Origin of the sequence: Corynebacterium cystitidis (assembly GCF_900187295.1) — a bacterium.
Classification (GTDB): domain Bacteria; phylum Actinomycetota; class Actinomycetes; order Mycobacteriales; family Mycobacteriaceae; genus Corynebacterium; species Corynebacterium cystitidis.
This window is the reverse complement of the sequence record NZ_LT906473.1, coordinates 1034985-1957730: the sequence shown is the minus strand read 5'-3', so window position 1 is coordinate 1957730 and position 922746 is coordinate 1034985. Positions and strand designations below refer to the sequence as shown.

The window sequence follows — 922746 nt, the reverse complement described above, 5'->3', positions numbered from 1 at the left end:
GGCGTGGATGTGGAGGACTCTGGCCACATCGTGGTGGACCGTGTGTCGCGGACCAACGTGTCCGGCATTTACGCAGCAGGCGACTGCTCGAACCTGCATCCGCTGGCGTCTGTGGCGGCGATGCAGGGGCGCGTGGCAATCTACCACGCACTAGGAGAGGGCGTTGCCCCAATCCGTTTGAAGACCGTGGGCAACGCAGTGTTCACTCGCCCCGAGATCGCAGCGGTGGGTGTGACCGAACAGGAAATCCTCGACGGTGAGGTGGAAGCAGACATTGTGAAGATGGACTTGGCCACCAACCCACGGGCGCGTATGCGCTCGTTGAACAGTGGTTTTGTGAAGCTGTTCGCGCGCAAAGGATCCGGCCAGATCATCGGTGGCGTGATCGTGGCACCAACTGCCTCCGAGCTGATCCTGTCTGTGGCGATTGCGGTGGCCAACAACCTCACCGCGCTGCAGCTGGCGGACTCGATGGCTGTGTATCCGTCTCTGTCCGGCTCCATTACCGAGGCCGCGCGCCGCCTGGTAGGTAAGGGCGACTTGGACTAATCCCAGCTGATCGGGGATTAATCCTGTACCGTGCGGTAGGCCAGTTCCGTGGTGGCGTCCAAATCTACCGCGATTGGCCTGCCCTCATAGGGGAAGGCGCGCTGCGCGCAATCATCGCGCACGCAGGCTGCACACCCAGGCCCAATTGGCACGGCCGCGGTGGGGGAGAGGTTGAGCTGATCTGCGTACACCAGCCGGTGCGCCTGATCCAGATCGCAGCCCAGCCCCACCGCAAATTCTTTCGCCGGTGTGCCAAATGGTTGGACCGGCCCCTGCACCATTTTTGCAATCCATAAATAGCTGCGCCCATCCGGCATGCTGGCCACCTGGCGGGTGACACGGTTCGGGGTTTCAAAGGCGCGGTGCACCACCCACAGCGGGCACGAACCACCGGTCCGTGAAAAGTGAAACGAGCTCGAAGACTGCCGCTTCGAAATATTGCCCGCGCGATCGGTGCGGATAAAGAAGAACGGCACAGAGCGCGACCCCGGACGCTGCAACGTGGACAAGCGCTGGCACGTGGACTCAAAACTGGTACCAAAGTGGGCAGCCAACAGATCAATGTCATAGCGGGTTTCCTCCGCGCGGGCCAAAAATTTTCCGTACGGCATGGTCACAGCAGCGGCATAGTACTGGGCTAGCCCAAGGCGGGCGACCTTTCGCGCTGCATCAGTAGGCAAGTCGGCGGCCAGCTCGTCGATAAGCGCGGACTGGCCCAACAAGCCAATCTGCAAAGCCAACTCAAAACACAGCTGCGCCTCATTGATGCCGCCGCGCAGGTGCAACTCGCGCGTTTCCGGGTAGAAGATGCGTCGTTGGCGCTGGTCATGCTGATTGAAGCGCACCGTTACGCGATGCTGGTTGTCCAATGCGGTAGCCAGGCGCGTCAGCCTGATTTGGCGGGCACCGGCCCAGTCAGCCAGCTTTTCCGCAGCCAAGTCCAGCTCATTGAAGTAGTTGTTGGCATCGTAGAAAAAGTCGCGAACCAGCTGGTAGGGATTCGGGTCAGCGCGTGACGACGACAATCCCGTAATGTGATCTGCGATATCCGGGAAGCGGGCGGAGAAATCCGCAAGCTCATCGGTGGGGATCCCAGGCAAGACCTCGGCCAACTCATTAATCATGCGCAGATCATGCTCGCTGGAAAAATAGCTGGCTTGCACATCGAATGCGTCGGTGAGCTGCATGAGCACCGTCACTGTTAGGGGGCGTTGATCATTTTCCAGCTGATTGAGATAGCTGGTGGAAATACCAAGCTGGTTCGCCATTTCCACCTGGGTGAGCTCATGGTGGCGGCGCAGCGTGCGAATCCGTGCCCCCGCGTAGTGTTTGCTCACGTGCTAGCTCCTGTCCTAAATTGGCTGTGACCTGCAAGTTTTACAATTTACACAAATTTTACAAAGTCATGCCACACAAATATACACAGTTTGCAGTGACGTGAAACACATGTAGGTGCGTAAAGTGACGTGCATGATCAACCACGAAGTACGCACACATAAGTCCGCAGAAGAATTCCTCATCGAGCAACACCTCGCCTACAAAGTGGCCAAAGTCGCCGCCGACCCAGTCGAGGTGCCAGCTGATTCCGTCGACATGATCATCAACCGCATCATCGACAACGCAGCAGTTGCAGTGGCCTCTGTCCCACGCCGCCCCGTGACCACCGCCCGCGCAATGGCACTATCTCACCCTGTCGCCAGCGACGCTGGCGGCGCGAAAGTATTCGGTGTGGACGGCACCTACTCCGCCGAGTGGGCAGCATTTGCTAACGGCACCGCCGTGCGCGAACTCGACTTCCACGACACCTTCCTGGCAGCCGACTACTCCCACCCCGGAGACAACATCCCACCAATCCTGGCCGTGGCACAACACAAAGGCCTCGACGGCAAAGCCCTGATCCGTGGGATCGCCACCGGCTACGAAATCCAAGTCAACCTGGTTAAGGGCATCTGCCTCCACGAGTGGAAGATCGACCACGTGGCACACCTCGGCCCCTCCGCGGCAGCTGGCATCGGCACCATGCTGGGGTTGGATGTAGACACCATCTACCAGGCCGTCGGGCAAGCACTGCACACCACCACCGCAACACGCCAGTCCCGCAAAGGCCTGATCTCCTCCTGGAAGGCATCAGCCCCAGCATTCGCCGGCAAGATGGCCATCGAAGCCGTCGACCGTGCCATGCGTGGCGAAGGCGCACCAGCACCCATCTGGGAAGGCGAAGACGGCTTCATCGCCTGGATGCTGCACTCGCCTGAGCGCACCTACACCGTGCCACTGCCAGCCGAAGGTGAAGAAAAGCGCGCCATCCTAGAGACCTACACCAAAGAACACTCCGCCGAATACCAGGCACAGGCACCGATTGACCTGGCACGCCGCATGAAGGAGACCATCGCGGGCAAGGGCCTGTCCACCGGCGATATTGAATCCATCGTGCTGCACACCTCGCACCACACCCACTATGTGATCGGCACCGGCGCCAACGACCCACAGAAGATGGATCCCAAGGCCTCGCGTGAGACCCTCGACCACTCGATTATGTACATGTTTGCTGTAGCCTTAGAAGACGGCACCTGGCACCACGTGGACTCCTACACCCCAGAGCGCGCAGGACGGCCAGAAACCGTGGAGCTATGGCACAAAATCTCCACCGTGGAAGACCCAGAATGGACCCGCCGCTACCACTCCCACGACCCGGCCGAGAAAGCATTCGGCGCCCGCGCCGTGATCACCTTCACCGACGGCACCGTCATCGAAGACGAAATGGCAGTAGCTGATGCCCACCCACTCGGTGCCCGCCCCTTCGCCCGCGAACAGTACATCACCAAGTTCCGCACCCTGGCCAAGGGACTTGTGTCTGAAGAAGAGCAAAACCGCTTCCTCGATGCGGTGCAGAACCTGGAAAACCTCACCGACCTCAACGAGCTCAACGTTGTAGTCACCGATAAAGCTCTGGCAAGTGCACCTGAAATCCCAGGAGGCATCTTCTAGTGTTCAGCTCCGCAACAACCGCAACCGAGCGTCGGCAAGCACTGCGAGAATCGCTAAACTCAAGCGAAATCACCACACTGCCGGGCGCATTCAACCCGCTGACCGCGCGCCTGATCGAAGACATCGGCGGCTTCAACGGCGTCTACGTCTCCGGCGCGGTCCTAGCCAATGACCTGGGCCTTCCCGACATCGGCCTGACCACACTCACCGAAGTTGCCGGGCGGTCGCGCCACATCGCACGTGCTACCAACCTGCCCGTGCTTGTCGACGCAGACACCGGCTTCGGCGAACCCATGAGTGCCGCGCGCACCATCAGCGAATTCGAAGACGCAGGAATCGCAGGCTTCCACCTAGAAGACCAGGTCAACCCGAAGCGCTGCGGACACCTCGACGGCAAAGAAGTAGTCCCCCAAGATTTGATGGTGCGTCGCATCACCGCCGCCGTCAACGAGCGCCGCGACGACAACTTTGTGATCTGCGCGCGCACCGATGCCGCGGGTATCGAAGGCATAGATAATGCCATCGATCGTGCCAAAGCCTACGCCGATGCCGGCGCCGACCTCATCTTCACCGAAGCGCTGTATACCCCTGCCGACTTCGAAAAGTTCCGCGCCGCTGTTGATGTGCCACTGCTGGCCAATATGACAGAATTCGGCAAAACCGAACTGCTCAGCGCGAAAACACTGGAAGACATCGGCTATAACGCTGTGATCTGGCCCGTCTCCACCCTGCGCGTGGCCATGGGAGCCACCGAAGAATTCCTCCGCGACGTGGCCGCCACCGGCACCAACGCTGAATGGTTGGACCGCATGCAGCACCGCGCCCGGCTCTATGAACTGGTGCGCTACGAAGACTACAACGCCTTTGACCAGCAAGTATTCACCTACTCCCTCGATACCTACAAGTCCACCTTTGAAAGCTAAGCCCCGAAAACTCCGAAAGGAACCATCATGACCGAGCAAGACATCCGCAAAGGCCTCGTCGGCGTTGTCGCAGACTACACCGCAGTATCCAAAGTCAACCCAGAAACCAACTCGCTGCTCTACCGCGGCTACCCAGTCCAAGAACTGGCCGAACACTGCACCTTCGAAGAAGTCGCCTACCTGCTGTGGCGCGGCGAACTGCCAACAGAAGAAGACATGCTGGAATTCCGCAAAGGCTGCTGGGACAACCGCGACCTCGACCAAGGCACCATCGACATGATCATGTCCATGCCCATTGACTGCCACCCCATGGACGTGCTGCGTGGCGCAGTGGCCTACCTAGGCACCCAGGACCCAGACCACTTCACCAAAGACACCGATCACATCAAGAAGATTGCCCGTTCCCTGCTGGCCAAGCTGCCCACCATCGTGGCACTTGATATTCGCCGCCGCCGGGGCGAGGGCTACATTCAGCCGGACCCAAACCGCTCATTTACCGAGAACTTCCTCTGGATGGTCTTCGGCGACGGCCCCGACTCCCCGGTCAACAAGCCGGGCGATGTCGAATGCTTCGAAAAATCCATGATCCTCTACGCGGAGCATTCCTTCAACGCCTCGACCTTCACCGCGCGTGTGATCACTTCCACATTGTCTGACCCATGGTCCGCCATCACCGGAGCTATCGGCGCGCTGAAAGGACCATTACACGGCGGGGCGAATGAGGCGGTCATGCACAACATGATCGAGGTTGATGATCCAGCCCGCGCCGAGCAGTGGTGCAAGGACAAGCTGGCCAACAAGGAACTGGTGATGGGCTTTGGCCACCGCGTGTACAAGAAGGGCGACTCGCGCGTGCCGACGATGGAAGCCGCCTTTAAAAAGCTCGCTTCTGAGCACGAAGGCTCCGACAAGTGGGTTGAGATGTACGACATCATGGCCAAAACCATGTACGACAACACCTCCATTAAGATCCGGCCGAACCTGGATTTCCCGGCAGGGCCTGCCTACTACATCATGGGCTTTGACATCCCGTTTTTCACCCCGCTGTTTGTGATGAGCCGCATCACCGGCTGGACCGCCCACATTATCGAGCAGTTTGAGAACAACTCTCTGATCCGCCCATTGTCTGCCTACAACGGGCCGGGCGAGCGCCACCACCCGAAGGCTGCGCAGTAGTTTTTGGGGCTGGCGCGGCCTGGCTGGGGCTGAGTTCGTATTCCTCGGTTCGCATTTTAGGTTTTAATTAATCCGGAAAATTTGCTTGACCAGTAGAAACGTTTTTGAAAACGGTTGCTAGATTCCTAGAATTCGAACTCAGGAATACGAACTCACTTAATAGCGGGTGTGGAAAAGGCGAAAGCCACCAAGCGACCGCTATCGAGGGGCCACATTTCAAAAATTCACGGCTTTGCTTCGACGTATATGCGGTCTGCTCAGAGGAGATACTCAGAGGGAATACACTGTGATCCCATGGGAGGATACTTTGTTGCTCAGCAGCACCACGCCGAAGCCCGCACCGCGTGCGGTTGCGCAGCTCACCCAGTTAGCCGCCGGGAAGTTCTGCGTGCAGGGCTTGTCCTACCACTTTTAGGCGCAGCTGCAGCCCTCACGTCCTGCGCATCGTCGCTCCGCCCGGATGTTGAGCCGGAAACTGTGATGCCTTCGGGGAATTCTCGTCCCAAAACTCATCCCACATCCGAGGTGGTGCCAGAGACGCTCGTCGAAAAGCCTGCGCGGGCGGAGCGTGCAGCGCAGGTCGCGGAAAAATACCGTGGTGCCACACCACATGCGTGGGGCACGCACCTGCCGGGAATCGTGGAGCGTGTGAGCACGGCCCCGAAGAGGCTTGCACTCACGTTCGACGCTTGTGGGGGCACGCACGGATCGCTTGTCGACGAAGCCCTGCTGACCACCTTGCAACAAGAACAAGTGCCGGCAACGCTCTTTTTGAACAAGCGATGGATTGATGCCAACCCGCAACGTGCCCAAGAGTTGGCGAGTGATTCGCTTTTTCAGATCGAAAACCACGGCTCGTGGCACAAGCCGCTTTCGGTGCATGGCCGGTCAGCCTACGGAGTTGTCGGCACAGCGAATGTTGACGAGGTCGTGGAAGAAATCGAACACAATCGGAGCTTCATGCAGGAGTTCCTGGGGGTGGAATCGAACTGGTTTCGCTCGGGTACTGCCCATTATGACGACATCGCCGTGAGGATCGCCCAGGAGCTGGGCGTAAGTATTGCTGGCTTTAACGTCAACGGTGATGCCGGCGCGACGCTGACTGCTCCCGCAGTTTCCAACAACCTGCTAGGTAGCGTCCCAGGCTCGATTGTGTTATTGCACATGAACCAACCAAGCAGCGGCACAGCAGAGGGAGTGGGCATGGCTCTGCCACAGCTGCGCGCGGCCGGATACGAGTTTGTGACGCTAGGTCCGGCAGTCCCGGCGACATTGTGAGGCCAAAAAGGTCACTAGGAGTCTGTGGCCAGGAAAGAATCTGCTTCGGCGATCGGAAACATCCCTGTGAAACAGAACCCGCAATCCCCTAAGGCACCCCTGATTTTCCTGGACTACTTTCCGCGCACCCAGTTCACCGCGTTGGCGAAGATGTCCTGTTCGCCGATGCCGGGGATGTTGCGCATCAAGCCATCACGGAATCGCTCCGGGTGGCCCATCTTGCCCAAGATCCGGCCATCAGCCGAGACGATCCCTTCGATCGCATAGGAGGAACCGTTCGGGTTATCAGGAGCCACCATGGTTGGCTCGCCCTGCGCATCCACGTACTGGAATGCGACCTGGCCGGCGTCGAAAAGTGCGCGTGCCTCGGCCTCGGACACCACAAAGCGACCCTCACCGTGCGACACCGGCATCAGGTGCTGCTGCCCAGGCTCAAACGAGCTCAGCCACGGGGAGGCCACGGATGCAACACGGGTGGACGCGATGCGGGAAACGTGGCGCAGCTGACGGTTGTGAGCTAAAGTCGGGGAGTCCTCGGTGAGCTTTGCGGGATCACCATAAGGGAGGAAACCGGACTTGACCAGCGCCTGGAACCCGTTGCAGATACCCAGCACCAAGCCTTCACGATTCACAAACGCCTTCACAGCTTCGGCGACCTCTGGCGAGCGCAAAAACGCAGCGATAAATTTGGCGGAGCCGTCCGGCTCATCACCTAGCGAGAAACCGCCAGAGAACGCCAGGATCTCCGCCTGGTCCAGCTTCGCGATGAACGCCTGCGTATCCTCGGCCAACATCTCCGGAGTGAGGTTGCGGATCAAGTGGAACTCAGTAGTCGCACCGGCGGCCTCGAAGGCTTCGGCCATGTCATACTCCGAGTTCGTGCCAGGAAAGACAGGGAGCAAGACGTGCGGAGTTTCCACCACGGTGCTGCGGGCGGCAACGGGCACGTCGCCGGTTGTGGTGGTGGCGAAGTCGGGGAGTGCCTCATCGGCCTCAGCGCCGTTGAAGTCCTCGTTCAGTGGGAAGACCTCGCGGTACTCGGACTCCAAAGCTGCAAGGGCCTGCTCAAGGGTGAAGGACTCGGACCCGAACGTGAACTCGCCAGTGGTGTTCGTACTACCGATTTTGGTGCCCGGGGCTGCAGCGCCTGCGGGAACGGCGAGGATGATTGATCCTATCGAAACACCGTGAACCGAGCTTGCGAGGTTCACGCTTGCGAGGTTCACGCCGAGCTCGTTGCCCACCGCCATGTTCACTAGGGCATGTCCCAGCCCGGCCTCGGTGACAATCGACGCAGCGGCAGCTGTTTGGCAGCCGATAACAGAAGAGAAGTTGTCCACCAGCTGCTCGTAGTTCGGCTCGCCGGATGCCAGCGGAGTGTGCTCGATTAGGTACAGATCGAACTCACCGTGAGGGATCGCGGCGGGACGCACATCAGCCACATCCATCACACCAACAGCAAAAGTCACCAAAGTGGGTGGAACGTGCAGGTCATCGCCGTAGGTGCCGCTCATGGAGTCCTTGCCACCGATCGCGGCAACCTGGAACTTGTCCTGCGCCTCCAGCAACCCCAGCAACGCCTGGGTGACTTCGCCCCACAGCTCAGGGTTCTGGTCCAAACGCTGGAAATACTCCTGCACGCTCAACCACGCATCACGCGGGTTGGCACCCACAGCAGCCAGCCGCGACAGCGCCTCCACCACGGAATAAGCACCCATGAGGAAGGGGGATTCGTCGGCAAGCATCGGTGAATAGCCGTACGCCATGACCGATGCGGTGCTGGTGCCGCCGGGGACGGGCAGGGTTTGCACGCTGGCGATTTCGTCGGTTTTCTGTGTGCGGCCGCCGTAGGGCATGAGCACGGTGGAACGCCCCACGGTGGCGTCGAACTGCTCGATCATGCCCTCCTGAGAACCGTAGCGGCGCAGCGCGTCAAGCACAGTGGCCGGGCGTGGTGCCGGTGTGGAATCGGCGGGCACAAGGCGGACGTTTTGGGCGCGGTCGGCACCGTTGGTGTCGATGAACTCGCGCGTCATGTCCAGCACAACCTCGCCGTTCATGAACATGCGCAACCGGCCGGTGTCAGTGATTTCGGCCAGGACGACAGCCTCGAGGTTTTCCTCAGCGGCAGCAGCAATGAAGGCCTGGGCATCGCCGGGCTTAACGACGACCGCCATGCGCTCCTGCGACTCCGAAATAGCGATCTCGCGGGCGTTGAGGCCGGCGTACTTCAAGGGGACCCGGTCGAGGTAGATATCGATGGAATCCGCAAGCTCACCGACTGCTACCGAGACACCACCGGCACCGAAGTCATTACAACGCACAATCATCTGCGCTACCTCAGGCATGCGGAACAGGCGCTGGATCTTGCGCTCATTGACCGGATTGCCTTTCTGTACCTCCGCACCGGAACGTGCCACGGAATCCTCGTCGTGAGCCTTCGATGAACCTGTTGCACCACCTACACCATCGCGGCCGGTGCGGCCACCAAGGATAATTACCTGGTCGCCGGGCTGCGGATCCAAGCGTTTCACGTTCTCTAACGGGGCTGCAGCTACAACCGCGCCAAGTTCCATGCGCTTGGCCACATAACCAGGGTGGTTGAACTCGCGCACCCCCGTGGTGGCCAGGCCAATCTGGTTGCCATACGACGAATAGCCCTGCGCCGCGCGGGTAGAAATATCAGCCTGCGGTAACTTGCCCGGCAAGGTCTCCGAGCGTGGGGTGTTGATATCACCCGAGCCAGACAAGCGCATCGCCTGATACACCCAGGAGCGGCCCGACAGGGGATCGCGAATCGCGCCACCCAGGCAAGTCGATGCCCCACCAAACGGCTCGATCTCAGTGGGGTGGTTGTGGGTCTCGTTTTTAAACATGAGCAGCCAGGGGGATTCCTCGCTGCGCTTGTCATCCCGAACGTGCACAAAGACCGAACACGCGTTGATTTCCTCAGAGACTTCCTGGTCATCCATCACACCGGTGCGGCGCAGTTCGCGGCCCATGATGGTGCCCATGTCCATGAGTGTGCGCGGCTTGTGGGTGCGCCCGTTGGCCTCGCGTAGTTCGTCGTAGCGGTCCAAGGCGCGCTGCAACTGCTCACCAAACTTCGGTTCGGCTACCTCAATTGAGGTCAACTCAGTATTAAACGTGGTGTGGCGGCAGTGGTCAGACCAGTAGGTATCCAAGGTGGACAGCTCCACCTGGGTAGGGGTGCGGCCCTCAGACTGGAAGTAGTCCTGCACCACTTTCAGGTCTGCCAGGCTCATGGCCATACCGTTATCGGCCAGCAGTTGCTCAAGGGCTTCGTCGTTAAGCTCCAAAAAGTCTGGGTACGTGCGCAGCGGCTCTACCTCACCCAGCTCAGGCTCACGCAGGATGCTCATGTCCTTCTCGCCGGCCTCGACCGGGTTGATCAGGAACTCGCGGAGGGCGCGCATGTCGGCTTCACCTTCGAAAACATAAAGCTCAGCGGAATAAATGGTGGCGGTGGTCGTAGGCTCGAGCAGCCGCAGAGCTTGCTCGGCCGCGTCGGCGCGCTGGTCATACTGGCCAGGCAAGGGTTCCACGGCGAGAAAGGAACGACCCTCGCTGGCAAGCAAACCCTCGAGTTGAGCAGGGCTCAAGATCTCGTCGACACGCTCATCAGCTACCACGGAGCGGCGCAACGCATCAAGATCCGCCTGGGTGGCACCGAAAACATCATAGAGGTTGACCACCGCAACGGAGTCCAGTGCGACCCCCTCAAGGTTGTTCAAGGCCGCAAGCGTTGCGGCTTCTTCATTGCGGAAATCCGGCGTGCGGCGAACTGCCAAACGAGCGTCCATGCGCTGGTAAGCCTTTCAATCAAATCAGTTGAAGGAAACAACTGTGGGAAACAACTGTCAGCTCAACAGTCTAGGCTATCGGCACCGTAGAGTTGCGCCCACAAAAGTGATTTAACCCTATATAGGGCCGTCAATGGGAGCTACTTCACCCCGGGTCACCGGCTGCCCGCTAGACTTTAACAAGGATGTATTTTGCAGGGAAAGGACACCCACACAGTGAAGACGACAGTGGACAACAATTTGCCATCTTTTAAGAAAATCCTTGTGGCTAACCGTGGCGAGATCGCTGTGCGTGCCTTCCGCGCAGCTTTTGAAACCGGTGCTCAGACGGTTGCGGTGTATCCCATTGAAGACCGAAACTCGTTCCACCGCCCGTTTGCGGATGAAGCGATCAAGATCGGTGTCGAAGGCCAGCCGGTGAAGGCCTACCTGGACATCGATGAGGTGCTGCGCGCGGCCAAGAAGACTGGCGCAGATGCGGTTTACCCAGGCTACGGCTTCATGTCTGAGCGTGCGGACTTAGCACGTGCGTGCAAGGACAACGGGATTAAGTTCATTGGCCCAACCGCCGAAACCCTGGACCTGACCGGTGATAAGGCCGCTGCTGTACGGGCCGCCGAAGAAGCGGGCCTGCCAATCCTGCGTGACTCCGAGCCGTCTACTGACCCGAAGCAGCTAGCCGAGTGGGCGAAGGATTTTCAGTTCCCTGTGTTTGTTAAGGCCGTTGCCGGCGGTGGTGGCCGCGGCATGCGGTTCATTGAGAAGCTGGAAGACGTGGAAAAGCTGGCCACCGAAGCATCACGTGAGGCGGAGGCCGCATTCGGCGACGCGCACGTGTACGTCGAGCAAGCTGTGATCAACCCGCAGCATATTGAGGTGCAGATCCTGGCTGACTCTCAAGGCAACGTAATCCACCTGTATGAGCGTGACTGTTCCCTGCAGCGCCGCCACCAGAAGGTTGTAGAGATTGCGCCGGCTCAGCATATCGACGAACAACTGCGCGACCAGATCTGCGCCGACGCAGTGAAGTTCTGCGAGCACATCAACTACGAGGGTGCTGGCACTGTCGAGTTCCTCGTCGATGAACAAGGCAATCACGTGTTCATTGAAATGAACCCGCGCGTGCAGGTGGAGCACACCGTCACAGAGGAAGTGACCGGTGTGGACATTGTGAAGTCCCAGATGCACATCGCTGCCGGTGCCTCGCTGGAAGACCTGGGGCTGCGCCAGGAGAATATCACTTTGAATGGTGCCGCTTTGCAGTGCCGTATTACTACCGAAGATCCGAACAACGGGTTCCGCCCAGACTCCGGCGTGATCACCGGCTACCGCTCTCCGGGTGGGGCTGGCGTGCGCCTGGACGGATCGGTGACTGTAGGTACTGAGATCACCCCGAACTTCGACTCCCTGCTGGTGAAGATGACGTGCCGTGGTGCTGACTTCGAGCAGGCAGTGGCCCGTGCCCAGCGCGCATTGAACGAGTTTACTGTCTCGGGCGTATCGACGAACATTGGTTTCCTGCGCGCCCTGCTGGCGGAGGCTGATTTCCAAACCAAACGCATTTCCACCGGTTTTATTGGTGATCATATTCACCTTTTGGAGGCGCCGCCGGCACTGGATAAGTCCAGCCGGATCCTGAACTACCTGGCAGAAGTCACGGTGAATAAACCGAACGGTGAGCGGCCCACATCCGTGCGCGCACCGGAGAAGCTGCCGAAGTGGGACTATGATTCCATTCCACGCGGCTCCCGCGATGACCTACTAGAGCTGGGTCCGAAGAGCTTTGCGGAGAAGTTGCGCAACCAAACCGCGCTGGCTGTCACCGAGACCACGTTCCGTGATGCGCACCAGTCCCTGCTGGCAACGCGGCTGCGCACCAAGACCTTGTTCGCGGGTGCTAAGCACGTGGGTTACCTCACTCCAGAATTGCTTTCTATTGAGGCGTGGGGTGGGGCAACCTATGACGTCGGCATGCGCTTTTTGCACGAAAGCCCGTGGGAGCGCCTTGATGTCTTGCGCGAGGCGGTGCCGAACGTGAACATTCAGATGCTGCTGCGTGGCCGCAACACCGTGGGCTACACCCCGTACCCAGAAACTGTGACTAGGGCGTTCGTGGCCGAGGCGGCCAGCTCCGGCATCGATATTTTCCGGATCTTCGATGCGCTTAACGACGTTTCCCAGATGCGGCCTGCCATTGACGCAGTGCTGGAAACCAACACCACTGTGGCCGAGGTGGCCATGGCGTACTCGGGCAACCTGATGGACCCGAACGAGGATCTCTACACGCTGGACTACTACCTGAAGCTGGCCGAGGAGATCGTTGAGTCTGGTGCCCATATCTTGGCGATCAAGGACATGGCTGGCTTGCTGCGCCCAGAGGCTGCGCGCCGGTTGGTGGCTGCTCTGCGCAAGGAATTTGAGCTGCCGGTGCACGTGCACACCCATGACACCGCCGGTGGCCAGCTGGCTACCTACCTGGCTGCAGCGGAAGCTGGTGCCGATGCCGTCGACGTAGCATCAGCCCCGCTGGCGGGCACCACCTCTCAGCCGTCCATGTCCGCGCTGGTGGCTGCGTTTGCTCACACTGAGCGTGACACCGGTATTTCGCTCAAGGCCGTCAGTGACCTTGAACCATATTGGGAGACTGTGCGCCAGATCTACTCGCCGTTTGAGTCCGGCATCCCTGGGCCAACAGGGCGTGTGTACCACCACGAGATCCCCGGTGGCCAGCTGTCCAACCTGCGTACCCAGGCAAAAGCACTCGGGTTGGGGGACCGCTTCGAGCTGATCGAAGATGCCTACGCGGCCGTTAATGAGATGCTGGGCAGGCCAACGAAGGTAACCCCATCGTCGAAGGTGGTGGGTGACCTTGCCCTGCACTTGGTGGGGGCAAACGTGGATCCGCAGGACTTTGCGACAGACCCGCAGAAGTACGACATCCCGGATTCCGTGATCGGGTTTTTACGTGGTGAGCTGGGTACCCCTCCCGGAGGTTGGCCCGAACTACGGGAGAAGGCTCTTGCAGGACGCGCCGATGGCGGACAGCGCGTGGTTGATGTGCCCGAGGACTTGGGCCGGGACCTCACTAGCGACGACCACACCGTGCGCCGCGCGGCGTTGGACCAGCTCCTCTTCCCGAAGCAGTACGAAGAATTCCAGGAACACCGCCGCACCTATGGGTACACGGATGCGTTGAGTGATCGGCTTTTCTTCTATGGTTTGAAGGAAGGCCACGAAGAGCTTGTAGTGTACGGTGACCCAGGTAGTGACACCCCACCGTTGGTGGTGCGTCTCGACGCTGTCAGTGAGCCTGACGAGAAGGGGATGCGCCAGGTCGTGCTTACCGTCAATGGTCAGATTCGCCCCATCAAAGTCCGCGATGCCAACGCTGAATCGACCGTGGCCGAGGTGGAAAAGGCGGATCCATCCAACGAAGGCCATGTAGCAGCACCATTTGCCGGTGCCGTCACCCCATCGGTGGAGGAGGGCCAGGAGGTCAAGGCTGGCGACGCGGTGGCCACCATTGAGGCCATGAAGATGGAAGCAACTATCTCCGCCACAAAGGATGGCACCATTCAGCGCCTCGCATTTACACAGCCCACTGCTGTGGAAGGTGGGGACCTAGTGGTGGTGATTGCCTAAGACTGCCTAAGACTCAACAGCCCTCCACCAAAGTCCCTACGGTTGATAGAGGTGGTGGATTCGAAGCCGACGCGAGTGTGGCCCCCAGGGGCCTTCCTCGCAGCCATAGCTCTCCAAATCAAGGCTTACGTCACGTAAGTTAATCCAGGAGGGCATCATCGCCAAGGAGTTCTTCCATAACGGCGTATTCGAGCAACCTACGACCAATCGTGGTGAGACGTTTTTCTCCAGCTTGGAACGGATTTTCCACCTCCAAGCCGAGTAGGCTGCGAAGCTCAGCGGTTTCTTGCAATAAGTCGAGGCGTCCGGGGAGCCCAACATCTGCCAGAATGGTGAGGTTGAGTTGGTCAGTTGGCACCCCTAATAGCGATGCCGCCTTCGCGCGCCCAAGGAGCACTGCAAGTGCATCGTTAAGCTGTGCTGTTCTCTCTTTATCGCTGCGTGATGGAAACAGCTGGTCAGAGATCCAGATAGCTAAGTGGCCTGCATCTTCTCGGGCGTTCATTCCGAGCTTAGAAAGCACGAAGGTGTTTCCTTTGCGATTAACTGTCCCGACCCGTTCGAGAAGCTTAAGTATCGGTAGCGGCGCGTTGTCCAAGTCGTCGAGGTGTGGACGAAGCATCCGTTCGGCGAAATCCTCTCGCTGGTCAAAGGTGTCGTCGTTCTCGATAACGCTGATATCGAGCATATGTGAGACCCCACTAAATAGGGTTGCAAACACCGGGCTTTCCTCACTTATTGCTTGCACGCTTTCGGCGAAAACACGCTTTTTGAAGGCGAGACGATCGGGGCTGTTTCTGTGCTCCCGCACGTAGGAAAGGCTAGCGTTCAATCTCACCATCGCAGATAGCAAAGCTCGACCATCGTCAGTCAGTTCACCGCCGTTGAGCATCCCGGCCGCGCGCAGCAACGCCCACGTAGGGGCGCGTAATCCCTCGCTACTAGGCGCGTGCTCCGGTTGGAAGTAGAGGTCGATGACTCTTTGTGGTACGCCCGCTGTTCGTGCGAGTTCCGCAGCAAGTGCTAGCAGCGTCTCGTCGCGGTCCTTCTCAATCATGATCCAACCACTGATGCGTGCTAGATCATCGTCAAACCAGGCTTGACCTTCGTCGGTTAGCACGATCTGATTTACGTTTCGCTCGACTGTTCCCTTAGCTTCAAGCCAGGTGTGTATGTGCAGTAGCGTGGAGCGCTGGCTTTTGCTCGTGCTTGCCGACGCTTCCTGCAGCCCCACTGCCTCAAGCAATGCAGGGATCTGCTCTGGTTGTATCTCACCACTGTCGGTCAATTCGAGCGGATGGTCTTCGACGTAGGAGAGGTAGGCAAGTGGCGCCTCCATCAGTCGTCTCAACAGGGCGGATTCGAACTCGGAATCAGTTGGCTCGAGGTGCGCGAGATCGATGAGCCGTAATGCGCCCAGAGTTGCGTTTACCTCGTCGCCTAGAGGTTCGATGGTGTAAAAACCGGCAGTGCCAATATCGTGCACAGCATCTGCGATGTGGTTTTCATCAACTTCTCTGATATCGAGGTTGTGTGCAGCTTTCAAGATCTTTTTGCGTCGCAGTGTGAGATGCTCACCGGCTTCGCGGGCAACCAATACCTCTTGGAGTTCGCGGTGCTTTTCTGGGCCCCCAAAACCCTCCTCGACCTGAAGCGGTGGGGTGTGCATCAGGGCGAATGCGCCGGCAATCGCTTCCTCACGGCGTACAACGAGGATAGTGATGGTCCACTCGGTGCCGTAAGTGAGAGTGGCGGTGTCGTGCTCGTCGAAAAGTGTGCGGACGTCGATTGCCCACATCTCGGGTGGGGCGGAGGTGCGAAAGCGCGAATTGCTGATCTCCCAGTTGGCCTCGCCGGTGAAGCCGTACATTTCCAAAACAGCCTGTGCGAACCCAAGCAGGGCTGTATCTTCGTTGACCTGCACTATCGCCGTCGAGTTAGGGATATCCTCAATAGTTAGTTGGAGAACTAGGCTGTCCATTTTGCTCCCGCCCGGTAGAAAAGCATTTTCGTCCAAGAGTACGCGATCTCGCGACACTGCGCTTGAAGCGTGAGACACTGCGCTTGAAGCGTGGGACACTACGCCACGGCGAAAACGCGACCACGCTCATTCACGTTGACCAGATCGGGGCGGGTGATGGTGGTCGCTGTGAACAGGCGCACATGAGAGGTTCAACATGAGAGGTTCAAGCGCATCGCACCGTCGATCCCAGGCACGTCAACGAACCCGTATTTCTCATAAACATGGCGAGCACGCGGGTTGTCCGGGGCCACACTCAACGCAAGGGCAGGTGCGCCCTGGGAGCGCGCCAGGGCCACTGCTTCGTCGATAAGCGTGCGTGAAAGGCCGTTGCCGGCGTATCGGCTCTCAACAGCGATGGCAAGCTCAGGGATCTCGGGGCCCAAGTTAGCCCAGCCCGCCGCGTTGTCGGACTCCCAATAACGCAACCACACACCACCGGCGGGAATATTGAACAGATCCCAGGCAATGAAGCCGCCGTCGCGGGCGGGATCCCAATCATCGACATAACCAGGGAAGTCACGCGCATGATACTCGCTGACCGCTTTTGTCTCGTCGCCAAACACGTCGGTGAGGAAGAACAAGCGCGCGATATAAGTGCGGTCAAAATCAGAAGCGGGGCGAACAGAAAAATCCATACGCCCCAGGCTACCCCGAGTGGTGAGACTACTTAATCTCCATCAACACGGCGGCCTTATTTACCTGGCCACCAGCCTCAACAGCAAGTCCGGTGACGGTCCCAGCCTTATGTGCCTTCACCGGGTTCTCCATCTTCATCGCCTCAAGTACAACCACAACATCGCCCTCGGCGACCTCCTGGCCCTCCTCAACATTGACCTTGATCACGGTGCCCTGCATCGGGGCAGCTACCGCGTCACCGGACGCGGCAGCCTTGCCACCACCGGCACCACCGCGGCGCTTACGCTTCTTCTTCGGCGCAGCCCCTGCACCAGCAAAAGCCAGCGACGCAGGAAGCGCAACCTCGATGCGGCGGCCAGCAACCTCGACGACGAACTTCTTATTCGGCTCGTTCTCATCCTCTTCAGGCAGGTCATCAGGGTCAACATACGGCTCGATGGTGTTATCCCACTCTTCTTCGATCCACTTGGTGTAAACCTCAAAACCATTGCCATCGCCAACAAAAGCTGGGTGCTTGACCATCTCCTTATGGAACGGGATCACAGTAGGCAAACCTTCAACAACGAACTCGTCCAGTGCGCGGGCGGAACGCTCAAGCGCCTGCTGGCGATCCTCACCAGTGACAATCAGCTTGGCCACCATCGAGTCGAACTGGCCGGAAATAGCAGCACCAGAGCGCATCCCGGAATCAACGCGCACACCAGGACCCGCCGGCTCCTTATACTCAGTCACAGTGCCAGGGGCAGGCATGAAGTTAGACCCAGCATCCTCACCATTGATGCGGAACTCGAAAGAGTGGCCGCGCGGCTCCGGGTCTTCGGTGAAGCGCAGCTTCTCGCCCTCAGCGATGCGGAACTGCTCTCGCACCAGATCATATCCGGTGGTTTCCTCAGTCACGGGGTGCTCCACCTGCAGGCGCGTGTTTACCTCCAGGAAGGAAACCAAGCCATCAGCGGCGACCAAATACTCGACGGTGCCGGCACCGTAGTAGCCGGCCTCCTTGCAGATGCGCTTCGCAGACTCATGGATAGTGGTGCGCTGTTCATCAGTTAGGAATGGGGCAGGGGCTTCCTCCACCAGCTTCTGGAAGCGGCGCTGCAAAGAACAATCACGGGTACCCATCACAACCACGTTGCCGTGCTGGTCCGCCAACACCTGCGCCTCCACGTGGCGCGCCTTATCCAAGTAGCGTTCCACGAAGCACTCGCCACGGCCAAACGCCGCGGTGGCCTCACGCGTAGCAGAGTCAAACAGCTCCGGGATTTCCTCGCGGGTGTAGGCGACCTTCATGCCACGACCGCCACCACCGTAGGCAGCCTTGATCGCGATAGGCAGGCCATGTTCGTCAGCAAACGCTACAACCTCGTCAGCATTAGCCACGGGATCCTTAGTGCCCGGCGCCATCGGCGCGTCAGCTTTCTCCGCGATGTGGCGTGCGGTGACCTTGTCACCCAGGGCTGCGATGGACTCAGGGGAAGGGCCAATCCAGATCAGGCCAGCATCTATAACACGGCGGGCGAACTCGTCGTTTTCTGCCAAAAAGCCGTAGCCTGGGTGCACAGCATCGGCGCCGGACTTCTCGGCAGCGTCCAAGATCTTATCCATGTCCAGGTAAGACTCTGCGGGTGTAAAGCCTCCCAGGGCGAAGGCTTCGTCGGCAAGCTCGACGAATACCGAATCCGCGTCTGGTTCCGCGTACACCGCGACAGAGCCGATACCGGCGTCCTTGGCGGCGCGGAAAATGCGCACGGCGATTTCGCCGCGGTTGGCTACCAAGACCTTCGTGATCTTCTTGTCAGTTGCCACTTAAATAGTCCTCCTGATGTGAACGCTTAATACGCACCATTGTTACACATCAAACGTGAGTAATCCGTCATGTTGTGATGGTTCAAGGTTACTTTTAATCTTTTGGTAGGGGAAATCACCGATTGTATCGGCACTTTCCACCTCCCTGTTACTCAGGTGCGCCCCTTAAATCTCCGGCGTGTCGCCAGTGGCAATAGGCATGCGCACCATGTTGCCCCACTCGACCCAACCGCCGTCATAATTCAACACCTGCTCAAAACCCAGGATGTACTTCAGCACAAACCACGAGTGTGCACTGCGATCACCGAGGTGGCAGTACACCACCGTCTTCTGCTTCGGGTCCAGATCCTTGTACGCCTCCGCAATCTCCTCATAGGACTTGAAGCGAGCATTCGGGTACACCGCATCACCCCACGCGATATTCACCGCGCCAGGGATATGGCCAGTACGCAGCGCGCCAGGGAAACTATCCGAGCCATTAATCTTGGTCTCGCCCGTGTACTCGTTCGGGCTACGCACATCCACAAGTGCATGATCGCTTGACGACGATCGCGTGCCCGCCTGAATGTCGTCGACAAGCGCGCGGATCTGCGTATCATTGCGCTCCACCACCGGATAGTCAGTGGTGGGAAGATCAGGCACCGCAAAGGAGGTGTCGCGCTCCTCACCCATCCAGGCGTCGCGGCCACCGTCGAGCAGGCGCACATCGGGGTGGCCGAACAGCTCAAAAACCCAGAAAGTATAGGACGCCCACCAGTTGGACTGATCCCCGTAGATCACTACAGTGTCATCGCGCGAAATGCCACGATCGCTCATCAACTTGGCAAAAGCCTCCCCGTCGATGAAATCACGGGTGACAGGATCATTGAGGTCCTTCAACCAATCGATGCGCACCGCGCCGGGAATGTGGCCGATATCATACAGGAAAGCGTCTTCATCCGACTCGACAACGCGCAGGCCAGGAGTACCAAGACGTGCGGACAGCCATGATGCGGAAACCACGCGTTCAGGATGTGCGAATTTCTCATACGCCGGATTTGTATCAAACTCGATAGCCATAAAATTACTCCTCAAGGGGTACCTGCTGGAAACTTTGATAGATCCTTTAGTTCACTGGGCAACATTACCCGCTCTTTGTGATTTACGGGCGTGCCGACGTCCACGTGTGACCGAGTTCAAGCATGTGGCGTTGGTAACTAAAACCTCTTCTAGTCAAGCACCAATCCATAACGGGCAATAAAATCCAATCAAGAAGCGATCAATTAAAAGGTAAATTTGAGTAGGTTGGTCGCCGCAACCGATTAAATACCACGAGGAAAGGACCCCGGTGAAAAAAGCAATCGTCGTATTCGAGGTAGAAGGCGGCTCCGACAAGGGAGACGACGGCCACCGCAAGGACACCATGCCCATTGTCAACGCGATCAAGGACAACGGCTGGCACTCCGAAGTCATCTACTACCACCCAGATCAAGCGGAAGAGATCTTCAAGACCGTCTCCGAAAACTTTGACGCATACATCTCCCGTGTCAACCCAGGCAACATCCCAGGTGGTGAGAAAGGCTACTTCGACTTGTTGACCAAGCTGTCGAACGCAGGCCTCGTCGGCATGTCCACCCCGGCTGACATGATGGCGTACGGTGCGAAAGACGCGCTGGTCAAGCTCACCGACACCTCACTGGTTCCGGACGACACCGCCGCATACTACGACGTTGAGGACTTCAAAAACACCTTCCCAACCGCATTGTCACACGGCGAGCGTGTGCTCAAACAGAACCGCGGCTCCACCGGCTCCGGTATCTGGCGTGTGCGCTTGGCAGACAAGGACCTCGCTGAGTCCGTCGAGCCTGGCACCGCACTGTCGCTAGACACCGCATTGAAGTGCACCGAGGCGGTGGACAATCAGACCCACGACTACACCCTTGGCGAGTTCATGGATTTTTGTGAACAGTACATTATTGGTGACAACGGCATGCTGGTTGACATGCGGTTTATGCCACGCATCGTCGAAGGCGAGATCCGCATCCTTTTGGTAGGCGATGACCCTGTCTTCATCGTGCACAAGAAGCCAGCTGAAGGCGGCGATAACTTCTCCGCAACACTATTTTCTGGCGCGAAGTATTCCTACGACAAGCCCGAGTCCTGGCCGGAGCTGATGGACATGTTCGCAAAGGCTCGCCCAGTGATCGCCGAGAAGCTTTCCGACGATGAAGTGGTGCCACTGATCTGGACCGCAGACTTCATGCTCGACGATGCTGAAGACGGCGGCGACACCTACGTTCTCGGCGAGATCAACTGCTCCTGTGTGGGTTTCACCTCTGAGCTGGATATGGGCATCCAGGAAAAGGTTGCCGCAGAGGCAATCTCTCGCGTTGAGGCAGCGAACGCTTAACGACGTTTCGCTTAACGACGCACACCCTGCTGAACCTTTTTCGGCAGCCCCTAGCGGGCAGCCCATAGGTCAGTTAAGCTGCTGGGTGGTTTTGTCCGTTTTCACAATGAGAGAAGGATTCCACAAGGATGACGACACCACATGACCCCACCAACCGCGACGAGAATAGCCAGGACGGTGGCCAAGACCGCAATCAGGACGGCCATCAGGACGGCCAGAGCTACTCTAGCTACAGCGGTTCGAACTATGGCGACTCTGCTAACGCGCAGGACGGCTACGGTCAGCCAAGTTTTGGGCAGCCAGGCTATGGGCAGTCAGGTTTTGGCCAGCCAAGCTATGGGCAGCCTAGCTATGGCCAGTCAGGTTTTGGCCAGCCAGGCTATGGGCAGTCAGGTTTTGGCCAGCCAAGCTATGGCCAGCCCGACCAGAACCAGCAGTACGGTGCAGGTCAGTATGATGCGGGCCAGTATGATGCGGGCCAGTATGACGCAGGAAACACCGCCACCAACTACGCTGGTGGCGGCAGAGGCAGCGCTCTAGCTGGAGAGGGAAAAGGCCTGTTCAGTGCACTGTTCGACTTCTCGTTCCAGCACTTTGTCACCATCAAATTCGTGAAGATAATCTACATTATCTTCATCATCATGCACGCCTTTTTCTGGCTATTCATGATTCTTGCTGGTTTGGCAGGCTTCGCCGAAAGCTTCGGGCTTGGTCTCCTCGGCCTGTTGGGTGGCATCATCTTCGGCGGTATCCTCTTCATCATCGGCGTGATCGGCGCGCGTGTGGCCCTAGAGTTCTATGTCTCCATGGTCCGCACCGCGCAAAACACCGGCGAACTCGTCGAACAGAACAAGAAGCTTTAAAGGCTAAGAAGCTTTAAAGCCTTGAAGAGTAGGGCAGCTCTAGCTTCCTAGCAACTGCTCTACCGAAGCAGGGTCAGCGTCGGAAAGCATGCCGCGGCAGCGGTCATACTCGGCGTCGTCGCCGATTGTCTTGCTGGCCAACGCCAACATTGCGATCGCACGCAGCACACCCTGGTTCGGCTCATGAGAAAAAGGCACCGGGCCCCACCCCTTCCACCCATTCGCGCGCAAGCGATCAAGGGAGCGGTGGTACCCGGTGCGCGCGTATGCGTAGGCGATCAGGGTGTCGCCGTCATCCAGTTCCTTTTCGGCACGAGCAGCCCACACGCTCGGCGAATCAGGATGCGCATAGGCCGTGTCGTCGGCAAGCAGGTCTTTACCGGTAGCGGGATCCTCAGGCAGGTGAAGTGGGGCAGGGGCGAGCATGTCATTAATTTCCATGTGCCCAGGGTACCTGCGATCGCTGAGCGGGGGGCTTGTCAGACCGGCGACATACTGTACCGGCGACAGATGTGGTCGACAAATGCCGGTTTGGTTCAGGTGGATAGGGGATTTGTCGACTGAATGTGACGCCCCGGTCAGCTGCGGCCAGCCCCGGCAGGCTACAGCAGGCTATGGCCGAGGGTCTGGGTCGGTTGTCCGCAGGACCTGCCGCTGCACAATCTCCAGCGGACCGCGCTTGAAAAACAACAACCACACCGGCGCGAACACCAGCGGGACCAGCAGGTTCACCCAGGACCACTCCACCCACGCAAGATTCATGCCGCGCGAGGAAAGCCAGCCCAAAAACACGATGTGGGCGGTGTACACCGAAAGCGGCATGCGCCCCACCGCGCGCAATGGGTACACAAGAATGTTGAACGGGCGCCACAGACACACCAGCACGCACACGCCAATGACCAGCAGCGCCGTGCCAATACTGCCGATCAGTTCCGCCACCGACCCCGAATGCGGCACATAAACCCAAAGCCAACCGGCATCATCAACAGGGGTAACACCCGTAGCGCTGCGCAACAACGCGGTGAACTCCTCAAGTTCCACGCCACGGGCAGCCTGCTTATCGACGAACCCACTGCGCGACAAAAACACCGAAGACAGCCACAACCCCGCCGCAGCCAGCACACCACCGATACCGATCAGCCCGTCCCAGGCGGTGCGCCATTTCACCAGAGCATTACCCGTAGCCATCCCGGCAACAAACACCGGCGCGAATGTAAGCACTGGAAAACCACCTGTGACAAGCAAGAGCTCGAGAGCGCGGGAGGGGTCGTCGATAAGCATGGGCCAGGTGGGCACGGCACCCTCGCCGGGCTGGAGATGGGTGCGCCACAGCATCGACAACCACGGAAAGAGCAAAGCGCCGGTGGCGGCGAGTACGGCCTGCAGCCAGCCGGGCGCGCGGAACAGCAGGGGAGCCACCAGCAGATAGAGCGCGCCGTAGGTGGTGAGGATAACAATCGGGCCGGTATTTGCAGTGGTGATCGTCAGACCCAGCGCCACCAGGAGCAGCCCGCGCACCACAAATTGCGTAAGCGAAGCGCCGACAGTGCGGGTGCGCGACATCAAGATCACCGACACTCCCGCCAGCACCGTAAACAAGATCGTGGAGCGGCCTTGAAACAGCCGGTAGAACCAGTTGTCTGGGTCCTGGTGGTAGAAGCTGTGCATCACAAACATGCCAAAGATGGCAATGGCGCGGGCAAGATCAAGGCCGTCTACACGTTCCTGGCGCACGACCTGCTAGCTCCAGAAGTCAGAGGCGTTGAGCCCAAACGAATACACCATGCGGCGCAACAGTGGCAGGGAAATCCCGATCACGCTGGTGGGATCGCCCTCGATCCCGTCAATGAACCAGCTGCCCAATGACTCCAACGTAAAAGCACCCGCACAGCCCAGCGGCTCGCCGGACGCCGCGTAGGCCTCAATATCAGCGTCGGAAACATTGCCGAAGTGCACCGCGGTAGACACGGTCTCCACCTTCCACTGCCCCCGATAGCACACGGCATGCCCGGTGAGCAGCTGCGCAGTCTTGCCACGCTGCGCTTTCCACCGCTCAATGGTGCGCTGAACAGTAAGAGGCTTGCCCACCAAGTGCCCATCCAGCAGCAGCATCGAATCACACCCCACAACTACATCGTCGGGGAATTCGGGCACAATCACCTCGGCTTTCCCCTGAGCCAGGGCAGCAACCTTGGTGGCGGGTTCTTCGTCGATAAGCGACGCAAGCAGGCCGTCTTCATCAATGTCCGCAGGCCGGACCACGGGGGTGACACCGCCTGATTCGAGGATCATGCGGCGCGACGGGGACTGCGAGGCAAGCACAAGACGCGGAGACATGTGTTAAATCCTAGCGGGTAGAATCTAGACTCACGCTTTTCGACGACCCCTGCCGCGCAAAGGAGCTGGAATGCTAAGTGTTGGACTGTTTGGGGCTTTTCTCGCCGGGGTGCTCAGCCTGATTAGTCCGTGTTCGGCGCTGCTGGTGCCCGCCTTCTTCGCCTACGCATTTGCCAGCACCCGGCAACTATTGGGGAAAACCCTGGTGTTTTTCCTAGGGCTGGCGGTGGTGCTGGTGCCGATCGGCACTGGGCTGGGCGGCCTGGGAGCGCTGGCGGTGAACCACCGCGACACCCTGATTACCGTGGGTGGGGTAGTGATGATCCTGCTGGGCATCTACGCCTTCTTCGGAGGTGGGTTCCGGCTACCAGGGGCTGCGGGCATGCAGGCGCGGCTAAGTGGCGCCGGAACCCTGGGCATATTTGCTTTAGGCGCGGTGTACGGGTTTGCCGGGTTTTGTGCCGGGCCATTGCTGGGAGCGGTGCTGACTACGGCAGCCGTGAGTGGCTCTGCATTTTATGGGGCTGCGATCATGGCGGTGTATGCGCTGGGCATGGCGGTGCCGCTGTTCGTGATGGCAGCGCTGTGGGACAGGTGTGATGTGGGCAACATGGCCTGGTTGCGCGGACGTGAGGTGAGTTTTGGGCCGGTGCGCACCAACTCTGTGCAGATGATCTCCGGTGCCATGTTTGTGGTGGTAGGCCTGATTTTCCTGCTCACACACGGCACGGGAGCTTTGAGCAGCTGGTTGGATGCAGACACCCGTAACTCCATCGAGCTGTGGGCGCTGGATGTGGCAGGCTCTGTGAATGATGGCCTGGTGTGGCTGCTACTCGGTGTCCTGGCCGTGGTGGGGGTTGTGTGGTGGGGCAGTAAGAGAGCTAGCAAGTCCGGTCGATGAATCTTCTCAAAACGGCCCGAAAATCGGGTTTATGGCAAGATTCATCGACCGCAGCGGGGCTTAGCAAAAAAGGCTTAGTAAAAAGTCACCGAGCTGAAAGCAGCCGGGTTGTACAGGGTTTGGTTGGTCAGGCGCGATTCTGGGGTGCCCCACAGGTTGCGTTCTGTCTCAGTTGTTGCCTTGGTGGCTTCTACATACAGGGACGTGAGCACGGCGGTCAGCGCCGCCAGCTCGTCGTCGCTGGGGTTGCCCTTGAGCACCTTAAACATTGGGCTAGTCATCGGTGAATTCTCCTTTGATCCTTACAGCGGAATATTACCGTGCTTCTTCGGGCGGGGGTGCAGCACCTTACGTTCCAGCAGGCGCAGGCCCTCAGTGACCTGGGTGCGGGTAGCACTCGGCTCAATGACCGCATCAATCAGCCCGCGCTCCGCGGCCACATACGGGTTGGTATTGGCTTCAGCGTATTCTTCCACATTCGTGGCTAATTTTTCAGCAGCCGTGGGGGCGTCGGCAAGCGCGATCTGCGCCGTAGGCCACGCAAACGCAAAGTCAGCGCCCAAGTCCTTGGAGCCCATGAGCACGTAGCTTGCGCCGAGTGCTTTGCGCGTGACCACAGTGATCGTGCCTACCTGGGCTTCAGCGTACGCATACGCCAGAGCCGCAGCGCGCGTAACGACGCCCGCGTGTTCCTCTTCTTGTGATGGCACAAAGCCGGGGGAGTCCACAAACTTCACGATGGGAAGGTTGAACGCATCACACATCCGGATAAACCGCGCCGCTTTGTCTGCTGCGGCGGCGGTGAGGCAACCCGCCAGGCTCTGCGGCTGGTTGGCCACAATACCCACCGCGCGGCCGGAGATGTGCGCGAAGCCGGTGACAATATTGTCGGCGAAATCGGGTTTAAGCTCCAGCAGATCGCCATCGGTGACCTGCTTGATGATCTCGCGTACGTCATAGGTGGCCTCATCGTTGTCTGGCATGAACGTGTTTAGCGCGGTGGTGTCCACGTTGTCTGGCGCCTCGGCAATCGGGGCGTCTGCGCGGTTGTTCACCGGCAGGAAGCTGATGACTTCGCGGGCCTGGGCGATCGCGTGCTTATCAGTAGGTGCCACCAGGGACACCAGTCCGGTGGTGTGCGCGTGCACATCTGAGCCACCCAGTTCTTCCGCTGTTGTCGGCTTGCCAGCTACCTTCCCCACGATCTCTGCTTCAGCCAGGTGCACGTTTGCACCCTCAACCATGATGGTGAGATCCGCCAGTGGCACCTGGAGCGCTGCAATAGAGGAAGTAGCGCCCGCAACAACTGCGATCTGCGGAATCAAACCGCTCGCCTCCGTGGCCGCACGCAGCAGCTTCGCGTACATGGCGGCGGTGACCACGCCTTCCTGGAAGCGTGGGCCTGAAGAGTCATAAATGCCTACCAGTGGCACACCTGTTTTGGTAGCCAGCTCATAAATCTTGAGCATCTTCTCGGCGTAGACCTCGCCGAGCTGGCCGTCAAAAATGGTGGGGTCTTGGGAGAACACGCACACGCGGCGCCCGTCGATCTGCCCATAACCAGTGACAACTCCGTCAGTCAGGGGCTGTTGGCGGTCCATGTCGTACTCTTCGACCCGGTGCTTTGCTAGGGCATCGGTTTCGGTAAAGGTGTTTTCGTCGAGAAGCTCCTGCACCCGCTCGCGGGCCGTCTGGTTGCCTGCGGCGTGGGTGGATTCAATAACGTCGCTGCCCAGCGGGGCCTGCGCCTGCTCCAGGCGGGTACGCAGATCTGCTAGTTTGCCAGCGGTAGTTTTCAAATCGGGTTGAGAAGCAGTCATAATCTCACAGTCTAAGTCGTGCACGGTGGTTCATGTGTGATCGGGGCACGTGTGCCTGCATGAGTATCGCCCTCGGTGGTGGTTTCGTTTCACGTGGGCGGTTCACGTGCTGGGAGGTGGCTGCGTTCGGAGACCGCGAAAACAGGCTTTTCTGGAGGGTTCCTAAGGAGGAAAAGTGCTTTCAGGGTCTTGCTTTCCTTAATTCCCTGGACGAGCATCTGGACCCCGACTTCGCAGAAGAGGAGCTTATCGACGCTTCTATCCTTTTCGATGACTACAGCGGATGAGAAACCGACGACACTGAAGCGACCACCTACCAAGGCTCAGGTTGCAGCGGCACAACTAATCGTCAAGAGAAAATGTGAGGCGAGAGGGACCATCGAAAATCCTCCTCAGATGAGGGAGCTTGCGGCGATGTCAGTCGACGATGTTGCTTTTGACGCGTAAATTGAAATTGGCCTAGGCTTTCAACTTCCACGTGGCGCCGGGGGATCATTTTCTGTGAAGGTTTCCTGAAAGCGCTGTGTTGAAGAAGTTTTTCACCCCCTTGTATGGCGGTTTCAAGCACTAGAATTAGCATCATGTTAAGCGATGCAGATATCAGTAACCACTGGTCAGGACGAGCAGCCGAGTACCATGAGCACCATCTGACCAAAGTGCGTTTCCCGCACTATCGTGAGGCGTGGACAAAGGTGCTCATTCAGGCGCTTCCACCACCGCCTGCGCGCATTCTTGATGCAGGAACAGGCCCTGGATATGTTGCGGAGTTATGTTCTGACATCGGTTATGAGGTCGTCGGCATTGATATTGCCCCCGGCATGCTGGAACTTGCGCGGAAAAATTATCCACACCTCGAATTCATTGAGACCAACGTGGTTAACCCACAGGTGGAGGGAGTTTTTGATGCGGTTGTGGCACGCTACGTCCTGTGGACTCTAACAGATCCGCAGCGCGCGTTAACACGCTGGATGGAACTGATTCCTGCCGGTGGTCTGATCGTGGCTATTGATGCAAATTGGCACCCTGGCGGCCAGCAAACTGAGGATCAACGCTATAACGCTGATGATTTGGCAGCGTTACCACTTGCTACCGCGACCAGTCCCGAGCCATACGTGGAGCTATTTACTCGTGTCGGCCTGGAAAACGTGACATGTACCGAGCTGACAGAGATTGGGAAGCTGAACGAGATACATAAAGTTCCTGTCGGCCAGCACACCATCCCACAGTATGTTTTCATCGGGAGAAAGCCAAAATAAACTTTCCACCGTATTCAGATCACGGCTACAGTCCATCGGTCACAGACCCACCCAAATCTGAACGGCCTGCACAAAAGTGTGAAATATCTGAGATCTTTTCTGCGGTCGGTGTGGTTGTTCGTCGTCAAGCACCTGTCACAAATACCCATCACGCCGTAAGCGCCGAAAGCGGGAATGTCACCGTGCTATCACCCAGGTTTGCTGTGGGGCCCGTGCCCGTAATCACCGCAGCAAAAGTTGGTGCGGGCCGGTCGATCTGCGCGATCGCTTTCTGCAGCCGCTCATTGCCTGCCGTGATTTGCCCACCGCCAAGCTTGACCTCAATGGCCGCCCATGTGTTGTTTGGCAGATCGATCACTGCGTCGATTTCGTGCCCGTTAGAGTCTCGGTAGTGGGATACTTTCCCGCCTAGCGCCTGCGCGTATACGCTCAGATCATGAATCACCGCTGACTCAAAGAGGAACCCGAGTGTTTCTGGGTCGCGCTGTAACCTATCGGTGTCCGCCCCGAGTAGCCGGGCCCCTAAGCTTGGGTCTGCCAGGTGATATTTCGCGGATTTACGCAGCGCAGCCTTGGAACGTAGAGCGGTGGCCAGAGCGGGTTGCTTATCGACGACAAACACCCGCTCCAGAAGACCGAGGAAGTGACTGATTGTTTCTGGGGCTGGAGTGGGCAGCGTTGTTCCCATGTCTTTGCGCAAAGTCGCAATACTTACTTCTGTTGCTGTGTTGCGTGCCAGGGAACTCAGTAACGTCCGTAGGACAATGGGTTCGTGTCGAATCTCTGCAAGTCTGTGAACATCAATTTCAACGACATCATCAATATAACCGTCCAAGAGTGCGTTAGCACCGTCGGTTGGCATGGTGATCAGTCCCGGGAATCCTGGTTGAAGGAGCAGGCTGATTACCTGGTTGAGGGTTAGTTCCGCCGGGTGGACACTGACTGTGGGGTCGTCGAAAAGTTCTTGCAGTGACAGTTTTGGGTCGAGGTCAGCCTTTTCGGTCCATGTCATGGTCCGTTGGCGGATTCTTGCGAATCGCCCAGCTCCGGAGTGGCGTCGAATATCGTCGTCCGGTACCGCAGAACCAGTCAGGATGAAACGCCCCGGCCCCTGTGCGAAGTCGACTTCGCGGCGCACGATATTCCAGAGTTGTGGGTAGAGCTGCCACTCGTCGAGCAGCCGAGGAGCGGGGCCGTTGATGAGTTGTTGGATATCAATATCGGCAATTGTGGCTGTGGCGGGATCATCGAAAAACACCATCGAGTTGGAGAGCTGCATCCCGGTTCGGGTCTTGCCACACGCTCGGGGACCTTCAATGACCACAGCCCCTACTGATTCCAGTAGGGAAGTCAGTTGCTGATCGATAACCCGTGGACGATACGGCGTTGAGGGTTCTCTTATCGAATCCATGTGGGCCAGTGTATTTGCTAAAAGCGCAGTACACAAGCTCTACACCGTGATTTGTGGCGACCCTACACCGTGATTTGTGGCGACCCTACACCGTGATTTGTGGAATCTGTGGACAGGAGAGTGTGATCAGCCGGGTCTGCTGCAACAGGTTGATGCCCACCTAACCGATCCTGATTGCTGGGCCTTAATTGTTCGGTCCCATTTGCCCAGAATAAAGTATCCAGAATGAAGTATTAAGACCGTGAGGTCTGCCCCACCAGTAACATTGTGGCGGTTTTTGTGACAGAAGCGACTAACCTCAAGGTCTACATACTTCATTTTGCGGCGTCTGCTGCGGCGTCTGCTGCAGCGTCTACTGTGGCACGTGCAGCATCAAGGCCAAGAAAACAGAGCGACTTCGTCAAAAACTTAGCGGTATCGTCGGAAGTATGCCCCTACTTACAGATGCATCCTGGCTTCACTCCCGCCTCTCCGACGTCACGCTCATTGATGCCACTACTATCTTCGACCCCGCAGAACCTGACAACCGGGTTCAGGCGCGCAAGAGCCGCGACGCTTACGAGGCTGGACATATTCCCGGCGCGGTTCACGCTGACCTCATGTACGCGCTTGCCCGCCAGGATACGCACCTGCATTGCATGGCCCTAGACTCTGTCGATTTCCAGAGCGAGGCCCGCAAGCTGGGTATCTCTGACGATTCCCACATCGTCATCTATGACCAAGGCACCATGATGTGGGCTACCCGCCTGTGGTGGAACCTGCGGCTGGAGGGACATAGTAACGTCAGTGTCTTCGACGGTGGTTTGCCAGCCTGGCGCGAGAGGGGCTACCCGGTCGAAACCGGCACGGTTACGGCAGTGCCCGGAGATTTCACTGCTTGCCGACGCCCCGAGCTCTACGCCACTGTCGATGATGTCGCCGCCGCCATTGATGACCCGTCTACAATATTGATCAATGCCTTGGACCGCGATAGCTACATTAAGGCACACATCCCTGGTTCCGTTAACGTTCCCTGTGCAGAAGCGGTTGATGCTGCGGCCTTTGAGGCTGTTGGCGCGCTTGATGAGGGCAAGCGCGTAATTACTTATTGTGGCGGTGGCATCGCCGCTACTTTCGATGCCTTCCAGCTTGCTCGCCTGGGCCGCGATGATGTCCGGGTCTATGACGGTTCTATGACTGACTGGACTTCTGATCCCTCCCGGCCCTTAGAGCATGGCACCGATTAGTTTTAGCTGGCTGTGCGCTTGATTTCGGTATTCCACTCGCGGTGGAAGAACTCCTCTTCGCCTTCCCAACAGGTGATGATCGATGTGACGTAGAACTTTGAGGCATCGCAGGTGATACGCGTGGTGGCCTCCAGCGAGGTCTTCCAGCCCATGTCAGGTCGCGCCAGGCCCACCTTCCAGATGGATTCGGTGCGGGCGGTGGTGGGATCATCATCCTGGATCCAGTAGCGTTCGATGGTGTCTTCGTCGTAATGCAAACCATCAGGGTAGATCCGTGTGCCGCCGTAGGACGGGTCCACCTCCAGCAGGGTTTCGGACTTCACCGCGTCGGTGGACACCACACGCTCGGGCCTTCGCACACCGCCACGGCCGTGCTCGGGGTACTGCACGTCCACAGGTTCGGGCTGGACGGGCCCGTCGAAAACAACTTTCTGATCCAGCTCCGTCACACCAGCAGTGCGAACAGGCACCTCAATGTGGGAACCGGACGGCGATACCTCGATGGGGTTGTCGGTGCCCTGCGGCCAGATCCAGGGCCAATACGCGGTGGACAGGGCCACGCGCAGCACATGGCCGGCCGGAACTTTATAGCCGATGCCGGTCATGGGGAAGGACACGTCCACCCACTGGCCAGCAGGCATATCGACGACCCTGTCGCGGCCTTCACTTTAGTTCTGCTGGGTGGTAAATCTTCGGGGCGAAGGGTGGTAAATCTTCGGGGCGAAGGGTGGTAAATCTTCGATGTGAAGGGTGGTAAATCTTCGTTTTATCGTTGTAGCGCTAAAATGATGGGCCATGAGGATTGTTAAGCGGGAGCTTCTCCGGCATAGCGTTAGTTTGGCGCGTGAGATTCTGGCAGATAGCCCGCTGCTAGTAGTACAGGGCGCACGGCAGGTGGGAAAATCTACTTTACTGCGGCAAGCGTTTTTGCCGGAGGAGGCCGTGTTTACAACTATGGACGATAGCTCAGCTGCCACGTTGGCAAAGGCGGATCCACGTGGCTTTGTGGAGCAATCTCCTGAGAAGACACTCGTCATCGATGAGGCACAGCGTGTGCCGGAACTAGCCCTTGCTTTGAAAGCGAGTATTGATGCGGATCGTCGGCCGGGGCGTTTTGCCGTCACTGGATCTGCTGACCTTTTGCGGTCACCGGGGGTGTCAGATTCGCTAGCAGGCCGGGCTGAGAGTCTACATCTCGGCCCGTTGAGTCAGGGTGAAATTCAGGAGCGGACGCAGCCGGAGGACTGGGTGAGCTGGATGCTTGACGGTGCACCAGACCTTGCTGGTATTAAAGGCAACCCTGACACAGTTCGTGAGGCGGTTATCCGGGGAGGCTACCCGGAACCGTTAAAGCGTTCTACTCCTGCGCGTATTGATTCATGGTTCGATTCTTACGTCAATAACCTGCTTGTTTATGATGCGGGGCATATCTTTGCTGGATCCAGTTTGCATCTTCACTTGGATAAGTTGCTTCATCTTGTTGCGGCGCAGGGCCATGCGGAACTTGTCAAGGCTAAGTTTGCCCGTTCCTTGGGACTAGCGGAATCGACGCTGAGCCAGCACCTCGAGCTGTTGAAAACCATGTATCTCACTCACGAATTGGTTGGCTGGGGTCTGGGTTTTTCGGGGCGTGTGACGCGTAGACCTAAGTTGAGCTTGCATGACACTGGGCTTGCTAGTTCACTGACAGGGTTGACTGTTGAAAAGTCTAGGCTAGTTGGGGGCATGGAGTATTTCGGCGCTCTCCTTGAGGGCTTCGTTGCTGGGGAGCTTTTCAAACAGCGATCTTGGTCGCAATCCCGCTATCGCCTCTACCATTTCCGCGAGCGAGACACGGAAATAGATATTGTTGTGGAGCTTCGCGACGGCAGGCTGATCCTTGTGGAGGTGAAGTCTGCCCGTGACGTCAATGCGAAGGCTTGGGCGCATCTTTCTACTGTGAGAAAGCGCCTAGGACGGGGCCGGGTAGCTGCAGCCGTGGTGCTCTACATGGGGGAGCACGCTGCAGCCGTCAATCTTGAAGGCGGCCCAGTTCACCTTCTCCCGGTTAATAGCTTGTGGGCTCATCCGTAGACACCAGCCTAGGTCCTGCTTAGGGGTGGGGCCTAGATTTCTCGCTTCTGCGCAAGACCCAGAGTAGGTGGTGTGGTTGTTTCGCCACGGAGCCATGCCATGACTTCGGTGCGGTTTACGTTGGTAAAAGGTACCATACCGATACCGAATGTTCGAAGCGGTGCGGGTTCATTGTCGACGGTGCGTTGGAGATCCCCGGTAGCTAGCAGCATTGGGTCGCCCACTGCTGGTAAGGAGACTTCGTGAGCATATGCCCAGCGAATGCCTCCAGGGCCTGAGAAGTAGATTTCTTCGCGTCCCCTCCATACTTGAGTGTGGTGAACATAGCCGGGGCCAGCTATGACATGCACTCGTGAATGCGGAAACCGCAATAATATAGCGCTAGTGAATATGGTTGCTAGTATTGCGTACACAATGAACCTAGGCGAGATTGCAATCGAATACATTATCGTAGCGCCGATTGTAAGCCCTGATACCTTCATCAAGATAATCAGCGGTGGGGTTCGCTCCCACACTAGAAAGTTTCCTTCCCATCGCGCAGTAGGAAAAAGAAACCCCAGGCGCGGTACAGGCCGGTTGACATATAGGTGAATAAGCCCAGGGATTACAGCGAGAACCAAACTAATGTGAAGCAAGATGAGCGCTACCTTACGGCTGGGGGAGGGGTTGATCGTCAAGCTGATCCATGTGAAAAACACAATAGATATCCCAATTACGATCATCGTGAGAGTCACAACGATGATTGAGAGCCTACGCACACGCGGGTATTCCCAGTGTTCCATCCTTATTGCTCCTTGACGTAGTTCTTGTGGTGCAGGTAGTCCCATCGGCCGTAGCGGTTACGTTCTAGTAAGTACTCGACTGACTCATTGACAGCGCCCGAGAAGAATCCACCAAACGCTGCTCCCAATGCGCCACCTGTCGTGCCACCAGTTGCAGTCCCTCCTGGGCCGCCTAATGAACCGAGAGCGGCACCGCCTAATACGCCTGCACCCATTCCGATGGCTGGGGCTGTTGCACCTGCTAAAGAGGAAATAATCGCGATATCAACATCTTCACCATTACGGATATCATTGACTGTTGTTGCTACGTCTAAGGAAACTCCCACTGGGAAAAAGATTCGAGATGCTATCTGGCCTGATTCGGCAATGAACTTGTCAGGCGATGAGGTAAGTGAATGGAAATAGTTTTCAGTCGTTTGAGTAAACGTTGACCACGCCCCATTAGCAAGATCACTTTCAAGTGAGATGAACCTATCAGCATCACCTAGTTCTGCCTGTTCAATCTCAGTGGCGATGTGGCATCCAGCGTTGCCGAGTTTCTTCACTTTTGCTGTAGTTCATTGAGTGCTGTGTGCCATAAACCCTCAAAGGCATTAAATGCCTTCTCCAGGTGGAAACCTTGCCGCGCGTCGCACCCAACAAGCCCGTTGAACCCTTCGATCCCGTCGGCCATTGATTCTGCAATATTGTTAATGGAGGACCCTGCTGCATCCAGGTCATCGGTGTTGACTTTTAATTTTCCCTGCTTTTCGTTTTCTTTGGCTTCGGGTTGACCAGCATGCCCTTGGTAAACATCAAAGTCTGGTTCGGGTAGTGCGGTGATCTCCCCAGTCGCTATCCGGGCTGCTTCATCAAGACTGTTTAGCTGGTCGTGGGCAGACTGTATACATGTGTTCCATTCTCCGAGGGTTGCGTGATAGGTCTCACTGGCTGTCTTATAAGAATTGAAGGCTACCTGCTGGGTACTAGCGGAAGGTGCGTTGAGAACTGTTCGAGCAGCCGAATTATTCGCGGACGCAGCAGATTCTAATCTGTCGTGGATAGCGTCTGCTTCATCGCGGAGATGAGTCAGATCGTCGGTCACGCCTTCGAATTCGTGGGCGTAGGTTTGAATAGCAGCGATTGCTGTGTCTAGGATCTCTCGTGCCTGTGCTAATAACCCTGGGTAGTATTCACAAACGAAGGTGCGATAGAGCCTGCCCATCTCGCCTTCGAACGTTTCTAGTGCCACCGGGTGTAAATTGTCTTCGGATGTGGACAAGGTGTCGCTAGAATCACGTTTACGGCCGAGCTCACGAAAAACGGTAGCTGGATTGCCCCCTGGGTGAAAGAAGTCACGATCAAAGCGCGGAACGTCGTTGATAATTTCCACATTAAACATAAGCCCCCCAAAGTTCAGTGTTCTCTCAGGCTAGCGTAGACGAAGAAATTTGTCAGCAGAAGTGAGTCAGCAGGATGTTGCGTCGTGGAATTTAGCTTCAGGAATCCGATTGAATTCTTCTCTAAACACTTGCCCTGTTTTCAGCCCGTGCGCTCGCGAGACTGTTGTGGTGGCAGGCAGCATTGATTGTTGTGATAATGGCTGATCCCTGATGAAGAAGTACCTCTCGAACTGCTAAGGGATCAATGGGGATCACCAGGACAAACCCCGAATCAGAACCCGTGAAAAGTACACATTTTTCCCCTTAAACCTCTGGTTAGAAAAACGAAGACCAGCCCTGGACTCCCGCCAAGGCGGGCAGCGGAACTGGTCGTGTCGTCTCGAAGGTACCTATTCGGGACGAGCTGTACAAGGCAACTTCACGCTCATCTTGACATGAGGTACTCCATGCCTAGCGTAGGCGTGGAATTATGTCAGCAGTGATCCTAAGGACATGCATCAGCCGATGTGTCTGGTCACACCCAATACACCAGTCTTGACACTTGGTTTCTTCCTCACGCAAGACAGCCACCTTTGACGGGACTGCCTCAGCCAGGATATCGAAGTACGCTCTTACTTCCTGATCCGCCTGCTTGTCGTAAGTGCTGGTAGCCGTGATAAATCCTGCTGGGTATATCATGCCCTCTCACAAACCCAGCCCGCTCCAGCTTTTGAGACCTGATCGGGCATCAGAGTGGCAAATCTTCGTTTAGCGGTTTGAACTGTAACAGCGGTGGCCACTATAGCATTTCAGTCACGCTGCGGAGCACCCGTTCTTAGCTTTAGCCGGTGCATTCGCTTAACGACGACCACTTGGTGCTCGCAATGAGAATTATTCGTGGTGGTAGGGCAGAATAGCGAGCATATGAACATCTTTATTGCTAACAATCTCGACGGGTTGGGGTTTTCTGACGGTAGGATTGCGTCAATGGTGGCCGACGCTGAAGCTGGTGCGGGATCCCCGGATCGGCTAGACCATCCGGTGGCAGAGTTTTTTCTAACAAGTTCTTTCTAGCACTTCCGCAGGAGACCCGCGCTGCAATTGTCGCTAAGGACAAAGAACGTGGAAAGTCCATCACTGAGGTGCTGATCGACGCCGTCACAACCATTTCGCGGCGTAGCCTTGGAAATGTGGTCGCCCAACGGCTCTGGCTCGGCCAGCTCTTATTTGTCAACCTCTCGACGGTGTCCAATCTCGATCGCCAATACAATAGCCTGGTTGTCGTTGATTTCGCACAGAATGCGGTAGTTCCCGACACGGTATCGCCAGCTTCCTGCACGGTCGCCAGAGAGCACTTTACCGTGTTCGCGTGGGTTCGTGCTGTCAGAAACGTATTTGCGCAGCCATGCGAGGATGATGCGTCGGACGCCCGGGTCCAATTTTGAGAGTTGTTTGTCTGCCCGCTTGGTGAATCTCAAGCTATACCGAGTCATAGGTACTTAGCTTCAATTTCTTCTAAAGTAAGCGTTTCAGAGTCTGCTTCGTATTCGCGTTTTGCTTTGTCCCAGATTGTAAGGTCGAGTTCGTCTTCGATTTTTCCAGCGCAGCGCGCCGCACGAACTCGCCTACTGAAACGTTCATCGTCGTGGCGTAGTCAGCGATCAGTTTCTTATCTTCATCATCGATGCGGATGGACAGAGTTGATGATGGCATGGTTTCTTCTCCTTTTTCTGTAACACAATGTAGTGCATCTAGCGGGTGTAGGAAAAGGGCCAAACCTTACCTGTCTGCTCCGCATCCAGGAATAGGTGCCCTTGGTCATCGGTGGCTACTTCGGTCGTGGTTGGCGTGCCGCGCTTCGGGGAGGGCCCGTCGACTCCTTTGCCCGTACACACGACGAATGCTCCCGCTTCAGCTTCGAGCTCGCGGATTTCCACATTAGCTGGGTACGTTGCCTGGTCTCGTCGCTCCATCTGTTCGCGCGTGCGTCGGAATCCAAGGGGCTTCGTGTGTCAAAACAGTACGTGTGCACATTCGTGTATCAGGGTTTGAAATTCCGTCGCCGGCTAGTCCTGCACCGAGTGCCCCTGACATCGGGTTGATGCCGATGTAGCAGGCATGTTTAAGGAACTTATCGACGAATGGCTGTCGGCACGGTCGCTAGGTGGAAGAGATGCCTATGGACAAAATGAGCGATCAAGACCAGTATCTTCGGCTCTGGGGACAGAGAGGTCGACGTCGAGAAACTTGACAATCCTCAAAGCGGTGAGCCCGCAGTTGCGATGCCTCCGCAAGCCAAGGACGCGGAGGGCTACGGCTTCACTCTGCATCGGGTTGAGCCATGTCCTCGTCGTAAAGCGAAGATGCCCTGCAGCCTCGGCCACAGGGCATAATGTGAGTCCCTTCTCGTTAACAGCTTCTTGTTATAGACTCCGTAGCTGGAAACTAGCGCTGAATGTAGTAGAGCTGCTTGTTAACAAACTCATCCATCCCCAATGGGCCTAACTCACGGCCGAAACCTGAGCGCTTCACACCGCCAAACGGCAGTCCAGCACCCTCGCCGGCGGGTGTATTAACGTTGGTCATCCCCACATGGAGCCTCTCCGCAACAGCGCGGGCACGGTCCTCGTCACTGGAGAACACCGCACCACCGAGGCCGAACTGGCTATCGTTGGCCAACTCGATAGCCTCCTTGTCGGAGCTCACCTTGTATGCCACGATGACTGGGCCGAAAAACTCCTTATAATAGACATCGGAGCCTTGCGGAATGCCGGTAACCACGGCTGGGGAGAGGTAGGCGCCGCTATCAGCTAATTCACCACCTACATGAATGGTCGCGCCCGCGGACTCAGCACGGTCCAGTTGCTGGCGCAGATTCTCAGCCGCCTCCCTGGAGGAAAGTGGAGAGTAGGTGGTTAGGCCGTCTGCCTCCGCAGGGGTGCCCGGTTTCATCTCGCCTGCCAAGTTAATCAGCTGTTCTATGAACGCGTCGTAGATATCATCCATGATGATCAGACGTTTGTTAGAGTTGCACGCTTGGCCGGTGTTGTACATACGCGTCTGAAACGCAGTCTTAGCGGCATCGGCGACATTATCGGAGTCCAGAACGATATAAGGGTCCGAGCCACCAAGCTCAAGAACAGACTTCTTCAAGTGCTGACCAGCGAGAGCACCGATGATAGCTCCGGCGCGCTCCGATCCAGTTAGTGAGACACCCTGGACACGAGGATCGGCGATGATGGTAGCCACCTGGTCGTGGTTGGCGAAGATATTGGTGTACACTCCTGCGGGAACACCGGCGTGGTCCATAATTTCCTGGACAGCAAGGGCAGAACGGGGGCAAATCTCGGCATCCTTGAGTAGTACAGTATTGCCAAGCACCAAGTTCGGGCCAACAAAACGGGCGATCTGATAGTAGGGAAAGTTCCACGGCATGACACCGAGAAGGGGACCGATGGGTAAACGGCGCAGTTTTGCGATGGCCCCGTCGCTAGTAGGGATGGTCTGCTCACTGGAAAACTCAGGACCGTTAGTGGCGTAGTAGTCAATGATTTGTGCCGCGAACTCCACCTCTTCGACCCCTTCGGATAAAGGCTTGCCCATTTCCTCAGCGGCGATGCCGGCCAACTCTTCCTTGCGCTTATCAAACAGTGCTGCTACTTTGTGCATGATCGCGCTGCGCTTCTCCATTGGAAAAGAGGACCAGGACGTGTAGGCGCGAGTGGCTGCGTCAATAGCTGACTGAATCTCTGCATCAGTGGCGCTGTCATAGGATGCAACGATCTCGTTGGTAACTGGATTTTGAATGCGGTATTGGTTGCTCATGAGTAGAGTTCCTTTTCTTTAGAAGTGAATGTTGTGGACTCTTCGCGGCGTAGTGTTTCGCCGCGGAAGAACGCTGGATGCCGTAAGCGGGTGAAAAGCATGAGGATGACGCCGATGCCGAGAATGCCGAGCCCAAGAACGAACACTGTCCCGACCCCAAAGAGTGAAGTTCCTGAGCCGTACTCGGGATTCATAGAGTCAATGGCGGTGATGACAAACATTAAAAGCAGGAATCCGCCGCCGAGGGCCGGGAACATAAACTTGTAGACGATGTTGTGTGCACTGCTGAAGAGTTCCTTGCGGAAGAACCAAATGCAGGCCACGGCTGTGATGCCGTAGTAGAAACAGATCATCAAACCGAGGGTGGCAATCGTGTCCCACAGGGCATTCTCCGAGAGCAGGCGGGTTACTGTGTAAAAAGCGCCGGCCGCGATCGCGGAGACGAATGTTGCGGTCGATGGTGTTTTAAACTGCGGACTAATCTTCGAGAACATCGGAGGAAGCGCCCGGTAGTGTCCCATTGCTAGTAAGGTACGGGCAGGTCCGACCATCGTTGACTGTAGTGAAGCGAAGGAGCTGGCTAGCACCGCTAAGTAGATCAAGATGGATGCTTTACCCATTACTGGATAGGACAAGGCCGCGAAGATTGATTCTTGATTGTCCGAGTTGCTCGCACCCAAACCGGTATCACCTGTTCCCGCCCATGATAGAACTGCCAGCGCTGTAAAAATATAGAGAACGATGATGATAAGAACTGTCAGGGTGGCTGCTCTGCCGGGAGTCTTTCCGGGATCTTTTGTCTCCTCGTTCATCGTGAGTGTGACATCCCACCCCCAAAACATGAAGATAGACAGGGAGATTCCCGCAGCGATCAACGTAGGGCTACCAATACTGAGCGGATTGAACCAATTAACTTGAATCGGCTCAAAGTCAAAGCCGTGCCCATTGTATGCCTGCCGGAGGGCCGCAATGTCAAAGGCAACGATCGCCACAATTTGGATCGCAACGAGAATGTACTGGAGTTTCTCCGTTGTTTCCAAACCTCTATAGGACACCCAGGCAGCGACCGCAATGAAGATGAGCGTCACTGGGATGTTCACCGTGAGATTATTGGTCAGGTCTGCGATTTCAGGGCGTTCTGTTAGCTGCCCAATAGTCAGGAAGAAGAAATCTACCGCTACTGCAGCAAGGTTAGACATAACAAGGATGGTGGCCACTATCAGGCCCCAGCCACCCATCCATCCGACCCATGGTCCGAAGGCCTGTGTAGCCCACGTAAAAGAGGTACCGGAGTCAGGAATTCTGTTGTTGAGCTCACGGTAGGCAAACGCGACTAGGAGCATCGGGATGAATCCCAGAAGGAGTACTGCGGGAACGTATGTTCCGACTGCGGAGATGGTCGGGCCTAGCCCCGATGTCAGCGTATAAGTCGGTGCTATGCAGCTGATGCCGATGACTACTGCGCCAAAGAGTCCAACGCGATTTGTTGCGAGACCTTTCCTCGATTGTGTGGGGGTGACTCCGTTATCCATCAGGATCACCTTTTTCGTAAGTGCGGACGTATCCGCTAGGGATGACGACCAAAGGAACCGGGATGTGGCGCAAGATTTTGGTCGTGGTGCTGCCGATGAATAGTCGACCTTTCACTGCAAGGCGGGAAGACCCAACCACCGCGATGTCGTTTTCATGCCACTCGATACCTGAGATGGCGTCCTCCACAGTTTTGCCGGTGGCGGCAACGGCGGTGGCCTCACCACGCCGAATCATGTCCATGGCAAGAGTAGTACTGACCGGCCCCGCGAACTCCTTGAGTGCTCTTTCTACCGTTTCCGGGCGTTGCTTGGTGCGGGATTCTGAGTCAACATACAAGGAAATCAGACGCAGCGGGATGCCACGCCGAGAAGCTCGATCGACGGAGTGGCGCACGAGGTTGTTCGCACCGGGTTGTGGCCCAAAGAAACTCGTCATCCGGGCGATTGGGCCTTCATCCGAATAGTTCTTCGGGGCCAAAACGACTGGCCTATTGGCTGAGTGCAACAGTGCGTTGGCGCAAGAACCCATCTCGAATCGAGGGAAGATGCTTCCACGTCGACCGCCGATGATGATGAGGTCACAGTCCAACTCGTCAGCAGAGGATAGGAGGCCATTTTCCTCGGAATCGCCAGGGTAGAGGCGGGTAGTCGCGTGAATATCCGGTGGAACCATCTGGGCAGCCTCATCCAGCCAAGTGGCCAACTGTCGTTCAAGGATTGAGCCGTAACCTCGTTGGTGTGGGTAGACACCTCCGAAGACGTTGTCCTCGGGTATAATCATGACAATCTCAAGGGAAACGTCTCTCCCGCGGGCTAACGCGATGCCTAATCGAAGCGCGTCCTCGCCTACGTCGGTGGCAGTATAGCCAACAAGAAGTTTGCCTGAGGCAGGCCATGTCATGAAACCGTTATCGTCCAATGTCATGATCGGTTCCCTCAGCCGACTTGGTTAGCTATTTGGTTGGCTACGATTTCTCCCATGCGGACTGCGCCGTCCACATGTTGGTAGCCGTGACCGGCGATATCTGAACACGAGTAGTAGATCGGGCCGGTGGGTTCATTTTGCAGGTGGCCCCAGCGCGATAGCCCGCCGAGATCGTAGCTGGTTGCATAAGCACCACGTGTCCATTCTTCAGCCGCCATATCAGACAGATAGAAGGCGATTGGTTCTAGTGTCTTCGGCCCAAGGTAGATCGCCATCGCCTGGAGTATGCGCTGCTTGCGCTCCTCGGTTGGCAACGCCCACATTTCCTCTGCGTAGATATCAGAAATGAAGCCAACTAGGGTGCCGTAGGAGTCTTCATGGTTGGTGTTGTCGTAGACCTCCTGGACCAGGCGGCCACCACCAAAGCCGGTGCCGGACAGGCCGTCCTCCCTCCAGAACGGACTGTCATACACAGCATGGACCTTGATCACAAGGCCCATGGAGATGTGTTGGTGTGCAACGTGTTGCTCGCGAGGCAGCGGCGGGCTGAAACTAATCCGAGAATACAAGTTCGGTGGTACCGCAAGAACGGCGAACGAAGCGTTGACTACCGCCGCATCCGAGGATACGGTGACGGTGCCAGGTGCACCATTGTGTAGGACTCCGTTGCGGACATCCGCAGGGATGTTGTTGGTTACGTCTGCTGTGGACTGATCAGGTGAAGCCCATTGGATGGAACGAACCGGCGAGGAGAGGATCACATCGTCTCCTAGCTCGTCGGCCATGATTAAGGAGACTGATTGCATTCCTCCTACAACACGCTTGTCTAAGATGAAGTCTTCATCGACCAGGTTAGAAAACGATCCTGCCGACGCAGCCATGAGGCCCGCCTGCAATGCTGAGAACGTATGCGCAGGCTTGGTCAGCATTCCGGAGGCCACATAAATGGAAACGTTATCGATCGCTTCGGTGTTGTCGGACAGATCCTCAAGCCATGATCTGAAAGAGACGCGATCCAACTCTGCAGCCTGCGGGTGGTCCCACGGGTGTTGAGGGTCAATCTCTGCGGCAAGGTTGTCCAGCTTTTCGATCAACTGATCCATTTCCGCGACGGTCTGATCATTGGTGGGGAAAACATCGCCCTCGTACTCGTGGCGCTCACCGGAAGGGTCTACGTATACGCTCTTGCCGTCGCGGTAGCGCGAAAAAGTCTCAAGACCAAGTTCATCAATGAGGTCGATGAGGCGGGTTTGATCGGGGGAGATCCATTGGCCACCGATCTCGATAAAGTGCTTGTTTCCAGCTTCGTCGACGACGTTGCCATTCCAGGTGCGGCCCCCCACACGATCGCGAGCTTCGAGGACCGCAACGCTAAGGCCCCTTTTCTTGAGAGTGCGCGCGGTCATGAGTCCAGAGGGGCCGGCGCCTACGACGACAACATCGCGGTCAAGCGTCGTAATGCTTTCTTGTGTCATGTCTTTAACCCTTTCGACTATTTTCTGGTGAAGTGGGAGGGGGTAACGTGCGATAACTCTACAAAATGAATGCAATTCATTTTGTGTTACCCGACACATTACAGTTCGATTGTGGCGTTAGCTAGAGGATGGAGAAAAGTGATATCTAAAAGAGGGCGTGGCAGGCCGACCAAAAAAGTTGTGGAAAGGGAAAATATTGCGCAGGTAGCGCTAGATATTGTGTCGTCTCAGGGCTACGAAGCCCTCACAATGTCACGGCTGGCAGAAAAAATTGGGGTATCGCCAAGCGCGCTCTATAACCATGTGGGCGGTAAAACGGACCTCTATGCTCTGGTCCAGGATCTGGTGATGTCAGAAATCGACGTCGAGCCACTGCGACGGGCACTTGCCGACGAGATCACAGCTACCGAAGCAATGTCGCAATGGGCTCGCTCCTACCGCGATGTTTTGGCCCATCACGCGCCGATTCTTCCCCACATCGCCACGATGCCCATTGCTCAATCTCCGGCGACTGCAGAGCAATACAGCATGGTTGTGGCAGTGCTGCTTTGTGGCGGACTTGATCAGCGCCGTGCGATTCCATTCCTGATTGCCCTAGAATCGTTCATCTTTGGGTCTGCCCTGGATGTTAACGCTCCGGCCGACATCTTCGCTGTTCCCGATCGTGCCGACGATGATCCACTCAAAAGGGCAGTTGCTAGCTTTGCCTCGGCAACTGAACACGTTGAAGGGGTGGTCAACCCCTATGCTGAAGAGCCGTTCCTTCGGGGCCTCGAAGCCCTGCTCGGAGTAATGTCTGCGGGTTAAAGCCGGCCGAGGGCAGTCATTGCAACTGTCCATTGAGATTTAACGATAGGGTCACGAATGTCCGAGCCTAGCACGGTGTTGATAGCAGTTAATCGGGAGCGCATAGTGTGTCTGTGAATGTTTAACTCGTCGGCGGCCGCAGCAATATTTCCGTCGTGTCGGAGGAAGGAGACAAGGTGGGTTGCCAATCCGGCTTCGTCGAGCTGGGTTACCTGGGCGTTGACGTGTGAAGTGAGCAGGTCTCGGAATGACGTGCCCGTTACCCATGAGTCGGCCGTTTCCTGGGGCGAAATGACGCTTCCGGCGCGCGCAGAACGTGCAACGTCCAAGATGAATTCGGCGAGTGACGGCGTGATGTCTGAGAGGGGGCAGGATCGGCTGATAGCGGCTCTGACCTGGCGTTGCGGTACAACTTCTGCGTCCGGCGGTGTCAAAACAAGTGCTTCTGTGTCAGAGGCGCGCAACGTAGGATAGGGCATCTTGGCGAGCGACTCCTCCAATGCCACTGGGCTTGTAGCTTCGATTCCGCACACTCGAACATGTGCACTGTTCAGAAAGGACTCCAGCTCGCGGAGCGCTAGTGGAAGGGCGAGGTCGGGTGCTATCACATTAGCCACGGCTAGATTGCCGTCAGTGCTGTCAGTCTTGTAAGAGAGAACATCGCACAGTTCAGCGGCATAAGTGAGCACTGCGCGGTCGAAGGTGGAAAAGCTGCTTGGCGCGGCGGCAGCGACCACATTGCCAACGGCGGTGCGTGTCGTAATTGTTGCCAGATGTAATGAGACCTTAGCGAAAGATGTGTTGGGGAGCAGCGCGTCGGCAAGCGTCTGGTGGAGGCCGTGCGGATCTTCCATAGCCACGATGTCTCCAGAGGGATCCGCTACAGCAATCGAACAATTCAGGTGAGAGGAGGCTTCTGCCACAAGTCCGGGAAGGCCGGACGATGCTGCTTCGGCGGCCAGCGTTGAGTGGAGCTTATTAAGCCGGGTGCGTGAGCGATTACGCCGACGTTCCCGCTCGTCAAAGGCTGTGGACTGAATGGAGACGAAGGGAACGTGCAGTGGGACCTCAAAGAGACCAAGGCCTAGTGCGCGGCACGAGGATATGAGCGTGGCAGGGACCTTGTCAACAGCTACCTCGGTGCCAAACCCGATGCCGATAGTTCCAGCATTATGAAGCCGGTGAACGTAGTCCTCAATGGTAGTGGGGCTTCCGGTCCATGTGATGCCTGTGGTGAGCACGATAGAACCAGGAAGGATGTAGGGGCTTGGGTCCATCATCTCGGTGGGGTGAATAGCGGTGAAACCGGCGGTCGTGTGCACCACGCTGCGCAGTTCAAGGGCGCTTTGAGCGAAAAGCCACTCGAAGGGAAGAAGTGTGTCAATGACCGGAGGCATGTACTGAGTGTATGACATCGGGAAGAAAAATTAGACAGCCTGACTATGTTGTGGCACAAGTAAGTATCCCTAGCATGAGGCCAATCACATTTGATTGTTTGATGAGAAGGAGCTACCCATGAAGGACCTCAACTACCGCCTTGACCAGACCCGCAAGATTGCCGCTGCGCCGGGGCCGAACAGTGAGAAGCTAACCAGTCGTCGTGAAGCAGCTGTTGCCCGAGCGCTGCAGCCGGGCCTGCCAGGGTTCGTTGTTGATGCCGACGGTGGCGTACTTGTCGATGCTGACGGAAACTCGTGGGTTGATTTTGCCTCCGGCATCGCAGTGACCTCGGTGGGAGCGTCCAACCCGGTGGTTGCCGAAGCAGTAGCGGAGGCTGCACGCCACTTCACTCACACCAGCTTCATGGTTCCCCATATGAGTCATACGTAGAGGTTGCGGAGAAGTTGAACCAGCTCACCCCAGGCGACCACGAGAAGAAATCGGTGCTACTGAATTCTGGAGCGGAAGCAGTGGAGAACGCAGTGAAGATTGCCCGCGCGCATACTGGACGCAACGCTGTCGTCGTTTTCGATTACGCCTACCACGGACGCACCAACCTGACCATGGCGATGACAGCGAAGAATAAGCCGTACAAGACGGGCTTTGGCCCGTTCGCCGGCGATATTTACCGTGCTCCGATGTCCTACCCTCTGCGTGATGGTTTGTCTGGGGCGCAAGCTGCGGCACGTGCTATCAAGCAGATTGAAGCTGAGGTCGGTGCCGAGAATCTGGCGTGTGTGGTCATTGAGCCAATCCAGGGCGAGGGTGGGTTCATCATCCCAGCTGAAGGGTTCCTTTCTGCGCTTTCGCAGTGGTGCACCGACAATGGGGTGGTGTTCGTTGCCGACGAAATCCAGGCCGGGTTCTGCCGCACCGGTTCCTGGTTTGCGTCCGACGCCGAAGGCATTATCCCAGACTTGGTGACCACCGCGAAAGGTATCGCCGGCGGCATGCCGTTGTCTGCGGTCACCGGACGTATAGAGATCATGGACGCCCCCGTCGTAGGTGGTCTGGGTGGCACCTACGGAGGCAATCCCGTTGCATGTGCTGCTGCGCTGGCAGCGATCAGCGAGATGGAAAACCATGACCTTGCAGGACGCGCACTCGAGATCGAAGGCATCATTCGCGAGGTATTGGAACCTCTTGTCGATGAGCTGGACACCGTTGCGGAGGTTCGTGGCCGCGGAGCCATGATCGCCCTTGAGCTTGTCGACGTTCAGGGTGCCCCCAACGCTGATCTCACTGGACGTATCGCAGCAGCATGCAAGAAGGAGGGCGTGCTCATCCTTACTTGTGGTATGGACAGCAACGTCATCCGTTTGCTGCCATCGCTGGTTATCGGGGAGGACCTGCTTCGTGATGGCTTGAATGTCCTCGCAACCGCCATTCGCAATGAATCTGCAGCCTAGAAAACAGAGAGTAGGAGCGTTATGACTACTGTTGACACCACCCTGCCAACGATTACCACCAACGTTCGTGTTGGATACAGCGGGCATCCCGCCACAGGTAACGCAGTATTCGAGGTGCTAGATCCCGCCACCGAGCGCAAGCTTATCGATGTCGCTGATGCCACTTCTGATGACTGGATGGCTGCCTTAGCCCTTGCAGACAAGGCGTGGCCAGAGTGGGCTGCTTTTGCTACTCGCACAAGGTCCGAGATTCTCTACGACATCTTTATCGCTGTACGTGAGCGAGAAGAGGACTTTGCGCGCACAATAACTTTGGAAATGGGCAAGCCAATCGCAGAAGCTCGGGGCGAGGTGGCTTACGGTAACGAGTACTTCCGCTGGTTCGCAGAAGAGGCTGTGCGTATCAATGGACGTTTCAGCCAGGCACCTAAAGGAAACGGCCACATTCACACCACCTACCAGTCTGTTGGACCCGTTTTGGCCATCACACCGTGGAACTTTCCGCTGGCGATGGCAACACGCAAGATTGCACCTGCGCTAGCGGCTGGCTGTCCGATCATTGTAAAGCCAGCCGCAGAAACCCCGCTCACCTTGCTTTTGCTCGGTGATGTGATCTCTGAAGTCTTGCAAAAGCATGATGCCCCTGACGGCGTTTTCTCGATCATTCCAACGACTGACGCCTCAGGCCTGTCCGGCGAACTCATGGCAGACGCACGACTCCGCAAGGTCACGTTTACCGGTTCGACACCGGTGGGCTCCATATTGGTGAAGCAGTCCGCACGGCACTTGCAGCGGACCTCTATGGAGCTCGGAGGAAACGCGCCGTTCGTCATTGCTGCTGATGCGGACCTCGACCTAGTAATTGAGGGTGCGAAGGCTGCGAAGATGCGTAACGGCGGGGAGGCGTGTATCGCGGCAAACCGATTCCTAGTTCATGAAGATATTGCCAAGGCATTTGAACAGCGACTGACTACCGCAATGAAAGGATTCATCACTGGGCACGGACTTGAGGAAGGCACCACCCTCGGCCCCATCATTACGGCGAAGCAGCGTGATCGCATTGCTGAGCTTGTCGACGAGGCTGTGTCTCAAGGCGCTACCGTGAAGTGCGGTGGCAAGATCCCCGATACCCCAGGATACTTCTACCCAGCGACTGTACTGACGAATGTGCCCGCTGACGCTCGGATTGTCCAAGAGGAGATCTTCGGGCCCATTGCTACTGTGACTTCGTTTAGTGATCTGGACGAGGCCATCCGCCTTGCCAATGACACCCCATTCGGCCTGGCTGCTTACGGTTACTCGGACAACATTCACACAGCACAACGTCTGGCTGCAGAGTTGAACGCCGGAATGGTGGGTATAAACCGTGGCGCAATATCCGATCCAGCAGCGCCCTTTGGCGGAATTAAGGCCTCCGGCTTCGGACGTGAGGGCGGAATCGAAGGCATCGAAGAATATTTGGACACCAAATACATCGCCTGGCAGTAAAGGACTCAGTGCCATGATGAAAAAAGGACTTCAACGATGAATACAGAAATATCTCGTGCTACGCGGAATGTGAACGCTAATCAAGAGCACAAGGACCACCGAATTACCTTGCTGCAGGGTGTGGCAATTATCTTCGGTACTAATATTGGTGCTGGAATTCTGAGCATTCCGTATGCATCGAAAGATGGCGGTTTCCTTACGTTATGTTTAGCCCTAATCATTGCCGGATCGCTTACGTCATTCTCGATGCTTTATGTGGCAGAAGTAGCGCTCCGCACAGAAGAACCGTTTCAACTCTCGGGTCTAGCGGAAAAATACCTCGGTGAATTAGGTAGATGGCTGGTTTTTGTCGCGATAATTGTGAACGGGTTTGGAGCCTTGATTGCTTACGCATCGGGCTCCGGCAATTTGTTGGATAGTCTATTCCAGATACCACCAACAATCGGTACTCTGATCTTTTTCGCTGTAGGGTGCACCATTATGTGGATGGGGCTGCAAGCGACCGGTGCTGCTGAGAGTGCTATCACTATCGGCATGGCTCTCATCATCGGAATCCTATGCGGGTGGACATTCTTTGGGCCAGGAATCAAAATTAATAATTTGCTAGTGTTCAATCCCGCCTATCTAATTCCCATAATGAACCTAGCGGTGTTCACCTTCCTCGCTCAGTATGTAGTTCCAGAGCTGGCCAGGGGATTGCGCCAAGACAATCCTCGAGCGATACCTAAAGCAATCGTCGTGGGGATGTGCCTCACTGGATTCATACTGGCCTTGGTTCCATTCGCTGCACTTGGGCTTTTGGGTATCGAGGTGACGGAGGTCATTACCATTGCGTGGGGAAATGAACTAGGGCCAGTTGCCTACTACCTTGCTAATGTCTTCGCACTGTTCGCCATCCTAACGTCGTTTATTGCTATCGGGTTTACGACGATGCGCAATATCCTGGACATCTTCCACTGGCCAGAGTTTGGATGGCAGCGGGTCGTTGCGGTGTCCTGTACGGGTTTGATCCCTTTGCTGATTTTCTTTGCAGGCCTCAATAGCTTTGTTGATGCCTTAACATACGCAGGCGGCTTCGCGGGTGCGATCGTGTCGATTGTCCCTGTCTTTTTGTTGAGGGTTGCGCGTAAAAGGGGTGATCGTCAACCTGAATGGCAAGCGACTTGGCAGGCAAGCTCAGTCATCCAGGTTTTGATCGTCGTGGTGTACTCCTGTGCCTTTGTTTTCTCAGTTCTCTCAGTTCTAGGATTCGAACTCTAAACGAGGTCAGTACGATAATTGGAAATGCGTGATGATTGGAAAACAGAAACAGGGGAGTTATAAGAGTTTTGGGCCTCCGGCTGCGTTTCCGTATTTACCAAGTAAAAAATTAGTTTATTGTATTCATAGTATTTTATATGGGGGTTAGCTTCTACGTGAGCTCAGCCGCTACTCATGACACACCATCCTGATGCTTTAACAGAACCGACCGTGGCAGGTTCGGGTTCGCTGCAGACGCGATGAAAATGTCGCGCATGGCCGATGATTATGAATCGAGCAATGCTCATGCGTAATCAGAAGGGATCGTCGCACGTGGTGTATACCGGCACGAGGGTACTATCGCCGGCAGGTAGGGTACTTCTAACTACGTTCATCCATCTCGGGTGTGGCGTACCCCGGCCGCCAGGTTGCGCAGAATGCGCACAAGTACCCCCGGTATCGGCACCCACGAGGTGAGATAGGGCGTATCGACGACCAAACTACGTTGACGCAGGTATTCACGCCCCAATCCCTCGCGAGGTATCCGAGGCGCAATACGAGAAGGTTGCAGCTGAGGTCGAACCTTCCGGTGTCGCGGCGGTGAAGGAGAAATTGATCGAAGATAACTCGCCCTCTACGTGCTCCCTCGAAGAAGTATTCTCACTGAGTGAAAGGCCAGTCCCTATTGAGCAGTGATGGTGAGCAAAACTCATTCGTTGGGGGCGCTTGTTAGGAACGGGGGTTTTGAAGTGGTGTGGTGATGGTTGTGAAGCACCGCAGTGACGGTTGTGATGTGGGGGTAGTTGTCACTGCGGTGGCGGGGGTGGGCCTTACTGTGGTATGCGCATGTTTGGCCCGTCGAGGTTGATGATTTCAGCGTTGCCGATTATTCGGTTCATCAGTGATTCGGCGACGACTTTGTCGGGGATGGATTCATACCAGTGTTCGGGTGTGAACTGGGATGTGATCAGGGTTGATCCTTTGTGTTCTCTGGCTGCGATGATGTTAAACAAGGCGTTGGCGGTGTCTTTTGATATGGGTGTGGTCAGAAAATCATCAAGCACCAGAAGGTCGGTGGCTGTGAGTTTATCGGTCAGTTCTAGGCGTTTCGGGTCGGTGTGTTCTAGGACTGCTAGGTGTGCTGCTAGATCGTCGGTGCGGTAGAACAGTGCGGTGTGTTCTTTGCGGCATACCGCATTGAGCAGGGCGAGGGCGAGGTAGGTTTTACCGACTGAGGATTTACCTAAGATCACGACGTTGGTGGTGTTGGTGATCCATTGACATGAGGCTAGTCGTGTTATTGACTCACGGTTGAGGCTGCGGTCTGGGTGGTAGGTGATTTCTTCTACGCAGGCAGCGGGGTTTGGCGACTGTGACTGCTTGAGTAGTTTGGCGATTTTGCGTTCCTGCCGGGCCGCAACCTCTTTATCGATGGCGTAGGCAATCTTTTTGCTAAACGTCCAGTCGTCAAAGGCAGGATCGTTAGCGATCTCGATGACTGCTTCACCGAAGGCTGTCATGCGTAGCTTGGTAAAGGTTGGTAGCCAGGTGTGATCGATATGAGTTGGTGTATCACTCATGGTTAGTGTCCTGCTTTCTTTTCATCGTCGGAGTCTTTTGTGACATCAGAGTCTGTGACATCAGAGTCTGTGGCATCACGGTCTGTGGTATCAAGGCTTGGGGATTGAGTATCTGGGCTTTTACTGTCTGTACCCTGATTGTCTTGTGCTGTGGTGTGTGGATGATCAGCATCGGCCGGTTCAGTGAGACTGTCTTGGTTGTTTGTGGGCTGACTGGTCAGTTTGTTCAAGCGGAATTGCTCACTGCCACCGATCAGTCCGCTGCGGCGCGGGTGTGTTGGGGGTTGTTGATCACCACGCGGGTCAGGTGGTGATGATGGTCGGGTGGTGCGGCGTTGGTCTTGCTCGGCACGGATTGCGGCCATCATTGTTTTGACTGCGTTGTAGGAGACTGCTCGTGCTGATGTGCCGGCGGTCAGTCTGCGGCAGGCTTCTTCCAGGATCGGTTTGTTATCTCCTTTACCCAGCCCCAGAATGTTGCGTGCTGGCTGGTACGCCTGGGCGGTGATGACTGTGGCAGCAAATAACGCTTCGATCGCGTTACGGGTATTCGGCCCAACTCTTCTGGCTTGGGCCAGAAAGTAGTCTTTTGTCCAGAGGTTGCCTGGGATTTCTAGTCCTGGAGGGCCATGCCGGTCAGCGTCAGTGGAATACACCCCGCGTTTGTGTTGGACCTGGTGGCAGGCAACAACCTCACCATCGACCATCACAGCTAGTTCTTGACCGCGGATACGGACATCAACCGTTGACCCGATCAAGGTATACGGTACTGAGTAATGACAGGTAGCAACCGTGATATGCCAGTTCGGGGCTACTTTTGATTTACGCCACTGCACAGGAACATACGGCTCGGCAGGCAAGGGGGTAAGAAACTGTTGTTCTTCAGCCTCAAAGATCTCTGTGCGACAGACCTGTTGATCACGAAACGGCACCCGATTATTGACCGCATCAACCTGGGTAAGGATCGCGGCATTGAGATCATCCAACAGTGTGAACTGCCGATCAGCCAGTGCCCCGATGACCCAGTTGGTCACGACCTTGACTGCTGCTTCGACACTGGCTTTATGCTTCGGTGATACCGGGGCGGTGGCATAAGCAGCTGTGCCATAATGAGCCAGGAAATCCTCATAGGAGGTGTTGATCTGACGTTTTCCTGAAGAACCAGCAATCACCGTGGTGGCTGTGGCCACGTTATCAGCAAACCACGACTTCAGTAACCCCTCCGAAATACTCAAACGCTAGCCGGTGAGCCTCATGCCAGTTCTCTTGCCGCTGATTGACACACGCTGTGGCAAAGATCATCCCCGAGTAGGGTAAACACGCCACAAATACACTGACTTTCTGGTGTTTACCAACGATCGGATCAACCAGCACCATCTTCGTGCCAGCCCAATCAACCTGCATACTGACCCCAGGCGAATGAATCACCCTCGCTGTAAGACCTCGCGCACCGACTTCCCCAGCAACGATCTGGCGGAAACGCTCATAGGAATAAAACTTCAACCCCTTAAGCCAACGGCTGATCGGTATACCTGGCCCACAGCACATTCAACGCCGTCTTTTTACGTCCCGTACGCTGAGCAAGCACCTGATCAAGATCAATCGGCACATACTGATCCGACACCGATTTCCGGCCATCACCAACAACCCCCGCAATCTGCTCATCACTGACCTGACCAAGCTGATCAACCGTCGTGATCCCCAGTTCACGTACAGCCTTTGACGCCTTCGATACCGTTGCCGAAGCAACCCCCGTTGAGGCAGAAATAAAACGATACGACTTGCCCTCAACAACAAGACGCATCACCAAACGATAGTCAACCATCGTTGACTCCTTTCTAGTACCCGCACAACCGAATTGTCATGCGGTACTAGAAAGACTGACACCTACCCCCACACCCCGCTTCACAAACCCCACCAACACACTTCACGAACCCCACCACACCACTTCAAAACCCCGTTCGGAACAGGCGCTCGTGCGGTGTTAATCGCGCTAAGTTTTGCCGTGATGGGTGGTGGGATATTCGCCGTGCAGTAAGGTCTGGTGCAAGTGCCTCCGGAGATTCAGGCACTGCTGCTTTAAGAGGGTTTAGCCAGGCCGCAAGGCGGGGTCAGGCTGCGCTGCTCAGCCAGGTTGCGGTGCGGGTGCAAACGAACACCCTATGCAAAGCTGTCTAGTGGACTGCCCGGATGAAAGCATCCAGAATTTCGCGGTAGTTGCCCCACAGGTTGATAGTGGCGAAACGAATCGGGTGGCCCTGGATTGTGACGGTCTCGCATATCTCGCGGCCGTGCGCTGGGTGGAGGAGGACACCACGAGTAGTTGGCCCGAACTCAGGGTTGTTCTGTTGGCTCATCACGTAGGAGTAGATTTGATAAATGTACTGGGAGCGCAGCCGTTTGGCGTGGTACTGGGTGGCGGCGAAGATGTTGTTAAACTTCGTATCCACGATGATCGGTGATGTGTCCGGAGGGCGCAGAATTATGTCGGTTTTCATCCCGGGTAGGAAAGCGTCGACCTCGGTGTTGGAATCGGACCGGTCCCATTTCAGCCGTCGCCCACCTATAACGTCCCACGTGGGCAGCGCTTTGCGGTATGCACCGAGAGCTGCTTTCTCGAATAATGAGCGGAGGAAATGGACGTCTATGTCCGGGCTGGGGGCGTAGCCAGACTCCCCGCCAGGCGCGGGTAGCGCCAAATCGTAGAGGAGGCGCGCTGCGAAAATCATGTCGCGGTCCACAATCATATTGCGGTTCAGATGCAACGTTGCAGATACTCGGCGGTCCGGCACCTGAGACTGAATACCGAGCGAACCGAGGTAGTCCGCTAGCCTGGTGCAGCGCGGATCTGCCGTGGGGAAAGTACTAGCGCGGATCAGTGCTGACCGCACTAGCCGGTTAGTGGGTGTGTCGGTGGTCAGTGCTTCGAATTCGCAGCGAACGGTGCCCCTAGAAAGCAGTTGGTCACGGTACGTTGTGTAGAGATCGATTTTTCCTCTCACACGTTTAAGATCAGCAGTGTGTCGTTGAAACTGCCTGCTCAGTCCGTTTCCCAGCCGACCTGTTAGGGCATCACATAGGATGCGCGACACGATGAAAACTACGTCATCGCCCACTTTCTCGTGGCCTGAAGAAACCAGGTTGCTATGCCGATAGAGATCGGAGGCAAGCAGCTGCAGTAACCATAGGTTGCGGACGGGGATCGAGGTGGTCAAAGCGTACTCTCCAGTGACGCTTTAACCTCCGCGACTTTCCGCGGCTGGTCGAACCAGTATTCTTCGACTAAGGGCAGGATCTCGGTAGTAACAACGTCGCGCAACCACGCTTTAGTTTCATCCGCAGAGTCAGATTCGCTGGCCTTACGACGTGGTACAAGATAGCTATGCCCAATGCGATAATGTGGGCCCAAAAGCGAATCCTGCCCAATGTCCTCGTTTAGTTGGCAAAGCGCTTCGGCGAACTGGCTGAGCACATCGCGGTTGTAGCCCTCCTGAACGGTGTACTCCAGCCATAGGTCACCTATCTGTGGCTGAAGGTTTTCAAAGGCGAAACGTCGCCTGAACGCCATATCAACCATGGCCAGGGACCGGTCAGCTAAGTTCATCGTGCCGATGATATGCAGGTTGGGGGGAAGATAGAATCTCTCGTTGTCACGCGGATAAATCAGTCGCATGGCGTGCGCCTGCGAGCGCTTCGTGTTCTCCATCAGTGTGAGTATCTCACCGAAAATCTGTGCGGGGTTGCCCCGGTTGATTTCCTCAATGACGATCACATAGCGCCTGTCAGGATCGGCGAGCGCTTTCTTCGCAAAGGCGAGGAACGGCCCGTCGATAAGCTCCAAGCTGCCTGACGAGGAGGGCCGGTAGCCGCGCACAAAGTCCTCGTAGCTCATCGAAGGGTGGAACTGCATGATGAGCACAGAGTCTGGGTCTTTTTCTCCGATGAATGCCCACGCTAAACGACGAGCAAGCCACGTCTTTCCCGTTCCCGGTGGCCCCTGGAGGATGATATTCTTCTTTGCTTCCAAGCGGCGCAGCATGGCATCAAGGCTCTCCTCCGGCAGGAAGCATCCGTCTTCTACAATCTGGCTGACATCGTAGGAGGCATCAATATCGTCGACGGTGGAGTCCTCCTCGACCATGCCAGTAGTGGGCGGTTTGAGAATGTACGCTTGATGCGAGATCTCAGCTATCGACGATGGACTATTCGGATCCTGCTTCAACCACTGAGCTACTGCCTGTACGTTAGCGAGGTATTCATCACCGACTAACGCGTTTTTTAACACCAGATTCTGTGGGGCAGGGAAGTGATTACGTAAGTATCTGACGTTCTGCTGGTCAAAAGCCAAGAATGTCTGCGGGCGGATATAAAACAACCCCATCGTTAGCCGAACCGTAGTGTTGCGTCGCGCTACATCAAATGCTGTAACCAGCCGTTCTTGCATTTCGGCAGAATCGTCTTCGGCGAACCCGATGGCGGCTGCTGCTAGATCCCACAATGCCTCCACATTGCTGTCAGCCCCATCACCGGAGAAATGCATGAACCATGAGGCCAAGTTAGTGAGCAACGGGAGCCCATCAAATCCGGTTGGTGCCGGAGCCTGGAGCTGAAACACCTTCTTATATGCCTGCGCTATGGACAATCGATTTTTGGTAGTTATCTCGCGATTAAGCGGGCTCATGGCGGTAAACGGGTCTATATCGCGCAGCCGCCCGTCGCTTCCGTGGGCATCAATCTTGGGAGTGAGATAGTCAAACAGCCTTGGGGTTCCACACTTACGTGCGCACTCATCAATTTTGCCTAATAACGCATTGCGGTCAGCGCGGAAAGTCAGAATCGTGTCAGCGAGTTCCTCATAGAAGGCAATCCAATCAAATACTGGGGGCCGCGTAGCACTATCTGCACCGTTGAAAATATCCAGGATCTCTTCTTTTCCATTGTCCACCTTGAATAATGTGAGGGCGGAGCCCAGGGTGTTTAGCGTGGATTGGGAAAAGCTTGACCTTGGCAGTTTCGTGTGCTTCCACTTCACTGGGAGAAAATGAGGATGGGAGGCCACGTTGTTGAGATACCGATAGGTGCCACTTACTGTGCCGATGCTGATTGTGGAGTCGGAGCGCTCCGGCACGACAACAAGGTCGCCTACCTGCACTACCTGGGAAAAGCGGTAGAGCACCCCTATTTCCTGGGCTTTCGTTCCACTACTTTTGTCTGGGAATTTTCGGTCATATTCCTGGCGCAGTGTGTCAGGGGTGGGAAACTGGGTAAGATCGGCGTCGAAGTCGTAACTGATCCGAACACCCTGTTCGGCGATGGGATCAATGTTTGGCTGGTCATTGTGGACTCCCCAAACAGTAATGCTCATGATTGCTTTCTCCTTTAACCTTTTCCATTAAAGAACACTAGCAAAAGCATGAGTAACAGTTGAAAAAGTGACTACTGAACTAGGTGGTTGTGTACCTAGCCTTGCCGTTAACCGGTTAGAATCATGTCATCTCCCAGCACTGTCGCAGTGCTTTTCGCCGCGAGTAATGAAAGGTCCCATGAGCGTGAACCTACCGAGTGATCAGCCCAATACCACTACCGATGAACCAATTGAGATCCAGTACCGTGAGACCTTGCTGCCTGCCTACTTTGGTGATTTTGGTGGCCAGTATGTGCCGGATCCGTTGTTTCCTGTGTTGGATGAGTTGGAGAAGGCGTTGGTAGAAGCCCTCGAGGACCGGGAATTCCTTGCTGAGCTGGCACGCCTGCAAGCGAAGTTCCTGGGTCGACCCACCCCGGTCTATGAGTGCGCTAATTTGCCGCGTGTGGGCAGTTCGCGGATTTTCTTGAAACGTGAGGATCTCGCCCATGGTGGCGCACACAAGGGGAACCAGGTGTTGGCGCAGGCTTTGTTGGCGAAGCGTTTGGGTAAAAATCGCCTGATCGCGGAGACTGGCGCTGGCCAGCATGGCACGGCTACCGCGATGGTGGCGGCGCTGATGGATATGGAGTGCGTGGTCTACATGGGGGCGCAGGATGTGGCCCGACAGCAGCCGAATGTGCGTCGGATGCGCCTGATGGGCGCCACCGTGGTGCCGGTGACTAATGAGGCCGGCGGATCCATGTCTAATGCGATTGATATTGCGTTAAAGGATTGGGTAGATAACCTTTCTACCACGCACTATGTACTGGGTTCGGCGTGTGGCCCGCACCCGTTTCCCACGTTGGTAAAACAGTTCCAGGCGGTGATTTCGCGTGAATCACGCCAGCAGATGCTTGAAGATACCGGCCGCCTTCCTGATGCCGTGATTGCAGCTGTCGGCGGTGGCTCTAATGCGATCGGTGCGTTTGCTGAGTATCTAGAGGACCAATCAGGCAACTCCGAGGTGAAACTAATTGGTGTGGAGCCGGCCGGGGAGGGCTTGGATACCGACAAACATGGTGCTGCCTTGAACCATGGCAAGATTGGCTTGCTGCACGGTTCGCGGTCTTACGTTGTTACTGGCCAGGACGGGCAGCGTTTGCCGGAGTCCTTCTCTGTGTCTGCTGGTCTGGATTACCCAGGTGTGGGCCCGGAGCACGCGTACCTGCGCGAGATCGGGCGTGCCGAATATGTTGCCGTCACCGATGAGGACGCTTTGCAGGCTTTCCGGTTGCTGTCGCGCTATGAGGGCATCATCCCCGCGCTTGAGTCTTCCCATGCGTTGGCCTATGCGCTGAAGCTTGCCGAAGTCGCCGAGGCTGAAGGCCAAAAGCTGAACTTGCTGGTCAACCTGTCCGGCCGTGGTGATAAGGACCTAGACTACGTGTACAACATCTTGGGTGATGCGTTGTTCGACGATCCTGAGCAGGCCCCCGTTGCCGACATCCACGTTAGTGAGGTTGTGTCTTCCATGACTAGCTCGTCGAATGAGCGCGAAGCCGGCCACACCGTTGCTCACAAGTAGTTCGCTTGACGACGATCTAAGTGGCTTTTGGCGGCGGCATGACGAGGGAGGAAATACCTTTCGATTTAATCGTGGTGATAGGGCTGAATTATCGACAAGGTAGAGCGTCCGCATGGTGTGTCAGCGCTGAGCCTCTTTGGTGACGGTTGGATCATCAAGATCAACGGCCACTCCAGAGCGCAGCATGTCAATGTATTCTTTTGCTTCGTGCGGAGGACTACACCCAGAGCCGGTACGCGAAAAGGCCACACTGTTGGCCAGGGTCTTTAGTAGTCGGTGAGACGGTACCCGCTTGGGGTTGACATGCGAGAGTAGTGGATTTATCCACGGGACGGGGTACCCGCGCTTTATCGGTAGGCGGAAGGAAGAATTCTTGCCGCTTCTCCCAGCCGCTGGCCGAGGGTTATGATGCCGAAACCTACCAGCATGTTGCCGCTGACATCGGCCACCGCACTACTGCCGCCGGCGGCCCAGAGAATCATCGCGCCTGTCATGAGTAGCGCTGAGGGTAAAAACCCTTTATAGATGGGCATCCACACAAACCAGATCAGTAGGCCCAGGGCCACTAGCAGCAGGATACTGGTGATCACTGACGTGTCTTCCGGCTGCGCCCAGATGGCTACCGAGCAGGCGCCAACAACCAGCAGCACCACCAGTGCTGTAAGCCGCAGGTTCAGCGGAGGGGTCTCTTTGGTTTCTTCAGTGTGGCGGGAGTCTTTGGAGCGCGTCATTGCTTTAGATTAGCCCATGGGTTCTGTCGCTTCAGATCTGTCGCTTCTGTGAGCTATTGCGATTCTCTGATCTTGCCTGGGCCCGGAGATTTGGTTGTAGCTTAGAAGTGGATCAATGGTTTTCTAGGTGTGGGCAGTAAAATACTTTCCCCATCACTTCTGCTGTGACGCGCAGATCGGCCAAGCATGCAATCAGGGGCCTTCTCTGTATCTGCCACGTTTTTCGATGTCGCGCCGAGAATGATTGGCGGCGGGTGGATCCTACATGCTTATCGAGCGGTCTAATTAGCTTGTCTAGCTGCAGGACAGATGCTCTCTCCGGAATTTCGCTGAGGGTGTTAGAGCCGACGCTGTTTAAAGAGGCAATGCCCTCGTGTGGCGGGGAGCAGATAGGTGTAGCCGTAAGTGTGGGTTTTCAAAGCACGCTCACCTCACTCAGCGTCTTGGAAGAGCTAGCCTTGATCGCAGTGGGTTACATCGTCGGTGCTTGGCACGCCACGTTTCGGGGTAGTCGCTGGGTTGCGCCCCGATCGGATGGCCTTGCGCATGGGGATGAACTCCTAATTTCCCAGTAGCTGCGTGATCACGTTCGCCGCTTGAGTGACTCTGGCCAGCGACATCTCCGGGCGCCACGTCGACCTGCTGTCGAGCGCATCGCCAATGTATCCGTCTAAGGATTTCGCGGAGAGGTCAGGTCTGATTGCTAACCGAACACTCCTTTAGCGCTAGGCTCTACGCTTCGATTCTGTGTTAGTCTCTGATCCATAAACTAGCGACATCGACAGGCAGCTCGCCCGACACGGCAGTCCTAAAGGCCTCCCGTCGCACGATTTTTCGTGCTTGGAGGCTGAGCGTGACTCTTTTGAGGATGACAGGCGATGAACTGTTCTCTTCTTGCGTGGATGCAGACTCCTTGGTAACTAAAATGGTTCGGCAGATGGCTAATGATCTCCACTATGTTGCAGGAGAATCTGAACAACGATCGTGGGCAAGTAGCATTCCGTTAATTGCGGCAGATATCAAAGCAGCAGGTCTAGAAAACGTTGACGTGCTCTTGGAATACTCGCTGCCACTGACTTCTCATCGGGCAGATCTTGTGCTGGCTGGGAGTAACCCGGATACTGGTGATCCTTCATTCGTTATTCTTGAATTGAAGCAGTGGTCTCAAGCTTCTCTTTTTGAGGAGGATCCTAACCTTGTACTTGTTCCTGGATTACCTACGCCGCGCACCCACCCACTGAGACAAGTCGATGGTTACCGTGAGTATCTGTTGAATTTCCTGGGAGTGCTCGAAGGTCGCGACGCTTGGGTTTCCGGGGTTGCGTACCTTCACAACGTTCTTAATCAGAATGACGTCGAGGAGATCTTGGCCCCTGATTTCGAATCGAATTCCAGGATTTTTCTTGGAAGTAGCCGCAGGGAATTAAGAGATTTTCTGCGTGAAAAGCTGAGTCCACAGAGAAGCACAGGCACGGCTGATTTGTTATTGGGATCGAGTGTGAAGCCTGCGCAGAAGCTCATGACGGTTGCTGCCGATGAGGTTCGCAGGCGCGAACAGTTCACGCTTCTAGACAATCAGCAAGCTGCCGTCGATTTAGTGCACCATGAGGTGCATAGGGCTGCCCATTCGAATCAGAAGAGGATCGTCATCGTTTCAGGTGGACCGGGAACAGGGAAATCTGTCATTGCGCTCAGCCTGCTCGGAGAGCTTGCTCGCGAGGGCCATGGTGTTCTGCATGCCACTGGGTCGAGGTCCTTCACTCAAACCTTGCGTAAGGTCGCAGGCCACCGCAGCAAGTCGGTACAAAGCTTATTCAAATATTTTAACAACTTCACGCAGGCAGAGCCTAGCAGCGTGGATGTTCTTGTTGCGGACGAGGCGCACCGCATTCGCGAATCTTCCAACCATCGTTTCACACGGGCGGATCTGCGTAGCGATCGTCGACAAATTGATGAGCTTGTTTCGGTAGCTCGCGTTCCAGTCTTTTTGCTTGACCAAAACCAGGTCGTACGCCAGGGGGAAATGGGGTCTGTCGAAGAAATTCAGAGTTACGCCGATAGCAAAGGCTTGGACACCGTTGTGGTGGAGCTAGGGGAGCAGTTCCGGTGTGGCGGTTCGCAAGCCTACATTGATTGGGCAGAGCAGATTCTCGGACTCGCCGACGCTGACCCGAGGTCTGCAGTGCTACCGGCGAACGACGACTTCATCGTCGAGGTAGTTGATTCACCTTGGACGTTGGAATCTCAACTCCGTGACAAGCTCAATGAAGGCTACTCTGCACGAATGGTAGCTGGCTTCTGCTGGCCATGGTCCGATGCTGACAGGAAGAACAAGACCCTATATCCCGATGTGCAGATCGGCGATTGGAAACGTCCCTGGAATTCGAGAGAGGATCGTCGCTTGGGAGACGCACCGCCCTCAGCCCTGTGGGCTACCGCTGAAGGTGGCTTTGGTCAGGTCGGTTGCGTGTATACCGCGCAGGGTTTCGAGTTCGATTGGGTCGGGGTCATTCTTGGGCCAGACTTGGTGTGGCGCGATGGCCAATTCGTCTCAGTGCGACAAAATAATAAGGATCCTCACTTTCGGAGCACGAAGAAGATTTCTGATGAGGAATTCGATGGACTTCTTCGCCACATTTATAAGGTTCTACTGACTCGCGGGATGATTGGAACTTTGATCTATTCTCCGGACGAGGAAACGAGAGGAGCTTTACGACGATTACTTGCGTAAACCGCCAACAACAAATTTCATAGCTTCGGGCCCGTCGGACTTCCCCCAAAAATCAAGGACACGTCCTCACCCCGTTTAAAGATTGTGAGGAACCATGGGAGTCGGCTCTTTTTTCATGACCAAAGTCAACTACGGTGAGGCTTTCGAGGCCGAGCTAAAAGCATATTTGGATGCGCTTGATGACGATATTAAGGTCGCCTCGATTACACATCTGTTGGATTATCCGACGGTGTACGTCGTCACGAGCAAGTCGGGCACCGGAAAGAATGACGGCCATCTTGTCTACGTCGGTGAGACCACGAACATTTTGAAGCGCACGTGGCAGCACATCAAACAAGACCCAGAAAAGCGCGAGGATTGGAAAGCCTTTCTAGAGACCCCCGGAACCGAACTGTATGTGATTGGCCACGAGTATTTCAATAAGTCGTTGACTCTAGACATCGAGAATCGCTTCATGCTCTTCCTCCAAGCTTGTAGTTCCGTTAAGCGCCTAAACAACAGGCGTACTAATGAACAGAATCAGTACTTTACCTCTGAATCGCTCGACGAAATATTCACCGATATATGGAACGAATTGCACTTCCGTGAACCTAACTTGTTTGAATCACCGGAGGAGATCAAAGCTTCCGCGGTTTATAAGGCGTCTCCTTTTCACAAGCTAACCGACGAGCAGCTTCAGGCGAAAGATCGCATCCTCGAGTCTGTTAACACTGCTTTGAAAACGGACGAGCACGGGCATCAGCTGATTCTCGTCCACGGTGCGGCGGGGTCGGGTAAAACGGTTCTGATCAGCAGTATCTTCACGGAATTGTTGCTAGGTGCGAATGAGGAAAACGAGCGGTTCCGTGAACTCAATAGTGAGTTGGACGAGTCCACCCCCGCTGTCGACGGTTACCTAGTGTCGGCACACGATGAACAGCGCATTGTTTATGAGGACATCGCCAAAAAGTCCGGAATTTACGATGGCGAACCTCCTCGCGTTTTGAAGCCTACGACGTTCATTAACCAATTTAAGTCTCGAGCCGCAGCTGAAGTCGTACTTATTGATGAAGCGCACCTTTTGCTCACTCAATCAAATCAGGGCTATTCGGGAGGAACGAACCAGTTGAAGGACATTATCAAGCGGGCAAAGGTCGTCATTGCTGTTTTTGATCAACACCAGATCTTGGAAACTACCCAGTATTGGGAGAAACCGATTGAGGAAGAACTTGCTGAGTACATCAAGCTCGAACCGATCACGTTGACCAATCAGATGAGGATTAAGGCGGATACCAGCACCGTTAATTGGATTCGAACGATTATCGACGAAAGTATCATCCTTCCATTCTCTGAGGATTCCAGTGGATATGCCGTTCGAATCTTCGATAGCCCACACGCATTGCACGACGCGATTAAGAAGAAAGCCGATCAGGAGGAGACGTCGCTCTCGCGATTAATCGCAACCTACGATTGGGATTATCGGGGGAATCGGGTGAACGACGAGAGTGCCGATGGACTATGGAAAGTCGACATCGCTCATCCAGAGGGCAGGTTTGTGATGCCCTGGAATCGTGAGATCAAACAAGACCGCGCGCTAATGCGGCGGAACCAAGGAAAATCCTGGCCGGAGCAAGAACAGACGATTAACGAAGTAGGCTCAACGTATACGATTCAAGGCTTTGACCTGAACTACGCCGGCGTGATCCTGGGGCCATCCGTGGTTTACCGCGACGGACGAGTAACTATTGACCCGTCGAAGTCGTCGTATACAAAAGCCACCCGGCAACGCACCTTGTCAGATGGCTCCAAAAAGTCATTTGCAGGTGAATTCCTCAGCAATCAGCTTAATGTCCTTCTCACCCGCGGGGTCAATGGTTTGTATATTTACGCTGTTGACGAAGACCTCCGCGAGGCATTACATGAAGCGACTGCTCGCATCGAGTAAACGCTGGCTTCGCACACGCTGGGCGGACCCAAAATTACAACTTTGGGTTGACGTTACCAAGCAAGTGGTCTCTGAAAGAGGTTGATGGAAAGTGTACTCAAGTCTTCTTCAGTTGCAACACTCGCGGGTTCATGGCGGACTGGTGAGAGATTTTCTTGCTAACTACGTAGCGGTTCGACCGTGGCCATTGCGATGGACACAAATTTACCTTCCGTTTCCCTAGGTCATGCAGCTAATGTAAATGTCAGTGGATATGTGTGAGAGTGTGAGGGAGGTGGATCCCGTGGAATGGCTCAGCGACTTCGCGCATCGCTTGCTTAGTGAGCTCACCAAAGCTGGAACTTACGTTTCCGCGAAGGAGCTTTCCGAATTGCTCGGCGCCTCACCGAAGACTATTTACCGCACCGTCCGCGAGATCAATGAAACCTCATCGGTGGGGGAAGTGGTTTCGTCTCGCCGGGGCGTCGGATACCGAGTTGAGGCCGCGGATGTCTTCTCAAGCGTGCGGGAACCCGCGGTACTGACTCCGGTCGCCAGGAGGAGAGAAATTCTTGCTGTCCTCCTCCGGGCAGCACCAGATCGGCTGGATTTTGAATTGCTCAGTACTCGCTTTTTCATCTCTGAGTCCTTACTTCGGGCGGATCTGAGGTCCACAGGCAAGAAGATTATGGACTTCGGACTTTCGCTTCGACGCGAGCATTGGAAGATCTGGGTAGAAGGAACTGAGGTCAATATCCGCCAGGCATTGAGCTCATTAGTTGATTCCACCGCGGTGGAAACGATGTACGTAGATCCGGGCTTCGTGGAGAACAGGTTTGAAGAATCCGACTTAGCCTTCGCGCGCCAGCAGGTGGAAGTGGTTGAGCAGCGGTTGGGTACCACGCTACTGAACCCTTACGACATTAATTTAGCTTCGCACATTTATGTCAGGGTCACGAGGTCTCGTCGACACGAAAACGCCGTGACACCTTCGATCAATCTCGCAGAAAACTCCCGTGACGAGAAGGCTTGGCAGGTAGCGCTGTATATCGTCGAGAACGCGCAGCGATACTTGGGCGTCGGTGCGCTTGCTGAAGAGATTCCATACATTTACGCCCACCTAGTCTCCTCGCGTAAGGAGCATGCAGCTACGGAAGTGGTCACGGCAGACGACAGTGCAGTGGTGGCGGCAAACACGCTTGCCGATTCAATGACTCACACGACTGGCATCGATTTCTCACCGCTACTGCTACGCAACGACTTGGCCCGCCACGTGCGGCCTCTGCTCAACCGTTTGCGATACGGCATCGCCATCTCGAACCCGGTAGTTGCCCAGGCACGGGCGGAGTATCTGGATATTTTCGAAGCGTTGGAGCACTGTGTGCAGGGTGTTTCCGCACTGAGCTTTCCGAGGATGAGATCGGCTTTCTCGCGCTTTACTTTGCTCGGGAAGTCGAGAGCCTATCTCGTCCGGTGCGAGTCTTGGTGGGTTGTTCTACAGATATCGGCACCTCTGAGCTGTTACGGGTGAAGATTGAAAAGTTCTTCCCTGAAGTACGCATCGTCGGGTTGGAATCTATGCACACCGTCACCGAGGGCTATATCCGTGACAATCACATCGAGTTGGTTATCAGCACGATCCGAGGTTTGGAGCTGCACTCTGTACCTGTGGTGGTTGTCGATGCCATGTTGACAGAAAGGAGCCAGGACAGTGTCCGTAACGCTTTACGACGCTTCTAACTGGGCAACCCTCATCGAATCAGATGAGCCAGATCTCCGTGCACGGGTGGTTAATGAGTTTCTGTTTGCGCACCCAACTGCAGCCACGCCGCAGCGTGTTTCCCAACTCATGGATGAGCGTGACTTTCTCGGAAGCGCCGAAATAGAACCAGGCATTTGGCTACCACACGTCGTGATCCCGGAGTGGGACTCTGTTTACGCCGTTCTGGCTCGTGCGCCAGATGAAGGGGGCTATCGGGCGTGGGTTTGTCTCTTTGTGGGCAAGTACGCCCCAGCAGACCAGCGCTTACTAATCACAAACCTTGTGCACCTGTGTGCCCAAGAGGAAGTGCTCGCCAGCTTACGTACGGACCCACCCGATACGCTATTCGAGCTGTTAACCAAGAAAACTGCGCAACTGACCACATACCTGACTAATCCCTCAAACAATGGAGGAGCGATGTCCACTCTTAATGAATTACTGCTTCCCGGCGCAGTAAACCTTCACGCACCGGCGACTGATTGGCGCGAGGCCATCACTATAGCCGGTACATTGCTAGAAAATGGCGGAGCCATCACCAGCGAGTACACCGAAGCAATGATCGAGAGCGTTGAAACTACCGGTCCATACATCGTGGTGGCACCGGGTTTCGCGTTTGCTCACGCGCGCCCATCAGAGGCCGTGAAAAAGACCGCAATCTCCTGGGTTTACCTTGACGAACCAGTCGAGTTTGGCCATAAAAAGAATGACCCAGTTAACTTGGTCGTTGCGTTGGCAGCAGTTGATAGCTCCTCCCATACCTCGGCAATGAAGGAACTGGCAACGCTGTTGGCTGACTCCGAACGACGAGTTCGTGTTGAATCAGCCGATACTGAGGAAGAACTGCGTGAGGCCCTGACCGAGGAGCTGTCTACCCGTGGTGCGGGATCCTCTGCGGTAGGCACACACACCGCTGCCGCTTCCGCTTCCGAGCAGGCACGGTCCACCGATGAGAATGCCGTGCCCAGCAAGAACAAGATTCTGACAGTGTGTGGCAATGGGTTGGGAACATCGTTGTTCCTGAAGAACTCACTCGATAAGGTTCTGGTCACCTGGGGCTGGGATCAATACTTAGATGTCGAGGCGACCGACACCATTTCCGCAAAGGGACGGGCCAAGGAGGCAGATTTCCTCCTGACTTCCGGCGAGATTGCAGCCACCCTTGGTGATGTAGGAGTGCCCGTTTACGTTATTGAAGACTTCACTGATCTATCAGAAATTGACGACGCGCTTCGCGAGCTCTACGCAATTTAGAAGGGTTGCACTACATGGATATCTTCAGAGCCATCATCGACTTCCTCGTTAATGAAATTCTCTCCGTACCGGCGTTTCTGGTGGGTCTCATCACAGCTGTCGGTCTTATCGCCCTTGGAAAAGGCATTGGTCAAGTTATCGGCGGTGCCATTAAGACTGTCTTGGGTTTCCTGCTCATCACCGCAGGTGCAGGCCTCGTCACCACCTCTCTGGAACCGCTTGGCAACATGATTGCTGGCGCTACTGGTGCACAAGGCGTGGTTCCAACCAACGAAGCAATCGCTGGCATCGCACAAGATCAATTCGGTGGACAAGTCGCCTGGGTCATGATTCTAGGCTTCGCCGTTTCGCTTTTGCTCGCACGATTTACTCCGCTCAGTTACGTCTTCCTCACTGGACACCACGTCATGTTCATGGCGACAATGCTCGTGATCGTTTTGGCTACTGCAAACTACAACGCGTGGATCGTTGTCGGCCTGGGTTCGGCCCTACTGGGGATCTTGATGGTCTCACTGCCTGCGATTGCTCACCCGTGGACTCGAAGAATCACCGGTGATGACTCGATCGCTATCGGCCACTTCGGTACCGCTGGTTACGTGGCGGCGGGTGCTGTCGGCAAGTTGGTCGGTGGTAAGGGTGAAAAGATGAGCAAGTCTACTGAGGAGCTTAATCTTCCCGAAGGGCTGCGCTTCCTACGCGACTCTATGGTGTCGACCGCGCTGTCCATGGCGCTGATGTATATTATTATTGCACTGCTTTACGTCGCGCGTGCTGGAACCGAAGAGGCCTTCACCTCCTTTGAAGGCGGCGCTGTCAACATGGGGGACTTCCTGATGCAGGCATTTACCCAGGGGCTGCAGTTCGGTGTTGCCGTCGCGATCATTCTTTTTGGTGTGCGCACCATCCTGGGTGAGCTAGTGCCGGCTTTCCAGGGTATCGCTGCCAAGGTCGTTCCAGGTGCCATCCCCGCACTGGACGCCCCAATTGTGTTCCCTTACGCGCAGAACGCTGTGCTTATCGGCTTCATCTCGTCCTTCGTTGGTGGCCTTGTGGGGTTGGCAGTTCTGTCTATGTGGCTCAACCCCGCTTTTGGGTTGGTGTTGATCCTACCGGGTCTGGTACCGCACTTCTTCACCGGTGGTGCAGCAGGTGTTTATGGTAATGCAACAGGTGGACGCCGCGGTGCCGTTCTTGGCGCATTCGCCAACGGTTTAATCATTACCTTCTTGTCGGCGTTGTTCATGGAGGTGCTCGGCACCTTCGGTTCTGCGAATACTACGTTCGGCGACGCGGACTTTGGCTGGTACGGAATCCTCATCGGATACGCCAGCCGTGCCCAAGGTGTGATCGGTATTGTCTTGATTGCCTTCGTCGGCCTGGCTGTACTGGCCCTCGCATGGTGGTGCCAGAAGAAGCTGGTTGACCAGCCATGGGATCCAACCCCGTATCGCCAGAATCCGAAGGGGACTGTTGCTTCGGGAATTTCTAACCCTGATAAGCCTACAGTGGGTAAGGGCCTGGTAAAGGCGTACCCGAAGGTTGAACCACCAGTTGGTGCACCGCTTCCGCCGGCGAAGCCTGAATTTTAAGAAAAGACCGTAGATAAGCCACCGACCCTTCGTTTATCGCGCAACAGGGTCGGCGGTTTGTCTATTTTTGTACCTCGACGCAGGCAGTGAGAATTCCGGATAGCAATATTGCTAGAGGTTACACTTCCAAAAAATCCTGGAAAATTTCTCAATGAGAATATATATCCAAGTGTATTTACTGTTTAGAACCCTGGGTCCTTGTACTCGATAAATTCTACACCCCGGCCGCGCCTTATCCCGAAGGGGAATCCGCAGGCAACGTCCGTCGTTGTAGATCCGATGGGACGGCAGCAAGTATGAAATCTTTGTGTGAGGGTTCAGCGCGGTAGGTGGAGAGTAGAACATCTTCGAGTAGCGGAGCAAGTTGACTGCCGGTTCGGGAATCGGAGGGTAATGGGGCCTCGCCCCACCTAGGACTCCGTATTCGCCGGATTTGATTCGGAGACCGGTGTAGTTAGTTCCTGGATCTTGGATGGAGCGCGTAGGAACTAACTGTGGAGTTGTTGGGTGAGTTCTCGCTTGGTGCGTCGGAAGGAGATGATTCTGGTGACGGTGATAAACCTCGCGAGCTGTCGGGAAATGAAGGTTTTGGTGAGACTAGGCCTGAGAGCGTTAAGGACGGATTGTCGGTAGGAAGTGCAATTGCGGTACCGTTGGTCCTCATCGCTGCCGTAATGGGTGGTGGAGTTTTCGCAGTGCAAAACGGACTGGTGCAGTTGTCTCCTCAGTTTTAGACGCTGCTGCCATAGCGTGAGGGCTCGAAAGTCAACCGAAGTGCCAAGTGAACAGAGGGTTAGTCACACCTGGGGATCGGACTGCGTTGAAGCATCGAGGCCAGGAGGATCAACTTTGACATCGTGCGGCGTAATAATGATTGGCTGCGCGCCGGGACCAACCGGTGCCGATTTCACGCAGATTGGTGCTTCTGTAGACGGTTTGAGCCACACGAAATACGAAAAAAGGTAAGCAATCTTGAAACGCAATAAATGCCGTGTCTCGGTAGGGCCATAGACTAAATAGCGGTGCTGATTCGTGGACAGCACAATCCATTTAATGTGAATGAGGCCGGAAGAATTCGTTTCAAGGAGGAAGGATATATGGGAGTTAGTTAGCTCGTGGTCGAGGATCTTGAGATAAATTCTTTCCTTGATCCGATGCTTAGTCTGGCAGGGGATTGTCTCTAGGGTTCCCCGAAGAGGTGTAAGTATCAAGAACGGCTCGCCGTCGATTGAGTAGTAGATTTTTCCATCTTTTTGAGGTTTGTAGCGGGCTAAGATTTGATACTGGCGGTCGATCGCCAGCGGCACGGTCGCGATAGTTCCTGTAGTAACCAGAAACCACACGAGTGATAAGGACAAATGTACTAGCGAAGTTTTCTCCGGAAGCAGCCATCCTACTGAGGTAAGTAAACTTGACAGGAAGAATAACTTAATGGTCAATTTTAGTTCTTTATCGGAACCAGCAATCACGCGTTTTCGTGTTCGGTTCCTTTGTATGATGAAGCCCCACGTGGCTGCGGCAAGCGCTAGGAATACGACAACGCTGACGTTCCACCAAAACAAAGGTTTTGGTTCAACGCTGGACTCGAGGCCTATCTCGAAAATGGGGCCATATGCCAAGATAAAAGAAAGAAGGACCGCCGATACATAAGGGAACCAACGTGTTTTTGACGGGATGCCGCGTGTGCTGTTCTTAACGCGGGCGTTATGCCAAAGCACGTGTTCAAGGGTAGAACCCTTGGCCTGCTTTGGAGTGAACGCCAATATCCAAATGAATATTAACATGACGCTACTGAACCAAAAGGCAAGATCGGAAAAGCCCCAGAAGACTGAGGGATTTTGGGTTTGACTAAGGCGGAGAGCGTTTCTCGTTATTAGTATGAGCGTGATTATCCCAAAGAAGCCGACGGTTTTTCCTACGGTTGGGCGATGCTGACCTGGAACGCAGGTGTGCGCGAGTAAACCAGCAATCATGAAAGTGGCCACGAAGGCAACAAACTTCCACCACTGATGGGAGATAGGTTGTAGAGGTTCCTCGAGGATTTCGAGCCTGAAGAAATCCACCATTGGGAATCCACTGAGAAAAGATGCTGCCAGTGACAGTGCAATCCATGTTAATATCTGTGCTACTAATCCGAACCTTTTCGACCACCAATCTGTCGGTTCGGTGACGCGTGGTGCCGGAGGCGGGGAATCGCTAAGTTGTTCAGACTTCATGGACATAGCTTTATGCTCATACCGAATCTAGTCAAGGCACGCTAAAAGGGAGGCTAGACCTTGGATCAGGCCTACCCTGCTGAATCGCAGTGGACAGGGGGATCGTCGTCAAGCGTGTTGGGAGCACGTTTCCACCTTGTCTCTAGGTTTTGGGATAGAGGTCTAGTTGCGCGAGCAGGGTGTGTACCTTGATCGGTCGGCGGGGCGGTGCTCCATCGCTGACTGGTCTCTGTCACAGCGACAGGAGGCAATTAGGGTGGGGCTGACGGAGTAGTATCAAGGCCATGCTGCGCAATGATTCTATGGTCTCGGTTCTCTATTCAGCGGGCAAAGTCTTTGACAATCTTCGGTCAGGCAGGCTCGCTACCGAGGCATTCCTGCGCAGCGGTAAGACCTGCGGAATTGCTTCTCGGGCGGATCTGCAACTCCTTGAAGATCTCAAAGATGCAGGACATATTGTTGCCCAGGCGAAGCGAGCTGGGCTCCACCCCAGCGCGGAATTGGTGTGTGCGATCAATGCTGCGATGACACGTTCTGTGGCTCTTCACCCCGGTGAACTTCGAACGTTAGAACAAAATAGTGGTGTCCGTACCTCCTATGGTGACCCCATCGGCCACCGGCGTTAAGTATGGAAGGGTTGCGTGGGATCGTCGATAAGTATCGAGAGTTTCAAGACCGTGAAGGGGCCACGCGATTGTTTGTTGAGCTTGCAAAGGCACAGCCCTTTGAAGACGGGAACAAGCGCACAGCGTTGCTGGCGGCAATTGTTGTCCTACCCGGCGATGAAACGCTGGTAGTTCCCTACGATTCTGCTGGTCCGGGCGATAGCGAAGCCACATTTCATGACCTGCTGACGCGCGCTTATATCTTCGATGAAATCGAGCCGGTTGTGCATTTTATGTGCGAGTGGTCAGCGGGTCGTCGATAAGCGAACACCACGCTCGACTAGCCGTGAACCGTAAGGAGGTCGCTCGGTAGGCACTTTAGGGCGGTGCAAAGCGCCACGATGGTGGAATACAGGATGGCCTTCGCGTGATTGATCTGTGTTGGTCATGCCGTGCTCGTGGACAAGCCTGCCCAAAATAGCAGGTGACGCAACGAGGTGCCATTCACACTAGCTACTCTCCTTTTTGCTTAATGCTTACAACGTGGTGTCAGACAAAACCTAACCCTTTGGGCCGGTGCACGAAGCCATGAGTTAACTATAGAAATTGATTTGCTTCGGAAACTTGCTAGAAGCCGTGTTGTGACTTGTTTTTGAGTGCTCACTTTGTGGGTTTTTTGTCCTGGCTGTGGCGGTAATTAGTGCGGGGTGGTCGTAAAAGTATCATAGTTGTGGGCGCCAGTTCATCGTGCTCGGGGGAGATTCATGATTCGCAGAGGATGCGTCGTTGTTGCAGCTGTGTTGTCTTTGGGGTGTTAACGTCGTCATGTTCTGTTGCTGATTCAGGACTGGCGCCTGGCGGTGGTGTTTCGCCTGTTACCACCACTGTGGCGGAGGAGGGGTCTCCTGCAGGGGAACCGGAGTCGTTGAGAGATGCTTCAGGTGGGGTGTCTGATCCTGAGGCTGGTTTTCCGGCGGGAGCTGTTGATGCTTTCCATTTTGATTCGGGGACGTTGCAGCTTGGTCTTTTTGATCCGCTGGAGGTGTATCCGGATGTTTTTGATCCGTGCCAGGAGATTACGGCGGAGGAATTCGCTGAATCGGGGTACACAACCGACGGGATAACCACGCCTCTAGCTAACGGATCTGCGTTATCATGCACCTTGCTTGCTGAAGAGAACATCGGAAATCTAGACATTCTGCTTGCAGGAAACCTCGTTGATCGTGATGACCTTCTAGAACAAGCGACAATTCTTTCGGATGATGTCTCAGACGTGGTGCCGGAATGTTCTTATTCGTTGTTGAAGACTTAACGGACAGTAACTGTAGTGCAGCTGTGTCGACGGAGAGGGGGCACCTCGTTGCGTTCTCAATCGATGGGGTGTACTCGGTTGATCAAGATGAGCATTGTAAAAACGCAAAAAACACTTTAGAAAGATTAGCGAAGGGGTAGAAATGACTAGCGGGGGAAAGAAGCTCAATATTGTTCCGTCGGATGTAGCTGCTGCTATTGCCAAGCTTTTAATCCCAGCGCGAAGCCTGGTCATGCACGGTAGAAATTTTTCGATGTTAAGGTCGCTTACCTTTACTACCGTGTCTGGTTTGCGGGAGATGGGGGACTCACACGATGGGGTGTTGAGTGATCATGGTAGACAGTCGCAGAAGGCGTTTGCGGACCGGTTTGGCAATATTGCCGCTCAGTTGCGTCAGAACGTGGCGGAGATTGTGGATACGGAGACTGAACCGTTTCTTATTACCGCGCCGTTTGTTGGCATCCCGGGTACTTTGGAATCAACACCCGAAGACGTGCTGGGCGTACACTAACCAGGCGCTCATTGCTCTGCTATCCACCATATTTGCCTGCGGGATCGTCATTTGCTGGCCTGTATCTGGTGATCGGTGCTGGGGTCGTCGTAAAGCAAAAGGTGCCTGTGCTGTGCCTACCCGCGCCGTGCCAGTGACAAACCTAACAGTATGTATATACAAATTCGCGTATACAGGGGTGTATGACCACATTCAATCTTGAAAACCCGAACAACGGCAAGACGGAGGAGCAATTCGACCGGATTAAGGACTCGGACCGTGACACCATCTTGGACCGCTCAACCGAGACTTTTAATCAGTGGCGCGCAACCTCCATTGAGGAGCGCGCGGCCGTGCTAGCGAAAACTGCTGAACTGTACGAAGAGAACAAGACCGAGTTGGCGCAGCACATCGGCCGCGAGATGGGCAAGCTCACCCGCTGGGCTGAGGGTGAGCTGGACACTGTCACACAGATTTACCGCTGGTACGCCGAGCACGCTCACGACGTGCTTGCCGATACGGAGCTGCCAGCACAGGGCGCGCAACGCACTTTCGTTGCCAAGGAACCACTGGGCCCCATTCTGGGTATCATGCCCTGGAACTTTCCTTACTACCAGGTAGCGCGCTGGGCAGCGCCAAACCTGCTATTGGGTAATACGCTGGTGCTCAAGCACGCCTCAATTTGTCCATTGTCCTCACAGGCCTGCCAGGATCTTTTCGAAGAAGCCGGCCTGCCTGCGGGTGCCTTCATTAACGTTTATGCCTCAGGCTCCCAAATGGACGCCTTTGTTGCCGACCCACGCATCACCGGAGTTTCGCTCACTGGGTCCGAGGCCGCCGGCGCCGCCGTAGCCAAGACCGCCGGCGAGAACTACAAGAAGACCTTGCTCGAGATCGGCGGCAACGACCCCTTCCTGCTTATCGACGACACCAACCTGGAATGGGTCCTGGAACAATTCACCTTGATCCGCATGTACAACACCGGGCAGGCCTGCAACGCACCGAAACGCTTGATTGTGCTGGAAGACTACTATGACAGGACCGTGGAGTTCTTAACCAAGCGGATCGGTGAAATGAAGGTAGGCCCTACGACGATGAGGATGCAGAGGTTGGCCCGCTGTCCTCGGTGGGTGCGCGTGACGAGATTGTCGAGCGACTTGAATTAGCTGCCGCAAGTGGCGAAGCGAAGATTGCGGTGGGTGGCAAGAAGATCGACAGCGAGGGTGCCTACATGGAGCCAGCACTGCTCACCGAGGTGGATCGTTCCTCCGACGTGGGCTGCAATGAGATCTTCGGCCCAGTAGCAATTGTGTACAAAGCCAAGGACGTGGCGGAGGCTATCGAAATAGCCAACGATTCCGACTACGGCCTCTCTGGTTCTGTTTGGACCACCGACCTAGACAAGGGCCGCGAGGTGGCCCACCAGCTAGATGTGGGCATGGCCTTTGTTAATGAGTCCTCGGCCACTGGTGCCGGCCTGCCTTTCGGTGGCATTGGCCGCTCCGGCTACGGCCGCGAGCTGGAACGCTGGGGTGTTGGAGAGTTTGTCAACGAGAAGCTCTACCGGTTCTCCGGCCAGTCCACACCAGGTCTGTCCCCAGTGATCTGACCTGTGGTAATAGCGGGTACTTTAGGGATTTGGTGCCTGCATGTTCATCGCACGAGATCTAGGTGGCCTAGGTATCCTAGGTGACCAAGTGCTGTAACTCACGCAGTGGTTTCCCATCGTGAGCGTCACCGATCCGCGCTAAAGCGGAAAATCTACGTTGCTGCGCGAACTGTACAGTGATTTGCCGTACCTCAACTTGGAAGATCCCACTCTAAACAAACCTGGCAGTCGACGCCCACGAATTCTTTTCGGCACTCCAGGTGGAGTCTGGCCGCACGCGCACAAGGAATTGACCAAATAGTGGAAGATACCCCTCACAGGCACGCCACTTTCGCCGGCTTCCCCGGAGTTTCACTTACTTGATTCGCACACGCGCTGTGATTCGCACACGCGCCGTGTTTTGCCACTGTGGTGCGTGCGCGTCTCAGGCCCGTTAGGATAATAAAAGTGGCATTGGGCAATGAAATCAGGCACTTGGTTGATCCGGGCGTTTATACACGTGGGCGGGACTTGTTTGAGCGTGGACAGGCGACTGTGACGGATGCGAGGCGCTATCAAACCCATGTTAATATCACGTCTACCTGCGTGGGGTCTCGCGGGGATGAGTACCGGCAGAATAACAATCTGTATTTTATTGACGGTCGTCTTGACATGTTCACTTCTTATTGCACCTGCCCGTACGGGTGGCAGTGCAAACATGCGGTGGCCGCAGTGTTGACGTACTTCGATCAGGATGGGATGGGCGGGAAGGCCTCCGCGTTAGTTTCTCAGTGGCGGGTGGAGTTGACGCGTCTGTTTGGTGAGCCACAGCCTGACCCTGGTTCGCTTAACGACGACGGCCTTGACCTGACTTTCGTTTTTACCTACACCCCGGCAGAAGAACAGCAGACTAGAAGTTTTTACTATGGCTATGCGCGCGACTGGTTGAAGTTTCGGCCGGCGCGCCCGGCGAAGCGGCCCACGCAGGCGAAGCCATGGTCATTCAATGATGTCACTTTGAAGCGTTTTGAGAATTGTACTGAAGCCAAGGGTCTGCGACCTTCTCATGTGAATGCTGTGCGTAAGTTGTTGGAGGAAAGCTTCTACTTTAATGGCAATGATGGTTTTTCCTTCCTACGCAATGTTGGGGCGGATGTGCTTGATGCGCTGCGTGCCTGCCATGCTGCTGGGATTGCGTTTGTGGAGGAGGCCACCCAGCTGCCTCTTGTGACGCACTTTAGTGGTGCCCGCGCCACGATTAGCGTTGTGGAAAATGGTGATGGCCTGCAGGTTTCTTCTACGGTGGTGTTGCCGGATGCGGTGGTGGTGCCGACGATGACGTTTGGCTTGCCCAGTGTGGGGTGCGCGTGGCGTGATGCTCAAGGTGTGCTCAATCTGGCTTTTTTCGATGAGCCTGCCACTGCTGAGTGGGATAATCTACAGCACCGTAACCTGGTGATTGAGATTCCGGAGGAGGATCGGGAAGAGTTCGAAGACCAGTACCTTGATCACATCACGGCTGGTACTGGGTGGGTCAGTCCGGATTCTTCTTTCACTCCGGGCGAGCCCGCCCCGCCGGTGTTGCGTGCCACGATCACTGCTGAATCGTGGGCTTCGCGCCCGCCGGTTGCCCGTGTGAGTTTCGCTTTTGCTTATGGTCGGCGGTTGTTTTCGCTTTCCGACGATCACTCTGCTCGCCGTAACCATGATGCTGAGGCGCAGCTGCTTGAGAACCTGGGGTTTGAGCCTGTCGATCGCGAATATCATGGGGTGGATGTTTTCGCATTGCTCAGCGTTGAGGTACCTCGCTGGCAGGCTGCTGGTGTGGAGGTGGTGTTCGACGAGCTGGCTCGCGAACTATCTGAAATGCGCGAGGCCACCGAGGTGCAGGTTGCACTGGAGGCTGGTTCGAAGGACCGGGACTGGTTCTCTTTGCAGGCCACGGTGTGCGTGGAGGGGGTGGATGTGGCGATGTCTGCTCTGATTGAGGCCCTGAACCGTCCTGATAAGCTGCTGTTTTTAGACAATGGTATCTACGTAGTGGTTGATGACCCGGACTACCAAGCTTTTGCTGATTTGCTGGAGGAGGCCCGCGCGCTGACTGATCCTCGGCGTGCTACTGCTGGTGTCCCGGGCGGGCGTACTACCTGGTGGGATGAGCTTGAGAGTTTAGACGCGATCGATTTTACTCCGGATGAGTGGCTGGCTAAGGCACTGTCGGCAGCACGAGCCCCGCAGGACCCTGTGAGCGTGCCGGATTCCCTCAACGCTACGTTGCGCACGTACCAGGAGGTGGGTTTCCGCTGGTTGGCAGGGCTTGCGCGCCGTGGCTTAGGTGGAGTGCTTGCCGACGATATGGGTTTGGGTAAAACTCTTCAGGTTCTCACCATGATTTTGGCTGTGCCAGTGCAGAAGCCATGGTTGGTGGTGGCACCAACATCTGTGGTGGGTAATTGGATGGCTGAGGCTGAAAAGTTTGCCCCGTCTTTGAATGTGGCGGTGATTACTGCGACGGCGAAAAAGACCGGCCTATCTCCAGCAGAAGCTGCGGCCGGGGCGAATATTGTGGTGACATCCTATGCTTTGCTGCGTTTAGAAGCCGATGATTATGCTGCTTGTGAGTGGGCTGGGGTTGTTCTGGATGAGGCTCAGAACGTGAAAAATCCTACCTCGAAGGCGTTTCAGGCGGTGCGTAACTTGCATGCGCCGCGAGTGTTCGCGATTACTGGTACTCCGATTGAAAACTCACTGTCGGATGCCTGGTCAATGTTTTCTTTGACTAATCCTGGGTTGCTTGGTGGGGTGAAGCAGTTCCGCGAATATTTTGAAAAGCCTGTGCTTGCTGGTGACCAGTCGAAGATGGATGCCTTGCGTAAGCGTGTAGCACCGTTTTTGCTGCGTCGTCGAAAAGCGGACGTAGCGCTGGATTTACCGCCAATTCAGCAGCAGATCGTGCCTGTGAAGCTGGAGCCTAGTCACCGTAAACTGTATGACCTGCACTTGGCTAGGGAGCGCCAACGTGTGATGGGTCTGTTGGCTGAAGATCCTGAAGGCAGCAAGGTAGAAGTGTTGGCCGCACTGACCAGACTGCGCCAACTGGCAATTGACCCTACTTTGGTGGAGCCTGAATCGAAGGCGGCACCGTCGAAGCTGAACGCTTTTCTTGAATTGGTGGGTAACATTATCGCCGAAGGTCACCGTGTGCTGGTATTTAGCCAGTTCACCAGCTACCTGCGCAAAGTGCAGCAAGTGCTGGCTGAGCAGCAAATCAGTGCGAGCTACTTGGATGGAACCACTCGCGACCGTGCCACGGTGATCAAAGATTTTACTGATGGTCATGATCCAGTGTTTTTGATCAGTTTGAAGGCCGGGGGAGTAGGCCTGAATCTGACAGCGGCAGATTATGTGATCTTGTTGGATCCGTGGTGGAATCCGGCTGCAGAGCAGCAGGCTATTGACCGTGCACATCGCATCGGCCAGACCCTGCCTGTGACGGTGTTTCGGCTGGTGTCATCAGACACGATTGAAGACAAGGTGGTGGCCTTGCAGGAAAGTAAACGTGAGTTGATGGGGGCATTTCTGGACCCGGATGCAGCAACAGGTCAAACAGGCGGGGTAGAACTCGACGAAGAAACCCTGAAGCACTTGTTTAGTGGTGACTAGTCGAGCCAGCCCAGAGCCAGGCCCGGATCGGCTGCCCGAGTCCGCTGCCGTGCTGGGCGACGGCCATGCCGCGGAGAACGAAGAAGGCTGCAGTCATCGTCATGTACAAGGCGAGGAACAGCAGGGTGGCCAACAGTACCTCGTAGGAATCCAGCCGTGCCTACTGCTGGGCAACACCGAAGTGCTCGGCGATGTTGTCCTCGGCCATGTCTTCGATGAGCAGACCGAAGCCGGTGGCCACAAGGCCAAGGTTGACCCCGATAGCTTGTTGGTGAGGCCCTGCGTGAACTGCTTCTGGTGCGCATACTGGCTTACCGCGAGGGCAAAGCTGATCGCCACCGCGATGAGGCTGCCCCAGGTGACCACGGTGGGGTCCAGGGGTGGGGCGACTTCGCTACGGACGGCGCGGGTGAACATGAGTGCGAACAGTTCGACGCATGGATAGACGAGAAGCACGAGGGTGACGCCGATGGTGAACCAGCGCTGGTTAGAGTTCATGGTGGGCCTCCTTTGCGGTGGAGCTGCTGTGCTGTGTGCGGTGTATCGAATATCGATATATCGATGATCGGTATAGCACGGGGTGTGGGCGGGGGCTGGGGGCCTGTGGGTGGGGGATTTGGTGCTCGGGAAAAACCGGTGGCCCATCACCGGTTTTTCTCAAGTGTGGAGCTGATCCCACACCAACACCATCATTTCGCGCTCATCGTGACATGAGGCACTACGGGGCCTGTCGAGGAAAGGCCTGTAACCTGGCAGATAAGCATTATTGGAGGCAATCATGACTTCTTCTGGGACTTCTGCCCGCGTGATCACGTTTGCAAGCGGGCTGGACAGCAAGGTGTTGGACCAAGCCCGCGACGTGGCCAGCCTGCCGTTTATTTACCCGCACGTGGCGCTGATGCCGGATGCGCATTTCGGCCTGGGCTCGGCCGTGGGCACCGTGTTTGGCACCCAAGGCGCGGTGATCCCGGCAGCCGTGGGCGTGGACATCGGCTGCGGCATGATCGGCGTACGCACACAGTTTGTGGCGGCTGACCTTGCTGCGCGGGACCTAACTCGGCTTCGCGGCAGGCTCGAGCGCGTCATCCCTCTATCGCCCGGCAACTACAACAAGCGCGTGGCGCGCGAGTCCGCCGACCAGCGCGTGCGTGAGTTACAAGAGCTTGCCGACGATACCGGCGTGGATCTCTCCCACTCACCGAAATGGAAGGTGCAGCTGGGCTCGCTTGGTGGCGGCAACCACTTCATCGAACTGTGCCTGGATGAGCAGGATCGGGTGTGGATGTTTCTCCACTCCGGTTCCCGCGGTGTGGGCAACAAGATCGCACAAAAACACATCAAGGTTGCGCGCGCCGAATGCGCGGGGTTGGACCTGCCCAACAACGACGTGGCGTTTCTTACTGAAGGAACCGCGACGTTTGGGCAGTATTTGTGCGAATTGCAGTGGGCGCAGCGCTTCGCGTGGCTCAACCGCGAGGAAATGATGGACCGGTTTTCCGATGAGCTCAGTGCCCTGATGGGTGCCGCGGTAGTGGAGGACCAACGGATCAACTGTCACCACAACTACACCGTGCAGGAAGAACACTATGGTGAAACGGTGTGGTTGACGCGCAAGGGTGCGATCCTTGCCGCCGACGGCGTACCAGCCTTGATTCCAGGGTCGATGGGAACGGTGTCTTATGTGGTGGAAGGCAAAGGCAATGTGGAGGCGTTGAGAAGCGCACCGCACGGGGCGGGGCGCAGGTTTTCACGCACCGAAGCAAAGAAACGCTTTACCGCCGCCGACCTGGATCAGCGGATGGAAGGTATTGTGTACCGGCCGGGCAAGGAATGGGTCGATGAGATCCCCGATGCCTACAAAGACATTGACCAGGTCATGGACGATGCCCGTGAGCTGGTCACTGTGAAGCACAAGCTACGCCAGGTGCTCAACGTGAAAGGGACGTAGCGCAGCTCGCGGAGTTGAGGTGGTCGGCGAGCTGATCAGGGATTAACGTGTAATCCTGTTCGTTGTGAAAGATCAAGTTGAACAGTTCTTGGTTGGGCTGAGGCATTGGGGGCCTTTCCGGGTAGGGGATTAACTTTGAGGTTAAACCGGAAAATCTGGTGCGCAAGAAGGTGCGAACACAATGCCCGAAACCTGTGGAAAACAACATTTTTATTCACAGGCTTCGCGCTCTCCCAGCGCACTCGCTGCTAATGCAGTATGGTCACCCGGTTCGCCACCAACTGTTTAGCTGTGCGATAGGTGCAGAAGAAATCGTCGAAAAGCTATTCGCCAAAGCCAAAGCGCGTCTGACTGTCCTGCTGCGCAACAGGCTCACGTGTATCCCATTCAGTGGGGGCTTGGGGCCATCGCATTTCACCCGAAAAATTTGTAGAGATAAAAAGTAATCGCATATAGATGAAACATTATTTTTCGGATGTTACCGCTGTGGGGTACGTCGATATCTAGGCGATAACAGTGTTGTAATGCGGGCCAGAACCTCGTTAAAGTTACTAATTCCCATTTTCTTTAAAATGTGTCTCCCCACACTCGATTTCACCCTATTATTGCCGCATTAATTAGGGCATTTAACCAATATGGTGCAGGTAGGAGGGTGAAAATTTCTGGAAGTGCAGGGGGCCGTCAGGGGTCTGGAGCGCGCGTTTCGCCTCCGAAGGCACTCAATACATTCGTCCAGAGTGAAAACTAATGACAAAGCGTTGGTTTTGGGCAAGAATGCTAGGGGGTATCAACAAAATATGTAAATACATTGGGAGGTTTACCGAGAATTTAGGGAAGTACAATGTCACGTCAGGTGATGCACTTACTGCCGCGCTGGTTATTCGTTGGGCTGATGGTCCTGGTGACTATTGCAGTCATCCAACTCGCCCCGGCAGAAGAAAACAATCAGAAAAACACAATTGGATGGATCGGGCTTGCACTTTCGGCTGTAGCGGTCGCAAGCGCGCTGCTTGTCCTTCGCGTGAACAAAGAACACGTTGAGAAAGCCAACCTTTTTCGCTTCATGGTGGTGATCTCTCCTACGGTGTTGCTGATGGCAGCGTTCGCTGTGGCCTACAGCCGAATCTCGGACATGCAGCTGGCGGGCATGAACACCGTCTACCTCTTGTTGGCTGTATCGGTGACGGTGCCGTGGATCTCCTCGGTTGCGTCACGCCCGCTGTACTGGCCACTGTTCGGAATCAGCCGCGAGGACGACGGTTTTCGCGACGAGATCTACCGCTCATTCTCAAAAAACTGGCGGCTAGTCCTTGTATGGTCGCTGGTAGCGGTGGCCGTAAGCGCCGCCGCATTCGGTATCGCACAGGCCACAACGTGGCAAGCCACCGCAATCTACGCCCTCGGAGTATTTGGCAATATCGTCTTCGCGCAGCTGCTTGTGTCTGCCCAGGAAGCCCAACGCTACGGTGTAGTCCTAGCGGCCTGGGTTATCTATGCGGCAATCATCGCGATCGTTCCACAGTGGTGGCTGCTGGCACCGTTCGTAGGCAGTGTCCCCGCCCTGGTGCTGTTAGGAAAGCACCTGGTGCGGTTCACAGACCCGGCCGACGTCACAGCCCGCGGGATTGTCGTCGACATGTCCACCGGCTTCACCATTGGCGCTGTGCTGTGGGCGGACAAACTCGAGGACGCCACCCGCGGCCTGTCTGTGCCCGTTTCTAAGTCCATCACTGACACGCTGATCCCTACCTCTATCGCCATGGTGTCGATCGGGTTGCTGCTGCCATTCATTGTCAACGGTTACTCCCAGTACTGGCTGGTCCTGCTGATCATGCCCCTGGTGGCCTTGACTTTGATGATCTGCAACCACCACCTCGAGCAAGTCAGTCAAACACGCGTCGCCACAGCACTCAATCTGGCCGCCACGCTTGCCTGCACCAGCCTTGCCATCCTACCCATCAACACCGCATACCTGGTGATCATCGCCGTGTACCTCGTTCTTATTGCTATCTCTTTGCGGCTGCGCGCGTGGACGATCAACGACGCCCCCTACCGCCTGTTTTCGAAAGAAGCTGTTTCCCTATGACCTCCCAACCAACCGGGCAACCCTGACGATGACCTACGCCCCTTATCGCCGACTCCCCGGCGATACCACCCAGCTTCCGCACGTTGACGTCGCCCTCGTCATGGAATCTACCTACCCGTACCTCAAAGGCGGGCTGTCCGGCGTGGTCCACGACATCATTCTTAACCACCCCCACCTAACTTTCGGCATCATCTTCACCACCTGGGACTCTTCGATTGAGTTGTCCCCGCAGTATGCCGTGCCTTCAAACGTGAAGTGGGTCGATGTGATCTACCTTTCATTCGAGGAAAATAAGGAGCAGTTTGTGGAGGCGGTCCTCACAGGGCAGCATCCGGAACGGGCCGCGTGGGCCCTTGCATCGGCGCTGCACAATCTGGACGCCATGTGGGAGCTTTACGACGACTACATCAACCCACTCACCCGAACCGACTCGGTGTGGTCCGCCTTGACCTCACGCACCTTAATGAAGGCAATGTGCAAAAATATCCGCAGGCCACCCTGCATTCACTCTTGTGGAGTGTGCGGGACTTCTTCTCCTTGGCATGGGCACTCACAGACCGGGTCCACCCGTCGGCGCGCGTCTACCACGCACACACCACCGGGTATGCGTCGTTAATTGCGTCATGTGCCGCGCAGCAAAACAATGGGGCATTCTTGCTGACGGAACACAACCTGTACGTGCGCGATACCATCAATACGCTGCTGGAACGCAACCTGAGCCAGATTGTCACCCGCGATACTTACAAAGAAATCGATGATCCAGTCAAGCGGATGTGGACAATCTGGTGGACAGAAATGGGTGCCATGTTCTACCCATCAGCGGGTGCGATCACGTATCTCTACGACCGTGCCATCGTGGAAGCCCAAGATTTGGGTGGGATCCCGGAAAAATCTATCGTGCTGCCCAACGGCATGGATTGGGACAAGTTTGCGCACACTCGCGCGTCACGCGAAGGCATCATCGAGCTGATCGACACCATGGCCAACTTGCGTGGACAAGGCTACACCAATGTGATCATGGAGGTGTGTGGCCCCATCGAGCACATCCCGGATTACTACCAGGAATGCCTCCAGCACACGCGCGACCTCGGGCTGGAAGACACCGTCATTTTCCGTGGCACTGTTAACCTTGTCGACGAGTTGGAGCGTTACGACGGCCTGGTGCTGTCCTCCTTTAACGAAGGCCAACCCATCGTGGTGCTCGAGGCAATGAGCGCGGGCCTTCCTGTGATCGCCACCAATGTGGGAGGCCTAGAATACATGGTGACCCAGCCCGTCGGTGCTGACGGGCAGGTTGGGCCGTGTGGGGCACTCGTACCGTCCGGAGATCCCGCGGCGTTGGCCTACGAGATCGCCCGGCTTGTGGATAACCCTGAGCTGTATATGCAGTGGCACCGCAACGGTTATGAACGCATCCATTCCGAGTTTCTGATGGAGAACATTATGGACCGCTATGCCGACCTCTACGTAGAACTAGGCCAGGCACTAGGCCGTTTCCGTGCCGTGGTCCTGCAACCTTGGGAGTGTGAGGCCGCTTCGCGGTTGAAAGAAGCAGACCCACTGTGCACGGTGTTGGCGTATCAGTGTTTGTCGTCGATACGCGACTATGAACCCGGCCCCATCTACACCTCTGGTATCACCCCGCAACGCGCCCGCGAGTTAGGAACCTGCGCTGCGGTCCCCGAGTGGGAGGGATACCCTGGACACCGCCAGCAACAGGTGTGGAACCCGCTGTACCAGCAGGAATGGGTGCGCAATGTGGTCGGGTGGGTGGCCCGCTCACCATTCGACGGCGTGATGGCCGACAATGACGTATTCGCCGACTACTACGGCACCGGAATCGCCCCTAAGGTTCCTCCGTGAAGCGCTGACCACGTTGATCGTGGCGGCTGGTACAGAACTGAACAAGCACGGCAAGCTGCTGATCCCCAATATTGCGGAGTCTCGGCGCCAACCTGGGCGGTGGGCGCACCACGCAAGTTTCGGCGGTGGATTTGAGGAAGTGTGGCTGGGCTGGGGGACAGCACCTTCACAGTGGCTGACCCAGCCGCGTGATATCCAGTCTCAAGCCGAAACACTGCGCCACCCTGGTCTCACTATTGCGCGCACCGCCGGACGGGACAACTTGGCGTTCGCGCTTGCCGCCGCGTGGATCTTCGCACCCGACGCCGATGTTGCGGTCACTGCCACCGAGCACGATGGATATTCGGAGCTGCCGGCGCTTGACAGTGTGTGTACCGAAGGCACTTCCACGAACTCGCGCCCCTTAGCGTCACACTTAGCGTCACACTTAGCATCACACTCGGAAGGTTTGCTTTTCTCCGACCTGGGATTTCCCACCTCGGAGGTGCTGCACGTCCCGGTTAAAGCACGTGATCCCACCCAGGGCGCGGGCGCGTACTGCCGGGAGTTTCAAAACGGGCGCCTCGTGGTTAATCTCAGCCCTGAACCTGTCGAGGTGTTCGGGCGCGAGATCGCATTCCTTGGAGTGCTGCACGAATCCTAAACGCGGAGGCCGTCAGCCTTCGAGAGGGATGCTTTAGAAAGTTACAGAGAGAAGCTAGGGAGAATCTAGGGAGAAGCTAGGGAGAAGCTACTGTGGAATTAGCCCTCCATAAAGCCCGGAAGGCTAATTCGGGACTATAGTAAATCTAGGAACTAAACCAATCATTGGGCCCATCACTTATAAGGGGCATGCTGGTGCTTATGGAGTAAGGTATCTTGATGTCCTTTAAATTTCTAAGGAGAACTATGAAAGAGCGCACTCGTAGCGTCATTATCATTCTGATGGTGGGAATCATGGTCGGCGCTGGCGGGCTACTGCAGGTCGATCTTCAACACACACGCTCAGTGGCATCGAGCAGCGAGGCGGCACAGCCAACCCAGACTCAGGAGACACCGATCTTTGAACCTGCGACGCGCAAAGCGACGAGGGACACCCCACACTCGTGGACCCTATATAGCCCGAAGTATGTATGGGCAAGAGTAGGGCAAACAACCACAACACCCCCGATCCTGGTCCCTAAGGGTAATAGGCCGTACAAAATGAAACGAGTTAATGCGTGCCAGGTTGGGGGTCGTTTCGACAAAACCCCGGATACCCCAGAATGGGTCAGCGTCGATCCCTGCACCGGAGCATTGACACTCACTCCACCCGTATCTACCAAACCTACGAGCCAAAAAATTCCCGTGCACTTCGTCGCTGAGAACGGGAAGAAGAAGCTGGTGTACGTTTGTGTCACCTTGTGCCCGGCCGTTTCCGCTGCTTTCCCTTGGCCCAGTGGGATCACGGTTGCCCCTGGTGACACGGTGCGGGTCGAGGCGATAGCCCCTGTGCCTTACGGATATTCGCTTATCGACGATTCTCAGTACCCCAGCGAAGCTGTAATTGAGAACGATGGGACACTTAGGGTTACGGCTCATGAGGATCTATCAGATGGTGACTCCATCCGTTTCACAGTGTTTAATGGGGCCAAAAGACCTGTCGATGACTATGTCGTAGGTGTTGTCGAGCCGATTGATGTGGCCAAGTGTGTGGCCTCGGTTATCGGGACGATTGTGCCACTTATTGCTCTGGTTCCGGTATCTCTGGGGCATCAGCTGAAAATCCCAGGTTTAACGCCTATTGTTGACCAGCTTCACATGCGGATCATGCGTGCAGGAGAAGACGCCGAACACCAGCTTGGACTGATTGACCCCCATTTAGGCGAAATGATGGTGGACATCAATGCGACCTTGCGGCACGTCAGCCCTCATGCGGCTAAAGGGACGGCGCAGCTACTTCTCGTTGGGGCTGCAGCCGTTGGGGCTAGTGCTGCCGTCGACAACTGCATTCCGGGAGGGGAATCATCAATGGGGCTGGACAATGTCGAACTTGATTCTTTGTCCTCTCAGTCGTCGACCTCCTCTCAATAGTCGAACTCTTAGCGCCGGAAGGATTTGCCTTCACCTTGATCCCGGTGTTCGGCGCAGCCTGACCAGCGAAGCGGTTTTCGGGCTTATTTACTCTGATCCCCATCGTCTTGACGGTGTTGAGGTGATCGGGGTTGATGAACACCGCTGGTCACATAACCGACGCAAACACAAAGGTGGTGACGTCACTGTCATCGTGGACATGATCGGCCACCGTGACTGAGGCGGGGAGATCACTGCTCCCTTTTGCTCGATGTTATCCCCGGCCGTAGCGCTGAGGCATGAAAGATGTGGCTGTTTCAGCAGCCTCAGGACTTCCTTGACCGTGTCAAGGTCATCTCGATGGATGGTTTCCGAGGCTACGCCACCGCAACCAATGAGATCATCGCGTAGGCAACCCACGTGATGGACTCCTTCCACGATGTGCGCCTAGCTGGAGAGAAGGTCACGCAGTGCCGTACACGACTGCAGCAGGAAACCACGGGCGCCGGGGTCGGGCCCACGACCCGTTATACCGTCACCGTAAGACTTTGTTGACTACCGAGTATTACCTGACTGATCGGCAACGAGAAGCTCTGGATAACTTCTTTGAACACGATCAGGACTACGCCTCATTCCAGGAGACATGGTTGTATTACCAGCAAGTGATTGACTGCTACCGCGACACCGATACGAGCGATGCCAGTACCAAATTTTTCGATATAGCCGAGGCGGAAAAATACGTTGGCCACAATCAGGTTGCGGGAAAGCGAAAGGCGACAGCCCAAATATTCGTCGGGTTGGATGGCGAAAGGGTATACGAAAACCCTCGGAAGAAACCGGTGGCAGATCGCCGGTTTATTCCGAGGGCTGGGTAGATCAGGGGTGCTCGTTGTGCGCGGCGGTTGTTCGAAAGCATGCTTCCATGATTTTAAAGAGCACGCGGGTTGCGTGTGCTGTGATTTCAGTGGCGAAGCTTCGGTGGGCCTCCCTGCGTCGATCGCAGCAATCGATATGCGACGATAGGGGAGATCGTCGCGATCATAATCTCGTCAAAGGCCAGCGTCTCTAGGTTTATACTTCCTGGCTGGGCCAAAGTACCTCGCGGGCCAACAAAGCAACCGTAGGGTTAGATAGTGCTTCCGGTTGTAAATCCGCCCTGTAATGGTCTACGTACTCTGGTGGCTGGCACAGCTGAAGCAGCAAGTCATAATTTGAATCCTCACGTATTGATGCCGGTGTCCTTACACCACTAGCTGTGGTCACTGACCAGCCCTCCTCCGTGGTGTAGCTTTGCACAGCCATGCGATAGTCGATCAGATCGCCAAAAGGTTGGTAGTCCGGCAAATCATCGAAACTAAAATAGGCCCTCAGCCTAGGGTGTGGAGGTGCGCTGTCTTTGCCCGCCAGCAATACAGTACATCCCAGGCCGATGCAGAATTTCGTGAATTCGCTAATACTTTCGGCAAGAATCAAACTAGTAAGCAGGCGCCCGGCCTGCCGCAGTGCATCATTTTTAGTTGCGCCACCGGTAAGCTGACCGTCCACGATTGGCCAAGTGTTCAGCAGCTCGCGGGCCTTCGGAGTGGCACGAAGCTCTGACCGGTAAGGGCGAACAAGCTTCGCGCGGCGCAGGGAATCATGAAGCCTAGCTACCATCAGGATATTAGCTTCCGTAGGCCGGGTGCTCTCACCGAAAAAACGGGGTAAGCCGAGCACTTCAATAACAGTTCTCATTGACGCCACGTTGAGGCTTCCCGTTTTGGTCAGAGCTAGTGGGGAATCGTCGACAAGCGAAAGAAACGTAATGTACGGGTGGAAAATCTTGTCAATCAAGGCGATGTCAGCCACCTCATCATCATAAGGCAGCGCTTTCGAAGCAGGCGGTGTCACCGAGAAGCTACGCCCAGGCCCAGCCGAACGCGCAAGGATGCCAAGACGCAGTGCGGCAGCCTCAATCACTAAAAAGGTAGGCGAATGGGCTGACAGCTGGTTAATCAAATCAGCTAAAACCGCACCTATTGGGCGACCAAAATACGCCGTGTACTGGGGATGATCCGTAGAACTGATCAGAGCGAACCACTGTTGCTGGGCAGAAAGATCAAAACCATCAGGGTCAAAATCGTGGGGCAACCAGTCGATGAGATCGTCGTGATCGGAGCCCTGTAGGCCGGCTGCGCCGCCATTGCGCCACGCGGCCGCAACCTCGTTATAGCGGCCAATACCGCCGATATCGTCAGGAGGGCAGACACCCTCACCCGCAACCAGCGCAGGAATATTCGACGCTAGATCCGTCGGATCAGCAAGCCGGGCTAGGGTATGCGACCAGTGGTCCCCATAGTCATAAAGAAACTCCACCTGGGTCCCCTCACTAGGCAAGAGCTCTTCCACGGTCACATTCTCGTAAGCAATCCCATCCCCAGTCTCCAAGACCGCCTCCTTGGGCTGGTAGGCCGGGCCAGAAAAAACTGTATTACCAGGAGTGCTAAACGCGTGCAGGTGGCTATTATTCCACCCCATCGCATAGACCAGGAGATTTCCAAGATCCGGCAGCAGGGTATCGCGATGAACATGTAACTCGCGCGTGATCTGAGGGGTGGCCTCATCCAGGCTAATCCGCAGTGCGATCACCTCACCGGGCTTCAACTTCTTCGTATTTTTTCCTTTACACTTCGATTGGGCCTTCATGCCTTGCAAGCCTAGTCCGTGTGACCTGTTTGTGGGGGTTGGCCATGGGGGCGTTCATTGACCTAGACGCTGATGTGTTAGCCAACCTTCAAAACTTTGGCCTGGGTATCTTCGTCTACGTGCTGGGGCTGAGCGCTGGCGAAACCTTCGTCCACGGATCCGCAAGCAATTTATTCTCATGGGTGCAGCCGTCGTCTCGGTCATCATCGGCAGAGTGACGGCGCTGGCCTGCGGTGGGCTCATCGGGATGTCACGGGAAGTGACCGTCGGCGTGTTCTCTGGAGCGACCACATCCACCCCTTCCTTGGCTGTGGCGACTCAACAAACAGGCTCTGAGCTTCCAGCAGTGGGCTACTCCCTGGCCTATCCCATGGGGGATATCGTGGCCATCCTCCTGTTAACTTATGCTTTTCGGCAGAAGTGGTCGGCGAAGCATGAAGATTTTGCGGCACGAGTCGGTGAAGTACTGCCCGCGTGATGAGGATCCGTCGGGGTGCAGTTTACTCTTGGTACTGCTCTCGGCCCACTGATCGTCGGCCTTACATTGGGGACCATTCAGCGCACCGGCAGTATCGCGTGGAAGCTACCAGAGTCCATTAATACGGCCTTCCAACAGCTTGGGTTGATGATGTTTTTGGCTGCTGTCGGACTGTCCTCCGGCACCGCGTTTGTGGAAACAGCATTGTCTACTAAAGGGCTGATTTCTATGTATGTTGGTGCAGTAATCGTGGTAATTGTCTACGGGTCTTTCTTCCTGATGATGCGCCTGGCTGGCAAGAGTGTGAGCCGTTTCATCGGTGGGGCTGTCGGCATCTTGGGCGGCGCTGGTGTCGTGGAGTTCGCAGTGGGAAATTCGTCTGATTCGCGTATCGTGGCCCGATACACCGCAACATTTGCAGCAGCGCTGATAACAAAAATTCTGATCATCGACGAGGCATAGCATGCGCCGGAACTGTTCTCGGTGTTGTAACTCGAATCGGACGAAAGGGCTACGCCGGGCCAGTATGTTGTCTCCGGGTCGCAGAATTTCCTGCTGATGGAGAATATCTCCCAAAGCTTGGCCGGACGAGTAGGGGTCACTCACTTGTTACCGTTATCATTTGCGGAGGTGGGCGGCGCAGTTCCCGAGATTGCCGTGGAGCACTTCATGGTGCGGGGTGGCTACCCGCGCCTCTATCAGGTTGATATGCCATACGAGGTGTACCACCAGAACGACATACGTACCTATCGTGAACGAGACGTGACGCAGCTGCTCAAAGTGCAAAACATTGCTGCGTTCCGTCAGCTTCTGGGGCTTCTGGCGCTTAACACGAGCAATGTGATCAACTACACCGGCTTGGCTCGTGACCTTGGATTCCTCAGCCATCTTCTGCGCATTCGTGACACATCGGACTTGGTCGGCTCAGTACATGTCGCAGCAGTGATGGAAAATCTTGTTGTCGCAGAGCCCGCAAAACATGACGTCCATCAAGGCGTATCACCAGAGCTTTTCTTCTACCGCGATGACAGCACGATTGAAATTGACCTTCTTGATCTCACAGACACGCCTCGTGTGATCACAGTGAAAGCTTCTGCCACGTATCGTCCCCATCAGGCACGTCACTTGGCCACGATCGGGCCAACCCTTGGGATTGAACCGGACCAACGGTGGGTTGTGTATCGGAGGACCCATACCCAGCGCGGCACAGAGCACCGAGTAGTACCCGTCGCTGCTTACCTGCTCTTTGGTAACTGACCTAGCCCCTTTTCTTTCCGTCACCAGAGCTGGGCTCTGCTTTCCTACGAGAGCCCAGCAAATCCCCTTTTGCGCATAGACCAAGCTGTCTGCTAGGGTCGGTTGTTGGATCATGAAGATCAGCCGAATGCCCTTCGGCAGGCTGACTGGCAACCGCGCAACGCGCACGGTGCCCCCGAAGGAAGATCCGTCCCCGCGAGGCAACCGCCCGGGGGAAAGAGCGATGTCCAAGGAGATTTCAATGCAGGATAATTCTGCATCCATGTCCAACCACCCTTCCCGAATGCGCAGTGAGAACACCATCGGGGACAGTGCGCACAGTCGGCGCAGGTCGAAGCGCTGCGGTCACTTCCTCGACGGGCACGACATCCACCATATCCGCGCCCTACGTTCGGTACGCGAAGGCACAACCTGGGAGGAAGCCACCAATATTCGCCTGGTCGACGGCATCATCGAATTCGACGTGGGCGGGCAGACCAAACGCGGCTGGAACCATGACGACAACGACGTGGCGTGGTTGATCGCCACAGGCTTTCCCGCGACGTGGTCAGAAGAGTTCAAACTGCTGCGCTTCACCCACAACAACAGCGGGTACCTGCTGGGAGTGGGGAGAACAGCAGACCCGGAAGGCTGCACCAGTGACCGATCCGACGGCGGGCTCATTGATAGCAGCGCCGGAAACCTCACAGAGCTGGTGTACGGGCTGATCGAAGCCGCCGAGCGCAGCCAGGCGCATAAGGAGCGCGAAGCCCTCGCCATGGAGCTGCTTGCTGGAATAGACCGAGAGGAGTGATCGTCGTTAAGCACGCGTAACGACGATCACAGCTGCAGCTCTATGCACTCATGCCCGGTAGCGTCTGCAACACCCTGGTGGGTCACAGCGCCACGGTAGACGTTCACGCCGTGTTTCAGGCCGGGAAACTTTTCGGTGGCGCCGTGCAAACCGAGCTGGGCAATCGCGAGACCATACGCCATGGTGGCGTTGTTCAGCGCGATCGTGGAAGTTTGCGGCACCGCGCCGGGCATATTCGCCACGCAGTACATGACAACGCCGTCTTCAATGAAGGTAGGTTGATCGTGGGTGGTAGGCCGCGACATTTCAGTGGAACCGCCCTGGTCAATAGCTACGTCCACGATCACGGAACCCTTCTTCATCAAGGGTAGGTGCTCGCGCCGGATCAACTGTGGGGCCTTCGCGCCGGGAATCAGCACGCAGGAGATAACCAGATCTGCACGCTGCAGCCAGGTTTCAATCGTGGCGGGGGTGGACTGGATCACCTGCAGTGATGTTTGGAACATGCTGCTTAGCTCAAGGATGCGTTCCGGGTTAGATTCCAGGATGGTCACCCGGGCATCGGTGCCCACCGCCATTTGTGCTGCCTGCGTCCCTACAGCGCCACCACCGATGATCACGATCTCCGAGGCCTCCGTGCCCGGCACACCACCCAGCAGTTTTCCGGCGCCGCCATTAGTGGCTTTCAAACAGTTCGCGCCTTCTTGGATGGAGAGCCGTCCGGCCACGTACGACATTGGTGCCAGCAGCGGTAGGTCCTTGCCACTGGGGCCCACCACGGTTTCATAGGCGATGGCGGTGACGTTGGCGTCGATAAGCGCCTGCGTTAGCTCAGCGTTGGCGGCCAGATGGAGGTAGGTAAACAGGATCAGGTCCTCGCGGAAGTACTGAAACTCCTCGCGCACCGGCTCCTTGACCTTGACCATCATTTCGCAGCGCTGCCACACCTCAGCGGCGTTGTCGACGATCTGCGCTCCCATGGCCTCATAGTCAGTATCGGGGAAGAGGGAATTCTTGCCCGCGCCGGATTCGACCAGCACGGTGTGGCCGTCATCCACGTAGCAACGCACCGCATCCGGGGTCAGTCCTACGCGCGACTCGTTGCTTTTTAGCTCGCGGACAGTACCGATGATCATGGCTGTGAAACCTTTCCGTAGGAGATGCTAGTCATACTAATGGATGGGGAGGTTCAGTCTGCTAAAAACTAGCGTGGATCCCACGGATTAATAAGGGTTAATGGGAATTCCTCGAAGTCTTTCGTATTGTGGGTGGCCAGCACCGTGTTGTGGGCGATGCACGTGGCGGCAATCATCGCGTCAAGGGTGGCGACGGGCCTACCTCGGCTCGTGGTAATTGAACCGTAGATTTCGGCTGACCGTGCATCGAACACGAGAACAGGAAGTTTGGACAGATTATCGCGCAGGACTGCTTCGATCCTCCTGCGACGGTTACCGGCGGGCAAACTACGGACACCTCGCGATAGTTCGGCGAGACAGATACTCGGAATGACAAGCGTGTCAGGTGGTTGTTCAAACACCCAGTTCACGACTTTGGGTTCAGGCTCCGGTTTGGTCAGTTCGGAGATGACATTGGTGTCTACTGCGATGATCATTCGGAAAAATCCACCCGTGGTGGAATAACCTGGCGAGGTTCGAGTGGGATTTCGGTGGCGATGTCACGCGTTGCCCAAAACAGGTCCACCAGCGGATTAGTCTGCGGCGTGACGTGTTTCTCTAGGATCGAGCGTACCTCAGCTTCCATGGATTGGCCGTTACTCTTTGCCTGAGCTTTTAGGGCTTTGTGCAGTTCGTTGCTTATGCCCCGTACAGTAATATTTGGCATTGCTAGCACCTCCTAAGGGTATGCTAGCAATGGTTAGGTCGTGGGAAAAGCCGTATCGTGGCTGGTAAGCATTCGTGGAGGAAAGCTTGACTTCTACCGAGGTAGTAGCTTTCGCCTCGCATCTCGATGATAAAGTCCTCGACCAGGCGCGTGACATCGCCAGCCTGCCCTTCATCTACCTGTATGTGGTGTTGATGCCCGGTGCACACTTTGGGTTGGGCTCAGCCGTAGGCACCGTCTTTGGCACACAGGGTGCGATCATCCCTGCCGCAGTGGGCGTGGACATTGGGTGTGGCATGATCGGCGTGCGTACCCAGTTCAGCGCCGAGGCTCTTCGTGAGCGCGAATTAGTACAGCTGCGCAACGCGCTGGAGCGTGTGATTCCGCTTTCGCCTGGCAACTACAACAAGAAAGTCTCGCGCGAGACAGCGGACCGTCGTGTGCGCGAATTGAGCGCGCTTGCCGACGAACACGGCGTGGATCTGAGCCACTCGCCAAAGTGGAAAGTGCAGCTGGGCTCCTTGGGCGGTGGAAACCACTTCATTGAGCTGTGCCTGGACGAGCAACAGCGGGTGTGGATGTTTCTGCACTCAGGCTCCCGCGGGGTGGGAAATAAGATTGCCCAAAAGCACATCAAAATTGCGCGGGCTGAGACCGCCGACCTCGACCTGCCGAATAGAGACGTGGCTTTTCTTACTGAGGGCACCGCAACCTTCGATCAGTACATTCGGGACCTGAACTGGGCGCAACGCTTCGCGTGGCTGAACCGCGAAGAGGTGATGGACCGGTTTGCCGACCAACTAGGCAAGCTGATGTGCGAGCCGGTGGTGGAGGAGCAGCGTATCAACTGCCACCATAACTACACGGCGCAGGAGGAACACTTCGGTAAGACGGTGTGGCTCACCCGTAAAGGTGCCATCTTCGCTGGCGAGGGTGTTCAGGCGCTGATCCCAGGCTCAATGGGTACCGCCTCCTACGTGGTAGAAGGCAAAGGCAATCCACAAGCACTGATGAGCGCACCCCACGGTGCAGGGCGCAGATTTTCACGCACCGAGGCGAAGAAGCGGTTTACCTCCGCTGACCTGGATAAGCGCATGGAAGGCATCGTGTACCGGCCCGGTAAAGAATGGGTCGACGAAATCCCGGACGCTTACAAAAACATCGACCAGGTGATGGAAGACGCCAGTGATCTAGTCACTGTCAAACACAAACTACGGCAAGTACTCAACGTGAAAGGCACGTAGGGGTCACACAGCCCGGGGTGCCATAACGGGATTTTGGTTTTCGCCTTGATCACAACGTTCGAAAGCGGAAGAAATAAAGGGAATTGGGGTAGACATCGATACTTCAAGCATGGTTGCATGAAGGCGTTACATTCATTCAGGATTGGCGGGGAACCAAGCAACATTGTCTCGCGTGGTGCGAGGAGAGCGTGAAGCAAGCCTCGAAGAACTTGCCAACTTGAGTGGGGCAACCGGTTTGCCGTTGTCCTACTTTCTTCGCAGTGATTCACTTCCTGAATCCACGTCGGTGGCAGCTCGAGCCACCTACGGCGCCTCCATGAAGACACTGCAGACCGTCATTTGGATTCGTATGGGATTTAGCGGAGGGCGCAATCGTGTCAACGCTTGAGGAGCAAGCGAGGGAAGCGACTACAGCAATTCATCAAGAATACGGATCAGCTTCGGCGACATTTATCGCCGGGAAGAGCCTTTGAAAAGCCATTGTGGATTCGACCTCGAATCTATCCATCGCCATAGTCGATCGGAGGCGATCAGTTGGAGAGCAAGAGCGACAACTGGGATTACTAGTAAAAGTGGATGCGATTCGGCGAGACAATTAATTGCCATTTGGGGGAGAGGGCAGAGAATCACGAAAAGAAGAGCCCATACTGGGAGCCTGATCAATTTAAAATACCGTAACGTGAAATCCCGGTAGGACAGTGTATTAAGGTTTTTTCTGAGAACCCTTTCAACGGTTGCTCCATCCATCCGGAGGAAAAGAGCTCCTGCAAACGTGAGAATGTGCGAGGAATAATAGACAAGCAGGATATATGTCCAGACTCCGTTGGCAACCAAAGAATCGGAGACACGCGGAAGATAGAATCCCACATACGGTAGGGAAATCGAAAGTAGGCCAGAGAAATACTGGTAGATGGTGTTGACCCGTCGCCGCTTTTCAGCGTCAGACCATCCCAGTGCTCCGACGAAAACTAAGACAGAACTTAGAAGAGCAGATACGAGTAGCAGCGCGACTCCAGGCCAGAAGGGGAGCGAGAGCGTTTGGGGTCTGGACAATCTTGGAAAGTACTCTATGAGAGAGGAGACGAATTCTAATTCGGTGCCTTCGAGCAAACTCCTTACGCGAGCAAAGAAAAATACGACAGCATAAATGAAGGCAAGTTGCCCCACTGCCAGCATTGCGAGGCGAATAGGGCCTGTTCCAGTAATAATATCTGCAAAGACGGCAGGCCGTGATTGTGCTTCTACCGAATTCCATTTTCTCCGCATCCAGAGAAAGTAAAGGATGAAAAGAATGAGAAGGAAAACTAGCGTAATGATTAACGCTAAGGTCGCAGTGAGGAAGCCGTGACTGTAGATCAAGGAAAGAACAAACAATACAGTCAGGTGGGTGACCACCGTGATAGGTACGGTAGACCCCAGGCTTGACCATCTGAGTTTAAACACAGTGTCGCTCTCCTTGATTATCGTTTTAAGGCTTGACCTACGATCGGCGCGGTCGGTCCACTCTGGGCGTCTTGACATATGTTGACTATATAAACCCTGTTTTGGACCCCTCCAAAGTCATCATCGCCGTTTCTCAGAAGCAGTAAATGCTGGGCCTGAAGGTTGGAGCTCGCAAAATAGTTGTGTTGAAAACCACCTCTTGACCGATTTGTGTTTCGGGTTATAGTGTTGAAGCAAAGGTAGAGTGCAAACGTTTGCAGCAATCGATTGCATAGCGTGGAGCAGTAAGAATGGAGCAACCAATGGCACGGCCAACATTGAAGGATGTCGCCCAAAACGCGGGAGTCTCTGTGTCTACTGCCTCGCGCGCGCTAGCGGGCAATCCGGCAATTGCGTGTGCGACGCGACAGAAAGTCCGTAAGGTGGCCGACGAGCTCGGCTATATGCCCAATGTGCAAGCGCGAGCCCTCAAGACTTCAAGGACTGACACGATCGGCGTTGTCGTCCCTAGCTTGATCAACTACTACTTCGCATCGATGGTGACTGCGATTCAACAGGAAGCTCGCATCAGCGGGATATCAACGTTGATTATCAACACTGATGAAGATCCAGAAGTTATGCACGATGCACTGAGGGGCCTGAGCGAGAGAGGGGTCGATGGAATCATTTGCGTTCCTCATGAACAAGAAGCAGATACGATAAAGAACCTTGTTGATCACGGCCTGCCAGTGGTTCTAATCGATCGTGAACTCGAAGGCAGTGGCCTGCCCACGTTCACTTCAGATGCTGCGGGTGGTATACGTGCTGCAGTGGCGGAACTAGTGCGTATCGACGCTTTGCCGATCGGTTATCTGTCTGGCCCGATGACTACGTCGACCGGACGCAATCGGTTGGCGGCGTTTCAAGCAGCCTGCGATGATGCGGGGATTGCACCCCAACTCATCTTTCAGGGCGGATACGAACAAGAACTCGGCCGACAGGGTGCCCAATCACTGCTCGAGCAAGGGGCGAAAAGTCTTTTAGCTGGGGACTCAATGATGACTATCGGTGTGATTGAGGCGTGTCACCGCGCGAAGAAAGTCATCGGTGAAGATGTCGCCGTGGTGGGTTTCGATACTCACCCCGTATTCGAATTGCAACCACGCCCCATCACGGTCATTGACCAGCACGTCGATGACATGGCGAGGCAAGCATTCACAGCGCTTACTGGCTGGATCAAAGGAGAGGCTCCAGATGAACTGCACGTGTTCACCGAAACGAATCTCATAAACAGACAATCCACACAACCACTCACCCCGGGAGGTGAACGATGAACGGACAAGATCCGCAACCAATCCTAGAAATGCGCAATGTGAGCAAATCCTTTGGGCCTGTTTCAGTAATTAAAGACGTCTCTGTGGCAGTTCAGCCCGGAAAGGTGCAAGCTCTTCTTGGCGAAAACGGCGCAGGAAAATCTACCATTATCAAAATGATGGCTGGTGTCCACCGGCCAGATTCAGGCGAAATTATCGTCGATGGTGCACCCGTTACGTTCGCATCGACCAAGGAGGCCGAAGCCAAAGGCATTGCCACAATTTACCAAGAACTGAACTTGGTCCCCACGTTGTCAGTGGCCGAAAACATCATGCTTGGCCGAACCCCAAACTCTGGTGGGCTGGTCAACTTCAGACAACTGACGGCCGAGGCACAAGAAGCGCTCGATTTCATTGGTCTCAAGGTTGACCTTGATACGCCCGTCAGCGAACTCGGTCTCGCCCGCCAACAGCTCGTCGAAATCGCAAAAGCATTGTCGATGAAGGCTCGCGTGCTAATCCTCGATGAGCCCACAGCGGCCCTAACAGGCAAAGAAATCGACCAACTTTTCACCGTTATTGATGACCTAAAACAACGCGGAGTGGGAATGGTATTTATTTCCCACCACCTTGATGAAATCGCGCGCATCGCAGACTCGGTAAGCGTCCTCCGCGATGGTGAGTTTATCGCAGAAGTCCCAGCAGATACTTCTGAAGATGAATTTGTCCGTCTCATGGTCGGGCGTGACATCGAAGACCAGTACCCGCGTATTGCTGACACACCAGGAAAACCTGTTCTCGAAGTTGCTGACCTTTCAAGCGAAGGCAAATTCGATGACATTACTTTTACCGTGCACACGGGCGAAGTCGTTGGCATCGCAGGCCTAGTTGGCGCAGGACGCACAGAAGTCATCAGGGCTATCGCAGGAGCTGATCACTACGACTCAGGAACTGTGAGAGTAAACGGAAAGGAACTACCCAACGGCAATGTCTCCGCCGCGATCAGCGAAGGAGTCGGACACGTGCCTGAAGACCGCAAGAACCAAGGATTGATCCTTGATGCCAGTGTAGGAGACAACATTGGCTTAGCGACTCTGCACTCGAGTGCCACAGCCGGATTAGCTGACCGGTCAGGCCAACGTAAACGGGCAAACGAAGTCGCTGAACAGTTGCGCGTGCGTATGTCCGGGATTGATCAACACGTCCGTAATCTCTCCGGCGGTAACCAACAAAAGGCGGTGTTCGGCAGGTGGGTGATGGCCGACTCGCAAGTCCTGCTTCTTGACGAGCCAACCCGAGGCGTTGACGTTGGCGCAAAGGTCGAAATCTACAACATCATCAATGACATCACAGCCAATGGCGGCGCAGTCCTCATGGCATCCTCGGACCTGCCTGAGGTACTTGGCATGTCTGACCGAATCCTGGTCATGTCTGGTGGTCACATTGCAGGAGAACTTCCTCCTACCGCGACCCAAGACGAAGTGATGAAGCTTGCTGTTTCTCAGGTCGAAGACGCCGTCGATGAATATCCGCCTTCAACAGAACACTCAGAAAAGGAGTAACGGCGCCATGACAACTCACACTGGAACAAAACAATCACCGGCGCGCAGCGTTGGCAACTGGATGATGAACAATGGAGCCCTTGTTGGCCTCATCATCTTGGTCGTAGCGCTTGCAGTAGCAACCCCTGCATTTCTGTCAACCGACAACCTTATCAACATTGGCGTCCAAGCCGCGACCGTGGCAATCATCGCCTTTGGCATGACATTTGTCATCGTCACTGGCGGGATTGACCTATCGGTTGGTGCCGTCGCGGCTTTAGGCGGAATGGTCACTGCATACATGTGGGCAGAGGTCGGTTTCCCCGGATGGCTCACACTCGTCCTCGGTCTAGCAACCGGCTTGCTCGCGGGCTGCATCGCTGGCCTTTCAATCGCCTACGGTAAATTACCCGCGTTTATCGCAACTCTGGCGATGATGTCAATTACCCGTGGTCTGACACTGGTTATCTCAGAGGGATCCCCAGCTCCTTCTCCAGAGGCAGTCAACTGGATGGGGGCAGATCTAGGCTTCCTTCCAGTACCGATCATCATGATGGCTCTGGCCGGGTTCGTGTGCTGGTTTATCCTGTCGCGAACAGTCTTAGGGCGCTCGATGTACGCGATTGGCGGAAATATGGAAGCTGCTCGCCTGTCTGGTCTACCAGTGAGAAGAATCCTCATTAGCGTGTACGCGCTTTCGGGTATTTTTGCAGCGTGGGCAGGACTTGTGATGACGGCTCGTTTGTCATCGGCCCAGCCTAACGCGGGTACTGGATACGAACTGGATGCTATCGCGGCTGTCGTTATTGGTGGTGCATCGTTGTCCGGCGGTCGCGGTGGTGCTTGGGGCACCTTGGTCGGCGCCTTATTGCTGGCAGTGATTCGCAACGGTCTCAATCTGCTGAACGTCTCCTCATTCTGGCAGCAAATCGTAATCGGTATCGTCATCGCGGCCGCCGTCGGATTCGACGTCATCCGCAACAAGACAGTTTCGCAGTAAGGGATGAGACCAATGATGAGAAAAACTATTGCCGTACTTACATTGCTAGCAGCGGCCGTATCGATTGCATCATGTGGACGGGATCTTGAAGAAAGCCAGTCCATTACTCTGGCGTTATCGACGCAGACTAATCCATTCTTCGTCCAGGTCCGAGACGGGGCCCGAGATCGGGCAGAAGAACTGGGAATTGAGCTGAACGTCCAAGATGCAGGTGACGATGCCCTACGGCAAGCAGACCAGCTGGGGAATGCAACCGCGATGAAACCAGGCGTGGTCTTGGTCAATCCCGTCGACTCAGATGCAGTAGCAAATTCGGTAGAAATGCTGAACCAAGCGGACATTCCAGTCATCGCTCTCGACCGCACTTCAAACGGCGGTGAGCTGGCCTCTTTCGTCGCTAGTGACAATATCTCGGGCGGAAAGCAAGCGGCCGATGCTTTGGCAGAAGCGATCGGTGGAGCAGGCAAGATCATTATCTTGCAGGGCGTTCCCGGATCATCCTCGTCGCGTGATCGTGGGCAAGGTTTCAGGGACCAAATTGCTACCTACCCCAATATCGAGGTGGTTGCTCAACAAACCGCAGGATTTGACCGGACGAAAGGGCTGGATGTTGCAACCAACTTGCTGCAGGCACACCCCGATGTGGTGGGGATCTTCGCCGAGAATGACGAGATGGCACTGGGTGCGATCGAAGCAACCGGTGGGCGCGCAGGTGACCAGATTCAGATCATCGGATTCGACGGAACCCTCGAAGGGATCGAAGCTGTCGCAACGGGCACCATGACCGCCACGATCGCACAACAGCCTCGTGAACTCGGCTCCGAGGCGGTGAACCAGGCAGCGCTAATCCTCAACGGTGAAGACGTTGCCGATGTCGTCCCAGTCGAAGTGGTTACCGTTAACCAAGACAACGTGGGTGATTTCCGGTGAGTGCGAAGAAGATTGTCGTTGTAGGCTCAATTAACGCGGACTTGACGACGAGAGTGGCCCGCCACCCACATCCCGGCGAAACTCTCATAGGGGCTGGTGGCCATTTTTCCGCGGGTGGTAAGGGCGCTAACCAGGCTGTCGCAGCCGCCCTCTTGGGAGCTAATGTCACCCTGGTCGGAGCAACGGGGGATGACCTTCAAGCTCAAGCGGCACTGCAACACTTCGACCGGGCCGGTATTGACCAAAGCCACATTACTGTTGTGGATGAACCAACAGGGCTTGCCGTAATTACGGTATCGGATGATGGGGAGAACACGATCATCGTGATCCCCGGTGCCAATGGAACTATAACCAAGGAGCGCGTCGAGAAGAACCGTGATGTTATCGCCAACGCCGAAATCGTGCTTCTGCAAGGAGAAATACCTTCCTCCGGATTCAATGCCGCAGTCGATATGGCCACTGGCCGAGTGGTGGTTAACCTCGCCCCGGTGGTTCCAGTCGGGCGGGAGCAACTTCTTCAGGCTGATCCACTGCTAGCGAATGAACACGAAGCTGCGCTAGTACTGGAGCAGCTCGGAGAACAGGTGACTACTAATGATCCTCATGAACTTGCATCCTCCCTTGTCGCCCACGGATTCCGGTCTGTGGTTCTCACCTTGGGTGCAGCGGGAGCGCTTGTTGCTACGCCAGAACACCTCATTGATATTCCTACTCCAACGGTTCAAGCAGTTGACACTACTGGCGCAGGTGATGCTTTTGCGGGAGCCTTGGTGGCACAACTAGCTGAGGGGGAAAACCTCGTCGACGCAGCACATTTTGCGGCACGCGTTGGTGCAGCAGCCACACTCCGTCCTGGGGCGCAAGATTCGTACCCATCTGATATCTCTGAGCTGCCAGAGGTAAACAACGAGGCAAACAATGACGCGTAAGAGATGAATCCTCAGATGGCAGCATCTGCATTCGTCGTAAAGCGAAATCCTGTAGTTTTAACCCTATGGCAACAAAGCTAAAAGACCACTACAACGCGGATTATGCTGGCTTCATCGCAGATAAGATCGCTGCGGTGGAGCTGGGATTCAACCGTTCGGGTTTCTTCGATGCTGTTGTGCCCACTCTCGAAACTCTTGAGTGTAGTGCGCTGTGTTGGTGATGGCTGGTGAATTCACCAGCCGCTAATCGTGCCAGTTAATTGCGCCCCTAGCATTGTTTTCTTTTCCCATACTATTGGTGATATGTCACCATCTCCCGCGAAGCGGGACAAGGACCCATCTGATAGCAAGTAAAACCACAAGCAAGTAAATAAAAACACTCTGGAAGGAAAACATTGGTTGCACAACAGCCAAACCATAAGGGAACAATCGGAACAATTGTTGAACATGGCGTGCCTGATAACGTAGACATTATCGTTATCGGTTCTGGTGGTGCGGGCCTGACCGCAGCGCTCACCGCAGCCCAAAAGGGCGCCCAGGTACTTGTTGTCGAGTCGCTGGACATTGTGGGTGGCGCAACAGGTGTCTCGGCCGGCGCGGCGTGGATTCCCGCCCACGGATTCTCCACCGACGCTTTAGGGGTAGAAGACTCGATCGAACAAGGCCGGACCTACTTTATGGGCGAGGGCCGCGACAAGATCCTCGACCCAGAAATCATAGACACTGTATTAAACGAGGGCCCGAAGGTAGCCCGCTATGTTGAAAACAACACCAAGTTCGGCTGGATCCCGGCGATCTGGCCGGACTACCGCTCCGATATTCCTGGGGCATCCGTTGGTCGCGCACTGTTCCCCGGGCCCTACAACGCGGAAGGCCTCGGGGAGGCGGCACAGTATGTTCGGCCGGCCTTAACCAGTGGCATGGCGAAGAACCCAATGCCGTTTTGGCTGCTCGCAGGGCTGAAAACTGATTCAGCGTGGATCGCAGGCCCAGCCTTGGTGGGTGCCCTGCTCGAAGCCAACTTGGTAGCAGGTGTGAACGTGCGGGTTGAAACTCCAGCAGAGAGCCTGGTCGTTGAGAACGGGCGGGTGACCGGCTTGGTCGTCTCATCGAACGGCAAGGAGCACACCATCCGGGCGCATAACGGGGTGATTATCGCCTCCGGCGGTTTTGAAACTTCCGACGAGTTAACCACCAAGTACATGAACGCGCCGATGGGAACCCACGTTTCCCCACGCGGCCATCGTGGCATCGCGGTGCAGCTTGCTGAAGAGATCGATGCTGAACTAACCGCCATGGAGCATGCGTGGTGGATGCCAGGAGTTCAACTTCCGGGTGAAACCCTCGAGGGTAAACCATTCGCGCGGCTGCTGCTGGGCGAACGCTCCCTGCCACACTCCATCATGGTCAACCGCGACGGCGTGCGCTTTACCAATGAGGCTGCGGCCTATGACCAGATGGGTGGAGCGATGCGGGTGTGGGACGAAGAACGTGGCGAGATGGTCAATGACCCGGCCTATTTCATTTTCGACCAGAACTTCTGGGACAAGTTTGGCCTCTTCGGTTCCACCCCAGGTGGTGAGGTTCCCGAGTACGTGATCCAGGCGGATTCGCTGACTGAGCTGGCAGAAAAGACTGGCATTAACGCCGAGAACCTGTTGAGCACTGTGGACAAGTTTAACCCGGAGGCAGCCAAGGGTCGCGACCCATGGTTTGGCCGGGGCGAAACCCTCTTTGACCGCTACTTTGGTGATTTCTACCCGATGCTCGGCGCTGCCTCACCAGCCAAGCGGTTCCCAGGCGTCACCCAGCAAGCGCAGTGGCTGTTTGCCAAACTGATCGGCCCGATTGTCAATATGGGCGCCAAGCAGGCAGCGCAGAAGAACGACTCCGAGGGGCTGCGCAAGATGATCGTGGGCCCATTGTCTAAGATTATGCGCCCAGTGCTGAAGGCCCCGCAGTCGTCCACTCTCGGCCCAATCGAGCGTCGCCCGTTATACGCGGTGAAAGCGGAATCATCAGCCTTAGGTACCGTGGGTGGGCCTGTTACCGACTCCCAAGGGCGCGTGAAAAACAAGTCCGGCCAGGTCGTGGCAGGCCTGTACTCGGCAGGTAACGCCGGTGGTGCAGCCACCCAGGGCTTCTACGGCGGTGCCGGTGGCACGATTGCCTTGGGTTGATCTTCGGACACCTCGCAGGCAAGACCGCAGCAGACACCCCGCTAAACTAACACCCCGCTAGACTAGCGCCGAAGTCTGGCAGGGCAGTGGGCAATCGATGGGTTGCCAGCCAGGGGAGAGGTCAAAGCCTAGGTCGCTGGCAAAGACCAGCCGGGTGCCTGTATAGATGCGCGAATTGTGGGCGTCGATGTCGAAGACGTGTGCACCGCGGTAATGGTTGCGTTTTTCGCCAGGAGCGCCGTAGGGGCCACACCCAGTAGAAGGGCTAAAGCCCAGCTCAATGCCGTATTAATTACCGGTGTACTAGTTCAGGTGGTCGTGTCCGCGGTAAATCCCACGTACGTCGCCACGTTCCTGGCACGCAGCGTAGATTCTCGAGTTTATAGCGCCAACGGTGGCAACCTCGTGCTTTTCGCCGGTGATAAAGAAAGTGTCAATCGCGTTGCGGTGTTTCGCCTCAGTTGTCGCACCTGGCCCGCCGTTCCACATATCCTCATGCTCATAGGTAGGGATGTGGGAAAACATCAGGCTGGGGATGAGGCGTCCGTGACGCTGTTCAGCAGGCAAGGAAGTCTCCCGGTACTACTGGATCTGGCTGGGACGCAGATAATCATAAGCGGGCAGCATCCGGGTTGACTGGCCGTAGACACGCGCCGGAACATAAGCCCCTGAACCCATGCACACCGTCGATCGGGGCCGGATTAACATTGCGCGGATACTGGCGGACAAAATCAAGCATTTCGGGCCTGCGCATCCCGGTGCCAGCGATGTCATTGGAATCTTCCTCATGATTCCCAAAAGTCACCGCCCATGAAGTTCCCCGAGATTCCATCGGTTGGACCACAGTGTTAATCGCCTGGCGCACCTCGCGGGCGGTATTCGGGCCACCGTCGATGATATCGCCGTTGATGACTAACAGTTGGGGCAGCTCGCGATCAAGGACTGCTTCCATGAACTGTAAAGTGCGCCGATCAGTGAGGTGGTCATCTTGGGTGTCGTTGAACTGGACAATCCGGAATGTGCCTTCATCAGTGCACGCCAAAGTCGGTGCCGACAGAAGATCAGAAGGATGAAATGCATGCTGTGGTGCGTTCATGGCCAGTAGTGTAAACGCAAATGCCGAATCCGGCAGGGCAGCGTCGCTGATCGTCGGCACGCACCCGCGCAGTCCACAAAGCAGGATCGCCGAGAGTTCAACTTGTATTGACCTCAATGTTATCTAAAAGTTAGCTCAGGACCCTAGAGTGACAGGCCGGGCAGCACCGACGACTCAACTTGACCCAAGTGAGCACATTGCCCGCCCGCTGTTTCCCTCTACCGATTTCAAAGGACCTTTCAATGCGCCAACACAACCGTGGCCTGCGCGTGTGCGCGGCCATTACCGCCACTGCACTGGCAGCAACCACAGTTCTACCTGCACATGCCGACGAAAAATCCGGCCCCAAGAACATCATCTACATGATCGGCGACGGCATGGGCTACAACCATGTTGCCGCCGTCAACCTCTACGAAAGTGGCCAAACCCGCTACCAACTTGATGGCCCCGCAGACCCTGAGCAGCTCACAGAACTGCCGGGCGACGCCGTGCAAGCCTACGAACACTTCGACCTGGTAGGCATGGCAACCTTCCAGAAAGATAACCACTACGATCCGATTGCCGCATGGAGCGACCACGATTGGGTAAAGAAGAATTACACTGACTCGGCCGCAGCAGGCACCGCGATGGCTACCGGCGTCAAGGTAGACAACGGCACCCTGGCAGTCGACCCGGCAGGCAACCCACTAGAAAACGCCTCCGAACGCGCAAAGGACCACGATAAGGCAGCAGGTGTTGTCTCATCGGTGCCGTTTTCGCACGCCACCCCTGCCGCGTGGGCCGCCCACAACGTCTCCCGCAACGACTACCACGCAATCGCTGCTGAAATGCTCGCAGGCGATCTTGACGTGATCATGGGAGCCGGCCACCCCTTCTACGACGCAGACAACAATAAAGTCGCAGAGCCTGACTACAAGTACATTTCCGAAGAGACATACAACGACGTCATGGAAGGCGACAAGTGGAACGTGGTTGTTGACCAAGCTGAATTTGCATCTCTGGCAGCCGGCGTAGTCGAAGAAGACAAACAGTACTTTGGTCTTGCGCCAGTTGCTTCCACCCTGCAGCACGACCGTTCGGGTACACCCGACGAACTGTACGTCGACCCATTCAACGATGTAGTCGACCTGGGCACCATGACCAAGGGTGCACTTAACGTGCTTGGGCAAGACGACGACGGGTTCCACCTCATGGTCGAAGGTGGTGCCATCGACTGGGCAGGCCATGCCAACACCATCGGCCGTGACATTGAGGAAACCATCGACTTCAACGAGGCCGTTGAAGTGGCCATCCAGTGGGTCGAAGAACACTCCTCCTGGGAGGAAACACTGCTAGTAGTTACCGCAGACCACGAAACCGGCTACCTGTCCGGCCCGGAAGACCAGCCAGGGTTCACCCCAATGGCCGGTGAGAAAGGCCAAGCCCCAGCACACGGATACTATTCCGGCGACCACACCAACCACCTAGTCCCGTTCTACTTCAAGGGTGCCGGTGCGGAAGATATCAAGGCAGCAGCTACAGGCAGCGACCCAGTACGGGGCGCATATATCGACAACACCACGCTGGCTAAGCTCACCATGGACAACTGGTGGACTAAGGCTAAGCAGGACGACGACGGATCTTCTAAGGATGAAGGCTCCTCTAAGGATGAAGGCTCTACTGACATTCACGCCGGATCTTCAGAATTCGGAGTCCTAGGCAAGATTATCGCCGTGATTCGTTCCTTCTTTGCCAGCCTGGGGCTGGGCCAGTTCGCGTCACAGTTGTCTTCGCTGTCCTCCTAAGACAGTCGCAGAGCAACGGCCCACGGTCGCGAACTGCAACCGCGTACTGCAACCGCGTATACCCGCTCATGAAATAGACAAACCCCGTGCCCAACAGTCAAAGTTGGGCACGGGGGCTTCGTCGTTAAGCGCGACCGGGGATCGCCCTAATGTAGCGAAGCTAGAGCGGGATGTTGCCGTGCTTGCGCGCCGGGCGGGTAACGTTCTTGTCTGCGTAGAGGCGCAGGTTGCGCGCAATGACGCCACGGGTCTCGGATGGCAGGATGACAGCGTCGATCAGGCCACGCTCGGCAGCCAGGTACGGGTTGAGCATGAAGTCCTCATACTCGCGCTCGAAGCTCTTGGCCAGCTCTTCAACATCGAGGCCCTTCTCGCGGGCCTCGGCGAGTTCCTTGCGGTAGATGAAGCCAACGGCACCAGCTGCACCCATCACCGCGATCTGGGCGGTCGGCCACGCCAAGTTCACGTCCGCGCCCAGGCCCTTAGACCCCATGACACAGTACGCGCCACCATAGGCCTTGCGCATGGTCACGGTGATCTTCGGTACGGTGGCCTCGCCGTAGGCGTAGAGCAGTTTCGCGCCACGACGCAGAATGCCACCGTACTCCTGGCCGGCACCAGGAAGGAAACCGGGGACGTCGACAAGCATGACGATCGGGATATTGAAGGCGTCGCAGGTGCGTACGAAGCGGGCGGCCTTCTCGGACGAATCAATATCCAAGCAGCCAGCGTACACACTCGGCTGGTTAGCCACGAAGCCGACGGACTGGCCCTCGATGCGGCCAAACGCGATAACAACGTTTTCGGCGCGTTGTTCCATAATCTCGAGGTACTCGCCGTCATCGGTGAGCTTCTCGATGACCTCACGCACATCATAAGGCTGGGTGGGGGAGTCTGGGATGATCTCGTCGAGTGCAAGGTCGTCGGCGGTGATGTTCTCGTCGACGCTGCCCTCGTCCTTGGAGTGCTGTTCAAGCGGGGCGGTGGTGCGGTTATTCGACGGCAGGAAGCTGACCAAGTCAGCGACGTAGTCGAGCGCGTCCTCGTCGTTTTGTGCGACGTAGTGGCAGTTACCGGCGGTGGTCATGTGCGTCATCGCGCCACCGAGCTCTTCTTGTGTGATTTCCTCGCCGGTGACGGTCTTGATCACATCGGGGCCGGTGACGAACATTTTAGACTTCTGGTCAACCATCACCACAAAGTCAGTCAGGGCAGGAGAATAGGCGTTGCCACCTGCGCATGCCCCCATGATCACGGAGATCTGTGGTACAACACCGGAGGCCTTGATGTTTTGGTAGAAGGTTTGGGCAATCCAATCCAGCGAGACCGCGCCGTCTTGGATGCGCGCGCCGGCACCTTCGTAGAGGCCGATCAGCGGGCGGCCGGTAGTGATGGCAAGTTCCATGATCTTGACCATTTTCTCGCCGTACACCTCGCCGAGTGCCCCACCGAAGACGGTGCCGTCTTGGGAGAAGATGCACACTTCGCGGCCGTCGATGGTGCCCCAGCCGGTGACAATGCCGTCGGTGACAGGCCGTTTGGCCTGCATGCCGAAGTCGTGGGTGCGGTGACGCGCCAGCTGGTCCGTTTCGACGAACGAGCCTTCGTCGAGGAGGTAGTCGAGGCGCTCACGTGCGGTGAGCTTGCCTTTGTCGTGGACTTTCTCAATGGCTTTCGCGCCCATGGGCCGCTGAGCTTCGGCGCGGCGCTTTTTCAGGTCCGCGATTTTGCCGGCCGTGGTGGAAGTGTCGGCAATGTTCTCGAGATCCGTGAAACTTGAGGAAACTGTCATGTTTTGAAACCTTAGACAACTGGCCAGCGTTTTTCCACCACCGAAACTCTGTGTTCTCTGTCACGTTCACTGTTTGTGCAGGTGAAAGTAGTTTTCCCTGTGGAACTGAATTTCGTGGTGCCGCGAGCGTACTCTGTGACCATGACACTTCTCGATATCGGCCAGCTTCGCAGAAACGTTACGGGGTACAAAACTATCCAATACGTGACGACGACCGGCTCCACCAACGCCGACCTCCTCAAAAGCGGCGAACCCGGTGCCGTGTTAATCGCCGGAACCCAAACCGCCGGCCGCGGCCGACTCGGACGCCAATGGGCCTCGCCTGAAGGATCATCCATCGCGTTGTCAGTGCTTATCGACGATCCACCTGTCGAACGCCTCGGCTTGCTACCACTAGCCATGGGGCTGGCCGCCACTGACACCATAGAGGGCACGCACCTGAAATGGCCCAACGACGTCCTAGTGGGGGACAAGAAGCTCGCCGGAATCCTGGCCCAGGCCGATTTCAGCGGCGAAGCGAGAGAAGCGAGCGCTGCCGAAGCGGGTGCGGGAAGCGCCACCGCTCCGCGCGTAGTCATCGGCATCGGCATCAACGTCAACCTCACCGGCGACCAGCTGCCTGTGCCACACGCCACATCATTGACGCTGGCAGGCTTCCACGAGCAAGCTAGCGACCCCACCGCTATGGTAGAGAAGCTATTGGTGGCGTTCGAGCGTCGTCAAGCGCAATGGAAAGCCGGGGACATGCAGTTACTGGACGACTACCGCAAAGCCTGCGTCACGATCGGCCAAGACGTCCGCCTTGAAACACCCGCCGGTCAGGTCAAGGGGCGTGCCGACGGGGTAACCGATCGCGGCGAAATCATCGTCGAAGGCACCGCATACTCCGCAGGCGACGTCACACACCTGCGCGCTCAATTACGCCCACATTCCGGTGCCGCCAAGTCGCTAAATCCAAAGAGAGCCCACACACGACGGACGTGACATCCGGGCAGTCAGACTTTATGAGAGCTACCGGGCGGCGCTCGACAAGTATGCTCCACGCGCAAACCTCCGCAAGCAGCCATAACGCGGTGATCAGCCCGACCGTTGTTGCCGTAGCTTCTGCTCGCTAAGTCTTGCCTGTTCGTCGCCACGCGTGGCCTGGAAACCAGTGTTGGTAAGATGCCCCACATGGCACGGTTTCAACTAGGCAGAGGCGAATACGCGCGCGCAGACATGTGCGCCCCGCTGAGCACCCTAGTGTTCCCGTTTCTTGAATTGCTGCTGATCACCGGGGTGGCGTGGATCGTCATCGGGTTTATGGACCAGCCAGAATCGATCGTCGATACGCGACTGCGCAACGCCGTCGTGGGCGTGTGGGCACTGCTAGGCCTGTGGCGATTTGTGCTGCCGCTGATCCGGTCGCGCAGGCAACGCTTCGTGGTCACCAACAAACGCATCCTGGCTAGGTCCGGTGAGCTGCGCCCGCGCGTGGACTCGATCCCGCTGCACCAAATTCACTCCGTGCGACGCCACAAAGGTGGCATCAACGTGGCAGTCTACGGTTTTGACCGCCCCGTCTACTTCCCACACGTCGGCCGAGCCAAACGCGTCGAGGAAATCCTGCGCCGCACGCCCCGGCCGACACCGGGGCCTCGGCCGGGACTAGGATCGCGCCCACTGCCGTACCGGTAGGCAAAAATCTAGAGCTTGCACCTCTAGGGCGGTCATGAACACAGCAGCGAGTGCGAGCTGAGTGATTTCTTCCTTCCTTGCTGCCTTAAGGGGCACGAAAATTCTGTGCAAAAACTGTGAAGCCTACTTGATGGTTGCTGTTTCAAACTTGGGGGATACGCTAATGCTCAGTGTAAAAGACTGGGAAAGCGAGAAACCTAGCAATGGCGGAAGATCGGCAGCCTGAGGCGAACGTGTACTATCGGAAAGTCGGTAGAGAGCGGAGCGTTCGCCGAACTAGTTTTTGCTAGCGGGGACAAGGCCCGTATCGACTGGGAGGACAGCGGCGATGACCCCCAATACTCTGGGAATTCACCATGGATAGGGCACAGAGTCCTTCAATCTTCGCTGCTAGATTTTGTCACTCGTACCCGAGCTCATCGTGATAAGGCAGCTTATGAGTATGTGCGGAATTGGGAAGATATCACGATCTCCATTAAGGATATTGACGAGCACACCCTCCAGTTGGAATCAAGTGAAAGCAAAGACAAGAAATCAAAGCAAGTGGCCAGAAAGCTGCAGAAGACTGCAAAGCAAGCAGAAAAAACACTACTTGACATCGCTAAGCTCTTAGAATGCGGAGTGGAGGCCGATACTAACCGCCAAATCGGTTGGTGCTCTGGTTGCCTATCAAAGTCGGCACATACTAGTTTTGCGGTGCCAGCGTCATGGAGCAAAGCGTCCAGATGTGCAGAGTGTGACGCATTCACAATTGGATGCGCAGTACCTGGCTGCAAAAATTTTGCGAACCGCGGTTTCAAGAAGCGAGTTTTCGCCGTCTTCTGCTCCGAGCACAGCCACGAGATAGCGGACTTTGAAAAGAGCCACGAAACAATTGCCGAGCCGAGTGATTGGGAAGACCTGCGAGATTTTAAAAAGGTGAACGTGCCGCGAAATATAGTCAGAGCAGGCACCACTGTCGCTGTTGCTGGTGGCTCGTCTTTCTTGGTAGCTGGTGCCGCCCCAGCTATCGGGGGTGCTCTCGGCAGCCTAAAAGGATTATCCGGGGCAGCAGCGACCAACCACGGGCTTGCTCTGCTCGGCGGTGGGGCAAAGGCAGCAGGGGGTTTAGGTATGGCTGGGGGCCACATCGTCGTATCAACGCTAGGAACAACAATTACCGGTGCGACCGGGCTACGCGTCGTTAATGCGTATGTGAACGAAGACAAATCGTTCGGGGTGGAGAAGAAACGCGACGGCACAGGTGTCCCCGTCATCTTTGCAAGCGGTTTCACCACAGACAAGAAAGACAACTGGTGCGACTGGGAAAGGCTCATCGATACGTGTTACCCTAACTCGCCGGTTTACCAGGTTACCTGGGGCGCTAGTTCTGCATTGTTGCTTGGTATCAGTGGAACAAAAAATATCGCCCGAAAGGTCCTAAAAGAAGGTTCTACCCGTTTGGCCAAGAGGGCAAGCAAGCTGGCTAATCAACAGTTAGGGCCCCTCGCAGCGGTCGGAGCGACGGCGGCTGCAATAGCCAATCCGTGGCACACAAGCCAGCATCGCGCATTCCGGGCAGGATCCGCGCTGGCTGCCATCCTGGAGAAAACTAGATTCGATGACGGGTTCGTATTGATTGGGCATAGTCTTGGTGGGGCGCTCATGGCCAAGGCCACAGAAGAACTAGGAAAACTAGGTAAAGATTCCGCTTTGAGAACAGTGCACCTACTCGCCCCCGCTTTTCCGGCCTCTCGCGATGTGCTGCCGCTTGTCGCCGGTGTTTCAGGATCGGTTTTCAACTACCGGTCTCGTAATGATCACGCATTAAAAACCTTGTATCGCGTGGCGAATATCCGTCAAGCCGCTGGCCATTTGGGCTTCTTTGCTACGGACAAGAAGCTGGTTGAAATTGATTGCACGGATACGGTGAGCGACCATTCCGCCTACTTTCACTCAAGGTTCACATTGGCTGAGGATGTGGGACCAGTGTGATGAGCCAGCGAGAAGTGCAGGGAGTGTCAGCTCTTAAGTCGCTACCTTGACGGCCTCACAGGGAGCGCCTGGCGATCGGCCTACTACGATCAGACTACGATAAGCCCCATGACTATCGTGACTGTGATTGGCGACGGCCAGCTCGCCCGCATGATGCAAACCGAAGCGATCGAACTGGGCATCCACCTGCGCCTGCTGGCCGGGGCGAAGGACTCCTCGGCAGCCCAGGTTATCCCGGATACGGTGATCGGCGACTACACCAACATCTACGACCTGAAAGCCGTGGCCGAGGGCGTGGTTACGTTTGATCATGAGCACGTTCCCACCCAGCACCTGCACACGCTTATCGACGATGGCGTGGCCGTTCACCCCGGCCCCGACGCTTTGGTACACGCCCAAGACAAACTGGTGATGCGCACGAAGCTGCGTGAAATCGGCGCACCGGTGCCCGAGTTTATGGCCGTGGAATCAGCCGAGCAAGCGGTCCAGTTCTGGGACACCGTCGATGGTCAGGTGTGCCTCAAGGCCACCCGCGGCGGCTACGACGGCCACGGTGTGTGGTTCCCGGGCAGCAGGCAGGAGTGCGAGTCGCTCGTCGTTAAGCTTTTGGGCGAGGGCGTGCCGTTGATGGCGGAGCGCAAAGTCGCGTTCACGCGTGAACTGTCGGCCATGGTGGCGCGCACCCCGAGCGGGCAAACGCGCACGTGGTCCGTGATCGAATCCATCCAGCGCGACGGAATCTGTGTCGAAGCGATCGCACCCGCGCAGGGCCTGTCGGACAAGCTCGGCACCTACTGCCAGGAGCTGGCCACGCGCATCGCCTGCGAGCTTGGCGTGACCGGCGTGATGGCTGTCGAGCTTTTTGAGCTTAACGACGACACCGGCCACCCCACTGTGAGCGTCAACGAGCTAGCGATGCGGCCGCACAACACCGGACACTGGACCCAAGACGGCTGCCTCACCAGCCAGTTTGAGCAACACCTGCGGGCGGTGGCAGACCTGCCGCTCGGCTCTGTCGACCGTACCGCACCGGTGACTGTGATGGCCAATGTGCTCGGTGGTGAGACGGACCCGGAGATGCCGATGGGCCAACGCGTCGCCGAGGTCATGCGGCGCCACCCTCAGGCGATCATCCACTTGTACGGCAAGTCGTGGCGCGCCGGCCGCAAGATTGGGCACGTCAACGTGCGCGGCCACGATGTGAATTCCGCACGGGAGATCGCCCAGGCTGCTGCACACTTCCTTGTTACCGCGCGGTGGCGTTAGCGCACAGGATTTGTAAGCTACGGTTGCACGCGACGGTCGTGTGCCGCGCTAGGATAAAACCCATGCAACCACTTGTTGGCCTGATCATGGGCTCCGATTCAGACTGGGACACCGTCGCACCCGCAGCCGAGGTATTAGCCGAGTTCGGCGTGCCCTTCGAGGTGGGCGTGCTGTCCGCGCACCGCACTCCCGAACGCATGTTGGCATATGCGCAGTCCGCGCACGCGCAGGGCCTGAAGGTGATTATCGCGTGTGCTGGCGGGGCGGCACATTTGCCTGGCATGGTCGCTGCGGCCACCCCGTTGCCGGTGATCGGCATCCCACGCGCACTGAAAGACCTCGACGGGTTGGATTCGCTGCTGTCGATCGTGCAGATGCCGGCCGGTGTACCCGTGGCCACCGTCAGCATCGGCGGGGCGAAAAACGCGGGACTGCTCGCCGTGCGCATGCTTGGTACTGGCGATGACCGACTCGCCCAGCTCATGGCCGACTACCAGAAGCGCATGGCCGACGAGGTTGAAGCCAAAGATCAGGCACTGCGCGACCGGCTCATGGGTGACAATGAGTGAGCATGAGTGACAATGAGTGAACAAGTCGACCCACACTGTGGTGGCTGACCCGATCGTGGTGCTCGGCGCCCGCGTGCATACCGATCGCCCTGGGAAGCTCCTCGAGCGCAGGCTTGCCGTGGCCGCCCGGCTGTACGCGGCGTCGGCACGCACCATCATTGTTTCTGGGCGCGGGGAGGCCTCCGTGATGGCGGACTGGTTGCTCGCCCACGGCGTGGACCCCGCCGATATTGTGCAGGACAACGCGGCAACCAGCACCAACGAGAACCTGGAGAATTCGCGTGCGCTGGCTCCGCACGCGGGAGTGTTGCATGTGGTCACCAGTAACTTCCATGCGCTGCGCACCCGCGTGTGGGCATGGCACCTGCGCATCCCGGTGCGCATTCACCAGGCCAGTACGCCTGCGGAGGCGCGCGCCTTTAATTACGTGCGCGAGATTGTCGCTTTGCCGCACTCGATCGTGCGGGTAGTGTGGCGGCGAATCAAGGCCTGTTTCGACGCGCGTTGTCGGCGCGCTTAACGACGACTCCGTGGTGGGCGTTGCTTGCTATGCCTTCTGCATCGCCTTCCCCATGGCCTTCTTCATGGCCCGTACCGCGCGCAGCGCCCCACCTTTCGCCGCCCGGTGCTGGTTCAGGCGTGGACGGCCACCGAAGGCGGGCACCCAATAATCAAGCCCGTCGATCTTTTCGATGTGGCCGTACTTGGGTTTGTTGCGGTCATCGTCGTTGCGCCCGTTGTGGAAGCCACACAGTTTCGTGCTGTTTCCCAACGTGGTGGGCCCGCCGTGCTTGTGGGCTTCGATGTGGTGATTTTGGCAGTCGTCGGCACCTATGTTGCAGCCGATACCGGCACAGACCGGGGTTAGTAGCGCCTGGATTTGGCTTTCTTTGCGGTTGAGGTGGCGTTTGGGGTCGCGGGCGTCGCGCGCACCGTCAACGTCGCGGAATCGGTACAACTCGACAGGTTCCCCGGAGTATTCGTCGATAAGCAACACCAGCCCGAGGCGCGACAGATGTTGGCGTGCCACGTCTTTGCCGTTGAGGACGGTGCCGTTGGTCAGCGAAAGCTCGACTTCGCCGCCCGAGATGCGGCGCCAAGACTCCACCGAGTCGCCGACCGGAATGATTAGCGCCGGGGTGATCTCGGGGCCGTCGAGGCCTTCAGAAGACGTCGCGGCGCGCAGGATCGCCTCGGCAGCGTGCATGTTTTCTACCCCCTCTGCACTATCGAGGGCCGCTTTGACTAGGTGGGACGGGGCGCGCAAGGTGAGGTCGGTCAGGTCAGAGTCCGGTACCGCCCGGTGCGACACTCGCTGTTTTGGTTCTGCTTGTGGGGCAGCCCCGTACTCCTGCTGCAATTCAGCTGCTCGGTCTTCCAGTGCGCGCGTATTTGGCCACACCTGGCACAGCTCGATGCGCATGTCCCAGTGGTGTTTCGCGGGCACGCGACCGACAAGCCGTTCAATGTCACCGAGTGTTGCTAATGTGTGGCCTGCTGCTTCGGCGGCCGCCCGCGCTGTTTCTTGCTTGTGCGGGGCGGACTTTGCGCGGAAGTATATCTGAGCATAGCGGTCTAGTTGTTTCGCTGTTTTGGAATCCAGGCCCAGCGCGTATAACTCTTTGAGGCTGCATGATGCTGCCTCTGCGAGTACGCCCATAATGCCTGTCCAGGCGGAAGCGAATGTCTCTAAAGTGTTCATGGCTGCAACGCTAAAGCGGTTCACGAGCGCCCGCGTGGCATGTTTTGCAGATGTCCGAAATCTGTGGAAAACAACAAAGTTATCCACAGAAAAACAGTGACGCACGCAACAACGGTTGCGAGTCGCATAAACCCGTGTAAAATCCGCGCCTCGCTTCGGGCTGCGTTAGGAAAACTTGCGGGCGGTAACCTTTTCCGTTTCGGCGATGGTGTCGAGCCGGTCGGCGGACGCCATGCCGGCCACAACCACGACGGACCCGCCCGCGGCCAGTGGCGCTAGCACTTTCGTCTGGAAGTCGCTTGTCGACGACCAGTTGGTGACCAGCCAGCGCTCGGGGCCGACTGAGTCCTCGGCAAACTCGCTCAGGTCGCAGGACTCGCCAAAGTAGTGGTCGCCGTAGAACCGCACTGTCGGACCAAAATCGACGGTACCGAAGGGGAGCTGGCCACCAGACTCTTCGACGCCACGCCCGAATGGGTCGTTGGATACTACGACGACGTCGTCGGCGTCTGGCCAGCGTTCAAACCCGTCAACAGTGGTGAATACGAGCTCGGGGGAGTCGTCGTCAAGCGTGCCCGAAAGCCTAGTGAAAACTGGCGTCAACGCCGCCGCGAAGGTCCCGATCCCGATCACGGCTGCCTGCCAGCTGACCGGCATGTCGATGATGATGGTGGTGTCGGCGGTGGCGTCGAACTCGTCGACCAGCATGTTGGCGATCTTGTTGGCCCAATTGTCTAAGGTGACACCCGAGAATTCTTGGCGGGCGCCGGTGGCTTCGTCGTAGACGGTCAGGCGGGGGCTGGCGGGGTCGCTATGCACGAGGGGTTGGAGCATGCTCATGCGCCCCATCCTAGGCAATCCTGATAACCAATTGAGTAGGCGACGGAACCGAAGCGGGTTTCGAAACTCTGATCCGGGTTATCTGTGCAGTGACGCAACGCTGGAGCCAGCGACAGCCGGAGACGTGCGCGCGGATGTCGCCGTGGGCCAGCTTAAACAGGGCCGAGCTGAAACAAGGCCGAGTTGAAACGGTGTGGCTAGTGCAACCTAGTTCAACCTAGTGCAATCTAGTTCACGCAGCGCGGGCCGTCGCCGCCAGCGGTGATTTCGGGTGCTGCCTCAGTCTGACCGAAGTCGGCGCCCGGGGTGCCCACGGGCGCGGATGGGGCAGTGATTTCGCCGAGATCATCGGTGGCCACGGACTGCGGGCCCATGTAATCATCGTGCGTGACGACGATCAGCGAGTCCGGATCAAGGCCCTGATTCGAGGTGATGGGCAGCCCTCCGAGGCGACCGGCTAGCTCAATGGCAGCGGGGTTGGCAGGATCCAGTGCGACTACCTGGCTGAAGGTGTAGATCCCTTCCATTGCGTTGGTGACCTCAGCGACCGTGATGCCCTGCTCCTCGAGGAGCGCTCCGACGCCGCCTGCCTGGCCTGAGGTGTGGCCGGCATTGAGGACGTGGACGGAGTATCCGTTGAAGAGCGCATCGGGTGCGGGGACTTCGCTGCCAGCAGCAGGGTCTTCAGGCTGGTCCTCGGGTGCGAGCAGCTCGTCCATGAAGTTGTGGACTTCGGCGACATCAACGGTGACGATGGACTCCCCATGGTCACCGATGCCGTCAATGGAGGTCACAGGGATGGTGGTGAAGGTGACATTGCCGCCTGCCAGGTTGGCAAGCTCACTGGCAAAGCTTAAGATGTCCCAGTCTTGATCGATCACCACGGAACGTTCCACAGCGTTGCCGAGCTCGTTGAGCTTGGCCGGATTAGTGAGCACCCCGGCGCTTAAGACCTTGTTTACTAGGGAAGCCATGTACGCCTGTTGGCGCACAATGCGGTCCAGGTCGCCGCGTGGCAGACCGTGGCGCTGCCGCACGAAAGCCAACGCCTGGGTGCCGTTCAAAGTGGACTCGCCAGCAGGAAAGTGGGCGCCGGAGAATTCGTCAGCAACAGGCGCGTTCAAACACACCTCGACGCCACCGATCGCGTCGGTCAGTAACACGAAGCCCAGTAAACCCACCTCGGCGTAGTGGTCAACCTCCACGCCGGTGAGATCTGCCACAGCGTTGATCAGGCCCTGTTGGCCCTCCGCGGCGATACGCTCCTCCAACTTCTTGTCCTCGGTGACGCCACTTCCGATAAGTTCCGCGCGCTTAGCGGCGGCATACTCGGCGTACACACCATTGATTTTGAGGTTGCCAAAATCTTCGGTGTGGACATAAGTGTCGCGCGGGATTGACACAGCAGTTGCTTTGGAGCCGTCGTTAGGCACGCGGATCACCATGAGCGTGTCAGTATTGCGCTCACCGTCAGCTTCACCGGCGTTCAGTCGGGCGAGTTCTTCGTCGGAAAGCGGATTGCCCTGCGCATCCGTGCGCGAGTCGGACCCAACAAGCAAAATATCGGTTGCGCCGTCCTCGTGTTTTCCCTTCGCGTCGGTGCCACCGCCCAGCGAGAGTTCTGAGGCGGAGATTTCGCTGCCGAGCCTGCCGACGGTAGACCAGCCGATCGCCGACACCGCCACAACGAGCACCGCAAGCACCGCAAGCAGCACCTTCACCACGACGGGGCCAGACTGGGTGATATCCCGCTGAGCAGACGGAGCAGCCTGAATATCGCGAATCTGCCTGTACGACTGGCTCACGTGCCTCACTCACCTTCAGGATTCTCGGGTGGATTATGGGTTTAGGGGAGATCGGCCCAAATTATACGACACGCGTACACCAAATGGTGATCCGTAGCCTCAAGAATGCCGGCCGGGTGGGTAAGCTAAGTCCATTGTGTCTGAACTACAAGCAGCCCCCATCGCAGTCGTCTCGGTGACGTATTCACCCGGACGACACCTGCGCGCATTCCTGGAGTCCCTCCCGCAGGCGACGCGAAGCACCGGCAGGGGTACCTATGTGGTGTTGGCGGACAATGGTTCCACCGACGGGGTACCGCAGCAGGCCTCGCGTGACGACGATCGCGTCGAATTCTTGCCGACCGGCGGCAATATCGGCTACGGTGCCGCCATTAATGCGGCCGCGAACTGGCTCGTCGATAAGCGGCGTGCCGGCGAAATTAACCCCGACTACTTCATCATCTCCAACCCGGATGTGGAATTCTTACCGGACGCCATCGACGAGTTAACCGCCTGCCTTGACCGCCGACCGCGGGCCGGGGCGGCCGGGCCGCGCATCGAGGAAGCAGACGGATCGGTGTACCCGTCGGCGCGGGCCGTTCCCACGCTTGTCACAGGTATCGGGCATGCCCTTTTCGGCGATATTTGGCCCACCAACCCGTTTTCGCGCGCCTACCGCGATGACGGCAATATGAATGATGAACGTGTTGCTGGGTGGCTGTCGGGTGCGTGCCTTGCCGTGCGCTGGGACGCGTTCGATGAGGTGGGCGGGTTCGACGAGCGCTACTTTATGTATCTCGAAGACATCGATTTCGGTGACCGGTTGGCGCGCGCAGGCTGGGATAACGTGTTTTGCCCCGCAGCGCGCATCATGCACGACCAAGGCCACGCTGCCAACAAGCACTCGCGTGTGACGGTGCCCGCGCACCACAATTCTGCGTTCCGGTTCCAGGCGGACCGGCACCCCAACTGGTGGCAGGCGCCGCTGCGGGCGCTGCTGTGGGCTGGGCTGAAAGTACGCGGTGTGGTTGCCGGGGTGAAGGCGCGCCGGGCAGCACGAATTGATGCGTGTGAAGAATAAGACAACACAAAAAGCATAAAAGTGAGAGGTTGAGTACACCATGGCGGATCCTTCATCGACAGACGCGGTGATCCTCGTCGGCGGCCGCGGCACGAGGCTGCGTCCCCTAACCGTGAATACGCCGAAACCGATGTTGCCCACGGCGGGCTTTCCGTTCTTGGCGCACCTTTTGGCGCGAATTAAAGAGGCCGGGATGACCCATGTGGTGTTGTCGACGTCTTTTAAGGCCGAGGTGTTTGAAGATCACTTTGGTGATGGCGCGGACTTTGGTTTAGAGATCGAGTATGTCGTGGAGGAGGAGGCGCTGGGCACTGGCGGCGGGATCCGCAATGTGTACGACAAGCTTCGCCACGACACCGTGATGGTGTTTAACGGCGATGTTCTTTCCGGTGCGAATCTTGGTGAGATTTTGCACACTCACACTGCGAAGGACGCGGATGTGACGTTGCATTTGGTGCGCGTTGCGGATCCGCGCGCGTTTGGCTGCGTGCCTACCGACGCCGACGGCAATGTGCTGGCCTTTTTGGAGAAGACGGAGGACCCGCCGACCGATCAGATTAACGCGGGTTGCTATGTGTTTAAGCGTGAGGTGATCGAGCGGATTCCTGCTGGGCGTGTGGTGAGCGTGGAGCGCGAGACTTTCCCGAATTTGCTGGAAAGTGGTGCCACGATGGTGGGGCATGTGGATACGTCGTATTGGCGTGATATGGGCCGGCCGGATGACTTTGTGCAGGGTTCTTCGGATTTGGTGCGTGGTATTGCGTATTCGCCGTTGTTGGCGGGCAGGACGGGAGAGAGTTTTGTGGATAGGTCTGCGGGGATTGCTGGGGGAGTGATCCTGGTTGGTGGCACGGCGGTTGGGCGTGGCGTGGAGGTTGGTGCGGGTTCGCGTATCGACGATTCGGTGCTTTTCGACGGTGTGACTGTTGAGCCGGGGGCTGTGGTGAGGAATTCGATTATTGCGGCGGGGGCGACCATTGGTGCGAACGCGCGGATTGCTGATTGTGTGATCGGTGAGGGTGCTTCTATTGGTGCTCGTTGTGAGTTGCTTGGTGGGATGCGTGTGTGGCCGGGTGTGGAGATTCCTGATTCTGGGGTGCGTTTTTCTTCGGATGCGTGAGCGACACGCCGTAATCTTCATCTACTAGTTGTCGCGACGTTGCAATACCACTATATGTAGTGCCCCCGGAGGTTACCCCCGAAGCTGAGAGCTTGTTAACTGTGTGACTGGAGTGGCGATCCACCTGGGAATTTCCTTAGAAGCCGACCCTAACCCGCTTTTGGGGTTGACGCTATTTGTGGCCCTCGTGTTGAATCGCAGCTGTGTAACTAACAGCCCACCACGTGGCAAGAAGGCGCGTATGGTGGGCTGCATGGTCGAAGTGAAAGACACGGCGATCAATAAACCATTGGAGAAAGGGACCAGGCGTGGAAGACATGGCTCATAACGCTGTTCTCCGTGGCGGAGTCGCAGGCGAAATGACTTTTGATGAGTTGTTCAGCTCTGTGGAACAAGAATGGCAGGATCAGGCGCTGTGCGCGCAAACAGACCCTGAGGCCTTCTTCCCCGAAAAGGGTGGCTCCACACGGGAGGCGAAACGCATTTGCCAAGCTTGCGCTGTGCGAGACGAATGTCTCGAGTATGCCCTCGAGAATGACGAACGTTTTGGAATTTGGGGCGGACTGTCAGATCGTGAGCGCCGCCGTTTGAAGAAGCAGATCGGCTAGCGTCTGCAGTCCGCGTCGCAGACGGTTGCTGCTGCGGGCAGTTAGTACTCAAATCCGGAGTCAATATCCTCGGGAGACACATTTAGATAGTTGGCAATCAAAGCGGTCAGAATCCAAGTGAGGAGTTCTGCTCGCTCATATGCGTTTGTGCACCGCTGCTCTACTGGGGCGCGGAAAATAACTATTCTTGCGCGGGTGGGTAGGCCCTGTGAGTCCACACCTGCCTGCAGAATGCGGCCAAGAGGGACAGGGCCATCGGCGACGATGTCGTCGGGAAGCACTGTCATATCAGCCCGCAGGCGCATCCGGGGCACGGTGTCTACAGCTAGGTCGACGCCGGCTAGTTGGTCGAAATAAGCGTTCTGGAGTGGGGCGTATGCTTCGAGCACCGCTTGGTCGAAGCGTAATGAACGCGTGCGGTAGCGCGGAACCGCCACGGGCAGGAGGGGACCACGCAGCCCGCGGTCATGACGATCATGTCTGACCCGAAGATGAAGCGGACCTTCCGGAACTCCGGGCGCGCTGGGCCCGGCGGGAGGATGATTGGCGCTCATGTGTCCTTATCTTAGGGCGGTAGAGTCGCTGGATGACAGCGAAACACGCCAGACTGGTTCACAAAACTCAAGTTGGGGTTTAGACTTGAGAACTGTGAGTAAATTTCGTCGTTGTTGCCGGACCGGGTGTGGCAAGCCAGCTGTCGCCACACTCACGTACGCCTATTCCGAATCGACCGCCGTTGTGGGCCCGCTGGCCCCGGTGGCGGAACCGCATTCCTGGGATCTCTGCGAGTCCCACGCCAGCCGGATCACGGCACCTTTAGGGTGGGAGATGCTGCGCGTTGATCAGATTGATATCGATGAAGACGATGAGGATATCACCGCACTGGCCGAAGCTGTTCGCGAAGCTGGGCGCGTGACCACCGGTTTGGTGGAACCTGGCGAAGACCCCATCGAGTACTCCGGCCAGCATGACTACACCGACCCCGACACCTCGCGGCATCCTGTGTACCGCACCAAGCGCATGGAGCAGTACAAGCAGGCACGGCGTTCTCACCTGTGTGTGGTGCCTGACCCGGAGCCTGCAGAACCAGGCGAGGCCTGCGCCCACGGCGAGGGAGAGCAGCCGAACGAGTAAACGGAAGGTAAACTAGCCTGTTGATTTATTCACTACTCCCATAGACAGGTGTGTCCGCATGCGCTCTAGCGAATCCGTCTCCCAAGTGATTAAGGCCTATGATGTCCGTGGTGTCGTCGGGGAAAGCATCGATGCTGACTTTGTTCGTGACACTGGCGCGGCATTCGCCCACATTCTGCGTGGCGAGGGCGAAAAAACGATCGCGGTCGGATATGACATGCGCCCGTCCTCCCCGGAGCTTGCCACAGCGTTTGCTGAGGGCGCGACCTCCCAGGGGCTCAACGTCCTCAACTTAGGCCTGACCTCTACCGATGAGCTGTATTACGCCGCCGGCACCTTTGACTGCGCCGGTGCCATGTTTACCGCCAGCCACAACCCGGCGCAGTACAACGGCATCAAATTGTGCCGCGCCGGTGCTACACCTGTGAGCCAAGACTCTGGTCTCGCCGAGATCTCGCAGATGCTTGCCGACGAACACCCTGCTTATGCTGAGTACTCGGGCCCGGAAGGGGTCGTCGACAAGCTAGACGTGCTCAACGATTACGCAGCATTCCTCCGCGGGTTGGTGCCCGTCGACGGACATGGTGTGACTGTTGCAGTCGATGCCGCAAACGGCATGGCGGGGCTCACAGTGCCGGCCACTTTATATGACTTTGATGTGCGTGACCTGTATTTTGAGCTCGACGGCACGTTCCCTAACCATGAGGCGAACCCGCTGGATCCAAAGAACTTGGTGGATTTGCAGAAATTCACTGTGGAGCAGGGGGCGCACATTGGTTTGGCTTTCGATGGGGACGCGGACCGTTGTTTTGTGGTGGATGAAAAGGGGGCGCCGGTGAGCCCGTCGGCGATCACGGCGCTGGTCGCTAAGCGGTACTTGCGTGGTGCGAAGCCGGGTGCGCCGATCATTCATAACCTGATTACCTCGCGCGCTGTGCCGGAGATCATTGCCGAAAACGGTGGTACTCCTGTGCGTACGCGGGTGGGCCACTCTTATATTAAGGCTGAGATGGCGCGCACCGGTGCGCTGTTCGGCGGCGAGCATTCCGCCCATTACTATTTCACCGAGTTTTTCAACGCGGACTCTGGCCTGTTGGCCGCTTTGCATGTGTTGGCTGCGCTGGCGGAGTTCGACGGCCCGTTGTCTGAGCTCATGGCGCGGTATGAGCGCTACGTTGCCTCTGGGGAGATTAATTCCACCGTCGCTGACCAGCAAGCAGCCACCCAGGCTGTGTTGGGCGCGTTCGCTTCGCGTATCGACGAGGTGGACCGCCTTGATGGGGTGACGGTTTCTCTGCAGGATACAAAAGCTTGGTTCAACGTGCGCGCCTCTAATACTGAGCCGTTGTTGCGCCTCAATGTGGAAGCTGAAACGCGGGAGGAAGTTGACACGTTATCGGCAGAAATCCTTGGTGTTATTCGCAGCGAGCATGTTTAATGTGGGATGCGATGAACACCGAGAAGAACACCGAGAAGAACACCGAGAAGAACACTTCCAGCAACACTAATTACTATGAGGGCGCTTGCGATTATGACCGTGAGACTGTCCGGTTTTTCGATGTCGCCCACGAAGGTGCCCAGCTGCGGGCAGTCGCGGCGGTCGCGGGTCTGGCCGATCTGTATGGGATGCGGCCGCGCAGCGTCGTAGTCGTTGGAACTGATCAGATTGCACGCGCCGCTGCCCGCTGTGTTGTGCAGCTGCGGTCACCGCTGCGGGTTCCGGTTCTTGTGGTGGACAGCCTTCCTTCGTATGTGGGTGCCCTCGATGTTGTGGTGATGGTTGGCGATGTAGCCGACAACGACGACTATTCCCGAGATCTCATTTCCGCAGGCCAGCGCGGGGCGACGGTGGTTTTTGCTGGGCCTTCGCAGGGCCCGCTTATCGACGACACTCCGTCTGCAGCGCTGGTTATTCCGGCGCTTCCTACCGCGGTGGGGGCCTCGCCGGCACGCACGATCGGCGTGGTGTCGACGGTTCTCGATGTGCTGGAACAACCTACACCGATTGTGGTGCAGAAGCTTGAGGATCTTGCCGACGAGATCGATGAGGAACTTACTAATGTGTCACCTGAGCGGGATGCTACGGTCAACCCCGCTCGCCAATTGCGTGAATTTGTTGCGGGTTCTCGCATCCTGCACACTGGGCTGAACCGCCATGGCAGGGCCGTCGCGGAGTTTGTGGCCACCTTGTGGTCGGTGCGTGGTGTGCCAAGTGGTTATTGTCATCCCGATGAAACACCCCGCGCGTTGGAACAACCACCGGCCGCTGGCGACATTTTCCATGACCCATTCCTGGATGGGCCGAGCGGGCTGGTACCGTTGAAAACCATTGTTTGGGCCCATGGCGATGCCCCTTGGCCGCATGCACGCCCAGAACACAGCTTGGCGACGCGGCTGGGGGACACTGCTGAGGCTTATCGGCTGATTGCCCGAGCATTTGCTACCACGGCGCTCGACGACTAACACGCGCCATTGTGAGGAACATAGATCGGAAAACTAATCCATGGAGATACTAACGGGTGCACTGCGCAATTACCCGTGGGGTTCGCGCACTATGCTGGCTGACTTGCGTGGACTTCCTTCACCGACGCCCACCGCAGAAGCAGAGCTGTGGTACGGTGCGCACCCCGGCGACCCTTCGCGGATCGGCCAGCGCACGCTGGATGAGATTATCGCCGCCGATCCGGTGGGGCAGTTGGGTGGGCGTGTCGTCGATAAGTTCGGTGAAGAACTTCCATTCCTGTTGAAGCTGCTGGCTGCGGATGAGCCGCTGAGCCTCCAGGCGCATCCGTCGCTGGAGCAGGCGCGCGAAGGTTTCGCCTCCGAGAATCAGCAGCGTATCCCGTTGGGTGACGGCAACCGGAACTATAAAGATCCGAATCACAAGCCTGAGCTTATCGTTGCACTTTCTGAGTTTGATGCGCTCGCTGGTTTTCGCCCCTTACACCAGACACGTGAACTGTTCGGCGTGCTGGAATGTGGGCCGCTGGACCGGTATCTCACCATGATCGATCCGGAGCACGAGGAAGCCAGCCTGCGCGCCCTGTTCACGACATGGATCACGATCCCGCGCACTGTACGTATTTCGCTTATCGACGACGCCAAGGACGCCTGCCAGAAGATCACGGACCGCGACGATTGGATTGGGCAGGTAGCGCGCACGTTCATTCAGTTGACGCACCAGTACCCCGATGATGTGGGTGCGTTGGCGGCCTTGCTGCTTAACCATGTGACGCTGCAGCCAGGCGAGGCGATCCACCTGCGTGCCGGCCAGCTTCATGCCTACCTGCACGGGTTGGGCGTGGAGATTATGGCCAGCTCCGATAACGTGCTTCGTGGCGGGTTAACTAGCAAGTATGTAGACGTGCCGGAGTTGGTGCGCATCTTGGACTTTTCGACGCTGGCCTCACCTCAGGTGGACACAGCCGAATCGCAGGGGGTGACCGAGTACCCGGTGAGTGTGGACGATTTCATTTTGTCGCGCCATCAGCTGGGGGACGCCGGACTGACTGTGGATACTGACGGCCCGGCCATCGTGTTGTGTACCGCCGGGGTGGCTACGTGCGGAGAGGTGGAGTTGACACCGGGTGCTGCTGCATGGATTCCCGCGAGCGATCCTGTGCACTCCTTTACTGGCAAGGCCGACACCGAGGTGTTTTATGCCCGAGTCTGACGTGCCAGGTTTGCTTTGATTTTCTGCCAGAAGGGCAGATGCTTTCCGGACGATGCGGAACTGCTGGGGTGGGGGTTAGGGCTTTCCTGATGGACGGGCGCTGGGGCAGGCCGTTCTGCTGGGTCATCGTCGGTTTCTGGCACGAAGTGTTGATCTTCAGGTAGCGCCGGCTCCGTTGGGGCAGGGCTTACCTGCTCGGTAGGCGCTGCAGGCACTGCGGGTGCCGCGGGCGCTGTAGGAACTGCGGGTGCAGCAGGCTCGGCGGGCGCAGCAGGCGCAGCGGGCGCCTGTCCTGGTTCAGGAACTACGGTTGGCTCGGCTGGTTCACCTTGTGGCACGGCTGTTGCAGGGCTTTCTTGGCGCTCAGGGCCTCGGGGCCCGCGAGAGTCGGCCACAGCGTCGTCATTAAGCGCAGGTGAGGCGGACGGTTCAGGTTGCGCACCGGGGGAGGCCTCGGCACCGGCTATGGGCACAACGTTGGTGGGCCGATAGACCACAGTGGGGGCGACGCGACCTTGTGGGGCGTCGACAACTGCGTTTGGGGGTAGAAACGGGTCCTGGGGCCGGGGTTGCGCGGCCTGTGGGCGCGGTGCAGTGTCTTCAGCCGTAGGGATCAGTCCGCTGGGGGTGGCCGTGCGGTCAGGCTCGGCAAGATGAGTGACCTCGGTGGAGGACACAGCTTCCTCATTGTCGGCTGGGGTGGACCATCCTGCATCAAATACTTGTGAACTTGAACCCGCCAGTGCTCCAATGTTGCCGGGGCCTCCGGGGTTTCCGGTGATCCAGATGAGCCATCCGACGAGGCCAGCCACGAGAAGGCCAGCAATGGTGAAGATCACGACTCGCGTGTTCTGGTCCTTCATGATCCGACTTCCTTTACGAGGTGTGTGCGGTGCAGAGTGAGAGTTACTGCATACCGTAACAAACAGGTAACAACGTAGCAGAGAAGTAAGACATTTCTATGGAGGACACCATTCAACTACACACCTTTGAGGGGATCCAGGCCTTCAAAGACCATTAACTGGGCTGAAACTAGATAAAAACTAGATAAAAACTAGATAAAAATGCGACGAACTGGGGCGTGCAGTGGACAAAGCTATGCCAAAGCAAGTAGGTATTAACTTTGGGAGCCGGTTTTCGGACTCACTAGTGACTATTATTTGAGGAGCACATAATGAGCACGTGGGATGCTGAGATCTTTGCGGAAGACATCAACGTAGAGTTTCTCGATGAACTTGCAGAGCTTGACGACGCTGACATCATCGAATCCGTCAACGATGCCTGCCTGCTGGCAGCCAACCAGGACAACCCAACCGAGGACGAACTGCTCAACGGGCAGGCAGCTGCGACGATCGCAGCAATCTGGGCTGGCGCGCCGTTTACCGCAGGCGAGGTTGCCGAGGAATATCCGTTCATTCGGTCGCTGATGGGCGAGGGCTCGGAAGCACTGGCGGAGGCAGCCGTGACCGTACTGGAAAATGTGGACACGGAGTACGACATTGACCAGTTCCTCGAAGCGCTGGCTTAAAACTCTGGCGTAAACCTGACTGCCAGTCGCTGGTGAGCCGGCGGTGAGGCAAGGTTAGCCCGTGGTTAGCTTGAGCGCCGTCCCAAGGTGAATCTCCCGGAGTTAAATTTTCGGGCTAGAGTGGTGGTGTTTCAAATAACGCTTTTCTATCCACTACTTTGTCAAGGAGTTTTACCCATATGGCTCATGCAGCAGGCGCACAGAAGATCGATTACAAGATTGCGGATATCAACCTCTACGAGGTTGGTCGCAAGCAGATCGACCTGGCAGAACACGAGATGCCGGGCCTGATGGCCCTGCGCCGTGAGTATGCTGACGAACAGCCACTAAAGGGCGCACGTATCTCTGGCTCGATCCACATGACTACGCAGACTGCGGTACTCATCGAGACGCTCACCGAGCTGGGAGCAGAGGTGCGCTGGTCTTCCTGCAATATTTTCTCTACTGAGGATCCAGCAGCGGCGGCGGTCGTCGTCGGAAAGCACGGTACTCCAGACAACCCGCAGGGTGTGCCAGTGTTTGCATGGAAGGGTGAGACCCTTGAGGAGTATTGGGACTGCGTCAACGAGATCTTCAGCTGGGGCGAGGGTGTTTACCCAAACATGATCCTCGACGACGGTGGCGACGCTACCTCGGCCGTTATTAAGGGTATGGAGTTTGAAAAGGCGGGCGCTGTGCCATCGCCACAGGACGGCGACTCCGAAGAGCAGGTTGTTTTCTACGCCATGCTGAAGCGCACCCTTGAGGAGGGTGGTAACAAGTGGACCAAGACCGCAGAGTCCGTCAAGGGTGTCACGGAGGAGACCACTACGGGTGTGCACCGCCTGTACCACTTCGCTAAGGAGGGCACCCTGCCATTCCCAGCGATGAACGTCAATGACGCGGTGACCAAGTCCAAGTTTGATAACCGTTACGGCACTCGTCACTCCGTCATTGATGGCCTGAACCGCGGCACAGATATGTTGATCGCCGGCAAGAAGGCCCTGGTGTGTGGTTACGGTGATGTGGGCAAGGGCGTGGCTGAAGCACTCGACGGCCAGGGCGCGATTGTCGCTGTAACCGAGGTCGATCCGATCAATGCGCTGCAGGCCTTGATGGATGGCTTCGATGTGGTAGTTACCGAGGATGCGATCGCCGAGGCCGACATTGTGATTACCGCGACCGGCAACAAAGGCATCATTACTTTCGAGCACATGCAGCAGATGAAGGACCACGCTGTGCTGGGCAACATCGGCCACTTTGATAATGAGATCGACATGGCGTCGCTGATCCATCGCGACGATGTGTCGCGCACAAATATCAAGCCGCAGGTAGACTTGTTCACTTTGCCCAGTGGTAACTCGATCATTGTGCTGTCGGAAGGCCGCCTGCTCAACCTGGGTAATGCGACCGGCCACCCATCGTTTGTGATGTCGAATTCGTTCGCGGACCAGACCATCGCGCAGATCGAGCTGTTCCAAAACGCGGACAACTACGATAACGAGGTTTACCGCCTGCCGAAGATTCTGGATGAGAAGGTCGCACGCGTCCACGTCGAAGCGCTCGGCGGTAACTTGACTGAGCTGACTAAGGAGCAAGCCGAGTACATCGGTGTCGATGTGGCTGGCCCATACAAGCCGGAACACTACCGCTACTAGTTGCGCAACTGACTCATGATCATCGCGATTGAAGGAATCGACGGCGCAGGCAAAAATACTCTCATGCGGGCCCTGCGCACCGATCTTGCGCAGGACTTCGCTGAGGTGGACACCCTGTCGTTTCCGCGTTACGACGATTCCATCCACGCCCAACTTGCCCACGAAGCACTGCACGGGCGCATGGGCGATCTCACCGCTTCTGCCTACGCCATGGCAACGTTGTTTGCTCTGGATCGCGCCGGGGCGAAGGATCGGCTGGACGCGTTCGCGCGTGGCGACGATCGCGTGTTGCTTTTAGACCGCTATGTTGCGTCGAATGCTGCTTACACGGCGGCTCGCACCGGTGACTACGGGGTGATCGACTGGGTGGGGCAGTTGGAATACGGCCGCCTCGAGCTGCCACAACCACAGCTGCAGATCCTGCTGTCCACCGCCCCGGAGGAAGCGTCGAAACGCGCGCGGAAGCGGGAGGCGACGGATGTAACGCGCACGCGCGACAGTTACGAGCGCGACAGTGATCTGCAGCAGGCAACGTATGAGGCATACGTGTACCTTGCGGAAAGTAAATGGGCGGGTCAATGGGTGCACTCTGACGCTGTGGACGCTATTCTGCAAGAGATCCGAAAACTATAAAACGGGCTGAACACCTCAGAAGGAGCCGGCATGTCCAACAAGATTCTTGTCGTCGATGATGATCCAGCGATCTCCGAGATGCTTTCGATTGTCCTCGAGGCCGAGGGCTTGGACCCCATCGTGGTCAATGATGGCAACGAGGCGGTGCCGGCGTTTCGTGAGCATGATCCAGACCTGATCCTTCTAGACCTCATGCTGCCCGGTATGAATGGTGTGGATATCTGTAAGGCGATCCGCGCGGAATCCTCTGTGCCGATTGTGATGCTCACCGCGAAGACCGACACGGTGGACGTGGTCCTCGGCCTGGAGTCTGGGGCGGATGACTACATCACTAAACCGTTTAAACCGAAAGAGCTGGTCGCCCGTATTCGCGCGCGCCTGCGCCGAACCGACGAGGAACCATCGGAGATCATTGAGGTGGGTGACCTGACCATCGACGTGCCACAGCACATGGTCAAGCGTGGCGATGAAGAAATTGCACTCACCCCGCTCGAATTTGACCTGCTGCTGGAAATGGCGCGCAAGCCGAAGCAGGTGCACACTCGCGAAGAACTGTTGGAGTCGGTGTGGGGCTACCGCCACGCTTCCGATACCCGTTTGGTCAATGTGCATGTGCAGCGGCTTCGGTCCAAGATTGAGAAGGATCCGGAAGACCCACAGATTGTGCTGACCGTGCGTGGTGTTGGCTATAAGACCGGCACGCCTGGCGATTAAGCACTCGAAAGTCAAAAGGGGAGCGTGAAGTCCTGATTCAAGCACTTCGCCGGCTCAAAGACCGGTTTTCCGAGTCGTGGCGTACCTCCTTGCAGATACGCTTCATCGGTTCTGTCATTATTGCGGCAGCCATCGTGATGATGGTGTTGGCTTTCGCCCTGTCTACAGTGGTCACCCAACGTTTGGTCGCCACAAAGATTGACGTGGCGGATAGCCAGATTGACCGCGCGCGGACTACCGTTGAGCAGCAGATCAACGCCACCGGTTCGTCGACAAGCACCCAAGTCAGATTGAACTCTGCCCGGGCCTCCCTCACCAGTCAAACCCAGAACACAGCGGAAACCCCGGCGGTGTTCGAGCCGGTGCTCGTTGTTGAAGGGGCTGGAGGGGACATGACGACGAGCCCCGAGGGCTACCGGATTCCGCAGAATCTGCGCAATTTCGTGTCGCAGGGTCAGGTGTCGTACCAGTTTGCTCCGATGGAGCGTTCCGACGGCACCTCGTTTAACGCGCTGATTATCGGTACGCCGACAGATGCAGACATCCAAAACCTGCAGGTGTACCTGGTGTTGTCGATGGAGTCTGAGGAATCCACGATGGCGCTGATGCGTGGCCTGTTAGCTACTGCGGCGCTGGTGGTCATTGTGCTGCTGGTGGGGATTGCCTGGTTGGCCAGCCAGCAGATTACTGGGCCGATTCGCTCGGCGTCGCGTATTGCGGAACGTTTGGCGTCTGGGCATTTGCGTGAGCGCATGGCGGTGGAAGGCGAAGATGAGATGGCCCGCCTCGCGTTATCTTTTAACAACATGGCTGACAAACTATCCAGCCAAATTCACCAGCTGGAGGAGTACGGTGACCTGCAACGGCAGTTCACCTCTGATGTCTCCCACGAGCTGCGTACGCCGCTGACCACCGTGCGCATGGCCGCCGACATGATCGCCGCCGAGGAAGATTCGCTGGAACCCCACACCAAGCGCGCCAGCCAATTGATGATCCGTGAGCTTGACCGCTTCGAGGCGCTGCTGGGCGACTTGCTGGAGATTTCGCGTCATGACGCCGGCGTGGCCGATTTGGCTGTCACGAACATTCAGGCGCAGGCCCCGCTGGAATCCGCTTGGGAGCAAACCAAACACCTGGCCGACGAGTTGGACGTGGAGGTCAACTTCGACGTCCCAGACGAACCGGTGGACATGGAAGGCGATGCCCGGAGAATTGAGCGGATTTTGCGCAACCTGCTTGCTAATGCGTTGGACCACTCGGAGGGCAACCCGGTGGATGTCCGACTGGTGGATAACGATGAGGCCGTGGTGTTCACTGTGACCGACCACGGGGTGGGGTTAAAACCTGGGCAGGAAGAGTTAGTGTTTAACCGGTTCTGGCGTGCTGACGCCTCCCGAAAACGACATTCAGGTGGCACTGGTTTAGGTCTTGCGATCGCGCGCGAGGACGCTATTTTGCATAAGGGCATCCTTGATGCAGGCGGGACCGCGGGCGTAGGCTCGCAGTTCCGGTTGGTGCTACCGAAGAATTCGGAGGCGGGCTTTAGCCGCGCACCCCTGGAGCTGACCCCACCTGTCGGTCCTACTTTGGAGGCGACACCATGACCATGACCATGACCATGAGACAGCGTGCGCAAAAGATCAAGAAACAGTACAGGAATTCGCGTGGTAGGCACCAGCGTAGGCTTCTGGCTCTCGCCGTTGTGAGCGTAGCTACGTTGACTCTGGGTTCGTGTACGAGGGTTCCTACGAGCACCGAGCCGCAAGCGCTGCGCCCCTTTGATCGCACGATCGCCGAGGAGGATCTTCATAAGCCACAGCCTGGGCTGGAGCCAGACTTATTGCTGCGTGATTTTTACGCAGCTTCAGCAATCCCTGCGGGAGACTACTCGGCAGCACGAAACTATCTCACACGAGAAGCCGCTGAGGCGTGGGATCCGCATGATTCCATGTTAATCGTCGACCGGATTGATCTGACGACGCAACCGGGCGGTAATGCCCAACGGCGGAGTTTGACGGTGCGCGGCGAGGTGATCGGTTCGCTAGAAGAGGGGGGATCCTATGTCCCCCAAAACGGTGTATATGAGGCGACCGTCCAGTTGGAACAGGTCAGCGGGGAGTGGCGGATCGCGTCGCTGCCAGCAGGGGTGATCATGGAGCGCACCGAGCTCAGCAATCAGTACAACCCGCACAGCATCTACTTCCTCGATGCCTCCGGTGAGACGTTAGTGCCGGACCGCAGATGGGTGTATACCGGCACTGACTCCCTCGACTCCGTGTTATTGAGTTTGTTAGCGGCCGGGCCTACTGATCGATTGGCACCGGCGATCTCTTCGGAGTTTCCGAAGGAGGCGGCCTATATCGGCAAGACAGATGGGGTCTACGAGTTCTCCGGGCTTTCCAACATGGACCGGGAACGACGCACAACATTTGCCGCCCAGGTGGTGTGGACATTAGCGCGTGCCGGGATCAGCGGCCCCTACCGCATCCTGGCGGACGGGGCACCGTTGCTTGACGTCGACGCCCTCACCCCAGATGACTTCGCTGCGATGAACCCTCAGGTCACCAACCAGGATGTGACCGAGCTCTACGCGTTGACAGACTCGCGCCTGTACTCAGTGGACAACGAAGAGGCCACTGTGGTGGACGGCCCGCTGGGGGAAGCCGGCAACGTCTCTTCTCTCGACGTCACAGCCAGCGGATATGTCGCAGCGGTGCTCAATGTGCCGGACGATGAAGGCCAAGCTTTTTCTGTAGGCGGCATTATTCACCCGCAAACCGAGGTACTGCGCGCAGCAACCATCACTCGTCCGAGCTTCGAGTTGGATGACAATGTCGCATGGGTGGCCATCGACGGCCACCGCGTGATCCGGGCGGTGCGCTCCACTGCGTCGGGAGAGGTTGTCAGCAACGAGGTGGGGACGGCCTTCCTCGACGACATTGATGGTGAGATCTCCGTGCTGCGTCTGTCACGTTCCGGGGCGCGCGTAGCCATGATTATTGACGGGCGACTGTATACCGGCATCGTGGAGCGTACATCGGCGGGCGAACGCAGCATAGTCAATGTGCTTGAGTACGCGACGGATTACGGTGGTTCGATCATCTCGGTGGACTGGAAGGAAGATGGTGCACTGATCGTCGGAACGTCTGTACCGGATGCGCCGGTGTTACGCGTTGAACAGGATGGCTCCGCGGTGACCACCCTGTCAACCGGTAATATCAACGCGCCCGTGGTGATGGTGGCAGCAAGCCCCACCATGATCTACGCCACTGACGCAAACGCCATTCTGCAACTACCCACCCAGGGCAATGAGTACCCGAACTGGCGTGAGGTCCCCGGCCTCCAGGGCATGCGTGCCGCCCCAGTGGTGGCTAAATAGTGCTGTGTGGGAACTTCTGCTGCCGCGACATTGCGCGGGATGCGGCACCCCAGGCCAGCATCTGTGCCAACACTGCCGCACCGAATTGTCGCGGCCGCCACAGCGCGTGGTGCCACGTGTGAGTCCCCATGTCCCGGTTTTTGCTTTGGGTACGTACTCTGGGGCGCACCGTCGGGTGATCTTGGCAATGAAAGAACGAAACAATCTTGCGGTGCGGGGCCATGTGGGAGCTGTGCTGCGCGCTGGGCTTGAATACCTCGAGGCCAGGGGGGAGATCACTCCGCCTGTGGTGGTGGTTCCGGCTCCAACGAGGCGCTCGTCGGCACGCGCGCGTGGAGGCGACCCTGTCACAGCGATCTGTAAGGCGTCCGGTTATCCGATGGTGCGCGCGGTGTACAGCGATGAGGCAGCGGCTGACCAGTCGGAGTTGAGCGCGGCCGAGCGGCGCAAAAATCTCGCCGGCAGCGTACGCATCAGTGCGGTGCCACGCGGCGATGTGGTGCTAGTCGACGACGTTGTCACAACGGGGGCAACGTTGCAGGCGACTGCCGAAGCGCTGCTTACACGCGGTGTGTCCGTGGTGGCCGCGGTGGTTGTTGCTGCGGCGTAGATATTAAACCGGGGGGTTTCCGCCAGCGTGGTTATGACCAGCTGTATGATGGGAGGTACAACCAGTCCCCACCGAGTAGGGAGGAAGCAGATGACCACTGCAGAAAACAACGAAGTTTTAAGCCCCGATGCGCAGGTGACCATCACCGGCCGTAACGTCGAGGTTCCAGAACACTTCCAGGAACGTGTGAACAAGAAGCTCGCCCGGATTGAGAAGCTTGATCCAACTTTGACCTTCTTCCACGTCGAACTGCAGCACGAGCCAAACCCACGTCGTGAAGCTCACTCGGACCGAATCCAGATTACCGCAACCGGCAAGGGCCACATCGCCCGCGCTGAAGCCAAGGAAGACAGCTTCTACGCTGCGCTCGAAACTGCGTTGGCGAAAATGGAGCGTTCCCTGCGTAAGGTGAAAGTTCGCCGTAATACCGCAAAGTCCGGTCACCGCGCACCGAAGTCCACCGGACAAGTTGCCGCAGAGCTGGTTGCCGAGGCAGAAGAAGCAAAGGCGCAGCAGTCCGGCCAGTATGACGCAGACCCCTACGCGGGCACCGTCGAGGACGTTGAGCCGGGCCACATCGTGCGTACCAAGGAGCACTCCGCCACCCCCATCAGCGTTGATCAGGCGCTGAGCGAGATGGAGCTGGTGGGCCACGACTTCTACCTCTTCGTCAACGAGGAAACGGGTCGCCCATCCGTGGTATACCGTCGCCACGCATTCGACTATGGTTTGATCTCTCTGGTGCCTGAAGACGAGGCCTAGACGAGCGCTTAACGACGCTGCCCCTGCCGGATTCGGTAGGGGCAGCGTCGTTAAGCGCGCACCCGCTGCGCCACCGGTGCCCATATCAGCACTTGTGAGTGGGGCGAGCGTACAATAGCGGGTTGATACTAGAATTTTTTCCCACGATCGAAGGACAAAACACGTGTTTGGACTGTCCAAGCTGCTCCGGGCCGGTGAAGGCCGTACGGTTAAGCGTCTGAAAAAGATTGCCGAAGATGTCATCGCTCTCGAGGACGAATACGGCAAGCTCAGCGATGATCAGCTCAAGGCCAAAACAGATGAATTTAAGAAGCAATTAGCTGATGGCGCCAGCTTGGACGAAATCCTCCTGGACGCGTTCGCAACCGCTCGTGAAGCTGCGTGGCGCGTGTTGGGGCAGAAACCCTACCTCGTTCAAGTCATGGGTGGTGCTGCCCTACACTTCGGCAATGTTGCAGAGATGAAAACCGGTGAAGGCAAGACGCTGACCTCCGTGCTGGCAGCGTACTTAAATGGCCTTGAAGGTAAGGGCGTGCACATCGTCACCGTGAATGATTACCTGGCCAAGCGTGACGCGGAGATGATGGGCCGTGTCCACCGTTTCCTGGGCCTCGAAGTGGGCGTGATCCTCAGCGAGATGCGCCCGCCGGAGCGCAAGAAAGCGTACGCGGCGGACATTACGTACGGGACCAACAATGAGCTGGGTTTCGATTACCTGCGTGATAACATGACCCGCTCACTGAGTGACATGGTGCAGCGTGGCCACAACTTCGCCATCGTGGACGAGGTGGACTCGATTCTGATCGACGAGGCACGTACTCCACTGATTATCTCGGGGCCTGTCGACGGGTCGAGCCAGTTTTACAACGTGTTCTCACAGTTGGCGCCACGCATGCGCGCGGGCATCCACTACGAGGTAGACCAGCGCAAGCGCACCATCGGTGTCAATGAGGAGGGCGTGGAATTTGTTGAGGACCAGTTAGGCATTGACAACCTTTATGCGCCGGAGAACTCGCAGCTGGTCAGCTACTTGAACAACGCCATTAAAGCAAAAGAGCTGTTTGAGCGAGACAAGGATTATATCGTCCGCCAAGGCGAGGTCATGATCGTCGACGGCTTCACAGGCCGTGTTTTGCCGGGGCGTCGTTATAACGAGGGCATGCACCAGGCGATCGAGGCTAAAGAGGGCGTGGAGATCAAGAACGAGAACCAGACCCTGGCCACAGTGACCCTGCAGAACTACTTCCGCATGTACGACAAGCTGGCGGGCATGACGGGTACCGCCGAGACTGAGGCGGCTGAGTTGCACTCGATTTACGGTCTGGATGTGGTGGCGATTCCGACCAACCGGCCCAACCAGCGCATTGACCGCGATGACCTGATCTACAAGACACAGGAAGCAAAGTTCGCGGCTGTTGCCGACGACATTGCCGAGCATGTGGAAAAGGGCCAGCCAGTGCTGGTGGGTACCACCTCGGTGGAGCGTTCCGAGTACTTGAGCCAGTTACTGACCAAGAAGGGCATCAAGCATAACGTACTCAACGCAAAACAGCACGAGGAAGAAGGCCGCATCATCGCGGAGGCGGGTCTGCCGAAGCAGGTCACGGTGTCCACAAACATGGCTGGACGTGGTACTGACATTGTGCTCGGAGGAAACCCCGAGGTGCTGCTCGACCACCGCCTGCGCAGCGAGGGCCTCGACCCATTCGATGACGATGAACGTTACCAGCAGGCGTGGGATGAGCAGCTGCCGAAGGCGAGGGAACGCTCGAAGAAGCTAGGTGATGAGGTCCGCGAAGCCGGAGGCCTCTACGTGCTGGGTACGGAGCGCCACGAGTCTCGCCGAATTGACAACCAGCTGCGAGGCCGTTCCGGCCGCCAGGGTGACCCAGGCGAGACCCGGTTCTACCTGTCCATGCGTGATGATCTGATGGTACGTTTCGTAGGCCAGTCCATGGAGAACATGATGAACCGGCTTAACGTACCAGACGATGTCCCCATCGAAGCGAAGATGGTGTCAAACTCCATCAAGGGTGCCCAGGCGCAGGTGGAGAACCAGAACTTCGAGATGCGTAAAAACGTGCTCAAGTACGACGAGGTGCTCAACGAGCAACGCAAGGTGGTCTACCGTGAGCGCCGCGAGATCCTGGAATCGAAAGACATCAAAGACCAAGTGCGCCGCATGATCGATGAGACCGTGGGCGCCTACGTCGACGGCGCTACCTACGAAGGCTACGTCGAGGACTGGGACCTCGACGAATTATGGAACGCGCTTGATGGCCTGTATGGCCCAACCTTCAGCCCCCAGGAGCTGATCGACGGTTCTGAGTATGGTTCCCCAGGAGAGCTCACCGCAGCCCAGTTGCGCACGGCGCTTATCGACGACGCAAACAAGGCGTACGACGACCTCGAAGCCAACGTGAGTGCCATCGGCGGTGATGCCCAGATGCGCAACATCGAGCGCATGGTGATCCTGCCGATCATTGACACGAAGTGGCGCGAGCACCTCTACGAAATGGACTACCTCAAAGAGGGGATTGGTCTGCGCGCCATGGCGCAGCGCGACCCCCTGGTGGAATACCAGAAGGAAGGCGGCGACATGTTCCACGCCATGAACGATGCCGTCAAGGAAGAGACCGTGCGTCAACTGTTCATGCTGCGCAAGCAGTTCGCGCCGGAAGAGCAAGCTGACGATACTACCGTGACTGAGGCTTAAAGCACCCGGAAACTGGTGAGCCGTCCGCGTTCAATGCGGGCGGCATAACCATATCTACGTCCCGCAGACACGGCAGTACCAAAGATTTCGCCGTCGGCACGCACATGGCAAGACTCCAGGTTAACCGGGCCGCGTCTATTGATGGTGCGGCGTTGTCTGTCCACATGATTAAGTACTGTGCGGCTAAAGCGGGTACGCTGCAGCGCCTGGATCTGGCGAATGCCGAAGGTAGCATCCAAAGCCACCTTGACCAGGGGTGCGGCAGAACCACGCGGGATGGCAGGTGGGGCCACAGAAGCCGTGGTGGCAGCGTCGTTACGCGCGCTATGTGTGTTTGTGCTTGGACGCTCTGGGACGAGCACGTGCAAAAACGTATGTCCGGGTACGGGGTACAACATGAGATATGCCTCCTCGATGAGGGATTCGGGAGGACAGATACGACGTGGGCTAGGTATCATTGTGGCACGACACGCACGATCGCGCTAGGCGCGAGGGAAGTGCGAGAACAAATACCAAGTAGAGGAAGAATTTTATGCGAGGACTCGTTGTGGATTATGTCGGCGTACTCGACGCCGATGAGGAAGATCAGCGCCGTTGGCAGGCGCTGCTCGCCGCGGTACGTGAGGCAGAGATTGCTACTGCGGTGCTCTCCAACGATCCCGGCGGAGACGGCGCCGACCCAATCCGCGAATGGGAATTCCGCGGCCACGTTGATGCTGTTTTGCTGTCCGGCGAGATCGGTTATGAGAAGCCAGAGCGCGCCGCGTTTCAGGCCGCCGCGGATGCATTGGATGTGTCGCTGGTGGACCTAGTGCTTATCGACGACAACATCTTAAATGTTCGTGCAGCGGTGGAAAACGGGATGATTGGGATCTTGCACACCAGCTTTGATCGCACCGCGGTAGAGATCCAGTCCCTATTCAACATTGAGGGCGAATTCTAGTGCGCGTCTACATCCCTGCGACGTTTGCCATGCTGGAAACCCTCGAGCAGTCTGGTGAGCTGCCGGTGCGGTCTGGGTGGGGGTTTGCAGCCACGCCGGAGTTAACGGAGTTTTTCACCTCGGGCGACCAGGAAGAAATCGAGATGGTGGCGTTCGACGACGCGGCTTTGGCCTCGATCCGGCTGCTGGCCATTGGCGATGAGGAGAAATTTCCGCACCGTCGCGTAGTAGTCTCTGTTGATGTAGACGCGGAAGGCCACCCGGAGATGGGGGAGTCCGTGGTGAAGGTGGCGGGCCCGGTGCAACTGGAGGACGTGGCGGCGATCCACGTGGACCTGGAAGAGGCAGAAGAAGCCACGGCCGCAGCGATTGACCAGATTGACGCCGCAGACTTGGGCGATCAAGACGCCGAGCTGGCTATTGGCGATGCGCAGGATTATTATTTGGCGTTTTATGACCCGTCCGAGCTGCCCTTTTTGGTGGAGCTGCTATAGCATTGCGGGCTGCTGTTGGGAAGGGTGAATCACACAGCCGGCTAGCCCTCCTGGAGATCTTTGACTTCCCACTCGTTGTTAGTACGCAGCGCTGCTAGCAGGTTGCGTACAGCCATAGCGCGGCGAGAGGTGGCAGTGTCGGCAGTGTTGGCAGTGTCGGGGCGGAGTTTGTCCCAGGCGCATTCAGGGTCGGCCGGGGGGCCAGCGTGAGTACATCCGCGGGGGCAGTCCCCGGAGATCTCATCGAGGTCTTCGAAAACGGCGACGATATCATCGGGGGAGACGTGCGCCAGACCAAAGGAGCGTATACCTGGGGTGTCGATGATCCAACCCCCTTCAGGCAGCGGTAGCGCAACCGATTGAGTGGAGGTGTGCCGCCCTTTACCCACACCGGAAACGTCGCCGGTTTCGCGGTCCGCGTCTGGCACTAGGCGGTTAACCAGGGTGGATTTACCCACCCCGGAGTGGCCGATCAATGCGGAGACGCGGCCGTCGATACGCTCGTGCAGCTCAGAAAGGTCATCGTCGATGCCGGTGGTGAGCACGTCTACGTCGAGCTCGGCGAACTCGGCGGCAAACGCGGCTGGGTCAGCCAAATCAGATTTGGTCAGGCACACCACAGGCTCGATCCCGCCGACAAACGCCGCGATGAGAGCACGTTCAACAAAACCGGTGCGCGGTGGGGGATCGGCCACCGCCGAGACAATCAGCAGGACCTCGGCGTTGGCCACCACGATGCGCTCATACGGGTCGGTGTCATCAGCGGTGCGACGCAACACACTGGTGCGTTCCTCGCGCTTGACGATGCGCGCCAGGGTGTCCTTCTTCCCCGAGGTGTCGCCGACCACTCCGACGCGGTCCCCAACTTCGATAGAGGTACGCCTCATCTCGCGGGCGCGCATGCAATTGACTAGCGTGCCTGCGCCCGCGCCGACGTTGCCAGCTTCGCCGGAATCCAAGACGACACCCCAGCGGCCCCGGTCCTTGGTGACTACCATTCCGAACTCGGCGTCGTCATGCTTCGGCCGGTCTTTGGTGCGGGGACGCGAGCCTTTGCCGGGGCGGACCCGCACATCTGATTCGTCGTAATAGCGCCTAGCCACGGAGCATGTCCGCCCACATGTGCTCGAACCCTGGCAGGGTCTTGGAGGTAGTGCCGATATTTTCCACCTCCACACCGGGCACCACGGTGCCGATAATGGCGCCGGCGGTGGCCATGCGGTGATCGTCGTAGGAGTGCCACACTCCCCCGCTCAGGGGCGCAGGTGTGATGCGGAGACCGTCGGCAAGCTCCTCACAGGTGCCGCCGAGATTGTTGATCTCGCGGGTCAACGCCGCGAGGCGGTCAGTCTCGTGGCCGCGGAGGTGCGCGATGCCAGTTAGCTCCGACGGGCTGTGAGCCAGGGCAGCCAGCGCGGCGACAGTGGGGGTGAGCTCGCCGATATCACTCATGTCCAGGCAGATCCCCTGTAGGCTGCCGCGCTGTGGGCCACGCACCTCCAGGGTGTGGGTGGCGCCGTCGGCGTGCAGCGTGACTTCGCAGCCCATGCGGGCGAGGATGTCGCGGATGACATCACCTGGCTGGGTGGTATCAACTGGCCAATGCGGAATGCGCACCACCCCAGCGGTGATCGCCGCGGCAGCCAGGAAGGGGGTGGCGTTAGACAGGTCTGGTTCGATCCGCCAGGTCCGTCCCTGGATCTCGCCGGGCTTCACGGTCCACTCGTTTTCGCTGGTGGTGACTTCCACGCCGGCCTTGCGCAGCATGTCCACGGTCATCTCGATGTGTGGCATGGATGGCAGCGTAGTACCGGTGTGGCGGACAGTTAGCCCACGATCAAAACGTGCGCCCGCCAGCAACAGGCCGGAGACGAACTGGGAGGAGCCAGACGCATCAATGTCGACGTGGCCGCCGTCGGCACGCCCTTTGCCATGCACCGTGAATGGCAGGCTGTCGCCGGCGATATCAACGCCGAGTTCTCGTAGACCGTTGAGGATTTCGCCCATGGGGCGCTTGCGGGCGTAAGCGTCGCCGTCGAAAAGGACCCGCCCGGTGGCAAACGCTGCGACGGCGGGGGCAAACCGCATGACGGTGCCTGCTAAACCACAGTCGATCTCGCCGCCGGTGAGTTCGCCGGGGGTGACGGCGATTTCGTCGCCTGTGTGGGCGAAGCTCACCCCCATGGCTGCCATGGCGGATTCCATGAGGTCCGTATCACGCGAGCGCAGCGCACCGACCAGCTTGGAGGGGTAGGCAGCTAGCGCGGCGAGGATGTACGCGCGGTTGGTGATGGATTTGGACCCCGGCACTATTTGGGTGTGTGCGACGGGGCCTTCAGCGACGGGAACGGGCCAGAGATCGGTCATGGAGTCCATAATAGAGGTATGTGTGGACGATTCGTACTCTTTACCACAGGCGATGATCTGCTCGCCGAGATCGGTGGCTTGCCCGGCGTGCGCGAGGTGCACGCCCCGGACGGTCTGCCGGGCCCGCGATATAATGTGGCACCCACCCAGGTGGTGCCGATTGTGCGTTTCGACAATAGCGACAGTAGCGACACTAGCGACACTAGCCTGGCCCAGGTTGATCCCGCACGCTGGGGGTTGCTGCCGCATTGGAAGAAGGACGACTCCGGCCCGCCACTGTTCAACGCGCGCGGGGAGACGGTGGCGGAGAAGCCGTCGTTTCGTGCGGCGTTTCAATCCCGGCGCAGCATCATGGTGCTTGATGGCTACTACGAGTGGCACGAGAAGCAGCCGTACTATGTGCGCCGGCCTGAGGGTTTGCTGTACGCAGCAGGTGTGTGGGACAGCGGTGGTGGCGAGGACGCGGGCTTATCGACGACTATGGTCACCACTGGTTCTCACGGAGGGATTGAGTGGTTGCACCATCGCCTGCCACTGTTCTTGTGTGAAGATGACATCGCGCAGTGGGTGCATGGCAGCCCCGAGCAGGCACAGGAACTCATTCGGCCAAGTGTGCTTGCCGACGAGCTGATCTGGCAGGAAGCCGACCCAGCGGTTGGCAACGTGCGCCATGATTATGAAGGGCTCATGGCGGATTCGACCACGTTGTTTTAGAGTTGGTCGTCGTGAAGCGCGCGGAAAGCGGGTGTTGAACTGTTCTGACACGCGTAGCCTACAATGGCCGATATGTCGCAGACCGATCTTTCTGAACGCTTCACTGATGAGGCCATGCCGCTTCTTGACCAGTTGTATGGCGGTGCGCTGCGCATGACTCGGAACCCGCAGGACGCTGAAGACTTGGTGCAGGAGACGTATCTGAAGGCGTTTAACGCGTTCGAAAGTTTCAAGCCGGGTACCAACCTCAAGGCGTGGATGTACCGCATTATGACGAATACGTATATTAATTCGTACCGGAAGATGAAGCGCCGCCCGTTGGAGACCTCGGCGGATGAGATGACGGATCGGCAGTTGTACACCACTAGTTCGCATGATTCGACTGGGTTGCAGTCTGCTGAGGTTGAGGCGCTGCAGAATATGCCGAATTCGCAGATTACTGATGCGCTGAACTCGTTGTCCGACGATTATCGCATGGTGGTTTACCTGGCTGATGTGGAGGGGTTTGCGTATAAGGAGATCGCCGAGATCATGAATATTCCGGTGGGTACGGTGATGAGCCGGCTGCACCGGGGAAGAAAACAGTTGCGTGGTTTGTTGAAGGATGTGGCAGCCGAAAAAGGCATCGGGTTGGGCCATCCCGACATGCAGGATGGACAGCAGGAAGGAACCGAGTAGATGAGCACGCAGGAGCACAACGAAGAATGCTGCATGGGCTGCGGGGAGGCGCAATCCCTGCTGTGTGAGCTTCTCGACGCGGACACCACCGACGCGCGCGCCGAGGAAATTAAACGGTTGATCTCTCGCTGCCCGGAGTGTTTCGAGCAGTTGAAGTCAGAGCGTGCTGTGCGGGAATTGGTGCGTAGATGCTCTGGGTGTGAGCCAGCACCGGAGACGTTGCGCAGCCGCATCATTGCGCGGATCTCTGTGACGTACACGGAGATGCGGTTTCAGTAGGAGTCGGGTGCTTTTTGCTCTCGGTTTTTCTCTCGACGCGGGGCGTCTCGACGAACAGCAGCACCCCTCCTTGCCGGGGCTAGGTGGGGTGCTGTTTTGTTTGTGATGCTGTTCTTATGAGTTTGGGCGCTTGCCGCGGTTTGCACTCTTCTTGCGGCGATCCTTACGCTTCCGACCACGCTTTGACATGTGCGGGCCTCCTTTATCTATTGTCAGTGGTTAGTTACTTACCCACTGACTTTAGTGTTCGGTCTCGCCGGTGGGAAATTCGGGTCTGGTTACCTGTGCTCAGTATCGTTGCTGGTGCTTAAGCGGTGACGCGTGCGCGACGGCCACGTGCCTTGTTGCGACGTTTCAGAGCGCGACGCTCTTCTTCAGACAAGCCACCCCACACACCGGCGTCCTGGCCGGTTTCGAGTGCCCACTTCAGGCACATGGAGGTGACTGGGCAGCGGTTGCAGACCAGCTTGGCCTGTGCGATTTGGGACAGTGCAGGGCCGGAATTTCCGACAGGGAAGAATAGTTCTGGGTCTTCGTCTCGGCAGATAGCTTCGTGGCGCCAATCCATGGTGATATGCTCCTTAAAAGTTATTGAACAGCGGTTGTGTGTACACCACTAGCAGCCTCCCGTGGGAAACTGTTGCACAGTGTTGTTGTGCTAGGTGGTGGGACGGCAGTCCTGCGGTGGTTCCGAGGCCCATCATCTTTACCTAGTGTTAACTCCGTGGTGGCTTGAAGTTAATGGCCGATTCATCAGCCGGTTGTTTTTGCTACCCGAGAATCATGACATGTAATCAAGTTTCCCGCTAGGGGTAACGTCCGATTTGTTGCCAAGATCACAATATTTCCGGTCTGGAATTCTAATTACTTGGGTGGTAAAAACCATCTTCCGATTTCCCTCTGGTGGCGTGAGCAGGCAAGATCGTCGTTAAGTGCTTGAAGAGTACTTTTGCAAAAAGGTCAAATTTCCTAGAGCTCTCCCACTATCTGTACGGGTGGGGAATTGGTGCGTAACCGGCTGTGTGATAATGCTGACGATGGATTAACCGGTGTGTTGCCGTGGCGTCATGTACTGCGTCTTCATGTGAGAACTAAGGGGCAGGCTAGACTGGGGACTCGTGACGAACATTGAAGAGATCCATGATCCCGAAGATTCCCGCCCGCCTGCGCCGCTGCGTTTTTCTGCGTTAGTGGCGATCGTGCAGGCAACTGTTGCGATCGTGTTCGGTGCAGTACTGGCCGTGCGCGACTTGGTGGGGAAGAACGACCCGTCTGTGGTATCGGACAGTGTGAACGCTCAATACATCGGTATCGGTACCGCAGTCTTCATCTGGATCGTGTTCGGGATTGTTTTGGCAGGTGCGATCGCGCTGCTGAGAGGCGCCACATGGGGCCGTGGCCCGATGGTGTACATGCAGCTGCTACTCATTGCCATCGCCTTTTTCATGTTCCAGGGCGGAGCAATAGTGCTTGGAATAGTGACTGCGCTGTCCGTCGTGCTAATTCTGGTGGGCGCTTTTCACCCGCAGGCGACGGCGTGGGTGGCTACGCGTTACGGGCGCTAAGGAAGACTAGTTGGGACCCTCGCTTTTCGACGAGTGATTCGCCCGCCACAGCGAGTGCAACGTTTCCTATATGGCCACCACGGTCGACGGGGATCGTCTTTTCAATTTCTTGCGTGTTCCAATTCGCAACCGCGATTCCATCCTCGATGGGGTAGAGCAGGCGATTGGCTATTGCAACGCCAGTACCTAAGGCCCCCTCGTAGATGGTGGTGACAGCCAGCGTGTCCGGGTCGAGCAACATGAGCCGAGATCCATCGAAGTACGACATGTGGTGAGGTAGATCTGCCACCACTGGCTTGTAGGGTGCAGGAACCTGCTCCATCGGTTGGACGTTGGAGCGCGAGACTTCCACCCCGTCACTATCGATACCAATGACCTCGGACGTCGTCGGATCATATACTGCGGCCGCAGTTTGTCCGATGCTCACCAAAATGGATACTGGCGAGACCTGTGTGTTTGCCATAATCTCGGGTTCGCGGGAGTCCTCCGGGGTGGTGTCCTGCAGCCGCAGCCAAGTCTCTTCCCCACAGATTTCTGTCACGGCGAGCAACGAGGTACGCGTTAGCGCCGAGGTAATGGTGCAGTTTGGGTTGGGTTGCATATCGGCTTCCTGCGGGGCCTCTACCGTTCCGTACTCTACCGTGCGCACCAGATCGTTGCGCCACAATTCCACACGCGGAGCACCTACTGTGCCAACTCGATCATTCGACGAGATGCTTACTACCTCATCGGGTGCAGGAGCAGACCTGGTACCTGCATATTCTCCGGAGGTGGAGTCAATCGCCACCACGTCACCACAGCCCAGGTTGGTGCGGTATGTGGCTACCGCCTTGCCCCACGCAGCTGCCAGGGCACATAGGTCTGCAACACGTTCGTAGGCCCATAATTCGGATCCATCGGGAGCGTATCCAGTGATGCGGTGCTCACCAGCTGCTATTGTGATGCCTTCCGAGGTCACTGGTGTGAGCGAGGGGGAGTGATCGTCGGCACGCGCGATCTCGGTGAACGCCGAAGGGATCTCGGTAAGGTGCGATTCAGCAACGAATTCCTCGGCCGCAGGTGTCAGTTCAGAGGAGCGGATCGGTGCGCTGAACAACGCGATGGTCACTGCAACAACAGTGATCAGGGAGATCACCCCGGTGGCAATGAGATCGCCTCGGGAGCGTTGGAGCGGTGGTGCCATTTAGCGGCGACCCCGCGAGTTTCGCGTCGAACGTGCAGCTGAGCGGCCGCGCGAACCAGCCCGCGAACCTGCTCGCGAACCTGCTCGCGAACCTCTGCGTACTCCGCCGCGTGAGTCTCCGCGTGACCTGTCGTTCGAGCCCCGACGGGTACGCGCAGACGGTACGCCAAGCACTTTCTTTGGATCACCGACGCGTGACGACGCATTCTCGGGGATGTCCAAAGCTTCATAGAGTTCGGGGGAGTTGCTGAACCACTCAGGGGGAGTCGGCTGTTCAAGCCCGAGATCAGCATTAATGGCGCTCCACTTATGCATCTCGTCATAACCAACCAGTGTCACCGCGGTGCCGGAATTGCCGGCGCGACCGGTGCGCCCAATGCGGTGAACATATGTCATCGGATCATCTGGGGTTTGGTAGTTGATCACGTGGGTTACGTCATCGACGTCAATGCCGCGCGCAGCAACATCGGTGGCAACCAGGATTTCTATCGAACCGTCGCGGAAGGCGTTGAGGGAACGCTCTCGCGCCTCTTGGCCCAAGTCGCCGTGGACAGAGCCGACGGAGAAGCCGCGCTGAGCTAAGTCATCTGCGACATCGGCAGCGGAGCGCTTAGTGCGTGTGAAGATGATGGTGCGCCCGCGGCCTTCGGCCTGCAAGATCTTCGCTGTCACTTCGCCCTTATCCATCCTGTGCGACTGGAAAACCACTTGCTTCGTTGTGGAGTGCGTGGCCCCTGCGCTGGCGGCTTCGGCGCGGATGTGTACGGGTTTGTGCATGAAGGTCCGCGCCAGCGTGAGAATCGGTCCAGGCATGGTCGCGGAGAATAGCATCGTTTGGTGCTGGTGGGTGAGCGCGGCGAGAATCTTTTCAATATCGGGGAGGAATCCAAGATCCAGCATTTCGTCGGCCTCATCGAGGACGAGGACGGCCACCTTTTCGAGGGTGAGATTGCCACGCTCGTAGAGATCAAGCAGGCGCCCTGGGGTGCCCACAACCACGTCAACTCCGTTAGCTAAGGCGGAGATTTGTTCCTCGTAGGGGCGACCACCGTAGATGGTGTAGACGCTGACGGGAAGGTGTGTCGCCGCCTTGTCTAGATCATCGCCAACCTGCACTGCCAGTTCGCGGGTGGGCACCACAATCAGAGCACGAGGGGTGCCGTCCAACTCCTCAATGTCCGCATCGTCAAAAACACGGTCGAGCAGGGGAACACCGAACGCTAGCGTCTTGCCCATGCCGGTGCGTGCTTGGCCAATTAGATCTGTCCCATCAAGGGCAAGCGGGAGGGTCAGTTCCTGGATGGAAAAGGTATGCGTAATGCCGTGGGCGGCCAACGCATCAGTGATCTCGGCTGCCACGCCGAGCTCAGCGAACGACGGGGTGGTGGAATTCTGGTTCACAACATCGGAGGACACGCCCTCAGTCTAGCGGACCTGATTACAATGGAATCACTACCGTGCATGGCGCGGAGTGAACGCATATTTTTGGGGCGAGTGGTTCTGCTCGCTTGGAGATTGTTTTACGGTTGAATGCACAAAGAAAAGGACAGTGAATTTTCACATTATGGATATCAAAATTGGACTTGCAGAAAGCCCACGCGAACTTGTTGTTTCCAGTAAGTCGGAGCAAGACGATGTAGTTGGCCAGATCGCCCACGCCATCGAATCGAATCAGCCGACGGTCACCCTGGAGGACTCGAAGGGGCGCAAGTTTGTCATTCGCACTGACCGCATTTCCTACGTCGAGGTTGGCCAGAGCGCTTCACACACAGTGGGCTTTGCCGGGTAATGCGCTAAGTTAAGACCCATTATGTCCGACCATGTAGATCGCGCAGATTCAAGAGTTCGCGCAGATTCAAGAGTTTCGGTGGATCCGGTGAAGCAGCCAGCACGGCGAAGTGGGAAGGGCGATTCTTTCTTTGTCCGTTTCGCCAGTGAATGGGGATGGCGCGCCTACGCCATCCCTGTGTTAGCTGTAATCACTGTTTTTGTGGTCATCGACATTGCTCGCAGCCCTACTGAGCCAAGTTTGCAGTCGAGCGGGGCGTCCGTAGAGACGACACAGATGCACCAGGTTGATGAAAAGCCTGAGATGAAGCAGGGTCCAGACCCAGCGAAGAGTCCGCTGGTGGACCTCGAACTTACTGATCTTCCCCCTGGTGGCCCCTATACCGAGAAGGGTGAGGGTACCTATCGTGTTGTCGGTCAGCCAGGAATGACGGCGGGGGAGGGCACTGAAATCACGATGAGATTTGTGGTCGAGGTGGAAAATGGGGTGGATACTGCTGCTTATGGTGGTGATGATGCGTTTGCCGCACTTGTCGACGCGACGTTGTCTGACCCGCGTGGATGGACGAATGATCCCCGTTACCGCTTTGAACATGTCGGCCCTGAGGATGATCCGGATATGCATATCCAACTGACAAGTGTGGGCACGACTGCTCAAATGTGTGGCGCGGATCTTGAGATGGAGACAAGCTGCCGAACCACTGTTGGCGGTGGAAATACGGTGGTTGTCAATGAGGCTCGCTGGGTGCGTGGCGCTACTCCGTTTCAGGGTGATGTGGGGGCGTACCGCCAGTACTTGGTCAATCATGAAGTAGGTCATGGCCTGGGGTATGCCTTGCATGAACCGTGTGGTCGTGATGGTGCTCTTGCGCCCATTATGATGCAGCAGACATTGAGCTTAAATAACGGAGAGCTTTATGCCATTGATCCGACTGAGGTGTACCCCGACAACTCGGATACGTGCCGTGCCAACCCGTGGCCATTTCCGCGCCCCGGGGTTTTGTAGTCTGCCACGAGCTGTGAATCTAGGAGGTTTACTGTGTCAAAGCCACACGATGGCGGTGTGTCGGCCCTGGTTCCTGAGCACGTGTTGTCAGCGTTTCAGGCCGAATCGGATCGGCCTCAAGCGCTTGGCCCGGCGTGGGATCATGGGGTGCTGATCGGAACGACGGTGTTTGCTCCGGCTACCAGTACCTCCGTGTGGTCTGCGAAGGTGCGCGACAAGATCTCCATCAATGGAGTACGTGTTTCACGGCCAGCTCGGGCCACCGATGGGCGTTTTATCGTCGGGGGCTACAAGGCGAGTGATTTTATTGAGGGGGAGACCGCGCGCCGTGTTGATGAAACAATTGCTGCGGCGTTGCGTTTCGACGATGCGATGGCTGTTGTCGAGGCCCCGCCAGCCGGCCGGGATGACCGGTGGGCGCGCGCCGATGCCGTGGCGTGGGGTGATGCGGACTGGGATGGCCCTGTTCAGGTATGCCATGCGGATTTTCTGGCCTGCACCATTTATTCGGGTACGTTGCCGCCGGCGTTGACTGATATTGTGCCCACCGGCCAGCTGCGACCTCACGGCTACACTGCGGCGCTGGTGCTTGTCGACGCCCTGATCGCCCGGGCTGTTGATGCTGCGGTTGTGGAGCGCTGGGCGCACATTCCTGATATGGCTCAGCTCACTGAGTGTGCCTTGCGGTACCGGGAGGCGCTAGCCGGCGAGGGGCTATCGAACGAGCGTTCTAATTTTGAGCGGGTGCGGACTCTCCTGATGTCGGAGGGGTCTGCGACAATCTGAGTCATGGTTGTCGAATTACCTCCTCATCCGCAGGCCCGCCTGGTTCCGCGTGAGCTTCACGTCGCCACGCGAACGTGGGCTGTCGATGTGCCCGAACGGGGGGTGTGGCGGGTGACCGGGGAGGCCGGTTCGGGTGTGTCCAGCTTCCTGATAGACACTGCGATGGAAGCGATTCGGCGGACGGGGGACCCAGATGGGGTTTTGGTGGTGGCGCCGTCAAAAGAGTCAGGTGCGCGTCTGCGGCGGGAACTGTCAGAACGTGTCGCTCAATCTGGTTTTGTTGCGAATGAACCGTTGGTGCGCTCGGTGCACTCGTTGGCTTTCGCAATTGTTCGTCAGCGTTCTGAGGAATCCATCCGGCTGATTTCTGGTGCGGAGCAAGATGCCGTCATTCGGCAGCTCCTAGAGGGCAATGCTGAGTACGGTACCGGGACGTGGCCTGAGGAACTACGCCCTGCTCTTACCTTCGTGGGGTTTGCCCGTCAGCTGCGCGACTTTTTGCTGCGTGCTGTCGAAAGGCGCATGACTGCTGAGGATCTGCGCGCGCTGGGGAAGCGGCATGCGATGCCAATCTGGTCTGCGGCCGCCGATTTTTTGGTGGAGTACCAGCGCGTCATGCGATTGTGGGGGGTTGCTAGCTATTCGGCTTCAGAGTTGGTGTCCGCGGTGTTGGAGCAGCCGGTGGAGTCCTCGTGGCACACCATCGTGGTTGATGATGCTCAACACCTCGATCCGACGTCGGGTGAGCTGCTTGCTCAACTGATCCACCAGGCGGATCTGGCAGTAGTTGGTGGGGATGTGGATCAGTCGGTCTTTCACTTCCGCGGTGCTTCACCGGCCTTTTTCTCCTCCCTCGATGCCACCCCGATTGATCTTGGTGCTTCACGACGCTCACCCGTGCGCGAGGTGGTCATCAGTGATACGGCTGTTACTCAGCACCGCGTGATTGCTGACCATGTGCGCCGCGCTCACCTCGATGATGGGGTGGCGTGGAGCAAGATTGGTGTGGTTGTGCGCTCCACCGGAATGCTGGAGCCTATTCATCGCATCTTGTTACAGGCGGGTGTTCCGGTAGCGCTCAACCCTACTGATGTGGTGTTAAGCCAGCAGCGGATCGTCGCAGCCATGATTCTTGGGGTGCGGGCGCTGTATGATGAGTTGACGGCCAGTCAGTGGCGAGACTTGCTGCTTGGCCCGGTGGGCGGAACAGATCCTGTCACACTGCGACGTTTGCTGCGTGGTCTGCGCCGGTTTGATCCGGAGACGCGTGCGGAAGAGACGCTGCGGAGCTTGCTGCAGCCGCAGCGCCCGCTGCCTGATTTCGGTTCGATGCTTACCGATCGTGAACTCGATATCCTCGAGCGGATTCGCCGCGTCGTGCAGGCCGGCCATGCTGCGGTTAACGCTCACGGTTCTGTTGAAGATGTTCTCTGGGCGGTTTGGCACGCAACTGGGCTGAGCGACCGGTTGATGGCACATGCCTTGCGCGGTGGGGCGGCAGGCTCTCAGGCGGACCGAGACTTGGATGCCATGATGGCGTTGTTCGACGCGGCAGGCGATTTCGCGGAGCGACGCCCTGAAGCCGGGATCGAAGCCTTCATCACCCACATCTCGGAGCAAGAATTACCTACTGGTGTGCGTGATCGTCGGACCGCCACTGCCGACGCTGTCGCATTGTTGACTGCGCACGGCGTGGTAGGACGGGAATTTAGCCACGTGGTTGTTGCAGGTGTGCAGGAGGGCAGTTGGCCGAGCCTCGGTGAGACTGGTTCCCTTTTTGGGCAAGAGGACCTCATCGATCTGCTCGATAAGGGGATCGATCCTGCCGTTGTTGTGTCGCATAGTGCAGATCGTCTGAAGGAAGAACGCCGTCTTTTCCACGTGGCAACTACCAGGGCAACGGATTTTTTGCTCGTTACTGCGGTGAATGCGCCTGATGACGAGGAGGCTCAGGAGCCGTCACGCTTCATCGAGGAATTCTGTCGCCACTTCGATATTGAGCCGGTTGCGCAACAGCGGGAAGAAACCCCGGCGTGGGCGATTGATCAACCCGAATTAACTTCTGCGGTCCGTGTGTTGGCGAGGCCAGATCTCATTGCTGAACTCCGGCGGGCCGCTATCGATGACGGTGCTTCTGAGGTGGTCCGGGGCCAGGCAATCCGCCAACTAGCGCGCCTGACTCGGGCAGGAATCCCTGGTGCGGCTCCCCTTGAGTGGTACACAACCACTACCGTGTCTACTGAGGAACCGTTGCCTGCGCCTGCAGCTTTGTCGCCGTCACGTATCGAGGGGTTGCTTGCTTGCCCGCTGAAGGATGTCTTAGGCGGAATGATCCAGACCACCAACACCATCCACATGGTCCGTGGCGTTTTGGTTCACGCCTATTTTGAAGCGATCGGAAACGGTGCCGATGAGCAGCTGGCGCGCCAAGCGACCATTGACGCTTATAAAGAACTCCACAAGGTACCGTCGTGGCAGCGCCACAGCGATCTTGAGCAGTTTGACCGGCTGCTGGATCGCACGTCCCAGTGGCTGGAGGGCTCCCGCGGCGCGTTTGAGTTGATCGGCACTGAGCTTGATGTTGATGTCAATGTCACCGACGAGTTACGGATCCGAGGCAGGATCGACCGGTTGGAAAAGGACAGCGAAGGCAGGGCGATCATCGTCGACTTGAAGACTGGCAAGTACGCGCCGTCGATGGAACAGACCCGGGACAACGCGCAGTTGTTCGCATACCAGCTCGCGTTGTCTAAGGCGGTGGTGGCAGAGCAGTCGATTCGAACGGCGCGTGACGACGAGGCCCCCATCGAGGTGGGTGGGGCAGTATTGGTGTATCCGGCGACGGCTGCGGCAGGCGTGACTACTAGGGACCAAGTGGCAAAAACACCTGAGGAGCTCGCCGCGTTCACTGAAGTTATTACACCGCTGCTTGGAGAATTAGCCGGGCCTGCCTTTACTGCGCGCACAGGGCCGCACTGCGATCAATGTCTGGTGCGCGCGGTGTGCCCCGTGCAGTCGGAAGGGAAGGACATTACTCGTGGTTAATACTTCCCCGATGTCGCCGAAGTTGCTGTCAAAGTACTTGGGCCAAAAATTCCCGCCGACAGACCAGCAGGCAGCCGTTATCGGTGCGGCCCCAGGTCCGCTGCTGGTGGTCGCTGGAGCCGGTGCGGGTAAGACGGAGACGATGGCATCTCGGGTGGTGTGGCTCGTTGCTAACGGATACGCCCGCCCAGAAGAGATCCTTGGGCTAACCTTTACACGAAAGGCTGCACAAGAGCTGGGCCGACGCATTCGCGATCGGCTGACCACGTTGGCTTCTACGCCAGATCTGGTGCGCAGGCTGGATCCCACAGGCGGGCTTGCCGACGCGTTAACGGTGATCACCCCCACTGTGTCCACCTACGATGCTTATGCAGCAGACTTGGTGCGTGAATACGGGCTGCTGGTGCCAGTGGAACCGGATGCCCGGCTGATTACGGCGGCGGAACTGAATTCTGTCGCCCGCGATGTGGTGACTAATTACACCGGCGAGCTAGGGGCAAGTAGCACCGTCGGCGCGGTGACAGAAAACCTGCTGGCGTTGGTGACTGAAATGGACAATAACCTGCACACGCCTGAGTGGGTGGATGATGAAGCCACGGCTTTTATCAACGAGGTTGAATCGCTTCCGAAAGGCCCCAGGCAGCGCGCTGATTTAACCAAGACCATGGAGAAGTGGCTGACCACGCAGCAGCTACGCCGTGATTATCTGCCCCTGGTCTCTGCGCTGAAACAAGAGTTGGCGCAGCGGTCAGTGGTGACGTTCAACGAGCAGATGTCCGTGGCAGCGCGCCTCGCACGCGACCATGCCCAGGTTGGGCGATCGCAGAGGCGACGGTTCCGCGTGGTCATGCTGGACGAGTACCAAGACACCTCACACGCCCAGCGGGTGTTGCTGCGCAGCCTGTTCGGTGAGGGGCGCGATGTCCAGGACCGAGCCGACCAACAAAGTATTCACCAGGCCTCGACACCCCTGACGGTGACGGCGGTGGGCGATCCCATGCAGGCGATCTATGGTTGGCGCGGTGCAACCGCCGCGAACCTCGCCGCGTTTGTTGAGGACTTTCCGCAGCCCAACGGTGACCCCGCCCCGAAGGCGGAGCTCACCACATCCTGGCGCAACCCGCCCGAAGTCCTCCAACTAGCCAATAGCGTGTCCGATGCTGTGCTGGGGTCGAACCCTGCAACGCGTGCTGTCGCGCGCCTGGAGCCACGACCGCAGCCGGAGGCAGGCGATGTCACCGTTGGGTTTTTCACCACGCAAGACGAAGAGATGGCTTTCGTTGCCGACCAGCTTGCACAGCAATTCCACGCAACTCAGGCTGGTCTAGAGGAGACGGCAAGGAAGTTCTCAGCCGCGGTGCTCGTTCGGAAGAACTCCCACTCTGCGCTTGTGGCCCAACAGCTTGAACAACGCGGGATACCCTATGAGATCGTGGGGCTGGCAGGCTTGCTGGATGTTCCCGAGGTTGCTGACGTGATAGCAATCGCAACCATGTTGGTCCGCCCCGAGGATTCTCAGGCTGCCCTGCGCATTCTGACGGGCCCGGCCTGTGGGCTCGGGGCCGCGGATCTTTACGCGCTAGGGCAACGAGCACGAAACCTGTCCGCCACACAAGCCACCCAGCGCCCCGAAAGCGATGACCCGCTCGATCGACTCCGGCACCAATTAGAACAGGTGGTTTTTGAGACGCAGGCAATGACAAGCCACCCAGACCAGCAGGCAGGCCTGACCGATGCCGTAGCTGACCTCGGTGAACCCGAGCGCTACAGCCCCGAAGGGTTGCGCAGGCTGCAGGAATTGTCGTCGAAGTTGCGCCACCTGCGCATGTACAGCCTGGGTAAGCGCCTGCCTGATCTGATCGCAGATATTATCGCAACTTTCAATATTCGGACCGAGGTGTTGTCGCGTCCAAGCTCAACAGGCACGGTACACCTCGACAGGCTTGCCGACGAAGTCGCCTCCTACCCTGGCGCCAGCGTGGATGGGTTGCTGGACTATTTCTCCTTGGCCCGCGAACATGAAGACGGCTTAACCCCGGGTGCGGTACCTATCCGCACTGATCGCGTGCAGATTCTCACCGCGCACAAAGCGAAGGGATTGGAATGGGATACCGTCGCTGTTGTGCACGCTGACCAGCGTACGTACGCAGCGAAGGCCGAAACGTTTCTGACTCAGGTTCAACGCCTACCAGTCGAAGACTTCACTGCTATCGAGGAAGCCAGCGACAAAAAGGAATTCGAAGACGCCGGAAAAGAGTTTCTCGCGAAGATTCGCAGCGACTCCGCAGAGGAGACAGCACGGTTATTCTACGTAGCTATCACCCGGGCGGAACGACGCCTCCTGATCACCGGCTCAGCCACCACGCCTACCACCACGAAAGCCACCGGCCCGTATGAGCACTTCGAGGCACTCACCGAATTGCTAGATGCGAAACAGGTCGCTGTTTGGGCAACAGACAACCAGGCTCACGGCGAAAGCGGCGGAAACAGTGAAAGTGACACACCAGATTCATCTGGCTCGCACGCCGAAAAGGGGCAGTGGCCACAGATGAGCGTCGATAAGCGTGCACTTGAGGCAGCAACGCGTATCGACGACGCACTGGGCAACCTGCCCGATGTCGCAGCCGGCGAGCTGTTTAGCCTGTGGGAACGGGACACCACGGCGCTGATCGAGGAATATGAGGCGCTGCAATCGCCCGATGTAGACGTGGAAGTACCCGGTGAACTCACCGCCTCGGATGTGGTAGCGATCAAAGCAGACCCTGAACAATTTGCGCGCCGGGCCCGCAGGCCGGTGCCGTTTAAACCCAACGCGTACGCCAAGCGGGGCACCGCGTTCCACGAGTGGATCGAAGATTTCTACGGTGCGCGACCCCTGCTTGATGAGGACGAACTGCCAGGAAACGATGAAGCAAACGTGGATGCGGAGACATTGGCACAGCTCAAAGAGGGCTTTGAGGCCAGCCACTGGGCACAGAAAACCCCGCGGTTTATTGAGCACCCCTTTGAAATCGCGCTGGGAGACTCGGTGGTACGAGGCCGTATGGACGCGGTATTTTTGATCGACGACACCTGGTGGGTGGTGGATTGGAAAACCGGGCAACGCCCCACGGGCCGAGATATGGAGACAGCCAAGATTCAGCTTGCGGTGTACCGCGAGGCGTGGAAGCGCATCGCCGACGATCACAGAGACGTCTCCACAGCATTTTTCTACGTGCGCTCGGGGGAGGATTTCGCGCCGCGTGATGTGCCGGATCGGGAAGAATTGGAAAAGCTACTAGAGTTCTCAAACAGAAAGCAGGCGCAAAAATGAGACTTAAGAAGATGGGACCGTTGTGAGTAAATTCCCTAACCTGCGGCCGAGGGCCGGATTCCGGGGTGATGTCGAACTGATCCAACAGCCGGACCACGCGCTGCTCGACGTGATCCGCCTGCCGGGGCATTTGCGAACTAGTCCGTGGACCTTGATTACCCGCCGTTTCGCGTACGCAACAGCGATCCTGATGATCGTGGCTTTTTTAGTCTTCCTCGATAAAAACGGGTATTCGGAAGAGCTCACGCTGGTAGACGCTGTCTATTACACCGGTGTGTCCTTGTCATCGACAGGCTACGGCGATATCACGCCGGTAACGCAAGGCGCGCGCCTTTTTAATATTTTGGTGATGACGCCGGCGCGCATCGCCTTCCTGATGCTGCTGGTTGGCACCACTTTGTCGGTGCTGACCGAAGATTCCCGCAAGACGCTGCAAATTCAACGCTGGAGGAAAACAGTGCGTAACCACACCATCGTCATTGGCTATGGCACGAAGGGGCGGTCTGCCGTCGACGCTTTACTGGCAGGCGGAGAGGCACCGGGCAACATCGTGGTGGTTGATACTAACCACACCGCTTTATCCCACGCGGAAGCCGACGGGCTAGTGGCAGTACAAGGAAATGGCACCAAATCCGACGTACTGAAGATTGCGGGTGTCACCCGCGCAAAGTCCGTGGTGGTAGCAACCAGCAGTGACGATACCGCAGTGCTGTGCACCCTGTCGGTACGTGAACTGGCACCATCAGTGATGATTGTGGCCAGTGTGCGCGAGGGAGAAAACCAGCACCTCCTGCAGCAGTCGGGTGCAGACTCGGTTGTTGTGTCCTCTGAAACCGCGGGCCGTCTCCTGGGTCTTGCTACTGTCACCCCGTCGGTCGTAGAAATGACCGAAGACCTGCTCAGCCCTGATGAAGGTTTCGCCGTGGCAGAACGCGCAATCTCTGAAGACGAGGTGGGGGCCAACCCACGCCACCTAGCAGATATCGTCCTCGGCCTGGTGCGCTCAGGTGAGCTGTACCGCATCGACTCTCCTGAGGCAGAGACCGTCGAACCGGGCGATCGGCTGCTCTACATTCGCTACTCTCCAGTAGAGCCGGAGGCGCAGCGAGACTAATGGCACGTTACCTCCTGCTTGATGACACTGGCGCTTTTCCTGTCGACCGCTTTGGTGCCCCGCTTTTCGTCGCATCCGCAACCGGTGAATCATTAGGGGTGTCCGTCCATGTCACTGGCGATATCTACGCGGTACGCGTCCCCCGCGACGTGGTCCGCCACGTCTCGGAACACGAGGTGGCCTACGCCCGCAATTTCGCCAAGGACCGCACCATTGCGCGCGCAGTCAGTTTGCTGGCTCACCGGGCGCATACTTTATTTGACCCCGCCGATGGGTCTGAGTTGCGTTATGACGACGCCGGCGTTGTTGCCCGCGGAGACCGCGACCGGCCCCTCTTCCCCCGGTTGGACCCCGCAGTGATTGGGGTGGTCGTCGATACGCGTGCCGACGCTATCCTGCTGGCCGAAAACCGCCACCGCAGGGGCTACTACTCGTGCATCGCAGGCTACGTCGAACACGGTGAAAACTTAGAGGAGGCCTTCGCGCGCGAAGTGCTGGAAGAAACCGGCTACGGCTGCCAAAACATCACCTATTTTGCCTCACAGCCATGGGCGATGTCCGGCTCGCTCATGATGGGCTTTTTCGCAGAACGTGAGAGCGCGCCCCCAGCTGATGAGACAGACGGGGAACTTGCTGAGATCATTTGGGCTACGCGAAAAGATATTGAACAGCTGCCGCTGCCTTTGCCCGGCAGCCTGGCGCGGACCCTGATTGGCACGTGGTACCGCGGCGAGCACGCGATGCGAAAGGAGGGCGCATGATCGACCTGAGTGTGCTTGACGACGACCAAAGGGTTGCTGCTACCGCCCCGCGCGGACCGGTGTGCATCCTCGCTGGTGCGGGAACGGGTAAGACCCGTACTATTACCTACCGCATCGCCCACCTCATTGACCAGGGGCAGGCGTCGCCGAACCGTGTGCTTGCTGTGACGTTCACCTCGCGTGCCGCCGGTGAAATGCGCGACCGCCTGCGCACCATGGGCATTGGGGGAGTGCAGGCGCGTACTTTCCACGCGGCGGCGTTGCGCCAGCTGCGTTACTTTTGGCCGCAAGTATACGGCGATATGCCGTGGCGGTTGATCGATAACAAATTCCCCATGGTGGGGCGGGCCGCGCGCAGCGTGGGGCTGGAGAGCTCCAAGGATATGGTGCGCGACTTACTCGGTGAGATTGAATGGGCCAAGGCGACACTGCTCAGCCCGGAAGGGTACAAGGAGCGTGTCGACGACTACCACCGCACACCTCCCGTGGAGGCGGCCAAGGTAGCGGAGGTTTACCAGCGCTATGAGGATTCGAAGACCAGCCCAGACGGGATGCTACTCGACTTTGATGATCTGCTGGTGCACGTCGCGGGCGCGTTGGAGAACGCGCCGGCGGTGGCCGAGGAATTCCGCAACCAGTACCGCACGTTCGTGGTGGACGAGTATCAAGACGTCACACCTTTGCAGCAGCGCGTGTTGGAGGCGTGGTTGGGTCAGCGTGATGATCTGACAGTGGTGGGCGATGCCAACCAGACCATTTATTCCTTTACAGGGGCAACACCGGACTACCTGCTGAACTTTTCCCGCACCTATGACAACGCTACCGTGGTGAAGTTGCAGCGCGACTACCGCTCCACTCCTGAGATTACAGACCTGGCCAACACCGTGATTGGGAAGGCCACCGGGCGCGCAGCCGGTACTCGGCTTGAGTTGATCGGTATGCGCGAGCACGGCCCCCAGCCCACCTTCAACGCCTACGACGACGAGCCCACTGAGGCCCGTGAAGTGGCAGGCACGATCTTAAGCTTGATTAACTCCGGTGTGCCAGCCGGGGAGATCGCCGTGCTCTACCGAGTCAACGCCCAGTCTGCGGAGTTTGAACAAGCGCTGTCCGATGCCGGCATCGTCTACCAGGTCCGTGGCGGTGAAGGGTTCTTCGCCCGCCCAGAAATCAGGGAGGCTATCCACGCGCTGACGAAGGCCACACGCCACCCCCGCCTGCAAGCAAACCCCATCCAGGCTGCCCGTGAGGTGCTGGCACCGCTAGGGCTGACACCGACGGAACCTCAGGGTGCGCAGGCCCGTGAGCGATGGCAGATCCTCGGGGCTCTGGTTGATCTGATCGAGGGCATCGTCAACCACGCAGAGGCCACCAATTTAGTTGGCGTCCTGCAATCACTCCACAAGCGGGCAGAATCAAAGCAGCCACCGGCCGTGGACGGGGTGACACTGGCCAGCCTGCACGCGGCAAAGGGCCTCGAGTGGGATGCCGTTTTCCTGGTCGGACTGGTGGAAAAAACCCTGCCGATTTCGCACGCTATCAAGGCGGGTGCAGAGCAGATCGAGGAGGAACGCCGCCTGTTTTACGTGGGGGTGACACGTGCGCGCGAACACCTCCACCTCTCGTGGGCGCTGGCCCGGCAAGAAGGTGGAAACAAGTCGCGTAAGCGTTCCCGCTTCCTTGATGGGATCGCCCCTGAAGTGGACGTCGAAAAGTCCCCTGAACGGCTCAGGCGCGCAAAGTCCTGCCGCGTGTGTGGATTTCCTCTAGACACGCCCGCAGAGAAATCCCTGGGCAGGCATGCTGACTGTGACCCGGGCTTCAACGAGGACATCTTTTTCGCGCTGAAACAATGGCGCCTTGATCTGTCACGCCAACGGAACCAGCCGGCGTACATGATTTTCACCGACGCCACCCTGATGTCTATCGCCGAGGCCAAGCCCACCAACCATGCCGAATTGTTGGATATTGCTGGCGTGGGCCCTGCGAAAGTGGAGAACTTTGGCGACGATGTCCTTGAGGTTCTGGGCGGGTTTCACTAACTGGCGGCGTTTGTCGCCAACGTGTGGTGCTATCCGCGGCACACCGGGCACTGCGGGTGCCGGGCCATAGTGCGCGTCGACAGCGCCGGGGTGGCAAACGGATCAGCGACCACGATCTCGCCCGGCGCTGGCAAGGTGTGGGTCACTCCGGGTGGCAGCGCGGGCCCGATAGCGCGACGCAGTTGTGTGCTGGCGGCCGCCACACCTGCAGCGATCACTGTGGGATCGGTACTCGGAGGACCCGCCGGGAACCGTGACACCACGGCATTCCACTTCCCGTCAACCTGTGCATAATGCAACTGGTGACACACCAGACACGGCCCCACCCCGCGGGTGCGCACCGGCCCCACAACCACATGCTGGTCGATGGTGTTAACCGGCAAAACTAGGTGTTGGCTGTACTGCATCCGGGCGGCGAGGGTATGAGACCACGCGAGCTTATCGACGAGCACCGCGGCAGCTGCTTGAGGAACGCGCCCGAGAAACTCGGCGTCTGTCTCTGACCGCATAGGGCGACGTACCGAAAACCCGATATCGCTGAAATGGGCGCACAGATGTTTGGCCAGCGGGCTGCGCCCCAAGACATAGACACTGTCGCGAAAACGGGGCACCAGGATGCGGAAGGCGACAAGGTCGTCGATAAGCGCTGCTGCGGTGAGATCGTCGGTGCCGGTGCGTGCCGTGATGTCTGTAATGAGTAAACCGCGTGGCACCGGGCTGGTGAGTTCGCGGAAGATTTCGGCCAATGCGTGAGCGTGTGGTGTGGTGATCACACCGGCACGCGTTGCGTCGAGCCCGAATTGAAGGTGTGTGCTGTCGCGCACCACGACGGCGACGCCGCGAGCAAGATGGTAACTGGTTTCAGACACGATAAACTCTCCCCCTTGAGAACGTGATAAGTCTGCTTTAATTCCACCACAGCTACAATCATCTGTCATGTCGAACGTGAAGGTGATCCGCTCAGCGAAGCGGCGTCGAACCATCCAGGCCAGGCACAAGGGCGACCATATTGAGGTCCGCATTCCCGCCACCTTCACTCAGCAGCAGGAAGAAGAAGCCGTAGCCAACATGGTGGCCAAGCTGGCCGCCAAACACGGGTCACGGCGAACCAGCGACGCCGACTTGCAGGTCAGGGCAGAAAAGCTTAACGACGAGGTCCTGCGCGGACGCGCCACTGTGGGATCAATCCGGTGGGTGAGCAACCAGAACACCCGGTGGGGGTCCTGTACTGTCTCAACGGGCGATATTCGGATCAGTGACAGGTTGAAGGACGCTCCCGACTACGTGGTGGATTCCGTGATCGTCCATGAGCTCACACACACGTTTATCCCCGGCCACGGGCCTGAATTTTGGGTGTGGGCAGACAAAACGCCCCTCGCCGAGCGGGCGAAGGGCTTTTTGGAGGCGTTCGGGCGTTTCGTTTAAAGCTCGGTACCATCCTCCCGGCCGTCGTCCTTACCGTCGTCCTTGCGCTTGTCTGGGGTGGGCTCATTGCGCAGCATTTCTTCCAGCTTTGCAATTTCTTCGTCGAATTTTGTGTCTGGTGCGTCGTCGAGAAGCGCGTCGATAAACGCCGCTGGGTTGTTGAGGTGCTCAGCCGACGGAAGCAGATCCGGGTGATCCCAGACCTGGTCGCGGCGCTGAACGCCGACAGCCTGGGTGGCACGGCGCCACAGCTCAGCAGCCTTATCTACGCGAGGTGTTTCAAATTCGATGCCCACGACCGTGGAGAAAGCCTTCTCTGCGGATCCGCCGGTGGCGCGTCGACGACGCCACGCCTCGCTCATCGCAACCTCAGACGGGAATCGTTGCTGTAAAGCCTCGGTCACGACAATGTCCACCCAGCCTTCGACCAAGGCGAGCAGGGTTTCCAAACGCGCAGTAGCGGTAGCGTTGCGAGATGTGATGCGAGGGGAGAAGTCCATGCCCTGCAATTTGCCCAGCGCTTCCTGGATGGCCTGGGGGTCACCCGACTCCAGGTTCAACTCGCGCGCCGCCTCCTCGAGGTGCGACGTGTCAATGACCAGACCGTTGGCGTACTCCTCGACGGAAGACACCAGTCGCTCTACCAGCCAGGGAACATGCTTGAACAGGCGCTGGCGAGCTACCTCGCGCGCTGCAATATAAACCAAGATCTCCTGGCCAGGAACGTTGAGATCCTTGGAGATCTGCGCGACGTTATTCGGCAACAGGGCAGTGGTGCCAGCCGGAGCAACGGGCAGCCCGAAGTCAGATCCACTGATTGCCTGGGTGGCCAGCTCGCCCAAAGAGTGGCCGAGCTGGATCCCGCCTTGCATGCTGTTGATCTGATTCATCATTTGGGTCATCGGCCCCATCATTTCGCGGGCTTCCTGTGGCATGGAGTCGAGCTGGGCACGGTTCATCTGCTCTGCGACCGGGGTGACAAAGCGTTGCCACATCGGCAGAGTCTTCTCCAACCAGTCATGGGCATTCCACGCCTCTACGCGAGTTTCCGCTGCAGGCAGGTTGGTGGAATCGTTCAGCCAGAGGTCCGCCAGACGCACTGACTCTTCAACGGCGTTCTTATCCCCGTTATTGACGTTAGCGACCTGGCCCATCTGTTGGCGCGCGGTGCGCTCGGCGATTTCATAATTGATCGGTGAGGACGCATCGGAATTCATCGAGTCACCCATCCCGGAGAGCATCTGGCCGAATTGGCTCAAGATATCACCAAGACTTCCAGCACCGTCTTGGGGGCCACCGACGCTAAAGCTGAACGCGCCAAAAGGATTATTGGCGTTATGATCGTCGCGACGGTTGTTATCGTTGTCGTCGTCGTCATTGCTGTTGTTGGGAAAGGAGAAACCGAATCCGTTGCTCATGGGTACCACAGTACCGTCTCTTCTTGATCTAAAGCCATCAGCAGGGAAGGTCAGAGCAACGCTGTGGGCGAACAGACAAGAACACCGTGAAGGAACACAGTGAAGGAACACCGTGTCCGTTGGGGGACACAACATAGGTTAAGGTAGTTTTTCGTGAACCAACCCCGCTCGACCACCAATCGCAGGCTTACCACCATCTTTGTGGGGGCTATCCCCGTTATGCTCCTAGCCGGTGTGGTGACTTTGGACCATATTCCAGGGACCGATTTTTCCTTGGCCGTACCCTACGCTGCGCAGGGACCGGGTCCAACCTTTAACACCTTGGGCGACGTCGATGGGCAGCCGGTGGTGGAAATCAGAGGCGCTGAAACGGATGAGACGTCGGGAAACCTCAACATGACTACGGTGTCCGTCCGGACGAATATGACGTTGGCGCAGGTGCTGGGCCGGTGGTTGTTCACCGATGACACGATTGTGCCGATTGAGCAGATCTTGCCGCCTGATAAAAGCGAAGAGGAAATCCAACAACGCAATGAGCAGGCGTTCGTGTCCTCCGAAGCGGCAGCCACTGTGGCTGCAATGAATTACCTGGGGAAACCCACCATTGTTGTTGTGCATGACACGATGGGTGGGACCGCCGCCGATGGGGTGGTGGAACCGGGTGACACCATTGTCGCGGTAGACGGTACGGACGTGTCCCAGCCAGGCGTTGTTCAAGAGATCGTCCGTTCCAAAGCGCCGGGAGATACTGTGGAGTTGACTCTCAGACGGGGTGATGAGGAATTAACCGAAACCATCACGCTAGGAGAACATCCCGACGAGGCCGGTGTTGCGCTGTTGGGGATCACCATGACCTCCGCACCGGAGGAGTCGATCTCCGTGGAATACAACCTCAATGACATTGGCGGGCCGTCGGCAGGCATGATCTTTTCCCTGGCGGTCATCGACAAGCTTTCACCAGGTCAACTCAACGGGGGCAAGTTCGTGGCCGGAACCGGAACGATTTCTGAAGACGGTACCGTAGGTGCGGTCGGTGGTATTCAGCACAAGGTTGCGGCCGCCGACGATGAGGGGGCCGAGCTGTTCCTTGCGCCTGCCGATAACTGCGCCGAAGCGTTGCGCGCCGACACAGATGACCTTGTGATTGCGAAAGTAGACACGCTCGATGATGCCATCGCCGCGATGGACGCCTTTGCTGCGGGCGAGGATGTGCTCACCTGCACAAAATAACGTGTTTTAGGCGTTGTTGATCGAGGCGTTCTCGTCGTCACGCCCTGTCTCGTTCGTGTTGTTCTCGCGTGGCGGTTCAGCCAGTCCAAGCTCATAAATCTTTGTTTCTGGATCTTCCTGGTCTGAGGAAACCATCTGCTGCATAACCAGGCCTTCATCGTTATCGACTACGGTGATGACCGCAGTTGTCCCCAGAGTGGACCACCCGACTACCTTGCGGCCAGTATCTTCAACGACACGCGATGAGCGCAGTTCTGTTAGCAACTGCGTTGTGGAGGCAGCCTTCGACGTGGAGTCGAAGAACTGGAACTGGCCTACCCCGGAGCCAGAGCAATCATAAGAGCCTTTCAGCCCCGTGCTAGTGCACGAATCAAACTGCTCGAAGAGTGAATCAGGTGCGAGGGACGAAAACTTTTCCTGCACTTCCGTCACGCTTTTTGGGTCTACGTCTTTGTCATTGTCCACCGGGGTAGTGCTTGTCGACGATGTCTTCGCCCGCGTCGACGATTTCTCAGTGCTCGTCTTCTTGTTATCCTCCGCGTCCTCGTCCTGCTCGGATGGCGCTGCAGTTGTAGCGCTGGTGGGCTTGCTTGATTCGGTGGTCTGCACCGGGGTTGGGGCAGCGGAAGAGTCACTGTCTGCCTCACCAGAGTTGCACGCGACGAGCACACTTCCGGTGAGCAAACCGGCTGCGATGCTAGAGGTCAAACGGGTGATGTGGGTGCGGCGCACGGCGCAATCTCCTCAAGTGTCGGGGCTTAATTCTTTACCAGTCTAGAGCATTTCTTCCGGGTTCTGCTCAAGGCCGTAGCGCAAGGCAGCGATCACACCGGGAGCGACATTCGGGCCACCACGCAGAGAAATCTCGTCTTCCGTGAACGGTCCAGCCTCGGCGATCTCTTCCTCGGAGGGGCGGATTTGCAGCAGAGTGAGCTCGATCTCGTCGCCGCGTAACACACCGGAAAACAAGCGGGCCTGCCGTGGCTCAGAGGCACCAGTGGAGCCGGCATCGGTTCCGCCATCCGTGGCAGCAGACACGTCCCGGAACATGATCTCCTGGGCCAGTACCACCCCGGCCACCTCCTGAGGCCAGGCCAGGCGCGCGCAGTAATCGGCGAGTTCCTCGGACCCTGGGTCAATGTGTTCCGGAAGGTGATCCTGCACCACAAGCGTGAGGGGCGCCGCGCCCGCATCGTCGTCAAGCCCCGGCAACTCTGCGAGCTGATCGACGAGCATGGAGGTAGGGACCAGAGCAAACAGTGTTGGGTTGGCACCCCAACCTTCGGCGTGGACGAACTCCACGGCCTCCATCATTGCCTTATTCAGCGCTTGTTGAGAAAACGCCGTGGAAGCAGCGGAGAAATTTAGCGAAGATTCGGACAATGGGGAACCCTTCTGGTCAATCATTCGTTGAACAATTTAGAGTAGAAGACTATACGCCTTCTTGTACCACTATTTCTTAAGGAGCATGGTTTTGGCTACTGGCCTGACTAATCCTCAACAACCCATCAAGAAGCCATCCAGCAAATGGGTGGTGACCTTGCTGGTCATCGGTGCACTTCTCGTGTTGCTGCCGGCCATCGTGGGACTTTATACGGACTTTCTCTGGTTCGGCGAACTTGGCTTCAGGGGGGTGTTTAACAATGTGATCATCACTCGCGTTGTGCTGTTTGTGATCTTCGCCATCGTCGGCGGCTTAATCACCTATCTCGCGGCGTACATGGCGTGGCGCGGACGCCCCGACGACCTGTCATTTATCGACCCGAACTCGCCGATGGCGCACTACCGGGCGAACATCGAATCCAGTGTGAAGAGCCTGCTTACCTGGGTTCCCGTGGTTGTTGGAATCATTGCGGGTTTTATCGGCCAAGGCAATTGGCGCACCTTCCTCCTGTGGATCAACGGTGAATCCTTCGGTGTGCAAGACCCACAATACGGGCGTGACCTCGGATTTTATGCCTTTAGCTTGCCCGGGATCAATGCAGTTGTAAGCACGCTGTCCACCCTGCTCGTGATCGCTTTCATTATCTCCGCTGTAGCTCACTACATGCTTGGTGGAATCCGGGTTGGCAATCAGGTTAGTGGAGTCAAAGGTCATGTCTCGAAGGCAGCTCGTATCCAGCTGGCAGTGATCGCAGGCCTGTGGATGCTACTGCGTGCACTGAACTATTGGCTTGAGCGCTACACCCTGCTGTACAACCAGAATGACATTTTCACCGGTGGTTCCTATACGGACATCAATGCGCAGCTGCCCGCCAAGATCATCCTGATGATCATTTCGGTTGTTGTTGCCGCAGCATTTTTCCTGTCTGTTGTGTACAAAGACCTGCGCGTGCCAGTCTTGGCCGTCGTACTGATGGTCGTGTCCGCACTGGTGATCGGGCAGGGCTGGCCCGTGCTGATGGAGCAGTTTTCGGTGAAGCCGAACCGCCAGGCCAAGGAAGCAGAGTACATTTCTCGCAATATTGAGTCGACACGGCACGCGTACGGCATCACTGATGAAAAGGTGAACTATGTAGACAACTGGGGCACCGACAGTGTCAACGATGAAGAGGTCGCCAACGAGGAAGCAACGATCTCGAACATTCGCCTGCTGGATCCGGAGATTATTTCGCCGACCTTCACGCAGAACCAGCAGCTACGTAACTTCTACGGTTTCCCTGACACCTTGTCCATGGACCGCTATGAAGTAGACGGTGAGATGCGTGACTTCGTCGTGGCAGCCCGCGAACTGGACCCGAACGCTTTAAGTGAAAACCAGCGTGACTGGATCAACCGCCACACCGTGTACACACACGGCAACGGTTTTGTGGCTGCACAGGCCAATACTGTTGATGAGGCCGCGCAGGACGCTGGTTCTACTCGTGGTGGTTTCCCCGTGTTCACCGTGTCTGATCTGCAGACCAACCAGGCAGCTCGAGAGAGCGAGGATGCGGAGGAACTTGGCATTTACGCTGAGCAGCCCCGTATTTACTACGGCCCAGTTATTGCCTCGGCTGACGACGGCATGGACTACGCAATCGTCGGTAGTGAAGACGGCACTGACGTCGAGTACGACACCGACACCACGCAGTTCACCTACGACGGCGAAGGTGGCGTTGATGTAGGCAACTGGTTTAACCGCGCTGCCTACGCGTTGAAGTACGGCGAGATGAACATGATTCTGTCGGATCGTGTGAATGGCGAATCCAAAATTCTGTATGACCGTGACCCACGGGAGCGCGTGGAGAAGGCTGCACCGTGGCTGACCACAGACTCGAAGACTTACCCGACCGTGGTTGACGGCCGGGTGAAGTGGATCGTGGACGGCTACACCACGTTGAGCGCCCTGCCATATTCCACGCGCACCTCGCTCAGCGGTGCAACCCAGGACGCGCTAAACCCAGACGGGACCACCCAGCGTTTGATCACCAACGAGGTGGGCTACATCCGCAACTCGGTGAAGGCGACAGTGGATGCCTACGACGGCACAGTCACTCTCTACGCGTTCGACGAAGAAGACCCGGTTCTCAAAGCGTGGATGAATGTCTTTCCAGATACGGTACAACCGAAGTCGGAAATTTCCGATGAGCTGAACCGGCACCTACGTTACCCGGAAGACCTGTTCAAGGTGCAGCGCGAGCTGCTGGCCCGCTACCACGTTGAGGACCCAGGCGTGTTCTTTAATAACGATGCGTTCTGGTCCGTCCCGAATGACCCGACCGCACCGGAGGGCCGCCAAGAACTGAACCAGCCGCCGTACTACGTCGTGGCAGCTGACCCAGAAACAGAAGAAGCGACCTTCCAGATGATCTCGCCATTCCGCGGACTGAACCGTGAGTTCCTGTCGGCTCACATGACTGTGACCTCGGACCCAGAAAACTATGGTGACATCACCGTTCGGGTCCTTCCGACGAACACCCAGACACAGGGCCCGAAACAGGTCCAGGACGCGATGATGTCCTCTGATCAGGTGGCACGAGACCGCACCCTCTGGGAAGGTACCAACGATCTTCACAATGGTAACCTGTTGGCCCTGCCGGTAGGTGGCGGCGAGATCTTGTGGGTGGAGCCGATTTACTCGCAGCGTAAGGACCAAGCCTCGGCCTTCCCGAAGCTGCTACGCGTATTGGTTTTCTATAAGGGCCGTGTGGGGTATGCGCCGACCGTGTCCCAGGCATTGGAACAGGTGGGGATTGACTCCTCTGCCGCCCAGGACATCGATCTTGTGGATGAAAACGGCCAAACAGTTAAGGACCCGGCTACAGACGATACGGCACCAGCTGAGGACGAGGCGGCACAGGATGAAAAGGCAACTGCTGAGGAGTCCGAGGCCCCGGGTACGCCACCAGCCGATGCTGATGCAGCCCTGCAGCAGATCGACGAAGCACTGACTGGCCTGAAGCAGGCCCGCAACGGGTCCTTCGAGGACTACGGCCGCGCACTAGACGAGCTGGATAAGGCAGTGGCTGAATACCAAGGGCTGACTCAGTAAGGAACTCGAAGAGGAGCAAAGTAAAAACCGGGTGAACGGTTGTTAGCGATCAGTTCAATCCCCTGGGCTAGAGATTATCTAGAACAGGGGATTTGGCCTTTCTGTCGAAGTTATGTATAGTGGATCCCTGTTGCTCGGTATACGGTACGCCGGTACGAAAGCAGCAGGTGAAAATTAAAAGAAGATCACCCGACGCGGGGTGGAGCAGCTCGGTAGCTCGCTGGGCTCATAACCCAGAGGTCGTAGGTTCGAATCCTGCCCCCGCTACCAACTTCTTTCGGCTAGCCCCTTCCACAGTCGTGGAGGGGGCTTCGTCGTTTTCCGGGGTTTCCACCATGCGGGGGAGGAGGTCCGCGACCTCCAGGCCGAAGAAATCAGAAACTGCGAATAGGGCTTAAGGGACAAAATGTGTGCTTTTTCGGCGTGTCGGGGTAAGGGACATTTTGTGTGCTTTTATCCGCGTCCTGTCCATCCGTGGCGGATGGCCCAGCTGGGGTTGAAGTCGGTGTCGATGCCTGTGTCGTAGGTGGCGGGGCGGCCGGTGTGATGGCCGTGGTGATGTTGTTGTTCTTCGGCGTAGAGTTGTTTGGCTTTGTTGTAGCCGGTGAGTCCGAAGTATTGGTCTTTTGCTAGTTGGAGGGCTGGTTGGTGGTGTTCGGTGTGGTGGTAGAGCCACCAGTCCATGGCGATGCGTTGGTGTTCATCGAACATGCCTCGGTGGTCGGAGGCGAGGTCTTTGAGTTGTTTGTTGATCCCGCCTTCGAGACAGTTTGTGGTTGATTTCAGTGCTTGGCAGCCTTCTGGTGGGTTGAGGTAGGTCAGCAGGGTTTGTTCTGTTACCAGTAGTCTTTTTAGCAGCTTGTAGGCGCGTCGGTGGCGTGGGTGGGTGTACCACCATTGTTGGTTGGGGCGGATGCGTTTGGGGATGTCTGCTTCTGCGACGTCTTTACGGTAGGTGCGTTGGTTAATCCAGTCGTGGAAGGTCAGGCTGAATTTGTTGAAGGAGTTGATCCAGCTATCGGCTAGTTCCTTGTCGGTCAGGCCGGTGAGATCGTCTGCTAGACGGCGCAGTACTTTGCCTGCTGCTGTGTGGGGATTACGGGTGGTTTCGGTGTAGATATTGCGTTGGACGTGTACTAGGCAGCGTTGGATTTTGGTGTGTGGCCAGCAGTCTTTGATGGCTTTCAGGCTGCCGCGTTGCCCGTCGGTAGTCACTACTAGGGGTGGGGCTAGTTTGTCTAACAGTGTGGTGTAGTCACGTGTGGTTTCTCTTATACACCATTGCCAGGCCACAACGTGGGTGCTGGTGCACGCTACGAGTAAGCATTTTTTGTGGAAGTAGGTGCCATCGATAAACAGCTGGTCATAGACACGGTGCGGATCGGTGATACTCGGGATCTGGATAAACCAGAAGTATCTAAACCAGCGGGTCAGTGTGCGCCGTGAGACGTTGTAGCGGGCTGCTACCCGGTGTGCTGGGTCCCCGGTGAGGATCCATTCGATAAAGATGGTGAAGTGGCGGATCTCATCGGTGTTAGCCCGGGTGTTGAGTGATGTGGCGTTGCAGTTGGTGCAGCGCCAGCGTTGTTTACCGGGATGGTGTCAGATGGTTTGTGTGTGGGATACCGATCCTGCATGAGGAGATGAACCAGTGCCGATAATGGCGCCATTGTTCTTGTTTTTGTTCTGGGACTTCGTGCGACGGCCTCATCTGTGAAAAACGCGGTCAAGGGTGAGTCAGCTGCCAAAGCAGCCAAGGTTGATCCGAAACCGGGCTCACCAGCGGTTAAGAATCAGGATCTTGGAGACGAGGCCTACAACTCTGTGACCAAAGGTGACCGCGCATGTACTGGTGGTGAGCCTATCGATATGGCTTCCGGTGCCATGGTCAATTTCGCACACGATATCCGCATTGATGGTGTTCTGCCGTTGGTGGTGGACCGCAACGCTCATACGTCGCACCAACTTGGCCGGGCGTTAGGCCCACGGTGGGTATCAACAATGGATATCCATATTGAGGTCTTAAGTGATGAAGTACTCATGGTCACCGGGGATGGGGCGATCCTTACTTTCCCACCGGCACCTGTTGATGGTTCTGAGGTCCGGGGTGATGGGCGTGGCTGGTTGTTGTCCTATGGTGATGGCACCTACAGGGTCCGTAGTATCGCCCAGGGTGTGACCTACCATTTCAGGGTCTACGACACGACTGGGGAAGTGACAACCCCACCCGGTGCTGTTGTGGATACCCCACCAAGTGTGGGCCAGTCCATGATCGGGTCAGGTATTACACCATGTAGTGTGGCTGAGACGTTTGAGGTCGGTGTAGAAATCGGGATTTCAGCTCTTGTTCACCACACCGGGCACCGGATTGACTACACCTATGATAACGCCACCGGTGTGATGACATCGATGGTGCGCTCCGACGGGACACGGTTAGACATTACCTGGGATCATGTTGTTGAACGGGTCGCAAGTATCTGGGTGTCCAACCCAGATACACACCCAGAGGATGCGCCCCTACGGTTAGTATCCTATGAGTACGACCCCCGTGGAAATCTGATCCGGGTGATTAACTCCCATGCTGGTGTGTTGCGGTATCACTACGACGACCATGACCGGCCGTGTGGGTGGACGGATCGTAACGGGGCATCCTATTTTTACCGTTTCGACGACCAGGGGCGTGTTAGTTCCCAGGTCGGTACCGGGGGAATGTTTCCAAACATTTTGTATTGGGCTGAGGATACCGGTGAAGATGCCCCTGCTGGGGGTAGGGTGTGTGTCCTGATTGAAACCGCCGGTGTTTTTCCCGATGACCCGCTTACTATTGGTGATGGGGTTGTTGATAAGTACCTTAACCGGCTAGAAACCCTGCCCCTATACACAGCACTATGCGATGGTGGGCTTGACGCAGCAGGGCTGACCGGCCGTGGGCGCACCGGTGCTCGTGATAACAAGCCGTGGACAGTAGATCCCGCATGGCTTTACGACGAGGTGTTAGGTGATATCCGGCCTACCGTGTACCGGTCAACGATTTCTGGGGATGTGTGGCGGATCATCACCCCCGAAGGTGGTATTGAAGACCGTGAGTACAACGAGTATCACCAGATCACCGCGGTCACTGATAGTGCCGGGGCAGTAACACGTACGACCTACAACGCTGATGGTGTGGCAGTAAGTGTGACCTACCCGGATGGGACCACCACCCATGTGGAGCCCGGATCCTGGGGTGTGCCGGTACGAGTAATAGGCAGGGATGGGCATGCTACCGAATATGAGGTGGATGCTTTCGGCCTGACAACTGCGGTCACACACCCGACCGGGGCACGGACCAGGATGGATTACGAGATTCGTTCTTCTGGTGCGGTGCTTGCCACGACTGTTGATCCTGATGGGTTAACCACCACAATCGAGTGTGATAATGCTGGCCGGCAGGTAGCCGTCACCGACCCTGCCGGCAGGCGCACCAGTATGGTGCGGGATGTGCGTGGCCTGGTCACAGAATCGATGGACTCGGACGGGAACACCACCAGGATTGACTACACCCCCGAGGGCTGGCCGACACGGATCACCCACCCGGATGGGGCTTGTGTGACTGCGACCTATGATGGTGAAGGCAACCAACTCACCCTTACCAACGAGGTGGGGGCGACCACGCGTACTGAGTACACGGTGTTTGATAAGCCGATTGCTTCTACGGATGCTACTGGTGCTGTCACACGCCTGGTGTATAACACCCAGATGCAACCAGTGGCGTTAACGAATGCGGATGGCAATACCTGGTCGTATGAGTATGACTTGGATGGGCAGGTTACCCGTGAGACTGATTACAACGGGATTGTTACCGATACGACGGTGACTGCGGATGGGTTGATCAGTCAGGTCACTACCCCGGCAGGAACCACTACGCTCACGCGTACCGTATTGGGGTTGACCGACACTAGTGTGGATGGGTCGGGTACTACCCAGTATTCCTATGATGAGTTGGGCCGGGTCACTACGATTGTAAACCCGGCGACGACTATTTCCTATACCCGCGATGAGTATGGGCGCATTACGGAAGAAACCGTCACCCTTGCTTCTGGGGAATCCACCACCCACTCGGTGGAGTTCACCCCTACCGGGTTGGTGGCGGCCGGGCATCTCACCCTACCGGGTGCTGACATGTTCACCACCACGTATAAGCGGAACGGTGTCGGCGAGATCACCACCTCCACCATCACCCGAACCAGAGGTGGTGTCGAGCTCCCGACTCCTGTTGCTGATCTGACCTACGGCCGAGGCAGCCGTGGTGAGCGTAACCGGATGACCATGGGTTCCCTGGTGCGCAGGTTCACCCATGACACCCGGGGCAGGATGGTCTCTGATCATACTGGTGTGCTTGACACCACCCCACACGGCGGTAGTACCAGTGGTGGTGGTGTGGCCTCTTCTGGTGGTGGGGTTACCGGTGGGCTTCGTGGTGTTGCTGGCCGGGAGTTTACCTGGCGGGCGGATACGACCCTGACTGGGATTACTGACCGGTTACGTGGGGCGACCATGTTTGATGTTGATGCCCTGGGCCGGGTCACCGGGGTGAGCCGTGATGCCACACGCACAGGTGCATCCACAGGCTTCTACACTGATGCCCACGCAGATAGGTCTGAGGGTGTGTCCCGGCAGGCTACGGTTTCGTCCCGGTCCGGGATCAGTAGCCACCACCCTGACTTCGGTGAGCAGCCAGTATCAGAATCGTATGGGTTTAGCCCAGCTGGTGTACTCACACGTATTGCCACACCCGCTTTTGCCCAGGAGGGTTCGTCTGCGCAGGCGACAACACCACATCCACGACCCAAGCACCAGACTGGTGCCGGTGCTGGCAGGAATTCCGGTGCTGGTAGGAGTGCTGGTGGTGGTGATGTTGAGGTGGAGTTTACCGGGACGATGCCGACTCGTGTGGGACGGACGACCTATGCTTACGATCAGGCAGGACGTGTTATCCAGACGGTGACGAAACGGGTGAGTCTCAAGCCGTTGGTGCACCGGTTTTACTATGCTACTGGTGCACAACCTATTGGGTTTAGCTCTAGTGATGAACCTGGTGTGGGGTATCGGTACCTGTATGACGGCCTGGGGCGGCGTGTCGCTAAGGAACGAGTAGATACCACTACCGGTGAGGTGCTTGCCCGTAGTGTGTTTGCCCATGTGGGTGACCACCTCGTAGCAGAACAGGCCACCCTGGGTGAGAACCGTGGTGCGGGTTATGTGTGGGCTCATGACCCTGCCACGGGTGAGACGATTGGGCAAATCACACTTACCGGCACCCACGCATCCACTAAGGGTGGCTATGGTGACAACCACCAGAGCCCTCCTCTTCCTGGTGGTTCTGCTGCTGATTGGGATCAGGATCAGGTGGATGCGGTGTTCTACGCCATGACCTGCGATTTGGCGGGTGCACCCCAGGAGCTCATCCACCCTGACACCGGGGATATTGTCGGGTCGTCTACCCAGACGTTGTACGGTAGGCGCACCTGGCGTGGTGAGCAGTCCTCACCGTTGTTGTTTGCTGGCCAGTACCACGATCATGAGTCGGGGTGGGCGTATAACCGCTTCCGCTACTACCACCCGCATGCTGGTGTGTACAACGCCCAAGACCCACTCGGATTAAGCCCGCGGATCGCCAGTGCCCAAGGCTATGTTGACCACGCAGCCTTCTGGGTCGATGTTTTCGGGCTAGAATCGTGCAAGGATTCCTTTGCACCATCGTATGAAAGCAAGCCTCTTGAAACGACACCGGAGACACAGATGGAGGCGTATCGGTCAAATGGAGGGCATCACGTGCCTTTGAAGTCGGCTTATAGCACACCCGGTGACGGGCTGTCAGCAAAGTATGGTGCGCCAGCAGTATCAGAAGACACCCTCGCCGCAGCCTACAATCATGGAAAACATCCCGACCAGCATCTCACTGGCGGACAAGTACACCGCGAGATTTCTGCGCAGCAGAATAAGATTTTCAACAGCGCGACTGATCGTACGCTTACGTGGGATAACGTTAAACAACATGATGTCCAAGCCCATATAAACGCTGGCATACCGGAAGCCACCGCCAGCGCCTGGGCGGACGAAGGTATTACTTACCTTCGCGCTCAAGGAATTGAAAAACCAACCCGCTGGCCATGGGCCACTAAGAACACCTAGGAGACTCAATAATGGTAGACAACGCTTTTCAAGATAGTGCTTGGGATCCCATTGCGGGACTGTTGCGTATCACCCACGAAACAAGTTGCCGTTTAGGGATAATGCAGTATTCCACAGAAACTCCACCAACGATGACAAAAGACGAGGCGGTCGACTTTAGCCGCTTCCACGTCATGTGGATGCTCGGCGGTGTTGCCTTTGAGCTACGACGAGCTGAGGAGAACGAGATGCCCAGGACGGCACGGATGAAATATCGTGATGCTCACGGCGATACCCGCTTTTTGGATGGCTGGCTCCACCCGATTGATGGGTGGGTCATCGACGACAGGTTTTTGGTTCATTTCGCCACCACCGCCTTACCGGATGCGATCACCCCAGATACTGAGCGAGCCGATCTTAGCCTCCCCGAGTTCGACGAAGGTCCTTATGCCACCTTGTGGAACGCAGTTGCGGCGTTTTATGCCAGGATTTATGACTCGGCATCCTCTGAGCTTGACGGCTTACTTGATTTTCTCTATGCCCAGGAGACAACACAACCAACCAACCTTATTGCCCGGTTGGTCAGTGGCCTGACCCTGGCTGCTTTCGCACTAGGGTGCGCGGAAGCTGAAAACACTCCGACTGGAATCTTTGTTGATGCCGTTAACCGTGACGGCACCTACATACCTGCCACGAAAGCCTGGGCTGGTCTTAGTGAGATCATCCAACCCCCGCTACGAGGACAAGACGCACCACGGTATCTCGAATTATTTGAAAGCGACATGTTAGAAACCAACCCCTTGTAGATCGGGATGGCACGCAGTTTCTGCTCAGCGATCGCGAAACGTTTCCGTGGTATAACGCGGTGGGTTCGGGTGAGTTCCTGTCTGTGTGTGATTCAACGACACTGCCAGACAGGCATTTATAATGTTCATCCCGCCGAGCAACAGGACTTTTCCAGCTTCCCTACCGCTCTTTTTCATGACAAGGGAGTGAGGTACGAACTTCCGCGTCAGCCAAACGAGCGTAGCGAGGCGGGAGCTGTTAGCCCAAACACCGTCATACATCTTTGTATCCAAACACGAATGAGGGGGTACTGTCATTTTGAGAGCGGGCCATCCTGAATGTCATCCCTAGGAAAGCGATGCCAAGCATGAAGCCTCCCATTGCTCCCGCAATTCCTACAAGGGTATAAGTGTCCCCCCGGACACGGGGTCCGAAGTAAGGTTCAGCATTTCCTGCATTGTAAGTCAGTGCGGTCAAAGGTGTTCGCTGTGCCTGAGCGGGTAGTGGTGTCTATTACACCGTTTAGTTGTCCCACTCGGTTGCCCAGGGATCGTTCTGGTCTTGTTGTTCCATCAGGGCGTTGATTGGTTCGGTCAGGTACTGATCGATCACGGTCCAGGCTGCTTCGCGTTGATCCTGGAGAAATAGGTTCCCTGACTTGGCTCATTTTGGTGTGTTGTAGATCATATTGACGTTGTGGCCGGTGGGTTTGGGTTTGTTTAGTGCGAAATGTCGTACTAAGCGGGTAGTTGTGGGGGTGGGGCTAGGCTGTTAGTTATGCCACCGAAGATCCGTACAGTTACTACTGCCTCGGGTGCGACGGCTGTGCAGGTGGTGTGGGGTTATAAACACCGCAAGCCGGTACTTGATCATATTGGTTCAGCACACAACGCACACGATCTTGCGGTGTTAAAAGCACGTGCTCAGCGTCTGATTGATAGTGGGCAAACCCAACTGGAACTCGGTCTAGACGGTGTGGGCGCAGCTGGTGGTACGGGCAGTGAACATAATCCTGTGCCGATTACCACCGAACGTGCCGGGGTGTTGTTGGATGCTATCGCCGGTGGTTTTCACCATCTTGGTCTTGTTGAGGCTACCGGTGGTGACCGGGTGTTTTATGATTTGGTGGCGGCCAGGGTGATCCATCCTGGTTCCAAGTTTGATTCGATGGAAACCCTGGCAGAAGTCGGTGTCCAGTCTGCCTCGTATGCCACGATTAAACGTCACTTGCCACGCTATGCCACCGAGTCTTATCGCACCCCGATTACTCAAGCACTAGCCCGGTATGCTGCTGTCGGGCCGGGCGTGTTAGTCCTCTACGATGTGACCACGTTGTATTTCGAAACCGATACCCCCGATGAACTGCGTAAACCAGGGTTTTCTAAAGAACGCCGCCTCGAGCCACAAATCACCGTAGGGATGCTCACCGATGCTGCCGGTTTACCACTGGCTATTCATGCGTTTGAAGGCACCAAAGCAGAAACCCAGACAATGCTGCCGATGATTCAGCGCCTGCAAGACGCGTACCAGCTGGATACCGTGACGATTGTGGCTGATGCCGGGATGTTTTCCGCCGCTAACAAAACAGCAGTCCTCAACGCCGGTCTGCACTACATCCTGGGCGTTAAAGACACTCGCATCCCGCAGGTGATTGCCCAATGGCGTGCTGATCATCCTGACACGGACTACAAGGACGGCCAGATCTGGAGTACTGATAGTCATGCTGATGTCAGAGCACCGAAGACATCATCAACAAGAACCTACTACCAGTACTCCCACGATAGGGCCCGGCGCAGCCTGCGTGGGATTAAAGAACAAGTCGCCAAGGCTTCAGCGTGCTGTTGCCGGTGACATACCAGTCAAACGTAACCGGTATGTCGATCTAAAAGCACCACACAAGAAAGTTAACTACGCCCTAGCTGAAAAACACACGGCGATGGCCGGGATCAAAGGCTATGAAACCTCACGCACTGATCTGACTGCTGAGCAGGTTATCGGGGCCTACCGGCAGTTATTTAGAATCGAGAAATCCTTCCGAATGGCTAAATCCGATCTAAAAGCACGCCCCGTCTACGCCCGACTCGAAGATTCCATCCAAGCCCACCTAACCATCGTGATGTGTGCAATGGCCGTCGGACACCTACTAGAACAAACCTCAGGCCTATCACTGAAACGACTCGTACGAACCCTAAAAAAATACCGCACCTTCACCATCAACGTTGCCGGTCAAACCATCCACGCCCAAACCCCGATCCCCGCCAACATCCAAGAAATCATCAACAAACTACCGAAAATGTCGTACTAAAATGAGCCAAGTCAGGTTACACCGTTTAGTTGTCCCACTCGGTTGCCCAGGGATCGTTCTGGTCTTGTTGTTCCATCAGGGCGTTGATTGGTTCGGTCAGGTACTGATCGATCACGGTCCAGGCTGCTTCGCGTTGATCCTGGAGAAATAGGTTCCTTATCTCCTCTAGTCTCCTGGGAACTAGGTTGGCGTCGCTGGCCCAGGTCTCTAGGCGTTTGATCTGCCAGGTTTCGGCGATCTGGTCGACTTGCTGGTTCATCTCCTCCCAGAGTCTCTCGACTGCTGCTGGACTGTGATCTTGGCCTAGGCTCTTCAGTCCCTCGCGCACGGTCTCTTTCATTACTGCGTTGTTTTCTTGTGAAAACGGAATCTGGGGTTGCTATCAGTGCATCATCGGTCGCAGCAGTGCTGGTTGGTTGCCGTTGACTTCCAGGGCGTGTTCTACCAGTATCCCGACTTGGGATTGGTGGTACTGGAGCATCATTCTCTCGAAGGCTCGGTTCCGGGCGTGTTTGTCGCCGGGAATCCTGGCTAGCCGTTCGTACTGTTTCAGTTCGTTGTCGCGATGATTGCGTTTGAATTTCTTCACGAACTGGTGCGCTGTTTGTTGGTTGGCGTTGTCCGGGTCGACGATCTTGAGATACTCTCGACCATGTTCACGGAGTGGCTCTCCTGGTTGTACATCGAGATAAACCAGTCGATTATGCCGCCACTGGCACACAACGGTGGTGGCTCAAGGGAACCAAAAACACTGCGTGCCTGACTGTTATCAATCGCTTCCGAAAACCACACGTAGTGCACGTATAAGCACTATCCGCTACGACGGTACCCATCCACATGCATCACTGCTGACCTGCATTATTACTCGTCTACAACGCCTCCGGATCTTCACCCCACCACCAGTAGCACACCTACCAATCACCACACCCCTTGAGGGCGCACCACAGCCCAGAGCCCGCCACCAGCCCCAACACTCACGGCGTACCCGGACGACACCTCCACGGCCGGGCCCCAACCACGCCCACACCACTACTCCTCACACCCCACCACACACCAACCACAACCAAAACCACGATGAAAAATCCGGGGCTAGGTCTGCGGGTTTTATTTCGGTTTCGGCGGCGCTTGTGGGTTTAGTTTTGCGCTTGCGGCGTCGGTACATGTCTACCATTGGGTTACTCCTTGCTGATTACGGATGCTACGGTGTCGTATCCAAAATCGCGTTTTCAGCCGGCTCCGGAGCTGGTATCCGCTTTAACTGCTAGTCCACGACTTGAGGCCAAGCCCACCTAATGGCGGAAAGATATCTTTTCCCCGGAGGGTCCCTGAGCCAATCATGGTGAACCGGGTCCTGGATAACGGGACCTGGTTCAGTCTGTGGTTAGTTAAAGCCAGGGCTGATTGCCAATATGGAGGTCGGTTGGGGGCAACCGGCTGCTCACACTATGTTTCTGTAGCTATAAGCCAAGAGGATACTTTTTCGGCGGCTTCGTGCAGTGCGGCTTGGGAGCCGGAATGAATGAGCGTATCGACGTCACCAGTCGCCTGCCCGAAAGGATTGACTCGATCTAGAGGCGGCAGCCGGTAGTGCATGGACCACTTGGGAAACCTGCGCCGAGGTGCTGGTTCTTCGATGAGAACATGGATGGAGTGGTGGCGCTTATCGGCACGAATCGAATCCATGAGTGAATCGATCTCTTTGGGAGGCCCCTCCAAGAATTGCACGTAAGTGAAATCCCGTGCAATGAGAAAACCAGTGATGTCGACGCTGCTGTTGTGTGCCTGAGCGACTTCCATGATGTCTTCCATGGTGTCTTCGTTAGGGGTACCGGCTGCGGCTGATGAGTAAACAAGATACTTCAGAGAATCCATGCGTGTCTTACTGATGTCTAATGTGAGCGAATTACATATAATCTGCGGTTTATCTTATCTCAATCGAGTTTCATGTTCGTGGTTGAGGACGGGGCAGCTCGAGTATTTAACCGGCCGTCCGCTATGTTCCACTGGGCGAACTACCAAGTTCAGTGAGATGAACTACAATCATGTGTGAACTCATTTGCCTCATGCTGAAAGGAAACATTCCATGTATAAAATCGCAGTCCTCGTAGGTAGCCTGCGCTCCGGATCTAACGCACGTAAAATCGCCAACCAAGCGATCGGTATGATGCCAGATGATTTCCAGGCAGAAATTGTGGAAATTGGTCACCTGCCGTTGTATAACTTCGACTACGACAATCCCGACACCCCTGAGGTTCAACTTCCGGAGTCGTATACCGAGTTCCGTGAAACCATTAAGGCTGCTGACGGTGTTTTGTTTGTCACCTCGGAAAACAACCGCACCATCCCGGCCGTACTAAAGAATGCTGTGGATATCGGTTCCAAGCCCAACGCGGATGTCGCGTGGACTGGTCTGCCTGCGGGCATTATCTCGCATTCGGTGGGCCGGATGGGTGGTTATTCATCTCACAAGAACTTGCGTTTGGCGTTGTCCTACTTTGAGATGCCAATTACTGGCCAGCCTGAGGTTTTCCTTGGCAGGTCTGATCAGCTTCTCGACGATCAAGGTGCCTTTAAGGACCAGTCTACAATCGACTTTGTCCAGCGCTACCTCGACGTATTTGTCCAGTTGGTGCGTGATAATCCGCGTAAACGCTAGGATTGGTCACCTTAATCTCTACCGTTAGTCGGGTACGGGTGGGGCTGTATTCCATGCTGGGTGGTGTGAAATCTCCACGTTCCGGGGGAGCGGTCGGAGGCTACAGCCCCGGCCGTGTGCCCTAACCTGGGGAGATTAAGGAGCCTGTGAATCGGTGGGTATGCACCGACTTAAGATAGTGGATTATCGTGGTCGGTGCGCGATCGAATTTGGCTTCCCAAGAGCTTGATTATGGCTTCCTTCACCTCGGGGAAGTCCCATGCGAGGTAATCCGCGCCCTGGAAAATGCGGTCTTTAATGTGCAGGCCAGCCGCGTCGTCTGCATGCACGACAAGCTCTGTTGAACCTGGGGCGAACGTCTTGGCGGAGTAGAGTTTGTCACCGTCGCCGTCGATAATCCCTAACACGGGTACGCTAAACCGGTGCAGTATATCGCCACAAATCGCAGTGGTGTCATCACCAACCGTGACTGCTCCGGCACAGCCTGCTGCGAGCTCAAACACGTTTTTAGCAGCGTGGTCGATAAAAGCTACACCTTTCCCGGTGTTCGCCCGCACTACTCGTGGAGCAGGAGTGGCTCGCAACGTTGGGGTAGCCACAACCTTGGCGGCGCCTAAATCAATGGGGCCGAAGCGCACCAATTTTTCCAATCCGTGTTCTTTAATAGCGGTGTTGCTAACATGGCGGATTTCACCATTGTGCAGCGATATTACTACGTGATCACTCTGGGCCACGCCGATAAAAATACCGTTGATAAGAATATTATCTCCGGGAGCGACTGCGTTTATACGGCGATAGGTGGTGCCATTTTCCTGCCAGATGTGATGGTGTGCAATTGCGGGCGAGGCCTGCTGGAAACCTAGTTCTTCGAGCATGCTTACAACATGAAAAGGTGCTGTGCCTTTGTGACTGGTCCAACGCATCCCATTAGTTTCTACCTGTAGTAGTGCTATATCAGCGTCAATCTGGGTGGACACCATCGAACCAAGCGCGGTGCCTGAGGCCTCGGTTGAACTATGCGCGCAAAAAATCACCGTGCTACAGGTCTTAGCAAGTTCGCTGATCCCAACTGATGCCTTGCACCCAGGGCTTTCCACGCTACTGAGTCCAGCGTCGAGAAGAGCTGTACGTGCCATGGTTCCCGCTAGCAGAGCCCGATGCTCAGGAAAAACCTGTAAGAGCTTGGCGGCCCAGCCATTGTCAAAGATGGTAGGGCCGTGGAAAAGTATCCCAATCATTATTTGGTGTTTTCAAGGTAGACCGCTGCACGCCGTCGGCTCCACGCCTCATCGCCCTTATCCTTTCCTGCCCAGTACTCGGCGTTTCGGGTCCACAGTTCGGCCGGCAGTGTGTAGCTACTCAAATCACGCCCAGCTTTGCCGAACAGTTCGGCTGCATGGTCGGCCGCATCAGCAGCGAGGAACCAGGATTCTTGCTCTGTGTAATACGCGCTCAACGCTTCGTAGAGGGCGCCGGCTTCGTCGAAACGCTCGGTCCGCTCAAGCAGTGGCACGAGACGCATGCTGAGAATAACGACAGATTCCGAGTGCGAGGCTTTCTGCGCTACGTCAAGGCCGCGTCGATAAGCGTCAATCGCTGACGCAGCGTCCCCATCACGCTCAAAAGCGATACCGGCGTTGAGATATCCGGCAGTGGCTGGGCCGTAGCTGCCTTTGGAATCTTTCAACTCGGCAAAATGAAGCCACTGTTGGGGCGAATCCTCTTTGCGTGCTTGGGCCTCAATTTCACGGCTTTCAAGGTAGGTGTCATTGTGCGGAGGTGTGGTGGACATTACTGGCGCCTTTCTGTCAAGAGTTTCCCTTCTGGGGCACTGTAGGATAGTCTAAACTCAACTAATCGATTACTCAATTGAATAATTGTCACTAGCTGCTCGACGAAAGGACAACAATGACAAACCTATTCACGCGACACCTCAAGCTACGTCAACTCCTAGCCTTGGGAACAGGAATAGCGTTGTCCACTGCGCTAATAGCATGCGGCGATGATGCTTCCGACCAAACCAAGTCTGACACCGCCACAGCTACGGGTACAGCCCAGCAAGGCGACCCAGCAGACGCGACAAATACCGCAGCTGAATCTAGCGGGGAAGTAATCACGGACAGCTACGGCAACGAGTTTGAACTCCCAGTCTCTTTCGATGAAGCCATCGTCTTGAACACCTCTGCCTACGAAATGATCCAAGTGCTTGGACAAGACGACAAAGTCGTCGGAGTGGGCGACAGTGTGACCGGGGGAGAAGCCGACTCCTTGGACAAATATGGTGATTGGCGCGAACCTAATGTGGAGGCCATCCTGGAGGCGCAGCCCGATGTAGTTTTTGGCTACTCCAGTTGGCTCGATGAAGGAATCGCTGAACAGCTCGAAGAGGGCGGTGTGCGCGTGGCTATGGTGGATCTTTCTCAGCCGAGCGAGATGATCGACGAGATTGAATTTATGGGCAAGTTGCTCGGTGCTGAAGAGCAGGCCGAAGAATTTACTTCCGACATCACAGCTATCGTCGACGATGTTGCGCAACGCACCAAAGACGTGACCCCAGCACGTGGATACTGGGAAGGATATTCAGATTATTCCTCTGTTGGCCCAGGAAGTGGCGGGCACGAGCTGCTGGAATTGGCCAATGTTAAAAACTTGATGGCGGATGAGGGGACCGAGTATCCAAAGGCTAGTGATGAATTCGTGCTGGAAGCAGATCCTGAGATCATCGTGAAGATGGTCAGCGGCTCTGAAAAGGCACTCGGCCCTGATGTGCCAGACCCTTCAGCGGCGGAAGCTCTCCATGCTGAGCTTGTTGGTCGCCCCGGTTGGGAAGGTATTGACGCTGTCAAGGAAGGCCGTGTAGTTCTGCTGCCGCAGGAAATCGGAACTAACCCACTTGGGATGGCCATGGTTCCACTGATCGTGGGCAAAGTTGCCTACCCTGATGAGTTTGCTGACATCGAGCCGGAAGAGAAGTTGGACGAGTTACTGCGGAAGTATTGGGACACTACTGCCGAAGGTGCGTGGGTCTACATCGGCTAATGTCAGCTCGCCCCGATCAAGCTACTGAGCGGACCACGCACTACCGCAAACAGCGACGCAACTGGGCTACTTTGGTCGTCCTCGTTGCGTTGCTGGTTATCTCGGTAGTTTTGGCACTCGCTGTCGGTGCTTCACAGGTGTCACTGCCTACCTTCGTTCACGCCGTGCGCAACGGGCTGGGAGGGCGCCACGTCGATTCCTTTTCAACAGCGGATTTCATAGCTTTGCAGGTCCGTTTGCCACGGGTGTTGATGGCCGTGCTGGTGGGTGCTGCTTTGGCAGTGTCCGGCCGATTGATGCAAATCATCTTCCACAACCCCTTGGTCAGCCCTTATACCTTAGGGATCTCCAACGGAGCTGCCTTCGGTGCCAGCCTTGCCATCGTGGGTGCCGCACACATTCCCTGGTTTAGTTCCACCTACTACGTGGTGCCTGCCTTCGCTTTCCTCTTCGCTGTGTTGACAATGATTGTTGTCTACACGGTTTCTTTAGCGACTAATCGGTCCACTGCGACACTGCTCTTGACCGGTGTGGCCATTGGGTATCTATTCTCCGCAATGGTTTCAGGCTTGAAATATGTTGCCGATAGCAGGGAATTGCCTGAACTTGTTTTCTGGGCTATGGGTAGTTTTACCGGTATGCGGTGGACACCTGTTGTTGTTTTAACCGTGGTGCTTGTAGTGGCATTGACGATAAGTATTGTGCGGTCGTGGGACTTGAACGTAGCTGCCCTCGGCCGTGAGGAGGCGCAGGCCTTGGGAGTTAATTACCGAGGGGTGCAGGTGCTTACTTTCACTGTGTCAACACTGCTGACAGCTACTGCAGTGAGTTTTAGTGGTGTGATCGGCTTTGTCGGTTTGGTAGCTCCTCATATTGCCACCATGCTGGTGGGAGCTGATGCGCGTTTTACCTTGCCAGGTGCTGCTCTTATTGGGGGAATCCTGTTGCTCTTGTCCGATACCGCAGCTCGCACCGTCATAGCTCCTACTGAGCTTCCGGTAGGAATTATTACTTCCTTGATCGGTGTACCGTTTTTCCTATTTTTGGTGATCCGCCGAAGGAAACTCGGATGAAACTTCAAGTCCAAGGCCTCTCTTTCGCCTACCGCGGTGGGGCACAAGTGTTATTTGACGTGGATTTTGGGGCACTTCCTGGCCAAGTGACGGCATTGATCGGGCCCAATGGCTGCGGTAAAACAACAGCAGCAAAATGTATTAATCGGATTTTGGAACCGAAAACTGGCACGATTCGTTTGGGTGACCATGACTTGCGGCGCACCTCACGGCCAAGCATTGGCAGGTTAGTAGGGTATGTACCTCAGTCCTCCGCAACAGTCTCTGCCACTAGTGTGATTGAGTTCCTTTTACTGGGTAGGAGGCAATTGCTTCAGTGGAGGCTACGCGCTGAAGATCTTGATGAGGTCTTCAGCGTGCTTCAACGCCTGAATATCGTGGAATTGGCTAATCAACGTGTCAGCGAGTTATCTGGTGGCCAGCGGCAAAAGGTTCTTATCGCCCGCGCACTGATGCAACAGCCCGCGCTTTTTCTTTTCGACGAGCCCACCAGCGCCCTCGACATTCGTAACCAACTAGAGATTATGGAGCTGGCTCGCGTCATCGCGTGGCGGGAGAAGAAGACTGTTGTGCTTGTCCTGCATGATCTTTCCATGGCTCTGAACTACGCAGATCATGTTGTGATGCTTGCCGGCGGACACGTGGTTGCTGCAGGCGGCCCTTCGGAGGTTATTACCTCTGATCTTGTTCGCCAAGTTTATGGGGTCGACGTTACTGTGGACAACAACGGTGGGGCCTCCATACTCAACCCTTTTTCCGGCCTTAAAAGCCAGCCTCCTGGCTGAGATTGGCTCTGCGCACCTTTCCCCCCTAGCAGCTCTGGCTTGACCGCAAGGGGAGCTTTATGCTCACCCTGCTCTCCATGATAGGTGCGGTGTAACCGAGCGATAAGTGGAAAACCAGCCGGGCAGGGGTTTTAAGGCTATAATGCGACCTAAGAGTCACTACAAGCAGTAACTGCAGTATTTTAGGAGGAAAGTTTAAATGACACGTACACGCCAAATCATTTTGATCTTCGCGTTGATTGGCATCCTGATGGGTGTCTTCGCCGCGTTCCACAATATGCAAACCGGCGAAGTGGGCTGGAACACTGTGTTCACTATTGTCCAGACGATTGTTGGTATCATCTTGGCTGTTATGGTGGCCAATGACGCAAACCCAGGCACTGCGCGTCAGCGAGAGCCTCGCGGCGAGCACGAAGCGCGCCAGAATTAAGGCACGAACCTACTTGGAATAAAGAGATAGAAACTAGGTGTGTCCTTCTGGGCGGATGTCCGGTTGGGCACACTGTTTTTATCTCTGTACGAGTAACTTTGAGCTAACACCTCCTAAAAAGTGATCCAACGGCCAACGGGTGTAGATCTCATGTGTCCCATGTCGGGGTGGAGTGTCACATGTTAGGGGCGGCGGTCATGTCTGAGAGACGTGGGGGAAAGTTCCTCGCAAGCAAAGTGGACATGTCCACGGTATAGTAGAGCCATGGATAGGTTTTTACTTACAAACCAATAGAAAGGTCCGTTCTTGAAGGTTCTGATTATTCGTGCACACCCTCTGGAGTCCAATAACTCGCGCTCCATGACCATGGCAGACACATTCCGTGATGCCTACAAGGATGCACATCCTGATGCGCAGGTCGAGGAGCTTCGCCTCTATGAAGTGGCCATCCCCGAAATTGATATTGATCTGCTATCCGGTTGGGAACAGCTCAGTCGCGGTGAGCACTTTGCACACCTCACTCAGCAGCAACAGAGCAAGCTGACTCTTTATGACAACTACACTGATCAGTTCCTCAACGCAGACCTAGTTGTCGTGGCAAACCCCCTGTGAAACCTGTCGATCCCAACCCGCCTGAAGGCGTGGATCGACACCGTCTGTCGCGCAGGCGTGACCTTCCGCTACACCGAGACCGGTGAGGCTGAGGGCCTAGTACAGGGCAAGAAGCTGGTGCACATGCAGGCTTCCGGCGGTAACTTCGACGGTAACGATCCTGCAGCGCAGTACATCAAGCAAATCGGGACTTTCCTGGGCTGCGAAGTCTCCTCTGTCATCGCGGAAGGTATGGACCACGAGCCACATCGAGCCGACGAAATCATGAACGAGGTTCTTGGGCGCGTCAAGGAGCTCGCAAAAACTGTGTAGGGGGTTTGGGCCTTACCATGACTACGCCTGCTCCTTCTAAAAATGGAGGAGCAGGCGTAGTGTTTCGTCGTTAAGCGTGCGTTTTATACATCGCGCGCTGTGGAACTACCGCTGGTGGAACCAGGCTCCGGTGAGTCATTCGATGCGCTGGTGTAGACGGACTTGTTGATGCCGTGGCGTGGGCCCTGTGGGTCGTAGGGGCCGTCGTCAATGCCTTGAGCATCAATTTTGGCTGCCAGTGCCTCGTCCTCCTCGGAAGGCTCATGGTCACCCAATCCGACCTGGAGCTGCCGGTGGGCCTCGTCGATATGGCCGTCGCTGACAGCCTCGCGGTAGGAGAGAATCTCGCGGCGCAGCACATTGGCCAGGAAGTAGATGCCCAGCAAATTCGGGATGGCCATGAGGAAGAAGGAAGCGTCCGCAAAGGTAATCACTGCATTTAAAGAAGCAGAAGCGCCGATAATCGGGCCAATTACCCAGATGCCCTTGAGGGTCCAACGGGTGGCTGCGGAATCGCCGAAGATGTACACGCCGGTCACCACAATCGCAGTCGCGGTCAACATACACACCACCACCGAGTCAAAAAACGGACCCCACATTGCGTTGAAATCCTCCGACGCAGGTCGACGCGACTTGGACGCGGAGTGCGCAAAACCGGGGGTGCCCACGCCCGCTGCGTTAGAGAACAGGGAACGCTGTATACCAATCACTGCCACACCGATTGCACCACCTGCAACACCTGAGGGGGAGGTCACACCCAGAAACCAGTTATTGTTCTGCAGGAACTCGTTGCCTATCGACGAAGAGAGAATCGCCGCTACCTGGTTGGACTGGAACAAGTCAGCCCCGTAGACACCGAGCAGGGTGAACAGTGCATAGAGCCAGGCTTGGACACCGCCTAACTTCTTCCAACCAATCGACTTCAACCCATCGCGGAGGTAATACATTGGGCCGCCGGAAATTGTGCCATCGTCGTTTACCCGCCGGAACACCACGCCTAATGTAGCCTCGGCCATTTTCACGCTCATGCCTAACAAGCCAAACGCGGCGATCCACAATGCGGCACCTGGACCGCCGACCGAAACTGCAACGGCAACGCCTGCAATGTTGCCCAGGCCAATGGTGCCGGACAGCTCCGTTGCCAGGGCTTGGAAACTGGAGATTTCTCCCGGGTCGGTTTTGCGGGTGAATTTACCGGTGATCACTTTGAATGAGTGGCGAGCACCGGTGATTGGCTGAAACTTGAGCCAGATGGTGAGAAAAAGTGCTGCGGCCATCAGCTACAGGGCCGACAACGGATTCGACAAGCTGATCGAACTGGCTCATGGAACCTCAGATCAAAATAGAAAACTAATAGACATTTCTTACAATCTCCGAGGTTAGTGTCTGAGGTCACTCTTTAAGGGTAAATGTATGCACTTCCCCGCATCTGGGGGGTGTTGCCCAGAATACAGTCTCACACGAGCAGTGGACGAACAGAGGATCTAGCCGCAACCAACAACCGCAACTAACAATTCGGACACGAAGCGCGGTTTCAGATGACCTGAATCCTCGGATGATGGCAGACTAGAGAAATGCCCCTTGCGGGCCCTAGTGGTTCACCTTGTACGAAAGAAGAAAACTTAACCATGAAGCGCCGTGTCCGCCTCCGGAACCTCGGATTGTCAGCTACCGCGTGCATCGCGGCCACCCTTGTCGCACCGGCAGCGTATGCCTCAAGCAGCCTTGGTGCGTTCCCCACGGTCAGCATCAATATCGGCCCGTTGGATTCCGCCAAGGTGATTGACCAAGCCCGCGCTGACGCTCGTGCCGTGGGTATCGCACTGCCTCAAGTTGATGGTGCAGTCACCGCTGCGCTTGACCACAGTGTTAACCAGGTTAACCAGTTCCTGCCAGTTAGCCCGGCACCTCAACCGGCACTTAACGACGCAGCCTCTGCGCGAGGTGAAGCCACGCAGCAAGGGGAGCAGCTCCCAGCGGTGCAGCCTCCCGAGTCTGCCGAGGAAGCTGGCACAGATTCAGGTCTGAGCCCAGTGCACGACCCCGGTCTGACAAACCCGAACCCAATTGGGATCGACGCGGAACAGGGCCCACTGCCGGTGACCACCAACCAGAATTATTGGTGGCGCAATGACCCAGTCAGCAAGGTCATGGCAGGCAAACCATTTGCGGACTATGTCCTGCACCGCGTGCCCGGTTCCTGGTTCGATGCTCCTCGCATTCCTGAACAATCTAACCAGGCGATGACCCGCGGGGCGTCTCTGTATGGCCCAGGAACCCCGATTTATGTCGGCGATGATGCACTGTGCACGCTTACAATGGCAGGTACTGATGCGCAAGGCCGCAAGGTGGGAATCACTGCCGGCCATTGCGGTGAGGTCGGCGACTCCGTGTCCTCTGCGGATTCCTGGCAGGTAGGACCCTCCGGAACTGTTGTGAGCAAGAATGAGTATCTGGATTACGCGGTTATCGAATTGGGGTCCAACGCCGAAGTGACCAACACTTACAACGGCGCGACTGCTCACGGTGTCGGCGGGCAGGCACAACCCGGCCAAATTGTGTGTAAGCAGGGCGTCGCCAGCGGCGAGACCTGTGGCATGACACTCCTGACCGGGGAAGATATGCAGGTGAGCCACGTGTGTTCGATGGTCGGTGACTCTGGCGCCCCGGTGTTTTACCAGGGCCGCGTGGTCGGCATGATCAACGGAGGGGTCTTGCCACGGCCCTACAACGTTGAATGTTCCACACCGTGGCAAGGAGCGCTGCATGCTCCGACCGCGTCAGCTCGCATGGACGCTGTCGTGGAGGACATGGATAAGCAGGGTGGCGTTGGAGCAGGTTTCACCCTGGCCCAGAACTAGACAGAACTAGCTTTCCTGCTCCCGCATTGCCTCGAGAACCTGCTGGTGGAGATGCCCGTTGGTGGCCACAGCGTTGCCACCATGCGGGCCGTCCTTGCCAGATAGCGAAGTAAACTTGCCACCGGCCTCGGTCACGATCACATTCAACGCGGCAAGGTCCCACAAGGAAACCTCCGGCTCAGCAGCAATGTCCACCGCACCTTCGGCAACTAAGCAGTAAGAAAAGAAGTCGCCGTAGCCGCGCAGGCGCCAGCATTTATCAGTCAAAGCGATGAACTGTTCCAGCTTGTCGTGGTGTTCACGCCAACCTTCAAGGGAAGAGAAGGACAGGGATGCGTCGTTAAGCGTCGCTACGCCCGAGACAGACAGCTTCTTTAATCCTTCCCCCTTGAAGGTGCGCCACGCGCCGGACTCGGCGGAGGCGTACCAGCGGCGGGCCAGTGCGGGTGCGGAGACGACGCCGACAACGGGCATGCCATCGTCGAGAAGGGCGATCAAGGTGGCCCAGACCGGAACGCCGCGGACGAAGTTCTTCGTGCCGTCGATGGGGTCGATCACCCACTGGCGTCCTTCGAGGACAGCGTCGCCGCCGAATTCTTCACCTAGTATCGCGTCGGAAGGGCGAGCCTCGGAGAGTTTCTCGCGCAGCGCCTCTTCGACGGCGAGGTCAGCGTCAGAAACGGGAGTCATGTCCGGCTTGGAATTGACCTCAAGATCGGAGGCTTCAAAGCGGTCCAAGGTAATGGAGTCTGCAAGTTCGGCTAGCTCGAGTGCGAGGCCGAGATCATCTGCGTAGTTGCTCATACCTCCTAAGCCTAGTCCCGTAGACGGCCGAGTGGTGGCTAGTCACTTGAGAGGGCAGAAGCAATCTCAGACACAGCTTGTTGCGAACCGGCAACACACCACTCCACACCCCCAGCCGTGACCTTTTCGGCAGCGCCACCGACGCCCTCGACCAAAATTTTGCCCGGCAGCCAATCCCAGTCCGCTACCGAGTGTTGCAGCCACGCGCCCACGTTCCCCGAGGCCACGGAGGCTAAATCGATCGATCCTGCGCCGAACATCCGGATAGTCGCAGCGCCTTGCACACCGCGCAGCCATGCGTCACGGATCGCCGGCTGCGTCATGGAGGTGGGGTGGAGGTACGAGGCCACAGAGATCTCGGCGAGGGGCTTATCGACGAGCCGTTGGAGCTGGACACCGTTGCGGGTCGAACCTTCCAAAGAACCCAGCCATGTGATGTCTAAGACGGGGCGGTGTACAGCCCCCAGCAGCAGATCGTCTGGGTCGGAGGGGTCTCCGTCGATAAGCGCGAGCGCGCTGCAGAAGTAGTCCGACCCGGAGGCGAAGTTATAGGTGCCGTCTACTGGGTCGATGACCCACACCCGCCCGGTGTTGGATTCGCGGGTGGCGCCTTCTTCGCCGAGCATGCCGTCGTCGGGGCGCAGTTGCGTCAGCGCCCGCGCCACAAACTCTTCGGCGGCGCGGTCAGCATCAGTGACCACGTCGGAGATGGAAGTTTTGTAGTCGGTGCCCACTCCGGCCTCGCGCATCTTTAGTGCCAGCGCACCCGCGTATTTCACGAGTTCGCGGGCTAGCTCGTGGTCGGTAGCGTCGGCATGTGCTCTCATAAAGTCTTCCGTGGTCTGGCGCATACCGTCCATTATGGGCCATAGTTGGTGCTCAGGTAAGATTGGCGCCCATGCAGCCGGAAACCAGTTCAGCAATCGAGCACCTCGACGCCACCTTGACCACCATCGAAAAAGTGATGGATCTGGACGAGTTGGATATGCGCGTGCGCGAACTAGAGCAGCAGGCGGCTGACCCATCGCTGTGGGACGACCCGGACCACGCCCAGCAGGTCACTACTGAGCTGTCGAATGTGCAGGCCCGGTTGCGGAAGGTGCGTGACTTGCGCACGCGTATCGACGATCTTCCTGTGATGTATGAGCTTTCTGAGGAAGAGGGCGATACTAGCGTTGCCGAGGACGAATTGGCTGAGGTGACCAAACTGATCGACGCGCTGGAAGTAACCACGATGCTCTCGGGTGAATATGACGAGCGCGAGGCCATGATCAATATTCGCTCCGGCGCCGGTGGCGTAGATGCGGCCGATTGGGCCGAGATGCTGATGCGGATGTATATCCGCTGGGCTGAAAAGAATGGCCACAAGGTGGATGTTTACGATATTTCTTATGCCGAAGAGGCTGGTATTAAGTCCGCCACGTTTGTGGTGCACGGCGACTATATGTACGGGCAGTTGTCGGTGGAGCAGGGCGCGCACCGCCTGGTTCGTATCTCGCCGTTTGATAATCAGGGCCGCCGCCAGACATCTTTTGCCGAGGTGGAGGTGTTGCCTGTGGTGGAAAAAACTGACTCGATCGACATTCCTGACTCCGATATCCGCGTCGACGTCTTCCGTTCCTCGGGCCCAGGGGGACAGTCGGTGAACACGACAGACTCCGCGGTGCGCATTACGCACTTGCCGACGAATATTGTTGTCAGCTGCCAAAATGAGAAGTCTCAGATTCAGAACAAGGCGTCCGCCCTGGCTGTGTTGCAGTCGAAACTACTGGAATTGAAGCGCCAGGAAGAAAAAGCGGAAATGGATGCGCTAGGCGCTGGCGGTAATGCGTCGTGGGGTAATCAGATGCGCTCCTATGTGCTGCACCCGTACCAGATGGTTAAGGATCTGCGCACTGACTATGAGGTTAGTGACCCGCAGAAGGTGCTCGACGGCGACATTGACGGGTTCCTCGAGGCGGGTATCCGGTGGCGCATGGCAGAAGAAGCGTCACACTAGTTTCACCTGTCACACCGGTAAAGGCTAAGGTTGTGACACGTGATCACTTTTTCAAACGTCACCAAGACCTATCCCACCTCCACCAGGCCGGCTCTCGACAACGTCTCGTTCGAGATCGGCAAGGGTGAATTCGTCTTCCTCATCGGACCTTCAGGCTCAGGTAAATCGACCTTCCTTGAGTTACTGATCCGCGAGGAAAACGTCACCTCCGGCGATATCTACTACGATGACATGCACGTCAACCAGCTGAAAGGCAAGCAGGTGAACCAGCTGCGCCAAAAGATCGGCTACGTGTTCCAGGACTTCCGCCTGCTACCAAAGCTGAGCGTGTACGACAACGTGGCTTTCGCACTCGAGGTGATCGGCAAGCCGAAAAACCGCATCAAGAAGCTGGTTCCCGAGGCCTTGGAGCTGGTCGGTTTGGAAGCGAAATCCAACCGCATGCCGGGCGAGCTCTCCGGCGGTGAGCAACAGCGCGTGGCAATCGCGCGGGCCTTCGTCGATAAGCCACCACTGTTGCTTGCCGACGAACCCACCGGCAACCTGGACCCTTCCACCGCCGACGACATCATGTCGCTGCTCAGCCGCATCAACCGCACCGGTTCTACGGTGGTGATGAGTACACACAACGCGCGCGCCGTCAACGATATGCGCAAACGGGTGATTGAGCTGCACTTGGGCAAGCTAGTGCGTGACGACGAGCACGGCGTCTACGGAACCATCAACGATTAGGGGGAAACTGATGAACGTGAGTTTTATTTTCCGCGAGGCATTCCGTGGCCTGGGCCGTAATATTACCATGTCGATCGCCTTGGTAATCACCACCGCGATCTCATTGGCGCTGGTAGGAACAGGTATCTTGCTGTCGCAGGTAACCAGTGACACGAAAGAGATGTACCTCGACCGCGTTGAGGTGATGATCGAGCTAGACGAGGAAATCTCGGCCACCGATAAGGACTGCTCCTCCGCGGCATGCATGGAAGTTCGCGACACACTGCAAGCCGACGCGGGTGTAGAAAGTGTGACCTTCCGCTCCCGTGAGCAATCCTACGACCGCTTCGTCGAACTTTTCGGCGAGACCGACCCCATCCTGGTGGAGGAGACCTCCCCAGATGCTTTGCCGGCTGCTCTGCACGTGCGCCTGGAAGATCCCACTAACTCTACGCCGTTGGACGCCGTGCGCGATATGCCCCAGGTGGCTCTCGTCGTGGACCAGGCCGAGGGCGTGCGCACCGCTGCCGACAACCTGGACTCCTTCCGCAACGCCACCTTTGTGGTTGCTGCGCTGCAGGCACTGGCTGCGATCTTTTTGATCGGCAACATGGTGCAGTTGGCGGCGTACCACCGCCGCGACGAAATGGGCATCATGCGTATGGTGGGAGCCTCCCGCTGGTTCACCAATGCGCCATTCGTGCTGGAAGCAGCGCTGTCGGTGCTGATCGGCGGTATTGTGGCCACGTTGGGTGTGTGGCTGGGCAAAACTCAAATCGTTGACCCGATGCTGAGCGAAATCTACTCCTCCCAGCTGATTGCTAAATTGCCCGATAGCGCTGTGTGGTCCGTGATGCCACTAGTTGCTGTGGTGGGTGTTATCGCCGCTGGCATCGTCGCACAGATCACGCTGCGGTTGTACGTGCGCAAGTAGGGGCTGTCGCTACGCTCCGGCCGGAGCAACGGGCATCGCTACGCTCCAGCCGGAGCGCAGCGACGGGCCGGCCGGATTGTCGTCGACACGCTCCTTCGACGTAAGATAAGGCCCACTATGGCCAAGAAGAAGAAAAACAAGGACCGGTCTGTCATCGCGCAGAACCGGAAAGCTCGGCACGACTACCACATCCTAGACACCTACGAGTGCGGGATCGTGCTGGTAGGCACCGAGATCAAATCCTTGCGCGAGGGCAAGGCCTCCTTGGTCGAGGCATTCGCCACCATCGATGACGGGGAAGTCTGGTTGCGTAACCTGCACATCCCCGAGTACTCCATGGGGCACTGGACCAATCACTCGCCGCGCCGCACCCGCAAACTCCTCCTGCACCGCTCCGAGATTGATTCGCTCGAAGGAAAGGTCCGCGACGGCCGCCGCACTCTCGTGCCACTCTCGATGTATTTGAAAAACGGGCTAGTCAAGGTGGAGCTTGGCCTGGCACAGGGGAAGCAGGACTACGATAAGCGTCGCGCGATCAAGCAGCGCACCGAAGACCGCGAGATTGCCCGCGAGCTGGGCAAGAAGTTCAAGGGCATCAAGGAGTGATCGGCGCGTGGTCAAAGCATTGGATCCAAGGGGTAAAACCACAGTATGAAGCCTTAGAAGGCAGTTGTGCACAGGTCGAAGGGGTTATCGAGGAAGTTCGGGATCGTGTGAGAAACTCCCGCCAGATCCGCGCCCACCTACCGTGTTACAATGCCGTTTGTAGTGTCCCCGGGGAACATTTCGATCCGCGTCTTTCATTGCTTCTTTTTTCGTTGCCCCGTGGCCTACGACGTAGCCAATCGTATAGGAATCCCTAATGCGCACTAAATGGCATTTGACGGTGACACGTGAAGCTGGCGCGGTGAAATCGGTCGTTGAAACGGGAAGCGGGGGATTATATTCGGCTGCTAAGGCGGGGGAAGAGAATACGGGAGCCGCTATTCCTAACAAGCAAGTGAACGCTAGAGAAGTACGAACGGTAAGAAGTCGGATCATGATTAATAGACCTCGTCTGAGTCTTCTATGTCTTCGAAGGAGCTCCTAGTCGTTGAGCTGAGGAACCAAGAAATAATTCCATCCTTGTGATTGTGCTGGTAATTCACCAGATGATCGTAAATTTTCCGTTGGGCCAGCAGAGCCTCTTCTTCGGAGGGGTACAGGAAAATTACCCGTGCGCATACTTCTCTGCTGGGGATCCGGCCAACGTTTTCATAGCTCCATTGCTTCGGCAGATCTTCTGCGACGAAGGCCGGGCTTTCAACTATGGAAAAGTCTCCACTATAGGAGAGAAAGTCTTTCACGTTTTGTGCAAGTTCTTTAGTCGCGCACATTGGTGCGTAGCAGTCAATGTCAACGCTTGCCTGCCGGGGTGTCACGGAGCGAGGCATGTTTGAACATTGCTCGTTGGAATCAGGGGGATAACGTTTCAAATGGAACCTCCTATTGACTGGCGGGGGGTCGGTAAATATTGTCTCACGAAATATATATATTTTCAATCGCTTTTTTCGGGGCATCGGTTGACAGCTCTGACTTAGGAGAAGGAGATAGAGACTTCTCGCGGGCACTGGTGACAAGTAGTAGTTTTTGTGGGTTATTGTGCGGGTATGACCAAGAAAACAGCGTTAGTAACAGGGGCGACCCGTGGCATCGGCCGCGCCATCGCCGAAGAGTTGAGCCGCGACCACCACATTCTGGTAGGTGGTCGCACGGGGGTGGAGCAACTCGTCGATACGCTTCCGTCGGCCGAACCTTTCGAAGTCGAGCTGACAGACCCGCAGGCCCTGGCCCAGGCGACCAGCTCCATTGAGCAGCTCGACGTGCTCGTGCATTCCGCCGGCGTATGTCCGTGGCAGCGCCTGGAGGACTCGTCGATAAGCGACTGGGAGGCCAGTTTCGCGCTCAACGTATTCGCGCCCGCCGAGCTGACTCGGCTGTTGCTTCCCGCTTTACGACGAGCAACTGGGCTGGTTGTGGCCATTAATTCTGGGTCGGGCTACCACTCGGGTGAGAAGTCGGGGCTCTATTCGGGCACTAAGTTTGCGCTGCGTGCGTGGAGTGACGCGTTGCGGCAGGAGGAGCTGGGCAAGATCCGGGTCACTTCGATCCATCCAGGAAGGGTGGATACGGACATGCAGGTGCAGCTGCAGCAGGATATGGGTGCTGCGGCCGATGATTATGATGGTTCGCGTTATGTGGCACCGGAATCGGTGGCCAAAGCGGTGCGCTTGGCCGTAGATGCCGGACGAGATGCGTCGATGGATGAGATTGCGGTGCGCCCCTCGGGTCTTGCGTAAATCTAGTCTAGCGGGTATTGTTGGTTCTCCTGTGGAGATTTGCATAAATCCCGCCACGGGTCATGGGGCTGATTTTGGTTTCGACTCCGTTGACTAAGCCAGGGGAAGCGTGCCGGTGCAGGCTAGAGACCACCGTTAAGCGTCGTAGCAACACAATAAACGCAGAGAAGAACTCTCAGCGTGACTACGCCCTCGCTGCCTAATTCAGCGACGCGTGTCTGTCAGCCCGCGTGAGCCTCACACACGGAACCTGGCATCGACTTTCGAGGCTTGCTTGTTTAGCGTGTTAGTGCGTTAAACAGGGACTTTCTCACTAACTGGGCCCGTCATCCCACCTTGTTTGCCTGAGTGGGAGGGCCGAGTAGAGGCACCGTGCATACTGCGCACGGAGAAGCCCTGGCGCGGCAGCGAAGGACCCGGGTTCAATTCCCGGCAGCTCCACCAAGGAAGGCACTCACTTTGATACAAAGTGAGTGCCTTTTTGCTGTTTCGGGACGCAGGGTCTGGAGTTGAGTTATCGATGCCTGAGGAATGCAAGAGTCGTTATGGGCGGTGATGACGGCATTGGATGTCAGGGATTAGACCTAGTTTGAGCGCGCTTGAAGTTCATTTCGTAGGTCGCGAAAATACTGGGCCTGGTAGGCAGTAAGAAATCGTTTTGCTAGCCAATTGGGCACTAATCTTTGTCGAAGGTTTACGTCTTCGATGAATTTGACTAGACAGCCGTCATTTTCCGTCGCATCGAAAGTGCCTTGCCACGTGCCAGTTAGGGCTGGTGAATCAATCTGAAATTCCCATCTGCGAGCTTCTTCGAAGTGGGTTGTACAGAAACGTATCGGTTTTCCCTTTTTAGGAAACTCGATAAATCTGCGTTCATCAAGAACCTTGCAATCAGACAGATCGCTACGCCATTGCCAATTCGCTAAATTCGTGACGACTTGCCAGACTTGATGGGCCGTATAGGGAAGTTCTTCTTCCCAAACCACAACTACCTTTCCCACATCTACCTACCTTCCGTGACACCTCTATTGTATTGAAGGAAAAGGCCAAAGACGTGGTCGAAGACCTCGAAGAATGAGTAGCTAGCTTCGAGAGCACTAACCTGGATCGCACATTGGCTGCTGTGTTCGTTATCCCGGGCGAAACGACATTTTGGGGCTATGGTGCGAACGCGATCAGTCACGTTCAGATGGACGCTAATGGTCTGACAATCATTTTTTTGGGGGGGACTCAGCAGACCGGGAATTTGAACTCAGAGATTTTCAACGTGCCGTGGTTTACCGCTACCCAGCGTGAGGTGGCGCCCGATAAGCTCGCCCGAGTTTCATCCGTCGATTTCTTGGTTTCCTACGGGCTGATGCCGATCGGGTTAGCCACGTATCCCTGGCTGGTAACTGAGTTCGGGCGCACCCCGGTGCTGCTGGTAACAGTTGCGTTGTGTGCGCTCACACCCTTGTTTGCGGCGTTCGTCCCGGGCACCCGCTACTACCGGGATCCGTTGCTACAAGATAAAAATCGGAGTAGGTAGCCTGGGTGCTAGCAAGTTCCCGGTAATCGTTGCCACCCTATGCGTGACGACGATTGCTCGTGTTGCGGAAGCGAAAGCTGCGAAGGCGTTGATCCTTAGGTGGTTGAGGCATGACACGGCGACTGCTTATTGCTGGTCTTATCAGCAGGAAAGCGGTATGCCTCCGATGTACACAATCAACTGTTCGCTTCTACCTCACAAGCGTGATGGACTTGCCGTCTTTGACCAGGTAGATAGCCTCTGGGGTGTCGCCAGCGTCCACGGCAACCTGCACTTCAATCGATCGTCCGATAAACTTCGCGGTTGTGATTTCAACGTTGAAGGCTGCGCAATTCATTTCAGTAGCTGAGACAGGATGAAGGAAAAAGCCTTCAGGCGTTTCGCTGACTTCTGCCATGCCGTGATTGCAGGCCCACTTTATGCCTCCTCCTAGGCTTAAGGTGAGCAGATCGGGGTGGCTGTCGTCTTTCCAGGAGCCTTGCTTGATTGAAGCGATTTGGGCCTGTGTTGGTTTTACTGTCTCAGCGGTATGTTCTTCGATCAATACTGGTTCGTTAACGCGGTAGGAAAGTGACTGAGAGCTCGTCGCTAAGTCAGGTAAGCCAACTGTGTTGAATAGCGATGCGATGAAAAGTAACACGCTTGCCAGTATGGATTGAATCATGGCTTTCTCCTTGGTCAGGGGCTATTTTAAACATCATTCAACTTCGTGAAAGCTTCTGTGTCAAGGGTGTGTGAGGCAACGGAGTGTTTCTCGGTTTCCAAGCTTTGCGGGTGTCCAGTGTCGTCCCCTGACACGGAAATACCCCATGGGGTACAGTAGGTTGCCGGATCGACATCCCCCATAGGGTATTCGTCGATAAGCGACTCGATAAACGAAAAGAAGGAACCACACCATGTGCATGCGCGTTACATGCGAAACCTGCCACAAGCCAACCTGGGCCGGATGCGGCCAACACATCGAACAGGCACTCGCCGGAGTAGCCGAAGAAGATCGCTGCCACTGCCATAAATGGCCTCAACCCCCGCGCAACTAGGAGATAAACATGCTGCTCGAGCGTATTTACGACGAAGACTAAGCCCACGCCGAGACCTACAGGTCTACCTCGACATCGCTAAGAAGAACAAGATGGAGGTCGTCGGTGTGACCGAGACTCATATCCACGCCGACTACCTGTCCGGTACCCGCGAGCTAGCCACGAAAGTGGGCGCACCGATGTACCTTTCCGACGAGGGCGGCCCCGACTGGACCTACGGCGCGATCCCGACCTCGACGGTGGGCTACGAACGCACCTTCTCCTGGTGGGGCACGTACCTCGACAACCAGCCAGACGCACACGCCTACTTCGATCGCATGAAAGAAGATAATCGTGAAAGGTCGGGCCTGCTGCCAGATTCGGGCGAGCTCAAAGAATTTACTGCCGGAGAACTCACGCAGGCGCTTAACGACGACCGCGTAGTCTTCGTCGATACGCGATTCCACACGGAAGTGCACTCTGGCACCGTCGAAGGTGCGCTCAATGTTCCCGGTGTAGACAAGGCCGCAAGCTATGCTAGCTGGGTCTACGATCGGATCACAGTGGCAATTAACGAAAAACTAAAGGAAAAATATGAAGCGACTTCTTGCTGCAACTGTGGCGCTACTGGTTGTGGGCAGTCTCGCGGCGTGCTCCACCACTGAATCCGCGGAGCAGATCAGTTCAGACGTAGTGATCCTCGATGTGCGCACTGCCGAAGAGATCGCAGATAGCGGTCTGCTCGACGGCGCCCAGCACTATGATTTCAACTCTGGTGAGCTGGCGACGGAACTGCTACAACTCGACCCTGACGCTGAATATGGAATCTATTGCCGCTCCGGAAACCGTGCTGGACAGGCCAAATCCGTGATGGAAGATGCAGGTTTCACAGACGTCACCAACTTGGGTTCGCTCCAGGACGCCGTGGACACTACTGGCTTGCAGATCGTGAAGCCTTAGCCGTGGCACCTTTTCTGCCCTGCGTCACATTTGGTCGACAGATTTCGCTCTCGTTTAAAAAAGGGCCGGTTTTGTCGACCAAATAGGGCCCCACCGCGGTGGAACGCGGCCCCGCCGGGGAGTAAAACCGGGGCAGCCGCACAAAAATGGGGGAGGTCCACCACACAGCATTTTTTGCGCAGCCATACAGCGCGCTAGGGTCTTACCTATGAATGCAGTGTTGATCGCGGTTATCGTGATGCTTGTCCTTTCCGTCTGCCGCGTCCACGTGGTGTTGGCGTTGTTCATCGGGGCGATCGTCGGCGGGCTTCTGGCCGGGATGGGACTTGAGGCCACCATGGTGGCCTTCCAAGGTGGCTTAGCCGGCGGTGCGAAGATCGCGCTGAGCTATGCCCTGCTAGGTGCGTTTGCCATGGCCGTGGCCAACTCTGGTTTGCCGCGCCTACTGGCTGATTGGCTGATTAAACGTATCGGAACAACGAACGAAACCACGAAGAGGTTCACCATCGCGGCGTCCAAGTGGGGGATGCTGTTGGGAATCCTTGCGATGGCTGTGATGAGCCAGAACCTCATTCCTGTGCATATCGCCTTTATTCCGATCTTGATTCCGCCGCTGTTGGTAGTGTTTAACAAGCTGCGCCTCGACCGCCGCCTGATCGCCTGTATCCTCACGTTCGGCTTGGTCACCACCTACATGTGGTTGCCTGTTGGCTTTGGCTCGATTTTCTTGAATGACATTCTGTTGGGCAATGTTGAAGCTGCCGGCCTTGATATCTCGGGCATCAACATCTTCGGTGTGATGACCATTCCCGCTCTTGGTATGGTGGCGGGCCTGTTGATCGCGGTTTTTGTCTCCTACCGCAAGCCGCGCGATTACAAGGACCTCGCGATTAGCTCGGGATCCGTGTCGCGTAACGACGAGCCCCTGCCGAATACTGCTGACGGCACCCAGGGTAGCGCTGCGAAAGGTTCGACAGCAGTGCGCCCGGGACCTGGCGTGGTTGAAGTCGCCGAAAAAATTGAGGCAGAAAACGCCCCAACCGAAGAGCCGGTGTCAAAGTACAAGGTGATTGTGGCGCTGATCGCGATTGTGGCCACGTTTGCCGTGCAGGTGGTCATGCAGGCTATTGGCACTGATGCTGATTCTTTATTAATCGGCGCTCTTGTGGGCTTGTCGATTTTCATGCTCACCGGTGCTGTGAACTGGCGCGAGGCTGATGACGTGTTTACAGGTGGAATGAAGATGATGGCCTTGATTGGCTTCATCATGATTACCGCGCAGGGTTTCGCAGCTGTGATGGGTGAGACTGGCGAGGTGGAAACCTTGGTTACGGCAACCGCCGATATCTTCGCGGGCAACAAGGCAGCTGCGGCGTTGGCGATGCTGATTGTGGGCTTGATTGTGACAATGGGTATTGGATCATCGTTTTCTACGCTGCCGATTATCGCCACGATTTATGTGCCGCTGTGTATGACGATGGGGTTCTCGCCGGCGGCAACGATCGCTTTGATCGGTACTGCGGGTGCGCTTGGTGATGCTGGCTCGCCAGCTTCTGACTCCACTCTTGGGCCAACAGCCGGACTCAACGCGGATGGTCAGCACGATCATATCCGCGATACTGTGATCCCTACCTTTATTCACTACAACATCCCGCTGCTGATCTCGGGGTGGATTGCGGCAATGGTGCTGTAAACCCTAAAACCAACAAATAACGCTGCACGGATCCGGTCCACGGTCTATGTTTGAGAAAGCTGCAGAGCCTCAAACTGAGCCTAAAATCGACCGAAAGAGACATAAGTGACTGGCCACGTACGGGAAGACATCCGCGTCTTAGGAGCAATCTTGGGGCGCGTTATCGCTGTTCAAGAAGGCGACGAAATTTTTCAACTAGTTGAATCTACTCGCCAGACAGCGTTTGCAGTGGCACGCGGTGAGGCCTCCCCTTCAGATCTTCTGGCTATCTTTCGAGACCTTGATATCACGAAGGCGAACCTGGTGGCTCGGTCATTTTCTTACTTCGCCCTGTTGGCCAACTTGGCCGAGGATCTTGATGACGAGTCTGTGCCCGCCACCGTGTCGTTGAAGAAAACCTTTGCCAAACTTAAAGAGTTGAACGTCAGCCCGTCGCTCGCTTCGGAGGTGCTGCGTAACGCACATATTTCTCCAGTGTTTACCGCCCACCCAACTGAGACTCGCCGTCGCACGGTGTTTGACACCCAAACCCGGATTAAGAGGCTGCTCAAAGAGCGCCGTCATGTTGCCGGCGCTGAATACGATGAGCGGATCACGGAGATTGATCACGAGATTTATTTGCGCATGACTTTGCTGTGGCAAACTGCGCTGATCCGTATTTCGCGCCCCACGCTGGAAGACGAGGTAGATGTCGGCCTGCGCTACTACAAGTTGTCGCTTCTGGAGCAGATTCCGGCGATCAACCGCGCCATTCGCGACGGCGCGGAGGAAGCGTTCGGTTTGCAGTTGCTAGATGTTGCCGCGGTGCGTACGGGCTCGTGGATCGGCGGTGATCACGACGGCAACCCGTATGTTAACGCCGAGACCCTCACTTATGCTACGAGTAAGGCAGCGGAGACGGCGTTGCGTTATTACGAGTCTGAGCTTGCGGAGTTAGAACGTGAGCTGAGTTTGTCTGACCGCTATTCTTCATCGTCGGGCCAGCTTCTGCAGCTCGCGGAGGCGGGAGGCAACGATTGGCCCTCGCGTATCGACGAGCCCTACCGGCGCGCCGTCTTTGGTGTGCGTCATCGCGTCGGTGCCACTGCCGGTGACGACAACGGGTACCAGCCGTATGCAGGGCCGGATGAGTTGACGCACGATCTTGACGTCATCGATCGCTCGCTGCGCCAGTTCAATGATGATGTGATTGCTGATGATCGCTTGGCGCGCATCCGGTCGGCAGTGAGCACCTTTGGTTTCCACCTCTACACGTTGGATTTGCGGCAGAATTCGGAGTCCTACGAGAATGTGCTTACTGAACTTTTTGCGCATGCGGGATTGTGCGAGGATTACTCGTCGTTAAGCGAAAGCGACAAACAGCAGGTGCTTATCGACGAGATCCAGCGCAACCGCCCGCTGGTATTTCCCAACCCGGAAGGATTGAGCGAGGACACTGAGAAGGAGCTGGGTATTTTTCGGGCAGCGGCGGATGCTGTACGACGCCACGGTGCACCTGCGGTTGAAAACTGTATCATTGCGATGACCGGCACTGTCAGCGACGTTTTAGAGCCGATGGTGTTGCTCAAAGAAGTGGGGTTGCGTGAGATCAATTTGGTGCCACTGTTTGAGACGATTGATGATTTGAAGGCTGGGGCGGGGATTCTGGAACAGTTGTGGCAGGTTCCGCTGTATCGGGAGCACCTCTCCCGCCGCGGTGACGTGCAGGAAGTGATGTTGGGTTACTCCGACTCCAATAAGGATGGTGGCTACCTGCTGGCGAACTGGTCGCTGTATGCCGCCGAGCTTGAACTGGTTGAGTTGTGTGAGAACTATGGCATTGAGCTGCGCCTTTCGCATGGCCGGGGTGGTGCAGTGGGCCGAGGTGGTGGCCCTACTTATGACGCGATTCTGGCGCAGCCGAAGGGGGCTGTGTCTGGATCTGTCCGTATCACTGAGCAGGGTGAGGTGATTTCGGCGAAGTATGGCTCGCCGGCTACTGCACGCCGCCACCTGGAGGCTTTCGTGGCGGGTGCGCTGGAGGCGTCGCTGTTGGATACTGAGCGTATCGACGACCCCGAGCGCGCTTTTACTGCAATGAGTGAGATCGCGGAACTCTCCGGTGCGAAATATCAAGAATTGGTTGGTGACGAGGGCTTTATCGACTACTTTACCCAGTCCACTCCGCTGCATGAGATTGGTGATTTGAACCTGGGTTCTCGCCCGTCTGCGCGGAAGCAGACCACTGCCATCTCAGATTTGCGTGCGATTCCTTGGGTGCTGTCGTGGTCGCAGTCGCGCACCAATATTCCGGGCTGGTTCGGGGTAGGCAGCGCGGTTAGCCAATGGGCCGGAGATGATGCCACACGGTGGGAGGAGCTGTCCCAGATGTACCGGGATTGGCCCTGGTTTCGCGCCGTGTTTTCTAATATGGCGCAGGTGATGGCTAAGGCCGAGCTTTCGTTGGCGCGCTTGTATGCCGACCTCGTCGATGACAAGGAATTAGCTGACCGGATTTACAGGGTTATAGCCGATGAGTTTTCCCTGACCCGTGAGGTGTACCTCAAGGTCACGGGCAATAGTGATCTGGTGAGCGAAAACCAACGTCAGGCCCGTTCACTGAAGCGTCGTTACCCCTACCTCTTGCCGCTGAATGCGGTGCAGCTGGAGTTGTTGCGGCGTTACCGCGCCGGTGATGATTCCTTTCTGGTGTCTAAGACTATCCAGGTGACGATGAACGGTCTGGCTACTGCGTTGCGGAACTCTGGTTAAGTCTGGAGGCGAAAGCTACCACTTTTGGTGACATGTCACTGTTGTGCTGCCATAGTTGCTAGTTAAACAAGGAAATTTTTATGAAAGGTAACTGACCATGGCAAATACTCTTGCATCGATCGCCCTGCGCGCCATTCCCTGCGCGCCATTCCGGGCTCCTTCATTCTGAACTCTGGAATCGGCAAGTAGTAACTACCTGAAGAAGCGTCTGTCGGCCGGCATGCACCAGATGGCAATCTCCGGTATTCTGGCCCTTGAAAACCTTCCCGCCAAGAGCTTTGCCAAGTACTTGGGTGCAGCTGAGACTGGACTGGTAAGAAGCGTAAGTAAGAGCTGGCACGAGTGGTAATTAACACACGTCAACGTGCGCCAAATAAGGGGTGCCCTTCGGGGGTGTCCCTTTTTGTACTTTTTGCAGGTCATCGATTGTATGGGCGGTTGCATTTCCCCTTGTCAAGAAAATAAAGCTTGGCTAACCTGGGTGCGGACTGTAGTTTGGATTGGGTAAGGCTAACCTAATTGTCTATGGAAGGTGTTCAATGTCACTTCGACTCTCCTCGCGCAAGGCGATCGTTGCAGCGATCTCCTCGTTTGCTCTTGTTCTGGCCGGCTGCTCCCAGACGGACGATTCCGCATCATCTTCTTCTGATTCTTCTGCAGCCCCCTCTTCGTCGGCAAGCTCTGCTGAATCGAGCACGGCGGCAGCTGACTCCCAGGACACGATCACCATTGAGGACAACTACGGCACCGTCGAGGTTCCGGCTAACCCAGAGGCTATTGCCGCGTTGGATAACCGCACCTTCGAAGTTCTTGAGCAGTGGGGCGTGGAGCTGGTGGCAGCGCCGCTGAAGCTGGTGCCAGAGACGATCGGCTACAAGTCGGACGAGAGCATCGTCGACATCGGCAACCACAAGGAGCCGGACCTGGAGGCACTCGCAGCAACGCAGCCAGATTTAATCATCAACGGTCAGCGTTTTGGCAAGTACTACGAAGACCTGAAGAAGCTGAACCCTGAAGCCGCGATTATTGACTTGGAGCCACGCGACGGTGAAGCGATGGACGAAGAGCTCATCCGCCAGGTGGAAACCCTGGGCAAGGCGATGGGCAAGGAAGACGAGGCAGCTCAGCTTGTTGACGATTTCAACGAGGCGCTCGAACGTGCGAAGGCTGCTTACGATCCAGAGAAGAGTGTCATGGCGGTCAACGTGTCAGGTGGCAACATCGGCTATGTCGCTCCCAGCGTGGGCCGTTTCTGGGGTCCGATCTTCGACATGGTGGGCATGACTCCAGCGTTGGAAGTTCCGGAAGGTTCGGATAACCACAAGGGCGATGATATCTCCGTGGAGGCGATCGCCGAGGCCAACCCGGACTGGCTGTTGGTCATGGACCGTGACGCCGCTATCGGGGGCGACTCCGCCCCGGCGGAAACTGTCATTGAGGGCTCTTCGGCGCTGCAGAACGTCACTGCCCTGAAGGAGGGTGCTGTGGTGTACGCACCGGCTGATACCTACACGAATGAGTCAATCATTACCTACACAGAGACGCTAAACGCGCTTGCCGATGCCTTTGAGGCTCAGAAGTAGCACCAGGCTCAGTTCATAGGGGGGAGCACCGTTAGCTATGCCACCTGCAGCATCCAAGATTTCGCAGCGTCCCGATAATGACGCTTTACGACGATCCAATTCCCGACTGTGGAGTTGGAAGTTGGGTGTGGCAATCCTTGTAGTGGCAGCGCTATTGGTGCTCTCTCTTTTTACGGGCGAGTACAGCATTTTTAGTGCTCCTGATGGGGCGCAGATGTTTTCCCTTACTCGCATTCCACGCACCATAGCGCTTGTTCTTGCCGGTGCGGCAATGGCGATGAGTGGTTTGGTAATGCAGCTGCTCACCCAAAACCGTTTCGTAGAACCGACCACCACCGGAACCACTGAATGGGCCGGTTTGGGCCTACTGTTCACCATGTTTATCATCCCTTCGGCTACTGTGCTCGAGCGCATGATTGGTGCGGTGCTGTTTGCATTCGTGGGTACGATGGTGTTTTTCTTGTTCTTACGGCGCGTCACCTTGAAGTCCAGCCTGATTGTGCCAATCATCGGCATCATGCTGGGCGCCGTGGTGGGTGCCGTATCATCTTTCTTCGCGCTGCAAACCGACATGTTGCAACAGCTGGGAATCTGGTTTGCGGGCACGTTCACTGACATCGTGGCCGGCCAGTATGAAGTGTTATGGATTGTGGCCATCGTTGTCGTCATCGTGTTCTTCTACGCAGATCGGCTTACTGTTGCCGGCCTGGGGGAAGAAGTGGCCACCAATGTGGGCGTCAACTATAACCGCATCATTTTGGTTGGCACCGCTTTGGTGGCAGTGGCCACCGGCGTGGTGACTGTGGCGGTAGGTTCGTTGCCATTTCTGGGTTTGATTGTGCCCAATGTCGTGTCCATGTTCCGTGGCGATGATCTGCGCACAAATCTCCCCTGGGTGTGCCTGTTGGGAATTGGTATTGTTGCAGTTTGTGACCTAATTGGTCGCACAATTATCGCCCCGTTTGAGATGCCGGTTTCGGTCATCTTGGGAATTGTTGGTGCTGTCGTATTCGTCGTATTGATTGTGAGGCAGACCTCTCGTGACTAAAACAGCATACTCAACGAGGGCTTCGTCGTCACGCGCTGTTGGTGCCTTCCAAAATAGTTTTTCCCGGCGCCGCTACTGGTTCATTTTCTTAGCGCTGAGTGTCGCTGCGGCGCTCTTTACTATCGGGTTACTGGCCTATGACAACCCGATGGAATTCGGAACTGACGGGTTTTGGCTCATTGCGGAGCGCCGCCTGAACTCGGTGATCGCGATGGCACTCGTAGCAATCTGTCAAGGTGTTGCAACGGTAGCTTTTCAGACGGTGACCAATAATCGGATCATCACTCCGTCAATTTTGGGTTTTGAGGCGCTTTACACTCTGATTCACACATCTACTGTGTTTTTCTTCGGCGCAGCGGGCCTGATTGCGGCCTACAACCTGGGCATGTTCGTGTTCCAGATTGCGGTGATGGTTGTCTTGTCGTTCCTGCTGTACTCGTGGCTGCTGACGCGGTCTTCGCGCAATATGCACGCCATGCTGCTAGTCGGCATTGTGCTGGGCGGTGGCCTGGGTTCTGTATCCACGTTCATGCAGCGATTGTTGTCGCCGAGCGAGTTTGACGTACTGACAGCGCGCATGTTCGGCTCGATGAATAACGCGGACCCGACGTATTATCCGGTAGCGATTCCATTGGTGTTGCTCGTCGTCGGGGTTTTGTATGCCCGTTTTAGTGTCTTAAATGTGATGTCGCTTGGCTCCGAAACTGCTGCAAACCTAGGCGTGATCTTCAAGCGTAACGCTGTTGTGACGTTGTTGCTTGTCAGTGTGTTGATGGCAGTGTCCACGGCACTAGTGGGGCCGATGACGTTCCTCGGGTTCTTAGTGGCAACTCTGGCGTATCAATGTGCGGAGACCTATGATCACCGCTATGTGTTCCCCATGGCCGCCTTGCTGGGTTATGTCGTCTTAACTGGCGCTTACTTCATCTTGAACCATGTGTTTTATGCGCAAGGTGTCGTCGGCATCATCATCGAGTTGGTAGGTGGAATTACCTTCCTGGCTGTCGTACTGAGAAAGGGACGCTTGTGATTACTCTGACTAATGTTCGCAAGGACTATAACGCTGATGTGGCCATCGGCCCTGTCGATTTGGAGATCCCGGCCGGCGGTATTACGGCACTGATCGGGCCCAACGGCGCGGGTAAGTCAACCCTGCTGACGATCATTGGCCGGTTGTTGTCGCTGGACTCAGGTACCGTGACCGTCGCGCAGCACGATATCTCCAGCACCAAGTCCAAAGATTTAGCCAAGATAATCTCGATCCTGCGGCAGGAGAATCATTTTGTTACGAAGCTGACTGTCCGCCAGCTTGTCGGTTTCGGCCGATTTCCGTATTCCGGGGGCCGGTTGACTATTGAGGACGAGGAGATCATTTCTCGGTATATTGACTTTTTGAATTTAACTGACCTGGAAAATCGTTACCTTGATCAGCTCTCCGGTGGGCAGCGGCAGCGCGCCTACGTGGCGATGGTGTTGTGCCAGGAAACTGACTATGTTCTTCTCGACGAGCCCCTGAATAATTTGGACATGGCCCATTCTGTTCAGATGATGCGCCATGTGAAGCAAGCTGCAGAGAAATTTGGCCGCACCATCATCGTTGTACTTCACGACATTAATTTCGCCGCGCGTTACGCCGATTATGTGTGCGCGGTGAAGGATGGGCAGATTGTTGCCTTCGGTGAACCTGATGAAGTGATGAAAAGTGACAAGCTTACGGACATTTTTAACACTCCCGTCAAGGTGATCAATGGCCCGGACGGCCTTCTTGCCGTGTACCACTAGGGTCGAGCTTGACGACGAACAATCCGTTAGCCGGTCCACTAATGAAATAACCATAGCCGATATGGGCGGGAAAATTGTTTAAGCAGGGGATTTGCTTAAATTAAGAAGTTAGGGATATAGTTCTTCAGGTCGCCACGAGAAAGTGACCGGATGGTTAACAAGTGGTGTGGAAGAACTGAATTCCGGCGAGTTTGACTGAAGTTAGATTCTTAGGGTAGGTTCTGAATCCGCTGTTCAAAAGCGTGACCGAAGATCGGTCGGGTGGAGAGCATGCGTGTGTTGTGTGAGAACTCGATAGTGTGCCAATGTACTTTTTGTTTGTGTGTTGGTGTGTGCCTTGTGGTGCTTGCGTGGTTTGTTGTTTGTTGTGGCGTGTGGGTTTGTTCTTGTGTGTCGTGATGAGCGTAGCGAATTGCGTGGGTGTGTGCCGGTCGCCATGGATTGTCCGTAGGTTTGTGGTGGTTTGTTTTTTCGGTGCAGGAAGCAAGTGTGCATGTTGATGTGCATTCGATTGGTAGATGAACCGTTTTGTGGTTTGTTTATTTTTTGTGCTGACCCCCTTTTTTGTGCCCTTTGTTGGGTTGGGGGTTGGTGTGTTTTTTGTAATTCTTTTTTTGTGGACAACGAGTGGTTTTTTTGCTGGTTGTTTGTTTTTGGTTGGGTTTGGGCTTTTCACGGCCTGAATGATTTCGATGATTTCTTTTGGAATTGTTTTTGTGGAGAGTTTGATCCTGGCTCAGGATGAACGCTGGCGGCGTGCTTAACACATGCAAGTCGAACGGAAAGGCTCTAGCTTGCTAGGGTGCTCGAGTGGCGAACGGGTGAGTAACACGTGGGTGATCTGCCCTGTACTTCGGGATAAGCTTGGGAAACTGGGTCTAATACCGGATATTCACGTATCTTTTGTGGGTGTGTGGAAAGGTTTTGTGCTGGTATGGGATGAGCTTGCGGCCTATTAGTTTGTTGGTGGGGTAATGGCCTACCAAGGCGGTGATGGGTAGCCGGCCTGAGAGGGTGTACGGCCACATTGGGACTGAGATACGGCCCAGACTCCTACGGGAGGCAGCAGTGGGGAATTTTGCACAATGGGCGGAAGCCTGATGCAGCGACGCCGCGTGGGGGATGAAGGCCTTCGGGTTGTAAACTCCTTTCGCTAGGGACGAAGCGTGTGTGACGGTACCTAGAGAAGAAGCACCGGCTAACTACGTGCCAGCAGCCGCGGTAATACGTAGGGTGCGAGCGTTGTCCGGAATTACTGGGCGTAAAGGGCTCGTAGGTGGTTTGTCGCGTCGTCTGTGGAAGTCCGGGGCTTAACTTCGGGAGTGCAGGCGATACGGGCATAACTTGAGTGCTGTAGGGGTAACTGGAATTCCTGGTGTAGCGGTGAAATGCGCAGATATCAGGAGGAACACCGATGGCGAAGGCAGGTTACTGGGCAGTGACTGACGCTGAGGAGCGAAAGCATGGGTAGCGAACAGGATTAGATACCCTGGTAGTCCATGCTGTAAACGGTGGGCGCTAGGTGTGAGATCCTTCCACGGGTTTTGTGCCGTAGCTAACGCATTAAGCGCCCCGCCTGGGGAGTACGGCCGCAAGGCTAAAACTCAAAGGAATTGACGGGGGCCCGCACAAGCGGCGGAGCATGTGGATTAATTCGATGCAACGCGAAGAACCTTACCTGGGCTTGACATACACTGGATTGCCATGGAGACATGGTTTCCCTTTTGTGGCTGGTGTACAGGTGGTGCATGGTTGTCGTCAGCTCGTGTCGTGAGATGTTGGGTTAAGTCCCGCAACGAGCGCAACCCTTGTCTTATGTTGCCAGCATTTGGTTGGGGACTCATGAGAGACTGCCGGGGTTAACTCGGAGGAAGGTGGGGATGACGTCAAATCATCATGCCCCTTATGTCCAGGGCTTCACACATGCTACAATGGTCGGTACAGCGCGTGGCGATATCGTGAGGTGGAGCTAATCGTGTAAAGCCGGTCGTAGTTCGGATTGGGGTCTGCAACTCGACCCCATGAAGTCGGAGTCGCTAGTAATCGCAGATCAGCATTGCTGCGGTGAATACGTTCCCGGGCCTTGTACACACCGCCCGTCACGTCATGAAAGTTGGTAACACCCGAAGCCAGTGGCCTATCTTTGTGAGGGAGCTGTCGAAGGTGGGATCGGCGATTGGGACGAAGTCGTAACAAGGTAGCCGTACCGGAAGGTGCGGCTGGATCACCTCCTTTCTATGGAGTTTTGTGTTTTTTGGTCACTGGTTGGTGACTGTTGGTGGTTGAGTGCCCGTGTGTGGTGCTGCCACTGTGTGAATCCGGGTGGATGCATGCCGGCGGGATTGTGTGTTCTGCTTGGTGCCTGGGGTGGATGCTGTGCATATGAACGATTTGCCATGACTGTTGTTGTGGGGTGTGTTGGCATGCTGTTGGGTGTCTGGGGCAACGTGTGTTGTTTCGTGGCTTGCTGTGGTGGCTGATCCTTTGTGTTGGGGTTGGTTGTTGTGGTGGGTGTGTTGTGTGAGAACTGTATAGTGGACGCGAGTATCTTTATTCTTTTTGTGTTTTGTGTGTTGTGTTTTTTGTTGTAGGCACATAGTGGATGCCTTGGCATGCTAAGCCGATGAAGGACGTGTGAGGCTGCGTTATGCCTCGGGGAGTTGCCAACTAAGCGTTGATCCGAGGATGTCCGAATGGGGTAACCTGGTGCCAGTTGTGTGGTGCTACCCGCAGATGAATTGATAGTCTGTGTGGGGGTGACGCGGGGAAGTGAAACATCTTAGTACCCGTAGGAAGAGAAAATAATAATGATTCTGCTAGTAGTGGCGAGCGAACGTGGATGATGGCTAAACTGTATGCGTGTGATACCTGGCAGGGGTTGCGTGTGCGGGGTTGTGGGATGCGACTTGTCGGAACTGCCATTTCGGCGCGTGTGTGATTGTGGTAGTGGAACTGGCCTGGGATGGTCGACCGGAGAAGGTGAGAGTCCTGTACGTGAAGCTGTGGTTGCGTGCGTGTGTTGTTGTCCCGAGTAGCAGCGGGCTCGTGGAATCTGTTGTGAATCTGCCGGGACCACCCGGTAAGCCTGAATACTTAGTGTGACCGATAGTGGATAGTACCGTGAGGGAATGGTGAAAAGTACCCCGGGAGGGGAGTGAAAGAGTTCCTGAAACTGTGTGTTGTCAATCCGTCAGAGCATGTTGTGTGTGATGGCGTGCCTTTTGAAGAATGAGCCTGCGAGTCAGCGGCATGTCGCGAGGTTAACCCGTGTGGGGTAGTCGTAGCGAAAGCGAATACTAATTGTGTGTGTAGTGGCATGTCTTGGACCCGAAGCGGGGTGATCTACCCATGGCCAGTGTGAAGCAGCTGTAAGAGGTTGTGGAGGCGCGAACCCACTTAGGTTGAAAACTGAGGGGATGAGTTGTGGGTAGGGGTGAAAGGCTAATCAAACTCCGTGATAGCTGGTTCTCCCCGAAATGCATTTAGGTGCAGCGTTGTGTGAGCTTGCCGGAGGTAGAGCTACTGGTTGGTTGAGCGGGACTATTATCTTAGCAATGTCAGCCAAACTCCGAATGCTGGTGAAGTGTTGCATGGCAGTGAGACTGTGGGGGATAAGCTTCATAGTCGAGAGGGAAACAGCCCAGATCGCCGGTTAAGGCCCCTAAGGGTGTGCTAAGTGGAAAAGGATGTGGGGTCGCGATGACAGCCAGGAGGTTGGCTTAGAAGCAGCCATCCTTGAAAGAGTGCGTAATAGCTCACTGGTCGAGTGGTTCTGCGCCGATAATGTAGTGGGGCTTAAGTACACCGCCGAAGCCGCGGCAGGCACGCATTTTTTGTGTGTGTTTGGGTAGGGGAGCGTCGTGCATGGTGTGAAGCGGTTCCGTGAGGGGTTGTGGACTGTGTGCGAGTGAGAATGCAGGCATGAGTAACGAGTGTGAGGTGAGAATCCTTACCGCTGGATGACTAAGGGTTCCTGGGTTAAGTTCGTCTTCCCAGGGTGAGTCGGGTCCTAAGGCGAGGCCGACAGGCGTAGTCGATGGTGAACGGGTTGATATTCCCGTACCCGTATATGTGCGACCAAGGGCGAGGCAGTGATACTAACCACCCATAATCATGTGGCTGTTGTTTTTTGATGATGGTTGTGTGTGCGTGCGTGGGGCCTGATCTGTAGTAGTTCAGTGATGGGGTAACACAGTGAGGTAGCCGCGCCATCTGTTGGATGGTGGTGTAAGCGTGTGGCACGGGGATTTGTGAAATGCGGTCCCTTTTTTGTGTGAGGCGTGATGCGTAGCCCTGTTGTGGGGTGATGGTGGTGATCCTGTGCTGTCGAGAAAAGCCTCTAGCGATGTGTGTGTACGGCCCGTACCCGAAACCGACACAGGTGGTCAGGTAGAGAATACTGAGGCGGTCGGGTGAACTGTGGTTAAGGAATTCGGCAAATTGCCCCCGTAACTTCGGGAGAAGGGGGACCATGGCTGGTGCTGCTGCTGTGCGTGGTGGTTGCTGGTTGTGGTCGCAGAGAATAGAGGGAAGCGACTGTTTATCAAAAACATAGGTCTGTGCGAAGACGGTTAAGTTGATGTATACGGACTGACGCCTGCCCGGTGCTGGAAGGTTAAGAGGACCCGTTAGGCATTTGTTTGCCGAAGCGGAGAATTTAAGCCCCAGTAAACGGCGGTGGTAACTATAACCATCCTAAGGTAGCGAAATTCCTTGTCGGGTAAGTTCCGACCTGCACGAATGGCGTAACGACTTCCCTGCTGTCTCAACCACAGGCCCGGTGAAATTGCAGTACGAGTAAAGATGCTCGTTTCGCGCGGCAGGACGAAAAGACCCCGGGACCTTCACTATAGCTTGGTATTGGTGTTCGATGCGGTTTGTGTAGGATAGGTGGGAGACGTTGATGCAGTCACGCTAGTGGTTGTGGAGTCGTTGTTGAAATACCACTCTGGTCGTATTGGATGTCTAACCTTGGCCCATGATCTGGGTTGGGGACAGTGCCTGGTGGGTAGTTTAACTGGGGCGGTTGCCTCCTAAAGAGTAACGGAGGCGCCCAAAGGTTTCCTCAGCTTGGTTGGTAATCAGGTGGTGAGTGTAAGTGCACAAGGGAGCTTGACTGTGAGAGGGACTTCTCGAGCAGGGACGAAAGTCGGGACTAGTGATCCGGCACCTACTTGTGGATGTGGTGTCGCTCAACGGATAAAAGGTACCCCGGGGATAACAGGCTGATCTTCCCCAAGAGTTCATATCGACGGGATGGTTTGGCACCTCGATGTCGGCTCGTCGCATCCTGGGGCTGGAGTAGGTCCCAAGGGTTGGGCTGTTCGCCCATTAAAGCGGCACGCGAGCTGGGTTCAGAACGTCGTGAGACAGTTCGGTCTCTATCCGCCGCGCGCGTTGAAACTTGAAGAAGGCTGTCCCTAGTACGAGAGGACCGGGACGGACGTACCTCTGGTGTGCCAGTTGTTCCGCCAGGAGCATGGCTGGTTGGCTACGTACGGGAGGGATAACCGCTGAAAGCATCTAAGCGGGAAGCCTGTTTTAAGATGAGGTTTCTGTTGAGGTTCCCTAGAGATGATGGGGTTGATAGGCCAGATCTGGAAGCGTAGTAATATGTGGAGGTGACTGGTACTAATATACCGATAAGAAAAACACTCAAACACCCAGGGATATGACATAGAGTGTTGTTGGGTGGTTGAAGCGAAACACAAAAAGCATCATTGTGGTGCTTGCGTCTACTATGCAGTGTCTGACACAGCACACATACATGTGTGTGAGTCATATATATAAGTCAATATTGGTCTACTGGTCACTGTGTTGAGGTGATCCTGATCGACATACATACACTATCCCCCCACTGTTTGGGTGGGGAGTACTGGTGTGGGATGCCCTTTATGGTGTGTCGGTGGTAGATAGCGGCGGGGAAACGCCCGGTCCCATTCCGAACCCGGAAGCTAAGCCCGCCCGCGCTGATGGTACTGCATCCGGGAGGATGTGGGAGAGTAAGACACCGCCGACCAAATAATTTAACAGTGAAACAGGAGCGTAGTTGGTATGAGTTGAGTGCATAACTCACCACCAACTACGCTCCTTTTCGTTTTTCTTTCTCCTGTACCTAAAACAAGAGATACGGGAAGGGAAATATATTTGACTATTTTTATGAATGTAAAACGCCCACACTGAACAACTCCCAAAAAATATTCGGCTGGACAGAGCTAGCGTCTCTTGCGGCTCGGGTCTGAGAGAACCCAATAAGCGCCCGCAGCCAGCGCCGCCATAGCAATGGTGATAAGCCCTCCGAAATACTCTAACGCTTCCGAGGGAAACACGCGGATGACAACACCGAACCACCCCGGGCCAGTGACCAAGAGAAACAAAAATAGTAATGGTGATAGCGATGCGAACGGTCTGAACTTTTCTCTACGAGTGCGCAAGGCGGTGGGCGGCCTACTGCACCTCGTTGGCAGCCAGTACGTCAGGCAGGTTTGCCACGGTGAATTAGGTGTCTAAAGAAGTAGGTGCCTAAAGAATCGTGCACCCGGAAGCCTGTATCGCGAAGCGCAGTGTCCAGCAGGTCAGGGAGTGGTGCCCACGTAGCTCATGAATTGCTTCGCCCTGATCACGCCCTCCAGCAGGTCTGCTTGTGCCAACGCCCAGTCCGTCTTCCAGCCGGTCGCGCGTTGCCGGGCGACCGCCTCAGGCAGCCCACCCATGCCACGGCCCGGGCCACACTGATTATTAGCGTTGGCGATCTCGCATTGCGCGATCTCCTGCTTCTCGGCTGGGCCATCGAAATCGGGGAAGCGCTGGCCCAGGTGCACCGCATCAAATTGGTCCGCACGCGCGGTCATGGTGGCGAAAATTGTTTCGGCGAACGGTTGCAGGCGCTGAACGACGTGACTTATAACTGCTATTACAACACGAGCAGGTTGTGTGGAGTGGCTTTGACTTCGTCGAAACGCTTTCGGGCCTTATCCAGCTTGGCCCATTGTTCCTGTGGGATGGCTTTGCGTGCCTCAGTGACAATGTCTTGGTTAGGGGTGCCCCACGCAATCGGCATGGGGGAGATCTCCTGCCAGTATTCCTTGTCGCCGCTGGCGCGCTGGCCCTGGACTGCGGCCACAGGGATCTTGGTGCCCACTTTGGGCTCCCCGATGCCATTGATGTGGCTGACGGTGCGCGTAGCTGCACCCCAACGGGGCGGAAGCTCTGGGTCCACGTTGGTGTTGACTAAGCTGAGCAGCACAAAGTCCCGGGGGTTGACCTCTGCGATCACAGCAGGGGCCAGCGGGTAACGGTCATACAAGCTCTGTGCGGTACCTACCGAGCGTGGCACGGCGACCGCCACAATCAACATCATCACCCCGAACAGGCCAAGCCCCAGGGCACCAAGCAGCCGCCACGGCGACTCCGGAGACACGAACAGCCAGATCAGTACCGCCACAACCTCGCAAATAACAAACAGTGAAATACCGGAGACCACCAGCCGTTTGGTGTCCTTGAGCATCTCATTGTTTTTCTTCGCAAAGGGCTCATCGACCTGAAACTTGAAAATCTTCATCCCGCTCATGGTCAACCAGTCTATCCCTTAGCTACAGGTCGGACGCATCCACCAAGCGGTAGGCATACCCCTGTTCCGCCAAGAACCGCTGGCGATGCAGCGCGTACTCCGCATCCAACGTATCGCGTGAGACTACCGTGTAGAAGTGCGCCTCGGCTCCGTCCTGCTTTGGGCGCAGAAGGCGGCCCAGTCGCTGAGCCTCTTCCTGGCGCGAGCCGAAAGTTCCGGAAACCTGGATCGCCACCGCAGCTTCCGGCAGGTCAATGGAGAAGTTCGCCACCTTAGACACCACTAATGTTTGCAGCTCGCCACGTCGAAAAGCGTCAAAGGCCTGCTCCCGCTGCCTATTGCTTGTGGAGCCGGTAATCAAGGCAGCGTCGATACGCGCGGCGATCTCTTCCAACTGCTCCAGGTACGCGCCAATGATCAGGGTCTGTTGCCCGGCATGACGTGCAAGGAGCTTATCGACGACGCGCAGTTTCGCCTCACTGGTCGCCGCGATGCGATAACGCTCGCGGGTCTCCGCAGTGGCATACACCATCCTTTCTGCATCGTTCATGGTGGTGCGCACCTCCACGCACTCGGCGGTGGCGATATAGCCTGCGGCCTCGAGTTCTTTCCATGGGGCGTCGTAACGCTTCGGGCCGATCAGGCTGAAGACGTCGTCCTCGCGGCCATCCTCGCGCACCAAAGTTGCTGTCAGCCCCAGGCGGCGTCGCGACTGGAGGTCTGCCGACATGCGAAAAACAGGCGCCGGTAGGAGGTGGACTTCGTCGTAAATGATTAAGCCCCAATCGCGGGAATCGAACAGCTCAAGGGCGCGGTACTCACCCTTCGTCTTACGCGTGACCACCTGATACGTGGCGATAGTGACCGGGCGGATTTCCTTCTTCTCCCCGGAATACTCGCCGATTTCTTCCGGAGTGAGGCTAGTGCGCTTAAGCAGCTCGTTGCGCCACTGGCGGCCCGCAACAGTATTGGTGACCAGGATTAGCGTAGTGGTCTGGGCCTGCGCCATAGACGCCGCCCCCACAATCGTTTTACCCGCGCCACACGGCAGGACCACCACGCCAGACCCACCCTCCCAGAAAGACTCGGCGGCATACTGCTGATAATCACGCAGCTCCCACTCCTCCTGGCCATTTCCCGCAGTCACAAGGGCAATCGGGTGGGACTCGCCATCAACGTAGCCTGCTTGGTCGTCGGCAGGCCACCCAATTTTAGTCAGCTCCTGCTTAATCCGGCCGCGTTCCGAGGGGTGCACCGGGATGGTGTGATCGTCGATACGCGTGCCCAGCATCGGCTTAATCTTCTTGTGCCGGGTGATCTCCTCGATGATCGGCGCCTCATCGGACTCAAGCACTAGACCGTGCGCCGGGTGCTTGAGCAAGCGGACCCGGCCGTAGCGGGCCATGGTCTCGGCGACATCGACAAGCAACGACTGCGGGACCGGGAAACGCGAATACCGCTCCAAAACGTCGACCGCCTGCTCCGCGTCATGGCCAGCGGCGCGCGCATTCCACAAGGCCAGCGGAGTAATCCGGTAGGTGTGGATGTGTTCCGGGGCGCGCTCTAGCTCGGCGAACGGGGCCAACGCCAGACGCGCCAGCCCAGCCTGCGGGTGGTCCACCTCAAGCAGAACAGTCTTATCTGATTGGACAATGAGGGGGCCGTCGCCGAGTGCCATAGCTGGGTTCCTTTCCTAGGAGGGTCCTTCCTGAGCTAATTCTGTAGGTTTAACGCCGTCGGCGCCAGGTTTATTCGCTGCGCATTGTGAGCTATCAGGAGGGTTTCATAGAAGGTGCGGTTCGCACTCTTGGGTTCGCACTCCTGGGTTCGCACTCTTGGGTTCGCACTCCTTGCTTTCGGCCATCTGCCATAAAGCTTTTGACCTGCAGAAACAGAAATGGGTGCAGTTTCAAACATTCTAAACTTCGAACTCAGGAATTCGAACTCAGGAATTCGAACTCAGGAATTCGAACTGAGCACCACCGCAATATCGCAACCGATAGCCCAGGAAGAACGGCAGTCTCAGGCCCTCTACCGGGGCTGGCAACTACACTTCCTGGCATGCCCGCTGCGAGAGAAACCCGGGCGTGCAAAAGAAAACCGGGTCCTAGCAGGTACGCAAGAAACAGCGGCTACGTGGCGCGCAGTGGCTACGGTTACCCAGCCCGCAACGCCTGCACCCAGCCCATCTTGCTACCGTTATTGAGAATCGAAGCGCGGTAGATGCGCGCGACCAGCCAGATAACTACCACCACGGCCAGCGTCGCGATTCCAAACGACGCCATCAATTGGCCAAGGGAGAAGTCGCCAGCTGCATAAGTGACAGGTGCGGCGAAGATGGAAAATGGGGGAATCCAGGAAAACACCTGCATCCAGGTTGCATCGGTGGCTGTCCAGCCGAACAGTGGCACGTACATTGCTGCCATGACCAGCAGAAGTGCTGGCATCTGGGTGGACTGCAGATCCTCAGTACGTTGAACCATCGCACCTGCTGCGGCGTAGAGCGATCCGAAGAACAGCATCCCCAACAGCCAGGCCATAAGCAGGATAGGGACGATCGACCAGTCGATGGTGACTCCGTCTGTAAGTCCAGAGGCGACCATGGCACCAGCTCCCACACCGATGAGTACGGTAGTGGCGAGGAAACCGAAGATTGCATTGCCCACAATTTTGCCTGTTAGAAATGCCAGCGGGCGTACCGCAGCAAGGATGATTTCTACAACGCGGGAAGCTTTCTCCTCGGTTACGCGCCCCCCGATGTTAGCGCCGAACAGCATAACGGTGAACACGACAATCATGATGCCTGCCAGCGCCGTAATTAGCGATGCCATGGTGTCGGTATCGCCTTCGCCCGATGAGAGATCGACCGTATTCAGTTCCACTGGCCCCATGGCTGCAGCAAACTCCTCTGGTGCCACGCCGAGTGTGTCCAGCGCACTAGTTGTCGCGTGCTTGCCGACGATCGCACCTACCGCACTCATGATGGTGGGCGAGGGTGCGCCGTCGGATAGCACATCCCAGCCAATGTCAGAAGGTACGATTGCGGAATCGACATCACCGTCAAGCACGAGGCGTTCAGCTTCGTCACGGTTGGTGGCGGCGGTGGCGTCGAGCTCAGAGTCCTCGAAAGCAGAGACTGGCAGTCCGACGACGGCGACCTCGGGGGCGGATTTATCACGATCATTCAGCCAGGAGATCAGGAACGGGCCGGCCACGAGGAGGACCAGAAGGATGCACATGGTCACTGTAATACCTTTGGTACGCAACGCCACCTGGATCTCGCGCTGGAGAACTGTGCGAATAGTCTGCGCCGGGGAGTAGGTGCTCATGAGGAGACAACCTCCTTGAATAGGTCGTTGAGGTCGGGGAGTACGCGCTGGAAGGAATGCACAGGCCCTGCAGCCAAAGCAGCCCGCAGAATATCTTGGTCGGACACGGTGTTGGTGCTGCTGGTAGAATCCACGTCGTTTTCGGCTTCCCCGCCGTTTACTGCGAGGACCACGCCACTGGGGTGTTCGTCGATAAGTGTTGTGCCGGTGGGGTACCAGCCGCGGGCGCGGGTGCCCACGGAGTAACGGACAGGGCCACGAGTGCGTAGCTTGTCGACGGTGCCTTCAGCAACCATGCGGCCGTGGGCGACGATGCCCACGCGATGGCAGAGGCGCTGCACCAAGTCGAGCTGGTGGGAAGAAAACACCACGGGGACACCACGAGCGGCGCGCTCGATGAGCATCTCGCTCATCACTTGGACGGCAACCGGGTCGAGGCCGGAAAACGGCTCATCAAGAATGAGCACGTCCGGGTCGTGGATGAGCGATGCTGCCAACTGCACGCGCTGCTGGTTTCCCAGGGAGAGATCATCAAGCTTGTCGCCCATGCGCTCACCAAGTCCGAGACGTTCCAGCAGCTTACGGCCACTCGATTCAGCCTCATCGCGAGGCATTCCGTGCAGCATCCCCAGAAACACCAGCTGGGAAAGAATCCTCTCCTTCCCATAGAGACCGCGTTCCTCTGGCATGTAGCCGATGCGGCGGCGAGTATCGTCGTTAAGCTCATGCCCGTCAAGCAGCACTTCGCCCGAATCGCATGAAAGAACGCCGAGTGCGATCCGCATCGTCGTGGACTTGCCAGCACCGTTGGAGCCGACAAAACCGTAGATCTCGCCGGGGTGGACAGTGAAGCTCATCCCGTCGAGGGCGCGGTTATCACCGAAGGTTTTGGTCAAGTTGCGGATTTCAATCATTAGTCTAGGGTTTCATCCTCTGCTGAAATAACGCGTGGAGACAGAAGCAGTGATCTTCCAAGCCGGTTTTCGGTTGCTACTGCAACACCGAAAAACCTAAAACCTGACTTCCACAAGAACATGTGTTCTAGGGGTGTGATTTTGGTTTGACCTTGGGGTTTGTTTTTTGTTGGGTGGGTGTTGGGGGACTAATTGGGGTGATAGGGTTAGCGGGTGGCGTCTATTAAGTGTGCTCGTACTGCTTCGGGGGCGGTGAGTGTGCAAGTAGTACGAAAAGTTGGTGGGCGTACTGAGGTGATTAAGTATTTTGGGTCTGCTCATGATGATGGGCAGTTGGCGGTGTTGTATTTAGCTGCGGAGTCTTTTTTAGGCCGTGGCCAGCAGTTATCGTTGCCACTTGAAGGTGTAGGTGATGATCGGCGTATCCCGGTGATGGATGATTTTGCTGATTATCGTCACCGTGATGACAGTGTTGATCAGCAGGAACTTGATCTTGGTGCGGTTCAGACACACACCGAGTCGGTGCATGCTGCCCAGGATTCGGGTGCTGGTGATCGGTTATCGGGTAGTCGGGATGGGCAGGCTCGGGTGGTTGATACTGCGAATAAAGTGTTGTGGCAGGTGCTTGCGCGGGTGTGGGATGTGTTGGATTTCGGGATTGATGATCCCTCGTTTCAGGCGATGGTTATTGCCCGGATTGTTGAGCCAACCTCAAAAGCCCAGGTAGGGCGGGTACTGACAGGTCTTGGTCAGCCTTCCCGGCATGTTAATACCTGGTACAACACACTAAAACGTGCTGTTAAAAATGATTATCGGGCTCGTATTGGTGCTGCATGTCATCGTTATGTGCGTTCACGTCATCAGGTGACAATGGTGTTATATGACGTGACCACCTTGTATTTTGAGACACCGAAAGAAGACGAGCTACGCAAAGTTGGGATGAGCAAAGAACGCCGTGTTGATCCTCAGATCGTGGTCGGCCTGATTACTGATCTGGAAGGGTTCCCGCTTCACGTGGAATTTTTTCACGGTAAAACAGCCGAAACAACAACATTGATCCCGATGATCAACGCCTATATCCAAGCCCATGATCTTGTTGGTGTCGTCGTTGTTGCTGACGCGGCGATGCTATCAGCAAAAAACCTAGATGCACTTGATGCCGAGGGTATTGACTACATTGTTGCTGACCGACTGAAAAAGCGCCCTACGACATCACACTTGATCCCGATGACGAGGACAGTATCGATGCTCATGATGGTGCCATCGTTGAAACCACCAAAACAATGGGAACAGGTACACAGGCTATACAGCGACGTGCGGTGATCGGGTTTAGTGCCAAACGCTACCGCTACGACATCAGCTCGCTAGATAAACAACGCCAGAAAGCACACGAGATAGCCACCAAGAAACGCTCAGCACGCCTACCGAGATTTGTGGCCAAGAAAAACGGGCAGTTTGTCATCAACGGACAAACCTTTGCTCAAGCCCGGGGTTTAGCAGGATGGAAAGGCTATGTCACCAGTATCGATGCCCAACAGGTAGACGGCAGTCAGATCATCGGGTTTTATCACCAGCTCTACCACATCGAGCAGGCCTTTCGAATGGCGAAAACAGACCTTGATGCGCGCCCAATGTATCACCACACCGAAACCGCTATCACCGCACACATCACCGTTGTCTTCGCCGCCCTAGCCCTGTCAAAACACATCTACCTGACCACCAACACCACCGCCCCGAAACTAGTCCAACGCCTCAGCACCTACCGCCACAGCACAATCGAAATCAACAACACCCGCATAACCATCCCACCCGCAATAACACCAAAAGACCAACAACTAATCAACACCCTCACCCAACACAAACCGGGGGACTAAACCCAATTGTGTAAGTCAGGCGCCGGGGTGGACAGTGAAGCTCATCCCGTCGAGGGCGCGGTTATCACCGAAGGTTTTGGTCAAGTTGCGGATTTCAATCATTAGTCTAGGGTTTCATCCTCTGCTGAAATAACGCGTGGAGACAGAAGCAGTGATCTTCCAAGCCGGTTTTCGGTTGCTACTGCAACACCGAAAAACCTAAAAGGTACAAAAAGACAATTACGGACATTACCATCGGCGCCCCATCAACCCGCCGTCTGGGCCCAAATTCGGGGTACCGGCTCCGGTTACAGTAATCCGAGCAGCGTTACGGCCAGAAAGGTAGTGACAACCAGAATCTGAGAGATAGCATCTTTGAGAAACGTTGGGCGTGGCTGCATCGTCGATAAGCGAAGTGGAGCGTGCTCGTACGGAGTAACGGAACCATAGCAGGCGAGAAAGGCCGTGAGGGATGCTGCGAGAACCCAAGCAAAAAGAGGGGCGCAATCCCCCAGCAGCACAACACCCACAACGAGACACATCACCGACATGACAATCTTCGGAAGATAAGTAAGAAATTCGGGCAGCCTAACAATCAGCCGAGTTGTTTTCCCGGGAAGGTCACCTCGCTCGCGATATGTGACTCTAATAAGAAGGCTGACGGTCACCCCGAAAAGTGCCCATGGGGCAGGGGCGAAAACACCGGTGAATGCGACACCGATCACGGGAAACAAAAACGCTAAAACTACCTCGGTCGATGGGAAGCGCATCCGGCGCGCATTGAATTCTATGAATGCTGCAGCGCCTTCAAATACTGGGCGAATGCGGCGGTGACTGCCAGTTCGACGGCAACGGGTGTAGGGGTAAACTGTAGTGAGAGCTACGGCTGTAAGAAAAGCGAAGAACGGTGCTAGTAGATTTACTTTAAAAACAGCAACGAGGAGCGTGACGACGAAAGGCCCGCTGAGCAGGCTTGACGAAATAAAGCTACGGGATGTGACCCGCGGTGGGGCGGCGATGGGCGGTAGTGCCCACTGCTCCCAGCTTGCCTCCAAGGTTTGTAAAGTAATAACACCAGTACCAAGGGCCGCGGTGAACCAGACTAAGGCTGATGAGGGGGTCAGGGACGACAGGACAATGGCGACAGAAAAAATGATTTCCCCAAACCGTTCAAAGCTGTCCGCGTGCCTGCCGTATCGAGTCAGAAGAAGAGTAGCCAGCATTAGCGTAACCAATTAAGGGAAATCGCGGGGTATTGCGCACCGGCGAGATCTAGAAAACTCTTTAAAGGGTTTTTCCCGAGAACAGTACTTGGTTTTCCTTCCGCCACTATTTCCAGCTTGGAAAAAATTTTAACGTAGTCAAACTGTTGACATAGATCGACATCTTGCGTGGTTAAGATGATGTCAGCGCCACCTTCACTCAGTTGAATAATAATGTCGAGCATGGTTTTCTTGGAAATGATATCAACAGTCTCAAACGGTTCGTCGAGGTAGAGGAACTTGGGCTTGTCAATCAATAATGTGGCAAAGGCAGTCTTTTTATAATTTCCGGCGGAGTACGTAGAGACAGCCTTGTCTGTTCCACCGTGAATCCGGAGAGTCTCGCACAATAGGTGGGCGCGCTGGTGAGCATCGGGAAGCTTCAACATTTTCCCAATCCGATGGAGCAGTTCCAAGGCACTCAACTCCACAGGAATAGTGGGGTAGTCGGGGAGAAAATGGCCAGGGCGATCTTTGTGGAGCGACCGAAGGTGCGTGGTCTTTCCTGATCCGTTAACTCCAAGCAGTCCAGTGATCATTGATAACAACTCAGCCGTAAGAATAACTAAGGTAAGGCGATAGGTTTAAGCCTACCGCCTTATCGTAAAGACAACTCACCAAGCCTTGGGTGGATTAATGAGATTCCTAATCAGAATACCGCCAGCAACAGTTGCAGCAGTGATAAAAGCAACCATATTGTTACCTCCCTTTCAATTCATGTTCCAATCTGACGCATGTCTGTACTATCACACGCATAATGTTGGCTATTCGTCGGATTATGCAATAGTGCGATAGCCCATGTTCACCACCAAGGGCCAGGTCCATCCTACCGCAACCAGAACTCCTCACACGAGGGGAGTGTGCATCACGTTTGAGTGTGCCGATAGTTTGGGGTTGATGCCGATGAGTTCCGCTAGTTGGGTGCGGGTCAGGCTTTGGGCGCGGGGTTACACGTGGACGTTGGCGAGGCGGCGCGCGGTGTTGAAGGCGTCGCGTAGTAGCTGCTCGCCGTCGGCGGGGGCGCGGGGTTCGGGGAGCTGTTGGTAAGCGTCGACGGCGGCCCACGCGATGGCAAGGAGGCCGTAGAGTGCGATGGTTGCTTCGGGGCTGTCAAGCGTGGGGAAGCACTTGGTGCAGGTGCGTGCACCATGGAGTGATTCGAGGGCGGTGCTGATGCGGAACGCGGACACGATATTGTCCACGCTGTGGTTGTCGGTGCCGCAGAAAGAATCGAGGACGATCGCTTCGACAGTGTCTAACAGGCTGTTGTTGGCAGGAGCTTTTTCCAGTTCTTCCTTGAAGGCGGCGGCGCGAATAGTGACGAACTCTTCGAGCGCAGCTTCCCGGGAGGGGAAGTAGTTGTGGAACGTCCGTGCTGATACTCCCACTGCGGAGGCGACATCGGCGACAGTGGTGCCTTCGGTGCCGTGTATGAGGACAAGTTTGACGGTTTCGCGCATGAGGCGAGCGCGTGTTTCTGCTTTCTTCTCTTCGCGTGCCGCAGGCATCCGCCCACCGTCCTTTTTGCAGTCCGACTGAAAGTTGTTGAAGTTTCAACGAATGGAGTCACGAACAGAGTAACAACCATGTAACAGGTCTGCAGTGCGAGCGCGCCTATAACAGCATTATTCCAGGACAACGCGGGTGACGCGGGGTAGCGCTATGCGCACAACCGCCCCGGTCTTCTCATTAATCGCATCAACTTGGCCTGCAGACACCGACAAAGGTGTCACTGTGATCTGCTGGCCCTTTCCATTCTTATTCACGTAACCGATAGCTACGGGCCTCCCGCCCCGGGCTGCTGCTTGAAGTACAGCGACATGGTCAGCCTCTGCGCTCTCTGTGGTTTGAGCCGTTGCAGGATCGTCGGCCCCTTCTGCGTCTGCCGCCCGGATAGCGGCGACAGCAGCTGCAATATGAGCCTCGTCGACACGCGTATTCTTCGGCAAAGTCGACGGCGTCGCGCTGACGAGAACTGGCTCGGGGGCCATCGCAAGAGTCGCCCCGTCGGCACCTTCCGCAGTGGGATGGAGGCCGACGTTACGCAGCCGGGAGACCAGCGCGGTCAGAGGAAGGCTTGAGACAGCTGCTTGCGGAGCGATCAGCGTGAGCACATCGCTTAACGACGCCGCCGCCTGCGAGATCAACGCCGGATCATCGCTGCGCACGTAACTCATCGCCTCGCCTGCTTGCAGCTGACCATACCCGCGGGCGGCATCGCGGATAAGAAATTCCATCGGTTGTGGAACTCCACCAGGCGAGTGTTCGTGCAGCCACCCCACAAGCTCGTCCGGTGTGCGGCCCGCATCGAAAGCCGCGCGAACGGAGGCCTCGGTCACCCGAAACACGCTGGCTAAACCGTAAGATTCAAGCTCGGTGAATGACTCGATGACGCGCTGTAACTCTGGGGCGAGGGGGCCGGGGGCCAGAATAGTCATGTCGGCCTGGGGGATCACTATTGATACTTCCGCGGGCACGAGATTGGCAGTTGCCGCAGCGACATCGCCGCCGTCGTCTAGCAAGGCGGCTAGGGCCGAACTGGCGGACCAGCCGGTCGCGTCGCTTGTAGCAGCCTCCGCGAGCGCACCCACCACAAATGCCTGGCTCAGCACAGAGTCAAACACCGCACCGGAAATCCCCGAGGCCACCACGGGGCTAGTGAAACTGAGGTCCTCGACGGCCTCATCGCGGCTTAGGCCATGGCCCGCGACACGGGTGAACTGGGTCAAAATGAGAGAACGGATTCCGCGCGCAGCAGGCGTATGCATGGCGCCGGAAAGCAAGCGAATCGGGTTGCCCTTCTCATCGGCCTGGTCCAACTGCTCCACCTGCCAGGGTGAGGCTAACCAACCCGCCAACATAATTGCCCACTGATCGGCAAGACGGGCATCAGCCCAGGCGGGAGCGTCCTTAGTAGGGGCGAGACCGTCGGTGTGATCGTCGATAAGCCCGCGCCCGATGATGCCAGCGGATTCGCCCACGGCGACCAGTAATGCCACGTAGCACGCCTCGACACCAAGCTCTTTGGACAGGCCCGCCAGCGCCCGCACCCCAACCGAACCGTCCTTATTCAGAGCAACCGGGGAACGGCCCAGCGTAGCAATGAGGCGGCGCATCGTCCGCGTGGCCTCCAAGCCCGCAGCGGTGGCGGCGGCGTCGACACGCGGGTTAGGGGTCGGCTCGAGTGACATGCGCGGAGACGGGGCAAGAGGATATGCCGGGGAGGTCTGACCACGCAGCGCATCGCGGACCGGGCGAGGTAACCGCACTGTAGTGGAATTAACGCGGACCAGCAGGCCGGATGCTAACAAACGAGGAACCGGACGGGATGGATCAGCGTCAATAGCCGCGTCGCGGGTGGTACCGACGGAGCCGGACGCGGCCAAAGTCTCCAACACCGCGCGCTGCTGGCGGTCAAGCCCCGCCACCAGCTCATCAACCTTGTCCGGCGCGGTGTCTTGCATCCGCCACCCTGCGGGTAACGCGCCGAGCGCGCCGGGTGTCACCCGCACGTGGCCAGCAGTGCCGAACATCAGTCCCGCCGCACGAAGCCGCGCCACAGCCTCCTCGGCCAAGGCGGAGTTGACCGGAACGCGGTCCACAATCGCCTCGATATCCACGGGCTCTAGCTCCGCGCCCAGGTCACCGGCCACCTCTAGAACGGCGATCTCCAGCGCCGTCAACGTGCGCACCGCGCGGGAGATCGAGCCTGGCAGCACTAGACGCGCGGTCAACGAGTTCACACCTGGGGGTAATGGAAAGGATGTATCTGGGCGTGCGCGGAGGAGCTCGGCCAGCTCGTCATCGCTCATTTGTGCAATTGACGTGCGGAAATCGGGGAAGGTGGAGGAAGCGTTCATGATGTTCGCCATGATACTGTGCCCGCCCTCTGTACCATCCTTACCTTCATTCCCCCGGTTGAGTTACTTTTCGGGCTGCTCTTTGGCACAATGAGGGTATGGCTAACAAGAATATCGCGAAGATTAACCCAGCATGGCCGGTGGACACCCCAGGAAACGGCCACCCAGTGACCGAGATCTCGTCCAAACTGGCGGGTGCATCGAGCCCATTCGGTGATGACTTGGTTTTGCCTCGCCCCGTCGAGGAGCTTGGTTACGTCCACGCATACACCCGGGTAAACCGCTAGAGGTGAGGCTGCGGCCCCAGAACGTCAAAAAACACCCTGCACGTACGTCGTGCAGGGTGTTTTGCGATTCCGTTAGTGCTACCTTGCTGCAGGTTTTAGATTTGTGGCAGTGCAGGAGCCTGGATCTGTAGGGCCTTGAGGGCCTGCTGCACATCACCGACAACCGCCGCGTCGATGACGGTGCGATTGGCGTTATAGAACGCATTGAAATCAGAACGGTTGGCGTTGTAGTAGGCGGTGACCTCAGCTGGGATGGTCAAGCCGTACTGTGCCAGGTTGTCGCGCACCAAGGCGTACAGTGCGTCAACTGCAGCCTCGTCGGAAGGGGATTCCTCACGAACCTGCTGCACTGGTGCCGGGGCAGCAACAGGTGCCGGGGCAGGTGCTGGAGCTGGCTTTGGTGCGTTTGGATGTGGGCGATTGGTGTTCGGTGCGGAGTCCAGCCCAAGGCGTGAGGAACATGCTGGCCAAGCGCCCCAACCCTGGCCGGCCAGGGTCTTCTCTGCAACGTAGATCTGCTGCTCACGGGTTGCCTTGTCTGCGGTTGGAGCGAACTCCCCGCCACCGTATGCCAACCAGGTGGAACGGGAGAACTGCAGGCCGCCGTGGTAACCGTTGCCGGTATTGATGTGCCAGTTGCCACCAGCTTCGCACTGAGCTAGGCGGTCCCAGTCAGAGTCTGGAGCAGCGTTTGCGGGTGGTGCGAATAAAGTCGCAGCGGTCACCGCTGCGGCGGTGCTTGCAAGCACCTTGGTCTGTGGTGCGGTGGTCTTGCGTGAGTGGCGTCCCATGTAAAAAATCTTTCCTCTCATTGTGCGCCTTCGGGGCCAGCTGTCGGCTTTGGGCTGAGCCTTAAGGAAGGCCCGGCCCGGAAGCTGTTTAGCGTCACCCCAACATCATGCCGATTATCTCGGTGTGTGATGCGGTGCACCCCGCCGGAAGCGGTGGTGCGGTGGGCTTCCCATCCGTGTCCTGATGAAGTTTGTTGCCTTCGTTAAAGGCCTGCCGAGTACTGTATCGGTTTATAACGATTGAGTCACGTTAACAACACGATTTGTGACCATTTTATGGCTTATCGACGATCATCCGAAAAGTCTTAGCAGTTCAGGGGATTTTTTAGCTGGTGTGATTTACGTCATACTGTGGTAACATTCTTCACATTTGTACCAATTAAGAATGGTTGGGGTGTGCGTCGACACGCGCGCGGTGGAGTAATGTGTACGGCCCAGAGTAAGATAGAGACTTTACTTTAGCGTCGCAAGAGTCAAGAAAGTGGTGATGATCGTGCCAGTAGGAAAAGTTAGGTGGTACGACGCCGATAAAGGATTCGGCTTTGCATCGAACCCGGGTGAGGAAGACGTCTACATTTCGAAGAGCGTGCTTCCCGACGGAGTCGAGGAACTGGTTCCCGGCCAGCGCATCCAGTTCGATTTCGCTGCCGGCCGTCGTGGGCCGCAGGCGCTGCGGATCGAAATTCTCGACACCCCACGCCGCCGCCCCGTGCACCGCCGCAAGCCAGAAGAATTGAGCTCCATGTTGATGGACGTTATGACTGTCATCGAGACCCAAGTTCAGCCAGTGCTGGCAAAGGGGCGCTACCCGGAGCGGAAAGAAGCCCGCCAGGTAGCTGAAATTCTGCGGGCCGTCGCAAAGGAACTCGACGCGTAGCAGGGTCACGCCTTCGTCGGCACCCCGCAGAAAAACAGGGTGTACGGGCGTTACTGCTCGAAAGCGAAAGACCACGTGGTCATATACGGGGATTCTTCGCCTGCATCATCGCGGCCGATCATGATGGATGACACCTCGACCACGACCAACTGGGGGTTCTCGGTGGAATCGCCGACGGGGGCGGCGGACACCGGGATATCAACGCTATCAGCATCGTAGGGGCCATGAAGCTGCTGGTCATTAGCCCCAGGATCATCATAAATGGACAGCAGTTGCCAGTCATGGTCATAGATATCCTCCGGCACCTCGATGCGCACCGTGTCATCAGGAGTGACGGTGATTGTGGGAACCTCATTTTCGGGGCATTCCACACCAGGCTCGCACACCATATAGGGAGTAGTCTCTACAACATTGTCGCCAATTGTCGCTGTCACAGTCACCTCGTGCGGGTCCGTCGCTGGGCGGCTGCCTTGCCACTGCATGAAGCCATAAACCGCACCGACCAGCAGCACCACCAGCACCGCGATGATCGCGACTGTCTTCAGTGACTGCGCTTTCGCCTTTTTAGACACTTGAGTAGAACCCATGGTGGATCAGTCTAGCCCGCGGCACCCCCAGGCACGAAGGAGACCTCGTACAGGTCTGGCCAGCGCTTCCCCGCAAGCAAAAATCGATCAGTACCCGGAATGTGGGCAATGCCATTGAGCACATGGTTCGGATCCGGGGTGGCGTTATTGTCCAGGCCAGACGCATCGATCACGCCGGTGACCTCGCCGGTTGTGGCGTCGATACGCACGATAGTGGTCTCGGTGAAGATATTGGCATAAATCTCACCCCCGACACATTCCAATTCATTCAACCCAGCAACCGGGTCGCCGTTAAGGGTTACCTCGAATCGCTCGCGCTCGGCCAGCGTCTCGGGGTCCATGCGACGCAGCTGCGATGTGCCATCAGAAAACACGATCTCATCCTGGCGTGAACAAAGCCCCCACCCCTGCCCAGTAATCGAGGTGCGATCAATCTCCTCAAGAGTGTCAGCATCGCGCTTAATAGCCACACCGTCTTGCCAGGTAAGTTGCCAAATGTGGTCGTCGTAACGCGTGATTCCCTCGCCAAAGTACTCCGGATTCAATTCAGCGCTATCCAACTCCAGGCCCTCTAAAGTAGTGCGATAAATCCGGGACTCACCCTCCATCCCGGTTCCCACCAGCAACGTCAAATCGTCGTCAAGCTCAAGCCCTTGAGTAAACGAAGTCGCATCAAACGGGTACACCTCGTGGACCTGGACGGTCAGCTGCTCAGCGCTAGGAGGATCCGCGCTTGTTGAATCAGCACCGCCAGCGCACCCCACCAGACCCAACCCCAGGCCGACAGACGCCAGCACAGCGAAGCGTGCTGACAGAGCTGGATAAAGCTGCTGAATGTTGAATTGATCCATGATTCGACCCATGCACCCATCATGCCAGGGCCTCAGCCATAATAGGGTTGTGTACCACCCCAACAATCGCAATAAATCCAACCCGCTGCTCACGCCCAAAGCCATCTCTGTGGCGCGAGAAGCACTCGTGGACGTTGCCGACGGCGAAGAAATCGGTGACCACATCGGCACCACTGGGCTTGCCCACAACGTAGCAGTCCACCGCTTCCACGCCGACGTCCCTGGCTATCCAGGCTGGGAATGGAACGCCGTGGTTGCCTGCGCCGCCGGTTCACGCTACGTCACAGTCAACGAGGTCGCACTCGTGCCCGCCCCCGAAGGCCAAGCGCTACAAGCACCGGAATGGGTCCCATATTCTGACCGCCTGCGCCCCGGTGACTTGGGCCCCGGCGACATCATCGCGCCCGCACCTGACGACGAGCGACTCACCGCCGATTCCTTCGCCCGCGACGCCGTCACCTTCACCGGTCGCGAAACAAAGAAATACCTAACCACCACCGGCCTAAAAGATGCCAAACAACGGTGGCGCACCGGAGAGTTCGGACCAACCAGCGACTTCGCCGAAAAAGCCGCCTTGCGCTGCGCAACCTGCGCCTTCTACGTGCCGATGGGCCAGCCGGTAGGAGATATCTTCGGAGCTTGCACCAATGAATACTCGGCTGACGGCAGGGTCGTCGCGTCCTCCTATGGATGTGGCGCACATTCAGACACCACGGTTGAAGAAACCGGAATCGATGAAGCCGAAAAGCTTTACGACGATGAACGCCCCATCTTCTAGCCGGGCTCGTGTGCGCGGCCCCGAGCAGGGCTGCGGACACGAGCAGAGCCGACGCTACACGATTTCGTAGCGCAGCTCGCGCATCTCATTTACTTCTCGGTGCGTGGGAATCCCCATCCGATCAATCCCCGTACGGGCAGGAACCACGCCACCGTATTCCAACCAGCCGGTGACCAGACGGGCACCGTAGACGCCGTTAATGCTCCATGTTTCGTGAGACATCAGGTGATCGCGCCGGAACCCCTGCTCCAACCAGCGCACCTCCACGCCCTCCGACACCAACAGGTCGAGCACACCATCAGTAGCAATCGAAGCGGTGGTGCGCGGGTGGGCAGAAGCGTAGACAACACCATCTTTCATCATGAGAAACGGCGACATAAACGAGGAGATAATCAACCCTTTGTCGTCGACAAGCATGCCCTCGTCGGCACGCGTGCGCGAGAAAAGGCCCTGCTGCCACCCGAGGTCGGCGCCACTGCGGATGAGTGGATCGCGACGCTGATCTAAGACACCTGCAGAATCGACGGTGATCTCCATCGGGCGGGCAGGCAGGGGGCGCAGCGACAGCGACGCCGTACCATTAGCCACCTCGACGATTGCACGGCGAGTGCCGTACACCTGTGAGAGACGCACGCGCAACTGGTTGATACCAGTGGGGCTCACTCCATGTTCACGAAGCACCGCTATGTAACGAGAAAAATCGATCACGGACCCATCTCGGACAACAAAAGTAAACACTTCCATGAGCGAGCATGCCCCCTTTAAGTGGTAGTGGACGCATGAAACAAAACATTGGCCACCCATTAAGCTAGCACTGATCTCAGTGTTTCTAGCAACTGACCAGATTCAACACCGGGCGGGAGAAAGGCCGATACTCTCGGGGCCTAGGCGGGGGGAATCAAAAAGGGGTGCTTCACCCCCTAGCAAGCCCGCACAATTTTGTTATTCTTAAAAAACCTGGAACCCTAACTGCGAAAACTCAAGACTTTAATCCTTCTAGTTAGTTAAGGGGTCGGCTCAGCATGAGTCACATTGGATCAACCAGCAATGCCAGCGGGCGCCAAGATAGTCAGCTCAGTGCAGTCGATAAATTTTTCCACATCACGCAGCGCGGTTCCACGGTAGGGACCGAAATCCGTGCAGGTGTAGTGACCTTCTTCGCGATGGCCTACATCATTTTGCTCAACCCACTGATCCTGGGAACATCCGCAGACCATGAAGGCACAGTCCTGGGAATCCCGCAGGTCGCTGCTGCCACAGCCTTGGTCGCCGGCGTCATGACCATCCTGTTCGGTGTGATCGCCAAATACCCATTCGGTATCGCCGCGGGCCTGGGCCTCAACACGCTCGTAGCCGTCACCTTGGTTGGCGGCGAGGGCTTGACCTGGGCGCAGGCCATGGGCCTGGTGGTCATCGACGGTATGATCATCGTGCTGCTCGGTATCTCCGGGTTCCGCGAAGCCGTATTCATGGCCATTCCGCAGTCCATGAAGGCGGCAATGGCCGTGGGTATCGGCATGTTCATCGCAATGATTGGCCTGGTTAACGGTGGCCTTGTCACCCGCCTGCCGGATGCCGCGAACACCACAGTTCCCGTCGGATTAGGAATCGACGGCTCGATTGCCTCCTGGCCCACCCTCACGTTTGTCATCGGCTTGATCATCTGCGCGTTCATGGTCATCCGCAATGTGCCAGGAGGCCTGTTTTTGGCCATCGTGATCACCACCGTCATAGCAATGATCATCGAAGCAATAACCGGCACCGGCTCCTCCGCAGGCGATGCCGGCCCAGCAGGGTGGGGCCTGGCTGTTCCCACCTTGCCAGACTCCTTCGGGTCCATCCCAGACCTGTCCATCGTGGGCAACGTTGATATCTTCGGCGCATTCACCCAGGTCGGCGTACTCACCGCAACCCTGCTGGTATTCACCCTCGTGCTGGCCAACTTCTTCGACGCGATGGGCACCATGAATGGCCTCGGTGCGCAGGCACAGCTCAACGACGAAAACGGCAACCTGCCTAACTTGAGGTCCGCCCTAGTCGTGGAAGGCCTCGGCGCGGTTGCAGGTGGCCTCGGGTCTTCTTCATCGGCCACCGTGTACGCCGACTCGTCGGCAGGTATCGCCGACGGGGCCCGTACCGGCCTGGCCAACGTGGTCACCGGCATCCTGTTCCTGCTGGCCATGTTCCTCACCCCGCTGTACGAGATTGTGCCCATCGAAGCCGCAGCCCCAGTTCTTGTTGTCGTCGGTGCGATGATGATGGCTCAAGTCACCACTATCGACTGGTCCAAATTCTCCATCGCCATGCCAGCGTTTCTCACCATCGCCGTGATGCCATTTACCTACTCCATTGCCAACGGCATCGGCGTGGGCTTCATCATGTTCACCCTGTCCGCCGTCTTCGCCGGAAAAGCAAAGCAGGTGCATTGGATTATGTGGCTGATCTCCGCCCTGTTTGTGATCTACTTCGGCATGGACCCGATCATGTCAGCGCTAAGCTAGTCACTTGTGACTTTTCCTGCACCGCAACTGATCACCGATCCCACCGACCCACGCCTCGACGACATCCGCGATCTCAAGCGCAACGAGAAGCACCTCGTCATCGCCGAAGGCCCCCTCGTCGCCGACCGCCTCGTGGAATCGAAGCACCCGTTGCGGTGCATAATTGGTTTTCGGGGCAAGCTCGAATCTTTCTTCGCAGAGCTTTCCACGCTTCACGACGAGCAATTAGTCAACTGCCCCGTCTACGAAGTATCCCGCGAAACCTTGGCCAAGGTCGCAGGCTTCGACATGCACCGAGGACTGCTCGCTGTGGCAGACCGCGGGGAGGAATCGTCGATAAGCGACATGCTGGACATGCGCACACTCGTGGTACTCGAAGGAGTCGGGGACCACGAAAATATTGGGTCGATCTTCCGCAATGCTGCCGGCATGGACATCGAAGGTGTACTGCTTGGATCAGGGACCGCTGACCCGCTATATCGACGCAGCGTGCGCGTGTCGATGGGCCATGTGCTGCGCACCCCGTGGACCCGTCTCGACGGCAGCTATACCACCTGGCAGCGCTCGCTGAATCAACTGCGCGACGCTGGCTTTCGGTTGGTGTCGCTGACCCCGCACCCCGACGCCGTACACATTGCCGACGCGCTTATCGACGACCGCGGCCGACCCTGGGACAAGGTTGCGCTGCTGGTGGGTGGTGAAGGCCCAGGGCTGACCGAACACGCGATGCGCGCCACCGATGTGCGGGCGCGGATCCCGATGGCGCCCGGCACCGATTCGCTGAACGTGGCAACATCGGCAGCGATCGCGTTCTACGAGCGGCAACGAGGGACTCGCGGAGGTTAGCGGGGTTTGTGGGGCTGCCGGGGTTTGTGGGGCTGTCGGGGCTTGTGTGCGTGCATGATTATTGGTCGACGGGTGAGCAGAGTTCGCAGTCCTGAGTTCGCAGTCCTAAGTTCGCAGTCCTAAGTTCGCAGTCCTAAGTTCGCACTTTAGCCTTCAACTAAAAATACAAAACGCCATGACCTGATTAAACCTTAATGAAAAGAATTTCCAGGGGAGTAGAATTCGAACCGAGGAGTTCGAACCGAGGAGTTCGAACTGAGGAGTTCGAACTGAGGAGTTCGAACTGAGGAATTCGAACCGTCCCCAGTAGCGGGGTGAGAAACAGCGAGAAGCAAGCGAAAGGTGGCTCGCAGGCGCGCCCGCCGGAGGAGGGAAGGAAGGGCTCCTCAGCCGAAGGAAAGGCTCGGCGCACTGAGTTAGACCCCGGTGCAGGAGGCTGCGAGCGGGGATCCGCGTGAAGAACTAACTGTGAAGAACTAACTGTGAAGAACTAACTGTGAAGAACTAACTGTGAAGAACTGACCGGGAAAACTAGCCGTGAACAACTAACCGGCGTAACTAGCGGTCTGAGTGGCGGATTCTTTCTGTGAGCGCGTCCTTGGCGATCTTCGCGCGACGAGCGACACCTCGACCAATGCGTTTCGCGGCAGCGACGGAGGCGTCGGCAAGCCGGGCAAACTCGTCGCCCTCGGGCTGGTCGTCGACTTCTTCGTAATCGTCGTAGTCGCTTTTGGCGGCGGTGAACTTTGCGGCGGTCTCGTTGACACCCTTTGTTTTCGGAGTGCGTGGCTCAATCTTTGGCTCCGGGCGACCATCCACGGCGTACGCCACGACGTTGATGTCCGGGCCGGTGGGGGAGACATCAATGCCCATCCATGCCTCTTGGGCGGCCTCGGTCAGCTCCGAAGGGACAAACGGCAGCGCGATTCCACCTAGCTGCTCTGCTTTTTTACCTGCCCAATACGGAGCCTCGAAAGCTTGCGGTAATCCGATGTCTTCAAATACTTCGTTGCGTGTGGCGCACAGGGACCGCTTGAGTTCCGCGCCCTCGAAATGAGCGAACCCTCCGAAGGTACTGTCAGTGCCTTGGGCGAAAACGTACACGTGTTGTGCCGAGACCGAATTAAGCAAGTGCTCGGGTGTTTCAGAGAGCTTTTCGACGTTTCCTAGAAACGTCTGGACAATAGTTACGCCTGGATATCCGGCGATGTAGAACTCGTGGCGTGATGGGCGGGCTGAGCGGTTGAGGGGGAACTGGCCGATCGGGGTGATTGGCCAAGCGGGATTGAGTTGTGCCAGGTATTTCCTGCCAAAGCCACGATCTGCTTTCGGCTCGCGTGTGACAACGCCGGCGACGTCGTCAGTGTTTATAAACCATAAGGTAATTACTGCTGGAAACGTCATCTGGTTCGAATTCCTTCGGCTTCTCTCACTCGAGAACATAGTGCTGTGCGGTTATTTGCGAGGACGCTTGGTGTTGGTCCGTACCCCTAACAGGACGTCCTCCCAGTGGGGGGTGACAGCCTTGCGCTTACGGCGTTGTGGTGCTTGGGTCGGTTCTGGGTGCTTTAAGAACTCGCCCTCAAACACGTCTTCACGCGTGTCAGGCCCACGGTCGTCGGGGGAGGTTTCGTCGTCACGCGTGCTCGCTTCCTGCTGTGAGGCGGAAACGTCACGATCGAACTGATCGTCAGGCTGTCCTACGGCAGTGAGGGAGCGCACCGGCTGGAGGAAATCAGGGTCGGTGAGGTCGGCGGCGATTGCGTTGCGGGCCTCGGTAGTAGCGCTAAGGCCGCTGCGTTTGAAGGACCACTCGGCGCGGTTCTCGCTTAACCCTGCTCGCCAATCCACGCGCACTACCCAGTCGTCGCCTGGTTCGCGGACTGCGTCCCAGGTGGCATCGGACAGCGAGTGGCCTCGAGCAGCGAATGCGGTGGCCAAGATCTCAAAGAGCGTGAGTTTTGCCGGCCCGTCTTCGCGCACTGGGTGGGACTGCTTTGCAGCTTCGGCGACTTGGTCGCGCTCTAAGAGAACAGGGTGGGAATAGGCGTCGAGGCGTGACACAGCCACGCCCATTTCGTCGGCAAGCTCCTGTGCAGATGCGCCGGCGCGGATGCGCGCTTGGATCTCAGATGGGCGCAGCGACAGGGGAGTGGCGTAGAGCGGATCCGGCTGGGGCAGGGAGCGCTCCACCTCGGGAGCGTTTTCTGCAAGGCGATCGAATTCTGGAGTCTCGGACCCGTCTAGAGCCTCGTCGGAGGCCTCCTGTGGCGCGGCGTCCTGCTCAGGTTGGCCTAAGCCATCCGAGCCATCCGCGGCGGAAGTGTCCGGTGCGACTCGAGACGCAACGACGGCTCGCGGTACACGGAACCGCTCGCCGTCGTCGGAAGCCAGCACCAACATTTCATCCGTTGATTCTGCATCAACCGGAAAAAGTTCGCGCATTGTGTCTCCTTAGAACGTTGTTTTAACAAGCCTAACTCACGATATAAGGAAAACAGTGGACCAAGTGGGGTGTGCGCCAGGTTACTTCGAACCGACTCCCTGCTCCAGCAAATAATCAATCGCCTTAGTCAGGCGCTTAATGTCTTCAGAGGAGGTTGCAGGGAACATGCCGATGCGTAGCTGGTTGCGGCCTAGCTTTCGGTACGGTTCCGTATCGAGGATTCCGTTAGCACGCAATGCTTTGGCAATCTCTGCTGCGTCAACGGAGTCTGCGAAGTCGATCGTGCCTACGACGAGGGAACGCTTTGCGGGGTCTTCGACGTAGGGGCTGGTGACGCTGTTGTTCTCTGCCCACTTGTACAGCAGGGAGGAGGATTGGGTGGTGCGGGCTACCATGCCGTCGAGGCCACCGTGGTCGTTCATCCACGTGACCTGGTTCGCCAGCATCAGCAGCGTTGCCACAGCCGGGGTGTTGTACGTCTGGTTCTTGCGGGAGTTATCCACCGCAGTTTGCAGGTCCAGGAACGCAGGGATGAAGCGGCCGGACGCTTTGATCTTGGCAATCCGCTCAATGGCAGCAGGACTCATGGCTGCCAACCAGAGTCCACCGTCGGAAGCGAAGCACTTCTGTGGGGAGAAGTAGTACACGTCCGCCTGCGATATATCGACGGGAAGGCCGCCGGCACCGGAGGTTGCATCGATCGTGACCAGTGCGTTGGTGTTCGGGCGATGGATGGGGACCATTGCGCCGGTAGAGGTTTCGTTGTGTGCCCAGGCAACCACATCGGCGTCGGTGCCGTCGAGGGCGCTTATCGACGGGGCGTCGCCGGTTTCAGACTCGATCACCTCAGGCTCGTCGAGCCATGGTGCCTGCTTGGCAGCCTTGGCAAATTTGGAGGAAAACTCGCCGAAGGATAGGTGGGCAGATTTCTTCTCGATGAGTCCGAAGGTAGCCGCATCCCAGAATGCAGTGGCACCACCTAGTGACAATACAATCTCGTAGCCTTCCGGCAGTTTAAACAAGTCAGAGAGGCCTTCGCGTACCTCGCCGACCACGTTTTTCACTGCTGGCTGGCGGTGTGAGGTGCCGATGATGTCGGTCGCTCCGGCTGTGATCGCGTCGATTTGCGCTGGGCGAACTTTCGAGGGGCCGCAGCCAAAGCGCCCGTCGGAAGGCAGCAGTTCGGCGGGTAGCGTGGGGTAATCGGTCATCGATATAAATCTTTCTAGTTCATTCGGTTGAATCGGGGCATGACTATTGAACACTTTAGCCCCAGTAGGGGTGGCCTCTCGTTGTTTCTGAAGTGCCAACTACGCCCGGATGGGGGTATTGCGTGAACTGGGTGAAATTGCCTACAGTTTGTCGCCCTAGTCACAAAAACTGATAAGGTGGGGGCTGGTTCTATGTGCTCGATGGAGCTCGATGGAGTTCGTGCAGGAGCAATAGCATCGACTAACGGAACCTTAAGTGAATTCTCACCACAAGAATCTTTACTGATTTAGCAGTGATGGGAAAATGCTGGATTCTAAACTGGATATTAAAGCCGGAGACGCGTGCCGGAAAAGTGCTAGCGTCGCTTAATAAACAGGCCTCGATCAATACCGGCAAGGCCCGACGGGTTACGTGGAAAGGTTCACAGTGGCATCTGAAAACGACAAGGCAGTACTCCACCTCCCAGGCGGTCAAGAGTACGAAATGGACATTATGAAGGCCACCGAGGGAAACGACGGCGTTGTCCTCGGCAACATGTTGAAGGAGACCGGCCTGGTCACCTTCGACCCTGGCTATGTGTCCACCGGTTCGACTGAATCGAAGATCACTTACATTGATGGCGACGAGGGCATCCTGCGCCACCGTGGTTATGACATTGCGGACTTGGCTAACAACGCTACCTTCAACGAGGTGGCTTACCTCTTGATCAACGGTGAGCTGCCCACGATGGATGAGCTGCATAACTTCAACATGGAAATCCGCCATCACACGCTTCTGGATGAGGATTTCAAGGCGCAGTTCAATGTCTTCCCACGCAACGCTCATCCGATGTCTGTTCTGGCATCGTCGGTGAACATTTTGTCGACCTACTACCAGGATCAGCTGGATCCACTGGATGAGGAGCAGCTGGAGAAGGCTACTGTCCGGCTGATGGCTAAGGTCCCTATGCTGGCAGCGTACGCGTACCGTGCATCCAAGGGGTCCCCATACATGTACCCAGATAACTCGCTGAATACTCGCGAGAACTTCTTGCGCATGATGTTCGGTTACCCAACTGAGCCATACGAGGTTGACCCGATTGTGGTCAAGGCGCTGGACAAGCTGCTGATCTTGCATGCTGACCACGAGCAGAACTGTTCCACCTCGACTGTTCGCATGATCGGTTCGGCACAGGCGAATATGTTCGTTGCGATCGCAGGTGGCATCAACGCTTTGTCTGGTCCTCTGCACGGTGGTGCAAACCAGGCAGTTCTAGAGATGCTTGAAGACATCCAGAACAACAACGGTGGTGACGCTACCGACTTCATGAATCGTGTGAAGAACAAGGAAAAGGGCGTCCGGCTGATGGGCTTTGGCCACCGCGTTTATAAGAATTACGATCCGCGTGCGGCGATTGTCAAGGAGACCGCACACGAGATCATCGACCACCTCGGTGGCGACCCGATGCTGGACCTGGCGATGAAGCTGGAAGAAATCGCGCTGAGCGACGATTACTTCGTGTCCCGCAAGCTGTACCCGAACGTAGACTTCTACACCGGTTTGATCTACCGTGCGATGGGCTTCCCGACGGACTTCTTCACCGTCTTGTTCGCTATCGGTCGCCTACCAGGCTGGATTGCTCACTACCGCGAGCAGTTGGACATGAACTCCAAGATCAACCGCCCACGTCAGATCTACACTGGTGCGACACAGCGCGAGTTTGTCCCTCGCGAGAAGCGCTAATGCACTGAGAGGTACATAGCCTGCTGCCGTAGGTTAATTGCTAGTTAATTGCTAGATTCCGCCAAGAACTTTGCAATTCCCTATACTGGGGAGCGAACGTTCATGGCGGATTTCTTATATGCGCCACGAAGTCGTACACACTCAAGGAGAATTTTCCATGGAAAAGCCCACCATCGACGTCCCCCAGGGGCCAGCACCGACCGGGCTGGTCACCGAGGACCTTGTCAGAGGAGAGGGCGCAGAAGCCCGGGCCGGCGGAATGGTCGAGGTCCACTATGTTGGCGTTGACTACGATACCGGCGAGGAATTTGACTCTTCCTGGGACCGCGGAGCAACCAGTGAATTCCCACTAACTGGGCTGATTGCCGGTTGGCAGGAAGGTATCCCAGGGATGCGGGTGGGTGGACGCCGGCAGTTGATCATCCCTCCGGAGAAGGCGTACGGAGCTGCAGGAGGTGGCCACCCGTTGTCTGGCCGCACGTTGATCTTCGTGATTGACCTGCTCGACGCGAAGTAGTTCTTGCGTATCGACGATTCGCCCGTGCCTTGCATTGACTTGCGACTTGCAACGCGCGGGCGTTTTTCTTGGCAGAATAGGGGGCATGACACTCCCTCAGATTCCAACTTTGCAACTCAATGACGGTTACGAAATGCCTCAGCTGGGCTTGGGTACCTACAAGCTTGTCGACGACGACACTGAAAAACTGGTGCGTCATGCTATCGAATTGGGGTACCGCCATATTGACACCGCATCGTTCTACGGGAATGAAGAAGCGGTAGGTAAAGCGGTCCGGGATGCGATTAAGTCCGGTGATGTCACTCGTGAGGATTTGTTCATTACAACGAAGCTGTGGAATGACCAACAGGACAAGGTAGGGGAATCCTACCAGGAGTCGTTGCGGAAGTTGGGGCTGGAGTTCTTGGACCTGTACATGATTCATTGGCCGTGGGCGCAGCGTGGCCTGTATGTGCAGGCGTTTGAGGACATGGCTCGACTGCAGGGGATGGGGCAGTTGCAGTCGCTCGGTGTAGCTAATTTCTATGAGGAAGTGTTAGATGCGCTGATCGAACACACGGGTATCACGCCCGTTGTGAACCAGGTGGAGCTCCATGTCGGCTTTATGCAAGATGAGCTGCGCGCGTACCACGAAAACAAAGGGATTGTCACCGAGGCTTGGGCACCGCTGGCACGCGGCACCGTGCTGAACAATGCTGACGTTAAGGCAATTGCTGCGCGCCATGAGAGGACGAGTGCTCAAGTTGTTTTGAACTATCTCTTGCAGCAGGGCATTTCTGTGATTCCTAAAACGGCGAACCCGGAGCGATTGGAAGAGAACATGGGGGCGGTGGGTTTTCGTTTGACGAGGGAGGAGATGGGAATTCTTTCCCGAATCGAGGGGGAGCGCCTTTCTCATGATCCACGCACCTTCCCTGGTGATTTGTCATAGATGTGAAATGTGTGCCCCACGCCACAGCCAGCTTCGCAAACTTTGCAAAGAGGGCGTGTTTGGGCTTCCGGGGGAATGTAATACCTAAAGAATCTGCTGGTAATGAGGCTGTATGGGGGTAGCTAATTTAGTTAATTACCGGTTAGCGAGTCAATTTGATCGACCTTGCAATGTGAGCCATGTAACTTTCTTGGATAGTGAAGTTTAGAGATTTCACAAGATATAAGGAGTCGATTGTGACAAATCCACCGGCAGCAGGTGTGTCCCGAAGGGAACCCACCTCTGAAGAATTCATTGCCATGCAGAAAAGTCCGCAGTTTCAAAAGCTGCGTCGAACCTACCGCCAGTTCACCTTCCCGGTGTCTGTGCTGTTTTTCGTGTGGTTCCTTTTTTACGTGCTCGTTGCCACCTACTTCCCAGATGCGATGGCGCAGCCGTTCCTCGGCCTGAACATAGGCCTGTGGCTGGGCCTGGCCCAGTTTTTCACCACCTTCCTGATCACCTGGATTTACGTGGTGTATGCCAACAAGAATATTGAGCCGCAGGCGGCCGCGATCCGTGAAGAAATGGAGGGCTAAACAATGAGCACCGTTAATACCGTGAACGTTGTTCACCTCGCACAAGAAGCCGAGGCAGCTTCTGCCGGTAACCCCATCCTGAATATCGCGGTTTTCGCGGTCTTCATCATCGTTACCCTCGCAGTTGTATCTAGGGCTGGCAAGACCACCAAGGAAGCTTCTGACTTCTACACTGGTGGTGCAACATTTACCGGAACTCAAAATGGCCTGGCGATCGCAGGTGACTACCTGTCGGCGGCATCCTTCCTTGGTATCGTCGGTGCCATCGCCCTGAATGGTTATGACGGTTTCCTGTATTCCATCGGGTTTTTCGTTGCGTGGCTCGTCGCGCTGCTTTTGGTTGCGGAGCCACTGCGTAATGTTGGCCGATTCACCATGGCGGACGTGTTGTCGTTCCGCTTAAAGCAGAAGCCAGTTCGTGTGGCTGCTGCCTTTGGCACTTTGTTCGTGTCTCTGTTCTACTTGATCGCGCAGATGGCCGGTGCAGGTTCACTGGTGTCCGTTTTGCTGAACCTTCACAGCTTCACCGCCCAGGCAATCTGTGTTGCCATTGTCGGTGTCATCATGATCGCTTACGTTTTGATCGGCGGCATGAAAGGCACCACCTATGTTCAGATGATCAAGGCTGTGCTGTTGGTCGGTGGCGTTGCCATCATGACTGTGTTGGTTTTCGTGGCCGTCAGGGGTGGTTTCGGGGCATTGTTCGACTCTGCAATCAATACCCATGCCGCGTCCGAGTACATCAAGCAGCAGGGGTATGAGGCAGCGGACATTTTGAAGCCGGGGTTGAAGTATGGTGGCAGCGCGACCCAGCAGCTGGACTTCGTCTCTTTGGGACTGTCTCTGGTGCTTGGTACCGCTGGTTTGCCGCACGTTTTGATGCGCTTTTACACGGTTCCTACCGCTACTGAGGCCCGTAAGTCTGTGACGTGGGCAATTGTCTTAATTGGCGCGTTCTACCTGATGACCTTGGTGCTTGGCTACGCAGCTGGAGGTCTTGTTGGCCCAGACCGGATCCTCGCTGCCCCTGGTGGTGCGAACGCGGCGGCACCGCTGCTGGCGTTCGAACTCGGTGGCTCGATCTTTATGGCGCTGATCTCCGCGGTGGCGTTTGCAACGGTGCTGGCCGTGGTGGCGGGCCTTGCGATTACCGCCTCTGCTTCCGTTGCACACGATATCTACGACGCAGTGCTTCGCGACGGACAGTCCTCCGAGGCCGAGCAGGTCCGAGTCTCACGTATCACCGTGGTTGTGATCGGCGTGGTCTCGATTATCCTGGGCATCCTGGCAATGCAGCAGAATGTGGCCTTCTTGGTCTCCTTGGCCTTCGCAATCGCGGCGTCTGCGAACCTGCCAACCATCCTGTTCTCCCTGTACTGGCGTAGGTTTAACACCACCGGTGCTGTGGCTTCCATGTACACCGGCTTAATCTCCGCTCTGGTGCTGATCTTCCTTTCGCCAGCAGTCTCCGGTGCTGACACCTCGATGTTCCCCGGTGCTGACTGGTCCATCTTCCCGCTGACCAGCCCGGGTATCATCTCCATTCCGCTGGGCTTTTTGGCAGGCATCATTGGTACCTACGTTGGCAAGCCTGATAATTTGGATCACCTCGCATCCGAGATGGAAGTTCGCTCGCTAACGGGCGTCGGTGTGGAAAAGCCAGTCGACCACTAAAGCTTGAACCACTCGACTCCGGTTCAAGAGAAGCACCCGGCCACTCCTTACACGGAAGTGCCCGGGTGTTTTTCTGCGCTGTGCGTGGCCTGTGCTGAGGGGGGGAAGCCGTCGTAAAGCAAAAGCTGTGCACAGCGGGTGGCTAGGATGTTGGACATGAGTGCTTCGACGGATAATGAGCGCCGCCGGGCGGCGGAGGAGTTCGCGGCCACGTGGGCAGGTCGCGGGTAACCCCAACAGGCTCCGTCAATTCCGTATCCTAAAAGCCTTTAGCTTAGTTTGTCTCAGTGCTACGGGATATGAACACTGCAGGCGCGCCAAGAAGTCCAATCACAATAGCTAGGAATCCAAAAACGTTAATCGTTGTGGGGTCAGTAAAGATGTAGAACGAGCCGATGACGGCGAGGTTAAGTGTCATAAAAGTCGAGTAGAGGAAACTCTCGACACGTACACCTGGCACTTTAAAAGCACACACGATACCAACAACAGCGAGCAGAAGATAGAACGCTAGTGTAGGGTCCTGTAAATAGGTTTGTGGTGTGGTAGTTTTGGTGTATGTCACATGCTGCTGCCGCGCTTGAGGTTACTGAACAGCAACGTCAGGCTTTAGAAGAAATCGCGTCATCTCCGTCTCGTCCATACCGGGAGGTGATTCGTGCCAAAGCCTTGCTTGCTGCCTGTGATGGGGTGGCTAATCTTGAGATTGCCAGGCGGTGTGATGTCTCGGCGGTCACTGTTAGGGCGTGGCGTCGGCATTTCCAGCAGCACGGTTTAAATAACTTCGGTGCGGTAGCACCTGGTCGGGGACGGAAACCGACCTATAGTAACGAGGACTATATCTCCATGCTGGAGATGCTGTTTAACTCAGAACCACCGGGTGGTGATAGCCGGTGGAGTGTGCGAACCATGGCCGCTGCCTGCGGGATGAGTAAGTCAACAGTGGCGAAGATCTGGAAATCCTTAGGTATTACACCGCATCGTACCGATATATTTAAACTGTCGAACGACCCGGAGTTTACAGAGAAACTCGTCGATATCGTAGGTCTTTATCTTAATCCCCCAGAAAAAGCTGTCGTGTTGTGTGTGGATGAAAAATCCTCTATCCAAGCCTTAGATCGCACACAACCATCACTACCATTAAAACCGGGACGTGCAGGAACAATGACCCATGACTACAAACGACACGGCACCTCCACCCTGTTTGCAGCACTAGATACCGCCACCGGAAAAGTGATCGCACAGACCACCAAACGACACCGTAACCAGGAATTTCTCACCTTCCTCCGCCAGATTGATGCCACAGTGCCAGACGAACTCGGTGTTCATATCGTGTTAGATAACTACGCCACTCACAAACACTCCAACATCAAAGCCTGGCTCGATAAACATCCACGGTTTGTTTTCCACTTCACTCCCACCTCGTCATCATGGCTTAACCAGGTCGAACGATTCTTCGGCATCCTGACCGACAAAGTCATCCGCAATCAAGCCTTCCACTCGGTAGCCGACCTCGAACACAAGATCATGGACTGGATCAACCACCGCAACATAAACCCCACACCCTTTACCTGGGTTAAAGACGCAGAAACCATCCTGGCCACAATCAACCGCGCACGCACCACCCTTGAATCCACCACTAACCAGAAACACAATTAAAGGACTCTACACTAGCGGCAAGAGTGCCAGGTAGTCGACCGCATTCAAAGGTGCATCAACGCTCAACGCAAACCACGACAGCAGGACACCACCCAGGATTCCTGTCGCGTTTGTAGCGAGTGGAATATACCTCATTACGCACCCCTTACTCGCTATGCGCATGAACTGAACATATGAGCGCCGCGGACGACACCCCAATACACTTCAGCGGTTGCTAAACATGATGCGAGAGTGGGTCCATTCGAGTACGTTGCGCGGCAATTGTTCTTCAAATTACTCTTTAACGATGTGCTACCGCACCGAAGTTATTTAAACCGTGCTGCTGGAAATGCCGACACCACGCCCTAACAGTGACCGCCGAAACATCACACCGCCTGGCAATCTCAAGACTAGCCACCCCATCACAGGCAGCAAGCAAGGCTTTGGCACGAATCACCTCCCGATACGGACGAGACGGAGATGACGCGATTTCTTCTAAACCCTGACGTTGCTGTTCAGTAACCTCAAGCGCGGCAACAGCATGTGACATACACCAAAACTACCACACCACAAACCTATATACAGGACCCTACACTAGCAGCCAGTCGGGGAAGAAGGACCCGGTACGCAGCTTCAGGATCGCCACATCGATGCTGCCAACCCTGGTATCGAATTGGCGGTGACGGTACCCATTACGGGAATTGACGCGCTCTGCTGAGACGGTGGCATACTCCGCCCCAAAGATCGTGTCAGCCGGGGCAGACAGTATTTGGATAATGAATTTCGTCAGCATATCGCGCATCAAGTCCGGGGAAGCTTGAGTAAGCCATTCTTCAAGATACGCCGTCGGGTCGATATGATGAGGGCTAGCGGTCATCGCAGTGTTTATCCTTTCGAGAAGATGTAGGAGTTGATTTGAAAGGTACCTGCGATGGCCGCCGTCATCTACACCGGCACGCCGCACACCGCAGGATCTAGATACACCACACTAAAAGACGCAACCGTGGCGTGTTGCAGCTGTAATCGTGTACGACGCGCTTATCTCCACAGTGTGATCTCCACACTCAAGGGCTCAGCGCACTCAGAGCCCAGGTTTAGTGCTGGCTTTCACACAAGATCCGATCGAGAATCAACGATTAGCCGGCGTACTTGAAACGTGTGGTGTAAAATTTCGTTGTCCGTACTGAAAAGATCATGACACTATAAGGAGCAATTATGTTCGCACTTTCTTCTGCACTGGTGGACCTGGCTTACCTGGTGAACACAGTAGTTAATGTCGCGTGGTTGGCGGACCACTTCAACTTCCTGTAAACATTGCGCGTACATGGTGGCGCCACCTGGTTCAACCTGGGTCGCGCCATCACTCTTTTTCTACCGGTAGAGTGGGGTGCATGACCGCCTTGCTGTTTGGCCTCTACGGCAGTCCTGACCCGGATTTTTCATGGTGGGGGTTAGACACACCGACCCGAAACGCCTAGAACTGACAGATAAACTCACAGCCACCGACCTTTTGGTACTTGATGATTTTCTGACCACACCCATTTCAGGCGACACCGCCAACGCGTTGTTTAACATCATCGCAGCCAGAGAACACAAAGGATCAACCCTGATCACATCCCAGTTCACACCCGAACACTGGTATGAATCCATCCCCGATAAAGTCGTCGCCGAATCACTGATGAACCGAATAATCGGCAACGCTGAAATCATCAACCTCGACGGGCCAAACATGCGTATACCACAGTAAGGCCCACCCCCGCCACCGCAGTGACAACTACCCCCGCATCACAACCGTCACTGCGGTGCTTCACAACCATCACCACACCACTTCAAAACCCCCGTTCCTAACAGTCCAAGAGTTTTTTCAGCCGGGTGATCTCAGCAACATCCTTCTTCGTCATCTTTCCAGTCTGACGTGGAATCAAGCCTTTGTCGAGATCACCATCGGCACAGGCTGCCACCCACGAGCGGATCGTCGCTGTTGAGACACCCAAACTTTCGGCGTAGGCACCCTTGCGGCCCTTCTTCAAGGCCACATATCTCAACGCAATCTCACGACGCTGCTCAGGGCTAAACCTATCTGCCGGACAATGAACTTTCGTACTCATGAATCCTCCTCAAAACTGATTCACAAGTAGTCTGACAATTAAGGGCACCCACGTCGTGTTGGCACTGCATAGACGGCAAGGCAAGCTTGGAGGTCCAGATGATTTATTTACCTTTTCGAAAGTTAACTTAATTAAGCAAGCCGACTCCCTGGAGTCACGAGGTGTGAAGGTGGAAGTCGCTGTTATTGCGGGCAATTAAAAATGCGACGTGAAGGATTGCTTAACACTATGATTACCCTTTCGCTTTCGATTAAGGATGTTTCCGCTCGAGCGTGGTCTACAACATTTTTCTTCCCGGGACTGGATGAGGGGCGGAAGGGGGACGTCGAAAAGCATGCGCAGGAAGTGTTGGATGCCCGGGCGGAGTATGAGGGGGCGACCCTTGCGGACCTGTACGATCCCGATAATGACTGGTTGTACCCGCAGTTGACGGCGGCGCATCAGCGGTTAGATGCGGCGGTGGAGGCGGCGTATGCGGTGGACTTTTCGGATCTGCCGGATGCGGAGCGGGAAGCGGCGATCGTGAAACATTTGTTTGAGCTGTATGCACAGGCGGTGGAGGGGTAGCACGAAAAAGAACGCTGGGTGGATGGCCTTCGAACGGGGTTACCCGCAAGAAAGATTCGGGGCTTCATCGGGTCGAGACGAAACCCTCTAATTGATCATCTGCTGGATCATGGGTCTCCCTAAAGGCCTTAATGCCTTCCCTACGCCTTCGCGGAGTGTCATCTATAAAGGCCTGCATAGAGCTTCTGGACACGCGACGTACGTCCCCTTCAAAAACATCTGCAATGACACCTTCATCGAGAAGATTTGCCATCGCAAAGGGAGTGATTCCAAGTTCTTGAGCTGCCTCTTCGATTGGCATGTTGTCAGATACCGTCGAGAACTGGACTATAGAGCCCTTTTCCAGAGCTTGTACTACGTCCTCAATGATCGCTGCGCCCCGTTCATCTAGTTCATAAACGCGTTCACCAAGGACGATGCGTGCCTGCGCATCGCTGCCTTCGGGAGCTTTGTTTATGTTGGCGGAGTTTAGCATGGTCATGCCTCTTATCATATTGAGAATTCGGTCGTGTAATCAAGGGAGCCTTCTTGCCAAAAGGTAGGGGAATCTTTAAGCTAGTTCGCCGACCGCCTGTGATCGCTGATAACGTGGCTGAGACTTGGATGTACCCTCTACCCGGTACGTTCGCTAAGTTCCGAGCTTAGGGTAAGACGTTACGTGCCTGGTCGATGACGCGCTGGATGTCCGGGGCTTGGAATTGGCCTGCGATCTGTGATGACATGTTTGCAGCATCGCTTATCGACGATCCCCCTACCGGTACTGCCGGAATGATCGGTGGCTGTCCGGGTGTCCACTGGCCCCAATCGGCTGCGTAGACACTATTAATGTCCACCTGAACACCATCAATATAGGCCTGCCACTTCGCTTTTTGGTGGATGGTGGTGCGTGGGTGGATTTTGCCACCGGAGCCCCAGTCGTGTTGCCAGAAGAACGAACCGATGCCGTCGTTAACGCACCACTCGATGACGTTCCAGTTGCCATAGACACCAGTGAGGTAGCCAGCGTTTGTCAGAGCGGCCTGAAATGCCCGCAAGTGGGGGCGGATCTGCTGTGTGTACTGGGCCCAGGTGGGGTTGTCGTCGATAGCAATGTAAATGGGCCGGCCCGTTGGCCCGCCTGCCGCCTGGTGCAGGTTAATCGCCTGCGGGGCATGTGTCGCGGCACCTGAAGCGCCAGCAAGCCAATCGGCAGTGCTAGCCCGGCCAAACTGGTAGACAGACGCAGTGGCAAGGCCGTTGGCCGCAAAGTCGCGAGTTTCAGAAAGGCTAACGGGTTTGCCCTTCATCCATGAAAGGGCGTCGGGGCGAGGCTGCGAAACATAACGTACGGCCCCATGTGGCCAGCGGCGCGCACTGCGCGACCGGAAGGAACGCCGGCGGAGTAGTCGATAACCGTGCCAAGCACTCGGCCTTGAGCAGAGGCAGAAGGGGCGGTGGCGAGCGCACTAGCGCCGACAGTGCTGGCAGCTGCTGCGAAGGTGGCAGCTTTGAGGATGCCACGCCGGGAATACTTGATGTCGTAAATAGTCGCATGTGGCACTCTAGTAACAGGCTGACTATTGCGCTAGTTGTCCCGCAAGGAAATAAGCGCAAATCATGGGCCGTGGCCCGGGCCTGGCAACTGCATGGCACACTTAAAGCTCTAGACTCAAGTTGCAGGGTCTGTTCATATAACAAGGAGTAAGTATGTCGAAAGTGAAGTTCTTCCGTGGTCAGCAGTTGCCACTGGAGATGCACAAGGTACGAATCATCCAGAAGCTCACGCTTTTACCCATCGAAGAGCGCGTGGTGGCAATGGAAGGCGCAGGCTATAACACGTTCCTGCTACAAAACGCGGATGTATTCCTCGACATGCTCACAGACTCTGGGGTCAACGCGATGAGCCAGGACCAGCAGGCAGCCATGCTGGGAGCTGATGATGCCTACGCAGGTTCAGCAACCTATACGCGCTTAGAAAACAAGGTCCGCGAGCTCTTCGGTATGGAGTACTTCCTGCCCGCGCACCAGGGCCGTGCTTGTGAAAACATTATCTCTGAAGTGCTGGTCACCGAAGGTTCAATTGTGCCAATGAACTATCACTTCACCACCACCAAACAGCACATCACCCACCGTGGGGGAGAAGTCATTGAGCTGATCGACGAAAGCGGCCTTGAGGTCACCTCGACAAAGAAGTTCAAGGGCAATATCAACGTCGATAAGCTCCGTGACACTGTGGCTGCTGATCCATCAAAGGTAGCTTTTGTGCGGATGGAGGCAGGCACAAACCTGATTGGCGGCCAGCCTTTCTCACTGCAGAACATGCGTGAGGCGTACGCAGTGTGCCAGGAGTTCGAGGTACCTATGGTCCTTGATGCATCCTTGCTGGCTGATAACTTGCACTTCATCAAAACACGCGAAGAGCAGTACAAGGATGCGTCGATACGCGACATTACAGCAGAAATGGCGCAGAACTGCGATGTGCTGTACTTCTCGGCGCGCAAACTCGGGTTTGGCCGCGGTGGCGGAATCTGCATCCGTAATGAGGACATGTACAAGCGCATGCGCGGATATGTGCCGATGTACGAGGGCTTTCTTACCTATGGCGGGATGTCCGTCCGGGAGATGGAAGCGATCACTGTGGGCCTGGACGAAACGATGGATGAGGACATGATTAATCAGGGTCCGCAGTTCATCGAATATATGGTAGGAGAGCTAGACCGCCGCAATATTCCGGTGATTACTCCAGCCGGTGGTCTCGGTGCGCACGTGGATGCAATGCGTTTTGTCGATCACATCCCGCAGGATGACTACCCCGCAGGTGCACTGGCGGCAGCGCTGTATATTGCCTCTGGTGTGCGTGGCATGGAACGCGGCACGATGAGTGAGCAGCGTGACGACGAAGGTGTGGAGCCTTTAGCTGATATGGAACTTGTCCGCCTAGCAATGCCACGGCGTGTGTTTACGCTTTCGCAAGTCAATTACACGATCGACCGGATTGACTGGCTGTACCAAAACCGGCATTTGATCGGTGGGCTCGAGTGGGTGGAGGAGCCAGAAATTCTGCGTTTCTTCTACGGGCGTTTAGCGCCGAAGGGATCCTGGGCGCAGGATTTGGTGGCCAAGTTCCGCGAAGATTTTGGGGATTCGCTCTAAGGCCCGCTGCTTAAGCCCTGGCGCTTGTTCTACCTGCACACGGTTTCAACCACGAAGGGCACGAGTGTGAAATACGCTAAGGTGTGGCCTAAGCTAACCTTGCTGGCCCTGGCGATGGCCATTCTTTTCGCCGCACGATCCGGAGAAAGCACCGTGACACACTCTGTGGACTTTTCATCTACCTACAACCTAGACACCCTCAGCTGGGAAGGCCACACCTGGGCGATCCGGGGAACCAACGAAGAGATTGTAGGCTGGGGTGGGCCCCAAGCTGCGCACCCAGAAACCGGTGAGAGCTACTGGGTAGATGGGGCCACAGTCGATGATGCTGGCGATCTCGTGCTCGAATCCCGAGGTATTAACGGTGGGGTAGAGCTGATCGCCGAAGAATCCCTCGGCTACGGCACTTATTACTTCCGCTACTCAGCTGATTTTGATGCGTTTGATCCGCACACAGTGCTCGGCATTTTCACCTATGACTGGGCTGATGTTGTTGTGCCAGGCCACAAGGCTGCCGCTGGGGTAACAGAGATCGATTTTATTGAGATCTCGCGCTGGGGTGATACCGCCCGCCAGTACTCCCATGGCGGTGAAACCATGTACACAGATACCGACGGCACGCGCATCAACCTCAATGAGTTTGATGTGCCAGAAGGACACCAGGAGCTGACCACCACCGCCACGTGGGCACCAGATCTGCTGCGGGTGGTAACTACTCAAGCAGATGGCACCATCTTGTCCCATGCTGTGGCCACCGAGGGCGTGCCACAGCCCAATAAAGAACAGTTACATCTCAACTTGTGGACTACCACAGCAGACCCAGGCCATGTCGCCGCCCAAGGAGATACGGTGACATTCCACGCCTTTGGCTTCACCCCATTGGGGCCCTAGGCTTACTCGTTGTCGCCGCCGGTGAAGACTGTCGCGTCGATGGTGTCCTGAGCTGCATCCGTTTTATCAGACCAGGTCCAGTTAGCAACCGATGGCACGTCTTCGCCGTTGGCGTAGGCGTACGCACGTGCGTAGATACGCGCATCAGCCATGTACTGGCGCAGGTTCGCGTACTTGGAGCCCAGGCCTTCAACGTGGTCAATAACGTCCATGACCAAGTGGAAGCGGTCGAGGTTGTTACGCATAACCATATCGAATGGGGTTGTGGTGGTGCCCTCTTCAATGAAACCGCGGACATGCAGGTTGGAGTGGTTGTTGCGGCGGTAAGTTAGGCGATGAATCAGCCAAGGGTAGCCATGGTACGCCATGATGACTGGCTTGTCCTTGGTGAAGATGGTGTCAAATTCTTTATCAGACAGGCCATGCGGGTGCTCCTTTTCGTGCTGCAGGCGCATCAGATCCACGATGTTGACCACGCGGATCTTCAGCTCTGGGACTGCTTCGCGCAGCATCTTGGCTGCGGCCAAAGTCTCCAAGGTGGGGATGTCGCCAGCGCAGGCCAGGACAACGTCGGGTTCGTCGCCATCACCTTCGGTACCTGCCCAGTGCCAGATGCCCAAGCCCCTGGTGCAGTGTTTGTTCGCCTCGTCGACGGAGAGCCAGTTCGGATTCGGCTGCTTACCCGCCACAACCACATTGACGTAGTTCTTGGATTTCAGGCAGTGGTCAAAAGTGGAGAGGAGAGTGTTGGTGTCGCAGGGGAGGTAGACCCGGACAACCTCGGCCTTCTTGTTTACAACATGGTCGATGAAACCAGGGTCTTGGTGGGAGAAACCGTTGTGATCCTGGCGCCACACGTGGGAGGACAGCAAGTAGTTCAGCGACGCAATAGGGCGGCGCCACGGAATCTCGTTGCACACCTTGAGCCACTTAGCGTGCTGGTTGACCATGGAGTCCACAATGTGGATAAAGGCCTCATAGGAGCTCATCATGCCGTGGCGGCCGGTGAGCAAGTAGCCTTCGAGCCAGCCCTGGCACTGGTGTTCAGAGAGCATCTCGACGACGCGGCCAGCACGTGCGAGGTGGCCATCCATCTCGTCGTTAGGCAAGTATTCGGCGTTCCACTGCTTGTCGGTGACTTCGTAGACATCCTGCAGGCGGTTCGATGCGGTTTCGTCGGGGCCGAAGATACGGAAGTTGTCCGGGTTAAGTTTGATCACGTCACGGAAGTAGGTGCCCAGGCGACGGGTTGCCTCCGTCAAGGGGGTGCCCGGTTCTTGGACGTCAATGCCATAGTCACGCCAGTCTGGCAGAATCAAGTCTTTCAGAACCATGCCACCGTTGGTGATGGGGTTGGCAGACATACGGCGCTCGCCGACGGGTGCAAGTTCTGCAACGTCGTCGCGCAGCATGCCGTTGTCGTCGAAAAGCTCGCTCGGTTTGTATGATTCCATCCACTCGGCCAGGTCCGCCAGGTGTTCCTTGGTGTCACGCGCGGATGCCAGTGGTACCTGGTGTGCGCGCCACGAGTCTTCGGTGACCTTGCCGTCGATTTCCTTCGGGCCGGTCCAGCCCTTCGGGGTGCGCAGGACAATCATCGGCCAAGCAGGCCGTTCGATCTCCTCACCTTTTTCTGCTGCTGCGGCAGCTGCTGCCTTGATATCGGCGATCTCGTCGAGGCAGTCGTCGACTACCTTTGCAAAGCGGGTGTGATAGCTCTCAGGAGTTTCATCATCAAAGCCACCGGTGAAGAAGTGTGGCTTGTGCCCGTAGCCGACCATAAGTGCTTCGAGCTCGTCTTCTGGGATGCGCGCCAAGACGGTTGGGTTGGCAATCTTGTAACCGTTGAGGTGCAGAATCGGCAGGACCACACCGTCTTTTTCTGGGTTGACAAACTTGTTCGCATGCCAGGAGGTGGCTAGCGGGCCGGTCTCTGCTTCGCCGTCGCCGACGACCGCAAAAACCAACAGATCCTTGTTGTCGAAGGCCGCGCCGTAGGAATGGGAGAGTGCGTAGCCAAGCTCGCCACCCTCATGAATGGAACCTGGGGTTTCCGGTGCTGCGTGGGATGGGATGCCACCTGGGAAGGAGAACTGGCGGAACAGCTGCTGCATACCCTTGTCGTCTTGAGTCACGTCCGGGTAGATCTCGGAGTAGGTTCCTTCAAGGTAGGTGTTTGCCACAATGCCTGGGCCACCGTGGCCAGGGCCGGTGACATAGATAGCGTTAAGGTCGCGTTCCTTGATTACGCGGTTTGCGTGCGCGTAGATGAAGTTCAGACCCGGGGTGGTGCCCCAGTGGCCGAGAAGACGTGGCTTGACATCGTCGCGCTGCAGCGGTCGACGCAGCATGGGATTATCCAGCAGGTAGATTTGGCCGACGGAGAGGTAGTTTGCTGCACGCCACCACTTGTGGATAAGATCCGCGGTTTCCTTGGTGATGGTGTCGCCTGCGCCTTCAGGACGGCGGTGCCATGCAGTGTCGACGGTCATGTGAGCTCCTTAACTCGGTATGGTTACGGTACTTTTGACGCTACTCCCACTTTCGAATGATTGATACTATTTATGGCAGTAAAGTGAAAAATGCCACACGATCGGGCAGTGATTTGGCTTTGTGCGTGTGGTTATGTTCGCGCTTGACGACGAGAGGGTGTGTGATTCAGTGGAAATAATCATGGAACCGCCCGTATCTAGGTGTGCTGTCTAGCGTCTTAAGGGCAGGTTCTCCATGGCAACGCAAGTTCAAGAATCGGATGCTCAAAACGAAAAATCGCGACCGTGCATGAAGTCACCTCGAAAGGTTTCGCGCGTCTTGCAGAGTTCAGCAACCTGTAGGCATCTTCTGCTGACTACGGGCGTTTCACTAGCTAGATTTTATAATTGCTTTTGTAAAAAACCAGCAGTCCATCCCTACACGCCGACATCGCCGCAGATAAGTCAATGTAGCGGGAACTAAAAACGATGATCGATCTCTGGTTATTCGTTCGTTCTTCTGATTGTGGCAGCCCTGACTTTCGCTAGCTTTCGCATGTTTTCTTCGTTGAGTGGGCTCTGTGCTACTGCGTCGAAGAGAGGTCGAGCTGAGTAGAGGATTTCAGAGTGGTTGAGATCAGCGATAGTTCGGTGGCAGAGCCGGAGTTTCGACTCGTACGTGAAGGATCCTGCGAACTGAATATAAGCACGAGGACCCATGCTGTTACGCGGTGGGTCCTCGGAGTTGCTGCCCGGGGCATTCTTGCTTGCGCTCAACCCTGGCTCACGTTCTTCATGTTACACATCGATTGCTGGGTGACACCATTTTACGCCACTTGGGGTGGAAGTCGGGGGTGGGGCAGAAGCCCCCGTGTCTCCGCTAGTCGTTGGAAGTTGGCCGAGCGCCCCAGAGAGGAATCGAACCTCCGACACCGGCTTTAGGAGAGCCGTGCTCTATCCACTGAGCTACTGGGGCAACGAGTAGTTGCGTTCGACGCAACGAAGACTAAGGCTACCGCACAACGCGAAAGTACCGTAAATTAGGCTGGACGTACTGTTTGTTGTGGAAAAGCAACAACGCTTTTGAGTGAAAGGAAGATTTGAGGACTATGCCCCAGACACAACCGCGTTTCACCGATATTCAGCGCCGCAAAATCAAGGTGGAAGTCGTGGTGAAAGATAATATTCCTGCACTGTCGGTAGACAAGGAGCTGCCGGGTGGGTCAACGGAACGCATCATGCTACTCAACCCGCATGATGCGCGCCGTTTAAAGACCGCAATCGAAAACTACCTCAACGAGGTTTCGGGGCGCGATCTCAGTGGACACTTCGCTTCATTATCCCCACAGGACATGCTTGACCTATTTGGTGAAGAGGACGAAGACAACAACCTGTAGCGGAGCGTGGCCGTACTCCGCTAGTGCTTAAGCCTCGCCCGTCAGCTCGCGGAGTTTCGCACGCACCGCGGATGCGCGCGGGTTGGTCTCGTGGGTGTCATCCGAGTAGCGGATGGTTGGAACGACAGCATTACCGTCATTAACTGACTTCACCCACTCGGCTGCTTCCTCATTGCCCTCGGCCTCAATGTCGATGGTGGCGTACGGGGTCTCAGTGCGATCCAGATGCTTGCGCAGCTTCGCGCAGTGCGGGCACCAATCGGTCAGGTACATGGTGACGTGATTTGTTTGCTCAGACATTATCTTTTGCAACCTTTCGTTCATAGCGGAGGAACCGGTAACGTAGCGGCTCCTGTAATTTATCCTCGGCTGAGTCAGCAACCCCTGGCAGGACAAGCTTGCCTTTCTCCGACGTGATCCACTCGGTGTCCAACATCAAGGCAAACAGGTGCTCAGGTACCCGTGGGGCCATGACTGCCCGCTTACCGTAATGCTCGGCGACGTGGGCGTCGATAAGCGTGATCTCGATGACGTCCAACCAATCCATGTAGGACTCCCAGAGCTGCGGCCCGCCGAGAATCCACGCGTCAGTGTCCAACTGGGGAACATCAGGGACCACGAAAGCGCCATTCGACCACTGACCGGCCTCACGCGAGGACACGACGAAGTTATCGCGGCCCGGCAGTGGTCTCTTCGGCAGCGACTCCCATGTGCGCCTGCCCATGATCACGGGATAACCTAAGGTGGTTTCCTTGAAATGGCGCAGATCCTCGGGCAGGTGCCACGGCATTGTACGGCCGTCGCCGATCACACCATCAAGGGACTGGGCCCAAATCGCGCCAATCATACCGACACCGGGGCAGAAATCTTCGGGTGTGGGTCATACCCTTCCACAGAAATATCGTCGAAGGAGTACTCAAAGATCGACGCCGCCTTGTTCAGTTTCAGCTGTGGGTACGGGCGGGCCTCACGCGAAAGCTGCTCGCGTACCTGCTCAACGTGATTGTTGTAGATGTGGCAGTCCCCGCCTGTCCAAATCAGCTCACCAACATCCAGGCCTGCCTGCTGGGCAAACATGTGAGTGAGCAAAGAATAGGACGCGATGTTAAACGGCACACCTAAAAACATGTCTGCGGAGCGCTGGTAGACCTGCATCGACAGCGTACCGTCAACCACATACAACTGAAACAGCAAGTGGCAGGGCAGCAGCGCCATCTTGTCCAGCTCCGCCACATTCCACGCCGAGACAATATTGCGGCGCGAATCAGGATTGCTGCGCAACGTGTTCAGCGCACCCTGAATTTGGTCAATGTGGCTACCGTCCGGGGTGGGCCAGCTGCGCCACTGCACGCCATAGACAGGGCCCAACTCGCCATCTTCGCTGGCCCACTCATCCCAAATCTTGATGTTGTTGTCTTGCAGCCACTGCACGTTGGAATCGCCCTGCAAGAACCACAACAACTCGCCGACAACCCCCTTGAAGAACACCTTCTTGGTGGTCAACAGGGGGAATGAGTGGGCAAGGTTGTAGCGGATCTGGCGGCCAAACACGCTGCGGGTGCCAGTACCCGTGCGGTCGCCCTTGGCCTGGCCATTATCAAGAATGTCTTGGAGAAGATCCTCATAGGGAGTAGGCACAGTCATGACCGCAACCTTACCGCCAAAAAGTGCGGCAGGGGAATCGTCGGCAAGTGATAAAGTGAGCTTAAACTTAACCCTCGAAGCTGCCGTGCTCGTCCAGGTAAGCGTTAGTCAACTCCAGGATCTGGTCCGCCAACTCAGGCCGACAGATCAACAAATCCGGGATATAAGTATCCTCATTGTTATATCGCAGTGGATCGCCATTGAGGCGGGAGGCGTGCAGGCCAGCAGCCAGCGCGACACCAACCGGTGCTGCCTGATCCCACTCATACTGGCCACCAGCGTGCACATAGGCGTCATGGTCTCCCAGCAGCACATGCATCGCCTTCGCGCCAGCCGAACCCAACCCATCCACCTCAAAACCGAGGCCCTGGGCAACATGGTCTGCGATCTTCGGCGGACGATTACGAGAAATCGCGATCTTGCCCGCAAACGGGCCAGACACGTGGCGCACATCCGACGACTTAAACACCACGCCCAAGTCCGGCAGCCCCACAGCAGCATGCTTCGGTACACCATCAATCACCAAAGCAATGTGCACCGCCCAGTCCTGGCGTCCGGTAGCAAACTCCTTTGTGCCATCGAGCGGGTCGACGATCCACACACGGTCTTTATCCAAACGGGTTGGGTTATCGGCAGCTTCCTCCGACAGGAAGCCATCATCGGGGCGGTGCTGGCGCAGCACACGCGCGATCCAGTTTTGCGCAAGATCATCACCAGCCTCGCCGAGCTCGCGGCCACGCAGCGTACCCACGCCGCGAATCCCCTTCAGGATCTCACCGGTGCCCTGGGCGATAAGGTTTGTCAGCCGAGAATCAGAATACTGAGCGGTCATGGTTCCCAGACTACCGTGCGTCACCGAATTGCGGGTACTAACCGCGACTACACGCCCAGAGGCTTAACAGGGCCCAAGAAGGCTAAAGTAGTCCCATGAGCGAAAACATTCTGGGCCGATTCCACCCACAGGTGGCCACGTGGTTTTCAGAAGTTTTCGCAGGCCCTACCGCCGTCCAAACAGAGGCATGGACAGCGATCTCCGCTGGTGAAAACTCCCTGGTGGTGGCACCTACCGGCTCCGGTAAAACTCTGGCAGCATTTTTGTGGTCACTGAACTCACTAGTAGAGCGCGACGGCCAACAGGTACTGCCTGTTGGGCGCGCAACAGGTTCCGAAACCCGCGGCGTCACAGTGCTCTATATCTCTCCATTGAAGGCCCTCGGCGTCGACGTGGAGAATAACTTGCGCGCACCATTGAGCGGTATCGCGCGAGTAGCGCAACGAATGGGTCGGCCGATGCCAGATATCTCCGTGGCCGTGCGCAGCGGAGACACCCCACAATCAGAACGCAACCGCCAGGTGCGCAAACCACCTGACATCCTGATCACCACGCCGGAATCCGCTTACCTGATGTTGACCTCCAAAGCAGCAGCGATCCTCAAAGACGTGCACACCGTGATCATCGACGAAATCCACGCCCTGGCCGGCACCAAACGTGGCGTGCACCTCACCTTGACCTTGGAGCGTCTGCGCCGCATCGCCGGAAATTTTCAGCGCATCGGGCTTTCAGCTACCGTGCGACCACTCGACGCAGTGGCCAACTTCCTGGGTGAGAACACCACAATTATCAACCCGACCGCGGAAAAGAAATGGGAACTCCACGTCCGCGTGCCTGTCGACGACATGAGTGATCTACCTGTGCCTGAAGAAGCAAGTATGATCGGCGACTCCATCGTCGATGATCAACTGGGCCTAGGCGAGGCAGGAGCTGCTTTTCCGGCCAGCGACGCAGGAGCTGGCGCCTCAAAGTCCATCTGGCCCCACATTGAAGCACAGCTTTACGACGAGATCATGGCGCACCGCTCCACCTTGGTGTTTGTGAATTCCAGGCGCACGGCAGAACGATTGACATCGCAGCTCAACGAGAGGTGGGCAGTTGAGCACGATCCGGCGTCGTTAAGCGCGCCCGAACGTCGACCGCCGGCCCAGCTGATGAAGCCAAGCGATACCGCAGGACATGCTGCACCCGTGATCGCACGTGCGCACCACGGCAGTGTGAGCAAGGACGAGCGCGCCATGACCGAGCGCATGCTCAAGGAAGGCACGCTGAAAGCGGTGGTGGCCACCAGCTCGCTGGAACTGGGCATTGATATGGGTGCGGTGGAGCTGGTGGTGCAGGTGGAATCACCACCGTCGGTGGCCTCCGGCCTGCAGCGTGTGGGTCGCGCCGGGCACCAGGTGGGGGCGGTCAGCCACGGCTCGTTTTACCCGAAGCATCGTTCTGATCTGGTGCAGACCGCCGTGACCGTGCCGCGGATGCGTGAGGGCCTGATCGAGGAGCTGCGTACACCACGCAATCCACTGGATGTGCTGGCGCAACAGACCGTGGCGGCGATTGCCGTGGAAGACATCGAGGTAGACGAGTGGTATGAGACCGTGTGCCGCGCGTGGCCTTACCGCGATTTGGCGCGCGAAGTTTTTGACTCAGTGATCGACCTTGTGACAGGTGTGTACCCGTCTACTGATTTTGCGGATTTGAAGCCCCGCGCCATCCTTGACGGCACCATCCTGCGCGCCCGGCCCGGCGCCCAGCGCGTGGCCGTGACTAACGCCGGCACTATCCCGGACCGCGGCATGTTTGGGGTCTTCCTCACAAGTTCGGAAGACGGCGGAAGACGACACGGAGGAGAAGAAGGCGGAGGAAGATCCGGATCGGGCAAGGCACCACGCCGCGTTGGTGAGCTCGACGAGGAAATGGTGTACGAATCCCGCGTGGGTGACGTGTTCACTCTGGGAGCGTCGAGCTGGCGTATCGAGAACATCACCCGCGACCAAGTCCAAGTCACCCCAGCCCCGGGGCACACTGGTCGGCTTCCTTTTTGGACAGGGGATGCGCAAGGCAGGCCCTATGAGCTAGGAAAGGCGGTTGGCGCGTATCGACGACAGGCCTACGTAGACCACGCGATCGTCGATAAGAGCCTGGATGCCAAAGCAAAGTCAAACCTGGCGCAATACTTGGCGGAGCAAGCCGAAGCCACCGGTGTGATCCCGGATGACACCACACTGGTGCTCGAGAGGTTCACCGACGAGCTGGGAGACTGGCGTGTGGTTCTACACACCCCATTTGGCAAGGGTGTGAACGCGGCGTGGGCGCTGGCGACTGGGTGGCGGATCGCGCAGGAAACCGGCATGGATGCCCAAGCGGTGGCGGGCGATGACGGCATCGTGCTGCGTCTGCCCCAGATGGATAAAGAACCGGACGGCTCGCTGTTTGTGTTCGATGCGGACGAAATTGCCGAGATCGTCACTGATCAGGTAGGTAATTCCGCGCTGTTTGCCTCCCGTTTCCGTGAATGTGCAGCCCGTGCTTTGCTGCTGCCACGCAGAAATCCAGGCAAACGTGCGCCGTTGTGGCAGCAACGCCAACGTGCGGAACAATTGCTGGATGTGGCGCGCAAGTATCCCTCATTCCCCATCATCTTGGAGACGGTTCGCGAATGTTTGCAGGACGTTTACGATCTGCCCGCGCTCGAGGACGTGATGGGGCAGCTCAATACCCGCAAGGTGCGGATCGCTGAGGTCACCACCGATCAACCCAGCCCTTTCGCATCTTCGTTATTGTTCAACTACACCGGCGCATTCATGTACGAAGGGGATACGCCCCTCGCCGAAAAGCGCGCGGCGGCGTTGGCCCTGGACCCAGCGTTGCTGGCCAAGCTACTGGGCACCGTTGAGCTGCGCGAGCTGCTTGATGCGGAGATCATTGCCGAAGTTGATGCGTCGCTACGGCGGGTAGGTAAAGCTGCCACTGCGGAACAATTCGCCGACACGTTGCGCATGACTGGCCCGGTGCGTATCGACGACCTAGCGGACTACACAACCGTGCCATTGAATGCGCTGGAGCAGTCGCTGGCCGGGCGGATTATGCGGGTGCGCATCGGTGGGCACGAGCATGTGGCGCAGGTACAGGATGCACCGCTGCTGCGTGACGGGTTGGGTGTGCCCGTGCCACCGGGGGTGGCCGCCCAAGTAGACACCGTGGAAGATGCGCTGCAGCAGCTAGTGGGCAGGTGGGTGCGCACCCGCGGCCCGTTTACCCTGCGCGATGTGGCGGATGCCTTTGGTCTGGCAGTCGGGGCGGCCTATTCGGCACTGCAACCGCTGGTGGATGCAGACAAGGTGATCGAAGGGCGCTACCGGCAAGGCATCGACGAGCAGGAATACGTCGCCGCTGAGGTGCTGCGGATCATCCGCTCACGCTCGCTGGCCGCGGCACGGGCCCAAACTAGGCCGGTGACCCAATCCGCGTTCGCACGATTTACTGTGGACTGGGCCAACGTTGCAGAACATGGGGTACGCCCAGCCTTGCGTGGTGCCGACGGCGTATACACGGTGATTGAGCAGCTAGCCGGTGTGCGCCTGCCGGCAAGCGCTTGGGAATCCTTGGTGCTGCCCTCGCGAGTGGGCGACTACTCACCACTCATGCTCGATGAACTCACCTTGTCTGGCGAAGTGCTCATCGTCGGTGCTGGCAAGGCCGGCGCGGGTGACCCGTGGATTAGGCTGCTGCCTGCCGACTACGCAGAGCAACTCATGCCGCAGAGCGACGAACCCATGCTGAGCCTGACCCAGCAACGCGTGATGGAGCGCATGCGCGGCGGGGGCGGATTCTTGTTTACAGACTTTCTGGAAGGCACCACCACCGAGGATTTACGTGAGGCAATGTGGGACCTTGTTGAAGCAGGACAGATTGCACCAGACTCGTTCGCACCGATCCGCGCCAGGCTGTCCGGTGGAAAGACGGCGCACAAGGTCAAGCGCCGCCCATCACGCTCGCGGGTGCGCATGGGGCGCAACTCGTTCGCCCCAGTGACACCACCGGACATGGCAGGGCGTTGGGCTGCGACCCCTGCACCAGATACTGACGCCACCACGCGGTCAGTGGCGCAGGGGGAGGCCTGGCTGGACCGCTACGGCGTAGTCACCCGTGGCTCCGTAGTTTCCGAAGACGTGATCGGCGGTTTTGCCCTGGCATACAAGGTTTTAAGTGGTTTCGAGGAATCAGGCAAAGCGATGCGCGGATACCTCGTGGAGGGTTTGGGTGCCTCCCAATTCTCCACTCCCGCCGTGATCGACCGGCTGCGCGGACACCAAGACACCGACGACGTTGTCGGCTGGCCATCTGGCGCACGCGAACCTAAAGTCCACGTGCTGGCAGCCACCGACCCCGCCAACCCATATGGCGCAGCCCTGCCGTGGCCCGAGCAAGGCCCAACTCGCAGCGCGGGGGCGTTGGTGGTGCTGATCGACGGGTTGTTGGCTGCCCACGTTACTCGTGGTGGCAAGACCATGACCACCTTCTTCGAAGGCTTCCCTGAAGGGATAGGAGACCCCATGGGTGTGGTTGTAAGTGCACTTCACGACGAGGTAAGCCACGGGCGGATCGCCCCGTTGAATGTGGAGCGCTTGAACGGTGAAAGCGCATACATTTTGCGCGATTATGGGGCCGCAGTTACTCCTCGTGGCGCGAAAATTGGTGGGCGCGGCGGCTCGTCGACAAGCAAAAAGCGTGGACGCACGGTTGCTGAAGCGATCGAAGAGCTCAGTTAATCCTTCCCGGCGTCTAAGCCCCCTGCGTCAGCGGGCCCTCGATAATGACGTTGCGATCACCGAGTGGAGAGTCAAGATTAACTGTAGAGAAAACCTCAATAAACGCTTGGTGGCACATCAATTGTTCCTCGTTCGGGTCGGCCGGAACCTCAACAAACGTGATGGTCACAGTATCGTGGGTTTCTGAGACGGTGGTATCAAGCAGCGGGGGGCACCCATTAGGGTGCCAAAAGCTTACTTCGAGCGTGGTGTCGTCGATCTGTTGATAACGGTAGCCACTGTACATGTCAGGTTCGGTAGGTCCGTCAATCACGATCGGTGCAGGAGCAGGAGTGGGAGTCTGGAGAGGGGATATCCCGAAAAGCAGAGCAATGAGAGCAGGAAGTATTGGAAAGACAGTGTTGAAGAAGAACATAACACTGAGTCTAGCCTGGGCCACACCTAAGGAAAAGGTGTATGGACAATAAAATTTCTTAAACGGGTTCGCTGGGGGTGTGGGAGGGGGTAGGGCTTGCCGTGGGCTACTGTCACAAGCATGCCCGAGGGTGATTCCGTTTACCAACTAGCCAAACGCCTCAACTTCATGGAAGGCCGCGAAGTCACGCGCTGCTCGATCCGCTGGCCCAGCTTCGCTACCGTCGACTTCACTGGTCTGACCTGCAACAAAGTGTGGCCCTACGGAAAGCACCTGTTTATGCAGTTCGGCAGTGACATCCTGCAGACCCACCTCAAAATGGAAGGCACCTGGGCAATCCATCGCGCCGGGACGCGGTGGCGCAAACCGGGACATTCCGCGCGCGTCGTGCTTGAGCTTAACGACGAACACTCCCGTAATATTGAGGTGGTGGGGCACTGGCTAGGGCTGGTCGACATCTATCCCGCGCGTGATTACCAGCAGCGAGTTAGTTATTTGGGTCCTGATATTCTCGCCCCAGAGTGGGACATCGACGAAGCCGTGCGACGCATCGAGGCACAGCCCGACATGGAAATCGGGCGCGCGCTGCTTGACCAAAAGAATGTGGCAGGAATTGGTAACGAGTATCGCGCCGAAATCTGCTTCATCGCTGGGATCCACCCAGCGCGGAAGGTCCGGGTGGTTGACGTGCGAAAAATCCTCGACATCTCGCGCAGACTCATGTGGGCCAACAAAGATTCCCCGGTCCGCGTTACCACAGGAGTCAAGCGAGCCGGGGAAACAGCTTACGTATTCGGCCGCAACAACAAGCCTTGTAGGCGGTGCACCACCTTGATTACCAAGGGATTCCTCGGGGGAGACGGGGATCTTGAACGCGTGATCTGGTGGTGCCCGCACTGCCAGCCCTACGGCTAGTTGTTCGGTGGGCGGTTGCGGGACTGGTCTGACTTCTTGCGCTTGTTATTGCGCCTGATCAGGTAGGTGATCAGCGCGATCAGCGCTACGGCGATGACGATGTAGATGATGTTCGAGTATTGGTCGACCACGTCGGCAACTTTGGTGTACTGGTCGCCCAAGAGATAGCCCAAGTAAATCAGCAGGGCGTTCCAGATTCCGGAGCCAGCCAAAGTCCACAGGCCAAACTTCACAAGATTCATGCGGTCAATACCGGCGGGGATGGAAATAAGTGAGCGCACGCCGGGAATCAAGCGTCCGAAAAATACCGAGGCCGCACCATATTTATCAAACCAGTGCAAAGCCGAATCAACATCGTTAGCGTCAACAAGCCACATCTTATCGGCGATCCGGCGCAGGCGATCAGCCCCCAGCCACGCACCTAAGCCATAAAGCAAATAAGCGCCCACCACCGAGCCAGCCGTTGCCCAAATAAACGTAGCCAGCATGTTTAGCGAGCCCTGCGCCACCGTAAAGCCTGCAAGCGGAAGCACAACTTCTGACGGAATTGGTGGGAAAACATTCTCCAGCAAAATGGCAATGCCAACTCCAGGAGCCCCAAGAATTTCCATCAGGTTGACGATCCAGTCAATGATTCCTTGCACGAAGCCTTCTCTCTAAAACTTTTGAACCTTTGAGACCTGTCCATCTTGCCTTAAAGATTGCGCTCAAACGGAACCTATCTCGGCGTGCCAACCAACCTCCATATCGCTTGGCAGCCAGATCCTATAGGCTAGAAATTATGAACTTTATTCTGAACATCATCTGGCTAATCTTCGCGGGCTTGCCCTTGGCAATCGGCTACTTCCTTTTCGGCATCCTCGCATGCATCCTCATCATTACGATTCCTGCGGGCATAGCATCATTCCGCATGGCTAAGTTCGCTCTGTGGCCCTTTGGGCGCTCCGTCATCCAACCCAACGAAGGTACCGGTGTGTTCTCCACGATCAGCAACGTCATCTGGTTTGTTATCGCCGGACTGTGGCTAGCCATCGGCCATATCACCACCGCGGCGGCTCAGGCCATCACCATCATTGGTATCCCCCTGGCAATCGCCAACCTCCGTATGATTCCGGTGACCTGCTTCCCGTTCGGTCGCCGCATCGTTGATAGTGATCGAATCCCCGTCGGCTGGGAACCCATGATCAAGATGTAGGCACCTCCCAGTCACCACGTCGCGCCATATCGCCTGGTGGTGGCGCGTCCGTGAATGATGCCAAGATACTCGTCGATAAGCTCCGGCGATACCCCCAGTGCGGCTAACTCCTCGCGCGCTTGCGGTATTTCGTACGCTGGCGCGGGGAAATAGGTGTTAGAACAAACGGTGTCGCCCATACCCGCAAGTGTCGGGCACTTAAGGGTATGGGCGACAGGGCTTCGCGCTAGCGAGACACAAGCGACGAGACGCTAGCCACGCAAGAGACGCTACCGTTACTTCTGGTTGCGGTACCACGCAATCAAATTATCGGTTGATGAATCCCCAGTATCTGCCTTCTGTTCACCGGACACAGCAGCGGCAAGCTGGTTTGCCTGTTGCTTCCCCAGCTCCACACCCCACTGGTCAAACGAGTTGATATCCCAGATCACGCCTTCGGTGAAGGTGATGTGCTCGTAGAGAGCGATCAGGGAACCAACAACGTACGGAGTCAGTTCCTCCGCCAAGATCGTAGTAGTGGGGCGGTTGCCCGGCATCACCTTGTGCGGAGCTACCTCTTTAGACACGCCTTCGTCGAGGATCTCCTCAAGAGTTTTACCGAATGCCAGCACCTTCGTCTGCGCAAAGAAGTTGCCCATCAAAAGGTCATGCATGGAACCATCACCTGATGCTGTTGGCAGATCCTCCTTCGGGTTAGCAAAACCGATGAAGTCCGCGGGGATCATCGTGGTGCCCTGGTGAATCAGCTGGTAGAAAGCATGCTGGCCGTTGGTGCCAGGCTCGCCCCAGAAGACTTCGCCGGTGTCATAGGTGACTGGCGTGCCGTCACGGCGTACCGACTTACCGTTGGACTCCATGGTCAGCTGCTGTAAGTATGCAGGGAAGCGGCCCAGATCCTCAGAATAAGGCAGGACGGCGTGCGACTGTGCACCGTAGAAGTTGCGGTACCACACGTTGATCAGACCCATGAGTGCAGGAATGTTTTCGCGGATCTCGGCGTTGCGGAAGTGCTCATCCATCGCGTTGAAGCCTTCGAGGAAACGCATGAAGTCCTGCGGGCCGATCACAGCCATCAGTGAGAGGCCAATCGCGGAATCTACAGAGTAGCGGCCACCTACCCAATCCCAGAATGGGAACATGTTGTGGGTATCAATCCCGAACTCTGCAACCTTCTCAGCGTTTGTCGACACCGCGACGAAGTGCTTTGCAATCGCGGACTCTTCGTTGTCGAACTTTTCTAGCAGCCAGCGCTTCGCAGCATGCGCATTAGCCAGGGTCTCTTGAGTGGTGAAAGTTTTCGACGCCACGATGAATAGAGTCGATTCTGGATCAACCTCAGCAAGCACCCGGGTCATATCTGCTGGGTCAACGTTGGACACGAACTCCGCGGTGATGCCCGCAGTTGCATAGGTGCGTAGTGCCTTCGTGACCATGGCAGGGCCCAAGTCAGACCCGCCGATCCCGATGTTCACCACAGTCTTGATGGTGCGGCCAGTATGCCCAAGCCAGTCACCAGAGCGTAACGACGATGCAAAGTCGCGCATTCGCCCGAGTACCTCGTGCACGTCCGCCGCAACATCCTGGCCGTCAACCTCGAGGTTCTCCTCAACAGGCAGGCGCAGAGCGGTATGGAGTACCGCGCGATCCTCTGTGTTGTTGATGTGGACACCGGTGAACATTTTTTCGGTGGCTCCTTTTAAGTCACCTTCCTCTGCCAGCGCGACAAGAGCGTCGACGATTTCCTCGTCGATCAAGTTTTTGGACAGATCCACGTGCAGGCCAGCCGCATCAAGCGTGTACTTGTCTGCGCGGCCATCCTCTTCGAACAGGTCACGCAGAGTCGTGTCCTTCTTTGACGAGTAGAGCGCGTCTAGCTTCTTCCATGCAGCAGTGGTTGTGATATCGGACATTATTCATGCTCCTTCTGAAGAAAGTGTGGTTGCACAACGCTAGGTATCTCCTGCGTTCGAGTGTAGTAAGAAAGCGAGCATTAGGCATGACGTTGAAATGAACAGAAAATAATTTAGTTTCTTGTGAAAAATCAAGACAAAAGTGATCTGCGTTTGTAAATTATGCGTTAACACGATGTGGGTGACACGTTGTTCTCAGTCCTGTAACTACCTACTAGCTGCTGCCCACTACCTTCTACCCCTACGACAGGGAGCCTTGATATGCAGACGCCGCTCGCACTGACAATTATCGGCCTTGCCATCGTCATCGTGACCGTGGCCATCCTTATTCGCGGAAGAACGAGCCCAGTCATTGTCATGACACTCGTGCCTGTCGTCGGCGCACTGTGCGCGGGATTCGGGTTCGAGGCCATCGCCGAATTCTTCGGGGATGGCCTCAGCTCGGTCATGAATGTCGTGGTGATGTTTATATTTGCGATCATCTACTTCGGTGTTCTCTCCGACGTGGGACTTTTCACCCCGGTGATCAAAGCGCTCATCAAAGCGACCCGAGGAAATGTCGTTCTTGTCGCGGTGGGCACTGCGGCAATCGGGATTGTCGCCCATCTCGACGGAGCTGGTGCCACTACGTTCCTTCTCACAATTCCTGCCTTGTTGCCGCTTTACAAGGCGCTTCACATGAGCAGATACGTTCTCCTTGCAATCGTTGCTATCGCTGCATCCGTTATGAACATGGTGCCGTGGGGTGGACCGCTCGGCCGTGCCTCCTCAGTTATTGAACAAGACCCGATCGCCCTCTGGCAACATTTGCTTCCGATCCAAGGCATCGCCGTAGTCATGATTTTTGGGATCGCGGCGCTGCTCGGTCTTAAGGAGCAGCGCCGTATCGCGCAGCTGCGCACTACTTCTGAGTTCGTCGGCTCTGGCAGTGTCGATGTCAACGAAATTGCGGATGATTTCGAACGACGTCAGAATAAAGAGCGTGAAAAAGACGGTATTAAGCACCGACAAGGAACGGGGATCACTGTCTTTAACATCGCACTTTCGATTCTTCTTCTTGTAATAATGATGAGCGGTTGGTTGCCTCCCGCCCCAGCATTCTTGATTGGAACGACTCTGCTGTTATTGGTGAATTTTAAAACCTCGAGCGATCAGGCTGACATTATGAAACGCCATGCGCCTAACGCGCTTTCCATGGCGAGCGTGATTATCGCCGCAGCAATGTTCTTGGGTGTTCTTAACGGCGCGGGAATGCTTGAACAGATTGCAATGTCGCTTCTGGCCGTCCTGCCGGAATCTGTCGGCCCGTGGTTGCACGTCATAGTAGGTCTTCTTGGTGTACCACTTGATCTGGCTACTTCAACCGATGCCTACTACTTCTCCATTTTGCCAATCGTTCAAGAGACCACTGCCGCCTTTGGTGTGACCGGCACCGGCGCGGCAACTGCGTTGATCATCGGAAACATTATCGGCACATTTGTCAGCCCTTTTTCGCCAGCGCTGTGGCTCGCTATTGGTCTTGCAGAAGCTAACATGGGCAAGCATATTAAGTTTACGTTTCCGATTGCGTGGTTGTTCTCAGTCGTCCTCCTCTTAATAGCTTTAGCTACGGGCCTGCTAGTGTGACCCGGGTACAGTAGTGCCCATGAGCATTGTAAAAATCAACGCACTGACCGTTCCCGCCGACGCGGCTGAGACCCTGGAGGAGCGCTTCAAAGCGCGTAAACACGCCGTCGACTCGGCGCCTGGTTTCGAGGGCTTCCAGCTCCTGCGCCCAGTCAAAGGAGAGGATCGTTACTTCGTAGTCACCCGCTGGGCCGACGAAGAGTCCTACGCTGCGTGGCGCGACGGTGATGCACGCGCAGCGCACGCGAAACCGGAAGGCGAAGAAAGTGAGCAGCCACGCCAGCCAGCTGCTACGAATGCAGAACTCCTTGAGTTTGAGGTCGTCCTCGACTCCACTCAGGAATAACGCTAGGGCAGAAGCATTCGTCGTTAAGCGATTGCTAGCCCAACTTACCGCGTCCCAGGCGCAGCAAAACCCCAGCCAAGACTGGGCCTTCCTCGCCAAGCTCCTCGCGGAACTGATTGATGATAGCCACTTCGCGAGTATGCACGAGGCGGGTTCCACCAGACCCCATGCGGGTTTTGCCAATGGCCTGGGAAACCTCAGTGCGTCGCTTCACAGCATCCAGGATGACGCGGTTGAGGCGGTCGATCTCTTTGCGGTACTCCTTGATCTCGGCGTCCGACAATGGGTCATCAGTACCGGTAGGTGTGCGGATCTCAAGATTGTCATCACTGGCGGAACTCATAAATGGCATTATGCCACGTGGGAGACTGTAAAGCAGCAATGTCGCGGGTACCTAGTAGGTTAGAAGCATCATGACTACTGACCTGACTTTGGGACTCAATCCGCAGCAGAAGGCGGCCGTCGAGCACTCCGGCAGCCCTTTGTTAATCGTTGCTGGCGCGGGCTCTGGCAAAACCGCCGTGCTTACTCGCCGTGTTGCATATTTACTCACGCAACGCGGCGTTGCGCCGTGGCAGATCCTGGCGATCACATTTACCAACAAGGCTGCCGCCGAAATGAAAGAGCGCGTAAGCAGCCTGATCGGCCCTCAGGCCGAACGCATGTGGGTGGCCACGTTCCACTCGGTGTGCGTACGAATCTTGAGGCAGCAGGCGCAGCTCGTACCAGGCTTGAACACGAACTTCACTATTTATGATTCGGATGATTCGCGTCGGCTGCTCACCATGATCGCTAAGGATATGAACCTGGATTTGAAGAAGTTCAGCGCGCGTACCTTAGCCAATGCGATATCTAACTTAAAAAATGAGCTGATCGACCCGGCGCAGGCGCAGGCCAGTGCAGAGGCGACGAAAAATCCCTTCGAGACTACCGTGGCCAATGTTTTCGGGGAGTACCAGCGCCGCCTGCGCACCGCGAATGCCTTGGACTTCGATGATCTGATTGGCGAGGTCGTGCGCATTTTTAAGCAGCACCCGCAGGTCACAGACTATTACAGGCGTAAGTTTAGGCATGTGCTTGTCGACGAATACCAGGATACGAACCACGCCCAATATGAACTCATTCACACTCTGGTGGGGGAGGGGGCGGATGCGCCAGAGCTGGCTGTAGTCGGTGACTCAGATCAGTCGATTTATGCCTTCCGTGGAGCGACGCTCCGCAATATTGAGGAGTTTGAGCGCGACTATCCTGCAGCCACAACTATCCTGCTGGAGCAGAACTACCGCTCGACACAAAATATTCTCGCTGCAGCCAATGCAGTGATTAGCCAGAACGAGGGCAGGCGCCCGAAGAATCTGTGGACCGATCATGGCTCGGGCGACAAGATCGTCGGCTACGTCGCTGACAACGAGCACGATGAGGCCCGCTTTATTGCCCATGAGATAGATAACCTGGTGGACCAAGGCAGGAACTACTCAGATATTGCGGTGATGTACCGCACCAATAATGCATCGCGAGCCGTCGAAGATATCTTTATCCGGTCCGGGATCCCTTACAAAGTAGTTGGTGGCACCCGCTTCTACGAGCGCCGTGAAATTCGTGACATCGTTGCCTATCTGCGAGTGATTGACAACCCAGATGACACGGTGAGCTTGCGCCGCATCATCAACGTGCCGAAACGCGCAATTGGTGACAAGGCCCAGGCGATGGTGGCACTCCACGCGGATAACAACAACATCAGTTTCGGCAAGGCACTTATCGACGCTGCCGACGGCAAGGTTGACATGCTGGCCACGAGGGCGAAAAATGCCATTGCCGGATTTAACGAGATGATGGACACGTTGCGCGCTGAGTTGCCGGGCATGACCAATGAGGTCACCGGTATGCCGGATTTGGGTGAGCTGGTGTCCAGGATCCTTGACATCACAGGGTACAAGGCAGAACTTGAAGCATCTAATGACCCTCAAGATGGAGCCCGCCTCGACAACCTCAACGAACTGGTCTCCGTGGCGCGCGAATTTTCATCAGAAGCTGCAAACCAGATGGTGAACGAAGTTGACCTCGCAAGCGCCGACCGCGCAAGCGCCGATCTCGCAAGCGCCGACCTCACAAGTTCGGTCGGCGAGGCAGTGGGCGTGGACGACGGGGAGCCGGCTCCTGGCAGCCTGCAAGCGTTTCTTGAGCGCGTATCTCTCGTCGCCGACGCAGACCAGATCCCTGACAACGATCAAGGCGTGGTCACTCTCATGACATTGCACACAGCAAAGGGGCTGGAGTTTCCCATAGTGTTTGTCACAGGCTGGGAAGACGGCCAATTCCCGCACCTACGTGCACTGGGTGATCCTGCAGAGCTTGCTGAAGAACGTCGCCTAGCCTATGTGGGAATTACACGTGCGCGAGAAAGCCTGTACCTTACGCGGGCGATGCTGCGGTCCTCCTGGGGCAATCCGGTGACTAACCCGGCCAGTCGCTTCCTCGCAGAGATCCCGGCGGATCTCATCGACTGGCGCAGGGAAGAGCCTTCGTACGGGAATTCCTCGGGCGCCTGGGGTGGATCGTCGTCACGCACACGCCAAACCTCCCGATTTAGTTCCGGGCCGAGCTTTGGTCGTCGCCCGCAGAAGCCTGCCGTGACGGTGAACAAGGACCTGCACCTAGAGCCGGGCGATAAAGTCAACCACGCGAAGTACGGCCTGGGCACTGTCACCGCAGTTGACGGTGCCGGTGCGCGAGAAACTGTGACGATTGACTTTGGCTCCTCCGGTACCGTCCGCCTGATGATGATCGGTGGGGTACCGATGGAGAAGCTTTAGGTGCGCCTTAGCTGATGGAGCCTTAGCTGATGTATATGCCGCGGGCAGCGAACCACGGCACGGGATCTACTGGGGTTACACCGTCCGGCTTGATCTCGAAGTGAAGGTGGGGCCCGGTCGAGTGGCCCTCATTACCCATCGCCGCGATGACCTGGCCTGCAGAAACCTGATCGCCAATAGACACGTTATAAGACACCATATGCCCATAGACAGAGCGCTCACCATTGGAGTGCTCCAGCACAACCCAGTTACCAAAGCCTTGGGCTGGGCCAGCATTGACCACGGTGCCGTCCATAACAGCGCGGATCGGCGTGCCAATGGGTGCTGCGATGTCAATACCTTGGTGCATAGCACCCCAGCGTGGGCCAAAACCAGAAGTAAAAGTGCCCTCGGCAGGAAGGACTACCAGACGGCCCTCAGCGTCATAGCCCTCCTGGTAAGAAACCGGGTATTGGCTCACTTCTGCTTCTTCAGGCTCGTACTCCGGAAGAGTGGTCGGGTCATACACTATGGAATAGCCGGCGGCAGAAATGGTTGCGCCGGTTGAGTTAATGGTCTCTGCCACCTGGATGAGTGAGTCGAGGGCAGCGCCATAATCAGTGATCTCGCTGCCGTCTAAATTAACGGTCAACGCTTGTGCAGTAGTGACAGGGGATGCAGCGACCACGCAAGCGGTGGTGACAGCGAGCAGACGACGTTTCATTCGGGTCCTTATTCGAAAAATCGAGAAAATCACTTAGTTCAGCGGTCGTATTTAACATAGTCGCCCAAAGCGGGTGCCTGCAATGGTAAAAATATGCTGCGAAATGCTGCTTTGTCGAAAATTTGTGCCAAAGAGCTGCCGTCGATGCAGCTCATGGCTTGGAACTAAAGTTGATCAAGGGGCGGATGGTGCCAGTGGTGAAATTGTGATTAAGGGGGTGGGGTGGGGGTAGTCCGGGGGTAAACGCACGGCACGTGCGGCCAGGGCAGATCTAGCCCTAGCTCAGCCGGTAGGCCACCTCCAATCCGGGCTCACGGTGGAGCATCAGGCCAATCACGTACGCCAGAAGCGGGGTGAGCACAACGAGCAGTCCTACCAGGCTCCACGGCACTTCCATAAACTCGCGCGTACCGGTGACTAAAAGATTTCCCGCAGCGTCGACCTCGCTTGAGGAGCCGAATAGCCAGGCTGCGATCAAGCCTGTTAGCGTTCCAGCTGCCGTACCCAACAGTGCCACTATGGCGGCAAAGGCTGCGGTGATTCGCCGGGGAATACTGTCTTGGGCCCCAATGGCACGCAGCAGCGCGTTGTGCCGGTTGGTGCTTTGGGTTGACAGCACCAAGATCAGGGTAATGGCGATCAAGACAAGTGCCATGACTGTCACCCCAGCAACCGCTGGCAGATATCTCAACTCCCAGACAAAACTGACGGTAGCGATTGTAGAGATTGAATATGTATTGGTGTTGTCAGTGGAGTAGGCATCGAGCACACTGTGTTGTGCAGCGGTGATCGGCTGTGTTGCCTCAAGCATCATGGGGCCAGGCTCAGTGTGCAAGCCAAGCTCGTCCGCCAAGGTGGGCGTAATCAGCGCCTGGCTGGAAGTAGCCGGCAGCACATCGAGGAAGGTAATTTCGGTGGCCTCCTCTTGCTTGGCTCCAGTGTCCGACCAGAGCCACACAGTGCCGGTCCCCTCGGGAGCCGTCCCTTTAGCAACCAGCATTGCCGGCTGCTTGATAGCGTCGCGCGCGCGTTGTTCAGCTTCTGGGCTGTCAAAGTTGAATGTGCGTAGTGCGTTCTCATCGGCTACCAGTGGGGTAAACCAAGGCGCTGGAACAGAGTCGCCGTATCTAGCCGGGTAACACTGGCGAGCTGTTTCTGCGTTGTCGTCGGCACGTTCAAAGTCGTGGCACGATGAATCCGGCAAGACATCAAGCATGTAGCCAGCAACCCGGGTTAGTGGATAGTGCTTTGCCGGACCCACCGTTTGCTCTACAACCGCGATAGCGGGGCCATAATCTGCGCCCGGGAGATTAACGGTGGGGTCCGCTGAGATTAACACCATGGCGGGGTTGTAGGTTGCATGTGCCAATATGTGGTCACGTTTATTGCTAGCCATCAACCAGGTCACCGCTGTGACTGCAATGAAAGAGGTTACAAGTATTAAAGCCACAGTAGGAACTGAGCGCAGTGATTGGCGCGCAACGTCGCGCATGGCTAGACGGGGGACAGTGCTTAACGACGAAGCCCCGCGTGAGACTAGCCATACCAGCAAAGGCGCAGACCCTGCCAGGCCGGCTACCACTAATGGCCGTCCCAGTATGCCTGCGAGACTGGCGATGATAAAAACCAAACTCGATGTAGTGGTTGGCGAGCTAGCAATGTGCGAGATCATATCGAATTGTTGGATTGCCAAAAACCCGGTTCCAACTGCAACACCGACAACTCCGAGTAGCATCCAGGGCCGAAACCGTAAAATTTTATCCGGTGCGCCACCGGCTATAGCAGTAGCTAGGGGCTGCTTGGTGGTAATCACAGCCGGAATAAAAGCGGCTAGCACCGCCCCTAATACAGCGGCGAGCCAAATCACGCCTGTGGCAAGCCCGTTATGCACTAGCGGCCAGTGTGGGTAGTACAGGGTCCAGTAGGCACTACCGATTCCTACACCTGCCAGGGCGCCGATAGTTGCACCAATGAGCCCAGTTAGAACTCCATACGCTAAGACCGATCGTCGGATGTGTCCTCGTGTTGCTCCTTGAGAGCGCATGAGCGCATAAGTTTGAGCCTGTTTTCCTGCCGCCACAGAGAAGACAGGTGTAATGAAAAGGAAGAGGAAGAGCACTGTGACAAAAAGGTTGACCCATGTGACCGCTTCAGAGAAGACGTCGGTGGGGTGGTTGGAAACCTGGTCACGAAAATGCTCGTCTACCTCTTCGAGTGGCGGAGGGTTCTGCCTGAGATCGTCGGACTCTACAACAAAGCCCAGCTGGTTCAGTTTTTGGGCATCGGCCCACGTCAGTGCATCCGGGCCAACAGCAAACCAGCGAACATAGGCTTCGTCACCATCCTGATAGTCAGCAGTAGTGATAGTCGCAGGGGCGATCAGCGTTGGGGCAGAGACCACGGCTTGATATCCGGCAGCATGGCCGGTCACTGTCCATGTACCGTGGTTTTTTACCTCGACGGTGTCGCCGACGCTAATGCCTAACCGCCGCATCGTCGAAGGTGGCAGGAATACCTCGTCTACACCGGGCAGGGTAACAGTAGGTGAGTGGCTGAGTTGGAGCACTGTGAGCGATTCATGCGCTTCACCTGCCTCCATATGGATATGGCTTTGGATACTGGACTCGATCTGAAAATTGGGTAGCGCCTCTGCCAAGGTCTGCTCCACAACAAGGCGAGGATTAGCTCCAGAGCATTCGGAACTAAAGCCGTCAACAGACTGAGAACAATGGCCAGAACCACTGGCGGTAATGAGATTGCTCTGTTGACTCATCGCGTCTTGTTGGTGATGTGAGTGCTCGATAGTCAGCACGCCGGTAATCAGTGCTACCGGCACGGCAATCATCAGAAAAGCAGCCAGTGTGCGCCACGGGTGGCGGCGCATGTCACGCCGGGTCGGTCGAGTGACAGCAGTAAGCGTGGACATGGCTAGCTCACCCGCCCGTCGCGCATCATGATGGTGCGATCTGCCCAGCCAGCAAAACGCGGCTCGTGAGTCACCAGCAATCCTGCTGCGCCAGCGTCGATGCGTGCACGTAAAACGTCCATCACATCATTGCTTGTCGCTGTATCAAGGGCGCCGGTGGGTTCGTCGGCAAGCAACAAGGTCCGTTGACCAATCAAAGCACGTGCAATGGCAACGCGCTGAGCTTGTCCACCAGAAATCTCATCAGGAAAAGACTTCTCTAGCCCAACAAGGCCCACCTCCTCGAGGGCGCGCGAGGCGTGCTCTGCACAGGCAGTAGTGCTGACACCTTCGAGCTCTAAAGGCAGTGACACGTTTTCACCAACGGTGAGCGTGGGAACCAGATTATAGTGCTGGAAAACCACCCCCACTCGGGTACGACGCAGTTGCGCTGCTTGATTCGATGACATGTGGGTAGTGTCTACTCCATCAAGCAAGACACGTCCGCTAGTGGCTGGCTGAAGTAGCCCGGCCACATTGAGCAGGGTCGATTTTCCGGAGCCAGAAGGGCCCATCACAGCCACCAGTTCTCCAGGCTGAACAATCAGATTAACGTCGTTCAGCGCGGTAACTTTACGTGCACCTTCGCCGAAGACGCACGTGACGTCGATCATTTCGAGAGGATAGGTCACGGCTTAGGTCCTTTCTGCACGGTCTTCATTGAGCATGGCTTCGACACGGTCGAGGAAACGCGCGTCAGATTCCAGGTCGAAAATGCGCCGTTCAGCGGCAAGTCTTTGGGTGCTTAACGACGAGTTCATCTCGCGCAACGTTGTGTTAAGTTCACGGATTTCTGCTAACACTGCCCTCCGCTGGCTGTCGAGTATCCTGAGGAGATCAATGTGAGGGGTATGTCTGGCCAGTGAGATCTTGATGACAAGCTCGTCGCGATCATTGGCGGGGCGGAGCACTGGGTCTGTCCACCACGTGGCTAACTCTTCAGAACCGGCGTCGGTTTGTGTGTAGCGCGTGGCTTCGTGTCCAGTGGGTGTTGTGATTGTTCCTTGCTCGTGGATCAGGTCGTCGCGTTCAAGTCTGCTCAGTGTTTGGGAGACTTGGCCCATATTTAGCCTCCACAGGTCATTTGTTGCCTGGTGGAAGGCGTGTTGCAGCTCAGCGGGTGTGCGCGGGGTCTCGGAAAGCAAGGCGAGGAGTGAATGTCTGATGGACATGAGACGTACCTCGTGAGGTCTGTAGGTGGTTCTCAATAGTTGGAAAGGTCGGCCCGAACAACCATCGATGGTTACCCGGTAACTTTCAGGTTACTCGGTAACCAAAGAAAGGTACAAGGGGTAATGGCGCATAGGTTCCTCGTTTCGTTGCGTCGTCGTGGCCAATAACGAAAAACCCGCCCTACAGTGGTGCTGTGGAGCGGGTTTATCGACAGAAAAGTTTTAGAGGGTGATGCCGTACTGTGCCAACCAAGGCTGTGGATCGATCGGCCCCTGGCCGGCCGGGTGAATTTCGAAGTGGAGGTGAGGGCCGGTGGAGAAACCACGGTTACCCATACCGGCGATTTTTTGGCCAGCCACAACAGTCTGGCCAACGGCTACGTCAAGGGTCTCCATGTGGCCGTACACCGAGATGGAGCCATCAGTGTGCTGGATGCGAATCCACTGGCCGTAACCTTGGGCTGGGCCAGAGTCGATCACCGTGCCGTCCATGACAGCCAGAATTGGGGTGCCAATTGGGGCGGCGATATCAACACCGTTGTGCATGGTGCCCCAACGTGGGCCAAAACCGGAGGTGAAAACACCTTCGGCAGGTTTTACTACCGCTGGGCCACGCAAGGCCTGGTCTGCTTCAGCGCGCTCGGTAAAGTGTTGAACAGCCTTCCCCAGCTGCTCATCAAGGTTGGCGGCGGGCTTGTATTCAGAGATCGTGAGGATCTGAGGCGCAGCCTCCACAGCCTGGTCAACTATGTCGGTGTTGTTGGCCAGTTCGTAATCAACGGTGGAATCCTGTGTGGATCCCTGGGCATCTGACTGCAGGTTAGCTGCGGCTGCGCCACCGGCGCCGGCGGTGGAGATTGCACCAGTTGCCATTGCGACGAGTGCCACGCGGCCCTTATTCGGGGTTTGCTTGCGGTGCTTGCCACCGGTGCGCCCCGCGCGAGTAGTCGAGTTCAGCATAAATCCTCTTTTTAAAATCCGGTTGCAATCCGTTCTGTATCGGGATCGTAACCTTCTTGTTACCTGACGAATGATAACAATAGCGAGTTCACAACGCGCGGGCAACCCAAATGGCTAAAGAAGTTTGATTGTCCGGTCATGATGAATTGTTACATCCGTTATCAAATCGTGTCCTCATGCTCTTTTCCGTGTCCTTCGGCCCGGTTGTGAGGGCTTCGTGGAACACTGGGATGCGATGAGTAACAAGTCTAGCCCTCGATCGAGGCCATCCCGCAGTACCCCCACTTCGGTTCGTTCCGGCGTGCGTCGGCCACGTGCGAATGTCGCGCCTCCAACTATGTCGCAGGATCCTGCCGATATCACTGCTGCGCAACGGCTTCGGCGCTTCCTTGCGGTTGTGGGAATCCCCAACTTAGTGCTGGTCCTGGCCGTAATTGTGGTTGCCTTCGCGGGCATCATGTTTACCGCTGGATCGTTTGCCGCCCTGCCTGCCACCATCGCGGAAGGCTGGTTTGCTTTGCACCTCGTTCCGGTGTCGTTTCAGGGCGTCACTCTAGGCGTGCTGCCACTTCTCCCGGCGTTGGGAGTTGTCGGCTTGATCGCCTCGAGTGTGCATAGGGCGTTCAAGGATAGGCCAAATTTTCTTGATTTGGTAACCATCCTCGGCCTTGTCATTGTGATTCCTCTCACGTTGTCTGGAATCGCCTGGTTTATGACGTGGGATGCAGCCAAAGTTTTCCCTCTCGAACCCCCTGCGCTTGGCCCAGCGGTCCTCAACCCCGTCCTCCTCCACCTCCTCGGGCTCATATTCGGTATGGGGCCTCAGCTCTGGAAAGATGTGGCTGTGCATGTAGGGGCTTCTGAGGTGTTGGTGGATGGAGCGGTTCGCGCCCTTCACCTCATGGCGCGTTTAGCGCTCGCCGCCACCGTCGTTTACGCAGTTCTCCTTCTAGCTGGCTACCAGCGACTGATCGATCTAGGTCAGGCTTATCCGATCCTTTCTGGAGTTGGAATCGTGGGCTTGATCGTCGTCTGCTTGCTTTACCTTCCCAATGCGATCGTCGGCACCCTCGCAGTCTTGCTCGGAGGCCAAGTCTCTGTTGGGGTAGGCAGCATCAGCCTGTTTGCTATTGACCTTGTTCCGCTTCCGGTTTTCCCGCTATTTGCGGCTGTCCCCGGTTCGGTGCCAATGTGGGCCCCTGCGTTGCTCCTTATCCCATTCGCCATCCTGATTCATTTCGCTGTGTCACGTGCGTGGGACGCGCGGACTGTTGCGGCCACCGCTGTATTCTCGGGTGTGTGGGTGCTGCTTGTCGCGTGCCTCGGTTCGGGCCAGCTTGGTGGGTATGGCTACTGTGGCCCGGTTCTCTGGCTCTTTGCCCTCCTTGCCACCCTGTGGGTAGCTCTTGTTGCGGGTGCGGCTTGGGGAGCTGCCACGTTGCGGCAAGGCCGTACCGACGACACCGAGCTTGACGACGACACCGATGGCAAATTTGTCGAGAATGAGAACAGTGAGAACGAGGACGAGGTAGAAGTGGTCGTCGATAAGCCCGATGATTCACCAGAGCCTAAGCCGAAGGACTAAAGTAGGTCGCGTGACTACACCGCAGCCTTATTCTGTCGCCGTTTTAGTGTCGGGGTCGGGGACACTACTGCAGTCCATCCTTGACCACCAGGACTTTTCGTACCGTGTGGTGCTTGTCGTTGCTGACAAGCAGTGCCCTGCACTTGAGCGGGCAAAAGCTGCAGGGGTTACCACTCGCGTGGTGGAGATGCTGCCGGACCGGGGTCAGTGGAATCAATCATTGTCTAACGTCGTGGCCGAAGCCCGCCCAGACGTGGTGGTCTCCGCAGGGTTTATGAAGATCTTGGGGGCTGAGTTCTTGGAACGTTTCGAGGGGCGCACAATCAATACACACCCGGCCCTTTTGCCATCATTTCCTGGGGCCCACGCGGTTCGAGATGCCATGGCTTATGGGGTAAAAGTCACAGGTTCCACAGTGCATTTCGTCGATAGTGGCGTGGATACCGGTAAGATTATTGCGCAGCGTGTAGTCGAGGTAAAACCTGATGACACGGAAGCCAGCCTGCATGAGCGCATTAAGGTGGTCGAACGGGCCCTCATAGTGGAGGTGCTACGCTCGATGTCGATTTCTTCTTCTGATGGAAAGTTGAGTTTCTAAATTCATGAGTGACAACCGCACCCCAATCAAGCGCGCGCTGATCAGCGTGTATGACAAGACTGGACTGGAAGAGCTAGCGCAAGCACTGGGGGAGGCGGGTGTTGAAATAGTTTCCACCGGCTCCACTGCCGCCCGCATCGCCGAGGCAGGCGTGCAGGTCACCCAGATTGAACAACTCACCGGTTTCCCCGAGTGCCTCGAAGGCCGAGTGAAAACGCTGCACCCGCGCGTTCACGCGGGGATTCTGGCTGACACCCGCAAGCCGGACCATCTAAACCAACTTGAAGAACTTGAAGTTGAGCCTTTTCAACTCGTGGTGGTCAATCTGTACCCGTTTGCTGAGACCGTGGCATCGGGTGCCAGCTACGACGACTGCGTAGAGCAGATTGATATTGGCGGCCCATCGATGGTGCGTGCCGCGGCGAAGAACCATCCCTCTGTCGCGGTTGTGACGTCGCCTGAGCGCTACGCGGAAGTGATTGACGCAGTTAAGGGCGGGGGCTTCGACCTGGAGCAGCGGAAGCACTTAGCTCTTGAGGCTTTCCGCCATACGGCAAGCTACGACGTTGCGGTCTCCACGTGGTTGGGGCAGCAGCTTGACGACGATAACTTCTTCGGAGCTACCTATCAGGAGGCAACTCCGCTGCGTTATGGCGAGAACCCACACCAGTCGGCGAAGCTGTACTCAAAGGCGACTGGTTTGGCGGGCGCGACCCAGCTGGGTGGCAAGGAGATGAGTTATAACAACTACCAAGATGCAGACGCTGCATGGCGTGCGGCCTGGGATCATGAGCGTGCGTGTGTGGCCATCATCAAGCATGCCAACCCGTGTGGTATCGGTGTATCCGATTCATCCATCGCCGAAGCCCACAAAAAAGCACACGCGTGCGACCCGATGAGCGCCTACGGTGGTGTAGTCGCGTCCAACCGTGAGGTCACCGTGGAGTTTGCCGAGCAAATCAAGCCAATCTTCACCGAAGTGGTCATTGCTCCGAGTTATGAGCCTGCAGCGTTGGAGATCCTGAAGGAGAAAAAGAATCTGCGTGTGTTGGAAGCTGGGGCTCCATCGCGCACTGGCAACGAATTCAAGCAGATCTCGGGGGGCCTGTTGGTACAGGAGCGGGACTTCCTGCAGGCAGATGGTGATGATGCTGCTAACTGGGAGCTTGTGGCTGGTGAACCCGCCGACGCCGCCACCCTGGCCGATCTGCAATTTGCCTGGAATGCGATCCGGTGCGTGAAGTCCAACGCGATTCTTATTGCGCATGAGGGTGCAACCGTTGGGGTGGGCATGGGGCAGGTCAACCGTGTCGATTCCGCGAAGCTCGCTGTGGAGCGTGCCAACACTCTCGACGAGGGCAAGAATCGCACCAATGGCGCTGTCGCAGCATCCGATGCTTTCTTCCCATTCGCTGATGGTTTCCAGGTGCTGGCTGATGCTGGAGTCACCGCAGTAGTGCAGCCAGGTGGCTCCATTCGCGACGATGAAGTCATTGCTGCCGCAAAGGACGCCGGTGTGACCATGTATCTGACCGGTACCCGCCACTTCGCACACTAGGTGAAATTTTAGTGAAGGGAGCCTGGGAACGTTTCCTTTCCGGGTTAACTAGGGCTAGGCTCCAGTTTATGATTTGTCCGGCCTGCGGTGACGCAGGCTTGGGATCAGTCGCAGCCTGCCGGCCCAACCAACCCATGCGGTGAACTTCCAGCCGATCGTTGATGCTGCGGTGGCCCGCTATGGTGGCACGGCATCGGTAGCGGTGTCCGATGGACATTCCGTCATTGTGGCCGGGGACGATCGTCGTCACCTCGCGTTACCGACTATTAAGGTGCCACTGTCGGTGGGGGCGCTGCGCCAAAGCCCACATAGGTATGCGGATGCGGAAAGCGCGATCACCTGGTCCGATAGCGCAGCAACATCACGCATGTGGAGTGGTGTCGGTGCGGGCCCTGTCGCACAGGTTATTGCAGAATCGGGGAGTAGCTCTGGACCTACCCAGTGGCACGGGAGTACCGCTTGGTCGGCCTCAGAGCAAGCACGTTTTATGGCAAACCTCAGCTGCACGTCGGGGTCTGCGCCTGTCCTGGACATGATAGGTCGTGTCACGCCGGATCAGCGATGGGGCCTCGGACGCATCCCTGGAGCCAGGTTCAAGGGTGGCTGGGCACCACTGAGCGAGGAGGGCGGCCGCTGGCATGTGCGCCAAATGGGGCTTGTTCCTGGGCCGAAGGGCCAGGTTGCGATGGCGTTTACTGCCGTACCAGGCTCTGTCTCGTTTGCTGATAGCAAAGCCATGAATGACATGACCGCGGACGGAATCCGCGCTCAGCTGGCCACCTTGCCCACTGCACGTTGCCAGTAGACATCCAGCCCTTGAACTGACTCCAGTCAAGCTCTATCTTGATGTGCGAGTCAAAGAAAAGGGGGAGGTCGTTGAACAACGCAGTCCATAGTGGGACACCAATCCTGGTATAGACAGGCCGCAGCAGCAATTCCCAGAGCAGCAATTTCCGCAGCAGCCTCCACAGTATCCCTACCCATTCGGCGAAAGACAGCAACCGTATCAGCCGATGTATGCTCCTGCGGAACCGTATGTACACGCAGCTCCCGCTAGTTCCGGCAATAGGGGTTTGATCACAGACCTAGTCATCGGCATCATCGTACTTCTGATTGCAGTCGTGGGTCTGGTTGCGTTGAACATGGGCGTATTCAACCGAGATGGCACCTCTGCCACGTCAACGGTCCCAGAGAACGTCACCGACACCGCAGAAGAGACTACCGCAGATGGAACGACTCCCCGGGGCATTGAGCCCACTGCGTCCTCGACTCGGCCCGCTGCCACCTCGGAGCCCGAACGGCCACGTGGCTCCGATTACACCTCGTACTCGGCGACGACGTCGGCGACCAGTGAGCCGTTCGCCCAAGCGGTGTACAACGCCTTTTAAGAACACGTTGACCGGACTGGTACAACCAGCGGCACAGTTTCTGCCTTCAGCCCGGTCACTGGCCAGACCTACTCGATGAATTGCGTCGATTATGGCTACTACGTGTCGTGCTCTGGCGGCAATAACGCGGTAGTCCGCATTTCATGATGCGTCGGCAGATCCTCAGCGCCACCAGCGCCCTTGTGCTCGTCGGCACGCTCAATTCTTCCTGCACGATCGGCGACCCCGAAACAACGAGCGTGCTTAATGACGAATCCTCCACCGTGAATCACACACCAACTACGGCTGTTCCGCCTAGCACGTCGGGTCCGTTACCCTATCCCGGCGATGATTATCTGACAGCGGAACTGCAGGGCGTTGTTGATGGGGTGGTTGCCAAGTATGGTGGTGCTGCTGCACTTCCGGTCTCCGATGGCACTGCGGAGAATGTCGGCGGCGAAGATGTCGCGTTTCCTGCGTGGTCCACGATCAAGGTGCCGATTGCGATCGCTGCGTTGCGCCAGGATCCGTCGATGTCGGCTACAGCTATGGACGCAATCACGTCGTCTGATAAAGCAGCGGCTGAGGCACTGTGGGCCACCGTCGCCCCGTCGCAGGTCGAAGCCGTGCTGGCTGAGGCGAGCGTGCCCATAACCGTGTGTGTATACCCTAAAGCTCCGCCCCGATTTCTCCACGTTCTGTCAAACGTTGTGGTCGCCGTCGCAGCAGGCGCGACTCGCCGCGAACCTGCCGCGTGTACAGGACGCGCAGCCCGTGCTCGACATGATGGGCCAGATAGTTCCGGACCAGGGCTATGGTATCGGACAGTTGCCCGGCGCGTGTTTTAAAGGCGGGTGGGGCCCGGACCCCTCGGGGATGTACGATGTGCGCCAGTTCAGACGTTTCGCAGGCCCTCACGGCGACGTCGCAGTGGCGCTTACCGCGTCGCCTGCCGACGGTTCCTACGCCACAGCCCAAGCGATGGCGACAGAACTCGCCCAGAGCTTAACGACGATCACGTCTGACCTTCCCGTGGCGGCCTGCCAGTAGGGGCGTGGACGTAAGCGCGCGTTAATTGCCCGGCTGTGTGTCTACTTTGAGGATGTGGCTCGAGAAGGCGAATATCAGAACATCTAGATTGCTCTAGTTCGGCATTACTAATTTAAGTGGTTAATTGGCATGTTCAAATGTCAAAACCATGTAAGATTTAGGGGCGAGTTTCCCATGAGGGAGATGGTTATTTTAGGAGACCACGGTTGCTTCGGCCTAAATCGTGGGATCCGGAAAAGGGGAGAAGGGTTGTTTTTAACTTTTAAAAAAGTGCATTTTAAGGGGGGTGGCCTGCTCATCGCAATTGGTGGAACCATGGGGGCACTTGGAGGGTGCAGTGCCGACGGGATTGGTGAAGCTCGGCCAATAACCATGGCTGACGAGCTTGTAGCGGTCGAAAATATCGACGAAGCTCACCAGTGGATAGAGGAGCACACGCTACCTGAATACGCTGAAGATGCGCAAGAATCGTACTCGGAATCCCTCATTATCCCTGCTGATGCGCCACAAGCGTATGAACCGGCGGGTGTTGTTGATGTGAAAGAGTTGATGAGCATCACCGATGCGGATGATGCTCACTTAGGGTCTTTGATGTTAAGCGATTCGATCGATCGAATCTATACGCACTACGGAATCGACTCTGCTGCACTGGTTGGAATCAATGTAGTAAACGAAGATGGATCGGTCATCCACGAAGTTCCATGGTTCATGCTCTTCTTGGAAAAGCAAGGGGAATGGCATTTTGTAAAAGCCCTCACCCAGCAAGTAGTCCAAGAAGAGAACCTCATGTAGAAGGGTTCACGAAGCACCATGTATATAAACAATAAAAAACAGAAACTGAAGTCCAGTGGCCTCTGGCTAGCGATCACACTGACAGCGAGCTCATTGGTAGCCTGTACCGAGGAATCGAGTGTTGACAGTGGAGAATTTACGGTAGAGCACGTCGCAGAGAACATCCCTGATGAGTACCTGTTCGCTACATGGGGATCGCTCATACCAAAGTGGTCTTATGGGCAGTTCTTACCAAATTTCCCCATTACGGCCGCTTTTGGAGAGTGGTATCCAGAGTTGGAGGATCCCGAGAATTGGACCATGTATGGCAGGTCAATTGAACCCGTCTATCGGTCGTGGTTAATTCGACTCGCAGACAACCCCGCGTTCACCCGACCGATGGAGAACGCGTACTTTCAACCTGCCGATGACGCTGCTGTGACATCTTTGAACGGTATGGCCTATTATCGGGCTTTCGATTTCCCAAATTTTTCGAGAAACTCCGATGCCCAGAAAAAAGTGGCGTTTCAAATTATTGACGACATGGTTCATGCGATCATCGTCGAGCGCTGGACTCAATCTGCGAGTGGGTTGACGAACAAAAAGGAAGCAGCGCATGTAGCCGTGATCAATCTAGAGAACGGTGAAACTATCACAGAAAGTCCGGTGGCATTGCCTGACGATGTTGATCGTGATTTGTACCCTGTTGCTGTAGACGATGAGAACGTATATTTTTATCAGTCAACTCAGGGAAGAAGCTTCGGAGGCTTTTTCGGTGAGAATGATCCGACGTTCGATGCGGAGATGTACCCCTACGGAGTGGGAGCGCGAGACAACCGCATGATTATCGTGAGTAAGAGCCAGGGCGAGGTTGTTAGCGATTTCACGTTTGAAAGCGTAGGCGAAGAGCCGAGCTTCTCGCTCCATAATGGTGAAGCAAAAGTGTACTACTCCGATCAGGCAGGAGCGAGCTACTCGCACAACATTCTGTCGGACGCGAAAGAAGAAATCGTTAGAGACTTCCATGTATCCCATTGGCGGGCAACGTCTGAGGGGGTGTTCGCCGTAGGGTATCGCAAAAACGACTGGCTAGAGTACCAAGAAAGAAGATCTGGCTTCGACAAGGTGGATTCGGATTATCGTGTTCGACCTTCCATAGTCCGAGAATGGAACCCGGGTGAGATTATTACTGCCGAAACTGCAATCCCCGCAGCCTCGGAAAGCAAAGACATGCAAGTGCGGCTAGGGGCAAACGATGTTGTTACCATAGTAAGTAAGCATTTGTTCTCATCGGAGACAGGGCTTGTTGTGCTGGACCTTGATTCGGGTGAAGAAGTTTTTGCGGAGTCCGGCGACAACCTTGGAAATCAGAAGATCAACCTGGCAAGCGCTGATGACCAGTACCTGCTTGTAATTGACAGTGGCGGTGGTGGATCTGTAACTGACCTCAGCACGGGCAACACTGTAGAGGAGGTCAATAATCTGCTTCCAGTGGATACCCTTCAAGGGAAATCACTCAAGCGGAAACCAAGCTCCTTCGAGTACGACGAGAACTACATTGAGCTAGAATAACCCAACAAAAAGAAAGCGCCCGCCCCACAAACTGATGTGGGTGCGGGCGCTTTTTCGAACTCAGTGCTGCTATCGTCCAATCAACCGTGTTTAGCGGCTAGTGAACGGCAGGAGAGCCATTTCGCGGGCGTTCTTCACAGCGGTAGCAACCTGGCGCTGCTGCTGTGGCGTCAGGCCAGTGACGCGACGCGAGCGGATCTTGTGGCGATCGGAGATGAACAGACGAAGGGTCTTGACGTCCTTGTAGTCCACCTGCTCGATGCCCTCGGCCTTGAGCGGGTTCTTCTTTGGGCGACGGGACTGCTCAACCCGTGGCTTGCGATTATTACGCTTCATGTAGAGACACTCTCCCTTTTACCACGAGGACTTGCGAACGCCTGGCAGCTCACCGCGGTGAGCCATGCCACGCATACGGACACGGGACAGACCGAACTTACGCAGGTAACCGCGTGGGCGGCCGTCCTGTGCATCGCGGTTGCGGACACGCACTGGGGATGCATCGCGTGGCTGCTTATTCAATTCGAACTGTGCATCCAGACGATCCTCGTCAGAGGTGTTTGGGTTCCTGATGATTGCCTTGAGCTCAGCGCGACGCTCTGCGTAGCGAGCGACAATCTCCTTGCGCTTCTCATTCTTAGCGATCATAGACTTCTTAGCCATAAATTATCGCTCCTCGCGGAATTCGACGTGCTTCTTCGCTACTGGATCGTACTTCTTCAAAGTGATGCGATCCGGATTGTTGCGCTTGTTCTTACGGGTTACGTAGGTGTAACCGGTGCCCGCAGTGCTCTTCAGCTTGATGATCGGGCGGATATCGTTACGTGCCATCTGTTAGATCTTCTCCCCACGGGCGCGGATCTTCGCAACAACGGACTCAATACCGTCGCGGTCGATAACCTTCAGACCCTTAGTAGAAACGTTCAAAGTGATGGTACGGCCCTCAGAGGGCAGGTAAAACCGCTTGCGCTGAATGTTGGGGTTCCAACGGCGCGAGTGGCGGCGGTGCGAGTGCGAGACGGTTTTGCCGAATTGCGGCTTCCGTCCCGTGACCTGGCAAATAGCCGACATGGGTTAGCTTCTTTCTCCTTGCCGCCCACGACATGGCTCAACCTTCGAGTGACACCATACTGGGAAATGTGAGGTTAGGCCGAAAAGTGAGGTTGGCCTAGGCCCGAGGGTGCCACAGGTAGCCGGTTGACGGGGCGTAAACGTGTACTTCGACAACAGCGAGGAATAACACTACCCGTTGTCAGCCAGATTTCCTAATTATAACCCCAGATGTCCCAGTGACTTAGCCAACCGTAGCGAACGCATTGTCCTGTCACGCGCATGAAGCTTGCGTGGCACATTCGATCCATGATTTTTCACAGCCGCTTCCGTCAATCCCATCGTTATCCGCCTCAAACCAACTGGACGAGTGGGAGGGCCAACGATTTCAAAAAATGGTGGGTGAGCTGTAAGATAATCCAAGTTGTCCGCTAGTGTTCGTCGTTAAGCGACGGTCGCTGCAGGATAAAAGTACATTTTCGCACCCAACCCGGGCACGATCTCCAGACAGTAATCAATGATGCTGGGGAACCGACCCGTGGTATCAACCCTGAGGGAAACGAATAGATATGAAGAAGGACATCCACCCGGATTACCACCCGGTAGTGTTCCAGGACGCAGGTACTGGTTTCCAGTTCCTGACTCGTTCCACCGCTACCTCCGACCGTACTGTTGAGTACGAAGGGGCCGAGTACCCGCTGATCGTCGTTGACGTCACCAGCGAGTCTCACCCGTTCTGGACCGGTGCACAGCGCGTTATGGATACCGCTGGCCGCGTTGAGAAGTTCAACAAGCGATTCGGCGGCATGGCTCGCCGCAAGAAGAAGTCCGCAGAGTAAGGCGAAGGAGGAAAGCACACAATGGCAACCCCAAAGTTTAAGATGTCCCGCGCGAACACGCGCATGCGTCGCTCCCAGTGGAAAGCTGACAACGTTCAGCTGCAGGAAGTGAAGATCGACGGGCAGACCGTCCGGATCCCACGCCGTCTGGTCAAGGCCGCGCAGCAGGGCCTGATCGACGTCGAGCAATTCTAGTTTTCAGCAGAACACTTATTCCTTTTCGGGCCGATGCGGCTCCCGGAGTTTGAGGCAACCCCCAGCACAGTCTGGGGGTTGCCTTTTTCGTTCGCCCGACTATTGCTGGTGGCAAACGTCGCCTGGCCACAGTTGTGTAGCTATTATAAGTAAAGTTGCTGCGGAGTGTAATGCTGGAAATATTGGGGCGACTGTTGGAAAAGTGTGGACCTCAATGCGCGAGCGGAGTCGCCACTGTATAAAGTAGGTGCTGAGTTGAACCTGAAACCTATTTCCGCTTATTTAAAAACTTTTTCAGATCGGTAGGACATAATAGAGATATGAAAGTTTTAGTTGTGGACGATGAGCAGGCAGTCCGCGAATCATTGCGGCGGTCCCTGCGTTTCAATGGCTACGATGTCAGTCTTGCCGAAGATGGCGAGGAAGCGCTCGAGGTGATCAAGCGCGAACGCCCTGACCTCATAGTGCTTGACGTGATGATGCCCAAGCTGGATGGTTTAGGCGTGTGCCGGACACTGCGTTCATCTGGCTACGATCAGCCCATTTTGATCCTGACAGCGCGTGATGGCGTGTCTGACCGGGTAGCGGGCCTAGACGCAGGTGCCGACGACTACTTGCCGAAGCCGTTTGCCCTCGAAGAATTGCTCGCTCGGGTGCGCTCTTTGTTGCGCCGTGCAGCCGCTGACTCTATCGGTAGCGGTGCACGAGGTAGTGCAGAGCTGGTTTTCGAGGATTTGCACTTGGATCCGGAAACTCGCGATGTTCGTCGTGGTGAACGGGCCATCTCTTTGACGCGGACCGAGTTTGCTTTGCTGCAGCTTCTTATGCAAAATCCTCGCCGTGTTCTGTCGCGGCAGACCATTCTTGAAGAGGTGTGGGGGTATGACTTCCCAACATCGGGAAACGCTCTGGAGGTGTATATCGGATACCTGCGGCGTAAGACGGAGGCTGATGGCGAGGTCCGCTTAATTCATACAGTGCGTGGTGTCGGCTATGTTCTGCGGGAGACCGCTCCGTGATCTTACGGAAACCCGCCGAAGTGGAGGACTATCACGTAGATAGTTCTCCTGAACTCGGCCATCATATCCTTTTCGGGAGGGGTACCTCACTGCGGTGGCAGATTGCGCTGACGACTGCAGTGATGGTGGTAATCGCAGTGGGTGCGATGACTACCGTGACCTATTGGACGATGTCTCAGTCCCTGAAGGCGGCGGTAGACCGGGACTTAGACGACAAAGCCTCCTCGCTGATCACGCGAACGCTCGACCCGCTTTACCAAAATAACCTCCGCCATGAGGTCGATCTTTTTAAAACGTACAACCCAGATATCCGGATTTCGGTATCGCCGCCTGCGTGGCAGCTCTTTGTTGGAGATAACATTCCCTTGGGTGGCGATTTTTCTGATTCCGGAAACGGTGAGCAAACCTCTGTCCGTACTGTCGGAAATGAGCGCATCCTGACCAAGCGAAATTCTGCGGGAGCGACGGTTGGTCTCGCGCAGAACATGGAGCCCACTCAGGAGCTGATCAGCTCCTTGGGCGCTATGCTGCTAGTGATTGCAGGTTTAGGCATTTTATTGGCAATCGCGGTGGGCATAGTGGTGGCGAAGGCGGGCTTGAGGCCCCTTGCACGGTTGCAGCGCGCTATAGACAACGTGACGCAAACGGATGATTTGAAGCCCATTGAGGTTGTCGGAAATGATGAGCTGGCGCAGCTTACTACTTCATTTAATGAGATGTTGGGAGCGCAGCAGGAGTCGCGCGTGCGCCAAACCCGGCTTGTTGCCGATGCCGGCCATGAGCTGAAAACTCCGTTGACCTCGATGCGTACCAATATTGAACTGCTGATGATGCTGTACAACAGCGACCAACAAGATCAGATCTCGGAGGATGATCGCAGGGACCTGGAGCGCGATGTGCTTGCCCAGATGGAGGAAATGTCAACCCTGATCGGTGATCTTGTCGATTTGGCACGTGATGAGGCACCTGATAACGCGTTTGAGCCGGTAGAGCTAGATGATGTGTTAGAGAACGCTCTTGAGCGAGTGCGCCGCCGCCGTACCGATATAGTCTTCCAATTCCATGCAGACCCGTGGATCATCGAAGGCGACAGTCATGCACTGCAGCGTGCGACTTTGAACCTCCTGGATAACGCGAGTAAATGGTCGCCCAAGGGTGGCACGGTGCGCATTTCTTTGAAGGCCGGACGGTACAAGGCAGTGTTGCTTGTCGACGATTCTGGCCCCGGAATCCCGGAAGAGGAACGGCTTAAGGTTTTCGAACGGTTTTACCGCTCAGCGGAATCTCACGCCATGCCAGGCTCCGGTCTTGGCCTTTCCATTACAAAACAAGTTTTCGATCGGCACGACACCAGTGTGACAGTGGAGGAGTCGGATGATGGGGGTGCTCGTTTCCGAGTTGTTTTCCCGGGCGAGCCTGGCGGGCGTTCGTCAGTAGCTCAGCCGGGCAGCGATGAAGTGAGCGATGCCAGCCATGACGCCCAATCCGAAGAGGTAGGGGGATAACTCCCGAGCCGAATAAACTCGTCTGCTGCACACAGGGAACCTTCAGCTACCACTACGCGTTGTAGTTATACGGAACAAGTATTCCCACAGAGCGAAGGTGGATAATTTAGCACTATGAACAATCCTGATCAACGTCATCCACAGTTTGGACAAGATTCCGGACAAGGCACCACGCCATCAGGCCCGTCGTCTGGTTCCCCCGGCTACCCGTACGGCGCTCCTAACACCGGCACGGGCGATCAGGGCCCCCACAATTATGCTCCGCGCGCAGAAGATCCTCAGCACCACAGTGCGCAAGGACACTTCCAACAGTTAGGGCCCTACCAGCAGCCAGGGCCATACCCGCAGCACATGCTCCAAGACACCAAACAGAAGGAAGGGATTGGGGCCGGTACCGCAATCGCTCTGGCTGTAGTTACCTCGCTTGTTGTCGGTGGTGTTACTGGGTATGTTGCCGGTAATACTGGAAGCACGAAATCGTACAGTGCAATAGAACAGCCGAGCGTGTCGTCGTCGGAGCCTGCCCCTGAAGGGTCGGTCGAGCAGGTCGCGGAACAAGTTTTACCGGCGGTGGTCTCGATCCAGGTTGCGTCCGCAATTGGTGTTGCAGACGGTTCCGGCTCGATTATCTCCTCCGATGGCTACGTTCTGACCAACCATCACGTTGTGTCCGCACAGGGGGAGGGCAGTGGGGCGATTCAAGTCACACTTAACAATGGCGAAAAGCATGTGGCAGATTACGTCGCTTCCGATGTGAATACGGATATTGCCGTTATCAAGATCCGCGATGTTGAAGGTTTACCGGTGCTGAATTTCGGCGATTCCAACGAGCTTGCTGTTGGACAGCAGGTCGTGGCTGTGGGATCTCCGCTGGGATTGTCGGCCACTGTAACTAGCGGTATTGTCTCAGCACTGAACCGGCCCGTGCGCGCAGCTCAGGGCGGTGGCGAAAGTTCACTGATTGACGCCATCCAAACTGATGCCGCAATCAACCCCGGTAACTCGGGTGGGCCTTTGGTTGACATGAACGGCAACCTGATTGGCATTAACTCGGTTATTGCATCGTTGTCTACCAGCTCTAACTCGGCTGGCTCGATTGGTTTGGGTTTTGCAATCCCATCGAATTTTGCGAAGCGGGTGGTAGACCAATTGATCAACGAGGGGGAGGCTTCTCAACCAATGTTGGGTGTCCAAGTTGATAGCAGGAATCCGGTCGACGGGGCGCTTGTTGTGGGTGTTCCCGAGGGGGGGCCGGCCGCTGCTGCGGGTATCGAAGAAGGCGACGTGATCGTCCAGCTTAATGACCGGCAGATCGATACCGCTGACGCACTAATTGCTGCGACTCGTTCGCAGGATTTTGGGGAGACCGTTACCCTCTTGGTCCACCCCCGAGACTCGGAAGAGACACGAGAGGTAGAGGTAACCCTCAGTTCCGAGTAAGTTACCAGTAGGCCTCTAATTAGAGTCTGCCTACTACTTTGTTGAAGGAGAACCCGTGAGTAAAACTCTCGATGACCTCGAGTTTGCCGAGCCGGATGACGCTTACTTGAGAGCTGCTGAGTTGGTGGACGATCTTCCTCGAGTACGGCGCGCACTCGTTGTCCTCATTTCGGACCATAAATATGACGAAGGCGACGACGGCACAGGGGACCTCGTCTTCGAGTTGCTCTCCGAGGCGGGATTCAAGGTGGACGGTGTGGTTAACGTGCGGTCGAAGAAATCGGATATTCGTAAGTCCATCGAGACTGCAGTAGTCGGCGGTGTGGACCTCGTTCTAACCGTCGGTGGTACCGGCGTCGGACCGCGAGATAAAGCCCCAGAAGCGACCCGCGGTGTCATTGATCAGCTAGTACCTGGTGTCGGGCAGGCTGTGCGGAATTCCGGCCACGCCGTCGGTGCTGTTGATGCGTGCACGTCGCGCGGGATCTGTGGAGTGTCTGCGGGCACAGTAGTTGTGAACCTTGCATCATCGCGCAAGGCGATCCGTGATGGTATTGCTACAGCGATGCCTCTTGTACTCCATCTGCTCAGTGAGCTCAACAAATACAGTGTGCAATAAACACAATCGGCAGCATCGAGCTGCCCAGGGTGAAAGTGAGGGAGTGCTTTGACGCAATCGTCTGGTCCTCGGCGCCGAGGTCGTCGCGTAGTGAAGAAGTCCCCCGCCGGCGATTATGATCGCTCGATGGATACCCCTGGTGGTCAGTCTGCTTCCAGCAGCGATGAGATTCGCATGGTGGAGCTTGACGACGAGGTCGGCGCGGAAACCTTGGAGGGGGAGGAGTTCTATCACAACGAGCGCCCGCCCCATCACGGCGAGTAGTCTGCTCCGCTGGCAGAAACGATAAGAAATCTGGCCTCTCGCATTCAGCGCTGGGCCAGATTTTTGCTTCTCGCGGTAGGGCTAAAAGCCCTGGTCAGGCTACACAGTGTCGGTTTTGCCTGCTTGGGATTGCAGCAGATCGCGGATCTCGGCGAGCAGCTCTACATCAGTCGGTGCTGGTTCCTCAGGGTCAACACCCTTGCGGCGCGCCTGGGCCTCACTCAGCTTGTTCATTGGTGCGACAATAGCGAAGTACACGACTGCCGCGATGAGCAGGAAGTTGATGGCCGCGGTGATCACTGCACCGAAGTCCAAGAAGGTCGCATCATTGCCGGGGATGACGTGGAATCCGAGCCCGGAGAAGTCTGCGCCACCCAGGGCAGCGATCAGGGGGTTGATGAGGTTATCTGAGAAAGCGGTAACAATGCCCGTGAACGCCGCGCCGATGACGACACCGACGGCCAGCTCGATGACATTACCGCGCATGATAAATTCTTTGAAGCCTTGCAGCATAGTTTCTCCTTCATAGGAAACGATATTTCTGGTGTCATGTACATCCTCAGGGTGTACACAGGTACCGGTAGCACTTTACAACTAGGGAGCTGTTCAAGCTACTTGGATCATCCCGGAGCGCCATCGGGCGAGGTGGTACGCGTCCGTTCCCCTGTCAAGATAACTGTAAGCGGTTGGTTGAGGGAGGCGGAGGCCACTGCGTGCGCATCGCTTTCACTCAGTGAAATCAGCACTGAGTCTGTTGCAGTGTCCGATTCTTGGCCTGCAAGGATCACCCGTCCCCCTGCGGCAATAACCCGCGGATGGGCTCCGTCGTCGTTAGTGGAAATCACACTCACCTCATCACCGGAATGAAGAAGAGGCAGAATGTCGGGTTCCGCCAACTTGACTGGAACCATGGTGTAGGTCACCCCACCTCCCTCATCTGTGTCGGACCTGACAAAATCGGCGGTCAGTTCTTCTCCGAGAAGGTGGTTCGTGGCTACGGGCTGCCCAGGAGATCCATGTGTTGCCGCAACCTGGCCAACTACCTCTTCCACGTTATCCGTGGAGCGCGCAGGAACGATTGATGCCGGTACACGAGTAAGTTGCAGGTGCTCGTCGTTAAGCACTGTCCCAGCTGGTACATCGACAGCGTACGTGACAATTGCTGGGTCGGTCGCGCGTAACGACGCCAGTCCACTGGCAAACGCGACCACACACAGGGCCAGCGCTAACACACGACGCATCATTCGTGCTCGTTGGTATCCAGGCGTCACCAAAGCGTTGCGGGCCGAGGAGAGCGTCGATGAGATTGTCGGAGAGAACTCGGAAGCTACAGGAGGTGTCATACCCTTTTAGACTGCCTGGATTGCGGTTCGGTTCCCCTCCAGATGGAAAAACTCGCCGTTGTCGAAACTCGCCGTTGTCGATGGCTCCGTCAAAGCCTAAGCCTGAAGGTCGTGGAAACCTGCTGGGGTGATGGCGGAGTCGACGGGGATATCGAATTCGTTGGACGGTAGCTCGTCGATAAGCTCATGGTCGTACACCAACGCGATTACCGGTACGTGACCTTTGATGCCCGCCAACGCGCGATCGTAGTAGCCGGCGCCTTTGCCTAGCCTGTTGCCATTGGCGTCGATGGCGAGCGCGGGAAGGAAGATTGCGTCGCAGCGAGCCAGCGCCTCATTGCCGTGGCGGGGTCCGGTGGGCTGCCAAATGCCTAATGTTCCGGACTCGAGGTCCGATTGTCCGCGGTAGGGTGCCCACTCAAGCGCGCCGCTGGGCATGGCGATTGGCAACAAAATCGACGCTGCTTGTGAGGCTAAGGCGGTGAGCAAATAATCGTAGCCGGGCTCCTCGGGAAGCGGGCAATAGGCTGCGACGTGTGGGGAGGGGTTTTTCAATCCGCGGACGTAGGCCGCTGCGAAAGCCACAATGGAAGCGTCCGCCCGTCTCTTCTCGGTGCGTGTGGCTGACATATCTGCGCGGGCGCTACGCAATCGGGCGCGAATGTCATCTTTGCGCTTCTTTTTCTCAGGCATAACCCAACCATAGAGGGGCGCTAACAATTTTTGGTGGCGGCGCGGGGTAGACTTAATCCTTATGCGGAAGCCGAACGAAGACCTCCAACATGGAGTGAAAACCGTGGTCGTGCCAGCAGCTGGCATGGGTACACGTTTCCTCCCTGCCACCAAGACGGTGCCAAAGGAACTCTTGCCCGTTGTTAACACCCCTGGAATCGAGCTGATTGCCGAAGAAGCGGCGGCGCTTGGTGCGAAGCGTCTCGCAGTGATCACGGCGCCAGAAAAAGGTGAAGTGATGCGCCATTTTGGGCCCTTCGATGAGCTTTGTGCGACGCTAGCAGATCGCGGCAAGGGTGAGCAGGTTCAGAAGGTTGCGCGAGCACACTCCCTAGTCACTGCGGTTGAGGTGACGCAAGATAAGCCACTCGGGCTTGGACACGCCGTTGGGCTGGCAGAATCAGTGCTTGATGATGATGAAGACGTGGTTGCCGTGATGCTGCCCGACGATATCGTGCTGCCCAATGATGTGATGAGCAAGATGGCCAAGGTGCGTGCAGAGCTTGGTGGGAGCGTGTTGTGTGCCTTTAATGTATCGCGCGAGGAAGTGTTCAACTACGGCGTGTTCGACGTGGAAGAGATTGATTCTGCTTCTTCGTTACCTACCGCGCGAGTGAAATCTGTCCGCGGAATGGTAGAGAAGCCGGATCCCGCTGATGCCCCGTCGACGCTGGTCGCAGCTGGACGTTACCTGCTCGACCGTGGGATTTTTGACGCTTTACGACGCATCACTCCCGGCAAGGGTGGTGAACTTCAGCTTACTGACGCCATCGAGTTGATGATTCAGGAAGGCCACCCTGTGCATATTGTGATTCATGAAGGCAAACGCCATGATTTGGGCAATCCTGCGGGATATATTCCTGCCAATGTTGATTTTGGGATTCGCCACGCAGAGTATGGGCCGGCAATCTTTAAGGCTGTGAAACAGATCATCGCTGATTACGAGGCGCAGAACCGCTAGCTCAGTATCTTTGAACCCACTGACGTGAAGGAGTTGCCGTGCGCAGCGTGGAAGAACAACTAGCCATGGTGGTTGATGCCGCCCCGACTCCTGAACCTGTCCGGATTGGTATCACCGATGCTCTCGGTTTGATGTGTGCGGAGGAAGTAGAAGCTACCCGTCCGGTGCCAGGGTTTGCCCAGGCGGCGGTTGATGGCTATGCAGTTCGTTCTGTTGATGTGGGCGGTACGCGTGGTTTAAGTGGTAGCCAGAAAAGGGGCCGCGACAATGAGCAACCCCCATCGTCTGAGCGTTCTTTTCCTGTTGTTGGTGAGGTTGCTGCCGGTTCGCAAAAGCCTCTGCGTTTGCAGCCCCGTCAAGTGGTGCGCGTTGCTACGGGCGCCCCGATCCCGACGTTGGCAGACGCGGTGTTGCCCTTGGGGTGGTCGGACCGCGGACGGAAACGGATGGTTGCGCACCAGCCAGTAAGTTCCGGGGATTTCATCCGGAAGGAAGGGGCTGATATTCAGCCAGGCGATGTTGCCGTATCAGCCGGAGTTGTGTTGGGCCCAGCCCAGATCGGCTTGTTAGCTGCTGCGGGACGCGACAAAGTTTTGGTGTATCCCCGCCCGCGGGTGACCATCATGTCGTTTGGATACGAGTTGGTTGACATTGACCGAGATCCAAGTTTGGGCCAAGTGTTTGACATAAACTCCTACTCTTTAGCTGCCGCAGCGAAGGAAGCGGGGGCGGATGTACACCGAGTTGGCATCGCGAATGCGGAACCACGACGGCTCCGTGAACTGATTGCTAATGAGGTGTCTCGTAGCGAGTTTGTTGTCATTTCCGGCGCTGTTGGTGGCTCGGGTGCTGAGGCCCTGCACGCAGTGCTTGCAGAGCTGGGTGATATCGACACCACGCGTGTCGCGATGCATCCCGGTTCGACCCAGGGTTTTGGCCTGTTGGGGCAGGACCGTGTTCCAGTTTTCCTTCTGCCATCAAATCCTGTGAGCGCGTTGGTGGTTTTTGATGTCATCGTGCGCCCCGCTATTCGTACGTCCCTGGGGAAGCGGGTGGCGCAGCGCCGCAGCGTTCAGGCTCGCGCGTTGGGCCACATCTCTTCCGTATCCGGCCGCCGTGGCTATATCCGAGCCCGCCTGATGCGCGATGCAGAAACACGGGACTACCTGGTAGAGGGCCTCGTCGGAACGCGTGGCGGCGCGGAACACCTGCTTGCAGGTCTGGCTGAATCTAATGCCATGATCAGGATTCCAGAGGATGTCACTGAGGTCCGCCCTGGTGACGTTGTTGACGTGCTGTTTATGCAGCAGCGCTCCTAGTTGGGCTTGGAATTTAACTTTTATGTATGACTTTCTTGGTTTCGGGGCGCGCCGTGTTCGTTCTCCCTCTACGGGTTCGCGTCATGCCATCCACCCTGGGTGGCCGGAGGCGACCCGCACAGTTGTTCTTCCTAACGGTTGGCGGATTCGGCTGCGTCCCCTCTTGTCTTCGGATGGGCCGACGTGGAGCGAGCTGCGGATTCTCGACGAGCACTGGCTGCGTCCAGTGGAACCGACCGTGGCGGGCACGTGGAAGTCGGCGCATACCACCGCGGCATGGCGGATTAACTTCCGTAACTTGCGTGGGTGGGCGACGAAAGGCATTGTTGTCCCGCTGGTGATTGAGGTCAACGGCGAGTTTGCGGGCCAAGTCACCATCGGCAATATTCAGCACGGTTCGATCGGGGAGGCGTGGATCGGGTACTGGGTTGCCTCGCCGTTTATGGGACAGGGCGTGGCAACGGTTGCGTGTGCGCTTGGCACTGATTTGGGGTTTTCTAGGGTGGGGTTGCACCGTCTGACAGCGACTTTCTTGCCTCACAATCCGGCATCCGGGCGTGTGTTGGAGTTGGTGGGGTACCGGAGAGAAGGCTTTTTGAAAGGCAATTTGCATATCGACGGCCGCTGGCAGGACCACCACTTTGTGGCGCAGAATATTGATGATTATCCGGACTCTGCGCTCGCCCGGCTGCTCAGGGCGGGGCGTGTCCTGCCCTGATGCTGTGGACGATTCGCATTTTTACCGGCGTGGCTCGTGGTGAGAAGTTGCGCTGACGATAGCCTGAAGGCTTGAGTACTAATTATCCAGTGGGAAGGTGGCGCGATCAGTGTCCGGCAGTCTGATGATCGTCCTCATCGTCGTCGTGTGGTTGTTCGTTCTTGCACCTCTTGTGTTCGGCGGCACCAGTAAGCCAATCCGCCGGTCTGGCGAGGCATACGACGAAACCCGCGTTCTGCATCAAGGGGGCACGGAGCCGGTTCAGCCACGTCGGCGGCCGAAATTGACCCGCGCCGATGTGCGTTACGGTGACGATGACGCCCTCGACTTGGAGGTTGTCGAAGTAGATGCGGAGCCTGCGGGCTCGACCTTGTTGATAGATGACACGGATCTCGTCCGCGACCGGGAAATCTTTGCCACCCGCGCTGAAGACACGATCGAGGGAGAGCTTGTCGACGACCACCCTGAGGACACTTTCGACAGCGTTGTACCTGCAGGCGAAGAAGAAAGCGAATACTCCAGCGAGGATGCTGAGGATGCTGAGGATGCTGAGGATGCTGAGGGACTCATCCACGAGGAACTCACCTATGAAACGCATGAGTCGTACCTCACCCCGGAGGATCTGGGCTTTGAGTCTTCAGGCTCAACCGTTATCTCCATCCTGGACAGCACCCATGATGTCAACGAGGACTCCGCCGAGCTGACTGATCCGGACGATAAACTGACTGAGCCGGACGATGAGCTGACTGAAGAAGAACTCGCGTTCGCGGAATCTCGTCGCGGACGTGGCGGCTGGGATCCTGTCGCCGATAAGACTCATCGAGTGACCCGCTACCAGCGGCGCCAGCGGACATTCTTCGGGCTGTGCATAGCACTAGTCGTCGGCGGAATCTTCGCGTTGATCGCCGGTGGGTGGGCCTGGGCCGCACCTGCTGTGGTGGTTGGGATGATGGTGTGGTACCTGATTGCGCTGCGCACCCTAGTACGCCAGGAGCAGGAATTGCGCTTGCGTCGTGTACGACAGTTGCGGCGCGCCCGCCTTGGGGTGCGCTTCGCCGACAAAGAAGCACCAATTCCGGCGGAGCTGCGTCGCCCTGGTGCGATCATCGTAGAGCTGGACGATGAATCACCTGATTTTGATCACCTCCCAGTCACATCGGCCCAAGTATTTCACAGCGACGCTGACGACGCTGACGACGCTGACGACGCTGACACTGACGCTCCGGCGTCGGTGCCTGGGGCCGCGGAGCGTCGCGTGGGCTAAAAGAATTAGTCCACCACTGATCGAAAGTCAGCGCTCGCACGCGCCCTGGTTATGCCCACACTCCAGAAGAACCACGCCTCCATGAGCCCACGAGGTGTGTGTCGACGATGCCAATCGCTTCCATGAGCGCGAAGCAGGTAGTTGGGCCCACAAACTTAAACCCTTTTTCCTTTAGTGCCCGTGCCATCGCTACTGACTCGTCGGAGGTTGTCGGCACCTCATCTAGTGTTCGCGGCTGTGGAGTAGATTTCGGCTGGAATGACCAGATAAATTCTGCCAGTCCTCCGTCTACTTCTGGGTCGTCGCGTAGAGCGAGCGTGGCCCGAGCATTAGTGATTACGGCCTGGAGTTTGAGGCGATTACGGATCAAGCGATCGTCGTTAAGCGCATCCTCGATGCCGCCCATAGACGCAACACGATCGGGGTCAAAGCCATGAAAGTATTCCCGCAGCGCGTCCCTTTTGCGAAGGACTAACTGCCAGGACAGCCCAGCTTGGAAACCTTCCAGGCAGAGCCTTTCATACACACCCTGCTCGGTTCGAACCGGCATGCCCCATTCGGTGTCATAGTACGTGCGCAGCATGTCGCTCGCGGTGGCCCATCTGGGACGCGCTTTACCGTCAGTACCAATGATCAAACCAGTATCTGCGGAATTTACTGTGCTCATTTCTGTGTTCGATTCTGTGCTTATTGTGGTGTCTTCCATACCCTTTAGACTCCTGTTGTTGCCCCGTGGTTCCTTTCGTGCTCTAAAAGCCACACTTTCACAAGTTGTCCGCCTCTGTAGCGCCCCACTGTGCCATCGGCGCGCACGATGCGATGACACGGCAAAACCAAGGGCAACGGATTGGTTGCGCATGCGGTACCGGCGGCACGAATCGCAGAGGGAGAGCCTGCTGCCTGCGCAAGCCAGAAGTATGAACGCGTCGAGCCGGGAGGAATATCGGCCAGGGCCCATTGGGCGCGTCGGGTAAAGGAATCGTCGTCAAGCTCAAGCGGAAAATCCACGGGCAGAAACCTGCCTGAAAAGTAGGACTGAAGCCACACGATGGCTTTTTCAAGAATGTGATTGGTGCTGTCGCTGGGGGTGGGAGGGTGCTCTGAGGCAAAGGCGACACGGGCCAGACCACGTTCTGTGGCGCACAGCGAGAGTGGGCCGATGGGGGAGTCGAAGCGGTGCCAGAATTCCAAAATGGTGTCCTTGTGGGCAATGAAGCGATCGGTACGGGGTAGTCTAACAAGCATGAACAGGCCCGTGATTCGCGATATCACCCTCCTTCTAGTGCGCATTGTGCTGGGAGTGGTGTTTGTAGCACGCGGATATCAGCACTGGTTCGTCGACGGAATGGAGAAGGTGGCTGCGGATTTCACCCACCGTGGCATTCCACAACCCAAGCTTTCAGCATTCCTGGTGGGATCGGTTGAACTTATTTGTGGGGCGTTGCTTTTCATTGGGTTGCTAGCCACCTTCATGGCTGGGGTCCTGGCCTTGCTGGTGGCGGCCGCACTATATTTTGTGCACCTTGGTAATGGTTTCTTTGTGCATGACGGTGGTATCGAGTATCCCATGGTGTTGATTGTTTCGCTGGTGATGGTCGTCGTTTTCGGTGCCGGACGGATAAGCGTTGACGAGGTGCTTAACCGTGGTTGATCATGGCGAGATTCAGCAGGCACTTTCCGCGCGTATCGACGGAGAACCGACCGGGCTTGACGACGCTGTCGTGGATGCACACGTGGCTAACTGTGCGCAGTGCAAAGCGTACTGGGACAAGGCGCTGTCTTTGTCGCAAACATTAGCGTTCGTGGACGTTGATGGTGGGATGGCACCACCGAAAGATTTAACCGACTCAATTATGGCCGGAGTGGAACCGGAGTGGCGCCGGTTTGCCCGCCGCCGGCACATGGCGTTGCTATTAGGCAGGCTGGGGCTCGTCGCGTTAGGGCTGTGGACGCTGGTGTGGGCCTTGATCACCGTCGTCCAATCGGGCCCGTTTTTGGGAACGACAACGGCCAATGGTGTGCTTGACCCGGTGGCGGACCCGCATACTGGCGCGCTGTTGTTGCAGGCGGCGAGCGTTCAGTTTGGGTTCGCGTTGGCCCTGCTCCTGTGCGCGTGGCGTCCCTCACAGATCCCGGGGGTGACCATGATCGCCGGGTCTGTGTTCGCTTTTACCCTCGGTTTCGCTGTGCGTGATTACCTGATTTTAGGAGACGCCGATAATTGGGGTGATATGGGGGTTTTGTTTCTCAGTTGTGTGGTTTTGGTGTGGACATGGATAGCGGATCGTGGTGGTGAACTGCGCCGCATGTGGCGGACTCTGAATGCGCAGCCAGCTTAAGCGCTGTTTCAATGCCCACTGCTACTTTATTTCCAGCTCGGCAGCCACATCAGCTGCTGGTAGATGGATTCGGGAATCTGGTAGCCGTAAAGAATTGGTGAGAAGTACAAGAACAGGCCAATCACCAGAGCTAGGTAGATAATTACTGCAAGTTGACCCCACCTCAGTGGCATACCCGCGACCTGTTGGATGAACGGTTGGCGAATTTCTAAGCCACGAGTAGCGAGATATCCCAGCGCTATGGCGATCAGGACAATTGTGTACGGTACAAGGGCCGTGGCGTAGAAGAAGTACATCTGCCGATCGATTGCAATCAGCCATGGGATGAACCCTGCCGCGAACGCGACCAGTGGCAGTATTACCCGCAATTCGCGGCGTACTACCCACACCCAGAAGGCCCACAGAAGCACTGGCACGGTTAACCACCAGATCGCAGGGGTGCCAAACAAGTAGATCATCCGGCGGCAGGTGAACTGGCCACACTCGATGTCGGTGGAGGAGTAATAAAGGATGGGGCGGGCTGCGACCAGCCATGACCACGGCTTGGAATCCCACGGGTGGGAGTGGCCGCCCGACGAGGTCAGCTCCGAGTGAAACTCCAACACTGAGAAGTGGTAGTGGAACCAGCCTGCCCACGCGTCGGGAAGCGCGTGAAGAAACGAGTCCTCTTCGATGGTTCCATCGGTCGCAGCATGCCGGTACACGGAGGTTTCTGAGGCGAACCAGGAGCGCCACGACCAGATGTACAGCAGCGCGGGCACCAACACGATGGATCCAAGTGCCGCAGGCACATCGCGAATGAGCGTGCCGACGACAGGTCGGCCCGCACCATAGCGCTTGCGCAGATAGAGGTCCCAGAACACACTGAGTAGACCGAAAAACGCGATGTAGTAAAGGCCGGACCACTTCACCGCCAGTGCAAGCCCAAGGAGTACCCCTGTGGCAAACCTCCACCAACGAAAACCCACCCGTGGGCCGAATGGCCCGGCTGCAAGGAAGCGTCCGTCGTGGAAGGCTTCGTCGAAACGCGTGTGTACTTGGCGCATGTCGCCGGCAAGCGTCCAGGAGGCGGCGACCACGAAGACAACTTGGAAGATGTCGAGCATGCCGAATTTGGAGGCGACTAGCAGCACACCATCGAACGTGGCCAGAAGCCCGGCGAACAGGCCCACCTGCCACGATTGGGTGATCCTGCGGGCCAACAACATGGTGAAGACCACCACGGCGCAACCACACAGTGCCGTCATGAACCTCCAGCCTAGGGGTGTGTAGCCGAAGATCATTTCACCCAGTGCCAATAGTTGCTTGCCTAACGGGGGGTGAACAACCAGCCCGTAGCCGGGGTTGCTTTCGATGCCGCCAAGGACAGGGTTAAACCAGCTGCGCACCATGTCCCAGGCCTGGGGCACATAGTGCTTTTCGTCGAACACGGGTGTGCCGTTCGCAGTGGCAGACGTCAATCCGATAAAACGGGTGGCGAGTGCGAGCAGGGCCACGCATACCGTAGCAATCGTGTCAGACCGAGACCAGCAAACCGTGATCGGGGTGGGTGGATTAGGTGCAGCGATAGCCCCACGAGCCTGGGGGCGGGAGGACGAAGCACGGATAGTGGTACTCACGCGTTTGATACTAGCCGGTGGGCGCGACATCGCATGCACTTGCACGGTGTGGAAAGCTGGGCTTATGAACAATTTCGTTGAGCTTCCTGGCCACGGCATTGCGATTGCAGCAACACCATTGGGCAATATCGCTGATGCCTCTCCACGCTTGGTTGCAGCACTTCAGCGCGCCAGCGTGATAGCGGCAGAAGATACGCGCCGGGTGCGTAGTCTTGCTTCCGCGCTGGGTGCAGAGATAACTGGGCGTGTTATATCGAACTTTGACCACAATGAGGACAAACGTGTCGATGAGCTCATCACGGCTGCGCGTTCGTCGTTAGTCCTGGTGGTTTCAGATGCTGGGATGCCGGTGTTGTCAGATCCTGGCCACTGTCTGGTGTCGGCCGCTCACGATGCAGGCATTCCTGTGACTTGTTTTCCTGGGCCATCGGCGGTACCGACCGCGTTGGCTGTATCGGGTTTAAATGTGGGGCATTTCATTTTTGATGGTTTTGCTCCTCGGAAGCAAGGTGCTCGGCAGACGTGGTTGGAGTCGCTTATTGCTGAGAAGCGTGCGGTCTGCTTTTTCGAGTCGCCGCACCGGCTGGCGACCACGTTGGAGCATGCGGCAGAAATCTTAGGTGACCAGCGGCGTGCGGCCGTGTGCAGGGAGTTAACGAAGACATATGAGCAGGTCCGCCGGGGCACCTTGCCGGAGCTTGCACAGTGGTCGCAGGAGGGTGTGCGCGGGGAGATTACGGTGGTGATTGAAGGGGGAGACGGCACAGAGGCTGAACCGGCTGCCCTTGTGGCGTTAGTGCTCGCGCTCGAGGAGCGGGGGATGCGGCTTAAGGACGCGGCGAAAGAGATCGCTCATGCGCATGGGGTGAAGGTCAGTGAGCTTTACGACGAGGCCCTGGCGGCTCGCACCGAGTAGTACGACGTAGTACGACTTCGGGACATCTGCTTTTGGTTGCCCGAAATTTTTCCTACTCTTGCGATGTGACTTATAAACCAGAGAAATCTGTGGGGCAGCCCGTTCATTCTGGGCCGCAAGCGATTGGGCTTGTCGACGAAACCACCAACTGGTTACTCGTTGCCATCATTGGCTTGCTGACCATTTGCTTCCTCGCATCTGCCATGTCGGGCGTGGGGAAGGGCATCCAGTATCTGTCTAACTTCAATATGTTCATCGCCGCGATCTTGGCTATCTTCCTTCGTATTCGTTGTTGGGCCGACCCTGTCCATCGTGAACCTCATCCCGGGTTCCTTCGCTGCCTATTGTGACCAGTGGTCGCCATTTGTTGGCATGTTTCTGGCGCGTATTTCTCGCGGGTGTACGGTGCGTGAATTTTGCCTCGGTGTGCTCGTGGTTCTTTATCAGCCAGAACGGGCGTTCCGACGCCAACCCACTGCTGAGCGCTCTGTGGGGGCTACTTACCGCAACTGTGGCTTTGATCTTGCTGCTGCCAAGCGCGGACGCCTTGGGTAACCTGCAGAACGTCACCATTGTAGCCACCAGCCCCTTCATCTTGATCATGATTGGTTTGATGATATCCACGCTGCTGGATATGCGAAAGGACGTGATCTACCAGGATTATCAGGAGCAGCAGATCTTTGCGGCCCGCCTGGCACATGAGCGCCGTGCGATGCGCGATCACGAGCGCCGCCAGAAATTAGCGAAGCGCTACACCAAGCGGATGGCAAAGAAAGCCGAGAGTCAAGGCGGTACCACGAAGAAATTAGGTCACGTGCCCTTTCGCCACCCCCCACATTCACCGAAGAGTTATCTTTTCGTTATAGATGCGGGGCTTTCTTTGGTGTAAGCAGCACCAATGCTAGGTCACGAGGTGGTAACGTTGCTGGACTTGTGTGGGGCAAGGTGCTATTCCTCTGCGGTTTCGCTTTGAAACGGCTGGCGAAGTCGGCCACTGTGGTTACTCATGTCCACCAATGACTTTCCCACCGATAAGGGCACAGATCCCAACGAGGGACGTGTGTCCGAAACATTTCCCGGTAGCAAGTCTGACAAAGGCAACACTGACTATGAGACGGTCCGAGACCATCTTGAGTCAGAGTCTGCCACCAGTCAGCTCGCTGCGATGCTCGAAGATGGTCCAACTGCGGTCGCTGAACCGGAGGAAGCTATTGAGCACCTGTCCGACCGCAAGGATGCGCCCATCGACTGGGCCATCGTCGTCCCACTGGTCGCCATCGTCGCGGCTGTAGTGATTTGGGGTCTGACAGCCCAGGAGAGCTTCTCCAACTTTGCTAATACCTCTTTCTCGTTTGTGATGGAGAACTTTGGCTGGGCGTTCGTCCTCTTCGGCACCATCTTCGTCGTGTTCGTGCTGATCATCGCCATGTCCCGCTTCGGTTCGATCCGGCTTGGGGCGATCGACGAGGAACCCGAATTCCGCACGTCGTCATGGATTGCCATGATGTTTGCAGCCGGTATGGGCATCGGCTTGATGTTTTATGGCGCGTCTGAGCCACTAGCGTTCTACCGCGACGGAGTTCCCGGTCACAAGCCGAACGAGGTGGGCACCGCCATGGCGCAGTCCATGTTCCACTGGACACTCCACCCATGGGCGGTCTACGCCATCATCGGTCTTGCTATCGCATACTCGTCTTATCGTCTGGGACGCAAACAATTGCTCTCAAGCGCGTTCATCCCCCTGATCGGTCAGCGCCGCGCCGAAGGCTGGCTGGGCAAAGTCATCGACGGGCTCGCAGTCTTCGCCACCATCTTTGGTACCGCATGTTCCCTTGGCCTGGGTTCACTCCAGATCACCGCGGGCCTTCAGGCAGCAGGCTGGATCGAAGAGTCCTCTAACACCCTGATCATCGGCATCGTCTCCGTTCTTACTTTGGCCTTCCTCCTGTCTGCGATGTCAGGCGTGGGCAAAGGCATTCAATACCTGTCCAACTTCAATATGGTGATCGCAGCGCTGCTTGCTATCTTCGTGTTCGTGGTTGGCCCAACCGTGAACCTGCTCAACATGCTGCCAACGTCGCTCGGTTCCTACGTGGCCCTGTTTGCCGAAATGGCATCGCGTACCGCAGCATCCGCAGACGGGTCTGCAGGTGAGTGGCTAGGTGGCTGGACCATCTTCTACTGGGCATGGTGGATTTCCTGGTCACCATTCGTCGGCATGTTCTTAGCACGAATCTCCCGCGGTCGTTCAATCCGCGAGTTCTGTCTGGGTATCCTGCTGGTTCCGGCTGGCTTGTCCACAGTCTGGTTCGCCATCTTTGGTGGTACCGCAATTTGGATGGAGCAAGGTGGCCAGTCCATCTACGGTGATGGTACCTCTGAGGCGCAGCTGTTTAACCTGCTGTATAACCTGCCGCTGGGTGAGATTGTCGCCATCTTTGCGATCATCCTCTTGGGCACCTTCTTCGTCACGTCTGCTGACTCCGCATCAACCGTCATGGGCTCGATGACCCAAGACGGTGTTGCCAATGCGAAACCATGGTTGTCCGCACTGTGGGGCCTCGGCACCGCGCTCGTTGGCATGACCTTGCTCATTGCAGGTGGAGACGACGCCCTCAATGCCTTGCAATCCGTCACTATCGTGGCCGCTAGCCCATTTTTGGTGATCCTGATCCTGCTGATGTTTGCGATTGTCAAGGATTTGCGCAATGACGTGATCTACTTGGATCAACGTGAGCAGCAACAGTTCAACCGGAAGCTGGCTATTGAGCGACGCCTGCACCGTGAGAAGGCGTATCGAGAGCTGCAGAAGGAGCGTCGTCGTCAAGCGCTAAGCAAGCGCAAATAACGCTTAACGACGATCAACTGGCCGTAACCTGCCCAAGTAATGCCTCCACTCCACTCGGATTGGGGGCATAACTTATGCTAGAGACCATGACTGAAACCACCTCCTCGAATGTTCTCGTGTGCGTGGCATGGCCGTATGCCAACGGACCTCGCCACATTGGCCACGTCGCCGGCTTTGGTGTCCCCTCCGATGTGTTCGCCCGTTATCAGCGGATGCGGGGTAATAACGTGCTGATGGTCTCCGGCACGGATGAACACGGCACCCCACTGCTGGTTCAGGCCGATAAGGAAGGTGTCACCGTCAAGGAGCTGGCGGACAAGTACAACCGCCAGATCGTGGAGGACTTGGCTGGCCTTGGCCTGTCCTATGACCTGTTTACCCGCACGACTACCCGCAATCACTACGCGGTAGTCCAGGAGCTGTTCAAAGGCTTGTACGCCAATGGATATATGGTGAAAGAAACCACCCAAGGTGCTGTTTCCCCGACGACGGGGCGCACCTTGCCGGACCGCTATATCGAGGGAACCTGCCCGATCTGCAAGGCCGACGGCGCGCGTGGAGACCAGTGCGACAACTGTGGCAACCAGCTTGATCCGATCGATCTGATTAATCCCGTCTCGAAGATTGATGGTGAGACACCGAAGTTCATCGAGACTGAGCACTTTATGCTCGACCTGCCGGCGCTGCATGACGCGCTGAAGACTTGGCTGGAAGGCCGTGAAGACTGGCGCCCGAACGTACTGCAATTTTCCCTGAACCTTCTGGAGGATATGCGCCCGCGCGCCATGACCCGCGACATTGACTGGGGTATCCCCATCCCTGTGGAGGGCTGGGAAGACAACCCGTCGAAGAAGCTCTACGTGTGGTTCGATGCTGTAGTTGGCTATCTGTCTGCCTCCATCGAGTGGGCGACGCGCAGCGGAAACCCTGACGCGTGGAAGACGTTCTGGCAGGATCCCGCCACCGAGGGTTTCTACTTTATGGGCAAAGACAATATCACCTTCCACTCCCAGATTTGGCCTGCAGAGCTGTTGGGCTACGCCGGAAAGGGATCCAAGGGTGGTGAGCTGCACAAGTATGGTGAGCTGAACTTGCCCACGGAGGTTGTGTCTTCGGAGTTTCTCACCATGAGCGGTTCGAAGTTTTCCTCGTCGAAAGGTGTTGTCATTTACGTCAAGGACTTCCTGGCAGAATTCGGGCCGGACCCACTGCGCTACTTCATTGCGGTGGCGGGGCCGGAGAACAACGACACCGACTTCACCTGGGAAGAATTTGTTCGGCGTGTCAATAACGAGTTGGCGAACGGCTGGGGCAACCTGGTCAACCGCACCGTGTCCATGGCATACAAGAACTTCGGAGAGGTTCCGCAGCCTTCCACGCTTAACGACGACGACACCGCCATTCTGGAGCTGGCTGCTACGACGTTCGACGAGGCCGGCGCCGACTTGCAGCTAGCCAAGTTCAAAAACGCTATCTCGAAGGTGATGCATGTGGTAGGCGAGGCCAACGCCTATATCGCCGAGATGGAGCCTTGGAAGCTGGCGAAGGATGAGTCGCAGCGTGATCGCCTGGCAACCGTGTTGTGGACCGCGCTTCAGCTTGTCAGCGACTGCAACACCATGCTTACCCCATTTCTGCCCCACACCGCACAGGCCGTGCATGAAACACTCGGACGCGAAGGCGAATGGGCCGCATCTCCTAAGATCAAGGAGGTAGTCGACGAAGCAGTACACGATCTGGTGGGCGTGAACCTGCCGCAGAAGGGGCAGACCTACCCGGTGATCACCGGCGATTACACCCAGCAGCGAGCGGTATGGAAGCGCATCGACGTTGAGCCCGGAACCGTGTTGTCGAAGCCGAAGCCGTTGATTGCCAAGCTGGAACCTGAGTTGGGGCAGACCGGCCCACAGTGGGCACCGGTTAGCTAAATGCCTACTTTTGTGTTGTTCGCGGCGGTGCTGACTGCCGCGATCAACCTGCGCGCTGGGATCTCGTCGGTCGGTCCAGTTCTCGACGATGTCTTAGCCGATTACGGTGCGCCTGCATCGCTGGCCGGCATTATCACGGCCCTACCTGGTGCATTTTTCTGCATCATGGGCTTGGGGGCTGTTCCCCTCGCACGAAAAATCGGTGTGACCCAGACGATCCTGGCCGGTGCGATCTTAACAGCTGTCGGAACTGCCATTCGGCCATTTTCTCCAACCATCAGCCTCTTCATCGTCTGCACGGTAGGGGTAGTCGCTGGCATTGCGGTGGCCAATGTGCTGCTTCCCGCTTGGATCAAGATGTACGGTGGCCGCCACATCGTCGCACTGACGACGATCTACTCTGCCATCCTCGGATTATCCGGTGCCGTGGGGCCACTATCTGCTCTCATCACTCAACGGTGGCAGAGTTCACTTGCCCTGTGGGCGATCCCTGCGGTGCTCCAGGTTGTGGTGTGGGTGTTTGTAGGCTTGAACACCAAGGTAGACATACCGAATGCGGGGGCCGTGGCGTCGGAAAGCGAACTGTCAGGCAGCCTGTGGCGCAGTAAGACCGCGCTGGCTCTCTTGCTATTTTTCGGCCTTCAGTCCATGAACGGGTATGTGCAAATGGGCTGGCTGCCAGCACTCCTGCTTGACGCTGGTGTTGCCGACTCCGTGGCCGCTACAGCCTTGTCCATCGTTGGTTTCGTAGGTGTGCTCGGCGGGCTTCTGATGCCCACGGTGATTGCGCGCTCGCGCACCCTGACTCCATGGGTTATCGTCTTCGGCGGGCTCTCTGCCGGGGGATACCTCGCATTGCTTGTCGCCCCCACAGCAGCACCGCTTCTGTGGGCGAGCGTTCTTGGTGTTGGTGGTTGGTGCTTCCCGCTGGCTATCGCCTTGATCCCGGCGCGCACGCGCTCGCCGCTTATCACCGCGAAGCTATCTGGTTTTGTCCAGCCGTATGGCTATATCGTCGCTGCTGTCGTGCCGCTGCTGATCGGTGTTGCTTATGAAGCGTTTGGCTCTTTCCAGCCGATCTTGATGGTGTTGGTTGTCTTGGGTCTGCTGCTTGGCGTTGTGGGCATTGCGGCTTCGCGAAACGTCTATATCGACGATGAACTGGCTGCCCAAGCATAGGGCGGTTTGTTGCTGGCGGGCTGCGCTGGCTGGGCCGTTGTGGATATTGGTGCTGGACTAGCTGTAGTACCAGGTTCCCGGTAGATTTGAGTAACACATTAATCAGAGTTGGGAGGACGCAATGGGAGTGACTGAAGCGCTGCGTGTCCAAGGTGCTTCCGTTCCAGGTAGTGGAGAGCATCCGAACGAAGACGCGTGGGGAACTAGTGGTGACTCGGCGTGGGTGATCGATGGGGCGAGCCAGCCCGATCATCAACGTACCGATCCTACTGCGGTTGCCCGTTTTGTCGAAGACCTCAATCGTGCGTTGGCCGTCGACGAGCCCCTGGCCCTGCGGGACCGATTATCGCGTGCTATCCAGGCGATCGACTTTAGCCAATATCCGGCCGCCCCAGATGCGCCGAGTGCAACTATCGCGATGGCACGAGTACGAAACAATTTAGTCGAATGGCTCGTTTTAGGCGATAGTGGCATCGTGCTTTCCGACGACACAGTGCATCGAGATCTGCGATTGTCATCCGTGGGTCGTACGGAAAGGGAAAGCGTACGTCACCTTCGTCGTGGCGGTGCTACCATCCGGGAGCTGCGCCGAGCGCAAAATCAGCTTGCCTCGGTGGAGCGAGCCGCGAGAAACCGTCCTGGCGGGTTTTGGGTTGTTTCCGACGACCCGCGTGCTGTTGATCAGGCATTCGTCGGAACGCACCAACTGGGACCAGAACAAGCTGTACTTCTCGCGACTGATGGTTTTTTGGACGTGGTGAACCCCTTGCAACTGGCGTGGGGCAAAAACCGGTCACCCGAGGACTTAATACGGGTCGCACGGCATTCCTTCGATACGAACGAAAAGGTAGACGACGCAACTGTTGTCATAGTTGGGGGGTAAACGCGTGGACTTTACACTTCTTGGTGACGGCATTGACTGGTTCAGTCGCGCCGGAACGGTAGCGGGTGTGGGTTCATGGACTTGGTTTTTCTTTAGGAAGCGAAGCCGAAAGAGAACAGTGGTGAAATTTTTCGGCCATGAGAATCTGACTATCGCTATCCCAATGCGTTCTTTAGCGAATCGGAGGGCTGTCGATGAGGCTGACCTTAACGCAGCGAGTCGACTTCGAAGTTTCCTCGAGCACCTAGGGCTAACCGTCACACTTGACTTCGTCAATCCCGATGGCTCCATAGATTTGACTACTCCGGGTTTGATTGTGATTTGCGGCCCAAAGTCCAGCGATGATGTCGCTCACGCACTCGCGACAGATCCACGGTTCCAATTCGTGAAAAGAGAGTCACAGTGGGTCATTCACGACGCACTAGCGGACATGGAGTACGAGTCGCCGATGGATGTTGACGGAAGCGATGTAGATATTGCCTATATTGCTCGCGCGCGACGAAAAGCTGGCTCGCGACACAGTTTCATCTCGATCGCTGGAATTCATTCGGCGGGATCAGCAGTCGCGGTAGATTTTCTGAGTTCCGTCAAGAATCTGCGCGAACTCCTCAAGGGAAACTCAGTTGGGCCCTTTTCTTTGCTCGTGTCCGGTGATTTTTCGCGAGCGCCGTTTGTTGTACACGAGTCGTCTAGGCTGAGCTAGCCGGCTCATGTCTAAACCTCTTGCTAGCGTCGGGGCTATGACAAGGTCGGAGACTACTACGGGGACTCAACAACTGGCTACGCGCGCTGAGGCTGATCAACTCCTGAAACTGATTGCCGGTGGGCACGCCACGCTGCGAGGCGACCAGTGGGTGGCAATTGACGCGTTGGTGAATCAGCACCGCAGGATGCTTGTTGTCCAGCGTACGGGTTGGGGGAAGTCGGCGGTGTATTTCATCGCGGCGAAGCTGCTGCGTGCGCGGGGTGCTGGTGCGTCGGTGATTATTTCGCCGTTGCTGGCCCTGATGCGCAACCAGGTAGCGGCAGCGGGCCGCGCCGGGATTAAGGCCGCCACAATTAACTCGGCGAACATGACGCAGTGGGACCAGATCCAGGGGCAAGTCTCCTCGGGGGAGGTCGATGTGCTGTTGATCAGCCCGGAACGCCTCAATAATCCGGATTTCCGCGACCAGGTGTTGCCCCAGTTGGCAGCCACGGTGGGCATGGTGGTGGTGGATGAGGCGCACTGTATTTCGGATTGGGGGCATGACTTCCGCCCGGATTACCGTCGCATTCGCACACTTCTCGACGATTTACCCTCCCACACCCCAGTGTTGGCAACAACGGCGACGGCCAACGATCGTGTGGTGGGTGATGTTACTGCTCAGCTGGGTGAAGGCACTGGGGTGTTGCGTGGTGGTCTTGATCGCGAGTCGCTTGCTTTGAGCGTCGTTAAGCTCCCTGATTCTACGCAGCGCGCCGCCTGGATTGCTTCTCAGCTGGACTTTCTGCCGGGGTCGGGAATCATCTATTGTCTGACGGTGTCTGCAGCGGAGGATGTGGCCGAGGCACTGGAGGCCGTCGGCTGGAATGTCGCCGCTTATACGGGGCGCACTGAGGCTGCTGAGCGCGAAGAGTTGGAACGCGCCTTGATCAATAACGAATTGAAAGCGCTGGTGGCCACGAGCGCTTTGGGCATGGGTTTTGATAAGCCGGATGTGGGTTTTGTGGTGCATCTGGGCGCGCCGAGCAGTCCAATTAGCTACTACCAGCAAGTGGGTCGTGCTGGCCGTGGCACTGAGCACGCCGAGGTGATCCTGCTGCCTGGCCCTGAGGACACAGATATTTGGGAGTACTTCGCGTCTGCGTCCATGCCGGATGAAGCGACCGTCCACCAGCTCATCGGTGCGCTTGACGACGAGACCCCGCTTTCTACTGCGAGGCTAGAAAACATGGTGGATCTGTCACGCTCGCGCATCGACCAAGCGTTAAAAGTGCTTGATGTCGACGGTGCCGTCAAGCGGGTCAGCGGTGGGTGGGTGTCCACTGGGGCGGGGTGGGAGTATGACCGTGCCCGGTACGGTGGCCTTGCGCAGGCCCGCCAGGCTGAGCAGGACGCCATGATCGAATACCAGAACGTGGAAACATGTCGCATGGTGTTTTTGCGCCACCAGCTTGATGATCCCACGATCACCCCAGGCGAAGCCTGTGGTCGTTGCGATAACTGCACCGGCCGCCACTTCTCAGCCCAGGTGGACCCGGCGATGGCGCAGCGTGTCGACGAGCGGCTGCGCAGCCCCGGTGTGCGTTTGACCCAGCGCAAGATGTGGCCAACGGGTTCAGCCCGCAAAGGCAAGATCCGCGGGGTGCTTCCAGGCCGGGCGTTGGGCAGGCTGAACGACATTGCTCGTGGCCCAGCTTTGGCTGAGCTGCTGGGACAGAATACGTGGCGGCCGGATCCGTCCGTGAGTTGGCAGGAGGACCCGTGGTTGCGCCGCGTTATCGCTGTGCTCGCCGATTGGGGCTGGGAGACCCGCCCGAACACCGTTGTCGCTTTAGGCAGTGAGGACCCGGCGCGCCACGGCCTCATTGTGGCTCTTGCCCAGGCGGTGGCGCAGGTGGGGCGCATGACGTTTGGGGGTGTGGTTGGTACACGTGGTGAGCCGGTGGCCGCCCACAACTCGGCTTACCGGGTCAACGCGCTGCATGAGCACTTCATATATTCAGATGTTTCTGTGTCGGAGGGGCCTGTTTTGTTGGTCACAGACATCGTTGATACTGGTTGGTCGGTCACGGTGGCGGGCGCTGACTTGGTGGTGCAGTTCTGCACCGATGTGTTGCCACTGGCGGTGGCGTCGCGAGGTTAGGAGACAAAAAGTGCAAGGATGTGCTTAACGACGACACCCTCGCCTACCTGGATGAGTGGTTCGCGATGAAGTAACCGCCTCTGCTTACGTGCTCATTGTGTGGTCTGCAAGCTCCCGATCACCCGAATCAGCTGTGCGAGCAACTCAACGAGCACGGAACTGCTTCACAAACGCTGTGAGCTTGCCGGGAGCCTCGTCGTCGAACCGTGACGATACTACAACTAGGGGGGCGGTGTAGTGGCGCTTCTCCCTGTCATTCATCTTGCCGTCTTTGTGAGAGGACGCGACGACAAGATCGGTGCCATAATCGTCGGCAAGCACCTGCCAGCTGAAACCCAGTTCTCGGCATAACGCATCTCCCAGGGCGGTGCCGTAGATGCGGGCGGTTTGTCCGCGTGGGAATTCCTGCTGCAGATCAGGATCGAGGCCCAGGAACTGCTCGAGTTCGCGCTCGAAGCTGGCTACGATGTCATCGACAGATCCGTTGATGCCACGCAGAGCGGCTGCGGCGAGATCGTAGGTGATCTGGGTTCGGGTGGCATCGTCGATCGGCGAAAAGCTCATGTGGTCCATCCTAGGTCGACCGATACAATGGGGCGCATGTCGAGGAAGAAGCCACGTCCCACGCCCGTTCCTGCCGCAGGCCTGTCTGGCCTGGTTGATGCGCATACGCACCTGGCAAGTTGCAAGGCGCGCACGAAGGATGAGGTGGATGCGATTGTGGCGCGTGCGGTCGATGCTGGGGTGGAGCGGATCTGCACCGTCGGTGATGGGCTGGCAGAAGCCGAGTTGGCGCTTGCGGCGGCCCACTTCAATGAGCAGGTTTATGCGGCGTGCGCGATTCATCCCACGCGTGCGCAGGAGCTTGACGACGATGCCCGTGCCCGGCTTTCCGAGATGGCGCAGGACCCGCGCTGTGTGGCGATCGGGGAGACTGGTATTGATACATATTGGTTACGGCACGACCCGGACCGGACTGCGCCTCTTGGGGTGCAGGAGGAGGCTTTTCGCTGGCATATTCAGTTGGCGGTGGATTCGGGTAAGGCGTTGATGATTCATAATCGCGAGGGGGATGCGGACATGATGCGGATCCTGGCTGATTCGCCACGCCCACGTGAGGTGATGTTGCACTGCTTTTCTTCCCCATTGGCTGTTGCGCGTGAGGCGATTGAGCGCGGCTACATTTTGTCGTTTGCGGGCAATGTGACGTTTAAGCGCAATGACGAGCTGCGCCAGGCGGCTGCGGAAGCGCCGGTTGGCCAGCTGTTGATTGAAACGGATGCCCCTTATATGACTCCGGAGCCATTTCGCGGGGCGCGCAACGAGCCGGCCCTAGTGGGGCATACGGCGTTGTGTGTTGCGCAGGCGCGTGGGATGGATGTGGCTGCGCTTGCCAGCGAGGTGCGGGATACATTTGAGCGGGCGTTTCAGACTGCTAAACTGTGAAGAAAATCACATTTCGATTAATTGCAGGAGAAGTGTTTCAATGGGGACGGGTGTTATCTTTGTGACTAATGTGGCTTAATGGTTTGTAACGTTCTGGTAAATGATACGCTGTTACCGTATCGTAATCGCTAGTAAACACGATGAGTTTCAGGCTCCCCGTGGCAAGTTTCTACTTTCAATACTGTTTTCAATACTGTGAGGACGCAGAGAATTTATGTCAGCTCAGCGGATTAAGAAGTCCACCTCCCTGCCGGTGAAGGTCGCTACTGGCACCGTCTTGGGTGGCCTGGCAGTCGGCAGCATTGCAGCCGCGGGCGCGGCCCAAAAAGATGTCACTATTGATGTCAATGGTCAGCAGCAGTCGCTGTCTACTTTCTCGGGTGATGTCGAAGGTGCCCTCGAGGCTGCCGGTATTACCGTTGGGGCTGAGGATGTGGTGTACCCAGCTCCTTCGGAAAAGCTATCCGGGGGAGATGTCATCACTGTAAAGACCGCCAAGCCGGTTGCTGTTATCGTGGACGGGGAGGAGCAGACGGTTACGTCTACTGCTTCTACCGTCGAGGCGTTGGTGGCCGAGGTGGAGGAAATCAATCCTGGCTCCGCGTATAACGCAGATCCAAAAGAGCCTGTCACAGAAGGCATGACGCTGGACGTGACCACCCCGAAGATCGTCGCTATCAACGACGGTGGTTCGGTGACCTACACCTCCATGGCGAAAAAGACGGTGGGCGAGCTTCTAGCAGCCCGTGGTGTCACTGTTGACTCCTTCGATCGCGTCACCCCAGCGCTTGATGCGCCTGTGACACCAAACCAGGAGATCCGCATCGATCGCGTTGACGTGCGCGATAATGTTGAAACTATCGCCGTTGAGGCACCCGTTAACTACGTGGATGATGCGAACCTTGAGCGCGGTACCGAAGAGGTCCGCGAGGAGGGCCAGGACGGCGAGAAGCGGGTAGTTAACCGCGTAACGTACGTAAACGGTGTGATTGAGTCCGAGGAGAAGCTGTCGGAAGATGAGGTCCGCGCAGCGAAGCCAACCACCATCGCGCGTGGCACCAAGGCTCCTCAACAGACCGTGGCCCCAGCAGTAGCTAATGGCTCCGTGTGGGATTCCCTGGCCCAGTGCGAATCTGGTGGTAATTGGTCCATTAACACCGGAAACGGCTACTACGGTGGCCTGCAGTTCTCCCAGTCCACCTGGGCTGCCTATGGTGGTACCCAGTACGCGCCGACGGCTAATCAGGCAACCCGCGAGCAGCAGATCGCTATTGCGCAGAAGACCCAGGCCTCCCAAGGCTGGGGCGCATGGCCCGCATGTACTGCGAAGCTGGGTATCCGCTAATTTCCGGCTACACTCGTGGTTTATGACCACAGCTGACTCCCACTTGCTTGGCCCGGTAGAGATCCGGGCCTTGGCAGAAGAACTGGATGTCACCCCGACGAAGAAGCTTGGACAAAACTTCGTCCACGACCCAAACACGGTTCGCCGCATCGTCGCGGACGCAGAACTTGAGCCTGACGATATCGTCATCGAGGTTGGCCCCGGTTTGGGTTCTTTAACACTTGGGCTTGTTGATACCGTGCGCCGCGTCTTGGCCGTCGAGATCGACCCGCGGTTAGCTGGCAGGCTTGCCCAAACGGTGGGGCAGCGCGCCCCCAACTATGCTGAACGTCTCAACGTTTTCAATCTCGACGCTCTTCGCGTCGGCGCAGATGATCTGCCCGAGGCGCCAACCGCGCTGGTGGCGAACTTGCCCTACAACGTGTCAGTGCCAGTCTTGCTCCACCTCCTTCAATGCTTTCCGACGATCCACCGGGTGCTTGTCATGGTGCAACTGGAGGTTGCAGACCGGCTAGCGGCAGACCCGGGGTCGAAAATCTACGGTGTGCCCAGTGTGAAAGCATCCTTCTACGGAGATGTCCGCCGTGTCGGTGTTATCGGCAAAAACGTGTTCTGGCCGGCCCCCAATATCGAATCTGGTCTGGTGCGCATAGATGTAAATAATCCGTATCCGCGCGAGCTGCGCGACAAGGTTTTTCCCCTTGTCGATGCTGCTTTTGCCCAGCGGCGCAAGACCCTACGCGCATGTTTGGCGGGTGTCTATGGTTCTGCCCCCGCCGCCGAAGAGGCGTTGCGCGCGGCAGGCATTGACCCACAGCTCCGCGGCGAGAAGCTGCATGTGTCCGACTACGTACGTTTGGCTGCCACAGAGTCGGAGGATCGCTTTCATGTCCGCAGGTAATATTCTCGCCATCCCCATGGCTTTCACCGCACGTGCCTACGGCAAGGTCAACCTGCACCTTGGGGTAGGGCAGGCGCGTGACGACGGCTACCACGATCTGACCACCGTCTTCCAGGCTGTCAACCGGCCTGAGACAGTTACTGTGCATGTCTCGCCTAGTTTCGAGCAGGCTGATCCGGCTCAAGTCATCGAGTCGATGCACACCGTATTCAATGTCAACGAGCCTGGTGAAAATATTGATGGCCCCAGCAACCTGGCGTGGAAGGCTGTGCAGGCGGTCGTCGATAAGCACCAAGCGATATTTGGCGAACATCAGCCCAGCTTGCCGAAAGTCCGCATCACGGTGGATAAAACCGTGTTTGTCGCAGGCGGAATGGCTGGCGGCTCCGCGGACGCCGCGGCGGCCTTGGTGGCTGCCAACGAGTACCTCGACGTGCACGGCGTGCGCGGATTAGAAGAGGATACCCTCTACGAGATCGCCGCACATTTGGGCGCTGACGTGCCATTTTGCCTGATGGGTGGAACGGCTCTGGGGACTGGTCGTGGCGACGCGTTAGCCCCCATGATGGTGCGGGGCACCTATTGGTGGGCTTTTCTGTCACAACGTGAGGGCTTATCAACAGGCGCCGTCTTCGAGCGTCTCGACGATATGCGACACAACGACGTCACCCTAGTGCCACGACTGAGCACCGAAGACATCGGTCACGCCCTCATCAGCGGTGACCCCCGCGATGTAGCAAAAGCCCTGCACAATGATCTTCAGCCGGCAGCCTTGGCGATGCACCCGAACCTGCGCCGCACGATGAAGCACGTTAAGGAACTAGATGTTCTCGCGGCGCTGGTATCGGGCTCAGGGCCCACGCTGGCTGTGTTGTGTGATAGCGAGGAGCAAGCACAACGAGTCGTCGATACGCTTGCCTATGCCGACGACGCACCCGCCTACGAGGGATTTGTTGCACACTCGCCGTCTGGCGGAGCCCACGTGATTACGTGGGATGCCGGGGCCTAAGTCGACGGGAGTTTAAGGGCCTAGAATAGGGATCTATCATGGCGAATTTGATCAATTTAGAGAATGTGTCGAAGACGTGGGGGCTAAAAACCCTCCTGGATCGGGTCTCCCTCGGTGTGCAAACAGGCGACCGCATTGGTGTGGTCGGCCTCAACGGGGGCGGAAAAACAACGCTGCTGGAAGTCCTTACTGGTCTTGAGGAACCTGATGAGGGGCGTGTTTCGCACAACTCAAACCTGCGCATGGCGGTGGTGACCCAACGATTTGATCTTGATGACGATCTGACCATCGGCGAAGTTGTCGTGGAGCCGTTGGGGTTGCAGACCTTCGAATGGGCCTCCAACGCGAAGGTGCGTGAGGTGCTTGCCGGCACCGGCGTTGTGGACCTGGGATTGGATACGACCGTGGGAAATCTGTCTGGTGGCGAGCGCCGGCGCGTGAACCTGGCGGCGGCGCTCGTGCAAGATTTAGATCTTGTGGTGTTGGATGAGCCTACCAACCACCTCGATGTGGAAGGCGTGCAGTGGCTGGCGGAGCACTTGGTGAGCCGCAAGGTTGCGGTGGTCGTTGTCACACACGATCGCTGGTTCCTGGACACCGTTGCTACGTTAACCTGGGAAGTCCACGACGGCCAGGTGGATGTGTACGAAGGAGGCTACAACGATTGGACTTTCGCGCGTGCTGAGCGAGCACGCCAAGCCGATGCAATCGAGCAGCGCCGCCAAAACCTGGCACGCAAAGAACTGGCGTGGTTGCGCCGCGGAGCCCCGGCGCGTACCTCGAAGCCGCGCTACCGCATCCAAGCCGCCGAGGCGCTCATCGCAGACGTGCCCGCCCCGCGCGACAAGGTTGAGCTCATGAGCTTTTCACGCCAGCGGCAGGGGCGTGTAGTGGTGGAGTTGGAGGACGCGCGTATCGACGCCCCCGACGGCCGGGTGCTCGTGGATCACTTGACGTGGCGGCTGGCTCCAGGTGAGCGCATTGGCCTGGTGGGTGTCAATGGTTCCGGCAAGACCACGCTGCTTAAAGCAATTGCTGGGGAGTATCCGTTGGCTGCCGGTAAGCGCATCGAAGGCCAAACAGTACGCATTGGCTGGTTGAAGCAGGAACTTGACGACCTTGACCCAGAACGCCGCGTCCTTGATGCGGTAGAAGACGTGGCTAATTACGTGATGCTGGGAAACAAGGAAGTCTCGGCCTCGCAGCTTGCGGAGCGGCTTGGTTTCTCCCCGAAGCGCCAGCGAACCCCCGTCGGCGACCTCTCGGGTGGTGAGCGCCGCCGCCTGCAACTGACACGGGTGCTGATGAGTGAACCCAACTTGCTGCTTCTCGACGAGCCTACCAACGACTTAGACATTGACACCTTGCAGGAACTCGAGGATCTGCTGGATGGTTGGCCCGGCACCCTTGTTGTGATTTCGCATGACCGTTACCTCATTGAGCGCATCGCTGACCATACTTACGCACTGTTTGGAGATGGGAAGCTGACCAACCTGCCGGGAGGTATCGCTGAGTACTTGGCGCGTCGTGAAGCGATGGAGGGCACCGGAGGTGTCCTTGACCTTGGCGAACACAGTAAAGAGGAACCCGCTGAAGGTTCGACACCACGCGGGCTGAGCTCCCAGGAAGAACGTGAATTGCGCAAGCACATGAACGCCGCGGAGCGGAAGATGGCGAAACTGGCCGAGAAGGTCACGACATTCGAACAGGAGTTGGCCACTATTTCCGCCTCGGATGATCCCGATTTTGCAAAGCTTGCACAGGTCAACGAGGAGCTGTCCGCCGTCCGTGCAGAACACGATGAGCTTGAAATGGAATGGTTGGAGCTAGGCGAGAAACTCGAGGGCTAAGATGTCCAGTTTGCACCCATGGGGCCTCGTTGTCGCTGCGGTCTTTTTGGGATGCCATGGTGCCTGGCTTCGCAGCGATAGCGGCCGATAGCAAGTTTTCCCGCGACGATATCGAGCGCGTGCAGTCGCAGATGGATCAAGTCCGCGAACTGGAAGGATAGTGCCGAGGCGGACAGAATCATACATCCTCGCTACAATTGGTGTCATGATTCTTATCAACGTTCGTTTCCGTCCACTTCCAGAGCACGTCGAGGACTTCCGCGAGAAGGTCGCCGACTTCACCGAGGCATCCCGCGCGGAAGAGGGTTGCATTTTCTTCGACTGGTTCCGTAACACCGATGACCCTAACGAGTACATTTTGGTGGAAGGCTTCAAGGATGATGCCGCTGAACCGCATGTGAACTCTGATCACTTCAAGGCAGCCCAGGAGCTGTTCCCAACGCTTTTGACCGAAACCCCGCAAATCATCAACACCCTCATCGAGGGCAAAACCGAGTGGGATGAGATGGCGGAGTTCCAGGTCAAGTAACCCGGTGCGGATGTAACCCCCGCTGAGTCGACCGTGCTGCAGGTCAGGTACCGTTATTTGCATGGGATCTGACAACACAAAAAAGCCACCAAAACTGTCTAAACAAGCCTATGAGCAGGAACTGAAGAGGCTGCAGGCAGAGCTGGTGGATATGCAGCAGTGGGTCGTCGAAACCGGCGCACGCGTGGTCATCATTATGGAAGGCCGCGATGCAGCCGGTAAAGGTTCGGCGATCAAGCGCATCACGCAGTACTTGAACCCGCGTACCTGTCGCGTCGAGGCGCTTCCGAAACCGAGTGAGCGTGAACAGGGGCAGTGGTATTTCCAGCGCTATGTGGAAAAACTGCCGACCGCGGGTGAAATTGTGATTTTTGATCGGTCCTGGTACAACCGCGCCGGCGTTGAGCGTGTCATGGGCTTTTGTACGTCCCAGGAGTATCGTCGTTTTCTGCACCAGGCCCCCATTTTTGAGCGTCTGCTTGTGGAAGACGGCATTATGCTGCGGAAGTACTGGTTCTCTGTTTCTGATGAGGAGCAGTACGCCCGTTTCCAGTCCCGCCTGGAGGATCCTTTGCGCCGCTGGAAGCTCTCACCGATGGACCTGCAGTCCATTACCCGCTGGGAGGAGTACTCCCGTGCGAAGGATGAGATGTTCATCCACACCGATATTCCCTCGGCGCCGTGGTACACCGTAGAGAGCGAAGACAAGAAGCGTTCACGCATTAACGTGATTTCTCATCTATTGTCCACAATTCCGTATGAGAAGATTGAGCGCCCGCTTCCGGAGATCCCGCAGCGACCTGATTCCAGCGACTACGTTCGCCCGCCCCGCGGCGAGTTCCGCTATGTTCCCGACCATGCTGCGAAGCTAGAGAAGGCCAAGAACGGCAAGAAAAAGAAGAAAAAGAACGCTTAACGACGAGGCCTTAGCTCAGCCACTGGCGCAGTGTTTTCAAGGCACCGTGGTTGGTATTGGTATCGGTGATCTCATGGGCAATTGCCTTCAGATCGGGGTGCGCGTTTCCCATAGCCACGGCAGTGCCAGCGGCTTGAAGCAGCTCAAAATCATTGAGGTAGTCGCCAATTGCGGCAGTATCTTTCTGCCTAATGCCCAGTGCTTTGGCTAGGTCCAGCAGTGCCACGCCCTTGTTGGCGCCCGGTGCCATGATGTCGAGCCAGTGCTTCGAGCTCACAGCCAAGGTGTGGTCCGCTGCCACTTCGCGGATGACGGGCAGCGCATCGCGTTCAGCATCGGTTTCAACGTAGAGTGCGATCTTGACAACGTGCGTATCGACGACATCCCGCAGGCTTCCCACGTGCTGGTTTGCGTGGTAGTACTTGTCCACTTCTGCGGTGACTTCCTCAGGCATTGTCTCGTCGGTGTAGGAGGAGTGTGCTTTGCATAGCACCACGTGGACGGGAAAGTTGACTGTATCGAGCGTGTCCAGGATGGTGTTGACCACGTCTTTGTGCATGCGCTTCTCGGCGACAACGTCGCCCTTGTGCCACACTACAGTGCCGTTTTCGGCGATGAAAGTGTCAGGACGCTGGTTGGTTTCTTCAAACATGTCACGCAAAGTGGCCAGCTGACGGCCCGAGGCTGGTGCAATCGTCATGCCTTGGAGTTTGGCGCGCCTAAGTAAATCCCAGAACTCATCGGGGATACGGCCGTTGCCGTCGAGAAGCGTTCCGTCCATGTCCAGTGCAACTAATCGTGGAGAACCCATAGCCAACTTCCTTGTGATGTGGAACACTGGGCGACATGAATCAACCAGTGACTGTTACCATCGAAAAGTCTACCGGAGTACTCACACTAGACCGTCCCAAAGCGCTGAACAGCTTGAGCCCCGAGATGATCGCCATCATCACCGAGGCCTTGGACCAGTGGCGCGACGATGACGGTATTGAGCAAGTAATCATTCACACTGAAGGCAAGCACTTCTGCTCCGGCGGGGATGTGCGTTGGGCTCGTGACAATATCCTTGACGGCAACCACGAAGCCGTCGATAAGTTCATGTCGGCCGAATACACGATGAACCAGAAGATCGCCGAATTTCCCAAGCCATATATCGCGCTGATGAACGGCGCGGCCATGGGTGGTGGCCTCGGTGTGTCCGCGCACGGCTCGCACCGCGTGATCACCGAAGACAGTTGGGCGTCCATGCCGGAAATGAATATCGGCTACATCACGGATGTGGGAATGTCACACATGTTCCAACATTTGCCAGGCCACCCGTCTACCGCACTAGGTAAGTTCTTGGCCATTACCGGTTACCGGCTCAAAGCTGGCGACATGATGGCCACCGGCCTGGCAACCCACCAGGTGGAATCTTTCGACGGGCTGCTTGAAGCCATCATCGAGCGCGGCCCCCAGGCCATCGACGACGCTGCGATCACCCCGCACCACGCTGAGCTGCCCAAAATTTACGCAGACATCGACGAAGCCTTCGTTGGCCCATGGTCGGAGATTCAGCAGCGGCTCTCCGGCGACCTGAAAGCTCTGGTTGCTGATCTCACCGCCCAAGCGTCACCGTCGATGATGGTGGCGGCTGCCGAGCTTTTCGACGCCAACGCTGACAAGTCGCTGGCCGAGGCCCTCGATAATGAGCGTGCCTTGGGAGTGGTGTCGCGCAGGGAACCCGACTTCGTCGAAGGTGTGCGTGCGGTGCTCGTCGATAAGTCCAACGATGCTAGGTTCGCACCCCAGGCCAATCCGGAGCGGTACCGCGAGGCGCTGAGCTAAAAAGTGAGCTAAAAAGTGAGCTAAAAAGTGAGCTAAACGGTGATCGAGCCGTCTGGGCCCACCGTGAGTCCGCGATGACGGGCATACGCACCGAGCGCACGCTCACGGCGAGGCGCGGAGAAGTCCTGGCCATCGAGAGCGGCGACCGTCGCGTCGACAGCCGCCTGCGAAGGCTGTGGCAGCGCAAGTTGTGGCCCGCCCAGCAGTACGGACGCATGAGTCTGCGGTGCAAGTGGCACAACAGTATGAGTCCACAAGCCGACAATGGGTTTGACAGCCACGATGTAATCGTCGATAAGCGGGGGTGAAAACTGCGGGCTTAAGAATTGTGGGATGCCGTTATCGACGGCGAAGCCACGCACCGTCGCAGCTGCTTGCGCAGCAGGTGAACCAGTGAGGTTTGGATCAGCCCACGCCCACGTTGCGCTGGCCTCATTGAACGTGGCAATGACCTGCATGGTCACTTCGAACGGGGGCTGTCCCTGCGGCTGAACAAGGGCGCGGCCTGCTGCCAGGTTCGGGCTCACAACAGCCTGAGGGAAACGGCCGTCGTAGAGGAACTGATGCTCGACAGACGTTAAAAACGCATCTGCTACCACATCGTCGAAAGACAGTCCACCACCAACATTGGTGACCTTGCCGTTACGGATCACAATCTCGGTGCCGTCAGACAGCGCGATCCCCTCGTCCGTTTGGCGCGCACCCACACCACGCGAAGCCGCGAATGCTGCAATGGCACGGTACACATCAACGTCGGGGTCGAGAGCGGCCACACCGTGCAGCAATGCCGGACGCAGGGGGCTGGTCGGGGGAGTGCCGTTGAGCGCCACGACGCTGCTAGAACCATCAGAATGTGGTGCGAGAAAAACCTGCGCGTTACCGAACAACGTGCGGGCGGCACGCAGGTGGAGGTCGTCGGCAGGCTGAACTTCATTCAGTGCCGCGATATCGAATGACTCGGTGCGGGCAGTGCGCCAGTGCCACTGGCCATCGCGGATGATCGCCACACGGGTGCCGGAGCCTTGTTCAGAGCGTCCGCCGGTGCGGTTAATCCGCAGATCGACGATCGCGTCGCGGGCGTTGTCTTCTGGGGAAACTCCGGAAAACTCGATGGATTCAATCAGTCCTGACACAGTCGTGGAGGTAGCGTCGACGTCGAACTGGGCAAGCGCTCCGTCTGTTACGATTTCTGTCAGGGAAGTCGGCATTCCAAAATCCATGGTCGTGTCTTTCTGATCGTGATAATTGGATCGTGCTGTTTAGGAAGAGAAAAACAACTTTTACATTAGCGGTTTTTCAGCATGGGTGAAGACCGGGCACGTGGGCCACCTCTGATTGTCCAACCTGATTATGAAACTCAAAGAGGTGGCCCTCTACGGATGCGGACCCGGTGGATGCTGCAACTGAGGAGGTTGCCCATAGTAATGCTGCTGCGTAGGTGGGTTAAAACCGGTGGTAGGCGAGCTGGGATGTGGGGCTATGGAATTCTGGGCTTGCGCAGTGTTGTGGTTCTTCTTCAGAAATCGATCCACCGCCCAATCACCCCCACCGACGGAGATGAAAAGAATGCTGATGATGATGGGCAACGCCAGTGGCGGGAGGACATACATGGTAAGCCGATCAAAAGACAGGGACGCAACGCCTGCCGGTCCGGAGTTCAACGCGTAGAGCGCGAGCAGTGCGACGGGCAGCCAGGCCAAGCCACCAACCATGCGTGTGCCCAACCCAATGAGGAGAAGAATTGCCAATATGACACAGATCCATGGCACGATGCCCGCAAGGAAGCCGAAATCGCCACGAAGAATATAAGCAACCTCGGAGTACGGGAGGAATCTATATGAGCGAAGCGTTCGAGGAAAAGCCAGGCCGATAAGGTAACTGGCAGTGAGGATACGTGCTGCTAAAAGACCAAAATTCTGCATGAAAATCCAACTTATCTCCGTTTTTTCACCAGCCTGCGGGCATGCAAGTCAATGGCTTCCTGATAGTACTCCACCACTTTCTCGGTTGATGCCCGCCAGCTCCAGCGCTCGGCCTCGGCCCTCGCGTTGGCGCCGAGGCGGCGCAGGCCGTCGTCGTTAAGCACCTGCGCGAGACACTCAGCCCAGACGGAATCGGGCGCTTGCGGGTCCACGAGGAAGCCGGTTTCACCCTCGTCGATAACGAACGGGATGCCACCAGCGCGCGCGCCGACGACGGGGACTCCCGAAGCGAAAGATTCAAGCGCGACAAGGCCCAAAGTCTCTGTGGTGGAGGGGAAAGCGAACACGTCGCCTGAAGCAAACGCTTGGGCCAGCTCGGCGCCGGACATGTAGCCGGTAAACGTGGTCCACGCCGGATCCATCATGTTCTTCAGCTCGTCGATCTGCGGGCCGGACCCCACCATCGCAAGGCGGGCATCGGGGATGATTTCACGCAGTTGCGTCATGATCCCAGCCAACCGGTCCAGATCCTTCTCTAAGCTCATCCGTCCGACGTAGACCACCAGGGGTGCTTCAGGGTGGCCACCGGACATGCGGTCGCGCATCTCGTGCGAGTACCGGTCTGGGGTGTAGCCTACGGTGTCTACAGCCTTGGGCCACAACTTGATATTGCGCATGCCGGAATCGCGGGCTTTATCCAGCATCGGCCCCGAGGTGACCAAATTGATCTCAGCCTCGTTGTGGAGGGTGCGGATCCACCAGGCGGCGGGTTGGCGCAGCCACCCGATCTTGAGTGACTCGGTGTACTCGGGCACATTCGTGTGGAAGGAGGCGAGCAGCGGAATATCGCGCCGGCGCGCAGACAGCACACCATACGCGGCCAGCGCCACAGGATTGACTGCGTGGACGATATCCGGCTGGAACTCCTTCATCCGCTCGGCGATTGCCGGGGTAGGCAGGCCTACAGTGATTTCAGGGTAGACCGGTTTGAAAGAGAACCCGCGAACCCGCTGTACATCGAAGCCGGCGTAAGTTTTCGGAGGGTTACCGGGTGCAAAAAGCTGTACTTCGTGGCCCAGTTCCGCCAACTGATCAAGATGGCGGGTCACCCGAGTAACCACGCCATCAATCTTTGGCAGAAAGACCTCCGTGAACATGGAGATCTTCATGGCATCTACGCTTCTGCCGTGCCCTCGGCGATGGACGGAGGAACGCCCTCAGACTGGTTTCGCGTCCACAAGGAGCGGGCCGGGATCTTAGACAGGTCGGCGCGGTCGGCGTATTTGCGGGCTACTTCTTCCACCTCGTGCAGGAGACCTTCAGCAAGCTTCGTCGGGTTCAGCCCGAGGTCCAGGAAAGTTTCGTTGACTACGTGGAGCTCGTTTTCAGCGGACTCCTTCCGCGGGTTGGGAACCATTTCTACCCGTGCGCCCGAAATCTCGGCGATGAGGTTAGCCAGGTCGCGCACGCGGTGCGTCTCAGTCATCTGGTTGAAGATCTTCACACGGTCGCCCTTAGCAGGCGGGTTATCAATAGCGATTTCGACGCACTTGACCATGTCGCGAATGTGGATGAACGCACGGGTTTGTCCACCAGTGCCGTGCACAGTCAGGGGGTAGCCCACTGCGGACTGCATGAGGAAGCGGTTGAGCACAGTGCCGTAGTCGCCGTCGTAGTCGAAGCGGTTAATCAAGCGTTCGTCGCGCTGCGTCTGCGGGGTGTGGGTACCCCAGATGATGCCCTGGTGCAGATCAGTGATGCGGAGCTCATCATTTTTGGCGTAGTACGCAAACAGCGTCTGGTCCAGCACCTTGGTCATGTGATAAATCGAGCCGGGGTTAGTGGGGTAGAGGATCTGCTGATCGATCAGGTGTGGCTCAGTCTTGGTGCCGTGCTCGTCCTCGTCGACCTCTACCTTGATGTCCAGGTAGCCCTCGGGGATCTTCATGCCAGCGGTGCCATAACCATAAACACCCATGGTACCCAGGTGAACGATGTGGATGTCGAGGCCGGAATCCACGATGGCGGCCAGCAGATTGTGGGTGGCGTTGGTGTTATTGTCTACCGTGTAGCGCTTGTTGCGCGAGTTCTTCATCGAGTACGGTGCAGCGCGCTGCTCCGCGAAGTGGACGACAACGTCCGGCTGCCAGGTCTTCAGAAAGTCAAGCAGCTCGTCGTACTCTTCCGCCACATTGAAGTTTTTGAAGTCCATCTCCTTGCCAGAGACTTCTTTCCACGCTTCGATGCGTTCTTCAATGGGACGAATCGGAGTCAGAGATTCAGCGCCCAGTTCCTCGTCGATAGCGCGACGGGAGAGGTTGTCTACGATAGTGATCTCGTGTCCCGCGTCTGAAAGGTGCAGAGATGCTGGCCAGCCACAGAAACCGTCGCCACCCAAAATTGCGATCTTCACTCTAAAAACTCCAAATTATTTCAGTGATTAAGAAAAATACGTCGATGAACAACGCTGCCTATCCACCGTACTCTGTCTGGCGCCTGTTCGCCCGCTGCCCCAAGTGAATTTCAGGTGACCACTATTCCCACGTTGACCGTATTAAGTTCAACTTCGGTGGTGTCGTCGGCAAGCCCGCTGAGTTCCGCGCGCGTGGCATCAGTCAGAGGGATGATCCACCCCACCGTCGGATCGAGAGCGGGGATGGCGTGCCGGCGTACGGGGATCCAAGTCACGGCACGATTGTCTCCGCAAGTCATGCGCAATGGTTCAGTGGTGTTTTTTGCGAGACGGAAAGCCCGTGCGTCCAGCGTGACAATCACAAGGATGTCCTTCGTGTCCGGCGTGATGTGCGCTGTATGAACTTCGAGGGTGTCCACCTCGGTCATGGCAAGTTCATCGGGATAGCCAACAAGCCGAGGTAGCGTCTCGGCGCCAAGAAGTAAACGGATTGAATCTAAAAATCCCATGGCGGTTATCCTAACCCCCAAAACAAAAGTGACGCGTCACCTTTAGTCGGCCGTTAGGTGAGAACTAGCGCCCAGTTCAGCAAACCTCTGGCCACGGGCTGGCTTTGAACAACACACTGGAAGCATTAGTGTTTTGTCATGGTTGGGGTGATGTCCTCGACCTTCATAATCTCAGCTTAGGCCAGGCACGTATCTACCAGGCACGTATCTACCGGTAGTGTAAAAAAATATGGACGAGCAGCCGGATAGCACCCACCTTTCTCCCGAATCGAAGGGAACATCGACCGCCGCAGACTTCATTGTCCCTCTCGGCGGAAGCCATGCTCAACCCCTGGCACACGGCAATAAACCTCGCAACCCACTGGAACGTGGCAATCGGATTACGCGCAAGGGCTGGAAGTTGGTCCTGCGCCGTACCTGGAGTGACTTTTTCCTCGACGCGCTGATGGACCGCGGTGCAGTGCTGACGTTTTTTATGCTGCTCACCTTCGCACCCACGGTGTTAGCAGCCTATTCTGTGGCCACACTCGTGCTCGCGCGTAACGAGGCAGAAGTTAACCAACTGACCGAGGAGCTCATCGCGGGCTACGTGCCCGAGGAGATCGCTGACACCGTGCGTAATGCGGTCAACGCCGTGGTGGGTTCCACGGCACAAGGTACTGCCGCCTTAATTTTCTCCATCGTGTTCTCTCTGTTGTCCTCGTCGGCCTATGTGCGCGCTTTCGCCCGCACTGCCAATACTGTGTACGGGCGTGTTGAAGGCCGCACTGTAGTGCCAACCTGGCTGACGATGTGGGGGCTTACCATCATCATCGTGATCGGTGGGGTGTTCATGCTCGGCGCATTCTTGCTGCGCGAATCCATCGTGGTCAACGTGCTGGAACCCGTTGCGGAGCCGTTGGGGCTGACCGGAACCGTCGATTATCTCGTGAGCATATTTCTTCCCGTGTGGCAGTGGCTGCGCTTTCCCGTGATCGCCTTGGTGGGCATGATCTTGATTGCCAACCTGTACTACTTTGCGCCTAATGTGCGCCCGCAGAAGTTCCGTTGGCTTACTTTTGGCTCCGCCACGGCGCTGGTGATGATCGGGCTTGTGTGGTGGTTGTTTGGGCAGTATCTGTCTTTGTTCGCGGGTGCTTCGGCCTACGGCGTGCTCGGTACAGTTGTCGCAGCGCTGATCGCCTTATGGGTGATGAATATCGTGTTGATTCTTGGTGTCAAGATTGATGCAGAGATCCTGCGCGTGAAAGAACTGCAGCAGGGCTATGCTTCTGAGCGCACCATTCAGGCACCGCCACGATCGAGCAAGGCTGCGCTAAAGTACGCAACCACGCAGCAAGACCTTGAGGCCGCGGCCCGCGAAATTAAAAAGGATGCGCGTGTCGACGAATAACCCTTTAGGTGCTGCTCTTGCTAAGAACAGGTGTCGAGCTGGCGCAGCAAAGCGTCTCGTTCCGCTGGTGTCACCCACAGCCCATAATCATGTTTGATGCTGATTTGGGTCGCTGCAAATTCGCAGCGGTATGTTTTGTTAGGCGGTAGCCAGGTCGCGGCGTCACCAGCGCCTTTCTGTCGGTTGAGCTCAGTTAGTGTGGGGATGAGATTGTTAGGGTCGTGGGCAAATTCGCGCCGGGTGTGCTCATCCCACGTAAACGCCCCAGTGTTCCATGCGTTGGACAGGCTCACGACGTGATCGACTTCTATTGTGCCGTCTCCGCGGTTGAAATCCACCGTGGTACCTGAGTATGGGTCGAAGATCACGCCCCAGGTGACGGTACACCCGTCGTCGTCAAGCGCGAGGTAGTTGGCGCGCTGTGCAAGCACGGTGTTCCGGGTGTCGCATGCTCCGTCAATCACGTTGAGGCCATGGTTATTTGTCCACTCAGCGCCGAACGCCTCGCGCGAGTAGCCGCCACTGCCCGCCTTGCCTTTGACTTCGAGTTCGGAGAGCTTCTGCCGGGCAAGCGTTTCTATATCGGCGGTGGTGTCGCCGTCGGCACGTGTGTCTGCAGCCGGTGGGACGCTTTCCGACGAAGCCGGTGGCGCGTCCGGGTTCTGCTCCGGCGGACTGCCTGCGGTGGCAAGCCACACCAAGCCAACAACCGCCACCGTGATCACAATGGCGGTTAAGGGCAGCCACAAAAAGCGCTTGAAAGCCATGGATAGCACTGTATCCCGGGCTTTCAAGCGAGGAAAAACTAGTGGCAGTCGTAGTGGTCGCCGTGGGCGGCGTGGCGGTGGCCGTCGTGGATGTAATCCACGTGGTCGCCGTGCTGAACCGCTTCATGTCCGCAGTCTGGGCCGTGGACATGGTCATGATCCGCGTGGACGATGTGCTCGCCGGTTTCGCACTCGTCCCAGTGTCCATCGTGTTCGCGGTGGAAGTGGCCGTCGTGGATGTAGTCCACGTGGTCGTGGTGCTGGATAGCTTCGTGTCCGCAGTCTGGGCCGTGGACGTGGTCATGGTCGGTATGGGTGATGCAAGCGGTGGTCATGGTGGCACTCCTTCGGGTAGTTATTGGAAGCTTATTGAAACTCTAAGGAGAGTATGGCTTATTTTCAATAGATTGTCAATTGTTGGGCTTTTGAAAACGCTATAAACATGGGCACACGACAATATGGGCACAAGACATAAGGCTTGCAGCGCCAGCAGCTGCGCGCCTGCCCAGAAAATTACTTTCGAGAAGACGTGATCTCTACCGTGTTCGGTGAGAACTGCACGTCATCAACGTCTTTCACGCGGTAATAAACATCGCGCCATACTCGAGTTTTGGCCGCACCCATTGCCGTGTCATGACACAGGAACCGCAGAGTGAGGTAGATGCCAGTACCATCCATGTCGAGCGTGACTGACGGGGTCACGCTGGAGTCATCGAAGACTGCTGCTCTCTCTTCAAGATTCTCGCGGGTGACCTTCTCTTCATCCGGAGTGTCTTCGCCAACATCTTCGTTGGCCGATGCGATAAGGAAATCTAGCTCGCGCTCGCCTGCTGCAAGCAGGATGTCCTTGGCCTTTTCTATGTTGTCGCCGTGATTGATAGGAAGCTCAATCTCGGTCCACACGTACGGAAAGTCACTCTTGGTCACAGCATATGCGGAGCTAAAGATCATCGAGTTGGGGATGGTGACAATCCGGCCCGTTGGTGTTGCGGTGGATAGCCACCCGGCAACTTCATTGACTTGAAATGAAAACACGCCAATGCTGTACACCTGTCCGCGGGTCTCGCCGACCTCTATGCGGTCGCCGACCTGAAAGGGAGATTGGCCCGAGATATACATGAACGCGAAAACGTTTGTGACCAAATCCTTCATTGCCACGAACACAATGATGGCCACAAGAAGTGCGACGATCACCACGGCGTTGGTCGGAGAGAACCAAATGAGAAGGATCGACACGACAGCTAAAACAGCAAGTATCGCGGTAAAGATTCGCGAAATGGATACTACCTTCGCCTCTTTCGTGGTGATCTTGCGCACGATAAAGCGAGTGCTGCGCCGCAAGAGCCACACGAGACCGATAACGGCTACCGTGAGGGCGACCTTTATTCCTACGTGCTCGGCTTCGTTCAGGAAACTGCGAAAATCGTCCAACATGAGGGCGTCACCACTGAGTTCGTCGTCGTTGATTGGCGTTTATTGTTTATCTTGGGCACCCGCCCGACGGCGAGTTTTTCCTGATCTTAGTCTGCCATGACGCGTGTCGACGAAACAGGGCGGTAGCCAGCTCACCTCGCTGGCACGCGGGTATAGTAGCTTGACATGATCGACGCTACTGATACTGCCCTCGTTCTTGAGGGCGGGGGAATGCGCAATTCTTACACGGCTGCCTGCATTGTTGCGCTGATTGAAAATGACGTGCGGTTTGGCTGGGTGGGTGGAGTCTCTGCGGGAGCTTCGCACCTGTCCAACTATGTTTCTCGCGACGCACACCGAGCGAAAGCGTCGTTCACCACCTTTGCCACGCACCCTGAGTTTGGAGGTTGGCAATCCCTGTTCCGGGGCACGGGCTATTTCAACGCGGAGTTTATTTACGAAAACTCCGAGCAAGCCCTGCCTTTCGACTGGGACACGTTCCGATCCAACCCCTGCGAGGTGCACGTTGATGCCTGTCGCGCCGACAACGGTGAGACAGTCTCATGGACGCGCGCCAATATGGCCGAGCGCGAAGACGTACTGGCAATGGTGCGCGCCTCGTCTACGTTGCCGCTGATGATGCCGATCCGCCAGATTGACGAGGTGCCCTACGTCGATGGTGCCTTGGGTAACTCTGGAGGCTTGCTCATCGACGCCGCCGAGCAGGCAGGCTACGAGAAGTTCCTCGTCATTGCGTCGCGTCCGCGCAGTTACTGGAAGCCTGCGGTGCGCCGCCCAGAGGCTTTACGACGACTCTACCGCACCTACCCGGCGGTAGCGCAAGCCCAGATCACAAGGCCACAGCGCTACAACGCCGCAAAAAGGCGAATCCTCGATCTGGAGCAGCAGGGCAAAGCGCAGGTGTTCTTCCCCGATACCATGCCCGTTAACGTAGGTGAGCGGCGCGTCGACAAGCTCGAAGCCGCCTACCAGCTTGGCCGGGAGCAGACACAACGCGAATGGCCTGCCTGGATTGAATTCCTTGCGGCCGACCGCCGGCGCTAGCCAGTATTAGTCGGCGACGAGTGGTTCCATGGTGAGTTCTGGGTGCTCACGCTCAATGAACGCCAGCTTCCACTTATCGCCGAATAAGGCAATGAGTTCGCCATCGGTCCGCGTGAAAATTTCCACACCACGCTGGCGGCCCAGCTCGTCGGCAGATTCAGCATCCGTGCGTCGTGCCACCGAGTAGGGGACCGACTCAGTCACTGTTTCCACGTTGTATTCGTTTTCCATCCGGGCCTGCATCACCTCGAACTGCATCGGGCCCACCGCCGCCATCACTGGGGCTGCGTCACCACGCAGATCGTTGCGCAGGATCTGCACCACGCCCTCGGCATCCAACTGCTCGAGTGCCTTGCGGAATTGCTTGTACTTGCCCAGACTCTTCGCACGCAGCGTCTGGAAGTATTCGGGCGCGAACTGTGGCATCGGCGGGAATTGCACTTTCTTACCCGCGTAAATGGTATCGCCGGGCGCCAGTGAGCCTGCGTTGACCAAACCGATGATGTCGCCTGGGTAGGCGGTCTCGACGGTGTCACGCGTTCGGCCGAAGACAGTCAGCGCGTACTTCGTGGAAAAGCTTCGTTCCGATTGGGCATGCGTGACTTGCATTCCACGGTCAAACTCGCCGGAGACCACGCGCATAAACGCCAGGGTGTCGCGGTGCGATTTGTCCATACCAGCCTGGACCTTAAAGACCACGCCGGAGAACTCGTCGTCAAGCTCGCGGAATCTGTCCATCGCGCTTGTCGACGCTTCCACCGCCTTCGGATCAGATGCGCGCCCCTCGGGAGCGGGCGCGATCGCACATAAGGTGTCCAGGATCTGGTGTACGCCGAAGTTGAGCATGGCGGAAGCAAAGATGAGCGGCGAGGTGATGCACTGCTCGAACATCTGCTGGTCGTGTACTGCACCGTCACCGGCGAGTAGCTCTGCCTCCATCACAGCGGTCTCCCATGCGTCGCCTTCCTTCGCTTCGGCTTCGTCGGGAGAGTAGAAAGTTTCCGGAGCGATAGTGGAACCTCCGGCGGTGCGGGTGAAGTGCACATAGTTATCAACCTCGCCGTTATCATCGACGTGTGCTAATCCGCGGAAGTCTCCAGCTTCTCCTACAGGCCAGTACAAGGGGGTAGGCTGCAGGTCGATCTCGGTGACGATCTCTTCTACTAGGTCGAGCGGCTCGCGGCCGATGCGGTCCCACTTGTTGATTACGGTGATGATCGGCAGGCCACGCGCCTTACACACGCGGAACAGCTTCAGCGTTTGCGGCTCGAGGCCCTTCGCAGCGTCGATCAGCATGACCGCGGCGTCCACGGCGGAAAGCACGCGGTAAGTGTCTTCGGAAAAGTCAGCGTGGCCAGGCGTATCGACGAGATTAATCACGTAGGGCTCGCCCTCATAACCTTCGGGCTGGTACTCGAACTGCAACGCGGACGATGCAATCGAGATGCCGCGATCTTTCTCCATCTCCATCCAGTCGGAGACGGTTGCCTTGCGGTTGCCTTTGCCGTGCGTCGCGCCAGCCTCTGAAATAACGTGCGCATGCAGCGCCAACGCCTCGGTCAGGGTGGACTTACCGGCGTCAGGGTGGGCGATGACAGCGAAGGTGCGCCGCCGTTTGGCTTCCGAAAGCGTACTCATAGGGGTTAAGACTAGTCGCTACGCCCAGGAAATCCCCAGCCGGGCTGAGGGGGCTACCGGTGTTGAAAGGTAAGAAGTGTGTATCATAGCTAGTCAAAGTTGAATACGTGTCAACAAAGGAGAATGTGTAGTGGCAACCATTGGCATAATTATCGGATCCATCCGCGAAGGGCGTTTGGGCGAGTCTGTTGGCAAGTGGGTCGCAGACGCTGCAGCAAAGCGCGCGGGCGCTGATTATAAGGTGCTCGACCTTAAGGAATTTAACGTCCCACTGCTGGACGTGGCCCAGGTTCCTGGCGCAGCGAATAAGCAGTACGACAACGAAAATATCACGCGCTGGTCTCAGGCTATCGATGAGTGCGACGGCTACATTTTTGTCACCCCTGAGTACAATCACTCTGTTCCGGGCGCAATGAAAAACGCGTTTGATGTACTTGGCCCAGAGTGGGCGGGCAAAGTTGTCGCTTTCGTCGGTTACGGCTCCGTTGGCGCGGTGCGTGCTGTGGAACACTGGCGCACCATCGTGTCGAACTTCCAGATGGTTGATGTGCGCAACCAGATCGACCTGTCTATGTTCACCGAGTTCGATGACCAAGGCAACGTCACACCCAATGAGCGTCGTGGAGAAGAACTGGAAAACATTCTCAACGAGACCGAGCGCCTCGTTCACCAGCTAGGTAAATAGCGCTGGCCGAGGAGAGCAAACAAAAATGCCCGGCCCCTTCCTAAATGCAGGAGGAAGGAGCCGGGCGTTTACACTGGTGAGCTTGTCAGAACGTGTGAGGGATTAGTCATCCCAGTCATCGTCCCAATCATCGTCCCAGTCGTCACCGAACCAGTCATCGATGTCGAACCAGTCATCGATCTGGCTCACGATTGGTGCAATTGCTGGAACAGACGAGCCGACACCGCCTGCGAAAACTCCCAGAGCCGCCATGGCGGCGGCGATAATTGCTTGAATGTTCATTGTTTGGCTCCAATCAAACTCAGTGTCTCGGTAGTGTGCTCCAGGTGGTTTCCTGGGCTCACTTAGGACTTAAACACAGTATGGAAGCCTGGGCAATGGCCAGAAAATTCACCGAAAATTCATAAAAGCGCTGGTCAGTGAGTATGAAGCGAATATAAAACTGAGGTGAAGAAAATTTAATCCTTAAGGTCGCGAATGCACCTCATTTTGAGCCTTGGCCAGTCCCTGGGTAGTGATCAACGTAACCGCTTCAGCAGCGAGAGTAATTTGCGCATCAAACTCTGGCCCATCAGTGATCGGGCTGAGCACCCAGTCTGGAATTTTCTGCCCAGCATCGGGGCGCCCAATCCCGATCCGGACGCGCAGGTAGTCGCGTGTTCCTAGGTGCTCGGTGAGAGATTTCAACCCGTTATGGCCATTTTCATTACCGCCTAGTTTGAGGCGCACGGCCCCAGGTTGCAAATCGAGCTCATCATGCACTGCAATGACATGATCCGGGGTGATGCCCAGCGCGGTGGCCACGGGTGCTACGCCTTCACCGGAGTTGTTCATAAACGTCGTCGCGATCATGTACGCCACGTTGTCGCGTACCGCAACCTTCGCTTTCATCCCTGGTACCGGTTGAAGGGATTCGTCGGAAAGTAGCTTGTCTACTGCCATGTAGCCCACGTTGTGCCTGGTGGAAGCATACTTGCTGCCAGGGTTGCCCAGACCCACCACCAGCCACTCGGCTTGTACTCTTTCAAGTGGGGACACAGGTGCGGGCGCAGGCTGGGACGAGAGGAGTTTTTTGAAAAAGTTAAACATTGCTCAATTATCCCATGACCTACACTGGCGCCATGGTTTTCCAACTCCCACCCGTCCTCGTGGCGCCGATGGCTGGTGGCCCCAGCACTCCAGAGCTCGTTAACGCTGTGGGTTTCGGTTTTCTGGCTTTCGGCACGTGCAGGGTCGACGAGGCACGCTCACAGATGAAACGTGCACGCACCGAGTATGGTGTGAATCTTTTCATGCCACAGCAGGAAGAACCGAGCCCGGATGACGTACAACACATGGCAGATCATCTTGGTGTTGAAGTGCCTACCGTGGATTTAAGCAATGGTTATGACGCGAAGTTTGCCGCAGTAATGGACGCTATCGACGCTGGACACGGCCCTGCCGTGGTGTCGTCGATGTTCGGCTGCTTCACCGAGAAGCACATCACCGCTCTGCACGACCGTGGGGTCGAGGCGTGGGCTACCGTTACAAACGCTTACGACGCACGTCGCGCCACGCAGCGCGGCATTGACCGGCTGATAGTTCAGGGGCCAAAGGCTGGCGGACACCGTGGCACATGGAGCATTGCCGAAATCCCAGATCAGCGTCCCCTGCCCGAGTTACTGACAGCGATAGGCGCTGTAACCACAGTCCCACTTATCGCCGCTGGTGGTGCTCGTAATAGTGCTGACATCGCCACCTTGTTGGAGCATGGAGCGCAAAGCGTGGTGTGCGGTTCCGCCTTTTTGCTTGCCGATGAGGCTGGCACCACCCCGTCGAACCGTGCACTTCTGAGCGCCGGTGGAGCATCGATAAGCACTCGTGCCTTTTCCGGCCGTTTTGCGCGTGGCCTAGAAACGGCATTTACGCGCGCGCACCCAGATCTACCCCCGCTGTACCCGTACCTTAACGCGATGTTGAAAGGCCGTCGTAGCGAGCCGGATCTCGCGTACTGCCTTGTGGGAACGGGGCCCGGCGTAATCCGTCCTGGCCCGGCCCGCGTGATCGAGGCGATGTTGCTACCCTCGCAACTATGAAACCTCTCGCACTTGCCGCAGCGTCCGCCGTCCTCATCGTCTCCAGCCCGGCCGCAGCCTGGGCGCAGTCCGGTCCGGCCGTCACTGTCGAGGACGCCGATGGCATGCTGCACCCTGGCGATCGGCAGCGCCTTTACGACGAAACCGCCAACCAGGGCTTGCCGGATGTGGTTGACCAGGTTGATTACCTGCTTTTTGGCACCAACGACGAGAACCTGAACGATACGGTGGAGGAGTTTGCGCGCGAACACCGGCCGGATTTGATTGCCCCGGATGATGACCACTTCGCTGATGGTCACCTCATCGTTTCCGTAGGTTTTGGTCCCCGCATGAATGGCGTGTACTGCGGTGAGGACGTGTGCGAGGCACTGGATATCCGTCAGGGTGCGCACCTTGACGGCTCCATCAACGCTGCTAAAGATTACCTGCGTGATGGCCAGATAGCCACGGCGATGCTGGCCAGTGTACGCCATGCGGGAGACATGGAGGCAGCCGCGCGCGACCATGAACGGCAGCAGGAAGCGGACCGCAACGTGGGGATTGGCTTGGGTGTGGGCGCAGGCATTCTGGCAGTCGGTATCGGCGGCACTGTGTGGTACGCCCGGCGCAAGAAGCGCCAAGCACGTATCGACGAAGCACGCGGCGACTACGCATACGTGATGGAGCATTACGCTGATACGGCCCACAGACTGGACGCAATTGATGTGCGGGCCCATTCTTTGACGTCGCCGCTGGCGAATTCGAAGATGCGTGCCGAGTGGACGGATGTGCGCGACCGATTCTTGGAATTGGATGCCACTGTGCAGTCGTTCCGCGGCCTGCAGGCCAGCTCTGATGATGATACTTTCCATGAACATTACGAAGAGCTCAACACAGCGGAGGAAACTACCCTCCAGGTCATCACGGCGGAGGAGAACATCGAAACGTTGTACAAGGTTGAGCATGGTGATGCCGGAGCGCGCCTGGAGATTCTTGATGACCTGAAGAAGGACCTTGTCGATGCCGAAACTTCGGTGAAGTCTGATTCGTTGCGTCAGCGCGTAACAGAGCAGATCACGCAGGTCGACGAGTTGCGCCGGGATTTGCACTCGGATGATTTCCTTGACCGGTTTGCTGTTTTGCTCAGCGACGTAGCTATTGTGTTGACCGCGGTTGATCAGCAGGAGTTCAGCGACGTTGACCGTGAAACTGAGCGTGTGGCCCCTCGACTGTATGAAAGTGATTACCGCGTGGGTACTGGCGTGAATAACTATGTGCCGTTTTTCATGCTGTCCAGGTGGCACGATGCAGACGTGGCAGCACACCAGTCCGCTCAAGCCTCGGCAAATACCTCCTTCAGTTCTGGCTTTTCTGGTGGTGGCGGTTCTTCGTCCTGGTAATGGCTAATCGGAAAAGCTCAAATCTGACCGAGTCCATACTGGCTCGTACGCTGCTGGGCCACACCATGACTATAGACACTCTCATGTGTGATCGGTTGGCGCAGTAGGATCCCATTGTGAAGAGATGCACCAGCTTCGACCTGCGCCTACCGGAAGGCAACGGTGAACATTTTTAACGCTCGTATCTGCTGAGAAGAAGCAGGCACCTTAATCAATTACGGCGAAGTAGTCCTGCAGGTGGAAATATGATTGCTTCAGCCTCGGGGTTCCCTCGATACGATCCCAGTTTTCCCAGGTGTAGCGACGCATCGGAGCCATCGTGAACGTTGTTGTATCAGTTTCCGGCATAGTTTGTGTAGGAGCATTCCCTTCAATGAACATGAAGCTTAAACCGATATCATCTATATGCTCACCGTCATAAATTGAACCGCTAGTGATAAAGTCAGACGTAATTTCCTTTCGCGATGGATCCTTGAAGCTAAGCAGGAGCCAGGGGATGCGCACCTCTACTGAAGTTCGATCCTCCGACCAAGAAAAGTCAGTGAGCGAATTGTAGTCGTCAGCATCGGGGTTGCCGTTTCCTTCGAGCAGACGGCCAGTTTCGTACTCTTCAAATGGGGTCGTTTCACCCGTCTCAGGGTTAAACATTTGCTGGTTAAGTACGTATTTAATTGGTACGAAGTGACCGCTATTCTTAAGGGGCAATTCGTCCGGAAATGGAATAAACCCGTAGAGGTAGCCATAAAGATAGGCGTGAACGTCGTAGTAAGCATCGACGTGAACTGCCTCATTACCTGGTTCAAGAGACATCAAGAAATCCGCTGCAGTACTACTTGTGATTCCATAAGCATTGATCTGGTGGTTGCCTTGTTCTTGAATAGTGTCGATAAGAGCGACCGGGTATGCTCCCCCAGAAACGGGAGCATTGAAATCAAAGCGGAGAAAGAGATAGCGTTCATCATGGTCTACGTAGGCTGCCCGAAGAGGGGCGTCGGCAGATTCGGCTTCGTATATCGGCTCGTTTTCCCATTCGCCAGTATCGCCATCGACCTTCACCTTGAGGTTGTCAAAACTAAGCAGGCCGAACTGTTGCTCACTGGTTTGGGCATTCGACCAGAACGGACGCCGGTCTGGGTTGTCAAAATCCATCGTGTTCCACGTTCGCTTAAACCACTCGTCTTGCCAGGTGAACACCAACCCTCCCATATAGTCGGCCTCAAGGATATCTTCGAACATACGCTGGATGAACTCTCCCTGGTGTTGTTCAGTTACCGCGCCTTGGTGCATACCCATGGGGCCAGTATGGGTACGTCCACGAGAAGTAGGAATACCAAATTCTGCCACGAGTACAGGCATCTCATGGACGCTGCGTAACTCTTCCAGATATGCGAAATAAGTATTCGGCTCTCCACGCCAGTCATTCGCCGTCACGTATTTTTGATCCATCTGCAAAAAGTCTGGATAATACGGGTAAATGTGGTACGACGCGAATTGGCCTACCTCTGTCATAATTCCTTCGGCATGGATCGAGTTTGGGTCGACTTCAGAAATATCCTCCTGATTTGAATTATCTGAAGGGTGGTGCAAAATGTCTGTGGTAACCCAGTTAGTAAAGCTCATCGGGCGAACCACTTTATAATTCTCCGCTTCATAGGTTGTCGTGTAATCCATTTGCAGGGCTAGCCAGTGCTCGAAAGGGCTGGCATCCGTTGTGGAATAGTAGGTGCCGTTGTACTGCCCGATGCCGGAATGTTTCTCATCCGTGCCCTGTACCATAAAGGGATCCCACTCCGTGCCCAAAATCCATCCGATTATATAATCGGACACGTCCGTGACGTAGACTCCAGACGCGTGGCCCGGAACATGAGGGACAAGTGCGTTACCATGTAACGCGTCAACAACGTCACGAATTTCCCTTTGGAAGCCATCTACTGCTTCCTCATGGAACGCATCGGCGTCTCCGGTAATCCACTCCTCATTAATCCATACGCCGTGAAGCACATAGATATTCTGATCGTGCTCCGCATTGTATCGTGCCAGCGCTCTGTAAAAGCCCGGAGGGTGAAGGGTATAAACACGCACGGCATTGGCATTCATTTTTCCAATATCAACGAACCACTGGTAGTACTCCTCTTCGGTAATCGCTGCTTCACCTGGGAAGTAACCAGGTTTAGCCATGCCGATATTCACGCCCTTTATTAGCAGCGGTTCGAACCTATCGCCAACTTTAATCTCAATCCTGTCGTTGTCCCGGCCGACGCGAGCTGGATACGAAATGGCCGTCAGCTCCGTATCAGAGTCGGGGCTTTCGCCGATACTCTCAGTGAACGCTTGATGCAACTCTAAGCTGCGCTGCATAATGGGGAAGAATGAGTTCCAATAAAAGCTACTAGAGCTAAACCTCTCGATAGCCGCATACAGGCGATGAATCCCCTGTACCTGGTAGATTTCTGGAATTGCCTCCGCCTGGCTAAAAGTTCCAGCTAGATACAGGCGCTGCGAAGGGCCATCACGAACCACAGTCACCGCCGGAAGCGTCATTGGCAAATTGAGCTCACTGAAGGTGGCCTTTGCTTCGTCGTGAAGTTCAACGTCGAAATTGTAAAGAACCTCTGTGCCCTTCATTGGCTCTGTGATATCGAACCACAATCCTTCATAAGTTGCTTCTAAGTCGTCGAATCCGCGTTGTTTGCCGTAATCAGTACTTCGGAGACTGAAGAAATCATCTTTAGAGATTTCTTCGCCGTCGGAAAGTAATTCGATGACGGCGGCGCGTTCTTCATTACTATTGTTGAGAATCAAGCCTGGTCCTGAATATGTCCATGGACCATTCACATTCTCGAACACTTTCTCGGGGATAGCCGGGTTAGCCGTATCGGAAAGGTCGGATACGAACATTCCGGCCCAGTTTGTTGACTCGACTCCGAGGTCCTGTGAGATGAGCTGTGATAGTTCACCCGACTCAGCGTTGTGGATCACGCCATACTCCGCAAACAAGAGGTTTGGCTGGTTCTGGTCGATATTCATCTTGACCTTGTTCCACTGGTCTATAGTTGTTTTGAACCCATCTTCGGTCGAGATAAAGATCGTGTCGAATTCCTTCATCTCGTCGATGCCATAATCCAGGTGTTGCGCCGACGTTACTAACGGGTCAGCCTTGGCGTACTCGAAGAAGTATTCGGCACCATTGCTTTGAGGTGCGCCCTCCAAACGGTTATCAAGCACCAAAGAACGGTCAAAATAACCGCTTTTTACACTCCAAACCAATACGGGAATCATGAAAAATAGCGAGGCGACAGCTATTAAAGACAATATTTTTTTCATGAAGCTATCTCCTGCTTCGCCTCCGTGAATCCCATACGCTCCATAGCCCCCCAGTCACTGCGATTGGTAAAGAACCGGTAAAACCCTTCCAAGCGCCAAAACAGCATCAGCGGCTTATACCAAAAGAATTCCGTAAAAGAAAGACCCAGTACATAGGTGATCTCAGACAGATCTGGGTATTTTCCTTGCTGCCAAGCATTGAGCATAACAGCGATCATGCTCATCAAGCCGGAGTAAAGCAGAGAGAATACCAGTAGTGTCAAGGAAAATTCCAAAAACACCTGACCAGCGAAAAATCCAGCCACCAAGTAGGCGAAGCCGAATAATTCAACGAGAGGAATCAAGGCTTCCGCCAAAATGAAATAGGGAAAGGCTACTAACCCAAGCGAACCATAGCGCGGGTTCAACGTGACTTCCTTATGCCGCCACAAGCTTTCCAGCAGTCCCTGGTGCCAACGTCGACGTTGACGTCGCAACACACGGAGAGACTCCGGCGCTTCGGTATAGCAAATTGCGTCGGGAACGTGCACGATACGCTTACCGACGTTATCGTTCACCATTTGCTTCTGGAGTCGAACCACTATCTCCATGTCCTCACCGATAACATCGGTGGCGAGACCCCCATAACGGACAATTAAATCCTTATCAAACACGGTAAACGCGCCGGAGCAGATTAACATCCAGTTTTGCTGGCTCAAAGCGACTCGCCCGATTAGAAAAGAGCGATAATACTCAATGGATTGGATGGCCACCAACGGGTTAGAAGAAAACTCTACTTGCTTATCGGGGACACCGTACTCGACTTGATTCTCGTTAATAAGCTCGACTGATCCTCCGGCTGCGGCTACTTGCTGACCGTCCAGAATGAAGGGGCGCATCACTTTCTTAAGTGAATCTTTTTCTAGAACTGAGTCACCGTCGACTGTGCATACATAGTCCATCGCGGAGAAATTTATTCCACAGTTCAGCGCATCTGCCTTACCACCATTGTGTTTGTTAATCAGCTTCAAATTGCGAAATATTTTAGATACGTATACGTCGCGTACATTCTGAGTGTGCAGATGTGCTGCGGGGTGTGGGGTTGGTACCAGTTCCATGTCAAAATGTTCAATCAATAAACTCGAGGTTGAATCCGTCGACCCGTCGTTTACTACGAGAATTTCAAAGTTATGGTAATCCAGATTTAACAATGAAGACACATTGTGGATAATGCCGGTTTCTTCGTTATAGGCGGGTACCAGGATAGAAACGCCGAGGTTGTAAAAGTCGCTATTTGAAACTAAGTCTAGTGAACGCTCGAATCGGCGATTTCGGTTCGTTTTAAACAGGGCTACTACCATCATTGCGAAATAGAACAAGACAACCAGTAGTAAGTACGCGGCTAAAAATACCCTGCCCATGCCAGCACAGCGTTGGCATTAACCATGGGGGAGTTCCTTTCCGTGGGCAGAATCGATAAGGCTTTTCTCAAAAGGAGAGCGTGGCTTCAGGCCTGCTACCTCGTCGTCAAGTGTGGTCATGTCTAACTGGACAACCGCGAGCAGAGCATACTGGCGCTTGGCTTTCCAAGGGGAAGACAATTGCTTTCTCAATGGCTGAGTTAACTTGTCGTTGGCCAGCCAAGAGATACGATTGCGAATTTCCGCATCTCCATAGGTGTTTTGGAATGACAACAGAGTCTCAATCGTCCAGCGGAGCTCATAGTTGGAGTTGATCTGCAGATCAATATCTTCGTCGTCGAAAAGAGCACGAATCAACCTCTCACGTGTTGCTGTGACGAAGGCTTCCTTTCTGTTTGTCACTTTTTGCATCCGAAAATTGGCAATAAACAGGTAGAAGCACAGAAGTACTAAAAGAATCAGGAGAAAGGTCGCCCCCTGAAAAATCACTGATGTTTCAAGCACTGATCTTTCCTACATGGGTGATGTGATCGCGTATTTCATCAGCCGTAAGGGGGTAAGACACTATTGTAGAGTTCTCGAAATTACTTATTAGCTCGGAGCGCTTTTCAGTCAAAATGATAATCTTGGCGTACTTTCCGAAGTCTGTGGGCGCATCGAGCAGTTGCATCAAACTAATCGTCGGCTCATCAACAATCAAAGTCGTGATTTGCTGATTTAGATCCTGCGGTAGTGACGAAATGGAGTTGAACGTGCAGAAGGGCACCTCCGGTATAACTCGGGTAAAGAGGGCTTCAAGGGTTGGGTTAGTAGAAACGAGAATGTAGTTCATTCCTGAGGGATCCTTCGGCTGGTAAGCGCTTGCGGGACTGCCATCTAACTTAGCGTGTCTTTACAAAAAGTGAAGAGATTATGAAATTTAAATTCTTATTGTCATTACAAACAATTTCTAAATTTTTAAATAGTGGGTCCTATTTTGGCTGTTAAAAGGTTTTCTTGGCATTGTGTCATTCGTAATAAAAACGAAACTCTATTTGGGAAGTGATATTGACGGCCATGCAGAATTTCTAATCTAAAGTCGCCACATACCCCAAAAAAGGGGGTAGAAAACCCGCCCCAACTATGGAAGTTGGAGGCGGGTTATGGCTATTGGGTCGTAATAGGGTGGCCTTCTCCTAGAGCCAACGAGGTGGTTCAGGGGCATCAGCATTGACGCCTTGGCCACCGCGGCCAGATGCCCAGCGGGCGAGGCCGGCGAGGGAGCCACGAACCTCAGTGGTTGGGGTTCCAGAAACCTCGATACGTTCGTCAGTGTCGGTGTTGATCATGACAAGGCCTTCGCCAGCACCACTACCGCGCCACTTACCAGCAATCTCCGGTACAAGCGTGGACAGAATCACTGGTGGGATGTCATTGAATCCGGCATTGACGTGCAGGTCTACCGCGTGGATCCAGACCTCGCGGGTTCGCATCCACAAGGTTTCAGAAGCAGGGACAGTGCGCCCCTGCGCGGTCTTTACCTCGGCGCTCCAAGCATCCTCGGTTGCATCGCGCCACGCCACATCCAGGCGAACCAGGGTGTGGTCGTGTAAGTTGCGGATTGCGTCCTGGCGCAGGGTCGATCCGAACTCGATTTCCTTGCCGCGGGCGTCAGGGGAGGAGTACATCGGGTTCTCCACACCTGTTTCAGCCCAGTCCATCAGGTTGCACAGAGCGCGCGCGTTATATGCGACGTGTGCAGCCAGGTGGGACACGTCCCATCCGTCGAGGAGAGTGTCGCGGCCGAAATCGGCGTTGTCAATGAGCGCCAACTGGCCCGAATAGTGGGCAGTGCCACGGCGGGTCAGCGCAAGGCGCTCCTCAATGGGCAGGTCGTGGAAGGATTGTGTCATTACTCGAACACCGTCTTATTTGCCACATAGCCCAAGCCGTCGATCTCAACCTTCACGGTTTGGCCGTCGCCGATGTAGCGCTTTGGATCGCGTGCGTGGCCGACGCCGCCTGGGGTACCGGTGACGATGACGTCGCCTGGATCCAGTGGGTAGATGTGAGAAATGTATTCGATCAGAGCCTCAGGGCCGAAAACAAGATCATCGGTTGGGGTGGTCTGCACCTTCTCATCTTCGAGGTAGGTAGCCAGCTCGCCACCAAAGGTGTAGTCATCCTTGGTGGTCATCCATGGGCCGAAGCCAGCGGACTTCTCAAAGGACTTACCCTGGTGCCACTGCAGCGTGCGGTACTGATAGTCGCGCATGGTGTAGTCATTCATGACTGCGTAGCCTGCGATGTAATCTTGTGCATCAGCAGCCTTGACACGGCGTGCGCGCTTGCCGATGATCACAGCCAGCTCGCCTTCCCAGTCCAGCTCAGAGTTTGCGTACTCCGGAACCAGCACATCGTCGAATGGGCCGGTCAGGGCATCAGGGTACTTTACGAACAGCGTTGGGAACTCTGGGAGGTTGCGGCCCATTTCCTTGATGTGGTTAGCGTAGTTCAGGCCAACGCAGACAATCTTGTTTGGGGCTGGAACAACAGCCTCGAGGTCCGACTGGGCGAACTCGACAGTCTTACCAGAGGCATCCTTCGCGATTTGCTCCCAGTTTTCCTGCTTGAGGAGCTCGCCGACGCAGGCGTAGCCGTCGATCTTGATTGCAGAGGATTCGCCCTCGACGCGAGCTGCGAAGGTGCCCTCATTAGAACGGATTGTTGCAAGACGCATATTTTAGATTCCTTCCGGAGTGTAGGTACGTGCGAGATCGAGCTTCTCAAAAATTGGATGGTCAGAGAAGTTAAACAGGTCAGCGCCATCGTCGCCGGCCTCGATGTGCCACTTCTTCCATGATGGAACGTTGAAGACGTCACCGTGCTGCAGATCGAACTTCTCATCACCAACATACGCGGTTGCAGAGCCTTCGAACAGTTGGAAGACACGGTTGCCTACTTCGTGGACAGGAACTGTCGCTGCGTTTGGGCGCAGGCGGTGGAACTCGGCGCGGATGGTGGGCATGACGTCTTCGCCGGTAGTTGGGTTGGTGTAGCGAACGGCCGCGTGGCCTGGGGAGACAACACCGGGGAAGCCCTCGTCTTCGAGTTTCAGCTGCTCATTGAGCGCGGCATCGGTGTGCTCCCAGGCAAAACGGCCGATCGGGGAGGAAACGGTTTTTCCGGGGTATGCGACGGGGCGCAGACCTGGGTGAGCCCACAGGCGCTCGCCGCGAGAGTATTCAGGGGTGCCCTCGTCGGTCAGCTTCTCGGTGCCGTACTCGAAGAAGCCGGTATCCATGGAGTGGGCGAATGGGATGTCCAGGCCGTCAAGCCACGCCATTGGCTCGGTAGCAATATTGTGGTGGCCGTGGAAAGCCCAGCCTGGGGTGATCAAGAAATCACCGCGCTTCATGGGAACAGCATCGCCGTTGACCACTGTCCAAACGCCCTCGCCTTCGATTACGAAGCGGAAGGCGTTCTGGGAATGGCGGTGTTCAGGTGCGTTCTCTCCAGGAGCCAGGTATTGAATCGCGGCCCACAGGGTAGGAGAGACGTAGGTGTTGCCATCAAGTGCTGGGTTAGCCAGCCCGATTGCGCGGCGTTCGCCACCACGGCCGACAGGAACTAGCTCGCCGGAGCGCTGGGCTTCCTTGTACAGTGCCTCCCAATCCCAGTGGTAAGCGATGGTCTTTGGTTCTGGAGTATTTGGCATGAGGCCACCAATCTGGCGCCATAGTGGCTTCAGATGCAGCTCATCCATGCGCTTGTACATTGCGTCCAGCTCAGCCTGCTCTTCGGGAGTTGGTTCCGGAGCGGTGAACTCGACATGCTCTTGCGAGTAATCAGTATCACTCATCGTTCTACCTCCTGTTGTCGCGCGCCCTGTAATGGCACACATTTTGTCGTCAGGTTGTGATGTCGAACATAGGCGCATCCGGAACATGATTCAAAACTTTTCCGCCTAGCGGAATATTAGGCCGGGGGTGGTAAAGATCGCCCCTTAGTACACATTTGCCGGACGGAACTTCGCTAATCGACCATTCAAATCCCTCACGTGCTTCACGAGGATCTCGGCACATTCGCGGTGGACATTGCGGAAGCGTGATGTGGGAATAGACACTGTGATTGCTCCCAGTGTGTCGCCTAGTTCATTGCGTAGGACAGCACCTACTGCGGAGACGTCGTGTTCGTATAGCCCGTTGTTGAGGGCGAACCCACGCTTCCGTGTGCGGTGAAGAGTCCGGCGCAGATCCTCAAACGCTTCATCCTGCATTGTTGGGTAGAGGGCGCGCAGTTCGCCCGGAGACAGTTCCGCCAGGATGGCTAGCCCGCCGGAGTTTTCGTCGGCAGGCATGACTTGTCCACGTCGCGTGCCGACGCGCACCATATTCGAACCCTCGGCAGAGTAAAGGAAGTGTGTCTTGTTGTTGGACAGGACTTGCAAGTTGCAGGTCTCGCCAGTTTCTGCCGCAAGGGCGGTGAGGTGATCTGCGGTCGCCTCGATCAGCTCCGAGCCCATGCCCGGCACAAGGCTTGTCGACGAAATGGCCGGACCCGGTAGGTAAGCCCGTGATTCTGAGCGAGTTGCGAAACCTCGGTAAACCAGCATGGACATGGAGCGGTGCACGGTTGACGGGGCGACATTTAAGGTATCGGCTGCCCCCGAAATGGTGAGTGACCCGTTGTCTCGCAACATGAGGATTAAGGCCAGTGCCAGATCTACGGACTGGAGGTACTCCCTTGGGGGTGGGCCTTGGGTGGGGCCGTGTGCAATCAATGGTAATCCTTCCGCTGTGTGGAATAATTTTGATTGTAACGGCGATCACGCCGATTATGTAGCTATGGCTTCACTCTCTTCATCGTCTGGTTTTACCGTCCTCGGTATCTCTGGCCGTCGCCTAGCTGCAGTACTCATTGGTTGGTTCTTCGTCATCTTTGATGGCTATGACCTCATCGTGTACGGCACGGTGCAAGGTGCTCTCATGAACGAATGGGGGATTAGCGCAGCCCAGGCTGGAACAGTCGGTTCGGCGGCTTTCGTCGGCATGGTCATTGGTGCGGTCTTCATCGGACGCATCTCAGACCAAGTTGGACGCAAGTTCGCCGTCATCGGATCGGTCATCGTGCTCTCTGTATTTACCGTTCTCTGTGCGTTTGCGCTCGGCCCTATCATCTTCGCAGTGTTCCGCCTCCTCGCTGGAATCGGCCTGGGTGGTCTCGTGCCCTCAGTTAACGCGATGACCTCGGATCTAGTTCCTCCGAACAGGATGTCTGCATGGTCCACTGTGATGATGTCTGGCGTTCCGCTGGGTGGTTCGTTCGCGGCTGTACTGGCCCAGTTCATCGTGCCGTTCGACCCCCACTGGGGCTGGCGCACGATGTTCCTGATCGCTTTCGTGCCATTAATTATCGGCCTCCCGATCGCGATGAAGGTGATCCCTTCAGATCAGGCCATCGCTGCTGACTACGAGGCGGACCACCAAGGCGAAGGTGTCAACGCGGAAAAGCCAGGTTTCGGCGCGATCCTGGGCGCAAGTTACCGCACCGTCACCATCTGGTTCGCAATCGCTACCTTCATGACGCTGCTCGCATGGTTCGGATTGGGCACCTGGCTGCCGAAGTTAATGACAGAAGACGGCTATGACTTCGGTGCCGCTCTAAATTTCACTTTGGCGCTTAACCTTGGTGCGATCATCGGTTCTGTGGTGACAGCGTGGGCAGGCGATAAGTTCGGTCCCGTTCTTTCCGGCTCCGTGGCAGCAGGGGTTGCAGGTATCGCACTTCTTCTTCTACTGCCCAGCCCGCCGATCTGGGCGGTATATCTCATCCTCGTCCTCGCAGGCGTGGGTACCCACGGTACCCAGATTCTGATTATTGCAGCTGTCACCCAGTTCTACCCGCACGACCTGCGTGGCACAGCTTTGGGTTGGGCGCTGGGCGTGGGCCGGTTGGGTGCAGTCGTAGCACCCCAGATGGCCGGTCTTTTGCTCACATGGGGCCTGGGAGTCAACTCCAACTACCTCATGTTTGCGATCGCCGCGCTGCTATCATCCCTGTCGCTCTTCATCCTGGCCGATATCCGCCGTCGCCAGATAGGACCAGCACAGCATGAAACCGCAACGATCATCTCGCATACCGAACCACAGTAAAGTGGCTCACAATTCCATACACTGAAGTATCGCAGTAGTATCGCAGCTCCAAAAATTCTGAAAGGAAGATAGTTTCACATGTCCGTCGAGAAGACTAACGAACTAGCTGGCCAGAAAATTGTCATCGTAGGCGGTGGCATCGGTGGTGCCTCCGGCGCCCTCGCGTTGGCCTTGCGTGGCGCAGACGTCACCCTGTACGAGCGCCACTATGAATTCAAGGAAGTCGGGGCTGGTCTGCAGATCGGTCCTCACGGTGTGAAGATGCTGGAGGCCTGGGGCCTGAAGGACAAGGCACTAGCGGGCGGTTTCATTCCTGAGCGCATGCAGTTTCGCGACGGTATCACCTCCGAGCCGATCCTGACCATGAACTTCGACGAGGAGTTCAAACAGCGCTACGGCGGCGAGTACCTCGTGATCCACCGCTCTGACCTTTTGGACATGTTGGTTGAGGCGGCTCGCGAGCATGGAGCAGAGCTCAAGAATGGCTACCTGGTCACTGGCGCGGACGATCACGGCGACGGCGTGACGGTCCACCTTGCAGACTTCGATACTGAAAAGCCATACGACGATGTCGAGTGCGACGTACTGATTGGTTTCGATGGTACTCACTCCATCTTCCGCCCCATGATTGTCGAGGATGATCCGGTTCCGTCCGCGTATGTGGCCTACCGTGGAACATCGAAGCTTGCCGACGATCCAGACCCAGAGATCCAAAACCTGAAGGATGTGCGCGGGCACATCGGCCCACGCTGCCACTTCATCCAGTACCCACTGCGCGGCGGTGAGCTGCTCAACCAGGTTGCCGTGTTCCAGTCGCCTCGTTACCTCGAGTCCCTGATCAATGGCACTGAGGCGCCTGAAGACTGGGGCAACAACGAAGAGTTTAAGAACGCGTTTGGCCACACCCACGACAATGTGAAGACCCGCTTGAAAAACATGTGGCTGCACACATGGTGGCAGATGGCAGACCGCGAGCCCATCGACGATTGGGTCGCCTCCGATCGCATCATCGTCATGGGCGATGCGGCACACCCGCCACTGCAGTACATCGCTTCCGGCGCGATCATGGCCATGGAGGATGCCGAAGTATTCGCGCTCTACGCCGCGGAAGCTGCCGAGAAGGGCGAGTTGGACTGGCCGAAGGTGTTGCGCGAGGTCTCCGATGAGCGCCAACCACGCTGTGCACGCATCCAAACCACGTCGCGTTTCTGGGGCGAGCTGTGGCACGTCGATGGCCTGCCTCGCCTGATCCGCAACGAGCTGTTCCGCGAGGCAGAGAAGGCCGGCTGGTTCAAGTACGCCGACTGGCTGTGGGCATACGACCCATCCGAGCGCGCCTACATCAAGGATCCCTCCAAGGGCGAGTTACCTGAGGAACTTGCTGAGTGGGAGTACAACCTGCACAAGATCACTCGTCAGCGTGACGAGGGTTCCGAAGACGAGATCACCATTTAATTGATCGCTTAACGACGATCAACTGGCCCGGGCGCATAACAGCGCTCGGGCTCTTTTTATACGTTTTTATACATGTTATATATGGCGGCGTAACTCGGTCACGGCGTCGCTCCACACAAAGGGAAGCTCGCCTGCTTCCTTCTTGCTAAACGGCTTGAGCACGTAGTCAGCGACGGGTTGGCGGCCTGGAGGACGTGAAATTCCTACGGCGAGCTTGTTGTAATCGGTTGTCCCTAGTGATTTAGTGACAGATTTCAGGCCGTTATGCCCATGATCTCCGCCGCCTTGACGGAACTTGACCTGGCCAAAGTCGAGGTCGATCTCGTCGTAAAGTACATAAATATCGGCGGGAGCTACTCCGAAGTAGCCGGCAAGAGCCTTGACGGGCCCGCCAGACTCATTCATGTAGCTGCGGGTGCGGGCCAGCACGCTGTGCTCGTCGAAAAGCCTGCCTGCGGTGACCTCGGCGATCTCTGTGTTGGTCTTCTTGTGCACGCTTAAGGCAGCGGGCAGGGGAGAGACCTCTCCGAGGAGTTCTGCAAGAACCATCACACCGACGTTATGGCGGGTATCCGCATACTTCGGGCCGGGGTTACCAAGGCCAACAATCAAGATAGTCACTGGCCCATCATGGCACAGAAAAACCCGCCAGCGGGAGCTGACGGGTTAAGTCGAAGGTGATTACTCCTCGCCGGAGCCAGCTTCTGCAGACTCGTCATCGGCAGACTCAGCGCCAGCCTCAGCGCCGCCCGCCTCGGCCTCTTCTGCTGCTTCCTCAAGCTCCTCATCAACCTCTTCATAGGTGACGTTGATGACGAGGTCTTCCCCGTCGGTGATCAGGGTTGCGCCCTCAGGCAGCTTGACATCCTTGGCCAGGATTTGATCGCCGATCTCCATGCCCTCGATGGACACGACGATCTCTTCCGGAATCTTCAGAGCGTCGATCTCAATGGTCAGAACGTCTGCTTCCTGGATCAGGACGGAACCAGGTACGTTCTCGCCCTCGGTCACGATGTTGACGTCAACCTCAACCTTTTCGCCGCGCTTAATGCCCAGCAGGTCAATGTGGTCAATGTTCAGGGTCAGAATATTCTGGTCGATAGCGCGAACCATGGCCAGATGCTGCTCACCATCAAGCTCCAGCTCAAGAACAGCGTTGACACCGTCGTTACGCACCAGCGCCTGCATCTCCAACAGGCTAGCGTGGAAGTGGACGGTTTCCTCGCCCTTGGAGTAGAGAACGCCCGGCAAACGCCAGTCGCGGCGCAGGCGACGTGCTGCACCCTTGCCAAATTCTTCGCGGCGCTCAGCCTTAATTACGGGGGTATCAGCCATGTGAAACTCCTTCACTAGTTAGTGTGTGGGCCGCGATGAGAAAAACCTGCGACCTACTCAAACGGACAATGCTCGTCGAGTGATCGCAGGCTTCATAAAAGACTGTGAATCATATCGCGTCGATAACGGCCCAAATTTCAGCCCTCGCCGAGACAAGCGCAAAGTCTAGCAAACTAGCGTGAGAACACGAAATGGCCCTGGGCTTGGCGTTCTTCTGCCTCATGCCCCAGGGGAATTCCTGTGCGGTCGCGCAACAAAGCAGCCGTGAAAAAGCCAATAACTGAAGCAACCAGCAAATAGGCGGTGACACCTGCGGTAGACCCAGTAGTTTCCACCAACCATGTAGCAATCATTGGGGCGAAAGCGCCACCGATAATCGAGCCGATCGCATAAGTGATGGACACACCCGAGCCACGTACCGAGGCTGGAAAGAGCTCGGCATACGTAGCGCTGGTTTGCCCATAGGTCAAACCCAGGCCTACTGACAAAAACGCAAGCGCAAAAAGAATACTCAGGTAGTCGCCGGAATTGACCAGGGGGAACAAGGCGAGCACCCCGAGGGCTTGCACGATGAAACCAATCAGGAACATGTTCTTCCGTCCGATGCGGTCCGACCAAGCTCCTGCCACCAGGGTAAAAAGAATCCATACTGCAGCTGAGGCTGTCACTATGAGCAGAATCGGACCGCGCTCCAACCCGAGGGTTCCGGTGGTGTAGTTCTGAATGTAGCCACCAGCCATCATGTAGCCTGCCACACCGTTCGCCGCGAATAGCAGTGCGCCCGCAACAACCAAAGGGAAGTGGCGGCTAAATAGGGCACCGATGGGATGAGCAGGCACATGGCGAGCAACCTGGTCGCGCGCCATCTCGGTGTACACCGGGGACTCATCAACGCCGATGCGGATGAGATAACCGATGACCACCAGCACGATGGAGAACAAGAACGGCACCCGCCACCCCCACTGCAGAAAGGCATCGCCGGGTGCAATCCAGTTCATCAATGCCAACGCACCATTCGCCATGAGTAGCCCGGCGGGAGCACCCACCTGTGGCCCTGCACCGAAGCGTCCCCGCTGATCATGCGGGGCGTGCTCCACGGCCAGCAGCACTGCAGAACCCCACTCCCCACCGGCAGAAATACCTTGCACGATGCGAAGCACTACCAGCAGCACTGGCGCCCACACCCCAATCGCCTCGTAGGTGGGCACAAGCCCAATCAGCATGGTCGCCCCACCCATCGCAAACAAGGTGACCATGAGTACAACGCGCCGACCCAGCCTATCCGAATAATGGCCCGCAAGAAACGCGCCGAGCGGGCGAAACAGAAATGACAAACCTACTGTAAGAAACGCAAGTACCGTTGCAACGCCTGGACCAGCAGGCCCGAACATCAGCTGGTTGAACACCAGGCCTGCCACCGCGGCGTAGAGGAAGAAGTCGTACCACTCGATGGCGGTACCGATGGTGGTTGCGGCCACCACACGGCGGCGTTCAATGCTGACAGAAGCCATATATTCCTTGGGCTGGGGGATAGTTACACATATTTTAGTCGCCTCGCGTGCCGATAACGTTTCAAAATCTGCTGAGGGGGTAGGCGTTCCATACAATCACGTCCATGGATAAACTGCGCTACGCGTGCATCATGATCGGCGGGTTTTTGGGCCCTTTTGCGGGCCAGTCACTGTCGGTAGTGCTACCTGAATTCGCGGCTGATTTTGGGATTACGCTGTCGCTGGCGTCGCTGACCATGACGGCGTACATGTTGCCGTTTGCGGTGATGATGCTCTTCTCCACGCACCTGGCCCGCGGTGTGTCCCCATCCGTGGTGGTACGTGTGGCCTACGCGATCATTGCTGTGGCGTGCGTTGTACTCGTGTTCACGCCCGTATGGTGGCCGTTTGTACTCGCGTATCTGGTGGCAGGGCTGTGCAACGCATTTACCGCGCCATTTTTGCAGCTCATCCTGCGCGATATCACACCAGACGAGCGCCTGGGACAGGCGCTGGGCACCTACGCAGCCATGCAGTCCTTCGGCCTATTTTCTGCGCCTCTTCTGGCGGGTGTGACAGCGCTGGTGTCATGGCGGCTGATGTTCGTAGTACTCGGGGCATTTGCGGTAGTGATCGTCATCGTGCGGGTACCGTTTGTGCGTGCCGACGACTCCCCTGCGCCGGCAGGGCAGCGCCGGGTAGGGTGGCCGCATCTCCGCGGAATGCTCACGCTATTTGCCGTGGGTATGGCCGTGATCGGAATAAGCTTTATTGTTGCATTGTATGTCGGAGAGCGCTTTGGTGCCGACGCTGTGACCCGTGGCGCAATAGTGATGGCCGGTGGGCTGACCGCGTTCGTGTTCTCCCGCTTCGTGGGTGGCTTGGCAGACAGGATCGGGGCACGGCCCGTGTTGGTCGCTGGGCTTCTGGCGGCAGCGGTGGCACTCATTGCACTGGTAATAGCCCCGTCGCTGGTGTTGCTGGCTGTGTTGTGGGGCCTCGCCGTACTTGCTGCTCAAGCGGTACAAGTGGGCGTAAACATGCTGGTACTACGCGCGCCAGGTGGTTCCCGCATGCTATCTACCGTGCAGGCCTTCCGGTTTTTCGGCAACGCAGCCACCCCGCTGCTGGTCTTGCCACTGTTTAACGTGGCGCCGTGGTACGGCTTCGGGGTAGCCGCTGCGGTTCTTGTGATCATGGCCGGTGTGAACCTGATGGGTTCGAAATAGAATAAAGGGGCCGATGTGGCCCCTTGTTCTGCTTTGCTTCCGGGGATGTACGGCAGATGCCGTGTGCGCTATGCGTAGGTGGTGCTGACCTTCTCAACGAGAGTGAGTACGTCGTAGACTGCCACGATTTCATCGTCCTGGTTGTACAAGACAGTGTCCCAGGCAACCTCCCCGTAATCATCAGTCACGCGCGGGGTGATGCGCTTGGCGGTCAACTCAACGCGGATGGAATCGTCGTAGGTCACTGGCTTGACAAATCGTAGGTTCTCCAACCCGTAGTTGGCCAACACCGGACCTGGACGGCCTTCCACGAACAAACCGGCAGCCCATGCAACCAGCAAGTACCCGTGCGCCACGCGACGAGGGAAGAAGGGATTTTTCATCGCGGCTTCTTCATTGACGTGAGCGTAGAAAGTATCACCCGTTTCTTCAGCAAAGTCGAGAATGTCTTGTAGATTGACTTTGCGCAGAGGGGACGCGAACTGGTCGCCAATTTTTAAGGTGGCCAGGTCCTTTTGGAACGGGTGCTGAGCACCGTTGTCAACATCCTCGCGGGTGACCCGCTGAACCTGTGCCCCGGTGTGCCACTCGCCAGTAATTGCGGTGAGGTGGTTTGGTGAGCCCTGGATTGCGGTGCGTTGCATGTAGTGCTTGATCGCGCGAACACCGCCAAGCTCCTCGCCCCCGCCTGCGCGACCGGGGCCACCATGGACCAGATGGGGCAGGGGAGAACCGTGGCCGGTAGAAGTCTTCGCGTCTTCGCGGTCGATAAAGTGCAAGCGGCCATGGTGCGCTGCAATACCTTCCGCAAACTTGCGGGTGGTCTCGGGGTTATTAGTAGCTACTGAAGCGACCAAAGAACCGCAGCCTAAAGCTGCTAACTCGATAGCGTCGTCAATGTCCGTGTAACCAAGGATGGACACTACTGGGCCGAATGCCTCGGTGTCATGGACGCGCTCGGACCGCGCATTGTCGAAGGTCAAGATAGTTGGCGGGAAGAATGCGCCATTGATGTCGCCGCCCCCAGCGACGACCTTGCCACCGTCAGCCACCAGCGTATCCACGGCTTTCTTTACGTCGTGGGCTTGCTCTACTGACACCAGTGGGCCCATGGTGGAATTTTCATCGCGCGGATCACCGACGACGACTTTTTCGTCGATACGCTTCTTTAATGCTTGGGCAACATCGTCTTTGAGATTCTCCGGCACGATCGCGCGGCGCACAGCGGTACACTTCTGTCCTGCTTTGGAGGTCTGCTCCACAAAAAGAAGCTTCACATATGCTTCGAACTCAGGAGTATCAGGGGTAGCATCAGGTCCCAGGATAGCCGCATTCAGCGAGTCCGCCTCAGCGGAGAAACGTACACCGTTATTGCGCACAGAATCAGAGTTGCGCAACGTGTCTGCGGTCCAGGCAGAACCGGTGAAGGCGACGTGGTCGTTGTAATCAAGGTGGTCGAGCAGGTCGCCTGCGGAACCGGAAATCAACTGCACAGAGCCTTCAGGTAAGATCCCAGACTGATCCATAAGACGGATAAGTTCAGCGGTGACATAGCCGGTAGGGGTTGCAGGTTTGACAATTGTTGGCATGCCTGCGATGAACGAGGGGGCGAATTTCTCTAGCATTCCCCAAACAGGGAAGTTGAAAGCATTAATTTGCACGGCCACGCCAGTCAGGGCGGTGTAAATGTGTTGGCCCTGGAAAGAGGAATCCTTCGCCAAAATCTCCGGGGGGCCGTCGACGACCACGTTGGAGTTTGGCATCTCGCGCCGGCCTTTAGAGGAAAACGTGAAAAGAGTTGAAATACCGCCGTCGATATCGACCATATTGTCGCGTTTGTTAGCACCTGCCTTGTTGGCAAGTTCATATAGGCTCTCTTTGTTCTCGTTGAGGTAGAGGGCCAGTTCCTTGATCTTTAGGGCACGTTCGTGGATGGTTAGTGTCTTGAGGTTGCGCTGCCCAATGGTGCGACCGTATTCAACCGCACCTTTGAAGTCGAGCCCATCGGTGGAGACCCTGGCGACGATCTCACCGGTAGAGGAGTCCGCTACCTCGGTAACACGTTGTGGGTTCTTGGGGCTAATCCACTTACCTTGCAGGAAGCTTGGTACGAGATTCATCAGATGGGGCCTTTCTTTGTTTGAGTCAGGGTATGTCAGAGCATTCAGCGATCTTATTAATTTATTACCGACCGTTCGGTCGGCATTTTTGGCCAGTATAACCAAGATCACACTTCGGGGGGTAGGGAGGGTGTAATATTCTTAAAAATTATTGTCTATCAGCGAAAAGGTGCCACCATGAGCGATATCAACAACCACGAGATCTGGCAGATCACCCTGGGAGAACTCGATGAAAAGATGGGGGTAGAGGTCCTTGAGCAGTCCGCCGAGAAAGTTGTGGCGCGCATGCCGATTGATGGCAACCGTCAATCTCTCGGCTTACTTCACGGTGGGGCAATGGTTGCCCTCGCCGAGGCCGTTGGCAGCTGGGCCGCGGTGATTCATGCCTCGTCAATGGGAAAGGTGGCAGTCGGTATAGATATCAATGCAACTCATCATTCTTCAGGCCGCGAGGGCTATGCCACGGCAACGGCAACAGCTATTAAATTAGGGCGCACCCTCACAAGCCACGAAGTAGTGCTTGCCGACGACCACGGTCGCCGACTCTGCACCGCGCGTATCACAAACGCAATTGTCGATCCCAGCTAGCAGGCTAGCTTTCGGAATAGCTGTAGAAGCCTTTGCCGGTTTTACGTCCTAACTCGCCACGTTCAACCATGTCGCGCATCAGCTGCGGCGGAGTAAACACCGATCCGAGAGTAGACTCGAGATACTCGGCAATACCTAGGCGCACATCAAGGCCGACGATATCGGTCAGTGCGAGTGGACCGATCGGGAACTTATAGCCCAAGACCATTGCGTTATCGATATCTTCTGGGCTGGCCACGCCTTCCTCCACCATGCGGATTGCCTCAAGCGCGATTACCACTCCTAAGCGCGAAGACGCAAAACCAGGGGAGTCTTTGACCACAATCGGGGTTTTATTGATCGCCTCGACCCAGCCACGTGCTTCGTCGACAAGCAATTCTGGTGTGGACTCAGCTACCACAATCTCCACCAGCTTCGATGCTGGAACCGGGTTGAAAAAGTGCAGGCCGATGACATTATTGCCTACGGTAGCTGCAAGATCAGACACGCTTAACGACGAAGTATTGGTCGCGATCATTGCCTCGGGTGCGGCAGCTGCAATCTTGGCAAAGGCATCAGTTTTTAATTCGAAAGATTCAGGCACAGCTTCTACCACGAGCTGATGGCCAGCGAACGCTGCATGATTGGTGGAGAAATGAAGTTTCTCTGCCCACTGTTCAGTTGTACCTTCTACTACACCTCGTGTGATAGAACCATCAATATCCTTGGTGATTCGAGCTTTGGCCGCGGCCACCGCATCATCATTAATGTCTACCACGGTGACTTCTGCACCAGCCAGCAGGAACGCGTGCGCAATACCGCCACCCATGCGGCCGCCACCAAGAACACCTATACTAGTGGGAATACTCATCTACTTTTCCTTACTTATTTTTCTTGCGGTCGAGGAATGCTTGCATGCGTTCAAATTTTGCATCTGACTCAAATAGGACAGCCTGCGCCAAATTATCCACCTGTGGGTGGGCATCAACTGGCATATTCATCACACTCTTAGTGATGCGCACAGCTAGTGGGTCAAGCTTGCTGATGCGCCCTGCCAGGTCAAGGGCCTCGTCGTAAAGCGCATCTGGTTCAGCGAGGGCTGAAACAAGGTGGTACTGGAGGGCTTCCGTCCCGTCGATAATGCGACCAGCCAGCAGGATCTCTTTTGCCAATGGCTCTCCAACCGTGGCCTTTAAACGCCACGTGCCCCCTGCCGCCGCAAGGATACCCAGGTTGGCCTCGGGCTGGCCGAACTTCGTCCGTTCAGTAGAGACGCGAAAGTCAGCGGCCAACGCAAGCTCAAGTCCACCACCAAGTGCATAGCCGTCAACGGCTGCGATAACAGGCATCGGCAGCTGCGAGATACGATGAAAAATCGTGTTGTTGATGCCCCGCAAAGCATCAGCGCGTCGACGTTCCTTGAGCTGGCCGATGTCAGCACCTGAGGCGAACACGCCGTTGCTGCCTATGATGATGGCCACCTTGGGCGTTTCTTCCAAATAGGCGCACACCGTGTGCAGCTCATCGACCATCGTCTGGTCTATCGCATTGCGAACCTCAGGCCTCGATAGCTCAATGGTGAGCAGGTCTTCGGTTTCTGTGATGTGCAGGGCAGTAAAATTATTGCAAAGAGTCATCTCACACTCTCTCAATCGCGATTGCAGATCCTTGGCCCACACCCACGCACATTGTTGCGATGCCTCGGATACCTTCGTCCTGTTCAAGACGGTTGAGCAGAGTGATAGTGATGCGCGAACCCGAGGAGCCGAGCGGATGGCCCAAGGCGATCGCCCCACCCCAGGCATTCACAATGTTAGAATCCAGGCCGAGTTCGCGCATGCACGCCACAGACTGGGTGGCGAATGCCTCATTTAATTCCACCGCGTCAAGATCGTCGATGGACCAGCCGGTGCGCTCCAGTACTTTACGGGTAGCTGGTACCGGGCCCATGCCCATGATCTCAGGCTCAAGTCCAGCTGATGCGTTAGCGACAACTTTAGCTCGAGCTTTCAACCCGTATTTTTTCACAGCCTCTGCGCTGGCAACAATGATGGCCGAAGCACCATCATTGAGTGAAGAAGAATTGCCGGCGGTGACAACTGCACCTCCCTCGACTACCGGGCGAAGCTTGGCAAGAACCTCTGGCGTGGTTCCCTCGCGTGGACCCTCATCGGTGTCTACGACCGTGACGTTGCCTTTCCGGTCTGTGACTTTAACTGGGACGATCTCCGGGTTGAAACGGCCACCCTTGACCGCTTGGATTGCACGCTGCTGCGACTGCACGGCGAAAGCATCAGCATCTTCGCGTGACACACTCTTCACTCGTGCTACTTCCTCCGCGGTTTCCGGCATGGAGAACGTGGTCTTTTCCTGCTGTTGGAAAATCGGGTTGACAAAGCGCCAACCAATCGAAGTATCGAAAGCTTCACCCGGCTTTGCAAAAGCGGTGGTGGGCTTTTCGACGACCCACGGAGCACGCGACATAGACTCAACGCCACCAGCCACAATGATCTCGGCTTGGCCGGACTCAATCATTGCAGTGGCAAGAGCGATCGCAGACATGCCGGAGGCACACAGGCGGTTGACTGTTATACCGGGAACCGTATCAGGAAAACCTGCCAGCAGCCACGCCATGCGAGCCACGTTGCGATTTTCTTCACCAGCGCCGTTGGCATTGCCAAGGAACACCTCATCGACAAGTGCTGGATCTATCCCCGCTTCGTCTATGACAGACTTTATAGTCAGGGCGGCGAGATCATCAGGGCGGATCGACGCTAGCGCTCCGCCATAACGGCCGACGGGCGTACGCTTTCCTGAGACAAGATATGCAGTAGTCATAATTTCGGTGCTTTCTATCGGCTTCTATCGGCCAGTAAATTTCGGGGTGCGCTTTTCATTGAAAGCAGCAAAGCCCTCGGCGTAATCTGCAGAAGAACAGAGACGCCCCTGCTCTTTATTTTCCTCTTCTACGGAAGCCCACAGGCCTGTGCCATTGTCGCGAATATCATGGACGAGACTACGGCTGGTTAAAAACGCCTGAGTTGCTCCTTGGGCGACGCAGGCGACTTTTTCGCGGGTGAACTCAAGCAATTCATCGGCGGGCAGCACCCGAGAGAATAGACCAGCTTTCACAGCTTCAGGCCCAGAGATCAATTCGCCGGTGACGATAAGATCCATGGTGCGATGCGCCCCAAGACGCTCGACAAAAAGGGCGTGACCACCCGAATCCAGCGTGGCCCCGAGGTTAGCGAAAGGAGAACCAAACTTCGATCGGTCGGCCACATAAACGATGTCTGTAGCAATCGCTAGGCCGAGGCCTACACCCAGGCAGGCGCCGTGGACTGCCGCGAAAGTAGGGGCTGGGAACTGGCTCATTTGCTTGAGTACCGGGGTGACCTTATTAGCTAAATAATCTGTCGCATCATCGTCGGCTGGATCAAGTCCCTTGATATTGCGACCAGAGCAGAACCCCTTGCCTTCGCCACGCAGCAGAAGAGCGCGGACTCCTGCCTTTTCCGCTTCGGAATAGGCCTGAGAAATCTCTACTAGGTCAGGTTCAGCAAGAGCGTTTAAAGTAGCTGGGTCGTTGAGCACGACTTCTGCATATTTCGCGCCCTCTGCTACTTTCTGAAAATGAAGATCTATCATGGAAGTTGCTCCTATGCGTCATAGTCGACAGTAATGGACTTGCCCGTGGGACGGGTCTGACAAGTAAGGACATACCCCGCTTCGACCTCATCGGCCTCAAGCGCGTAGTTTTCATCCATCTCGTAATCGCCTTCAATCACCTTTGCGCGGCACGTCCCGCACACACCACCTGCACATGCGAAAGGAACATCCGGGCGCACGCGCAGGGCAGCATTGAGTACGGTTTCTTTCGCAGAAACAGGGGACTCAACGGAACCGGAAAGCCCGTCCAACTGGAATTGGATATCAATATTATTTCCGGAAGGATCAGCGACCACCGCACGACCTTTATTACCCCCCGGCTCATTTTTCGGGTCACCGGTGGTAAATAGCTCGTAGCGGATGTTCTTTTCGTCAATACCCCGGTCCTTCAAACTGTCGCGACACAGCTGAACCAGCTCAAATGGACCACAGAGGAACCATTCGTCGACAGTTTCTGGGCGGATAACCTGGTCGAGCAGGATTTGTAACTTTTCATCGTCGATCCGCCCAGAAAACAGCGGGTTAACACGCTGCTCTCTAGTGAGCACATGGTGAACTGCAAAACGGGCTGGGTACTTGTCTTTGAGATCACCGATTTTGTCAGCGAACATGACATCACCGCCACCCTTATTGGAGTAAACTAGCTGAAATTTCGCATCAGGAATCGCATCGAGGACAGCTGTCGCGATCGCCATGATCGGGGTGATTCCTGAACCGGCAGCGATAGCGACCAAGTGTGGCTGATCAACCTTGGCTAGGTCCTTGTCAACTAGTTCTTTCGCATCGTTCAAGCTGGTCACATGAATCTTGGAGGTAAAGCCCCCCTGTGGATTCATCACGTCGATGGTATCGCCTGGTTGAAGTTCCTCATTCGCCCACGTTGAGAATCTGCCACCTAAGTCCTTCTTGATACCCACGCGAATAGTCCCCTTGTTTGGGATATCACAGATGGAATAAGAACGTCGCAGCTCCTCGCCATCGATAGTGGCGCGCAGTGCTACGTACTGGCCGGGAATGTAGTCATAATCATCCTGCAGTGCTTCCGGCACATCGAAGCTAACTTCCACAGATGTGTCAGTTAACTGGCGGACCCGTGACACAGACAGGGTATTGAATTTTGCTTTTTTCTTTGCGGGAGTGGTCATCAGTGCACCTTGAAGTAGTCGAAGGGTTCAAAGCAGCTCTTGCAGTTGTACAGAGCCTTGCAGGAAGTTGATCCAAAGCGGGCGATCTCTGCGGTATTGGAAGAGCCACAGTGGGGGCAAATAATAGGTTGAGGAGCTTCAAGTTTGAGCAACACTGGACCAGAAGAACGCTCCGCCTTGCCCTGTGGCGGAGCAATACCGTAACCGCGCAATTTCTCGCGTCCATGCTCGGTGATCCAGTCCGTAGTCCACGCCGGGTTCAGGACCAAGTCAACTCGAAAGTCTTCCTCGCCTGATTCACGTAAAGCATCCGAGATATCGGAAGTAATAGTGTCCATCGCCGGGCATCCTGAATACGTAGGCGTGATAGTGATGACTGCGGTATCGCCCTCACAGTGGACATTGCGCAAGATACCCAGGTCCGCTATCGAGATCACAGGAATCTCTGGATCAGGAACTTGTGCAGCGATATCCCACACACGGCGCTCACGCTCATCGGTGGGACGAAGCTCGTGGTTGAGATTGACTTCAGCCATCATGAATCTCCTAAAAGATTATTACTGGAATGGCCGGGTAATTACCCGGGTCTCTTACCAGGTCACGCCTGGGTGCTGGCGGGCCAATGACTGCATCTCAGCCAGGATAAATCCACGGTGCTCGGAGTAACGGCCGGTGCGTTGAGCGCTAACTGACTGTGGCACCTCAGGCTTAGCCACTCCAGCTGCATCAAGGACGGCCTCGATCCGGGTATCAAACTCGGCGCGCAGGCTAGAGGGGAGAACCGCGATGCCTTCGTCGGCAAGCTCATTGTGGATCGGAAGATCCTCAAACAGCTCATCAACATAGGGCCACATATAGCGCAGGCCATCCGAGACACGACGGTGAGACTCTTCAGTGCCCTGTCCGAGACGCAGCATCCACTGGTTCGCGTGGTCCACGTGGTACTCGAGCTCTTTCACCGCCTTTGCTGCGATAGCTGCAAGCGTTTGGTCAGTGGACTGCTCAAGGCCGGTGTACAGCCCGAACATGTAATAGCTGATCAGTAGTTGGCGGGCAATGGTCTGGCCGAAATCGCCGTTTTCCTGCTCGGTGATTGCAGCCGAACGGAACTCTTCCTCGTCACGGAAATATGCGAGATCGTCCTCGGATTTGTCCCACGCCGTACCCGCGTAAGAATAGAGGAAACGAGTGTGGCCGATCAGGTCCAGCGCGATATTTGCCAGAGCAATATCTTCTTCCATTTCTGGCGCACGGGAAACCCACCAACTCAGGCGCTGCGCTAACATCAGCGCATCATCTCCAAGCATGGCGGCGTACTCAGCTGTTTTTTCTGGAGCAATAGCGCCAGCTGCGACGACATCTTCAGGGGTGATCGCATCGCCTTGGGACTGTTTGGTTGCGGAATCGTTCGTAGCGTAGCTCACAGGTGTGGCACCCCTTCAGATTTCTCGAAGTAAGTAGCGTGGCGATAAGCCTTGCCGTTGGAGGACTCGAAGAATCCACCCTTAGAATCTGGATCAGATGATGCGATTGCCTCGGAGGGGACCACCCACACCGAAGTACCTTCATTACGGCGTGTATATAGGTCACGGGCGTTGCGCAGTGCCATAGTGGCATCTGGGGCGTGGAGGGAACCTGCGTGGACGTGGGACAGACCGCGATTGGAGCGGACGAAGACCTCATACTGAGGCCAGTTGCTGGAATCAGACATTGTTTTGTTCTTTTCCTTTTGGGCGATGGGTAGGCAGAGGGCTCGTTGTCTAGCGTTCCTTTAAACGACGAGTTTTGAATCGACGTCGTGGTTCCGCTTGGCGTACGCTGCGGCGGCCTCGCGAACCCACGCACCATTGTCAAATGCTTCTCGACGACGCTTCAGGCGCTGCGAGTTCAAAGGTCCATGTCCTTTGATCACTCCTTTAAATTCCTCCCAGTCAAGCTCGCCGTAGTCATAGTGGCCACGTTCTTCGTTCCATTTCAGGTCTGGGTCATCGAAGGACAGTCCCAGGGCCTCAACCTGAGGAACAATCATGTCGACGAAGCGCTGGCGGAGTTCGTCGTTGGAAAAACGCTTGATATTCCACTTCATAGACTGCTGGGAGTTCGGGGAGTCGGCATCCGGTGGGCCGAACATCTGCAGTGCTGGGCCATAGAAGCGGTTAATGGCTTCCTGTGCCATCTGCTTCTGCTCTTCGGTGCCATGGGAAAGTTCATAGAGGATTTCCCAGCCCTGGCGCTGGTGGAAAGACTCTTCCTTGCAAATACGAACCATTGCGCGAGCGTAGGGAGCATAAGACGCACGGCACAGCGGAACCTGATTACAAATAGCGGCGCCGTCGACAAGCCAGCCGATTGCACCGATATCTGCCCAGGTACGTGCTGGGTAGTTAAAGATCGAGGAGTACTTCGCTTTTCCGGACAGTAGCTGGTCAACGAGCTCATCACGGGAGGTTCCTAGGGTCTCTGCGGCGGAGTAAAGGTAGAGTCCGTGGCCTGCCTCATCTTGGACCTTGGCAATCAAAATGGCCTTGCGCTTGAGTGACGGTGCACGGGTAATCCAATTGGCTTCTGGTTGCATGCCAATGATCTCGGAGTGGGCGTGCTGAGAAACTTGGCGGGTAAGGGTCTTGCGGTATGCCTCTGGCATCCAGTCGGTTGGTTCGATGCGGGAGTCGGCCTCGATGATTTCATCGAAACGCTGTTGTCCTGCTTTATCGTCGTCGTTCACGGTGCTGAGCTGAGCGGGTGTCATGATGATCCTCCTCGGATTCCGATTTACTTACCGGTCGTTCGGTCAGGATATCGGCGAACTGTGATCTAGGTCAATCCATTGGGGTAGGTCACGCGAAAGGTGGGGGTAGTTTAGGGGTTGATCTAAGGTTGGTTTCGTGTATCTACCTGAGGTTTTGCTTCAGGTCTAGGGTTTTCCAATTGTGCGCGAGGTGCCACGAAATTCTGCGATGACCTCATCGTCGCGGAAAATAGTCACGTCAGTGATGCCGTTACGGCCCCAGGTTTCGCGCTCAATGGCGACACCTTGCAAAACATCGCCAACGAAGCCTGGCGAGATGAAATGGATCCCTACCTGCGATGCCACGGTAGTGGTGCCCGCGGATGAATTGCACGCCCCTGCGAAAAGTGCGTCTGCGAATGTAAACAGGAAGCCACCTTGGATGGTGTTGTGGCCGTTGCACATCTCTGGGGTGATGGTCATGGTGCCTTCAGTACGTCCACGTTCGACTGCTGTGATGGTGATCCCCATAGTTTTGAGGGAGCGATCTTGCTTGTACATCTCCTCGGTGAATTCGAGGCCAGGGCCAAACTTAAGATCGGAAGCAAAACTGGCGTGTGTTGACTCGTTCATGTGGTTAGCATCCTTTGGTAGGTATGGGTGGCTTTGGTTGCAGAAGCTTATAGCACGGCGGTGTGTCGTGCATCACTTTTTCTGTTTTTGTGGTCTGTGCAGGTAAATTGACCATTTAAAAAGGAGGTGGGCATGACATACGATGAGCGCCCAGCGTTGCGAGGTAGGCCAGGGTATTCGCGAGAGCAGGTCATTGCTGCAGCGGTCGATGAATTCAACGCTCATGGGTACGAGGCGACCTCCATGGGCGCGTTGGCGAAAACTCTCGGTATTTCAAAATCGGCGATCTACCACCATGTGGAGTCCAAGGAAGAAATCCTGCGGGAGGCAACAAATTTGGCACTTCGCGCTTTAGGTGCAGTAGTCGAAGAGGCACACCAGCAGCCAGGAGGGGCTCTCCAGCAGCTGCGTTATGTGATTGCAGGTTCTGTCCGCGTGCTATGCGCGAACCAGTCACAGGTCACACTTCTGCTTCGTCTGCGTGGCAACTCTGAGGCAGAACGTGCAGCCATGGAGAAACGTCGGGGGATCACCTATGCCATGATAGGCCTGGTAAAACAGGCGCAGGACGAGGGCGGTGTGCGGTCCGATATCGATCCTGGATTCGCTGGCCGAATCATATTTGGTGCTGTTAATTCGATTGCTGACTGGTATGAGCCCGGCGGAAAGTTCACCCCCGAAGAAATTGCTGAACAAATCCTCACGCTAGTGTCCGTAGGGCTAGGAAAGCGCAGCTAAGAAGTGTGAAGATTGGGCTTTGCAAACCTGGCTCGTGGGGGTGGTCTTAAAAATCAATCATCATACTTAAATTCGTGTTGTGGACATCACACTGCGGGGCTATGTAGCGTATCTCACAACTCACTGACCGGACGGTCGGTAAGTGAATGAACGGCTGATACCGCATCCATCTGAAGAAAAGAGAGATCCACAGTGCCCTCTTTGTATGACATCACTTCAACAAACGACGGTCCTACTACCAACATAGAGTTTGCGTCGCGCGATGAAATCACCGCACTCCAGACCAAACGTATGGCAAATACCCTCCGCCACGCCTACTACAACGTGCGGCACTACCGGGAAGCTTTCGATGAGAAGGGCGTCCACCCCGATGATTTCCGCGAGCTGAAAGACATATCCCTCTTCCCGCTGACTGACAAGGCGACGCTACGCGCCAACTACCCATTCGGCATGTTCGCTGTGCGCCAACATCAGATTGCGCGCCTTCACGCATCCTCCGGAACTACGGGACGCCCCACCGTTGTGGCCTATACCCACAAAGACATCGAAACGTGGGCTGACCTCATGGCTCGCTCGTTGCGCGCTGGTGGTCTGCTTCCAGGTGATAAGGTCCAGGTCACCTTTGGGTATGGCCTGTTCACCGGTGGGCTCGGCGCCCATTATGGCGTCGAAAAGCTCGGGGCTACTGCCATCCCAACGTCAGGAGGGCAGACCGAACGTCAGCTGCAAATCATGGAAGACTTCAAACCGGATGCCATCCTTGGTACCCCGTCGTACATGCTTAACGTGCTTGACCGCATGCGCAAAGAAGGTCGCGATCCACGCGAGACTTCACTGCGAGTAGGTGTCTTCGGCTCCGAACCGTGGTCCGAAGGAATGCGGTATGAACTCGAAGCGGGCTTTGGCATCGATGCGACAGATATCTACGGTCTTTCTGAAGTTATGGGTCCGGGTGTGGCGCAAGAATGTATCGAAACTAAAGATGGTCTGACTATTTGGGAAGACCACTTCTACCCAGAGATTCTTCACCCAGAGACCCTCGAGCCAGTTCCCGACGGCGAGTATGGTGAGCTTGTCATCACCGCGCTGACCAAGGAAGCTTTCCCAGTCGTACGGTATCGTACCCACGACCTGACCCGACTACTGCCAGGTACTGCCCGCTCGATGCGTCGCTTGGACCGCATCTCTGCGCGTAACGACGACATGATCATTCTGCGTGGCGTTAACTGTTTCCCAAGCCAATTTGAAGAACTTATAGTCGAGGATAAGAACCTGCGTCCGCGTTACCAGTGCGTACTATCCAAAAAAGGTCGCATGGATCACCTCACACTGTTAGTTGAGCGTGCTCCACACAAGACTGATGAGGAGATTAACAAGTCCGAGGTGCAGCTCAAGCGCCAGATCAAGGACCGTATTGGTATTACCGTGGATGTAGAGATCCGGGATGCTGTTGATTCCGGCGAGGGCAAGGCGAAACGTATCGTCGACAATCGCCCGAAGGAAAAATAAGCTCCGCGCTACTTCTCGCGCATACACCGCGCCCCCACCGTTTAAATATGCTTTCAACCCTGGTGGTGTCGCGGTGTTTTCTTCCCCAAAACACTTGCACACTAGTGCCCGCTAAAGAAAAGAGACTCTGATGTCCACTTCGGCTCCAACACATGGCCACCACGAGCTCCCGGCTGATACGCAATCCACCGTCGACTATGCCGCACAGGCGCCAAGCAGGAAAGAGGCGCTGACTAACGAACATAAGCGCGTGCTCGGCGGTGCGATGGTCGGCACCACAATCGAATGGTTTGACTTCTTCATCTACGCTCAAGCGGCAGGCTTGATTTTTGCTGCACAATACTTCAACCCGGCTACCAACGACAACCCTGGTTTGGCACAAATTGTCGCCTGGGCATCACTTGGCATTTCCTTCCTTTTCCGCCCACTTGGTGCTGTTATCGCCGGACACCTAGGTGACCGGTTGGGGCGCAAACCAGTGCTAGTAATCACCCTGATCGGCATGGGTGGGGCGACGTTCTTCATGGGTCTGCTGCCAAACTATGCTGCCATTGGCATCGCTGCACCGATTATTTTGGTTCTATTGCGTATTGTGCAGGGCTTATCCGCCGGAGGCGAGTGGGGTGGGGCAGCGCTTATCGCAGTTGAGCACGCACCGGTACTCAAGCGTGGCTATTTCGGCGCGTTCCCGCAGGTGGGTGTTCCAGCCGGGATGGCCCTGGCGACAGTATTTATGTTAGTGGTCTCTTCTGCGCTTACCCCAGAGCAGTTCGAAACATTTGGCTGGCGCATCCCATTTGTCTCCTCAATTGTGCTGATTGGACTTGGTTTCTGGATCCGCAGCTTGGTAGAGGAATCACCAGTCTTCGAGGAAATGACCGCCAAGAAAAAGACTGCCTCAACCCCGCTTGGGTCACTATTTAGAAATCACGCAGGCCTTGTTGTCCTGTGCGCTTTGATCTTCGCTGGCGTCAACGCGGCTGGTTACCTGGCAATTGCGTATTTTGCCTCGTACGGCACTAATCAGTTAGGCATGGAACGTCCAATTGTGTTGGCTCTGACCTTAATGACGGCGATTGCCTGGATCATCTCTACGCTGGTTGCTGGCAAAGTCTCCGACGTGATCGGCCGCAAGCAGACTTTCGTCATCGGTTACGTACTCATGATGGTGTGGGCGATTCCTACCTGGATCCTGATCGATACCGCAAACGTGATGCTTTTCGGTATTGCGGTGGTAATTCTAGGCGCTTTACTCGGCGTGACCTACGGCCCACAACCGGCACTGTATGCAGAGATGTTCCCAGCACGCGTCCGCCTGTCTGGATTGTCTATCGGTTACGCGCTGGGGTCAATCATCGGCGGTGCCTTCGCACCGATGATTGCCGAGCTCATCCTCGACGAGACAGGGAACTCCCTCTACATTGGCGTGTACATCCTGATTATCTCCTTCGTATCGCTGATCGGTGTGTTCTTTGTGCCCAAAGGAATCCAGGGAAGAGACTTGAGTAAGTAACCGAAACAGGGCTTTACATCCGACAACCGCGCGGAAAAGACCCTAGGAACCCCGAAGCTATCAGGCCTAGGGTGTGCGTCGTGGCGCACTTTGGATCGCGCTGATGCCTAGCTCCGTTCGATCTTTTATTAACTTTTGGGGGTAGTTTTCAAAGATTTCGCCTTAATCGAAAGTTTGATATGTAGGCTAGCTAAGTAATCCCAATTTAATATTTCGCGATAACACCGACACACAAAGGGCCAAGAATGTTTACCATTACTGGGTTCGCCGATGAGATCGCCGATGATCTCGACGAACAAATTGAACTACTGAACAAGCTAGAGATTAAGCATGTGGAATTCCGCAGTGCGTGGGACGTGAAAGTGCTTGATCTCAGCCAGGAACAGCTCGAGACCGCGAAGGAAAAGCTCGACGCGGCTGGGATCAAACTCTCCGCAGTGGGCTCGGACTTGGGCAAGATCCAGATCACAGATCCTTTCGACGATCACCTCGAACGTGCCCGCCACGGCGTGGAAGTAGCTAAATTCTTCGGAGCCAAGTACATCCGCATGTTCTCCTTCTTTATTTCTGAAGGAGAAGATGCTGACCAGTACCGCGACGAGGTAATGAAGCGCACCCGCGCCATGGTTGAACTGGCAGAAGCTGGGGGAGTAACGTTGCTCCACGAAAATGAGAAGGGCATTTACGGTGATACCCCTGAACGCGTGAAAGATCTGATCACCACCATCGATTCACCGAATTACCGCTCCATCTATGACGCGGCCAACTATGTGCAGACTGGCTACAAACCGTTCGATGAGGCATGGCCAATTGTCAAGGAATACGTTGACTACATCCACGTGAAAGACGCGACAGTGCCCACCGACGAAGAGCCATTGGGCATCATTAAGCCTGCTGGCCAGGGCGATGGACAGTACCCAGAGTTGATCGCAGAGCTGAACAAGATCGGATACGACGGTTTTGTCTCCATCGAGCCGCACCTAGGTGATTTCGATGAATTTGGTGGCCTCTGCGGCCCAGAGTTGTGGACCAGTGCGTATGACGCGTTGAAGAAGATCTTGGACGACGTCAACGCAGAGTACAACTAGGGTGGCGGGCGCCATGGTCAATGCTGCATTGGTCGGTTGTGGCGATGTCGCAACCGTGCATGTCGAGGCCCTTGAGGCACTTGGCGACGAACTCGGCATCACACTCGTCGGAGTTGCCGATACACACCTAGACTCCGCGAAGGCAATTTCGGCGGTGACCACAGCCAACGCCTACCCAAGCCTGTCCAGCATGCTGGAAAAAGAGGACATTGATGTCCTCCACATCACCACACCTCATGACCAACACATTGATCTGGCCATCGAGGCTCTAGAAGCCGGGGTGAACGTGATCCTTGAAAAGCCACTGGCCAATGAGACTGAGCATGCCTACCGGCTGCTGGACTACCTCGAGGATCACCCAGACGCACCGAAGATCGGCATCTGCTACCAGAACCGATACAACGTTTCCTCGTTAGAGATGCGACGCCTACTCGACTCAGGCGAGTTGGGAACCGTCCACGGGGCTTACGCGTCCGTAGTGTGGACCCGTACCCCGGGTTACTACGAAGCGAAGCCGTGGCGCGGGCAAAAAAGGCGCGCCGGTGGCGGGTTGCTGATGAATCAGGCGATTCACACCCTGGACTTGGTGCAATGGTTCTTAGGCACTGTCACCCAGGTGAAAGGCATGGTGTCTACAGACAAGTACGGAGATGTCGTTGACACCGAAGACACCGCCCACGCATACCTCACCCACGCCACTGGCGTGAACACGAGCTTCTACGGGACGCTGACAAATTCACGCCACCGTCATGTGGAGATCGAGATCGACTGTGCCAAGGCACTTGTCGAGTTGCGCGACGGGCTGACAGTGACCTGGAAGGATGGCCACGTCGACCACTATGAGGAGCGCAAGCAAGAAACCGAAGGCAGAAGCTACTGGGGTGTCAGCCATGAGCTGCTGATTCGGGATTTCTACGAAAGACTAGCTGATCCGGAACCGTTCTGGATCAGCCCAGCCGAAGCGATGGCCTCACTAGGCATTGCGAAGGCAATCTACCAATCATCACAGAATAAAGGAGAAACACATGAGTAAGAAAGTACGTCTTGGCATCATTGGCCTTGGGGCTCAAGGTGGCAGCTACGCTGAGTTCATCAACGAAGGCCGGGTTGACAACATGGTCATCGGTGCGATCAGCGATATCCTTCCAGAAAAGAAGGAGCAGGCCGACAAATACGGAGTCCCCTTCTACGAGGATTACAAGGAGATGATTAACTCCGGCGACGTTGACGCGGTTGTCACCACCGTTCCGCACTATCTGCACCCTGAGATGGGCATCTACGCACTGGACAACGGGGTGCACGCCCTCGTCGAAAAGCCTGTCGGCGTGTACACTGAGCAGGCCAACGAGCTGATTGATTTTGCCAAAACCAAGCCAGAGCTGAAGTTTGGTGTGTTCTTCAACCAGCGCACCAACGAGCTGTACAAAGATCTCAAGGAACTTCTGGATTCTGGTGAGCTGGGCAAGCTGCGCCACACGTCCTGGATTATCACCAACTGGTGGCGCCCACAGGGCTACTACAACCAGTCTGACTGGCGTGCAACCTGGGGTGGCGAGGGCGGAGGCGTCCTAGTCAACCAGGCACCGCACCAGCTTGACTTGTGGCAGTGGATCTGCGGCACACCAGAGCGCGTGTTCGCCCGCGCAGAGTACGGCTTCAAACGCGATATCGTCGTTGAAGACGAAGTCAACGCGCTGGTGTCCTTTGCAGACGGCGCGACCGGTACCTTCATTACTTGTACTCACGACATGATCGGTACTGACCGCCTGGAGATCCTGTGCGACAAGGGCAAGATCGTGGTCGATGAGTCTAAAAAGGTCACTATCTCCCGTCTCGTCGAAAACGAAGAAACCTTGTCCAAGGACATGGATATGGAGGCAGTGAAGAAGCTGTTTACCGGCCAGTTGGATATGGACAAATACATGACCACAGAAACCAAGGAATACGAGTCTGTCTGGGGTGCACAACACGTTGAGGTGCTGCGCAACTTCGCAGCAGCCGTCAACGGTGAGGAAGAACTGCTGGCGCCCGGCGCAGACGGAATCCACGGCGTGCGCTTGGCTAACGGCATCCACCTGTCGTCCTGGCTGGGCGAGGAAGTAGACCTGGTTAACTTCGACGAAAAGAAATACCTTGAAGAGCTGAACAAGCGCATCAAGGAAGAAGGCAAGTTCGAGGAGCGAAAATAATGGCTGACATTGGCGTACAACTAATGATGCTCAAGGACCAGGTTGCCGAAGAAGGCATGTACCCAATCCTTGAGAAGCTGAAAGATATCAACATCGCTTCTGTGGAGGTTTCGCAGATTCCGATGGATGAGAAAAACACCGCAGACCTCGAACGCGGCATCAACGAGCTTGGCATTGAGGTCGGAGCGCTATCCGTGGCTTTGAAGCCGGGACCGACCGCTACCGGCGATAACCTCGAAGAGCACTACGACAAGATCGTCGCCGACTGCAAGCGGCTGAACGCACGTTTCGTCCGGATTGGCATGATGCCTTTCGACGCGATGGTTTCCCTTGAGGCAACGGAATCGTGGGCCGCGGAAGTGGCACCGTGGGCGGAGAAACTCGCCAAGGAAGGCATTACGCTGTGCTACCACAACCATCACGTGGACCTACACCGCTTCGATAACGGCGAACGCATCTTTGATGTTGTGCGCCGTGTCGCCCCGGAGTTGAACTTCGAGGTAGACCTGCACTGGGTGCAGCGCGGTGGCATGGCCCCACTGGATATGCTCAAGGAGTACTCAGGTGTGTGCAAACTGATCCACGTGAAAGATTATCGCGTGACCGCTCTGCCACAGGAGGCGATCGACTTGATGAGCTCCGGCAAGGTGATGGAAGGCTACGACAAGTTCGTTAACATTGTCGAGTTTGCTGAGGTTGGCCAGGGAAACATGAACTGGCCTGAACTGATGCCAGCGGCGAAGGAGGCGGGTGCAGAGTACTTCTTCATCGAGCAGGACATGACTTATGGCCGTGACCCACTCGATTGCATCAAGGTTTCACGCGAGTACCTCGCCTCGATCGGCTGGTAGCACGTGGTTGCTTAACGACGAGTAACTGACGCCGCCCGGGCCCCGTTAAGTCGGTGCCCGGGCGGTTTCTTGTTCTCGTTTCCCACAAAGGCATTCACCCCGCTACAGCATACTGGGGCTGGAGCGGGGTGAGTAGCGTTGAGTGCCGGGAGACTTTATGCCTCTGGGTGTTCGGTTGAGACAACACCGGCTTCGGCAGCTTCGCGGCGGGCATCGAGGATAGCCACGTTCTCTGCAACCTTCTTCTTCTTCAGTGGGTAGAGGAAAATCAGGGCGAGGGCGACGAGGATACCGCCGACACCAGGCAGAACGTTAGCAAGCATGTAGATGCCATCGATAGCTTCCTGAGATTGCTGGACACCTTCCGTTGCTGCGTCAGCGTCGAAGCCGACCCAGCCAAGGGTTGCGCCGACCAGGAATCCTGCGAAGGCTTGGCCTAGCTTTCGTGCCCACGAGTACACGGCGTAGACGGTTGCATCGTCGCGGTGTCCGGTGCGCACTTCCTGGTAGTCAATGACGTCTGTAATGAATGCCCAGATCAGGAAGTTGAACACGTTGATGCAGAACATGCCTACTGCGTAGAACGCGATCCAAACCCATGCGTTTTCGAGCTTCAGGAAGTAAGCGACCAGCATCACAATACCCATGAGGAGCATCGACACGATGCCAACCTCGGCCTTGCCGAACTTCTTAGCCAACCACGGTGCAACAACGATGAGGATCAGCGCCGGGAATAAGCCCGCGAAGGATGCAGGCGACTGCAGTCGACCATCACCGAAGTAGGAGGTGAACAGGTAGCCCAACATGCCCATGAGGAACATCATCGACAGCAGCAGGACCAGAGCTGCCACGATCAGGCCGAGAAGTGCACGGTTGGACACGACGGAACCCAGCATCTTGCCGATACCAACCTGCTCACTCGCTGTTTCCTCCGTTTGCACTACGCGCTCAGTAACGAGGCTATAGAGGATCATGTAGCACAACACAGCCAAGATGGAGCAGACGATGGCGGACCACATCATGCGCTGACCGGACAGGATTGAAACTCCTGCTTCGTTGGTGACGTAGACAATCAGTGGCAAAGTGGTCGTGATCGCCAGGTTTGCCAGGGTTGCGCCGGTGGAGCGCCACACCGATAGGTGCGCGCGATCATCCGGGTCCGACGAAATGACTGACGCCATGGATCCGTAGGGGATGTTGATCATGGTGTAGGTGATCGAACCCCACAGGAAGTAGGTGGCCACCATCCAGGTCAGCTTGGCGCCGTAGGAGTTGAAGTCAGCTACGAATGACATGTACATCAGTGCGGAAGCGACTGCCACTGGAATGGCTATCCACTTGATCCAGCGCTTGAACTTGAAACCGACCGTCTTGTTTGGCATGCGGTCGACGACAACACCGATACCGATGTCGGTGAAGCCGTCAACGATGCGTGCCACCAGTAATAACGTACCAACGTGGGCGGGTTTGATGCCCACCACATTGGTGTAGAAGATCATAAAGAAGGTGGACTGAAGAATGAATGTGAAGTCATTGCCAAAGTCGCCAAACATGTAGCCGACTTTGTCGCGTAGCCCAAACGGTCGAACGTCGTCGCGTTCTACCGTCCGGGGTGACTGTGCGGGGGTCGCTGTGGACACGATAGCCTCCATAAATACGAACAGGGAGTAAACTTTCTAAGCCAAACTTCATTTAATCACGCTAATGGTGAAACGTGTTATCTAATTGTTTAAATGTGGTTCGGGTCACAGAGTTTACGGGGGTAGCGACGTGAGTCATAGAGTAAAACTCCAAACCACCAGTTTTAGGTTCTGTGATTAGGAAATTGAATTGGCGCAAGTCACGGGCAGGATCCTGCGGGTCTTTGAGAAACAGACACGCACTAGGGTCGCTGAACTTAGAAAGTGTTTAGTAAACCACCGGGGGTAGCGAGAATCACCAGGAATACCACACCCCCGCACCATAGGGGGTGGTGCGGGGGTGTGATCGTCGAAAAGCGTCTGCCTAAGCCTGGCCCTCAAACAGAGTAGTCACGGAACCATTTTCGAAGATCTCATGGATCGTCTTCGCCACCAGCGGAGCAATCGACAAAACAGTAAGGTTGTCCCACCCTTCATTCGACTGTGGAAGCGTGTCGGTAGTAATGACCTCTTCAGCACCGCACTTGCTCAAGCGCTCACGCGCGGGATCAGAGAAAACACCGTGGGTGGTCGCGATAACAACATCGCCAGCTCCCGCTTCCTTGAGAACGCGCACGGCCCCAGCGATGGTGCCGCCGGTATCGATCATGTCGTCGAGAAGCACACAATTCCTCCCCTCCACCTCTCCGACTACACGGTTGGCTACAACCTTGTTAGCAACCTCGGTATCGCGAGTCTTGTGCACGAAGGCAAGCGGCGCATCACCCAGGGTGTTTGCCCACTTCTCCGCAACCTTCACGCGGCCTGCGTCAGGAGAAACCACAACGAGGTTGTCGAGCTCATATTTGCTCTTGATGTAGTCAGTCAGGATCGGCATCGCGTGCATGTGGTCGACCGGGCCGTCGAAGAAGCCCTGGATCTGATCAGTGTGCAAATCCACGGACACAATGCGGTCAGCGCCGGCAGCAGTGAGCAGGTCAGCAATCAGGCGTGCAGAAATAGGCTCGCGGCCCCGGTGCTTCTTATCCTGGCGGGCGTAGGGGTAGAACGGCAAGATCGCAGTAATGCGCTTTGCGGAACCACGCTTGAGCGCATCGATCATGATGAGCTGCTCCATGATCCACTTATTCAGTGGCTGGCAGTGGGACTGCATAACAAAGCAGTCCGCACCGCGCACCGATTCCTCGAAGCGCACGAAAATCTCGCCGTTAGCGAAGTCGCGTGCAGTCATTGGAGTGACCTCGGTACCAAGCTCGTTAGCTACGGCATCCGCCAGCTCCGGGTGCGCTCGCCCGGAGAAGAGCATAAGTTTCTTGTCGCTTCCAACGGAGTATCCAGACATGGTGGTACCGATTTAGCCTTCCTGGTTTGTGGAATTTTCACGTGCGCGCTGTGCGGCTTCAGCTGCCGGGGTTCCCGGACGCTTCTTCTCTACCCAGCCTTCGATGATGCGCTGACGACCTTCCTTGATAGCCAAGGCTCCAGCAGGAACATCATCCAAAACTACTGTACCCGCGCCGGTGTATGCACCATCACCGACCCTCACTGGGGCAACGAACATCGTGTCTGAGCCGGTACGCACATACGAGCCGATTTCGGTTCGGTGCTTTTGGACTCCGTCGTAGTTGACAAACACGCTGGAAGCCCCGATATTGGATTCTTCGCCCACAGTGGCATCGCCGATATAAGTCAAATGCGGCACCTTTGAGCCATTGCCGATCTGCGCGTTTTTCGCCTCGACAAAGCCACCCAGCTTTCCCCTTTCGCCGAGCACAGTGCCGGGGCGGATATAGGTAAAGGGGCCAACCTCAGAATGTGCGCCGATCTCAGACTCTGACCCATGAGTGCGGTAAACATAGGCGCCCTCTCCAACCTTCATATCCGTCAGTGTGGTGTCCGGCCCGATTACAGCGTTATCTGCGATTACCGTGGAACCCCACAGCTGGGTGTTCGGGTGAATCACAACGTCAGAGCCAATCTGCACATCAACGCCGATGAAGGTAGAGGCGGGATCGACCACAGTGGCGCCACCGAGCATCGCGGCTTCAACAGTGCGGCGATTCAACTCAGCGCCTGCCTCAGCCAACTGCACACGGTTGTTCACACCAGCCAATTCTGCCGGGTCGTGCGCGATATGGGCAGAGACAACCTTGCCGTCGGCACGTGCAATCCCGAGAACATCGGTGATGTAGAGCTCGCCTTGGGCATTATTGTCGTCGATACGCGTCAAAGCGTCGGCAAGCACAGCACCGTCGAACGCGAAAACACCAGAGTTAACCTCGGTGATCTGCCTTTGTGCGTCGCTGGCATCTTTCTGCTCCACGATCTTTTCCACGTTGCCGTCGCCGTCGCGGACGATGCGACCGTAACCGGTGGGATCAGCAAGCTTGAGCGATAACACGGTCACCGCAGCTTTGGCATTATTATGCGCCTCGATCAGCCCCTGGATCGTCTCTGGGCGAAGGAGAGGAACATCGCCATTGGTAACAACGACGGTGCCAGTGAAATCAGGAATCGCGGTCAAACCACACTGGACTGCATGTCCCGTACCATTTTGCTTGTCTTGGACAGCCTGGTGAATCTCGCAGCCCAACTGGCCGGCAATCTCGTCGACAGCGGGGGAGACCTGGTCCCGCTGATGGCCGACTACAGCCACGATATGCTGCGGGTCTACACCGGCAGCGGCGTGCAGTGAATGAGATAGGAGGCTACGGCCACCAATCTCATGTAGCGTCTTTTGCTTCGCGGATTTCATGCGGGTGCCGGCGCCGGCGGCAAGGACCACCACCGCGCAGTCAGAGTGTTGGGACACGTGCGACTCCTTATGTCACATCAGTTATTTTAGGCAGTAACGGGTACCAGCATAACGCGAGTTGCCAGTTACTTGTCTTTCTTCGCAGACACATCTTTCAAGCGTGACGCAGCGATCACGCCCGCACCACCCGTCACAGCCAAGAAGATCAAAGCCGGCTGCGAACCAAACTGGGCGATCGCACCCGAGATCACACCAACAATGATCAAGATGACACCCATGAGGGTATTGGCGGCACCGGTGTAGCGGGTGCGCTGATCGCCTTCAGCCATGTCCACCAGGTAGGTCTTTCGGGCCACCCGGACAGCCGTATGCGCCAGAGTGACAAGGAAGAAGCCGGCAGGAAGGATCCACGCGTAAACGCCAGGAGAGGCGGTGTTGGCCGAAATCACAAGCAGAATCAGGAGCACGCTGGCTACCCCCGATGCGATCGCCATAGTGTTTTTCGAAGAAATATCGGAGACGACACCTGAGATACGCCCGCCGACAAGGGAAGCCAACCCCGAGGCAAAAACAAAGATGCCCAGCCCCGTGATGTCGTGGCCCAACTCCTGGCTCAGTGTGACAATAAACGTGGTGGACAGAGCTGTCACCAGCATGAGTGACCGCACAATCACAAAAGAGCGGAACTGCTTATCACCAATGAAAAGCGCCCACGTTTCTTTCCACCAGCCTTCTTTGATCCCGCGCGGTTCTACCTCAGACTCAGGCTCGCGGACGGCCTGAAACACCACCGCCGCCAAAGCCCACATCAGCGCGCCACCACCGAGCAGCACCACGAGCACCCAGCGGGGGATCCCTCCGTCGAGAAGCGACAAAGCAAGACCAACCACCAGCGCAAGGCCACCCGAAAATGCTGTCGCGCGCCCAGTGACCAAACCACGCCCGCCCTTGGTAATAGTGCGCCCCTGTACGTCCTTCGAAGCGATGGAACACATCGAACGAAAAGTCGCGAGCACGGCCAGGCAAAACACCACAACAATACCAAGAGCAACACCACTAAGCAGCATGGCGGACACAGTGATCAGGGCAGCCGCGACGAACTGGCCTACGGAGCCAATAATCCACACCTTCTTCCGCGATGGCTGAGTAGTCACCCATGGCGTTATTGCGGCTTGCGGCAGCATCGATAAAGATTCACGAACCGGCACCAGTAACGCAGTAAAGAAGTGTGGCACACCCGCAGTAGTAAATAGCCACGGCAGCACAGTCTTCGGCGCGACAATCTGGTCGCCCAAACCTTGCAGGCCGTTGGACCAGATGAAAAGCCTAGCGTTGTGGTCTTCGTGGGGCGGGCGATCATCGTTTTGCGCATCGGTGCTCATGACATTGATGGTACTCGCAGCCGCTGCAGCCGCCCGCTCGGTCAATACAGTGTGGCCGGGCGGCTGCAGCTCTAGAACAAGATCCCCCGAATCCCCGAGTAGTTGTGGCCTAGGGCCGTGACTATCTTTGCATAAGCGAAGGCAAAAGTGCAGAGTGAACGTGCACACTTTAGTGTGCACGCCCCGAACCACACAGAAAAAGGGAATAAAAAAGCTTTCCCACCAGGACTCGAACCAAGCGCGAAACAGGAATCTCGCCAGTGAAAATGGTACGTATTAGCGTCTTGTAACAAGATTTTGACGAAAGTTGTTTCAGCTCGTGTCCTGAATATCAGCGCGGGGGGATTCCACGATGTCGGACCGAAAGGTTATAGTTGTGGCGAGTTGACACGTCGCATTGGGAGGAGGGACGAACGATGCCGATATATTCCGCACGTGCTGTTGCAGAGTGGTTTGTTGCGTGGGCGGAGGAAGTTGCCGATGCCGATATCACTCAGCTGAAATTGCAGAAGCTTTTATACTACGCGAAGGGCGCTGTGATGCGTGCTACGGACGGGGTGCCCCTCTTTGCTGACCGGATGGAAGCATGGGCGCATGGTCCTGTTGTGGTTGATGTGTACCACGCGACAAAGGCCTATAAGAACGGGCCGATTGATCCTGATGATTTCGTTTCGGAAGATTTCAATTGGGATGATTACCGGGATGTTGAGCAGGAGCTTATCGAGGTCTGGAATGAGTATGGCCCTTATTCGGCGTGGGCATTGCGCAATAAAACGCACCGAGAATCGCCGTGGCTGAAGAACTTTCGGGAAGATGAGCGTTCTATCGAAATTTCTGACGCTGACTTGAAGGAATACTTCTGCGAGTAAATGTCGAAGAAGAGTAAACGGCGTGGCACTCGGCCCAACGATAAGGGCCAGAACTCGAGTGGGGCTGTCCTTAAAGCGCTGCGTGAACAGGAGACTGAGTATCCGGCTCTATCATTCCGCCACGTGCAAAAAGGCTGGGGTTTCGAGGAGCTTTCGGATGGGCAGCGGTTAGCCTTCCTGACGAAGTGGCAGGAGCGTTGCAAGATATCGTGGAAGGAACTTTCTCAGCATAAGAAGCACGGGCTGGGGTCAGAGTTGCTTCCCCGCCATGTGATCAAGCCAATGATTCCACGGCAATTCACCGATGTAGAAAAGTTCCGTGTCTACCGCCACGAGGGTAATCACGCTCTTGCAGGGTGGAGGGGCGCAAACATCTTCTACGTGATCTGGATCGAAGCCACATTCAATGAGCTTTATGATCACTAATCTGGCTGACAGCGCCTAGCGAGTCCACAACAGTAGCCAACCCGTCCTCCCTCAGACTTGCTTAGGTATCCAGTGTGATCTTCGCGCTGACGTGACCCAGCTGCCGTTGCACCAGTTTCACAGTGGCCCTGCCGGGGTCATCAGGCCAATGGCAACGTGGCGAAGCCAGTGAGGCGTGATCCGTAGGAAGGTGGCTATCCCCGTATTTTCTACGCAGGTTGAAGTGTTCGGGAGACTGCGGACTCAGGCCAAGGGGCGGATGCGCTTCTGAGCTTTATTCATTGGGCTAGCGAGTTGCTACCTGAGGAGGTTCAGACTGACGAGTTGCCACAACGCATCCGAGATGGAATTGTTCGCTGAAGTGAAGGCATCTGGCATTGAAACGGGGCTAGAAGGGGTACTGATTCTTCTGTGCGAGAAGGTGGGTTATGGAGTTTGATGTGTGTGGTTTAACGATGAAGGCAGTAGATGCCGGGGTTTCGGTGTGGTCTGTTGAGAATAGAGAGGAGGTTTACGGTTCCCTACGAGTTGGTTGATCTTGTGGCGGGCACCCCTGGTAAAGGAGTTAGGAGCATCGCAACCGTTTTGTTTGAGGTTAAATTCGCCAAGGGTAGGCGGTAAAGGAATGAAGTTTATTTCGACTCCCGTTGGAGGGCTAAGGTGTTGCCTGTACATCCTGTGCTCCGGTCACTTTGTGAAAAGCTTGCCATCGACACGGAGACTGCAACTTCGATAGCTCGGATGGAGCGAGAAGAAGGCAGTGATTACGGTGCTGCGGAGCTGATTGGAGAGGATAATGGCTGCTGCCGCATCCTTGGGTGCGGAGATTTTGTCCCTGAAGCCCTTAAGCCTGTGGATGACACCGAAGACCCCAGCAGCCTGCTAAAACAGCAGGTGCCGGGGGTGTGGTAAAAGCTTCCCCACCAGGACTCGAACCTAGAATGACGGTACCAAAAACCGTAGTGTTGCCGATTACACCATGGGGAAATCGCCTACTAGTTTACCGAATCATTGCGTAAAGCCTAATCAGCAGGTCCGCTAGGGTAGACAGCATGGCTAGACAGCGCATGACCGGTTTCAGAGCGACGGGAACCATTGATTAATGTTGGGCGGGCAGTGTTCGCCCAACGCGGCTTGCGGGCACAACCGGAAATAATTCGCAATGTAGGAGTTGAGGAATGACAGACAACCTTCCGATGTTGGCGGGGCTGCTCACCAAAGCAGCGTCCGACCCGAAACTAAAAGGTCTCGTCTCCCAACTTCACGAGGAAGCTGGAACCCAGGCTTTGCACATCACGGGCATTGATCAGGTTCGCCCCTGGGCTGTCGGGGCGCTGGCGCGGAAAACCCCGGTGCTAGCCGTCACCGCAACCAGCCACGAAGCCGAGGATCTCACCGCTGAGCTTGCGGCAATGCTCGGTGAGGATAAAGTGGCCAAGTTTCCCGCTTTTGAGACTCTCCCGCATGAGCGCCTCAGCCCGGGAGCAGACGTCGTCGGCACGCGTTTTGAGGTTCTGCACCGGCTGCCAAACTTGCAAGTCGTGGTCACGTCGGCGCGCGGATTCTGCCAGCCGTTCCTGCCCGCGATAGAGCCGATCGTGGTGGAACAAGACCAGGAGCGCGACTTCACAAAGCTTGTCAACGCCCTGACCACCTTTGCCTACAAGCACGTGGACATGGTGGCTGCACGCGGAGAATTTGCCACACGCGGCGGCATCATCGACGTGTTCCCCACCACCGCCGAACACCCGGTCCGCCTCGAGTTCTGGGGCGACGAGATCACCGACCTGCGCAGCTTCGCCGTAGCCGATCAGCGCACCATCGAGGAGATTACCCGGGTAGAAGTATTCCCGGCCCGCCAATTGCTGATCGACGACACCGTAGCCGCGCGTGCCGACGAACTGTCGCGTGAGTTTCCCACCAACCCCACATTGGTGCAATTACTCACCCGCATCTCCGAGCACACACACGCCGACGGAATGGAAGCGCTGATGCCTGCGCTGACAGACCAGCAGTTCCAGGTGCTGCCCGATCTGATGCCGGAAGGCTCCGTAGTGCTGGTAACCAGCCCAGAAAAGGTGCGCACCCGCATTGCTGACCTGGAGCAGACCGACCAGGAATTCTTGGAGGCCGGGTGGGAGGCCGCGGCCATGGGCGCCGAAGGACCGGTCGCAGTCGAAGGGCTGGACCTGTCTGCTACCTCGTACCGCTCATTTGAATCGCTCAAGGTCTCTGCCGAGAAAGCTGGCGCGCGGTGGTGGACATTTGCCCCACCCGGCATGTTCGCAGCCGACGAGGCCGACACACTGCCGCTCGAGTTCACCCCGGCCCCGGCGCCGCGCGGCGAGGCTAAAGAGATTGAAGCGCTCATGGCCCAGCTGAAAAAGCATGTGGCCGACGGGGGAGCGGCTGCCTTTATCGCTCCCGCCAAGGGCACCGTGGAACGCATGGCGGACAGATTCCGCGAAAACGGTATCTCGGCGCGCATCGCCAGCGCGGGGCTAGAGCCTATCGACGGCAAGATCACCCTCTACCAGGCCGTCAGCCACGCCGGCCTGATCTTCCCCGGCACCCACATCCCCCTGGTCGTGGTCACAGAAACAGATGTCACCGGTAACCGGGTCGGAGATATTGCAGGAGCGAAGCGTCGAAAAGCGAAAAGGCGCAACCGCGTCGATCCTTTAGCGCTGCAGCCCGGCGACTACGTGGTGCATGAAACCCACGGGATCGCCCGCTTCGTAAAAATGGCGGAACGGGCGATTACCAGCGGGGAAGAGACCAGCCGGCGCGAATACATCGTGTTGGAATACGCGCCGAGCAAACGCGGGCAGCCAAATGACCAGCTGTGGGTGCCCATGGAGTCTTTAGACCTGCTGTCAAAATACTCCGGCGGCGAATCACCCACCCTGTCCAAGATGGGCGGTTCTGACTGGAAAAACACGAAGAAAAAGGCGCGCGCCGCCGTCCGCGAAATCGCCGGTGAACTGGTGCAACTCTACGCTAAGCGGGTCAGCGCGCCGGGCCACGCATTCGCGGCGGATTCGCCGTGGCAGCACGAAATGGAAGACGCCTTCCCGTTCGTGGAGACGGAGGACCAGATGGTGGCTATTGAAGCCGTCAAAGAAGACATGGAAAAGCCGGTGCCCATGGACCGCGTGATCGTGGGTGATGTGGGCTTCGGCAAAACTGAGGTAGCTGTGCGCGCAGCTTTCAAGGCTGTCCAAGACGGGGCGCAGGTGGCGGTGCTCGTGCCGACGACACTTCTTGCCCAGCAACACTATTCCACCTTCGCCACCCGCATGGCTGGCTTCGGTGTGGAGATCCGCGAGCTGTCGCGTTTTACGTCCGCTGCTGATTCGAAGAAGATCTTAAAGGGGCTTGCCGACGGCTCCGTGGACATCGTGATCGGTACTCACCGCCTGCTACAAACTGGTGTGCAATGGAAGAACCTGGGCCTGATCGTGGTGGATGAAGAGCAGCGCTTCGGTGTGGAGCACAAGGAGCACATCAAAGCGCTTAAGGCGCACGTGGATGTGTTGACCATGACCGCAACACCAATTCCGCGCACCCTCGAAATGAGCATGACCGGGATCCGCGAAATGACCTCCATCACCACCCCGCCAGAAGACCGCCACCCGGTATTGACCTATGTGGGTCCGTATGAAGAAAAGCAAGTGGCGGCGTCGATAAGGCGCGAACTTTTGCGCGACGGCCAGGTCTTTTTCATCCACAACAAGGTCAGTGACATTGAGAAGAAGGCGCGTGAGCTGCGCGAGCTTGTGCCGGAGGCGCGCATCGTGGTCGCTCACGGGCAGATGAGTGAGCAGGTACTCGAGCAAACAGTGCAGGGGTTCTGGGACCGCGAATTTGACGTGTTGGTGTGCACAACAATCGTAGAAACAGGGTTGGATATAGCCAACGCGAACACGTTGATCGTCGAAAATGCGCAGAATATGGGGCTTAGCCAGCTGCACCAGCTACGCGGGCGTGTCGGACGTTCGCGCGAGCGTGGCTATGCCTATTTCCTGTATCCGAAGGGTGCCACGCTCACCGAGACTAGCTACGACCGTCTGGCCACCATCGCCCAGAACAATGATTTGGGTGCCGGGATGGCGGTGGCGCAAAAGGACTTGGAAATGCGCGGAGCCGGCAATGTGCTGGGTGCGGAACAGTCCGGCCACATCGCCGGTGTTGGTTTTGATCTGTATGTGCGCTTGGTGGGAGAAGCCGTTGCTACCTACAAGGCGCTCGCCACCGGCGAAGTGGTTGATGCCACCGACCAAGGCCCGAAAGAAATCCGCATCGACCTGCCTGTCGACGCGCACATCCCCGAGACCTACGTCAACTCTGAACGCTTGCGGCTTGAGCAGTACCGCAAGATCGCAGAGACGCGTGACGACGACCAACTGACCACCATCATCGAGGAGATGACCGACCGCTTCGGCCCGTTGCCGGAGGAAGTTCAGCGCTTGATGGCTGTGGCCCGGGTGCGCCATCAAGCCCGTGCCGCTGGCGTGGCAAATATTACGGTGCAGGGCAACCGCATCAAGCTGCACCCGGTAGACCTGCCAGATTCGAAACAAGTACGGCTGAAGCGTCTGTACCCAGGTTCGGCGTACCGCGCGGCTGCGAAGGCTGTGCAAGTACCATTCCCTAAGGCAGGCAAGGGCATCAACCAACCCGGTCTGCGTGATACCGCCCTGCTGCAGTGGGTCGCCGACTTCCTGGCTGGGATGTTCGATGTGCCACAGGTGCCTGAGACTGGCGGTGAGACTGCCCCGCAACGAGAAAAGAGCGTGTTTTCGGTCAGCGAGTAAGGCTGACTAAAAATTACAATTCCAGCGCACCGTGCGCAATTCCCCACAGCGCAACTATCGATGCCACAACGATCATGGCGACAACAACGTACTCAAAAGCGTTGAATACGCGCTCCCGTGCCGCAAGGCGCGTCCACACATACGGGATCAACCCGGGCAGCACGGCGAGCGCGCCGTAGAGCACATAAACAGGGTCAGCAGCATAGAACAGCCACAGGGAGTAGAGCATGGCGAGCACACCTACGACGAGGTGCTTCCGATTCGTGCGCTTATCGACGGCGGGGCCGGAATCGTCGAAACGTTCCCCCGCGTGCGGATGCGAAATGCCTCGGCCCCGCACCACGAGCAGCACCAGGTACAAGGCGGAGAACAAGTAAGGCACCAGATACAAGACTGTGGCTAACTGCACCATCGACGTGTAAGCGGTCTCGGAAATGAAGAAAACAATCACCCACAACTGGATCACAATCGTTGACACGAGCTGCGCCGCCCACGGTGCGCCAGTATGTGTGACCTTGCCTAAGGCCTTGGGGAGGAGCCCATCGAAAGCCATCATGGCAACAGGCTCGGCTGCCAACATCTGCCACGACACGTAAGCGCCAAGTACAGACAAGCACAAACCGAGCGAGATCAATGCTCCACCCCACGGGCCAACCACAGCGGTAAGAACCGCGGCCATCGAATTATCCGGCAGCGCTGCAAGTTCTTCTTGGGGGAGAACACCATAGGACAAGGTGGTGATGGACACGAGAAGCGCCAGGACCGCGAAAAAACCTAAGATGGTTGCGCGTCCAACGTCGCGTCGGGATTGTGCCTGCTTGGAGTACACAGATGCGCCCTCAACACCAATAAACACCCACACGGTAAACAGCATGGTGCCCTTCACCTGTTCAAACACGGTGCCAGACGCCCTGCCCCAGAAATCAGCCGTGAACTTATCCCAGGAAAAACCCAAGAATGCGATGAGCAAGATAAACGCGAAAATCGGCAGCAGCTTCGCTACGGTAGCCACTAGGTTCAGAACTGTCGCCTGCTGCACACCTCGAGTAAGCAGGGTGAAAATCGTCCAGGTTAACAGTGAAACAGACACCACAGACACCCACCGATTCTCCGCTGAAAATAGTGGGACATAGTGGCCAAGTGTGCTGAAGAACAAGGTGGCGTAGCCCACCTGTGCGATCACAGAACCCAGCCAGTACCCCCACGCGGATGCAAAACCGATGAAATCGCCGAGGCCTGCGCGCACATACGAATACACCCCTGATTCCAAATATGGTTTGCGCAGCGCAAGAATCTGAAACACAAACGCGATTGCCAACATCCCCACCGCAGTAATCGCCCAACCAATGAGCATCGCGCCGGGGCCTGCCGCCGAGGCGATGTTTTGCGGTAGTGAGAAAATCCCAGCACCCACAGTTGACCCAATGATCAGCGCCATCAACGACCACACGGAAACGGAATGCTTGGTTGTCATTTTCCTGAATCTACCGCGTCAGCCTTGGCTAGAAAAATAGGGGCCTATTTCTTCCGATGCGGGGCAACCGTCTACACTAGTGCGAGACCGTTATTTTTCGGCTGTGCCCCCATAGCCCAATCGGCAGAGGCAGTTGACTTAAAATCAATCCAGTGTGGGTTCGAGTCCCACTGGGGGCACCAATACGTACAGCTCAGGCTACCTATTTGGGTCAAAGACTTGCAGGGTTAAAGGGCTAGTTGTGAAGCGGTAAGTGCCAGGCACTATGTCGAAGGTTGCCAGGAGCTCGTTTGCCAGCGTTTCGGAAACCTCAAGCACCATGCGACGGTTCTCTACGAGGGGCGCACCGTCGCCTGGAATGATTTCCAGCCAGCGATCTTTGCCAACGAGGCTGAAGCTGCGGCCGTACACGATGCGATAGCGGATCGCGTTCAGGAGATGCTCTGCGCTTGCCGATGTCAGGTCGATGCGCACCTCAGGGTCATCCGTAAAGTCCAGGTATTTCGTCATCACGCCGCTTAACGACGAGCCCTGGCGCTGCGTCGCGCTGGTTAAGATTGTGTGGGCCTCGGGGATGTCGCGCAGTGAGTGGCGGGAAGGATCGGACAGGCCGAGGGGGAAGTACTCGCCGAACACACCGGCAAACTTCCGAGCATCCCAGATCAACGCGTCACGTAGATCGTCGGGCGTGACACCGATGGCGTAAGTGAAGCGGACAAAACCGCTGGCGGTATCCACCACGCCTAGCAGTGGGTCGGTGACGAAGATCAGCGCAGTCAAAGTGGAGTCCTCAGATAAGGGCTCGCTGAAATCCATGTGGTGGCCCGGTTCGAGCGGGTTATCCACGCGGTTCAGATAGCGCACGATTCGGTCGAGGACGCGGGCGGGCCACTCAGGTGGCAGGCTCTGGTCATCGGGGATGCGGATGGTCAGTTCGGTCTGGGTTCCCGCGACCGGGGTGGCGGAGTTGACACGCGAAAGGCCAAAAGTTGTGTAGAGGAAGTGGGGGACAGGCTCGTTTGCGTGGAAGACATAAATGGGGACATCGCCGAATTCGTAGGTGATCGGCTCCTCGTCGCCGAAAAGTGCGTTGAATTTACGGCGCAGGGCAGCGCCGCCTACCTCGGGTTGGAGTCGCTTCCACCACTGTCGCAAACCACTCATAGGCATAACTTTATATCGAAGAATAAATAAATACTGTGATTTGCATCATATTTCCGGTGGTGGTGGGGAACGATTTACTCGCATGGGACGTTGGAGAGTGTGAAAGCAAAAGATTTACGTGTTTACGTGTAACAGAGAAAGGATCCGGGTGAAATCGTGCGCAGTAATAACCCTGTTCTGACGAAGCTACCTGCCTCCCAACAGCAAGGTGGTTACGGCTACCAGCAGCAAGGTTTTGACAACTACAGTGGCCAGCAGGGCTTCCCGCCCCAGCAGGCTTCCGACGACAATCGCCCCATGACCGTTGATGATGTGGTGACCAAAACCGGCATCACCCTCGGCGTGATCGTGCTATTTGCCCTGATCAACTTTGGTGTTGCGCGGATCAATCCAGGCGTTTCGATGATCCTGGCCATCGTCGGTGCGATCGGCGGCTTCATCGCAGTGCTTGTCCACTCCTTCGGTAATAAGTTCGGCTCGAAGACCGTCACTTTGATTTACGCGGCGTTCGAAGGCCTCTTCGTCGGTGGCATCTCGCTGCTGTTCAGCGGTTGGACCTTTGGTGACTCGAATGGTGCAGCGATTATCGGCCAGGCGATCCTGGGCACCGTTGGTGTGTTCGGCGGCATGCTCTTCGTGTACAAGACCGGCGCCATCCGCGTTACTCCAAAGTTCACGCGCGTGCTCACTGGCGCGATCTTCGGTGTCGCAATCCTGGCGCTTGGTAACCTGGTTGGAGCGATCTTCTTCGGCTTTAACCCGTTGCGTGACGGTGGCACCATCGCCATCATCTTCTCCGTGGTGTGCATTGTGCTGGCAGCTCTCAGCTTCCTGCAGGACTTCGATGTGGCAGATCAGCTGATCCGTACTGGTGCGCCAGCAAAGATGGCGTGGGGCGTGGCACTCGGCCTGGCTGTGACCTTGGTGTGGCTCTACACCGAGATCCTGCGCCTGCTCAGCTACCTCCAGCGCGATTAACGCCTGAGAAGCTTCAGCTACCTTTTCGCCCGGACCTCCTCATCTACGGAGGGCCGGGCTTTGTGGTTTGTGCACGGGCGTGCCGACGAATAAAGAAACCGCCTTCCCACACACCATGAAAGGGGTAGTAGAAAGGCGGAAAGCCTATGTGGGCGCAGTTACTGCTGGACGATGAAGCCCTGCTCGCCCATCACAACCTGGCTACTAGAAGTGCCTGTTGCCGCTGCTGGTGTGGTGGGTTCGACGGGAGTGGGCTTCGTGGTAGACGGTGCCGAGGTCTCCGGCTCCTCAAAGCCGATGCCACCGTTGTCCAGGGAATCTGGGTTCTGGCTCTCAGCGGTTTCAACCTTCTGGTCAGAAGGGTTCTCTGACGGTGGGCTGCACGCGGTAATCGCGATGGCGGAAATCGTCGCGATTGCTGCAGCGGCGAACTTACGGGAGATACGCATTATGTAACTTCACATCCTCTGGGTAGGTCGCACGACTCTAATCGTGGCGGGGCTCGGTAATAATGTTAGTTTATTGTGCGCGAGGAGTTGCAGCCTTCGTGGAGTCATAAGGCTCGGCTGACACCACAGTGACGGAGATTTCGCGACCGTTTGGAGCGGTGTAGGTCCGGGTCTCTCCCTCCGCGGCACCGATGACTGCCGCGCCCAGTGGGGACTGCTCCGAATAGGTCTCTAGATCCTTGTTATCGGTCGAGGCCGCACGAGTACCGATCAGGAAAGTTTCCTTATCGTCTTTGTCGTTGTCGTAGTACACGTGGACCACGGATCCGACGTGAGCAACACCTTCAACAACACCCTGGCGCTCAGTGGTGGAGTTCGCCAGAATCTCGGAGATCTGCTTGATGCGAGCTTCTTCCTGATCCTGCTGCTCGCGGGCTGCGTCGTAGCCAGCGTTCTCCTTCAGGTCGCCCTCTTCGCGGCGTTCATTAATCTCGGCTGCGATGACCGGGCGGTTATCAATCAGCTGCTGGAGCTCGTTTTCCAGCTTCGCTTTCATTTCGGGAGTGATGTACTGCTTTTCTACCTCAGCCATGAGTGCAACCCTTCCATTGGGAACTTGAAAATCGTTGGGAAATGAAAAAACGCGTCAAACACGCGTGAACTACCGGGGAATATTACCACAGAGCAATCCCCGAGCCACCTCAGCAGCTAGCCACTGCGGGCCACATCGTACACGGGGTCCTCCGTATTCAAGAAAGATGGCACGTTCGACGAGCAGCCATAAATCGAACCCGACACAGGGTACTCACGCACAGGCAGATCAGCAGAGATTCGCATCAGTGCTTCACCACCTGCAGGAATCACCACATCACGGCGGCCTACCTCAGCCATCGAATAATTCAACGCTGCAATTATGCAGTAGGACGGCTGTGAAGTGTCCTCACGCGCCACATCGATCCACACCCGGGAGGTCTGGTCGTCGATACGCTCGTGATTCACCAAGGAGGCCTCGATGGGTGAGGAATCGCGCGTCAAGATCGTGCGCATACCCAGGACCAATATTGCGGCGATCACGATGACGAAGATGGTGGCCACAACTTTTCCTGCCATTCCCTTGGGCTTTTCAAGGACCTTTTCCTTGCCGTAGCGCTGGACGGGGCGGGACAGATCTGGGGTGGACACCGAGCAGAGACCTCTTGAGAAGTAGGACGAAAAATGACTTTAGTAGTGATGGTACTAAGATTGTCAGCTGTTAACTAATATCTAACTAATATCGAAACGAAAAACACTACCGGAAGGTGGCATTTCATTGAGCGGCCTACGCCTCATGGCGATTCACGCGCACCCTGACGATGAGTCCTCCAAAGGCGCAGCGACCATGGCCAAGTACGCCGACGAAGGTCACGACGTACTTGTTGTTACGTGCACAGGTGGTGAAAGAGGGTCCATCCTCAACCCCGGCATGGACCGACCCGGCGTGCTGGAAAATATGATTTCCATCCGCCGTGAGGAAATGGCGAAAGCCGCAGCGGCCCTGGGGGTGCAGCAGATGTGGCTTGGCTACGAGGACTCTGGCCTGCCCGAAGGTGATCCGCTTCCGCCACTGCCAGAGGGGTGCTTTGCAAGGCAGGACCCAGTTGAGGTGACCAAGCACCTTGTGAAGGTCATTCGCGAGTTTCGCCCGCACGTGGTAATCACGTATGACGAAAACGGTGGTTACCCGCACCCAGACCACCTGATGGTGCACGAGATTTCCATGATGGCGTGGGAGAAATCCGGCGACCCAGAGTTCGCGCCCGAAGCGGGCGAGCCGTGGACCGTGCTCAAGATGTACTACACACACGGGTTTGTACTGCAACGCATGGTGCTTTTCGACGAGCGGCTGAAGCACGAAGGCAAGCGCAGCCCATACGGGCCGATGATCAAGCGATGGCAGGAAAACAAGGCCGACATCATGGCGCGTGTGACCACCCAGGTGGACTGTGGCGACTACTTCTCCAACCGGGAACAGGCACTCCTTGCGCACGCCACCCAGATTGATCCTGCCGGCGCCTTCCTCGCCACCCCAGTGGAAACACAGCAGGAATTGTGGCCGACCGAAGAGTTCGAATTGGCCCGCACCCGCGTGTCCACGCACATGCCGGAAAATGATTTGTTCGCAGGGATCACACCTGAAGATGAGGAACAGAAATAATGCTAGAACACTCCACAGTTGCCGTTGCGGCCACCAACGCCGTAACCTACGTGCTCGCGCAGAACCCGGATGGTGGCCCTCTGGGGCCAGAGTTTGGTAAAGGGTCACCGATCGGGATGCTCATCGTGGTGGGCTTGTTGGTGATTGTTCTCATGCTCGGGTGGGCTTTCCACCGCCGCTACTCCCGCTTTAATCGCCGCCGGTTGTTCGCGGAAGCACATGGGCTTGACGTGTTTGATACCGAGGCAGTAGACAAGGCAATGGCTGAAGCAGGAGTACTGGACCGACGTAAAAAATCGCGTTTCTGACCCGCCTGTCTGAGAGCACTGCCAAACCTGCTATACTGAGGCGCATGTTCGTACAGCGATTTTATTTTGGCAAGGCTCCGGGCTTGTTCTCGGTCTTGCCAGTCACTCGTGACTAGCTGACAGAATACGAACTAGCAGGAGCCAAGCAGCACCTCCCCACATCAGGGTCGAGGAGCTGCTTTTTTGTTTGCAACATTCGAACCCGCAATTCTCACAAGAAAGAAAACTCATGTCACAGCCTGTCTCACTCGCAGAGTCCGCATCGACATCCAACAAACGTGTTCGCGCGTTCCACACCCTGCCCAGCCCGGTAGAAGTCCAAAACGAATCTCCGTTGGACCCCGCCAAATTGGACAAAGTGGAGCAAGACCGCCAGGATATCGCCGATATCTTTGCCGGCGAGGATGATCGCCTCGTGGTGGTAGTTGGTCCATGCTCAATTCATGACCCGGTTGCGGCACAGGAATACGCAGACCGTTTGGCACCACTTGCTAAAAGGTTGGATGCAGACCTGAAGGTGGTCATGCGCGTGTACTTTGAAAAGCCACGCACTACCGTGGGGTGGAAAGGCTTAATCAATGATCCAGACTTGAACGGTACCTACAACGTGGAGAAGGGCTTGCGGCTGGCCCGCCAAATCCTTACGGGAGTGGTGACTACGGGACTGCCCGCCGGCTGCGAATTTTTGGAACCGTCAAGCCCGCAGTACTACGCAGACGCTGTCGCCTGGGGTGCGATTGGTGCCCGCACCACAGAGTCGCAGGTGCACCGTCAGCTGGCCAGCGGCTTGAGTATGCCGATTGGTTTTAAAAATGGCACTGACGGGTCGATCCAGGTGGCTGTGGACGCGGTGGGCGCGGCACAGCACCCGCATTTCTTCTTTGGTGTGTCTGACGACGGCGTTCCGTCTGTCGTGGAGACGGAAGGTAACCCCCACTGTCATGTGATCCTGCGCGGGGGCACCCCCGGCCCGAACTACGGCCGGGAATCGGTGCAGGCTGTCGTCGAAAAGCTTGGTGAGAATACCCGCATCATGATCGATGCTTCCCATGCCAACTCTGGCAAGGACCATGAGCGCCAAGCAGATGTCACCCGTGAGATCGCAGCTCAGGTTGCCGAGGGCAATCAGCATATTGCTGGTGTCATGCTGGAATCGTTTCTCGTGGCAGGCGCACAGAAGTTGGATCCGCAGCGTTTGAAGATCAACGGTGGAGAAGGTCTGGTGTACGGCCAGTCGGTCACCGATGCGTGCATGGATTTTGACACTACTGTGGATTTGCTGGAAGAACTCGCTTCGGCGGTACGCGCTCGCCGAATCAATTAACTAACCCGCTACACTTATGAGTGTGAATGTGCTCGAAAGAATCTTGTACCCGCTGTATGAAGCGCGCCTGAAGCGCGAACTGCGGGGCAAGAAGCAACCGAAGCATATCGCCGTGATGGCAGATGGTAACCGTCGGTGGGCCCGCGAGGCAGGGTTTACCGATATCTCGCATGGCCACCGCGTCGGCGCCAACAAGATTGGTGAACTGGTGCGCTGGAGCGCCGACACCGAGGTCGAAGTTATCACGATTTACCTTTTGTCTACAGAGAATCTGCAGCGGACAAAAGATGAAGTGGAATTGCTGTTCGACATCATCTCTACAGTGATCGAGGATCTTGCCACGGCAGACCACACTTGTAAAGTGCGACTGGTTGGGCACCTCGATTTGCTGCCACCGGAGGTTGCCCGGCGCATGCGCAGCTCCGCGGACACCACGCACGAGAAACCGGGGCTGACAGTCAATATTGCTGTGGGATACGGCGGCAGACAAGAGATCGTCGACGCTGTAAAGTCGCTTATCGACGAAGAGCTGGCGACTGGAACGCCCGCTAGCGAACTCGCAGATAAAGTAACTATTGATTCCATTTCTACGCACGTGTATACCAAAGGCCAGCCCGACCCTGACCTGGTGATTCGCACCTCGGGGGAGCAGCGTTTGAGTGGTTTTCTGCTTTGGCAGTCTGCCTACTCGGAGATCTGGTTTACTGACACATATTGGCCAGCGTTTCGCAAGATTGATTTCTTGCGCGCACTGCGTGATTATTCACAACGATCGCGGCGTTTTGGCAAGTAACGCCTCGCTACACTGGGGCCGATGACAGCGTTAGATTTTGCGCATCCTTACCCGCTGGACCTGGTGATCGCGCCCCTTGCGCAACACGAGCGACGCGCGAACACGCGTGGGTAAAATATTTTCGACCAGGTTGGGAAGGTTGATCGACTGCCAAATTTCGCGCGCTATATGGACAGCCTGCGCCTCGTCGATGTCCGCATACTTGGCAAAATGCGCACCAGGTTCGCGGAAAGCTGTAGTGCGTAACTTGAGGAAACGCTCGATATACCAGTGCTCAATATCGGTGGGGTGGGCATCGACGTAGACGGAAAAATCAAAAAGATCACTGACCATCAACGTAGGGCCTGTCTGCAATACGTTCAGTCCCTCCACGATAAGGATGTCGGGTTTTTCAATCGACTGGTATTCGTCTGGCATCAAGTCATAAGCCTTGTGGGAATACACCGGCGCTTTTACCAGGGGTTTTCCTGATTTGACGTCGGTGACGAACCGGAGAAGCGCCCTGCGGTCATAGGATTCGGGGAAACCTTTGCGGTTCATCAGCTTGCGTCGCTCTAGCTCCGCGGAGGGCAGGAGGAAACCGTCGGTAGTCACAAGATCGACTCGGGGGTGGGACTCCCAGCGTTGCAGCAGCACCTGGAGGAGGCGGGCAGTAGTGGACTTGCCGACCGCCACCGAGCCGGCCACACCGATGATGAAGGGCACATGCCCCGGGTTATCACCAAGAAACGTTTCAGTCGCCGCGGTAAGCTGCTGGCGTGCATGCACCTGGAGGTGGATCAAGCGCGACAGGGGAAGATAAATGTCTGACACCTCATCAAGGTCGATGTTTTCTCCCACCCCGCGGAGTTCTTCCAGCTCGGATTCCTTCAGCACCATGGGCATCGTTGCGCGAAGATCACGCCAGGTATCGCGGGTGAAATCGAGGTAGGGGCTGGAATCGGTGCGTCGTGCCATGGCCACCATTGTTGCATCTCGCTGCCCCGAATCGGGGTTAAGGGGCCAGTTTTTACTGAAGTGGTTTGGGATGTCGTAGACTCAAGCCCGGTATCACTCCTCCTTATACTCCTTGTGGAAAGGTTACGAAAGCCACATGACTGACAACGTTCTCTATCAAGAACTCGCCCAGCTGGATCCTGAAGTTCATGAGCAGATCGTTGGCGAGTTGAATCGCCAGCGCACCACCTTAGAAATGATTGCCTCAGAGAACTTTGTTCCCCGCGCCGTGTTGCAGGCGCAGGGCTCGGTGTTCACCAACAAGTACGCCGAAGGTTATCCAGGGAAGCGCTACTACGGTGGCTGCGAAAACGCAGATGTGGTGGAAAACCTAGCCATTGATCGTGCGAAGAGCTTGTTCGGGGCGGAGTACGCCAACGTTCAACCTCACTCGGGTGCGCAGGCTAATGCTGCCGTCTTGCATGCGTTGATTCGTCCTGGCGACACCATCATGGGCTTGTTGTTGGCACACGGTGGTCACCTCACCCACGGAATGAAGTCCAACTTCTCCGGCCGTCTCTACAACGTTGTTGCGTATGAGGTTGAACCGGATACCATGCGCATTGATATGGACAAGGTGCGCCAGGCAGCGTTGAAGCACAAACCGAAGGTGTTGATCGCTGGCTGGTCCGCCTACCCGCGCACCCTCGATTTCGAGGCCTTCCGCTCCATCGCCGACGAGGTGGGCGCCTATCTGTGGACCGATATGGCTCATTTTGCTGGTCTGGTGGCCGCGGGTTTGCACCCATCGCCAGTGCCTCATTCCGATGTAGTGTCTACCACCATTCACAAGACCATCGGTGGCCCACGCTCCGGCATGATCCTCGCGCGCGACGAGTATGCCAAGAAGCTAAACTCGGCAGTATTCCCAGGCCAGCAGGGTGGGCCACTCATGCACGCTGTCGCTGCGAAGGCCACCGCGTTGAAGATTGCAGCCACCGATGGGTTCAAGGACCGACAGGCACGCACCCTGGAAGGTGCGCGCATCTTGGCGGAACGGTTGACCGCGGACGATTGCAAGGCTGCAGGCGTGGACGTGCTCACCGGCGGCACAGACGTGCACCTGGTGCTGGCTGACCTGCGTAATTCCGAGATGGACGGCCAGCAGGCCGAAGATCTCCTGCATGAGGTGGGTATTACGGTGAACCGCAATTCGGTTCCTTTCGATCCGCGCCCACCAGCCGTGTCTTCCGGCCTGCGCATCGGTACTCCGGCGCTGGCCACCCGCGGTTTCGACACAGCAGCGTTCACCGAGACTGCAGACATCATTGGTACCGCTTTGGCAGCCGGCAAGAACGCAGACGTGGAAAGCCTGCGCGCCCGCGTAACCAGGCTGGCAGAGCAGTACCCGCTGTACGACGGTCTTGAGGACTGGAAGCTGCTCTAAGCGTCTGGCGTGTTCTGCTGGCGGGACTCAGCCAGTTGAGTGCGGGCTTCGCGCAGCCATTCCGGTTGATCAGCCAGCAAGCCCTTGATCTCCTCGGTGGTCAAGGGCTTATCCATGCCGTTTTTCTTCAATGCCGTGATGCTGATACCCAGCTTGCGTGCAACCTCCGGGCGCGGGTGCGGGCCATGGAGGCGTAACTCTACGAGCCACTGCGGGGGATTGGTCTGGAGCTGGCGCAGCTGGGCGTGGGTTACTGCTCCATCCTGGAAATCTTGTGGTGCAGCTGGCAAATAAATGCCGAGCTTTTTTGCTGCCGTCGCCGGCTTCATTGCGGTACCAGATGGTTCGGCCTGGAAATTCAATTCTTCGCTCATAGTTCAAACGGTAGCATTGAGCACATGATTCGCCTCGCTTTCGTCACCGGAACTGAACCCGGTAAGTGGTTTCGTCGTTACGCACAGCACACCACGCATGGCCTGACCACGACTGACGCAGACGATGCCATGGGCGAGCTGCTCGCCGGGAAAGCGGACCTCGCACTCACCCGGCTGCCAGACGCACGCGTTAGTGATGAGTTCCACATCGTTTCGCTTTACGACGAAGAACCCGGCGTGGCCGTTTCAAAAAACTCCGTGTACGCCGAGGTTGGGGAAGCGGTGCACATGGATGATCTTGCAGAAGAGCACGTCAACGAATACCACTCTTTAGACGAATTGCGCATGGCCCTGCAGGTTGTCTCAGCTAACGTGGGGGTCGCTTTCGCACCACGTCCTGTGCTGAAGGTGCTGTCGAAAAAACAGGTCGTCCCACTGGGGGTGCGCAACTGGCCTGGTTCCCCAACGTCGATCGCTTTAGTGTGGCGCAAAAACGACGACTCGGATGCAATCCAAGACTTTGTTGGGATTGCGAAAGGCCGCACCGCTAATTCATCGCGAGTGGCAGCACCAAAGCGTAACGCGAAAGAAAAACGGCAGGCCAAGCAAGCTCGTCGGCAAGCGAATTCTCCGCGACGCGGAACCGGAGGCAAACCCCACAATAGGGGTGGCAAAAAACGCCGTTAACCTGAAATTTGCATACTGGGTGGTTGTTAACAAACTCGACTTCGGTGAAAGAAGGAATGTGATTATGATACGCACAATCGCAACGATCGCGGCAGCTGCCACCCTCGGAGGAGTTTTGGTTGCTTGTTCGAATGACGAGGCCAACACCGCCTCAGACCCGGATGCCGACGTTGTTACCGAAGACAAGGGCGCTGCGAACGCAACTCCGCACGAGGCTGATGAGAACGTCCACGCCAGTGATGCCTCCGAGACTGTCAGCGAGGGCGATGACCCAGCAACCGACGGTGCACAAGGCGAGACCGTAGAACAGCAAACAGCCGACGGCAATACCACGCTGATCACCGCGGATCTGAAGGCGGCGATCGAAGAGCAGGAATCAGAGTGGGGCCTGCCAGAGTTGATCCAGCAGGAAGGTGACAAGGCCCTCGCTCAGTTCGCCGATGGCAACTACCTGGCCTGGTCTGAAGAAACCGGTGCGGTGCCAGTGATCGGCAAGATCGCTGAGACCTGGACTGCCGAAGGTGGCCTGAACAGTGAACTGGGGATGCCGACGGCACCGGAGAAGGAGCTTGACGGCGAGCAAGGCTGGACCCAGTCTTTCACCAACGGTGTTATGCAGTGGGTCAACGACAATGGCGAGTGGGGCGCGAAGACTGAGCCTCGCCCTTAAGCAGGCCCTTAAGTTGAGGATGAGCCCTCGTCACCGGAAGTTCATCTTCCAACAGTGTAATTTATACCTTGTCTCCCTACGCTCGGGTGTGTACGGACCACCTACCATGAGACCTACACCACCTGACCTAGGGGAGTACAACACATGGATGAGCCAGCTGTCGCCTCGATCGATTACTCGCCAGAGCATTCTGAGAGCGTGACGGAGGTGAAAACGTACGTCCTTGACACCTCCGTGTTGTTGTCCGATCCGTGGGCACTACGGAAGTTCGCATGTTAGAAGACCTGCGACGGGACTACGGTCGACTCGACACTCCCATCCCCGTCAACGTCAATGGTGGCTTGGTACGTGTCGCCCCCGGTGGGGGAGTCCGCGTTGGTGCTCTGTGCAGGGCTGGAAGCAACCTTGGAACGCGGGCTACATAAGCGCATCGTCGTGTTCCGCCCGCTGTACGCCGTAGGTGGCCAAAATCTGGGCTACCTGCCCGGTAGCGAGACCGAGAAAATGAACCCTTGGGCGCAGGCGGTGTACGACACCCTCGAAGGCGTCGTGTCTGACAATGTCATGGAGGAGGTGATGGACCGTGATTGTGACGAGGCCCAGTCGCTTGAACGCAACGTGCTTCTAACCGTTTTGTCCCGCGTGGGCCGTGGTTCGCGAGTAATTCTCACTCACGACATTGTGCAGCGCGATAACCTGCGTGTTGGGCGCCACGATGGCGTGCAGGCTGTCATTGAAAAGCTCAAGGGCAATGACCTTTTTGCCCACATTACGTTGAACCGATCAGAGCGCTCCGCCATTGCCGAACTCGTCACCGATTTGCTGGAAGACGTCCATTGAGTCAGCCCAGAAATTTGCGCAAGCTTGAAACTGTCGGTAACAATTGAGCCCATGAGCAAGGCTGGCTTTAAACTCCGACCAGTACGCCCTGAGGACTACCCCCAGGTGCGTTCAATCTACGAAATGGGCCTGGACACTGGGCATGCCACCTACGAAACCGCAGGCCCAACCTGGGAGCAGTTCACCCAGGCCAAGATTATGGAAACCGTTTTCGTCGCCGTCGAAGAAGACGATGACTCAAAACTACTGGGCTGGACGTCTGCGGCACCCGCGTCGTCGAGAAGCGTGTTCCACGGCGTGGTAGAAGACTCCATCTATGTGCACCCGGACGCAACTGGGCGCGGTATCGCGGGTGCTCTGCTTGATCGCTTGATGGAAGTCTGCCAGGACCTGGATAAGTGGGCGATCCATGCATGGATCTTCCCGGAAAATGAAGGTTCTGCGCGTCTCCATCTCTCTCGCGGATTCGAAAAAGTTGGCACCTACCACCACCTAGCGAAGATGACCTATGGGGAACTAGCAGGCCAATGGCGCGACACCGATGTTTACGAAAAGCTGTTGACAAAACCGGAAGAAAAGCTCAACAACACCGGCAACTAGCTACTCGATGGTTTCTTTCAGCGTGTCTTCCCTAATAGGGAACATCAGCAGCAGCGAAACCACCATGGCCGGCACCAACATCAACAGAATTGGTGTGAGCCCATCGTTGTAGCTGAGCTGAATGGCGTTGCGCAGTGTGTCTGGCAGTTGGGCCACCAAACCAGGAGTCAACGAATTAACGAAAGCGGACCCCTGAGCCCATTTGTCTGCGAAGTGTGCTCCCGATTCGCCCAGATCAGCGATCGCGGGTGGAATATTGCGATTCAGCTGTCCTGCTAGGTTCATGGTAAAGAGCGACCCGATCGAAGAGGAAACGAGTTCTGCACGATCAGCACTAAAACCTGCATCACCAGCCCCAACCCGAAGCCGAAGACGAAAAGTAGACACCGATTCGCCACAGTGGAGTCGCCGGAGTCATCAACGACATCAGAAACAGCGCAAGCGCTGCCAATCCAAGCCCGATGATCGGGAAAATCTTGTACGAACCGGTGCGTGCAATGACAAAGCCCACTGCGGTGGAAGTTCCTAGCATGCCGAGCAGCATCGGAATCATCATCAACCCCGCAGCAGACGGTGACAAAGAATGCACCATCTGCAAATAGGTGGGCATATACGCCAACGTACCGGTCATCGCTAGACCCAACACCACCCCGGCGATCGTCGTCAAGCTCATATTGCGGTTCCGTAACAACGCAAGCGAGATCAGCGGGTCAGCCACACGCAACTCCACGATGATAAATCCAATCCAGCACGCCAGCGAAACGGCGACCACGGTGAGAATCATCGGCGAATTCCACGCGGGATATTCATCCACATCCCCCAGCGCCAGCCAGGGCCGCCCGTGAACCAACCACCCAACACCGGGCCCAGCACAGAGGAGAGACCAAAAACGGCACCCAAAATACCCATGTACTTACCGCGTTGACGCGCAGGCACCACCTCGGCGACGATGGCCTGCGAGGTGACCATCATGCCACCGCCACCGAAACCCTGAATAGCCCGGCCGATGATCAGTATTTCCATGGATTCCGCGAATCCGCCCACTGTCGAACCGATGACGAAGAAGGTAATACCCGACATGTAGAGCCACTTCCGCCCGAGCGTGTCGCCTACCTTGCCGAAAATCGGCATCGCGATGGTCATTGCCACCATAAACGAGGTGATCACCCAACTCATCTGATCCACGCCGCCGAGCGGGCTCATCAGCATGGTGGTGACCAACTCAACTCCTTGCTCTTGACGGTCTGGACTTAAAGCAAGTCCAGTTGGAGGAGGTACGCCGCATAAAATCGGCAGAAAAGTATCACCACCAAACGGTGATGATCATGGCAACAGCCTGACGCTTTTTCACCTGCGTCGCACAAACCGATACACTCCAGGAGAAGCAACGCTATCGTGGCGAGAACAATCAGAGAAATCGGCGAGAGCCGTAATGAGGAAGACGGGTGACGCAAGGTGGAAAGCGGGAGAAATCTCTGGCCGAGACGGCGTCCCCACCAGCCAGACACTAATTTTCCGGGGTTGGATCGTCGCCGCGCATCATCGCTGCGCAGCGAAATTCGCACGGCAGCAGCTCAACGTGGGGCATCGGTGCGGATTAATGGCCGCTCGCTACGTGTGGATCACCCGAGGTTAGGCAGCGTCGATGCGGATCTCACCGGGACGATTCACGCGCTTGCCGGCAACGAACACCCCAAAGCGCCGCGACGTTTGGCGCAGTCCCTGATTGACCAGATGCTCGCTGCCCCGCGCGGAGAAGGCACCACCACGGCAAACGTGTACGCGGCGTTGCGCCCACGCCTAAAGCCAGTAGAAGATGGCACCGGTAATTTCACGCGCGATACTCAGCTCACGGTGGTTCTTGACACAGGCGACGGCTTTAAGACGATGACAGAGCGAGCCCTTGCGCGTATCGACGAGCCGGACACCCTGCGTCGCGCAGCCCAGGTGAACCTGCGTGCAGATATTGAATCGACGTTTGACGTACAGGTCACCGAACGCGAAGGCGGAGTCATATCTATTGAAGCAGTGGGTTCCGAACTGGCTTCAGCAGCTACCGATCTAGCCATGGTGCTGGACACCTTTGCCCCTCGCATCGACCGTAGCCAAGGGTTACTGTTTGGCATTCCATCCCACTCGACTATTTATGTTGCACCAGTCGAGGCTGGCCAACCACTGATCGATGCGCTGAACTGCCTTGCGAAACTGTGCGTGACCTACCCAACGGGCCAGCCACTATCAAGGCTTGTACATTTTTGGATGGACGGCGCCGTCGACACGCTCTCGAGCTTCGACCGAGACGCCGGAGCGATCGTAATCACGCCGAATGACTACCTCACACGGCTACTCCGGCCGGACGGGAACGCCGAGGGATAACGTCCCTTCGACCACGGGCACCCCATTGATCTCGTACACAAGTTCCACAAGCCCTGCCTCAGGCTGGTGGACCTGCCAAAACCCGTCAGTTGCCGAACACGACGTAGTCAACGCCGTTGACCTGTAGGTCTTTCGACTCAGCGGGGTCAGTGAGACCACGCATTCCTGATCCGGGTACACAACCATGCCTGTTTCTCCACCAAATGTTGCAACAGCCTGCCAGGATCGGCCCGCTGTGTCTTCTTCCACGCTCGTGAGCGTGCCGACGAAGGTTCCTACAGGCGCGCTATCTGGGACGAAGTCACGCTCCGGAGGGGTGGCGGTCACGGTCACTGTTTCTGGTAGTGCAGAAGTGGCAGATGAAGCGTCGTCACGCTTCAAAGCCACAATACCTGCGACGACGGCCGCGATACAGGCCACAACGAGCACAGTGATGCCACTGACAACCACCAGCCGGTTCGAACCGCCGGACTTCTCAAGCTGGGAAAATGAATCAGTCATACAACACCTTAAAAAGCCCCGGTGCCACAGAACGCTGGTGGCACCGGGGCGGGTAAAGCTAGTGCTTAGTCACGATCAGTGTTGGCCATCGACAAGACATCGAGGCGCTTGTCCAGCTCTTCCTCAGTGAGGTTCTCGCCGTCGACAAAGCCGAGATCAATAACAGCCTCGCGGACAGTCATCTTCTCATTGAGAGCATGCTTTGCAGCCTTCGCCGCGTTTTCATAGCCGATAGCAGAGTTCAACGGGGTCACAATCGAGGTGGAGGACTCAGCGAACTGCTTCATGCGCTCTTCGTTGGCGGTGATGCCGTCGACGCACTTCTCAGCGAACACGCGGGCGGTGTTGGCCAGCAGGCGAGCGGATTCAAGCACATTACGAGCCATCATCGGAATGAAGACGTTGAGTTCGAACTGGCCCCCTGACTTCCACAAGAACGTGTGTTCTAGGGGTGTGATTTTGGTTTGACCTTGGGGTTTGTTTTTTGTTGGGTGGGTGTTGGGGGACTAATTGGGGTGATAGGGTTAGCGGGTGGCGTCTATTAAGTGTGCTCGTACTGCTTCGGGGGCGGTGAGTGTGCAAGTAGTACGAAAAGTTGGTGGGCGTACTGAGGTGATTAAGCATTTTGGGTCTGCTCATGATGATGGGCAGTTGGCGGTGTTGTATTTAGCTGCGGAGTCTTTTTTAGGCCGTGGCCAGCAGTTATCGTTGCCGCTTGAAGGTGTAGGTGATGATCGGCGTATCCCGGTGATGGATGATTTTGCTGATTATCGTCACCGTGATGACAGTGTTGATCAGCAGGAACTTGATCTTGGTGCGGTTCAGACACACACCGAGTCGGTGCATGCTGCCCAGGATTCGGGTGCTGGTGATCGGTTATCGGGTAGTCGGGATGGGCAGGCTCGGGTGGTTGATACTGCGAATAAAGTGTTGTGGCAGGTGCTTGCGCGGGTGTGGGATGTGTTGGATTTCGGGATTGATGATCCCTCGTTTCAGGCGATGGTTATTGCCCGGATTGTTGAGCCAACCTCAAAAGCCCAGGTAGGGCGGGTACTGACAGGTCTTGGTCAGCCTTCCCGGCATGTTAATACCTGGTACAACACACTAAAACGTGCTGTTAAAAATGATTATCGGGCTCGTATTGGTGCTGCATGTCATCGTTATGTGCGTTCACGTCATCAGGTGACAATGGTGTTATATGACGTGACCACCTTGTATTTTGAGACACCGAAAGAAGACGAGCTACGCAAAGTTGGGATGAGTAAAGAACGCCGTGTTGATCCTCAGATCGTGGTCGGCCTGATTACTGATCTGGAAGGGTTCCCGCTTGAGGGTGTCAAGTTGTTTGTGTGTGGGGTTGATTTTATAGGTAGTTTTGGAAGCGGTCGGGGTAGGCTACGGACATTTGGTTGATGGCTTGTTTCCACCCTGCCACGCGTGCACCTTCTATGAGGCGTCCGGCTGTGGCAGCAACCTTTTTGCCTTCTTTGGCTCGTTTGGCGGCACGGCGATCTTCGATATTGCAGATCATCAACCACAGCGTCTTGACTGCGGATTCATCGTTAGTGAACTGCACCCTATTACGGGTGGCTTTACGTAGTTGATTGTTAAACGATTCAATCGAATTCGTCGTGTAGATCACCTTCCTCGCTGCTGGCGGGAACTGTAGAAACGGTATAAACCGATCCCACGCATCGCGCCACACTTTCACTGATTGCGGATATTTCTGCCCCAGCTCAGTTGCAGCAAAGTGTTCTAACGCTTGCGCTGCCTGGTCCTCATCAGCAGCGGTGTAGATCTGCTTTAAAGCCGCTGATACTGCTTTACGGTCCCCGTACGCAACCCACCGGTTGGCTGCCCTGATCAGGTGGACGATACAGGTTTGAACCATCGAGTTCGGCCAGGTCGCTTCGACTGCTTCTGGCAGGCCTTTCAACCCATCACAGCACACGATGAAAACGTCTTTAACACCCCGGTTAGCCAGGTGGGAACAGACCTGTGCCCAGAACGAGGCTCCTTCTTCTTTGGCAATCCAAATACCCAGGATGTGCTTAATACCGTCCATATCCACCCCGATAGCCAGATAAGCAGACTTGTTGACCACTCGCCCACCATCACGGACTTTGATACGCAGTGCATCGAGGAACACCACGGGGTAGAACTCATCTAGCTGGCGGCTTTGCCACTGCAGTACTTCGTCGAGCACTGCATCAGTAACCGCAGAGATCGTCTCATGCGACACATCGATCTTCAAGGCTGTGGCTAGGTGGTGTTGGATATCACGGATGGTCATCCCACCGGCATACAAACTAACGATCATGTCATCGACATCGGTCAGGCGACGTACTCCTTTAGGCACCATCGTCGGAACAAACGTCCCCTGCCGATCACGGGGCACATCAATGGTGACAGGCCCATAGTTAGAATCCACGGTCTTTGGATAGCTGCCATTGCGGTGGTTATCAGCCCGAGCAGCGTTTTTGGCTGCCCTGTCACCAGACTGATAGCCGAGGTGGACATCCATTTCCGCCTGCAATGCTGCCGATAGCGAGGCTTGCAGCATGCCCCTGACCAGTTCATTGGCATCCGTAGTAGAGGTTGCAAGCTCCTTGATGATTTTAGCTACCTCAGGATTGGCAAGCAGTTTCTCCTCAATAGCATCAATCCGAGCTTTATCCTCTGGATCACGTCGCGTCATAGTCGTCATTGTGGTTCATCTCCTCATGCAGGATCGGTATCCCACACACAAACCATCTGACACCATCGTTTTTGGCTGCCCTGTCACCAGACTGATAGCCGAGGTGGACATCCATTTCCGCCTGCAATGCTGCCGATAGCGAGGCTTGCAGCATGCCCCTGACCAGTTCATTGGCATCCGTAGTAGAGGTTGCAAGCTCCTTGATGATTTTAGCTACCTCAGGATTGGCAAGCAGTTTCTCCTCAATAGCATCAATCCGAGCTTTATCCTCTGGATCACGTCGCGTCATAGTCGTCATTGTGGTTCATCTCCTCATGCAGGATCGGTATCCCACACACAAACCATCTGACACCATCCCGCTTCACGTGGAATTTTTTCACGGTAAAACAGCCGAAACAACAACATTGATCCCGATGATCAACGCCTATATCCAAGCCCATGATCTTGTTGGTGTCGTCGTTGTTGCTGACGCGGCGATGCTATCAGCAAAAAACCTAGATGCACTTGATGCCGAGGGTATTGACTACATTGTTGCTGACCGGCTGAAAAAAGCGCCCTACGACATCACACTTGATCCCGATGACGAGGACAGTATCGATGCTCATGATGGTGCCATCGTTGAAACCACCAAAACAATGGGAACAGGTACACAGGCTATACAGCGACGTGCGGTGATCGGGTTTAGTGCCAAACGCTACCGCTACGACATCAGCTCGCTAGATAAACAACGCCAGAAAGCACACGAGATAGCCACCAAGAAACGCTCAGCACGCCTACCGAGATTTGTGGCCAAGAAAAACGGGCAGTTTGTCATCAACGAACAAACCTTTGCTCAAGCCCAGGCTTTAGCAGGATGGAAAGGCTACGTCACCAGTATCGATGCCCAACAGGTAGACGGCAGTCAGATCATCGGGTTTTATCACCAGCTCTACCACATCGAGCAGGCCTTCCGAATGGCGAAAACAGACCTTGATGCCCGCCCAATGTATCACCACACCGAAACCGCTATCACCGCACACATCACCGTTGTCTTCGCCGCCCTAGCCCTGTCAAAACACATCTACCTGACCACCAACACCACCGCCCCGAAACTAGTCCAACGCCTCAGCACCTACCGCCACAGCACAATCGAAATCAACAACACCCGCATAACCATCCCACCCGCAATAACACCAAAAGACCAACAACTAATCAACACCCTCACCCAACACAAACCGGGGGACTAAACCCAATTGTGTAAGTCAGGCCAAATGTTGCAACAGCCTGCCAGGATCGGCCCGCTGTGTCTTCTTCCACGCTCGTGAGCGTGCCGACGAAGGTTCCTACAGGCGCGCTATCTGGGACGAAGTCACGCTCCGGAGGGGTGGCGGTCACGGTCACTGTTTCTGGTAGTGCAGAAGTGGCAGATGAAGCGTCGTCACGCTTCAAAGCCACAATACCTGCGACGACGGCCGCGATACAGGCCACAACGAGCACAGTGATGCCACTGACAACCACCAGCCGGTTCGAACCGCCGGACTTCTCAAGCTGGGAAAATGAATCAGTCATACAACACCTTAAAAAGCCCCGGTGCCACAGAACGCTGGTGGCGCCGGGGCGGGTAAAGCTAGTGCTTAGTCACGATCAGTGTTGGCCATCGACAAGACATCGAGGCGCTTGTCCAGCTCTTCCTCAGTGAGGTTCTCGCCGTCGACAAAGCCGAGATCAATAACAGCCTCGCGGACAGTCATCTTCTCATTGAGAGCATGCTTTGCAGCCTTCGCCGCGTTTTCATAGCCGATAGCAGAGTTCAACGGGGTCACAATCGAGGTGGAGGACTCAGCGAACTGCTTCATGCGCTCTTCGTTGGCGGTGATGCCGTCGACGCACTTCTCAGCGAACACGCGGGCGGTGTTGGCCAGCAGGCGAGCGGATTCAAGCACATTACGAGCCATCATCGGAATGAAGACGTTGAGTTCGAACTGGCCCTGGGAACCACCGAAAGCCACGGCAGCGTCGTTGCCGATGACCTGAGCAGAGACCTGGGTCGCGGTCTCGCAGAGCACAGGATTAACCTTGCCCGGCATGATGGAAGAACCAGGCTGCAAGTCCTGCAGGTGAATCTCCGCCAGACCAGTCAATGGGCCGGAGCCCATGAGGCGAATATCGTTGGCGATCTTGTACAAAGAGACCGCAACCGTGCGCATCGCACCGGAGAACTCAACAAGACCGTCGCGGTTAGCCTGAGCTTCGAAGTGGTTCTCAGCTTCCTTCAGGTCCTCCAGCCCGGTGAGCTTCTTAAGCTCCTCGGTCACCTTTGCGCCGAAATCGGCGGAGGTGTTCAATCCGGTACCGGTAGCGGTACCACCGATGGCGAGCTCACCCAAACGTGGCAAAGTAGCCTCGACGCGCTCGATACCAAGCTCGATCTGGCGGGCGTAACCACCGAACTCCTGGCCCAGTGTGACAGGGGTTGCATCCATCAAGTGGGTGCGGCCAGCCTTGACCACCTGAGAGAACTCCTGCGCCTTATTCTTCAGGGACTCATGCAGAACCTTCAGGCCAGGGATGAGATCATTGACAGCCTCGTTGACCGCAGCCACGTGGGTAGCGGTAGGGAAGGTGTCGTTAGAAGACTGGCCCATATTCACATGGTCATTCGGATGGACTTCTACACCATTGTGTGCGGCCAACGACGCGATGACCTCGTTGGTGTTCATATTGGAAGAGGTGCCGGAACCGGTTTGGAATACGTCGATGGGGAAGGACTCGTCGTGCTTGTTCTCGCCGATCTCCTTCGCCGCCGCGATAATCGCATCCGCTTTCTCGGCGTCGAGTGCGCCGGAATCTTTGTTTACCTGTGCACATGCTGCCTTGAGCAAACCAAGTGCGCGAATCTGGGCCGATTCCAACCCACGGCCAGAAATCGGGAAGTTATCAACCGCACGCTGTGTTTGTGCACGCCACAGCGCGTCCTTGGGCACCTTAACTTCGCCCATGGTGTCTTTCTCGATGCGGTATTCCTGCTCAGTCATTAATCCATCCTTTAGTTGAGGTAGGGGAGTGATGTTTACGTGTTTCAGCGTAGTGATTTATTTCTCGATCGGATCGGAGTAGTCCACAACGGAGTATTCCTGCAGTTTGGCCAGCTTGTGCAGGCTCTCGACATAGCGCACGGTTCCGGACCTGGAACGCATCACTAGCGAACGTGTAGTGGCACCATTGGAGCGGTAGGACACACCACGCAGCATGTCGCCGTTGGTCACACCCGTCGCGGCGAAATAGCAGTGGTCCGAGGTCACAAGATCCTTGCTGGTGAGCACACGGCTCAAGTCATGGCCGGCAGCCACAACCTTCTCGTGTTCCTCGTCGCTCTGCGGGGCAAGCATGCCCTGGATCTCGCCATCGAGACACTTCATCGCACACGCAGTGATCACCCCTTCTGGTGTGCCACCGACACCCATCGCTAAGTCGATCGAGTTGTTGTCCTGGGCGGTAGCGATGGCACCTGCCACGTCACCATCCATGATGAAGCGGACCTTAGCGCCGGCTTCGCGGATGTCCTTAACCAGCTGTGTGTGGCGAGGCCGATCAAGCACAACCACGGTGACCTCGGAAGAGTGGACGCCCTTCGCTTTGGCAACGACGTCGATGTTGTACTTCACTGGTGCCGTGATGTCGATCTTGCCAGCAGCCTCTGGGCCAGTAGCGATCTTGTTCATGTAGAACGCGTCTTTCGGGTTGAACATTGACCCGCGCTCTGCAGCCGCGATCACCGAAATAGCGTTGGGGCGACCTTCTGCCATCAGGCGGGTGCCGTCGACAGGGTCAACCGCCAAGTCCATGGGCGCGCCTTCGCCATTACCGACCTTCTCGCCGTTATAAAGCATCGGTGCCTCGTCTTTTTCGCCCTCGCCAATCACGATGACACCATCCATGTTGACGGAGTTGATCAGCTGACGCATAGCATCGACTGCAGCGCCGTCACCTTCATTTTTCTGGCCACGGCCCACCCAGCGACCGGAGGCCAGCGCAGCGGCCTCAGTCACACGAACGAGTTCCATTGCCAGGTTGCGATCCGGACGTTCCGGGGATTTGGTGGTCATCAGCAGTCAGCCTCCCAAGGCGAAAATTCATTTAGGTGGTACCAAAAGGGGTAAATCGGCGCGTGCGCCTCCTCCATTGTTGCACTTTTATATCCGGGCATGTGGGAAAATCCCACCCGTAAAGGGGCAGATCAGGTTTCCGTCGGTAAAACTCCACGGGGAATCTCGTTTCTGCCCCCAAGACCGGGGGTGGGGTAGGTCTTGTCCTTGTTGCATGACATACTTAGCCCCGTGGCTGCTGAACAAAAACCCCGTATTTTCCAGGGCGGGCGCGACATGATGATCTCCATGGGAGTCTTGCTCCTATTGATGTTCGTCGCCGTCGGATTCACCGGATTGTGCTCGTTCAACCCCGGAGCACCCGAGAACGGCCCCGTCAAAGAAGTAGACGCGAAAACGTTTATACACATGGAAGCCCAGGGCATGAACTTCCCCGTCCGCTACCCAGAGATGGGCGAAGGCTGGATGACAAACTCCGCACGCCGTTCCAGGGTGGGCAACGAGCCCGCACCCATAGTGGGGTGGGTGACCCCCAACGAAGGTTATATTGCAATGACGCAGACAGGCCAAGAGCTAGACGACGCAGTCCGTGGCATCGACAGTGACCCACGCGAACTGGAATCTACAACCGAGATCGCAGGCCATGAAGTCGAGCTGTACACCTCTGAGTATGACGATGTTCGTGATCTACGGGCGGTGGATTTGGGAGACTCGGTTCTGCTGTTTACCGGTGCAGGGTCAGACGAGGAATTTCGGCAGCTCATTGAAACAGCCATAAATACCGAACCGATCAACACGGCTAACCCTTAAAACCAGCTATTCTTCCTGGGCACTCTGCGATTGCTGCAGTGCTTGCTCGACACGCTGAGAGGCTCCGTCGAGAAGCACTTCGCACCGTTTCGCTAAAGCCTCCCCGCGCTCCCAGTACTTCAGTGATTCATCAAGACTCATCTGTCCGAGTTCCAGAATCTTCACCGTTTCGACGAGCTCATCACGAGCCTGTTCGTATGAAAGAGTAGAAACATCCGGGAAGGCGTTTTCGCCTGCCTGGCCTGTGCCGATGGTGTTGGAATTATCCATGCTGATCTCCTTAGGTTGAAAGTGTGCGTGTCTTAATCTGCTGGGGTTGTGCCCATGCCCGCGGCACTAATAGAACCGTCGCCAACCCGGATCCGAAGTTGGGAGCCTGGTGGGGATTGCTCAATGCTAGTGACCACCTCGGGGCCAGATCCATCGCGAGGCAGCACCTGCACCACCGCGTAGCCTCGCTCGAGAGTTGCCGCGGGACCCAGCGCTGAGACCTGCGATCGAAGCGCGTGTATTCGGGACGTTTCCTGGCCTAGGAGATAGGAAATATCGCGCCGAATAAGCGCCACTGCGCGATCAAGCTCCTCGCGGCGCTGGCGAATCGGGGTTAACGGATCTGCCAGAACGGGGCGTGAGCGAACATTGGCCAGCCCGCGACGTTCACGCTCCACCCACCCGCGGAGAGCAGCTGCTATGCGCGAGCGAGCTTCGTCGATCAGCGCGCGCTCCTGTGCAACATCCGGAACTACCCGCTTGGCAGCGTCCGTGGGCGTGGCGGCGCGCACGTCAGCGATATTATCCAACACTGGATTATCAGGTTCGTGACCGATAGCGGAGACTACCGGCGTGCCAGCCGCTGCAACAGCGCGTTGTAAAGCTTCTTCAGAAAAGGGCAGAAGATCCTCCACAGAGCCACCACCGCGAGCGATGATGATGACATCTACCGCGGGATTTGCGTCGAGGCGCTGGAGGGCTGCAATAACCTCGGGAACCGCATTGGCACCCTGCACGGCAGTATTAATCACTTCGAACTGGACTGCCGGCCAGCGGGTTTGGGCAACAGAAATGACGTCGCGTTCAGCAGCAGAGCCCCGCCCAGTAATTAACCCCACTTTGGTAGGAAGATAGGGCAGAGGACGTTTGCGTGAGGCGTCGAAAAGCCCCTCCGCGGCCAGCTGCTTACGCAACGCTTCAATGCGCGCCAAAAGTTCGCCTTCGCCGACGTGGCGGATTTCCTTCACCCACAAGGAAAACGATCCACGTCCAGCGTAGAAGGCGGGTTTGCCGTGCACCACCACGCGGTCGCCATCACGGAGAGGCGTGGGCATAGACCGCAGTAAATCAGTGGAGCATGTCAATTGAACGCTTACTTGCTCTTCGGTGTCGCGCAAAGTGAGGTAGGACAGCTTCCAACTGGGCTTCATGTTGATCTGGGTGAGCTGACCTTCCACCCACAGCCAACCGAGACGTTCGATCCACCCTTTCACGGTGGTGTTGACTTTACGCACCGGCCATGGGGTTTCGGACGTACTAACAGGCGGTTTAGCGCCTGGTTGACTACCTGGCTGAGTACCTGGTTGCGTCACTTTGTTCCACCTCTCATTGCGTTTCCCAGTTTCGGCGGGCTCACTTACTCTATCCTGCTCTATCCTGCTATGCCGTAGCAGTGTGATCTATCTGTCTTTTTAGACTCCGATTCGATACGCTTGGTTCCATGAGTGCTAAAGAAAATGATGACGCAGTGAAGAACGTGCTGTTGGCTGCGCCACGTGGCTACTGCGCCGGGGTCGACCGTGCCGTCGAAACCGTCGAGAAAGCCTTAGATGAGTATGGCGCTCCCGTGTACGTGCGCAAGGAAATTGTCCACAATAAATACGTTGTTGAGACGCTGCAGGACCGTGGCGTGATCTTCGTTGACGAAACTGATGAGGTCCCCGAAGGGGCGCACCTCGTGTTTTCCGCACATGGTGTTTCCCCAGCGGTGCGCGAGGCTGCTCGGCAGCGTAGTCTCCTCACTCTTGATGCATCGTGCCCGCTGGTGACAAAAGTCCACAACGAGGTGAAGCGCTTCGCCCGTAATGGTTACCAGATCCTTCTGGTTGGACATGAAGGCCACGAAGAGGTTGAGGGCACAGCAGGTGAGGCCCCTGAGGTGACACACCTCGTCGATGGCCTGGAGGGCGTGGACGCTGCTCCGGACTTCCCGGAGGATCAGAAACTCGTATGGCTGTCGCAAACCACGTTGTCGGTTGATGAGACGCTGGAGATTGTGGCCAAACTCCGCCAGAAGTACCCGAATCTGGAGGACCCACCAAGCGACGATATTTGCTACGCAACGCAAAACCGCCAGGGTGCGGTTAAGGCCATGGCGGACCGAGTTGAACTCATGATTGTTGTGGGTTCACAGAATTCGTCCAACTCGAAGCGACTGGTTGAAGTTGCGTTGGACGCGGGCGCAGATGAGGCATATCTCATTGATTACGCGCATCAGATCGATGAGGCCTGGCTCGAGGGCGTCACGACGGTCGGTGTGACCTCCGGCGCGTCTGTCCCAGAAATCCTCGTACGTGAGGTTATCGCCTGGTTGGATGAACGCGGATATAGCAGCGTGGACGAAGTGCGTACTACTACTGAAACTATTCAGTTCGCACTGCCGCGCGAACTGCGGCCGGCACGAACCTAGAACGCTCACCTAAAAGCGTACTTAGCTACCGTCACGATCATCTCTCAGCGACCGACGTGGAGACTGCGTCCGGGAGCTGGGTGTTTCTTTGTTTAAACGTTCTACAGGCCTACGCCTACGTGTTGAGGTGGATCCGGTTGAGCGCCCGCGCGCGGAGTTTCGCTCCAGCAGCTCCTGCACTGTGACCTGGTTGGACCGTGCGCGGGCGCGTTGCGCGATACGACGGTTGCGTTGATTATCTTCAGCGGCACGTGTACGCCAAGACTGCTGAGAATGAACTAGCTGCTTGTTGTAGCGGCTTAGCAGCCACAGCCGAACAACGGCGATGGCTAGCCCGCCTATCAGGCCTACGAGGAGCGTCGGAAAGCCCTGGACAAGGGGATAGGCGGAGAAGACCAGCGAGGTGGTGGAAAAAGGGTCGCCACCTTCGGGAAGGTCGGAGCGATTAACCACCCAGCCTGTTATCACGATGAAAAACCCGAACAGAATCGGAATGCTCACGACAGTAAGGTAAAGACCTTTCGGGTTCACTAGCAGGGGAGCGACGATGCTGGCCACCACGAACAGAAAGTAGAAGGGCCACCCCACAGCGTGTGTGTTCCAGCTGATCAGCAAACCGGTAAACAAGGCAGCTGCGATGATGCCTACAGCTGTAAATGTAGGGATGCCGTCAAACGTTGATGACGCGCGACGATTGCTCCGACTCGACTGGTGTGACACGTCTAATAACTCTACCCGCCTGGAGGGGAAAGTTAAGCGTCACTAACCTTGTGTCTCTTCTTTAAAGCGAGTGTCCGCGCGCTGGGTGGGGGCGTTGCGAACCGGTGCGTTTGAGGTTTCGAGCTGGACTGGTCGCCGGGAGGTGCGCACGGGGATGTCGAGTTCTGCCAGTTTGCGCGCCGTCACCATCACGCGCGAATCCATAGAAGCGAGCGTGGCGTTATATGCATCCACAGCTTTTTCCAGAGAGGCACCCACGCGGTTGTAGTGTTCACCCATTGTGTTGATTCGGGTGTACAGCTCTGCGCCCAAGCGCTGCACTTCGCGCGCACGTTCCGAAATATCTTCATGGCGCCACCCCATGCCAACGGTACGCAGGAGGGCGAATAATGTGGTGGGGGTGGCGATGACTACATCGCGTTCGAAGGCGTAGTCCAACAGCTCGGGATCCTGCTCCAACGCGGCATCTAAAAACGGATCTGCCGGTACGAAAAGTACAACGAATTCCGGCGTAGTCTGGAAAGCGGAAATATAATCTTTGGACGACAAAGCGTGTATATGCGAGCGCAATAAATGTGCGTGACGACGAAGGTACCCGGCTTTTTCCTCAGGGTCTTCGGTATCCAATGCGTCAAGGTAGGAAGAAAACGGCACTTTCGCGTCCACGATGATGTTGCGGCCGCCGGACAGGTGCACCAGTAAATCTGGGCGGAGAATCTTGCCATCGATGTTCGCCGATACCTGAACATCAAAGTCGCAGTGCTCTACCATCCCTCCAAGTTCCACAACGCGCTCTAGTTGAATCTCACCCCAGCGACCACGGATCTGCGGGGAGCGCAGAGCGTTAATCAGCTGGTCTGTGCGGTCTGACAGGCGGGTAGAGGTGCGCGTTATGGCTTGCACTTGGCTGGCGATGGCAGAGTATGCTACCGCGCGGTCTTCATCCATCTCATCAATCTGCTGTGTCAGCTTCTCTAGCTCGCGGATGAGTGGCGCCACATCCAGTGCGGGTTGTTGTGGGGCAGGAGGCGGGGCAGGGGCCGGAGTGTTCTTCTGGCCCCGATATAGGTAGCCCACGATAACCCCGAGGAGCAGTCCAAGTAGGAGGGCGAGGAAGAGTGAACCGATGGCAGTCATGCTTTGCATGGTGCCACATGCCAGCGACATTACCTCGAGCGGCGTTTAATTTTCTCGAAAATTTGTGCCATTGCGCGAGATGAAATCTGTGTGTTGATGCGGGATCGGCGAGACTTCTCGTCGTGTGGTGAGCCTACCTCCGGCACGCTGGACTCAGGAACATTTTCCGGTGCCCAGCCAAGCTCTTCGCGCCAGATACGGCGTTGCTGCTCACTTTCGCGTTCTGAAATTTCGCCGATCAACATGCCTTCATCGGTGACAAATTCAATCTCTTTAGCTTCCTTTTCGCCAGCGTGCAGCGCGGTCATGTCCTGGAAATAGCGGAACACGACAGCGACCATCGCCGCGAAAGGAACCGCGAGAAACGCGCCAACCAGGCCGAAAAGGCCGCCACCGACGGAGACCGAAATCAAAATGATGACGGCGTGCAGGTTCATTGCCCGAGACTGCAGAATTGGTTGCAACACGTTGCCCTCAATCTGCTGCACAGCCAGGATGATGATGAGCACGACGATGGCTTCGGTAAGGCCCAGGGACACAAGGGCCACAATCACAGCCAGCGCACCTGCAGTGACCGCACCGACAATCGGGATAAACCCAGCGATGAAGGTGATTACGGCCAGTGTGAAGGCCATGGGGACACCCACAATCCAAATGCCGATACCAATGCACGCTGCATCAACGAAGGATACGATCGCCTGGGTGCGGATGTAGCCACCCAGGCTTGTCCATGCACGCGAGAGCAACTCGGTGGCGTGAAGCCCAGCGCGGCGCCCTAACGCGCCGCGGAGCCACGGCAGGAATTTGTGTCCGTCTTTGAGGAAGAAGAAGGTGAGAACGAGGACAACCACGAGGGTAAGGACAGCGGAGGTTGCCGTTGAAATACCGGCAAATACTCCGCTAGCGATGGTCCCGGCTTGCTCCTGGAACCAGCTTGCGATGTCGTTGACAACCTGCTCAATATCCTCACCATCCAGGTTGAGTGGTTCGCCTTGAGCCCATAGCTGCAAGCGTTGCACGCCCTCAACCGCCTGGAGGTACAGCACCTGAGAGTGCGATGCGATATCGGGAGCGATAATGCTGACCAGCAGGCCCAATCCCGCGAAGAAAGTAAGCAGCGAGATTAAGGAGCCTAACGCGGACGGTATACCGATCTTGCGCATCCAGGTTGTCGGCGGGGCAAGAACCGTGCAGACAATCACGGCCAAGATCACTGGGAGTACGCCACCCCAGAATGTTTTCAGGACGTACCACAGCGCGTATAAAGCGATGCCAACGATCAGTAAGCGCAAAGCGAACATGGCCGCAGTTTTCAGCCACGAGTTCACTACGACGGACCGGTCGATCTGGTCAGGACGCTCGTCGGAGAATGATTCTGTGACATCATCGCGGACAATGGTTGACCCTGAGGCAGGTCGCGCGTCGGTAGCGCCTTCGTCGATACGTGCTTCATCACGGCTACCGTCTTGATCGGTGGCTTCTGGATCGCGGGGAGTCATACCTGAAGTAGTCACGAAGTCCATCTTGCCCTATTCGAGTTATTAATTCTTATGTGGGCTAGGATTAGCGGCTGTGAGCCTTACTCTTGGAATTGTTGGACTGCCCAATGTTGGTAAATCGACCCTTTTTAACGCCCTGACGCGTAACGACGTACTGGCCGCGAATTACCCTTTCGCCACCATTGAGCCAAACGTCGGTGTTGTCGAGCTTCCCGACGATCGCCTTAACCGTCTCGCCGAGATCTTCGGTTCTGAGCGTATCCTGCCAGCTACTGTGTCTTTCGTTGACATCGCCGGCATTGTTAAGGGCGCCTCTGAAGGCGAGGGTATGGGCAATGAGTTTTTAGCCAATATCCGCGAAGCTGACGCAATCTGCCAGGTTGTACGCGCCTTTTCTGATGAGAATGTGGTCCACGTTGATGGCGAGGTGGATCCGAAAGAAGACATCTCGGTGATCAATACCGAGCTGATCTTGGCGGACCTGCAGACCATCGAGAAGGCCCTGCCGCGCATGGAGAAGGAAGCCAAAAAGGACAAGGACGTGGCCCCGCAGGTCGACGAGGCGAAGAAGGCCCAGGCCGTGTTGGAAGACGACAAGACCCTGTTTGCTGCGGCTAAGGCTGGTGAAGTCGACTTGGAGCTGCTGCGCGACCTGCACTTAATGACGGCTAAGCCGTTCCTTTACGTGTTCAACTCCGATGAGGCAGTGCTGACCGATGACTCCCGCAAAGCCGAGCTGCGTGAGCTGGTTGCCCCAGCGGAGGCAGTTTTCCTAGACGCACAGACCGAGACCGAGTTACTTGAGCTTGACGACGAAGACGCCGCCGAACTCTTGGAATCTGTAGGCCAAAACGAGCCTGGCCTACAAACCTTGGCGCGTGCCGGTTTTGAGACTCTCGGCCTGCAAACCTATTTAACTGCGGGGCCGAAAGAAGCACGCGCGTGGCAGATCCGCAAGGGTGACACTGCCCCGCAGGCTGCTGGCGTGATCCACACCGACTTTGAGAAGGGCTTCATCAAGGCAGAGATCGTGTCTTTCGAAGATCTGGACGAGCTGGGCTCCATCGCTGAGGCGCGCGCGAAGGGCAAGGTGCGCATGGAGGGCAAGGACTACGTGATGCAGGACGGCGACATCTGCGACTTCAAATTTAACGTGTAGCGTTATTGACGCATGGCGTTAAGGGTGGGATAATGGCCGCGTGATTGTCTCATTCGCTGATAAAGACACAGAACGTTTGTTTAGGCGGCAACGCCCCAAACGTATTGATACGCGTCTGCAGCGGCGGGCGTTGAGCAAGCTCCTGGTGTTGAACGCAGCAGTGAAGCTGGAGGAGCTTAAGGTGCCGCCAGGTAACCAACTGGAGTTGCTCAGCGGCGACCGAGTGGGACAACACAGCATCAGAATTAATAGCCAATGGCGCATCTGCTTCGTCTGGACCGATGAGGGCCCACGTGACGTAGAGATCGTCGACTATCACTAGGAGACGACATGGATACTAAGACTTTGCCGCCGATCCATCCCGGAGAGATCCTCATGGAGGAGTTTCTCGACCCCTTGCAGATCACCCAGCATAAGCTCGCGGTGGCAATCGGTGTTCCGCCACGGCGCATTAATGAAATTGTGCATGGAAAACGGCGTATTACTGCCGACACAGCTTTACGCCTGGGCCGATACCTCGGGATGACGGCGCAGTTCTGGATCAACTTACAGTCGCATTATGACCTTGAGGTTGAAGGCGAAGCGATCGCAGATCAGCTTGATGCGATATCACCACTTCGGACGGCTTAATGGTGGCGAAGACATCGGCTGCGTCAGTTGAGGGTCGGAAGCAGACATCTCTGTCCCGCCGCTGAGGGTGGAAGTCACAATGCAGCTTTAGGCGTGTCGCAGCCTTTTTCCGTAGCGACTCGCAGAATTCCATAGTGTGACTTCCACACTCAGCGGTAGTGAGTCCACACCCAGCGGGAGGAACGGCAAACGATCACCAAATGATGTCGTCGACACTGAGCAGCACACGCACGCGCTCAGATTCCAGCTTCGGATCAGGGCCAAGGCCCGAGACAGTGCCCGAATCAGCGCTTGAGGCGGTGGGCGCCGCGGTGAAGGTCACCCCGGTCTGCTCTCCGATCGCGGCCAACGTGAACTGGTAGGTATCAAATTCACGCAGGTCTAGTACCTCAAGATTCGCCAAGTTCTGCGACAAAATAAATGCCTGCGCACGCAACTGGCCACCGACACAGTAATAGATCATTTGAAGAATTCGCGCGGAATCAGATACCCACGGTATTTCCGGTCGGTGTCTTTAAACACCGGCCCGCCAATCACAGAAACGCGCAGGTCATCGACTTGGACCTCGACGTAGACTGCGTCTTCGAGTTGGCCCCACACACCGCCGCGACCGGACTGGTTAAATGTGTTCATCTGCGGGGCAATATTGGTGTAGGTAAAAGAATCACGGTTGGCTTGTGCTGCCTCTTCCTGCGGGCCCCACGTCAGGTCAGCGCGCCGGGCGATATGGCCGCGGTCAAGATCGTTGTCCTTATACAGGTCGTTGCCAGCCTGCAGGGCGTGGTCGAAGCGGTCATCGTAGCGGAATTTGATGCCTTTGCGGCCTAGTTTCTTCATGCGTCCGCCGTCAATATTCCATGCCACCCAGCGCGCAAATTTCCGCTCGCGTGATTGCGCCAGCGAGAAGTGAGTGTAGTCGATCGTGGTAGAGCCGTTGAGGACCACGGCGTCGTCGTTAAGCTCCTGGCTCATGCCGGGCACGTCCACTGGAGTGGACAGGAAGTGTGGGTCGAAGCCGCGGGACTTTTCCGCGACGGCGGAGGCCAGTGTGAAACCAAGCTTGTCGCGTATCGACGAGGCGTAGCACGCGAGTGCTGTTTCGGTATCGGGAGTGTCGGAGCCTGCGAAGTGGAGGCCACCCATGATCGGGGCGGGGCGGCCGTTGCCTGTTTTGAACAACCAGGTGGCGCCAGAATCGCCGCCGTCGGAGAGGTGGTTGGTCTCGTCGTCGCGGCGGGGGTCCGGTTCGATCTCGAAACATCCGATGGTTTGCTCGCCGACCCCATCGCCATAATCGATGCTGACCAGCGTGTCTATTCGCGTGACCACCCCGTGCGACACGCCTGTGGTGCGACCAGACTTGACTACTTGGTCACCGAGTTCGGGGTCGGCGATCTCAGTGGGGGTGACGTCAAGATCCAGAATGTCAGTGGTGACATCACGCGAGTCGATGCTGGCAAGCGCACCGTCGCCAGCGGCACCGATGTGGGAGCTGAGCAGCGTGCCGAACCGGTTGTCGGCGTTACTATTGTCGTCATGGGTGCCGGGTTGGAGGGCGACGTCGCCAATGGAGCCATCGGGGCCGTGCAGAACGTGCCAATTCGACAAGGCTGCGGGCTTGCCGGTGGCCTTGTCATAAACGATCGCGCCGAGAGTGCCAGCGGAAACCAGAGGGTGTGAGATACTGATACCCGGCCGGATCGGGTCCTGGTAGCTGCGGCGGTGATCATTGAAGGCTTCGGGAACAACCTGGTAGGCCAGCTCGTAGGTGCGTTCGACGACATCGGTAATGATTTGCACACCGTCGTGCTCAACGTGCTCGGGAATGTGGGTGGAGACGTGCTCGAGGTGAGACTCGTCCCACTTGCGTTTGACAGTGAACTGGATGCAGATTTCGTCGGAACGCTTGCCACCTACAATCTTGTAGCCCACGCCCACCGAGGTGATGTTCGGGTCCTTGAGATAGTGGCGGCCGTGGCGGCGGATCCAGGCTCGGTACTTTGGGTGGGTGCTAAAAGCCATGTACGCCATTGTGCATGTTCAGACATGTACGTGCATGGTGAACCCTGGCTAGCTGCTCTTGGTTTGCTCATAAGCGGCCAAAGCCTCACGGCGCGACTCTTTCAGATCCACAATTGGGGCCACAGGTAACCCGTCTTGTTCAGCGAGCCACCGGGTAACGTACCTGCCGTCCGGGTCGAATTTCTTCTGTTGCAGTTCTGGGTTGAAAATGCGGAAGTAGGGGGACGCATCCGCACCACACCCGGCGACCCACTGCCACGACACAGGATTGTTGGCCTCGTCAGCGTCGACAAGCGTGTCCCAGAACCAGGCTTCACCATCCCACCATGGCTGCAGCAGATTCTTGCTCAGCAGTGAGGCCACCACCATCCGTACTCGGTTGTGCATCCAGCCGGTGTGCCACAGCTGCATCATGCCGGCATCAACGAGTGCAATCCCGGTGCGCCCACGCTGCCACGCGTCGAGCACGTGCGCATCGGGCTGGTAGGGGAAGGTGCGGAACTGCTCTTTGAGTGGTTGGGTCTCCATGTGGGGCTGGTGGTAAAGCAGGTGCCAGGAAAATTCGCGCCAGTACAGTTGGCGCACGAACGCAGAGGCGTCGTCGCTGGGAACCTCGCCGACATCGGCGAGTTCGTCGGCCACACGCAGAACTTCACGCGGCGATATATTCCCGGCGCGTAGGTAGGGGGAGAGCTGGCTGGTGGAGTTGGCATCGTTGGGGTCATCGCGGGTGGTGCGGTAGTCCGGCAGCCACACCTCCATATCGTCGAGGCGTTCACGCGCGGAGCGTTCACCTGGTGACCAGTGTTTGGCTACGGTGTTTTCCCACCACGCGGGATCAGTGTCGAGTAGCTCTAGTTCCTCGAAAGTGCAGGTCACGGTGGTGGCGGAGAGGGGCACATCGTCATGACGCGTGCGGGGTGCAGGCAGGGGCTGATCGACGCCCATCTGGCTGGCTGCCCGGTAAAACGGGGTGAATACCTGGTAGTAGGTGCTGCTAGCCGGGGCAATGTCGAATGGTTCTACAAGCAGCGCACCGCGGTGGCTTTGGGCTGCTATGCCCTGGTTTTTGAGGGCAGTTTTGATCTCGGCGTCGAGCATGCGCGAGGACCACGCGTATCGACGAGACCAGCGCACCGTATCCACCTGCAACTCGCGGGTGAGGGCGGGGATAATCTCGCGGGCATCCCCGCGGGCAAAGAGCAACCGGATGCCCAGCTCGCGCAGATTATTCTGCAGGATGTCAAGGCTGCGGTGGTACCACCAGCGTGTCGCGGCACCCAGTGGGCGCGGGCCCAGCCGGGCCAGTGTAGTTGGGCTGTCGATGGTGCCGTCGTGAAGCGCGGGTTCTTCGCGGACCCACACTGCCACCACAGGGCCGTCGGCACACGCGGCGGTGAGCGCTTCGTGGTCGTGTGTGCGTAGATCGTCCCGGAACCACACAAGCGTTGTCATAGGGGTCAAGTGTAGCCGGGGCGGGTCACTACAGTGGGGCCTATGTCTCCCGACAATATTTTGCTGCGCCTGCTGGAGGATCAAGAAGCCTATGTGCGCGAGGTATTCGCCGCGTTGGAGGCACGCGGCTTGCCCAAACAGAACCAAACTCCACACATCACCATCACTTTTGCCAAGCAGATGGCACCGGAGGTGGTGCAACGGGCTCGTGAGTTACTGCCACCGCTGATGCCGGCGACGTTGCGGCGCGCCGGGGTGGTGGTGTTCGGCATAAAATCCAAACAAACGGTGTGCTGGCTGCTTGAGGCCAGCGAAGAGCTAGAAGCAGCCACGCGTGAGCTCAGCGCCCTGAACCCCGAGGGCCACGGTGCGCGCTGGGTGCCACATCTGACCGTGGGTTTGCGCATTCCGCGTGGGCTTGTGCCCGACTATATCGCAGCACTTGACGACGAGACCTCCGGCCACTTCAAAGAGCTAGTGGGGCACAGGGCGGTGCTGTGGCAGCCCCGGTTCCAAAAGCTCACGGAGCTTGCCGACGAGCACCGCTAGTCCCGCAGCGGTTGGGTACCGTTTGTCAGCTCGCGGGCCCACTCTTTACCGCGCGAAGACTCCGCGCCAACGTAGTTCAGCGGTTGGTCGGACCCCCACAGCACGATATTGCCGTAGGCGCGGCCGTCAAGCATGTCGCGTGGGCCAATTGCGCCGACAAAGTCGAAAACCTCGAGCATGCTGGCAAGATCCTCACGTGCATTTGGTAACTCGGCGTAGTCGCCGACATTCGCAATGTATACACCGCTCGGAGCTAGCACGCGGCGTACCTCACGGAAGAATTCGATGGTGCGCACGTGGCGGGGCGGATCCGGCCCTGCAAACACGTCGCGGATGATCACGTCGGCCTCGTTGTCAAGCATCTCTTCTATTGCCTGGCGGGCATCGGTGATCTTAAACAGGAGGTCGTCGTTAAGCTCAAAAGCCCAGCGCACCAGGTCTGCCACAGCTGCGTCATACTCCACCACAGTGTTGCGTGTGGCGTGGTACTTATCGGCCACATAGGACGGCAGCGCACACCCAGCCCCACCCAGGTGGACCACGTGTGCCAGCGGGCGCTTGTCCAGCAGCGGGTCGATGGCAGCAGCAATCCAGCGCATGTACGGAAAAACAAGAACGCGCGGGGCACCCAGGATGATTTGGGAGGAGGGGACGTCGTTGAGCTCAAGGACGTAGGAGCCGTCGCGGACGGGGTCGGCAACAATGCGGGCGGTGCCGGTGTCGATCAGGTACTCACCGGTGATGCGCTTTTTCATCCGGCGCGGCTTGTGCGGTTTTGGCATGGTGGGACACAGTGTACCGCCGGTAGGCTGAGTGCATGCGCGTGCCGACGGCCTCAGCTCAATCGCCGTGGTAGTCGGTGTGATCGGTGTGTGGCTCGGTTTCGAGCGTGCCGACGCGATTGCCGGTTTGCTGATTGCCGCAGTGATCACAATGACCATGATCAACTCCTTGGCACTTGTGGTGCGACGCATCCTCGACGGCGTGGACCCTCAAGCAATGCATGCCCTTAAAAGCGCTGTCGCTGGTGTTGATGGGGTAGAGGCAGTTGAGCGAGTCCGTGCGCGATGTCGCTTCCAACATCGACGGCATCACAGTCGAGGTGCGTGCAGGCTAGCCCAGTGTGTGCAGATAGAACAGTCAGGAAGCTAGATGCCGCGCATATCGTTGGCGGGCAGCCTCCCCGCTGGTCCCTACGAAAGTTCCAATAGTCTCCCAAGTGAAACCCGAATTTCGGGCGTTTTGGATTGCGGCGAGGATCTTCTTCTCTGCAAGCGAACGATCGTAAACGGCCTCCCGCAGAGCTTCGACAGCGCAGCTGTCTAGTTCATCTTCTGGGGACGGTGTGTACTCCTCGAAGCGACGAGCTAATTCATCAGCATGGGCAAGAATATCTTCAATAGAACGTGGCATTATTATCACCTCAAAAATTTTGGACGGGCGGACATCGCATGGACAATTACGTCTTGATCTTTAGAATTAATAAATCCGACTTCTAAAAGGTTCGCGCTTGAATCTGGCCCAAGGACCATGGTGAAATCATTCTTCATAACCCAGACCCTTATCGGATTGCGGTATGCATGGAGTATGTCACCTTCCTCAATTCCATGCTTGAGTGCAGATTTGGAGATTATAGGCGAACGCATGATTCCAAGTTAACTTGGAATCATGCGGTGGGTCAAGGGCTTTCTGGTATTTTCACCACTGGCCTCGGGAGCGCAGATATTCGCTGAGAACTGCCGAGCCGAGTTCCTCCAACTCAGGAATTACCAGCTTGCCGTCAAACCGGTCATCTAACTGCTGGAGAAACTGTGTGAGCCCTGGGTCATGGCCGAGCTGGAAGAACGTGGTGTGCGTGCCGCGCCGGGTCACTGTGTCTAGCTCTGTGACTGTTTTGCTCAAGGTGGCTGGATGGGTTGGCCAGTTGAACCAGGCCTCACCCCACGGCTCAAGGTGGGCGGTGGGTTCGCCATCAGTGACCACCAGCAGGGTGGGGCGCATCGTGTTGTTGCGGGCGAAGAACTGCTGCGCCAGCATGAGCCCGTGGTGCAGATTCGTTCGCCGCTCGTGAACCGGTGGCAGGGCAGTGAGCTGCTCAATCTCCATTGTCTTGGCGTAGCGGCCGAAGCTGATCAAGGCTAGCTCATCGCCCCGGAACTTGGTGGAAATCAGGTGGTGTAGGGCCAAGGCCGTTATCTGGGATTTCGCCGGCACGGACCTCCCCGCCGAGTGGGTGGCGCAGGTCGAAACACTTATCGACGACATCCCAACCGAACTCGCAGAACTGCTCACCGACGCCGAAACGGCAGCCCTGAAACGCCGCGCCAGCCGGATTTCCCGTTTGCCGTGGCTGCCCCAGCCTTCAAGCGAATACCCGTACCCCTGGCCTTTAGTGTAAAGCACCCAGCCGGATCGGCCCTTTCGCCTGTGTGATGTCGACTACGCGTGTGGCCTCGCTGAGGCAGATTGTCTTGCCGTCGCGACGGCGAAGCAGCGCACGGATCGTGGCAGCTAGGCGTTCCCGCTGACCTTCATCAGTAGGTTCCCACCAGGCTTCGCCGCGTTCACCGAGGGCAACCTTGGCATCCTGGACCCGCGGGCGGGCAGCATCCGGGTTGGTTTTTACCAGGCGGCGGGCGTCCATCATTTCATTAACCAGCTGTTGGCGCAGGTTTTCTGGGATGGAGGGATCTGAGGCGCGCCACTTCTTGCCATCAACGATGATGTAGCGGCCATCCTCGGTACGCTCCGGTACTTCCTTCGATGTAGTCATAAGCCACAGGGTATGTTTTTCATCAGTGGTGGTGCACGTGGCTTGCTGTTCTTAGCGCAGGAACTAATTCGGCCGAGCCCATCGAGCCACTCGACGACGAGCGATCCCTACATGCCTTCAATACTAACGTTGGTGGATTTGATCACGGCGGTGGCCATCGACCCAACTTCAAGATCGAGTTCGCGCACGGCTTCCGTAGAGATCAGCGAAACCACACGGAACGGGCCGCACATTAACTCGACTTGGCTCATCACCGGATCGGAGATCACATTGGTAACCAGGCCAGTGAGATGATTGCGCGCTGAGCGCTTGGCTGCGCCAGCATCCAACGCGTCGAGGTCTTTTTCCTCGGCGATCTCTTGGGCCACAATCGCTAGCTGTGCACCATCGACCACGCTGCGGCCGGACTCGTCTTTGCCCGCACTCAGCCGCCCGAGAGCGATCCAGCGCCGGACCGTGTCGTCGGAGACACCCAACAGGTGGGCTGCGGTACTGATCCTGATCGTCGCCATAACCTCACCATATACGCTAGGACACTTCGGTGAACACACAACCAAGCAGAGTTGTTTTGGTGGGAATTGACCTTGCTGCCGGCCCTGTGCGGACCGAGATAGCAGCGCTTAACGACGACTACCTCGCAGACGTCGAGGCGGGAGTGGCGGAGGGTTGGATTCACACCCCGACGCGCTAAATACTACTGAGTTGTGGTTCCCGTCGCGGCGGTCTTACCGGGCGACGTCTCTTCCAAAGGGAGAACCTCAATGTCAGTGGATTCCTCGATGGTCATTTCCTGGGTGAGCTGCTTCTCAAACTCAGGATCGATCTCGGTCTCAGCAACCTCGAGGACATCCTGATCACCAACGGAACGGATTTGCGTCGGTGGTGCCTGAGGCGCATTCACGTCGATGCCGAAGAATTCGTCCAAGCCTTTCACGTTGAACTGGGTGGAGTTGTACCGGGAATTATTGCTGGTATTCCACTGGGAAACTACTAGATCCAAGTTGTCCAAGGTAGAGCCCGGAACGATATAACCGCCGTACAACTGGGTGAAGTTTGATGGGGTCTGAGCTGCGCTCCAGCCGCCCTTGCCTGCGATGACCACGTTGGCTGGAGTGATCTCATCCCAGTCGCGGGCGATCTCCTTGGAGATGCGCACCTCAATGGCCATGGTCTCCTCGTTGAACATGGCTAGTACCCAGTGGCCTTGGATATAGCGCAAGCTCATCTCGCCGGCCTGCATCTTGTCGTTCAAGATCGGTGCTGCTTCTTTGCCCCACTGGCCGGTTGCTGGGTCGTAGAGCTGCCATTTGGAGCGATCGTCCATGTCTTCGACGCGGAAGCGGCTGAGGTAGACGGGATCATTGCGGTTGAACTGGGAGCTCATCACGTAGATATAACCGTCAGGGCCTTGCTCCCACGTGATTAGGTTGCCCATACCAGACATGTAGGAGCTTTTTGTGCGGCCAACCGACTTCCATGTTCGGCCGTTATCCGAGGACTTGAAGATCTCCGAATACAACACATTGCCGATGCCCTCATTCCATATTCCCTGCATGTAGAGGGTGCCGTTGATGTTGATTATATCGCTGGGGATTAAGGTGAGGCCACGGTCATTGTGTTCGTAGCGGATCAGCTGATAGGCCTGCGAGCCACGATTTAAGGGGCGCACAATCTCGATTTGGCCGTTGTCGTCCTTACGGGCCACAGCGCCGACGGGGCTGAGCCACTCGCCTTCGCCCAAGCGGTGACCGCGGAAGGAGTCACCGAAAATGATGGCAAACTCTTCTCCGGGGCTGAGCTTGGTCATGATACCCAAGTCGCCCGAGAACACTTGGAGTGGTTCCGACTTGCCGTGGCCGAGCAGATCGCCCAGCTTAGTCACGGTCAGGCCATCTGAGATGGAATCCGCCCAGTTCGCGCCATCCACGGTCACGCGCTTGTCGCTTTGCGAGGAGCCCGAGGAGCCCGAGGAGCCCGAGGAGCCCGAGGGGCTGGACGAACCCTTGCCGGAGGATCCGAGCACTGGCAGACCCAGCTCGGAGGAGGCCACATTGCTTAACGACGACAGGTGTTGGAGCTCTGATGCTGATGACAAGCTCGATGAACTCGAGCTCTGCGCAGACGCGGGTGCAGCGATCACGCTGACGGAGAGGGATCCTGCCACAGCAAGAGCGACATACGACGTATTCTTCTTCACGGTGTACTCAATTCACGTTAAAAGGGACGGGGTTCACACGTCTTTGAACTGGAAACTTTACGGAATTAGACAGTAGCAAACAGAGCCGACATTTGCCCGCTGAGACACCTGTACACACCTCTGGTTTCGGCCTTACTTGGAGGCGAGTGACTGTCGCCTGCGGTTTCCCTTTTTTGGGGGTACTTGGTCTGCGTGCGTTACTTTCGGTGCAGACCTCATTGGTGCTTTCTATTAGAGTACGCTGATGTGATTGAATTTCTCCAAAACAATGCGCTTTTGACTATTTTTATAGTCATCGGCTTGGGGACGGCCTTTGGGGCCATCCCTTTTGGGCCGATCAAATTCGGTGCCGCAGGCGCGCTTTTCATCGGCCTTTTCGTCGGCGCGATCATCGAATTACCAGAGGCTGTTCTGGCCACCCTACAGGACCTCGGCTTGGGGCTTTTCGTTTATATGATCGGCCTCGAAGCAGGCGAGTCCTTCTTCAAGAACATTCGCAAACAGTTTGGTCTGATGGCGATGTCGATCGTGTCCATCATCTTGGCTGCCGTGACTGCGGTACTCGTCGGCGGATTGCTGGGCGTGGCCAGGGAAGTGTCCGTTGGTGCCTTCGCCGGTGCGATGACATCGACACCCTCGTTGTCGCTGGCGCAAGTACAGACAGAGTCTGACTTGCCAGCAGTGGGATACTCCATCGGCTACCCCACAGGCATTGTCGTTGCCATTTTGTTGGTCTTCGTCACCATCGGCAAGAACTGGAAGGCATCGCGTGATGAGGATGATTCCGCAGGCAGCCAGCTCCGTGGCGTGCGCATGGCGGTTCAACACCGAGTCACCTCAGAAGAACTCGTCGAGGAGTTCGGTTCCAACATCACAGCTGGTGTGCGACGCCACAATGGAAAAATCGAGATTCTCGATTCCACTTTCGAACTCAGCCCTGGGGACACCGTGTTCATGATGGTGAAAGAAGGTGTCCGCGAGGACCTCGTGAAACGCGTCGGACGCCCGTTGCAACCACTATCGCGACGATTGCCACAGCTGACTGTGCAAAAATTTAGCGTGTCCAATCAAGACATTGGCGGCAACCGGCTGGACAACCTGCCGTTATACGCCAAGTTTGGTGCGCAAACCCTGCGCATTCGACGTGGCGATGAAGAAATCCTGGCTACTGACGATGTCACCATCGCCTCCGGTGATGTCATCGAAGTGATCGTACCCACCAGAAACGTCACCCGCTTGGAGTCATACCTCGGCAACTCGATCCAAGTGGCCAACGAGCTGGACTGGGTAGCATCGGCCACGGGCCTGGCACTGGGCTTCATCCTGGCAGCGATCCCATTCCCGCTTCCCGGTGGAGCAAGCTTTGTGATCGGCGCGGCGGGTGGACCGCTGATTTCCGGTTTGGTATTGGGCGCCCTCAACCGCACGGGCCGCATCGCATGGCAGCTGCCACGCTCCGCAAACTATGCGCTACGCCAGTTTGGCTTGATGCTCTTCCTCGCATCAGTTGGTACTGCATCGGGCCCGGCGTTCGCTTCGACGGCGTTCTCCCTTGATGGCCTGATCACCATCGGTATAGCAGCGCTGATCGGACTTGTTGGCTGTGGATCGTTGCTGCTGATGGCGTGGGCATTCGGGCAATCAGCTGGACGCGCTAATGGTGCTGTCGCAGGCCTACTCGGCCAGCCTGCAGTGCTGCAGTACGCGCTGCAAAACTCCAGTGACAACCGCATCATGGACGGCTACTCCACCACATTTGCGGTAGCCCTGATCTTTAAGATTGTCGTCATCCCGTTCATGCTCGTCTAACAGGGTTCTGCCTAACATGTCGGAGCACCGGCACTAGGCGCAGCTGCGCAACCTTCCAGCGCAGCTGCGTAACTCTTAAGGCACGCGGTGAGTCCACTGATCGGTGGAATACTTTGTGTCCACCAACTGCTGCGCGGCATCGTAGTCGTCCTGTGAAAGCTCAGCAGGTTTCGCCCCGTAGCGGTTGGTGAAGGTGGTCTTCATCGTTTCGATGACCTCCTCGCGTGGAGCACCAGTCTGGCGGCGAAGAGGGTCGACCCGCTTTTTCGCGGAACGGATACCTTTGTCAGCAATTTTGGCTTTGCCAACGCGCAAGACCTCCATCATCTTGTCAGCATCGATGTCGTAACTCATTGTCACGTGGTGCAGCACAGTTTTGCCCTTGCGTTTTTGGGCTGCGCCGCCGATCTTGCCTCCGTCGGAGGAAATGTCGTTGATCGGCACGTACCAGGCGTTCACACCGTGTTCGGCTAACGCCGCCAATACCCAACGGTCTAAAAACTCGTAGGAATCTTCGTAGGATAGGCCCGCGACCAGTTCATTCGGAACATACAGCGAGTACGTGATGCAGTTCCCGCCCTCCATAAACATCGCGCCACCACCGGACATTCGGCGCACAACCTGCACATCATGTTCGGCTACACCTGCGGGCTGGAGTTCGTTGACATAGGACTGATAAGACCCAATGACTGTCGCGCGGTCGTCCCACTCCCAGAAACGCAGTGTGGGGCCACGCTGGCCGGACTCGACCTGGTCCATGAGAAGTTCATCAAGTGCCACATTCATCACGGTAGGCAACGGTCCGGGATGGATAATTTCCCAGTCTAGATCGGTAAAATCGACGGCTCCTGTCACTGCACGGCGGACTGTTTGAGCAACATCGCGCGTGGAAAACCCATGGAGGGCCAGATCATCGAAAGACGCTAGCGCGGCGTCTAGACGGTTGGTTAACGCAAGAGTGTCGTCGTGGGTGGTCGCGCCCTGCAAAGCTGGCCCCAAAGCGTCATAGGCCTCGTCGGGTTCAAGGAAAAAGTCCCCGGAGATCTTCGCATTGGTGATCACATCGCCGTCTGTGTCGATGTCCACCACCACAAGTTTTCCGCCGGGGACCTTGGTTTCAGAATGGAATGATTGTGTCATACCACCCTTTGTACCGAAAATTTGCGCTACGCTTCGGCAGCCGCCTGTACTGCCGCGCTGACTGCTGGTGCAACATTCGGGTTCAACGGTGAAGGCATGATGAAATCTGGCGCCAGATCGTCGCCAACTTGCTCTGCAATCGCTTTGGCTGCTGCTAACTTCATCTCGGTGGTAATACTGGTAGCCCCCGCGGCGAGTGCGCCGTGGAAAATTCCGGGGAAGGCCAGCACGTTGTTGACTTGGTTTGGCAGATCGGACCGACCCGTCGCCACCACGGAACCGTACTTCTGCGCCAACTCGTGCGGGATCTCCGGATCAGGGTTTGCCAAAGAAAATAGCAGTGGGTCCGCAGCCATGAGCTCAAGCAGCTCCTCACCGACATGCCCACGGGAAACACCGATAAAGGCATCCGCGTCGCGGAACGCCTCTTCTGGTCCACCACTGAGCGCGCGCGGGTTCGTCTCGTCGGCAAGCGCAACTTTAACCGGGGTGAGGCCGTCGCGGCCCTTCGAAATAATTCCGCGGGAATCGAGCATCACAATATCTTTGACTCCAGCGTCGAGCAGCATTCGCGTACACGCTACGCCCGCAGCGCCAGCACCTGAGATCACCACACGAAGATCAGCCAACGTTCGCCCGGTGACCTTGCAGGCGTTGGACATACCTGCAGTGACCACGATGGCGGTGCCATGTTGATCATCGTGGAAGACAGGGATATCAAGTTCTTCGTCCAAGCGGCGCTCCACCTCGAAGCAGGCAGGTGCGGCGATATCTTCGAGGTTGATGGCACCAAAGCTTGGTGCAATAGCCTTGACAGCTGAGACAATACCGTCCACGTCGTGCACGTCGAGCACGATCGGGATGGCGTTGAGATCAGCAAACGACGTAAACAGCTGGCACTTTCCTTCCATCACAGGAAGTGCTGCGTGAGGGCCGATATCGCCAAGACCCAGCACTGCCGTGCCATCAGATACCACCGCCACGGTACGGCCTGTACCAGTGAGCTCACGCACTCGCTCTGGGTTGTTCTTGATGGCCATACAGGCGACGGCGACACCGGGGCTATACACCACCGACAGATCACGCTTGGTTTCAAGACGCCGGGATGAAGTCACTGTGAGCTTTCCGCCAGCGTGTGCGGCATAGACTTCAGCATCAGTGATTGGGTTGGCAGGAGACGCAGGTTCCAAATTACTCATACACCCAGTATTTCATTAACTGCCTATTACAGTCAGGAGATGGCTAACCTCACCTTTTCGGGGGTGCATGCCGTGCTACAGTAGCGCAGCATTGCAGCAAGCCCAGCACGTCGTCGTCAAGCGTGGGCTTCGCCCTCCGCGCCAGTAGCGCCATCGACGTCGTCAACACCATTGACAACTCCGTCGGCGGTACTCAGTGCGGTGGAACCGGTCGACGAGCGACCAGCTGCGCGGGCTTCCTCTGCTTCTTTGCGCAGTTCGGCCTGAGCCTGTGCAGGAGTCAGTTCGTCCTCACTACGGGTAGATTCCTGCGAAACCAGGGCTTTGGCCAGGGCAATAATGCCCACGATGATCAGGCCCCAGATCAGGCCAAAGATAAACGATCCGGTTGTGTTAAGTAGCCAGCCCAGGAAGCCACCACCAACGGCGGTTTCCCACCCGTGGATCGTTTCGTACGGCCAGTGCCAACCAAATTCATCGACGCCCACGACCATGATGTGTCCGCCGACCCAGAGCATCGCAATCGTGCCGATAATACCGATTGCGGACAGCACGATCGGCATCGCCTTGACCAGGCCACGGCCGAAAGCTGCCCCCTTGTCCCGCTTGATCATGCCCAAACCGATGTCGTCAATCTTTACCAGCAGGCCCACCGCACCGTAGACGGCGATGGTGATGCCTATGGCAACGACGATGAGCACGAGTGTACGCATCAAGAGGGACTCATCAGCAATCTCGTTGAGCGAAATCACCATGATTTCAGCAGACAGGATCAGGTCCGTAGTAATCGCGGACTTCACCAGCGAGTCCTCGTCGGTTGGCGTCTTATTCGCCGCCTTCGCCTCTTCCTTGTCCGTGCTGTGGGTGAACTTGTGCACGATCTTGTGCGCACCCTCGTAGCAGAGGTAAGTGCCGCCAACCATCAAGATCGGGGTCAGTGCCCACGGCGCGAATTGGGAAAGCAACAAAGCGATCGGAAGGACGATGACTAATTTGTTGAAAAATGAACCCTTGGTGATGCGCCAGATCATGGGCAACTCACGGGCGGGGGAGACACCGTCGACGTACTGCGGAGTCACAGCAGCGTCATCGATGACAACGCCAGCAGCCTTCATTGATGTTTTACCAGCGAGGGCAGCAACATCGTCGGCAGATGACGCAGCGGTCCGGGCAATCAGTGCGACGTCGTCGAGAAGCGCGAGCAGGCCACCAGCCATAATCGAAAACCTTTCGCAATAAGATAAATATGGATGCAACAATCCGCATCCGCGATAAGTGTACTCCTGGTTACTAGAATCTCTGAGTATGAGAATCGTTTTTATTGGCGCGGGCGCGGTTGGCTCATGGTTTGCGGGAAACCTCGCGCGATCTGGTGGCCACGAACACGATATTTCCGTGGTGGCACGCGGCCAGACGCTGGAAGCTCTCCGCCATCGGGGCATCGTGCTGAATGGCGAAGCCCCCATCCCGGTCCACACGGTAGAGCATGTCTCCGAAGTAACCGATGCAGACATTGTGGTGCTTGCTATGAAGGCCACCGGTGGAGACCTTGATCAGACTCTGGCCGGTATCAGCGACCGGGCTCTTGTCGCGGTGACCCAGAATTCGGTCGAGGTGCCACACCGGGTGGCGGAGGTCGTCGGCACGCACCGCACACTGCCTGGAGTTGTGCGAGGCTACTTCCACCACGAAGGCCCAGCCAAGGCGGAGTTTCATGGCGGTCCCTGCTCGTTGACTATTGGCACCTGGGATGGGCGTGACGACGAGCGCGTCTCCGCCTTTGCTACTGCCCTTGATGCTGCAGGCATCGACGGGATCGTACGCGATGACATTTTCGTTGATGTGTGGGAGAAAGCCATGTTTGTTACCTGCGCAGGCGTGCTAGGTGCGGTGGTGGATGCTCCCCTGGGGGTGCTGCGACAGCGTCCTTGGCGCGCGACGTTGGTGGCGTTAATGGAGGAGGTGGCCGCGACAGGGCGCGCGATGGGGGTACCTCTTAGCCTTGACGTGGTGGATCGCACGATGGACTTTGCGGACTCAATGCCTGCTGAATCCACGACGTCGATGCAGCGTGATATCGCAGCTGGCAACCCTGGTGAGATAGATTCTCAGGCGGGGGCAATCGTCCGCGAAGCCGGCCGGGGCGGAGGAGGAGCACCCTTGCATGAATTTGCGATCAACCTCATTCTTTCTAGGTTAGGGTAGGGTAAGCTCACATGAGTGAAACTTTGACTTCAACAGCACGTGTGCGAACCGAGCGCCCTGCCCGCTACGCCAAACAACTGGCGTCACACTTTTCCAGAAAGCTCAACACACATTGGGATTCCGATGCCGCGCGCGGCACGATTGAGTTTCCCGGTGAGGGTATCGACGGCACACCTACCCAGGTGGATTTAATCGCCAGCGATGATGTCCTCATGATGACCATGACTGCTGAGCCGGCGCGCGTGGAAGAATGTGAACGCATCGTCGCGATGCACCTGATTCGATTCGGTGCGAAGGACAACTTGCAGGTGACGTGGACCCGCAGTGGCGGTAGTGAAGCGCATTACAGCGTTGCTGACCTAGAGAAGTAGCCCTGCTCAACCACGCATTCGGTGAGATCCATGGTGAGAACCATGGTGAGATACTTGGCAAACTCTGTGCCAATTTGATTTACTGAAGTGCGTACCCACGGGTGCCCCACGTTAATGGGGCTGAGATAGCCAGTTGTGCTGGCGGACCGTCGAACCTGATCCGGTTAGTACCGGCGCGAGGAAGGAATGGTTGTGAGTCAGCCTTTATTGAAAAAATCTAGAAATAGATGGCGTGTCATCGACATCGTTACCGCAGCGGTCCTAGGCGTGGCGTGCGGTGTGATCTTCTGGATGTGGAATCTGTTCGGCTACGCCGGCTTTACCGCTTTAAACACATTTACCCCTGGTTTCGGCGGGCTCGTTGCGGGTATGTGGTTTTTGGGAGGCGTGGTTGGCGGTCTGATAATTCGCAAGCCTGGTGCTGCGCTATTTGTGGAACTGGTTGCCGCCACCGTCTCTGCGGTACTGGGCAGCCAGTGGGGTGTGGAGACGCTCTATGCGGGCATGACGCAAGGTGTAGGCGCGGAGCTTGCCTTCGCTATTTTCGCTTATCGACGCTTCACCATGCCTGTGGCCATGTTGGCAGGCGTTGGTGGGGCTGTCGGCGCTTATATCTTAGAGCTCTTTACCAGCGCCAATATCGCAAAAACCGTGGAGTTCAACCTGATTTACCTGACCTGCCTGGTCATCTCCGGTGCGATCTTGGCTGGTGTAGTCGGGCACTTTCTGGTTCAGGCCTTGGCACGGACTGGGGCGCTTGATCGTTTTGCTGCGGGGCGCCCGCAATGACCTCGACCTCGTTGTCTCCGGCCATTCAGGCCGGCAATCTGTCATACCGCCACGCGATGCGCCGCGATCCGGCTTTCCACAGTGTTGACTGGGTTGTGCAGCGTGGGGAAGCCGTCTTGTTGACGGGGGATTCTGGCGCAGGAAAGTCTACCTTGCTGCACTTGATCGCAGGGTTATTGAATGATGATGAGGAGGGCTCGAGCACAGGGCGCCTCGAGGTCAATGGAACCGTGGGGATGGTGTTGCAGGACCCTGACTCCCAAGTGATCTCCTCACGGGTGGGCGACGATGTTGCCTTCGGGTGCGAGAATTTAGGTGTGCCCCGCGACGAAATCTGGGCGCGTGTAACCACAGCTCTTGAGCTGGTGGGGCTCGACGTTGCTCTGAATCACCCGACAGTGTTGCTGTCGGGCGGGCAGAAGCAGCGCCTAGCGCTCGCGGGTGTGCTCGCCATGGGCGCCGACGTTCTGGTCTTTGATGAGCCAACTGCAAACCTTGACCCTGAGGGCACCCGTTCCATCATCGAGGCCACCGCGCGCGTCCTTGAGCGCACCGGCGCCACGTTGGTCGTCGTTGAGCATAATCCAGGCCCCTGGCTTGCGCTGATCGACTCGATCTACCGACTAGGCAGTGATGGACTGGAGGCGATTAGCGCAAACCAGCTACCCGGGCCCCCCGATCTTCCGGTTGCGCGGTCTGCGTCGGGTGCGCCGTGGGCTGTGCGTGCCGACGAGCTGCTGACAGACTGGGGTCCACCACGTAGCCTCGAACTGCCCGAGGGTTTCTCCACAGTAATGACTGGTGCTAACGGCACTGGCAAAACCACCCTGGCGACAACGCTTGCGGGTCTATCAACCAGTAACGGGGGCACTCTGGAGTACGCGGAATCGATCCGTCAAGGTCTGACTGCGCCACCGGTGAGGTGGTCATCGCGGCACTTGGCCCAGCGCATTGGCTACGTCTTCCAGGATCCAGAGCACCAGTTCGTCGCACGCACTGTGTATGACGAGCTGATGGTTTCTGGAGCACCCAGCGCGCGGATCGACGAGTTGGTGCAACGGCTACGCCTTGACCATGTTGTTCAAGCTCATCCTTTTACGCTGTCAGGGGGAGAAAAGCGCAGGCTTTCGGTGGCTACAGCGCTGGTTAATACACCGGCTTTTGTTGTCCTGGATGAGCCGACGTTCGGCCAAGATGCACGTACCTTTGTGGAACTGGTGGGGTTGATTCGCTCCTTGACTGATCAGGGCACCACGGTGTTGTCCATTACTCACGACGAGCATTTCACCCGCAGTCTGGGAGACCACCAGGTGGTGGTGACATGAATCTGATCGCAGGAATTAACCCGGTGGCCCGGCTGCTGAGCATGCTGATGATGACCACCCCGGTGTTGCTCACATTGGACTGGGTGTCTGCCGTGGTGGCACTGGTATGCATCGTGTTGGGGGCACCGCTGGTGGGCGTGGGGTGGGGCCGTTTGGTGAAGCGCTCGTGGCCGATTTTTGTTGCAGCTCCCCTTGCTGCTGTGCCTATGGCGCTGTACGGCAGACCAGGAGGAGAAACTTACGCGCAGTTCTGGTTGATCCAGGTCACGGACAATTCTCTCCAGCTGGCGTTGGCGATGGGCTTGCGTGTTCTGGCTGTCGGGCTGCCGGTCATCGTGTTATCTGCAGATGTTGACCCGACCGATTTAGGCGACGGGTTGGCCCAAAACCTGAAGTTGCCCCCACGGTTTGTCATCGGCACGGTTGCGGCGCTACGCATGCTAGGGCTTTTGCGCGATGACATTGATGCGATGCGCCGGTCGCGTCGCGCCCGTGGACTGGCTGAGGTAGGACGCATGAAATACTGGTGGTCGATCGTGTTCGGTTTACTTGTAACGGCTCTGCGCCGGGCATCAAAGCTGGCCACAGCGATGGAAGCCCGCGGGTTTGGCCGTGTTGACACACAGCGCACCTTCGCCCGCACAGCGCGGTTTGGTGGCCAAGAGTGGGCCTTTGTCATCACGTGTGCGCTCATTGGCCTGGGTGCGGTAGCGGTGTCTATATTGACCGGTCAGTTCATGTTTTTGGGAGCAGTATGAGCAAGCGGATAATTATTTTGGTCGATGGGCCCTCTGGGTCCGGAAAAACCACGTTTGCCAACCAGCTTGGCCGTGACACTGGTATGACCGTGGTCCACCTCGACGATTTTTATCCAGGATGGTCAGGGCTTGCAGAAGGTGTGCGCATGGTTGTCCACGACGTCCTGCACCCTACCCAACCCGGGTTCACGCGGTGGGATTGGGAGAAGAACCAGCCGGGACAATGGGTACAACTCGACCCAGAAGCAGACCTCATCATCGAAGGGGTCGGTGCTCTTACCCAAGCTTCGTACCAGGCCGCATCACAGCTGGGCGACGTTTTTACAGTGCGGATCACCGCTCCCTACGATGCCCGGAAACGCCGCGCTCTCGAACGCGACCCGGGCTATGCCGAATACTGGGACATGTGGGCCGAGCAGGAACGGGAACTACGGTTAAAGGAACTTCCTGTCACTGCGGATCTCGTTCTCCAGGGCTAGAGGGGCTAGAGGATTTCGTCTAGCAGATCCAAGGGGCGAGGAATGCGGACACCTTTGTCTGTGACCACAATGGGGCGCTGGATCAGCCGCGGGTGGGCGACCATGGCATCGAGTAGCTCGTCGTCAGGCGTGTCCTTGCTCAGCCCGAGGTCTTGGTACTGCTGCTCGCGGGTGCGAATGGCCTCGTGGACGGTCAGGCCAGCAGCGTCGATAAGCTCAGCCAGCGTTTCTTTCGATGGGGGCGTATCGAGGTACTTGATCACCTCGGGTTCCTCGCCGCGCTCGCGCAGGATAGACAGGGCAGTGCGAGAAGTGGAACACTGCGGGTTGTGATAGATCGTGCTCATGGGCACAGATTCTAACCAACAGATTCTAACCAACAGGGGTAAGTTTAACCTCGTCTGCCCAGGTCAGATCATAACCGATGGTGTGCAGCCACTGCATGGGGTTGTCGTCGTGACGCGTAATGCCGTCAACCGCTGCAAGCGTATGTTCGATTGCGCGCTCTGCCTCAGCCGCGGTGATGAGTCCGGCAGATGTTGCCGCCGCTAGCTCATCAATGTCTTGCACATCAATAGGTTCGCCGGAGACCGAGATCAGGTCAACGTAAAGATCGCGCGTTGACCACACATCACCGTTGTTGTCAATGTCGGCAACATCGAAGTAGAAGTCCTGAACTTCGTCGACCCCTTCGCGGAAGTGAAAGATGTTAGCGCGCAAACCCAAGTCCGGCAAGAGCCAGCTTTCGAGGTATCCGAAGCGTGGGTGGTTGGCCCCGCGCGCCATATATAGACCGAACTCTGTTTCGTAGAACGTGTCGACGTCGCGCAAGAACCCTTTCGGGTCTGTATTAGTCTTCGAGGAGGTGTCAAAGGTCTCCTGCTTGACTGGGTGGAGATCAGCGCTCATGGGGTGCCTCACGATCTTTCAAAAAACGCTACACGTTAAACACTGCTGCCGTCGGTGCGAATGAACAGGTGTTGCTATCAGTTTTCGCCGCTCCTGTGACAACAGCAATCACTGTGCCGTGGCCGGTATGTGCCAGTCCCGACAAAGTTGTCGGTCCTGTTTTGTTTATCCCGTTATTGCCGAGGGGTGTTACTCCTGATTGGAATGTGGTGGTATTCAGCCAGTACACGTTCATCAAACCTTGGTCGGGTGCTGCCGCTGGGGTGCCTAAAGCCGTGAAAATAAAGGTGGCCTGACCAGCACCGGGCTGAGGTCGCACATCGGTGCTGGGGCCAGGCACCACAATGGCGCTGGCGGTGGAGTGAAGGCCTGGGCCCATACAATCGGAAGATACGGTGGGCCAGTAGAACTGGGTAAACGGTGGGGCATCTTCAGGAAGTGGTGGTCCACCGGGTTCGCCCTGGCCGGAATAAAAAGCGGCAGCGGTGCGGAGCGCGTTTTCGACATCTGCGGGAACCCACGGCTGGCTGGCGAACTCGTTGATGCGCGCCACGGTGTAGTCGGTGGGGCGGCCGATTTCGTCGATATAAGGTGCGACTATGGAGCTGCCTTGTTGGTTCCATGCGGCGCTCAAATCAGAGTTGGCGGTCGCGGCAGGGGAAGCAAGCGCGCCGACGGCCATAGCCCCAGCGGTTGCGGTGGCGGCGACGGCGCGAGCGACGGTCGGTTGTATTCGCACGAAAATTATTCCTAACCCTAGGTGTGTGGTGTGGCCGGACTTCAATAGCCACCGGGGTTGGCGGAAGCCACAACGCTCGACAGTGCCAACAGCGCTTAAGACCCCACCAAACTATAGCAGCTACAAGAGCTAAAGTAGATACACTAATTCCAGTAACTGCATTAACAATTGCAACTTCACTAACAAAAGTAACAATATTCACAATTGCGCCAATGTCAAGTGGTTTTGTCGGCCTACGGTTTATCGGCCGGGTGTGAGACCTCTGCGGAGTGCTCGTGTGGAAGTGCGCAGAAGCCATATTGGGAGTAGGGTTTAAACGTTCATACGATGTTTTGAAATAGAGGAGCACCCTTCGTGTCCCATCCAGAGTTCCGTAACGTAGCTATCGTCGCCCACGTTGATCACGGCAAGACCACCCTCGTTAACGCGCTGCTAGAGCAGTCCGGTGTGTTCGGCGACCACGGTGAAGTAGCGGACCGCGTCATGGACTCCGGTGACCTCGAGCGTGAGAAGGGTATCACCATCCTGGCGAAGAACACGGCAATTCGTCGCCCAGGCAAGGGCAAGGACGGCCGCGACCTCATCATCAACGTGATTGATACTCCGGGCCACGCCGACTTCGGTGGTGAGGTCGAGCGTGGCCTGTCCATGGTTGACGGCGTCGTGTTGCTGGTCGACGCCTCCGAAGGCCCGCTGCCACAGACCCGTTTCGTCCTGGGCAAGGCATTAGAGGCGAAAAAACCCGTAATTATCTGCGTCAATAAAACTGACCGGCCTGACGCGCGGATTGATGAAGTTGTTGAAGAAGCTCAAGACCTCTTGCTGGAACTCGGTGCTGGTTTGGAGGATCCAGCCGCTGCAGAAGCCGCAGAAAAATTGCTTGACCTGCCTGTCTTGTACACCTCAGGCCGTGCTGGTCGCGCTTGCCTGGAGAATCCGGGCAACGGTGAGCTTCCAGACAATGAGGATCTACAGCCCCTAGTCGATGTCATCTATAACGAGATTCCAGAGCCAGCGGCAGAAGCAGACGCGCCATTCCAGGCGCAGGTGACCAACCTTGATTCCAGTTCCTTTTTGGGCCGTATCGCTCTGATTCGCGTGCACCGTGGCTCGGTGAAGAAGGGCGATCAGGTCGCGTGGATCCACTATGACGCTGAGGGCGAACAGCATGTGAAGAACGTGCGAGTGGCTGAATTGCTACGCACTGTTGGTTTCGAGCGTGTACCGGCTGAGGGTGAGGTTGTTGCGGGTGATATCGCTGCAATCTCTGGGGTGGATGAAATCATGATCGGTGATACCCTTACTGACCCTGACAATGTCGAGCCGTTGCCTCGCATCAAGGTCGACGAGCCAGCGTTGTCCATGACTATTGGCGTGAATACCTCGCCGATGGCGGGCCGCAACGGTGGAGATAAGCTAACTGCCCGGATGATCAAGGCTCGCTTGGATCAGGAATTGATCGGTAACGTGTCGCTGCGCGTTCTCCCTACAGAGCGCCCCGATGCTTGGGAGGTTCAGGGCCGTGGCGAGATGGCACTAACGGTGCTGATTGAGACGATGCGCCGCGAAGGGTTTGAGCTGACGGTGGGTAAGCCGCAGGTGGTCACCCGAGAAATCGACGGTAAGATCCACGAGCCGTATGAGCATATTGTGATTGATACTCCGAGTGAGTATCAGGGCAATGTCACGCAGCTGTTGGCGGGCCGTAAAGGCCAGATGACGTCTATGGGTAACGCTGCAGGTGACTGGGTGCGCATGGAGTTTGACGTTCCGGCCCGTGGCCTGATCGGCTTCCGCACTACCTTTATGACGGAGACCCACGGTGCTGGTATCGCCAATTCGTATTCCATTGAGTCTCGTCCCTGGGCAGGCGAAATCAAGGGCCGCCCCACCGGATCTTTGGTTGCTGACCGTGCTGGTCAAGCCACTGCGTACGCAATTATGAACTTGGCGGACCGCGGCGAGTTCCTTGTTGAGCCAGGTGCCGAGGTGTACGAGGGCATGGTTGTGGGCATTAACAACCGCGACGAGGACATGGACGTCAACGTCACTAAGGAAAAGAAGCTCACTAATATGCGTGCGGCGTCCGCAGATGCCACGGTGACCTTGGCGAAGGCCCGGAACCTCTCGCTCGATGAGGCGATCGAGTTTTGTGATGAGGACGAGTGCGTTGAGGTTGCTCCTGAGGCGATGCGTGTGCGCAAGATTATTCTGAACTCGACTGAGCGTGGGCGTGCCCGTTCCCGTCAAAAGCAAATGAATCAGTAAGTTTCCTATGGTGATGCGGAATCTGAAGGCACTTCAACGACCTTTGGGTTCCGCGTTGATGTTTATTACCAACGGCATTTCCGTCGGTGCCCTGCTGCCGTGGTACCCCACGCTGAAACAACAGGCGGACTTATCTGACGCCGTCTATGGGTTTATGGTTACCGCTGTGGCCGTCGGCTCACTGCTGGCGACATTCTTGCCGACGTGGGCGGAGCGTAATTTCGGTGCCCGCCCAGTGATGGTTGTGGGCACTGTTGTCACCGCGATCCTTCTGGCCACCATAGGTTTTTCTCACAGTCTGATAAGTCTTGTGGTGGCGTTGATGCTCTTTGGGCTTTTCGACGCCATCATTGACGTCTCTCAAAATGTTGCAGCTGTGCGTATTCAACACGATGTGGGTGTCTCATTTATGTCGTCGCTGCATGCCTGCTGGTCGCTGGGTGCGGTGCTCGGTGGGCTCAGTGCCACTACGGCTGCGGTTTGTGGAATGGGCCTACAGATGCATTTAGCGCTCATCGCAGCCGTTCAAATTTTACTTGTTCTGATCGCAGCCGCGATGATGGGTGAGGTTGGTGCACCGCCAGATGGGTTTGTGGAAGCAGCGGATAACGCAGGTGATGCTGAAACCACGAAGCGATCCGCGGCGATCACTGGCCGGGCCCTGCTCATCGCGCTGCCTGCGGCGGTTGTGGCGCTGTCAGGATCCGTTGTGGAAGATATCGGAAATAATTGGGCGCCGTTGTCGGCGAACGTTGTAGCTGGGGTGCGTCTCGAGGCGGCAGGGGTTGCCTATATGGCCCTTTTTGCAGCGCATATGATCGGCCGGTTCGCAGGGGACGTGTTGATCAACCGGTTCGGGCGTGTGCCGATTGCACGGTGGGGTGGAATCAGCATTCTTCTGGGAGGGGTGTGCGTGGTGGTGGCCACACAGCCGTGGTTGCTGTTTCTCGGTTACGTGTTTGCTGGCTGGGGTGCTGCTACCTTGATTCCCAGTGCCTATGCTGTGTCCGCTGAGTTACCGGGCGTGGCGCAGTCGACGGGCTTGACGATTGTCAGTTGGATCATGCGCGCCGGTGCTTTATTAGCCAGTCCCATTCTGGGTGTGATTTCTGAGCTGACGACGCTTCGTGTGGCGCTGCTTGTTCTTCCTGTGATTGGTGTGGCCGTGGTGGTATCTTCACAGGGTCTGCGCAGCCACCAATCCGACAGTTGACGCGTGCCCGTGATACAACAAGAAGAATGAGAACCCGCCTTCACCTCGTCGCCACAGGCCTTGTCGTGGCAGGTCTTATGGTGTCGTCGTGTGCTGCGAATCCGGGCCCACCGCCAGCGGTCGAACCGGAGCCTGCACCGACAACGACCACGACCACGACCACGACTTCATCGACATCAGCTGCGCCGGACCAGGAGCGCTCTGAAATTGCGGTGGGCGTGGAGGCGTTGCGCAACGGCCTGAACCCGCATGTGCTTGCCGACGAATCCTCCGTGGTCCTCTCAATCGCGAATCTCGTACTGCCCAGCGCTTTTGTGGGTGGGCAGCTTAATGTGGACATTCTTGACGAGGCCGTAGTGGAACCTGAATCACCCGCTGCGATGACTGTGCGTTACCAAATTAATGATGCCGCGCAGTGGTCCGATGGGACCCCTTTGACTGGCGCAGACTTCAACTATCTGTGGCAGCAAATGTCAACTACTCCAGGGGTGGTGGACCCAGCAGGTTACCGCGCAATCCAGGATGTGCGCGTCAGCGGGGCGGGAGGTAAGACCGTCCATGTTGATTTCTCCGAACCCGTGGCTTACTGGCAGGAGCTCTTCCGGCACCTTCTGCCTTCTCATCTCCTTCGCTTGGATACGAATAGTTTCCACAGGGGAATGCGCGATGACATTCCGGCATCTGCAGGCCGCTACATGGTGGAGGAGGTTGACCGGGGCAGGAAAATGATCACCTTGCACCGTAATGATCGATTCTGGGGCACCGACCCGGCTACCATTGACCTGCTGACGCTGGTAGCAGTGCGCTCGACTACTCACAGCGCTGATCAGCTCCGATCTGGCCAGATCCAGTTTGTCGATAGTGTGCCTGCTGAAACATCAGCGGATACGTATCGTCTGATTCCACAGACCCAGCAGCGTATGATCGATACTCCGCGCACGCTGGGCATCAGCTTGTCGACGACCTCTCCGGTGCTCGCCGACCAGCAGGTACGCGCGGAGCTTCGTTCCTTAATCGATGTTCCACTTTTGGCGCGGATTGCTGCCGGGCGATCTTCAGACCTCAAGGTCGCCGAGCACGAGGCCGTTTCTGAAGCAGAACCTCTACGTGTTCGTGCGGCAGTGGAGGAGAATCGACCATTGCGGTTGGTGGCAGACCCGGCGGACAGCGCTGCTTCGGCGGCTGCGCGTTCTTTGGTAGATATGCTCAACCAGCGCGGAGTGCGCGCCGAGGTGGTTGCGACAGACCTGCGTGATGCCACCACTAACCGGCTGCCCGATGGCGATGTCGACGGTGTGATCATGTGGGACCATGAGGATCTCACCGCCAACGACGCAGCCAGTGAATTGTTATGCCCCTCAGGCAAGTACCGTGCTGGCAACCTATCTGGTTATTGCACCCCAGAGACCGACCAGTTTTCCCGTGACGTTCTCGCCGGCAGGATAGACCCAGCTACGGCCCAAGAGTATGTTGATGCAGTTAATCGTCGTGAAGCGATCTGGGTGCCGTTGTTACACGAAACGCGCCTGCTTGTTCTTGGCCCCGGTGTGGTGGGACCCGACCCTGATTTGAACCAATGGGAGGCTGGGTTATCGACGGCAGAGACATGGCGACTGCCCGATACACTAGGGGGCATCGCTTCGCCCGGTGAGCCGAGTGTGATGCCGCCGGACACCCTGACTGAGGCTGACACTGAGCATAATTAAGGAGTCCCAACAATGACCGTGAACACAACTCGAGACCTCGTGGGCTACCGCGTTGTTGCAGTCCATGCCCACCCTGATGATGAATCTATTGCCACCGGCGCAGCCTTGGCGGACTTAGCGCGCCGGGGGGCTGACGTGCTGGTAGTCACGTGCACGCTTGGTGAGGAAGGTGAAGTGATCGGGGAGACCTACCAGCACTTAGTCAAGGATGAAGCTGATCAGCTTGGAGGTTTCCGCATCCATGAGCTGACACGTGCTCTGGAGATCCTGGGGGTGCGCGGCGAATTCTTAGGTGGTGCGGGTGCGCACCGCGACTCCGGTATGGCGGGCTCTCCGGCTCACGCCAATCCTCGTGCTTTTGTGAACTCAGGACAGCGGGCTGTGGATGAGTTGGTTGAAATTTTTGAGCGCGAGCGGCCCCATCTGGTGATCACTTATGGGCCGGACGGAGGCTATGGGCACCCGGACCATATTCGCGCCCATGAGATCACTCATGCGGCGGCGCAGCGCGTGGAGATTCCCCGCATCGTGTGGGCTGTCCAGTTGCGCGAGGAGCTGGATGCTGATGCAGCCACGGCTATCCCGCAGGGGTGGCGCGCGCCGGAACCTGGTGAGCTCGCCGCCGTGGAGACCAGCGATACCTGGGTGACGATGGACGATATCATCTATCACCAGAAGGTGGAGGCGATGCGTGCGCATGCCACACAGGTATGGATCGCGGATGGAGATGTGTCAGTCACGAACCCGCATGCGGCGTTCGGCGGTGGCCCGCGGACAGTGTTTGCCCTGTCCAATTTGATTGCTCAGCCGATCCTGCGGCGTGAGCATTACCAGCTTGGTGCTGGTATTGGGCTGGCTCATGGCGCTGGTTTACTGGACGGGATCGAGAAATAGGCACGATGCGATCTTCTTCCCGATCGGTCTACCGCACTGACTTTACGCAGGGGGAGCGGGTCACGGCGTACGGATGGTTAGCGTTGGGTGCTGCTTTCTCGGCGTTGATGTCGCTTGTGTATCTTGATGCCCAGGTCGGTTCGGTGCCGTTTCCTTACCCGATTGTGCTGGCGTTTTTATTCAATCTGGTGCTGACGCGGACGGCTTTGTTGTGGACTGATCGAAGGTGGGTTGCTCTGCTGCCTGTCGTGTGCTGGGTGCTGGTGCTTTTCCTGTTGGTGTTTGGCGTGAGCATGTTTGGTGAGGTGTTCTTCGCTGACGAGATCCGCGCATTAGTTCTGGTTTTGTCGGGTTTAATCGGTGGATTATTTCCGGCGCTGCGGTCTCAATGACATACTCGTAGGCAGTGCGAGTACACTATTTTCATCAATCTAGATCAGGAGTTTGAGAACAACCGATGACTTACGTTATTGCTCAACCGTGCGTCGACGTGCTCGATCGCGCGTGCGTTGAAGAGTGCCCAGTGGACTGCATCTACGAAGGCAAGCGCATGCTCTACATCCACCCCGACGAGTGCGTGGACTGCGGTGCCTGCGAGCCGGCGTGCCCGGTCGAGGCTATCTTCTACGAGGATGATACTCCGGAAGAGTGGGCAGACTACTATGACGCTAACGTTGGTTTCTTCGATGATCTTGGCTCTCCAGGTGGCGCAGCGAAGCTGGGGCCACAAGACTTCGACCATCCTTTCATTGAAGCCCTGCCACCACAGAACCAGGATTAATACAATTCACCAAGACTAGTACAATTCCGAGAAGCGGGAACACGACTGTATGGATCGCACTCCTTTAAGCTCCGTTTTGCCCAACTTCCCCTGGGATTCTTTGGCCCAGGCGAAGCAGACGGCAGCGGGCCACCCCGATGGCATCGTAGATCTTTCGGTGGGAACCCCTGTTGACGCAGTCGATCCTGGGATCCAGCTGGCCTTGTCTGAGGCCGCAGCCGAGTCCGGTTATCCCACTACCGTGGGTACGGTAGAACTGCGCGAGGCGATTGTTGGTGCGCTTGAGCGTCGGTATCGCATGGCAGGTTTAGACATCGACAGTGTTCTGCCAGTCATCGGCACGAAGGAAGCGATCGCGTTGCTGCCGACGTTGTTGGGCATGCGCGGAGCCACCGTAATTATCCCCACGGTGGCTTATCCTACCTACGAGGTAGCGGCACTGATTGCCGGATGTCAGCCAGTGCGTTCCGACGCGCCTGTCGACGGTGCCCAGCTAGCTTTCATCAACTCTCCGTCCAATCCCACAGGGGCCGTGGCTACCGCCGAGGAGCTCGGCGTGTGGCGCGATTTCGCCCGTGATACCGGCTGCATCGTCGCTTCTGACGAGTGTTACTTGGGTCTGGGCTGGGAAGATGACAAGCAGCCCTTGTCGCTTCTCGACGACTCCGTTTCAGGCGGCGACAATTCGAACCTGATCGCTGTGCATTCGCTGTCTAAAACTTCGAATCTGGCTAGCTACCGTGCTGGCTACCTTGCGGGCGATACCGCGCTGATCAAGGAACTGACTGAGATCCGCAAACATGCCGGCCTGATGGTGCCCGGGCCGATCCAGCAGGCGATGATCGCAGCACTCAACGGGGACCTGCACGAAAAATTACAGAAGACGACTTATGCGCTGCGCCGCGCTAAGTTGCTGAAGGCTGTGACCGAGGCAGGCCTGTCGGTTGTGCATTCCGAGGCCGGCCTCTACTTGTGGGCCACCCGTGGGGAACATGGACGTGACACCGTCGATTGGCTTGCTGGGCAGGGAATCTTAGCAGCACCTGGGGACTTCTACGGCCCGTCCGGCGCAAAGTACGTGCGTATTGCGATAACCGCCACGGACGAGCGTATCGACGAGGCCTGTCGCCGTCTCAATTTGAGTGCTTCCCGATAGACTTGGTTAACAGACAGTAAAGTTTTTAATGAGTTCGATGTGCGGTCGGTTCTTGGCAAGGAGGGGGCTATGACTCAACAACCAACCTCCACCGGGAGTACTAAGGCGCTATCGACGGTGCGTGTTCTCAACGGGATGCGCCAGTTTCTCATGTTCGGCATCGTCGGTGGTTCCGGCACTATTGTGAACCTCGCGGTAACGTATGTGTCGAAAAAGATCGCTGAATTGGGCTGGGGGATCTTTGAAGACGACATCTTTTTTAATCTTTTTGGTACCCAGTACAACGTGCGCTGGTACCACGTCTTTGCCACGATTGCGTTTCTTGTGGCCAACACGTGGAATTACCAACTCAACCGGTCGTGGACTTTTCAAGGCGTGCCCAAGCGATCCTGGCTGCGTGGGTTTTTCTCCTTCTTGGCCACGGGATTATTCGCTTATATGGTGTCGCTGATCGTGCTGACGTTGTTGATGAATCCCACAAGCCCGATTAGCCTACCGGATGACGTGTTTGACGGCTCCACGGGCCTGCGCACCAAGTTTTATTGGGCGCAAGCAATCTCGATCGTGGTGGCCATGCCCGTAAACTTCGTGATCAACAAGTTGTGGACGTTTGCAAAGCCCAAGGTCACAGTGGTCGCCGAGCAAACCCCTCGCTAACCTCGCGGAGGCTGTGGATATTTTCGTGGTGCAACATACTGGTGAACATTGCGGTGCACACTACAGTGTGCACGGCAGTGCTGCACTCGGTTAGATTGTGGGCCATACTGGGGCAGACCACAGCTGGCGCCCTCGGGGGAGGCACCAGCAACCGCGCTGCACTCCGAAGCTACGTCCCCGACCATGAAGAGGGGGAACCTTTAAATGCTTTCTGTCGACACTGACCAATTGCGTCAACACGCTGATGTCACAGCGGGTCTGATTGATGAGCTGGACACACTACACCGCCACACCCAGGGCGCCGGACCAGGTGCCAGTTTTACCACCATTCCCGGGCTGGTGGAGCTTGGGGCGTACCATCGTGAGTGCTTGTCTGGGCCTGAAGGATCCGCACTTCACGCCATCGCCTACCTCAACCGCCACGTCACTTTCGTGGTAGATGCTCTACGCGCCGATGCCGATGTGATTGACGCCGGCGACGACGACAACGCGCGAGCGCTTGAAGGGATGCCAATCGACGATGTCACCGTGGTTCTTCCCACATTGCCAGAGCTAGGGTTTGCGCCTCTGCCTCACCCTGGGGTGGCAGGCAACGATCCCGTGGCGATACCTGATCTGACCACTTTTACCGCAGCCGTGGAAACAACGAACCTCGACGAGGTATACCGCAGCGTGTGGCTCTGGGGTGAACTTGCACGGATCGCCGAGAGCGTGGGTATTCGCTTTACGACGATGTCGCGTGACCTTTCTACCACAATGGAAGGGCAGAGTACTGAACAGGCGAGCAAGACGCTCGAAATGCTGGCCAGCATTGCGCAGGCTATCGCGCTTGCAGCCCAGATCATGCAACTATGCGTGGAATTTATTGCGGTAATCGTCGACATCCTACGTGCGGTACTAGGTGTGCTGGGCCCTGGGTTGGGTATGTTGGACGCAGCTGCGCGCGCTCTTGTGGAGCGCAGCTTCCTGGATGCTTTGCCTGGCCAACTCGGGGTGCTGCTGCGCCACGCGGTGCCACCACTGTTGTCTTTGATCAGTGGTCAACTGCGTGGAGGAGCGGACGCGTTGAGTTGGATTGCCCAGCGCTTCGCTGCGGGGGCGCCGCAGTTGCAGTGGCCCGCTGATGTAGAAAAAACCATGTGCCTGTGTGGTCAGGGTTCGAGCCCACTCGCGGACATGCTGGATCCACAGGAGAAGGCGGTGTCGGCTGCTGATGCCTCGACACAGGCCGCTGCGGTACCTGGGGCAGCGGCAGGTGTGAGTGCCGCCGCAGGTATCGGGGCAGCGCAACCAGGCGTGGCTGCAGCTCCGAGCATCTTAGGCAGTGGTGTTTCGATCGCGCAGGCCCACAACGCGGCCCTGCCAGCCGGGATCGGGGTAGGTAGCCCCGCCACCCGAGGGGTGGCCACGGGGCCGATGATGGCACCCATGGCCGCAGGGCGCGTGGCAGCGACCCCGCGAACAAAACGCAGCCCAGACCAGGGGCCCGGACTGCGCTGCTAAAAGTGCACGATAAGTACTGGAAATACTAGCGCGAGTGAAACTCGTTGTTCCCTTCGACGCCCGGGGAGCGAGTTGCCTCAACTGCACCTGTCACCGAGTTGCGGCGGTACAAGATTGCCGGCTGGCCGGAAAGCTCCAAAGCCTTCTTTCTTGTGCCATCGCCCACACCGAGCTGCTCGGCGACCTTACCGTAGACGGTGACTTTTGTTCCTGCCGTGAGGTAGAGGCCTGCCTCGACCACGCAATCATCGCCTAGCGAAATACCGATACCAGCATTCGCACCAAGGAGGCAACGCTGGCCGACAGTGATGGTCTCGTCGCCTCTGCCGGATAACGTGCCCATGATGGAGGCACCGCCACCTATATCGGTGTCGCTGTCGACGGTAACACCCGCGGAGATCCGGCCTTCTACCATGCAGGGGCCCACGGTGCCAGCATTGAAGTTCACAAAACCTTCATGCATGACGGTGGTGCCTTCAGCTAGGTGGGCGCCGAGGCGGACCCGGTCAGCGTCACCGATACTCACGCCGGAGGGCACAACGTAGTCAACCATCCGCGGGAACTTATCCACCGAGAACACGGTGACAGGGCCTTTACCTGCCAGCCGGCCCCGTACCATTTGAAAGTCTGTCACTGCACAGGGGCCGTAGTTAGTCCACACAACATTGGCCAGCAGGTTGAAGATGCCGGTGGTGTTGGCCTCATTCGGGCGGATCAGGCGGTGGGAGAGCAAGTGAAGGCGCAGGTATGCGTCGTATGTGTCCAGTGGAGGATGGGAAATATCCTGGATGGAGGTTGCAATGGGGATGCGCGCCACTCCCCGGTCCTCGTCTGGTCCTGCCAGGCTAGCGAATTGTTGAGGTGTGGTCTCGAGGCGTTCGGTCCCGGTGCTAGTGACAGGTTCATCCAGCTTTGGGGCGGGATACCACACGTCGAGCACGGTCCCGTCGTAAGTGACGGTAGCCAGGCCGTGGGCGAATGCAGAAGTCATAGTGTTAGACGTTTTCTTTCGGACGGTAAGTCTTATTTTTAGCAAACACGGAAAGTATTGCTAATCCTGCTGTGAGAATCGCCACCGCAACGATTTGGGCGCGGGCCGCATCGTCAAACAACATCAGCACGGTCAGACCAAGCAGTGCTGCAACGGTGAGCCATGGCACCCAGGGCCAGCCTTTGACTCGTACGGTAGTGATCTGACCGTTGGCGACCAGCTGCGGGTGCAGCTTGATAAAGCTCAAGGCGATCATGAACCACACCACCATCAGTGAGCCGCCGACAGCATTGAGTAAGAAGTCTAGCAGGCCTACCGGGTTCCACCACTGCAAACCAACCGATAGAAACGCAAAAACCATGGACAAAACCACTGAGTTAATTGGCACATTGGCTTTGTTCGTGCGCCCCAAAATTGCAGGCGCATCACCCTCGAGTGCAAGATTGTGCGCGATCCGGGACGTGCCGTAAATCTGAGCGTTGAAAGCACTCAACAATGCGAGAACAATCACAGCTTCCATAAAGCCCACAACGCCAGGAATATTCGCCATCTCGAGGACCTGGGTGAATGGTGATTCCGCAGCGGTCTCAGCATTATCGATGCGTTCGTACGGCAGCAGCAAAATAATAATCAACACTGAGCCCAGGTAAAACACTGAGATACGGAGGATGACGCTGCGGACCGCCGTGGCGATCGAACGGGCTGGATCCTCAGACTCCGCAGCCGCAATAGTTACCAGCTCAATACCACCGAAAGCAAAAGCCACAGCCAACAAACCGGCGGCAATGCCGGGCAACCTATTGGGGGCGAAGCCAGACGCCACAATATTCGCGGTACCCACGAAGCTAGTTCCAGGAAGTAGCCCCAGCCACAAAGCGATACCGATCACCATGAACCCAATGATCACGGCCACCTTGATGAAGGAAAACCAGAACTCAAACTCGCCGAAGCCCCTCACCTGGGCGAAGTTCACGATGGCGAAGAAAACGACGCAGACAAGCGCAGGAATCCACGGCTCTACACCGAACCAGGCGCCCATGATGGCGGAAGCACCAGTCATTTCCGCGCCGAGCACCATCACCAACATGAACCAATACAACCAGCCCACAGTGAACCCAGCCCAGCGCCCGAAGGCCTGGCGCGAGTAGGACGAAAAGGAACCGGACGAGGGGTGTGCTGCAGCCATCTCACCCAGCATCTGCATGATCGCCACCACAATCATGCCGGCGATAATGTAAGCCACCAAGACAGCAGGACCCGCTGCACGAATGCCCACACCGGTGCCCAAAAACAAGCCAGCGCCGATTGCGGAACCGAGTCCCATCATCGTCAAATGCCTGGTCTTCAGGCCGGAACCGAGACGAGTATTAGATTGTTCTGCCATATGTCGAGCCTCTTTCACGAGGGGTTTGGTTTCTAAAGCTTTCTCAGCCACAGTATCTACCACTCCACACAGCCGCGGAGGTAATCGTCGTCAAGCGCTGCTCTACCGCCAGCGCACAACCGGCGTGTCAAAGCCAGGCTCAGTGCGCACCGACCAGTTGGAACGCCCCGACAGATCGAGGGCGGTTATGTCTTCACCAGAGTGAAAATCGTGAATGACGGTGTCTCGTTCCAGCATCACGTTGGTACCAAGCTCGCAATTGTCACCCATCTCCACGCCAATCAGTCCAGCCGACGGCAGCATCACCGAGTTCTTCCCAATCTTCAAAGGAGTGCGATTATTACTCTTGTTGCGCAGCGCCATAATCGTCGAAGAAAGCCCAACATCAGTGTCCTCATCGATAACGACCGACGATGACAATCGGCCCTCTATCCGAGAAGCGCCCAACGACCCCGCGTTGAACGACACATACCCTTCGCGCAGCACGGCCGTGCCTGGGGCGAGGTAAGCGCCCAGGCGCACACGCTCCGCCTCGGCGATGGATACGCCTGAAGGCACCACGTAGTCCACCATGCGGGGCAGGCGCTCGATGCCGTAGACGTGGATCAAGCCACGAGCCCGCAAAGCGGCACGGACAAATTCAAAATTATCCGGCAGGCACGGGCCCTTGTTAGTCCAGACGACCGGCACCAAGTTGGTCAGCAAGTCAGTCATGTTCATCTCAAGTGGGCGGACGATACGGTGCGACAACAAATGCAAACGCAGGTACACGTCATGGGCGTCGATCGCAGGCTGGTTCAAGTCGGCGATTGTGGTCCGCACCGCCACCTGCTCAACCATACGATCCTGGTCAAGGCGCACCAGTTGCAAAAGACGGGCGGGCAAGTGGTTGGCACCGAGGCGGTGGGTGCCGGATTCAAGACCCTCGGCAGCTTCACCTTCGATGAGTTCGGGCTCTGGATACCAAGTATCCAAGACGGTGCCGTCCATCGCGATATTGGCTATTCCGATTGCGTACGCTCCTACAGTCATATACATAACAGTACTGGTTATGCCCTTATTCAGCATGTCGTGCCGTTGGGCACGTGCCAAATTCGGATGGACGGATGTGGCTTGGTTCTCTAGTCTGGGTATTCCGGCTGTTAATTGTGGGCCTGGAAACCCCGGTAGACCAGATCCGCCAAGTCAGTAAGACATTCAGTACCATCCCTAGACACCATCCCTAGACAGAAAAGAGCATCCACTGTGGCACCAGAGATCAACCCGTCTCCAGACAAAAAGCGTTTGCTACGTGGGCCGCTGTTGATGCGCCACGACGATTCAGAGGGGTCGACCTTTGACCAGCGACTGCTGGAGCTAGGCAGCGACCACGAATGGAAGCACGCCGATCCGTGGCGCATTATGCGCATCCAGTCAGAGTTTGTTGCAGGCTTTGATGCCCTGACCGATATGCCGAAGGCTGTCACCGTGTTCGGTTCGGCGCGTCTGAACGAAGGCACCCCCGAGTATGAGAAGTCACGCGAAGTAGGCAAGGCACTGGTTGAGGCCGGCTATGCGGTGATCACCGGTGGTGGGCCAGGTCTCATGGAGGGCCCGAACCGTGGGGCCCATGAGGCCGGTGGCCTTTCCGTCGGCCTGGGCATTGAGCTGCCACACGAGCAGCGACTGAATGATTGGGTTGATGTTGGCCTGAACTTCCGCTACTTCTTCGTGCGCAAGACCATGTTCTTGAAGTACTCCCAGGCTTTTATCACGCTGCCAGGTGGTTTTGGCACGATGGATGAGCTGTTCGAGGTGCTGTGCATGGTGCAGACCGGCAAGGTGACCAACTACCCGATCGTGCTGATGGGCACTGAGTTTTGGTCGGGTCTGGTTGCCTGGATGAAAGACCAATTGGCGGCCCGGGGTCTGATCTCCGAGGGGGACACGGACCTGTTCCTCGTTACCGATTCCATCGAAGAGGCGGTGCAGTACATCGTCGATAAGCACAAGGTGATGACGGACGGACGCCTCACGAAGAATGCTGAAAAGCGCAGCAACCAGCGCAGTGAGTAAAAACACAGGGATGGTCACAGGGATGGCTGAGGTCATGGCCATTATTAATCGCACTCCTGATTCTTTCTATGACAAGGGGAAGACGTGGGGGCTAGACCAGGCCTTGGCGCGTTGTGATGAGGTTGTCGCGCAGGGGGCCACCATCGTCGACGTGGGCGGGGTGAAAGCTGGCCCAGGCGACACGGTGACCCCCGCTGAAGAGGCTGACCGGGTGGTACCACTGATCGCACAGGTGCGCGCCCGCTACCCCGAGTTGTCCATTTCGGTTGACACGTGGCGCGCGGAGGTGGCCGAACTCGCAATCGCGGCGGGGGCGAGTTTGATCAACGATACTTGGGCAGGCTGGGATCCAGAGCTTGTCGAAGTCGCCGGGGCCCACCGGGTGGGATACGTGTGCTCCCATACTGGTGGTGTGACACCCCGGACGCGTCCACACCGGGTGCGTTACGACGACGTAGTAGCCGACGTGATTGCGGAAACAACGGCTTTAGCACAGCGGGCGGTGGATGTAGGAGTTCCTGAACGGGCGATCTTCATCGACCCTACCCATGATTTTGGGAAGAACACCTTCCACGGGTTGGAGTTGTTGCGCCGCATCGACGAGATTGTCGCTACTGGGTGGCCGGTACTCATGGCGCTGTCGAATAAAGACTTCGTGGGTGAAACTGTAGACCGCGGCGTCGGGCAGCGCGTCGCCGGGACGCTTGCCGCTACCGCATGGTCCGCCGCGCGCGGAGTCGCCGCCTTTCGGGTTCACGAGGTTGAAGAGACCCTCGATGTGATCAGAATGACGGCCGCTATCCAGGGCACTATCGCACCACTCAACACCACGAGGGGTTTGGCATGACAGAAGATGCTTCAGCTGAGCCGCCCGCAAGCCTAAATCATGTCAACTTGGAACACGTAAGCGTAGTGATCCCCGCGCTTAACGAAGAAGATACTGTCGGCGGAGTGGTAGAAGCCGTGGCGTCGGAAAGCCCTGGCGAAATTCTGGTGATCGATTCCGACTCCACCGATTCCACCGCCGCACGCGCGCAGACTGCGGGCGCCCGCGTGCTCAGCTGGCGGGAAATCGCGCCCCACATCGAACCACGGCCAGGGAAAGGGGAAGCCCTCTGGCGTGGGGTGGTGGCCGCACGCGGCGAGATAGTGGTATTTATCGACGCGGACCTGACTGCCGTACCGGAGGCGATCGTGCAGAAACTGTCAGCACCGCTTGCCGACGACAGCGTGCACCTTGTGAAAGCGGACTATTCGCGCACATTTCACGGGCAACCCACTGGGGGAGGACGCGTAACGGAACTGACCGCTAAACCATTGCTGAGAACGTACTTCCCGCACATCAAACACATCAACCAGCCTTTGGGTGGAGAGTACGCGATTCGCCGCAGCTCTGCGTTAGCGTTACCGTTTGTAGAAGGTTACGGGGTGGAGGCCGGGTTGCTGATCGACTGTGCGCAGCACTGGGGTTCCAAGGCAGTAGCACAGGCATCCATCGGGTCGCGCCAGCACCGCAACCGACCACTAGGTGAGCTTGCCCTCATGGCAGACCTTGTCACACGAACAATTTTAGGCCGTGCCGGGGTCTTGCCTAACAGTGTCGAACCTCCGCGCCAGCGCAGTGCGTGGAACACGCTAGGAACACGCTAGGATAGGCACCATGCTGTCGTGGATCCTGCTCATTATCGTTGTGCTCGCGTTGATCGTTGTGGGCACGTGGACGTTTGGCCGGATTTTTGGGCGCGGGGAGCTCCTGCCGCCGATGGAAGAGTCGCAGAGTGTGATCGCCAACAACCGTCAGGCTGTGCGTGACGGGCGGATCGACGACGTTGAACTGGAAGTAGTGCCTCGCGGTTATCGGCAAGACCAGGTTGACGCGCTCATCGAAATGCTGATGGATCAGCGGGTAACCAGCACTGATGAAAGATTTACACCCACAATCGACAAAAAGGGCTAAAATGGGTAGGGTCAATCGTTTGCAGTGAAGGAGACTGTCCCTATGGCAGCAATGAAGCCAAGAACCGGTAATGGTCCTATGGAAGCGGTCGAAGAGTCCCGTAAAATTGTGATGCGCATTCCCTCTGACGGCGGTGGTCGTCTGGTAGTGGAGATGAGCAAGGAAGAGGCAGCCGAACTCGGCGCGCTTCTCACCGAGGCTGCAGGCTAAAACCCAAGCTAACACATAAAAACTCAAGAATATCGTCCGTAGTCCTTCGGGCGGGTAGGCTCACAGGCATGCTTTCTGATATTGCACACCTGTTGGCAGATCCCTCCGATGGCACCCGTTTAACTGGGGCGGACGATTTTTCGCGCCTAGTCTCCGAATCCGGACACTCCTATGACGTGGCACGTCAAGGCTATGTCACGCTGGCTCCAGGTGCTGGCCTCAAACATCAAGGCGACGATGCCGCAATGGTTGCTTCCCGCGAAACATTCCTGTCTCAGGGACACTTCGCACCCTTCGTCGAAAAAGTTTCTGACACCGTTCACGACGTGTTGGACGCCGCGCTTGGCGACGACGACCGCAGCCCAGCACTACTCGAGGTAGGGGCAGGAACCGGTTACTACCTGGCACACACCTTGGACGCTGTGGAGGGGGCAGTAGGAATCGGTCTGGACATCTCGGTCCCGGCGGCAAAACTTCTTGCCAAATCCCACCCGCGGGTAGGGGCGGTAGTGGCTGACGTGTGGGATGGGCTGCCTGTGCGTACGGGCAGCATCGACGCGATCACGGTGGTGTTTGCACCACGCAACCCTGCAGAATTCGCGCGGGTTCTCACCGATGGTGGTGAAGTGATCGTGCTCACCGCTGACCGTGGGCACCTGGACGAACTGCGCCAGCCACTGGGGATACTGTCTGTCGAAGACGGAAAAGTCGAGCGCATGATTGAGCAAGCTCGCGGGCATCTCGACGTTGTAGCAAATCCGGAGTTAGTGGAGTTCCCGATGAACCTAGACCGGGCATCCATCGCAGCCCAGGTGGGAATGAGCCCATCCGCCCGCCATATTGAGCCTGCTGAGCTGGAGCAACGGTTAAGCGCCCTGCCAGCAACAATGACTGTTACCGCCAGGGCGCACGTGACCAGGCTGAAGAAAGCGGGCCACTAACTTACGTTACGGGGCTGGGCGACGGCTCCACTCACTGTGGATCACAGCATCGCCGTCCTTGGTAACGCGTAGCTCCACCACTTTCGACTCGGCGCGGACGCGGCTCGCCATCACCACAGCGCCGCCACCTGCGTACACCTCTAGGGTGTTGCCGTCGACGAGCACAGACACGCTGTCCTCGTCTTCGTCGTGCAACGCAGCGACTGCAGGCTCATCGAAACCGCGGTCGAGTGTTAACTCATCGCCGGAGTGGGTTATGGTAGCCACGGTCTTGCCACTGGAATCAATCAGCTCGACAGTGATTGACGAACCGACTGGTATATCGCACAGCCCAGACCAAAAGCGGGCCCGCCGCGACGAGGCGACAGCGTCCGGCAAACCAGTCACCGGTGTCTGGAACAGTTTGCCACCTTGCAAGCTCACCTCACGTGGAAGCGACAAGGCGTTAGCCCAGCCCTCTTCCTGCCAGGTGCGCTGCTGGGTGGCATCGTCGCCACGCCCCACGCCGTTGAAGAGGCCGAAGATGTAGGCGTAGTCGTACCGGCTCTCCTCGGCTACCGTTCCCGGGGTGAGGTTGGTGTTACGAGGACGGGTAAAATCGTGGCCCGAGTCAATTCGTGTGAACGGGGTAATCACTGTAAAGACGTTACGCTCAAGGCGTCCGACGAGGTAGCCCGAACGGTCCAGCCCATCGCACTCCTGGGTGGCCAAGAGAACATCGTAGATTTTCCCGTCCACCTCATCGCGCAGTCGAATGATACGCGGGGCCACGATGATGGCATCGTTGTCGAGCCCGGATTCCCCCTGGAAATCAACTTTTCCGACAAGGTTCCAATCTTTGCCGTCAGGAGACTCAAGGACCACCGGACGAGGTGCTTCCGGTTCACCAGTACTTGTGACCATCAGCCAGCCCTGGTGTCCCTGATCCCGATCATCGTTCGACTCCCAATCCGGAATCACACACGGAGAGCGGAACCGGGAGTAGTCCTTCGTGTCTGAAATAACCACGCCGGCGCGGTGCACCGTCGGGTCAAGCGCCAAAGGATCGTCAGTGACTTCGGTAAACGAACCAACCTCTTCAGCATGTGCAATCTGGATGGAGGTGCCCGCGGCGGTGACCGAGGTGAAGAATAAATCGGCACCACCGTTGTGGGGGACAACAGATCCTGCGAGTGTATTCAGCTCACCACCGCGAGGGGCGATGACATCAGGGCACTCAACCCACTCGAATGGGCTGTCCTGGGACACTTGGTGGCCCCAGCGTGCGCCCTCATCAGGATTGGGCCGATACTGGTAGAAAATGTGCCAGTCATCACCATCGCGCAACATTCCAGCTGCGGCTTCGAGAATGCCAGCCTCCGCTGTGACGTGCAGTTCTGGACGTAAAGAAGTCAAAAGATACCTTTCCGCCTGGCTAGAGCGCGGCTAGATCAGGGACTTGTAGATGTCTACTGTTTGCTGGGCGATTGTCGCCCACGAGAACTTGTCCTTAGCGCGGACAAGGCCGGCCTTACCGAAAGCTTCAGCCTTCTCACGATCAGCCACCATAGCGTTAACTGCCTCCGCGATGTCGCGCTCGAAAGTTTCGGTATCGTTCTCGTCGTAGTGGACCAGCGTACCGGTTTCTCCGTCGACGACCACCTCGGGGATGCCACCGACATCAGAAGCGACAACCGCAGTGCTACACGCCATAGCCTCCAAGTTGACGATACCTAAGGGCTCATAAATCGACGGGCAGACAAAGACGTCAGCCATGGAGTACACCTCGCGAATCTTATCTCCAGGCAGCATGTCTTGGACCCAAATGACACCGTCACGGGTGTTCTGTAACTCTTCGACGAGTGCCTGAGTGCGCTCAGCGATCTCTGGAGTATCCGGGGCTCCAGCACACAGCACCAGCTGCACGTCCTCATCGAAGTGCTTGGCAGCCTTGATGAGGTGCTCCACACCCTTCTGGCGGGTGATGCGACCCACAAAGGCTGCGATGGGCTTCGACTTATCCACGCCGAGCTCATCAGCGATATCGCCTGCGGTAGGGAACCAGGTCTCGGTGTCGATCCCGTTGAGCACCACGTGAACGCGGTCTGCGTCGATACGCGGATAAGCTCGCAAGATCGCGTCCTTCATGCCGGAGGACACAGCGATCACAGCATCGGCGTACTCCATGGCATTCTTTTCAGACCACAATGACACGTCGTAGCCGCCGCCCAACTGCTCACGCTTCCACGGGCGATCAGGTTCGAGCGAGTGTGCCGTAGCGACATGGGGGATGCCATGCAATTTGCCAGCCAAGTGGCCGCCAAGGCCGGCGTACCACGTGTGGGAGTGCACAACATCAAGGTTGTCCGCGGCGTGCGCCATACGCAGGCCAGTAGATAGGGTTTTGATCGCACCGTTGGCATCAGACAGTTCCGGGTCAACGCCGTGGACGTATACGCCTTCTGCGTCGCGTGGCTCACCCATGCAGTGGACATCGACAGTAACGATGTCACGCATGAAGCGGGTCAGTTCGGTGACATGGACGCCGGCACCGCCGTAAACCTCGGGTGGATATTCTCTGGTCATTATTCCGACTCTCATGACCTCGAGAGTAGTCGTGAAAAGTGATTAGTGCAGGCGCTTAGCATTCTTGAGTCACAGGACGCCCGATAGGGATTAGGTAAATTCGGAGATGTTTTTTCCAATCGATCAGTAGCGCGCCAGGATAGATGCAGGTTACAATAGGCGCGAAGGGTGAAACATCCCACAAAAGTGGGATGGTTTGGTATGCGACGCACATTCGCCCTGCAAAGAGTCGCGGAAATCAATAGGATTGATAGTGTGAAGTCCAAGTCAAATGTTCTAGCCATTGTCCTAGCCGGTGGTGAAGGCAAGCGCCTTTACCCCCTAACCGCTGACCGAGCAAAGCCCGCCGTTCCGTTTGGTGGCAACTACCGTCTCATCGACTTCGTGTTGTCCAACCTCGTGAACGCCGGCTTTCTCAAGATCGCGGTGCTTACCCAGTACAAGTCCCACTCGTTGGACCGCCATATCGCAACCGCGTGGAACGTCTCGGGCCCAACTCCGCAGTACATTGCCTCCGTGCCTGCCCAGCAGCGGCGCGGTAAGCGCTGGTACAACGGCTCGGCCGATGCGATCGTGCAGTCCCTCAACCTGATCTACGACGAGAAGCCTGACTACGTCATCGTCTTCGGTGCAGACCACGTCTACCGCATGGACCCGGGCCAAATGCTCGACGACCACATTGCTTCCGGCAAGCAAGCAACGGTGGCTGGGATCCGCGTTCCTCGTGAGGAGGCGACCGCTTTTGGTGTTATCCAGGCTGATGACGATGGCACCATCACTGAGTTCCTGGAGAAGCCAGCGGACCCACCGGGAACCCCGGATGATCCAAACGCCGCATTTGCATCGATGGGTAATTACATCTTCTCCACCGAAGCTCTTGTGCAGGCTCTGCTGGAAGACGAGCAGAATGACGAGTCTGAACACGATATGGGCGGCGACATCATCCCATATTTCGTCAGTAAAGGTGAAGCCAACGTCTATGACTTTTCCAAGAACGAAGTCCCAGGCGCAACCGAGCGTGACAAGGGGTATTGGCGTGACGTTGGTACCATCGACTCGTTCTACGAGGCACATATGGACCTGATTTCGGTCCACCCAGTGTTCAACCTCTACAACAAGTCCTGGCCAATTCACTCCACCGAAGACGGCAACCTGCCACCGGCGAAGTTCGTCCAAGGCGGCATTGCCCAGTCGTCGATGGTTGCCCCAGGATCGATCATTTCTGGTGCGACGGTGCGTAACTCTGTTGTCTCCACTGATGTTCACGTGGAAGAAGGCGCAACCGTTGAAGGATCGGTGCTGCTACCAGGTGTCCGAGTTGGACGAGGTGCGGTTGTTCGCCACGCAATCCTTGACAAGAACGTGTATGTTTCTGACGGTGAGATCATCGGCGTCGACAATGCACGCGATGAGGCGCGCTTCAAGATTTCGCCGGGAGGCGTTGTGGTAGTGGGCAAGAACGAAGTTGTTTAACAAACACCGCGCTTGACGACGACAACGGCCCGCTTTCCTTCTCCAAGAAAAGGAAAGCGGGCCGTCACGCTGCGTAGCTGGATGTTTTTGCGCACTTAAGCCTTGCGCGTCACCAAAGTTAAACCGGCCCCCAGAGGCAGGCGAGTGACAATAGCCTGGTCAAAAGCTTCCACTAACTGATCGACTTCACGGGCAGCTTCGGTATCGCGGTCGCGGCGGGTTTCGTCGGCAAGCGTGCCATCGAGCAACGCATCCGGAATCACCAGTGTCCCGCCAGGTGTAAGCAGTGTGTACGCTTCCGGCACCAAGGTTGGTAACTCCACGCTAGGGGCATCTACATAGACCAACTGGTACGAGCCTGCGGCAAGCCGCGAGATCACATCAGACGGCCGAGACGGCAGAAATCGGGCCCGCGACGAAGGGTACCCGGCCTCGCGGAAAGTTGCTTTAGCGCGATTTTGATAATCCGCCTCAGGGTCGATGCAGGTAACAGTGGTTTTTCCTTCCAGCCCTGCCAGAATGTACAGGCCCACTACTGCGGCTGCTGGGGTGATGGCCACCGCTCCAGCGGAATCAGGATGTGCTGAGGCTGCAGTTAACGTAGTGAGCAGCCGTCCGGTGGAGTCGTCAGGAATGCTTAAGCTGTACTCGGCGGCATCGTCACGCGCGACTGTTAGCGATTCGGGCAAGTCAGTCCGCGACTCGATATAGCTTTGGATGGCACTAAATGCAGTATTACTCACAAGCTTTAAGTCTAGGGTGTTTAGGTCCCTGGTGGGGGAGCCACGGTGAAAAGCCCCCAAATAGCGGGTTCACAGGAATATATAAGAACAAACATTGGTGTTTGGCAATGAAATCAGTCAAAATGGTAACCATGCGCGATGATGACACTGCCGTAACCGAAACTTCGGTATTCCACGATGACGTTGCGGCGGAAGCTGATGCGGGAGAAGTATTGGAGGGCACCGCCGCGTTTGATGCGGGGCTAGGCGAGATGCCATCGTGGGCCGAGCTCGTCTCCCAGCACGCCGATAGTGTGTACCGCCTCGCGTTCCGCTTGTCGGGTAATCAGCACGATGCGGAAGATCTCACCCAAGAAACTTTCATGCGTGTCTTCCGGAGTCTGAAGAACTACCAGCCCGGCACATTTGAAGGGTGGCTGCATCGCATTACCACCAATCTGTTTCTTGACATGGTGCGTCATCGCAACAAAATTCGGATGGAAGCGCTTCCTGAGGATTACGAGCGTGTGCCTGGAACAGATATGACTCCCGAACAGGCCTACACTGTGTCTAATTTGGACCCGGCGTTGCAAGAAGCTTTGGACCAGATGGGCCCTGACTTCCGCGTGGCAGTGGTCCTCTGTGATGTTGTGGGCATGAGCTACGAAGAAATTGCTGAGACGCTCGGAGTGAAGATGGGTACGGTCCGCTCGCGCATCCACCGTGGACGTACCCAGTTACGTAAGTTCCTGGAGGCCCAGGCAGTAGAGGACGAAGAAGTACAGATTTTGCTGCGCACGCGCTAAGAAGGCGTATCCAAAGTAGCTAGATGTAGATGGAAGTAGCTGGAAAGAAGCAGGCAGGAGGAGGTCGACGTGACGGCTAAGAAACCCGTTCCGATGCGCCGTTCTTTGCGGCGACGCCTGCGTTTAGAGATCAGCTCAATTGACCATCTCAGCCCTGAAGCGGTAACCGCATTTGTGGACGGCGAAATGTCCGAGGCTGCCCAGCACCGCGTCCGCGTCCATATAGTGCATTGCCCGCAATGCCGCGAGGAAGTGCATACGCAGCGTTCCGCCGCGGAAATCGTGCGCGGATCCAATGTGGAGGAGGGTGTGCGCGCACCCCGTGGCTTGGTGGAGCGGCTGGCGCAGATTGCTTTGGACCCGGAGGCCCAGCAGGCACGCAATCAGCCGTTGCACTCACCTGTTGATCAGGCACGTGAGGGGCTTGAGAACGGAATGCGTTCGCTGTTTCGTCGAGGCTAATGGGCTACGATCGGAGCGAGTCACTAAATGAGACAGTGCGCCCGGATCGTATTAAGGTGGACGTGTGTTTGACAGTATCGGCTGGATGGAGATTTTCTTCATCATCATTATTGGCTTCGTTATCATTGGTCCGGAAAAGCTGCCAGGAGTAATCGAAGATATCAAGGCTGCGATCTACGCCGCCCGCAAAGCCATTAATAACGCTAAGGCCGAGCTTAACGACGATTTCGGCGAGGACTTTGAAGAGTTACGCAAGCCTTTGAACACTGTCTCCCAGTACGCCGCGATGGGTCCGAAGCGGGCCGTGGCGAAAGTGTTGTTCGATGAAAACGAGGACTACTTAGACCAGTTCGATCCGAAAAAAATGATGGAAGACGATCCGGAGGATCACACTGGTTCGGGAACTGCGAGCCAGAATAAGCTGCGCCGTGCAGCACGCGACAACCACCGCACGGGCGACTCCACCACTGCTAGCGATGGCAAGAAAGACGATAAAGGCGATTATTCCACTGGTGGCGGATTCTCCTGGGAAGATATTACCTAGATATCACCTAAAAGTTGCGCCGTTGAGGTTGCCGGCCCGGCCGTCGAAACGCGCTAGCGACCTGCCACACCCAGGTTCAGAGATTTACCCGCCAGTGAATCTTTGCGCACGATGAGCTTCTCGACGATGTGGTTGATCGCTTTCGCAGCCTCACTGGTGGGGTGGGACAACACCACGGGGGTGCCCTCGTCGCCTTGTACGCGCAGCTGCGGATCCAACGGAATGGAGCCGAGCAGTGGTACTTCTCCACCGGTCAGGGCAGTGAGGCGATCCGCAACTTTCTGGCCACCGCCTTGGCCAAACACGTCCACGAGGCTGCCGTCCGGCATCACCATTGCTGACATATTTTCGATCACGCCGGTGACACGCTGGCGGGTCTGCTGCGAGATGGAGCCGGCACGCTCAGCTACCTCTGCCGCCGCCGCTTGCGGGGTGGTGACAATCAGCAGTTCCGCGTTGGGAACTAGCTGAGCCACGGAAATAGCTACGTCACCGGTTCCTGGTGGCAGGTCCATGAACAGCACATCGAGGTCACCCCAGAAAACGTCAGCGAGGAACTGTTGGAGTGCGCGGTGCAGCATCGGGCCACGCCACACCACAGGGGAGTTGCCCTCGACAAACTGTCCGATAGAAATGTGCTTCACGTCGTGGGCGATCGGGGGCATGATCATATCCTCGACCATGGTGGGGTTCTGCCCAACCGAGCCCATGAGTCCGGGAATGGAGTGGCCGTAAATATCAGCATCCACGATGCCAACCTTCAAGCCCTGATTGGCCATGGACACAGCGAGGTTCGCGGTCATGGAGGACTTGCCAACGCCGCCTTTGCCAGACGCTACTGCAAACACACGGGTAGTAGACCCAGGCTGTGCAAACGGGATAACAGGCTCAGTAATATCGCCACGTAGCCGCTGTCGCAAGGCCTTGCGCTGTTCATCGGTCATCGCACCCATGGTGACGGTGACCTCACCTACACCTTCGAGGTCTTCTAACACTGCACGTGTGTTGGATTCGATCGTGTTGCGCATCGGGCAGCCGGCGATGGTGAGCAACACCTCGACGGAGACATGGTTGCCATCAATCTGGATGGAATTGACCATGTCCAGCTCGGTGATCGGCTTGCCAATTTCGGGATCCTCTACGCGGGAGAGCGCGCTGCGGACAGCGGATTCAGTCAAAGCAGTCATTGTTGTCCTTCAGTATAGGGCAGAGCTGGAGACACAAACACCTGAAGATTTAGCGGTCCGTGGGTTTCGCATTCAGATCGCCCTGAATAGGTTCGGCTAGATCGTGGTAGCTTTCATTGTCTTTCGCGGCGGCATCGTCCAACTTGGCCTCGATCCGCTCGAGGAGCCCTTTCACATCATCAAGTTCGTGGCGCAGGTAGTCGCGGGAGACCATGTCGCCCATCGCCAGGCGCACGCTGGCTAGCTCGCGGGCAAGGAACTCGGTATCAGCCTTCGTTTGCTCATCCCGGCGACGGTCAGCAGCAAGAGTCACCTTGTCGCGGTCTTCCTGGCGGTTCTGCGCCAGCAGAATCAGTGGCGCGGAGTACGCCGCCTGCGTAGAAAATGCCAGATTAAGCAAGATAAAGGGATAAGGGTCCCACTGCCACCAGAACCCGCCGATATTCAACGCAATCCACAGCACCACCACCACGGTCTGCCACATCAAATAGCGGCCTGTGCCGAAGAAGCGAGCCACTTTTTCCGCTGCGGCACCGATGGTTTCGTCGTCGAGGCGAATCAGGCGGCGACGCTTAGCGCCCACCGGCGTTTCCAGATCAGAACGGTTGTACTCAGCCACGTGTTGCACCTCGCTGTGGTCGCAGGTCGTCTTCGCGCCAGTTTTCAGGCAGCAAATGGTCTAACAGGTCATCAACGCTGACGGCACCAAGAAGGTGGCCGTCGTCGTCAAGCACCGGCCCGCACACCAGGTTATAGGTAGCAAAGTAGCGGGCGGCGGTCTCCTCAGAATCATCCGCGTACAGCTGCGGAAGGTCGGGGTCAAGGATGCCACCGATCAACGTGGAGGGCGGTTCGCGTAGCAATTTCTGAAGATGCACACAGCCCAAGTAACGTCCCGTCGGGGTGGCAGTGGGAGGGCGCACGACGAACACTAACGATGATAAGGCGGTGGTCAGGTCAGGGTCACGCGCCAAGGCCAGTGCTTCGGCCACCGTGGTTTGTGGGGTTAGGACGAGCGGCTCCGGAGTCATGAGCGCTCCTACTGTTTCCGGGGAGAAACTCATCAAGCGGCGCACGGGTGCAGACTCTTCCGGATCCATCAGCTCAAGGAGAACCTCGGCCTTGGAATCGTCGAGTTCTTGGAGAATATCGGCAGCGTCGTCTGGGTCCATCTCTTCCAGAACGTCCGCAGCGCGTTCAATGTCCATTTCTTCGAGCAGTGATTTTTGGTCGTCTTCGGGAAGCTCCTGGACTACGTCCGCCAGGCGCTCGTCGTCAAGCTCGCGCGCTAGCGAATGCCGAGTTGTTTCAGGCAGATCCGACAAATAATTTGCCACGTCCGCGGGGCGCATATCATCAAACATGGCGATGTGCTCGGCCACCTGCTGCTCAGACACCGTGCTGCTGGGGACTAACCCCTCCACCGAGGCCCACGGCACAGTGTGGAGCTGTGGAGAACGCCCAAACTTCGGCCGATCGGTGAAGACCGCTGCTTTAGAGACAATCCAATCGCGGGTGCGTGTCCGTTCGATTTCCAGATCTGCTACCTCACAGGCTTTGCCGTGGAGCTCTTTGAAATCAGGGTCATTGGTGTAGATGCGGGTACCGATGACATCGCCGAGGATCGTCTGCTCACCTGCGCGCACCCGGAACGTGCGCATCGACACCGACCCTGTCGCCAGCGTGATATCTGCAGGGTCGATGGAGGCCACACGCAGCATCGGGAGGAAAATCCGCCGTTTGTTCACCAACTCGACTACGAGGCCGAGCACGCGCGACGGCTGGGGGTAAGGCCGGAGCGTAACGACGACATCTCGCACACGGCCAATCACTTCGAAGTCAGGGCCACGGACTTGTAAACCGGATAGCCGGCCAGCGTAGAGACGAGTAATGGAACTCATGAAAAATAGTGTAGACGGGCGGGGAACAAATTCTGCAGCTGAGCCGTTGTCTTAATGGAAGTACCTAAGAATTTTCAAATATTTTGGAGGATTTTTCTAAAAATGACTATGAATCAAAACGCTCGTCAACTTCGTCAGCGACCAGCAGGCTGGCCCGTCGGGAGCTTCAACACCTACGCTGAGGCTCAAGCTGCTGTGGACCACCTTTCGGACCGTGAGTTCCCCGTTGAAGACCTAGCTATCGTCGGTGTGGACCTCATGGAGGTAGAAAAGATCACCGGCCGCCTGACCTGGGGGCGTGTGCTTGGTGGAGGTGCGCTTGCCGGCGCGTTCTGGGGCCTGTTCTTTGCCCTGTTCTGGATCATCCTCAGCGTTGGTTTCTGGACCCCTTTGCTCACCGGCATCATTATGGGTGCCATCTTCGGCCTGATCTTCGCAGCCATCAGCTACGGCGCAACTGGTGGGGCGCGCGACTTCTCCTCACACACCCAGATCATTGCAGGCCGTTATGACGTCCTGTGCGCATCGCAGCGTGCAGCAGAGGCACGCGACCTCATCGCCGGAATGCAGGGCGCAGCTCCGCAGGCAAACCAGCCTGCACCAGGTGTAGATGAGCCACGCACCGACGAGACCCGGTAGGATCAACACTCTGGTCTATTCTAGACCGAAGTTTTCCCCGCGGACGAAAGGATGCATCAGTGCCCACCATGCAGCAACGCACACAAGAACGGCACACATGGCGACGTGTAACAACAGCCACCGCATCCGTTGTAGCCGCGGGGTTAGTGTTTTCAGCCTGTAGCTCCAACGCACCCTCGACGGATGTGCAGCTGAGCTACGACGCCCCAATCTCAATTTCTGTCAACGCCTCATCGAGCGAGCAAATGGTTCTCGGTGAGCTTTATCACCAAACTTTGCAAGACCAGGACCGCAACTCCAACGTGTCTGTTGAGATAGACCCGAAGGCGCAAGACCGCATGGCGCGACTGCAGCGCAGCGAAGTCAACTTCATTGTGGGCTGCACCGGCGAACTGCTAGGGACAATGAACACTACTGCAGCAGGGGAGATCGTCGACGAATTTGGCCTTGAAACTGACTCCAGCACTGGTCTGACAGCCAATGATGGCGAGCTTTCACAACGCACCTACGATGAATTTGTTGGTTCGCTGCCGGGCAACGTTGCAACAACGGACCCGTCTCCGGCTGAAGGTTGCGAGGGTAATGAGTTTGACAGCCTGCCGCAAAATATTGTCCCTGTGTTCCACAAAGGGTTGTTTACCCGGGGTGAATTAGACGCGATTAACAGTGTCACGCGTTCCTTGTCCACGGATGAGCTCGACAAACTCGTCACGCGTGCGCGTCGACAAGGCTCAGTTTCGGCAGTGGTGTCAGATTGGCTCAGCTCATCCAACTCGGCCTACAAACTGAAAGACCGGAATAGCGACCATGACAACGAGAAAGGCCGCGCCTGGCAGTGATTGTCAGGCGCGACCTACTCCGCAGTGATTACTTGGTCTCCTTGGCGAAAGCCTCGTCGATCAGCTGTTTTTCTTCCTGCTGGTGCACCTTGGTCACACCAGTTGCGGTGGTGGACTGCGCGCGGCGCGACACGCGCTTGAGCTCTGGCAGGTCAGGCAGGAATGTCTTGAGGTGCTCCTGGTAGAACGGCCATGGGCCCTGGTTAGCAGGCTCGTCCTGGACGAAGCGCAGCTCCTTCATGTTCGGGTAATGCTCGAATGCTTCTCCCAAACGGTTGAATGGGATTGGGTGCAGCATCTCGATACGAACAATGGCGACATCGTCACGCTCATCCTTCTGGCGACGCTTCTCCAACTCGTAGTAGATCTTGCCGGAGCACAGCAGCACAGTGGTGACCTTGTCGGTGTCTCCGACCTTCTTGTTGTTGACATCAACCAGGTTCGGGTCATTGATCACGGAGCGGAAGGACTTCTGCTCCGTGAAGTCAGCCGGTTGGGAGACCGCAGCCTTGTTACGCAGCATGGACTTCGGGGTGAACACAACCAGTGGTCGCTTCATCTGGCCGAGAGCCTGGCGGCGCAGCAGGTGGAAGTGGTTAGCCGGGGTGGTGGGCTGAGCCACGGTCATCGAACCTTCAGCGCACAGCTGTAGGAAGCGCTCGATGCGAGCAGAGGAGTGGTCTGGCCCCTGGCCCTCGTAACCGTGAGGCAGCAGCAGGATCAGGCTGGACAGCTGGCCCCACTTGGTCTCACCGGAGGAGATGTACTCGTCGATAATTGTTTGGCCGCCGTTGGCGAAGTCACCGAACTGTGCCTCCCAAGCAACAACCGCATCCTCGTTGCCCACGGTGTAGCCGTACTCAAAGCCCATACCAGCGAATTCAGTCAACGACGAGTTGTACACGAGGAACTTACCGCCGTTGCCGGATTCCACTGCGTGCTGGTGCAGCGGGTTGAAGCCCTCGCCAGTCTCTGGGTCAAACAGCACCGCGTGGCGCTGGGTGAAGGTACCACGCTGGGAATCCTCACCAGCCAGGCGAACCAGCTTGCCCTCATCAGCGGCAAGGGAACCGAAGGCCAGCAGCTCGCCCCAAGCCCAGTCGATGTCGCCCTCGGTGGCAGCGCTGCCGCGCTTCTTCAGCACGGAGCCAACACGCTTGTTCGGTGTGAACTCCTCAGGCAGATCTGCGTAAGTTTCGGACAGAGCCTCCAGGGACTCCTGAGTGATGGAGGTATCCAGACCCTTGGTGAGCTCCTGGGAGTGGGTGATGCCGGTCTGTTCGCTCGGCTTCCCCTCAGTGGCCTTGACATCTTCGAACACTGCGTCGAGCTGCTCATTGAAGTCCTGCTCCACGATCGTGATTTCTTCGTCAGTCAGCTCGCCACGGCCAATAAGATCATTGGTGTAACGGGTCCGAACAGAATCGTGGTTGTGGATCTTCTCGTACATCTTCGGTTGGGTCACCGTCGGGTCATCAGCCTCGTTGTGGCCACGCAGACGGTAGCAGATCAGGTCGATGAAGACGTCCTTGCCAAACTTCCGGCGGTACTCCGTAGCCAGGCGAGCCACCCACACAGCGGCCTCTGGGTCATCGCCGTTGACGTGGAACACAGGGCAGTCGAAGCCCTTGGCCAAGTCGGTGGCGTAGTAGGTGGAACGGCCAGATTCCGGGGTGGTGGTAAAGCCGATCTGGTTGTTCACGATGACGTGGATGGTGCCACCGACGGTGTAGCCCGGCAGTTGAGACATGTTCAGGGTCTCTTGCACCACGCCAAGTCCGGCAAACGATGCATCGCCGTGCAGCATCAACGGTACAACGCTGTAGCCGTCTTCTGCCTTGCCCTTGTCCAGGATGTCCTGCTTAGCGCGTGCCAGGCCGACCATCACTGGGTCTACAGCCTCAAGGTGCGATGGGTTCGCAGTCAGGGTGACCTTGATGTCGTTGTCGCCGAACATCTGGACGTGCTCGCCCTCGAATCCGAGGTGGTACTTCACATCACCGGAGCCACCCTGCTGGCCCGACTGCATGTTGCCTTCGAATTCGGTGAAGATGGTGCGCACCGGCTTGCCAACGATGTTGAACAAAACGTTGAGGCGGCCACGGTGCGGCATGCCGATAACAACCTCGTCTAAGCCCTGGCCCGCAGCGGTGTCAATGACCGCGTCCATCAATGGGATCAGGGTTTCGGCACCTTCGAGGGAGAAGCGCTTCTGGCCCAGGTACTTTGTCTGCAGGAAGTTCTCGAACGCCTCTGCAGCATTGAGCTTTTGCACAATGTACTTCTGCTTAGCGCTGGATGGCTTCGGCATGCCTGCTTCGAGACGATCCTGCAACCATTCACGCTCGTCGCGGTCCATGATGTGGGTGTATTCCGCACCAACATGCAGGGTGTAGGCGCTACGCAGGCGGGTAAGCACCTCGCGCAACGTCATCTGTTCTTTACCGCCAAAACCACCAACATGGAAAGTGCGGTCCAAGTCCCACAGGGTCAGGCCGTGTGTTTCCATATCTAGGTCGCGGGAATCAGGCTTGTTCAGGCCTGGCTGCTCCCAGCGGATTGGGTTGGTGTCTGCCATGAGGTGGCCACGGGAGCGGTACGCCTCGATTAGCTGCATCACGCGGGTGTTCTTATCCAGTCCAGTATTTGGCTGGTCTTGAGCCCAACGCATGGGAGCGTACGGGATATCCATGGACTCAAAGATCTCATCCCAGAACTGATCGTCGACAAGCAGCTGGGAAATATCGCGCAGAAACTCGCCAGATTCCGCACCCTGGATCACGCGGTGATCGTAGGTGGAGGTCAAGGTTACGAGCTTGCCAACGCCCAACTCAGCCAAGCGGTCCTCAGATGCACCTGCGAACTCGGCGGGGTAGTCCATCGCACCCACGCCGATAATGGAGCCCTGGCCCTTTGTCAGGCGAGGGATCGAGTGGCGGGTGCCAATACCACCTGGGTTGGTTAGCGACATGGTCACACCCGAGAAGTCATCAAGCTTCAGCTTGTTCTCGCGAGCGCGGTCGACGATGTCCTCATAGGCATCCACGAATTCGGAAAAGCTCTTGGTCTCGCACTCCTTGATCGCTGCAACGACCAGCGCGCGAGAGCCATCCTTCTGAGGAAGATCAATAGCCAGGCCCAGGTTAATGTGCTCAGGCTGGACCACAAATGGCTTATTGTCCTTGAGCTCGTAGCGCACGTTCATCGCTGGGTGGATCATCGCAGACTTCACGATGGCGTAACCCAGGATGTGGGTAAACGAGATCTTGCCACCGCGGGTGCGCTTCAAGTGATCGTTGATCTGTGCGCGGTTTTCAAACATCAGCTTGACCGGCATGTCGCGCACGGTGGTCGCGGTAGGGATGGACAAAGACTCGTCCATGTTCTTCGCAATGGCCTTAAAAGTGCCCTTCAGCTGCTTCTCACTAGCTTCAGGCTGTTCTGCGATGTTATCCAGCGGGCTCTTCTTTGGCTTCCGGGTCTTCGCCACCGGCTTGGCTACCTTCGCGACGGCCTCCTCAACCTTGGTTTCGCGAGACTTCTGTTTTTCGGAGGGAGACTGTGCAGCCCCGGCACCTGCGGTTGGTGCGGTTACGTCCTTGGCGGTTTTTGGGGCTCCGTTCTTTTCAAAGAGTTCCCGCCACTCAGAATCCACGCTGGATGGATCCTTCTGGAACTTCTGGAACATCTCGTCAACCAGCCAGGTGTTTTGGCCGAAAGTACTAGCGCTGCTCACGGCAGATGCTCGCCTCATTTCTTGGTGCGTTGTGATGGTTGTCAATCGACTTTAATTGCCCACCGGACCAGTGTGTGAACACGGACAGATGAATGCTGCACTAAACCAGTCTACTCACCCCCGTTAGTGGTTAGTTTGCCACATTTGGGCATACCTTCCGTCTTGGCGTAAGAGGGAGTGATGCGACCCGTCCTCGATGATACGTCCCTTGTCTATCACGAGTATGCGATCAGCCCTTAAAGCGGTTGCGAGGCGATGTGCCACAATCACCGCGGTGCGCCCAGCAGCGGTTTTGTCCGAGGCCTCCAACACCGCTTGCTCGGTAGCCGGGTCCAAGGTGGCGGTCGCTTCGTCGAGAAGCACGATCGGCGCCTGGACCAGTTCGGCTCGTGCCAACGCGACGATCTGTCGTTGGCCTGCAGAAAGGCCGCGCCCGCGCTCGCCGATGGGGTGGTTGAAGCCGCCAGGAATTGCCGCGATAACAGGCAGGGCACCAATGTCGGCGACGGCGCGTTCAACATCCTCGTTTGTGGCACCGTCGACCCCGTAGGCAATGTTTTGCGCCACCGTACCTGGGAAAAGGTAAGACTCTTGGGGTACTTGGGCAACGGCGCGACGCCACTGGGCGACGCCGAATTCAGAGATGTCAGTTCCTGACGCGGTGACTGCCCCCGAATCGGGGTCATAAAACCGTGCGATGAGTTTTACCACCGTAGATTTTCCAGCACCTGTCGGGCCTACCAAGGCGACGGTTTCACCGGGATTGAGGGTAACCGAAAGTTGGTGAATAATATTCGGCTTGTCGCCACGTGCGTCTTCCTCGCTATAGCGGAAACTCACCCGGTCCAACTCGATAGGGCCAGCAGCTGCTGCCCGCGCCCCTGGCGTCCGCCCGTTGTCGGGAACCGTAGTGGTCGTCGCTAAGAGCTCAGAGATTCGGTGCAGGCTAACTGTCGCTTGCTGCCAAGAATCGAAAAGCTGTCCCAGTTGCTGGATCGGGCCATAAAGTTGGCCAAGATACATAGTGAATGCAACCACCACACCCACGGACAGGTCGCCGGCAGCTACCCGTGTCGCGCCAACACCAATGACCAGCGCCGTCATGATCTGCGAGATCGCCTGCATGCCAGGAAAGTACAAAGCCACCAACAACTGGGATCGCATACGCAGCCGGCGGTACTTGTTGGAAGCCTGGGCAAACAAGTCGTGGGTCCGGGTTTCAAGCAGGTGCATCTGGCTGGTGCGAATCCCTCCGATCAACTCAGAGAACTGTCCGTTGACAGCAGAAACCTGCGTGCGTGCAGCCGTATAGTAACGGCGCGACAGCACACGGAAAACAATGGTGACCACCACGATCACGGGCACCGCGGCGAGGGCCACCAAGGTCAGTGAACCGTCAGTAGCCACGAGCATCACGCTGACACCAGCAAGGGTGCCCAATGCCACAATGGCTTGGGCAAGGCCGGTCTGAAGGAAGCTAGACAGCGTATCGATGTCGGTAGTCATCCTTGTCAGAATGCGCCCGGAAAGATGGTTTTCAAAGTAGCTCAATCCCAGCCGTTGCAGGTGGGCGTAGCTGCGCAGGCGCAGCCCGTACAGCAGGCGTTCGCCGGAGCGGGAAGCTAGCACCGTCATCCACGCGTTGGAGAGCCACGACAGCACCACCACCACGCCTGCCAGACCTGCCACAAGCCAGAGGGTCTGCTTGTCTTCTGCCACGATGCCGCGGTCGATCGCTGCGCGCACCAAAGTAGGAAATGCGAGGTCTGCGACAACGCCGACAACCAGTAGAGCGACGACCGCGGCAATGAGGCCACGCACCGCGGTGATCAAGCGACGGGAACGAAATGACGAATCGTTCCGCGTTAGTTCTTGGACATCCATCTGGGGTTGTTCATCGGCGTCCGGCAGGGCGGCCACGCGGGCCTTCAAAGCGTCGGTCTCGGTGATGACGGCACTGTAGCGCGACCCGGTTGCGGTAATGCGGGGGCCAGAATCGGGCTTTTCGACGTCCGGCCAGAGTTCTTCGCGGGTGGGAGTTGGAGGGGTGGGGAGCTGCTTTCCCGGTGCCATGAGAGCCGCGTACTGTTCGGTCGATGTGATTTCTTCACGTGGCCCATCGGCCACAACGCGGCCGTTTTCCACAATGAGGACTCGGTCAGCACGGTCGACAGTGGACTGGCGGTGAGCAACCGTGATGACGGTGGTTTCGCGTAGTTCAGCGCGGAGATTGTCGAGGATAGTTTTCTCATTTTCGGCGTCAATGGCGCTGGTGGCGTCGTCGAGAAGCAGCACTTTCGGGCGGGAAAGAAGAGCCCGGGCCAAAGCAATGCGCTGGCGCTGGCCACCGGATAGTGTTAGTCCGCGTTCACCGACCACGGTGTGATACCCGTTGTCGAGTTCGTCGATGAATTCGTCTGCACGTACTAAGTGCGCAGCATGTGCCACCTCAGCTTCGGTGACGTCATGGCCCATCGCGATGTTGTTGAAGATGGTGGTGGAAAACAGAAATGCCTCGTCAAAGACACATGTCACCGCAGTGCGGATCTCGTGGGCAGGCAAACGTTCGTAGGGATAGTCTTGGGGTCCGACAAGTGCAATCGACCCAGAGTCAGGAGAATAAAACGCCCCAGCGAGCTGCACCGCCATGGACTTGCCGGCGCCGGGGCCACCGACCACGGCCACGGTTTCTCCTGGGGTTACCCGCACCGTAAAGCCATCGAGGATCCGGTGGCCAGCGGTGGAGAACTCCACCTGGTTGAACGCGATACCCAAGGGCTCGTCGTCAAGCGACAATGGTTGTGACGGGTCGCTGCGCTCTGGGCGCATCTGTAAAACTTCGTCGAGGCGGTCGACAGAGCTCATGCCCATCTGGATGATCACGTACGTGTTGGTGAGCATGCTCATCGTCGCAGTCATTGAGGTGAGGTACGCCGTAAAGGCGACGAATTCGCCGATGGTGATAGCACCGTCAATAGCAAGAACGCCACCGACGACGATAGTGATGACGAGCGCGAAATTAGGCAGCTGGGACAGCAATGGCCGAAAACGTGCCGTGAGTTTCGCTGCCCGCATTTTCACGGAGTACAGGCGGCGTCCCAACCGCTCGAGCGTATCGACGGCGCGATCCTCGCGCCCAAAGGCCTTGACCACGCGCACACCGGACACCGTCTGCTCGACGTGCTCCGCTAAGTCCGCGCTGGCCTGTTGATTTTCCCATGTGGCTGCGTACAGGGTTTTTCGGGACCGGTTAGCCACCCACAGGATTAATGGGAGAAATGCCAGCGACAGCACGGTGAGCGGAATGCTCACAGTCAGCATGATCGCAACCGTGACCAGAAGCTGAATCGTGCGTGAGACTGCAAGCGGGCCCATGGCCAGCACCGCCTGAAACTGGTTGAGATCACTAATAGAGCGCGACACGATTTGGCCAGTCACGATACGGTCCTGGCCTGGCCCGTCCAACGCGTTGAGCGAATCCAACACTTCTACCCGTAAGAGGTGTTGTGCACCGATGGAAAGCTGGCCGGCGGACCAGCGACGGATAATTTGGGCAAAGTATTGGACAAGCGCGATACCCACCATGAGCCAGGCAATAGTGGGAATAGAGCCGGTAGCCACACCAGTGGCCACATCAATCACCTGCCCAGTCAAGGCAGGAACCGTGACTTGGAGCAGGACTGCCAGGATCGCGCTAGTAAACGCGAGTGCAGTAACCCACGGGCGGCGAGACACGATCCGCGCGATAAGCCGCGCACCACCACCAGCCGACGTTTGCACCAACAGCCCCCATTAGCCCACTTACTATTTACTATTTACGTTTGAAGCGATCCATAACGCCCCCGACGACATCGCCGACGGCATCCTGCGCATGACCAATAACAGCCTTGACCTTACCCTGCGTGCCCGACTTGTCTTCCTGCTTGGTCAAACGCGCCAGCTCTTTTTCCTCTTCGGCATCAATGTCCTCGTTTTCTACGACGGGTTCAATTTCGGTGAGGAAGTTCGTCGGTGTTGCCCCGAGATTTTCTGTCACGTTATCAATCACGTTATTAGCTAGCTTTCGGTTAACAAGCGTGCCCGCCACAGCTCCCAACCCGAGAGGAAGCAGCTTGCCAATCCACGCGGTGGCAAAACGTCGGGTGACGCGCTTCAAGGCGAAACGCATCAGACGATTATTCACCTGCTTGAGCTTGGGGGCGGAAAAACGCGACAGGTTTGACACCAAAGGAACACCAGTAGCGGCATCGCCTACGAGGGCTTCTACAATTGCGGTGCCCTTCGACCCTAGCAACACCACCAGGACGAGCGCACGACGCCGCTCCGGGTCAGAGATATCCACTCCACGCAGGTACGCACTGGCAACCGTGTAGACAGCAGCGAAGTCTAAGAAAACCACGGACTCGCCGGCGACAGCCGCAGCGCCGGTGAAAAAGCCGATTCCGGGGATGGCTGCCGCCGCCCCCGCTCCGGCGCCTGTTCCTGACACCGTTGTTAAGAAGTGCTTGTCCATGATCTTCTGGAGCTCAGCGGGTGAGGCATCTGGGTTCTTGCGACGGAGACGGTCAACATAACGCTTAATGGTGCCGCCCTGAATATGTACGGCCTTATCCACCGCGTTGATCAAAGCCCGACCGATCGGCCCAGCGTTGTTCTCAAGCTCTTCCACCGTTCGAGCATCTGTACCGATAGCGTCCAAGATCTCCTCCTCAGGCATCGAGCCGTGGGTAAGCTGCTGGTGATCGTCGTTTCGTACCAAGGTGGCCTCCTCATAAAATATGCGTATTTACTAAAGTGTAGTTCGAGCGTGTTTCTTCTAGCGCCTCGCAGCCCTTGATAATTTCCACCTTGACCAAGTTGTAACCTTGATCGCCCGCATTCTCGGCCGCATTTTCGGCAGCATTTTCGGCCACTTTCTCGGCCGCACCCCAGACGCCGAGCAGACAACACGCAGATAACATTCAGTCAATGCCATTATCGTGAGAAGCATGCCAATGATCGACCACTTACACGCAGGGGGAGCCGACCAACCTGTGGTGACCACCACAGCAGGCGACGTCCGCGGTGTTGTCGACCCAACGACGGGCTGCCAAACCTGGCGAGGAGTTCCATACGGCGCTGATACCTTGGGAGCAAATAGATTTCGCGCCCCACACCCAGTACGCCCATGGGGAGGTATTCGCGACTGCTCCGAGTTCGCTGCGCCGGCACTTCAGGGGACATACAGCCTGGTGAGCAAGACCCTGGGCAGTGAAGACTGCCTCCACCTGGACATCGTTCGCCCCAACGACGAAGAAGAACTACCCGTGGTGGTGTATTTCCACGGAGGTTCATTCCTGATGGGATCTTCCCACGAAGAAGTACTACAAGGCCACAACCTCGCCAAAGGCGCCCGCATCGTCTACGTTTCTGTGAACTTCCGCCTCGGGGTGCTTGGATATTTAGACCTGCGCTCGATCGGGCAAGACTGCGTTCCCAACCCCGCGCTACGTGACCAAATTCTGGCGCTGCAATGGGTTCGCGACAACATTGCCAACTTCGGCGGAGACCCCACCAATGTCACCATCATGGGCGAATCTGCTGGAGGGGCTTCCGTGATCCATCTGATGAGCTGGCCTCCCGCACATGGGCTTTTTCACCGCGCGGTGGCCCAGTCACCGCCGATTGGTTCGGTGCACACTCGGATGCAGTCCGCCTGGTGGGCTACCCGCCTTCTGGACATGCTGGGAATGTCTAGGCTTTCAACCCTGGATGAGCTGCGCGAGATCGAGGCTGATGAGCTTGTGCGCACCGGCCAAGCCATGACTATCCGGGGTGGGGAATTGATGTATTTCAACTCTGCTTTCATGCCCACCGTCGAATCCGCAACCATGCCCCAGCACCCACTAGACACATTTGCAGAGTCGCACCAAGCGACGGTGCCACTGATCATCGGGACCAACTCTGACGAGGCAAGTTTTACTAAAGCGTTTTATGTGCGCACCAAAAAGCGTCACGCAGCTGCCCGCCGCCTACTGGCAGTATTTGATCCGGCGCACACCGACAGTGTGCTGGAGGCCTACGGCGGGGCAGTAGAGCGTGCTGATTTTGCAGAGCTGATTGCTGACGCGCTGTTTTGGGCTCCCGCAGTATCAGTGGCGACCCATCACCGGGAGGCTGCACCCACCTGGATGTACCGCTTCGACTACGCCACTGCCACGATGCAGCGCCTAGGGCTGGGGGCGATCCACGCCTCTGACCTCACCGCCGTGTTCGGCGCGCCGGGTACAACTCGTGCCAGTAAGTTTGACAAGTTGATCTCGACTGCAGGCTTTGATGAGGTCAGTGAGCGGATGCAGTATCACTGGGGGCATTTCTTCCACCACGGTAGGCCAGGAGGTGAGTGGCCGGAATATACGTGGCGCGCTGAAAACGCTCCTGGACGTGCCACAGCCGTGTTTGAGGCGGAGCCGTATGTGGAATATGACCCAAAAAGTTCCAAGCGCCGCGCGTGGGCGGATTTCGACATGACGAACTGGGGTAAGGGGCGCGCAGATATTGAGCAGCGTGTAGCTCACTTCCTGGGGATGGCGTTGGACGCGGATAGTTAAGAATTTATCTTGCACGAGCCGGGGTAATCTCCGGCACGAACGGCACAAAGTGGCTAGGCTAGGGGCCGGTCACCACCGCTGTGAGTAGTGGCTTTCACCTGGGAAGGAAATACATCGCCATGAGCTTTTTCGAGGATATTGCCGCCGCGCTGGATAATGAGGGCGTGGAGTCACGTGTGCACGACGACACCATGTTCGTGCCGATCACCGCTGAGGTTGAGATCCAGTTCGTAGAGATTGATCCGCACCTTCCGGCTGCCAATGTCTACATCGCTGCGGCAGATGTCGACGAAGATGATGAAGACTTTGAGGCTGTTTTGGTGTCGGTTGTGTTCTCTGTGGATGCTGCGGTTGGAACCGTGGCTGAGCATATCGCGACCGATCAGGTTGTCACAGTGTTGCGTGATTTACTTGAAAGTACAGATGAGCGCATCGCGGATCTGGAATTTTACCAGGATGCGATGAATGCGCACTTGGTGCGTGCTGAAGTAGGCGAGAACTCTGAGCTCCAGGTCATGGTCGAGGTGATCGAGGGTGTGCCCAGTGCAGCGGTGGAGTTCATCGCTTTGGGCAATGGTTACGAAGACATGATTGATCAGGCGATCGACGAGCTGTGGGAATCTGACGGCGATGCCGAACTCACAGAGGAAGATCGTGAGCGCCTGTTTAATGGTTTGGTGCTTGAAGCCGATCTTGACGGTGAAATCCTGGACCTTGGAACCTTCACCGACTTTGACCGACTGTTTGACGTGTTGTCCCTGGCCGCTGATCATGCAGAGGACTGGGAGGGGCAACTGCTTCCCGTCAGCGACGAAGAGTTTGACGAACCACTGGTCTATGACATCTTCGGCGCTGACGACGATGACGATTACGAATACGACGAGTTCGACGACGATGAGCTTGACGACGAAGAGTAGCCTCTCGCTCTTTTAGGCAGCCGCCATCCCCTCGAAAAGTGAGGCGGGCGATTCCAGCAGGGTAAACGTGCCGTCCACGATCCACACGTAGGTAACCGCCTTGTGGGCGTCGACTTCGTGTACTTTGCCATCAACGTTGTCTGGCAGCAGCGCACGAATCCATGCTTCGGCCGCTGTATGATCAACGTTTGCTCCGGTCGGGTCTGTCACCCGCACGCTGACAAGGTAGGCGGGGCGGCGGGTTTCTCCGTATCCCTGGATGCGTGCTGCTGCGCGGGGGCCTACACGGTGCCGGCTGATTGCCAGGGTGAGTTTGGGAGTGCCGTGGTGCCTCGGTAATTTTACTATCGGTGGCCGCCAAGAGGGAACAGGTCGTGCCAGGCTGCGAGGGTGGCGAATCATGCTCGCTGCAGCCTCGAGGATAGGGGCGTGTTTCTGGCGCAGATCGTTGATTGCAGGTAGTGGAATGTGGGGTGCGTTGTAGGGCGCATTGTTCTTGTTCATGTTTGTCACCGTAGAACGTGGGTGCGACATGACTCCGCCACAAATAGAACGAATGTTCGAAAAGTGGGTTGAGTTTGTTGAATAGTCACTTTGTTTTGGAAAGGGGCTAGGCTGAGTGTCAACATGACTGACAATTCTGCTTCCAACCCCGTGAAGATTCCGGTAGAGATTTGGGTACTGGTCTCCGCTGCGTTTTTGATCGCGCTGGGGTACGGGCTGATCGCCCCAATTATTCCGCAGTTCGCGGTAAGTTTCGGTGTCTCCATGGCTGCGGCCGGGGCGGTGGTGTCTGTGTTCTCAGCAGCCCGCCTTGTAGGTGCTCCATGGGCGGGGCGGCTCGTCGATAAGCTCGGCTCTCGCAAGGTGTACCTGACTGGATTGGTCGTGGTTGCCGTGACCACCGGTTTAGTCGCGGTGACGCAAGCTTATTGGCAGATTTTGGTGCTGCGCACGATTGCGGGAATCGGCTCCACGATGTTTTCTATTTCGGCGATGGGCATGATTGTCAAGGTAGCGCCACCCGCGATTCGGGGAAGGGCCTCATCGGTGTACGGCACCGCCTTCCTGCTGGGCAATATCGTCGGCCCGGTGGCGGGCGCGGCTATGTCATTTCTAGGGATGCGCTGGCCGTTTGTCATCTATGGCGTGGGCGTGGGGTTGGCTGCGTTTGTGGTGTGGAAGGCTATGCCACGCAGTGACCACGACGAGAAAACCACCACGTTGCCGCCGATGGAACTCAAGGAGGCCATGCAGGATTCGGCGTATCGCTCGGTGCTTGTGTCTAATTTTGCTCAAGGTTGGATCAATATGGGCGTGCGCGTGGCAGTCCTGCCACTGTTCGCCGCTGTTGTGTTTGAACATGGCGGTGCCGCAGCCGGGTTGGCAATGGCAGCTTTTGCTGCAGGTAACGCGCTTGCCTTGCAGTTTTCCGGCAGGTTAGCAGACACAATCGGGCGCAAACCTATGATTCTGGCTGGTCTTGTGATGTCGGCGATTTTTACCGGGGGCATGGGTTTTGCTGACGCGTTCTGGCCGCTGCTGATTGTCTCGGCATTGGCAGGAATGGGGTCTGGGCTGTTAAATCCTGGCCAGCAGGCAGTGCTTGCCGACGTGATTGGCAACCAGCGTTCCGGTGGCAAGGTGTTGTCGACCTTCCAAATGAGTATGGATGCTGGACAGATTGCTGGGCCGATAATTATCGGCGCGCTGGCTGAACGTTTCGGCTTCACTGTGGCCTTCGGCGTGTGCGGCGTACTTGCTATCGTGGCTGCGATTGTGTGGCTGTTTGGGCGCGAAACATTGCCCGATGCCGGGCGTGAACGCAAGCGCCTGGTTAAACGTGGCGACAAGTGAGATTATCCAAGCGAGATTTCCGAGGACTCTATGACTACCCTGACCGATCAGCGCGCCGCTTACCGCGCTTTAGCGGCGTTGTGCGTGGGGCTTTTTCTTACCCTGATTGACCAGTCCATGGTGGCAGTGGCCTTGCCTGCCATCGCCGAGGAGCTGGGGGCTTCCACCAACCACATGATCTGGGTAGTAGCCGCCTACTTGCTCACCTTTGCTGTACCGCTGCTTGTCACCGGCAGGCTTGGCGACCGTTTCGGCCAGCGCCGCATGTACATCATCGGTATGGTTATCTTCGTTGCGGCCGCCGGGGCGTGTGCTTTCGCACCCACCATCGAGGTGCTCATCGCTCTGCGCGCCATCCAGGACTTTGGCGGGGCGATTTTGAATCCGCAGCCGCTGGCGGTGATCAACCGTATCTTCCCGAGGGAAAGCCGCGGCACCGCGCTGGGGTATTGGTCTGCGGTGGCTGGTTCAGCCGGTTTGTTTGGGCCGGTGCTTGGGGGAGTGCTTGTCGACGCCGGCGGTTGGCGTTGGGTGTTCGCTGTCTACATCCCGCTCGGTGTGCTTTCTATTGCTACCGTGGCGATCTTTGTGCCGCGCCTGCCGCGGACTACCGCTGTGATTGATTTGTGGTCCGCGTTGATCTCTTTGGTAGCTGTCGCCGGTGTGACGGTGGCGTTCCAGCAGGGCCCCGAGTGGAACTGGGGTTGGCCGGTGTGGGTGGTGTTGATCGTCGGCACGCTCGCGTTTATTGCCCTGATTAAACGCCAGGCCGGGCGCGGTTCGCGTGCCCTGATCCCGCTGAAACTGTTTAGTGTGCACAACTTCTCTCGTGGCATCATCGCCGTATTTACCTTGGGGGTGGCGGTGTACACGGTGCAGCTTCCCCTGATGCAGTACCTGCAGGTGGGCAAAGGGATGGACGGCACTACTGCGGGTTTGATTCTGATTCCGATGGGTATTTTGAGCGTGGCCTTTGCGCCACTTGCTGGAAGGCTTACGGACCGGATGGCTCCGGGGCGCGTGTCCCAGATTGGTTTTGTCACCATGATTGCAGCGATGGCGCTGTTTGGTGTGTTTATGATTTTGGGTGCCAGCCCGTGGTGGATGCTGATTCCCATCAGCCTGCTGGGTGTTGCTAACGGCCTGTGTTGGTCACCGAATTCTGCGATTGCTATGCGCGATTTGCCTGCTGATGTGATGGGCGCAGGCTCTGGCGTGTATAACACCTCTAGGCAGGTGGGTGCAGTGATCGGCCAGTCTGCAATGGGTGCGGTGATGCAGATGACGGTGGTCTATGGTGTTGGTTTTGGTATGGGCGTGTCGATGTTTGTGCCGTTCATCGTGCTGCTGGTTGGTCTCGTCGCGGTCAGCCAGTTCAAGGGCTAATGTGTTGGCTATGAAATTGATGCTGATCCGCCACGCCGTCACGGACTGGAATATTGAGCGCCGGATGCAGGGACAGACTGACGTGCCCATCAACGAGGAAGGCCGCGCCCAGGCTGAGCGCTTGCGCCCGATCATTGCGCACCTGGCCCCGCAGTGGGTGGTTACCTCTGGTCTTCAGCGCACGATCCAAACCGCGGAGGCAGCTCACCTGCATATTGACAAGGTTGACCCACGCCTGAACGAATTTGATCTTGGCGAGTGGGAAGGCCAGTTGATTGCGGACCTTGACCCCAAGGAGTACGAGGGGTGGAGTTTGGGCGAGTTCAATCCGCCGGGTGGAGAGCGCATGGATGCCTTTTTCTTCCGCGTGAACCAGGCCATTTTTGAGGTGATGACGCATGCCCGCGCCAACGATATTGAGATGGCGTGTGTTGTGGCCCACGGCGGGGTGATCCGCCGCTACCTGGCCCGGGGCCTGGGCCTGGACCTTTCCAAGATGGTTAATCCCCGCCACGCCGGCGTGTCCGTGCTGGACGTGCAGGAATCCGGCATGCGGCTAGAGATGTACAACTACACCGGGTTCTAGCCCTACATTTTGCGGCGTCGTGGTCTTTCGCGCGCCGCTTGACGACGAGAGGTTGGTCTCGTACCCGGCCCGAGCGCTTTGGCTCGGGCTTTGGCGTAAGGGGAGAGCCACTCTCGATGGCACTATTATCTCTCAATGCTGCGGCGGTGAAAGAGACGTGTAACGATACAGGTATCTTTGTAAACAGTGTTCGTGGATATTGATTCTTTTACCGAATACCAATTTAGAACATTTGTTCTATAATGGAATTGTCGTGTCGACTCGAGCGTTATATTGAATCACATAAGCGTAAGCCTCAAAAGAAAAGGTTAAGGAATGATGCTGGATGACTAAGTCTCCAACGGTTGTCTCGACTTTTACAGGGTGTGGTGGGCTTGACCTTGGCTTTGAGATGGAAGGTTTTGAAACAGTTTGGGCGAATGACTTCCAGGAGTTGGCGGTAGAGACGTACAAAAAGAATCTCGGTGATCATATTGTTTACGGCGACATTACCGAGATCGATCCATTCGAAGATGAATCAATTCCGGATGCCGATGTTGTGACCGGTGGTTTCCCCTGTCAGGATTTTTCAATTATTTGGAAGCGTCCAGGTCTTGATGGGGAAAGGGGCGGTCTTTATAAGAATTTTCAAGAGTTCGTGGCAGCCAAACGGCCGAAAGTATTTGTCGCTGAAAACGTTAAAGGTCTGCTTACGGCTAACAAACGCAAAGCTATTAGGACGATCATTGAAGATCTTGAGTCGACGGAGCCAGGCTACTTGGTCAAGCCAATGCTCTACAACTTTGCGGAGTATGGAGTTCCGCAATTTAGGGAACGAGTACTGATTGTAGGCGTTCGCGTCGACACCGGTTTCAATTTTAAGCATCCTGCACCTACTCATGGCCCACGGGCGGATAAACCCTATTTCACAGCGGGGCAGGCGTTGGAGGGAGTTGAAAAGGTCAAATTTAACAATGAGCACTTGAGGCAGCTAGACCGGACGAAAAAAATCATCAGTTTGATTCCGGAAGGTGGTAATTTTACTGATATCCCTAAGGACAGTCCTTACTACGTTAAAGGAATGATTAGCCACGTATATCGACGGATCGACCGCAATGAACCCGCGAAGACTATCATCGCCGCTGGTGGCGGTGGTACATGGGGCTACCACTATCCGGAGAATCGCGCTCTCACCAATCGGGAGCGCGCCAGACTGCAGTCATTCCCCGATTCTTTTGAATTTGTGGGATCGACGACTGAGGTACGTCGCCAAATTGGTAATGCTGTTCCGCCTCAAGGTGTAAGAGCACTTGCAAATCGGTTAATGACGGTGTTTACCGGAGAGTATGAACGTCAAGACCTTACAGAGGAAATCGCAAGGTTACGATCCATGTCGATTGAACAGCGACTCAAAGAAGCTGAAGCTGAGGTGAACTAACGATGACTTTAGTTTTCGATTCGAGCCATCCCAAGGACAAAAATCGAACGTTCCGAAAAGTTTTTTGGAATGAAGCAGACAAATCTGAAAAAATCGAAATCGCCGTTGGGTACATCGATACTGCTTCGATTGCAAGGCTGAGAGAGTATCTGCGTAGGAATCCAACTGTCTCTCTGAAGCTTCTTATCGGTATGCAGTACCTGGATGGTTTTACTCGTCCGCAACTTAAGGCAGTTCGGGATCTCCATAGCGAACTTAAGCAGAGGGGGACCGGTCAAGTTCTAATAACCGAGAGTATCCGTTATCACGGAAAAGTCTACGTGTTCTGGTCCGGCGGAAAAGTGAGATCTGCCTATATTGGAAGTGGCAACCTAAGTGCGATATCGGATGAAGGTCGCCAAGTCTTCGAGACCGGCATTGTTATCGATGATGATCTCGAGGAACTTGTCGCGTACCTTAAGGAGCGGATCTTCCCGCTCGGTACCAATCTCGATGAGGTAGCTTCCTTTTCCCTCAAACAATCACCATCGCCTCTCGAGGGGATGGATGATGCAACGCCTACTGGCCAAGCCCCACCACCGGAACTAATTAGTGATGTGCAGCCAACATATCAGTTTGAGTTGCCTTTGAAAACAGAGACGAAAAGCAACCTAAATGTGTTTTTCGGTAAGGGGCGTGTGAATAAGAAGACTGGACGTGAGCTTCCACGTCCGTGGTACGAAGTCGAAATCATTGTTGCGAAGGACATAACCTCTCAACCGGGATATCCAGCCGCTGGAAAAGTATTCACAGTGTGGACTCATGATGGTTTTTCCTTCGAATGCAAAATTAGTGGCGCTAATCGAAAGAACTTCCGCTCTGCAAAGTCGCTCTCGACTTTGGGTAGCTATATTAAAGGATGGCTAGAGTCTGAAGAACTGTTAGCGCCAGGGCAGATGGTGACTGATGAAATCCTTCGCTCGTATGGACGCGACACTCTAGGCCTGTACTATTTCGAAGAAACAAATCGATGGATCCTCGATTTTAGGGCCGACGGTAATCCGAACAAATAATTCAAGGGAAGAGTCATGTTTAATCACTACGACATGTATTTGTCTCAGTATGGGGAGGGAAGTTACCGTGACGCTATTAATCAGACATCGGAACGATTCGAACGCGAAGTCATCGAGAGCTTCGACTTCGTCAGCTACCGTCAATGCTTGATGTACGGTGATGTCCAAAGTGGAAAAACTTCGCACGTTTTAGGGGTAGTTGGTAAGGCGATCGAGAATGGGTTCGAGCAGATTCTCTTTTTGACTTCTGACAATACCCGACTGGTGAGTCAGACATTCGATCGAATTCTCACTGCCTTTCCAGCTGCACAGGTGTGTGGGCCTGATGACGAGCGGAGGTTCCGTGTAACCGCGAAAGCTTCGGTGGATTTCTTAGAGCGTAACCAGCCGAATATAGTCGTGCTCAACAAGAATGTCAGTGTGCTAAAACGGTGGAAAGAGATACTTTCCACCACAGATGCACTCCACGGCAAACCGATGCTTATCGTGGATGACGAGGCTGATGCCGGTAGTCTCAACGCGAAAGTCAACCAGGGTGGTATCACTCCGGTAAACGAAAAATTAACTGAGATTAGGAACCTATCTCCCGCATGTATATATCTCCAGGTAACAGGCACCCCACAATCGATTTTGCTTCAAGCTGCGATTGACGAGTGGCGCCCGGATTACTATCTCTCCTTTAGCCCTGGTAAAGGCTACATTGGGGGTGCTCAACTTTTTGATCGTTTGCCGAATCCTTTCGTTCGAGCAGTTGGGAGTACGGAAAGCGCTGAGTCCCTAGAATTCACTCATGCGGTCCGGACATTTATTGTAACCGCTGCATATCTACTCGCTAAGGGTGAACTTGCTTGCAATATGCTGGTGCACCCAAGTCGCCGCAAAGAAGATCATGTTCAAGCAGAAGCTGATGTAAAACGCGAAATCGATTTTATGCTATCCAACTTCGACACAGATGAAGTTAGAAAATCCGTTTCACAGATTTGGGATGATTTGAAGAAAACTAGCGATGCGGAATTGAGTGATGAAGAGATAGCGGTGCGAGTCCTCGAATTTTTGGAACGCCATGAAGTCGGTTTTACCATTGTAAATTCGGACAATGCTGCAATTGCTGAGGATGGTCTGAAAGCTGGTTGCAATGTGGTAGTTGGTGGCGACTCCTTGGGAAGAGGGCTCACGATTCCCGCGCTACAAACTGTCTTCTACTCTCGTGAAACGAAGACACCACAGGCAGATACATTATGGCAACACGCTAGAATGTTCGGCTACGACAGGCGTCTGGAGTTCATGAGGATCTTCATGCCTGCGGGAATTGCGAAGAATTTCCATGAAGTTCACCGTGGAAATGAAGCGATCAAAAATCAGTTAGATAAAGGTGTCACACTCGACGCAATCAATGTTCAACTTGATGATTCGATTAAGCCGACGCGAAGTTCCGTTTTGAATCGGGAATTCATACGTCCAATTGTCGGGGGCGTGAATTACTTTGCCGAGAACCCCGTTGTACCAAATATGGATCAGTTGGATGAGCTTCTCCGAGGATTCGAAGCTGCGGGTGAGAATTTCATCTGGGTTAGTTCTCAAACCCTTGTTTCGATTCTTTCCCACTTCGAGACTGATCCTGACGATTTTCCTATCGAGAATTATACTTCAGCATTACTAACCCTTTTAAAGAAGAACCCCGGTCACCAATCTGCACTGGTGATTCGCACAGGTAGGAAGGTTAGTCAGGCCACTGGCAGCTTGCTGTCTCCGAAAGATAGAGCCCTTTCGGACTCAATTAACGCGACGGCGGTACTTGTGCTTTACCGGATTGAAGGAAATCTTGGTTGGGCATCTAATCCAATTTGGGTACCTAACATTAAGCTCCCGGAAGGTAATGTTTACTACAGGATTCAAGAGTGACAATGCAATAGGATGGGGCAACAGTTTTAAGGGTATATCCCGTATGTAGGCAAACGTGTAATGAGCTGTACCGCAGGGATGTCGGCCGGCGCCCAGTCCAGTTGGTCGAGTTCGTCGACAGGCACCCAGCGGGCGTCTTGGTGCTCGGTGAGAGTCGGGGAGGTGTCGTCGGCAAGCGTGCAAAAGTATGTGGCGAGGTTGACTGTGCCGAAGTCGTACTCATAAGCAGTGGTGGTGATGTGCTTTCCGACGGTCGCCTCAACGAGAAGTTCCTCGCGGATCTCGCGGGCGAGCGCCTGCTTGGGGGTCTCACCAGGCTCGATTTTGCCGCCGGGGAATTCCCACATTCCGGCCATGCTTTTGCCCTCGCCGCGCTGGGCCGCAAACACCGTGTTGCCGCGGAGGAACACGGCACCGGCGACCTCGATAACTTTTGCCATGCGTCTAAGACTAACGGACGCGGCAAGCTGTCAGGGCGTGAGAAGGGGAGTGCCCCCGGTCAACTAATAGGTAAAGGTTTGGCAGGGGTGGTCGTCGATAAGCGAAACCCACCTGCATTGCAAGCGTCCTGCGGAAACGTGTCGAGGTGGCGGCGTGATGGCATTATTACCGCTTACAGTGCGACGCATGGGTGTCAGTGGACGTTGGGGTAAGTGGATTTGAAACAGCTAAGATGTTTTCTCGGTAGAGAAGTATTCGCACGCAGCGACACAATTATTAAATGTCGGGCGCCCTGTGGGCCGAAGACTCTATAGATCGGGGAGAGTTAATTATGAATTCTCAGATGATGTAAGCGGGAAGTTCCTCGAACAACAAAGTCCGCCATTATTAAAGACAAAAGCAAATGATCAGAGGAAGCGGTGGCGAGATGGGCAATCGTACGGCCACGACCACGGATACTTCGGCAAGTCCATCAACGTCCCGCGCTCATACTCAGCAAACAACTCACGCCGTGATGTAGTCGATTTACGGAACTCATTGCGATCATTAATCCATTCCACCCGGGTGGCGATAGCATCGTTAAGCTCGTCAAAAGAAAAGAACTCACGGTCATCGAGGTATTCCATTATCGACCGTTCAACGATATAGACCGCTGACTCCACGTGACACAGACCAGCGTATGGGGTCCGTTGCAAAAGGAAGCCTTAGACGAGGAGATCTAGCGGAAGATCTGATATATCTCGCAGCCGGTTGCCGTTCACTAATGTCTTAAGCAGCTCGGTGGCTTTGCGGTCCCCGCACGCGGTGACTGCGACGATGAGCTCGTCGAGTGCGAAGTGGTAGACCATATCGATATCACCAGTTCCCAGGGCTAATGAGGAAATTCGGCTGGGGGTAGGTTCGGCGGTGACCGCGACCATGTGGGGTGCCCGCCCTTTGCGGTTGCGGATCAAATTGAGAGTTTCCGACCGGGTATTCTGAGAACGGTCACTGCGCATTGTCCACTTGCAGGAAATGACCGCATGAACAAAAGCTGTCGTCGTCAAGCTATTCGGGTGATTGATCGCACGGATCGGGCAGAAATGCGAATTATCCTTATCCACTAAAGTGGTTACCGCATTGAGCTGCTCGTCGCTAAAAGCATCAAGGGTGACCAGAAGATCAGGCGAAATCGCGTACGAGTTACCCAGTACAGATAATAGCTCAGGCGTTTTCTCGATCGCTTCTTCCAACTGTGCCAGGTGGCGGTAGGGCTCGAAATTAGCTAGGTGATCGATGGAACGAGACCCACCGACATTTACTACATGCCAGGTGCCGGGGCGCAGATGGCCAACATGTTCTAAAACCTGGGCCAAAAACTTTTCCACTGCCTCTTCGAAGTTTTTGCCTTGTGTTTGTCCTGTGAGCTTATCCGCATCCTGGACTCCGAGCTGGTTGCCTAGATGTTCTGCGATCTCTACCGATTGCCGCTGGCTTTTGTCAGCATTGGAGGCGACCTTGCCATGCTTCCCGGTAGATGTGAACGCTAACGTTCCATTATCAATCAAACTTTGATGAAAGCGTTGACGAGCCTCAGTGATGATTCCAGCAGCCATTGCTTAGACAACCTCCAGGACAGGCTGGGCAGGGGTAGCGGGTTCCTCTCCACTCGCTAAAGGATGCTTTGCTAATGCTGAAGCAATAGCACGGCCTATTGCCTCTGCAACTTGCGGAGGAAAAGCGTTGCCAACCTGGCGCCACTGGGCAGTTTTTCCACCCGCCCAAATCCAATCTTCCGGGAAACCTTGGACGACTCCTCCCATCGCCACCGTTAGCCGTGGCAAGTTACCCGGGTCATTGACGGGGAAGTCGGGCCCTGGTGCTTCCTCTGCGATCGACGAGCCCCTCACTCCAAGTTTGCGCCATGCTTCCCGCGCCCGGGTAGGGCCCACATCTGGCCCGCCATGCTTCTTCGATCCACCAACTAGGGTCGGGGCAACCGTGTCAGCCTGCTTCGCCCACTGGTCTGCACCTGGCCAACCGTTTTCAGCCATGAGATGATGCAGTGCTTGACCAACCGGCACCTGTTCTACCTGTTGTTTGGGCCAGGCAAAATATTCTTCGTACTCAGTTTTTAAAGCGACGAGGATAAAGCGCGGCCTTAATTGCGGTACACCAAAATCTGCAGCTTGGAAAAGATCCCAAAAAACTGAGTAGCCCAAGTTATTTAAGCGCTGAATAATCTGCGCCCGATAAGAATCGAATCTTTTCTGCCCTAGGCCTTTAACATTCTCAAGCAGGACAGAGGGCGGGTCGATCTCTTCTACAAGGCGCAGTGCCTCAGGGAACAGATCTCTTTCATCGTCTGCGCCTAGTTGCTTTCCTGCAATGGAAAACGGGGGACACGGAATACCGCCAGCCAAAAGATCGATCTTTCCGCTCCACGGGGTGCCGTCGAAGTCATGTACGTCCATCTCGTAGACCGGCCACTGCACTTCTGAACCACTATCGATGCCACGGTTTAAGCGTAGAGTTTCGCAGGCCCAGGGCTCGATTTCCACAACCGCTGCATGATCAAATCCGGCGCGCTCCAGGCCGAGAGCTTGCCCACCGGCACCTGCGCAGATTTCAATGGAAGTCAATGAGGGCAAAGAGGCTGCACTGGGGTTGCCCGCATTGTTCTCAGCTAAGCCCGATAACGATTTTCTGCTATCCACTACAAAGCTCCTTTGGTGAATTCCTAATGTACTTCGCGTTGTTAAAAAACACTAGTTGATAAGGCGACATCGAACGCCCATTATAGAACATTTGTTCCAAATCTCGGGTTGGTGCTTTTGGGAGGCATTTCCGACCCTCTAGGGGGTCTATGCTCAGCGGCAAGGTGTTCGCGATGGTTGCCTTTAAGTGAAAAGGCGCAGTGTAGCCGAATGCAAGAGGTAGGTCACACAATGGGTCAACCCCTTTATTCAGATTTCAGGTGAATCTCGGGGTAGGTGCGGAATATTTGTATTGATTTGTTGAAGTGCAGGGATACGGCTGCGAGGGGCCTCAAGCCAGTAGTCTGATCTGCTTCATTGCTAACTGAACTGTGGGTATATCGGCCGGTGCCCAGTCGAGCTGGTCGAGTTCGTCGACAGGCACCCAGCGAGCGTCTTGGTGCTCAGTGAGAGTCGGGGAGGCGTCGTCGGCAAGCGTGCAAAAGTATGTGGCGAGGTTGACTGTGCCGAAGTCGTACTCATAAGCAGTGGTGGTGATGTGCTTTCCGGCGGTCGCCTCAACGAGAAGTTCCTCGCGGATCTCGCGGGCGAGCGCCTGCTTGGGGGTCTCACCAGGCTCGATCTTGCCGCCGGGGAATTCCCACATGCCAGCCATGTTTTTACCCTCGCCGCGCTGGGCCGCAAACACCGTGTTGCCGCGGACGAACACGGCACCGGCGACCTCGATAACTTTTGCCATGCGTCTAAGGCTAACGGACGCGGCAAGCTGTCAGGGCGTGAGAAGGGGGAGTGCCCCCGGCCAACTAATAGGTAAAGGTTTGGCAGGGGTAATCGTCGATAAGCGAAACCCACCTGCATTGCAGGCGTCCTGCGGTTTTGTGGAAAGCTGTGGCAGGTTGAGCAACACGGCACGAAACCATTTAAGCTATGAGGAAACAGATCCTTGAAAGGGCGAAGGGAGCTTCGGCGGTGAGTGTGCACCAACCAGAGTGGTTCGATCCGGACCGGGAAAATCTGACGTGGGAGACTTTCGGCGAAGCAAGCCGTGACCTCACACAACAGATTGTGGACTCAGGTTGGGTGCCAGACCTCATCATCGCGGTGGCACGCGGTGGCCTAATTGCAGCCGGCGCGCTGGGCTACGCGATGGGCATCAAACCACTGGGCTCCATCAACGTGGAGTTCTACACCGACATCGGCCAAACCCTGCCAGAGCCGATGCTGCTGCCACCGTACCTAGACTCGTCGAACCTGGCGGGCAAGCGCGTGCTCGTGGTGGATGACGTAGCGGACTCCGGCGAAACACTGAACCTGGTGTGCCGCATCCTCGAACACGAAGACCTGAACCCGAACAGCCCCAAGATTCCCGTTGAGGTGCGCTCCGCGGTGATCTACACCAAACCCACTACCACCTTCCACCCGGATTACTCCTGGAAGGAAACCGACAAGTGGATCAATTTCTGCTGGTCCGTCCAGCCCGTGATCACCACAGATGGCAGCTAAAGCTCTGTCATCTTAGATCCGTTCTGTAGCATACGGGGGTTGATAACCTGTTGTTCAAGCCACTCTAGGATGAATTTCTCAATGGTAGCTGCAGCCCGTTCCACCGCAGTGATGATACTCCCTCATTTCTATCACCGAGTGCATCCGTAGGGAAAGTGTTCATAAAAGAGCAAGGCACGTTTCAGTGGGATCCATGCGCGGAGTTGGCGCTACGACATCGTAAACTGGCGGTTATCTGTAAAACAACGGCTGCGTCTATCGGGGGAGATAAATTGTGAATTGTCGCAGCGAGAGCGGAAAGTTCTTGGAACAGTCGCCACCGTACTCTAAAACAAGAGTCAATGCTCAAGGAAAACTGTGGCATCAATTAATCATTTATCACTTCCCGTGAAAGACAGAGGGGCGGGAGAGGTACTTCCCGATTCAAAGTCGTACGTTTTGTCTGCCCGGGTAAAACTGCGGCAACGCTTTTGGAGAAGCTGAGACGCATGGGGAACACTCCGCTCCTGAATGTTCAGGATATAGCCGGTATTCGGTTTGACTGTGATTTGACCTTAACCGAGCAGAGGCAAGTAGCTAATCTTTTCGCCGAAGATCTGAAGCTTGAAGGAGCCACGAGAGTTGACATCAAGGATTACCTTGACTCTCCTCATTCTGGGTACCGCGCGGTACACTTGCACGTCCGTGCCAAGGCGGGGAGAGCTGAGATACAGATCAGAACCGCTGTCGGATTCTGTTAAGCAAATTGAAGAATTGTCAGACCAAGCGAAAGTGCCACGAAACGAAGTTAAAGTGCTTCGGAATAGATTTATGGCACACTAGAAGACACCCAATCTGAGTTGAACCGTCGTCGCGATGCATACAAACCCCATGAGGGACAAAAATGACATCTTTCTTAATTAAGTACCACCGCCGCACAGGCGAATTAGAACTAACTCCCTACGATTCCTTCCGGGATGCGACCTTGGAGCGCTTAAGACTGGATGGGACAAACGACAATCCAGACTTGGAAATAGTAGCTATAGCCTGTGAAAGTGAAGAACACCTCAGGCAGTCCCATTCGCGGTACTTTTCGGCTGTTTAGGTCAAAGTCCATTGATAGGCGACGTATAGCGCAGAAAGCCTCAAGCCAGGAAGTGCTGCGGGACTCAACCATTGAAACTAGATCGCGTGTGCACCTTGAGTCGTGAGGACTTCGTATGACAGTGCTCGGCGGAAAACACGGAATCAAATAAGTGAAGGTGCTTGGCCTGATCGTCGATAAGTGTTCCCGCCTGTTGTGGAGTGCAGGCTTAAGCGCCCAAGAGGGCTAAGGGCACTACGGCCACACCGTCGGGCCGACGGTAGGCAAACTGCCCAGTAGTTACAACGATTCGCTCCACAACTTGGTCGGGGAGCTGGTCAGCTAACCAGTTGAGGTGGCGGACATCATGGTCTGTGACAACCGGCGCAAGCTTGACCTCGATGGCGATGATCTGCCCCTCATCACCTTCTACGATGAGGTCAATTTCACGTTCTCCGGCATTTAATCGCAAATGGAACACCTCTGCTTGTGCGGCTTGAGCTGCAACACGAACGCTTAAGACGACGAGAGCTTCAAATAGCGGGCCAAACATGGTGTGGGTCAACAAAGAAGTTTCAGAAATTCGGAGCAACCGTGCAGAAAGCGCAGGATCTGCCAGATAATGCTTTGGCGCTTGCTGGGCGCGCTTAAATTCATTATGGTTTGGCAGCCAGCCCTTGAGCGGATCAACAATCCAAATTGCAGTGAGATGGTCGCGGTACGCGGCAGTTGTCGCTTTATTGGGCTGCTTACCATCGCCAGCAGTGGTGGTATCAAGCAACGTGGAATAGGAAGCTGTGGTGGCAGTGGCGGCCGCGTAGGCGCGCATCCACCTGCTGAGGACTTCAGGCAAACGGACGTGTCGACCAGCATCAGGAAGATCGCGATCGATAATCCGCGAAAGATAAGCATCCAGCTGTGCAGTCCTTAGCCGAGGAGGAAGGTCCGTCATACCGGGAAAGCCACTGCTGATGATCGCTGCAGCGTAGTCTTTGACCGACCATGAAGTTTCGCCTCCGATTGCCTCAGCTTTTCCGGAAAGTAACTGTGACAAAGAAACGGTCGGTGAGGTAGCGCCGCGTTCATAAATGGCCATGGGGCGCATGCGAAGCGAAAGAATACGCCCAGCACCACTATGCGTACCTGCCTCGCTCGATGGTGTCGCAGAACCTGTGAGTAGGTAGCTTCCCGGAGGGGCACCGGCATCGGCTCTGCGGCGAACCGAATCCCACACAGGCGGATATTTCTGCCATTCGTCTATAAGAAGTGGGGTTTGGGAAACTGTTTCTAGTGAAAAATCAGCTTGGGCCAGCTGCTGTACCTGGGGGTCATCCAATTGCCAGATAGTGGAAGCACGTCGAGCAGCAGTTGCTGTTTTGCCAACGCCTTTTGGGCCGTCTATTGCGATTGCTGGTGCGATCGGTAGCAACTCATCTAACTCACGATCGATCGTGCGTGGCAGGTATTTCATACTGGAAGACTAGCAGAATTCCACCCTAGTAACCCATTTTCAGAAGTTCTAGTAACCCATTTTCAGAAGTCCTAGTAGCCCATTTTCAGAAGTCCTAGTAACCCATTTTCAGGCGCGCAATCCGTGCGCTTCCGGCAAGCACCCTCCAGAGCAGCTGCTGCGTCGCCGGTTGCCGGATTGTTCTTAAAGCATCCATGTGTCTGGCTACAGCTTGGATATTGCCGCTGCGCACAAGATCAACCACCTGCAGGGCAAAAAACGGATGGGTGTCTAAGAAGCTGTGCCCATGGTCAGGATGTATGGCCAAATACGCATCAGGGATCAGCTCCGCTAGCCGCTGGGCAACGGGCAGGGGAGTCCTTAAATCCCGGGCTCCGGAAAGGACCAGCACCGGGAAGCGGTAATTTTTGGCCGCCTTGCGCAGATCCACTGGCGGCCCAGTAAAGGGCGGCATGCGTGATGCCGCATCCTGGAAAAATAACTGCGGGTCAAGCGGTTCACCATCAGGGGCAAGCCCATAACCTGCCTCGCCAAAACTGATGCCCTGCACCAAATCAGGCTCCACTAGAAACGGTGTGCCAGCCCCTTCAACTTCACCGCTGCCTAGTATGGCCAGCCACTTCCACAGGCGCAGCATCCGCCCGGCCCGCCATGCATCAGCTAAATCAGAAAGCACCTGGCTACCAGCAAATTCATACACAACTTGAACCACATGGGCAAGCTCAGCCTGCGGATAGATCTCTGCTAATTTGCGGATTTTGGGTGCCAGTTCACGCGTTTTTTCTATGGTGCCGTCCCACAGGAGTTGTCGTCGATAAGCGCGCGCCATTGCAAGATCATCCTGCGGGTCAAGCATGGGGAGTCCAACACCAAAGCGTTAACGCGCTCAGGGTGGCGCACGGCGAAAATCTGCGCCAAAAACGTCCCGTAACTTGCACCATACACGGTTGCCTTGGCAACCCCTTCTGCATCAAGTGCTGCGGCTAGGTCATCCGCTGCGGCTGTGAGCGTGACATCGCTAACTTTCAGGTCCGCCCCGGATGTGTCTTTGCGCGATAGGCCCACACCTCGGTGTTCCACCATCACCCAATCAATGTGCTTGTTGGCAGCAGCCTTGCGCAGGGTGGCATAGGGGCTTATCGACGACATTCCTGGCCCGCCGGGCACGAAAAGTACAGGCTGGGGAGGTTGGGGTCTGCTGCGAAGATAGGCAAGGTTGAGGTATCGGTCTTGTGACAACTTGCGCAGTACAACAGCGCCATAGCGGGAGAAAACCGAGCGTGAGCTGCGTTCGATCTGCGATGGCATGCAACTATGATACCGGGCACACAATGTGATTCGTGGCTATTTTCTCTCTCAAAGCTTCCGGAAGTGTTATTGTATGCGATAAGGTAAGGCTACCCTGAATAGATAGGGTGGTTATCGTAAATCATTGGAGGTCTATAGATGTTTTCTACTCGCTCTCGTCGTGTCCAGATTGCTGTCCTTGCAGCAAGCGCACTTGTCCTAGCAGGCTGCGCTGAGTCGGAAGAAGGCGCAGACGGCGCTACTACGACGGCTGAAGAAACAGTAACCACAACCACAGCAGCAGATGACACTGCTTCATCCGAGTCCGAAACCAAATCAGACTCTGACTCTGATACGCAGTCCAAGGCAACCCTGGCGGACTGGGAAGGCGAGTGGGTCTCCCTCGGGGCACTGGCAAAGACCGATGAGATGAAGCCATTTGCAGAAGAAGCCGCCAAAGAGCACGGCGAATCTGTCGAAGAAGTCTTGGAAGAAGTCGATGAGGCTCGCAAAACAGACTTCGCCGGCATGGTGATTGACGCAGACCATATCGCATTCTTCGACACCATCGAGGAAGTATCCGGAGGCTCTGCAGAAGACGGATACAAGTACACCTTCAGCGAGTCCATCGAAGACGAGCATGACGGAAACACCTTCACCTGGTTCGTCTTTGAAGGTGATGAGGGTGCGCCACACAAGTATGTGCTGCTGATGCCACTCCACGGTGAAGAAACTCTGGCACACTACCACATGCGCTACGGCGACTCGGTAGACGAAGCAATGAACGCGGACGACCACTGGTACCCAACCTTCATCGCCCCAGGTGAGGGTAGTGACGAGCAGATTGCAGAGACCCTGTTCCACCACCATCACTAATTTCTACCAGTACTAAACGTGGCCAGCGTGATTAGCGCTGGCCACTTTGAGGTCAAAAGCACTATGCTTACTCGTCGAAACTTTCTCGCCCTCTGCGCTGTCGGTGGGGCTGCGTTGCTAACGGGGTGCAGCCCTCGTCGTCAAGCCCCTGCACCTGACCCCAACGCGCCACTGGTGTACGCCTCCTTTTACCCCATCCGCAGCCTGGTGGAAACCATTGCGGGCGATGGCGTTCAGGTACGCAGCTTCATGGAAGACGGGCAAGACCCACACATGTGGGAACCTTCGCCCCAGGCAATCCGGTCCTTGGCAGACGCTGACCTGCTCGTTGTCAACGGGGCCAATATGGAGGCGTGGCTGCCCCAAGTCCAAGCCAACTTCCCTGACCTACCCATCCTGCAACTTAGCGACTACGTGGAGCTGATCACCTACAAAGGTGCCGCAGCACTAGGCGAATTCCAATTCCTTGCCGCGGTTGACCTTAAACCGGGTGAGCAGTACCGCATTGTGTTTGGGCATACCCACGAACGCAACATGCGCGCCGCGTTTTTCACCGCGAGTGAAGGCACTTCCACAGATGACCTTGTGCAAAAAGGCCGCGACGTGATGGGCGCCCAGGGCGTGCCGGTCGCCCAGCGCGAAACTTTTGACCTAGTAGACGGCGAAGTGTTCGATATTGACATGGGGCATGAGTCCGGCACGGTCAGTTTCACTGTTCCTGAAGGCAGCGCCCAGTGGTATTTCGCTGCCGACCGTGTGTCCCAGGAAATCTTGAGCTACCGCATCGTCGATAGCAATGACCAGGAGATTCCACTTGATCCTGTGATTGAAGGCTCGAGCACGGGCACAGATTTTGTCACGTTCGACCCGCACTCGTGGCTTTCGGTGATCAACGCAAAACGCTACTGCAACGCCATCGAATCCACATTAAGGGAGCACTTCCCAGACCAAGAGCGCACTTTCCAGAAAAACCGTTCCGGACTGGTTCGCGAACTGACTCGGCTGCAGAACGAGTACAAAGAGAAATTCAAGGACGCATCGAGGCGAGACTTTGTGGTCTCCCACAATGCCTTTGGCTACCTAGCACGCGACTTTGCTTTGGAGCAGATGAGCTTACAGGGCTTAACGACGAACCAATCGCCAAGCCTGTACTCGCTGGTCAACACAGTGCGCCACGTCCGCAACTCAGGCCTAGAGGTGGTGTACTACGAGTTCGGCAACGAAGATCCGGGCATAACGACGATCGTCGATGAGGCCGGGGTGGAAGCGTTACCACTGGCATCCATGGAAATCGTTGACCCGAACGATGGGCTTTACGACGAAGGCTACGTGGGCTATTTGGAAATGAACTTGCGCAACCTTAACCAGTCTATTTATTCACCAGATCAGGAAGGGAGTACTCCAGCGTGACGGACGACAGACAAGAAATCCTGCACACTAGAAGCGTCACCTTTAGCTATGGGGGATTCCCGGTGCTTAAAGGCGTTGACCTAGATGTTTACCAAGGCGAGACCGTTGTGCTCACCGGCGAAAACGGCTGCGGCAAATCCACGCTGCTCAAAGTACTGATCGGCCAACTCCCACGCGATGGTGGTGACCTGCGGATTTTGGGGAAAGATGTGCGTGGTAGTGCCGATTTACACCACGTTGGCTACGTACCGCAATCAAATGTGATGGCCAAGATTTCCTTTCCCATCACCTCTCAAGAACTAGCAGTCCAAGGGCTTGCGCGCGACTTCGGCGTGGTGAAAATCCCGCGGCGCAAGCACCTGGAAAAAACCCGCGAAAAGTTTGAAGAAATGGGCATCGGGCATATTTTGGACGTGCCTTTCGGCGAATTATCGGGTGGACTACAGCAACGCGTGATGATTGCGCGCGCACTGTTAGCGGATCCGAAATTGGTGGTCTTGGATGAGCCAACCGCCGGGGTGGATAAAGAAAGCCGAGTTGGTTTCCTGCATTTGCTACGCGAACTTACTGCCACCCAAGAATTGACCGTATTGGTGGTAACCCATGACGTGGCCACGATGAACGAGCACCTAGACGTCACCGCAACCTACACCATGGAGGGAGGGAAGCTGCGCCATGTTGACGCTGTTTCTCGAGTTTGAGTTTGTCCGCCGCACATTCCTAGTTGGCTTAATGCTGGCTGTGGCCATCCCGCTGATCGGGGTGGTGATGGTCAACCGGCGCACGTCCATGATGTCGGATGCCCTTTCACACACCTCGCTGGCCGGTGTTGCCATTGGCCTGATCGCTGGGTTCAACCCCGTAATAGGCGCGATGATCGCCGCTGTCATTGGTGCGTTCATGATCGAACTAATTAGGAGAAAGTGGCCCCAATACGGTGACCTTGCCACAGCAGTTACTTTGTCGGCCGGGCTCGGCTTAGCTGTGATCTTGTCGGACCTTGCGCCATCGGGGCGCTCCTTCGAGTCGTACCTGTTCGGCTCTATCACAGCCGTCACAAGCCTAGACGTAGTGCTGACCACCATTGTTTTCGTCCTTGTTGTTGCTGCGTCGGTGGTGTTTTATGGTGGCTACCTGGATGTCTCCGTTGATCCGACCTTGGCCCGGTTATCGGGTACCAATGTGGGGTTAATCAATTCGATTTTTACTGTTCTCTCTGCCGTCACCGTGGCGTTAGCCTCCAAAGTGGTCGGCGCATTGTTAGTAGTTTCCCTCATGGTGCTTCCCGTGGCCACAGCTCTCATCTTGTGTCGCAGCTACCTACAAGCAATGGCTGTTTCCGTTCTCCTTGGCGTAATCCACATGACGGTAGGGCTGACTGTCTCTTACACCATCGACGTGCGACCTGGCGGATCGATTGTGATGAGTGCCGTAGCAGGGATTCTGCTGGCCATTATCTGGCGCCGTCTTCGCCCAGTGCAGCGTTCATTGGACACACGGATCGGTACAGTTCCGGCTGCAAGTGCAGCGTCTTAAAAAGGAAACAACATAATCCTTGGCGCTGCAGACTACTGTGGCCGTGAGCGAGTGCAGACCGCCGTGAGCGAGTGCAGGCAGCCGTGAGCGAGTGCAGGCAGCCGTGAGCGGCCCTTCCGCTGAGTTAGGCACCCTCAGCGGGGCAGTGGCGAAACATCAACAGGCCAGCACTTCTGCAACTGCAGACTGCTTCCGAAGGTTCGTCCTTCACAGAAAACCCAAACCGGTATAGTCCTCATCACATAGTGTGAGTGGTAAATTGGCAACCAAATGACATCCCGCACTATAGCCCGAGGAATATACTGGTTTACCGGCCTTGAAATGTTCCTGAGGAACTGGAGAACTGGTGCACCAGAGCCAGTTGGACCGGCTTCTCTGTTTAAGGCCCAAACGCCCAGCACCACACCTCGTAGACCCAAAGGTCAATTAAGATTTAATGCGAGCAAGGATTGAAGCCACGCCTCCGTGGTTAGTTTCTAGATCGGGGTAACCCTTTGTGGGCGAATGGTGAAAAATCAACCAATAGCGTACTGTTCTTAGCAATGAGCACTTCCGAAAACGTCACCGGCGACGTCAACGAGCCGGATTTTGTTATTGAGTCGGAAACTCAGAATAACCCGCAGGATGTAGTGGAAGAGCAGGAAACTGCTTCCGCCACTGAAGAAGACACCAGGGATGCGGCGAACTCTGAGGATACCGGCGCCGAAACCGCAGACGCGGAATCGGCCAATGAAGAACCAACCGAAGAACCTACAGAGCACGTCGATCAGGCTGGTAACGCTGCTGAAGCCGATGCTGGCGACGCTGTTGAAGCCGATGCTGGTAACGCTGGTGAAGCCGATGCTGGTAACGCTGCTGAAGCCGATGCTGGTAACGCTGGTGAAGCCGATGCTGGTAACGCTGGTGAAGCCGATGCTGGCGACGCTGGTGAAGCCGATGCTGGCGACGCTGGTGAAGCCGATGCTGGTAACGCTGGTGAAGCCGATGCTGGCGACGCTGCTGAAGCCGATGCTGGTAACGCTGCCGAAGCCGCTGCTGAAGCCGATGCTGGCGACGCTGCTGAAGCCGATCACGGTTTCGATAACCTCGGTCTGCCTGAGAAGGTCCTGGCTGCCGTGAAGAAGGTGGGCTTCGAACAGCCCTCCGCTATTCAGGCAGAGACTATTCCACTGCTGATGGAAGGCCGCGACGTTGTCGGCCTGGCGCAAACTGGTACCGGTAAAACCGCTGCCTTTGCGCTTCCTGTTCTGAGCCAAATTGATCCAAAGGAACGCTACCCGCAGGCACTTGTGCTGGCGCCAACCCGCGAGCTGGCGCTCCAGGTGTCGGACAGCTTCCAGTCCTTCGCGGACCACCTAGGCAAAATCCAGGTGCTGCCCATCTACGGTGGGCAGGCTTACGGCGTACAGCTGGCAGGCCTGCGTCGTGGTGCGCAGGTCATCGTCGGTACGCCAGGGCGTGTCATCGACCACCTGGAAAAGGGTACGCTGGATATCTCCAACCTGCGCTTCTTGGTGCTTGATGAGGCCGATGAAATGCTCAACATGGGCTTCCAGGAGGATGTCGAGCGCATTCTTGAAGACACCCCAGAAGAGAAGCAAGTAGCACTGTTCTCGGCAACCATGCCAAATGGAATTCGCCGCATCTCCAAGCAGTACCTGAGTAATCCGGCTGAGGTGACCGTCAAAAGTGAGACGCGCACCAACACCAACATCACCCAGCGCTACCTGTTCACCGCGCACCGCAACAAGCTCGACGCGATCACCCGCATCCTCGAGGTGACCGAGTTCGAGGCCATGATCGTGTTTGTGCGCACCAAACACGAAACCGAGGAACTGGCAGAAAAACTGCGTGCACGCGGATTCTCTGCGGCTGCGATTAACGGCGATATTGCCCAGCAGCAGCGCGAGCGCACCGTCGACCAGCTGCGCGACGGCCGCTTGGACATCCTGGTAGCAACAGACGTGGCTGCCCGTGGTTTGGATGTGGAGCGCATTAGCCACGTGTTCAACTATGACATTCCGAACGACACTGAATCTTACGTGCACCGCATTGGCCGAACCGGCCGTGCAGGGCGTACCGGTGAGGCAATTCTCTTTGTCACCCCGCGCGAGCGCCGCATGCTGCGTTCCATTGAACGGGTGACCAACGCGAAGATTGAAGAGATGGAATTGCCGACGGTTGACGAGGTCAACGAGTCGCGTAAGGCGAAATTCGCTGATTCCATCACTGAGTCCTTGGAATCTAAGGAAATGGATATCTTCCGCAAGCTAGTCAAGGACTACTCTGAGGCCAATGACATCCCGATGGAGGATGTGGCAGCAGCCCTGGCTACCCAGGCGCAAGCAGGCGAAGAGTTCTTTATGAAGGAACCACCAAAGCAGAAACGTGATCGACGCGATCGCGACAAGTGGGACCGTGATGGTCGCCGCGACCGTGGTGGACGTGGACGAGACCGCTTTGAGCGCGACGGTGATTTTGAGACCTACCGCTTGGCAGTGGGTAAGCGCCAGCACGTGCGTCCCGGCGCTATTGTGGGTGCGCTAGCCAACGAAGGGGGCTTGAGCTCCAAGGACTTCGGTCGCATTACCATCGCAGCGGATTACACGCTGGTGGAGTTGCCGAAGAATCTCGATGGCTCGGTCCTGGATCGCCTGGGAGATACTCGTATCTCCGGTCAGCTCATCCATATTGAAAAGGATGCTGGTGGAGGCGCAGGCCACAACCGTGGTGGCGGCGGTGGCCGTGGTGGCCGTGGTGGCTACCGAGGTCGACGTGATCGCGATGGTCGTGGTGGACGTGGCGGCTTCCGAGGCCGCGATAACCGCCGTGGCCGTGGCGGATGGCGCGACTAACTTCCGCTAGGCCCTGCTGAACTGGATAGGCCCGAGTAGAAAGGCGCGCATTCTTGTGAGAAGAATGCGCGCCTTTTGTTATGCAGAAACTGGTGCGCTGGGCGGCTAGCGCTGCGGCTAATATCCACCGCGCTACTGCCTCTACCGCAAAAGGAAGTAATCACACCGTGAGGTTTTACCGTTTGGCCTAAAAATGGGGCACAAGTGACAGACCTCAAAGTGTGATTACTTCCCTTTGGCGTGGGGAGGGGGCAACAAGCAGCTGGCGTGGGGAGGGGGCAACAAGCAGCTGGCGTGGGGAGGGGGCAACAAGCAGCAACCGGGTACTAGATGTACATCAGGATCAGGAGGATGATCCACATTAGATTGAAAACGCCTCCGCCAATGGTGGTCTTTTGCTGAGGAATCACCATTGCGATGAGCACTGCCCACCCAACCACTGCCACTACAAGAGAGGTGTGGTATTGACACATTGTCTTGTACTGCGACCAGCCCAGAAACAGTACGGCGGCACCCAGCAGGGAAACCAGGGCGGAAAGCACGCCGTAGCTGGAGCTTAAGCGGTGGAGCAGCTGTGGCAGCGTGCAGGAAGATGAGGAAGGAGGAGAGCATCGAAGCCTCGCTTATGAAGACGGCGACAGGAAATAGTCAAGTTTAGCTTAGGAGGAGCCACTCACCGATACTCATCCGACATTGCTTGCGCATCACTGTCTTGTCGCTGGCGGGCAGCGCAAGTGAGTAGCGGTAGGTCACATGCGCCAACGTAGTCACGTACGTACACCGTGCACGTTTGTCCGGTGGCAGCCATTGACTAGGCAGCTGGTCCGACTTCTCCTGATTCGCTGCACGCGAGGTGACCACCAAATTGGCAGGGTCATTGGCGAAGGCGTGGCGTGTCTGAGCGTCCCACGCATAGGCCCCCATGTCCCACGCTGCAGATAGTGGCACCACATGATCAATCTCCACATCGGCGCGCACGAGGTCTTCGCCTGTATACGGGTCCGGGATTACCACAGCCGGGTCGAGCGCGCTTAACGACGAGACACAGCCCGGCTGTGAGAGTTCGGAAGGGATGTCGTCGTGAAGCGAAAAATGCTTTACTAGAAGCTGTTCTCTTACCGTGCAGCCAGACGGAAGTGTCGCCCAGCCGGGCCCGAACTCTTCGCGTTGGTACCCAAGAACGGTGGCGCGTTGCGGGCTGGTGGGGGTGTGGTCCAGAAATCTTGCCAGTTCACGAGCGCTAGCCCCTGTCGTTGTGCCTGAGATAAGAAAAGACGGCAGGGGCAGCGGGATGGTGACAAGCGTGAGCAGGATGAGGCAGGCGAGGTACACGCGGATTGCTGGGCGCATACCTTAGTTAGACTGCGGTGGACCCTCCGTTGGTTCCCGTTGCCGCGGAAGTGTGGGGTGGATTACTAGTTGTATTGCTGTCGCCGGCGACATGCTCGCGGGCCTGTTCGAAAGTGGTGGTGGGGTGCTTTGCGGAATAGTTGGTCACTGCGACGGCCTCGTCGAATTCGGCTTCCGCCGCAGGGTCTGGCTTGGTCAGTAGTGAGACCGCGACCAGCACTACGGTTGCGGAGATAAACCCTGGGACGATCTCGTATATTGTGGCCCAATCAGCATCGAGATTGCCCCACACAAACGAGACCAAAGCGCCGGTGGCCATACCCGCGATTGCGCCCGGGGCGGTCAGGCGTTTCCAGTACAGCGAGGCCAGCACCACCGGGCCGAACGCGGAGCCGAATCCTGCCCAGGCGAAGCCGACCAGATTCAGGATCGAGTCCGAGGGGTTAATAGCCAGAAGCATCGCGACGATCGCAACAGCCAACACCATCAGCCGCGACGCTAGCAACAAACCGGTGGTGGATGCCCGCTTTTTCCCGAGCACTCGGTAAACATCCTCTACCAGGGCGGAAGAGGTGACCAACAGCTGGGAACTCATGGTGGACATAATCGCTGCCAAAACGGCGGTGAGGATAATACCGGCTATTAACGGGTGGAACATGATGCGGGTGAGATCCAAGAAGATGGTCTCGTAACTGGTGGTATCGGTGACCGTGGCGTTTTTCTCCGCAAAGTACTGGGTGGAGATGATCGCGGTGGCAATACCGCCTAAGAAACATAGCGTCACCCAGAACACGCCGTAGTTACCGGCTTGGCGGGCCTGGGCAGGGGAGCGCAGCGCCATGAATCGCGAAATGATGTGCGGCTGGCCAAAATAGCCCAAGCCCCACGCCAAGTTGCCGATAATCGTCACCGCGGATACGCCAGCGACCAAGTTGAAGTAGGTCTCATTCGGCTCCAGATGGGGCCCGTATGCGTTTTCTGTAGCGAAACTGAACAGTGTGCCGGGATCATCCAGGGAGAAAAACGCCATGGTTGGCACGATGAGCAGTGCGGAGAACATCAGCAAGCCCTGGACCACGTCGGTATAGCTCACCGCAAGGAAGCCGCCGATGAAGGTGTAGAGCACCGTAATGCTGCCGACAATGAGCATGCCTGTTAAATAATCACCTTGGAAGGTGGACTCGAAGTAGCGGCCGCCGGCCACCATGCCCGAGGACACATAGAAGGTGAAGAAGAAAATAATGATTACGGCAGCCAGGATGCGCAGGATACGGGAAGAGTCATGCACGCGGTTTTCAAAGAAGCTCGGCATGGTGATTGAGTTGCGCGCCACCTCAGAGTAGGAGCGCATGCGTGGTGCCACATAGCGCCAGTTGGCCCACGTGCCGATGAGCAATCCGATGACAATCCACAGTTCACTCAACCCCGAGACATACAGGGCACCCGGCAGGCCCATTAACAGCCAGCCGGACATATCGGACGCGCCAGCCGACAGGCCCGCCACAAACGGGTGGAGGCCGCGATCGCCTAGCACGTAGTCGTCGTACTTCTTGGTTTGGCGGTAGGAATACCAGCCAATACCGATCATCACGGCGAAATAAATGATAATCGCAAGGATCATCCACGCGTTTTCGCTCATACTGGTCTTCTTTCACTTCGATTTGAATCTGACGCGTTGTGTTTTACGCGGGTACAATGGCTTGTTCGACAATAGCGCACACAGCATTTCCGCCGTGGCCTAATCACCGTTAACTGTAGGAAGAAGAGTAAAACAAGCATGGCTGACTACCTGGTGCACGGACTCTGGCTCGCAGATTCCGGCCTCAACCTCTGGGTTGAGCAGGTCCAAGGCCACCGCATTGTTTTGCCTTCGCAGGTGCCAGCCGGCACCTTCCCGCCTGTGATCGAGGCATTGCTTCACGACGACCAGTTCCGGCGCCGCGTGGGTGTCACGCTCCAAACGCCGAAAGGCCGCCAGGTGACTCTCCGGATCCCAGCCGCCGCCTTTGCTCCCGAACACGCTATAGCTTTTTTGGACCAGATCTCATTTTTGGACCAGGATTCGCCGGCGGCAACCCAGACGCAGCGTGACTCGGTAGCACCAGACCTGTATTGGTTGGTGCGCTTGTACAAGGGGTTGACTAGGTTCATCCGCGCCGGGCGGGTGAGCATTCGCGTGCAGTATATGGATAATCAGTGGTACCCAGAGTGGCAACTGGGTACCGGGTTGGAAGAGCGTGGCTGGTTGGCCGACATGGTTGCCGCCGCCCCCGGAGTGGTGGTGGTCAACAATGTCAACTTGTCGGAGTCGATCGCGCAGACCTTCATCCACTGGATCACTTCTGCCCGCTTGCGCGGGGTGCTCGAGAAGGAGCGCCCGTACCCGCTGCATGACTTCGTCGATTCTTTGCTGCGCTCCCAGCCGTTGCGTCGCGGTGGGCCCCAGTTGCTGAAACAGATCACTGCCTGGAACGGCTCGATCACGGCTGTGAACGTGCAGTTGGTGTTCGTCGTGGAGGAAGAAGACGGCGATCTACAGTGGCCTGTGCGCCTGCAGGTGCGCAGTGGTACCGATTCGCCGCGGCCGATCCGGATGGCGGAGCTTGATCCGTCGAGTACCGAAAAGCTAAAAAGTTCGTTGCGCCGCGCTATCGAGATCACTTCGCGGGTCGACGCCACCGTGCACCCACCACTGTCTGGTGGTGTGGAGGGTGATCCCGCCAACGTGGGCGATTGGGATACATACCTTTCGACCGATCAGATCGTCGAGTTTGTTCAGCATGATGCTTCTGCACTGCGGGCTGCCGGTTTTGCTGTGATGCTGCCACGCGCGTGGTCTACCGCAGAAACCACCGCGAAGCTCCACGTGGCCCACGCCCATGATCCAGCTGATGACGCCACTGTCACCCACCTTGGTTTTGACCAGCTGTTGACGTATGACTGGCGCCTTTCGGTCGGTGATATTGAACTTACCGACGAGGAAATGGCAGAACTCGTCCGCTCAAAATCTGGCCTCATCAAATTACGTGGCGAGTGGGTGCTGGCGGACACCTCGTCGTTAAGCAAAATTTCCGATTACATGGAGCAACTCGCCGCGCAATCCCGCGAGAGGTTGAAGCGGCGTATGGAACAGGCCTCTATGCGTGCGGAAATTGCCCGCGCTAATGGTGCTGCCGACGCCGACGAACTCGCCGCCGAAGCTGAGCGCCTACGCACGCAGTACAACGCAGCCGCAAGCGCCGATACCGACGGTGACAGCGGGATGGTCACCGCCGCCGAGCTGCGTGAACTCGCGCTGGAATCCATGGCGGGCGAACCGCTGGAATTTGAAGGCTCCCCGTGGTTTACCTCGCTGATTGGAGGCCAGGACCGGCCGGCTCCGGAACGGGTGCCTATCCCTGAGACTGTCACCGCCGAATTACGCGACTACCAGCGTCGCGGCGTGGATTGGCTGTACTTCATGTCCCGCAACAACTTAGGCGCTGTGCTTGCCGACGATATGGGCCTGGGAAAAACACTGCAGCTGCTGAGCCTGCTTGCGGTGGAACATGCCCGCGATGAAGTATCTGGGCCAACCTTGGTTGTCGCCCCAACATCCGTGGTGGGCAACTGGGCTAACGAGGCTGCGAGGTTTGTGCCCGGATTGAAGGTGGCAGTTCACCACGGTTCTGATCGTTTACACGGGGCTGAACTATTTGAGGCAACGGACAAGCTTGACGTGCTGATCACCTCCTACGGGGTGGTAGGCCGCGATTTCTCCGAGCTCAGCCAGTTCGACTGGGATCACGTTGTGCTCGATGAGGCGCAGGCGATTAAGAACTCGTCGACACGCGCGTCCAAAGCGGTGCGCTCCATCCCTGCCCGCCACCGCATTGCGTTGACGGGCACGCCGATTGAAAATCGGCTCAGTGAGATGCGTTCCATCCTGGATTTTGTGAACCCGGGAATTTTGGGCTCCGCGACGTTTTTCCGCAATCATTTCGCCAAGGCCATCGAAGGTTCGCGTGATGAAAACCTTGCCGCCGAGATGGGGCAGCGGCTGCGTCGGCTGACCGCGCCGTTTATTCTGAGGCGGCTCAAGACCGACCCGGTGATTATCGACGACCTACCCGAAAAGGCCGAAGAAATCGTGGTTGTTGATATGAGCACCGAGCAGGCTGCAATGTACAAAGCACTCACCGATTCGATGCGGCAGGCGTTGAACGAGCGCAGTGGCATGGCACGCAAGGGGCTTGTGTTGGCCACCATTACGCGCATCAAACAAATCTGTAATCACCCCGCGCACTACTTGGGCGACGGCTCGCCGGTGACCTTAAACGGTGCGCACCGCTCCGGCAAGGTGGAAAAACTCATGGAGTTGCTGCGTAAGGCGGTAGAAGAAGACCGCCGAGTGCTCATCTTCTCCCAATACAAAGCTTTCGGCGATATCCTGCAGCCCTACCTGTCATCCCGGCTCGGCGAAGAGATTCCATTTCTGCACGGCGGAGTGAGCAAAAACAAACGCGACAACATGGTCGCCCACTTCCAGTCCGCCGAGGGCCCACGCGCCATGCTGCTCAGCTTGAAAGCTGGCGGTACCGGCCTGAACCTCACCGCTGCTTCTATGGTGATTCACATGGACCGGTGGTGGAACCCTGCTGTAGAAAACCAGGCCACTGACCGCGCTTACCGCATCGGCCAAGACAAGAATGTGGACGTGTACAAAATGATCACCCGCGGCACCATGGAGGAATCCATCCAAGACGTTCTTGACGGAAAAATGCAGCTTGCCGGTACCGTCGTGGGCGAAGGTGAAGGCTGGATTACCGAACTCGATCCTGATGACTTGCACCGCCTGATGGCCTACCGGGCAGAAAAGGAGTAAGTGGATTGACCATGGCACGCCCTCGCAAAGACAATGTCATCTACGCCAACTTCGGTGCGCGCAAACGTGTTAGCAACCCTAATGAAGTAAACGTTCCACCGCGCCCAACCGGTCAATCGTGGTCGCCAGCTGCCATGCGTATCTTCAATGCGGCGGTGCGGAAGGCCGACCAGGGTCGGGTGTCCCGAGGCCGTCAGTACGCCGCTAACGGCAATGTGATTTCACTTAGCCTGCGCAACGGTGCGATCCACGGCCAAGTTGCGGGCTCCCAGAATGAGCCGTTCAACGTGGTTTTGCGCCTGCCGTACAGGGATGCAGACCAACTTACCGAGATCACCGAAATTTTGGCGCGCACTCCCAATGGAATTACTCTGGCACGCCGGGGAACCTTGGAGGACCGCGTGTTGGACTTGTTGCTGGCTGAAGACAGCAGCGACATGTGGTTTAGCTGCGATTGCCCGGACCGAACCGATGCCTGCAAACATGCCGTGGCTGTGGCGGAGAAAGCCGCTGCGCGCATTGATGCGGACCCGCCGGCACTGTTCCAGCTACGGGGGCTGGACTTGAACTCTCTGGAGCGCACCGTTCGCGAGGCTGCTGCGTCGGTGTCCAAGGAGAACTCTGCCGAAGGCTCCGAGTACTTCTGGACAGGACGGGGCCTGTCGGACCTGCCGACGCCGAAGGTAGCCCCCATGCTGGACGATTCCGACATTGACCTGTTGCACAAGGCCATGCAAACAATCTCGTTTACCAATATTGATCAACTGCGTGCGGTGGCTGATATCGAAGATCTTTACGACGAGTTAACGCGTGACTAGCAAGCGGCGATCCCCACAGGTCAAAGCTGATGTCGGGGGCGTCTGATAGAACTAAAACCATGGCGCAAGTAACGTTTATTCACAGTTCAGACCTGCAGTTGGGTATGACCCGCAACTTCCTTGACCCGGATGCGCAGTCGCGTTTCGACGCCGCACGATTGCATGCCGTGGAACGCTTAGGCACGCTCGCTAGTGAGCGTGACGCCGAGTTTATCGTTGTAGCGGGCGATGTATTTGAACACAATTCTTTAAACCGGCGGACTGTGGGCCGCGCTTTGGAAGTCTTCGGTCGCCTTCCTGTGCCAGTGTTTTTGCTTCCTGGTAATCATGACCCCTTGGTGGCGGACTCTATTTTTAGCCACACTGAAGACTTAGATAATGTGACTGTTTTGGCTGATAGCACACCGGTGGTGGTGCGCGAAGGTGTGGAGGTTGTGGGGGCACCGCTGACGGCGAAACATGCCACGGAGGATTTAGTGGCCAAGGCGCTACGAGGTTTAGAGCCCACCAATAATGTGCGGGTTTTAGTCGGACATGGCCAGGTTGAGGCATATTCTTCCGATGCGGCGGCGGACCTGATCGATTTAGACAATGTCGAGCGCGCCTTAGATGCAGGCGTGATTAATTATGTGGCACTAGGAGACACTCACTCCACCATATCCTTGGGCAGCAGTGGGCGGGTATGGTTTTCCGGCTCGCCAGAAGTCACAGACTTTCATGACCGGTACCCAGGTGTAGCCGGTGGTGAAATAAATTCTGGCAACGCACTAGTTGTTACCCTCACCAGTGGCGGCGACTGTGAGGTGGAGGAAGTCAGCACCGGGCAGTGGGCCTTCGAGGCGCTGCATGCGGAGATGGCAGACGAGCACGACGTGGAGGATTTCTTGGCTCACCTTGACGGGTATCAGGCCAAAGATCGCACTGTAATTAAGTACTCGATTGCGGGCACCCTCGGGTTGGCGGCAACGCGGGCGTTAGAGAAAGGGCTGGCGCAGCGTGAACCAATCTTTGCTGCCCTCTATGAGCGCACTCGCTTGATGGACCTGCACTTAGAGCCCGGCGACGATGAGTTAGAAGCCCTACCGTTACAAGGGTTTGCTCGCGGTGCGATGACGCAGCTCGTCGAGGTGGCCTCGAGCCACGGTGGGGATATAAGCGCTACCACGCGTGATACTGCCCGTGATGCTGTGAACCTGCTTTTCCGACTCAGCCAGGAGGCTTAAATCATGTTGATCCATTCCCTGCGCTTAGACAACGTCCGCGGCATCGAATACCTAGAACTCACAGAGCTCCCAGAAACTGGGGTGATAGTGATCCATGGTGACAATGAGGCCGGAAAATCTACCATCATGGATGCCTTCCGGGTTGTGCTCACCGAAAACCACAACGCAAAAAACAAATCTACCAGGCCGCTTCGGCCCGTACACCGCGACGCATCGCCCGAAGTAAAGCTGGATGCGACGATCGGGCAATACCGCCTGAAAATCCGCAAGAGGTGGTTTTCCAAGGCGCTGAGTGAACTGACCGTGCTCAGCCCCTTTCAGAGGAATTTCACCGGGCGTGAGGCAGACACCAAGCTAGCCGAGATCGTGGCAGAGAATATGGACGCAGACCTCGTCGATACGCTTTTTATGCGGCAGGATGAACTGCCAGCCGGTATCAATGCAGTAGGCATTCCGTCCATGACACGTGCTCTCGATGCAGGCAGCGACGAGACCCTGGCCGGTACCGAGGACACGGAGCTGATGGAGCGGATAGAGGCGGAATACCAGCGCTACTTCACCAAGACGGGCCGGCCAGTAAAATCGCGCGACGACAGAGACCGCGATCTGGAAGAGGCGCGTGATCAGTTGCAGCGCCAGCAAGCTGAGGCTGCACAACTGAGCTCATATGTGGACGAGGTGGCGCGCAAAAAGCTAGAAATTGACCAGACTGAAGCAGAACTTCCTGCCGCTGTGGAGCAGGTCCGCGAGCGCGAGACCGAGTTCGCAGCGGCGCAGAAAACCCGCGAGGCAGCCGAACGTGCCGAGGAACGCGCAGCTGTGGCCACGCGCGAGGCGCAGCAAGCGGTGGCTGACCAGCAGCAACGCACGCAGTTGGTGCAGCGGGCGAAGGCAGCTCAGGACGATGTGACACGGTTTGATGCGCAGGTAGCTGACGTCGCGGAGCGGGCGGCGCAGGAGGCAGAGTCCTTTGACAAACTGACTGCTGCGCGCGCTACTGCTGATCAACGCGTGCAGCACGCCCGGGAGCAGTTACGCCAGGCGAATGCGAACCGTGAGCTGGTGCGCCACGTTGCGCGGCTATCTGAGGTGCGCGAAATTTTAGGCCAGCTTGAAGCGGCCGATACCGAAGTTAGCAGGCTGCGCGATACTGCCCCCGAGCGCCCCATCACCGACGACGATGTGCGTGCGGTGGAACACGCTACCAACGAGGTAGCGCTGCAGCGCCGCTTAAACGACGCTACGGCGGCAAAACTGGTGGTGACATCGCCGAGTTCCGGCCAGATTGTTGTCGACGGCCACGAGGTGGACCTTGACGGTGCTACTGAAGTTGAAATGTATGACGGCACCGAGGTGAGTTGCGGCGAGTTTAGCGCCCAGTACCACGCAGCAGCCGGCACCGAGGACGGGCGTGAGGCACTCCAGCGGGCGGAACGGAAAGTCGCTGAACTGCTTGGAGAACTGGGCTGCGCAGACCTGGAGCAGGTCCGCACCATGCGAGACACGCACCGCAGCCATGCCGACCAGTTGGAGAAGGCACGAAGTCAGCGCGCAACGATCGTCGGAAAGTCCAGCGCGGACGATCTACGAGCCGAAGAAAAATGGCTTGCCCAGCGCGTGGCCGAGTTAGATCCGAAGTTGCGCGAGCTTGACGACGAGACTGCTGCTGAATTAGTAGAACAGGCACAGCAAGAGGAGACCGCAGCAACAACCGAACTTAATAAGCTAGACGCCGCGCTAAAACCGTTGAGCGAGCGCACGGCGTACACAGCACTCCAGGTTGTAGAAGCTAAACAGGAGGCTGCGGCGCGAAGCCTGAAAGTTGCAACCGAGGAGCTCAACCTCGCCCGTGAACGGACTCCCGATGAACAGCTTGATGCCGGTGTGATTCAGGCGCGGGAAGCCGAAGACGTGGCCAAGGAGGTGCTGGCTACCGCGAGTGCGGCGATGCGCCAGGCGAACCCGGACGTTGCAGAACAGCTCCTGGCCGGTGCGCGTACCAAGGTGGAAACGTTGAAGAAGCGAGCAAGTGATGCGGGGATTCGCATGGCTGAGCTGCACAGCCATATCCAACAAGCACAAGGTATTGCCGAAGCTGTGGATAAAACCCAGGCCCGCGTTGATGCCCTCGAGAGGGAAAAACAGCGCACGGACCGGCGTGCGGCGGCGATCGATATGTTGCGCTCGACGATGCACGAGCATCGCGACAAGGCACGCCAGAGGTACTCCGAACCATTTACTAAAGCGCTAACAAAATATGCGGAAGTCATCTTCGGCCCCGACGTTTCCTTCGAGCTGGATGACCTCCTGCAGGTGACAGCGCGCACCATCAACGGCGCGACAGTGGAGCTGGAGCAGCTTTCGGGTGGCGCCCAAGAACAGTTGGCGGTGCTCACCCGTTTCGCGATCGCGGAGCTTGCAGGGTCCGGTCATGGGGGAGAACACGCCGCTCCCGTCATCATTGATGATGCGTTAGGCGCAACAGACCCGCAACGCCTCGCGTTGATGAACACACTGTTTAGCCAGGTTGGAAAAAATAACCAGGTCTTCATTTTAACGTGCTTCCCGCAGCGTTATGACACGGTGGCTGCTGCCGCCCGGTACAGCATGGACGAGCTCAAGACCCAGAGTTCACTGCTGTAGCGCATGGACAACCGTCGCCTTGCTTTGGTGGGCTGCAGCCCGCCTTTGGCTGCAGCAAGAAACGGGCGTGATTAGGCGTTGCGTTTGATCGCGGAGCCCTCGATTTCCAGGGTGACCTGCTCAGACACCAGCACGCCACCGGAGTTCAGAGGAGCTTGGAAGTCGACACCGAAGTCCTTGCGGTTAACCTTGGTGGACGCCTCAAAACCTGCGCGGGTGTTGCCGAATGGGTCTTCCTCAACGCCGAATACCTCAACGTCCAAGGTGACGGGTTTGGTGGTGTCGCGAATCGTCAGGTTGCCCTCGACAGTACCCTCGCCGTTGTCGTCTAGATTGAACTTGGTGGAGGTGAATTTGATCTCTGGGTACTGGTCTACCGCGAAGAAATCATCGCCCTTGACATGGTTGTCGCGATCGGCGTTACCAGAGTTCACAGAAGCAGCCTTGATGGTTGCCTCAGCCTTGTTGTTCTCAGGGTTGGCCTCGTCGACCACGATTACGCCTTCGAACTCGTCGAACTTACCGCGCACCTTGGTCACCATTGCGTGACGTGCGGTAAAGCCGATAGAGGTGTGGGCTGGATCTAGATCGAAAGTACCGTTCAAATTCTGCATGTAATTGCTCCTAAAAGAATGTCTTTAAAACTTGTTCTGACGTTGTCTGGTGTTTCGCACTTCGGCAGCGCCCGCGCCGTTTTGGTGCGATGTCAACAACCCTAACATCGTGATGGTGATGTGTCAACTACATGGTGGGGGTACTAGCGTACAACGCGGAAAAGGGAAAGAAAAACAAAGAAAAACCAGGCGCACCACGGATCTGTAGTGCGCCTGGTCTGAAGTCTCTGGTGTTGAAGTTTCTGGGCCTGAAGCCTTTAAAGGGAAGCCTTAAGCCTCGCGCTTGACGGCGGACCCGTCGATCTCGAGGGCAATCTGTTCGGAGATCATCACTCCGCCAGAGTTTAGGGGAGCGTGGAAGTCTATGCCAAAGTCTTTGCGATTAATTTTGGTCGAAGCCTCGAAGCCTGCACGGGTGGCACCGAAGGCGTCGACCTCGACTCCGAAAACCTCAACATCCAGGGTGACAGGTTTCGTGATGCCGCGAATCGTCAGGTCGCCCTCGACAGTACCCTCGCCGTTATCGTCCAGGTTGAACTTGGTGGAGGTGAAAGTGATCTCAGGGTACTGGTCTACCGCGAAGAAGTCACCGTCTTTCACGTGCTTGTCGCGGTCGGCGTTACCAGTATCGATGGAATCGACTTTGATTGTCGCGGTGGCTTTATTGCTCTCCGGGTTCGCCTCATCAACAACGATGACGCTTTCATATTCATTAAACCTGCCGCGAATCTTGGTCACCATCGCGTGGCGGGCGGAAAAACCGATAGAAGAGTGGGAGGGGTCGAGATCAAAGGTACCGTTCAGGTTTTGCATTAAAAGCTCCTTAAATTTGTGTGTATGAAGGGTGGCTCGATAAACGTTTCCGGAGCCATCCGAACCATCGCCCCACTGGTAGACGTGAACTGTGGGGCAATGGCTGTGTGTATTATAAAATCTACATGTTGGCAAGACAATTAATAATTAAGATTAATATTTGTGCAACTTGAAACCACAGGTCAGGCCGTGAAAATTTTTCAAAAATGTTTAGCCGGAGTACTCTGTCTTTCATGGCAACTGAAGCACGATGGCTCAATGATGAAGAACAAGAGTTCTGGCGCGCAATGCTTGCTACATCGCGCAAAATTACCCGTGCGATGGATGAGACTCTTCTGGCCGGATCAGACCTTTCTACCTCCGAATTCTCGGTGCTAGTGGCCCTGTCAGAGGCAGAAGACTGTGAGCTGCGCCTGCGTGATCTTTGCGCTGATCTTGACTGGGACCGCTCGCGCACCTCTCACCAGATCACCAGGATGGAACGTCGTGGTCTTGTGACCAAGAAGAAAAGCCCCGGAGACGCCCGCGGTGTTGTGGTCTCTCTGACAGACGAAGGATGGCGGCGCCTCGAACAGGCAGCCCCAGAACACGTCGAAAGCGTTCGTCGTTTAGTTTTCGACCACATGTACCCCGAAGATGTTGCACACATTCGTCGCTGGATGGATGGGGTACAGGCCGTTAACAATGTGCCGGGAACCCCTGGGTTTACCGGCGCGCTTAAGGTGAATCCTCCTAAAAAATAACCCAGCAGCTTCGGCTGCAAACCTAGCTTTCTGCCCTCATGATCAGGGTCAAAATCAGGGTAGTCCCCGATGTAGTTTCTGCAGTTCACAGCTTAAATAGAAAGTGAACAAAAGACCACATACCACCGAAAGGATCCGGCTATGACTACCCCAAACAATTCCGACAACATCTTCTCCCGTCGCCTCGTGCGTTCCCACACCGACCGCTACATCGCTGGCGTGTGTGGAGGTATCGCCGAAACCTACGGCATTAATGCCACCCTGGTTCGCCTCCTATTTGTCATTGCGACCTTGCTGGGCTTTTCCGGTGTAATCCTGTACATCGCGGCCTGGATTCTTATGCCGTCGGCCTAACTGGCTCCACGCACGCCTCAAGCGAGTAGATGGAGCCCAGTTGGTAAAACTGATCATCTTCGGCCACTCGCGTTGCTGAGCTTGAAAAGCGGTGGTGGAAAAGTGGTGTCCCCGACAGGATTCGAACCTGCGACCTTCGGTACCGGAAACCGATGCTCTAATCCACTGAGCTACGGAGACTCACCGTCAACCCTGAATCAGGGCCAACGGGTGAAACTTTAGCACGGGTGTGTGGGGAGTCCTAAACAGCCCAACACACCGGGTTATTGCTGGAAGAATCCAGGCGCGTCGGTCGGGCCGACATTACCGGTACGCAGGTACTCCACGACGATGTTATCTACTGCGTGGTTGTTAAATCCGGTGTGGCCGTGGCCGGGGCCGTGCACGGTGAGGATGTGCGCTCCCATCGCATTGGCCAGAGCGTGGCGTTGGGAGTACAGCGTTTGTGCATCTAGCGTGCCGGAAATCTGCAGTGGCTGGGTGCGCAGCTTGGAGCCATCGAGGTGCTCCACACCGCGGACCGGAGTAACACCATTGCAGTTCACGCCAGCACCGTAACCCAGGTTGTAGGGGATTCGTGAATTCTTCAAAACATATTTACCCCACACATATTCGGGGAGTAAAGCGTAGTTGGGTGGAGTGACATTCTCGTTGCAGGTGGCCAGGGTGAGGTAGATCGCGGCATGCTGTTGCTGCAGAGCGGTCTCCTTTAGCTCTTCTTCGGTGAGCTGGGCTAATTGCTCTTCAAGGTAGCTTGGGTTGAGTTCTTCGATCGGATCGATGCCCGCGATATGTAAGGCGAGGTCGTGCCACTGCAGGGGCAACGCCGTGGATTGTATGGTGGCCTGGAAGGTAGGGGAGGCGGCCTCACCTACCTGCGCACCATTTATCGCCGTGTGGGCCAGGCTTTGAACCTGGGAGCCGGGTGCGTTGAGGGCGGTCATTGCGTCTGCGCCTGCTTGGCCCGCCCACGCGATGTCCGTGGGCAGGTCGCCAGGCTGTGCTGGCGGTGGAACCAAGGTGGGAGTAGTGCCGGATTCCGCCAAGACCTTCTTCGCCCAGTTGTTGTACACCTTTAGCGGAGTATCGCCCAGACCGTACTGGTGGTTGTTCACGGCTGCGTAGCCGAAAAACTCGTATAGGGCGCGCTGCATGGCGGCACGCTGACCGTAAACCAGCTCATTCCACATGGTGTATGGGTTCATCGCGGAATCTAGCACGAGCTTATCCACGCGCTGTGGGTACCGTGTGGCGTACACCGAACCGAGGTAGGTGCCGTACGACAAACCGAGTACAGAGATGGTGTTCTCGCCGAGGGCCCGGCGTACCATTTCCCAATCTTCAGCGTTGTTGCTGGTAGTGATGGTTCGGGTGTAGCCGGGATCGGTGTAGTCGCAGGCCCGCTGGAACAAGCTTCCCGGTGCGACAAGGCTGTCAACGAGGTCCTGTGGCTCACCGGTGTACTCGTGGCAGGCGATCTGAGTGGAACCTTTCAACCCGCGGGGTTGGACCCCGATCACGTCCCACTCGTCGACGATCCCGGCTGGAAGGTGCGCAAATTCCGAGTTAGCAGCAAACACGTAGGCGCTACCACCAGGGCCACCGGGATTGAGGAAGAGGCTGCCACGACGCGCGGCGGGGTTATTTGCTGGGTTACGCACAAACCCCAAGGAGATAGTAGGGCCGGTTGGGTCAGCATAGTCGCGGGGAACATTGATACGGCCGCACTGGGCATCGGCTACATTCACCTCCTCAGGGCAGTCTTCCCAAGTAATCGGTGGGGCGAGCGGATCGGGGGCTGCGCTTGCCGGTGTAGCAAGCACGCTAGCAGTAACTGCCGTACTGGCTACTATGGCTGCAGCCGTGCGCCCGAAGCGGTTTTTGAGAAAATTAGCGGTAAGTCGCATGGTGCCTTCCAGAGAAATTGCAGGAATGGTCTCCATACTATATAGCGCACGCGTGTTACGCGGCACGGGAAACAATGACAGCAAGACCGCCGGTTGACTTACCTGGAACTTTAGGTAAAACAACCGGCGGTTTTGTATGCACGATACTTAAGACTTAGGTCAGCAGCACACTTAAGTCAGTAGCACGATCAAATCGCGCGGGCCGTGCACGCCCTCGACGCGCACCAGCTCAATATCGGAGGTTGCAGACGGGCCCGAGATCATGGTGGCAGGCTTAACAGGGTCAAGCCGCGCAATCATTTCTGGCACCCCATATACCACGGTTTCAGGCCGCACGATCACAATGTGGCGGTCCGGCACCAAAGTTAGTGCGCGGCGGCCACAGGTTGCACCAGCTTCTAAGGTGATGGTGCCGGTTTGGGCGGCGGTGACGTGAGAGTCGGTGACCACGGCGTCCACCTCATTGAGCTTTCGTGGATCACGCTGTGGGTCATCGGCGACAGCAGCCCCGGAGTAGTCGTCGAAAAGCGAACTATCAAGCCCGGGAGCGTAGACGACATTCTTGCAGCCGCGCTCGGCCAGGATAGCAGCCAGGTCGGCCTTCAAGTTCGCCGCGCTGGTTTCGATGACGTGGGCTTTGTAATCAACCAGCCTGTCGACGAGCAACTCGCGCAGCTGCTTCGGGGTGTAATCGGAGCAAGTGCGGTAATCGCGTACCGGCTCAACATGTACCGGGGTGCCCGAAAGTTTCTGCGCGTTGCGGATGCGTGAGAGGATCTCATGTTTTGCGCTAGTCATTTACTGCTTCCTCGGCTTTCCGTGGCTTTCCGTGGCTTTCTGTGGCTTTCTGTGCAGCGGCAGCGACGTCAGGTGCTACATCCGGCGCGACATCGCGCAGAAGTTGTTGCGCTTCGTCGGATTCGAACCACTGGCGGAAGGACCGCTTCGGTGGCACGGCGGTGTCGCGCACATCGGACCAACCGGCAAGGAATAACGGCAGGTTGTCAATCACGCCGTTGAAGCCACCCAAGACGCGACCCAGCGAAACCATACGCATTACACGATTCCACACCTGGGAGTTGCCCATCACGCCGGTCAGAACACTAAACATTGGTGCTTCGATCTTCGGCGGGTGGTGCTTGACCTTTTGGTGGCGCATCTCCAGCAACACATCGGTGATGGGAATTTCTACCGGGCAGACCTCGTCACAACGCCCACACAGGCTTGAGGCGTACGGCAGTGAAGCGGAGACATCGTCAGCGGACTCCATGCCGGTTAATTGCGGGGTCAAAATCGCGCCGATTGGTCCGGGGTAGGTCGAACCGTAGGAGTGGCCGCCTGCGCGCTCGTAGACCGGGCACACATTCAAGCAGGCAGAGCAGCGGATGCACTTCAACGCCTCACGCCCGATCTCGTTGGACAAAGCTGCGGTGCGTCCATTGTCAAGCAAGACGATGTGGAAATTCTTCGGGCCGTCGCCTTCGGTCACGCCAGACCACAGCGAGGTATATGGGTTCATCCGCTCGCCTGTCGACGATCGCGGCAGCAGCTGCAGGAACACTTCCAAATCTTGGAACGTAGGCAGTAGTTTCTCAATACCCATCACCGAGATCAGGGTCTCAGGCAGGGTCAGGCACATGCGGCCATTGCCTTCAGATTCCACAATGGAGACAGTACCGGTTTCGGCGATCCCAAAGTTCACTCCCGAGATAGCCACCTTGGCCTGCATGAACTGCTCGCGCAGGTACTGGCGTGCAGATTCGGCTAGCTCAGGTGGGTGAGAGGTAAGGCTGTCATCGGTGTTGGGCATCTTGTCCACGAAGATGTCGCGGATCTCGGCGCGGTTGCGGTGAATCGCCGGGACCAGAATGTGTGAAGGGAAGTCCTCGCCCAGCTGTACGATCAGCTCAGCTAGGTCGGTTTCTTGGGCGAAGATGCCGGCCTGATCGAGCACGTCGTTCAGTGCGATTTCCTGGGTGGCCATGGACTTAATCTTCACCACGCGCTTCTCACCAGTCTCCTTGACCAGGCGGGTGACAATCTCTCCGGCTTCTTTGGAGTCACGCGCCCAGTGCACGTGGCCGCCGCGGGAGGTCACGGCCTTTTCGAACTGTTCTAGTAACTCCGGAAGACGCGCCGCCACGTCACGCTTGATGGTAGAGCCTGCGCGTCGCAGATCCTGCCAGTCATCAAGCTCAGCGACAACGTTGGCCCGCTTGGCGCGAATAGTGGTAGTGGCCTTATTCAGGTTGCGCCGCTTCGTGGCATTGTTGAGCTCAATATGAGCCTGCTTGTAAAACTTATTCTCACCACGCAAATGTCCCGGGGAGTGCGGGGCGTGCGGTGGCATGGTGGGGGAGGCAAGTGAGATTTTCACAGCATCTTCTCCTTCGAGTAAATAGCCGAGGTAGGCGTCCAGGGGTGTTCCTTGGTTGATGCCAGGATCTCAGCCATGTGGATGGCGCGAATACCGTTGTGTTGGCGCGACATAGTGCCCGCGATATTCATCAGGCAAGAGGAGTCGCCGGCGGTGACATATTCGGCACCGGTGTCTTTAATGTGGCGTACCTTATCGCTGACCATTGCTGCTGAGACTTCCGCGTTTTTGATGGAGAAAGTGCCGCCAAAACCGCAGCATTCTTCGTAGTTTTCCAGATTGACCAGCTCTAGGCCTTCTACTGCACGCAGCAGGCCATAGGGGCGCTGATCCACCTTGAGGAAGCGCAAGGAGTGGCAAGACGCGTGGTAGGTGACGCGGTGCGGGAAGAACGCGCCGAGATCAGTTGTCTGTGCCACGTCGACCAAGAATTCGGTGAGGTCATAGGTCTTCTGGGCGGTGGTGGTGGCTGCGTCGACAAGCGAGCGCGTGCCAAACCGGTCTGCAAGACGCACGTGCTGTTCGCGGACGGCACCCACACAGGAGCCGGAAGCGCCGACAACATAATCAATCGACGGGTCCGAAAAAGCATCGACGTAGGTTTCGATCATGGGCACGGCCTGCTCTTGGTAGCCAGTGTTGATGTGCATCTGGCCGCAGCAGGTTTGGGCCTCGGGGAAGACTACCTCGTAGCCTAAGCGCGCAAGGATCACGGCGGTGGCCTTGTGCGCGTCGGGGAAGAGGGCATCGCCGAGGCAGGTGGAGAATAACGCTACTTTCACGGTTTTCTTTCCTATCGGTCAATTAAGGGAGTACTATCCACTGTAACGATTCAGTTGGATTTTTGACGGCTTTTCGACGAAGTGACCTGCACTTATTCGAACACATTAATGTTGCTAAATTTCTGACCACTGGAAATTGGATTGGTGGAGAAGGAAGGACCCCAATGACCACACTGCTGCTTGCACAAGACACTTACACGCCATCCACAGAAGCCGTTGCCGGGTCGGTGGGGTGGACCGCGCTGGTGGCAGTACTGCCATTGGCGGCCTTCTTTTTGTTCCTAATGGGTTTCAAGTGGGCAGCCCACACCTCGGCGATCGCCTCAGTAGTGGTGGCATTGATCATCGCAGTGCTGCCGTTTGGCATGCCGTGGGACATGGCCGGCATGTCATTGCTCCAAGGAATCTGCTTCGGTCTATTTCCCATCGTCTACATCATCTGGATGGCGGTGTGGATCTATGACCTCACCGTGAAATCCGGCAGATTCGAAGATATGCGCGTGATTTTCTCCAAGATTGGTAAAGGAGACATGCGCATCCAGGCCATGATCATCGGTTTCGCCTTCGGCGGCATGCTCGAAGCCCTCGCAGGCTTCGGTGCCCCGGTAGCAATTGTGTCGTCGATGTTGGTGGCAATCGGCATGAAGCCGATGAAAGCGATCGTGGTCACGCTGGTGGCCAATGCTGCACCGGTGGCCTTCGGCGCGATGGCGATTCCGGTGACCACTGGCGCTTCACTAGCTGGGTTGGATGTGAGCGACCTGGCCGGCCAGGCCGGCCGCCTCGTGGGGCTGACCGCCTTCATCACGCCGTTTCTGCTGCTCCTTATCATGGACGGGAAGCGTGGCCTGCGCCAAGCCTGGCCGATGGCAATCGTGCTGGGCATCTCCTTCGGCGGCGGCCAGTTCCTCGCGTCCAACTACTTTGCCTACGAACTTACCGACGTGATGGCCTCGCTGGTCTCCCTGGTCGCCGGTATCGCCTTTCTGGCAGTGTGGACACCCACCACCCCAGAAGATCAGGCCAGCCAGGCAGATACCTCAGGGTCGGTGCTCACTGCGCAACGTGGCTTCCTCGCCCTGTTCCCATACATCCTGATTGTGGTGGTCTTTGCTATCACCAAGTTGTGGCGCATCGGCGTGGACATTCCGGCGGCACTGGCATCGACTGACATCAAGTTCGGCTGGCCAGGGCTGTATGAGCGTTTGCTCACCCCAGCAGGAGAGCCGTCGACCTCGCCGATCTTCAACTTCAACTGGCTGTCTAGCCCAGGCACCATCTTGTTCTTCTGTGGCGTGATTACGGTGCTGGTGTACACCTTCATCAATGAAAACGGCCGCTACTCGCTGGGCATCGGAACCGGTTTCGCCGAGCTCTTCATTGGCCTGAACCGTATGAGGATGTCCTATGTCACTATCGCCGCAGTGATGGGCCTGGCGTATGTGATGAACTTCTCTGGCCAGACAGCGGCTATCGGTGCCCTGCTGGCAGGTACTGGCGCGATCTTCCCGCTGATCTCTCCTGTGCTGGGTTGGCTGGGCACATTCGTCACCGGTTCTGGTACCTCGTCGAACGCCCTGTTCGCACAGATGCAGGCGACTACCGCAGCTACCATCGGCGTGCCGGAACACGTCCTAGTCGCGGCGAACACTGGTGGTGCGACGCTGGGCAAGATGATCTCACCACAAACGGTGGCACTCGGCGCTGCCACCGTGGGCCTGGTGGGCAAGGAATCCGAGATTATGAAGCAGACCATGAAGGTCTCCTTGGGGCTTTTGGTATTCCTGGGCATCGTGGTGTTCCTGCAGACCACACCAATCCTTGGCTGGATGGTCGTCTAAGTAGCCGGGCTATGAGTTCAAAGAGCGCAGCTTCTACTACACTTTCACCTCATGACACCTGCAGACTTGGCCGCAACGATTAAAGACACAGCGGTGCGCGTTTTAGACAACCACCACTTAGATTCCAGTGTGGTCCCCGACACTGTAACCGTCGAACGCCCGCGCAACCCAGAGCACGGCGATTACGCCACCAATATTGCCCTCCAGGTGGCCAAGAAAGCAGGCACCAACCCGCGTGATCTTGCCGGTTGGCTCGCAGAAGAGCTTAACGACGACCCCGGCATCGATTCTGCAGAAGTCGCAGGGCCCGGTTTTATTAACCTGCGGCTGGCTGCGGCCGCGCAAGGCTCTATCGTGGCAGAGGTCCTCAACAAGGGCGCAACATTCGGCCATGGAGACATGTATGTCGGCCAGAAGATCAACCTCGAGTTTGTCTCCGCCAACCCCACTGGGCCAATCCACTTGGGTGGAACCCGGTGGGCAGCAGTTGGCGACTCGCTGGGCCGTGTTCTTGAAGCTGCTGGGGCTGAGGTGACCCGCGAATACTACTTCAACGATCACGGTGAGCAGATCAACCGTTTTGCCCGCTCCTTAGTTGCTGCAGCACAAGGTGAACCTGCGCCGGAAGATGGCTACGGCGGTGCTTATATCAACGAGATTGCTCAGGCGGTCGTCGATAAGCGTCCTGATGCGCTGGACGGGACCGATGCCGAGGTTGAGGAAACTTTCCGGGCCGAGGGTGTGGAGATGATGTTCGAGCACATCAAGCAATCACTGCATGACTTTGGCACAGACTTTGACGTGTTCTTCCACGAGAACTCGCTGTTCGACTCCGGTGCGGTAGACAACGCGATCGCGACGCTGAAAGGTAACGGCAACCTCTATGAGGCGGACGGTGCGTGGTGGCTGCGCTCGAGCAACTTCGGCGATGATAAAGACCGCGTGGTGATTAAGTCTGACGGAAACCATGCCTACATCGCTGGCGATATCGCATATGCGGCCGACAAGTTCGACCGGGGCCATACTCTTGCTATTTATATGCTCGGCGCGGACCACCACGGCTACATCGCGCGCCTGCGTGCCGCAGCCGCCGCCTTGGGATATGACCCGATGCAGGTGGAAGTGCTGATCGGGCAGATGGTCAACCTGGTCAAAGATGGCAAGGCTGTGCGCATGTCCAAACGTGCAGGCACCGTGATCACCCTCGATGATTTGGTCGATGCCATTGGAGTAGACGCAGCACGCTACTCCATGGTGCGCTCAAGCGTGGACTCAAGTCTAGATATTGACCTGGACTTGTGGGCCTCGCAATCCAGCGACAACCCCGTCTACTACGTGCAGTACGGGCATGCGCGCCTGTGCTCGATTAAGCGCAAAGCCGATGAAGCCGGCGTCAGTGCAGAAGGTGCAGACCTTGCCCTGCTGACCCATGAGAAGGAAGGCGACTTGATCCGTACCTTGGGCGAATTCCCCGGCGTGATTAAGGCCGCTGCCGAGCTGCGGGAACCACACCGCGTGGCGCGCTACGCGGAGGAACTCGCCGGCGTGTTCCACCGCTTCTACGACGCCTGCCAGATCTTGCCCAAGGCAGGCGAGACAGCGCAGCCGATTCATGCGGCGCGCCTGGCGCTGGCAGCTGCCTCTCGCCAGGTCTTGGCTAATGCACTGGCACTCGTGGGCGTCACAGCACCGGAGCGGATGTAAAGCATGACTGACTTCAACTCTTTGCCGAAACACGTGTGGCCACGCGGCGCTGCCCGCCAAGAAGACGGCGTAGTAACAATTGCCGGAGTGCCTTTGGATGAAATCGCCGAAGACTACGGCACCCCCGTCTTCGTTGTGGATGAAGATGACTTCCGCAGCCGCTGCCGGGATATGGCACGTGCTTTTGGGGGAGCGCACAACGTGCACTACGCGTCCAAAGCCTTTCTTACACGCACCATTGCGCGTTGGGTTGACGAAGAGGGCTTAAGCCTTGACGTAGCCAGTGAAAATGAGTTGCTTATCGCGCTGGCTGCTGAGTTTCCGGCTGCGCGGATCACCGCCCACGGCAACAACAAATCCACCAGCTTCTTGCGTAGCTGCGTGCGCGAGGGCGTGCGGCATGTGGTGATCGACTCCGCCCAGGAACTTGCGCGGCTTGACAAGATCGCGCGTGCAGAAAGCAAAATCCAAGAAGTGTGGATCCGCGTCAAGCCCGGCGTGGAGGCGCATACCCACGAGTTCATCGCCACCAGCCATGAGGACCAGAAGTTCGGGTTTTCGCTGGCGTCAGGTTCAGCGTGGGAGGCAGCCGTGGCAGCGAATAACGCAGAAAACCTTGAGCTGACCGGCTTGCACTGCCATATCGGTTCCCAGGTCTTCGACGCAGCAGGCTTTAACGTGGCCGCCGAGCGGGTGCTCGAACTGTATCGACGCATCCACGCCGAGCTGGAGTTGGCTCTGCCGTACCTGGACCTGGGCGGTGGCTACGGCATCGCGTATACCGAAGAAGAATCCGCACTCGACGTGGATGCGGTGGCAGCCGATATGCTCCAGGCGATCAGTGAGTGCGCAAAAGACTTGGGTATCAGCACACCAACGCTGGTGGTGGAGCCGGGTCGTGCCATTTCAGGGCCGTGCGCAGTCACGGTCTACGAAGTGGGAACCACCAAAGATGTGCATGTCGACGATGACACCACGCGCCGCTATATCGCAGTAGATGGGGGAATGAGCGACAATATCCGCCCAGCACTCTACGACGCGCAGTACGACGCACGCCTGATCAACCGTTTTGCAGATGAGGAGCCGATCACCACACGAGTGGTGGGTTCCCACTGTGAATCGGGCGACCTGATCATCAAAGACGCGCAGTACCCTGCGGACATCGCCCCTGGTGACTTACTAGCTGTGGCGAATACGGGTGCTTATTGTTATGCGATGAGCTCTAACTACAACTGGTTTGGGCGCCCCGCGGTGGTCAGTGTCCGGGGTGGTACCGCCACCCCGATGCTGAAGCGAGAAACTATCGAGGACTTCTTGGCGCGCGAAGCATAAGTGGGCACCGAAGAAGTGACGGGTGAAAAATCATTACCGCAAGTGACGCGGGTTTCTGGCTAAAGGTACACTGTTGCAGGTGCACGCTTTTTGCAGGCTCCTAGAGCCTGCTCGGCGCCAAAAATTTTAGCTACCATTCAACAATCAACAGGAGAATCATGACTGCGACTTCCGCCTCGTTCAATCAGGGCAAGGGACTCGGCCAGCCTGTCGGCGTGGCCGTACTGGGCATGGGTACCGTCGGTACGGAGGTCCTGCGCCTGATCGCCGAGAACCCCAACGCCTACCACAACCGCATTGGTGGCCCCATCGAGGTCAAAGGTGTGGCAGTCTCGGACCTCTCCAAGCCGCGCGAGGGCGTAGACCCGTCATTGTTGACGGACGACGCTGAGTCGCTTGTCACTCGCGACGATGTTGATGTTGTTGTCGAGGTGATCGGTGGCATCGATTACCCGCGCAAGCTTATCCTCAAGGCGCTGGAATCCGGGAAGTCCGTGGTCACCGCGAATAAAGCACTGGTAGCAGCTCATGCCGACGAGTTGGCTCAGGCCGCGGACAAGGCCGGCGTGGACCTCTTCTTCGAGGCCGCGGTAGCAGCGGCGATCCCCGTGGTGGGGATGCTGCGCCGCTCACTGGCGGGCGACCAGATCCAGCGCATCTCCGGTATTGTCAACGGCACCACCAACTTCATCTTGGACGCGATGGCGTCCACCGGCGCTACCTACGAAGATGCGCTGGCAGAGGCAACCGAGCTGGGCTACGCCGAAGCTGACCCGACGGCCGATGTGGAAGGCCATGATGCTGCGTCGAAGGCCGCTATCCTCGCCTCGTTGGGCTTTCACACCCGCGTAACCTTCGACGATGTGTACTGCGAAGGCATCACCAAGGTCACTGCCGACGATATCGCGGCTGCCACCGCCGCTGATTACACCATCAAGCTGTTGGCTATTTGTGAAAAGCTTGTCGACGATCAGGGCAACAAGTCCGTCAACGCGCGCGTGCACCCCACCTTGGTGCCTAACGACCACCCATTGGCGAGTGTGGACCAGTCCTACAACGCGATCTTCGTTGAAGCAGAAGCTGCAGGACGGCTGATGTTCTACGGCAATGGTGCAGGTGGTGCACCGACTGCTTCTGCGGTCCTCGGTGACCTGATCGGTGCTGCGCGCAACAAGGTCCACGGTGGCCGCGCACCAGGTGAGAACCCATACGCTAATCACCCGATCGCTGACTTCGGTGAGGTTGACACCAAGTACCACATCGACATGATGGTGGATGACCGGGTGGGTGTACTTGCTGATATCGCCGAGCGTTTCTCCGCGGCCGGCATCTCCCTGCGCACTGTCCGCCAGGAAGAGGTCGAAGATACCGATGCGGCTCGACTGATCGTCGTGACGCATTCAGCGAAGGAAAAGGCGTTGGGCGCTATCGTCGAGGAGCTCGCAGAGCTGTCGGACGTGCGCGAGGTCCGCTCCGTCATCCGCCTAGACGCCTAAGGGTATCCGGCATGAAAGAACTGGAAGTAGGGCTAAAAGCCACGGTAAAGGTGCCAGGTTCGTCTGCAAACTTGGGCCCCGGTTTTGATACTCTCGGCCTGGCTGTGGGCATCTACGACATCGTCGAGGTGGAGGTCACAGCGGCCGGGCTAGAAGTTAACGTGATCGGCGAGGGTGAAGATGATCTGCCACGTGATTCGAGCCACCTTGTTGTTAAAGCAATCCGTTCTGGGTTGCACGAGGCGGGCGCGGAGGTGCCCGGCCTGAAAGTAACGTGCACAAATAATATTCCACAGTCGCGTGGCCTGGGCTCTTCGGCGGCAGCTGCCGTTTCCGGTGTGGTGGCAGCAAACGCGTTAGCGGGAAACCCCCTAACTACTGGCCAGGTTGTGCAGCTGGCCAGCGCATTTGAAGGGCATCCCGATAATGCTGCGGCCTCTGTGTTAGGTGATGCTGTGGTGTCGTGGACCGAGATCCCAGTCGACGGTATCTCCCAGCCGGCCTACAAGGCTGTTTCGATACCAGTGCACGAATCCATCAAGGCGACTGCGCTAGTGCCGAACTTCCACGCCTCCACGGTGGCCGTACGCCGCGTGCTTCCGGACCACGTTACGCATATGGATGCTCGCTTCAACGTTTCGCGCGCGGCAGTGATGACAGTGGCGCTACAACATCACCCGGAGCTGCTGTGGGAGGGCACGCGTGATCGCCTGCACCAGCCCTACCGCGCGGATGTCCTGCCTGTGACCGCGGAGTGGGTTAACCGTCTCCGCAACCGTGGTTACGCAGCGTACCTGTCGGGTGCTGGCCCAACCGTGATGGTGCTTTCCACCGGTGGGGTAGAGCAGAAGCTGCTGGATGAGGCAGAAGAAATGGGCTTGCGCGTTCTCGATCTTGAGATTGCAGGCCCAGTACAAGTAGACGTCACACGCAGTTAATTCGCCGCGGCTACGTCTCGCGTGTTTGGTGCAAACACCTTGACCGTACATGTTTCGGTTGGGGTGTACCTTTTTAGCTCCAGGTTGACGTGATCATTTGCGTAACGTGCGATGCGTTCTTGTAAGAATCCCTCATGGACAGCGCAGATAAAGGGCGACGGGGTGGTGCCGTCGGCGGATACGAACGGGCAGGAGTGCAGTGTAATCTCAGCCGATGGGGATGAATCGCTGATGGGATCGTCGGCGCAGTGAGTACCATGTTCGACAACCTGGGGATCGAATCCCATCTCCCGCAGGCGTTGATTTAGGCCCGCAATGGTGTCGGCTGCGGTGGACCATGTTTCCTCTTCGCTTTTTATTGTTGCTGCCCACTGGGCGCCGACCGCTCGGGCACGCTCTACCGCTTCGTCGGAGCTTGAAGAATTTTCTACTAGGCCCACCAGCAGTTCGATCAGTTCGATGTGTTCTTCCGCGATGGTGCGGTTGTCAGGAACACGTACTTGGAAGATGAGCGATGGCCGGCCGCGTCCCGCAGCAGGTGCCGAGGTTACGCGCACTGCATCTTTTGCTACCAGCTCATCGAGGTGACCACGCGCAGTATTTACATGCATTCCTAAACGTTCGGCAATGTCGGCAGCTCGCGCACCGCGAGGAAAGCTTTGGAGCGTGGCAAGCACTTCCGTTTGTTTCGGGCTCAGTTTAAGCATTTCTGGAAGCAAATCAGTTGCCGGACGTGGATAAGTAATGCTGTCCACGTGGATTCACACCTTTCAAAGACTGTTTCATGACCGCATGTGCGGTCCGCCACGCTGCGGGTGCACCGAGACGTTGAGTGCTTTGGTGACACACTCGAGTTCCATGCCAGGCTCAATATCAAGTTCTAGCGCAGACTGCCGCGTTACCGGAACCGTGATGGTTCCCGCCCCGATATTCACCGTGAGGGTGACGTGGGTGCCACCTGGTGCGTTGTCGATCGCTTCTACTGTCCCAGACCACACGTTGCGGGCCGATTCTGTCGGATCGTCAGCGCATGGTGCGGGGCGGGGGAGCCGGACGGTCGTGGCTGCCGGGGCGATGGTGGCCACCGCGGGCATTCCTTCAGTCAGGGTGCGCGATTCTAGCACCTCTTCCGAAACAACCCCGGCAATGGTGGTTCCATTGGCATTGAGCGTAATCATAGCATTAGAGATAGTGCTCATGGTTCCGGTTAGGCGGTTGAGTCCCACTAACCCGGCAACAAAGTTTGAGGACGGAACCGCAAGTTCTGCTGCGGTGCTTTGGGAACTGATAATTTTTCCCTCGTCCATCACGATCATATGCTCCGACAAGCCTGCTATATCCAGCGGGTTGTGAGTGATCATGAGCGTGGTGCGGTCATCGGCAGTTGCTCGCAGCACTTGCCGCCACCCCCGAGCAGAGACAGCATCGACTGCGGCCAAGGGCTCGTCGGCGATGAGCACCTCAGGCTTCGCTGCGAGGGCGCGCACTAGTGCTACTTGTGCGGCTTGGCCACCGGAAAGAGCAGGAACAGGGACGTCTTGCAGCTCTCCGAGGCCCGCGGCGTCGAGAAGCGCGCGTGTTTTGCTGCCATCCCCTGTGACCATGGTGATCGCGCCCGCCACCGTTATGGTGCGCGGCAGGCCGGGGCGCTGAGTTAACAGGACCACACCCCGCTTGTGCGCGGGGACCGGACGCATCCCGGGCTGATCAACGATTGTGTCTCCCAGTGCGACCGTGGCCCCAGTGAGGCGGCCCGCAATCATGCTGACCAGAGTGGTTTTCCCGGAGCCGTTTGCGCCCACAATCGCGGTGATTCGACCCGCCGGGATGACGGTGTGATCGATTGTGACGCTGGTGCCATTGCTTGCGGGCCGGGTCAGCGCGCGCAGGCGCTCCACATCAACCTGGCCAATGGTACGTGCCGCTGGGGGAGGTGTGCGCTGAAACCAGGCAGGTAGCTGCCCTAAAAGAAGCGACACAAGGGCCAAGACGATCAGCAGGGCAGACATCGCGTACGCAGCACCTTGGTCAGTTTCGCGCAGCAGGTAAATACCCAATGACATGGTACGGGTGACCCCCGGCATTGAGCCTGCAAACGTGAGTGTGGTGCCAAACTCGCCGAGTGAACGCGCAAACGCCAACCCTGCCGCAGTAGCAAGGGCCGGCGCGATGGTAGGCAGGGTGATCTGGTGAAGGACTCGGCTGGGGCTTAATCCCACGCCGACAGCCGATGCCGGAATCTCTGGATCAATCTGGCGCAGAGCTGCATCGAGTGTGACGACGACAAATGGCAACGCCACAAACACATGGCTGGCCACGACACCAGCGAACTCGAAAGCGAAATGATACCCCACCGCATCAAGTATCGGGGCGAGCACACCTCGACGCCCAATCAGAGCTGTCAGTGCCAACCCTGCCACCACCGGGGGCATAGCCAGGGGTAGTAGAACCAGCAACCGGACAAGATGGCGCCCGCGCCGAAGGTTTTGCATCCATACAGCAAGCGGAAGCCCCAGCAGTACGGTCACGAGCGTGGCCTGAATCGCCGCCGCCAGCGTAATCATTAACATGTCGCGGGTTTCGGGTGCTGTGGCTACCTCGCCGATGCGACCCCACGGCACACGAACACCGAGGGCGAGAACCGGCCCGACAATCCAGGCCAGGGCAACCGCGCCAAGGCCGGCGGCCACCCATGGAGTGGGAGGCGCCAGCCGCGACGGTATCGCCTGCTTCGGTATCGCCTGCTTCGTTGGCACTTACGTCGCCACCGGGGTAAATCCGAAGCGCTGCCATACCTGGGCAAATTCGGGGCTGACCAACAATTGCACCAGTGATTCCGCCTCTGCGGGGGCATCCGTGGCCGTGGTCACCGCCGCCATCACCTCATTGGGAAAATCGTCTGCATGTGGAATTTCCACGGTGCTGACTTGCTCACCGGCCGCCAATGCGTCAGTGCGGTAGACCCACCCAGCATCGGCCTCCCCGGAGATCACCTTCCCTAGGACATCAGCCACCGCATGCTCCAAAGAATCCGCTGTAACGTTGAGCTCATTGGCAGCTAAGAGGTCTTCGGTTGCCGCACCGCACGGTACTTGCGGGTCGCAGAAAACCACTGTCGCGTCGTCGTTCAGATCTGTCACGCTCGTGATATTCGCCGGATTGTGCGCGGGTACCACCATAACCAGAGTGTTGCTTGCTACCACTTGCGGGGAGGTCACAGTGCCATCGTTATGTGCGCGCTGCATGCTTTCACGGTCAGCGGTGATCAGGACGTCACCGTCCGCACCGTCTGCAAGCTGCTGGACTAAAGTCGATGATCCCGCATTGACGAACTCCAAATCGGTGCCTGCATAATCTGCCACAACCTCATTAATCACGCGTGTCGACGACGCCCCCAACACCGTCAAACCTTCATCATAGGGCGACGACGTTGGGGAGGCACACCCGACAACGGAGGTAACAACCACGCCACAGGCAGCAATAACAGCGACGAGCCGAGCGGGCCGAAACATAACAGCAATCCTTTCAAGGCAGGAGAATGTACCCAATAATAGCCCCGTTAGAAGCGCAAAAACAAAAGAAATAACTGAATTAAACCGCAAAAGCGGAAACAGGTCTCCGTTGCGGAGGAAGCTGTCGTACCCAGCCTGCCAATATCTGTCTAGTTACAGTTCAACTTTGCCAAGTTGTCCAAGCTCAGCGAAGGTATCGTAGTCCACCTCACGGCCGTCGCCTGCCACCTCTACACGAGAACCCGCAGCAAGCAGCAGCTTCTTCGCGGACTTATCGCGTGGATCGCTCAGCGCGTCTAGGGCAGCGTCCAGCCCGCTGGCTGTCCACAGCGCACACAACGGCTGCAGAAATCCATCGGCTGCCTGCACCACCGCAACATCGCTTGACGACGATTCCAGCGCCCCTTTCAAGCTATCCAACAGCGCGGGGGAGTCTGGAGCATCCACCGACAACACTGCTTTCAACTCCGTATCCAATGCCGCGGCGCCAGTAGCGATCCCCGCGACAGGGCCACCGAAAGGAGGATCCTCGCTCACCGTCGGGATCCCCAGATCATAAGGTGAAACCACCACGTAGGGGATGTCGTCGGCAAGCCCTGCTACAACGCGGTCCACCAGACGTACCCCGTCCACCTTCACCTGGGCTTTATCTGCCCCCATGCGGGTGGAGCGGCCGCCAGCCAGGATGATTACGCCGAGCCTGATCACTGGGGCAACTTTCGCGACCAATCACCGGAACGCCCGCCCGATTTCGCAACAATGCCCATCCGGCGAATCACAGCGGAACGGTCCACACCCTTGACCATGTCGATGATCGCCAGCGCAGCAACAGACACGGAGGTCAGTGCCTCCATCTCCACGCCCGTGCGATCAGCCGTGCGCACAGTAGCGGAAATAAACACGTGATCCTCCCGCAACTCCAAGTCCACAGCGGCACCATGCACACCGATCGTGTGAGCCAGAGGCAAAAGCTCAGGCACCTTCTTCGCCGCAGAAATACCAGCGATGCGGGCCACGGCCAACACATCGCCCTTCGGTACCGTGCCGTCGCGCAGTGCCTGCATCACCTCAGCTGAACACGCCACCTCACCCTCGGCTGTGGCAGTACGGATAGTCGGCTGCTTCTGCGTCACATCGACCATATAAGCCTGGCCGGAATCATTTAAGTGCGTAAATTTCATAACGTCCTTCGTAAAATAAAGCAGGTACTTAAGTGCGGGTATGCAAAACTAAACGGTCATTAGACGAATCCCCATACTCCACAACAGCCAAACCATTCGTGTTCGCCAGCGACCCGACAAGGTGAGAACCCGGCCCGTATGAGGAAAACGGGGTGGCGCTCACGCCGGCCTCAGAAAAATCAAGCCGGACAGGCACCAGCAGCGTCACCGGCTTGTGAGGAGCAGGGAAATGCTCGTCGACACGCACATGCAGATGCGGGCGGTCCGTCAACGCGGACTGGGCAGAAAAACCCGCTGTGGCCTGCATTAACGGAACCACATAGGTAAGGAAAGAATTGAACGCAGCAACCGGGTTTCCCGGCAGGCACACCAGCGGCGTACCGTTCCATGTACCAAGTCCCTGTGGCGCGCCGGGGCGCTGCGCCACAGGGCCGAACCACATCTTTGGACTGGTACCGGTAACAGTGCGGACAACATCAAACGCTCCCACAGATACACCACCGGAGGTGATAACGATATCGGCCCGATGTGCCGCCTCGTCGAGCACAGCCCGAAAAGCCCCGTCGTCGTCTCCCGCGTGAAACTCAAGGACGTGGCCGGCACCGTTGGCTTCAGCAAGTGCTGCCAGCATGGGGCGATTGGAATCTGGGATCTGGTGGCCCAACGCGTCCGAGGCGCGCTCCACCAGCTCAGCGCCAGTAGAAATGACGGCCACCACCGGAGCTGCATACACGGCGACCTCGTCCACACCCAAAGAGATCAAAGCAGCCACCGTACCAGCGTCGATACGCGTGCCGCGAGCCGCAGCGATCTCGCCTGGGCGCATGTTAGAGCCCGCCCGGCGCAGATGGGTCCGAGAGGTGTCCGCCTCCTTGATCACTACGGTTGGAGGCAAAGGGACCGGGCCGCGGCCAATATTTGTGTTCTCTACAGGCACGACAAGCAGATCTTCAGTACCAGAGCCGGTAGGGGCTGGCGCTCCCGTCATGATGCGCGCAGCAGTCCCGGGGGCCACGTCAATCGGGTGGCTTCCCGCAGGGATATCACCAATCACCGGTAATTCCCACGGCCCAGTGCCGGAGAGATCAGAGCTGTGCACGATGAACCCGTCCATTGCGGAGTTATCGAATGGGGGAACGGCTACCTGAGCCACAGCGTCGTCGGCAAGCACTAACCCAAGGCCGTCGCGCACCCGCACCCCGCGCTGGAGACGCGGGACGGCGAGTGCGACCGCCGCTCCTAAATGTTCTTGAATGGTGCGTTCACCGGAAGACATAAGGCCTAACTTTAGCCCCCGATGGCAGACATCGGGCGATCCGGTTGCAGGAAGCCCTCATCATCTATGCCATGGCCAGGCTTTTTCACCCACATGGTGCCTGCCCAGGCACGGGCAAGCTCGTCATCGCTGGCCCCGGCGCGCAGCAGATCGCGCAGCGAAATCTCCGAGTCTTGGCTGGCGAACAGACAATTGCGAATCGCTCCGTCAGTGGTCAGGCGCGTGCGGTCGCAATCACCACAGAATGGGTGGGTCACACTCGCGATGATGCCGATGGAACCTTCCAATTCACCGTTGGTGACATTCCATAATGCCGCCGGTGCGGATCCGCGAGGCTGCTTCGCTGGAGAAAGTTCAAACTCCTGCTTGAGCTTGTCAATGATGTCCTCGGCAGTGACCATATCCGAGCGCTTCCACTCTTCGCGTGGGCCCAGGGGCATCTGCTCGATGAAGCGCAGCTGGGTGCCCTTATCCAAGGCGAAACGAGCAAGATCTAAAATGCCGTCCTTATTGACCCCGGGCATGACCACGGCGTTGATCTTGACAGGGTTGAGCCCGGCGTCCAACGCCGCATCGATGGCCTTGAACACGTCATTAATGCGGTTGCGACGGGTTAAACGGGTGTAAAGCTCTGGGTCGATGGTGTCTAGTGAAATATTCACCCGGTCCAGGCCAGCGTCGGCAAGCTTCTGCGCCTGTCGCGCCAAGCTCACACCGTTTGTGGTCAGCGCGGTCTGGGGTGCCACACCCTCGTCGGTGATCAGTGTTTTGGTTGCGGCCAGGATGTGGTCCAAGTTCTTGCGCAGCAGAGGTTCGCCACCAGTGAAGCGCACCATGCGAATCCCCAGTTTTTCCACACCAATCCGGATCAGCCGAATCATTTCATCGTCGTTAAGCGTGAAATCGGTGGGAATCCACTCAAGCCCGTCGGCCGGCATGCAATAGGTACAGCGCAGGTTACACCGGTCGGTCAGGCTTACACGCAAGTCACGGGCGATGCGACCAAAACGGTCAGCCAACAGGCGTAAGCCATCGGGGTATGCATCTGGCAGATCGGCGGGCGCGGTATAGTGCGTGGCTGGGTGCTTCGGTGTCACAGACAGGGGCAGTGACAGGGGCAGCGGTAGTGGGGTAATGGTAGTGCTGGTGCGGTCGGTCATGATGCCCCCATAGTACGAAGATCGAATGGAAAAACAAAGTATTATTAAACGTCTTTCCGTATTAATTCGATTTGGGGTGGGAGCGGTTGCCCGGGCCCTTCAAAGCGATGATGTCGAATTTATCGTGAGCCAGATGCTGGCGCAGGTCCTTCTTGTCAAACTTTCCCACGGACGTTTTGTCAATCGAACGCACGAAAGTCCAGTACTCCGGCAGCATCCAGTTAGGCAACTCGCCGCGCAGGCGGTCACGCAATTGCTCCGCCATTTCCACGCTGGGACCGTGTTCTTCATACAACACCGTGACTGCCAGTGGACGCTCGCCCCATTTCTCATCCGGGTACCCGATGACGGCGCACTCGACAACCTCGGGGGCCTCCATGATGAGGTTTTCCAGCTGGACGGAATAAATCCACTCACCACCAGAGCGGATCACGTCACGGGCCCGGTCATACAAAGTGAGGAAGCCATCTTCAGTCACCGAACCTACATCACCCGTGCGCAGCCAACCATCGTCGGTGAAAAGTTCTTCGCCACTATCGACGACGTTGCCACGGAACTCATGAGCAGTACCGCCAGCCTCTTCCGCAGCGGATGTCCAATACCTGGAGATCACAAGGTTGCCACGGACCTGAATTTCACCCTGGTTGCGGTCGGTAGCACTGACCACCTGGCCATCGTTGACCACCCGATACTCCAGGCTGGGCACGAAACGGCCCTGAGAGATCCGGTACGCCCAGCGGGCCTCACCCGATGCCCCCGACGGTGGACGTGCCACCGTGCCCACTGTGGAGGTCTCCGTCATGCCCCACACATGGATCACGTCCACACCGTAGCGTTCCTCCCAAATCTTGATCATCGCTGGAGGGGCAGGCGAGCCACCCACATAAATCTCGGTCAGGCTCATCCGCTCTGGAGGGTTGTGCATGTAATGAACCATCAATTGGATCCACAAAGTAGGCACACCGTGGGCGACACGCGGGTGGGTGCTCGCAATCAACTTGGCCAATGTTTCAGGTGAGACATCCGAATCCGGCAGTACCAGGGGCGTGCCAGACATGAACGCCGCAAAAGGTACACCCCAGCTCAGTACGTGATAGATCGGGATACAACACAGGAAAGATTCACCGTGCGTGATCGCCAAAGAATCCGTGGTTCGCAGGCTCATCGCCTGCATCCACAAAGAACGGTGCGAGTACATCACGGCCTTCGGGGCGCCAGTAGTACCCGTCGAATAGCACAACGCGGCTGCTGTGTCCTCCGGTAGTTCCGGCCACTCGTAGATGGTGGAGCGGCCGTCGAGAAGCCCCTCATAAGAATGTATCTCGACGGAGGTGGGGAACATAGAACGCAGCTCGTCGTGTGGGGAAAGCCCTGTGACTACAACCGCGCGCACCGCAGGGCACTTAACGACGATGCCCGCCAACAGGGACGCGAGCCGCGGATCCACCACAATCACTTCTGCGCCGGAGTGATTAATGATGTAGGCGATCTGATCCGGCATTAGTTGCTTATTCAGGGGAGTGAAAATTGCCCCCTTGGCCGCCACACCAAACATCACCTCAAGGTGCTCGGAGCAGTTATAGAGCATCGTCGCTACGCGCTGGTCTCCGTCAATGCCAAATGTGTCATGCAGGGTGTGTGCGAAAGCAGCCGCACGCGCGCCGATTGATGCGAAGGTGGTCTCCTCCGCAAGTGTCGTCCGCCACGTGGTGATCTTGGTGGATCCGTGCACCGTAGAGCCGTACTCTAAGAGCTGGCCAATAGACATCGGGACTTGCTGCATGGTGGAGAGCATGCACACTACTCTAGCGGTGGATCCTTTTTATTGGGGGTCGGAAATACATCTTTGTGAAATGTGCGTTACACTAGAGCACAAGATCATCGGTGATGCGCACAATTTCGAGCGCTCACTAGCGGATATACTCCGCGTCCGGGGATGTCGAATCTAACAAAGACTCCTTCCATGGATCCGATCTTTATTGCATGTAGAATTTTCCACCTCTCTGCGTAGCCTGCGAAACAGGTTTGCCCCTCATCAGGGCTGGGCGTGAAGCGGTGCGAAAACCCATACTGGCCTGTCATAATTCGCGTGCTAACGCAAGTTTGCGTTGGACGAGGAAGCGGGCCACAAACTCCACACGAAAGCTTCCCGCGCTGGACCCACCTTTTGGGTACTGACCGCGTTCAAGCGACGAAAGGAACTCCGTGACTGAAACGGATAACGTAGCAACACAGAACCTTGCTGCTTTGAAACTTCCGGAACTGCGCAAAATGGCTGCAGACATGGGACTCAAAAGTATTTCCGCCCTGCGCAAGGGCGAGCTGATTGAGGCTATCCAGACCGGAAAGGTGCCGAATAGGAAAACTGCGACAAAGGCGGCGGCAAAGAAATCCGACGAGGCTACACCGGCAGAAAAGAAGCCGCGCCGCGCCACCCGCCCGGCGGGGGCTGCCGACGCGGCCCAAGAGAAGGGGGCTGCCGACGCAGCCCAAGAAAAGTCGGACTCTTCCGGTGACGATAACAAGGGTGAGCAGCGTTATGAGTCGCGTTCGGCAGCACGCCGTGCGCGCCGCTACCGCGCCCGACACAATAACGATCAGCCAGATCAGCACGACAAGGATCGTGACGACGATCGTGACAGTGATCGTGACAGTGATCGTGACAAGGATCAGCAGAACGAGCACCAGGACCGCGACAACAACCGCGATAGCAATCGCGACAACAATCGCGACTACAACCGTGACGGTGGGGGTCGTCGTGGTCGTCGTGGGCGCAGGAACCGCCGGGGACGCAACCAGGACAACCGCGATTACAACCGCGGTGGCAATGACAACAATCAGCAGAACCAAGAGCTGGATCCTGCTGAGCTGCAAGAAGTTGGCGGGATCCTCGACATTGTTGACCACAACGCTGCTTTCATCCGCACCACTGGTTACAAGGCCAGCCAGAATGATGTGTTTGTCCCCAACAACCTAGTTCGTCAGTTTGGTATGCGCTCCGGCGATGCTGTCATCGGCCAGGTCCGCGCGAATGGACAGAACCAGTCCCACGGCCACGGCCGCAACCGCAAGCGTTTCAACAAGCTGGTTCGCGTCGATTCTGTCAACGGCCAGCAACCAGATCAGGTGAAGGATCGGCCCGAATTTCACAAGCTCACGCCGCTATACCCGAACCAGCGTCTGCGCTTGGAAACCGAGCCGAACATCCTCACCACGCGCGTGATCGACTTGGTGATGCCGATTGGTAAGGGCCAGCGCGCTCTGATTGTGTCGCCCCCAAAGGCAGGTAAGACCACGATCCTGCAAAACATGGCGAATGCGATTTCCACCAATAACCCTGAGTGCTACCTGATGGTCGTGCTTGTCGACGAGCGCCCTGAGGAAGTTACCGACATGCAGCGCTCTGTGAAGGGCGAAGTGATTGCGTCGACCTTCGACCGTCCGCCTTCAGAACACACCGCGGTTGCTGAGTTGGCGATTGAGCGTGCGAAGCGCTTGGTGGAGATGGGCCAAGACGTCGTGGTTCTACTTGACTCCATCACTCGCTTGGGCCGTGCATACAACAATTCTTCTCCAGCTTCAGGCCGTATCCTGTCCGGTGGTGTGGATTCCAACGCGCTGTACCCACCGAAGCGCTTCCTGGGTGCTGCCCGCAACATCGAAGAAGGTGGTTCACTCACCATCGTCGCAACGGCGATGGTGGAGACGGGTTCGGCCGGCGATACCGTGATCTTCGAGGAGTTCAAGGGAACAGGTAACGCGGAGCTGAAGCTGGATCGCAAGATTGCTGAGCGTCGTGTTTTCCCAGCGGTGGACGTGAATCCGTCTGGTACCCGCAAGGATGAACTCTTGTTGGTTCCTGAGGAGGCGCGCATTATGCACAAGCTGCGCCGTATTCTGTCGGCGCTGGATTCCCAGGCAGCGATTGATTTGCTGATCAAGCAGCTGAAGAAAACGAATTCGAACGGCGAGTTCCTGATGCAGATTGCTCAATCTGCGCCGATGGCCGCCGATGCGGAACCGGAGGATTACCTCTAATGCCCAGCGAAGTTTCACTTGTCGACGACTATGTCGCCGAATACCAGGGCATCCAGGCCCAGATGGCTGACCCGGAAATCACAGGTGACCAAAATGCGTTCCGGAAGCTGTCGAAACGCTATGCCGAGATTCAGCCGATTATCAACGTGAACAACGCGCTGCGGCAGGCCCGCGAAGACCACGAAGCGGCATCGGAGATGGCCAGCGAAGATAAGGAATTCGCTGAGGAGGCGGAGCGTCTCGAAAGTGAAATCGTGCGTCTCGAAGAGGAGTTGGCTGATTTGCTCGCTCCACGCGACGAGCACGACGGTGACGACGTGATCATGGAAATCAAGGCGGGTGCTGGTGGCGAGGAGGCCGCACTATTTGCTGGTGATCTGGCCAACATGTACCGCCGGTACTGCGAGAAGCACGACTTGGGGTGGGACGTTCTCGGACTGTCCGAGTCCGACCTCGATGGTGTGAAGGACATGACCGTAGCAATCAAAGCGAAGACTCCGTCGCGTGATGGTGCATGGTCGAAACTGAAGTTCGAAGGTGGCGTGCACCGCGTGCAGCGCGTACCCGTGACGGAATCGCAGGGGCGGATCCAGACCTCAGCAGCGGGCGTCTATGTCTACCCAGAGCCCGAGGAAGTCGAGGCCGTAGAGATCGATGACAAGGATATCCGCGTCGACGTCTACCGTTCGTCCGGAAAGGGTGGGCAGGGCGTGAACACGACTGACTCGGCGGTGCGCATCACGCACTTGCCGACGAACATTGTGGTGACCTGCCAGAATGAACGTTCACAGATTCAAAACCGGGCGCGCGCCATGCAGGTGCTCCAAGCCCGCTTGGATCAGATGAAGCGTGAAGAGGCAGAGGCAGAAGCCTCCGAGGGCCGCGCTTCGCAGGTGCGTACCATGGACCGCTCTGAGCGCATCCGCACCTATAACTGGCCCGAGAACCGTGTCTCTGATCACCGGATTAATTACAAGGCCAACAATCTGGATTCGGTTTTGAACGGTGATATGGACGATCTGATTACTGCACTGCAGGCCCACGAGCGTGCAGAACGACTCGAAGCGGAGTAAACCCTGTCTGCGCACAGTGATTTGAAAGATCTCCTTGAAGACGCCACTTCCCGGCTCAAGGCTGCAGGGGTGGACAGCCCCGAGGCAGACGCTCAATGGCTCGCCGCCGAGCTGTTGGGCGTACGCCCTCTTCAGCTACGCCAGGTAGAGTCGGTGCCTTCCGAGTTCTTTAAAAAGTTTGAGCAGTGGGTTTCTCGTCGTGAAGCGCGTGAACCGCTCCAACACATCGTCGGTTCCGCACCCTTCGGGCCGCTCGAGCTAGCGGTTGGCCCCGGCGTGTTCATTCCGCGGCCCGAGACCGAGTCGCTGGCCGATTGGGCTGTCGGGCGCATCGCGCTTGCCGACGAGCCCGTCGTGGTCGATTTGGGCACGGGGTCGGGGGCACTGGCGTTATATATCGCACACGCGCGACCAGATGCGCGTGTATACGCAGTAGAGAAATCCAGGCAGGCCTGCGACTACGCCCAGCGCAATGCAGATTCAATCGGTGTAGACATCACGCTTGTTGAGGGGGACATGACTGACCCCGATTTGCTCGCAGAACTGCACGGCACAGTAGATTTGGTGGTGACTAACCCGCCATATGTTCCTGAATCAGAAAGTTTACAGCGCGAAGTCTACGCGGATCCGCCGGAGGCGGTATTTGCCGGTATCGATGGAATGAGTGTGATCCGTGATCTTGTGCCGGTTGCTGGCTTTCTGCTGGCGTCTGGTGGGGGATTGGGTATTGAACATGACGATGCGACGAGTGCTGAGGTTCAGGAGGCCGTCGTGAAGCACGGTGGGTTTGAGGCTCCCGAATCAATGACAGACCTGACCGGTCGCGACCGATTTGTGATAACGAGTAAGCTTGCACAAGAATAGTGAGACCCCAAGGAGACGACCTGGCTATGGTCAGCAAGATCTACGACTGCCGTGACGCGGCAGGGCGCAAAGAAGGCATTGCGCGCGCGGTGGATGCTGTGCGTGCGGGCCGTACCGTTGTGCTGCCCACCGACACGGTTTACGGCATTGGTGCTGATGCTTTTAACAATGATGCCGTGGTAAGTTTGCTTGCCACGAAGCGTCGCGGGCCGGATATGCCGGTGCCGGTGCTTGTGGGATCGTGGGACACTATTCAAGGTCTTGTGCGCGAGTTCACCGAGACAGCACAGACCCTGGTGGAAGCATTCTGGCCCGGAGGGCTGTCGATAGTAGTGCCGGAGGCCCCGAGCCTGCCGTGGAATTTAGGCGACACCCGTGGCACAGTAATGCTGCGCATGCCCCTACAACCCATCGCCATAGAGCTGCTACGTGAGACCGGGCCGATGGCCGTATCAAGTGCCAATATCTCCGGAAAACAGCCACCGACTACTGCGATTGCGGCCAAACAACAGTTTGGCTCCGCAGTGGGGGTGTATCTTGATGGGGGAGAAGCCTCCATTGGGCAACCATCGACGATCATCGATATTTCCGGCCGTGAACCTGTAATTCTGCGCGAGGGAGCGATCAGTGCCGAACGCCTCGGGGAAGTGCTGAACCTTTCCGCGGAGCAACTCCGGAGGAATTAGATGGGCGGCGCTGGCGTTCCGCTGCGCGAATTAGGCCTTGTCCTTTTAGTCGCTGCTGCAATCACGTACCTTGCAACTGGGCCAGTACGTTCCATTTTGGTGCGCACCGGGAAGGTTGCGGAGATCCGCACCCGAGACGTGCATACCCTGCCAACCCCGAGCGTGGGTGGGTCGGCCATGTTCTCCGGTTTTCTTGCCGCAACTTACTTGGCAGCACAGTTACCGGCATTGACTCGGGGTTTCGCCCCCGTCACCCCAGAAATGACCGCAGTAGTCTGGGGCGGGTTTGCCATCGTGATTGTCGGAGTGATCGACGATTTATATGAGCTCAACGCGCTGACGAAGCTGATAGGCCAGATATTCGCGGCGTTGCTCATGAGCATTCTCGGACTGTCAGTGACGTCGCTCTATGTCCCCTTCGGTGAGGGAACAACGTTGATGTTGGACCAAGTCCAAGGCGTGATGTTCAGTACCGTCGTGACAGTTTTGCTGATAAACGCGATTAACTTCGTAGACGGAATTGATGGTTTAGCCGCTGGCCTCGGAGCGATCGCAGGGGGCGCTATCCTGGTGTTTTCCCTCACTGTTTTGCATGATCAAGGTGGTGCTGTGTCTGCCTATCCGCCAGCTATCATCTGTGCGGCACTGGTAGGCGTGTGCGTTGGTTTTCTTCCGCATAACTTCGAGCCATCACGCATCTTCATGGGAGATTCAGGTGCGATGCTGATCGGGTTGCTTCTGTCGGCCGCGAGCATCTCAGCATCGAGCAAAATTAACATGTCTTTGTACGGCACTGCGGACTTAGTAGCACTTATGAGCCCAATCATTGTGGTGGCTGCTGCTGTAGCTCTTCCGGTGCTTGATTTGGTGTTGGCAGTGGTGCGCCGACTCTCGCAAGGAAAAAGCCCGTTTGCTGCAGACCGCCAACATATTCATCACCGTTTACTTGCCCTCGGCCACACCCATCGCCGTACGGTGCTTGTTCTTTATCTTTGGGTTTCCGCAACAGCGTTCGGTGCAGTCAGCTTTTCAATCTTCCCGTCAAGGTTTGCGGCTGGACTTTCGTTGTTTTTCCTGGCTGTGGCGGCGGGGGCGACTGCAGTTCCCGTCGCTCAAGGCAAAATTGGCCGACGTCGGCGGGCTACGGAAGAAGCGATCGCTTCATCTGGCGACTAGGTAACCGGTGGCACTCTCGGTAGGATCACCGCTGTGAATGACTCTACGACCGCATCGTCGCGTACCCCCGAAGAACCACACTCAACATCCCCTGATGGCGTAGATTACGAAGATCCCAAGCGCCCCCTGCTTCGTGCCCTCCGGCTTGGATCGTGGGCGCTGGTGATTTTGACTATCGTTTCATTGGCCGTCTGGGGAGGTCTGCGGGAGTTACCAGGGATTTGGGGAGTTCTCATCGGTGCCGCCATCGGAGGTGGTTTCGTGTTGGCGACAGTCATCTCGGTGTTGGCAACGTCAAATACTTCACCTTCGACAACCCTGGCTGTGGTTCTTGGGGGCTGGCTAGTCAAGATAGTGGTGTTGCTGCTGGTGCTCGCGTGGCTTCGCACCATGGACTTTTACGACAGTACCGCGTTGGGTGTAACAACTATCGCAGCGCTGGTTGTTGTGCTGGCCACTGAAGTGTGGGGTGTGGTGACAACGCGCGTGACCTATGTGGGATAACTAATCAGAATCTATTCGTTATAGCGCTGCTCAAGTTGAACATAAAACCACCTTTGTGACACACTTTACATTTTTGTGTGAGCTGCGAAGATCCGCAGAATCCCCTGAAACGGGGGATGCCGGACGTACCAGAAACACGTTTTGTACCCCTTGCGGACAACGAAAGGGGAGAGGGCTGATAGGTTAATCTGCGGGTTACCTAGGCGGATTCATCTGCCAAGGAACATCCCCTGCCACCGCGGACGCTGATGTGCGACGGAGTCCGCCGCGGGGGCAGATGATTTGAAGACGTCCATCGCACCGCAGCGCAAAGCTGCGGCCCGAGAACGGGAGGGAACGCTGAGCGTTATGACTTTGGCCATGAAGGGTGAGTTCCATCCACCCCAACTGGACCCAGAATTTTTCCCGGGGCAATACTACGGTCACATCATCGGGGAGGACTTCCTCGGCGGTGCGTTCGCACTAGATCGCATTATGATTGTCCGCCTGCTCATGGCGGCAATCCTTGTGATCTTTTTTGTTCTTGCTTTTAGGAACCCAAAGCTGGTTCCTAAAGGTCTGCAGAACTTTGGTGAAATCGCAGTTGACTTCGTGAGGGTACACATTGCTGAGGACATTCTTGGCAAGAAAGATGGCAAGCGATTCCTTCCGGTGATCGCGACGCTATTTTTCACCATTATCATCATGAATGTTGCCACGATCATTCCTGGTCTCAACATCTCGCCAAACGCACGAATCGGTGCTCCGATCGTGTTCGCGATTGTTGCATACATAGCAATGATTTACGCCGGCGCCCAGCGTTACGGCTTCGGCAAATACATCAAGTCTTCGGTGGTTATCCCGAACCTGCCTCCAGCACTACACCTGCTGGTGGTGCCAATCGAGTTCTTCTCGACATTCATTCTGCGTCCGGTCACCCTGGCTCTTCGTCTCATGGCGAACTTCCTGGCCGGCCACATCATTTTGGTCCTACTGTACTCTGCTACGAACTTCTTCTTCTGGCAGCTCAACGCCTGGACTGCGATGTCGGCAGTGACCATCTTCGCAGCGGTTCTGTTCACCTTGTATGAGCTCATCATTATCTTCCTGCAGGCGTATATTTTCGCTCTGCTGACGGCTGTATATATCGAGCTCTCACTACATGCAGATTCGCATTAACAAACGCGTCCGCGCGTGACCAACTGAATACCCCACATATTACTTCGTCACAACCGTCCGAAGCACAAACAAATCTCAACGCTTCCGGACATCTAGAAAGGGAACGACTTTCACATGAACGAGATCATCCTGGCACAGGCTGCAGAGTCTCAGATCACCGGCCTTGGCGCAATCGGCTACGGCATCGCAACCATTGGCCCAGGTCTGGGCATTGGCATCCTCGTCGGCAAGACCGTTGAGGGTATGGCCCGTCAGCCTGAGATGGCTGGCCAGCTGCGTACCACCATGTTCCTGGGTATCGCCTTCGTTGAGGCGCTTGCTCTGATCGGCCTGGTTGCAGGCTTCCTGTTCTAAGAAGAATCACCAAAGAGACATTCAATTCTTTAGAAACAGGAGCAACCTATGACGAACGTCATTTATTACCTGGCGGCAGAGGGTGAAACCTTGTCACTTGAGGGTGGCAACTCCATCCTGCTGCCAAAGCTGTACGATGTCGTCTGGTCTGCCGTTGTTTTCATCATTATTCTCCTGCTGATGTGGAAGTACGTTCTTCCCAAATTCCAGGAAATGATGGCAGAGCGCGAAGACCGGATCAAGGGCGGCATTGAGCGTGCTCAAGCTGCTCAGGCTGAAGCCAAGGCTGCCCTGGAGAAGAACAACTCGCAACTGGCAGAAGCACGCGCTGAAGCCGCTGAGATCCGCGAAGCAGCCCGTGAAAAGGGTAAGCAGATCCAGGCGGATATGCGTGCAGAAGCAGAAGCCGAGGCCCGTCGCATCGTAGAAGCTGGCGAGAAGCAATTGCAGGCATCCCGCGATCAGGTTGTCGCAGAGCTGCGTACCGAACTTGGACAGAACTCGATCACCCTTGCAGAGCAGCTGCTGGGCTCCGAACTGTCGGACTCCACCCGCCGCTCGGGTACGATCGACAACTTCCTGTCTGAGCTCGACAACGTTTCCCAGGCACGAAAGTAGGCGATATGCGAGCAGCAAGTCGCGAAGCACTAGCGCAGGTCAGGCAGCACATTGACACGATGCTGAAAAACGCAGAGAACACAGTGCCCCTGGCCAAGCAAACTGGTGCCGAACTATTCCTCGCTGTGGAACAGCTCGATCAAAACCGCCCGCTGCGTGTTGCGGTTGCTAACTCCGCTGCGGAGAGTGGCCAGCGCACCGGAATCATGACCGAGGTTTTCCAGGGCAAGGTTGCAGACAGCACCCTCGAGGTGTTGCGTGCCGCGGCCGAATGTGAATGGTCCACACCACGCGAAATGCGTAGCGGACTGGTTCAGCTTGGCCGTCACGCACTTCTGCGCGGAGCCGAAGCTGAAGGCCAGCTCGGACAGGTAGAAGAAGAACTCTTCCAACTGTCGCGAATCCTGGACCGAGAAGGCGAGCTCACGCAGCTGCTGTCCGATCGCACAGAAACCGCAGAGCGCCGTCGAAGCCTCTTGGCAAACGTCCTCTACGGAAAGGTGACTACGGTTACCGAAGCACTAGCTTTGCAGGTCATTGGCCGACCAGAGCTTAACCCCGCAGACGATGTGAAAAACCTCGCGGTCGAGGCAGCTGCCTTGACTGGGCGGACGGCGGCTCACGTCAAGTCTGCGGCAGAACTGAACGAAGGACAGCGTTCGGCACTCGCCGAGAAGCTGGGACGAATTTACGGTCAAGAGATGTCCATTCACTCCGAGGTTGACCCCAGCCTCCTCGGTGGAATGATCATCCGTGTTGGCGACGAGGTTATCGATGGTTCGACGCGTGGCAAACTCACCCGTCTCCGCGCTAACCTTGCGACCACGAACTACTAAGGACCAATAGAAACACTTATGCTGGAAGAATCTACCGAGAGCAGGAAGAACATGGCGGAGCTGACGATCTCCTCCGATGAGATCCGTAGCGCGATAGCGAACTACACCTCGAGCTACTCCGCGGAGGCCTCCCGAGAGGAGGTCGGCGTGGTCATTTCGGCAGCGGACGGTATTGCCCAGGTTTCCGGGCTACCAGGCTGCATGGCAAATGAGCTGCTCGAGTTCCCCAATGGCGTCATCGGCGTCGCACAGAACCTCGACACAGACACCATCGGTGTCGTGGTCTTGGGGCAATTCGAGACCCTTACTGAGGGTGACGAGGTACGCAGGACCGGAGAGGTCCTGTCGATTCCGGTCGGGGATGAATTCCTCGGCCGCGTTGTAAACCCACTTGGCCAGCCAATCGATGGCTTGGGCCAAATTAATTCCGACGAAGAGCGTGCACTTGAATTGCAGGCTGCAGGTGTTCTTGACCGTCAGCCGGTTGAAGAACCTATGCAGACAGGCATCAAGGCGATTGACGCAATGACCCCGATCGGCCGTGGCCAGCGCCAGCTGATCATTGGTGACCGCAAGACCGGTAAAACCGCGATCTGTATTGACACGATCTTGAACCAGAAGTCTTTCTGGGAGTCCGGTGACCCATCCAAGCAGGTGCGATGCATCTACGTTGCTGTTGGCCAGAAGGGTTCCACCATCGCTGGTGTGCGCAAGACCCTCGAGGACAACGGTGCGCTGGAATACACCACCATTGTGGCGGCTCCTGCGTCTGACTCTGCTGGTTTCAAGTGGTTGGCACCGTTTTCCGGTGCAGCTCTTGGTCAGCACTGGATGTACCAGGGCAAGCATGTTCTGGTGATCTACGATGACCTGACCAAGCAAGCTGAGGCATACCGTGCCATCTCGCTTCTGCTGCGTCGTCCTCCAGGCCGTGAGGCTTACCCAGGTGACGTCTTCTACCTCCACTCCCGTCTGTTGGAGCGTGCGGCAAAGCTCAACGATGAGTTAGGGGCTGGTTCCCTCACCGCCCTGCCAATCATCGAGACCAAGGCAAATGACGTCGGCGCATTCATTCCGACCAACGTTATTTCCATTACTGACGGCCAGGTCTTCCTGCAGTCGGATCTTTTCAACCAGGGTGTGCGCCCTGCAGTCGACGTGGGTATCTCTGTGTCCCGTGTCGGTGGCGCTGCACAGACCAAGGGCATGAAGAAGGTTGCTGGTAACTTGCGTCTGGATCTTGCTGCGTACCGTGATCTTGAAGCGTTCGCTACCTTCGCGTCCGATCTTGACCCTGCTTCGAAGCGACAGCTGGAGCGCGGTGAGCGCCTCGTCGAGCTGCTCAAGCAGCCAGAGTCCTCCCCGCAGCCGGTGGAGTACCAGATTGTATCCATTCACCTCGCCAACGAAGGCGGCTTTGACTCCGTTCCCGTCGAAGACGTTCGCCGTTACGAGCGCGATTTCCAAGAGCACCTGCGCTCCTCCAACCCGGAGGTCTATGAGCAGATTGCTGGCGGCGCGGTGCTTTCCGACGAGTCCAAGGACACCATCGAGAAGGCCAACGCTGAATTCGCGAGAAACTTCCAGACCAGCTCCGGTGAGCGCATTGTGCGTGAGCCTGAAGCACAGGCGATGGATCAAAAAGACATTGAAAAGTCCCAGCTCTCCGTCCAGCGCAAGACAGTCAGTAAGTAAGCAAATTTGTTACTCACCGTCTTAAGCACAAGGAAGGGAGGAGAGTAAACCATGGCAACACTTCGCGAATTACGTGACCGGATCCGGTCCGTCAACTCAACGAAGAAGATTACGAAGGCCCAGGAGCTGATCGCTACTTCGCGCATCACCAAGGCCCAGCAGCGCGTCGAGGCTTCCAAGCCGTACGCGAATGAACTGCAAGACGTCATGGAGCGGCTCGCTGCCGCCAGCTCCCTGGACCACCCCATGCTCCGTGAGCGTGAGGATGGAAAGGTCGCAGCCGTACTCGTGGTCACCTCTGACCGTGGTATGGCCGGCGGCTATAACTACAACGTCCTGAAGAAAGCCGCTGAACTCGAGAAGCTTCTTGAGGAAAACGGTTACGAGGTCGTTCGTTACGTCACAGGCGGCAAGGGCGTCGGGCACTACCAGTTCCGCAATATGGAGATTGCTGGTGCCTGGACCGGTTGGTCACAGGACCCAACCTGGGAAGAGACGCACAACGTGCGTCGCCATCTCATCGACGGGTTCCAAGCGAGCTCCGACGGTGAAGCCAAGTGGCGTGAAGGCCTGTTCACTAGCGAGGGCACCCCGGTCCGCGGTTTCGACCAGGTTCACGTGGTGTACACCAAGTTTGTTTCCATGCTGGTGCAGGAGGCAACAGTGAACCAGATTCTGCCGATCGAACCGGTTATCGAAGAAGTCGATGTCCGCCAAGAGTCCTTGCTGGAATCTTCCGGCGAGGTTCATGCAGATATGGAGTTCGAACCGGATGCAGATACGTTGCTCACCGCTCTGCTGCCCACCTACGTCTCCAGGACGCTTTACGCGATCTTGCTCGAGTCGTCGGCAAGCGAGTCGGCTGCACGTCGTACTGCGATGAAGGCGGCTACGGATAACGCAACCGAACTGGTCAATGACTTGTCTCGTGAAGCGAACCAGGCCCGTCAGGCACAGATCACCCAGGAAATCACCGAAATTATCGGCGGCGCTGGCGCGCTGTCAGACAGCGGAGAAAGTGACTAAATCATGACTACAGCTCAGATTGATGAGCAGAACACGGATCAGGCAGGGTCTACTGCCGGTCGCGTCGTTCGCGTCATCGGCGCAGTCGTCGACGTGGAGTTCCCACGCGACGAGATGCCCGAACTTTACAACGCGCTGCATGTCGAGATCACTCTCGAGGCAGTCGCAAAGACCGTAACTCTCGAGGTTGCCCAGTTCCTGGGCGATAACCTCGTTCGTACTATCGCAATGGGCCCTACCGACGGCATGGTCCGCGGCGCCCAGGTTGTTGACACCGGCCGCCCAATCACCGTTCCGGTGGGCGACCAAGTCAAGGGCCACGTTTTTAACGCACTCGGCGACTGCCTCGACGACCCGTCTGTGGGTGTTGATGGTGAGCGCTGGGGCATCCACCGTGAACCTCCAGCCTTTAAGGACTTGGAGGGCTCCACCGAGATCATGGAAACGGGCATTAAGGTCATTGACCTGCTGACCCCGTACATGAAGGGTGGCAAGATTGGCCTCTTCGGTGGTGCAGGTGTGGGTAAGACTGTTCTGATCCAGGAGATGATTACTCGTATTGCGCGTAACTTCTCCGGTACCTCCGTGTTCGCCGGTGTGGGCGAGCGCACCCGTGAGGGCACCGACTTGTTCCTAGAGATGGAAGAGATGGGCGTGTTGCAGGACACCGCGCTTGTCTTTGGCCAGATGGATGAGCCACCAGGCGTTCGTATGCGTGTCGCTCTGTCGGGTCTGACCATGGCGGAGTACTTCCGCGATGTGCAGGACCAGGACGTGCTGCTGTTCATCGACAATATCTTCCGTTTCACCCAGGCTGGTTCTGAGGTATCCACTCTGCTGGGCCGTATGCCTTCTGCAGTGGGTTACCAGCCAACACTGGCTGACGAGATGGGTGTGCTTCAGGAACGCATTACCTCGACCAAGGGCCGATCGATCACGTCTTTGCAGGCCGTTTACGTGCCTGCCGACGACTACACCGACCCGGCGCCAGCGACAACGTTCGCCCACCTGGATGCAACCACTGAGCTTGACCGTGGTATCGCTTCCAAGGGTATCTACCCTGCAGTGAACCCGCTGACCTCGACCTCTCGTATCCTCGAGCCATCGATTGTGGGCGAGAAGCACTACGAGGTCGCGCAGCGCGTGATCAACATCCTGCAGAAGAACAAGGAACTACAGGACATCATCGCGATTCTGGGTATGGACGAGCTCGGTGAGGAAGATAAGCTCACTGTTCAGCGCGCCCGTCGCCTGGAGCGCTTCCTAGGCCAGAACTTCTTCGTTGCGGAGAAGTTCACCGGCAACCCAGGTTCCTTCGTTCCACTGGAGGAGACCATCGAAGCATTCGAACGCATTTGCAACGGCGAGTTCGACGCTTACCCAGAGCAGGCGTTTAACGGCTTGGGTGGCTTGGACGACGTTGAAAAGGCGTACGAGAAGCTGCAAGGGAAGTAGGAGAAGCACATGGCTGAAATCACCGTTGAACTGGTTGCAGTGGAGCGCATGCTGTGGTCTGGTCAGGCCCGCATCGTTACCGCTCAGACCACCGAGGGTGAGATCGGTGTGCTGCCTGGGCACGAGCCAATCTTGGGCCAACTCAAGGAAAATGGTGTCGTGACCATCACCCCTGTTGACGGCGACAAGATTATTACCGCCGTCCAGGGCGGGTTTTTGTCAGTTACTGCGGATAAGGTGACAATCCTTGCGGATTACGCCATTTTTGCTGACGAGGTTGACACCTCTAAGGCCGAGTCCGAGCTTGACAGTGATGACGATACCCTCAAGGCTCGCTCGGAAGCTGAGCTGGCCGCTGTACGTCGCAGCAAGAATTAAGGGCAGTAAGCCTGTCTTCCTTCTCGGATAGATTCAGCCCGGGGCCTACCGCACGTACATCGTGTGGTAGGCCCCGGGCTTGTTCTTCCTCGTTGGTGTGCTTTACGACGATTACCTGGGTGGTTGTGGCCTGAAACATCAACCAAATAGCCGATTGGTGCGTCAAGCAAATCGGGGTAACATCAATTCTTAATTGAGTTTCGTGGTCCCTCAGGAGAACTGTGATGGAATTTATCGGTTGGATCTTGGTCATCCTCGCAGTGGCCTGCCTGGCCTTATCTGCCTGGCGTTTTATCACTCTCCGGTCTCGAGCTACGACGGTGCTGCTTCGTCGGTTTCCGGCGAAAAGTCTGAACTCATGGCGTCACGGAGCTATCCGGTATAACACAGAGTTGGTGTACTTTTACAAGCTGCGTTCAATAGCACCGCGTGCTGATCTTGTGATTGATCGGAAGAATGTTGTGGTGAAGGCACATCGCACGCCGACTGCGCAGGAATTTGAAATTATGCCCCGCGGTACGCGCATTACTCAGATCTTGGTAGGGGATCGTTCTTATGAGATTGCGTCGGACCGACGGGGCATTATGGCGTTAATTTCCTGGCTTGAGGCAGCTCCCGATGTGCGCCAAGAAAAGGTAGACCACCGCGCGCTGGCACAGCGTGTTGGGCGGGCGCGTCAGCAAGGTTAAAGTAGAGGGCATGCGTCTTGTGATTGCCCGCTGCTGTGTCGATTATGTTGGCCGTTTGGATGCCCATCTGCCCATGGCAGATCGGTTGATCATGGTGAAAGCCGATGGTTCGGTGTCTGTGCATGCTGATGATCGTGCCTACAAACCGCTCAACTGGATGACACCTCCGTGCACGTTAGCGGAGGAAAGTATCGTGGATATCGACGGTGAGGACACCGGGGAACTGCTGTGGATCGTGGAAAATCCGAAAGGGGAACAGCTGCGTCTGACCATCGAGGAGATCTACCACGAAAAATCCTTTGACTTGGGGGAAGACCCAGGACTGGTCAAAGATGGCGTTGAGGCCCACTTGCAGCAACTACTAGCGGAGCATATTACGACTCTTGGCGAGGGTTATTCACTGATACGGCGAGAGTACCCGACTGCGATCGGCCCGGTGGATTTGCTTGCCCAGGCTGCTGATGGCACGAACGTGGCTGTGGAAGTTAAACGGCGTGGCGGTATTGATGGAGTAGAGCAGCTCACCCGTTATCTTGAGTTGTTGAATCGTGATGAACTACTCAAGCCTGTTTCTGGTGTTTTTGCTGCCCAAGAGATAAAGCCCCAGGCTCGCACGCTGGCAGAAGACCGGGGAATCCGCTGTGTCGTGCTGGACTATGATGATTTGCGCGGTATTGAGACCAACGAACTGAGGCTGTTCTAAGTGCCACGGCGGAATCGTCCTTCGCGGAGACGCAATAGGGGTGTGTCGGCTCACCCTCCTCGTCAGTTGCCTCGCGATGGTGCGGCTTACCTAGGCACCCAGGAAGTAGAAGGGCCGAGGTGGACGCAGGGCGAAATTTTTCTCGTGCGGCACATCGGGGCATCGCGGGCCACGAAATTCTATGTGTGCCCGGGGTGTAATCAGAATATCCCGCCCGGGGTGGCGCACATCGTGGCGTGGCCCCGGGATTATGGCGGTCGGGGAGATGACCGGCGTCATTGGCACCGACACTGCTGGGACCGTCGTTAAGCGTAAATCGTTACACTGGTCTGCATGATCGCTGCATTTTCTGTCGCACCTACCGTTACTAATAATCCTCGGGCCGAAATGTCCGATGCAGTCGCCCAAGCCGTCGCAGTTGTGCGGGATTCGGGCCTACCCCACGAGACCAACGCGATGTTCACCATCGTGGAGGGTGAGTGGGACGAGGTGATGGATGTGATTAAGCGTGCTACCGACGCTGTCCGTGCGGTGTCGCCGCGGGTGTCGCTGGTCATTAAGGTGGATATCCGCGAGGGGTATACGGACCAGCTCCACCAGAAAATGGACTCGCTGGAAAAAGCTTTGAGGTATAAGGAAGGAAAACTAAATGACTAACCCAGGATACGGTGCCGTGGATCTGGCCCGGTTGCAACAACAGGCCGAGGCCCGCGAAAAGTTGGCCTCGAGTACGGTCGAGAGTTTCTTTACTGTCAGCGAAGACAACCTCGAGTCCCACGTGTTGCAGCGCTCCGTGCAGGTTCCTGTTGTGGTGTTGGTTGGCTCGGCGCGTTCTGAGGAGTCAGAAAGCCTCAAGGCCACGTTCCAACAGTTAGCTGCACAAGGCAACAACTCCTTTGTTGTGGGGTACGTCGACGCGGATACCAACCCGCAGATTGCACAAGCACTGGGGGTGCGTGGCGTGCCCACGGTGTTGGCACTGGCAGCGCAGCGGCCCGTGACGTCATTCGAGGGTGCCCAACCGGCAGAGATGGTGCAACAGTGGGTTGATACTTTAGTGCAGCAGGTGGGGCCGCAGCTGCAGGGCCTGCCTGAGGGTGCCACAGAACACGACGAGCCGGAGGATCCGCGTCTGGAGGCGGCTACGGCTGCCCTCAACGTCGGTGACTTTGACGCTGCGACACGCATTTACGACGACATCCTGGCTGAAGATCCCTCAAATAAAGAGATCAAGCAGGCCAAAGCGACAGTCGCTGTGATGAAGCGCTTGGATCCGCAGAACCGGACTACCGATCCTCTTGCGGAGGCGGAGGCCGAACCGGATGTCGTCGATAAGCAGCTTGACGCGGCGGACGCTGAAGTGGTTGCCGGGGCACCCGAGAAGGCATTCGGGCGCCTACTGTTGTTCATGGAACGCAGCGCTGGCAGCGACAAAGAGGCGGCCAAGACACGTCTGCTTGAATTGCTCAGCCTGTTCGATTCCACGGATGAGCGCGTGAAAGAGGCGAGGACGCGCCTAGCCTCTTCCATTTTCTAGCCAGCTACGAGCGTGCGAAAAAACTATCCCTTGAAGATGTAGTACTGCACACTCATCGCTGGGATGTGCAGTTCCACCGACTGGTCTTGACCATCCCACGGCTCCGGCGATGTGTAGACAGTGCGGGCAAGATCGTTGCCGGCGCCTTCGTATACCTTGTCATCGGAGTTGAGCAGCAGCTCCCACTCACCTGCGCGCGGCACACCGAGGCGGTAGTTCAGCTGGGAGGCGCCCGACAAGTTGATGGTCACCAGGATCGGGGTGCCGTCGGTGCCCCAGCGAACGTAGGCCAGCAGGTTGTTAGCTGCGTCGTCGCCCTTGACCCATTGGAATCCCATCGGAGTGTTGTCCTGGGAGTACAGGGCGGGCTGGTCCTTGTAAATATTGTTGAGGTCGCGCACCAGACGCTGAATACCAAGGTGGTACTCGGACCCCCATCCTTCGAGGTTGGACCAGTCGATGGAGTGTGCCTCATCCCACTCGCCGGTCTGGCCAAATTCCTGGCCCATGAACATCAGTTGCTTGCCCGGGTGGGAGTACATGTACCCGTAGAGGGTACGCAGGCCAGCGGCCTTGTTCCAGTCGTCGCCTGGCATCCGGCCCCAGAGAGAGCCCTTGCCGTGGACAACCTCGTCGTGGCTGAATGGCAGAACATAGTTCTCGGAGAAGGCGTACACCAATGAGAAGGTGATCTCGTTGTGGTGGTAGGAGCGGTGAACAGGGTCGAGTTTGAAGAACTCGAGGGTGTCATTCATCCAGCCCATGTTCCACTTCAAGCTGAAGCCTAGGCCACCGTGCTCAGTAGGTGAGGTGACGCCCGGCCACGAGGTGGACTCTTCGGCGATGGTGACCACACCGGGGTGCTCGCGTAAGACAGTAGCGTTCATCTCCTGCAGGAACTGAACAGCGTCGAGGTTCTCGCGGCCACCGTACTGGTTGGGGAGCCACTCGCCGTCTTCGCGAGAGTAGTCGAGGTACAACATGGATGCCACGGCGTCGACACGCAGCCCGTCGATGTGGAATTCTTCTAGCCAGTACAGTGCGTTGGCAACCAAGAAGTTACGCACCTCGTTGCGGCCGAAGTTGAACACGTAAGTGCCCCAGTCCTTCTGTTCACCGCGGCGCCAGTCTGGATGTTCGTAGAGCGCGGTGCCGTCGAATCGCGCCAACGCCCAATCATCCTTCGGGAAGTGGGCGGGAACCCAGTCGATGATGACGCCAATGCCGGCCTGATGGAGGCGGTCAATGAGCAGGCGTAAGTCATCGGCGGAACCCCAGCGCGCGGTCGGTGCGTAGTAGCCGGTGACCTGATAGCCCCAGGATCCGCCGAAAGGGTGTTCCGCAACAGGGAGAAACTCCACGTGGGTGAAGCCTTGCTCGGAGACGTACTCCACTAGCTCGTCGGCGAGTTCTGCATAGCCCTTCCCAATTCTCCACGAGCCTAGGTGGACTTCGTAGATGCTCATCGGGGCGTTGATCGTGTCGCGCTCATCGCGGGCCTTGACCCATTCTGCGTCGCCCCACTCATATAGGGACTGGTCGACGACCTGGGATACGGTCTCCGGGGGAGCCAGGGTTTGCTTCGCCATTGGGTCAGCCTTGTCGCGACGGTGGCCGTCCTTCGTCTGGATCGCAAACTTGTAGGTTGTGCCGGGCTCGATACCGGGGATGAAGATCTCCCAGATCCCCGTCGAGCCGAGGACTCGCATGGGGTACTGGTTGGGGTTCCACGCACAGAAGTCACCGATCACCGCAACACCTTCGGCATTCGGTGCCCACACAGCGAACGCGGTCCCGGAGACTGAGCCCATGGTGGTCTGGTAGGTGTGAACGTTAGCGCCGAGAACCTCCCAGAGCCGTTCGTGGCGGCCTTCTGCAATCAGGTGCAGATCGAAAGAGGAGAGGGTGGGCAGAAAGTGGTACGGATCCGCGATGATGACGGGTTCCGCATTTGGGTACTTCACACTGAGCCGGTAATCCGGAGTCAGTTCGTCGTCAAGCCCGTAGACCCAGATGTCGTCGCCGATCGGGGTCATGTCAAAAGACTGGTTGTGAATGAGCAGCGCGACGTTTTCGGCACCGAGCTGGCGGGTGCGGATGACTGATCCCGTGGAGGTGGAGTGCCAGCCGTAGAAATCATGTGGTGCATGGTGGCTACATTTACGTAGTCGTTCGCGGTCTGTGTCGGGGATCAACAGAGCGGAGTCGATGTTCTGGCCCTCAGTCATGGGTAGTTCCTTTAATGTTCGATAGTGAAAAGGTATTCAATAGTGAAGTTACCTGAGAGCCTCGGTTGTGTCTTATGAAGTTCCCAGGAAACTGAATGCAATCTCTTTGGGCGCACTATGGCGCACTATGGCCGATAGTCGTGCTCAGGAATTTCGCGCCACGCGAGCTTCTCGCGGCGCTCCGGAAGAACATCCGGCAAGATGAAGATGTGGGCGACGTCCTTCAACGGCTCGAGGCGCACAAAGTTCCGATCTCCCCAGATGTATTCAGCACCGCTGACGGCATCGTGGACCTTGAAGGTGTCACCGTGGCGCAAGCCGATCGCCTCCATGTCCACATTGATCATGCCTTCCTGCCCACCGTAAGAATCCAGGTTCACCACGACCAAGACAGCGTTGCCAGTTACTGCATCTACCTTCGAGTAGGCGATCAGATTCGGGTTCTCGATGTCGTGGAAGTGAATATTGCGCAGCTGCTGCAGCGCAGGATTTTCACGCCGAATGTGATTGAGCTGGGTGATGTACGGCTCCAACGAGTCACCGTTGTCCAGCGCAGTCTGGAAGTCGCGCGGGCGCAGCTCATACTTCTCAGAGTCCAGATACTCCTCGCTGCCTTCGTGGACCGGCACATGTTCGTAGAGTTCATAACCGGAATACACGCCCCATAGCGGGCTCATTGTGGCCGCCAGCGCTGCCCGGATGGCGAACATCGCGCGGCCTCCCTTCTGGAGTGATTCGTGGAGGATATCTGGGGTGTTTACGAACAAGTTCGGCCGCGACACATCGGCAAGACCAGAGACCATCAACGCAAAGTCAGTGAGATCCTCCTTTGAGGTCTTCCAGGTGAAGTAGGTGTAGGACTGCGAGAATCCAATCTTTGCCAAGCCGAACATGCGAGCCGGGCGGGTAAATGCTTCAGCGAGGAAAATGACCTCCGGATTGGTTTCGTGCACGCGGTCAATCAGCCACTGCCAGAAATTCACCGGCTTGGTGTGTGGGTTATCCACCCGGAAGGTGGTCACACCCAAATTCACCCAGTGCATGACAACGCGGTACACCTCGTTGTAAATACCCTTCGGATCGTTATCGAAGTTGATTGGGTAGATATCTTGGTACTTCTTCGGCGGGTTCTCGGCGTAGGCGATAGTGCCGTCGGCAAGCTCAGTGAAGAACTCGCGGTGATCGCGAGCCCAAGGATGATCTGGTGCAGCCTGCAATGCGAGGTCGAGCGCAATTTCAAGGCCGAGTTCTTCGGCTCGCTTGACTAGGCGCACGAAGTCTTTTTCGGTGCCGAGCTCAGGGTGGACGGCATCATGTCCACCAGCCTTGGAACCAATGGCCCAGGGCGAGCCCACGTCACCGTCGACGGCGGTCAACGTGTTGTTCTTGCCCTTCCGGTTGATTTCACCGATGGGGTGAATCGGCGGGAAATAGACGGTGTCGAATCCCATCTTCGCCACGCGATCAAGTGCTGCCGCGGTGGTCTCGAACGTGCCGTGGACAGGGTTGCCGTCTGCGTCCCACCCGCCGGTAGAGCGAGGGAAGAGCTCGTACCAGGAGTTCACCAATGCTTCACGACGCTCGACTGCGATTTCACAGATGGGGCCGCGGGTCACCAGCTCACGCAGTGGGTACTCATCGAGGATTTCGCGAACTTCATCAGTCAAACCTGCGTTGACGCGCTGGTCGATCGGGAGGGTGTCGTCGTTAATCGTGCGCGCCACACCAAGCAGCACCTCGCGGTCAGCCTTCGGGGCTTGCTCTGCTGCCCGTTCGAATAGCTCGACGCCATGGTGCAGGTCATTCGCCAGCTCGTCTGCGCTCTGACCGGCGTTTAGCTTCTTGGTCACCGCGTTGCGCCACGTAGCCATCGGGTCAGACCATGCGTCAATGCGGAAACGCCACAAGCCCTCAGTATCGGGTACGAAGACGGCGTGGACGTTATCTGGACGGTAGGTCTCCTGCTGCATATGGATCGAGAAGCGTTCCTCCTGCGGCGGGGTGATTTCGGCAGTGGCTGCGACTGCGTCATGGCCTTCGCGCCAAACTAACGCGGAGATCGGCACTACTTCGCCGACTACCGCCTTTGCCGGTAGGGTGCGGCCGGAAATCTGTGGCCTTACATCATCGATCCCAAGTCGTCCAGTCATTGTTTCATAGCTCTCTCTCTAGGAAAATGCTTCGCCTTCTACCCTAGTCAAAACGTGTCACTTTCACCGTAGAGATGGAAAATAGGTCACAATAGGAGACATGAATGACATCCAGCTGGAAACTGATTCCGATTTGATGATCGATTTTCGCGGTGTGGAGCTTCGCCGTGGCGGTCGTACTCTTGTTGGCCCCGTTGACTGGCAGGTGGAACTTGATGAGCGCTGGGTGATCATCGGCCCCAACGGGGCGGGCAAAACAAGCCTGATCCGAATGGCAGGAGCAGAAGTACAACCATCAGCTGGCACCGCTTTCGTACTGGGTGAGCAGATTGGTCGTACCGACTTGCGTGACCTCCGCGCCTCCATCGGCGTGGCCTCCTCGTCGATCAGCGAGCGCGTGCCAGGTACCGAGAAAGTCGGCGACCTAGTCGTCTCGGCAGGCTACTCGATCTTGGGCCGCTGGCGCGAGCAATACGACGAGATGGATTATGCGCAGGCCGCGGAAAAACTAGAACAGCTCGGTGCGCTGCACCTGCTGGAGCGTGAATGGGGCACGCTTTCCGACGGTGAGCGCAAACGCGTGATGATTGCACGCGCAATTATGACAGACCCTGAGCTGCTCATCTTCGACGAGCCCGGTGCCGGAATGGACTTAGGCGGACGCGAAGATCTAGTGGCCTACTTGGGTGACCTAGCACTCGACGCAGACGCGCCCGCGATCGTGATGATCACCCACCACGTCGAAGAGATCCCGTACGGTTTCACCCACGCCATGTTGCTGGATGAAGGTAACGTGGTGGCTCAAGGACTCATCGACGACGTGCTGACAAGTAACAACCTGACTGCTGCCTACCACCAACCAATCCAGTTAGACCAGGTGGACGGTCGGTACTTCGCACGGCGCTCGCGTCGAGGAGGAGCACACAGGGCTTAGTCAGGCTTAGTCAACCTGAGTCAGGATTATTCAGGCTGGACAAGGAGGTGGGGTAGATGCGCCGATCGCGCGGAGCGTTTTCGGCCGATCAGGTCGACAGAATCGATCCCACCGAAACTACAGGTTTCAACGGGGGACGCCTCGCCGCAACGGTCATGCTCATCCGCGACGGCGATAGCGGGCTCGAAGTGTGGGCCCAAGAACGTGTGCGCACCATGCGTAACTATCCTGGTATGACGGTTTTTCCCGGAGGGGGCGTGGACAGCCGCGACTTTCCGCCCCGCTCGTGGGACTCCGGTGATTTATGGACGGGCCGCAGCGTTGTATCGATCGCGCGCCGGCTCGGCCTGAACAAATACAAAGCCCACGCACTCGTGTTCGCCGCAGTGCGCGAGATCTACGAAGAGACTGGTACGTTGCTAGTCGCCGACGCAGACGGACGAATGCTGTCTGATACCCGCCCCTTCTCAGATGCACGGGACAAATTGGTCAACCACACCGCCGCGCTGACCGACGTGTTGCGCAAGAACAACCTCAAGGTCAACGCAGACAAATTAGAACCGTGGGGCAGATGGGTCGGCCAGTCCGAGGTAGGTAACTGGTTTGACACTTTCTCGTTCGTGGCCACCGTGCCGGAAGGTCAAACCCCCGACGGCGATACCGGCGAGGCCGACGACGCGAACTGGTTCCCGCCGAGCTTGCTCATCGAGGGCTGGCGCGTCGGGCTAGTCCGCTTCGCCGTAGCCACGTGGGCGCAGCTGCTCGATCTTTCCCGCTTTGAAACGGTTGCTGAAGTCCAATCCGCCGCACGCGAGCAGGATCTCAGCCCTGTTGTAGGAGACCCCACACATATCGAGCGCTACGCAGACTTTTTCAACCACAGCCCCGAGGACAGGATTGGCAAAATCGGTGGCCTTCACTGACAAAGACATTGACTACCTCACAGCGCACAGCACGCTTATCGACGAGGTGACTGCCGAGCTCGCGTTAACCAAGAAATCGATGCTGGCCGACCACACAATACTGCGCACTCACTTTGGCACCTATGCACGGGCCGTCACTGAACTCGTGGTCGCCCGTCGTAGCGCCGTCGATAAGTTCCCCGCCTGTTGGCTCACCGACTCAGACGCAGCCCAACAAGCCACCCCAGCGGCGGTGGCCGAGCACCGCGCCGCACATCTCCAGGCGGCCGGGGTGCGCTTCGTGCATGACGTCACGTGTTCCATCGGCACCGAAGCGCCAAGTATTCGCGGCCGTGACATGGACTGGTTGGGCAGCGATCTCGATGCCCAACGCCTTCGCATGGCGCGCCACAACCTCGGCGAGGACGCGTGGCTGGTGCGTGCCGACGCCTTAGGGCGCACCAGCCACGCTGACGTCATAGTCGCAGACCCCGCTCGGCGCGCAGCAGGTCGGCGCATCACCGACCCCGCACAGCTCATTCCACCGCTGCCGGAGCTGCTGGCCACCTACGCCGAAAGCGAGCTTGCCATAAAATGCGCGCCGGGGATCGACTACTCGGGATGGGAAGGCCTCGTTAACGTAGTCAGCGTTGACGGTGCGGTAAAAGAGACGTGCCTCTACACGCCGGGACTCACCACGGGCGCTCGTCGTGAAGCAACCATGTTAGGTGCGCGCCACGAAGTCGTTACTGACCTCGACTCCGCCGAAGTCGACGTGCGCGGGCCTGGTCAATACATCATCGAACCCGATGGCGCCGTGATTCGCGCCGGGCTCGTCCGAGGCTGGGCGGCGCGCCACGGGCTGTGGATGCTAGATAGCCACATCGCTTTTCTGAGCGGCGAGGATATTCCTGCGGGCTGGAGTGGATTTCCATTCATCGAAGAGGTGTCGTTGAAGAAACTTCGCTCGGCGTTGCACGCGCACGGGGCGGGTAGTTTGGAAATTTTGGTGCGCGGGGTGGACATTAACCCCGATCAGCTGCGGAAAAAGATGAAACTTAAAGGAAAGCGGGCGATGGCGGTAGTCGTTGCGCGAATTGGGGATACCGCCACTGCCTACCTTTGCGGCGCCCGCCAGTGGGCGGGCAGTGTTCGGCCTCAACTTTCGGGCTAGGATTCGGGCTAGGCTACTGTAGAGCGTTACAAAGGAAGCAACAACGGAAAGGTGAAGCACACATGACCACCATCGTGGTGCTGGTGAAAAACGTTCCGGATACCTGGTCTGAAAAAGTCCTGGAACCGGACCATACACTCGATCGCACGAACATCGATTCCATCATCGATGAGATTAATGAATACGCCGTCGAAACTGCCTTGCAAATTAAAGAAGCAGGCGAGCATCGCGTCGTCGCGCTGTCCATGGGCCCGGAAGGTAGCGACGAGGCCCTGCGCAAGGCTCTAGCGATGGGAGCGGATGATGCCGTTTTGCTTTCCGACGAAGCACTGGCTGGTTCCGATGCCGTTGCCACGGCGTGGGCGTTGACCAACGCGATCAACACCATTGACGATGTTGCCCTCATTGTCACCGGGAACCAGTCATCAGACGGCCAGGGCGGCGTGATGGCAGGCCTATTGGCCGAGTACCGCCAGATCCCCGCTCTGACTGAGGTTGGCGAGGTGTCGCTTGCAGGTGGCACAGTAACTGCCACGCGTTACGACGATAAGGGCACCTGGGAGCTTGAGGCAGCGACACCTGCCATTATTGCGGTCTCGGACAAGGCTGCCAGCCCACGGTTTCCCAACTTTAAGGGCCTGGCTGCCGCCAAAAAGGCCGACGTTACCCAGTTGAATCTCGCTGCGATTGGTGTGGATGCAGGCCAGGTTGGTTTGAATAACTCTGCAACCGTGGTCCAGACGGTCACCGAGGTGCCCACTCGTACCGCAGGCGAGATTATTGACTCTGGCTCGCCGGAAGAAATTGCAGCCCAGGTAGTGGACAAGCTCGCTGCGAAGAACCTCATCTAGGAGAACACATGTCACACGTTTATGTCCTGGTCGAGCACACATCCGGCCAGCTAGACCCTGTCACCAACGAACTTATTACTGCAGCACGCCCACTTGGTGTTGTCTCTGCCGTGGTTGTCGGCGCTACCGGGCAGGCGGAAGCACTGGCACCTGCGTTAGCGGAGGCCGGTGCAGTCCAGGTGATCGATGCCACAGCCGAAGATTATGCACAGCGTTTAATCCTGCCCGAGGTAGATGCGCTTCACGCTTTAGGGGCTGCCAATCCAGCGCCGTTCGTAATCGCTGCGACAGCGACGGGCAACGAGATCGCTGGACGCCTGGCGGCGCGCCTGGCCTCTGGCGTGCTGCTCGATGTTGTCGGGATCGAAACCGGAGGCGCGGCACGCCACGAGATCTTCGGCGGTTCCGTGGTGACCACCGCGGTTGCCGGTGGCTCATGCCCTGTGTACACCGTCCGCCCAGGTGCTTTAAAACCGGTAGCTGAGCCAGGTGCAGGCCAGGTTGCTGCAATGGCCCTTCCCGCTGCGACGGCCAAGGATGTCGTCGTTACGTCCTTCACCCCTGCGGAGCAGGGCGACCGCCCACACCTGAACCAGGCATCCGTTGTGGTCGCTGGGGGCCGCGGCGTGTCTGAGACAGGCTTCGAGGAGTACGTCGAACCTCTGGCTGACGCGCTGGGTGGCGCCGTGGGGGCTACTCGCGACGTCGTCGATGAGGGGTGGGCACCTGCGAGCGCGCAGATCGGCCAGACGGGTGTGACCATTTCGCCGGATCTCTACATCGGCCTGGGCCTGTCGGGGGCGATCCAGCACACCTCCGGCATGCAGACGTCCGGCACCATTGTCGCCGTGAATCAGGATTCCGATGAAGCGATCTTCCAGATTGCGGATATTGGCGTGGTCGGTGATGTCGAAGAGATCGTTCCGGCGCTTATCGACGAGATCAACAAACGCAAGTGAGTATTTACCTCGACCATGCGGCAACCACACCCATGCGTCAGTGCGCAATTGACGCATGGGTGGAGCATTCCGGCGCGCTGAACCCTGGGGGACAATATGCTGACGGGCGTCACGCCAATAAAGTGTTGGCGGAAGCCCGTGAGGAAATTGCGCTTGTGCTGGGGGCAGACCCGGTCGAGGTGGTGTTCACCGGTTCGGGCACTGAGGCCAACAACATCGCAATCCGCGGGCTATATCAAGCCTCAGTGCTTGACAGGGTTGTTGCGGCACCAATCGAGCACCCGGCTGTGTTAGAAACAGTGAAGGCTCTTGAGGGTGCCACGGTGGAGTGGCTACCCGTCGAAAGGTCCGGCCATATTGCTGAGCTGTCGGCTCTTGATCAGCCGGCCGCCGTGGCCACGTGTATGTGGGCCAATAATGAGACCGGCGCTATTCAACCGGTGGGTGAGGTTGTGGCGCGCGCAGCAGCCGCTGGCACGCCCGTGCATATCGATGCGGTCCAGGTCGCCGGCAAGCTACCCATCGATTTTCATGCGCTCGGAGCGACGACCCTAGCTATCAGTGCCCACAAATTTGGTGGGCCGCGCGGTACGGGGATCTTACTTGCTCGTCGCTCACCTGTGCCTGCTGCAACCGTATTCGGCGGGGGACAGGAGCGAGGTCTCCGGCCCGGAACTGTTGACGTTGCTTCTGCCGCAGCGACAGCGGCTGCTTTGCGTGCGTCGGTTGATGAGATGGACGCAGAGATAGCACGGGTGCGGCAGCTGCGCGACGAGCTGATTGCCGGAGTGCGCTCGCGGGTCGACGACGTGATCGTGACCACCAGTAAGCCGGCGCTTCCGACGCATGCCCATGTCATGTTTGCTGGTGCTGATGGGGACTCGCTGATTATGCTGCTCGACACGTTGGGAATAGCGGCCTCAACAGGGTCTGCATGTGCCAGCGGAGTGAACCGAATGAGCCATGTGCTTGAGGCGATGGGGGTAGACCAGCGTACCGGGATGGGGGCTTTAAGGTTCACCTTGGGCAGGACTACTACTCGCGACGACGTGCGGTTTGTGGTGGATAACATTGCTGATGTTGTTGATAAAGCACGAGCTGCAGGAAGTTTATAACGTTAATGGTGTTTCGCATGTGGCAGATGTGACATAACTGGTTTAGAGTTATGACTATGCGCCTTTCTCTGAAGATGAATTCTGTCATCGCCGCAATCGCGATGGCCTGTGCTTTGCTCGCTGTCCCTTTTTCACCACACGCTAACGCATTTACCAACCCGCTTGCACCATCCGGTGTTGACGTCGCAGGCCACCAACACCCCGGTGGCAACGCGATTGAATGGAGTTCCGTAGCAGCAGACGGCCAGCGTTACGCATTCATAAAAGCTACAGAAGGTTACGGCTTCACCAACGAGTTCTACGCTCAAGATGTAGAAGCGGCGAACAACGCCGGCCTGCTGACCGGCGCGTACCACTATGCGCGCCCAGCAACCGACCCGCACATTCAGGCAGCGCACTTCGCCACAGTGATGGCACAGGCTCCTGCAACCAGCCTGCCCCCAGTCCTGGATATCGAGGTTTCAGAAGGCTTAAGCCCAGTCCAGCTGCAAGACTGGACCCGCACCTTCCTGAAAGAGCTGAAGGCACTGACCGGCAAGACGCCAATGATTTACACCTACCGTTATTTCTGGCATGATGCCATGGCCAACACCTCTGAATTCTCGGAGTACCCACTGTGGCTCGCCGCTTACCAGAACCACGCGCCCGCACCCGTAGGAGGCTGGAGCACAATCTCGTTCTGGCAGCGCTCGGATAATGGTCGCGTTGCCGGTATCGATACGCCAGTAGATATGAATCTTTTCAACGGCAGTGAAGGCCAGCTCGGCGCGTTTGCCGCCGGTAACCTCGCTTCGCCTGGCGGTGTCTTGGAATTTCTGCAAGCACCTGAATCTTCGTCTCTGGCTGTTCTTGGCCAAGATAACACTGCACTAGTCGCTGCGATCCTTGCAGTCGGCCTGGGCGTAGCAGCAGCACCTGCGTTGCAGGAGGCCGCACAGTCCATTGGCTTCGATGCGGAAGATGCATCCAATATTGCAGGCACTGTGGCACACCAGGTTGAAACGGGTCAGCTACCAGTCGAAGACTTGGAAAACATGGTGGTCGGAGATTACACGGTGGGAGACCTGTTGATCCTTTTGGATAACGCCAATAAAGCAGCGCGTTAGGGCCTCAAACTTTCACGACTGTCATAGTTTGAGGACAGCCCAGTGCTCATCTGTCATCAGAGAGAGTGGAGTGACCGAGGTTTGAAAATCTTGCGTCTGCTCCAACGCCGTTTCCAGCTGATCTGGGGTGAGATCTCCCCACAGGCCCAACGAGAGGGTGATGCGCTCTAATTCGGAGTCGTCGAAACGCTCCTGTAAGCCCTCAGCAACCGCACCCGCGGTCTCTGGCTCTTCGTCCGACAGGCTGGTGTAAACCCAAAGAGTTAAATCTGCGCCGGTGGCCAGAATGTCGTCATAACGATGGCCAGAATCAAAACGGTTCTCGCCGGGCGCCTCCCAGTTCACGCGAGTGTCCATCACCACCTGGTTACCCGAAGCGCTCTGACAGCGATCGATAACGCTGGTAATGATCTGAGACTGCCAGTCGTTCACGGTGTCATCCGCTGTGTTCACACTGCCGTTTTCATGGCGCGGAAATTCATCTTCATCGGTCATTTCGGCGAATAGTTCTTCATCGGCAGGCGAGAAGAAGGTGTCACCGATGAGCTCAGTCAGCGCAATCGCATCAGGGTTGTAGCGCTCGTCGACTGCTTCGCACATGCTCTCTATCCGGTCACCAACCGAGCCCCGGTAGAGCGCTGTGGCGGAGGGGAAGTCTTCTGAGGCGGAGCCGTCTGCGAATGCGCCGACGTAGTCCGGATTGGTTTCGACGATAGTGGGCGCCATGACATCGATGGTGAGCGTAACCTCACGGTCGCTGCCACGTGTAAGCGTGTCAACGACATCCTGAACAAGGTCCTCGTCCTCATTAACCCCGGCAGCCCAATAGTCTTCTTGGCCGGCGGCGGGAAAGCCGATGAAATCTGAGCGACCCACCCCGACGGTGATTTGATTCGCGCCGGTGGAATCGAGCCGCTCGCGTACCTCGTCCCAATTGACGGTGTCATCTTTAACAGATTCCCACCCGATGCCTAATGTGAGAGGTCTACCCGTAGGCCCCAAGTCTTTTGCTTCCGGTTGTGGTGTGGACTGAGTACAAGCAGCAAGGCCAGTACAGACAGAAACCAGGGTGGAAAGCAGAATTATTGGAATGGGTTTCAAGGAGAATTACTTTCTTAGACTGCGATGGTGGTGGAGCCGTTGATAGCCGGGGGAGATTCCAGCTGGGTAGTATCAGAGCGCGAGATCACACCAGTACGTTCCGGTTTGTTCCACACCTGCTCTGCATGAGCGATCTCGAGGTGGAGAGCCCGTACCATCGTAAACGACATCAGTATCGAGTAAAAAGGCCAGATGGGCAGCGCCCAAGCGTGACGCAGATCTTTCAAGGAGTTCGACATTGCCATAGCGATGACCAGCAGGATCACGGAGAGAACCAAGCCGGAGGCCAAGAGTACGCCCCAAGTGCCGGCCCAGAATTCGCGTGCCGACGTCGCCCAAGTCACGTTTTGAAGGTCCCAAATAGCCCAGCCCATGAGCACGATCTGCGTGATGGGCAGCACGATCATAGTGGCCACTGCAAACCACAGGTAGGGCCCGAAAGAACCGTACTTGAGAGTAAACATACACTTCCAGTGGTATCGCAGGCTCTGCAGCAAACCACGCGCCCAGCGCACACGCTGCTTGAACAGTGCTTTCACCGTCGATGGGGATTCAGCATACACCAAAGCGTGGGGTGCGAATGCGATGCGCCAGTCAGTGCGATGAATCTTCCACGTCAACTCGAGATCCTCACCAATCGTATCTTCGCGCAGGGGACGGCCTGGGTCAGCGAGAGCTACTTCGTCAAGGCAGGAGCGTCGGAAAGTGCCGCAATTGCCGGAGATGACGGGCACCACGCGCAAGACGTCGAATGCGCGACGCACCAAACCGGTACCCACGTGAGTAATCAGCGCCAAGAAGCGAGTGAGCACGCGGTCGAGGTTAGACGGGCGGTCATCGCCACACACAGCGCCAATATTTGCGCTATGGAAAGCCTTCAGCATTTCCGGAACAGTCTGTGGGGTAAAAACGCTGTCTGCGTCGATGAACATGAGGAATTCGCCTGTGGATTCGCGGTACCCATGATTGAGTGCCGCACCTTTGCCGGCGTTGTCCTGGTAGATGTAGCGGACCTTGTCACGCTGAGCAGCCAGTGCTTCACCAATTTCACGGGTGCGGTCTGTCGAACCGTCGTCGACGATCACAATCTCCATGTTCTCGTAGCCTGAACCCAAGATCGACATGACGCATGCTTCCAGGACCGTTTCTTCGTTGTGGGCGGGCACAACCACCGAGACGGTAGGGGCGGTAGGAAGCACACCGAGATTGCCACGTGTCTGACGGCGACGCGCCAAGAACTCATGAACCAAACCGAAAGGCACGAACAGTAGCCGGAATAGTAGCAAGCCCATCGTGAAGATGTAGAAGGCCATCATGGTCTAGCCCACCTCCGCCAGCAGCGCATCCAGAATTTCTGGGGCGTGAGCCGAATTAGCGCCGAAGCGTGCATTGATTTCCAATAGCACGGGGGTGCCCTCGTTGGTCAGACGAATATCCATATCGACAGGGCCACGCAGGTTGAAAAGCTGTGCAACCTGCTTCGCTAGCGTTTCGACTCCTGCGTGGTCTGCACGTTCAACCCCGTCCGCGTTGCCCACACGGCCGTCGCGGAGCTTCGTCTTACGCAAGTTGACGCAGAGCACATCGCCGTCGCGGCCGATGAACAACTGTGGACAGTACTCGTCGCCCGAGGCGAAAGACTGCCGGATCAGCGCGTCGTTACGCTCGCTCGAATCATCCTCCGGCGTATCAATGACGACAACGCCGCGTCCACCGCGTGCTACACGAGGTTTAACCACGTGAGGGAACTCGCTGAACTCGTTGCTGCCGGTCACGGTTGCCGGAACTGCAAGTCCGTTGTCGGAGCAATACTGGGCGGTAAACCATTTGTCGTGTGCGAGACCGATGGCGAGTGGATCTGATAGCACTACGGTGCACGGCAGCAACGGGGCGGCAGCAGCGACGAAGGGAAGTTCGTCTTGCACCGTGGGGATGAAGATATCCACGTCATGTTCGGCGATTGCGGTGCGGAGAAATGGGATTAGGTCAGGGGAGTCTGCGCGAGGGCCTTGGAGGGCCCCAGCAATCTCAAGCATGTCCACGCCCACGACGGTGTGTCCACGTTCTTGAAGTTGAGTGCTTAACGACGAGCCGGCTGGTCCGCCGACTCCGGTAATGAGGAAGGTAGTCAACACAATACTTTCTTAGAGGGACATCGGGTCGTTCAGGTTCAGGCGCATCGGTTCAAATCCTTCGGCACGACGTACACGTGCCTGGCGCCCACGGAACGTGGTGATGGAATCGGTGATCTCACGAGTCATATAAGGCTTGCCAGATTGGTTGGCATGGGCCGCGATAGCTTCTGCCTTGACGTCTACGTAATCAGTCACGTCGATGAAAACGGTCGGTTTGAAATCGGCAGTGACAGAGGGCGACTCGAAGCAGAGGATGGAGTGGTGGTTGCGGCCAGCGCGCATGACTGCCTGGTGGACTGCCAGGTGGTCCTGATGGACTTCATGCTGGGAATGGGTGAAGATCATGTCCGGATTGTGCTGGACGATGGCTTCTTCAATCACAGCAATCATGTCATTCATGTGCGTGTCTAGCGCGCGGTCAGTCATGTGCATGACTTTCAGCGAGTTCAATCCGAGGAAGGTTGCGCCGTCGCGGGCTTCATCCGGGCGTAACGACGCATCACCGCCGTCCGCGCCATCGGACATGATGATGCCGTGTACGTCATGTCCGGTGTCGACCAATTTCGCGATGGTAGATCCACACGCAATCTCTAAATCATCGGGATGTGCTGCGACAACGAGAATGCTGGTGTGGCGATTGGGTTCACGCTCGGGGATGCGGTAGTTATGGCTGATGATCAGGCAGGCAATGAACGTGAGTAAGAGTGTTGCCACCGATGCAAGCAGCAGCCAACCGTTGTCAGTAACAAGGTGGATGCAGGCTAGGAGGCCGGTGACCACAAAACCAAACGCGACGAAACCGAGTAGCTGGCTTGGGTGACGGAAGGAACGTTTGAAGTCTCTCCGACTCTGTGGGCGTAATAAAACCGCCAGTGCTACGACAGAGATCACCAAAACTAATGACCCTAAAACAATTGATATCATCTTCTTGCCCTTTGCAAATGAACATCTCTTCTAATAATTTTCGATGTTATGGCAGTTCAATGGGGTTAACAAGGACAAAAAGGGGGAAAGTGAAGATATTTTCATCTAAGATTAATCTAAGGTTCTGACGAAAGTAAGAAATCAAAGCTCAGAAATAATATGCGTGAAAGCTTGTTTCATCTCAACAAGTTCCAAAAAGCTGCGCATCATGTCGCGTATCATGTCGCGCAGTACCTTTCCGCGCAAGCGCAGTTGCCCACGCAGCATCCTTAAAATGAGCGGGAACGGCGCCCTGCAAAAGCCGCCGAGTCAACGCTCCATCATCGACTAGGCGCCGATTGGCACCCAGCAGGATGATATTGCCGTAACGGCGCCCTTTCAGCATGGGCGGATCAGCGATAACAGCCACGTCAGGGAACACTTCGCACATTCCCGCGAGCTCGTCCTTGGCGTTAATAAGATCTGCGTGAGAGCCACAGTTGGCAACGTAGAGGCCGTCGTCGGCAAGCGATGCCCTGGCCGCAGAGAAGAATTCAACTGTCGTGAGGTTGCGGGGCGTGGACGCGCCCGCGAAGACATCGCGGATGATGACATCCCTGCTCGACGGGTAGAAGTTAGTGGTTTCCTCACGGGCGTCGCCGACGCGAATCTTAACGGAAGGGGACTTGGGAATATCAAATATCTGCCTTACGAGCTGGGCTAATTCCATATCGATCTCAACTACCGTATTGCGTGATGTTGGCCAAACGTGTGCGAAATAGCGTGCTAAGGAGCATCCAGCGCCGCCGAGATGAGTCAGACGGGGCCGCTTGAGCTCTGCGGGAGCGAACTCTTCGACAGCTGCCACAATCCACCGCATGTATTCGAACTCCAGGCGTTCCGGAGCGCCGGCAACATTATTGGAGGAGGGTACCCCGTTGACCAAAAGAGTGACCGACCCGTCCGGTTCCTCGACGACCTCGGCGATGCCGGTATCTATCTCGTAGGAGTGGTTTTCCTGCTGTTTTCTGGCCATGGACATACAGGGTACACTGCCTGACATGCGTGTTCTCGTAGCTATGTCCGGCGGTGTCGATTCCTCAGTGGCGGCCGCCCGCCTCGTGGACGCAGGCCATGATGTGGTTGGTGTGCACATGGCGCTGTCTCAGGATGCCCAGCAAACGCGCGACTCTGCCCGCGGGTGCTGTTCTTTAGAAGATTCAGCTGATGCCCGCCGAGTCTGCGATCACCTAGGAATACCATTTTATGTGTGGGACTTCTCCGACAAATTCAAACTTGAGGTCATCGATAACTTTATTGAGTCCTACGCTGCTGGTGAGACGCCTAATCCGTGCTTGCGGTGCAACGAAAAAATCAAGTTTTCTGCACTACTAGAACGCGCCCGCACCCTCGGCTTCGACGCCGTGGCGACGGGCCACTACGCCATCGTCGACGATGCAGGAAACCTACGCCGTTCTGTCGACCCGAATAAAGACCAGTCCTATGTTTTGGGCGTCATGACACGAGACGAGCTTGATCACTGCTTGTTTCCCATCGGCGATACGGAAAAGCCCGAGATCCGCGAAGAGGCGAAGCGTTATGGTTTCGCTACCGCCTCCAAGCCGGACTCCTACGACATCTGCTTCATCCCAGACGGCAACACCCAGGCCTTCTTAGGCCGCTCGATTGGCATGCGGCCCGGCATGGTGGTGGACCAGGATGGGACCGAGCTGAAACAACACGATGGCGCATTTCAGTACACCATCGGCCAGCGCCGCGGTTTGGACATTAAGATACCAGCGGCTGACGGAAAGCCCCGCTACGTGACTGATGTCGATGCTGCAACAGGTACCGTCACAGTTGGCCCCCGGTCTGCACTACAGGTCAACCACATCACCGCCGATCGCCTGAAAGTGCTGCACCCAGATATGAAAGGGGAGTTTGAGGCGAACGTGCAGATCCGCGCCCATGGTTCAGTAGTGCCATGCTGGGCGCGTGTCGACGAGGACACCATGGTGCTCGACCTCAAAGAACCGCTCTCAGGAGTTGCCAGGGGCCAAGCCGCTGTATTGTACTTACCTGATCCCGATGGCCTGGGAGACATTGTGCTGGGCTCCGGCACGATCTGCCACACCGACTAACCAGCCGATCCTCCAGTGTTAAAATCTGCCCCATGACAGCTTTTGGTCTCGGAGCGATGCCCGGTACAAATCTGGAACACGCCGCGGATGTAGCACTGTCGGAGACACCACTTCCACACCTTCCGCAATTGCCAGGCCGTGGTCTCGGCTCGGACCTGATCGGGCGCACAGCTGCACTACTGCCCATCTACTTCGACAAAGGCCCGCGGTCATGGAGAGTCACCCCTCGTCCGCAAATCCTCACGCGGCGCGCTGCTGACCAGATGGAACGAGACCTCGATGTGTTGGAAGAACTCTGGGCGGGAAAACTCACCTCCATCAAGGTCCAGCTTGTAGGCCCATGGACACTCAGCGCCGAGATCGAGATGGCCAACGGCCACAGAATGCTATCAGACCACGGTGCGCTCAACGACCTCACCGATGCACTCCTAGAGGCCGCTCAACAGCATGTTAGTAAGGTCGCACGACGCTTCGATGCAGACGTGGTCTTGCAGCTCGACGAGCCCCGGTTGAACGACATCCGTATCGGGCAAGTGCCCGGTACAACGGACTTTGACACGATAGGGGCAGTGCGTGACGACGATATCCTGGCCCGGCTCGCACTCTTTGGGCCGCATCTGTTGCACACAACGGCACCGCTTTTCCGCGCGCCGTGGATCACTGTGAATTTAGCTTCCTTAACCACCTCTGCATTGTTAGACGCAGCAGGTTTCGCACTCGAGCAGGGACACACGTTCGCTATCGCTGCGCAGGAACCAAAGAAGGTAGGCGAAATCGTCGATAAGCTCAATATCGACCCGACGCTCACGAAGCTCGACGTCTATGCCGAGGCCGCGGACACCCTGCAGGCCACTGCGCACAACTACGCGAAAGCTCGCGAGTGCGATGAGATCCTGCAGCGGGATTTCTTGAGCTAAACCCGTTTAATTGAACATGGGCCAGGACAGGGAGACGTCGGAGGCGTCACGGCCCCGTGATTCGAGATATTTGCGCAGGTCAGTCTGGAGCTCATAATATTTCACTGCCTGGAATTCCATGAGTTCCTCAGTGCCCATGTGAGACAGCTCAGGCCACACTTTATTTACTTGTTTCCACGCGATCCGCGCAGCCGCTAGGGAGTCCGCCGTAGCTTCGTGCGCAGTGCCTAGCTCGATGCCGTAAAACTCCGACAAAGCAGAGAGATTGCGCTTGCCCTTGCGGTAACGATCTTTCGCGCGGTCGATCAGGTACGGGTCATACACTGGGCCGGTCACCGTGAAATCACCAGTGAGTTGGCGCAATACGGATAAGTCATACGGCGCGTTGAACACGACCAGTGTGAGCCCCTCGTCCCAGCCACGCTTAATTGCAGCGACTGTCTCGGCAAGAACGTCATCGTGTGGGCGTCCGTCGGCACGTGCTTTCTCGGTGGAAATACCATGAATCTTGGCGGCTTCCTCAGGGATTTCCACACCTGGGTCAGCAAGTTCTTCGTTGGCTTCCACCGTGGCGCCGTCGATCTTCACGATCGCCGAGGTAACAATACGCGCTTCACGCGGGTTCGCCGACGTGGTCTCTAAGTCGAAAGACAGCATACGGGAGGCGTTAAACGTGGGCATGGCTTCTACTCTAGCTAGACTTGGTCGCTGTGACCGAACAATTTGTGGAACTACGCCGTCAATGGGAAGACCTCGCCGAGGAAGTCCGCCGCCACCGTGAGCTTTATTACAAGGGGCACCCCGTCATCTCGGATGCTGAGTTTGACCAGCTGTACTCCCAACTTGAGAAACTGGAGGAAGCGCACCCAGAACTAGCGGTACCAGACTCTCCGACGAAGCAAGTCGGCGCGCCTGTTTCAGGCCCATTTGCAGATGTTGAACACCTCGAACGCATGATGAGCCTGGACAACGTGTTCAGCAGTGAGGAGTTGGCAGAGTGGCTCGAACGTACTCCTGGCCCGTATCTGACTGAACTTAAGATTGATGGGCTGTCGATCAATCTGGTGTACCGCAACGGCCAGCTGGAACGGGCTGCCACCCGTGGTGACGGCACCACAGGTGAAGATATTACCGCCAACGCACGAGTGATCAAGGACATTCCGCACACGCTGAAAGGAGACTTCCCACCTCTGGTTGAGGTGCGCGGTGAGGTGTTTATTCGCCCAGAAGACTTCCCAGACCTCAACGCCCAGCGCATCGAAGAAGGCGGCAAACCGTTTGCCAATCCGCGAAACACCGCAGCAGGGGGATTGCGCCAGAAAAATCCAGAAGATGTGAAAAAACGCAAACTGCGGATGATTTGCCACGGCATCGGCGCCCGCGAAGGCTTCGAGCCAGTGACCCAGCATGAGGCCTATGAGGCATTGAAATCGTGGGGGCTTCCTGTCAGCGAATACACCCGCCAGGCAAAGACAGCAAAAGACGTTCAAAAAGCAGTTGATTATTGGGCGGAGCACCGCCACGACGCAATCCACGAGATGGACGGCGTGGTAGTTAAGGTCGATTCGATCTCGCAGCAGCGTGGGCTCGGTTCGACCTCGCGCGCCCCGCGGTGGGCGATTGCCTACAAGTACCCGCCCGAGGAAGTCACAACAAAGTTGCTTGACATCCAGGTCGGTGTGGGCCGGACCGGGCGTATTACACCGTTTGCGGTGATGGAACCGGTGTTCGTGTCAGGCTCCACGGTGTCAATGGCCACGCTGCACAACCGAGAAGAGGTCAAGCGCAAGGGTGTGCTGATCGGGGACACTGTAGTAGTGCGTAAAGCCGGTGAGATCATCCCCGAAGTGCTGGGGCCAGTGGCAGACCTGCGCGATGGAACAGAGCGTGAATTCATTTTCCCCACCCTGTGCCCGTCGTGTGGCACCCGTTTAGCACCGCAAAAGGAAGGCGACGTCGATTGGCGCTGCCCGAATAGCCGCTCGTGCCCCGCGCAGCTGGCCAGCAGGCTTGAATATATCGCTGGGCGAGGCGCATTCGATATTGAGGCGCTTGGAGAGAAGGGTGCTGAGGATCTGATTCGCTCGGGCGTGCTTGTCGACGAAGGAGGCTTGTTCTCACTAACCGAGGAGGACCTGCTGAAAACCACGCAGTACACCACGAAAGCCGGAAAGCTGAACGCCACAGGCAAAAAACTGCTGGACAATTTAGTCACCGCACGCGAGGTTGACTTGTGGCGCGTGATTGTCGCTTTGAGTATCCGTCACGTCGGGCCTACCGCCGCGCGGGCTTTAGCCAACCGCTACCAGTCAATGCAGGCGCTTATCGACGCGCCCGTGGAGGATCTTGCGGAGACTGACGGGGTGGGAGCGATCATCGCGGAAGCCTTTAAAGAGTGGTTCACCGTGGACTGGCATCGCCAGATCGTGGATGCATGGGCTGAGGCCGGCGTGACCATGGAGGCAGATACCTCTGACCGGGAGGAGCAAACCTTGGCAGGGGTGACTGTGGTTGTCACTGGCACGCTGGAGAATTTCACGCGTGACTCAGCCAAGGAAGCGATCCTTAGACGCGGAGGGAAAGCAGCTGGCTCCGTATCCAAGAAGACAGATTATGTCGTCGTTGGTAAGAACGCCGGTTCCAAAGAGGACAAGGCCCGCGAATTGGGCGTTCCGATTCTCGACGAGGCTGGGTTCCAGGTGCTTCTTGAATCGGGTCCGGCTGAATTAGGTGCCGCGCAGTAGCGCTCCCACGATCAATCCGAGATCACCGATATGGGAGACTTCGGAGGCTAGGTAGTGGGGCCCACCAATCCTGCCCATGACAAGGATCATGGTGGTGTGCGCAAGTGGGGTCGCGGCTAGGGCGGAATCGAGTAGCCCCCAGGGTTGCGGAATCCAGTCTTCGTGCTCGGCATCGAGGATGCGGGCGCTGCTGACGTGGGCCAGCGCGGGGGAGGAGCCATCGTCGGCAGGTGCTGCTTGAGACGCTGCGACCCGCCTTACTCCCTTGTCCGTCTCCTCCAACACGATGGCCCAAGAAGACGTCATTGCTTGAGGCATGACGGTGACCAACTCTTCCATCGCCGCAGGGATATTATGCGCGCAGGCTGCCACACGGGCCAACATTTTGATCTGGCCTCTGCGGTCAACGCGTCCAGTAAACGGGCGGATGGAGTCGACGTCTGCGCCTTCCACTTCCGTGGCAGCGGTGATGAGTTCATCAGCCATCACATCCTTGGGGAGAGTGACCACGATGTCATCGAGCACCGACCCATCGTCGTCAAGCGTCTGAACGACATCGACAGACTTGATGTTTGCCCCCAACACCCCGAAGGCTTGGGCTAAATCGCCCAGACTACCGGGCTCGTCGGGGAGCTTCACGCGGATCAGGTAAGACATGCCCGCCAATCTACCAGTGCTCCCAACGAAGGGAGATTAACTTTCGTGCCGTATCATAGGATCGGTTAACGGAAGCAAAGTGCAAAGAAGGATATTCACGTGTCTGACATCTCCCGCGAGGATATTGACCGCCTCGCCAGCCTTGCTCGTCTCGCACTGACGGACGAGGAGCTCGATACCTACGCTGATCAGCTGGATCAAATCATGGAAGCAATGTCCAAGGTGGCCCAGGTGGACACCAGCGGTGTAGAGCCGATGAGCCACCCACACGCCATCAAAGCACCCATGCGCGAGGATGTGTTCGTGAAGACCTTGACCCAGCAGCAGGCTTTAGACCAGGCACCTGAGGTTGAAGATGACCGCTTTGTTGTTCCACAGATCTTGGGAGAGGCTGAATAATCATGACTGACTACACCGTTCCAACATCTGGTCTGACCAGCCTGACAGCCGCCGAGTTAGCGCAGAAAATCCACTCCGGAGACGTGACCTCCCGCGAAGCGACGCAGGCTCACCTCGACCGCATCGCAGAGACTGATGACCACCTGGGCGCGTTCCTGCACGTCGGTGCGGAAGAGGCGTTGGCAGCAGCCGACAAAGTCGATGAGCAGATCAAGGCAGGCGAAGAGCTCGCCTCCCCGCTGGCTGGTGTTCCAGTGGCAGTGAAGGACCTCTTTGTCACTACCGATGCGCCGACCACGGCTGCCTCGAAAATGCTCGAGGGCTACATGTCGCCATACGACGCCACCGTGGTGGCTAAGCTGCGCGAGGCAGGGCTGCCCATCCTCGGCAAGACGAACCTTGACGAATTTGCCATGGGTTCGTCCAACGAGCTGTCTGCCTTCCAGATCACGCGTAACCCCCATGACACCGAATGCACTCCGGGTGGTTCCGGAGGCGGTACGGCAGCAGCAGTAGCGTCGGGCCAAGCACCGCTAGGAATTGGCACCGATACCGGTGGTTCGATTCGCCAGCCAGCAGCCTTGACCGGCACTGTTGGTGTGAAGCCCACCTACGGCACGGTATCGCGCTACGGCATGATTGCAGCAGCGTCCTCGCTTGACCAGGGTGGGCCGTCGGCACGCACAGTGCTGGATGCCGCATTGCTGCATGAAGTCATGGCAGGTGTAGACCCCTTCGATGCAACCAGCGTGGACAAGCCGATCGCACCCGTGGTGCAGGCAGCACGTGAGGGTGCCTCAGGTGACTTGAGCGGAATGAAGATTGGTATGGTGCGCCAGTTCGACCGCGAAGGTAACCAGGCCTCGGTCCGCGAGGCCGTGGTCAATGCTTTCCAGGAACTAGAAAAGCAAGGTGCAGAACTTGTGTGGGTGGATTGCCCACACTTCGACGACGTGATGGGCGCGTACTACATCATCCAGATGTCCGAGGTGTCGTCGAACATGTCGCGTTTCGACGGCATGCGCTATGGTCTGCGTGTTGGTGATGACGGCTCGAACTCTGCCAATGACGTGATGGCCCTGTCGCGCGCTGCAGGTTTCGGTGCTGAGGTCAAGCGCCGCATCATGCTGGGCACCTATGCTTTATCGGTGGGCTACTACGATGCCTACTACCTGCAGGCGCAGCGTGTCCGCCAGCTCATAGCGAATGATTTTGCCAAGGCGTTCGAGCAGGTTGACATTATCGCCGCACCAACCACTCCAACTACGGCGTTCAAGCTGGGGGAGAAGGTTGATGATCCATTGGCCATGTACAACTTCGACCTGTACACGCTACCTTTGAACCTGGCGGGTCTGCCAGGAATGAGCCTGCCGGTTGGGGTTGCCAACGACACCAAGTTGCCGGTTGGCCTGCAGTTGATGGCGCCCGCGTTCCAGGACGATCGTCTGTACCGGGTGGGCGCTGCCTATGAGGCTGCTCACAAATAGCCATCAACTCAGGCGGTAGTCCCGTCGAGAAAGCTCCGATTGATCTCCCAAGGGGATCAGTCGGAGCATTTTTTACCCATCTTTAGTCACTTCCATGAAGAGGCTTTCATGCTTGTTTCATTAGGCGTTCATACCATTCCAATAAGTTTGGGAATTGATCAGAAAGCTTTTGAAAGGAATGCCATATGACTGCACAATTGGTCAAAGCCGGAGTTCTTCAGCGACAGACAGCTGCCCTCAACGAGGCTCTTAATGAACAGAACCTGCCAAGTGGTCCTGCTCAGGCGTCGCAGGGTGAGCGTCGAATCGAACCATTGCCACCTCAGCACATCTAGAACTCTTATACCTGTCGCTTTATCACCGAGCCGTACCACGAGAACCCCGACGCCTACCATCTCATCGCAGGTGCAGACGTCACCCCTAAGGCAGGCGACGTGGTCCTGGCCCGCATCGTGGGAATCCACAACCACAAGCGTGTGGAAACCGAGCAGTCCCGGAAGGCAATCCTGTTCGACAGTAACCTGGTTCTGCTCGCCTACGGCAACCGTTACGCTGCAGATCAGTTCCTCGCACACGTTCCAGAAAATCTCGACTACTGCCACCTGGTTGCTGCTGGTGGAATCGCCGGCGTGGTCACCGAGTCCCACGAACAGATGGATGACCCAACTCTGATTGAGCCTCTGGGCCTGCTGGCAACCGATGAGGGTGTGGTGAACATTATAGAAACCGCACCATATGCCAACGAGGCCCGTGATTCTAAGCCTGAGGGCTTGCCAGAGGTCATCGCCGTGTTGGGTACTTCTATGAACTCCGGTAAGTCCACTACCATGGCATGCCTGGCTAATGGTCTGACTAAAGCTGGCAAGAAGGTCGGCGCCGGCAAGATCACCGGTACCGGCGCTGGAAATGACCGCATGATTTACCACGATGCCGGCGCGAAGGAAGTAATCGACTTCACCGATTTCGGCTACGGCACCACCTTTAAAATGGACTTCGAGAAGATCCGTGATCTGACCGTTAATATGATTGAGGTCTTGGCTAAGGATAAGGGCTGCGACGTGGTGATCGTTGAGATCGCCGACGGCGTGTACCAGACTGAGACCGCGCGTCTGCTGCGCGACGACTTGTTCAAGGATATTGTGGACCAAGTAGTTTTCTCCGCAGTTGATGCTCTGGGAGCACGTGCAGGCGTTCAAACCCTGCAAGAGGCCGGCTTAAAGGTGGCGTGCGCGGCAGGCGTCATGACGGCCTCACCGCTGGCAACGAAGGAAGCTGCTGACGTTTTAAAGGACCTAAATGTGCCTGTTATCGGCACTTTTGAACTGACTGACAAGAAAGTAGCTGCTAAGCTACTGTCCCGTGTCTAAGATGCCACCAATTTGGGCTGGGAGGCGGCGAGGGCTTTTCATCGCTCTCGTCGCCCTCGGCGTTTTGCAAGCTTTTCTCGCCTTAATTATGGCGTTGACAGTTGACACGATGCTGAGTGCTGCGGTGCAGACTGACATCTGGGATATCGCCACGTTAGTTGGTTCCGCTTTGGGAATTGGCCTTGCTCGCTGGATTGAGCGGGTAGTAGCGGAGGATCTCGGTCAGGATTACGTCTTTGAGCAGCGCCACCGGTTGATTACCTCCTCGGTGGCAGGCGCGGATTATTCGGGTTCCCTCGGTGTCACCGTGACCCGCGCGTCCAACGATTTGTCTGCGGTGCGCAACTGGATCGCGATGGGGATTGTGCCACTGGTAACCGGTATTCCGCTCATCGGCGTGGTTTTGTTCGCTTTATTGATCCTCGACCGCGAGATCGGGTTGGGGGTGACCATTCCACTGGTTTTGATCGGTGCTGCAATCCCCATGTTGTCCAAGCTCACCTTTGAGCGTTCACGTGCTTTACGACGCCAACGTGGCCGGCTTTCTGCTCGCATCGCAGACACGGTGATGGCAAGTGAGTCCGTGCGTGCATCAGGTGCTGTAGCGCGTGAGCTCAAGCAAATCAATAAGCAGTCAGACAAGGTGGTCGGCGCTGCGGTAGATCGCGCTTGGGTCACCGGTCTGACGCGCGCTGTCACTGCGACCGCGGCCTCAGCATGCACGGTAGTTGTCGTTTTGGTCGCGGACCGCGGTTTGGCAGATGCAGCGACAGTGGCGTCCGCGATGACGCTGCTGGGTGTCTTGGCAACACCGGTGACTGATCTCGGCAGGGTGGTGGAGTACCGCCAGAATTACAAGGCCGCCACACGGATCCTTGCCCCGTTGCTGGAAAAGGCAGATAGGTTGCGGGAACGCGAGGCCAGGCGTCAGCGTGCGTGGCGAAAGACGGGCGCGGATATCAACCAGTTAGATTTTGGCCCCGTTGATATCGATCACCTCATCGTCAACGACTATCTGGTGGAGCCGCTTCACGCGGAGGAGGGACAGGTCGTCGAAATTACAGCATCCGACCCGTCACAGGTGCGCATGGTTCTCTCAGCTGTGCTGTCCTCACATGTTGAAGACCAGTTCTACGTGGACGGTTATGACTTCGGTCTTGCTCCGGAAAAGGCGCGCCGCGCGTTGGTGGGGTTCGCTTCTGACTACATTCCGCTCGAGCGGGGATCAGTATCCCGTCTGCTCAAATTCCGTGTCCCTGATGCTTCGGAAGAAGACGTGGCGGAGGTGCTCGAAATGGTCGATCTGACTAAGACGGTGGCCAACGATGAGAAGGGCTTATCGCGCCAGCTGAAAAATGACGGCGCGCCTTGGACGATTGGCGATGTCATGCGCTTGAAGGTGGCCCGTGCCATTTTGAATCAGCCCGCGTTGCTGGTTTTCGAGGATGTTGACCACCAGCTGGACCCAGAGGCAATGGATACTTTCTTTGAATTTGTTGCGGATTATCCAGGCGTGGTGATCATTAGTACCTCCCACCCAGAGAAGCTTCCAGAGGACCGCATAATATGGGACGTTGATGGTGTTCTCATCGAGGAAGATGATTACTGCAAGGATGTTCCCGACGAAGATGCAGTCGAAGAGGAATAGTCGCTGGTATGCGCTTAGCGCGCTGTCACTCGGCTACTTCTTGGTGATGGCAGACCAGGCCATCGTGCCAGTGCTTACCCCACACCTGCCCGCAGGTGTCGAGGATTCTGTGTGGATCACTAGCGTCTACTTACTTTTCACCGTGGTTCCCATGTTGGTCACCGGCAGGTTGGGCGACCGTGTCGGCCAGCGCCGCATGTACCTCATCGGTCTGGTGGTTTATCTCGCGGGACTGGCATTAGCTTCCGTAGCGGCGTCGATAAGCGTCCTGGTTATCGCACGGGCCATCCAAGGCCTCGGAGCAGCCGCGTTCTTGCCACAGGCTTTTGGCGTGATTAACCGGGTTTTTCCCGCTGATGCGCGGGGCCCGGCCTACGCGGTGTGGGGAGTTGTAGGTTCCCTTGGTTCATTAATCGGGCCCGTCTTTGCAGGGGCTGTCGTAGAAGGCGCTGGGTGGCGCGCCACCTTTGCAGCGCAGGTGCTATGTGGCCTGGTCGCGTTAGGCTTGGCCGTGATGTGGGTTCCACGCTTATCGACGACTACCGCGCGCATCGATGCCCCAAGTGTGATCGTGTCTCTGGTGGGCCTTGGAGGTGTCATCTACGGCATCCAGTATGGTTCGTGGCCGGCCGGAATCGTCGGAACGCTTGCGCTGCTGATATTCATGTGGCTACAACGCGGCGGCGGAGATGAAGCGTTGCTTCCGCTGTGTCTTTTTGCCAACCGGAATTTTACGCTCGGATCATTAGGTATCGCTGCGATGGGGTTTGCGGTGGCGGCCCAGTTCATCCCGATTATGTATTGGCTCCAAGATGGGCGCGGCATGGATGCGGTGACAGCAGGGGCACTGACCGTGCCGATGTCTGTGGTTGCACTGATCCTCACACCATTTGTGGGCGTGGCAGCCGACAAAGTCAACCCGAAAATTTTAAGCGCGATTGGGTTTGCCACCATGAGCGCGTCGATGGTGTGGGCGTGGTGGGTGATGGTCTCGGGCGCAGCGGTCTGGTGGATGCTGGGGATTACCGCGCTTAAAGGTGTGGGTAGTGCTTTCATTTGGGCACCAAACGCTGCAACCACCATGCGGACCATACCTCGAGAGATGGCGGGAGCTGCGTCGGGGGCGTACAACACGGTGCGACAGGTTGGTAGCGTGGTCGGTGTTGCGACTATTGGCGGAGCGATGGGTGTGTGGCTGCCACAATTCGGTGTGGAGCACGCTGCGGCAGGCACGATGTTGATCCTGGCCGCAGTGATGTGTGCTGGATTGATAGCATCGTTTTTCCTCCAGTCGGACATTCAGGCCCGAAAGCGCTAGGGTTGAATCTATGCGATTAGCTACACTGACCTCCGGTGGCGATTGCCCCGGCCTCAATGCTGTTATCCGTGGAGTTGTCCGTACCGCCAATACTGAGTTCGGCTCAACCTGCGTGGGCTACCTCGACGGCTGGGTAGGGCTGCTTGAAGACAAACGCATGCAGCTCTACGACGATCACTTCATCGACTCGATCCTCCTGCGAGGAGGCACGATCTTGGGTACTGGTCGCCTCCACCCTGACAAGTTTAAGGCCGGCTTGGACCAAATCAAGGACAACCTCGCTGAGGCAGAAATTGATGCACTTGTCGCAATTGGCGGCGAAGGAACATTGAAGGGTGCGAAGTGGCTCTCGGACAACGGCATCCCCGTTGTGGGTGTGCCGAAGACAATTGATAATGATGTCAACGCGACTGACTACACTTTCGGCTTCGATACTGCGGTCTCTGTGGCTACTGATGCCATTGATCGTCTGCACACTACCGCTGAATCACACAATCGCATCCTGATCGTGGAAGTCATGGGCCGCCACGTAGGCTGGATCGCCTTGCACGCTGGCATGGCTGGCGGTGCTCACTACACCGTGATCCCAGAGGAACCTTTCGATATCGCTGAGATCACCAAAGCCATGGAACGCCGCTTCCAGATGGGTGAGAAGTACGGCATCATCGTGGTCGCCGAGGGTGCTGTGCCCAAGGAAGGCACCATGGACGCGGGCCTGGGCGAGGAAGACGAGTTTGGGCACAAGACGTTCAAGGGCATGGGCCAGATCATTGGCGACGAGATCCACAAGAGAACCGGCTACGACGTGCGCACAACAGTGCTGGGCCACATCCAGCGCGGCGGCACCCCCACGGCTTATGACCGCGTGCTCGCCACCCGATACGGGGTGGCGGCAGCCCGTGCAGCACACGAGGGCAAGTTCGGTACCTCGGTGGCGCTGCATGGTGAAGACATTGCACTCGTGTCGCTGGAAGAGGCCGTCGGCAAGCTCAAGACCGTCCCAGAGCACCGCTACAAGACCGCCAAGGCGATGTTCGGCTAAATGACGGGAGAGTACGCCACTCCGGTGCCGCTTGCCAACGAACACGTTCGCCTCGAACCGCTCGGGCATGAACATGCGCCAGATCTCGCCCACGCTGTCGGTGATTTGTGGGAGACATGGTACACGCATATTCCGCACCCAGAGCAGATGGCAGCGGAGATTGACGCGCGCTTGGACAAACAATCGCGCGGGGAAATCGCGGCTTGGGCAATAGTAGACACGCATGGGTACGCGGTTGGCATGACCACCTACCTGCACCTTGACCCCGATAACCGGCGCCTGGAGATCGGCTCGACGTGGCTCGGGCGCGATGCGCAGGGCACTGTGGTGAACCCGGCGTCGAAGCTGCTGCTTCTGCAGCGCGCCTTTGAGACCCTGGGCTGCCTCGGCGTGGAGTTCCGCTGTCACTGGCACAATCGTCAGTCGCGCCGGGCGATTGAGGCGCTTGGAGCGAAGCTCGACGGCGTACTGCGTAAACATACGGTGTTCGAGAACGGCACCGTGCGCGACACATGTGTGTATTCCGTGCTTGACGACGAATGGCCCACCGTCAAGCTCGGCTTAACGGAAAGACTTCGCCACGCAAGAAGTAGGCGGGCAGCAAGGGACTCATGAGGTAATCGAACGTGGCACCGGAGGCGCAGGCTAAAGTGCTACTTTATGGAAACGCAACAGGATAGGTCGGCGTATATCGCGACTCTCGGATTCCCCTCTTGGTGATCATCGGCGGGCTGATTGGTTATTTCGCACCTGAGGTAGTCTCGCCAATTTCTGGGTGGGTGACACCGCTGCTTGGCATCATCATGTTCGGCATGGGCCTGACACTGCAGCCTGTTGACTTCGCTTTAATTCTCAAGCGACCGTTACCGGTGCTGATTGGCGTGGTAGCCCAATACGTCATCATGCCGTTGCTCGCTGTGCTTATCGTATGGGTGCTCAATCTTCCGCCGGAAATTGCGGTCGGAGTGATCCTGGTGGGTTGTTCACCTGGCGGAACCTCGTCGAATGTTGTGAGTTACTTGGCGCGAGGTGACGTGGCCCTATCGGTTACTATGACATCTGTATCCACTGTGCTGGCGCCTTTCTTCACGCCTCTTCTGACGTTGTGGTTGGCTGGCGAAATGATGGACGTTTCGGCCGGAGCCATGACATGGTCGATCGTTCAGGTCGTCCTGATCCCGGTTGTCGCCGGTCTGGTTGTTCGGTTGCTTCTGCCTAGCATTGTCAAGGTAATCGAACCAATCTTGCCGTGGGCATCGGTCATTGCGATCTCCATGATTGTGGCGATTGTGGTGTCCGGATCACGTGAGCAACTGGCTTCAGCCGGCTTGGTGGTTCTGGTCGCGGTGATCCTGCACAATACGCTCGGCTACCTATTGGGCTATCTCACGGGCAAGGCAACCCGCCAACCCGAAACCGCCAGCCGGACGATGGCTGTCGAGGTTGGTATGCAAAACTCCGGCCTGGCTGCGTCGCTGGCGACACAGTACATGACTCCGCTGGCAGCTTTGCCAGCTGCCGTGTTTTCTGTGTGGCACAACTTGTCTGGAGCAGTGGTGGCGATGGTGTTCCGCAGCGTGGATAACCGGTCGGCACAACGTGGCACCCTCACGCGGCACGCAGAATAAGAGGGAACTAGACTATCTGCCATGACTGCGTATGACCTGATGGATTACGACGATGTACTTGACAAATTTGACCCCGTGATGGGGCTTGAGGTACACGTCGAGCTAGCCACCGAGACCAAGATGTTCTCCACCGCCTCCGCACATTTCGGTGCGGAGCCAAACTCGAATGTGGACCCGGTGTCGCTGGGCTTGCCTGGCGCACTTCCCGTGGTAAACGCTAAGGGCGTTGAATGGGCCATCAAAATTGGACTGGCGCTGAACTGCAAGATTGCAGAATCCTCACGGTTTGCACGCAAGAACTACTTCTACCCAGACCAGCCAAAGAACTACCAAATTTCGCAGTACGACGAGCCCATCGCATACGACGGCTACCTGGATGTGCTGCTGGACGACGGCACCGAGTGGCGCGTAGAGATTGAGCGTGCACACATGGAAGAAGACACCGGCAAGCTCACCCACATCGGTGGCACGTCGGGGCGCATCCATGGTGCGACCGCTTCATTGGTGGATTGCAACCGCGCAGGTGTCCCACTGATCGAGATTGTGACCAAACCAATCATTGGTGCTGGTGCACGCATGCCGGAGATCGCGCGCGCGTATGTGAGCGCGATCCGTGAGCTGGTCCGAGCCATCGGCGTGTCCGATGGCCGGATGGACCAAGGCACGATGCGTTGCGACGCTAACGTGTCGCTGCGCCCACACGGCCAGGAGGAATTCGGTACCCGTACCGAGACCAAGAACATCAACTCCCTGAAGTCGGTGGAGCAGGCGGTGCGTTTTGAGATGCAGCGTCAGGCGCAGGCCATTGCGAATGGCGAGGAGATTGTGCAAGAAACCCGCCACTATCAGGAAACTGACGGCACCACTTCGAAGGGGCGCCCGAAGGAAAACTCTGACGATTACCGTTACTTTAATGATCCCGACCTGCCGCCAGTGTTCGCACCTGCGGAGTGGGTGGAGGAGATTCGTTCCACGCTGCCCGAGATGCCATGGGTGCGTCGCGCGCGGATCCAAGAGGAGTGGCAGCTGCCGGAGGCGGAGTTCCGCGACCTCGTCAATGCTGGCGCGCTCGACCTCGTCGTAGATACCGTCGAGGCGGGCACCACGCCGGATGAGGCGCGGGCATGGTGGGTGTCATACCTGTCTGGTAAAGCGAACGAGCTGGACAAGGACCTTGACGCGCTTGGTGTCACACCCGCAGATGTTGCCCGTGTGGTTGAACTGGTTAAGGAAGGCAAGTTGACCACTAAGCTTGCTCGCCAGGCACTTGACGGTGTTATTGCGGGGGAGGGCAACGTTGATGAGGTCGTCGCTAAGCGTGGCCTGGAGGTTGTGCGTGACGACGGAGCTATCGAGGCTGCTGTCGACGAGGCATTAGCGGCAAACCCAGACATCGTCGAGAAGTACAAGGCAGGCAACACCAAGGTCACCGGTGCCATCGTGGGTGCTGTGATGAAGGCCACTCAAGGTAAGGCTGACCCGAAGGTAGTCAACCAACTGATCGCGAAGAAACTGTCGTAAAAGCACCGTTCAATGGTGAACCAGTCCCTTGCACAGGTGCCTGTACGTGTGCCTGTACGTATGCAGGCGCTGGCACGGTAATCTTTCGCATTACTTTAGGAAACCCTGTACGTTTGTTAACGGCCAAAATTCGTTTCCTATAAGTTAAGGACTGATTCTGTGAAAAGAAGTATCACAATAGCTTTGGCATTCGTGGGACTTCTCGTCGGCGCAGGTTTTGCAACCGGCCAAGAAGTTGTACAGTACTTCGTCTCGTTCGGATATATGGGCCTAGTCGGCGTTGTCATCGCGGGGATAGTCATGGTGTTCTCCGGTGCGGTGCTATTTCAACTGGGTTCGCACTTCCTTGCTGGAGATCACAACACGGTGTTTAAAAACGTTGCGCACCCGTATGTGTCAAAGTTCTTGGACATCACCACTGTGGTCACCCTGTTCGCCATCGGTTTTGTGATGCTCGCAGGTGCAGGTTCTAACCTTGAGCAACAGTTCGGCTGGCCTACTTGGGTTGGGGCCTGCATTATGACAGTACTGGTGTTGATTTCTGGCCTGCTCGACGTTGACAAAATCACCAATGTGATCTCGTCGATCACTCCGTTCATCATCATTGCGATCATTGTGGCATTCGTGATCACTTTGATGAACTTCCCGGAAGACACCAGCCAGCTCAATGAGATTGCAATGCAGCAAACTTCTGCGATGCCACACTGGTTGCTTTCTGCAGTGAACTACACCGCTATGGCTTTGATGCTGGGTGTGTCGATGATGTTGGTGATTGGCGGCAACCAGTCCTCGTCACGCGCCGCGTTTCGTGGCGGGATCCTGGGTGGCATAATTTTCTCCCTGATGCTGCTGGTATTAGCATTCGTGATCTTCTTCAATATCGACAAGGTCGGTGGCCTTGACTTGCCACTGCTGGGAGTGTTCGATGCGATGCACCCTGCTGTCGGTTTTGTGGTTTCCTGGATTATCTACGCGATGATCTATAACACAGCAATCGGCATGTTTTATGCCTTGGCGCGACGCATTACCACGAACAATCCAGAAAAGTTCCGAGTGGCATTCTTCGCCGTGACCCTGGCCGGCTTCGTCGTGTCCTTCTTGGGCTTTTCTAACCTGCTGGGCTGGGTGTACCCAGTTATCGGTTATATCGGCATGGTAATGATTGCGGTGACTTCTCTGTCGTGGATTAAAAACCACCGCCATATCCTTCGGGAAGCAGACGTGCGCGAGCGCATGACAAAACTCGCAGAGCAAAAGCTCAATCCTGAAACACCTGATCTGACAGAACAGGAAAAAGATGAGGTGCGCGAGCTGGCCCGTGATTCCCTGGTGGATGGAAAGGAGCTGTGGGAGTCCGTCCAGGACGACGTCGCCGAGGATCTTTCGCTAAGTTCCGACGATGGTGCCGGCTCAGCGAAGGGTGCGATGCAAAACTAGAGATTATTCGGCCCGGTGAGGGCCTGGGCACTTACTTTCTTCTCCCTGAATCACTGTGCCGAGATGGATAACCGCGCCGCGTACTAGGCGCGGGGTAAGGCAGGTGGGTCCAGTTTCTTGAGAATCTTCTGCAGTAGTACCCCGAATTGCTCCGCTTCCTCCTTGGTGAGCGGGTCGAAAACGATCTCGCGGACGCGTTCGACGTGGCCGGGGGCTGCGTTGTCGAGGAAATCCCACCCCTCGGGCGTAACCGAGGCGATATTGGTGCGCCGGTCTTGCTCATCTGGATTGCGTTCCACCAGGCCACGCTTTTCCAGCCTTCCGACAACGTGGGATAGCCGTGAGGGCGACATTTGTGTTCTGCACGCCAGTTCGGTCATCGAAAGGCGTCCGTCGTCGGCAAGCGAGACCTGCGCGAGCGTAAAGTAATCGTGCAGGTTCATCTCGTTGTCGGCCTTGAGTTGTTCGTCGAGACGCGTGGGCATCCACGACGAGACAGCCCACAGGGCAAGCCAGGTGTCTGTTTCTTTTTGATTGAGCCAGCGCGTCTTGTCCATACTGAGAATAATAAGCCGGATTCGGATGAAACTTAAATGTTGCAGATTAACGCGCCCAGCCAGTGGGGCCGGTGGGAGGAGACGATTAATGTGGGCATGGCGATTATCAGGCCGACCGCACCCGGCGAGCGCCGCAGAACATGGCGGGCGGGGATTCGGCAAAGCACTGCTGACCAACCTGGCACGCATCACCGTCGACAACGACTACCAGCGCGTTGAATGGACTGTGCTGAAATGGAATACGCCCTCCATCAACTTCTATGAGTCAATGGGGCGTATCCGCTGCAGGAATGGGACACTTTCCGGCTTACCGGTGAAGTTCTGCGTCACGCTGGAACGGCTCCGGGTGCTTAACCTCTTCGCCTGCTGGCACCGGCCCTGGCAGGGTAGTACCAGCCGAAAATGGTGAACCAGGCAGGTGGTCGCGGCCGTGTGGCTCCATGATTGTAGACATATCTGGGCCGGCCGGTACGATCTGTGTGGGGTTCACCTCGGCATGGGTGATGAAGTAGTGCTGCTTGATTTCCGTGAAATCGGTGGTGTCGCCAAAGCCCGGTGTTTGGAATAGCTCCTTCAAGTACCCCCACAGGTTGGGAATCTCGGTGATCTTATGCCGCGAGCACTTGAAGTGGGAATAGTACACCGGATCAAAACGCACCAGGGTAGGGAAGAGGTAAATATCGGCCAGGGTGATGTGCTCGCCCATCAAGAAGCGTCGGGTAGACAGGCGCTGCTCAAGCCAATCCATCGCTTTCCAAAGGCGCTCGTACGCTTCGTCATAAGCTTCCTGGGAGCCGGCAAAGCCGCAACGGTATACGCCGTTGTTGACCTCATGGTAGATCTCCGTGATGATCGGTTCCATCTCCTCGCGTAAGTGTTCCGGATAGAGATCGGGTGCACCCTTGCGGTGGAACTCGGCCCACTGGTCGATGAAATCGACGGGGATCTGCGGGAAGTTATTGGTGACCACTTTGGCGGATTCTTCCTCAACGATCGCAGGCACGGTAATTCCGCGCGGGTAGTCCGGGAAGCGGTTAAAGTACGCCTCCTGCAGTCGGTGGATACCGGTTACTGGGTCTTTTTCTCCCGGATCAAGGTCGAATTTCCAGGAGCTTTTGCCATGAGTAGGGCCCGCAAGACCCAAGGAAATCACGTCTTCGAGGCCGAGTAGGCGGCGGGTAATGATGGTGCGGTGCGCCCACGGGCAGGCACGCGCAGCCATGAGGCGGTAGCGGCCTGGCTCGACAGGCCAGTGGAAAGTATTGTCGCCGCGTGGCTGAGGTTGGGTACCTGGTTGGATGTCCGCGACGATGCGGTCTTCGATATAGGTGGTGTCGCGGACAAACTCGCCGTCGGGCGATGCGTTTTGTGCAGGTTCGTCATGATAGTGGTTGGTCACAGCTAGCTCCATTCATTTGATGTTATGTCAACAAGTGTAGGCGGGGGCCAATGATGTGTCAATCAGTTAATTTTTCTTGGCGCGCCGTTTATGCTCCCGAATCCCGGTACGTACCTCGTCTAGGTTTGGGCTTATGAGTAGCAAACTTCCCCCCGATAAAAACCCACGGTACGACGATTATCACCAAGTTGAAGACATCAACGATATCAACGAGCTCGACGTACCAACCTACGATTCCCAGCATAAAACCGAAACCATCTATGACCGCACTGGTCGCGCCGCGCCAGAACATATCGACCCGGCAGATGCCAACACCACCATATTTGAAACACCGGTCACAACCACGTCATCGACCGCGCTTAACGACGATTACACCGCGCCTGCCACAGTAGCTACGGATGTGCCCATTGCCTATGACGACGAAGTGGTCGTCGAAAAGCAGATCGAGGATCCACGACGCGGAACCATCGACCTGGGACTTCTGATCCTGCGCATTCTAGCCGGAGGATTCCTCATCCTTACCTCGGTGGCCACCTTTTTCCGCTTGGGAGGAAACGCGGGGCTTAGCGGACTTGATCAGGCGTTTGCTGGCTACGCGTACGGTAATATCCTCGCGGTTGCGCTGCCGACAGCCCAGCTGGCTGCGGGTGTGTTCCTGCTGCTCGGCCTGCTCACGCCAGTCGCTGCCATGGTGGCAACGGTAGCTACCGGGTTTATGGCGCTGCACGCGATCGCCGCTGAAGGTGCCGGGTTCAACGTCTTCGCGTGGCCGGAGACCGTGTGGCTGGCCGTGATTTTGCTGGGGCTGTCCGTTGTTTTGCAATTCACCGGCCCTGGTCTCTACTCATTTGATACCGGCCGCGGCTGGGCTCGCCGCCCATTAGCCAGCTCCTGGATCTTTATCGTCCTAGGCATCGCCATTGTCATCGCCGTGTGGATCTTCGGCACCGGGATAAACCCGTTCGCCTAGTGGCTGACTCGCCTGGAGAGACACTTGCTTGATCGCCACTGCCAGCGAGATCAGCATAGCAATTGCCAGCCAGACAAAGTCGCTGACCAAAATCTTTTGCCAGATAGCCAGTTCAAACACGGCAATCTGATCACCAAACCACCACTTTGGTGGGTTGGTGAGCACCAACACCGCCCACAGCGCAGTCACCACTGCCAGGGCGGTGTTTCCTGTGAAAGCGGTCAGTAAACGCCACACCACCACCGGCAGAATCAGTGCGAGCCACACCCAGTGATGCGACCAAGAGACCGGCGAGATCAGCAGCATAATCACCGAATTCACTAAGATCGCGTCAACGTTCATCCCGCGACGTAGCAACGCCACCATCAACCACCCACCGAGCACAATGGTGATCAGTGACAGTACTAGCCAGAGCACGTTGACCAGTGTGCCGTATGCCTCCAGGTGCTCCTGGGACTGCGCAAATCGCATCAGCGCTCCTTTAATGGAGCTATTGGACTGGTACGTAGAGTCCACCCCAAACTCGTTGCCTGAGCCCATACCCAGCAGTGTGACGGAGAAGAACTCTACTGTGGCGTCCCACCGCACGGCGGCAGCAACCAGTGTTGCCGCAACCGCAGTAAGCGCTGCGACGAGGATTGCGCGGAACTCCTTGCGTAATAAGAAATACAGGCACATGGCCAGCGGCGAAATCTTGATGGCCGCTGCGATCCCAATCCAAAAGCCACGCGGTAAGTAGCGTTTGCGCGGCACCAAGTCAATGAACACAAGCGCCATCAGCACGATATTGATCTGTGCGAAGCCTTGGTTAAGCACCACTGGTTCGATGAGCATGCCGGCGACCCATGCGATCGTCGTGACGCACCAGCGCAGGCCACGTTCGGCGTGCGGCAGAAGTGCCTTGAAAGCGAGGTAGGCGCAGAGCAATAGCAGCGCATCGGAGATCACGATCATGATGTCGCCGGCCAAGGAATCCGAGATGACATGCGGGGTTAGCGGGCCGAGCGCGAGTGCGCCGAACGGCGGATAGATGAAGGGCAGCGCTAGATCACCGGCGTACATGGGCTCGGAATACACCTCTGCGCCGGAAAAGAAGGCGCGGGAGCCCTCCCTGTAGATAATCATGTCTACGGGGAAATCGGTCTGTGCGATGTGCGTCCATATCACACCCAAGCCAGCACCAAAGCCCACCACCGTCAGAAACTTGACAATGATGGGCAATAACTGGCGGGTGTCACGATCGATCATTTGTGACAGTCTAGTCCCGTGTGTAGTGCTTGGGTCTAATCGACTTGGCGCACCGCGCCTTTATCAGCACTAGTGGCCATCTTTGCGTACGCACGCAGGGCCTTCGAGACCTTTCGTTCACGCTTCGGGGTCCACGGCGCGTCGGAGGCTTCCATCGCTTGACGACGCTGCTCCAGCACCTCCTCATCCACATCGAGGCTGAGCTCGCGCTTATTCACTGAGATGGAAATTGTGTCACCGTTTTCGATCAAGCCGATCAGGCCCTTGTGTGCCGCTTCAGGGGAGATGTGTCCAATGGATAGACCTGAGGTGCCACCAGAGAAGCGACCATCGGTGATCAAAGCACACTTCTTGCCCAGGCCTGCTCCTTTCAGGAAAGAGGTAGGATGCAGCATCTCCTGCATACCTGGGCCGCCGGATGGGCCCTCGTAGCGGATTACCACAACCTCGCCGGGTTGGACCTCGCGGTTAAGGATCATGGAGACAGCCTGTTCCTGGGAATCCACCACGCGTGCTGGGCCGGAGAACTCCCATAGTTCTTCTTCCACACCGGCCGTCTTTAGGATTGCACCGTTCGTAGCGAGGTTGCCGCGTAGAACGACAAGGCCACCGTCAGACGTGAATGGGTGATCGGTGTCGTGGATGACACCATTGACGGAATCGGTGTCTAGTTCCTCCCAGCGGTTGGATTGGGAAAATGCCTCCGTAGAGCGCACACCACCAGGGGCTGCATAGAACAACTCCGTGGCGTCGTCAATAGCCTTGCCACCGCGGATGTCCCAGTCATCCAGCCACTTATCGAGGGACTCATACTTGACGGAGCGGACGTCTTTGTGGAGCAGATTCGAGCGGTTGAGTTCGCCCAAGATCGCGGGGATACCGCCAGCGCGGTGGACATCTTCTACGTGCGCGGTGCCGTTTGGCGCCACCTTGGACAGGCACGGGATCTTATGGGACAACTCATCAATGTCAGACAAGTCGAAGTCAACTTCGCCTTCCTGGGCTGCAGCCAAGGTGTGCAAGATGGTGTTGGAAGAACCACCCATTGCCATGTCGAGCGCCATCGCGTTGCGGAATGCGTTGCGGTTGGCGATGCTACGAGGTAAGACAGAGTCATCCTCCTCGCCGTAGTAGCTTTGGCACAGCTCCATCACGGTTTCGCCAGCCTTGATAAACAGGTCGCGGCGAGCTGAGTGCGTCGCAAGGGTAGTGCCGTTACCCGGCAGCGAGAGACCAAGTGCCTCGGTCAGGCAGTTCATCGAGTTGGCGGTGAACATGCCGGAGCATGACCCACAGGTAGGGCATGCTGATTCCACAATCTGATTCAACTCTGCGTCAGAAACGTTGTCATCAGCGGAGTAGGCAATCGCATCAACCAGGTTGGAGTTTGTTTTGGCTACCCCGTTGGCGACAACAGCCTTGCCAGCCTCCATTGGGCCGCCGGAGACGAAGACGGCCGGGATATTCAAACGCATTGCAGCGTTGAGCATGCCCGGGGTGATCTTGTCACAGTTGGAAATACACACCATGGCGTCCACGGTGTGTGCGTTAACCATGTACTCCACAGAGTCCGCGATGATTTCACGGCTGGGAAGTGAGTAGAGCATGCCACCGTGGCCCATTGCGATGCCATCATCGACAGCGATCGTATTAAACTCCTTTGGCACGCCGCCGGCAGCGCGGACGGCGTCAGCCACGATGTCGCCAACATTTTTCAAATGGACGTGACCTGGTACGAACTGGGTATAGGAGTTCACAATGGCCACGATTGGTTTACCAAACTCATTTTCTTTTGTACCCGTCGCACGCCATAAAGCGCGGGCACCCGCGGCCTGGCGGCCAACGGTGGTGACCTTCGAACGAAGGGGGAAGACCATGTCACTCCTTAGTGGGTTGTGAGTCAAACGATTGTGGTGAGTGTCCTTCGTGAAAATCACTCTTTTTACTGGCCTCGTAGGCCTCGTGTTCCTCTTTGGACATCAACACTTGGCGCCCATCTTTATCAATGACGGTTACCTTGCCGTCTACAGAGGCGAGCCCTTCAGTCAAGACATCAGGGATCCGTCCATCTGACGCCTCCTCTAGACGTGGCAATGAGTTAAACGTCACACCAGGCATGGAATATTCCCTGCCCTGTTTATCGCGAGCTAATGCTTTCGAGCCTTTGAAGGCAATACCGTCAAACTCCTCCCACGGCAGAGTGACGTTTTTTCTCCACAGGTAATTGATGGTAACGCCGCGATCGTCGATATGTGTGTGCGCCTTAAACACCCACACGAGGAAAAGAATCGGAAATATGAGCAACCAGCCGAGCGCCAAAGGCGCCCAACTGATTCCGATGAGCGCGATGCCCGTCATTAAAAGGGTGGCAATAACGTGCGTACGTTCGGGCCGAAAATAGGTGGAATCCGGCCTCTGCTCTGCGGAACTCATAGAACATATGCTAGCTAACCGGGTTTGCGGTTTGCGCAGGGGCCGTCGTCGGAGCGGTCAACGTTGGTTCTTGTAGCGAGTTTTGGGCAGTTGTCGCAGGGGGCTGGGTCTGCTGCTGAGTGGGTGTGTAGGGCTCCTGGTCGGGTTGCTGGTTCGGGTCTTGTGGGGACGGTGTGTTGTTCTGCGCATCTGGCGCGTACTGCCGGGTGGACTCGCCGGTGGGGGTTTCACCGTAGTCTGGCGCCGTGGTGGGCTCTCCAGGCTCAGTAGTCGGGGAGGGCTCGGGTTGAGGCTGCGACGTCGTTGGGACACTTGTTGGCTCAGAATCTAGCTCCGAGGTGGGCGCAGGCGAGACCGGCGGTGGTGCCAGGATGCCGGAGACAAGCTCGTCATTATATGTGCCTGAGGCCGTCAGCCCACGCAGCACCAATAGGACGAATAAGACCAGGAGAAGAACTGCCGTTGAGGGGCGCATGCGCCGACCAGCAGTAAATACGTCGTGGAGCGTCGAGCGGGGCTTCGTGGCAGTGGTGTCCTGGGCTTCCTGGGCTTCCTGGCCCTTGTGATCTGAGGAGGCATCGTCAGCAGCAGGGTCGTGTCCGTCCTTAGTAGCGAACTCGGTGGGCACGTGAGAGGCGGCCCTCACCGTTTCTGTGGCTTCCGTGGCTTCCGTAGCTGGCTGCGCCTCGCTTTTATTCTCTGGTGTTTCCTGCAGGTGCTCGGTAGGGGTGTCGTCGTGAAGCGACCTGCGTGATACAGGTGTGTCTGAAGTAGTGGCCTGATGGATGAGTGTGCCGTCCACCGTGGTTGCAGAACCATACTCGTCCCAGAATTCATCCAAGATCGACATTCTGATGGCGCGTTCAACCAACCACTGTGAACCGGCCTTGACCTGGATCATGAAACGCATATCCACAGTCCACGGCATACCAACTGTAGCCGGGGGATCAACACTGACAGCAGGGTGCACATCAAGATCACCGATCACCTCCGGTGCAATGTCTTCCCGTGCAAGCGCGCGACGGGTAGCAGCTTCTGAACGCTGCAACGCCTCAGCCGCACTGGCTGATCCCAGCAGGGGCACGGGCATGACAACGACCGCCCGCGACCAATAATTCGACCTATTGATAGCCACCCGCGCCGTGGAATTCGGGATGTTCACCGTGGATTGGTCGATCGTGCGGATTTGCGTCGAGCGCATCGTGATTTGAATGACGGTGCCTTCGACGTCGACACCATTGCCTGTAAACGCCACCCAGTCGCCCACGCCGTACTGTTTTTCTGACAGGACGAATAAGCCGGCGAGGAAATCTGCAATGATCGATTGCGCGCCAAAGCCGACCGCTGCGGAGACCACGGTGGCGGGGATCGCCGCACCTGCCAGCGAAAAGCCAAACTGTTGCAGAATTAAAACCGTGATAATGAAGAAAGCTACAAGTTGCGCAACATAAACGCCGACGCCTGCCAGGGCGAGCTTGCTTTTCGCTTCTTCCTTATCGCTGTCTGCTTCGACGCGGCGTTCCAGCACGCGCGTGATCAAGCGCCCGGCGCGGGGCACCAGAAAGGCGATGACTATGAGAATTGCGATATTCAGGCCGGAGTCGGCCAGCCATCTCCAGATCGAGGCAAAGAGGTATTCGAAAGGCATAGCGCTCACGACGATAGCCCCTAATACGTGTAAGTTTCTGTGAACCGTGTATGATTTAGCTCATGATCATTTTGCGACTAGTAGTGGTACCGACGCGGCGCCTGCCGTGACGGTGAGAAATCACTTCTCGTCGTTGTGACAAGCGCCCTCGACAGCACCCACCCACAGTGCCTGTACGAGGGCTTTGTTATGTGGTCGCGCATCATACGGCTAAACAATGTCGCCCCCACACCCAGGAGGCGATGAAACGTTTAACTTTTCGACTCTTTTATTTAAGGAGCTATAGACAGTGGCAGCTTCATTTAAGCCATCGCCGGCAACGGCCGCCAAGAAGGCGGCTGGTGCTGGTTCAGAGCGCATGACCGGTGCCGAAGCGATCGTCCGCAGCCTTGAGGCGTTGGGCACCGACCTCGTGTTCGGGCTTCCCGGCGGAGCGGTGCTCCCGCTTTACGATGCGCTGTACGCCGCAAAGGACCTGCGTCACGTGCTCGTCCGTCACGAGCAGGGTGCGGGTCACGCAGCCGAGGGGTACGCGCTTGCGTCCGGCCGCGTCGGTGTGTGCATCGCTACTTCCGGCCCCGGTGCTACGAATCTGGTGACCGCACTTGCCGACGCCAACCTCGACTCCGTTCCGATCGTGGCCATTACCGGCCAGGTGGGTTCCTCGCTGCTGGGTACTGATGCCTTCCAGGAAGCCGATATCCGCGGCGTGACCATGCCGATTACCAAGCACAACTTCATGGTGACCGACGCCAACGATATTCCGGAGGCTATCGCAGCTGCGTTCCATCTGGCAGAAACCGGCCGTCCAGGCCCGGTGCTTGTCGACGTGCCTAAGGATGTTCAAAACCAGGAGATCGACTTTGTCTGGCCGCCGGCCATCGATTTGCCGGGCTATAAGCCGGTGACCACTCCGCACTCCCGGCAGGTGTCTCAGGCGGTTCAGCTGATCGCCCAGTCTGAACGCCCAGTGCTCTATATAGGCGGTGGTGTGATCAAGGCCAATGCACACGAGCAACTGCGCAAGTTCGTCGACTATACCGGAATCCCTGTGGTGACTACCCTGATGGCCCTGGGTGCCTTCCCAGATTCCCACGAATTGCACATGGGAATGCCCGGGATGCACGGTTCCGTCCCTGCTGTTGGCGCGATGCAGGAATCGGATCTCCTGATTACTATCGGCGCACGTTTCGACGACCGCGTGACCGGCGACCCTGATGCGTTTGCGCCGGGTGCGAAGGTAATCCATGCTGACGTTGACCCAGCAGAAATTGGGAAGATCCGCGCCGTTGATGTGCCGATTGTGGGCGACGCCAAGGAGACGCTGCACGCTCTTCTGTCTACCTTTGAGAAGTCCAAGAAGGTGGACAAGCCCCAGATCAAGCCGTGGGTTGACTACCTACACGGGCTGAAGGAACGTTTCCCCCGCGGCTACGATCCGCAAGATGACGGCTCTTTGTCTCCGCAATTTGTCATCGAGACCTTGAGTAGGGAAGCAGGCCCGGAAGCAATCTACGTTGCTGGTGTGGGCCAACATCAGATGTGGGCCGCACAGTTCGTGGATTTTGAAAACCCACGTACGTGGTTGAACTCTGGCGGTCTGGGGACGATGGGCTACGCCATCCCGGCAGCCGTGGGTGCTAAGGCTGCGTGCCCAGATAAAGAAGTGTGGGCTATCGATGGGGATGGTTGCTTCCAGATGACTAACCAGGAAATCACCACTGCAGCAGTTGAGGGATTCCCCATTAAGGTTGCTTTGATTAACAACGGCAACCTCGGCATGGTCCGCCAGTGGCAGACTCTGTTTTATGAGGGGCACTACTCCAACACCAAATTGCACCAGGACACTCACTACGTGCCAGATTTCCTGCAGCTAGCAGAGGCGCTCGGTGCTGAGGCAATCCGGGTGACCAAGGAAGAGGAAGTGCTGCCGGCAATTCAGCGTGCGCGCGAAATTAACGATCGTCCCGTTGTCATTGACTTTGTCGTGGGTGAGGACGCACAGGTGTGGCCGATGATTGCTGCCGGCTCCTCCAACTCGGATATCGAGTATGCCCGAGGCCTGCGCCCATTCTTCGAAAACGAGGATTCGGCGGCGGCTGCTCCGGCAGACATCGACGAAGCCATCGACGACGCTGCACAGCAGAAGGAGAACTAACCATGAACGAGATCACTCGCAACATCCTGTCTGTCCAGGTCCAGGACGTCGACGGCATTATCTCTCGTGTGACGGCGATGTTTACCCGCCGTGGCTTCAACCTGGTGTCGTTGGTGTCTGCGAAGACGGAGACTGAGGGCTTAAACCGCTTAACTATCGTTGTTGATGCCACCGATCATCAGATTGAGCAGATGACCAAGCAGCTCAACAAGATTATTCCGGTGATCAAGGTGGTCCGACTTGAAGACGAGACTACTATTGCTCGTTCGTTGATGCTGGTGAAGGTCAACGCGACTAATTCGAACCGGCCACAGGTGGTCGATGCCGCGAACATCTTCCGTGCGCGCATTGTCGACGTCGCCCAGGATTCCGTTGTCATAGAGGCAACCGGTACACCTAGCAAACTCAAGGCTTTCTTGGACGTGCTTGAGCCGTTTGGGATCCGTGAGCTGATTCGCTCCGGTGAGATTGCGTTGAACCGTGGCCCGAAGACGATGGCGCCTTCGAAGTAAACGGCAAATTGCTGTTAACTGATCGCTGACACAAAACTATTTCGTGGCATAATCGGCCACTAAGAACTTTAAATCTAAGAAAGGTGAGTGCAACACTCATGGCAATTGAGGTCTTTTACGACGACGATGCTGATCTGTCCATCATCCAGGGCAAGAAGGTGGCCATCATTGGCTATGGTTCCCAGGGCCACGCACACGCAATGAACCTGCGTGACTCCGGTGTCGAGGTCGTCATCGGCTTGCGCGACGGCTCCAAGTCTGCTGAGAAGGCGAAGGAAGCCGGCTTCGAGGTCAAGAGCAACGCGGATGCGTCCGCTTGGGCTGACGTTGTGATGCTGCTTGCTCCAGACACCTCCCAAGCGCAGATCTTCGAGCGGGATATTGAGCCCAACCTCAAGCCGGGTAACGCGTTATTCTTTGGCCACGGCCTGAACATCCACTTTGACTTGATCAAGCCAGAAGACAATATCGTGGTTGGCATGGTTGCGCCGAAGGGCCCAGGTCACCTGGTACGTCGCCAGTACGTTGACGGCAAGGGTGTTCCTTGCTTGATCGCTATCGATCAAGACCCAGAGGGCAATGGCCAGGCTTTGGCTCTGTCATATGCTTCCGCAATCGGTGGTGGCCGTGCGGGTGTTATCCCAACCACCTTCGAGGCGGAGACTGTCACCGACCTGTTCGGTGAGCAGGCTGTGCTGTGCGGTGGCACAGAGGAACTAGTCAAGATCGGTTTCGAGGTTCTCACCGAGGCTGGCTACGAGCCAGAGATGGCCTACTTCGAGGTGCTGCATGAGTTGAAGCTGATCGTGGACCTGATGTTCGAGGGTGGCATTGCCAACATGAACTACTCCGTGTCTGATACCGCTGAGTTTGGTGGCTACCTCTCCGGCCCTCGCGTCATTGACGCAGGTGCGAAGGAACGCATGAAGGATATTCTCACCGACATTCAGGACGGCACCTTCACCAAGCGCCTGCTGGCCAACATTGAAGGTGGCAACAAGGAGCTTGAGGGTCTGCGCAAGGAAAACGCTGAGCACCCAATTGAGGAGACCGGTGCGAAGCTGCGCGACATGATGAGCTGGGTCAAGGTTGAGTTGACCGACACCGCTCACTAATTCGTTTTTCTGCCGGGCGCCCCACACAACCAACGGAGGTTGTGTGGGGCGTTATCGTTCCCACCAGTAGGTTTTCAAAAGCTTGTCAATAAGGGTTTGTCTGGGTAGTCTTTAAGGCATGGCTATTCACGATCACCAGGGTGGACATGCTCATGCTCACGCCGAAGACCTTCAGACGGCGTCGATGCGTGCTCTAGTAACCGCGTTGACGCTAACGTCCGTGGTATTTTTTGCCGAGCTCATTGGTGGTGTCATTTCTGGATCTATGGCACTGCTTGCCGATGCCATGCACATGCTGGCCGATGCCACCGGCCTCATCATGGCGGTTATTGCAGTGTTTGTGGGGCGAAAAGCTGCGTCTCGCCGTGCAACATACGGCTACCGCGGCGTTGAAGTGATGGCTGCAGCGATAAATGCCGTCACAGTGATAATAATGTCGGTGTGGATCGTGGTTGAATCGGTCATGCGCGTCGGTTCGGACACAGAGATCCGCGTCGGCTTGATGTTTTCGGTAGCCGTTGTGGGGTTGCTCGCTAATGCTGCCTCTGCGTGGGTGCTTTCCCGGCAGCGCCGTCATTCTCTCAACGTCGAAGGGGCATTTCTTCACGTGATTGCGGACTTATTAGGTTCCATCGCCGTGATCGGAGCCGCGGCAGTCATTCATTTCACCGGTTTCACCTGGGCAGACACGGTGGCATCTGTGGCCATCGCCGCCCTGGTATTGCCTCGCGCAGTCAAGTTACTGCTTGCGTCGTTACGCGTGCTCTTGGATCAAGTCCCAGACGGGGTGGACATCGATACCATCCAACGCGATCTTGCCACATTAGACGGTGTGGAAGCGGTACATGATCTGCACGTGTGGTCAACAAGTGGGACGGAAGCGCTGGCAACATGCCACCTCGTCGTACCGCATGGTGCCTGCACAGGGCCGATACTTGATGCTGTGCAAGCACGGCTGCGGGGGCATGGAATCCAGCATTCGACGATACAGATCGAGCACCCAGAGCATCTGGATCACGAACACGTGTGTTAAAGATGCGATCAAACCGGGTGTGGGTGCGCGGAACCGGGTGTGGGGCGCTAAGGTAGGCTACATGGGTTTTACCACACCAAGCTACTCTCTACCAGACCTATTTGATCGTATCGATCGCAATGAACTGCAGCTGCCTGATTTTCAACACGACCTGATCTGGACATTAGACAGAATCCGATCAGTCATCGGGGCCGTGTTGCGTGGCTATCCTATCGGATCGCTGCTCGCCCTGGATACCCGCAATACCCCCACCAGGTTCAAACCTGTTCCGGTCAAGCGCGCCCCAGACCGTAATGTGGACCCAGGGCTGCTGTTGCTCGACGGGCACCAACGCGTAACCGTCTTGTATCACGCGCTGCAAGGTGATGGTTTTGTCGACACGGTCGACTATCGCGATCAGCCAATTCGCCGCCGCTTTTATGTTGACGTCCGCCTGGCCGTAAGTGCAGAGACACTTCCCGACGAAGCTGTTTTCTCTGTGGATGAGGAAGGCCAGGTGCGCTCCCACTTCGGGCCGAGCATTCCGCAGGGGCTTTTGACCCGCGAAGATCTGTTGAACAACTACGTCGTTCCAGTTTCCTACCTGTTGCATGAAGAAGGCAATGACCTGCTGTTTGAGATGGCGGCGCATTCTGACGACACACAGATCCGCGAGGACGTAAAGAAGTTTCATAATCGTGTGCTGCGCGCCGTTTCGGGTTATTACATTCCGATGATTCGACTGAACCGGGACACACCACAGTCCGGTGTAGGCCAGATCTTTGCCCACGCAAATTCATCCGGCCACCGGATGGACGTGTTTGAATTGCTCACCGCAGTGTTTGCTAACGAGGATCCGAACTTCAGTTTGGCAGACCACTGGGCAGATATAGAAAAGCACCTGCGCCAACATCCGGCACTCGACGGGATTGGGCGCATCAGCTTCCTGCGTGCGGTATCCCTGCTGGTCACTGGCCGCAAGGGCCAGGCGACCGGACACCGTGGTGACATCCTCAACCTCACCTTGTCCGACTATCTCAGCGCCTCGGCAGAGCTGGTCAACGCGTTTGATCAGGCAGCGGTGTTCCTCGCAAAGCGGTGCATCCTGACCACCGATCAGGTACCGTACACAGCCCAGCTTGTCCCTCTGGCTGTCCTGCTTGCTCGCCTAGCAGAAACCCCCGGTATTCTAGACAATATTCAGGCCCGTGACCGGCTGAATCAATGGTTCTGGTCGGGCGTGTTTGGGGAGCTGTACGGCGCGTCCGCGCCAACCACCCGTGCTGGCCGCGATACGGATCAGGTCACAGCCTGGATGAAGGGCGACACTGACGAAGTGCCCAAGACGGTACGCGACGCGGAATTCCACGAATCGCGTCTGGTTTCCGCCACGAAGGACTCTGGAGTATACCGCGGTATCTATGCGCTACTAATGGCGCGCGGTGCGCGGGACTGGCGCACTGGTGACCAATTCAATCAAGAAACGCTTCGAGAACTCGAACCCGGCTTTTGCCAGATCTTCCCACAACAGTGCTGTGAGCAGCAGGGAATCGCGCCTGAGCTTGCCGTCTCGGTGCTGAACCGCACGCCAATGGGCAAAAGAACGGAAATCATGCTTGATGGGGGAGAACCCAAGCGTTACCTGCGCCGTATCCAGTCGAAGTCCATTATGGAAGACGATGAGTTCGACGCAGTGCTAGCAACCCATGAGCTGCAGCCAGAGCATCTATTTGGCACCCAGTGCCACGAGTTTTTCGAGGACCGTCGCGAACGCTTCGTCGGCATGGTGGAATACGCCATGGACAAACCTGTGATCCGAGATGGTGCGGAGACTTAGCGCTCTAATTATCTGCGCGGCCCTCCTTGGTGGGTGTGCACCGGAGGTGGAGCTGGATCCGATTGACCGAGCGCGCGCAACCAACCAGAACCGTTCGGTCAGCAAAGATTTTCCGGACCATCCTGTGGTTATTGAAGACCCATTTGGGTTTGAGACATCGCGGCTCTTTTTCGAGAGTTCAGAAACAGTCATTGTGGTCGATGAGACTGTGACCGCTGGTTTGCGTGGCGCCTCGATTGCGATGGTGGCGCACGCCCCGATGCTGGTGTACAAACCTGACAAGCACCGGGACATTGTCAATGAGATTGAGAGGCTTCGGGCTCACACGATTCTTACTGTGGGCTTGGTGTCTCTTGCTCCGGCGCAGGGTACGGTGCGGGTGATCCGTGACCCGGGAGGATGGGAAGCGCTTGGGGAGATGACTGCCCTGGCCTTCGATGTTGTTGACGTGGACCACCCTGGATCGGCGGTAGCAGCCATCGCAGGTGCCGACGAAGATCACCCCGTGTGGTTGCGGGCCACCTGGGCTGATCCGGTTGTTGGCCCACGTGCTGAAGCACAGCCGTTTCCAGCGCAAGCTCCGCGCGATGCAGATATGGCCCCGAAGGTGGTGGCGTTGGCAGAATCCGATCTCGCAGCTGTCACAAATGCCCGGAGCTTCGGTGCTCACGTCAGCCTTGTGGTTGACCCCAATCCGGTGAGAAGCCGCGATACACTGCGGCAATTGATCGGATTATCCAACCGGCCTTTGCTTGCCTTGGGGCAGGAGTTCGGGACCGCGGAGGGCCTGGCGGCGCGAATCCGCGCGGGTGAGGCCAGAATTCGGGCGGAATGAACCACGTGAGCAGGGTGTGGGGGTATTATAGCTTCGGCAGTTCGCCACCGACTATCTTTAGTGATCTCAGGAGACAATTTCGTGACTAAACCCGTCGTGCTTATCGCTGACAAGCTTGCACAATCTACCGTCGACGCACTAGGAGATGCCGTAGAGGTCCGTTGGGTTGATGGACCTAACCGCCCCGAGCTCCTCGCCGCTGTTCCTGAGGCAGACGCATTGCTGGTGCGTTCCGCAACCACCGTTGACCGAGAAGTCCTCGAAGCCGCAACCAACCTGAAGATCGTTGGCCGCGCTGGTGTGGGCCTGGACAACGTGGATATCGAGGCAGCAACTGAGCGCGGTGTGATGGTTGCCAATGCGCCAACCTCCAATATTCACTCTGCATGTGAGCACGCGATTGCGTTGCTGCTGTCCACTGCGCGCCAGATCCCCGCTGCGGATAAGACTCTGCGCGACGCCGAGTGGAAGCGGTCCTCTTTTAAAGGTGTGGAGATCTTCGGCAAGACCGTTGGCATCGTTGGTTTCGGCCATATCGGCCAACTGTTCGCACAACGCCTGCAGTCTTTCGAAACCACGATCATTGCGTACGATCCCTATGCCAACCCGTCGCGTGCAGCGCAGATGGGTGTCGAGCTTGTTGAGCTTGAAGACTTGATGGCGCGTGCTGACTTTGTCACCATTCACCTGCCGAAGACCAAGGAAACTGCGGGCATGTTCGATGCGGATTTGCTGGCAAAGGCGAAGAAGGGCCAGATCATCATCAACGCGGCGCGTGGCGGGCTTGTCGACGAGCAGGCTCTTGCTGATGCGATCACTTCGGGACACATTCGTGGCGCAGGTTTCGATGTTTATGAAACCGAACCTTGCACCGACAGCCCGCTGTTTGCTCTCGACGAGGTTGTTGTTACCCCGCACTTGGGTGCATCCACCGTGGAAGCGCAGGACCGTGCAGGTACCGACGTAGCAGACTCTGTGCTTAAGGCATTGGCTGGCGAGTTTGTGCCTGACGCTGTTAACGTGTCCGGCGGTTCGGTCGGCGAGGAGGTTTCTGCCTGGTTGGAGTTGGCGCGCAAGCTGGGTCTGGTTGCGGGCAAGCTGCTCGACGAGGCAGCTGTGTCCCTGAAGGTGACCGCACGCGGCGAATTGTCCACCGAAGACGTCGACGTTCTCGCGCTCTCCGCTGTTCGCGGCCTGTTTTCGGGCGTTACTGATGAGCCTGTGACATTCGTGAACGCCCCGCAGCTCGCTGAGGCGCGTGGTGTGGAATATAGCGTGGATACAGAGACTGAGTCTGAGACCCACCGCTCCGTCATCGAGGTTCAAGCTGTGTCCGCTTCTGGTGAAACCGCCTCTGTGCGTGGCGCGTTGACCGGTCTTGAGCGCATCGAAAAGATTGTGCGCATCAACGGCCGTGGCGTCGATATGCGCGCCGAGGGGCAAAACCTCTTCCTGCGCTACACCGACCAGCCTGGTGCCTTGGGGAAGGTTGGCTCGAAGCTGGGTGAGGCAGATATCAATATTGAGGCCGCAGCCCTGACGCAGGCATCGAAGGGTGACGGTGCCATTTTGATCCTGCGTGTTGAGCGTGAGGTGCCGGAGGAACTCGAGGAAGCAGTGGCGGCGACCGTGGGCGCGAACTCGCTGCAGTTGAACCTGGACTAGGATCGCAGACTGTCATCGCAGGCTGTGTCGAGACTGCTGCTAGGATTTGGGCAGAAATCGGACGGTTGGAAAGGACATCGTAAAAGATGAAAATTGCAGTCATTGGTGGCGACGGTATCGGCCCTGAAGTCATGGCCGAGGGCCTGAAGGTGCTCAGCGCTGTACGTGATGACGTGGAGACTACCGAGTACGACCTGGGTGCGCGCCGTTACCTCAAAAACGGCGAATTGCTTACCGACGATGACCTAGCCAGTCTGCGTGAGCATGACGCGATTTTGCTGGGTGCCATTGGGGATCCGGACAAGGTGGCTCCAGGAATTCTGGAACGTGGACTGCTACTGCAGATGCGGTTTAAGTTGGATCACTTTGTCAACCTGCGCCCCTCCAAGCTGTATCCAACCTCAGTGAGCCCGTTGGCCAACCCTGGCGATATTGACTTTGTCGTGGTTCGCGAAGGAACCGAAGGACTGTACTGCGGAAATGGTGGAACTCTGCGCCAGGGAACCCCACATGAGGTGGCCTCTGAGGTATCCCAGAACACCCGCTATGGGGTTGAGCGCACCGTGCGCTACGCGTTCGAAGCTGCCATGAACCGCAACAAGAAGCTGACCTTGGTGCACAAGACCAACGTGTTGGTCAACGCCGGTACTTTGTGGCAGAACACCGTCAATGATGTTGCTCAAGAGTTTCCTGAAGTTGAGGTGGACTACAACCACATCGATGCGGCGACCATCTACCTTGTGACGGACCCTTCGCGCTATGACGTGATCGTCACCGACAACCTGTTCGGCGATATCATCACCGACCTAGCTGGTGCAGTCGCTGGTGGGGTAGGTCTTGCGTCGTCCGGCAATATCGACGCGTCTAAAGCAAACCCATCCATGTTCGAACCAGTCCACGGATCTGCCCCAGATATTGCGGGCAAAGGGATTGCAGACCCCACGGCGATGATCTTGTCTGTTGCAATGATGTTGCGGTGGCTGGGCGATGAGGATGAAGCCGTGCGAATTGAGGAGGCTGTGGCTGCTGATGTGTCGGCGCGCACCGAGACTGCTGTGGTCACTGCGGAGGTCGGTGACCGAATCGCTGTGGCGTTGCGTTAATCTGTAGATACCGTTGTCTTATGCACCCTTGCTAATTAAACGGCAAGGGTGCATTCTTGTTAATACTCCCGTGTTTCTGGATCCCGTTGGAAAGGTTTTTCATGCGCCGAATTTCCCCACGCGCCCGCGCAGCGACCGCCCTCATCCTCTCCGGAGCATTGTCACTCACCTCGTGTAGCAACAATGGTGGAAGTGGAAGTAATGGTGGAGCAGAAGGCGGCAAGAACGCTCAGGGCGAGAATACGCCGGCGCTCGAGACTCAGGGCCCAGAGGTGCTCGCTGACCCGGACGGTACCGGTGCAGAAGTGTCGCAGCGCCTCTTTGAACAATCAGAAGCCGTGGTGGTCGCCTCGTCGAAACGCGATGACCAGCTCCATGCCGCCGCCATCGCTGTGAAGTTGGGCGCGCCCATGCTGATCCGACACGCAGGGACTGACGCTGTTATTGACGCAGAGATTGAGCGGCTAGGCGCTCACCGCGTCATAGAAGTGGGTACGGGTACCACCAGCGCAGAAGGTGCGGAAGAAGAACTTCCGGCAACCGAGCCGATCGTGGTTCCGGAAGGCTCTGACGCTGTGACTGAGATCGTGGCGCTGGAAGCAGGCAAAAATCATGAGCTGGAAATGCCACCAATGTTGGCTACCGACATAACCTCCCTGGCCGCCGCTGCCACCGCAACCTCGGCTGGCGCGGACGTGCTGGTGCTAGATTACGCCGACCCGCGCATGACCGCTGAGTCGATGAAGACTGTGACCTCCCAGGACACTGTAGCTTTGGGGGCGCAATGGGGCTCCACTGAACAGTACGCAGAGCGCGTGGAGCTGGCCAACAATGGTGAGCTGCCAGGAGGTGGCGGGTTGGTGTTCCCGGGACGCCGGATGATTGCCCTGTATGGTCATCCGTCTGGTGGTGCCCTCGGTTTGATGGGGGAGCAGCCTCCGGCCGAGGCAGTGCAACGCTTGGAGCCAATCATTGCCGAATATCAGCAGTTTGAGAAGCAACCGGTGATCCCGGCGTTCGAGATTATCGTCACGGTTGCTTCCGAGTACGCGGGTGAAGATGGTGACTATTCCAACGAGGGTGCGCCCGAGGACTTCATTGGATATATCGATGCGATTACTGAGGCTGGTGGCTACGCCGTTCTTGACTTGCAACCGGGACGTGCGACTTTCATTGACCAGGCCAAGCGCTACGAAGAGTTGCTGAAGCGACCCAACGTGGGGTTGGCTATCGACCCCGAGTGGCGGATCGGGCCTGAGGAACTGCCAATGCAGCGGATCGGCAATACCACTGCGGCAGAGATCAACGAGGTTTCGCAGTGGCTGGCAGATCTGACTCGTGAGAACAACCTGCCCCAGAAGGCGTTTGTTGTGCACCAATTCCAGCACCAAATGGTTCGTGACCGCGACCAGGTAGACACCTCCCACCCAGAGCTTGCGTTTGTGCTGCACGCCGACGGCCATGGCACCCCGGAGTTGAAGTTTGAGACCTGGAATGCGCTGCGCGAGGGGCTTTCCGACGAGTGGTTCATGGCGTGGAAGAACTTTATCGACGAGGACACCCCAACATTTACCCCGCAGCAGACATACGAAACCGTCAATCCTCGCCCGTGGTTCGTGTCATACCAGTAAAAGCCTGTTAAGGAGGTCACAAATGCGCTAGTGTGACCCTATGACAGTTGAACTCGACGAGGTCCGCGGTTTCCTCGCCGAGCACGAACCCTTCGCCCACCTGCCCGAAGCAACCCTCGACGCGTTGCCCGGGCAGATGGGCATTATTTATGTCCGCCGCGGCGACGAACTTGTCTCGGTCGGTAGCGTCAATGACACCTTGTATGTGATCCGGTCTGGCGCGGTGGATATCGTCAGTGACGATGGACTGCTGCTTGACCGGCGCGATGCGGGGCGCAATTTCGGCTACTCAACCCTGGTGGGCGAGCCGGAATCCCTCTACCGCATGGTGGCGATAGAAGACAGTTTGTTGCTGACTATGCCACGCGAGACGTTTATCGGCCTGATCGACGAACACCCTGACATCAAGCGTTACTTCACTACCCAGTCTCACCGCGTCCGCGTCGCTGCCGACGAGGTCCGTGACGACGCCGCCGCCGAAGTGCTGCGCACCCCAATTTCTGATTTGATCCAGGGCCGAGCCCCCATTACCGCCGGGCCGGATACGACTGTGCAGGACGCCGCCGCGATCATGACTGAGGCCCGCGCCTCGAGCCTGATCATCATCGACGGCGGCGCTGGCACCAGTTCTGACTTCAGCGCGATTGTAGGGATCCTGACAGATAAGGATCTGCGCTCCCGAATTGTGGCCACCGCAGGTTCAGCGGATACCCCAGTTTGCGAGGTGATGACCCCGAATCCGCGAACTATTGATCCGTCAATCCTGACTTTTGAAGCCATGCTGGTGATGAGTGAGCTCGGTGTTCACCACTTGCCGGTTGTGGACACAGGTGGTGGCGTGGTGGGGATGCTAACCAGTGGCGATATTTTCCGCCAGTTGCAAACAGACCCGATTTACCTCGCCGCTGATCTGGCGCGCGCCGACGTGGACGAGTTAGCGGGAGCCTACGAACGCGCCGGGGAAGTGGCAGCAAAGTTCCTGGACCGCGGGGCAACGGCAGAAGAGGCCCACCATCTGATGACGAGTGTGGCTGACACGATTGCGCGTCGCCTCATTGAATTAGTGCAGCAGCGTCTCGGCCCGGCCCCGGTGCCATACGCCTTCGTGGCGGTAGGTTCGCAAGGCCGCAAAGAGATGGGGCCAGGCTCAGACCAAGATAACGCACTGGTGCTGGACAATTCCTTTGACGAGGCGACCCATGGCCAGTATTTCCAGGAGTTCGCCGCCTTCGTAAGCCAGGGGTTGGCCGCTGCCGGCCAGAAACTCTGCCCCGGTGACATGATGGCATCCAACCCGAAGTGGCGCATGACAGAACACCAGTGGAATGAGACGTTTACCGGGTGGGTGACTGCGCCTGAGGCTGAAGCATTGCTCAACGCCCAGATCTTCTTTGACCTTCGCACGATCGCCGGGGACCAGCATCTGGCCGAGCGTGTTCATGAAAGCGCAGTGCGTGCGGCCGCCAGGTCGCGCCGCTTGCATGCGCATTTGGCGGCGCTGTCAGCCAGGCGTGAGCCACCCATTGGGTTTTTCCGTGGGTTTGTGGTGGAACGCTCCGGCGACTACGCCTCAACTTTGGACATTAAAAAAGGTGGCACCGCTGCAATAGTGCAGATGGCGCGCCTGTACGCGATCGTGGCGGGCCAGCCTGTCGTCGATACGCGGAGGCGTCTGGAGGCTGCTGCCGGCGACAGTGTTTCTGAGAAGGGCGCTGCCGAACTCTTAGACGCTTTCGCCTACTTGCAAACCCTGACGATGCGCCACCAGGCGCAGCAAATTCGGGCCGGGGAAAGCCCGAATTATCGCATTGAGCCAAGCAAGTTATCGTCCCAGGATCGGGATAACCTGCGCGATGCATTCGGGGTGGTAAAATCGATGCAAAACGCTCTGGCCTCGAAGTACCCTGTGAGGACGATCTGATGTTTGGGTTGTTTCAGCGTGGCCCGGGGCGCGCGCTTGACGACGATCACTTCCTTGCCATCGATGTGGAAACAACAGGGCTGAAACCAGGCCGTGACCAGCTAGTGTCGGTAGGCTGGGTGCCAGTGACCAACCGGGTAATCGAACTAGGCCAGGCTGGCTACATGGTTGTAGAAGGGGCTGTAGTGGGGGAGTCTGCCACCGTCCACGGGGTGACCGACGATGATGTTGCCCGCGACGGCAGGCCTGCCGAAGAAGTACTTGCTGCAGTGTGTGAAGCACTCGAAGGAAGAAGGCTGCTGGCACATTTCGCGCAGATGGAGACCGGTTTTCTCGCGCAGTTACACAAGCAGGTGCGAGGATCCGCATGGAAGTTCCACCACGATGAAGTAGTAGACACCTTTGCCATGGAACGCCGTCACATGGAGCGCATGGCCACCTATCCCCGCGGGGAAGACCTGAGGCTAGCCAGGGTGCGTGCACGCTACGGGCTGCCCGTCTACCGTAACCACAACGCACTCACGGATGCGATCGCGTGTGCTGAGGTGTACCTTGCGATCACGGCGCATCAGGACCGGTAGGGCGAGTCCGGCCACCAGCTGGAGCCCTTTTTCAGTGAGGTAGGCTACCAAGCATGCGCTTTGGACGAATTGCAACACCTGAAGGAATGACGTTCGCCGTCATCGACGACGAGGCTACAACCGCGAAGCAGATTTCGGGAACCCCGTTTACCGCACCGGAGTACACCGGCAAGCAGTGGGCTCTTGACGACGTTCGCCTGCTCGCACCGATGCTGCCCAGCAAGGTCGTAGCTATTGGCCGCAACTACGCCGACCACGTGAAAGAGGTATTCAAGCAGTCGGCTGAACACCTGCCACCGACTCTGTTTCTAAAGCCACCGACAGCCGTAGTGGGCCCTGGGGCACCAATCAAGATTCCGGAGTTTGCCACCAATGTTGAGTTTGAAGGTGAGCTGGCTTTAGTCGTCGGCACGCCCTGCAAACAAGTCAAGGCTGCAGATTGGCGCAGCGTGATCCGTGGTGTAACTATTGTCAACGATGTGTCCTCGCGCGACCTGCAGTTGGCGGACCACCAGTGGGCGCGTGCCAAGGGCATTGATACTTTCTGCCCGCTGGGCCCCTGGATTGAGACGGACTTGGACAAATTCGAACTAGACAACCTGCCGATTAAGGCACACCTCACCCACGATGGGGAGCGCAAGACCTTGCAGGATTCTAACTCAGATCAAATGATCATGAACTTCGGCGAGATCATCGAGTTCATCACCGCGTCGATGACGCTGCTGCCGGGTGATGTGATCTGTACTGGTTCCCCAGCCGGAACGGCAGCCATGGTGCCAGGTGACTATATTGAGGTTGAAATCCCAGGACTAGGAACGTTAGGAAATCCCGTTGAGCGAGCATAACCAGCACGCCCACGGTGTGGAAGACTTCACCGAGTTCTACGCGGAGGGCCAGAAGTGGTCCGGAAACCCGAATGCGGCGCTTGTCCAAGTTGCCTCGGCTCTTAATGGCAGCCGCGCCCTTGACATTGGCTGCGGTGAAGGCGCTGACGTAGCGTGGTTGGCAGAAAACGGCTGGGATGCCGTAGGCACTGATCCGGTCGAGTCTGCTTTAGAGCGGGCACGTGCGGCGGTCAATGCCAGCCCCGGTACTCATTCTCGCGTAGAGTTTCACGCTCTTGACTTGGAAGGCACCGCAGAGAAATTTGCTAGCACGCCTTTTGACTTCGTCGCAGCGATGTATGTTCCGCTGAGCCAGGAACAGGGCAACGTCGATAAGCTTGTGTCTCTTGTTGCTGAGGGTGGCACGTTGCTATTCGTGCACCACGTATTCGATCCGCCACGCGACATCCTCACCCCGCAGCAGGTGGCGGACATGCTGCCTGCGGGGTGGACTGTGCAGCGCCTTGACGAGGTGGAGCGCAACGTGACCGAAGGCGCAGGAGCGCACCATAAGCTGGACTCGGTGCTCGTCGTGACGCGCAATTAGGCTGCTAGAGGCCGAGCGCGCGCATGATTGTGCGCAGCTTGGCCGTGGTTTCCTCAAGCTCGTCTTCTGAGTCGGAGTCTGCCACCAGCCCGCCACCTGCCCACGCGCGGGCCATGGTTCCATCGCCATTGACCTCGGCACAGCGGATGGCCACCATATATTCGCCGTCGCCTGTCGCGTCGCACCAGCCCACCGTGCCCGCGTAGAAAGAACGGTCCGATTCTGCGGTGACAATCAGCGCCTCGGCGGCCTCAGTAGGGGTACCGCACACCGCCGGGGTGGGATAGATCAGGCTGGCTAGCTCCAGCGCATTGGGCACTGGGTCCTTCAGCACACCCTCGACTGGGGTGGCGAGGTGCCACATCTCGTTGGTGCGTTCTAGCTTGGGGTGTTCCGCGATGTGCAAGTGTGCGCACAGCGGTTCAAGGATGCGCCGGATGTGCTCGACGACGTAGGCGTGTTCTTCGTGGTCCTTCGCCGAGCTGGCCAGAGCACGCCCGGCGGCCTCATCGGCGTTGGCATCGTAAAAATTTCGAGGCGCGGAGCCTGCCAGCGGATAGGAAGTCACACGGTTACCCTTACGGCGAACCAGCACCTCTGGGGAGGAGCCAACAAACATGTGGCCCTTTTTGCCGGCGGGTGTGAGATCAGCAATGAAACCGTCGCGGGTATACGACAGGTCAATCAGGCGTGCGGCCACAAGACGGGGATCCACCGGCGGGTCGAACGCAATATCAACCGCGCGGGCAAGCACCACTTTATCCAGCACTGAATTGCGGATAGTTTCTACCGCTGCTTCCACGCGCCGTAAATGCTCCGACGGTTCTGGATCGAACCCGTAAACGCTCGCGCTTAACGACGATCCCTCGCCGACCCGGTAATAAGGGTGTGGTTCGAGCGTGCCAGCCTCCCGGATGATGTTGACCGGAACCGTCAGCGCAGCTGGGGCATCCTTGTCGAAAGGGAGTGCCCCGACAACTATCTCCACTTCACCCTTGTTGAGAGCGCCGATGGCTTCCCACGGGTCAGTGAAACTGCCCTGGCAACCCTGAGTGCGCACCGAACCGTGCGCGCGCGACAAAAGAAAGTCGGGCGCGGTAGATGGTCGGTTGGCACACATAGGGTCCCAGTGTAGCTTTAGGCCCGCCGTGCCCGAAACCACGGGGCACGACGGGCAGCACTGCGTCGAACTAGAAACAGGTCCTAGAAGAAAGGCAGATTGAGATACTTCGCAAGGATACGAAGCGGTCCATTCAGGGAAGCGAAGGTACCTAATAAAGCGCCAAGGACGGTAACAATCGCGGCGATTTTGACAGCCTCAACGCCAGAGCTGCCGTTGGAAGACTTCGGATCCGGCTTAGGATCCGGAGTTGGCTTGGGCTCAGGCTTGGGTTCCGGCTTGGGCTCCGGCTTAGGCTCCGGCTTGGGCTCAGGCTTAGGCTCTGGCTTAGGCTCCGGCTTAGGCTCCGGCTTGGGTTCCGGCTTAGGCTCCGGCTTGGGTTCCGGCTTGGGTTCCGGCTTAGGCTCCGGCTTGGGTTCCGGCTTGGGTTCCGGCTTAGGCTCGGGCTTGGGTTCCGGCTTAGGCTCGGGTTGTAGGCAATTCCGGACAGCGTCGTTGCCGATAGCGAAGGTCAGCAGGTGGTCGCCAGAGGAGACCTTGGTGCCGTCCTTCAACGTACCGGTGTAGGACACCGCCAACTCATAAGTGCCAGGCGTGGAAAACGCCCAGTTAGTGTGCACGTGGGCATCATAGGTGGTGTTGATTGTGTAGTCGTTCTTGGTGGAATCAATCACCACTTCACCGGGCTGGCCGAGAACGCCATCAACGAACAATCCGTAGGAAGCACCGGCCGGGATGTTCAGTGGCTTGATGTGAAGATCGACGGTGCCGTCGAACTTTCCATAGTCCACACCCATGGTGTTGTACCCAGGCCACAAAATTTCAGAATTCTGAGTCTGTGGCAGATAGTAGAACTTGGATGTCTGATCTCCCACGAAGCTGTATGCAGGCTCCTTGAGGAAGTGGACAGGCTCAATCAAGGCATTGTCGTAGATGCCCAGAACTAGGTCTTCGGGATCTCGATATTCAAGAGGGGAGCCGTGGATGAAAGTTTCGTCTTTGACTTTGATGTCAATGTCGTTGTCATCGTCCATCAGCATTTGGAGGTCGATGTGCCCGTAGTCGAGCAGCAGCTTGTCATCGCATTTCTTCTGTGAATTGGGCGTGGTACGTGGCCCCAGCTCGTCCGCCATCGACGTTGGCGCATGAAGGCCTGTAAGTGAAAGCGCTACAGCCGTTGCTATGGCGAGGGAGCGCGTGCGAACCTTTCGCATAGTGAAAACCCCTTTCAATAGGTGTCAAGAGTAGATTAATGAAAACTGGTATCAACTATGGCGTTGGCTGTGTTTGTCCTGTTCGCGAGGTCGAGTCTACCCCTTTCCGGGTGACATTCGGTGCGAGCTGTTGGTAATGACTACCGTTGTCAATATCCTGTTACGGGAACGGTTTTCACTAGTGGAGGATTTATGTACACTTCTAGTCGCGAGTCAGTACGGTCGCGCACTCTGGTATCCCTCGTGGGCACACTCCTACTTGCGTTTCTGCTTATGCCGCTGCCGCGAGCGGATGCTCAATCCCTCACGTTCGATACAGGGCATGTTGATGCCTTTAACGTCACCAGCGAATCCGGCGAGCTGAACTTGAACTTGAAAGAAGACGTAACAGGGCAGCACGTGATCCGTGATCCAGAGACCGTAGTGCTGAAGGTCAAAGAGCAGGCTTGGACTGAGAAAACCTCCCCTATTATTGGTGCTCCAACCTATTTCCTCCCGCAAACACAGGATCAAAATCTGCTGTGGCCAGGTTGGGATACTCTCGGAGCGCAGAAGTACTTCAAAGGCGCAATCGACATCAATTTCCTTGAAGTCCAGGGGCCAGGTGAAGTCCACATGTGGGTCTCTGGAACCTTTGGTGAAGCCTCCTCGCCTTTAACTTCCGAATCGACGCACCTCACTTCTGGTTCCACGATCCGGCAAAATCCTCCGGCTCACGTGCACACAAACTGGGGTTTCACCCAAGCTGGTACCTACACGATGACAGTGCAGGCAGAAGGCACCAACATTGACGGGAGCCATGAGGAGTCCAACACTGCTACCTATACCTGGGTAGTAGGTCACGGAGCAAGCAATGGTGGTACCGCAACCGACGATGCTTGGCCATTGGATCTCAACGAAAATGATGGTGATGGCGGGCAACTCAACGGGACCCCTGGTGGAAATCAGAATCCTTCTAACAATGGAAATCCGCTGTCATCCGGTTCGTCGAAGCCTGCAAACAGTAGTTTCTACAACGGAACCAAGCCACGTGCAGCCGACAACAAGCAAACCACTCAAGCTCAGGGCACTAAACCGGGAAACGGTGGGCAAAGCGGAAGCGATAAGGGACAAAAATGCAAGCCTGCGCTGAAGCCGATGATCAAGGACGATCGCCAGCAGCCTGCAACTTGGGTTGATCCGGGCTCGTTAACATTTGGCCTGGGAAGCGCAGCCAAGAAAGATCTGCCCATGAAGATTGGGCCAGTCGATGCTGGCCCGGTACACATGATCGGCTCGACGCAGGAACCTAATGTGCCCTGGCTTGGTGCCAACACGCAGCACCCATCGGTTATTGAACACACCACCGGTGAGGTGGTGTGGGACCTCACCAGCTTCGAAGGTCCTGGCAACATGGTGGTTTACACGCAGGGCAACCTCGGCCAAGTTGTGGGTGAGGAGTGGTTCTCTGCTACCCCTGGAAATCCGTCCGGTAGCCACACAGTTCCAGCGAACACGCACGTTCACCAGAACTGGGTGTTTAGTGAACCCGGTACGTACAAAGTTGGCATCACCCAGTCAGCTACGCTAAAAGATGGTGGCAAGATCAGTAGTCCTGCAACGTTGACCTTCAACGTCGGTGGGGCGGGTAATGCAGATGATGGACACTTTGACTTTGGTGCCATCATCGAACCAGAGGGCGATTGCGGTGGAGGTGCCGGCGGTGCCGGTGGCAGTGGAGCCAGCGGTGGTGCCGGTTCCGGTGCTTCCGGAGGAACCTCGTCCGGCTCTGGACAGTTGGCCAATACCGGCGTGGATAGCATGACCTCCGCACTGGGACTTTTGGGATTGGGTGTGATCGTCCTAGGCGCTAGCTACATGTACACATCACGTGTACGTCAGGTGCAATAGTGCTAAGAAGAGGGATCGCCGTGGTGGCGTGTGCCAGCGTACTTGCAGGCTGCGCCACCACGAATGCGGCACAGCCTTCGCGAACCGATGAGATCACCGATGTGGTAGCCACCACCCCCATCATCGCCGACTTGGCACGCAATATTGCGGGGGATCAGGCGCGAGTCACCCAAATCATCCCCAATGGCTCTGACCCTCACACCTTCGAACCCACGTTGCGCAGTGTGCGCAACATAGCCAATGCCGATGTTGCCCTGATAAATGGTCTTCTCTTGGAACCACAGGCGTTGACGCGAACGGTGCATGCCACCGTGCCCGATAACACCCCTGTAGTCGAAGTCGCCGAAGACATGTCGCGCCACGGTGGCCAGCACATTGCCTTAGTGGAAAACGTTGCCCTTGACACGGTATGGCTGGGCATGCGAGTGATCGGATATGGGCAAGAACACGGGGGATCGTCGGCAAGCAATATCGCGCTGCGGGCCACCGACGTCCGTGGCCCGGGCCACGCAAGCGCCTATGTCACTGGCACCTTCGGTGAACCCGAGGTGTACTTCAACTCACGTGACGGGCTAGACGATAAGGACGAAACCCAGTTGGCACCCAATGCGCACACACACGTGAGTTGGGCGTTCAGCGATCCAGGCGTCTACGAAATCGACTTCTCGGCGAAACTTCAAGCGAATGACAGCGAAGCACCCGTCGATATTGGCAGTGCCACAATCACGGTGGCTGCGGGCGTGGACCCAGCAACTGCTGTTCCAGGTGCGCATGTGATCGACTCCGGGCATGTAGACGTGGCAGTGGACGTGGATGCGCAGGAGGTCCTGCTTGTCGGTGATGCCCCCGAGGGGACAGAAACCCGCTACCGGTACAACCCGGACGATACTGTGATAGCTGTACCCACAAGCACGCTGCAGGAAATCCCGGGTGAACCTGCCTACCGGTTTTTGGGCGATCCCGGCGATGAAACTTACATGCTCCCGCAAGCAGTGCTAGGAAAGCATGTGCACGGGGAAGTAGACCCGCATGTTTGGCATTCCGTGGCCAATGCTTCCGCAATGGTGCTGGTTATCCGGGACGCTTTGAGTCAGGCTGACCCCTCCGGGGCCGCAATCTATCACCACAACGCCGAGAGTTACCTCAGCAGGTTAGAGGGTGTGGACCAGAACATGCGCGCTGCAGTAGATTCGATCGACCCTGCAAGGCGCAAGCTTGTCACCACCCACCACGGCTACGCATACCTTGAGGAAGCGTACGGCTTGGAAGTCGCTGGTTTTGTTACTCCGAACCCGGATATTGAGCCCAGCCCTCGCGACCTTATTGCGCTGACCCGCACGCTGGAAAATCTGCATGTTCCAGCTGTGTTTTTAGAACCAGCACAAGCTATGCGTGAAACCGCGCTTTCGCTGACCGCTGACCGGTTAGGGATTGCCACCTGCCCGATCTACGGCGACACTTTCGACCCCGCAGGGGGAGCGGTTACCACCTACATCGATTTGATGAACACCAATGCTGACGCTTTTTCGCGCTGCCTTGGCGGACAGAACCACGAATAAAAACATGAGAAAGAGGACCGACATGAAGACACGGTGTGTAGCCACAGCCTGCGTGACCGCATTACTAGCAATAGCCACCCCGCAGTTGCCCATGGCATTAGCGCAAGCGGACCCCGCTTTGGAGCAAACGGTCACTGCCGATGAACAACTTGCCCCCGAAGGTGAGAAGACAGTAATTAGTGCAGGTCACGTGGATGTCGGGCCGCAGGTAGTTGACGGGGATCTGAAGTTTTTGGCACGCGATGATACTTCCGTGCCGCCTGTGTGGCGCAGTATCGACGATATTGTCTTCGAAGTCGGCGATGCATCTATTCAAACGCTGCCCGACAACGTGGGCAGTGAATTCGAATTTACCGGTGCTGGGGCGAGAGATTCACTGTGGGTAATCCCGCAGACAGAGGTTCCTTCCGTGCCGTGGCTCGGCTGGAACACCCAGGCACCATCGCTTTTAGATCTCGACATTGACCGCGGGGTCACCCTCGAGTTCGCCGGACATCAGGGCCCTGGGCAGTTCAGTCTTTTCATTCAAAACGGTGGCTTTGAGCCACCCCAGGTGCTATGGAACTCGGCTGCTGAAGGTACTCAGCCGTTGTTTGTGGACCTGCATACACACACGCACGCCAATTGGGTATTTACCGAGCCAGGTGTTCACCTGGTGGGCCTACGCGTGGTTGCTCCGCTGAAAGACGGCATAGAGCTTGTCGACGAACGGATCTTACGCTTCGCCGTCGGTGGTGCGCAGCCTACTGATGCTTTCGCCGCCACGTGGGACGAATCTGAAGAGATTGCTGCTGATCCGTCAGACGGCGACACCGCAGGCGATCAAAGCGACGATAACGGTGTACCAGTGGTGTGGATTGGCGTGGGCCTGGCGATCCTTGGTGTGCTTGCCGCAGTAGGGGCTGGCGTGATGCGTTCACAAAGCACTAAGCGTAAAGCGGCTGCAGCCGCGGTGCGAAAGGAGAGCTAGTGAGCGCACTGGAGATTAAAGACCTCGAGGTAGATCTCTCCGGCCGCGAGGTAGTCAAGGGAGTTGACCTGACTGTTGATGCCGGCGAGTTTGTGGGACTAGTTGGCCCCAACGGTGCAGGTAAGACAACCATGTTGCGGGCAATCCTGGGGTTGATCCCCGTCCGTGGTGGCGAGATTATCGTCGATAAGCACTCTCGCCCTGCCCAGCGCCGCGATCGGATCGGCTACGTCCCGCAAAGACACGAGTTTGCGTGGGACTTTCCCATTGATGTCCATGACTGTGTACTCAACGGGCGCACGCGACGCAGCCGGTTCACCCCAGTAGACTATGAGGCGACGGCACGCGCACTCGATAGGGTCAATTTAGCCGACCTCGCGTCGCGGCCAATTGGGGAACTGTCTGGCGGGCAACGTCAACGCGTGTTGATGGCGCGCGCGTTGGCTACCGAGCCTGCGGTGCTGCTTCTCGACGAACCCTTTACCGGTCTTGATCTTCCAAGTTCTGAGCAACTATTGGCGCTTTTCACGCAGTTGGCCTCCCAGGGTGTGGCAATTGTGATGAGCACCCACAATTTGGCCGAAGCCATGCATTCCTGTCACCGTTTGTTGCTTTTTAACGGCCAGATCGTCGCCGATGGCCCGCCTGAGAGTCTGCGCGATCCTGATGTGTGGATGCAGACCTTCGGGGTCTCCGCCCACTCGCCGCTGCTGACCACGGTAGGAGCACGCCTATGATTAGCATTCCGGATTTTATCGCTGATCTGACAAACCCGTCGCTTGCATTTTTACCCAAGGCGCTGCTGATCTCCGTGATCGCCTCTGTGGTGTGCGGGGTGGTGGGTACCCACGTGGTGCTGCGCGGTATGGCTTTTATTGGCGATGCGGTGGCGCACTCGGTCTTTCCCGGTATCGCGGTTGCTTTTGTACTGCAGGTTTCTGTGCTGGCCGGTGGTGCAGTAGCAGGTGGTGTGATAGCTATTTTGATTGCCGTGCTTTCCCAGCGGCGGCGCATTAAAGAGGACACGGTGATAGGTATCCTTTTTGCCGCAGCGTTCGCGCTGGGGTTGGTGATCATCTCGCGCGTCGAGGGTTATACCGCCAGCTTGTCTAGTTTCCTTTTTGGCTCGATCACGGGCGTAACTAACACAGACATCTGGATCGCAGCGATCGTCGGCACGCTCATCGTGGCCATTATCGTAGGGCTTTCGCGCGGGTTGACTGCTGTGGCTTTAGACCGCGAAACGGCACGCGCAATGAACTTACCCGTTTTCGTTTTGGATCTTGTGCTCTACCTGGCCGTGACCTTCGCCGTGGTGATTAGCGTGCGCACCATCGGCAATATTCTTGTGTTGGCGTTGCTTGTGACACCTGCGGCAACCGCGCGGCTGCTCACCAATAAATTATCCACCATGATGTGGATGGCCACCGCAATCGGGGCGATCGGTTCTATTGCTGGCATCTACTTTGCGTGGGCCATTGATCTTCCCGCAGGGGCGACGATCGTGCTCACAATCACACTAATCTTCGCCGTAACTTGGCTTTTAACCGCGGTGCGCCGACCTGTTGCGCACCCGAAACGAGAGAAGGTGGCGGCATTAGGCGCACACTAGTTTCTGGGATCACCGTGGCGGTCCTCGTTGGATGTGCTCCCTTGGCTGCAGCTGAGGAGCCGGTGGCAGAACTCGGCGTGGTGGGTACGGAAGTTTTTGAGCGTGACGACGACATCCTGCATGACGTCGCATTGCTAGCCGACGAGGAGACAGACTTAAATCTTGCCATCGCTTCGGTTGGTGATCAGGCGGATCAACCCACCATGGTTGAAATCACCGAGACTGAGGGCCCTGGACGCTTGGATGTCAAGCCTGAAGATGATGGAACGATTACCGTGTCCGCTAGCGAACCTGGCGAGTACCGAGGCGTGTTTACTTTCAGTTCGGAGGAGGGTTCCTCGGAACTGCCCTTTGGCGCATTGTTTGGGCAGGACACGGAAGCAACCGAAGCTGATGAGGCATGGGCTGAGTGGTTGGACCAAGACCCGAAGGACATTCGCAAAGATATCCTGGAGTGGACAGAGGAAGTAAAAAAGCTTGATGCTGCCGCTGCAGAATTACATAAACAAGCAGATGCGTTGGAGAAGAAAAGCAACAAAGAACAAGCCCAAAAAAACAAACGACGCCGCCAAGAAGCCAAACAGCAAGGTGAGCAAACACTTCGAACCCAATCAACCAATCAAGCACAGCCTGTGATGGGCGCGAACACAGGTGCCGATACCGGCAGCACCACGACGGGTACGCAGCAGGCCACTACTTCTGGCTCAGCACAACCCCAAGGTACTAGCTCGGCAGGCGGGACTAGCGCGGCTAGCCAGGGCGGTCAAACAAGTTCGAGCGGGTCTGCGGGTGGCTCTAGTTCAAGCGGCACTTCGCCAAGCCCGGCGTCCGCTGCTAGCGGTAGTACCGAAACTGGCCCGGCCTCGGAGGAAGAAGCAGAAGAAGCACCCGAGGAAGCTTCGGCAGGGCAATCGTCGTCAAGCCCGCTTGGCAACACACCGTACGCTGCGCCTCAGCAGGCCAGCGTTAACCAATCGGACCGGTTTGCTGAAGGACTCATTCTGGGTGCCGGGATTGTTGCCTTGCTGATCGGGCTGTTGAAATTTGCGGTGGCGTTCGGTGAGTCGCGTGGGATGCAACGCGCCGCAGAAGGTGCGGGTATGCCCAGCCAGAAGAGGTAAATCGAAGGCTGTACCATAGTGGGCATGACTGAAGTACGCGTTCGATTTTGTCCCTCGCCCACCGGCACCCCGCATGTGGGTATGGTGCGCACAGCACTGTTCAACTGGGCGTATGCCCGCCACACAGGTGGCAAGCTGATCTTCCGTATCGAAGATACTGATGCGGCACGAGACTCCGAGGAGTCCTACTCCGCGATTATTGAGTCGCTGCGCTGGCTCAACATGGGCTGGGACGAAGGCGTGGAAGTCGGTGGGCCGCACGAACCGTACCGCCAGTCCCAGCGCATGGAGATCTACGCCGACATCTTGCAGAAATTGATCGATGCAGGAGAAGTGTACCCGGCGTACTCCACCAATGAGGAAGTAGTTGAACGCCACAAGGCTGCAGGCCGCGACCCGCAGTTGGGCTACGACAACTTCGACCGCGACCTCACCCAGGAGCAGATCGCCGCCTTTGAGGCTGAGGGCCGCAAGCCGGTGTGGCGCCTGCGCATGCCTGACAAGACGTGGGCGTGGCACGATCTGGTGCGCGGCGATATGGAGTTTAAGGCCGAGACCCAGCCAGACTATGTTGTGGCACGTTCTAACGGTGCGCCACTGTACACCCTGGTTAACCCCGTTGATGACGCACTGATGCAGGTGACCCATGTGCTGCGTGGTGAGGATCTGCTTTCGTCGACTCCACGCCAGCTGGCCATGTATGAGGCGTTGCAGCGCATTGGGGTGACTGACTTTACACCCGAGTTTGCGCACCTGCCGTTTGTGATGGGCCAGGGCAACAAGAAGTTGTCTAAGCGCGACCCAGAATCGAACTTGTTTAACCACCGCGATAACGGCATCATCCCGGAGGGCATGATCAACTATCTGGCTTTATTGGGCTGGTCGTTGAGTTCGGACCAGGATATTTTTACTGTCGAGGAGTTTGTCAACGCCTTCGATATCAATGATGTGTTGGGCAATCCTGCACGCTTTGACCAGAAAAAGCTAGAGGCCATCAACGCCGACCATATCCGTATGCTGGACCCGAAAGACTTTGAGCAGCGCCTGCGCGACTATCTGACGGAGTACACGGATTTTCCCGCCGACTACCCAGCGGACAAGTTCTCTGTGGCCGCCGAGCTAGTGCAAACACGCATCAAGGTGCTTTCCGACGCCTACGACCTGCTGAAGTTCCTGGTGACCCCGGACGAGGAGCTTGTGTTAAACGAGAAGGCCGCAAAGAAAAACCTGAAGGACACCGCCGTGCAGCCATTGGAGGCTGGCATCGCAGCTCTTGAAGCGATCGACGAGGGGGAGTGGACCACCGAGAATATTGAGGCTGCATTGTCGAAAGCATTGATCGAAGACCTGGAGTTGAAACCACGCGTGGCGTATGGCGCTCTGCGCGTAGGCATCTCTGGTGAGGCGATCTCGCCGCCGCTGTTTGAATCCATGGAGTTGCTGGGGCGTGATTCGACCTTGGCGCGCCTGAAGTCCGCGCGCGAGCAAACTCCGTACCAGGCTGCGCAGTAGAGCCGACCCTAGTAGAGCAGAACCTAATTATCCCAGGTTCTGCATGGACCTACTCGCTAGCGGCATTGTTTACTTCTACTGCGCGTCCGTTGAGATCCTGGGGCGGGCGTGCATTGCGGCCTTGGTAGCTTTCAAGCAAATCCAACTGCTGGGAAGAAGCCGTTATTGGCTGCATAAAGACATTCCATGCAAGGCCTTCAGTGCAACCCGGGGTGGTCAATGACCCTGAGTAGCTAACATACGTAGTCGAATCTGGGAAGAATTCGTCGAGGTTAATTGGGGAGCTTACAACCTCAGACGAGTCAGCCTGTTCGGAAGAATGATCGAGGATCTTTTCGAGTTCCTCGTGAGCAGCGCCTTCCTCGATTAGCACGCCGATTACCGCTAGGTTGCCGTCTGGATCTTGGTGGACGAAGTGTACCTCTCCGGCTGCCGGTTCTCCTTCAATTGTGTGCTCACTCGGTGTGTGAAAGTGGAACTGCAGCAGTTCGTAGTCCACCCCGTTGAGTCGGAGAGTATGTTCCTCTTCTGGATTGAATTGAATCGAATGACCAGTATTGATAACTTCACCGCTGGCTGGATTGTAACCTATCGCTAGTGCAGCGTCCGGTGAAGTGGCAGACGTTAATTCTGGAACATTTCCCGCATTCTGGCAGGCGGGGCAGCAACATCCGGGGCTTATTGCTTCGTTGATGTCAATGGGGGATTGTTCCTCTCCCGTCGAACACGTAGCGAACTCCGGTGATAGATCACCCCAGTTATCGGGACCATTTTCGCCACTGTATCCCCAATGGACCTCGTCGTTAGATTGCTCTTCGTTGGTAGTGGGCGAGGGTGACGGCGTCGTCTCTGCCTGGGACTTCGCGCGTTGGTCTGGGTCTGCTTGCTCGGAGCACCCGGCAAGGGCGAAGGCTGCAAGCAAGACCGAGGCAATGGTTTTCGCCTTCACGTTGGGTGAGGTTTTCATGAGTTTTAAACTCCTTGAATCGGTTCGGCTGGAAAAAGTAGATACATTCGTGTCGACCTACTTGAGGGTATAGCACAGTTATCAGCTTCGTGACCGAATTGAATAAGTTAAACCTTAAAATGTTTTTTGGGTTGAGCATTCCCAGGTCAGTTGTGTTGCGGCATCTGCCCGGGGGTGAATAAAAAGAGTCCGAATTGCTTCAGGAGGATTGTTGTTAGGTTGAGGGTGAAAAACGCGCTGACGAGCGGATTTGTGGGAAGTGTACTGGCCTGGTTATAGTATCTATCGTTGTGTTTAGCGAAGATAGAAGAGCCTGAAGGGTCCGATCCGCGCGAAGCAACAATGGCCTATGGTGTAATTGGCAACACTACGGTTTCTGGTACCGTCATTCTAGGTTCGAGTCCTGGTAGGCCAGCAGTGACTACTACGTGGTCACTGAGCAATAAAGTTCTAAGCCCCGTTCGTCTAGTGGCCTAGGACGCCGCCCTCTCACGGCGGTAACACGGGTTCAAATCCCGTACGGGGTACCACGGTGCGGTTACACACACCGCGTACAAATTTAAACGAGGCAGTTGGTGATTGTTCACTGGCTGTCTCGTTTTGTGTGTTGGGGTGGCTGATTGGTTTTGGTGGGTTTTCTGGGCTTAAGGGACATAATGGGCTTAAGGGGTCTTAATGCGTGCTTTCCTATACCCACACCCCGCTAATTTCAACCACCACCATGAAAAATTTGGGCTAGAGCAAACTGAAACCAAGCAAAGATACGTTTAGTAGGAATTTCTCGGAAGAAATCTCCGCATGAGCCGAAAAGAGCCTGAAAAGGCCGTGGCAGCATCGACTTTTGCGTCAGCGGCAGGAGGGAGTGTCCAGACGGCGGAGGTGCTCGAAGAGGTTAGCCAAGAAGCCTTAGTAGCCCGTTTATCCGGAAGCTTCTCTATGGTTCAGCACGACCTCTTGCGAGGAAGTCAAGATACCGCTGACTTCTCGGTTGGTGACTTTGGTACTAAAACTTCATTAACCGCCCCAGCAGAGCTCTGTAAGGTTACGCATGTCTCGGGAGTTAACCGACTAAAAGAGGGGCGTCTTTAACGTTTAGGTTTCAACGTCTGAAAGAATCATGACACCTCAACCAGGGCAACATGCACCTGCTAGTGCTTGTGGGGCCACCCGCTTGTCCAAAGATATCTACAAAACTATATCTTCAATGTGACGCAAGATGTTAATATCGTTCCAATATGTTTCAAGTCACATATAGGGAGGTGTGGGTAAGAATGCGTAAAGCCGTTGACTCTGCATTGGTCATTGTGGCTGTAATTCTCTCTGTGATCGCAATTGCTTTATCTGTACAAGGCTCTGGTGAGTCCGTCGCCCGTTCAAGCCTGACTATTGTCGCTGGCGCAGCAACGGGTGGGGGATGGGATACCACGGCGCGCTCCATCCAAGAAGTCGCTCGTGGCCAGGGGATCGTCAACAATGTTCAGGTGGTAAACATTCCAGGCGCGGGCGGGACTATCGCCTTGGAGAATCTCGTGCAAAAGTGGGGAAGTGAAAACATTCTCCTCATTACAGGCGGTGGGATGATTGCTTCGGCTGAGATAGCTCAGCCAGGTGCGTCTATCGCAGACGTCACGCCAATTGCTCGGTTAGCTGAGGAATATAGTGTCTTTGCTGTTCCGGCAGATTCTCCTTATCAAAGCATGGAAGAGTTTGTTGCCGACTGGATTAAGGATCCTCGGTCAGTTGCGGTAGGGGGTGCCGCTATTGGTAACACAGACCACCTGCTTGTCAGTAGGAGCGCCATGGCCCTCGGGATGGATCCGAAAGGGCTGAAGTACATCCCGTTCGAGGGTGGCGGTGAGATGCTCAATGCGATGCTGTCCAAATCAATTGATGTTGGGGTTACTGGTTACAGGGATATTCAAGATCAGGTTGAGGCTGGAACCCTCCGTGTACTAGCTATCTCGTCTGGTGAGCGAGTTGAGGGACTTGATGTGCCAACGCTTCAGGAAGCGGGTGTAGATATCGTCGCAACTAACTGGCGAGGGGTTGTAGCACCTCCCGGTATCAGCGAGGAAGCTACTCAGGAACTGATTGACATTCTTTTTGAGGTTCAGCAGACACCAGAGTGGGCCGAAATCGCTGAAAGAAATAGCTGGGAACAGACTTTTGTCTCGGGCGATGACTTCGTGCAGTTTGTTAAGCAAGAGCGTGAGAACGCCATAGTGACGGTGGAGGCATTAGAGCTGTGAGCTTTGTAGCAAGAGAAAATAAACGAGCTGAATCCGCTCAGTCTACCCGCGAACGCCGTGCAGGATTGTCAGAATTTGCCATGGTGGCCATCCTCATTGTCACGGGCATGATATTGCTTTCTGGGCACTGGACCATTGAGGTCATTGGCGAGACGCAACCGGGCCCTTTATTCTTGCCGACGATCGTCGGTGTATCTTGCCTTGGGTTAGCGCTAGCGCTTGCTTTTGATTTGTTGGTAAAACCGAAGCGTAAGCCACGAGACCTTTTGTTTCGCGACGAAACCGACATATCTCCGGATCTGCTCGACGATCTCGGGACTATCGAAGAAGTTGAACTTGAGGATGCGGTCCCCGGTTTGGCCGATTGGAAGTCGGTGGCCTTCGCGGTTATCGGCTTTGCGGCAATAGTTCTTCTGCTGCCATCTCTTGGCTGGGTTATCGGTGCAGCACTTCTGTTTTTCCTCATCAGTGTGATGCTTGGAAGCAGAGACTTCGTCAGAGACCTAGCGATCGGTTTCATTGTCAGCTCAGTCACGTATTTGTTGTTTGGGGTGGGCCTTGGCCTCAACCTGCCAACAGGGTTCCTGGGAGAGGTATTCTAATGGAACAGCTGTCTTTACTCGTCAGCGGCTTTGAAGCGGCGTTGACTCCGTACAACCTTCTATTCCTTGTCATCGGGGCAGTCCTGGGAACCGCCGTGGGTGTGCTTCCCGGATTAGGGTCGTCCATGGCGGTAGCGTTGCTACTGCCCATTACCTTTGCCCTCGATCCCACTGCCGCATTTATCATGTTCGCAGCCGTGTACTTCGGTGGGCTTTTCGGTGATTCCACTGCCGGGATTTTGCTTAATACGCCAGGTCAGGCATCTGCTATCGCTTCGTCGCTTGAGGGCCACAAAATGGCCCTTAACGGTCGGGCTGCAACGGCCTTAGCCACTGCGGCAGTGGGCGCCTTTATTGGTGGCTTAATCTCGACAACGATCGTCGTGTTCTTCTCGCCTTACCTTGTTGTTCTTGCGACGAAATTTGGTCCGGCCGAGTACTTTGCATTGGCAGTCTTTGCCTTCGTGGCCATCTCCTCCGTGGTGTCAGAATCGATCATTCGTGGTTTGGGAGCTCTGATGATTGGCGTTGCCCTCTCCATGGTGGGAATTGATGGTCCATCGGGAACTGAACGTTTTACTCTGGGCATCTCACAGCTCTTCGACGGTGTAGACATTGTGGTGGTAACCGTTGGCATGCTGGCTATCGGCGAAATCCTCCACCACATCGCCACAAAGAATACGGAGAAGGAGCGCGAGGAACTTTCAACAGGTAATGCTCGCCTGTCATGGGGTGATTTTAAGAGGGCACTTCCCTCCTTCCTGCGTGGTACCGCTGCGGGAGCGCCGTTCGGCATGATTCCCGCCGGTGGTTCTGAAGTGCCCACCTTCCTTGCTTACGGCAATGAGAAGCGTCTCGCGGCTAAGCGTGGGGATAAGGAGTTTGGAACAACAGGTTCGATCAACGGTTTAGCAGCACCTGAAGCTGCAGGAAACGCAACCGCAGGTACCGCATTGGGCACTTTGATGGCAATCGGTCTTCCGACTTCCGCTACGGCAGCTATCCTGTTGGCTGCTTTTCAGCAATTTGGTTTGCAACCCGGCCCTTTGCTTTTCGAGCGCTCCGGCGACTTGGTGTGGACGCTCCTCGCCTCGCTGTTTATTTCGCTGGTGGTGCTGCTCATTCTGAATCTTACGTTGGCGCCAGTGTGGGCGAAGCTGCTCCGCATCCCCAACAACTATCTCTATGCAGGTATTGCCGTACTGGCAACGCTTGGCGTATATGCGGTGGGAGCCTCGGTTGTCGACCTTCTAATCATGCTGGGATTGGGAGTACTCGGATTTCTTATGCGCATGTACTCCATGCCTTTAGCCCCGCTCCTTATTGGTGTTATTCTGGGGCCACTGGCCGAGGTTGAACTGCGGCGTGCATTGACTATCTCTGGTGGCGATCCATCTGCGCTTGTCAACAGCCCCATCACGATCGGGATCTATGTGTTCCTGTTGGGAGCAACGGCAGTGTCCGTTATCCAACACGTCCGCAACATCCGTAAGGAAAGGAGCGGCCGGGCTACTGTAAAAACTTAGACCTATACCGATTTCGTCGGCTGGGGAGCTTGGCTCGGTTGGTTAAGGCACGGACGGTCGTAGCTACACACCCAATTCGCTATCCTTTAGGATGACACGGCAGGTTTAGCTTTTACCATTGGTTCGACGCAAGCAAATACCTAGACAGCCACGAAGCTATCGAAGACTACTTGGCTATTGCGTTAGAAGACGGTGATACCAAGACCATACAAATCGTGCTTCGCGACATAGCGCGGGAGCACGGGATGACCCAACTGGCGCAACAGACCCGGTTAAACCGGGAATGGCTCTATAAGGCACTTTCCAAAGACGGAAATCTGTCCTTCGCGACAATTACCAAAATTATGAAAGCTCTCGGACTTAAATTAACACTTGCTACGCACGATTTTTAGTTCGGGATTCTTAATACAGCTATGTGCCAGCCGCCGACAGAGGATTCTCACCGGATTATTTAGTTTTCGTTTCTGGTAGAAGGGCCGCTGGTCGTGTCATCGCCCATAGCGGCGCAGGAGCTGGGGTTGGACATGCCACCGGTTTCTAGTTTTGAGGTTGCGGCGGTGGAGCTCGTTGTCGGTGAGGCGTTCACGAGACCTTTAGTGGACTTGTAAACTCAGGAGTCGTCGTAAAGCTCTGGTGGTGGGGTGCCGGGATGTCGGGCTCTGCCTTGTCGGCTTAATCGAGTTTTGCCACAACCACCAGCAACACATGGTCTCGCACGCTCAGGCGGACTTTTCTGAGGGGCCTGTCAGGAGTATTTCAGTGTGGTGTTGTATAGTCACAATCCTGAGAATACCGCACGAAACTTCTAAGTATAGATAGATTGATCATGAAACTTCTTTCTCGTTTGGCCGTCTCTGCAGCACTAATGCTTGCTGCTACTACGTCCGGTCCTGCCGCTCATGCGGATCAAGCATCTTCCGAACACAGCTACGTATTGGCGAGTAGCTGCTCGAGCCACGCTAGTAGCCTAAGCTCTAGTTCGCAGAGCTGCACTGATGAAAAACCATCCTTCCTACCAGGACTCTTGTCTTGGTGGATCAACGCAATCCAGAAAGCCTTGGCAGAATTCGGCTTCGTGTTGCCTGATGCTGGGCAGTCGGTTGAATACGCGGGAGCTAAGCCTGCGCCGGAGGAGCCTCACACCCATGCTCCTGATCCCGTTCGGGCCGATAATGACGCTGCTTCTGTAGACCCCCTTGCGCCAGGTTTCAAAGCTCCCGAAAACCTATGGTTTGCTTCCCATACCGCGCACGCGGCCAATGTGAAGGGGGACTCCGGAGCCTTTAGTGGGACTGTGACCAATGGCTACCACTTAATCACCACCAACCGTGCGGGCGAGACTGTGAACTGGGAAAAACCGGTCGGTATCGTGGTGCGGTTGCATGGCGATGGCCGAGGTGAGTACGACCGAGGCGCGTATGGGCACTCAACCTGGGAGATTGTCGACGAAGCGATCAAGGAGAACATGATTGTTCTGTTGCCAGCCACCCCAGATACTAGGACTAAAACATGGTGGCAGCCCTCAGAGCTGACAAAGAATCGTGCTTATGTCACCTCCCTGGTAGACAGCATTAGCTCCGACCCTGCATATCCGAACATCAACCGCTCTGATATTTTCTGGTACGGCTACTCCGGTGGAGCCGAGTTCCTCGGGTATGACTTGCTTACTCATGGTGCAGAGTACGTCACATCGGGTGCTCTTCTGACCGGCGGCGGTGGAGCCCCAACGTGGCACCGAGACCGTTACCAGAGCACTGTCTCCCACCACCAGCTATCCTCTGTGCCGGTTTCCTGGGTTACGGGTGAAAATGACTTAGGAACCGGGAACGCTCCATTTTCTCGAAGAAGCAATGGTTTTAACGCGGTAGCTGCCTCTCGGAAAGGGTTTCACTACTACTGTGGCGGAGCAGTACACCCTGCCGGGCCAAACAAGTGGCAGTGCGACGATAACGCCGCTGGCTACACCCAAGCTGAGCTAGAGATTCTTCCTGGAGAGGATCACTACTCCATTGATGCCGCCGAGGTGCTCGCCAAATATCTTCCCCAGCGTGCTCGAACAACGCCGAACATCGATAACTAACGCTTGACTGCTTTCCTAGTAGAGCGGGAGAGACCGATAACTGACTTCATGTTATCGAACCAGAGTTTTGCTAGGGAGGCACACACTTTCAGGGCCCCGTTAGTTGATCTCGTCAAAGGGGAGGGCCAAAGTCTTACGGGTTTTTGGCACAGTCCGTCGAAAGCTGAATATTTTCTTACGTGGACTATGCACATCGTGGTGGCGCGTGCCATTCTATAGTGGTGGACAATATCGTAGATACCGCGCGTCCTGCGGGCAGCGGTGAAAGAAAGTTTTTCGGTCAGCCATGGGGTCTGGCCAATCTGTTCGGAGTAGAGCTGTGGGAGCGCTTTAGCTTCTACGGCATGCAGTCGATCCTCGCCTTCTACCTTTATTATTCCGTCACCGATGGCGGGTTGGGGATGAGCGAGGTACAGGCACTATCCATCGTGGGTGCGTATGGCGGTCTGGTGTACATGTGCTCGCTTGTAGCATCGTGGCTGTCAGACCGTATCCTCGGTCCAGAACGGACACTATTGTGGTCGGCCGTCACTGTGATGCTAGGCCATATAATTCTTGCCGTCCTACCTGGTTACGTCGGCCTTTCACTAGGGCTGGTCCTGATTGCGCTAGGTTCTGGCGGTGTGAAGACGTCGGCTCAGGTGGTGCTTGGCCAGCTGTACTCGCGCGAGGACCCTCGTCGTGACGCGGGCTTTTCCATCTTCTACATGGGCATCAACATTGGTGGTCTGCTCGGCCCGTGGCTGACTGGTTTAGCTTTTGCCATGGGCGGCTTTCATTGGGGTTTTGGCGTGGCTGCGATCGGTATGGCAATTGGTCTGATCCAGTACTTAGCCATGCGCAAAACGACGATCCAAGACGCCGGGCACCACGTTCCTAATCCACTGCCACAATCCGACTATTGGAAGTGGGGTGTCGGTGCTGTAGCGCTGGTTGTGGTTATCGTGGTTTTGATCGCTACTGGGGTAGTGCGTGTTGAGTGGCTTTCGACGATCACTGCTGCCATTGCGATTGTCGCAATGGTGGTGTTACTGGTGCAGATGTACAACTCGAATTTAACAACGCCTGTAGAGAAGTCACGTCTGCTGGGTTATATTCCCTTGTTGGTTGGCGGCATTGCCTTTTTCGCCATTTTCCAGTCTCAGTTCACTGTTCTGGCTGTCTATTCTGATCAGCGCTTGGACCGCAGCTTCTTCGGGATTGAACTTGGCCCAGGGCAAGTACAGTCGTTCAACCCGATCTTTATCATTTTGTTTGCTGGTGTGTTCGCCGGTTTGTGGACGAAGCTGGGGGAGAGGCAGTGGTCGTCGCCAATGAAGTTTGGTGTAGCCAACATGATTATCGGAGTGTCACTGTTCTTTTTCATCCCGTTTGCAGGAGGTGGCCCGAACTCAACGCCGCTGTGGGTAATCGTGTGGATCTTATTCCTGTTCACCATGGGCGAATTACTGCTTTCTCCTGTGGGTAATTCATCCTGACTTCCACAAGAACATGTGTTCTAGGGGTGTGATTTTGGTTTGACCTTGGGGTTTGTTTTTTGTTGGGTGGGTGTTGGGGGACTAATTGGGGTGATAGGGTTAGCGGGTGGCGTCTATTAAGTGTGCTCGTACTGCTTCGGGGGCGGTGAGTGTGCAAGTAGTACGAAAAGTTGGTGGGCGTACTGAGGTGATTAAGCATTTTGGGTCTGCTCATGATGATGGGCAGTTGGCGGTGTTGTATTTAGCTGCGGAGTCTTTTTTAGGCCGTGGCCAGCAGTTATCGTTGCCACTTGAAGGTGTAGGTGATGATCGGCATATCCCGGTGATGGATGATTTTGCTGATTATCGTCACCGTGATGACAGTGTTGATCAGCAGGAACTTGATCTTGGTGCGGTTCAGACACACACCGAGTCGGTGCATGCTGCCCAGGATTCGGGTGCTGGTGATCGGTTATCGGGTAGTCGGGATGGGCAGGCTCGGGTGGTTGATACTGCGAATAAAGTGTTGTGGCAGGTGCTTGCGCGGGTGTGGGATGTGTTGGATTTCGGGATTGATGATCCCTCGTTTCAGGCGATGGTTATTGCCCGGATTGTTGAGCCAACCTCAAAAGCCCAGGTAGGGCGGGTACTGACAGGTCTTGGTCAGCCTTCCCGGCATGTTAATACCTGGTACAACACACTAAAACGTGCTGTTAAAAATGATTATCGGGCTCGTATTGGTGCTGCATGTCATCGTTATGTGCGTTCACGTCATCAGGTGACAATGGTGTTATATGACGTGACCACCTTGTATTTTGAGACACCGAAAGAAGACGAGCTACGCAAAGTTGGGATGAGCAAAGAACGCCGTGTTGATCCTCAGATCGTGGTCGGCCTGATTACTGATCTGGAAGGGTTCCCGCTTCACGTGGAATTTTTTCACGGTAAAACAGCCGAAACAACAACATTGATCCCGATGATCAACGCCTATATCCAAGCCCATGATCTTGTTGGTGTCGTCGTTGTTGCTGACGCGGCGATGCTATCAGCAAAAAACCTAGATGCACTTGATGCCGAGGGTATTGACTACATTGTTGCTGACCGACTGAAAAAAGCGCCCTACGACATCACACTTGATCCCGATGACGAGGACAGTATCGATGCTCATGATGGTGCCATCGTTGAAACCACCAAAACAATGGGAACAGGTACACAGGCTATACAGCGACGTGCGGTGATCGGGTTTAGTGCCAAACGCTACCGCTACGACATCAGCTCGCTAGATAAACAACGCCAGAAAGCACACGAGATAGCCACCAAGAAACGCTCAGCACGCCTACCGAGATTTGTGGCCAAGAAAAACGGGCAGTTTGTCATCAACGAACAAACCTTTGCTCAAGCCCGGGGTTTAGCAGGATGGAAAGGCTACGTCACCAGTATCGATGCCCAACAGGTAGACGGCAGTCAGATCATCGGGTTTTATCACCAGCTCTACCACATCGAGCAGGCCTTTCGAATGGCGAAAACAGACCTTGATGCGCGCCCAATGTATCACCACACCGAAACCGCTATCACCGCACACATCACCGTTGTCTTCGCCGCCCTAGCCCTGTCAAAACACATCTACCTGACCACCAACACCACCGCCCCGAAACTAGTCCAACGCCTCAGCACCTACCGCCACAGCACAATCGAAATCAACAACACCCGCATAACCATCCCACCCGCAATAACACCAAAAGACCAACAACTAATCAACACCCTCACCCAACACAAACCGGGGGACTAAACCCAATTGTGTAAGTCAGGTGCCATTCTATAGTGGTGGACAATATCGTAGATACCGCGCGTCCTGCGGGCAGCGGTGAAAGAAAGTTTTTCGGTCAGCCATGGGGTCTGGCCAATCTGTTCGGAGTAGAGCTGTGGGAGCGCTTTAGCTTCTACGGCATGCAGTCGATCCTCGCCTTCTACCTTTATTATTCCGTCACCGATGGCGGGTTGGGGATGAGCGAGGTACAGGCACTATCCATCGTGGGTGCGTATGGCGGTCTGGTGTACATGTGCTCGCTTGTAGCATCGTGGCTGTCAGACCGTATCCTCGGTCCAGAACGGACACTATTGTGGTCGGCCGTCACTGTGATGCTAGGCCATATAATTCTTGCCGTCCTACCTGGTTACGTCGGCCTTTCACTAGGGCTGGTCCTGATTGCGCTAGGTTCTGGCGGTGTGAAGACGTCGGCTCAGGTGGTGCTTGGCCAGCTGTACTCGCGCGAGGACCCTCGTCGTGACGCGGGCTTTTCCATCTTCTACATGGGCATCAACATTGGTGGTCTGCTCGGCCCGTGGCTGACTGGTTTAGCTTTTGCCATGGGCGGCTTTCATTGGGGTTTTGGCGTGGCTGCGATCGGTATGGCAATTGGTCTGATCCAGTACTTAGCCATGCGCAAAACGACGATCCAAGACGCCGGGCACCACGTTCCTAATCCACTGCCACAATCCGACTATTGGAAGTGGGGTGTCGGTGCTGTAGCGCTGGTTGTGGTTATCGTGGTTTTGATCGCTACTGGGGTAGTGCGTGTTGAGTGGCTTTCGACGATCACTGCTGCCATTGCGATTGTCGCAATGGTGGTGTTACTGGTGCAGATGTACAACTCGAATTTAACAACGCCTGTAGAGAAGTCACGTCTGCTGGGTTATATTCCCTTGTTGGTTGGCGGCATTGCCTTTTTCGCCATTTTCCAGTCTCAGTTCACTGTTCTGGCTGTCTATTCTGATCAGCGCTTGGACCGCAGCTTCTTCGGGATTGAACTTGGCCCAGGGCAAGTACAGTCGTTCAACCCGATCTTTATCATTTTGTTTGCTGGTGTGTTCGCCGGTTTGTGGACGAAGCTGGGGGAGAGGCAGTGGTCGTCGCCAATGAAGTTTGGTGTAGCCAACATGATTATCGGAGTGTCACTGTTCTTTTTCATCCCGTTTGCAGGAGGTGGCCCGAACTCAACGCCGCTGTGGGTAATCGTGTGGATCTTATTCCTGTTCACCATGGGCGAATTACTGCTTTCTCCTGTGGGTAATTCATTGGCAACCAAGGTCGCACCTGTGGCCTTTGAGTCGCGTCTGTTTGCGGTGTGGCTGATGGCGGTGTCGGCCGGCACCGCGCTATCCGGCACTCTTGGTGGTTTCTATGATCCGTCTTCTGCAGAGGCGGAGACCCAGTTCTTTATCACCACGGGCGTTGCTGCGATTGTGATCGGTATCGTACTGATCGCCATGCGCAAGTGGGTGCTTACTAAATTTGTCGACGTCCGCTAGAGCGGGCATCCACGCGAGCGTAAGCTTTCTTCTTCGCACTTTTCGACGCTTGTTTGAAGCACGGTCCGAGAAAAGCTCCACGGGTCACATCACCCTGATCCGCGGGGCTTTTTGGTTTGCTTAATCGATCACACAGCCGACTTTTGTAGCGCCCCAAATGCTAAAATTATTAGGGTAGGTTTACCTAACAAATCATGATCAACGCCCACGTAGTTAAGCAATGGGCGAGAAAGAGGTAACAATGTCTGCCGTTCCGGCCCTAGAATTGCACGGCGTATCCGTGTCTGCTGGTGATAAAGTGATTTGCCACGACGTCGACTTGGTTATCAATGAAGGTGAAAAGCATCTTTTGCTCGGCCCTAACGGGTCGGGCAAGTCATCGTTGTTAGCGGGGATCATGGGTATCAGCCCGTTTAAAATTACTGCCGGTACCGCACTATTTTATGGCGATGATCTGAAGGACATGCCCGTCGAAGAGCGTGCTGAGGCAGGAATCGGCCTTGCCTACCAGCGGCCACCCTCGCTGCAGGGAGTGCAGGTAAAGAATCTGGCAGCGGCGATTGGCGCGACGGAATCACTAGAAGAGATTGCCGGGAAGTTGCAGCTTTCTCACCTGATTGGACGTAACGTGAATGTTGGTTTCTCGGGTGGGGAGACAAAACGCTTTGAAGTGTTGAAGCTTGCGTTGCAGTCTCCCGCGTTGTGTCTTTTCGATGAACCAGAGTCCGGCGTGGACTTAGAACAGGTAGACACGGTTGGCAAGGCGATTTCGCAGCTTCTGGATTCTAAGGATTCTCGAGGCAGACAACGCTCTGGTCTGGTGATCACTCACACCGGATTTATCCTCGATGGCATCGATGCCGATGTCGCCCACATGATGGTTGACGGCACCATCGTTGCTGCCGGGGATGCGCACGAGATGTTCGAGAGTATCCGCACCCGCGGATACCGGACACGCAGCGCCTCATAAATATGCCTCATAGAGATGCCTCGTAGAGACGAGGAACAGCTAACAACTGGCACGTCCACACCATCAATCTGAAAACACAAGGAGTGTTTGAAATGTCGACCTCACTGGTAAACTCGCCCGAGAATCTAGGCCCTGCCTCTGTCACTACTAACTTGCTGGAATCCGTGGGTTGGAGTCCGGTTGAGAACCGTGCATCCACATCCGTACTTGTTGATCACGATTTTCAGGCACTGGAATCGCGTGATGAGGATGTCCTGGTCATGCCCCTGGCCCAGGCGCTGACAACGTACCCGTGGGTGCAAGAATTAATGTTTAGCTTAATTGAGCCCGACGAGGACGAAGTGCTGCGTCGCGCGTTTGAATCATCGCGTGACCCGCTGGGAACATTCACGTGGGTTAAAGACGGCGCGCAGGTGACCATGCCGAGGCAGTCTTTTACTGTGATGACTGTTCCTCAAGAACGCCAATTTGTCCACGACATCACCGTCATTGGCGCTAACGCCACTGTGGATTCGGTGTCTGGCTCTGCAGTAGCACCCGGGCTGACACAGGGCACCCATGTGTCTGTAGCGGAAACGTTTGTGGGCGACGGTGCTAAGGTCCGCTCGGTTGATGTGGATCGTTGGGGCAAGAACATGCGCGTGCACAGCTATGACTGCACAAAGGTCGGGAAAAATGCGGCCATCAGTTCGGTATCGATTGCCGTATCAGCGCTGAAAGATTCTGTTTCCACGTCGCGGATGGAACTAGGGGAGGGTTCCTCCTGCACGGAGCACTCCATTGTTTTCGCGCCTGCAGGTACCACCCGAACCATGAAGAGCGACACCGTCTTGGTCGGTAAGGGAGCGCAGGCGGAGATTGTTTCGCGGATGGTTTCCGATGGTGGCACCATCCACAATGAGTCCACTTTACGCAGCACTACATCCGACGTGCGCGGTTTCCTAGAGTGCGACGGCTTGTTGCTTGCCGACGGTGGTGGCATCCTTTCCGTCCCGGCGCTAGACGCGCAGGTGGCCGGTGCGCAGCTTTCGCATGAGGCCTCTGTGGGCATGATTGACGACGAAAAGTTGGACTATCTCAAAGCGCTTGGGATGGACGAAGATTCAGCACGCAACCTGATTGTTCAGGGCTTTTTAAACCTTGAGGATGACAGGATACCGTCGTCTGTTCGGGCCCGAGTCCAGGAGCTTGTCACTGCTGCTCAAGGCGCTGAGAAGATGTAGCACCGCGAGAAAGATCGGCGCTGTGCACTTTAATCGCGCGGCGCACGGTAGCGGCCAGTGCCCATTCAAGCGGGCCCTGGCGGAGCCAGATTTTCCACAAACTTGCAAAGGCCACAGCGACGATGACGGTGACGAGAAATTCGCCTGTTTGGAGGGATGGCTCATCGATAAAAAGTGCCGGTTTGTCCTGGTAGAAGCCGTCCCACCATAGCTGTTCCTTGTCCCACAACGTTGGGTAGTCCACCGAGTGTGCGACCTTGTCTTGGTAGATTTCCCACGGCATGTCGGGAACGTACTGCCCGGTTGTGTCCGGTTTCTTGGAAGGGCCAAACTCGTTGCCAAACACGTGCGTTAAGAGAGGCTCAGTGATCACGTGCAACGTGTAAATCGTCAGCGGCATCGTGCCGATTGCGCGCAACGGATAAGTGACAAAGACCAGTGGGATCCAGCGACACAGCAATACACATAGTGCGATCATGCCCGCTGCACCCAACAGGGTGGTAAGAACATCGAAGAGCCCACCAGAGTGAGCATTGACTGCGAAATAATCTAGCAATGCAGACGGAGCCTTCGGCTCAATGAAGTCTTTTGAGTCCGTGAAATCCTTCGCTTCCACGGGTTGAGAGGGTGAGTACATGGCCGTGCTAACACCACTAGTATCTTTCGAGGAAGCTCGGAAGGGGTACGCAGCAGCGACCGCGAGAAATCCCACCGCAACTAGCACCAACGCTATATTCTTATGCGCCTGCAGAAGTCGATGGACAAGGATGCCACCTACACCGTAAGCAATCCACGCGAGGAGGGGATAGGCCCCACCGATCAGCGGCTCATAACTAAACACGGTGGCCAGAGCTTTAACTGCGGGACCAGCCAGAATCAATATCGCCAGGGTGATCACGAGTCGGCGCGATGACCAGTGGTGAATGAGTACCAACACAAGCATCTCGATTGCGATTGTTGTCAGCACGACCATAATCATGCTGGGCCATAAAGAAAGTGCTAAACCAAGCAGCAGGATCAGAGTTGCGCGCACTCCATAACCATAGGAGGTGGCAAGGTGCGGGCGGTTCGTGAGGATAATCGCTGTGGACACTCCAACGAGTACAGCAAATAGTGCCGAAGGGTAGCCGTTGGAGAGCCAGTCGCCTGGGTAAACAGCGGGAGTAAAGTGCGCGGCAATCATGCCGAAGATGGCGATGGCGCGGGCAAGATCGTATCCGTGAATCCGGCGGGTAGCGGGCTTGGGTGGCACAGCGGACATAGCTACTAATTATGCCCCAGCCTCTCAAGGTGTTATAAATCAGCTGTTGAGAGGCCCGATGTGGTTTATCCGTCGCGGCGTGGGGTAGTTTTCAGTGTCTCGAGAGTGGCTAACTCCAAAGATTCGAGAATCTCGGAGACTGAATTAATTTCGGACTCGAGCCGGTTAAGACGCTCTTCCTGCTCAACCGAAAGCTGGCCAAGACCTTGAAAATGCTTCAGGCGGCTATAGCGGCCGGCAAGCAGGGAACCCCAGAAAATACGTAAGTCAAGGATCTCTTGTTCGCCGGGCACCGGTTCGCCGTTGTGAAAAGCGATGATATCGGCTAATTGTTGCTCCACCATTGCCAGGTCCATATCACCTCCGGGAAGACCCTCATCAGAATCAAAGGTGTCCACACCAGTGCGCGTAGGGCCACCCGGGGTGTCATAGAAACGATTCAATGTCATCGACTCAGCAGCTAAAACAGGCTGGTTCACCGGCAGAATCTGCGGGTTATCCACGCCAAGAAGTTGCTCACGGCTCATCCGAATAAACGTGTTCTGGCCTTCCATCCCGGGTTTGGTACATTTCAGCCCAACACCAAAAGACTCCAAATCCTCCTGCTGGAACATATAGCCGAGATAGCGTGCCCGCCGGTTGATTTCAAAGTCGTCCGGTGTAGCACCCTCAAGGTGAAAGTTAATGTGCTTGATATAGTCGCGCACCCGGCCAACTTGATCGTCGTTAAGCATCATGTCGTCGTATTTGGGTCCTACCATGAATCTCACACCTTCTTAGATCATCTGCAGGCGGTCGTAGCTGTCGGTGTCTTCGAAGAAGCCACCTTTGCCGTTGCCCACTATGTCAAAACGATTGACCACTTCGATGCGGTCGAGCCACTTTGCGGAGCGGAAACCGGTAGAAGTTTCAAGGCGCAAACGCATCGGCGCACCGTTTTTAATCGGCAGTTCATCCCCGCCATAACCAATCGCGATCAAGGACTGAGGCTGGACCGCCTCTTCCATCGGCATGGTTTCGTAGTAGTAAGAGCCGCGGTAGAGGTCGTCGTCACGCGTCATATGCTGGAAACTGTGCACCACCACATCGGTAGCACCGTCGAGTGGCTTGACCAGGTCTAAAATCCTGTGCAATGGCACCCCATCCCACGCACCAACAGAGGAAAAGCCCTGCACACAGTGGTGTACTGTGTTCTGAGAATAGCCGTCTGCCAGTTCACGCAGCTGTGGCAAGGTTAACCGCATAGGCTTTTCGACGAATCCTCCTATCTCAAGTACGTAGTCATCGTCATAGTCGTTGCATACCAAGGCCATATAGGCCTCCGTTGCAGGGGGCATTCCTGACGCGCGGTGCTCACTTGCCGGAGTGATCTGCTCATCACGGTACGGAGTGGGCTGGGCAGGCATCTTACGCAGCGTGCGTGTCAACGGCCGGACAACAACGTTGTGAATCTTCTCAACAAGGCGAGGATTGTCCATCGATGTTTTCGTGGCCCACACATGGAATAACACGATGAATGCAAGCCCGGTGGTAAAGATGACGCCACCGGCGATCGGACGATCAGCGTGGCCGAAGACCATCTTGGACACTTCATGCCCGTAGCCATGCATAACCACCATCGCGACGTGGATAATGATGAACACGATGTATGCGATCAAACCCCAAAAATGCAGAGTGCGGATTACCTGGCGGCCACCCATCGCCTTAGAAATACGGGGAAAACGGTTATTAATCGCCGGTGACTGGAAGGCCCCGGTAATCATCATGAACAGTGGCAAGATCAGCACCACAAAACCGTAGGACAGCTGCTGAACTGCGTTAAACGGGTAACCCTCCATAGCAGGAGGAATCTGGAAAGCAAGATAGCTGACCATATCCTCCCACGCTTGAGCAAACACGGAAAGGTCTTCTGGCCAGTAGCGGCGCCACTGCCCAGTCAACAGGAGCAGAGCCCAATAAATCACCATGAGGGTGACCCAGCCGATGACGGAAATGAAGTGCCAGTAGCGCCCTTGCCCAAGAGCACCGTGACCGGGAAGCGAGACTATCGGATGATAGTCATCGTATTCACCAGCGACGGGGTAGTATTTCTTGCGCCGTTTTTGCTTAACGGTGAACTGCGCCCACTGTTTGCCCGCAGGAGTATGAACCGAGCTGTGAAGTTTAGGGAAAGTGCCTAGAATCTCAATACCGCTACGGATAAAAAGCGTGACAAACAAAATGTTCACAAAATGTTCGATGCGCAACCACACTGGAAAGTCGGTGATCATGATTAATCCTCAAATCCTTGTGAGTCAGGGTAGGCAACTAGGACACCGTATCCAATAGCCCAGCGCAGAAGCAGATAGCCGAAACCACAAAACATCATGGTGTTCCACGCTGCTGCGGTATATAGTTCGGCACCGTTCCACACGTAGGGGGCGGTGCCGAACAACCCACCAGCGTATGTAAACAGTGCAGCGAAAGCTGGAAGAAGCCCAAAATCCCACACTCGCTGCTTATAGAAGATCATTCCGTAGAGGACGAATGCTAGAGAGAGGCCTGCCACGAAGTAGAGGACTGTGTCACTGCCAACGAAGATGTCAAAGTCCTGGGCGGAGACATAAAACGCACAGACTCCGAGCAAACCGATGACGAAAAGGAGGACGGCCCGGGTAAGGTGTGGAAGATTGATGCGAATGTACCGGAAAAAGGGGGCTCTTTTCCGTCCGGGTGGGACGTGCTTTTTTACATCGTGGATATCTGGATCCACTCTCTTTGTAGAAGCTGACACGGTGTCCTCCAAATGGCTAGGGAAGCAATTTCAGGCTCGTAGGCGACCGCCGGAGAACGTCGAATTGAGCTACCTTCCATTCTAATGATCTGCGGAATAAGAGCCATGCAAAACAATTGTTCTGCCCCGACAAAAGGTGCTACCTGCGAGAAAAACACATGTTCTGTCCGGGCGGGTCTTGTAATCCTAAATTTTTAAGTGTCTGCCTTAGATTGGTAAGTAAGTGTTTCGGAAGATGAATCCTTTTCCCATTGGTTCGTCGAAGCTGCCGGAGAAGCTCCGAATCACCTAGTCACGCATACATTCTGCTTAGAAAGGCAACGACGACTATGTCCGACACACTGATTCTCGGGATGTCTCCGATGGTCTTCTTCGGCCTCATCGCCTCAGCGGTGCTGCTATTCGCATTCGCCATGCTCAACCTGGGGAAATGGACTCCCGACTCTTATGCTTACCAGTTCAGTAATTTCGCTGGCGCAGCCTTCCTTGCTGCATCGGCCTTTTCACCACTTAATCTGGGTGTCTTCCTCACTGAGCTGATCTGGAGCTTGTTGGGCCTGTACGGCATCATCAAAATTTTCCGCCGAAGAAAGCGGGCGGACCGGCCTACACAGCCCCAAACACCATCAGCCTCGCAGGCATAGAACTACATCCACCTCATTTTCGCTACAGAAAAGAAAGTCTGAAGTTTCATGGAATCCTTAGTTTTTTCTACTGAAATAGGCCTTATCGCGGGTGTGTTTTTTGTCATCGCCTACGGCCTGCTTAACTTCGAAGTCATCACTGCTGATTCACCGATCTATCAAGGACTGAACTTCCTTGGGGCGCTCGGGTTCGTCTACACGGCTATTTCCCCATTCAACCCCGGTTTGTTCGTTGTTGAGGCGGTCTGGGCAGTCGTAGCGCTGTTCGGCCTAATCAAGATTTTCTCGGGCAAGGGCATCACGAAGGAAGACAAGCTAGAGAATCCCGAGGCGAATTCAGCTACGATTTAGGGCATGCCCTCGCCATCCGAAACAACCAAGCGTGAGCGGATCATCGAAGCCGCCATAATGAGTTTGAATCGTGATGGCATGGAGGGGACTACGCTACGACGGGTCGCTGACATAGCAGGGGTGTCGTTGGGGGCGATTACTCACCACTTTAATGACCGTGAGACCTTACTTATTGAAGCAATGGCCTGCTACGCCACCAGCACCCTAGAGTCGTATGAGTCCTTCTTTGCAGACGCAACCGACTTGGAGAGTGCGCGACGTAGCGTGGTGAAATTGTTGACAGCTCCCGCAGACGCACGATTTCCCGCAGGAGTAGGCAGCGAACTGTACAGTATCTCGCTGCGTCGCCCGCGCTACAGACTCATTCTTGATAAATGGACACGTGCTTCGCGAGAGATAATTGGGCGCTACTTCGACGAGGAAACAACCTATGTTCTTGACGCATTGTACGAAGGCATGCTTCTTCACCGGCGGATGAAATTGGGCCAATATCCTGATGAACTCGTTTATAAAGCAGTGACAAGGTTGACCCCACCCGACACTTATATAGGGCCAGGAAGCTCCCGTTAGAATCTCGGTGATTCTGACCTGCATGAACACCCGCGATAGCACAACGATAACCGCATCGTTGGATCCACCAAAATAGGGGAGTCCAGGGTCAACACCGCACTGGTCTCACAACGTACTGGAGCTTGCTCGGCGCAGGTAGCACCGACCAGTACGGCAAACCCGACTGGCTGCCAGCGCGGGTGACTTGCAAAAGATGGCTCTTAGCGGTTGGTTGTTAGCGGTCGGTGCGGGGTTCTCGTACCCATGCGCCGATGACACCGGGGATGACTTCGGGGCCTTCACCAAGCAGGGCTTTTAAATTGCCTTCACGTTCCACGGCACTGGTTTTTATTCCACGTACAGACCCCGACCCGTGATTACCACGACGGCCACCTGCCGTACCGGCTGCACCACGGCCTGCACCCATCATCCCACCAACGGGTGTACCACCATGAGCAGCGTGTGCCGATGAACCTGCCCCCAGGCCACCAGCAGAACCCCGACTCACACCACTACTACCGTGACCGCCTAGACCACCGGAACCGGCACCGGACGGTGGCTTACCTCCACCAGCGCGCCCACCACTATCGGTGCCGACGACGGTTCGACCGCCGATACCGGTGGTCAAGGGGCGAACCCCAGAACCTGGCCCGCTTCCCGGCCGTACTACCCCTGCTGCACCCGGTGCACCCACACCCGCACCTGGGCCGGTTGTTCCCAGGCGTGTGCCAGGCCGGGTGTGCGCCATAGCAGTCCCAGAAGGAGGCAACGCCCCAAACTGACCGGCAGCAGGAGTTGTAGCAGGTGTCGCTGGTGATGCTGGTGGTGTCAGAGCACCAGAATGCGCCCCCGGGTGAAGTGGTGGTGGCAACACAGGCGCAGCAGCCGAAGCTGCAGCCGTAGAAGTCGGCACATGCCCGGCCATCACCGCATCTAACGTGTCAGCCCCGCTGCGCTGAAACTCAGCAGCAAGTTCCTGCGGATCACGCATCCGTGCCGCCTCCCCCATCCCATAATGCTCCATCGCATCCTGCACAACCGCAGGCAACGCAGTATCTTCCCACACCGGCAGCGACCTACCAGGGTTTCGACCACGAGGGCCAACTTCTCCTGCCGAACCACCATGAGGATCATCCATCGATGGTAATAACTGGCCAACACTGGGCAACGCCGGGCCCAAAGTAGTCGTCATCGCAGGCGGAAACGACTCGAGATACGACTGCTCAATCGTGCGCGCCAACACAGGACTTGTCGCATTCGCCAGCCCATAAAGATAAGCGACCTGGGCCACCTGCTGCGCCTGAGCCTGGCCTGCTGTTGCCAAACTCGTGGTATTAGTGGCCAAGCTATCCGCATTCGATGCAAACGTATACCCCGTCGACTGGATCGTGCGGATCGTAGCCATCGCCAACTGGATTGCTTCAGTCTCAGCGGAGCTCTCCAGATCACCGAGTACTTCATTAAGACTATCGGCAGCAGAACGGACTTTTGATGCCAGACTCGTCCAGTCACCAGCCATTGAGGTTGGAACACCGTGATTCGTACTCGCGAACTGCCCCGCCAAAACCACAAGTGACGGTGGGCGAACAACCACAGGTGGGACCACCACCAAAGGTTGGGTATCCGTGTTGGTGATACTGCCAACAGGGATATCCGCAAGTGGCGAGCTGGTCAACCCCCGCATACCAAGCTGAGCACCTACAGAAACACTATGCTGATACGCCTCCAGCGCGGCAGCAAACGCCTCATCCCCATTGACCACATCAGCAACATTGCGGCGTAACGTCGTCGCAGCATTAACAAACCGATCAGTAAACGCCTGCACCGACTCCTGCCCGTTAGTTGACAGAATAGTTGCATGCATCTGCCCCACCTCCGACAACCCCGACACCGAAGAATAGGTTAGATCAGCAAATATCGATACTATATCTTCGTTGCTGATCGGAAATTGCCCGGATGTCTCGAGTTTCTGTGCAGCCGCCAAGACCTCCACTGGATCAAAGTTCAGCATCATATCCCCCTAGTTATATGTCGTTAATGTGTGAATGATTCAAGTAACTGCAGTGCACTTGCACATGCTTGTTCTTTCGGTGTGCCGTAATAGTCACCGTTAGCGACAACGCCTATTGTTCCGCGTTCGGTTTCGATCCCAATACGGCACATACGTGGGCCGTCAGTCTCCATGATGTACTCAAATACCCCGTCCAAGACGTCGGATTCTACCTCATGGGAATACACCCCACCATCGATGTGCTTCTGCTTCGTCGCAATGTTCCCATACACTGAGAAAACAACCTTCGGGTGTTGCGGACCTGCGATAAACGTACATCCCAAAATAGTGCCAGCGCCTGCTGACAAGGTAATCCCGTCTGTGGTGAAGCCTCGTTCCTCGATCTCTTCCGTCGAGATTTCCTGACACGGATCAAAGACGTCAGGATACAACTCGTCCGGATCGAACGGGCCGATCCTTATGCTGCCGGAATCAAAATGGAACGCATCAGCTTTCGGCGCCACCGCCTGTGATGCTTCACCCAGAGCCCCAGCGGCACCGGCTTCTGTTCCAGCACCGTGTTCTGTCGTCGCCTCCTGCTCGGCCACAGTGGACCTATCAGGCTCACCTATGACAGCAGAACACCCCGACAAAACACCAGAACATCCGACACACACAGCAATAACTGTCGTAGCAATAGTCATCCGTTGCAATAGGTCCTCCCCCGAGTTGAAACACCAACGCCCACCATACTGCCACACCCGCCACCACCACGCAGCACGTGAACAAAACAACACAAGAATAGGTCCCCGCTCCGTGTTTGTGTGAGATTGCAGTAATGCCTCGCTAGTGTGTGAACGATTCAAGTAACTGCAGTGCTACCGAACAAAGCGCATCTACCGGAATCCCGTAGTGATCCCCATCAGCGATCACCCCGATGGTTCCGCGTTCGGTTTCGATTCCGATACGACATGTCAGCGGAGGATCTTCCTCCATGGTGTACTTGAACACACCGTCTAAGACATCGGATTCCACCTCATGGTCGTAGACCCCGGCATCAATATGGCTTTGTTTGGTGGCGAGGTTTCCATATACAGAGTATGCAGCATTAGGCAGCTGCGGACCATTGAGTAAAGCACACGCAAGTAGAGTGCCAGCCCCAACCGATATGGTGATTCCGTTTGTGGTGAAGCCTCGCTCCTCAATCTCTTCCACCGAGATCTCCTGACAGGGATCAAACACGTCAGGATACAACTCGTCCGGATCAAACGGGCCGATCTGAATCGTGCCGGAATCAAAATGGAACGCATCAGCTTTCGGCGCCACAGGCTGTGATGTTTCACCCACGTCATCAGCACCGGCTTCTGTCCCAGCACTGTGTTCTGTCGTCGCCTCCTGTCCGGCCACAGTGGACCTATCAGGCTCACCTATGACAGCAGAACACCCCGACAAAACACCAGAACATCCGACACACACAGCAATAACTGTCGTAGCAATAGTCATCCGTTGCACTGGATCCTCCCCCGAGTTGACACACCAACGCCCACCATCCTGCCACACCCGCCACCACCACGCAGCACTTGAACCAACAACACAAGAATAGATCCCAGCTCCGTGTTTGTGTGAGATTGCAGTAATGCCTCGCTAGTGTGTGAATGATTCAAGTAACTGCAGTGCACTTGCACATGCTTGTTCTTTCGATGTGCCGTAATAGTCACCGTTAGCGATGACTCCGATGGTTCCGCGTTCGGTTTCGATCCCAATACGGCACATACGTGGGCCGTCAGTCTCCATGACGTACTCAAACACTCCGTCCAAGACGTCGGATTCCACCTCATGGGAATACACCCCACCATCAATATGGTCTTGCTTGCTTGCTAGGTTTCCATACACAGTGAAGACAATTTTCGGGTGTTGCGGACCCGCGATGAAAGTACACCCCAAAAGTGAGCCCGACCCTTCTGACATGGTGATTCCGTCTGTGGTGAAGCCTCGTTCCTCGATCTCTTCTGTTGAGATTTCCTGACATGGATCAAACACGTCAGGATACAACTCGTCCGGATCGAACGGGCCGATCCTTATGCTGCCGGAATCGAAAGGGAACGCATCAGCTTTCGGCGCCACAGGATGTGATGCTTCACCCAGAGTCCCAGCAGCACCGGCTTCTGTCCCAGCACCGTGTTCTGTCGTTCCTTGCTCGGGCACTGTGACCGTACCCGGCCCACCCAACACACCAGAACATGCTGACAACACACCAGCACAAACAACACTAGCTACAACAGAAAAACCTCTACGTTGCAATAGGTCCTCCCCCGAGTTGAAACACCAACGCCCATCATCCTGCCATACCCGCCACCACCTCGCAGAACGTGAACCAACAATGAAAAGGGCAGACCCCTGGTCATTTATTATTGGGGTGTGAAGGATAGGAAGTAGCATCCTGCGACGACTGCCAATTTCGAGTTCTGGATCGCGTTTAGCGAAAGGGGGGTGAGCGAAGGGGTGCGTATCGTCGCTTGTGATGACTGATGGCGTGTTTTGGCTAAGGCAACTGAGGGTGCCACCTCGTGTCCGTATTACCCGAGGGCGGGACCATGAGGCTGGTACTTAATAACTCTTTCGAGCATGAGGTTAAGACTTTCCGTCGTACCTTGGTGCGGAGGGTTCGTGTGCTAAACCCAGTAGTAGGATGTTCGTCGCGTGCATTCCGTAACCATAGTAAGTGGCCAGCTGCGGGCCGTTAGTCAGAATAATTGCAGTGGACACTCCGACGAGTACCGCAAGCATTGCAGAGGGGTACCACTTGTCTGAGTAAAAGGCCGGAGTAAAGTGTGAAGCAATTGACATAGCCCAAATCATGCCGATGATGGCGATCGGGCGGGCAAGATCGTAATCGTGAATCCAGCGGTAGCGGGCTTGGGTGGCCTAGCAGTCGGAGGGTTGAGCGCCTGGCACCGGATTTCCTCTTAGCTTGGACCCATCGGAAAGCCCAACCGACGTCAAACCGTACGTGTGCGCTGAGCTCAGTGATTCGGGCTTTGATGTGGCCCAGTTGGGGTACAGCCTGTACTGGTATTGTCTACGAGCAGTGTTGGTTGATGCCCGCTGTTTGTAGCTTGGCGCTACCAGCAACGTGATGGGAAAGGGACGAAGGCGTGAAACGGATCCTGGTTATTGGTGCACCCGGAACGGGCAAGACCCACTTCAGCAATCAGCTCAGTGATATCACCGGAATAGAAGTGACACACATGGACTTGCTGTACTGGAATGCGGACAAAACACCTGTTAGTCGGGGAGTGTTCCGGACCCGCCTGCTTAACGTTTTGCACCGTGAGCAGTGGATTATCGACGGCACTTACAACCAGACCATTGATCTACGTCTGCATCATTGCGATACGGTGTTCTTTTTGGATTATCCCGTCGAAACTGCGTTGGGTGGCCTTGAGGCGCAGCGCAACAAAGCGCGTGCCGACGTCCCCTGGGAAGGGGAGCATCCGTCACCGAAGGTGTGGGAGTCTATCCATGCATTCCCGCGTACGTTGCGCCCCGCGATCGTCGATAAGCTCCAAGCTCTTGACGGGGTTACTGTCCACGTTTTTTCTTCCCGCACTGAGGCCGATGACTTTCTTGTGCAGGCACGCACCCCCGCAGGTGGCACTTCTGGGACTTCATCAGCTGCCAACATGAATTGAAGATGAATAGTGGCACCCCTGAATATTTGTACCCCTATCAAAGTACTAGCGGGTTGCCTATGGTGGATTCGTACGCCAAGCCCCCTGCATCACGTGTGGCGCGGGGGAGAGCTTGGATACATTCGGCACAGCGCACCGACCCCTTAGGACCCTTAGGGGTAGGTGCGTTGCTGTGTTTCCGCCTCCGGAAGTCTTGCGAGTCAGCCACTTGATAATCGCGTCCCGTTTTGGCCTGCCACCTGACGATTTGTGTGAATACTGTGCGTTCACTTATTGTTAACAAGTCGCACATGCGAGCACAAGGCCCCGTTCGTCTAGTGGCCTAGGACGCCGCCCTCTCACGGCGGTAACACGGGTTCAAATCCCGTACGGGGTACCACTGTGCGGAAACACACACCGGGGTGATAAAGAAACGAGCCGGCTGGTGAGTATCACTGATCCTTGCTAAGTCAAGGCACATCAGTCGTACAGACTGCGCCGGTGGCCAAGGTTAACGGTAATAATGGTGATTTCCTCGTCGTGAATGCTGGCGATAAACCGGTAGTCGCCCACCCTCCACCGCCATCATCGCGTCCTATCTCCAATACGGGCCACAATTAAGCGGCTGCTTTCTTTAAAAATCGTTTTCACACCCCACTACTACGTTGAGAAGAATACGCACCGGTTAAAAACTAAGGTGAAGGCCAGGGACGGCGTCGACAAGCTCGCGTGTGTAGTTCTCGGTGGGGGAGGTGTACTTTCCTGCACTGTTGTGGTATCAAGTTGACTATCGTGCCCAACCCAAAAAGTGCAAGTATCACCGTAGACCCCCACTGTTCGAATAGCCTGAGATAGTTGTATCCCGGCACCAGGCTGGTTAAGGTGCAAAGATGTTTAAAGTTGCTTCCGCCGCAGTAATGCTGCTTGGCGCGGTCGCGTACTCTACCTTTATTCATGAGGCGCTGCTGGGTTTTCCTCTATCGCCCGCAGTCTCTTATCTGTCTGAGTATTCGGCGTTGAGCAGCCCTTACCGCCGAATATTTGCGACGAGTGACGTGATCTGGGCCCTTTGTAGTTTCGCTGGAGCAGGACTGCTCTGGTGTCTACACCGACCCCGCCTGGGCATTGCCCACAAGCTACTCCTTTTCGCACTAGCTGGACAGGCCCTGTTCACTTTCCTGGATGTGGCCTTTCCGCTTCGGTGCGCGGAGTCCCTTCCCTCCTGCACCGGGCAGACGGGGCTCACCGTGCACGTGGCTGCCTCCGTGGCGGTTGCTGGCATGCAGATGCTCATGGTAGTAACTGCTGCTTTCCTAGCCGTGCGGTTACACCATTATCGGGCTTGGTTTGTTGCCTTAATGGTTGTCTACTTAGTAGCCACAGTAGTTTTGTTGTCCGGCGAGGCGTTCGGCTTCCCGGTCGGTTACAGCCAGCGTGTCCAAATTGGGGTGGCTGCCACAACCGTTGCCAGTATGTGGTTGCTGTTTAGCTACGATGCAAAAGATGTGGATTCTTCTTCCCGCATGGGGATGCCTGCCTACTGACTACCACCGGCTCTTTCCCGCTTCCCACGAGGTAACCGGGCCGATGTGGACAGGTGATCCGCTATTGACTCAACCACTTGAGGCCATCCGTAACCAGATCGCCGTACCTTCTGAGCAAGTGAATCTGTTTGGGCATTCCTTGGGTGGGCTTCTCGCTATCGAATGGATGTTACGCTTTCCCGACGAGGTCAACCGGGTGGTGTTAGTAGACCCGACCGAACCAATCCTGCCCGATCACAGGCACCACCCGACGCCGCGCGCCGATGCGATTATGCGGCAGGCGAAGCGTCGAAAAGCCTATGTTGAACTTATATCTCCTGTGGCTGGCATCGCGTTGCCCCTTGCGCGCAGCCTAGCTACCGCAGCCGGATACGTGGCAGGAAAGGACAGTTGGCGAGCATACGCAGGAGTGCCAAATACCCGTTCATGGCTTACAGATCTTGCCTTATCCCGGCCAAAACAGCACGCCGTAGGAGAACTAATTAATGCAGGTTCAACTTCCGGGATCGAAACAACCATGCTGATCAGCAACTCCAACTGGGATTCCGCGTTTGTGGGCCAACAACTCAAGTTAGCCAAGACCCTACAAGCAGATCGGGTTGAAGTGGTGCCTTCGCATCACATGTTTCCGTTAACCAAACCTCATTTGGTCCAGCCCTTCCTCTAGCTTCCTTGAAGTGTGTCCCAATGCGAGCTTGGCGGGTTACTCGGCGTTAGAATTAACCAATGCGTTCTCATTGGCAATCACACCTCATTCTTGGTGCTGCACAGTTAAGCGTGTTGTGGTTGGCTGTGGGCATAATCCTGGGCGAGATTAATCCAAAATTGGTAGATGCAATCTACACAGTCTTTTTCCTTGCCGGATTGCCTGCCTTCCCAACACTTGTCCTATTGGTGATTACAAGCCTGCTTGTCTCCGGGATGTTACGCGGTTTGAGAGCTGCCTTTATCACCTATATAGCTCTCTTCCCGGGAATGTCTGCGCTAGTGAGCCTTGGCTACGGCGGGGCAATGTTGGTGGGGCTGTACAGCTACACACCGAGAGACATTGTCTATACGGTCATCAGCCTTGTCGCTGCATTCGGCTGGTTATGGTGCGCTGCAACAGCTATTAAAGATTTTCCGGCCCGGCTGCGGCGCAGCAAGTATGCGGCGCTTGGAGCCCTTGTTGCAGGGCTTGGGCTATCAGTAGTTATTACCTGGTTGTTGTTGCTGTTCTTCACAGGCTTCGGGCCGGGCTATGGGGTGCTTCTTGCCTTTGATACCGCGCTGAGTATCAACGCCACCACAGATGCTTTGACCGTGCAAACCGTTGCACCTGGCTGGATCACTTTTATCAGCCATGCTGTTTCGGCACTGGCAGTGCTTAACGCGCTGCGGGTTTTGCTGCGGGTTCCTGCGGCAAAACCAGCTACGGAAGATGAATATCGTGCTCTGCGTCGAATCATAGCTGCGTCGGATGCGCCAGGGTCCCTGGACTATTTCGCAGCGAACGATGACCGCTCCACAATTTTCTCTCGCGATGGCCAGGCAGCTGTGTCTTTTCGGCTCATCGGTGGTGTGGCCGTAGCAGCGGGAGACCCCATTGGTAGGCAGGCGTCGTGGACGGACGCAGTTAACCAGTGGATTAAAATTGGCACACATAATGGCTGGATTCTTTCAGTGGCTTCCACCTCAGATGTGGGAGCACGTGTCTACCAACAAGCGGGGATGAGCATTGCCAGGTTAGGCGATGAAGCTGTTATCTCTACCGAGAAATTTCGGTTGAAAAATTTACCGGAGGTCCGCCGCGACTCAGCTGCGGCAAAAAATGCCGGGTACACCGTGTCCATTACCCGCCAAGGCGACATGTCCGCAGAGGCACTAGCCGAGCTCCGCCATGTGGTCACCAGCTGGCGTACGGAAAAAGAACGCGGTTTTACAATGGCCTCGGGGCGAGTCGGGGATCCGCGCGATCCCCGTACCGTGGTGGTGATGGCCCGGAACGCACAGGGAGAACCTATGGGGGTATTAACGTTTGTACCCTGGGGCAGCCGGGGTGTTTCCCTCGATGTGATGCTGCGCAGCCCCCAAGCAGTCAGCGGCGTTACTGAGCTTATGGTCTCAACTCTTGCCACCGAAGGCCCTGAGCTAGGAATCGAGCGCTTTTCCCTCAACTTTGTCACCTTCCGTGAAGCACTGACACGCGGTGCCATGTTAGGGGCAAGCCCACTACAGAAACTGCTGCTTAAGTTTCTTGTGCTGTCTTCACGGTGGTGGCAGATTTATAGCCTGTATCAGTCGAATGTGAAGTACCAGCCGGAGTGGGTGCCGCGCTACCTTGGGGTGATGGATTCTTTCCATGCCGCGCGCTGCCTTATTAGTTTTGCGGCTGGAGAAGGTTTCCTCCCCCTCGGAGGTGCCCGCACAACCACAGCGCTTGGACAACCGGAGCTTATTAAGCAGATTGAACAGGAAGCATTGCGCCCCGCTTTGGCGCCACGCCAACTATCGCCACTACAAAAACACCGGCATGGGTTAGTCCAGCAGATGCGTGCCACTGGCCATGAGCCCTACCCGGCACGGGTGCCGCGTAACGCTGAGCTTGATCAACCCAGCGAGGATCAACTCCGCGAGGGCACCGTGTCAGTCACAGGTCGGGTTCGCTATATCCGTAACCACGGTGGGGTTATTTTCGCTGACATCGTTGAAGGCGAACACGAGCTTCAGCTTATTGTGGAGCGTGCTACACAGCCCGCCCATACTGATTTTCGTCGTTGGGTAGGTCGTGGCGACATTATTTCTGTCACCGGTACCCATGGTACTTCGCGTACGGGGCATCCTTCTTTGCTGGTGCAGTCGTGGGAAATGGCGGCGAAATGTCTTGTCCCGGTGCCCATGGTGGCTTCGGCAGATCCTCACACTCGTGCGATGCTGCGTCACATGGATTTTGCGCTCAACCCTGATGCGCGCCGCATATTTATTGCCCGCTGCCAAGCGGTCGCGGCGGTGCGCTCGGTGTTACAGGAACACGGTTACCTGGAGGCGGAAACTCCGATCCTGCAAACGATCCATGGTGGTGCCAACGCTAGGCCTTTCCGTACCCACATTAATGCCTATGACCAAAACCTGACGTTGCGGATTGCCCCCGAGCTCTATCTAAAGCGGTTAGTGGTGGGCGGTTTTGAGAAGGTCTACGAGATTGGCCGTAATTTCCGCAATGAAGGTGTCGATGCCACCCACAACCCTGAATTTACCTCCCTCGAGGTCTATCAAGCCTTTGGCGATTGGGATACGATGCGTGAGCTCACCGAAGAAATTGTGCGCGCAGCTGCCCTGGCCGTCCACGGCTCGCTCATCCTTGACGCCCCGGATGGGTCGAGCGTAGACCTGGGAAAGCCGTGGCCGGTGGTGTATGTTGTCGAAGCAGTGTCCGAAGCCGTCGGAGAAACGATCGATCTGGCTGCACCCCTTGAGCGCTACCAGCACTTAGCCCAGCGCTACGGGCTGCAGCCTTCCTCGGTTGGGGATCTGGTCACGGAGCTTTACGACGAATTGGTGGAGCCAACCACGGTGGCCCCAACGTTTTATGCGGGCTTTCCCACTGAAACCTCACCATTGACAATGGCGGATCCTGAGCAGCCGCTGATTGCTCAGCGCTGGGATCTGGTTGCTTTTGGTATGGAATTGGGAACGGCCTACACCGAGCTTGCTGATCCTGTGGAACAGCGCGCCCGCCTAGAACAACAGTCTTTGTTGGCCGCCGGTGGTGATGTGGAGGCCATGGAAGTCGATGAGGATTTCTTGACGGCCCTGGAATTCGGGTTCCCGCCCACCGGTGGAATGGGGATGGGTATTGACAGGCTGGTGTTGCTGCTGATGTCAACGACAATCCGTGAGGTGCTGGCCTTCCCGTTTGTTAAACCACGTAATTAACCAACTACGGGGATATAGCCCACTCTGGTTAAGGTCAAGCTGAGTTTTGGCGAGGTGATTAATCGTGAAACGGATTACAGTGTTCGGTGTCCCAGGCACCGGGTAAACGCACTACAGCAACCAGCCCAGCGCCCTGACCAGCATTGAGGTCACTCATATGGACATGCTGTACTGGAATGCCGATAAGACTCCCGTGTCACGTGGTGTGTTCCGCCAGCGCCTACTCAACGTTTAACACCGCGACGAGTGGATCCTTGACGGCACCTACAACCAGACCATGGATTTGCGGAGGCATCATTGCGATACCGTGTTCTTCCTCGACTACTCCATGGAGACAGCGCTCGATGGTCTGGAACGGCAGCGAGGCACGCCTCGTAACGATGTGCCGTGGGAAGGCGAGCACCCATCACCGAAAGTGGAACAGTTCGCTCAGGAATTTCCGCAGACGTTGCGCCCCGCGATCGTCGATAAGCTCCGTGCACTTGACGACGTTACCGTGCATGTCTTTTCAACCCGCGCTGAAGCTGATCGTTTTGTGGGGGAGTACCGCACCCCCGGGAGTGACGCGTCTGAAACCGTTTAGACAGCCTATATGAACCATAGGTGAAGTCTGTTACCCCCGAATCCCGCATCCGCGCGCGGAATGAGGGTGGTTTGCCTATGGTTAACGTGCACGCCAAGCCCCCTGCGTCACGTGTGGCGCGGGGTTGAGCTTGGGTCCGCTCGGATCAGCGCACCGCCACCATGGTAGGTGCGCTTCCGTGTTTCTACCCCCGACCAGCACATCGTACGAAAACCCCAAACAGCGTAAATCTTCAGTAGCAGGGTAAGACCACTCGTAGCATTTGAAAAGCCCTAATTTTCCCACTGCGTGCAGATTATGGTGGGTGGTAATGAACCAGTTGGCAGAAAGGAGATTAGATGGCATCGATCGGAAACGATCAGGATTGCGTTAATCGTAACCATGCTGATCAACCTCTACAACCCGGAGAAACTGCGGCATAGCCATAATCCGAGCTTCACAGTCGCCAGAGATGCGGGAAGCCAAGGAGCTAGAACCGGACGAAGAAGTTGATTAGCTCGCCGACACCGCGAACGCACCACAAAGACGGCATGTACTGAAGCCTCGCGAGTCAACCACTTGAGAATTGCGGACGTGGTTACGGGTGAGCACGAACCCGGGCCAGAGACACTTCCGCCCGAACGACCTGCAGCTCAGTAGAAATCATCTTTAGCGAAGCGACGGTTCAACATCGCGCACCCCCAGACTTCCGCTGGGGTGCGTTTGCACGTGCGTGCGTCGCTTCGCTCCGCCCGGCAGGAGGGCTGAACGACGGGCGCTTGTTCCGTTTCTGTGCTGGGTCCAGGTGATTTGTGGGGGTGTCTGTGTGTTCATTTACTGTTAACACGTCGCAAATGCGAGCGCAATGCCCCGTTCGTCTAGTGGCCTAGGACGCCGCCCTCTCACGGCGGTAACACGGGTTCAAACCCCGCACGGGGTACAGCGGTCAGGCTCGTGCCGAACCGCTTTAGTTTTTAACGAGGCGGCTGGTGTTATTTCACTGGCTGCCTCGTTTTCTCTATGTACGCTTAACCCTCCATGCGCGCCCGGTCCCTCTAGGCTCGGTTCCCTGTTCTCCTCGGTTGTCATTTCTCGTTTTCGCGCGAGAAAATTCAAAAACTGACAACCGAATGTGCTTTTGTTTGGCTGTGTCATGTGTCCTTACTGTGGCGTTTGCTGTAGCACGTAGGGTGCCAAGGCACAGGCTTGCAATCGCAACACCACAGACACGGCAAAACCAGCCCACACCAAAGCCGTTCCCGCGCTACTTGAAACCTACTCGAAAGCTACTCGAAACAGTCTGCACACCGATTGATCTGCGCAAACTCACCTACTCGAAACCTACTCGAAAATTTTTCGAGTGAAATGAGTGCCATGAATGACTGGTTAATCCGCCCCGAAGATCAATGGTTTGAAAGGAAATCTTTTCGTATCAAGCCCAGGGATCTTGCGAAAACAATCGTTGGGTTTGCTAATGCTGAAGGTGGCACTATTGCCGTGGGTATTCGTGAGGGCAACTTCGAGGGCAAGCCGAGTGCCAAGCAGGAAAATGATTTGCGGCAAACAACGTTTGATCACACTGATCCAACTGTTGTCGTCGACATACGGGAAGAGGAAGTCGAAGGTCAAACCCTTCTTTTATTTGTTATTGAACCAAGTGCGCGCGTCCATTACACAATGGGGGGAGATTGTTTTCTTCGTGTTGGTGATGAAACACGTGCCCTCAATCTTGATGAAGTTTTGGAGCTCCGCTACACCAAAGGTGAACAGCAATTTGATGCCACACCCTTGACTGATGTGGCAATCGAGGAGCTCGTGGGAGTAGAAGAGTATGCACAACGGATCGGTTCGGCCAGTGCTTATGATGCCCTGCGGGCACACCACCTGGTTACGGCTAAAGAGGAAGTAACCACTGCGGCTTACTTGCTTTTCCATCCGCAACCGCAGCAGCGTTTCCACAACGCTCACGTGCGGGTATTGGTGTGGAATGAGCCTCACCGGCTGCCGGGGTATCAGCAGCAGTTAGTTCAGGATCAGCGGTTTGAGGGGCCACTTCCTCAGCAGATTCGGCAGGCCCAGGATTTTATTCTGGAAGTTTTGCCTACTGTTAAACGTCTAGGTACAAGTGGAATTTTTGAAGAACATACACTGATTCCGCATGAGGTGTGGCTTGAGGGGTTGGTTAACGCTGTCATCCACCGTTCTTATAGCTTGATCGGTGATCACATTCGTTTTGAGATTTTTCCTGATCGCATCTCCATTTCCAGCCCGGGTCGATTTCCTGGGTTGGCGGATCCATCGCGCCCGGAATCGATCGCCCGTTTTGCGCGCAACCCGTTAGTTGCCCGTGTCATGGCGGAATTGAATGTTGGCCAGGAGCTGGGGGAGGGTATTCGAAGGATGTTTGCTGGTATGCGCCGGGTTGGTTTTCAGGATCCGATTTATCAGCAGACTAGTGGCAGCGTGTTGCTTACCCTTTCCACTGAGCAGAAGCTTAACGACGATCGCTTGCGCTTGCTGCCAAAGTACTCTGACACGGTGCTAGCTGCTCTTCATCTACATGGGGTGCCGTTGTCTACTGGCGAGGTAGCCGTGGCAGTTGGAATTTCTGTCCCTTCAGCCCGTAGGGCATTACAAGCGTTGCGGCAGAACGGGATTATCCAGTGGCAGGGTAAGGGCCCCAATGATCCGCGCGCAGCGTGGAGTGTGGAAGGCCCATTGCGTTAGACCAGTGAGTTTTTCCCGACTTACGTCATTTTAGTGCCGAATAGCCGCAACTATTAGGTTTGCTTGATCTTATTGATGAGGTTTTGCACATCGGGTGGTAGCGGTATAGCGGCGTGAATAGTTTGCCCATTGATGTTTAGTTCGAAGTTGCGGTATTTCTTTAAGGTTCGTACGAGTCGTTTGATGCTCAGCCCAGTGGCGTTTTCCATCATCCGGCTGATAGCCAGTGCAGGCATCACAATCATTTCGCGCTCATCTTGACATGAGGCACTACGTATCTCTCATAGGTAAAAAAGAGATTTCGGTCACTGAAGGCAGTGGCGTGTCCGGACGGCGTGTGCCCAGAAAGTGTTTACGTTCTTGGACATCCTCGCCTTGAGGTCCCTCTTCTACCTCAAGCTGTAACTGCGGCCGGGTACAGTACGTTCATGATCACAACTCTATGGAGAGACCTGCTGAACGTAGTCCGGCCCGCGCTCGCGGCCACGGCTCTAGCAGGCACCGTTCTAGCGAGCACGGCACTGGCTAGCACCGCCCTGCCACCGGTAGCCCACGCCCAGGCCCCAGCACGCTCGTACAGTTCTACCAGCTCTGATCCGCATGGGCAGTACTCGTCGATCGGGTCGAGTGCGCATGACGCATCGTCGGCAGCCGCTGCGGCCTCAAGCTTGTCTTCTACGGTGCCTTTGTCCGCGGCACCTGCGATCACGCTGGCAGAACTGGCAGAAGGCCCGCTGGGCTCGGCCATGTTTGAAGGCATGGCGGGGGTGACAGGATCGTCGTTAAGCTCCGGCTCGAGCAACGCGGCCACGACTTTCCCGGACCCAGACGCACCCCCTGCCGAATTTCGCCACATCCGCCACCTCGAGGGCAATGTGTACGAGTTTACGGTGTATTCGCCGTCGATGGACCGCCTGGTGAAAAATGATATTCTGCTGCCGGGCGGGCCCGACAACATTGCTGCGCGCCCCACCTTCTACTTGATGATGGGTGCCGACGGTGCCGCTGGCGGTTACAGCTGGTACAACTCCAGCAACTACCAGGAATTTTTCGCGGATAAACACGTCAACGTGGTCACACCGAAAGGGTCTGTTAGCTCCATGCAGGCTGATTGGTACGAGGAAGATGTGGCCACCGGCACCAACAAGTGGAGCACCTACCTCACCCGGGAGCTTCCGCCGCTTGTCGACGAGTTATTCCACGGCACCGGCCGCGATGCTATAGCGGGGATCTCGATGTCAGGCGGGCCAGCGCTGGCAATTGCGTCGCTGGACCCACAGCGTTTCAAGGCGGCGGGCTCGTATTCCGGCTGCCCGTCGACCACGGGTGTGCTGGGGCTTAGCTACGCGTGGTCCGGGGTGACCATGAATGGGGCAGACCCCACCAAAATGTGGGGCCTGCCTGGCGATGAAGCGTGGGCTGCGCACTCGCCGGTGTTGCACATTGATGCGCTGCGCGATACTGCGGTGTTTGTGGGCTCGGCCCAGGGCGTGCCCGGCGAGATTGATGCTGCTCCACTTTCGTCGCGCATCAATGCTCAGATGGGTATTGAGATGGCCTCGTATGCGTGCTCCGCGCACTTCGTGGACCAGGCGCGCAAGCAAGGCCTCGAAGTTACCTGGTATCCGCTGGTGGAAGGGACACACACGTGGGGTGTGTTTGAGAAGTTGATGCGCAAGTCCTGGCCCACGATCGGGCCTGCGATTGGCGTGGAGTAAGGCGCCGCTAGCCGCGCTTCTCGACGAGCGCCTGTGTCGGCTGCGTCACAGTTTCATCCGGCACCGTGACACCGGACCTGCTAGGCGATACCCCGCTTGTCAGCTTCGACCACTTCGGTTCAACTAACCGCCCAACAGGTGTGGCACTGTGGGCAAACCTCGAGGCGTTGAACCCTGGTGGCAGCGCGAAAGATCACACCGCGCGCGATCCTGCGCCACGCCATCCGCTTCCCCCAGGGCGTGGCTGCCGGCTATTTCATGCACATCTTAGATAGCGCCTCGCACCAAATCCCGTTGGCCCACAACGTGGTCTACCCACCGGGAACGCTCGATGGCATCGATGCCGGCAGGGACACGGTCTAACCACAGCGCCATCCACTATTCCACTTCGGTGAATTTACGGTCCCAGGCGGAACGGACGGGGTTGGCGTCGGCAAGCAATAAGTCGAAGCGGTCATTAGCGATCTCGATGATTTCAGTGAGCACGGCGCGGTGTTCCTGTTCCGGGGAATTCGCTAAACGGCGCAGCCCCTGCTCCACAACACTGTCCACAGTGTCATTGGTGTCCAAGTAGGCAACAAACGGCATTCCGAATTTATTGCGGTACTCCGCGGCGATCGTCGTTACGCGCTCCACGTCAACATCGTCGAGATCATCGAGGCCGAACGATCCGCGGTCTGCAGAAATGCTGGGGGCGTCCTCATCGCTTGCCAGAAGGAGCTCATCCATGGCCGGGTAGTCGTGGATCAAGCGTTCGCGCTGTTCCCGCTCGGCGGTGAGCACGCCGATCTGGATCGCGGCGCGCAACTCATTGACGTCGCCGAACGGGCGTGACTGCCACGCAGCCTCCAGCGGGAAAGTCTCATTATTAAACAGTGGGCGCAGGGCTGCAACAAACTGGTCACGGTCCATAGCGTTGAGCTGATCAAGTGTTATATCCCTGCCGGTGGCACGCGAGACAGAAGCACCTTCATCCTTGCCCACGTGGAAGAAGAAAATATTGAGCACGATCGCGGTGATCGCACCAATCGACATACCCGAGGACACAAACGCGCGCGCCCACTCCGGAAACACCTGGGCGATATCCGGCTTGAACGTGACCAGCATGGCCAGGCCCAAGGCTGCGGTGACGATGGTGGCGTTGCGCCCATCAGAGATATCGGCCTTCGCGATGGTTTGCAGTCCCACCCATGCCACGTTGGCGAACAGGATCAGCGAAGCACCACCGAGGACTGGCGACGGAATAGACGCCACGATCGCACCGGCCTTGGGCAACAGGCCGAGAAGAATCATGAACCCGGCAGCAGCAACCGCGACCCAGCGCGACTTCACCCCGGTCAAGCGCACCAAACCAACATTCTGGGCGAAGCAGGTGTACGGGAAAGAGTTCATCACACCCCCGATCACGGTGGACAGGCCGTCAGCCCGGATCGCGCGGACCACATCGCCGCGGCGGATGCGCTTTTTCACAATCTCGCCGGTAGCAAACACATCGCCGGTAGTCTCCACCATGGTAATCACCATCACGATGATCAAGGAAAAGATCGCAATCAGATCAAACTGCGGCACACCGAAATAAAACGGAGTGGTGATACCGAACGCATCGGCGGTGGCTACATCGTCAAAGTTGGCATCACCAAGAACAAGCGCAACACCGGTACCCAGCACCAAGCCGATCAGCACCGACAACGTACCCAAGAAACCCTTGAAGAAACGCTGCACCACAATGATCGCCACAATGGTGCCGAAGCCATACACCACATCTCGGGTGGCTGGCACCCCATCGGCATAATTCACCAAGTCATTAGCAGACACCGCCAGCAACGAAGTACCCATCACCAACAGCACCGAACCCGTCACCACCGGCGGGAAGTACTTCAAAAACCGCCCAAACAACGGGGCCACAAAGAAAGTAAAAAGACCAGCGGCGATAATGGCGCCATAAATCGTCGGCAAGCTAGCAACGCCACCAGCGCCATCGGTAGCACCCAAGCCAATCGCAATGATCGGGGAGACCGCGGTCGTCGTCACGCCCTGGATAATTGGCAAGCGCACACCAATGTGGCGGCCGATACCGGCTGCTTGAATGATCGTGGCAATACCGCAGGTTAAAAGATCCGCGTTGATGAGGTGAATAGTGGTAGCGGTATCCAGGTTCAGTGAACTGGCGATCAGCAACGGAACGATCACCGCACCTGCGTAAAACGCAAGGACATGTTGAAAGCCGAGCGCCGCCAACTTCGGGGCTGGCGGGACGGCATCAACTGGGTGTTGCGGGGTGTGCTTGGGCGATTCCGGGGCGACGGTAGCCACGAAGTCCTCCTTGAAGGGGCGAAGCAAATATTGAATGACGCCCACAGACTAATCGCAGGAACAAAGAAAGTACGAATGGGGCAGTCTTCGCGGCACCTCACATCTCAGAACGCGCGACGTGGATGAGCGCCTCTGCATCATCGTTGGGGGAGGCCCCGCGCAGGCGCACCGCGTGGAGGTGGCGCACAAACGTCAGTCCGGGCGTATCGACGACCACCAGTCGGCCCAGCGCAATCTGGTCAGCCACCGCGCCCCGCGCGATCACACCAGGAGCACCGAGGGCGACGATACCGGCGCGCTGCGATGCCAAGGAACCGAACTCACCAGCCGGGGTGGACAGAGTACCGAGAACATCCTCGACGACCCCACGAGTACCAGAGCCTTTTTCGCGAACAACCAGCGCAGTGGTGCGCAGCATCTCGGCGGTAGCGGTAGTACCCGCCCACGGGTGGTCGGGCGTGACGACGAGCACCAGTTCATCTGTGCCAAGGTCTGTTTCCTCGAGATGATGCGGAGTGGTTCCGCCCTCAACAATGCCCACTGCGACTTCCCCGGAGGTGACCAAATCGCGCACACCAGTGGAATTAGCCTGGCGCATCGCCAACTGCACAGTGGGATAGAGCGCGTGGAACCGGGCTGCCCACACAGGGTAGTACAGCTCCGCAACCGTATTCGACACCGCGATATGAAGGTGGCGGGCGGAGGTGTCGTCGTTAAGCGCGGCGACAAGCGCGGTGAACTCGCCGGCTGCTTCGAACAGGGCCGGCAGCGCCTTAATGACCTTCGCACCGCGCTCGGTGATGGTTACACCGTACGGGGAGCGGTTAAAAACTGTCAGCCCCAGAGTTTTCTCGGCGCGGGCGATGCGTGTGCTCATCGTCTGCTGGTGGATGGCTTGTTCGCGCGCAGCTGCCGAGATGGATCCGGTGCGGGCTACGTGATGCAACGCCTGCAAGTCATCGAACGCGGGCAGTGTTGGGTACATGGTTTCATGGTACCCCTCACCATGTGCATGGACTCCCGCGGGACAGGGTGGTGAATTTAATATCGCACATATGACAAAACCTGTGCAGTTGCCACCGCCGGGGCCCGCCTGGGCCGGATCGCTGATGGGCACCTCCATTGCAGCCACCTTGACGGACTTGCACGGGTGGCCCGTGGTGCCGTGGATCTTTGCGATCGTGGCAGCAGGCATCTTCTTTTACATCACCATCGGCTGGATCATGCACCGCACCCCTGCGTTCACCCACCTCAAAATGGGGCCATGGGGAATGTACGCCATGGGCATTCTGGCGTTGGGTTCTGCCTGGGCATCGGTTACCGGGGCCGACATGTTCCAAATAGTTACCTGGTGGGTAGGCACCGCACTGGGCATTTGGGTGTGTCTGCTGCAGCTGCGCGGGTTTGAAGGAGCGCCGAACTTTACGTGGGGTCTGGCGTTGGTGGCTCCCATGGTGGGCGCAACCGGCGGTGGCCAGTTAGCTCCGGAGCACGGGCCTATCTACTGGTATATCGGCACCGGCTGCTTTGTGCTGTCGCTGGTGACAGGCATTCCAATCTTCGCGCGCGCCTATGCGGAGGTGCTGCGCGGTAACTTCGTACCAGCCGGTGCGGCCGCGGGTACCGCCTGGATTCCGCTGGGTATTGTAGGCCAATCAACCGCGGCAGCCCAAGTGCTGTTCGGCGGCTGGTACGGCGTGCTCCATGGGACCGTCATGTTTACTGTGGGCATCGTGTTGGTAGCGTACGCGGCCAGCCGCTTCTGGCCGGCGGTAGTCCGCTGGCAGGAATACGGCCCCGGTTGGTGGGGGTCCACATTCCCCACGGGCACGATTTCCTTGGGCGCGCACTACCTCTCGCTAACCACCGGATACGCTTGGCTGGACACCGTCAGTGTTGTGTTCCTCTGCTTGCTAGTGATCCACTGGAGCGCGTGTGTGGCGCGCTGGGTGGGGTGGCTGACCCGCGAATCGCCTGGCGCGGTGGACAACGCGCAGCGGCGACGCGAGGCGTCCGTCGCTCACAGCTAATCCGACGGTCGCACCAGTGCACAGTGGAGCAAGAACTTTACGACGGGTTCAGTGTAGTTAGTCCGGCGACGCTGCGGGTCAATTGTTGGGCGGCGTTGGTGAGCTGCGCGCCCCATGTTTTCGCCGGTGAAGGTCCAAGACGCTCTGCTGGGCCCGAGACGCTCAGCACAGCGATAAGCTCTGCATGTTGGTCAAATACGGGGGCCGACAGGCTGGCAAGGCCCGGCTCGCGCTCGCTGACGGATTCGGCAAGACCACGCTCGCGAACTGCGCGAAGGTCTGCCTCGGAAAAACCAGACTGATCAGTCTGTGAGTGAGCCGCAAAGACGTGGGCTGCTGACCCGTGGGTGAGTGGCAGTTGAGATCCCACCGCTACCGTGTTGTGGAGGCCCACCGGTGGCTCTTGGGCAGCAATACAAGTTCGGGTGGCGCCTGTGAGTTGGTACAGCTGGACTGACTCGCCGGTTGTGGCTACCAGTTGTTCCATGATCGGCAAAGCGGCCGTAAGTAGTGGGGGAGGAGAGGAGGGGGCTAATCGTCGTAAAGTGTCGCCTATTGTCCACGTGCTGTCGGGCGTGCGCGTGAGAAGATCATGGGCTTGAAGGGCTGTGGCAAGTCGGTGGGTTGTGGCGCGCGGGATCCCGGTGGTGTCGGTGATGTCGTGCAAGCTCATGCCGTGTGGACCGGCTGCGGCCACGGCGTGCAGGATCGCCACGGCACGGTCAAGTACTTGAATTCCGGAGGCTGCGCTATACTTTCCCATAGAACGAACACTACCATCCCATCTGGTGAGATAAGCAAGGAGATGTACATGGCCCACAAGGCAGACAAGCCGCTGACACTGGCAGAAAAAGTGTGGCGCGACCACGTGGTCAAGCACGGTGAGAATGGCGAACCCGACCTCATCTACATCGACTTCCAGCTGCTGCACGAAGTCACCAGCCCCCAAGCATTCGACGGACTACGCATGGCAGGACGCGCAATGCGCCACCCCGAACTCCACCTAGCCACCGAAGACCACAACGTGCCCACCGAAGGCATCAAAACCGGCAACTTGCTCGAAATCAAAGAACAAACCTCGCGCCTACAAGTAGAAACGCTACGCAAAAACTGCGAGGAATTCGGCGTGCGCCTTCACCCCATGGGAGATGTGCAGCAAGGCATCGTGCACACCGTTGGCCCGCAGCTGGGGATCACCCAGCCCGGCATGACCATCGTGTGCGGCGACTCACACACCTCCACCCATGGCGCTTTCGGCGCGATTGCCATGGGGATTGGCACCTCCGAGGTCGAACACGTCATGGCCACCCAAACGCTATCGCTAAAGCCGTTTAAGACCATGGCGATCGAGGTCACCGGCGAGCTTTCCGACGGCGTGACAGCCAAGGACTTAATCCTGGCGATCATTGCAAAGATCGGCACCGGTGGCGGCCAAGGCCACATCATCGAATACCGCGGCGAGGCCATCGAAAAGCTGTCGATGGAAGCCCGCATGACCATCTGCAACATGTCCATCGAAGCCGGTGCGCGTGCCGGCATGGTTGCACCCGACCAAAAGACTTTCGACTACGTCGAAGGCCGCGAGTTTGCACCCAAGGGCGCCGACTGGGACGCCGCAGTGGAGTATTGGAAGACCCTACCTACCGACGAGGGCGCCAAGTTCGACACCGTCGTCGAAATCGACGGGTCTGCACTAACCCCATTTGTCACCTGGGGCACCAACCCAGGCCAAGGCCTCCCACTGGGTGCAACCGTGCCAAGCCCAGAAGACTTCCACGACGAGTCCTCCAAAGCAGCGGCAGAAAAGGCACTGAAGTACATGGACCTTGAGCCCGGCACCCCGCTGCGCGACATCAAAATCGACACCGTATTCTTGGGCTCCTGCACCAACGCGCGCATCGAAGACCTCCGCGCAGCAGCATCCGTGATCGAAGGCAAGCGCATTGCCGACGGCACCCGCATGATGGTCGTGCCCTCCTCCACGCTGGTGAAACAGCAAGCAGAAGAAGAAGGCCTCGACAAAATCTTCACCGACTTCGGCGCCGAGTGGCGCACCGCCGGCTGCTCCATGTGCCTCGGCATGAACCCAGACCAGCTCGCCCCAGGGGAGCGCTCAGCGTCGACAAGCAACCGCAACTTCGAAGGCCGCCAAGGCCCAGGCGGACGCACCCACCTGGTCAGCCCACTGGTTGCCGCAGCCACCGCTATCACCGGCCACCTCGCAAGCCCCGCAGACCTGTAGATGCTCGCAAGCTCGCATCTACGGGCAAAGAGCTCGCATCTACAGCTTCAGAAAAGGACAAACCTCATGGATCAATTCACCACCCACACCGGCGTCGGCGTGCCCCTGCAACGCTCCAACGTCGACACCGACCAGATCATCCCCGCCGTCTTCCTTAAACGCGTCACCCGCACCGGCTTCGAAGACGGCCTGTTCCACAACTGGCGCACCAAAGAAGAAGACTTCGTGCTCAACCAAGAGCCGTACGCCAACGGCTCCGTCCTGTTCGCAGGCGAAGACTTCGGCACCGGCTCGTCGCGCGAACACGCGGTCTGGGCGCTGATGGACTACGGCTTCAAAGCCGTCTTCAGCCCCCGCTTTGCCGACATCTTCCGCGGCAACTCCGGCAAAGCCGGCCTGCTCGCGGGCATCATGAGCGAGTCCGACATCGAACTGATCTGGAAGCAGCTCAACGAGCAGCCAGGCCTCGAAGTCACCGTGTCGCTGGAAGACCGCACCGTCACCGTGGGCAACTCCACCTACACCTTCGACATTGACGACTACACCCGCTGGCGGCTGATGGAAGGACTCGACGACATCGGCCTGACCCTGCGCGAAGAAGACCACATCGTCGACTACGAGGTGGCCCGCCCCGCGTTCAAACCAGCCGTGAGCTAACGCACCGGAAGAGGGCTGGGCATGTAGTCGGCGCCGGTTAACTCGCCGTCAACAAACGACAGCACCCACACACTGGCCTTTTTCGCCTTGATCTCGTCGTCGATCGGCAGCCGCCCCCGCGCAGACAACCACGCAATCATGTCCGGAATGATCACGCCCTGGCCAACGATCACACTCACGCCACCGTCCTCAACCACGTCCATAAAAGCGCGCTGAGCTTTCACCTGCGATTCGAGCCAGCCGTCATCGCCAAATCGCTTATCGACGACCACGTCAATCCCCAGCTCGTCGGCAAGCGGGGCAGCTGTCTGCTGGCAGCGATCCGGTAGCGCCGAATAGATCCGGGTCGGCCCGAACGCGGTGAGCATGGGCACCAACAGCTCGGCCTGGTGGCGGCCCTTCTTCTCCAGCGGGCGCAGATCATCATCGCCATCCCACTTCTCCCGATCATGCGCTTTGGCGTGACGCACAAACAACACACGCGCCGACGGCGGAGTGCGCAACCGCTTCTCCGCCTTCATCAACACCGCTGTATCCAGCTCATAGGTCATCAATTCCTGCGCCTGGCCCATCGGCAGCCAACGGATCTCATCAACCTCGTCGTTGGGTACAAACTCGCCGCCGGTGACCTCGCCGGTCCAGTAGTACACCACCTTCATAGCGCCGCCAACAGGGTAGATGGTTTTGCCGAGTAGCTTGCCCAGGCGCACGTCATAGCCAGTTTCCTCTTTGATTTCGCGAACCGCAGTCACCGGCAGCGACTCCATCGGGTCCACCTTGCCCTTGGCCAGCGACCAATCGTCGTAATGCGGGCGGTGAATGCACGCCACCTCAATCGCGCCGGTGTTGTCGAGGCGCCACAGCACGGCACCAGCGGCCAATGTCGTGTTGGCGAATTCTTTGATTGGCCGATTGGGGATCCGCTGCAAACGTCCCGTCACCCACTTCTCGCCACGCGTGTCTTTATCCGTTTCATGCAAAGCGGTGTGTTTACCCATGTTTCCAATTGTGGCGCATGCGGGACCGTCGCGCCATTTGATCTAAGATAAACCTGAATGAATTATTCGCTTTTCGACGAATACTAAGGCAACGACACAGAAGGGAACTGCAGATGGTGAACGTCGCGGTGATGGGGGCTGGCTCGTGGGGAACCACGCTGGCCAAAGTCTTTGCCGATGCGGGTAATACGGTGACGTTGTGGGCTCGTCGTGACGCACTCGCCAGCACGATCGCGACCACCCGGCGCAACCCGGACTATTTACCCGAGGTGGAACTACCAGAATCGATCGTGGCCACCAGCGACGCCACTCGCGCGTTGGACAACGCAGCCATTGTGGTGTTCGCGGTGCCGTCGCAAACCATGCGCCAGAATTTGCAGGCCTGGACACCGCTGCTGCCAGCCGATGCGACGTTGCTGAGCATCTCTAAAGGGATAGAGACCGGCACCTACAAGCGCATGACGGAGGTCATTGAGGAAATCACCGGGTTTGATCGCAACCAGATCGCCGTTCTCACCGGCCCCAACCTTGCACGGGAGATCGCCGACGAACAACCGGCAGCCACCGTGATAGCGTGCACTAACGAAAACCGCGCCAAACTTGTACAGGCCGCGTGCGCCACGAACTACCTGCGCCCGTACACCAATACCGACGTGATCGGCTGTGAAATCTCCGGCGCGTGCAAGAATGTGATCGCCCTGGCCTGTGGCATGGCCTCAGGCCGTGGCCTTGGCGAAAACACGCTGGCCACCGTGATCACCCGTGGCCTGGCAGAGATCACCCGGTTAGGCACATCCCTTGGTGCAGACCCCCGCACATTTGCGGGCTTGGCCGGCATCGGAGACCTCGTCGCTACGTGTAATTCAACATTGTCACGCAACCGCACCTTTGGCTTCCAACTAGGCCAGGGCGGCACCCTGGAGCAGGCTACAGCGGCAACGCAGGGCCAGGTAGCAGAGGGGGTCACCACGTCGAAAAGCGTGTTCGACCTGGCGGGAACCGTGGGTGTGGAAATGCCCATTACCCAGGCCGTGTACGCCGTGTGCCACCGTGGCATGAGCGTAGGCGACATGGTGGTGGCGCTGATGGGCCGGTCCAAAAAGTCGGAATAAACAAAAGTCCGAAGAGCAGAAGGTAGTCTTAACCTGTGATTCGTGTAGCAGTAATTTATGGTGGCCAGTCCACCGAGCATTCCATCTCATGCATCTCCGCCGCGTCGATCATGGCAGCGCTGGATACGGCCAAATATGAGATCGTGCCCATTGGCATCACCCGCGACGGCGTGTGGGTCGAAGGCGTCCTAGATCCCGTCGCCGGGGTTCAGCGCCCAAGTGTGGCGGCCGGCCCCGAGGTGGCACTGAGCATTAACCCCACCCGCCGCGGCCAAATCACCTCGGTGGACTCCGGCGCACTGCTAGCCACCGTCGATGTTGTCTTCCCTGTGCTGCACGGCCCGTTCGGCGAAGACGGCACCATCCAAGGCCTGCTGGAGATGAGCGGCATCCCATACGTGGGCACCGGCGTGCTGTCGTCGGCGTGCGGCCAAGACAAAGAGTTCACCAAAAAGCTCATGGTTGCCGAGCACCTGCCGGTCACTGACGAGTTCATCCTCCGCGACGGCGACGTGCTGCCCGAAGACCAAAAAGCACGCCTTGGCCTACCCGTGTTTGTGAAACCTGCGCGCGGCGGCTCCTCGATCGGCATTTCGCGTGTCGACGATTGGGCCGACCTACCCGCAGCGGTTGCCCTAGCCCGCGAGTCTGACGACAAAGTGATCATCGAAGCCGAACTGGTTGGCGACGAGGTCGAGGTCGGCGTACTCGAATACCCAGACGGCACCATCGTGGCCTCACCGCCGGCACTGCTGGTGGGCACCAACGAGTCCGACGAAGGCTTCTACGGCTACGAAACCAAATACTTCGACGATGTTGTCTCCGCCGAAATTCCAGCACCATACGACGAGGACACGGTGCGCCAGATCAAAGCTTTGGCAATAGAAACGTTCCGTGCCTTGAACTGCACCGGACTGGCGCGCGTAGACTTCTTCGTCACCGCAGACGGGCCTGTGCTCAACGAGATCAACACCATGCCAGGTTTCACGTCGATCTCCATGTACCCGCAGGTTTTTGCCGCCGCTGGAGTGGCCTACGGCGAGCTGCTGGACACCTTGATCCAGACCGCGCTGGCAGGCGAGACGCAAGGCGCTCGTCGTTAACGTCGGCGCGGCCGGCCCGGCGCTCGGCGCGGCCGGTGCCGTTTTACTCCGCGGGCAACGCCTTCTCAATGGCCTCGGTGATGCGCACGATGGCCGAATTCCCCACAAACTGCGGCATACTCACCGCAACATTGGCCTCGCGCCCCAACGCGAACCAGGTCGATGCCGTCGAGCCGTTAATCAGCTGGGTGTCTTCAAACCACGTCACGTCATTGATCTGGTGCAGCTGCTCGCCAGGCTGGTAGTTCTCGGGATCGGCCACACCACAGCGCAGCACAATCGATTCTGCGCCAGGAGCCGTCCACACCGCCGTGTCCGGGTCGAGTTCCGCGCCACCAGTGTTGGCCGCCAGCGGGGAGTATCCGTCTGCCACGTCCTCCGGCAACGTTTCCATCAGCGTGGCACATGCGCCGGCGACGCTAGCATCGCCAGCAGCAAGATTCGACAGCGGCGCCGGATAAGGTTCCACCTCACGCTGCTCCAACTGGCCGACGGGCACGTTCTCTACCGGATTCTCGGCGCCACCCAAGGCGTGGTCATCAGCAGTCACAGCCACAACGGGGTAGCGGTCCACGGTGTACCAGGTGGACAGAGTCGATTCGGGCGTGTAATCGTCGACACGCAACCACTCCACACCATTGATCTGTTCGGTCTGCGCGTACTCGTCGTACTGCAGCGGGACCGCCACACCACAGCGCAAAGTGATGCGCTCAATCTCGGTGGTTTGCCACGCAGCTGCACCGGCGGGCTTAGGTTCGGTGAGTTCGGCCCGGTCGTGGCCTAACAGCTCATCAGGCAGGTCGTCGATAAGCGACTGGCACTGCGGCGAATCCGCCTCGGGCGCATCGACGGCACCCATCGCTACCGGAGTATTCGTGGCCTGGTCGAAGTACCATTTCGCGCCGAATAAAACCGCAACCACGAGCACAATCGCGATTGCCAGGCTGATATAGACCGGAGTGCGGTTAAATTGGAGGCCGTCGCACGATGTATCGTCAGACATACCTGATAAGTCTACTGAAAGGCCTGCCCTTTCCATGATTAGCATGGGTTTTCCCACAACCGGCCCGACCGTCGGTGAAGTCGGTGAGCGTGCCACCATCGATACGATTATGGCCGCCGCACCGTCGCACATCAACGGCGACGACGCAGCGGTCCTACACCACGCTTCGCCCAATTCACGCGCCGTGGCCACCTCCGACATGCTGGTGGAAGGCCGCCACTTCAACCCGGCGTGGACCACCCCCTACCAGGTGGGCCGGAAAGCGATCGTGCAGAATTTTGCTGACGTTGAGGCGATGGGGGCGCGCCCGCAGGCCGCGCTGCTGGCAATTTCCGCCCCCGAGTCCACGCCGCTGGCCGTTATCGAAGGCCTGGCGCAGGGCATTGCGGCCCGGTGCGATCAGTTTGCCGCGGAGCTGGTCGGCGGCGATCTCACGGCGGGGCAGCAGCTGGTCCTGTCGGTCACAGCGATTGGTTCGCTAGGCGGTAACCTGCCGGAACTGGCCCTCGATGCGGCCCGTCCCGGCCAGCGTGTGGTGGCGCACGGCAGGATCGGCTATTCCGGGGCGGGGCTCGCCTTGCTGGCATCCGGCATTAAGGTACCGGAGCGTCTTCATCCGCTTATCGACGCCCACCAGGCCCCCGAACTAACACCGGGCCGAGGGGTGATCGCCCGCAGTGCTGGCGCTACTGCGATGACCGACAACTCGGATGGTCTCGTGCACGACCTCGGCATCATCGCGCGGCGCTCGGGTGTGGGCATTGATCTTTCGCCCGTGGCCATCGCCCCGGATGCGCTGCTGAAAGAGGCCGGCGAGCTGTTGGGTGTAGACCCGTGGCAGTGGGTCCTGTCCGGCGGGGAGGACCACACGTTACTGGGCACCACCAACGGGAAAGCGCCGAGCGGATTCCGCTCCATCGGGCAAGTAACCAAGGGCCAGGGCGTTACGGTGGACAATCGCCCGCCCACCTACAAAAAAGGATGGCAAAGTTTCTCATGATTAATACTCCGCTTCCAGTTCACGAGTCGTGGAGGCCGGTGCTTGAACCGGTCGCCGAGCAGATCCACCGCATGGGCGACTTTTTACGTGCCGAGCCTGCGTACCTGCCCGCCGGCAAGGATGTGCTGCGCGCGTTCCACGACCCGTTCGACGCGGTCAAAGTACTCATCGTCGGCCAAGACCCGTACCCTACGCCCGGCCACGCGATGGGATTGAGTTTTTCTACCGCCCCTGGCGTGCCGGCCCCGCGCAGCCTGGTCAACATTTACGCCGAGCTTAACGACGACCTCGGCGTGGCCCCCAAGGCCGATGGGGATCTCACCGCCTGGGCCAATCAGGGCGTGATGCTGCTCAACAGGGTGCTCACGGTGCGCCCCGGCGAGGCGGCCAGCCACCGCGGGAAGGGCTGGGAGTTGGTGACCGAACACGCCATTGCTGCCCTGGCGCAGCGCGATCAACCACTGGTGGCAATCCTGTGGGGCCGCGACGCCCAGACCGCCCAGCAATTTCTGGGGGATACGCCGTGTATTACCAGCGCACATCCATCGCCGCTGTCGGCGCGCCGCGGTTTTTTCGGCTCTCGGCCTTTTTCACGGGCGAATGCCGCGTTGGAACAGCAAGGTGCAGCGCCTGTGAACTGGCAGCTGTAAGCTTAAGACCCATGTCCTATCCTGTTGAGCTCGATGGCCCGCGCCTGCGCGCGTGGGCCGCCCACGCCGCCGACGAATTAAACCGCCGCCGCGCGGAGATCAACGCGCTCAACGTTTTCCCCGTCCCCGATGCCGACACCGGATCCAACATGGCCCACACCATGGCAGCTGCCGTGGAACAAGTCGCCACGCTTGACGACGATGCCCCCGCCCCCAAAGTGGCCGAAGCCTTGGCCACAGGCAGTGTGCGTGGCGCGCGCGGTAACTCGGGCGTGGTGCTGTCCCAGGTGCTGCGCGGTTTGGCGCAGTCGGCTTCCGCCGGCCCAATTGGGGCAGAGGCCATCGCCCGCGCTCTGACCATGGCTGTGGAGTTCGTTGATCGGGCGATCGCCGACCCCGTGGAGGGAACCGTGCTCACCGTGCTGCGTTCTGCTGCCACAGCGGCGAGCGCAACCGCCGACGGGTCTCTTCTCTCAGTGACCACCGCCGCCCGCGACGCCGCGCGTACAGCCCTGGCCAATACCCCCTCCCAGCTCGACGTGCTGCGCGAGGCAGGAGTAGTCGACGCCGGGGGAGCCGGGCTCGTCGTGCTGCTCGACACTCTCCACCAGGAGGTCACCGGGCAAGTATCGGAGGGTTCGTCGTTAAGCACCGAGCCAGTACACGCCCAGGGCGAACTCGAAGTCATGTTCTTTTACCGCGGAGACATCGCCGCGCTGGAAAAGCGCCTTGCGGAGCTGGGTAATTCGCTGATGGTCGCCCGCGCCAGCGACACCGAAGCGACAGTACACATCCATTCCACAGAAGCAGGCACAGTCATTGAGACAGCGTTCGCCCACGGCGAGGTCACCGACCTGCGCCTGGAGATCCTGCCCGAAGGCCCGCGCACCACGACGCCAGAACGCGCGGTGCTTGCTGTCACGCCGCCGGGCTCACTGTCGGAGCTTTACCAACAGGCCGGCGCCTGGGTCATTGCTCCCGGCGACAACGTAGTCAGCGACATCCTCGCCACAATCCGCGCCTCTGGAGCCCAGGAAGTAGTCCTGCTGCCTAACGGCTTGGTACCCAACCGCGCCCTTGTAGCTGTGGAGAAGGCCACCAGCGCGTGCGAGCAGTCGATCATGCTGCTGCCCACCGTGCGGTTGGTGTCCGGGATCGCGGCGCTGGCGGTACATGACCCGAACCAACCGTTGGCTACCGCGTCCTACACGATGAGTGAGGCCGCCGGAGAGATGCGCACCGCCGTCGTCACGCGCGCAGAACGCGCAGCCCTGACCCAAGCAGGCGCGTGCGCGAAAGGAGACATGCTGGCGCATTCCCACGGCGATATCGTCGCGGTGGGCGACACGCTCGCAGAAACCGTCGTGGCGTGCTGCCACCGCCTGCTGGAATCCGGTGGGGAGCAAGTAACACTGCTGGTGCATGCAGACCACACGATGAACGACGCGCTTCACGACGATGCCCTTGCCACCGCACTCGGTGTCGACGTGGTGGTTTATCCCGCTGACGGGCTCAATGTTGAAGCGGAGATCGGGGTGGAATAGGCGATGCTAGGGTTTCGGGACACGCGCCAACTCGGGCAGGTGCTGCCGCTGCCACAGGCCAGGAAGATCACGAAACACCTGGGAATGAGCGAATGCCAACAGCTGCTCGAGCACTACCCGCGGAAATACTTGCACTACGGCAGTTCACAGGCGCTGCTGAGCGCCACCGAGGGCGACACCGTCAGTTTCATGGGCACCGTGGTGGACGTGACCAAGCTGTATCCCAAGGGTAAATTTCTGCTCAAGATCACGCTTGACGACGGGCTATCCCAACTCGAGGCCAGCTTCTTCAACGCCCGCTACCTGGAGAACTTGCTGACGGTAGGCACACGATTAATGGTCACCGGCGCCTTGAAGTTTTTCCGTGGACAACCGCAACTGTCGCACCCAGACTACGTGTTTTTGGACGGCACAGGGAAAGCCAGTGGGGCCCTGCTGCAGCTGGGCAAATTCGGCGACTTGGGTGAGATGTTGGACGGCCGCGACTTTCTGCCCGTCTACCCAGCGGTGCGGGGGGCCAGTACGTGGACGATCATGGGGGCGGTGCACAAAATTCTGGAATCAATCCCGCCGCTGGACGAGCCACTCGGCGACACCCCCGACGGGTTCATTGCCTTCGACGACGCGCTGCGCCACATCCATCAGCCCGGCCCCGCTGGCCCAGCGGAGGCGGTGCGCCGGCTGAAATATAACGAGGCTATGTCAATCGCCTTGGTCATGGCGCTGCGTCGGGTGGACGCGAGCCACCAGACCGCACCGGCGCTGCCACCGGTAGAAGGCCGCGACCAAAACGCCATGGTGCGCGGACTACCGTTTCCCCTCACACGCGGGCAGCAGCAGGTGGTCGCAGAGCTTTCCGACGACCTCGCGCGGACCCGCCCCATGATGCGCCTGCTGCAAGGTGAAGTTGGCTCCGGAAAGACCATCGTTGCCCTGCTGGCCATGCTGCAGGCCATCGACAACGGAAAACAGTGCGCGTTGCTGGCCCCCACCGAGGTGCTGGCGATGCAGCACGCCCGCTCCCTGCAGATCACGCTGATGGACGCAGGTGTGCCCGTCCGGGTTGTGGCCTTGACCGGGTCGATGACCACCAAGCAGAAACAGGAAGCACTGCTGGCTATCGTCACAGGTGAAGCAGATATTGTCGTCGGCACGCACGCCCTGATCCAAGACTCGGTGGACTTCTTCGACCTCGGCTTCGTCGTTGTCGATGAGCAACACCGCTTCGGCGTAGAGCAACGCGACCAGCTTCGCACTAAAAATGAACGCTACACCCCCCACATGCTGGTCATGACGGCCACCCCAATCCCGCGCACCATCGCCATGACCGTGTTCGCCGACCTCGAAGTATCCACGCTCCGTGAGCTACCGGGCGGGCGTAAACCAATCCAATCGTCAGTGGTGCCCGAATTTTTCCCCAAATGGGTCGCGCGTGCCTGGGAGAAAATCAGGGAGGAAGTCTACGCCGGCCACCAAGCATACGTGGTGTGCCCACGCATCGAAGGCGACGGCGGGGTGCTGGAAGTCGCCGAGCATGTGCACAACACCGAGTTCGCCGGGCTGACCGTAGGCGTGCTCCACGGGCGGATGAAAGGCGACGACAAAGACGCCATCATGAAAGACTTCGCCGCCGGCGGCATCGACGTGCTTGTCTCTACCACCGTCATCGAGGTCGGCGTGGACGTACCCAACGCCACAGTGATGCTGATCCGCGAGTCCGAATCCTTCGGTGTGTCCCAGCTGCACCAGCTGCGCGGGCGGGTTGGCCGTGGCGGGCACAAGTCGCTGTGTTTATTCCACACGCTTGCCGACGAAGGCACACCCCAGTTCCGCCGTGTGGCTGCCGTCGCCGACACCTCCGATGGTTTCGAACTCGCCGAGCTGGACTTGGCCACCCGCAGCGAAGGCGATGTGCTGGGAACATCACAATCCGGCACCGAGCGACGCCTCAAGCTACTCAGCCTCACCGAAGATTTCGAGATCATCCACCGAGCGAACGAGGACGCAGAAGTATTCGTCGATAAGCACCCCGAGCAAGCCCGAGCCCTCGTGGCTGACCTGGAACAGGAAGACCTGGAATACCTCGAAAAGAGCTAACGGCGGGCACCCACGCGCGCCGACTATACTTGGCCGGCATGAACCGCATCATTGCCGGAGAAGCCCGTGGCCGCAAAATCAAAGTACCCCCTGAAGGCACACGCCCAACATCGGACCGTGCCCGCGAAGGCCTGTTCTCATCGCTGGACGCCCGCTTCGGATTCCCGGGGCAAATAGTCCTCGACTTGTTCGCCGGGTCGGGTGCGCTGGGGTTGGAAGCCGCCTCGCGCGGTGCCGACGAGATCGTGCTGGTGGACAATGACCCGCGGGCTGTGGCCATCATCGAACACAACGCCGACGTGGTCGGCCACCCGCACGTCACCATCGAACCGGTAGCCGCATCGACCTATCTGGCTCGCGCGCCCCGCGACTACTTCTCCATGGTGCTAGCCGACCCACCCTACGAGCTTGCCGACGAATCCGTCGTAGAAATGCTCGAAGCGCTGAAGCCGGCGCTGGTGGACGGGGCGGCCGTAGTCGTCGAAAGGCACCGGGAATCGCCGGAAACTGCCTGGCCGGCAGGCTACACTCCGACGGGGCAGAAGCTGAAGAAACGGCTGTACGGCATCGCGCGCATGGACATGGCGGTGTATGAGAAGCACGACCAGCATGACCAGCACGAAAGGAGTAACTAGATGACGATCGCGGTCTGCCCCGGATCCTTCGACCCCGTTACTAACGGTCACCTCGACATCTTTGCTCGCGCTGCCCGCAACTTCGATGAGGTGACCGTGCTCGTCACAGGTAACCCCACCAAGCAGACCGGACTGTTTAGCATCGAGGAGCGCGTTGAACTGATCCGCGAGGTCACCGCCGATATCACCAACCTGCGCGTGGATTTTTGGGGCGGGCTGCTGGTCGACTACACCACCAAGCATGGTGTGGGCGCGCTGGTGAAGGGCCTGCGCTCCTCGCTGGACTACGACTATGAGCTGCCCATGGCACAGATGAATCGCCGGTTGTCGGGGGTGGAGACTTTCTTCCTCATGACGGATGAGAAGTACGGCTACGTTTCGTCGTCGTTATGCAAGGAAGTGGTCAAGTACGGCGGCGACATCACCGGGTTGGTTCCTAACGCCGTGCTGCGCGCAATGAATGCCAAGTATTTGTGATCTTGCGTATTGTTGCGTTCCTCACCGTGCTGGGGGTCGCGTTGGGCAACGACGTGTAGCCGTTCAGATCCCCCTTTATTTGTGGTGGGGTTCTGGACGGCTGTTGTCGTTTGGTGGTGGGCTAGGTTGGTGTGGGTGTTTGGTCGGGTGAGCCGCGTTGGGTGTATTTTCGGCGCACTGGTGACAGGGTGGCTAGCTGGTGGTTGTTGGCTTTAAGTCTGCCGCCAGGAAGGATCCGGTGGGGGATGCCACCGGCGTTGGTGTAGTGTTCTTCGGCGCCTGCTTTCCCGTTGTGGTATTTGCAGAGCAGGCACATATTGGTGAGCACACTGAGCCCACCTTTGGAGTGCGGGATATTGTGGTTGATTTCGCAGTAGGCGGCTGGGACTGAGCAACCTAACCCGGCACACACTGTTTGGTTGGCTTCTAATAAGGCCCGGTCTTTGGTGGTGCCATGTCTGCTGAGTGCTTTGTCGACTGCGGCCTGCGGGAGGGCAGGCTCGCCGGCCTGGGCGCGGCGGGCTTGTTCTGCTTCTAACTCAGCACGGGTGTTGATTGTGTTGTCCCAACTCTCTAGTGGGTTGTTGGCATAGGCTAGGCCGATTGCCCCATGGGCGGGGCTTAAGCCGATGATCTCTAAGCGGGGGTGGATCTTTTTGCTTAGTGCTTGGGTCAGTGGCATGGTCGCGCCAGTGGTAGAGACCACCGTGGGGTCAGAGGTGTCGCCGTCAAGCAGTGCGGTGAGGTCATCGAGCCAGACCAGCAGTTTCATCACGTAGGTCGGTTCAGCAGCACTGGTGGTAGAACCTGGGGTGGTGTTGATCAGGTCGTGGAGGGTGCGGGTGGCAGCGTCGGCGGTGGTGATGCCATCAGCGTGGGCGCGTTCGCGTACAGCGTGTTCGAATTCGCGGATAGTCGCTGAGTTACCGCGGATGCTCATGGAGGATTCGCCGGTGGAGTGGTTGGTGACTCGGAAATTCTTCTTTGGTTGTGGTGCGGGTGCGTCGCGGTTGTAGTGGGCGAGTTTCTTTTTGGCGTAGTCGGCGAAGTCGTATTTGTTCTTCCTGCCGGAAAACCGGGTGAGGTCGTGGCGTAGTGCCCAGGCCTTGGTGTCGTCGTAAAGCTTGCTTACTGCTTTTTCGATGGCGTGCAGGCGGTGGAAGCCGAGCTGGTTGTTGGTGGCGTGGCTGCGGGCTTCGTATTGTTTGCGTGTGGAGGTGGTGGTGCCGTAGTAGATCTCGTAGAGGGCGTGGGCGTTGTCAACAGCGTCTGGTTCCACCCCGGCGGCGATCAGGTCCGCGGGTGGCTGCAGGTCAGCAAGCAGGGTCATGGCTGCTGTGCTTTCCTGTCGGAGCATGTCGTTGATGTTCACAACACTGACGTTATGGTGTGAGCTCCTCGGCCACCAGGGGCGAGTACACAATGTCCGAAATCTGTGGAAAACAACATTTCTATCCACAGAAAAACACATCACCCGAAGATCGTGCCGAAAACGGGGTATAATTCCCCGGTCTTTATGCCAGCGCTTCCGGCAACGTAAGTGGTTTTAGAAGATCCTGGAGAGGAACTCCCGGGTGCGCTCCTCCCGCGGATTATCCAACACCTCAGCAGGCGTCCCATACTCCACGATCACGCCACCGTCCATAAACGCCACGTTGTCAGCCACCTCGCGGGCAAACGCCATCTCATGGGTGACAACCAGCATGGTCATGCCGTCATCGGCAAGTTGGCGCATGACGCGAAGCACCTCGCCCACCAATTCTGGGTCGAGAGCGGAGGTGGGTTCGTCGAAAAGCATCAATTTGGGGTCCATTGCAACGGCGCGCGCGATCGCCACGCGCTGCTTCTGCCCACCGGACAACTGGGCGGGGTAGGCATCGGCTTTCGCCGCCAGGCCGACCATGTCAAGCAGCTCCCTCGCCCGTTTCTTCGCGGATTCGACGGACTCGCCCTTGACCTGCACGGGGGCCTCGATGATGTTTTCCAGAGCGGTGCGATGCGAAAACAGGTTGAAAGATTGGAAGACCATACCAATTCCGGTGCGTTGCTTCGCCGCATCCTTCTCGCTGATCTCGTGCAAAACACCGTTTTTCTCGCGGTAGCCGATCAGCTCGCCATCAACATAGAGGCGCCCCGCCGTGACCTTCTCTAAGTGGTTCACGCAGCGCAGCAAGGTGGACTTACCGGAACCTGACGGCCCGACCAAACATGTCACGTTGCCGGCGGGGACCTCCAGGTTGATGCCTTTGAGCACGTCAAGGCTACCGAAAGACTTCCATACCCGGTCGGCCTTAATCATGGGCACAGATGGTGCAGACATTACTTGTTCCTTTCGACGACATTGACGTTGCCGGGGACGGTGCCCTCGGCGTCGGCCAGCGCTGCGAGCTGGCGGGCCGTCAGCTCACGGGTGGCGCCCTTTTCAAAGTGCTTCTCCAGGTAGTGCTGGCCTACCATCAGGATCGAGGTGATGGCCAGATACCAAGTGGCGGCGACCAGCAGCATGGGGACCGGCTCGAACAGGGCGGCGGCGATGTCCATGGACCGGCCGTACAGTTCCAGTGAGTACGGCACCGCAACCACCAGTGACGAGGTTTTCAGCAGGGAGATGAACTCGTTACCGGTGGGCGGGATGATGATGCGCATCGCCTGGGGCAGCACGGTACGACGCATGGTTTGACCCCAGCTCATACCGAGGGCTTTCGACGCCTCAACCTGCCCCTCTGGCACCGAGGACACACCGGAGCGAACAATTTCGGCCATGTAGGCGGCCTCATTCAAGCCGAGGCCCAGAACTGCAAGCATAAACGCCGACGAGGTCAGCGCCTCCAACGAGATCTCGGTAAAACCAAGGTTGATCGACTGGTACAACGCGCCTAGCAAACCCCAGAACATCAACTGCACATACACTGGGGTACCGCGAAAAACCCACAGGAATACCCAGGCGACGGCCTTAAAGATCGGGTTGTCACTCATGCGCATCACAGCAAGCAACACCCCGCCGACAACACCGATGATCATTGCCAGAATGGTAATTGCAATGGTGTGCAGCGCCGCAACGGCGATGCGCGTGTCAAACAAATACGCAAAGTAGGTGTCCCAACCGTACGCCTCATTGCGGGCGGCACCGATGACAAACCACACCACCAGTGCGATGATGACGGCGGCGAGCACCCAGCGTCCGGGGTGGCGCAGCGGCTTGGCCTCAATACGCTCGATGCTTTCCGGGCGGGAGTGCCCCGCGCTTTGCTGAGATGTAGAAGCCATGGGTTACAGTCCCTCCACTGGTTGTTCGTTGATAAGTGCCTCGTCGAGAAGCCCGTCCTCGATTGACCACTGCGCCAAAATACGTTCGTAGTCGCCAGTATCGATTAGGTGCTGCATAGCCGCTGCCATGGCTGGGCCGAGATCGGAATGTTTCGGAACGGCAAAGCCGTAGGGAGCCGCGTCGAACATGTCTCCGACCAGCTCCATTTTTCCTTCGGAGCGGTTGACGGCCCAGGCGGTGACAGGGGAGTCGGCGGACAGGGCGTCGGCACGCCCGACCAGCAGTGCTAGGGCTGCGTTATCGGAAGTGTCGTAGCTGAGCACGGTTACCGGGTCTTCGCCGGCGTCCTCGCAGGCTTGGGCTTTGGGGCGCACATCGTCAGTTTCGGAGACGGTGGTGCGTTGCACAGCGACGGTCAACCCGCACGGCCACGCAGGGTCAATGTTGTCGCCTGGCTGCTGCGCCCACTGGATACCCGCGTAAAGGAAGTTGACAAAGTTGTAGTTTTCGCGCCGCTCAGGGTTGTCTGTGAACCCGGACATGCCGACGTCCACCGTGCCAGCATCAACCGCTGGCAGAATCATGGCGAAGTCTTGCTCCACGGGCTGGAATTCCAAGCCCATGATGCTGGCAAGCGCGTGGCCTAAGTCCATCTCCACACCGATGATCTTGCCGGTAGAGTCTTTGAACTCGAACGGGGCAAATGGCGGATTTGTACCAGCGGAGAGCACGCCGTCAGCGGCAACGTCCTCGGGTACCATCGCGGCGATCTCGGGCACTTCCTCAGGCAGGATTTGTTCCCAGCCGTTCGGGTTGCCCCCCTCGATGTTGGTCACGCACCCGGAGAGCAGGCCGGTGGTGGCCAGTACGGCCACCGTTGTGACGATCTTTTTCATGCTCACACACCTTACCTGCCAACAGGCTGACAACCAGTAGCCGGGGCGGGCAAGCAGGTGGTGTCGTCGTTAAGCGCGAATCGACGCCCGCTACATGAGCGGCAACAGCGACGACACGGCGTAGATCACTGCGCCGATAACAAACGTGGCCGCAACGCCGATCGCCCAATCAACGGCTAGCCGGGAGGAACCTTCGGCGCTGAGCTCAGGGTCGCCGGACGACGCTTTTTCTGCACCTGAGGATGTCCATTCGGCGTAGTCTTCGAAGGAGTCGACGCCTTTCATGGAGGAGCCGCGAGATGATGCGTCGTTGAGCTTCTCAGTGCCTATATCAGACGAGGTGTTAGACGAGGTGTCCGAAGAAGAGTTGTCTTTTACTGCGGCACTACCGGTGGTTTGCGCCTGGGCGGCAGGAACGGCGGCGGTGATGAGCATCGCGGCGGATACTGCGGCGAGCAATGGGCGAAGAGGTTTAATCATGGAAGCAATCTTAGCGCTTTCCCAGCTTTCGTCGTATTCGGGCGGGCAGCCCCAGGCGGGCGAACTAGTGGGGTTGGTTGACCTCGACTACTTCGGCGTGTGTTTTTGCCTGCTTGTAGCGGTCCGCGATGAGGAATAGGGCGACTATTACTGCGCCGAGCACCGCCATGCCCACTACTGGGCCAATATTGGTGGGTGCGGCACCGGGCCATGGCCATAGTGCGCGTAGCGAGCCGAGCATGAGGCCCGCCATTGTGGCAAGCGTGATGTTGCGGTGTTTGTTCATCAGCCAGCTGAGGACACGCACAAATAGCAGAAGGCCGGTTGCGGCGCCGGCGCAAAAGACGAGGATGATGGTGATGTCGTGGTCCGAGACTGCTTTGATGATCGGTTCATACAGGCCCATGGCCAGCAGCAGGAAGGACCCGGATAGGCCTGGCAGCACGAGGGCGCAGATGGCCACGGCGGCGGCGAAGAAGATCACAATCAGTGAGGGGTTGTCGACGGGGGTAGAGGTGTAGCCGGTGGCGAAGAAGGCGACGATTGCGCCGACGACGAAGAGCGCCAGCAAACCCCAGTGCGCTTGACGACGATCCATCATTCCGACCGGCACGATGATGGAGACTGCCACCATGCCGAAGAAGAGGCCGTTGGCTAGTTCGGTGTACTCGGTGACGAAGATGTGCATCACTGTGGACATGGTGAAGATGGCGGTGATCATGCCTGCGCCTACCATGAAGAGGAACAGCCAGTCCACCTCACGCAGTTTCCGGCGCATAATCAGATCTGCGTTGTTCAGGGCTTTTTCGTAGATGCCAACGATAAGAGCGATTGTTCCGCCCGAGATGCCGGGTACAAGCTCAGCAAGCCCGATGAGGAAACCGCGCACTACGTCGAAAATGTATGACAGTATGTTGCGGCGAGGTTGTGGGCGGGCGGGAACGCGGGTGGAGGTGCTGGATTCCGTAGTCATAAGCCAATGATTTTAGCCCATCCGGGCAGCGTGGATGGGGACCGACATCACGGGTTTGACGGTGAAAGCTGTCTATCTTTGTGTCCGAGAGGTTTAGCTGTTTCCTACCAGCGTGTCGATGTCGACTGTCTGGAATGGGTCGCCACCCATAACAGTGCCCTCGGTGCGCAGTTTCAGGCGTTGGCTTACTGCGTCGTAGGCTTCCGGAGTGAGGCCGTAGAAGAACACGCGTGGCAGAATCGAGGCAGCGTTATCCACGTATGCAGTGGCAAACTCATTGAGTGCCGCGTTGGTTTCCAAGGATTCCGCGTTGATGTAGATAAATAGTGGGCGCACCAGTGGCTGGTATGTGCCGCTTTGCGCGTTAGCGAGAGATGGTTCCACACCGTCGACGGCGATGGTCTTCATCTTGTTGCGGTCTTCTTCGGGTGAGTTGAGGTAGTTGCCCACACCCATAAAGCCCAGCGCGTTCTCATCTTCAGCGATCCAGCTGGATAGCTCTCGCATGTTATCGGTGGTGCGATAGTCTTCGCGGATGGAGTTCGGTTCACCATTGACTTGGGCGGTGAAGTAGGAAAACGTGCCTGAACCGTCGGGGCGGCCGGCAAGGGTGATTGTGTCGTCGGAAAGCCCGTCGCGCATATCAGCCCACGTGGTGATCTCCGAGTCTGCGGCGCACATGTCGATGTAGTCCTGGGTGATCGCGGAGGACGCGTTGTTGATGTCGGACTTGCCGTTGCAGAATTGCTCGAAGCCGTCGTAAGTACCGTCGGAGGTCATCTCAAGTTGTGCTTTGTGCTCGGTGGCGGCCAGCTGCGTAATTGGTTCGACGGTAGCGGATCCAGTCACGCGGATGGCTTCGCCGTCGCTTTCCGACGAACAACCTGCCAACATCACAGCGGACGCGGTCAGGAGGGCAGCGACGATTTGGGTGCTTTGAGGCGGATTCCAGTGTGTGGTGCGGTTCATGGATTACTGCGCTTCCTTCTTTGCTCGCTTCGCGCGGCGATCTTGGAGAAGTTCTTCCATCAGGAGCTTGAGGTTGGACCATTTGCCCTGTTCGACGGTGTCGAGAAGGTGCGGGAGGTCGTCGATCGCTTCGTGCTGGCGTTGCAGGCGGATGTCCTCGCGTAGCGCATGGGAGAGGGCCTCGGTTTCGGCGAGGATTTGTTCCATTTGCTCGATGTCTAGGGGGTTGTACTGGGCGTGATTGTGTTCGGTGTTCATCGGGTTGGTCCTTTCGTCGTGACGTGCTGGTACCTTAGAGCAAGAGGCTGGCACCGATGAGAAGGCTCGGTAGAACAAGGAATACGCCGACGACCCAGGCCACGACCCACATCTTGTTCTGCGAGCCGGCCTTAGCCAATGTGTCTGCTGCCTTGGTTGGCACGCGCCGCATACCCGGGATGAGGAACACGATGGCTGCCGCGGTGAGGTTGAAGAGCATGTGCACCAAGGCTGCTTGCAGGGCGGGCTGAGCATCCACGCCGGAGAATGCGAATGCTGCCAGAAGGGAGGTTATCGTGGTGCCAATATTCGCGCCAACGGTAAATGGCAAAACCTGCTTCAACGTGATGGTGCCTGCACCAGCCAGTGGCACCAAGAGGGAAGTGGTGGTGGAGGATGATTGAACCATCGCGGTGACCAGGGTGCCAGAGACGATCCCAGACAGGGGGCCACGGCCCAACGTTGTGTGCAGGACTTCCTTCGCGCGGCCGACGAGGACTGATTTGAGAAGGTCACCCAAAAGGTTGATTACGAAGAGGATTGCTGCAACACCAATGACGATTAGCAGCATGCCACCCCATGGTGGAGGGAGGAGATCGCTGAGTTTGGAGAGCTGGTTCGCCAGCGGATCGGTGACAAAAGAGATGGCCGATCCGATGCCTCCGAAGAGGGTGGCGATGATGCCGCCGTCGGTGTCCGACAAGCGGGTGGAAAGCCACTCGGACGTTTTGTCCAGGTAGCCAGTGAACATTTCCAGCGGGAACAGGATCAGCACCGCGAGTAGGTTGTACATATCGTGCGTGGTGGCTGCTGCGAAGGCACCGCGGAAGGACTTCTTGTCTCGCACCATGCCTAATGACACAAGGGTTGAGGTCAGTGAGGTGCCCATGTTGGCGCCCATTAACATCGGGATGGCGATGCTCATTGGCAAGCCACCGGCGACTAGGCCGACCACGATGGAGGTGGTCGTGGATGATGATTGGATCAGCGCGGTGGCCAGCATTCCGATCATCAATGCGACCAGCGGGTTAGACGCGAACGAGAACAGTTGCTCGGCCTGGTCGCCGGTGGCGGACTTGAAACCGTCACCGATCACGCTGACCGCAGTGATGAGGAAGTAGATGCACAGGGCTACGGCAACCCAGTTGGCAATGTGGAGGGACTTACCACTGAGGCCGAAGCGTTCTAATGGAGATGGCTTGGCCCCGTCACCGTCAGCGTTATGGTCCGCGCCACCTTTGTCTTTGTCTTCGAGTGCTTCCTCTTTGAATCGGGTCGAGCTCATAACCTTCTCCTTAAGCTAAAGCTGGTGGTTGGCTGAAAGCCATAGGAATCCTCTTCCTAGGGTGAAGGATGAAGGTAAACATCAGGCCAACTCAATATTAAAGCTGGCTGATATTACGGTGATGTATCAACGAGGAGGCGATTCAGTGTGCCCGCTACTGCGGCTAGTAGCAGGGGAATTAGAGCCCTGGACAATGGCAGGTTTTGCTTATTTGTTTCCACAACGTACCCAGCTCAGCCGCCCGTCGTTCCTGAAGTAAAGGACTATTCGCTGTGAATTTCTTTAACGGCAACCGCAACGATTCGAAAGTTAAACCGCCACCTACCTGCGTAGATGGCGGTTAGTGTGTGCCCCTGGTGAGACTCGAACTCACACTGGACGGGTTTTGAATCCGTTGCCTCTGCCAATTGGGCTACAGGGGCTGTAGCGGTATTCAACTCTAGCGCACGGCCCGACTGGACGGAAATCGCATGGTTGGAACGCGGTTTGGCCCGTGGTGGGGCCTGCGTCTGAAAGCTCCGCGCGGTGGTAATCGGGGTGCAGGCTAGACTGGCAGCCGTGACTGAAAAACGCCTTTTGCTTATCGACGGACACTCCATGGCCTTCCGCGCTTTCTACGCGTTGCCAGCCGAAAACTTTTCTACTAGCGGTGGACAGCACACCAACGCGGTGTATGGTTTTCTTTCAATGCTGGCGAATATTCTCGCCGACGAGAAACCGACTTACGCGGCTGTTGCGTTCGATGTGGGCCGCAAAACGTTTCGCACCGAGATGTTCCCGGAGTACAAGGCGCAACGGGAGGCCAGCCCCGAGGAATTTAAGGGCCAGGTCCCGCTTATCGACGACATCCTGAATGATCTGGGGATCACCACGCTATCTGTGGAAAATTATGAGGCCGACGATATTGTGGCCACGCTTGTTACCCAGGCGAAGGCGGCCGGTGATTTTGAGATTTTGATTGTTACCGGTGATCGTGATTACTTGCAGCTTGTCGACGACACAACCACGGTTCTCTATCCCACCCGCGGTGTGTCCACGATGACGCGGTTCACCCCGGAGGCTGTCAAGGAGAAGTATGATCTGACACCTGCCCAGTACCCGGATTTTGCAGCTCTGCGCGGCGACCCGTCTGATAACTTGCCCAATATCCCTGGTGTGGGTGAGAAGACTGCTACGAAGTGGATTAATCAGTACGGCGACTTGGAGACGTTGCTTGACCACGCCGATGAGATCAAGGGTAAAGTTGGCGACAACCTCCGGGAGCGCCTGGACCAGGTGCGCATGAACCGCAAGCTCACCCAGATGGTCTCCGATATGGAACTTGGTGTTGCACCGGATGATCTGGAGCTTAAGCCCGTGGACGTGGGCACGGTGGCTACGGCGTTCGACGAGCTGGAGTTTGGTGTGAACCTGCGTGAGCGCGTGCTAGCAGCAGTACCCACTAGCGGTTCTTCGACTGATGCACATAGTGCTGATTCCGCGGCCGGTGGCAGCGTACAGCTGCCCGACGTGGTGGTATCTGATGAGCCATTGGACCAGTGGCTAAAAGCACGCGAGGGTCAAGGGATGGCAGTGTTTTTCGTCGGCAAGGGCGAGCCGAACCGCGGGGATGCAAGCGCGGTAGGGATCGTCGATAAGAAACGCGACGGTGTGGCGCGCGAGCTTGCTGAGCTGAGTCCTGCAGAAGACGCGGCTTTCAAGGCGTGGTTGGAATCGAATTCGCCGAAGTACTTGCATGAGGCGAAAGCGGCGTTTCATATGTTGGCTGGTCGCGGGATTGAGCTGAACGGGATTGCGCACGATACGGCGATCGCGGCGTACCTGTTGCGCCCGGGCCAGCGCACCTACGAGCTGCGCGATGTGTATCAGCGCCATCTGCAACGCCAGTTGGCGGAGGCCGGTGAGCAGTTGAGTTTGCTGGGGGATACGTCGCTAACAGATTCCGCTGTCGCGATTTTGGAGTTAGCCGAGGAACTGACCAGCCAGCTCAAGGAGATCAATAGCTTCGACTTGTACCAGGACCTAGAACTGCCTTTGGTGTCTATCTTGGCGCGCATGGAAAACACCGGCATAGCGATGGATGTGGACGTGCTGGAAGACCAGCTGAAAACGTTCACGGACCAGGTCGCACAGGTGGAGGAGGAAGCACGCAGGCTGGTCGACGAGCCCGATCTGAATTTGTCCAGCCCGAAGCAGCTGTCCGTGGTGCTTTTTGAAAAGCTGGATCTACCCAAAACCAAGAAGACGAAGACCGGTTATTCAACGGCGGCTAAGGAAATTGAGGCGCTGGCGAAGAAGAACCCGCACCCTTTTTTGGACCACCTGTTGGCACACCGTGAGTACCAGAAGATGAAGTCCACCCTTGAGGGCCTGATCAAGACCGTCCAGGACGACGGGCGGATTCACACTACGTTTAACCAGACGGTCACGTCGACTGGCCGGCTCAGCTCTACCGACCCGAATTTGCAGAATATCCCGGTGCGTACTGAGGCAGGTCGCAGAATCCGTTCGGCGTTTGTGGTGGGCGAAGGCTTTGAGACGCTGCTGACGGCCGACTACTCCCAAATTGAGATGCGTGTGATGGCGCACCTGTCGCAGGATCCGGGACTAATCGAGGCGTACAAGGAGGGCGAGGACCTGCATAATTACGTTGGCTCAAAGGTGTTTGATGTGCCGATCGACGAGGTGACCTCGGAATTGCGCCGCCGTGTGAAAGCCATGAGCTACGGCCTGGTGTACGGGTTGAGTGCTTTTGGGCTATCGGGCCAGTTAGACATCAGCCCTGGAGAGGCAAAGCAGATTATGGAGAGCTACTTCGACCGCTTTGGTGGTGTGAAGAAGTATTTAGATGAGGTGGTGGAGCAGGCGCGGCGTGACGGTTACACGTCTACTGTGTTTGGTCGCCGCCGCTATCTGCCGGAGTTGACCAGTGATAACCGTGTGGCCCGCGAAAATGCTGAGCGTGCCGCCTTGAACGCACCGATCCAAGGTACCGCCGCCGACATTATTAAGGTTGCCATGATCCGCGTGGATGCGGCACTTCGCCAGCGTGCGCTGGCCTCGCGCGTGTTGCTGCAGGTCCATGACGAACTAGTGGTAGAGATCGCCCCCGGTGAGCTGGAAGAAGTTCAGCAGCTTGTCGAGGCTGAGATGGACAATGCGATTACGCTGCGCGTGCCCCTCGAGGTGTCGGCCGGGGCCGGGAAGAATTGGGATGAAGCCGCGCATTAAAGATTGACGAAAGGGAGTATGCCACTAGAGGCATACTCCCTTCGGCTGGGTTCCGGCTGTTACTTGGCGCTGGAACCTTTGTTTCCGTCTTTGCTCGATCCGGACTTCGAATCCTGATCGGCGGCGGTCTTCTTACTGCTTAGCTGTTCGCTGCCGAATTTCATTATGCTGCTCAGTGGCTCTTCGCTCTGTTGGACAATGCTGCTGAGAGGCTCTTTGCTGAACTCGGCAATGCTGCTGAGTGTGTCTGCTCCGTCGGAGATGCTGCTACCAAAAATGGTCGAAGTCCCTGTGAGAAGAGACATGATCACCTTGAGGAACATTGATAAAGATGACATATTACCTTCCTTGACGTATTGACTAAATGGACAGTTTTATGAAACTTCATCAAAGGAATACTTGCAAGTCTCAATTGGTTTTTTACCAGCTAAATGTACATATATTTTCATTCATGGGGTACTCTAGTTGGTTGGGATTTTGGTTGATAAAGGGTGTGCTCTCAGGGGAATAAATATAGTTATCAATCATTCGTTTAATGGGCCGTAAGGGGTTTCTGTTCACCTTAATGCACCTCAGGTACGGTGCTTTTGTCGTCCTAAGAGGTGTCTATTGATTGAAGGTTAGTGTTTGGTCTTGTCGAGAATGCGTTAGATAATTAATTCTCAATTCAATTTCTGCGTAGGACTACCCCCGGGGGTGGTTAATCTCGCCCAAATCTGTGGCTAAAAGACTTCATCATTGAAATCAATCTGCGATTAAAGTGGTCTGCTGCAGGTTATGAAAATCGCGGTGCCGGGGAAGATGTGTCCACGTTCGGGTGACCACTGGCCCCAGTTCTCGGTCAGTTCTTCGGGCCATTCAGGTTCAATCACGTCGACGAGTTCGAAGTCTGCCGCACGGATTGCTCGGACCCAGTCGCCAAAGGTGCGGTGGTACTCGGCATATACCAGCGCCCCGGTGTCGTCGTATTCCTCATACTCGCGGGCAAAGTAGGAGATCTCGGCGGTAAAAGAGGAAGGATCATCAGGAAACACCCACCGCATTGGGTGGTTTACGGAGAAAATGAAGCGGGCGTCGGGGGAAAGAACTCGCCGAATCTCCTGTAGGGCAGCCACCTCATCGCGGATAAAGGGTAAGGCGCCGAAGGCGGAAAACGCTACATCAAAAGCGCCCGTGCGGTAAGGAAGTGCAAGAACATCGGCCTGCACTAGTGGCACTGCACGTAAGGAGTGGGAGAGCATGCCGGCGGAGATGTCGAAGGCAGTTACAAAAGCGCCGGGTTGGTCGTCGGCAAGCCATGTTGAACAGGGCGCGGAGCCACAGCCTACTTCTAGGACGCGCTTGCCGACGACATCCCCCAGCAAACGCGCATTTTCTTCGGAGAGCATCTCCGGGCACCAGTTGAAACCGGTCAGGTATGCGGGGTGTTCGTCGTGGTAGCGGGCGGCATCGGAGTCCCAATAGGTGCGGTTAGCGTGTGAGGGAGTGTTCACAAGAAAATTCGCTTCCAAATCATTTGCTCTAGCTGCATAAACGGACTATTGTGGGGTAAGCGTGTCTATGTTTCGAGACGACCTGGGCGGCAATAGGAGCGCCTGAGCGCCATCGGAACGAGATTGAAATCCCAGCTTAGCACGGCTATTTCTAGCTGCTTCGCGCCGGTTTTGAGAGATACGTTTCTGTCCATTTTCGACCTCCTATCCGTTTCGGAGCAATTTAATTAATGTCCACTTCTAACACCCCTCAGGTAGCCATCAACGACATCGGCACCGCTGAGGATTTTCTTGCCGCAGTTGACGAGACCATCAAGTACTTCAATGATGGCGATATCGTCTCCGGCAGCGTCGTCAAGGTAGACCACGATGAGGTCCTGCTTGACATCGGTTATAAGACCGAAGGTGTCATCCCAACCCGTGAACTTTCCATCAAGCACGACATCGACCCAGACGAGGTTGTCGAGGTCGGCGACGAGATCGACGCACTGGTTCTCACCAAGGAGGACAAGGAAGGCCGTCTGATCCTGTCCAAGAAGCGTGCACAGTACGAGCGCGCATGGGGCACCATCGAAGAGCTGCAGAACAACGACGAGCCTGTTACCGGTACCGTCATCGAGGTTGTCAAGGGCGGCCTGATCCTGGATATCGGCCTGCGTGGCTTCCTGCCTGCTTCTCTAGTTGAGATGCGCCGCGTCCGCGACCTGGAACCATATATTGGCCAGGAACTGGAAGCGAAAATCATCGAGCTGGACAAGCACCGCAACAATGTTGTGCTGTCACGTCGCGCGTACCTGGAAGAGACCCAGTCCGCGGTTCGTTCCGAGTTCCTGCACGAGCTGCAGAAGGGCCAGGTCCGCAAGGGTGTTGTGTCCTCCATCGTCAACTTCGGTTCGTTCGTCGATCTCGGCGGTGTCGACGGCCTGGTTCACGTTTCCGAGCTGTCTTGGAAGCATATCGACCACCCATCTGAGGTTGTCACCGTCGGCGACGAAGTCACCGTTGAGGTTCTCGATGTTGACCTGGACCGCGAACGCGTGTCCCTGTCGCTGAAGGCAACCCAGGAAGACCCATGGCGCGTTTTTGCACGTACCCACGCCGTGGGCCAGATCGTTCCGGGCAAGGTTACCAAGCTGGTCCCGTTCGGTGCGTTCGTGCGCGTCGAAGAGGGCATCGAAGGCCTGGTGCACATTTCCGAGCTGGCGCAGCGCCACGTGGAGGTCCCAGACCAGATCGTCAACGTTGGCGAAGAACTCATGGTCAAGGTCATCGACATCGACCTGGATCGTCGCCGTATTTCCTTGTCGCTTAAGCAGGCAGATGAGGATTACGCCGAAGAGTTCGACCCATCGCGCTACGGCATGGCTGACTCCTACGACGAGCAGGGCAACTACATCTTCCCAGAGGGCTTCGATCCGGAGACCAATGAGTGGATGGAAGGCTTCGATGAGGCTCGTCAGGATTGGGAAGCACGCTACGCTGAGGCGGAGCGCCGCTACCAGGCACACTCCGCTCAAATCGAGCGTCACCGTGCCGCAGCCGCTGAGGCTGCTGAGGAATCCGCTAACTACTCTTCCGCGTCTTCTGAGGATGCGCCTGCTCCGGCATCCAACGAAGCGCCAGTAGAGGACACTGGTGGCTCCCTTGCTTCCGACGAACAATTGGCAGCGCTGCGCGACAAGCTTGCAGGAAACTAAAATAGCAAGTTAGTTCACAGCGTTCGCTGAATATTGTTCGCTGCAGAACGCCAGCTTAAGCAGTAAAAACTCCCCGCGCCTAATTGGTGGCGGGGAGTGACGGCAGCTGCACACCCCCTAATGATGGGCGGCGGGTGTCGGGAGAGTGAATTTTGAAGGGTGTCTTGGTGTTCCCGGTTGCGGGTTAGCCGACGAGGGCGCCGCAAAAGATAAACTCAAAGTGCGGGCGAATCCCACGTACGGTAGCAGGAGTGTGCTACCGGGAACCCTGTAGCACACTCGATAGCTTAGATGGTTGCACCGGATAAAGTGGGCGTGCTTAAGGCCTACATTCCAGTCGTACCACAGCAGGCATTGTAGTCCCACTTAATGCAAGTGTTATGCAAACAGCCTAAACAAAGAGTCCCCATACAAATAATGATTCGAATCGCACCAGCGAAGGCACAACCACCACAACAAAGAATCGCTTCACCCAAACGCACCTTTCGGCACTGAGGACATCTATACGTTCCAGGCGGGCACGCAGAGTTGGTTGATACGCTTGTCATTTGAGCTTCGGCTTCGTGTGTGACTAACTCAGCAAATTCACCTTTAACTTGCCACACTTCGGTGTGTGTACGGCCTAGCGTTCCATCCGCCGAGAACTCTTTATAGCTCAATGTGACACGATTTTCGTCTGATTGGACACCTGAAGCGACTACACGCCTTCCGTCGTGGTAGTAGTGCGTTGCAGTATTTGAAACTTTCTCACCCCCATCGGTTTGAGCGGGGGAATGCAGCGTAAATAAGCCGTCAGAGTTAAATTCATCCGAAATCCTATGCCCCGGGATGCGGTACCACGGTAGTTGAGAAGGCAATTCGGAGGTCCTCGCTTGTGCAAAGTGAGGAAATAGGGCAGCGTAGGCAGTGCCGAGAACTCCGGCTCCGACGGCTTTAAGAATGGATCGGCGACTCATGGACATGGTTCACTCCTTGGGTAGGTGTCTGCGGGGTGAAATAGCGGTTAGCAACAACGAGATAAGCGATCGTAATGGAAACGGCGAGGGCAAGTGTTGAACTGCTTCCTTCAGAGAGGAAAGTCTTGACCTCACTAAAAGGCACAAAGGCTAGAATTGCTGCAATAGACCAATTCCGAAAGACTTGCCCCCAGCCCAGATCTTGCGACGAAAGTGTCCCCCAGCATCCGCAGTCCGAGACCTTGCCGCGTGCCAGAGTAAATGCTTGCATGGTGCCGAAGAGGAAAAATAGACCTGCTACGGCGTACCTGCTCCAGGGATGTAGAGCTGGTATGAACAGGCTGACAGCTAAGGCGAACTCGAGAAATGGAAGACAGACGGTTGTTACGGTGTTCAAGTGGCGTTGCGTAATCCCGTACTCTTTCACGATCTGGGAGTTTCGGTGTTGACCGGCGAGAATCTTTCCAATCGCACTAGTGAATAATACTGCAGAGCATAGTGTGAGGAATCCTACTGTAATTATTTTCGTGGACATCGCGACTTCCATATGGTGCTCCTTACTCAAAGGAAGAAATGTGATACAAGACTCTTTGTAGGGTGACTTAAGGCACAATATAGCAAGCCATTCCGTAAGTGTAAAGTATTTTCTTGGTGCAAATTTCTTCCTCTCACCAAGACTTTCGAGACGTCGATAAGTGCTCGAACTACACCATCTCGGTCTGCAGAATGAGTCGTGTCAATATCAACTCGCCGTAGTTTAGACCCTTCACGTAGGGAGTCACCCTTGATTCGATATGAGCTTTAGGCAATCGGTGCGGTTGGGACGACTAGAATCTGTGACATGCGCATCATTGGTTTAACAGGTGGGATCGGCAGCGGCAAGAGCACCGTAGCAGCGATGCTGCAGGACCATGGGATTCCGGTAGTAGATGCAGATGAAGTTGCGAGGAAAATCGTCGCGCCTGGGCAATCTGCGTTGGCCGAGCTGGCTAAGGCGTTCGGCAAAGAGATAATCGATCAACAGGGTCACCTTAATCGCGCCGAACTAGCACGACGTGCCTTTACCACGAGTGAGAAGACGCAATTGCTGAACTCTATTACCCACCCAGCGATTAAGGCTGAGGTGAAACGCCAATTTTCCCAGCTCGAGGATGCTGGGTTTAAGATGGCCATCTACGACATGCCATTACTGATTGAACAAGGTTTGCATAAACAGATGGATCTTACTGTCGTTGTCGACGTGGACGCCGAAGAGCGGGTGCGGCGCCTCGTCGATAAGCGCGGCCTCGATGAATCAGACGTACGTAACCGCATTGCTCGCCAAATTGACGACGAAACACGGCTAGCGGCCGCCGATATTGTCATCGACAACAACGGCACTCTCGAAAACTTAAATACTCAGGTTCATGCCCTAGCAGCACGCCTAACAGAGCTTACTGGGCTTACAGAGCGGAACTAAAACCCTGCACAGGCTATCGATGAGTGTTGCTACTAGTGTTAGTGGCATGGCTTTTCCCGCTGAGCATCCCGTCTACTCCCACTCCGAGTTCCGCCCCATTGGTGAGGTCGAGCGCTCTGATAAACCGTTCGAGGTTATCTCTGAATTTGAACCCTCAGGTGACCAGCCGCGTGCTATTAAGGAACTCGATGAGCGCCTCGACCGTGGCGAGGAAGACGTTGTGCTGCTCGGTGCTACTGGTACCGGTAAATCGGCTACGGCAGCCTGGTTAATCGAGCAGCAGCAGCGTCCCACCCTGGTGATGGCACCAAATAAGACTCTTGCCGCACAGCTAGCCAATGAGCTGAAAGAGCTGCTGCCGAATAACGCGGTGGAGTACTTCGTGAGTTACTACGACTACTACCAACCGGAGGCGTACATCGCGCAAACAGATACGTATATCGAAAAGGACTCTTCCATCAATGAGGACGTCGAGCGGTTGCGCCACGCGGCAACCTCGGGCCTGTTGAGCCGCCGTGATGTGGTCGTCGTTAGTTCCGTGTCGTGCATTTACGGCCTGGGTGCCCCGCAGTCGTACTTGGACCGTTCAGTTGTTTTGCGTGTCGACGAAGAAATCGACCGCGACCAGTTTCTCCGACTGCTGGTGGATATCCAGTATGAGCGCAACGACTATGACTTCAGCCGTGGCGCCTTCCGTGTCAAAGGCGACACCGTGGACATTATCCCCGCCTACGAAGAAGTAGCGGTCCGCGTAGAATTCTTCGGTGATGACGTAGACGCCCTGTATTACATCCACCCACTCACAGGTGATGTCATCCGCCAAGTTGATCAGCTCCGTATTTTTCCTGCCACCCACTACGTGGCTACCGAGGAGCGTATGGAAAAAGCCATCGAGGCGATCAAGCTTGAACTTGCGGACCGCCTTGAGGAGCTAGAAAACCGTGGCAAACTGCTGGAGGCACAGCGCCTGCGGATGCGCACCGAGTATGACTTGGAGATGATCCAGCAAGTAGGTTTCTGCTCCGGTATTGAGAACTATTCGCGCCACATGGATGGGCGTGAGGCCGGCAGTGCCCCGGCCACTCTTTTAGACTACTTTCCTGAGGACTTTCTCACCATCATCGACGAGTCGCACGTCACCGTACCCCAGATTGGCGGCATGTTTGAAGGCGATATGTCGCGCAAACGCAACCTCGTTGAGCACGGGTTTCGGCTGCCGTCGGCGCTGGACAATAGGCCCTTGACCTTCGACGAATTCGAACAGCGCGTGGGCCAGACGGTGTATATGTCGGCAACCCCCGGTGATTATGAACTTGCGGCTGCTGGCGGCGAGTTTGTGGAACAGGTCATTCGCCCCACCGGTTTAGTAGACCCGCAGGTGGAAGTGCGTCCCACGAAGGGACAAATCGATGACCTGATTGAGCAGATCCGCCAGCGCACCGACAAAGACGAACGCGTGCTGGTAACCACCCTGACCAAGCGAATGGCCGAGGATCTAACCGATTACCTGATGGAAAACGGGGTGCGGGTGCGCTACCTCCACTCTGATATTGACACCCTGCAGCGTGTGGAGTTGCTGCGCCAGCTTCGTCTCGGTGACTACGACGTGCTGGTGGGCATCAACCTGCTGCGTGAGGGACTCGACCTGCCAGAGGTTTCGCTGGTAGCCATTTTAGATGCTGATAAGGAAGGGTTTTTGCGCTCGACGAAGTCGTTGATCCAGACCATTGGCCGTGCAGCCCGTAACGTATCCGGCTCAGTGATCATGTACGCCGATAAGATCACCGACTCGATGCAGTACGCCCTCGACGAAACCGAACGCCGCCGCGCCAAGCAGATCGCCTACAACGAAGAACACGGGATCGACCCACAGCCGTTGCGCAAGAAAATCTCGGACATTCTCGATGAGGTCTACGAGAACAACGCACAGGCAGCAGCTGAAGGCGGCAGCGCCGCCGGGGACGCGGCGATCGTCGATAAGCCGGATACATCTACGATGGCGGAAGATGAAATCCAAACTCTCATCGATTCGCTCACCGCACAGATGACCACGGCTGCCCGCGACCTCAAGTTTGAATTGGCGGGTCGGCTAAGAGACGAGATTGCGGATCTTCGAAAAGAACTTCGTGGTATTAAGGAATCAGGAATTTAAACCGACACATTGAAAGGAAAGGTCCCCACGATTATGCATTCTTATTCCACCATTACGGTCGGCACAGACGGTTCATCGTCTTCACTGAAGGCGGTCCGTTCCGCAGCTAGCATGGCCCGCGCGTATGACGCCCAGCTGATCATTATCTGCGCCTACTACAATTCCACGGGCTCCTTGTTGAATCCGCCGAGCTCCGAATATGCCACCTTGCCAGTAGTTAGCGACACGCGCGCGGAAGAGTATTTGGCTGAGGCTGGCGAGCTTGCCGCAGAAGAAGGCGCGGAGAATGTCCGCTTGATCGCCAAGGCCGGTCCTCCAGTTCAAGTACTGATAGAGTCTGTCCGCGAATACGAAACTGACCTGCTGGTGGTGGGAAATAAGGGTGTGAATTCACTGTCGGGCCGTGTCTTCGGCAACATTCCCACCGGTGTGGCGCGCAAAGCAAATGTGGATGTGATGATCGTCGACACCTCGGAGGAAGCAGACGATTAGTTCTGGTGAATATTGATACACTGGTTAGGCACAACTAGGAATCGGCCCCCAAATGTGTGCCGGTTCCTGCCCCGCGCTGAAAATCGAAAGGTCAACGGACATTATGAGCGATTACTACAACTCGATCGTTGTTGGTACTGATGGATCCAAGTCGTCCCTGCTGGCAGTGGAGCGCGCAGCTAAGATTGCTGCAGCGTTCGACTCGAAGTTGATCATCGGCTGCGCGTATTACGAATCCGAGGAAGATGCCTCGAAGACCTTGCGCCAGGACTCTGTGGCTATCCTTGGCGATGAGAAGGCGCAGGAAAATCTCAAGCAGGCGGTCGAGCATGCGCGCGAAGTTGGTGCGAACAACGTAGAGACCGCTGTCCGCCCAGGCGCCCCAGTAAAGGCCCTGATGGCTATCGTGAACGACAACAAGGCTGACCTGCTTGTCGTCGGTAATCGTGGGATCAACTCGCTGACGGGTCGCCTGCTCGGGTCTGTCCCGGCGGACGTTGCACGCCAGTCTGACTGTGACGTGATGATCGTTCACACTGTCAGCTAAACCTTCACCAAGTTTTACGCTTAACGACGCTACGCCCGCCACTTTCTGTGGCGGGCGTGATGTGTTACGCCTGTGGCAGGGCTCCGATCAGCGTGAGCGTTTGCGTGGCCCGGGTGTAGGCGACGTAGAGGTTCTGCCATCCTTGGGGTGATGCCTCGACGATTTCGGCGGGGTTGACCACGACTACGTGATCAAATTCCAAGCCCTTCACCTCTTCTATATTGTCCACAGTGATGATGTGGGAGAGCCTGTCGTCGTCGACAAGTACACTGTGCGGATCAGTACCGGCAGGGAAGTAGCGGACAGGGTGGCCTGATTGACGGATCGCCACTGCGGGTGTCGCCTCCGGGTCGATCTGAGCCAGGAGGTCATTTGCCACCTCCATGATCTCGCGAGGGGTGCGGTAGTTCACCGAGAGTTCGTGGAGGGCATAGCGCGTGCCGACGAACGGTTCCAGCGTACTCGCCCAATCATCTGTGCCTGACGGTGATCCTGTCTGTGCTGTGTCGCCCACAAGTGTTATCCAACGTGACGGGCTGCGCCGGAAGATCATCCGCCATTCCATGGGGGACAGCTCCTGGGCTTCATCGACGATCACATGGCCGTATGCCCAGGTGTAGTCCTCCCGTGCGCGCTGGGCAGTAGACCGATTATCGGTTTCCTGCTGGCGGGCAGCCAACGTCTCAGCATCAATCACATCGTGCGCCGAAAGGATCTCCGCTTCGAAGAGATCATCGTCATTGTCGGTAGATTCCGACGAAGCCAATACGTCGAGAGCCTCTTCTGCCTCAGCGACCTGGCGGCGCCACAGCTTGTCAGCCTTGGCACGTTCATCAGCTGGGCTTGGCACGCCAACCAGCACAGCTAACTCGTCGAGTAGAGCCATATCTGAAGGTGTCAGAGGTGAATCAGGCTCGCGGTATAACCCCTCCCGGGTGGCATCGTCGTAATCGTAGGCGACTTCGGCGATAGCATCGTGGCTGTTAAGAAGGTGATCGAGAACCTTAATTGGGGTCAGCTCGGGGAAGAACTCGTCGACAAGCGAACTAACCGCGGGCTCCTCCGCCAAGTCGTCGTGAAGCTGGTCAATATCGGCAGCCGAGAGCAGGTTGTCCCCACCCAGAGGGTCCTCGCCGATGCGGTCCGCCAGCTGCAGGGCAAGCAGACGGGTGAATTCCTCGCGGAACACCTCACGGGCCTGATTATGTGGCTTACGTGATCGACGCGCTCGGGTCCGCGCGGCTTTGACCAGCTTGTCGGTCACCCGCAACTCGATCGAACCAACGGTGATGTGCACTGTTGATTCGGGTACTGTTTGCCACGCCTGGACCGCGCGCTTGAGAATGGTCACCATTTCCTCAGAGCCCTTGATTTCGCGGCCAAGCAGTGGCTCGGTGCCAGTCGGGCTGAATCCTGGGACAAGGTCTGCGATCGTCGTTAGCACAACTCCGGTTTCGCCTAATTCGGGGAGCACACGCGAAATATATTCCAAGAAGGTCTGGTTCGGCCCAACAATCAGCACACCGGTTCGCGCCAATTGCTCCCGCCAGGTGTACAGCAGGTATGCCACGCGGTGCAAGGCCACCGCGGTTTTCCCGGTGCCGGGGCCACCTTGCACAATGAGAACACCACGTGTGTCATCGCGAATGATCTCATCTTGCTCGCGCTGAATGGTTTCCACGATAGAGGCCATGCGGCCGGTGCGGGCCTCATTCATCGCGCGACGTAGTGCTGCCTCCGACCCCACATCAGCTGCGGGCTCATCGGTGAGCTGCCCGGACAGCACCTCGTCGTCAACGCCTGTGACGGTGCGGCCACGAGTCCTGATTTGTCGGCGAAGCTCAACGCCTTCCGGGTGGGCTGTGGTGGAGAGGTAGAACGGCCGTGCCATGGGGGCACGCCAATCCAGCAGCAGCGTGCGGTAATGATCGTCCCGGTCATCAATGCCCATGCGCCCGATATAGCGGCGGTCTAGATCCGGGCGGCCCGGCACAGGGTTTTCGCGGTCATCGTCTGCAATATCAATCCGCCCGAACACCAACCCGATCTCTGCCACGGTCAAAGCATCCAGCTTGGCGTTGAGTCCGTGATACTCCGTTTCGCGGCGCACCAGCGCATCTGAATCAGGGTTGTCGGGATCAACATCTTGTTGCACCTGGTCCAAGCGTGCGCGAGCTGCAGCAACTTCTGCATCGAGATGAGCAAAGAGCATATCGACGTACGCTTGTTCCGCCGCGATCTCGCGTGGATCACCGTGGTGGGATTCGGACACGTACTATGGTCCTCCTCAATGCTGGGGCAGGTAGGCTGCGATAAAACATGAACGAAGAGACAATCTTAACAAAAAGCAACGCAGCCCCGCGGGCACCAAAGAACGGCGCAAGCGGGGCTGCGGGAACGCGTGGCGCTTAAGGCCTGGTTCTTGTTACTCGCCCAAGCCTACTTGTCTAGGCCTACTTGTCTAGGCGCTTGCGTGCGCGATCTACAGCCTTATTAGCTCGTTTCTGCAGCTTTTCCGCTTTCTTATCCGCGCGCTTGCGTGCGCGACCGGACTTGATGTCCCTGCTAGCCTTCTGCAGCGCCTTGTCAGCCTGCTGTTGAGCCTTGTTGGCCTTCTTCACAATCGCCTTGCGAGCCTGTTTGGTGTCCTTGTTGACCTCGTCCAGCCAGTCACTGGTCTTGTCACCGGCGGAATTGAGGAATTGGCCCGTGGTTTCCTTAGCGTTGTCAACCCACTTGGACGCGGTATCAATCCAGTCATCTTTGTTGTCATCAACATAGTTAGAGACCTGTTTGCCAGCTTCCTGAGCCTGGGTGGTCACTTTCTCGGTGGTGTCCTGGATCCAGTTCTGCGCGTTGCTCAGGGCTTTCTCAGACTCGGACTGGGTCGGCAGGGCGGCCTGTACTTTCTTGTTTGCGGTCTGTGCTGCCTTCTTTGTTCGCCAGGCCAGACCTGGCTTGCCGGCGGTATCAGCTGTGGCCAGGAACAAGCCACCGAGGAGGGCAACGCTGGTCAATGCGCCATTGCGGCGAGCAGACTTCTCCTCAGCGGAGTCAGCTTCCCAGAACGCGTGGCGGCCCAGCAGGGTAGGGATTGCAGTGATTGCGAGGGTGCCGGCCGCAAAGCGAGGAGCCTTGCCCAACGCGTACAGTGCACCTGCGCCCACCTTGGTGCCACCCAGCGCCTGAGCAACCAGCTCAGCATCCTTTGGAACGTAGCGCTGGTACTCGGCAGGAACGACACTGCGGACCTGCTTGAGGAAGCGCTCGGAGGATTCAACGTGCTCAGAGCTGTTAACAACAGAATCCACACCATCGGCGATGTAAACGGATGCGAGCATCGGGCGAGCGATCTTACGGATCATGTGTGATCAAGTCCTTACTTCGAGAATTTTCTTAGTACGTGGTGTCCACTGTAGACAAATTTCGTCTCGCGGTGCGAGAAAAATCTCTACCAGCGACGGTTCCACCACTCATCGAGCTGCGGGCGTTCGGCCCCCACAGTTGTGGATTTACCGTGGCCAGGGTGAATAATAGCGTCATCGTCATAAACATCGAAGACGCGCTCCTTCGCGTCATTGAAGAGGCGAACGAAATCGCCTTCGGATGCCGTCTTACCCAATCCGCCGGGGAAAATCGAGTCGCCTACGAACAGGTGCATCTGGCCGTCGATCTCCAACGCCAAGCATGCACCACCTGGAGTGTGGCCACGCAAGATGAACACAGGAATCTCTAGATCCGCGAACTTCAGCGTGTCGCCGTGCTCCAGTTCGTGGTCGACCCGTGCCGGCAAAGCAGGGGAGTCAAGGAAGGAAGCCCAATGGGTCGCTCCAGTCTTTTCTAGAACTTCTTCCAGAGCCTGGACGTGGTCATGATGGCGATGGGTGGTCAACACATCGGTGATGGTGACTCCAGCGTCCTCAGCCATCTGCAGGAGGGCAGAAGCATCGGTCGGTGCGTCGATAAGCAACCCTTTGCCGCCACTTGCGATCAGGTAGCTGTTGTTATCCATTTCGCCGACAGAAATGTGGTGTAGTGAAACAGTGTTGGTCATGCCCTAACTCTACGGCAAAAGTGAGTGAGTTAGCGGCGACGCCCTGCTCGTTGGTATGTTCGAAGGCATTAATTCTGTAGAAAGGGACCGGAACCTTCGTGGCCGACAAGTTGATCGTGCGTGGCGCTCGCCAGCACAACCTCAAAGACATCGATATCGAGCTTCCTCGCGACACAATGGTCGTCTTTACTGGGCTTTCGGGCTCCGGTAAATCGTCGATGGCCTTCGACACAGTTTTTGCCGAGGGCCAGCGACGCTACGTTGAATCGCTGAGCTCTTACGCCCGAATGTTTTTGGGCCAGATGGATAAACCCGACGTTGACTATATCGACGGATTGTCCCCGGCCGTGTCCATCGACCAGAAATCCACCAACCGCAACCCTCGCTCAACGGTAGGCACGATCACCGAGGTTTACGACTACCTGCGTTTACTCTTTGCTCGCGCCGGCACACCACACTGCCCGGTGTGTGACGCGATGATCGAGCGCCAAACCCCGCAGCAGATTGTGGACCAAGTTCTTGAAGGCGAAGAACGCACAAAATTTCAGGTTTTAGCACCGGTAGTGCGCAACCGGAAGGGTGAGTTCGTCGACCTCTTCAAAGATTTGGCTGCGCAGGGGTTCTCACGCATCAAAGTCGATGGTGAGATGTACCAACTGTCGGAGCCGCCGACTCTGCAGAAGTCCTACAAGCACTACATTGATGTGGTCGTCGACCGCCTCCAAATCAAAGAAAGCCAGAAACAGCGCCTCACCGACTCCGTCGAAACGGCGCTGAGATTAGCCGACGGGCTAGTGGTCATTGACTACGTGGACCAACCGGAAGACTCCGAGGAACGCTACGCCATTTTCTCGGAACAGATGGCCTGCCCTAATGGGCACACGCTGGATATTGATGGCTATGAGCCGCGTTCGTTTTCGTTTAACGCACCCTTCGGCGCCTGCCCCGCCTGCGACGGGTTGGGCACAAAGACTGAGATGGATGCAGACCTTATCGTGCCTGATCCGGACGCTCCGGCCGTCGATGCGTTCCAGCCGTGGAACTCCAGCCCAAACAAAAGCTACTTCACCAAGCTCATCGAGGGGTTGGCTCAAGAGCTGGATTTTGATCCCCAGACACCGTTTTCCAAGCTGAAGAAATCTGCGCAAAAGGCGCTACTTGAAGGCTCCAAAGTCAAGGTGCACGTGCGCTACAAGAACCGTTTCGGGCGCCAGCGCAACTTTAACTCCGCTTTCGAAGGGGTCATGGGTTACCTGCGCCGTAAATTGGAATATGCAGAAACCGAAACGGCTAAAGAGCGGTACTTAGCCTACACCCGTGAGGTGGCGTGCCCCACCTGTGAAGGTGCCAGGCTGAAACCAGAAATCCTCGCTGTACGTTTGGCTTCCTCCACCCACGGAGAGCTGTCCATCGCGGGCTTGACAGCCTTATCAATTGAAGAGGCCTCGACGTTTTTGGATAATCTGGTCCTGGGCTATCGGGAAGAGATGATTGCGGGTGCTGTGCTGAAGGAAACGCAGGCGCGCCTGCACTTCTTGATTGATGTTGGTCTGACCTATCTGACGCTTGACCGCTCTGCCGGCACCCTGTCGGGTGGTGAGGCCCAACGAATCCGTCTTGCCACACAGATCGGTTCCGGCCTCGCGGGTGTGATGTACGTTCTCGACGAGCCGTCGATTGGGCTGCACCAGCGTGACAACCAGCGCCTGATTGGCACATTGAAGAAACTCCGAGACATCGGTAACACCCTCATCGTCGTGGAGCACGACGAGGAAACAATCCGCGAAGCAGACTGGCTCATCGACATTGGGCCGGCCGCCGGCGAGTACGGCGGCGAAGTGGTCTACCAGGGTGAGCCGAAAGGAATTCTCACGGCGAAGAATTCAATTACCGGCGACTATCTGGCAGGACGGAAAGAAATCAAAGTGCCGCAAAAGCGTCGAGACACCGATCCGCAGCGGCAGCTGCACGTGATTGGCGCGCGTGAGAATAACTTAGACAATATCAACGTGGACATTCCGCTGGGTGTGCTGGTTGCAGTAACAGGCGTATCGGGATCGGGTAAGTCCACCCTGGTCAACCAGATTCTGGCCAAGACCTTGCAGAACAAACTGAACCGTGCACGCCAAGTTCCTGGTCGTGTCAAGAAAGTTGAGGGCCTGGAACATCTGGACAAGATGGTGCAAGTTGATCAGTCGCCGATCGGGCGCACCCCACGCTCGAACCCGGCGACCTACACGGGTGTGTTCGACAAGATCCGAAACCTGTTTGCGGAAACACACGAGGCGAAGGTGCGGGGCTACAAGCCAGGACGATTCTCCTTCAACGTTAAAGGCGGTCGTTGTGAGTCCTGCCGCGGCGACGGCACCATCAAGATCGAGATGAACTTCCTGCCGGATGTCTACGTTCCCTGTGAGGTGTGCGATGGCACCCGCTTCAACCGCGAAACCCTCGAGGTGCGTTACAAAGGCAAGAACATAGCCGAGGTCTTGGACATGCCGATCACCGAGGCTACCGAGTTCTTCGAGCCGATCACCTCTATTCACCGCTATTTAGCCACACTTGTCGACGTCGGGTTGGGCTATGTTCGCCTAGGACAGGCCGCCACCACCCTGTCAGGTGGTGAGGCGCAGCGCGTGAAGCTGGCTGCCGAACTCCAAAAACGGTCCAATGGGCGCACCATCTACATCCTCGATGAGCCGACCACGGGCCTGCATTTCGAGGACATTCAGAAGCTGATGATGGTGCTCCAAGGCCTCGTCGACAAGGGTAATTCCGTGATAGTGATCGAGCACAATCTCGACGTGATCAAGTGTGCAGACTGGATCGTCGACATGGGGCCCGAAGGTGGTAGCGGCGGTGGAACGGTAGTGGCCGAGGGCACCCCTGAAGATGTGGCCAAGGTCGATGGGTCCTACACAGGCCGCTACCTTGCGGACATCCTCTAGGGTAAGTCCTGTGCAGCAGCCTGCTGAGGGCCCGGCTGCTCGTCGTAACGCGCGCCGGACACCTCGCTGCCGACGGACGGAGCGGAAGTTGCAGTAGTCCTGCCCCGAAGCGCTGCGATTACAATGAGCATGACTCCCGACGCGATAAAGGCTAAAACCTGTGGAATCCCGCTGAGTGAGGCCAAGTCGTAGAAAACGAGCTTGATCGATGCGGCGATGGCAAGGACAAAACCGACGCGCAACGTGAACTTGTCCGACCACCGTGTCTTGCCCAGCAAGATCCAGGCGGCAAGGACTATCCAGCTGATCGATACCAACATGTGGCCGACGATCACACCAGTAGTGGCCGTACCGAAGAAGTGGAAGGCGAACGTGATAAAGCTCACCATCGCAACCATGTAGAGGTGCATCCCCACTATGCCGGCCGCTCCAAGCACCATGGGGTGCATGCCCTGGAGCGCTGTACTACGCCACAAAGCGAACACGAGAAGCAACGCCAGGCACACCGCTTGCAGTTGTACAGCACCCTGGACAAGCGTGGTCTCCTTTAATGCGAGAACAGCGACGGAGACAGTCCATGTGAGATAAAGCGCGGTAGCCGTCCACGCAAGCCAAGTGACCTCACGATATTGTGGGCGTTGCTCCAGAAGAAGAATGACTCCAAAGAAAGCTGCGAGGAAAACGGCAAGCGTAATATAACGTCGGATGTTCGCGTCTGCTCCAGCACCGAAGTCCACATAAATTGGGATAAACGTGAAGGCCCCGAAAACCAGCCACGTTAACGCTTCGCTTCGCCGTGAGCCCAGCTGGGGAGCTGTGCGGTAGAGGTGTGAAACAAGATAAAGCGCGACTGCGGCTACTGCCGGAAATGCCCACAAATAGTAATCCTCGACGCTGAACATCAGCGATAAAAGAATGACAATTGGGAACACTGTCAACTGGGCAACATGCACCCATGGAAGGCGAACTTGGGGCTGGGACTTGTCGTCGGTAACCCCCGGGAGTGGAGGCTCGGGCGGCAACGGGGCTGGAGGGAATGCCGCCTCGATAGCGATAGCGATCAAAACGAAGCCGATACCGATGAATAACACTGGGATCGGGACATCGCCTGCCCCCCTTGCGATAATTCCGTAAAAGAAGCAAGCCATGAGGGCTGCAAGCAATCGCAAAACGCTGTTATTTGGCACCGGTGATTTTCCAGGCGCTGACACGGTAAAGAACAGCAGAACCAGCGGGGCAAGATAGAGCAGCGTGTCAAGGTTCATATTGGCATCAACAAACGCTGGCAGATAGCAAAAACTTAGGATCCCCGTTGCGATCAGTACGGCACCGTTGGAACGGACCCTCCCAAACACTAACCAACCGACAAATAGTGCGAGGGCGGCCACAACACCGGCCTGCTTGGGCCACCACTCTAATAAGAAAACAAGAGAAAGAAGTACGAGTACGAGCACGATTTGCGAGGTGATGTGCAACGTGCTTGAGCCTGTATTGTTGCCCTGTTTGCGCTCGATAAACAGCCCGCCAGCCACCAACGCTATCGCTAATAGAACCGAGAGGATCACCCGACCAAGCGGGCCGAGCAGACCACTTTGGATTGCCAACGTAATGCCAAGGCCTACTCCGATCACCGTGATCAGTGAGCCAAGGACCGCGATGATTCTCATGATCAGCTGTTCCGTGGTCAGTTCCGGCCGTGTTGGCTTGTTCGTTTTCGGTTGGGGTGCTTGTTGCACCACTCTCGACTGTGCCGGAACAGGTTCCGCCCACTGGGCCGACTGGGGTGCCGGTGGTTGGGTAACTGGCTGAGGTTTGGGTGCGCTAGGCGCATTGTGTGCTGCGGGACTACCTAGTTCCTGCAGCTGGAGTGTGAGTCGCTCAAGATCATGAATCACACCGTGAGTGTTATCTACTGCACGTTGCAAAGCCTGCAGAGATGCGCGTGCGTTGCGAAGGACGATATCCACGTTGCGAGCTTTCCCGGCACCGTGGTTTTCGCCGCTTGGGTCTGAAGGTGGAGTGTGCATACGGGCTCCTATGGTCACTGGTACAGAATAAATATAAGAAACGCTAAGAATGTTTTCGAAGTACCCCGAAGAATATCCTGATTTGGCAAACTCTACCAGCACCTGTTAGAGTGGCTGCTACTACCGCCCAAAGCACCTGTTTCCAGGTGTCAGGGTCGCAAGTGGAGCTACTCCCACCCCATACCGCTTATTATGTAGGTTACGGGTTCAAAGTCCGGTAGGGGAATCGTCGTAAAGCGAATCCTACCTTGACTCGGAAGAACTCCCGCGCAGTATCAAAGCTGAGCGGGTTTTTGTGTGTAGTGGCACCACGCGCGAGAACTGGTAGCGAACCTTATTGTCTTGAAACTGAGGAGTCCTTATCAGCGCTGAAGCTCGGATCAATGAAAGAATCCGCGTCCCCGAAGTCCGTCTTGTTGGCCCATCCGGCGAGCAGGTTGGTGTCGTGCGTACCGACGATGCCCGCAAGCTCGCCTACGACGCCGACCTTGATTTGGTGGAAGTCGCGCCTAACGCGAAGCCACCGGTGGCCAAGATCATGGACTACGGCAAGTACAAGTACGAGCAGGCGCAAAAGGCCCGCGAGTCCCGTAAGAACCAGCAGCAGACCGTCGTGAAGGAACAGAAGTTCCGCCCGAAGATCGATGAGCACGACTATCAGACCAAAAAGAACAATGTGGTTCGTTTCCTGAAAAAGGGTAACAAGGTCAAGGTGACCATCATGTTCCGCGGTCGTGAGCAGTCCCGACCTGAACTCGGTTTCCGGCTGCTTGAGCGTCTCGCAGAAGATGTCGGAGAGCTTGCGCACATAGAGTCCAAGCCGAAGCAAGACGGCCGCAACATGACGATGGTTCTAGGACCAGCCTCCAAAAAGGGCAAGAAGTAAACCGTTGACAAACTCTGAAGGGTTTTAAAAATGAAGCAGAAGACCCACAAGGGCACCGCCAAGCGCATCAAGGTTTCCGGCTCCGGCAAACTGCGTCGCTACCAGGCTGGCAAGAAGCACCTGAATGAGCACAAGACCTCCAAGCGCGTCCGTCAGCTGAAAAACGCTGTTGACGTTTCCCCGAAGGACGTACCACGCATGAAGAAGCTCCTGCGCCGCGCTTAATTTCGCGTCCCGCACCATCACACCCGTTAAGTCTCGATAGAAGTTAGGAAGTACAACTGTGGCACGTGTCAAGCGCTCAGTTAACGCCAAGAAGAAGCGTCGCGCGATTCTGAAGTCCGCAAAGGGTTACCGCGGTCAGCGCTCCCGCCTGTACCGTAAGGCGAAGGAACAGTGGTTGCACTCGATGACTTACGCGTACCGCGACCGTCGCGCACGCAAGTCTGAGTTCCGCAAGCTGTGGATCCAGCGCATCAACGCAGCAGCCCGCATGAATGATATCACCTACAACCGCTTGATCCACGGCCTAAAGCTGGCCGAGATCGAGGTTGACCGCAAGATCCTGGCAGACCTCGCTGTCAACGACTTCGCAGCATTCTCCGCAATCTGCGAAGCGGCGAAAGCTGCACTTCCAGAGGATGTGAATGCTCCCAAGGCTGCGTAAGTAGCCGGGGAGCGTCAGCTTCCTATTTCACTTGTCGCTTTTCGACGACCACCCGTACCCAGGCTGAGGCTAGGGGCGGGTGGTTTTCTTACTCAATGGTGATCTAGGGGTTCAGGGATTAATGGTGGCCTTCTTTTGCTTGGGTTTGTCACCGCCTCATGCACTTTCGGTAGCCAATATTCGTTTTAATTTTAAAAAATGGGCAAAGTGGCAACCGAACGGTACGCCCCGTTGTTGTTAGGGGAATGTCGCCCAGGGGAAGGCCGAGCATTGCGTGAGCACACCCCTTGACTGGTAGGCGCTAGACTTGTGCACCATGGCACTTGATTTCTCCCAGCCCTTTACTGAACGCACTCCACGCATTGTCAACGCTGCGAAGCTGCACCGGGCGGCTGCTCGTCGTAAAGCGAATGCTTTCCTGGCAGAAGGAGAAAACGCTGTTGAAGCTGCGGTGGCCACCGGTGCCGCGACCGACCTGTTCGTCACAGAACGGGCAGCGCAACGCTTTGCTGAGATACTGACCACAGCCGAGTACATGAACGTGTACACCCACGCAATCACAGAGAAAGCAGCAGAACACCTCTCAGATACTGTGAACACCACGGGCATTTTCGCACTGTGTAAGCCTGTGACCTGGACAGTCAAGCAAGCGCTCAAAGGCTACAACGACTTTTGGGCAGTGGGTGTTGAGACAAGCGATCCTGGTAACGCGGGAACACTCATCCGCATCGCGGATGCAATGGGGGCAGACGGTGTAATTTTTGCTGGTGAGACCGTGGATCCACAATCGCCGAAGGTAGTACGTTCTACCGCAGGTTCGCTATTCCATGTGCCCGTGGCCCGCGACAAAGATACAAAAGCCGTGATCTCGCAACTGAAAGATAAAGGCCTGAAGATCATTGCCACCGTAGTAGATGGAGATGTAGCGCTGGACTACACGGGCGAGATTCTTGCTCAGCCACACGCGTGGCTGTTCGGCAACGAGGCCCATGGGCTAGACCCAGAGATCGCTGCCTTAGCTGACTACACCGTGACCATCCCAATTCAAGGTTCGGCGGAATCGCTCAACTTGGCCACCGCTGCAGCAATGTGCCTTTGGGAGTCATCGAAAGCACAGTACGTTGTCGACGAACGCGGTAATCAGGCGGAGTAGGCGCGGGTAGTCGCGGGTAGTCGCCGATAAGAAGCGCCTGGCACACTGAACTGACATACTGAAGAAGACACCTTCACGCAGCAGGTCACGCTAACGGGGGTATGCTGGTTTGGTCGAAGAATCCAACACAGAAACCGGAAAGGCGTGGGTGACGTCACACGTGTCTGACACACCTAACATCCAATTGACTGAAGAGTCGTTGAACCAAGCAGCCGACCAGGCAATCGCAGCGTTTGACGCGGCGGCAACTCTTGCGGAACTTGAACAGGCCAAACGCGAACACCTCGGCGAGCAAGCCTTTATCCCGCAGGCACGTCGCGCTTTGGGCACCCTGCCGAAAGATCAACGCAAGGACTCAGGACGCATGGTGAACATGGCACGCGGCAAGGTGGAGAAGCACTACGCGCAGGTCCATGAGGTACGTGAGGCGGAACATCGCCAGCAACAGCTGAAGGCAGAAAAGGTCGATGTGACCATGCCCACCGCGCGCACCCAGCAGGGTGCTATGCACCCGATCACCACGCTGAGTGAGAACATCGCGGATATCTTTATTGGCATGGGGTGGGAAATCGCCGAAGGCCCTGAGGTAGAAGCAGAATACTTCAACTTCGATGCGCTGAACTTCATCCCGGACCACCCAGCGCGTACCTTGCAGGATACTTTCTATATCGGCTCCGAAGATTCCAAGCAGGTCTTGCGCACCCACACCTCGCCGGTACAGGTGCGCACACTTTTAGACAAGGAACCGCCGGTTTATGTTGCCTGCCCAGGCCGCGTGTTCCGTACCGACGAGCTCGATGCAACCCACACTCCCGTTTTCCACCAGATTGAAGGGCTTGCTGTAGATAAAGGCCTGACCATGGCGCACCTGCGGGGCACCCTGGACCACCTCGCGAAGGTGCTGTTCGGCCCGGAGACCAAGACGCGTATGCGCACCAACTACTTCCCGTTTACCGAGCCATCAGCTGAGGTGGACGTGTGGTTTACCAACAAGAAAGGTGGCGCAGGCTGGATTGAGTGGGGTGGCTGTGGCATGGTCAACCCAAACGTGCTGCGCGCCGTTGGAATTGACCCCACTGAATACACCGGTTTCGCATTCGGCATGGGCCTGGAGCGCACATTGCAGTTCCGCAACGGACTGTCCGATATGCGCGACATGGTTGAAGGCGATGTCCGTTTCACCATTCCATTTGGCGTCCAGGCTTAAAGCGTCCAGGGAGGATTCACACATATGCTTATTTCACAGAATTGGATTACCAGCCTTGTGCGCGCTTCGGGCACCGCTGGCTGGACTGTCACTCCGGAAGAGCTTGACAGTGGCTTTGTCCGCGTCGGTTTTGAGACCGAAGGCTACGAACCGATTGAGGAGACAACCGGCGACCTTGTTTTCGGCCGCGTCAGGCACATCGAAGAGCTCACCGGGTTTAAGAAGCCGATCCGCTACTGCCAGGTCGACGTCGGCCAGGCCAACGGCACCGGCGAACTACAAGGCATTATTTGTGGTGCCCGTAACTTCCAGGAAGGCGACCTTGTGGTCGTTGCGCTGCCTGGCACTGAGTTACCCGGCGGATTCAAGATTGGTGCGCGCGAGACTTACGGCCATATCTCGGCCGGGATGATATGCTCCGCAGCTGAGCTTGGCCTGACGGATAAGCAGAACGCTGGCATCATCACGCTTTCCGACGACTACGGCGCCCCAGGCGAGGACGCGCGCGGCCCTTTGCAGTTGGACGATACTGTTTTTGACGTAAATGTCACCCCTGATCGTGGCTATGCACTGTCGGCCCGTGGCCTGGCTCGCGAGATCACCTCTGCCTTCAACCTGCCCTATGTCGATATGGCCGACGACCCCTCGGTGGCAAGCTTTGACTTGTCTTCGGTACCTGGCCCCACTGAGAAACTCATCGACATCACCGTCGACAAGTCCACCAAGACGCAGCGCTTTGGTCTGCGCAAGGTCGAAGGCATTGCCCCAACAGCAGAGTCCCCATTCTGGCTCCAGCGCGAACTGATGCTGTCGGGCCAACGTCCCGTCAACGCCGCTACGGATGTGACCAACTACATCATGCTGCTGCTTGGCCAGCCGATGCACGCGTTCGACGCCGACGAAGTTGCGGGCGACCTACACATTCGTAACGCGAAAGCAGGGGAGAAGTTCGAGACCCTGGATCATGTGGAGCGCACACTGTCCGACGAAGATGTGGTGATCTGCGACGATAACGGAATTCAATCCATGGCCGGGGTTATGGGTGGAACCACCTCCGAGATCTCTGATGCCACCACCAACGTCTACTTTGAAGCCGCTACCTGGGACGCTTTGACCGTCGCGCGCACCTCCCGGCGACATAAGCTCACCTCTGAGGCTTCGCGCCGCTTCGAGCGCGGCGTGGACCCGAAGATAGTGGAAATCGCTTTGGACATGGCGTGCGCATTGTTAGTTGAAGTCGCTGGCGGCACGATTACAAGCGGACGCACACTGGTGGAAGGGGCCGTGCGGCAGGCAGAGCCAATTGAGCTGCGTGTGAACCACCCATCCGAACTGATTGGTGTGGAGTACAGCAAAGAAGTCGTCGTTAAGCGCCTCGAAGAGGTTGGCTGTGGCGTCGTCACAAGTTCCGTCGTTGCAGCCTCCGACAGCAGAGAGGAGGAGGTACTCGTCGTTACGCCTCCATCGTGGCGCACTGACTTCTCTATGCCAGAGGACCTGATCGAGGAAATCATGCGTCTCGAAGGCCTCGATGACATTCCGCTCGTTCTGCCGACCCCACGCGGCGGCCGTGGCCTCACACTTGAGCAGCGCCGTCGTCGCGCTGTCACGCACGCACTCGCGTACTCCGGCTACGCCGAAATCCTCCCCACGCCGTTTATCGCCAACGACGTGTTCGACAAGTTCGGGCTTGACGACGACGACCCCCGTCGCAACGTGGTGAAAGTCCAAAACCCGCTTGATAATGACTACGCAATCCTCGGAACCACGCTGCTTCCATCCATGCTGGAAGCAGTCGGCCGTAATGTTGCCCGCGGCCGCCACGATGTCAGCCTCTACGGGGTGCAGCAGGTGGCGTTCAAACGCGAAGATTCCTCCCCAATGCCGGACGTCGCACAGCGCCCCAGCGATGCGGATGTCAAGGAGTTGATCAACTCTCTGCCGCAGCAGCCACTTCACGCGGTGACCGTAGGGCTGGGCAACAAGGTCTACGAAGGGCCATGGGGTGAAGGCCGTGCGTACACGTGGGCTGACTCCGTAGAGTCTGCGCAGGTGGTAGCCCGCGCTGCTGGTGTGGAGTTAGAGATCGAATCTGCAGAGCATCTGCCGTGGCACCCGGGTCGCTGCGCGGCCCTCAAGGTTGATGGTGAGGTTGTCGGCTACGCCGGCGAGCTACACCCACAGGTTTTGGAAGCTCTTGAGCTTCCAGAACGCTTGTGCGCCATGGAAATTGATCTGACAGCGATGCCACTGCGGGAAAACTTCCCGGCACCGGTGCTGTCCAGCTTCCCAGCCCTGCACCAGGACATTGCTCTCACCGTCGATGAGGACATTCCGGCTGAGTCTGTGCGCCGTGCTGTGAAAGAGGGTGCGGGCGAGCTCCTGGAAACCGTGGAGCTATTCGACGTGTTCCGTAGCGAGAAGCTGGGCGAAGGCAAAAAATCTCTAGCATTCAAGCTGTTGTTCCGCGCAGGAGACCGCACGTTGACTGATGACGAGGCATCGGAGGCTCGCCTGGCGGCAGCGGAGCTTGCGAAGAACCGTTTTGGCGCGGAGATGCGCGCGTAACAGAACAATAACGTTTGGGGCGGTTTCGGAACAGCGCAGCAAGACAATTTGATAGACATAGTGAAAGCAAGCCTTATATCCACATGTTCTATCTGGTGTTTTCACCACCTCTCGAAAGGGATTTCGCCATGTTCCGTCACCGCACTTCTCGCTTCCTCGCCACCGTTGGCGCTACAGTCGTGGCTGTAGGCGCCCTGGCATCCCCTGCTCATGCCCAGGCTGTGATGCCGTCTGTGTACACCACCGCTGATACCACCGTCGGATGTTCCGTCCACCACGCAGATGGAAAGCGTCACGCGTATTGCACTGACCTGAAGGGGCCGATGGTGCCAATCCCTGATTCTGCTGGTCTGAGCGGTGCGGAGGCCGTTGGTATCGGCGAGGGCACGTCGTGGCGCACTTGGAGCACTCAGGGTTGGGCCTCCCAGCCGAACGTAATGCACGCTGGTTCAATCCGGTTTGAAAGTGGCCTGATCTTCATCACGGATTTTAAAGGCGGAATGCACGTTCTCGACGGTTTTCGCTACGCCGCGTATGTAGGTAATGGGCAGGCAGTTGTGAATCCTGGCATCGGGCAACTCTCCTCAGCTATCTAGTTAAAGCTGGCATGACGAGATTAAACAAGCCACTGCATTAGTTACGCAGTGGCTTGTGTTGTGCTCCAGACTGATGGAACCCCAGAATTATTCGCGAAAACTATTTTTTACTAGTGTTCGAGCTTTCCTCTTCGGATTCGCGCACAGGGATAATAGTGCGTGCAGCGGTCTTTGTCATCTTTGCCTGGAGTTTTTCCAATGGGCCCTGTCCAACTGCAGCTTGCCACAGCATTGCAAAAATAATAGCGACGGAGAGCTGCGTCATTAAGAACGTGATCTGTAGCTTAGAGACTGGTACGAAAGCCAGAAAGACTAGATGTGCAACGTAGAGTGTTAGCGTCATCGAACCTGGCGCGCTAAAGATTTGCAGAGTGCCCCGGAAGAATCGCTCAGCGATGAGGAACGCACCAAGCGCAGCGACAGCAAGACTGCCTTGAAAGAAGACGGAAAACACCGTGTTCGAGTGTGGGGCGACGGATACCTGCCACCACCAAGTAGTTGGCGGTAAAGCCCCGCCGTTGGAGAGCAGATGAATTATCTCTTTCGATGATTTACCGGGAGTAGCATCCAGCAACCGGTCAAATACTCCTGCAAAATCGATTAGAAGGTTCGAGGTGATGTACAAGAACCCGCCGATGCTGAGTCCGTACACGGTGAGTTTGACTTGGACAGTGAGATTCCGCAAATCCAATCGCCCGATAGCCATCCCAAGGAGAACGTACGCCAACCACGTGCAGGTCGGATAGATTCCGATTAGCAATAGGTCAACTATGGATGAAGTAGGCTCCATGACGAGCCCGGCCGTAGTCAACGTTGCAGTGGAGTCTGTACCTAAGAATGAGAGTGCGGAGGCATGGACTACCGGGCCTAGAAGGCCGACACTTATCGCCCAGCCAAAAAGTGGCTTGGCGTTAAGCCCTAGGAACGGCACCGCAGCGAGAAAAAATACGCCGTAGTAAGGCAAAATGTTGAAAGCATCAAAGTCCAAATAGTTAAGCACACTGCCGATGAACAGTAAAAGCACCCCGCGGAACGCAATCATCCAACGGTCTCGGGCCAAGCGTCGCCCTGAGTGGATCTTGGACATCCCGGTGATAATCGCAAGCGATACACCGGCTAGCAGGGCGAAGAGCGTGGCTGACTTACCTGAAAAAAGTATGTTAGCTGAAGAAGGATAGTCGGAATAAAGTCCTGTCGTGCCCAAGGTATGGACGGCGATCATACCAAATAACGCGAAACCTCTGGCAGCGTCGATACCGTAGATGCGGGACTTTTTTACCCCGTCTAGTGGGGGTTCTGATGAGGGGCCGTTCCAAGGCGTGCGGCTTGCTCGCTCGCCGGGAGCAGGGTGATGGCCGGCGACAATATTTGATTCTGGAACATAGCCCTCAGCAGAAGTGCGCTCTGGGGATGATGCAGTCATCGTGATACCTCCATTATGTTGTTCTCGCTAAATCGAGCGTGAGTAGTGCTTTTATCTCCAAAATGTTGGTCTGAGGTGGAGGCAGAGACCGCTAGATCAGCAGCGGTGTACTTGTTGCTGAGCGTCAGTGAAATTGGGTTGCCCTCCCACAAAGTATCGGAAGGAACCTGGTCTTGGCGCAGGACCAATGAAGCTGGCCCGATTGTTGTGCGTTGGCCGATGCTGGCCCCCGGCAGGATGAAACTATCCGGACCTAGGGTGGAGCCTGTGGCCAGAGACACGGATTCAAGCGACATTACGCGGTCGTGGAAGAGGTGCGTTTGGAGAACAGTTCCGCGGTTGACCGTCGAATGATCCTCGAGCTCGATCAAATCGAATTCTGGAAGCCACCACGTCTCACACCACACGTCTTTTCCAATTTTTGCCCCCATCAGGCGCGCCCAGATGTTAAAGAAAGGGGTTCCTAGGCTAATGGCAATCAAGGTGGGGACGGCGAGCACTTCGTTGAAGTTGTCGGCTAACTCGTTGCGCCAGACAAAAGAGGAATGCAGTTCCTTCTGGCCGACACGGAACTTGCCGACGAGGATCCATTTCGCGATTACCGGGATCAGGGATGAGAAGGTGAAACCAATGAGGATGCATGGCACGGAGGCAGCAAGGGCCAGTAGTAGGCTTCGCGTGTTCTGGCCACCTTCGACGTAGACGGTGGTCATCGCGTAGACGATGACCGTGTCGATCCAGAAGGAAATGACCAGAGCGAAAACTCTTAGGCTCTCGAAAAAGGCACGTCCGATGCGACGCTGGAATGTGGGGCGGTAAGTAGCAGACGCTTCGCCTATTTCTTTTTTGCGTGGAATCATCGTAGGGGTTCGGCCCATCCATGAACTTCCTGGTTCAGGCTTGTAGGGCGACGTGGACAAGGCGGCTAGGAGTGAGTCGCCTGCGAGATCGCGATCAGCGCCGATGATGGCGGAATTGCCGACAAAGGATTTCTCGCCGATAAACGTGGAGCCGATGTGGACCCAGCCACGACCGTAGCGCGGTGCGCAAATCATCACATCATCAGCTAAGAAAGCATGGTCAGAGACGTGAGTGAGATGCGGGATGACTACCACAGTAGAGATCTCTGTGTCCTTGCCAACTGTGGCGCCACACATGCGCAGCCAATATGGGGTGAGCCAGGATGCGTAGATGAAGTAGGTCGACTCCAGAGAATTGGCCATAAGAGTTCGGGTTAGCCACAGGGCCCAGGAGGTCACGGAGCGTGCCGGCCAGAATCCTGGCCGGATAAACAGAGCAAGCATCCGGACGGTGAAAGCGACCAGGCTCAACCAGCACACGATAGAGGCGATAACAACGGGGATCGCCCACACAGCAAGGGAGACGAATACTGCACGATAGTCGAGTTCATCAAGAACCCCAGTGGCGGTCATAAAAACAACAGCTACCGGAGCGATGGCGAAGATAGGAAGGACGTTGACCAGGAGCATGCCTAGTGAATAAAGCACGGTGTTGATAACGCGACCAACAGCTCCTAAATTAGGAGTTTTGTCTGGGTCTTCTTGGGGCCAATTTTGGTTCGAAGGACCCAGATATCGCATTGGAGCGCCTTCCCACATTTCCCCTTCACCGATTGCCCCTTCGACACGTGATCCGGGGAGAATTTCAACGTTTCTTTCGAGAACCACATTGGGAGACACAAAGGAGCGGGTTCCGATACGGCTGTATTCACCAACGAAGATCGTGCCGATGTAGAAATTGTCACCCTCAATCCAGTATCCAGACATGTCCACTTCGTCTTCAATGGCGACGTGGTCTCCGAGTGTCACCAGCCCGACCAGTGAAAGGCCGGAATTGAGGGTGACATTCCGTCCGATCTTATTTCCGAGCATACGGTAGAAAAATTGTGCAAAAGGAGTACCGTCGAGAGTGTCGTGACTTTGGAGGTTGAAGAAGCGTTCAGCCGCCCAGACCCGCAAATGAACCCAACCGCCTTTGCGGTAGGTACCCGGTTTGATCCCGGCGGTGAGCATACGCACGATTCCCGCAGTGACAAAGATCTTGCCGAACGGAGCATAAAACAATAACCAGGCAATAAACAACGGAATAAACGGTGGCTGCGGAACCCAGGCGGCGTGGAAGACGACTGAAAGAATCCAGACGATGATCAACGCAGAAGTCGCGTATCGCAATCCGATAGTCGCCACCATAAACACAATCCACAGTGCTTGGAATATTTTCCCCCAAAAGGGCATCGGCTGGGGCATTTCTCGCTTTTCGCCGGTTGCCTCGAGGGTATGGAGATAGGCGTGCATCTCAGCCAAGGTTGGGTTGGCGTACAATTCGCCGATATCTGCCGTCGGGAAGTCGTGGCGCAGCTCGGTGACCAAGTGTGCAATGGCAATGGACGAACCACCTAGTTCAAAGAAGTTAGACTCCTGCGCCAGAGGCATTGGGCCTAACTGACGGCGCCATGCCTCAGCTAGTGGCCCCATCTCGGGTGGGAGGTTGGATTCGCTGGTGCCGTCAAACGGGAGAGGCCAGGGTAGTGCTTTTCGGTCAACTTTGCCGGACGTCTTCGTCGGCAAGCTATCCATGACATGTAAGACTGGGACGATACCTCCCGGCATAGTCTCAGAGAGCTCCTCGCGTGCTTGGTGGAGATCAATTTCTTCACCCGGTTCTTCGACGAGGTATCCGACGAGGACGTCGTTGCCAGCTTCAGTCTTGTTCAAGCGACAAGCTCCAACGCTAACATGTGATAGGGCGTTGAGCTTGTCATCGATCTCGCCGAGTTCCATGCGACGACCAGCGAACTTGATTTGGTCATCAACACGGCCTTGGAAGATGAGTCCATCGCGTTCGGCTTTAACTAAGTCGCCAGTGCGGTAAGCACGTTCCCAACCGACACATTCCATGGGCGCGTACACTTCAGCATCTTTGGCAGGATCTAAGTAGCGACCGAGCCCGACTCCGCCGATGATGAGTTGGCCTGACTCACCCCATCTGACTGGTTTCTCGTCTTCATCGACCACGAGCAGTTTCCAACCGGGAACAGGGCGACCGATCCGGACTGGTGGTTCAGATGTCATCAGTTGGCCTGCGCCAATGACGGTAGCCTCTGTCGGGCCGTAGGTGTTCCAGATTTCGCGTTTCGGGTCTTCCAGACGGGCCACCAACTCGAGTGGGAGGGCCTCGCCACCGAAAATAAGCAGGCGAATGTTTTCTAAAGCTTCTTTTGACCAGAAAGAGGCAAGCGTGGGAACCGTGGAAATTGCACTAATTTGCTTGGCTGTTAGCCATTCATTGAGTACGTCGCCCGAACGGACGATATCGCGGTGAGCACAAACCAGCGTTGCACCAGTCCGCCATGCCAGCCACATTTCCTCACAAGAAGCATCGAACGCTACGGAGAGGCCAGCCATGACTCTATCGCCTGGCCCCAATGGGGCATCCTGCAAAAACATTTGCTGTTCGGCGTCAACCAATGCTGCGGCGGAGTGGTGCTGGATGGCCACCCCTTTCGGTTTGCCTGTTGAACCGGAGGTGAAAATGATCCAGGCATCGTCGTCCAGTGTAGGTGCCGAGGTGTCTACAGCGTCGATGTCGTGACTTTTGTGTTTTTCTATAGACAGGCCAGCGCCGAAGACGGCGTCAACATCTGCTTCCTCCCACACTGTAGTGGCCCGCGAATCTGGATCATCCCAATCCACCGGTACATAGGCCGCCCCGGCGAAAATCGCGGATAAAATGGCAACATAAAGATCCGTGGTCCCTGAGCGGACTCGGATGCCAATGCGGGCGCCACGACCAATCCCGAGTGAGTGGAGGCGCTCCACCTGACGGGTGACACGATCCTCTAATTCAGAGTAGGTGAGTGTTTCATCTTCGGATTCAAGCGCAACTGAATCCGGGTAAGCCTCCATGGTTGCGCGGGCAATATCGACAAGTGTGCGCTTCTTCGGTTTGCTTTCGGCACCGAAGACAGCGAAGTCTGGGTGATCGTTAGGTGTGAATTTGATTGGATAATCTGCATCGGCCAAGGCTTACTCCCAAATTGATCCTGAGAATAGTATGAAGATACTGATATGCAAAAGAATCTAGTTCCAACCCTTAAAAGTACATGAGAATCAATTGTATTGAAGTCTTATAATACGCTTTTACAGAATCTTTAGAGCGTATGTTCAGTCTGAAGTGTAAAAGTGGAGGCGTGTCAGGATAGGCACATGGAATTTTTAAGTAAATGAGTTATCGAGGCCCTCAATTCAGGGCGGGGTGTGGGCCTAATGAAAGTGTGAAGCGGTTGAGTGGGATGGATTCTGTTGCCGGAAGATTCCAAACTCACAGGCCGGGGGAGCTGGGCAGGTCACAGGCCGCCAGGATGCATAATTTACACAAATGTGCATAAATGCTATAGTGGCTTGCATGACTCTCAAGGTAGCAGTAGCAGGAGCGACAGGATACGCAGGCGGAGAAATCCTGCGTTTGCTGCTTCAACATCCCCAGTTTCTGGCTGGCAAGCTTGAGATAGGTGCCCTGACTGGAAATTCCAACGCTGGTCAGAAGGTGACCGATCTCATGCCACACTTGCCGCAGCTGGCAGATCGCGTCATCGATTCCACAACCATTGAGGTTCTTGATGGGCATGATGTGGTTTTCTTGGGTCTGCCACACGGGTTTTCTGCGGAAATCGGAGCAGCGCTTAGCGACGATACCCTCGTGATTGACTGTGCTGCGGATTTTCGTTTGAAGAACGCCGACGATTGGGAGGCTTATTACGGTTCCGAGCACGCGGGTTCATGGACGTATGGTATCCCTGAGATGCCAGGACACCGCGAGCAGATCGCCAGCGATAAGCGAATTGCGGTGCCAGGCTGCTTCCCAACTGGGGCAACACTGGCAATTTTACCTGCTGTTAAAGCCGGAATTGCTGAGCCGGATATTTCAATCGTGTCAATCACTGGTGTCTCCGGCGCGGGTAAAAAGTCCTCAGTCGCCATGTTGGGGTCTGAGACGATGGGCTCTCTCAAGGCCTACAATACGGCGGGCAGGCACCGCCACACTCCAGAGGTTGCCCAGAATATCGCTGAAGTTACTGACAAAGATGTCACTATAAGCTTTACCCCGGTGCTGGCTCCTTTGCCCCGTGGTATTCTCACCACGGCGACGCTGCCGCTTGTTGGCGACGTGACTGAAGATATGGCGCGTCAAGTGTACGAAGGGTTTTACTCAGCGGAGCCATTTGTACATGTTCTTTCTGCGGGTGCACAACCTCAGACCCAAAACGTTGTCGGATCTAATATGTGTCACGTACAAGTTGAAGTAGATATTAAAGCCCGAAGACTGCTAGTAACTAGCGCAATCGACAACCTCACCAAGGGAACCGCAGGGGCAGCAGTGCAGTGCATGAACATTGCTCTCGGTTTCGATGAAACAGCAGGTCTTCCCCAGGCCGGCGTCGCCCCGTAAGGAGAACTTCAATGGAGCATACTGGTGTTACCGCAGCGCAAGGATTCAGTGCTGCGGGTGTCACGGCTGGGATCAAGGCTTCAGGCAAGCTTGACATGGCCGTAGTCGTGAACAATGGGCCAGAATACAACGCCGCCGCCGTCTTCACCCGCAACCGTGTGGTCGCCTCACCTGTGAAACTGAGCCGCACAACGGTAGCCGATGGGCAGCTTCGCGCTGTGGTGTACAACTCCGGCAACGCCAATGCGTGCAACGGCACACAAGGAGATACCGACGCGGCTCTGATGCAAACCCGGACAGCGGATCGCTTAGGCATTGAGAAGCACGAGGATGTCGCAGTATGTTCGACTGGGTTGATCGGTGAGCTGCTACCTATGGGAAGTATCTTGTCTGGCATCGATCAATTTAACGACGCACTCGGTTCCGACGCTGAGCATGGCACGACTGCAGCAAAAGCAATCATGACCACTGATACTGTTCCGAAGCAAGCTGTGACGCGGCGTAATGGCTGGACTGTTGGTGCCATGGGCAAAGGTGTTGGCATGATTGCTCCGTCGCTGGCGACAATGCTCGTGTGCATCACCACGGATGCGTCGGCAAGCCCCGAAGCCTTGGATGAAGCTCTTCGTCAGGCAAGCTCAGTAACGTTTGACACCCTTGACATCGACGGTTCAACATCTACCAATGACACGGTGATTGTGATGGCCTCGGGTGCGTCAGGTGTCAGCCCGACGCAGGCTGAACTTAATGAAGCGGTCCACGCTGTTTGCCTCGAGATCGCCCAACAAATGCAGGCAGACGCAGAAGGCGTAACCAAGCGCGTCACCATCACCGTCGAAGGCACCGACTCTGATGCAGAGGCACTCAACGCGGCGCGCACCCTCGGCCGTGACAACCTGTTCAAATGTGCAATGTTTGGTTCCGATCCAAACTGGGGGCGCGTGCTGGCTGCGGTGGGCATGGCTGACGCAGCGATGAACGCAGACCAAATTTCTGTCTCCTTCAACAACCAAGTCGTTTGCAAGAACACGACCGGTGTTCCTGGTGCCCGTGACGTGGACTTGAGTGGAGAAGATATCGACGTCCGTGTTGATCTTGGCACGGGTGGAGAAGGGACAGCAACCGTACGCACCACGGATCTCTCGCATGCCTACGTAGAAATTAACTCGGCGTACAGCACCTAGCGAGATACGGCTAGGTTTTTGAAAATGTGAGGACAATGATGCAGGACATGATGAAGACTTTGACCAGTGAGGTCAGGGCAAACGTTTTAGCTGAGGCACTGCCATGGCTCATGCACTTCCGCGATAAGATCGTGGTAGTGAAGTACGGTGGCAACGCCATGATTGACGAAGATCTCAAAAAGGCTTTCGCCGCAGACATGGTATTTTTGCGCACGGTTGGCGCTAAGCCCGTGGTGGTGCACGGTGGTGGTCCACAGATTTCAGCGATGTTGAAACGAGTCGGCTTGGAGGGCGACTTCAAAGGAGGTTTCCGTGTCACCACACCTGACGTGATGGAAGTGGTGCGCATGGTGCTGTTCGGCCAAGTTGGGCGTGACCTTGTCGGCTTGATTAATAAGCACGGACCCTACGCCGTGGGCACCTCTGGAGAGGACGCCGGACTGTTTACCGCTGAGAAGCGTTATGTCGACGTCGATGGTACTCAGACTGATATCGGTCTGGTGGGAGATATCGTCGACGTGAATCCTGATGCCGTCATGGACATTATTCACTCGGGACGGATCCCAGTGGTATCCGGGATTGCGCCCGGCACTGACGGGAACGTGTACAACATCAATGCAGATTCCGCTGCTGGTGCACTGGCTGCGGCTCTTGATGCTGAGCGTCTCTTGATTCTTACCAACGTCGAGGGCCTGTACACCGATTGGCCTAACCGGGACTCGCTGGTGTCCAAGATTGTGGTGGACGATTTAGAAGAGCTGCTGCCGAGTCTAGATGCCGGCATGATTCCCAAGATGGAGTCCTGCCTCCGGGCGGTCCACGGTGGGGTCAAAGCAGCGCACGTGATTGATGGCCGGATTGGGCATTCCGTGTTACTTGAGCTGCTCACGATGGGCGGTATTGGCACGATGGTGCTTCCCGACGAATACGAGAGTGATGAGTATCCAGATGGCACCGTTTTCAGAAAGGATGTGGAGTAATGAGCAACGCAATAAACGTGTGGGGCGATGTCCTGATGAATACCTACGGAACTCCGCCCATTGAACTTGTCTCTGGCAGCGGAGCAATAGTCACCGACGCGGATGGTAATGACTATATTGATTTGCTCGCCGGCATCGCAGTTAACGGTCTTGGGCAGGGACACCCCGCCATTGTTGAAGCAGTCACGGCCCAGATTGGCCAATTGGGCCACGTGTCCAATCTGTTCGCATCAGCACCAGTGGTTGCAGTAGCAGCCGAGTTAAAGAAACGTTTCGGTGATGACAGTGCCCGCATTTTCTTCTGCAATTCTGGAGGCGAGGCGAACGAAGCCGCGTTCAAACTTGCTCGGCTGACTGGGCGTGGCCGTGTGCTTGCTGCAGAGCATGGTTTCCACGGCCGCACGATGGGATCCCTCGCGCTGACCGGGCAGCCGGATAAGAGAAAGCCGTTTGAACCACTGGCACCGGGTGTTGAGTTTTACCCTTATGGTGATATCGAATTCCTCACCAAAGCTGTTGCTACTAATCCATCTGGTGTCGCAGCGATCTTTCTTGAACCCATTCAAGGCGAAACCGGTGTTATTCCAGCTCCGAAAGGATTCTTGAAACAGGTGCGTGACCTGTGCGATCAGCACGGAATTCTCATGATCGTAGATGAAGTACAGACTGGTATCGGCCGTACCGGTGACTTCTTCGCGCACCAACACGAAGGCATTGTTCCTGACGTGATCACCATAGCCAAGGGCCTTGGTGGCGGGCTGCCAATTGGTGCGTGCTTGGCTCGTGGTAAGGCAGCACAGCTATTTGGCCCTGGCTCACACGGCACCACTTTTGGTGGGAATCCCGTGACTTGTGCTGCCGCAAGTGCAGTTCTCGATGTGGTCGACGAGGGTTTTGTGGCTGAGGTGCGGCGCAAAGGTGAAATGTTTGCTAAACAGCTCCGAGGAGTTGATGGCGTAACGGACGTGCGGGGGCGTGGCTTGATGCTTGGAGTGGTCGTCGACAAGCCAATTGCTAAGCAGGCAGTCACCGAAGGTTATAAGCATGGCGTGATTCTTAACGCACCATCCGACACCGTTCTGCGATTGACTCCTCCACTTGTCATCACTGATGACGAGATCACCCAGGCCACCCAGCGCATTGCTTCGACCCTGGCTGCAGTGGCAAGCACAGCAAGCACCGAAACCGAAGGGAAGTAATTATGCCACGACATTTTCTGGCAGACGATGACCTCACCCCAGCCGAGCAGGCCGAGGTTCTTCAACTTGCGGCCCAGCTAAAGAAGGAGCCGCTATCGCGTCGCCCACTTGAGGGCCCGCTGTCCGTGGCGGTGTTGTTTGATAAGACGTCGACACGCACCCGCTTTTCCTTCGACGCGGGAATCGCGCACCTGGGAGGGCACGCCATTGTGACCGAAACAGGAAACTCCCAGATGGGCAAGGGGGAGACCTACCAGGACACTGGTGCAGTGCTGTCGCGCTTTGTTGAGGCAATTGTGTGGCGGACCTACGCCCATCAGAACCTGCTAGACATGGCAGAAACAGCGACGGTACCCATTATCAACGCGCTGTCGGATGACCTGCATCCTTGTCAGATCCTCGCGGATTTGCAAACGGTCATCGAGAACTTGTGCCCCGAGCAAGGCCATGCGGGGCTGAAGGGGAAGAAGGCCGTGTACCTGGGCGACGGCGACAATAACATGGCAAATTCATACATGATCGGGTTCGCTACCGCCGGCATGGACATCTCGATCATCGGTCCCGATGGGTTTTTGCCAAAACAGGAGTTCATCGATCGAGCACAGGCGCGTGCCGACGAAACCGGTGCCAACGTTGTGGTTACCTCTCAAATAGAGGAGGTTGCTGGGGCAGACGTGGTGATCACCGATACCTGGGTGTCTATGGGTATGGAACACGATGGCAAGGATCGTCGTACCCCGTTTCTGCCTTACCAAGTCACCACCGACATCATGAACCTGGCAGGCAATGATGCCATCTTCCTGCACTGTCTTCCCGCGTACCGTGGTAACGAGGTTACAGCTGAAGTGATTGACGGGCCTGCGTCACGTGTCTTCGATGAAGCGGAAAACCGCTTGCACGCGCAGAAAGCTCTGCTGGTTTGGCTGTTGGAGAACCAGTAAATGTCGGCACCAGTTTCACGTACAGCGCGTCAAGGAAAAATCCTTGACTTGCTGAACACTACCCGGGTGCATTCCCAGGTTCAGCTTTCTGAATTGCTCCTGGACGAAGGCATTGACATCACCCAAGCGACTTTATCGCGGGATCTAGATGAACTCGGGGCGAAAAAAGTCCGTCCAAGCTCTGGAGGAAGATCCTATTACACGGTGAGCCTTGTCGAACAGAACCTTGCTGAAGCGTCCTCGGGGCCACGGGACAAGCTGCGCCGCATGTTGGAAGAATTGGTGGTGTCCGTAGACTATTCCTCTAATATTGCAGTGTTGCGGACCCCGCCCGGTGCCGCCCAGTACCTAGCTAGCTATATCGACCGGGTGGGACTTGACTCCGTAGTCGGCACGATTGCAGGTGATGACACCATCTTTGTCCTCGCCCGCGAGCCTATCACCGGCAAGGAGTTAGCGGGCCAACTTGCGGCGACACCAGAACAACAACCGCACTAGAACCAAAAAATGACAAGATGGGGCGACAAACACTGACTGCTGCAAACCCGGTACTCTAAATAGCCGAGACTGGGGAGGTGGCGGTAGCTGTCGCCTAAGCCACATAGTAAGACTTTGATTTCACAAGGAGTTACACATGACTAATCGCGTAGTATTGGCCTACTCAGGCGGCCTAGACACCTCGGTAGCAATCCCATACCTGGCCGAAATGACTGGCGGCGAGGTTATCGCCGTATCGCTCGACTTAGGTCAAGGCGGCGAGGATATGGAGTCTGTTCGCCAGCGCGCGCTTGACTGCGGTGCCGTTGAGTCCGTCGTCGTAGACGCTAAAGACGAGTTCGCAGAGGAATACTGCTTGCCGACGATCAAGGCAAACGGTAAGTACATGAAGCAGTACCCACTGGTCTCCGCGATTTCTCGCCCGTTAATCGTGAAGCACCTTGTAGAAGCTGCGAAGGAGTTCGGTGGTACTCACGTCTCCCACGGCTGCACCGGTAAGGGCAATGACCAGGTTCGTTTCGAGGTTGGCTTCATGGACAATGACCCGAATCTGGAGATCATCGCCCCAGCTCGCGATTTCGCCTGGACCCGTGATAAGGCAATCGAGTACGCAGAGAAGATTGATCTGCCCATTGAGCAGTCGGCCTCTTCGCCATTTTCTATCGACCAGAACGTGTGGGGTCGCGCTGTGGAGACTGGTTTCCTTGAAGACTTGTGGAACGCTCCCACCAAGGACCTGTACGCCTACACTGAAGATCCGGCGCTAGGTAACGCCCCGGACGAGGTTATTATCTCCTTCGAGGCTGGTAAGCCGGTTGCCATCGATGGAAAGTCTGTCACCGTGCTGGAAGCTATCGAAGAGATGAACCGCCGCGCAGGCGCCCAGGGGGTTGGTCGCCTGGACATGGTGGAGGATCGCCTGGTGGGTATCAAGTCTCGTGAGATTTACGAGGCACCTGGTGCTATCGCTTTGATCACCGCACACGAGGCTCTCGAGGACGTGACCATTGAGCGTGAGCTGGCCCGCTATAAGCGCTTGGTTGAGGCACGTTGGTCCGAAGAAGTCTACGATGGTCTCTGGTTCTCTCCGCTAAAGCGTTCCTTGGATGCTTTCATTGAATCTACTCAGGAGCACGTCACCGGCGATATTCGTATGGTGTTGCACGCTGGTACCGCAACTGTGAACGGGCGCCGTTCTAACCACTCCCTGTATGACTTCAACCTGGCTACCTATGACACTGGTGACACCTTCGATCAGACTCTGGCCAAGGGCTTCGTTCAGCTGCACGGTTTGTCCTCCAAGATCGCGAACAAGCGCGACCGCGAAGCAGGTCAGAACTAATGCAGCAGCACGGGACTAATGAAGGAGCTTTGTGGGGTGGTCGCTTCTCCGGCGGTCCCTCCGAGGCGATGTTCGCACTGAGTGTGTCTACCCACTTCGATTGGGTTCTTGCACCCTACGATGTTCTGGCATCGAAGGCTCACGCAAAAGTCCTGAACCAGGCTGGCCTCCTTACCGACAATGATTTGGACATCATGCTGCGGGGTTTGGAGCAACTGGGCAAGGATGTCGCTGACGGTACCTTCCAGCCTGATCCGTCTGACGAGGATGTCCATGGTGCGATGGAGCGTGGTTTGATCGACCGTGTTGGCCCAGAGATCGGCGGTCGTCTGCGCGCAGGCCGCTCCCGTAATGATCAGGTGGCCGCGATGTTTCGTATGTGGTTACGTGACGCACTACGCGATGTAGCGCTAGACATAGTCGATCTGATCGACGCTTTAGTTGCTCAGGCCAAGGCTCATCCTGACGCGATCATGCCGGGCAAGACCCATTTCCAGGCGGCCCAACCGATTCTTCTCGCTCACTCACTGTTGGCTCACGCTCAACCGTTGTTGCGTGACCTGCAGCGGATCCAGGATCTAGACAAACGCCTGGCGGTTTCTCCGTACGGTTCTGGTGCGTTAGCGGGCTCCTCGCTCAAACTCAACCCAGAAGCGATTGCCGAGGAACTTGGTTTCGATTCTGCTACCGACAACTCGCTGGACGGAACTGCAAGCCGCGACTTCGCCTCAGAAGCTGCTTTTGTTCTTGCTCAGATTGGCGTGGATCTTTCTCGCTTTGCGGAAGAGATTATCGCATGGTCCACTCCAGAGTTTGGCTATATTACGCTGCACGACGAATGGTCAACTGGTTCGTCAATCATGCCCCAAAAGAAGAACCCTGACGTCGCAGAGCTTACCCGTGGCAAGTCGGGCCGTCTGATTGGCAACCTTGCTGGACTTATGGCAACACTGAAAGCGCAGCCAATGGCATACAACCGTGACCTGCAGGAAGATAAGGAACCTGTGGTTGACTCGGTTAACCAGCTCAAACTTTTGCTTCCGGCAATGACCGGGCTGACTGCTACCTTGGTTTTCCACGAAGATCGAATGCGCGAGCTCGCACCTCAGGGGTACACGCTCGCCACTGATTTAGCAGAGTGGATGGTGCGTCAAGGTGTGCCGTTCCGCGAAGCTCATGAGGCTTCCGGCGCATGCGTCCGCATCGCTGAGCAGCGTGGCGTTGACCTGGTAGATCTCACCGATGAGGAACTCAAAAGCGTCGATTCTCGTCTTACTCCTGAAGTGCGTGAAGTCCTCACCATTGACGGTGCTGTGGCATCGCGTGACACCCGTGGAGGTACGGCTCGTCCACGAGTGGAAGAACAGCGTGAGCGTGTGGAAAAGGCTGCGGCGGAGTACCGCCAGTGGGCACTTATTCCGGTCCGTTAGTAATATTTATACAGGTAGAGGGGTTGCACTTGTGTCTGAATAGTTGTAACGTCCAACAGTGTCATGAGTGCAGCAAAACACGCAAAGAAGGACGAACGGTCGCGCGTTCGCTCAATTTTCTTGGGCATTTCTCTAGTTATTGTCGCTATAGTCGCAGTAGTAGTGGGGCGAAATATTCCGCTACTTGGTGGCGGTCAAACCACAACGCTATCTGGAGTGATTGGATCGGAGAAACGCCCTTTTTTTGAAGATGAGGACGTGATCAAACGTCTCCGAGAGATTGGTTTCAGCGTTGATATTAGAACAGCCGGCTCAAGGGAGATCGCAGAAAAAATCGACTCCAGCCAGGTAGACTTTGTCTTCCCGTCGTCGGAGCCAGCCACTGAAAAGATCTTGCGGACGAACGATGACTTTCACGCTACTTACCCCTTTTACTCGCCAATGACGGTGGCTACATTTCAACCTATCGTCGATGTTCTTAAGCGTGAGGGCATGGTTCACGAACGGGATGGGCTCCCAGTGTTAGACATGAAAAGTTTTGTCGAACTTGCCTCCGCAGGTTCACGATGGCGAGAACTTGGCGATGAATTTCCTTCTCCTCGTTCAGTGCAGATCCGAACAACCGATATCCAGACTTCTAACTCCGCCGCAATGTACCTTGCGATTCTTTGGTGGATATTTGAGAACGAAGACCCAGATTTTGACGGGAGTTCCGTGACTGAAAAGATTATTCCCTTTTTTGTGAACCAAGGTTTCACGTCTGCTAGTTCCGCAGCGCCTTTTTCCGACTACCTTAGCCAAGGCATCGGGGCTGCACCCATGGTGTTGGTCTATGAAGCACAATTCCTCGAAGAAGCTCTGAACGATAATTCTCGATTGGCGGATGATCAAGTGTTGCTTTATCTCGATCCTACCGTTCAGGCGAAACACGGGATCGTAGGTATCACCGAAGGTGGTAGGGAACTCGCACAAGTGCTGGCTACCGATGAAGAACTACAGAAGCTTGCAGCAAAGCATGGGTTTCGCACGCAAGACCCGGCGGTGTTCGCTGAAGTGATGGAGAAATCCGGTCTAAATCCTCCCAGCGATTACGTCGCATCAGTAGACCTACCTTCATATGATCAGTTAGAAAACTTAATTGCTACTGTTGGCGAAGTCTATGGTGGTGGGGAAGGAGAGGTTGAGGAGTAATGATGAAAAGGCTGCTTGTAGCTATCCTAGCTGCTGTCGTTGTAGGTCTTACTGGATGCAGCGAGACGTCCGTGCAACTTCCAATTGGCGGTGGGGAACGCATGGATTTTGATCAGGAGCCACTGACGATAGTGGCGGCGACAGAGCTTAAAGATCTTGAGGGCCTTGTCGGAGAGGCTTCCGAGGACCTAGGGTTTCCAATCGAATTGGAATTTCCGGCAGGTACTTTAGCTAATTCACAATCTTTGAAGTCTGGCGAATTCGACGGCACTAAAGATGCTACTTGGTTCGCTACTAATCGGTACGTGGACCTGATCGGTGCCGACCACAAATTGGCAAACGAGACGAGCATCGCTACAAGCCCAGTCGCTTTCGGCGTGTGGGAAGATGCTTCGCAACGTTTGGGGTGGAATAATCATCAGCCAACTTGGTCCGAGTTTGGGGAGGCAGCTGGTCGCAAAGAATTCAGTTTCGGGATGACTGATCCCAATTCGTCTAACTCAGGTTTCTCTTCGTTACTCTCAGTAGCAACGGCTCTCGCTGATACCGGACAAGCCCTATCGTACGAGGATATTGACCGGATTGTGGAGCCGATGGCTCAGCTGTATCAAGCACAAGAAATGGTTTCTGGTTCATCTGGATGGTTAGCGGATACATTTGTAAATAATCCGGGTGAAGTTGATGCCATCATTAACTATGAATCGAACCTGCATCAACTTCGAGAAGAAGGGCATCCAATCACTGTGATTGTGCCAGCCGATGGCGTGATTTCTGCGGACTATCCTTTGTCAACTCTAGCTCAACCGAAAGGCGCTCAGGCGGGACAGAAGGTAGAAGCACTCGTCGAATGGCTGATGGAGCATCAACAGGAAATAGCTAATACCTATCGCCGTCCCGTCGGCGAGGTTGATGAGCTGCCAGCACCGGTTAGAGAGCAGTTAGCCATTGAACTTGCTTTTCCTTCAGAACGCGGCATCGTAGAAGAACTACTTCATGTTTATAACAATGGTTTGCGCGCTCCAGGATCCACTACATTTGTGCTCGACACTTCGGGATCCATGGATGGTGAACGCCTTGACTCTTTGAAGGACATAATGCACTCATTGATTGACGGGAGTGCTTCTACAGAAACCGGTAATGTTGGGTTGCGGGATAACGAGCTGGTATCGTTGTTAGCGTTTTCTGATGAGCCTTATTCGTCTGTGACTGTAACTTTCGGGCATGATAATCCTCAATCGATTAGGGATCTATCCGCATACGTAGACGGTTTAGTAGGCGTGGGCGACACCGCGCTTTACCAAGCACTGTTGCAAGCGCTGGAAGAAGCCGACACTGATCACGGTATTCCCTCGATTGTTTTGTTGTCGGACGGTTTAGTGACGAGGGGGCCTGACTACCAAGGCTTCGTTGACGCTTACGGACATTTACCCGAGGAGATAAAAGACATCCCGGTGTTTATAATTCTGTATGGAGAAGCGAGCGCGGAAGAAATGGAGGATCTTGCGGAGTTAACAGGCGGAGCAGTCTTCGACGCGCTCAATGGAGATCTTCATGGCGCATTTAAGGAGATTCGTGGTTATCAATAGAATTTCTGTGTTCCACACTGTCTAAAATTGGGATTCCTGGTGGCTAGAAAGAACGTAGTAGGTCTGATCGCAGCGGCACTGGTTCTCGTCTTGCATGCAATTTTCGGGTTGGGCGCGTTTTGGATGTTGGCTGTTGCTGCTGCTTGGGGCGCAGGCTATGTTCTTACACCACCAAGATCACCAAAGGCGTTGAAAGCAGCTCCGCCTAAGTCTGTTTCGCTTGATCTGGAGACATCAATGAGAACCGCACTCGGCGTACTTGCGACAACTCGACCACCGCAGATCGTGACTGATAAGGCCCGAGAGCTTGACCAGAATGTGCGCTTTGTGTTAGCGGAGTGGGATGATCTTGAGGCCTATCCCGAGCATCAGCAGAGTATGTGGAACATTGTAAAGATCTATTTTCCTCAGGTCGTGGACACGTACCGTGACGCGCCGGATCCTAACCTGGACGCTGCGGTGCGTTGGTTCCTTGACTCGCTGAATACTTTGGTAGGTGCAGTAGCCAATATCAAAAAGGCGATTTTAGACAATAATGTGCGCGAGCTAGATTCGCATGCACGGACGCTGCGGTCTAAGTTCGGGAATCTTCCGGGTCTCAACGACACACCGCCCGAGATCAGCGGGTAAGATGAGCAACCATGAGTCTTGATCCGAAATTGCTTGAGGTGCTTGTTTGTCCGAAGGACAAGGGGCCATTGTCTTATCTGGAAGATGAACAGCTATTAGTCAATGATCGGCTGAATCTCGCGTATCGGATCGACGACGGCATCCCCGTCTTGCTTATCGACGAGGCTCGCAAATGGGTCGGCAACGACCAGTAACGCAGGCCTAGCTTTATCAATTTATCAATCCATCGTGTTTCGCGTTAAGGACGATCTGTGTCTTCTTCTACCAACATTATTGACGAACTCAGCTGGCGTGGCCTGATTAACCAGTCCACTGATCTTGATGAACTGCGTGAAGCAACTGAAAGACCTATTACTTTGTATTGTGGGTTTGATCCCACCGGTCCGTCTTTACATGCTGGGCACTTAGTGCCATTGTTGATGTTGCGTCGTTTTCAAGAAGCGGGGCATCGTCCGCTAGTTCTGGCTGGTGGTGCAACGGGGATGATCGGAGATCCCCGTGATGTTGGTGAACGCACGATGAATTCGGAGGACACCGTAGGAGAGTGGGCTGAGCGTATCTCGGGTCAACTGTCCCGTTTCGTATCCTTTGAAGGCGATAATGCTGCGCAGCTGGTGAACAATAATGACTGGACAAAAGACATGACAGTCATTAATTTTTTGCGCGATGTGGGTAAACACTTCCCCCTGTCGACCATGTTGGCGCGCGACACGGTAAAGCGACGCTTGGAGAATGACGGTATTTCCTACACCGAGTTCTCTTACATGTTGCTGCAAGCAAATGACTTCGTGCAGTTGCGCCGTAATTACGGCTGTGTTCTGCAGGTCGGTGGCGGAGATCAGTGGGGAAATCTTGTTGCTGGTGTTGACCTGAATCGTCGCATGGATCAGGAGCAAGTTCATGCTTTGACGGTTCCTCTGGTGACTGATTCCGATGGCAAGAAGTTCGGGAAGTCGACGGGTGGGGGGTCACTGTGGCTTGATCCAGAGATGACCAGCCCCTACACGTGGTACCAGTACTTTATTAATGTTTCGGACGCGGACGTTATTCGCTACTTGCGTTGGTTTACCTTCTTAACTCAGGAGGAGCTTGCCGAGCTCGAGGTCGAAGTAGCAGAACGTCCTTTCAAGCGTGAAGCGCAGAGGTGTCTAGCTCGCGAGATGACCGATCTGGTTCATGGTCCAGATGCAACGAAGGCAGTGGAGCTTGCATCGCAGGCGTTATTTGGTCGCGCGGAGCTGACGGAACTTGATGAGTCCACTTTGGCTTCCGCGGTTTCGGAGACGGAAGTTTTCGAGGTCAACGCTGGAGACGATCGCACGATTATTGACTTGCTTGTTGGGTCGGGTTTGGTGGATTCCAGAGGTAACGCACGTCGCGCCGTGAAAGAAGGTGGTGCGTACGTGAATAATCAGCGCATCGAATCCGATGATTGGGCTCCGACCACAGCTGATCTTCTGCACGGGCACTGGCTAGTCTTGCGCCGGGGCAAGAAGAAGTTCGCCGGCGTGAGGATTAATGGGTAGCTTTGCTCTTAACGCCAATAGACCGCGATTCTTTTGAGTCGCGGTTTTATTGATTTACCTGCAGATTTTGCAAAGGCGCCCTTTGTGTGTAAATTGATTCAAGTCGCCACGAGAAAGTGACCGGATGGTTAACAAGTGGTGCGGAAGAACTGAATTCTGGCGAGTTTGACTGAAGTTAGATTCTTAGGGTAGGTTCTGAATCCGCTGTTCGAAAGCGTGACCGAAGATCGGTCGGGTGGAGAGCGTGCGTGTGTTGTGTGAGAACTCGATAGTGTGCCAATGTACTTTTTGTTTGTGTGTTGGTGTGTGCCTTGTGGTGCTTGCGTGGTTTGTGTGTTGGTGTGTGCCTTGTGGTGCTTGCGTGGTTTGTTGTGTTCTTCTTTTGTGTTGGGCGTAGCGAATTGCGTGGGTGTGTGCCGGTCGCCATGGATTGTCCGTAGGTTTGTGGTGGTTTGTTTTTTCGGTGCAGGAAGCAAGTGTGCATGTTGATGTGCATTCGATTGGTAGATGAACCGTTTTGTGGTTTGTTTATTTTTTGTGCTGACCCCCTTTTTTGTGCCCTTTGTTGGGTTGGGGGTTGGTGTGTTTTTTGTAATTCTTTTTTTGTGGACAACGAGTGGTTTTTTGCTGGTTGTTTGTTTTTGGTGATGGTGTCAGATGGTTTGTGTGTGGGATACCGATCCTGCATGAGGAGATGAACCACAATGACGACTATGACGCGACGTGATCCAGAGGATAAAGCTCGGATTGATGCTATTGAGGAGAAACTGCTTGCCAATCCTGAGGTAGCTAAAATCATCAAGGAGCTTGCAACCTCTACTACGGATGCCAATGAACTGGTCAGGGGCATGCTGCAAGCCTCGCTATCGGCAGCATTGCAGGCGGAAATGGATGTCCACCTCGGCTATCAGTCTGGTGACAGGGCAGCCAAAAACGCTGCTCGGGCTGATAACCACCGCAATGGCAGCTATCCAAAGACCGTGGATTCTAACTATGGGCCTGTCACCATTGATGTGCCCCGTGATCGGCAGGGGACGTTTGTTCCGACGATGGTGCCTAAAGGAGTACGTCGCCTGACCGATGTCGATGACATGATCGTTAGTTTGTATGCCGGTGGGATGACCATCCGTGATATCCAACACCACCTAGCCACAGCCTTGAAGATCGATGTGTCGCATGAGACGATCTCTGCGGTTACTGATGCAGTGCTCGACGAAGTACTGCAGTGGCAAAGCCGCCAGCTAGATGAGTTCTACCCCGTGGTGTTCCTCGATGCACTGCGTATCAAAGTCCGTGATGGTGGGCGAGTGGTCAACAAGTCTGCTTATCTGGCTATCGGGGTGGATATGGACGGTATTAAGCACATCCTGGGTATTTGGATTGCCAAAGAAGAAGGAGCCTCGTTCTGGGCACAGGTCTGTTCCCACCTGGCTAACCGGGGTGTTAAAGACGTTTTCATCGTGTGCTGTGATGGGTTGAAAGGCCTGCCAGAAGCAGTCGAAGCGACCTGGCCGAACTCGATGGTTCAAACCTGTATCGTCCACCTGATCAGGGCAGCCAACCGGTGGGTTGCGTACGGGGACCGTAAAGCAGTATCAGCGGCTTTAAAGCAGATCTACACCGCTGCTGATGAGGACCAGGCAGCGCAAGCGTTAGAACACTTTGCTGCAACTGAGCTGGGGCAGAAATATCCGCAATCAGTGAAAGTGTGGCGCGATGCGTGGGATCGGTTTATACCGTTTCTACAGTTCCCGCCAGCAGCGAGGAAGGTGATCTACACGACGAATTCGATTGAATCGTTTAACAATCAACTACGTAAAGCCACCCGTAATAGGGTGCAGTTCACTAACGATGAATCCGCAGTCAAGACGCTGTGGTTGATGATCTGCAATATCGAAGATCGCCGTGCCGCCAAACGAGCCAAAGAAGGCAAAAAGGTTGCTGCCACAGCCGGACGCCTCATAGAAGGTGCACGCGTGGCAGGGTGGAAACAAGCCATCAACCAAATGTCCGTAGCCTACCCCGACCGCTTCCAAAACTACCTATAAAATCAACCCCACACACAAACAACTTGACACCCTCTTTTTGGTTGGGTTTGGGCTTTTCACGGCCTGAATGATTTCGATGATTTCTTTTGGAATTGTTTTTGTGGAGAGTTTGATCCTGGCTCAGGATGAACGCTGGCGGCGTGCTTAACACATGCAAGTCGAACGGAAAGGCTCTAGCTTGCTAGGGTGCTCGAGTGGCGAACGGGTGAGTAACACGTGGGTGATCTGCCCTGTACTTCGGGATAAGCTTGGGAAACTGGGTCTAATACCGGATATTCACGTATCTTTTGTGGGTGTGTGGAAAGGTTTTGTGCTGGTATGGGATGAGCTTGCGGCCTATTAGTTTGTTGGTGGGGTAATGGCCTACCAAGGCGGTGATGGGTAGCCGGCCTGAGAGGGTGTACGGCCACATTGGGACTGAGATACGGCCCAGACTCCTACGGGAGGCAGCAGTGGGGAATTTTGCACAATGGGCGGAAGCCTGATGCAGCGACGCCGCGTGGGGGATGAAGGCCTTCGGGTTGTAAACTCCTTTCGCTAGGGACGAAGCGTGTGTGACGGTACCTAGAGAAGAAGCACCGGCTAACTACGTGCCAGCAGCCGCGGTAATACGTAGGGTGCGAGCGTTGTCCGGAATTACTGGGCGTAAAGGGCTCGTAGGTGGTTTGTCGCGTCGTCTGTGGAAGTCCGGGGCTTAACTTCGGGAGTGCAGGCGATACGGGCATAACTTGAGTGCTGTAGGGGTAACTGGAATTCCTGGTGTAGCGGTGAAATGCGCAGATATCAGGAGGAACACCGATGGCGAAGGCAGGTTACTGGGCAGTGACTGACGCTGAGGAGCGAAAGCATGGGTAGCGAACAGGATTAGATACCCTGGTAGTCCATGCTGTAAACGGTGGGCGCTAGGTGTGAGATCCTTCCACGGGTTTTGTGCCGTAGCTAACGCATTAAGCGCCCCGCCTGGGGAGTACGGCCGCAAGGCTAAAACTCAAAGGAATTGACGGGGGCCCGCACAAGCGGCGGAGCATGTGGATTAATTCGATGCAACGCGAAGAACCTTACCTGGGCTTGACATACACTGGATTGCCATGGAGACATGGTTTCCCTTTTGTGGCTGGTGTACAGGTGGTGCATGGTTGTCGTCAGCTCGTGTCGTGAGATGTTGGGTTAAGTCCCGCAACGAGCGCAACCCTTGTCTTATGTTGCCAGCATTTGGTTGGGGACTCATGAGAGACTGCCGGGGTTAACTCGGAGGAAGGTGGGGATGACGTCAAATCATCATGCCCCTTATGTCCAGGGCTTCACACATGCTACAATGGTCGGTACAGCGCGTGGCGATATCGTGAGGTGGAGCTAATCGTGTAAAGCCGGTCGTAGTTCGGATTGGGGTCTGCAACTCGACCCCATGAAGTCGGAGTCGCTAGTAATCGCAGATCAGCATTGCTGCGGTGAATACGTTCCCGGGCCTTGTACACACCGCCCGTCACGTCATGAAAGTTGGTAACACCCGAAGCCAGTGGCCTATCTTTGTGAGGGAGCTGTCGAAGGTGGGATCGGCGATTGGGACGAAGTCGTAACAAGGTAGCCGTACCGGAAGGTGCGGCTGGATCACCTCCTTTCTATGGAGTTTTGTGTTTTTTGGTCACTGGTTGGTGACTGTTGGTGGTTGAGTGCCCGTGTGTGGTGCTGCCACTGTGTGAATCCGGGTGGATGCATGCCGGCGGGATTGTGTGTTCTGCTTGGTGCCTGGGGTGGATGCTGTGCATATGAACGATTTGCCATGACTGTTGTTGTGGGGTGTGTTGGCATGCTGTTGGGTGTCTGGGGCAACGTGTGTTGTTTCGTGGCTTGCTGTGGTGGCTGATCCTTTGTGTTGGGGTTGGTTGTTGTGGTGGGTGTGTTGTGTGAGAACTGTATAGTGGACGCGAGTATCTTTATTCTTTTTGTGTTTTGTGTGTTGTGTTTTTTGTTGTAGGCACATAGTGGATGCCTTGGCATGCTAAGCCGATGAAGGACGTGTGAGGCTGCGTTATGCCTCGGGGAGTTGCCAACTAAGCGTTGATCCGAGGATGTCCGAATGGGGTAACCTGGTGCCAGTTGTGTGGTGCTACCCGCAGATGAATTGATAGTCTGTGTGGGGGTGACGCGGGGAAGTGAAACATCTTAGTACCCGTAGGAAGAGAAAATAATAATGATTCTGCTAGTAGTGGCGAGCGAACGTGGATGATGGCTAAACTGTATGCGTGTGATACCTGGCAGGGGTTGCGTGTGCGGGGTTGTGGGATGCGACTTGTCGGAACTGCCATTTCGGCGCGTGTGTGATTGTGGTAGTGGAACTGGCCTGGGATGGTCGACCGGAGAAGGTGAGAGTCCTGTACGTGAAGCTGTGGTTGCGTGCGTGTGTTGTTGTCCCGAGTAGCAGCGGGCTCGTGGAATCTGTTGTGAATCTGCCGGGACCACCCGGTAAGCCTGAATACTTAGTGTGACCGATAGTGGATAGTACCGTGAGGGAATGGTGAAAAGTACCCCGGGAGGGGAGTGAAAGAGTTCCTGAAACTGTGTGTTGTCAATCCGTCAGAGCATGTTGTGTGTGATGGCGTGCCTTTTGAAGAATGAGCCTGCGAGTCAGCGGCATGTCGCGAGGTTAACCCGTGTGGGGTAGTCGTAGCGAAAGCGAATACTAATTGTGTGTGTAGTGGCATGTCTTGGACCCGAAGCGGGGTGATCTACCCATGGCCAGTGTGAAGCAGCTGTAAGAGGTTGTGGAGGCGCGAACCCACTTAGGTTGAAAACTGAGGGGATGAGTTGTGGGTAGGGGTGAAAGGCTAATCAAACTCCGTGATAGCTGGTTCTCCCCGAAATGCATTTAGGTGCAGCGTTGTGTGAGCTTGCCGGAGGTAGAGCTACTGGTTGGTTGAGCGGGACTATTATCTTAGCAATGTCAGCCAAACTCCGAATGCTGGTGAAGTGTTGCATGGCAGTGAGACTGTGGGGGATAAGCTTCATAGTCGAGAGGGAAACAGCCCAGATCGCCGGTTAAGGCCCCTAAGGGTGTGCTAAGTGGAAAAGGATGTGGGGTCGCGATGACAGCCAGGAGGTTGGCTTAGAAGCAGCCATCCTTGAAAGAGTGCGTAATAGCTCACTGGTCGAGTGGTTCTGCGCCGATAATGTAGTGGGGCTTAAGTACACCGCCGAAGCCGCGGCAGGCACGCATTTTTTGTGTGTGTTTGGGTAGGGGAGCGTCGTGCATGGTGTGAAGCGGTTCCGTGAGGGGTTGTGGACTGTGTGCGAGTGAGAATGCAGGCATGAGTAACGAGTGTGAGGTGAGAATCCTTACCGCTGGATGACTAAGGGTTCCTGGGTTAAGTTCGTCTTCCCAGGGTGAGTCGGGTCCTAAGGCGAGGCCGACAGGCGTAGTCGATGGTGAACGGGTTGATATTCCCGTACCCGTATATGTGCGACCAAGGGCGAGGCAGTGATACTAACCACCCATAATCATGTGGCTGTTGTTTTTTGATGATGGTTGTGTGTGCGTGCGTGGGGCCTGATCTGTAGTAGTTCAGTGATGGGGTAACACAGTGAGGTAGCCGCGCCATCTGTTGGATGGTGGTGTAAGCGTGTGGCACGGGGATTTGTGAAATGCGGTCCCTTTTTTGTGTGAGGCGTGATGCGTAGCCCTGTTGTGGGGTGATGGTGGTGATCCTGTGCTGTCGAGAAAAGCCTCTAGCGATGTGTGTGTACGGCCCGTACCCGAAACCGACACAGGTGGTCAGGTAGAGAATACTGAGGCGGTCGGGTGAACTGTGGTTAAGGAATTCGGCAAATTGCCCCCGTAACTTCGGGAGAAGGGGGACCATGGCTGGTGCTGCTGCTGTGCGTGGTGGTTGCTGGTTGTGGTCGCAGAGAATAGAGGGAAGCGACTGTTTATCAAAAACATAGGTCTGTGCGAAGACGGTTAAGTTGATGTATACGGACTGACGCCTGCCCGGTGCTGGAAGGTTAAGAGGACCCGTTAGGCATTTGTTTGCCGAAGCGGAGAATTTAAGCCCCAGTAAACGGCGGTGGTAACTATAACCATCCTAAGGTAGCGAAATTCCTTGTCGGGTAAGTTCCGACCTGCACGAATGGCGTAACGACTTCCCTGCTGTCTCAACCACAGGCCCGGTGAAATTGCAGTACGAGTAAAGATGCTCGTTTCGCGCGGCAGGACGAAAAGACCCCGGGACCTTCACTATAGCTTGGTATTGGTGTTCGATGCGGTTTGTGTAGGATAGGTGGGAGACGTTGATGCAGTCACGCTAGTGGTTGTGGAGTCGTTGTTGAAATACCACTCTGGTCGTATTGGATGTCTAACCTTGGCCCATGATCTGGGTTGGGGACAGTGCCTGGTGGGTAGTTTAACTGGGGCGGTTGCCTCCTAAAGAGTAACGGAGGCGCCCAAAGGTTTCCTCAGCTTGGTTGGTAATCAGGTGGTGAGTGTAAGTGCACAAGGGAGCTTGACTGTGAGAGGGACTTCTCGAGCAGGGACGAAAGTCGGGACTAGTGATCCGGCACCTACTTGTGGATGTGGTGTCGCTCAACGGATAAAAGGTACCCCGGGGATAACAGGCTGATCTTCCCCAAGAGTTCATATCGACGGGATGGTTTGGCACCTCGATGTCGGCTCGTCGCATCCTGGGGCTGGAGTAGGTCCCAAGGGTTGGGCTGTTCGCCCATTAAAGCGGCACGCGAGCTGGGTTCAGAACGTCGTGAGACAGTTCGGTCTCTATCCGCCGCGCGCGTTGAAACTTGAAGAAGGCTGTCCCTAGTACGAGAGGACCGGGACGGACGTACCTCTGGTGTGCCAGTTGTTCCGCCAGGAGCATGGCTGGTTGGCTACGTACGGGAGGGATAACCGCTGAAAGCATCTAAGCGGGAAGCCTGTTTTAAGATGAGGTTTCTGTTGAGGTTCCCTAGAGATGATGGGGTTGATAGGCCAGATCTGGAAGCGTAGTAATATGTGGAGGTGACTGGTACTAATATACCGATAAGAAAAACACTCAAACACCCAGGGATATGACATAGAGTGTTGTTGGGTGGTTGAAGCGAAACACAAAAAGCATCATTGTGGTGCTTGCGTCTACTATGCAGTGTCTGACACAGCACACATACATGTGTGTGAGTCATATATATAAGTCAATATTGGTCTACTGGTCACTGTGTTGAGGTGATCCTGATCGACATACATACACTATCCCCCCACTGTTTGGGTGGGGAGTACTGGTGTGGGATGCCCTTTATGGTGTGTCGGTGGTAGATAGCGGCGGGGAAACGCCCGGTCCCATTCCGAACCCGGAAGCTAAGCCCGCCCGCGCTGATGGTACTGCATCCGGGAGGATGTGGGAGAGTAAGACACCGCCGACCAAATAATTTAACAGTGAAACAGGAGCGTAGTTGGTATGAGTTGAGTGCATAACTCACCACCAACTACGCTCCTTTTCGTCTGCACACCACCAAAAGTACTAGAGTAAATTGTCAAACGTGAAACAGAAAGGCCCACTGAATGAGCGAGGAACGACCGTCCCCAAAATCCAACGACTATTCATCACTGGGAGACCGGGATAAAAAATCGTCTCGCAACAGGGACAATTCGCGCAACGAGCGCCGTGGAAAAAGCCACGGTAATCGTGGCAGCGACCGCAAAGTGCGCCACGACCGTTCAAACCCACAGCGACACGGCTTCCGCGAAGACCGTATGGCCCAAAAATTATCTGAACCGGATCTGCCGGATGACATTGACATCAAAGACCTTGACCCGATGGTCCTACAGGACCTCCGAGTGCTGTCCAAAGACAACGCTGAACGGGTAGCCAAGCATCTCATTATGTCAGCCGTATTAATCGAAGACGATACTGCTCTGGCTCTCCAGCATGCCCGAGCCGCGAAGAACCGAGCAGGACGGGTCGGTGTTGTCCGCGAAATGAATGGCATCGCCGCCTACCACGCAGGCGAATGGAAAGAGGCACTCTCAGAACTGCGTGCAGCCAGGCGCATGATGGGTGGGCCTGGCCTGCTAGCAGTCATGGCCGACTGCGAACGAGGACTCGGGCGCCCAGAAAAAGCCGTCGAACTAGCACGTACCCCTGAAGCACGTCAACTTGATCCAGAATCACGTATTGAACTCGGGATCGTGGTGGCCGGTGCCCGCCGCGACCTTGGCCAAAACGATGCTGCGGTGGCGACATTGCAGCGACTAGAACCAACAAAAGACCCATCAAGCATTCCGCACTTGCGGCTAGCCTACGCCTACGCGGATGCGCTCTTTGCGGCCGGGCGCAAAGTCGAAGCCAAGGAATGGTTTGCCCAGGTCGCGTCCAATGATGAGGAAGAATTGACCGACGCTGCCGTACGCCTTGACCAGCTGGGCTAAAGTCTTAGATATGACCCTTGCTGAAAAGTATGACTCACTGTTGCTCGACCTCGACGGCACCGTTTGGGCCGGAGGAGAAGCTATCCCCGGAGCCGTCGACGCTATTACAAGCTCGGGCCTACCTACGGCGTATGTCACCAACAACGCCTCTCGCGGTCCCGCCGCAGTTGCAGAAAAACTTCGTGCCATCGGCCTAGAGGTGATGGACACCGACGTGGTGACTTCCGCGCAGGCTGCAATCACCATGGCGCGAGAATATCTAAATCCCGGCGATCCCGTGCTCGTCGTCGGCGCGCCCTCATTCAAAGAATTAGTCACTGAAGCCGGCTACAAAGTTGTGGACAGTGCAGATGATCACCCGAAGGTGGTGCTGCATGGGCACAACCCAGAAACAGGGTGGGTACAGCTGTCCGAGGCTGCTTTGTCCATCCGGCAAGGCGCAACGTACTTGGCCTCAAACCTTGACACGACACTGCCGATGGAGCGTGGACTCCACGTTGGTAACGGTTCGATGGTGGCAGCGGTGACCAGCGCAACAGGGGTTATGCCGGCGTCGGCAGGCAAACCGGAACCAGCGATGTTCCACCAAGCGGCACAAGCTTTAAACTCAACAGCCCCACTTGCAGTGGGCGACCGTCTTGATACCGACATTGCAGGTGCGGTAGCTGCGAAGATGGACTCACTGCACGTATTAACAGGCGTATCCGGACCACTTGCGCTAATCGAAGCTACTCCCGAACAGCGGCCGAGATACATCGCTGAAGACATGAGCGCGCTCCACCAAGACCCATCCATGCTTGTACCAGGCCCGCAGGGCGGATTTACTGCGCGTGTCGACGGCGATGACGTGCTTTTGGAACGTGGCAACCCAGGCGCTACAAGTATTGAGGCACTTCGCACTGTTCTTAACGTCGCCTGGTCCATGCCAGAAGCTCCCGCTTTCATCCGCCCGATGTCGGACGCAGCCGACGCAGCAACTGCCCAATGGTGGTAAACAATGTCCGCACCTAAACCACACGACCCGCGGACCTCTGCAATATCTCCCGAAGACCTGACTCAGCAGATCGACGAGATTCTAGCGCAGCCGGTAAACAATCTAGCCGAAGAAACCGAGAGGCTCACCCGTGCACACAGCGTGCTTCACGACGCACTTCAAAACAACTAGGCGAAGGCTCATCACAGTAAAGGAAGATACGTGGCCCCTGGACGCAGAAGGCTCGACGCAGAACTCGTCCGCCGCAAAATAGCTCGATCGCGTGAACAAGCAGTCGACTGGATTAAAGCAGGACAGGTCACCGTCAACGGGTTTGTCGCTCAAAAGCCCGCAACCGTTGTCGAACCTGACGCATCGATCAAGGTTGCCGTTGATGAGGATGACCAGTGGGCTTCTCGAGGAGCTCATAAGCTGATTGGTGCTCTCGATGTGTTTGAACAGCAGGGGGTAAGCGTCGTCGAAAAGCGAATTCTTGATGCAGGGGCATCGACTGGCGGATTTACTGACGTGGTGCTGCGCCGGGGTGCCCGCGAGGTTATCGCCGTGGATGTTGGCTACGGGCAGCTGATGTGGAGGTTGCAAAATGATCCACGCGTCACAGTGCTTGATCGCACCAATATTCGCCACCTCACCCCGGAAATGATGGGCGGGCAGGCGGACATGATGGTCGGCGACCTATCGTTTATCTCGCTGAAGCTGGTACTTCCTGCCATCGTGGACTGCCTGCATGACGGCGCAGACTTACTGCCGATGGTCAAGCCCCAATTCGAAGTTGGGAAAGACCGGTTGGGCAGCGGTGGGGTTGTGCGTTCCAATGAGCTGAGGGCGGAAGTAACTAAAGACGTAGCAATTTTTGCAGCCGAACTGGGCCTAAGCTGCCGAGGCGTGGTGGCCTCTCCGCTACCAGGGCCCAGTGGCAACGTAGAATACTTTTTATGGCTGGTCAAAGACGAAGGCTCGACAGCCCCGAGTGATCAGGATTTAACTGCAATGATTGCTGCCGCTGTGAAGGAAGGACCTACGCTATGAGTTCAAATGAGCACCGCGAAATTCTCATGGTTCCGCACACCACCCGCGAAGGCAACATTGCAGCGGCGGCGCGTGCAGCGGAACTGATCCAAGGCTACGGGATCACGGTGCGAATCTTGGCGCAGGCCGACATGGAGGCCATCGACGCCCACCCTAGCCTTGCAGGCCTCAAACGGGTGTCGCACTCACCGGAGGCCGCCAGGGGTTGTGAACTCGTCCTCGTTCTCGGCGGTGATGGAACTTTCCTCCGCGCCGCAGACTTGGCGCATGCTCAAGATATTCCTGTACTTGGTATCAACCTGGGCCACATCGGGTTTCTGGCCGAGTGGGATGCGGAAAGCCTCGACATGGCGATTCGTCGCGTGATCGACCGCACCTACCGGGTTGAAGACCGGATGACTATTGACATCACTGTGCTGGACCCAGACGGCAATGTTATTGATACCAGCTGGGCGTTGAATGAAGTAAGTGTTGAAAACCTCAATCGCCGTGGCGTGCTCGACGCTACCCTCGAGGTGGATTTCCGCCCGGTGTCCACCTTTGGCTGCGACGGCGTGCTGATCTCCACCCCGACAGGCTCTACAGCGTACGCATTTTCCGCGGGTGGGCCTGTGATGTGGCCGGAGCTTGACGCGATCCTCGTGGTGCCCAATAATGCGCACGCGTTGTTTACTAAGCCGCTGGTGGTATCACCGGATTCCACTGTGGCTGTGGAGTCACATCCGACGACCTCCCCAGCCATGGTTGTGATGGACGGTTTCCGTCCGATTGCGATGCCTCCGGGCTCGCGCTGCGAAGTCGTCGGCGGTACACGTCCGGTCCGGTGGGTGCGTCTCGACGACTCCCCATTCACTGACCGTTTGGTGCGTAAACTGCGGTTGCCTGTCGACGGTTGGCGCGGACCTGCTGCACCAAAGTAGGTTGGGGATTTATGCTGCTTGATATTTCCATCGAGAATCTCGGTGTGATCCCGCACGCCTCGGCTGAGCTTGCCGACGGTCTGACCGTGCTGACAGGCGAGACCGGCGCAGGTAAGACAATGGTTGTCACCGGGCTGCGCCTGCTTACGGGTGGGCGTGCCGACGCATCCCGTGTGCGCACCGGGGCAGAGCAGGCACTCGTGGAAGGCAGCTTCAGTACCGAGGCACTGCCGCAAGACATCCGCGAGGTAATTTCCGGCATCGTTGATACCGCAGGTGGCCAACCCGATGAAAACGGGGAGTTTTTGGCCTCGCGGTCGGTGAAAGCGACTGGCCGTTCTCGCGCACACCTAGCTGGTCGCAGTGTGCCGGCAGCAACGTTGGCCGAGTTTTCTGCCCAACTGTTAACCATCCACGGCCAAAATGATCAACTTCGCCTTCTCGCACCGGAGGAGCAACTCGCTGCGTTGGATCGCTTCGACCCTGCCATTGCCCCCATTCGCAGCGCCTACACTGAGGCGTTTTATACCTGGCGGGCGCACGTGAAAGACTTGAAACAGCGCACTGAGAAGCGCCGCGAACTAGCACAAGAAGTAGACCGGCTTCAATTCGCACTAGATGAGATTGCTGCCATCAATCCAGTTGCTGGGGAGGACGAACAATTATTGGTAGATATCCGCAGGCTGCAAGACGTGGATGCGCTGCGAGAAGCAGCACAAACAGCACTCGGGGCAATCGACGGGCCGGAAGCAGTCGGTGGCTATGGCGAGGACGACGGAGCATCGGCACTTGCAGGTCAAGCAGAAAGCGCTCTCACCCACAGCAGCGACGATCACCTCAAAGAGCTCGGCGCTAGGCTGAGTGGCGCAACAGCAGTACTGGCCGATGTGGCGGCGGAACTTGGCAGTTACCTTGCGGATCTACCGAGTGACCCAGCAGGGCTTGACGCCCTTTTGCAACGCCAACAAGAGCTCAAAACACTGACGAAGAAGTACGCACCCGACATTGCAGGTGTTGTATTGTGGCGCGACAAAGCAGAGCAACGCCTGGCCAGCATCGATACCTCAGCCGAGGCCCTTGACCAGTTGAAGAAGATGGTGGCGCAGTCTGAGCAGATCATGGTGGAGAAAGCAGCGGCGTTGTCTGCGGCACGTGCTGATGCCGCCACGAAGTTAAGCGCGGCCGTGACCGAAGAACTGCACGGGTTGGCAATGCCGAAAGCGCGGCTTGAGGTGGTCGTCGAGCAGCACAAGTACACCCGGGACGGGGCCGATGCCGTCGAGATGCGTCTGGCCCCAAATTCTTCCATGGAGGCGAAGCCTTTGGCATCGAGTGCGTCAGGTGGTGAGCTGTCGCGCGTGATGTTGGCTCTGGAAGTGATTTTATCGGCGACGTCGACCGGCACCACGCTGGTCTTCGATGAAGTCGATGCGGGAGTGGGGGGTCGTGCTGCTGTTGAAATTGGGCGCAGGTTGGCTCGATTAGCCACGCACAATCAGGTGATCGTCGTAACGCACTTAGCGCAGGTGGCTGCGTATGCCGATACGCACTTACATGTGGCGAAAAACGTGGGCGATGAGTCGGTGACATCCGGGGTAAGTGCCTTGGACAACGACGAGCGAGTTGAGGAGCTCGCGCGAATGATGGCGGGGCTAGATGACACTGATACTGGGCGTGCACACGCCACGGAGTTGTTCCAGCGGGCGCAGGCCGAAGTCGCGGAGATGCGAGGCTCAACCCCGGTTGAAGGTTATTGAAGGTTAGAGACGAGGTTTTCCGCGCGCCTTCGCCACTTGAAAGCTTCTACCGGCAACAATAGTGCGCATGAGTAGCAAGATCACCAGTACTTCTGACCAACCCGGTCTGCACGGCGTGCTGCGCGACTGCACCCCACAGGGTAAAGGTCTGAAGCGCTTGAAGGCCGGCGACATCGTTGTGATTGATGCGCCGGACCTAACACGCAGGCAAGCACAGGCACTAGTCGATGCCAAACCGCAGGCCGTGATCAATATTGCTAAGTTTTCTACCGGTGCTATTCCCAACTATGGGCCACACATTCTGCTGGACAGTGATGTCGCGCTGTATGAAAACGCCGGAGCTGAGCTGCGCTCGGCCTTCCGCGACGGCAAGAAGGGTGGCATCACTGCTGACGGAAAGATCTTCGTCGGCAAGAATACAATCGGCCAGGCGTCTGAACTGGTACGCGCTGCTGCAGACACCAACTTTAATGAGGCGCAGCGCCATCTGGTGGACCACATGGAGGCATACTTTGGCAATACCATCGAGTTCATCCACTCTGAGGCTCCGCTGCTGATTGACGGGGTCGGCGTACCAGATGTAGGTACGGTGATGGACGGACGCAAGGTGCTCGTGGTATCTCCGGAACTTGGGCATCGCGACCAGGTGATCAAGCTGCGTAACTTTATCCGTGAGTACAACCCAGTGCTGATTGGCGTGGCCGCTGCCGCAGACACACTGGCAGATTTGGGCTACACCTTGGACTTCATCGTGGGCAACCCGAAGGAGGTCGCCTCGGAGACTCTGCGTGGCGATGCCCGCGTGATTCTGCCGGCGGACCCAGACGGGCACGCCGATGGCTTGGAGCGGATCCAGGATTTGGGTGTGGGGGCAATGACGTTCCCGTCGGCGCTGGATAATCCGATGGATTTGGCAGTTTTGCTGGCAGTGTTCCATGACGCGCAGATGGTGGTTACCGTTGGTGAACGCATGGACTTGGATGCCATTTTCGCGAACCATGAACATGCCCAGCCAGCTTCTCTTCTGACGTGGTTGAAGGGCGGCGGGCGCATCGTAGATGCTGCTGTTATTGAGAATCTATACAACGTCAACTCCGGCCGCGGTGTGGCTTGGGCGTGGGCCATTCTGGGTATTTTAGTGGCCGTAGCTGTGGTTATCCTCGTGGTGGGTGTGGGTGGCGATGACACCTTCACTAACAACCTCATCAACACCTGGAATTCCATCGCACTGACGGTTCAGAGCTGGTTCAACTAGCCGCAGCCACGCACTGCAGGTGTGGAGAAAGAGAGACGATAATAATGGCAGGGAAGAAAACCTCCCGCAGCGGCTGGCTTGTCACCGGTCTCGGATTCGGTGTTGCCGCAGGAGTTGCCCTTGGCACTTTGGTGTTGGCCCCAGCAATGGGGGACATTGGTGGGACGAGCGTATCGACGAGCGCCTCCGGCCACGGCGATTCGAAAGAACCGGCCGAGGATGCTGCTGGTGCGCGACAAGCCGAGATTGCTGCGGCGCAGGCAGATGCCGCAGACGGGCTGGTTCAAGGCGTTGGCGAGAAAGCGGTAGCAGGTACTCTTGACCAGCGCCCAGTGTTGATGGTGGTGGCTGCGAACGCGAAGCAGGCAGACATTGATGCGGTGGCAGACCTGCTGTCCCAGGCTGGGGCTGAGGATTCGGGGCGGATTACGTTGACTGAGAAGTTCGGTGACCAGAACGAGGCGGATGAGCTGAAGTCTATTATCGCCAACACGTTGCCAGCTGGTGCTCAGCTGTCCGAAGATAATTTGGCTCCCGGCTTACATGCTGGCCAGTCCTTGGGCTCAGCTTTGCTTTACGACGATGCCGGTGCGCAACCACAGGCAACGGTAGAGGACCGGGCACTCGTTTTGCAGACGCTGCGCGAAGCAGAATTCATTGACTATGAAGACGGCACGATCTTGCCAGCGCAGGCCATCGTCATTGTGACTGGTGATGAGGACGCAACGGGTGGCTCGTCGTTTAGCGCTGGAATGTTAATAGATATGGTACGTGGCTTAGAGTCGCGCGGCGGCAAACTCGTTGTTTCGGGGCGTATCCACGCAGCGGCGGATCAGGGTGTGATTGGCCGTATACGTGCCGACGAAGAACTCAATCAGGCCGTCTCAACGGTGGACTCGGTAGACCGTGCCTTCGGGCGTGTAGCCACAGTACTAGCGGTTGCAGAGCAGTTCAATGGGGAATCTGGAGCCTATGGCGCCGCAGCAAGCGCGGAAGCCGCGTCACCCGCACTGGGCTAGGGCTACTGCAAGAGACACTAGATTGGGTATTATGAACCGTCACGAATTCACCGTTACTGATTCCGAGCTGCTGCATGACGCACCGATTCTGGCACTGCGGCGAGACACAGTGACCATGCCCGGCGGGACCACCGCGGAGCGTGAAATCGTCGAGCACTTCGGCGCGGTGGCTGTCGTGGCGCTGAGTGACAGTGGCCGCATCGCCATGGTAGAGCAGTACCGTCATAGCGTGCGACGGCGGCTGTGGGAGTTACCCGCAGGCATTCTGGACACTTATGGTGAGGATCCTGTGCAGTGTGCTGCCCGTGAACTGCGAGAAGAGGCAGGGCTTGCAGCGCAGCGCTGGGAGTTACTGGCAGACATCGTGACTTCGCCTGGTTTTTGCGAAGAAGCCGTGCGCATCTTCCTCGCCCGTGAGCTGTGTGAGGTGGAGCAGCCCGAGGCCGAGGATGAAGAAGCTGACATGCAGCTGAAATGGGTTGATGTGGACGAAGCCCGGGCGGCAGTGATGGATGGGCGGATTACTAATTCGATCGCTGTGGTCGGTATTTTGGCGGCCTCCGAGGTGGTGGCCGGGCGGCACAGCGCGCGAGATTCGCAGGTGGCTTTTGACCTGCGGCCGACGTCGATGGCTGAGCGTCGACACGCGGAAGGCATCAAACCAGATATGAAGAAGCTGTAAATGGACGTCGCTGAAATTGGGCAACGCTGGTTGGATCACTTAGCAGTGGAGCGAGGACTGTCCGACAACACATTGAGCAATTATCGACGAGACGTTCATCGTTACGTGTCGTGGTTGCGTGAGGCTGGTCTCCACGACTTGAAAGACGTGAACACCGCTGACGTCGAAGCTTATGTGCAGGATTTGCGTCGCGGTGGCGAAGGAAGGCCGCCGTTGGCGGCCTCTTCGACGGGCCGCGCCCTGGTGGTCGCGCGGGGCTTGCACAAATTTGCCACCAGCGAGGGGAATGTTCCAGCTGATGTTGCGGCGGCGGTTTCTCCTCCGTCGTCGGGCCAGCATCTGCCGGACACTTTGACCATCGATGAAGTTGCCATGCTGCTCGATGCCTGTTCTACCGAAGATCCTCTTGGTGTGCGTGATAAAGCTTTATTGGAAGTTCTGTACGGCACCGGTGCCCGAGTGTCTGAGGTGTTAGCGCTGGTGGTCGACGACGTCACTAATTCTGACGGCATTCTCACTGTGACAGGCAAAGGGGCGAAACAGCGCATTGTTCCGCTTGGGCGCCACGCTGGTGAAGCGGTAGAGGCCTACCTTGTCCGAGGCCGTCCCGTGTTTGCTACCGGGAAGTCGCACGCATTGTTTCTCAATACGCGTGGTGGCACCCTGTCTCGACAAAGTGCCTGGACAATCATTAAAAACACCGCTGAGCGCGCAGGCATCAAGAAGGAAGTGTCACCGCATACTCTGCGTCATTCTTTTGCAACACATTTACTCGAAGGAGGGGCAGATGTGCGTACCGTGCAAGAGCTTTTGGGGCATTCATCTGTGACCACCACCCAGATCTACACCCACGTTACAGCTGACAATCTCCGAGAAGTTTGGCGGATGGCTCACCCGCGAGCCTGACGCGGTACACTGCGAACACACAATTGCTTCACGTGTGAAGCTCGCACGTTGACCAACCGCCATTAGGGGAGAATTGCCGTGACCCACCGTCTTCGTCTAGGTCTTGCAGGCCTTACTTTTGCCGCTGCATGTGGAGTTGTTTTTCCTTTCACATCGGTCGCGCACGCCCAGATTCCGGAGGGGCTTGATCCTGCAGCGGTAGCTGCGATGATCCCTTCAACGATTTCAGTTCCGGCGGGCCAAACGACGTCGGTTGATGTGGGTGTGCCAGTCAATGTCTCGTTTTCTGAAGCTGGGTGGTCAATTAGTTCCGCAGGAACTGGAGTTACTGTTACGGCGCCGAATCAGCCAGGCTCGCAGGTCAGTGTGCCCGTCAGTGCGGGGGGCTACTCCGCCACAATCACCCTGGTGGCAGAGGACACCTCTGGTGGTGGTCACGCTGCGGGATCAGCTGGCGCTGAAACAACGCCGGAGCAGGTTGACCAGCCCGGCGCCGGCTCCGCCGGAGGCCACGGCGGTGCAGCAAGCTCTGGTGAGGCCGCACCGACACCCCCGCGTCAACCAGCTGCGCCTGTTGAAACAGCTCAGGCCGAGCGCATGTACTTTGACGGAGAGATCCAAGACAATGTCTTGACAGTGAGTGTCTCTGTGACCGAGGCAGTCGATCTTGCTCGCTTGGCGTCGGGGAACGCGGAGGGCTTGAAGGTACGCTACCTGGACATCAACGGCCAGATCATTGAGGGTGTTCAGCGCGATATCGATATGGGGGCGCGCACGATGACGCTGACGTACCCAGAAGGTCAGACCCCAGACAATCCGTTTATCATCGAGGTGGTCCGCGACGATACGGTCGCTAAATACATTGTCACCATCACGGCCACGAATGTGCCGGTAGCTCAGCCGAATTCGAACGGTGGCGAAACCGGGACGTACGCTGATGTCGCTCAGGGCGCGGAGGAAGCACGGCAAAACAACGAATCAAACTGGGTGTGGTGGGCGCTTCTCACCGGTGCGATCGTGGTACTCGCTGCGATTGTGGCGATCACCTTTGCGGTGCGCAAGCGTTCACGGAGGCGTCGATAAGCGTCGTCGATAAGCGTGCATCTGGCGCTTCTGTCAAGTTTTGCCTCTTGACTTTGCGGCTGCACGTCAAGGCTGGCGCTTCAGATCCCATCGACTGGTTAAGATGGTGAATAACATCGATGTCACTCGAAGTCGGCCGCGAAGGCGAGGCCGCTTCACAGCCTAGGTTTTGCACAGTCAAGGAAGAAGGTATGACGGTGAGCAAGGACGGACTGTTTGACGCTTCCGAGATGGAAGTCGGCCTGACTGGGCGACCATTCCGCGAATTGTCCCAACCAAAACCGCTTGACAAGCATGGCCCGGCGCGCATCATTTCGATGGTGAACCAAAAAGGTGGGGTGGGAAAGACCACCTCGTCTATTAACTTAGGCGCCTGCCTTGCTGAACAGGGGCGCAAGGTGTTGTTGGTTGATCTTGACCCGCAGGGCGCGTTGTCGGCGGGGCTGGATGTGGCCCAAAACGAGGAAGACATCACTGTGTATGACCTCATGTTGGATAACACCACTAGCATTCATGGGGCGATTCAGCATAGCAACGTCGCCGGTTTAGATCTGGTGCCGGCGAATATTGACCTATCGGCTGCGGAAATCCAGCTCGTTAATGAGGTTGGTCGCGAGCAGACCTTAGGCCGCGCGCTGCGTCCGGTGCGGGCAGAGTATGACTACATCATTATTGACTGCCAGCCCTCCTTGGGCTTGCTTACGGTGAATGCGTTGGCGTGCTCGCACGGAGTGATTATTCCCATGGAGTGCGAGTATTTCTCCCTGCGTGGTCTGGCTTTGCTTACTGACACTGTGGAGAAGGTGCGTGACCGGATCAACTTTGATTTAGAGATTGTGGGTATTTTGGTCACCATGTTTGACCGTCGCACCACGCATGCCCGTGAGGTGATGGAACGTGTGGTAGAGGTCTTTGGGGACCGCGTCTTTGACACCGTGATCACGCGTACCGTGCGATTCCCCGAGACATCGGTGGCCGGTGAGCCCATTATTACGTGGGCGCCGAGTTCGCAGGGTGCAGAGCAGTACCGCAATCTTGCGCTCGAGGTTATTGAGCGGACTTCCTAGAGTCAGTCTTAGAGGGAGTTGTAGTGAGCGTAACGACGACGCCCCCGGCCAGCCCGCCTGCTGTGCCGCAGGGCGCTTACCAGCCTGAGATCACCGGTTTTACACTTGTGCTTCATAATTTTGAGGGCCCGTTTGATCTCTTGCTCAATTTGATCAGCGCGAAGAAGTTGGACGTCACCGAGGTAGCTCTTGCTGAGGTGACGGATGAGTTTATCGCTTATACGCGTGCGTTGGGTGAGACTGCAGAGTTGGACGAGGTCACAGAGTTTTTGGTGATCGCTGCAACGCTGCTGGATTTGAAGGCTGCGCGTTTGTTGCCTCGTGGCAATGTAGATGATGCCGAGGATTTGGAGCTACTGGAATCCCGCGACCTGCTTTTTGCTCGTTTGCTGCAGTATCGGGCCTATCAGCAGGTGGCTGACCTGTTTGTGCAATGGCAGCAGAATGCGCGCAGGCGTTACCCGCGGGCGGTGTCCATGGAGGAGCAGTTCGTTGACCTTTTGCCGCCGGTCAGCCTCGGGCACACTGCGGCAACCTTCGCGGAGCTGGCCGCCAGTGTGTTTCGGCCCAAAGCCGCCGAGGAGGTCCGGGTGGACCATCTGCATCAGGTGGAGGTGTCGGTGCCGGAGCAGGCTGGCAAGATCCTGGACACGCTCAAACTGGTGGGGGAGGACACGTGGATGTCGTTTGCCGCCTTGACTCGAGATTGCACGCGGTCAATGGAGGTTGTCGGGCGGTTTTTGGCGTTACTTGAGCTGTATAAGGCGCGCGCCGTAGACACGGAGCAGGAGGAGGCTTTGGGCCCACTCGATATTGCCTGGACTGGTATCGATGTGGACCCCGCCGTGGTCGCCGCCGCTAACTGGTCGTAGCAGGTTTGTAGGTTGGTGATGCCCGCGGTGAGCGGGAAGCTTGTGGGGACTTAACCCACGCTGGGTTGGGACGCATTAGACTACGTGACCATGGAGTTACTCATTACACCAGACCAGCTGCGCTTCTTGCGTGAAAGGGCCGCGGTGGTGGTTTTCCACGCTTCCATGGGCCCCAATCCGCCGACGCAGGTGATGTGCGGGGCGTATGTCGCAGATCTGGAAGGCGATTTCTCCGATGCCTCGGACCCTCTCCCGCACACGGTGCCTCACCAGATTCAGGAGGTGTTTGCCTCCTACGGAGTTTCGGAAGACACACCCGTAGTCGTCTACGATTCTGACGGTGCAACGGCTGCCCGCATTTGGTGGCTTGCTCGGGTTGCCGGGGTGCGCGATGTCGCACTTCTCGACGGTGGCCTTAACGCCTGGGTATCTGCCGGGGGAGAGCTGTGTGCGCCACAAGACAAACCGGCCACGCCGGGATCGTTCTTATCGAGCCCCACGTGGAGCCTGCTGGTGGACGCTGATGAGGTAGAGCGGACCGACCGTACTGTGGTGGATGCCCGCTCGCACGACCGTTTCACCGGCGTGGTGGAGGAACCCCGCCCAGGGCTACGCTGCGGCCATATTCCCGGGTCGCGCAACGTGCCCTACACAGAGGTGTACAACCCAGACGGCACGTTCAAAACGCCAGAGGAGCTGGCGAAACTTTTTCCGGATGACCATCTCGTGTTTTCCTGTGGCTCAGGGGTGACTGCGTGCGTCGACGCTTTCGCCGCTACCCTTGCCGGAAGGAAAGATCTCGTAGTGTACGAAGGCTCCTGGTCGCAGTGGGGGAGGCCCGATTCCGGCCGCGAAATAGCGACAAAAGCGACGAGGTAGGGAGACACTAGATGAACCTGCCCATGGTTAGCCAGTTGCGTTCGCAGCTTGAGTCGATTCTGTTAGTTATCGATACTCCCGCCGCGGCAGAAACACTTGCAGCGGCGCTTGGCGCCGAGGTTGCAGACGTTCGTGATCAGCTGCGTTTGCTTTCCGACGAGTTAGACTCCCGCGGCAGTGGCATAGATTTGCGCGAGACTGAAGAAGGCTGGCGGTTGTATACGCGACAAGACAACGCGGAGGCCGTCGAAAAGTTTTTGCTCGACGGCACCCAAACCCGACTGTCGCGCGCAGCGATGGAAACGCTCGCGGTGGTGGCTTACCGACAGCCGGTCACCCGCGCCCAGGTGGCGGGCGTGCGTGGGGTCAATGTCGACGGTGTGATGCGGACGCTTTCGCTTCGCGGACTCGTCCGTGAGGTAGAGCCGGATGAGGCTACTGGCGCACACCGCTACGTTACAACGGAACTGTTCCTTGAGCTGCTTGGTATTGACTCTCTGGACAGATTGCCGGATCTTGCGCCGTTGCTTCCAGAAGTCGATTCAATCGAAGATGCCTGGTAGCATCATCACCGTTCAACAATCGCATATCGAGAGTCAAGGACTAACTATGACCCCTCCCGCTCGCCGAGAAGGCACACCGGACAACGACAAGCAAGACGACGAGTTTTTCTTGTCCAACGCGAAACCGGCGCGTAAACAGCACGTTAGCCGCCAACAGCGCGCGAAGAATGCACAAAAGAAATCAGACCATCCCTTGGCCGACAACTGGTGGGACGATGATGCCGACAAGCCACAAGGAATCCGCCTCCAGAAAGTTTTGGCCCAGGCAGGTATCGCTTCTCGTCGACACGCGGAAGTGATGATCGACAAGGGCCGTGTCGAAGTCAACGGCGAAACCGTGCGTAGACAAGGCATGCGCGTTAACCCCAACGTGGACATCATTCGCGTTGACGGTGTGCGCGTGAACGTTAATGAAGATCACGAATACTTCGTATTTAATAAGCCACGTGGCGTGCACACCACCATGATCGATGAGATGGACAGGCCGTGCGTGGGCGACTATGTTGCCGAGAAGACTGTCTCAGGGCAGCGACTTTTCCACGTCGGACGCCTCGATGCAGACACCGAGGGATTGTTGCTGCTTACTAACGACGGTGAGCTGGCCAACCGCCTGACCCACCCCAAGTTTGAGGTGTCAAAGACGTACTTGGCTACCGTGCTGGGCGAGGCGAAGAGCTCCTTGGTTCGCGAACTGAAGAAGGGTATAGAGCTTGACGACGGCCCGGCGAAAGTCGACTATGCACAGATCGTGGATGTGCACAACGGCCAGTCCCTGGTTCGGGTGGAACTACACGAAGGCCGCAAACACATTGTGCGCCGGCTGCTCAAAGCGGCTGGTTACCCGGTGCAGCGCCTAGTACGCACCAAGATGCATACCGTGCAGCTCGGTGAACAGAAACCGGGTACGCTGCGTTCTTTGAACTCTTCCGAACTGACATCTTTGTACAAGGCGGTGGGAATGTGAACCTGTCAAATATGCCTCACGGCGGCCTGATCCTCGCAGTCGATGGCCCGTCTGGCACCGGCAAGTCGTCGACCTGCCGCGCATTGGCCAAACAGTTGGACGCGAAGTATGTGGACACAGGTGCGATGTACCGCGTGGCTACATTGGCTGTGCTGCGCGCGGGGGTGGACCCCGACGATACAGCAGCTGTGATTGCTACTACGGCAAATTTGCCTTTGACGGTGTCTGATGACCCTGATTCCACTGAGGTCTTGCTGAGCGGCGACGATGTCTCTGGGGAGATCCGCGGGCCTGAGGTTACGCGTGCGGTTTCTGCTGTCTCAGCGATCCCGGAGGTGCGGAAGAATTTGGTGGAGTTACAACGCAAGCTGGCCCGCGATGCGCACCGCGCCATCGTCGAAGGCCGCGACATCGGGACTGTTGTGCTCGATACAGCACCGGCGAAGGTGTTTCTCACTGCTAGTGCTGACGTGCGGGCCCGCCGCCGTTATGACCAAGATATCGCTGCTGGACGTGGGGCTGACTATGACACGGTGCTTGCCGATGTCCAGCGCCGTGATGAGCTTGATTCGTCGCGCGCAACGTCGCCCCTGCGGCCTGCCGATGATGCCGAGGTGATTGATACGTCTGATCTGACCCCTGACGAGGTTGTGGCAGCGTTGATCTCCGTAATTGAAAAGAGCGCGAAGTGACCGAGAAAAACACGGGCCAGACCGAGCATGATGGCACGACAAACTTTGTCTATGCCTTCGGTGGTGGCGAGGAACTTGACGCAGATCAAGCCTACACCGATGAGATCGTGGAAAACCCCGGCGGTGGATGGGCCGATGAGGGCTTTGACGAAGACGATTTCGACTTCGAGGAGATGACAGAGGAAGACTGGGAGGCTCTCGACGAGCGTCTTGGCATCCTCGATCCACACCTCGTTGAAGAAGCGCTGCCAACGGTGGCTGTTGTAGGCAGGCCCAACGTTGGTAAATCCACCATGGTCAACCGCTTTTTGGGGCGCCGGGAAGCCGTTGTGGAAGACCACCCCGGTGTCACACGTGACCGCGTGAGCTATCTCGCTGAATGGAATGGGCAACGATACTGGGTGCAGGACACCGGCGGCTGGGACCCAGACGCGAAGGGGATCCACGCTGCTATCGCACGCCAGTCTGAGGCCGCGATGGCTACGGCTGACGTGATCGTGATGGTGGTGGACTCGCACGTGGGCATCACCGAATCGGACTCGGCGATGGCACACAACCTGCAGCGTTCTGACGTGCCCGTGATTTTGGTGGCCAATAAGTTTGAGTCTGATAACCAGTGGGCCGACGTCGCAGAATTGTACGGCCTCGGCCTGGGCGACCCATGGCCGGTATCGGCTTTGCACGGACGGGGCAATGCTGACGTGCTCGATGAAATTGTTCGCCATTTCCCTGCGGAACCACGCCAAGCGTCCTCGATTACGGAAGGCCCACGGCGCGTAGCACTCGTCGGCAAGCCCAACGTGGGTAAATCAAGCCTGCTGAACAAACTATCTAACTCAGACCGATCCGTGGTAGATAACGTTGCGGGCACTACGGTGGACCCGGTCGATGAAATGATTACGCTCGACCAGCGCACCTGGCAGTTCATTGACACCGCAGGCCTGCGCCGTAAGGTGAAGGCGGCCCAAGGGCACGAGTACTACGCCTCGCTGCGCACCCAGAACACCATTGAAGCGGCTGAAGTGTGTATCGTCCTCATCGACTCATCCCAGGAAATCACCGAGCAGGACCAGCGCATCATATCCATGGTCATTGATGCGGGTAAAGCGCTCGTGATTGCGTTTAATAAGTGGGACCTCATGGACGAGGACCGCCGCTACTTCTTCGACCGCGAGATTGATCTGCAGATTGACCGGTTACCGTGGGTTTCCAAGATCAATATTTCGGCACAATCGGGCAGGGCACTGCACAAGCTAGAACCTGCCATGATCGAGGCTGTCGAAAATTGGGATAAGCGCATCTCCACCGGCCAGCTGAACAATTGGTTGCGGGAAGCGATCGCAGCTAACCCTCCACCAATGAACAATAACCGCTTGCCGCGCGTCCTGTTCGCAACCATGGCGTCCACCCGCCCACCGACAATTGTCTTATTCACTACCGGTTTCCTGGACGCTGGTTACCGCCGTTATTTGGAACGGAAGTTCCGTGAGCAGTTCGGCTATCACGGTACACCGGTGCGCATCGCGGTGCGCGTGCGTGAACGCCGCAGGAAGTAGATTGTGGTGAAAGTGTCACAGTTGGTCCGCGCCGTCTTAGCGATAGTTGTCGCAGGCCTTGTCGCGGTGGCAACGGCAGCCTGCCATATTGGTATGCCAAGCTTGCCAGGGCTAGGTGATGATGAGGCATCGGCTCTGCCGGAGCTGACAGGGGATGCGTCGGAAAGCAACCCTGCCTTCCCGCTGATCCATGCTGTGGGCCACAGCTTTCCTGCGCGCGGTGCTGTCATCGCAGACCAGGTGCCCGGGTGGACGTGTGGTGCGTCTGCCGGCAGCGACTATGGCTGTGTCAAGAGCACAGGAGAGTCGTTTAGCTTTGCAGACGCACATGGGGCGTGGTCGATGGCGCCCGGGTGGGACGATGACAACCTGGAAACGGAGCAGGCTATTGTCGTTGACGCGATGAGGCCCGGCGACTTCGTCAGTTTTCCCGGCGGAGCCTGCGCCGCCACCGCCGATGAGGAGTTGACGTGCGCAAGCCTCGAGTATTCCGCTGGCTTTAAGCTGAGAGAGGACGGGATGCAGGAGCTTACCGACGATGAGGTCGCCAACTTTTTCGGTGAGCCCCACACGATTCCCACGCAATATATTACGGCCAACCTGGATGGGGAGAACGTAACGTGTGTGGTGCAGCCGAGGGGAGGATGGATGACCTTTGGCTGTCAAGGAAGCCAGGTGGACTGGGGCTGGGTACCGGAGACGCACGATGTCGCCAACAGCGTCTCTATTAATACCTCCGGTGATGGAAAAATGGTCACGATGGCTGGCAACATGGGCCCGGATCGGAAGGGCACAACTTGGCTTAGCGAGGGTTCATATAACTGGCTGAATAGCGCTGACCTCACCTACGACGGCAGCCGGCTGCGCGTGAACTACGACGGCTACGAGATCAGCGTAGATCGCTCAAACTATAGCGCAGTGAAACAAGGCAGTGAGGGTGCTGGCGAGGAGCTGCATGAAGAAGTTATCAACGTTGACGGGACTGACCGCTATTACCGTGTGTCCGCCCCCGAGGGGTGGCAGAACGGGCGCCTTCCAGTGATCTATGTGGTTCATGGGAGAGGGTCTAACCCGCAGAACATGGCTGATGCCACTGAGTTTCATAAGTTTGCCGATGCGATTGTGGTGTACCCACAGGGCGTCGATGAATCTTGGGCCCCAACCTTTTATGCTGCCGATCCTTCGGGGCGCAGCGATTTAGCATTTATGGATCAGCTGCATAACACGATTAGCAGCACCTATTCGGTAGACCAGCAGCGCGTGTTTGCAACAGGCTTTTCCAATGGTGGTGGCTTTGTCCGCTACTTATCCTGCCAGCGCCCGGGTCGCTTTTCGACGATCACCACTGCCGGTGCCGCCATATATGAAAGTGTGATCGATGGCTGCGCGGAAAGCCCCATCAATTACCTCAGCTTCCACGGAACTGCCGACGACCTGGTGGAATTCGACGGCGATGTCCGTGAGGTATTCGGCGGGACTTTCCGGTATCTCAGTGCCACCGACACACTGCTTGATGCTGCCGAAGACAGCGAGTGCAGCCAGCCGAAACCAGGGCCAAAGCTGGAAAAATCACACGTTGATGGCTATCCCACCAGCGTGGAATCCATCAAATATAACGGCTACTGTGCCACAGATCTGCAGCTCATTTCCATTGCCGGGATGGATCATCGCTGGCCGAGTGGTGAGAATAAAGCAGGAGGCGTGGATGCCACGTTAGAAAGCCTGAACTTCTTCCAGGTCCGCCACACCGGCGATAGCGACTAGCCGGACACTATTTCTTAAGACAGCTCGCCGGTGCGACGCGTGTACACGAACACGTCGAGACGGTAGGGGATTGGCAGTAATTGTCCGGGCTGGTATTCGAGGTGCTCAAACAAATACCAGTACAGGTTGTCGCGCATCCGCGTGCGGGTTTTCTGGTTGGCGCGCAGCCACGATGAGCGAGTTTGGCTTAAGGCGTATACCTGATCGGTGGTGAGATGCTGCACCCACGTTGAACGCATCTCCTGGTCAAGCTGCCAGGGGCTAGCCACCTCGGGGTAGAATCCCGCGCGTTGGATGTCACCGGAGCGCATAATGCGTGTCAAACGCAGCACCCACGGGTGCGACGTGTCGAGCGTGTTCCAGAGCAGCACCAGTTTCCCACCGGGCCGGATCACCCGGTCTGCCTCCTGACTCGCGGCGATGGGGTCTACCCAGTGCCACGTTTGCCCACACGTGATGGCGTCCACGGTGTCGTCGGCGAGTCCTGTTGCTTCGGCCGTGGCACGCCACACATGCACATCGGGTAATTGGGTGGCGCACACGCGCGTCATGTCAGCGGAAGGATCGCAGGCCAGCACGGTCGTTCCTGCCGTTGCATTGGTCTTGGATTGAGATGCGTTGACGATGACTCGCGTCAGTTTCCCGGTGCCGCAGCCGCAGTCCAGAATCACAGGGCAATCGTCGAGAAGTGCTGTTACTTCGGCAGGATAGGTAGGGCGAACGTCATCGTAAAGGTCTGCTCCGTGGGCAAAGGCTGCTGCCACATCGCGCCTGTGCGCATCGTTGCGGAACGTGGGGGCTTCCTTTTGGCTGGGGGGAGTAATAGTCATAGGTGTCTAAAATACTCCCAACACGCGTTGATGGTGGCCAGCTCTCGGTGGGTCTGGTCGATGGATCGTGCTGAATCGTTGTTTTTTGCCCCTGTTTTTGAAGATCCATCGACCAGGCAAACGCGAGTTTGCACGTAAGATGAGCACCCATGAGTGTTCTGCCCGAAGATCCCCGGTGGCTGATCAAAACCGTCACTTCACGGTGGCAGCGCACCCTACCTGCGGCGGTACTGATGTCCATCACTTTCGTGACAAACGGGCTGACCCCGGTTATTGTGGGTCACGCTATCGACGGCTCTATCGCAAGTGATAGCTTATCGCGCTTGTGGTTCTGGATCGGAGTACTAGCCGCGACGTTCTTGGTGAATATTGTGGCGGGTTTTTTCGGCCGCCGATTGCTCATCGTGGCGACACTGTTGATTGGGCATGATTTGCGCATGGCAGTCAGCGATCGGATCATGCATCCGCGAGGAATTGCCGGCAGGCTCAGGACAGCCGGCGAGTTGTTGTCGATTGCATCAGCGGATACTCAGCGTGTGGCCGACGCCGTGATGATGACGGTGTTTCCCGTCGCAGAGGTTGTCTCGGTGCTATACGTCGGTGTGATGGTGATGTCGATTCATCTGCCCTTGGGCATTGCGATTTTGGTGGGTGGGCCGATCGTGGTAGCTATCGCGCTCGCCGGAGCTACTCCGCTCCGTAGCGCATCCGGCAAACGCCAGCAGGCTTTGGCGGAGACCGCCGCTACGGCCACGGATGTTGTCCGGGGCTTGCGCACGCTCAAAGGCCTCGGTGCGATTGCCACGGTGCGACAGCGCTACTCTCGTGTTTCTGACTGCGCCTATGAGCGGACTGTCAACGCTAATGCAGCTCAGGCACGCCTGAATACTCTTACTGAATCAACTGGTTCTTTGTATGTGATTGCCGTCGGTATTACTGCAGGTTGGCTTGGCTTGTCTGGCACTATCAGCATCGGTGAACTGATCACTGTTGTGGGATTGACCCAGTTCATCATCCAGCCGATGACCATGCTGGGAAAGAACATTGCATCACGCTGGGCATCAGCACAGGCCTCAGGCGTGCGCATCCGGAAGGTCTTGGGGGCGGATTTCGCTTTCGGGCGTGACGACGAGCACGTGCCTGCTTTAGCGTCCGGAATCACCGTAGTGACGGGGCATGTTCCCGATGCACTACTTACCGCTCCGCGGGATCGCGTGATTGTGGCCCCGCATGCGGCAGAGCTGTTCTTTGGAACGGTGGGCAGCAATATCCACCTCGACCCGGCGCGTGTCGACGAAGCTCTCTATGTCGCTGCTGCAGATGATATTCCCGGTGGCGCCCATCGAGAAGTCGGCGAAAACGGTGGCCAACTATCCGGTGGGCAGCGTCAACGTGTCGCTTTGGCCCGCGCGATTGCGGCAGACCCCAAGATCCTCGTGTTGCAAGATCCCACTACGGCGGTGGATTCCATCACGGAACAACGCATTGCGGAGCGGGTGGCGGCTTACCGCGGTGATAAACCAACAGTGGTGTTCACGAACCAGCCAGCATGGAAGCGCGTGGCAACTCGTGTTGAGGAGGTGGTGAACCCATGAGGTTTCCGGTTGCCACGTTTAGAGAAGTCCGGCGCGAGCTCGGCCACCATGTGGTGCAGGTGGCAGGTGCTCGTCGGCAAGCGATCCTTGCCCTGATTTTGCTGAGCGTCGGTGCGTATGCAAACGTGATGGTGCCCCGGGTCCTTGGTGGCATCGTCGATATCGTAGTAGAGGGCCGAGGCGGGGGAGCACTGGCTGCTGCAGGAGGTCTGCTCGTGGTTGTGGCGCTGCTGGCTGCCGCACTAAGTGCTGCGGGTTTTTATGTGGTTGCCCGGATCGCGGAGCGGGTGATTGCGGATCTGCGCGAGTCGATGGTCGGTACGGCACTGGGGCTGCCGGTGCACCGCGTCGAAGAGGCTGGTACCGGTGATTTGGTGTCGCGGTCGACCGATGATGTTTCCGAGCTGTCAACGGCGGTGACGGAGACAATACCTGTCCTGGCTTCTAGCGCGTTCACGCTGGTGGCAACGGTGTGTGCGCTTGTGACTGTGGATTGGCAGTTCCTGCTTGTGCCATGTGTGGCGGCTCCGGTGTATGTGTTGGGTGCCTGGTGTTACCTGCGGGTTGCGCCTGATCGGTACGCCAGTGAGCGCGCCACTATGGCAGAGCGTGCTCGGCGGATCCTCGAGGCTATTCACGGGCGCGACACAGTGCGCGCCTTTTGTATGGAACAAGCTGCCCACGATCGCATCCACCGCTCCTCACTGGATGTGGTCACGCGCGGTTTCTCGGCTCGTACCACGATGACTTCGCTGCAGGTCTGGATGAGCTGTGGCGAGTTCCTCATGATCGCCACTGGGCTTGTCGTTGCTTACTTTACTGTCCAGTCCGGAACGTTGACGGTGGGAGCGGCCACGGGTGCGATGTTGATGCTGATCCGACTGCGTGGGCCGATTATGGGCGTGATGCGTGTGCTGGACACCATTCAATCGGGGTACGCGTCGCTGGCACGTATCGTGGGGGTGACAGCATACCCACCGCTCCCAGTCCCGCCAGTCGGTGCTCCCGCACCCCGCGGTGAGGTGGTGATGGAAGATGTTAGTTTCACGTACGACGATGCCTCGGGCAGTACCTCAGAACGTGCACTTGATGGTGTCAGTTTCGCTATCAAGCCTGGCGAGACCGTTGCTGTTGTTGGGAGATCGGGCGCCGGCAAGACCACTGTCGCTGCGTTGGTGTCGGGTTTGCGCGTGCCGACGTCCGGTGCAGTCACCATCGATGGAGAAAATGTTTCCGAATTGTCTGATGAGGAGCGTGTGGCACGCATCGCGATGGTGTCACAGGAGGTCTACGTGTTTTCGGGAACGTTGCGTGAAAACCTGACCTTGGCCAAACCGGATGCTACCGACGACGAACTGGAAGACGCTCTCAAGACCGTTGGGGCAACCTGGTTCCAAAAGTTAGCTGACGGGTTGGACACGATCATTGGTGCCCGCGGCCACCAGCTGGAGCCTTATGAAGCGCAACAGCTGGCGTTCGCACGCATTCTGCTGCTGGACCCTGCTGTGGTGGTGATGGACGAGGCAACCGCAGAGGCAGGCTCGTCGCATGCTTCTAATTTGGAGGAGGCAGCAGCACATGTGGCTCGGAACAGGGCCGCCTTGGTGGTTGCACATCGTTTAGACCAAGCTCGTCGTGCTGACAATATTGTGGTGATGGATAATGGTCGCATTATCGAAAGTGGAACACATGACGAATTGATTGTGCACGGCGGGGCGTATGCCAGAATGTGGAACGCATGGCAGGAAGGGCGAAACCAACAGTGAACAGGACAGTGCGCCAGACAGTGCGCCAGACAATGGGCATAGCATCGTGGAAGGCAGCGTTAGTCGCCGTCTTGTCGTCGTTAAGCATTGTTGGCGTCGCTGCCTGCGGTTTCCCTTTTGATGACGAGGAGTTGCGTGATAGTAACGACGCTTTCGTCGACCTTGAAAGCGATGCCAGCCAGACCACCGCTGCGCAGCCGGAAGCGCCTGAGTCTCAGACGATCGGGGAGCCGACCACGACGGCAGAATCCGTCACCGTCGATGGGAAGAAGCGGACTTTTTCACTGACTGTGCCCCCCGAAGCCACCGACGGCGCTCGCCTGCCGCTGATTTTTGTCTTTCACGGAATGAATGAGTCCTCCGAGGCGATCCGCGACTATTCCAACCTCGATCTGGCGCGGGCGTACGTGGTCTACCTGGATGGTGTGGACAAAGCCTGGGCGCCGGCGCCCTACGCCGCAACCACCGGTGAGGAAGACCTCGCGTTTGTAGATGCGGTACGTGAAAAGATCATCGCGGAGCACAACGTGGATACCGCGCGCGTGTTTGCTACCGGCCTATCGAACGGGGGTGGTTTTGCAGCGTATATCGGTTGTCAACGGCCCGTGGACTTCACCGCTGTCGCTACTGTCTCTGCGGCTTACTACTGGAAAGTGTCGGAGAAGTGTTCCTCGATCCCCATGAAACTGTTAGACATTCATGGTACCGACGACAAGGTTGTCTCGTATGAAGGCGGCAACCGGCACGACACCGCCTACCACTCGGTGCCGGAAATTTTGGAGGACGCGGCTGATCGAAACCACTGTAGCGACAGCATTTCGATCACCCAGTTGTGGACCAATGGGATTCGACAAGTCTGGGACGACTGCGATGCTCCACTGGAACATGTCCGTGTGGGATCCGGTACGCACACGTGGCCAGGCGGAGAAAAGGACCCCAATGAAAGCACTCCGAATGATATCGCCACCAAAGAGATCTTAAAGTTCTTCGGAGTATCCATGCGTGGATCTTAATGATTGACTGATCCGTGAATCGCTGGCGCAGGTAGGATCGTGTGCATGACAAACCAGCATGGACAAAAGGTTGCGACCATCATCTATAACCCGGTAAAAGCCGAGCGCAGCGAACTCGAAGAGCTTGCCGCACGTTACGACGAGGGCTACAGCGAGATTCACTGGAAGGAAACCACCGAAGAAGACCCCGGTTATTCGCAGGCGCAGAAGGCGGTTTCGGAGGGCGCGGATGTAGTGATTGCCTGTGGTGGCGACGGCACTGTCCGGCTCGTGGCAGCAGCCCTAGCAAACACCGACTCATCTCTCGGGATCGTCCCAGCTGGAACGGGTAATCTTCTGGCGCGCAATCTCAAACTAAAGCCAGGGTTTGAAGAGGCGATGCAGGTGGCTCTCCAGGGTGAGGATCGTCCGATTGATATCTGTTATGCAGAAGTTGATCGTCCTGACTCTGCGAATGAGAAAATCCCGTTCGTTGTGATGGCGGGTGTCGGTATCGACGCTCAGATGATCGAAAACACCGACGATGATCTGAAAGCGAAAATCGGTTTTCTTGCCTATGGTGTGGCAATTGCGAAATCTTTGAAGGGTGGAGACAGAATCAAACTTCTTCGTCGCATCGACCGCGGGCGCTGGCAGAGTGCTCGAGCACATAGCGTGATCGTGGGAAACTGCGGCGACTTGGTAAACAACATAACCTTGCTGCCAAACGCGATCCCTGATGATGGAAAGCTTGACATTGTGATCATGCGCCCGAAGGGAATTTTCGGCTGGATTAATATCTTCGGCCAGATGGCGTACCAGATGGTGCAGAAGCTTGTGTATACGCTGCGTGGACGTGGTGAAGAAAAAGATGGTGAGGACAATAATTCGAAAAGCCTTCGATACCTGCAAGGCAAGCAGATTGACATTAAGTTCTCGCATACCGAGGACTTTGAAGTCGATGGTGACCCAGCCGGCCGGGCTGATGGGTTTAGCGTTACCGTAGACCCAGCTGCACTGAGCGTCCGTGTTCCGCGCGGTAGTGTTGGGGAGTAACCACTGCCAGGTGGTGTACATAGCAGTGACGGGGGGTAACCTACAGGGCAACACCTGTCACGATCCCGCCCTTTTGTTCACTAGGGCACAGGTAGTTAGGTACTTTTTCACCAATCCTGCTTCGTCGTGAAGCAGACCGTGTGAAAGGACACCTTCCCAGGTTTGCATCTCGCAAGCGTTATATTTCGCGTCAGTCGCGCCCGCACTGCCACCGGCATTGTCGCTGCCACCTCGTTGGTGCTAGCTGGCTGCTCTGACTTCAACTCTGGCGGATCTGAAGGCGCTGCTGGTGATGCCTACTCGATTGGGATTAACCAGTTGGTGCAGCACCCAGCACTCGACGAAGCAACAGCCGGGTTCAAGGCCGCATTCGATGATGCTGGCATTGATGTGCAGTGGGATGAACAAAACGCCAACGGCGAACAGTCCACAGCGCTGACCATTGCGCAGCAGCTAGCCGGCTCACAGCCAGACCTGGTGCTTTCGGTAGCAACCCCGGCAGCCCAGGCAACCACTCAAACAATTACTGATATTCCAGTGCTGTTTACGGCAGTGACTGATCCGGTAGAAGCCCAACTCGTCGACTCTCTTGAAACCCCAGGTGGAAACGCTACCGGTACCCCAGACATCACGCCGATAGCTGACCAATTTGATCTTTTAGAGCAGCTAGTTCCTGAGGCGACAAAGATCGGAATTATCTATGCTTCTGGAGAGGTCAACTCCCAGGTCCAGGTGGACAACGCCAAGGAAGAAGCTGCGGCACGTGATATGGAGATCGTCACCCAGACGGTCACTAACGTCACCGAAATCCCGCAGGCTGTTGAGGCGATTGGTGATGTCGATGCGTTTTACGTGCCTACCGACAACATGGTTGTCTCGGGTATTTCGTCGTTGGTCCAAGCAGCGGAAGGCAATGGGACTCCCGTTATCGCTGCGGAAGCCGGCTCCGTTGAGGGTGGTGCTGCAGCCACGATCGGTATTGACTACTTCGAGCTGGGTCGGCAAACAGGCGAGATGGCGATCCAGATTCTTGAAGAGGGTGCAGACCCGGCAACCATGCCGGTGGAAACCGCTACCGAGTTTACCTACGTGGTCAACGAGGAAGCGGCGCAGCGCCAAGGCGTGACAATTCCTGCAGAGATCCTTGCTGAGGCTGAAACTGTATGATCGGCGCGCTAGAACTCGGACTGCTCTACGGTGTGATGGCGCTTGGCGTTTATCTCACCTTCCGCATCCTCAATTTCGCCGGCCTCACTGTTGACGGTAGTTTCACCACTGGTGGTGCTACTGCTGCGGTACTCCTGCTTGCCGGATGGAATCCGCTTCTTGCCACGCTCATGGGATTCGTCGCAGGTTTCGCGGCCGGTATCCTCACCCAAATTGGGTTGTGGTCCATCAACCTACGCATTATGGGCGGTGCGAATGTCCCTTTGCTCCGCCAAGACACTGTATTCACACCGCTGCGCGAAGCAGGCCTGATGGGTAATTGGGGTGGTGTCGCACTCCTCGCCGTGATGGTCGTTCTACTTGGTCTAGTCATGTATTGGTTTCTCACCACCGATTTGGGTCTGGCAATCCGGGTTACCGGCGACAATGGCCCCATGATCACCAGCTTCGGAGTCTCCACGGATAACACGAAGATACTCACTCTTGCTCTTTCCAACGGGCTGGTTGGGGCGTGCGGCGGTCTTGTTGCTCAGTTTCAGGGTTTCGCGGATATTTCCATGGGTATTGGGCTCATCGTAGTGGGATTGGCCTCGGTGATTCTTGGTCAGGCGATCTTGGGGCAGCGTTACGTGTTCCAAGCGATCATCGCTGTGATCGTCGGTGCTGTCCTCTACCGCGTGATCATTTTCTTCACGTTGACAGTCGGCCTTGATCCGAACGATATGAAGTTGGTCTCGGCAGTGCTCGTAGTCGTCGCATTGCTAGTGCCCTTCGTATCACGGATATTCAAAAGACTTTTTCCGTGGCACTGCCAACGAGCGGGTGGCCCTCGACGGGGTGAATCTAGAGCTGAACGAAGGTGACTTTGTCACCATCATCGGTTCGAATGGTGCCGGAAAATCCACACTGCTTAACATGGTTTCGGGAAGGCTACGTCCGGATTCAGGCTCGGTGCTTATCGACGGCACCGATGTCACCCGCATGAAAGAGTATGCGCGTGCCCGTTATGTTGGCCGCGTGTTTCAAGATCCTCTAGCAGGCACAGCACCGAATCTGACCATTGAGGAAAATCTCTCGCTGGCTTATCAGCGTGGCAAGACTCGCGGTTTGGGCCGGAGCTTGAACCAGCGTCGTCGTGATGTGTTCCGCAGCCAGCTCGCCACGTTGGAGCTGGGGCTGGAGGATCGGCTCACCCACAAAGTCGGACTTTTGTCAGGTGGCCAGCGTCAAGCATTGAGCCTGCTCATGGCGGGTTTTACGCGGCCGAAGATCATGCTTCTCGACGAGTATACCGCAGCACTTGACCCTCAGCGTGCACATTTGGTCACGGAACTTACCCACGAGATTGTGGAAGACGGTGGTTTAACAACTCTTATGGTTACTCACAATATGGAGCAGGCCATTCGCCTAGGTAATCGCCTGGTCATGATGCACGAAGGTCGTATTGTTTATGAGGCCGACGAGGCCACTAAACGCGAGCTCACAGTCAAGGATCTGTTGCAGCAGTTTGTCAACATTAAGGGCGCTACTTTATCGGACAAAGCCTTTTTGGGTTAAGTCTTTGATCTTGCGCGTTCAGCCTAGTTCGGGTACCCAGTGGAGGTGCTTGATCTGGGCTTTTCGTGCGCTTAACGACGATGCCTCGGGCAACTCAAACACTGTGAGGCTGCCCGGGGCTATAAGACACTGGTCGAATGATGTGGTTGAGCACTTCGTCGACGTAGCGGCCTTCCTAGTCGCCCAGCATCATTTCGCGTAAGTCGTCGTCGGTGGCATCGATGTGAAGGCCCGCGATTTCTGCGGTGGTGCGGGCACGTTGCAGTGTAGAAGTGACCACTAGCTGCGGATTTAGTTGTGTGACTGTAGGAGAAAACGCAGCGGGATGTGAGAGCTGCTTTGTCGTGTTGGCGGGTTTAATCAACGCGTACTGCCTCGGCATTAAAGCAGGCATCTGGTTCTGGTGGTAGGGCAACATAGAGAGGATCCCCAGCATAACCTGTGCACCGTGTATCGCTGACGATATTGATGCGAGTCGAATCAGCTAGTTCTGCTCCGATGACGAACTTGCGGTGTTTGTGATCGCGAGAGCTTCCGCTTTGAAACGAATTCTGTGGCAGGGAGTGCCGCCAGATCCTCGGGAGTGCCAAATTGTTCAGGTTTGCCATCCTAGAGCAAAGCGATATGTGTGGCCATCGTCATCGCCTCAACCTGGTCGTGGGTCACATACACGCTGGTGGCCTTGGTGGCTCTGTGTATTATCATGATTTCTCCGTGCATCTCCACACGGAGTATGGTGTCGAGGTTCGACAGTGGCTCGTCGAAAAGCAAAACATCAGGCTGTGGTGCAATCATTCGGGCGATTGCCACGCGTTGCTGCTGCCCGCCGGAAATTTCCGCACGGTAGCGATGAAGCGAGCTACTTTGAAATTGGTTGTCCCTGTCAGCAGAGCAGCCTCGAGGTAATCGCACCTCAGATTCTCTGCCAGGGCAGAACCATGTCCAGCTGCGAACACGGAGATGGTGCGGCAGCGCTGAATTGTGTCTGCTACAGAGTCGATACGCCGCGCCATAGGACTGCGTCCACTGGGTTAGCCAGGATCTCGTTGGCCAGCGCGACATCAGTCTTTGTTAGGTGGTCACGGTGTGTCTCGAAACGATCTAAAAACCTCAGATCCGGACGATAAATGCACAACTGTGACATGAAAATCCGCCCGAGCAGTGGGCAATAGTCCACACATGTCGAGAGCCTAGGACCTGTCCTTAGACCAGACAGAACGTGGTTGATAGTGGCTGGCGGCCGGTCGCCGCGAGTAACAGGTCCAGTTTCTCGTCCTCGGTGGCAATGTCTGTGGCTAGAGCGAGGCAGTTGTCTAATGTACTCAGGGTCCGCTGCGGAATTGGCTGGTCGCTAGCGCGCGCTAGGTCGATGGTGTGCATGCTGATCTCAAAGGCGCGAGTGTCGATGTAGGTCTCAATATTGATGGTTCCGGAGCCGGTATCGACCAGCGCAGTAGACGCTGTGCGGTCCAGGCGGCGGAGTACGCGCTCAATAATCTCACGGATTGTTGCTTCTGGGTCTTCGCCAAGTTTTTGCCCGGCACCGGGCCCACGCTCGAAGTCATGTTGCGGGTCTGTGGCTACATGCCGTGCCGCTCGGTAATACACACCTGCTGACTCTAATTCTGGCAACCCAGTCATTCCGTCTGCCTGGTTAAGGAAATGCTCGATTAGCAGGTATGCCCGCGAGGTGTGTCCCAGCAGCGCACGGACTGACCAGTCACCGATTCCGGGTTGATCGAGATGGGAGTTTAAACCAGGAAGTATTTCGAGGAGGCCACCTGTGGCGGCATTGAGCCAAGTGCGTGAATCCATACTTTGCAAGCCTAATGATTCACTACCGTTTTCGAGACGAAAACGCCTCAAGACTTCGTATTCGCTGTCCATGCTAACGATGTCTCAAGGCTACTGTCGGACTGACAGGATTTGAACCTGCGACCCCCACACCCCCAGTGTGGTGCGCTACCAAACTGCGCCACAGCCCGTGCCACCGCGATTCTTCGCCTATCGGCTTTGATTTAGCGGTGCTAACAGGTTACAACACTGCCATCTGCTAGACCTAATCGCGCTACCCCTGGACATCGATGATCTTGTGCTCGTCGAGGATCTGGTTGGCTTCGGACTTGCGGCCGGCATTTAAGAGGGTGCGCTTTTCGGCGTCGGTGAGGTTGCCCTCGAAGCTAAATTTGCGTTCGAAGGTTGCCCCGGTGATGTGGGTGACCTCGACGCGGACATCGACCAAGTCCATGCCCTTGGCTGCCTCTCGCACCGCTTGTGAGGCGGAAGTGGCGATAGCGGACATGAACAGGCCTTTCGCGGTGACACCTTGACCTTTGCCACCTTTGTTCTTAGGGCGGTCGGTAGTGATCGCACGGCCTGAGGTTCGCACCACGTCGCCGTACTTCGTGCCACGAGCGGTGTGCGAAATCGCATTATCATCGCCGGTGGGTTCTGGAGTGAACTCGGAAACGATGTACTGCTTCGCCCATGAGCCGATCATGTCGGCTGCACGCTGCGCGCTGCCCTGTCGGGTAACGAGGTGGTCGGCTTTGTCCAAGCTCACGAGAGACTTGGGGTAGCGGGTGGCCAGGAAAATATTCTGGGCGTTGTCGATTCCCACGGTTTGATCAATCGGGGAGTGCACCAGCAATAATGGGGAGCGTAGACCTGGCAGGTACGCTTCGGGGTTGGTTTCAGCTAGATCTTCGAGGAATCCACGTGAAATTACCAGGTCTTTGCCGCCTAAGGTCACGGTCACGGCACCATTTTCATCCGCCTCGGAAATCTTGTCGGCATAGTGCAGCACCGAGTGCGCGGGGTCAAACGGCGCACCCAAGGTAGCTACTGCTTTCAAAGATGGAATGCGTCGTGTCGCAGCAGCTTTGAGCGCGGCCGCTCCACCCAGCGAGTGGCCCATAAGTAGCTGGGGTGCGCGGTAGTGCTGCGCTAACCATTCGGCTGCGGCCACGATGTCATCGACGTTTTGGCTGAAGGATGTATCGGCAAAGTCGCCTGCGGACTGTCCCAGGCCAGGGAAGTCAAAGCGTAGCGTGGCAATGCCGTATTGCGTTAGCCGTTTGGAAATCCGCGATGCACCCGGGGTGTGGCGCGAACCGGCAAAGCAGTGGGCGAAAATCGCGTACGCCTCCGCTGGGCCATCGGGGCGGTCGATGGTTCCGGCCATGTCCAAGCCGGTCGATGATGGGACGATGACGTTGTCGGACTTCATGGTGTGTTCCTCCGAGCGGTGTATTGTTCTTCGTTTTGAGTTTAGGCCAGTGTTTCACGCAGTGGGCCGACAGGTGCCGACAGGTGCCACAGCACTAGCGGCTTGTCACGTAAAGTCGATAGGAACACGCGATTGTACGTGGCACGCACAACAACATGCAGATGGAAAGGTATACCTATGGCTGCATTCGACTGGTTCTGGAAGGCGATGGGCGCTTCGTCGGAACGCAATACGAAGAAGTCCAAAGACATCGTCGACAAGGCGCATTTGCGTATCGACGAGCTCAGCTCGCTTACCGACGACGAGGTCTCCCAGCGTGCGCACGCCCTGGTGAAAGACGGTGCGATCACAGATAAATCTGAGTTCCTCGCGCTGCTGACTGTGGCCTCGCAGCGCACGTTGTCGATGAGGCCTTTTCATGTGCAGAACCAGGCTGTGCTACGCCTGCTGGAAGGCGACGTTATCCAGATGGCCACCGGTGAGGGTAAGACGTTGGTGGGTGCCATGGCAGCCACAGGTTTTGCGCTGACTGGGCAACGCACGCACGTGATTACTGTGAACAATTACCTCGCAGACCGCGATGCGGAATGGATGCGCCCGCTGGTCGAGTTTTTTGGCCTGAGTGTGGGTGCTGTCACCGAAAAGACGCGTCGTGCGGACCGCGCTGAGCTATATCGGCGCGACGTGATTTATGCGCCGGTGACCGAAATCGGCTTCGACCACCTGCGCGATAACCAGATCACGCATCGCTGCCAGACCGTTCAGGCGCCGGCACAGGTTGCGTTGGTCGACGAAGCGGATTCCGTGCTTGTCGACGAAGCCCTTGTGCCTTTAGTGCTCGCGGGCTCGGAACCGGGTGTGCAGTCCACCGGCCAGATCACCGATGTGGTTGGCCACCTGCGCGAGAAAGAGCACTACACCATCGATGTTGACGGCCGCAACGTGTTTTTGACGGAGGCTGGAGCGGATGCGGTGGAGCGCGCGCTTGGCATTGACTCGTTGTACTCGGATGAGCACATCGGTTCGACTTTGGTGAAGGTGAACCTAGCGCTGCATGCCAAAGCGTTGCTGCTGCGCGACGTGCACTACGTAGTTGCCGAGGGCAAAGTGGCTCTGGTGGATGCCTCACGTGGGCGCGTCGCCGAGTTGCAACGTTGGCCCGACGGGTTGCAAGCCGCTGTGGAGGCGAAGGAAGGCCTTGACGTTACTGAAGGCGGCAGGATTTTGGATTCGATCACCTTGCAGGCACTCATGCGACGCTACCCGCTGGTGTGCGGTATGACGGGTACCGCTGTGGAGGCCACCGACCAGCTACGTCAGTTCTATGGCCTGCATGTCTCTGTCATTGACCGGGACAAAGAACCGCAGCGCTTCGATGAAGCGGACCGCATCTATCACACCATGGACGATAAAAACCGTGCGATCGTCGAAGAAATCGCCCACATCAACTCCACCGGCCAACCGGTGCTCGTCGGCACGCACGATGTTGCCGAATCGGAGGCGTTGGCCGCAGCGCTCCAACAACGCGGCATCGAAGTGAACGTGCTTAACGCGAAAAATGATGCGGAGGAGGCACGCATCATCGCTGAGGCCGGCGACTTGGGTCGGGTGACCGTGTCTACGCAGATGGCGGGACGCGGTACCGATATCCGTTTGGGAGGTGCTGACGAGTCCGATCATGACGCTGTGGCCGAGCTCGGAGGTCTTGCAGTAATCGGTACAGCGCGCCACCGTACTGCACGCTTGGACAACCAGCTGCGCGGTCGCGCGGGCCGCCAGGGCGATCCAGGCTTGAGCCTGTTTTTCGTTTCGCTTGACGACGACATTGTCACTACTGGTGGTGCGGATGAGGAACTCACCGTACATCCCGAACCTGATGGGCGCATCAACACTAAGCGCATCCAAGACTTCGTGGAGCATTGTCAACGTGTTACCGAGGGCCAATTGCTGGAGATCCACGCCCAAACCTGGAAGTACAACCAACTCCTAGCTGACCAGCGCATCATCGTCGATGAGCGCCGCGCAAAACTTTTGGACACGGACCAGGCGTGGCAGGAGCTCGCCCAGCGCGCCCCAGAGCGGGCTGCAGAACTCGACCACCTGGATGCGTCGATACGCGAACAGGCTGCGCGCGATATCATGCTGTTCCACTTGGATGATGAGTGGAGTGAGCACCTCGCGCACATGGATGATGTGCGCGAGTCGATCCACTTGCGCGCCATTGCTCGCGAGACACCGATCGACGAGTATCACCGGATTGCGGTCGGCGAATTCAAGCAGTTGGCTCAGCGGGCTGTAGACAGCGCCGTAGAAACGTTTCAAAGCGTGAACATTGATGCTGATGGGGCACACCTAGAGAGCGCAGGTTGGAAACGGCCGAGTGCGACGTGGACTTATATGGTGTCTGATAATCCTCTCGCGGGCTCAGGAAATTCGGTAATCTCGGGTATTAGCAATCTGTTCCGTTAGGGATTCCCTGCCTAGAACTGCAGGTCAATGAGGTAAAACTTAATCCTTGTACTGAACGATGTGTCGTAATCGGCACGAGCGGGCTTCGTATCGCTATGATTGAATGCAGCAGTTAATTCGTTTGATAAACCGTCAGGAGATGTAATGAGCGAAAACACCGGTACCCCCGAGCAGCAGGTAGAAACCACCTCGGTCTTCCGCGCCGATTTGCTGAAGGAGATGGAAAACGGTGCAGCCACCAGCTCTGAGAACAAAGGTGTCGATAACCTTCCTGAAGGTGCAGCGCTCCTCGTTGTGAAGCGTGGCCCCAATGCGGGTGCCCGCTTCCTGCTAGACCAAGAAACCACCACTGCAGGTCGACACACAGAGGCTGATATCTTCCTTGACGATGTCACCGTATCGCGCCGTCACGCGGAGTTCCGCAATAACGCAGGCGAGTTTGAGGTGGTCGATGTAGGTTCTTTGAACGGCACCTACGTTAACCGTGAGCCACGCAACTCCCAGGTTCTGGCTTCTGGTGATGAAATCCAGATTGGTAAATTCCGTTTGGTTTTTATTACGCAAGGCTAAGGCCTCTGCAAGGGCTGCTGACGAGGCCCACATCGGTCACGGCTATCACGTTGCTTCTTAGCACGCTAGGCGTGATCAACTTGGTTGAAACCAATCCACTACTCAACGGAACCACGGGCCATGCCGTGGTTCCCCTGACATAGAGCAAGAGAAATTTCCGTGAGCGCAGTTCGCAACACCCAACCACGATTGTCCGCACCGCGGGCAGGTAAGAAGACGGGCACAAAGACCATGTCTATCGGTGTGGTCATCGAGCGCTTACGTGAAGAATTTCCCGATGTGGCGGTGTCCAAAATCCGTTTTCTTGAATCGGAGGGGCTGATCACTCCACAGCGCACTGATTCTGGCTATCGCCGATTCACCGAAGACGATGTTGAGCGACTGCGTTATATCCTGGTCACCCAACGTGATAATTACCTGCCGCTAAAGGTTATTCGCGAACAGCTTGACGCCATGGATTCTGGCCAAGTCACCGCAATTTTGTCTGCGACCGATGCTGACCCAATGATTTCTCCCGAGAATTTCAAGGCGCCGGCTCCGACCCGCCTGACTGATACGGACGTGGCGGAACAAGCGAATGCAACCGGCGAGCAGGTGATGGAGCTGGTGAAAATCGGAGTAGTGACTCCCGATTCTGCAGGCCTGTTCACCGCAGACGATGTGCGTACCGTGACAACAGCACTGGCGTTGATGGAGTTCGGTTTTGATTCCCGACACCTCAAATCACTTCGCAATACGGCCTCACGCCAGGCGGATCTCATTGGGCAAGTGGCGGGCCCAGTTGCTAAGTCTCAGAAGGACACTGCAAAGGCTCAAGCAGAGGAGCTGGGGCAGCAGATGACGGCATTAGTTGTTTCGCTACACGCGTCACTGGTGAAAAACGAACTGCGTAACCGGCTGGACTAAACTGCTAGCTAGACTAGGGGACCATGACTATGGTCCCTTTAGATTTTTATGGTGTACACACCATCGGCCCAGAGAACTTCGTGTGCGTGTTATTGCACAGTCGCGAGCGTGATCGAATTGTTCCGGTGTGGATTTCACCGGTTGAAGGCGCTCGCCTGGCGGCCCGCCAAGCGGAGTGGGAGCCCGATCGTCCGGATACTTTTGATGTGTTGACCTCGGTGATTACTCAGTGCACGTCGGGGGCGACTGCGGTAGAGATCAACAGTTACTATGAAGGAATCTTTGTTGCTTCACTGTTAATGCAAGACGGTGAGGACATTGATTGCCGAGTATCCGATGCGGTGATGATTGCCCAGATACTTAATCTGCCGATTGCGGCAGACGAAACGGTGGTGGCTCAGGCGGGAATGTGGATCTCCCATGAAGACGCGCTCGAGCACTTTGGGGTTGAGCTGCCCGATCCACCTACTGATGATTCCTTACTGGGATCTTCGGCGAGTGGCGATACGTCTGCTGATGAAGAGTTCGCTGACATGATGCGCAAGATGGGTGTCGATGCAAGCGATCTGGCAGGGGAAAGGGATACAACGCGTGACGACGACATCCCTGAAACTGATGGGGTAAGTGATACGGATGTGACTCAAGATGACAGTGATGAAATTTAAGTCTAAACTTGAAGTTGAGGGTTAGAGTTCGGCGTGTTATCAGTGCCTGGGCTTGACCAACATCTACGCTTGACATTTAATAGCCATAAGGCGCTTTGACAAACACCACGGGAGTAATTACGTGACTAGCAACGAATTCGACCAGGGCGAACAGCCCATCCAAGAGTCCCTGTTTGACTTGGGGCCGTCCGATGAGGTGGGCTACCGGGTCCCCATCGCATGCCAGGTAGCTGGCATTACCTACCGTCAGCTCGATTACTGGGCACGCACCGATCTGGTGAAACCATCAATTCGTGGAGCCCAGGGCTCAGGCTCGCAGCGCCTGTATTCCTTCAAAGATATTCTTGTCTTAAAAATTGTAAAGCGCCTCCTGGACACCGGAATTTCCTTGCAGAACATTCGCCTTGCCGTAGACAAGCTCCGAGACCGCGGTGTCAACGATATTGCGGAAATCACTTTGGTATCCGATGGCACCACCGTTTATGAGTGCCACAGCGCCGATGAAGTGATTGACTTGCTTGGTGGTGGCCAGGGGGTCTTCGGTATCGCAGTTCCTGGCATCATGAAGGAACTTACCGGCACTATCGCTTCTTTTCCTTCAGAACGCGTTGTTCCAGACGAAGAAACCACTGTTGTCTCTCTGGATGAACTTGCTGCGCGTCGCCGTCGCAAGTCCTCCTAGCTTCAGCTCCCCTCACGGGGCTACCGTAGGTAGCCCCGGATACTCACCGTCAAGCCGACCCGCCTGCTTTTCGACGCTATCGACGAAATCATTGCCCTGCATCACAGGACAGAGGCCTTGTTTATAGCGTCTCCAAGTTCGTCTGCGGTGCTTGCGTGCTCGGACGTTTTCGCAATACCTTTAACCGCAGCATCCTCTGGGCCATCTCCGACGTGAACAACAGATAAGGTCACACCGTCTGCCAGCAATGGCTCCAAGGTTGACAGGAATGCCGCGTCATCGCCAGCATCGCTGGTGCCAGCTGTGACAAGCACGATGTGGTACTCGCCGTTGAAACCAGCCAAGGTTTCAACAGCTGCGCGCACTGCCTCACGGGTATTTGAATCGCCCGCGTTAGCTAGCACTGCCACCTTTTTGGACACCGCATCTTTTTCGTCGGTGAACTGAACGTTGGAGCGCCAGCTCTTAGTCACTCCGGGATTCAGCGGCGAGGAATAGTTCCAGAGCGCCACCTCATGGTCCTCGTCGATTACTTTATTTGCAGCCTCACCAATGCCTCGTGCCGCAGCATCTGCGAACGGACCCATTGCTTGCGACGTGTCCAGCAGGAACAGGGTGTCCGTAGTGTGCGCCTGGCTCTCAGATGTAGAAGATTCCGCAGTAGGCGTGGGGCTAGGAGCGGAATCCTTCGCGTGGCCCGAGATCTGTGCCTGTGAGACCACTTGTGCTGCAGCGGCCCACACCGAAGGGTCGATCGATTCTGCCGCCTCTGCCCCCTCATAAGATGCGGCAGCAAACTGGGCAAAGTGTAAACCCGCACGGGTTTGATCTTCGGTGACTTCGCCATCGGGGTTAAGGGGAATCGCCGTGTAGATGACCTCGGCTCCGTCCAGCGCAACGAAATTCTTCTCTCCGGCTGACTTGCTGGCAACCTGGTAGGACCCACCGGTTGCGCCTAGGGCGGCTCGAGCTTGCTCAGGAGTTTCTGCCAAAACGGAGGCCACCCGCGCGGCAATAGCAGCGTCAGTTGCGGTGGAGTAGTCGACGTCGTCAGCTTTGACCTCGGCCGGGTTAGGGGTTTTAGACTCCCCAGAAACACCTGCAGGATCGGAGGCGACTGCAAGGCGTTCCGAGGTCGACGGTGTGCGCGATGCTTCATCCAACGCACCGTTGGTCACGGGGGAGTTGGCGGCCACCACCACCGCTGCAGCGGAGATGGCGCTGACAAGCCTCGGTGTCACGCAGTAGTCGCGAACAATTGGCTGCGACGCGGCATAGGCCTCGATGAGGGGTTGGGTGATTTCCTCATTGGTGGTCGCAATGGGAAGTGTGAGGTCACCGGAGATGCAGTTGGGCTGAGCTTGGTCCTCGCCGCTGTCTTCGCGCAGGAAGAAAAACCAAGCGATTAGCGCGATGATCAGTACCAACGCGATTAAGGTCGCGCTTAAACCCCGCGACAATTTGTAGTTATTCTCACCACTGCTGTGTCGACCCACTATGCCTCCTCAGACATACTGAAACTAGAAAAGATGTCGCCGATAAGGGAATCTTACCTAGTCAAGTGTGTGATTAAGCGTTGCGACAAGCTGTGAGCGTCGGAAAGCATCTGATACTGGGCCGTGGTTCGTGTCCCTTTCCTGCGGCCAAGGTCAAGTGCACGTTACTGATCTTCGTGGGTCCAGTCGGAGACGGTGCCAACATACTCTTCGATAAGGTCTTCCAGTGCGATTAAACCGACGAGCTCGCCGCGTACGCGAACCTGCCCCATGTGGGCACTGCGACGGTGCATGGAGGCTAACGCCTCGTCCAGCGACCCAGTACCGTCGATAACTGTGAGAGGCCGGATCCGGTCATAGGGGATGATCGCATCGTCCGCGCCGTCTTCGAGTAAATCCAGCACATCTTTCACGTGCAGGTAGCCCAGCAACGAGTCCGCCTGGCCGGAGATAGGGTAGCGCGAATAGCCCGTTTCCTGCACGCCAGTAATCACATCCCGCAGTGCGACGCCGCGGGAGGAGTACTCAATGGTGTAGACGTCCTCGATGGGGATCATCACGTCATTCAGACTTAAAGAATCGGTCTGGAGTGCTTTGGCGAGGCGCTCGGTTTCTTCGGCGTCGAGCAGTCCTTCCTGGCTTGATTCTTGGATCATGGAGGCCAGTTGAATCTCGTCTATCGTGGCGTCGAGTTCGTCTTTTTGTTCCACGCCCACCGCACGTAAAGTGATACGGGCCACCCAGTTTAAAAATTCGATCAGGGGGCGGGTTACTTTGACCCAGATATCCATAGCTGGGGTGATCCACATCGCAAGCGACTCCGGTCCCGCGATTGCGATATTCTTTGGGACCATCTCACCGAACAGAATGTGTAGGTAAGTGATGAACGCCAACGCGATCACAAAGGAAATTGGGTGCAGGAGGTTCTCCGGGATCCCTAGCGCCACCATCGGGGCCTCTAGGAAGTGAGCAACGGCCGGCTCGGCCACCTTGCCGAGGATCAGGGAACAGATGGTGATCCCGAACTGGGCGCCGGCCAAATAGATGGATAAGTGCTCGGTCGCGTTGATCACGCGTTTGGCCGCCGGCTTACCCTGCGCTACCAGCGCCTCGAGACGGTCCCGGCGCGAAGAGATCAAGGCGAATTCTGACGCAACGAAGAATGCGTTGGCCAGAAGCAGCCCGATGATCAGCAGAATTGTTGTCCAAATACCCATTACTTGTACTCCTCCGCGGCCTCGTTAGAGATCGGAGTGAGAATGGCTCTATCAACTCGGCGGTCATCCATGACGGTGACACGAGCAATCCAACGTCCAGTAATGCCAGACTCGAACTCTTCCATGGCGTCGTTTTCGGTTTGGGGAAGTAAGACCACATCGCCCACCTGGGGAACAGCTCCTTGTGTGGACATGATGAGCCCACCTAGTGTCTCGTAGGGTCCTTCTGCGGCTGTGTAGCCGATTTTGTCCGGAAGCTCATCGAGACGCACCAAACCAGCAACTTCCCAGGAGGCGCCGAAGCGTTGGAAGTCGCGCTCTGATTCGGCATCGTCGTACTCGTCGTATACTTCACCGAGGATCTCCTCGACGAGGTCCTCGATGGTAACTAATCCTTGGGTTCCGCCATATTCGTCAGCAACAAGAACCACCTGGGAGCCTGCCGAGCGCACCTTGTCTAACACCGAGTCCCCGTCGAGCGTGCCTGGTACGAACGCCACTGGCTTTGCGAGAGATTCTAATTTGGTGCTGGATCGCTGGTCTTTCGGTATTGAGAATGCGTCTTTAATATGGACCATGCCAACGGTGTCATCGAGATCACCGCGGCGCACAGGAAAGCGTGAGTGTCCGGTGTCGCGGGCTAATGAAATCAGATCATCGACGGTATCGTCCACGTCGAGTGAGTTAATGGTGGATCGTGGAGTCATTACTTCTTCGGCTGTCGTCTCGCCAAACCGCAGCGAGCGGTCCAACATCGCTGCGGTGGAGGCGTCGAGGCCTCCAGCTGCTGCAGAATTACGCACTAAGGCGCCAAGTTCGTGGGCGGTGCGTGCCGACGCTGGCTCATCCGACGGCTCGAAACCGAGCTTGCGCACGAACCAGTTAGCCGACTTGTTCATCGCCTGAATGAACCACTTAAACACTGTGTTAAACCAGTGCACGGGCGGTACCACGAACCGGGCAACCGTCATTGGATCAGTGATCGCCCAGTTTTTGGGCACCAGCTCACCGAAAATCATGGATAGGAATGTGGCGACAATTAGTGCCAGTACCAGCGCCACCGCGCTTGACGACGATTCACTCAAACCGATGAGCTCAAGAACGGGAGTGAAGAACTGTGCCAGTACCGGCTCTGCAAGGAAACCGGTGGCCAACGTGGTGACAGTGATGCCGAGCTGGGCGCCCGACAATACAAACGACAAGTTCTGGTAATCGCGCTGGACTGCCTTTGCACGGCGATCGCCCTTTTCTTTGACGTGATTGTCAATGGTGGCGCGTTCCAAGCCGGTGAGGGCGAATTCGATTGCAACAAACAAGCCCGTCGACGCCGTCAAGAGTACGAAGCCGATCAGTGCGAGGATTGATATGACTATGTCCATGAGTTGTTCGACGACCCTCTAGGGTTTAGGTCGAGCGTCCATTCTTTCCTGCTTTATTACGCCCGGATTTCGGGTGTAATGAGTTCCTGCGCCGGTTCGACCCTGACCTTCCTCGGTGGGAACGTCGGTTACGCTGCTGTGAGCGCCCTTGATCGTTGCCCTGCTTCGGTTGTGTCGGTTGTCCGGGAGGAGGAAGCGGAGACCCCTGCGGTTTCCGCGCTAAAGTAATTCTAACTAACTCCTCTGAGTCCGGTGTGACCCGTACCCGCTTCGCATCTACACCAGCTTTTTTCAGCAGTGTGTCGACCTCTTTTTGCTGATCATCCATCACTAGTGTGACCACTGTGCCGGACGTACCAGCACGGGCGGTGCGCCCGGCGCGGTGAAGATAAGCCTTATGCTCTGCGGGTGGATCGACGTGGACAACGAGAGAGACGTCGTCTATATCTATGCCTCGAGCTGCGATATCAGTAGCGACGAGGACAGGGCAGGAGCCGTTTGCGAACCCTTCCAACGCACGAGTTCGCGCGCCTTGGCCTTTGTCCCCGTGGATACCGTCAGCATGGATGCCTACCCGGCGTAACTTCTTTACTTGGCGGTCTACGCCATGTTTGGTGCGCATGAACATGATGGTCTTGCCGGGGCGGGCGCCGATACGCAGGACAATTTCGTTGCGTTCTTCACGCCCGCCGACGATAAGTTGGTAGTGCTCCATCGTGTCTACTGATGCCTCAACGGGCGCGGTGGAATGGGTTACCGGGTTGTGCATATAGCGCTTAACGAGCTTATCGACGTCCCCGTCGAGCGTTGCCGAAAACAGCAGCCGCTGGCCACCTTTCGGTGTGCGGTCTAACAGTTTGCGCACCTGGGGGAGAAAACCCATGTCCGCCATCTGGTCTGCCTCGTCGATCGCGGTAATCTCCACGTGGTCGAAGTGGAGTTTACCTTGGTTGATGAGGTCTTCAGCGCGCCCTGGGGTGGCTACCAGCAGGTCAACGGGTGCAGCTAATGCGCGGATGTGATGGTTGATGTTGACACCACCGACAATGTCGAGCAATCGCAGGCCGAGTGCCGCCGCCGGGTCGTCGAGACGCTCGCGAACCTGCGTGGCAAGCTCGCGGGTAGGTGTCAGGATCAGGCCACGTGGATGGCCCGGTTTAGACGGTGCTCCAGCCAGCTGCGCCAGCATCGGCAGGCCGAAGGTGAAGGTCTTTCCGGAGCCTGTAGGCCCACGGCCAAGCACGTCTTTACCGGCGAGAGCGTTGGGTATCGCCGCCTCTTGAATAGGAAATGGTTCAGTAATGCCCTGCTTGGTTAGCACGTTCACGATCGAACGCGGCAAGCCTAGGTCGGCGAATGTAGTCATTTCTGCCACTGTACTGTCAACCTTGAGTGTGAGCCAAAACCTGTAACCGATCGTTCTGGGCAGTACGAGGGAGTGTGAGGCGCGGCAGCGTGTCTTAAACGCCCCCGCGTGTCCAGGCTGGCGGAAGTACAGTGGACATCACCGGAGAAAAGGAGCGTGAGACATTGCCATCGACCGAAGCTGCCGAAGCTGTAGCGCAAACCAAATTGCCCGAAGATGTGTACAAAGCGGAACTGGCAGATCTTGTTGCACGCAAGGACTCGCGGCCACCAGGGTGGAAATTGTCGCCAGAGTCTGTTGTGGATTTTGTCTGCGGTGATGCCTCAGGTTCTATTTCGCCAAAGTTCATCGGTGAACGCAGTGTGATTGAGCGTTGCGTGGTCACGCTATTGGGTTCACGCGGGCTCATGCTTGTGGGTGAACCAGGAACCGCCAAATCCATGCTGTCAGAGTTGCTGGCAGCTGCGATTTCAGGCACATCGACGCTGACGGTTCAAGGCAGTGCCGGTACTACAGAAGATCAGCTGCGCTATGGCTGGAACTATGCCTTGTTGCTGGCCGAGGGGCCATCGATGCGGGCACTTGTTCCGTCTGCGGTGATGGCAGCGATGACATCGGGTGCAATAGCGCGTGTTGAGGAGATCACCCGTTGCCAACCTGAAGTTCAAGACGCTTTGGTGCCAGTGCTGTCTGAGCGGCGTATCGCTGTGCCGGAACTCGGCCAGGAAAACGTGGCCGCCCGCCCAGGTTTTGCGGTGATTGCCACCGCGAATTTACGTGATCGTGGTGTTTCTGAGATGTCGGCGGCGCTGAAGCGACGGTTTAATTTTGAACAGATTGATCCAATTGCTGATCGCGCCAAGGAAATCTCCCTCGTCGATACGCGGACCAAACAAGCCTTGGAGGATGCGGCATTACCACAGGAGATAAGCGCGGTTGATCAGCGGATTATCAACCTTTTGGTCACAATCGTCCGCGATCTGCGCCGTGGAGTGACCGAAGAGGGGTGGGGCGTGGAGAAACCGTCTACGGTAATGTCGACGGCGGAGGCCGCCAGTATCGCCTCGTCGATGATTCTGTCCAGCCGCTGTTTTGGGTCAGGCGGGCGTGATCGACTCAGCGAGGTTCCGGCGCACTTACTCGGTGCGGTTCGCAAAGATAATCCTGATGATGCGGCTGTGCTTCGCACCTATTGGGACGCGGTGGTGCGTCGACGCGCGGAACGTGAGGGGGTAGGCAGCCCGTGGTCAGTATTGTGGGACCAGCGACATGAATTCGCCTGATCCGCGTGTGCTTATCGACGAAATACTTCGTCATCCGTTCACTATCGTCGGTGTGCGTCATCATTCGCCTGCGTGCGCCACAATGGTTATTGATGTGGCCAACACAGTTCGGCCAACTGCGGTAGCAGTTGAGCTGCCGGTAGATCTGCAACACATGGTTCCAGACCTGGTACGCGGTGATCTCAGAGCACCTGTGGCGATCGCCGCCGCGTGGGACAGTGGGGCAGGCTTGTGGCCGTTTGCAGATTTCTCGCCGGAACTTGCCATCATGCGGTGGGCGCACGCACAAGGGATCCCGATTTATGCCATCGACTTGCCCGCCGGAACACCTCGTGACGATGAGACAGCCACCTACCAGGCAGGGTTCGAGGAGTTAATCGGACAAGATAACTGGGACCGCAACGTCGAGGGGCGTGCTCCAGGACAATCGTCGGAACGCGTGCGACGTGCAGCGATCGGTATCGGTGTCGCTTCACGGATGGCAACAACCGTGGATCGCCACACCATGCAGCGCGAAGTGTTCATGCGTAACCAGCTTGACCAGCTTGTCGCGGTGGGGCACCAGCTGCTGACAGTAGTTGGAAGCTTCCATGCGGCCGGCCTCGTCGAAGACTCCCAGTGCAGTGCTCACACGCGTGAAGCCGAACCGGTGAACGCATCATTGATCCCGTTTAGCTTTACCCGTCTTGATACCCGTGGCGGGTATGCCTCAGGGATCCGGGATCCACAGTGGCAACAACACGTGTGGGAGGCTCGCTCACCCCAGGACGTAGTTGATGCGTGTTCTGCAGTGCTGACGGATATTGCGCGAGCGTGCCGCGAATCTGGGGAGCAGGTAGGCACTGGTGAAATTGCTGAAGCACACCGCGTGGCAACAAGTCTTGCCACACTGCGTCACATGCCAGCTCCGGGACGTCTCGAGATCGTCGAGGCAGCAACAAGTGTGTTCGCTCAAGGCTCGGTGACTGGCCGTGGAAGAATCATCGCACAAGCCATGGAGAAGGTGCTAGTTGGCACATGCACAGGCCACCTACCAGACAGCGTCGAGCAACCCGCACTGGTCACTGCGGTGCGCCAAGAGCTCAAAGAGCTCAAGATGCCAACCACAAAGGTGATATCTTCGCTGCGGATTGAGCCTTACCAGTCGACCGGACTGCGCCGACACCTGATGCTGGAACGACTGAGCGTTGCAGGCGTGGACTATCTTGTTGAGCGCACGGCTACCGAGATCCGTGGATTGCCCGCGCGCAGCTACACGGCACGCGTACAGTGGTCGGAGCCGACGCAGCTAGGTTTGCACAATCTGGTGAGCTATGGTGCACGACTAGACCAGGCGGTAGACGCATGGTTGTGCTCCACGCTGCATAACAACCTGCAATCAGCAGGAACCAGCGGTGACGTCATCCTCCACAGCATTAGTCAGGCTGCCCGCACTGGTAGTCCTCGAGCGCTGCGCCTGGCCTTAGAATCATATGCCACTCAAGGTGTCACTCAGGCGACATTTACAGAAGTGGTGCGCGCCATGGAAACTATCGGTGCAGTCGCGCAAGCCACCCTCCCGTCTACCCAGATACTTCCGGCGCCTCTGATGAAGCAGGCACAACAGGTTGCGAAGCGGTGCGAGGAGGCACTGGTTCGCGAGCTTGCGGGAATCCGGCAGTCGGAAAATGAAGACGACGCACGCTTGCTTCCTCGTGCCGTCGCAGTGCTGGGCGCGGACTCAGTCACGGTGCGCCACGAGCTGACCCACATGTGTACTGAAGGATCAGCCTTGATGCAAGGAGCTGGCCTTGCTGTGTCCGCCCGCTACTCGGTGGAGACAGGACTGAACTCTCACGCTGCGATCGCTGGGTGGCTGGTAGGCGTGGCCACACCCGTTGGCCGCAAGCAGCTCCAACGACGAGTTACAGGATTCCTTCTGGCCAGTGGAGGTAGCTGGGTCGATGCTCCAGAGCTGGAGGCGTTTGTGCAATGGGTGGAGCAGTGCCCCGACTCCGTCTTCCTTACAGCCGCCCCCAGCTTGCGCACCGCATTCGACGACGCCACGGATGTGACCAGCCGCGAACAGTTCTTGCAAAACCGCGGGGTGGCCCACTCTACCTTCAACATTGCCCCGCAGGATTTGGAACGTTTTGCGCGTGTCGACGAAGAGATCCGGCAGCGGCTCACCACACTAGGTTTGGCGGATGTGTCCTTTCAACCAGCGACCCGCTGGCGGTTGCTGCTGGGCTTGGAATACAACAAGCTGGGCCAGCCAAGCTTCGACGTGGGTATCACCCTAGACCAGTTATACGGACACGCCGGTGGACGCGGCCGGGGTTGGCCTGCGCCACGCCACTGGGCAGAGAGGATTACCGCTCACTTCGGTGCCGATATGCTCGAAGAAATTGCAGGAGAGGCCGTCGAGCGGGGCAATCTGGACCTTGTCAGTTTCGCCGACCCGAGAAAGGTACGTGCAGACGCAGACGTGTTGGCCCAGGTGCTGGCTCTCCGAGGTGGCCTTCCCCAAGGAAAACTGGACGAACTACGTCCTATTGTTCGACGAGCGGTTGCTGAATTGAGCGAGAAACTCGCCACAGAAATTCACCCAGCGCTCAACGGTGCGCTCTCAACAACCACCGGTCGACGACGCTCCGCGCGGATCAACCTTGCAGCAACCCTGCGCCGAAACATGAAGCACGTCGCTGAGGTCAACGACCGCCCCGTGGTGGTGCCGGTCACGCCGCTGTTTTATCAACCCCGGCACGAGGTCTCCCCATGGCACATTATTGTGCTGGTTGATGTGTCTGGGTCGATGGCACAGTCGACCGTGTTCGCAGCGCTCACGGGTGCCATCCTGGCAAGCGTGAAAACACTTCGCATCAGTTTTCTCACATTCTCAGATTCAGTAGTTGATTTATCGGATCATATCGGCGACCCACTGGAGTTACTGCTAGAAATTTCTATTGGTGGTGGCACAGATATTGGTAGCGCCTTGCGTTATACACGTCAGTTGATCGACAACCCGGCGCGCACCGCAATCATCACTATCAGTGATTTTCATGAGGGATATAGCACCGGCGATTTAGTGGGCGAGGTGCAATGGTTAAGCGAGTCAGGGGTCCAGTTGCTTGGCTGCGCAGCCCTCAATGATCAAGGCGAAGGGGTGTATGATGTGGCGATGGCGCGGACGTTGGCAGAACGTGGCATGCGCGTGGCGACGATGACACCTTCCAAACTCGCCGAATGGGTAGCAGGGGTGCTGGCATGACCAATCTCGCACCGATTCGCCCGAGTGTGGCCGAAGCGCTGCTGGCACGAATTCCCCAGCGATTACGCGACCGCGCCACAACGATGACCGTAGACGCGGTGGATCGTCACGGTACTGCTGTGACGGTGGGCAAAGCTACCGTCACCATCACCGAAGATTCAGTTCAATGCAGCTGCCTGCTGTCGCCACAGTGCGCGCATATCGCCGCCGTGATTGCGGCAGCACCCCAGGCTGTAGAAGCTAGTGTAGAAGCTAGTGCAGCGAACACACCAACCCCGCCACCTCCGGTGGCAGAACCTGTTTCTGCATCGACATCGCAGGAGACTGCTCGGATCGTTGCCACACTCGACGAATTATTCACCGAGGTGGCACATACCGGTTTAACCGGCATGGGTGAGGGGCACCGCCAACGCCTAGCCTCCCTGACACAAGACGCCCGCGTGGCTGGGATTCACCGCCTCGAACGGTCATTGACCAGTATGATTGCCCAGCTTTACTCCTCCGATCCCGATTACGATGCGGTCACGGAAGCGCTCGTCGTCACGCACCGGTTGGTGCACAACCCGGCCGATCCTGATCTGACCGCGCGGGTGCGCCACAACTATAAAAATATTGATCTTGGGGCCAACGGGCGGCTGACCCCTCTCTGGGCGGAACCCGTCGTGGAACTTGGCGGTTTCGCTGGAATCCGCATCGTGTTCAGCACCCCCGATGGCCAGCTGTATTCCATCAGCAAGACCCCACCTGGAGAGGCAAGCAACGTTTACAACGTGTGGAACTCAGCTGTGCGCCTGGGAGACCTCCACTGCACCTACGCAGAGTTGTCACGGCGCACATTGCTGATCACCGGAGCCGCTGCCAGCTCCGACGGCAGCCTCCAGCGTGGCAAGAAAGCACGCGCCGTCCAAGGCGCCGAGGCGACTTATGAGAAGGTGCGCGACCGCGTGCTTGAGGGCGAACTAACATGGCATACCGGTGAGATCGGTACGGTCACAACTCACGGAGTACACATCGGTGGGAAATATCTCGATTTCACACCAGGCGCCAAACAGCTTGATTTAGACACTTTTAGCGCCTGGCTCACCGATCACCTCGGCGACACAGCAACATGTCTAGCAGACCGCGACAACCAACTTTTGGCACTGTGGATTGCAGGTCGGCGCTATCTTCCGGGACTGGATCGGCCCCGCCCAACACCGCGCCCATTAGTGGCATCAACGTCAAGCGATCAGCCTTTTGACAACATTACTGCCTCGCCACAAGACATTTTGAAAACCTGGGCGACCATCGCGTTTCGTGACGGGAGACAGGGCCTAGCCAACAGGTTCGCTGCCGTCACTGGCGATGCTGACAGGTTGGAGGAGTGTGCCGCACCGACGGCAGCACGACTGCTGAGACGCGCTGTGGATGGCAGCTGGCGGGAACATTGCTCGCTGGGGGTGTATTACTTGTATAAAAGCTCACAGGAAAGGCATTAAAATATGGCGGTTTTTGCAACAGTCCACACCAGCCGCAACAAGGCCACGGGAGCAACTGAGCAGGTGCAGGCGGTATCCTACGAGATTCTCGGCCACCGCGTCGTACAGCTTGTCACCGACGTTGCACCCGCTGTGGCTGTGGTCTCCGAAGTAGCCGACTCGGACCCAACCGTAACAGCTGTCGGATATGCAGAACCACAATCAGATGAATACCCTGCATGGGCGATCACACACTACCCGGAGTTCACCCGTGACGCGGTAACCTCAATGCAAGAGACCGCGTGGCTGCGCCGCAACCTGCACCTATCCGCGACCAAGTTAAAGAAACGAGCCCAAGACACCGGTGCTGCTCTGGCCGAAACAGCAGCGCAAATCGCTCCGTTGTTTCTCGAAGAAGCCGCCCGCATACTTGCAGATAACGGCAAACTGAAAGAAGCCCAACAGCTATTCGGGCAGGCGCGCAAGATCGAACGCGACAAAAACCTTGATAAAGACCCGCAACGTCATGCAAAAGCGATGAGGGAATTCGCACGCCTTGGGGCTATCGGCGCCCGCGAGATCAGCGCCGAGGCGAAAACCGCCACCTTCGACGAGCTGCTCGAACTCAACGCCTATCGCCTCAACGCCAAGCACACACCTCACAAACGGATGCTTGCTGAGCTACGCAAAGCAGCCAAAGCCGACCGACTCGACCCACAGGCAGCAGAGCTCGCCATCGCCGAAGCACTTGCACCGACACCGGGTTTTCAACGTGCAGGCCGTGAGCTTATCGACGAACTCTCGCCTTACTTCTCCCAGCTTTCAAACTGGCGCGAATTACTCAGGGCTGACTTCCGCGATCTGACCATGAAGCAAACCTTTGAGATTTGGGAAAACACGGGCTTGCTGGACAAAATCCGCGCGAACCCCAAAGAGCACGCTGCGTGGGTTCTGGAGCTGGTGGACAGCAATATGGCCAGCCCCCACCGCAACCAAAATCAAGACGGTCTGATTCTGGAAATCCGGCGTGCTCAGTTCCCTGACGGGATCAATAGCCCCGGCAGCCCTGAAAAATTCGAGCCAATCTTGATTGATGTTGTGCATGTCGGTGTGCTCAACGAGCTGCTTGCTCAAGGGATCCCGCTGCAGTATGCGCCCAATGCGCGAACCTTCATCACCCGACTGCCAGAGCGCACCGACAACCGCATGGGCCCTGCTACCCGGCTGGATACCCTTGCCAACGATGAAGACGCCATGCAGCTGGTCTACGCAAACTATGACCACTACCCTCAGGGTTGGTACGGATCCAGCATCGTCCAGCTGTTGCAATTTGAGGGCGGAATCGAGGTTGCGCGCCTTGCCCTTGAGCGTTACTTGGCCCAGCAAGAACAGGAAGATGCGACTGCTTTGGCTTCGCAGTCCTGGATCAAGCAGCGCAAGAAAAGTATTGAGACGATGGCGTTGGCCACGCTTAACCGCCACTTCCCAGAACTCGTCGACAGGCTTCTTCGCTTCGACCCAGTCTCGGCACTGGCTCGGCGGCTGCGCACAGGTCACTTTGCAGAGCTGACCTGGCCGACCTATGAGCACGCGATGTCAGAAATGCTGCGCAAGGGCCACCATGTCGACGCGATCTACGTTCATAGCTCCTATCCTGGCGTCACCATGATGGCGGGAGGAGATATCGCCTACGTGGAAGGCGACACTCTGCAGTGGTACACCACAGAGCAGGTCGCCACTGGGAATGATTGGCCACGGTGTGCATGGAAAGTGGGCGAAGATATTGTCATCATCACTCCGATCGGATCGACGTATGATGTCAACAGTGTGCACCTCCACTGGGTTAAGGCTGGCACTGAGTATGAGGTGCCCGTCACCGGACAATTTGAGCTGAGTGGAACTGAGACGTCATTTGCCGTTGATGGCGGAAGGCTCACCGCATCAGGGTTTCTTGCCGAGGGCGGAACCCTTGAGACTTATCGCTCCGGCTCGGTTGTCTACATTGATGGCGCATATTACACCGAAGACAACAACAGCTACTTCGCCTGGATTAATGGCCAATGGGCCCAAGTAGACCCGCCTGTGGTCAATGGCCAGCACAAAGGTTGGGTGAGCGAATTTACCGTCGGCACGCCCGAGTGGGGGTCACTGTGTTCGACAAGCTCGGAAAAATACCGCTATGGCATGCCGGAGCATGCCGATGTGCGCACAAGTGATGGAGCTGAATACCCAGACGAGATCGGGCTGACGGCACCTCGACCAGGTGGGGGACACTTCCTTTTTACCTACTCCTATCACAGCCTTCGCAGCAAGCAAGTCTGGACTCAACCGACGCTTGCAGGCAGGCACCACCTTGATCGGACTTCGACTGTGGCAACTGCATCCGCAGGCGACTTCACTATTCAACTCCCACTATCCGCAATTGGGAACTTAGTATCCCGCGACGAAGCTGCCAGCCGGGCGTTACGCGCCATACGCAACGACGATGTCCGGCGCATCTTCAATCAGCCGGATAAAAAGACTATTGCCTCAACCATTGGTAGCACAGATCCTGTGATCGTCGAGATGGTGCTTCGCACCGTGACGTCTGTCCATGAAGGCCTCGGTGGAATGAATCCTTCAGCACCTTTTGCATCTACCCGTGCCATGCTTGACTCAGAGTTCGCCACGCTTACCGACGATTCGGTGGTCACATCCGCGATCAAGGGCAGTGATCTTTCCCACGATCTGGGTCCACACGGCGCCTTTACCAGGTTCGAGGGCGCAGAGAATTTTCCACTTGCTGCCTACAACGCGTGGCGCACTGTCGAAGAAAAGGCCAGCTTTGACGAGATGCGCCAAGCCGAAACTATTCTGTGGCTAGCGGGTAATGAAGCAGCTTATGTGGGATCCCTGTTGTCACCGGTGACGCGGTCCTTCATGCCAAGTATCTCTCGGTGGCATGAATGGATCTCCGCGATGCGCACGCTGATCAACGCAGGAGTACTAGGCAGTGAGTGGACCTGCGTGGAGGTTGATTCAGCTACCAGAAGCAATATCCAGGCTCCAGGATTCATGATGTCCTCATGGGGAGCATGGCGTAACGCGTATGTGTGCGTCACCCGCTTAAGCGGTGATGAACTTGAAGGTTGCACCATTGTTCGCCCGGGGCCAGAGGCTGCTCTTTCCGCACAGCAATTCCACCGTGTACTCGATGTACTTGAACAGCAGCTCAATACTGACCACGCTGTTGGGCTTGAGGCGATGCACCAAGGAGACCTTGCAGAAATCGAAGCCAGGACGGGACTGACACCGAATATGATCGCTTATCAACTTTGCGGATTTCGGTGGCAATTCCTCGAAAATGAAACCGTGTTCGGCTTTACCAAAGCGCAGAAAGAAACCCTGTGGAAGATCCCACAGCATGGTCGCCGCAACTCTGGGACAAGTAGTGCTGTATCTGCAAAGCGGCTCGATTTTCGGCTCGCGGTGCTACCGGATCAGCCAGAGGATTTTGTGCGGGGCAGGCTCAACGTCGAGGGCGTCCACCAGTGGTGGTTGCACCTAACAGGGCAGGATCAGCACTAAGGATAAGAACGGAGGCCAAGCATGACCTGGATTGAAGGAAACAACTACGACTTCGCCCTTGACGCAGACACCGCAGGGGTGGTTGTCCGGAATAAAAAGGGCACGGTGCTAAAAACCGTGCCAGCTAAAGCAAAAGTAGAGTCCGCTTATGAAACTATCGATACCAAAGCGAATTTTCTTGAGCAGCACGCACGCACCTGCCGGGACACCGTACGCGCATGGCTTCTTGGGGATGTGACCGTACCTACACGCGTGATTGCAGCGGTGTGGGACGACAAGGCATGGCAAAAGCAGCTGGGAAACCTCGTTATTACCGACGGTGCGGCGACAGGTCTGCTGCGCCACGTCTCACCTGAGGCTCTTACCGTCATTGATTTAGACGGCGAGGAGGCAACCATGATTGTCGATGAGACCACCGTCGTGTCAATTCCGCACCCAGTGTTACTGCCTGATCTTGAGGATTGGCGGGAGTTTGCCATCGACCTTGGCGTGCAGCAGGAAATGGACCAGTTGATGCGCGATGTCTATCAGAAGCCAGCAGACAGAGCGGACGGCCAAGTTGTGCAGTCCAGTTTCAAAGGCTCCGAGTATTCACGCGCAGGCGCACTGATCGGACGTGCCCGGGGTGCTGGCTATAGCGCTACCTTTAACTCTATCGGGATGACCATGGAAGAAAACGGCACCACCGTTGGCGCATATCTCGAGGTTGAAGCCTGGGCCTTCGACGATACCGCCCACATCTACAATCTTCATTTCACCTCCGGGGATAGGGAAGCCCACTGGGACGAGATCAGTCACACGCTGTGGTCAGAGGCAGTACGCATGGCTAATTATGTGTACGCTGGCAGGACGAATGCAGAGGCCGAGTCACAATGACATCCAACGCTGACACTGCGATAAGCAGCTGGTTCGAGGGCGCAGACTATGACTTCGCCTTATCAGGCGCGTATGCCGATAAGATTGTCGCGCGCAACAAGAAAGGCAGAACACTGAAAAGTGTGCCGAAGAAAGCGAAGACTGATGAGGTATATCAACAGGTCGACGCACTGCGCAACTATTTTGCTGCCCACCACGATCGGTGCCGCGAAGCAGTCATAGCCTGGCTGTTTCAAGAGGGCCCTGTTCCTAGCGAGGTACTCGGTGCTATCTGGAAAGATTCAGTGTGGCAGCACTATGTGAAAGACTTGGTGGTCACTGCTGGAGGAGTGCACGGTTTGTTGCGCCATGCCGACGCCACCTGCCTCCAGCTGGTAGATCTCGACGGTGAAAGCCATGAGGTTGAGGTCAGTGCAAGCCAGCTGGTCCAGATCCCGCACCCGATCAAAATAGCTCAGCGTGATCAGTGGCGTGAATTTGTCATCGACCTTGGTGTGACGCAGAGCGTCGACCAGTTATTCCGCGACGTGTACCCGTTACCTGAAACGCTTCGTGAGCGTGAAGACGCAATGCAGGCATACGCAGACGCAGAGATCAACCCCGGTGGAATTCTTGCTGGCATCGCCCGCGATAACGGCGCAAAGTTCTCCACCCAGTACCTCCAGGTAGAAGTCGAAGAACAAGGCCGCCGGGTGCAAGGCCGGTTGGATATCTCTTTTGTCTCGCCGAAGGAGAAGGCTTTCCTGTCCTCAGTGTATTTCACAGCCGCTGATCGCAGTGTTCCACCTAGCGACATCGGCCCTGTCACGTGGTCAGAAACTATGCGCCTGGCCCACCAAGCGTACGCAGCCCGCACAATTGACAACACAACCGAGGAGGCTCACTCATGAGCACCCTTTCACCGATTGTTTCCCGCAATGAAAGCCCAGCAGGGTGGTCGTCGTTAAGCGCGCTCGATCATCACATCGCAGGCCGCACGCTGGTCACACTGACCACAGCACCCGAAGCGGTCCAGGCGACAACCGCGATTTTCGATGGTGAGGTTCTGGCGGTGCGCGAGGTAGGGCGAGTGCCCGCGGACACCGCAAGTTTTGTTGATTATGCGTTAGTGAACTTCCCCGAATACCGCGCTACGGTCACACGGCTGATGGGCGATTTGGCATACCTGCAGAAGCATATTCACAAAGCGCAGTCAGAATTGCGTGGATTTATCATGGCCCGCGCCGAGCCATTGATCGACGAGGCACCTGAGTTAGTCGCACCACTGTGCGAGGAGTGTGCCCGACTGCTCGGCGATGCCTACCAAATTAAACTTGCCAAGGAGATGGCCTCCACAGCCCGGCAGCTGGAACGTGCACACGGGCTTCCCATTGATCCGCACCGCCATCGCCAGGCAATGTCGGACCTGATTAAACGCGGACTTGTCGCGGTTAGGGAACTAAAAGCCGAGATGGAGCAGGCCTCTTTCGATACGGCTGTAGCCCTTGCAGAGGAGTGGTTGGGCGCAGGTCACAGCGCACACTCCACCTTCCTGAGTGACATGCGCAAAGCGGCAGCACGCGAAGGGCGCAACAAAGCAGAAACTGACCGACTAATCGGTGACTTGGTGCTCACCTCGCCGGGGCTAGCGGGTACCTCCCATGTGGTAGCGCTGAAGTTTGCCCCGCTGTGGAAGAAGTCTCAGTTTCGCGACACACTACTTTCGACACGATTCGTGCATTCTCGCAACGACTACTACCTCGCCCTCCTCGAGCGTGCAGGTGTACTTGCAGAACTACGCCGCAACCCGGAGCAACATGCCGCATGGATTGCGCAGCTGATACCACTGTTGGTCACCTCGGTGTCATCAGCGGCGGTGCGCGACGAGATCGCACGGGCAGATTTCTCTACAGTCAGTGAGCCGATTGTTCTCAACAATGCGCCGATTGGTGTGGTCAATGCGCTGCTGCTGGCTGGGGCACCGGTAGTCTTTCCCGAAGGCGCGCGCATTCACTACATACCATGGTCAAACGACAACGAACCCGATTGGGGAGTAACAGGCATCGTCGACCACGACCAAGCGCTAGATATCGTATTATCAGCGTTTAGATCTTTGCATGCGGACACGTGGTTTTCTGAACTATTCCCACGGCTTGGTGGCCCAGCCCTGCTCACGGCACTATGCGACCGGATTGGCAAACACCTACGCGACAGCACTATTGATGAAGCCCGCGCGATTGTGAGCCATTTACTCAAGGTCGATTGGGCAACTGTTGCCGACGAGATTCCTGGCGCTGTAGCGACGGCGTTAAATCCGGGGTGGAGTGAAGTATTAGCTTCAGGACTACGCCACGGTGTGCTCAACGAGTTGGACTGGTCTACGTTTGTGCGCACCTACCGTGATTTAGCCAGCCACGGGACGGTCGACGTGTCCGAGTCATCGCCGGGCGCTGTGTTGATTTCCGGGAATCGTGTGGCCTACGTCGAAGGTAATACTGTGTCCATGTTCGATATCGAACCACCCGATTTCATCTCGTCGGCGACACGGTATGGGTGGGAGAGCCAGGGCGATATCCTTGCACTGTGGCCAGTGGCGGTACCTGGCAGCTACCAGGTCGGGTGGCAGGGCATGTGGGTCGCAGAGGGCACCATGTTCGAACTTAGAACCCTCGATGGGTATGAGGAGCCACTGCCGGTTAGTTCGCGTAACGACGAAGGCTACCGCATCCTGTCTTCTGGCGCATTAATACCGGGTGACACACCGGACCGAATCTCTCTCAAAGCAATCCAGGACATCCCCAACTCTGAAAAACCTTCCCGGTTGTGGGCCGGCGTGACGGAATCACGGCTGATCGTGGATCGACCTGGCGGGGGACAATGGAGGGTGACCCATGATGCGCAGTCTCGCTACATATCAGCGCCGTCGATATGGGTTGAGGATGCCTCCAGCCCAGTGCGCGACATTGAGCATTGGAGGACCCGCCAGGTGGATTCTGATCCGATGCGTTGGATTCCAGCGGTTCTTCTTCAACAGCTTCCCGCCTGCGATGAGGCCGCCAGTAGACTGCTGCGCAACGTGACTGCAGATCAGGCACAGTTGCTTCTCGACGAGATCATGCCCGTCGCCGAGCTTTTAGACACTGAGCACCCAGAGCTCATTGCTGCTATCGAGAAACAGGTGGCCCACGTGCAAAAGATGCGTAAGGAATGTGGCGCTGTTCTGGCTACGCAGCAAGCAAAGCGGGCCGATCCCTTGCATGTTTCCGATGCAGTGGCATCACTGTTCCACTTCACCCGCTATGAATACATCCGCGCCAAGACTATTGATGCACGCTATGCACTAATGCTTGCTGGGTTAGAGCAGGACTATGACGCAACGACTAGCACAGGCACTCCGATACCGGTGTTTAATATCACAGGCAGGGAGCGCTTCCTCATGGGGCGTTGGGCATCACCAACGGCTCGTGCCCACACCGATCACACTGTTGAACACTGGCAGCAATGGACCACAATACTGCGTATTCTTGTACAGCGTGGATTGCTGTGCAGCGCATGGCATCGGGCTGAAACTACACAGTTGATTCCTCGTGACCTCGTTGTTTCTGATGCGATTGTCCACAGCAGGTTCGGGCACAGACAATTAGGTGATTATGTCTACCTGCAAGATGACCGCAAGACGATCGGTGGCCAAACCTTGACGCACCACAATGAGCCAGCAAACCGGCTGCGTAAGCATGAGATGATGAGCTTGCTGGATGCCGTAGATCAGGCTGTTGAAAAAGAGAAGAACAACCAGCCTGCTGGCCCGCACCCTTCCGACGTTGCCGCAATCACTGCTGGTTGCGGGTTGTTACCAGAAACCATTGAGTACTTACTCGCGGGCGCTCCTGAAACAAAGAAGGTCGATGACCTGGTCGATCTTTTCGGATGGTCTACAGCTGCGCGTAAGAATATGAGCAAGCAATTTAAGCTGGTCCGCGAACGAGTTTCATGGGGCTGGCCTGATTACACCTTAGAATTCTACGCGGCGGCTATTCCACAGGACGATCCTGCTTCTTTTGCTTACGGCAGACTCAACGTGGAGCGGATCATTGAGTGGTGGAAGCAGGTCCAGTGGCGGGCGCAGAACGCTTGATTCTGTGCACTACTCCGGATGCAGTGGTGCTACTCGCCACGGCGACTGCGGGTGGATTAGTAGATTCGTGAGCGTCTCATGGGTTTCTCCCAGACCACGCTTAGCACCTTCAGGTGTCTTTATCTCATCAGCCATCCAGATAGCACGGCCCCACCAAAAACCTGCAGCGACATCCGCCCAGGTGGGGTAGTAGTGCTGCAAGGCTTGTAGCGCGCGTGCTGAGTAGTCAAGGTAGTCGTCGACAGGCAACCAGCCCAACTCAACCGACTTTCCTCCGACGATCTCAATGCGCATGAGATCCCACGCTTTTGTTGTCAACGGCACACGTGGTGGCGCGGCTTCGGCAAAAGTTTTGCTAGTACGCAGATCCATCCAACAGTTGAACTGGAAGACAGCTTCGGATCCGCTCATGCTGTGGGCTGCTACTGCGCGGGCGATGAAGGATTCAAGGTCGCGCTTGCGTGCCTCCCACACTGCAGTCCGCGCGCCCTCGGCCCGTTCTAGTTCAATGAGTTCTTCGCCGGCGAACATGATGAAGTCGAATTCGGTGGCATGGTTGTACGGCCCAAGCAGAAGTTCCATCTGCGCTCGGGCGCCGTCACCGTCGGTAAAGCCCCAGGAGCGCTCGAGGGTTTTGCGATACAGCGTGTGGTTGTGCTTCACGCCAAACGCAGGTGGCCCATCAATGGGCCGGTCTTCTCGATACGGAGCACCGAAGGTAGCCAGACGTACCGCATCAAGGTCGGGCTCGTTCGTCGACCATTGCCACAGAGCTTTCGGGTCTTTGTGGAAAAACGATTCCGGAGCATCGAACGCCACACGCCGTGCAGTCGCAGCCATACGATCAACCTCCTCGGGCTTGAGCGGAAAGATTCTGATGGTGTTATTCTAGCCTGCATGACGGACGGTTCGGTTGACAACAGCGCGCCCCGATTCGCTGATGCTGCGCTTGCACGCGCTCAGGGTGATTACATCGCAACGAGGGTGGTAAACGATGTCGTCAGCGTCTGCAGGCCCGACGAGGTTGTTCTTGAGGTTGCCCAATGCGCACATCCCGGTTTTGAATCCGCGTGCGTAGCAACAAATCGGCACCTATTCTTAGGTGTTGGTCCAGGCCAACTTGATGTGGTCGACTTGGATCTAGTGACGTCGGTAAGCGCGCTTGACGACGACACACTGCCTGGCGCCCACAGCGTAGAAGTACGCGCAATGGCAGCACCCCTGGTGTGGCACGGTTTTGGGCCACGCGGAGTGGCGCGTATCGTGCACGCCGTGGAATGGGTGCTTGGTGTGCACCGCCAGTACCGCTCTAACGATCATCGCGTACCGATGCCACAGGTATATCAGTTTTGGCGTGATACGTACAGGTTGGCCCAGACTAGTAATTTGAGTGGCGATGCATTCGACCATTACGTTGACCACACCATGAGCAGAGTATGGAGCCGGCAGTGAATCAACAGAAATTGCCAGACGGCGCAGAGTATACGCCTGCACCTCAGGGGATCCATGGCCGCGATGAGGTGCACGTTGCCGAGGAACGTGCCACAACACGCTACGAGGATCCACAGGCTCGCCCAGAGGTAACCACACCGGGACAAGCACGCATGGCGAAAGCGAAGCCGTGGTTGGGTGCCCTGGGTGGCTGTGTGGTGCTGCTGATTCTGGGTGTTGTTGGTCTTTCACTGTTAGTTGCCATTCCACTTGGAATCTTTGGGTTGCGCGAAGCACTCTTTGGTGCGCTTGTCTTCGCTCTCTGAACAAGAAAAGACCTCCCCGTTGGGGAGGTCTTTAGCCGAAGAGTTGAAAGAATCTAGTCCATCTTGGTCTCGGTGCGGTCACCGGACCACTCGGTGTGGAAGGTACCTTCCTTATCGACGCGCTTGTAGGTGTGAGCGCCGAAGAAGTCACGCTGCCCTTGAACTATAGCGGCCGGCAGGCGCTCGGAGCGCAGGGAGTCGTAGTACGCCAGTGACGAGGTAAACACAGGTGCTGGCAATCCCAGGCGGGTGGCGTAAACCACCACATTGCGCCAGGAATCCATCAGGCCCTTGAGCTCATCGTTAAAGTATGGGTCGAGTAACAGGGATGCCAACTCTGGGTTCTTATCGTAGGCTTCCTTGATGCGCTCGAGGAAGACTGCGCGGATGATGCAGCCGTTGCGCCAGATCATCGCCATGTCGCCTGGGTTGATTCCCCAGTTGTACTCGTCGGAGCCAGCCTTGATCTCATCGAAGCCCTGAGCGTACGCAACCAACTTGGACGCGTAGAGTGCCTTGCGGACTTCCTCGACGAAGTCCTCCTTGGAAATGCCAAGGTCCTCGAAGGACTTTAGGGCACCGGTTGGTAGGTTACCCTGTGCTGCCTTGCGCTGATCGAGGGAGGAGGACAGCGCACGTGCAAATACTGCCTCACCGATGCCGGTAGTGGGGATGCCCAAGTCAAGTGCTTCCTTCACCGTCCAGCGGCCAGTGCCCTTTTGTCCTGCAGCGTCCAAAATGACATCAACCAGTGGCTTGCCGGTCTCCGCATCAACCTGACGCAGGACCTCCACTGTGATCTCGATGAGGTAGGAGTTCAGGTCACCCTTGTTCCACTCGGCGAAAATGTCTGCGATCTCAGCTGGCTCGTAGCCCGCGCCGAAGCGCAGTAGCTGGTAAGCCTCACCGATGACCTGCATGTCGGCGTACTCGATACCGTTGTGGACCATCTTCACAAAGTGGCCAGCGCCGTCTGGTCCGACGTGGGTGACACATGGGGTACCGTCTTCAGCCTTGGCGGCGATCTGCTCCAGCAGTGGGCCAAGGGTCTCCCAGGACTCCTTCGGGCCACCAGGCATGATCGATGGGCCCTTTAGTGCACCCTCTTCGCCACCGGAAATTCCAGCCCCAACGAAGTGGCGGTTGCGCTCAGCCATTTCCTTCTCGCGGCGGATGGTGTCATTGAACAGTGCATTCCCGCCGTCAATGATGATGTCTCCATCGTCCATCGCATCTGCCAGCTGGTTGATTACCGCATCGGTAGCCTTACCCGCCTGGACCATGATGATGGCCTTGCGTGGCTTCTCCAGGGAATTGACGAACTCTTCAATGGTTTCGCCAGCGACGAAATCGCCGGTCTCGCCGAATTCGTTCATGAAGTCTTCAGTCTTGGAGTAGGTGCGGTTGTAGACAGCGGTCTTGATGCCGCGGGAAGCGAAGTTGCGTGCCAAGTTGGAGCCCATGACTGCCAGGCCCACAACGCCGATTTGTGCGAGGTTATTATCTGTGGTCATAGTCTCAACCATACTCGTATGTGAGACTATTGTCAGCCGAATTTTACAAAAAGTACTACCTAAGTGCTTTTGGGTGCAGGAAAGAGAGATCCACGGTGTATGAAACCCTTATCAACGCAGGCCAACGCGCGCTTAACGACGAAGAACTGGCCGCTATCAACGCCCACCGCCCACTATTCGACACGTTTATTGGCCTGCAATTCAACCGAATTAGCCCAAAATTCGTGACCGGTGAGGTAGAAGTCACACCCAATATTCTTCAACCCGCGGGGCTGGTGAATGGGGGAGTGCTAGCTGCCATCGCAGAGTCTGTTGGTTCAACGGCAGGAGTGGTGGCAGCAGGTGCTCCGGTAGTGGGCATCAGTAACTCCACCGACTTCCTGAAATCCATCAAGCAGGGCCGAATCGACGTGGTCGCACGACCCATCCATCTCGGTAGGACTACTCAACTGTGGCGGATTGAAATGAGTAACGAAGAAAAACTGTGCGCCGTTAGTCAGCTCCGCACTATGGTCATGCCCACCTCGACTTCAGAAGAGGCCACGAACTAGGGCCACGAAGTAGCAAGCAACATGTACTAAATCCAGTCATTGCGTTTAAACCACCACAGCATGACTACCACCACTACCAGCATGAGCAACAACGCAAAAGGATAACCAAGATCCCACTCCAACTCAGGCATGTTCGCAAAGTTCATGCCATAAATACCGGCGATCAACGTGGGAGCCGCAGCCATACCAACTACTGCAGAAATAGTGCGCATGTCCGTATTCTGCTGCAAAGTTACCTTCGCCACCGACGCGTCTAGCAATGACGACAACCTCTCATCGAAGCCGCTGACTTGGTCGGTCACAATCAGCACGTTATCCTGAACGTCACGGAAGTAACTGAGCAAAGGCTTTGACAGCAAGTCCTTGTTCACACTCAAACCCGTGCGAAGCGCCGGGCCCAGAGGACCTACAGCATGACGCATTTCCAAAATCTCTCGCTTATACATGTAGATCTTGTCAATATTGATCCTCTTGCGCGGCGTAAAGACCTCATTTTCCATCTCATCGACATCCTCGGACAGCTCCGCAGTAATCCGGGCGTAGTCCTCCACGATGTTGTTGGCGATCTTCCACGCCACCGCCGCTGGACCTAAGGCAGCCGTTTCGGGCTCACGATCAAGAGAATCGGCAACGTCGGGAAGCTCGGCATTGTGGCGCACGGTGATAATGAAGTCACGTCCCACCAGCATCTGAACTTCACCTGTAGAAATAATTTGTCGAGTATCAACAACCTCTTCGTCATCCGTGTACTTGACCGAGCGCACCACAAAGAACAGCTGATCGTCGTAACGCTCCACCTTCGGCCGCTGATGGGCAGACACAGCGTCTTCCACAATCAGCTCATGGATGCCGAAGGCCTTCGCTACTTTCGTCATCTGTTCGTCACTGGGTTCATGAAGAGATAACCAGACGAATCCGTTACTATACTCACGGGCTTTCGCTAACGCAGCATCGATCTGAAAATCGCCTGCTAACCGCAATCCATCGTGGAACACTCGGCAGAGGTCGATGGCGCGCTCAACCGGGATAGAATACCGCGGAGAAGACGGTGCCGTGGATTCAGTTGTCTTGAGCATCCGACGAGGCAAACGAGGTGGCATGCCACGACCTTCCTGTTGTATACGGGCCCAGGAGCGCCAAAAGGGCACCGAAAGGGCTAAGGACAAACCGATATTCTACGCTTCTCTATACTGAAGGCCATGCCTACCTGGAAAGAAGTCACTACAGCTAACCCTGACCATTCTGAAAACTATGCTCGTCGCTGGCAAAATATGATCAACGCTGGTGACGACATCCATGGTGAAGCACGCCTCGTGGATGCTCTCGCGCCACAGCGAGGCTCTCGGATCCTCGACGCTGGATGCGGCCAGGGCCGCCTCGGAGGCCGTCTAGCAGAACTAGGCCACGACGTTGTAGGGACAGATCTTGACGAGATTCTCATTGATCACGCCAAGCGCCAATTCCCGCATGCGCGTTGGTACGTCGGCGATTTGGGAGTTGACCCCATCGCGGAAGATGACTTCGACGTTGCAGTGTCGGCGGGCAACGTCATGGGGTTCTTAGCTCCAGAAGGTCGCGAGCCAGCCCTCCAACACATCTTCGACTCGCTGGTTGCTGGTGGACGTTTCGTCGTCGGCTACGGTGCGGGGCGTGGATGGGGATTTCCCGACTTCTTGGAAAACGCCAAGGGAGTCGGGTTCACCCTCGACTATGTTTTTGAGTCGTGGGACCTGAAGCCTTTCACCCAGGATTCGCGCTTCATGGTGGCTTTGTTCACCAGGCCCACTGACTAGTACGTGGTCAGCCCTCGGCTGCGGAAAACTTCACGGGTGCGTTCCACCGACTCTGCAGTTGGTGCAACCGCATCTTTCAGTTCATAATCCATTCCGAGGTGCTCCCACTTATCCGCACCCATGTTGTGGAAGGGGAGTACTTCGACCCGCTCCACGCTGTTCTTCCACTGCGCTGCGATGTCGGCAATCTTTTCAACATTAGTGGGTTCGTCCGTAAGGCCGGGGACCAGCACGAAGCGCACCCAGATCTTCTTACCTAATGCGTTAAGCCGATTGCCGAAGTCCAGTGTGGGCTGCAGCTGGCGCCCACCGGTGACCTTGGAATAAGTCGCCTCATCACCCGACTTCAGATCAAGCAGCACGAGATCAACATTGGCAAGATCGTCGTCGGAAAGCCGTGCCCCGAGGTAGCCAGACGTGTCAATAGCGGTATGCACGCCAGCATCGTGGACTTCTTTGAGGACTCGCCGTGTAAAAGCGATCTGGAATAGGGGCTCACCACCTGAAATGGTGAGCCCACCACCCGACGCGTTGAACACGGGCCGATAGCGCAGAACGCGCTTTACGACGGCTGACACCGTTTCGAGTGTGCCTTCTTTCATCCCCATTGTGTCGGGGTTGTGGCAGTACAGGCAGCGCAGCGGGCACCCAGACATGAACATAGTCATGCGGGTTCCGGGGCCGTCAACGGCTGTCACCAACTCCCAGGAGTGGACGAGCCCGACATCGCCGGTGCGTCGCGCTTCCATGAGCTCGGCACGGTTTAGGTCGTCTGCTGTGTCGTAGGCGTCGCCGCCAAGACCGGCCGCGACCCCACGGACCTTGTCGCCCTCCTCGGGGGTGAGGGTGACTATTCCTGTGATGCCATCGTGAGCCACTGTGACGCTGCTTTCACTGGAATTACTTGCCCTGGTGGAAGGTACGCGAAATCACGTCGCGCTGCTGCTCCTTGGTCAGCTTGACGAAGTTCACGGCGTAGCCGGACACGCGCACAGTGAGGTTCGGGTAATTCTCTGGGTGCTCCATCGCATCTTCTAGAGTTGTCTCGTCGAGGACGTTGATATTTGCGTGGTAGAGGCCGGATTCCATGTTATTAGCCTGGCGGTTTTCCTTCATGGATGCGAGACGCTCGTCGAAAGTTTTGGTAGCCATTGTGTTTTCTCCTTAGTAAATGTGTAGGTGATTGACGTGGGTGGATAGGTCGATGTGCAATGCGGGTGAGAACGTGGTGTCACACTCACCCCGGAATTGCTACGTACTACATGCTGGGTCCATGATGAAGCCGGCATCGAGCACACCAACCAGGTTAGTTACCTGCTCGTCCTTAGTGCGCCCCAAACCAGATGGTGTGATGGTGTTGGTCAGGGAGATGCCATCAAGGGCATCGTTGTAGTCCAACTTACCCACCGAGAGCATCGATGCGACCATGCCGTGATTGTCGGCACCATTTTCGGGGTTCGCGCCCGGGGCGAACGGAGTGCCTGCTCTATGCCCGGACGGGAAGTTGCCGGTTGCCTTGCCGTACACCACGTTCGAGGTGATCGTGAGAACAGACTGGGTCGGGATCGCGTCGCGGTACATCGGGATAGCCTTGATTTTCTCCATCACGGTGTGGACGATGGTGGCCGCGATGTCATCAGCGCGGTCATCGTCATTTCCGTAGAACGGGAAATCGCCTTCTGTTTTGTAGTCGACAACCAGACCCGTCTCGTCGCGAATGGGGTAGACCTTGGCGTACTTGATCGCGGACAGTGAGTCCGCCACGATCGACAGCCCTGCAATCCCGCATCCCATGGTGCGGATGATATCGGAATCGTGCAGTGCCATTTCCAGCGCCTCGTAGGCGTATTTGTCGTGGCAGTAATGGATGATGTTGAGCGCTTCCACGTAGGTGCCCACAACCCAGTCGAGCATGAGCTCGTACTTCTCCCAGACTTCGTCGAAGTCCAGTGGCCCATCACCTTCGATTGGGGTGTGATCCTTGGTGATTTGCTGGCCAGTTATCTCATCGCGGCCACCATTGATGGCGTACAGCAGAGATTTCGCGGCATTAACGCGCGCGCCAAAGAACTGCATCTGTTTGCCCACCTTCATCGGTGACACGCAGCACGCAATCGCGGCATCATCGCCCCACTGGTCGCGGATTTGCTTATCAGACTCGTACTGAATCGATGAGGTCTCAATGGAGATCGCAGCGCAGAATTCCTTGTACCCGTTGGGAAGCTCTGGGTCCCAGAAAATAGTGATGTTCGGCTCTGGTGCGGGGCCTAAGTTTCGCAGGGTTTGCAGCAGGCGGAATGCGGTCTTAGTTACTTGGTGGCGGCCGTCCTCGGAGAAGCCAGCGTCGGACCAGGTCGCCCAGTAGGGGTCACCAGAGAAGATTTGGTCATAATCTTCGGTACGCAAGAACCGCACGATGCGCAGCTTGATCACTAGTGCGTCGATGATCTCCTGAGCGCCCTCCTCGGTAAGAGTGCCGTTGGCGATGTCACGCTCGAAGTAAATGTCGAAGAAAGGGGAGAGGCGGCCGAAGCTCATCGCTGCTCCATCTTGGCTCTTCACCGCTGCGAGGTAGCCGAAGTAGGTCCACTGCACCGCCTCCTGGGCGGTCGTTGCGGGACCCGAAATGTCAAAGCCGTAGGCCTTAGCCATCGCCTTCAGCTTTTTCAGCGCCTTGATTTGCTCGGAGTGTTCTTCCCGGAAGCGCGCCCAATCCTCAGAAAAGCCAAGGGACCCGACTGCGTGTTTGGAGGCTTCCTTCTCCTCGATCAAAGCGTCCACACCGTAAAGGGCGACGCGACGATAGTCGCCGATGATCCGTCCGCGCCCATAGGCATCTGGCAGGCCGGTGATGATGTGTGATGAGCGCGCCGCACGGATTCGGGGCGTGTAGATATCGAAGACGGCGTCGTTATGCGTCTTGCGATACTTGGTGAAAATCGTCTCTACATCGGGATTGACCTCTTCGCCAGACTCTTTAATGGCCTGCTTGACCATGCGCCAGCCACCGTACGGCATCATGGCGCGCTTCAAAGGCTCGTCGGTTTGCAGGCCGACGATGATGTCGTCATCTTCTGAGATGTAGCCGGGGCCGAACGCGTCAATATCCGCCGGGGTATCGGTATCGACAGCGTATACGCGACGTTGACGTTCGACGGAGAGGTAGTTTTCTTCTAGGTGGTCCCACGTGCGGAGGGTTTTCTCGGTGGGTCCAGCAAGGAAAGACGCGTCCCCGTCGTACGGGGTGTAATTGCGTTGGATGAAGTCACGGATATCGATCGTGTCCGTCCACGGCCCGTCCTCGAAGCCTTGCCATGCGGTGTGGCTTGGTGAAGTGACTGTAGTCACAAGCGGTCCCTTTCAGTTGATCAAAGCTAAAACCGTTCTGGGGTACACGCTGTCCCTTTCCTATACCGATAACATCGTTCTTTTGCGCTGGTTGGTGCGCTTGTTTAAGCGTGGACCCCACATATCACCCATTATATAGGTGATATTTAATTAATGCTGTATTGAGCCTGGTAACAATGGTCACAGTGCATGCATCCGCCCCGGTCGACCTCAGGGTGGGGGTCAACCGAGTCTAGTCCTCTCCGAGATTGGTGGTGTCGCGCACTTCCGGAAGCTGCTTTGATTCTTCGCCGTTTGAAACCTTCAGCTTGCTCAAGCCGGTGTGGCCGTGCATTTGCTGGGACGTGATTGCCAGGTTATAGCGGCGAGGGGACAGGGCATTAAGTCCCCACGTGATCATTGAGACGAAGCGGTTACGGAAGCCCACCAAGAACATGACGTGAACGACAAGCCACATGATCCAGCCAATGAAGCCGGTGACCTCCACCTTGCCCATCTTCACCACAGCAGAGAAGCGGGAGACGATAGCCATCGAACCCTTGTCGAAGTACTCGAAAGGTTCACGTTCACGTGGATCCTGGTTGTGCTCCACGAAGTTCTTAATTGACTGCGCGGCGTACTCGCCGGTCTGAATTGCCACTTGTGCAACGCCCGGCAGATTATTCAAGTTCATCATGTCGCCAATAACGTAGATGTTATTCGTCTCACCAGCAAGAGCTTGGGAATTCACGATCACGCGTCCGGAACGGTCAACCTCAGCACCAGTTTGATCCGCGATCATCTTACCCAGCGGTGATGCCTGCACACCGGCAGACCAAATCTTGGTGAAGGACTCAATGGTGGTTTCCTCATCCGTCTTGGTGTCGCGGAAGGTCACAGTGTTTGCATCTAGGTCGGTCACCATCGCGTTGAGGCGTACCGTTACACCCAGCTTCTCCAACTGACGCTGAGCGTTGCGGCCTAGGCGCTTACCGAAAGGAGGCAGAACCTGCGATGCGCCATCGAGCAAGATAATCTTCGCCTGGCTCGGCTCGAAACTGTCATAATCATCCTTGAAGGAGCGGTTTGCCATTTCCGCGATCTGGCCGGCGATCTCCACACCCGTCGCACCAGCACCGACGATGACGAACGTTAGCAAGCGCTCCACCTCGACTGGGTCTTGTGCGACCTCCGCGCGCTCAAACGCGGTAACGATACGTGCTCGCAGCTCAAGAGCGTTATCGACTGTCTTCAATCCAGGAGCATACTGTGCAAAGTGGTCATTTCCGAAGTAGGACTGGCCCGCGCCAGCGGCGACGATTAAGGAATCGTACTCGAAAGAACGCTCGTAGGCGCTGGAGTTAATGCGGACAACTTGGTCCTCCACGTCGATGTCCACCACATCGCCTTTGATCACGCGAGCGTTTTGCTGCTGTGACAGGATCTGACGGGTGGACACCGCGATCTCACCAGAGGACAAGATGCCGGTAGCAACCTGGTAAAGCAGAGGCTGGAACAGGTGGTGGTTGGTGCGGGAGATCAAGGTGACGTCGACATCGGCATCTGCCAACTCCTTCGCCGCGAAAATGCCACCGAATCCAGAACCGATAATTACGACATGGTGGCGGTTCCCTGGTGGTCGGGTGGGTGATTGAGACACAGATTTAACTCCTTGTGCAGCAGTACTTATTGGGATGGATTAGAAATCCGTCTTCATTCTACGGTTAATTACCGGTTTCAACTGAAGTCATAGTAACGCTACGTGAGGGCCTCACGAAGCGAGGCACACGTCGCGCCTTACGAAGAATACCGCGCGTACTGGTTTAAGGTGAAAAGCGTGATTGAAATGCCCTACACGCGAAGCATTGATGCGAAGGCGTGGCCTAGCGTCGCGAATGTTCCTGCCGGTTGGGGTATCCGAATGCGCGCCCGTCGGGCAGAAGCAGCCTTCGCGCGAGCTTGTGCTCACGCTGGTTTGACACTTGTGCCTAACGACGAGCATCCAACGGCAGATCTCGTCGTTAAGCACGAAGCGTTATTTTCACGCATCGCTACCCACGGCTGGGTGGGTCTGGCAGAAGGCTACCTTGCCGGAGAGTGGGAGACTGACACCCCAGGCGGCCTCGTCGATGTTCTGGCAGCCTTACTGGCTGTTGAGTATCATCCAAAAACCGCGGTAGTGCCTACCGACGAAGAATATGTTGGCGGGGAAGTACCCCCAGAGCTAGTAGAACGCTACTCGGGAGATGGGATGAGTGCGTTTGCGGGCAGATTTGCCACGGGCGTGCCGACGACCCAACGAGTCAGTGTTCCATCCTACGCACGAGGGGCGGGCCGAGGTGACGAGCCTGCGACTCATTTTGTTGACATCACGGAGATCAGTGATCCGCTGGATGTGAATCGCGATGATCTTGGCGATGCGCAGCGTCGAGCAGCACGCATGCTGCTCGATTATGTTGCCGCGGGTCCTGGAACCCATATTCTGGAGTATCCGTCAGCAGGTGGCGCCCTTGCCATTGAGGCAGCGCGGTGTAACGCAACCGTAGATACTGTCACGGCAGACCCAGAACTTTACGACGCACTCCATGAGAGACTGACGTTTGCCGGAGTTGCCGACGCTGTCCATACCGAGCTGATTGATCCGCCGATCTTTGCCCCAGGCCGCTGGCATGGGCGTTACGACGCCGTTGTTAGTGCCGAAAAGCTCGAGACCATTCCTCCTGACCAACGAGTGCCGTTTATCACTGCCGTAGATAAGCTTGTCGCCCCTGGCGGGAAAGCGGCGCTCCAGACCGTCACGGCCACCGATCGATTCAATCCTGCAGCACAGGCTGCTGTCGAATCACTGCGGGCCTATATTTGGCCTGGCCTGAGCTACCCGCAGCCAGAAGATGTACTCAAGCTCGTTGACCGGCACACGGGCCTGCGGGTGATCAGCCAAGTGCATGCTCCAGGACATCTTGAACAGTCATTGAAACTGCAGCGTGAGACGTTTACCACGCAGCTGCGAGAAGCGGCTGCTGATGGTTTCGATGCGGTGTACCGCAGGCTCTGGATCTGGCAGCTGTCGTTGCGGGAGGCACTGGTCAGAGAAAGCATGCTTGAGGTGGTGCACTTCACGTTAACGCACCGGCATCGTCGCGGTATGCGCTAAGGGGGCGATGGTTTACTTAAGCGGGGACCGGCGCCATAAACGTTAGTTGACATAATGTACATTATCGGACAATGAGGGATCATCTCCGTTACTGTTGATAATCTTCTGCATCGTCACTTGGCGGACATGCACCCGGCCGGCACTTTTACGTAACAGTGACGTAATTTCGCCTACTTATCCTGTACAAAATTTAGGCGAACATTGATTTCGCCTTCCTCGGCGATGGTCGCTGCAACAAACTCCGGTGACTCCACGCCGTAATCCAGGCGATTAATCGGAATGTCGGCCGCAACGACAAGATTATTGCCGTCGCGTGCAACGTTAAATTCTTGCGTGATCGAGTTGGTTTCGCCGTGGATCGTCATATCGCCAGTCAACTCAACGGTTCCCACTGAGCCATTTTCTGGAAGGCCGGAGACATCCGCAGGCTCGGTCACCGTGAATGTTGCCACTGGAAATTCATCCGTGTGCAAAATCTTGATACGCACATTTGAGTCACGGTTATCTCGGTCCGTGACGATATTACCCATTCCTACGGTGACCTCACCGGCGGTCAGAGTCTCGTTTTCAATCGTGACCGAACCAGACACGTCCTGTGTAGATCCCGATGTCCTTGTTCGCTCACCAGGAAGAACCTCGTCAAAGGTAAAGCCCACAGACGTCGAGTTATGCCCCGCGCGCGTGGTGATGTTCCACTCACCGTTGACATCGGTCGCAGCAGGCTGTACCTGTTGTTCGTTGATCCCCTCGGTCTTCACACCAGAACCCATCGCCAAGGTATAGACAACGGGACCGATAGCTAGCGCGGCCAGGGCCAAGATCACCACTACTGCCAACGCCAAGAGCGCTTTCGTGGTGGTGCTCATTTTCTGCACGTTTCTACCTCAGTTTCTCAATACGTATCGCCATGGACACTAGCTCATTGCATAACTGCTGAATTTCGTTGCGCTCCGCATTCTCAGAGCAGGCTGTCGCAATGTCTTCCGCAGCACAGCGTAATGCATATAAATCGTCACGCAGTGACTCTGCCTTATCCGGTGCCAAAATTACCGCCTGCTGTGGGATGGCGGTGCCGATGAAATTGTGGCGCTGTTCATACGCCCGCTGTTTGCATGCAGCGCTGCAGTACTTTCGACGCCTGCCTCTCCCCTTCTGGACAGCCAACTCACTCCCACACCATTGGCAGGTGGGTCGCAATTCAGTCTGGGGATGTGTCACGTTCATCTACCTTAGCCCACTCAAGGGGAACAAATTAAACAGCCCTACCGTTATAATGGTAAGACTGCCTGTAGAGTGAAGCGAGCAGGCACTAAAGATGTGAAGGGATGGATGCAACATGGCCGATCGCGTATTGCGCGGTAGCCGTATGGGCGCAGTCAGCTACGAAACTGATCGCGACCATGACCTGGCACCCCGTCAGATGGTCAAATACAAGACTCCATCGGGCGAAATTTTCGACGTTCCATTCGCGGATGACGCAGAGATTCCCGAAGAGTGGATGTGCAAGAATGGTCAACTTGGCACCCTTATTGAAGGTGAAGGCGTTGAATCCAAGCCAGCCAAACCACCACGTACCCACTGGGATATGCTGCGCGAACGTCGCTCCATTGAAGAGCTCGACGTTTTGTTGGAGGAGCGCCTTGAGCAGTTGCGCAAACGTCGCCGTCACGCTGCCCGCATCGCGAAGGAACAGCAGCAACAGCAAGAGCAGGAAAGCTAGGCCGTCCGCGCGTCTTTCGTCGCGCCTCGGAAAGCACACTTAACGACGAACACCCCAGCCACTTCCGGTTAAGGAATGAGCTGGGGCTTTATTGTGACGCGCATTAGGCCTTCTTGTGCTTGGAATGTCGAACCTCATAGTCAGCTAGTTTGCCCACTTCCTGAGTGATACCGACGATGTCGCGCACCAGGTTCTTGGCTTTGCGCGGCAGGCTTGCTAATGGTGAGCGCTTGAACTCATATACCGTGAAGTTTTTTGCGTAGTTCACGATCTCTGCAAGCTGCTCCCCACGGTGCTCCAACCCCCACTTCGTGACCTCTGCTAGCGAGTCCTTGGCAAAGCTTGCATCCAGCTTCGACTCTCCCAGCTCACGCTCGGTGAAGGTGATGGGAACCTCACGCACATCGAAGCCAGACTGGATGGCGCGAAACGCTAATTCCACCTGGAAGATGTAGCCCTTGGTCGATAGCTGATCCACATCCAACGTCTCGAGAACGCTGCGACGAATCGCCCTATACCCCGCCGTCATATCTTTCACATCACCCGACAACGCAGCCGAGATATACAGGTTGCCACCTTTAGACAAGATGTAGCGATCCTTCGGCCAGTTAACTACCTTGCCACCGTCCACATAACGTGAGCCAATCACTAGATCTGCTCCCGCGTCAATCTCGTCGAGAAGCAAGTGCAATTGCTCAGGCGCGTGCGAGCCATCAGCATCCATCTGACACAACACCTGGTAATCTCGCTGCAAACCCCAGTCGAAACCGGCGCGGTAAGCCCCTAAGAGGCCACCTTTGCCTTCGCGGTGCAAAACGTGGATGGAATCGTCGTCACGAGCAAGCTCATCGGCCTTGTCACCGGTGCCGTCAGGCGAATTGTCGTCGACAATAAGAACGTCCACCTCGGGGCTGGATTGGCGCACGCGCCCGACGATCAGCGGGAGGTTCTCACGCTCGTTGTACGTGGGGATGATCACAAGCGTTGAATCGTCGACCTGAGCCACGGTAAATCCATTCTCCTTAAAGTGTTAAGAAACAGTGCTATCGGCCAGTTTACCCGCGACGGCGCACAACTAGCGACACCCCCATCGACAGCACACCCAAGGCAACCAGAAGCCACTCCACAGTTGCACCGTACCGTGCAGCAAACGTAATGGAATCACGCAACGGTAAAGTTTCGGTCAAGGTGTCGGCCTCGAAGATCTCGGTTTTCTGCGACACACTCCCGTCGGGGTGGACAATAGCGGACACTCCAGAGGTCGCCGCCACTACCAGTGCGCGATCTAATTCGATGGCGCGCAAACGACTCATCGCGAGTTGCTGGTACGTCATGTCGGTGAAACCGAAAGTCGCATTATTCGTTGGCGTAGTGAGGATCTCAGCGCCGTTGAGCACCGAGTCCCGGTAGGCCGGATCAAACGCCACCTCGTAGCACGTGGCCACCCCGACCACAATATCGCGCATCGTCACCGTGCCGTCGCCATTGCCAGGTTTGAAATCGCCGGCGTCATCAACATATGGGGAAAATAAGCGGAAAGATTCACGCATCGGCATAGTCTCGCCAAAGGGCTGGAGATAGATCTTGTGGTGGTAGTCCCCTGGCCCCGTAGCCGGGTCAAAAACCACCATGGTGTTGCGGGCACCAACATGGTCATATGTAATTGTGCCCACCAACACGGGCGCATTAATCGCGGCGACGGCGTCGTCGATAAGCTCACGTGCCTCCTCATCAGTAAACGGGTTGACATCCGACGAGTTCTCCGGCCAGATCACAATATCGGGTTCTACACCAGTAGCTGCCAACTCTTCAGTGACACGAGCGTGGTTGGCCAGCACAGCACGGCGTTGTGCGTTGAAGTCGAGGCCCATGCGAGGCACGTTTCCTTGGATCGCCGAAGCGGTGATCTCATCGGTGGTGTGCTCCGGGTTATTCACGCCCAAACCTGCCACAAGACCAAGCAGGATGGGAACAACCACCGCCACCGTACCGCCAACCCGTGAGGAGCGGAAAAACGCTACGGCACCTGTCGCGACCACAACAGTGGCCAGCGTAACAAGCGCTGGGCCACCCCACGGGGCGAGATTGGCCAGCGGGCCGTTGATCTGGCCCCATGCCAAGCGCACCCAGGAAAAACCACCGAAAGGAAACGACGACCGGGCGAACTCCACCGCCACGTAGATCACGGAGAAAGCGATAAAACCCCCGCGATGCCGAGCAGCGAAAACCCCAAACGCGCCGGTGGCCACGGAATACAGGGCACAGGCAACTGCAAGCGCAACCCACGGCAGCGGCCCAACATACTCACCGATCCACGGAAGCAAAAACATGTACAGCACAAAACCGTGCGCAAACCCGATCGCCGCACCACCCCACCCGGTGGGTTTCCTTGTCCCCCACGGAATCAGACAGATATACAACAACGCAATCCCTGCGATGCCAGCCCACCACAAGCCCAATGGTTCATAAGACGCAAAAGCGACAAACCCCGAAAACGCCGCCAGCGCCAGGCGCAGCACAAATATCACTTACTTGTCCCCGCCCTTGCCGTCGGTCTTGAAATCATCAGGATCTAGTTTTCGGGTCCAGTGTTCGATCTCTTCATTGTCAATAACCATTCCGGCAGCGGATCCGTCGCAGGCCCCGCCGTCAAAGGAACCGTAATCATCGTGGCGTTTGGACAGTGGCGAATGCTGGTAAATCGACATGCCAAAGTTTTCGAAGTCGCGGGTGATCTTCGTGGCCGCAAAACGGCGGATCACCGACCGTGTCGGCCCGAACAGCAGGATTAAACCTACGACGGAACTGACAATGCCTGGGATCATACTCATCGCCCACCCTGCCAGGATCAAACCGGAATCACCCGCCACTTTGCCGGGATTTTCATACCCAGTCTGGGCACTACTCAGCAAGGTTGTGCGTAACGACGCACCACCCGCCAACCCGCCGAGCAGCATCAATCCAAGAACAAGCAGAACTGCCCACCCATAGCCGATCCACGCGCCGACCGCGATGAAGACCATCGCCTCTACGAGCAGAAATCCAAGCAGTATTCGCATGGTGGTAACCCTACCTGCCCAGCTGGGAGAGAAGCCATCGGACATCACTGGTGGCATGCTGAAAGTACGGCAGGAAGTGGTTCAGCGCGTTACGTCCAGGAATCCGAGGCAGGCGACGCGTTTGGAGCTCAACGCCCCATGCATCTGCCAGGTCCACCACTGTTGAATACGGAACGATATCATCATGCACACTGCCCCACAGTCGAACCGGAATCAAAGGACTTCGGGTGCCCAGCCGACGTTGGTCGAGGACCGCGCCAGTGGCAGGAAGGTCGTCGAGAAGCTCTGCTAAGGATCGACCAGAAATAGTCCACGTTGAGGTGGGCGCACGTGTCACACGTTGGGCACCACCGGAGACGCAGACCTCGGCGGCGCGACGCAACAAGGCAAGCCCCCGATCGTTGAGAACGGAAGAAATTTCATCACGGATCGCTGGGCTCAAGGCGGCCAGTCCTGCTGCGGCGTAAGCGATGACCACGGTAGCCAGCCCGCCGTCGACATGCTTGAGGGTTGCAACAAGATCCGCCGGAGGCGCTCCCACTACCGCAGCCTGGGGCTGCAGTTCAGGGCAATATTCGGGGTGTTCCAGCAGGGTGCCTACTGCCCCACCGCCTTGAGAGAACCCCCACAAGGCCAAGTTCTCATGCCCCACGCCGAGCGATGCGGCGGCGCGGACGGCGTCGGCAAGCGCGTGAGAAGCTGCACCATGGTCGCAGTACAGCTGAATATTGTCCTCGGGGTCACGGGGGTAGTCGGTGACCACCACGTGCGAACCAGCTGCAACCATGAGGTTGATAACAGGTTGTTCGTAGGCTGCGACAAAATCGAAATCGCCCCGAAATTCCAGGCCCACAGTGCTGGAATAGGACGGGTCACAATGAGGGGCTACTCCCTGGGTGGACGGAGCGAAAGCAATAGTGGGCCGGGGGCCGGCACCCTGCCACGGGTTATTGGAGCGAAACACTACCCCCGTGGAGGTGATCGTGCGGTTCTCAGCGTCGGAGGTGACGTAGGTAATGCGCCATGCATGTGCGTGGTTAAGGCGCGTGTTCAAACCAAGCGCAGGGATGCGCCGGGCATGAATAAGTGTGCCCGGAGTCCCGCCGATAACCCAGGTGGCTTTTGCGTCATCGGGGTCAGCACCGCGACGCCTGCGCAGCAGATCGTAGCAAAAAGGCAACAGGGTTCGGGCTATCACGCAGGCCATCCTAGTAGTGCCGGTGGTGTTAGTGTCGCATCACTAGCGTGGCTAGCGTGGCATGTGGCGCCACAGCGGTCGCGGCACAAGGTTCATGGCAGCGGCCAAAACAGCAAGCCTGCGCGGAATCCACACGGTGCGCGAGCCTGTCTTCCCTATCGCGTGGACTACGTGAGCGGCTACGACATCGGGCGTGACCGACATGATCGCAGGCTTCATGCCCTCGGTCATTTTTCCGATGACAAAACCGGGACGGGCGGTTATCAGAGCCAGATCGCTGCCGTGCAGCCGGTCTGCAAGACCTTGGCAGAAAGCGTCAAGGCCTGCCTTCGTGGAGCCATAGACGTAGTTAGCGCGGCGTGCCCGCCAGCCCGCGATGGAAGAAAACGCGATGATTTCTCCACGCGACATTTCGTCGGCAAGCACCGTGAGCATGGTGATCTGGGCAGTGTAATCAACCGTGGCAATCTCGGCTACGTGCGCTTCGTCGGATTCAGCGCGCGACTGCGTACCCAAAATACCAAACGCGACGATAGCGGTTGTCGGTGCAGCATCGCGCACAATCTCGCGGTGTGACGCCAGATCCGTTGCTTCGAAGGCAACACGGCGAAGGTCTCGTGCACCGGCATCACGCAGTCTTTGCTCCACGGCAGAAAGAGCCTCCACACGTCGTGCTGCTAGAACCACGTCGCGGCCTGTGCAAATGCGTGCGGCAATCTCCACACCGATATCGCTTGTAGCGCCAAGCAGTAAGATCGTGCCCGAACTCATGCTTGCGAGTCTCCTGTTTCGACCGTGAAGCCGGTCATAGATAGGGAACCCCAGGTGCGCTTCTTATTAAACTCATCGACTTCAGTGTGCCCAAACCCTGCGGCTGCACCGGCGACATAGGCCAAGGGAAGGAAGTGATCGGGGGTGGGAACCGCACGGGAATAGGATGCGTGATCGGCCAAAGCGTTGAGGCGTTCCGGGTCTGTCTTCATGATGGAGGCGGCATCTTCGTCGAACTCGTCAGCCCAGGCGAAGCCAGTGTCGCCCGCATGGCGTTGGACCATGTGCAGGTTATGCACCACATTGCCAGACCCCACAATGAGCACATTATTTTCCCGCGCGAGGCGTGCAAGTTTCGTGCCCATCTCAACGTGGTGGCTCAGCGGCTTCGTGGCGTCGATAGACAGCTGTACTACGGGGATTGTGGCGTCGGGAAACATGTGTTTGAGCACGCTCCAGGTGCCGTGATCCAATCCCCAGTTATAGTCCTGCTGCACCAATGTTGGTTTGACAATGTCTGAGACTAATTCAGCCACCTCTGGGTCACCGGGTGCGTTGTATTCCACCGAGTGCAGCTCCGGCGGGAAACCCCAGAAATCGTGAATTGTCTTTGGGTCGGTCATGGCGGTAACCCCGGCACCCCGGGTGTACCAGTGCGCCGAAATACTCACGATGGCACGTGGCGTGGCATTTTCGCGGCGGATCTGCTCGCCTAGGCGTGCCCACGTGCGTGTGAAATCATTGTCTTGGATTGCGTTCATGGGCGTGCCATGGCCGACGAATAATGCGCGGGTTGTCATCGAAGCTCCTTTGGTTGAAAGTTTAAGCGTTCTCCTCCGTTTGATGTTACAACAACAATGTCTTCGATGCGCATTCCCCATGCACCGGGCTTATAGATGCCCGGTTCAATGGAAAACACCATCCCCTCCCGTAACACCTGCTTTGAGCCGGCAATGATAAACGGAGCTTCGTGCACGCTCAGACCAATCCCGTGTCCAAGACGGTGAGTAAACCAATCCCCAAACCCTGCCTCGCTGATAATGTCGCGCGCCACCGCATCCAATTCACCTGCTGTCATCCCCGGACGCACCGCCGCGCACGCAGCCTCCTGCGCCCGCAACAGCGTTGAATAGGCGCGGGAAACTTCGTCGTCACGCGCCACACCGGCACCGACACGATAGGTGCGCGTGCAATCCGAGTGGTACCCCACCCCCACCGTCCCACCAAGATCGACCACGACCAGATCACCATCGACCAGCACACGGTCAGAAAACGAATGGTGTGGATTCGCACCGTTCGGACCCGAACCAACAATGACAAAATCCACGACATCATGCTCAACGAGAATAAGTTTTTCGATCTGAGCAGCCACCTCACGTTCAGTACGCCCCGGGCGAAGCAAGCCCGGAACCTGGTCGTGCACGCGATCAATGGCAGCTCCTGCAAAACGCAACTGCTCCAACTCCGCCTCATCCTTGACCATGAACACCTCTGCCAACACATCCGTGGCCAGGACCAAAGAACCGTCGATACGCTCCCGGAGCGCAAAGACATGGTCGGCCGTTAGCGAGGAGCCAAGCCCCACAGTGCCCGCGGACACAGGCTCCACCGCAAGTTGATATGCATCCTCACCATCGCGCCAACCACGAACGGTGATGCCAGGCAGATCAAGGTCGCCGATATCAGTCATCGGTGCGACGACCTGCGCCACACCCTCAGCCGGAATGGTCAGGGCAGTGAGGCGTTCATGGGAACTGATCCAGGACCCGGTCAAAAAGGCAAACTCGGACCCCGTACCCACAATCACTCCGGCTAGGCCCTGCGCACGCAGCATTTCTTGGGCCTTGCGCATACGCTCGGCGTAGACGGACAACGGAAACTCTGTAGCAATCGAACTAGTCATAGCCTCCATGCTAGATCTACTACCATGGTCACCTGTGTTGACTACCGTGTTGCCCACTACCCTGGCCCGCATCACTAACGGCCGAACATTCTGCTCCGGCGTTCTCATCGATGCCTCCACGGCACTGACCTGCGCGCACTTCTTCCGCGAATCGCGCCACAACACCTACGTGTGGGTAGCAGGTGTGCGCCGTGTCCCCCGTGATATCGAACTTATCGACGGCACCGACCTCGCCATCGTCCACCTGCCGCCGATCACCCACGTCGCAGCCGGCGACTTCCCCACCTTCGGCTCCACGCCCACCCTGCTCACCCCGACTGTGACCGCGGGATTCGGAGGAACAGTGCGCGGTCGCGATAGTTTCCGGTTGCGTCGCGGGTGGTTCCTGGCACGCTCTCCCATCGCTGTCTCTCGCGGGATGGCTACTGTGGTGCGCCCGGCAGGCTTCATCCTCAACGCCAATCCCGCCATCAAAGGCGACTCGGGAGGCCCCGTATACGCAGGCGGGCAACTTATTGGGGTGCAGTCGCTGATCTTCACCCCGGCCGGGATCAACCTGCGCATTGCCACAACAGCGCTGCTCGAGCCCATCGTCGATCAGCTCCGCGCGCACACCGACCAGCGCCGACAGGGCTGACAGGGCTGACAGGGCTGACTATGCCCCGATAGCCACCACACCACGCTGGATCGCATCAATCGCTTGACGCGCATTGCGCCTGATGTCGTCGGTGTAGCCCGTCTTAGCAATCTGCCCCAACAAATCCACCACCTGGCGGCACCAGCGGACAAAATCGCCCGGGGACAGATCCGCACCACTTTCGGCAGCCGCAGCCAGGCAGTACCCCAGTGGTGCACCGGCAGCCCACTGGTGCACTGCGAGGGCGAAGCCGGCCTCCGGCTCCTTCGTCAGCGGTAGATTGTGCCGACGCTCGTCGACAACAATCTCGCCGTAAATGCGCATTGTGTCATTCATGGCGTCAGCCATCCGGTCAGTCGCCGCGTTCGGTGTACCCCCACTGATCTTGCGATTTTCAAACACGCATAACGACGACACGCCCGCCAACTCCGCCGGATCCAGTTCGTTCCAGATCCCCCGCTTTAAACACTGCGCCACAAACAAATCCGACACGTTGTGGATTTCGGCCAGCCGAGCACCTTCATCAGTGATCTGTGGTTGGCCGTCGACAAGCTCGATATAATCCAACTCGGTGAGCAACCCAACAATGCGCTCGAAAGTGCGGCCCAACGAGTCCGTCGCCTGATCCACTCGTTTTTCCAGTCGGCCCAGTTTACGCTGCTCGCGAGCCAACTCATCGCCCACTCGTGCCAGCATCTCGCGGCCTGTGGCTGGCCAGCTATGCACCGGATGGTCCCGCAACGCCGCCCGCAGAGCCACCACCTTCTTATTCGGGCGAGAACGCGCCTGCTCCTTCAACTTCTTTGGTTTACGGAAGTGCCCCTTGTGCAGCTGATCCACTACGCGCCGGGTGTGTTTGCGGGGGCGCTCCGCGATATGGCGCGGCAGCTTGATTTCGCCGACCACGACAGGAGCGTTGCGGAACGAAGCGGCGTCGATCCGCCCGGACCACCCACGCTCAGTAGTGATCCATGGGCGCGGGTCGTCCTGGCGGCCCGCCGGCGCCACCACCGCGGCAAGCTCGGGACGCCGTTTCGACGGCAACACGATCACCTCACCGACTCGCAGCCGGCCCAAAATCTTCGTGATCTCTTCCTGCCGGTTTTCAACGGCCTCACGCTTCGACTGCTTCTCCGCCTCAGACAGCTCAGTGCGCAACTCCAAGTACTCGATAAGATCATCGGCGGCGTTTGCCGCTAGCGTTTCAGACGGCGCAAAAGATCCGATATCGCGATGCAATTGCTCGCGGAGCTGATCGACGCGCACCCGGGCACGCTCGATTTGCCGGACCTCGTCTACCACCGAGCCGTCAGTCTGATATTGAGCGAAAGACTTCTCAATCAAACGCAGCGAATCCTCATAGCCATTCATGGCGATCAAGTTCACCGCCATGTTGTATCCCGGAGTGAACGTTGAGATCAGCGGGTACGTCCGTGTCGAGGCAAGACCTGCCACCTCACGCGGATCCATCGCAGGAGCCCATTGCACCACGGCATTGCCCAACACGTCTATGCCACGACGACCGGCCCGGCCCGTAAGTTGTGTGTACTGGCCCGGAGTGAGATCCACATGCGCCTCACCATTAAACTTCACTAACTTTTCCAGCACGACGGTGCGCGCGGGCATATTAATGCCTAACGCCAGCGTTTCAGTAGCAAACACCGCCTTGACCAGGCCCTTGACAAATAGCTCTTCAACGATGTGGCGAAACCCGGGCAACATCCCGGCGTGGTGCGCCGCAAAACCCCGTGACCAGACCGAGCGTAACAGGCGAAAATTCAACACCTCGAGATCCTCAGCGGGAATCCCCTCGACGCCTTTGTCCACTATCTCCCGAATTTGCTGCGCTTCTTCCTTGGTGGTCAACTCCATCCGCGAGCGATGGCACTGGGCGAGCGCCCCATCACAGCCGGCCCGGGAGAAAATAAACGTAATTGAAGGTAGCATGTTCTGCCCGCCGAGGGTGCTAATCACTTCAGGCCTGCCTACGGGCCGATACCTGTCTTGGGCACGGTCCTTGCCGCTGCGCCGGCCTTCTGCACGCGCCCGGAATCCCCGGCCCTGCTCAAAGTCGCTACGGCCCTCGCTGGTCGCGCCCGCCTCAAGGCGCTCAATCTTACGCTCTAGTTCGCGGTTTACGCGGCTCTCCTCTCCCGGTTCAAACAACGGGTAGAGCTTGCGGCCCACCATCATGTATTGGCTGAGCGGCACAGGACGGTGCTCAGACACGATGACCTCGGTGTCGCCGCGCACAGTGCTCAGCCACTCGCCGAATTCATCGGAATTAGAGACGGTAGCCGACAGCCCAATCAGCGACACCGACTCATCAAGGTTGAGGATGATCTCCTCCCACACCGCGCCCCGGTCGCGGTCCGCAAGGAAGTGGATTTCGTCCATTACTACGTGGGTCAACCGGTCGATCTGGGGTGACTGTGCGTAGATCATGTTGCGCAGTACCTCGGTAGTCATCACAACGACGTCGGCAGACCCGTTGATTGATACATCACCAGTAAGCAAGCCAACAGCATCTTCACCGTGCTCCTCGACTAGGTCGTGGTACTTCTGGTTGCTTAAGGCCTTGATCGGTGTGGTGTAAAAACACTTCGTGCCGCGACTTAAGGCAAGTGACACCGCGAATTCTCCTACCACGGTTTTGCCTGCGCCGGTGGGTGCACAGACCAAAACCCCCCGATCCTGCTCGACTGCTTGGCAGCCGGCTATTTGGAAGTCATCGAGTAGGTAAGGCTTTGAGGCTTTAAACGCGTCCAGATGGGTGGATGTCATGCCACCAGACTAGGTCACATCAGAGCACATCGTCGAAGTAGGAGGTTTCCGTGTTATCGCGTGTTGAGGCTGCGTTGTCAGCAGCGCGTGGAGCGGTCGGCTGTGGACTGGGTGTAGGTTCAGAGCTCGGTGCCGGAGTGCGTGACGACGACACCGGGGCTGGCTTGCTAACAGGAGCCGGAATGTGGTTGAGCTCGGAAGTTTCATCGTCGTCAAGGTCCATCCACTCTGGCCGCTTGCGTGCCTTCCGTTTATCGTTCACCCGGCAGAACTGGAAAGATAGCTCGACCAGGAAGGACACCGCCGTAGCCAGCACGATCATCGAGATCGGGTCTTGGCCTGGCGTCATGAAAGCAGCGAAGATGAACACCACGACGATGACGATGCGGCGCTTATCTTTCACATGTTCATATTCCAGCACTCCCATGATGTTTAACAAGATGACGATCAATGGGATCTCGAAACTTACGCCGAAGATCACTGTCAGCCCCAGCACGAAATCATAATATTGTTGGCCGGTCAGCCAGGCCTGCTGAAACTCGTCACCGATGGATAACAGTACTGCTAGCCCAACATCAAGGATGAAGTACGCTAACAATGCGCCGAGCACGAACAAAATCACCGCCAGGGTGACAAAGGTGAAGGTGTAACGTTTTTCTTTCTTGTGCAGTCCGGGGACGATAAACAGCCAGATCTGTGTCAGCCAGACCGGAGACGACAGCACGAGCCCCGCCAGAGCGCCCACTTTGAGGCGCAGCATGAACATTTCGAATGGGCTGGTGGCAAGTAGTCGGCATTCTTCCCCGTCGTTGAAGCTCACCCGAAGGTCTTCGGGCAGGTTACAGTACGGACGGCGGATGATCTCGCCGAGCGAGAATATGCCGAAAGGTGCATTCTGGTACCAAATGAACCCGATGATCGTTCCGACCAGCAAGGCGGCAAGTGAAATCATGATCCGGCGCCGGAGCTCAATTAAGTGCTCTCGAAGCGCCATCGTGCCGTCGTGGTTCTTTGGCTTTTTCTTCTTTGTGCTGCGGAACTTCTTCTCAGCCACGGATCCTGACTACTGGTTCTGAGGGTTCTGCTGTTGAGGGAGCTGCTCTGGGTGCGCAGTCGGCTGGTTTTCTGGTCGGTCCCAGAAGTCTTGCTCCTGCTGGGCCTGGGTGAGCTGACTTTGTTGTTGGGGCTGCTCGTTATCGTCCTGCATCTCCTTAACTTCAGATTTGAAGATACGCGCGGATCGTCCCATCGAACGTGCCAGATCCGGCAGCTTCTTTGCGCCGAAGAGGAGCAGGATGACGACGAGGATGAGTATGAATTCCACCCAACCGACGTTTGGCATTGTAGTGAGACCTTTCGAAATGTTAGCTTTGGCGTTTGATTAACCAACTTAGCAGCTAATCAGGGCTGTTCGCACGATCATAACGCCTGCGCGCCGAATCCGCTCGGTGAGCGATCTCTTCCGCAATTGCTTGCGGGGATACTACTCTGACGCGATCGGCTTGACTCAGCGCGAAGCGAATAAGCCATTCTGGTGAGCCAAAGGGCATGGTTGCATGCCACCAGCCGCGATCACCCGCAGTGCTACTGCGCTGACCTAGTTCGATCTCCCAATAGTCCACAAGCCAGGTTGCCTCGGGGGCGATCAGAAGTTCGGCGACCTGCTTGTCGCCAAAGCCGAAGGGGTCATTTGCATCAAACCGACCAGTTTCGGCTACCGCTGGTTCATCGATGAGGGCCGCCTGGCGCACCCGGTCCAAGCGAAAAGTTTTTTGCTCCCCGTTTTCCCATGCGCGCAGGTAGGTTTGGCCATCGCGGTGAAAGAGATTGTCGGGGCTGACCTGCCGGGTTCGCGTAGTATTTGACGAGGGCGAATAGTACTCAAGGTTCAGCTGTCGTTTGCCAGCAAGCGCCTGGCTGATCACGGCGGCTGGACCGGGGTCACTATCTGCAATGATGTCAGTCACACCCGGAGAATTTACGACGTCCCTGATCTTTGCGGCCGCCGAGGTGACTGCCTTCTGGTCGATCAGCCCGGGGATTGTTTCGAGGGTCTCCAGAGTCAGCAATAGCGCGTTCGCCTCCGTAGGTGTCAATCGCAGTGGTTTGTCCAACCCTTGGTCGTCGATGACTGTCACCCCGGACCATTCCGCCACGAGGTCGATCATTTCGCCAGGGCCTTTGCCCACCCCGGAGACGTGCAGCCGGTTCAGTGCTCCCATCACTTCCTGTGGGGTTAGGCCTAGATCTCGCGCGATCTCCATCACCGATGCATCGGGATGTTGTCGCAGGTACGGCACGAGGTTCAGCGAACGTACCAGGTCAGTAATCTTTTCGGGGCTATCTTTCACGTGCGGCCTCCAATAATGCGATGACGTCGGCGCGTACGTCGTCAGGCTTAACGACGATCACTTCGTCGCCGTAGCTTGCAATAGTACGTACTAGCCAATCACGCTCGACGTTTTCAAATATCCAATGCTCGCCGTGCTCGTCACCGGGTACCCCCTGCTCAATGAGCTCAGTGAGCTCGGGGACCGGGCCGGAAACCTGCACGGTGGCGGTTGTTGTGGGCCCACGCAGCGATTCCTCTACCACATCTTGGAGGTCTCGTTCGGTGGAGATGAACTCGTCGGAACGTACTTTTCGTACTTGGCTGACACGGATGGCGCGAAAGCTGCGCTCGGCTCCGCGTTCCACGTCCCAACCCACGATGTACGCCCGGTTATTGAGTGCGACGATGCCCCACGGGTCCATCACGCGGCGCTGCGGATCACTGGTGGGGCTGGGCCGATAGTCGAAACTCATCCGCGTGGAGCTACGAATGCACGCGGTCACGGCGTTGACGAGCTCTGCGGATAACCGCAGCACGTCATTATCCATGTCTGCAAAAGGTGCATCATCGAAATTGCGTGTGGCCCCAGAGGCCGCCAGTTTGGTCCACCCTGAGCGCGCAAAGGCTCCGAGGCTGCTGGAGTGCCCCAGATCACCAGCGAGACCGAGGACTGTCGCCTCCGCCTCAGTAAACTCGATCGGTGGGAGTTCGTAAGTGTCTTGATCCACCCACACCAAGCCGTTCTCGCTGCGTGCAGGAACCCCTGCGCGCCGGATGGAGGCCACGTCGCGTTGAATCATGCGCTGGAACGCCTGATCAGTCTTGTTTTCATAGCCGGCAACATGGCGGCGCACCCAGTCCTGCGTGCGCGGAGTTTCGGCGCCAAGCAGCGCAAACGTGAGATTGGTGAGGCGTGCCACCACATCGTCATCAGTCGTCACGGTGCTTAGCCTTCCTTCTTTTCTCTCTACTGGTGGTGGGCGTGCATGTAGGCGATCAGATCGTCGACACGCTCGTCCTCGTTAGCAAATGGGTCTTTCAGCTCAACCGTGCGCGGCTCGGGTCGATCGACTTTCATCTGCACCCAATCCACAGAAATGCTGGCGTCCAGCTCGTCGGCGGCACGCAGGAACCGCTCGCGCAGCGCGGAACGGGTGGTGTGTGGCGCATGGCGGGTGGCCTCGTCGATTGCTTCATCAGTTGTCCACCGCGCCACCAAACCTTTACGTTGCAGCAGGTAGAATAGGCTGCGCTCGGGGTGGATATCGTGATATGCCAGATCGATCTGCTGCAGCTTCGGGTGCTCGTAGCCTTCTGTGAGTTTCGCGCGGTAGGCGTCGAGCAGCTTCTTTTTAATCACCCAGTCGATTTCGGTATCCACCGCGCTGAAATCCTGCGTCTCAATCGCGTCGAGCACGCGCCCCCACAGATCTACTACGCGCACCATCTCCTCATTTGGGGTACCCTCGTCGGGGCGGGCGTCACACCAGGCACGTGCCGACGCCCAAATTGCCCGCTGCACCTCCAACGCCGTGACTGTCGAGCCATCCTTCAATGTCAGGGGCGTGGCCCCTGTGGGGTCATCAGCGATGTCACGCACGTGCTTAATCGCGTTGGCCAGCTCAAAGTCCGGTAGAGCGAAGCCGGCCTCAAGCATCTCGATGACCAGCAGCGTCGAACCTACCTTGAGAGCAAACGTGGGTTCGGCCATGTTCGAGTCACCGGCGATGACGTGCATCCGGCGGAACCGGTGCGAATCACCGTGAGGTTCATCACGGGTGTTAATGATCGGACGCGTGCGGGTCGTGGCCGAGGAGACACCCTCCCACACCTGGTCTGCGCGCTGCGAGAGCACGAAACGGCCCTCCTTGATCAGGCCCGCCCCACAAATCAGCTGGCGGGTAATCATAAACGGCAGCAGCTGCTTGCCAAAAGATTTCAGCACCATGTCTCGGCTGATCAGATAGTTCTCATGGGCCCCATAGGAGTTACCGGCCGAATCCACGTTGTTCTTAAACAAGTACACAGACCCGCCGATATTGTCGTCGGCAAGCGCCTGCTCTGCCTGAAGCGCAAGGTCATGGTAGATCCTCTCCCCCGCCTTATCGTGATTGAGAAGCTGGGTGAGACTGTCACATTCCGCAGTAGCGTACTCGGGGTGGCTGCCCACATCCAGGTACAAACGCGCGGCCGAAAGGGAGAAAATATTTGAGGATTGGTATTTCGCCACAATCGGCCGAAACAGGTAGCGCGCTACCTCTTCAGGCCCCAACACGGGCCTCCCGTCGATGGTGGCGGTTATCCCAAATTCGGTTTCAACGCCCATGATGCGCCGCGCAAAGACTGTGCTCACCGCTTACTGGCCGCCCTTCTGTACAAAAGAGCGCACGAACTCCTCAGCGTTTGTTTCTAGCAGTCCGTCAATCTCGTCGAGCAGGTCGTCGGTGCCAGCCGTGTTAATCTGGGCCTGCCCACTGGTCAGCCCGTCGTCGGTAAAGTCGCCATCGTCGTTGTCGGGCTGGCCGTGAATGTGTTGCCGTGCCATAGTGTGCTCCTTTTCGGTTGCTTACTGATTATTACTTCGTGTTACTCAGTGTACGTCGCTGATTTCGTGGCCTGCCTCACGCAGCGCCGCCAGTAGCTCTTCGGTTGAGTCAGATGCTGCAACGAGCGCGCCGACCTCAGCCTGGGTAAAGCCGTCCACAGCATCGATACCAATCTTTGCCACGCCATGGTTGTGCTTTACGACGATCGTTTGCCAACTCGATGCCACAATGTGCTCGGGGAACTTCGCGGCTATCGCACCGCGCAGAAAAGCTCGGGAGTTTCGTGGCGCGTGCCGGGCGGCCTCGCGGATGGTTTCCTGGCTCACAAGCGTGCGCATCCGGCCCGCGCGCACCAGCGCATGGTACAAACTCTTGTCCGGGTCGATGTCCGAGTACTGGATGTCGACCAGCTTCAACTTTGGGTCGTTCCACGCCACACCCCGGTCCACATAGCCCCTGATCAGTCTATACTTCGCGGTCCAGTCCAGCCGATCAGCAGTAGAAAGCGGATCGCGGTCTAAGTCATCGAGGATTTCTGCCCACAGATCCACGACACGCTGATCATGCTCGTCGACGGCGGTAACGCGTGCCAGGTATTCCCGCTGGAGTTGAACGGCGGTCAGGCTCCTGCCGTCGGCAAGCACAGCAGCGTGCGTACAGGTGGGGTCGTGCGAGATCTTCTTTAACTCCGCAACGGGGTCCTTCAACTTCAGATCTGTGAAGTCCACGCCATTTTCGATTGCATCGATAACCAGCTTTGTCGTGCCTAGTTTCAGCACGTTAGAAAACTGGCTCATGTTCGCATCACCGATGATGGTGTGCAGTCTGCGGAAACGGGCAGCATCGGCGTGCGGTTCGTCGCGCGTATTGACGATGCCCCGGTTCAGCGTGGTCTCCAGCGAAACCTCCTGGACGAAATAGTCGGCGCGTTGCGAAATCTGGAACCCATCACGCTCTCCTGTCTCACCGATGCCCACACGCCCTGCACCCACCACTACCTGGCGGGAGACGAAAAACGGGATGATCGCCTGGGTAAGCACATCAAAGTCAGTAGCTCGGCGGTATTGGTAATTTTCGTGCGAACCGTAGGAAGCACCCTTGCCATCCACATTGTTTTTGTACAACTTCACAGGCGGGCACGGCTCATGATTCTTCAGCACGCTGACATTCTGCTCATAAAGTTCCGCCACGGTTTGAGCAGCCTCATTGAGCACAATGTCACCCGCAGCGTCATAAATCATGGCGTCGAAGGCGTTATCCACCTCAGGTGAAGCGTATTCCGGGTGCGCGTGGTCCACATAGAAACGCGCACCGTTAGTGGGCACCACATTGGCCACACCGATCGCGTCCCAGTCCACCACCGGCACTGTATGATAACGCTTCAGATCGAAGCCACGGGCGTCGGCAAGCGGATGCTCGTCCTCATAGTCCCACCGGGCACGCGCCCCTGTGTTAATCGCCGCATACGCCACCACCAAGTGGGTAGAACTGACAATCGGGCTGTAATCCGGTTGCGACGGGGTGGAGATCCCGTACTCAGTTTCGGTCCCCATAAAACGGGCCATAGTTTCTCCTTCCAGTATCCCGTGACCGAGCGCGCGAGATCACGCGTGCGAGGTCACGCTAGTGAACAGTCGCAACTGAGACAGCCACAACACGGGTGCCATGGCGCCCGGCTATCCGTGACCATTCCTCAGGGTTTGACGTGTTGGGCAAATCTTCACTCTCATTTTGCTCGGCTCTAACCGCCGCGCGGAGGTGATCGGCAGAAAGACCAGCCGTCGAAACGCCCGCAATATGGTCCTTAATGGCCAATTTTTTAGCCCGGTCCACAATATTGGCAATCATCGCACCGGAGACGAAATCCGAGTAGTTCAGCACCTCGGAGGTGCCGTCGACAAGCTCAAGGCGGACATACGGGCGCGGGGCAAACAGCGCCGCCACAGCAGACTCAATCAACTCATCGACAGGCTGGGCCAACGGGATGGCATCAGTCAAGTGGCGGGAGAAAATATCGGCGGCACCGGCGCGATCGGGTCGGTCGATGCGCACCTTGATATCGAGGCGGCCCGGGCGCAAAATAGCGGGGTCAATAAGCTCCTCGCGGTTGGTCGCGCCAATGACGATCACATTGGAGATCCCCTCCACACCATCGATCTCGGTGAGAAGCTGCGGCACCACCGTGGTTTCCATATCAGATGACACCCCAGAGCCACGAGTCCGGAAAATTGACTCCATCTCATCAAAGAAAATGATCACCGGCCGGCCCTCTCCTGCTAGCTCGCGGGCGCGCTCAAAGATCAAGCGAATGCGACGCTCCGTCTCCCCGACGAACTTATTCAGCAGCTCGGGACCTTTGATATTCAGAAAGTAGGCGCGTCCACCATCGCCGATGCGCTGGCTCAGCGAATTCGCCACCGCCTTCGCGATCAGCGTTTTCCCGCACCCCGGAGGGCCATAGAGCAGCAGTCCCTTCGGCGGTAGAAGATCATACTGTTTATACAGTTCAGGGTGGGAAAATGGCAGCTCAACAGAATCTTGGATCGTCTCAATCTGGGGGCCAAGACCACCAATATCGTCGTAGGAAACATCAGGGATTTGCTCCAGCGACAGCTGCGAGACCTCAGTTTTCTCCACGCGCTCCACCGCATAGCCGGCTTTGGCGTCGATAAGCACGGTGTCCCCAGCACGCGCCTTCGTCCGCAACGGCAAAGTAAGATGGACTAGCGACTCATTACCCAACTGATCTGCCACGATAGCGCGCCGGGTACCCACCTTCTCAATCAAGGTGGCCAGAGTGCCTGACGTCGGAAAGCCACATGCCTCCACCACAACCAGGCCCTCGCCCAGACGCACCAGGTGGCCCGGTTCGAGAGTGCCGGGCTCAATATTTGGCGACACCTTCAGACGCATCTGCCGGCCGGAAGTAAACACCTCCGCCTCCTTGCCGCGGTGGGAGCCGGCAAGAAAAATGCCATAGGTAGAAGCGGGTTCGCCCAGCGCGTCGATCTGGGCGTGTAGGTCCTGAAGCTGGTCGCGCGACTGGCGCAGCAGTTGCGCAAGCTTCGCGTTACGGGAACTGAGCGAATGGTTGGTGCGCTTCAGCTCCTTGTTTTCATTGAAGACTTCCTCGGTGGACATATAGCTAGCCTAGCGTTAGCTCGACCCCTACCGCGCAACGAGCGTGCGGGCGCTCCCCCAGTCGTGTACCGAGCGTGCGAGGTACACGCGAGCCGATCCCCCAGTCGTGTACCGAGCGTGCGAGGTACACGCGAGGTACACGCTTAACGACGCGCCTTGCGCTGCGGTCGTGGTGGTGTCACCCCGTCGGCAAGTCGGCGCGTCCACACAAGAAAGGCGGTGTGCGCATTCATCCTGTGCTCTGGGCGGGTAGCCAGCCCATCTACTTTCCACTCGCGCAGCAGGGTCTCCCAAGCACGCGGTTCGGTGAAGCACTTGGCCTGGCGGATCCCTTCCATGATGTTCATCAGCTGCGGCACGGTAGCCACATAGGTCATGAACACCCCACCCGGGATGAGGATATTTTTTACCGTATCGATGAAGTGCCATGGTTCCACCATGTCTAGGATGACGCGGTCAACAGGCCCGCCAAGGTCATCGGCAGTGACCTCGCCGAAGTCCCCCAAGCGCGGCGACCACCACTGCGGCGACCCACCGAAGTATTCCGCCACGTTGTCTTTGGCAAACTGGAGGTGATCATCGCGGATCTCATAAGAGAAGACGTGGCCTTCCGGGCCCACCGCGCGCAGTAAACTCATCGACAGCGCGCCGGAGCCAGCGCCAGCTTCCAACACACGCGCGCCCATGAAAATGTCGCCTTCGACAAGGATTTGGGCTGCGTCCTTCGGGTAAATCACGGCAGCTCCGCGTGGCATCGAGAGCACATGGTCGACCAGGAGATGGCGGAAGCAGAGGTAGTCGCTGCCCATCGTGGATTTCACCACGCAGCCTTCGTCGGCGCCGATAATGTCGTCGTGTCGGATGGCGCCCTTGTGGGTGTGGTACTCAGCACCCGGGACCAGCTCGATGGTGAAATGGCGGCGCTTAGCATCAGTCAGCTGAACTTTATCGCCTGGCTGGAAAGGTCCGGAATACAACGTCGGGCTCCTTGTCACGCGCGGTCGCGCGGTCAAAATCAGTATCGTTTTTAGTTACCGGCTAAGTATGCCGTAAGAGCGCGCGCAAACCATAGTTGGTCTTGGGTGCCCGCCAGCTCGCGCGCCGAATGCATAGACAGCAGCGGCACACCAACGTCCACGGTGCGGATTCCCAACCGGGTGGCAGCAAGCGGCCCGATCGTTGACCCGCACGGCACCGAATTATTTCCCACAAAAGTCTGCACCGGCACATCCGCGGCACGGCACGCATTGATCCACAGCGCCTCAGTCACCGCATCAGAGGCGTAGCGCTGGTTCGCATTGATCTTCAGCACAGGGCCCTCATTGAGCAGCGGCCGGTGCGTCGGATCGTGTTTGCCTGCATAGTTCGGGTGCACAGAGTGCGCCGCATCAGCCGAGACCAACGAGCTTGCCGCGAACATCTCGAAAGGATCCCCGAAGGCACGGGCGATCGTCGTTAAGCACCTCTCGAGCAGCGGCCCGCTAGCCCCGGTCGTGGACTGCGAACCAACCTCCTCATGATTAAACGCAGCCAACACCACAATGTCCTGCGCCTCGTCAATGGCGCCAAGCAGTGCCGTCATACTGGCATACACACTCGACAGGTTATCCAGGCGCCCAGCGGCCACCATGTCGTTGAAAACCACACCTTCTTGCGCATCGGCACTGATCAGCTCATGCGACACAATATAGCGCTTATCGACGTCCGCTGCCTCAGCCACCACATCCATGATCGACTCTGACTGGCCCGCCCCCATAATCGGCTGCATATGTGCCTGCTTATCCGGCTGCAACTCCTGAGAACGCTCCAGGTGGATCGCCAAATGCGGAATGCGGGCCACCGCACCCGTGTTGACCAGACGGGAGGTTCCGTCAGCAAGCACTATACGCCCGGCAAACGTGAGCTCGCGATCAAACCAGGACGCCAAAATCGGCCCACCATACACCTCCACCGCGAGCTGATGAAACCCATGCGCGTGAAAATCCGGCGTGGGCTTCAGCATGAAACCGGGCGAATCCGTATGCGAACCAATAATGCGAAACGCCGGGTTGGGCACCTCCGGGATCCAGTAGGCGACTACAGCGCCACCGTCGACAAGCACATGCCCGCCCGGCTCCGTGCCCAGCGCGCTGTGTGCACCGGAGCGCGTGCACGAGTGCTCGGTGAACCCGGCAGCAGTCAAGCGGTCAGCAACCTCGCGCGCCGCATGAAACGCGGACGGTGAGGCGGCGATGAAATCAATCAGGTCACGAATCTGGCTCATACCCCACACTCTATGATGGAGGCCACCATGACACCACGACCACTCGCGCTTTCGCCCTCCCGTGCCACCGATTACCAGCAGTGCCCCCTGCTCTACCGCTTCCGCGCCATCGACAAAATCCCAGAAGAACCCACCCTGGCGCAGGTGCGTGGCACCCATGTTCACGCTGTGCTCGAAGAGCTCCACTCATGGCCGCGCGAGCAGCGCACCTACCCCGCCGCCGTCAAACGCATTAAGCCGAATTGGAAGGCGCTCGTCGACAAGCACCAGGAATACGCAGGGCTAATCGACGACGAAACTACCTACTTTATCGAAGTACGCACACTGGTACGGGGCTACTTCGAAATGGAAAACCCACAAGGCTTCGACTCGGCATCGCAGGAACTTTACGTTAACACCGTACTGCCCAATGGGGTGCCCGTGCGCGGATTCATCGACCGCGTCGACGTAGCCCCCACCGGCGAAATCCGCGTCGTAGACTACAAAACCGGCAAGAAGCCCCTGCCCCGCTACTCGGCCAGCGCGCAATTCCAGATGCGGTTTTACGCGCTAGTATATTGGAGGCTTTTCGACGAGATCCCCACCCAGCTGCGGCTGATGTACTTAAAGGTGATCGATTCCATGTTCCTCGCTCCGTCACGGGAGGAACTCGAATACTTCGAACGCGACCTCGGCGAGTTATGGGCCAAGATCGTAGCTGACGGGCGCAGCGGAAACTTCCGGCCCAAGACATCAAAGCTGTGTGGCTGGTGCTCGTTTCAGAAACTCTGCCCCGCCTTCGACGGGGTACCGCCCGAATATCCGGGTTGGCCCGGAAGCGCAGGCGACGCGCCCCAAACCCCACAGAATAACTGAAACCTTCCGCACCGCAACCAGTGTGACCTGCGCCACCGAATATCTGTGGATAGAAATGTTGTTTTCCACAGATTTCGGACATTTACTGCACGTCTTGTGCAGCCCCCTCAGCCAGGCCATAGCGTCAGGGCTATGAACACAATTGACGCGATCGACGCGATCGACACACTAGTGCAGCTAGGCACATCAGCAATGACGCTGCTGGGCCAACTCGCCGACGTGCCAGCCGAACGCGTCATCGCCCGTGGCGCCGAACACGACACAGTGCGCGCCTACTACAAACTCGCAGACGTGTACTACGGGCCCTGCGGATCACCAAAACAACAACGCCTGTCGCGAGAAGCAGCCACGAAGAACCGCCACGGCATGGACCGGCTCAAACACATCGAAAACTACGTGGCACGCGTCGACAAGAATAAAGACAAGTGGCCGCTGCGTCGCACACTGGTTGAGTTTGTCGGGCACACCAACGACTTTCGTCGTTACGCACGACAGCAACTCGCAGCCTTAGAACAGCCGGCCACAGACACCCCTACCCGTGACTACCACGTGACCAAACACGCCGGATCCACTGACGCCACTTTGAGCGTGCGTGGAACCCAAGCCGAGATAACCGAGATAGACGCACGCATCCGCGAGTACGCCGAGACACACGACGCCTCCGTAGCCGAAGCCGCAGTAGCAGTCATGAATACCGGCGGGGGCGAAGTGATCTACGGCGCCAAGATCCTCATCCCCTACGACGTGGGCATGGCCATGCTCGACGGCGAAGGTGATGACGCCCTCCTGTCCACCACCTTGGCCACCACCTTGGGAGCTACCGTTACCGGACATGAAGCGATGCGGATGAAGCTGGGCCCGATCGCGGAGTTCGTCGGCTTGACCAACGTTGATGGCCCAGTGAGCTTATCAACGGGCCGTCTAACCGGCAACGACGAACCAATAACCACGCGAGAAGCTCTCGAACGGCTACGCGAGGCTGCCCAGTCCGGTCTTGGTAAAGCACACAACACACGACACGAGCATTCGCCTGAAGCACTCAAGGTAGCATTCCAACGCAGCCCCACCGCCAAACAGCGTGCGCTGCTTGAAGCTGCCCAGATTGTCTGCGGCGAAGAGGGCTGCTCGGTGCCCGCCTACCGCTGCGAAGCCAACCACAACGTCGCCTACTCCCGCGGGGGTCTTACGGTCCTACGAAACTTATCGCTGCTATGCCCCTATCACAACGGAAAAGCAGGCGCCGAGGAGCGCTATCGCAATATTCGCGGTGAGGTGCACCGCATCCTGCCCGGTGGGCGGATGGTACGCAACGAACACCCCGTTGCGCAGCGTAACCCCATCCGCACCCTGTTCGAAACGGGTTTTAGGTCAGGCCCGTGATCTCGCCACTCTCGTTGACATCGATGCCATAAGCAGCAGGCTGCTTACCTAAACCAGGCATCAACATCACATCACCGGTAAGCGCCACCACGAAGCCGGCACCGGTGCGTGGCTGGAGCTTGCGCACATGCAGCGTGTGGCCCTCGGGCGCGCCGAGCTGCTTCGGGTCGTCCGAGAACGAATACTGGGTCTTTGAGATACACACAGGCAGCGTATCCCAGCCGTTGTCCTTTAACATTTGCAGGTCGTGGGCTGCGTTGACGGAGTATTCTACCTTGTCGGCGTGATAAATTTCGCGAGCAATGGTCTCGATGGAAGCTTCAATGCCGTCGGCCGGGTCGTACAACGGCTTGGAACCCGTCGAGAAATTCGCAACAACCTTCTTTGCCAGTTCCGTAGCACCGTCGCCGCCGTCAGCCCACACGGTTGCTTCGGCGAGGTCCACACCGAAGTCGGCAGCCCAAGAGCGCATAAACTCGCGCTCAGCGTCAGTGTCCGAGGTAAACAGGTTCACGGCCACTACCGGCTTCACACCGAACTTGCGAACATTGTCCACATGTCGCTCGAGATTGCAGATTCCGCGCCGTAAAGCGTCTACGTTTTCGTCCGTCAAAGCCTCGCGCGCGACCCCGCCGTTGTATTTCATGGAGCGGATCGTGGTCACAATCACCGCACCAGCAATGTCGAGCTGCCCATAACGTGCCTTGATGTCGAAGAATTTCTCGGCACCCAAATCAGAGCCGAAACCGGCCTCCGTGCAGACGATGTCGGCGTACTGCTGAGCGGTAGTGGTAGCGATCAAAGTGTTGCACCCGTGTGCAATGTTGGCGAATGGGCCGCCGTGGATGAATGCTGGTGTACCACCCAGAGTCTGGACCAGGTTCGGGTTCACCGCCTCCTTCAACAGGGCGGTCAGCGCGCCTTGCGCCCCGAGCTCGCCAGCGGTCACCGGCTTACCTTCGTAGGTCAGCCCGACTGTCACGTTGGCCAGTCGGCGTTTGAGATCCTGCAGGTCGGTAGCCAAGCCTAAGATGGCCATGATTTCGGAGGCAGCCGTAATCGTGAACCCGGTTTCCGTCGGGGTTCCCTGCTTTGGCCCACCTAGACCGGTGACCACCTCGCGCAGGGAACGGTCGTTAACGTCCAAGCAGCGGCGCCACACAATGCGACGCGGATCGATGCGTAGCTTATTTCCCTGGTGGATATGGTTATCCACCAGGGCCGCCAGCGTGTTATTTGCCGCAGTGATGGCGTGGAAGTCCCCAGTGAAGTGCAAGTTAATATTTTCCATCGGCACTACTTGAGAGTAGCCACCGCCAGCCGCCCCACCCTTAATGCCGAACACTGGGCCAAGTGATGGCTCACGCAACGCCACCATCGCCTTGTGCCCCAGCTGGGCCAGGGCGTCGGTTAGACCGATCAGCACAGTCGATTTACCCTCGCCAGCAGGTGTCGGTGACACGCCGGTCACGAGCACCACCTTGCCGGGCTTATCGGCCTTGCGCACCTGGGACAGGTCGATCTTGGCCATGTGTTTGCCGTATGGAATAAGTGCGTCGCCAGAAATGCCCGCTTTCTCGGCGATCTCAGTGATCGGGCGCAGTTCGTGGGCTTGGGCGATAGATACGTCTGAAAGCATGTCTTTAGAGTATTACGGCGCCGAAGAGATATCCCAACAACACGGCGACTAGTATGCACAAAATGCCCACAAGCTGAAGGCAGCCCACCGGTAGGGTTCGAGCAGGTCCGCCATGTACACGACGGCTGCGGATTGGGCGAGGCAACGATCGTCATCAACCAAGTCACGATCGGCGAGTAGAAGGTGATGCCGATGACATCGATTGGGATGTCTTCAGCGGCGTGGCCCTTACCAGTCAAAAGCCCACGCCCTAAAGATGCTCTACTGCTCGTCGAGGTACATTTTCCCCCGATATTCGGGGTGCATCAGGTTGGACTTGGACAGGACCTGGTCCAGGGTTTCTTCGTCGAGAAGTTTCTTCTCAAGGATCAGCTCGCGCACACCTCGGCCGGTCGCAGCAGCCTCTTTGCCGATGAGGTCGCCGTTGTGGTGGCCGATGAACGGGTTGAGGTACGTAATGATGCCGATTGAGTTGTCTACGTAGCCTTGGCACACGTCCTCATTGGCGGTTATTCCCTCGATGCATTTTTCGCGCAAGGTCTTCGCGCCGTTGCCGAGAAGGGAGATGGACTCAAACAAGGACTCAGCAATGACCGGCTCCATCACATTCAGCTGCAGTCGCCCAGCCTCGGCGGCCCAGGAGACGGTGACATCATTGCCGAAGACCTTGAAGCAGATCTGGTTGACCACCTCGGGGATTACTGGGTTGACCTTCGCCGGCATGATCGACGAGCCGGCCTGGCGTTCGGGCAGATTAATCTCGTTGAGGCCGGCGCGTGGGCCGGATGACAGCAGGCGCAAGTCATTGCAGGCCTTCGACATCTTCATTGCAGCGCGTTTAATCGCAGCGTGAGCGGAGACATAACCGCCTGTGTCACTGGTGGCCTCAATCAAGTCTGGAGAGGAGGTGATATTCAAGCCGGTGACTTCGCGCAGGGCGTCGGTGACTTTGTCGCGGTAGCCGGATGGGGTGTTCACGCCGGTGCCGATTGCGGTTGCACCCAGGTTGATCTCGAGCAGCGCCTCGGCTGTGGCTTTTAGTGTTTTCTGCTCCTCGGCTAGGTTGGCGCCGAAGGCTTTAAACTCCGATCCCAGCGTCATTGGCACGGCGTCTTGCAGCTGGGTGCGGCCCATCTTCAAAATGTCTACGAATTCGTCGCCCTTGGCTCGGAAGGCTTTCTGCAGGCGGTCCAGCTCGTCGATTAGCTCCTGCATCGCGTAGTACAGGCCGAGACGCAGGCCTGTGGGGTATGCGTCGTTGGTGGACTGTGCCAGGTTGACGTGGTCATTGGGGTTGATCACATCGTAGGCGCCCTTTGGCTGCCCCATCTTTTCAAGTGCAAGGTTGGCTATAACCTCGTTGGTGTTCATGTTCAGCGAGGTGCCGGCCCCGCCCTGGAATGCGTCGATCGGGAATTGGTCCATGCAGTGGCCTTCGTCCAGGATTTGGTCGCATGCCCAGACGATGGCTTCAGCGATGTCTTTTGGTAGCACATGCAGGCGGCGGTTAGCGATCGCGGCCGCTTTTTTCACCTGGACCATGCCGCGTACGAAGTGAGGGAAGTCGTTGATGCGGGTGCGTGAGATCTGGAAATTATCGACGGCGCGCAGAGTGTGCACGCCGTAGTAGTGTTCGCTGGGCACCTCGACAGTACCGAGTAGGTCTTCTTCAGTCCGTGTTGACACGATGACGGATTCCTTTCGTTGACTAAATCACACCATGCTGCCGGGTTCCAGGTGGGGGTTCTTCATTATCGGCTGTGCGGAGAGACCCTGGTTGCGCACGTCGGTTACAGGCGCGCGATTCGCAGCTCGGACGCCAAGATCGCTTCCCCACCGACGGCCGCTAGTTGGTCCATGACAGCGTTGGCATTTTTCTGTGGCACCATCGCACGCACTGCTACCCACCCTTCGCGGGAAAGCGGTGAGACCGTCGGGCCAGACAAGCCTGGCGTGATCGCAGCGGCTGCGGGGAGGTTTTCGCGGGAGATGTTGTAGTCGATCATGAGGTAGGTGCGGGCGGTGAGGATACCTTTGATCCGTCCGAGCACGACCTGCATTTCTGGTGTGGTTTCAGTGTCTGCGCGCTTAACGACGACGGCCTCGCTGTTCACGATCGGCTCGGAAAAGGGGGCTAGGCCTTGTTGGCGCAATGTGGCCCCGGTGGAGACTACATCGGCGATTGCATCAGCCACGCCCAGTTTGATTGAGATCTCGACTGCACCGTCGAGACGGATAACCTCTGCTGAGATTCCTCGTGTGGCCAAGTAGTCTTCGACGAGTTGTGGGTAGGAGGTGGCGATCCTCTTTCCGGCTAATTTTTCTAGCGTCCAATCCTGCGCTGCCGGTGCGGCAAACCGGAAGGTGGAAGCGCCAAATCCAAGCGGTAGAACTTCTTCGACCGCGGCGCGGGAGTCTAGCGCCAAGTCTCTGCCGGTGATGCCCAGGTCGAGGTGGCCGGCGGCAACATAGATGGCGATATCCGTGGGGCGCAAATAGAAGAATTCAACTTGGTTGGCGTTATCGAAGATGTTGAGCGCCTTGGTGTAGCCACGTGACTTGTAGCCGGCTTCGGCAAGAATCTCGGTGGCGGCTTCGGAGAGGGACCCTTTGTTGGGGACTGCGATCTTGATCATGGCGTGCGTTGTGCTCCAGGTGAAGAGTGTGTGTACTAGAGGTACTTGTAGATGTCGTCGGGGGTCAGGCCTCGGGAGACCATCATGACTTGGGTCCAGTACATGAGTTGACTGATCTCTTCTGCCAGGGCTTCGTCAGATTCGTATTCGGAGGCAATCCAGACCTCTCCGGCTTCCTCGATGATCTTCTTGCCGATAAAATGCACGCCCTTGTCAAGTGCTTTGACGGTCGCGGAGCCCTCGGGACGTTCCTGCGATTTCTGGGATAGTTCGGCAAAAAGAGAATCGAAATTTTTCACGGGGATAACTCTAGCCCATGGATTGAAACCATGTTGCTACATCCTCGGCATTCGCGTCGACAAACTGCTGGGGGTCGAACCGTACTACCCCGTCGGGAACTGGTCCGTCTTCGGGCGGCAACCCAAAGACGCGGCATCCGGCGGCTGCAGCGGCGCTCATGCCCGCCCAGGAGTCTTCGAACACGAGGCATTCGGCGGGGTCCGCCCCTACTCGTCGTGCCGCTTCCAGGTACATGTCCGGTGCCGGTTTTCCAGCAGGTACTTCGTCGCCAGTGATCGTGTCCGTGAACAGGTCGCGGCCCAGGGCATCGATGCAGTAGTCGGCAAGTACTCGCTCGGTGTTTGTGGTGACGAACTGGACTACACCTGCGTCGGCAAGCGAACGTAGCAGCCCCGCGATGCCGGGCAGGGGCTCGACGCCGGAGGATAACAACTGCGCCATTCGCTCGTACATCCAGGTGCGGTAACGTTCCAGGTCGCCGTCGACAAGCGTCACCCCGGCCCAGTCAGCACACACCTGGAGTGTGTTGGGAAAACTGCCGCCTACGGTTTCCTCTCGCTTTTCTGCGCTAAGCCGTCGGCCTAGCTTCTCAGACAGCTCATAGGTGGCAATGCCCCAGAGCGGTTCGGTGTCGATCAGGGTGCCGTCCATGTCCCAGAAGATTGCCCGGAAGGGAAATGCCGCGGATATGTTCTGCGCCATGCTACTCCAGTTCTGGAAGCTCGTTTAACGCTTCCTCATCAGCACCCGTGGCTGCCGAAGCGTTGAAGATCAGCGTTGATAGGTCCTGCTTCTCCTCCGGTTCGAGTACTGCACCGTGGTATTTCGTGTTGAATTCATGCAGGTTGGTGTGGAAGGTTTCTACCACTGCGACCAGTTCTTGTGTGCCTGGGTCTTCAAGGGTTTCCAGCCCGTCGAGGAACCTCTCGATCAGCTGCTTTAGTTCAGGCAGTGCGGCTGGGTTAAAAGGTTCGTCCCAGAACTGCCTGTCCTCTTCACGGAGGTAGGAGCCGGTGGCGAAGGTGTGGAGGTCAGCAATGAACTCGTCAACATCAGTTTGGAACTGTTCACGGATGGTCATGAGTTCTATTGTCACCGATCTTTGTTAAATGCGCACGCCGAGCAGACCTGTGATCGCGTCGGCGATGATGCGGCCGTGGTCGCCGCGGGCGTCGTCGATAATCCGCAGGGCACGCGGGGCGTCTAGATCGTCGGAAAGTGCTGCACGCAGCTTTACGACGATCGCTTCTGCCTCTTTACGGGTGGACTGGTGGGCGAGGTTGTCGCGCCACTGGGCTAGACGCTGTTCCGCGGCAGCAAGGATCTCGTCGGAAAAGTCACGGTCAGAGCGGTAGTGGCCATTGAAGACGGCTAAGCGGATTGCTCCGGCTTCGTGGCCAGCTTCGGTGAGCTTGTGCACGAAAACGAGGTTTCCCAAAGATTTAGACATTTTCACTCCATCGAGCCCGATCATTCCGGAGTGCACGTAGTGGCCTGCCATGCGGTCGACACCTTTGGCTGCTTCGGCGTGCGCTGCGGAAAACTCGTGGTGAGGGAATGCGAGGTCGCTGCCACCACCTTGAATGGCGAACTGGTTGCCGAGCCGGTTTGTGGCAATCGCAGAGCATTCCACGTGCCAGCCAGGGCGGCCTGGGCCGAACGGGGAATCCCAGGATGGTTCGCCCTCGCGGTGCCCTTTCCACACCAGGGCATCGAGAGGGTGGCGCTTACCTGGTCGTTCTGGGTCTCCTCCTCGTTCCGCGAACGCTTTGTCCATTTGCGGGCGTGTGTAGTTGGATTCGTAGCCAAATTGCGGGGTGGCGTCGATCGAGGCGTAGATGTCGCCATGATCTAGGTGGTAGGCGGCGCCCCTGTCCAGCAACTGTTGGACCAGCTCGATGACTTCGTCGACGGATTCTGTCACCGACACGTAGTGCTGGGGAGGCAAAACGTCGAGGACATCCATGTCGGAACGGAAGAGGTTGATCTGGTCTTCACCCAGCTCTTGCCAGCTCACACCGTCGCGTTCGGCGCGTTCAAATAGTGGGTCGTCTACGTCAGTGATGTTTTGCACGTAGTGGACTTTGTGCCCATTAGCCAGCAGGATGCGGTACACCAGATCGAAAGTGAGGTAGGTCGCGGCGTGCCCAAGGTGCGTGGAATCGTACGGGGTGATGCCACAAACATACATACCTACGGGTTCGTTGGACACGTCGACCGGCTTGATTGTTTCGTCGGCGGTGTCGTAAAGGTTGAGCGGGGCGGGCGAGCCCGCAACGTGGGGCACGGATGGTTCTGGCCAAGTCTGCATGGCCACTACCTTACAGATGGGCCATCCATATGAGTCATCTGCACGGCCTGCAGCCAGGGCCCTACATTGGCGAGATAACACCGGCTGCCAGCAGGATCATCACGAGGATGCCCACTGGGATGCGGTAGGCCGCGAACCATGCAAAAGAATTGTTGGCCACAAACTTTAGTAACCATGCAATCGATGCATACCCCAGCACGAAGCAGATGATGACGCCGACGGTGAGCTGCGCGCCACTGGCCGCCTGCCCCACATCCGGGTTAAACGCGTCAGGCAGTGAGAACAAGCCCGATGCCAGCACGGCCGGGATTGCCAGTAGGAAGGAAAAGCGCGTGGCTACTTCGCGGTCAAGATTCATAAACAGGCCACCTGAGATGGTGCCACCGGAGCGCGACACACCGGGGATCAGGCTCAAACACTGGAACAGGCCCATGACAATCGCATCTTTCATGGTCATCTCCTCGTACCCGCGGGTTTTCTTTCCCACGCGCTCCGCCCAGATGAAAACAAAGGAGAACAGCACCAACACGGTGGCGGTGATCCAGAGGTTACGCAGGTTGTCGCGGATCAGGTCCCGGCCGAAAAAGCCGATCACACCGACCGGGATGGTACCCGCGATGACCATCCAACCCATGCGGTAATCCAACCCCCGCTTGTTCTTATCGAAGATGCCTGCGAACCATCCGATGAGGATCTGCCAGATTTCTTTGGCAAAATACACCAGCACAGCCGCCTCGGTTCCCAGCTGAATCACCGCGGTAAAGGAGGCTCCTGCGTCTTGGCCCCAGAACAGTTCGGAGATAATGCGAAGATGCCCAGAGGACGACACCGGTAGAAACTCCGTCAGCCCTTGCACGACGGAGAGGACGATGACTTGTAGCCACGTCATCGAGTCTGAAACTTGCGCAACGTCATTCACAGCGAATTACCCTACAACTAATGTGGGTGAAGTGAAGAAACGAAACGTGGGTCACAGCGGATTACGAGTCTCCCCCCTGGGTTTAGACACCAGCGCACTTAACGACGCAGCCAGCGATATCCTCGCCACCTTCGTCGATGCGGGTGGGGATCTGGTTGATGTCTACCCCGGTACCGAGCCGGTAGCTGCCGAAGCGCTCCACCATGTCGGCAGGAATAATGTGGTGCTGTCTGCGTCGGCAGGCGTCACCATGGATTTGCCGGTAGGCCAGCGCGTGAATTGCTCGCGCACCTCGTTGCTGCGCGGACTCGATGAAACGCTACGCGCCCTGCAGACCGACTTTCTCGACGTGTTCTATGCCGGTTACTGGGACCCTCGCACTCCTGCAGAGGAGGTCGCAGAAACGCTGCGAGTCGCGGTGACTGCCGGCAAGGTCCGGTATGCGGGCGCGACTGGCTACGGCGGATGGCAGCTGGCTGTGACTCCAGGACTGACTGTCGCGCGCAATGATTACTCGCTACTGCAACGAGACGCGGAGGAGGAGCAACTGCCGGCTGCGAACCACCTGGGAATCGGCGTGATCGCCTCGTCGGCTTTAGCCGGCGGAGTACTCACGGGTCAGGCTGTCCACGGCAATCCGTCGACGCACCCTTACGAATCAGATAAGGCCCGCACCATCGTCGAGGCCCTCACCACTGCGGCAAAGGGGCTTGACCTCTCCCCCGCCGCGACCGCGTTGGCCTGGGTGTGCGGGCAACCCGGAGTGGCGAGCGTTCTGTTGAGCCCTTCGTCGATAAGCGATGTGAAGGCTTGGCTGCCAGCTGCGGGCCTGGTCTTGCCCCGCCCGATCGTGTCCGCGCTTGACGACGTGTCGAAGTAACTAAAGGTAAATAGGGTTCCAACTTCCAAGTTGCTAGGCTTAACTGCTGTGAAGAAACTCAAGGTTGTCGCTGTGATGTCGGTTCTTTCCCTGGGGCTTGCCAGTTGTGGTGAAGACACCGCGCCACCGCCTAACCCGGACATGGGCGGGGCGACTCCGCAGGCATCCCCGCAGGATGCGAGCCCTGACGGTGAGGTGGTTGAGTTTGCTGCTGTGCGTGACTTGGACCGCACCGGTGACAGCGTGGGTGTGCGTACCGACGAGGGACTATTCATCGGAACACTCGAGGAAATCATTGGAGGCGATGTCGATCCGATTTCCCTGGACGCCACCTGCACCGATATCTCCGCGCACGATGGAGTGTTCACCGTCGCCTGTGACCGGACCATTCGCATGGTAAGCGCCGACGGTACGGAAGAATCACTTGAGGTTGAACAGCCCGCTAACGCTGCAGTGCGAACGAGCTCCGGCGACGTGATTACAGCCAGCGGAACTGAAGGCCGCGCCTGGGTTTACCGTGACGGCGCACTTGTCGACGATTTCACTGTGCAAGACCCCACTGACCAACTCATCGCGGTGGCTCACGCTGATGGCCAGCCTGATTCCGTGGTGCGGATCGGCCGAGAGATGACCACGATCCAAGACCTTGACCTGGAGAATTTGCGAGGTGGCGGCACTTTGCGCGTGGGCTTGGGTGTTGCGCACATGGCGCCGGGCGATGACGGGCTGGTCGTCGTGGCCGACAACATGGGCAGCCAGCTGGCGATCTACACTACCGGCGAAGTTATTCGCCTCCATCAGACTGCGCCTGTCGACGCTGCACCGTGGGCCGTCGCCTGGGACTCGGAGCGGGATCTGGCCTGGATCGCATCGCTAAAGAAGAACACGGCCGCGGGTTATGATCTTTCCCACGGCGTACCTCTCGAACAGGCCCGGGTTGACACAGTGGCTGACGCGCAACACATGATTGCGCTTGACGACGGTACCCTTGTAATCGGCTCTGCCTCGGGTGATGGCCTCCAAGTGGTTCAACCCGACCACATCGCCAACCCCACCAATTAAAGGACCCCACCGATGAGCCCCGCTGAGACCATCTTCGATTCCGCTTACAACACCGCTTATGGCGTTGCATTGAAGGCGATGTTCCGCCTTTCTCCCGAGCGCATTCACGACATCATCAGCGTCGGGCTGCGCGGCCTTCACGTGGCCTACCCTGTGAATCGGTTAGCCAAGAAAGCAGTGCGTTACGACGATCCCTGCCTCCACCAGGAGCTGTTTGGCGTGGACTTTCCGGCCCCGCTGGGGTTGGCAGCAGGTTTTGATAAAAACGCCGCCTCCGTTGACGCGTGGGGCGCGTTGGGCTTTGGCTATGCAGAGTTGGGCACCGTCACGCCGAAACCACAGCCCGGGAACCCGGCGCCCCGGTTATACCGCTTGCCCAAGGATAAGGCGATCTTAAACCGGATGGGATTCAACAACGACGGTGCCCTTGCCGTGGCCAAGGCGTTGAAGGCACGTCGATCGAATGATGTTGTAGGAATCAATATTGGGAAAAATAAGACTTCTTCGGACGCGGTGGCAGACTTCCGCCAGTGCGCCGCCTTGCTTGGTCCACTAGCAGACTACGTTGCTGTGAACGTTTCCTCACCAAACACTCCCGGGCTGCGTGATTTGCAGGCGGTGGAGTCTCTGCGGCCGTTACTTCAAGCGGTCACCGATGCGACGACGACCCCCATTTTGGTGAAAATCGCCCCAGATCTTGCCGACGACGATATCGACGCGGTAGCAGACCTGGCCGTCGAACTTGGACTAGCCGGAATTATCGCCACCAACACAACGATCTCGAGGGCAGGCTTAAGCACCGACGCCGAAACCGTCAACGCCATGGGCGCCGGAGGGATCTCAGGCGCGCCACTGCATAAGCGCTCACTTGAAGTGCTGCGCCGCCTCGATAAGCGAGTTGGCGGGAAAATCGTGCTAGTGAGCGTCGGTGGCATCTCCACCCCGCAACAGGCGTGGGAGCGCATCACCTCCGGCGCACACCTGCTTCAGGGCTACACTCCGTTTATCTACAATGGTCCAGGATGGATCTACCGCATTCACCGCGGACTAACACGCCAGGTCAAAGCCCACGGCTTGACTAATATCGCTCAAGCAGTGGGCAGTAGGCGCCCTTGGATCGACTAGAAAGCTTCGCTTACCTTCAGGCCCACCACGTTCTCGTCGGCGCGGATATTGGACGCTGCGGAGACTGAAGGGGGGCGTCGACAAGCGATTTAGACAACCGAGCGGCGCAGAATCAGGGCGCAGATGACGGCCACGGCGGCGTACAGCGCTAGCCAGTAGGCCGCTGTCGTCGTGAGCACCGTCGTGGGAAGCACAACGCTGAAAATGATCAGGACCAGCGCCACGATCAGTGCAATCACTTGTGAGCGAGAGCCTGGTTGGTCGCGACGCTGCGTGGCGAAAGCGCCGAAAATCAGCGCGGCCACCCAGATGAGCACCGTTGCCACGGTGACCTGGAATACGCCACCGGTGATGAACGCAACGACGGCTTGAACAATCAGGACCACGGCCAGTGACATGAATGCGCCACCGACACGGAGTTGAACTGGCATCTTGAAGCCTTGATTTCTAGCTAGGGTTTTCGTAGTACCCCCAAAGCACCGTGCGAGCGATGGAATGGAAGTAGAGATTAAAACCTAGCACGGTCGGGGTGGCATCGGGGTCAACATCGAGCTTTTCGACGTCCACGGCGTGCACCGCATATAGGTAACGGTGGGGGCCGTGGCCAGCCGGTGGAGCAGCACCGTAGTGCTCGGCCTGCCCGCTGTCACCCTTGAGCGTGATCACGCCGTCGATACCTCCCAAGGAGGCGTCGGATCCTGCTCCAGACTCGAGTTCGGTAACAGAAACTGGAATGTTGAATACAGCCCAGTGCCAGAAACCCGCACCGGTTGGTGCGTCCGGGTCATAGCAGGTAATCGCCAGTGACTTAGTGCCTTCCGGTAGGTCGGACCAGCTCAACTGCGGCGACACGGACTGTGGCGCGCGCAGCTTTTCCGGCAGTTCATCACCGTTGGCCAGGTCAGTTGATGTCAGGGAAAACTCGGGCAGATCCTTCAAAGGCGCATAGGGATCCGGCCCCGGAAATCGGTCTTGTACGTAATCAGGCGTTGAATGTGTCATACCCCTTTTCTACCCGATCATGCACGATCGCGGGGCCACGTCGATGATTTTGATCTCATCTGAAAAGCGGCCCGCGGTTTATAACGATGGAACTCCCCATCGATGCCCACCCGTTAGTGTTTGCTCTTTTCAAACGGTGACGTGGTGATTTGTGTGTCTCTGGGCGTTCAGGCTAGAGTAGTCGAGGTGTTCAGCAGTATGCTGAGTGCATCACCCGGCCCGGGTGGCGGAATTGGCAGACGCGCTACCTTGAGGTGGTAGTGTTCTATTAACGGACGTGGGGGTTCAAGTCCCCCCTCGGGCACGATATGAAGTCTCGTGGCACCGCCTGAAGCGATGCCACGAGACTTTTCTGTTAGCAGACCGAAGGCGCGCTGTTGCGCTCCGTAAGTTTGCCTCGACTAGTGCTGCTCGTTCGGGTCGTTGTCAGCATCTTCCTTTGTCTGGTGGAAGGTACCTTTGACGTGGTCAGGGGCCGCGTAAATGGAGTACAGCTTCACTGGCTCCTCCCCCTCGTTCACCAGGTTGTGCCACTTGCCTGCTGGCACGAAGATCGCAAAGTCATCTTCGACAACCTGGTCAATCTCGAGATTATCCTCGGACTCGCCGATCATGACGCGACCTTTGCCTCCTTCAAGACGGAGGAACTGGTCGTGGTCGTCATGGACTTCAGCGCCGATTTCTCCACCTGCTGGAATGGACATGACGGTCATCTGCAGGAACTGGCCGGTCCACAGTGTGTCGCGGAACGCATCGTTGCGCTTGGTCACATCTTCTATGTCCAGGACGTATGGGTTCGGACCGTGGTCGGTACGCAAGTCAGCCATTGAATCTCCTTTGGGTTTTAGACTGCAGGTATGGTTTCGATTATAGGCGTTTTTCCGTGCCTTCGCCGTTGCCTATTAGAATTGGGAGAACCATGAATAGTCGCACGGGCAAACTAGCCACCATCGTCATCGCCGGTGTGGTGTTCGTCGTGGCGTGGGCACTGCTCGACGTTCCATCCCTGGCAGTTCTACGCGAGTGGGCCGAGACCACCGGCGCCTGGTTTCCAGTGGTTTTCTGGCTGCTATACGTCTTGATCACGCAGTTGCCTATTCCACGCACCGTTATGACATTGTCAGCGGGCATACTTTTCGGCCCGTTCTGGGGTATCGTCATCGCGTTAACTGCAACTACTATCGCCGCGGCGATTTCTCTGGTGATGGTGCGCGGGCTGCTGCGGGACTGGATTGCACCGCGGTTGACGCATCCTACCGTTGCACAAATCAACGATCATTTGGAGCGCCGCGGATGGGTAGCTGTGATTAGCTTAAGGCTGATCGCTGGTGTTCCATTTTCAATAATGAATTATGTCGCAGCGCTCACCAAGGTCCGCCTCGTTCCGTTTACTGTGGCAACACTGATCGGTTCCGCCCCGGGCACGATACTGATGACGCTGTTCGGAGACACGCTCACAGGAGAGGCTAACCCCGCCGTGATCACAACGATGGCGGTGCTGGCACTGGTGGGTTTGACAGGGTTGGTCGTCGATACGCGCAGGGCGCGTGCCGACAACACCCTGCGCGATTCCCGCACCGTCAAGCCCTGAAGGTAGACTGGCTACTGTGATTGCTGTACATGCCCGCTATCGTGGACGCGAATCGCGTCGAGCCGAACTGGTGCGACGCTCCGCCGAAGCCCTATCGACGCTTCCCGGTGTCGGCACCTTCGAACATGTCGGCGTGGAAGATATTCGCGCGCATGTGCAAGGCCCCGTCGAAACGTGCGACTTAATAATGGCGTTGCTGTCGGATGCGAATTGGGCGATCGGACTCGGGATCACCGACCATGGGCCCGCCACATTTGCGGCAACCGCTGCCGTAGGTACCCGCCCTGCACAGGTGCGAGTGGTTGTCGATAGTGTTCGCGAAAGCAGTGACGCCGACGATATCGCCGCCACGTTCGCGCTTGTCGCCCATGTGTTGGCGAAACGTACCGTCGAGGGACGTGAGGCAACCTCGTTGGTGCGTCGGGGTTTGAATCAGAATGAGGCTGCACAGCAGCTCGGCATCTCCAAACAGGCAATGAGCCAACGCCTCCAAGCCGCAGGCTGGCAGGCGGAACAGGCCGGGTGGCACCTCGCGGTCAACTTGATTACTCGGGCAACTACTCCTGCTTCTGCTCAGGGTGAAGAGTAGGGTCCTCAGCCTGTGACGGCTGCGTGTCGATGGCGCGTGCCGACGTCTCAGTTGCTGAACCTGCGCCTGATCCCAGCGAGTTTGGTGCCTCCGGCCCGTTACCCAGCTCCGCGGACAGCGGAGATTCCGCAGGTTTGTTCGCCACGGCGCGCGCTTCAGCCACTGCGCGTGCAATTTCGGGATCCGTCGCGGTCTCGAACCAAGCGTCGGTGTCGTCTTGGCCGGCCATTTCCTTGGTGGCATCATCTGCCTTTGCGGGCTCGTAACGGAATACGCCGTCCTCGTCCTTGTTCGCGAATGCTTTGGCAAACAGCTCCAGCGAGTCACCAAACTGCGACGGGATCATAAACATCGTCGAGGCTTCGCCTTGCGCCATTTGTGGCAGCTTGTCTAGATACTGGTACGTGAGTACTTCAGGAGTGACCTCGGAGGACTTAATGGCGGCGTTGACCTTCTGAATTGCGCGGGCCTCACCCTGTGCGTTGAGCAACTTCGCGGCGCGCTCACCTTCGGCCCGCAAAATGGTGGCCTGACGCTCCGCCTCAGCGGCCAAGATCGCGGCATGCTTCTCGCCCTCAGCGGAGAGGATTCTTGCCTGCTTTTCACCTTCAGCGGTCTTGATATCAGACTCTCGTTGGCCTTCAGCGGTAAGAATCATGGCACGCTTCTCGCGGTCTGCTTTCATCTGCATTTCCATCGATTGCTGGATCGATGGTGGCGGATCAATCGCTTTGAGCTCCACTCGGGAAATCCGCAGGCCCCACTTCGCGGTAGCGGCATCGAGCTCTCCGCGCAGGCGGCGGTTGATGGTTTCGCGGCTGGTCAGTGTTTCCTCCAACGTCATTCCGCCGACCACGTCACGCAGGGTGGCCACAGAGATTTGCTCCACGCCCACCAGGTAGTTATCAACACCGTAGATGGCGCGCGCAGGGTCATTGATCTGGAATGTGACCACGATGTCGATAGCAACGGTCAGGTTATCTTGGGTGATCACGGCCTGAGGCGGGAAAGATACCACGCGTTCACGGGTGTCTACGCGGGCACGCACCCGTTCAATAAAAGGCACGAGCAGTGTGAGCCCGCCTGACACAGTGCGCGTGTAGGAACCCAACCGCTCGATCACGGCGGCTTCACCTTGTGGGATCAGCGCGATGGATTTGAACACCACCGCAGCAATGAGGATGAGTACGAGAATGACTGCAATAGTTGCGACCATAGTTTAAGTATCCTTCCAAACAACGGCAGTTGGCCCGTCGATTTCCGCCACCACGACGGATTCACCAACGGGGATGGTCTCCTGCGGGTCAATGGACTTTGCCGACCAAATCGACCCGTCCAGCCTCACTTGGCCCCCACCGGGCCCGATCTCCTCGATCACTTCAGCACGCTTTCCGACGAGCGCCCGTGGCGATATGTCCAGAACCTTGGGCTGGTGATAGCGCTTCTTTAAGTACGGGCGAAGAAACAACATTAAGCCGGCAGAGGCGGCCGCAAACACGAGTACTTCGGCCCATAAGGGGACGTCGAAAAGCGCGACACCGGTGGCGGCTAGAGCACCACCGGCTAGCATGAGCAGGGTGAATTCGCCTACGGCCAGCTCAATGCCGGCGAGAACAAGCGTTGCGATTAGCCAGATAAGGGGACCCACGCCACAAACTTTACATATCTTCTTTGGAAAGCTCAGGGATTGTCACGAAATCAACCAACCTTTCCACCGCCCCGATCAGTGTGGAATCGAGATCGCGGAAGGAATTGACGGCGTTGTACACCCGGTTCCATCCCTCTTTCGGGTCCGACCATCCCAGGCGGTGGCACACGCCGGTTTTCCAATCCTCCCCGTAAGGCACCTCGGGCCAAGCACGAATACCGAGGCGTTCCGGCCGCACCGCTGCCCAAATATCAATGTAGGGATGTCCTGTCACCAACACATCCGGGCCCACGTTGGCCACAAGACGCGATTCTTTCGACCCTTCCACCAGGTGGTCCGCGAGGACCCCGATACGTCGGCCCGGCCCGGGTTTGAACTCACTGAGCCGCTGCGGCAGATTGTCTAGACCCTCAAGGTATTCCACCACAACACCTTCGACGCGTAGGTCGTGGCCCCAGACCTTCTCCACGATGGCAGCATCATGAATACCTTCCACCCAAATCCGCGACGGCATAGCCACTTTGGCTTGTACATTGTCGACGCGCCTCGAGCCGGAGTTAGACCTGCGCGGAGCCTGCTTTTCGACGAATCGTGTGAGCGTTACCCGCTGGCCTTCATAAAGAAACGCGCCGGGTATCATTTTGAACAGGCGCTGGGCGCCGTAGCGGTCCTCGAGGCGGACGAAGTGGCCGTCGTAGGTCTTCTCGAACTGGATGACGGCGCCGACGAAATCGTCACCGAAGACTTCCACAACGATGCCCGGTTTCGCTGGCACCTCCGGGTAGGTGGGCGCTTTGGTACGCGCGTGGCCGGAGAAAATGTCGCCCCTATATCGATCATCAGTGCTCATAACCTGGTTAGTGTATCGGCTATAATGCCCCGAATGGAGATGCGCGCCCAAGTTTACTCACCGCTGCAAAATACTGCTGTCTGGCTGGCCGCTTGGTTGCACGGCCACGAGCCGACAGACTCAGTCTTATCGGCGCTGTCCGCGCTGGGTGGAACACATCGGTGGAATGGTGGCCCGATCGTCGACATGCTCCGTGAGATCCGAGCGCGTGCCGACACCCACGGGGAGGAGCCGGTGCTGAGGCTGATCTTGTGGGGGCCGGGCCAGGCAGCAGCCATACCCGCTGGCTCGGCGGCGGCTGCTGCCCTAACGTCTGCTGGTGCCCTTGTTGTCCGTGGGCGTGGCGGTGTGTCACATATCCTCGTTCCACGCTACGACGACAATGGCGTTGCCTGGCGCGCGTTCGACGAGGAGTCTCGCCTTCCTGAGCCAGCGTGGCTGACTCCGGGGGAGGCTGACCAGCTGCTAGCGCAGGCAACGGACGGAGCAGCTGCATTAATCGAAGCCACCGGGTACCGTTCGGACGAATTGTCGAACCCCCGGTTAACCGTGGGTTCTCTCGCTGACTTCTACGACACACCAGGCCTGCCGAGTAGCGTCACGCCTCGAGCTGCAAAACTATTTGCTCGCGCCGATCGCGTCGCCGCAATCATTGAGACTGTGACTGATCGCATTGGTGACCACAGTCTAGACCCCCACTTGTTCGCGTTGTGGCGCCACATCCGCACTGCCAGAATGGCAGGCGTTGCGGATGCGGTCCACGATTACTGGCGCACTAGCTAGTCTTTCTTGCAGCAGCCAGGGGCGCACGGGGCACCGTTGACTGTGCAGCCTTGAACTGTGACCGTCGACAAGCTCTGTGGTGCAACGTCTTGGCCAACATTTTCCACGATGTCGATAACCATCTCCGCGAAATCCCGTGTATGCCCAACGGTTGGAGTGCGTTCCAAGCTAATGCCGGCTTCATCGCACGCTTCTTTCAACTCGGTATCGAGGTCCCAGATCACTTCCATATGATCCGAGATGAAACCGACAGGCACGCAAATCAAGTGCTTGAAGGATTCGTCGGCACGCGAAAGCTCCTCAGTTCGGTCTACCACGTCCGGCTCCAGCCAAGGGGTGCGCGGACTACCGGAGCGAGACTGCCATACCACTTCGTAGTCATCAATGCCTGCTGCCTCCGCGATTAGTCGAGACGATTCTGCTACCTGGCGGGAATATAAATGCGGATCTCCTGGGCCACCGGCAACCTCGTCCGCTACAGTCGGGACCGAGTGCGCCGTGAACAGGACCTTGGTGGCATCCTTGTCGGCGCTATCCCAAGCCTTTTTCAAATCTTTGGCCATGAGGCGAATAAACGTCGGGTGAGCATAGAACTGCCACAGCTTTGTGTAGTCCACTCCTGAGGTCGCTTCGCGCATGTCGACGATGTCCTCGTCGTACTGACGGCAGGCCGAGTAGCCACCCCACGCCGAGGTAGCGAAGACCAGGACATTGGAGTGTCCATCCCGAGCGATCTGCTCAGCGGTATCTTTGGCCATCGGGTGCCAATTACGGTTACCAAAATACACCGGAAGCTCATGTCCGCGTTCCTCAATGATGTCTTCGAGATTCTCGATTATCTCTCGGTTCAAACGGTTGAGTGGGCTGACACCATCGAAGTGAAAATAGTGCTCACCTACCTGTTCGAGGCGCTCACGTGGGATTCCTCGACCGCGGGTGACGTTCTCTAGAAAGGGAACAACCTCGTCATTGCTTTCGGGGCCACCGAAGGAAAGGACGAGGAGTGCATCGTAGTCGCTCATACTCATGTGAATGAGCCTATCAAACTTTCGTTTGTAATTAGATCAGGCGAACCGCATACTGTGACATACCAGACCAACGCACGGGAGATTTCTTCACCACGTCGCCAGACTGAGGGGCTTCGATCATCATGCCGTCGCCCAGGTAAATAGCCACATGTTGGCTACCCGACGGGCCCCAGAAGAGCAGGTCACCTCGCTGTGCTTCGCTCGGCGAGATCTTAGTACCGCGCTGATACTGGTAACCAGAGTAGTGAGGAAGTGAGATGCCAACACCAGCAAATGCGTAGAGGGTAAGACCAGAACAATCGAAGCCGATCTTGTTGTAGTCGCCGTGGGCATCAGCCACACCGCCGTCCCGAATGCCTTTTGTTGGGCCGTTCGCATCTCCACCACCCCACGCATAGGGAACACCCAACTGGGTTTCGGCGCGTGCAATCACAGTTTCAATCTTTGCTGCGCGAGACGAGTCCGCAACGATTTCGGTTGCTCTTTCAGTTATCTGCTCAACAGTCTGAATCTCTGGCAGAACCTCGTTGAGAGCAGGTGTGTCGGTTTCCAGCTCCGTGGTTACCGCAGGCAGGGTTGACACCCCGGAGTTAACTGTAGCGTCCTGAGCATCGCCGTTAGCGCCCTCCTGTGTTGCTGCGCCACCGATTGCCGACGAACCATGTGCAAGGTCAGCGTTGGAGACCTGGGTGGCCAAGACCACAAGGGTCGCGGCAACTATAGCGGCTGCGGTGGCAAGGTCGCCCTCGTTGGATTCGTCGAAAGTGCCCCGCATGGACATGACTGTCCGCACCGCGTCCTGGATCTGTTCCAGGGTAGGAACAGGAATCTCGCGGTCGAGGATTGACTGATCGGCCTTTTCCGTAGCTTGGCGAGTGATTGCTGAAATAGCCTGTGACGACAGTTCAGCGGCGACATCATCATGTGCAGCAGCGTCTTCCCCGGACTCTGTTGCGTCAACGGACTCACCAAAAACGGATCGAGAATCGCTGTAGTACTGGTTCCCGCCCTGCGGCGACGAAACTTCCGTGTTCTCACTAGTTACTTCAGTGTGTGGCTCTGCCTGTTGCTCTGGGCTGGCCGTTGGCTGGGTCGAATCGGTTTCCTGTGTCGCTGTCTGTGGTGGAGTTGCAGGCTCCGCGGGTGACTCGCTGACAGTCGTTTCATCCTCGCGGGCCTGCGAGGCCGGAGTGTGATCCGGTGTGCCGGACGATCCGGGACGTATCTCTTCGAGAGCGTTTTGCGCGCTGCGTAACTCCTCTTGCGCGGCAGTAAGTTCTTCACTCTTTTGCTCGAGAGCTTCTTGATTATCGGTTAGCAGCTCGTTCGCTGATGTTTCTGCGTCAATTGCCTCTTTCTCCCGCTTTTCGGCAAGTTGCACCGCGAGGCGCACGAGGGAATCTGCGTTGGCATGAGCTGTGCGTTCGCCTTCGAGCCTGTTGAGGGTCTCTTTCTTTTCGCCCCGCTGCTTCTTTAGAAAAACACTTCGATCAAGCGAGTCCTTGAGCGCATCGTCGCTATCAAGTGCAGCAACACTGCTGGTAGAACCATCGTTGCGGTAGGTCGAGCGCGCAACTTCATTGAGTTCATCTTGCGCCTTTTCTACTGCACTTTGTGAGTCCTCAAGGACTTTTCTTGCGTCTTTGGCCCCTTGCCGTGCCTGTTCTGCGGCGGATTGGGCGTCGCCATAGTCAACGATCGCTTTGTTGACGGCTTCTCGCAGGGCACCCATCTCCAGGTTGAGACGGTCAATTTCAGCTTGCGCCTCCGAGATCGCGGATACAAGAGCGCTTGCCGACGCCTCTTCCTGGGCGACTGCCGGAGTGAGCGAGGTAGCTAGCGCCACTGATGTGGTGCACGCGACGGTCGCGAGCCACATGCGGGCACGGCTATTCCGCCGCTGACGGTTCTGGTAAAGCACGAAGGTACTCCTTCACACCGCATACTTAGGTAGAGCCGTGTGCGAACCTCGGTGAAGGCGCGACACAGCCTGACAGTGTCAAGGGTTTTTCCTTGACCCAATGCGGTAGAGATAGATCGACTACTGAAGTGAAGGCCTAGAGAGCTTTCATGCAGCCCGACCGTTCCCTGCGCGTCTGACGCTTGGCGTGCTTCCCCACATGCCCGTGTCTAATTGATACGCAAGTTTCTCGTGTTACATGTTAGCGACTCATGAGCCGACAATTGAACTTTAGGCCACTTCTTTGGTCAATTTCACAATCTTTACCAATTTTCACATCCGTCAAGCCAAACCCCATGACATAACAACCTCACCAGCTGCAGGTTCCCCTACGGAGATAAAAAATGTGATTCTCATCACTTTGAGAATCACATTCGGGTAACTTTTTGAGAAAAGCCTGTTGGGTCAAGCCTCAGCGCTTGTCGAGAAGAACTGTAAAAATAACCGCGGCAACCAAAAGTGCAATGATCGCGGAGAACAAAGGAATCCACGGTATGGAGAAGTTTTGTACAACGCCGGAAAACTCTAAAAGTCCGGCAGCATAATCCACCTGGGACTCCATGGCGAGTTGCCCTGCTTCAAGCTCACTGCGCGTGAACGAGTCACTAACCGCGGCCGTCGCGTGGGGCGCACGAACAATAATGGTGTCTATTCCTGTGGCAAGATTCAGATCCTGGGCGAGATCCCGAAGCTGCGCCCCATGCAAATCGTGACCCTCTAGCACCACTACCCCCACTTGGGGGAAGCCCTCGTGGGTTACGGTCTGGCCGACCTCAAGGAGAGATTCCTCGAGGATCCAGTTCGCGGGATTATTCGAGCTAAAAGCTACCCCATCGTGCCGAAGCTGCTGGGCCAATGATTCCACAAAAATATTGTCGAAACCCATAGACGCCGCCCTTTCCGTTGTTCGAATGAGTTCAAGACTACCTGAATGGGGGTAGGACACGAATGGCAATGCGACGCTATCTCGAGAGAATCCTTCAACAGGACGCGCGTACTGTTAAGGTAGAGAATTGACCGTGGCAATTGACATATAATTGTCGGTTGACCACTGTGCTTGTGTTGACCCTGAGGTTTCACATCCTTAAGGATCAACGCAAGCATCCGCATTAGGGGTCACACCCAATCTGAAATATGGATCACCAACGAGAAACGGAGCTCCCTGTGACTGAAAGCAAGAACTCCTTCAACGCCAAGAAGACTCTCGAAGTCGGCGACAAGTCCTATGACTACTTCGCCCTCGATGCAGTCGAAGGTATGGAGAAGCTGCCCTACTCCCTGAAGGTTCTCGGAGAGAACCTCCTGCGCACTGAGGACGGCAAGAACGTTACTGAAGAACACATTAAGGCGATCGCTAACTGGGATCCGAAGGCTGAGCCTTCCGTCGAAATCCAGTTCACCCCTGCTCGTGTGCTGATGCAGGACTTCACTGGCGTGCCATGTGTTGTCGACTTAGCAACCATGCGCGAGGCAATCTCCACTCTCGGCGGCAACCCAGATGACGTGAACCCACTGGCTCCAGCCGAGATGGTCATTGACCACTCCGTGATCATCGAGGCCTTCGGCACCGAAGACGCGATGGCTAAGAACGTTGAAATCGAGTACGAGCGCAACGAGGAGCGCTACCAGTTCCTGCGCTGGGGCTCTGAGAACTTCTCTAACTTCCGCGTTGTGCCTCCAGGCACCGGCATCGTGCACCAGGTCAATATTGAGTATCTGTCTCGCGTCGTCTTCGACAACGATGGCCTCGCGTACCCAGATACTTGTATCGGTACTGACTCTCATACCACCATGCAGAATGGCCTAGGTATCTTGGGCTGGGGCGTAGGTGGCATTGAAGCCGAGGCTGCTATGCTTGGCCAGCCAGTGTCCATGCTCATTCCTCGCGTTGTTGGCTTCAAGCTAACGGGCGAGATCCCAGTTGGGGTGACTGCTACCGATGTCGTTCTGACGATTACGGACATGTTGCGCCAGCACGGCGTGGTGCAGAAGATTGTCGAGTTTTACGGCAACGGCGTCAAGTCGATTCCGCTCGCAAACCGCGCAACCATTGGCAACATGTCTCCGGAGTTCGGCTCCACCGCCGCGATCTTCCCGATCGATGAAGAGACCACCAAGTACCTGCACCTGACCGGCCGCGACCAGGCGGATATCGACCGCGTTGAGGCATACGCTAAGGCGCAGGGCATGTGGTTGGAGCAGGACGCTCCAGAAGCTGAGTACTCGGAGTACCTCGAGTTGGATCTGTCCACCGTTGTTCCGTCCATCGCAGGACCGAAGCGTCCGCAGGACCGCATCCTGCTGTCCGAATCCAAGGAAACTTTCCGTAACCAGCTGCCTGATTACAACACGGCAGGCAACGAGTCTGCAGAGCCAGTGCGCGCGCAAAAGGTTGACTCTGTTGACTACAACGAGTCGTGGCCTGCCAGCGGGGAGTCTGCAGCAGCTGGAGCCGAAGGCCGCGCGTCCAAGCCGGTCATTATCGAGTCTCCACAGGGCGGCGAGTACACTCTCGACCACGGCGCGGTCACTATTGCTGCGATCACCTCGTGCACGAACACTTCGAACCCTTCCGTCATGGTTGGCGCTGCACTGCTGGCACGTAAGGCAGCTGAGAAGGGTCTGACAGCGAAGCCATGGGTCAAGACCATTATGGCTCCGGGTTCCCAAGTTGTTGATGGCTACTACAAGCGGGCTGACCTCTGGAAGGACCTCGAGGCTGTCGGCTTCTACCTCTCCGGTTTCGGCTGCGCATCGTGCATCGGTAACTCAGGCCCGCTGCCGAATGAAATCTCTAACGCGATCAACGAGTACGACCTGACAGCAACTGCTGTTCTGTCCGGTAACCGTAACTTCGAGGGCCGTATCTCCCCGGATGTGAAGATGAACTACCTCGCATCTCCACTGTTAGTTATCGCGTACGCGATCGCCGGGACTATGGACTTCGATTTCGAAACCCAGGCTCTGGGCCAGGATCAGGACGGCAACGATGTGTTCCTGAAGGACGTGTGGCCATCTTCTGAGGAGATTGAGTCCACCATTGCTGGCGCGATCTCCCGTGAGATGTATGAGGCCGACTACGCAGACGTCTTCAAGGGCGACGAGCAGTGGCAGCAACTGGACGTTCCACAGGGCAAGACCTTCGATTGGAACGAGGACTCCACCTACATCCGTAAGGCGCCTTACTTCGACGGTATGCCAACGGAGCCTGAACCAGTAAAGGATATCAAGGGCGCCCGCGTCCTGGCGAAACTGGGTGATTCAGTCACCACTGACCACATCTCCCCTGCTTCCTCCATTAAGCCTGGCACCCCTGCTGCCAACTACCTTGATGAAAACGGTGTGGAGCGTCAGGACTACAACTCCTTCGGTTCCCGCCGTGGTAATCACGAGGTTATGGTTCGTGGTACGTTTGCGAACATCCGCCTCTCTAACGAACTGGTCGATGTCAAGGGTGGCTACACCCGCGACTTCACTCAGGAGGGCGCTCCACAGGCCTTCATCTACGATGCCGCTCAGAATTACGCCGCGAAGGACATCCCACTGGTTGTTATCGCCGGTAAGGAATACGGCACGGGCTCCTCTCGTGACTGGGCTGCTAAGGGCACGAACCTGCTGGGTGTCAAGGCAGTTATCACTGAGTCCTTCGAGCGTATTCACCGCTCGAACTTGATCGGTATGGGCGTTATCCCACTGCAGTTCCCAGAGGGCGAGTCCCACGGATCGCTTGGCCTCGATGGAACCGAGACTTTCGACATCACTGGAATCGAGGCGCTGAACGACGGCGACACGATCCCGAAGACGGTCAGGGTTATCGCAACCAAGGAGGACGGTAACACCGTAGAGTTCGATGCCAAGGTCCGTATCGATACACCGGGTGAGGCCGATTACTACCGCCACGGCGGCATCCTGCAGTACGTGCTGCGCAATATGGTGAAGTAAGTACCACCATGTGTGTTTAAGCACCCCTGCGGGAACAAGGGGTTAAGGGCCATGCTCGTCTCAGAGCACGGCCCTTTCTCTTTTCCACGCTAGATTCTTTATTTCACCGCTGTTACCATGCCGTCCCAGGAGGTTTTCACACATGCCGATTATCAGCGATACCGAGCTTCAGCGCCGGCGCGACGACATTCTTGTCGGCGCGCGGAAGTGTTTCGCTGAATTCGGCTATGAGGGCGCCACCGTGCGCCTGTTAGAAGACGCAACAGGTAAATCACGGGGCGCGATTTTCCATCACTTTGGCGATAAGGAGAGTCTTTTCTTGGCTGTTGCGCAGCAAGATGCTGAGCGACAAGCCGATGTTGTTGCTGAAGGCGGTCTGGTTGAAGTGATGCGTGACATGCTCCACCACCCGGAGCGCTATGACTGGCTTGCTACTCGTTTGGAGATTGTGCGCAAGCTCCGGTCGGATCCCGAGTTTAAGGCTCGTTGGAAGGCACACCAAGAGGTGCTCGACCAGGCAGTGGCCAAGCGCCTGCAGGAAAACGCGGCTCAGCAACGAATGCGCGATGATGTCCCCGTCGGGGCCTTGCATATCTTATTGCAAACTTTTATGGATGGCTTCATTACAAGGCTTGCTAGCGGCGAGAGTACGGAGCACCTCGATGAGGTGTTGGACTTGGTGGAGCAGACTGTCCGAGGTCGGGTTACCCCAGAATAGGCTGTTAAGTTTAGAATCTTTTCATGTCGAAAATCTTGTTGCTCTCGCTGCGCGACGGGCCTTTAGGGAATAGTGTCGCTGCCGCCGAGGCCCGAGACGTGATGAACGCTACAGGATTGACTTCCCACACCATGGTCCACCGCATCTTGGAATCGACCCAACACGTCATTGGCTCTCTCGAGGGAATCAGTGGGGTGATTGTCGGCGGGAGTTCATTAAATATTACCGACGCCGAGTGGTCTAAGTGGCAGCATCATGTTCATGCGCAACTTGCTGAGCTTATCGACGGCTCGCTACCGGTCTTTCTCATCTGTTACGGCACGAGTTGGCTCACTCACCATACTGGTGGAAGTGTCAACCATGCGCACGCTGAAGAATCGGGGCCAACCGTCGTTAAGCTCACCAAAGCGGGGCGTGACGACGCTCTCCTCAACGGCTTCCCGGAGGAGTTTTCGTCTCTCACCGGACATACCGAGAACGCGGAAAGTCCATCGGAGGTCCTTGAGGTGTTGGCCACTGGTCCGACGTGCCCAGTGCAGCTGGTGCGCTACCGCGACCGAGTGTGGGCCAGCCAGTTCCATGCGGAGATGGACGCCCAAGCGATGAAGACCCGGATGGATTTTTATTTCGATTACGGCTACTTCTCGCCCGACGATTACGATCAGATTGTCGCGGGTCTGCCCTCCGTAGACACGACTTGGGCGAACCGCATCCTGCGTCGCTTCGTCGAGGCTTGTTTTACAGGTCAATACTGAGTAGTCGAGTTTAACTTCGGTGCCCGGCAGTTGTGCAGAGGGCAGCGAGGGTGGTGGATGACGGGAAAGTTGAGATAGCTACAATCAAATCTCATGTACGCCATCATTACCGTGACCGGTGCAGACCACACTGGAATTATTGCCGCAGTCACCTCCGCCCTCGCTGAAAAAGACGTGAACATCTTGGACGTTTCGCAAACACTGATGGACAAGTGGTTCACCATGATTCTGCGAGTAGAGCTTGACGACGATGGGGTGGGCATCAGGGAACTGCAGGAACACATGGATACTGTGGGCGAGAAGGAAGCACTTGTCATCCGCATCCAGTCGGAAGCGTTGTTCACCGCAGTCAACGAGATTTAGGAAGGGCAGGCAATGGAGCTGAAGTTTGCCAGCCACAGCATTCTCGACACGATCGAGATGATTGAGAAATACCGCTTAGATATCCGCACGGTCACCATGGGCATATCGCTGCTCGAGTGCGCTCGAAGCACCATGGAGGAAACAGCTGAAGCAGTCTATGATCGAGTGACTACCCAGGCGGGTCGCTTAGTGGAGGTCTGTGAGGGCATCGAGACTGAGCTAGGGATCCCGATTGTGAACAAACGGGTCTCCGTCACCCCAGTTTCGTTGGTGACGGCCGGGTGCGCAGGTGATCCCGTCGTGGTGGCCAAGGCACTCGACCGTGCCGCGCAGGCGGTTGGCGTGAACTTCATTGGCGGGTTCTCGGCGCTGGTGGAAAAGGGCGCTACGACCTCAGAAAAACGACTCATTGACTCGATTCCTGAGGCCTTATCCACCACCGATCTCGTCTGCGGTTCCGTCAATATCGCCACCTCACGGGCGGGTATCAATATGGATGCAGTAGCGCGCATGGGTGAGGTGATTAAAGAAGCCGCAGAGTTGACTAAAGATAACTCCTCAATCGCCTGCGCCAAACTCGTTGTATTTGCCAATGCTGTGGGCGATAACCCATTCATGGCCGGCGCCTTCCATGGCATCGAGGAGCCAGACTGCGTTGTGTCCGTGGGTGTTTCTGGCCCCGGTGTGGTAGACCGTGCGCTGGGCAACCTGGAGGGTGCAAGTCTCAATGACGTAGCTGAGGAGATCAAAAAAGCCGCATTCAAGATCACCCGTACCGGCCAGCTGGTGGGCACCATGGCCGCAGAGCGACTCGGCGTCCCATTCGGCATTGTCGATTTGTCGCTCGCTCCAACTGCTGAGATGGGCGATTCCGTGGCCCACATCCTCGAGCACATGGGCTTAGATCAAGTTGGCACTCATGGCACCACTGCTGCCCTCGCATTGCTAAACGACGCTGTGAAGAAAGGCGGGATGATGGCATGCTCGCGCGTCGGCGGATTGTCCGGCTCATTTATCCCTGTCTCTGAAGATAAGGGCATGATCGACGCCGTGAGGTCAGGGGCGATCACAATGGACAAGCTGGAAGCGATGACATCGATTTGCTCGGTCGGGTTCGACATGATTGCCATTCCGGGTGATACCCCGGCGACGACCATCGCCGGGATGATTGCTGATGAAGCAGCTATCGGTGTGATGAACCACAAGACTACCGCTGCCCGACTTATCCCCGTCCCAGGAACTGTCCCAGGAGATGAAGTAAACTTCGGTGGACTTCTTGGCTACGCGCCAGTAATCCCTGTAAATGAGGTTGGCAACGCTGCGTTTATCGGACGTGGTGGCTATATTCCTGCGCCAGTCCACGGTTTCCGAAATTAATCCACGCGCCCCAGTTGCGCCTGCCCGCACTTCATATTGCTTAAACTCACAGGGTTTGGGCAGTAAGGGGTGCGGGTTGTTCATTACCATCGGCTTTAAGAGATTATCAATCTAGGAAGAGCGTTCGATGAGTACACCCGCTGCCCCACCAGACCATCCGCACGCCCAATCAGTTGATGCAGTGATCAAGGCTGTGTCTACGAGCACGGAGGGTCTAGCAGCTACTGACGCACAGCAGCGCGCCGAGCACCATGGGCCCAATACCTTGCCTCGCGCAGAACAGGAAACCGCTCTGCAGCGATTGCTTCGCCAGTTCAATGACCCGATGATTTTTGTCCTCATCGCTGCTGGGATTCTCACAGCACTGCTGGGCCAGATTGCGGACACGATCGTGATTGCAGCTGTCGTTGTGATTAACGCCTTGGTGGGCTTCTTCCAGGAAGGGAAAGCAGCAAACGCTCTGGAATCCATTCGCAACATGCTCTCGCCGGAGTCCGAGGTGAAAAGAAACGGTGCATGGACGAAAATTCCTGCAGCAGATCTCGTCCCGGGTGACCTGATCAAACTACGCGCTGGCGACAAGGTGCCAGCAGACGCTCGCGTGATTGAATCAGCTAGCCTGCGTATCGAGGAATCTGCGTTGACTGGTGAATCAGTCCCCTCCGATAAATCAACGACACCGGTTGAGGAGTCCGCAGACCTTGGCGACCGGCACTCGATGGCATTTTCTGGCACCACTGTCGCTGCTGGCAGTGGCACAGCCGTGGTCACCTCTACAGGATCCGAGACCCAGATCGGCCATATCACCACGATGCTCGACGATGTCGAGCAAGTAGAAACGCCCCTGACGAAGTCGATGGGCAAACTGTCCTCAGTGCTTGCCGTAGTCTCAGTGGGTCTCGCGGTTTTGATGATCGTGGTTGCGTGGGTATTTTACGACTACACGTTTGTTGAGCTCATCATGTCAGCGATTGGGTTTGCTGTCGCCGCCATCCCAGAAGGGCTGCCAGCTGTCATGGCGATCACCCTGGCGCTAGGTGTACAGAAGATGGCCCAGCGTAATTCAATCACTCGACGGATGAACTCTGTGGAAACGCTCGGTTCGGTGACCACCATTTGCTCGGACAAGACCGGGACCCTGACGAAGAACGAGATGACTGTACGGCAGGTAGTCACCAACCACAACACCTATGAGGTGACGGGCACTGGTTATGCGCCTGAGGGCGAGGTGCTGCTGGATGGGCAAACCGCCCATGCCTCCGACTATCCTGACTTGCTCCGTATAGCGCGCGTGGCATCACTGACCAATGATTCTTCGGTAATCCAGCAAAAGGACGGGTCCTGGAGGCTCAATGGTGAACCGACCGATGGCGGTATCCGTACTTTCGCGCTCAAAGCGGGGTTCGAGGAGCCCGGCAGTGACGTGCGCCTGAGTGCAGTTCCCTTTGATTCCGAGTTTAAATACATGGCTACACTCGATCGCGTCGGTGAGGATGACCCCAGGGTGCATGTAAAAGGTGCGCCTGATCGTCTTCTTGCACGCAGCGCCTACCAATTGGACGCGAACGGTGATACCGAGCCGATTGACACTGTTGCTTGGGAGAAGAAGGTAGATGAACTCGGTGCCACGGGGCAACGCGTCCTGGCTGCAGCTTACCGTCCCGCAACGGAAGCAGACCGTGACTTGAGTACGGAGCGTATCGACGACGGTGGGCTAATCTTTCTGGGGCTCTATGGCATCATCGACCCGCCTCGTGAGGAGGCGATCGAAGCGGTTGAGACCGTGCAAAAGGCTGGGATTAAAGTGCGCATGATCACTGGTGACCATGCTTCTACTGCAACAGCGATCGCCCATGAGATCGGGATCATACGTGATGTTGGCGGTACCGGAACTCTGACCGGAGCAGAACTCGAGGCGGCAACTGATGAGCAGCTGCGCGAGATGGTCAAGAACACCACCGTGTTCGCCCGCACCTCCCCTGAGCACAAGCTGCGCTTGGTGCAGGCACTCCAAGCGAACGGCGAAGTAGTTTCTATGACCGGTGACGGCGTCAACGACGCACCGAGTCTGAAGCAGGCTGATGTCGGCGTGGCCATGGGGATCAAGGGCACCGAGGCAACCAAGGACGCAGCGGACGTGGTCCTTGCCGACGATAACTTCGCCACCATCGCCCACGCCGTGAAAATGGGGCGCACGATTTACGACAACCTGAAAAAGGCGATCGTGTTCATGCTTCCCACCAACGGTGCACAGGGAATGGTTATTTTTGTGTCCATGCTCGCGGGCATGACCCTGCCAATCACTCCCCTGCAAGTGCTGTGGGTCAACTTGATTACTGCCGTGACCTTGTCACTTGCGCTCTCATTTGAACCTTCGGAACCGGGCATTATGCAACGTAAACCCCGCGACCCGAAAGAAGCGTTCCTGAACTCAGAAGCCGTCATCAGGATTGCCTACGTCTCACTACTGATTGGTGGGGCAACAATCGGCGTCTTTGCATGGCAGATGTCCAACGGCGTGGATGTGGACATGGCCCGCACTGTTGCGGTGAACACTTTAGTCGTAGCCCAGATCTTCTACCTGTTCACCGCGCGTTTCACTCGCGTGTCCGCACTGAGGGCCGAGCTGTTCACGACGAACCCCGCCTCATGGATCTGTGTGGGACTCATCATGGCGCTGCAGCTGGTGTTCGTCTACGCGCCGTTTATGCGGTATGCCTTCGATACCGTGCCGGTGGATCTCCGCACGTGGCTGATCCCACTGGCTGCAGGCGCCGTCGTGTTCGCTGCAGTGGAGGTCGACAAGGCGCTTCGCCGCGCCCGCAGTGGTCAAGCGGTCTTCTAACGCGGCTCCGGAAGAGGAGCGGCGATGCGGATGGTAACGCGACGTCTCCACCCCGGTGGGTCACCACCCGGCCCGTATACCTGGCGGATACCCCTCGTCTAGGAAAAGCTCGGGCCGCTCACCGATGCGGTCGACGCTGGCAGTTAAGCCAGCTCCACGATCTCCATGTACTCATCACTCCATAAGTCCTCGTCGCCTTCCGGCATAATGATGACGCGCTCTGGCTCCAAAGCGCGCACCGCGCCCGGGTCGTGGGTGACCAATACCACAGCGCCCGTGTACGTGCGCAAGGCATCAAGCACCTGCTCGCGAGATTGCGGGTCGAGGTTGTTGGTGGGCTCGTCGAGAAGCAAGACGTTGGCTCGCGATGAAACTAGGGTGGCCAGCGCCAAGCGCGTCTTCTCACCACCGGACAGCGTGCCGGCCGGCTGCTCCAACTTATCTCCGGAAAACATGAATGCCCCAAGTAAGCCACGCAAGTCTTGCTGCCCTGCATCCGGACAGGCCTCAATGGTGTTCTGCCACACGGATTTATCAGGATCGATCGTGTCGTGTTCCTGTGCAAAATAACCAATCTTCAGGCCATGTCCGGTCACAATGCCGCCTTCGCCGTCAGTGCGCTCCACACCAGCCAGAAGCTTCAGTAACGTGGTCTTTCCAGCACCGTTGGTCCCCAGGACAACCACGCGTGAGCCCTTATCGACAGCTAAGTCAACACCCGCAAACACCTCCAGGGAGCCGTACATCTTCGTTAAACCTTTCGCGTGCAACGGCGTCTTGCCACACGGTGCTGGCTCTGGGAAGGAGATGGCAGCTACCTTGTCAGCCACGCGGACGTCGTCAAGCTCGCTCATCATGCGTTCAGCTCGTGCCAGCATTTGTTTCGATGCAGCAGCCTTCGTGGCCTTCGCGCCCAGCTTGGCAGCTTGCTTCTGCAAAGCATCGGCCTTCTTCTCGGCGTTGGCGCGCTCGCGGCGACGCCGGGCTTCATCCTGAGCTCGGGCGTCCTTGTACTTGGAAAAACCCATGTTGTACACGTCTGCTTCCGCGCGCACGGCGTCGAGAAACCACACTTTATTGCACACGGCGTCGAGTAACTCCACATCGTGCGAAATTAGGATCAGTCCGCCTTCGTGCTTCGCCAGAAATCCGCGCAACCATCCGATGGAATCAGCATCTAGGTGGTTGGTGGGCTCGTCGAGAAGCAATGTTGTGGTGGACTTGCCGGAGCCATTGTTCGCGGCAAACAGGATCTGTGCCAATTCCACACGGCGGCGCTGGCCACCAGACAAAGTCTTCAGCGGTTGATCCAGCACACGCTCTGGAAGCCCCAAGTTGTCACAAATCTGGGCTGCTTCAGAATCAGCCTCGTATCCACCGAGCGCATGGTAGCGCTCCTCCAAGCGGGAGTACTTATTGATCGCGGTATCGCGCTTCGAACCTTCTGCGATCTCCATGATCTCTTGCTGTTTGTCCATCGACGCCCGGATCTGATCCAAACCACGTGCCGACAGCACCCGGTCACGCGCAGTCTGTTCGATATTGCCCTCACGCGAATCCTGTGGCAAGTAGCCGACCTCGCCTGAACGCGTCACCGAACCACCGTACGGCTGCGTCTCCCCCGATAAAATTCGCATCGTCGTTGTTTTGCCCGCACCATTGCGGCCAACAAGCCCGATGCGGTCGCCGGGCTGCACACGGAGTTGCTGGCCAGGGGCCTCAAGCAGGGTACGCGCGCCGACACGGACTTCAAGATCATTGGTGACAATCACAAGGGCACAGTGTACCCCGGGCCCAGCAGCCCTCCGCAACCACGAAATGGTAGATAGTCCCAATAGTCCAGGATAGAATTGAGGCCATGGAAAAAATGTTGAAGGACAAAGTAGCAATCATCACCGGCGCTGGATCCGGCTTCGGTAAAGCCACCGCTCAGCTCTTCGCTGAAAAAGGTGCCGCAATAGTGGTGGTTGATATGAACAAAGAAGCAGCAGAGGCCGTCGCCGGCGAGATTCAAGCCGATGAGCGTCGCGCCATCGCCGTCACAGCAGACGTCACCAAAGAAGACGACGTAAAAAACTTCGTCGACCAAGCTATCAAGCACTTCGGAAAAATTGACGTCCTCTTTAACAACGCTGGCGTCTATGTGCCAGGCAACGTCGAGGAAACCGATCTTGACGGCTGGCTAGCCTCCCTGAACGTCAACCTCACCGGTGTCTACCTTGGCTGCAAGTACGCCATGCCACACCTGAAGAAAACGAAGGGCTCCATCATTAACACCGCCTCCGCCGGTGGTGTGATCGGCTTCCCCGATGCTTTCGGTTACGCAACCACCAAGGGTGGCGTGATCTCCGCCACCCGGGCAATAGCAGTGGACTACGCCGACGACGGTGTACGCGCCAACGCGATCGCCCCAGGCACCGGTGTTACCGGAATGACCGAGGACCTACTGCAAGACGAAAACGTTTACAACGCGTTTGTCTCCCCTATCCCGCTGCACCGCCTTGGCCAGCCCCAGGACGTCGCAGGCGCGGCATTGTTCCTCGCCTCAGACTACGCCTCCTATGTCACTGGCGCGACGATTCCAGTTGACGGTGGCTGGACCATGTCCTAAAAGCCTTTCATACCGAATACGGACCGTATTTGGGGCATCATCATTGGCAATAGCTAGGGTGAGAAAACCTTAAGGGCCACGCGAATTTACGTGTGGCCCCTACAACCTCTGGACTGTTCTCGGTTACCCTTTTAGACGGCGAAGCCTAAAGCCCGCAGTTGTTCGCGCCCCTCTTCGGTAATCATGTGTGGGCCCCATGGTGGCATCCACACCCAGTTCAAGGTGAGGCGGTCCGCAACACCGTTGCCCACAATGGCTTGGTCTGCTTGATCTTCCAATACGTCAGTCAAGGGGCACGCAGGAGATGTCAGTGTCATGTTAATAACGCACTCTCGATCATTGCCTTCGTGATCCACGAAGAAGATCTCGTAGACCAAGCCCAAATCCACCACGTTAATGCCCAGCTCGGGGTCGATCACGTCGCGCATATACTCTTCCGCATCCGACGCCAGGGCAATGTGTTCCTCGGTCTGTGGAGGACGGACACCCGCACCTTCGAAACGGGATTCGGAGGTAGCACCGTTGTCCGTAGAGTCTTCTGGGTTATTCGGTGTGCTTTGTGGCTCTGTCACTGGTTTTCCCTTTCTTCTAAAGCTTCAGCAGTTGCTGCCTGAAACGCTTTCCAGCCCAGCAGCGCGCATTTCACACGTGCAGGGAATTTCGCGACACCGGAGAACGCCACTCCGTCGCCGATCATCTCTGGATCGCCTTCTTTCGTGCCTCTCGACGTCACCATTTCATCGAATGCGTCAAGCTTTTTCATTGCCTCATCAAGAGGCAAGCCGATAATCTCTTCGGTCATAACACTGGTTGACGCTTGCGAAATGGAACAGCCTTCTGCGTCATAAGAGACATCTTCCACCACGGTGCCGTCGTCGGAAAGCTTCACTCGAACTGTTTGCTCATCACCGCAAGACGGATTGACATGGTGCACCTCAGCATCAAATGGATCACGCAGACCGGCGTGCTTAGGGTTTTTATAGTGGTCCAGGATGACTTCCTGGTACATGGACTCGAGATTCATCTAGTTCACCCCAAAAAATTCTTGTGCCTTGCGGATACCAGCTGCCAGAGCGTCGATTTCTTCTTCGGTGTTGTACAAGTAAAAACTTGCGCGCGCTGTGGACTGAGCGCTCAACGCACGGTGGACAGGCCACGCGCAATGGTGGCCTACGCGAATGCACACACCTTCAGAATCGAGGACTTGGCCCAAATCGTGCGGGTGGACACCCTCCACACCGAAGGAGATGGCCCCACCACGATGATCAGCGGTTGAGGGACCATATAAAGTCAATCCGTCGATGCTCTGGAGCTGTTCGAGAGCATAAGCAGTGAGCTTGTGTTCATGCCTCTGGACGTTGTCCATGCCCACCTCGTTCAGGAACTCAACGGCTGCACCCAAGCCGACGACCTGGCTGTTCATCTGCGTACCCGCTTCGAACCGTTGCGGAATATCTGCGAAAGTGGTCTTTTCCATGGTGACCACCTCGATCATTGATCCACCGGTGAGAAACGGCGGGAGTTTTTCCAAGTGCTCCGCTTTCCCGTACACCACACCCACACCCGATGGGCCCAGCATTTTGTGACCAGAAAAGGCAGCAAAATCCACATTGAGCTCGCGGAAGTTGACAGGCATATGTGGCACAGACTGGCACGCATCCAGGACAGTTAACGCGCCCACGGCTTGGGCTCGGCGGACGATCTCGGCCACATCGGCCACAGCACCGGTCACATTGGACTGGTGAGTAAAAGCTACCACCTTGACAGTAGCGTCGAGTTGTAGTGAGTCGAGATCAATGCGCCCATCCTCGGTGGTTTTGTACCACTTCAAGGTAGCGCCGGTGCGCTGAGCCAGTTCCTGCCAGGGAACCAAGTTAGCGTGGTGTTCCAGTTCGGTAACGACGATGGTGTCGTTCTCTGTGATCTGGAGGTCACCAGCGCGCGCGTCGCCAAGCACATATGCGACCAAGTTGAGACCTTCGGTTGCATTCTTGGTAAAAGCGATTTCGTGGCCATCAACGCCCACGAATGCCGCGATATTTTCGCGAGCGGCTTCGTAGGCGTCGGTTGCCTCCTCCGCTATAGCGTAGGCGCCACGGTGGACGGGGGCGAAATTATTCATGACGAAGTGTTCCTCAGCCTTCCACACGCGTGCCGGACGCTGAGAGGTCGCTCCTGAGTCCAGATAGATCAAGGGCTTGCCGTCGCGCACGGTGCGCCCCAAAATGGGAAATTCGGCGCGAATGGCGTCGACGTTCAGCGTTCCGTCTGTGTGTGTCAAAGACATCGGTAAGTCGTCTTCTCTTTCTCTCGCGTTCCTGAATTATTTCAGGAACTGGTCGTAGCCGTCAGCCTCAAGCTGATCAGCCAGTTCAGCACCGCCAGTCTTGACTATCTGCCCGTTGGCAAACACATGGACATAGTCAGGCTTGACGTAATTCAGGATGCGCTTGTAGTGGGTAATCATGACGATGCCGCCATTGGTTTCTTCCTGATAATTATTGATGCCATCGGAAACGATACGCAGCGCGTCAACGTCCAGCCCGGAGTCAGTCTCATCCATGACGGCAAACTTTGGTTTCAGCAGCCCCAACTGTAGGACCTCGTGGCGCTTCTTCTCACCACCGGAAAAGCCCTCATTAATGGAGCGCTCGCCGAAGGACTTATCGATCTGTAGCGCATCGCGCTGACCATTGAGTTCCTTTACCCATTCACGCAGCTTCGGTGCTTCACCGCGTACGGCGGTGACAGCGGAGCGCATGAAGTTTGAAGAGGAGACGCCAGGAACCTCGGTTGGGTACTGCATCGCCAGGAACAGGCCAGCCCGTGCACGCTCGTCGACCTCAAGTTCAAGCAAATTCTGGCCGTCCATGAGAACTTCGCCTTCAGTGATCTCGTAACGAGGGTGGCCCGCTAGCGCATAAGCGAGGGTGGACTTTCCGGAACCGTTCGGGCCCATGATGGCGTGGGTTTCGCCAGACTTGACGGTCAGGTTGACGCCCTTCAGGATCGGCGTTGGTTCCTGGCCTTCCTCGCTCGGCAGCACCTGAGCGTGGAGGTTCTTGATTTCAAGATTTGACATTAAAGCTCGTTTCTTTCTTGTTCGTGGTATTTGTCAGGTGCGGATTACAGGTTGATTCGACCCAGCTCGTCCTCAACACGCTCACTGAGTGCCTCGCGGATAGACTCGACGGGAACCTGTCGAATAACCTCGTCGAAGAAGCCACGGATGATGAGGCGTCGTGCTTGGTCCTCGGGGATACCGCGGCTTCGTAGGTAGAAGACTTGCTCATCATCGAACCGTCCTACGGTAGCCGCGTGACCTGCACCAACGATCTCACCAGTTTCAATTTCCAAGTTCGGGATGGAGTCAGCGCGGGCACCCTCGGTCAGAACGAGGTTTCGGTTGACCTCATAGGTGTCGGTACCTTGCGCGTTGGCGCGAATCAGTACATCTCCGACCCAACAAGTGCGCGCCTCTGGCAGCTTCGAGTGCTTATCAGCTTGCAAAGCACCCTTATACATCACGTTTGAACGGCAATTCGGCACCGCGTGGTCAACCAGGAGGCGGTTCTCAATATATTGACCGTCGTCGGCGAAGTAGACGCCTAGCAGCTCTGCGTCACCGCCTGGGGCGGTAAATTTCACGCGAGGGACGATCCGGACGATTTCACCGCCGAAGGTTGCGACGGTATGACGCAGTGTTGCATCACGTCCGACGACCACGTTCTGCTGGCCGAGGTGTAGTGCATCTTCGTCCCAGTTGGCGTCGACTACGACGTCGAGCCGAGAATTGTCGCCCAGGATGAAATTCACGTTATCGGCGTGGGTGCCTGAGCCTTGGTACTGCACAACGACGGTGGCGTCAGAGCCAGTTTCGGTTTGGACTAGAACCGCCCCGAACGAGGTGACGCTTTCACCAGCGCCGGTAATGGTGATCACGATAGGCTCGTCGATTGCTTCGTTGGCTGGAACCGTCACAATTGTTGCGTCTTCGACGGATGTCCACGCTTGAGCTGCAACGCGGTCAACGGCACCACCAGCAGCTTGAAGCCGCTCGTCGCTGGGTGCAACCGTTTCGACCTTAACGTTTCCGGTTGCTTGGACGTCAACGTTTGCTTTAGCCGCCGGAGCGAAATCACCGTTGTGGAGTCCGCGGAGACGTCGCAGCGAAATGAAGCGCCATACTTCATCGCGACCACCTGGAACATCGAAATCCTCAACATTGTAGGAGGAGAACAGGTCACCCTTCGTCTGATTTGGGGTTCCAGACTGTACAACTGTATCTGCCATGGGTTTAGCCCACCGATCCTTCCATCTGCAGTTCAATGAGGCGGTTGAGTTCGAGTGCGTACTCCATGGGGAGTTCCTTTGCAATCGGTTCAACGAAACCTCGCACGATCATCGCCATCGCTTCTTCTTCAGGGAGGCCGCGGCTCATGAGGTAGAACAATTGTTCCTCAGACACCTGCGACACGGTAGCCTCGTGGCCAAGGGTGACATGGTCGTTGCGGATGTCGTTATACGGGTAGGTGTCAGATCGCGAGATGTTGTCAACCAGGAGCGCGTCACACTCAACGTTCGAGTAGGCGTGGTGCGCGTTGGTGTTGACCTGAATCAGACCACGATACGCGGCACGGCCTCCGCCACGTGCAACAGACTTGGACACAATATTGGAGGAAGTGTACGGAGCCATGTGAGTCATCTTGGCTCCAGTGTCCTGGAATTGACCTTCTCCCGCGAAAGCGACGGACAGAACTTCACCTTTCGCGTGCGGGCCGGTCATCCAGACAGCGGGATACTTCATGGTCACCTTGGAACCGATGTTGCCATCGACCCACTCCATTGTGGCGCCCTCTTCTGCCTTCGCTCGCTTTGTCACCAAGTTGTAGACATTGTTCGACCAGTTCTGGATGGTGGTGTAGCGGCAGCGGCCACCCTTTTTCACGATGATCTCTACTACTGCAGAGTGCAAGGAGTCCGACTTGTAGATCGGAGCAGTGCAGCCTTCGACGTAGTGCACGTACGCGTCTTCGTCGACGATGATCAAGGTGCGCTCGAACTGGCCCATGTTTTCCGTGTTGATACGGAAGTAGGCCTGGAGTGGAATATCTACATGGACACCTGGTGGGACGTAAATGAAGGATCCACCAGACCACACAGCAGTGTTTAATGCGGAAAACTTGTTATCGCCAGCTGGAATCACCGAACCGAAGTACTCCTTGAACAGCTCGGCATGTTCTTTGAGCGCCGTGTCAGTATCAAGGAAGATCACGCCCTTTTCTTCCAGGTCCTCCCGGATCTGGTGGTAGACAACCTCAGACTCGTATTGAGCAGCCACGCCTGCGACTAGGCGCTGCTTCTCTGCCTCAGGAATACCGAGCCTGTCGTAGGTGTTCTTAATATCTTCAGGGAGGTCTTCCCACGTCTGCGCTTGACCTTCAGTCGAGCGCACGTAGTACTTGATGTTGTCGAAGTCGATTTCTGAAAGGTCGGCACCCCACTTCGGCATTGGTTTTTTCTCGAAGATATCAAGCGCCTTGAGACGCTGATTCAGCATCCACTCGGACTCTTCCTTCTTGGCTGAGATGTCGCGCACGACCTCCTCGCTGAGACCACGGCGCGCAGATGCGCCAGCCTCATCGGAGTCATGCCAGCCGTAGTTATATGCGCCAATGGAATCGATGATCTCGTCATCGCTCATCGGGGTTTCAAGACCTGGTGCTGGGTTAGCTTTGGTCAAGTGTCGCTCCTTTCCTTCTGAGTCCTCGTCTTAACTGCGAGGGGAATGTTGGTGGTGCACACACCGTGGCCGCCGGCTATGGAGGCAAGCGGTTGAACGTGAACGCCGGTAATTTCCGAGATTGCGGCATGTTCTGCTTCGCACAACTCCGGATGCTCCGTAGCCACAGCGGCGATCGGGCAGTGGTGTTGGCAAATCTGGATGCCCGTTCCTGCCCGAGTCACCGTGGCGGCGTAGCCGTTGCGGTCGAACGCCTCGGCCACTTCACGCGTGGTCTGCTCAACGGAGCCCTCATCGCCTTGTGCTGGTTCAATGTCGTCCAGGATGTGTTGGATACGCCCACGGGCGAGTGCGCGCACCGCCTCGTCTCCCCCGGCCTCTCGTAGTTGATCGAGAGCTAGTAAAGCGAGGGTGTCGTAGCTGTGTCCGAACTGGGCCCTGCCCTGCTGTGTCAATCGGTATGTTTTTGCGGGCCGCCCCCGGGATTGGGTTTGGCCGCTCACACCAGGTGCTTCGCAGTGTTCGGCCAGATGTTCATTCACCAAGATGTCTAGGTGCCTGCGGACACCGGCGGCTGATAAGCCGAGATGCTGCCCTATTTCGCCAGCGTTAGACGGTCCAAGCTTCAATAGGAGCAGCATGACGTTTTTGCGGGTATCTCCGTCGATGGAGCGCGCTTTTCCTGCCATGAGGTCACCTCCGAGTTGTCGCGTGTTTTCGTCTCCGCTGCCCTGAAAATAGGCAGCTATCTTTAGACAACACTAGCGTGCCTAAATTCATTCCACATGTCCACCCCGCCCTTATGCTTCCGAGTTGAGGAGAACGTTTCGGCCACGGCATCTCGCGGCTTGGTGAGTCCTTTGTAGAATGAATTATCATGAACGAACCCAAGCGTCGCATCCGACTCGGCATAGTCGACGAACTGCCACGCTTGGGTTCCGCTGGTTCTCGGTCCGCACTCCTTAACCAGGGTCCTGATCACGCTAATAACGGCCAAAAAGTTCTCCTCCTTCACCAGCGTGAGCGGAACCGACTCGACATTGTCCGCGTGCTTGGCACCGTAGGTGCGCTTCTGATTGGTGTTGGTGCGCTCGGTGCTGGTGCACTTCCGGTGGTGGGAAATCCTTTTAACGACCTACCTGGTGGTGCCATCATGGCCCGCATGTTGCAGGCCTCATCCGTCATCGTCCTAATCGGAGTGGCCATGCTTGTTTCGGCATGGATTCTCATGGGGCCTTTTCTTGGTGTGCGTCGCCATGCGTCCTGGGCCCCACCGGGGCTGATCATGCGTACCTTCGTTGCGTGGACTTTTCCCCTCTTGTTCACCGCGCCACTGTTCACGCAGGATATTTACTCTTACCTAGCGCAGGGCTCTATCGTCGCTGCGGGCATGGACCCGTACCAAGCTGGCCCCGTCGAACTCCTTGGTACTGAGCATCATCTGGCGCGCTCGGTGCCGTTTATCTGGGCCCATTCACCAAGCCCCTATGGGCCGGTAGCCTTGGGGATTGCCGCTGCAATCTCGCAATTGACCAATGATTCAATCTTGCTCGGAGTGCTTGCTCATCGCGCCGTGTCTCTTCTTGGCTTGTTTGGCGCTGCGTGGGCAATCAGCGCTTTGGCTCGCCGTTGCCAGGTAGCCTCGGCTACAGCGTTGTGGCTGGGAATCCTCAATCCTTTGACCATTCTTCACCTCGTTGGCGGGATCCACAATGAGTCAATTTTGCTTGGCTTTATGCTGGTCGGCATGGAAGTCGGTTTGAGGGGGATTTCGCTTCTCGACGAGCGCCCCTACCGAGCATGGGCATTCATCATCTTTTCTGGCGCACTTATTACGTGTGCGGGCTTGGTGAAAGTCACTGGGTTTATGGCCCTGGGGTTCGTCGGCATGGCCCTAGCCCGAGGCTTGGGAGGATGGTCCGGTTTGGTCAAGGCTATCGCCGTGCAAGTGTGCTTGCTGGTTGGCACAACGCTGTTGGTCTCTTGGGTGACGGGGATCGGCTATGGATGGATCACGGGTCAAGGAGGGGCTGCCACCATCCGCAGTTGGCTGTCTATCAGTACCGATGTAGGGGTCATTTTCGGGTTTATCGGCATGCTCCTTGGTCTCGGTGATCATACCGATGCGATGCTGGTTTTAACCCGAAGTGTCGGTGTTGTCATTGCGGGCGCGTTCATGGTGCGCTTGTTGTGGGCGACGTTACGTGGATCGATCCACCCGGTGGGTGGGTTGGGCGTTTCGACGTTCGTTCTGGTGCTGTTGTTCCCCGTAGTGCACCCGTGGTACATGCTATGGGCGATTATGCCGCTTGCTGCGTGGGCCAACCGAGCCTTTTTCCGCGGGGCAGTCGTTGTTTACTCCGTTGTTTTTAGCTTCATCGTCTTGCCGCGTGGCTTGTCACTACCAGCGGGAACCGTCGCCTCCATTTACATCGCAGCCTTAATCTGGTGTCTTATCCTGGGATTCCTCGCTTGGCTCTGGCTTCGGTCCCGTCGGGTTCGTAGGCTACTGTAGGACGAGTGACTACGACTTTTGACGGACCCGCTCTCCGCGTTGACAACGTGGTCAAGCGATTCGGGCCAAAAACTGCAGTTGACGGGCTGAGCTTTGTCGCTCAGCGCGGTGAAGTACTCGCCTTGCTTGGCCCGAATGGTGCTGGCAAGACTACCACTATTGAGATGTGTGAGGGATTCCAGGTTCCCACATCTGGCACAATCTCCGTCTTGGGCCTTGACCCGGTGACCCAGGGTGAGCAGGTTCGCTCACGTATTGGCATCATGTTGCAAAGTGGCGGATCTTACAACAGTATTACGGTGCGCGACATGTTAAATTTGGCCGCCAGTTATAACAAAGACCCTCACGATCCTGAATGGGTCCTCCAGCTACTCGGGTTAGAGGGGGCGAAAAAGACAACGTATAAACGTCTTTCCGGGGGACAAAAGCAGCGGCTGTCTTTCGCCTTAGCAATGATCGGCCGGCCCGACATTATCTTTCTTGATGAGCCAACTGCTGGTATGGACGCACAATCACGCTTGGCCATCTGGGACATTATTAATGCGATGCGTAACGACGGCACGACTGTCATCCTTTCAACGCACTTAATGGACGAAGCTGAGTCCTTGGCTGACCAGGTCATCATCGTCGACCACGGTCAGATCGTGGCCGAGGGCACTCCCGAAGAGCTCACCGCCAATTCTGGGGCAGAGCACCTCACGTTTGAGACCGAGGCTCCACTTGATATCTCTGCGGCATCTGCCGCAGGAGTAGCGGTTCGCTCTACCCGCCCATTGCACTACCAGCTTGAGCACTCTGCGACTCCGGATCTGATTGCTGCTGTAGCAGCGGAATCAGCCCGCCAAGGAGTGCTGATCCGCAACCTCGGGGTGCGCCATCGCAATCTTGAAGAAGTATTCCTTGATATCACTGGTAGAGAACTAAGGAGCTAGTTAATGGTGACTAATTCGATTCCTCCGGGCACCTTCACCCCGGCACCTCAGCGAGCTTCACCCTGGACTATGGTTTTAGCTCAGGGCCGCATCGAGTCGAAGCTTATGCTGCAGCATGGCGAACAGATCCTGCTGAATATCATCATCCCGGTTGTCATCCTGGTGGCTACCTCGTTTCTCCCCTTATTGGGCGATGCCACCATTAATGACATTGTTCCCATGGTTTTTGCCGTTGCCGCCACCAGTGCGGGTTTTACCGGGCAAGCAATCTCGCTTGCCTTTGATCGTCGATACGGTGCACTCAAGCGTACCGGAGCCTCGGGAGCCCCGAAATGGACGATCATCGTCGGAAAAATTCTTGGCGTTCTGGCCATGACGACGGTGCAACTGGTCATCATCAGCCTCGTGGCTTTCGCCGTCGGTTGGAGAGTAAGTCTTCCGGGGGCCATCATGGGCTACGCTGCACTGTTCATCGGCGTGTTCTGTTTTAGTTCGCTAGGGCTACTTATGGGTGGCTCGATGCGGTCGGAGATTGTCCTCGGGCTTGCCAATTTGATCTGGATGATTCTGATTGGCATCGCAGGTCTGGTGGTCTACCTGGGGATTATCGAGGCCCCTGCATTGTGGATTGTGGTTCCTACCGTAGCCCTGACCACTGCGTTGGGCGCTGCATTTCAGGGCTCCATTCACCTACTCGGCTGGGCGGTACTTGTGGGCTGGGCAATCGTCGGCACGCTCGCTGCAGTGAAGTGGTTCCGCTTCGACGAGTAATCCACTTCTATTTACTCTCCTCTGTCCGTTAAGCTGAGGTTTAAACCGCTCGTTCCTATCAAAATTTTATCGACCTACTAGAAGGACCATGACGTGTCTGTCTCTACCCAACCGGCACACGACACCCACCCCGCATATAACGGCGTGGGTCGCAGCGTTCGTTTTCAACGCATCGCCGCGCTCATCTTGCTGATCGCTCAAGGTGGCATTACGGTGACTGGTTCCCTGGTGCGTGTCACCGGCTCAGGCCTCGGCTGTGATACTTGGCCTCTCTGCCACGAGGGATCCCTTGTTCCAGTAGCCGGTGCAGCCCCATGGATTCATCAGGCCATTGAGTTTGGGAACCGGCTGCTCGCCTTGGTCTTGGCGGCGATTGCCCTGATCGTTTTCATCGCGGTGCTCCGTGCGAAACGACGCACTGAAATTGTGGTCTACGCATTCCTTTCCGGTTTTGGCATTATCATTCAGGCGATCATTGGTGGAATTTCTGTGCATCTGGACCTCCAGTGGTGGGCCGTAGCCATCCATTTCCTCCCTTCCATGGTTTTAGTGTGGATCGCGGCCTTGTTATTTATGCGCATCGCTGAGCCCGACGATGCTCCACAAGTCCAACGTTTTAGCTCCGCTGCACGTGTGTGGACTGTTCTGGCCGCTGTCGCTTTGGCGGTGGTGCTGGTCACCGGCACCATGGTTACCGGTTCCGGTCCGCACTCAGGCGATGACGGGGTGGGCATGGAGGGTCGACTCCAGCTCGACACTGAGACGCTTGCCTACCTTCATGCCGCGTGCATGTATATCTATCTTGCAGCGACCCTGATCGTGGTGTTCTTGCTATGGCGCAATAAGGCACCGCAGGATGCAAAACGCACCGCGCTAGTCTTAGTCGCAATGATTGTGGTGCAATGGGCTGTCGGCGTCGCACAGTTTTATCTCGGTGTTCCACGGTGGACGGTGCCGATTCATATCGCGATGTCTTCTGTCGTCGTTGCCTACAGTGCTTTCCTCTACGCGCACGGCCGACGTCGCCAATTCTCTAGCGACGCCACGAACACCACGCATGCTACCGATGGGGCGGATCAGCACCGCATCACCGCTTAGAAAACGCATTCTTGTTTCTGTGGTTTCTGTAGCCTGAATGGTATGAAAGCCATTCAGATCACCGAACATGGCGGCCCCGAGGTCTTGACTTACACCGACGTGGTCGAGCCAACACCTGCTGCCGACGAAGTCCTTGTTGAAGTGACGGTAGCCGGTATTAATTACATCGACACTTATTTCCGTGCGGGTATTTACCACACCGCCTTGCCGTTCATTCCAGGTTCGGAGGGGTGTGGCCGAGTGATTAAGGACCCGCAAGGCGAGATTGCCGAAGGCACAGTGGTCGCCTGGTGTGACGCACCTGGCTCTTATGCTGAGCGTGTGGTGGTACCCCGCAACCGGCTAGTTGCGGTACCTGAAAGTCTCGACCATGAAATTGCGGCATCGATGCTCCTTCAAGGCATGACCGCCCATTACCTGATTCACGGGGTGCACGACACGAAAAAGGGCGACTCGATCCTTTTGACGGCGGGAGCTGGCGGAGTCGGCCTGATCGCTACACAGATGGCGCGCGCTGCCGGTGCCCAAGTCTATTCAGTGGTATCCACCCAGGAGAAGGAAGAGCTCGCATATGCGGCGGGTGCCACGGAGGTCTTCCGCTATAGCGAAAACCTGGCGGAAGTCGTGCGTCGCCGCAACGGCGGGAAAGGTGTCGATGTTGTCCTCGACGGTGTGGGTAAGGACACCTTTAGCGAGTCTCTTGAAGCGGTCAAACCCCGCGGCTTAGTTTGCTTGTTTGGCGCCGCATCCGGTCCGGTGGACCCCATAGACCCACAGATCCTCAACTCGCATGGCTCCATCTTCCTTACTCGCCCGTCGCTAGGCGCGTATACCGCGACAGACGATGAGTTCCGCATGCGTGCGCAGGCCGTCGTTCGCGGAATTGACGATGGCGAGTTGATGTTTCGCATCGGGAAGAGTTATTCGCTTGCCGACGCTCGCCTGGCTCACGAGGAGCTGCACAGCAGAAAGACCACCGGATCGGTGGTCCTACGAGTAGCCAAGTGATGCGGAGAAGGTGTAGGTGGGGCGCTTGCCAGCAGATGGTCGTCGGTAAGCGTGCCCTTAGAAAAGGGTGAGATTCCAGCCGAGCATCTCTGAAACGGTCGTCCAACCCAGCACGGCATCAATGGATAATCCTATAAACAAGATCGCTAGATAGTTGTTCGACAAGATGAATAGCTTGAGCGGTTTCACGTTCTCGCCGGCCTTGACACCGTTATGCAGTTGGGTCGCCATAATGAGGAAAGCTGCGCCAGACAGCAGGGCGATCACAACATAAATCCATGATGTTGCAGGAATCAGCAACAACGAAGTAATCACCGTCAACCACGAGTAAATCAAGATTTGCTGGGTGGTCTTTACAGGAGACGCGATGACAGGAAGCATCGGTACTTCCGCCTTCGCATAATCATCGCGGTACTTCATGGCCAGCGCCCAGGTATGCGGTGGGGTCCAGAAGAAAATTATCATGAACAATACGACTGCCTGCCACCACTGGTCAGGGGTGCCATCACTGACATTATCGCGGATGACAGCCCAGCCCACAAGTACCGGCATACACCCGGCAGCGCCACCCCAAATCACGTTCTGCCAGGTCCGTCGCTTGAGCCACTTGGTGTATACGTAGATGTAGAACCAGTTGGTCAGCAGGATAAATACTGATGCCAACCAGGAGTTACAAACCAGCCACAACCAGAGCACACTAGCAACGAGCAAGACCCACGCAAAAACTGTGGCCTTACCCTTGGTGATTTTGGCTCGGACCAAGGGGCGAGCTCGGGTGCGCCCCATTTTCTGGTCAATGTCGTAGTCGGCGACCATATTGAAAGTGTTGGCCGCACCTGCGCCCATCCATCCGCCGAACAGTGTGGCGAGGATGAGCCACACTTCCGTTAGCGTGGGGATCCCTCGATCGGCCTGTAGCATCGCGGGAATTGCCGCAACCAAGAGGAGTTCAATGACCCGAGGCTTTGTCAGTGCAATATAGGCCTTGATCGTCTCCAAGAATTACTCCTCTATCAATTCACGCTCACCCGAAAGTGCCTTCGGGCCGACCGCCACATCCGTTTGCGGATATGCCTACGGAACTAGTCGGTTGTCCGCTGCGAAAAGTTCCCGCCAAGGGACTAACTCTTTACGACGAATGTTTTCGTCGCTCGTGTGGCACTTTTACTACCTCGGACCGATGCTACATTCAAAAGCTAGAGTTCAAGTAATCCGACACCGCGATTTCATAACTTTACCGAATCATTATCCCCTGGATTCATCGTGATTCCGTGGCTGGTTGTGGCCCTAAAAGGGTGCCAAGACAGTCTAGGGTGAATTCTTTTTTACACATAACACCAATGCAGCCGTTTTTACCAGTACAGTGGGAAGGGAAGTGATCCAACACTATCCTGCGCCCGTGGCGATGTGCTCTTGGTGAGGTGCTCACCGCATCTAACCACCGGTTGCGGAGTTTTCTACACATAAGCGAGGAAATTGTGACTCTGTCCCCTGAACTTAAGGCGATGACCGAACGTCGTTACCCAGAAAACTGGAGCGACAACGATACCCGGGCGATTGACACCGTTCGAGTGCTCGCCGCCGATGCTGTGCAGAATGTTGGCTCGGGTCACCCGGGCACCGCGATGTCGCTGGCACCCCTGGCGTACACCCTTTACCAGCGCGTGATGAACGTGGATCCAAACGATAAGGATTGGATCGGCCGTGACCGTTTCGTCCTTTCCGCTGGCCACTCATCACTCACCCAGTACATCCAGCTCTACCTCGGTGGCTTCGGTCTCGAGCTGGAGGACCTGAAGGCTCTGCGTACCTGGGGGTCCAAGACTCCAGGACACCCAGAGTACAACCACACTGACCATGTCGAGATCACCACTGGCCCGCTGGGCCAGGGCTTGGCATCTGCAGTCGGCATGGCAATGGCTGCTCGTCGTGAGCGTGGTTTGTTCGACCCAGAGGCCGCGCCTGGTGAGTCCCCATTCGACCACTACATTTACGTAGTAGCCGGTGACGGCTGCCTGCAGGAGGGTGTCACCTCCGAGGCGTCTTCGCTGGCAGGCACCCAAAAGCTGGGCAATCTAATCCTGTTCTGGGATGACAACCGCATCTCGATCGAGGATGACACTCAAATCGCCTTCACCGAAGACGTGATGAAGCGCTATGAAGCCTACGGTTGGCAAACTCTTGAGGTCGGCTCAGGCGAAGATGTCGCTGCCATCCTCGAGGCAGTTGAAGAAGCGAAGGCGGAGACCACGCGCCCAACTATTATCCGCGTCAAGACCGTCATCGGCTACCCAGCACCGACCATGATGAATACTGGTGCAGTCCACGGTGCGGCACTAGGCGAGGAAGAAGTCGCAGCAACGAAGAAGATTCTCGGGTTCGACCCTGACGTATCCTTCCCTGAGGAAGAAGAGGTACTCAACCACACCCGCAAACTGGTCGAGCGTGGCGCTGAAAAGCACGCCGAGTGGCAAAAGAAATTCGACGAGTGGGCGGAGAAAAACCCAGAGCTCAAGGCGTTGCTGGATCGTACCACTGCTCGCGAACTGCCTGAGGGCTGGGACGCAGAGTTGCCAACCTGGGACGTTGACCCGAAGGGGGTTGCAACCCGCAAGGCCTCCGAGGCAGTGCTGCAGGCACTGGGCAAAACCTTGCCAGAGCTATGGGGTGGATCCGCTGACCTTGCTGGCTCAAACAACACCATTATTAAAGGTGAGCCATCGTTCGGTCCTGAGGAAATTTCCACTGACATGTTTCAGGCCAACCCATACGGCCGTAACCTGCACTTCGGTATCCGCGAGCACGCTATGGGCGCAATCATGAATGGTATCGCACTGCATGGCCCGACCCGTGTCTACGGCGGTACCTTCCTGATCTTCTCGGAATACCTCTACCCTGCCATTCGCGTAGCTGCGCTGTCTGGTATCGACGGCTACTACGTTTTCACCCACGACTCCATCGGTCTAGGCGAGGACGGTCCGACACACCAGCCGGTCGAAACACTGGCAGCACTTCGGGCAATCCCAGACCTCACCGTGTTGCGCCCAGCAGACGCAAACGAAACCGCCGCAGCATGGGCTGCCGCGCTGGAAGCTAAGGAGCAGCCGAAGGCACTCGCACTGTCCCGCCAGAACCTGCCAGTGCTTGAAGGCACGAAGGAGAAGGCTCGCGAGGGAATCAAGCGCGGTGCATACATCTTGGTTGAATCCTCTAAGGAGACCCCGGATGTGATCCTGATGGCATCCGGCTCCGAGGTACAGTACGCAGTCGAAGCTGCGCAGGTCCTCGAAAATGAGGGTGTGGCAGCACGGGTACTGTCCGTTCCTTCCATCGATTGGTTCTTGGAGCAGGACGACGCCTACCGCAATGAACTGCTGCCACCAGAGATCGGCGCGCGCGTTTCCGTCGAAGCTGGTATTGCAATGCCATGGCACCAGTTCACGGGTTCCTTCGGCCGCAATGTGTCGATCGAGCACTTCGGCGCATCCGCACCAGGAGAAGAATTGTTCAAGCGCTTCGGATTCACTACCGACAACGTTGTGAAGGCCGCAAAGGAATCTATCGATCTCATGCGCGCTCACACCAAGTAAACGCACGATCGATCCGCATCTCACAAACAACAATCCCCGGCATATTCACCCTGAAAGGAATGAATGCTATGACCACAATCGACAAACTTGCTGAACTCGGAACCTCCACGTGGCTCGACGATCTCTCCCGCGACCGCATCAAGTCCGGCAACCTGCAGGAAATCAAGGACTCGAAGTCCATCGTGGGTGTGACCACCAACCCGGCAATCTTCGCCAAGGCAATGTCTACGGGCAATGCGTACGACGACCAGATTGCGCAACTCAAGCAACAGGGCGCAGACGTTGACACCGCCGTATACGCCATGTCGATCAAAGACGTACAGGATGCTTGCGATATCTTCGCGGATGTCTATAAGACCACCAACGGTGAAGACGGTCGCGTTTCCATCGAGGTTGACCCACGCATCTCCGCCGATGAAGAGGGCACCCTGAAACAGGCAAAGGAGCTGTGGGAAAAGGTTGATCGCGACAACGTGATGATCAAGATTCCAGCTACTGATGAATCCCTGCGTGCTGTATCTGCAGCGCTCGCTGAAGGAATCTCGGTAAACGTCACCTTGATTTTCAATGTTGAGCGCTACCAGCAGGTCATTGATGCATACAAGGAGGGCATCAAGCGCGCAGCAGACAACGGCAAGGATGTTTCCAAGATCTACTCTGTCGCTTCCTTCTTCGTGTCCCGCATGGATACTGAAGTGGACAAGCGTCTCGACGAGATCGGCACTGACGAGGCGAAGGCACTGAAGGGCAAGGCAGGAATTGCGAACGCACGCCTGGCCTACCAGCTCTTCCTAGAGGAATTCGGCAAAAATGACCTCCCAGAGGGCGCGAACAAGCAACGCCCACTGTGGGCTTCGACAGGTGTGAAGAACCCCGAATACCCAGCTGCCATGTACGTCACTGAGCTGGCGGGCCCGAACACCGTCAACACCATGCCAGAAGGCACCATCGACGCCGCTCTAGAATCTGACGCCCTCAACGGTGACACCTTAACCAACACCGAGGCCGAGTCGAAGAAGGTCTTCGAACAGCTCGAAGCTGTTGGCATTGACCTGGATGATGTTGTGCAAGTTTTGGAGCGCGAGGGCGTCGAGAAGTTCGTCGATTCCTGGCAGGAACTGCTCGACTCGATGGAGACTCAGCTTAAATAGTTCGCTGAGTTCCGTGCGGTGCGTTGGGCCTGTCTAAGGTCTGCACGCACCACCGAGTGACGTTCCTCCCCAAAGTCCCGGAGACCGACTATTCTGGCGGTGACCGGGACTTTATATTTTTAACTACTGAACTATTAACTAACGAAAGGTTCCTTGTGACTGTTAACGGCACCCAATGGGTGAACCCCTTACGCAATCCACACGACAAACGACTGCCACGAATCGCGGGCCCGTCTGGCATGGTTATCTTCGGTGTTACCGGCGATCTGGCGTATAAGAAACTCCTGCCAGCCGTCTACGACCTGGCAAACCGCGGTTTGCTTCCGGCTGGATTTACACTTGTCGGATTTGGACGACGCGATTGGTCCAAGGAAGATTTCGAGAACTATGTCCGCGGATCCGTCGAAGCCGGTGCGCGCACTAAGTTCCAGGAACACGTGTGGGAACGTCTCGCCGAAGGCATGCAGTTTGTCTCCGGCGCGTTTAACGACGATCAGGCCTTCGACAACCTGGCCAACACCCTGTCTGAAATGGATCACACTCGCGGTACCGCCGGGAACTGGGCTTTCTACCTGTCGATTCCTCCGTCAGCCTTCGCGGACGTGGTCTACCAGCTGAACCGTTCCGGCATGGCTCAAGCAGGAAAGGACTCATGGCGCCGAGTGATCATCGAGAAGCCTTTCGGTGATGACCTTGAATCTGCCAAGGAACTTAACGCGATTGTGAACAGTGTCTTCCCAGAAAAGTCGGTCTTCCGCATCGACCACTATCTCGGGAAGGAAACGGTTCAGAATATTCTGGCACTACGCTTTGCCAACCAACTCTTCGAACCACTGTGGAACGCTCATCACATTGATCACGTTCAGATCACCATGGCCGAAGACATTGGGCTGGGCGGACGTGCCGGATACTACGACGGCATTGGCGCAGCCCGCGACGTGATCCAAAACCACCTGCTGCAGTTGCTCGCTCTGGTCGCAATGGAAGAACCACTGAACTTCTCCCCCGCTTCCCTTCGCGCGGAGAAACTGAAAGTTCTGCGCGCCACGACCCCAGTCCTGCCTTTCGACGAGACTACCGCGCGGGGCCAGTACACCGAAGGCTGGCAGGGTTCTCAGCACGTGCCGGGGCTTCGCGACGAGGAAGGCTTTGACCCAGATTCCACCACGGAAACTTATGCAGCTTGTACCCTAGAAATCAATTCTCGTCGGTGGGCGGGCGTGCCGTTCTACCTGCGCACTGGTAAACGCCTCGGCCGGCGTGTGACCGAGATTGCCTTGGTATTCAAGGAAGCTCCCCACCAGCCGTTCGACGAAGAGCAGACCGGTTCGCTGGGTAACAATGCCGTGGTGATTCGTGTGCAGCCTGACGAGGGCGTGTTGATGCGCTTCGGATCAAAGGTGCCCGGATACACCATGGAGGTCCGGGACGTAAATATGGATTTCTCCTATTCTGAAGCTTTCACCGAAGAATCACCAGAGGCGTATGAGCGACTGATCCTCGACGCGCTTCTTGAGGATTCATCCCTGTTCCCCACCAACGACGAGGTGGAGCGCAGCTGGGAGATCCTTGATCCGATCATTGAACACTGGCACTCTGGTGGCCGCCCCGACGAGTATGAGGCGGGCACCTGGGGCCCACAATCGGCAGACGACATGTTGGCACGCAACGGGCACACCTGGCGTCGCCCGTAAACAGCCCTCGCGGTTGAAAGGATACTTTTCCCATGATATTGAATTTGCCCAACACCAGCACTGGTGAAATTTCGAAGACTCTCCTGGATGCGCAGGATAACTTTTCCCTGGCTACCGGCCGCGTGTTGACATTGATCGTCGTCGCGCATGCCGACGATACCCTCGACGAACTGCTCGACACAGTCCGTGATGCCTCCCACGAACACCCGTCCCGTGTGCTTGTTCTCATCAACCACGAGCGCCACGCCGAGACCAAAATTGACGCGCAAGCAATACTCGCAGCCGATGCGGGTGCGTCTGAGATGGTAGTCATGCACCTTTACGGTGAGCTGACGGAAGAACTTGCTTCCATCGTGACTCCCCTGCTTCTGCCAGACACCCCCATCGTGGCGTGGTGGCCAACGACAGCCCCAGCCCGCCCCGCTGAGCACCCGATAGGCAAGATTGCGCAACGACGCATCACCAACGCCCGCCACAACGTGTCCGGCAATGCGTTGCTGCGCCTGTCCAACGGCTACATACCAGGTGACTCAGACATGATGTGGTCGCGCATCACCCCGTGGCGTGGCATTGTCGCCTCCGCTCTGGACCGTTACCCTCACGAGGAGGTATTGTCGGCCGAAATCGTTGGGCCCGCCGACAACCCGTCTGTCGACATTGCTGCCGGCTGGCTTGCAGACCGTTTGCACGTGCCCGTCACCCGCAACTCTTTCCGCCCCGACGAAGAGGATATGAGAACTCTGTTTTCAATCCGCTCCGTAACGTTGCACCGACCTTCCGGCCCCCTCGTCGTGGAAGTGCTGGATGAGCGCACGATGCGCCTCGCCGTACCCAACCAGCCGGACTCGCTGGTGGCTGCCAATATCCGCACCGACGCTGAATGCTTGGCAGAGGAGCTACGCCACCTCGATCCGGATATCGCTTACGAACATGCTCTAAACGGCTTAGCGCACGTTAACGTCAACTACTAACCAAGGCCAGCTCACCAAAAGCTGAGCCCCTGTGCAAAGGAGTCAACTATGGTGTCTATTAACCGAGTCGCCGATCTTGAGGAACTGACCGCGACCGCTGCCGCAAACATTGTCGAAGTTGTTACTTCTATCCAGTCCTCCGCCGACGGAGGTGTGAACAAGGACGGTTACGCCCACCTGGTGCTTACAGGCGGCACCGCAGGTATCCAAACCTTGCAGAACCTCGCGGAATGCGAGGGCATCGACTGGTCCAAGGTCCACATCTATTTCGGTGATGAGCGCAACGTCCCAGTAGATCACCCTGACTCCAACGAGGGGCAAGCTCGCGCCGCGCTGCTGTCCAAAGTCGACATCCCGGCACACCATATCCACGGCTACAACCTGGGTGAGACAGACATGGACACTTCGGCGCGCGAGTACGAGGAGCTCATCACCTCTACCTCCCCGAACGGTTTTGACCTGCACTTGCTGGGCATGGGATACGAGGGACACATCAACTCACTGTTCCCCGACACCGATGCCGTACGCGAAACTGAGCGCCTTGTCATAGCCGTGACTGACTCGCCGAAACCACCGCCAGAGCGCACCACTTTGACCCTGCCCGCAATTTCGCGTGCAGAACGTGTGTGGCTGCTCATCGCGGGTGAGAACAAAGCAGAGGCCGCGTCACATGTGGCACGGCGCTCTCCCGCAGAACAGTGGCCAGCAGCAGGCGCCGAAGGCCGCAAGGAGACGGTCATGTTCCTCGCGGACAATGCTGCAGGACAGATCGACGCGAAATCTTAGAGCCCCGAAGCCCCTATTGTGGGGCAGCACGAGGCAGTAAAGTCCTCCCCACCTTGCACAGGTGGGGAGGACTTTTCGTCGTAAAGCAGGGTTTATACGTAGGCCTGAATCAAGTTCAGCCCAACGATGCACGCAATCCAAATCACGGCCATCAGCACGGTAATACGATCGAGGTTCTTTTCTACCACCGTCGAACCGGAAAGATTGGACTGGACACCTCCACCAAACAGGCTGGACAAGCCACCACCCTTACCCTTGTGGAGCAGGACGAAGACAGTCATCAAAATCGCGGAGATGACCAAAATAATCTGCAGTGCCAACGTCATGGTACGTAGTGTCCTCTTTCGTCTGGTTAGTCGAACTTTCCCAAGTCTACACCACGGGCTAAGAAACCCCCGCACGAGGCTAACCCGAGTTTCTCAAGGCGGTCGCCAAACCATTCATCGTCAGCTGAATGCCACGCGACACTCCGGTGCGATGATCGCCCGCACGGTGGCGGAGCAGCAGCTCAAGCTGGATCACATTAAGTGGCAGCAGGTACGGGAAACGTGATCGAACGGATCGAGCCAAGGCGGGGTTGTCTGCGAGCAGTTCATCGGAGCCTGTGATGCGCGCCAGCATTGTGAGGGTGAGCTCGAATTCATCGATGATGACCCCGCAGATGCGGTCCGCGACCTCCTGGTCCGTGACCAGCTTTGAATATCGCTGCACCAGTTGCATTTCGGCCTTAGCCATCACCTGCGCCATATTCGACATTGTCGAGTTAAACCATGGCCAGTTCTCGTAAAGCTCACGTAGCTCAGCAAGGCGAGAGTCTGCGTCGTCGCCGTCATTGATCCACCACGCCAATGCAGAACCGACACCGAACCAGCCCGGGATTGCGGCACGCGACTGTGACCATGCAAGAACCCACGGAATGGCACGCAAATCTGAAACATCTTTGGTTTGTTTCCGCGCAGAAGGGCGCGACCCGATGTTGAGTTCCCCGATCTCGTCGACCGGCGTGGACTGGGTGAAGTATTCGATGAAGCCTGGGTCATCGTGTACTAGTGCGGAGTATTTCTTTTGGCTAAGTTCAGAGATCTCGCTCATGATTTCGCAGGCGCGCTCATAGTCCTTGATCTGACTGACAGGCAGCAAGCTGGCCTCGATTGTCGCGGTGACTAGTGCTTCAAGGTTTCGGCGGGCGGTTGCCGGGTTGCCATACTTGGCGGAGATGATTTCGCCTTGTTCGGTGACGCGAACGCTGCCGTCGACTGCGCCTTCTGGTTGTGCCAGGATTGCGTCATAGGAAGGTCCGCCACCGCGGCCAACGGTCCCGCCGCGCCCGTGGAAGAGACGAAGACGGATCCCTTCCTGTTCGCTGAGCTCGACAAGGTTGATTTCAGCGTCATAGAGGGCCCAGTTGGCGGCGAAGAAACCGCCGTCCTTGTTGGAGTCTGAGTAGCCCAGCATGACCTCTTGGAGATCACCTCGCTGGCGTAGGTAGCAACGGTACAGAGGAAGGCTCCACAGGTCGCGGAGGATTCCTGCCCCAGCTTTTAGGTCTTCAATCGTTTCAAACAGTGGAATGATATCGATTGAGCCGGTCGGTTCGTCGCCGTTGGCGCTGATCAATCCAACTTCCTTGAGCAGCACCATGGGTTCGAGAATGTCGGAGACTGATTGCGCCATGGAGATGATCTGGTGTGGGACCATGTCCGCCCCGAAGGCATCGACAGCCTTTTTGGCTTGTTGTAGCAGGTCCATTTCCCGGGTGGTGGCTTCGCTGAAGGTATGCCCTTCACTTGGCATGAGTGGCCGAGGTGTCTGCAGCTCCGTGGTCAACAGAGCCACCTTCTCATCTTCGTTGAGCCCTGCGTAGTTGTCGTGGACGCGGGCGACGGCGAATAGTTCTGTGATGGCGGCTTCGAAACTTTCTGAGTTTTGGCGCAGATCAATGGAGTACAGGTGGAAACCGAATGTGGCCACCGCAGAGCGTAGTCGGAGTAGGCGATCATCGGCGATGATTTGATCGTTCGATGCGCGCAGTGATTCGTCGATGATGTCGAGGTCTGCCAAGAAATCAGTCGCCTGCTCATAGGGGTCGAATACTTCGTGCCAGTTTCCGTCGAGGGAGCTTTCTCCGACTAATGTCTCTGTTGTCTTGCGGATGCGTCCCCGCATTCCGTGGATGGCGCGCCGGTAGGGTTCGTCGATTCGTGAAGGGACATTGTTATGCCCTTCGGAAGCAAGCCTGACGAGTTCGACGGTGACATCGGTCATGCGGTCAGACAGGCTCAATTCGTGCTCTAGCGAGTGAAGCTCGCCTTCGTAGTATTTGAGCACGACTTGGGCTGCGCGTCGTGAAGCGTAGGAAAGAGTGTCGGCAGTCACGTAGGGGTTGCCGTCGTGGTCGCCACCGATCCAGGACCCTGGGCGCACGATGACTTCCGTGATGGCATCAGGGCCGTATTTGTCCGAAAGGGTGGTGTACACATCGCGGTTGATCTTGGGAATCTCTTCAAGCAAGCTCAGTTTGTAGTAGCGAAGTCCTACTTCCACTTCGTCTTCGATGCGGGGGCGCGCCACACGAATCAGTGCGGTCTGCCAGAGCAGAGTCATTCGCCGCTTAATGTCGTACTCTACTGCGTCCAATTTTTCTTTGGTGCGCGCAGTTTCGGGCCCGTCGAGGATCTCGTGGCGTTTCTTCATCAGCAGCGTAATGTGTTTTTGCGCATCGAATACGGTTCGCCGACGGGTTTCGGTGGGGTGAGCTGTGAGCACGGGAGCAACGAGGGCGTCGCTTAACGACGCGGCGACTTGGTCGGCAGTGACGTCTGATTCGCCGAGTTTCTTCCACGTTGCCTCAAGCGTGGAATCCTCGGCAGGTTCTCCGGCGTCTGCTGCTTGGACGCGCGTCCACTCATCGTGCAAGTCTTCGGCGAGATTAGCCATGAGGGCAAAGTGGCTGAATGCGCGGATCACAGGTGTTGCGTCGTCGGGTGCAATATTGTCAAACATTTCGGTGAGCACCGACAGCTCCGCGCTGCCTTTGGCGATCTCGAACGCTGCTTGGCGGGCGGCTTCGACGCGATTAAATACTTCTTCGCCTTCTTGTTCGGCGATGATCTGCCCAAGAATTCTGCCAAGGAAGCGGATATCTTCCTGGAGGTGGTCGAACGTTGGCATCGTATTGATTTCCCTAACTATGTGTAGTGCTTAGGAAGCCCCGAAGAATAGTGTTTCTTCGGGGCCTGTGGCGATCGGATCTTCGCTTAGTTGGTGGCGTCAGCTGCTGCTGCGCAGAGCTTGGCGAAGTCATAGCCGTCGAGAGACGCGCCACCGACGAGGCCGCCGTCTACGTCCGGCTGAGAAATAATTTCAGCGATAGTCTCAGTCTTGACGGAGCCACCGTAGAGAATCCGCATGTTCGCTGCGACGTCGTCGTCGGCAAGCTTAGCGACTGCCGTGCGAATCGACGCGTTAACTTCTTGCGCGTCAGCTGCGGATGCTACTTTGCCAGTGCCGATAGCCCAGACAGGCTCGTAAGCGATGACCGTCTTGGACAGTTCCTCAGTACTCAACCCTTCCAGAGACGCCCGCGTCTGCTCCACGACGTAGTCCACGTGGGTGCCTGCTTCGCGAATTTCCAGTGGCTCACCGACACACACGATAGGGCTGATGCCCCATTTGAGTGCCGCCTTGGCCTTCGCTGCCACCAACTCGTTGGTCTCATGGTGGTATTGGCGGCGCTCAGAGTGGCCGACAACCGCCCAAGTGCAACCCAGCTTGCTGAGCATCTCACCGGAGACTTCACCAGTGTACGCGCCGGAATCGTGCTGCGAGATGTCCTGCGAACCGTAGGTGATCTTCAGATCATCGCCTTCGACAAGCGTCTGCAGGGACCGAATGTTGGTAAATGAAACGGTGAGTGCAACGTCGACCTTCTCATAGTCCTCCTTCGGCAGGGCGAAGGCAAGCTTTTGAACATCTGCGATTGCTTGCAGGTGGTCGTGGTTCATTTTCCAGTTACCGGCAATGAGTGGCTTACGTGCCATAGGTGACAGTGTCCTTTCAGTGAGTGTATGCGTGCGTCGTGGGGCGCGTTGTTATGATTTCAAGACCGAAACGCCCGGTAGGTCCTTGCCCTCGAGGAATTCGAGAGATGCGCCACCACCGGTGGAGATGTGGGAGAAGCCTTCTTCATCCAGGCCTAGGGTGCGCACGGAGGCAGCTGAGTCGCCACCACCGACAACGGTGAAGGAATCATTATTCTTGGTAGCTTCGATCATTGCTTCAGCTACCGCACGGGTACCGTCCGCGAAGTTCGACAGCTCGAATACGCCCATGGGGCCATTCCAGAACACCGTCTTGGCGTCCTTGATAATCTCTGCGTACTTTTTCGCGGACTCAGGGCCGATGTCCAAAGACATCCAGCCTTCTGGCGTTCCGTCGAGATCGACTACTTTGTGTTCTGCCTCGTTAGAGAACTCAGAAGCAACAACCAAGTCTATTGGCAGGACGATCTTGTCGCCGAAGCGCTTGAGAAGGTCCTTGCACGTATCCACCATTTCTTCTTGCAGCAGTGAATTCTGGGTGTTGTGGCCCTGTGCGGTAAGGAACGTGTAGCACATGCCACCACCGATGATGACACTGTCGGCCTTTTCTGCCAGTGCTTCAATCACGCCGAGCTTGTCGGAGACCTTGGAGCCACCGAGCACAACAACATACGGGTGTTCTGGGTTGTCTTTGACTGCGGCTAGGGTGTTGACCTCGTTGTCGACCAGTTTGCCTGCGTAGGAGGGAAGACGCTTTGCAACGTCGTAAACGGAAGTTTGTGCACGGTGGACTACACCGAAGCCATCGGAAACGAAAGCACCATTGTCTGCGGCCAGTGCGACCAGTTCGTCGGCGAACTCGCCTCGTTCGGATTCGTCCTTGGAGGTTTCGCGTGGATCGAAGCGAACGTTTTCGAGGAGGAGGATCTCTCCTTCGGTGAGTCCGTTAGCGCGTTCATGCGCGTCCTCGCCGGAGACGTCCTGTGCAAGGGCGACAAATTGGCCCAAGCGTTCCGACAGTGCTTCTGCGACCGGTGCAAGCGAGTACTTCGGATCCGGCTCTCCCTTGGGGCGTCCGAGGTGTGCCATCACGATAACCTTTGCGCCTCCATCAAGCAGCGCTTTCAAGGTTGGTAGGGACGCATCGATACGGCCGGAGTCGGTGATCTCGCCGTTGTCGTTGAGGGGCACGTTGAAGTCAGATCGGACGAGGACGTGGCGGCCGTCAACGCCTTCATCGAGGAGGTCTTGCAGGTTTTTTGCAGTCATGGGTTTGTTGCTCCTAAGTAATTTTTCTTTAGTTATGTTTAATCATTTTCTTCAGTGCTAATCGCAAAAAGAGCGACCCGAGGTGTGTTAATACACACCCCGGGCCGCCTTGCTGTCACGCGCTACGTCAGCAGCTCTAGGTGCTGGCAGCTGGGGGCGCGGTGGTTTACAGCTTGGAAGCAACCAGTTCGGTCAGACGCAGCAGCTGGGAGGTGTAGCCCCACTCGTTGTCGTACCAGGAGACAACCTTGACCTGGTTGCCGTTAACCTTGGTCAGGCCAGCGTCGAACAGCGAACCATGGGAGTCGCCGATGATGTCAGTGGACACCAATGGTTCCTCGGTGTATCCGAGGGTATCGGCGAAGTCGCCCGTCGCAGCCTTCTTGATGATCTCGTTGACTTCCTCAACGGTGGTCTCGCGGCCTGCCTCGAATGTCAGGTCGGTTGCGGAACCGGTGATGACTGGAACACGCAGAGCGTAGCCATCGAGCTTGCCCTTGAGCTCTGGTAGCACCAGAGCGACAGCCTTTGCTGCGCCGGTGGAGGTAGGAACGATGTTCTGTGCAGCTGCACGAGCGCGACGCAGGTCCTTATGTGGCGCGTCGTGCAGGCGCTGGTCACCGGTGTAAGCGTGGATCGTGGTCATGAGACCCTTGACAATGCCCAGCTCGTCGTTGAGGACTTTCGCCATTGGTGCCAGGCAGTTGGTGGTACAGGAAGCACCGGAGATGATGTTGTGGTTCTCTGGATCGTAGTCCTCGTGGTTCACACCGTAAACGAAGGTTGCATCCTCGTTTTTTGCAGGTGCGGAGATGATGACCTTCTTGGCACCAGCGTCGATGTGTGCTTGAGCAGCCTCGGCATCGGTGAAGAAACCGGTAGATTCGATGACGATGTCGACCTCGTGCTTGGCCCAGTCCAGGTTCTTCGGATCGCGCTCTGCGTAGACTGCGATGCGGTTACCGTCGACGGTGATGGACTCGTCGTCGTATTCGACGTCTTTGCCTAGCTGCCCCATGATGGAGTCGTACTTCAGCAGGGTCGACAGGGTCTTGTTATCGGTCAGGTCGTTGACTGCGACAACCTCTAGGTCGGAGTTGCCCTGAACAACTGCGCGGAAGAAGTTGCGGCCGATGCGGCCAAAACCGTTGATACCAATGCGGGTGGTCACTAATCTATCTCCTCTAACGTAGGGAATATTTCCGAGCGAACCTCAATAAAAGTGCCGTCTAGCAGCATTATTCGCTCGACGCTTCCCAGTTTAGCGCGGTTGCTGCCATCTCGCAGAAGGCTGAGCAGCATTTCCTCGCACACCCGGCGACAATGCCCGCTTCCGCCCGTTACAGCCACATTCATTCCAGTTGAAATGTTTTCTTGTGCCCTGGATCCTGTGGTGGATGAAGCAAGGCTTGCCCCTTGGGCACCCCCGCCCGTTCACCTTCCAAGTGTGATAGATCATCAAATTTCTAAAGTGATATTAATCACGCTTGCGATCGTACTTTAAGTCTCGTCGCCGTCCTCGGCGGTAATCGCCGAATGCGTATCTGGAATGCCCAACTCCGCAGCACGTTTATCCGCCATGGACAGCAACCGTCGAATACGGCCCGCCACCGCATCCTTCGTCATCTGTGGATCAGCTAATCTTCCGAGCTCCTCCAAGGAAGCATGTCGGTGCTGTACACGCAAAAACCCTGCTTCGGCGAGGTGCTCCGGAACATCGTCGCCTAAGATCTCCATCGCACGCTCAACCCGGGCAGCTGCGGCAGCAGCAGCCTGAGCCGAGCGCCTCAAGTTTGCATCATCGAAATTTGCAAGCCGACTCGCGTTCGTTTTCACAATCCGCTTTTGCCGCTTCTCATCCCACTCCAGCCGAGTGCGTGTCGCACCAATACGAGTCAGCAAAACACCAATCGCATCCCCATCGCGGACCACCACCCGTTCCACCCCACGGGATTCCTTCGTCTTCGCAGCGACGCTTAGCCGACGCGCCAAACCAACCAGCGCTAAAGCGGCCTCCTGCCGTGGACAAATAACTTCCAAAGTAGAGGACCGGCCAGGTTCAGATAAGACACCGCGGGCGAGAAACGCGCCACGCCATGCCGCCTCTACCTGGCTAACAGTCCCAGAAATAACCTGCCGCGGCAGCCCCACAACCGGGTGACCGGAGGCCGTGACCAAATGAAGGCGACGAATCACTTCATCACATCCGCGAGTAATAGTGACTTCGTGTCGTGTTTCACGTGTCGTAGAACCCGGCGAAATCGTCGTCACGCGCACTGTCGCTGGACAAATGTCACGAATCAGCTCAGCCAAATGATCCGCAACACAGCGATCATCAAAGTCAGCGATGATGCTCGGGCCATGCACTCCCTCACCAAATTCACCCGCGTAGCGAATCATTGCGGTGGCTTCAGCGATCCGGTCGTCCCGGGCCCCTCGAGATACCCGCAACAATTCATCTTTGACTTTCGCAGTTAACGCCACGATCGGCCTGCCTTTCTCCATATTCTCGTGCTTGCACTTGACGACGACCCGCTGTTACGCGCGCCGACTCTCGTACAGATCGCGCAACGCCACAGCTAATTTCGCTGGATCGTGCTTGTTCAAGCTCACCCCAGATTCGTCTGCGACGTGGACATCATAGTACGCAATCTCTCCTCCCAAGCTGCCCGCAGCCCGTTGCAAATGCAGCCGCTCCGCCTGGGTTGGGCTGATGTAATTGTCGGCGAGGAAGGAGTCCACCCGCAGTTCGGGTGCGTGCTGGCCCAGCACATGAATGTGCCTTTCGGTGGTAAAACCATGTGTCTCCCCCGCCTCTGGCGAGAGGTTCAAAATGACTACGACATGGGCCTCAGTCTCATTGAGTGCGGCGACAATATCGGGCACCAGCACATGCGGAATCACCGACGAAAACCACGACCCTGGCCCCAAAGTCACCATGCCCGCATCCAAAATCGCCTGGACCGCGTTGTCATTTCCTTCCGGAGACTCAGGGTTCAGCCGGACGCGTCGCACCTGCCCGGGTGTCGCCGCCACCGCAACCTGTCCCCGCACCGGACGCATAACGCGCGGGTCGTCGTCAAGCCCTGCGACATCAGCTTCCAGATCGAGTGGTTCGTTGCAGAGGGGAATCACACGCCCAGCTGACCGTGTCCAGCGCGCAACAACATCCAAAGCCTGCTGCATGCTACCGCACTCTTCCACCAGGCCAGTCAAGATCAAGTTACCCACAGCGTGGCCGGCGAGTGCCCCATGTCCACCGAATCTATGCTGCAACAAGTTGCGCCACAATGCACCATCGTCGTCGTCAGGAGCAAGCGCTGCTAAAGCCATCCGCAGATCACCCGGCGGGATCATGCCTAGTTCACGTCGAATGCGCCCCGACGAACCCCCATCATCCGCCACCGTGACAACTGCGTTCACGTCTCCCGTAGTCAGCTTTTGTGCCGCTAACAAGGTTTGATATAGTCCGTGCCCGCCCCCGAGGCAGGCCACGTCGCCTGTGTATTTGTCCATTGATCGAACTTTCTGGCTAACTTTTGTCGAGGTCGCGATGCATCACACTCACGTCAACAGAGCCATCGTCGTGAAGCCTTCGCCCAATTTCCTCTGAGATTGCGACAGAACGGTGGTGTCCACCAGTACATCCGATTCCTACCGTGATGAAGTTCTTTCCCTCATGGCGGTAACCGTCTAAAATGGACCGGATCAGATCGACAACCCCTTCGACGAATGCAGGAGCTGCGTCCTGGGAGAGGACATAATCGGCTACCGGTTCATCGGTTCCGCGGTACGCACGTAATTCCGGGATCCAATACGGGTTCGGCAGAAATCGCACGTCAAACATGAAGTCAGCATCGCGCGGTGCCCCATGCTTGAAACCAAATGACTGAATAGTGATGTGTTGCTTCTTTTTTGCCACATCGCCGAACGATGCCTCAATGGCACGACGTAAATCATGGATGGACAAGTTCGAAGTATCAATGATGATGTCAGCTTGGTCCCGCACCGGCGCAATCGAGTCACGCTCACGCTGAATACCAGCGCTAAGCGGATCATCCCCCTGCAGCGGATGTGTGCGGCGCACACCGTCGAAACGGCGAATCAGCACGTCGTCACGTGCTTCCAAAAACAGCACAGTCGGGTCATAACCTTTTTCGCGAAGGTTTTCGATGGTACCTAGCAGCGAACCATTGAACATGCGTGCACGAACATCCGTGACAATGGCAACGCGGTCAACAGGAGAATTGTCCGCGGTAGCCATTTCTACCATCTCCTCAATGAGCTGAGGCGGCAGGTTTTGCGGAACAAAAAACCCTTTGTCCTCAAAAACCTTCGCCGCAGAAGAGAGGCCACCGCCGGACAAACCCGTAATGATAACTGGTGGGATCGCCCCATCGAATGCAGAGTCGTTTGTCATGGCACCCATCGTATCCAATCAAGATTGGCCATGGTGCAAATGCTCAAATACTGTAGCAGCCAGTTTTGGCCCGATTCCCGGTGCCTCTGCAATGTCCTCGACGCTGGCCTCGCGAATTTTTTTCACACTTCCAAAGTGTTTCACTAAATCGCTGCGGCGCGTCGGCCCCAAACCCGGGATATTGTCCAGCGCCGATGCTCGCATCCGCTTCGAGCGTTTTTGGCGGTGATAATTAATCGCAAACCGGTGTGCCTCATCCCGGATTTGCTGTAATAGGTACATACCCTGCGAATTCCGAGGAAGAATGACTGGATCATCATCACCTGGCACCCACACTTCCTCCAGGCGCTTAGCCAACCCGATGAGCGTCACATCGACGATCCCCAACTCATCGAAGACGGCTTGAGCAGCATTGACCTGAGGCTTTCCACCGTCAACAATGAAGAGATTCGGCGGATACGCGAATTTCCGGGCCTCTTCTGCTCCCGCAACTGCAGCATCAGTGACTTCTTCATCTGCGAAAACTGTGTCGTCTTCCTCCGGGTTCGCCAACTTGTCAGTGTTATAACGCTCAAAACGCCGGCGAGTCACTTCGGCAATGGAGCCAACGTCATCACTGTGCCCGTCTCCCGCCGCTTCCTTGATGCGGTAGCGGCGATAGTCATTCTTCTTTGGCAGACCGTCTTCGAAGACAACTAGGGAGGCTACAACGTCAGTGCCTTGAATGTGTGAAATATCCGTGCACTCAATACGCAGTGGCGCTTGTTCTAAACCCAAAGCATCCTGGATATCCTGCAACGCTTGCGAGCGGGCGGTGAGATCTCCAACGCGCTTCAATTTGTGCTGGTGAAGCGCTTCAACCGCGTTGCGACGCACCGTCTCCATCAACGCTGCCTTATCCCCGCGCTGTGGCACCCGCAAGTCCACCTGAGATCCCCGTAGTTTACTGAGCAGAGTTTGTACCTCAGGGGCTTCTGCCGGTAGCACGTCCACAAGGATTTCTCGGGGAACCGGATGAAAGGCGCGCGTTGGGGCGTGAGATTCTTTATCCACTCCCCTGCGCCGGATCTTCTGCTGCTCAATTTTCTTGTCTTCTTCGGCTTCAGCTTCTGCGCGTTCGACGGCGTCAGAGTAGTATTGGACCAGAAAACTCTGCATCAATTCAGGGACCGCTGGATCAGTCTCATTCGAATCGCGCCGCTCCATGCTGCCCGGTTCGTCGCCGGTCTTTTCGACGACCCATCCCCGCTGCGCCCGGATTCTTCCGTCACGGACATTAAACACTTGCACGGCTGCTTCGAGCTCATCAGTGGAAAACGCAATCACATCAGCGTCGGTCTCCTGACTTAAGACAACAGTTTGCCGTTCCGTGACTTTCTTCACCGCTTCGAGATCATCCCGCAACTTGGCGGCGCGTTCAAATTCAAGATTTTCGCTTGCTTCTACCATCCGCCGGGTTAATTCTTTCGTCACAGGTTTCGTGCGTCCTGACAAGAAACCCATGAAGCCTGAAACAATCTCGTCATGTTCTGATTCGTCGACACGCCCGACACACGGTGCTGCACACTTGTCGATATAGCCCAACAGACAAGGTCTACCCAAAGACTCATGCCGGTTGAAAACGCCCTTGGAGCACGTGCGCACGGGAAAAACTCGAGTGAGTAGATCAAGCGTTTCGCGAACCGCCCACGCATGCGAATACGGGCCAAAATAGCGCACACCTTTGCGCTTCGGGCCACGGTAAAAAAACGCTCGTGGGAACTTTTCTCCTACGCTGACGGCCAGCATCGGGTACGTTTTATCGTCCCGGTACATGACATTGAACCACGGATCAAACCGTTTAATCCACGTATACTCAAGCTGAAGTGCTTCGACTTCACTAGCCACCACGGTCCATTCCACCGACGCCGCAGTAAACACCATCTGCTTTGTCCGCGGATGCAGCTGGGAAGGGTCCTGAAAATAGTTGGAGAGCCGCGAACGTAGGTTCTTCGCTTTGCCTACGTACACGACACGACCTGAGTCGTCTCGAAACTTATAGACGCCCGGGTCCGTGGGAATGGTCCCTGCAGCCGGGCGGTAGGTACTGGGATGAGCCACTGACTAGTCTTCCGGCATATACTTTGATTCCAACTTACGGAAATCCCGCACGTACTCTAAAGCCTTCTCTCCATCCGCAGACTGAATTGCCCAGAGCGGGACATACTCGAATTCTGGCAGCTCCAAACGCGCCATGCGTGCTCCCTGGGGGAAGCTCAAACCATAGATAACCACCCAGGAGTAGAACCGCGTACCAATCATGTTGCGTACCTCCACACCGTCGACGTTGGCGCGCACGCGCGGACGGTTCAGGGCAATCCACGACAAGATTGAGATGATTACGCCGATCAGCGGGTACGCCCACTTATCAATCGGGGTGATCGCCGCACCCGTGTACTCGATATCAACGACCACACCCATAAAAATATGAATCACCATGACGATAATGACCCACACGATTGCAACCTTGCGCAAGAAACTTGAAGCTGCTTCAAATTCCCATGGTTTATCGGTGGTAGCAGCAAACGGATCGGCCGCGTTCATGATCGCTATCTCGCGGTCCGTCATCGCACCGGATGCGTTCTGAGAGTTTGGAGTGTTATCGTCCACTTAGTTTCGTCACCGTTTCCACGCTTGATTAATCGTTACCTGATCCTAGTCGGCTCGTGCCAAAACAAAAAGACGATGCCTTCTACCGAACCCTTAGGGGGCTCTTATTCGACTGGCAAGGTACGCACCTTCTCCAGTTCCACAGCCGCCCCTAACGCAGCACGCATCGCCTCAGCACCTTTGTCTTCAACAGCGCCACCACCACCGGCGCGGGCTACGGCCTGATCGTGGTTGTTCACAGTCAGCACACCATTGCCTACGGGTGTCTGCTCATCCAAAGCGATCCGTGTCAGACCTGCAGTCACGGAGTCGCAGACATAATCGAAATGAGGTGTCTCCCCACGAATCACACAGCCAAGTGCGACCACGGCATCGTAGCGTTGTGCACATGCCTGAGCCACAACCGGCAACTCCATGGCGCCTGAAACGAAGTACTCGTCGGCATGTGCACCCGCATCCTTCGCCACGTCAAGAGCCCGCTGGTGCAGCAACCCAACAATGTCAGAATTCCATTGCGTAGAGATCACGGCAACGCGCATCCCCTCCGCTTTCACTGCAACTGCTTCAGGTCGACCTGTGGTCGCCATGGCTGCCTCCTTATGGCTAGTGGTGTTCGCTCAACTCGTGCTCAATATCCCACTGATCAACCGCAGGCAAGTCGTGGCCCATCCGGTCACGCTTCGTGCGCAAATATCGAATATTGTCGTGGGATGGAACAACCTCGACACGCACGCGCCCGGTTACCTTCGGACCATAGCCCGCTAGTGCTTCTGTCTTGAGCGGATTATTCGTCATCAGCTGAAATGACTCCAGTCCCAGGTCCGCCAGGATTTGGCCCGCCACAGAGTATTCGCGCGCATCGGCAGGCAATCCCTGCTCCAAGTTCGCGTCCACAGTATCTAAACCTTCGTCCTGCAGCTTGTATGCGTGCAGCTTATTCATCAAGCCGATGCCGCGCCCCTCGTGTCCGCGGACGTAAACGACTACGCCTACACCCACCTCCTGGATGCGGCGCAACGATTCGTGCAACTGCTGGCCACAATCGCAACGCGTCGAAGCAAAAACATCGCCGGTCAAGCACTCAGAGTGGACGCGGACGAGCACGTCCGAGCCACCGTGCACATCGCCGGCCACCAGTGCGATGTGCTCAGTTGTGTCAATCATGTGTTTGTAGCCGTGCGCTGTGAAAGAACCGAATTCAGTAGGCAGCTGTGCCGTCGTCACGCGCTCAATCAGCGTTTCAGTGCGTTTGCGGTACTCGATGAGCTGCTCGATGGAGATCATCGGAAGTCCGTGTTTATCGGCAAACCGGCGCAATTCCGGGGCGCGCGCCATATCCGTCGGATCGTCTTCGGAAACTATCTCACACAGCACACCGACGGGCTCTAAACCAGCTAGGAACGCCAGATCCACGGCGGCTTCAGTGTGTCCGTCGCGTACAAGCACACCACCGCGTCGGGCGCGCAGAGGCACTACATGCCCGGGTCGAGTAAAATCTTCAGGGCCACAGGCGGGGTCCGCCAACCGGTTGATAGTCTCCGAACGAGACTGCGCGGAGATGCCGGTGGTACCGGTATTCGCATCAACGGTAATGGTGTAGGCAGTGGACCGGGCATCCTCATTACGTGCCACCATCGGAGGCAGGTTTAATACGTCGGCGCGTTCATCCTCCATCGCCACGCAGATAAAACCCGAGGTGTAGCGCACCATGAACGCGACCATTTCCGGAGTAGATTGATCGGCAGCGAAAATCAGATCACCTTCGTTTTCGCGGCCTTCATCATCGACAACAACCACAGCCCCACCGCGGGCAATAGCGACAATGGCATCGTCGATCGAATCTAAGCGAATGGTGCTCTCGGTCATAGCTTCCAACCTTACTTGGACACCATTTTCTCAACATACTTGGCCACAATATCAACTTCAAGGTTCACCACATCACCGATTACCAAGCCACCGGCAGTTGTCTCCGCCAGCGTTGTCGGTATCAAAGAGACCTCGAAGAAATCAGAGTCAACAGAAGACACTGTTAGTGAGGTCCCGTTCACTGTGATTGACCCCTTCTCCACCACATATCTAGCCAACTGCGCTGGAAGAGAGAACCGGAACACCTCCCAGTTCTCAGAAGCTGACCGGCTCATCAACTGCGCCACCCCATCCACATGCCCCTGGACGATGTGCCCACCGAACCGGGCCCCAACCTGCATAGCTCGCTCAAGATTCACGCGCGAGCCTGCACGAAGCTCCCCGAGCCCCGAACGATCAAGCGATTCTTGCATCACATCAGCACTGAACGCTGCATCGTCGACGCTGGTGACGGTGAGGCAGACGCCATCGACAGCGATCGAATCACCCAGTGCAGCGTCTGAGGTGACCAGCGGTGCGGTAATCCATATTCGACGCGCATCCCCAAGGTCCTCCACTTCCGCAACCGTACCAATTTCTTCAACGAGGCCAGTAAACATCGATATATTCACCTTTCGTCATCTCTATCAAGGTGTCCCCGCCCAACAAAGTCACATTCACTGTCTCTAACCGTGGCATTTCCGATAACGTTCCAGCAAGTCCTCGTGTGAGCACGCTACGCCCATCACCCATCACCATGGGCGCGAGGTACGCCTGAAGAAGATCAACGTAGCCCGCTTCGAAAAAACTGGTGGCTAGCTCCGGTCCGCCTTCGACAAGGACATCACGCACACCGTCGGCATACAACGCCTCCAAGGCCACATCGAGATGGGAGTACTGTTCATAGCCCAAACGTGTGAGATTGCCTTCGGGTACCATGCGCGTGCCGACGACCACCCGCCGCGGCTGCTTCTCACGAAGGCAACCGTCAGGGTAGCGGGCAGTCAAGGAGGGGTCGTCGGCAAGCACGGTCCCTGTTCCCACGATGATCGCATCGCGTTTCGCCCGGTCCTCGTGGACTTTTTCACGTGCTGATGTGCCAGTGATCCACTGGCTCGTACCGTCCGGTGCGGCGGTGAACCCATCGATGGTGGCAGCGAATTTCAGCGTGACGGCTGGGCGGTTGTTTCGGACACTGATCAACCACGGCAGTAAACCAGGTTGAACCGTGGGCAGGTAATGCACTTGCACACCGCGGGACCGCAGGTAGTCGGCGCCTCCGCTCGCCTGCGGGTTCGGGTCCGCGGTCAAGTAGTAAACAGTAGTCACGCCTGCTTCGACAAGAGCCTGCGAACACGGCCCTGTGCGTCCGGTGTGATTACACGGCTCCAAGGTCACTACCGCTGTGGCATTCGTGGCCCGGCTTCCTGCTTTGCGTAACGCCACCACCTCGGCATGAGCTCCACCGGGCGGCTCGGTACCGCCAGTAGCGATCAGCTCACCACTTGCGCTGTACAGTGCGCACCCTACTGCCGGATTTGGGCTGGTCGTGCCACGTACCGCATCCGCAGCTGCCAGCGCCGGGCCAAGCCCTGGCGGCCCGTCATGGGTAGGACCGGCCGAGCCATTATAAGGAGGCAAGCTTACGCAGCTCATCCACCGCAGCACCCGGGTCTTCCGTACCGAAGACAGCCGAGCCCGCGACGAATGCATCAGCGCCAGCTGCTGCTCCCTGCGCGATGGTGTCGGTGTTGATACCACCGTCGAGTTCGATGATGCAGTCCAATCCGCGCTCATCGATCGCGGCACGCAGTTTCTTCACTTTGCCCAGCATCTCTGGCATAAACTTCTGGCCACCGAAACCGGGCTCTACCGTCATGATGATCACCTCGTCAAAGTAGGCCAAATCGTCTAGGTACGGCTCAATCGGGGTGTCGGGCTTGATAGCAAAGCCAGCCTGGCAGCCCTTGTCCTTCAAAAGCTTGGCCGCTGCCACATGGTCATCGGTGGCTTCGACGTGGAAAATGATGCGATCAGCGCCCGCCTTGATGTAGGTATCAAACCACTTCTCCGGCTCCTCGATCATCACGTGGACGTCCATGAACTGGTCGGTTACGCCATCAACTGCCGCGGTGACGTCCGGGCCAAACGACAGGTTCGGTACAAAGTGGCCATCCATGATGTCAACGTGGATCCAGTCCGCGTTAGGAACCTTCAACACATCATCACCAAGGTTGGCATAATCAGCGGCGAGAATGGACGGTGCAATATATGGTGCAGACATACCTTCAAGTCTACTCGCTTTTATTCTTAATTTTCCGCAAGACCGAGAAGAACATGGCATCGGTGCCGTGGCGATGTGGCCACATCTGCACGCTTGCGTTGTCTCCGGTCCGATCCATCCCGCCGGTGTACTCGTGGGCGTCCTCTTCGGTGACCTCACCAGAAGCTAGCAGCTTATCGACGACCCCCCTGGTTTCCCGCAGATCCGGCGAGCAGGTGGAATACACCACCACTCCCCCAGGTTTGACCAGATTGACCGCACTGCGCAGCAGCTCTTCTTGCAACACCGTGAGCTCAGCGATATCAGATTCTTCCTTCCGCCAGCGCGCCTCGGGGCGGCGTCGCAACGCACCAAGGCCCGAACACGGCGCATCCACCAGCACGCGATCAAAGCCGGGCTCCAACCCAGGGTCACGTCCATCGGCCACATGGACAGTGACCGGTTGGCCCGAGACTGTTTTTCGGATCAATTCCGCACGGTGTGGCGAGATCTCTACGGCATCAACGTGTGCCCCATCGATCGAGGCCAGTGACCCCATCAGTGCTGCCTTACCGCCAGGGCCGGCGCACAAATCCAGCCAGCGGCCGGAGTCCGACTCAACGGGTACTTCCGTAACCGCGCGCGCAATGATTTGCGAGCCCTCATCCTGGACCGCAGCCATACCTTCGCGCACCGGCTGCAGCTGGCCAGGGTCGCCTTCCTCCAGGTACACCGCGTACGGAGAATAGGTGCCTACCTCGCCACCGGTGATCAAGGCAAGCTCCTCGGCGGAAATCTCCCCGGGCCGTGCAACGAGGTGGACCACGGGGCGTTCAGAGTCAGCGCGCAGCGCCTCCTCTAATTCACCCAACCCAAGGACACGAGAAAACGATGCCGCGATCCACTCCGGATGGGCCGTACGAAACGCCACGGCTGCAAGTTCACCGTCTGGGGTCAGCTTCTCAATCCACGCCTCCGGCTTGGTACGACTGATAGTGCGCAAGATGCCGTTGGCAAACCCTTTAGCCTTGCCCTGCCCAGCCTCATCCACTAGGCGCACTGAAGTGTCCACCGCCGCGTGAGACTCCACGCGGGTGTACAACAGCTGGTAAGCACCCAGGCGCAGCGCATCAAGGACCTCCGGCGCGATCTGCTCCAGGCTTCTCGACGAACACTGTCCGATCACCGCATCCAACACACCCAGAGTGCGCAAAGTCCCATAAGTCAGCTCAGTAGCAAAAGCAGCATCACGGCCTTTAATCTTGCGTTCCCGTAACAGATTCGGCAACGTGAGGTTTGCATAGGCACCGTTTATACTGACTCGTTGCAGCACATCAAAAGCCGCCAAGCGGGCCTCATCCACGCCCGTGTGACCGCGCCGCTGTTGTTTCGGCTCGTGCTTCCTCGGCCGAGCCTGAGCCCCACCGGAACGCTTCTTTGCTCCACTTCCACCGTGAGGCTGGCGTTGCCGCTGATCGTCACGGCGCCCGGAGCTACGCGATCGAAAACCCCCGCTCACTGGAACCTCACCTTCCCTTCAGCGTTGTAGCCGCGTGCCCACGCCACAGCGTCCATCATCTTCTTCCCCGGAGGCTGAACAGTCCCCAACACCACGTCCTGGGTGGCAGTGCCCACATAGACAGCGTTCTTATCGGCGCGGACCTGCCCAGGTTCCAGATCCGAACTCTCGGCGAGGGTGACCGGGCCAAGTTTAAAGCGCTCGTCGTTAAGCGTAGTCCATGCCCCTGGCCCAGGGATGTGGGCGCGGATCTGTCGATCAATAGCGAAAGCCGGCGTCTCCCAGCTGATGCGCGCGTCCTGCGTTGAAATTTTCGGTGCATGAGTAGCTTCGCCACGCTGTGGCTGCGGATTCGCCTGGCCCGACGCAAGCACATCCAAGGTGGCAACCAGCAACTCGGCACCAGAATAAGCCAGCCGGGTCAACAGATCATCCGCGGTATCAGTACTAAGGATTTCTTCGGTGACAGATCCCAAGATGTCACCGGTGTCCAAGCCCTCATCAATGCGGAATGTGGTAGCACCCGTGATTTCATCACCAGCACGGATCGCCGCCTGGACCGGTGCCGCACCCCGCCACGCAGGCAGCAGTGAAAAATGCAGATTAACCCACCCATGGTCGGGCAGATCCAGCAGGTCTTGAGGCACCAGATTTCCATAGGCCACCACAGGGATCGCCTCAGGTGCCAGCTCACGCAAACGTTCACGTACTGCCTGGCCGTCCTCAGTTCCAGCCTTCAACGTGGCCGGGGTAAGAACCTCAATGCCGTGCTCCAGAGCAAGCACCTTCACCGGCGACGGATGCAGCGTACGCCCTCGCCCCTTCCGCGCATCAGGCCGAGTAATCACAGCAACCACCTCATGGTTCGAAGTCAACACTTTTTCCAGTGCCACCACAGCGGGCTCCGGGGTACCTGCAAACACAATCTTCATCGTTGTTAATTCTCCTTAAACCAATCAGCCGTGCGAATCAGCCCCATCGCCTCTTTCCGAATCTCCGGTTCAAGCCGCTTCAAAAACAGCACCCCATCCAAGTGATCGGTCTCATGCTGGATACAGCGCGCCATCAACCCACTCGCCTGCAACGCCACAGCCCGCCCCTCAACGTCCTGCCCGCGCACGACCACGGAGAAGTGACGCTGTGTTTCAGCTGAAATATCCGGAATAGACAAGCACCCCTCAGGCCCAACCTGCATCTTGTCACCCCACGGCTGCCACACCGGATTGATAATGGCGCCACGCAACCCCGCCTCCACATGTGAGCAGTCATACACAAAAACACGCTTGAGCAGGCCAATCTGGTTAGCTGCCAAACCCACTCCTCCCGCAGCATCCATGGTGTCCAACATATCGTCGATAAGCGTACGCAACGACCCATCGAACTCCGTCACCTCGCGTGCACGCGACGTTAACACCGGGTCACCAAACAGCCGAATCTCACGGATCGTCATCGAAGGCGACTCCCCTTCCCCACTACAAATACTCGCAAACCAGTAATACAGGTCTCGAGTCTACTTGCACCGCCTCAAGCCCATGCATGGTGCACACCTAACCCACGTGAATCGGATCGACTTGAATACGCAACGGAGCATCATCCTTGCGTACCGCCCGATTAATCGCGGCCACCCGCAGCGCGCGACCCAATTCATTCCTGCCACGCAAAGGAATCCGGACCAAGATCCGCTGCGCCGGACCAAGCTCATCGACATCCCACGAACCAGGCAGCTCCACCCCAACAGGCAGATCAACAGGGCCTAACACGTTCGCATCCGACGGCAACTCCACAAGGCGAATGAAACGCTCCAACGACACCGCCGGCGCATCCACAGCAGCCATATGCACCGCCGGAGGAAACCCAACCTCGCGACGCGCCTGAAGCTCACGTGCTGCAAAACCTGGCATATCCCAACGAATGAGATGTTGCACCACCGGCGCACTCGGCGGCGCGACAACAATCACCTCACCCCCAGCGGAGTGTGGCTCAACCAGCGTCACCGTGGCTGCCCATTTGGCCATCGTATCTTCCATAGCACGCAAATCAGCACGCCCCATAAGCGCCCACGCATCCAGCAACACTGCTGCACCATAAGCCTGATTGGAACCGACAACAGCAGGCTCCGCGCCGGGCGTAGCCACAACAATCGTTGGGCCTTCATCAATCACATCCTGGATTCGCTCGCCCCACGACGACACCACCCGGATCTGCGGAAAAGCTCTCCCCAGCTCCTCAGCTGTCCGGTCTGTCCCCTTAATACCGTCGCGCATCTGGCGCGAACCACACTCCGGGCAGGAATAATGCCCATCCAGGCGCCCGCACCACCGGCACGACAAAGCCTCGTCGCGATGGGAATTTCTCCCCAACGGCCCGTTACACCAACGACACCGAGCAGGCGTACGACAGTGCTGGCACAAAATCGACTGCACGTACCCCACACGCGGCACTTGAAACAACACCGGCCGATCACGCGCCAACGCCCGCCGCGCCGCGTCAAACGCCACCGACGGAAGACGCGCCGTTCGCGCCCGTGAATCACGTGCCAGCTCGAAGTCTGAATCACCTGCCGCGTGAATATACGGCATCGACCCGCGCAGAATCTCCCGCGGTGCCACTAAGTCATGGGCCCACCCGGATTCCACCAACAGTTGCGTCTCCGCCGTTCTAGAATGTCCGCCGATAATCAGCGACACCTTCTCAATCGCCGAGCGCGTAGTAAGAACCTCTCGCGCATGCACATACGGGGCACGTGGATCAACCAAGTTGTCGTTACCATCATCCAGCAGCACCATCAACCGCAGATTCTGAACAGGAGCGAAAGCAGCAGAGCGCGTGCCGACGACCACCCGTCCTTGCCCATGGAGCACCGACAAATAGCGGGAGTAGCGCGCCTGCGGGCCCAACGACGCCGTAAGCACCGTAATCTGACGCGGCCCCATCCTCTCGCGTAAAGCGGACTCAATCGCATCGACATCGCGCTGATCAGGTACCACCACAAGGGCGCCACCACCATCGATAGCCACCTTGGTCACCAACGCCGAGACAGTATCAGCCCAATCCGCACCAGGAGCCACCTGCCACGCCGCACGCGCCAGTTTGCCGTCAACAACGGCATCAACAAACGAGGTGCCGTTGACATACGCGCTCCACGCAGACAGGTCTGGCTCGGTCACGCTCCCCAGTTTCTCCCACGGCGTATCTGTGTCTTTGTCCTCAGCCTTCGCATGCCGGGGTGGGATCGCAGTGCGCACAATATCAGAACGCACACCCGCATAACGTTCGGCCAGAGCGTCGACAAGTGCCCTGATGCGTGGCGGATACACCACATCAGCCGAAATAACGCGCTCGATATAGCGCAGCGTCCCTTCATGGTCTGACGTCGCACTGCGTTCGACAACGAAGGCGTCGACAAGCCTGCCCCCGAAGCGGATTCGCACTCGCACTCCCGGCTGGGCAGCCTCACTGTCGGACTCTTTTACCAGGTAATCGAAGGTACGGTCCAGGTGTGGAAGCCCCAACAACGGCAACACCCGCGCCACGGGAGTACTGGTGGTGGCGCGGGTGTCGGTCATAGACAAAAGATTCTAGCCGTTAATGGCAGCTTTCAGGTCGTCGACCTTGTTGAGCCACTCCCAAGGCCGATCAATGTCCGTGCGCCCAAAGTGGCCGTACGCCGCGGTCTGCGCATAAATAGGTCGCAGCAAATCTAGCTCGCGGATGATCGCAGTCGGACGCAGGTCGAAGACTTTCTCCACCGCTTGCTGGATATCTGCATCAGTCAGTCCATCCTTAGCGGTTCCGAATGTCTCAACGTAAAGGCCGACAGGTGCTGCCCGCCCAATCGCATAAGCAATCTGTACCTCAGCACGGTCGGCCAGGCCAGCTGCGACGATATTCTTCGCCACCCAGCGCATGGCGTAGGCGCCAGAACGGTCCACCTTCGATGGGTCCTTGCCGGAGAACGCGCCGCCACCGTGGCGGGCCATACCACCATAGGTATCGACGATGATTTTACGGCCAGTTAAACCAGCATCGCCCATGGGTCCACCAACAACGAACGAACCAGATGGGTTGATCAACAGCTTCAGATCATCAGTAACGAACTGTTCCAGGCCCGCGTCCTTGACAACCCAGTCCACAACATGTTCGCGCATCGCTACCGCGAGCTCCTTGCCGGTGAAGTCCGGATCATGCTGAGTCGAGATCACCACTGTATCCAAATACACGGGCTCGTCACCGTCGTAGGCGAAGGTGACCTGAGTCTTGCCGTCAGGACGCAGCCCATCGACGACGCCCTCCTTGCGCACCTGGGTGAGGCGCCGCGCCAAACGGTGCGCCGTGGAAATGGGCAGTGGCATGAACTCCGCAGTCTCGTTGGTTGCGTAACCAAACATCAAGCCCTGGTCACCTGCACCAGCCTGGTCATCAGCCACGGTGGACTTTTGCTCACGGACCTCCTGCGAGTTTGTCACACCATCGGCGATCTCCTTCGATTGCTCACCAATCGAGATAGCAACCCCACAGGTCTGCCCGTCAAAGCCGACATCGGAGGAGGTGAATCCGATCTCAACCAACTTGTCGCGCACCAGCTGCGCAATATTCGAGTAAGCTTTCGTGGACACCTCCCCAACCACATGCACCATGCCCGTAGTCACTAGTGTCTCTACTGCTACCCGGCTTGCAGGATCCTGGCGCAGCATATCGTCGAGCACCGTGTCCGAGATCGCATCACAGATTTTGTCAGGGTGGCCCTCAGTCACCGATTCACTGGTGAAGAGGCGATAAAACTTATCAGAAGAAGACACGATAATGCGGTTTCCTTTTCTCTAATCAAAATTATGAACACCCACGCGAACAACGCGTCGGGTCTCCAACCAATTTAGACCAAGCTGTCTAAACAGGCAATGATTAGAACAAGTTTTCATCAAGCTTCTCATCAAGCTGCGCCAGAATTGCAGCAGCGACCACATGTTTCGACGCATCCGGAATGGTCACCTCAGTACCGTCGCGGCCCAACAACCACCCACGGTTGGTGGCCTCACCGAACACCCTGCCACCAGTTACCTCATTGACCATCAGGTAGTCACAACCCTTCCTCGCGAGTTTGGCCCGACCATAATCCAGCCCGGACGATGACTCATCACCAGTTTCTGCTGCAAAGCCTACAATGCGTACACCGTCTTTCAGGTCTCCCCGGTCCCTCCTTTCCACGAGACCAGCCAAAATATCTGGGTTCTCCACAAGATGTATTGTGCTTAGCGCCTCCTCGTGAACACTCCCCTTCTTCAACTTCGAATCTGCCTCCGCTTCCGGACGGAAATCCGCAACTGCAGCGGCCATGATAATAATGTCCGCGTCCGTGGCAGCCTCGTTCATAGCTTGTTCCATCTCCCGAGTAGACCGGACCCGAACGACCGTAGCTCCCGCAGGAACGTCAAGAGCATCCGTGTCACCGGCGACGATCGTTACATCGGCACCACGGTGAGCGGCAACGTCGGCAAGCGCAAAGCCCTGTCTGCCCGAAGAGCGGTTGCCGATGAACCGCACCGGGTCAATATTTTCCTGAGTGCCCCCAGCACTCACGACGACCTTCTTCCCCTGCCAATCTGGAGTAAGATCCGCACCATCAAGCACCGCACGCGACAACGCTGCGATCTGCCCCGGCTCCAACATGCGGCCGGCACCACTATCGTGACCGGTGAGCCGACCATGCGCAGGTTCCAAGACAGTGACACCTCGCTGGCGCAAAACAGCCACATTGGCTTGGGTTGCCGGATTGTTCCACATCTCAGTGTGCATCGCTGGGGCCACAATAATCGGACATGTTGCAACCAACACAGTCGCAGTGAGCAGGTCGTCGGCACGCCCTGCAACAAGGCGCGCGATCACATCCGCTGTGGCGGGAGCAATCACCACCGCGTCCGCTTCCTGGCCCACGCGCACATGCTGCACCTCATCCACCGCATCAAATACAGTAGTTGAAACCGGGTGGCCAGAAAGCGCCTCAAAAGTCGCTGCACCGACAAAGTTTAGGGCGTTGGGAGTGGGAACAACACGTACATCATCGCCGTGCTCCTTAAGGTCCCGAACCAACATACATGCCTTATAAGCGGCAATTCCGCCCGACACTCCGACAACGATTGTGCGCGCAGCCATGGCCCTGCTCTCCGTTCATTCGATCTGATAATCACGATCAAGGCCATCGACAGGCCTGCTTCTAGCCACCGACTGTAGTCGACGCCCTCCGTCATGAAAGCCAGCGCAGCCTGAAAATGGCACACACCCATCCTCACCGAGTGGTGACGATGGGTGCTTGCAGTAAAGATCAGGTGAGCTTTACTGGCCTTCCTCGTGTTCGAGAAGACCTGCCTGAATTTCGCGCAATGCGATAGACAACGGCTTTTCTCCCTGCTCAGGAGTCACCAGCGGCCCGATAAACTCGAACACGCCCTCATCGTGCTCCTGGTAGTAGCTGTTGATCTGGCGCGCGCGCTTCGCGGCGAAGATTACCAGGGCGTACTTTGATGACACCTTGGTCAACAGTTCGTCGATGGGTGGCGCGGTAATACCTTCCGGTGTGTCGTACACCAAGTCTTCCGACGCACCCAGATCGTTGGTCACGTTGCTCACTTGTACCTACTCGCTCTTTGTTGGGTCGTTTCGATTGCCATCACGCAGGATAGCACTGATTTCTGCCACTGCCGCATCGACGTTGTCGTTCACAACCACGTCATCGAACTCATCCTGTGCGGAAAGCTCGGCACGCGCTGTCTCCAACCGCCGATCGATCACGTCCTGGGTCTCAGTACCCCGGCCCGTTAAACGGTCAACGAGAACCTCCCACGAAGGGGGTGCTAAAAAGACCGTAATCGCCTCTGGCATGATCTTTTTAACAGCCCGGGCACCCGCCAAGTCTACCTCGACTAAGACAGGCTTTCCCAAAGCGAGAGCCTCGCGCACTGGCTTCGCTGGTGTACCGGAACGTTGCAGACCGCCATGGATCTCTGCCCACTCCAGCATTTCGCCAGCGTCAATACGATCCTGGAAGACCTCAGGAGTGACAAAGAAATAGTCTTGGCCATCAACTTCACCCGGGCGAGGTGCACGGGTAGTCATCGATACAGAGAAGTACAAATCCTTAAGCTCTTCGCGAAGGCGGTGCACAACCGTCGACTTCCCAACGGCGGACGGCCCCGCCAATACGACGAGGCGCCCCTTGGGGTTGCCTACGGACACAGATTAGTCCTCGGAGAAGCCGAAGCGCTCCAGCAGAGCACGGCGCTGACGCTCACCCAAGCCACGCAGGCGACGGGTCTGCGCGATCTCGAGCTCTTCCATAATCTCGCGGGCCTTAACCTTACCAACCTTTGGGAGGGCTTCCAGAAGTGCGGAGACTTTGGTCTTGCCGATGATCTCATCAGACTGAGCCTTGTCCAGGACTTCCTTGAGGTTGGTGTCGCCACGCTTCAGGGATGCCTTCAGCTCTGCGCGCTTCTTGCGTGCTTCAGCAGCCTTTTCGAGCGCTGCCTTGCGCTGCTCGTCAGTCAACTTGGGAAGGGCCACGGGGTTCCTCCATACTTTCGTAGTAGTAAAATTATTCTTTCCAGAGCACCTTCGCACCCTGGTGATAGACAGATGATAACCGAAATTCCATCCGTGTTACTCACTGACTTCGGCCCAGTTTAGCACCGGGCCCCGACAAACACGATAACTGATCCGGCGTTTCTCCACGTCACCGCGTTGCCGGTACTAAACTACCAGGCCTTTTATCAAAGGGAACCCTTGGCATGCGAATAGTAGTGTTTTGCCAGGTAGATCGCCTGTTTCCGCAGCTCATTTACGTCTGGTCCGGCGCCCAAAACCGAGCGCGAAACACTAGGGAACACAAGGTGAGCGTTTCGTCCCGCAATGCGTTCAACGTCCTCGGCCGTGCCTCCTTGAGCGCCAACACCAGGCATTAACACAGGGCCATTGAGGTGATCAAGACAGGGTGGTTGCTGCAGTGTCGCCCCAACAACCACGCCAACAGAGCCCACCGAACTTCCTTTTGTGGCATTGAGGGCAGCGCACTCATCCACCATGAACTGAGCAACCGTTCGTCCGTCCGCAAGGCGCTGAGTCTGGAAAGCCACTGCCTCAGGATTTGATGTCGCGGCCAAGACAAATACACCGCCTCGCTCAATTGCAGGAGCTAGGGCCCCTACACCAAGATAAGGAGACACAGTCACAGCGTCGGACTGCAGCGGACTCTGGCCTACCCATGCATCAGCGTAGCCGTCCATGGTCGAACCAATATCTCCGCGCTTTGCATCAGCAACCACTAGTGTGCCCGCGCCACGAAGTGCCTGGATCGTCTGTTCTAGCACGCCATACCCTGCGGCCCCGAACCGTTCAAAAAACGCCACCTGCGGCTTGACTAAAGCGACATGCCCAGCGAAAGCTTCAACACAGCGAGCCGAGAATTCACTCAACCCTGACACAGTGTCACCCAGGCCCCAATCACGCAGCAAGGAAGCATGTGGGTCAATCCCCACACAAAGCCGTCCGTGGTCGCTGCCAGCAGCCACAAGCCGATCGCCAAAACCTGCACTAGCGCCGGTTTCTGTCGTCATCGCAGACCACCCTGGGGTGAGTGATCCAGCTCCTGCAGTGACTGCACGGTAACCTCGTTCGCTTTAATCGCCTCGATCCCCTGCACTGCGGCGGTCACACCCTGCACAGTAGTCATCAAAGGCACGTCACTGGACACCGCAGCAGCGCGAATCTCGTAGCCGTCGTTACGCGCACCCGACGACCCCGCAGGGGTGTTCAAAATCATGTCAATCTCGCCGTCCTTAATGCGCTCGACAATGGACTTGCCCTCAGCACCCTCGCGCACCTCGGAAGCCTTGAGCACCACCTCACACTCAATACCGTTACGCTTAAGCATCTGCGCCGTGCCCGATGTTGACAAGATCTTAAATCCCATGGTCGCCAGGCGCTGAATCGGGAAGATCAAAGTGCGCTTATCCCGGTTGGCCACAGAGACAAACACGCTGCCAGCAGTGGGCAATTCGCCGAAGGCTGCTGCCTCCGCCTTGGCGTAGGCCACACCGAAATTCTCGGCCAAGCCCATGACCTCGCCGGTGGACTTCATCTCCGGGCCCAGGATGGTGTCGAGCATCGTCCCATCTGCGCGGCGGAAACGCGTAAACGGCAGCACCGCCTCCTTCACGGCAATCGGATGATCCAGCGGCAGAGTACCCCCGTCATAGGAGTCCGGCAGGAGGCCCTCGTCGATAAGCTCAGGGATCGTGGCACCCATCATCACACGCGCCGCGGCCTTCGCCAGGTGCACGCCGGTCGCTTTCGACGAAAATGGCACCGTCCGCGACGCACGGGGGTTGGCCTCAATCACGTAAAGAATGTCGTCCTTGAGAGCGAACTGCACGTTCATCAGCCCTTTGACATCAATCCCGTGCGCCAATGCCTCAGTGGACCTGCGCACTTTCTCAATATCCTCGGGGCCTAAGGTCATGGGAGGCAGCGCACACGCCGAGTCGCCGGAGTGCACGCCAGCTTCCTCAATGTGCTCCATAACGCCGCCCAGGTAGACGTTCTCACCGTCGCACAGGGCGTCAACATCAATCTCGATCGCAGAATCTAAAAACCTATCGACAAGCACCGGGTGGTCAGGAGACAGTTCAGTAGCACGGTTGATGTAATCCTCGAGCGATTCTTGGTCGTAAACGATCTCCATTCCGCGCCCACCCAACACGTACGATGGGCGGACGAGAACCGGATAACCGATATCCGCTGCGACATTCTTCGCCTCCTCAAAGGAAGTAGCCGTCCCAAATGCTGGTGCGGGCAGATTCGCTTCGGCTAGAACCTTGCCAAATTCGCCGCGGTCCTCGGCCAAATCGATCGCCTCTGGGCTCGTGCCGACGATCGGCACACCTGCATCTGCTAGACGCTGCGCCAAGCCCAATGGGGTCTGGCCGCCGAGCTGGACGATGACACCAGCAACGGGGCCGGACTGGCTTTCCGCGTGGTAGACCTCCATGACGTCTTCGAACGTCAGCGGTTCGAAGTACAGGCGATCAGCTGTGTCGTAGTCGGTGGATACGGTCTCCGGGTTGTTATTTATCATGACCGTCTCATACCCCTTCTCCGACAGCTCGAGCGCCGCGTGGACACATGAGTAGTCAAACTCAATGCCTTGACCGATGCGGTTAGGCCCGGAGCCGAGGATGATGACCTTGCCCTTGCCCTTGCCATTGGCATCGTTTTGGGTGGGAAACACCTCAGATTCCGCCAGCGGGGAATTCTCGTAGGCCGAATAGTAGTACGGCGTTTTCGCCTCGAATTCTCCGGCACACGTGTCAACCGTTTTGAACACCGGACGAATCCCCAGCGACCAGCGCAGCGACCGGACACCTTCTTCACCAGCAAGTTCTGGTCGCAGCGCTGCGATCTGGGCGTCGGAAAGCCCAAAGACTTTAGCCTCGCGGAGTAATTCTTCTCCAAGCACGGGTGCTTTCATGAGCTTCTCGCGGAAATCAACAAGTGCCCGCAGCTCTGCCAAAAACCATGGGTCGATGCCGGAGGCTTCGTAAATCTGCTCAATAGTGGCGCCAAGACGCATGGCTAGTTCCACGTCATACATGCGGCCATCGGTAGGACGCTTGAGATCCTCAAGCACGGCGTCGACATCGGTGGCGCGGTCGCCCGCGAAATACTCGTCGGGCTGTGTCCAGAATCCTGCTGGCTTGGTTTCCAGGGAGCGCAGAACCTTGTTGAGGCCTTGGATGTAGTTGCGGCCAATGCCCATCGACTCACCCACAGCCTTCATGGAGGTGCCAAGTGTGTCATCGGAGCCGACGAACTTTTCAAAAGCGAAACGCGGAGCCTTCACAATGACATAGTCCAGCGTTGGTTCAAACGCCGCAGGTGTTTCACCGGTGATGTCGTTGGTAATCTCGTCCAATGTGTAGCCGATGGCCAGCTTGGAGGCGATCTTCGCGATTGGGAAGCCAGTCGCCTTGGACGCTAGTGCCGACGAGCGCGATACACGCGGATTCATCTCGATGGTGATGATGCGCCCATCCCTCGGATTAACAGCGAACTGGATATTGCAGCCACCAGTATCCACCCCGACCTCGCGGATAATCGCAATACCTTGGTCACGCATGGTCTGGAATTCGCGGTCAGTCAGGGTCAAAGCTGGTGCGACAGTGACAGAGTCACCGGTGTGCACACCAAGTGCGTCAACATTTTCGATCGAGGCGATGACCACCACGTTGTCGTCACCGTCGCGCATCAGTTCAAGTTCGAACTCTTTCCAACCCAAGATGGATTCCTCAATCAGCACATTCGCTTCCGGCGAGGCTTCAAGGCCACCACCTGCGATGCGCTCCAAGTCTTCCATAGAAAACGCCAGGCCAGAGCCCAACCCGCCCATGGTGAACGAGGGGCGAACGACGACAGGCAGGCCCAGCTCTGCAACCGTTTCGTGGACCTCATCCATGTTGTAGCACACACGCGACCGGGCGGATTCACCACCGATCTTTTCGACGATGTCCTTAAACTTCTGGCGGTCTTCGCCACGTTCGATCGCCTCAATGTCCGCACCGATCAATTCGACACCGTGCTTGTCCAACAGGCCCATCCGGTCCATCTGGATCGCGGCGTTCAAGGCGGTTTGGCCACCCAACGTTGCGAGGATCGCGTCGACCTTGTGGCCCTGCGCCGCTTCTTTTTTAAGAATCATATCGATATAGGCCGGCTCGATTGGCTCAACATAGGTGTGGTCTGCAAACTCCGGGTCGGTCATGATGGTGGCCGGGTTGGAGTTAATCAGGGTGACGCGCAAGCCTTCTTCTTTAAGAACGCGACAGGCCTGGGTACCGGAGTAGTCAAACTCGCAGGCCTGGCCGATGACAATCGGGCCGGAGCCGATAACCAGGACGTGGTTTATATCAGAGCGCTTAGGCATAGTTGTTCAGGTTCCTTCCTGGTTAATTCTTATTCGGCGAGTACTGGTCCATCAAGGAGATGAATTGATCGAACAACGGGTTAGCGTCGTGTGGGCCAGCTGCTGATTCTGGGTGATACTGCACCGAGTACGCGCGCCCACTTTCCAGCGCCACGCCTTCGACGGTGCCGTCGTTGAGACACGTGTGGGTAATCAGGGCCGGCCCAAACTCTGTGTCGAATCTCTGGCCCGCCTCGCCTTCGAGTGCGAAGCCGTGATTCTGGGAAGTGATATCGATCTTTCCGGTGACGTGATTCTTCACCGGCACGTTGATGCCACGGTGGCCAAACTTCATCTTATAAGTGGAAAGCCCCAGGGCCCGCCCCAAGATTTGATTACCGAAACAGATACCAAACAGTGGCACGCCGTCACTGATGAGTTGTTTGGTGATTTCTACCATCTCGTCGGCAGTAGCTGGGTCGCCAGGCCCGTTGGAAATGAACACGCCGTCAGCACCGTAATGCTTGATTTCATCGACCGGAGTGTTCGCTGGCACCACGATGGTTTCAATCCCACGGGCCGCGAACTGCGCCGGCGTTGCGGATTTGATCCCCATATCGTAGGCAACCACCGTGTATCTGGTTTGCCCCTCGGCAGGGATGGTGTACGGCTGGGTCGTGGTCACCTCAGCGGTGAGATCTGCGCCAGCCATAGATGGTTGCGCATTGACCTTGTCGACGAGCACCTGTGGATCCTCCAGTGCTTCCTCACCAGAGAAGATACCCGCTGCGATGGAGCCATTCTTGCGAATGTGTCGCACCAAGGTGCGCGTGTCCACCCCCTGAATGCCGATGATATTTTGGGCCAGCATTTCCTCGTGAAGCGAGCGCTGTGCGCGCCAGTTGCTTACGCGTTTAGCCAGGTCACGGACGACCAGTCCGGCAACCCAGATCTTTCCGTCACGGGATTCGTTATCTTCATCGTTCCAGCCGGTGTTTCCGATCTGTGGTGCCGTCATCACCAAGATCTGGTGGTGAAAAGACGGGTCAGTCATAGATTCTTGGTACCCGGTCATGGCGGTGGTGAACACTGCCTCTCCGAGCGTTGAGCCCGTTGCGCCGAAGCCAGTACCTTCAAAGATGGTGCCGTCTCCGAGAACGAGGACGGCGGGTATGCGGGTGTCAGTCACGTCAGACCTTTCGCGCTGTAAATTATTCATTGGTTCGTATTCTATGCTTCTGAAACTGATCATGCGGAATCCCTTGGGTAATCCGCTGCAACTCACGCGACCCCGGGGCCAAATGTGACCCTGCCTCGGAGCACTGTATGCGTCACACGAGCATTAAATTCCATGGACTCATAAGGAGTGTTCTCCGCCTTAGATTCCAACTCCTCGCCGGCAACCGTCCAAGGATCCTCCGGGTTCACAATCGTGAGATTTGCAGGCTCACCCACAGCAATCGGGCGACCGTGTCCCGGCAGGCGCGTAATCTCGGCAGGCTTCTCACTCATCACCCTGGCCACGAAACGCCAGTCCGCCAAGCCAGATTCAACAAAGATCTTGACGACGATCGCCAGTGACGTCTCCAACCCCAGCATGCCGGGCTTAGCGTGTTCGAACTCCACGCATTTCTCCTCAGAGCCGTGCGGGGCATGATCAGTAGCCACGCAATCAATGGTGCCGTCGAGCAACGCCTTTTTCAGCGCTTCGGCATCCTTCGCCTCGCGCAGCGGCGGGTTCACACGGTAGCGCCCGTCGTAGGTACGCAAGAACTCGTCGGTAAGCAACAGGTGGTGCGGCGTGACTTCAGCGGTGACCTGCGCGCCACGCTGCTTCGCCAGGCGCACCATGTCCACAGTCCCTTCCGTCGATGCGTGACAAATATGCACGCGGCCACCGTAATCACAGCTCATGATGGTATCGCGGGCCACCACAGCCTCCTCAGCAACACGAGGCCAGCCGCGCAGACCAAGCCGTGCCGCTTCAGCCCCCTCGTGGGCTACTGCCCCATCTGTTAACCGGTGATCCTCAGCGTGCTGAGCCAGCAACACGTCAAGGCCTTTCGCATATTCGACAGCGCGACGCATGATCAGCGGATCATTGACACACCGCCCATCGTCGGAAAACATGCGCACCTTCGCATCAGACCGCGCCAACATACCAAACTCAGTCAGCTGTTTACCCTCCAAGCCCTGGGTAATCGAACCAACCGGGTGCACATCGCACTTTCCATAAGCCTGCGATTTCAACCACACCGACTCTGCAATAATGGGCTGATCCATCACTGGATTCGTGTTCGCCATCGTAAAAACAGCGGTGAAACCGCCCTTCGCCGCGGCATTCGAACCAGTAGCCAGGGTCTCTGTGTCTTCCCGTCCAGGCTCACGCAAGTGAACATGCATGTCCACCAGCCCGGGCAGCAAAACATTACCACCGCCATCAATCTCACGCGCGCCCTGTGGTGCAGTCACCTCCGCACCCAATTGCGTGATCGTCCCATCTTCGACAACGACAGTAATCGGGTCGCCCTCGCCGTACGTCCGCACATGAGAAATCACCAGCGGTTGTTCCGGCACGGGTGCCAGGGGGCCAGTAGCGGGATAGTTATTCGTCGTCACGTTCATTTCTCCTATTCCCCAGCCGCAATCAACGTAAACAGCACAGCCATGCGCACATGCACGCCGTTAGACACCTGCTGTAACACTGCAGTCTCGTCAAAGTCCGCCACCGCATGGTTAATTTCCATGCCACGCAACATCGGCCCAGGGTGCATAATAATTGCGTCATCTTTCATACGTGCAGCCCTATCCTTCGATAAGCCATACAGCGTGGCGTACTCGCGATGCGACGGGAAAAACCCACCATTCATCCGTTCAGCCTGCACACGCAGCATCATCACCACATCCGCGTCAACGATCTCCGCGTCGAAGTCATAACTGGTGCGCACCGGCCACGTCTCCACACCAGTGGGCAGCAACGTCGGAGGTGCCACCAGCACAACCTCCGCACCCAGTGTGGACAACAAATCCACGTTGGAACGCACCACACGCGAATGCAAGCAGTCACCCACAATAATGACCTTGCGGCCCTGAATCTCCCCGATACGCTGGCGCATTGTCACAGCATCCAACAACGCCTGGGTGGGGTGCTGGTGCGACCCATCGCCAGCGTTAATCACACTCGGACCAGCACCACCAGGTGCCACCCAATCAGCGATCAACTTGGCAGCTCCCGAACTTGGATGGCGCATCACGATCGCATCCGCACCAATCGCAGACAACGTCAGCGCAGTATCCTTCAGCGACTCCCCCTTCTTCACGCTTGACGACGACGCCCCGATATTAATCACGTCCGCACTCATCCACTTACCGGCCGTCTCAAAAGACGCCCGCGTGCGAGTAGAATTCTCATAAAACAGCGTGAAAATGGTGCGCCCCCGCAACGTGGGCAACTTCTTAATCTCGCGGCCTTCCAGTGCTTCACGGAAACGGTCCGCCTCATCCATCAGGCCACCAATGTCATCGGCCGACAAGTCTGCAATATCCAACAAATGCTTCATAGATATCAAGCTTCCGTAACTTCCTTGTGCTGCTCTTCCTTGTGCAGCTCATCGCGCGTCAACACAACAGCATCTTCGCCGTCAAGGGCCTTAATCTTCACAGTCACGTCTTCAGTGCGTGCCGTCGGGATATTCTTCCCCACATAGTCCGCGCGGATCGGCAACTGCCGGTGCCCCCGATCCACCAACACTGCAAGCTGCACAGACTCCGGACGACCAAGGTCGCGCAACGCATCAAGAGCAGCGCGGATGGTACGGCCTGAAAACAGGACATCGTCGACAAGCACAACGACGGCACCATCAATATCGACGGGGATCCTCGTAGGCTGCAAGGCACGATGCGGCTTATCACGCAAATCATCGCGGTACAGCGTGATGTCCAAACTGCCCACGGGGATAACAACCCCGGAAAACTCCTCAACCGCTTCACTCAAACGATGCGCCAGTGGCACACCGCCAGACGGAATACCCAGCAGCACGATGGGGGTTTCATCGTCAAGCGCGGTCTTCTCAATGATTTGGTGCGCGATGCGTGCGACAGTACGCGCAACATCCTCGGCTGATAGCAGCTCAACGGATGTGCGTTGTGTGTCAGTACTCATCGAACCTCCTTCTCCGCCTCTCTGTGCGGTTCTTTAAAGGACGTCAATGCCTGTTTCAATTGTGCTATTCATTTGTTGTCTATGCTTGTGGCTTAGACCGGTTGCTACTCTAGCACCCACAGCCACGTTTTCGCACGAAGGAGCACAATGGGAATCACGGCACACCACGTAGTCCCAGCCGACAGGGAAACAGTGTGGGAATGGCACACCCGTCCGGGAGCAGTCACACGCCTGTCGCCCACCTTCATTCCTATGAAACCTGTGCAACAAGCCGAACGACTCTCCGACGGCACCACCATCTTCTCCCTCCCAGCAGGCCTGAAATGGGTCGCGCGCCACGACCTATCCGGCTACCACACCGGGCGCCGTTTCACCGACGTCTGTATCAACGCTCCGCTCAAGCTGCTCGCAAACTGGCGCCACGTCCACCGCTTTGAAACGCTTGACGACGAACCCGACGCCACCCTGATCACCGACGAGATCACCACGCGAGCCCCTGCCAGCACCCTCGAACCCATGCTGGCCTACCGCCAGCACCAACTCATCGAAGACATCTCATTTCTCAACCGGTTAAAAACCGCTGGTGCTAGCGAACCGTTGACAATCGCAATGACCGGATCACGCGGCCACGTCGGACGCGCATTGATGGCACAACTGCAAACCGCAGGCCACACCGTCATCCAACTCGTGCGAGGCAACGCACAACCCGGCCAACGCTACTGGAACCCCACCAGACCCGCACGCGACCTGCTCGAAAGAGTCCACGCTGTAGTCCACCTGGCCGGCGAACCACTGATGGGCCGCTTCAACGATTCCCACAAGAACGACATTTACAACTCTCGCGTGGCACCCACCGAAAAACTCGCCCACATCGCCGCCTCCACCGACGGGATGCGTGCCTTCGTCTCCGCCTCCGCCGTAGGGTACTACGGCGCTGCCGGCTCCGAAGCCGCCATCGACGAAACAGGCCCCCGTGGTGAAGGATTCCTCGCCGACACCGTCGCAGCCTGGGAGAAAGCAACAGCGCCGGCAACTGCAGCAGGCATCCGCGTGGTCAACGTGCGCTCCGGGATCGCACTGGGATCGTCGTCAGGCGTGCTCCCCATCTTCCGCGCCGTCTCCGCCACCGGCCTGTCCACCCGATTCGGCGACGGCGAATTCTGGATGAGCTGGATCGCCCTCGACGACCTCACAGACATCTACTTCCGCGCGCTTGTCGACGACCAACTATCAGGCCCAATTAACGCCACCGCGCCTAACCCCGTGACCAACTCCGAACTTTCAGACACGATCGCCCGCGCACTGAAAAGCCCCCAGCTGATGCCGGTGCCCACCTTCGGGCCACGCATCTTACTGGGCAAAGAAGGCGCTGAAGAATTAGTCATGGCGGACCAAAATGTGCGCCCCGGAGCACTGGAAGCTGCCGGACACACATTC

At 56.9% G+C, this 922746-nt stretch carries 824 protein-coding genes, 11 tRNA genes, 6 rRNA genes, 1 other RNA gene, 21 pseudogenes and 1 riboswitch (2 of these 864 running past the window's edge); of the genes and pseudogenes, 488 read left to right on the top strand and 375 right to left on the bottom strand.

Translation table 11 applies throughout. The features are described from left to right. Positions 1-549 carry the 3' end of an NAD(P)H-quinone dehydrogenase gene (locus CKV99_RS09180; RefSeq protein ID WP_092256117.1) on the top strand. The gene continues 867 nt to the left of window position 1, outside the view, so only the last 549 of its 1416 coding nucleotides appear in the window; its start codon lies off the left edge, out of view; it ends in the stop codon at positions 547-549. Between the two features lie 17 nt (positions 550-566). Here CKV99_RS09180 and CKV99_RS09175 read toward each other — a convergent pair whose 3' ends face one another. Next, complete coding sequence (locus tag CKV99_RS09175; protein ID WP_092256114.1) at positions 567-1886, bottom strand: short-chain fatty acyl-CoA regulator family protein; 1320 nt, start codon at positions 1884-1886, stop codon at positions 567-569. Between the two features lie 133 nt (positions 1887-2019). Between CKV99_RS09175 and prpD the strand changes: the two genes are divergently transcribed. The 4 genes from prpD to CKV99_RS09155 all read left to right on the top strand — a co-directional run bounded on the left by prpD (position 2020) and on the right by CKV99_RS09155 (position 6914). Then, entirely contained in the window at positions 2020-3537 is a 1518-nt protein-coding gene (gene prpD, locus CKV99_RS09170) for a 2-methylcitrate dehydratase PrpD (RefSeq protein WP_092256111.1), read from the top strand. Beyond that, on the top strand, positions 3537-4460 hold the full coding sequence (prpB, locus tag CKV99_RS09165) for a methylisocitrate lyase (protein WP_092256107.1): 924 nt from the start codon (positions 3537-3539) through the stop codon (positions 4458-4460). Before prpD ends, prpB begins: the two co-directional genes overlap by 1 nt. A gap of 27 nt (positions 4461-4487) precedes the next feature. Then, a complete protein-coding gene (locus tag CKV99_RS09160; RefSeq protein ID WP_092256104.1) occupies positions 4488-5636 on the top strand; it encodes a bifunctional 2-methylcitrate synthase/citrate synthase in 1149 nt (382 codons plus the stop codon). 294 nt (positions 5637-5930) lie between these two features. Next, positions 5931-6914, top strand: a complete 984-nt coding sequence (locus tag CKV99_RS09155; protein WP_231910002.1) for a polysaccharide deacetylase family protein — start codon at positions 5931-5933, stop codon at positions 6912-6914. Between the two features lie 113 nt (positions 6915-7027). On the opposite strand, the gene CKV99_RS09150 is transcribed toward CKV99_RS09155, so the two are convergent. Further along, a complete protein-coding gene (locus tag CKV99_RS09150) occupies positions 7028-10738 on the bottom strand; it encodes a phosphoribosylformylglycinamidine synthase (protein WP_092256101.1) in 3711 nt (1236 codons plus the stop codon). Positions 10739-10966: 228 nt separating this feature from the next. Here CKV99_RS09150 and CKV99_RS09145 point away from each other — a divergent pair, with 228 nt between their 5' ends. After that, positions 10967-14380: a pyruvate carboxylase gene (locus tag CKV99_RS09145; RefSeq protein ID WP_092256754.1), complete on the top strand. Its 3414-nt coding sequence runs from the start codon at positions 10967-10969 to the stop codon at positions 14378-14380. Between the two features lie 139 nt (positions 14381-14519). Here the strand turns inward: CKV99_RS09145 and CKV99_RS09140 are convergent, their stop codons facing one another. The 4 genes from CKV99_RS09140 to CKV99_RS09125 all read right to left on the bottom strand — a co-directional run bounded on the left by CKV99_RS09140 (position 14520) and on the right by CKV99_RS09125 (position 19904). Next, positions 14520-16361 (bottom strand): hypothetical protein, encoded by a 1842-nt coding sequence (locus CKV99_RS09140; protein ID WP_143063394.1) that lies wholly within the window; start codon positions 16359-16361, stop codon positions 14520-14522. A 191-nt stretch (positions 16362-16552) separates the two neighbouring features. Further along, positions 16553-17038: a GNAT family N-acetyltransferase gene (locus CKV99_RS09135; RefSeq protein WP_092256095.1), complete on the bottom strand. Its 486-nt coding sequence runs from the start codon at positions 17036-17038 to the stop codon at positions 16553-16555. 28 nt (positions 17039-17066) lie between these two features. Beyond that, complete coding sequence (locus CKV99_RS09130) at positions 17067-18845, bottom strand: acetyl/propionyl/methylcrotonyl-CoA carboxylase subunit alpha (protein ID WP_092256092.1); 1779 nt, start codon at positions 18843-18845, stop codon at positions 17067-17069. 165 nt (positions 18846-19010) lie between these two features. Next, entirely contained in the window at positions 19011-19904 is an 894-nt protein-coding gene (locus tag CKV99_RS09125; protein ID WP_092256089.1) for a sulfurtransferase, read from the bottom strand. A 268-nt stretch (positions 19905-20172) separates the two neighbouring features. Between CKV99_RS09125 and CKV99_RS09120 the strand changes: the two genes are divergently transcribed. Next, the gene (locus tag CKV99_RS09120) at positions 20173-21234 is read left to right on the top strand and encodes a Cj0069 family protein (RefSeq protein WP_092256086.1); all 1062 of its coding nucleotides are present in this window, start codon (positions 20173-20175) and stop codon (positions 21232-21234) included. Positions 21235-21362: 128 nt separating this feature from the next. Further along, positions 21363-22097, top strand: coding sequence for a DUF4282 domain-containing protein (locus CKV99_RS09115; protein WP_092256083.1), 735 nt, complete (start codon positions 21363-21365; stop codon positions 22095-22097). Positions 22098-22136: 39 nt separating this feature from the next. Here CKV99_RS09115 and CKV99_RS09110 read toward each other — a convergent pair whose 3' ends face one another. From CKV99_RS09110 to CKV99_RS09100, 3 genes are all read right to left on the bottom strand, one after another. After that, on the bottom strand, positions 22137-22538 hold the full coding sequence (locus CKV99_RS09110; protein WP_092256080.1) for a DUF3151 domain-containing protein: 402 nt from the start codon (positions 22536-22538) through the stop codon (positions 22137-22139). Positions 22539-22709: 171 nt separating this feature from the next. After that, positions 22710-23831, bottom strand: coding sequence for a DUF418 domain-containing protein (locus CKV99_RS09105; RefSeq protein WP_092256078.1), 1122 nt, complete (start codon positions 23829-23831; stop codon positions 22710-22712). A 6-nt stretch (positions 23832-23837) separates the two neighbouring features. Further along, positions 23838-24434 carry a Maf family protein gene (locus CKV99_RS09100; protein ID WP_092256075.1) on the bottom strand — a complete coding sequence of 199 codons (597 nt, stop codon included), beginning with the start codon at positions 24432-24434 and terminating at the stop codon, positions 23838-23840. Positions 24435-24504: 70 nt separating this feature from the next. On the opposite strand from CKV99_RS09100, the gene CKV99_RS09095 reads away from it, so the two are divergent. Further along, a complete protein-coding gene (locus CKV99_RS09095) occupies positions 24505-25335 on the top strand; it encodes a cytochrome c biogenesis CcdA family protein (protein WP_092256072.1) in 831 nt (276 codons plus the stop codon). A gap of 74 nt (positions 25336-25409) precedes the next feature. On the opposite strand, the gene CKV99_RS09090 is transcribed toward CKV99_RS09095, so the two are convergent. Together CKV99_RS09090 and CKV99_RS09085 are read right to left on the bottom strand one after the other, a co-directional pair. Next, entirely contained in the window at positions 25410-25616 is a 207-nt protein-coding gene (locus tag CKV99_RS09090) for an acyl-CoA carboxylase subunit epsilon (protein WP_169872628.1), read from the bottom strand. Between the two features lie 21 nt (positions 25617-25637). After that, positions 25638-27155 (bottom strand): acyl-CoA carboxylase subunit beta, encoded by a 1518-nt coding sequence (locus CKV99_RS09085; RefSeq protein ID WP_092256066.1) that lies wholly within the window; start codon positions 27153-27155, stop codon positions 25638-25640. 59 nt (positions 27156-27214) lie between these two features. Here CKV99_RS09085 and CKV99_RS09080 point away from each other — a divergent pair, with 59 nt between their 5' ends. Next, positions 27215-27442 carry a hypothetical protein gene (locus CKV99_RS09080; protein WP_092256064.1) on the top strand — a complete coding sequence of 76 codons (228 nt, stop codon included), beginning with the start codon at positions 27215-27217 and terminating at the stop codon, positions 27440-27442. Between the two features lie 294 nt (positions 27443-27736). Then, the gene (locus CKV99_RS09075; RefSeq protein WP_157728417.1) at positions 27737-28411 is read left to right on the top strand and encodes a class I SAM-dependent methyltransferase; all 675 of its coding nucleotides are present in this window, start codon (positions 27737-27739) and stop codon (positions 28409-28411) included. Between the two features lie 148 nt (positions 28412-28559). On the opposite strand, the gene CKV99_RS09070 is transcribed toward CKV99_RS09075, so the two are convergent. Then, positions 28560-29822, bottom strand: a complete 1263-nt coding sequence (locus CKV99_RS09070) for an ATP-binding protein (protein ID WP_092256058.1) — start codon at positions 29820-29822, stop codon at positions 28560-28562. Positions 29823-30250: 428 nt separating this feature from the next. Between CKV99_RS09070 and CKV99_RS09065 the strand changes: the two genes are divergently transcribed. Further along, the gene (locus tag CKV99_RS09065) at positions 30251-31048 is read left to right on the top strand and encodes a sulfurtransferase (protein ID WP_092256055.1); all 798 of its coding nucleotides are present in this window, start codon (positions 30251-30253) and stop codon (positions 31046-31048) included. Positions 31049-31050: 2 nt separating this feature from the next. On the opposite strand, the gene CKV99_RS09060 is transcribed toward CKV99_RS09065, so the two are convergent. Then, positions 31051-31689, bottom strand: a complete 639-nt coding sequence (locus CKV99_RS09060; RefSeq protein WP_092256052.1) for a CocE/NonD family hydrolase C-terminal non-catalytic domain-containing protein — start codon at positions 31687-31689, stop codon at positions 31051-31053. A gap of 154 nt (positions 31690-31843) precedes the next feature. On the opposite strand from CKV99_RS09060, the gene CKV99_RS09055 reads away from it, so the two are divergent. Then, entirely contained in the window at positions 31844-33121 is a 1278-nt protein-coding gene (locus CKV99_RS09055) for an ATP-binding protein (RefSeq protein ID WP_092256049.1), read from the top strand. 32 nt (positions 33122-33153) lie between these two features. Here the strand turns inward: CKV99_RS09055 and CKV99_RS14495 are convergent, their stop codons facing one another. The 3 genes from CKV99_RS14495 to CKV99_RS09040 form a co-directional block, all read right to left on the bottom strand. Then, positions 33154-33567 (bottom strand): hypothetical protein, encoded by a 414-nt coding sequence (locus CKV99_RS14495; protein WP_218141572.1) that lies wholly within the window; start codon positions 33565-33567, stop codon positions 33154-33156. Positions 33568-33905: 338 nt separating this feature from the next. Beyond that, positions 33906-34448 (bottom strand): hypothetical protein, encoded by a 543-nt coding sequence (locus CKV99_RS09045; RefSeq protein WP_092256042.1) that lies wholly within the window; start codon positions 34446-34448, stop codon positions 33906-33908. Continuing rightward, positions 34445-35275, bottom strand: coding sequence for a hypothetical protein (locus CKV99_RS09040; protein WP_169872626.1), 831 nt, complete (start codon positions 35273-35275; stop codon positions 34445-34447). The genes CKV99_RS09045 and CKV99_RS09040 overlap by 4 nt, the downstream gene beginning before the upstream one ends. 913 nt (positions 35276-36188) lie before the next feature. Between CKV99_RS09040 and CKV99_RS14305 the strand changes: the two genes are divergently transcribed. Next, a complete protein-coding gene (locus tag CKV99_RS14305) occupies positions 36189-36338 on the top strand; it encodes a hypothetical protein (RefSeq protein WP_157728415.1) in 150 nt (49 codons plus the stop codon). 149 nt (positions 36339-36487) lie between these two features. Here the strand turns inward: CKV99_RS14305 and CKV99_RS09030 are convergent, their stop codons facing one another. From CKV99_RS09030 to CKV99_RS09000, 7 genes are all read right to left on the bottom strand, one after another. Next, positions 36488-36757: a type II toxin-antitoxin system RelE family toxin gene (locus CKV99_RS09030; RefSeq protein WP_092256033.1), complete on the bottom strand. Its 270-nt coding sequence runs from the start codon at positions 36755-36757 to the stop codon at positions 36488-36490. A gap of 22 nt (positions 36758-36779) precedes the next feature. Next, positions 36780-36977, bottom strand: a complete 198-nt coding sequence (locus tag CKV99_RS09025; RefSeq protein ID WP_092256029.1) for a DUF6290 family protein — start codon at positions 36975-36977, stop codon at positions 36780-36782. Positions 36978-37015: 38 nt separating this feature from the next. Next, a complete protein-coding gene (locus tag CKV99_RS09020; protein WP_092256026.1) occupies positions 37016-37237 on the bottom strand; it encodes a hypothetical protein in 222 nt (73 codons plus the stop codon). 472 nt (positions 37238-37709) lie between these two features. Then, entirely contained in the window at positions 37710-39089 is a 1380-nt protein-coding gene (locus CKV99_RS09015; protein WP_092256023.1) for an NAD-dependent succinate-semialdehyde dehydrogenase, read from the bottom strand. Beyond that, positions 39086-40621 (bottom strand): APC family permease, encoded by a 1536-nt coding sequence (locus CKV99_RS09010; RefSeq protein ID WP_092256020.1) that lies wholly within the window; start codon positions 40619-40621, stop codon positions 39086-39088. Before CKV99_RS09010 ends, CKV99_RS09015 begins: the two co-directional genes overlap by 4 nt. Then, positions 40614-41546 carry a universal stress protein gene (locus CKV99_RS09005; RefSeq protein WP_231910001.1) on the bottom strand — a complete coding sequence of 311 codons (933 nt, stop codon included), beginning with the start codon at positions 41544-41546 and terminating at the stop codon, positions 40614-40616. The genes CKV99_RS09010 and CKV99_RS09005 overlap by 8 nt, the downstream gene beginning before the upstream one ends. Positions 41547-41557: 11 nt before the next feature. Continuing rightward, a complete protein-coding gene (locus tag CKV99_RS09000; RefSeq protein ID WP_092256017.1) occupies positions 41558-43021 on the bottom strand; it encodes a flavin monoamine oxidase family protein in 1464 nt (487 codons plus the stop codon). Between the two features lie 138 nt (positions 43022-43159). Here CKV99_RS09000 and CKV99_RS08995 point away from each other — a divergent pair, with 138 nt between their 5' ends. Further along, positions 43160-43828, top strand: coding sequence for a TetR/AcrR family transcriptional regulator (locus tag CKV99_RS08995; RefSeq protein ID WP_177178080.1), 669 nt, complete (start codon positions 43160-43162; stop codon positions 43826-43828). Here CKV99_RS08995 and CKV99_RS08990 read toward each other — a convergent pair. Beyond that, the gene (locus tag CKV99_RS08990) at positions 43825-45225 is read right to left on the bottom strand and encodes a PucR family transcriptional regulator (protein WP_169872624.1); all 1401 of its coding nucleotides are present in this window, start codon (positions 45223-45225) and stop codon (positions 43825-43827) included. The genes CKV99_RS08995 and CKV99_RS08990 overlap by 4 nt on opposite strands. 118 nt (positions 45226-45343) lie before the next feature. Between CKV99_RS08990 and gabT the strand changes: the two are divergent. The 3 genes and pseudogenes from gabT (at position 45344) to CKV99_RS08975 (ending at position 49425) form a co-directional block, all read left to right on the top strand. Next, a pseudogene (gene gabT, locus CKV99_RS08985) lies at positions 45344-46677 on the top strand (4-aminobutyrate--2-oxoglutarate transaminase). A 21-nt stretch (positions 46678-46698) separates the two neighbouring features. Then, the gene (locus tag CKV99_RS08980) at positions 46699-48165 is read left to right on the top strand and encodes an NAD-dependent succinate-semialdehyde dehydrogenase (RefSeq protein WP_092256010.1); all 1467 of its coding nucleotides are present in this window, start codon (positions 46699-46701) and stop codon (positions 48163-48165) included. 36 nt (positions 48166-48201) lie between these two features. Then, positions 48202-49425, top strand: a complete 1224-nt coding sequence (locus CKV99_RS08975) for an aromatic amino acid transport family protein (protein WP_092256007.1) — start codon at positions 48202-48204, stop codon at positions 49423-49425. Between the two features lie 809 nt (positions 49426-50234). Here CKV99_RS08975 and CKV99_RS08970 read toward each other — a convergent pair. The 5 genes from CKV99_RS08970 to CKV99_RS08945 all read right to left on the bottom strand — a co-directional run bounded on the left by CKV99_RS08970 (position 50235) and on the right by CKV99_RS08945 (position 56349). Continuing rightward, positions 50235-50984: an ATP-binding protein gene (locus CKV99_RS08970; protein WP_197697181.1), complete on the bottom strand. Its 750-nt coding sequence runs from the start codon at positions 50982-50984 to the stop codon at positions 50235-50237. Positions 50985-50986: 2 nt separating this feature from the next. Continuing rightward, positions 50987-52219 (bottom strand): Mu transposase domain-containing protein, encoded by a 1233-nt coding sequence (locus tag CKV99_RS08965; RefSeq protein ID WP_143063393.1) that lies wholly within the window; start codon positions 52217-52219, stop codon positions 50987-50989. Between the two features lie 272 nt (positions 52220-52491). Next, positions 52492-52809, bottom strand: a complete 318-nt coding sequence (locus CKV99_RS08955) for a helix-turn-helix domain-containing protein (RefSeq protein ID WP_092256001.1) — start codon at positions 52807-52809, stop codon at positions 52492-52494. A gap of 349 nt (positions 52810-53158) precedes the next feature. Next, positions 53159-54199 carry a 5-methylcytosine restriction system specificity protein McrC gene (locus CKV99_RS08950; protein WP_092255999.1) on the bottom strand — a complete coding sequence of 347 codons (1041 nt, stop codon included), beginning with the start codon at positions 54197-54199 and terminating at the stop codon, positions 53159-53161. Next, positions 54196-56349, bottom strand: coding sequence for an AAA family ATPase (locus CKV99_RS08945; RefSeq protein ID WP_092255997.1), 2154 nt, complete (start codon positions 56347-56349; stop codon positions 54196-54198). Before CKV99_RS08945 ends, CKV99_RS08950 begins: the two co-directional genes overlap by 4 nt. Positions 56350-56527: 178 nt before the next feature. On the opposite strand from CKV99_RS08945, the gene trpB reads away from it, so the two are divergent. Beyond that, complete coding sequence (gene trpB / locus CKV99_RS08940) at positions 56528-57916, top strand: tryptophan synthase subunit beta (protein WP_231910000.1); 1389 nt, start codon at positions 56528-56530, stop codon at positions 57914-57916. A gap of 120 nt (positions 57917-58036) precedes the next feature. Here the strand turns inward: trpB and CKV99_RS14985 are convergent, their stop codons facing one another. Together CKV99_RS14985 and CKV99_RS08935 are read right to left on the bottom strand one after the other, a co-directional pair. After that, positions 58037-58165 carry a hypothetical protein gene (locus CKV99_RS14985; protein ID WP_256232159.1) on the bottom strand — a complete coding sequence of 43 codons (129 nt, stop codon included), beginning with the start codon at positions 58163-58165 and terminating at the stop codon, positions 58037-58039. 98 nt (positions 58166-58263) lie between these two features. Beyond that, positions 58264-58647 (bottom strand): hypothetical protein, encoded by a 384-nt coding sequence (locus tag CKV99_RS08935; protein WP_092255994.1) that lies wholly within the window; start codon positions 58645-58647, stop codon positions 58264-58266. A gap of 937 nt (positions 58648-59584) precedes the next feature. Between CKV99_RS08935 and CKV99_RS08925 the strand changes: the two genes are divergently transcribed. From CKV99_RS08925 to CKV99_RS08895, 7 genes are all read left to right on the top strand, one after another. After that, on the top strand, positions 59585-61378 hold the full coding sequence (locus CKV99_RS08925) for a DUF2075 domain-containing protein (RefSeq protein ID WP_231909999.1): 1794 nt from the start codon (positions 59585-59587) through the stop codon (positions 61376-61378). Positions 61379-61493: 115 nt separating this feature from the next. Continuing rightward, positions 61494-63302 carry a DUF2075 domain-containing protein gene (locus CKV99_RS08920; RefSeq protein ID WP_157728413.1) on the top strand — a complete coding sequence of 603 codons (1809 nt, stop codon included), beginning with the start codon at positions 61494-61496 and terminating at the stop codon, positions 63300-63302. A gap of 283 nt (positions 63303-63585) precedes the next feature. After that, complete coding sequence (locus tag CKV99_RS08915) at positions 63586-64812, top strand: BglG family transcription antiterminator (protein ID WP_169872623.1); 1227 nt, start codon at positions 63586-63588, stop codon at positions 64810-64812. Next, positions 64809-65021 carry a PTS sugar transporter subunit IIB gene (locus CKV99_RS08910; RefSeq protein ID WP_092255985.1) on the top strand — a complete coding sequence of 71 codons (213 nt, stop codon included), beginning with the start codon at positions 64809-64811 and terminating at the stop codon, positions 65019-65021. Before CKV99_RS08915 ends, CKV99_RS08910 begins: the two co-directional genes overlap by 4 nt. Before the next feature lie 439 nt (positions 65022-65460). Continuing rightward, positions 65461-66294 (top strand): PTS sugar transporter subunit IIA, encoded by an 834-nt coding sequence (locus CKV99_RS08905; protein WP_092256739.1) that lies wholly within the window; start codon positions 65461-65463, stop codon positions 66292-66294. A gap of 14 nt (positions 66295-66308) precedes the next feature. Further along, complete coding sequence (locus CKV99_RS08900) at positions 66309-67883, top strand: PTS ascorbate transporter subunit IIC (RefSeq protein ID WP_092255982.1); 1575 nt, start codon at positions 66309-66311, stop codon at positions 67881-67883. Between the two features lie 494 nt (positions 67884-68377). After that, positions 68378-68617, top strand: coding sequence for a hypothetical protein (locus tag CKV99_RS08895; RefSeq protein WP_092255979.1), 240 nt, complete (start codon positions 68378-68380; stop codon positions 68615-68617). A gap of 63 nt (positions 68618-68680) precedes the next feature. Here the strand turns inward: CKV99_RS08895 and CKV99_RS08890 are convergent, their stop codons facing one another. Then, on the bottom strand, positions 68681-70099 hold the full coding sequence (locus CKV99_RS08890; RefSeq protein ID WP_143063392.1) for a hypothetical protein: 1419 nt from the start codon (positions 70097-70099) through the stop codon (positions 68681-68683). Positions 70100-70383: 284 nt separating this feature from the next. Between CKV99_RS08890 and CKV99_RS14800 the strand changes: the two genes are divergently transcribed. The 14 genes and pseudogenes from CKV99_RS14800 (at position 70384) to CKV99_RS14285 (ending at position 86560) form a co-directional block, all read left to right on the top strand. Then, the gene (locus tag CKV99_RS14800; protein WP_143063391.1) at positions 70384-70725 is read left to right on the top strand and encodes a hypothetical protein; all 342 of its coding nucleotides are present in this window, start codon (positions 70384-70386) and stop codon (positions 70723-70725) included. Positions 70726-70727: 2 nt separating this feature from the next. Then, positions 70728-71027: a Fic family protein gene (locus CKV99_RS14795; protein ID WP_143063390.1), complete on the top strand. Its 300-nt coding sequence runs from the start codon at positions 70728-70730 to the stop codon at positions 71025-71027. 623 nt (positions 71028-71650) lie between these two features. Beyond that, positions 71651-72016, top strand: a complete 366-nt coding sequence (locus tag CKV99_RS08880) for a hypothetical protein (RefSeq protein WP_143063389.1) — start codon at positions 71651-71653, stop codon at positions 72014-72016. Between the two features lie 142 nt (positions 72017-72158). Further along, entirely contained in the window at positions 72159-72527 is a 369-nt protein-coding gene (locus CKV99_RS08875) for a hypothetical protein (protein ID WP_092255970.1), read from the top strand. A 182-nt stretch (positions 72528-72709) separates the two neighbouring features. Further along, positions 72710-74115, top strand: a pseudogene (locus CKV99_RS08870) (NAD-dependent succinate-semialdehyde dehydrogenase). Positions 74116-74562: 447 nt separating this feature from the next. Further along, on the top strand, positions 74563-77757 hold the full coding sequence (locus CKV99_RS08865; RefSeq protein ID WP_092255967.1) for a DEAD/DEAH box helicase: 3195 nt from the start codon (positions 74563-74565) through the stop codon (positions 77755-77757). Next, positions 77747-78202, top strand: coding sequence for a hypothetical protein (locus CKV99_RS08860; RefSeq protein ID WP_092255964.1), 456 nt, complete (start codon positions 77747-77749; stop codon positions 78200-78202). The genes CKV99_RS08865 and CKV99_RS08860 overlap by 11 nt, the downstream gene beginning before the upstream one ends. Before the next feature lie 333 nt (positions 78203-78535). Further along, a complete protein-coding gene (locus CKV99_RS08855) occupies positions 78536-79705 on the top strand; it encodes an RtcB family protein (RefSeq protein ID WP_092255962.1) in 1170 nt (389 codons plus the stop codon). Between the two features lie 841 nt (positions 79706-80546). Then, a complete protein-coding gene (locus CKV99_RS08850; RefSeq protein WP_092255959.1) occupies positions 80547-81791 on the top strand; it encodes a hypothetical protein in 1245 nt (414 codons plus the stop codon). 28 nt (positions 81792-81819) lie between these two features. Continuing rightward, entirely contained in the window at positions 81820-82407 is a 588-nt protein-coding gene (locus CKV99_RS14980; RefSeq protein WP_092255957.1) for a DUF3492 domain-containing protein, read from the top strand. Further along, positions 82311-83654 (top strand): GT4 family glycosyltransferase PelF, encoded by a 1344-nt coding sequence (pelF, locus tag CKV99_RS08840; protein ID WP_169872621.1) that lies wholly within the window; start codon positions 82311-82313, stop codon positions 83652-83654. Before CKV99_RS14980 ends, pelF begins: the two co-directional genes overlap by 97 nt. Next, on the top strand, positions 83599-84297 hold the full coding sequence (locus CKV99_RS08835; protein ID WP_092255951.1) for a putative glycoside hydrolase: 699 nt from the start codon (positions 83599-83601) through the stop codon (positions 84295-84297). Before pelF ends, CKV99_RS08835 begins: the two co-directional genes overlap by 56 nt. 539 nt (positions 84298-84836) lie before the next feature. Further along, complete coding sequence (locus tag CKV99_RS08830; RefSeq protein WP_231909998.1) at positions 84837-85706, top strand: Rib/alpha-like domain-containing protein; 870 nt, start codon at positions 84837-84839, stop codon at positions 85704-85706. A gap of 449 nt (positions 85707-86155) precedes the next feature. Continuing rightward, complete coding sequence (locus tag CKV99_RS14285) at positions 86156-86560, top strand: transposase (protein ID WP_143063385.1); 405 nt, start codon at positions 86156-86158, stop codon at positions 86558-86560. A 196-nt stretch (positions 86561-86756) separates the two neighbouring features. Here the strand turns inward: CKV99_RS14285 and CKV99_RS08820 are convergent, their stop codons facing one another. Further along, positions 86757-88370, bottom strand: coding sequence for a plasmid pRiA4b ORF-3 family protein (locus CKV99_RS08820; RefSeq protein ID WP_092255945.1), 1614 nt, complete (start codon positions 88368-88370; stop codon positions 86757-86759). A gap of 20 nt (positions 88371-88390) precedes the next feature. Between CKV99_RS08820 and CKV99_RS14280 the strand changes: the two genes are divergently transcribed. From CKV99_RS14280 to CKV99_RS08800, 5 genes are all read left to right on the top strand, one after another. Continuing rightward, a complete protein-coding gene (locus tag CKV99_RS14280; protein WP_143063384.1) occupies positions 88391-88588 on the top strand; it encodes an aspartate-alanine antiporter-like transporter in 198 nt (65 codons plus the stop codon). Continuing rightward, on the top strand, positions 88549-88848 hold the full coding sequence (locus tag CKV99_RS08815; protein ID WP_092255942.1) for an aspartate-alanine antiporter-like transporter: 300 nt from the start codon (positions 88549-88551) through the stop codon (positions 88846-88848). Before CKV99_RS14280 ends, CKV99_RS08815 begins: the two co-directional genes overlap by 40 nt. 15 nt (positions 88849-88863) lie before the next feature. After that, positions 88864-89310, top strand: coding sequence for an aspartate-alanine antiporter-like transporter (locus CKV99_RS08810; protein ID WP_092255939.1), 447 nt, complete (start codon positions 88864-88866; stop codon positions 89308-89310). Between the two features lie 144 nt (positions 89311-89454). After that, positions 89455-90105 carry a DUF4143 domain-containing protein gene (locus CKV99_RS08805; RefSeq protein WP_231909997.1) on the top strand — a complete coding sequence of 217 codons (651 nt, stop codon included), beginning with the start codon at positions 89455-89457 and terminating at the stop codon, positions 90103-90105. A 108-nt stretch (positions 90106-90213) separates the two neighbouring features. Then, a riboswitch (SAM riboswitch) is annotated at positions 90214-90332 on the top strand. A gap of 14 nt (positions 90333-90346) precedes the next feature. Then, positions 90347-90898 carry a hypothetical protein gene (locus CKV99_RS08800; protein WP_092255933.1) on the top strand — a complete coding sequence of 184 codons (552 nt, stop codon included), beginning with the start codon at positions 90347-90349 and terminating at the stop codon, positions 90896-90898. A 26-nt stretch (positions 90899-90924) separates the two neighbouring features. On the opposite strand, the gene ald is transcribed toward CKV99_RS08800, so the two are convergent. The 3 genes from ald to CKV99_RS08785 all read right to left on the bottom strand — a co-directional run bounded on the left by ald (position 90925) and on the right by CKV99_RS08785 (position 92740). Then, positions 90925-92034, bottom strand: coding sequence for an alanine dehydrogenase (ald, locus tag CKV99_RS08795; RefSeq protein ID WP_092255929.1), 1110 nt, complete (start codon positions 92032-92034; stop codon positions 90925-90927). Positions 92035-92102: 68 nt separating this feature from the next. Next, on the bottom strand, positions 92103-92510 hold the full coding sequence (locus CKV99_RS08790; RefSeq protein WP_092255926.1) for a type II toxin-antitoxin system VapC family toxin: 408 nt from the start codon (positions 92508-92510) through the stop codon (positions 92103-92105). Then, on the bottom strand, positions 92507-92740 hold the full coding sequence (locus CKV99_RS08785; RefSeq protein ID WP_092255923.1) for a FitA-like ribbon-helix-helix domain-containing protein: 234 nt from the start codon (positions 92738-92740) through the stop codon (positions 92507-92509). The genes CKV99_RS08790 and CKV99_RS08785 overlap by 4 nt, the downstream gene beginning before the upstream one ends. An 86-nt stretch (positions 92741-92826) precedes the next feature. Here CKV99_RS08785 and CKV99_RS08780 point away from each other — a divergent pair, with 86 nt between their 5' ends. The 9 genes from CKV99_RS08780 (at position 92827) to CKV99_RS08740 (ending at position 103299) form a co-directional block, all read left to right on the top strand. After that, positions 92827-93984: an RtcB family protein gene (locus CKV99_RS08780; protein WP_092256736.1), complete on the top strand. Its 1158-nt coding sequence runs from the start codon at positions 92827-92829 to the stop codon at positions 93982-93984. A gap of 172 nt (positions 93985-94156) precedes the next feature. Further along, positions 94157-94372: a hypothetical protein gene (locus tag CKV99_RS08775; RefSeq protein WP_092255920.1), complete on the top strand. Its 216-nt coding sequence runs from the start codon at positions 94157-94159 to the stop codon at positions 94370-94372. Between the two features lie 1357 nt (positions 94373-95729). Beyond that, on the top strand, positions 95730-96740 hold the full coding sequence (uriR, locus tag CKV99_RS08765; RefSeq protein ID WP_231909996.1) for a transcriptional regulator UriR: 1011 nt from the start codon (positions 95730-95732) through the stop codon (positions 96738-96740). Then, positions 96737-98281 (top strand): sugar ABC transporter ATP-binding protein, encoded by a 1545-nt coding sequence (locus CKV99_RS08760; protein WP_092255912.1) that lies wholly within the window; start codon positions 96737-96739, stop codon positions 98279-98281. Before uriR ends, CKV99_RS08760 begins: the two co-directional genes overlap by 4 nt. A 7-nt stretch (positions 98282-98288) precedes the next feature. Continuing rightward, positions 98289-99260, top strand: a complete 972-nt coding sequence (locus CKV99_RS08755; protein WP_169872620.1) for an ABC transporter permease — start codon at positions 98289-98291, stop codon at positions 99258-99260. Between the two features lie 15 nt (positions 99261-99275). After that, positions 99276-100190: a substrate-binding domain-containing protein gene (locus CKV99_RS08750; RefSeq protein ID WP_092256730.1), complete on the top strand. Its 915-nt coding sequence runs from the start codon at positions 99276-99278 to the stop codon at positions 100188-100190. After that, the gene (locus CKV99_RS08745; RefSeq protein ID WP_092255909.1) at positions 100187-101119 is read left to right on the top strand and encodes a ribokinase; all 933 of its coding nucleotides are present in this window, start codon (positions 100187-100189) and stop codon (positions 101117-101119) included. The genes CKV99_RS08750 and CKV99_RS08745 overlap by 4 nt, the downstream gene beginning before the upstream one ends. Positions 101120-101184: 65 nt before the next feature. Beyond that, positions 101185-101340: a hypothetical protein gene (locus CKV99_RS14275; protein ID WP_157728411.1), complete on the top strand. Its 156-nt coding sequence runs from the start codon at positions 101185-101187 to the stop codon at positions 101338-101340. 231 nt (positions 101341-101571) lie between these two features. Beyond that, on the top strand, positions 101572-103299 hold the full coding sequence (locus CKV99_RS08740) for an FAD-dependent oxidoreductase (protein WP_231909995.1): 1728 nt from the start codon (positions 101572-101574) through the stop codon (positions 103297-103299). Positions 103300-103602: 303 nt separating this feature from the next. Here CKV99_RS08740 and CKV99_RS08735 read toward each other — a convergent pair whose 3' ends face one another. Together CKV99_RS08735 and CKV99_RS08730 are read right to left on the bottom strand one after the other, a co-directional pair. After that, a complete protein-coding gene (locus CKV99_RS08735) occupies positions 103603-103866 on the bottom strand; it encodes a metallophosphoesterase family protein (RefSeq protein WP_095114712.1) in 264 nt (87 codons plus the stop codon). A 43-nt stretch (positions 103867-103909) separates the two neighbouring features. Continuing rightward, complete coding sequence (locus CKV99_RS08730) at positions 103910-104395, bottom strand: metallophosphoesterase (RefSeq protein WP_143063383.1); 486 nt, start codon at positions 104393-104395, stop codon at positions 103910-103912. Between the two features lie 242 nt (positions 104396-104637). On the opposite strand from CKV99_RS08730, the gene CKV99_RS08725 reads away from it, so the two are divergent. Beyond that, the gene (locus CKV99_RS08725; RefSeq protein WP_092255900.1) at positions 104638-106179 is read left to right on the top strand and encodes an alkaline phosphatase; all 1542 of its coding nucleotides are present in this window, start codon (positions 104638-104640) and stop codon (positions 106177-106179) included. A gap of 160 nt (positions 106180-106339) precedes the next feature. On the opposite strand, the gene CKV99_RS08720 is transcribed toward CKV99_RS08725, so the two are convergent. Next, positions 106340-107971 (bottom strand): acyl-CoA carboxylase subunit beta, encoded by a 1632-nt coding sequence (locus CKV99_RS08720; RefSeq protein ID WP_092255896.1) that lies wholly within the window; start codon positions 107969-107971, stop codon positions 106340-106342. A 141-nt stretch (positions 107972-108112) separates the two neighbouring features. On the opposite strand from CKV99_RS08720, the gene CKV99_RS08715 reads away from it, so the two are divergent. The 6 genes from CKV99_RS08715 to CKV99_RS08690 all read left to right on the top strand — a co-directional run bounded on the left by CKV99_RS08715 (position 108113) and on the right by CKV99_RS08690 (position 113977). Next, positions 108113-108955 carry a biotin--[acetyl-CoA-carboxylase] ligase gene (locus CKV99_RS08715; RefSeq protein ID WP_092256727.1) on the top strand — a complete coding sequence of 281 codons (843 nt, stop codon included), beginning with the start codon at positions 108113-108115 and terminating at the stop codon, positions 108953-108955. A 189-nt stretch (positions 108956-109144) separates the two neighbouring features. Then, positions 109145-109648 carry a YdbT family protein gene (locus CKV99_RS08710; RefSeq protein ID WP_092255893.1) on the top strand — a complete coding sequence of 168 codons (504 nt, stop codon included), beginning with the start codon at positions 109145-109147 and terminating at the stop codon, positions 109646-109648. A 924-nt stretch (positions 109649-110572) separates the two neighbouring features. Then, positions 110573-111622: a DUF726 domain-containing protein gene (locus CKV99_RS08705; RefSeq protein WP_157728409.1), complete on the top strand. Its 1050-nt coding sequence runs from the start codon at positions 110573-110575 to the stop codon at positions 111620-111622. Between the two features lie 108 nt (positions 111623-111730). Further along, positions 111731-112888, top strand: a complete 1158-nt coding sequence (locus tag CKV99_RS08700) for a 5-(carboxyamino)imidazole ribonucleotide synthase (protein WP_092255890.1) — start codon at positions 111731-111733, stop codon at positions 112886-112888. 62 nt (positions 112889-112950) lie between these two features. Beyond that, the gene (gene purE, locus CKV99_RS08695; protein ID WP_092255887.1) at positions 112951-113457 is read left to right on the top strand and encodes a 5-(carboxyamino)imidazole ribonucleotide mutase; all 507 of its coding nucleotides are present in this window, start codon (positions 112951-112953) and stop codon (positions 113455-113457) included. A 16-nt stretch (positions 113458-113473) separates the two neighbouring features. Further along, positions 113474-113977, top strand: a complete 504-nt coding sequence (locus CKV99_RS08690; RefSeq protein WP_231909994.1) for a YdcF family protein — start codon at positions 113474-113476, stop codon at positions 113975-113977. A gap of 27 nt (positions 113978-114004) precedes the next feature. Here the strand turns inward: CKV99_RS08690 and CKV99_RS08685 are convergent, their stop codons facing one another. The 3 genes from CKV99_RS08685 to CKV99_RS08675 form a co-directional block, all read right to left on the bottom strand. After that, positions 114005-115159: an HNH endonuclease signature motif containing protein gene (locus tag CKV99_RS08685; RefSeq protein WP_143063381.1), complete on the bottom strand. Its 1155-nt coding sequence runs from the start codon at positions 115157-115159 to the stop codon at positions 114005-114007. 165 nt (positions 115160-115324) lie between these two features. Then, on the bottom strand, positions 115325-115999 hold the full coding sequence (locus CKV99_RS08680; protein ID WP_092255881.1) for a TIGR03089 family protein: 675 nt from the start codon (positions 115997-115999) through the stop codon (positions 115325-115327). A 227-nt stretch (positions 116000-116226) separates the two neighbouring features. Continuing rightward, positions 116227-117804, bottom strand: coding sequence for an LCP family protein (locus CKV99_RS08675; protein WP_092255879.1), 1578 nt, complete (start codon positions 117802-117804; stop codon positions 116227-116229). Between the two features lie 136 nt (positions 117805-117940). Between CKV99_RS08675 and CKV99_RS08670 the strand changes: the two genes are divergently transcribed. The 3 genes from CKV99_RS08670 to CKV99_RS08660 all read left to right on the top strand — a co-directional run bounded on the left by CKV99_RS08670 (position 117941) and on the right by CKV99_RS08660 (position 120592). After that, positions 117941-118864 (top strand): glycosyltransferase family 2 protein, encoded by a 924-nt coding sequence (locus CKV99_RS08670; RefSeq protein ID WP_092255876.1) that lies wholly within the window; start codon positions 117941-117943, stop codon positions 118862-118864. Between the two features lie 40 nt (positions 118865-118904). After that, a complete protein-coding gene (gene manB, locus CKV99_RS08665; protein WP_092255873.1) occupies positions 118905-119984 on the top strand; it encodes a mannose-1-phosphate guanylyltransferase in 1080 nt (359 codons plus the stop codon). Positions 119985-120301: 317 nt separating this feature from the next. Next, the gene (locus CKV99_RS08660) at positions 120302-120592 is read left to right on the top strand and encodes a WhiB family transcriptional regulator (RefSeq protein WP_408607562.1); all 291 of its coding nucleotides are present in this window, start codon (positions 120302-120304) and stop codon (positions 120590-120592) included. A 41-nt stretch (positions 120593-120633) separates the two neighbouring features. On the opposite strand, the gene CKV99_RS08655 is transcribed toward CKV99_RS08660, so the two are convergent. Further along, the gene (locus tag CKV99_RS08655) at positions 120634-121146 is read right to left on the bottom strand and encodes a metallopeptidase family protein (protein WP_177178079.1); all 513 of its coding nucleotides are present in this window, start codon (positions 121144-121146) and stop codon (positions 120634-120636) included. 94 nt (positions 121147-121240) lie between these two features. Here CKV99_RS08655 and CKV99_RS08650 point away from each other — a divergent pair, with 94 nt between their 5' ends. Genes CKV99_RS08650 through manA form a run of 4 tightly spaced genes read left to right on the top strand, consistent with a single transcriptional unit; the run spans position 121241 to position 125399 of the window. After that, entirely contained in the window at positions 121241-121726 is a 486-nt protein-coding gene (locus tag CKV99_RS08650) for a DUF3499 domain-containing protein (RefSeq protein WP_092255868.1), read from the top strand. A 58-nt stretch (positions 121727-121784) separates the two neighbouring features. Further along, entirely contained in the window at positions 121785-123164 is a 1380-nt protein-coding gene (locus CKV99_RS08645) for a phosphomannomutase/phosphoglucomutase (RefSeq protein ID WP_092255863.1), read from the top strand. A gap of 11 nt (positions 123165-123175) precedes the next feature. Then, a complete protein-coding gene (locus CKV99_RS08640) occupies positions 123176-124189 on the top strand; it encodes a hypothetical protein (RefSeq protein WP_092256717.1) in 1014 nt (337 codons plus the stop codon). A 40-nt stretch (positions 124190-124229) separates the two neighbouring features. Beyond that, a complete protein-coding gene (gene manA / locus CKV99_RS08635; RefSeq protein ID WP_092255860.1) occupies positions 124230-125399 on the top strand; it encodes a mannose-6-phosphate isomerase, class I in 1170 nt (389 codons plus the stop codon). Here manA and CKV99_RS08630 read toward each other — a convergent pair. After that, positions 125384-126262, bottom strand: coding sequence for a hypothetical protein (locus CKV99_RS08630; protein WP_092255857.1), 879 nt, complete (start codon positions 126260-126262; stop codon positions 125384-125386). The two genes, manA and CKV99_RS08630, sit on opposite strands and share 16 nt — an antisense overlap. 311 nt (positions 126263-126573) lie before the next feature. On the opposite strand from CKV99_RS08630, the gene CKV99_RS08625 reads away from it, so the two are divergent. The 6 genes from CKV99_RS08625 to lpqB all read left to right on the top strand — a co-directional run bounded on the left by CKV99_RS08625 (position 126574) and on the right by lpqB (position 133290). Beyond that, the gene (locus CKV99_RS08625) at positions 126574-126927 is read left to right on the top strand and encodes a DUF4259 domain-containing protein (RefSeq protein ID WP_092255854.1); all 354 of its coding nucleotides are present in this window, start codon (positions 126574-126576) and stop codon (positions 126925-126927) included. A 179-nt stretch (positions 126928-127106) separates the two neighbouring features. Then, on the top strand, positions 127107-128564 hold the full coding sequence (gene ahcY / locus CKV99_RS08620; protein WP_092255852.1) for an adenosylhomocysteinase: 1458 nt from the start codon (positions 127107-127109) through the stop codon (positions 128562-128564). Between the two features lie 15 nt (positions 128565-128579). After that, on the top strand, positions 128580-129197 hold the full coding sequence (locus CKV99_RS08615) for a dTMP kinase (RefSeq protein ID WP_092255849.1): 618 nt from the start codon (positions 128580-128582) through the stop codon (positions 129195-129197). Between the two features lie 30 nt (positions 129198-129227). Further along, complete coding sequence (gene mtrA, locus CKV99_RS08610; protein WP_092255846.1) at positions 129228-129911, top strand: MtrAB system response regulator MtrA; 684 nt, start codon at positions 129228-129230, stop codon at positions 129909-129911. 89 nt (positions 129912-130000) lie between these two features. Continuing rightward, entirely contained in the window at positions 130001-131515 is a 1515-nt protein-coding gene (gene mtrB / locus CKV99_RS08605) for an MtrAB system histidine kinase MtrB (RefSeq protein WP_092255843.1), read from the top strand. Beyond that, positions 131512-133290 carry an MtrAB system accessory lipoprotein LpqB gene (lpqB, locus tag CKV99_RS08600; RefSeq protein WP_231909993.1) on the top strand — a complete coding sequence of 593 codons (1779 nt, stop codon included), beginning with the start codon at positions 131512-131514 and terminating at the stop codon, positions 133288-133290. Before mtrB ends, lpqB begins: the two co-directional genes overlap by 4 nt. Here lpqB and CKV99_RS14790 read toward each other — a convergent pair. Next, the gene (locus tag CKV99_RS14790) at positions 133283-133420 is read right to left on the bottom strand and encodes a hypothetical protein (RefSeq protein ID WP_177178077.1); all 138 of its coding nucleotides are present in this window, start codon (positions 133418-133420) and stop codon (positions 133283-133285) included. The two genes, lpqB and CKV99_RS14790, sit on opposite strands and share 8 nt — an antisense overlap. A 57-nt stretch (positions 133421-133477) precedes the next feature. On the opposite strand from CKV99_RS14790, the gene CKV99_RS14785 reads away from it, so the two are divergent. From CKV99_RS14785 to secA, 3 genes are all read left to right on the top strand, one after another. Further along, positions 133478-133900, top strand: a complete 423-nt coding sequence (locus CKV99_RS14785) for a phosphoribosyltransferase family protein (RefSeq protein ID WP_231909992.1) — start codon at positions 133478-133480, stop codon at positions 133898-133900. A 90-nt stretch (positions 133901-133990) separates the two neighbouring features. Further along, positions 133991-134662 (top strand): ribosome hibernation-promoting factor, HPF/YfiA family, encoded by a 672-nt coding sequence (gene hpf / locus CKV99_RS08590; protein ID WP_092255840.1) that lies wholly within the window; start codon positions 133991-133993, stop codon positions 134660-134662. A gap of 163 nt (positions 134663-134825) precedes the next feature. Then, positions 134826-137378: a preprotein translocase subunit SecA gene (secA, locus tag CKV99_RS08585; RefSeq protein WP_092255836.1), complete on the top strand. Its 2553-nt coding sequence runs from the start codon at positions 134826-134828 to the stop codon at positions 137376-137378. Here the strand turns inward: secA and CKV99_RS08580 are convergent. After that, positions 137375-137776: a hypothetical protein gene (locus CKV99_RS08580; RefSeq protein ID WP_092255833.1), complete on the bottom strand. Its 402-nt coding sequence runs from the start codon at positions 137774-137776 to the stop codon at positions 137375-137377. The genes secA and CKV99_RS08580 overlap by 4 nt on opposite strands. A gap of 134 nt (positions 137777-137910) precedes the next feature. Between CKV99_RS08580 and CKV99_RS08575 the strand changes: the two genes are divergently transcribed. After that, positions 137911-138321, top strand: coding sequence for an HAD family hydrolase (locus CKV99_RS08575; protein ID WP_092255830.1), 411 nt, complete (start codon positions 137911-137913; stop codon positions 138319-138321). Beyond that, positions 138321-138815, top strand: a complete 495-nt coding sequence (locus CKV99_RS08570; RefSeq protein ID WP_177178078.1) for a DUF6912 family protein — start codon at positions 138321-138323, stop codon at positions 138813-138815. Before CKV99_RS08575 ends, CKV99_RS08570 begins: the two co-directional genes overlap by 1 nt. A gap of 41 nt (positions 138816-138856) precedes the next feature. On the opposite strand, the gene rsgA is transcribed toward CKV99_RS08570, so the two are convergent. Both rsgA and aroA read right to left on the bottom strand, forming a co-directional pair. Then, positions 138857-139918 carry a ribosome small subunit-dependent GTPase A gene (gene rsgA, locus CKV99_RS08565; protein ID WP_092255827.1) on the bottom strand — a complete coding sequence of 354 codons (1062 nt, stop codon included), beginning with the start codon at positions 139916-139918 and terminating at the stop codon, positions 138857-138859. After that, positions 139911-141182 carry a 3-phosphoshikimate 1-carboxyvinyltransferase gene (gene aroA / locus CKV99_RS08560; RefSeq protein WP_231909991.1) on the bottom strand — a complete coding sequence of 424 codons (1272 nt, stop codon included), beginning with the start codon at positions 141180-141182 and terminating at the stop codon, positions 139911-139913. The genes rsgA and aroA overlap by 8 nt, the downstream gene beginning before the upstream one ends. Before the next feature lie 18 nt (positions 141183-141200). On the opposite strand from aroA, the gene CKV99_RS08555 reads away from it, so the two are divergent. The 3 genes from CKV99_RS08555 to CKV99_RS08545 all read left to right on the top strand — a co-directional run bounded on the left by CKV99_RS08555 (position 141201) and on the right by CKV99_RS08545 (position 142853). Continuing rightward, positions 141201-141896 (top strand): SOS response-associated peptidase, encoded by a 696-nt coding sequence (locus tag CKV99_RS08555; protein ID WP_092255822.1) that lies wholly within the window; start codon positions 141201-141203, stop codon positions 141894-141896. A 72-nt stretch (positions 141897-141968) separates the two neighbouring features. Continuing rightward, complete coding sequence (locus CKV99_RS08550) at positions 141969-142574, top strand: sigma-70 family RNA polymerase sigma factor (protein ID WP_269457266.1); 606 nt, start codon at positions 141969-141971, stop codon at positions 142572-142574. Then, positions 142575-142853 carry a mycothiol system anti-sigma-R factor gene (locus CKV99_RS08545; RefSeq protein WP_092255816.1) on the top strand — a complete coding sequence of 93 codons (279 nt, stop codon included), beginning with the start codon at positions 142575-142577 and terminating at the stop codon, positions 142851-142853. A gap of 114 nt (positions 142854-142967) precedes the next feature. Here CKV99_RS08545 and CKV99_RS15115 read toward each other — a convergent pair whose 3' ends face one another. Together CKV99_RS15115 and CKV99_RS08540 are read right to left on the bottom strand one after the other, a co-directional pair. Continuing rightward, complete coding sequence (locus CKV99_RS15115) at positions 142968-143042, bottom strand: 50S ribosomal protein bL37 (RefSeq protein ID WP_095066802.1); 75 nt, start codon at positions 143040-143042, stop codon at positions 142968-142970. Positions 143043-143160: 118 nt separating this feature from the next. Beyond that, positions 143161-143421: a WhiB family transcriptional regulator gene (locus CKV99_RS08540; RefSeq protein ID WP_018296155.1), complete on the bottom strand. Its 261-nt coding sequence runs from the start codon at positions 143419-143421 to the stop codon at positions 143161-143163. Between the two features lie 550 nt (positions 143422-143971). Between CKV99_RS08540 and CKV99_RS08535 the strand changes: the two genes are divergently transcribed. Then, a complete protein-coding gene (locus tag CKV99_RS08535) occupies positions 143972-144418 on the top strand; it encodes a hypothetical protein (RefSeq protein WP_092255811.1) in 447 nt (148 codons plus the stop codon). On the opposite strand, the gene CKV99_RS08530 is transcribed toward CKV99_RS08535, so the two are convergent. Both CKV99_RS08530 and CKV99_RS08525 read right to left on the bottom strand, forming a co-directional pair. Continuing rightward, positions 144399-145601, bottom strand: coding sequence for an Rv3212 family protein (locus CKV99_RS08530; RefSeq protein WP_092255808.1), 1203 nt, complete (start codon positions 145599-145601; stop codon positions 144399-144401). The genes CKV99_RS08535 and CKV99_RS08530 overlap by 20 nt on opposite strands. Beyond that, on the bottom strand, positions 145602-147002 hold the full coding sequence (locus tag CKV99_RS08525) for a DEAD/DEAH box helicase (protein ID WP_092256705.1): 1401 nt from the start codon (positions 147000-147002) through the stop codon (positions 145602-145604). It lies immediately after the preceding gene. A 163-nt stretch (positions 147003-147165) separates the two neighbouring features. On the opposite strand from CKV99_RS08525, the gene CKV99_RS08520 reads away from it, so the two are divergent. The 8 genes from CKV99_RS08520 (at position 147166) to CKV99_RS08485 (ending at position 159456) form a co-directional block, all read left to right on the top strand. Further along, on the top strand, positions 147166-147390 hold the full coding sequence (locus CKV99_RS08520; protein WP_092256702.1) for a DUF3107 domain-containing protein: 225 nt from the start codon (positions 147166-147168) through the stop codon (positions 147388-147390). An 87-nt stretch (positions 147391-147477) separates the two neighbouring features. After that, positions 147478-148395, top strand: coding sequence for a DUF3152 domain-containing protein (locus CKV99_RS08515; protein WP_231909990.1), 918 nt, complete (start codon positions 147478-147480; stop codon positions 148393-148395). 33 nt (positions 148396-148428) lie between these two features. Beyond that, positions 148429-149181, top strand: coding sequence for a hypothetical protein (locus tag CKV99_RS08510; protein WP_231909989.1), 753 nt, complete (start codon positions 148429-148431; stop codon positions 149179-149181). Between the two features lie 3 nt (positions 149182-149184). Continuing rightward, the gene (locus CKV99_RS08505; RefSeq protein WP_092255800.1) at positions 149185-152226 is read left to right on the top strand and encodes an ATP-dependent DNA helicase; all 3042 of its coding nucleotides are present in this window, start codon (positions 149185-149187) and stop codon (positions 152224-152226) included. Between the two features lie 10 nt (positions 152227-152236). Next, positions 152237-155539, top strand: a complete 3303-nt coding sequence (locus CKV99_RS08500; protein ID WP_092256697.1) for an ATP-dependent helicase — start codon at positions 152237-152239, stop codon at positions 155537-155539. A 22-nt stretch (positions 155540-155561) separates the two neighbouring features. After that, complete coding sequence (locus CKV99_RS08495) at positions 155562-156653, top strand: potassium channel family protein (RefSeq protein WP_092255797.1); 1092 nt, start codon at positions 155562-155564, stop codon at positions 156651-156653. Next, positions 156653-157414: an NAD(+) diphosphatase gene (locus tag CKV99_RS08490; protein ID WP_092255794.1), complete on the top strand. Its 762-nt coding sequence runs from the start codon at positions 156653-156655 to the stop codon at positions 157412-157414. The genes CKV99_RS08495 and CKV99_RS08490 overlap by 1 nt, the downstream gene beginning before the upstream one ends. Further along, complete coding sequence (locus CKV99_RS08485; RefSeq protein WP_092255790.1) at positions 157411-159456, top strand: ATP-dependent DNA helicase UvrD2; 2046 nt, start codon at positions 157411-157413, stop codon at positions 159454-159456. The genes CKV99_RS08490 and CKV99_RS08485 overlap by 4 nt, the downstream gene beginning before the upstream one ends. A gap of 29 nt (positions 159457-159485) precedes the next feature. Here CKV99_RS08485 and CKV99_RS08480 read toward each other — a convergent pair whose 3' ends face one another. Further along, entirely contained in the window at positions 159486-160325 is an 840-nt protein-coding gene (locus CKV99_RS08480) for a hypothetical protein (protein WP_092255787.1), read from the bottom strand. Positions 160326-160392: 67 nt separating this feature from the next. Here CKV99_RS08480 and CKV99_RS08475 point away from each other — a divergent pair, with 67 nt between their 5' ends. Continuing rightward, entirely contained in the window at positions 160393-160881 is a 489-nt protein-coding gene (locus CKV99_RS08475) for a M48 family metallopeptidase (RefSeq protein WP_092255784.1), read from the top strand. On the opposite strand, the gene CKV99_RS08470 is transcribed toward CKV99_RS08475, so the two are convergent. Beyond that, a complete protein-coding gene (locus tag CKV99_RS08470; RefSeq protein ID WP_092255781.1) occupies positions 160878-162299 on the bottom strand; it encodes a zinc-dependent metalloprotease in 1422 nt (473 codons plus the stop codon). The two genes, CKV99_RS08475 and CKV99_RS08470, sit on opposite strands and share 4 nt — an antisense overlap. Before the next feature lie 219 nt (positions 162300-162518). Here CKV99_RS08470 and CKV99_RS08465 point away from each other — a divergent pair, with 219 nt between their 5' ends. After that, on the top strand, positions 162519-163529 hold the full coding sequence (locus CKV99_RS08465; RefSeq protein WP_169872696.1) for a YlbL family protein: 1011 nt from the start codon (positions 162519-162521) through the stop codon (positions 163527-163529). A 6-nt stretch (positions 163530-163535) separates the two neighbouring features. Here the strand turns inward: CKV99_RS08465 and CKV99_RS08460 are convergent, their stop codons facing one another. Continuing rightward, complete coding sequence (locus CKV99_RS08460; RefSeq protein WP_092255775.1) at positions 163536-164261, bottom strand: hypothetical protein; 726 nt, start codon at positions 164259-164261, stop codon at positions 163536-163538. A gap of 42 nt (positions 164262-164303) precedes the next feature. Next, positions 164304-164843 carry a PPA1309 family protein gene (locus CKV99_RS08455; protein WP_092256695.1) on the bottom strand — a complete coding sequence of 180 codons (540 nt, stop codon included), beginning with the start codon at positions 164841-164843 and terminating at the stop codon, positions 164304-164306. Between the two features lie 160 nt (positions 164844-165003). Between CKV99_RS08455 and CKV99_RS08450 the strand changes: the two genes are divergently transcribed. Then, a complete protein-coding gene (locus tag CKV99_RS08450) occupies positions 165004-168003 on the top strand; it encodes a UPF0182 family protein (RefSeq protein WP_197697218.1) in 3000 nt (999 codons plus the stop codon). Between the two features lie 193 nt (positions 168004-168196). Beyond that, positions 168197-168273, top strand: a tRNA-Met gene (locus CKV99_RS08445). 183 nt (positions 168274-168456) lie between these two features. Here the strand turns inward: CKV99_RS08445 and CKV99_RS08440 are convergent. Then, positions 168457-169536: pseudogene (locus CKV99_RS08440) on the bottom strand (IS1249 family transposase); the annotation flags it as partial. Between the two features lie 180 nt (positions 169537-169716). Here CKV99_RS08440 and CKV99_RS08435 point away from each other — a divergent pair. From CKV99_RS08435 to CKV99_RS08425, 3 genes and pseudogenes are all read left to right on the top strand, one after another. Further along, entirely contained in the window at positions 169717-174177 is a 4461-nt protein-coding gene (locus CKV99_RS08435) for a DUF6531 domain-containing protein (protein ID WP_092255767.1), read from the top strand. 101 nt (positions 174178-174278) lie between these two features. Beyond that, the gene (locus tag CKV99_RS08430) at positions 174279-174962 is read left to right on the top strand and encodes a hypothetical protein (protein WP_143063380.1); all 684 of its coding nucleotides are present in this window, start codon (positions 174279-174281) and stop codon (positions 174960-174962) included. A 757-nt stretch (positions 174963-175719) separates the two neighbouring features. Then, positions 175720-177247: pseudogene (locus CKV99_RS08425) on the top strand (IS1634 family transposase). 25 nt (positions 177248-177272) lie between these two features. On the opposite strand, the gene CKV99_RS08420 reads toward CKV99_RS08425, so the two are convergent. Next, positions 177273-177506 (bottom strand): hypothetical protein, encoded by a 234-nt coding sequence (locus CKV99_RS08420; RefSeq protein ID WP_143063486.1) that lies wholly within the window; start codon positions 177504-177506, stop codon positions 177273-177275. 126 nt (positions 177507-177632) lie between these two features. Between CKV99_RS08420 and CKV99_RS14270 the strand changes: the two genes are divergently transcribed. Further along, positions 177633-177782 (top strand): hypothetical protein, encoded by a 150-nt coding sequence (locus CKV99_RS14270; protein ID WP_157728407.1) that lies wholly within the window; start codon positions 177633-177635, stop codon positions 177780-177782. Positions 177783-178690: 908 nt separating this feature from the next. Here the strand turns inward: CKV99_RS14270 and CKV99_RS08410 are convergent. Beyond that, the gene (locus CKV99_RS08410) at positions 178691-179119 is read right to left on the bottom strand and encodes a BLUF domain-containing protein (protein ID WP_092260911.1); all 429 of its coding nucleotides are present in this window, start codon (positions 179117-179119) and stop codon (positions 178691-178693) included. Between the two features lie 211 nt (positions 179120-179330). Here CKV99_RS08410 and CKV99_RS08405 point away from each other — a divergent pair, with 211 nt between their 5' ends. Continuing rightward, positions 179331-179903, top strand: a complete 573-nt coding sequence (locus tag CKV99_RS08405; RefSeq protein WP_092260913.1) for an NADPH-dependent FMN reductase — start codon at positions 179331-179333, stop codon at positions 179901-179903. A 170-nt stretch (positions 179904-180073) separates the two neighbouring features. On the opposite strand, the gene CKV99_RS08400 is transcribed toward CKV99_RS08405, so the two are convergent. After that, positions 180074-181141, bottom strand: coding sequence for a DUF2117 domain-containing protein (locus CKV99_RS08400; protein ID WP_092260915.1), 1068 nt, complete (start codon positions 181139-181141; stop codon positions 180074-180076). Further along, positions 181141-181695 (bottom strand): hypothetical protein, encoded by a 555-nt coding sequence (locus tag CKV99_RS08395; RefSeq protein WP_092260917.1) that lies wholly within the window; start codon positions 181693-181695, stop codon positions 181141-181143. Before CKV99_RS08395 ends, CKV99_RS08400 begins: the two co-directional genes overlap by 1 nt. Before the next feature lie 116 nt (positions 181696-181811). Between CKV99_RS08395 and CKV99_RS08390 the strand changes: the two genes are divergently transcribed. The 5 genes and pseudogenes from CKV99_RS08390 (at position 181812) to CKV99_RS14780 (ending at position 186154) form a co-directional block, all read left to right on the top strand. Further along, entirely contained in the window at positions 181812-182942 is a 1131-nt protein-coding gene (locus CKV99_RS08390; protein ID WP_092260919.1) for an ABC transporter substrate-binding protein, read from the top strand. Next, complete coding sequence (locus CKV99_RS08385) at positions 182942-184015, top strand: FecCD family ABC transporter permease (protein ID WP_092260921.1); 1074 nt, start codon at positions 182942-182944, stop codon at positions 184013-184015. The genes CKV99_RS08390 and CKV99_RS08385 overlap by 1 nt, the downstream gene beginning before the upstream one ends. Then, on the top strand, positions 184012-184800 hold the full coding sequence (locus CKV99_RS08380) for an ABC transporter ATP-binding protein (RefSeq protein ID WP_092260923.1): 789 nt from the start codon (positions 184012-184014) through the stop codon (positions 184798-184800). The genes CKV99_RS08385 and CKV99_RS08380 overlap by 4 nt, the downstream gene beginning before the upstream one ends. Before the next feature lie 199 nt (positions 184801-184999). Further along, positions 185000-185230 (top strand): hypothetical protein, encoded by a 231-nt coding sequence (locus CKV99_RS08375; RefSeq protein ID WP_092260925.1) that lies wholly within the window; start codon positions 185000-185002, stop codon positions 185228-185230. Positions 185231-185590: 360 nt separating this feature from the next. Continuing rightward, a pseudogene (locus CKV99_RS14780) lies at positions 185591-186154 on the top strand (FMN-dependent NADH-azoreductase). Between the two features lie 83 nt (positions 186155-186237). On the opposite strand, the gene CKV99_RS08365 reads toward CKV99_RS14780, so the two are convergent. Further along, a complete protein-coding gene (locus CKV99_RS08365; RefSeq protein WP_197697178.1) occupies positions 186238-187431 on the bottom strand; it encodes an alanine:cation symporter family protein in 1194 nt (397 codons plus the stop codon). Positions 187432-187782: 351 nt separating this feature from the next. Here CKV99_RS08365 and CKV99_RS08360 point away from each other — a divergent pair, with 351 nt between their 5' ends. Further along, complete coding sequence (locus CKV99_RS08360) at positions 187783-189015, top strand: S1 family peptidase (RefSeq protein ID WP_092260927.1); 1233 nt, start codon at positions 187783-187785, stop codon at positions 189013-189015. 6 nt (positions 189016-189021) lie between these two features. Here CKV99_RS08360 and hisN read toward each other — a convergent pair whose 3' ends face one another. Beyond that, positions 189022-189819, bottom strand: a complete 798-nt coding sequence (hisN, locus tag CKV99_RS08355; protein ID WP_092260929.1) for a histidinol-phosphatase — start codon at positions 189817-189819, stop codon at positions 189022-189024. A 38-nt stretch (positions 189820-189857) separates the two neighbouring features. Next, on the bottom strand, positions 189858-190670 hold the full coding sequence (locus CKV99_RS08350; protein WP_092260931.1) for an inositol monophosphatase family protein: 813 nt from the start codon (positions 190668-190670) through the stop codon (positions 189858-189860). A 47-nt stretch (positions 190671-190717) separates the two neighbouring features. On the opposite strand from CKV99_RS08350, the gene prfB reads away from it, so the two are divergent. The 4 genes from prfB to smpB all read left to right on the top strand — a co-directional run bounded on the left by prfB (position 190718) and on the right by smpB (position 194069). Continuing rightward, positions 190718-191818 carry a peptide chain release factor 2 gene (gene prfB, locus CKV99_RS08345; RefSeq protein ID WP_092260933.1) on the top strand — a complete coding sequence of 367 codons (1101 nt, stop codon included), beginning with the start codon at positions 190718-190720 and terminating at the stop codon, positions 191816-191818. A 39-nt stretch (positions 191819-191857) separates the two neighbouring features. Next, a complete protein-coding gene (gene ftsE / locus CKV99_RS08340) occupies positions 191858-192550 on the top strand; it encodes a cell division ATP-binding protein FtsE (protein ID WP_092260934.1) in 693 nt (230 codons plus the stop codon). 10 nt (positions 192551-192560) lie between these two features. After that, positions 192561-193463: a permease-like cell division protein FtsX gene (gene ftsX / locus CKV99_RS08335; protein ID WP_092260936.1), complete on the top strand. Its 903-nt coding sequence runs from the start codon at positions 192561-192563 to the stop codon at positions 193461-193463. Positions 193464-193580: 117 nt separating this feature from the next. After that, complete coding sequence (gene smpB / locus CKV99_RS08330; RefSeq protein WP_092260937.1) at positions 193581-194069, top strand: SsrA-binding protein SmpB; 489 nt, start codon at positions 193581-193583, stop codon at positions 194067-194069. A gap of 437 nt (positions 194070-194506) precedes the next feature. Here smpB and CKV99_RS08325 read toward each other — a convergent pair whose 3' ends face one another. After that, a complete protein-coding gene (locus CKV99_RS08325; RefSeq protein WP_092260939.1) occupies positions 194507-194809 on the bottom strand; it encodes a hypothetical protein in 303 nt (100 codons plus the stop codon). Between the two features lie 303 nt (positions 194810-195112). On the opposite strand from CKV99_RS08325, the gene CKV99_RS08320 reads away from it, so the two are divergent. Further along, positions 195113-195802 (top strand): SDR family oxidoreductase, encoded by a 690-nt coding sequence (locus tag CKV99_RS08320; protein WP_092260941.1) that lies wholly within the window; start codon positions 195113-195115, stop codon positions 195800-195802. Between the two features lie 64 nt (positions 195803-195866). Then, positions 195867-196246, top strand: a transfer-messenger RNA (tmRNA) gene (gene ssrA, locus CKV99_RS08315). Positions 196247-196386: 140 nt separating this feature from the next. On the opposite strand, the gene CKV99_RS08310 is transcribed toward ssrA, so the two are convergent. Next, positions 196387-196803, bottom strand: coding sequence for an SRPBCC family protein (locus tag CKV99_RS08310; RefSeq protein WP_092260943.1), 417 nt, complete (start codon positions 196801-196803; stop codon positions 196387-196389). Positions 196804-197021: 218 nt separating this feature from the next. On the opposite strand from CKV99_RS08310, the gene CKV99_RS14555 reads away from it, so the two are divergent. Further along, positions 197022-197330: a hypothetical protein gene (locus tag CKV99_RS14555; protein ID WP_197697177.1), complete on the top strand. Its 309-nt coding sequence runs from the start codon at positions 197022-197024 to the stop codon at positions 197328-197330. Positions 197331-197520: 190 nt separating this feature from the next. Here CKV99_RS14555 and CKV99_RS08300 read toward each other — a convergent pair whose 3' ends face one another. Then, on the bottom strand, positions 197521-197994 hold the full coding sequence (locus CKV99_RS08300) for a hypothetical protein (RefSeq protein ID WP_092260947.1): 474 nt from the start codon (positions 197992-197994) through the stop codon (positions 197521-197523). Between the two features lie 348 nt (positions 197995-198342). On the opposite strand from CKV99_RS08300, the gene CKV99_RS08295 reads away from it, so the two are divergent. The 11 genes from CKV99_RS08295 (at position 198343) to rrf (CKV99_RS08245) (ending at position 214182) form a co-directional block, all read left to right on the top strand. Then, complete coding sequence (locus CKV99_RS08295) at positions 198343-199011, top strand: hypothetical protein (RefSeq protein ID WP_143063488.1); 669 nt, start codon at positions 198343-198345, stop codon at positions 199009-199011. Then, entirely contained in the window at positions 198941-199306 is a 366-nt protein-coding gene (locus CKV99_RS08290; protein ID WP_092260951.1) for a rhodanese-like domain-containing protein, read from the top strand. The genes CKV99_RS08295 and CKV99_RS08290 overlap by 71 nt, the downstream gene beginning before the upstream one ends. 208 nt (positions 199307-199514) lie before the next feature. After that, complete coding sequence (locus CKV99_RS08285; RefSeq protein ID WP_092260953.1) at positions 199515-200999, top strand: Na+/H+ antiporter family protein; 1485 nt, start codon at positions 199515-199517, stop codon at positions 200997-200999. Between the two features lie 105 nt (positions 201000-201104). After that, positions 201105-203750 (top strand): phosphoenolpyruvate carboxylase, encoded by a 2646-nt coding sequence (gene ppc / locus CKV99_RS08280; RefSeq protein WP_092260955.1) that lies wholly within the window; start codon positions 201105-201107, stop codon positions 203748-203750. A gap of 539 nt (positions 203751-204289) precedes the next feature. Continuing rightward, positions 204290-205333: a siderophore ABC transporter substrate-binding protein gene (locus CKV99_RS08275; RefSeq protein ID WP_092260956.1), complete on the top strand. Its 1044-nt coding sequence runs from the start codon at positions 204290-204292 to the stop codon at positions 205331-205333. A gap of 37 nt (positions 205334-205370) precedes the next feature. Then, a complete protein-coding gene (locus tag CKV99_RS08270; RefSeq protein WP_092260958.1) occupies positions 205371-206381 on the top strand; it encodes an ABC transporter permease in 1011 nt (336 codons plus the stop codon). Next, positions 206374-207411 carry an iron chelate uptake ABC transporter family permease subunit gene (locus tag CKV99_RS08265; RefSeq protein ID WP_092260960.1) on the top strand — a complete coding sequence of 346 codons (1038 nt, stop codon included), beginning with the start codon at positions 206374-206376 and terminating at the stop codon, positions 207409-207411. The genes CKV99_RS08270 and CKV99_RS08265 overlap by 8 nt, the downstream gene beginning before the upstream one ends. Beyond that, entirely contained in the window at positions 207408-208163 is a 756-nt protein-coding gene (locus CKV99_RS08260) for an iron ABC transporter ATP-binding protein (RefSeq protein ID WP_092260962.1), read from the top strand. Before CKV99_RS08265 ends, CKV99_RS08260 begins: the two co-directional genes overlap by 4 nt. Before the next feature lie 713 nt (positions 208164-208876). Continuing rightward, positions 208877-210398, top strand: a 16S ribosomal RNA gene (locus tag CKV99_RS08255). A gap of 341 nt (positions 210399-210739) precedes the next feature. Further along, a 23S ribosomal RNA gene (locus CKV99_RS08250) occupies positions 210740-213819 on the top strand. Positions 213820-214064: 245 nt separating this feature from the next. Further along, a 5S ribosomal RNA gene (gene rrf / locus CKV99_RS08245) occupies positions 214065-214182 on the top strand. Together the 16S, 23S and 5S rRNA genes form the textbook arrangement of a ribosomal RNA operon. A gap of 556 nt (positions 214183-214738) precedes the next feature. Here rrf (CKV99_RS08245) and CKV99_RS08235 read toward each other — a convergent pair. The 5 genes from CKV99_RS08235 to CKV99_RS08215 all read right to left on the bottom strand — a co-directional run bounded on the left by CKV99_RS08235 (position 214739) and on the right by CKV99_RS08215 (position 219976). Beyond that, complete coding sequence (locus CKV99_RS08235; protein WP_231909988.1) at positions 214739-215014, bottom strand: hypothetical protein; 276 nt, start codon at positions 215012-215014, stop codon at positions 214739-214741. 62 nt (positions 215015-215076) lie between these two features. Beyond that, positions 215077-215724, bottom strand: coding sequence for a DUF3239 domain-containing protein (locus CKV99_RS08230; RefSeq protein ID WP_092261176.1), 648 nt, complete (start codon positions 215722-215724; stop codon positions 215077-215079). 31 nt (positions 215725-215755) lie between these two features. Further along, positions 215756-217411 carry a DNA repair helicase XPB gene (locus tag CKV99_RS08225; RefSeq protein ID WP_092261174.1) on the bottom strand — a complete coding sequence of 552 codons (1656 nt, stop codon included), beginning with the start codon at positions 217409-217411 and terminating at the stop codon, positions 215756-215758. 478 nt (positions 217412-217889) lie between these two features. After that, positions 217890-219062 (bottom strand): ABC transporter permease, encoded by a 1173-nt coding sequence (locus tag CKV99_RS08220; RefSeq protein WP_092261173.1) that lies wholly within the window; start codon positions 219060-219062, stop codon positions 217890-217892. Beyond that, positions 219059-219976, bottom strand: a complete 918-nt coding sequence (locus CKV99_RS08215) for an ABC transporter ATP-binding protein (protein ID WP_092261171.1) — start codon at positions 219974-219976, stop codon at positions 219059-219061. The genes CKV99_RS08220 and CKV99_RS08215 overlap by 4 nt, the downstream gene beginning before the upstream one ends. A gap of 213 nt (positions 219977-220189) precedes the next feature. Between CKV99_RS08215 and CKV99_RS08210 the strand changes: the two are divergent. Then, positions 220190-221850, top strand: a pseudogene (locus CKV99_RS08210) (IS1634 family transposase). A gap of 287 nt (positions 221851-222137) precedes the next feature. Here the strand turns inward: CKV99_RS08210 and CKV99_RS08200 are convergent. The 4 genes from CKV99_RS08200 to CKV99_RS08185 form a co-directional block, all read right to left on the bottom strand. Next, positions 222138-223052, bottom strand: coding sequence for a hypothetical protein (locus tag CKV99_RS08200; protein WP_092261007.1), 915 nt, complete (start codon positions 223050-223052; stop codon positions 222138-222140). Then, positions 223052-223630: an ATP-binding cassette domain-containing protein gene (locus CKV99_RS08195; RefSeq protein ID WP_092261009.1), complete on the bottom strand. Its 579-nt coding sequence runs from the start codon at positions 223628-223630 to the stop codon at positions 223052-223054. The genes CKV99_RS08200 and CKV99_RS08195 overlap by 1 nt, the downstream gene beginning before the upstream one ends. A 408-nt stretch (positions 223631-224038) precedes the next feature. Beyond that, positions 224039-224599 carry a TetR/AcrR family transcriptional regulator gene (locus tag CKV99_RS08190; RefSeq protein WP_092261011.1) on the bottom strand — a complete coding sequence of 187 codons (561 nt, stop codon included), beginning with the start codon at positions 224597-224599 and terminating at the stop codon, positions 224039-224041. Positions 224600-224716: 117 nt separating this feature from the next. Then, positions 224717-226963 carry a helicase-associated domain-containing protein gene (locus CKV99_RS08185; RefSeq protein ID WP_231909987.1) on the bottom strand — a complete coding sequence of 749 codons (2247 nt, stop codon included), beginning with the start codon at positions 226961-226963 and terminating at the stop codon, positions 224717-224719. Positions 226964-227049: 86 nt separating this feature from the next. Between CKV99_RS08185 and CKV99_RS08180 the strand changes: the two genes are divergently transcribed. After that, the gene (locus CKV99_RS08180) at positions 227050-227238 is read left to right on the top strand and encodes a hypothetical protein (RefSeq protein ID WP_092261013.1); all 189 of its coding nucleotides are present in this window, start codon (positions 227050-227052) and stop codon (positions 227236-227238) included. Between the two features lie 95 nt (positions 227239-227333). Here CKV99_RS08180 and CKV99_RS08175 read toward each other — a convergent pair whose 3' ends face one another. Continuing rightward, on the bottom strand, positions 227334-228029 hold the full coding sequence (locus CKV99_RS08175; RefSeq protein WP_092261015.1) for a resuscitation-promoting factor Rpf1 domain-containing protein: 696 nt from the start codon (positions 228027-228029) through the stop codon (positions 227334-227336). A gap of 493 nt (positions 228030-228522) precedes the next feature. Between CKV99_RS08175 and CKV99_RS08170 the strand changes: the two genes are divergently transcribed. Continuing rightward, entirely contained in the window at positions 228523-228906 is a 384-nt protein-coding gene (locus CKV99_RS08170; RefSeq protein WP_092261038.1) for a cold-shock protein, read from the top strand. Positions 228907-228956: 50 nt separating this feature from the next. On the opposite strand, the gene CKV99_RS08165 is transcribed toward CKV99_RS08170, so the two are convergent. Together CKV99_RS08165 and CKV99_RS08160 are read right to left on the bottom strand one after the other, a co-directional pair. Then, positions 228957-229493, bottom strand: a complete 537-nt coding sequence (locus tag CKV99_RS08165) for a DUF2771 domain-containing protein (protein ID WP_092261016.1) — start codon at positions 229491-229493, stop codon at positions 228957-228959. Positions 229494-229504: 11 nt separating this feature from the next. Then, positions 229505-230344, bottom strand: coding sequence for a glutaminyl-peptide cyclotransferase (locus tag CKV99_RS08160; RefSeq protein WP_231909986.1), 840 nt, complete (start codon positions 230342-230344; stop codon positions 229505-229507). A gap of 10 nt (positions 230345-230354) precedes the next feature. Here CKV99_RS08160 and CKV99_RS08155 point away from each other — a divergent pair, with 10 nt between their 5' ends. Next, on the top strand, positions 230355-231122 hold the full coding sequence (locus CKV99_RS08155; RefSeq protein WP_092261018.1) for a DUF3027 domain-containing protein: 768 nt from the start codon (positions 230355-230357) through the stop codon (positions 231120-231122). A gap of 54 nt (positions 231123-231176) precedes the next feature. Here the strand turns inward: CKV99_RS08155 and CKV99_RS08150 are convergent, their stop codons facing one another. Beyond that, on the bottom strand, positions 231177-231866 hold the full coding sequence (locus CKV99_RS08150; protein WP_092261019.1) for a hypothetical protein: 690 nt from the start codon (positions 231864-231866) through the stop codon (positions 231177-231179). 278 nt (positions 231867-232144) lie between these two features. Here CKV99_RS08150 and CKV99_RS08145 point away from each other — a divergent pair, with 278 nt between their 5' ends. Together CKV99_RS08145 and CKV99_RS08140 are read left to right on the top strand one after the other, a co-directional pair. After that, a complete protein-coding gene (locus CKV99_RS08145) occupies positions 232145-233623 on the top strand; it encodes an NCS2 family permease (RefSeq protein ID WP_092261020.1) in 1479 nt (492 codons plus the stop codon). Positions 233624-233629: 6 nt separating this feature from the next. Then, complete coding sequence (locus tag CKV99_RS08140; RefSeq protein WP_092261021.1) at positions 233630-234469, top strand: TrmH family RNA methyltransferase; 840 nt, start codon at positions 233630-233632, stop codon at positions 234467-234469. Between the two features lie 558 nt (positions 234470-235027). Here the strand turns inward: CKV99_RS08140 and CKV99_RS08135 are convergent. The 3 genes from CKV99_RS08135 to serC form a co-directional block, all read right to left on the bottom strand. Beyond that, positions 235028-235873 (bottom strand): DUF6928 family protein, encoded by an 846-nt coding sequence (locus tag CKV99_RS08135; protein WP_092261022.1) that lies wholly within the window; start codon positions 235871-235873, stop codon positions 235028-235030. A gap of 51 nt (positions 235874-235924) precedes the next feature. Then, positions 235925-236914, bottom strand: a complete 990-nt coding sequence (gene sepH / locus CKV99_RS08130; RefSeq protein ID WP_092261023.1) for a septation protein SepH — start codon at positions 236912-236914, stop codon at positions 235925-235927. Between the two features lie 81 nt (positions 236915-236995). Then, entirely contained in the window at positions 236996-238126 is a 1131-nt protein-coding gene (serC, locus tag CKV99_RS08125) for a phosphoserine transaminase (protein ID WP_092261024.1), read from the bottom strand. 427 nt (positions 238127-238553) lie between these two features. On the opposite strand from serC, the gene CKV99_RS08120 reads away from it, so the two are divergent. The 6 genes from CKV99_RS08120 to CKV99_RS08090 all read left to right on the top strand — a co-directional run bounded on the left by CKV99_RS08120 (position 238554) and on the right by CKV99_RS08090 (position 245205). Beyond that, positions 238554-239849 carry a citrate synthase gene (locus tag CKV99_RS08120; RefSeq protein ID WP_092261025.1) on the top strand — a complete coding sequence of 432 codons (1296 nt, stop codon included), beginning with the start codon at positions 238554-238556 and terminating at the stop codon, positions 239847-239849. 157 nt (positions 239850-240006) lie between these two features. Next, a complete protein-coding gene (locus CKV99_RS08115) occupies positions 240007-240366 on the top strand; it encodes an FKBP-type peptidyl-prolyl cis-trans isomerase (RefSeq protein ID WP_092261026.1) in 360 nt (119 codons plus the stop codon). 85 nt (positions 240367-240451) lie between these two features. Next, a complete protein-coding gene (locus CKV99_RS08110) occupies positions 240452-241297 on the top strand; it encodes an aldo/keto reductase (RefSeq protein WP_092261028.1) in 846 nt (281 codons plus the stop codon). Positions 241298-241596: 299 nt separating this feature from the next. Then, positions 241597-241875, top strand: a complete 279-nt coding sequence (locus CKV99_RS08105) for a DUF485 domain-containing protein (RefSeq protein ID WP_177178145.1) — start codon at positions 241597-241599, stop codon at positions 241873-241875. A gap of 3 nt (positions 241876-241878) precedes the next feature. Beyond that, positions 241879-243549: a solute symporter family protein gene (locus CKV99_RS08100; protein ID WP_092261032.1), complete on the top strand. Its 1671-nt coding sequence runs from the start codon at positions 241879-241881 to the stop codon at positions 243547-243549. Positions 243550-244104: 555 nt separating this feature from the next. After that, a complete protein-coding gene (locus tag CKV99_RS08090; protein WP_095114704.1) occupies positions 244105-245205 on the top strand; it encodes an IS630 family transposase in 1101 nt (366 codons plus the stop codon). Between the two features lie 6 nt (positions 245206-245211). On the opposite strand, the gene CKV99_RS14975 is transcribed toward CKV99_RS08090, so the two are convergent. From CKV99_RS14975 to CKV99_RS08080, 3 genes and pseudogenes are all read right to left on the bottom strand, one after another. Continuing rightward, positions 245212-245340, bottom strand: a complete 129-nt coding sequence (locus CKV99_RS14975) for a hypothetical protein (RefSeq protein WP_256232236.1) — start codon at positions 245338-245340, stop codon at positions 245212-245214. A gap of 145 nt (positions 245341-245485) precedes the next feature. Then, on the bottom strand, positions 245486-245734 hold the full coding sequence (locus CKV99_RS08085; protein WP_092258784.1) for a helix-turn-helix domain-containing protein: 249 nt from the start codon (positions 245732-245734) through the stop codon (positions 245486-245488). 45 nt (positions 245735-245779) lie between these two features. Further along, positions 245780-246061: pseudogene (locus CKV99_RS08080) on the bottom strand (transposase); the annotation flags it as partial. 564 nt (positions 246062-246625) lie between these two features. On the opposite strand from CKV99_RS08080, the gene CKV99_RS08075 reads away from it, so the two are divergent. Continuing rightward, positions 246626-246931, top strand: a complete 306-nt coding sequence (locus tag CKV99_RS08075; RefSeq protein WP_092258781.1) for an ATP-binding protein — start codon at positions 246626-246628, stop codon at positions 246929-246931. 97 nt (positions 246932-247028) lie between these two features. On the opposite strand, the gene CKV99_RS08070 is transcribed toward CKV99_RS08075, so the two are convergent. Further along, on the bottom strand, positions 247029-247292 hold the full coding sequence (locus tag CKV99_RS08070) for a transposase (protein ID WP_092258778.1): 264 nt from the start codon (positions 247290-247292) through the stop codon (positions 247029-247031). A 55-nt stretch (positions 247293-247347) separates the two neighbouring features. On the opposite strand from CKV99_RS08070, the gene CKV99_RS15110 reads away from it, so the two are divergent. Together CKV99_RS15110 and CKV99_RS08065 are read left to right on the top strand one after the other, a co-directional pair. Further along, positions 247348-247491 (top strand): DUF6119 family protein, encoded by a 144-nt coding sequence (locus tag CKV99_RS15110; RefSeq protein WP_353959366.1) that lies wholly within the window; start codon positions 247348-247350, stop codon positions 247489-247491. Positions 247492-247520: 29 nt separating this feature from the next. Further along, positions 247521-247859 (top strand): type IIL restriction-modification enzyme MmeI, encoded by a 339-nt coding sequence (locus tag CKV99_RS08065; RefSeq protein ID WP_092258776.1) that lies wholly within the window; start codon positions 247521-247523, stop codon positions 247857-247859. A 64-nt stretch (positions 247860-247923) separates the two neighbouring features. Here CKV99_RS08065 and CKV99_RS08060 read toward each other — a convergent pair whose 3' ends face one another. Next, positions 247924-248340: a hypothetical protein gene (locus CKV99_RS08060; RefSeq protein WP_143063436.1), complete on the bottom strand. Its 417-nt coding sequence runs from the start codon at positions 248338-248340 to the stop codon at positions 247924-247926. Positions 248341-248500: 160 nt separating this feature from the next. Next, positions 248501-249375 (bottom strand): annotated as a pseudogene (locus CKV99_RS08055) (DUF1906 domain-containing protein). A gap of 170 nt (positions 249376-249545) precedes the next feature. Between CKV99_RS08055 and CKV99_RS08050 the strand changes: the two are divergent. After that, a complete protein-coding gene (locus tag CKV99_RS08050; protein WP_092258771.1) occupies positions 249546-250991 on the top strand; it encodes a tryptophanase in 1446 nt (481 codons plus the stop codon). A 66-nt stretch (positions 250992-251057) separates the two neighbouring features. Then, positions 251058-251882, top strand: coding sequence for a hypothetical protein (locus tag CKV99_RS08045; protein WP_092258768.1), 825 nt, complete (start codon positions 251058-251060; stop codon positions 251880-251882). 2 nt (positions 251883-251884) lie between these two features. On the opposite strand, the gene CKV99_RS08040 is transcribed toward CKV99_RS08045, so the two are convergent. Together CKV99_RS08040 and CKV99_RS08035 are read right to left on the bottom strand one after the other, a co-directional pair. Next, positions 251885-254374 (bottom strand): phosphoketolase family protein, encoded by a 2490-nt coding sequence (locus tag CKV99_RS08040; RefSeq protein WP_092258766.1) that lies wholly within the window; start codon positions 254372-254374, stop codon positions 251885-251887. 882 nt (positions 254375-255256) lie between these two features. After that, positions 255257-255329, bottom strand: a tRNA-Arg gene (locus CKV99_RS08035). A gap of 133 nt (positions 255330-255462) precedes the next feature. Between CKV99_RS08035 and CKV99_RS08030 the strand changes: the two genes are divergently transcribed. Further along, positions 255463-255750, top strand: a complete 288-nt coding sequence (locus CKV99_RS08030; protein ID WP_092258763.1) for a hypothetical protein — start codon at positions 255463-255465, stop codon at positions 255748-255750. A 27-nt stretch (positions 255751-255777) separates the two neighbouring features. Here CKV99_RS08030 and CKV99_RS08025 read toward each other — a convergent pair whose 3' ends face one another. From CKV99_RS08025 to CKV99_RS08010, 4 genes are all read right to left on the bottom strand, one after another. Then, positions 255778-256050, bottom strand: a complete 273-nt coding sequence (locus tag CKV99_RS08025) for a mycoredoxin (protein WP_092258760.1) — start codon at positions 256048-256050, stop codon at positions 255778-255780. Next, positions 256043-256597, bottom strand: coding sequence for a dihydrofolate reductase (locus tag CKV99_RS08020; RefSeq protein ID WP_092258758.1), 555 nt, complete (start codon positions 256595-256597; stop codon positions 256043-256045). Before CKV99_RS08020 ends, CKV99_RS08025 begins: the two co-directional genes overlap by 8 nt. Beyond that, a complete protein-coding gene (locus CKV99_RS08015; protein WP_092258755.1) occupies positions 256594-257394 on the bottom strand; it encodes a thymidylate synthase in 801 nt (266 codons plus the stop codon). The genes CKV99_RS08020 and CKV99_RS08015 overlap by 4 nt, the downstream gene beginning before the upstream one ends. Positions 257395-257461: 67 nt before the next feature. Continuing rightward, positions 257462-258226 (bottom strand): 3'(2'),5'-bisphosphate nucleotidase CysQ, encoded by a 765-nt coding sequence (locus CKV99_RS08010; RefSeq protein ID WP_092258752.1) that lies wholly within the window; start codon positions 258224-258226, stop codon positions 257462-257464. 95 nt (positions 258227-258321) lie between these two features. Here CKV99_RS08010 and CKV99_RS08005 point away from each other — a divergent pair, with 95 nt between their 5' ends. Continuing rightward, complete coding sequence (locus CKV99_RS08005) at positions 258322-262998, top strand: DEAD/DEAH box helicase (RefSeq protein ID WP_092258749.1); 4677 nt, start codon at positions 258322-258324, stop codon at positions 262996-262998. 13 nt (positions 262999-263011) lie between these two features. Here the strand turns inward: CKV99_RS08005 and CKV99_RS08000 are convergent, their stop codons facing one another. Continuing rightward, positions 263012-263413: a hypothetical protein gene (locus tag CKV99_RS08000; RefSeq protein WP_092258747.1), complete on the bottom strand. Its 402-nt coding sequence runs from the start codon at positions 263411-263413 to the stop codon at positions 263012-263014. Between the two features lie 120 nt (positions 263414-263533). Here CKV99_RS08000 and CKV99_RS07995 point away from each other — a divergent pair, with 120 nt between their 5' ends. Next, entirely contained in the window at positions 263534-264328 is a 795-nt protein-coding gene (locus CKV99_RS07995; protein WP_092258744.1) for a DNA-formamidopyrimidine glycosylase family protein, read from the top strand. Here CKV99_RS07995 and CKV99_RS07990 read toward each other — a convergent pair. After that, positions 264325-264972: a DedA family protein gene (locus tag CKV99_RS07990; protein WP_092258742.1), complete on the bottom strand. Its 648-nt coding sequence runs from the start codon at positions 264970-264972 to the stop codon at positions 264325-264327. The genes CKV99_RS07995 and CKV99_RS07990 overlap by 4 nt on opposite strands. Before the next feature lie 137 nt (positions 264973-265109). Between CKV99_RS07990 and CKV99_RS07985 the strand changes: the two genes are divergently transcribed. After that, the gene (locus tag CKV99_RS07985) at positions 265110-265523 is read left to right on the top strand and encodes a YccF domain-containing protein (RefSeq protein ID WP_092258739.1); all 414 of its coding nucleotides are present in this window, start codon (positions 265110-265112) and stop codon (positions 265521-265523) included. Positions 265524-265534: 11 nt separating this feature from the next. Here CKV99_RS07985 and CKV99_RS14265 read toward each other — a convergent pair whose 3' ends face one another. Next, positions 265535-265702 carry a hypothetical protein gene (locus CKV99_RS14265; RefSeq protein WP_157728400.1) on the bottom strand — a complete coding sequence of 56 codons (168 nt, stop codon included), beginning with the start codon at positions 265700-265702 and terminating at the stop codon, positions 265535-265537. 96 nt (positions 265703-265798) lie between these two features. Next, entirely contained in the window at positions 265799-267433 is a 1635-nt protein-coding gene (gene pgi / locus CKV99_RS07980; RefSeq protein WP_092258736.1) for a glucose-6-phosphate isomerase, read from the bottom strand. Between the two features lie 261 nt (positions 267434-267694). On the opposite strand from pgi, the gene CKV99_RS07975 reads away from it, so the two are divergent. Next, the gene (locus CKV99_RS07975; protein WP_092258733.1) at positions 267695-269059 is read left to right on the top strand and encodes a CitMHS family transporter; all 1365 of its coding nucleotides are present in this window, start codon (positions 267695-267697) and stop codon (positions 269057-269059) included. A gap of 19 nt (positions 269060-269078) precedes the next feature. Further along, positions 269079-269405 carry an antibiotic biosynthesis monooxygenase family protein gene (locus CKV99_RS07970; RefSeq protein ID WP_092258729.1) on the top strand — a complete coding sequence of 109 codons (327 nt, stop codon included), beginning with the start codon at positions 269079-269081 and terminating at the stop codon, positions 269403-269405. A 34-nt stretch (positions 269406-269439) separates the two neighbouring features. Here the strand turns inward: CKV99_RS07970 and CKV99_RS07965 are convergent, their stop codons facing one another. Continuing rightward, positions 269440-269748 carry a chorismate mutase gene (locus tag CKV99_RS07965; protein WP_092258726.1) on the bottom strand — a complete coding sequence of 103 codons (309 nt, stop codon included), beginning with the start codon at positions 269746-269748 and terminating at the stop codon, positions 269440-269442. Between the two features lie 70 nt (positions 269749-269818). Here CKV99_RS07965 and CKV99_RS07960 point away from each other — a divergent pair, with 70 nt between their 5' ends. Beyond that, on the top strand, positions 269819-272218 hold the full coding sequence (locus CKV99_RS07960; protein ID WP_092258723.1) for a UvrD-helicase domain-containing protein: 2400 nt from the start codon (positions 269819-269821) through the stop codon (positions 272216-272218). 22 nt (positions 272219-272240) lie between these two features. Here CKV99_RS07960 and CKV99_RS07955 read toward each other — a convergent pair whose 3' ends face one another. From CKV99_RS07955 to CKV99_RS07935, 5 genes are all read right to left on the bottom strand, one after another. Continuing rightward, positions 272241-272921: a M23 family metallopeptidase gene (locus CKV99_RS07955; protein WP_092258720.1), complete on the bottom strand. Its 681-nt coding sequence runs from the start codon at positions 272919-272921 to the stop codon at positions 272241-272243. Between the two features lie 277 nt (positions 272922-273198). Beyond that, the gene (locus CKV99_RS07950; protein WP_092258717.1) at positions 273199-275847 is read right to left on the bottom strand and encodes an FtsX-like permease family protein; all 2649 of its coding nucleotides are present in this window, start codon (positions 275845-275847) and stop codon (positions 273199-273201) included. A gap of 2 nt (positions 275848-275849) precedes the next feature. Further along, positions 275850-276500: an ABC transporter ATP-binding protein gene (locus tag CKV99_RS07945; protein WP_092258830.1), complete on the bottom strand. Its 651-nt coding sequence runs from the start codon at positions 276498-276500 to the stop codon at positions 275850-275852. A 21-nt stretch (positions 276501-276521) separates the two neighbouring features. Continuing rightward, on the bottom strand, positions 276522-277058 hold the full coding sequence (locus tag CKV99_RS07940; RefSeq protein ID WP_092258714.1) for a helix-turn-helix transcriptional regulator: 537 nt from the start codon (positions 277056-277058) through the stop codon (positions 276522-276524). Positions 277059-277280: 222 nt separating this feature from the next. After that, positions 277281-278018 carry a M23 family metallopeptidase gene (locus CKV99_RS07935; RefSeq protein WP_092258711.1) on the bottom strand — a complete coding sequence of 246 codons (738 nt, stop codon included), beginning with the start codon at positions 278016-278018 and terminating at the stop codon, positions 277281-277283. 337 nt (positions 278019-278355) lie between these two features. On the opposite strand from CKV99_RS07935, the gene CKV99_RS07930 reads away from it, so the two are divergent. From CKV99_RS07930 to CKV99_RS07890, 9 genes are all read left to right on the top strand, one after another. Continuing rightward, positions 278356-279603 carry a cell division protein PerM gene (locus CKV99_RS07930; protein ID WP_197697176.1) on the top strand — a complete coding sequence of 416 codons (1248 nt, stop codon included), beginning with the start codon at positions 278356-278358 and terminating at the stop codon, positions 279601-279603. Between the two features lie 10 nt (positions 279604-279613). After that, complete coding sequence (gene purN, locus CKV99_RS07925; RefSeq protein WP_231909984.1) at positions 279614-280201, top strand: phosphoribosylglycinamide formyltransferase; 588 nt, start codon at positions 279614-279616, stop codon at positions 280199-280201. A gap of 4 nt (positions 280202-280205) precedes the next feature. Further along, a complete protein-coding gene (gene purH, locus CKV99_RS07920; RefSeq protein ID WP_092258705.1) occupies positions 280206-281759 on the top strand; it encodes a bifunctional phosphoribosylaminoimidazolecarboxamide formyltransferase/IMP cyclohydrolase in 1554 nt (517 codons plus the stop codon). A gap of 139 nt (positions 281760-281898) precedes the next feature. Continuing rightward, positions 281899-282564 carry a hypothetical protein gene (locus CKV99_RS07915; protein ID WP_231909983.1) on the top strand — a complete coding sequence of 222 codons (666 nt, stop codon included), beginning with the start codon at positions 281899-281901 and terminating at the stop codon, positions 282562-282564. Positions 282565-282772: 208 nt separating this feature from the next. After that, positions 282773-283147: a hypothetical protein gene (locus CKV99_RS07910; protein WP_092258702.1), complete on the top strand. Its 375-nt coding sequence runs from the start codon at positions 282773-282775 to the stop codon at positions 283145-283147. 143 nt (positions 283148-283290) lie between these two features. Then, a complete protein-coding gene (locus CKV99_RS14775; protein ID WP_231909982.1) occupies positions 283291-283974 on the top strand; it encodes a class A beta-lactamase-related serine hydrolase in 684 nt (227 codons plus the stop codon). Positions 283975-284011: 37 nt separating this feature from the next. Next, positions 284012-284176 (top strand): hypothetical protein, encoded by a 165-nt coding sequence (locus tag CKV99_RS14770; protein WP_231909981.1) that lies wholly within the window; start codon positions 284012-284014, stop codon positions 284174-284176. 174 nt (positions 284177-284350) lie between these two features. Further along, complete coding sequence (locus tag CKV99_RS07895) at positions 284351-284968, top strand: hypothetical protein (protein WP_143063435.1); 618 nt, start codon at positions 284351-284353, stop codon at positions 284966-284968. 18 nt (positions 284969-284986) lie between these two features. Next, positions 284987-286519, top strand: coding sequence for a hypothetical protein (locus tag CKV99_RS07890; protein WP_092258691.1), 1533 nt, complete (start codon positions 284987-284989; stop codon positions 286517-286519). 90 nt (positions 286520-286609) lie between these two features. Here the strand turns inward: CKV99_RS07890 and rpsR are convergent, their stop codons facing one another. From rpsR to rpmB, 4 genes are read right to left on the bottom strand one after another with little or no spacing between them, the layout of a single operon-like run. Further along, positions 286610-286855, bottom strand: a complete 246-nt coding sequence (gene rpsR, locus CKV99_RS07885) for a 30S ribosomal protein S18 (RefSeq protein WP_092258688.1) — start codon at positions 286853-286855, stop codon at positions 286610-286612. Positions 286856-286873: 18 nt separating this feature from the next. Beyond that, positions 286874-287179 carry a 30S ribosomal protein S14 gene (gene rpsN / locus CKV99_RS07880; RefSeq protein ID WP_092258685.1) on the bottom strand — a complete coding sequence of 102 codons (306 nt, stop codon included), beginning with the start codon at positions 287177-287179 and terminating at the stop codon, positions 286874-286876. Positions 287180-287182: 3 nt separating this feature from the next. Then, on the bottom strand, positions 287183-287347 hold the full coding sequence (gene rpmG / locus CKV99_RS07875) for a 50S ribosomal protein L33 (RefSeq protein WP_018581097.1): 165 nt from the start codon (positions 287345-287347) through the stop codon (positions 287183-287185). A gap of 3 nt (positions 287348-287350) precedes the next feature. Then, a complete protein-coding gene (gene rpmB / locus CKV99_RS07870) occupies positions 287351-287587 on the bottom strand; it encodes a 50S ribosomal protein L28 (RefSeq protein ID WP_092258682.1) in 237 nt (78 codons plus the stop codon). Positions 287588-288135: 548 nt separating this feature from the next. On the opposite strand from rpmB, the gene CKV99_RS07865 reads away from it, so the two are divergent. The 7 genes from CKV99_RS07865 (at position 288136) to CKV99_RS07835 (ending at position 293447) form a co-directional block, all read left to right on the top strand. Next, on the top strand, positions 288136-288405 hold the full coding sequence (locus tag CKV99_RS07865; protein ID WP_092258679.1) for a type B 50S ribosomal protein L31: 270 nt from the start codon (positions 288136-288138) through the stop codon (positions 288403-288405). Positions 288406-288426: 21 nt separating this feature from the next. After that, on the top strand, positions 288427-288600 hold the full coding sequence (gene rpmF, locus CKV99_RS07860; protein ID WP_092258677.1) for a 50S ribosomal protein L32: 174 nt from the start codon (positions 288427-288429) through the stop codon (positions 288598-288600). Between the two features lie 320 nt (positions 288601-288920). Continuing rightward, the gene (locus CKV99_RS07855; RefSeq protein WP_092258675.1) at positions 288921-289619 is read left to right on the top strand and encodes a response regulator transcription factor; all 699 of its coding nucleotides are present in this window, start codon (positions 288921-288923) and stop codon (positions 289617-289619) included. Further along, the gene (locus CKV99_RS07850) at positions 289616-291124 is read left to right on the top strand and encodes a sensor histidine kinase (RefSeq protein WP_092258673.1); all 1509 of its coding nucleotides are present in this window, start codon (positions 289616-289618) and stop codon (positions 291122-291124) included. Before CKV99_RS07855 ends, CKV99_RS07850 begins: the two co-directional genes overlap by 4 nt. A 114-nt stretch (positions 291125-291238) precedes the next feature. Beyond that, complete coding sequence (locus tag CKV99_RS07845) at positions 291239-292564, top strand: S1C family serine protease (protein WP_169872618.1); 1326 nt, start codon at positions 291239-291241, stop codon at positions 292562-292564. A gap of 55 nt (positions 292565-292619) precedes the next feature. Then, positions 292620-293183 (top strand): MogA/MoaB family molybdenum cofactor biosynthesis protein, encoded by a 564-nt coding sequence (locus CKV99_RS07840; protein ID WP_092258670.1) that lies wholly within the window; start codon positions 292620-292622, stop codon positions 293181-293183. Positions 293184-293273: 90 nt separating this feature from the next. Next, on the top strand, positions 293274-293447 hold the full coding sequence (locus CKV99_RS07835; RefSeq protein WP_231909980.1) for a hypothetical protein: 174 nt from the start codon (positions 293274-293276) through the stop codon (positions 293445-293447). Between the two features lie 99 nt (positions 293448-293546). Here CKV99_RS07835 and mscL read toward each other — a convergent pair whose 3' ends face one another. The 3 genes from mscL to CKV99_RS07820 form a co-directional block, all read right to left on the bottom strand. After that, positions 293547-293960 (bottom strand): large conductance mechanosensitive channel protein MscL, encoded by a 414-nt coding sequence (gene mscL, locus CKV99_RS07830; protein WP_092258664.1) that lies wholly within the window; start codon positions 293958-293960, stop codon positions 293547-293549. Positions 293961-294067: 107 nt separating this feature from the next. Further along, positions 294068-294790: an SAF domain-containing protein gene (locus CKV99_RS07825; RefSeq protein ID WP_092258661.1), complete on the bottom strand. Its 723-nt coding sequence runs from the start codon at positions 294788-294790 to the stop codon at positions 294068-294070. Positions 294791-294886: 96 nt separating this feature from the next. Beyond that, on the bottom strand, positions 294887-295483 hold the full coding sequence (locus CKV99_RS07820) for a 5-formyltetrahydrofolate cyclo-ligase (protein WP_092258658.1): 597 nt from the start codon (positions 295481-295483) through the stop codon (positions 294887-294889). Between the two features lie 61 nt (positions 295484-295544). Here CKV99_RS07820 and CKV99_RS07815 point away from each other — a divergent pair, with 61 nt between their 5' ends. The 4 genes from CKV99_RS07815 (at position 295545) to sepX (ending at position 299784) form a co-directional block, all read left to right on the top strand. Next, positions 295545-296483, top strand: coding sequence for a UTP--glucose-1-phosphate uridylyltransferase (locus tag CKV99_RS07815; protein ID WP_092258655.1), 939 nt, complete (start codon positions 295545-295547; stop codon positions 296481-296483). A gap of 38 nt (positions 296484-296521) precedes the next feature. Further along, positions 296522-297802 carry a molybdotransferase-like divisome protein Glp gene (glp, locus tag CKV99_RS07810; protein WP_092258652.1) on the top strand — a complete coding sequence of 427 codons (1281 nt, stop codon included), beginning with the start codon at positions 296522-296524 and terminating at the stop codon, positions 297800-297802. Between the two features lie 22 nt (positions 297803-297824). Beyond that, a complete protein-coding gene (locus CKV99_RS07805) occupies positions 297825-298520 on the top strand; it encodes a GNAT family N-acetyltransferase (RefSeq protein ID WP_092258649.1) in 696 nt (231 codons plus the stop codon). 109 nt (positions 298521-298629) lie between these two features. Then, positions 298630-299784, top strand: a complete 1155-nt coding sequence (sepX, locus tag CKV99_RS07800) for a divisome protein SepX/GlpR (RefSeq protein WP_092258646.1) — start codon at positions 298630-298632, stop codon at positions 299782-299784. 49 nt (positions 299785-299833) lie between these two features. Here sepX and CKV99_RS07795 read toward each other — a convergent pair whose 3' ends face one another. Beyond that, positions 299834-300451 (bottom strand): DNA-3-methyladenine glycosylase I, encoded by a 618-nt coding sequence (locus tag CKV99_RS07795; protein ID WP_092258818.1) that lies wholly within the window; start codon positions 300449-300451, stop codon positions 299834-299836. 44 nt (positions 300452-300495) lie between these two features. Further along, positions 300496-301029, bottom strand: a complete 534-nt coding sequence (locus tag CKV99_RS07790) for a methylated-DNA--[protein]-cysteine S-methyltransferase (RefSeq protein ID WP_092258643.1) — start codon at positions 301027-301029, stop codon at positions 300496-300498. On the opposite strand from CKV99_RS07790, the gene CKV99_RS07785 reads away from it, so the two are divergent. Further along, the gene (locus CKV99_RS07785) at positions 301028-301435 is read left to right on the top strand and encodes a DoxX family protein (protein ID WP_092258640.1); all 408 of its coding nucleotides are present in this window, start codon (positions 301028-301030) and stop codon (positions 301433-301435) included. The two genes, CKV99_RS07790 and CKV99_RS07785, sit on opposite strands and share 2 nt — an antisense overlap. After that, positions 301428-302123: a zf-HC2 domain-containing protein gene (locus CKV99_RS07780; protein ID WP_092258637.1), complete on the top strand. Its 696-nt coding sequence runs from the start codon at positions 301428-301430 to the stop codon at positions 302121-302123. The genes CKV99_RS07785 and CKV99_RS07780 overlap by 8 nt, the downstream gene beginning before the upstream one ends. Positions 302124-302149: 26 nt before the next feature. Here CKV99_RS07780 and CKV99_RS07775 read toward each other — a convergent pair whose 3' ends face one another. Next, complete coding sequence (locus CKV99_RS07775) at positions 302150-303772, bottom strand: dolichyl-phosphate-mannose--protein mannosyltransferase (protein WP_092258634.1); 1623 nt, start codon at positions 303770-303772, stop codon at positions 302150-302152. 34 nt (positions 303773-303806) lie between these two features. On the opposite strand from CKV99_RS07775, the gene rsmI reads away from it, so the two are divergent. The 9 genes from rsmI (at position 303807) to CKV99_RS07735 (ending at position 314345) form a co-directional block, all read left to right on the top strand. Next, a complete protein-coding gene (gene rsmI, locus CKV99_RS07770) occupies positions 303807-304658 on the top strand; it encodes a 16S rRNA (cytidine(1402)-2'-O)-methyltransferase (protein ID WP_092258631.1) in 852 nt (283 codons plus the stop codon). Positions 304659-304723: 65 nt separating this feature from the next. Continuing rightward, entirely contained in the window at positions 304724-305008 is a 285-nt protein-coding gene (locus tag CKV99_RS14765; RefSeq protein WP_231909979.1) for a BCCT family transporter, read from the top strand. Positions 305009-305067: 59 nt separating this feature from the next. Continuing rightward, positions 305068-305547: a BCCT family transporter gene (locus CKV99_RS14760; RefSeq protein ID WP_231909978.1), complete on the top strand. Its 480-nt coding sequence runs from the start codon at positions 305068-305070 to the stop codon at positions 305545-305547. Between the two features lie 117 nt (positions 305548-305664). Beyond that, positions 305665-307506, top strand: a complete 1842-nt coding sequence (locus CKV99_RS07760) for a BCCT family transporter (RefSeq protein WP_092258628.1) — start codon at positions 305665-305667, stop codon at positions 307504-307506. Positions 307507-307580: 74 nt separating this feature from the next. Beyond that, entirely contained in the window at positions 307581-309434 is a 1854-nt protein-coding gene (gene metG / locus CKV99_RS07755) for a methionine--tRNA ligase (RefSeq protein ID WP_177178113.1), read from the top strand. Beyond that, complete coding sequence (locus CKV99_RS07750; RefSeq protein WP_092258625.1) at positions 309435-310613, top strand: MFS transporter; 1179 nt, start codon at positions 309435-309437, stop codon at positions 310611-310613. A 121-nt stretch (positions 310614-310734) separates the two neighbouring features. Beyond that, a complete protein-coding gene (locus tag CKV99_RS07745) occupies positions 310735-311496 on the top strand; it encodes a protein phosphatase 2C domain-containing protein (protein WP_092258622.1) in 762 nt (253 codons plus the stop codon). Between the two features lie 118 nt (positions 311497-311614). Then, positions 311615-312199 (top strand): hypothetical protein, encoded by a 585-nt coding sequence (locus tag CKV99_RS07740; RefSeq protein WP_092258618.1) that lies wholly within the window; start codon positions 311615-311617, stop codon positions 312197-312199. A gap of 37 nt (positions 312200-312236) precedes the next feature. Further along, complete coding sequence (locus tag CKV99_RS07735; RefSeq protein WP_169872616.1) at positions 312237-314345, top strand: RecQ family ATP-dependent DNA helicase; 2109 nt, start codon at positions 312237-312239, stop codon at positions 314343-314345. A 144-nt stretch (positions 314346-314489) separates the two neighbouring features. Here CKV99_RS07735 and CKV99_RS07730 read toward each other — a convergent pair whose 3' ends face one another. Continuing rightward, complete coding sequence (locus CKV99_RS07730) at positions 314490-314909, bottom strand: DUF3806 domain-containing protein (RefSeq protein WP_092258613.1); 420 nt, start codon at positions 314907-314909, stop codon at positions 314490-314492. A gap of 36 nt (positions 314910-314945) precedes the next feature. Between CKV99_RS07730 and CKV99_RS07725 the strand changes: the two genes are divergently transcribed. From CKV99_RS07725 to ppk2, 8 genes are all read left to right on the top strand, one after another. Further along, positions 314946-315791: a TatD family hydrolase gene (locus tag CKV99_RS07725; protein WP_092258610.1), complete on the top strand. Its 846-nt coding sequence runs from the start codon at positions 314946-314948 to the stop codon at positions 315789-315791. A 214-nt stretch (positions 315792-316005) separates the two neighbouring features. After that, complete coding sequence (locus tag CKV99_RS07720; RefSeq protein WP_092258607.1) at positions 316006-317136, top strand: resuscitation-promoting factor; 1131 nt, start codon at positions 316006-316008, stop codon at positions 317134-317136. A gap of 22 nt (positions 317137-317158) precedes the next feature. Beyond that, positions 317159-318037, top strand: coding sequence for a 16S rRNA (adenine(1518)-N(6)/adenine(1519)-N(6))-dimethyltransferase RsmA (rsmA, locus tag CKV99_RS07715; RefSeq protein ID WP_092258604.1), 879 nt, complete (start codon positions 317159-317161; stop codon positions 318035-318037). After that, positions 318024-319046: a 4-(cytidine 5'-diphospho)-2-C-methyl-D-erythritol kinase gene (locus CKV99_RS07710; protein WP_092258601.1), complete on the top strand. Its 1023-nt coding sequence runs from the start codon at positions 318024-318026 to the stop codon at positions 319044-319046. Before rsmA ends, CKV99_RS07710 begins: the two co-directional genes overlap by 14 nt. Positions 319047-319084: 38 nt before the next feature. After that, a complete protein-coding gene (locus CKV99_RS07705) occupies positions 319085-320896 on the top strand; it encodes an ABC-F family ATP-binding cassette domain-containing protein (protein WP_092258598.1) in 1812 nt (603 codons plus the stop codon). Positions 320897-320925: 29 nt separating this feature from the next. Further along, the gene (locus CKV99_RS14970; RefSeq protein WP_256232232.1) at positions 320926-321057 is read left to right on the top strand and encodes a hypothetical protein; all 132 of its coding nucleotides are present in this window, start codon (positions 320926-320928) and stop codon (positions 321055-321057) included. A gap of 44 nt (positions 321058-321101) precedes the next feature. Then, complete coding sequence (locus CKV99_RS07700) at positions 321102-321425, top strand: putative quinol monooxygenase (protein ID WP_169872615.1); 324 nt, start codon at positions 321102-321104, stop codon at positions 321423-321425. 61 nt (positions 321426-321486) lie between these two features. Continuing rightward, positions 321487-322341, top strand: coding sequence for a polyphosphate kinase 2 (gene ppk2 / locus CKV99_RS07695; RefSeq protein WP_092258595.1), 855 nt, complete (start codon positions 321487-321489; stop codon positions 322339-322341). Between the two features lie 10 nt (positions 322342-322351). On the opposite strand, the gene CKV99_RS07690 is transcribed toward ppk2, so the two are convergent. Beyond that, entirely contained in the window at positions 322352-323152 is an 801-nt protein-coding gene (locus tag CKV99_RS07690) for an HAD family hydrolase (RefSeq protein WP_092258592.1), read from the bottom strand. Positions 323153-323187: 35 nt separating this feature from the next. On the opposite strand from CKV99_RS07690, the gene CKV99_RS07685 reads away from it, so the two are divergent. Then, positions 323188-324168 carry a 3-hydroxyisobutyryl-CoA hydrolase gene (locus tag CKV99_RS07685; protein ID WP_092258589.1) on the top strand — a complete coding sequence of 327 codons (981 nt, stop codon included), beginning with the start codon at positions 323188-323190 and terminating at the stop codon, positions 324166-324168. A 32-nt stretch (positions 324169-324200) separates the two neighbouring features. Here the strand turns inward: CKV99_RS07685 and CKV99_RS07680 are convergent, their stop codons facing one another. The 5 genes from CKV99_RS07680 to CKV99_RS07660 all read right to left on the bottom strand — a co-directional run bounded on the left by CKV99_RS07680 (position 324201) and on the right by CKV99_RS07660 (position 329012). After that, positions 324201-325388 carry a DUF6882 domain-containing protein gene (locus CKV99_RS07680; RefSeq protein WP_092258586.1) on the bottom strand — a complete coding sequence of 396 codons (1188 nt, stop codon included), beginning with the start codon at positions 325386-325388 and terminating at the stop codon, positions 324201-324203. A 153-nt stretch (positions 325389-325541) separates the two neighbouring features. Next, positions 325542-326090, bottom strand: a complete 549-nt coding sequence (locus tag CKV99_RS07675) for a hypothetical protein (RefSeq protein WP_092258583.1) — start codon at positions 326088-326090, stop codon at positions 325542-325544. An 11-nt stretch (positions 326091-326101) separates the two neighbouring features. Further along, positions 326102-327259, bottom strand: a complete 1158-nt coding sequence (locus CKV99_RS07670) for a glycosyltransferase family 4 protein (protein WP_092258580.1) — start codon at positions 327257-327259, stop codon at positions 326102-326104. A gap of 5 nt (positions 327260-327264) precedes the next feature. After that, positions 327265-328503: an NAD-dependent epimerase/dehydratase family protein gene (locus CKV99_RS07665; RefSeq protein ID WP_092258577.1), complete on the bottom strand. Its 1239-nt coding sequence runs from the start codon at positions 328501-328503 to the stop codon at positions 327265-327267. A 110-nt stretch (positions 328504-328613) separates the two neighbouring features. Further along, a complete protein-coding gene (locus CKV99_RS07660; protein WP_092258574.1) occupies positions 328614-329012 on the bottom strand; it encodes a hypothetical protein in 399 nt (132 codons plus the stop codon). A gap of 229 nt (positions 329013-329241) precedes the next feature. Here CKV99_RS07660 and CKV99_RS07655 point away from each other — a divergent pair, with 229 nt between their 5' ends. Beyond that, positions 329242-330405, top strand: coding sequence for a YihY/virulence factor BrkB family protein (locus CKV99_RS07655; protein WP_092258571.1), 1164 nt, complete (start codon positions 329242-329244; stop codon positions 330403-330405). A 20-nt stretch (positions 330406-330425) separates the two neighbouring features. Here the strand turns inward: CKV99_RS07655 and CKV99_RS07650 are convergent, their stop codons facing one another. From CKV99_RS07650 to CKV99_RS07640, 3 genes are all read right to left on the bottom strand, one after another. Next, positions 330426-331172 (bottom strand): HNH endonuclease family protein, encoded by a 747-nt coding sequence (locus CKV99_RS07650; RefSeq protein WP_092258568.1) that lies wholly within the window; start codon positions 331170-331172, stop codon positions 330426-330428. A 38-nt stretch (positions 331173-331210) separates the two neighbouring features. Next, positions 331211-331507, bottom strand: a complete 297-nt coding sequence (locus tag CKV99_RS14755; RefSeq protein WP_092258565.1) for a hypothetical protein — start codon at positions 331505-331507, stop codon at positions 331211-331213. Between the two features lie 178 nt (positions 331508-331685). After that, positions 331686-332606 carry a mechanosensitive ion channel family protein gene (locus CKV99_RS07640; RefSeq protein WP_092258563.1) on the bottom strand — a complete coding sequence of 307 codons (921 nt, stop codon included), beginning with the start codon at positions 332604-332606 and terminating at the stop codon, positions 331686-331688. Between the two features lie 165 nt (positions 332607-332771). Between CKV99_RS07640 and CKV99_RS07635 the strand changes: the two genes are divergently transcribed. Continuing rightward, a complete protein-coding gene (locus CKV99_RS07635; RefSeq protein WP_092258560.1) occupies positions 332772-333650 on the top strand; it encodes a patatin-like phospholipase family protein in 879 nt (292 codons plus the stop codon). Between the two features lie 6 nt (positions 333651-333656). On the opposite strand, the gene CKV99_RS07630 is transcribed toward CKV99_RS07635, so the two are convergent. Next, a complete protein-coding gene (locus tag CKV99_RS07630) occupies positions 333657-335288 on the bottom strand; it encodes a peptide chain release factor 3 (protein WP_092258557.1) in 1632 nt (543 codons plus the stop codon). A 130-nt stretch (positions 335289-335418) separates the two neighbouring features. On the opposite strand from CKV99_RS07630, the gene CKV99_RS07625 reads away from it, so the two are divergent. Then, positions 335419-335973 (top strand): NADPH-dependent FMN reductase, encoded by a 555-nt coding sequence (locus tag CKV99_RS07625; RefSeq protein ID WP_092258554.1) that lies wholly within the window; start codon positions 335419-335421, stop codon positions 335971-335973. Between the two features lie 102 nt (positions 335974-336075). Here the strand turns inward: CKV99_RS07625 and CKV99_RS07620 are convergent, their stop codons facing one another. Together CKV99_RS07620 and pth (CKV99_RS07615) are read right to left on the bottom strand one after the other, a co-directional pair. After that, positions 336076-336255 (bottom strand): hypothetical protein, encoded by a 180-nt coding sequence (locus CKV99_RS07620; RefSeq protein WP_092258551.1) that lies wholly within the window; start codon positions 336253-336255, stop codon positions 336076-336078. A 183-nt stretch (positions 336256-336438) separates the two neighbouring features. Further along, the gene (pth, locus tag CKV99_RS07615) at positions 336439-337062 is read right to left on the bottom strand and encodes an aminoacyl-tRNA hydrolase (RefSeq protein ID WP_092258549.1); all 624 of its coding nucleotides are present in this window, start codon (positions 337060-337062) and stop codon (positions 336439-336441) included. A 32-nt stretch (positions 337063-337094) separates the two neighbouring features. Between pth (CKV99_RS07615) and CKV99_RS07610 the strand changes: the two genes are divergently transcribed. Next, positions 337095-338048 carry an NAD(P)H-dependent flavin oxidoreductase gene (locus CKV99_RS07610; protein WP_092258809.1) on the top strand — a complete coding sequence of 318 codons (954 nt, stop codon included), beginning with the start codon at positions 337095-337097 and terminating at the stop codon, positions 338046-338048. Further along, positions 338045-339427 carry a DUF5129 domain-containing protein gene (locus CKV99_RS07605; RefSeq protein ID WP_092258546.1) on the top strand — a complete coding sequence of 461 codons (1383 nt, stop codon included), beginning with the start codon at positions 338045-338047 and terminating at the stop codon, positions 339425-339427. Before CKV99_RS07610 ends, CKV99_RS07605 begins: the two co-directional genes overlap by 4 nt. Positions 339428-339634: 207 nt before the next feature. Here the strand turns inward: CKV99_RS07605 and CKV99_RS07600 are convergent, their stop codons facing one another. From CKV99_RS07600 to CKV99_RS07565, 8 genes are all read right to left on the bottom strand, one after another. Then, positions 339635-342751 carry a hypothetical protein gene (locus tag CKV99_RS07600; RefSeq protein WP_092258542.1) on the bottom strand — a complete coding sequence of 1039 codons (3117 nt, stop codon included), beginning with the start codon at positions 342749-342751 and terminating at the stop codon, positions 339635-339637. Beyond that, positions 342748-344151: a glycosyltransferase family 2 protein gene (locus CKV99_RS07595; protein ID WP_092258539.1), complete on the bottom strand. Its 1404-nt coding sequence runs from the start codon at positions 344149-344151 to the stop codon at positions 342748-342750. Before CKV99_RS07595 ends, CKV99_RS07600 begins: the two co-directional genes overlap by 4 nt. Before the next feature lie 18 nt (positions 344152-344169). Further along, a complete protein-coding gene (locus CKV99_RS07590; protein ID WP_092258536.1) occupies positions 344170-344655 on the bottom strand; it encodes a hypothetical protein in 486 nt (161 codons plus the stop codon). Continuing rightward, entirely contained in the window at positions 344648-344983 is a 336-nt protein-coding gene (locus CKV99_RS07585) for a hypothetical protein (RefSeq protein ID WP_092258533.1), read from the bottom strand. Before CKV99_RS07585 ends, CKV99_RS07590 begins: the two co-directional genes overlap by 8 nt. Positions 344984-345326: 343 nt before the next feature. Then, complete coding sequence (locus CKV99_RS07580) at positions 345327-346043, bottom strand: maleylpyruvate isomerase family mycothiol-dependent enzyme (protein WP_092258531.1); 717 nt, start codon at positions 346041-346043, stop codon at positions 345327-345329. Then, positions 346043-346870, bottom strand: a complete 828-nt coding sequence (locus CKV99_RS07575) for a fumarylacetoacetate hydrolase family protein (RefSeq protein ID WP_092258528.1) — start codon at positions 346868-346870, stop codon at positions 346043-346045. Before CKV99_RS07575 ends, CKV99_RS07580 begins: the two co-directional genes overlap by 1 nt. 3 nt (positions 346871-346873) lie before the next feature. Continuing rightward, a complete protein-coding gene (locus CKV99_RS07570; protein ID WP_092258525.1) occupies positions 346874-347992 on the bottom strand; it encodes a cupin domain-containing protein in 1119 nt (372 codons plus the stop codon). A gap of 144 nt (positions 347993-348136) precedes the next feature. Beyond that, positions 348137-348913: an IclR family transcriptional regulator gene (locus CKV99_RS07565; RefSeq protein WP_092258522.1), complete on the bottom strand. Its 777-nt coding sequence runs from the start codon at positions 348911-348913 to the stop codon at positions 348137-348139. Between the two features lie 64 nt (positions 348914-348977). Between CKV99_RS07565 and CKV99_RS07560 the strand changes: the two genes are divergently transcribed. Both CKV99_RS07560 and CKV99_RS07555 read left to right on the top strand, forming a co-directional pair. Then, entirely contained in the window at positions 348978-350285 is a 1308-nt protein-coding gene (locus tag CKV99_RS07560) for an MFS transporter (RefSeq protein WP_092258806.1), read from the top strand. Positions 350286-350363: 78 nt separating this feature from the next. Next, entirely contained in the window at positions 350364-351740 is a 1377-nt protein-coding gene (locus tag CKV99_RS07555; protein ID WP_092258519.1) for an FAD-dependent monooxygenase, read from the top strand. 75 nt (positions 351741-351815) lie between these two features. Here CKV99_RS07555 and pth (CKV99_RS07550) read toward each other — a convergent pair whose 3' ends face one another. The 3 genes from pth (CKV99_RS07550) to CKV99_RS07540 all read right to left on the bottom strand — a co-directional run bounded on the left by pth (CKV99_RS07550) (position 351816) and on the right by CKV99_RS07540 (position 354586). Beyond that, positions 351816-352361, bottom strand: a complete 546-nt coding sequence (pth, locus tag CKV99_RS07550) for an aminoacyl-tRNA hydrolase (RefSeq protein WP_092258516.1) — start codon at positions 352359-352361, stop codon at positions 351816-351818. Between the two features lie 60 nt (positions 352362-352421). Beyond that, positions 352422-353075 (bottom strand): 50S ribosomal protein L25/general stress protein Ctc, encoded by a 654-nt coding sequence (locus CKV99_RS07545; protein WP_092258513.1) that lies wholly within the window; start codon positions 353073-353075, stop codon positions 352422-352424. A 173-nt stretch (positions 353076-353248) separates the two neighbouring features. Beyond that, entirely contained in the window at positions 353249-354586 is a 1338-nt protein-coding gene (locus CKV99_RS07540; RefSeq protein ID WP_092258510.1) for an MFS transporter, read from the bottom strand. Between the two features lie 104 nt (positions 354587-354690). Here CKV99_RS07540 and CKV99_RS07535 point away from each other — a divergent pair, with 104 nt between their 5' ends. Then, positions 354691-355794, top strand: coding sequence for an MFS transporter (locus CKV99_RS07535; RefSeq protein ID WP_092258508.1), 1104 nt, complete (start codon positions 354691-354693; stop codon positions 355792-355794). 68 nt (positions 355795-355862) lie between these two features. Here CKV99_RS07535 and paaZ read toward each other — a convergent pair whose 3' ends face one another. Next, a complete protein-coding gene (gene paaZ, locus CKV99_RS07530; protein WP_092258505.1) occupies positions 355863-357914 on the bottom strand; it encodes a phenylacetic acid degradation bifunctional protein PaaZ in 2052 nt (683 codons plus the stop codon). Between the two features lie 177 nt (positions 357915-358091). On the opposite strand from paaZ, the gene CKV99_RS07525 reads away from it, so the two are divergent. Continuing rightward, positions 358092-358502, top strand: a complete 411-nt coding sequence (locus CKV99_RS07525; RefSeq protein ID WP_092258502.1) for a PaaI family thioesterase — start codon at positions 358092-358094, stop codon at positions 358500-358502. Between the two features lie 4 nt (positions 358503-358506). Here CKV99_RS07525 and CKV99_RS07520 read toward each other — a convergent pair whose 3' ends face one another. From CKV99_RS07520 to paaI, 10 genes are all read right to left on the bottom strand, one after another. Further along, the gene (locus tag CKV99_RS07520; protein WP_092258499.1) at positions 358507-359352 is read right to left on the bottom strand and encodes a 3-hydroxyacyl-CoA dehydrogenase family protein; all 846 of its coding nucleotides are present in this window, start codon (positions 359350-359352) and stop codon (positions 358507-358509) included. 10 nt (positions 359353-359362) lie between these two features. Next, positions 359363-360118 carry an enoyl-CoA hydratase/isomerase family protein gene (locus CKV99_RS07515; RefSeq protein WP_092258496.1) on the bottom strand — a complete coding sequence of 252 codons (756 nt, stop codon included), beginning with the start codon at positions 360116-360118 and terminating at the stop codon, positions 359363-359365. Position 360119: 1 nt separating this feature from the next. Next, positions 360120-361319: an acetyl-CoA C-acyltransferase gene (locus tag CKV99_RS07510; protein WP_092258493.1), complete on the bottom strand. Its 1200-nt coding sequence runs from the start codon at positions 361317-361319 to the stop codon at positions 360120-360122. Positions 361320-361343: 24 nt separating this feature from the next. Further along, positions 361344-362129, bottom strand: a complete 786-nt coding sequence (locus CKV99_RS07505; protein ID WP_092258490.1) for an enoyl-CoA hydratase/isomerase family protein — start codon at positions 362127-362129, stop codon at positions 361344-361346. 11 nt (positions 362130-362140) lie between these two features. Beyond that, complete coding sequence (gene paaE / locus CKV99_RS07500; RefSeq protein ID WP_092258488.1) at positions 362141-363295, bottom strand: 1,2-phenylacetyl-CoA epoxidase subunit PaaE; 1155 nt, start codon at positions 363293-363295, stop codon at positions 362141-362143. Beyond that, positions 363295-363834, bottom strand: coding sequence for a 1,2-phenylacetyl-CoA epoxidase subunit PaaD (gene paaD, locus CKV99_RS07495; RefSeq protein WP_092258485.1), 540 nt, complete (start codon positions 363832-363834; stop codon positions 363295-363297). Before paaD ends, paaE begins: the two co-directional genes overlap by 1 nt. Positions 363835-363885: 51 nt before the next feature. Further along, positions 363886-364719 carry a 1,2-phenylacetyl-CoA epoxidase subunit PaaC gene (paaC, locus tag CKV99_RS07490; RefSeq protein ID WP_092258482.1) on the bottom strand — a complete coding sequence of 278 codons (834 nt, stop codon included), beginning with the start codon at positions 364717-364719 and terminating at the stop codon, positions 363886-363888. After that, entirely contained in the window at positions 364716-365006 is a 291-nt protein-coding gene (gene paaB / locus CKV99_RS07485; RefSeq protein WP_092258479.1) for a 1,2-phenylacetyl-CoA epoxidase subunit PaaB, read from the bottom strand. The genes paaC and paaB overlap by 4 nt, the downstream gene beginning before the upstream one ends. A gap of 60 nt (positions 365007-365066) precedes the next feature. Continuing rightward, positions 365067-366044, bottom strand: a complete 978-nt coding sequence (gene paaA, locus CKV99_RS07480) for a 1,2-phenylacetyl-CoA epoxidase subunit PaaA (RefSeq protein WP_092258476.1) — start codon at positions 366042-366044, stop codon at positions 365067-365069. Positions 366045-366209: 165 nt separating this feature from the next. Then, complete coding sequence (gene paaI, locus CKV99_RS07475; RefSeq protein WP_092258473.1) at positions 366210-366656, bottom strand: hydroxyphenylacetyl-CoA thioesterase PaaI; 447 nt, start codon at positions 366654-366656, stop codon at positions 366210-366212. A 132-nt stretch (positions 366657-366788) separates the two neighbouring features. Between paaI and CKV99_RS07470 the strand changes: the two genes are divergently transcribed. The 7 genes from CKV99_RS07470 (at position 366789) to CKV99_RS07440 (ending at position 374544) form a co-directional block, all read left to right on the top strand. Further along, positions 366789-367394 carry a TetR/AcrR family transcriptional regulator gene (locus tag CKV99_RS07470; RefSeq protein WP_092258470.1) on the top strand — a complete coding sequence of 202 codons (606 nt, stop codon included), beginning with the start codon at positions 366789-366791 and terminating at the stop codon, positions 367392-367394. A gap of 192 nt (positions 367395-367586) precedes the next feature. Beyond that, complete coding sequence (locus tag CKV99_RS07465) at positions 367587-368903, top strand: AMP-binding protein (RefSeq protein WP_092258467.1); 1317 nt, start codon at positions 367587-367589, stop codon at positions 368901-368903. A 130-nt stretch (positions 368904-369033) separates the two neighbouring features. Further along, entirely contained in the window at positions 369034-370416 is a 1383-nt protein-coding gene (locus tag CKV99_RS07460; RefSeq protein ID WP_092258464.1) for an MFS transporter, read from the top strand. 245 nt (positions 370417-370661) lie between these two features. After that, the gene (locus CKV99_RS07455) at positions 370662-371504 is read left to right on the top strand and encodes a sugar phosphate isomerase/epimerase family protein (RefSeq protein ID WP_092258461.1); all 843 of its coding nucleotides are present in this window, start codon (positions 370662-370664) and stop codon (positions 371502-371504) included. A 13-nt stretch (positions 371505-371517) separates the two neighbouring features. Further along, a complete protein-coding gene (locus CKV99_RS07450) occupies positions 371518-372537 on the top strand; it encodes a Gfo/Idh/MocA family protein (protein WP_092258803.1) in 1020 nt (339 codons plus the stop codon). Further along, positions 372530-373693 carry a Gfo/Idh/MocA family protein gene (locus tag CKV99_RS07445; protein WP_092258458.1) on the top strand — a complete coding sequence of 388 codons (1164 nt, stop codon included), beginning with the start codon at positions 372530-372532 and terminating at the stop codon, positions 373691-373693. The genes CKV99_RS07450 and CKV99_RS07445 overlap by 8 nt, the downstream gene beginning before the upstream one ends. Continuing rightward, positions 373693-374544 (top strand): sugar phosphate isomerase/epimerase family protein, encoded by an 852-nt coding sequence (locus CKV99_RS07440; RefSeq protein WP_092258455.1) that lies wholly within the window; start codon positions 373693-373695, stop codon positions 374542-374544. Before CKV99_RS07445 ends, CKV99_RS07440 begins: the two co-directional genes overlap by 1 nt. A 155-nt stretch (positions 374545-374699) precedes the next feature. Here CKV99_RS07440 and CKV99_RS07435 read toward each other — a convergent pair whose 3' ends face one another. The 4 genes from CKV99_RS07435 to CKV99_RS07420 all read right to left on the bottom strand — a co-directional run bounded on the left by CKV99_RS07435 (position 374700) and on the right by CKV99_RS07420 (position 380321). Next, positions 374700-376184, bottom strand: coding sequence for an MFS transporter (locus tag CKV99_RS07435; RefSeq protein ID WP_092258801.1), 1485 nt, complete (start codon positions 376182-376184; stop codon positions 374700-374702). 364 nt (positions 376185-376548) lie between these two features. Next, a complete protein-coding gene (locus CKV99_RS07430) occupies positions 376549-377526 on the bottom strand; it encodes a ribose-phosphate diphosphokinase (RefSeq protein WP_092258452.1) in 978 nt (325 codons plus the stop codon). Between the two features lie 12 nt (positions 377527-377538). Further along, complete coding sequence (gene glmU, locus CKV99_RS07425) at positions 377539-378939, bottom strand: bifunctional UDP-N-acetylglucosamine diphosphorylase/glucosamine-1-phosphate N-acetyltransferase GlmU (protein ID WP_408607561.1); 1401 nt, start codon at positions 378937-378939, stop codon at positions 377539-377541. 125 nt (positions 378940-379064) lie between these two features. Beyond that, the gene (locus CKV99_RS07420; RefSeq protein ID WP_092258798.1) at positions 379065-380321 is read right to left on the bottom strand and encodes an MFS transporter; all 1257 of its coding nucleotides are present in this window, start codon (positions 380319-380321) and stop codon (positions 379065-379067) included. Positions 380322-380737: 416 nt separating this feature from the next. Between CKV99_RS07420 and CKV99_RS07415 the strand changes: the two genes are divergently transcribed. The 4 genes from CKV99_RS07415 to mfd all read left to right on the top strand — a co-directional run bounded on the left by CKV99_RS07415 (position 380738) and on the right by mfd (position 386433). Further along, on the top strand, positions 380738-381190 hold the full coding sequence (locus CKV99_RS07415; RefSeq protein WP_092258446.1) for a Panacea domain-containing protein: 453 nt from the start codon (positions 380738-380740) through the stop codon (positions 381188-381190). After that, positions 381191-381616, top strand: a complete 426-nt coding sequence (locus CKV99_RS07410; protein WP_092258443.1) for a hypothetical protein — start codon at positions 381191-381193, stop codon at positions 381614-381616. A 741-nt stretch (positions 381617-382357) separates the two neighbouring features. After that, positions 382358-382528: a hypothetical protein gene (locus CKV99_RS14260; RefSeq protein ID WP_157728398.1), complete on the top strand. Its 171-nt coding sequence runs from the start codon at positions 382358-382360 to the stop codon at positions 382526-382528. A 284-nt stretch (positions 382529-382812) separates the two neighbouring features. Further along, on the top strand, positions 382813-386433 hold the full coding sequence (gene mfd / locus CKV99_RS07405; RefSeq protein ID WP_092258795.1) for a transcription-repair coupling factor: 3621 nt from the start codon (positions 382813-382815) through the stop codon (positions 386431-386433). Positions 386434-386446: 13 nt separating this feature from the next. Here mfd and CKV99_RS07400 read toward each other — a convergent pair whose 3' ends face one another. Next, positions 386447-387907 (bottom strand): amino acid permease, encoded by a 1461-nt coding sequence (locus tag CKV99_RS07400; RefSeq protein WP_092258440.1) that lies wholly within the window; start codon positions 387905-387907, stop codon positions 386447-386449. Between the two features lie 105 nt (positions 387908-388012). Here CKV99_RS07400 and CKV99_RS07395 point away from each other — a divergent pair. Further along, positions 388013-388089 (top strand) — tRNA-Leu (locus CKV99_RS07395). A 16-nt stretch (positions 388090-388105) separates the two neighbouring features. Here CKV99_RS07395 and CKV99_RS07390 read toward each other — a convergent pair. Further along, positions 388106-389071: a suppressor of fused domain protein gene (locus tag CKV99_RS07390; protein ID WP_092258437.1), complete on the bottom strand. Its 966-nt coding sequence runs from the start codon at positions 389069-389071 to the stop codon at positions 388106-388108. Positions 389072-389227: 156 nt separating this feature from the next. Between CKV99_RS07390 and CKV99_RS07385 the strand changes: the two genes are divergently transcribed. After that, the gene (locus CKV99_RS07385) at positions 389228-390049 is read left to right on the top strand and encodes a Bax inhibitor-1/YccA family protein (protein ID WP_092258434.1); all 822 of its coding nucleotides are present in this window, start codon (positions 389228-389230) and stop codon (positions 390047-390049) included. A gap of 158 nt (positions 390050-390207) precedes the next feature. Here the strand turns inward: CKV99_RS07385 and CKV99_RS07380 are convergent, their stop codons facing one another. The 3 genes from CKV99_RS07380 to CKV99_RS07370 all read right to left on the bottom strand — a co-directional run bounded on the left by CKV99_RS07380 (position 390208) and on the right by CKV99_RS07370 (position 391680). After that, positions 390208-390498, bottom strand: a complete 291-nt coding sequence (locus tag CKV99_RS07380; protein WP_092258431.1) for a hypothetical protein — start codon at positions 390496-390498, stop codon at positions 390208-390210. A gap of 70 nt (positions 390499-390568) precedes the next feature. Further along, entirely contained in the window at positions 390569-391090 is a 522-nt protein-coding gene (greA, locus tag CKV99_RS07375; protein ID WP_092258428.1) for a transcription elongation factor GreA, read from the bottom strand. A 116-nt stretch (positions 391091-391206) separates the two neighbouring features. Then, complete coding sequence (locus tag CKV99_RS07370) at positions 391207-391680, bottom strand: DUF4307 domain-containing protein (RefSeq protein WP_177178111.1); 474 nt, start codon at positions 391678-391680, stop codon at positions 391207-391209. Positions 391681-391807: 127 nt separating this feature from the next. Between CKV99_RS07370 and mca the strand changes: the two genes are divergently transcribed. The 4 genes from mca to CKV99_RS07350 all read left to right on the top strand — a co-directional run bounded on the left by mca (position 391808) and on the right by CKV99_RS07350 (position 395117). Then, complete coding sequence (mca, locus tag CKV99_RS07365; protein WP_092258425.1) at positions 391808-392692, top strand: mycothiol conjugate amidase Mca; 885 nt, start codon at positions 391808-391810, stop codon at positions 392690-392692. After that, entirely contained in the window at positions 392692-393000 is a 309-nt protein-coding gene (locus CKV99_RS07360; protein ID WP_092258422.1) for a hypothetical protein, read from the top strand. Before mca ends, CKV99_RS07360 begins: the two co-directional genes overlap by 1 nt. A gap of 229 nt (positions 393001-393229) precedes the next feature. Next, entirely contained in the window at positions 393230-394324 is a 1095-nt protein-coding gene (locus CKV99_RS07355) for a 3-deoxy-7-phosphoheptulonate synthase (RefSeq protein WP_092258419.1), read from the top strand. 22 nt (positions 394325-394346) lie between these two features. Beyond that, positions 394347-395117: an isoprenyl transferase gene (locus tag CKV99_RS07350; protein WP_092258790.1), complete on the top strand. Its 771-nt coding sequence runs from the start codon at positions 394347-394349 to the stop codon at positions 395115-395117. Positions 395118-395147: 30 nt separating this feature from the next. Here the strand turns inward: CKV99_RS07350 and coaA are convergent, their stop codons facing one another. Next, positions 395148-396074 carry a type I pantothenate kinase gene (coaA, locus tag CKV99_RS07345; protein WP_092258787.1) on the bottom strand — a complete coding sequence of 309 codons (927 nt, stop codon included), beginning with the start codon at positions 396072-396074 and terminating at the stop codon, positions 395148-395150. A 136-nt stretch (positions 396075-396210) separates the two neighbouring features. Here coaA and glyA point away from each other — a divergent pair, with 136 nt between their 5' ends. Then, entirely contained in the window at positions 396211-397500 is a 1290-nt protein-coding gene (glyA, locus tag CKV99_RS07340; RefSeq protein ID WP_092258416.1) for a serine hydroxymethyltransferase, read from the top strand. On the opposite strand, the gene CKV99_RS07335 is transcribed toward glyA, so the two are convergent. Continuing rightward, a complete protein-coding gene (locus CKV99_RS07335; protein ID WP_092258413.1) occupies positions 397497-397874 on the bottom strand; it encodes a DUF5997 family protein in 378 nt (125 codons plus the stop codon). The two genes, glyA and CKV99_RS07335, sit on opposite strands and share 4 nt — an antisense overlap. Before the next feature lie 24 nt (positions 397875-397898). Here CKV99_RS07335 and CKV99_RS07330 point away from each other — a divergent pair, with 24 nt between their 5' ends. The 5 genes and pseudogenes from CKV99_RS07330 to CKV99_RS07315 all read left to right on the top strand — a co-directional run bounded on the left by CKV99_RS07330 (position 397899) and on the right by CKV99_RS07315 (position 400671). Further along, on the top strand, positions 397899-398561 hold the full coding sequence (locus CKV99_RS07330) for a LysR family transcriptional regulator substrate-binding protein (protein ID WP_092258410.1): 663 nt from the start codon (positions 397899-397901) through the stop codon (positions 398559-398561). A gap of 64 nt (positions 398562-398625) precedes the next feature. Continuing rightward, complete coding sequence (locus tag CKV99_RS07325) at positions 398626-399231, top strand: LGFP repeat-containing protein (RefSeq protein ID WP_092258407.1); 606 nt, start codon at positions 398626-398628, stop codon at positions 399229-399231. A gap of 144 nt (positions 399232-399375) precedes the next feature. Next, positions 399376-399510 carry a hypothetical protein gene (locus tag CKV99_RS14965; protein ID WP_256232218.1) on the top strand — a complete coding sequence of 45 codons (135 nt, stop codon included), beginning with the start codon at positions 399376-399378 and terminating at the stop codon, positions 399508-399510. A gap of 84 nt (positions 399511-399594) precedes the next feature. Further along, positions 399595-400071: pseudogene (locus CKV99_RS07320) on the top strand (PhoH family protein); the annotation flags it as partial. 51 nt (positions 400072-400122) lie between these two features. Then, the gene (locus tag CKV99_RS07315; protein WP_092258404.1) at positions 400123-400671 is read left to right on the top strand and encodes a GNAT family N-acetyltransferase; all 549 of its coding nucleotides are present in this window, start codon (positions 400123-400125) and stop codon (positions 400669-400671) included. Here CKV99_RS07315 and CKV99_RS07310 read toward each other — a convergent pair. Beyond that, a pseudogene (locus CKV99_RS07310) lies at positions 400672-401967 on the bottom strand (MFS transporter). 225 nt (positions 401968-402192) lie between these two features. On the opposite strand from CKV99_RS07310, the gene CKV99_RS07305 reads away from it, so the two are divergent. Continuing rightward, a complete protein-coding gene (locus CKV99_RS07305; protein ID WP_231909977.1) occupies positions 402193-403047 on the top strand; it encodes a hypothetical protein in 855 nt (284 codons plus the stop codon). Here CKV99_RS07305 and CKV99_RS07300 read toward each other — a convergent pair. Beyond that, a complete protein-coding gene (locus CKV99_RS07300; protein WP_092258398.1) occupies positions 403015-403548 on the bottom strand; it encodes a hypothetical protein in 534 nt (177 codons plus the stop codon). The two genes, CKV99_RS07305 and CKV99_RS07300, sit on opposite strands and share 33 nt — an antisense overlap. A gap of 65 nt (positions 403549-403613) precedes the next feature. Continuing rightward, positions 403614-403967: pseudogene (gene aspA / locus CKV99_RS07295) on the bottom strand (aspartate ammonia-lyase); the annotation flags it as partial. Between the two features lie 112 nt (positions 403968-404079). Here aspA (CKV99_RS07295) and CKV99_RS15160 point away from each other — a divergent pair. Beyond that, positions 404080-404880: pseudogene (locus CKV99_RS15160) on the top strand (IS1634 family transposase); the annotation flags it as partial. Between the two features lie 31 nt (positions 404881-404911). Here CKV99_RS15160 and CKV99_RS07285 read toward each other — a convergent pair. Further along, positions 404912-406246, bottom strand: coding sequence for an IS256 family transposase (locus CKV99_RS07285; protein ID WP_197697175.1), 1335 nt, complete (start codon positions 406244-406246; stop codon positions 404912-404914). A gap of 70 nt (positions 406247-406316) precedes the next feature. After that, a pseudogene (locus CKV99_RS14255) lies at positions 406317-406535 on the bottom strand (IS256 family transposase); the annotation flags it as partial. Here CKV99_RS14255 and CKV99_RS07280 point away from each other — a divergent pair. Continuing rightward, a pseudogene (locus CKV99_RS07280) lies at positions 406516-407472 on the top strand (IS1634 family transposase); the annotation flags it as partial. The pseudogenes CKV99_RS14255 and CKV99_RS07280 sit on opposite strands and share 20 nt — an antisense overlap. Here CKV99_RS07280 and CKV99_RS07275 read toward each other — a convergent pair. From CKV99_RS07275 to glpX, 3 genes are all read right to left on the bottom strand, one after another. Continuing rightward, entirely contained in the window at positions 407447-407794 is a 348-nt protein-coding gene (locus tag CKV99_RS07275) for a hypothetical protein (RefSeq protein ID WP_197697174.1), read from the bottom strand. The pseudogene CKV99_RS07280 and the gene CKV99_RS07275 sit on opposite strands and share 26 nt — an antisense overlap. Before the next feature lie 65 nt (positions 407795-407859). Further along, entirely contained in the window at positions 407860-409260 is a 1401-nt protein-coding gene (locus tag CKV99_RS07270; protein WP_092256817.1) for a class II fumarate hydratase, read from the bottom strand. A 57-nt stretch (positions 409261-409317) separates the two neighbouring features. Then, complete coding sequence (gene glpX, locus CKV99_RS07265) at positions 409318-410331, bottom strand: class II fructose-bisphosphatase (protein WP_092256820.1); 1014 nt, start codon at positions 410329-410331, stop codon at positions 409318-409320. A gap of 231 nt (positions 410332-410562) precedes the next feature. On the opposite strand from glpX, the gene CKV99_RS07260 reads away from it, so the two are divergent. Further along, a complete protein-coding gene (locus CKV99_RS07260; RefSeq protein WP_169872613.1) occupies positions 410563-411141 on the top strand; it encodes a DUF4245 domain-containing protein in 579 nt (192 codons plus the stop codon). 6 nt (positions 411142-411147) lie between these two features. Here the strand turns inward: CKV99_RS07260 and CKV99_RS07255 are convergent, their stop codons facing one another. Together CKV99_RS07255 and xseA are read right to left on the bottom strand one after the other, a co-directional pair. Then, complete coding sequence (locus CKV99_RS07255; RefSeq protein ID WP_092256822.1) at positions 411148-411411, bottom strand: exodeoxyribonuclease VII small subunit; 264 nt, start codon at positions 411409-411411, stop codon at positions 411148-411150. 32 nt (positions 411412-411443) lie between these two features. Continuing rightward, the gene (xseA, locus tag CKV99_RS07250; protein ID WP_092256825.1) at positions 411444-412724 is read right to left on the bottom strand and encodes an exodeoxyribonuclease VII large subunit; all 1281 of its coding nucleotides are present in this window, start codon (positions 412722-412724) and stop codon (positions 411444-411446) included. Between the two features lie 128 nt (positions 412725-412852). Here xseA and CKV99_RS07245 point away from each other — a divergent pair, with 128 nt between their 5' ends. Beyond that, a complete protein-coding gene (locus tag CKV99_RS07245; RefSeq protein ID WP_092256827.1) occupies positions 412853-413821 on the top strand; it encodes a 4-hydroxy-3-methylbut-2-enyl diphosphate reductase in 969 nt (322 codons plus the stop codon). Between the two features lie 21 nt (positions 413822-413842). Here the strand turns inward: CKV99_RS07245 and CKV99_RS07240 are convergent, their stop codons facing one another. Genes CKV99_RS07240 through CKV99_RS07230 form a run of 3 tightly spaced genes read right to left on the bottom strand, consistent with a single transcriptional unit; the run spans position 413843 to position 417201 of the window. Further along, positions 413843-414541, bottom strand: a complete 699-nt coding sequence (locus CKV99_RS07240; protein ID WP_231909976.1) for a DUF6542 domain-containing protein — start codon at positions 414539-414541, stop codon at positions 413843-413845. A 42-nt stretch (positions 414542-414583) separates the two neighbouring features. After that, entirely contained in the window at positions 414584-415678 is a 1095-nt protein-coding gene (locus CKV99_RS07235; RefSeq protein ID WP_092257327.1) for a DNA recombination protein RmuC, read from the bottom strand. Positions 415679-415707: 29 nt separating this feature from the next. After that, complete coding sequence (locus tag CKV99_RS07230) at positions 415708-417201, bottom strand: AI-2E family transporter (RefSeq protein ID WP_408607533.1); 1494 nt, start codon at positions 417199-417201, stop codon at positions 415708-415710. Between the two features lie 49 nt (positions 417202-417250). Between CKV99_RS07230 and ychF the strand changes: the two genes are divergently transcribed. Genes ychF through CKV99_RS07215 form a run of 3 tightly spaced genes read left to right on the top strand, consistent with a single transcriptional unit; the run spans position 417251 to position 418966 of the window. Then, complete coding sequence (ychF, locus tag CKV99_RS07225) at positions 417251-418336, top strand: redox-regulated ATPase YchF (RefSeq protein ID WP_092256835.1); 1086 nt, start codon at positions 417251-417253, stop codon at positions 418334-418336. Between the two features lie 40 nt (positions 418337-418376). After that, the gene (locus CKV99_RS07220; protein ID WP_092256838.1) at positions 418377-418658 is read left to right on the top strand and encodes a type II toxin-antitoxin system RelE/ParE family toxin; all 282 of its coding nucleotides are present in this window, start codon (positions 418377-418379) and stop codon (positions 418656-418658) included. Positions 418659-418666: 8 nt separating this feature from the next. Further along, positions 418667-418966 (top strand): HigA family addiction module antitoxin, encoded by a 300-nt coding sequence (locus CKV99_RS07215; protein WP_092256841.1) that lies wholly within the window; start codon positions 418667-418669, stop codon positions 418964-418966. Between the two features lie 193 nt (positions 418967-419159). On the opposite strand, the gene CKV99_RS07210 is transcribed toward CKV99_RS07215, so the two are convergent. The 3 genes from CKV99_RS07210 to CKV99_RS07200 are packed head-to-tail and all read right to left on the bottom strand — an operon-like array spanning position 419160 to position 422443. Next, the gene (locus CKV99_RS07210; RefSeq protein ID WP_092256844.1) at positions 419160-419429 is read right to left on the bottom strand and encodes a hypothetical protein; all 270 of its coding nucleotides are present in this window, start codon (positions 419427-419429) and stop codon (positions 419160-419162) included. Beyond that, a complete protein-coding gene (locus CKV99_RS07205) occupies positions 419426-420988 on the bottom strand; it encodes a DNA/RNA non-specific endonuclease (RefSeq protein ID WP_157728391.1) in 1563 nt (520 codons plus the stop codon). The genes CKV99_RS07210 and CKV99_RS07205 overlap by 4 nt, the downstream gene beginning before the upstream one ends. 48 nt (positions 420989-421036) lie before the next feature. Next, positions 421037-422443 (bottom strand): cryptochrome/photolyase family protein, encoded by a 1407-nt coding sequence (locus CKV99_RS07200; protein WP_092256849.1) that lies wholly within the window; start codon positions 422441-422443, stop codon positions 421037-421039. A gap of 42 nt (positions 422444-422485) precedes the next feature. On the opposite strand from CKV99_RS07200, the gene CKV99_RS07195 reads away from it, so the two are divergent. Then, positions 422486-422992 carry a 2'-5' RNA ligase family protein gene (locus CKV99_RS07195; RefSeq protein WP_092256852.1) on the top strand — a complete coding sequence of 169 codons (507 nt, stop codon included), beginning with the start codon at positions 422486-422488 and terminating at the stop codon, positions 422990-422992. On the opposite strand, the gene CKV99_RS07190 is transcribed toward CKV99_RS07195, so the two are convergent. Beyond that, a complete protein-coding gene (locus CKV99_RS07190) occupies positions 422989-423774 on the bottom strand; it encodes a spermidine synthase (RefSeq protein WP_231909974.1) in 786 nt (261 codons plus the stop codon). The genes CKV99_RS07195 and CKV99_RS07190 overlap by 4 nt on opposite strands. A 31-nt stretch (positions 423775-423805) precedes the next feature. Between CKV99_RS07190 and CKV99_RS14480 the strand changes: the two genes are divergently transcribed. Further along, the gene (locus tag CKV99_RS14480; RefSeq protein ID WP_169872583.1) at positions 423806-424144 is read left to right on the top strand and encodes a cation diffusion facilitator family transporter; all 339 of its coding nucleotides are present in this window, start codon (positions 423806-423808) and stop codon (positions 424142-424144) included. Here CKV99_RS14480 and CKV99_RS07185 read toward each other — a convergent pair. Together CKV99_RS07185 and CKV99_RS07175 are read right to left on the bottom strand one after the other, a co-directional pair. Beyond that, positions 424133-424405 carry a hypothetical protein gene (locus CKV99_RS07185; protein ID WP_177178097.1) on the bottom strand — a complete coding sequence of 91 codons (273 nt, stop codon included), beginning with the start codon at positions 424403-424405 and terminating at the stop codon, positions 424133-424135. The genes CKV99_RS14480 and CKV99_RS07185 overlap by 12 nt on opposite strands. A 285-nt stretch (positions 424406-424690) precedes the next feature. Then, positions 424691-425215 (bottom strand): annotated as a pseudogene (locus CKV99_RS07175) (hypothetical protein); the annotation flags it as partial. A 10-nt stretch (positions 425216-425225) separates the two neighbouring features. Here CKV99_RS07175 and CKV99_RS07170 point away from each other — a divergent pair. After that, a complete protein-coding gene (locus CKV99_RS07170; protein WP_177178096.1) occupies positions 425226-425390 on the top strand; it encodes a hypothetical protein in 165 nt (54 codons plus the stop codon). On the opposite strand, the gene CKV99_RS07165 is transcribed toward CKV99_RS07170, so the two are convergent. Together CKV99_RS07165 and CKV99_RS07160 are read right to left on the bottom strand one after the other, a co-directional pair. Beyond that, positions 425382-425765 (bottom strand): hypothetical protein, encoded by a 384-nt coding sequence (locus CKV99_RS07165; protein WP_177178098.1) that lies wholly within the window; start codon positions 425763-425765, stop codon positions 425382-425384. The two genes, CKV99_RS07170 and CKV99_RS07165, sit on opposite strands and share 9 nt — an antisense overlap. Positions 425766-425872: 107 nt before the next feature. Continuing rightward, positions 425873-426277, bottom strand: a complete 405-nt coding sequence (locus CKV99_RS07160) for a TOBE domain-containing protein (protein ID WP_092256860.1) — start codon at positions 426275-426277, stop codon at positions 425873-425875. A 29-nt stretch (positions 426278-426306) separates the two neighbouring features. Here CKV99_RS07160 and CKV99_RS14750 point away from each other — a divergent pair, with 29 nt between their 5' ends. Then, positions 426307-426456 (top strand): hypothetical protein, encoded by a 150-nt coding sequence (locus CKV99_RS14750; RefSeq protein WP_157728389.1) that lies wholly within the window; start codon positions 426307-426309, stop codon positions 426454-426456. 3 nt (positions 426457-426459) lie between these two features. Here CKV99_RS14750 and CKV99_RS07155 read toward each other — a convergent pair whose 3' ends face one another. Continuing rightward, positions 426460-427962, bottom strand: coding sequence for a DUF4185 domain-containing protein (locus CKV99_RS07155; RefSeq protein ID WP_408607532.1), 1503 nt, complete (start codon positions 427960-427962; stop codon positions 426460-426462). Between the two features lie 246 nt (positions 427963-428208). Between CKV99_RS07155 and CKV99_RS07150 the strand changes: the two genes are divergently transcribed. After that, positions 428209-429771, top strand: coding sequence for an aspartate:alanine exchanger family transporter (locus tag CKV99_RS07150; RefSeq protein ID WP_092256863.1), 1563 nt, complete (start codon positions 428209-428211; stop codon positions 429769-429771). 75 nt (positions 429772-429846) lie between these two features. On the opposite strand, the gene CKV99_RS07145 is transcribed toward CKV99_RS07150, so the two are convergent. The 3 genes and pseudogenes from CKV99_RS07145 to CKV99_RS07135 all read right to left on the bottom strand — a co-directional run. Then, positions 429847-430911 (bottom strand): lipoyl protein ligase domain-containing protein, encoded by a 1065-nt coding sequence (locus CKV99_RS07145; protein WP_092256865.1) that lies wholly within the window; start codon positions 430909-430911, stop codon positions 429847-429849. Positions 430912-430937: 26 nt separating this feature from the next. Continuing rightward, positions 430938-432110, bottom strand: a complete 1173-nt coding sequence (locus CKV99_RS07140; protein ID WP_092256868.1) for an NAD(P)-dependent malic enzyme — start codon at positions 432108-432110, stop codon at positions 430938-430940. A gap of 287 nt (positions 432111-432397) precedes the next feature. Beyond that, positions 432398-433327 (bottom strand): annotated as a pseudogene (locus CKV99_RS07135) (DUF808 domain-containing protein); the annotation flags it as partial. Between the two features lie 88 nt (positions 433328-433415). Between CKV99_RS07135 and CKV99_RS07130 the strand changes: the two are divergent. From CKV99_RS07130 to CKV99_RS07105, 6 genes are all read left to right on the top strand, one after another. Further along, a complete protein-coding gene (locus CKV99_RS07130; protein ID WP_092256874.1) occupies positions 433416-434315 on the top strand; it encodes a 2-dehydropantoate 2-reductase in 900 nt (299 codons plus the stop codon). Positions 434316-434326: 11 nt separating this feature from the next. Beyond that, entirely contained in the window at positions 434327-434686 is a 360-nt protein-coding gene (locus tag CKV99_RS07125; RefSeq protein WP_092256877.1) for a DUF2218 domain-containing protein, read from the top strand. A gap of 192 nt (positions 434687-434878) precedes the next feature. After that, the gene (locus CKV99_RS07120; protein WP_231909973.1) at positions 434879-435475 is read left to right on the top strand and encodes an ECF transporter S component; all 597 of its coding nucleotides are present in this window, start codon (positions 434879-434881) and stop codon (positions 435473-435475) included. Beyond that, positions 435472-436800 (top strand): ABC transporter ATP-binding protein, encoded by a 1329-nt coding sequence (locus CKV99_RS07115; RefSeq protein WP_092256881.1) that lies wholly within the window; start codon positions 435472-435474, stop codon positions 436798-436800. The genes CKV99_RS07120 and CKV99_RS07115 overlap by 4 nt, the downstream gene beginning before the upstream one ends. Further along, positions 436797-437558 carry an energy-coupling factor transporter transmembrane component T family protein gene (locus tag CKV99_RS07110; RefSeq protein ID WP_092256885.1) on the top strand — a complete coding sequence of 254 codons (762 nt, stop codon included), beginning with the start codon at positions 436797-436799 and terminating at the stop codon, positions 437556-437558. The genes CKV99_RS07115 and CKV99_RS07110 overlap by 4 nt, the downstream gene beginning before the upstream one ends. After that, positions 437555-438037, top strand: a complete 483-nt coding sequence (locus CKV99_RS07105) for a nucleoside/nucleotide kinase family protein (RefSeq protein ID WP_092256888.1) — start codon at positions 437555-437557, stop codon at positions 438035-438037. Before CKV99_RS07110 ends, CKV99_RS07105 begins: the two co-directional genes overlap by 4 nt. A 5-nt stretch (positions 438038-438042) precedes the next feature. Here the strand turns inward: CKV99_RS07105 and arsC are convergent, their stop codons facing one another. The 3 genes from arsC to CKV99_RS07090 are packed head-to-tail and all read right to left on the bottom strand — an operon-like array spanning position 438043 to position 439685. After that, positions 438043-438384, bottom strand: coding sequence for an arsenate reductase (glutaredoxin) (gene arsC / locus CKV99_RS07100; RefSeq protein ID WP_092256892.1), 342 nt, complete (start codon positions 438382-438384; stop codon positions 438043-438045). Between the two features lie 25 nt (positions 438385-438409). Next, entirely contained in the window at positions 438410-438946 is a 537-nt protein-coding gene (locus CKV99_RS07095; RefSeq protein ID WP_092256896.1) for a DUF402 domain-containing protein, read from the bottom strand. A 28-nt stretch (positions 438947-438974) separates the two neighbouring features. Further along, a complete protein-coding gene (locus CKV99_RS07090; protein ID WP_231909972.1) occupies positions 438975-439685 on the bottom strand; it encodes an Rv1157c family protein in 711 nt (236 codons plus the stop codon). 354 nt (positions 439686-440039) lie between these two features. On the opposite strand from CKV99_RS07090, the gene typA reads away from it, so the two are divergent. The 9 genes from typA (at position 440040) to CKV99_RS07045 (ending at position 449863) form a co-directional block, all read left to right on the top strand. Further along, complete coding sequence (gene typA, locus CKV99_RS07085; protein ID WP_092256899.1) at positions 440040-441953, top strand: translational GTPase TypA; 1914 nt, start codon at positions 440040-440042, stop codon at positions 441951-441953. 7 nt (positions 441954-441960) lie between these two features. Next, positions 441961-443166, top strand: a complete 1206-nt coding sequence (locus CKV99_RS07080; RefSeq protein WP_231909971.1) for an MFS transporter — start codon at positions 441961-441963, stop codon at positions 443164-443166. A 26-nt stretch (positions 443167-443192) separates the two neighbouring features. Beyond that, entirely contained in the window at positions 443193-444872 is a 1680-nt protein-coding gene (locus CKV99_RS07075; RefSeq protein ID WP_092256901.1) for an ABC transporter family substrate-binding protein, read from the top strand. 12 nt (positions 444873-444884) lie between these two features. Then, positions 444885-445766: an N-acetyl-1-D-myo-inositol-2-amino-2-deoxy-alpha-D-glucopyranoside deacetylase gene (gene mshB / locus CKV99_RS07070; protein ID WP_092256904.1), complete on the top strand. Its 882-nt coding sequence runs from the start codon at positions 444885-444887 to the stop codon at positions 445764-445766. 5 nt (positions 445767-445771) lie between these two features. Further along, on the top strand, positions 445772-446158 hold the full coding sequence (locus CKV99_RS07065) for a hypothetical protein (RefSeq protein WP_092256907.1): 387 nt from the start codon (positions 445772-445774) through the stop codon (positions 446156-446158). A 65-nt stretch (positions 446159-446223) separates the two neighbouring features. Beyond that, positions 446224-446547 (top strand): ferredoxin, encoded by a 324-nt coding sequence (fdxA, locus tag CKV99_RS07060; RefSeq protein WP_092256910.1) that lies wholly within the window; start codon positions 446224-446226, stop codon positions 446545-446547. 49 nt (positions 446548-446596) lie between these two features. Continuing rightward, the gene (gene dapC, locus CKV99_RS07055; protein WP_092256913.1) at positions 446597-447703 is read left to right on the top strand and encodes a succinyldiaminopimelate transaminase; all 1107 of its coding nucleotides are present in this window, start codon (positions 446597-446599) and stop codon (positions 447701-447703) included. Between the two features lie 69 nt (positions 447704-447772). Continuing rightward, a complete protein-coding gene (locus tag CKV99_RS07050; protein ID WP_092256916.1) occupies positions 447773-448360 on the top strand; it encodes a GtrA family protein in 588 nt (195 codons plus the stop codon). Positions 448361-448564: 204 nt separating this feature from the next. Further along, positions 448565-449863 (top strand): hypothetical protein, encoded by a 1299-nt coding sequence (locus tag CKV99_RS07045; RefSeq protein WP_092256918.1) that lies wholly within the window; start codon positions 448565-448567, stop codon positions 449861-449863. Positions 449864-449888: 25 nt separating this feature from the next. Here the strand turns inward: CKV99_RS07045 and dapD are convergent, their stop codons facing one another. From dapD to CKV99_RS07030, 3 genes are all read right to left on the bottom strand, one after another. Then, on the bottom strand, positions 449889-450854 hold the full coding sequence (dapD, locus tag CKV99_RS07040) for a 2,3,4,5-tetrahydropyridine-2,6-dicarboxylate N-succinyltransferase (protein ID WP_092256920.1): 966 nt from the start codon (positions 450852-450854) through the stop codon (positions 449889-449891). Between the two features lie 4 nt (positions 450855-450858). After that, positions 450859-452238: an amino acid permease gene (locus CKV99_RS07035; protein ID WP_092256922.1), complete on the bottom strand. Its 1380-nt coding sequence runs from the start codon at positions 452236-452238 to the stop codon at positions 450859-450861. 102 nt (positions 452239-452340) lie between these two features. Continuing rightward, the gene (locus CKV99_RS07030; RefSeq protein ID WP_092256925.1) at positions 452341-453270 is read right to left on the bottom strand and encodes a succinyltransferase; all 930 of its coding nucleotides are present in this window, start codon (positions 453268-453270) and stop codon (positions 452341-452343) included. A 273-nt stretch (positions 453271-453543) separates the two neighbouring features. On the opposite strand from CKV99_RS07030, the gene CKV99_RS07025 reads away from it, so the two are divergent. From CKV99_RS07025 to CKV99_RS07000, 6 genes are all read left to right on the top strand, one after another. Next, complete coding sequence (locus tag CKV99_RS07025) at positions 453544-454293, top strand: LOG family protein (RefSeq protein ID WP_092257344.1); 750 nt, start codon at positions 453544-453546, stop codon at positions 454291-454293. A 22-nt stretch (positions 454294-454315) separates the two neighbouring features. Beyond that, positions 454316-455140: a dihydropteroate synthase gene (gene folP, locus CKV99_RS07020; RefSeq protein WP_177178102.1), complete on the top strand. Its 825-nt coding sequence runs from the start codon at positions 454316-454318 to the stop codon at positions 455138-455140. Beyond that, positions 455137-455943, top strand: a complete 807-nt coding sequence (locus CKV99_RS07015) for a glucosyl-3-phosphoglycerate synthase (RefSeq protein ID WP_092256931.1) — start codon at positions 455137-455139, stop codon at positions 455941-455943. Before folP ends, CKV99_RS07015 begins: the two co-directional genes overlap by 4 nt. Before the next feature lie 10 nt (positions 455944-455953). Then, on the top strand, positions 455954-456250 hold the full coding sequence (locus CKV99_RS07010; protein ID WP_092256934.1) for a cell division protein DivIVA: 297 nt from the start codon (positions 455954-455956) through the stop codon (positions 456248-456250). A gap of 42 nt (positions 456251-456292) precedes the next feature. After that, on the top strand, positions 456293-456460 hold the full coding sequence (locus CKV99_RS07005) for a DUF3117 domain-containing protein (RefSeq protein ID WP_018580917.1): 168 nt from the start codon (positions 456293-456295) through the stop codon (positions 456458-456460). A gap of 68 nt (positions 456461-456528) precedes the next feature. After that, positions 456529-457401 carry a methyltransferase domain-containing protein gene (locus CKV99_RS07000; protein ID WP_092256936.1) on the top strand — a complete coding sequence of 291 codons (873 nt, stop codon included), beginning with the start codon at positions 456529-456531 and terminating at the stop codon, positions 457399-457401. Between the two features lie 6 nt (positions 457402-457407). On the opposite strand, the gene CKV99_RS06995 is transcribed toward CKV99_RS07000, so the two are convergent. Further along, positions 457408-458796, bottom strand: coding sequence for a GH32 C-terminal domain-containing protein (locus CKV99_RS06995; protein WP_092256939.1), 1389 nt, complete (start codon positions 458794-458796; stop codon positions 457408-457410). A gap of 30 nt (positions 458797-458826) precedes the next feature. Beyond that, positions 458827-459981, bottom strand: a complete 1155-nt coding sequence (gene glgA / locus CKV99_RS06990) for a glycogen synthase (protein ID WP_092256942.1) — start codon at positions 459979-459981, stop codon at positions 458827-458829. Between the two features lie 231 nt (positions 459982-460212). Here glgA and glgC point away from each other — a divergent pair, with 231 nt between their 5' ends. After that, positions 460213-461439: a glucose-1-phosphate adenylyltransferase gene (gene glgC / locus CKV99_RS06985; RefSeq protein WP_373369977.1), complete on the top strand. Its 1227-nt coding sequence runs from the start codon at positions 460213-460215 to the stop codon at positions 461437-461439. Positions 461440-461534: 95 nt separating this feature from the next. Here the strand turns inward: glgC and CKV99_RS06980 are convergent, their stop codons facing one another. Next, positions 461535-462182, bottom strand: a complete 648-nt coding sequence (locus CKV99_RS06980) for an O-methyltransferase (protein ID WP_092256947.1) — start codon at positions 462180-462182, stop codon at positions 461535-461537. A 131-nt stretch (positions 462183-462313) separates the two neighbouring features. On the opposite strand from CKV99_RS06980, the gene sigE reads away from it, so the two are divergent. From sigE to CKV99_RS06965, 3 genes are all read left to right on the top strand, one after another. Further along, positions 462314-462967 (top strand): RNA polymerase sigma factor SigE, encoded by a 654-nt coding sequence (sigE, locus tag CKV99_RS06975; RefSeq protein ID WP_092257346.1) that lies wholly within the window; start codon positions 462314-462316, stop codon positions 462965-462967. Between the two features lie 69 nt (positions 462968-463036). After that, positions 463037-463429, top strand: a complete 393-nt coding sequence (locus tag CKV99_RS06970; protein WP_231910210.1) for an anti-sigma factor family protein — start codon at positions 463037-463039, stop codon at positions 463427-463429. A 64-nt stretch (positions 463430-463493) separates the two neighbouring features. Beyond that, positions 463494-463973, top strand: a complete 480-nt coding sequence (locus tag CKV99_RS06965) for a Sec-independent protein translocase family protein (RefSeq protein ID WP_092256952.1) — start codon at positions 463494-463496, stop codon at positions 463971-463973. A 53-nt stretch (positions 463974-464026) separates the two neighbouring features. Here CKV99_RS06965 and CKV99_RS06960 read toward each other — a convergent pair whose 3' ends face one another. Genes CKV99_RS06960 through CKV99_RS06950 form a run of 3 tightly spaced genes read right to left on the bottom strand, consistent with a single transcriptional unit; the run spans position 464027 to position 467061 of the window. Continuing rightward, a complete protein-coding gene (locus CKV99_RS06960) occupies positions 464027-465160 on the bottom strand; it encodes an Mrp/NBP35 family ATP-binding protein (protein WP_092256955.1) in 1134 nt (377 codons plus the stop codon). A 49-nt stretch (positions 465161-465209) separates the two neighbouring features. Continuing rightward, positions 465210-465779: a DUF1003 domain-containing protein gene (locus tag CKV99_RS06955; protein ID WP_092256961.1), complete on the bottom strand. Its 570-nt coding sequence runs from the start codon at positions 465777-465779 to the stop codon at positions 465210-465212. After that, positions 465772-467061 carry a magnesium transporter MgtE N-terminal domain-containing protein gene (locus CKV99_RS06950; RefSeq protein WP_092256964.1) on the bottom strand — a complete coding sequence of 430 codons (1290 nt, stop codon included), beginning with the start codon at positions 467059-467061 and terminating at the stop codon, positions 465772-465774. Before CKV99_RS06950 ends, CKV99_RS06955 begins: the two co-directional genes overlap by 8 nt. Before the next feature lie 102 nt (positions 467062-467163). Here CKV99_RS06950 and CKV99_RS06945 point away from each other — a divergent pair, with 102 nt between their 5' ends. Further along, entirely contained in the window at positions 467164-467700 is a 537-nt protein-coding gene (locus CKV99_RS06945; RefSeq protein ID WP_092256966.1) for a general stress protein, read from the top strand. Between the two features lie 185 nt (positions 467701-467885). Beyond that, positions 467886-468539, top strand: coding sequence for a type 2 periplasmic-binding domain-containing protein (locus CKV99_RS06940; protein ID WP_143063405.1), 654 nt, complete (start codon positions 467886-467888; stop codon positions 468537-468539). 28 nt (positions 468540-468567) lie between these two features. Here CKV99_RS06940 and CKV99_RS06935 read toward each other — a convergent pair whose 3' ends face one another. The 4 genes from CKV99_RS06935 to CKV99_RS06920 all read right to left on the bottom strand — a co-directional run bounded on the left by CKV99_RS06935 (position 468568) and on the right by CKV99_RS06920 (position 477236). Next, a complete protein-coding gene (locus CKV99_RS06935) occupies positions 468568-472275 on the bottom strand; it encodes a multifunctional oxoglutarate decarboxylase/oxoglutarate dehydrogenase thiamine pyrophosphate-binding subunit/dihydrolipoyllysine-residue succinyltransferase subunit (RefSeq protein ID WP_092256970.1) in 3708 nt (1235 codons plus the stop codon). A gap of 123 nt (positions 472276-472398) precedes the next feature. Then, positions 472399-476055, bottom strand: a complete 3657-nt coding sequence (locus CKV99_RS06930) for an ABC transporter ATP-binding protein (RefSeq protein WP_092256972.1) — start codon at positions 476053-476055, stop codon at positions 472399-472401. 31 nt (positions 476056-476086) lie between these two features. Then, positions 476087-476992 carry a hypothetical protein gene (locus CKV99_RS06925; RefSeq protein WP_092257349.1) on the bottom strand — a complete coding sequence of 302 codons (906 nt, stop codon included), beginning with the start codon at positions 476990-476992 and terminating at the stop codon, positions 476087-476089. A 52-nt stretch (positions 476993-477044) separates the two neighbouring features. Then, on the bottom strand, positions 477045-477236 hold the full coding sequence (locus CKV99_RS06920; RefSeq protein WP_092256974.1) for a hypothetical protein: 192 nt from the start codon (positions 477234-477236) through the stop codon (positions 477045-477047). A 27-nt stretch (positions 477237-477263) separates the two neighbouring features. On the opposite strand from CKV99_RS06920, the gene CKV99_RS06915 reads away from it, so the two are divergent. Continuing rightward, entirely contained in the window at positions 477264-478865 is a 1602-nt protein-coding gene (locus tag CKV99_RS06915; RefSeq protein WP_331712846.1) for a carboxylesterase/lipase family protein, read from the top strand. Between the two features lie 119 nt (positions 478866-478984). Continuing rightward, a complete protein-coding gene (locus tag CKV99_RS06910; protein WP_092256978.1) occupies positions 478985-479782 on the top strand; it encodes a hypothetical protein in 798 nt (265 codons plus the stop codon). Between the two features lie 12 nt (positions 479783-479794). Here CKV99_RS06910 and CKV99_RS06905 read toward each other — a convergent pair whose 3' ends face one another. Further along, positions 479795-480286, bottom strand: a complete 492-nt coding sequence (locus CKV99_RS06905) for a hypothetical protein (protein ID WP_092256980.1) — start codon at positions 480284-480286, stop codon at positions 479795-479797. 123 nt (positions 480287-480409) lie between these two features. On the opposite strand from CKV99_RS06905, the gene CKV99_RS06900 reads away from it, so the two are divergent. From CKV99_RS06900 to CKV99_RS06875, 6 genes are all read left to right on the top strand, one after another. Then, a complete protein-coding gene (locus CKV99_RS06900; protein WP_092256982.1) occupies positions 480410-481639 on the top strand; it encodes an MFS transporter in 1230 nt (409 codons plus the stop codon). Between the two features lie 30 nt (positions 481640-481669). Beyond that, entirely contained in the window at positions 481670-483025 is a 1356-nt protein-coding gene (locus tag CKV99_RS06895; RefSeq protein ID WP_169872611.1) for a DHA2 family efflux MFS transporter permease subunit, read from the top strand. A 10-nt stretch (positions 483026-483035) separates the two neighbouring features. Continuing rightward, positions 483036-483611, top strand: a complete 576-nt coding sequence (locus tag CKV99_RS06890; protein WP_092257354.1) for a histidine phosphatase family protein — start codon at positions 483036-483038, stop codon at positions 483609-483611. A 325-nt stretch (positions 483612-483936) separates the two neighbouring features. Further along, positions 483937-485028 carry a DNA cytosine methyltransferase gene (locus tag CKV99_RS06885; RefSeq protein ID WP_092256984.1) on the top strand — a complete coding sequence of 364 codons (1092 nt, stop codon included), beginning with the start codon at positions 483937-483939 and terminating at the stop codon, positions 485026-485028. Between the two features lie 2 nt (positions 485029-485030). Beyond that, a complete protein-coding gene (locus CKV99_RS06880; protein WP_092256986.1) occupies positions 485031-486080 on the top strand; it encodes a restriction endonuclease PLD domain-containing protein in 1050 nt (349 codons plus the stop codon). A 15-nt stretch (positions 486081-486095) separates the two neighbouring features. Next, positions 486096-487982, top strand: a complete 1887-nt coding sequence (locus CKV99_RS06875; RefSeq protein WP_092256989.1) for a Z1 domain-containing protein — start codon at positions 486096-486098, stop codon at positions 487980-487982. A gap of 26 nt (positions 487983-488008) precedes the next feature. Here CKV99_RS06875 and CKV99_RS06870 read toward each other — a convergent pair whose 3' ends face one another. The 5 genes from CKV99_RS06870 to CKV99_RS06850 form a co-directional block, all read right to left on the bottom strand. Beyond that, complete coding sequence (locus CKV99_RS06870; RefSeq protein ID WP_092256991.1) at positions 488009-488422, bottom strand: (deoxy)nucleoside triphosphate pyrophosphohydrolase; 414 nt, start codon at positions 488420-488422, stop codon at positions 488009-488011. A gap of 408 nt (positions 488423-488830) precedes the next feature. Then, entirely contained in the window at positions 488831-489085 is a 255-nt protein-coding gene (locus CKV99_RS06865) for a hypothetical protein (RefSeq protein WP_143063406.1), read from the bottom strand. 42 nt (positions 489086-489127) lie between these two features. Then, positions 489128-490018 carry an NgoMIV family type II restriction endonuclease gene (locus CKV99_RS06860; protein ID WP_092256993.1) on the bottom strand — a complete coding sequence of 297 codons (891 nt, stop codon included), beginning with the start codon at positions 490016-490018 and terminating at the stop codon, positions 489128-489130. 3 nt (positions 490019-490021) lie between these two features. Next, the gene (locus tag CKV99_RS06855) at positions 490022-491053 is read right to left on the bottom strand and encodes a DNA cytosine methyltransferase (RefSeq protein WP_169872692.1); all 1032 of its coding nucleotides are present in this window, start codon (positions 491051-491053) and stop codon (positions 490022-490024) included. A 397-nt stretch (positions 491054-491450) separates the two neighbouring features. Next, positions 491451-491858, bottom strand: coding sequence for a (deoxy)nucleoside triphosphate pyrophosphohydrolase (locus tag CKV99_RS06850; protein WP_092256996.1), 408 nt, complete (start codon positions 491856-491858; stop codon positions 491451-491453). Positions 491859-492046: 188 nt separating this feature from the next. Here CKV99_RS06850 and CKV99_RS06845 point away from each other — a divergent pair, with 188 nt between their 5' ends. Both CKV99_RS06845 and CKV99_RS06840 read left to right on the top strand, forming a co-directional pair. After that, positions 492047-492622, top strand: coding sequence for a phosphoribosyltransferase (locus CKV99_RS06845; RefSeq protein WP_231910208.1), 576 nt, complete (start codon positions 492047-492049; stop codon positions 492620-492622). A 488-nt stretch (positions 492623-493110) separates the two neighbouring features. Beyond that, on the top strand, positions 493111-493362 hold the full coding sequence (locus CKV99_RS06840) for a hypothetical protein (protein ID WP_143063407.1): 252 nt from the start codon (positions 493111-493113) through the stop codon (positions 493360-493362). Positions 493363-493914: 552 nt separating this feature from the next. Here the strand turns inward: CKV99_RS06840 and CKV99_RS06830 are convergent. The 3 genes from CKV99_RS06830 to CKV99_RS06820 all read right to left on the bottom strand — a co-directional run bounded on the left by CKV99_RS06830 (position 493915) and on the right by CKV99_RS06820 (position 496464). Then, positions 493915-495156: an ATP-binding protein gene (locus CKV99_RS06830; RefSeq protein ID WP_092257002.1), complete on the bottom strand. Its 1242-nt coding sequence runs from the start codon at positions 495154-495156 to the stop codon at positions 493915-493917. 94 nt (positions 495157-495250) lie between these two features. After that, the gene (locus CKV99_RS06825) at positions 495251-496012 is read right to left on the bottom strand and encodes an alpha/beta fold hydrolase (RefSeq protein WP_143063408.1); all 762 of its coding nucleotides are present in this window, start codon (positions 496010-496012) and stop codon (positions 495251-495253) included. Further along, entirely contained in the window at positions 495940-496464 is a 525-nt protein-coding gene (locus CKV99_RS06820) for an alpha/beta fold hydrolase (protein ID WP_092257007.1), read from the bottom strand. Before CKV99_RS06820 ends, CKV99_RS06825 begins: the two co-directional genes overlap by 73 nt. Before the next feature lie 138 nt (positions 496465-496602). Here CKV99_RS06820 and CKV99_RS06815 point away from each other — a divergent pair, with 138 nt between their 5' ends. The 5 genes from CKV99_RS06815 (at position 496603) to CKV99_RS06795 (ending at position 503120) form a co-directional block, all read left to right on the top strand. Then, entirely contained in the window at positions 496603-497319 is a 717-nt protein-coding gene (locus tag CKV99_RS06815) for a ZinT/AdcA family metal-binding protein (protein ID WP_092257010.1), read from the top strand. Positions 497320-497382: 63 nt separating this feature from the next. Then, positions 497383-498729, top strand: a complete 1347-nt coding sequence (locus CKV99_RS06810; protein ID WP_092257363.1) for a metal ABC transporter substrate-binding protein — start codon at positions 497383-497385, stop codon at positions 498727-498729. Further along, positions 498726-499430: a metal ABC transporter ATP-binding protein gene (locus tag CKV99_RS06805; protein ID WP_092257013.1), complete on the top strand. Its 705-nt coding sequence runs from the start codon at positions 498726-498728 to the stop codon at positions 499428-499430. The genes CKV99_RS06810 and CKV99_RS06805 overlap by 4 nt, the downstream gene beginning before the upstream one ends. Beyond that, entirely contained in the window at positions 499405-500265 is an 861-nt protein-coding gene (locus CKV99_RS06800) for a metal ABC transporter permease (protein ID WP_092257015.1), read from the top strand. Before CKV99_RS06805 ends, CKV99_RS06800 begins: the two co-directional genes overlap by 26 nt. A 542-nt stretch (positions 500266-500807) precedes the next feature. Next, positions 500808-503120 carry a DEAD/DEAH box helicase gene (locus tag CKV99_RS06795; protein ID WP_231910207.1) on the top strand — a complete coding sequence of 771 codons (2313 nt, stop codon included), beginning with the start codon at positions 500808-500810 and terminating at the stop codon, positions 503118-503120. A 326-nt stretch (positions 503121-503446) separates the two neighbouring features. On the opposite strand, the gene CKV99_RS06790 is transcribed toward CKV99_RS06795, so the two are convergent. From CKV99_RS06790 to putP, 3 genes are all read right to left on the bottom strand, one after another. Continuing rightward, complete coding sequence (locus tag CKV99_RS06790; protein WP_092257018.1) at positions 503447-503662, bottom strand: hypothetical protein; 216 nt, start codon at positions 503660-503662, stop codon at positions 503447-503449. Between the two features lie 112 nt (positions 503663-503774). Further along, on the bottom strand, positions 503775-504470 hold the full coding sequence (locus CKV99_RS06785; RefSeq protein WP_092257021.1) for an HNH endonuclease family protein: 696 nt from the start codon (positions 504468-504470) through the stop codon (positions 503775-503777). A gap of 7 nt (positions 504471-504477) precedes the next feature. After that, a complete protein-coding gene (putP, locus tag CKV99_RS06780; protein WP_092257024.1) occupies positions 504478-506109 on the bottom strand; it encodes a sodium/proline symporter PutP in 1632 nt (543 codons plus the stop codon). 138 nt (positions 506110-506247) lie between these two features. On the opposite strand from putP, the gene CKV99_RS06775 reads away from it, so the two are divergent. From CKV99_RS06775 to CKV99_RS06760, 4 genes are read left to right on the top strand one after another with little or no spacing between them, the layout of a single operon-like run. Further along, positions 506248-509334, top strand: a complete 3087-nt coding sequence (locus tag CKV99_RS06775; protein WP_092257026.1) for a DEAD/DEAH box helicase — start codon at positions 506248-506250, stop codon at positions 509332-509334. 11 nt (positions 509335-509345) lie between these two features. Further along, the gene (locus tag CKV99_RS06770) at positions 509346-510152 is read left to right on the top strand and encodes a hypothetical protein (RefSeq protein WP_092257029.1); all 807 of its coding nucleotides are present in this window, start codon (positions 509346-509348) and stop codon (positions 510150-510152) included. A gap of 59 nt (positions 510153-510211) precedes the next feature. Next, on the top strand, positions 510212-511375 hold the full coding sequence (locus tag CKV99_RS06765) for a metallophosphoesterase family protein (protein WP_092257032.1): 1164 nt from the start codon (positions 510212-510214) through the stop codon (positions 511373-511375). A gap of 3 nt (positions 511376-511378) precedes the next feature. Further along, on the top strand, positions 511379-514018 hold the full coding sequence (locus tag CKV99_RS06760; protein ID WP_092257035.1) for an AAA family ATPase: 2640 nt from the start codon (positions 511379-511381) through the stop codon (positions 514016-514018). Between the two features lie 71 nt (positions 514019-514089). Here CKV99_RS06760 and CKV99_RS06755 read toward each other — a convergent pair whose 3' ends face one another. Together CKV99_RS06755 and CKV99_RS06750 are read right to left on the bottom strand one after the other, a co-directional pair. Further along, positions 514090-514632, bottom strand: coding sequence for a YceI family protein (locus tag CKV99_RS06755; protein WP_092257038.1), 543 nt, complete (start codon positions 514630-514632; stop codon positions 514090-514092). Between the two features lie 270 nt (positions 514633-514902). After that, positions 514903-515445, bottom strand: a complete 543-nt coding sequence (locus CKV99_RS06750) for a YceI family protein (RefSeq protein ID WP_092257041.1) — start codon at positions 515443-515445, stop codon at positions 514903-514905. Between the two features lie 233 nt (positions 515446-515678). Here CKV99_RS06750 and CKV99_RS06745 point away from each other — a divergent pair, with 233 nt between their 5' ends. Both CKV99_RS06745 and CKV99_RS06740 read left to right on the top strand, forming a co-directional pair. Continuing rightward, entirely contained in the window at positions 515679-516188 is a 510-nt protein-coding gene (locus tag CKV99_RS06745) for a MarR family winged helix-turn-helix transcriptional regulator (protein ID WP_092257044.1), read from the top strand. A gap of 141 nt (positions 516189-516329) precedes the next feature. Next, entirely contained in the window at positions 516330-516542 is a 213-nt protein-coding gene (locus CKV99_RS06740) for a PspC domain-containing protein (protein WP_092257047.1), read from the top strand. A gap of 103 nt (positions 516543-516645) precedes the next feature. On the opposite strand, the gene CKV99_RS06735 is transcribed toward CKV99_RS06740, so the two are convergent. The 5 genes from CKV99_RS06735 to CKV99_RS06715 form a co-directional block, all read right to left on the bottom strand. Then, positions 516646-516722: transfer RNA gene (locus CKV99_RS06735), tRNA-Arg, on the bottom strand. 83 nt (positions 516723-516805) lie between these two features. After that, positions 516806-518485 (bottom strand): alpha/beta fold hydrolase, encoded by a 1680-nt coding sequence (locus CKV99_RS06730; protein ID WP_231910206.1) that lies wholly within the window; start codon positions 518483-518485, stop codon positions 516806-516808. Between the two features lie 135 nt (positions 518486-518620). After that, a complete protein-coding gene (locus CKV99_RS06725) occupies positions 518621-519247 on the bottom strand; it encodes a LutC/YkgG family protein (protein WP_092257053.1) in 627 nt (208 codons plus the stop codon). Further along, a complete protein-coding gene (locus CKV99_RS06720; RefSeq protein WP_092257056.1) occupies positions 519240-520826 on the bottom strand; it encodes a LutB/LldF family L-lactate oxidation iron-sulfur protein in 1587 nt (528 codons plus the stop codon). The genes CKV99_RS06725 and CKV99_RS06720 overlap by 8 nt, the downstream gene beginning before the upstream one ends. Further along, positions 520823-521608 carry a (Fe-S)-binding protein gene (locus CKV99_RS06715; protein WP_092257059.1) on the bottom strand — a complete coding sequence of 262 codons (786 nt, stop codon included), beginning with the start codon at positions 521606-521608 and terminating at the stop codon, positions 520823-520825. The genes CKV99_RS06720 and CKV99_RS06715 overlap by 4 nt, the downstream gene beginning before the upstream one ends. A 164-nt stretch (positions 521609-521772) precedes the next feature. On the opposite strand from CKV99_RS06715, the gene CKV99_RS06710 reads away from it, so the two are divergent. The 5 genes from CKV99_RS06710 to thrB all read left to right on the top strand — a co-directional run bounded on the left by CKV99_RS06710 (position 521773) and on the right by thrB (position 528919). Beyond that, positions 521773-523449, top strand: coding sequence for an L-lactate permease (locus CKV99_RS06710; RefSeq protein WP_092257062.1), 1677 nt, complete (start codon positions 521773-521775; stop codon positions 523447-523449). Between the two features lie 51 nt (positions 523450-523500). Continuing rightward, entirely contained in the window at positions 523501-525153 is a 1653-nt protein-coding gene (gene argS / locus CKV99_RS06705) for an arginine--tRNA ligase (RefSeq protein WP_092257065.1), read from the top strand. Positions 525154-525156: 3 nt separating this feature from the next. Continuing rightward, complete coding sequence (gene lysA / locus CKV99_RS06700) at positions 525157-526485, top strand: diaminopimelate decarboxylase (protein WP_092257068.1); 1329 nt, start codon at positions 525157-525159, stop codon at positions 526483-526485. A gap of 158 nt (positions 526486-526643) precedes the next feature. Further along, complete coding sequence (locus CKV99_RS06695; protein WP_092257071.1) at positions 526644-527981, top strand: homoserine dehydrogenase; 1338 nt, start codon at positions 526644-526646, stop codon at positions 527979-527981. Positions 527982-527992: 11 nt separating this feature from the next. Further along, the gene (thrB, locus tag CKV99_RS06690) at positions 527993-528919 is read left to right on the top strand and encodes a homoserine kinase (protein WP_092257074.1); all 927 of its coding nucleotides are present in this window, start codon (positions 527993-527995) and stop codon (positions 528917-528919) included. On the opposite strand, the gene CKV99_RS06685 is transcribed toward thrB, so the two are convergent. The 8 genes from CKV99_RS06685 to CKV99_RS06650 all read right to left on the bottom strand — a co-directional run bounded on the left by CKV99_RS06685 (position 528916) and on the right by CKV99_RS06650 (position 537843). Further along, complete coding sequence (locus CKV99_RS06685; RefSeq protein ID WP_092257077.1) at positions 528916-529674, bottom strand: helix-turn-helix transcriptional regulator; 759 nt, start codon at positions 529672-529674, stop codon at positions 528916-528918. The genes thrB and CKV99_RS06685 overlap by 4 nt on opposite strands. A gap of 27 nt (positions 529675-529701) precedes the next feature. After that, a complete protein-coding gene (locus CKV99_RS06680; RefSeq protein ID WP_231910205.1) occupies positions 529702-531675 on the bottom strand; it encodes an ATP-binding cassette domain-containing protein in 1974 nt (657 codons plus the stop codon). Further along, a complete protein-coding gene (gene modA, locus CKV99_RS06675; protein WP_092257080.1) occupies positions 531676-532431 on the bottom strand; it encodes a molybdate ABC transporter substrate-binding protein in 756 nt (251 codons plus the stop codon). 153 nt (positions 532432-532584) lie between these two features. Further along, complete coding sequence (gene mobA / locus CKV99_RS06670) at positions 532585-533139, bottom strand: molybdenum cofactor guanylyltransferase (protein WP_256232186.1); 555 nt, start codon at positions 533137-533139, stop codon at positions 532585-532587. Continuing rightward, complete coding sequence (gene moaC, locus CKV99_RS06665; RefSeq protein WP_092257084.1) at positions 533136-533612, bottom strand: cyclic pyranopterin monophosphate synthase MoaC; 477 nt, start codon at positions 533610-533612, stop codon at positions 533136-533138. Before moaC ends, mobA begins: the two co-directional genes overlap by 4 nt. A 28-nt stretch (positions 533613-533640) precedes the next feature. Next, entirely contained in the window at positions 533641-534888 is a 1248-nt protein-coding gene (locus CKV99_RS06660) for a molybdopterin molybdotransferase MoeA (protein WP_092257087.1), read from the bottom strand. Between the two features lie 11 nt (positions 534889-534899). Continuing rightward, positions 534900-536048 carry a GTP 3',8-cyclase MoaA gene (gene moaA, locus CKV99_RS06655; RefSeq protein ID WP_231910204.1) on the bottom strand — a complete coding sequence of 383 codons (1149 nt, stop codon included), beginning with the start codon at positions 536046-536048 and terminating at the stop codon, positions 534900-534902. A 61-nt stretch (positions 536049-536109) separates the two neighbouring features. Beyond that, a complete protein-coding gene (locus CKV99_RS06650) occupies positions 536110-537843 on the bottom strand; it encodes a long-chain fatty-acid--CoA ligase (protein ID WP_092257090.1) in 1734 nt (577 codons plus the stop codon). 410 nt (positions 537844-538253) lie between these two features. On the opposite strand from CKV99_RS06650, the gene rho reads away from it, so the two are divergent. The 19 genes from rho (at position 538254) to CKV99_RS06555 (ending at position 554838) form a co-directional block, all read left to right on the top strand. Next, positions 538254-540086, top strand: coding sequence for a transcription termination factor Rho (gene rho, locus CKV99_RS06645; protein ID WP_092257093.1), 1833 nt, complete (start codon positions 538254-538256; stop codon positions 540084-540086). Further along, the gene (gene prfA / locus CKV99_RS06640; RefSeq protein ID WP_092257095.1) at positions 540086-541159 is read left to right on the top strand and encodes a peptide chain release factor 1; all 1074 of its coding nucleotides are present in this window, start codon (positions 540086-540088) and stop codon (positions 541157-541159) included. Before rho ends, prfA begins: the two co-directional genes overlap by 1 nt. A 21-nt stretch (positions 541160-541180) precedes the next feature. Continuing rightward, positions 541181-542023 carry a peptide chain release factor N(5)-glutamine methyltransferase gene (prmC, locus tag CKV99_RS06635; protein ID WP_169872610.1) on the top strand — a complete coding sequence of 281 codons (843 nt, stop codon included), beginning with the start codon at positions 541181-541183 and terminating at the stop codon, positions 542021-542023. Positions 542024-542049: 26 nt separating this feature from the next. Beyond that, the gene (locus tag CKV99_RS06630) at positions 542050-542709 is read left to right on the top strand and encodes an L-threonylcarbamoyladenylate synthase (RefSeq protein WP_092257101.1); all 660 of its coding nucleotides are present in this window, start codon (positions 542050-542052) and stop codon (positions 542707-542709) included. Continuing rightward, positions 542710-543885, top strand: coding sequence for a glycosyltransferase family 4 protein (locus CKV99_RS06625; protein ID WP_092257103.1), 1176 nt, complete (start codon positions 542710-542712; stop codon positions 543883-543885). It abuts the gene before it with no gap. Positions 543886-544011: 126 nt separating this feature from the next. Then, entirely contained in the window at positions 544012-544389 is a 378-nt protein-coding gene (locus CKV99_RS06620) for a hypothetical protein (RefSeq protein ID WP_092257376.1), read from the top strand. A gap of 360 nt (positions 544390-544749) precedes the next feature. Next, complete coding sequence (gene atpB, locus CKV99_RS06615) at positions 544750-545547, top strand: F0F1 ATP synthase subunit A (protein ID WP_092257379.1); 798 nt, start codon at positions 544750-544752, stop codon at positions 545545-545547. A 114-nt stretch (positions 545548-545661) separates the two neighbouring features. Continuing rightward, positions 545662-545901: an ATP synthase F0 subunit C gene (locus CKV99_RS06610; RefSeq protein ID WP_092257106.1), complete on the top strand. Its 240-nt coding sequence runs from the start codon at positions 545662-545664 to the stop codon at positions 545899-545901. A 48-nt stretch (positions 545902-545949) separates the two neighbouring features. Further along, a complete protein-coding gene (locus CKV99_RS06605) occupies positions 545950-546519 on the top strand; it encodes a F0F1 ATP synthase subunit B (protein ID WP_092257110.1) in 570 nt (189 codons plus the stop codon). A 5-nt stretch (positions 546520-546524) separates the two neighbouring features. Next, positions 546525-547355, top strand: a complete 831-nt coding sequence (locus CKV99_RS06600; RefSeq protein ID WP_092257113.1) for a F0F1 ATP synthase subunit delta — start codon at positions 546525-546527, stop codon at positions 547353-547355. Positions 547356-547373: 18 nt separating this feature from the next. Continuing rightward, the gene (gene atpA, locus CKV99_RS06595; RefSeq protein ID WP_092257116.1) at positions 547374-549050 is read left to right on the top strand and encodes a F0F1 ATP synthase subunit alpha; all 1677 of its coding nucleotides are present in this window, start codon (positions 547374-547376) and stop codon (positions 549048-549050) included. A 51-nt stretch (positions 549051-549101) separates the two neighbouring features. After that, a complete protein-coding gene (locus CKV99_RS06590; RefSeq protein WP_092257119.1) occupies positions 549102-550076 on the top strand; it encodes a F0F1 ATP synthase subunit gamma in 975 nt (324 codons plus the stop codon). Positions 550077-550079: 3 nt separating this feature from the next. Further along, positions 550080-551531, top strand: coding sequence for a F0F1 ATP synthase subunit beta (gene atpD / locus CKV99_RS06585; protein WP_092257122.1), 1452 nt, complete (start codon positions 550080-550082; stop codon positions 551529-551531). A 9-nt stretch (positions 551532-551540) separates the two neighbouring features. Next, a complete protein-coding gene (locus tag CKV99_RS06580) occupies positions 551541-551909 on the top strand; it encodes a F0F1 ATP synthase subunit epsilon (RefSeq protein ID WP_092257125.1) in 369 nt (122 codons plus the stop codon). A 224-nt stretch (positions 551910-552133) separates the two neighbouring features. Next, positions 552134-552598 carry a DUF2550 domain-containing protein gene (locus CKV99_RS06575; RefSeq protein ID WP_092257128.1) on the top strand — a complete coding sequence of 155 codons (465 nt, stop codon included), beginning with the start codon at positions 552134-552136 and terminating at the stop codon, positions 552596-552598. Positions 552599-552608: 10 nt separating this feature from the next. After that, on the top strand, positions 552609-553301 hold the full coding sequence (gene nucS, locus CKV99_RS06570; RefSeq protein WP_092257131.1) for an endonuclease NucS: 693 nt from the start codon (positions 552609-552611) through the stop codon (positions 553299-553301). Then, entirely contained in the window at positions 553302-553610 is a 309-nt protein-coding gene (locus CKV99_RS14745; protein ID WP_169872609.1) for a hypothetical protein, read from the top strand. It abuts the gene before it with no gap. A 24-nt stretch (positions 553611-553634) separates the two neighbouring features. After that, the gene (locus CKV99_RS06560; protein WP_092257137.1) at positions 553635-553958 is read left to right on the top strand and encodes a thiamine-binding protein; all 324 of its coding nucleotides are present in this window, start codon (positions 553635-553637) and stop codon (positions 553956-553958) included. After that, positions 553951-554838, top strand: coding sequence for a tetratricopeptide repeat protein (locus CKV99_RS06555; RefSeq protein WP_092257140.1), 888 nt, complete (start codon positions 553951-553953; stop codon positions 554836-554838). The genes CKV99_RS06560 and CKV99_RS06555 overlap by 8 nt, the downstream gene beginning before the upstream one ends. Positions 554839-554861: 23 nt before the next feature. Here the strand turns inward: CKV99_RS06555 and glgB are convergent, their stop codons facing one another. Beyond that, positions 554862-557066: a 1,4-alpha-glucan branching protein GlgB gene (gene glgB / locus CKV99_RS06550; RefSeq protein ID WP_177178100.1), complete on the bottom strand. Its 2205-nt coding sequence runs from the start codon at positions 557064-557066 to the stop codon at positions 554862-554864. A 125-nt stretch (positions 557067-557191) separates the two neighbouring features. Then, complete coding sequence (locus CKV99_RS06545; RefSeq protein ID WP_092257143.1) at positions 557192-559216, bottom strand: maltotransferase domain-containing protein; 2025 nt, start codon at positions 559214-559216, stop codon at positions 557192-557194. A gap of 100 nt (positions 559217-559316) precedes the next feature. Here CKV99_RS06545 and CKV99_RS06540 point away from each other — a divergent pair, with 100 nt between their 5' ends. From CKV99_RS06540 to CKV99_RS06510, 7 genes are all read left to right on the top strand, one after another. After that, positions 559317-560150 carry an ABC transporter ATP-binding protein gene (locus CKV99_RS06540; protein WP_092257146.1) on the top strand — a complete coding sequence of 278 codons (834 nt, stop codon included), beginning with the start codon at positions 559317-559319 and terminating at the stop codon, positions 560148-560150. Positions 560151-560206: 56 nt separating this feature from the next. Beyond that, positions 560207-561073 (top strand): NUDIX hydrolase, encoded by an 867-nt coding sequence (locus tag CKV99_RS06535; RefSeq protein WP_092257149.1) that lies wholly within the window; start codon positions 560207-560209, stop codon positions 561071-561073. Next, positions 561060-562226 (top strand): THUMP-like domain-containing protein, encoded by a 1167-nt coding sequence (locus tag CKV99_RS06530; protein WP_092257152.1) that lies wholly within the window; start codon positions 561060-561062, stop codon positions 562224-562226. Before CKV99_RS06535 ends, CKV99_RS06530 begins: the two co-directional genes overlap by 14 nt. 62 nt (positions 562227-562288) lie before the next feature. Then, on the top strand, positions 562289-563077 hold the full coding sequence (locus tag CKV99_RS06525; RefSeq protein ID WP_092257155.1) for an electron transfer flavoprotein subunit beta/FixA family protein: 789 nt from the start codon (positions 562289-562291) through the stop codon (positions 563075-563077). Between the two features lie 8 nt (positions 563078-563085). Next, on the top strand, positions 563086-564036 hold the full coding sequence (locus CKV99_RS06520) for an electron transfer flavoprotein subunit alpha/FixB family protein (protein WP_092257160.1): 951 nt from the start codon (positions 563086-563088) through the stop codon (positions 564034-564036). Beyond that, on the top strand, positions 564033-565151 hold the full coding sequence (locus tag CKV99_RS06515; protein WP_092257163.1) for a cysteine desulfurase family protein: 1119 nt from the start codon (positions 564033-564035) through the stop codon (positions 565149-565151). The genes CKV99_RS06520 and CKV99_RS06515 overlap by 4 nt, the downstream gene beginning before the upstream one ends. A 56-nt stretch (positions 565152-565207) precedes the next feature. Continuing rightward, positions 565208-566257, top strand: a complete 1050-nt coding sequence (locus CKV99_RS06510) for a glycoside hydrolase family 25 protein (protein ID WP_092257384.1) — start codon at positions 565208-565210, stop codon at positions 566255-566257. Between the two features lie 21 nt (positions 566258-566278). Here CKV99_RS06510 and CKV99_RS06505 read toward each other — a convergent pair whose 3' ends face one another. The 5 genes from CKV99_RS06505 to CKV99_RS06485 all read right to left on the bottom strand — a co-directional run bounded on the left by CKV99_RS06505 (position 566279) and on the right by CKV99_RS06485 (position 571432). After that, positions 566279-567358, bottom strand: coding sequence for a hypothetical protein (locus CKV99_RS06505; protein ID WP_092257166.1), 1080 nt, complete (start codon positions 567356-567358; stop codon positions 566279-566281). Between the two features lie 14 nt (positions 567359-567372). Continuing rightward, on the bottom strand, positions 567373-568674 hold the full coding sequence (locus CKV99_RS06500) for a glycosyltransferase (protein WP_092257169.1): 1302 nt from the start codon (positions 568672-568674) through the stop codon (positions 567373-567375). Positions 568675-568677: 3 nt separating this feature from the next. Then, a complete protein-coding gene (locus CKV99_RS06495; protein WP_092257173.1) occupies positions 568678-569493 on the bottom strand; it encodes an ATP-grasp domain-containing protein in 816 nt (271 codons plus the stop codon). 9 nt (positions 569494-569502) lie between these two features. Further along, positions 569503-570417 carry a PIG-L deacetylase family protein gene (locus CKV99_RS06490; protein ID WP_092257176.1) on the bottom strand — a complete coding sequence of 305 codons (915 nt, stop codon included), beginning with the start codon at positions 570415-570417 and terminating at the stop codon, positions 569503-569505. Positions 570418-570598: 181 nt separating this feature from the next. Continuing rightward, a complete protein-coding gene (locus CKV99_RS06485; RefSeq protein ID WP_092257179.1) occupies positions 570599-571432 on the bottom strand; it encodes a spermidine synthase in 834 nt (277 codons plus the stop codon). A 25-nt stretch (positions 571433-571457) separates the two neighbouring features. Here CKV99_RS06485 and mnmA point away from each other — a divergent pair, with 25 nt between their 5' ends. After that, positions 571458-572537 (top strand): tRNA 2-thiouridine(34) synthase MnmA, encoded by a 1080-nt coding sequence (gene mnmA / locus CKV99_RS06480; protein WP_092257387.1) that lies wholly within the window; start codon positions 571458-571460, stop codon positions 572535-572537. 32 nt (positions 572538-572569) lie between these two features. After that, on the top strand, positions 572570-573454 hold the full coding sequence (locus CKV99_RS06475) for a uroporphyrinogen decarboxylase/cobalamine-independent methonine synthase family protein (RefSeq protein WP_092257183.1): 885 nt from the start codon (positions 572570-572572) through the stop codon (positions 573452-573454). A gap of 6 nt (positions 573455-573460) precedes the next feature. On the opposite strand, the gene CKV99_RS06470 is transcribed toward CKV99_RS06475, so the two are convergent. Continuing rightward, a complete protein-coding gene (locus CKV99_RS06470) occupies positions 573461-574135 on the bottom strand; it encodes a 3'-5' exonuclease (RefSeq protein WP_092257186.1) in 675 nt (224 codons plus the stop codon). 29 nt (positions 574136-574164) lie between these two features. Here CKV99_RS06470 and ligA point away from each other — a divergent pair, with 29 nt between their 5' ends. Next, positions 574165-576198, top strand: coding sequence for an NAD-dependent DNA ligase LigA (gene ligA / locus CKV99_RS06465; RefSeq protein ID WP_092257189.1), 2034 nt, complete (start codon positions 574165-574167; stop codon positions 576196-576198). Here ligA and CKV99_RS06460 read toward each other — a convergent pair. Next, on the bottom strand, positions 576181-576855 hold the full coding sequence (locus tag CKV99_RS06460; RefSeq protein ID WP_092257192.1) for an ACT domain-containing protein: 675 nt from the start codon (positions 576853-576855) through the stop codon (positions 576181-576183). The genes ligA and CKV99_RS06460 overlap by 18 nt on opposite strands. A gap of 99 nt (positions 576856-576954) precedes the next feature. Between CKV99_RS06460 and gatC the strand changes: the two genes are divergently transcribed. The 11 genes and pseudogenes from gatC to CKV99_RS06410 all read left to right on the top strand — a co-directional run bounded on the left by gatC (position 576955) and on the right by CKV99_RS06410 (position 588702). Then, positions 576955-577254, top strand: a complete 300-nt coding sequence (gene gatC, locus CKV99_RS06455; protein WP_092257196.1) for an Asp-tRNA(Asn)/Glu-tRNA(Gln) amidotransferase subunit GatC — start codon at positions 576955-576957, stop codon at positions 577252-577254. A gap of 2 nt (positions 577255-577256) precedes the next feature. Continuing rightward, the gene (gene gatA, locus CKV99_RS06450; RefSeq protein WP_092257200.1) at positions 577257-578741 is read left to right on the top strand and encodes an Asp-tRNA(Asn)/Glu-tRNA(Gln) amidotransferase subunit GatA; all 1485 of its coding nucleotides are present in this window, start codon (positions 577257-577259) and stop codon (positions 578739-578741) included. 185 nt (positions 578742-578926) lie between these two features. Next, entirely contained in the window at positions 578927-579076 is a 150-nt protein-coding gene (locus tag CKV99_RS14740; protein WP_231910203.1) for a hypothetical protein, read from the top strand. Between the two features lie 3 nt (positions 579077-579079). After that, positions 579080-580108, top strand: a pseudogene (locus CKV99_RS06445) (DUF1611 domain-containing protein); the annotation flags it as partial. Position 580109: 1 nt separating this feature from the next. Next, positions 580110-581756, top strand: a complete 1647-nt coding sequence (locus tag CKV99_RS06440; protein ID WP_092257203.1) for an ABC transporter transmembrane domain-containing protein — start codon at positions 580110-580112, stop codon at positions 581754-581756. Continuing rightward, on the top strand, positions 581707-583074 hold the full coding sequence (locus CKV99_RS06435; protein ID WP_231910201.1) for an MFS transporter: 1368 nt from the start codon (positions 581707-581709) through the stop codon (positions 583072-583074). Before CKV99_RS06440 ends, CKV99_RS06435 begins: the two co-directional genes overlap by 50 nt. 10 nt (positions 583075-583084) lie before the next feature. Continuing rightward, a complete protein-coding gene (locus CKV99_RS06430; RefSeq protein ID WP_092257209.1) occupies positions 583085-584116 on the top strand; it encodes a 6-phosphofructokinase in 1032 nt (343 codons plus the stop codon). Next, positions 584117-584731: a GNAT family N-acetyltransferase gene (locus tag CKV99_RS06425; protein WP_092257212.1), complete on the top strand. Its 615-nt coding sequence runs from the start codon at positions 584117-584119 to the stop codon at positions 584729-584731. A gap of 45 nt (positions 584732-584776) precedes the next feature. Continuing rightward, positions 584777-585744 (top strand): annotated as a pseudogene (locus CKV99_RS06420) (bile acid:sodium symporter family protein). A gap of 21 nt (positions 585745-585765) precedes the next feature. After that, positions 585766-587265: an Asp-tRNA(Asn)/Glu-tRNA(Gln) amidotransferase subunit GatB gene (gatB, locus tag CKV99_RS06415; RefSeq protein ID WP_092257215.1), complete on the top strand. Its 1500-nt coding sequence runs from the start codon at positions 585766-585768 to the stop codon at positions 587263-587265. Between the two features lie 159 nt (positions 587266-587424). Next, positions 587425-588702 (top strand): YkvI family membrane protein, encoded by a 1278-nt coding sequence (locus CKV99_RS06410; RefSeq protein WP_231910200.1) that lies wholly within the window; start codon positions 587425-587427, stop codon positions 588700-588702. A gap of 83 nt (positions 588703-588785) precedes the next feature. Here the strand turns inward: CKV99_RS06410 and CKV99_RS06405 are convergent, their stop codons facing one another. Further along, a complete protein-coding gene (locus CKV99_RS06405; RefSeq protein WP_092257221.1) occupies positions 588786-589259 on the bottom strand; it encodes a MarR family winged helix-turn-helix transcriptional regulator in 474 nt (157 codons plus the stop codon). A gap of 25 nt (positions 589260-589284) precedes the next feature. Between CKV99_RS06405 and CKV99_RS15100 the strand changes: the two genes are divergently transcribed. Further along, on the top strand, positions 589285-589668 hold the full coding sequence (locus CKV99_RS15100) for a GNAT family N-acetyltransferase (RefSeq protein WP_408607555.1): 384 nt from the start codon (positions 589285-589287) through the stop codon (positions 589666-589668). Here the strand turns inward: CKV99_RS15100 and CKV99_RS06395 are convergent. Further along, positions 589567-590658: a glutathione S-transferase family protein gene (locus CKV99_RS06395; protein ID WP_231910199.1), complete on the bottom strand. Its 1092-nt coding sequence runs from the start codon at positions 590656-590658 to the stop codon at positions 589567-589569. The genes CKV99_RS15100 and CKV99_RS06395 overlap by 102 nt on opposite strands. A gap of 133 nt (positions 590659-590791) precedes the next feature. On the opposite strand from CKV99_RS06395, the gene CKV99_RS06390 reads away from it, so the two are divergent. Beyond that, positions 590792-591628, top strand: a complete 837-nt coding sequence (locus CKV99_RS06390) for a DoxX family protein (protein ID WP_092257227.1) — start codon at positions 590792-590794, stop codon at positions 591626-591628. Here CKV99_RS06390 and CKV99_RS06385 read toward each other — a convergent pair. The 4 genes from CKV99_RS06385 to CKV99_RS06370 are packed head-to-tail and all read right to left on the bottom strand — an operon-like array spanning position 591566 to position 596957. Then, positions 591566-592876: a glycosyltransferase family 87 protein gene (locus CKV99_RS06385; protein WP_092257229.1), complete on the bottom strand. Its 1311-nt coding sequence runs from the start codon at positions 592874-592876 to the stop codon at positions 591566-591568. The two genes, CKV99_RS06390 and CKV99_RS06385, sit on opposite strands and share 63 nt — an antisense overlap. Before the next feature lie 35 nt (positions 592877-592911). Next, positions 592912-594753: a dihydroxy-acid dehydratase gene (ilvD, locus tag CKV99_RS06380; RefSeq protein ID WP_092257232.1), complete on the bottom strand. Its 1842-nt coding sequence runs from the start codon at positions 594751-594753 to the stop codon at positions 592912-592914. A 1-nt stretch (position 594754) separates the two neighbouring features. Further along, a complete protein-coding gene (locus CKV99_RS06375) occupies positions 594755-595309 on the bottom strand; it encodes a PH domain-containing protein (protein WP_092257235.1) in 555 nt (184 codons plus the stop codon). Positions 595310-595319: 10 nt separating this feature from the next. Then, complete coding sequence (locus CKV99_RS06370; RefSeq protein WP_092257237.1) at positions 595320-596957, bottom strand: mechanosensitive ion channel family protein; 1638 nt, start codon at positions 596955-596957, stop codon at positions 595320-595322. A 289-nt stretch (positions 596958-597246) separates the two neighbouring features. Between CKV99_RS06370 and CKV99_RS06365 the strand changes: the two genes are divergently transcribed. The 13 genes from CKV99_RS06365 to CKV99_RS06305 all read left to right on the top strand — a co-directional run bounded on the left by CKV99_RS06365 (position 597247) and on the right by CKV99_RS06305 (position 612758). Next, entirely contained in the window at positions 597247-599115 is a 1869-nt protein-coding gene (locus tag CKV99_RS06365; RefSeq protein ID WP_092257240.1) for an acetolactate synthase large subunit, read from the top strand. A 2-nt stretch (positions 599116-599117) separates the two neighbouring features. Further along, complete coding sequence (gene ilvN, locus CKV99_RS06360) at positions 599118-599627, top strand: acetolactate synthase small subunit (RefSeq protein ID WP_092257243.1); 510 nt, start codon at positions 599118-599120, stop codon at positions 599625-599627. Positions 599628-599725: 98 nt separating this feature from the next. Continuing rightward, on the top strand, positions 599726-600742 hold the full coding sequence (ilvC, locus tag CKV99_RS06355; RefSeq protein ID WP_092257246.1) for a ketol-acid reductoisomerase: 1017 nt from the start codon (positions 599726-599728) through the stop codon (positions 600740-600742). Between the two features lie 118 nt (positions 600743-600860). Then, on the top strand, positions 600861-601775 hold the full coding sequence (locus CKV99_RS06350) for a cation diffusion facilitator family transporter (protein WP_092257249.1): 915 nt from the start codon (positions 600861-600863) through the stop codon (positions 601773-601775). Between the two features lie 61 nt (positions 601776-601836). Continuing rightward, positions 601837-603591, top strand: a complete 1755-nt coding sequence (locus CKV99_RS06345) for a GmrSD restriction endonuclease domain-containing protein (RefSeq protein WP_092257252.1) — start codon at positions 601837-601839, stop codon at positions 603589-603591. A 46-nt stretch (positions 603592-603637) separates the two neighbouring features. Further along, the gene (locus CKV99_RS06340) at positions 603638-604426 is read left to right on the top strand and encodes a hypothetical protein (protein ID WP_231910198.1); all 789 of its coding nucleotides are present in this window, start codon (positions 603638-603640) and stop codon (positions 604424-604426) included. Positions 604427-604507: 81 nt separating this feature from the next. Continuing rightward, complete coding sequence (gene serA / locus CKV99_RS06335; RefSeq protein ID WP_092257257.1) at positions 604508-606091, top strand: phosphoglycerate dehydrogenase; 1584 nt, start codon at positions 604508-604510, stop codon at positions 606089-606091. Positions 606092-606177: 86 nt separating this feature from the next. Further along, positions 606178-607194, top strand: coding sequence for a 3-isopropylmalate dehydrogenase (locus CKV99_RS06330; RefSeq protein WP_092257260.1), 1017 nt, complete (start codon positions 606178-606180; stop codon positions 607192-607194). 101 nt (positions 607195-607295) lie between these two features. Further along, entirely contained in the window at positions 607296-608825 is a 1530-nt protein-coding gene (locus CKV99_RS06325; protein ID WP_092257263.1) for a cell wall-binding repeat-containing protein, read from the top strand. A 40-nt stretch (positions 608826-608865) separates the two neighbouring features. Beyond that, positions 608866-610746 carry a DUF294 nucleotidyltransferase-like domain-containing protein gene (locus CKV99_RS06320; RefSeq protein WP_092257266.1) on the top strand — a complete coding sequence of 627 codons (1881 nt, stop codon included), beginning with the start codon at positions 608866-608868 and terminating at the stop codon, positions 610744-610746. Beyond that, positions 610746-611327 (top strand): 3'-5' exonuclease, encoded by a 582-nt coding sequence (locus tag CKV99_RS06315; RefSeq protein WP_092257270.1) that lies wholly within the window; start codon positions 610746-610748, stop codon positions 611325-611327. The genes CKV99_RS06320 and CKV99_RS06315 overlap by 1 nt, the downstream gene beginning before the upstream one ends. 53 nt (positions 611328-611380) lie before the next feature. After that, a complete protein-coding gene (locus tag CKV99_RS06310; protein WP_092257271.1) occupies positions 611381-612172 on the top strand; it encodes a fumarylacetoacetate hydrolase family protein in 792 nt (263 codons plus the stop codon). Beyond that, positions 612159-612758 carry a class I SAM-dependent methyltransferase gene (locus CKV99_RS06305; RefSeq protein ID WP_157728387.1) on the top strand — a complete coding sequence of 200 codons (600 nt, stop codon included), beginning with the start codon at positions 612159-612161 and terminating at the stop codon, positions 612756-612758. Before CKV99_RS06310 ends, CKV99_RS06305 begins: the two co-directional genes overlap by 14 nt. A 4-nt stretch (positions 612759-612762) precedes the next feature. Here CKV99_RS06305 and CKV99_RS06300 read toward each other — a convergent pair whose 3' ends face one another. Further along, on the bottom strand, positions 612763-613878 hold the full coding sequence (locus tag CKV99_RS06300) for an isochorismate synthase (RefSeq protein ID WP_092257277.1): 1116 nt from the start codon (positions 613876-613878) through the stop codon (positions 612763-612765). Positions 613879-613961: 83 nt separating this feature from the next. Next, positions 613962-615092, bottom strand: a complete 1131-nt coding sequence (locus CKV99_RS06295; protein ID WP_092257280.1) for a choice-of-anchor M domain-containing protein — start codon at positions 615090-615092, stop codon at positions 613962-613964. Positions 615093-615284: 192 nt separating this feature from the next. Here CKV99_RS06295 and CKV99_RS06290 point away from each other — a divergent pair, with 192 nt between their 5' ends. Genes CKV99_RS06290 through gltX form a run of 7 tightly spaced genes read left to right on the top strand, consistent with a single transcriptional unit; the run spans position 615285 to position 623756 of the window. Beyond that, positions 615285-616982 carry a TIGR03773 family transporter-associated surface protein gene (locus tag CKV99_RS06290; RefSeq protein WP_092257283.1) on the top strand — a complete coding sequence of 566 codons (1698 nt, stop codon included), beginning with the start codon at positions 615285-615287 and terminating at the stop codon, positions 616980-616982. 14 nt (positions 616983-616996) lie between these two features. Beyond that, the gene (locus CKV99_RS06285) at positions 616997-618541 is read left to right on the top strand and encodes an anchored repeat ABC transporter, substrate-binding protein (RefSeq protein WP_408607560.1); all 1545 of its coding nucleotides are present in this window, start codon (positions 616997-616999) and stop codon (positions 618539-618541) included. 22 nt (positions 618542-618563) lie between these two features. After that, the gene (locus CKV99_RS06280; RefSeq protein WP_157728385.1) at positions 618564-619511 is read left to right on the top strand and encodes a choice-of-anchor M domain-containing protein; all 948 of its coding nucleotides are present in this window, start codon (positions 618564-618566) and stop codon (positions 619509-619511) included. Then, the gene (locus tag CKV99_RS06275) at positions 619511-620248 is read left to right on the top strand and encodes an anchored repeat-type ABC transporter ATP-binding subunit (protein WP_092257292.1); all 738 of its coding nucleotides are present in this window, start codon (positions 619511-619513) and stop codon (positions 620246-620248) included. Before CKV99_RS06280 ends, CKV99_RS06275 begins: the two co-directional genes overlap by 1 nt. Next, entirely contained in the window at positions 620245-621123 is an 879-nt protein-coding gene (locus CKV99_RS06270; protein WP_092257295.1) for an anchored repeat-type ABC transporter permease subunit, read from the top strand. The genes CKV99_RS06275 and CKV99_RS06270 overlap by 4 nt, the downstream gene beginning before the upstream one ends. Positions 621124-621164: 41 nt before the next feature. Continuing rightward, positions 621165-622244: a hypothetical protein gene (locus tag CKV99_RS06265; RefSeq protein ID WP_092257298.1), complete on the top strand. Its 1080-nt coding sequence runs from the start codon at positions 621165-621167 to the stop codon at positions 622242-622244. A gap of 24 nt (positions 622245-622268) precedes the next feature. Continuing rightward, positions 622269-623756 (top strand): glutamate--tRNA ligase, encoded by a 1488-nt coding sequence (gene gltX / locus CKV99_RS06260; RefSeq protein ID WP_092257300.1) that lies wholly within the window; start codon positions 622269-622271, stop codon positions 623754-623756. 49 nt (positions 623757-623805) lie between these two features. Here gltX and CKV99_RS06255 read toward each other — a convergent pair whose 3' ends face one another. Next, entirely contained in the window at positions 623806-624723 is a 918-nt protein-coding gene (locus tag CKV99_RS06255) for a carbonic anhydrase (protein WP_092257303.1), read from the bottom strand. A 343-nt stretch (positions 624724-625066) separates the two neighbouring features. On the opposite strand from CKV99_RS06255, the gene CKV99_RS06250 reads away from it, so the two are divergent. From CKV99_RS06250 to CKV99_RS06190, 13 genes are all read left to right on the top strand, one after another. After that, positions 625067-625138 (top strand) — tRNA-Gln (locus CKV99_RS06250). Between the two features lie 39 nt (positions 625139-625177). Further along, a tRNA-Glu gene (locus CKV99_RS06245) sits at positions 625178-625253 on the top strand. A 741-nt stretch (positions 625254-625994) separates the two neighbouring features. After that, a complete protein-coding gene (locus CKV99_RS06235; RefSeq protein WP_157728383.1) occupies positions 625995-626972 on the top strand; it encodes a tripartite tricarboxylate transporter substrate binding protein in 978 nt (325 codons plus the stop codon). Further along, positions 626969-627574 (top strand): tripartite tricarboxylate transporter TctB family protein, encoded by a 606-nt coding sequence (locus tag CKV99_RS06230; RefSeq protein WP_095114692.1) that lies wholly within the window; start codon positions 626969-626971, stop codon positions 627572-627574. The genes CKV99_RS06235 and CKV99_RS06230 overlap by 4 nt, the downstream gene beginning before the upstream one ends. Beyond that, complete coding sequence (locus CKV99_RS06225) at positions 627574-629100, top strand: tripartite tricarboxylate transporter permease (protein WP_092257315.1); 1527 nt, start codon at positions 627574-627576, stop codon at positions 629098-629100. The genes CKV99_RS06230 and CKV99_RS06225 overlap by 1 nt, the downstream gene beginning before the upstream one ends. Positions 629101-629270: 170 nt before the next feature. After that, positions 629271-629492 (top strand): addiction module antidote protein, encoded by a 222-nt coding sequence (locus tag CKV99_RS06220; RefSeq protein ID WP_231910197.1) that lies wholly within the window; start codon positions 629271-629273, stop codon positions 629490-629492. 93 nt (positions 629493-629585) lie between these two features. After that, positions 629586-629708, top strand: coding sequence for a hypothetical protein (locus CKV99_RS14960; protein ID WP_256232189.1), 123 nt, complete (start codon positions 629586-629588; stop codon positions 629706-629708). A gap of 416 nt (positions 629709-630124) precedes the next feature. Beyond that, entirely contained in the window at positions 630125-631180 is a 1056-nt protein-coding gene (locus tag CKV99_RS06215) for a hypothetical protein (RefSeq protein ID WP_092257321.1), read from the top strand. Between the two features lie 218 nt (positions 631181-631398). Then, positions 631399-632658: a peptide MFS transporter gene (locus CKV99_RS06210; protein WP_231910196.1), complete on the top strand. Its 1260-nt coding sequence runs from the start codon at positions 631399-631401 to the stop codon at positions 632656-632658. Positions 632659-632764: 106 nt separating this feature from the next. Then, entirely contained in the window at positions 632765-634426 is a 1662-nt protein-coding gene (locus tag CKV99_RS06205) for an IS1634 family transposase (RefSeq protein ID WP_157728321.1), read from the top strand. 32 nt (positions 634427-634458) lie between these two features. Beyond that, positions 634459-635946 (top strand): peptide MFS transporter, encoded by a 1488-nt coding sequence (locus CKV99_RS06200; protein WP_231910195.1) that lies wholly within the window; start codon positions 634459-634461, stop codon positions 635944-635946. A gap of 241 nt (positions 635947-636187) precedes the next feature. Then, positions 636188-636916: an ABC transporter ATP-binding protein gene (locus CKV99_RS06195; protein ID WP_092260127.1), complete on the top strand. Its 729-nt coding sequence runs from the start codon at positions 636188-636190 to the stop codon at positions 636914-636916. Between the two features lie 92 nt (positions 636917-637008). Continuing rightward, the gene (locus CKV99_RS06190; protein ID WP_092260125.1) at positions 637009-638139 is read left to right on the top strand and encodes a SufD family Fe-S cluster assembly protein; all 1131 of its coding nucleotides are present in this window, start codon (positions 637009-637011) and stop codon (positions 638137-638139) included. Here the strand turns inward: CKV99_RS06190 and CKV99_RS06185 are convergent. From CKV99_RS06185 to CKV99_RS06170, 4 genes are all read right to left on the bottom strand, one after another. Next, entirely contained in the window at positions 638108-639400 is a 1293-nt protein-coding gene (locus tag CKV99_RS06185) for a hypothetical protein (protein WP_092260123.1), read from the bottom strand. The two genes, CKV99_RS06190 and CKV99_RS06185, sit on opposite strands and share 32 nt — an antisense overlap. Before the next feature lie 65 nt (positions 639401-639465). Beyond that, a complete protein-coding gene (locus tag CKV99_RS06180) occupies positions 639466-640161 on the bottom strand; it encodes a hypothetical protein (protein WP_092260121.1) in 696 nt (231 codons plus the stop codon). Between the two features lie 15 nt (positions 640162-640176). Then, on the bottom strand, positions 640177-641670 hold the full coding sequence (locus tag CKV99_RS06175; RefSeq protein ID WP_092260119.1) for a molybdopterin-dependent oxidoreductase: 1494 nt from the start codon (positions 641668-641670) through the stop codon (positions 640177-640179). A 2-nt stretch (positions 641671-641672) separates the two neighbouring features. Continuing rightward, positions 641673-642173 carry a hypothetical protein gene (locus CKV99_RS06170; protein ID WP_231910194.1) on the bottom strand — a complete coding sequence of 167 codons (501 nt, stop codon included), beginning with the start codon at positions 642171-642173 and terminating at the stop codon, positions 641673-641675. Positions 642174-642502: 329 nt separating this feature from the next. Here CKV99_RS06170 and CKV99_RS06165 point away from each other — a divergent pair, with 329 nt between their 5' ends. Genes CKV99_RS06165 through CKV99_RS06155 form a run of 3 tightly spaced genes read left to right on the top strand, consistent with a single transcriptional unit; the run spans position 642503 to position 643738 of the window. Beyond that, positions 642503-642817 carry a CBU_0592 family membrane protein gene (locus tag CKV99_RS06165; protein WP_231910193.1) on the top strand — a complete coding sequence of 105 codons (315 nt, stop codon included), beginning with the start codon at positions 642503-642505 and terminating at the stop codon, positions 642815-642817. 48 nt (positions 642818-642865) lie between these two features. Next, on the top strand, positions 642866-643168 hold the full coding sequence (locus tag CKV99_RS06160; RefSeq protein WP_092260115.1) for a CBU_0592 family membrane protein: 303 nt from the start codon (positions 642866-642868) through the stop codon (positions 643166-643168). A 3-nt stretch (positions 643169-643171) separates the two neighbouring features. Next, positions 643172-643738 (top strand): TetR/AcrR family transcriptional regulator, encoded by a 567-nt coding sequence (locus tag CKV99_RS06155; RefSeq protein WP_092260113.1) that lies wholly within the window; start codon positions 643172-643174, stop codon positions 643736-643738. Positions 643739-643952: 214 nt separating this feature from the next. Here CKV99_RS06155 and CKV99_RS06150 read toward each other — a convergent pair whose 3' ends face one another. From CKV99_RS06150 to CKV99_RS14240, 5 genes are all read right to left on the bottom strand, one after another. Next, positions 643953-645731 (bottom strand): hypothetical protein, encoded by a 1779-nt coding sequence (locus CKV99_RS06150; RefSeq protein WP_095114690.1) that lies wholly within the window; start codon positions 645729-645731, stop codon positions 643953-643955. A gap of 20 nt (positions 645732-645751) precedes the next feature. Further along, positions 645752-646411: a DUF3558 family protein gene (locus CKV99_RS06145; protein WP_095114688.1), complete on the bottom strand. Its 660-nt coding sequence runs from the start codon at positions 646409-646411 to the stop codon at positions 645752-645754. A gap of 142 nt (positions 646412-646553) precedes the next feature. Continuing rightward, entirely contained in the window at positions 646554-647210 is a 657-nt protein-coding gene (locus tag CKV99_RS06140) for a DUF3558 family protein (RefSeq protein ID WP_095114686.1), read from the bottom strand. Positions 647211-647351: 141 nt separating this feature from the next. After that, complete coding sequence (locus CKV99_RS06135) at positions 647352-647960, bottom strand: DUF3558 family protein (RefSeq protein ID WP_157728381.1); 609 nt, start codon at positions 647958-647960, stop codon at positions 647352-647354. Positions 647961-648338: 378 nt separating this feature from the next. Continuing rightward, a complete protein-coding gene (locus CKV99_RS14240) occupies positions 648339-648554 on the bottom strand; it encodes a hypothetical protein (protein WP_143063462.1) in 216 nt (71 codons plus the stop codon). Positions 648555-648862: 308 nt separating this feature from the next. On the opposite strand from CKV99_RS14240, the gene CKV99_RS06130 reads away from it, so the two are divergent. The 8 genes from CKV99_RS06130 to CKV99_RS06095 all read left to right on the top strand — a co-directional run bounded on the left by CKV99_RS06130 (position 648863) and on the right by CKV99_RS06095 (position 658126). Further along, positions 648863-649399 (top strand): P-loop NTPase family protein, encoded by a 537-nt coding sequence (locus CKV99_RS06130; RefSeq protein WP_092260109.1) that lies wholly within the window; start codon positions 648863-648865, stop codon positions 649397-649399. Between the two features lie 303 nt (positions 649400-649702). Then, positions 649703-649778, top strand: a tRNA-Glu gene (locus CKV99_RS06125). Between the two features lie 490 nt (positions 649779-650268). Further along, complete coding sequence (locus CKV99_RS06120; protein WP_092260107.1) at positions 650269-650922, top strand: DUF998 domain-containing protein; 654 nt, start codon at positions 650269-650271, stop codon at positions 650920-650922. Next, entirely contained in the window at positions 650882-651589 is a 708-nt protein-coding gene (locus CKV99_RS06115) for an alpha/beta hydrolase (protein WP_169872608.1), read from the top strand. Before CKV99_RS06120 ends, CKV99_RS06115 begins: the two co-directional genes overlap by 41 nt. Positions 651590-651648: 59 nt before the next feature. Further along, complete coding sequence (gene lysX, locus CKV99_RS06110; protein WP_092260103.1) at positions 651649-654837, top strand: bifunctional lysylphosphatidylglycerol synthetase/lysine--tRNA ligase LysX; 3189 nt, start codon at positions 651649-651651, stop codon at positions 654835-654837. Between the two features lie 277 nt (positions 654838-655114). Then, a complete protein-coding gene (locus tag CKV99_RS06105) occupies positions 655115-655420 on the top strand; it encodes a P-loop NTPase family protein (RefSeq protein ID WP_143063461.1) in 306 nt (101 codons plus the stop codon). Positions 655421-656266: 846 nt separating this feature from the next. Further along, positions 656267-656339, top strand: a tRNA-Glu gene (locus CKV99_RS06100). Positions 656340-656773: 434 nt separating this feature from the next. Next, positions 656774-658126, top strand: coding sequence for an RNA-binding domain-containing protein (locus CKV99_RS06095; RefSeq protein WP_231910192.1), 1353 nt, complete (start codon positions 656774-656776; stop codon positions 658124-658126). A 53-nt stretch (positions 658127-658179) separates the two neighbouring features. Here the strand turns inward: CKV99_RS06095 and CKV99_RS06090 are convergent. Then, positions 658180-658368, bottom strand: a pseudogene (locus CKV99_RS06090) (IS1634 family transposase); the annotation flags it as partial. A gap of 186 nt (positions 658369-658554) precedes the next feature. Between CKV99_RS06090 and CKV99_RS06085 the strand changes: the two are divergent. Both CKV99_RS06085 and CKV99_RS06080 read left to right on the top strand, forming a co-directional pair. After that, the gene (locus tag CKV99_RS06085) at positions 658555-659844 is read left to right on the top strand and encodes an alpha/beta hydrolase (protein ID WP_092260095.1); all 1290 of its coding nucleotides are present in this window, start codon (positions 658555-658557) and stop codon (positions 659842-659844) included. Positions 659845-660018: 174 nt separating this feature from the next. Beyond that, positions 660019-660207 (top strand): annotated as a pseudogene (locus tag CKV99_RS06080) (Y4yA family PLP-dependent enzyme); the annotation flags it as partial. A gap of 15 nt (positions 660208-660222) precedes the next feature. On the opposite strand, the gene CKV99_RS06075 reads toward CKV99_RS06080, so the two are convergent. After that, on the bottom strand, positions 660223-662157 hold the full coding sequence (locus CKV99_RS06075) for a solute carrier family 23 protein (RefSeq protein ID WP_092260092.1): 1935 nt from the start codon (positions 662155-662157) through the stop codon (positions 660223-660225). A 97-nt stretch (positions 662158-662254) separates the two neighbouring features. Next, positions 662255-663142: a LysR family transcriptional regulator gene (locus tag CKV99_RS06070; RefSeq protein ID WP_092260090.1), complete on the bottom strand. Its 888-nt coding sequence runs from the start codon at positions 663140-663142 to the stop codon at positions 662255-662257. A gap of 70 nt (positions 663143-663212) precedes the next feature. Between CKV99_RS06070 and CKV99_RS06065 the strand changes: the two genes are divergently transcribed. After that, positions 663213-664187 carry an SLAC1 family transporter gene (locus CKV99_RS06065; RefSeq protein WP_092260088.1) on the top strand — a complete coding sequence of 325 codons (975 nt, stop codon included), beginning with the start codon at positions 663213-663215 and terminating at the stop codon, positions 664185-664187. 37 nt (positions 664188-664224) lie between these two features. On the opposite strand, the gene CKV99_RS06060 is transcribed toward CKV99_RS06065, so the two are convergent. Continuing rightward, entirely contained in the window at positions 664225-664950 is a 726-nt protein-coding gene (locus tag CKV99_RS06060) for an IclR family transcriptional regulator (RefSeq protein ID WP_092260086.1), read from the bottom strand. Positions 664951-664998: 48 nt separating this feature from the next. Here CKV99_RS06060 and leuC point away from each other — a divergent pair, with 48 nt between their 5' ends. Beyond that, on the top strand, positions 664999-666429 hold the full coding sequence (gene leuC, locus CKV99_RS06055) for a 3-isopropylmalate dehydratase large subunit (protein ID WP_408607554.1): 1431 nt from the start codon (positions 664999-665001) through the stop codon (positions 666427-666429). A gap of 66 nt (positions 666430-666495) precedes the next feature. Beyond that, positions 666496-667086 (top strand): 3-isopropylmalate dehydratase small subunit, encoded by a 591-nt coding sequence (leuD, locus tag CKV99_RS06050; RefSeq protein WP_092260083.1) that lies wholly within the window; start codon positions 666496-666498, stop codon positions 667084-667086. On the opposite strand, the gene CKV99_RS06045 is transcribed toward leuD, so the two are convergent. Further along, positions 667083-668084 (bottom strand): NUDIX hydrolase, encoded by a 1002-nt coding sequence (locus tag CKV99_RS06045; protein WP_092260081.1) that lies wholly within the window; start codon positions 668082-668084, stop codon positions 667083-667085. The genes leuD and CKV99_RS06045 overlap by 4 nt on opposite strands. A gap of 113 nt (positions 668085-668197) precedes the next feature. Here CKV99_RS06045 and CKV99_RS06040 point away from each other — a divergent pair, with 113 nt between their 5' ends. Both CKV99_RS06040 and CKV99_RS06035 read left to right on the top strand, forming a co-directional pair. Then, positions 668198-669196, top strand: a complete 999-nt coding sequence (locus tag CKV99_RS06040; protein ID WP_092260079.1) for an NAD(P)H-dependent glycerol-3-phosphate dehydrogenase — start codon at positions 668198-668200, stop codon at positions 669194-669196. A gap of 35 nt (positions 669197-669231) precedes the next feature. Continuing rightward, positions 669232-670299: a D-alanine--D-alanine ligase family protein gene (locus CKV99_RS06035; RefSeq protein WP_092260077.1), complete on the top strand. Its 1068-nt coding sequence runs from the start codon at positions 669232-669234 to the stop codon at positions 670297-670299. Between the two features lie 43 nt (positions 670300-670342). On the opposite strand, the gene CKV99_RS06030 is transcribed toward CKV99_RS06035, so the two are convergent. Beyond that, positions 670343-671302 (bottom strand): DUF3515 domain-containing protein, encoded by a 960-nt coding sequence (locus CKV99_RS06030; protein ID WP_092260075.1) that lies wholly within the window; start codon positions 671300-671302, stop codon positions 670343-670345. Positions 671303-671336: 34 nt separating this feature from the next. Between CKV99_RS06030 and CKV99_RS06025 the strand changes: the two genes are divergently transcribed. From CKV99_RS06025 to coaD, 6 genes are read left to right on the top strand one after another with little or no spacing between them, the layout of a single operon-like run. After that, positions 671337-672302: a thiamine-phosphate kinase gene (locus CKV99_RS06025; protein ID WP_092260073.1), complete on the top strand. Its 966-nt coding sequence runs from the start codon at positions 671337-671339 to the stop codon at positions 672300-672302. Then, positions 672284-672952, top strand: coding sequence for a uracil-DNA glycosylase (locus CKV99_RS06020; RefSeq protein WP_092260071.1), 669 nt, complete (start codon positions 672284-672286; stop codon positions 672950-672952). Before CKV99_RS06025 ends, CKV99_RS06020 begins: the two co-directional genes overlap by 19 nt. A gap of 11 nt (positions 672953-672963) precedes the next feature. Beyond that, positions 672964-674496 (top strand): DAK2 domain-containing protein, encoded by a 1533-nt coding sequence (locus CKV99_RS06015; protein WP_092260069.1) that lies wholly within the window; start codon positions 672964-672966, stop codon positions 674494-674496. 3 nt (positions 674497-674499) lie between these two features. Then, on the top strand, positions 674500-676593 hold the full coding sequence (locus CKV99_RS06010; RefSeq protein WP_092260067.1) for an ATP-dependent DNA helicase RecG: 2094 nt from the start codon (positions 674500-674502) through the stop codon (positions 676591-676593). A 38-nt stretch (positions 676594-676631) separates the two neighbouring features. Beyond that, positions 676632-677228: an RsmD family RNA methyltransferase gene (locus CKV99_RS06005; RefSeq protein WP_092260143.1), complete on the top strand. Its 597-nt coding sequence runs from the start codon at positions 676632-676634 to the stop codon at positions 677226-677228. Then, positions 677229-677705 carry a pantetheine-phosphate adenylyltransferase gene (gene coaD, locus CKV99_RS06000; protein ID WP_092260065.1) on the top strand — a complete coding sequence of 159 codons (477 nt, stop codon included), beginning with the start codon at positions 677229-677231 and terminating at the stop codon, positions 677703-677705. Between the two features lie 121 nt (positions 677706-677826). Here coaD and CKV99_RS05995 read toward each other — a convergent pair whose 3' ends face one another. The 10 genes from CKV99_RS05995 to CKV99_RS05950 form a co-directional block, all read right to left on the bottom strand. Then, positions 677827-679077, bottom strand: coding sequence for an HNH endonuclease signature motif containing protein (locus CKV99_RS05995; RefSeq protein ID WP_092260063.1), 1251 nt, complete (start codon positions 679075-679077; stop codon positions 677827-677829). 174 nt (positions 679078-679251) lie between these two features. Continuing rightward, positions 679252-680025 carry an amino acid ABC transporter ATP-binding protein gene (locus tag CKV99_RS05990; RefSeq protein WP_092260061.1) on the bottom strand — a complete coding sequence of 258 codons (774 nt, stop codon included), beginning with the start codon at positions 680023-680025 and terminating at the stop codon, positions 679252-679254. Beyond that, positions 680025-680972 (bottom strand): amino acid ABC transporter permease, encoded by a 948-nt coding sequence (locus tag CKV99_RS05985; RefSeq protein ID WP_092260059.1) that lies wholly within the window; start codon positions 680970-680972, stop codon positions 680025-680027. The genes CKV99_RS05990 and CKV99_RS05985 overlap by 1 nt, the downstream gene beginning before the upstream one ends. A 3-nt stretch (positions 680973-680975) precedes the next feature. Then, the gene (locus CKV99_RS05980) at positions 680976-681869 is read right to left on the bottom strand and encodes an ABC transporter substrate-binding protein (protein ID WP_092260057.1); all 894 of its coding nucleotides are present in this window, start codon (positions 681867-681869) and stop codon (positions 680976-680978) included. A gap of 90 nt (positions 681870-681959) precedes the next feature. After that, the gene (locus tag CKV99_RS05975; protein ID WP_092260055.1) at positions 681960-682349 is read right to left on the bottom strand and encodes a hypothetical protein; all 390 of its coding nucleotides are present in this window, start codon (positions 682347-682349) and stop codon (positions 681960-681962) included. Positions 682350-682413: 64 nt separating this feature from the next. After that, positions 682414-683322 carry a DUF368 domain-containing protein gene (locus tag CKV99_RS05970; protein WP_092260053.1) on the bottom strand — a complete coding sequence of 303 codons (909 nt, stop codon included), beginning with the start codon at positions 683320-683322 and terminating at the stop codon, positions 682414-682416. 93 nt (positions 683323-683415) lie between these two features. Then, positions 683416-684291 carry a substrate-binding domain-containing protein gene (locus CKV99_RS05965; RefSeq protein WP_092260051.1) on the bottom strand — a complete coding sequence of 292 codons (876 nt, stop codon included), beginning with the start codon at positions 684289-684291 and terminating at the stop codon, positions 683416-683418. A gap of 3 nt (positions 684292-684294) precedes the next feature. Next, positions 684295-684549, bottom strand: coding sequence for a hypothetical protein (locus CKV99_RS05960; RefSeq protein ID WP_092260049.1), 255 nt, complete (start codon positions 684547-684549; stop codon positions 684295-684297). A 34-nt stretch (positions 684550-684583) separates the two neighbouring features. After that, entirely contained in the window at positions 684584-685834 is a 1251-nt protein-coding gene (locus CKV99_RS05955) for a Na/Pi symporter (protein ID WP_092260047.1), read from the bottom strand. Between the two features lie 348 nt (positions 685835-686182). Next, positions 686183-686256: transfer RNA gene (locus CKV99_RS05950), tRNA-Leu, on the bottom strand. A gap of 175 nt (positions 686257-686431) precedes the next feature. On the opposite strand from CKV99_RS05950, the gene polA reads away from it, so the two are divergent. Then, positions 686432-689065: a DNA polymerase I gene (gene polA, locus CKV99_RS05945; protein WP_231910226.1), complete on the top strand. Its 2634-nt coding sequence runs from the start codon at positions 686432-686434 to the stop codon at positions 689063-689065. Positions 689066-689124: 59 nt separating this feature from the next. Here the strand turns inward: polA and CKV99_RS05940 are convergent, their stop codons facing one another. Together CKV99_RS05940 and CKV99_RS05935 are read right to left on the bottom strand one after the other, a co-directional pair. Next, positions 689125-689403 (bottom strand): hypothetical protein, encoded by a 279-nt coding sequence (locus CKV99_RS05940; RefSeq protein ID WP_143063460.1) that lies wholly within the window; start codon positions 689401-689403, stop codon positions 689125-689127. Positions 689404-689820: 417 nt separating this feature from the next. Further along, entirely contained in the window at positions 689821-690558 is a 738-nt protein-coding gene (locus CKV99_RS05935) for a class I SAM-dependent methyltransferase (RefSeq protein ID WP_092260041.1), read from the bottom strand. Positions 690559-690788: 230 nt separating this feature from the next. Here CKV99_RS05935 and rpsA point away from each other — a divergent pair, with 230 nt between their 5' ends. Next, positions 690789-692255, top strand: a complete 1467-nt coding sequence (rpsA, locus tag CKV99_RS05930) for a 30S ribosomal protein S1 (RefSeq protein ID WP_092260039.1) — start codon at positions 690789-690791, stop codon at positions 692253-692255. A 933-nt stretch (positions 692256-693188) separates the two neighbouring features. Here rpsA and CKV99_RS05925 read toward each other — a convergent pair. After that, the gene (locus CKV99_RS05925; protein ID WP_092260037.1) at positions 693189-693758 is read right to left on the bottom strand and encodes a MauE/DoxX family redox-associated membrane protein; all 570 of its coding nucleotides are present in this window, start codon (positions 693756-693758) and stop codon (positions 693189-693191) included. A 294-nt stretch (positions 693759-694052) separates the two neighbouring features. Between CKV99_RS05925 and coaE the strand changes: the two genes are divergently transcribed. The 4 genes from coaE (at position 694053) to CKV99_RS05905 (ending at position 697861) form a co-directional block, all read left to right on the top strand. Continuing rightward, positions 694053-694670, top strand: a complete 618-nt coding sequence (gene coaE, locus CKV99_RS05920; protein WP_092260035.1) for a dephospho-CoA kinase — start codon at positions 694053-694055, stop codon at positions 694668-694670. Between the two features lie 46 nt (positions 694671-694716). Further along, a complete protein-coding gene (gene uvrB / locus CKV99_RS05915) occupies positions 694717-696822 on the top strand; it encodes an excinuclease ABC subunit UvrB (protein WP_092260033.1) in 2106 nt (701 codons plus the stop codon). Positions 696823-696855: 33 nt separating this feature from the next. Beyond that, positions 696856-697314 (top strand): universal stress protein, encoded by a 459-nt coding sequence (locus tag CKV99_RS05910; RefSeq protein ID WP_092260031.1) that lies wholly within the window; start codon positions 696856-696858, stop codon positions 697312-697314. A gap of 103 nt (positions 697315-697417) precedes the next feature. Beyond that, entirely contained in the window at positions 697418-697861 is a 444-nt protein-coding gene (locus tag CKV99_RS05905) for a universal stress protein (protein WP_092260141.1), read from the top strand. 64 nt (positions 697862-697925) lie between these two features. On the opposite strand, the gene CKV99_RS05900 is transcribed toward CKV99_RS05905, so the two are convergent. The 3 genes from CKV99_RS05900 to CKV99_RS05890 all read right to left on the bottom strand — a co-directional run bounded on the left by CKV99_RS05900 (position 697926) and on the right by CKV99_RS05890 (position 701915). Further along, positions 697926-700073, bottom strand: coding sequence for a HelD family protein (locus tag CKV99_RS05900; protein ID WP_092260139.1), 2148 nt, complete (start codon positions 700071-700073; stop codon positions 697926-697928). Positions 700074-700314: 241 nt separating this feature from the next. Continuing rightward, the gene (locus CKV99_RS05895; RefSeq protein ID WP_092260029.1) at positions 700315-701226 is read right to left on the bottom strand and encodes a DoxX family protein; all 912 of its coding nucleotides are present in this window, start codon (positions 701224-701226) and stop codon (positions 700315-700317) included. An 86-nt stretch (positions 701227-701312) separates the two neighbouring features. Continuing rightward, positions 701313-701915: an MBL fold metallo-hydrolase gene (locus tag CKV99_RS05890; RefSeq protein WP_092260027.1), complete on the bottom strand. Its 603-nt coding sequence runs from the start codon at positions 701913-701915 to the stop codon at positions 701313-701315. Between the two features lie 98 nt (positions 701916-702013). Between CKV99_RS05890 and uvrA the strand changes: the two genes are divergently transcribed. After that, positions 702014-704863, top strand: coding sequence for an excinuclease ABC subunit UvrA (uvrA, locus tag CKV99_RS05885; RefSeq protein ID WP_092260025.1), 2850 nt, complete (start codon positions 702014-702016; stop codon positions 704861-704863). Here uvrA and CKV99_RS05880 read toward each other — a convergent pair. Beyond that, complete coding sequence (locus CKV99_RS05880; protein WP_092260023.1) at positions 704860-706890, bottom strand: DUF2339 domain-containing protein; 2031 nt, start codon at positions 706888-706890, stop codon at positions 704860-704862. The two genes, uvrA and CKV99_RS05880, sit on opposite strands and share 4 nt — an antisense overlap. Positions 706891-707251: 361 nt before the next feature. On the opposite strand from CKV99_RS05880, the gene infC reads away from it, so the two are divergent. The 7 genes from infC (at position 707252) to CKV99_RS05845 (ending at position 713967) form a co-directional block, all read left to right on the top strand. Next, positions 707252-707776: a translation initiation factor IF-3 gene (gene infC, locus CKV99_RS05875; RefSeq protein WP_092260021.1), complete on the top strand. Its 525-nt coding sequence runs from the start codon at positions 707252-707254 to the stop codon at positions 707774-707776. 30 nt (positions 707777-707806) lie between these two features. Beyond that, on the top strand, positions 707807-708001 hold the full coding sequence (rpmI, locus tag CKV99_RS05870) for a 50S ribosomal protein L35 (RefSeq protein WP_092260019.1): 195 nt from the start codon (positions 707807-707809) through the stop codon (positions 707999-708001). A gap of 58 nt (positions 708002-708059) precedes the next feature. Further along, the gene (gene rplT / locus CKV99_RS05865; protein ID WP_092260017.1) at positions 708060-708443 is read left to right on the top strand and encodes a 50S ribosomal protein L20; all 384 of its coding nucleotides are present in this window, start codon (positions 708060-708062) and stop codon (positions 708441-708443) included. A 316-nt stretch (positions 708444-708759) separates the two neighbouring features. Next, a complete protein-coding gene (locus tag CKV99_RS05860; RefSeq protein WP_092260015.1) occupies positions 708760-709596 on the top strand; it encodes a TrmH family RNA methyltransferase in 837 nt (278 codons plus the stop codon). 160 nt (positions 709597-709756) lie between these two features. Beyond that, a complete protein-coding gene (gene pheS, locus CKV99_RS05855) occupies positions 709757-710803 on the top strand; it encodes a phenylalanine--tRNA ligase subunit alpha (protein WP_092260137.1) in 1047 nt (348 codons plus the stop codon). A gap of 24 nt (positions 710804-710827) precedes the next feature. Further along, positions 710828-713371, top strand: coding sequence for a phenylalanine--tRNA ligase subunit beta (gene pheT, locus CKV99_RS05850; protein WP_092260013.1), 2544 nt, complete (start codon positions 710828-710830; stop codon positions 713369-713371). Positions 713372-713499: 128 nt separating this feature from the next. Then, positions 713500-713967 carry a hypothetical protein gene (locus tag CKV99_RS05845; RefSeq protein ID WP_092260011.1) on the top strand — a complete coding sequence of 156 codons (468 nt, stop codon included), beginning with the start codon at positions 713500-713502 and terminating at the stop codon, positions 713965-713967. 100 nt (positions 713968-714067) lie between these two features. Here CKV99_RS05845 and CKV99_RS05840 read toward each other — a convergent pair whose 3' ends face one another. Both CKV99_RS05840 and CKV99_RS05835 read right to left on the bottom strand, forming a co-directional pair. After that, positions 714068-715390 carry a DUF418 domain-containing protein gene (locus CKV99_RS05840; RefSeq protein ID WP_092260009.1) on the bottom strand — a complete coding sequence of 441 codons (1323 nt, stop codon included), beginning with the start codon at positions 715388-715390 and terminating at the stop codon, positions 714068-714070. After that, positions 715387-719433: a Pls/PosA family non-ribosomal peptide synthetase gene (locus CKV99_RS05835; protein ID WP_231910191.1), complete on the bottom strand. Its 4047-nt coding sequence runs from the start codon at positions 719431-719433 to the stop codon at positions 715387-715389. The genes CKV99_RS05840 and CKV99_RS05835 overlap by 4 nt, the downstream gene beginning before the upstream one ends. A 382-nt stretch (positions 719434-719815) precedes the next feature. Here CKV99_RS05835 and argC point away from each other — a divergent pair, with 382 nt between their 5' ends. From argC to CKV99_RS05660, 36 genes are all read left to right on the top strand, one after another. Next, a complete protein-coding gene (argC, locus tag CKV99_RS05830; protein ID WP_092260007.1) occupies positions 719816-720859 on the top strand; it encodes an N-acetyl-gamma-glutamyl-phosphate reductase in 1044 nt (347 codons plus the stop codon). An 11-nt stretch (positions 720860-720870) separates the two neighbouring features. After that, the gene (gene argJ / locus CKV99_RS05825) at positions 720871-722043 is read left to right on the top strand and encodes a bifunctional glutamate N-acetyltransferase/amino-acid acetyltransferase ArgJ (RefSeq protein ID WP_092260005.1); all 1173 of its coding nucleotides are present in this window, start codon (positions 720871-720873) and stop codon (positions 722041-722043) included. A 38-nt stretch (positions 722044-722081) separates the two neighbouring features. After that, complete coding sequence (gene argB, locus CKV99_RS05820; RefSeq protein ID WP_092260133.1) at positions 722082-723023, top strand: acetylglutamate kinase; 942 nt, start codon at positions 722082-722084, stop codon at positions 723021-723023. Further along, entirely contained in the window at positions 723023-724222 is a 1200-nt protein-coding gene (locus tag CKV99_RS05815; RefSeq protein WP_092260003.1) for an acetylornithine transaminase, read from the top strand. The genes argB and CKV99_RS05815 overlap by 1 nt, the downstream gene beginning before the upstream one ends. A 2-nt stretch (positions 724223-724224) precedes the next feature. Further along, positions 724225-725163: an ornithine carbamoyltransferase gene (gene argF / locus CKV99_RS05810; RefSeq protein ID WP_092260001.1), complete on the top strand. Its 939-nt coding sequence runs from the start codon at positions 724225-724227 to the stop codon at positions 725161-725163. Beyond that, the gene (locus CKV99_RS05805) at positions 725164-725661 is read left to right on the top strand and encodes an arginine repressor (RefSeq protein ID WP_092259998.1); all 498 of its coding nucleotides are present in this window, start codon (positions 725164-725166) and stop codon (positions 725659-725661) included. 136 nt (positions 725662-725797) lie between these two features. Further along, positions 725798-727003, top strand: coding sequence for an argininosuccinate synthase (locus CKV99_RS05800; protein ID WP_092259996.1), 1206 nt, complete (start codon positions 725798-725800; stop codon positions 727001-727003). Further along, complete coding sequence (gene argH / locus CKV99_RS05795) at positions 727003-728433, top strand: argininosuccinate lyase (protein ID WP_092259994.1); 1431 nt, start codon at positions 727003-727005, stop codon at positions 728431-728433. The genes CKV99_RS05800 and argH overlap by 1 nt, the downstream gene beginning before the upstream one ends. Positions 728434-728496: 63 nt before the next feature. After that, positions 728497-729624 (top strand): hypothetical protein, encoded by a 1128-nt coding sequence (locus CKV99_RS05790; RefSeq protein ID WP_092259992.1) that lies wholly within the window; start codon positions 728497-728499, stop codon positions 729622-729624. A gap of 101 nt (positions 729625-729725) precedes the next feature. Then, positions 729726-731210 (top strand): vWA domain-containing protein, encoded by a 1485-nt coding sequence (locus CKV99_RS05785; protein WP_331712845.1) that lies wholly within the window; start codon positions 729726-729728, stop codon positions 731208-731210. Positions 731211-731249: 39 nt separating this feature from the next. Then, a complete protein-coding gene (locus CKV99_RS05780; protein ID WP_231910190.1) occupies positions 731250-731840 on the top strand; it encodes a 3'-5' exonuclease family protein in 591 nt (196 codons plus the stop codon). 11 nt (positions 731841-731851) lie between these two features. Further along, positions 731852-732034, top strand: coding sequence for a Trm112 family protein (locus CKV99_RS05775; RefSeq protein ID WP_092259990.1), 183 nt, complete (start codon positions 731852-731854; stop codon positions 732032-732034). Positions 732035-732091: 57 nt separating this feature from the next. Next, complete coding sequence (gene tyrS / locus CKV99_RS05770; protein ID WP_092259989.1) at positions 732092-733366, top strand: tyrosine--tRNA ligase; 1275 nt, start codon at positions 732092-732094, stop codon at positions 733364-733366. A 713-nt stretch (positions 733367-734079) separates the two neighbouring features. After that, positions 734080-735414 (top strand): IS256 family transposase, encoded by a 1335-nt coding sequence (locus CKV99_RS05765; RefSeq protein ID WP_197697175.1) that lies wholly within the window; start codon positions 734080-734082, stop codon positions 735412-735414. Between the two features lie 97 nt (positions 735415-735511). Then, positions 735512-737033, top strand: a 16S ribosomal RNA gene (locus CKV99_RS05760). Positions 737034-737374: 341 nt separating this feature from the next. Beyond that, a 23S ribosomal RNA gene (locus CKV99_RS05755) occupies positions 737375-740454 on the top strand. A gap of 245 nt (positions 740455-740699) precedes the next feature. After that, a 5S ribosomal RNA gene (gene rrf, locus CKV99_RS05750) occupies positions 740700-740817 on the top strand. Between the two features lie 139 nt (positions 740818-740956). Then, positions 740957-741823: a tetratricopeptide repeat protein gene (locus CKV99_RS05745; protein WP_092255598.1), complete on the top strand. Its 867-nt coding sequence runs from the start codon at positions 740957-740959 to the stop codon at positions 741821-741823. A 10-nt stretch (positions 741824-741833) separates the two neighbouring features. Beyond that, positions 741834-742817 carry an HAD-IIA family hydrolase gene (locus tag CKV99_RS05740; RefSeq protein WP_092255595.1) on the top strand — a complete coding sequence of 328 codons (984 nt, stop codon included), beginning with the start codon at positions 741834-741836 and terminating at the stop codon, positions 742815-742817. A gap of 3 nt (positions 742818-742820) precedes the next feature. Further along, the gene (locus tag CKV99_RS14470) at positions 742821-742988 is read left to right on the top strand and encodes a hypothetical protein (protein ID WP_169872606.1); all 168 of its coding nucleotides are present in this window, start codon (positions 742821-742823) and stop codon (positions 742986-742988) included. Between the two features lie 30 nt (positions 742989-743018). Beyond that, the gene (locus tag CKV99_RS05735; RefSeq protein WP_092255592.1) at positions 743019-743846 is read left to right on the top strand and encodes a TlyA family RNA methyltransferase; all 828 of its coding nucleotides are present in this window, start codon (positions 743019-743021) and stop codon (positions 743844-743846) included. Further along, on the top strand, positions 743843-744766 hold the full coding sequence (locus tag CKV99_RS05730; protein WP_092255589.1) for an NAD kinase: 924 nt from the start codon (positions 743843-743845) through the stop codon (positions 744764-744766). The genes CKV99_RS05735 and CKV99_RS05730 overlap by 4 nt, the downstream gene beginning before the upstream one ends. 11 nt (positions 744767-744777) lie before the next feature. Beyond that, positions 744778-746523 (top strand): DNA repair protein RecN, encoded by a 1746-nt coding sequence (recN, locus tag CKV99_RS05725; RefSeq protein WP_092255586.1) that lies wholly within the window; start codon positions 744778-744780, stop codon positions 746521-746523. A gap of 67 nt (positions 746524-746590) precedes the next feature. Further along, a complete protein-coding gene (gene steA / locus CKV99_RS05720) occupies positions 746591-747778 on the top strand; it encodes a putative cytokinetic ring protein SteA (RefSeq protein WP_092255583.1) in 1188 nt (395 codons plus the stop codon). A 44-nt stretch (positions 747779-747822) separates the two neighbouring features. After that, entirely contained in the window at positions 747823-748797 is a 975-nt protein-coding gene (locus tag CKV99_RS05715; RefSeq protein ID WP_092255580.1) for a copper transporter, read from the top strand. Between the two features lie 31 nt (positions 748798-748828). After that, on the top strand, positions 748829-749479 hold the full coding sequence (locus tag CKV99_RS05710; protein ID WP_092255577.1) for an NUDIX domain-containing protein: 651 nt from the start codon (positions 748829-748831) through the stop codon (positions 749477-749479). Further along, positions 749480-750385, top strand: a complete 906-nt coding sequence (gene xerD, locus CKV99_RS05705) for a site-specific tyrosine recombinase XerD (protein WP_092255574.1) — start codon at positions 749480-749482, stop codon at positions 750383-750385. A 78-nt stretch (positions 750386-750463) separates the two neighbouring features. Then, a complete protein-coding gene (locus CKV99_RS05700) occupies positions 750464-751468 on the top strand; it encodes a hypothetical protein (protein WP_231910187.1) in 1005 nt (334 codons plus the stop codon). Positions 751469-751665: 197 nt separating this feature from the next. After that, positions 751666-752535, top strand: coding sequence for a ParA family protein (locus tag CKV99_RS05695; protein WP_092255753.1), 870 nt, complete (start codon positions 751666-751668; stop codon positions 752533-752535). A gap of 23 nt (positions 752536-752558) precedes the next feature. Then, positions 752559-753407 carry a segregation and condensation protein A gene (locus CKV99_RS05690; protein WP_231910186.1) on the top strand — a complete coding sequence of 283 codons (849 nt, stop codon included), beginning with the start codon at positions 752559-752561 and terminating at the stop codon, positions 753405-753407. Positions 753408-753497: 90 nt separating this feature from the next. Further along, entirely contained in the window at positions 753498-754286 is a 789-nt protein-coding gene (locus CKV99_RS05685) for a sulfurtransferase (protein ID WP_092255571.1), read from the top strand. Positions 754287-754297: 11 nt separating this feature from the next. Continuing rightward, positions 754298-754849, top strand: coding sequence for an SMC-Scp complex subunit ScpB (gene scpB, locus CKV99_RS05680; RefSeq protein WP_092255568.1), 552 nt, complete (start codon positions 754298-754300; stop codon positions 754847-754849). A gap of 46 nt (positions 754850-754895) precedes the next feature. Continuing rightward, on the top strand, positions 754896-755813 hold the full coding sequence (locus CKV99_RS05675) for a pseudouridine synthase (protein WP_092255565.1): 918 nt from the start codon (positions 754896-754898) through the stop codon (positions 755811-755813). Then, positions 755810-756505, top strand: a complete 696-nt coding sequence (gene cmk / locus CKV99_RS05670) for a (d)CMP kinase (RefSeq protein WP_092255563.1) — start codon at positions 755810-755812, stop codon at positions 756503-756505. The genes CKV99_RS05675 and cmk overlap by 4 nt, the downstream gene beginning before the upstream one ends. Next, entirely contained in the window at positions 756502-758061 is a 1560-nt protein-coding gene (gene der / locus CKV99_RS05665; RefSeq protein ID WP_092255559.1) for a ribosome biogenesis GTPase Der, read from the top strand. The genes cmk and der overlap by 4 nt, the downstream gene beginning before the upstream one ends. A gap of 12 nt (positions 758062-758073) precedes the next feature. Next, positions 758074-759825, top strand: a complete 1752-nt coding sequence (locus CKV99_RS05660; RefSeq protein ID WP_169872605.1) for an alpha/beta hydrolase family esterase — start codon at positions 758074-758076, stop codon at positions 759823-759825. Between the two features lie 14 nt (positions 759826-759839). On the opposite strand, the gene CKV99_RS05655 is transcribed toward CKV99_RS05660, so the two are convergent. Continuing rightward, positions 759840-760655: a class I SAM-dependent methyltransferase gene (locus CKV99_RS05655; RefSeq protein ID WP_092255553.1), complete on the bottom strand. Its 816-nt coding sequence runs from the start codon at positions 760653-760655 to the stop codon at positions 759840-759842. Positions 760656-760804: 149 nt separating this feature from the next. Between CKV99_RS05655 and CKV99_RS05650 the strand changes: the two genes are divergently transcribed. From CKV99_RS05650 to CKV99_RS05620, 7 genes are all read left to right on the top strand, one after another. Then, the gene (locus tag CKV99_RS05650) at positions 760805-762250 is read left to right on the top strand and encodes an ABC transporter transmembrane domain-containing protein (RefSeq protein ID WP_092255550.1); all 1446 of its coding nucleotides are present in this window, start codon (positions 760805-760807) and stop codon (positions 762248-762250) included. Further along, positions 762247-764016, top strand: coding sequence for an ABC transporter ATP-binding protein (locus CKV99_RS05645; protein ID WP_092255547.1), 1770 nt, complete (start codon positions 762247-762249; stop codon positions 764014-764016). Before CKV99_RS05650 ends, CKV99_RS05645 begins: the two co-directional genes overlap by 4 nt. Further along, the gene (locus CKV99_RS05640) at positions 764013-765029 is read left to right on the top strand and encodes an alpha/beta hydrolase family esterase (RefSeq protein ID WP_231910185.1); all 1017 of its coding nucleotides are present in this window, start codon (positions 764013-764015) and stop codon (positions 765027-765029) included. The genes CKV99_RS05645 and CKV99_RS05640 overlap by 4 nt, the downstream gene beginning before the upstream one ends. Positions 765030-765074: 45 nt before the next feature. Beyond that, positions 765075-766064 (top strand): diacylglycerol/lipid kinase family protein, encoded by a 990-nt coding sequence (locus CKV99_RS05635; RefSeq protein WP_092255544.1) that lies wholly within the window; start codon positions 765075-765077, stop codon positions 766062-766064. Positions 766065-766244: 180 nt separating this feature from the next. Then, entirely contained in the window at positions 766245-767231 is a 987-nt protein-coding gene (locus CKV99_RS05630; RefSeq protein ID WP_092255745.1) for an ABC transporter substrate-binding protein, read from the top strand. Next, positions 767228-768094 (top strand): ABC transporter permease, encoded by an 867-nt coding sequence (locus CKV99_RS05625; protein WP_092255542.1) that lies wholly within the window; start codon positions 767228-767230, stop codon positions 768092-768094. The genes CKV99_RS05630 and CKV99_RS05625 overlap by 4 nt, the downstream gene beginning before the upstream one ends. Continuing rightward, positions 768054-768788, top strand: a complete 735-nt coding sequence (locus CKV99_RS05620; RefSeq protein WP_092255539.1) for an ABC transporter ATP-binding protein — start codon at positions 768054-768056, stop codon at positions 768786-768788. The genes CKV99_RS05625 and CKV99_RS05620 overlap by 41 nt, the downstream gene beginning before the upstream one ends. Before the next feature lie 175 nt (positions 768789-768963). Here CKV99_RS05620 and CKV99_RS05615 read toward each other — a convergent pair whose 3' ends face one another. The 6 genes and pseudogenes from CKV99_RS05615 to CKV99_RS05595 all read right to left on the bottom strand — a co-directional run bounded on the left by CKV99_RS05615 (position 768964) and on the right by CKV99_RS05595 (position 772017). After that, positions 768964-769224 (bottom strand): histidine phosphatase family protein, encoded by a 261-nt coding sequence (locus CKV99_RS05615; RefSeq protein WP_092255535.1) that lies wholly within the window; start codon positions 769222-769224, stop codon positions 768964-768966. 173 nt (positions 769225-769397) lie between these two features. Next, a complete protein-coding gene (locus CKV99_RS14730; RefSeq protein WP_231910184.1) occupies positions 769398-769583 on the bottom strand; it encodes a hypothetical protein in 186 nt (61 codons plus the stop codon). Between the two features lie 15 nt (positions 769584-769598). Further along, positions 769599-769850: pseudogene (locus CKV99_RS14725) on the bottom strand (hypothetical protein); the annotation flags it as partial. 141 nt (positions 769851-769991) lie between these two features. Continuing rightward, positions 769992-770603, bottom strand: a complete 612-nt coding sequence (locus CKV99_RS05605) for a maleylpyruvate isomerase N-terminal domain-containing protein (protein ID WP_157728376.1) — start codon at positions 770601-770603, stop codon at positions 769992-769994. A gap of 96 nt (positions 770604-770699) precedes the next feature. Continuing rightward, positions 770700-770773 (bottom strand) — tRNA-Pro (locus CKV99_RS05600). A gap of 83 nt (positions 770774-770856) precedes the next feature. Then, the gene (locus CKV99_RS05595) at positions 770857-772017 is read right to left on the bottom strand and encodes a bifunctional alpha/beta hydrolase/OsmC family protein (RefSeq protein WP_092255529.1); all 1161 of its coding nucleotides are present in this window, start codon (positions 772015-772017) and stop codon (positions 770857-770859) included. 177 nt (positions 772018-772194) lie between these two features. Here CKV99_RS05595 and secA2 point away from each other — a divergent pair, with 177 nt between their 5' ends. From secA2 to CKV99_RS05570, 5 genes are all read left to right on the top strand, one after another. After that, the gene (gene secA2, locus CKV99_RS05590) at positions 772195-774486 is read left to right on the top strand and encodes an accessory Sec system translocase SecA2 (protein WP_092255527.1); all 2292 of its coding nucleotides are present in this window, start codon (positions 772195-772197) and stop codon (positions 774484-774486) included. A gap of 144 nt (positions 774487-774630) precedes the next feature. Further along, entirely contained in the window at positions 774631-775056 is a 426-nt protein-coding gene (gene odhI / locus CKV99_RS05585; RefSeq protein ID WP_092255524.1) for an oxoglutarate dehydrogenase inhibitor Odhl, read from the top strand. A gap of 159 nt (positions 775057-775215) precedes the next feature. Beyond that, positions 775216-775962 carry a transcriptional regulator FtsR gene (ftsR, locus tag CKV99_RS05580; RefSeq protein WP_408607553.1) on the top strand — a complete coding sequence of 249 codons (747 nt, stop codon included), beginning with the start codon at positions 775216-775218 and terminating at the stop codon, positions 775960-775962. Between the two features lie 23 nt (positions 775963-775985). Then, entirely contained in the window at positions 775986-776627 is a 642-nt protein-coding gene (locus tag CKV99_RS05575) for a bifunctional nuclease family protein (RefSeq protein ID WP_231910182.1), read from the top strand. A 121-nt stretch (positions 776628-776748) separates the two neighbouring features. Next, positions 776749-777309, top strand: coding sequence for a MerR family transcriptional regulator (locus CKV99_RS05570; RefSeq protein ID WP_092255515.1), 561 nt, complete (start codon positions 776749-776751; stop codon positions 777307-777309). Positions 777310-777410: 101 nt separating this feature from the next. Here the strand turns inward: CKV99_RS05570 and CKV99_RS05565 are convergent, their stop codons facing one another. From CKV99_RS05565 to CKV99_RS05550, 4 genes are all read right to left on the bottom strand, one after another. Further along, positions 777411-778805 (bottom strand): vWA domain-containing protein, encoded by a 1395-nt coding sequence (locus CKV99_RS05565; protein ID WP_092255512.1) that lies wholly within the window; start codon positions 778803-778805, stop codon positions 777411-777413. A gap of 164 nt (positions 778806-778969) precedes the next feature. After that, positions 778970-780022 carry a hemolysin family protein gene (locus CKV99_RS05560; RefSeq protein WP_092255509.1) on the bottom strand — a complete coding sequence of 351 codons (1053 nt, stop codon included), beginning with the start codon at positions 780020-780022 and terminating at the stop codon, positions 778970-778972. Further along, on the bottom strand, positions 780022-781401 hold the full coding sequence (locus CKV99_RS05555) for a hemolysin family protein (RefSeq protein ID WP_092255506.1): 1380 nt from the start codon (positions 781399-781401) through the stop codon (positions 780022-780024). Before CKV99_RS05555 ends, CKV99_RS05560 begins: the two co-directional genes overlap by 1 nt. A gap of 25 nt (positions 781402-781426) precedes the next feature. Further along, positions 781427-782767 carry a DEAD/DEAH box helicase gene (locus tag CKV99_RS05550; RefSeq protein WP_092255743.1) on the bottom strand — a complete coding sequence of 447 codons (1341 nt, stop codon included), beginning with the start codon at positions 782765-782767 and terminating at the stop codon, positions 781427-781429. 137 nt (positions 782768-782904) lie between these two features. On the opposite strand from CKV99_RS05550, the gene CKV99_RS05545 reads away from it, so the two are divergent. From CKV99_RS05545 to CKV99_RS05515, 7 genes are read left to right on the top strand one after another with little or no spacing between them, the layout of a single operon-like run. After that, entirely contained in the window at positions 782905-784050 is a 1146-nt protein-coding gene (locus tag CKV99_RS05545; RefSeq protein WP_408607559.1) for an ATP-binding protein, read from the top strand. Next, the gene (locus tag CKV99_RS05540; RefSeq protein WP_092255498.1) at positions 784037-787300 is read left to right on the top strand and encodes a DUF5682 family protein; all 3264 of its coding nucleotides are present in this window, start codon (positions 784037-784039) and stop codon (positions 787298-787300) included. The genes CKV99_RS05545 and CKV99_RS05540 overlap by 14 nt, the downstream gene beginning before the upstream one ends. Continuing rightward, complete coding sequence (locus tag CKV99_RS05535) at positions 787297-788778, top strand: hypothetical protein (RefSeq protein WP_092255495.1); 1482 nt, start codon at positions 787297-787299, stop codon at positions 788776-788778. Before CKV99_RS05540 ends, CKV99_RS05535 begins: the two co-directional genes overlap by 4 nt. A gap of 3 nt (positions 788779-788781) precedes the next feature. Beyond that, entirely contained in the window at positions 788782-792324 is a 3543-nt protein-coding gene (locus CKV99_RS05530; RefSeq protein ID WP_092255492.1) for a hypothetical protein, read from the top strand. A gap of 21 nt (positions 792325-792345) precedes the next feature. Then, a complete protein-coding gene (locus CKV99_RS05525; RefSeq protein WP_092255489.1) occupies positions 792346-793200 on the top strand; it encodes a DUF4132 domain-containing protein in 855 nt (284 codons plus the stop codon). After that, a complete protein-coding gene (locus tag CKV99_RS05520; protein WP_092255487.1) occupies positions 793197-794090 on the top strand; it encodes a DUF4132 domain-containing protein in 894 nt (297 codons plus the stop codon). Before CKV99_RS05525 ends, CKV99_RS05520 begins: the two co-directional genes overlap by 4 nt. Continuing rightward, the gene (locus CKV99_RS05515) at positions 794087-797314 is read left to right on the top strand and encodes a Ger(x)C family spore germination protein (protein WP_092255484.1); all 3228 of its coding nucleotides are present in this window, start codon (positions 794087-794089) and stop codon (positions 797312-797314) included. Before CKV99_RS05520 ends, CKV99_RS05515 begins: the two co-directional genes overlap by 4 nt. Positions 797315-797323: 9 nt before the next feature. Here the strand turns inward: CKV99_RS05515 and CKV99_RS05510 are convergent, their stop codons facing one another. After that, on the bottom strand, positions 797324-798154 hold the full coding sequence (locus tag CKV99_RS05510; RefSeq protein ID WP_092255481.1) for a DUF1266 domain-containing protein: 831 nt from the start codon (positions 798152-798154) through the stop codon (positions 797324-797326). Positions 798155-798211: 57 nt separating this feature from the next. On the opposite strand from CKV99_RS05510, the gene CKV99_RS05505 reads away from it, so the two are divergent. Continuing rightward, positions 798212-798766 (top strand): hypothetical protein, encoded by a 555-nt coding sequence (locus CKV99_RS05505; protein ID WP_092255479.1) that lies wholly within the window; start codon positions 798212-798214, stop codon positions 798764-798766. After that, positions 798763-799071, top strand: coding sequence for a hypothetical protein (locus CKV99_RS05500; RefSeq protein WP_092255478.1), 309 nt, complete (start codon positions 798763-798765; stop codon positions 799069-799071). Before CKV99_RS05505 ends, CKV99_RS05500 begins: the two co-directional genes overlap by 4 nt. A 53-nt stretch (positions 799072-799124) precedes the next feature. Here CKV99_RS05500 and gndA read toward each other — a convergent pair whose 3' ends face one another. After that, entirely contained in the window at positions 799125-800585 is a 1461-nt protein-coding gene (gene gndA, locus CKV99_RS05495; protein WP_092255475.1) for an NADP-dependent phosphogluconate dehydrogenase, read from the bottom strand. 95 nt (positions 800586-800680) lie between these two features. Between gndA and CKV99_RS05490 the strand changes: the two genes are divergently transcribed. Then, entirely contained in the window at positions 800681-801136 is a 456-nt protein-coding gene (locus tag CKV99_RS05490; protein WP_092255472.1) for a PaaI family thioesterase, read from the top strand. Positions 801137-801162: 26 nt separating this feature from the next. Here CKV99_RS05490 and CKV99_RS05485 read toward each other — a convergent pair whose 3' ends face one another. After that, positions 801163-802236: a magnesium and cobalt transport protein CorA gene (locus CKV99_RS05485; RefSeq protein ID WP_092255469.1), complete on the bottom strand. Its 1074-nt coding sequence runs from the start codon at positions 802234-802236 to the stop codon at positions 801163-801165. A 99-nt stretch (positions 802237-802335) separates the two neighbouring features. Between CKV99_RS05485 and CKV99_RS05480 the strand changes: the two genes are divergently transcribed. After that, positions 802336-802929, top strand: coding sequence for a class I SAM-dependent methyltransferase (locus tag CKV99_RS05480; RefSeq protein ID WP_092255466.1), 594 nt, complete (start codon positions 802336-802338; stop codon positions 802927-802929). Here CKV99_RS05480 and pflA read toward each other — a convergent pair. From pflA to CKV99_RS05460, 4 genes are all read right to left on the bottom strand, one after another. After that, positions 802926-803807, bottom strand: a complete 882-nt coding sequence (gene pflA / locus CKV99_RS05475) for a pyruvate formate-lyase-activating protein (RefSeq protein WP_092255462.1) — start codon at positions 803805-803807, stop codon at positions 802926-802928. The two genes, CKV99_RS05480 and pflA, sit on opposite strands and share 4 nt — an antisense overlap. Positions 803808-803829: 22 nt before the next feature. After that, entirely contained in the window at positions 803830-804081 is a 252-nt protein-coding gene (gene grcA2 / locus CKV99_RS05470; RefSeq protein WP_092255459.1) for an autonomous glycyl radical cofactor GrcA2, read from the bottom strand. A gap of 99 nt (positions 804082-804180) precedes the next feature. Beyond that, entirely contained in the window at positions 804181-806277 is a 2097-nt protein-coding gene (locus CKV99_RS05465; protein ID WP_092255456.1) for a pyruvate formate lyase family protein, read from the bottom strand. Between the two features lie 232 nt (positions 806278-806509). Then, on the bottom strand, positions 806510-807916 hold the full coding sequence (locus CKV99_RS05460; RefSeq protein WP_092255453.1) for an NAD(P)/FAD-dependent oxidoreductase: 1407 nt from the start codon (positions 807914-807916) through the stop codon (positions 806510-806512). Positions 807917-808102: 186 nt separating this feature from the next. Between CKV99_RS05460 and CKV99_RS05455 the strand changes: the two genes are divergently transcribed. After that, entirely contained in the window at positions 808103-809410 is a 1308-nt protein-coding gene (locus CKV99_RS05455) for an SAM-dependent methyltransferase (protein WP_169872678.1), read from the top strand. Positions 809411-809580: 170 nt separating this feature from the next. Here CKV99_RS05455 and CKV99_RS05450 read toward each other — a convergent pair whose 3' ends face one another. Both CKV99_RS05450 and CKV99_RS05445 read right to left on the bottom strand, forming a co-directional pair. Beyond that, entirely contained in the window at positions 809581-810276 is a 696-nt protein-coding gene (locus tag CKV99_RS05450; RefSeq protein ID WP_092255448.1) for a YceI family protein, read from the bottom strand. 13 nt (positions 810277-810289) lie between these two features. Further along, positions 810290-810628: a hypothetical protein gene (locus CKV99_RS05445; protein WP_408607552.1), complete on the bottom strand. Its 339-nt coding sequence runs from the start codon at positions 810626-810628 to the stop codon at positions 810290-810292. A 118-nt stretch (positions 810629-810746) separates the two neighbouring features. On the opposite strand from CKV99_RS05445, the gene CKV99_RS05440 reads away from it, so the two are divergent. Then, the gene (locus CKV99_RS05440; protein ID WP_092255442.1) at positions 810747-811130 is read left to right on the top strand and encodes an RNA polymerase-binding protein RbpA; all 384 of its coding nucleotides are present in this window, start codon (positions 810747-810749) and stop codon (positions 811128-811130) included. A 103-nt stretch (positions 811131-811233) separates the two neighbouring features. Here the strand turns inward: CKV99_RS05440 and CKV99_RS05435 are convergent, their stop codons facing one another. The 7 genes from CKV99_RS05435 to CKV99_RS05405 are packed head-to-tail and all read right to left on the bottom strand — an operon-like array spanning position 811234 to position 818061. Then, positions 811234-812136, bottom strand: a complete 903-nt coding sequence (locus tag CKV99_RS05435) for a polyprenol monophosphomannose synthase (RefSeq protein ID WP_092255439.1) — start codon at positions 812134-812136, stop codon at positions 811234-811236. A gap of 49 nt (positions 812137-812185) precedes the next feature. Continuing rightward, positions 812186-813658 (bottom strand): apolipoprotein N-acyltransferase, encoded by a 1473-nt coding sequence (gene lnt / locus CKV99_RS05430; protein ID WP_092255436.1) that lies wholly within the window; start codon positions 813656-813658, stop codon positions 812186-812188. Further along, positions 813659-814189 (bottom strand): FxsA family protein, encoded by a 531-nt coding sequence (locus CKV99_RS05425; protein WP_092255433.1) that lies wholly within the window; start codon positions 814187-814189, stop codon positions 813659-813661. Between the two features lie 10 nt (positions 814190-814199). Beyond that, positions 814200-815396, bottom strand: coding sequence for a lipase family protein (locus tag CKV99_RS05420; protein ID WP_092255430.1), 1197 nt, complete (start codon positions 815394-815396; stop codon positions 814200-814202). 42 nt (positions 815397-815438) lie between these two features. Beyond that, the gene (locus CKV99_RS05415; protein WP_092255427.1) at positions 815439-816158 is read right to left on the bottom strand and encodes an SDR family oxidoreductase; all 720 of its coding nucleotides are present in this window, start codon (positions 816156-816158) and stop codon (positions 815439-815441) included. Next, positions 816155-816958 carry a 4,5-DOPA-extradiol-dioxygenase gene (ygiD, locus tag CKV99_RS05410; protein ID WP_092255424.1) on the bottom strand — a complete coding sequence of 268 codons (804 nt, stop codon included), beginning with the start codon at positions 816956-816958 and terminating at the stop codon, positions 816155-816157. Before ygiD ends, CKV99_RS05415 begins: the two co-directional genes overlap by 4 nt. Beyond that, positions 816955-818061 carry a M24 family metallopeptidase gene (locus CKV99_RS05405; RefSeq protein ID WP_092255740.1) on the bottom strand — a complete coding sequence of 369 codons (1107 nt, stop codon included), beginning with the start codon at positions 818059-818061 and terminating at the stop codon, positions 816955-816957. The genes ygiD and CKV99_RS05405 overlap by 4 nt, the downstream gene beginning before the upstream one ends. A 34-nt stretch (positions 818062-818095) precedes the next feature. Here CKV99_RS05405 and CKV99_RS05400 point away from each other — a divergent pair, with 34 nt between their 5' ends. Next, complete coding sequence (locus CKV99_RS05400) at positions 818096-818698, top strand: trypsin-like serine protease (RefSeq protein ID WP_231910181.1); 603 nt, start codon at positions 818096-818098, stop codon at positions 818696-818698. A gap of 18 nt (positions 818699-818716) precedes the next feature. Here the strand turns inward: CKV99_RS05400 and CKV99_RS05395 are convergent, their stop codons facing one another. The 11 genes from CKV99_RS05395 to CKV99_RS05345 all read right to left on the bottom strand — a co-directional run bounded on the left by CKV99_RS05395 (position 818717) and on the right by CKV99_RS05345 (position 831764). Further along, a complete protein-coding gene (locus tag CKV99_RS05395) occupies positions 818717-821482 on the bottom strand; it encodes a DEAD/DEAH box helicase (protein WP_092255418.1) in 2766 nt (921 codons plus the stop codon). 19 nt (positions 821483-821501) lie between these two features. Continuing rightward, positions 821502-822476: a twin-arginine translocase subunit TatC gene (gene tatC, locus CKV99_RS05390; RefSeq protein ID WP_092255737.1), complete on the bottom strand. Its 975-nt coding sequence runs from the start codon at positions 822474-822476 to the stop codon at positions 821502-821504. A 69-nt stretch (positions 822477-822545) separates the two neighbouring features. Further along, a complete protein-coding gene (gene tatA / locus CKV99_RS05385) occupies positions 822546-822824 on the bottom strand; it encodes a Sec-independent protein translocase subunit TatA (protein WP_092255414.1) in 279 nt (92 codons plus the stop codon). A 55-nt stretch (positions 822825-822879) separates the two neighbouring features. Beyond that, entirely contained in the window at positions 822880-823833 is a 954-nt protein-coding gene (locus CKV99_RS05380) for a helix-turn-helix transcriptional regulator (protein ID WP_092255411.1), read from the bottom strand. Then, complete coding sequence (locus tag CKV99_RS05375) at positions 823823-824755, bottom strand: helix-turn-helix transcriptional regulator (RefSeq protein ID WP_092255408.1); 933 nt, start codon at positions 824753-824755, stop codon at positions 823823-823825. The genes CKV99_RS05380 and CKV99_RS05375 overlap by 11 nt, the downstream gene beginning before the upstream one ends. Before the next feature lie 26 nt (positions 824756-824781). Further along, entirely contained in the window at positions 824782-826140 is a 1359-nt protein-coding gene (gene pafA, locus CKV99_RS05370) for a Pup--protein ligase (protein ID WP_092255734.1), read from the bottom strand. Positions 826141-826170: 30 nt separating this feature from the next. After that, entirely contained in the window at positions 826171-826359 is a 189-nt protein-coding gene (locus CKV99_RS05365) for a ubiquitin-like protein Pup (RefSeq protein WP_092255405.1), read from the bottom strand. A 45-nt stretch (positions 826360-826404) separates the two neighbouring features. Continuing rightward, on the bottom strand, positions 826405-827925 hold the full coding sequence (dop, locus tag CKV99_RS05360; RefSeq protein ID WP_092255402.1) for a depupylase/deamidase Dop: 1521 nt from the start codon (positions 827923-827925) through the stop codon (positions 826405-826407). Positions 827926-827983: 58 nt separating this feature from the next. Beyond that, positions 827984-829501: a proteasome ATPase gene (gene arc / locus CKV99_RS05355; RefSeq protein WP_092255398.1), complete on the bottom strand. Its 1518-nt coding sequence runs from the start codon at positions 829499-829501 to the stop codon at positions 827984-827986. A gap of 143 nt (positions 829502-829644) precedes the next feature. After that, a complete protein-coding gene (locus tag CKV99_RS05350) occupies positions 829645-830478 on the bottom strand; it encodes a tRNA (adenine-N1)-methyltransferase (RefSeq protein WP_092255395.1) in 834 nt (277 codons plus the stop codon). A 50-nt stretch (positions 830479-830528) separates the two neighbouring features. After that, on the bottom strand, positions 830529-831764 hold the full coding sequence (locus tag CKV99_RS05345; RefSeq protein ID WP_092255392.1) for a M18 family aminopeptidase: 1236 nt from the start codon (positions 831762-831764) through the stop codon (positions 830529-830531). Positions 831765-831791: 27 nt separating this feature from the next. Between CKV99_RS05345 and CKV99_RS05340 the strand changes: the two genes are divergently transcribed. Together CKV99_RS05340 and CKV99_RS05335 are read left to right on the top strand one after the other, a co-directional pair. Beyond that, positions 831792-832619, top strand: coding sequence for a RecB family exonuclease (locus CKV99_RS05340; RefSeq protein WP_231910180.1), 828 nt, complete (start codon positions 831792-831794; stop codon positions 832617-832619). Between the two features lie 132 nt (positions 832620-832751). Then, positions 832752-833999 (top strand): HNH endonuclease signature motif containing protein, encoded by a 1248-nt coding sequence (locus CKV99_RS05335; protein WP_092255389.1) that lies wholly within the window; start codon positions 832752-832754, stop codon positions 833997-833999. On the opposite strand, the gene CKV99_RS05330 is transcribed toward CKV99_RS05335, so the two are convergent. From CKV99_RS05330 to CKV99_RS05295, 8 genes are all read right to left on the bottom strand, one after another. Next, positions 833983-835638 carry a formate--tetrahydrofolate ligase gene (locus CKV99_RS05330; RefSeq protein ID WP_092255386.1) on the bottom strand — a complete coding sequence of 552 codons (1656 nt, stop codon included), beginning with the start codon at positions 835636-835638 and terminating at the stop codon, positions 833983-833985. The two genes, CKV99_RS05335 and CKV99_RS05330, sit on opposite strands and share 17 nt — an antisense overlap. Before the next feature lie 261 nt (positions 835639-835899). After that, a complete protein-coding gene (gene aspA, locus CKV99_RS05325) occupies positions 835900-837324 on the bottom strand; it encodes an aspartate ammonia-lyase (RefSeq protein WP_092255382.1) in 1425 nt (474 codons plus the stop codon). A gap of 104 nt (positions 837325-837428) precedes the next feature. Continuing rightward, a complete protein-coding gene (gene hisG, locus CKV99_RS05320) occupies positions 837429-838274 on the bottom strand; it encodes an ATP phosphoribosyltransferase (protein WP_092255379.1) in 846 nt (281 codons plus the stop codon). Positions 838275-838309: 35 nt separating this feature from the next. After that, positions 838310-838573: a phosphoribosyl-ATP diphosphatase gene (locus CKV99_RS05315; RefSeq protein WP_092255376.1), complete on the bottom strand. Its 264-nt coding sequence runs from the start codon at positions 838571-838573 to the stop codon at positions 838310-838312. Positions 838574-838583: 10 nt separating this feature from the next. Further along, complete coding sequence (locus CKV99_RS05310; protein ID WP_092255373.1) at positions 838584-839276, bottom strand: HAD family hydrolase; 693 nt, start codon at positions 839274-839276, stop codon at positions 838584-838586. A 1-nt stretch (position 839277) separates the two neighbouring features. Beyond that, a complete protein-coding gene (locus CKV99_RS05305) occupies positions 839278-839655 on the bottom strand; it encodes a hypothetical protein (protein ID WP_092255370.1) in 378 nt (125 codons plus the stop codon). A gap of 24 nt (positions 839656-839679) precedes the next feature. Beyond that, the gene (gene mshC / locus CKV99_RS05300) at positions 839680-840885 is read right to left on the bottom strand and encodes a cysteine--1-D-myo-inosityl 2-amino-2-deoxy-alpha-D-glucopyranoside ligase (protein WP_092255367.1); all 1206 of its coding nucleotides are present in this window, start codon (positions 840883-840885) and stop codon (positions 839680-839682) included. A 61-nt stretch (positions 840886-840946) separates the two neighbouring features. Further along, positions 840947-841774 carry an undecaprenyl-diphosphate phosphatase gene (locus CKV99_RS05295; protein WP_092255728.1) on the bottom strand — a complete coding sequence of 276 codons (828 nt, stop codon included), beginning with the start codon at positions 841772-841774 and terminating at the stop codon, positions 840947-840949. 61 nt (positions 841775-841835) lie between these two features. On the opposite strand from CKV99_RS05295, the gene CKV99_RS05290 reads away from it, so the two are divergent. The 3 genes from CKV99_RS05290 to CKV99_RS05280 are packed head-to-tail and all read left to right on the top strand — an operon-like array spanning position 841836 to position 844871. Further along, positions 841836-842684: an aldo/keto reductase gene (locus CKV99_RS05290; protein ID WP_231910179.1), complete on the top strand. Its 849-nt coding sequence runs from the start codon at positions 841836-841838 to the stop codon at positions 842682-842684. Between the two features lie 48 nt (positions 842685-842732). After that, entirely contained in the window at positions 842733-843746 is a 1014-nt protein-coding gene (locus tag CKV99_RS05285; RefSeq protein WP_092255361.1) for a hypothetical protein, read from the top strand. 12 nt (positions 843747-843758) lie between these two features. Beyond that, positions 843759-844871 (top strand): quinone-dependent dihydroorotate dehydrogenase, encoded by a 1113-nt coding sequence (locus tag CKV99_RS05280; RefSeq protein WP_092255359.1) that lies wholly within the window; start codon positions 843759-843761, stop codon positions 844869-844871. An 89-nt stretch (positions 844872-844960) separates the two neighbouring features. Here the strand turns inward: CKV99_RS05280 and CKV99_RS05275 are convergent, their stop codons facing one another. Beyond that, positions 844961-845302: a hypothetical protein gene (locus CKV99_RS05275; RefSeq protein WP_092255356.1), complete on the bottom strand. Its 342-nt coding sequence runs from the start codon at positions 845300-845302 to the stop codon at positions 844961-844963. Between the two features lie 16 nt (positions 845303-845318). Further along, the gene (locus tag CKV99_RS05270) at positions 845319-845873 is read right to left on the bottom strand and encodes a YbhB/YbcL family Raf kinase inhibitor-like protein (RefSeq protein WP_092255353.1); all 555 of its coding nucleotides are present in this window, start codon (positions 845871-845873) and stop codon (positions 845319-845321) included. Positions 845874-846090: 217 nt separating this feature from the next. Between CKV99_RS05270 and CKV99_RS05265 the strand changes: the two genes are divergently transcribed. Continuing rightward, positions 846091-846177 (top strand) — tRNA-Leu (locus CKV99_RS05265). 97 nt (positions 846178-846274) lie between these two features. Here the strand turns inward: CKV99_RS05265 and CKV99_RS05260 are convergent. Beyond that, positions 846275-846700 (bottom strand): cupin domain-containing protein, encoded by a 426-nt coding sequence (locus CKV99_RS05260; RefSeq protein WP_092255351.1) that lies wholly within the window; start codon positions 846698-846700, stop codon positions 846275-846277. A 92-nt stretch (positions 846701-846792) separates the two neighbouring features. On the opposite strand from CKV99_RS05260, the gene CKV99_RS05255 reads away from it, so the two are divergent. Together CKV99_RS05255 and CKV99_RS05250 are read left to right on the top strand one after the other, a co-directional pair. Continuing rightward, on the top strand, positions 846793-847464 hold the full coding sequence (locus CKV99_RS05255) for a TVP38/TMEM64 family protein (RefSeq protein WP_092255348.1): 672 nt from the start codon (positions 846793-846795) through the stop codon (positions 847462-847464). Between the two features lie 16 nt (positions 847465-847480). Continuing rightward, on the top strand, positions 847481-848053 hold the full coding sequence (locus CKV99_RS05250; protein ID WP_092255345.1) for a MarR family transcriptional regulator: 573 nt from the start codon (positions 847481-847483) through the stop codon (positions 848051-848053). Here the strand turns inward: CKV99_RS05250 and CKV99_RS05245 are convergent. Genes CKV99_RS05245 through CKV99_RS05235 form a run of 3 tightly spaced genes read right to left on the bottom strand, consistent with a single transcriptional unit; the run spans position 848022 to position 850551 of the window. Then, on the bottom strand, positions 848022-849269 hold the full coding sequence (locus tag CKV99_RS05245) for an SPFH domain-containing protein (RefSeq protein WP_092255342.1): 1248 nt from the start codon (positions 849267-849269) through the stop codon (positions 848022-848024). The genes CKV99_RS05250 and CKV99_RS05245 overlap by 32 nt on opposite strands. A 3-nt stretch (positions 849270-849272) precedes the next feature. Beyond that, positions 849273-849701, bottom strand: coding sequence for an NfeD family protein (locus tag CKV99_RS05240; RefSeq protein WP_092255339.1), 429 nt, complete (start codon positions 849699-849701; stop codon positions 849273-849275). Between the two features lie 10 nt (positions 849702-849711). Next, positions 849712-850551 (bottom strand): DUF3097 domain-containing protein, encoded by an 840-nt coding sequence (locus CKV99_RS05235; RefSeq protein ID WP_092255336.1) that lies wholly within the window; start codon positions 850549-850551, stop codon positions 849712-849714. Positions 850552-850584: 33 nt separating this feature from the next. Between CKV99_RS05235 and CKV99_RS05230 the strand changes: the two genes are divergently transcribed. Beyond that, positions 850585-851334, top strand: a complete 750-nt coding sequence (locus CKV99_RS05230; protein WP_092255333.1) for a hypothetical protein — start codon at positions 850585-850587, stop codon at positions 851332-851334. On the opposite strand, the gene CKV99_RS05225 is transcribed toward CKV99_RS05230, so the two are convergent. The 3 genes from CKV99_RS05225 to CKV99_RS05215 all read right to left on the bottom strand — a co-directional run bounded on the left by CKV99_RS05225 (position 851331) and on the right by CKV99_RS05215 (position 855208). Further along, positions 851331-852362: a ferrochelatase gene (locus tag CKV99_RS05225; protein WP_092255330.1), complete on the bottom strand. Its 1032-nt coding sequence runs from the start codon at positions 852360-852362 to the stop codon at positions 851331-851333. The two genes, CKV99_RS05230 and CKV99_RS05225, sit on opposite strands and share 4 nt — an antisense overlap. A 31-nt stretch (positions 852363-852393) precedes the next feature. Beyond that, entirely contained in the window at positions 852394-854283 is a 1890-nt protein-coding gene (locus tag CKV99_RS14955; RefSeq protein ID WP_092255327.1) for a DIP1281 family NlpC/P60 protein, read from the bottom strand. A gap of 451 nt (positions 854284-854734) precedes the next feature. Then, positions 854735-855208, bottom strand: a complete 474-nt coding sequence (locus tag CKV99_RS05215; protein WP_092255324.1) for an Rv1476 family membrane protein — start codon at positions 855206-855208, stop codon at positions 854735-854737. 278 nt (positions 855209-855486) lie between these two features. Here CKV99_RS05215 and acnA point away from each other — a divergent pair, with 278 nt between their 5' ends. From acnA to CKV99_RS05185, 6 genes are all read left to right on the top strand, one after another. Then, the gene (gene acnA / locus CKV99_RS05210) at positions 855487-858264 is read left to right on the top strand and encodes an aconitate hydratase AcnA (RefSeq protein WP_218141568.1); all 2778 of its coding nucleotides are present in this window, start codon (positions 855487-855489) and stop codon (positions 858262-858264) included. 142 nt (positions 858265-858406) lie between these two features. Beyond that, complete coding sequence (locus tag CKV99_RS05205) at positions 858407-858982, top strand: TetR/AcrR family transcriptional regulator (RefSeq protein WP_092255318.1); 576 nt, start codon at positions 858407-858409, stop codon at positions 858980-858982. A 23-nt stretch (positions 858983-859005) separates the two neighbouring features. Then, a complete protein-coding gene (locus CKV99_RS05200) occupies positions 859006-859737 on the top strand; it encodes a glutamine amidotransferase (protein ID WP_092255316.1) in 732 nt (243 codons plus the stop codon). Between the two features lie 93 nt (positions 859738-859830). Continuing rightward, the gene (locus CKV99_RS05195) at positions 859831-860100 is read left to right on the top strand and encodes an ACT domain-containing protein (protein WP_092255313.1); all 270 of its coding nucleotides are present in this window, start codon (positions 859831-859833) and stop codon (positions 860098-860100) included. A 12-nt stretch (positions 860101-860112) separates the two neighbouring features. Continuing rightward, entirely contained in the window at positions 860113-861477 is a 1365-nt protein-coding gene (locus CKV99_RS05190; protein WP_092255311.1) for a PFL family protein, read from the top strand. A 127-nt stretch (positions 861478-861604) separates the two neighbouring features. Continuing rightward, positions 861605-864322 (top strand): HAD-IC family P-type ATPase, encoded by a 2718-nt coding sequence (locus tag CKV99_RS05185; protein WP_092255308.1) that lies wholly within the window; start codon positions 861605-861607, stop codon positions 864320-864322. Between the two features lie 143 nt (positions 864323-864465). On the opposite strand, the gene CKV99_RS05180 is transcribed toward CKV99_RS05185, so the two are convergent. Continuing rightward, complete coding sequence (locus tag CKV99_RS05180) at positions 864466-866094, bottom strand: ABC-F family ATP-binding cassette domain-containing protein (RefSeq protein ID WP_092255305.1); 1629 nt, start codon at positions 866092-866094, stop codon at positions 864466-864468. Positions 866095-866180: 86 nt separating this feature from the next. On the opposite strand from CKV99_RS05180, the gene CKV99_RS05175 reads away from it, so the two are divergent. Beyond that, positions 866181-866933: an SDR family NAD(P)-dependent oxidoreductase gene (locus CKV99_RS05175; RefSeq protein ID WP_092255302.1), complete on the top strand. Its 753-nt coding sequence runs from the start codon at positions 866181-866183 to the stop codon at positions 866931-866933. A gap of 131 nt (positions 866934-867064) precedes the next feature. On the opposite strand, the gene CKV99_RS05170 is transcribed toward CKV99_RS05175, so the two are convergent. The 7 genes from CKV99_RS05170 to CKV99_RS05140 are packed head-to-tail and all read right to left on the bottom strand — an operon-like array spanning position 867065 to position 873365. After that, on the bottom strand, positions 867065-867505 hold the full coding sequence (locus CKV99_RS05170; RefSeq protein ID WP_177178070.1) for a metal-sulfur cluster assembly factor: 441 nt from the start codon (positions 867503-867505) through the stop codon (positions 867065-867067). Then, on the bottom strand, positions 867502-867957 hold the full coding sequence (gene sufU, locus CKV99_RS05165) for a Fe-S cluster assembly sulfur transfer protein SufU (protein ID WP_092255299.1): 456 nt from the start codon (positions 867955-867957) through the stop codon (positions 867502-867504). Before sufU ends, CKV99_RS05170 begins: the two co-directional genes overlap by 4 nt. After that, positions 867958-869220 (bottom strand): cysteine desulfurase, encoded by a 1263-nt coding sequence (locus CKV99_RS05160; protein WP_092255296.1) that lies wholly within the window; start codon positions 869218-869220, stop codon positions 867958-867960. It abuts the gene before it with no gap. Positions 869221-869256: 36 nt separating this feature from the next. Continuing rightward, positions 869257-870015 (bottom strand): Fe-S cluster assembly ATPase SufC, encoded by a 759-nt coding sequence (sufC, locus tag CKV99_RS05155; protein WP_092255293.1) that lies wholly within the window; start codon positions 870013-870015, stop codon positions 869257-869259. 44 nt (positions 870016-870059) lie between these two features. Next, positions 870060-871226: a Fe-S cluster assembly protein SufD gene (gene sufD, locus CKV99_RS05150; protein ID WP_092255290.1), complete on the bottom strand. Its 1167-nt coding sequence runs from the start codon at positions 871224-871226 to the stop codon at positions 870060-870062. Positions 871227-871230: 4 nt separating this feature from the next. Further along, positions 871231-872637, bottom strand: a complete 1407-nt coding sequence (gene sufB / locus CKV99_RS05145) for a Fe-S cluster assembly protein SufB (protein WP_177178075.1) — start codon at positions 872635-872637, stop codon at positions 871231-871233. A 35-nt stretch (positions 872638-872672) separates the two neighbouring features. Next, positions 872673-873365 carry a helix-turn-helix transcriptional regulator gene (locus CKV99_RS05140; protein ID WP_092255284.1) on the bottom strand — a complete coding sequence of 231 codons (693 nt, stop codon included), beginning with the start codon at positions 873363-873365 and terminating at the stop codon, positions 872673-872675. A gap of 188 nt (positions 873366-873553) precedes the next feature. Between CKV99_RS05140 and mptB the strand changes: the two genes are divergently transcribed. The 5 genes from mptB (at position 873554) to CKV99_RS05115 (ending at position 879000) form a co-directional block, all read left to right on the top strand. Continuing rightward, a complete protein-coding gene (gene mptB, locus CKV99_RS05135) occupies positions 873554-875191 on the top strand; it encodes a polyprenol phosphomannose-dependent alpha 1,6 mannosyltransferase MptB (RefSeq protein ID WP_092255281.1) in 1638 nt (545 codons plus the stop codon). A 5-nt stretch (positions 875192-875196) separates the two neighbouring features. Next, positions 875197-876123: an ABC transporter ATP-binding protein gene (locus CKV99_RS05130; protein ID WP_092255278.1), complete on the top strand. Its 927-nt coding sequence runs from the start codon at positions 875197-875199 to the stop codon at positions 876121-876123. Positions 876124-876126: 3 nt separating this feature from the next. Beyond that, a complete protein-coding gene (locus tag CKV99_RS05125) occupies positions 876127-876894 on the top strand; it encodes an ABC transporter permease (protein WP_092255275.1) in 768 nt (255 codons plus the stop codon). Between the two features lie 93 nt (positions 876895-876987). Further along, positions 876988-877992, top strand: coding sequence for a COX15/CtaA family protein (locus CKV99_RS05120; protein ID WP_092255272.1), 1005 nt, complete (start codon positions 876988-876990; stop codon positions 877990-877992). Between the two features lie 42 nt (positions 877993-878034). After that, positions 878035-879000 carry a quinone oxidoreductase family protein gene (locus tag CKV99_RS05115; RefSeq protein ID WP_092255269.1) on the top strand — a complete coding sequence of 322 codons (966 nt, stop codon included), beginning with the start codon at positions 878035-878037 and terminating at the stop codon, positions 878998-879000. A 57-nt stretch (positions 879001-879057) separates the two neighbouring features. Here CKV99_RS05115 and CKV99_RS05110 read toward each other — a convergent pair whose 3' ends face one another. After that, positions 879058-879999: a heme o synthase gene (locus CKV99_RS05110; protein WP_092255266.1), complete on the bottom strand. Its 942-nt coding sequence runs from the start codon at positions 879997-879999 to the stop codon at positions 879058-879060. Positions 880000-880505: 506 nt separating this feature from the next. On the opposite strand from CKV99_RS05110, the gene tkt reads away from it, so the two are divergent. The 5 genes from tkt to pgl all read left to right on the top strand — a co-directional run bounded on the left by tkt (position 880506) and on the right by pgl (position 887192). Continuing rightward, on the top strand, positions 880506-882590 hold the full coding sequence (gene tkt, locus CKV99_RS05105) for a transketolase (protein ID WP_092255723.1): 2085 nt from the start codon (positions 880506-880508) through the stop codon (positions 882588-882590). Positions 882591-882658: 68 nt separating this feature from the next. Continuing rightward, on the top strand, positions 882659-883741 hold the full coding sequence (gene tal / locus CKV99_RS05100; protein ID WP_092255263.1) for a transaldolase: 1083 nt from the start codon (positions 882659-882661) through the stop codon (positions 883739-883741). Positions 883742-883896: 155 nt separating this feature from the next. Then, positions 883897-885435, top strand: coding sequence for a glucose-6-phosphate dehydrogenase (zwf, locus tag CKV99_RS05095; protein ID WP_092255261.1), 1539 nt, complete (start codon positions 883897-883899; stop codon positions 885433-885435). Between the two features lie 32 nt (positions 885436-885467). Then, positions 885468-886406, top strand: a complete 939-nt coding sequence (locus CKV99_RS05090) for a glucose-6-phosphate dehydrogenase assembly protein OpcA (RefSeq protein WP_092255258.1) — start codon at positions 885468-885470, stop codon at positions 886404-886406. Positions 886407-886454: 48 nt separating this feature from the next. Beyond that, positions 886455-887192 (top strand): 6-phosphogluconolactonase, encoded by a 738-nt coding sequence (pgl, locus tag CKV99_RS05085; RefSeq protein ID WP_092255255.1) that lies wholly within the window; start codon positions 886455-886457, stop codon positions 887190-887192. Positions 887193-887284: 92 nt separating this feature from the next. Here the strand turns inward: pgl and secG are convergent, their stop codons facing one another. The 30 genes from secG to pyrR form a co-directional block, all read right to left on the bottom strand. Then, positions 887285-887518, bottom strand: coding sequence for a preprotein translocase subunit SecG (gene secG / locus CKV99_RS05080; RefSeq protein WP_092255252.1), 234 nt, complete (start codon positions 887516-887518; stop codon positions 887285-887287). 79 nt (positions 887519-887597) lie between these two features. Continuing rightward, positions 887598-890363, bottom strand: a complete 2766-nt coding sequence (ppc, locus tag CKV99_RS05075) for a phosphoenolpyruvate carboxylase (RefSeq protein ID WP_092255249.1) — start codon at positions 890361-890363, stop codon at positions 887598-887600. An 86-nt stretch (positions 890364-890449) separates the two neighbouring features. Beyond that, positions 890450-891232: a triose-phosphate isomerase gene (gene tpiA, locus CKV99_RS05070; RefSeq protein WP_092255246.1), complete on the bottom strand. Its 783-nt coding sequence runs from the start codon at positions 891230-891232 to the stop codon at positions 890450-890452. Positions 891233-891283: 51 nt separating this feature from the next. After that, complete coding sequence (locus CKV99_RS05065; RefSeq protein ID WP_092255244.1) at positions 891284-892501, bottom strand: phosphoglycerate kinase; 1218 nt, start codon at positions 892499-892501, stop codon at positions 891284-891286. 166 nt (positions 892502-892667) lie between these two features. Continuing rightward, the gene (gene gap, locus CKV99_RS05060) at positions 892668-893672 is read right to left on the bottom strand and encodes a type I glyceraldehyde-3-phosphate dehydrogenase (RefSeq protein WP_092255241.1); all 1005 of its coding nucleotides are present in this window, start codon (positions 893670-893672) and stop codon (positions 892668-892670) included. 329 nt (positions 893673-894001) lie between these two features. Continuing rightward, positions 894002-894985, bottom strand: a complete 984-nt coding sequence (gene whiA / locus CKV99_RS05050) for a DNA-binding protein WhiA (RefSeq protein ID WP_231910178.1) — start codon at positions 894983-894985, stop codon at positions 894002-894004. Positions 894986-895039: 54 nt separating this feature from the next. After that, entirely contained in the window at positions 895040-896017 is a 978-nt protein-coding gene (locus CKV99_RS05045; RefSeq protein WP_092255232.1) for a gluconeogenesis factor YvcK family protein, read from the bottom strand. Positions 896018-896033: 16 nt separating this feature from the next. Next, positions 896034-896930 (bottom strand): RNase adapter RapZ, encoded by an 897-nt coding sequence (rapZ, locus tag CKV99_RS05040; RefSeq protein ID WP_092255229.1) that lies wholly within the window; start codon positions 896928-896930, stop codon positions 896034-896036. Between the two features lie 9 nt (positions 896931-896939). Continuing rightward, positions 896940-899021 carry an excinuclease ABC subunit UvrC gene (uvrC, locus tag CKV99_RS05035; RefSeq protein ID WP_092255226.1) on the bottom strand — a complete coding sequence of 694 codons (2082 nt, stop codon included), beginning with the start codon at positions 899019-899021 and terminating at the stop codon, positions 896940-896942. A gap of 3 nt (positions 899022-899024) precedes the next feature. Then, positions 899025-899528 carry a PH domain-containing protein gene (locus CKV99_RS05030; protein ID WP_092255720.1) on the bottom strand — a complete coding sequence of 168 codons (504 nt, stop codon included), beginning with the start codon at positions 899526-899528 and terminating at the stop codon, positions 899025-899027. Between the two features lie 146 nt (positions 899529-899674). Continuing rightward, on the bottom strand, positions 899675-900157 hold the full coding sequence (gene ribH, locus CKV99_RS05025) for a 6,7-dimethyl-8-ribityllumazine synthase (protein ID WP_092255223.1): 483 nt from the start codon (positions 900155-900157) through the stop codon (positions 899675-899677). 16 nt (positions 900158-900173) lie between these two features. Next, positions 900174-901436: a bifunctional 3,4-dihydroxy-2-butanone-4-phosphate synthase/GTP cyclohydrolase II gene (locus CKV99_RS05020; protein ID WP_092255220.1), complete on the bottom strand. Its 1263-nt coding sequence runs from the start codon at positions 901434-901436 to the stop codon at positions 900174-900176. Between the two features lie 11 nt (positions 901437-901447). Continuing rightward, positions 901448-902035 carry a riboflavin synthase gene (locus CKV99_RS05015; RefSeq protein ID WP_092255217.1) on the bottom strand — a complete coding sequence of 196 codons (588 nt, stop codon included), beginning with the start codon at positions 902033-902035 and terminating at the stop codon, positions 901448-901450. Beyond that, positions 902016-903056 (bottom strand): bifunctional diaminohydroxyphosphoribosylaminopyrimidine deaminase/5-amino-6-(5-phosphoribosylamino)uracil reductase RibD, encoded by a 1041-nt coding sequence (gene ribD / locus CKV99_RS05010; protein WP_231910177.1) that lies wholly within the window; start codon positions 903054-903056, stop codon positions 902016-902018. Before ribD ends, CKV99_RS05015 begins: the two co-directional genes overlap by 20 nt. Continuing rightward, positions 903043-903699, bottom strand: coding sequence for a ribulose-phosphate 3-epimerase (rpe, locus tag CKV99_RS05005; protein ID WP_092255211.1), 657 nt, complete (start codon positions 903697-903699; stop codon positions 903043-903045). Before rpe ends, ribD begins: the two co-directional genes overlap by 14 nt. Before the next feature lie 10 nt (positions 903700-903709). Beyond that, positions 903710-905197, bottom strand: coding sequence for an RsmB/NOP family class I SAM-dependent RNA methyltransferase (locus tag CKV99_RS05000; RefSeq protein ID WP_092255208.1), 1488 nt, complete (start codon positions 905195-905197; stop codon positions 903710-903712). Further along, positions 905194-906129 carry a methionyl-tRNA formyltransferase gene (gene fmt / locus CKV99_RS04995; protein WP_092255205.1) on the bottom strand — a complete coding sequence of 312 codons (936 nt, stop codon included), beginning with the start codon at positions 906127-906129 and terminating at the stop codon, positions 905194-905196. Before fmt ends, CKV99_RS05000 begins: the two co-directional genes overlap by 4 nt. A gap of 5 nt (positions 906130-906134) precedes the next feature. Then, the gene (gene def, locus CKV99_RS04990) at positions 906135-906647 is read right to left on the bottom strand and encodes a peptide deformylase (protein ID WP_092255203.1); all 513 of its coding nucleotides are present in this window, start codon (positions 906645-906647) and stop codon (positions 906135-906137) included. A 97-nt stretch (positions 906648-906744) separates the two neighbouring features. Next, on the bottom strand, positions 906745-908763 hold the full coding sequence (locus CKV99_RS04985) for a primosomal protein N' (RefSeq protein ID WP_092255201.1): 2019 nt from the start codon (positions 908761-908763) through the stop codon (positions 906745-906747). Positions 908764-908775: 12 nt separating this feature from the next. After that, on the bottom strand, positions 908776-909996 hold the full coding sequence (gene metK, locus CKV99_RS04980) for a methionine adenosyltransferase (protein WP_092255199.1): 1221 nt from the start codon (positions 909994-909996) through the stop codon (positions 908776-908778). A 103-nt stretch (positions 909997-910099) separates the two neighbouring features. Then, on the bottom strand, positions 910100-911347 hold the full coding sequence (gene coaBC / locus CKV99_RS04975; protein ID WP_092255197.1) for a bifunctional phosphopantothenoylcysteine decarboxylase/phosphopantothenate--cysteine ligase CoaBC: 1248 nt from the start codon (positions 911345-911347) through the stop codon (positions 910100-910102). Positions 911348-911527: 180 nt separating this feature from the next. After that, positions 911528-911821, bottom strand: a complete 294-nt coding sequence (rpoZ, locus tag CKV99_RS04970; RefSeq protein ID WP_092255195.1) for a DNA-directed RNA polymerase subunit omega — start codon at positions 911819-911821, stop codon at positions 911528-911530. A gap of 6 nt (positions 911822-911827) precedes the next feature. Then, complete coding sequence (gene gmk / locus CKV99_RS04965) at positions 911828-912427, bottom strand: guanylate kinase (RefSeq protein ID WP_092255193.1); 600 nt, start codon at positions 912425-912427, stop codon at positions 911828-911830. 3 nt (positions 912428-912430) lie between these two features. Next, positions 912431-912754 (bottom strand): integration host factor, actinobacterial type, encoded by a 324-nt coding sequence (mihF, locus tag CKV99_RS04960; protein WP_092255191.1) that lies wholly within the window; start codon positions 912752-912754, stop codon positions 912431-912433. Positions 912755-912960: 206 nt separating this feature from the next. Beyond that, entirely contained in the window at positions 912961-913803 is an 843-nt protein-coding gene (gene pyrF, locus CKV99_RS04955; protein ID WP_092255189.1) for an orotidine-5'-phosphate decarboxylase, read from the bottom strand. Further along, positions 913800-917168 (bottom strand): carbamoyl-phosphate synthase large subunit, encoded by a 3369-nt coding sequence (gene carB, locus CKV99_RS04950; RefSeq protein WP_092255187.1) that lies wholly within the window; start codon positions 917166-917168, stop codon positions 913800-913802. The genes pyrF and carB overlap by 4 nt, the downstream gene beginning before the upstream one ends. Positions 917169-917190: 22 nt before the next feature. Then, complete coding sequence (gene carA / locus CKV99_RS04945; RefSeq protein ID WP_092255185.1) at positions 917191-918366, bottom strand: glutamine-hydrolyzing carbamoyl-phosphate synthase small subunit; 1176 nt, start codon at positions 918364-918366, stop codon at positions 917191-917193. A 62-nt stretch (positions 918367-918428) separates the two neighbouring features. Continuing rightward, positions 918429-919766: a dihydroorotase gene (locus tag CKV99_RS04940; RefSeq protein WP_231910176.1), complete on the bottom strand. Its 1338-nt coding sequence runs from the start codon at positions 919764-919766 to the stop codon at positions 918429-918431. Positions 919767-919777: 11 nt separating this feature from the next. Beyond that, on the bottom strand, positions 919778-920707 hold the full coding sequence (locus CKV99_RS04935) for an aspartate carbamoyltransferase catalytic subunit (protein WP_092255181.1): 930 nt from the start codon (positions 920705-920707) through the stop codon (positions 919778-919780). Between the two features lie 5 nt (positions 920708-920712). Continuing rightward, positions 920713-921309 carry a bifunctional pyr operon transcriptional regulator/uracil phosphoribosyltransferase PyrR gene (gene pyrR / locus CKV99_RS04930; protein WP_092255178.1) on the bottom strand — a complete coding sequence of 199 codons (597 nt, stop codon included), beginning with the start codon at positions 921307-921309 and terminating at the stop codon, positions 920713-920715. Between the two features lie 252 nt (positions 921310-921561). Here pyrR and CKV99_RS04925 point away from each other — a divergent pair, with 252 nt between their 5' ends. Next, positions 921562-922746, top strand: the 5' portion of a protein-coding gene (locus CKV99_RS04925) for a TIGR01777 family oxidoreductase (RefSeq protein ID WP_331712844.1). 66 nt of this gene lie beyond the right edge of the window; 1185 of the gene's 1251 nt are visible here — the first part of the coding sequence; its start codon is at positions 921562-921564; its stop codon lies beyond the right edge, outside the window.

Excerpts from the sequence above, each read along its gene's own strand:
- prpD (WP_092256111.1), top strand. The coding sequence starts at position 2,020 with ATGATCAACCACGAAGTACGCACACATAAGTCCGCAGAAGAATTCCTC.
- CKV99_RS09160 (WP_092256104.1), top strand. The coding sequence starts at position 4,488 with ATGACCGAGCAAGACATCCGCAAAGGCCTCGTCGGCGTTGTCGCAGAC.
- CKV99_RS09155 (WP_231910002.1), top strand. The coding sequence starts at position 5,931 with ATGGGAGGATACTTTGTTGCTCAGCAGCACCACGCCGAAGCCCGCACC.
- CKV99_RS09150 (WP_092256101.1), bottom strand. The coding sequence starts at position 10,738 with ATGGACGCTCGTTTGGCAGTTCGCCGCACGCCGGATTTCCGCAATGAA.
- CKV99_RS09140 (WP_143063394.1), bottom strand. The coding sequence starts at position 16,361 with ATGGACAGCCTAGTTCTCCAACTAACTATTGAGGATATCCCTAACTCG.
- CKV99_RS09135 (WP_092256095.1), bottom strand. The coding sequence starts at position 17,038 with ATGGATTTTTCTGTTCGCCCCGCTTCTGATTTTGACCGCACTTATATC.
- CKV99_RS09125 (WP_092256089.1), bottom strand. The coding sequence starts at position 19,904 with ATGGCTATCGAGTTTGATACAAATCCGGCGTATGAGAAATTCGCACAT.
- CKV99_RS09115 (WP_092256083.1), top strand. The coding sequence starts at position 21,363 with ATGACGACACCACATGACCCCACCAACCGCGACGAGAATAGCCAGGAC.
- CKV99_RS09110 (WP_092256080.1), bottom strand. The coding sequence starts at position 22,538 with ATGGAAATTAATGACATGCTCGCCCCTGCCCCACTTCACCTGCCTGAG.
- CKV99_RS09100 (WP_092256075.1), bottom strand. The coding sequence starts at position 24,434 with ATGTCTCCGCGTCTTGTGCTTGCCTCGCAGTCCCCGTCGCGCCGCATG.
- CKV99_RS09095 (WP_092256072.1), top strand. The coding sequence starts at position 24,505 with ATGCTAAGTGTTGGACTGTTTGGGGCTTTTCTCGCCGGGGTGCTCAGC.
- CKV99_RS09090 (WP_169872628.1), bottom strand. The coding sequence starts at position 25,616 with ATGACTAGCCCAATGTTTAAGGTGCTCAAGGGCAACCCCAGCGACGAC.
- CKV99_RS09085 (WP_092256066.1), bottom strand. The coding sequence starts at position 27,155 with ATGACTGCTTCTCAACCCGATTTGAAAACTACCGCTGGCAAACTAGCA.
- CKV99_RS09080 (WP_092256064.1), top strand. The coding sequence starts at position 27,215 with ATGAGTATCGCCCTCGGTGGTGGTTTCGTTTCACGTGGGCGGTTCACG.
- CKV99_RS09075 (WP_157728417.1), top strand. The coding sequence starts at position 27,737 with ATGTTAAGCGATGCAGATATCAGTAACCACTGGTCAGGACGAGCAGCC.
- CKV99_RS09070 (WP_092256058.1), bottom strand. The coding sequence starts at position 29,822 with ATGGATTCGATAAGAGAACCCTCAACGCCGTATCGTCCACGGGTTATC.
- CKV99_RS09065 (WP_092256055.1), top strand. The coding sequence starts at position 30,251 with ATGCCCCTACTTACAGATGCATCCTGGCTTCACTCCCGCCTCTCCGAC.
- CKV99_RS09060 (WP_092256052.1), bottom strand. The coding sequence starts at position 31,689 with ATGCCTGCTGGCCAGTGGGTGGACGTGTCCTTCCCCATGACCGGCATC.
- CKV99_RS09055 (WP_092256049.1), top strand. The coding sequence starts at position 31,844 with ATGAGGATTGTTAAGCGGGAGCTTCTCCGGCATAGCGTTAGTTTGGCG.
- CKV99_RS14495 (WP_218141572.1), bottom strand. The coding sequence starts at position 33,567 with ATGTATTCGATTGCAATCTCGCCTAGGTTCATTGTGTACGCAATACTA.
- CKV99_RS14305 (WP_157728415.1), top strand. The coding sequence starts at position 36,189 with ATGAACATCTTTATTGCTAACAATCTCGACGGGTTGGGGTTTTCTGAC.
- CKV99_RS09030 (WP_092256033.1), bottom strand. The coding sequence starts at position 36,757 with ATGACTCGGTATAGCTTGAGATTCACCAAGCGGGCAGACAAACAACTC.
- CKV99_RS09025 (WP_092256029.1), bottom strand. The coding sequence starts at position 36,977 with ATGCCATCATCAACTCTGTCCATCCGCATCGATGATGAAGATAAGAAA.
- CKV99_RS09020 (WP_092256026.1), bottom strand. The coding sequence starts at position 37,237 with ATGGAGCGACGAGACCAGGCAACGTACCCAGCTAATGTGGAAATCCGC.
- CKV99_RS09015 (WP_092256023.1), bottom strand. The coding sequence starts at position 39,089 with ATGAGCAACCAATACCGCATTCAAAATCCAGTTACCAACGAGATCGTT.
- CKV99_RS09010 (WP_092256020.1), bottom strand. The coding sequence starts at position 40,621 with ATGGATAACGGAGTCACCCCCACACAATCGAGGAAAGGTCTCGCAACA.
- CKV99_RS09005 (WP_231910001.1), bottom strand. The coding sequence starts at position 41,546 with ATGACATTGGACGATAACGGTTTCATGACATGGCCTGCCTCAGGCAAA.
- CKV99_RS09000 (WP_092256017.1), bottom strand. The coding sequence starts at position 43,021 with ATGACACAAGAAAGCATTACGACGCTTGACCGCGATGTTGTCGTCGTA.
- CKV99_RS08990 (WP_169872624.1), bottom strand. The coding sequence starts at position 45,225 with ATGCCTCCGGTCATTGACACACTTCTTCCCTTCGAGTGGCTTTTCGCT.
- CKV99_RS08980 (WP_092256010.1), top strand. The coding sequence starts at position 46,699 with ATGACTACTGTTGACACCACCCTGCCAACGATTACCACCAACGTTCGT.
- CKV99_RS08975 (WP_092256007.1), top strand. The coding sequence starts at position 48,202 with ATGAATACAGAAATATCTCGTGCTACGCGGAATGTGAACGCTAATCAA.
- CKV99_RS08970 (WP_197697181.1), bottom strand. The coding sequence starts at position 50,984 with ATGAGTGATACACCAACTCATATCGATCACACCTGGCTACCAACCTTT.
- CKV99_RS08955 (WP_092256001.1), bottom strand. The coding sequence starts at position 52,809 with ATGGTTGACTATCGTTTGGTGATGCGTCTTGTTGTTGAGGGCAAGTCG.
- CKV99_RS08945 (WP_092255997.1), bottom strand. The coding sequence starts at position 56,349 with ATGAGCATTACTGTTTGGGGAGTCCACAATGACCAGCCAAACATTGAT.
- trpB (WP_231910000.1), top strand. The coding sequence starts at position 56,528 with ATGAGCGTGAACCTACCGAGTGATCAGCCCAATACCACTACCGATGAA.
- CKV99_RS08935 (WP_092255994.1), bottom strand. The coding sequence starts at position 58,647 with ATGACGCGCTCCAAAGACTCCCGCCACACTGAAGAAACCAAAGAGACC.
- CKV99_RS08925 (WP_231909999.1), top strand. The coding sequence starts at position 59,585 with ATGGCTAATGATCTCCACTATGTTGCAGGAGAATCTGAACAACGATCG.
- CKV99_RS08920 (WP_157728413.1), top strand. The coding sequence starts at position 61,494 with ATGACCAAAGTCAACTACGGTGAGGCTTTCGAGGCCGAGCTAAAAGCA.
- CKV99_RS08905 (WP_092256739.1), top strand. The coding sequence starts at position 65,461 with ATGTCCACTCTTAATGAATTACTGCTTCCCGGCGCAGTAAACCTTCAC.
- CKV99_RS08900 (WP_092255982.1), top strand. The coding sequence starts at position 66,309 with ATGGATATCTTCAGAGCCATCATCGACTTCCTCGTTAATGAAATTCTC.
- CKV99_RS08890 (WP_143063392.1), bottom strand. The coding sequence starts at position 70,099 with ATGAAGTCTGAACAACTTAGCGATTCCCCGCCTCCGGCACCACGCGTC.
- CKV99_RS14800 (WP_143063391.1), top strand. The coding sequence starts at position 70,384 with ATGCTGCGCAATGATTCTATGGTCTCGGTTCTCTATTCAGCGGGCAAA.
- CKV99_RS14795 (WP_143063390.1), top strand. The coding sequence starts at position 70,728 with ATGGAAGGGTTGCGTGGGATCGTCGATAAGTATCGAGAGTTTCAAGAC.
- CKV99_RS08875 (WP_092255970.1), top strand. The coding sequence starts at position 72,159 with ATGACTAGCGGGGGAAAGAAGCTCAATATTGTTCCGTCGGATGTAGCT.
- CKV99_RS08855 (WP_092255962.1), top strand. The coding sequence starts at position 78,536 with ATGACTTCTTCTGGGACTTCTGCCCGCGTGATCACGTTTGCAAGCGGG.
- CKV99_RS08850 (WP_092255959.1), top strand. The coding sequence starts at position 80,547 with ATGTCACGTCAGGTGATGCACTTACTGCCGCGCTGGTTATTCGTTGGG.
- CKV99_RS14980 (WP_092255957.1), top strand. The coding sequence starts at position 81,820 with ATGACCTACGCCCCTTATCGCCGACTCCCCGGCGATACCACCCAGCTT.
- CKV99_RS08835 (WP_092255951.1), top strand. The coding sequence starts at position 83,599 with ATGACGTATTCGCCGACTACTACGGCACCGGAATCGCCCCTAAGGTTC.
- CKV99_RS08830 (WP_231909998.1), top strand. The coding sequence starts at position 84,837 with ATGAAACGAGTTAATGCGTGCCAGGTTGGGGGTCGTTTCGACAAAACC.
- CKV99_RS08820 (WP_092255945.1), bottom strand. The coding sequence starts at position 88,370 with ATGAAGGCCCAATCGAAGTGTAAAGGAAAAAATACGAAGAAGTTGAAG.
- CKV99_RS08815 (WP_092255942.1), top strand. The coding sequence starts at position 88,549 with ATGGGTGCAGCCGTCGTCTCGGTCATCATCGGCAGAGTGACGGCGCTG.
- CKV99_RS08800 (WP_092255933.1), top strand. The coding sequence starts at position 90,347 with ATGCAGGATAATTCTGCATCCATGTCCAACCACCCTTCCCGAATGCGC.
- ald (WP_092255929.1), bottom strand. The coding sequence starts at position 92,034 with ATGATCATCGGTACTGTCCGCGAGCTAAAAAGCAACGAGTCGCGCGTA.
- CKV99_RS08790 (WP_092255926.1), bottom strand. The coding sequence starts at position 92,510 with ATGATCATCGCAGTAGACACCAATGTCATCTCCGAACTGACCAAACCG.
- CKV99_RS08785 (WP_092255923.1), bottom strand. The coding sequence starts at position 92,740 with ATGCCAAATATTACTGTACGGGGCATAAGCAACGAACTGCACAAAGCC.
- uriR (WP_231909996.1), top strand. The coding sequence starts at position 95,730 with ATGGCACGGCCAACATTGAAGGATGTCGCCCAAAACGCGGGAGTCTCT.
- CKV99_RS08760 (WP_092255912.1), top strand. The coding sequence starts at position 96,737 with ATGAACGGACAAGATCCGCAACCAATCCTAGAAATGCGCAATGTGAGC.
- CKV99_RS08755 (WP_169872620.1), top strand. The coding sequence starts at position 98,289 with ATGACAACTCACACTGGAACAAAACAATCACCGGCGCGCAGCGTTGGC.
- CKV99_RS08750 (WP_092256730.1), top strand. The coding sequence starts at position 99,276 with ATGAGAAAAACTATTGCCGTACTTACATTGCTAGCAGCGGCCGTATCG.
- CKV99_RS14275 (WP_157728411.1), top strand. The coding sequence starts at position 101,185 with ATGGCAACAAAGCTAAAAGACCACTACAACGCGGATTATGCTGGCTTC.
- CKV99_RS08730 (WP_143063383.1), bottom strand. The coding sequence starts at position 104,395 with ATGAACGCACCACAGCATGCATTTCATCCTTCTGATCTTCTGTCGGCA.
- CKV99_RS08725 (WP_092255900.1), top strand. The coding sequence starts at position 104,638 with ATGCGCCAACACAACCGTGGCCTGCGCGTGTGCGCGGCCATTACCGCC.
- CKV99_RS08720 (WP_092255896.1), bottom strand. The coding sequence starts at position 107,971 with ATGACAGTTTCCTCAAGTTTCACGGATCTCGAGAACATTGCCGACACT.
- CKV99_RS08715 (WP_092256727.1), top strand. The coding sequence starts at position 108,113 with ATGACACTTCTCGATATCGGCCAGCTTCGCAGAAACGTTACGGGGTAC.
- CKV99_RS08710 (WP_092255893.1), top strand. The coding sequence starts at position 109,145 with ATGGCACGGTTTCAACTAGGCAGAGGCGAATACGCGCGCGCAGACATG.
- CKV99_RS08700 (WP_092255890.1), top strand. The coding sequence starts at position 111,731 with ATGACTATCGTGACTGTGATTGGCGACGGCCAGCTCGCCCGCATGATG.
- purE (WP_092255887.1), top strand. The coding sequence starts at position 112,951 with ATGCAACCACTTGTTGGCCTGATCATGGGCTCCGATTCAGACTGGGAC.
- CKV99_RS08685 (WP_143063381.1), bottom strand. The coding sequence starts at position 115,159 with ATGAACACTTTAGAGACATTCGCTTCCGCCTGGACAGGCATTATGGGC.
- CKV99_RS08680 (WP_092255881.1), bottom strand. The coding sequence starts at position 115,999 with ATGAGCATGCTCCAACCCCTCGTGCATAGCGACCCCGCCAGCCCCCGC.
- manB (WP_092255873.1), top strand. The coding sequence starts at position 118,905 with ATGGCGGATCCTTCATCGACAGACGCGGTGATCCTCGTCGGCGGCCGC.
- CKV99_RS08660 (WP_408607562.1), top strand. The coding sequence starts at position 120,302 with ATGGCTCATAACGCTGTTCTCCGTGGCGGAGTCGCAGGCGAAATGACT.
- CKV99_RS08655 (WP_177178079.1), bottom strand. The coding sequence starts at position 121,146 with ATGAGCGCCAATCATCCTCCCGCCGGGCCCAGCGCGCCCGGAGTTCCG.
- CKV99_RS08645 (WP_092255863.1), top strand. The coding sequence starts at position 121,785 with ATGCGCTCTAGCGAATCCGTCTCCCAAGTGATTAAGGCCTATGATGTC.
- CKV99_RS08640 (WP_092256717.1), top strand. The coding sequence starts at position 123,176 with ATGAACACCGAGAAGAACACCGAGAAGAACACCGAGAAGAACACTTCC.
- manA (WP_092255860.1), top strand. The coding sequence starts at position 124,230 with ATGGAGATACTAACGGGTGCACTGCGCAATTACCCGTGGGGTTCGCGC.
- CKV99_RS08630 (WP_092255857.1), bottom strand. The coding sequence starts at position 126,262 with ATGAAGGACCAGAACACGCGAGTCGTGATCTTCACCATTGCTGGCCTT.
- CKV99_RS08625 (WP_092255854.1), top strand. The coding sequence starts at position 126,574 with ATGAGCACGTGGGATGCTGAGATCTTTGCGGAAGACATCAACGTAGAG.
- ahcY (WP_092255852.1), top strand. The coding sequence starts at position 127,107 with ATGGCTCATGCAGCAGGCGCACAGAAGATCGATTACAAGATTGCGGAT.
- CKV99_RS08615 (WP_092255849.1), top strand. The coding sequence starts at position 128,580 with ATGATCATCGCGATTGAAGGAATCGACGGCGCAGGCAAAAATACTCTC.
- mtrA (WP_092255846.1), top strand. The coding sequence starts at position 129,228 with ATGTCCAACAAGATTCTTGTCGTCGATGATGATCCAGCGATCTCCGAG.
- lpqB (WP_231909993.1), top strand. The coding sequence starts at position 131,512 with ATGACCATGACCATGACCATGAGACAGCGTGCGCAAAAGATCAAGAAA.
- CKV99_RS14790 (WP_177178077.1), bottom strand. The coding sequence starts at position 133,420 with ATGGGGACTCACACGTGGCACCACGCGCTGTGGCGGCCGCGACAATTC.
- CKV99_RS14785 (WP_231909992.1), top strand. The coding sequence starts at position 133,478 with ATGAAAGAACGAAACAATCTTGCGGTGCGGGGCCATGTGGGAGCTGTG.
- hpf (WP_092255840.1), top strand. The coding sequence starts at position 133,991 with ATGACCACTGCAGAAAACAACGAAGTTTTAAGCCCCGATGCGCAGGTG.
- CKV99_RS08580 (WP_092255833.1), bottom strand. The coding sequence starts at position 137,776 with ATGTTGTACCCCGTACCCGGACATACGTTTTTGCACGTGCTCGTCCCA.
- CKV99_RS08575 (WP_092255830.1), top strand. The coding sequence starts at position 137,911 with ATGCGAGGACTCGTTGTGGATTATGTCGGCGTACTCGACGCCGATGAG.
- aroA (WP_231909991.1), bottom strand. The coding sequence starts at position 141,182 with ATGACCGATCTCTGGCCCGTTCCCGTCGCTGAAGGCCCCGTCGCACAC.
- CKV99_RS08555 (WP_092255822.1), top strand. The coding sequence starts at position 141,201 with ATGTGTGGACGATTCGTACTCTTTACCACAGGCGATGATCTGCTCGCC.
- CKV99_RS08550 (WP_269457266.1), top strand. The coding sequence starts at position 141,969 with ATGTCGCAGACCGATCTTTCTGAACGCTTCACTGATGAGGCCATGCCG.
- CKV99_RS08545 (WP_092255816.1), top strand. The coding sequence starts at position 142,575 with ATGAGCACGCAGGAGCACAACGAAGAATGCTGCATGGGCTGCGGGGAG.
- CKV99_RS08540 (WP_018296155.1), bottom strand. The coding sequence starts at position 143,421 with ATGGATTGGCGCCACGAAGCTATCTGCCGAGACGAAGACCCAGAACTA.
- CKV99_RS08530 (WP_092255808.1), bottom strand. The coding sequence starts at position 145,601 with ATGGCACCACCGCTCCAACGCTCCCGAGGCGATCTCATTGCCACCGGG.
- CKV99_RS08520 (WP_092256702.1), top strand. The coding sequence starts at position 147,166 with ATGGATATCAAAATTGGACTTGCAGAAAGCCCACGCGAACTTGTTGTT.
- CKV99_RS08505 (WP_092255800.1), top strand. The coding sequence starts at position 149,185 with ATGGTTGTCGAATTACCTCCTCATCCGCAGGCCCGCCTGGTTCCGCGT.
- CKV99_RS08500 (WP_092256697.1), top strand. The coding sequence starts at position 152,237 with ATGTCGCCGAAGTTGCTGTCAAAGTACTTGGGCCAAAAATTCCCGCCG.
- CKV99_RS08490 (WP_092255794.1), top strand. The coding sequence starts at position 156,653 with ATGGCACGTTACCTCCTGCTTGATGACACTGGCGCTTTTCCTGTCGAC.
- CKV99_RS08485 (WP_092255790.1), top strand. The coding sequence starts at position 157,411 with ATGATCGACCTGAGTGTGCTTGACGACGACCAAAGGGTTGCTGCTACC.
- CKV99_RS08475 (WP_092255784.1), top strand. The coding sequence starts at position 160,393 with ATGTCGAACGTGAAGGTGATCCGCTCAGCGAAGCGGCGTCGAACCATC.
- CKV99_RS08470 (WP_092255781.1), bottom strand. The coding sequence starts at position 162,299 with ATGAGCAACGGATTCGGTTTCTCCTTTCCCAACAACAGCAATGACGAC.
- CKV99_RS08465 (WP_169872696.1), top strand. The coding sequence starts at position 162,519 with ATGCTCCTAGCCGGTGTGGTGACTTTGGACCATATTCCAGGGACCGAT.
- CKV99_RS08455 (WP_092256695.1), bottom strand. The coding sequence starts at position 164,843 with ATGATGGAGGCCGTGGAGTTCGTCCACGCCGAAGGTTGGGGTGCCAAC.
- CKV99_RS08430 (WP_143063380.1), top strand. The coding sequence starts at position 174,279 with ATGCAGTATTCCACAGAAACTCCACCAACGATGACAAAAGACGAGGCG.
- CKV99_RS08420 (WP_143063486.1), bottom strand. The coding sequence starts at position 177,506 with ATGAACCAGCAAGTCGACCAGATCGCCGAAACCTGGCAGATCAAACGC.
- CKV99_RS08410 (WP_092260911.1), bottom strand. The coding sequence starts at position 179,119 with ATGGATTCTCTGAAGTATCTTGTTTACTCATCAGCCGCAGCCGGTACC.
- CKV99_RS08405 (WP_092260913.1), top strand. The coding sequence starts at position 179,331 with ATGTATAAAATCGCAGTCCTCGTAGGTAGCCTGCGCTCCGGATCTAAC.
- CKV99_RS08400 (WP_092260915.1), bottom strand. The coding sequence starts at position 181,141 with ATGATTGGGATACTTTTCCACGGCCCTACCATCTTTGACAATGGCTGG.
- CKV99_RS08395 (WP_092260917.1), bottom strand. The coding sequence starts at position 181,695 with ATGTCCACCACACCTCCGCACAATGACACCTACCTTGAAAGCCGTGAA.
- CKV99_RS08390 (WP_092260919.1), top strand. The coding sequence starts at position 181,812 with ATGACAAACCTATTCACGCGACACCTCAAGCTACGTCAACTCCTAGCC.
- CKV99_RS08385 (WP_092260921.1), top strand. The coding sequence starts at position 182,942 with ATGTCAGCTCGCCCCGATCAAGCTACTGAGCGGACCACGCACTACCGC.
- CKV99_RS08380 (WP_092260923.1), top strand. The coding sequence starts at position 184,012 with ATGAAACTTCAAGTCCAAGGCCTCTCTTTCGCCTACCGCGGTGGGGCA.
- CKV99_RS08375 (WP_092260925.1), top strand. The coding sequence starts at position 185,000 with ATGACACGTACACGCCAAATCATTTTGATCTTCGCGTTGATTGGCATC.
- CKV99_RS08365 (WP_197697178.1), bottom strand. The coding sequence starts at position 187,431 with ATGGCCGCAGCACTTTTTCTCACCATCTGGCTCAAGTTTCAGCCAATC.
- CKV99_RS08360 (WP_092260927.1), top strand. The coding sequence starts at position 187,783 with ATGAAGCGCCGTGTCCGCCTCCGGAACCTCGGATTGTCAGCTACCGCG.
- hisN (WP_092260929.1), bottom strand. The coding sequence starts at position 189,819 with ATGAGCAACTACGCAGATGATCTCGGCCTCGCACTCGAGCTAGCCGAA.
- CKV99_RS08350 (WP_092260931.1), bottom strand. The coding sequence starts at position 190,670 with ATGCGCCAGACCACGGAAGACTTTATGAGAGCACATGCCGACGCTACC.
- prfB (WP_092260933.1), top strand. The coding sequence starts at position 190,718 with ATGCAGCCGGAAACCAGTTCAGCAATCGAGCACCTCGACGCCACCTTG.
- ftsX (WP_092260936.1), top strand. The coding sequence starts at position 192,561 with ATGAACGTGAGTTTTATTTTCCGCGAGGCATTCCGTGGCCTGGGCCGT.
- smpB (WP_092260937.1), top strand. The coding sequence starts at position 193,581 with ATGGCCAAGAAGAAGAAAAACAAGGACCGGTCTGTCATCGCGCAGAAC.
- CKV99_RS08320 (WP_092260941.1), top strand. The coding sequence starts at position 195,113 with ATGACCAAGAAAACAGCGTTAGTAACAGGGGCGACCCGTGGCATCGGC.
- CKV99_RS08300 (WP_092260947.1), bottom strand. The coding sequence starts at position 197,994 with ATGATTCAATCCATACTGGCAAGCGTGTTACTTTTCATCGCATCGCTA.
- CKV99_RS08295 (WP_143063488.1), top strand. The coding sequence starts at position 198,343 with ATGGCCTCAACCCCCGCGCAACTAGGAGATAAACATGCTGCTCGAGCG.
- CKV99_RS08290 (WP_092260951.1), top strand. The coding sequence starts at position 198,941 with ATGAAGCGACTTCTTGCTGCAACTGTGGCGCTACTGGTTGTGGGCAGT.
- CKV99_RS08285 (WP_092260953.1), top strand. The coding sequence starts at position 199,515 with ATGAATGCAGTGTTGATCGCGGTTATCGTGATGCTTGTCCTTTCCGTC.
- CKV99_RS08275 (WP_092260956.1), top strand. The coding sequence starts at position 204,290 with ATGTCACTTCGACTCTCCTCGCGCAAGGCGATCGTTGCAGCGATCTCC.
- CKV99_RS08270 (WP_092260958.1), top strand. The coding sequence starts at position 205,371 with ATGCCACCTGCAGCATCCAAGATTTCGCAGCGTCCCGATAATGACGCT.
- CKV99_RS08235 (WP_231909988.1), bottom strand. The coding sequence starts at position 215,014 with ATGACCGCGCGTGCGGACCAATTTGATGCGGTGCACCTGGGCCAGCGC.
- CKV99_RS08230 (WP_092261176.1), bottom strand. The coding sequence starts at position 215,724 with ATGAAGATTTTCAAGTTTCAGGTCGATGAGCCCTTTGCGAAGAAAAAC.
- CKV99_RS08225 (WP_092261174.1), bottom strand. The coding sequence starts at position 217,411 with ATGGCACTCGGCGACGGCCCCCTCATTGTCCAATCAGATAAGACTGTT.
- CKV99_RS08220 (WP_092261173.1), bottom strand. The coding sequence starts at position 219,062 with ATGAGCACCTACTCCCCGGCGCAGACTATTCGCACAGTTCTCCAGCGC.
- CKV99_RS08215 (WP_092261171.1), bottom strand. The coding sequence starts at position 219,976 with ATGATTGAAATCCGCAACTTGACCAAAACCTTCGGTGATAACCGCGCC.
- CKV99_RS08200 (WP_092261007.1), bottom strand. The coding sequence starts at position 223,052 with ATGCTGGCTACTCTTCTTCTGACTCGATACGGCAGGCACGCGGACAGC.
- CKV99_RS08195 (WP_092261009.1), bottom strand. The coding sequence starts at position 223,630 with ATGATCACTGGACTGCTTGGAGTTAACGGATCAGGAAAGACCACGCAC.
- CKV99_RS08190 (WP_092261011.1), bottom strand. The coding sequence starts at position 224,599 with ATGCCTGCGGCACGCGAAGAGAAGAAAGCAGAAACACGCGCTCGCCTC.
- CKV99_RS08185 (WP_231909987.1), bottom strand. The coding sequence starts at position 226,963 with ATGGCGAACATCATGAACGCTTCCTCCACCTTCCCCGATTTCCGCACG.
- CKV99_RS08180 (WP_092261013.1), top strand. The coding sequence starts at position 227,050 with ATGGCTAACAAGAATATCGCGAAGATTAACCCAGCATGGCCGGTGGAC.
- CKV99_RS08175 (WP_092261015.1), bottom strand. The coding sequence starts at position 228,029 with ATGGGACGCCACTCACGCAAGACCACCGCACCACAGACCAAGGTGCTT.
- CKV99_RS08165 (WP_092261016.1), bottom strand. The coding sequence starts at position 229,493 with ATGGGTTCTACTCAAGTGTCTAAAAAGGCGAAAGCGCAGTCACTGAAG.
- CKV99_RS08160 (WP_231909986.1), bottom strand. The coding sequence starts at position 230,344 with ATGGATCAATTCAACATTCAGCAGCTTTATCCAGCTCTGTCAGCACGC.
- CKV99_RS08155 (WP_092261018.1), top strand. The coding sequence starts at position 230,355 with ATGCACCCATCATGCCAGGGCCTCAGCCATAATAGGGTTGTGTACCAC.
- CKV99_RS08150 (WP_092261019.1), bottom strand. The coding sequence starts at position 231,866 with ATGGAAGTGTTTACTTTTGTTGTCCGAGATGGGTCCGTGATCGATTTT.
- CKV99_RS08145 (WP_092261020.1), top strand. The coding sequence starts at position 232,145 with ATGAGTCACATTGGATCAACCAGCAATGCCAGCGGGCGCCAAGATAGT.
- CKV99_RS08135 (WP_092261022.1), bottom strand. The coding sequence starts at position 235,873 with ATGACGTTTCCAGCAGTAATTACCTTATGGTTTATAAACACTGACGAC.
- sepH (WP_092261023.1), bottom strand. The coding sequence starts at position 236,914 with ATGCGCGAACTTTTTCCGGTTGATGCAGAATCAACGGATGAAATGTTG.
- serC (WP_092261024.1), bottom strand. The coding sequence starts at position 238,126 with ATGACCGATTACCCCACGCTACCCGCCGAACTGCTGCCTTCCGACGGG.
- CKV99_RS08115 (WP_092261026.1), top strand. The coding sequence starts at position 240,007 with ATGGAAAAGCCCACCATCGACGTCCCCCAGGGGCCAGCACCGACCGGG.
- CKV99_RS08110 (WP_092261028.1), top strand. The coding sequence starts at position 240,452 with ATGACACTCCCTCAGATTCCAACTTTGCAACTCAATGACGGTTACGAA.
- CKV99_RS08105 (WP_177178145.1), top strand. The coding sequence starts at position 241,597 with ATGCAGAAAAGTCCGCAGTTTCAAAAGCTGCGTCGAACCTACCGCCAG.
- CKV99_RS08100 (WP_092261032.1), top strand. The coding sequence starts at position 241,879 with ATGAGCACCGTTAATACCGTGAACGTTGTTCACCTCGCACAAGAAGCC.
- CKV99_RS08090 (WP_095114704.1), top strand. The coding sequence starts at position 244,105 with ATGTCACATGCTGCTGCCGCGCTTGAGGTTACTGAACAGCAACGTCAG.
- CKV99_RS14975 (WP_256232236.1), bottom strand. The coding sequence starts at position 245,340 with ATGAGGTATATTCCACTCGCTACAAACGCGACAGGAATCCTGGGTGGT.
- CKV99_RS08085 (WP_092258784.1), bottom strand. The coding sequence starts at position 245,734 with ATGTCACATGCTGTTGCCGCGCTTGAGGTTACTGAACAGCAACGTCAG.
- CKV99_RS08075 (WP_092258781.1), top strand. The coding sequence starts at position 246,626 with ATGGTGGGGGTTAGACACACCGACCCGAAACGCCTAGAACTGACAGAT.
- CKV99_RS08070 (WP_092258778.1), bottom strand. The coding sequence starts at position 247,292 with ATGAGTACGAAAGTTCATTGTCCGGCAGATAGGTTTAGCCCTGAGCAG.
- CKV99_RS08065 (WP_092258776.1), top strand. The coding sequence starts at position 247,521 with ATGATTACCCTTTCGCTTTCGATTAAGGATGTTTCCGCTCGAGCGTGG.
- CKV99_RS08060 (WP_143063436.1), bottom strand. The coding sequence starts at position 248,340 with ATGACCATGCTAAACTCCGCCAACATAAACAAAGCTCCCGAAGGCAGC.
- CKV99_RS08050 (WP_092258771.1), top strand. The coding sequence starts at position 249,546 with ATGTCGAAAGTGAAGTTCTTCCGTGGTCAGCAGTTGCCACTGGAGATG.
- CKV99_RS08040 (WP_092258766.1), bottom strand. The coding sequence starts at position 254,374 with ATGACCGTCGACACTGCATGGCACCGCCGTCCTGAAGGCGCAGGCGAC.
- CKV99_RS08030 (WP_092258763.1), top strand. The coding sequence starts at position 255,463 with ATGCCCCAGACACAACCGCGTTTCACCGATATTCAGCGCCGCAAAATC.
- CKV99_RS08025 (WP_092258760.1), bottom strand. The coding sequence starts at position 256,050 with ATGTCTGAGCAAACAAATCACGTCACCATGTACCTGACCGATTGGTGC.
- CKV99_RS08020 (WP_092258758.1), bottom strand. The coding sequence starts at position 256,597 with ATGATTGGCGCGATTTGGGCCCAGTCCCTTGATGGTGTGATCGGCGAC.
- CKV99_RS08015 (WP_092258755.1), bottom strand. The coding sequence starts at position 257,394 with ATGACTGTGCCTACTCCCTATGAGGATCTTCTCCAAGACATTCTTGAT.
- CKV99_RS08010 (WP_092258752.1), bottom strand. The coding sequence starts at position 258,226 with ATGACCGCTCAGTATTCTGATTCTCGGCTGACAAACCTTATCGCCCAG.
- CKV99_RS08005 (WP_092258749.1), top strand. The coding sequence starts at position 258,322 with ATGAGCGAAAACATTCTGGGCCGATTCCACCCACAGGTGGCCACGTGG.
- CKV99_RS08000 (WP_092258747.1), bottom strand. The coding sequence starts at position 263,413 with ATGTTCTTCTTCAACACTGTCTTTCCAATACTTCCTGCTCTCATTGCT.
- CKV99_RS07995 (WP_092258744.1), top strand. The coding sequence starts at position 263,534 with ATGCCCGAGGGTGATTCCGTTTACCAACTAGCCAAACGCCTCAACTTC.
- CKV99_RS07985 (WP_092258739.1), top strand. The coding sequence starts at position 265,110 with ATGAACTTTATTCTGAACATCATCTGGCTAATCTTCGCGGGCTTGCCC.
- CKV99_RS14265 (WP_157728400.1), bottom strand. The coding sequence starts at position 265,702 with ATGGGCGACACCGTTTGTTCTAACACCTATTTCCCCGCGCCAGCGTAC.
- pgi (WP_092258736.1), bottom strand. The coding sequence starts at position 267,433 with ATGTCCGATATCACAACCACTGCTGCATGGAAGAAGCTAGACGCGCTC.
- CKV99_RS07975 (WP_092258733.1), top strand. The coding sequence starts at position 267,695 with ATGCAGACGCCGCTCGCACTGACAATTATCGGCCTTGCCATCGTCATC.
- CKV99_RS07970 (WP_092258729.1), top strand. The coding sequence starts at position 269,079 with ATGAGCATTGTAAAAATCAACGCACTGACCGTTCCCGCCGACGCGGCT.
- CKV99_RS07965 (WP_092258726.1), bottom strand. The coding sequence starts at position 269,748 with ATGAGTTCCGCCAGTGATGACAATCTTGAGATCCGCACACCTACCGGT.
- CKV99_RS07960 (WP_092258723.1), top strand. The coding sequence starts at position 269,819 with ATGACTACTGACCTGACTTTGGGACTCAATCCGCAGCAGAAGGCGGCC.
- CKV99_RS07955 (WP_092258720.1), bottom strand. The coding sequence starts at position 272,921 with ATGAAACGTCGTCTGCTCGCTGTCACCACCGCTTGCGTGGTCGCTGCA.
- CKV99_RS07950 (WP_092258717.1), bottom strand. The coding sequence starts at position 275,847 with ATGTCCACGCTTACTGCTGTCACTCGACCGACCCGGCGTGACATGCGC.
- CKV99_RS07945 (WP_092258830.1), bottom strand. The coding sequence starts at position 276,500 with ATGATCGACGTCACGTGCGTCTTCGGCGAAGGTGCACGTAAAGTTACC.
- CKV99_RS07940 (WP_092258714.1), bottom strand. The coding sequence starts at position 277,058 with ATGTCCATCAGACATTCACTCCTCGCCTTGCTTTCCGAGACCCCGCGC.
- CKV99_RS07935 (WP_092258711.1), bottom strand. The coding sequence starts at position 278,018 with ATGCTGAACTCGACTACTCGCGCGGGGCGCACCGGTGGCAAGCACCGC.
- CKV99_RS07930 (WP_197697176.1), top strand. The coding sequence starts at position 278,356 with ATGTCGCAGGATCCTGCCGATATCACTGCTGCGCAACGGCTTCGGCGC.
- purH (WP_092258705.1), top strand. The coding sequence starts at position 280,206 with ATGAGTGACAACCGCACCCCAATCAAGCGCGCGCTGATCAGCGTGTAT.
- CKV99_RS07910 (WP_092258702.1), top strand. The coding sequence starts at position 282,773 with ATGTATGCTCCTGCGGAACCGTATGTACACGCAGCTCCCGCTAGTTCC.
- CKV99_RS14775 (WP_231909982.1), top strand. The coding sequence starts at position 283,291 with ATGATGCGTCGGCAGATCCTCAGCGCCACCAGCGCCCTTGTGCTCGTC.
- CKV99_RS07895 (WP_143063435.1), top strand. The coding sequence starts at position 284,351 with ATGAGGGAGATGGTTATTTTAGGAGACCACGGTTGCTTCGGCCTAAAT.
- CKV99_RS07890 (WP_092258691.1), top strand. The coding sequence starts at position 284,987 with ATGTATATAAACAATAAAAAACAGAAACTGAAGTCCAGTGGCCTCTGG.
- rpsR (WP_092258688.1), bottom strand. The coding sequence starts at position 286,855 with ATGAAGCGTAATAATCGCAAGCCACGGGTTGAGCAGTCCCGTCGCCCA.
- rpsN (WP_092258685.1), bottom strand. The coding sequence starts at position 287,179 with ATGGCTAAGAAGTCTATGATCGCTAAGAATGAGAAGCGCAAGGAGATT.
- rpmG (WP_018581097.1), bottom strand. The coding sequence starts at position 287,347 with ATGGCACGTAACGATATCCGCCCGATCATCAAGCTGAAGAGCACTGCG.
- rpmB (WP_092258682.1), bottom strand. The coding sequence starts at position 287,587 with ATGTCGGCTATTTGCCAGGTCACGGGACGGAAGCCGCAATTCGGCAAA.
- CKV99_RS07865 (WP_092258679.1), top strand. The coding sequence starts at position 288,136 with ATGAAGAAGGACATCCACCCGGATTACCACCCGGTAGTGTTCCAGGAC.
- rpmF (WP_092258677.1), top strand. The coding sequence starts at position 288,427 with ATGGCAACCCCAAAGTTTAAGATGTCCCGCGCGAACACGCGCATGCGT.
- CKV99_RS07855 (WP_092258675.1), top strand. The coding sequence starts at position 288,921 with ATGAAAGTTTTAGTTGTGGACGATGAGCAGGCAGTCCGCGAATCATTG.
- CKV99_RS07845 (WP_169872618.1), top strand. The coding sequence starts at position 291,239 with ATGAACAATCCTGATCAACGTCATCCACAGTTTGGACAAGATTCCGGA.
- mscL (WP_092258664.1), bottom strand. The coding sequence starts at position 293,960 with ATGCTGCAAGGCTTCAAAGAATTTATCATGCGCGGTAATGTCATCGAG.
- CKV99_RS07825 (WP_092258661.1), bottom strand. The coding sequence starts at position 294,790 with ATGACACCTCCTGTAGCTTCCGAGTTCTCTCCGACAATCTCATCGACG.
- CKV99_RS07820 (WP_092258658.1), bottom strand. The coding sequence starts at position 295,483 with ATGCCTGAGAAAAAGAAGCGCAAAGATGACATTCGCGCCCGATTGCGT.
- CKV99_RS07815 (WP_092258655.1), top strand. The coding sequence starts at position 295,545 with ATGCGGAAGCCGAACGAAGACCTCCAACATGGAGTGAAAACCGTGGTC.
- CKV99_RS07805 (WP_092258649.1), top strand. The coding sequence starts at position 297,825 with ATGTATGACTTTCTTGGTTTCGGGGCGCGCCGTGTTCGTTCTCCCTCT.
- CKV99_RS07795 (WP_092258818.1), bottom strand. The coding sequence starts at position 300,451 with ATGAGCACAGTAAATTCCGCAGATACTGGTTTGATCATTGGTACTGAC.
- CKV99_RS07785 (WP_092258640.1), top strand. The coding sequence starts at position 301,028 with ATGAACAGGCCCGTGATTCGCGATATCACCCTCCTTCTAGTGCGCATT.
- CKV99_RS07790 (WP_092258643.1), bottom strand. The coding sequence starts at position 301,029 with ATGCTTGTTAGACTACCCCGTACCGATCGCTTCATTGCCCACAAGGAC.
- CKV99_RS07775 (WP_092258634.1), bottom strand. The coding sequence starts at position 303,772 with ATGTCGCGCCCACCGGCTAGTATCAAACGCGTGAGTACCACTATCCGT.
- rsmI (WP_092258631.1), top strand. The coding sequence starts at position 303,807 with ATGAACAATTTCGTTGAGCTTCCTGGCCACGGCATTGCGATTGCAGCA.
- CKV99_RS07760 (WP_092258628.1), top strand. The coding sequence starts at position 305,665 with ATGTCCACCAATGACTTTCCCACCGATAAGGGCACAGATCCCAACGAG.
- metG (WP_177178113.1), top strand. The coding sequence starts at position 307,581 with ATGCTAGAGACCATGACTGAAACCACCTCCTCGAATGTTCTCGTGTGC.
- CKV99_RS07750 (WP_092258625.1), top strand. The coding sequence starts at position 309,435 with ATGCCTACTTTTGTGTTGTTCGCGGCGGTGCTGACTGCCGCGATCAAC.
- CKV99_RS07745 (WP_092258622.1), top strand. The coding sequence starts at position 310,735 with ATGGGAGTGACTGAAGCGCTGCGTGTCCAAGGTGCTTCCGTTCCAGGT.
- CKV99_RS07735 (WP_169872616.1), top strand. The coding sequence starts at position 312,237 with ATGACAAGGTCGGAGACTACTACGGGGACTCAACAACTGGCTACGCGC.
- CKV99_RS07730 (WP_092258613.1), bottom strand. The coding sequence starts at position 314,909 with ATGAGCTTTTCGCCGATCGACGATGCCACCCGAACCCAGATCACCTAC.
- CKV99_RS07725 (WP_092258610.1), top strand. The coding sequence starts at position 314,946 with ATGTCGAGGAAGAAGCCACGTCCCACGCCCGTTCCTGCCGCAGGCCTG.
- CKV99_RS07720 (WP_092258607.1), top strand. The coding sequence starts at position 316,006 with ATGTCAGCTCAGCGGATTAAGAAGTCCACCTCCCTGCCGGTGAAGGTC.
- rsmA (WP_092258604.1), top strand. The coding sequence starts at position 317,159 with ATGACCACAGCTGACTCCCACTTGCTTGGCCCGGTAGAGATCCGGGCC.
- CKV99_RS07710 (WP_092258601.1), top strand. The coding sequence starts at position 318,024 with ATGTCCGCAGGTAATATTCTCGCCATCCCCATGGCTTTCACCGCACGT.
- CKV99_RS07705 (WP_092258598.1), top strand. The coding sequence starts at position 319,085 with ATGGCGAATTTGATCAATTTAGAGAATGTGTCGAAGACGTGGGGGCTA.
- CKV99_RS07700 (WP_169872615.1), top strand. The coding sequence starts at position 321,102 with ATGATTCTTATCAACGTTCGTTTCCGTCCACTTCCAGAGCACGTCGAG.
- ppk2 (WP_092258595.1), top strand. The coding sequence starts at position 321,487 with ATGGGATCTGACAACACAAAAAAGCCACCAAAACTGTCTAAACAAGCC.
- CKV99_RS07690 (WP_092258592.1), bottom strand. The coding sequence starts at position 323,152 with ATGGGTTCTCCACGATTAGTTGCACTGGACATGGACGGAACGCTTCTC.
- CKV99_RS07685 (WP_092258589.1), top strand. The coding sequence starts at position 323,188 with ATGAATCAACCAGTGACTGTTACCATCGAAAAGTCTACCGGAGTACTC.
- CKV99_RS07680 (WP_092258586.1), bottom strand. The coding sequence starts at position 325,388 with ATGGATTTTGGAATGCCGACTTCCCTGACAGAAATCGTAACAGACGGA.
- CKV99_RS07675 (WP_092258583.1), bottom strand. The coding sequence starts at position 326,090 with ATGCAGAATTTTGGTCTTTTAGCAGCACGTATCCTCACTGCCAGTTAC.
- CKV99_RS07670 (WP_092258580.1), bottom strand. The coding sequence starts at position 327,259 with ATGAAGATCTCCATGTTCACGGAGGTCTTTCTGCCAAAGATTGATGGC.
- CKV99_RS07660 (WP_092258574.1), bottom strand. The coding sequence starts at position 329,012 with ATGGGATTTTTAGATTCAATCCGTTTACTTCTTGGCGCCGAGACGCTA.
- CKV99_RS07655 (WP_092258571.1), top strand. The coding sequence starts at position 329,242 with ATGGACGAGCAGCCGGATAGCACCCACCTTTCTCCCGAATCGAAGGGA.
- CKV99_RS07650 (WP_092258568.1), bottom strand. The coding sequence starts at position 331,172 with ATGGCTTTCAAGCGCTTTTTGTGGCTGCCCTTAACCGCCATTGTGATC.
- CKV99_RS14755 (WP_092258565.1), bottom strand. The coding sequence starts at position 331,507 with ATGACCACCGCTTGCATCACCCATACCGACCATGACCACGTCCACGGC.
- CKV99_RS07640 (WP_092258563.1), bottom strand. The coding sequence starts at position 332,606 with ATGTTGGACGATTTTCGCAGTTTCCTGAACGAAGCCGAGCACGTAGGA.
- CKV99_RS07635 (WP_092258560.1), top strand. The coding sequence starts at position 332,772 with ATGATCGACGCTACTGATACTGCCCTCGTTCTTGAGGGCGGGGGAATG.
- CKV99_RS07630 (WP_092258557.1), bottom strand. The coding sequence starts at position 335,288 with ATGAGTACGCTTTCGGAAGCCAAACGGCGGCGCACCTTCGCTGTCATC.
- CKV99_RS07620 (WP_092258551.1), bottom strand. The coding sequence starts at position 336,255 with ATGAACATTCAAGCAATTATCGCCGCCGCCATGGCGGCTCTGGGAGTT.
- pth (WP_092258549.1), bottom strand. The coding sequence starts at position 337,062 with ATGTTTAACTTTTTCAAAAAACTCCTCTCGTCCCAGCCTGCGCCCGCA.
- CKV99_RS07610 (WP_092258809.1), top strand. The coding sequence starts at position 337,095 with ATGGTTTTCCAACTCCCACCCGTCCTCGTGGCGCCGATGGCTGGTGGC.
- CKV99_RS07605 (WP_092258546.1), top strand. The coding sequence starts at position 338,045 with ATGAAACCTCTCGCACTTGCCGCAGCGTCCGCCGTCCTCATCGTCTCC.
- CKV99_RS07600 (WP_092258542.1), bottom strand. The coding sequence starts at position 342,751 with ATGAAAAAAATATTGTCTTTAATAGCTGTCGCCTCGCTATTTTTCATG.
- CKV99_RS07595 (WP_092258539.1), bottom strand. The coding sequence starts at position 344,151 with ATGGGCAGGGTATTTTTAGCCGCGTACTTACTACTGGTTGTCTTGTTC.
- CKV99_RS07585 (WP_092258533.1), bottom strand. The coding sequence starts at position 344,983 with ATGAACTACATTCTCGTTTCTACTAACCCAACCCTTGAAGCCCTCTTT.
- CKV99_RS07580 (WP_092258531.1), bottom strand. The coding sequence starts at position 346,043 with ATGACACAATCCTTCCACGACCTGCCCATTGAGGAGCGCCTTGCGCTG.
- CKV99_RS07575 (WP_092258528.1), bottom strand. The coding sequence starts at position 346,870 with ATGCGTCTTGCAACAATCCGTTCTAATGAGGGCACCTTCGCAGCTCGC.
- CKV99_RS07570 (WP_092258525.1), bottom strand. The coding sequence starts at position 347,992 with ATGAGTGATACTGATTACTCGCAAGAGCATGTCGAGTTCACCGCTCCG.
- CKV99_RS07560 (WP_092258806.1), top strand. The coding sequence starts at position 348,978 with ATGGCTTCACTCTCTTCATCGTCTGGTTTTACCGTCCTCGGTATCTCT.
- CKV99_RS07555 (WP_092258519.1), top strand. The coding sequence starts at position 350,364 with ATGTCCGTCGAGAAGACTAACGAACTAGCTGGCCAGAAAATTGTCATC.
- CKV99_RS07545 (WP_092258513.1), bottom strand. The coding sequence starts at position 353,075 with ATGGCTGATACCCCCGTAATTAAGGCTGAGCGCCGCGAAGAATTTGGC.
- CKV99_RS07540 (WP_092258510.1), bottom strand. The coding sequence starts at position 354,586 with ATGGCTTCTGTCAGCATTGAACGCCGCCGTGTGGTGGCCGCAACCACC.
- CKV99_RS07535 (WP_092258508.1), top strand. The coding sequence starts at position 354,691 with ATGGATAAACTGCGCTACGCGTGCATCATGATCGGCGGGTTTTTGGGC.
- paaZ (WP_092258505.1), bottom strand. The coding sequence starts at position 357,914 with ATGAATCTCGTACCAAGCTTCCTGCAAGGTAAGTGGATTAGCCCCAAG.
- CKV99_RS07525 (WP_092258502.1), top strand. The coding sequence starts at position 358,092 with ATGAGCGATATCAACAACCACGAGATCTGGCAGATCACCCTGGGAGAA.
- CKV99_RS07520 (WP_092258499.1), bottom strand. The coding sequence starts at position 359,352 with ATGAGTATTCCCACTAGTATAGGTGTTCTTGGTGGCGGCCGCATGGGT.
- CKV99_RS07515 (WP_092258496.1), bottom strand. The coding sequence starts at position 360,118 with ATGACTCTTTGCAATAATTTTACTGCCCTGCACATCACAGAAACCGAA.
- CKV99_RS07510 (WP_092258493.1), bottom strand. The coding sequence starts at position 361,319 with ATGACTACTGCATATCTTGTCTCAGGAAAGCGTACGCCCGTCGGCCGT.
- CKV99_RS07505 (WP_092258490.1), bottom strand. The coding sequence starts at position 362,129 with ATGATAGATCTTCATTTTCAGAAAGTAGCAGAGGGCGCGAAATATGCA.
- paaE (WP_092258488.1), bottom strand. The coding sequence starts at position 363,295 with ATGACCACTCCCGCAAAGAAAAAAGCAAAATTCAATACCCTGTCTGTG.
- paaD (WP_092258485.1), bottom strand. The coding sequence starts at position 363,834 with ATGATGGCTGAAGTCAATCTCAACCACGAGCTTCGTCCCACCGATGAG.
- paaB (WP_092258479.1), bottom strand. The coding sequence starts at position 365,006 with ATGTCTGATTCCAGCAACTGGCCTCAGTATGAGGTCTTCGTCCGCTCC.
- paaA (WP_092258476.1), bottom strand. The coding sequence starts at position 366,044 with ATGACACCCGCTCAGCTCAGCACCGTGAACGACGACGATAAAGCAGGA.
- paaI (WP_092258473.1), bottom strand. The coding sequence starts at position 366,656 with ATGAACGAGTCAACACACGCCAGTTTTGCTTCCGATCTTAAGTTTGGC.
- CKV99_RS07470 (WP_092258470.1), top strand. The coding sequence starts at position 366,789 with ATGACATACGATGAGCGCCCAGCGTTGCGAGGTAGGCCAGGGTATTCG.
- CKV99_RS07460 (WP_092258464.1), top strand. The coding sequence starts at position 369,034 with ATGTCCACTTCGGCTCCAACACATGGCCACCACGAGCTCCCGGCTGAT.
- CKV99_RS07455 (WP_092258461.1), top strand. The coding sequence starts at position 370,662 with ATGTTTACCATTACTGGGTTCGCCGATGAGATCGCCGATGATCTCGAC.
- CKV99_RS07450 (WP_092258803.1), top strand. The coding sequence starts at position 371,518 with ATGGTCAATGCTGCATTGGTCGGTTGTGGCGATGTCGCAACCGTGCAT.
- CKV99_RS07445 (WP_092258458.1), top strand. The coding sequence starts at position 372,530 with ATGAGTAAGAAAGTACGTCTTGGCATCATTGGCCTTGGGGCTCAAGGT.
- CKV99_RS07440 (WP_092258455.1), top strand. The coding sequence starts at position 373,693 with ATGGCTGACATTGGCGTACAACTAATGATGCTCAAGGACCAGGTTGCC.
- CKV99_RS07430 (WP_092258452.1), bottom strand. The coding sequence starts at position 377,526 with ATGTCTGGATACTCCGTTGGAAGCGACAAGAAACTTATGCTCTTCTCC.
- glmU (WP_408607561.1), bottom strand. The coding sequence starts at position 378,939 with ATGAAATCCGCGAAGCAAAAGACGCTACATGAGATTGGTGGCCGTAGC.
- CKV99_RS07420 (WP_092258798.1), bottom strand. The coding sequence starts at position 380,321 with ATGAGCACCGATGCGCAAAACGATGATCGCCCGCCCCACGAAGACCAC.
- CKV99_RS07415 (WP_092258446.1), top strand. The coding sequence starts at position 380,738 with ATGCCGATATATTCCGCACGTGCTGTTGCAGAGTGGTTTGTTGCGTGG.
- CKV99_RS07410 (WP_092258443.1), top strand. The coding sequence starts at position 381,191 with ATGTCGAAGAAGAGTAAACGGCGTGGCACTCGGCCCAACGATAAGGGC.
- CKV99_RS14260 (WP_157728398.1), top strand. The coding sequence starts at position 382,358 with ATGGAGCGAGAAGAAGGCAGTGATTACGGTGCTGCGGAGCTGATTGGA.
- mfd (WP_092258795.1), top strand. The coding sequence starts at position 382,813 with ATGTTGGCGGGGCTGCTCACCAAAGCAGCGTCCGACCCGAAACTAAAA.
- CKV99_RS07400 (WP_092258440.1), bottom strand. The coding sequence starts at position 387,907 with ATGACAACCAAGCATTCCGTTTCCGTGTGGTCGTTGATGGCGCTGATC.
- CKV99_RS07390 (WP_092258437.1), bottom strand. The coding sequence starts at position 389,071 with ATGAGTGGTTTGCGACAGTGGTGGAAGCGACTCCAACCCGAGGTAGGC.
- CKV99_RS07380 (WP_092258431.1), bottom strand. The coding sequence starts at position 390,498 with ATGCGTATCTCCCGTAAGTTCGCCGCTGCAGCAATCGCGACGATTTCC.
- greA (WP_092258428.1), bottom strand. The coding sequence starts at position 391,090 with ATGGCTGAGGTAGAAAAGCAGTACATCACTCCCGAAATGAAAGCGAAG.
- CKV99_RS07360 (WP_092258422.1), top strand. The coding sequence starts at position 392,692 with ATGCTAGAACACTCCACAGTTGCCGTTGCGGCCACCAACGCCGTAACC.
- CKV99_RS07355 (WP_092258419.1), top strand. The coding sequence starts at position 393,230 with ATGTCACAGCCTGTCTCACTCGCAGAGTCCGCATCGACATCCAACAAA.
- coaA (WP_092258787.1), bottom strand. The coding sequence starts at position 396,074 with ATGGCACGACGCACCGATTCCAGCCCCTACCTCGATTTCACCCGCGAT.
- glyA (WP_092258416.1), top strand. The coding sequence starts at position 396,211 with ATGACTGACAACGTTCTCTATCAAGAACTCGCCCAGCTGGATCCTGAA.
- CKV99_RS07335 (WP_092258413.1), bottom strand. The coding sequence starts at position 397,874 with ATGAGCGAAGAATTGAATTTCCAGGCCGAACCATCTGGTACCGCAATG.
- CKV99_RS07330 (WP_092258410.1), top strand. The coding sequence starts at position 397,899 with ATGATTCGCCTCGCTTTCGTCACCGGAACTGAACCCGGTAAGTGGTTT.
- CKV99_RS07325 (WP_092258407.1), top strand. The coding sequence starts at position 398,626 with ATGATACGCACAATCGCAACGATCGCGGCAGCTGCCACCCTCGGAGGA.
- CKV99_RS14965 (WP_256232218.1), top strand. The coding sequence starts at position 399,376 with ATGGATGAGCCAGCTGTCGCCTCGATCGATTACTCGCCAGAGCATTCT.
- CKV99_RS07315 (WP_092258404.1), top strand. The coding sequence starts at position 400,123 with ATGAGCAAGGCTGGCTTTAAACTCCGACCAGTACGCCCTGAGGACTAC.
- CKV99_RS07300 (WP_092258398.1), bottom strand. The coding sequence starts at position 403,548 with ATGACTGATTCATTTTCCCAGCTTGAGAAGTCCGGCGGTTCGAACCGG.
- CKV99_RS07285 (WP_197697175.1), bottom strand. The coding sequence starts at position 406,246 with ATGACGCGACGTGATCCAGAGGATAAAGCTCGGATTGATGCTATTGAG.
- CKV99_RS07275 (WP_197697174.1), bottom strand. The coding sequence starts at position 407,794 with ATGACTGATTCATTTTCCCAGCTTGAGAAGTCCGGCGGTTCGAACCGG.
- CKV99_RS07270 (WP_092256817.1), bottom strand. The coding sequence starts at position 409,260 with ATGACTGAGCAGGAATACCGCATCGAGAAAGACACCATGGGCGAAGTT.
- glpX (WP_092256820.1), bottom strand. The coding sequence starts at position 410,331 with ATGACCACCAAATCCCCGGAACGTCCGGATCGCAACCTGGCAATGGAA.
- CKV99_RS07255 (WP_092256822.1), bottom strand. The coding sequence starts at position 411,411 with ATGGATAATTCCAACACCATCGGCACAGGCCAGGCAGGCGAAAACGCC.
- CKV99_RS07245 (WP_092256827.1), top strand. The coding sequence starts at position 412,853 with ATGAGTGCTAAAGAAAATGATGACGCAGTGAAGAACGTGCTGTTGGCT.
- CKV99_RS07235 (WP_092257327.1), bottom strand. The coding sequence starts at position 415,678 with ATGACTGCCATCGGTTCACTCTTCCTCGCCCTCCTACTTGGACTGCTC.
- CKV99_RS07230 (WP_408607533.1), bottom strand. The coding sequence starts at position 417,201 with ATGGACTTCGTGACTACTTCAGGTATGACTCCCCGCGATCCAGAAGCC.
- CKV99_RS07215 (WP_092256841.1), top strand. The coding sequence starts at position 418,667 with ATGGATACTAAGACTTTGCCGCCGATCCATCCCGGAGAGATCCTCATG.
- CKV99_RS07210 (WP_092256844.1), bottom strand. The coding sequence starts at position 419,429 with ATGATCTATTACTGTGTCGGTGGCCAGTTGCGTGCGCAGGCATTTATT.
- CKV99_RS07205 (WP_157728391.1), bottom strand. The coding sequence starts at position 420,988 with ATGGCTTTTAGCACCCACCCAAAGTACCGAGCCTGGATCCGCCGCCAC.
- CKV99_RS07200 (WP_092256849.1), bottom strand. The coding sequence starts at position 422,443 with ATGACAACGCTTGTGTGGTTCCGGGACGATCTACGCACACACGACCAC.
- CKV99_RS07195 (WP_092256852.1), top strand. The coding sequence starts at position 422,486 with ATGTCTCCCGACAATATTTTGCTGCGCCTGCTGGAGGATCAAGAAGCC.
- CKV99_RS07190 (WP_231909974.1), bottom strand. The coding sequence starts at position 423,774 with ATGCCAAAACCGCACAAGCCGCGCCGGATGAAAAAGCGCATCACCGGT.
- CKV99_RS07185 (WP_177178097.1), bottom strand. The coding sequence starts at position 424,405 with ATGCCACGTTCTATTGAAGATATTCTTGCCCATGCTGATGAATTAGCT.
- CKV99_RS07165 (WP_177178098.1), bottom strand. The coding sequence starts at position 425,765 with ATGACTACATCGAAGGAAGTACCGGAGCGTACCGAGGATGGCCGCTAC.
- CKV99_RS07160 (WP_092256860.1), bottom strand. The coding sequence starts at position 426,277 with ATGGCGACGATCAGGATCAGTACCGCAGCCCACCTGTTGGGTGTCTCC.
- CKV99_RS07145 (WP_092256865.1), bottom strand. The coding sequence starts at position 430,911 with ATGACACAATCATTCCATTCTGAAACCAAGGTCCCCGGCGGAAAACTT.
- CKV99_RS07140 (WP_092256868.1), bottom strand. The coding sequence starts at position 432,110 with ATGAGTAATTTGGAACCTGCGTCTCCTGCCAACCCAATCACTGATGCT.
- CKV99_RS07130 (WP_092256874.1), top strand. The coding sequence starts at position 433,416 with ATGAGAATCGTTTTTATTGGCGCGGGCGCGGTTGGCTCATGGTTTGCG.
- CKV99_RS07125 (WP_092256877.1), top strand. The coding sequence starts at position 434,327 with ATGAGTGAAACTTTGACTTCAACAGCACGTGTGCGAACCGAGCGCCCT.
- CKV99_RS07115 (WP_092256881.1), top strand. The coding sequence starts at position 435,472 with ATGACCTCGACCTCGTTGTCTCCGGCCATTCAGGCCGGCAATCTGTCA.
- CKV99_RS07110 (WP_092256885.1), top strand. The coding sequence starts at position 436,797 with ATGAATCTGATCGCAGGAATTAACCCGGTGGCCCGGCTGCTGAGCATG.
- CKV99_RS07105 (WP_092256888.1), top strand. The coding sequence starts at position 437,555 with ATGAGCAAGCGGATAATTATTTTGGTCGATGGGCCCTCTGGGTCCGGA.
- arsC (WP_092256892.1), bottom strand. The coding sequence starts at position 438,384 with ATGAGCACGATCTATCACAACCCGCAGTGTTCCACTTCTCGCACTGCC.
- CKV99_RS07095 (WP_092256896.1), bottom strand. The coding sequence starts at position 438,946 with ATGAGCGCTGATCTCCACCCAGTCAAGCAGGAGACCTTTGACACCTCC.
- CKV99_RS07080 (WP_231909971.1), top strand. The coding sequence starts at position 441,961 with ATGGTGATGCGGAATCTGAAGGCACTTCAACGACCTTTGGGTTCCGCG.
- CKV99_RS07075 (WP_092256901.1), top strand. The coding sequence starts at position 443,193 with ATGAGAACCCGCCTTCACCTCGTCGCCACAGGCCTTGTCGTGGCAGGT.
- mshB (WP_092256904.1), top strand. The coding sequence starts at position 444,885 with ATGACCGTGAACACAACTCGAGACCTCGTGGGCTACCGCGTTGTTGCA.
- CKV99_RS07065 (WP_092256907.1), top strand. The coding sequence starts at position 445,772 with ATGCGATCTTCTTCCCGATCGGTCTACCGCACTGACTTTACGCAGGGG.
- fdxA (WP_092256910.1), top strand. The coding sequence starts at position 446,224 with ATGACTTACGTTATTGCTCAACCGTGCGTCGACGTGCTCGATCGCGCG.
- dapC (WP_092256913.1), top strand. The coding sequence starts at position 446,597 with ATGGATCGCACTCCTTTAAGCTCCGTTTTGCCCAACTTCCCCTGGGAT.
- CKV99_RS07050 (WP_092256916.1), top strand. The coding sequence starts at position 447,773 with ATGACTCAACAACCAACCTCCACCGGGAGTACTAAGGCGCTATCGACG.
- CKV99_RS07045 (WP_092256918.1), top strand. The coding sequence starts at position 448,565 with ATGCTTTCTGTCGACACTGACCAATTGCGTCAACACGCTGATGTCACA.
- dapD (WP_092256920.1), bottom strand. The coding sequence starts at position 450,854 with ATGACTTCTGCATTCGCCCACGGCCTGGCTACCGTCACTTACGACGGG.
- CKV99_RS07035 (WP_092256922.1), bottom strand. The coding sequence starts at position 452,238 with ATGGCAGAACAATCTAATACTCGTCTCGGTTCCGGCCTGAAGACCAGG.
- CKV99_RS07030 (WP_092256925.1), bottom strand. The coding sequence starts at position 453,270 with ATGACTGTAGGAGCGTACGCAATCGGAATAGCCAATATCGCGATGGAC.
- CKV99_RS07025 (WP_092257344.1), top strand. The coding sequence starts at position 453,544 with ATGCGCCACGACGATTCAGAGGGGTCGACCTTTGACCAGCGACTGCTG.
- folP (WP_177178102.1), top strand. The coding sequence starts at position 454,316 with ATGGCTGAGGTCATGGCCATTATTAATCGCACTCCTGATTCTTTCTAT.
- CKV99_RS07015 (WP_092256931.1), top strand. The coding sequence starts at position 455,137 with ATGACAGAAGATGCTTCAGCTGAGCCGCCCGCAAGCCTAAATCATGTC.
- CKV99_RS07010 (WP_092256934.1), top strand. The coding sequence starts at position 455,954 with ATGCTGTCGTGGATCCTGCTCATTATCGTTGTGCTCGCGTTGATCGTT.
- CKV99_RS07005 (WP_018580917.1), top strand. The coding sequence starts at position 456,293 with ATGGCAGCAATGAAGCCAAGAACCGGTAATGGTCCTATGGAAGCGGTC.
- CKV99_RS07000 (WP_092256936.1), top strand. The coding sequence starts at position 456,529 with ATGCTTTCTGATATTGCACACCTGTTGGCAGATCCCTCCGATGGCACC.
- glgA (WP_092256942.1), bottom strand. The coding sequence starts at position 459,981 with ATGAGAGTCGGAATAATGACCAGAGAATATCCACCCGAGGTTTACGGC.
- sigE (WP_092257346.1), top strand. The coding sequence starts at position 462,314 with ATGCGCGATGATGACACTGCCGTAACCGAAACTTCGGTATTCCACGAT.
- CKV99_RS06960 (WP_092256955.1), bottom strand. The coding sequence starts at position 465,160 with ATGACTGCTTTGACTGAATCCGCTGTCCGCAGCGCGCTCTCCCGCGTA.
- CKV99_RS06950 (WP_092256964.1), bottom strand. The coding sequence starts at position 467,061 with ATGAGTTCCATTACTCGTCTCTACGCTGGCCGGCTATCCGGTTTACAA.
- CKV99_RS06945 (WP_092256966.1), top strand. The coding sequence starts at position 467,164 with ATGACTATGAATCAAAACGCTCGTCAACTTCGTCAGCGACCAGCAGGC.
- CKV99_RS06925 (WP_092257349.1), bottom strand. The coding sequence starts at position 476,992 with ATGCCTGAGGAGGAGATCTTGGACGCTATCGGTACAGATGCTCGAACG.
- CKV99_RS06920 (WP_092256974.1), bottom strand. The coding sequence starts at position 477,236 with ATGTTATCTGCGTGTTGTCTGCTCGGCGTCTGGGGTGCGGCCGAGAAA.
- CKV99_RS06915 (WP_331712846.1), top strand. The coding sequence starts at position 477,264 with ATGCCAATGATCGACCACTTACACGCAGGGGGAGCCGACCAACCTGTG.
- CKV99_RS06910 (WP_092256978.1), top strand. The coding sequence starts at position 478,985 with ATGAGCTTTTTCGAGGATATTGCCGCCGCGCTGGATAATGAGGGCGTG.
- CKV99_RS06905 (WP_092256980.1), bottom strand. The coding sequence starts at position 480,286 with ATGAACAAGAACAATGCGCCCTACAACGCACCCCACATTCCACTACCT.
- CKV99_RS06900 (WP_092256982.1), top strand. The coding sequence starts at position 480,410 with ATGACTGACAATTCTGCTTCCAACCCCGTGAAGATTCCGGTAGAGATT.
- CKV99_RS06895 (WP_169872611.1), top strand. The coding sequence starts at position 481,670 with ATGACTACCCTGACCGATCAGCGCGCCGCTTACCGCGCTTTAGCGGCG.
- CKV99_RS06890 (WP_092257354.1), top strand. The coding sequence starts at position 483,036 with ATGAAATTGATGCTGATCCGCCACGCCGTCACGGACTGGAATATTGAG.
- CKV99_RS06885 (WP_092256984.1), top strand. The coding sequence starts at position 483,937 with ATGACTAAGTCTCCAACGGTTGTCTCGACTTTTACAGGGTGTGGTGGG.
- CKV99_RS06880 (WP_092256986.1), top strand. The coding sequence starts at position 485,031 with ATGACTTTAGTTTTCGATTCGAGCCATCCCAAGGACAAAAATCGAACG.
- CKV99_RS06875 (WP_092256989.1), top strand. The coding sequence starts at position 486,096 with ATGTTTAATCACTACGACATGTATTTGTCTCAGTATGGGGAGGGAAGT.
- CKV99_RS06870 (WP_092256991.1), bottom strand. The coding sequence starts at position 488,422 with ATGGCAAAAGTTATCGAGGTCGCCGGTGCCGTGTTCCTCCGCGGCAAC.
- CKV99_RS06860 (WP_092256993.1), bottom strand. The coding sequence starts at position 490,018 with ATGGCTGCTGGAATCATCACTGAGGCTCGTCAACGCTTTCATCAAAGT.
- CKV99_RS06850 (WP_092256996.1), bottom strand. The coding sequence starts at position 491,858 with ATGGCAAAAGTTATCGAGGTCGCCGGTGCCGTGTTCGTCCGCGGCAAC.
- CKV99_RS06845 (WP_231910208.1), top strand. The coding sequence starts at position 492,047 with ATGAGGAAACAGATCCTTGAAAGGGCGAAGGGAGCTTCGGCGGTGAGT.
- CKV99_RS06840 (WP_143063407.1), top strand. The coding sequence starts at position 493,111 with ATGGGGAACACTCCGCTCCTGAATGTTCAGGATATAGCCGGTATTCGG.
- CKV99_RS06830 (WP_092257002.1), bottom strand. The coding sequence starts at position 495,156 with ATGAAATACCTGCCACGCACGATCGATCGTGAGTTAGATGAGTTGCTA.
- CKV99_RS06825 (WP_143063408.1), bottom strand. The coding sequence starts at position 496,012 with ATGCTTGACCCGCAGGATGATCTTGCAATGGCGCGCGCTTATCGACGA.
- CKV99_RS06820 (WP_092257007.1), bottom strand. The coding sequence starts at position 496,464 with ATGCCATCGCAGATCGAACGCAGCTCACGCTCGGTTTTCTCCCGCTAT.
- CKV99_RS06815 (WP_092257010.1), top strand. The coding sequence starts at position 496,603 with ATGTTTTCTACTCGCTCTCGTCGTGTCCAGATTGCTGTCCTTGCAGCA.
- CKV99_RS06810 (WP_092257363.1), top strand. The coding sequence starts at position 497,383 with ATGCTTACTCGTCGAAACTTTCTCGCCCTCTGCGCTGTCGGTGGGGCT.
- CKV99_RS06800 (WP_092257015.1), top strand. The coding sequence starts at position 499,405 with ATGTTGACGCTGTTTCTCGAGTTTGAGTTTGTCCGCCGCACATTCCTA.
- CKV99_RS06795 (WP_231910207.1), top strand. The coding sequence starts at position 500,808 with ATGAGCACTTCCGAAAACGTCACCGGCGACGTCAACGAGCCGGATTTT.
- CKV99_RS06785 (WP_092257021.1), bottom strand. The coding sequence starts at position 504,470 with ATGCGCCCAGCAATCCGCGTGTACCTCGCCTGCCTCATCCTGCTCACG.
- putP (WP_092257024.1), bottom strand. The coding sequence starts at position 506,109 with ATGAGCGAAAACGCGTGGATGATCCTTGCGATTATCATTTATTTCGCC.
- CKV99_RS06775 (WP_092257026.1), top strand. The coding sequence starts at position 506,248 with ATGGCTGACTACCTGGTGCACGGACTCTGGCTCGCAGATTCCGGCCTC.
- CKV99_RS06770 (WP_092257029.1), top strand. The coding sequence starts at position 509,346 with ATGGCACGCCCTCGCAAAGACAATGTCATCTACGCCAACTTCGGTGCG.
- CKV99_RS06765 (WP_092257032.1), top strand. The coding sequence starts at position 510,212 with ATGGCGCAAGTAACGTTTATTCACAGTTCAGACCTGCAGTTGGGTATG.
- CKV99_RS06760 (WP_092257035.1), top strand. The coding sequence starts at position 511,379 with ATGTTGATCCATTCCCTGCGCTTAGACAACGTCCGCGGCATCGAATAC.
- CKV99_RS06755 (WP_092257038.1), bottom strand. The coding sequence starts at position 514,632 with ATGCAGAATTTGAACGGTACTTTCGATCTAGATCCAGCCCACACCTCT.
- CKV99_RS06750 (WP_092257041.1), bottom strand. The coding sequence starts at position 515,445 with ATGCAAAACCTGAACGGTACCTTTGATCTCGACCCCTCCCACTCTTCT.
- CKV99_RS06745 (WP_092257044.1), top strand. The coding sequence starts at position 515,679 with ATGGCAACTGAAGCACGATGGCTCAATGATGAAGAACAAGAGTTCTGG.
- CKV99_RS06740 (WP_092257047.1), top strand. The coding sequence starts at position 516,330 with ATGACTACCCCAAACAATTCCGACAACATCTTCTCCCGTCGCCTCGTG.
- CKV99_RS06730 (WP_231910206.1), bottom strand. The coding sequence starts at position 518,485 with ATGGAGACCATTCCTGCAATTTCTCTGGAAGGCACCATGCGACTTACC.
- CKV99_RS06725 (WP_092257053.1), bottom strand. The coding sequence starts at position 519,247 with ATGACTAGCGCAAAACATGAGATCCTCTCACGCATCCGCAACGCGCAG.
- CKV99_RS06710 (WP_092257062.1), top strand. The coding sequence starts at position 521,773 with ATGACCACACTGCTGCTTGCACAAGACACTTACACGCCATCCACAGAA.
- argS (WP_092257065.1), top strand. The coding sequence starts at position 523,501 with ATGACACCTGCAGACTTGGCCGCAACGATTAAAGACACAGCGGTGCGC.
- lysA (WP_092257068.1), top strand. The coding sequence starts at position 525,157 with ATGACTGACTTCAACTCTTTGCCGAAACACGTGTGGCCACGCGGCGCT.
- CKV99_RS06695 (WP_092257071.1), top strand. The coding sequence starts at position 526,644 with ATGACTGCGACTTCCGCCTCGTTCAATCAGGGCAAGGGACTCGGCCAG.
- thrB (WP_092257074.1), top strand. The coding sequence starts at position 527,993 with ATGAAAGAACTGGAAGTAGGGCTAAAAGCCACGGTAAAGGTGCCAGGT.
- modA (WP_092257080.1), bottom strand. The coding sequence starts at position 532,431 with ATGTTTCGGCCCGCTCGGCTCGTCGCTGTTATTGCTGCCTGTGGCGTG.
- moaC (WP_092257084.1), bottom strand. The coding sequence starts at position 533,612 with ATGAAATTTACGCACTTAAATGATTCCGGCCAGGCTTATATGGTCGAT.
- CKV99_RS06660 (WP_092257087.1), bottom strand. The coding sequence starts at position 534,888 with ATGTCTTCCGGTGAACGCACCATTCAAGAACATTTAGGAGCGGCGGTC.
- moaA (WP_231910204.1), bottom strand. The coding sequence starts at position 536,048 with ATGACCGACCGCACCAGCACTACCATTACCCCACTACCGCTGCCCCTG.
- CKV99_RS06650 (WP_092257090.1), bottom strand. The coding sequence starts at position 537,843 with ATGCTCTCCACCATGCAGCAAGTCCCGATGTCTATTGGCCAGCTCTTA.
- prfA (WP_092257095.1), top strand. The coding sequence starts at position 540,086 with ATGCCCAGCGAAGTTTCACTTGTCGACGACTATGTCGCCGAATACCAG.
- CKV99_RS06630 (WP_092257101.1), top strand. The coding sequence starts at position 542,050 with ATGGTCAGCAAGATCTACGACTGCCGTGACGCGGCAGGGCGCAAAGAA.
- CKV99_RS06625 (WP_092257103.1), top strand. The coding sequence starts at position 542,710 with ATGGGCGGCGCTGGCGTTCCGCTGCGCGAATTAGGCCTTGTCCTTTTA.
- atpB (WP_092257379.1), top strand. The coding sequence starts at position 544,750 with ATGAAGGGTGAGTTCCATCCACCCCAACTGGACCCAGAATTTTTCCCG.
- CKV99_RS06610 (WP_092257106.1), top strand. The coding sequence starts at position 545,662 with ATGAACGAGATCATCCTGGCACAGGCTGCAGAGTCTCAGATCACCGGC.
- CKV99_RS06605 (WP_092257110.1), top strand. The coding sequence starts at position 545,950 with ATGACGAACGTCATTTATTACCTGGCGGCAGAGGGTGAAACCTTGTCA.
- CKV99_RS06600 (WP_092257113.1), top strand. The coding sequence starts at position 546,525 with ATGCGAGCAGCAAGTCGCGAAGCACTAGCGCAGGTCAGGCAGCACATT.
- atpA (WP_092257116.1), top strand. The coding sequence starts at position 547,374 with ATGCTGGAAGAATCTACCGAGAGCAGGAAGAACATGGCGGAGCTGACG.
- CKV99_RS06590 (WP_092257119.1), top strand. The coding sequence starts at position 549,102 with ATGGCAACACTTCGCGAATTACGTGACCGGATCCGGTCCGTCAACTCA.
- atpD (WP_092257122.1), top strand. The coding sequence starts at position 550,080 with ATGACTACAGCTCAGATTGATGAGCAGAACACGGATCAGGCAGGGTCT.
- CKV99_RS06580 (WP_092257125.1), top strand. The coding sequence starts at position 551,541 with ATGGCTGAAATCACCGTTGAACTGGTTGCAGTGGAGCGCATGCTGTGG.
- CKV99_RS06575 (WP_092257128.1), top strand. The coding sequence starts at position 552,134 with ATGGAATTTATCGGTTGGATCTTGGTCATCCTCGCAGTGGCCTGCCTG.
- nucS (WP_092257131.1), top strand. The coding sequence starts at position 552,609 with ATGCGTCTTGTGATTGCCCGCTGCTGTGTCGATTATGTTGGCCGTTTG.
- CKV99_RS06560 (WP_092257137.1), top strand. The coding sequence starts at position 553,635 with ATGATCGCTGCATTTTCTGTCGCACCTACCGTTACTAATAATCCTCGG.
- CKV99_RS06555 (WP_092257140.1), top strand. The coding sequence starts at position 553,951 with ATGACTAACCCAGGATACGGTGCCGTGGATCTGGCCCGGTTGCAACAA.
- glgB (WP_177178100.1), bottom strand. The coding sequence starts at position 557,066 with ATGACTGAGGGCCAGAACATCGACTCCGCTCTGTTGATCCCCGACACA.
- CKV99_RS06545 (WP_092257143.1), bottom strand. The coding sequence starts at position 559,216 with ATGACTGGACGACTTGGGATCGATGATGTAAGGCCACAGATTTCCGGC.
- CKV99_RS06540 (WP_092257146.1), top strand. The coding sequence starts at position 559,317 with ATGAATGACATCCAGCTGGAAACTGATTCCGATTTGATGATCGATTTT.
- CKV99_RS06535 (WP_092257149.1), top strand. The coding sequence starts at position 560,207 with ATGCGCCGATCGCGCGGAGCGTTTTCGGCCGATCAGGTCGACAGAATC.
- CKV99_RS06525 (WP_092257155.1), top strand. The coding sequence starts at position 562,289 with ATGACCACCATCGTGGTGCTGGTGAAAAACGTTCCGGATACCTGGTCT.
- CKV99_RS06520 (WP_092257160.1), top strand. The coding sequence starts at position 563,086 with ATGTCACACGTTTATGTCCTGGTCGAGCACACATCCGGCCAGCTAGAC.
- CKV99_RS06510 (WP_092257384.1), top strand. The coding sequence starts at position 565,208 with ATGCGCCTTTCTCTGAAGATGAATTCTGTCATCGCCGCAATCGCGATG.
- CKV99_RS06500 (WP_092257169.1), bottom strand. The coding sequence starts at position 568,674 with ATGATGGCCTTCTACATCTTCACGATGGGCTTGCTACTATTCCGGCTA.
- CKV99_RS06490 (WP_092257176.1), bottom strand. The coding sequence starts at position 570,417 with ATGATATCAATTGTTTTAGGGTCATTAGTTTTGGTGATCTCTGTCGTA.
- CKV99_RS06485 (WP_092257179.1), bottom strand. The coding sequence starts at position 571,432 with ATGGCCAGAAAACAGCAGGAAAACCACTCCTACGAGATAGATACCGGC.
- mnmA (WP_092257387.1), top strand. The coding sequence starts at position 571,458 with ATGCGTGTTCTCGTAGCTATGTCCGGCGGTGTCGATTCCTCAGTGGCG.
- CKV99_RS06475 (WP_092257183.1), top strand. The coding sequence starts at position 572,570 with ATGACAGCTTTTGGTCTCGGAGCGATGCCCGGTACAAATCTGGAACAC.
- CKV99_RS06470 (WP_092257186.1), bottom strand. The coding sequence starts at position 574,135 with ATGCCCACGTTTAACGCCTCCCGTATGCTGTCTTTCGACTTAGAGACC.
- CKV99_RS06460 (WP_092257192.1), bottom strand. The coding sequence starts at position 576,855 with ATGTCTTACCTGATCCGCGTGAAGCTCCCCGACGAGCCCGGTAGTCTG.
- gatA (WP_092257200.1), top strand. The coding sequence starts at position 577,257 with ATGACTGACTACACCGTTCCAACATCTGGTCTGACCAGCCTGACAGCC.
- CKV99_RS14740 (WP_231910203.1), top strand. The coding sequence starts at position 578,927 with ATGACTGCACAATTGGTCAAAGCCGGAGTTCTTCAGCGACAGACAGCT.
- CKV99_RS06440 (WP_092257203.1), top strand. The coding sequence starts at position 580,110 with ATGCCACCAATTTGGGCTGGGAGGCGGCGAGGGCTTTTCATCGCTCTC.
- CKV99_RS06435 (WP_231910201.1), top strand. The coding sequence starts at position 581,707 with ATGATTACTGCAAGGATGTTCCCGACGAAGATGCAGTCGAAGAGGAAT.
- CKV99_RS06430 (WP_092257209.1), top strand. The coding sequence starts at position 583,085 with ATGCGATTAGCTACACTGACCTCCGGTGGCGATTGCCCCGGCCTCAAT.
- CKV99_RS06425 (WP_092257212.1), top strand. The coding sequence starts at position 584,117 with ATGACGGGAGAGTACGCCACTCCGGTGCCGCTTGCCAACGAACACGTT.
- gatB (WP_092257215.1), top strand. The coding sequence starts at position 585,766 with ATGACTGCGTATGACCTGATGGATTACGACGATGTACTTGACAAATTT.
- CKV99_RS06405 (WP_092257221.1), bottom strand. The coding sequence starts at position 589,259 with ATGGACAAGACGCGCTGGCTCAATCAAAAAGAAACAGACACCTGGCTT.
- CKV99_RS15100 (WP_408607555.1), top strand. The coding sequence starts at position 589,285 with ATGAAACTTAAATGTTGCAGATTAACGCGCCCAGCCAGTGGGGCCGGT.
- CKV99_RS06390 (WP_092257227.1), top strand. The coding sequence starts at position 590,792 with ATGAGTAGCAAACTTCCCCCCGATAAAAACCCACGGTACGACGATTAT.
- CKV99_RS06385 (WP_092257229.1), bottom strand. The coding sequence starts at position 592,876 with ATGATCGATCGTGACACCCGCCAGTTATTGCCCATCATTGTCAAGTTT.
- ilvD (WP_092257232.1), bottom strand. The coding sequence starts at position 594,753 with ATGGTCTTCCCCCTTCGTTCGAAGGTCACCACCGTTGGCCGCCAGGCC.
- CKV99_RS06375 (WP_092257235.1), bottom strand. The coding sequence starts at position 595,309 with ATGAGTTCCGCAGAGCAGAGGCCGGATTCCACCTATTTTCGGCCCGAA.
- CKV99_RS06370 (WP_092257237.1), bottom strand. The coding sequence starts at position 596,957 with ATGCCTTTCGAATACCTCTTTGCCTCGATCTGGAGATGGCTGGCCGAC.
- ilvN (WP_092257243.1), top strand. The coding sequence starts at position 599,118 with ATGAACGAGATCACTCGCAACATCCTGTCTGTCCAGGTCCAGGACGTC.
- ilvC (WP_092257246.1), top strand. The coding sequence starts at position 599,726 with ATGGCAATTGAGGTCTTTTACGACGACGATGCTGATCTGTCCATCATC.
- CKV99_RS06350 (WP_092257249.1), top strand. The coding sequence starts at position 600,861 with ATGGCTATTCACGATCACCAGGGTGGACATGCTCATGCTCACGCCGAA.
- CKV99_RS06345 (WP_092257252.1), top strand. The coding sequence starts at position 601,837 with ATGGGTTTTACCACACCAAGCTACTCTCTACCAGACCTATTTGATCGT.
- CKV99_RS06330 (WP_092257260.1), top strand. The coding sequence starts at position 606,178 with ATGAAAATTGCAGTCATTGGTGGCGACGGTATCGGCCCTGAAGTCATG.
- CKV99_RS06325 (WP_092257263.1), top strand. The coding sequence starts at position 607,296 with ATGCGCCGAATTTCCCCACGCGCCCGCGCAGCGACCGCCCTCATCCTC.
- CKV99_RS06320 (WP_092257266.1), top strand. The coding sequence starts at position 608,866 with ATGACAGTTGAACTCGACGAGGTCCGCGGTTTCCTCGCCGAGCACGAA.
- CKV99_RS06315 (WP_092257270.1), top strand. The coding sequence starts at position 610,746 with ATGTTTGGGTTGTTTCAGCGTGGCCCGGGGCGCGCGCTTGACGACGAT.
- CKV99_RS06310 (WP_092257271.1), top strand. The coding sequence starts at position 611,381 with ATGCGCTTTGGACGAATTGCAACACCTGAAGGAATGACGTTCGCCGTC.
- CKV99_RS06300 (WP_092257277.1), bottom strand. The coding sequence starts at position 613,878 with ATGTGTGCCAACCGACCATCTACCGCGCCCGACTTTCTTTTGTCGCGC.
- CKV99_RS06295 (WP_092257280.1), bottom strand. The coding sequence starts at position 615,092 with ATGCGAAAGGTTCGCACGCGCTCCCTCGCCATAGCAACGGCTGTAGCG.
- CKV99_RS06290 (WP_092257283.1), top strand. The coding sequence starts at position 615,285 with ATGTACACTTCTAGTCGCGAGTCAGTACGGTCGCGCACTCTGGTATCC.
- CKV99_RS06280 (WP_157728385.1), top strand. The coding sequence starts at position 618,564 with ATGAAGACACGGTGTGTAGCCACAGCCTGCGTGACCGCATTACTAGCA.
- CKV99_RS06270 (WP_092257295.1), top strand. The coding sequence starts at position 620,245 with ATGATTAGCATTCCGGATTTTATCGCTGATCTGACAAACCCGTCGCTT.
- gltX (WP_092257300.1), top strand. The coding sequence starts at position 622,269 with ATGACTGAAGTACGCGTTCGATTTTGTCCCTCGCCCACCGGCACCCCG.
- CKV99_RS06255 (WP_092257303.1), bottom strand. The coding sequence starts at position 624,723 with ATGAAAACCTCACCCAACGTGAAGGCGAAAACCATTGCCTCGGTCTTG.
- CKV99_RS06235 (WP_157728383.1), top strand. The coding sequence starts at position 625,995 with ATGCGTAAAGCCGTTGACTCTGCATTGGTCATTGTGGCTGTAATTCTC.
- CKV99_RS06225 (WP_092257315.1), top strand. The coding sequence starts at position 627,574 with ATGGAACAGCTGTCTTTACTCGTCAGCGGCTTTGAAGCGGCGTTGACT.
- CKV99_RS06195 (WP_092260127.1), top strand. The coding sequence starts at position 636,188 with ATGTCTGCCGTTCCGGCCCTAGAATTGCACGGCGTATCCGTGTCTGCT.
- CKV99_RS06190 (WP_092260125.1), top strand. The coding sequence starts at position 637,009 with ATGTCGACCTCACTGGTAAACTCGCCCGAGAATCTAGGCCCTGCCTCT.
- CKV99_RS06185 (WP_092260123.1), bottom strand. The coding sequence starts at position 639,400 with ATGTCCGCTGTGCCACCCAAGCCCGCTACCCGCCGGATTCACGGATAC.
- CKV99_RS06180 (WP_092260121.1), bottom strand. The coding sequence starts at position 640,161 with ATGGTAGGACCCAAATACGACGACATGATGCTTAACGACGATCAAGTT.
- CKV99_RS06175 (WP_092260119.1), bottom strand. The coding sequence starts at position 641,670 with ATGATCACCGACTTTCCAGTGTGGTTGCGCATCGAACATTTTGTGAAC.
- CKV99_RS06165 (WP_231910193.1), top strand. The coding sequence starts at position 642,503 with ATGTCCGACACACTGATTCTCGGGATGTCTCCGATGGTCTTCTTCGGC.
- CKV99_RS06160 (WP_092260115.1), top strand. The coding sequence starts at position 642,866 with ATGGAATCCTTAGTTTTTTCTACTGAAATAGGCCTTATCGCGGGTGTG.
- CKV99_RS06155 (WP_092260113.1), top strand. The coding sequence starts at position 643,172 with ATGCCCTCGCCATCCGAAACAACCAAGCGTGAGCGGATCATCGAAGCC.
- CKV99_RS06150 (WP_095114690.1), bottom strand. The coding sequence starts at position 645,731 with ATGATGCTGAACTTTGATCCAGTGGAGGTCTTGGCGGCTGCACAGAAA.
- CKV99_RS06145 (WP_095114688.1), bottom strand. The coding sequence starts at position 646,411 with ATGACTATTGCTACGACAGTTATTGCTGTGTGTGTCGGATGTTCTGGT.
- CKV99_RS06140 (WP_095114686.1), bottom strand. The coding sequence starts at position 647,210 with ATGACTATTGCTACGACAGTTATTGCTGTGTGTGTCGGATGTTCTGGT.
- CKV99_RS14240 (WP_143063462.1), bottom strand. The coding sequence starts at position 648,554 with ATGTCAATTGCTTCACACTTTACTCCGGCCTTTTACTCAGACAAGTGG.
- CKV99_RS06120 (WP_092260107.1), top strand. The coding sequence starts at position 650,269 with ATGTTTAAAGTTGCTTCCGCCGCAGTAATGCTGCTTGGCGCGGTCGCG.
- CKV99_RS06115 (WP_169872608.1), top strand. The coding sequence starts at position 650,882 with ATGTGGATTCTTCTTCCCGCATGGGGATGCCTGCCTACTGACTACCAC.
- lysX (WP_092260103.1), top strand. The coding sequence starts at position 651,649 with ATGCGTTCTCATTGGCAATCACACCTCATTCTTGGTGCTGCACAGTTA.
- CKV99_RS06105 (WP_143063461.1), top strand. The coding sequence starts at position 655,115 with ATGGATTTGCGGAGGCATCATTGCGATACCGTGTTCTTCCTCGACTAC.
- CKV99_RS06095 (WP_231910192.1), top strand. The coding sequence starts at position 656,774 with ATGAATGACTGGTTAATCCGCCCCGAAGATCAATGGTTTGAAAGGAAA.
- CKV99_RS06085 (WP_092260095.1), top strand. The coding sequence starts at position 658,555 with ATGATCACAACTCTATGGAGAGACCTGCTGAACGTAGTCCGGCCCGCG.
- CKV99_RS06070 (WP_092260090.1), bottom strand. The coding sequence starts at position 663,142 with ATGTACCCAACACTGCCCGCGTTCGATGACTTGCAGGCGTTGCATCAC.
- CKV99_RS06065 (WP_092260088.1), top strand. The coding sequence starts at position 663,213 with ATGACAAAACCTGTGCAGTTGCCACCGCCGGGGCCCGCCTGGGCCGGA.
- CKV99_RS06060 (WP_092260086.1), bottom strand. The coding sequence starts at position 664,950 with ATGGGAAAGTATAGCGCAGCCTCCGGAATTCAAGTACTTGACCGTGCC.
- leuC (WP_408607554.1), top strand. The coding sequence starts at position 664,999 with ATGGCCCACAAGGCAGACAAGCCGCTGACACTGGCAGAAAAAGTGTGG.
- leuD (WP_092260083.1), top strand. The coding sequence starts at position 666,496 with ATGGATCAATTCACCACCCACACCGGCGTCGGCGTGCCCCTGCAACGC.
- CKV99_RS06045 (WP_092260081.1), bottom strand. The coding sequence starts at position 668,084 with ATGGGTAAACACACCGCTTTGCATGAAACGGATAAAGACACGCGTGGC.
- CKV99_RS06040 (WP_092260079.1), top strand. The coding sequence starts at position 668,198 with ATGGTGAACGTCGCGGTGATGGGGGCTGGCTCGTGGGGAACCACGCTG.
- CKV99_RS06030 (WP_092260075.1), bottom strand. The coding sequence starts at position 671,302 with ATGTCTGACGATACATCGTGCGACGGCCTCCAATTTAACCGCACTCCG.
- CKV99_RS06025 (WP_092260073.1), top strand. The coding sequence starts at position 671,337 with ATGATTAGCATGGGTTTTCCCACAACCGGCCCGACCGTCGGTGAAGTC.
- CKV99_RS06020 (WP_092260071.1), top strand. The coding sequence starts at position 672,284 with ATGGCAAAGTTTCTCATGATTAATACTCCGCTTCCAGTTCACGAGTCG.
- CKV99_RS06015 (WP_092260069.1), top strand. The coding sequence starts at position 672,964 with ATGTCCTATCCTGTTGAGCTCGATGGCCCGCGCCTGCGCGCGTGGGCC.
- CKV99_RS06010 (WP_092260067.1), top strand. The coding sequence starts at position 674,500 with ATGCTAGGGTTTCGGGACACGCGCCAACTCGGGCAGGTGCTGCCGCTG.
- CKV99_RS06005 (WP_092260143.1), top strand. The coding sequence starts at position 676,632 with ATGAACCGCATCATTGCCGGAGAAGCCCGTGGCCGCAAAATCAAAGTA.
- coaD (WP_092260065.1), top strand. The coding sequence starts at position 677,229 with ATGACGATCGCGGTCTGCCCCGGATCCTTCGACCCCGTTACTAACGGT.
- CKV99_RS05990 (WP_092260061.1), bottom strand. The coding sequence starts at position 680,025 with ATGTCTGCACCATCTGTGCCCATGATTAAGGCCGACCGGGTATGGAAG.
- CKV99_RS05985 (WP_092260059.1), bottom strand. The coding sequence starts at position 680,972 with ATGGCTTCTACATCTCAGCAAAGCGCGGGGCACTCCCGCCCGGAAAGC.
- CKV99_RS05980 (WP_092260057.1), bottom strand. The coding sequence starts at position 681,869 with ATGAAAAAGATCGTCACAACGGTGGCCGTACTGGCCACCACCGGCCTG.
- CKV99_RS05975 (WP_092260055.1), bottom strand. The coding sequence starts at position 682,349 with ATGATTAAACCTCTTCGCCCATTGCTCGCCGCAGTATCCGCCGCGATG.
- CKV99_RS05970 (WP_092260053.1), bottom strand. The coding sequence starts at position 683,322 with ATGACTACGGAATCCAGCACCTCCACCCGCGTTCCCGCCCGCCCACAA.
- CKV99_RS05965 (WP_092260051.1), bottom strand. The coding sequence starts at position 684,291 with ATGAACCGCACCACACACTGGAATCCGCCTCAAAGCACCCAAATCGTC.
- CKV99_RS05960 (WP_092260049.1), bottom strand. The coding sequence starts at position 684,549 with ATGAACACCGAACACAATCACGCCCAGTACAACCCCCTAGACATCGAG.
- CKV99_RS05955 (WP_092260047.1), bottom strand. The coding sequence starts at position 685,834 with ATGAGCTCGACCCGATTCAAAGAGGAAGCACTCGAAGACAAAGACAAA.
- polA (WP_231910226.1), top strand. The coding sequence starts at position 686,432 with ATGGCCTTCCGCGCTTTCTACGCGTTGCCAGCCGAAAACTTTTCTACT.
- CKV99_RS05940 (WP_143063460.1), bottom strand. The coding sequence starts at position 689,403 with ATGTCATCTTTATCAATGTTCCTCAAGGTGATCATGTCTCTTCTCACA.
- rpsA (WP_092260039.1), top strand. The coding sequence starts at position 690,789 with ATGTCCACTTCTAACACCCCTCAGGTAGCCATCAACGACATCGGCACC.
- CKV99_RS05925 (WP_092260037.1), bottom strand. The coding sequence starts at position 693,758 with ATGGAAGTCGCGATGTCCACGAAAATAATTACAGTAGGATTCCTCACA.
- coaE (WP_092260035.1), top strand. The coding sequence starts at position 694,053 with ATGCGCATCATTGGTTTAACAGGTGGGATCGGCAGCGGCAAGAGCACC.
- uvrB (WP_092260033.1), top strand. The coding sequence starts at position 694,717 with ATGGCTTTTCCCGCTGAGCATCCCGTCTACTCCCACTCCGAGTTCCGC.
- CKV99_RS05910 (WP_092260031.1), top strand. The coding sequence starts at position 696,856 with ATGCATTCTTATTCCACCATTACGGTCGGCACAGACGGTTCATCGTCT.
- CKV99_RS05905 (WP_092260141.1), top strand. The coding sequence starts at position 697,418 with ATGAGCGATTACTACAACTCGATCGTTGTTGGTACTGATGGATCCAAG.
- CKV99_RS05900 (WP_092260139.1), bottom strand. The coding sequence starts at position 700,073 with ATGCTCTTTGCTCATCTCGATGCAGAAGTTGCTGCAGCTCGCGCACGC.
- CKV99_RS05895 (WP_092260029.1), bottom strand. The coding sequence starts at position 701,226 with ATGATCCGTAAGATCGCTCGCCCGATGCTCGCATCCGTTTACATCGCC.
- CKV99_RS05890 (WP_092260027.1), bottom strand. The coding sequence starts at position 701,915 with ATGACCAACACTGTTTCACTACACCACATTTCTGTCGGCGAAATGGAT.
- CKV99_RS05880 (WP_092260023.1), bottom strand. The coding sequence starts at position 706,890 with ATGCACACTCCACCTTCAGACCCAAGCGGCGAAAACCACGGTGCCGGG.
- rpmI (WP_092260019.1), top strand. The coding sequence starts at position 707,807 with ATGAAGCAGAAGACCCACAAGGGCACCGCCAAGCGCATCAAGGTTTCC.
- CKV99_RS05860 (WP_092260015.1), top strand. The coding sequence starts at position 708,760 with ATGGCACTTGATTTCTCCCAGCCCTTTACTGAACGCACTCCACGCATT.
- pheT (WP_092260013.1), top strand. The coding sequence starts at position 710,828 with ATGCTTATTTCACAGAATTGGATTACCAGCCTTGTGCGCGCTTCGGGC.
- CKV99_RS05845 (WP_092260011.1), top strand. The coding sequence starts at position 713,500 with ATGTTCCGTCACCGCACTTCTCGCTTCCTCGCCACCGTTGGCGCTACA.
- CKV99_RS05840 (WP_092260009.1), bottom strand. The coding sequence starts at position 715,390 with ATGACTGCATCATCCCCAGAGCGCACTTCTGCTGAGGGCTATGTTCCA.
- argC (WP_092260007.1), top strand. The coding sequence starts at position 719,816 with ATGACTCTCAAGGTAGCAGTAGCAGGAGCGACAGGATACGCAGGCGGA.
- argJ (WP_092260005.1), top strand. The coding sequence starts at position 720,871 with ATGGAGCATACTGGTGTTACCGCAGCGCAAGGATTCAGTGCTGCGGGT.
- argB (WP_092260133.1), top strand. The coding sequence starts at position 722,082 with ATGCAGGACATGATGAAGACTTTGACCAGTGAGGTCAGGGCAAACGTT.
- CKV99_RS05815 (WP_092260003.1), top strand. The coding sequence starts at position 723,023 with ATGAGCAACGCAATAAACGTGTGGGGCGATGTCCTGATGAATACCTAC.
- argF (WP_092260001.1), top strand. The coding sequence starts at position 724,225 with ATGCCACGACATTTTCTGGCAGACGATGACCTCACCCCAGCCGAGCAG.
- CKV99_RS05805 (WP_092259998.1), top strand. The coding sequence starts at position 725,164 with ATGTCGGCACCAGTTTCACGTACAGCGCGTCAAGGAAAAATCCTTGAC.
- CKV99_RS05800 (WP_092259996.1), top strand. The coding sequence starts at position 725,798 with ATGACTAATCGCGTAGTATTGGCCTACTCAGGCGGCCTAGACACCTCG.
- argH (WP_092259994.1), top strand. The coding sequence starts at position 727,003 with ATGCAGCAGCACGGGACTAATGAAGGAGCTTTGTGGGGTGGTCGCTTC.
- CKV99_RS05790 (WP_092259992.1), top strand. The coding sequence starts at position 728,497 with ATGAGTGCAGCAAAACACGCAAAGAAGGACGAACGGTCGCGCGTTCGC.
- CKV99_RS05785 (WP_331712845.1), top strand. The coding sequence starts at position 729,726 with ATGGATTTTGATCAGGAGCCACTGACGATAGTGGCGGCGACAGAGCTT.
- CKV99_RS05775 (WP_092259990.1), top strand. The coding sequence starts at position 731,852 with ATGAGTCTTGATCCGAAATTGCTTGAGGTGCTTGTTTGTCCGAAGGAC.
- CKV99_RS05765 (WP_197697175.1), top strand. The coding sequence starts at position 734,080 with ATGACGCGACGTGATCCAGAGGATAAAGCTCGGATTGATGCTATTGAG.
- CKV99_RS05745 (WP_092255598.1), top strand. The coding sequence starts at position 740,957 with ATGAGCGAGGAACGACCGTCCCCAAAATCCAACGACTATTCATCACTG.
- CKV99_RS05740 (WP_092255595.1), top strand. The coding sequence starts at position 741,834 with ATGACCCTTGCTGAAAAGTATGACTCACTGTTGCTCGACCTCGACGGC.
- CKV99_RS14470 (WP_169872606.1), top strand. The coding sequence starts at position 742,821 with ATGTCCGCACCTAAACCACACGACCCGCGGACCTCTGCAATATCTCCC.
- CKV99_RS05730 (WP_092255589.1), top strand. The coding sequence starts at position 743,843 with ATGAGTTCAAATGAGCACCGCGAAATTCTCATGGTTCCGCACACCACC.
- recN (WP_092255586.1), top strand. The coding sequence starts at position 744,778 with ATGCTGCTTGATATTTCCATCGAGAATCTCGGTGTGATCCCGCACGCC.
- steA (WP_092255583.1), top strand. The coding sequence starts at position 746,591 with ATGAGTAGCAAGATCACCAGTACTTCTGACCAACCCGGTCTGCACGGC.
- CKV99_RS05715 (WP_092255580.1), top strand. The coding sequence starts at position 747,823 with ATGGCAGGGAAGAAAACCTCCCGCAGCGGCTGGCTTGTCACCGGTCTC.
- CKV99_RS05710 (WP_092255577.1), top strand. The coding sequence starts at position 748,829 with ATGAACCGTCACGAATTCACCGTTACTGATTCCGAGCTGCTGCATGAC.
- xerD (WP_092255574.1), top strand. The coding sequence starts at position 749,480 with ATGGACGTCGCTGAAATTGGGCAACGCTGGTTGGATCACTTAGCAGTG.
- CKV99_RS05685 (WP_092255571.1), top strand. The coding sequence starts at position 753,498 with ATGGAGTTACTCATTACACCAGACCAGCTGCGCTTCTTGCGTGAAAGG.
- scpB (WP_092255568.1), top strand. The coding sequence starts at position 754,298 with ATGAACCTGCCCATGGTTAGCCAGTTGCGTTCGCAGCTTGAGTCGATT.
- CKV99_RS05675 (WP_092255565.1), top strand. The coding sequence starts at position 754,896 with ATGACCCCTCCCGCTCGCCGAGAAGGCACACCGGACAACGACAAGCAA.
- CKV99_RS05655 (WP_092255553.1), bottom strand. The coding sequence starts at position 760,655 with ATGACTATTACTCCCCCCAGCCAAAAGGAAGCCCCCACGTTCCGCAAC.
- CKV99_RS05650 (WP_092255550.1), top strand. The coding sequence starts at position 760,805 with ATGAGTGTTCTGCCCGAAGATCCCCGGTGGCTGATCAAAACCGTCACT.
- CKV99_RS05645 (WP_092255547.1), top strand. The coding sequence starts at position 762,247 with ATGAGGTTTCCGGTTGCCACGTTTAGAGAAGTCCGGCGCGAGCTCGGC.
- CKV99_RS05635 (WP_092255544.1), top strand. The coding sequence starts at position 765,075 with ATGACAAACCAGCATGGACAAAAGGTTGCGACCATCATCTATAACCCG.
- CKV99_RS05625 (WP_092255542.1), top strand. The coding sequence starts at position 767,228 with ATGATCGGCGCGCTAGAACTCGGACTGCTCTACGGTGTGATGGCGCTT.
- CKV99_RS05615 (WP_092255535.1), bottom strand. The coding sequence starts at position 769,224 with ATGCTGGGGATCCTCTCTATGTTGCCCTACCACCAGAACCAGATGCCT.
- CKV99_RS14730 (WP_231910184.1), bottom strand. The coding sequence starts at position 769,583 with ATGATTGCACCACAGCCTGATGTTTTGCTTTTCGACGAGCCACTGTCG.
- CKV99_RS05605 (WP_157728376.1), bottom strand. The coding sequence starts at position 770,603 with ATGGATTCACGCACTTGGCTCAATGCCGCCACAGGTGGCCTCCTCGAA.
- CKV99_RS05595 (WP_092255529.1), bottom strand. The coding sequence starts at position 772,017 with ATGAAGTCCGACAACGTCATCGTCCCATCATCGACCGGCTTGGACATG.
- secA2 (WP_092255527.1), top strand. The coding sequence starts at position 772,195 with ATGGCTGCATTCGACTGGTTCTGGAAGGCGATGGGCGCTTCGTCGGAA.
- odhI (WP_092255524.1), top strand. The coding sequence starts at position 774,631 with ATGAGCGAAAACACCGGTACCCCCGAGCAGCAGGTAGAAACCACCTCG.
- CKV99_RS05575 (WP_231910182.1), top strand. The coding sequence starts at position 775,986 with ATGACTATGGTCCCTTTAGATTTTTATGGTGTACACACCATCGGCCCA.
- CKV99_RS05560 (WP_092255509.1), bottom strand. The coding sequence starts at position 780,022 with ATGGGTATTTGGACAACAATTCTGCTGATCATCGGGCTGCTTCTGGCC.
- CKV99_RS05555 (WP_092255506.1), bottom strand. The coding sequence starts at position 781,401 with ATGGACATAGTCATATCAATCCTCGCACTGATCGGCTTCGTACTCTTG.
- CKV99_RS05550 (WP_092255743.1), bottom strand. The coding sequence starts at position 782,767 with ATGACTACATTCGCCGACCTAGGCTTGCCGCGTTCGATCGTGAACGTG.
- CKV99_RS05540 (WP_092255498.1), top strand. The coding sequence starts at position 784,037 with ATGAATTCGCCTGATCCGCGTGTGCTTATCGACGAAATACTTCGTCAT.
- CKV99_RS05535 (WP_092255495.1), top strand. The coding sequence starts at position 787,297 with ATGACCAATCTCGCACCGATTCGCCCGAGTGTGGCCGAAGCGCTGCTG.
- CKV99_RS05530 (WP_092255492.1), top strand. The coding sequence starts at position 788,782 with ATGGCGGTTTTTGCAACAGTCCACACCAGCCGCAACAAGGCCACGGGA.
- CKV99_RS05525 (WP_092255489.1), top strand. The coding sequence starts at position 792,346 with ATGACCTGGATTGAAGGAAACAACTACGACTTCGCCCTTGACGCAGAC.
- CKV99_RS05520 (WP_092255487.1), top strand. The coding sequence starts at position 793,197 with ATGACATCCAACGCTGACACTGCGATAAGCAGCTGGTTCGAGGGCGCA.
- CKV99_RS05515 (WP_092255484.1), top strand. The coding sequence starts at position 794,087 with ATGAGCACCCTTTCACCGATTGTTTCCCGCAATGAAAGCCCAGCAGGG.
- CKV99_RS05510 (WP_092255481.1), bottom strand. The coding sequence starts at position 798,154 with ATGGCTGCGACTGCACGGCGTGTGGCGTTCGATGCTCCGGAATCGTTT.
- CKV99_RS05505 (WP_092255479.1), top strand. The coding sequence starts at position 798,212 with ATGACGGACGGTTCGGTTGACAACAGCGCGCCCCGATTCGCTGATGCT.
- gndA (WP_092255475.1), bottom strand. The coding sequence starts at position 800,585 with ATGACCACAGATAATAACCTCGCACAAATCGGCGTTGTGGGCCTGGCA.
- CKV99_RS05485 (WP_092255469.1), bottom strand. The coding sequence starts at position 802,236 with ATGCCACCTCGTTTGCCTCGTCGGATGCTCAAGACAACTGAATCCACG.
- CKV99_RS05480 (WP_092255466.1), top strand. The coding sequence starts at position 802,336 with ATGCCTACCTGGAAAGAAGTCACTACAGCTAACCCTGACCATTCTGAA.
- grcA2 (WP_092255459.1), bottom strand. The coding sequence starts at position 804,081 with ATGGCTACCAAAACTTTCGACGAGCGTCTCGCATCCATGAAGGAAAAC.
- CKV99_RS05455 (WP_169872678.1), top strand. The coding sequence starts at position 808,103 with ATGCCCTACACGCGAAGCATTGATGCGAAGGCGTGGCCTAGCGTCGCG.
- CKV99_RS05450 (WP_092255448.1), bottom strand. The coding sequence starts at position 810,276 with ATGAGCACCACCACGAAAGCGCTCTTGGCGTTGGCAGTAGTGGTGATC.
- CKV99_RS05440 (WP_092255442.1), top strand. The coding sequence starts at position 810,747 with ATGGCCGATCGCGTATTGCGCGGTAGCCGTATGGGCGCAGTCAGCTAC.
- CKV99_RS05425 (WP_092255433.1), bottom strand. The coding sequence starts at position 814,189 with ATGCGAATACTGCTTGGATTTCTGCTCGTAGAGGCGATGGTCTTCATC.
- CKV99_RS05420 (WP_092255430.1), bottom strand. The coding sequence starts at position 815,396 with ATGGCCTGCGTGATAGCCCGAACCCTGTTGCCTTTTTGCTACGATCTG.
- CKV99_RS05415 (WP_092255427.1), bottom strand. The coding sequence starts at position 816,158 with ATGAGTTCGGGCACGATCTTACTGCTTGGCGCTACAAGCGATATCGGT.
- ygiD (WP_092255424.1), bottom strand. The coding sequence starts at position 816,958 with ATGACAACCCGCGCATTATTCGTCGGCCATGGCACGCCCATGAACGCA.
- CKV99_RS05405 (WP_092255740.1), bottom strand. The coding sequence starts at position 818,061 with ATGACTAGTTCGATTGCTACAGAGTTTCCGTTGTCCGTCTACGCCGAG.
- CKV99_RS05395 (WP_092255418.1), bottom strand. The coding sequence starts at position 821,482 with ATGACATCCACCCATCTGGACGCGTTTAAAGCCTCAAAGCCTTACCTA.
- tatC (WP_092255737.1), bottom strand. The coding sequence starts at position 822,476 with ATGGCGCTTCGAGAGCACTTAATTGAGCTCCGGCGCCGGATCATGATT.
- tatA (WP_092255414.1), bottom strand. The coding sequence starts at position 822,824 with ATGCCAAACGTCGGTTGGGTGGAATTCATACTCATCCTCGTCGTCATC.
- pafA (WP_092255734.1), bottom strand. The coding sequence starts at position 826,140 with ATGGGCGTTGAAACCGAATTTGGGATAACCGCCACCATCGACGGGAGG.
- CKV99_RS05365 (WP_092255405.1), bottom strand. The coding sequence starts at position 826,359 with ATGGCACGGCAACACATTCACGGCCAGCCCGACAACGACGATGGCGAC.
- dop (WP_092255402.1), bottom strand. The coding sequence starts at position 827,925 with ATGGCCCGTTTTATGGGGACCGAAACTGAGTACGGGATCTCCACCCCG.
- arc (WP_092255398.1), bottom strand. The coding sequence starts at position 829,501 with ATGTCCACCGAGGAAGTCTTCAATGAAAACAAGGAGCTGAAGCGCACC.
- CKV99_RS05345 (WP_092255392.1), bottom strand. The coding sequence starts at position 831,764 with ATGAGCCAGATTCGTGACCTGATTGATTTCATCGCCGCCTCACCGTCC.
- CKV99_RS05340 (WP_231910180.1), top strand. The coding sequence starts at position 831,792 with ATGACACCACGACCACTCGCGCTTTCGCCCTCCCGTGCCACCGATTAC.
- CKV99_RS05335 (WP_092255389.1), top strand. The coding sequence starts at position 832,752 with ATGAACACAATTGACGCGATCGACGCGATCGACACACTAGTGCAGCTA.
- CKV99_RS05330 (WP_092255386.1), bottom strand. The coding sequence starts at position 835,638 with ATGCTTTCAGACGTATCTATCGCCCAAGCCCACGAACTGCGCCCGATC.
- hisG (WP_092255379.1), bottom strand. The coding sequence starts at position 838,274 with ATGATCAAGATCGCAGTCCCCAACAAAGGGTCCCTCTCCGAAGCCGCC.
- CKV99_RS05310 (WP_092255373.1), bottom strand. The coding sequence starts at position 839,276 with ATGGCGCAGAACATATCCGCGGCATTTCCCTTCCGGGCAATCTTCTGG.
- CKV99_RS05305 (WP_092255370.1), bottom strand. The coding sequence starts at position 839,655 with ATGACCATCCGTGAACAGTTCCAAACTGATGTTGACGAGTTCATTGCT.
- mshC (WP_092255367.1), bottom strand. The coding sequence starts at position 840,885 with ATGCAGACTTGGCCAGAACCATCCGTGCCCCACGTTGCGGGCTCGCCC.
- CKV99_RS05295 (WP_092255728.1), bottom strand. The coding sequence starts at position 841,774 with ATGACGTGGCTACAAGTCATCGTCCTCTCCGTCGTGCAAGGGCTGACG.
- CKV99_RS05280 (WP_092255359.1), top strand. The coding sequence starts at position 843,759 with ATGAGCCCCGCTGAGACCATCTTCGATTCCGCTTACAACACCGCTTAT.
- CKV99_RS05275 (WP_092255356.1), bottom strand. The coding sequence starts at position 845,302 with ATGCCAGTTCAACTCCGTGTCGGTGGCGCATTCATGTCACTGGCCGTG.
- CKV99_RS05270 (WP_092255353.1), bottom strand. The coding sequence starts at position 845,873 with ATGACACATTCAACGCCTGATTACGTACAAGACCGATTTCCGGGGCCG.
- CKV99_RS05260 (WP_092255351.1), bottom strand. The coding sequence starts at position 846,700 with ATGGCTGACTTGCGTACCGACCACGGTCCGAACCCATACGTCCTGGAC.
- CKV99_RS05255 (WP_092255348.1), top strand. The coding sequence starts at position 846,793 with ATGAATAGTCGCACGGGCAAACTAGCCACCATCGTCATCGCCGGTGTG.
- CKV99_RS05245 (WP_092255342.1), bottom strand. The coding sequence starts at position 849,269 with ATGGTCGCAACTATTGCAGTCATTCTCGTACTCATCCTCATTGCTGCG.
- CKV99_RS05235 (WP_092255336.1), bottom strand. The coding sequence starts at position 850,551 with ATGAGCACTGATGATCGATATAGGGGCGACATTTTCTCCGGCCACGCG.
- CKV99_RS05230 (WP_092255333.1), top strand. The coding sequence starts at position 850,585 with ATGGAGATGCGCGCCCAAGTTTACTCACCGCTGCAAAATACTGCTGTC.
- CKV99_RS05225 (WP_092255330.1), bottom strand. The coding sequence starts at position 852,362 with ATGAGTATGAGCGACTACGATGCACTCCTCGTCCTTTCCTTCGGTGGC.
- CKV99_RS05215 (WP_092255324.1), bottom strand. The coding sequence starts at position 855,208 with ATGGGTTTCGACAATATTTTTGTGGAATCATTGGCCCAGCAGCTTCGG.
- CKV99_RS05205 (WP_092255318.1), top strand. The coding sequence starts at position 858,407 with ATGCCGATTATCAGCGATACCGAGCTTCAGCGCCGGCGCGACGACATT.
- CKV99_RS05200 (WP_092255316.1), top strand. The coding sequence starts at position 859,006 with ATGTCGAAAATCTTGTTGCTCTCGCTGCGCGACGGGCCTTTAGGGAAT.
- CKV99_RS05195 (WP_092255313.1), top strand. The coding sequence starts at position 859,831 with ATGTACGCCATCATTACCGTGACCGGTGCAGACCACACTGGAATTATT.
- CKV99_RS05190 (WP_092255311.1), top strand. The coding sequence starts at position 860,113 with ATGGAGCTGAAGTTTGCCAGCCACAGCATTCTCGACACGATCGAGATG.
- CKV99_RS05185 (WP_092255308.1), top strand. The coding sequence starts at position 861,605 with ATGAGTACACCCGCTGCCCCACCAGACCATCCGCACGCCCAATCAGTT.
- CKV99_RS05175 (WP_092255302.1), top strand. The coding sequence starts at position 866,181 with ATGGAAAAAATGTTGAAGGACAAAGTAGCAATCATCACCGGCGCTGGA.
- sufU (WP_092255299.1), bottom strand. The coding sequence starts at position 867,957 with ATGAATCTCGAGTCCATGTACCAGGAAGTCATCCTGGACCACTATAAA.
- CKV99_RS05160 (WP_092255296.1), bottom strand. The coding sequence starts at position 869,220 with ATGTCTTTGACACACACAGACGGAACGCTGAACGTCGACGCCATTCGC.
- sufC (WP_092255293.1), bottom strand. The coding sequence starts at position 870,015 with ATGTCAAATCTTGAAATCAAGAACCTCCACGCTCAGGTGCTGCCGAGC.
- sufD (WP_092255290.1), bottom strand. The coding sequence starts at position 871,226 with ATGGCAGATACAGTTGTACAGTCTGGAACCCCAAATCAGACGAAGGGT.
- sufB (WP_177178075.1), bottom strand. The coding sequence starts at position 872,637 with ATGAGCGATGACGAGATCATCGATTCCATTGGCGCATATAACTACGGC.
- CKV99_RS05140 (WP_092255284.1), bottom strand. The coding sequence starts at position 873,365 with ATGGCAGGAAAAGCGCGCTCCATCGACGGAGATACCCGCAAAAACGTC.
- mptB (WP_092255281.1), top strand. The coding sequence starts at position 873,554 with ATGAACGAACCCAAGCGTCGCATCCGACTCGGCATAGTCGACGAACTG.
- CKV99_RS05125 (WP_092255275.1), top strand. The coding sequence starts at position 876,127 with ATGGTGACTAATTCGATTCCTCCGGGCACCTTCACCCCGGCACCTCAG.
- CKV99_RS05115 (WP_092255269.1), top strand. The coding sequence starts at position 878,035 with ATGAAAGCCATTCAGATCACCGAACATGGCGGCCCCGAGGTCTTGACT.
- tkt (WP_092255723.1), top strand. The coding sequence starts at position 880,506 with ATGACCGAACGTCGTTACCCAGAAAACTGGAGCGACAACGATACCCGG.
- tal (WP_092255263.1), top strand. The coding sequence starts at position 882,659 with ATGACCACAATCGACAAACTTGCTGAACTCGGAACCTCCACGTGGCTC.
- CKV99_RS05090 (WP_092255258.1), top strand. The coding sequence starts at position 885,468 with ATGATATTGAATTTGCCCAACACCAGCACTGGTGAAATTTCGAAGACT.
- pgl (WP_092255255.1), top strand. The coding sequence starts at position 886,455 with ATGGTGTCTATTAACCGAGTCGCCGATCTTGAGGAACTGACCGCGACC.
- secG (WP_092255252.1), bottom strand. The coding sequence starts at position 887,518 with ATGACGTTGGCACTGCAGATTATTTTGGTCATCTCCGCGATTTTGATG.
- ppc (WP_092255249.1), bottom strand. The coding sequence starts at position 890,363 with ATGCCAACGTTCGACCACCTCCAGGAAGATATCCGCTTCCTTGGCAGA.
- tpiA (WP_092255246.1), bottom strand. The coding sequence starts at position 891,232 with ATGGCACGTAAGCCACTCATTGCCGGTAACTGGAAAATGAACCACGAC.
- CKV99_RS05065 (WP_092255244.1), bottom strand. The coding sequence starts at position 892,501 with ATGACTGCAAAAAACCTGCAAGACCTCCTCGATGAAGGCGTTGACGGC.
- CKV99_RS05045 (WP_092255232.1), bottom strand. The coding sequence starts at position 896,017 with ATGGACAAATACACAGGCGACGTGGCCTGCCTCGGGGGCGGGCACGGA.
- rapZ (WP_092255229.1), bottom strand. The coding sequence starts at position 896,930 with ATGGGTGCCATGACAAACGACTCTGCATTCGATGGGGCGATCCCACCA.
- CKV99_RS05030 (WP_092255720.1), bottom strand. The coding sequence starts at position 899,528 with ATGACGGACCGCGAGATAGCGATCATGAACGCGGCCGATCCGTTTGCT.
- ribH (WP_092255223.1), bottom strand. The coding sequence starts at position 900,157 with ATGGCGACCACAGGTCGACCTGAAGCAGTTGCAGTGAAAGCGGAGGGG.
- CKV99_RS05020 (WP_092255220.1), bottom strand. The coding sequence starts at position 901,436 with ATGACCGAGAGCACCATTCGCTTAGATTCGATCGACGATGCCATTGTC.
- CKV99_RS05015 (WP_092255217.1), bottom strand. The coding sequence starts at position 902,035 with ATGTTTACTGGCCTCGTTGAAGAAATTGGTACGGTTGCGGAAGTGGAG.
- rpe (WP_092255211.1), bottom strand. The coding sequence starts at position 903,699 with ATGTCTGCACCATATATTGCACCGTCCATTCTCGCCGCTGATTATGCC.
- fmt (WP_092255205.1), bottom strand. The coding sequence starts at position 906,129 with ATGAAGATTGTGTTTGCAGGTACCCCGGAGCCCGCTGTGGTGGCACTG.
- def (WP_092255203.1), bottom strand. The coding sequence starts at position 906,647 with ATGACGATCCGTGAGATTCGGCTGTTTGGTGACCCGGTGTTAACGTCG.
- CKV99_RS04985 (WP_092255201.1), bottom strand. The coding sequence starts at position 908,763 with ATGACCGACACCCGCGCCACCACCAGTACTCCCGTGGCGCGGGTGTTG.
- coaBC (WP_092255197.1), bottom strand. The coding sequence starts at position 911,347 with ATGGCTGCGCGCACAATCGTTGTCGGAGTGTCGGGCGGAATTGCCGCT.
- pyrF (WP_092255189.1), bottom strand. The coding sequence starts at position 913,803 with ATGACGACAGAAACCGGCGCTAGTGCAGGTTTTGGCGATCGGCTTGTG.
- carB (WP_092255187.1), bottom strand. The coding sequence starts at position 917,168 with ATGCCTAAGCGCTCTGATATAAACCACGTCCTGGTTATCGGCTCCGGC.
- carA (WP_092255185.1), bottom strand. The coding sequence starts at position 918,366 with ATGAATAATTTACAGCGCGAAAGGTCTGACGTGACTGACACCCGCATA.
- CKV99_RS04935 (WP_092255181.1), bottom strand. The coding sequence starts at position 920,707 with ATGAAGCATTTGTTGGATATTGCAGACTTGTCGGCCGATGACATTGGT.
- pyrR (WP_092255178.1), bottom strand. The coding sequence starts at position 921,309 with ATGAGTACTGACACACAACGCACATCCGTTGAGCTGCTATCAGCCGAG.